Here is a 760,401-nt window from a genome sequence, read left to right on the forward strand (position 1 = left end):
AAGAACGGGCCCGATCAGAGCATGGGATGCTCAAAGAGGGCGAGTATTTTGTACAGATCGTGCCTAAAGACGGCGTGCCCTCAAGCCCTAATGCCGCTCCAGTACCCGCAACACCCAAGCAATAGTTAATGCCCCTTGGAGGCCGGTCGCACAGCGTCGCTGAGCGTCGTGCTAGCAAACGCTTGTTTGCAATCGACGGTATCAAAGCGATATTGCATCCCACAAAAGTCGCAGCGAGTCTCTACCGCACCGAGTTCGGCCAAAATGCTATCGACCTCTTCTTGACCTAACATCCGAATCACATCGGCAACTCGCTCACGTGAGCAGCGGCAGGCAAACCGAATAAGCCGCGTCGGAAAGCTGCGCACTCCAAAGCGCTCCGATTCTTCGAGAAATAAGCGGCGCAATAAGGTCTCAGGCGCAACTTCTAAGAGCTCTTCATTGGTAATCGTGCTCCCCAGCATCTGAATGCGCTCCCAACCTTCAGCCATCATCTTAGGGTCATATTGAGAGGCGCCGCCGGCATCGGGCATGCGTTGTAATAAAAATCCGCCCAAGGATTGTGAGCTTGAGGCCAGCCAGATGCGGGTATCAAGTTGTTCAGAGTGTTGCATATATTGCATGATGGCATCGCTCACCGTTTCAATCGGCTCATCCAAACCAGGGTGGGTAGAGGATGGCCGTTTTAATGCCACGATTCCTTGATAGGGTGTTTGGGATGGCTTGCGATCAACTGGATCGAGGGTAATAGCCAAACGGCCAGAGCCTTCTGCATCAAGCAATTCAGCGAGAGTGGCATTGTCAGGAATTTGATCAAAATCCGGATTAAGGGTAACACTCGCTCGGATTTCAAGTTGGGATGTGCATTCAACCACCAAGAGCTGAATTGGCCCCTTACTCTGAGCTTGAATAATCAAGGTGCCATCGAGCTTGATGCTAGCCGTTAAGAGCGTGGCCGCTGCAATAAACTCGCCCATCACCTTTTGAACCGCCGGTGGATCATTGCGCAGGGCCAAGATGTTCTGCCACGCACTGCCAATTGAGACAAACTCACCCCGCACGGGGGCGCCGTCGCACACAAAGACCAAAAGCTGATTCATCCTAAAATATCCTAAGCAGTTCTGACCTGAGATAATACTGCCCATGCGTATTCGAACCCGTTTTGCTCCAAGCCCAACCGGCTTTATTCATTTAGGTAATCTGCGTAGTGCCTTGTACCCCTGGGCCTTTGCGAGAAGCAAGGGCGGGGACTTCATCTTGCGGATTGAAGATACCGATCAAGAGCGCTCCTCCCTCGAGGCCGTTGAGGTAATCTTAGAGGGAATGCATTGGTTGGGCTTAGATCCCGATGAGGGTCCCATCTATCAAATGCAACACATGGACCGCTATCGTGAAGTTCTCAAGCAAATGCTAGCGGATGGCTCGGCATACTATTGTTATATGAGCGAAGATGAGCTCAATCGTTTGCGTGACCAGCAAATGGCTAATAAAGAGAAGCCTCGCTACAACGGCTTTTGGCGTCCCGAACCTGGTAAGACGTTGCCAGAACCCCCCAAAGACGCTTTACCCGTGATTCGCTTTAAAAACCCAATTGGTGGTTCAGTCATTTGGAAAGATGCCGTTAAAGGGATGATTGAAATCAGTAACGATGAGTTGGATGATCTCATCATCGCTCGCCCCGACGGCACACCCACCTACAACTTCTGTGTGGTGGTTGATGATCTCGATATGCAGATTACCCATGTGATTCGGGGTGATGATCACGTCAACAATACGCCACGGCAAATTAACATCATGAAGGCGCTTGGTGGCACGCCGCCGGTCTACGCGCACCTACCAACAGTCTTGGATGAGAGTGGCGAGAAGATGAGTAAGCGCAATGGTGCTCTGAGCGTGCGCGACTATCAAAAAATGGGCTATCTACCCGAAGCCGTCCTAAACTATCTCGCGCGCTTAGGCTGGTCGCACGGCGACGCTGAAATCTTTACGCAAGAGCAATTTGTGAAATGGTTTGATTTGGAGCACTTGGGGCGCTCACCGGCACAACATAACCCCGAGAAATTGCTCTGGCTCAATCATCACTATATTCAGCAGGGTGAGCCAAAGCGTCTTGCGCAGTTATGTATGCCGTTTATTCATCAGCAGGGGATTGATCTCTCACAGGGGCCTGATTTTGAGTCGGTGGTTAACCTACTTAAAGACCGCGCGAACACCTTGTTAGAGATCGTCGAAGGCGCCAAGCTTTTCTATCAGGGCCGACCCAATCTCAGTAACCAGCAAATTGCCCAAAATATTCCGAGCGCTGTGATTCCAGCCATAGCAGATTTTAGAGAGCGACTAACAGCATCAAATCCCAAAACTAAGGAAGAGGTTGCTGCCCAGCTGAAAGCGACGCTTACCCAGTTTCAACTCAAGATGCCCGCCTTGGCAATGCCAATCCGGTATGCGCTATTTACCACCACCCAAACGCCAGCGCTTGATGCGGTGATTGCGGTGATGGGTAAGGACGAAGTTGTCGAGCGTCTCTCAAAAATAGGCTAAAATCTTGGATTGTTTTGAAAGTGCACCAATATAAGGGGGTATAGCTCAGCTGGGAGAGCGCTTGCATGGCATGCAAGAGGTCAGCGGTTCGATCCCGCTTATCTCCACCAACAAAACAAGTAGTCCAAGGTCCCCATCGTCTAGAGGCCTAGGACATCACCCTTTCACGGTGAGTACGGGGGTTCGAATCCCCCTGGGGACGCCAGTCATGCAGTGACGCGCATGATGCAGTATCTGGAGCGGTAGTTCAGTTGGTTAGAATATCGGCCTGTCACGCCGAGGGTCGCGGGTTCGAGTCCCGTCCGCTCCGCCAGATTCCAAAAGCCACCTTCGGGTGGTTTTTTCATTTCTCGGTCATGAAAACCACTATCATTACAACAATATTCTCGTTTGAGGTATTTTTGTCAATTAACCATAGAGGAATTTCATGAAGAAAATCGCACTTGTAAGCGCAGCCGTATTAATGATGGGCACACCCGCAGTCATGGCCCAAAATAAACCACAGGCAGTGGTTGCTGTTGAAACTGCTCCAGGCGTCTTAAAAGTAGCTGAAGGTGTTCAGTTCCAAGGCAAGTTCAAATCCGTTGATCCAAAAACCCGTGAAGTGGTGATTGTTGGCCCCAATGGTAATGAGTACAAAACCGTGTTGGGTGATGAGGTCAGAAACTTCAATCAAATCAAAGTAGGCGATATCGTCACTCTGACCCATGTTGAGGTCTTGGTAGCCGATCTTAAAAAGCCAAGCAAAGTTGAAATCCGCGAGCGTGTTGAAACCGAAAAAGCAGCGCGTGCAAAGTTGGGTGATAAACCTGCTGCTGCGATCGAGCGTCAAGTGACTGTGGTTGCTGATGTAACCGCTGTAGATGAAAAGAAAGGTACCATCACTTTGCGTGGCGCTACTCGTACATTGGATCTGAAAGTGAAAGATCCAAAAGTACTAAAAGGCGTAAAAGTGGGTACGCAAGTTGAAGCAACCGTTACCGAAATCATCGCGATTGAAGTAACTGCTCCTAAGAAGTAATTTATATCGTATTAAAGACCCGTCTAGTGAGAGCTAGGCGGGTTTTTTCATCATGACCCTCAAGAAAACCGATTTAGCAAAACGCCAAGGCCTGCAGATCGCACTGCGCCTGAAAAATGCCAGCAAGGCTGATTTGCAAAACAAGCAAACAAAGTCAAAATCAAACGCCAAACCTGCACCACTATTGCAGTCAATTTTGCGCAAATCCAAACAAGACGACCCCACGCGCTAAATCAGTATTAGCCCGTAGTCATCTAGACTCATCTAGTTGATTTTCATATGAAGCCAATTAATATCCAAACTAATTGATCTGATTAGCCCCATTTTTGCTTAAATTTTGGCTATTTTTGTAATAGACTAATTTCAGTTAATTCATACAGTAACCATTTCAATGGGGGTCGCGATGAGAGCAAGTCAATCAATGAATGCTGTGGGCAGCATCCCCAAAGCGATTGATGGGCCTTGCGCTTGGCGAGGAGCCGATCTTGCTCAGAAATCGGATTGGATCGTTCACTGGACACCGGAACAAGTCGCCGAACTCGAGCGCGCAGCAGATCACTTTGCTGCTACCGGGCTCGCACTTGAAAGTATTACGCCCGAGAGTTTCCCCCTTCACAATCTAGAGCCATTTATTCAGGGGCAATTGCAAGAACTCTTGCGCGGCCGTGGCTTTGTGATGCTGCGCGGCTTGCCAATCGCAAATTGGTCGATTGAGAAGGCGGCTACCATTTACATGGGGATCGGTCGCCACATGGGGAGTTTGCGAAGCTCCAATGGCAAAGGCCATCTCTTGGGTCACGTGCGTGATCAAGGCGCTAAGGTAGAGGCGGGTGCGCGTTTTTACCAAACCAACAAGAAGCTGGACTACCACACTGACTCTGCGGACATTGTTGGTCTGTTGTGCCTGCAAAAGGCGAAGCAGGGTGGCGAGTCATTTATCGCAAGCTCAATGGCTGTTTATAACGAACTCGTTAAGCGTCGCCCTGATCTGATTCCGGCAATGTTTACCCCATATCCTACCGATCGTCGCGGTGAAGTACCGGAAGGGCGTGACCCCTGGTTTGAGATCCCCATCTTTAACTGGTATCACGGTGAACTATCCTGCGTTTATCTGCGCCACTACATCGAGGAAGCGCAACGCCGCTTTCCGAATGCTCCACGCTTAACTAAGGAGCAAGTGGAGGTCATGGATTTGATTGATGCGATCTTGCAAGAACCTGGATTTGCCTTGCAGATGGCGTTCGAGCCAGGCGATATTCAGCTCTTGCATAACCATCAAATTCTGCATTCCAGGAATGACTTTGAGAACTGGCCTGAACCTGAGCGCCACCGTCATTTGCTAAGACTCTGGATTGCCCCGCCATCTGGACGACCCTTACCCGATTACTTTGCATCCCGTTGGGGTAATACCACCCCAGGGGATCGGGGCGGCATCATTGTGCCGGGCACCAAACTCTCGGTGGAATTGAGCATTTAGGATCCAAAAAGAGCAAAAACCTAGTTTTAACCCTGATTGGTTTCCCAAAAATCGACTTGTAGTATGGGTTATTGTGCCTATAAAAACATCCCATTGTGGAGGAGACCTAATATGTTGAAGTCTAGTAAACGCCTCATTGGCAAATCGATTCTTGCGGGATTGGTGGCTAGTGCGCTTGGTATGAGCCCAGCCATCGCGCAAAACTATCCCAATAAACCCATTACCTTAATTGCCCCATATGCAGCTGGGGGTGATAGTGATTTCTCGGGCCGCAATCTGTCCGCTGTTGCAAGCAAAATGATTGGACAGCCCATCGTGGTACAGAACGTCGTTGGTGCCTCTGGCACAATCGGCTCACAAAAGGTAAGTGCTGCGCCACCCGATGGATACACCTTATTGGTATCACGCGGTGGATCGCAAGCCATTGTGCCAGCGCTCGATAGTAAAACACCATATAAGTGGAATGATTTCACGATGATCTCCTTGTTGGATTTCAATCCTGTGGTGTGCGTGGTCAAAAATGATGCACCCTATAAGACCATGAAAGATTTAATTGATGCGATCCGCGCTAATCCCGGTAAGCTAAATTACGCAACTGCTGGCCCTGGAACAACACAACATTTAGCCGTGGAAGTGATGCTCAGTCAGCTTGGATTGCCATCGACTGCTGCCATGATGATCCCGTATAAAGGAGGTGGCGAGGCAACCACTGCATTATTAGGCGGTCAAGTGCAATTCATTTGCAACAATCTCACCACCATGGTTGGTCAAATTAAGGGTGGTGCCATGCGCGCATTGGTCACTTCAACGCCCAATCGCCTGAAGGATTTCCCAGATGTACCGACTGCCAAAGAAGTGGGTGTCAGCAATCTCGAGCAAGTGATGGGATGGAGTGGTTTGTATGGGCCACCCGGATTGCCTGCCGAGGGAGTTAATAAATGGCAAGCTGTTTTGAAGGAAGTCGCCAAAGACCCAGCTTGGTTGCGGGGCAATGATACGGTTGGTGCAATTCCAGCAATTCGGTCACCCCAAGATACTGAGAAATTTGCAAGGGAACAATTTGAGCTCTACAGCAAACTAGGAACACAACTGAACCTAAAGAAATAAACAAAACGTCTTAAAAACTACGGCCCCAAAATCTGGGGCCGTTTTTATTTCCTCCTCATATTCGCCGTTGGGCTAATTGCGCCTCAGCAAAACCCCAAATAAATTGATCATTAGGTCGGTATAAGCAAATTACCGCGTTCAATCTAACTCCGAAAGTTTCTATGAAATTTCTAGCGATTGTTTTAACCACGCTTTTATCTCTATCGTCTTTGGCTTATGCTAAGGATCTAAAAGAATGTGAGGCGAAAGCCGTTAGTAAAGATGGTAAGCCTTTGTATGGTGCCGCTAAAGATGCGTCCATCAAAAAATGCTTAGGAGATGCAAAGCCTTCCAACTGCGAATCAAAGGCCTTGAGTAAAGATGGCAAGCCTTTATATGGCGCCGCTAAAGATGCTTTCATTAAAAAGTGTGAAGCAGACGCCAAAAAATAGCAATTGGTAGGTGGGTGGCCCTAAGCGGAGCCACCTCACCTGGTGTTATTCTCGCGCTTCGCTGCTTCGTACAAAGGCATGACCTTCGGTATCAATGCAGATAATTCTTTAATGCGATTCTCATTCGAAGGGTGGGTCGATAAAAACTCAGGCGGGTTCTTACCTTCACTTTCCTTACTCATCTTTTGCCACAGCGTAATGGCGGCACGCGGATCATAGCCGCCACGTGCAGCAAGCTCTAAGCCAATCGCATCGGCCTCACGTTCATTCTGCCGCGAGTTTGGCAATACCAACACATATTGCATGATTTGATTGGCAGCATCAATCGATTGAGCAGAACCTGCGCCTGCTGCGGCAAGCGCAACATTACTAATGATGTTTTGGGCCAGGGCTTGCGAGACCTGCTCGCGACCATGCTCTCGTACCGCATGAGCAATCTCATGACCCATGATCGCAGCAATTTCATCATCGGTTAAGTTGAGTTTATTAATGATCCCGGTGTAAAAGGTAATACGACCACCAGGTGCGCAGGTGGCATTCACAATTGGCGAATCAATTAACTGCAGACCCCAATTCCAACTGCGGGTATCGTCCCGAAATACCGCTGTCTGCGGAATTAATCGGTTGGCAATGGTCTTAAGTCGCTCATACTCAGGGCCACTGGTAATAAGTATCTTTTTCTTCTGCGCCGCCTTGGCCTGCTGCTCAAAACTAATTGCCGACATCCGATCGATTTGTGCTGCGGAGATCATCATGAACTGGGAACGCTGCACACCCACAACTCCAGGACGGCTAGTGTTGGCGCACGCCACCAAGAGGCAGCATGCTACCAAAACACTAACAAGCGCTTGAATAAAACGTGGGCGATACATCAGGTTCATAGTGGATAAACGCCTGATGGGCAACGGCGGATGACCCGAACTAGCTGCGTTTGAGATTCGGGGCGGGCAAGCCCTCGATCAAGATGTTCAAGATCGCCGGTAAGCCTTTAGCCTGCAAGCGTTGCGCAGCGGGTAAGACTTCAACTGCATCGGTGACTAGTTCTCCAGCACCACCAAACGCCTCTGCGACTTGATCGTAGCGGGAGGGTAAAAGCTCACACCCCTTAGCCCGTTCTTGACCATACTCCCGAATCTGAATCTGATACTCGGCATTCCAGCAGGCATCATTGCCCACGACCCCAATGAATGGCAATTGATAGCGAACGGCGGTATCAAGTTCTGACGAATGAAAGCCAAAGGTACCATCCCCCATCACGGCAAGGACAGGCACGCCGGGCTTGGTGTACGCTGCTGCAGTGGCAAAAGGAAGTGCCGCACCAATCGAACCAGCAACACCATTAATCACTCGGTTGGGTGCATGCAGGCAAGCCTGCGCCCATTGACCAATTTCACCACCATCTGCTACTAGTACTGAATCTGGATGAGAATCGAGAATGGCCTGTAAGGCAAGCATTGCTCTGCCTGGATGCGCATGCTTGGGCGTCTTGGATGTGGCGGTCGACCACGTATTAGGACGATAAGCAATTGCCTCATTGACCCATGGTAGCCAACTGGCATCCTGCGTTTTGGTATGGACACTTTGCGCCGCATCTAGCAAAGCAGTAATCGAAGGTGATAAATCAGCTTGTATGGCCAACTCCAACCGCGAGCCGAGTGCATTCTGAGAGCGCTTAAGTTCAGCCGCCTCTGAATCAATTTGCATAAAGCGTGCATCGGCTTTAAAGGTTGGCGAGTTACCAAACTTGAGTGTGAAGTCTAGTCGTTTCTCAAGGAGTAAGACGCAATCGCTTTGCGCGAGGACTTCGGCAAAAGCACCCAGGCTAGGATCGCCTACACCGCGCGGACTCTCTGTTGCAATCACCGGCACACCAAGCACTTCACTTAATTGCTGAAGTTCTTTAGCGTATTGGTAGCAACCACGCGGACCAACCAAAACCACCGGCTTTTGAGCGGCACGTAACTGGGTAACGATCGACTGTGCATTCTCTGAACTTAAGGGAGGGTTTGATGTAAGTTTGGGTGCGCTGGGACTTGGCGTTGCAGACGTATTTGTTAGTGGATTCTCAAGGGCATCGGATGGCAGACTCAGATGCACGGGGCCCGGTCGACCCAATTGGGCAATCGCGCAGGCTAACTCAAAATCCGCTGCTAGATATTGTGGGCCTGCACAGGTCCATGATGCTTTGCATAAAGGCGCCGCAATATCAGCTTGGGGCATTTCTTGAAAGGCGCCTTTGCCTAATTGGTTTAAGGGAGCATGACCAGATAACAGCACCACCGGAGCTTCGGCCATCGCGGCGGTATATAAAGCGGACACCGCATTGGCATGACCTGGACCCCCAGTAACCATTGCAATACCCACTTTGCCACTCAAGCGAGCATATGCATCGGCCATATGAACGGTTGCTGCTTCGTGGCGCGTATGAATTAATTTAATCGGGTGATCAATCACCGCATCAAAAATGGGCATGATGTGATTACCAGAAAGGGTAAAAATTGAGTTCACACCCTGTGCCTTAAAGGCATCCACCAATGAATGCGCACCAAGCCGTTCTGCCATGATTGCTCCTTAATAATTGCTTTATTTTAATTAGACGTTCTTATTTTTTCTGGGTAGCAGCAGTGGGAGCTGTAAAGGATGCAGCCATTGCATCGTATAAAACAATCTTGACCTCGTCGTTGACCGCAATATCCTTCAATAAAGCTGCATTCTTGATGCGGTAGGTATCGGGCTTACCTTTGGGACCCTTAACCGAGATGGTCATCTTCTGGCGATCAATACCAATCACGGTGGCAATAATCGTGGTGGTATTAGAAATGACTGAGGCAGGCTTACTGCCAAGCGGAGCAGAGGTTTGGCTGGTGGTTTGTACTTCGCTACGAATGCCTTGGTTGTTGACCTTAGCCAATTCAATTACAACTGCCAACTCATGCGTGACGGTAAGACGATCGCCCACTTTAATTTGGGGGAAGTTCTTGATCTCAGGCCCCGCGACAAAATTGGTCACTGTGCCGTCTTTATCTTTTAGGGTAACCGTGCGCGTTTTGCTATCGACCTTTGTTACTACTGCATCGACTAATTGATAAACCTCATCAATTCCGGCCGCCGCGATCGGAGCCTTATTGGGGTCAACCATTGCAGGCTTGGTTTGTGCCAGACTGACAGAGGAGAGGCCAATGCCTAAGACGAGGATTGCAAGATTTTTTGAGACAAATGACGATGAGTTCATGATTTTGAGTAATTGTTGATTGAATACCAAATGATTATGACCCGATTTCTCTGGCCCACCAGTTTCCCTTAAATTGACCTGCAAGCCAATCGATTAATTTACTCACTTTACTGGTCAGCAGTCGCGGTGAGCTATAGACCGCATGGATCTCTTGGGCAGGCATGGTCCAATCTTCTAACAAGGGCTTGAGGTGCCGGCTCTGGACAGACGTGTAAGCCACATACCAGGGAAGGGCTGCAATTCCGAGATGCTGCCTGGTTGCGGATAGAAGTGCTGAGAGATTATTGGAGTAGAGGGGGCCTTGCACCTGAATGGATTTGTTGGAGCCGTCGCGACCCGTAAATTGCCAACGATGGTCTCCTTGCACTGAGCTGTAGATCAGTGCGGTATGACGACTTAAATCGCTGGGTATGGAGGGCGTGCCAGCCTGCATGAGGTATTCAGGGGTGGCGACCAGAACCCAGGGATTAAGACCCAAAAAGCGTGCTCCCAAACTGGAATCGGATAGACGCCCCATCCGAATTGCAAGATCGACGCCTTCTTCGACCAAATTTATGTAACGATCATCCAGGTTGAGGCTTACCTGTAACTGCGGATGATCCCTCATAAACTCCAGTACCAACGGCGTTAGCACACGTCGACCAAAGGCTACTGAGCTACTGATATTGAGTTTGCCTTGTACTTCGGATTGTAAGAGGCCGGCCAGATTCTCGGCATCCTCAACTTCATGAATAATTGTTTTGCATTTCTCGTAATAGATCTTGCCAATTTCGGTGGGGGTAACGCCGCGGGTACTGCGATGGAGCAGAAGGGATCCTAGGCGCTTTTCAAGGGCGGCAACATGCTTAGTGGCCGTAGGCTGAGTAATGCCTAAACTGCTCGCGGCTTTACTAAATGAGCCAGTTTCAACCACCCGTATGAATAAGGAAATGCCTTGTATTCGATCCATAAACCATTGATTTAAATAAATTAAAACTAATATATTCCAAAATAGAATAGATGATATTAAGGTATCACACTTCTCAGAATATCTCAATTTAAGGATGATTCATTCATCTTATTCAAAAGGAGGCAACAATGGCACTCATGAAAGCCGCAATGGCAGCTGTTTTGGTAATGGAAAAAGAGGGCATCACCACCGCGTTTGGCGTTCCTGGTGCTGCGATTAATCCCCTGTACGCACAATTACGCGAGCGTCAATCAATCACCCATATTCTGGCACGTCACGTTGAAGGCGCTTCCCATATGGCCGAAGGCTACACCCGAGCCAAAGCTGGCAATATCGGTGTTTGCATTGGTACCTCCGGCCCTGCTGGTACCGACATGATTACTGGCTTGTATTCAGCAAGTGCCGACTCGATTCCAATCTTGTGTATCACTGGCCAAGCACCACGTGCTCGTCTCTACAAAGAAGACTTCCAAGCGGTTGATATCGAGAGTATTGCCAAGCCTGTTACCAAAATGGCAGTAACGGTGCGTGAACCTGGTTTAGTACCTCGCGTATTTCAGCAGGCGTTTCATGTGATGCGCTCAGGACGTCCTGGCCCTGTACTAATTGATTTGCCCATCGATGTGCAGTTAGCCGAGATCGAGTTTGATATCGATACCTACGAGCCATTGCCGGTTTACAAACCATTTGCCAATAAGAAGCAAATTGAGAAGGCCATGGAGATGTTGATGTCGGCCGAAAAGCCATTGATCGTGGCTGGCGGCGGAATTATTAATGCGGACGCCGCAGATCTGTTGGTCGAGTTTGCCGAGATTACTGGTATTCCTGTGATCCCAACATTAATGGGTTGGGGTGCAATTCCAGATGATCATCCCTTGATGGCTGGCATGGTGGGTTTACAAACCTCGCATCGTTATGGCAATGCCACGATGTTGGCCAGCGACTTTGTATTAGGAATCGGTAATCGTTGGGCCAATCGCCATACTGGTTCGTTAGAGGTCTACACCAAAGGCCGTAAGTTTGTACACGTCGATATTGAACCAACTCAGATTGGTCGCGTATTTAATCCCGACTACGGCATTGTGTCTGATGCGAAGGCTGCCCTCGAACTCTTCGTTGAAGTAGCCAAAGAGTGGAAGGCGAAAGGCAAGCTCAAAAATTACAGCGATTGGGTCTCGCGTTGCCAAGAGCGTAAGCGCCTCATGTTGCGCAAAACAAACTTTGATAATGTGCCCATCAAGCCTCAGCGTGTTTACCAAGAGATGAACCAAGCGTTTAAACGCGATACCGTTTATGTATCAACCATTGGTCTTTCACAAATCGCTGGCGGCCAGTTCTTGCATGTCTATGGCGCACGTCAATGGATTAACTGCGGTCAAGCAGGTCCATTAGGTTGGACAGTACCTGCTGCACTCGGCGTGTTGGCTGCTGATCCAACTCGTACCGTTGTTGGTCTTGCAGGTGATTATGACTTCCAGTTCCTGATTGAAGAATTGGCCGTTGGTGCTCAGTTTAAGTTGCCACTCGTCATGGTTCTCGTGAACAATAGCTACCTGGGTCTCATCCGTCAGGCACAACGCGGCTTCGATATGGATTACTGTGTACAGCTCGCGTTTGACAACATCAACGTACACGATGAGAACCTGAAAGGCTATGGCGTTGATCACGGTAAGGTGGTTGAAGGCTTGGGTTGCAAAACCTTGCGCGTCACCCATCCGGGCAAGATTCAGGAGGCTTTGATTGAGGCCCAGAAGATGGCTAAAGAATATCGGGTGCCCGTGGTTGTTGAAATCATTTTGGAGAAGGTAACCAATATTGCAATGGGTACTGAAATCAATAATGTCAACGAGTTTGAGGATATTGATTGCCGTCACCCAGCTGGTACCGAAGGTTTGGTAACGGCCGGTCTTTTAGAATAAGTCTTTTTTTAAACCCACTCCGAGGAACTGGAATGCCAAAGTTTGCTGCCAATCTAACCATGTTGTTTAACGAAGTGCCCTTTATGGAGCGCTTTGATCGCGCAGCCGCTTGTGGTTTTCAGGCAGTCGAGTTCCTCTTTCCATATCCGTTTGCAGCGAGCGAGATTAAAGCAGCGTTAGATCGTAATCAACTCAAACTGGTGTTGCATAATTTGCCTGCTGGCAATTGGGAAGCCGGTGAGCGTGGTATTGCATGCTTGCCCGATCGAGTCGAGGAGTTTAAGTCTGGCGTTACTAAGGCGATTGAATATGCCAAGGCTCTCGGCGTTGGTCAGCTCAACTGCTTAGCAGGTAAGGTGCCAGACGGCGTTGATCATAAGACCTTGCACGCAACATTTGTGAGTAATTTGCGGTACGCAGCGGCTGAACTGAAAAAACATCAGCTCAAATTACTGATTGAACCCATCAATACATTTGATATTCCAGGGTTCTTCTTGTCTACCACCGCCCAAGGTATTGCGATCCTAGATGAGGTAGGTGCGGACAACGCTTTCTTGCAATACGACATTTACCATGCGCAACGCATGGAAGGGGAGTTGGCAAACTCCATGAAGAAGTACCTAAATCGCATTGCGCATCTGCAGTTAGCGGATAACCCTGGTCGCAATGAGCCAGGAACAGGTGAAATTAACTACGCCTATTTGTTCAAGTTCATTGATCAATTAGGTTATCAAGGTTGGATCGGCTGCGAATATAAGCCAGCCACCACCACGGAAGCCGGCCTAGGTTGGTTGAAATCCGTTTCCTAAAATCAATTTAGTTCATTATTTTTCTTCAAAGGGATTGCTATGAGTGCAAAGAAATTGGGTTTTGTTGGATTAGGCATTATGGGTTCTCCAATGGCTGGTCACTTAATTAAAGGTGGTCATTCGGTTTATTTAGCCACCCGTAGCCAAGTTCCTGAAGAGCTTGTTAAGGCAGGAGGGATTGCTTGCAAGACGCCCGCTGAAGTTGCTCAACATGCCGACATCATCTTCACAATGGTTCCTGATACACCCGATGTTGAAAAGGTTCTGTTTGGGGAGAACGGTATCGCATCCGGAATTAGCAAAGGCAAGATTGTGGTGGACATGAGCTCCATCTCGCCGATTGCGACTAAAGAGTTTGCTAAAAAACTCAATGATCTTGGGTGCGACTATGTCGACGCCCCAGTATCGGGTGGTCAAGTAGGTGCCCAAAACGCCACGCTCTCGATTATGGTTGGAGGAGACGAAGCGGTATTTAATCAAGTCAAACCGCTCTTTGAACTCATGGGTAAAAACATCAACCTGGTGGGTGGCAACGGAGCGGGGCAAACCGCAAAAGTGGCCAATCAAATCATCGTAGCTCTCAATATTGAGGCGGTTGGTGAGGCTCTCTTATTTGCTGCTAAAGCAGGCGCCGATCCTGCCAAGGTTCGTCAGGCCTTGATGGGTGGCTTTGCAAGCTCGAAAATTTTGGAAGTGCATGGTGAGCGTATGGTCAATCGCACCTTTAATCCAGGCTTTCGGATTGAGTTGCATCAAAAGGATTTGAACCTAGCCCTGAGTAGCGCTAAAGCATTGGGAGTTTCGTTGCCCAACACGGCAACTGCTCAAGAGTTATTTAACTCATGCGTAGCTCATGGCGGTAAAGCCTGGGATCATTCAGCCATGGTGAAGGCGCTCGAGACCTTAGCCAACTTTGAGATTGGACAAGAAGCAAACTAAGATACTATGCCCGATCATCCTGATCTGCTAATTGTCTATTTGCACGGATTTCGGTCCTCGCCGAACTCCTCCAAAGCTCAATTAACCAGGGATGCGATTGCATCCCTAGTTGAAAAGGGCAAGTCCATTGACTGGTATTGCCCTCAACTGCCCCCATCACCCGCGGAGGCGATCGCCATGATTAAGGCGAAAATTGAAGGGGCAAATCCCAAGCGCATTAGTTTTATTGGCTCATCGCTTGGTGGCTTCTATGCAACGCATTTAGCCGAGCAGTTTCCCAATGCGCGCGCTGTGTTGCTGAATCCAGCAGTGCGAGCTGCTAGGGAGTTGGCACCTTATGTTGGGCAACTGACTGCCTATGACAGTGATGAGCCCTTTGATTGGCGCGCTGAGTATGTGGAGCAGTTGCGTGCCCAGCAAGTCGAAGCAATTACCCATCCCGAGCGCTATTTACTCGTTGCAGCAACAGGCGATGAGTTGCTCGACTGGCATGAGATGGTCGACTTTTATCCTAATGCGAACCATGAAGTGATTGAGGGGAGCGATCATGGCATTACCGAGTACCCTCTGTACCTAGATCGAGTGGTTCACTTTGCCAGTTATCTCGACTAAGAACTAGAATTAATCCCAGTTCTAAATTGTTCTTCAATCGCTTTGGTGATTTTGGTGCGGGCATGATTTTTGCGTTCAAGTAAGCCCACCCGACGATAAATGGTTTTACGGGGTGGATTTGCAATCACAATTCGTTTGTCTTTATCCCACTCAACATTGGCCAATTTTGGTACTACGGCATAGCCGAAGCCTTGGCGAACCAGTTCAATAATGGCCTCTACCGAGTTAACCACCATGCTGTTGCGTATCTCTAAACCATTGACCCGAATAAAGCGATCGACAAGCTCCCCAGTCCAGGTTTTGGGTTCAAACCGAATGAAGGGGAGGTTGGAAGCATCCTTACCCTTTGGGTATATCAAGATCATGGGCTCTTCATACAGCAAGGTCCAGCGAACACTTTTGGGTAATGCGTAAGGAGATTCAGTAACGATGGCTGCATCGAGCATGCCATCAATCACTTGTTGCAGAAAATCACTCGACAAGCCTGTGCTAATTTTTAATTCCAGACCAGGATACTCATCTTTCAGATGGTCCAATGTTTTGCCAAACTGACCCATCAAACTTGAGACTAAGGCGCCCACGGTAAGAGAGCCAGAAAGTCCCGTCCGAAATTGACTTCCGAGGGATTCATAGCGGGAGAGAATATCTTGGATGGGCTCAATCAGTGCGCGGCCTTGATTATTGAGGATTAGTGAGCGTTTATTGCGATCAAATAGCGTCACACCTAATTCAGCCTCTAGCTGTGCAAGCTGCTGTCCTGCAGCAGCAGGGGTTAAGCCAATTTCCCGAGCTGCCGCAGCCACGCTACTGTGACGCGTAATGGCGATGAAATTTTTAAGTACTCGAATGCTAGACATTGATTTAATAGTAAAGTATTTTTTTATCTGAATTAAAATACTATTCGATTTATTTTTTATTGTCTATCCCTATAATGCTTACATGAATCCAAGCATCCTCAAAGTAAAAGTCTGGCGGGGCACCGATGACGGTGAGTTCGTAGAGTATGACGTGCCACGTGCCGCCAATCAAACGGTATTGGACGTCGTGACCTACATCCAACGCAAAATTGACCCAACCCTAAGCTATCGTTTTGCATGTCGCGTAGGAATGTGTGGCTCCTGTGCGATGACGGTGAACGGTAAAGCGCGTTGGACCTGCCGTACCCACGTTGCCAAAATTGCGGATCAAAATACGCTTGAGATCGCGCCTCTGGACAATTTACCCATCATCAAAGACCTTGCTACCGATATGCGCGAGTTCTTTGACAAAATGAGTAAGGCGGTGGGTTACTTTAAAGGAGATAAGACTCGGTTTGATGATTTTGCGCAAGTCAAACCAGATTCAGAAGAGCGTCAACTGGCGAATGCTGGAATCGAATGTATTGGTTGCGGGGTTTGCTACGCCTCGTGTGAGGTGGTCTCAGCACGTGATAGTTATTTAGGTCCAGCCGCTCTAAATCGCGCCTGGACACTGGTGAACGATGAACGCGATACCCAGCAACTGGATCGCTTGCGAGCAGTCGCAGGCGATGCAGGCTGCCATTCTTGCCATACGCAAGGCACCTGCTCAGAGCGCTGCCCTAAACAGATTGAGCCAACCGCCGGTATTGCAGGATTGAAAAAGATGGTTGGTCGTGCCGCGGTAAGAGGTAGCAAGTGGGGCAAGCTGTAATGACCAGCAGCGCCATTCTTCAAGCCAAACTTTGGTACTACCAACGCATCAGCGCCATGGTGCTTACACTATGTGTCGCAATCCATCTCGTGATCATCTATTACGCGATTCAAGATGGTTTAAGTGCCGGGGAAATCTTGGCGCGTACGCGCGGTAATCTTGCCTTTGCTCTTTTCTATGAGATCTTTGTTCTGGCCTGCTTTGTCCATGCGCCCATTGGCTTAGCGAACATTTTGCGTGAGAACATCAAAAGTGCATTTCTGATTCGGGTGCTTCCAATATTACTTGCGGCATTCATCTTGATCTTGGGAACAGCCGCTGTTATCGGTGTGGTATGGGGTGCGCCATGAGCAAGGCGGGGCATCGACTCGACTTTCGAACCAAGGCACATTGGTCTTACTTTGCTTACTACTTGCATCGTGTCTCTGGACTCTTGCTAGCCTGCTTTTTGCCGCTGCACTTTTTTTTACTCTCGCGCTCTTTGTACGGCGAAGCGGAGCTGGGACGGTATCTGCAATTTACTGACCATCCCATAGTCAAATTCGGCGAGTGGGGGTTGGTTACTTTGTTAGCCCTTCATCTGATTGGCGGCACCCGTTTATTGGTGATCGAGTTTGGAATCTGGAAAGGCCTCCGTAAGGCCTGGGTGCAGGTGACCTTAATTGGCTCCTTAATTAGTGGAGCCTTGTTTTTAATTCTTTCTCGCTAAGGCGAATCATTTATGGAACTGAACCTGCAACACGTTGAAGATGCATGCAAAGAGCTTTACATCCGGGCCCTGAAATTATTACCTGACGATATTAAAGAGGGGATTAACGATCTCAAACGCAAAGAGCGCGATGCTCGCGCGCAAGTCGTGCTGGGGACAATGGTGACAAATATTGCGGTGGCAGAACGTGAAGATAACCTGCTCTGTCAAGATACAGGCTTGCCGATCTATAACGTTTGGATTGGTCGCGATGTTCAATTTGATGGAGTCCAGCTGAAGCAGGCGATTCGAAAGGGCTGTGAGCGGGCCACAACGGAATACCCCTTACGCTCATCCGTTGTGCACCCCATCACCCGAAAAAATAATCACACCTCAACTGGTATTGACATGCCAGCGATTCATATTGATTTTATGGATAAGCCCGGCGTGATTGAGATTGAAATGATTCCCAAAGGAAGTGGCTCGGAGAATAATTCGTTTCTGAAGATGGCCATTCCAGCTGAAGGAATCTTAGGAGTTAAAGCATTTGTCATTGAGAGCGTTGTCAACGCTGGCGGTAAGACCTGCCCACCGACCATTGTTGGGGTAGGTATTGGTGGTACGTCTGACCAATGCGTAGCACTTGCAAAGCGCGCTGCCACTCGGCCGCTTGGCACTATTTGCAGCGATGCGGAAGGCGCCAAGTTGGAGAAGGAGCTAAGCACCGCAGTCAATCAACTCGGAATTGGTCCCCAGGGGCTTGGCGGCGACGGTACGGCGTTTGCAGTGCATGTGGAATTGGCTGCCACGCATATCACCATGAACCCTGTTGCAGTCAATATGCAATGCCACTCGGCGCGACGTGCGCGGGCATCGATTGGATCACACGGTATTGAATACGGCTTTTAAGGACGATCATGGCGCACTACAACCTAGCAACACCAGTCAGTGAAAGCGATATCCGCAAGTTGAGGATTAATGATACCGTTACCTTACAACAGACCTTATTTGGTATCCGCGATGCAACGCAAATTCATTTATTTGATCGGGGACGAAAAACTAAATTTGATCTTCAGGGGCATGCTGTGATTCATACAGCACCCAATGTTCGTAAAGTGCCTATTAGTTCTGAGTTCCCAGCAGGTTATCAGCCGATTTGTATTGGTACAACCACATCGGATCGGATGGAGCGGTTTACAGAACCTCTCATGCGGGAATACGGGGTACGGATGATCGTGGGTAAAGGTGGCTTACGAGAATCATCCGCAAAAGCGTTTGAACAGTTTGGTGGTGTCTATCTTGCCATTATTGGTGGCACTGCGGCTCTTGAGACCACCTGGATTGATCAGATTGAGGATGTGGATCTCGATGATCTAAATCCTGAGTCACTCTGGAAGTTCAAGATTAATCAATTTGGTCCTTTGTTAGTGGCAATGGACAGCCACGGGGGCAGCATCTATCAAGAAGTGAAATCCGATGTTGCAAGCAACAAAGAAGCAGTACTTAAAAGCTTAGGCATTGTCTAAAGAAAGAGAAGGTTGGTATGCCATCGATTGAAACCATTCAAACCGATATCTTGGTCCTAGGCTCTGGCGGGGCAGGTCTCTTTGCAGCATTACATGCACACCAAGCCAACCCCAACCTGCATATTACGATTGCAGTAAAGGGCCTTTTGGGTAAATGCGGTTGCACCCGCATGGTTCAAGGCGGCTATAACGTTGCGCTGGCTGAAGGCGATTCGGTTGAGCGCCACTTTATGGATACCATCGAAGGGGGCAAATGGTTATCTGACCAAGAGCTGGCTTGGACCTTGGTAACGAAATCGGTTGAACGAATTCATGAGCTTGAGAATGAGTTGGGCTGCTTCTTTGATCGCAACCCTGATGGCACGATTCATCAAAAGGCATTTGCTGGGCAAACATTTGATCGCACAGTTCATAAGGGCGATCTGACCGGCATCGAAATCATTAATCGCCTAGCAGAGCAGGTATGGGCACGTGGAATTCATCGCTTAGAGGAACATCGTGCAGTTGAGTTAATTAAGAGCGCAGATGGTAAGGCAATCGCGGGTGTATTGATGCTGAATATGCGCACCGGTCAGTTTGTGATGGTGCGCGCGAAGGCGGTCTTATTGGGTACTGGTGGCGGTCCAACCATGTATAAGTACCATACCCCATCAGGTGATAAAAGCTGTGATGGATTGGCGATGGCCCTCCGAGCAGGGTTGACCTTGCGTGATATGGAAATGGTGCAGTTTCATCCAACCGGAATGCTTGCCGGCCCTGATACGCGCATGACTGGAACGGTTCTGGAGGAGGGCTTGCGGGGAGCCGGTGGTTACCTACTGAACGGCAATAAAGAGCGTTTTATGGGCAACTACGATCCGCGCAACGAGCGCGCTACGCGTGACATTGTCTCCCGCTCCATTTACTCAGAAATGCGTGCTGGTCGGGTTAGCCCAAATGGTGGGGTTTATATTCAGATGCATCACCTGGGCCCCGACAATGTTCGTAAATTGTTTAAAGGAATGGTTGAGCGGTGTGCCGACTCAGGCTTTGATTTAGCAGGAGGATTGGTTGAAGTGGTCCCCACCGCCCATTACATGATGGGTGGAGTGGTGTTCCATGCGGACACCAGTACGGATCTGCCTGGCCTATTTGCTGCTGGTGAGGATACGGGCGGTGTGCACGGCGCCAATCGATTAGGCGGAAATGGTGTTGCAAATTCCACGGTATTTGGTGGTATTGCCGGCGATACGATGGCGCGCTATGTATCCAATCGAGAGTTCTTGGAATTTGATCCTGCGGTGATTGAGCAAAGTATTGCGACACATCGCAAACCACTAACGCAAGCTCAAGGCGATATTGAGTTTATTCGGGATGAGTTGGCTGATTGCATGTGGGAAAGTATTGCGACACATCGCAAACCACTAACGCAAGCTCAAGGCGATATTGAGTTTATTCGGGATGAGTTGGCTGATTGCATGTGGGATCAGGTGGGTATCTTACGTAATCGCAAGGATTTAGAAGCGGCCCGGGAACGCTTAGATCGCTTGGATCAAATGTTGCAAACCATGGGGGTAGGCGATACCAACCCTGCATTTAATCTTACCTGGCAAGATTGGATGAATTTACGCAATCTTTTATTGGTTAGCAAAACAGTGGTAGAGGCTGCTATCGCTCGCGAGAACTCGCGAGGAGCGCATTATCGGGAGGACTTCCCTGAAGAAGGCGACCTGGAGACCTCCTACTACACCGCTGTACAAATGGTTGGCGATCAATTAACGATCGATAAAAAACCGGTGATATTTAGCATGGTCAAACCGGGTGAAACCATTTTGGTGGAGGCATAAAAAAAGCCCAGATGAACTGGGCTTAAGAGATATGAAGGGTTTTATTGTTATTGACTTAAATTGCGAGCCTTCACAATCTTTTCCCAGTTTGCACCTTCTTTTTTGATCTGAGCTGCAAATTCTTGTGGTGTGTTAAGTACTGGTGTTAGACCAGCACCTTCAACCCGTGCCTTGAACTCAGGATTTTTAAAGGCTTCTAGAGTGGAGCGATAAATTTTGTCCACAATCGCGTTAGGCGTGCCAGCAGGAACCACTAAACCAAACCAACCCGTGTTTTCAAAACCAGGAATTGTTTCTGCAATGGTAGGGACATCTGGTAGCTGTGGAACACGTTTCGCACTGGTAACGCCTAGAGGACGAATCTGGCCAGATTTTGCAAATCCAGTCGCAGCAGTTAAGTTGCCAACCATAAAATCAATTTGGCCAGCCACTAAATCGTTTAATGCCGCGGATTCACCCTTGTAAGGAACGTGGGTGGCATTAACGCCAGCAGCGTAGGTAAAGTTCTCACCTGCCATATGCACTTGGCTACCAATACCGGCAGAACCAAAGTTTAGGTTCTTGGTTTTGGCTAATGCAATTAATTCCTTAACGTTCTTCGCAGGTACTTTTGGATTAACCGATAAAAGCATTGGGCCGCTTGCAACATTGGTAATGACCTTGAAATCTTTGTCGTAATCAATTGGCAACTTCTTATAGAGGTAAGGATTCACGGTCAACATACTGCCTGAAGCCAGCATGATGGTGTATCCATCGGCAGGGGACTTAGCCACTAAGTCCGCAGCAATATTGCCACCGGCGCCGCCTTTGTTCTCCACGATGACGTTTTGCTTCCACTCGGTGCTTAATTGCTGGGCTAACAAACGACCCAAAATATCGGTGGTTCCTCCAGCAGCAAATGGAATTACAAGTTTTACAGGCTTATCAGGCCAGCTTTGTGCCTGAATCGAAGGGCTTGTGAACGCGATCGAACTGGCCGCCACAAGACCCAAGGCAAACTTCATACGACTAAGTACGGTTTTATACATACTGATCTCCTTGGTTATCTATCTTCTGATCCATTTAATCACATATTTGATCAACCGCCTCTTGCAAGAGATCTAAGTCATCTATATGATATGGATATGTCTCTTATTTTCATCTCGGAATTCATTACGAGTCAAGCCCTAGAAACCCTTAAGGCTCGGCATACGGTTATTTATCAGCCCGATGCCTATCAAGACCCAAAGCAAATGGCTGATTCCTTAGTCAACGCCGATGCCTGGATTGTGCGAAATCTAAGCAAAGTCTCTAAGGAATTGGTTGATGGGGCCAAGCAATTAAAGGTGGTTGGACGCCTAGGTGTTGGCCTAGAGAATATCGATTTGCATGCCTGTGCAGAGCGAGGGATTCAGGTGATTCCAGCGACTGGTGCCAACGCTGAGTCTGTGGCGGAGTATGTGCTTGGTACTGCGATGGCACTGATGCGCTCGTATCGCGAGGCCACGCTGGAGACCCTAGCAGGAAAATGGCCCAGGCCGACTTACTCTAAATGCCATGAAATCGCGGGCAAAACGATCGGTATTGTTGGTTTTGGGAGCATTGGCCGTGTTGTTGCTGAAAAAGCAGTCGCGCTGGGAGTGCGCTGCATTGCCTATGATCCCATGATCAAAGAATCCTCTATCGCTATAAAAGGCGGGGATGTTGAAATGCGCTCTCTATCTGAAGTACTTGCAAACAGCCAAATTGTTAGTCTGCACCTGCCATTACTTCCAGAAACGATGGGTCTATTCAATCAGGCTTTGCTTGATGAAATGCAAGAGGGTTCTTATTTAATTAATACAGCCCGAGGTGGCATTGTGGATGAGCTTGCACTCGCGCAGTCTTTGAAATCCGGCAGGCTTGGTGGTGCTGCTTTAGACGTATTTGCGCTTGAGCCCGCAAAGGATCTTGGTCATTTTGTTGGGGTGCCAAATTTAATTCTGACTCCCCATGTGGCAGGCGTTACCGAGGAAAGCAATGATCGTGTGAGCTCAATGATTGCCCGCGAAGTGGATCTATTTTTGGAGAAAATTACTTGAGTCATTCATTTCAGGAATTGGTACAACTTGCTTATCAGGGCTTATGTGCCGCCGGTGTTAAACATGATGCTGCAGCGGATACCGCCTTATTTTTAGCCTTAGCTGAGGTCGATGGATTGGCTTCTCATGGCCTAGCGCGGGTTGCGCAGTATTCGGGGCATGCTAAACATCAACGCATTAATACTCAAGCAGTCATTAAGACGCATTCCTTTAAATCAGCAGCAGCATTAGTTGATGGTCAGGATGGCCTTGCATTTCCAGCGCTGAAGTATGCAACGGATCTATCAGTAAACCTTGCCCATCGGCACGGCGTTGGTTTGGTGGCAATTAAGAACACCCATCATTTTGGTGTTGCTGGGCACTATACAGAAGCTGCTGCAAGGGCGGGATACATCTCAATTTTGCTAGGCAATACCCCTGCGGCTATGCCCATGGCTGGCGGCACCAAAGCGGTCTTCGGCACAAATCCTCTTGCTGCTGCCTTTCCAGTTCAGGGCAAGGATCCTTTGGTCATTGATATGTCGCTCTCCGCAGTGGCACGTGGCAAATTATTAGTGGCATCGAAGAAGGGAGAGTCGATTCCCTTGGGTTGGGCCTTAACCGCCGATGGACAACCTACGACCGATCCTAATGAGGGTCTTAAGGGTCTCATGGTTCCACTCGGTGGTGACAAGGGTGCGCTATTGGCACTCATTATCGAACTGCTTGCAGTTGGTTTGTCAGGAAGTCAGTACTCGTATGAAGCTGACAGCTTCTTTTCAATGAAGGGTAATAAACCACGCTTAGGTCAACTCATCATCACGATTGATCCTGGTCTTCCTGGAAAAAGCATCTACCGAAACCGCATGCTCGATTTGCTCAAGACGTTTGCAAGTGATGCTGGTGTGCGCTTACCTGGTCAGCGTCGCTTTACAGTGCGCGAGAAGGCGATGAAGGCCGGAGTTGTGGTCAATGAAGCGGTACTGCAAGAGATTCGGAATGGTATTCAAAGCGGTTGGAATAATTAATAAGTCAATCTTTAAAGGAGAGAAAGCATGATTCACTTTGTCGTACATGAACCCGGAGATGTGGTGGGTGTCGTAGTGGTGGAGGGCGTAAAAGCTGGTAATGATCTAACTGGTTGGGTAATGGACGGTGATACCACGCTCAATATTAAATCCGAGAGCGATATTCCAATTGGTCACAAGATCTCATTAAAAGATCTGAAGGTCGGCGATACCGTGATCAAGTACGGAATTGATATTGGCAAAGTAGTCGCCCCAATTAAAAAGGGCGAACATTTGCACGTTCAAAACGTCAAGACAAAGCGCTGGTAATCGATTGGCCAACTGATTAACTAATTTTTGATTGAGAGAAGAACAAATGATTGATTTGAAAAAAGCGACCTTTATGGGATATCGTCGTGAAAATGGACGGATGGGTATTCGTAATCACGTAATTATTTTGCCCCTTGATGATTTGTCGAATGCAGCTTGCGAAGCAGTAGCAAACAATATCAAGGGCACGATGGCAATCCCTCATCCTTATGGACGTTTGCAGTTTGGCGCTGATCTAGAGCTTCATTTCCGCACCCTGATCGGTACCGGTTGCAACCCCAATGTAGCTGCAGTTGTAGTGATTGGAATTGAGCCACAGTGGACCAATACGGTGGTTGAGGGGATTAAGAAATCAGGCAAGCCTGTTGAGGGATTCTGGATTGAAGGCAATGGTGATACAGCTACTATTGCCGCTGCCAGCAAAGCTGCATACAAGATGATGAAGCACGCATCGAAGTTACAGCGTGTCTCCGCACCTCTATCGGAGCTCTGGGTCTCAACAAAGTGTGGTGAATCTGATACCACCTCAGGTTGCGGTGCTAATCCGACCGTTGGCAATGCCTTTGATAAGCTTTATGACATTGGCTCTACCTTAGTATTCGGTGAGACCACTGAGTTAACGGGTGGCGAGCATTTAGTAGAAGCACGTTGCCGTACTCCTGAGATCAAAGCGAAGTTCAAACAAGTATTCGATCGTTACCAGGACGTGATTGAGCGTCACAAAACCAGTGACCTTTCAGACTCACAGCCAACCAAAGGGAATATTGCTGGTGGTTTAACGACGATTGAAGAGAAAGCACTAGGCAATATTCAAAAAATTGGTAAAAAGTGCATGATCGATGGTGTGTTGGATAAAGCTGAAACACCGACTGGTAAAGGTTTGTACTTTATGGATTCCTCATCAGCAGCTGCTGAGATGGTTACCTTATGTGCAGCCGCTGGGTATGCGGCCCATTTCTTCCCAACCGGACAGGGCAATGTGATTGGTAACCCAATTCTTCCAGTGATTAAGCTATGCGCGAATCCAAAAACCGTACGCACGATGTCTGAGCACATTGACGTGGATGTTTCTGGAATATTACGCCGTGAAGAAAACATGGATAGCGCCGGTGAGAAATTATTAGATTGCCTCTTGCGCACTGCAAATGGCGAGCTAACCGCTGCTGAGATTTTAGGTCATCGCGAGTTTGTTCTAACTCGCTTATACGAATCTGCCTAAGTTGCCTAATGGGCCATTCAGACTCATGAGTGGCCCAGATTTGTATGAAAGCAATTACTGCGTATCAAGAAGTAAAACAAAAGATCACGGGAGATATCGTCCGTGGTCGTTACTTCATGGGTGAGGCTTTACCCGCTGAAAAGGAGTTAGCAAAAGAGCTGAAAGTGTCGATTGGTACGCTTCGCAAAGCAGTGGATGAACTCGTATCAGAAGGCATCGTGATTCGACGGCAAGGGAAGGGCACCTTTATTGCAGAGCATGATGAACAGCGCTTACTGTATTACTTCTTTCATGTGATTAAGCACGACGCGGATCATAAGAAATATCCAACCGTTGAGTTGGTTTCATTCCAAAGTGCAATCGCAAACAGTGAAGAAGCAAAAAAGCTTCAACTAAAAGAGGGTTCGCCAGTATGGCGAATTGTGAATCGCCTATCACTTGACAATCAATGCGTCATTGTCGATCGACTTACTCTCAGCAAGGAGCGATTTCCAACCCTGACACGAAGCGCCTTTCAGCATCGTGAGGGCAGTATTTATCAGCTGTATCAGGCTCAATATGGACAAGTGGTTGCCCGAACTAGCGAACGTTTGCGAGCCGGCGCGGCAAGTAAACAAGATGCAGAATGGCTTCACTTAAAAGCTGGCGACCCTGTTATTGTGATTCGTCGCCTTGCGATTGGAATGCAAGATGAGCCGATTGAATGGCGTATCTCAACCTTAAATACCCAGCATTACGAATACTTCAGCGAACTGGGAACTTAAGCAATTCGTTGGTAATAAAGATTTTGTGGATGGTTTGATTCTGCGAAGAATAACCAGCGCTCTGCCATTAGACCAAGTAGATGCACCAAAAACGCTACGATAATTAAGTTCAAGCTAGCTTGACTTGCCGCAAATACCAGTAGGGTGATTGGAAGCAGATAAGCCCCAAAAAATGCCAGCTTGCGAACATTGGCGACAAAGAAATTAGATTGCTGATGAAAGAACTCACGTGTATTAAAACTACCGCCCATCATTCCCATCGAGATCTGGCGAACAGGACTATGCTGGATTCCGGTTGCTGACTGCAAGGTTGATTTTGGTTTGAGACTGCGATTACGCCTCCAGATCCACAGTTTTAGAGTAAGCGATAGCAATAATAAAAATCCAGTAAAGCCAGTCACGCCAGCAAGATTTTGGGGAGTGACAATGGCTTGATCTGGAAGCCATGCTGACCAAATGGCGAAGAGAGTCATCAATAAAAACCAACCCGAAACAAATCCAAGTGCAATGAAATTAACCATGGTCATTGGGTGCGCCCATTCTTGAATAAACCGAATGCATTGGTAAATCATGGCTGTACAAATCCATAGAAGAACCGCAAAGATGCCGAGTAATACCCAAAGCCAATTGGGAATCGTGCCCAATTGCCAGGAGTAGAAATAGGCCAGGACTGTGAGGGCGATGAAACTAGGTAATACCAATACTTCACGCGAGAGCCAGGACGTTCTCCACATCAGAATGGCGCGCCAGGCACGCTCAGGATGCCCTAGATGAAAAAATGAGGCAAGCAATCCACCTGCCAGCAGCAGCAAGATGATTGGGAAGGCAAGATAGTTCATGAATTGATTTGGTAATGGATCACCCGCTAGATGCAAAACGAGAAGACTCATCACCATGCCTTGGGCCATACCGGCCATGCCAGTGAAGAAGATAAGTGAGAAAGCGGGATGCATTAGTTCTCTGCCTTTACTGCTGCAATGGTTCCGGTAATCGAGCGGGGCAAGTAGTGATTGGCTGGTTGGGTCTGCCACTCGGGCATAAGCCCATACCCGCCACGCTCAGCAATCGCTTTGCTGGCATCCGACTCTGGATCGTGCACATCACCAAAGATTCGGGCACTAGTTGGGCAGGCCAGCACACAGGCTGGCTTACGCTCTGACTCAGGTAAGGTCTCACTATAGATACGATCTACGCATAAAGTGCATTTGGTCATCACCTGTCGATCTTCATCGAGCTCGCGAGCTCCATAGGGGCAAGCCCAGGCACAATACTTGCAACCGATGCACTTGTCGTAGTCCACCAGCACAATGCCATCCTCTTTACGTTTGTAGCTGGCTCCCGTTGGGCAAACGGGCACGCACGGTGGTTCCTCGCAATGTAAACAGGATTTGGGAAAATGCACGGTCTCCATTTTGGGGAAGACACCAGCTTCGTAGGTTTGGACCCGATTAAAAAAGGTGCCGCTGGGATGTGCGCCGTAAGGATCTTGGTCGGTCATAGGGCCAGCTGACCCTTGCGTGTTCCATTCCTTGCATGAGGTAACGCATGCATGGCAACCCACGCACACATTCAAATCAATCACGAGCGCTAACTGTTTACTCATCAGACTTATTGATTCCGTACGAAGATGGATTAAGCATGCCGGGAACATCTTTGGCTTTGGCCGTTGGCCATGTATCTAAATTTTCACTTGATCCAGCAGGGGATATCTTGACGCGCACATCGTACCATCCCGCTTGACCAGTAATTGGATCTGAATTACTCACGCGGAAACTACCTTCGCGTGTACCCATGGGCAGCTCTTCGGTAATTAAATGATTGAGCAGGAAGCCCTTCTTGGACTCGTCCGCATCGGGATCAAGATGCCATGCGGATTCGGCTTTACCAATGGCATTCCAAGTCCAAACGGTCCCCATCTCAACAGCCTGAGTATGGCGCGCCATGCAGCGTACTTTGCCCCATTGGGATTCCACCCAAATCCAGGCACCATCTTCGATACCATGATCCATAGCGGTTGCTGCATTAATGAACAAGAAGTTATGACTATGAATTTGTCGTAACCATGCATTTTGCGAGTCCCATGAGTGATACATCGCCATCGGCCGTTGCGTAATGGCGTTGATTGAATACTCATCTAAATTGGTAACCGCATCTTCCAAAGGTGGATACCAAAAGGGTAGCGGATCAAAAAACTCGATGATGCGTTCTTTGAGGTGTTCGGGCGGTACGCGACCGGGGCGCTGGCCTTTGGCAGCCAGTCGAAACTGCTGAACAATATCCGAATACACCGCCAAAATAATCGGATCATTCTTTTGGCGTAAGGCATTGGCTTTGGCAAAGTCTAAGTAGCCTTGATTCCAATTACGCATGTATTGATGCTCGGGGGGCATGCTGTAATGAAAGACGCAATTATTTTCTTGGTAGCGCTCCCACTGGTCAGGGTTGGGTTCGCCACGAACACTTTTCTCACCATCCTTGCCACGCCAACCCATTAAGAACCCAATCCCCGAATCGGGTGCCGTCTGGAAGTTCGTAATGAAGTCGGGGTAATTCTTGAACTTTCTTTGTCCATCAGCGGTTGTGAACGCAGGGAACTTTAAGCGAGATGCAAGCTCTATTAGGACATCTTGAAACGGTTTGCATTCTCCGGTCGGTGGTAAAACTGGGATGCGTACTGAATCGCAGGGTCCGTCAAATTCAGAGATAGGGCGATCCAACATACTCATTGCATCATGGCGCTCAAGATAGGTCGTATCAGGAAGCACGAGATCGGCAAAGGCCACCATCTCGGATTGAAATGCATCGCAGATCACCAGAAATGGAATCTTGAACTGTCCATTTTCATCTTTTGCATTGAGGTGCTGTCTAACTTCCATGGTATTCATGGTGGAGTTCCATGACATATTGGCCATGAAAATCATTAAGGTATCAATGGAATAGGGATCGCCTTTGACAGCATTGGTAATGACGTTATGCATTAATCCATGAGCAGCTAAAGGGTGCTCCCAGGTGTAGGCCTTGTCGATTCGAAGGGGCTTACCATCCTGATCAAGTGCCAGGTCTTCTGGGCGAGTTGGCCAACCCAGTGGAGCTTTTGCTAACGGTGTATTCGCTTGTATATCGTTTTCAGAAGATGGCGGTTTGATGTTCGGAGGAATCTGGCGTGGATAAGGGGCTTTATGACGAAAGCCGCCTGGACGATCGATAGTGCCCAGCAGAGTCATTAATACAGCTAAGGCACGCGTAGTTTGAAAGCCATTCGAGTGTGCCGATAAGCCACGCATCGCATGAAATGCCACAGGCCGTCCGGTCACCGATGTATGCTGCTGACCAAAGGAATCGGTCCAAGCAATTGGTAGCTCAAATGATTGTTTAAATGCCGTGTGCGCCATTTCCTTGGCGAGTAAGCGTATGCGTGCTGCTGGAATCGAGGTAATTTTCTCGGCCCACTCGGGCGTGCAAGTCTCAACTTGACGACGCAATAATTCGAATGCAGGGGCAACCCGCTTGCCCTGATGGGGGCCAGGACCCATGACATATTCACCAGAGAGGGCAGGGTCGACATCATTTGCAAAACAGGCTTTTGCAGCATTGCTTTTGATGTCCCAAATGTATTTGTTATGAGGAATGTCGGTATTGATTGGATCTGATTCAGGATCAAATAAAAATAATCCTTCTTCCGGACCCGCATCAAGACAAACCAACTGCGATGAGTTGGTATACCGCTTTAAGAATGGATGATCTACCTGATTGGCTGCAATCAACTCATGCATTAATGCCATAAATAGCGCGCCATCAGTGCCCGGTTTAATCGGAATCCACTCATCGGCGATCGCTGAATAACCAGTTCGCACGGGATTAATTGAAATAAATCGCCCACCATTGCGCTTAAACTTCGACAAAGCAATCTTCATCGGATTGCTGTGATGATCCTCTGCTGTTCCAATCATCACAAATAATTTGGCTTGCTCTAAATCGGGGCCGCCAAACTCCCAAAAGCTGCCCCCAATGGTGTAGATCATGCCTGCGGCCATATTGACTGAGCAAAAGCCTCCATGGGCTGCATAGTTAGGAGTTCCAAATTGACGAGCAAATAAGCCTGTGAGCGCTTGCATTTGATCGCGACCGGTGAACAGTGCAAATTTTTTGGGATCGGTCTCTCGGATACTTCGTAAACGATCTTCCAAAATACTAAAGGCTCGATCCCAAGAGATTTCTTCAAACTCCGATTGGCCACGTTCTGAGCCGGGCTTGCGCAAGAGTGGTTTCGTGATCCGCGCAGGGGACTTCTGCTTCATGATGCCCGATGCACCCTTGGCACAAATGACCCCTTGGTTAAGGGGATGGTTTGGATTGCCGTCGATATACACCAATTCACCATCCCGCAAATGCGCTCGGATGCCACAGCGGCAGGCGCACATATAGCAGGTCGTGGTTTTTACCTCAGTCGCCGGATTTTGCGAATGAATCGGATCGTGAACTGGTTGCGAGGATAGAAATTTGAACATGCAGCGACTTATAGTTATTTGATTATTGTAGCGACATTTGAGTAAATTGACTTCCATTACAACACCATTCGGCTCACAAATTCATGATTGAAATCAATGATTTGAAGATATTCCTCAAGTGCCTCTATAAAGCTCATTTTATGAGCCTTTAGTGAACCACAATGGTCTCTCAAAAAAAGGAGAGTGTCATGAGAAAGCTATCAGAATGGATTGTTTGGTTGGTATTCGCAGAGCGTCCTGGGGAGTGGGGTCGCAAAGAATGGGTATGCAAACAATTCGAGTAAAAAATCAAGCTCTATCCTGCAATTACTCATAAATCCTCTAGGGGCTTGAAAAACGTCATCTTTTTATAGGAAACTTAGACTATATTAAGAGTCAGGCGTGCCATGGCGCTAGATACCATGACAGAGAGGAGGAGTGGTGCTCAGCATTTTGAAGTTGGATGCGGGCGGTATCCCCCAGTGCTGGATAGATGCTGAGGATGCAACCCGACATTATGCGGATGACAGCGTTTCATGGACGCTGGGTGAACCTGTCGCCATCATGCGTGGCGGCATCTCTCGTTTGACCGGCCAACAATCGATCATTGAGCTGCACTCCATCATTGCTGTCAAAGGCTCTGCAAAAATAAACTTATTTGATGTGGTGCCGGCCATTACGAAACGCAAGCTCTATCGGCGTGATCGCGGCCTGTGTGCTTATTGTGGTTGTCGAATCTCTGAACATGATGCTGAAGCAGAACATATTGTTCCTAACAGCAAAGGTGGTAGCTACACTTGGATGAACCTGGTGGTTTCGTGTCGACCCTGTAATCAGCGCAAAGGTAATCGCACGCCAGAGAAAGCAGGGATGAGTCTTCTCTACGCACCCTACACACCCAGTTTGTACGAAGATATGATTTTGAAAGGCAGAAATATTTTGGCAGATCAGATGGATTTTCTGGCTGCTAATTTGCCAAAGGATAGTCGCATCTTGCAAGACCCATTTTGGGTCTAATTGATTGCTAGTAGCAATCGCTCCCTGAGTTTTTCTATGAATGGTTTGCACCTATTCAAACCGCGTACGATTGTGCTGTTTGCAATCGCGATATCGGTACTTATCCATCTTTATATATTCGTTGGATTTCCTAGTTTTTTATTCTCTAAGGCTGCCCCTCTGGAAGATGTCACCGTTGCCGAGCTGCGTGTCGAGCCTGTTAAAAAAGTTCAGTTGAGTAAACCGCCAGCGCCCGAGCCAAGCGTTCGGGATCAAAGTTCAAACGCAGTGGGCGATGGTGAAGTCATTGAGCCCGGTGGAGGCAATGGGACAGGGCAAGTGGAGCAAGAAGGTCAGGCTTTTCGAGTTCCCGATCCTGGTATTTATTATTACGATGCCTATCTCGATGGCCAGTACCTGCAAACGGCTTCAATCGAGTGGCAATTTGATCCCAAGCTTGGCTATCGATTGTTTATCAATATTCCCTATGCATTTGTTGGGCCATTTATCTTTGAATCCCGAGGAAAGATTGATGCCTATGGATTAGCTCCTGACTTTTATGTGGAGCACCTTGGGAGCCGGCCAGCACGATTTACCCGATTTGATCGCGATGATAAGGGGGGAGGGAAGTTATTCTTCTCCCAAAAGCCGGATCAATTAAAAGACATTCCACCGGGGACTCAGGATCGCTTTAGCCTCATGATGCAGTTGGCCTCTTTGCTTGCAGGTAATGATCAGATTGACGAAAAAGGAACGGTGCGAGAAATTCCGATTGCCAACCTTGATACCGTTGAAACATGGCGTTTTCAAAGCCAAGGGGAAGAGCTATCAGATGCAGTATCAACTTTGGGGCCTACGGTGCTCAGGCACTACAAACGTTTGCCGGTAAAGGAAATGGATCACAAGCGCAGAAATGACATATGGCTGGTGAAAGATTTTGGCTGGATACCGGGTAGGGTGCGCCTTGAAAATGAAAAGGGGCGAACCTTTGAACTATTTCTAAAGCAAGTCGACCCAATTGCAGATTTGCCCAAGTAAAACTTATTTGACCGTTTTCTTACGAATAATCTGACCAATCATATTAAAGAGCACCGCACCAGACATCGAGGCAGCAAATATTCCGCTAAAGGCAACAACGATCGGTAGAATTTTCCAGTTATCTGGTAATGGAAAGCTTCCATACCCAACCGTGGTGTACATCTCGCCAGCAAAGTAAAAGGCGTTGGTATCGATCTCAAAAATCTTCAGGGCAATGAGTGCGTAGGACCACACCACAATATCGACCAAATGGGTCATCAACACCAGGCCAACAGCAATCATATAAAACGGGATCGATAACCAAAAAATGTTTCGGTTGTCTGCCCAGTCAATCAACACTTGGTAGATCTTGCCAATCAATAGGATTAGTAGCGCATGGGCAACCAACATACCAATGGCCGTCATAAATACAAGGGTTAGCTGGTCTGGGAAGCTTTCGCCAACTTGCTGAGCTAGGGTAAAGAAGTTTGGAAGGGTTGACATCGCTATTGATTATTATTTATCTTATTTGACATAATAATGATTATACGCAGATATGTTATTTAGCCCTTAGGCTGAGATTCAGTAGCTACAGGCTTAGGACCCCCTTCATATTTGGCTTTATAGAGCTTTTCCCAGCGCGAACGCAGACCTCTGGAAATCTCTTCTTGATTGAATAAATCCGCTACATCAATGGCGCTAAAGCCTTGGTGATTACGGATTTGCAAATCGGCGCCGCGATCAAGCAATAGTCTAACTAATTGAATATTGCCGGAGCGAACAGCCATCATCAAAGGCGTTGTATCGCTATCCGATAAGGCGTTTACCTGAGCGCCCTTATCCAATAGGAACTCCGCCACTTGCAAATGACCGTTGGTGCAAGCGTAATGCAACGGAGTCCAACCCGATTTATTAATCGTAGCGGCCCGCTTATCAACCAAGGTCTTAACCTCTGGTAGGAGCCCATAAAGCGAAGCCATCATTAGGACGTTTTCACCTGAAAGGTTCGGTTGGTCGACATCCAAATTCTTCAAAGTGAGCAGGTAATCAAGGGTTGTACGCGAGTTCTCTCGCACCGCGTAGACTGAGATGGGATTACCGCCGCGAACGAGTAAATTAGGGCTTACGCCGTCCTGTAGAAGCCTCTTTACTTGAGCAAGGTCGTCAAATTGCACGGCGCGCGCCATTCGATCGGCCTGCTCTTGGGATTGAGCAATAGCAAAGCCTGAAATAAAGCTTAGGGCGGTAAAGGTAATGAAACTGCGACGTAGCATCATGAATTACTTCTATTTAATTGAAAACATTGAAAAAAATTGTCTGTAGTTTGCCTGGCTATTTGCTCCACTGATTCACCACGCAATTGCGCAATATAGCTCGCTACGTGTGCCACCCAGGCTGGCTCGTTGGTTTGGCCGCGGTGCGGCACTGGAGCCAAATATGGCGAATCGGTCTCAATGAGCAATCGGTCTAAAGGCAAGGCCTTACAGGTTGCCTGAAGATCCTTAGCATTCTTGAAAGTCACGATTCCAGAAAAAGAGATATAAAACCCAAGCGCAATTGCTGCCTTGGCTACTTCATAAGACTCCGTAAAACAATGCATCACACCACCAATCGCATCAGCGCCCTCTTCTCGCATGATTCGCAAGGTGTCTTCTGAGGCCGAACGCGTATGAATAATCAAAGGCTTTTTAGCTAATAAGGCAGCACGGATATGGGTCCGAAAGCGCTCGCGTTGCCACTCCATCGAGTCATAGGATCGATCCCCCATTCGGTAGTAATCCAGCCCGGTCTCACCAATTGCAATGACCTTATCGTCTTTGGCTTCCTCAACCAAAAACTCAAGCGTTGGTTCGGGGGTTTCCTCGTAATCCGGATGAACGCCAACCGAAGCAAATAAATTTGGGTAAGTGTGGGCGAGTTTCTTTACCTTGGGAAAATCTGGAATATCCACGGAGATGCAAAGCGCATGACTCACATTGGCGCGCATCATATTCCCCAAAACCTCGGGAAGACGATCTTGGTACTCCGGGAAATCGAGATGGCAGTGCGAATCAATGAACATAACTGCTAATTTTAGTCTGCAAAGAGCTGTTGATATTGCAAGAGCATTGATTCCATTTGCACCCTTGTGGACAATGGGTGATTCTCATGACGCCGCGCGAGAGTAAGGGTCGACCACAATCGCTGGGCTTTTGCCAATTGCAGTTGGGACGCCAGTTGTCCGATAAGTTGGGCATGCCGACGGTAATAGCGCACCTCCCCTAACTGGCGTGACAATTGCAAATCAAATAGCCAGCGTTGCATACACATCAATAAAGTGGAATACGGGGCTTTTTGAACCTTCTCGGCACATTCCAGATAGGAAATTTGAGGTCCTTTGCTTAGGGCCTCTAACAGCACTCTAGTGGCAGTGATGGCAAGACCAATGCCATCCTTATCGTCGCCGAGATGCCTTGCCAGAATCTGATCCCTTGCGCTAAGCGGTGCACCTGCATGCTCATCAATCGTGGCTTCCAGTTCCTCGGTTCGAACCGTATCCGTCAGCAATAATTTCAGTTCGGATTGCAACCATTCAAGCGCTAAATCCCGACTTGGTTTTGGTAAGGCAATCAGTTGGCAACGAGACCGTATAGTTGGTAGCACTCGGTCAAGACGATCACTCACCAGAATAAAGATCGTATCGGGATTGGGCTCCTCCAATGATTTGAGCAAGGTGTTGGATGCATCCTCTCGTAAACTCTCTAAGGGATAAATCAAAATGATCCGTTTTCCGCCCCGGTGCGAACCAATATTGATACCCCCAAGTGCCCCCCTCACCTCATCAATTTTGATGAACGTGCTCTCTTTCTTTCCATCCCCATCGTCTGGGGTCTCAGTGGCCACAGGGTCGATTTTTGGGCTTCCTTCCAGCTCAGCTTGAACCAAGCGCCCTTTTAAACGTTGCGGTAGTAAGGCAATGAAGTCTGGATGATTTCCGGTATCAAACCAACGGCATGCCTCGCAAGAATTGCAAGGCTTATGCCCCGTTGAGAACGAATCAGCCTCGCACAGGAGTGCCTTCGAAAGCCAGCAGGCAAAGTCAAATTTACCTATTCCGGGTTGACCATGAAACAAAATGGCCTGGGGGGTTGCCTCTAAATTGAATGCCTTGCCAAGCGCATCAAACCACGGCAATAGCTTCACTGACTCATGATGAGTATTTTCTATCGCCATGGAGTTTAGAAAAAACCTATCATGAAATTATTCATATAAATCAATCATTTGGATCAGTAATTCAACTGAATTTCTGATAAACGCTTCCATATCAGCTCTGGTGATTGCCGTGCATCAATCACCATAAAGCGGCCGGGATCGGCCATAGCGCGTCGCAAATACTCGTTGCGAACGTTCTCAAAAAAATGGAGGTCCAAGCGTTCAAACTTATCGGGGGTTCTGGCCTTGGACCGGCGATCTTGCGCAATCTCGCCAGGCAGATCAAATAAGAGCGTGAGGTCCGGCTGGACCAACCCAGCCCCCCTACCCTGCACCAGAGTCTCAAGCATGTTCAAGGTGTCAAGACTTAAGCCCCTTCCACCACCCTGATACGCAAAGCTGGCATCGGTAAAGCGGTCCGAGATCACAATCTTGCCAGCTTGTAAGGCGGGCTCGATGACCTGAGCTAGGTGCTCCCGCCTCGCAGCAAACATGAGCAAGGCTTCGGTCTCAATATGCATCGGCTCTTGCAACAAGAGCTGCCTGAGTTTTTCACCTAAGGGGGTGCCGCCCGGCTCGCGCGTGAGTACAACTTCATGATTCGGATAAAGCCGCCCCAAATGCTTGGCAAAGGCCTCTAGGTGGGTACTCTTCCCAGCACCATCGATGCCCTCGAAGCTAATAAAAAAACCAGGGCAATTCATATTCATGGATTTACTTCACTGACTTGGTTGACGATTTTGCAGGCAAGCGTTGGTAGCGATCAACCGCAGCCTCGTGTTCTTTCAAGGATACAGAAAAATGACTACTGCCATTGCCCTTGGCAACAAAATAGAGTGCATTGGTGGGGGCGGGTTGCGCAGCGGCAATTAGCGATTCTTTAGAGGGTATTGCAATTGGGGTTGGAGGTAAGCCATAGCGCATATAGGTATTGTAGGGAGTATCGCGGCGTAAATCGGTTTTTCGAATATTGCCATCAAATCGTGGGCCGATTCCATATATGACCGTGGGATCGGTTTGCAGCATCATGCCCTTTTTAAGCCGATTATGAAATACCCCAGAAATTAGTCCGCGCTCAGACGCTTGGCCGGTTTCCTTCTCAATAATCGAGGCGAGGATTAGTAATTGATATGGGTTCTTTAAAACCCGATCATTGGGCTGGCCCTGTACATAGAGATCCCATGCATTCGCTAATTGCTTTTGCATACCGGCATGGGCACGTTGATAAATACTCGAATCCAAATCATCCGGATCAAATACATAGGTATCTGGAAATAACCACCCTTCTGCACTCGCCTGCGTTAGTCCTAAGAGCTTGGCGAGCTGGGCTTCGCTTAGCGTATTGGTTTGATGTATGAGTGCTGGGTGCGTATCAATCGCTGCCCGAACTTGCCAAATGGTCATACCAGGTATAAGCTTCACGACCTCGCGTACTCGATCCCCCCGAGCCATTTGCAGCAGTATGCGGCCTAAGCTTGCATTGGCTGGGAACTCATAAGTGCCGGGCTTTAATGATGATGCGACTCCAAGCGATCGAGCACCAATTTGGAAGACCAAGGCGGTCACCCCAATCCCCTGCTCTTGCAGCTGGCTTGCGATCTTTGAGACCCCTGATTTTGGTAACACCTTAAAGCGCGCAGCATTTGTTACGTCAGCCTGATTAACTAAAGTAGATTTGGATGGCACCACTCCCCATGTGAATAAGGCAAGGTAATAAAGGCAGATAATGCCGATGACCGATACCAGCCCAAGACCCAGTAACCGTTTACTCAGAGCCATGGCAAGCAATAAGGAATTTGATGACTTAGAAAGTTTTTACACATAGCGCTATGATAAAAGGCTAAGGAACTGACATGACCATCATCAATCAGGCAACGCTATGAACTCGCCCACCATTTGCCGCTTACCAGACTGGGGCTTGATTCTGGTTGAGGGACCGGATGCAAGTACTTTTTTGCAAGGTCAATTAACGAATTCAGTGCTTGGGTTAAACACTGTCCCCTCCGGAGCCATTGCTCATGGAAGTTCAGCCGCCAGATTGACCGGATATTGCACAGCAAAGGGTCGCTTACTCGCCTCTGCATGGATTAGTTTGCATTCATCCCAAACGGCAACACAGTATGCATTATTTGTCTCACGCGATCTAGCAGCGGCATTTGCAAAACGACTGAGCATGTTCGTTTTGCGCTCCAAGCTTACGATTCGTGACGTCAGCGAAGATTGGCCAGTGTATGGAGCTCTCAGTTCGATGGAGAACCTTCTGCCCCACCTTCCTGCTGATGCAATTGCCTTGGCGATGCAAACGCCTGCCGACACAAATTCTGCGAAGCGGATTGTGTTTGCCTCCCAGATGACGGTCGATGCCCAACTCAATTTAAGCGAGTGGAATGCAGTCGAAGTAGCCAGTGGCATTCCCCGAATTCTGGCGGCTACTCAGGATCAATTTGTTCCTCAAATGGTGAACCTGGAATCCGTGGGCGGGGTCGACTTTAAGAAGGGATGCTACCCGGGCCAAGAAGTCGTTGCTCGTAGCCAATATCGAGGGGCGATTAAGCGCCGCCTTTATTTGGCTAAAGCACAAATTCCGTCTGAGTCCTGCCCACCAGCAACCGAGATTTTTCATGAAGAGGACCCAGGCCAGCCAGCCGGAATGGTCGTGCTCTCAGCCCCCAATCCAAGTAACCCTGATTGGGTAGACCTTCAAATTGAATGCAAATCAGAGCTTGCCCAAAGCGGCAAACTTCACCTTGGTGACGCTAGCGGCCCCAGTCTGGAGCTTGGAACACTACCCTACTCCCTAATTGAGATTTAATCAGGCATAGTATTGGTATGTGCCTCATATTATTTGCCTGGAAATCGCACCCAAAGTACCCGTTGGTGGTAGCCGCCAATCGGGATGAGTTCTATGATCGCAATACCACCGGCATCGCTTGGTGGCCTGAGCATCCCGACGTATTGGCTGGCCGTGATCACGCTGATGTGATTGGTAGTCCTGGCACCTGGTTAGGACTCAATCAGCAGGGGCGTTTTTCAGCGCTTACGAACGTACGCTCACCCAGTGAGAAAAAACCCGATGCGAGAACGCGAGGCGAGCTACCCTATTTGTATTTAACGAGCCCTGATAAACCCAACCACTTTATTGAGAAGCACAGTAAGCGCTTCGATCAGTACAACGGTTTTAATTTACTGATGGCCGATCTGAGTGATCCGAGTGACGCTCAAATGCATTGGGTGAGTAATCGTGTGGTGATGGGTAAATCCGTGCGCCCGCGCAAAACATTTCCAAGTCAACCTTTAACGCCCGGCGTCTATGGTCTATCGAATGCCATGCTTGATACACCGTGGCCCAAGGTGAACCACCGCATTGCCGCATTCGCCCAAACTCTCGCAATGGATGGTGGCAGCTTAAAAAATGCCGATGCCTATCTCCATTTATTGGCAGATGACCATCAGGCCCCAGAACGTGAGCTTCCGAGCACCGGCGTTAGTCTGGAATGGGAGAAAGCACTCTCCTCGGCTTTTATTCGGACCGAACATTACGGCACGCGCTCGAGCACGGTATTGCGAGTTCGCAACGATGGTAACTATGAGATGGTGGAGCGGCGCTTTGATGCTAACGGCGTGATTGCCCACGACGTAATTACCGGTAGCTTAATTGGCTCTGCCTGGGCCAATTACTCAGTGTAACAATGGCTTTTCCCCTTCAGGGTGACGATACCTGCCAATCGATTACACCCACACCCCTACCAGAGCCCTATTGGGTGGGATTCTCACCCTCCCTTGGGCAAGAGCTCGGTATCGCCCTCAATGAATCCAAGCTCCCTGCTGACCCACTTTGGTTAAGCGTCTTAAGTGGCAATGCATTAGCTAGCAAGGAACATGTTTTCTCCAATCCAATCGCTACAGCGTACAGCGGTCACCAATTTGGTATCTGGGCTGACCAACTGGGCGATGGTCGCGCCATTCTCTTGGGCGACATTGGCCCCTATGAGATTCAATTAAAAGGTTCGGGGATCACCCGCTATTCGCGCATGGGTGATGGTCGAGCGGTATTACGTTCATCCATCCGTGAATTTTTGGGTAGTGAGGCCATGCATGCTCTTGGCGTACCAACCAGTCGGGCACTGGCGGTGACGGGATCTAAAAAGCCAGTGATGCGCGAGACCCTTGAAACAGCCGCGGTCTGTACCCGCCTAGCCCCCAGCTTTCTGCGCGTAGGTCATTTTGAGCACTATGCGGCTGCGCGCCAAACCGAGCATCTCCAGCAATTAGCCGAGTATCTGCTCAATATCCATTACCAAGAGTGCTGGGATAGTGACGATCCCTACCTTTCACTATTCTCAGCAATTAGCCGTCGTAGTGCCGAGCTGGTGGCACATTGGCAATCCGTGGGTTTTTGCCATGGGGTTCTCAATAGTGACAACATTAGTGTTTTAGGTCTTACCATCGATTACGGCCCCTTTGGAATGATGGATCGCTTTCAAATGGATCACATCTGCAACCACAGTGATTCGCAAGGAAGGTATGCCTATCATCGCCAACCACAAATCATGCATTGGAATATGGCGTGCTTGGCAGGTGGTATGTTGCCTTTATTGGAGAAGAAGTATTCAACCGAAGAGGCCCAACAGAAATTACAAACTGCGCTCGAGCAATTTCCGACCCAATACCGTGAAGCCTGGTTACGACGCTTTCGAGCAAAGCTGGGTTTAATGGATGAGCATGCCAATGATTTCGCATTGATTGAGAACTTATTACAACTCATGCATCAGAATCGAGTGGATTTTACAAACACATTCCGTCTTTTTGCTCAGGTTCAATCGCATGCCGATGATCAAACCAATCCATTACGCGATCACTTCATTGACCGCCAAGGGTTCGATCAATGGATGCAATCCTACTTGGATCGACTAAAACTTGAACGGCTGTCTGATCTTGATCGACAGAGTGCCATTCTCAATACCAATCCGAAATTTATTTTGCGTAATTACTTGGCACAGCGCGCCATCGAACTGGCCCAGCAGGATGATTTTTCTGAAGTCCAAAAACTCCTCCAGATCCTTGAAAATCCGTTTGCAGAGCAAGCTGAACATGAGGCTTACTCGGCCCCTCCTCCCAAAGAGCTAGAGGATATTGTCCTTAGCTGCTCCTCTTAATCCTTCTTTACAATCCAAGCTATGAGCAAAAGTGATGAGCAATACCGTCAAGAGTTATCTGACATTGAGTATCGGGTAACGCGCCAAGCGGCAACCGAACCACCCTTCTCGGGTCGCTACTGGGATCATTGGGAAAATGGCCTGTACCATTGTGTCTGTTGTGGCACGCCGTTATTTGTATCCAGTACCAAATTTGATGCGGGTTGCGGTTGGCCAAGTTATCACAGCCCCGCCAATCCTCAAGTGATTAGTGAGCATCGGGATTTGACCCACGGCATGATCCGAACCGAGGTGCGTTGCTCTAACTGCGATGCCCATCTCGGCCACGTCTTTGAAGACGGTCCCCAACCCACAGGTCTGCGCTACTGTATCAATTCTGCGTCATTGCGCTTTGAGCCGAGTCCTAACGCCACCCCCAAGCAATCCTCATGAAAAAATTTCTCTTTGACCTATTCCCGGTCATCCTCTTCTTTGCCGCATTCAAACTTGCCGATATCTACGTAGCAACCATCGTGGCGATCATTGCAACTATTGCCCAAATTGTGTGGCTTTATCTGCGACGGCAAAAAATTGAGGGTATGCAGTGGGCTAGCTTGGTGCTCATTGTTGTCTTTGGTGGCCTCACCATACTGTTAAAAGATAAAACCTTTATCCAGTGGAAGCCGACCGTCTTATATTGGTTGTTTGCAGCGGTACTCTTCTTTAGTGCCCAGTTCTTTAAGAAAAATTGGATTGAGAGTCTGATGGGAAAGCAAGTAACCTTGAAACCCGGCAGTCCACGTTCAATCTGGATTAAGCTCAATCATGCCTGGGCGGCATTCTTCTTCTTCATGGGTGTTCTTAATCTTTATGTCGCTTATACCTTTTCTGAGGATGTGTGGGTGAACTTCAAGCTCTTTGGCGGCATTGGTTTGCTTATTCTTTTCATCATTGCCCAAGGCTTATGGTTAAGTCGCCATATGGAGACCGATGAGGCATGATGACCAATCAAGAACGCATTGCTGCATTTCAGGATCGCTTACAAAAGCAACTCCAGCCAACTCAGCTTGTGATTGACGATGAGAGTCATTTGCACGCTGGTCATGCGGGTGCCGCCGGAGGTGCGGGTCACTTTCGGATCACGATTACTACGCAGGCATTTACGGGCCTTAACAGCGTGGCACGTCACCGCTTAGTGTATGGCGCATTGAAAGAGTTCATGCCACACGAGATTCACGCCCTTGCGATTCATGCACTTGCACCAAATGAGTCATAATTCTTCTTTTAGCCTTTTGATCCTTTATATGCACCTGACCAAAAAAATAATCCTCGCCTGCTCCATCGGCTTCATGAGCACCTCTGTAATGGCTCAAAATGCTGCGATTGTGAACGGCAAGCCCATCCCCAAGGCACAGCTTGATCGCCTCATTAAAAATTCAGGGCAATCCGCAACCGATCCAAAGATTCGTGAGCAAGGCCGTGAACTCCTCATTACCCGCGAACTGATTATTCAGGAATCGGATAAGCGTGGCGTTAGTCAAAAGGATGATGTCAAGGACCAAATTGAGCAAGCGCGTTTAGGCGTATTGGTGGCAGCCCTGTTTGATGATTACATTGATAAAGGCGGCATTACCGAAGAAGATTACAAAACGGCATACGACTCCATTAAGAGTCAATTTGGCGGTAAAGAATATAAAGTACGTCACATCTTGGTAGAAAAAGAAGCGGATGCCAAAGCTCTCATTGCCAAGATCAAAGCCGGTGCAAAGTTTGGGGATCTGGCTAAGGCCAACTCTAAAGATCCCGGCTCTGCTCCTGAAGGTGGAGAGCTTGGTTGGGTAAGCGATAAGGCGCTAGTCCCTGAGTTCTCTAAGGCAATGACCTCATTACAAAAAGGGCAGATGACCGATAAGCCGGTGAAGACTCAATTTGGCTGGCATATTATTCAGCTCGAAGACGTGCGTGATGTGAAGCTACCCCCGATGGCTGAAATCAAGGAACAGTTAAAGACCATGCTGATGCAAGATCAGGCCTGGCAAAAGGCTAAGTTCTCTGAAATGATGAAGAAGATTCGCGAGAGAGCCCGGATTGAGTAAGATGATTTTGCACACCATGCTGCGTGTGGGCGACATTGCCCGCTCGGTTGATTTCTACACCCGCGTATTAGGCATGAACTTATTGCGCACGACCAATCGCGAGGAGCAAAAGTACTCTCTCGCCTTTGTAGGATTTGGGCGTGGTAATGAGGATGGGCAGGCAGAAATTGAGCTCACCTATAACTACGGTGTGAGCACGTATGACCACGGTAGCGCATACGGTCATATCGCAATCGCTGTCCCCGATGTTTACAAGGCATGTGAGGATATTGCTGCTGCTGGAGGCACGATTACTCGTCCTGCCGGCCCAGTTCAGGGTGGCAAAACCTTAATTGCCTTCATCACCGACCCCGATGGATACAAGATCGAACTGATTCAACGCTGATTGGATGCACTTGGCTGATTTATATGCAAGCTAGGTATGAGGTTCGGGTTCTAAATCAAATTTCGGATGTTCCCCGGCAGGCATGGGACTCAATCTTGCCACCCTCAGCCGGCCCCTTCATGCAGTATTCATTTCTTAGTCTTTTGGAGAAAACTGGTTGTGTGAGTGCAGAAACGGGATGGCAGCCATCGCATCTGGCGCTCTATGAAGCTGGTGGTGACACGCTTCTTGGCATATTGCCTCTCTATCTCAAAACTCACTCCTATGGAGAATATGTCTTTGATTGGTCCTGGGCCGAGGCCTATACCCAAGCAGGGCTTCCCTATTTTCCAAAAGCACTTAGTGCCATCCCATTTACTCCGGTTACCTCTTCGCGCTTGTTGGCTCGATCCACTGAGCATCAAGAAGCACTAGTCACTGGTTTAAAACAATTGCTTGGCGAGCTAAATCTATCCTCTGCCCACCTTCTTTTTCCTGTCGAAGAGGAGGCAAAGCTTCTTAGTGAGGCGGGATTCTTAAAGCGTGAGTCGGTCCAGTTTCATTGGCATAACCATGACTACAGCGATTTTGAGTCCTTTCTATCAACCCTCACCATGAAACGCCGCAAGAATATCAAGCGCGAACGTAAGCAAGTTCAAAGTGCGGGCATTACCTTTGAACCCCTTCCTGGAGAATCGGTCACCGAGGAAGATGTTTTGTTCTTCTATCGCTGCTATCGCAATACCTATCAGAACCACTACTCGACTCCTTACCTGAATCAACTCTTTTTTCAGGAGTGGGTGCAGGAGATGCCCCGCAATCTTCATTTGATTGTGGCAAAGCGCGAAGGTCAAGCGATCGCAAGCGCCCTATTGGTAATTGATCGTGAGTTGAGTAAAGCCTATGGTCGGTATTGGGGGTGTATTGAGCAACACCCCTGTCTGCATTTTGAGACCGCGTTCTATCAGGCGATTGAGTATTGCATCCGCGAGGGAATCCAAACTCTGGAAGGCGGTGCGCAAGGTGAGCATAAGATGGCACGGGGGTTTATGCCAACAAGCGTCTCGTCTTACCACCATCTGAGTGATCCACGCTTTGCTGCTGCAGTGGCACGATTTCTGGAGCGTGAGCGTCAAGGGATTGGCGTATATCTTGATGAGTTAGCTGAACATAGCCCCTTGCGCCAGAACTCTGATTCAAGTGGCTTCGGCAAAATTGAACTCGATGCATTAAAGTAAGGCATGAGCTCAATCAATAACGGTGCTAATTCTTTAGGAATCGGAGATGGCGATTCTGACTCCCCGTGCATTGGGATCTGCTCAACCCTCTTTGATGAAATCTGCAAAGGCTGTGGCCGCACTGCCTTAGAAGTCAGCAACTGGGTCTTTATGAGCCCTGAGGAGAAGCAATCTGTCTGGACTCGCATTCAGGCAGAGGGTACTGCCATGCGATTTACCCGCGAGCAAAAATCTTAACCCGCAAGCTCCTGGCTGCGCAAATACTCCTCGTACGTTCCTGAATAATCATTGATCGTGCCGTCCGGCTTGATCTCCAGAATTCGGTTCGCTAGCGCCGAGACAAACTCGCGGTCATGGGAGACAAAAATCAGAGTACCATCAAATTTCTCGAGAGCGATTTGTAAACTCTCAATCGATTCCATATCCATATGATTAGTTGGCTCATCCATTGCGAGCACATTATGCTTTTGAAGCATCAACTTACCCCAAATCATACGCCCCTTCTCACCGCCCGAAACCACTTTCACCGATTTACCAATCTCATCGCCTGAGAACAGAAGACGCCCGAGAATGCCACGCACAACCTGATCGTCATCACCTGGTTTGCGCCATTGGGTCATCCACTCAATGAGGTTCTCATCGGTTGGGAAGCATTCGCTGGTATCCTGCGGCATCACACCCACATTGGCGTTCTCAGCCCACTTCACATCCCCAGTATCCGCCGCAATCCCATCAAAGCGTTTACTCAGAATGGTTTTGAGCAAGGTGGTCTTACCAGCCCCATTCTGGCCAATAATGGCGATTTTCTCACCCGGACGAATCGCAATCTTGAAGTTCTTAAAGATCACCCGATCAAACTGTTTGGTTAGTGCATTGCACTCAACCGCCATATTGTGTAACTTCTTCTCGGTTTCAAACCGAATAAATGGGTTCTGGCGCGATGACGGCTTAATATCAATCAGTTCAATCTTTTCAAGTTGGCGCTGGCGTGAGGTTGCCTGTCTGGCCTTTGAGGCATTAGCTGAGAAGCGACTCACGAATGCTTGAAGTTCAGCCATCTTCTCTTTGGCCTTGGCATTAGCCGCCATTTGCTGGGCACGCGCCTGGGTCGATGCCAACATATAGGAATCGTAGTTCCCGGGATAGACCTTTAGCGTACCGTAATCCATATCGGCCATATGCGTGCACACTTCATTTAGGAAATGGCGATCATGCGAGATGATGATCATGGTGCTATTGCGTTGATTCAGGATTTCTTCGAGCCAATGAATCGAATGAATGTCCAAGTTATTGGTTGGCTCATCAAGCAGCAAGACATCTGGATCTGAGAATAAGGCCTGAGCAAGCAAGACGCGCAATTTCCAGCCCGGTGCAATATTACTCATCGGGCCATTGTGTTGTTCTAGTGGAATGCCAATGCCAAGCAGTAGTTCGCCAGCGCGTGCTTCAGCGGTGTAGCCACCAAACTCTGCGTACTTGGCTTCGAGCTCGGCTGCGCGCATATAGTCTTCATCGGTCGCATCGGGGTTGGCATAAATGGCATCGCGCTCTGCCGCGGCTTGCCACATTTCTGCATGACCCATCATCACCACATCGAGTACACGAATATCTTCATAGGCAAATTGATCTTGACGCAACTTTCCTAAACGAATATTGGGTTCAAGGCTGACATTACCCGCTGATGGCTCCAACTCCCCACCAAGGATTTTCATAAAGGTTGATTTACCACAACCATTGGCGCCAATTAAGCCGTAGCGATTGCCGCCACCAAACTTGACCGAGATGTTTTCAAACAGGGGTTTTGCCCCAAACTGCATGGTGATATTAGACGCGTTTAACACAAGAACTTTCTCAATAATGATGCCGTGCTGGCAAAGCTCATTATTTTAACGGTCTTCCATGCCAGTGATGCTTAATACGCAGCAGCAAGCCCATCTCGGCGGCTATCGCTTGCTGCAACATAGCCATCGCCAATTTGATCGGATAGGCGCCAGATAAATTGGCCGGAGCCAAAATCCATATAGGGATCATCCACCTTTTTCAGAACATGCCCCCGTTCAATGAGGCCCTTAACCGTTTGAGGATCCATATTGGCCTCGACATCAATGCTGAAATCTCGATTGACTTTCCAGCGCGGCGCATCGCAGGCAGCTTGGGGCTGCTGTTGATAGACCAACATGCGCAGGAGTGTTTGTAAGTGCCCTTGCGGTTGCATATCGCCACCCATCACTCCAAAACTCATTTGGGGAACGGTTTTACTGTTCACTTCTTTGGTTAAGAATGCGGGAATAATTGTATGAAATGGTCGCTTATTACCTGCCACCACATTGGGCGATTGGGGGTCGGATGAAAACCCATATCCCCGGTTCTGAAAACTAATTCCCCAGTTCGGTTCCACTACACCAGAGCCAAAACCCATGTAATTACTCTGAATAAACGAGATCATGCGCCCCTCTTCATCAGCTGCACTTAGATAAATAGTGCCTCCCGTATTGGGCATACCAAAGGTAAATTGGGTAGCACGTTGCAAATCAATTTCTCCTGCGCGCTTGGCAAGGTATTTGGGATTGAGCATTTGTGCGGGGCTGACCTCCATCGAGCGTGGATCGGCTACATAGCGATAAATATCTGCAAAGGCTAATTTCATGGCCTCGATTTGCACATGCTGACTCTCGACACCGTCTACTGGATACTGAGAGAGATCAAAATTCTCTAAGATCCCCATCGCCATTAGGGCACCGATCCCCTGGCCATTTGGGGGTATCTCATGCACGTCATAGCCCTGCACCCGTGTTGAGATGGTGCCAACCCAGTCTGGCTGATAGTTGGCCAAATCACTGGCCTTCAATGCCGCTTGGTGCTCCTGCGCAAATTGGACAATCGATTTAGCAATCTCACCTTCATAAAAATCCCGGATACCCTTCTGAGCAATTTGTTTTAATGCTCGTGCAGCTGCTTGAAAATGGAAGATCTCACCGGTGTGTGGTGCTCGCCCACTTGGCATGAATGCTTTGGCAAACCCTGGCTGTGGACTTAGCTCCTTCACAGCAGCAGCCCACTTATGCGCCACGATTGGAGCAACCGCATGCCCACGCTCTGCAATCTCAATGGCGGGCTGCAGGATATCCGCTAAGGGCAAGGATCCAAAGCGCTGATGCAGCGCTCCCCAACCAGCAATGGCACCCGGTACGGTCACACTATCCCAACCTCGCATGGGGCGATTCACAAGACCGTGTGCATCACGACCATACTTGGTGGCAAAGTAGTCCAGACTCCATTGCGCCGGCGAGACCCCCGAAGCATTTAAACCATGCAGTTCATGCCCGTCCCAAACGATGGCAAAGCAATCACTACCTAAACCATTGGAGACTGGCTCAACAATCATTAATGCTGCCGCTGCAGCAATGGCAGCATCAATCGCATTACCCCCCTGCTGCATCATCTTCAAACCCGCTTGAGCGGCATAAGGATGGGATGTTGAGCAAATGTTCCGCCCAAAAACAGGCATCCGTACGGTGGGATATGGGTTGTGCCAATTAAACGGTGAGCTCATGATCGTGTCTTTATTCTTCGAAGTTGTTCACGGATAAGGGGAATCCGTACTACTAACAATACCAAAATTATCCCAGCATAGATGTAAACGGTCTGAAAATCGTTTTTACCCGCCTTATGCCAAAAGTAATGCAGCACTCCGAGGATGGCAATCAAATAAATGAGGCGATGCAGGCTACTCCAGCGACGTCCTAACCAGTGCATCGCTGCTCGGTTCGAGGTGATAGCCAAAAGACTCATGCATACAAAGGCAACAAACCCTACGGTAATGAATGGACGTTCAATCACGTCTGCAAACATCTCTTGAAAATTGAGATAATGGTCAAGCCAATACCATATGGTGAAGTGTAAGAATGCATAGAAAAATGTAAATAGGCCGAGCATCCGCCGCATCTGGATCCACCCCGACCATGCCGTTATCCAATGCATTGGACTCATGGCCAAGGTGATGCACAAAAAAGTAATCGTCCAAGTCCCCGTTGAGCGGGTAATAAACTCGACCGGATTAGCACCCAACTGTCCAGCATAGGCAAGCACGAATAAACGCATAAGCGGAATCAGCGCTACAACAAAGAGCCAGCGCTTTACATGCGCAATTGCCACCATGCTTTAGTAAAACTTACGCAAATCCATCCCTGCATAGAGCTTGGCAACATACTCGCCATAGCCATTAAAGGGCTCGGTTTTAATCTTGGGCGCAAAAATCCCACGACCATCAATGCGACGCTCGGTAGCTTGACTCCAACGCGGATGACTCACTGCTGGATTCACATTGGAGTAAAAACCGTACTCTCTTGGGGCCGATGCACTCCAACTGGTGAGCGGTTGTTTCTCGGTCAAGCGGATGGTGACTAATGATTTGGAACTCTTAAAACCATACTTCCAGGGCACGATCAAACGAATGGGCGCACCATTTTGTTTGGGTAATAACTCACCATACATCCCAAATGTAAGCAGAGTTAATGGGTTCATGGCCTCATCCATGCGCAGACCCTCGCGATAAGGCCAATCCAGCACGGGTCGCTTTAATCCAGGCATTTGCTTTGGGTCAGCCAAGCTAATGAACTCGACATACTTGGCCGATCCCAGAGGCTCCACTCGATTAAGAAGATGCGATAAGGCATAACCATTCCAGGGAATCACCATCGACCAGCCCTCAACACAGCGCAGTCGATAAACGCGCTCTTCCATGGGTGCTAACTTGAGTAATGCATCAATATCGAGTGTGACCGGCTTCTTTACCATCCCCTCGATGGATACGGTCCAGGGCCTGGTTTGCAAACGATCGGCAAACTTCGCAGGATCATCCTTATCCATCCCAAACTCATAGAAATTATTGTAGGTAGTTGCATCCTCATACGAGGTTTGGGTCTCGCGGGTGGAGTATTGTTCATTCAACTTTGCAGGTAACTTCTCGCGCGGTGCTGCCGTTTTGGCAAAGGCCTCTCGCTCAAGCCAGGATCCCATACCTAAAGCTGCACTTCCCAAGGCAAGGGTTTTAAGCCATTGACGACGATCCTCCGCAATCGCACGTGGAGTAATTTGACTGGGATGAATCGTGGGGTCTTTAAATGTCATCGATCTACCTTTAACTGAAATGGTGTGAAATTCGTATTGGTATCGTAATAATCTTCGTTCTCTTTGCGCTTTAAGTATCCCACCACCGCATAGGTTAATGGGGTTGCCAAAATCTCCCATGAGGTTTTGAGGATGTATTGCGCAATCGCTACCTGAATAATCTCATTCGTCGGCCAAATGGCATAAAAGGCCAAGAAATAGAATAATGAAGAATCCACCAACTCACCGACCGCAGTTGAGCCGATCGTGCGGGTCCATAAATACTTCCCCTGGGTCCAGATCTTCATCTTGGCGAGCACATAACTATTGCTAAAGCTACCGCACCAAAATGCGAGCATGGAGGCCAATGCAATTCGCCAGGAGTTACCAAAGACGGTCTCTAGACCGTGCTGATAGTTCGCCATATAGGATCCCGGCGCCACCGGTAGCGCAATCACGATCAAGGCCATGATGGCCGCAAAGCCAAGGGCAGTAAATCCAGCCCAGACCGCTCGGCGATCATAGGCATAGCCATAGACCTCGGTCAGAATATCGCTAAAGAAGTAGGAGATAGGGAAAAATAGGATCCCGGCGCCAAAGATGACATAACCAAAATAAGGCAGCTCAACCGTAGCCGCCTTACCGGCCCCAATGAAATTTGAGCAAAGCAGCACAGCGACGAATGCCCCCAGAATTAGGTCGTAATAGCGATACTGGCGACGCATGGGGTGTGAAGGCCTTATAGGTTCGGTGTAGCGGTTAAAAGGGAAAATATTTCATAGAATAGCGTTATTGGCATGAATTCACAGAATAGGTAGAAAATGAGTAAGCCGCAGTTTCATTGGGAAGACCCCCTCCTCTTGCAAGACCAATTGACCACCGAGGAACGCATGATTGCCGATGCGGCCCGTGAGTATGCTCAGGGGAAGCTGGCTCCGCGGGTGCATGAGGCCTATCGTTCCGAAACAACCGATCCCACTATCTTTCGAGAAATGGGCGAATTGGGCCTACTCGGAATTACCATTTCAGAAGAATACGGTGGCGCCAACCTCAATTACGTGTCCTATGGCCTCATTGCCCGCGAAATTGAACGAGTTGACTCTGGCTACCGTTCCATGATGAGTGTGCAGTCCTCACTAGTCATGGTACCAATCTATGAATTTGGTAGCGAGGCTCAAAAGCAGAAGTACCTACCCAAATTGGCCACGGGTGAATGGATCGGATGTTTTGGTCTCACAGAACCCAATTACGGCTCCGATGCGGGTGGCATGATCACACGCGCCAAGAAAGTTCCCGGGGGATTCTCGCTCACCGGTTCCAAGATGTGGATATCCAACTCCCCCATCGCTGATGTGTTTGTGGTTTGGGCCAAGAATGATGAAGATCAGATTCGGGGCTTCATTCTTGAAAAAGGCATGAAGGGCTTAAGCGCTCCAAAGATTACCGGTAAGCAAGGTTTGCGTGCCTCGATCACCGGTGAAATCGTGATGGATGAAGTATTTGTGCCCGCTGAAAATGAGTTCCCAGAAATTACGGGTCTGAAAGGGCCCTTCACTTGCCTGAACTCAGCACGTTATGGAATCTCGTGGGGCGTACTCGGTGCTGCGGAGTTTTGCTGGCACGCAGCGCGCCAATACACCTTAGATCGTAAACAGTTTGGCAGACCCCTTGCAGCCAATCAACTCGTCCAGAAAAAATTAGCCGATATGCAAACCGAGATTACCTTAGCACTGCAAGGCGTTCTCCGACTGGGGCGCATGAAGGATGAAGGAAGCGCTGCCCCTGAAATTACCTCCATCATGAAGCGCAACTCTTGTGGCAAATCGCTTGATATTGCACGCATGGCACGCGATATGTTGGGTGGCAATGGCATCTCGGATGAGTATGGCGTGATCCGCCACATGCTCAATCTTGAGGTGGTTAATACCTACGAAGGCACCCACGATATTCATGCTCTCATTTTGGGTCGAGCCCAAACGGGCATCCAGGCGTTTAGTTAGACTTTAAGAGTTGCTGCGCTAATTCGAGATAGCTCGCCTGCTGGGCACTTTTGACCGTTAGAGTGCGGGCCTTTTGATATTGGCTGAAGTTGCGAGCAATCGAATCCTGATACGCTGGATCGTAGTGCTGAATCAGTAATTCTTCAACTAATACTGGGTAGCGCCCCTCAGCGGCTAGTTGCTGCCATTTGGTAATTTGTTCCTTGCCATAGCGTTGCATCAAAAGACTGAGCAAACGACGCAGTTCATCATGATCACTTAAGAGATGGGCGTACTCCTCCATCAGCACATCGACTCGTACTGAACGATCTGCCTTGATTTCAACGCAATCCCCCTGCCGAATTTGATCCATCAGAGCATCTGGAATATGCAGGCAACCCACCTTCTTGCTCTCTGACTCCACATAAATGGTTTGATCAAAGGTAAATTGCCGCAACGCATTCCATAGGCGGCTTTCAAACATTTTCTGACTGGGTTGCGCTTGATTTGGCAGACCGCCAAGTACTGAACCACGATGGGCCGCGAGACCCTCGAGATCCAGAACTTGAGCATGAGCACTTAAGGCTTGTAATAAACGGGTTTTGCCACTTCCTGTAATGCCACAAATGACAGTGAACTTTGCGAGTGGCGCCCATCGCTCCAGATCAGCAATCACTTGGCGTCGATAGGCTTGATAACCACCTTGCAACTGCTGCGCCTTCCAACCGATGCGTTGCAAAATGTGGGCAAAGGCACCACTGCGCTCACCGCCCCGCCAGCAATAAACTAAGGGTCGCCACTCACGAGGATTTTGAATAAAGTGTTCTTGTAAATGACTTGCGATATTTTTAGCAACCAGCGCTGCACCTAATTTCTTGGCCGCAAAGGGTGACTCTTGCTTATACAGGGTGCCAACCGTGGCACGCTCTTCATTGTTTAATACTGGGCAATTAATTGCACCTGGAATATGATCAAGTGCGTACTCAGCAGGTGAGCGTGCATCGATGATGCAATCAAATTGATCTAAATCCTGACCCAATACCTCGGGCGAGAGTAATGCTGAACTCAACGTAGTCCTAAGTTTTGCTTAATTGGTTCTGGCCACGGTGAAGGACGATTGGTCTTGAGGTTAACCCACACCAAGGTTGCGCCACCAGCTGCACACAGCTCTTCTGGATTGCTAGCAAGCGACATGAGGTTATAGGTATCCACACTGGTCCGCCCCACTTTACCAATATAGGTACGTACGACGATATCGGCTGGGTAGCTCACTTGGGCATAGAAATTACAAAACGCATTTGCAATTAAGGCGCCGCCTTCATCATGATGCGCACCGAATCCAAAGGACTCAATCCAATGAATACGGCCTTGCTCCATGTACCGAAAGTAAAGCGTATTGTTCACGTGACCAAATGCATCCATATCACCCCAGCGTAATGGAATGACGGTTTCATGAACAAATTTCTTATCAGCAGGAATTTCAATGCGCATGGTTGAGGAGATCTTAATGACAAAGCAAAGCGCTAGTTTACCCCCAGGCTTATGCTTCCATCCGTATTTGGGCGCGCAGATCCCGGTAGAACTGAGGCCGTGCATCAAGAGGTACGAAGATGCCAATTGGCATTTCTTTGCTTCTCTCCTCCACCCGAATTAAGCGCTTACCACTCTTCTCTTGCGTGAGCGTTAGCCAACGGGTATTAAATACATGGCGTTGAATCTTTCCACCAATATTCTTCTCAATCTTTAGGGCCGTGCCATCGATGGCAATTGACTCATAATCGAGCGCATGCCGTGCGTAGACGAGCAGCGCAATACCGAGCACCGTTAATTCAATCACGGTGAAGATTAAAATCATCCAAACCCCATGAAGCAAGAAGTAGGTGGCAATAAACGATGAAAACAGAAACATCGATAGATAAAAATAGCCAACCTGGCGTGGCGTGAACGAACAATTTCGTTTCGTGTGCCACGTACGCATAGAAATTATTTTGCTAAGAGAGCATTGGCGTATCGATCCATGGATCGCGCCAAATCCAAATCAAGTTTTGTGAGACCGCCTGCGTCATGGGTCGAGAGCGTAACCTCAACCCGATTCCAAACATTAAACCACTCGGGATGATGATTCATTTGCTCAGCCATCAACGCGCATTGAGTCATGAATGCAAAGGCTTCCTTGAAATCCTTAAACTGATACGAACGGGTGATGGCATCTCGATTGGCCACCATCGACCATTGCGCCAAATCAGTAGCTAGAGCCAAGCGCTCGTCTGAACTAAGAAGGCTTGCCATTGAAATGCTTAGGAGTTTTGTAGGGCGAGTTGATACAAAAAGGTTGAGCGTGCACCCGAGCGGCAAAAGGCTAAGATCGGCTGCGGCATTGCTTTGAGGAGCTTGGCCATCTCTACCACTTGCTCGGGAGTAATTGCACCACTCACAACCGGCAAGTAGGCATATTCCAGACCGTGCTCTTTAGCCATCGCAGCGATCGAGGCATTGCTGGGCTGCTCAGGGCCCTCCTCACCATCAGGACGATTATTAATAATGCTCTTGTAGCCCTGCTTTGCAATTTGAGCAACATCCGTAGGCTCAATTTGACCAGCGGTTCCAAAATTGGGGTTATGGCATGAAATATGAACGCTCATACGATCCTTACAAATATCACATCAAGAATTTAAACAGACTTTTTCTGGGTTCGCTCGAACAGCCACATCCCCGCAACCATGGCGATGACAAAAACTAAGGCCTTCATTTCACCGGAACCGAGAGAAACCAGCGCGGGTCCTGGACAAAAACCAGCCAGTCCCCAACCCACTCCAAACATGGCGCTACCAATGATTAAGGGCCGATCAATGTCGCGCCGAGTTGGAATATGCATTGCGCCACCCAAAAAACTTTGGGTGCGTTTCTTGGCTAAATAGAAGGCAACTAAACCAACCAGTACCGCCCCGCCCATCACAAAAATGAGGGATGGATCCCAATTACCAGCCAGATCAAGGAAGGCCAAAATTTTGGCAGGATTGGTCATCCCTGAAATCATTAGACCAAGACCAAACAAAACGCCGATGAGATACTCACTGCCGTTTGAAAAGAAGGATTGATTTTGATTCATCGCCTTAGATCCAATGCCGTACGAGATACACCACTAAGAATCCGCAACCCATAAAAGTGAGGGTCGCAAGCAAGGAGCGTGGCGATAAGCGCGATAAGCCACAAATACCATGACCACTAGTGCAACCCGATCCATAGCGAGCACCAAAGCCTACCAATAAACCAGCCACGATGAGCGTGATGTAATCCGCATCAATGACCGCGGTCGTGTTCATCTGCAATACATACTTCCCCCACAAAGGGGCAGTTAATAAGCCCAACACAAAACTGGCACGCCATAACCAATCGCTTTTCTTGGGACCAAGCAGGCCACCCAAAATGCCACTGATTCCGAGAATGCGGCCGTTGATGAGAACGTATAGCGCAGCCGCAATTCCTAACAAAATGCCGCCTGCTAATGCGGGCCCTGGGGTAAAGGATGTCCAATCGATTGTCATGACATCATTTTAATACTTAACAGGGTTTTGGACTCATGCGCCACTGTAAGTATTGAAGCCCCAAATAGCCTCCCAAGAAAAATCCAGGGAGCGCAATAAATGCATTAAGTGCCAGAGTTGAAATCCCACTCAAGCCCTGCCCGACCGTGCACCCCATCGCGGTGACTCCACCAAATCCCATCAGTGCAGCACCCACGAGATGATTGGCTGTATCTTCCACACCCCGAAATGCCTCCCAACGAAAACGCTTGGTGATGATGGCGCTAATCGCCGAGCCAGCAATCATGCCCAAGACCGCCACAATCCCAATCGTGAGTACTTTGGATTTATCGCTCGTGAACATTAACCAATCCAAAGAATAGGCATACGGCGCCACAAATGAGAGGCTTTCCATCCGACCCGAGTTCGTCACCAAGAAGGCTTCTTGCAAAGTATTGGGGTCCTCTTCAAGATGCGCAAAGTGCCCAGATACCCACCAAATGGCGGTAATCGCCAGACCAACCCCGACGCCTGCTAGAAGATTCTCAACACTCCAAAACGATTTCTTTAGGAGCGCGTAGGCAATGAAGGCGCCACCAATCACAATCGACAGAATCCAGCGCAATTGCTCTTTACCCATGCCAACACTCGCTGAGAGAACGCTGGGCAAATCCTGTGTGGTTTGAAGATTCAATGCCACCTGATCGATGGAATTGGTTCTTAGGACTCCTAAAAATCCACGCATGGTCATATAGGCAACGAGTCCCAACACAATAAACACCACGATGGATTTCAAATTACCGCTACCGATCCGAACCAGAGTTTTGCTACCGCACCCCGATGCCAGAACCATCCCGATCCCAAATAGAACGCTACCAATGAAGGTAGACAAATAGAGCACGCGATTACCGGTATAGAGGGATTTGGTGACATCAATCCATCCAAGGTGGGACATCGTAGCAACCCCCAGTATTGCGATGCCAATGGCTAAGCACCATTGGCGCATACGAGACCAATCCTCCATGAGGAGGCCATCGGATACGGCGCCAAGCGTACAAAAGTTCGTGCGCTGCATGATGGCACCCAACACTGCAGTGATGGCAAAGGTAATCAGCAAAGCCTGACTACCCAGAGAGCGAATCTGCTCTGGTGATAAATCAGTCATGGTGATTCCTAAGGTTTAAATTTGTAGTATTGCTGGTTGAGGTAAGCGACTACGTCCGCTTCATCCTCTGGGAATAGATCAAGGCGCAACTCGGTATTGCAACGTGCGACCATCACCTTCAAGCGATCCAAGCCCTTCACCCGACGATCTTTGCGGGTGTAAATCAAGGTGCCATCACCCAAGCCAGACTTCTCAGCGTGGCATTGATAGCACTTGGTATCTTCAATCTTCTTGCCATTGGCAAGGTTGGGCGCCGCCATGGCAGGCTGCGCGACTAATCCGCCCAAGACACTAATGAGAATTGCTAAGGTCGATAAAGTCTTCATAGTCTCAATATATATTAATTTCAGAAGTTGTGATTCTATCGGACTAAATCAAAAAACTACAGTAAAATCATGATTTTAAATGCAAAAATCAAGATTATTCGGTAATACTGATATAAGCAAAAGTTATAAAGCTATTCGCAATTATGGTCGTATATAGGCGTATTTATCCTTAAATTGCAGGTCAGCAATGCGAACCACGCCTGAAGGGGTGAACTCGGCATCCAGGATAAATTGATCACGCTTGAGGTTGCGGTTACGCAAAGTGATCTCGCAGACCTCAAAACGTACGCCGCGCGACTTTAAGGCCGCAACGAGTGGCGCATATTCGGTCCCACTTTTATCCTTGCCACCTTCCATCAGGATATCAACCCCATTGGCATGGGTCACCACAATAATTTTGGTTTGTGGTGAGACATCGAGGTGATTACGAATATTCCGCAAGCCTTTTAAACCCTGGGTGGCAGCATCATCGATGTGATAAACCACCCGGGTTGGTTCGGCACTAGCTAAATTAGAGCCAATGGATAGGCCGATGGCTAGAAAGCCCATCAATACTGCGCGAATGAATGCTTTCATACCACCCTCCAGTTCAAAAGGAACGACTAGATTGGGGCCATCCCCGGATTACCTTTAACGCCTTTGATGACGGGCTCATTGAGCTTGACCGCCTTAATGGTTTTGACTTCCCGCAAATGCCGCGCCATTAAATCCCAAATGGCTTCGCCACCGGCATTCTTAGCCTCTTCTGAAACTGGCGCCCAGCCAGCTACTTTGTAGGTCTTACCTGCTTCAATCAGATTGCCATTCAGACGCATCTCGGAGATGCGCTTGCCAGCGCCACCCGCTGGATCAATCGTGTATTGCAAGCCACCAACCCGAACCATATCGCCACCCTGTTGGTAGTAAGGATCAGGGTTGAATAAGTTATCAGCCACGTCTTCTAATACTGTTTTGATCATCTCGCCACTCATATTGGTGACCGTGGTGTAGGGATAGGTAATCGCGGTTTGATCGAGCAGATGCTCCATGGTGATGGACTCACCAGGCAATAAAGAGGTACCCCAGCGAAAGCCCGGTGAGAATGAGATCTCTGCATTCTTTTGCTTTAAGAGACCATCTAAGATCACTTGATCAAAACTACCATTGAAGTTACCACGGCGATACAAGAGGCCATCGGTCACTGCGAGCTTCTCAGCAAGCTTAGACTCATATGGCGCCCGAATCTTCTTTATTAAGGCACTCATTCCTGCGTCTGCGGGTAATAAGTTGGAGAACACAGGCAAAAGTTTGTAGCGGAAGTCGGTCACTTTGCCGCCCTTCACATCAAAATCCAAAACGCCCAAGAACTTACCGTTTGATCCAGCATTGGTAACTAAGGTGACGCCACCAGGATTTTTCACTTTAACGGGTGCTGGCACGCCATCGTGCGTATGGCCGCCCATGATGGCATCAATACCCCGTACGCGGGAGGCCATCTTTAAATCCACATCCATACCATTGTGCGAGAGAACCACAACGACTTTTGCACCCTTCGCACGCGCTTCATCAACCACCTTTTGCATATTCTCTTCTTGAATACCAAAGGTCCAGTTGGGCGTGAAATACCGCGGGTTCGCAATCGGTGTGTAGGGGAATGCTTGGCCAACTACGGCAACCTGAACACCATTCATGGTCTTCATCGCATACGGTGCAAAGACCGCATCGCCAAAGTCGGCGGTCTTAATGTTTTGTGCCACAAACGAGACCTTGCCCCGGAAATCCTTCTCCACAATCTCCATGACGCGCTTCTCACCCAAGGTCATTTCCCAATGGGGGGTCATTACGTCCACACCCATCGCTAGACAGGCATCCACCATATCCTGACCGTTGGTCCAAAGCGCAGTTCCTGAGCCCTGCCAGGTATCACCACCATCGAGCAATAAGGCACCAGGACGGTTAGCCTTGATTTGTTTGACCAAGGTGGAGAGATGAGCAAAGCCGCCCACCTTGCCATAGGTCTTCGCAGCAGCAGCAAAGTCTAAATAGGTAAAGGCATGGGCATCGCGCGTTCCAGGTTTCACCCCATAGAACTTCAATAGATACTCACCCACTAAATGAGGTGGCTTGCCCTCCTGAGCGCCAATGCCTAAATTGACATTGGGTTCACGAAAGTAGATTGGGAGCAATTGCGCATGGCAATCGGTAAAGTGTAAGAAATGCACATTGCCAAACTTTGGCAGGTCATAAAACTTCTGTGCAGCACTTTGAGCATGAGAAAAATTGGACTGCAAGCTCATCCCACCAGCCGACGCCACCGCAAGGGCTTGTAGAAACTCCCGTCTACTAAAAGACATAAAACTCCTTAGAAATTGGTTTACTGATTAACGGGGGAGTTCGGATCTAATAACAGAGCCATCACGTCTTGCATTTGCTTCTCGGTCAATAAGTTGAAGTGACCAAAGCGCGGCATATTGCTGCACACGTTATAAGCCTTGGAGTTATAAATCCGATTCCAGGTATAGGTCACAACTTCCTTGCTGTAACCGCGTAACTTGCCGTAGTTCCAGAGGCTTGGGCCAATGTTTCCATAGGAAAGTTCTGCTTTATTAATTTGATGGCAGTTATAGCAACCACCACCATTCGCAGCATCGGCTTTATCGGTCCAGGTTGCGCCGCGACCACTCTGTGCAACTCGCTCACCGGCCTTCCAATCGCCGATGTATTTGCCATCAGCTGGTTGCTTAATGGTCGCCATATTGGCTTTCTGAATCGACTCAGCCTGCTTGGGGTTGCCCTTGCCTGCCAATACCGCAGGATCCGAGCAATACTTTTGTGCAGCATCTTGCTTCAGACGATCAACCGATGCAATTCCAACACTACGAAAGCTGTCTTGCATCATCTTGTCAAACTTTGCATCAGCTAAGGCAGAACCCATGGGCAAGGCCAATAAAGTTGCTGCTGTAATTAGATATTTATTATTCATATTGTTTTCTCCAGCGATTAGCGTTTCAAACCAGGGGCAGCCATCTTGCCGCCATTTGCCGTGACTGCCATATACATCGAGACCGCAATCGTGTCATCGGATATATAGATTGGCTCTGGGAAACGTTGCTGACGATAACAATCGTTCAAACGGTATTGCATGGTCCAGAAGGTACCGCTTGATACGCGATACGCTGGCCAAGCACCCCAACCAAGCGCTGCGCCCTTTTGTTGGGTTAAATCAGGTAAATCTTGCAAGCGAATCCGCTTACCAGGATCAGCATGGCAGGATGCGCAGGAGAAATCCATCGGACCGGCTTGATAGAAGAATGACTTCTTACCAAGCTCGTACATTTCTTTTTCTTTGGGATGTTTCACGGAAACATTGATGGTTGCGCCTTTGGAGTTAGCAACTACATAAGCAACAATCGCCTCAACGTCTTTGCGCTTACCTTTTCCAAAGCTACCAGCAATGATTTCTTTGCCGTCAAAGCCTTGCAGGCGCTCCATACAGGTCACAATACGTGACTCAAGATCTTGGACTTTATTGGTGTCTTTAAAGTACTTAGGCAGCACCGCATAAACGCCCTTGACAACGCCAGGCCCTAGACCTAAATCGCATTTTTCAAGAGTGGCATTCTTAGGGCCCATGGCTTTCTTCCACAGTTCCTCGCCAGCCATTTCATACAAATCAGAGGGATTACCATCGGCAATCATTGCACGGTACTTCTCAATCTCAGCCGTTGGCGCACCTGCTGGCGCAGCAGAAGCTGCTGCCTGTGGAGCCGGTGCGGGTGCCGCTGCTTTTTTGGGCGGCTCAAGCGTAGTACATGCTTGCAGAACAAATAGCGATGACACAATCAGTGCCCCGCGAGTCCAATGTTGTCTCATGATATCCCTCTTATTGTTATTGATCAGTGAAGTACAAACTACGGCTTACGAAACGGTTGCCTCATCGGTTCGCTTACCACCTTTGTTATCAACCCAGGTCACGGTTACTTTTTCACCTTTGGCACCCTTGTACTTGAAGTTCAAGAATGGGTCCTTAGATACTGCTGGGCCAAACTCACCCACGAACACATCTTTACCATTGGCTTTTGCTGTTACGGTGCTGATAAACCATGCTGGAATCGCCTTGCCGGACGCATCTTTGCGTTGACCAGTTTCCATATCATGTTTCATTAGGATTTTGACATCCACTACACCGCCGCTCTCGGTTGCTCGTACGCGCATCGGATCTGACATTTTGCTTCCTCTCTAATTCGTTAAATAAGTAATCGACTATTCGGTTTAATCATTAACCGCCGCAACCACCCAGGGTTACCTTCACTTCTTTCACCGCCACGCTCCACTTGTTATCGGCTTTCACTAAAGCGTAGACATTGGAGGTTTGACCCATCTTGATACGGGTTGTGACAAATGGCTCGGTACCGGCTGGAATAAAGAACTGAGCAGCAAGTGCGCTGGGGTTCTTATCAACCAAAATTGCCATTTGCTGGGCCTTGAGGGTGGTGTTAATACCAACAGGAACCACGGCGCCGTTCTCAGCAATATCGGGAGCAATCATCGTAATTGCGGCCGAGGTCTCTGGCTTACCAGCACCTAATACTTTGAACACGTCATCCAAAGTTTTACCTTCGAAGGCGGCCTTGTTCCACTCTTGCGCTTGTGCGGGAGTAATCAAACCTGCTGAAGCCATCAAGCCAAAAATGGCTGAGTATTTCAGTACATCACGTCGTTGCATATCCATAAAAACTCCTTGTTATCAACTGCTTCTCATTAGTTGTTGCTTACCTAAAACTATAAAGCGAGTAGGGCATTACCTTCGTTAGTAATAACCCCTAATTTCCTACGAAATTCTTATTTTGCTCCACTCAAGATCCATTGCACAATCGCTTTGTTATCGGCGTCCGATAACTGCGCTTGAGCAGGCATTGGAATCGGACCCCAAACACCTGATCCACCTGCCTTGACCTTCTTCTCTAACTTCGCTTGAGCATCGGCTTGACCTTTGTATTTATTAGCAATATCTGCCAACGACGGGCCAACACCTTTAGCCGCGGGAGCATGGCATGCAGCGCAACCATTCTTCTTGAAGAGCTCTCCTGGCGAGGCATAGACCGCACCTGCAAATAGAGCCGCCGAACTAAGCACTGCCATTTTTCCAACTAAATTACGAACTTTCATATTGTTCCTTTATTTCAAGTGTTAACTAATCTTATTTGCCGCCGTTTAACATCCACTGCACCAAGGTCTTATTGTCAGCATCCGAGAGCTGTGGTTGAGCGGGCATTGGAATTGCACCCCAAACACCTGCACCACCCGCCTTCACCTTCTTCTCAAGCAATGCTTGTGCATTGGCAACGCCTTTGTATTTATTGGCAACATCAGCGATCGATGGACCCACTAATTTCGCTGCAGGCGCATGGCAAGCCGAGCAATTTTCTTTCTTGAATAAATCCGCAGGCCCTGCTGCTTTCGGTGCCGCAGCGCTTGCAGTCGATACCATCATCATGCCGGCAGATGGCAAAGCAGATAACGGTGGTTTGGTGGTATCAACTCCGCGATACGGACCATACTCTCGGTTTTGCTCTGCCAGGTTATTGTGCGCATTACGAGCGTAGTCAGGTAAGACCGATCCAATCGCAACGTGTTGGGCGCAATTGGTCATACAAGCCGTATTTTTTACATCGGGTGTACCCTTCACGGTCCATAAGCCATGTTTCTGGGTCATGCCATTGCGATTAGGCATCATGCCTTGCACTTGCGCAATATTTTTGTTCGAGAGTACAAAGTCATCCGGAACCACTTCACTCAAGTTCAGCATGAAAGCCACTAGTGCATAGGTCTCGTCTGGAGTGAGCGACCGAGGTGCGTTCCATGGCATGGCGCGATATACGTAATCCCACAGTGTTGAGATTGTGGCCACCTTCATGATTGTGGTCCGCTGCGGTTGCTTCTCACTCGTCAGCGATGCTACACGGCCGGTTTTAACATCATCCTTTGTGGTTCCACCGGCAATCGGTGTAAAGACCTCATTGGATTCGCCAAATGTGCCGTGACAGCTTGCACACTGTTTCTCCCAGAGCGCCTGCCCCTTTGCTACCGAGCCCGATCCGGGTGGTAAGCCCTTAAAGTCAGGGCGCACATCAATATCCCAGGCTGCTACTTCTGCAGGGGTCGCATTACGTCCCATATTCATATAGGGTTTTGGTTTGCTTACTGCTGGAGTCGCTTGAGCAGATTGCGCCTGCACAGCACCGCTTGAGAAAACAGTGGTGGCAACTACCACGCTTGCAAGAATGGGTTTCATCAAAACATTAGCCGACTTGAACATTGCTGACCTCGCCATTAGTATCAACCTTCCACGATTGAATTGCATTGTTGTGATAGATCGAGCGCGTACCGCGTACGGCTCGTAATTGACGAATGGTGGGTTGTACATAACCCGTGTCATCGATCGCACGCGATTGCATGATGGTGGGTGAACCATCCCAAACCCAATCAATGTTAAAGCGCGTCAGAGCCTTCGTCAGGATGGGGGTCTCAAGCCGTGCCGTACGCCAATTGTTGCCACCATCAAACGAGACATCCACGCGCTTGATCTTGCCACGACCCGACCACGCCAAACCGCTCACGTTGTAGTAACCCTTATCAAAGAGTTGCTGACCACCCGATGGTGTGGTGATGACGGATTTGCATTCCTGAATCGAGGTGTATTGACGATGCAGACCATCTGGCATCAAGTCAATGTAGTGAATCGCTTCATCCTTGGTGGCGTATTTCATATCACCGACCTCAATCCGGCGCAACCACTTCACCCAACTGACGCCCTGCACACCCGGCACAACCAGACGAATTGGGAAGCCATTCTCAGGGCGCAGCATCTCGCCGTTCATACTCCAGGCTACCATCACATCATCAAGCGCCATCTCCATCGAGATGGTACGGGTCATACCCGAGCCGTCGCCACCCTCGGCCAAAATATACTTGCCCTTCTTGAGATCAGCGCCACAAATATCCAAGAGTGTTGAAAGCGGCACGCCCGTGAACTCGCAGCATGACAACATGCCATGGGTATATTGCACGGTGGGTACGGCCACATTGCCCCACTCTAAGCCCGTGTTCGCACCGCACTCAATAAAGTGAATGCGCGATACTGATGGCAGTCGTAAGAGATCGTTCATCGTGAATACTTTTTCATTCTTCACGAGGCCGTTAATCATTAGGCGATGCTTATTAGGATCAATGTTGTACCAACCCTGATGGTGGCGCTCAAAGTGCAAACCATTTGGTGTAATGATCCCAAACAGCCCTTGCAGTGGTGTGAACGCAACCGATGCTGCCGATACGCGAGTTAATCCAGGTGACTCGCGACGGATTAAGTTCTTTTCATAAATGGATGGCGTGCCATAGGGCTCGGTGGCCACGTTCTTACCCAGAGTTGTTTGCCAAATTTGCTTCTCCAGAATCGCTGGATCGCCCTGGGGATTTGCAAGAGCCAGGCCGCTGCCTGCAGCACCTACACCACCGAGGGCCGCCATGAAACTCTTGCGCAGAAATCCGCGACGGGTCTCATCAGCACCATGTTGGTTGATTTCAGCAATTGCCTCTTGCGATAGGAAGTTCTCGGGTGCCTTCCGAATAAGATTCGGGGTACCGAGGGATTGCATGGTTTTGGTTCGTTCACTCATATTCATCAAGGATTAGATGGTTAAACAAAAATTCATCAGACTTACTCAAACAGTTCATTCATGACGCGGCCACAAACACGTTGGCAGATTTCTAAAGTGGCATCGTCGCAAATGGAATAAAACACGGCAGTACCAGCCTTACGGCGTGCGAGTATTCCAGCCTCATGCAGTGCTCCCAAATGGCGCGAGACGTTTGCTTGGCTGGATTTTGAGAACTCAATGACCTCACTAACGGATTTCTCACCTTCGCATAATGCATACATGATGCGGAGACGGGATGGTTCGGCGAGAACGGCAAAGAACGCAGAGACCTCTTTGAAAAGAGCTTCCATTTGTTCAGGGGATAATTGTTTTTTAGACAAGCCATCCGCGAAGCCCTGGGCCACAGAGTTATTAGTTAGGGATGATGGACTTGACATAAATATGCGTAGTTGCGCATATTACACCGAATATTTGTCTAAATAAATATACAGAGATACCCTGATTCGATCCGACTAGAATAGAGACTTCGTAGATATCCATACCAAGATTTATTCTAGAAACATTTTATAAGTAACTGATTTAAATAATAAATTGTTAGATACCCAAGCGATTTTCCTATCCCTGCAGTTGGCCTTTTGGACTTTGGTGGTCTTGATCCCCATCGGGATCTGGGTTGGCTATCAGCTAGCCCAAGCCGGTGACTGGAAGTCCTGGGCTGAGGCAGCGCTCGCCCTGCCCTTGGTATTGCCGCCCACGGTCTTGGGTTACTACTTCATCGTGGCATTTGCAGGCAAGAGCCTCTTTGGGGAGCCCCTCGTGTTTTCATTCACCGGTCTCTTGATTGCCTCCATCATCGTCAACCTTCCCTTTGCAATCCAACCCATCCAGCGGGCCTACGAAGCTATCCCTACCGAGATCAAGGAAGCAGCCAAGGTCAGTGGGCTAAGCACTTGGCAGCGCTTTCGCTTGATTGAACTACCCTTGGCCTGGCGTGGCATCTTAAGCGGCGCAGCAATGACCTTTGCCCATACCTTGGGTGAGTTTGGAGTAGTCCTCATGGTAGGCGGTGCAATTCCGGGAGAAACCAAAACTGCATCGATCGCAATTTACGACAAGGTGCAGACGTTTGATAGCGCAGGGGCCGGTGCTCTTTCTGTGATCCTGTTGCTGATCTCGCTTGTTGCCATTGCCATTTCCTATGGGGTCTTTGGTCGCAACACTGCTGGAGTGCGACGTGCTTAAGGTTCATCTTCAGCAAACCCTTCCCAATCCCCTCTCGATTCAGCTAGAAATCGATGCCGGTGAAGTTCATGCCTTAGTGGGCCCCTCTGGTAGTGGCAAGACGAGTATCTTGCGCTCCATTGCCGGCCTTCATCATCCTGAATTCGCTTATATCGAATGCGATCAAGAGGTCTGGCTTAATCGTGATCCAGCCCGTGGGCCTATGATCATCTTGCCACCCAATCAACGCTCATGCGGATTTTTATTTCAACAATACGCTCTATTTCCTCATCTCAGTGCTCTCGATAACGTATGCATGGCGCTATACAACACCATCAGCGATCCGCAAAAGCGTAGGACCGAAGCCCGGCGTTGGCTCGATGAACTCAATATTGGTGAACTTGGAGAACGCTTACCTAAACAACTATCGGGTGGGCAGCAACAGCGCGTTGCCCTCGCGCGTGCCTTAGCACGTTCACCCAAAATGCTTTTGCTTGATGAGCCTTTCTCAGCAATTGATATACCGACTCGCCAAAAGCTTTATCAAACGCTGGCCAAGCTTCGCAAGCAACTCAACATCCCCATCATCTTGGTCACGCATGATCTGCGTGAGGCCCATTTATTAGCCGACCGCATCACCGTGCTCGATCAAGGTGTGGGTTTACAGACCGCCAATCCACAATCCTTATTTACCAAGCCGCGCAATGCACGCGTGGCCCAGCTGGTTGGCATTCCTAATCTCTTTCATGGGGTATTTAATGGCGGCACCCTGTCGTGGGGCTCAAGCCCCTGGACCTTTCAAGTGATTGATAAAGGTCGCATTCCACCCAATGCGGAGGTGGCATGGGTGATTCCTCAAGAGGGGCTCAGTGTGTATTCTGATCCAGAGGACCAACGCATTCCGTGCCGCGTGAAAGCGATTAGTGCTTTAGGTCAAATTGCGCTGATTGAGTTCTCGATTGATGGTCTTGATGAATGCTTAAGCTGGGAAGCCTCGGTCGCAGAAGTTAAGCGTCTAGGTTTAACTCGGGATGCGCAGGCTTATCTGGAGCTCGATTGCAAGTTGATTCATATTATGCCGCTGCGCCCAATTAACGACCCGCGACGTTTTGTTGGTGTTACTTAATTACTTCTTTAAGCCGGCCAATAGATCGCGCTTGAGATCATCAATGTTCTCAAGACCAACAGCAATCCGGACTAGACCATCAACAATACCCGCGTCTTTGCGTGCTTGCGGTGTAATGCGGGCGTGAGTTGTGCTGGCCGGGTGCGTAATCGTGGTGCGCGTATCCCCAAGGTTTGCTGTGATGGAACACAAGCGTGTTTGATTAATGAGCTTATACGCTGCCTTTTTGCCGCCCTTGAGTACAAAGGACACAATCGGGCCACCCGCTTTTTGCTGGCGCTTTGCTAAGGCATGTTGCGGATGACTCTTCAGACCTGGGTGATACACGCGCTCGACTCCGGCTTGTTTCTCCAACCACAGCGCCAATGCCAAGGCATTCGCACTCTGCGCTTGCATTCTGAGCTCTAAGGTCTCAAGCCCTTTTAGAAATACCCAGGCATTAAATGCCGAGAGTGTGGGTCCGGCGGTACGAACAAAGGGAAATACTTTACCCATAACAAAATCACGGCTACCCACAATTGCTCCACCGACAACCCGCCCTTGCCCATCAAGATACTTAGTCGCCGAATGAATTACCACATCCGCGCCGAGGGCCAGGGGCTTTTGTAAGGCTGGAGTACAAAAACAGTTATCCACCACCAATAGAGCCTTGGCTTTCTTGGCAATCTTGGCAATGCCTGCAATATCAGCAATCTCCGTTAGAGGATTAGACGGAGTCTCTAGATAAAAGAGCTTGGTATTACTTTGCACCGCTGCTTGCCATGCCTTTGGGTCAGCAATTGCCACATAGCTTGTCGTAATGCCAAAGCGACTCAGAATCGATGAGAACAACTGGGTGGTTGCACCAAATACGGATTTTGAGCACACCACATGATCACCTGCCTGCAGATGCGCCATCGCTGTGGTCAGAATGGCGGCCATTCCAGAGGATGTGGCAATGCATGCCTCACCACCTTCGAGTGCCGCAAGACGATCCTGAAACATACTAACGGTTGGATTAGTAAACCGTGAGTAGATAAAACCTTGATCGGCATTGGCAAAACCATGCTCTGCCTCTTCGGCTGAATTAAAGCAAAAGCTGGAGGTCAAGAACATTGCTTCTGAGTGTTCTTGATAATCGCTTGAACGACGAGTACCAGCACGGACCGCTAGGGTCTCAGGTGCCAAGGTTTTGAGATTAGGTTTAGGCCGTATGGATTTTTTCATAACAGATCAAGTTTGACAGGTAAATGACGGGCTGTCACGCAGAGCATGCTGCAAATGTCCCAACTGTTGTTTAGTCTCCGTTGGCTAGATGCAAATGCAGTTGCGAGCGCGCAAAGTCACTGGGGTCGCTCTTGCGATCCTCTTCCTTGTTTGCAATATTACGCGCTGCCTCGAGTGCATCCAAATAAGCCTCGGTGATATCGCCCGTAATATAATGGCCATCAAAGCACGATGCCTCAAAATTTTTGATATTGGGATTAATGTCTTGGACCGCTTTTTTCATATCCTCAACGCTTTGATAAATCAGCTGATCGGCTCCGATGAGATCATTAATTTCGTCATGAGTGCGGCCATACGCAACCAGCTCACTGCGGGTTGGCATATCAATGCCGTAGACATTGGGAAAGCGCACTGGCGGTGCGGCAGATGCAAAGATCACCTTCTTAGCTCCTGACTCACGCGCCATCTGCACAATCTCATACGAGGTCGTACCGCGGACAATCGAGTCATCCACAATTAAGACGGTCTTATCTTTAAACTCAATGCGCATGGCATTTAACTTCTGACGCACAGACTTTTTGCGCACCGCTTGACCAGGCATGATGAAGGTACGACCGATGTAGCGGTTCTTAAAAAATCCCTCGCGATACGAGATGCCCAAGCGCTTTGCTACTTGAAGTGCGGCAGGTCGACTAGAGTCTGGGATTGGCATCACCACATCGATCTTGCTCACGTCGGTCTCCGCCCGAATCTTCTCGGCCAAGTAGTCACCCATGCGCATGCGCACGTTGTACACGGTCACCCCATCGATCGTTGAATCAGGTCGAGCCAAGTAGACGTATTCAAAAATACAGGGGTTGAGACTGGCATTCGGAGCGCACTGCCGCGTATGAAAGTTCCCGTCGAGATCAATGTAGATCGCCTCACCCGGCGCCACATCGCGCACAAATGTGTAACCTAAGCCTTCAAGTGCAACCGATTCCGAAGCCAACATCCATTCTGGCCCATCGGGTGTATCGACCTTACCAATGCATAGCGGACGAATCCCAAAGGGATCCCGAAAGGCCAATAAACCAAATCCAGCAATCAGCGACACCACTGCATAGGATCCCTTCACCCGCTTATTAAGTCCGGCGACGGCTTTAAAGATCGAGTCGTCATCTAAGGCGGCGCTATTGGTCTCTTTTTGTAACTCATCGGCAAGTACATTGAGTAAAACCTCCGTATCGGAGCTGGTATTAATATGGCGGCGATCACGATAGGCCATCTCACTGCGCAGCATGGGGGCATTGGTTAGGTTGCCATTGTGTGCCAAGATGATGCCAAAGGGTGCGCTGACATAAAACGGTTGCGCCTCCTCTTCACTGCTCGCTGAGCCAGCAGTGGGATAGCGTACCTGGCCAATACCTGCATTACCTACCAGACTGCGCATATTGCGAGTGCGGAATACATCACGCACCAAGCCATTAGCCTTATGCATCGCAAACGAATTACCACTCATGGTGGCAATCCCGGCTGCATCCTGTCCGCGATGCTGCAGCAGGAGCAAAGCGTCATACAAGAGTTGGTTTACAGGTCGATGCGAAATCGTTCCAACAACACCACACATAGTTAGCCCCTTGCCGATCGGGAACGATCGGTCATTGAAATTGCATTTAACTGCTTCGCCCAGCTTTCAGGCAACCACGAACGAATGAAGCCCGTGCCCTGCTCAAGCACTGGCCGAATCGCAGAAGCCTGCCATGCCTGCGTCTCCTGCGCCCCAGTGAGTGCCCCCAGTGTGCTTAATACAACCAGTACCAAGGCGCCCCGCACAAAACCAAACAGTAAGCCAAAGAATCGATCAACCAAGGTGAGCCCTGCGCTTGAGAGTAAGGACTGAAAGGCGCGAGCTAATAAACCTGCTGCAATGAGGATGGCAACAAAGATGAGAAGGAACGCAGCGGCTAAGCGCGCGGTCTCATTGGGAATAAATGCCGAGAGCCATTCGGTCGCCAAATAATTACAGAAATGGTAAGCGAGCCATGCAGCAGCAAACCAGGATGCGAGTGCAATGATCTCCCGAAAAAATCCGCGCCACAAGCCAACCACTGCTGAAACTATCAAGATGCCAATCGCAAAATAATCTAAGGTCGTTAGTTGAATGGCGCCGAGTGATTGCATGATTAACTCTTGTTCAGCTCAACGATGCGTGGACTTAAGCCAAGAGAGCGGATTCGTTTCTCGGCCGACTCTGCCGCCTCGCGTTCTGTAAATGGACCAGCTCGCAGTAAATAGAGCTTGACGCCCTCAGCGTTATTACGCGTCATCACATAGTACGGAATCTTGTTCTCTTTTAGTTTGGCAACCCAACCATTGGCACGCTCTTCGGAAGCAAAGGCCCCAATCTGAATCACAAACTTACCGTTCGCTGCCACCTTGGCATCGGCTGCGCCGGAGGGCTCTTTACTGGTACTCACCAATTCTTCACCTGGTGCTAAACCTAAACTTTTATTTGGGGCATTCGAAGTTGCTGGGGCTGGGCTAGCTGGTTTTGGTGCTGCCACCGGAGGGCTCGCGGGAGCAGGTGGTGCAAGTTCAGGTTTTGGTTCTGCTTTTACTTCCAATGGTGGCTTCTTATCGGGCTCGACGTTCAGTACGCCTGCTGCCGGATTAGGTATGTTGCTTACGATCTGCACCGTAATGTCATTGGCGACTGGCTTGGGTTGCTGATCCAAAATTTGTGGCAAGCCAATCACTGCAATCAGTACCAACGTGGCTGCACCAATCAAGCGATGGCGGGCACGTTGCTTTTCAGGGTCCTCCGTCAACGCAAGATCTTCAGTGCTTTCTTCGCTAGACTTTGCACGTTTTGGGAAGGTGCGGCGAGCCAGGGGCTCAATTTTTTGGGGGGCAGGCTTGCGTCGAAACAGATTCGATAAGAAGGTCATGGATCAATGTGCCTGGTTATTTCGATAAGCCATTACGCCTGCAACGGTATAGAAGGATCCGAAGACTGTAATTCTATCACCCTCACCTGCTTTATCCAACGCCGCTTGATAGGCGGCTCCGGGATTTGGAAACACTAGGGCTTCTTTATTGAGTGCCTGCAGGCGCTTTGCTAAATCGTGTGCCGAGGCTGCTCGCGGCGTCGGCAAATCGGTGCAATACCAATAATCAACAATATCTAACATGGGTTGAAGTACACCCTCAATGTCTTTATCGGCCATTGCCCCGAATACGGCATAGGTATAAGGGTGATATGCCATGGCCTCAATGCTCTGCGCTAAGGTTGCTGCCGCATGCGGATTATGCGCAACATCTAATACCACCGTGGGTCTGCCCGGCAGGACCTGAAAGCGTCCAGGCAACTCCACCAATGCCAAGCCATTGCGAATATCCTGAGCACTGACTGGTAAACGATCATGCAAAGCGATCAAGGCAGCGATTACTGCTGAGGCATTGAGAAGCTGATTAGCACCCCGCAATGCCGGATACCCCAGCCCACTAAAGCGCTTACCCCGTCCTAACCAGCCCCATTGCTGTTGATCACCCGTAAATGAATAGTCTTTGCCCATTAGCCAGAGATCTGCTCCGATTGCATTGGCATGATTGATTAAAGACGCAGGGGGCATGGGGTCGCCGCAGATCGCAATCGCCTTGGGTCGGAAGATGCCCGCTTTCTCAAAAGCGATTGCCTCACGGGTATTACCTAAATAGGCCATGTGATCCAGATCAATACTGGTCACAATCGCACAATCGGCATCCACAATATTGACTGCATCAAGACGCCCACCCATCCCAACCTCTAAGATGACGGCTTCAACCTTCGCATTGGCAAATAGATCCATGATGGCCAAGGTGGTGAACTCAAAATACGTGAGGGTTGGTGGATCACTCAATCGACAACGCGCTTGTTCAACTCGCTCAAATGCATTTAATAATTGGGCATCACTAACATCAGCCCCATTGATTCTGGCGCGCTCATTAAATCGTAAGAGATGGGGGGATGTGTGACACGCCACCTGATATCCAGCGGCCAGCAAAATGCTTTCTAGAAAGGCACAGGTGGAGCCCTTACCATTGGTTCCGCCCACTGTAATCACGGGACATGAAAATTGCAGTCCCAGCGATTCCTTCACCCGGGTAATGCGGGCGAGACCCATATCGATTCCCACTGGGTGTGCGGTCTCCAAGTGGGACAACCACTCGTCTAGGTTTGTGAATAGGATTGGTTGGCTCTGCTGAGGTTCAAGCACGACTTAGCTCGAACTATTGGTTTGCAGTAACTGCTTCGGTAACTTCTCAGCTGGGATCTTTTGCAATAAGGCGAGTAATTTTGCAAGCTCGGTACGCATCTGACGACGATCAACAATCATGTCGATACCGCCCTTTTGCATCAAAAACTCAGAGCGCTGGAATCCTTCGGGTAATTTCTCACGCACGGTTTGCTCGATCACGCGTGGGCCCGCAAAACCAATTAAAGCCTTTGGTTCAGCCATCACCACATCGCCCATGAATGCAAAACTGGCTGAGATGCCACCCATCGTGGGATCGGTCAATACGCTAATGTAGGGCAAACCTGCTTGCGAGAGCTTGGTCAGCATCGAATTAGTTTTAGCCATTTGCAGGAGTGATAACAAACTCTCTTGCATGCGTGCACCGCCGGTTGCTGTAATGCAAATGAAGGCGCATTTTTTCTGGATGGCTTCTTGAACGCCGCGCACAAAGCGCTCACCCACTACCGAGCCCATCGAGCCGCCCATGTACTCAAACTCAAAACACGCCACCACCGCAGGAATCGATTCAATCTTGCCAGCAATTACTACTAGGGCTTCTGATTCACCCGATGCGTCACTGGCTTGCTTTAAACGATCAGGGTATTTTTTACTGTCTTTGAACTTGAGAGCATCGACCGGATACACCGATTCACCAATCTCAACGCGTGGCTTGGGATCTAATAAGTGATCAAGGCGTTTGCGCGCATTAATGCGCATATGGTGTGAGCATTTCGGGCAAACCGAGAGATTGGCTTCAATATCGGTGCTGTAGAGAACCGCATCGCAACCACCGCATTTAACCCATAAACCTTCGGGGACGGTCTTCCGACTGGCCGGATCGCTTTGTTGGATCTGGGGCGGAAGTATTTTGTCAATCCAGCTCATAGCGGTATTGTAACGACCTTCAATCGTGGTCTAAAGCCTGTCGGATTTCATGGATAAAGCGCTCAAGTACCACCAACTCTTCACCCTTTTTTGCCTCTTCAAGTAATTGCACAATCCGACTGCCAATCACCACCGCATCGGCTGTTTTAGAAACTGCTTTGGCACTCGCCGCATCCCGAATCCCAAACCCAACGGCAACCGGAATTGGGGTCTCTTGCCGAATGAGGGGCAGTACACTCGCTACATCTTGCGTATTTAAGTTACTTGCACCAGTTACTCCACGCAGTGATACGTAATAGATGTAACCTGCCGCAATTTGTGCTGCGTGATGAATGCGTTCTTGACTGGAGGTGGGTGCTAACAAGAAGATTGGGTCAATACCTTCGCTGCGCATTTGCTTGGCAAACTCTTCGCATTCTTCAGGCGGGTAATCCACAATCAACACACCATCGACGCCAGCTGCTTTAGCGGCTTTTGCAAATGCTGCGTGACCCATTTGCTCGACTGGATTGGCATACCCCATCAACACCACGGGGGTGGTTTGATTCTTTTGACGAAACTGCTGCACATTAGCTAGGCATTGCTTGAGTGTCACTCCTTGCGCAAGCGCACGCTCAGACGAGCGCTGAATGACCGGGCCATCGGCCATTGGGTCTGAGAATGGGACACCCAACTCAATCACATCAGCCCCACCCTTCACCAAGGCATGCATCACATCCACGGTTAAATCGGGATGCGGGTCACCTGCCGTTACAAATGGGATCAAACCCTTTTTATTCTTGGCTTTGAGGTCTGCGAATACACCAGCAATCTTCGACATGAACTTAGCCTTCCGAACCGGTTGCTTGAGCAACGGTATGCATATCTTTATCGCCGCGACCCGAGAGGTTAATCAAGATGACTTTGTCTTTACTCAAGGTTGGTGCCAATTTGCAGGCATACGCCACTGCATGAGAAGACTCAAGCGCCGGAATAATGCCCTCAATGCGGCAGCAATCATGGAAGGCTTTTAATGCATCCTCATCCGAGATCGCCACATACTCTGCTCGACCAGAATCTTTTAACCATGCATGCTCTGGTCCCACGCCAGGGTAGTCCATACCAGCCGATACTGAGTGGGTCTCTGCAATTTGACCATTTTCATCTTGCAAGAGATAGGTACGATTGCCGTGAAGCACGCCTGGTTTGCCAGCACACAGCGCGGCGGAGTGATCACCGGTATTCATGCCACGACCTGCGGCCTCAACACCAACCAAACGCACATTGGGCACATCAATATAGGGATAGAAAATGCCCATGGCATTCGATCCACCGCCCACACACGCTAAGACATAGTCGGGCTGTCGACCAATCATCTCTGGCATTTGGACTTTGCATTCCTCCCCAATCACACTCTGAAAATCACGCACCATCATGGGATAAGGATGAGGGCCAGCGACGGTACCAATAATGTAGAAGGTGTTTTCCACATTGGTTACCCAATCGCGCATCGCTTCATTGAGTGCATCTTTGAGAGTTTTACTACCTGACTCGACTGGCACCACTTTGGCACCGAGCAACTTCATGCGATAGACGTTTTGGGCTTGGCGCGCAACATCGACAGAGCCCTGATAAACCGTGCAGTCCAGACCAAAGCGAGCACAGATGGTGGCGGTTGCCACGCCGTGTTGACCCGCACCAGTTTCGGCAATGATGCGCGGTTTACCCATGCGCTTGGCTAACATCGCTTGGCCAATCACGTTGTTAATCTTATGAGCCCCGGTATGGTTCAGATCCTCACGCTTGAGATAAATCTGTGCCCCACCCAACTGCTCGCTTAAGCGTTTGGCGTGATAGACCGGGGATGGACGACCCACAAAGTGTTTGAGCTCGTAATGGAACTCCTCAATAAATGCTGGGTCATGCTGATACTTTGCATAGGCTTCTTTGAGTTCGTTTAATGCATACATCAATGTTTCAGAAACAAAGATGCCGCCATAAGGGCCAAAGTGGCCACGTTCATCTGGTTTGTCGTACATAAGTACCTCGACTTGGTTTAACGCCTACGCGCTAGAAATGACTGCTTGGATTTGTTTGATCGGCGCTACGTACTGCATCCGCAAACTGCCTGATTAACACTGGGTCTTTTACCCCTTTACGAACCTCGACTCCGCTCGAGATATCAACCGCGCAGGGGTGCAGACGAGCGATCGCCTCGCCAACGTTGTGCGAGTTCAATCCACCACTCAAAACGACCCGATGCGCGTTTACGTTTGCCCATGTGTCCGGTATAAGGTTCCAATTAAAGGCGGTACCACTACCGCCGTAGCCATCAACTAGTGCATCTAGCAAAAAGCCGGCAGCATCCCCATATTGTAGGGAAAATTCTGGGAAATTGAAGGACTGGCCAATTCGGGCGGCTTTGATCCAGGGTAGACCACCCGAAAGCCGCCGACATTGCTCAGGGGTCTCGTCCCCATGAAATTGCCATAGGGTAATGGCGGCATTTGCCCGGATCTCCTCCATTTGATTGGGGGTAGGATTAACCACCAGCCCTACTGCATCCATCGAGGCGGGTAATTGGGTAATGAGGGTGCCGGCGTCTTCTGGGCTAATTGCTCTGGGGCTTTGGGGGTAAAAGACGAAACCCACCGCATCGACCTGAGCTGCCACTGCGGCTTCAATATCTGCAGGTGTGCGCAAGCCACAGATCTTGATCCGGGTGTGCGTAGGGGTGTAAGTTAGTAAGCCCATGGTTAAGATTGGAGCATAAGCTCTTTTGGAAAACCGGCATTGTGTAAATGCGGTGCAGGGATTGCAAATTCTTCTGGGTAGGCCGCCCGCACCAAGTACAACCCATCGGGGGCAAAGGTTGGCGCTGCTAAGTCCCGATTTCTGCCGGCGAGAACTTTACTCATCCAATCGCTAGATTGCCGCCCTTGGCCAATATGCAAAAGACTCCCAACGATATTACGCACCATGTGATGTAAAAAGGCATTGGCCCTGACCTTGAAATACACAAATGGTTGCAGATCGATGATGCTACATTCGTAGAGATGCTTCACAGGAGTCTTACTCTGACATTCCGATGCCCGAAATGATGAGAAATCATGTTCACCCACCAAGTACTGCGCGGCGGTTTGCATTTGTTTGATATCAAACCATTGACCGGCTGGTAGCATTTGATAGCCGTAGCGCTGATGCAAGATGGGCGAGCGTGTTGGCCCAGCCAGTAAGGCATAAATGTAGGTGCGCTCTTTTGCACTAAAGCGCGCATCAAAAGCAGCGCTTACCGGCTTTGCCCAGTTCACCACCACATCGGGTGGCAAGAAGGTATTGATCCCCCGCACCCATGACCAATCTTCGCGCTCCACCTGCGCATCAAAGTGCACCACTTGCCCAAGGGCATGCACCCCTGTATCGGTTCGCCCTGCTGCAGTGACTCGCACTGCTTGTCCGTCACCAATGAACTGACTAATGGCGGATTCAAGGGCGGCTTGAACGGTCGGTTGATTGGGCTGAACTTGCCATCCGCAATAGGCGCGGCCATCATACTGCACGCCTAGAGCGATCCGCTTCATTTAATGATCGTTGCGTTGATTAATCTGCGCCATCAGGCTGCGAGCGGCGATGGTAATCTGTGGATCGACCTGACTACTTACCAGCAGAATCTCTTCTAAGGCTTTGCGTGCTGCGACAAAGTCTTCAATCGTGATGTAAGCCTTGACCAAATTGAGCTTTACCCGCAAGGCGTCAGCATCGTGCTGTTTAGGTGAGTCTAGGTTGAGGTCAAGACTCGACAGAATGGCCGCCGCTTTGGGCGGAATCGCTGTAGGGCTCGCAGTGATCTTAGCCTCTTTGGAACCGGCCGGTGATTCATGGGATTGTGATTCAGCACGGCGAGTGTAGCGAGCCAGTGACCACAGCAGTAAGCCCGTGATACCAATTAACCCAACCCCTACTAAGGCTGGTCCCCATTGATCCATGCCTGACTTCGGTGCAGCAGAATCACTCGGGCTCACACCCTCTTTACGAGCCTCTAAGAGCTTTTGTAAATCAGCAATATTTTTCTCAAGCTCTGCTACGCGTGCCTTACTTTGTGCCAAGGCCTTTTCTTGGGCAACCATCTCCTCCACATAACGCCGCGTATCCGCCTCGCTGCCTGCACCGGGGCCAATGCGCAAGCGATCCTCGCCAACACCCGGTGTGGGGTTAGAGGACTGATTCGCTGCACGACTTGATACAGCGCTTTGACCCGATCCACCCTCCTGCTCAAGCCATGCTCGATTTGCCTCTTGTGCAAATTCTTTAGCCTGTGCGGGAGTAATGGAACCCAATAAAGTGGCATCGGGCTTGTTGAGTTGCGCACCGGCCTTTAAGCGATGGATACTGCCGCCAATAAATGCATCGGGATTGGCTTTATATAAAGCAAGCAAGGCTTCGTCCATATCGGCACTACCCAATTGCGGCCTGATTTGCGAAGCGATCTCACTCAAAGTTTGACCGGGTCGCACCGTTACCTGACTAACGTCGCCGACCATCAAGCTATAGGTCTTAGCAATACCGCCGTTCGTCCATTTGAGCCCTAAGATGATGTCAACAAAGGGGTCCTTCCCGGTTTCAATGGGGCTCTCGGTTTGCACCACGATCAGAAATTGCTCGGGCTGATTGCGCTTGAGAATAATCGACGGGTTGTAATCCAAAACGCGTGTGGAGATCCCCAAGCGCTCATAGTCAGCCTTGGTAACCGGATCAATTGCTAGCGACTCTAGATAGGGTCGATCTTCTAGACCCGTTCGCACCGGAATCTCAGCGCGTAATGACTCCTTGGGTTTGGACAAAATAATGGGCGATCCCAAGGTCACTGCCTGCGCACTTGGCCACATGAAAAAGATCACGATGGCCAGCACTAGCCAGTTAAATAGGGTTTGCAGGACGCAACGCCAAGGCATCTTAGATCTTTGTCTTAAGTATTAAGCAAAATGCGTAGCATGCGACGCAGAGGTTCGGCAGCACCCCATAGCAACTGATCGCCGACCGTGAATGCCCCTAGATACTCCGGGCCCATGGCTAATTTATGTAAGCGCCCAATCGGAATGGTCATAGTGCCACTTACTGCTGCTGGTGATAACTCACGCTCAGTAATCTCCCGCTCATTGGGAACCACCTTCACCCACTGATTATCAGCTGCCAACATCGTCTCAATCTCAGAAAGCGGAATATCTTTCTTTAACTTGACGGTTAAGCCCTGTGAGTGGCAACGCATCGCGCCAACGCGAACACAAATGCCATCAATCGGAATACTACCCGGCGACCGAAATGGCGGATTGCCCATGATCTTGTTGCACTCGGCTCCTGCTTTCCACTCTTCTTTGGTCTGACCGTGTTCAACCGGCACATCAATCCACGGAATTAAGCTTCCCGCTAATGCGGTGTTCCGAAAGTTGGTTTTGGGGAACTCTGCCGAACGAATGGTCTGTGCTACCTTGCGATCAATATCCAAAATCCATGAGGCTGGATTGGCGAGTTCGCTGGCAACGCTGTGATGCAAAGTGCCCATTTGCTCGAGTAACTCGCGCATATTGGCAGCTCCAGCACCAGATGCTGCTTGATAGGTCATGGCACTAATCCATTCCACATTGCCGCTTTTGAGAAGCCCGCCCATCGCCAGCATCATCAAGCTCACCGTGCAATTACCACCGATCCAGTTCTTACCGCCAGAGTCCAGCGCCCTATCAATGACCGGCCGATTAATGGGATCCAAGACAATTACCGCGTCGTTTTCCATGCGCAGCGCACTCGCTGCATCAATCCAATGCCCTTGCCAACCCGCTGCGCGTAGTTGGGGATAAATCGCCTTGGTGTAATCACCGCCCTGACAGGTCAAAATCACATCACAACGAGCTAAGGCCTTTACATCATTGGCATCCTGTAAACGGGTCTCACTTTTGGTAACCCGTTGGCCATTGATCAATGGCACCTCACCACCGGCATTACTGGTGCTAAAGAAAACAGGTTCGATGTGAGTAAAGTCGTTCTCGTCTTGCATGCGTTGCATCAGCACACTGCCAACCATGCCGCGCCAACCAACTAAACCAACTACAGGATTTGCTAAAGGGGTATATGCCATATTTAAGTTCTTTTAATGAATTAATTAACGAAGAGCAGCAACCACCGCATCACCCATCTCGGAGGTGGATACGCGTTTCATTCCAGCCGTATCAATATCGGCCGTGCGATAACCTTGCGCCAGAACGGTTTGCACAGCCTTCTCAATGCGCTCGGCTTCATTTGCTAAGTTGAGAGAAAAGCGTAACATCATCGCTGCTGACAAAATGGTGGCCAAGGGATTAGCAATATTCTTTCCAGCAATGTCAGGGGCTGAACCATGGCTGGGTTCATACAAACCTTTATTGTTCTTATCAAGGGATGCTGAGGGCAACATGCCAATCGAGCCCGTGAGCATAGCAGCCTCATCGGAGAGAATGTCTCCAAATAAGTTGCCAGTGACGATCACATCAAAGGACTTGGGGGCACGCACTAATTGCATGGCAGCGTTATCCACATACATATGACTTAACTCCACATCGCTGTATTCCTTTGCAATCCGGGTCATGACCTCGCGCCATAACTGGGAGGTCTCCAGCACATTGGATTTATCCACACTGCACACTTTGTGATTACGCTTACGAGCCGCTGTAAATGCTACGTGCGCAATTCGCTCAATCTCAGGTTCGCTGTAGCGCATGGTGTCAAAGCCCTCACGTGCTCCTGTAAAGAGCCCATCAGGAGCATTACGAATACCCTTGGGTGAACCAAAATAGATATCGCCATTAAGCTCGCGCACGATCAGGATATCGAGGCCGCCAACAATTTCAGGTTTTAGGCTCGAGGCGGCGGTTAACTCCTTGTAGCAAATCGCTGGACGGAAGTTTGCAAAGAGGCTCAAATGCTTGCGTAGACCCAAAATTGCTTGCTCAGGTCTTAACTCGCGCGCTAGAGTGTCGTACTTCCAGTCACCCACCGCTCCAAATAAGATAGCATCGGCTGCTTTAGCCAAATCCAGAGTAGCCGGGGGCAATGGATGACCCGCCACGTCATAGGCAGCTCCGCCAACTGGAGCGGTTTCCATCTCGAGGGGTAATTTGAGCGCTTCTAGAACTTTTACGGCTTGCGCAACGATTTCCGGACCAATGCCATCGCCCGGGAGAACAGCAATTTTCATCATGAACCTTTATGTAATGGCGCTAGCCCATTGAGCGCCAGGAGTGCGTCAGACTACGGGAGCTGGGTCGCAAGCCATGGCATGCGCAATATGCGTTCTGCCTCAAAAGCTTTTATTTTATCGGCATGCCGTAGGGTTAGACCAATATCATCTAAACCGTTGAGCAAACAATACTTCCGAAACGGGGTGACCTCAAAGCGATAACGACGCCCATCTGGGGCAATCACTTCTTGGCTCTCAAGGTCAATGGTAAGTTGATAGCCAGAGAATGCTTTGGTCTCATTAAATAGGTGGTCGACCTCTTGCTCCGATAAAACGACGGGTAAGAGCCCATTCTTAAAGCAATTATTGAAGAAAATGTCCGCAAAACTTGGGGCAATAATCGCCCGAAATCCGTATTGCGCTAAGGCCCATGGTGCATGCTCACGGGAGCTTCCACAACCAAAGTTCTTGCGCGCCAGCAAAATACCGGCCCCTTGGTAACGCGGCTGATTCAGGATAAAGTCAGGGTTTAGGGGGCGCTTCGAACAGTCTTGACCAGGCTCCCCCTGATCCAGATAGCGCCACTCATCAAAGAGATTCTGACCAAAACCGGTCTTCTTAATCGATTTTAGGAACTGCTTCGGAATAATCGCGTCGGTATCGACGTTCTCGCGATCCAATGGGGCGACTAGCCCCTGATAAACCGTAAATGCATCCATGATTATTTGACCGGTGTGACTGTAACGTCTTTGTTATTGGTATTTGTGCTTGGAGTACCCGCTGGATTAGGCGCAGTCTCCACGGGCTTCGCCTGTGGATCCATTTTTTTGCCCATCTCCTGTAAATCTTTACCAACGCCTGTCCACGTGTTTGCGCAGGCTGTAAGCGTGATCGTTGAAAGAAGAATCAATCCGGAGCGCATCAAAAGGTTCATATTCATATTCTAGGAAAGATTAAGCGATCTTGCGCACATCCACAAAATGCCCTTCAATTGCCGCAGCGGCAGCCATTGCGGGACTGACTAAATGAGTGCGGCCACCCGCTCCTTGACGACCCTCAAAATTACGGTTAGAGGTTGAAGCGCAGCGCTCTTCAGGTTCCAAGCGATCAGCATTCATTGCCAGACACATCGAGCAACCCGGCTCACGCCACTCAAATCCAGCGGCTTTAAAGACCCGATCAAGACCTTCGCGCTCGGCTTGTGCTTTCACCAAACCAGAGCCTGGTACCACTAAGGCTTGCTTGACATTGACCGCTACCTTCTTACCTAAACGCTCAACTACTTTTGCGGCAGCTCGCAAGTCCTCAATCCGGCTGTTGGTGCATGAGCCAATGAAGACTTTGTCTACATAAATGGTGTCAAGTGGCAAATTGGGTTCAAGCCCCATGTATTGCAAGGCGCGCTCCATTGCTTGACGCTTGACAGGATCCCGCTCGCGCTCCGGGTCGGGCACGCGACTACCAATTGGCAGAACCATTTCTGGGGAGGTGCCCCAACTAACTTGGGGGGCGATCTCTTCAGCCCGCAACTCAACCACGCGATCAAAATGGGCGCCGGGGTCTGAATGCAAGGTGCGCCAATATTGCAAGGCTTGGCGCAAAGCCTCACCCTTGGGAGCGTAGGGTCGCCCTTGGATGTATTCAATGGTGGTTTCATCAACGGCAACTAAGCCAGCGCGCGCACCGGCTTCAATCGCCATATTACAAATGGTCATGCGCCCTTCCATCGATAGCTGACGAATGGCCTCACCCGCAAACTCAATGGTGTAGCCCGTGCCACCGGCGGTGCCAATCTTGCCAATCACGGCCAAGATAATATCTTTTGCCGTGCTACCGGGTTGGAGACGACCTTCAACCCGTACCAACATGTTCTTACTCTTTTTCATGAGCAAGGTTTGGGTTGCGAGCACATGTTCCACTTCGGAGGTGCCAATCCCAAAGGCCAGTGCTCCAAACGCACCATGCGTGCTGGTATGAGAGTCTCCACAGACTACAGTCATCCCAGGCAAGGTAGCGCCCTGCTCAGGGCCAATCACGTGCACGATGCCCTGACGCTGGTCATTCATCTTGTACTGGGTAATACCAAAGCGATCACAGTTTTGATCTAAGGTGTCGACTTGCAACTTAGATACTGGGTCGGCAATACCCTCGGTACGATCTGTAGTGGGCACATTGTGATCAGAGACCGCGAGGTTGGCTGAGACACGCCAGACCGGGCGAGCGGCAAGACTCAAGCCTTCAAAAGCTTGTGGGCTCGTCACCTCATGAAGCAATTGTCGATCAATGTAGATGGTTGCCGTGCCGTCTTCTTCTGAATGAACGACGTGCTCATCCCACAACTTGTCATAAAGCGTACGCATAATTCCCTTTAAAGCAAAAGAAGCAATATAACGCTTATTTTCGCCCAGAAATGGGAGGAACGGCTCGAGGGCTTGCGCCGGTGAATAACTGACGTGGGCGACCAATCTTGTATTCAGGATCGGTAATCATTTCTTCCCACTGAGCAATCCAACCAACGGTTCGGGCGAGTGCAAAGATGCAGGTAAACATCTCGGTCGGAATACCAAGCGCCCGCTGCACAATACCGGAGTAGAAATCGACGTTCGGATAGAGCTTACGACCCACAAAATAATCATCCTCAAGCGCAATTTTCTCGAGGGTCATCGCGAGCTTAAAGAGTGGATCATTTTCTAATCCAAGCTCTTTGAGAACCTCATGACAGGTCTCACGCATGAGCTTAGCGCGGGGATCAAAGTTCTTATAGACGCGGTGGCCAAAGCCCATCAAGCGAACATTGGAGTTCTTATCTTTCACCTGAGCGATAAATTCACCAATCTTCTCCACACCACCACTTGCCTGAATCGAATTCAGCATCTCAAGGCAGGCTTCATTGGCGCCACCATGGGCTGGGCCCCAAAGGCATGCAATACCGGCAGAGATGGCAGCAAACGGGTTAGTACCCGATGATCCAGCCAAGCGAACAGTTGAGGTTGATGCATTTTGCTCATGATCAGCATGCAAGATGAAGATGCGATCGAGCGCACGAACCAAGACCGGATTGACTTTATAAGGCTCGCATGGCGTTGCAAACATCATACGCATGAAGTTGGCCGTGTACGACAGGTTATTGTCTGGGTACATAAACGGTTGGCCTATCGAGTACTTGTACGACATAGCCACTAAGGTCGGCATCTTGGCAATCAACCGAATTTGGGCAATCTCGCGGGCCTTGGCGTCACCATAATCAATTTCATCATGGTAGAAGGCCGCCATGGCGCCAACCAAACCGGTTAACACCGCCATGGGGTGCGCATCACGCCGGAATCCCCGCAAGAAGAACTGCATTTGCTCGTGCACCATGGTGTGATGCATCACCATGTCTTGAAACTCACGATTTTGTTTCTCGTTTGGAAGCTCACCTTTAATTAAAAGTTGGCACACTTCGAGGAAGTCACAATTCTTGGCCAGATCTTCAATAGGGTAACCCCGATAGAGTAATTCGCCTTTATCGCCATCAATGAAGGTGATCTTTGAGCTACACGAGGCGGTCGATAAAAAGCCAGGGTCGTAAGTGAACTTTCCAGTTTGACCATAGAGCTTACGAATATCGATCACATCGGGACCTTGGGTGCCCTTATAAATTGGCAGCTCGATATCGGGCGTACCGTCAGAGAAAGAAAGTTTGGCTTTGATGTTTGATTCAATCATGGTTTATTCCCAATCAGTCAATGCAATTCATTATCGTTGACGCAACATACCCAATACCGCTCTAGCAGGCTCAGAATCCATCGCCGGATTCAATTCTTTGCGAGCCAACAACAAATCCAGCAAATCATTGTCATCCAATTGCAAGAGCGTGGATAGCGCCTTGCCCTGCTCATCATTTAGTTCATGAGCGAATCGATGAAAGAAACGCTCCAGAATTAAATCGTTTTCCAACAAACCGCGTCGCGCTGCACTGCGAAGCTGATAAATCTGCTTAGCGTCAAGGCTCATACTGCCCGACGCACCATCAATTCTTTAATCTTGCCAATCGCCTTGGTTGGGTTGAGATGCTTCGGACAAACGTCAACGCAATTCATGATGGTATGGCAACGGAACAAGCGATACGGATCTTCCAAATTATCTAAGCGCTCGGCAGTTGCTTGATCGCGGCTATCGGCAATAAATCGATAGGCTTGAAGCAGGCCAGCGGGTCCAACAAATTTATCGGGGTTCCACCAAAATGATGGGCACGAGGTTGAGCACGACGCACACAGAATGCACTCATACAAACCATCTAACTCTTCACGCTCTGCCGGACTTTGCAACCGCTCTTTCTCGGGCGGCGGCATGTCGTTAATTAAATAAGGCTTGATCGAGAGGTATTGCTTAAAGAACAAAGTCATGTCAACGATCAGATCGCGCACCACTGGCAACCCTGGCAAAGGACGCAGAGTAATCTTCTGGGGCAAGGATCGCATGTTGGTTAAACATGCAAGACCATTCTTACCATTGATGTTCATGGCATCAGAGCCACAAACACCCTCACGGCAGGAACGACGATAGGAAATACTCTCATCTTGCTTCTTCAGCGAGATCAGGGCATCTAAGAGCATGCGCTCACCCTTGAGCTCTAACTCATAGCGCTGCATCCGAGGAGCCTTATCAACTTCTGGATCGTAACGATAGATTTCAAAGATACGGGTATCACTCATAGTCTTTATCCAAATATTAGAACGTACGCTCTTTAGGTGGAACCGACTCCACCGTCAGGGGTTTAAGTTGCACCGGCTTGTAATCCAATTGATTGCCTTCGTACCACAGGGTATGTTTCATCCAATTGGCATCATCGCGCTTCGGAAAATCATCATGAGCGTGCGCACCACGACTCTCCTTGCGAGCGGCTGCAGAAATCATGGTGGAGTTTGCCGTCTGGATTAAGTTGTCAATCTCTAGCGCTTCAATCCGCGCAGTATTGAAGATCTGTGATTTATCTTTCACCCACAGGTGCTTGGCACGCTCAGTGAGTTCTGCCATCTTGCGTACACCCTCATCGAGTAACTCTTGGTTACGGAACACACCAGCGTAGGTTTGCATGGTCTTACGAATATCGTTCGCAAGGTCTTGCGCATACTCACCCGATGTGCTGTTATCAAGCTTGGCAATCCGCTCAAGTGTGAACTCGCCAGCATCCGCAGGCAATGGTTTGTGCTCACGGGCTTTCAGGTTGGCTTGTACGACGTGATTGCCTGCGGCACGACCAAAGACCAATAGATCCAATAGCGAGTTGGTACCCAGACGATTTGCGCCGTGTACCGAGACACACGAGCACTCACCAATCGCGTAGAGGCCATTCACAATCGTATTGGGATTGCCATTCTTCGGAACCACCACTTGACCATGAATATTCGTGGGAATACCGCCCATTTGATAATGAATCGTTGGCACCACAGGGATGGGTTCTTTGGTCACATCCACGTTCGCAAAGTTCATACCAATTTCGTAGACCGAGGGTAAACGCTTCATGATGGTCTCAGCACCAATGTGCGTGAGATCCAACACCACATAATCACCATCTGGACCACAACCACGCCCTTCTTTGATTTCTTGATCCATCGAGCGCGATACAAAATCGCGTGGGGCTAAATCTTTTAGCGTGGGTGCATAGCGCTCCATAAAGCGCTCACCATTTTTGTTGCGCAGAATCCCGCCTTCACCACGACAGCCCTCGGTGAGCAAAACGCCTGCGCCCGCAACACCGGTTGGATGGAACTGCCAGAACTCCATGTCTTCTAGAGGCAAGCCAGCACGCGCCGCCATGCCCATACCGTCACCAGTATTGATGTACGCATTGGTAGACGCAGCCCAAATACGGCCTGCTCCACCGGTGGCCATCAAAGTAATCTTGGCTTCGAGGATGTAAACCTCACCGGTTTCCATTTCAAGTGCGGTGACACCCACGACATCACCCTCTGCATCCCGAATCAAATCAAGCGCGAGCCACTCAACAAAGAAATGGGTCTTTGCTCTGACGTTGCGTTGATACAAGGTATGCAACATGGCGTGCCCAGTTCGGTCAGCTGCTGCACAAGCGCGTTGCACAGGCTTCTCGCCATAGTTTGCAGTATGGCCGCCAAAGGGGCGTTGGTAAATGGTGCCATCGGCATTGCGATCAAACGGCATACCGAAATGCTCAAGCTCATAGACTACCTTGGGTGCCTCACGGCACATAAACTCAATCGCGTCTTGGTCACCCAACCAATCGGAGCCCTTCACCGTATCGTAGAAGTGATAGTGCCAGTTGTCCTCGCTCATATTGCCAAGCGATGCGCCAATACCACCCTGCGCAGCAACGGTATGTGAACGGGTCGGGAATACTTTTGATAAGACTGCAACGCTAAGTCCTGCTTCTGAGAGCTGCAAGGCTGCACGCATTCCAGAGCCGCCGGCCCCCACGATCACAGCATCAAAACGCCTGCGGGGAAGTGATTTTTTAATGGCTGTCATTTCTTACACTTTCCATAGGATCTGTATGGCATACGCAGCACAGCCGACGAGCCATAAAACGGTAATAACTTGTAGGCCCAAGCGAATGCCAACGGGCTTGACGTAATCCATCCAAATATCACGCACACCAATCCAGGCGTGATAGAAAAGGCTTAACAGCGCTAGAAGAGTCAGCACCTTCATCAGCGGATTGGCAAACAATCCTGCCCAACCGTCATAACTGGGATTGCCGTTCAGAAGATAAACGATCAATAGAACAACAGTGAATGCAACCATCACAATCGCGGTGACGCGCTGAATAATCCATTCTTTAAGCCCGTAATGGGCACCAACCACCAGACGCTTAGGACCAATATTATTTTTTGACATAGCGCGTGACCTAGAAGAGACCAAATGAACGCAGACCTAAAATCGCAGTCAGCGTGAGACTAATAACCATGACCGATACTGCTGAACGATTTGCGGCCGCCTTATCCACTCCGATCTCAAGATCAAGAAACAAGTAACGAATCCCGGCAAAGAAATGGTGCAAATAGCCCCAAATCAAGCCTAAGCAAATTAACTTCACGAGCGGATTACCCAGCAAGTTCGAGAAATAAGCAAAGCTGACCTCAGAGGCCAGGCTTTTATCGAACAAAAAGAGAATGAAGGGAAGAAACAGAAATAAGGCGGCACCAGAAATACGGTGAAGGATGGAAACTTTGCCGGGCCAAGGAAGTCGATATTGGGCAAGTTGTGCAATCCCGATGTTCCGGAACACTGGCCGCTGCTGGGCTGGATTTGAGTCCTGGTGTGAGTCACTCATAGCTGGTTGTATTCCTGACTAAGTAAGGGCCAAATTGTTAAATTGTTGTATTGCAACATATTCTATTAGAAACGTCAGACTTAGTGGACACTTTTTTGCATCCAATAGCCTAACTTATTGATTTTAAGTAATTTTATTAATATATCTTTAGGTGTTTATCCTTAATGCATTAGCTTAATTCGTTCACATAGTGCAACTTCGTGGTCTCGTAATACGCCATACGGACCTCAACCGGCTTATTGCCATAGGTGAAGCTACGGCGCTCAACTGATAAGAGCGCTGCGCCAGGGGCAAGATTGAGGTGTTTGGCCAACTCAGCACTGGCATTCACTGCCTTGATTTGCTCCTCGGCCCAGACCATGTGGGTATTGAATTCGCTTTCATAAAAGCCATACAAGGGTCCATGCCAACTACTCAAGCGCTCAAGGCTGATTCCCTCAAAACGCTTTGGCAAAAGGTAAATGGTCTCAAATACGGTTGGCTGCCCACCAAAGCGCTGAATCCTCTTGATTTCGATGACCGGATCACTGGGCTTCTGCTCCAAAAGCGAAGCAATATGTGCGTCGGCCTGGCGTGACTCGCAGCTCAGAAAAGCGCTCTTCAGAATCAGCTCTTTGCCATCATCTGGAACGAGGCGCAAGAACCGAAATTGCACGGCATCTTCGCGATGGCTAGCGACAAAGGTACCCTTCCCTTGGTGTCGCACCACCACATTCTCGGCTGCAAGGGCGTCGATGGCTTTGCGCACAGTTCCTTGACTGACCTTATAGCGCTCGGCCAGGTCCATCTCACTTGGGATTGGGCTCCCAGGCTGCCATTCACCGGCTTGCAAGCTCTCCAATAAGAGCTCTTTAATCTGTTGATACAGAGGGCTAAAGTTGGCAGATTGCTCTACGGATCGCATCGTAACTAATCGTGATTCTTTTATCTTATAAAAGACTTGGCTCTAGTGTAAATGTAAACTAATGGTTTGTAAGCAAGTTCATCATTAACCCTTTATCCGGAGTTTGTAATGGCAAAAGCCCCTATGCGTGTCGCTGTCACTGGTGCAGCAGGTCAAATTGGTTATTCCCTACTGTTTCGTATTGCCAATGGCGATATGTTGGGCAAAGATCAGCCCGTCATTTTGCAGTTACTGGAGATTCCAGATGAGAAGGCACAAAAGGCCCTCAAAGGGGTCATGATGGAACTGGAAGATTGTGCATTCCCTTTATTGGCCGGAATGACTGCGCATAGCGATCCAATGACCGCCTTCAAAGACATTGATGTGGCTCTCTTAGTCGGTGCTCGTCCACGCGGCCCTGGTATGGAGCGCAAAGATTTACTCTCCGCCAATGCGCAAATTTTTACGGCTCAAGGCAAGGCTCTCGATCAAGTTGCCAAGCGAACTGTCAAGGTATTGGTGGTTGGTAACCCCGCCAATACCAATGCCTATATTGCGATGAAGTCTGCACCTAGCCTGCCGGCCAAGAATTTCACGGCTATGTTGCGTCTTGATCACAACCGTGCCCTCTCCCAGTTGGCAAGCAAGACCAATAAAGCAGTCGCTGATATTGAGAAGCTCATTGTGTGGGGCAATCACAGTCCAACCATGTACCCCGACTATCGCTTTGCGACGGTCAATGGTCAGTCGGTCAAAGATCTGATTAATGATCCAGCTTGGAACAAAGATGTCTTTATTCCAACGGTGGGCAAACGCGGTGCTGCCATCATTGAAGCACGTGGCTTATCGTCAGCTGCCTCTGCAGCTAATGCGGCGATTGATCATGTGCGCGACTGGGTCTTGGGCACCAACGGTAAATGGGTCACCATGGGCATTCCCTCCGCTGGAGATTACGAGATCCCTGCTGAGATCATTTATGGCTTCCCCGTGACCTGCGCCAATGGTGAATACACCCTCGTTAAGGGTCTAGAAATTGATGCGTTCTCTCGTGAGCGCATGACCTTGACCTTGAATGAGTTGCTTGAAGAACAAGCGGGCGTTAAGCATCTTTTGGGTTAAGATCAATCCATTGGAGAAGTTCACTTTAGGAGATGGCATGCGCAAATTATCAAGCTCATTACTTCCAGTATTGCTTGTGGGTATGGCGCTTGGTGTTGCGCATGAAGTTCGTGCACAAGAGAGTGCATTGACTGTGCCGCATGTCTGGACCTGTAGCAACAATGAACGCTTTATTACGAGCGGCCCCGTTGAGAAGCTCGAGGTGCAATGGCGCTCCAAATCCTATGCGATGCTCAAAGAGCAGTCCCTGCCAGGTAGCATGCGATTTAAGAACTACGACAGCGGTCTTGATTTAGTGGTGATTGGCCCCAAAGCCATGCTGTTTAATATCAAAACGGGTGTTCGAGTAGCGGATGAATGCAAGACCGTAGCCATGAAAGAAGGTCGAGAAGCCCACCTTCTCGCCCTCGAGAAGTAATTAATTCAGCACGAATCAATGAAATAAGGGTTGCTGCGAAGGACTATCTTCGGGCATCTCGGCGTGAACCACCTCACCCTGCCGATCTGGAAATAGTGGCACCCCACAATCATCACACAACTCGGGTGTAAATAAGACGGCGTGTCGGAATACATCTTCCACGCCAGCGTCATGTAAGGCATCACAAATCCGTTTAATTGGACTCTCTTCATCTGAGACATCATTGAGTGCGTCACTTGCCACACTCTCGCGATCGTATAAGGGCCAAATTACCCCATAGATAATCTCTGAAGAACCCTTGAGGCTAAACGAGATACGGTACTCATCGGCTTGCTCTTCACCAAAGGCGCCGACCACACATGACAAGCCAGCGGGTAGCACCCCAAGAGTGGATTCTAAAAAGTTCACGGCTGCACGAATACTCAAGGGCCGCACATGTTTATCTGCCAAGCGACAGTTCGTAAAATACGCCTCGGGTAGGAGGAGCTCAAACTCACAACCGGGTAAGAGTTGGCATAGTGGGTCATACATGGCGCTTTGCCACTCTGCCAGGGCCACACCACGCTCTTGACGCTGAGGTCCATCCATTTGCCAGCGAAAGATCGGTTGCTGATGTGGCGCAATAATCACCGCCAAAATGAAGCGCGGATCGGCCAGAACAGCAATGGTCTCTGACATATCACGCAGCTCGAGCTTCATCTCACCACCGGATACAGCAGCATTCGCCAGGGTCTCAAGTAAGGTGCGAGTCTGGGTATGCGAATGAGGCATTTGATCAATGCTATAGAGCCAGGGCACGATGGCAAATTGCGTGCCCTCAGCAGCAACGGCTCGTTGTAATGCGCCCGCCGATGCTTCAATTAAGGAAACGGGCAAGGGCCCTGAAGGAATTTGATAACGAGTATGAGCCACAATGGGCATCGCAATCAATAATGCATCCCAATGCGTACCCTCATGCTCAAAACTCATGGACTCGGCCAATGTCTCGGCGGTATCGGCTAACACCTCAAAGGCAACCGTATTGATCCGAAAGGTTTGATCAAGCGCCGTATCAATCACCGATTGATGATGGCTCTTTAAAAGCTTGAGAAGACGGGTTCGTAAACGCTCTTCCCAAAACCGATCTTCAACCTGACTACCCGATGCTGCCAGCGAAATGGAATCGGCTACTAAGCGCTCGGTCTCAGGCGAGGTCCGTTGCGATGATTTAGAACGATGAACCGCCATAATGAATGAGCACTCCTGCTAAATGAATTTACTTCAGAATTTACTTCGCTTGTTCTGCACGACGAAATACGGGTTTATCCGGTTTCGATTCAGCAGCACTGTAGCGATAGCCTTCGGATTTAAAGTGCTTGAGCTCTGAGGGGTCAGTAATACGATTCTCCACCACAAAGCGCGCCATGAGTCCTCGTGCTCGTTTGGCATAAAAAGAGATGATTTTGTACTTGCCGTCCTTCTCATCCTGAAAAACCGGTGAGATCACTGGACACCCCAAAGCATCGGCTTGCAATACTTTGAAATATTCTTCCGATGCTAAGTTCAGTAAGAATGGTTTTTTCTGTTGACTCAGTGTTTTCTCAAGGGCTTTCGTAATGCGATCGCCCCAAAAGGCATACAAATCTTTACCGCGCGCATTTTTCAAGACAGTGCCCATTTCCAAGCGATAGGGTTGCATTAAGTCCAAGGGGCGCAAGACTCCATAGAGACCTGACAAAATCCGTACGTGCTCTTGCGCAAAGTCTAGTGCCTTCGCATCCAAGGATTTTGCGTCAAAGCCTTCGTACACATCCCCATTAAAAGCGAGAAGCGCCGGGCGACTGTTCTCGGTTGTGAATGTTTTGGACCAATCGCGATAACGTCCCACATTCAGCGCTGCTAATGGGTCTGAGATTCCCATTAATTTGCCCACCTGCTGGGGGGAAAGTTTTTTGAGATCCGCTATCAGCTTAGCGGACTCCCCCACAAAATCAGGCATGGTGTGTTTTTTTACTTTCAGCGGTGATTCGTAATCGAGGGATTTGGCAGGCGATAAAACAATTAACATAAATAATGGCTCGTTTAATAGTGCTTAGTACCCTATTCTAGTCACCTTCAATTATTTTGCAGACGCGCCAATCCGCTTGGCAATCGCGGCGCTGCAAATACCAGCCAGAACGGCCCATTCCAAAGAGATGGTTACGGTACCAACGCCAGTAATGACCATCGGGATCCATTCTTGTGCCCCCGAGCGAAATTCATGGCGAATCTGCCTAAGATCAATCAGGTTCCAGGCCACCGCTAATAGTAAGGCGGCAATCACCGCATAAGGCAGATGCTCCGCCAAAGGTGAAACAAAGATCAAGATCACTAATAAGAAGACCGCGGCACAAATTGCGGCGAGCGGCGTTTGCGCATTGGCAGCCAAGTTCACACCAGAGCGATTAAACGATCCACTCGATGGATAGGCTGAGAAGAAGGATCCACCCACATTCGCAAGCCCCTGAGCAATGAACTCCTGATTCGCATCAAACGAGTCATTGCGTTTCAGGGCTAGAGCACGTGCAATTGCCATTGCCTCGGTCGATGCCAACAGAGTCATTACCAAAACAGGCCCGAACAGAAGTTGCAGATGCTCTAGTGACAGGACTGGATACGAAAGTGGTGGCAATGCCCCAGGGATCGCACTCACCTTACGGATCCCAGAAAATTCGGTGAAGTACTGTTCCAGAACCAGCAGGGCAACACTACCCGTAATCACCGCAATCAGCATCGCGGGGATCCAACGATTGAGCGGTTTCCACAAACGCATGGTCACCAAAGTAATCAGTACTAGAGCCAATACCTGTGGTCGCCATTGGCCTTGATGAATCGCAATAATGGTTTGTATGATTGTGTCAAGCACACTCGTGCCACGCGCGATCTCAATACCCAACAAGGTTCCAACTTGGCTATTAATGATCAGTACAGCAGCGCCAGCAGTAAAGCCCACAATCACCGAGTGCGGCACTTTCTCAACCCACTTCCCTGCCCCACCTAAACCCAATGCAATCTGAATCACGCCAATCAGAAAACTAAGCGTGAGTACCAGCACTACGTAATGCTCGCTCTCCGGAATCGCGAGCGGCGCAATCAATGCCATGGTGGTTAGCGAAATTGCATTGGCTGGGCCGGTCACCATTAAGCGGCTTGATCCAAAGAGTGCGGCAATGATGCATGGGACCATCGCAGCATACAAACCATAGTGCGGGGGCATGCCTGCTAATAGAGCAAATGCAATCCCTTGAGGCAACACCACGATGGCGCCCGTTAATCCAGCGAGAAGATCCGCACGCACCACTCCCGGCTTCTGATATTCGGGTAACCAACGGGTAAAGGGCAAAGAGAACCGCAATTTATGAATGATCCTAAGTACTTAGAGTTAGCGTGGCACAATTTAGTTATGCCATCACCGCTTCTCCAAACTCCACATTCTAGCGATAGTCTTGCGCCCGAGGGCTGGTTTACCTCCAAACTACCGCAAGTTGGCACCACGATTTTCACCACCATGTCGGCATTGGCGGCTGAGCACCAAGCCATCAACTTAGGGCAAGGATTTCCGGACTTTCCTTGCGATCCGGCCCTACTCGATGCCGTCAACCACGCCATGCGTTTGGGTCATAACCAATATGCCCCCATGCCAGGCATTCTTGAACTGCGTGAAGCGCTTGCGCAGAAGATTGCAAGCCTCTATGGCCATCACTATGATCCGTACTCTGAAATTACGGTAACCGCTGGGGCAACCCAAGCAATCTTTACTGCAATTCAAGCTTGCGTTGGTCCCAATGATGAAGTGATTGTGATTGAACCCGCCTTTGATAGTTACTTACCAGCCATTCAATTGGCTGGTGGTAAAGCGGTGCCTGTGGCAATGGAGATTGTGCGCGATCGTGATGGACTCGTCGATGCTTATGCCTTGCCATGGGAAGCACTAGCGAATGCCATTAATCCAAAGACCCGTTTAATTATTACCAACACACCACACAATCCTACGGCTAGTATTTGGGATGCTGATGATTTGGAACGCTTATATAGCTTGGTCAAAGATACCTCGATCTTGATCCTGAGCGATGAGGTCTATGAACACATGGTGTTTGATGGCAAACCTCACGAGAGTATCGCGCGCCATGCAGCACTCGCAGAGCGCAGTTTCTTGGTCTCTAGTTTTGGCAAGACCTTTCATGTCACGGGCTGGAAACTCGCATTCATTGCCGCCCCCGCTGTACTCATGCATGAATATCGCAAGGTACACCAATTTAACGTGTTCTCAGTCAATACACCCATGCAGTACGCGGTTGCGCACTACATACAAAACCCCGAGCATTACCTGGGTCTTCCAGCGTTTTACCAAGCCAAGCGCGATTATTTCCGGGCGGGTCTTGCTAGCACCCCACTGAAGTTATTACCGTGTGCGGGTAGTTATTTTCAATGCGTTGATTACACCGCCTTACCGCGCAAAGAGGCCAGCCTTCCAGAAGCAGAGTTCTGTCGTTGGTTAACCACGGAGTTGGGTGTTGCAGCCATTCCAAACTCGGCCTTCTACGCCAATCAAACAGAATCAGGAGTCATCCGTTTTTGTTTTGCCAAACAAGAGTCAACACTGAAGACCGCACTACTTCGTTTACAAGCCTTAGCACCATAATCAATACCGATAAGAGAGCCATGATGAAAAAATCCATGATCGATGTATACAGCTGGGCCACTCCCAATGGCCATAAGATCCATATCATGATGGAAGAATGCGGCTATCGCTTAGATCGCGATTGGCGTGCCATTCCGATTGATATTGGTAAGGGGGATCAATTTAAGCCCGCTTTTCTGAAAATCAGCCCCAATAATAAGATCCCAGCGATCGTCGATCCCGATGGCCCCGATGGTAAACCGATTCATCTATTTGAATCCGGCGCTATCTTGCTCTATCTGGCTAATAAGACAGGACGCTTCTTGCCTAAATCGATTCGGGGTAAATACGAGACCATGGAGTGGTTGATGTTTCAGATGGGTGGCTTAGGTCCGATGTTGGGCCAAAATCATCACTTTCGTTTATATGCACCCCAGAAAATTGATTACGCCATAGAGCGCTATACCAATGAAGCAAAGCGTTTGTATGGTGTCTTGGATGAGCGTTTGAAGAAAAATAAGTTCATCGTTGGTAATGAGTACACCATCGCTGATATTGCTATCTATCCCTGGACACGTCGTTGGGATAAACAAGGGATGGATCTCAAGGATTACCCAAACTTCAAACGCTGGTTTGAGATGGTTGGTACGCGACCTGCAGTGCAACGCGGTGTTGAGGTATTAACCACTCTGCGTAAGCCTGAGATGGATCCGAAGGAAAAAGAACAGTTGTTTGGCGCAACTCAATATCAACGTAGGAAGCTAGCAAAATGACCATCACCTCGATTGGAATCATTGGTGCTGGCACGATGGGTAATGGCATTGCTCAAGTGGCCGCCAGCGCTGGATACGATGTTGTATTACTGGATGTTAGCGATGCAGCGCTCGAGAAAGGCTTGGCAGCACTAAGTAACAGCCTAGATCGCCTGATTAAAAAAGAAGTAATTAGTACTGAGCAAAAATCCCAAACCTTGGCGCGGATTAAGACCACTACGCAATACACCGATCTTGCTTCAGTCTCTTTGGTGATTGAGGCCGCCACTGAGAATCAAGCCATCAAAGAATCGATCTTGCATCAAGTCGATCAGGTAGTTAGCAAAGATACGATTATTGCGAGCAATACCTCGTCCATCTCGATTACGCACCTGGGTTCACTCAACTCACGACCCGAGCGTTTTATTGGGATTCATTTTTTCAATCCCCCACCCCTCATGGCCCTTATCGAGGTCATCATGGGCAAGCAAACCAGTCCCGAGACCCTGAAGGCTGTGCTGGCGATGGCCACACGTATGGGCAAGGAGCCTATTACTGTTCAAAGCTCACCAGGCTTTGTCGTCAATCGCATCCTTTTGCCAATGATCAATGAAGCCTTCTTTGTCTTGCATGAAGGAATTGCTAGCCCCGAAGATATTGATACCGGTATGAAACTTGGTTGTAACCACCCCATTGGCCCCTTAGCATTGGCCGACCTGATTGGTCTTGATACTTGCCTAGCGATCATGGAGGTGTATCACAAAGAATTTAAAGACGATAAATATCGTCCATCACCCTTACTGATTGATTTGGTTGCCAAAGGCCATCTAGGACGCAAGACTGGACGCGGAGTGTATGCCTACGACAAAAAGTGAGTTGCCAACGATTGTGCGGATCCTTGGGTACGCGGGACTCATTCCATTTATTGGGCTGGCGTTCATGGTGCAGCTAGCAGATAGTCCCAATGATCTGATCGCTCTTGAGTCATTGGTCGCCTATGGTGCAGTGATCGTCTCGTTTTTGGGCGCCTTGCACTGGGGCGCTTGCTTTAAGACCATCGGCGGGTCAACCCAAAATCGCTGGCTTGATCACAGCGTTTGGATATGGGGGATCATGCCAGCACTGATTGCGTGGTTGGCGATTCATATCTTTATTCCATTAGCGCTGCTCTTACTCGCAGCCACTTTGATCGTACAACGTGCGATTGATCAACGCACTTACGCGTACTATTTTGAGAACACTCAAATGGCCAATGCGTTCTTACGCATGCGCACCCACTTAACAGTGGTGGCTTCAGTGTGTTTGATCTGGGCGGGTCTAGCTAGCTTGATTCGTAATTACTAATCGAGTTTTTCTGATGCTAGTGCTTCTGGTGGGCAGCAGAAATAATTTTCTCGGTATACGCAATTGCTAATGCCGATAGCACAAACGTCACATGAATCAAGGTTTGCCAGAGCAAGGTTTTCTCATCGTAGGAGGAGGCGTTGATAAACGTCTTTAGCAAATGAATCGAAGAGATCCCAATAATCGCGGTAGCCAGTTTGACCTTTAATACTCCGGCATTGACATGCGAGAGCCATTCGGGCTGATCGGGGTGATCATGAAGATCTAAGCGTGAGACAAAGGTCTCCCAGCCACCCACAATCACCATCACCAAGAGATTGGAGATCATCACCACATCAATCAGTCCCAAGACGATCAGCATCAAGGCAGTCTCGGTCATCTCATTCGTTCCCATCATCGTGATGAGATGAATTAGCTCTAACCAGAACTGCCAAACATAAACACCTTGGGCGACAATGAGGCCAATATAAAGTGGGGCCTGCAACCAGCGGGACATAAAGATCCAGCGCGGCAATGGGCGCAATTTCTTTTCGAACACGAATTCTTTGTTTTCACTCATGGCGAGGATTTTAACGAAGTTTGTGTCATGGCCATGACGCTAGCGGCTTCCTTAAAAGTGCGAGAATATCAAGGCCATGCCCAGCCTATTTGACTCCAAACCCATTGCGCCATTGGCCGAGGCCTTGCGCCCCAAGGCCATCGATGAAGTGATTGGTCAAGCGCACTTATTGGGGCCTGGTAAACCATTGCGCTTAGCCTTTGAAAGTGGTCAACCGCATTCGATGATTTTGTGGGGTCCGCCTGGGGTTGGTAAAACCACGATTGCTAGATTATCCGCACAAGCCTTTCGTCACTCCTTCATTGCGATCTCGGCTGTCCTGGCAGGTGTTAAAGAAATCCGGGAGGCGATTGAGCAGGCGCATCATGACATGGCTCAGTTTGGTCGGCAAACGATTTTATTTGTTGATGAGATTCATCGGTTTAATAAGAGTCAGCAAGATGCATTACTACCGCATATGGAATCAGGTCTCTTCACCGTGATTGGCGCCACTACTGAGAACCCCTCCTTTGAGGTCAATGCTGCCCTTCTCTCGCGCGCTCAGGTCTATGTTCTCAAACCACTCACCAGCGATGAGTTAAGACAACTCTTAGTACGTGCCTGCGATCATGCTTTGCCAAGCATTACGCTTAGTGACGATGCGATGGCAACCATCGTGGGCTATGCCGATGGAGATGCGCGGCGCTTAATGAACTTGGTCGAGCAATTACAACAAACCGTCCGCACTCAAGGTATTACTTCTGTAGATCGGACTCTGATTGAGAATACCCTCAATCTCAATGCACGGCGCTTTGATAAAGGCGGTGATCAGTTTTATGACCAGATCTCAGCCTTACATAAATCGGTGCGCGGCTCACACCCCGATGCTGCGCTCTATTGGTTATGCCGCATGCTCGATGGTGGTGCTGATCCGCGCTATCTCGCACGTCGGATTGTGCGCATGGCGTGGGAAGACATTGGTCTAGCCGATCCACGGGCAATACAACTTGCCAATGATGCTGCACAAACCTATGAACGTTTGGGATCACCCGAGGGTGAGCTAGCCTTAGGGCAAGCCGTCGTTTATTTAGCAGTGGCACCCAAGAGTAATGCAAGCTATCACGCATTTAATGCGGCTCGTGCTTTTGTTGCAAGCGATCGCAGTCGTGAAGTGCCGGTGCATTTGCGTAATGCCCCAACCCAACTTATGAAAGACCTCGGGCATGGTCACGCCTATCGCTATGCTCATGATGAACCCCATGCCTACGCTGCAGGAGAATCGTATTTACCCGAAGGGATGGCAGAGCCGCGCTGGTATGAGCCAGTTGAGCGTGGCCTTGAAAGTAAGATTGCAGAACGCATGGCCTTCTTGCGTAGCTTAGATAAGCAGGCCAATAAAACGTAAGGTATGGCCCGTTTCTGAACTAACAAAATTACTATATACTGTATAAATATACAGTATATGAAATCCCCTGATTTAAACCCTCTGCTGTCTTCGTGCTTCGCCCCCATCCGGCGTAGGTCTTGCTATCGACCCCTGATTGCTGGGCGCGCACCTGCCGGGTTTCCGTCACCCGCGGCTGATCATTACGACAAGCGCCTTGATCTCAACGAACACTTGGTCTTGCATCCGGAGGCTACCTTCTTCTTGCGAGTGAAAGGCAACTCGATGATTGGGGCGGGGATTCATGATGGGGACTTATTGGTGGTGGATCGCTCGCTCGAACCCAGTCACGGTCGCGTCGTGATTGCAGCTCTCGATGGAGAGCTCACCGTGAAACGCTTACATCAACAACGCGGCAAGATTTTGCTCTGTGCTGATAACCCCGATTACCCCGCGATTGAGATTCGTCAGGGGCAAGAGTTGCAAATTTGGGGGGTCGTCGCGCACGTGATCCATAAGGTGTAGTTGTCTATGCGCCCTGTCTTTGCTCTGGTGGATGGCAATAATTTTTATGTCTCGTGTGAGCGGGTCTTTAACCCTCGCCTCGAAGGCAAACCCGTTGTGGTGTTATCCAATAACGATGGCTGCATCGTTGCCCGCAGCCAAGAAGCACGCGCACTCGGCATTCGGATGGGAGCACCCTTCTTTGAAGCCAAACATCTGATTCGCTCACATGGCCTCATTTGGCTCAGCTCCAACTACACCCTCTATGGCGACATGAGCGCTCGCCTCATGGCCGTCTTAGGAGAATTCGCACCTCATCAAGAAATCTACTCCATCGATGAATGCTTTTTAGATCTAACTGGCATCCCAAATGACTTGGTAGCGCATGCCCAGCAAATGCGTAAACGCATTAAGCAATACCTAGGACTACCAACCTGCGTTGGGATTGGGCACAGCAAGACCTTAGCCAAATTAGCGAACCATATTGCCAAGAAACGTTTGCACTATCAAGGCGTATTTAGTTGGTCGCATTGCAATCGCCTGGAGGCCGATGCCTTGATGGCCGATATTGAGATTGGTGAAGTATGGGGTGTGGGTCGACGCCTAAAGATCAAACTCGAGCAATGCGGTATACGGAGCGTATGCGACCTGAAATATGCCTCAACTAGTTTGATTCGTAAACGGTTTGGCGTCGTGCTTGAGCGTACCGTGCATGAGCTCAATGGCATTAGTTGCCTTCATTTAGAGGATACCGAAGACCATCAGGCGGTGCGTAAGCATCAAATTATTTCGAGCAAAAGTTTTGGTAAGCCCGTCCATGAGCTCGATGAGCTACGCCAAGCGGTGGTGAGTTACGTCACGCGCGCTGCCGAGAAACTACGCCAACAAGGTTCGTGGTGCTCCCACCTTCTGATTTATCTGCGTACCAATCCATTTGCACCCCATGATCCTCAATACGCCAAGAGTATTACCATCCCCCTATTGGTAGGTACGGATGACACACGCGTCTTGGCCAAATACGCTAGCGCGGGTATTGAGCGCATTTATCGTCCTGGCTTTGCGTACAAGAAAGCGGGGGTGATGTTGTTGGATCTACACCCAGCCGGTCAAGATCTTGGCGATCTTTTTTGCAATCCGCCACAACGCGAGCGCTCATCCCAACTCATGCAAGTGATGGATCGACTCAATCAAGAGTACGGCTCTAATACCCTACGCCTAGCAGCTGCTGGTTTACGTCCGCAGTGGACTATGCGCTCTTCCGAGCGCAGCCCCAACTACACTACGGCCTGGCATGAGCTTGCCCAAGCATGCGCCAATCGCTAATACAATGAAGCATCCATAACCATTGCAATTAAAGGAAACACGATGCGCAAATTTTGGCTCTCACTGGGTCTCGCTATTAGTATCACCACCCTCTCAGGGTTCTCATACGCAGGGCCCAAAGTAGAATTTAAGACCAATCTCGGTAACTTCGTTGTCGATCTTGACTCCGATAAAGCCCCTAAGACCGTCAATAATTTTTTGGCGTATGTAAAGAGCGGTTTCTATAACGGCACCGTATTCCACCGCGTGATTAATGGTTTTATGGTGCAAGGTGGTGGATTTACCACCGAGCTGGTACAAAAACCAACGCAGCCACCCGTGGTCTCTGAAGCGCAAAATGGTTTAAAGAATCAGATCTACACCATTGCCATGGCAAGAACCTCCGATCCCGATTCAGCGACTGCGCAGTTTTACATCAATGTCAAAGACAATCCAGGCTTGGATTTTCCGAATGCGATGGGAAGCGGTTATACCGTCTTTGGAAAAGTGATTTCGGGGACACAAACCATTGATAAGATTAAGCAAGTACCAACCGGGGTTGCTTCAACCCCACGTGGTCGCATGGCCGATGTACCCAATACGCCTGTCGTGATTGAGTCGGTCACCATCCTCAAATAAGCCAATGCTATTGTTAGACGATGTTGAGAGTAGTCGGGAGCAACCCACCAGTCGACTCTATCAACACGTCCAACAAGAGTGGTGTGCTAATCGATTTCATGAGTTAGATACTTGCTTTGATGGTATCGAGACCGCCCTAGGTCAGGGTCAATATGTGGTTGCACTCTTTGCCTATGAGCTCGGTTATTACTGGCAAGGAATTACATGTAAGCACCCAGAGCCACTGCCTTTACTCAGAGCATGGTCTTTTACTGAAGTCAGCAAACTCTCCAAAGAGGCGGTCGATGCGTTTCTACACGAACGCCTAGCGATGGAGTCAACACCAAGTGGCATCCTTAATCGGCACGACTCCATCAATCAAGTACGTTTTACTGAGGATATTGGGCGCATTCAAGCATGGATTGCAGCGGGCGATACCTATCAAATTAATCACTCCTACCGGGTGTATGGCGAAGCCTATGGCTCACCCCTGGCCCTCTATGCGCGCTTACGAGAGCGTCAACCGGGACGTTATGGTGCGTTCATTGAAGATGGTCATCAGGCAGTCTTATCGCAGTCCCCTGAACTGTTTATTCGGCGCTCTGGCGACACCCTAATTGCAGAACCCATGAAGGGTACGGCCGATGCCGCTTTAGCACAGGCAAATGAATTAGCGAATGATCCCAAGAATCAAGCGGAGAACGTCATGATTGTGGATCTCTTGCGTAATGATCTAGGGCGCATCGCACAAACTGGATCGGTTCATGTTCCAGCGCTCTTTGAGGTTAAGCAACATGGTCAGGTCTTACAAATGACCTCAACCGTGCAAGCAAAGCCACGAGCTAATCTTCGGATTGAGGATGTGCTGCGGGCCGTGTTCCCATGCGGCTCAGTCACGGGCGCTCCCAAAAAACGCAGTATGGAGATTATTCAGGCGCTAGAGGATCAACCGCGCGGCTGGTATTGCGGTGCATTGGGTTGGTTTGATCCCAACGGCGACTTTGCCATGAGTGTGCCAATCCGCACCCTACAGATAAATCAACATGCACAATCTGATTCATCGTCTTTTGTCTTAGGTGTCGGCGCCGGAATTACCATAGACTCCGATGCCAATACTGAATACCAAGAGTGTCAACTCAAGGCTACATTCTTAACAAGCCTGCCAAGCGGTGTAGGAATCTTTGAAACCATTCGTTTTGATCCTGGTAGCGACCTCACCCGAATTGCAAACTGGTCAAGGCATCTCGAGCGTCTGTCGAGCTCAGCGCGTGATTTAGGAATTCAATTTGATTGCGATGCTTTGCTAAAGATGGTGCAAGCGGCCGCAACCGATTTAGCGCACGATCACATCCATCGTGTGCGGATTGATTTAAGTGCAACTGGCCAACTATCACTATCGCATTCCGTGATTGAGATGCTCCCCGGTCCTGTTCAGTTGTTTTGGGCTCATGAGATTTTGCAAGGTGATTACACACCACAGCAACTCACCATGCAGTCGCATCACCCCTTATTGCGTCACAAGATTAGCGAGCGTGTGATCTACGATGCCGCTTGGCACAAAGCAGTTGAGCTAGGTGGCTTTGATGCCTTATTTATCAATGAGCATGGTCATGTTACCGAAGGTGGTCGCACCAGTATCTTTATTCGGGAGAATGTGAATGGTCCGTGGCTCACACCACCGCTATCTGCAGGGGTACTGCCAGGTGTGATGCGTTCGGTCATCTTGGCCGATCCGAGCATGAATGCCCGCGAGGCGAACCTGACTATTGCTCAGGTAGTAAACGCTAATGAAATAATGCTATGCAATGCTTTGCGTGGAATGATTCCGGCTCATTTATGAACTACTGCTCCTCTTGCGGCTCCAATGTCCGCCTGCAAATACCGCCTGACGATACGCGCATGCGTCATGTCTGCGCGCAATGCGGTGAGATCCATTATCGTAATCCGCGCAATGTGGTTGGCACCATTCCCATTTGGGAGAATCAAGTCCTTCTCTGTCGACGTGCGATTGCACCACGACATGGTTACTGGACTCTGCCAGCAGGCTTTCTAGAGGTTGGTGAGAGCACTGAACACGGCGCTGCCCGCGAGACCCTTGAGGAGGCTGGTGCGCATGTCGACATTGGCCCCCTCTTCTCGCTTTTGAATGTAGCGCATGTCGAGCAAGTTCACCTGTTTTATTTAGCTCAGATGCGCACGCCCCACTTTGAAGCGGGTATCGAGAGTTTAGAGGTCGGCTTATTTACCGAAGCACAAATCCCTTGGTCAGAACTTGCCTTTCCAACTGTGAAGCAGACCTTGCAGTGGTATTTTGATGATCTCCGTGGCGGCGGCATTTTGCAAGGCCGTACGCGCTCGCGTGATATTTTGCCCGGTGAGCGCATTGAGTAAGTTGTTTCACTGATCATGAGTACTATCCCGTGGCTTGGCCCAAGCGATCCATTCCCTAACCCACTCACTCAGCCCGATCCCGACCCGGAGGTGCCGGGGCTATTAGCAGTGAGTGAACGCATCTATCCTGGACAGTTGGAGCGCGCTTACCGCAGCGGTATTTTTCCCTGGTATTCCGATCATCAGCCCGTCTTGTGGTGGTCACCTGGCCCACGCATGACCCTCAATCCCGCGAATCTCAAAATTAGTCAGTCATTACGCAAAACAATTCGTGCATGCTTGGATGATCCGAGCATGACATTGCGGGTTGATCATGATTTTCCGGGGGTGATGCGCGCCTGCGCCACCACCGAACGCCAGGGCCAAGATGGCACGTGGATTACCCATGAAATCATGGATGCATACACGGCATTGCATGAGCAAGGTCATGCCCATTGCATTACCTTGGAGCGGAATCACCAAGCCATTGGTGGCCTGTATTGCGTCTCTTTTGGGGCGATGGTGTTTGGCGAGTCGATGTTTTCCAGGGTTCGCGACTCCTCCAAGCTCGCTTTAGCAGCCTTGTGCGCATGGTGCTACGATCATGGTGTGACCTTCATTGATTGCCAACAAGAGACCGCCCACCTTCGCTCCTTGGGGGCCATGCCCATTAGCCGCCCCGAGTTCCTGAGGCATGTAGAGCGTGCTGTGCTTGCTCCAATCCAAGGAAAATGGGCGATGAATAAGTTCATTCTAGAGAGATACCTGCGATGAGCCGCGTTCACGAACTACCAATTACGGCGATTCAGTTTTATGCCACAGCGCCCTATCCATGCAGCTACATTCCCAAGCAAATTGCTCGCTCGCAAGTTGCTACTCCTACCCATTCCATCGGCGCCGATGTGTATAGCAATTTGGTAAATGCGGGTTTTCGTCGTAGTGGCTCGTATACCTATCGACCCTATTGCGATCATTGCAAAGCCTGTATCGCAACACGCATTCCAGTGGCCTCCTTTACACCGAATCGTAGTCAACGCCGCACTTGGCAAAAACACGCCGGATTGCAAACTCAGGTCTTAAGCCTTGCGTTTACTGACGAGCACTACCAGCTCTATCAGCAGTATCAATCGACCCGTCATCATTCCAGTTTGATGGAGTATGACAACCAGGAGCAATACACACAGTTCTTATTGCAAAGCCGGGTTAACTCGCGCATGGTGGAGTTTCGGGATGGTCCGAATGATCCACACCCTGGTCGTCTGCGCATGGTGAGCATGATTGATGTGTTGGAGCAAGGCATCTCCTCGGTTTATACCTTTTATGATTCTGGTGAAACGGGTACGAGCTATGGCACCTATAGTGTCCTATGGCAGATTGATCAGGTTATGCAACTGGGTCTACCCTATTTATATTTGGGCTACTACATTGCACAAAGCCCTAAAATGTCATACAAGATTAAATTTCAACCACTAGAAGGATTGATCAACGATCAGTGGCAACGCTTGTTGCCGGATCAGCATACTGATGATTAATACCTACCCGCTTGTTCGTCCCCTGCTGTTCTCGCTTGACCCCGAAGAGGCTCATGATTTTTCCTTCGCACAATTAGATCGCCTAGAGCGCTGCGGACTTCTGAAGGCCTTGATTGGCAAACCCATCATCAAGCGGGTTGAGCTCTGTGGGTTGCAATTTCGCAATCCAGTGGGTTTGGCCGCCGGCTTAGATAAAGATGGTAAGCATATCGACACACTTGCAAGCCTTGGTTTTGGGTTCTTAGAGATTGGCACAGTCACTCCCTTGCCACAGCCCGGCAATCCTAAGCCGCGCATGTTTCGTCTACCAAGCGCGCACGCCCTAATTAATCGCATGGGCTTTAATAATGATGGAGTCGATGCCTGTGTTGAACGCGTCAAGCGTTCACGGTTTTATCAAGAAGGTGGCGTGATTGGTCTTAATATTGGTAAGAATGCCAGCACACCCATTGAAGATGCTGCCAATGACTACATCACCTGCATGCGAAAGGTCTATCCAGTAGCAAGCTACATCACCGCCAACATCTCATCACCCAATACTAAAAACTTACGCGATCTTCAGGGTGAAGCGATGTTACGCCAGTTATTGCAAGCGCTTCACCAAACTCGCGAGGATTTAAGTAATCAGTTCGGCGTGCGTAAGCCACTCTTTCTAAAAATTGCACCGGATCTCGAGGTAGCCGACCTCAGGCTGATTGCGGATCTCTTAATTGAGTTTGAGATCGATGCAGTAATCGCTACGAACACCACCATTGCTCGCACCGGTGTAGAAGAGCTCGAGCACGGTCATGAAACGGGTGGCCTCTCAGGGTCACCGGTCTTGGCGCGCTCTAATCAAACCATTCATGATTTATTTCAGGTACTTCACAACCGCGTTCCCATTATTGGGGTTGGTGGCATCCTGTCTGCTGAGAACGTCAAACAGAAGCTTGATGCAGGCGCTAGTTTGGTGCAAATCTATACTGGGCTCATCTATCAAGGCCCTAAACTAGTTGCAGATTGTGTGCGGGCCTTCCCTTAAGGATTTCATTTGCTTCTCAGTTGTTGAATTGTCCGGCTTGATTTACTATTAGATTTCACAATACGCAATGCTGTAAAAACTCATTACAATCATTGATATGGATAGCAAGGCAAACAAAAACTCCGGTGATGTTGGCAAGACGGCGATTCAGGTCGTTGAACGCATGATGAACCTGCTTGATTGCTTGGCCGATCAAGAAGAAGCGAGTAGCCTCAAACTGCTCTCTCAAAAAACCGGCTTACATCCATCTACCGCACACCGTATTCTCAACGATATGGTTGCCTGTCGCTTAGTCGAGCGCGGTGATGGCGGTACCTATAAATTAGGCTTGCGACTCTTGGAACTCGGTAATTTGGTCAAAGAGCGCTTATCAGTTCGAGAGGCCGCTCAACTGCCGATGCGAGCCCTTCATAAGCTCACCGGTGAAACTGTCAACCTCTCGGTTCGGCAGGGTGATGAAATTGTCTACGTCGATCGTGCTTATAGCGAGCGCTCTGGGATGCAGGTGGTGCGCGCCATTGGTGGTCGCGCGCCCTTGCACCTGACCTCTGTTGGTAAATTATTTTTGGCGGTGGATGACCCCAATCAAGTACGCGCCTATGCAACCCGCACGGGTCTTGCTGGTCATACACGCAATAGCATCACTCAACTAGCCAAGCTCGAGAGTGAGCTTGGTAGTGTTCGCCATGTGGGCCACTCGCGGGATAACGAAGAGCTTGAACTTGGAGTGAGTTGCCTCGCTGCCGGGATTTTAGATGATACGGGCAAGTTGGTGGCGGGTTTATCACTTAGCTCGCCAACCGATCGCATGCAACCCGATTGGCTTAAGGCCTTACAAGAAACTGCGCTGCAAATTTCCAAAGGTCTGGGATATAAACCCCAAGCGGTCTCCAAGACCGACTAGTTTCTACATTGTGAGGCGGCGAATCGGCTTTGGCTCACCAGGCTGATAGCTTTCAATCCAATCGCGCACCCGTACTGCATCGGCAAAACGCGATTGGGTTCCAACCGAATCCAAGAACACCAATAGTATCGGCAGCCCATTCACCTTGGCTTGCATCACCAAGCACTTACCAGCCGCACTAATGAATCCTGTTTTTTGCAAGCCGATTTCCATATCACCCGCGCGCACCAGACGGTTGGTGTTCAGAAACACCTGTGGGCGCTTATTAATCACCAAGGTGGTATCGGGCCATACGGAGAACTCCCGAATCAATTTGTAGTTATACGAAGCAACCAGCATTCTGGCCAAGTCCTCAGCGGTCGATACATTAGTAGCTAATAAACCGGTTGGATCGGTAAAGTTAGAATGGGTCATTCCCAAAGAGTAAGCCTTGTGATTCATGGCCTCGACGAAGGCCTTCGCACCGCCTGGATAATTACGAGCCAATAAATACGAGGCGCGGTTCTCAGAGGACATTAGTGCTAGGAGAAGCGCTTCCTCACGGGTTAGCTTGGTCCCCAAGGACAAGCGAGATTTGGCATAAATCTTCACATCCTCTTGGGTAATCGTGAGAACTTCGTTCAGTGGCGCATTGGAATCAAGCACCACCATTGCGGTCATGAGCTTTGTAATGGACGCAATTGGCAAGCTGACATCGGGATTTTTCTCAAAGAGGATTTCTTTGGAATGCTGATCCACCACCATCGCCACACTCGACTTGAGATTGAGATCATCCGGTTGGTTGCGCAAACCCATCGCGGTCGCAAACGATGGGCGACCAGCTGCTGGCGGGGGATTCTTGGGGCGATTAACCGTAGTTCGCACCTGCTTGGGATTGGCGGACTTGGGCTTTTGGGCCGCGGCGGGCTTTTTTGCTTGCGTGCTCTGTTTAGGTTTGTTCGCTTGGGAGCTACTTGAAGACTGCGCCAAGGCTGGCTCAGTAACACCAAGAGTGATGCTAAGAATACCAAGGAGAAGAATCTGGAGGGGGCGTCGGGCCCTTGTCTGCTGTTCAGACAAATGACGAGTAACTGAATTAATAAACGCTTGAATCAATCTCAATATAAATCCCAGAATTCAGTACAGTTACATAATAATAACTGGATTAGCGCTTGGCTACTATTTTTCCTTGGTAGTTCACCAAAATCACTGCGGTCATGGTGAGCAATAGCCCCGCTAGCATCATGAGAGTCAGGGGTTCATCAAATAGTATCCAGGCCATCAAGGCTGTGGTGGGTGGTGTTAGATATAAGAGACTCGTAACCTTGGTGGCAGCACCCTTACGAATCAAAATAAACAATAAACTAATTGCACCAATCGAGGTGGGCAAAATGCCCCAGAGCAAGGCCCCAATCACTGGCGCATTCCAGACAATCTCACGGGTCTCAAAGAGCAAGGCAACAATCAAGCACAAGAGAGCTGAGATCGAAAACTGAATCATCGATCCGGCCCGAAGATCAAAATCTGGGCAGTATTTTTTCTGGTAGAGCGTACCAAAGGTAATGGCAAATAAAGCGGCAATCGCAAAACCATAGGCACTCATCGGAATATCCAAAAAGCTGGTTTTATCGGCTACCACCAAAGCCACACCACCAATGCCCAAAACCAAACCAAGCCATTGGCGATAGTTAACCCGCTCGGCAACCCATGAAGCACTCCACGCCGTTAAGATGGGTTGCAATCCCACAATCAATGCGATCAGTCCAGCGGTCATTCCCAAGCGCACCGCGCTCCACACCCCCATCACATAGCCAAATTGCAATAGCACTCCAGCGACTGCAATATGGATGGTCTGGGAGCGATTGGGCCAGATGGGTTTCCAGAACAAAATGATGAGACCCATCACGAGCAATACACCAGTAAAGCGCAGGAATAAAAATGTGGCGGGCTCCATGTACGGCATGCCAAAGCGCGCAATGATGAAACCCGTACTCCAGATAAACACAAACAATGGCGCGGCAAATGCCTCAATCGGAGTGGCTGACTTCATGAAAAGGGTTAAGACTTGGAAATACTCATTGTATGCTGATGCGCACTTGCAATTTGGATCGTTTGATAATGAATTTGCACGGTATCCTCAATTGGATTGGCGTACCCTCCTGCCATCGCAATGGCGATAGGGATGCCCCGCTCTCGCACAAATGCCATGACGCGTTGATCACGTAGCGCTAGCCCCTCTTTTGTGAGTCTTAGACGACCCAAACGATCACCCTCAAAAGGATCAGCCCCTGCCAAGTAAATTAGAAACTCAATCTCCTGCTGCGATAGAAACGCGATGGCCTGCTCAAGTACCTCTAAATAGATGGCATCGTCACTACCATCGGCCAAGGCGATGTCTAGATCACTGCTGGTCTTTGCAAATGGATAGTTCTTCTCGCCATGGATCGAGACCGTGCAAATCGCTGGATCGTGTTGCAAAATCGCCGCCGTGCCATCGCCTTGATGAACATCGAGATCCAGTATGCCAATTTTTTGAAGACCGATTGGGTCCTTTATCAACACCCGCGCCGCAATCGCAGCGTCATTGAAAACACAAAAGCCCGAGCCCTTATTGCGATACGCATGGTGCGTACCGCCCGCCAAGTTGACTGCGACACCCTCCGCGATGGCTGATTGGCATGCGGCAATTGTGGCGCCCACCGAGCGGCGGGAGCGCTCCACCATTTTCTCTGACCAAGGAAATCCGATTTCTTTCTGTTCTGCCTCGGTCAGGGTTCCACCAATTACGCGTTGCACGTACGATGCATCATGGGCCAGGAGCAGTTCGGTATCGCTCGCCCGTGGCGCTTCAAGCAATTGAGTATTTGAAAGATCAACAACCAAATCTCGCAGCATTTTGTACTTCGCCATTGGAAACCGGTGCCCTGTGGGCAACGGGAGCACAAAGTGATCGCTGTAGTAGGCTTTCAAGGAATCTAAGGTTTCTTATATAAGTAATTGATTATATTGGATTATTAATATTAACCTTACGGCTAATATTTTTTGTTGCAACGCAACATAAGTTCTTCTATAATCAAGGGTAAGATGATTAAAGCTAGTCTCCCCTATTTAACTGAAGGAGTCCATGATGAACTTAACCCCTGAACAAATTGCGGCCGCCCAAAAGGCCAATCTTGAGACCCTTGCCGGTCTAACTAACCAAGCCCTTAAAAGTGTTGAGAAACTCGTTGAGCTCAATATGCAAATTGCCAAGAATAGTTTGAGCGAGAGCATGAGCAATGCCAAGAAAGCGCTCGAGGTTCGTGACGTACAGCAACTCATTACCCAGCAAGCTGAAATGATTCAGCCAATGGCTGAGCGCATGATGAACTACGGTCGTGATCTTTATGAGATTGCACAAGATAGCTCGCATGCTTTTACTAAAACCGCCGAGGCAGAGTTCGCCGCTAACCAGAAAAAAATGCAATCCATGGTTGATGAGTGGACCAAAAACGCTCCAGCCGGTTCAGACGCTGCCGTTCAAATGATGAAGCAAGCGATCGCAGCAGCAAACAACAGCTATGAGACCAGCCAAAAAGCGATCAAGCACGCGATGGAAGTTGCGCAAGCGAATATGCAAAATGCAGCTGATACCGTGACCAAAGCCGCGAGCAAGGCAGCGAAGGCTTCCAAAAAGTCATCTGAGTAATTTACAGAACGTAGGAAGTCAAAACCCCGCTACGGCGGGGTTTTTGCTTGGGACTCAAAAGTAGTAAATCTTTTTTGTACGCTATTTCTTCTTTGCGGGTGGCAAATCGGTACACGATCCATGGTGTGCTTCTGCCGCCAATCCTACAGACTCTCCTAGGGTTGGATGCGGATGAATGGTCTTGCCAATATCGACCGAATCGGCCCCCATCTCAATCGCTAGGCACACCTCACCAATCAGATCGCCCGCATTGGTTCCCACAATGCCTCCACCAATAATGCGGTGAGTGTTGGCGTCAAAGAGCAATTTAGTAAAGCCTTCGTCACGACCATTGGCAATCGCCCGTCCACTAGCGGCCCAAGGAAATAAGCCTTTTTCATAGGCAATGCCTTGTGCCTTGCACTGTTCTTCAGTCAGCCCAGCCCATGCTACCTCTGGATCGGTATAGGCGACCGACGGAATTTGCTTAGCATCAAAGTAAGACTTCTGACCAGCCGCGGCCTCTGCTGCAACATGACCTTCATGCACAGCCTTGTGCGCCAACATGGGTTGTCCAACAATGTCGCCAATCGCAAAGATATTGGCTACATTGGTTCGCATTTGTGCATCGACAGGAATAAATCCGCGCTCGTCAACCTGCACACCGGCAGCACCTGCATCAATCTTCTTACCATTGGGGGTGCGCCCTACTGCTACCAACACAAGGTCGTAACGTTGTGGGCTGCCTGGCGACTTCTCACCCTCAAAATAAACCTCAATGCCATCCGGCTTGGCCTCTGCACGAACCGCACGGGTTTTGAGCATGATGTGATCGAAGCGATGCGCGTTCATTTTCTCCCAAACGCGCTCGAGATCACGATCAGCCCCAGCCATCAAACCATCCATCATCTCCACAATATCGATGCGAGAACCGAGTGCGCTATAGACGGTGGCCATCTCCAAACCAATAATGCCGCCACCAATTACCAACATACGCTTTGGAATACTCTTTAATAGCAATGCGCCCGTACTATCCACCACGCGGGGATCCTTAGGCATAAAGGGCAAAGCAATGGGTTGACTACCAGCGGCAATAATGGCTTTCTGAAAACGGATCACTTCTTTTTGGCCCGATAGATCTTGTCCACTTCCTGTGCATCCATCAACTTCCACATGATGCGCATCCAGAAAACGTCCAAGACCTCTCACGACATTGACCTTACGCATCTTGGCCATACCCGCTAGCCCACCGGTTAACTTGGCAATCACGCCCTCTTTGTGCTGGCGTAATTGATCAAGATTAATTTTGGGAGGCGCAAATTCAATGCCGTGCTTGGCCATATGCTTAACCTCATCCATCACGGCTGCGGTGTGCAACAGTGCCTTGGACGGAATGCAACCCACATTCAGACAAACGCCACCAAGGGTTGGGTAGCGCTCGACCAAAATCACATTGGCACCCAAGTCTGCACTTCGAAATGCGGCACTATAGCCTCCAGGGCCAGCGCCCAAGACGAGCACCTCGCATTCATGCTGTACCTTACCCTGATACGCACCAGCTGGAACCGGAATGGCTGCGGGTGGCGCTGGTGGTACTGGTGGTGCTGATGATTTTGTAGTCGCTGGAGTAGCTGATGAAGCCGTACCCGATACTTCAAGCTGACCAATCACCGAACCCTTACTCACCTTATCGCCCACCTTCACTGCAAGGCTCGTGACAATACCCGCTTGATCCGCGGGGACCTCCATGGTGGCCTTATCGGATTCCAGAACAATCAGTGGCTGCTCTTTCTCAATGGCATCACCGACTTTCACCAAAACTTCAATGACTGGTACATCAGAGTAATCCCCAATATCAGGTACTACGATCGCATGTTGACTCATCACCTTCTCCTACAAAACAGCGCGACGGAAGTCGGCGAGTAACTGCGAAATATAAACATTAAAGCGCGTCGCTAATGCGCCATCAATCACGCGATGATCGGCTGTGAGTGATAGTGGGCAGATTAATCTAGGAACAAAAGCTTTGCCATCCCAAACCGGTTTCATGGCAGCTTTGCTAACGCCCAGAATCGCTACCTCAGGAGCATTAATGATGGGCGCAAAGTATGTACCACCAATTCCACCCAGGGATGAAATCGTGAAACTGGCTCCTTGCATTTGCTCGGGCTTTAACTTGCCCTCACGGGCAAGCGCTGCGAGTTCTGCGGTCTCTCTGGCAATCTCGAAGATCCCTTTTTGATCCGCATTGCGAATCACTGGCACAACCAGACCATTGGGGGTATCGGCTGCAAAGGCAATATGGAAATACTTTTTGAGGACGAGATCATCACCATCGAGTGAGGCATTGAACTCGGGGTACTTCTTCAATGCGGCTACGGAAGCCTTAATTAAGAATGCGAGCATCGTAATTTTGCTACCCTGCTTCTCATTCTCTTTATTGGTCTGAACTCTAAATGCCTCAAGGTCGGTAATATCGGCATCCTCATGATAAGTAACCGCCGGAATCATGACCCAGTTGCGCGCCAGATTAGCGGCCGAGAGTTTCTTAATCCGGGAGAGCGGTTGACGCTCGGTCTCACCAAATTTACTAAAGTCAACCTTAGGCCATGGCAAGAGATTAAGGCCTCCTAAACTGCCGCTTGTACTTTGACTTGCTGGTGTCGTTGCACCAGTCATTACAGATTTAACGAAGGCCTGCACATCTTCTTGTGAAATGCGCCCTTTGGGACCTGTGCCTTTGACCTGCGCGATCGTCACACCCAACTCACGGGCAAACTTACGAACCGATGGGCTGGCATGGCTTGCGCCATCGATCGAGCTTACTGGTTCAGCTCGTATAGAAGCTACGGCAGGTATCGCTGCTGGTGGGGGTGTTGGTGAAGATGCCACCGGTGCCGGGGCCGCAGGTGCAACTTGCGCTGGTGGAGCTGCAGAGGCAGCAGGCGCGGACGCGACCGCATCACTTGCCTCCAATAAAAGTACGACGCCACCTTCGGAGATGTTGTCTCCCACCTTGACCTTGACCTCTTTCACCACTCCTGCATGGGAGGATGGCACATCCATGGTGGCCTTATCGGACTCGAGCGTGATGAGGGATTGCTCTTTCTCAACGCGATCACCTGGTTTGATATGCACCTCAATCACCGGCACATCCTGATAGTCCCCAATATCGGGGACCTTGATTTCAAGTAATTGACTCATGATGGCCTTACATCTTCATGGGATTAGGTTTATTGGGATCAATTTGGTACTTGGTGAGCGCTTGTGCAACCTTACTGCGATCAATCTTCCCATCATCGGCCAAGGACTTCAGTGCGGCGACCGTAACCCAGCGACGATCCACCTCAAAGAAGTGACGCAGTTGCTCGCGAGTATCCGAACGACCAAAGCCATCGGTTCCCAACACCTCATAACGACGACCCAGGTTCTGAATCGCTGGGCGTATTTGCTCTGCAAACATACGCATGTAGTCGGTGGCAGCAATGACTGGACCCTGATGATCTTTTAGTAAGCGCTCGACATGCGATAGCTTGGGGGTGGCAGTTGGGTTGAGTAAATTACTGCGATTAATTTGATTCCAATCCCGCCCAAGCTCGTTCATGCTGGGGCAACCCCATAGATCCGAGGCAATTCCCCAATCCTGGTTTAACAGTTCTGCCGCAGCAATCACTTCGCGGAAGATGGTGCCACTGCCGAGCAATTGAACGCGCAATGGATTTTTTGCATCACCGATCGATTGCAACTTGTACATTCCTTTAATGATGTCTTGCTCAGCACCCTTGGGCATCGCTGGGTGAGCGTAGTTCTCATTCATTAAGGTGATGTAGTAATAGACATCCTCTTGCTCGGTCAGCATACGACGCATTCCATCCTGAATCACAACCGCTAACTCAAATGCAAATGTTGGGTCATAGCTCACACAGTTCGGAACCGCTGACGCCCAGATCTGACTATGGCCATCCTCGTGTTGCAAGCCTTCACCGTTCAGAGTCGTGCGACCGGCAGTACCACCAAGAAGGAATCCGCGACTGCGCATATCCCCGGCAGCCCATGCCAAATCACCAATCCGTTGGAAACCGAACATGGAATAGAAAATGTAGAACGGCAACATCGGCACCCCGTGGGTGGAATACGATGTCGCGGCTGCAATCCAGTCGCACATGCCACCCGCTTCGTTAATACCCTCTTGCAGAATTTGTCCAGCTTTATCTTCTTTGTAGAACATCAACTGATCGTGATCTTCTGGGGTGTAAAGCTGTCCGAGTTGATTCCAGATGCCAAGTTGGCGGAACATGCCTTCCATACCAAAGGTACGCGACTCGTCAGGTACGATGGGTACAACTCGGCGACCAATGGTCTTATCGCGCACGACTGTATTTAGTAAGCGTACAAAGGCCATCGTAGTTGAGATCTCACGGCCTTCGGTCGTTGCCTCTAAGAGCGGTGCGAAGGCATCGAGTGCAGGGACTGGCAAGCTCTCAGCCTTTGCACGGCGCTGTGGCAGATAACCACCCAGCTCCATGCGACGTGAGCGCATATATTCCAGTTCAGGGCTACCCTCAGGGAACTTTACAAAAGGCATATCAGCCAATTGATCATCGCTTACCGGAATCTCAAAGCGATCCCTAAAGCGCACCACATCGTCATGGCTCATTTTCTTGGCTTGGTGAGCAATGTTCATACCCTCACCTGAGCCACCCATGCCATAGCCTTTAATGGTTTTGGCCAGAATCACAGTCGGCTGACCGCGATGGCTCACCGCTGACTGAAATGCGGCATAGACTTTATGAGGATCATGGCCACCGCGATTCAGGTTCCAAATATCCTCATCACTCCAGTCAGCCACCAAGGCTTTTAGTTCTGGAGTATTAAATACCTTCTCACGCACATAGGCGCCATTTTTGGCTTTCATGGTCTGGTACTCACCATCCACTATCTCACCTAAACGTTGCATCAAGATGCCATTCTTATCGCGAGCAAAGAGTGCATCCCAATGACCACCCCAAACCACTTTGATGACATTCCAACCAGCGCCTCGAAACTCACTTTCAAGCTCCTGAATAATCTTGCCGTTACCACGAACCGGTCCATCTAAGCGCTGCAGGTTGCAGTTCACCACAAAAATGAGATTGTCGAGTTTCTCGCGGCCCGCCATACCGATGGCACCAAGCGACTCGGGCTCGTCGGTTTCACCATCGCCTAGGAAGGCCCACACTTTGCGACCTTCGGTCTTGGCAAAACCACGATCCTCGAGGTAACGCATAAAGCGTGCTTGATAAATGGCCATGATGGGACCTAGGCCCATCGATACCGTGGGGAACTGCCAGAAGTCAGGCATTAACCATGGATGGGGATAACTTGAGATCCCTTTGCCATCCACCTCTTGGCGGAAATTATTAAGTTGCTCATCGCTTAGGCGGCCCAACATATAGGCACGCGCATATACACCGGGTGCCGAGTGGCCTTGAACAAAGATTAAATCGCCGCCATGCTGTTCGGAAGGCGCATGCCAGAAGTGGTTGTAACCAACGTCATATAGAGTGGCGGCCGATTGGAAGGAAGAGATATGCCCACCAACGTTCGTGTTCTTATTGGCACGCAATACCATCGCCATGGCATTCCATCGAGTAAATGATCGAATTCGATGTTCGATGTTTTGATCCCCCGGAATCCGCGCTTGGATCTCTACCGGGATCGTATTGATATAGGGTGTTTCTGCATGAAAGGGTTGATCAACACCATTCACTCGGGCGTGTGCAATCTGTTGATCAATGAGATACGCAGCACGATCAGTGCCTTCATGCTTTATCACGCCATCGAGTGCTTCTAACCACTCTTTGGTTTCAATTGGATCAACATCCGATTGATTCATTTGACCTGCCACTTGCTCGGGTACAGCTGCCATGGTTTGCCTCCGTTTTAATCTGTGACGAGGGATTGTGTCCCCCTATGGCTAATATTCTAAGAATAGGTGACGATTGTGACAATTAATTTTCCACATTCCGGTAATCTTTATCACTATATGGAATAATATTGCAGTGCAAAGCCCTTTATATTAGGAACTTCCTCTAATTAGAAAGACCCTTGGATTGGCAACTGGGAACTCCCTGCAGGTAAAGCTCTACGAAGCATTTAAACGGATGCCTTCGATCCGGCGCTTTATTGGTTCGCGCCTGGTCTATACGCCACTGATGGCGATTGTGATCTTTTTGGTGGTGATGGCCATCATTCTCGGAACACTGCAAGTTCAAGAGCGCCAACAACAAGAGGGTTCCCTCTTTCGTGAACTAAGTTTGGTGAAGCAACGGATTCAGCTGCGCTTTATCAATAACAGTGAAACCTTGCAATCCTTTAGTCGGGATCTCGCCCAAACCCAAAATGATCGCGTGGCACGTGACAAGGTCTTAGCTCAAATCGAGTCTTTTGTCTTAGGCAACCCCGAGATATTGCAGCTCATCTGGTTAAACGATAACGAGTGGCGGCAATGGATGGTCCCTCCCCCTGCTCGCAATCATGAGTGGTTTGATATCGTGCCCCAAGCAACTGATATTGATCGAGAGCTAAAGAAAGCTCTGTTCTTAAGTCGTGAGACCAATCGACCCGCTTACAGTCAGGTGATCAGTATCACTGTTCCTAAAGACGACCCAATGATGAGTGAGCGTCAATCGGTTTTTTGGGAGGTCATTTCAATTTTCAAGGATGGAGAAGCCACGGGCGCACTCGCAGTGATGTACTCGAGCCAGGGGATCTTGCAATACATTATTCCACCTGAGCTAAAGAGCCAGCACCGCTACTCCTTAATTGGTAAAGATAATCGGGTACTCGCCATCTCATCCGATCGTGACACACCGACGCGCTCACTCAGTAATGAGACCAGCCTCGATTTTGGAGTGCTCGGCCCCAACATCATGTTGCGCGTGGATACCTATCCGCCACCAACCGACCTCACCTTTCGGATGCTGCTGGGTGTTGTGATTGGCTTATCCGCCTTTGTGGTCTGGAGCTTATGGTCGGTTCTAAAACAGATGCAAGTGCGTCAACTCACCGAAGCCAACTTACGCACTGAGAGTAGCTTTCGTAAGGTGCTGGAAGACTCCATGCCGGTTGGGATTCGGGCGCATGATATGGAGAAACGCATTACCTATGTCAATCGCTCATTCTCAGAAATGACCGGCTGGGCTCAAGAGGAGTTACTTGGATTAAAGCCACCCTTCCCATTCTGGCCAGCCGAGCTCCACGAAGAGTTGATGCAAAAAATGGCTGGTGCACTTGAGGGTAACGTCAAGAGCGGGATCGAAGGTACGATTCAGCGCAAGAATGGAACCCGGATTGCAACTCGCACCTTTATCGCTCCATTAATTAACGATAAGGGCCAACAAACCGGTTGGGTGACATCGGTAATTGATATCTCAGAACCCAAAAAGATCCGGGAAGAGTTAACCGCAACCCAAGAACGCTTTGTAACGGTCCTTGAAGGCTTGGATGCCGCGGTATCGGTGGTCTCCATCGAAACTGGCGAACTCCTCTTTGCCAATCGCTATTACCGCGAGCGCTTTGGTGATACTGCCAAGGGGCATATTGACCTAACCGGCCATGAAATGGATCCATCCTCCATCTTTCATTTTGAAGGCGATAACGTCGATGCCTTAGCAGGCTTGCCTGCCTCTGCCTTAAAGCAATCCAATGAGATTGAATCGGAGGAGATTCAGTTGCGCGGTGATACAACCCATTGGTATGAGGTGCGGCGTCGTTATATTTCGTGGGTAGATGGTCACTTGGCACAGTTACTTATTGCTACGGATATCACGCTGCGTAAGAACACCGAGGAACTTGCACGGCAGCAAGAGGAGCGTATGCAATTTACAAGTCGTCTTACCACCATGGGTGAGATGGCTTCCTCGCTCGCACATGAGCTCAACCAGCCGCTCTCTGCCATCTCGAACTATTGCATGGGAATTGCCAAGCGACTGTCGAGCACTCAAAACCCACTCTCCAATGAGCTAGTCCCTGCACTAGAAAAGGCGAGTGATCAAGCCCATCGGGCAGGAACCATCATTTCGCGCATTCGAAGCTTTGTAAAGCGCAGCGAGCCGCAAAGTAAGTTATGCAACATTGGTGACATCATTGCCGACTCTGTTGGCCTTGTGGAGATTGAAGCAAATCGACACCGCCTCAAAATTGTTGCTGAGATTGCTCCTGACATTCCGCAGGTGGAACTTGACCCTGTGCTGATTCAGCAGGTCTTGGTCAACCTCCTGAAAAACTCCTTAGATAGTCTGCGCGAGGTCTACCCCCTCTCTTCACGCTGGTCGGCCCCACCAGTAAAGATTAGCGCTGACCTTGAGACCAGCACATTCCCCAGCATGCTACGGATTCGGGTGACTGACGCTGGGGCTGGCATTCCCGAGTCCGTGATTAATCGCATGTTTGAGCCCTTCTTCAGTACTAAATCCGACGGTATGGGCATGGGCCTTAATATTTGCCGCTCCATCATCGAGTCCCACCATGGTAGGCTGTGGGCCAAGAACCATATGGATACTGAGCACACCCGCTTAGTCGGCTGCACCTTTACAATTCTGTTACCGTTGGAATCCAGTCAAATAACAAAGACGTCAATAGGAAATAGCAATGAACATGAGCAATCCACCGAAAACAACCCAGGCTGAAGTCGTTTATGTGGTTGACGACGATGAGGCAGTACGCGACTCCCTGACATGGCTACTGGAGAGTAATGGCTATACCGTCCGTTGCCATGCAAGTGCGGAGCGCTTCTTACAGTCTCTCCAAAATACCGATAAGTCAACGATCTCCTGCCTGATCTTGGATGTGCGCATGCCCGGCATGTCGGGCCTGGAACTCCAAGAGCGTCTCATCACCGAGAACTTACCAATGCCAATCTCGTTCATCACCGGCCACGGTGATGTCTCGATGGCGGTATCCACCATGAAGCGTGGTGCGGTTGACTTTATTGAAAAGCCCTTTAAAGAAAATGAACTGTGTGCGCTAGTTGAGCGGATGCTGACCAAGGCACGCGTTGATTTTGCACAGGCCGATCAACGCAAGAACACCCAGAGTCTCTTGAGCAAACTCACCGGTCGTGAGCGGCAGGTTTTGGAGCGCATTGTGGCGGGTCGTCTAAATAAACAAATTGCCGATGATCTGAGTATCTCCATTAAGACAGTTGAAGCACATCGTGCCAACATCATGGAGAAGCTCAACGTCAATACCGTGGCAGACCTGCTGCGTCTAGCACTCTCTTAATCATTCGAGTAAGCGCGATGCCAGCCCAACTGATTGACGGCAATCTTCTCTCGAAAAAACTTCGGGCAGAGATTGCAACCCGCTCGGCCATTCTGACCGCCAAAGGTGTCCGGCCCGGATTAGCTGTGATTGTGGTGGGAGATGATCCTGCGAGCCAAGTCTATGTCCGCAATAAAGTGAAAGCCTGTGAGGATGTAGGATTTCATTCGGTGCTGGAGCGCTACCCCGCCGAGCTTGATGAGGCCCAACTCCTGGCCCGGATTGCAACCCTCAATGCCGATCCTAGTATTCATGGGATCTTGGTGCAATTACCCTTGCCCAAGCACATCGCTGCTGATCGTGTTTTAGAGGCAATTGCCTCCGAGAAAGATGTGGATGGCTTTCATGTGGCCAATGCTGGCGCCCTCATGGTCGGCGCCCCACTCTTTAAGCCCTGTACGCCGTATGGCTGTATGAAGATGCTCGAGAGCATTGAATACCCCCTGCGCGGTGCGCGCGCGGTCGTGATTGGAGCATCCAATATTGTCGGCAAGCCTATGGCAATGCTTCTACTCCAAGCAGGTGCCACGGTCACGATTTGCAACAGCAAGACCAAAGATCTCAGTGCACACACTAAAGAGGCGGATATCCTCGTGGTTGCAACGGGTAAGCCCAAAATGATTACGGGCAATATGATTAAACCCGGCGCCGTAGTAATCGATGTAGGCATTAATCGCCTACCTGATGGCAAGCTCTGTGGCGATGTGGATTTTGATACCGCCAAGTATGTAGCGGGCTGGATTACCCCTGTACCCGGTGGCGTTGGCCCCATGACCATCACCATGCTCCTCATGAACACCCTAGAGGCAGTTGAGCGCAGTACTAAGCCGGTGAGTAAGCTTAGTTAATTGTTGTTTAGGGGAATACCGGTTTTTCTGCATTCGGGTAAGCTATCCCCATGAATGCTCCAATCAATCCCCCCTCCCTCGATTCCCAAAATCCCCTTTTATCCTTTGGTCGGGGCATTGCCCAATACGATGCCGTGCGCCCAGAGCAGATTGCTCCAGCCATTGAGCACTTGCTGAGTGTTTGCGAGAGTGCGGTCGCTAAGGCGGTGGATGCAAAAACCCCTGCAACCTGGCTGGATTTGGTGGAACCTCTTGAAGATGCTACTGAGCAATTGGGTCGTTCATGGGGCGTGGTATCGCACCTCAATGCGGTCGCTGATACCCCAGAACTTCGTGCAGCCTATGGTGCGATGTTGCCCAAGGTCACCGCCTTCTTTGCCAGTCTTGGTCAAAACTTAGCCCTCTACCAGCGTTATAAAGAGTTAAGAAATAACTCCTCATTTGAAGCTCTTAGTGTTGATCAAAAGAAAGTGATTGAGAACTCCTTACGCGACTTTCGTTTAGGAGGTGCTGAGCTACCCGATGCTGATAAGCCACGCTTTGCCCAGATTCAGGATGAGCAGGCGATTTTGGCCAAAGCATTCTCAGATCACGTGCTTGATGCCACCGATGCCTTTGTGCATGTGGTGACCTCGATCGACGATCTAGCTGGACTGCCTGAGGATGTGATTGCGGCAGCGGCTGATACCGCTAAACAAAAGGGGTTGGAAGGTTGGGCGTTTACCCTGCACTTTCCATCCTATTACCCAGTCCAACAGTATGCTGAGAATCGCTCACTGCGGCGTCTCATGTATGAGGCATACGTCACTCGTGCCTCTGAGTTAGCTCCGCAATTTGTTCGTGGTCAATTGGAGTGGGATAACACCCAAAACATGATCGATCAATTGCGCCTGCGGGATGAAGAAGCCCGGATGCTCGGTTTTGCAAACTATGCGGCGCTCAGCTTAGCCCCCAAGATGGCGCGCGATGTGGCTGAGGTCGACTCCTTCTTAAGCGACTTCGCCCAACGCGCTAAGCCATTTGCACAAAAGGATTGGTTAGAGCTGCAAGAGTTTGGAAGGAAGTCCTTAGACCTTCAAGAAATTGAGCCATGGGATATGGCCTTTGTATCCGAGAGGCTCAAGCAAGCGCGTTATGCGTTCTCTGAGAATGAACTCAAACAGTACTTTCCTCTGCCAAAAGTTTTAGAGGGATTGTTTAAGGTAATCCAGACCCTATTCTCAGTTAGTATCCGCCCTGCATCACTGCCCACGTGGCATCCTAGCGTTCAGTCGTTTGAGATCCTAAATGGTCAGCAGCAAACCATTGCTTACTTTTATCTAGATCCCTATGCGCGTCCTGGTAAACGGGGTGGCGCATGGATGGATGATGCGCGCGGCCGTCGTGTGTTCAGTAATGGTGAAGTGCAAGCTCCGGTCGCATACCTAGTTTGTAACTTTGCTGCACCGGTTGAGGTCAATGGCCAGATGAAACCGCCCACCATTACCCATGATGATGTCATTACCCTCTTTCATGAAAGCGGTCATGGCCTTCACCATCTCCTTACACAAGTGAGCGCATTGGGTGTCTCTGGCATTAATGGTGTTGAATGGGACGCCGTTGAATTACCCAGCCAATTTATGGAGAACTTCTGCTGGGAGTGGGAAGTACTGCAGGGCATGACCGCTCATATTGATACGGGCGAGTCCTTACCCCGATCCTTATTTGACAAAATGCTGGCCGCCAAGAACTTCCAAAATGGCTTAACCACCATGCGTCAGCTGGTGTTCTCCTTAACCGATTGGCGTTTACATTCGCGCTTTGATGCGAACTCTGCACAAGGTCAGGCGGTCTTAGATCTGGCCCGATCGATCAATAACGAATACCACGTGATCCCCCAAGCATCGATCTCGCGCTGGCCAAATACCTTTAGTCATATCTTTGCGGGCGGTTATGCGGCAGGCTATTACAGCTATAAATGGGCTGAGGTTTTATCAGCCGACGTCTATGCAGCATTTGAGGAAGCCGCCAAGATTAAGGGTACGGTCTTAGATCCAGAGACTGGCATTCGGTATCGTCAAGAGATTTTGGAGGTGGGCGGTAGTCGTCCGGCTGCTGAGTCATTTGCGGCGTTTCGGGGGCGTCCGCCACAAATTGATGCGCTATTGCGTCACGGTGGCTTAGTGACTGCGCATTAATTTATTTAGCAATCTCCACAATCACTGGGGCATGATCCGATGGCTGCTCCCAGCCTCTGGGAGTTTTATCAATCGTACTAGCCGTGCATTTTTCTTTAAGAGCGTTGCTAAGCAGTATGTGATCAATGCGCAAACCCGCATTACGACGAAATCCCATCATGCGATAGTCCCACCAGCTATAGGATTTTGGGGCTTGCTCAAACAGTCGGAATGAGTCGCACAATCCTAACTGAATGAGTCTCTGAAATTGCTCACGCTCTTCTGGGGAAACTAGGTTTTGCCCTTCCCAAGCTTTGGGGTCATGGACATCCTGATCCTCTGGCGCAATATTAAAGTCCCCCAGCAGAGCTAGGCGTGGATATGCTTCCAGCTCATCACGCAACCAGGTTTGTAAGGCTTGTAACCAAGCCAATTTGTACTGAAATTTATCGCTCGCCGGGTCTTGCCCGTTGGGCATATAGGCACTAATGATGCGGATCGGTTGCGCTTCTTTAAATGAAATTGTGGCAGCAACAATCCTTTGCTGCTCGTCTGCGAAATTTGGGATGTTCTTGGTGACCTTTAGAAAGGTCGTTTGGGGATCGGTGCTGATGGCACTGAGCGCGGCTTTGCGCACCACAATTGCGACCCCGTTATAGGTTTTTTGACCATTGGTGAGGCTTAAGTAGCCCGCTTGCTCCAACTCGTGATGAGGGTATTTATCATCGGTGAGCTTGAGCTCTTGAAGGCACAAAGCGTCGATTGGGCGTTGTACTTTTTCTTGAGTTTCTAGCCACTGAATTACATGTGGCAGACGAACCTTTATGGAATTAACGTTCCAAGCAGCTAAGCGGATACTCGAATGACTAGACATCACTGGATTGTAAAGGCCAGCGATGTCGACTTAGGCTTCGATCTGCAACTCTTGCAGTTTACGAGTAATGGTATTGCGCCCGATCCCTAAACGGGTTGCTGCCTCTACTTTGCGACCGCGCGTGACCTCAAGCGCCGCACTCAAGACCGAACGCTCAAACTTAGCTAAGAGATTATCAAATACCTCGTCTTGGTTCTCTTGCAGCATCTTAACCGCCAAGCGATGTAAGTTGCTCTCCCAATCCCCGCCCCGTTGACCAATGCTGGCTTCTAGACTTGGAATTGAAGTGGCTATTGATGAGCTTGTGCTTGAGGCAGGAGGATTGGCCGATAGCAGCAAATCCTCGGGGAGATCATGAACCCCAACAATGGTGGAGGGTGACATCACGGTCATCCAATGGCAGAGGTTCTCGAGCTGACGGACGTTTCCGGGAAAGGACATTTGGCTAATTGCCTTAATAGCCTCATCTGATAGGCGCTTGGCTTCAACACCTAAAGACTTCGCACTGGAGATCATGAAGTGCCGTGCAAGTGTAGGAATGTCCTCCGAGCGCTCGCGTAGTGCGGGCAAACGGATCCGAATCACATTTAAGCGATGCAATAGATCTTCCCGGAATAATCCTTGCGCCACACGTGCCTCAAGGTTCTGATGGGTCGCTGCAATAATGCGCACATTGGCCCGAATCGGATCATGCCCACCCACACGGTAGTAATGCCCATCCGATAACACCCTTAAGAGTCGGGTTTGTAGATCAAATGGCATATCACCAATCTCGTCTAAGAAGAGTGTGCCGCCTTCAGCCTGTTCAAAACGTCCACGCCGCAGGGCTTGTGCTCCTGTAAATGCTCCCCGCTCATGACCAAACAACTCCGACTCAAGTAGGTCTTTGGGAATGGCCGCGGTGTTCAAGGCAATAAATGGCCCCTTGGCCCGTGGGCTGTGCTTATGCAGTGCGTGTGCCACCAGCTCTTTACCCGTTCCAGACTCACCCGTAATTAGCACCGTGACTTGCGACTGGGATAAACGTCCGATGGCTCGAAAGACCTCTTGCATGGCAGGCGCTTGACCAATAATCTCTGGGGCCTCTTGAAGCCAGGCATTGGATTCTTTATTGGGACCTGGTGAGCGTTTGCCTTCGCTTACCGCCCGATGAATCAACTCCACCGCCTTATCAATATCAAAAGGTTTTGTAAGGTATTCAAACGCCCCACTCTGAAACGATGAAACCGCCGACTCCAGATCGGAGTAGGCGGTCATGATGATGACCGGCAAATGCGGGTGGCTCGCCTTCACGTGCTGTAACAGATCGATCCCATTGCCACGCGGCATACGGATATCAGAGATCAATACCTCAGGGGATTCTTTTTCAAGGGCATTGAGCACATCATTGGGATTACTGAAACTTCGATGCGGGATCTTCTCGCGACTCAGTGCCTTCTCGAGGACCCAGCGAATGGATTGATCGTCATCCACGATCCAAATTGGTTTGTTCATGCCGCTATCTCCTGCTTCCGATAAGGAATCTGTATATGAAAATCTGTATAGCCTGGACGACTCTCACAGGCAATAAAGCCCTGATGCTGCTGTACAAAGGTTTGCGCAAGGGTTAAACCCAGACCACTGCCGCCCTCGCGTCCCGAGACCAAGGGAAAAAAGATCCGCTCCCGAATCTCATCAGGGATGCCCGGACCGTTATCGATCACATGCAGATCCAAGGCTAATCGATGGCGTTGCTTTGCAATCGTGACTGAGCGCGCCACGCGGGTTCGTAATTCAATCTGCGCAGTACCTCGACGAATCTCATCGGCCAAGGCTTGAGCAGCGTTGTGCACAATATTGAGGACCGCTTGAATCAACTGCTCTTGATCACCCAATATATCGGGCAAGCTGGTATCGTAGTTCCGAATAATCTTTAAGCCCTGAGGGAACTCGGCCAATACTAGGCTACGAATGCGTTCCAAGACCTCATGAATATTAAGTGGCTCCATCGCATGCGCTTTACGATGCGGCGCAAGTAAGCGATCCACCAGTGTTTGCAGGCGATCCGACTCTTTAATAATGACTTGGGTGTACTCACGCAAGCCCTTCTCCGGTAACTCAAACTCCAGCAGTTGTGCTGCCCCCCGAATACCACCGAGGGGATTTTTGATCTCGTGCGCAAGATTACGCATGAGTTGTTTATTGGCTTCAACTTGATGCGAGACGCGCTCGTCACGCTCACTGCGCAATTGTTGATCGATTGGGAACCACTCCATCATCATGAGGGTTGGATCCTCTAACATTGCAATCACCACATGCACGGCGAGTGGCTCGCGATAGATTTTTCCGGGAACCGAGTACAACACTAACTCTTGGCGCTGAGCCGCAGCGCGGCCTGCAAAGACCTCATCAATCATGTGATTTAAGGATTGGTTATCACCAAAGAGGTCATACAGGGTTAAGCCTTGCAAGCTCTTGCGGGATAAATCCAAGGATGCCTCGGCAGCAGCGTTGGCATAGGCTAAATCTTTTGTGGCGCCCACAAAGACCAATACCGAGTTTGGCATTTGGTCGAGCATGCTGGAAACAAATGGGGCAGCGACTGGCGCACCAGTAACCGCCCCTTTACTTAATGGATTACGCAACATAGCGCGCGCAACCAATCAAATAATTACAGCGAGTAATACATATCAAACTCGATCGGATGCGTGGTCATTCTAAAGCGGGTGACTTCTTCCATCTTCAGATCAATGTAAGCATCCAACATCGAATTTGTGAACACACCACCACGGGTCAAGAACTCGCGATCCTTATCCAAGCACTCCAGAGCTTGATCCAAGCTATGGCACACGGTTGGGATCTTGGCATCTTCTTCAGGTGGCAGATCATAGAGGTTCTTATCAGCTGCCTCACCTGGATGAATCTTGTTCTGTACACCATCTAAGCCCGCCATCAACAAGGCAGAGAATGCCAAGTATGGATTTGCTAATGGATCAGGGAAACGGGTCTCAATCCGACGACCTTTTGGATTAGCAACGTATGGAATACGAATCGATGCCGAGCGGTTACGTGCTGAGTATGCCAACTTCACAGGGGCCTCAAAGCCTGGAACTAAACGCTTATAGGAGTTCGTGCCTGGGTTGGTAATCGCATTGAGTGCACGAGCGTGCTTGATGATGCCGCCGATGTAATAGAGTGCAAACTCAGACAATCCCGAGTAGCCGTTACCTGCAAACAGGTTCTCACCGTTTTTCCAGACCGACTGATGCACGTGCATGCCTGAGCCGTTATCACCAACCACTGGCTTTGGCATAAAGGTTGCGGTCTTGCCATAGGCGTGCGCTACGTTCTGGACGACATACTTTTGCCAAATGGTCCAATCGGCGCGCTGAACGAGCGTGCTGAACTTGGTACCTAATTCATTTTGGCCTTGACCAGCAACTTCATGGTGATGCACTTCCACAGGAATACCCAAAGACTCCAGAATCAAGCACATCTCGGAGCGCATGTCTTGGAACGTATCAACAGGTGCAACTGGGAAGTAACCACCCTTCTTACCAGGACGATGGCCCGTGTTACCACCCTCAATATCAGCACCGGATGACCATGGTGCCTCTTCAGAGTTAATCTTTACGAAGCAGCCCTGCATGTCGACATTCCACTGCACGCCATCAAATACAAAGAACTCAGGCTCTGGACCAAAGTAAGCCGTATCACCCAAACCAGAACTCTTCAAATACGCTTCAGCGCGCTTAGCAATCGAACGTGGGTCGCGATCATAGCCCTTACCATCGGATGGCTCGATCACATCACAGGTAAGAACCAAGGTTGGCTCTTCATAGAAGGGATCGACATACGCTGCGGTTGGATCTGGCATGAGTAACATGTCCGACGCCTCAATACCCTTCCATCCAGCAATCGACGAACCATCGAACGCATGACCACTCTCAAATTTATCTTCATTGAATGCGGAGATGGGAACCGATACGTGCTGCTCTTTTCCCTTGGTATCCACAAAGCGGAAGTCCACAAAGGTACATTCCTTTTCTTTGACTAATTTCATTACGTCTGCGACAGTTTTGGTCATGCAACTCTCCTCGATGAATAGATAAAGCGTTTTTCAACAACATGGTTTTAGCCATGCCAATTCCGATTTAATACATGGAATGAACTTTACTCGTGCAGGATTGCACGATTTTGACATTTTGCACTACTTTGGTGAATAAATCGTGATTTAGGTAATTAATGCACTAATTATGTGCAAAATTGATGATTTATTGGTGAATAAAGACCTCAAAACCAAGGTCAGCTGTGCCTGATTTGAGCTTTTCAAGGGCCATTGGCACGATATCCGCATCACCCTTCACACCCAACTCAATATGCCGCTTAGCAAATACGCCACCCCGAATCGGATCGCCCACCGAAGGCAAACTAAACACTTTAATTCCTTGGAACTCAGACTCAACCGATTCCATGAGTGGGGTTAAGGTGGATTCAATCCCGCTGGGCACAATAAAACTTTGCTCAAGCCAGTTGGTTTGATGAAAATGATCACGGTAGTGCTCATCCAAACACCAGGCCATCATCGGCGCAGCCATCACTGGAAACCCTGGAAAGAAATGGTGCTCACGAATCCGAAATCCCGGAATCTGGTTATACGGATTTGGAATAATCTCGCTACCCACTGGAAACTCACCCATCTTAAAGCGATGTTGGTTCTCAGGACGATTGAGATCGGCTTTCATGGGATCGCCCTCGGCACTCGCAATAATGCGTGCCGTAATAAGCTCTTTGGCTTGCGGATGCAAGGCAAGTTCAACCCCTAATGCGCGAGCAGCGGCCTGACGAGTATGGTCATCCGGTGTTGCACCAATACCGCCAGTACTGAAGACCACATCGCCACTTGCAAAGGTTTCTTTAAGAGTTTGGGTAATCTGATTGGGGTCGTCCGCCACATAACGAGCCCATGATAAATGCATACCCCGCTCACCGAGTAACTCAATCATCTTGCTCAAATGCTTATCACTGCGGCGGCCCGACAGAATCTCATCGCCAATGACGATTAAACCAAAGCGGCGCTCCTTAGCCATCAATCACTCCTGGATTTGATGAATTTGCAATCAAAGTTGCCGAGGTATCAATCGTGTTCAATTGCTCCTTCTGACGCAATTGCTTGAGCGCATGCAATAAGAAATGACTAAACCAAAGAGCGGAGAAGATAAAGATCAGTGAGTAGATCCACAGTGCCACAAAGGATACAAATGGAAAGAGGACTAAAGCCAATACCGAGGTGGCCCAAAAGAATGTAGGAACCGCACCAATCATCCCTGCGACCACGCCCATTCCCAAAAGAGTCCAGCGATGCTCCTCCAGTAATTGATTACGCTCTTCGGATGTTGCGTGATCTAGTAAAACATCATAGGCCATCAAACGCATCGTTAACCAGCCCCACAAGAGCGGTGGCAGAATCGCAAACAATGGGGGGATCCACCATACCGGTAGGGTCAGCATCACCAGAGCCAAGCAAATCAGTGCGGACCATAGGGTATAAAAGAAGCTGCCAACCAAGCTGCCGCCCTTGATTCGCATGATTCCTTCGTAGGCTTTTTGTTTAGCGACCGAATCAACCACGGCAGGAACGGTCGAGAATGCAATAAAGACCAAGAGGCTTATAGCAATAATTGGGATCAATAGAATGACTAAGAACAAGGGTGCAATCCAAGCGCGTGCTTCATCAAAGCCAACGTACTCGAGGCCCGATTGAATCCAACTGGTGAAGATCGATGCAGTTAAGAAGGTCCGCAATATTTCCAGTGCAGGCGACCAAATGAGCCAAATCACCACACCCCAGAAGATCGACACGATTAGAAACGGGCGAAAGCTGAGCCACAGCATTTTTGGGTGCATGGTACCAACCAATGCCAGACCCAGTGAACGAATTAAATCAGACAATCGTGCTCCTTCATCTGTTTAGCTGATCGATTTGGATTTGGTCTCTGTTGACCGAGGCAGATCCAATAAATAACGCAAGGAGTGCGTGAGGCCCTGCCATTGCTGTACCAAAAGGTTATTTGATACCTCAAGATTACGAACGCCCGTTGGAAAGACGCGCTTCTCAAACACGGCCGTACCGAATGCCATATCCCACCAAGGAAATAACACCCCAAAATTACAACCACCCAATACCCCAGGCTTACCCGGCGCATCATGGCCATAGCCTACAGCGTGGTGATAGCGATGAAACATGGGCGATACCAATAGATACTTTGCGAGCCCAAGATCAATCTTCAGATTGGCATGCTGCCAGCTTTGCACTAACTGTCCGACCACCACCAAGAAGATAAATTGCCCTGGCGGCACACCAAAGATTAAAGCAAAGAAGGCAAAGACCAATGCACGCATCGCATCATCGATGATGTGATTACGATCATCGGACCATGCGGTCATGCGTGTTTGGCTATGGTGCAAGGCATGCAACTGCCACCACCAATGAAAGCGATGCGAAGCACGGTGATACCAGTAATCAATGAAATCGAGAATGACCAAATAGATCAGAAAACTAACGATGGGTATGGTGGTTACACCGGGGATCCAGCCCTCGACATTAAAACGCTCAAAGCGCCAATCGTGCAAGACACCCGAGAGGTAGAAAAAGAGGCTTGAAAACAAAATGAAGAATATCCCATGGAATAAACCAAGGCGGTGAATCAGGGTATAGAGAATATCCGTCCGCACATACGGTCTTGCATTGTTCTGAGATTCAGCAGGGTTGATTCGCTCCCAGGTCCGAAACACAATGGCAATGATCAGAATCTGAATCACACCCAACATAAACCATTCGGTACCGTCAAACAGATCTTCCGCCCATGCCATCGCGCCGGTATGGAACAAAATGGGCTCGACCATTTGCGTATACAACCAGGTATGCAAATCAGCGTAAGCGTCTTGAATCGATTGAATCAGGCTCATGCCTCTATTATCGTCAATTCGGGATTAAGGCGAAGCAGAAGCCGCGTTTCTTCCAGTTCTCAATGAGGGGCTCCAGAACCGCAGGCGCCCAAGGATCTTCGCGGGACCAAATCCCCAAATGGGCAATGGCAATATCGCCATTCTTGAGGCCTCGACTAGCCTTCTCTAGTAACTTTGCGTTTGGAAAACGCTTTGAGTCCAACTCATCGCCCAGAAAGCCGCTGGGAGACCAAGCAATGTGACGATAGCCACAACGTTCTCCCATGGCAATTAATCGGGGTGAAGTTTTACCGCCCGGTGCCCGCCAGATGGGATCAATCGGCTTACCTGTGAGCTCCTGAAAACGCGTGCTCACTTTGGATATTTCGTGGCAAAGTTGGGCTTGATCAAAACGAATCGCTTTGCCAGCATTTTTGCCAAACTGGGGTCTTAACATTACATCACTCTCACCAACATCTTGGACCCAATAGCTGTGATCGTAGGTGTGACTACCAAAACGATGGCCTTCTTGAAGCCTTGCTTGCCAATACCCCTTCCATGAATCGTCCAATGAATAACCGCCCTGTTTGGTTTTCTCATTGGCTAAGAAGAAAGTTGCTTTAATGTTCTGTTGCTTGAGCACTTGGGCGATGTACTCGGCAACCGCCATATTGCCAGTATCAAACGTGAGATACGCCGTGTTTTTACATGTACTCGTTTGAGCAGATACGAGGTGGCTCCAGAGAATGCATGCGGTGATGAGTGGATACCGAATCATGCGCATGCCAGACACCCTACTCCCACTTAGCGCGGGGATAGAAAAAGACACCGTGTGGAGAACGCCCCACCGGAATCACATCAATCAGTTTCATCGAGGGCACATCAATCACGCCCACTCGTTTTGAGAAACGCAAGGTGACCCACAAGGTTTTACCATCCGGGGTTAATTCCATATCGTCAGGCCCTGCCGGCAATCCCGTGACATCACCAATCTTCTCAAGGGTTTGCATATTTAATAGGCTAATTGAGTTTGCTACACGATTGGTGACAAACACATGCTTTTTGTCACCCATGGGTCGAAAGTTATGTGCTCCGTTACCTGTTTTGATGCGTTTAATCTCTTTTTGATTCCGCCAATCAATCACCTGCACATAATCCGCCCCAGTAATCCCCACCAATAAGTACTGATCATTTGGTGTCATCCACAAGCCTGCAGGAACCGGTCCCGTTTGCATCCGCCAGACAATTACTTGCTTGTCCAGATCAATCGCTACTACCTCGGCCGAATCTTGCAGGGTCACAAATGCCAATTTGCTATCGGCAGTAAAGGCAATATGACTGGGGGTCTTCGCAGCAGGAATTGATTTGGCTAGCTTGAAATCCGCACTATTCGCAGCATAGACATCAACACGGTCTAAACGATTAGCAGCCGCCACAAACCATTTATTGTTCGGTGAGTAACCAATTTGATAAGGATCAATAATTTTGGGGATCCGCCCTGTAATCTCACCGCTTAGCGGGTTCAATAAGGCAATATCGTCACCCACCGCATTGGCGACGAGAAGGGTTTTCTCATCCGGGGTCATCATCAAATGATGCGGCTCCTTGCCAACGTAAAAGGTTTTGGTGACCTTGCGGGTTTGCATATCGATGAGGCTCACGGTTGCTTCGCCGGAGTTCAGCACGATCGCGAGCTTGGGTTCAGTGGGGGCGGCAAACGCAGCTGAAATCCCCAGCAATGAGGCTAATAAAGTAAATATGAGTCGTTGAATAATTTGCATAGCGTGATTGTAAGGCCGAGCCTTGCAGGCATAGGCCTAATAACTCTAGGCCTATTAACGCAAACTAGCCAAGACCTTTTCGAGTCGTTTGACCGACATTGGCATGGGGGTCTTGAGCTCTTGGGCAAATAAGGCAACCCGTAACTCTTCGAGTTGCCACCGGAACTCACGCAAGCGCGCATCGTGCTCATCATTCATGCCAACGGTACTTTTACTCTCTTGCATCATCCTCTGCCAAGGTCGTGCGACCGATTCCCAATCGCGTTGGTTTTGGGCATCACGGCTGGCATTACTGCGCAGCTTTTCAATTCTTAGCCCAATGGCCTTAAGGTAGCGCGGTATATGAACCAAATGCTCATAAGGGGTTTGCTTCACAAACTGCGCATGAATCAATCCCTGCAATTGCGAGCGCATATCTTCATAGGCACTACTGGATAGGGCTTTGGCAGCAATTAATTTCTTATGCAACTCGGCATACTCTTGCAGGCTGGTTAACACGTGTTTCGCGATCTCACCAGCAATCAACATGAGGCGGGGCTTACCCTGTTTTAGTGATTCTTCAAACTCTACTTGATTGGTTGGTTGCTGGTGTTGCAGCATGGCCCGCTCTATAGCCATCATGCCAATCTGCTCAACGAGCTCCTCAATCGATCCTATTTGGATAAAGAGTAAGCCGATTTCACGCGCATGCGGCAATTGTTTATGCAAAGCCTTGGTATGCTCTTTTAAGACCAAGCTGTATAAGCGACGCAAGCCTTGCCGATGAATTCGTTTCGCCTCCGCTGGGTCATCAAATACCTCCAGCTCTACCGCTGTCTTACGATCCACTAATGCCGGATAGCCCTGGATGGTTTGGTTCCCACGAGTCATGGTGACGGTCAGCGCTAGCTCACCAAAATCCCAAGCCTGATAACTGCCCTTCTGAATCGGAAGCCCTTGTGCTTGATTCGTTTGTACCGTTCTTATATTGGCATCAGCAAGGCTCTGGAAAGCGTCACGTGCTATCGCGCCATACTCACTGCGTAAGCGATTTAAATTACGCTCTAACTCCAGTTGCCGGCCATGTTCATCGATCAAACGAAAGTTCATGAAGCAATGGGCTGGTAAAGTCTCGGGTCGAAAGTCGGTGCGCTTGATCTCTATCGGGTTCTGATTGCGAACAAAACGCATGAGTCGATCGATTAAATCGCCCTTCCCAAAACTGTTGTTGTCTAAGTGTTCTTGAACAAATTGTTTAGCACTCTCTGGTAACGGGATGCAATGACGGCGGATCTTTTGTGGCAAGGACTTCAGAAGTAGCTGGACTTTCTCAACACAGAGGCCTGGTACGAGCCATTCTGCTTGAATCCCATCGACTTGATTTAAAACGGTGATGGGTACGATTAAGGTGATGCCATCTTTAGGACTACCAGGTTCAAAGTGATAACTGGTTTGCAAGCTCACGCCATTCATAACAATTGTTTTGGGGTAGCGGTCGGCACTGATTCCCGCAGCTTCATGGCGCATCAGATCTGATTTCTGGAGACGCAGACTCTGGTCCTTTTGTTCCAGCTTGGCACGATCTTCCTCAAGCCAGGCTTGAAGACCGCTACGACTATAGACGTTTTCAGGAATTCGTTCGCGATAGAACGCACACAGCAACTCATCGTCCACCAATACATCAGGACGGCGTGAGCGATGCTCGAGCGCCTCGACTTCCCGAATTAGCTGACGGTTGTGCCAAAAGAAGGCAAATAATTTACCGTAACGACGTTTTGCTTCCGCTTGGGTCTCACGCTCCAAAGCTGGGGTGTCGACCTTACCAAACATCTCCCCTTCGACCAAGGCTTTCTGAATAAACAAGGCATGCGCCTCGCTTTCATCGTGCGGCGCATAGGCCACTCGTCGACCATGGTAGACAGGCAAGCCATACAGTGTGGCGCGCTCAAAGGCTAAGACCTCGCCGCGTTCCTTATCCCAAAAGGGATCACTCAATGATTTCACTAGACGATGTTTTGCAACTCGCTCAATCCATTGAGGCTCGATCTTGGCCAAGGTTCTTGCGTATAAGCGAGTGGTCTCTTGGATCTCACCCGCCACAAACCATGCGCCTACTTTTTTACCCAGGCTCGATCCGGGCCAAATGAATAAACGAATACCCCGAGCCCCGAGATAATCGCCGGCTTTATTGCCCCGTTGATCGCTTGCATCTTCATCGCGCTTGCCAATGTAGCCCAGCAGACCAGTAAGAAGCGCTGTATGGATTTGTTCGTAGGTTGCTGGGGTTTGATTCTCTTTCCAACCTTTCTCCGCGAGCAAGACATGCAATTGCCCATGCACATCGCGCCACTCCCGAAGTCGCCTAGGTGAGAGAAAGAAGCTGCGGCATTGGTTCTCTAACTGGCGATTGCTTTGCTTGTGTTTAAGAGCCTCCTGATACCAGTTCCATAGTTTCACGAACGACAGAAACTCAGAACGCTCATCGGCAAATTGCAAGTGGGCTTGATCAGCGGCACTAGCGAACTCCATGGGTCGCTCGCGCGGGTCTTGGCAGGCCATGGCCGAGGCAATAATGGTGAGCTCTTTGAGCGCCTGCTGCTCACGCGCAGCCAGCAAGATGCGTCCAATGCGAGGATCTAAGGGGAGCTCGGCTAGGGCCTTGCCAATCGCACTGAGTTGAACACGGTGTTGACCCTGCACGTCTGGCTCGGTGGCACTCTCAATCGCACCTAATTCTTCTAAGAGCTGCATGCCATCGACAATCGCGCGACCCAAGGGTTTATCAATGAATGGAAACTGCGCAATATTGGGTAGGCGCAACGCGGCCATCCGCAAGATCACAGCAGCAAGTGAGCTACGTAAGATTTCAGGATCGGTGTATGCAGGTCGTGCTTGGTAATCCTCTTCGCTGTAGAGGCGAATGCAGATACCGTCGGCTACACGGCCACAACGACCCGCGCGTTGATTAGCAGCTGCCTGAGAAATCGGTTCCACTTGAAGCTGTTCAACCTTATTGCGATAGGAGTAACGCTTGACGCGCGCCAATCCTGAGTCAATCACATACCGAATGTTCGGTACGGTCAACGAGGTCTCAGCCACATTGGTGGCCAACACAATCCGGCGGCCATTGCCAGTTTGGAACACTCGCTCTTGCTCGCTCACCGCTTGCCGTGCAAATAGACTCAGAATCTCTGGATGAAAGCGCTGTTGTAAAAATGGATCCTTTCTAAGCGCCTCGGCACACTCCCGAATCTCCCGCTCACCAGGCAGGAATACTAGGACATCGCCAGCCCCTGCAGCACCCTCACGCCACACATCGCCAATCGCTTTGCAAACGGCCTCGGGGATCTCAAGGGCCTCTTTTTGGCCATCAACTTGCAATGGCGCATAACGTTGTTCCACTGGAAAGAGTCGACCACTCACCTCAATCACCGGAGCGGCTTGGCCTTGAGTTGCAAAATGATTGGCAAATCGTTGCGCATCGATCGTTGCTGAGGTGATGATAAGCTTAAGATCGGGTCGCTTAGCAATCAGTTGCTTTAGGTATCCCAATAAGAAATCAATATTAAGGCTGCGCTCATGGGCCTCATCAATGATGATGGTGTCGTACTTTTTAAGGAGGGGATCAGCCTGGGTCTCGGCCAATAAAATCCCGTCGGTCATTAATTTGATCGACGCTTGGCTACTAGTGTGGTCGGCAAAGCGCACTTGATAGCCCACGTCTTCGCCTAAGGGTGTACCCAGCTCTTGGGCAATACGTTTGGCGGTACTTGTGGCGGCAATACGACGTGGCTGCGTATGACCGATTAGTCCACCCTGATGGATTTTGCCTCGACCCAGGGCCAGGCATATTTTGGGGAGCTGGGTAGTTTTGCCTGAACCCGTTTCTCCGCACACAATGATCACAGGGCTTGCCAGTAAGGCTTTGGCGATTACCTCGCGCTGCGAAGAGACCGGCAAACTCTCTGGGAAGGTGATGGGTTCACCCCGCAGTGAATGCCAAACGATCGCGCTCGACTCGCTCATGGTCTAACCCAGAGCGTGGTTTTAAGGAATTGGCATCCATGATTTATTTGGTAACTAAGCGCTTGCACCCTATAATTTTCGCATTATGTCCGCGCTTCCATCCTCCTCCCATTCTGCTCACTTTCCCTTCGTTGGCTGGCTACGCGAGGTAGCGCCCTATATCCACGCCTTTCGTGAGAAAACCTTTGTCATTGCATTTGCTGGTGAACTAGCTCAAGACTTCGATCAACTCGAGAACTTGATTGAGGACATTGCCATGTTGCATGCCATGGGCATGCGCATCGTCCTGGTTCATGGCATTCGTCCCCAAATCGATGAGCAGCTGTCTTTGCGCAAGATCAAGAGCAAGTTTGGTAAGGGCCATATGAGCAGTTATCGGATTACCGATGCCCCCGCCCTCGAGTGTGTCAAAGAGGCGGCTGGTGAACTGCGTCTGGATATTGAAGCGGCCTTTAGTCGTGGCTTGCCCAATACCCCCATGGCGGGATCCCGCATCTCGGTGATCTCGGGCAACTTTATTACGGCCATGCCGATTGGTGTGGTTGATGGTATCGACTACCTCCTCACTGGGCTTGTTCGTAAGGTTGACTCCGAATCGATTCGGATGTCCCTCAATAGCGGTAAGTTGGTATTGCTCTCGCCACTTGGGTTCTCACCAACTGGTCAGGCGTTTAACTTATCGTTTGAAGATGTGGCTGCTGCCACTGCTGCGGCTCTCAAAGCCGATAAGCTCATGTTCTTAACCCCATTCCCAGGATTACAAGATGAGGAAGGTCATCTGGTTACTGAGCTCTCGATTGCCCAACTGCAGCACTATCTCCAGCTCTACCCTGACCTGCCGAGCAATATGCGCAACTTCTTGAACACGGCCATGCGCGCGGTGCGCTCTGGTGTGAGCCGTGCGCATTTCTTGCCCTGCGATCGGGACGGTGTTTTGCTCGAAGAGTTGTTCACGCACGATGGCGTGGGCATGATGCTAGCCGCCTCCGATATCGAGAACCTCCGTGAAGCAACGCAAGACGATGTGGGTGGTATTTTGCAACTCACGCTGCCACTCGAAGCAGAGGGGATTTTGGCTGCGCGCGGTCAAGACGTGATCGAGCGCGATATCGCTAGGTTCTCGGTCATCGAGCACGATAAGGTCTTGTTTGGTTGCGCCGCCCTCTTTCCGTTTCCCAATGGCGTGGGTGAGCTTGCTTGCCTGGTGGTCGATCCGAACTCTCAAGGTTCGGGTGATGGTGAGCGGCTACTAAAGCGCATTGAAGCGCGTGCTAAGCAAGAAGGCATTAAAAAATTATTTGTTTTAACAACCCGTACAGAGCACTGGTTCCTCAAGCGCGGTTTTGTGCGCGCCACCGTTGACGATCTCCCAGAAGAGCGCAAGCAGATCTACAACTGGGATCGCAAATCCATGGTGCTCACCAAGAAGATTTAATTCCCCGCATTTAGAGGTGCAATACCGACTCAGGTATGAGTGCCTATAATCAAAGGAATTAGTTCAATCGAGGTTGATATGGCACGAATGGTTCAATGCATTAAGCTTAATAAAGAAGCCGAGGGCTTAGATTTTGCTCCCCTACCTGGCGATCTAGGTAAAAAGATCTGGAATCAGGTGTCTAAAGAGGCTTGGGCTGACTGGTTGAAGCACCAGACCATGCTCATTAATGAGAACCGCCTCAATATGGCCGATCCCCGAGCCCGCCAATACCTTCTCAAGCAGGTCGAAAAATATTTCTTTGAAGGCGGTGCGGATATGGCAAGTGGCTATGTGCCGCCTTCGCAGTAATTGCGTTTAGCTAAAACGTAGAGTTTCCACGGTTTCCCTTTTACCCAAAAGCAATGCGTCTGCTCTGCGTTTGGCAAAGAGTCCGACGCTAATCACGCCTGGGATTTGATTGATTGCTTCCTCAAGAGCGATTGGATCTTCAATAGATAAGCTATGGATATCTAAGATCCAAGCCTTGTTATCGGTAAGGTACGGCTGCCCCTCGGCTTTGCCGGATTTGATCAGCCTTAATTGAGCTCGCCCACCCAGTGGGGCAAGCGCCTTACTAACCGCCGTTTGTGCCAAGGGAATAATCTCGACTGGAAGAGGAAAGTGACCTAGCTGCTGCACCAGTTTGCTCTCATCGCAAATGCAGATAAAGTCTTGGGCCATGCTCGCAATGATCTTCTCGCGGGTTAAAGCACCACCACCACCTTTGATCATATGACCCTCTAGATTAATTTCATCGGCGCCATCCACATAGATTGGCATGGGGTAGGATTGCTTTGCAATGTCATCGGGTAATTGATTGGCGTCCACCACATGAAAGCCCAGTTTAATCAAGCGCTCCGTGCTTGCCAGTGAACTTGAGATGACTCCCGCAAAATGATCGCAGTGTGGCGCAAGTAGATCAATAAACCAATTGGCGGTTGAGCCCGTCCCAATCCCCAAATACTGCCCCTTGGGCATCGCATCAATGACATAGTCTTTGGCGGCCTGGGCAACGCGTTTCTTGAGATCGTCTTGGTTCATGAAAGCAATGATACAGAAGGATATTCGCTATCATATGCCATTACCTTATGGACACATTAGCCCAACTCAAACGCTATACCACCGTGGTTGCTGATACTGGCGACTTTGAGCGGATGCGCGCCTTTGCTCCGCAAGATGCAACCACCAATCCATCGCTCATTCTCAAGGCGGTCTTACTGCCGGAGTATCAAGCCTTGGTTGCATCGGTGCAGCGTGATCATCCCAAGGCCTCCCCTACCCAATTAATTGATCGGATCTTAGTGGCATTTGGGGTGGAGATCCTGCGCATTGTTCCGGGTCGGGTCTCAACCGAAGTTGATGCACGTCTATCCTTCGATACCGCTGCCACCATTGCGAAGGCCAAAGAGATCATGGCGCTCTACGCGGCAATGGGCATCCCCCGCGAGCGGGTTTTAATCAAACTCGCTAGTACCTGGGAGAGCATTGTGGCAGCTCGTGAGCTCGAGCAAGAAGGCATTCATTGCAATATGACTCTGCTTTTTTCTGTGGTGCAAGCGGTGGCATGCGCTGATGCTGGGGCAAGATTGATTTCCCCATTTGTGGGGCGCATTAGTGATTGGTATAAGAAGTCCTTAGGCGATCAATGGTCTCTCGAGCAATACGGGGGCGCCAATGATCCTGGGGTGCAATCGGTGCGTAGCATCTATACCTATTACAAGCACTTTGAGATTGAAACCGAGATCATGGGAGCGAGTTTTCGTAATACCAGCCAGATCTTGGAGCTTGCAGGTTGCGATCTCCTCACCATTAGCCCTGAACTCTTGGCTGAGCTGCAAGCCAGTAATGATTTGGTGATTCCTAAATTACTAGTTCGGGATGCTAAATCAGCCAGTGTGGAGCGCTTGAACTTGGATCAGGCAAGCTTTGGGAAGCTCTTGGCAGAGAACGCCATGGCTTCTGAGAAACTCCAAGAAGGCATTCGCGCCTTTTGTGCTGATATTGAGAAACTCGAGGCCTTGCTAATTCGTTGATCACTTCTTCGGTGATTTGACCTGCAATCGCTGCCGGCGCGCCTCATAGAGCGTCACACCCGTGGCTACCGAGACGTTCAAGCTCTCGACTGCCCCTTGCATCGGAATATGCACCAATTGATCGCAGGTCTCGCGGGTTAAGCGCCGCATACCCTCACCTTCCGCCCCCATGACGATCGCAGTCGGTCCTTTGAGGTCAATGTCGTAGATCGATTCATCGGCCTCATCATCGGTACCAATGATCCAAATCCCCAGCTCTTGCATCTCACGCATAGTTCTAGCAAGATTGGTCACCGTAATGATTGGGATCACCTCGGCAGCGCCACTAGCAACCTTACTCACGGTGGCATTGATGCTAGCTGAGCGATCCTTAGGAACGATCACACCATGCACCCCTGCACCATCGGCTGCTCGTAAGCAGGCACCTAAGTTATGGGGATCGGTAATACCATCGAGCACTAAGAGTAAGGGTGGATCATTTTTAGCATCCAAGCTATCTAATAGTTCTGGCAAGGTTCTCGCTACAGAGATGCCCTCTGCCATCGCCACGATCCCCTGATGACGATCGTGACCAGCAAGGTTATGTAAGCGCTCGGCATTGGCAGTGTACAAACGCTTGCCTAAAATGGGTTCTGCTTGCTTAATGAAGTCCGCCATGCGACGATCGCGTCTAGCAGGGTCGTAGTACACCGACTGAATACTTTGCGGATCAACCCGCAAACGCGTCTGCACCGCATGAAATCCCAACAATAACTGCTTCATTTGCGTTTGCCTTTATGACTCTTGCGACCGGTACCCTGACCCATCGATGGCTGCCGCGCAGTCTTACCAGTTTTTGTCTTTGATTTCTTACTGGCGGTAGTAGTTTCCCGCTTAGGTGCTTTCTCCGCAGGACGGGTTTTCTTGTGAGCCGCTTTTTTACTGGGACGACCCGAGTCATTGGCCAAGACTGCTGATTTAAATCGTGCACCATCGCGCTCATTACTGCCATTGGCTTTCACAAGACTGAACTCAATCTTGCGGGCATCGAGATCCACCCGACTCACCAAGACGTGCAAGCGATCGCCAATCCGATACCGAATCCCTGTGCGCTCACCCCGTAACTCTTGGCGGGCCTCATCGTATTGGTAATAATCGCCGCCTAACTCAGTAACGTGGACCATGCCTTCCACAAATAAACTCTCAAGCTGCACAAAGAGGCCAAAGTTAGCCACTCCGGTAATCGTGCCCGCATACTCTTGACCCAAATGGTCGCGCATGTAATAACACTTAAGCCATGCCTCCACGTCGCGTGAGGCCTCATCGGCACGGCGCTCGTTCGCAGAGCAATGCACCCCAAACTGAGCCCAGACGGCCAGTGCCGCACCTTCCTTGGATCCTTTGGTGTTGCCTGCACGTTTAGACCTTCCCTTCGCATCCTGCTGTGACTGCTTCACGGCAGCGGCATTGGCCCGACCTTGCCCCTTACGAGGCATGGTGAGGTTCATGGGTACATCCTCTGGCAAATGCGGATGGTAGGCTTTTTTACTCAAGATCGCTTTGATCGAGCGATGCACTAAGAGGTCTGGATAGCGACGGATGGGGCTTGTGAAGTGAGCATACGCGGGGTATGACAGACCAAAGTGGCCCTCGTTCTCTGGTTGGTAAATCGCTTGTTGCATCGACCGCAGAATCAACATCTGCAAGGTGCTGGCATCGGGCCGGCCCTTAATCTCTTTCATGAGCTTTGCGAAGTCTTTGGGATGGGGCTTCTCGTTTCCGGTCAGGTGTAAGCCTGTGGTTCGCAATACCTGCTTGAGGGTCTGCACTTTCTCGACCGAGGGTTCGCCGTGTACTCGAAAGAGACTCGAATGCTCATACTTTTGCAGAAAATTAGCGGCGCAGACGTTCGCGGTCAGCATGCATTCCTCAATCAAGCGATGGGCGTCATTGCGTAATCTGGGCTCAATGCGCAAGATCTTACCGAGCTCATTGCTAATGATCTGGGTCTCAACGGTCTCAAAATCAATCGCCCCACGCTTCTCACGAGCAGCAAATAATATTTTGTAGAGATGGTAGAGGTGATTCAACTGCTCATTAAACTGCGCAAAGCGTACTGCCTCAGGTCCACGAGTATTACTTAAGATCTCCCAGACGGTATCGTAGGTGAATCGTTGTGCTGAGTGCATCACGCCTTGGTAAAACTGATACGCCAGAATCTCCCCTTTTTGATCCACCACCGCATCACAAACCATGCACAAACGGTCGACTTCGGGATTGAGGGAGCAAAGGCCATTGGAGATTTTCTCCGGCAGCATCGGAATCACTCTGCGAGGGAAATACACTGAGGTAGCCCGCAGTAAGGCGTCCTTATCGAGTGGATGACCGGGCTTCACATAATGCGCTACATCAGCAATCGCCACAATTAAACGCCAGGCTTTGGTCTGACCATACTGCACTGGCTCGCAATAGACAGCGTCATCAAAGTCTCTGGCATCGGCGCCATCGATCGTAATGAGTGGGATATCACGCAAATCAACCCGACCTTTGAGGTCTTCTTGCGTTACTTCATTCGGTAATGCTTCAGCTTCTTTTAAGGCGGCGGGTGAGAAGGTATGGGGCACGCCATACTTACGAACTGCAATCTCGATCTCCATACCAGGGTCATCGATCTCACCTAAGACCTCTACGACTCGACCAACGGCCTGGCGATAACTATCGGGGTAATCAATGATCTCAACACTCACCACCTGGCCCAGTTTGGCCATGCCTTGCCCACGCGGTGGAATGAGGATGTCGTGACCAATGCGCTTATCTTCAGGCGCCACAATCAGAACACCGTTCTCATTGAGTAGACGGCCAATCACCAAGCGATTGGCGTGCACCAGCACTTCTACAATTTGACCTTCGGGACGACCGCGGCGGTCGGTACCTAATACTCGGATCGAAACCCGGTCACCATGCATGACCCGGGCCATCTCTCGCTCGGCTAGGAAAATGTCCTCACCCCCATCATCGGGCACCACAAAGCCAAAGCCATCGCGGTGACCCTGTACCGTGCCCATGCGATCGCTATCGCGGGTGATGGGTTGATCCGATTTACGCATGCACGGCTTTCGCAATTAAGGTCATTAGAGTGATTTGACCACAATGTGATGACCGCAACCTATAATGGAGGAATGCCCAAATGGCGAAATTGGTAGACGCACCAGCTTCAGGTGCTGGCGATCGAAAGGTTGTGGAGGTTCGAGTCCTCTTTTGGGCACCAAAATCACTCGCTAGACTGTTCGTGTAGAGATACACAATCTGTAAGGCAGCAATCGGCGCCATACATCTTCTGTTAAAAGTAAAACCTTTTATTTATGCAGCCTTTGCAACTCGCTCCTTTTTAAGGGAACGTTGCCCCTCTTTTTGTTTGGGCTTTACAGGGTGATGTTTTTCCAATGCCTCAAGGGCGACCATCTTCAATTCACCATCAACAAAGCGTTTTAATGCTTCACGCATCAGTGGTTGATAGCCCATTTGGTATTTTTTGCCCAATAGCTTGAATGTATCAATCAATTCCTTATCCAGTCGAATTGAAATCATTTGCAAACCAAGGGCTTCATCAATTTGGTCGCCAATTTCTTTTGAGGCTGCTGTTGCATACTTTTTATCCCTGCCTAACTTCCCACTTTCCCAGGGATCTTGCGCCATCTTGCTATTTTCTGTCCTATCCTTTGTGGTCATCACTTTCCTCTTTAATCGTAATTATTTACATTTAGTAACTTTTAGATATTGTATTGTATATACTAATTTCTTCATCATTCGGTGGAAATGCACTTTTAAGATGCACCATCCCATCAATAAAAATACAAACAACCTTTATTAGCATTCCCCTGTCATTTTCAGCAATAAACCACTCACTTAGGGGCTCGGTCTTATGTTCTGGCCTAGTTTCAATTAAGTAAGATCGTTCCCGATTTCTAAAGCATTGTTCAACATCGATTCGTCTTAAGCCATGTTTTTTAATCAATTTTTCTTCTGTATCGGGGCTAATGATTAGATTTTTCATGTTTACCAAAGTTTTGTATATACAAATGGTAAACCAATACAGAAAATTGAGCAATACAAGTGTGTTTGAAATGATCAACTGTGCGATCAAAGATCTGCGTACCCTGACTTAGGGACCGCAGATAGATCTTTAAGAATCAGAAACAAGCTTGAGGTCGAAGCGTAAATTAGTTGTGTCGATCCACAACCTTTTAAAGATTGTCTCTGGCCTCAATACCAGTCTGGAAAAACTATATTTAATGAGGCTAGGTTATTGAGGGCTATGCCTCAAATGGGTGCTGCAAGAGGATGGTCTCATCCCGCTCTGGTCCAGTCGAGACCATCGCAATCGGTTTGCCGCAGATCTCTTGTACGCGTTTGAGGTAGTCTTGAGCGGTCTTGGGTAATTTGTTCCAGTCTGTAATGCCCACCGTACTCTCAGTCCAGCCCTTAAAGTCCTCATAGATGGGCTCGCAACGCGCTACCGCTTCAGCACCGCGTGGCAATACATCCAAGGTCTTGCCATCCAGTTTGTAGCCCACACAGAGACGAATGGTCTCAATACCATCAAGCACGTCTAATTTGGTTATGCATAAGCCAGAGAGTCCATTAATTTGGATGGAACGTTTCAGTGCAGCCGCATCGAGCCAACCCGTGCGTCGTGGCCGTCCGGTCACTGATCCAAACTCTTTACCAACCTCAGCCAGACGAATGCCCACGGGATCTTGCTTATTAGGATTCTCATGATCATAGAGCTCGCTGGGGAATGGCCCTGCACCCACTCGAGTGCAATAGGCTTTGGTAATGCCCAAGATGTAATGCAATGAACCAGGTCCCACGCCAGAGCCAGCAGCCGCATTACCAGCAACGCAATTGCTGGATGTCACAAAGGGATAGGTGCCATGATCGATATCAAGCAAGGTACCTTGGGCACCCTCAAAGAGAAGGTTCTGGCCCGCTTGCTCAGCCGCATAGAGTGCACTTGAGACATCAACTACCATCGGCTTAATCCGGTCGGCATACGACATGGCTTCATCGAGCACACGATTAAAGTCCAGGGCATCCACTTTGTAATACTGGGTCAGTGCGAAGTTGTGATAGTCCAGGTTCTCGCGTAACTTGGCTGCAAATTGTTCGGGATAAAAGAAGTCTTGTACCCGCAGTGCACGCCTAGCTACTTTATCTTCATACGCAGGACCAATTCCACGACCGGTCGTACCAATCTTATCGCTGCCACGTTTTTTCTCACGAGCATGATCAATCGCTACATGGTACGGAAGAATGAGTGTAGCTGCTTCGGAGATTTTTAAGCGTCCTTGCACATCTAGGCCTGCGCTTTCAAGCTCACCAATCTCTTTAAATAGAGCCTCCGGTGAGAGCACGACACCATTGCCGATATAGCAAATGACTTGAGGATGCATGATCCCTGAGGGAATCAGGCGCAAGATGGTTTTCTTGCCACCAATAATGAGTGTGTGTCCGGCGTTATGTCCACCCTGAAAGCGTACGACGGCTTGTGCGTGATCGGTGAGCCAATCAACCACCTTGCCCTTCCCTTCATCGCCCCACTGCGTGCCAATCACGACAACATTACGACCCCGAGACTTGCTCATATCCATTCCACTTCATTTTTTATTGATTTAGCCTAATTGTAGTGATCAAGCCACTAGGCACGTGATTTTAGTTCCCAGCCAGAACCCTGCTTAATAAGCTCGCGTTGGCACTCAAACTCCTCAGAATGTGCGTCATCCCCTTTGTAAACCTGGATCACCACCTCACCCTCGGCGCGTAACTCAGCAATGCGACGGTTTAAAGCAGGGTCGTCCGACCATGGCGCCAGAATAGCCTGGCGCTTGATGGAAATCGTCGATAGGTCGGCTAGCGTAAGCAGGTCAAGTGAGAACCCCGTGGCAGGACGTGAGCGACCGAAGGCTTGGCCCACATGGTCATAGCGACCACCGCGCGCAATCGGCTGAGGTAGACCATCAACATAGGCCGCAAACATCACACCGCTGTGGTACTGGTAGCCACGCAAATCTGCGAGATCGAGTGAGAGCTCGAGTTGGTCAGATAAGCGACTGATCGCCTCAATCAAACGCTCAAGGTCTTTGAGAGACTGCTCAATGATGGGCTGATTGGGCAATGCCAAGGGACCAGAACGGGCGTTGGCCAAGACCTCGGCACATGTTCCATTGAGTTGCAATAATGCCAATAAAGGCTTGCTAATGGAGGGCGCAAACTGGCTCACCCATTGAGCGAGACTGGGCCGGTCTTTGGTTTGCAATAAGGTGTAAAGGGTCTCGGTATCGGCATGACTTAATACCAAATCGCCCAAGATTCCTTTGAGTACACCAGCATGCGAGAGATCCAAATAGATCTTGCCAATGCCAGCTTGACTGAGTGTTTTCAGAAGAAGTTGGATTGCCTCGAGATCGGCTTCCCATCCCGCATGCCCATAAATCTCGGCACCCAGTTGCAACTCCTCACGTGAGGTCGAGCCTGGTGGTGTGCGAACGCGTGCGACCGACCCTGCGTAGCACAGACGGGTTACACCCTCACGATTAAGAAGGTGTGCATCAATGCGTGCTACTTGAGGTGTGATATCAGCACGCAAGCCTAGGGTACGACCAGAGAGTTGATCAACGAGCTTGAAGGTCTGCAAATTAAGATCAGACCCCGTACCAGTCAAGAGTGAATCCAAGAACTCCAGTAATGGAGGACTAACTAGTTCATAGCCATAGGACTGATACAGATCGAGCGAGCGACGCCGCAAAGCCTCGATCTTGCGAGCCCGGGCTGGCAATACGTCAGCAATATCCTCGGGCAATAACCAACGGTTCATGGTGAACTCGATTAGTTCTTCTTCTGCATGAACCGGAAGAAGTCGTTACTCGGCTCGATCACCATCACGTCTTTCTTATCCTTGAACGAATTGCGATAAGCTTCAAGGCTACGATAGAACTGAGCAAACTGTGGATCACGGTTAAACGCATCTGCGTATAAAGCGGTGGCACGCGCATCGCCCGCTCCCTTAATCCGCTGAGCATCACGATAGGCCTCTGCCAAGATCACATCACGTTGACGTTCCGCACTCGCCCGAATCTTGTCAGACTCCGCCGCACCTGTGGATCGCAACTCATTTGCAACGCGCTTACGCTCGGCTTCCATTCGGCGATAGACCGAATCACTGATCTCGGCAAGGAGGTCAATCCGCTTGAGGCGCACGTCCACGATCTCAACACCAATGGCTTTGGCATCGTCCTCGACTTTCTTCTGGATGCCTTGCATTACCTGATCACGCTGCTCAGAAATAATCTCGCGGATGGTTCGTTTAGTGAACTCCTCGTTTAACGCCGAACGAATCAGTTGGTTCATGCGATCTGTTGCTAGGCGCTCATCGCCACGGAAGCTCACGAAGAACTTGAGGGGATCAATAATGCGCCACTTCACATACGAATCCACCAAGAGGTTTTTCTTCTCAGCGGTGATGAAGCGTTCCGCATCGGGGTTATCAATCGTCATGATGCGACGATCAAAGAAGATGACATTTTGGAATGGTGCAGGCAACTTGAACTGCAGGCCAGGCTCTTCAATCACTCGTACGATCTGACCGAAGGCAAAGACCACTGCGAACTTACGTTGATCCACCACAAAGATACAAGAGCTAATCAAATAGAAAGCAACGATTAGACCCAGAATAAGACCAAGGAGACGATTAGGCATGATAACTTTTTCCTCGATTCTTAACGTTCACGACTACGCAATCCATCCCGCTTCTCGGGCGCACGCTCCGCAGGAGATGGTGCCGCATTAGGGGCAGGACTTGACATGGCATTTGGTGAAACGACGCCAGGCAGTGTGGCGCCCTGTACTTGGGCGGCCTGCTGTGCTTCTGTGGTTACTTGATTAATGATCTTGTCGAGCGGCAGATATAGCAAGCTATTGCTTTTCGTAGTATCCACCAAAACCTTCGAGACATTGTTATAGATTTCCTTCATGGTGTCGATGTACATCCGATCGCGGGTCACCTGTGGCGCCTTCGCGTACTCGCCATAGATTTGTTTAAAGCGTAAGGCATCACCTTCAGCCATCGCCGAGACTCTGGCTCGATAACCCTCAGCCTCCTGAATTAGACGAGCTGCGGTACCTTTGGCGCGCGGCAGGATGTCATTGGCGTACGCCTCACCCTCGCTCTTAAGGCGCTCGCGGTCTTGTCCTGCCTTCACTGCGTCATCAAATGCAGCCTGAACTTGCTCAGGCGGTTGCACGTTTTGCACGGTCACGCTGGTGACAAAGATACCCGTTTTATAACTATCCAAGATGTTCTGAATTGCCATCGCAAGATCGATTGCAATCTTCTCACGGCCCTCGTATAACACCGTATCCATCTTGCTACGTCCCACAATCTCGCGCACCGCGGTCTCTGCCGCTTGAATCACAGCCATGTCTGGATCGCGATTATTAAAGAGGTACTCCATCGGATCTTTTAAGCGGTACTGAACTGCAAAACGTACATCAATGATGTTCTCGTCTTCGGTCAACATCGAGGAATCTTTTTGATTGGTGCCCTTAATCATGACCGAACGACCGATCTCAACTGAACGGACGGCTGACAAGTTCACGGTCTCGGTTGATTGAATCGGCCAAGGCATCCGCCAGTTAATACCGGGGCGCGCCGTGTAGTCGTACTTACCAAAGGTGAGAACGACCCCCGCTTGACCTTCCTGAATCATAAAGAATCCACTAAAGAGCCACACCAGGGTCACAATCACCAAGGCGCCCAAACTAGCCGTCTTGGGATTAAATCCTTCGACATTAAATTGGGGTGGCTTACGACCACCGCCACTTGGTGGCTGACCACCACCCGATGGCCGCTTCTTGCCACCAAAGAGATTATTTAACTTGTCATTGAAATCACGCCAGAGATCATCCAAATCCGGTGGACCACTATTGGGTCGACGATTGCCTTGGGGTTGCTGGGCTGGATCATTGGGCTGAGCTTGATCACCACCCTCTTTAGGATCTTTATCCCCTTTGGGTGTCTGGTAGTTATTTCCCCAGCCAGGATCGTTGACTGAGAAAAACCCTCTAAAGTAGTCACCTACTTTATGGAGTGTTTGGCGAATAGTTTCGGGTCGAATGGAAATCAAAATCAGCGGTTTCTGGTCTATCGGTTAATGGTTGGAGCAGATCGCCATGCGCCTTGCGATGTTGGACGTCAGCGTGCTCAACCTTTAGTTTATCAGTCCTGTGCGCAAACTCGCATAGACACTCGCGCAGGAGGTCTAAACCCATGCCGGCTTGAGCGGATATAAAGACCCTATAGGGCACTCCATCGATATCACGCTCAATCTGGGCGCCCTTCGTAAAGGTCTGAGGCATCAAATCAATTTTGTTCATGACCTCTAAGCGCGGGATGCCGTCTGCCCCAATTTCTTTGAGGACTGCCTCGACTTGGGCCTGCTGTTCCTTGGCAACCGGGCTACAGGCGTCGATCACATGCAAGATCAAATCGGCATGCACCGTTTCGTCAAGCGTGGCCCGAAAGGCTTCCACCAGTTGATGGGGTAGCTCACGAATAAATCCCACAGTATCAGAAAGGACAATTTGTCGCCCCTCTTCTAAATGAACCCGTCGGGAAGTGGTATCCAAGGTGGCAAAGAGTTGATCAGCGGCATAGGTGCCAGCTTTGGTGAGCGCATTAAATAAAGTGGACTTACCGGCATTGGTATACCCCACCAATGACACCGAGAACACCTCATTGCGAGCGCGCGCCCGCCGTTGAGTGCGCTGCTGACGTTGCAACTTTGCAAGCTCTGCTTCTAAACGTTTTGCTTTCGTGGCGAGCATACGGCGATCCAACTCCATCTGGGTCTCACCCGGTCCACCACGCAGACCGATACCACCCTTTTGACGCTCTAAGTGACTCCAAGCGCGCACCAGCCTTGACATGCGATAGCGCACATTAGCCAACTCCACCTGGGTCTTACCCAAATGACTCTTTGCACGTTGGGCAAAGATATCCAGAATCAACCCAGTGCGATCGATCACGTGCTTACCCAGATGCCGCTCAAGATTACGTTGTTGGGTTGGTGAAATCGCGTGATTGACGATCGCGAGTTCAGCATCGTGTTCCTTCATGGCCCGAAGCAACTCATTGGCTTTACCAGAGCGAATGAATAAGGATGGATCGACGCTGCCGCGGCGACCAATCACCGACGCGCTTGGAATGGATCCTGCGCTCTCAGCCAAGAGTGCAAGCTCGGCCATGCTTTCTGGGAAATCGTCTTTGCCAGTATCAATCCCAACCAATACCGCGCGGACCTCCTCGACTCCGGTGTTATGCAGCTGGAGCGTCCTCATCGTCTGCCCTAAAGCTCACAGCTCGGGCGGGTACCACGGTCGATATCGCATGCTTGTAGACCATTTGGGTCACGGTATTACGCAACAGAATCACGTATTGATCGAATGACTCGACATTGCCTTGCAACTTAATGCCATTGACCAAGTAGATGGATACTGGAATATGCTCTTTGCGCAAGGCATTGAGAAAGGGGTCCTGCAGCAACTGGACTTGTTTGGTATTCATACTGCTCCTTAATCGTTTTTTAAGTTAGGGAGTCTTGCTTTTGTATACAACACTGATGTTTTCTATAAGGATATTAACCTTAAATAATGGATTTCTCTATTTGTGTGACAAATCCTACTTACGGCGTGGTTTTTCATCCTTGACATAAGGGTTTGCCGCAGTCCGGAACTCAATCCGCAAAGGGGTGCCGCGCAACTCAAAGATCTCCCGAAAGCGCCCCTCGAGATAGCGTTTATAGCTATCGGTGATGCCGTGCAAGGCGCTCCCATGAATAATCACAATCGGCGGGTTCATGCCGCCCTGATGGGCATAGCGCAGTTTGGGTCGACCTTTGGCCACCCGTTTGGGCTGCTGATGAGCCACTGCATCGATCATGGCGCGGGTCAGTTTAGGCGTCGAGAGCTTCGCCATTGCAGCTTGGTAGGCCTTATCCACATCCTTAAATAGCTCTTTAATCCCAAATCCTTTTTTAGCCGAGATGGGGTGCACATTAGCAAAGTCTAGAAAGCGAAGTTTTTGGGCAATCTCAACCCGAGCACGTTCTTTCACGTAGGCATCAATCCCATCCCATTTGTTAACAGCGACTACTAATGCTCGCCCTGCTTCCACAATGTAGCCAGCAATGTGTGCGTCTTGCTCCGAGATATCCTGTTGGGCATCGAGCATCAAGATCACCACATTGGCATCGTTAATTGCTTGCAGAGTTTTGACCACCGAGAACTTTTCGATCGCTTCAAACACCTTGCCACGCCGGCGCAGTCCTGCGGTATCAATCAAGACATAGGGTTTGCCATTGCGTTCAAACTCGACTTCAATGGCATCGCGCGTGGTGCCCGGGAGATCAAAGGCAATGACTCGATCTTCGCCAAGCAAAGTATTAATGAAGGTGGACTTCCCGACATTGGGTCGGCCGACCACGGCAATCTTCATGGGTCGCGTGCCGTCGGCAACGGCAGCATCATCAGGCTCGGGTTCGGGGATCTGCAGCGGATCAAGAGCCTCTTCAATTAAAGCCCGCACGCCATCGCCATGCGCAGAGGAAATGGGTTCAGGTTGACCTAAACCCAGTTCATGAAAATCCGCTGTGACCACGCTGGCAGACATGCCCTCGGTCTTATTCACTGCCAAGATCACTGGGCGTCCGGTCTTGCGTAAGAAATCGGCAATGACGCGATCCTGCGGTGCAAGTCCCAATCGACCATCAACTAAAAAGATCACCAGATCCGATTCAGCAACTGCTTGCTTGGTTTGCTTGGCCATCTGGGCCATGATGCCGGTCTTGGCAACCGGCTCAAAGCCGCCCGTATCAATGCAAATGAACTCACGATCCCCTACTCGACCGTTGCCATAGTGGCGATCACGGGTGAGTCCTGGAAAATCTGCCACTAAGGCATCACGGGATTTAGTGAGTCGATTAAATAAAGTGGATTTACCGACATTGGGTCGGCCCACGATGGCAATAACGGGTTTCATGAGTGATTGGTCTTAACGCGGACGATACGCCGCAATCTTGCCACCTTGAGAAGCAATGATGATCACGCCACCGGCTGCAATGGGTGCTGCTGTGACCGGTGAGCTGTCGTGACGAATGCGCGAGACCATCTGACCGCTATTTTGATTGAGGAGATGCACATAACCTTGTTTATCACCCATCATGACCACACGCCCAATCGCTAGTGGCTCACCAACGTCGCGCCACGTTAACTGGGTGTTCTCCCAAACCTGTACGCCATCGCTTGCGCGGTAGGCATACACATGGGATTTTTCATTGGCAGCAAACACAAACTCCGTACTTTGGGTAGTGCCGGTATAGCTTGAGAAATCCTTCGACCACACTAAATTACCGCTGCGCAGCTCTGCACACCCAATCTTGCCTTGATAGGAGACCACGCAAAGACGCCCTTCTTCTATGCTGGGTCGACTGGTGACATCGTTTAAGCGCTCGATCTCCGAGAAGCCCTTCGGGAAGGAAACGGCAGATTCCCAGATGAGACCACCGTTGGAGAGCGCAAGCGCTCCAAAGCGACCACCCCCAAATCCAGTGACCACCGCATCATTGCCTACTAGGAGCATGCCGTAGCCAACGCGCAGCGATAAGGGAGTCTGCTGGCGCTGATAGATCCAACGTCGTTTCCCGGTCGCTGCGTCCAGACCAATAAAGCGATGGTCCAAAGTACGGATTACCACCACACCGGCGGCGACGATTGGGTCAGAAAGCACCTCGCTTCCAATCAGATGCTTCCAAATATTCTTACCCGACTCATCGTAGCCATAAGCAGTACCTTCCGTGCTCACCACAACCGTGGTCTTGCCATCCGACCCTGGGCCAATCGAGAGCTTCTCGGGAACACTCACCTCCCACACCACACGTCCATTCTGAATATTTAACTTACTAAGAGTGCCACGGGCGGATGCGGCAAACACATGATCGTCAGCAACCACAGGGCGGAAGTTAGCGGGGATAGAACTACCAACACTCGTTGACCAGACCTCAGCAAGCTCCACTTGATTACTGACATTGACGAGCTCAGCGGGTTTACGAACTTTGGATGAGCCAGAACAGGCAATCAATGCAAGTGAAAGAGATGCGATGGCGCCCCAGCGCAACAGTTGCACTACATACCCCCTACGGCATCAATCTTCACTTTCAATAAACCACGTGCGTCCTCAGGAAAGGCTCTATCGCTTTGCATGATCTTCATTGCCTTGAGATACTCAGTGCGCGCCTCCGGAATCTTCTTTTGTACCAAATACCAATCACCGCGGCGCTCGATCCATAAGGGCTCAAATCCTTTGACCGATTTCTCTTTGAGGAGTTGATCGGCCTCTTTCAGGCTGGCTTCCGTCCCTTGATCAATTAGGAGTCCTAAGAGTCGCAATTGCGCGAGTGCTCGAAACGAATCATCGCTGGCTTTATTGGCGGTCCACTTCAAATATGCTTGGGCTTTTGCAGGGTCATTACTATCCATTGCAATCTTGGCAGCTACCAGATTGCCCATGGCAGCATACGTGGTGCTGCCGTATTTCTTTTGCAGATCATCGGCGGCGAGATAGGTTTTGTCCTTCTCGTTCTTGGTTACTGCATTAATCAGGGTCTCGTATAACTTACCCGCATCGGCTGCTTGGCTGCGCTGATACCAGCCCCAAAGATTGAAAGCAGCATAGGCGAGCAATGCCACGGTAACGACACCGATGATGTAATTACCATAGCGGGCCCAAAACGATTTAAGGTTCGCTAGGTTCTCTTGTTCTTCGAGGTCAAGTGCCATTCCAATACTGCTTTCTTCAATTGTTTAAACGCTTATTTTATGCTGTGTGACTAAGAATCCACCAAAGCATCCACCACGGCCACCAATAAGCCAGCTAGTGGTACGGCATGTTGCTCACCCGTGCCACGTAGATTCTTTAACTGCGCCTCATCACGGGCGAGTTCATCAGGACCAATAATGAGAGCCAATTGCGCACCACTGGCATCGGCTTTCTTCATTTGGGATTTAAAGCTGGCACTCTGTCCATCGGGTGGGCAATGCAAAATCACATCGATGCCAGCACTACGCAGCGCCTCTGCGGCAATCATGGCTTGCACCAGAGTATCGCCGCCTTGATGCAAGACATACACATCGCATACGGGTTCAGCATCAGGAGCGCTTTTCGAGATCGCCATCAGATCGAGCACACGCTCCATACCCATCGCCCAACCGCAGGCTGGCGCACTCTTGCCACCCATGCGTTCCATCAAGGGATCGTAGCGACCACCACCAGCGATCGTGCCTTGGGCACCCAATGCTTCGGTAGTCCACTCAAACACAGTGAGGTTGTAATAATCCAAACCGCGCACCAGTCGTGGGTTGATCTTAAATGGAATGTTGTTGGCCTTCAAAAGCGTTTGTACTACTTCAAAGTGGGCTAAGGACTCTGAACCCAAAAACTCCAAGAGCTTGGGGGCGCCCTCAATCAGAGCCTGCATCGCTGGATTCTTCGAATCCAAGATCCTCAATGGATTGGTTTGCAAACGCCGTTGCGAGTCCTCGTCCAATTGGGCCTGGTGTTGCGTGAAGTAATCAACGAGCGCTTGGCGATGCGCGGCGCGTTCGGGTGCTTCACCTAAAGAGTTGAGTTCTAAACGCACACCTTGCAAACCCAGTTCATCCCAAAGCCGCTGGCCCATCAAGATGATCTCAGCATCGATGTCTGGGCCTGCAAATCCAAGCGCCTCAATCCCAAATTGATGAAACTGCCGATAGCGACCGCGCTGGGGACGCTCATGCCGGAACATCGGGCCCGTGTACCAAAGACGCTTGGGGCCGTCATAAATCAGATTGTGTTCAATCGTAGCGCGCACGACCGCCGCGGTTCCCTCGGGTCGCAGTGTGAGTTGCTCTCCATTGAGGCGATCTTCAAAGGAGTACATCTCCTTTTCGACAATGTCGGTCACCTCACCAATACCGCGTTGGAAGAGTGCAGTGGACTCCACAATCGGTGTACGAATCTGTTCATAGCCGTAGGCTCGGGTGAGATCCGCTAAGGTGCGCTCGAGATAAGACCAAGCCGCTGCATCCTTTGGCAGCAGATCGTTCATGCCGCGGATGGCATTAATTTTTTGCATGGTAATTGGCTTTGACGTACTCGTCGACAATTAGTTGAAATTCTTCGGCGATGCCCTCACCGCGTAAGGTTTTAACCTTCACACCATCGACAAAGACTGGGGCTGCGGGGCTCTCACCAGTACCTGGTAGAGAGATGCCGATATTGGCGTGCTTACTCTCGCCTGGACCATTGACGATGCAACCCATCACTGCCACGTTCATGTTCTCCACGCCGGGATGGGTTTTCTTCCACACCGGCATTTGTTGGCGTAGATACGATTGGATCTTGGCAGCGAGTTCTTGGAAGGTGGTGCTCGTGGTGCGACCGCATCCAGGGCAGGCAATCACCATCGGCGTGAAATTGCGTAATCCCATGGTTTGCAAGATCTCTTGGCCAACGATCACCTCGTTCTCACGCGGCGCACCAGGATCAGGAGTTAAGGAAATACGAATCGTATCGCCAATCCCTTCTTGTAAGAGTACTGCGAGTGCGGCAGTGGATGCCACGATGCCTTTGCTACCCATGCCCGCTTCCGTGAGCCCGAGATGCAAGGAGTAATCACAGCGCCGTGCGAGATCGCGATAGACCGCAATGAGATCTTGCACACCACTGACTTTGCACGAGAGCGTAATCTGATCAGGGTTCATGCCGAGCTCAACCGCCTTACTCGCCGATTGAAGTGCCGACTGAATCAACGCTTCAATCATCACCTCTTGAGAGGTTTTGGGAGTGGCCAGCTTGGCGTTCTCATCCATGATCTGAGCGAGTAACTCTTGATCGAGACTACCCCAGTTCACCCCAATGCGGATTGGCTTGTCGTAATGGCAAGCAGCTTCGATCATTTGTGCAAATTGCGGGTCGCGCTTAGCGCCCTTACCCACGTTGCCAGGATTAATACGGTACTTCGATAAGGTCTTGGCGCAATCGGGATAGTCTTTGAGTAAGGTATGACCGTTGTAATGAAAGTCACCAATCAGTGGCACCTTCACATCCATCTTATCAAGTTGCTCGCGGATATAGGGCACTTGTGCTGCGGCTTCTGGGGTGTTCACGGTAATACGCACCAGCTCCGATCCGGCACGTGCCAACTCCTTCACCTGAATCGCGGTTGCAATCGCATCCTCGGTGTCGGTATTGGTCATCGATTGCACTCGCACCGGGGCGTCCCCACCAACCGTCACGCGGTTATCACCCCACGCTACCACCGACTGGCGCGATACGCGGCGTGGTAATGGTCCGAGGGGTAATGGGGGTAAGCAATTATTTTTCGTCATTATGGTATCCAATAACGATCATTATCGTCCCTGAAACTGAATCACCTGCTCATTGAGTGCTTGCATACGCTCAGCACGGCGAGTTCGATCAATCACATCGCCTGCCAACTGTCCGCAGGCAGCTGCGATATCGTCACCGCGGGTCTTACGCACGGTGGTTACCAGATCAGCATCTTGCAAAATTTGGGCAAACTGTTTGACCCGCTCAGCGGGTGAGCGTTTTAAGCCTGAGGCTGGGAATGGATTAAAGGGAATGAGATTTAATTTGCAACGCAAGCCCTTTAGGAGTTTGATTAATTCTTTGGCATGCTGGTCTTGGTCATTGACGCCATCGAGCATGCAGTACTCAAAGGTAATGAAGTCGCGCGGTGCAAATGGTAAGTAGCGATCGCATGCGGCGATTAGTTCTTTTAGAGGATATTTTTGATTGAGCGGCACGAGCTCATCGCGCAGAGCATCGTTGGGTGCGTGCAAGGATACGGCCAGAGCCACCGGGCAATCCTGGGCCAAGCGATCCATCATGGGGACCACACCCGAGGTAGAGACGGTAACACGGCGGCGTGAGAGTCCATACGCATGATCATCGAGCATTAAACGCAATGCCACGAGCACCGCATCGTAGTTGAGCAAAGGCTCGCCCATGCCCATCATCACCACATTCGTAATGACACGACCCTGCGCTTGCTCCGCACAATCATCATCCAGCCTGCGAATCGCATGGGGGTCGTCCCGCAGATGATGCTCAGCAAACCAAAGTTGTCCAATAATCTCGGCCGGGGTCAGATTACGGGCAAAGCCTTGGTGACCGGTGGAACAAAATCGGCAGTTGACAGCACAACCCGCCTGTGAGGAGATGCACAATGTGCCGCGATCATCCTCAGGGATATAGACCATCTCAACGGCATTGCCAGCCCCCACATCCAGTAACCACTTGCGGGTGCCATCACCGGCTTTCATATCCTGGATGACTGGCAGACTAATCACATCTGCTTCTTGGGCGAGTTGATGACGAAAGGATTTGGCTAGATCGGTCATCAGCGCCACGTCACTGACGCCGCGCTGATGCACCCACTGCAAGAGCTGCTTCGCCCGAAAGGGCTTCTCGTTTAATCCCGCAACGTACTCTGCCATCTTGGCAGCATCAAAATTGAGTAAGTTCGTGCGGCTTGAATTCAATGGTGAATTAACGTGCGTAGATGTTCATGCCAGGGAAGAAAAAGGCGACTTCCACTGCAGCGGTCTCTGGTGCATCGGAACCATGCACGGCATTAGCATCAATGCTATCTGCAAAGTCAGCGCGGATCGTTCCCTTGTCGGCTTTCTTGGGATCGGTCGCGCCCATCAGCTCACGATTTTTAGCAATCGCGTTCTCGCCCTCAAGTACCTGAATCATCACTGGACCCGAGATCATGAAGCTCACGAGATCTTTGAAGAAAGGACGCTCTTTATGCACGGCATAGAACTGCTCAGCTTCATTTTTTGAGAGGTGCGCCATTTTGGCGGCGACGATCTTCAAACCCGCTTGCTCAAAACGAGCATAGATTTGGCCAATCACGTTCTTCGCGACTGCGTCAGGTTTGATGATGGATAAGGTGCGCTGAATTGCCATGCAAAAACTCCAATGAGGTTGTGTAAAACGGTTTTTCGGTTTTATTGAATCATTTGTCAGCAATACTCGGTATTGCGATGCGAAATTATACGTTGTTTTTAGGGTTTTAGCCCCCATTCCTACTCCTAAGCCATTGAATTTCTTAGGTATATCACCTAAAGACCCTAATACCAACGGACTTCTTGTCACAAAGCTCTTGATTTTTATATGTTTTGTCTATACTTAGTGACTATCAAGTCCATGTTGGACTTACTTTAAGGAGCTACTCAATGAGTGATCTGAATTCGTATGGTTTTGGTCGTGGTGCTGCAGTTGCAACTGCCCAATCCCGTAACCGTGTCCTAAGAAACACCTACGCCCTCTTGGCACTCTCGATGGTGCCTACCGTGATCGGTGCGTGGCTGGGTGTGGCCATGGGCTTTACCTTCTTCGAAGGTAGTCCATTCATGGGCGCGATTATCTTCTTGGCAGTTGCCTTTGGTTTCTTCTGGGCAATTGAGAAGAACAAAGATACCGGTATGGGCGTCGTGCTCTTGCTGGCGTTTACCTTCTTCATGGGCGTGATGCTTTCACGCTTGATCGGCATGACCCTGGGTAGCTACAGCAATGGTGCTGCTCTCATCATGGGTGCCTTTGGTGGCACAGCTGCAATCTTCACCGTGATGGCGTCGATTGCTACGGTCTCCAAGAAAGACTTCTCGGGCATGGGCAAGTTCCTTTTCGTGGGTGTCATTCTGTTGATCTTGGCTTCTTTAGCCAACATCTGGTTGCAGATCCCTGCCCTGATGCTCACCTTAATGGTTGTAGCAATTGCAATCTTCTCCGCGTTCATCCTGGTGGATGTGCAGCGCGTGGTTAATGGCGGTGAGACCAACTACATCATTGCAACCTTAGGTATCTACCTGAGCATCTACAACATCTTCTCCAACCTCTTGGCTCTCTTGGGCATCTTTGGTGGAGACCGCGACTAATAGCAACATCGTCCTGCGGTAACTTAGGGCGCTTCGGCGCCCTTTTTATTTCTTGCTCTTTAAGTAATCCAATACCCAAGCCGGATCACTATCGCTTGGGAAGATTGGGTAATGTACTGCCTCAATATGCCCATCATTGGTAATCAGGGTCACGCGTTTGAGTAAGGTCATCCCTGCCGCTACAAAGGTTGGCAAGTTGAGGGCCTGCTGGAACTGATATTGCTCATCGCTCAGAACCTGAAACGGCAAATGTAAACGCGTAGCCATCTCGCGCTGGTAATCAGTGCTTTGCACACTGAGGCCAAACACATTGGCATTGAGGTCCTGTAACTCTTGGTAATGATCCCGAAAGGCACAACTTTGCGGTGTGCAGCCACGCGCACCTGGGATTTGATCCCACCCTTGCGGTAATGGCACGTTAGGCTGACCGGTCATGGGGTAGCAATAAATGACCAAGCGCCCACGTAGTTGTGAGAGGTTCACCATCGACCCATCGGTTGCCAACAAGGCTACATTCGGTAAAGCCATTCCGACCAAATGTTTACAAGCCCCGTCGTCTTGGGGAACAGGTAGATCAGTGGGCAGTTGGTTGAGGTTGGTCATGGTATATGCGTGTTGATGAACTCACACAATACCCGACTTTTATCCCGGTCGATCAAACACCGCAATCGATTCAATATGCGAGGTGTGAGGGAACATATTGATGATCCCTGCTTTGCTCAGGGTGTAATTGAGTTCGTGCGTCAGAATCGCTGCATCGCGTGCGAGTGTTTTGGGATTACAAGATACATACACGATGCGTTTCGGTAGGTTTGCTGTTGGTAGATCTTGCATCGCCTTACAAATTTCCATAGCGCCCTCTCGTGGCGGGTCAATCAGCCATTTATCAGCCTTGCCCCAGCCATTGAGATCCGTGGCCGTGACCTCAAAGAGATTGCTCTGACTAAATTGGGTTTTGTGATCGAGTTGGTTATGACGGGCGTTTTGCAGAGCGCGCTGGGTTAGAGTCTTGCTCCCCTCAATGCCGAGTACTTCCTTAGCTAGGGTTGCAATGGGCAGTGTGAAGTTTCCAATGCCACAGAAGAGATCGATCACGCGATCACTCGCCTGGATATCCAGTAATGCAATGGCTTTACTAATAAGTACTTGATTGACTGCGTGATTGACTTGGGTGAAGTCTGTTGGCAGAAACGGCAAGGTGACCCCGAACTCTGGCAAGGTGTAACTCAGAGACTGCTCAGTAGGGTAAAACGGTTTGGCGCTCTCAGGCCCTTGGGGCTGTAACCAAATACCAACCTGATGGTATTTGGCAAATGCCTCCAGATTCTTGAGATCGGTGGGTGTCAGGGGTAGCAAATGCCGAATCACTAAGGCAATTTGGGTGATGCCCGGTTGGCTTATGTCTTCTCCAACAGCAAACTCAATTTGCGGCACGCGATCACGGATGCTGAGTGAACCCACCAGTTCCCGCATCGACACCAAGAGGTCTGAGATTCGTTTGGGGATGACTTCGCAGGTGAGCATGTCTGCCACATAACTGCTGTTGTGTTCATGAAAACCCACCAAGATCGTGCCCTTTTTAATCGAGCGATCGATCACACTCAAGCGCCCTCGATGGCGATAGTGCCAAGCGGGTCCTGCAATCGGTCGCAGGATCTCGTCGGGCTTAATCCGTCCGATGTGCCACAGATCATCCTCTAAGATCCGTTGCTTGATCGCAATCTGCGCAGCAAAATCCAGATGCTGCATGCTGCAGCCTCCGCAGGTCCCAAAATAGGTGCAGCGAGGTGTGGTCCGATAGACCGCGGGTTTAATCAGCTCATGAAGTTTGGCTTTGGCAAAGCGGGCTTTCTCCCGCGTGATGGTGTAGGTCACGCGCTCGGTGGGCAATGCCCCCCGAATGAAAAGTACTTTGCCGCCCTCTTCATTCGATTGCCGTGCGACTCCTTGTGCATCAAGATCCAAAGAGTCAATCGTGACGATAGAAGATGCTTCTGGCATCCGTGCTTCCGCGCTCATTCTGACCTTGATGGGTGCTAGTGACTAAAACCGGCTAGGTACTCGGTCCAAGGTGCTTTACCCTGCTTGGCATCCTGCTCGAGTTGCTGCTTCACGTAGGCCAGTTCTTCGTCGTACTCATCGGCAGTAAAGCCGCCACGCATCTGTTGAAAGCGGCAATACACTAAATAGGTATTGACTACGTCGGTCTCGCAATACTGTCGGATTTGCTCGATCTCTCCACGTTGGTAGGCAGGCCATACTTGCGAGCCGTCCATGCCTAGTTTTCCTGGAAAGCCACATAACTTGGCAAGTGCGTCGAGCGGTGCATTAGCACGCGCATTGTGCTTCGCTAAGACATCCATCAGATCAATATGGCGCATGTGGTAGCGGTTGATGTAATTGTTCCATTTGAAGTCTTTGCTATCGCTATCCATGCTCTCACCCATCTCCCAATACCGTGGAGCAGCTACTTGATTAAGGAGCGCTCGGTAGTGCAAGACCGGTAGATCAAAGCCGCTTCCATTCCACGACACTAATTGAGGGGTGTATTTTTCAATGAGTTCGTAGAAAGCTTGAACGAGGGTTTTCTCATCATCGGCTGCGGTTCCAAGGCTGCCAACCTTAAATTGCGGTAAGCCCTCTTTGGTGGTTCTGCGGATCACGCAGGAGATCGCAATGATCTTTTGCAGATAGAGGGGTAAGAACTCATGGCCGGTTTGGGCGGCACGTTCATCCATCGCGGCCTTTGCGACCTCAGCATCGCTCATGGAGTCTGGATAAGAATGAAGGACCCGCAATCCGGCGACATCCGGAACGGTCTCAATATCAAATACTAGTACGCTGGGGATCGATTTAGCCAAGCGGGTTTTGCAGTTATTGCAAATATTGCATTGGGTTAACGGGCTTGCCGTTCATGCGCACCTCAAAGTGCAACTTCACCATATTGGCGTCAGAGTCGCCCATCTCGGCGATGCGTTGACCCTTGCGAACGTTCTCACCCTCTTTTACTAAGAGTGTGCGGTTATGGGCATAGGCCGTGAGATAGGTGTTGTCATGCTTGACGATCACCAGATTGCCATAACCTCTTAGGCTGTTGCCGGCGTAGACCACTTTGCCATCGGCTGCTGCTTGAATGGGCTCGCCCATCTTGCCGGCAATATCAATACCCTTGTTCTTGGCCTCATTGAACTCTTCAACCACTTTACCCTTTGCAGGCCATGAGAGCTTAATGGGTGGATCGATCGCATTCGCTTTGGGCTCAGCAACTACCACCTCTTTTTCTTCTATTTTCTTGGTGGCAACTTTACTATCGGCTGGCGCTTTACTGTCAGCGGGTTTAATCGGCTCAATGGGCTTGGTTGTTACCCGAGCCGTACTTGGCGGTGGCTTCACCCGCAAGACCTGATCGACCTCAATCAAATTAGGGTCGGTGATGTTATTCCATGCTGCAATGTCCCGATAAGACTGTCCGTTATCGAGCGCAATCCGAATCAAGGTGTCGCCACGCTTGACCCGATAGAACCCTGGAGGAACTGGCTCTTGAGCAGGTGCGCTGGCTACCGGTGCGCTGCGATCCGTAATCGTAGCCGGCTTGGTTCTTGGTGGTGTTGAGCACGCTGCAAGCCCAAAAGCGATAAGCGCTACTAGAGCGGTTTGGCCGAAGCGAATCGCGGATCGGGATTGTGGGCTGTCATGCAATGGGTTCATATCACCCCTGATTGTAAGGGCACAAAAAAGACCTCATCAAGTGCGGTCCTTTGATAGCGGTGGGAGCTCACCCGCTCAATGAGTAAGAGCTGTTGCTCGGTCTCACTTTTAGAGACCGGGGCAATGAGTCGTCCCCCAATCGCCAGTTGATCCAATAAAGGGTCTGGTACCCCCAATCCCGCCGCGGCGAGGATGATTCCGTCAAAGGGGGCTGCTTGGGGTAATCCTCGGATTCCGTCGCCATAGATGAGGCGCAAATTAGCGATCCGGAAGGGTCGTAATTTGGTACGGGCCAGATCATGCAAAGCGCGTACCCGCTCAATGGAATACACCTCTTGTGCTAATAAACTCAGTACCGCCGCTTGGTAGCCACACCCCGTTCCAATCTCGAGCACCTTGCCCAAGGGTTGTTTGTTCTTGTGCAAGAGCTCAATCATACGAGCCACTACCGAGGGCTTAGAGATGGTTTGATGATGACCAATCGGTAATGCAGAGTCTTCATAGGCTTGCGCGTGCAGTCCAGCATCGATAAACGAGTGACGGGGTACCGTGGCTATGGCTTGTAAGACCTGCGGGTTCTTAATCCCCGCCTCATGCACCTTGCGTGCGAGGTCTTGGCGATGCCCGGCAAAGCGCTCAGCCGCTTTCATCCGCGGTCCCAGCCCGAAGCACGCATACTCGCTTGGCGGGCATGGTGTGTGAGATCGAGTTGCATGGGGGTAATTGAGATGCATCCTTCATTAATCGCATGAAAATCTGTTCCCGGGGAGATATCGCGGGCTTGGCCTGCAGGGCCGATCCAATAGATGTCCTCACCGCGTGGATTTTGTTGCACGATCACCGGTTGCGAGTGATGGCGTGTTCCCAAGCGGGTCACACGCCAGCGTTTGAGTTGCTCATAATGGCCATTGGGAATGTTGACGTTTAGTAAGGTGGCGATGCCATCACCGCGCTCCATCGGCTCTTGCAGAGCCTGGGTCACGATGTCACGCGCTGCCTTTGCCGCATCCTCAATTTGGGCCCAACCGCGATCAACTTGTGAGAACGCAATCCCAGGCACCCCAAACATCACGCCTTCAATTGCAGCAGCCACGGTGCCGGAATACAGAACATCCTCACCCATGTTCTCACCTTGATTAATTCCGGAGACCACGAGATCCGGTTTACTCTCTAAAAATCCGGTCATGGCCATGTGTACGCAGTCGGTCGGTGTGCCGTTCACAAACAGAAATCCATCGCGCTCACCACCGGCCACCCGATGAATACTCAAGGGTCGAGAGAGTGTGAGTGAGTTCGATGCACCGCTGTGATTTTGCTCGGGCGCCACAATCGTTAACTTCCCTAAGGGACGTAGTGCATTGACCAAAGCGAGTAAGCCAGGAGCTAAATAGCCATCGTCATTACTCACTAAGATGTGTGGGACTTTACTCATAGATGCTTTCGTATATGGATTTAGCTGATGGAGCGGCGATCAAGTAAAGCGCGAGCTAAGGTACCAGCATCGACATACTCCAACTCGCCACCCACCGGAATGCCGCGGGCAATGCGGGTCGCTTTGATGCCTTTGATCTTTAAGACCTCGCCAATGTAATGCGCAGTGGCTTCACCCTCACTCGTAAAATTAGTAGCCAGCACCACCTCACGTACGGGTCCACCGAACTCCGGCTTCTCAATCCGATCAAGCAAACGGTCAAAGTGGATCTCATTGGGGCCCATGCCATCCAGTGGTGAGATACGACCCATCAGCACAAAGTACTGACCTTTAAAACTCATAGTTTGCTCAACCATCACCTGGTCGGCCGGGGTCTCCACCACGCACAGCAAAGCGGGGTCGCGACGTGAATCGCTGCAGGTCGTGCATAGCTCCAGTTCAGTGAAGGTGTTGCAACGCTGACAATGTCCAATCGACTCGACTGCCTCACCCAATGACTGGGCTAGAACCGCGGCACCGTTGCGATCATGTTGCAATAAGTAATACGCCATACGCTGCGCTGATTTGGGGCCAACGCCGGGCAAGACCCGCAAGGCCTCCACCAAACGACTGAGTGCGTCTTGAGGCTCGTTTGGTGATTTGGTCCGACTCATCCGACTTTAGAACGGTAACTTAAATCCGGGGGGCATCGGCATCCCAGCGGTCGCGCCCGACATGAGGGCTTGGCTAGCCGCTTCAGCCTGCTTGAATGCATCGGTATACGCAGTGACCACCAGATCTTCGAGCATCTCGCGATCATCCATTGCTGCTGGATCAATTTGCACCCGCTTCATCTCATACTTGCCACTAATGGTGACCTTCACCATGCCGCCAGCGGCTTGACCCGTAAGCTCTATGGCATTGAGCTCTTCCTGAGCGCGCTTCATCTTCTCTTGCATTTGCTGGGCTTGCTTCATTAAGCCCGCAATTTGACCTTTCATCATGGTGTGCTTCTCCGCTATTGAAATTAATTAATGGGACGAACCGAGCCTGAGACCACTTTGGCCCCAAACTCGCGCTCAAGCTCTTTTAAGAATGGATCCTCAGCAATTTGCTCTTCGGCATTGAGTTTTTTCTCTTCGTAGATCTGGGCGTCCACCTTAGCAATTGTGTGATTAGCCTTACCCTCACCCAATTGCAGCTTCACGGGTTTACCGTACTGCGCCCGCAGGGTCTCCCCAAAACGGGCGAGCGCATCATCCGTTGCCAGTTGTGGCATCGCAGTCGTCAGAGTAATAAAGAGTGTCGTTGGGGTATCGCGCCACTCCACCAGTTCGGTTTGGTGAGCAAGTTGCTGCAAGAGCCCTCGCAGTGGCAGGTTTCGGACGAGCGCATGCCAATCGGGTTTGATCTCACTATTGAGGTTCGGCGCATGAGTAGCCGTCTCGAGCGCAGTATTTGCGACAGTACTTGCAACACTCTTTGCAGCCGGCTTTCCTTCTACTGACTTGTTTGCAGGAGCGGCTGGTTTAGGAGTTGCTTGCGTAGCAGCCTTCGGTGCGCTGTTCGCTGTTACTGACGTGCTGCCACTGCCACCGGGCTTGAAAGCTAACATTCGTAGAAGCGCCATCGCAAATCCAGCTTGCTCATCGGGAGCCAATGACAAATCGGCCCGACTGGTGATGGCAATCTGATAAAAGAGTTGGGTTTCTTCGGGAGTAAAGGCCTTTGCAAGCCTACGAATCTCATTTGCCTCTGGCCAATCGTCTAATACAGAGTCTGGCACGATCTGGGCGGTCGCTATTTTGTGTAAGAGACTGGCTAGATCTTGCAATGCTAGGGAGAAGGACATGCTGCGCAAGCCCATCTCTTCCGCAATCTCGTTTAATGTCTTGCCATCTTTATTCTGTAGAGCATCCAAGATCTTGATGAGATAGGTCTCATCAATCGTGCCCAGCATGGTGCGGACTGCAGCCTCCGTGACCGGTCCTGCGGCATAGGCGATGGCTTGGTCGGTAAGCGATAGCGCATCGCGCATGGATCCCTGGGCAGCTTTCGCAATCACGCGCAAGGCGTTGGGCTCCGCATTGACCGACTCCGACCCCAAAATCTGCTGCAGGTGCTCTACGATCAGAGGCACTGGCATTTGTTTGAGATTGAACTGCAAGCAGCGAGAGAGTACGGTGACCGGCACCTTTTGGGGATCGGTAGTCGCCAGAATGAATTTCACATGGGGTGGCGGCTCTTCCAGGGTCTTGAGCATGGCATTAAAGGCATGCGTGGAGAGCATATGCACCTCGTCGATCATATAGACCTTAAAACGGGCACTGCTGGGTGCATAAGCGGCTTTCTCCAATAGAGAGACCATCTCATCGACACCACGGTTGCTTGCTGCATCCATCTCGATGTAATCAACAAAGCGTCCGGCATCAATCTCGGTGCAGGCTTGGCATTGGCCACACGGTTCTGAGGTCATTTGTCCTTTGCCATCTATTCCTGTGCAATTGAGGGCTTTAGCCATAATGCGTGAGATGGTGGTCTTCCCCACTCCACGGGTGCCCGTGAATAACCACGCATGGTGTAGGCGGCCTTGATCTAAGGCGTGGGTTAAGGCTTTGACTACGTGATCCTGACCCACCAGTTCAGTGAAGGTTTTGGGGCGCCATTTACGAGCCAGTGCAAGTGCAGTCATGGGCTCAATTCTAACAAGGCTACAATAAGAACGGACGGGCCTCCTCGCATGGTGGCTTGGCAACCTGGTCAGGTCGGGAACGAAGCAGCCATACCCAAATACTATCAGTGCCGAGGGTCGGGCTCGTCCTTATTTCCTGCTAATGCAAACGAATTGATCGTTTTGCTATTTGCTAAATAATCCCAGAAATACCCCGAGCAAACTTTTGAAGGTCAAATAGGCAATCGCCAAGATTGTGATTGCCATGAGCATGCGAGAGCCAAATTCAATACGGAATATTTTGGCTCGATTGTGAGTGAGTTCGATTAAAAACACCATTCTGAATACCCAACCTTTTGGATTTAATAATCACTAGATTATTAGTATGGATTTGGTTTGTGAAGAAGGTTGGGCCTAAACGTTTGTAATCACAATGGAAGTAGTACGTATGTATTACTTGATTATTTACTGCGCCTTCGCAAAGCGCTTGAGATCCGCATACTCCTCTGGGAATATTTCTCCTACTTCGCGATAGATTACTTTGTTGTTCCTATCAAGAATAATGAGGATGGGTATGCCTTTCACCTTCCCCATTGATTTTTGTAGCTCTGGGGTCATCATTGCTGCTGGGAAGCTGTACTTATTGCTTTCCATGTATTGCTTAGCAAGCAACGGGTTCTTGTCAATCGAGATCGTAATCACGTTCAGTGAATTGGGTGGCAACTCTTTAAAGAGTTTTTCTAGATAGGCATTTTGCTTCTTACAAAATGGGCACCAGGTAGCCCAAACCTGGATTAAGGTGTTCTTGGTGTTGTTGGCCGGTATGGCATACGGTGTGCTATTCAGTGTTTGCAGTTGCCCTAACTCAATGGTTTGACCAACCGTCAGTGCTAGAGCCATACCCGGCAGTAGCATGAGGCACACAATCAGGAGTTTGAAGATTCTCATACCCCAATGCTAACTGAAGTACTTGGGATCAGGGGCTAGTTTTGAACCTCATTGACTTGCCTTGGGCTGGCTCATATAGTGAGCCTTTTATGGCCCATGCTGTTACCTATTTTGTTAGGAGAGATTGCTCATGAGCGATATGGAGCGCTTGCACAAGATTAAGTACATGATCCAGAGTCGGGGCTGCGTGCCGATTGAGGATTTCTTAAGCGGCTTAGAAATCTCTCGCGCAACCTTCAAACGCGATCTTGACTACCTTCGAGATCGTATGAACGCACCAATTATCTACGACCGCGCCATGGGCGGCTATCGCTTTGATAAGCCCAACGCTGGAGATAAGTTTGAGTTACCCGGCCTGTGGTTTTCTGAAAAAGAGGCGACTGCCCTCGTTCTCATGCAACATCTCTTATCCAATCTGGACACGAATGGCTTATTGAGTCCGCACATTGCCCCACTCATGAACATCATCGATGGAATTTTGGGTCAGTCTGAGATCTCTGCTAAAGAGTTGCGCAAACGTATTAAGGTGTTTGGTATGTCAGCCCGTAAGAATGTGCTCGAGAACTTTGAAGAGGTCGGCATCTCACTCTTAAAGCGCCAGCGCTTACATCTGTCCTATTACTCCAAGGGTAAGGATGAATCAACCGAGCGTGATGTATCACCGCAGCGCTTAATTTTCTATCGGGACAACTGGTACCTCGATGCGTATTGCCATCTACGTAAAGGCCTGCGAAGTTTTGCAATGGATGGGATTCAATCAGCACGAGTTCTCGATGAAAAGGCGCTTGAGGTTCCTGAGAAAGAATTACAAGAGAACTTTGCTGAGAGTTATGGCATCTTCTCTGGCAAAGCTACACAACGCGCCAAATTACGCTTTACCCCTGAGAAAGCCCGATGGGTTGCTGCAGAGACCTGGCATGGCCAGCAAGTAAGTAGCTTCGATAAAGAAGGTAATTACTTCCTTGAGTTTGATTACAACCAAGATCCGGAACTCATCATGGAGATCATGAAGCATGGGGATAGTGTTGAGGTATTGGCACCTGCCAGTTTACGTAAACGTGTTGCCGAGGAACTTCTAAAGGCCGCCAAGCGCTATCAATCATTGTGATGCGCGCCATCTCACCATACAATGAATTATCCGAACGAGGTGAATATGATCACAGTCATTAAACGAATCATTCTGAGCTGCTTATTATTAAATCTTGGTCTTGCCCATGCCCATCACGGCTGGTCTGAATACGACCAGACCAAGACCGTTAAGCTTACTGGCACGATTACCCAAAGCGGCTATGAACATCCACATGGAGTTATTAAGTTAAATGCCGATGGTAAGTCGTGGACCATCGTGCTGGCTCCACCCTTTCGGATGGAAAACCGGGGCTTGAGCAAGAGTGATATTGCTAACGGTTCACAAGTCACGGTTGAGGGCTATATCAATCGCAGCCAACCCGATGAGCTGCGTGCCGAGCGCATCACTGCTGGCTCTAAAACGGTTGAACTGCGTTAATGAGTAGTCCCATCATGGCCTTAGAGGGCTTATGGCTAGCCCAGGCCATGAAGTACTCGACTTGGCTCTACCCTACGGTTGAGACCATGCACATCTGGGGGATTGGCATGCTCTTTGGAAGTGTGGTCATCATGGATTTACGAGTCTTGGGATTTGGCAGCAAACTCAGCATGTCGGATCTATCTCGTTTGGGGATCTTAGCGGCATTCGTCGGGTTTGGCCTAGCGGTTCTCACTGGATCGCTCCTGTTTATTACTCAAGCCTCTGAGCTCATTGGTTCACGCTTATTTATTCTGAAGATGTGCCTTATCTTCTTGTTACTCGCCAATGCCATGATTCTGCGCATGCGCACAGTAACCAATGGCATCAGTAAATTACAAGCCCTTCTCTCACTCGCCGGTTGGGCGAGTGTCATTGGGATGGGGCGTTGGTTGGCTTATATCTAAAGCTTGCTAGGTCGAGAGCTTCTGACGATTGGCCTCTAGGCGGCGATCCACCAGCGCTACCTGAGCATCAATTGCCGGATGACTCATGCCCTTTGATCTAGCAATGAGTTGCACCAACTTATCAGCGCGCTCAATATAAGGGGCACCATTCTGCAAAGCACGCGCTGCAGATGCAGGCCTTGAGAGTGACTGGGCTGCAGCGGCATACTTCTCAAAGGGGACCAAGTCAGCTGGGTTGGAACCTAATTTGATACACAAATCGACCACAAAGTTATATACCGATTTGGATTCATCAAGGTTGGCGTGAACAGCATCCTGAGTATTGCGCATGCCGTCGGCAGTCACGCAACGGTAATTACCTGCTAACAACATCGCCCACTTCGCTAAGGGCACAAATAAAGAATCATGTACCTTCAATTTCACGGGTAGTTCAATGGGTCCCTCTGGAGTTACAAAGCGGGCATTGGCTACATCAGTTTCCAGCTGGCGCAAGACTTGGTTATATGCATCATTGTTAAAGGTGGCGCATTTGAAGTTCGTTGGCAAGGTCACCTGCAGAACATTGGCTGGTTCGCCTGGTGGGCGAATCGCCTGAGGATCAGGGCTATTTAATGTAACGTTGTTTGGATCAAAGGTATCCCACACGCGTGCGTCGGTATAAGCAGCCTCTAGCGCCTGGTAATCCAACCCAGGAATACGCTTCATGTACGGCAATGGCGGCATGTTCATAATCGACATGCACGGTATTCCTGATTGACCGATCGCTGCCATGAGCTCACGCACACCGGGTGAGCGATATTGAGGCTCTTGCATGCATAGCCCTACCAAATCATATTGGCTCACGTCGACCGACTCTGCAGGTCCAGCACTTACCGAGCCTGGTAATTGTTGTGAGTTGAGCAGAACTGGCTCAGCACGCCCTCGAATGGGTAAGCGAACCTTAAATCCTTCCGCATTGATGAGTTTTGCCTCTTCGGGCAAACACACCAAGTGAATGTGATGACCACCATAGAGTAATTTAGATGCTAAGAGAGAGCCATAAGAGGCTCCTAGTAATAAGATTTTGTAAGGCATAGTTTCTTAGTTAAGAATTGCTTTTAGTCGTGCTTCTTTGAGTCGCGGATCCACTAAATGACCTTTACGGGCACGGTTACCAGCAAAGCCCTTCAATGTTTTAGCGTCAAGCAGTGTATCAGTGGGTTTACCAGCGCGTCCTGACCCGCTGTAACTTATCCCTGCTGAGCCAAAGGTAATTGCGCAACGCAAATGCTCTTTAGCATCCAGTCCCATCAAGATCACACCTTTACCACCGGTGGGTAGACGTTTGAGCTCATCGAGCGGGAATACCAAGAGTCGACCGTTCTCCGATAAGCAAGCAACCTGGCGCATCCCCTCACTCACCTTCGCAGCACCCAGTGGTGCATCACCAGGGGTTTTCTTATCCAGACCCACAAAGGATTTACCTGCTTTATTACGAGTGATCATGTCAGCAACATTGGCCAAGAACCCATTACCACCTTTGGTGGAGATTAGGACCAGATCATCGGCGTGACCTGCATAGTAAGCAACCATTTGCGAGCCTGGTGCAAGATTGACGTAACTTGTGAGGGGTGAGCCGTCGCCTCGCGCACCGGGTAACTCACTCACGGCAACTGTATAGACTCGACCATCACTACCAAAGCCAAGCATTTGATCAACGGTGCGGCACTCAAAAGTATCGTAGAGCGCATCACCCGCTTTGAATGTGAACTGTTGAGGATCATGCTCATGACCCTGACGGACTCGCACCCATCCCTTTTGGGATACGATCACGGTCACTGGCTCATCAATCACCTTCACCTCGGCCACTGCACGCTCGTCTTCTTTCATGAGGGTACGACGCGCATCACCAAACTCTTTAGCATCACTCTCAATCTCTTTGATGATGTGCTTGCGCAATGCCGACTCGTTACTGAGTAGCTCATCGAGCTCCGCCTTTTGCCCTTTGAGCTCTTTGAGCTCCTGCTCAATCTTGATCCCCTCTAGGCGTGCTAACTGGCGCAAACGAATCTCTAAGATGTCTTCGGCTTGACGCTCGGTGAGCTTAAACGCCTTCATCAGATCGGGCTTTGGCTCATCACTGTTCCGTATTAATTGAATAACCTTATCAATGTTCAGAAAGACGATCTTGCGCCCTTCCAAGATATGCATCCGGTCTTTGACCTTCCCCAAGCGGTGCTGGGTACGTCGAGTGACGGTCTCGACTCGGAACTCAATCCATTCAGTGAGGATTTCTTTTAATCCTTTTTGACGGGGTCGGCCGTCATTGCCGATCATGACCAAATTAATCGAAGCATTTGACTCGAGTGAGGTATGTGCAAGGAGCAAGGTGATGAACTCACTCGGCTCCACATTCTTGCTCTTAGGCTCGAATACCAAACGTACCGGGGACTCACGACTCGACTCATCGCGCACACCATCTAAGACATTCAGAATGGTTTGCTTGAGATTATTTTGCTCGGTCGTGAGCGACTTCTTGCCCAGTTTCACCTTGGGGTTGGTGAGCTCCTCGATCTCTTGCAAGACTCGCTGTGCTGAGGTCGCGGGTGGTAACTCATTGACCACCACCTGCCATTGCCCGCGTGCGAGCTCTTCAATCGTCCAGCGCGCCCGTACCTTGACCGAGCCACGCCCACCCTCATAGATTTGGGCGATCTCACTGGCTGGCGAGATGATTTGCCCACCCCCCGGAAAATCCGGGCCTGGGATGTGTTTGAGTAAATCGTCCAAACTGGTTTTGGGGGACTTCATGAGCGCTACCGCAGCGCTTGCCACCTCCCGCAAGTTATGCGATGGGATCTCGGTCGCCATACCCACGGCAATGCCCGAGGCGCCATTGAGCAAGACAAATGGCAGACGTGCTGGGAGTAGTTTTGGTTCTTTAAAGGAGCCGTCGTAGTTGGGCACAAAATCGATCGTGCCCTCATCAATCTCAGAGAGCAGCAGGCTCGCAATCTTGGTTAAGCGTGCTTCGGTATAGCGCATCGCCGCAGCCCCATCACCATCGCGTGAGCCAAAGTTACCTTGACCATCAATTAATGGGTAACGTAAGGAGAAATCCTGTGCCAAGCGCACCAAGGCATCGTAGGCCGATTGATCACCGTGCGGATGGAACTTACCTAAGACATCACCAACCACGCGCGCACTTTTGACAGGCTTCGCATCGGCACGCAAGCCCATCTCGTTCATGGCAAACAGAATGCGGCGCTGCACGGGCTTTTGGCCATCAGCAACTTCGGGCAATGCACGCCCCTTAACCACACTGATGGCGTAATCAAGGTACGCGCGCTCAGCGTAGACGCCTAAGGATAAGAACTCCTCAGGATTGGTATTAGCCTTAGGCCGCTCTTGCGTAAAGAGATCCCCCTGCTCAGGAATTGCTTTCTTATTGTTAGTCGATGCGGGTTTCTTAGTCGCCATGCTGTGTCCTAAATGTCGGCTTCTACTTCGTTGCCGCGCTCTTCTAACCAATCACGGCGCGCACCAGATTCTGCCTTGCCCATCAGCATATCCATGGTCTTAATGGTCTCGCTCTCACTCATCTCGCCCAAGGTGACTGGTAGGAGACGTCGGGTATCTGGATTCAGGGTGGTATCCCACAATTGCTCCGCACTCATCTCACCCAAGCCCTTAAAGCGCGAGATCTGCCATGCGCCCTCACGCACGCCATCTTTGCGAAGCTTATCCTCAATGGCAATCAGTTCGCCCTCATCGAGTGCGTAGATCTTCTGTGCAGGTTTCTTGCCTCGTGCAGGTGCATCAACGCGATACAGTGGTGGTCGCGCAATATAGACATGACCGTTCTCCACCAAGCGTGGGAAATGTTTATAAAAAAGTGTGAGTAACAGCACCTGAATATGCGAGCCATCCACATCGGCATCGGACAGTATGCAAATCTTGCCGTAGCGTAGGTTCCCTAAGTTGGGCTCATCATTAGGCCCGTGGGGATCAACCCCAATCGCTACTGCAATATCGTGTACTTCATTATTGGCAAAGAGCCGATCGCGCTCGGTCTCCCAAGTATTAAGTACCTTCCCTCGCAAGGGCAGAATCGCTTGGTACTCTTTGTTACGCCCCATCTTCGCTGAACCACCAGCGGAGTCACCCTCCACCAAAAAGATCTCATTTAAGAGAATGTCTTCACTCTCACAGTCGGTGAGCTTGCCAGGTAGCACTGCCACACCCGAGGATTTTTTCTTTTCCACCTTTTGCCCAGCGCGGGTGCGCGCTTGTGCTTGCTTAATCACGAGCTCTGCAAGTGCTTTGCCGTAATCCACGTGCTGATTGAGCCAGAGCTCAAGAGCGGACTTCACAAATCCAGAGACCAAGCGCACCGCATCGCGGGAGTTCAGGCGCTCTTTAATCTGCCCCTGAAATTGAGGATCCAATACCTTGGCAGACAAAATGAACGAAGCCCGAGCAAAGACGTCTTCGGGCATGAGCTTCACACCCTTAGGTTGCAAGGCGTGGATCTCAACAAAACTTTTAACCGCATTAAAGAGTCCTTCGCGCAAACCGCTCTCATGGGTTCCACCGGCTGGGGTTGGAATGAGGTTCACGTAACTCTCACGCACCGGTGCACCGTCTTCGGTCCAACTCACCACCCAAGCGGCGCCCTCACCTTCGGCAAAGGCTTCCTCATCGCCTGTTCCACTGGCGTAATGCTCGCCCTCAAACGCAGGAATCACTGGGGCGCTATGGCCGCCTTGTGCCAAGGCCTCATCAAGATAGCCTTTCAATCCTTGGGTATAGAGCCACGATTGGCTTTGACCGTTTTTCTCATGCACGAGCGTGACCTTGACACCCGGTAAAAGCACTGCCTTGGAGCGCAACAGGCGCTCAAGATCAGCCATGGGAATGGTGGCGCTATCAAAGTACTTCGGGTTAGGCCAGACACGCACTTTAGTACCATGTGCTTTATCGCCCTTGCTGGCCGCTTTGGATTTAAGTTTCTCGATTACATCACCATCAGCAAAGGTGATGTTGGAAACCTGTTGCTCACGCCATACCGTCACCTCGAGACGTTTAGCGAGCGCGTTCGTGACCGACACACCAACCCCATGTAAGCCGCCAGAGAATGCATACGCACCTCCACTGCCCTTTTCAAACTTACCACCGGCATGCAATTGGGTGAACACGATTTCAACGACGGGTTTTTTCTCTTGGGGGTGCATGCCCACGGGAATACCGCGACCATCATCTTCCACACTCACACTGCCATCGGTGTGTAAGGTCACCACTACTTCTTTACCGTAACCACCGAGTGCTTCGTCAGAGGCGTTATCCAAGACCTCCTGAATGATATGCAGGGGATTATCGGTACGGGTGTACATGCCCGGGCGCTGACGCACCGGCTCTAAGCCTTTTAAGACCTTGATGGAGGATTCGCTGTATTGGGATGGTTTACGGGTTGCCATGCGCAGAAATTGTAGTCATATCCCAAAGGCGGGTGACAAAAGCGTGGGAGAATAAGCCCATGGGAGCCTTAAGTCATATTCGAGTACTAGATCTTAGCCGGGTATTAGCCGGTCCGTGGTGTGCTCAGAACTTAGCTGATTTGGGTGCGCAAGTGATTAAAGTGGAGCGCCCGGGCGCAGGTGACGATACCCGTCATTGGGGCCCTCCCTTTGCTAAAGACTCGAATGGTCAAGACACCACCGAGTCGGCGTATTACATCTCGATTAATCGTAATAAGAAATCCATCACGCTCGATATCAGCACCCCCGAGGGTCAAGCGATTGTGCGCGATCTGGTCAAGACTTCCGATGTGGTGATCGAGAACTACAAGGTGGGTCAGCTAGCGAAGTACGGTCTTGACTATCAATCCTTATGTGCGATCAAGCCCAATCTCATTTATTGCTCGATCACCGGCTTTGGTCAAACCGGTCCTTATCAACATCGCCCTGGCTATGACTTCATCTTGCAAGGCATGGGTGGCTTTATGAGCATTACCGGTGAAGCGGATCATTTGCCGGGTGGTGGCCCTCAAAAGGCTGGGGTTGCGATCGTGGATTTATTCACAGGCATGTATGCCAGCTCAGCGATTCTTGCGGCGGTGATCCATCGCGATCACAGCGGTGAAGGTCAATACATTGATATGGCTCTCCTCGATACTCAAGTAGCAATGCTTGCCAATATCTCCAGTAATTATTTATGCAGCGGGGTCTCACCGCATCGCTGGGGTAATGCTCACCCCAATGTGGTGCCCTATCAAACCTTTCAGACCTCAGACAGTTGGATCATTGTGGCAGTCGGTAACGATAGTCAGTTCCGCAACTTCGTGAAAGTTGGTAACCGCGAGGCTCTTGCTGACGATCCGCGCTTTGCTACAAACCCAGCGCGCATTGAGCACCGCGCTGCACTAATCCCACTCTTAGCCGAGATGGTGAAAGAAAAGACCAAGGCACAATGGATTACTCTTTTGGAAGCAGCTGGGGTACCTTGTGGGCCCATTAATAATTTACTAGAAGTGTTTGAGAACGAGCAAGTGATCTCTCGTGGCATTGAGATGCGCGTGCCTCACCCAACTGCGGGCACCATGAAATTGGTCGCTAGCCCCATGCGTCTTTCTAAAACCCCGGTGGAGGTGCGCATGCCTCCCCCGCTGTTAGGACAACACACCGATGAGGTCTTGCACGAACTGGGTATGAGTGCCGCACAAATTAATGAACTGCATCAGAGAGGTATCGTATGACCCAGCGCGCACCCAGCCTATCGATGCTTCAAGTGCTGATCTTTGGCAGCCTAATGGTCACCCTCTCCATGGGGATTCGTCATGGCTTTGGTTTATTTAATATGCCCATCACCTCCGCCAACGGTTGGGGCCGTGAGACCTTCGCATTAGCAATTGCGCTCCAGAACCTCATTTGGGGATTTGCTCAACCCGTTGCCGGCGCACTGGCCGATCGCTATGGTCCGTTCAAGATCATGATCCTGGGTGGATTCCTCTATGCCGTAGGTTTGATTGGGATGGCACTCACCAATGATCCATTGTTATTCCATGTGGCGGGCGGCTTATCGATTGGTATTGGTCTAGCAGCGACAACCTACAGCGTGGTGTACGGCATTATTGGTCGCAATGTATCGCCCCAGAAACGCGTCTGGGCAATGGGGGTTACTGCAGCGGCGGGTTCTTTTGGTCAGTTTCTGATGATGCCGCTTGAGCAAGGCTTAATTACCAACTTTGGCGCCAACGAAGCGCTCATTTATTTAGGGCTCATGGCCTCACTCATGATCCCGATTGCATTTTTCTTACGCGAGAGTGGTTTTGCGCCCAATCAAGCCGGTGATCAAACCATTCGCCAGGCCCTGAACGAAGCCATTGGTAATCGCAACTTTCGTTTCTTGATGATGGGTTACTTTGTGTGCGGCTTTCAGGTGATCTTTATTTCGGTTCACCTCGCGCCCTATCTCAAGGATATGTCGGCGATCTATCCGGGCATCAACGGTGCGACGGTTGCCACCACTGCCTTGGCCTTAATTGGATTATTTAATGTAATTGGTACCTACTACGCAGGCGTCTTAGGTGCGCGCTTTCCTAAACGGTTTTTACTCTCGGGTATTTACTTCACACGCTCCCTAGCGATTGCTCTCTTTTTATTGTTGCCCCTCTCATCGATGAGCACCTATGTGTTTGCTGCTGTGATGGGGGTGCTATGGCTCTCGACCATTCCGCTGACAAACGCGATCGTTGCTCAGATCTTTGGGGTCAAATACCTCACTATGCTCTCAGGGGTGGTGTTCTTCTCGCATCAATTGGGGAGCTTCTGTGGTGCCTACTTTGGTGGCTATTTATATGATCTCACCGGCTCCTATCAGATCGTATGGGGCATTGCCATGGCCCTGGGGGTCTTTGCCGGTCTGATTAATTTACCAATCCGTGAAGAGCCCCTGCAGCGCACGGCAAGCGCCTAGGGCATAGCGATCACCACCTGCTTTCGGTAGAATGCATTCATGAGCCAATCCGCATCAATGACTTCAACTCTGACCAGAAAGAAGATCGCTCTCTATGCAGTTGTTGTGATCCTTCTGCTGCTGGTCTTTGCGCTCTACTTCATCCCTGAGGTCGTGATTGGTTTAGCTGAGCAAGCATGGGCCCTGTGTGGCTGGTAATCCACTCCCGCTGTAGCACAATGGATAGTGCAATCGCCTCCTAAGCGATAGATCCAGGTTCGACTCCTGGCAGGGGGACCAAATTCATCGGGTATTTATTTTTGAATTAGGAAAACTACTAATCTTGTTTGATGTGAATGTGTCATTCATTTGTTACGCTTTTTCATTCGTGCACAGTCCATTGCCGATGAAGTTATCCACAGTGCATGTGGACAATACGGCAAAATGATTTGTAAGTGCTGATTTTTAAACGAGTGAGCTAGCATGCTCAATAATTGAGCATTCATCGTGTGGCTTTATTGCTTAGTAAATAAGTTGGCTTACACTTGACTCATGGCAATAATCCCTGTAAGCACGCTCGCCGCTCTCGAAGAAATGTTGCAAAACGCGAGTTGCCATTTGCCCCACGCGTGCTTACCGATTCTGTTGGGTGATCGCACCATCGGTCATCTCGTCCCTGAATTTACCCCCTTCGTGATCGAGAGTTTGCAAGACGACCCAATTACCCATCTGAATGTCAGCGCACGTGGTTTGTCATTGGCGCTTGTGCCGCCAGCTCATCTCAGTGCCAGTTTGCGTGTCTTGGCAATGCGCATGCGTAAGGCTGGATTCATCCCAGCATGGCGCAATGAAGAATTTGCATTCTATGGCGCTGATGGCCATGAGTATTTTCGGGTTGAGCGCGCGGCATTTCGAAGTTTTGGGGTGCAAAGTCAAGCAGCGCACATCAATGGCGTTGCTGCCAATGGCCAACTCTGGGTAGGGCGACGCAGCGAGAGTAAGCAAATTGATCCCGGCAAACTTGATAATCTCGCCGCTGGCGGCATTAGTGCCTCCGAGACCGTGGTGCATTGCGCCATTCGGGAGCTCTGGGAAGAAGCGGGCATTCCCGAGCCGATCGCCAGCACCATTACTCCCGCAGGCAAGCTACTCATTTGTCGCCCTCACCCACCCCATGGCATTCATCACGAGAGCCTCTTTATCTTTGATCTCGAGCTCCCCAATCACCTCATCCCTGTGAACCACGATGGCGAGGTTAGTGGCTTTATCCAACTGGATCTTGCAGAAGCCGCCGCCCGCATCCTGGCTGATGAGTTCACGACCGATGCAGCCTTGGTAACCGCCGACTTGATATTGCGCCGCAACCGCATGGCTTGATCCGGCTCAAGGATGCACTTGGGGGAATCGTGGTTAAATAGGGTCACAAGGATGAAACAGGGGTGCCCCCACTGCGGTGGTGCTGAGAAAGACCCTCGAACCCGATCCAGGTAATGCTGGCGTGGGGAGTTCCATCAAACCGGTACCCGGTTTCGTCCACTCTATGAATATTGCGAGGAGATGGACATGAGCGTTAGCACCGAGAATCAAAAGAAGGCCAAACCAGAGATCCCCAGTCTGAAGAGTTTGGAGCGTGACTTTGGGCAAAAGTTTGCCTATCCGGCTTCCACCAAAACCTATTTGCAAGGATCACGTCCCGACGTAAAGGCACCGATTCGGGTGATTGAGCAGTTACCGACTAAAACCGGTGAGACCGAGACCGCCAATCCGCCGATTCCGGTCTATGACACCTCAGGTCCCTACAGCGATCCCGACATCGTCATCAATTTAGAAAAGGGGCTGCCTAAATTACGCAGCCAATGGATTGCTGAGCGCGGTGATACCGAGCAACTCGCTGGCCCCTCCTCCGAATACGGTGTGGCCCGCGCCCACGATCCAGCCACAGCGCATTTGCGCTTCTCACACATTGCCGCACCTCGAGTTGCCAAGTCGGGTGCGAACGTGAGTCAAATGCATTACGCCCGCAAAGGCATCATCACCCCTGAAATGGAATACGTCGCTCTGCGCGAGTCCATGGGTCTCGAGAAACTCCGCCAAGATCCACGCTATCAACAGATCCTCAAGCAGCATCCTGGCAAATCCTTTGGTGCCAATATCCCCGATGTGATTACTCCCGAGTTTGTACGTTCGGAGATTGCGGCAGGCCGTGCCATCATCCCTGCAAATATTAATCACCCAGAGCTCGAGCCCATGATCATTGGCCGTAACTTCCGCGTCAAGATCAATGGCAATTTGGGTAACTCCGCCGTGACCTCCTCCATTAATGAAGAGGTCGAGAAAATGGTCTGGGCAATCCGCTGGGGTGCCGACACCATTATGGATCTCTCCACTGGTAAGCATATTCATGAAACGCGTGAGTGGATTATTCGGAACTCGCCAGTCCCAATTGGTACGGTACCCATTTATCAAGCCCTCGATAAGACCGGCGGCATTGCCGAAGACCTTACTTGGGAAATGTTCCGGGACACCTTAGTTGAGCAAGCCGAGCAAGGCGTGGATTACTTCACGATCCATGCGGGCGTATTGTTGCGTTATGTGCCACTCACTGCCGATCGCATTACCGGCATCGTCTCACGCGGTGGCTCGATCATGGCCAAGTGGTGCTTAGCGCATCACAAAGAGAACTTCCTCTACACCCACTTTGATGAGATCTGCGAGATCATGAAAGCCTACGACGTGTCATTTAGTCTTGGCGACGGTTTGCGTCCTGGTTGCATTGCAGACTCTAATGACGCCGCTCAGTTTGGTGAGTTGCATACCTTAGGTGAACTTACCGCTAAGGCATGGAAGCACGATGTACAAGTGATGATTGAGGGTCCCGGTCACGTTCCAATGCAACGCATTGAAGAGAACATGACCGAAGAGCTCAAGCATTGCTTAGAAGCCCCCTTCTATACCCTAGGACCCTTGATCACCGATATTGCTCCTGGCTACGATCACATCACCAGTGGTGTCGGTGCAGCGCAGATTGGTTGGTACGGCACCGCAATGTTGTGCTACGTCACCCCCAAAGAGCATTTGGGACTCCCTGATAAAGAGGATGTACGCGAGGGCATCATCACGTATAAGATTGCTGCCCATGGTGCCGATCTTGCGAAGGGCTTTCCGGGTGCTCAGCTACGCGATAACGCACTCTCCAAAGCACGCTTTGAGTTCCGCTGGGAAGACCAGTTCAATCTTGGTCTAGATCCCGAGCGTGCGCGTGAGTACCACGATGCCACCTTACCTGCTGAGGGCGCAAAGATTGCACACTTCTGTTCGATGTGTGGTCCGAAGTTCTGCTCCATGAAGATCACCCAAGACGTGCGCGATTACGCTGCGAGCCTCAAACAGGGTGTCGATCCTGCTAAGGGCATGGAAGAGAAATCGATCGAGTTCCGCAAACGCGGTAGCGAGATCTATCAGTAGGTCTTGCAATGAGTATGTCCTACGCCATCGTCGGTGCTGGCCTCATGGGTCGGATGATGGCGTATGCCCTCACCAAATCAGGCGCACGGGTTGAGTTATTTGAGCGCAGTGGTCCGGATGCGGAGCACTCCGCAGCACGGGTAGCTGCCTCGATGCTAGCCCCTCTTGCCGAATCAGCCATTACCGAAGCACCGGTGGTGCGTATGGGTCTCTATGGGCTTGATCGTTGGAAGCAGCTCATTACGGAGTTGAACGCGCAAGTTTCTCAACAGACCTACTTTCAACAAGAAGGCACCCTCGTTCTGTGGCATCGTCTTGATGCACCCGAGGCACAGCGCTTTGCTGAGCACCTTGAGCGCAATGTCCGTATGAACCCAGCGCTAGCCACACCCTGGCATCTTGATAGCAAGGCACTCACCGAGCTTGAGCCTGCCGTAGCGGAACGCTTTACCCAAGGTCTCTTCTTACCCCGCGAGGGCCAACTCGATAATCGTCAACTCTTAACTGGCTTACTTGAGTTCTTAACGAAAGCGCAGGTACTCATGCATTGGCATCAGGCGATGGAGCCCCATGAGCTGCATGGCCGTGGCTTTGATTGGGTGATTGACTGCCGTGGCTTAGGGGCCAAAGCCAGTTGGGCCGATACCCGCAATCCCCTGCGTGGGGTTCGGGGGGAAGTGATTCGGGTGCATGCCCCTGAGGTTAAGCTCAAGCGCCCTACGCGTTTAATCCATCCCCGCTATCCCATCTACATTGCGCCCAAAGAGGATGATCTCTATGTAATTGGCGCTACCGAGATCGAGTCCGATGATCTCTCGCCCGTGAGCGTGCGCTCTTCCATGGAGTTGCTCTCAGCCGCCTACTCGGTGCACTCGGGTTTTGCCGAGGGACGTATTGTAGAAGCGGCTACGCAATGCCGTCCAACGCTTAAAAATAATTTGCCGGAGATTTGCATACCTGAACCTGGACTCATGCAAATTAATGGGCTCTATCGCCACGGCTATTTAATTGCACCAGCAATGATGGATGCGGCACTACAAGTCCTTCGTGGTGAGACCCAAACACTTGCCAAGCGCTTTGATTTGCAGATCCAGCAGGCTAGCTTGAGTGGGTCTCTCGTATGATGCGTGTACTTGTCAATCAACAGGTTCGTGAGCTTGCTCCTGCGAGTAAGGTGAGTGATCTCTTAACAGTGCTCGATGCCAAACCACCTTATGCCGTGGCAGTTAATTTGCAGTTCGTTCCCAAATCACAACATGCGGAGTATGTTTTGCATGAGAACGACTCCGTTGAAATTATTTCACCGGTGACCGGTGGTTAAACTATCCATATTCAACTCATGACCGCTCCTTTACCGACCCACCTCAACGATCCCCTGATTCTGTATGGCGAGTCGTTTGCGAGTCGCTTACTTTTGGGTACCTCACGCTATCCCTCGCCTCAGGTGTTGGAGACCGCCGTGCAACGTGCACGCCCCGCCATGATTACAGCGAGCTTGCGCCGTCAAGGTTCGGCTGCAACCGAAGCGCACAGTGGCTTTTGGGAGCTTCTGAAGAAAATGGCGGTTCCTGTATTACCCAATACTGCTGGCTGCCATAGCCCACAAGAGGTGATTACCACTGCGCAGATGGCGCGTGAAGTATTTGAGACCAACTGGATCAAGTTAGAACTGATTGGAGATGACTACACCCTACAGCCCGATACCTTGCGTCTGGTGCAAACCGCCGAGCATCTCATCAAAGATGGCTTTAAGGTTCTGCCCTATTGCACCGAGGATCTCATTTTGTGTCAGCGCTTGGTCGATGTTGGCTGCCAAGCAGTGATGCCCTGGGCCGCACCGATTGGTACCGGTCAAGGGCCACTCAATCCCTACGCCATGCGCTTACTGCGTGAGCGTTTGTCGGTTCCCTTGCTGGTGGATGCTGGCTTAGGCCTTCCGTCGCACGCCTGCACCGTGATGGAATGGGGCTTTGATGGTGTGCTCCTCAACACCGCAGTGGCACTCGCTCAGGATCCTGTTGCGATGGCTTCTGCGTTCGCAGGAGCGGTTCATGCCGGTCGTCAAGCGTTTTTATCGGGAGCGATGCAACCCCAAGCTTCAGCACAAGCCAGCACCCCATTGGTAGGCACTCCGTTTTGGCATCACGAATAGGAATATAGCGTGAGTCATATTCGGGAGATGGCGAAGCAAATTGTGGCGGCACATTGCCGCGATGATTTGTGTCTACCTTTGCCAAGCTTTAGTCCTGATCAACCACCGCCCACCATTAAGACCGAGACCAGCCAAGATCAATACGAACTCGCTGGTACGATTGCCGCAATTGAGATGGGCTTCATTGAAAGTGATGCACGGGTTTTAGGGAAAGCCTGGTCGCGCATGATCAAAGACGTAGGTGACTTTAATCCCAAGCTCTGGCCCTCACGCCCAGAGTATTTTGAGATGTTGCCCTACTCGCGCAATATGAATGCCAAAGCATTCAAAGAGTGCCCAAAGCGTTTGGGTCTTTATGGGGTGTTCCCTGATGCCGATTGGATTAAGCGCATGGTTGACGCTGAACTACCCACAGCGCAATTACGCTTTAAGTCCGATGATGTAAAAAGCATTCGCACACAGATTCGTGAAGCGGTTGCGGCGGTTAAAGGTAGCAAGACCCTTTTGTTTATCAATGACCATTGGGAAGAAGCGATTGCGGCCGGCGCCTATGGGGTGCACTTGGGTCAGGAAGATTTGGTGAGCGCTAATTTAGATGCGATTCGGGAGGCAGGTCTACGTTTGGGGTTGAGTACCCATGGCTACGCTGAGTTAGTCATTGCGGATCGCTATTGCCCGAGCTACATTGCCATGGGTGCAGTGTTCCCCACCAATCTAAAGAAGATGCCCACCGCACCTCAAGGCTTAGGTCGCTTATACGCTTATACCAAGCTGATGCAGCACTACTCACTCGTTGCCATTGGTGGCATTGATGAGGGCAGTGTTCATGCGGTGGCACAAAGTGGTGTCGGCTCGGTCGCAGTCGTGCGTGCGATTGTGGCCAGCGATGATCCCAAAGCGGCGGTCAAGCGTTTGCAAGAGCTCATGAAAACCAACTAAGCAGCTATTGTTGGTCAGGTAATTGGGTGGGATAGAAGTCGTGCATATGCCAAAGCGGCCCAGGACCTTTACCAATATCGAGACGCTGCCCTGCTTCAATCGCTGCACTCACAAATGAGATTGCTTTAGCTACCGAGTGACTGAGATCATGCTTGTCAGCTAAGTAGGTTGCAATGGCACTTGAGAGCGAGCAGCCTGTGCCATGTGTGTTCACCGTGGGTATGCGTGGATGCTTAAACTCTTTATGAAACACCACTGGCACATCGTCTTTGCGATCATGCCAGATTAAATAGTCCGCCAACTCATTTGGCTCACCTTCCAGGTGTCCACCTTTGATCAGGACCGCGCGTGGGCCAAGGGCTAAAAGTTGTTCAGCAGCCGCCCTAAATTGATCAACCGCCACAATTGGACGTCCCAATAAGATTGAGGCTTCATGAAGATTGGGTGTGATGATCGTAGCAAGGGGAAAAAGCTCGGTCACCATGGTGCGGGCTGTGTCATCACCACCCAAACTGGCTCCTGAGGTAGCTCGCAAGACCGGATCCAACACAATTCTACGAATACCGTGTTTCTTGAGTGCAGCAGCCACTGTTTTTACAATCGCAGGACTCGCCAGCATGCCGATCTTGACCACATCCACGCCGATATCAGTAACCACAGCATCAATTTGTGCCTCAATCACATCAAGGTCAATATCTTGGATGCGGGTTACGCCCATCGTGTTCTGCGCAGTAATTGCCGTAATGGCGGTCATCCCAAAGCCACCTAAGGCAGTGATCACCTTCAGATCCGCCTGAATACCTGCACCACCACCACTATCCGATCCCGCAATGCTTAATACCTTGGGGATCAGGATGGGGTTCGGTTTGGAGAGTTTCATGAAAATGATGTCCTTGGAATCTATTCGTTATAATAGCGACTATTCCCTGATAGCTCAGTCGGTAGAGCGACGGACTGTTAATCCGCAGGTCCCTGGTTCGAGTCCAGGTCGGGGAGCCAAGCCTTAAGAATTAAGTGTTGCGCGAGCAAAAAGTAGCTTCGGGAAATCCGCAGCGTTTTTGAACACTAATTTGAAGGGCTCGCTATGTTACTCAACGACGCTATTTATGCGTATCAAAAGAATTATCAGGGCAAAGATCGGTCAACGACCGCACGCCTTAAGTTTTGGTCTGAACAGCTCGGCCACCACGACGTTAAAACCCTAACCTCACTGGATATTGACGATGCCATCGGCATCTTAATGCAGCGCCCCGCCCAGACCTGTTTGCGTAAAAAGATCGGGAAAAATGAAGTGGGCGAGGATGTTTACGAGATCCGTTACCGCGATTTGGACCGCCCAAAATCTGAAGCAACCCTAAATCGATACATAGCAAGCCTGGGTTCGGTCTTTCGCTTCATTAAGAAAAACCGTATGATTCGCGGCTTTGTGAGCCCCATTAGTGGCGTGGAAAAGTTCAAAGAATCGCAAGGTAAGCTTGAATTCTTAACCGAACCCGAAATTGAAATCCTTATTGCCAGCGCCCGGAGTGCGCGCTGGAAAAAACTAGCTTGTTTAATTCGCCTGGCCTTTGTCACGGGAGTGCGCTCGGGCGCCCTCAAGGCGATGCGCTGGAAGCACGTGAATTGGGAATTGCGAACGATCACCTTTCCGATTACAAAGAATGGCGAACCTCACACCGCGCCCTTAAATGATGCGTGCATTGAAGAATTGCGGCGCATTTATTCGGACCTCAGCCGTCCCGATGACCTGGTTTTTTGCGGTAAATTTAGAAATAAATCCCATGATTTCAAATCCGGTTACACCACTTTGATCCAAAAACACTTCCCTGGAAGGGCTTTGACGTTTCATAGCCTGCGGCACAGCTGCTGTTCACACCTGGCAAAAATGGGGGTACCGTTACCTGTAATTGCCTCGTGGATGTCCCACAAAAGCTTACGGATGGTGAGTCGTTATGCACATATCAGCACGGCCGATCGGGAACACTATTTAGGGAGTGCATTTTGAAAAAAAGTAAAACAGTTAAATCAAACTACCCATTCATGGAGCCTACAAATTTTGAACCAGGTTACCTCAAACAACTCGGCGAAAGAATCTTGGCAAAGGAGGATACTTTTTTCGTATTAGGAATTAGCGGCATTCCACCTGAAAAGCTATCAAAAACAAGGCTTATTGAGGAGCATAAGGTACTTACAGCTTTAGTAATCAGTACATTAAAAGACAAAACACCAAAGCCGATAACAAAATTTTCAAAAAAAGGATTTCTATCGGACTTGGGTATTAAAGATCTTTCTCCTAAAGTATTGATTCGCCTGGCAGTACTTCGATTAAACAACATACCTGATTATCCACCGATAAGACCTCCTGAAAATATCGGTTTTGAAAAAAACTTTGAGCTCCCCGATCTTCGATCACACAAATTTCTTGCAAATTCACCGTTAAAAATAATATCTCGACCATCGAAAGATGGGGCGCCGTTCATGAAGGAATTAAAACGGCATATGGTTAATGTAATCGAGGATCATCTTGGGAAACCGCTTTCAGAGGTGGATAGGATGATGATTCTTGATATGGATAGAAGACGAATTCAACAATTATTGGAAGATCTAAACTAAAAAATTAAGGAGCGCGTTTAGAGAGTGCGCTAGGCAAAGCATTTAAAGGCCGCTAAATTAATTTCAGTTGCTCGCACAGCACTTAACCTGAAACAAATTTAGAGGATTTATATGTCAAATAATTCGCAGCCTGTCCCGTTCCGCCAATGGTATCAATCGCATTTGAGTGCAGATTTAAAATGGCTCCTTCCAACAATTTCATCCCTTGCGTACCTATTACGCAAGAAAAAGAGCGTCCTTTTAGAGCTTAAATTAATTGAGGTCATTCCAAGCAGAGGATATTTTATTTATCCGGACAAATTTACCCAAGATGCGATAAAGCCATTATTTTTAACAGGGGCCGCGAATGAGTGAATATCAAAGAAGACGAGCACCTGCATTCCAGGAATACGCTGCCGACATGCTTGCCAATGCTCAGTTCCGGATGATGACCCTAGAAGAAAAGGGGTTACTAACAATTCTCAGATATGAATGCTGGGTAAACGATCGTGTTCCAGCTCAATATAGTGACCTTGGTCTATACCTGGGAGTTGATTCAGAGAAAATTTCCACGCACCTTACTGCTAAGGTCTTAACGTTTTTTAAAGCAGAAAATGAATTTTTAGTATGTCCTGAATTAGATTCCTATCGGGCTAAATTAATGGAAAGAACTAAAAAGCTTGCTGAAGCAGGATCTGCAGGTGGAAAGAAAACACAAAAAATAAAGGCAAATCAAGCCTGCCCTGAAGCCTCGCTTAAGCCTGTGAGTAGAGACGAAATAAATAAAGATGAAAAAAAATTAAACGATATTAAGCCTTTAAATGAAGGTGTTACTAATCAATTATCAGATCCATGGATTGATGAATATAATGCCACTCCCCATGCAACAAACCTTTATATAAATACAACACGATGAAATTGAAATAAAACTTAAAAATTCGATGGTTGATATAAAGCAGGTTCCAAAGCAAATTTTCCACACACAACATTTTGAAAACAGGGGTATTCAATGAATTTAAACTTATCAAATAAACCAAAAATTGTGAGGCCTATACCGTTAGCTAATTGGATTGCCGATCCAAACACATGGGATAAATATACTTTTATCAACGAAGTTTCTGAATTCATGTGGGAGGCATATGAAAATACAACAGAACAAGATCAACATGCCCTGGCAATGCTTGCCGAAGTTCTAGAAACATTTGTAATGTGCTGCAAAGATATTGGAAAGAATGGTTTGGTTGTAACGCACCATAATGGCGTGACTGGTAAAAATCATCACGTTGAAATTAGGGATAAGACAATATCTAGAGCAGTATTACTAATGAACGAATTGGGATTAACGCCCAAAGGCAGATTTCCAATGAAACCAAGTCCCTCGCCGCAATTTCAGAGATTTATACAGGGACCTAAAGGGCAAGGCTTAAAGGCATAGATTTCTGGACTTTAATTTAATTAATTTTTATAGATCTCGCATAGGCTACTCACGATCTTGATGGCGTTTTCGTCTGCGATCCGGTAGATCATCTTGGTACCATCGCGACGTTTATCAATTATTCCGAGTTCTCGTAACGTCGCCAATTGCTGGGATACTAAGGTTTGGCGAACGCCCACGATCTGAATTAATTCACTTACAGTACGTGGCTGTGTGCACAGCTCACAAACCATTCTTAGACGCAGTGGTGTTGACAATGCCTTAAGCACTGCCGCGATCTCTTCCACCAACTCATCGGTGATGGTATTTTCAACTTCAAGAACTGCTGACTTTGGCACGATTAATCCTCTAACTCAAAATAAGTATGTTCTTTACGGTATTGGCAATTGGCATCGTGGTTACTAACCTTGCCATTAATGTCCGTCGTGAGTCGTTTGCAATACTGGCAACGGTACTCATAGAGTTTGCCATCTACTTTTTCTTGTGGATAGTCGATATAGAGCGTTTCTGGATAAAAACTCATAATCTTCTCCTTCTATACAATGGAATTTATGAAAGCAGTTATCTTCTTTGGCCATGGGGCGCGCGATGTGCGCTGGCGTGAACCATTTGATCGGTTAGTCAGTATGTGGCAAAGCCAATACCCTGAGGTAATGGTGGAGCTGGCTTTTTTAGAGATGATGCAACCCAATTTATCCACGGCCATTCTCTCCTTAGGACGCCAAGGGGCCAAAGAGATTGAGATCATCCCAGTCTTTTTCGGGCAAGGCGGTCACTTGCGTGAAGACTTTCCGAAATTGCTGAGCGAGGCGCAAGAACGGTTTCCGCATATTCAGTTACGCGCTGCGTCTGCGGTCGGTGAGGATGAGTCGGTCTTGCGCGCCATTATTGATTTCACGGCCCGCACGCTTCGCTAGCGCATCCCCAATTAATACCAGCAAGGGCTGATCACTTGTCTGCCAATCATTGCGATTGCTCTCAGTGAAATTAGTTTGATTGGCTAACTCGTTCAAGGTCATCGACCAGGTGCGCTCCCTTGATGTACTGATCGATTCCAATAAATGAACTGGGGTTGATCCCTTGCGACCCGAATTAATCAGATTTTGTGCAATTTCTACCGCATGGGCTCTTGCCATGTAATACACCAAGGTGTCGGCGCTTGGTTGAGCCAATGGCGCTTCCTGAGCCTCATCATCCTTAGCCTTAGCATGCGTGACAAAGGCAATGCTGCGAGCGACGCCTCGCAAAGTCAGCGAATGACCAAGCCTTGCAGCCCCTGCTTGAGCGGCGGTGATGCCAGGAACAATTTCATAGGCAATCCCTGCGTCTTCCAGTGCAGCCAACTCCTCATCGGCTCGACCAAATAACATGGGATCGCCACCCTTGAGACGAACCACCGTAGTATGTTGATGGGCAGCATCAACCAAGCGCTTATTAATAAAACGCTGGGAGGTTGATAATTTGCCACAGCGCTTGCCAACCGCAATGCGCTTAGCCTGAGGGCAAAACGCTAGCAGTTCGGGTTCAACCAGCGCGTCGTGCAACACCACATCAGCTTGAGCTAATAGCTTTGCACCCCGAATCGTAATTAGATCTGCAGCACCCGGTCCCGCTCCAATTAGATACACTTTACCCATCGGTCTCATGCTCGGATTCATGATCAAACTCATGCTGTAAGCACCTCGGCTTGATGAATTGGGTTTAGGGTACGGGGATAACGCCAGCTGTCTTGCATCCGCACACTAAATTGCTCAAATTTGCACAGTCCAAGTTCGTGATCTTGATCGGCTCGCAACACAAAGTGATCAAAGCCTACGCGTGCTAATTGATCCAGCTGATCGATCAACACATCGCCAATTGCCCATACGGGACCAGTCCATGCCAATCGCTCACGCAGGAGCGCAGCGGTGCTATACCCTCGCCCATCTCTAAAGATCGGGAAATGCACCGCCACCATGGGCCAAAGTTTTTGCCCTGCATGGATTAATTGCTTGTGATCGATGACATCATCAGTCGCTGCAAACCACACACCAATCTCACCCGCTAGCGCTCGCTCGAGTAATAGGTGATTGTCTCGATGCGTAAGCCAGTACTGAAACGGGATGATGTACTTACCCACTGGAACATGATCATCATCCGCTTTTGGATACCAAATCTGCCAATCCGTTTGAGTGAGGGTTGGGTTCTGCGTGCGTAGAAAACGAATTAATCCACTCATACGACGCCCTCTTTCTCTTTGGCATCATCGGCGTAGGCTGCCTGCTTAAATGGCTCAAGACCCAAGCGCCATACGGTTTGGATAAAGCGCTCGCCATCGTAACGCTCGTTGACATAGGTCTTGATGAGTCGGTCAATCACCGCAGGGATCTCATCTGCTAAGAAAGCGCGACCGATGACCTTACCAATCGCTGCCTCATGACCTTGCGCGCCACCCAAGGTAACCTGAAACCACTCCTCGCCATCCTTATCAACCCCTAAGATGCCGATATTGCCCACATGATGATGCCCACAGGAGTTAATGCACCCTGAGATGTTGATAGAAACATCGCCCACGTCGTGCAAGTAATCGAGATGATCAAAACGCTCTTGAATCGCTTTAGCAATCGGGATGGATTTTGCATTGGCGAGCGAGCAAAAGTCGCCGCCCGGGCATGCAATGATGTCAGTGAGTAAACCAATGTTGCTCAGCGCCAGTCCCAGTCGTTTAGCCTCTTGCCACAAGGCAACTAATTGAGTCGATTCCACATCGGCCAATACCAAATTTTGCTCATGGGTTACCCGCAGTTCGCCAAAGCTATACCGATCGGCTAGCTCGGCAATGGCATTCATCTGCTCAGCCGTAGCATCGCCCGGGGCCTGGGTTCGATGGGGTTTTAAGGAGAGCACTACGCTGCTGTACCCAGCTACCTGATGCTCACGTACATTGCGCTCGAACCAGCGCATAAAGCCAACACGCTCATTCGGTTGAAGTGCTTGAATGAATTGTTCTTGGAATAGGGCTGGTAGTTTTTTATAAGGCGGCTTGGTAAAGTGCTGCGCTACCCGCTGCCAATCGACATCAGTCCATGGTGCATAAGTGATTTTCGTATGCGTCCACTCCTCCTCCACTTGCTTAGCAAAATCATCGACTCCAAGAGCTTTAACCAAGATCTTGATACGGGCTTTGTAAATGTTATCCCGCCGACCGTGGCGGTTGTAAACCCGCAAGAGTGCTGTGAGATAAGCGGGCAGGTCTTGCCATGGCATATCTGTTTTAATCAGTTCAGCTAACATAGGGGTGCGACCCATTCCTCCACCCGCGTAGATATTGGCTAGCAATACATCCTGATCACCTCGTTTGAGCTCAATTCCCACGTCATGGCATAACAAAACCGTGCGATCTTCTGCGGCGCTATTGACCGCAATCTTGAACTTGCGAGGCAAGAAGGCAAACTCTGGGTGTAGCGTCGACCATTGGCGCAAGAGCTCGCAAATCGGTCTTGGATCAATATATTCATCAGCTGCTACACCCGCAAATGGATCGCTCGTGATATTACGAATACAATTACCGGAGGTTTGGATTGCGTGCATTTGCACTGCAGCCAACTCTTCAAGGATAAGTGGCGCCTCTTCTAAATCAATCCAATTGAATTGAATGTTCTGGCGGGTTGTGAAATGGCCATATCCGCGGTCGTAATACTTGGCAATCTTGGCTAGGGTTCGCAGTTGCGCAGAGCTCAACATGCCATAGGGAATCGCCACTCGCAGCATATAGGCGTGACGCTGTAGATATAAGCCATTTTGAAGTCGCAATGGCTTGAACTCATCTTCGGAAATCTGGTGCTTTAAGCGACGTACGACCTGTTCCGCAAATTGAGCGCTGCGTTCTTGAACTAGGGATTGGTCGATTTCGTCATATCGGTACATCCTGAGGATTGTGACGAATTAAATACATTTCTCAAAATAATATAAAGGGATTTATATATATGAATCTGGATATATTAGATAGTTGGAATATTCGAGAAATCAAAAATATGTTTAAGGTCGCCCCCTTACGTAAATGGGATATTTCAAGACAACTAAGTCACAGCGACCACTCAACTAATCGCCTCAGATAAAAACGTAGTTGATTTGCTAACACTTTAAAGTGGTTTGGTCCATGCTGCTGGGAACATGGACCAAAATCACTATGTTCTTAGGCCTGTACTGCGGGTCTGCCTGATGAACGATCTTTCCGAACTCGTCCGTCGATGCTCAATGAGCCAGCGCCGGCTGAAGCCAATACTAAGAGACCGCCCACCACTGCAATGTTCTTAAAAAACAAGAGCTGTTGGATAAAGACCGCATCGGCAGGAACCGCCCAATACGCATGACCTGCGATACTAGCTAAAAGCGTAAAAATTGCCAAGCAAATGGCTACTAGACGCGTTTGATACCCGATCAGGATGGCAATCCCGCCAAGTACCTCAATCGCGATTACAAGCCAAACCAAAACGGCCACCATGGGTAAGCCTAACGAACTAAAGTAACCACTGGTTCCTTCAAACGCTGCCAGTTTATTGAGTCCAGCCGGCAAAAATAAGGCCGCAATCGCGATACGTCCTAATAGGTTCACACCATTTTCAAATGCATTCATTTCAGTTCCTTTGTAAAAGTTAAAGTTGGTTAGTTAAAAGCAAAAGCAGATATGGTGGTTTCCAGGACACGGTCTGTGAAAACTTGTTTACCCATGCCGTTGGATGCCGCGCCTGCTACAACCATAAGTGGCAATAAATGCTCCTCTTCCCCCAAGGGATGGGATGGCCTTGCCGAGGGAGCGCTCGCCCAATTGGCCAGCCGTTCATTTCGAATAATAGGATCTGATTCGACGGTTTGGGTTAACCAGTCATCAAAGGCATCTGAAATTGGGCCAAACTGGGGTTTACCATAGCCCCGCATATTGTGAAAGCTCATACCGCTTCCAATTATCAAGATCCCTTCATCGCGCAGGGAAGCCAGAGCCTGACCTATCTCGAGATGGGTTTGTGCATCTAGGTTACTATTGAGTGACAGCTGCACGACTGGGATGTCAGCATTTGGAAACATGAGTAGCATGGGGATAAACATGCCATGATCAAACCCTCGACTTGGATGAATGGATGCTGGCACACCGGCATCATTTAGGCGTTGCACGATGGCCTTAGCCAATAATGGCTCACCCTTTGCAGGGTATTGAAGCGCATAGGTGTGTTCTGGAAAGCCATAGTAGTCATAAATGAGCTCTGGATTTGGGCTACCGGTCACACTCACGTTGGATTCCAACCAATGGGCGGACACCATCACAATCGCTTTAGGCGCTGCAGGCAAAGTCTTCGCTAAACCCTTAAGAAAATCTGCGGTTCGATCCCATGCATGAGTTGGACTCCATTCCATAAAAAAGCATGGGCCTGCTCCATGGGGAATAAACCAAGTAGGCATTCGCACTGTGATGGACATTTGCAGCGCTTTAATTAGAGTTTGTTATGACTACCGTCGCAAAATGCCCCTTTGGCACTGTGTTTACAACCACAGAGGTAAACGGTCTCGGTCTTCTCGGGCGTAAATGCGATGGGCGTGAACGAAGTTGTTTTGTGGCTACCATCACAAAACGGTTGATTTTTACTCAGGCCACACGAGCACCAGTAATAAGTCTTTCCGGCAGTGACTTCGACGGCAAAGGGAGATAGTTGGGCAATGGTTGGCTTCATATTAGCTCCTTGGTTCATTAAAAATAGATTTGAGTTCAATTAAAGACTCGGTAATTTCCTTTAGGCGCTTGACGGGTAGCTTCTTAAATGCCCGCTCTAAATACGCCAAGTGCTCAGGGAAAACTTTCTCAAAGACCCTTTGGCCTTTGGCCGTTAGTTTCAATAACAAACTACGCGCATCCTCTGGATTTTCTAGGGTCACGATGAACCCCTTAGTGATCATGCGCTCCACCACGCCGGTCAAAGAGCTCTTGGAAATCAGGGTCCTCTTCCCCAGCTGCTTATAGGACATCGGGGGCTGGTTACCTAAGGTGGCAATCACATCAAACTGAACCGGGGTGAGGCCCAATTGCCGAATATGGGCAGATGAGTATGTTTCAAAGCCTTGGTAAGCTCGAACTAGTTCTTTGATGACGGATATATTGTTCATATATGTACTATATTAGTACATATATTGACTATTTGCAATATCCTAAAAATTTCAGTGAATATGTTCCAACATCTAGTTACCAAATAAAATGGGCTTTGAAACTCAATACGTAAAGGAAGTGCCCTAATAAGACTCTCTTTAGAAGTCTTTGAACAATTTAGGGCCCCTTCGAAATCACCCGCTCATCAAACTTTTTCCTATTAATGACAAAGCGCTCATGGCGCCCTTTGGAAATTAGATCGACCCCATCATGGGCCTCTACTGAAAACGTAAGTTTTTTACCCTCGACTGCAATCAGTTCTACCTTGGCTGTGACCGTTAGGCCTGGTGGTGTTGCGGCCTCGTGACTCACATCAATATGAGTACCTACGGTTTGCTCTTCTGGCCAGTCCAAATGAGGATTAATTGCTCTAATGCAAGCCCACTCTAAAAACCCAACCAGATAACCTGTGGCAAATACCTCCGGCATGATGAGAAACTCTTCGGACTCTGGATAAAGGGCTGGAACGGTTTTGGATTTGGGAACTGTAAAGGTATGGGTGTATCGAATGCCGGGCTTGAGGGTAATTTTCATAATTTAACCGTACTTATGAATTAACAATTAATCAATTACAAGAAATATGTAATAAAGAATTGACATCTTAAAACAAATAGTTAATGAAAATAGCTGTAATTAAAAGCCAAATTAACAAAATTATGAATAGTCCTAAATAGCTTTTTGGCCTAAGTTGCTTTGATTCCAACAACTCTTGAGCTTGTTTTCGTGATTGAGCCATCACATCATCGGGTACTAATTTAATTGTGATCCAAATAAATATTGGGATCAGAATAAGGTCATCAAGATAACCAAGTATTGGAACAAAGTCTGGAATTAAATCGATCGGACTTAGGGCATAAGCGACTGTAATGAATGCTACCGCCCTCGCTATAAATGGTATTTCAGGATTTTTAAGAGCAAACCATAAAACTAAGACATCGCGCTTGAGCTCCTTTGCCCAACTCTGAATTCTTTGGAATATTTTCACTATATAGTTAAGGTTGTTAACAGGAGTTCAAATTAAATGTCCATAAATGCCTCGACAGCTTTTAACAATTTTCAGTGTAGATTTCTATAGGACTGATAGATACTTGGCTTGCCCTTGGTGTCAATAATCAAAACATCATAAGGATCTTTTTTTCCCTTATATTCAGGACCATCCATGCCAGGCGATCCCAATGGCATCGCCGGAACCGTTAGGCCTAATACCTTAGGCTTTTCAGCGAGCAAACGCCTAATTTCTTCAGCAGGTACATGACCTTCAATCACATAGCCATTAATCAAGGCTGTATGACATGATCCGAACTGAACTGGCATACCAAGCTTTTGCCGAATCTCGGTATTGCCATCATTATTGACTTTTACAATAAAACCATTTTTTTCTAAATAGGTTGCCCAGTCCTTGCAACATTTGCATTTTGGGCCACGCCACATAGTGATCTCTAATTTCTCAGGTGCGGCAAAGCCATATGCAGGGAATAGAAGGACTCCTAAAAGTAAAGATCGACGATAAGCGTTCATTTGAACTTTAGATGTTTGTATTATGTTTTCGATTAGCAATTGATAGCCTTTAGTTACTTTTCCGAATTTCTTTGACAAAGTACTTCTTATCTTTCATTTCAGCGACAAATTCGATGCGCTCATTGACGCTATAGCCTTGTAAAAGAGTGGCATTTTCAACTTGAAAAACCATCGACATTTCGGGCATATCCAGGCTTTTGATTTCCTGATGCCGAATGGTAATTTTTTTATTGTCTATATCAATTCGTCGAATTTCACCCTTGGTCCACTCTACCGAGTGAGCTGAAAAACTAAGTAATAGAAGGATTGGTAAAAGGAGCTTTTTCATTCTTTCACCTCAATTTTTCCAATCATGCCAGCTTGATAATGTCCAGCCATCAAGCATGCAAAGTCAAAGCTGCCCTTGCGATTGAACTTCCAAATAATTTCACCAGTCTTACCAGGCGCTACATGTGCCATATAGGCTTCATCATGCTCCATATTGGGATTTTTCAGCATCAATTCGGCATGCTTATCCAGAACGGGCTTAGTACCAATGACCATTTCATGCATTAATTTGCCATCGTTCTTCACTTGAAAGCGAATGGTTTCGCCCAGCCTCACTTCAATCCGATCGGGATGAAAACGCATCTTATCGGTCATAGTAATTAAGACCGTTCGATTTACTTCGCTCTTATTAGCCCCAATCCCCCAATCTTCCTGAATAAAATTGGCAGGCTGAGCAGATTTTTTATGTTGATCGCCATGTGCCAGTCCTAACTGAGGTAATGAAACGATAGCGAGTACTAAGAAGAATTTTCTAATCATGATGTCATGCTCCTAGTGATTATGTTTGAAATGTCCGGATGGTTTAACGATATTGACCTCAACCTCTGGTTGGTTATGAACCCGATTCATGGCTGAGGAGCCGGCTGATTGACTTCGCTTGATCGTAGGCAGCTGCCCCTTCCATTCATAAGCCTGGGTTCCGGGAGGCTGTTTGTACCAACCAGTATTTTTGTAGTCATTGTGCGGTTGATTTTTACGAACCTTCAGGATACTAAACATGCCACCCATTTCAACCGAGCCATATGGGCCATCGCCAGTCATCATTGGAATCGTATTTTCAGGTAATGGCATTTCCATTTCGGTCATATCGGCCATGCCACGCTCACCCATCACCATGTAGTCTGGAATAAGTTTTTTTATCTTTCCAGCAACGCCACGATGATCAACTCCAATTAGATTAGCCATATCATGGCCCATCGCATTCATGGTGTGATGGCTTTTATGGCAATGAAACGCCCAATCGCCCTCCTCGTCAGCCAAGAATTCAAGCTGTCGCATTTGACCCACTGCAACATCAGCAGTTACTTCATACCAGCGATTAGCCTTTGGGGTCGGCCCACCATCGGTCCCGGTAATTTGGAACTCATGGCCATGCAAATGAATGGGATGATTCGTCATGGTTAGATTTCCAACCCGAATTCGTACCCTATCGTTTAAGCGAACATTCAGAGTATCGATACCAGGAAATACCCGGCTATTCCAAGACCAAATATTAAAGTCGAGCATCGTCATTGGGTTAGGCGTAAAACTACCCGGATCAATATCGTAGGAGCTCAGTAAAAAACAAAAATCACGATTGACTTCATCAATGTCCGGATTTTTGCCTTTGGGGTGAGTTACCCAAAAGCCCATCATGCCCATCGCCATTTGAGTCATTTCATCAGCATGTGGATGGTACATAAATGTTCCAGGACGACGAGCAGTAAATTCATAAACAAATGTTTTGCCCGATGGGATTGCAGGCTGATTTAAGCCAGCCACCCCATCCATACCATTTGGCAAGCGTTGACCATGCCAATGAATTGAGGTGTGCTCTGGTAGCTTATTGGTTACAAAAATGCGTACTTTATCGCCTTCAACAACCTCAATTGTTGGCCCAGGGGATTGGCCGTTATACCCCCATAAGTGGGCTTTAAAGCCAGGCGCCATTTCCCGTACCACAGGTTCTGCCACTAAATGGAACTCTTTTACCCCTTGATTCATTCGCCATGGCAAAGTCCAACCATTGAGAGTAACAACTGGGTTGTACTCACGACCGGTTTTGGGAAACAGTGGATTTTGTGTATTAGGGCTGGTTTGAATAACAGGCTCGGGTAAGCCCGCCAAGGCGTGACGACTAACTCCAGCGGCTGCCATAGTCACTGCCGCACCACTTAGAAATGCTCTACGTGAATTCATGACTTACCTCGCATTAATGTTAGAAAAATCCATCTGGGCATCAATTAGCGCCTTTTCTAGGCGTACCGATTGGATTAAAAAGGCTGCATTTGCATCGATGTACTGCATCACTGTCTTACGCTGATCCTCAGCATCTTCAAGCAAATGAAATACATCAATCAGCATCGCGTTATAGCGGAGTAATTTTTCCTCAGAAATTTTCTTTTGGTTCGGCAAAACTTCTATTTGATAAGTCCTTACCTTTTGAAATCGCTCTCGGTAGTTTTCATAGGCAATGCGTGCGTTAGAACGAACTTGAACGGTAGCTGGACTGTTGATGTCACCCAAGTCAATAGCCCGCCTCTCTTTATCTGTTAATTTCCTCACATCTTTTGGGGGAGTTGGCAGGCGATTTTCCACGTCTAATTTAAGATTGCGCTGATCAAAGTTCATCCGCTGAATAAAACGCTCGGTTGCTTCTTTGGTTTTCGTTTGCAGTGATTGCATTTCTAGCTGAGTCTTTAACAGTTCTTTTTGCTGTTTAAGCTGTCCCAGTTGATTGATATTGCCAACCTTTTGCATCCGATTGGTGAGTTCTGAGGCTGCTTGAACAGCGTCCACAACATCTGCCATGTATCTTGATTTCTCCTTAAGAGCGACTAGCTCGTAATAAGATTTAGTGGTTTCATAAATGATGGTGTAGCGTTGTTGAAGTGCTGAGCGTTGTGCTGGGGTTAGTAAATAGAAATTTTGGATCGATTCTGAGCCGGGTAAATAATTGGTCCAATCCAACTGCTGACTAAGGGATCGCTCGATCGCCTGACTTAGTGAATAAGTGGCCCCTTGGGGCAAGGCTTGCTCTGGGGCCTTTTCTTTGGCGTAAGTACGCCAACCCCCAATTTCACCAACCAGATTATTTTGCTCAATCCAAACAGAATAGCCGTGCGCTTGCAGTGCAGTACTTAAAAGTAAACCAAAAAGTATTCGTTTCATATCACTCTCCAATTAAAATCATGCCCAAATTTTGGGCGGACTTATCCTAGGGAGTTAACGAATAGGTGGTTTTGTTAGGTCAGAAATATCAACCCCAATTAAGGGTTGATTGATTGAATGAAATGATTGGCTAAAAGAATCAGATAGGTCAAGCGCTTGGGGAGCCTGCAAAAACCCAATTGCCATACATAGAGTACAAGAGTTACAACCCGAACTATCCGATGCTTGATGTGAAGCATGGGAGCTCTCTGTTGCCGATGCGCTATTTTGATGACATGCGTGCGCAATATTTGCTTCGATCATCTGGGGCATTTGCAGTGTTTTTTGCTGGTGCTGGATGCCCATATCAATTACCGCCCACGACTGAACCGGGACAAAAACAACCAGGAGGCATATGAGAAATTTTCTCAGCATGGATAAATCCTAGCACTTTTTCCATAGAATTGCTTTAATGTCGTTACCTTTAGGAATCAAAACAATGACTTGGATAGTTACTAAATACCTTTTAACAGCGGCAATGGTGGTATTCATTAGCGAAGTTGCCAAACGCAGTGATAAGTTAGGTGGCTTTATTGCCGCCCTACCGCTGATGACTTTGTTAACCCTCACTTGGTTATTTATTGAAAACCAAAGTGAAGAAAAAATAAGCAACCACGCCTACTATACCTTTTGGTATGTGATTCCGACGCTGCCCATGTTTTTGGTATTTCCTTACCTACTGCCTAAACTAGGCTTTTGGCTCACGATGGGTTCTTGCGTTTTACTGACCTTCGTATGCTTCGGGATTTTTGTACTAATTATGAAAAATTTCGGGGTCGAGCTGTTGTGAAGCACGATTATTAAAAAAGCCTATTGAATTTTTGCAATCGGAAAACCAGCATCCTCAATGAGATTTTGAGCCTCGGAGGTGCTAAGTACAGTTTGTAATTCAATGGATTGAGTAGGTAAATCCACCTTAACTTGTGCATTCGGATCGGCCGATTGAATCGCTCTAGTTACCGCCCTAATGCAGCCCCCGCAAGTCATCCCAGAAACTGTAAATCTCATAAACACCATCCCTTGATCTACGTACTCATTTATTAATACTGTACAGTATTCTTTATGGCCAAGCCACTAACTGAATCAGCTTTTTATACCCTCGATATTCAAGGGATGACCTGTGCCTCCTGTGTTGGACGGATTGAGCGTGCCCTACAAAAAGTCCCGGATATTGATAAGGTTACAGTCAATTTAGCGACCGAGCAGGCCCGTATTCGATTAATTCCAAACTCAGCACTCTCGGTTGATGACCTGATTCAGACAATTCAGAAAGCTGGCTACGAAGCGCACGTCCATCAACCAACACAATCCGTTGATGCCCATGAGATGGTGTGGAATGCTGATGGCCGAGCATCAGTGATCATCAGTTTTTTACTCAGCGCACCCCTAATTGCCCCGATGCTCCTCATGCTTATTGGGGTTCATTGGTCCTTAAATGGCTGGTGGCAACTGGCCTTGGCAACACCCGTGCAATTTGTTTTGGGATGGCGCTTTTATCGTGCGGGGTTTCATGCTTTAAAAGCTGGTTCCGGGAATATGGATCTGCTGATTTCCATTGGAACAAGCGCTGCATATGGACTAAGCCTTTTCTTATTACTATCGCATTCAGAACATACCCATGAGTATTACTTTGAAGGTTCAGCCGTCATCATTAGCATGGTCTTACTTGGTAAATGGCTAGAGGCACGGGCTAAGAAACAAACAGGTGAAGCGATTCGGGCTTTGCAAAAACTATGGCCTAAGCACGCAAAGGTTTTACATGCTGATCAGAATATCCAATCATTAGGGAATGCAAACTATCGGATTTTGCCCATTGAGGAATTGCTCCCAGGTGACCAAGTCATCGTGTTACCAGGCGAGCGAATTCCCGTTGATGGTATCGTACTTCACGGCACCAGTCATGTGGATGAATCGTTACTTACCGGAGAAAGTAACCCCGTTAAAAAGGAAGTATCCAAGCAGGTGATTGGAGGATCAATGAATGGAGATGGCGCTTTGATCGTTGAAGCGCAGGCTATTGGTACCGAAAGTGTTTTATCCAAAATCATTTTCTTGGTGGAGGAGGCGCAAACCCAAAAAGCACCGATTCAAAAGCTAGTTGATCAGATTAGCGCCTACTTTGTTCCGGCTGTCTTACTCATTGCCCTTCTAACAGGTCTTATTAATTGGCTGGTCCTAGAATCGGGTAGTACTGCCATCTTGCGAGCTGTTTCAGTCCTTGTGATTGCTTGCCCCTGTGCTCTCGGATTGGCCACACCGGCAGCCATCATGGCTGGTACAGGTGTCGCAGCTCGCCATGGAATCCTCATTAAAGATTCCCAAGTCTTAGAGCTTGCCCATCGAATCAATATTGTTGCATTTGATAAAACCGGGACTTTAACAATAGGTGAGCCTCGACTTTTGGAAATTGTTCCGCTGGGTAATCAAACTCCAATACCTGAAATTTTAGCGAGCGCAGCTGGATTGCAACTGGGTAGCGAACACCCGCTTGCCAAAGCAGTGATTAACGAGGCGCGTGCCTCAGGAACTCTTCCGCTATCGGTCTCCGATAGCACCATCATTGCAGGCCTCGGAATTGAGGGCAAACTAAATCAAGGTCCTTGGAAGGACGCTGTACTTGTCTTACAAAGCCTGGAATCAATAAGCCAGGAGGCAGATTTTCAAGCAGTTGCCGCTAAATTTCACTCAATTCTAAATAATGGTCAAACCAGTTCAGTCCTTCGCGTGAAGGGCCGTAATGAGTACATTGCCGTTTTCCTGTTTGGAGATGAAATTAAGCCTAATGCAAAGGCTGTGATTCATTCATTACATTCGGATGGAATTCAAACAGCGATGATCTCTGGTGACCGGGCTGAGGCAGCATCAGCAGTTGCGAAGCAGATTGGTATTGATGAAATATATGCTTCTGTAATGCCAGAGAATAAAGCTCAAATTGTTCAGAATCTAAAAGAAATATCAGCCAGTAAAAATCGACGTTGGGTTGCGATGGTTGGTGACGGTGTCAACGATGCGCCAGCCTTAGCAAGTGCTGATGTTGGAATAGCCATGGCCACAGGCACTGATGTAGCAATTCAATCGGCAGGTATCACTCTAATGCGAGGTGATCTAGCATTAATTCCCCAAGCTTTAGACATTTCTAGAAAAACCTGGAAAAAGATTCAGCAAAACTTATTTTGGGCTTTTGTGTTCAATACGGCAGGCATTCCACTAGCAGCGACTGGATACTTATCGCCAATGATCGCTGGAAGTGCAATGGCACTATCTAGTCTTTTTGTTTTAAGTAATGCCCTTTTATTAAAAGATTGGAAACCCTGCACTCAGCATGGTGTGTAAACCACAGGTCTAGTAAGTACCAGGCTTAATTGGCCTGCCCAGTAAAAATCGTACTAAAACTATTCAAATTGTTTTCAAACTCTTCTAAACAATTTAAAATGATTTCAGCTCGATTAATACTTAGTTTTTTCAAAAAGGCTCTGTTAATCCGCAGGTCCCTGGTTCGAGTCCAGGTCGGGGAGCCAAATTCAGCAAGGCTTACAGGTTAGTTAGCTTGTAAGCCTTTTTCTTTGTTTTGACTATTTATAAAACTGCTGATTGGCACTCTCAATGAGTTGATTGACCTCACCACTGGTAACTGCTTTCTTGATTCCCTCAGAGAAGCCCTTCCCCAATTGCGCATAACACTTAGATTTTTTAGAGAACGCAATATACATATCTGCTGTTAAAACGCTCTTGGGCAAGAACACGAGCTTGGAGTCCAAATTTAACTTCTTAGCTTCTAATTTGCCTGGGTAGGTTCCAATAATCAAGTAGTCAGCCTGTTTATTGAGTAACTGAGTAAATGCCTGATCAACGCCATTAGAGTGCGCAACGTTCAAATCGGATTTGATATAGGCATCAAATTGACTGCCATAACTCTCTCCCTGATTAGTCACGCCACGATGCCCTTTTAGATCTGACCATTGAGTGAACTTAAAGTTGTCACCCTTACGAATCACGATCGATACTGGATCGAGCATATAAGGAGGCTCTATGTAATGCATATACTCAGCTCGGGCCGGATTTTTATAGATGCCAAAGATGATGTCTGCGCGACCATCACGTATGGCTTGTTGCGCCTTCTCCCATGAACCAAAATCCATCGAGGTAACTTTCTCAACCCCAAGACCTTTGGCAATATTGCTGACTAAAGTAACCGACGACCCTTGCAGTTTTCCGTCGGCTGCCCAAGCAACTGGCGGATATGCTGGATGACCCGTGATAACCAATGCCTTGCATGGTTGTGCCTGGGCAATATTAGTTAGGATTAAGGTAGCTAAGATCGTTAACAAAAAACGGGTCATCTCAAGAGCCTTTCATTTAGAGGCTTCATCATACTTGACCTTATTGGGCTGATTTAATACTGACCCCAAGATAAGCTCCAAAGCCTTTGGCGCTGGTAGGTGTTGTGCTCACCATATAGGTGGGTCCCAACTGAAATGAGACGTGATAGTCCAGTAATTTGACCGTTTTGCCGCCACTCAAGGTGAGCTGATTAGTAGCATTACGCGCGGTGTAATTAAAGTTCATTTGACTCGATAGGTTATAAGTCCACGCATGATCGCTGGTATAGGACAGTGTTGGTTGCACATTCAAAATATTGGCTGTGCCACCTGACAGGTCATTGCCAATTCCCCAGGAATTAAACATCGTCCAACCAATAGTCCAATTGTCTGGCGCATATAAGGCCCCAGCCGATACGCCAACACCCGTTTGTCGAGTACCACTATTCGGATCACTGGCTGGGGTCTGGATATAGGGGCCGATTCCTGCAAACCATTTTCGATCAAACATAAATGTAAAGTAGCTTGGAAATTGAATCGGTTGCTGTTGATTGGTCACCTGTTGGCCACTGATATTGTGGTTATAGGTAAGCATCGGGTTCAGAATCAAATGGATATTCGATCCAAGCTGAAGTGGAATCACTGGGGCCACCATATACTCATCTTGTTTAATGTTACTGTTCGCGCCGAGTTGTTGATTGGCGTTATATGTGACCTGCACACTCATTTTTGGATACAGCGGATTTTGCATCTGCTGCCCCGATTTAGCGGCATGGCTCATGGTGCTGGTTGGAGTTTGAGTTTGGGCTTGGGCTAGTGCAACACCCTGATACGCAAGAATCATCCCAATCCAAATGAGTAGTATGCGTGGCAAAAGCAAAATCTCTTTTTCTATTGAGTCATGTTTAAAAAATCAGCGTACTGGATTTTATTGGATGGCCAGATTCTTTGATTGCTTGATAAATAGTCCGTATTGCTGGCCAAGGCCCTGCGGATCCTCGAGCATCAATAAATGGGCAGAGTTTGGATCAATCCGAACCTTTCCCTTCACCATTCTTTCCTGTAAGGCAGTGGCACCTTTAACCAAGAATACGCCATCGTGCTGGCCCCACACTGCGAATATGGGATGGCTAAAGCGCATTGGCTCCAGAACCCGAGTGTATTGATCCACAATCGACCATACCCGTTGATAATGCGCTCGATCTACTACGTACGATTGGATCAATGACTGCTTGATTGCGGGATCAATCTGCGGTGGCTTGGCAAATAACAGTCGCATCTCCAAATCAAACTCTTTGCTGGTTTGCGGTATAAAAGGATTGATGCCCTTCTTTAAGGCACCTTCAATCTGTGGGCTCCATGACTCAATCCCTAAGGGGGCTCCAATGAAGGCTAATGTCATCACTTGATTGGGATTATGCTTTGTATAGAGCGCAGCAATGGCCCCACCCATCGAACTTCCGCCAATATGAAAACGATTTATCTGAAGCGACTGCATGAGTCTTTGTAGTAGCTCAACTTGACGCTCAAGCTGATAGGCCGATTGAGGAAAGGGTCGACTTGCTCCATAGCCAGGCAGATCTGGTGCAATTACCATGAGTCCCTGCTTTGTTAGAAGGCATCCCACTTCTATCCACTGCTCCTTTTGTGCAAAGAGTCCGTGAAGTAGCAACACGGTCTCCCCAGCGCCTCCTTGCAGATAATGAATCGTGCCACCCTCAACTGCTTGTGTTTTTGCTGTGAGTGGGCAATCCTTTGGCAAGGGCTGCGCCACCAGGGCGGAGCTGCCGATACCTAGTAATAGGCAAAAAAGGGTGTGGATGATTGTCTTCACAGTCGGTCGTAGATCATATTAATAATTTATGGGCCCTCACCTAGCGCTGCGCTAGGATTTGCCTGGCAATTGTTTCTGCGATGAGCATGACTGGTGCATTGGTGTTGCCGGAGGTAATACAAGGCATCGCTGAGGCATCGATGACTCGTAAGCGTGCCACACCCCTTACCCGACACTCGGAGTCCAACACAGTATTTGGATTATTCGTTTGACCTTGAGCGTCAACCTTCCCCATGGCGCAGGTACTCACTGGATGAAAGATCGTGGTTCCTAAATCACGTGCCGCGTGCTCAAGGTCTTGCTCGCTTTGTAATTGAGTACCAGGTAATACCTCTTTGGGGGCGTAGGGCTTTAGAGCATCGCTGCCCATAATTTGGCGAGTGATTCGGAGGCTATCGACTGCCACCTTCAGATCGTCTGGAGTCGATAAATAATTGCACTGGATTTGTGGATGCATCTGGGTATCGGCTGATTGTGCCCTCACCCAGCCACGTGAACTGGGTCGCAAATTGCATACACTGGGTGTAATCGCATTAAAGGGATGTAGCGGTTCCCCAAATTTAGGCAAGGAGAGTGGCTGTACATGCCATTCAATATTTGCTGTGGGCTGCGATGGATCACTTTTGGTAAAAGCACCCAAGGTCGATGGTGGCATCGTCAGTGGTCCAGTACGTTTGATGAGATACTCAAAGCCCATTCCCATTCGGGTGAACCAGTTTTTATAGAGTGTATTGACGGTCTTGCAGTTTTCAACCTGATACACAGTGCGGATCTGTAAATGGTCTTGCAAGTTCTCACCTACGCCCAGAAGGTCTACCTTCGTTTTGACCCCGATGGATTTGAGGTGATGGTACGCACCAATTCCGGAGACTTGCAATAGTTGGGGGGATCCAATGGAACCAGCTGCCAAAATAACTTGGTCTTTTGCATGCGCAGTGATGCGTGATCCGGCATGGATTAGATCCAAGCTAGTGACCTCCCAGGCTGCGCCATACCAGGCATTCTTCTGTTGCTGCGGATTATTTTGGGTTTGGGGTTGCGTCGGTATTAGATTGAGTTTTAGGACCTGGGCTTTAGTGAGGATTGTCAGGTTCTTTTGATGACGAATTGGATGGAGATACGCATCGGCCATCGACCAACGCACTCCCTTCTTTTGGGTCATCTGAAAATACGCACATCCTTCGTTATCACCCCGATTGAACTCCTCGATCGAGGGAATGCCCTGCTCCTGTGCAGCTTTGCGCCAAGCATCTAAGATCTCCCATTTCACCCGAGGCTGCTCGACTCGCATCTCCCCTTGATCCCCATGCCACGTATTGGCACCCCCAAAATAGTTTTCTAGCGATTTGTAGGTTTCTAGGGTTTGGTCCCAAGCCCATCTGGAATCGCCGGTTAACTCCGCCCAGCGAGCATAGTCAGTCGCCTGGCCACGCATATAGATCATGGCGTTAATCGATGAGGATCCACCAATCACGCGCCCTCTCGCATAATGAATCGAGCGCTGATTGAGGCCAGGATCGGACTCGGTTTTAAAGCACCAGTCGGTTCTGGGATTGGCAATCGTGTAGAGGTAGCCGACGGGGATTTTGATCCAAAACCAATCGTCTTCTCCTCCGGCTTCGAGTAATAAGACTCGATGGTTTGGGTCGGCGGAGAGACGGTTTGCCAAGAGGCAACCAGCACTACCAGCCCCCACAATAATGGTATCGAACTCAAGTGATGCTGAGGTGCTCACCATAGAAAGATGAATTACTTCTTTTGACGTCTTTCCTGAATGGCCTTAAGAACAGCTGGGGTGTTGAGCTGTTGATCGACCATATATAGGGCGCCACCATAATTGGCTTGTATGTCGTAGCCCGAGATCCCTACGGTATAGAAGGTCACATTCGGATTAAACGAGCGGATCGTACTGCTAGAGCCAGCCGAGAAGTTTGCCTCGACATCAAGACCTAACTGCTGACCATCAACGGTGGTCAGAATAAATTGGTCAATCGCGTCCTGGTTCTTAAAAATAATGATTTGGTATTGCTCTTGGTATCCAGCACCCAGACCCTCACCGGTCTTCATATCACGCATGAATACGGGTTGGTCTTTGTAACGCTTATCGAACAAAATCCCCTCGCCACGAGCCACCACCACCAAGATGACGTTCACATTGGTGGTATTAAATACGGCATAGCCTGCCGCACTCTCAATATCTTTACGCACCTTAGGATCTTGCTTTAACAAAAGATTAAGGCCGTTTTCTGCCATTTTGATGGTTGCTTCGCGCTTTTGCGTAATCTCGGCTGGGGTCAATGGCTTGCCATCTTTGCCAGTCGATTGGCATGCGATAAGAAGCAATGGACAAAGCATTGCAAGGAGGAAATGGGCTCTGCGGGTGGATCGATTCATAGTACTTCCAAGTGATTCGTAATAATCCACTGATTTTATAGGTCATTTACTAATTCGCATTATTTTCTGGGTACCATAGTGGGTAAATATCTATACAACTGTGTGCATTTTGGATAGCTCACCATGACGCTTCGCTACCTACCCCTCAGTTTCTTGATCCTAGTGTCAACGCACTCACTTGCCCAACCCAAGCATGGCCATGCCCATGAGCATGGCAAGGGCCGCTTAGAAATCAGCGTGGATGCCAATCAAGTGGTTGGCAAACTCAAGGTACCGTTAGAAGCTCTAGTCGGTTTTGAGCGTGTGCCCAAGACAGAAGCGGAGACCAATGCCATCAACACCATGAATCAGAAATTGCAGAACCCTGGTGCATTCTTTGAAGCAAATAAAGATGCAGAGTGTTCCCCAAAATTAATTAGCAGCACCATCGTACGCGATCAAGCCGGTAAGCATGCCGATCTGGACTATCAGTTTGATCTGAACTGTGCCAAGCTTGCCTCACTCAAGCAACTTAGTATTGGCCTCTTCTCAGAATACAAGCGTCTCAAAAAGATTCGGGTGGAGTCGGTTGGTCCTTGGGGTCAAAAATCAGTGACCGCCAAACGCGATTCCAATACCGTTCGCTTTTAAGTGAGTAGCGCACGTCACTCCCTCGCAATTGAGGTTAAGCATCTGGAGTTTGCTTGGCCCGGGCAAGCCCCACTCTTTAGCAACCTATCGTTCTCGGTTGCCCCTGGGAAGAGTCTCTTTATCTCAGGACCATCGGGGTGTGGCAAAAGTACTTTATTAAATCTGCTCGCCGGGGTGATGCCGCCCAAGCGTGGGGAGATTTGGATCCATGGTGAACGTTTACAGGATTTACGTCGGGGTGCGATTGATCGCTTACGTGGCGAAGAAATGGGTTTTATCTTTCAGCAATTTAATTTAATCCCCTACTTAAGTGTTGCCGACAATATTTTGCTACCAACGCATCTTTATCCCAAGCGTCGTCAGGCGGCGATTGCGGAGTTTGGCTCCCTGGATTTGGCGCTCACGCATTTATTGCAACGCTTAGGCCTGGCACCCGCACTTCTCTCACAAGCAGCGCATCGGCTCTCGATTGGTCAACAGCAACGCGTTGCGGCGGCACGTGCCTTTATTGGTCGTCCATCGATTGTGATTGCGGATGAACCCACCTCAGCCTTGGATTGGCAGAATCAGACCCAACTGATGGATCTGTTTCTGAGTCTTGCACATGAGCAACGCACTGCATTAGTAATGGTCAGTCACGATGAGCGCCTGAGTGAGCAATTTGATGAGCGCATCACCTTTGCGCAGAAGGTAGCCGTCTAATGGTTTGGTTGCGTATCGCACTCTTGAGCGCGCTGGCGCGCAAAGGCGGCTTATTGATTATGGTGCTATCGACCGCTATCTCAGTAGCGATCTTGCTTGGGGTCTTTAAGATCCGGGATGACACCAAGACCAGTTTCTCGAATGCCATCAGTGGTGTCGATTTAGTAGTAGGCGCCAAGGGAAGTCCCACCGAGCTCATTTTGTATAGTGTCTTTCATATTGGTCGAGCGACCAACACCATTGCCGCCTCCTATGAAAAATCCCTCATGGCCATTAAGCCTGTGGCCTGGGTAGTACCCGTGCAATTAGGCGATAGCTTTCGGGGCTATCCAGTCGTAGGAACGAGCGTTGAGTTCTTTACTCGGATTAAGGCACAAGGTCGCCACCTAGAATTATCCGAAGGTAAGGCGCTGACCGATCCCACACTCTTTGAGGTCGTACTGGGTTCTAACGTGGCTAAGAACACCCAACTGAAACTGGGTGGACAAATTGCCATTACCCATGGATCGGGTACTGGTCCGAAGCAAGATCACAGTAACTCGCCCTTTCGGATTGTGGGCATCCTAAAGCCCAATGGCACGCCAATCGATAACGCGGTGTTCATTTCCACCAATGCCTTTGATGCGCTCCATGACATTGAAGAAGGTGGCATCCAGTTTGCCAAGCTCAATCCGGATTCTCAGGTGAGCGCGTTCTATGTCGGGCTCAAGGATCGGGGCAGCGTGTTCTCAGTGCGGCGTCAGATTGATGCCCTACCCAATGCGGGGCTTATGGGTGTGATGCCCGGAGTTGCCTTAGATGATTTGTGGTCCACCATGGAGGTGGCTGAGAACGCGCTATTGATTATTTCTTTAGGGGTGTTGATCACCACCATCTTAGGAATCACGGCCACCCTATTGGTCTCACTCGAGAACCGGCGTCGTGAGTTAGCGATCTTTCGGGCGATTGGGGCCAAGCCCTATCAACTCTTGCGTCTCGTGCTGTTTGAGGCTCTGTTGATTAGCTTGATTGGTATTGCACTAGGTTGGCTAATACTTCAGGTTTCCATTCTCTTATCAGCCGATTACTTCCGCACCTCTTGGGGTGTGGTCACCAGCATCGGGCTTCCCGCCACCCATGATTTGCTTTCGCTTTTAGCCCTCGTGATTGTAGTGTTACTCTGCGCCTGCATTCCCGCTATTAAAGCCTATAGAATGGCACTCAACGAAGAGTTAAATCCCCCATCCACATGAGACGACCCTTTTTACGCTTATCGAGTGTCAGCTTACTGGGCCTAATGCTAGGGGTGCATCCACTTCGCAGTGAGGCTACGACCTATAAAGAGATCGAGTGGGATGATCTGATGCCTGAGGGCTGGCGCAAGAAAATGATCTTGGAGGTCACCCGCATGCGCCGCTACGGCAGCTTAATGGATGGCGATCCCAAGGCCGATGAGGCCTATGCTCGATTAAAGAAGGCTTGGGATACTGCACCATCGTCCAAAGTTTATATTGGCAAAGCGATTCGCATTCCTGGATATGTGGTGCCACTTGATGCCGAGCGGATGCAAAGCAGTGAATTTTTATTAGTTCCCTACTTTGGCGCCTGTATTCATTCGCCACCACCGCCAGCCAATCAAATTATTTTGGTCAAGCCTCCCAAAGGTTCAAAGGTGCGCACCATGGATGCCATTTGGGTCGAAGGTATCCTCAGCGAGGGTCGCACCTACTCCGAGATTGGCAACAGTGCGTATGTCCTGAACGCCGATAAGATTACGCCCTATCGTTGATAAATCGTCTTACTTGCTTTACAAAACAGCATCACCATCACGAGGGCAGCAATCAATTCAGCGCTAACAAAGCCCAATACATCGGCAGGCGCAATACCCACGAAGGTATTGGTCAGACTTCTGGCCACAGCGACCGCGGGATTGGCAAAGAAGGTGGATGAGGTAAACCAGTAACCCGCGGTGACTGTGAGGGCCACTAACATTGGCACCTTGTCCTTTGCCGCTTGATCCCCAATCCGAATCACCGAGAGAAGCACGAGTGTTGAGATCAACTCACTAGCCCAAATACCAATACCCGTTCGCACTTTTGTTGACTCTTGCAAGATCGCTAGACCAAACATCAGATGCGTTACCCAAATTCCGGCAATCGCACCACTGAACTGACATGCCCAATAGGCAAGTAGCCTGTTGAGATTGAGATGCCCGAGCTTCCAAAACATCAGGCTTACTGCCGGATTGAAATGCGCACCGGAGATGGGACCCAAGAGGACGATTAAGACATAAAGCCCTGCTCCGGTTGCAATGCTATTACCGAGCAAAGCCACAGCTGCATTGCCATTGGAGAGGGTCTCGCCCATGATGCCGCTACCCGCCACAATTGCGAGCAGTAATGCGGTGCCGAAGAACTCGGCCGCGTAGGACCTCATGAGGCTTTGGAGTGGATTTCTTTCAGAGCCATCGAGTCGAGTTTCTCGAGCGGCATGCTGGCTAATAAATCAACACGTTTTTTGAGACCGTTCATCACCTCAATAAATGCAAGACGCTTCTCTACATCCGTTCCAGTGACTTGCGATGGATCCGGAAATCCCCAGTGTGCGGTGGCAGGGTTACCTGGCCAGACGGGGCACACCTCGCCGGCGGCGTTATCGCAGACCGTAATAATGAAATCCATCTTGGGCGCATTGGGTAAACCAAACTCATCCCAGCTCTTACTGCGTAATTTGGACTCGTCATAGCCCATCTCTAAGGCCAACTCCTTGGCAAAGGGATTAACTTGGGTGCCGGGGGTTGACCCTGCCGAGTAACCTATGAATAGACCACTCGGATGGGTGGAGGCTAGCGCCTCACCAAGCACTGAACGGGCGGAGTTGTGGGTGCACAAGAAGAGTACGTTGTATTTTTTCATGAGAGGTCCTGTTAATAAATTAGCAACACGATTTTTTGGTGATCGATGCGATCGATACGCTAGCAATGGGGGCTGGTACACAGCAGGCATCAGCGCTGGTTGATTCAGATTGATTGAAGACCGGAATGGAGTCGAGTGTATGGAAGGTCTCCCACGGAATACCGGCAGGATCATTGACCCAGTACTTATCCGATTGCGCATAGCAACAGGCGGTACCCATTTCCTCAACTACCTCCCCCTGAATTTGATCAAGGCGGGTTTTCATTTCCCCTAACTCACTGGCTTCATCCACTTGGATTCCTAAGTGGTTGATCCCAACTGGGGCGCCGCGGGCTGAGATCGCAAAGTTCACTTTCGGATCCTCTAGTTGCCATTTGGCGTAATCGGTTTTGATGACAGTGGGTTCGCAACCAAACATCTTGGAATAAAACGGGATGCTCTCTGGGATGTTGTTGACTGCTACGTGGACATGAAGACGTTTCATTCGCACACCACCTTCTTCTTGGATTTAGGGGTACTGCAGGATTGGCCCTGGCAGCAGTTATCTAATAAGAAGCCACTTAAATCCTCAATTAAGTTTGGATTTGGGCGATAAATGAGGTTTCGGCTTTGACGCTCCACTAGCAATAACTTCGCATTGAAAAGTTCTTTCAGATGAAAGCTCAAGGTTGCATTGGGAATCCCCAACTTCTCAATCAACTGACTAGGGGTCAGGCCAATATCGCCGCGTTGCACGATCAGACGGAAGATATTGAGACGGGTCTCCTGCCCTAGGGCCAGAAGAACTTGGATGGCGTCGGTATTTTTCATATTTCCAATTATATAGAAATATATGACAGGTTTGTGACAAAGGCTAAAAGATTAAATACTTACTTTGGAATTACTTTTGTAAGATCTTGATGGGTCTTCATAAACTGCGGTGATGTAACACCCATCGACACGTAGATGCTGGTGAGTTCTTCCATACCAATCTCGGCGGGGCTTACCCAATCAACTGGTACATAGAGTAAGCCACCTCCAATCGGTACTGGTGCGGTTGGCACAATCACTGCATAGCAGGCCTGCTCTTTCACCATTACGGCTTGGGGGGATGAGAGCAATGCTAGAGCGGATACGCCGCCTGCCCCGCCAAAATGTACCCATACGGGGCGCATCGTTTTGAGCTCTTCGTCATCCCGCTTGGCAACCAAACTCACAAAGCTATGAATGGTGTCATAGACAGTTCGTACCACGGGTATCTTACGAACCAAGCCATTAATGATGGCTGTAAATCCCTTCTGCAGCCCCTTCTCCACCAATAAGCCAAGAATCAGTAAAGCAAGGATCACGATCGCCAAACCAACCACGTAGCCGACCCACTCCAGACCAGCAATACCTAAGCCCATCTTTGCCATTACGCTACCAACCGCACTCGATGGTCCAAGCCACCGAATCACAATGCCCACTACAAACGCAATTAGCAGAGCTGTTGCAATAAGCGGAAATGCCGCTAATAGGCCAGCTAGGAATAGACGAACAAGTTTGGATGAGCCTGGCGACATAGAATCAAATTTATTCTTTTAATACTTGAGTGTAATTCACGCAAGATCGAATACCAATACCTCTGCCTCTTCCCCATGGCTAATCTCAATATCTGTCTCGTTAGCAATCATGGCAGCATCTCCACCGCTTAAGCGCTGACCATTCACCGTCAGGGTGCCTTTGATGAGATGCACATATCCTTTGCGACTTGGATCCAGTTTGAGGATTGCTGATTGATCACCATCAAAAGTACCGGCATAGAGCTTGGCATCGGCGTTGATGGTGATCGAGTCCTCTGCTCCATCGATGGAGGCTAAGAGGCGTAATTTGCCATCTTTATCTTCCGCCGGAATCGTTTTTTGCTCATAGCCTGGTTTGACCCCCGTAAATTTCGGTTGAATCCAGATTTGCAGAAAATGGGTGGTCTGATCCTTGGCATAGTTGAACTCGCTGTGGGTGACACCCGTACCAGCACTCATCCGCTGGATATCCCCTGGCGGGATGGATTTGACATTGCCCATGCTGTCTTTGTGAGCCAGCTCGCCTGAGAGAACATAGCTAATGATTTCCATATCCCGATGGCTGTGCTCACCAAAGCCAGTGCCAGGATCAATCCGGTCCTCGTTGATCACACGCAAATTACCCCACCCCATAAATTTAGGGTCGTAGTAATTGGCAAAGGAGAACGAGTGAAAGCTCTTGAGCCAACCATGATCGGCATAGCCCCGCTCCTGGGATTTACGAATCTGCATCATGATTTATGCGTGAAACTGGCTAGCAATTTTTGCAATCCGCTCACCATACAGCCGCGCGGTCTCGAGGTCACCGGAGTTCACCTCATCGGCACTCGCATCCGATGGGGTTTGCATCATAGCGCCCGCAAAAGAGCCGACATAGTTCACATCATCGCGCTTAGCGGACTTGGCATTTGATGGCATGAGGCCAGTGCCGACCCAGATACCCGAGTGCTGCATCGCTAAGGTAAAGAAATAATGTAAGGTCGAGTGTTTGTCACCATTCATGGTGGCTGAGTTGGTAAAGCCGCCAAAGATTTTGTCTTTCCACTGCTGACCAAACCAGGGCTTTGAGCTTGCATCGGCAAACTTCTTGAACTGCCAACTCACACTGCCCATATAGGTGGGCGAACCAAAGATAATCGCTTTGGCGTTCTTTAATATCTCCCATTGGGCTTCGGTAATGTTTCCCTCGGCATCAATGGCGATCAATGCTGCGTTAGCGCCTTTGGCAACCGCCTCAGCTTGCTTTTGGGTATGGCCATAGCCACTATGGAATACGACTGCAATATTTGACATGGTTTCTCCTGGTGATTTGGGTTGATTGGGATTAAATAAACTGACTACGAATTCGGTCTAAGGCTTCGATGGTTTGATTGAGCTCCTTCATGCTGCACTTGGCAAAGCCCTGCTCCAAATACTGCACATGCTCTGGGAAGGCTTTCTTAAAGAGGCGCTCGCCCGCTTTGGTCAAGCCAATCTTGTAACTGCGGCCATCCTCAGCATTGGGTATCTTTGTGATCAGACCTTTTTGCTCTAAGCGCTCGAGCACACCAGTCATCGTACCTTTCAGAATCAAGGTCTTTTCACCCAATTCCTTGCAGGTCATCGGCGGTTGATTGCCCAATGTAGCAATCACATCAAATTGGGTCATGGTCAAACCCATGCCCTTGATGTGCTTCGTCGAATAGGCCTCAAAGGCTTGATAGGTACTCGCGAGGCTACGGATAAAACGGAGGTAAGTCATAGTATTTCCAATTAGTCTGTATGCGTACTATTTTAGTACGAGTACAGACTATTTGAATACCACTCCTTTTTCTGGGGAAATTGCTTACTTTTGATGAGGCGTGATGGTTGGCGGTAAACCGCCAACCATCGGGATTTAATCGGCCATATTGCGCAAGGCGGCAATACGCTCATCCAATGGCGGATGGCTCATGAAGAGACGCTTAAGACCTGTGCCCATGCCGCCTGAAATACCAAAGGCTTCTAACTGTTCGGGCAAATGAGGCTCATTGACCGACTTTTGCAGGCGTTCCAGTGCCCGAATCATCTTCTGCTTACCTTCTAGATAGGCGGCGCCTGCATCAGCACGCTACTCCCGCTGACGGCTAAACCACATCACAATCGCACTCGCCAAGATGCCTAAGACCAACTGGGCAATGATGGTGGTAATCCAGTAGGCAGGACCATGACCACGCTCGGTCTTAAAGACCGCCCGATCAATAATGTGACCGATCACGCGCGAGAGGAAGAAGACAAAGGTGTTGATGACCCCTTGAATGAGTGCCAAGGTCACCATATCGCCATTGGCCACATGGCTCACCTCGTGGGCCAATACCGCCTCAGCCTCATCGCGGGTCATGCCACGTAACAAGCCGGTGCTGACAGCCACCAAGGAACTGTCACGCATCATCCCGGTTGCAAAGGCATTGATGTCTGCTGAGTCGTAGATTGCCACCTCGGGCATGCCAATGCCTGCTTCCTTGGCTTGCCGAGCCACCGTATTCAGCAGCCACTGCTCTTGCTCATTACGGGGCTGCTCAATCACATAGGCGCCGGTGGAATGCTTGGCCATGGTTTTTGATAGAGCTAGCGAGATAAACGATCCCGTAAAGCCCACTACACCAGCGAGCATCAGTAACGAGGTTAGATCAAGGCCAACACCCTGCTCATCCAAGACCTGGCCTAAGCCAAAGATATTGATGATGATCGTGATCACCAACATGATGGCAATGTTGGTAATTAGGAAGAGAAAAATGCGTTTCATGCGTAGTACTCCTTATGACAATAGGGCTACGCTATCAGGAATTCTGCAAACTTGCAGAACACCGATTGGTTGACTGTTTCTAAGGGAATTATCAACTCAGTACCAAAGCCCCAGATCGTTCACTAGGGCTTTGGCTAATACTTGCTTAGATGACGATGATGGGTAATTTTGAGTTTGCAATCACTGCATAGGTGTCGCTACCCATAAACACTTTTTTCAGGCCAGTGCGTTTATGCGAGGCCATCAGAATGGCATTGGCCTTCACTTTCTTCGCTGCCTCAAGAATGCCTTCATACACTTCGGTGCTGTACTCATGTAGCGTCTTAATCTTCACTTCTCCCCCAATTAATCGGGCGGCTTTCTCTAAAACCACTTTGGCGTGTGCATCGCAGACTTGCTCATGACGCTCATCGGCTTTTTTGTAATCAGCTACCTTGGTGGTGTAGACATACGGCGCCCGCGGATCAGAAATGTAAAGTAGCGTGGCACGTGCACCCGCTTCGGATAAGAGCGTTGCAACAGTTTTCATATTTTTAGCATTTACCATGTCATCCACAACGGGTACGAGTATGTGTGCAAACATTCGTTTCTCCTTTAAAAGTCCATGATCAGTTTGCCCTTATTGGAAACGCGTCTATTGATATAGATCAAAATAGCACTCATTACTTTCACTATCCTTATTCCTCGTTATGGATCTACTCGCCATCCTCATCTCCTTAAGCCTCTTGATGCTGCTTGCGTACCGCGGCATGAGTGTTTTGATCTTGGCACCCGTGATGGCCCTGCTGGCCGTTTTACTGAGTGGTCAATTTGAAGAGTTGCTGCCTGTTTACACCCAAGTGTTCATGAAAGGGATGGGTGGGTATTTAATTCAGTACTTCCCATTGTTTCTGCTCGGCTCTATTTTTGGAAAGCTAATGGAGTCCTCTGGCTATGCCCTAGCGATTGCAAATCACATCACACAGAAATTAGGTACTCAACATGCCCTCCTCGCGGTGGTTCTGGCCTGCGCCATCCTGACCTATGGTGGGGTATCCCTCTTTGTGGTGGCGTTCATGATGTATCCGATTGGCAAATCGCTCTTTGAGCGTTCTCAGATCTCCATGAACCTCCTACCCGGTGCCATTGCCCTAGGTGCATTCACCTTCACCATGACCGCCTTACCAGGCACCCCATCCGTACAGAACTCAATTCCGAGTCCATTTTTTGGGACCGACTCCTTCGCCGCCCCCGGTCTTGGCATTCTGGCCAGTTGCATGATGCTGGGTTTGGGGTATTGGTGGCTGCGTCGCCAGCAACAGGCCTTGGGGTTCATGTCCAATTCAGACTCTGGGGCAACAGATCGTGCGACATCGGCTCACACGAATGAGCCAGCTCCCCAGTCGATTGGATTTGCGCTCGCCATTCTTCCTATTGTTGTCATGAGCGTAACCAATTTGGTAATGGCCAAATGGGTCCTACCCCAATGGCAACCTACTTTCTTGCTACAAGACCGCTTTGGGATTACCGCCCTATCCTCACAGATCGGAATTTGGGCCATCATTATTGCCCTCTCAGCAGGTATTGCCCTGATCTATGGCATACAAACGCTAGGCGCACGTCAACTCAAGCGCTCCAATGAAGCCATTAACCAAGGTGCAGTCGGTTCGATGCTACCTATTCTGAACACCGCTTCAGAGGTGGGCTATGGCTCGGTCATCGCGAGCCTCACGGGCTTTATTCTGATTCGGGAGTTTGTCTTAAGCATTGCTCCAGGCAATCCACTGATTAGTGAAGCGGTTGCGGTCAATGTATTAGCCGGCATAACGGGGTCTGCGTCGGGGGGCTTATCGATTGCTCTTCAAACCCTCGGTGCTGACTATTTACAAAAGGCGATTGCCCTCGGAATTAGTCCCGAGCTCTTGCATCGGGTTGCAGTGATGGCATCAGGGTGCATGGATACCCTACCCCACAATGGTGCTGTGATTACTTTACTTGGCATCTGCCAACTCACCCATCGCGCAGCTTACCGTTATATTGCAATGGTCACGATTGTCTTTCCTTTACTAACCCTCGCTGTGGTGATTGCACTAGCCTCGGTGTTTGGTAACTTCTAGTAATAATTACCAAACGATGTAGATAAAGATCCCGAGTTGGATAAAGTTCACCACTACGCTTAAGCCATGCAGGATCCCAAATTTTTTCTTGTGTCCTTGATCGGAAGCACGGTTGATCGCTGGAGTGAGAACCCAGAGGGAGATAAAGAATAAGGCTGCGCATCCCACTAACAATCCCATGCTCAAGGTGTCGGTTGCCAAAAAGGAGGCAATGATCGAGACCGCTCCTAGGAAGGCGTAATACTTTGGAAAGAAATTGCGCACATACTTGCTTGCCCATTCTTGCGGCAAGACCTTAAAGACCGTTGGCGCCACGGCGATGGTGAAGAACACCATGATGCCAATCATGGCAGAAACAAGATAAAGACTGAGATTAGGGTTCATCGATTTATTTGTATTTGTATTGGGTTGGGCAGTACGCACGCTGCACATCGGGGTCACGCAATTGCTGATGCTTGGTTTGTCGTCCTGTAACTCGCGCACGCCACAGGCGATAGGAGCTTGGCTTTAAAACACTACGCATCAACGCTTTAACTTCGGGCTCAGTTAACTGGAACTGAGCATGAATTGCTTCAAAGGGTGTACGGTCTTCCCAGGCCATTTCGACAATGCGCGATAGCTCAGATGGATTAAGTGTATGCATGTCTTGGATTAAACACGAATTTACGAAATCAGGTACAGTCGCCGAATGTCCTTACTCCAAAAACCGTTTCGGGCCCTTGTGATTGGCTCCTCCGGAACCATTGGCTCTGCCTTGGCATCGGCCCTCCAAATGCACTCCAACTGCGCTGAGGTGATGGGGATCCATCGTGGGTCTGTGCCATCCATCAATTACGCTGACCCAAGCACGATCGCCACAGCAGCCGAAGTACTGGCAGCCCACCGGTCCTTTGATCTGATTATTAATACCATCGGGGTTTTACACAATGAGAACGTCTCCCCCGAAAAGCGCTTAGCGGATCTCCGAGCCACACAACTCCAAGAGCAGTTTTTAGTCAATGCAATTGGGCCAGCACTCACCATCAACCAGTTCACAAAGCTTTTAAATCCTGCAGGCAGTATTTATGCCACCCTATCAGCCAAGGTGGGCAGCATTAGCGATAACCGTTTAGGGGGTTGGTATAGCTACCGCTCCTCGAAGGCGGCTCTCAATATGCTGATCAAGACCGCTGCGATTGAGCTCAAACGCACCATGCCTAGAGCGGCATTAATTGCGATACATCCGGGCACCGTGAACTCCAATTTATCCAAACCCTTTCGGGGTGAAGAAATTGGTCGTGACCCACAGCAGGCCGCCAATGAAATCCTAGGCGTTCTATTGAAAGTTACTACCGAGGACTCGGGAACGTTTCGGTCCTACAGTGGTGAAATCATTCCATGGTAGCAAGAGCAATTTGCTTTAATTGCTCTGCCAGGCGATAGCCACTCAACCAAGCACCCTCCACGGTAGAATTCTTCAACCAATCGCCACACAACCCCACCGCAATCGATGCATCGAGGGCAAACTCTCGTGCATTGGCTTCCTCAAGTTTGGCATAGCGCCATAAATGGCTTTGGTGTAAATCGGGCTCCACCCCAGTCAGCTCCTGAAATGCTTTAATCAAAATGGGTTCGATCTCAAACTGGGTCTGATCCACATGCGCTTTAGACCACGCATGACTCGCTTGCGCTACCCAGGTCTCATACACAGGGCGATTAGGCTTGGAGTTATCACGCGCCAACCAGGAGAACACACTACCCTCCACAAAGGCTCCATCAAAAGGAAGATTGAGCGGTTCTTTTAAATAGGCCAAGAGAGTCCAACAGGGTAGCATCACCACTTCCTGGCAAATCGCTTTTAAGTTGGCAGAGTATTTACCAATTATGCGTTCGGCCTGCACCGATGGAATCGCGAGCACGAGATACTCAAATGCCCCAGCGATCTGACCATGTTCTTTGGTGGTGATTTTCCAGAGATCATTAATCCGATGCAGATCCACTACCGTATCTTGAGTCAGCACATTCAGATTCCGTGCTAAGTGTTTGGCTGGTGAGGTCATCGCCGGAATACCAACATAGCGCGTCGCATCCGAGGGTTTATCGATGGCATTACCATGATTCAAGCTCACAATCCGACCTGACCATGGTTTGGCAACCTCGGCTTCTACCCAGCGAGCGACTTCACTCTGGAATAGAGAATCACGCGCTGTAAAGTACTGGGCACCGTGGTCGGCTTCCCAGTCACCAAAATAGCGATGGCTCATACGACCGCCTACCCCTTTACTCTTATCAAAGAGTGTGACTGCAAACCCATGGGCTTCTAGCTCTTGGGCGCATGATAGGCCAGCAATCCCCGCACCGATGATAGCAACCCGTTTTTTAATAGTAGTCATTTAATTCAACCAGCGTTTTCGATAAGAACCATCTGCATCATATTGCGCAATTTGTTTGGCGACATTAAACGCTCTGCCGCCCCGTGGATCAGTGCCATGACCCGCCACATACAACCAGTTACCTTGATTACTGTAAACATCATAGTCAATTAGGCAGGACTCAAACCAAGCTGCGCCCGCTTGCCAGTTGCCGTTCATGGCATAGACCCAGTGACTTGCCACAATTTGGCGCATGCGATTCGATAGAAAACCGGTCGCAGCCAGCTCCCGCATACCCGCATCGATGAGATCAATACCGGTAGTACCAGTAGACCACTGATGAAAGGATTCGGGGTTAAAGGTGTTGGGTGTTCGCTGGCTCAATCCCATAGGTCTAAACAAGCGTTTACCGTATTTCAGCATCAGAAAGCGAAAGTAGTCACGCCAGAGAAGTTCAAACCAAAGCCAATAAGTGCCACCATTAGCCCCGTATTGTTCTTCATATTGATGAATCCGCTTTGCAATGGTGCGCGCGGAGATCGATCCGACTGCTAACCAGGGTGAGAACTTACTCGATGCGTCAAATTGACTTAAGGCATTCCGGGTCTTTTTATAACTGTCGGGCAAGCGTCGCTCACAGTATTGTTCGAGATGCCTAAGGGCATGGGACTCACCACCATTCACAAAGAGTGTGATGGCACTCTCCTGAATCGGATCCTGCTGAGGTACCTTGGTTGGAAGTGGCGGAATTGCTTTAGGCATGGCCAGTGGCTTGGCAAACTTCAGGCGACGCTTTTCAACCCACTGTCGAAAGTTAGTGAAGACATCCGGTAGCTCACCAATATCCATACCCAGGGTTTGAGGATCGAGCATCGTCGATTGCCATTGGGTGTGTATATTTAGTCCTGCTCTTTGTAATTCCAAAACATCCTGCTCTTCTTCAGGGGCGGCAATCGCTTCGCAATAAAGTGCATCGGCACCAATCTCTTTGTAAAGCGCTGGCAAGACATGGCTTGGCTTACCCTCGAGAACAAGTAGCGTTGATCCCTTCTCTTCTAGTGAGTTTCTTAAGTCACGAAGATTCTGGTGCAGCCATGCAGAGCGTTGCTTACTTGCTCGCTCAAAGCACCATGGTGTTTGCTCTTGCAGGGGAAGTACAAAAACCGGTAAGAGACTCTCTGAGTGTTGGCAGGCGTTTACAAATTGAGGGTTATCAAGAAGACGCAGGTCTGCTCTAAACCAATAGATTGAACAGCCCACAGTGAGATACTTTAGGTTGACTGCAACTTAGCGTTCGGATCCACCATGCACTGTTTTTGAGCATTACGCTCAATCACCTTGAGCCACTCCGGCTTAGATTGATTCGTTAGTGAATTAAGCTCACTTAATTGTTGGTCACTGGCTAAATTACGGACTACCCGCGCCACACAGGTACAGTAGTTACTAAAATCACTGGCCTCAAGACTTCTGTTCTTGACGTTTTGATGATTACGCAATTGCTGATTAATGCAATTTTTAGCAATCGGGTCGCTGCTAACCGTGGCGATGGTTGGGCTAGACGTTACAAGCAACAAGCTACTCAATACAGTGGTGAGGGTTGGGATAGATTTCATGGGTGGCTTTCAAAAAGATGAATTCAGCATACCAAAATCCACTTATTTATGCAGGGTGTCGATCACCCTCACTCATAGCCGTGCTATTTCGAGCTACTGATTAAAAGTCAAAGCCCAGTTGCGCCTTTGTTGGAGAACTCTTAGCCCTGGTGCGATGCATCGTTTTGCGAGAGCCGTGCTTTTCTAGAACTGCCTGTTTGGCGATTCGGACCTCGGCCTGCTGGCGCCGCTCATAGAGGCGGGACTTAGCCTCTTTGGTGGCAATTACCAAATCCACAATCGGTAGCGGAATCTCAAAGCCCACCCGAATGCCAAGTTGCTTTTGCAAAGCTTGGGGCATGTTCCAGGGCTCAAAGAGGTAGGTATCAGGCACTTTGCGCATCGCTGGTAACCAGGTACGCACAAACTCGCCAGTAGGATCATGATCCATGGCTTGCTTAATCGGGTTATAGACCCGGGTGGTATTGATACCCGTGGTACCCGATTGCATTTGCAATTGGCTCCAATGAATCCCCGGTTCGTAATCCAAAAACTGGGTAGCCAACCATTCGCCTACGGGGCGCCAATGCAACCATAGGGGGTAAGCAGCGACCGAAACCAGCATCGCACGCATCCGAAAGTTGAGCCAGCCGGTCTCGCGTAGCATCACCACACATGCATCAACCATGGGCCAACCAGTTCGTGCTGCCTTCAATGCCTCAAAGCGCTCGTGATGAAAGTCATTCTCACGCAAGCCGTCGTAGCCGCGATGCATATTACGCCACTCAATCTCGGGTTCGCTCTCAAGCTTTTGAATAAAATGGCAGTGCCAATACAATCGGCTCAGAAATGCCCGTAAACCCGCCTTTTGCCTTGCCGAAATCCCCTCTTTAGTAATTTGTGCGCGGGTGCGACTCACCACCTCACGCATACTCAGGCAGCCATAGGCAAGATAGGTCGAGATCCGGGAGCATGCTTGCGGAGAAGTTAGAGGCGATGAGATGCCACCCCGATAGCCTTGACTGCGATGCGTCAAAAAATCATCCAAGGTCTTGAGCGCAAGACTACGCCCGCCTCGCTGACGCTGGGGTGGATCGTGCTGAAGATGTGCTGGAGGTTGAATATCTGGTAACGGCGCAATGGAGTCACTCCAGAATAAAAGTGTTGGAACTGTTTCTGGCGGGCTAGCCATATGACGCTCCCAAGCCGACTGCCAGGCATTACGACTCTTTAGGCGTCGCACCACTCCAAACTGCGGATACTCATGCCACGGAATGTGATGGTCTGCGCACCAACGCGCCACACGTCGATCGCGGTCATATGTCCATTGATTACCGGTCTCCTCGTGCGAATGAATTGCAGCAAAAGGCTGGGATTGCCACAAGCGGTCTAGAACCTCAAGAATCTCTCCAGTAAATACCTCAAGACCACCACAATGTTTTCGGAGTTCTACATCGAGGTCCCTCAGTGACTCGGCAATAAACCTAAAATGGCCCAAGGCTATATCGGCTTGCTGCCAGAGAACTGGCTCAATGATGTAAACACAGCGTATCGGTCCGCGTTTTGCAGCATGCGCTAAGGCGGCATGATCTTCCCAACGTAGATCACGCTTAAACCAAACGAGCTCATAACTCATGACAAATCACTCTTATAAATAGAGTGATAACGATAGCATCGAAGTAAAAATTGCGTTGGGATCGAATGAACTTAAGCTAGGACTCTCGGTATCAAACTGCCGAGGAGTCCCTTTAATTTGATACCGAACGTCGATGATTACGAATTCGGTTTAGGTATAAAGGGATAAACCCAAGGGCAAGACCACCTAAGCCAATGAGATTAGTCAGAAAATCAAAAGTTTGGGCACTGTAGATCGCAATAAAGACCATGAATAATGCTGATAGAAATGGCCAAATAACATAGCCAATTGCATGACTTGGCCCATTGGATAATTGAGAGCGGTAGTACCAAGCACATGCAAAACCCGCAAGACTCATATAGAAACAAATTTGAAATCCAATCGCCATGATGGAGCTTGAGAGGATCGATTTCACGGTCGGCATATACGATGAAGTAAATAACAGCAAAAGTCCTAAAACCCAGATTGCCAGGGTTGCAATCCATGGCGTTTGCCACTTTGGATGAATTTTTGAATAGGACGGATGCATCATGCCATCCCGAGACATCGAGAATAAACTCCGACTAAATTGCAGAATTTGGGTTTCGATTGTTCCAACTGTACTCAAAATCGTACAAAAGACAGCAAGATAGTTCCATGGTTCCGGAAATAGCTTGCTTGCAACTGCGAATAAGACATTAGTATTGGCACTTGAAATCTCATCATCCGTCAATACAATCAGGACAACTACCATCATGATCGAGAAAAAGAGAATCATGTTGATCACAGACCAAAAGGCACCGGTACTTGCCGCACCAGATGCATGACCCTGACTCGATTTACTCTCCTCACTTAGGTTCATCGTGACATCCCATCCCCAGAAGAAGAAAATTGCGATTAAAGCGCCTGTCGCGAATAGTCCTGGAGAGAATGACAATGGCGAAATCCACTGCAACGTTGGTATGCGCACCGGGGCATCCCAGTATTGAATAAATGCGCCAACAATAATGGCTATCAAAATAGTTGCCTCAATGATTGTGAAGCTAATTTGTACATAGCTGGAGTGCTTGATTCCCCTAGCCACCAGAATTGTAATTAGTGTCAGCCAAATCGCTGCAACAGCTGCAATGGCATGGGTATTCTCAACATAGCTTGGCGCAATTAATAACAGTGTGGAGCTAGCGGCTGGAATCGTTGCCGACACCATAAAGCATACCGAAGCCACCAAAAGACCCCAACCAGTAAAAAATCCCCAATTGGGTCCAAATACGTGGCCCACCCATGCATAAGCAGCGCCCGCATTAGCAGTAATTTTGCTTAGGTTCATGAAGGCTAGGACAATCCCAAACATAATGAGCCCGCAAAATAGCACGCTGCCAACCGAAAGCTCGCCTACCGAAGAAACAATCGCTGCAGTGGTTACCGCCACACTAAATGCGGGGGCAGTTCCTGCAATACCCATGATGATGGATTCAGAACTACCTAGGGTGTTTTTAGATAGTTCGTCGGGTACAGACATGCTCAACTTTCAAGGCTTGATGAAAAGCCAATATTGTAGAGCTGCCTATCAGGTCGCCTCCGTTAGCTGGCTAATTGCACTGAAGAATCAAAAAAGATGTTGGCTAATCGCCCAAAAAATTAACGATCAGCCATTGCCATAATTTCTGCGGCGGTTACATAGCCCTTCTTCTGGGTATCAATGCGCTGGAAGTTGGCTGCAACTCTTGGCATTCCAGCTTTTGCTTCCTCTAAGGTCAACTTGCCATCCTTATTTTTATCGGCAGCTGCAAAGCGCTCATCAATCTCGCGATCAGTTCTTGATTCTTGAGCGAATGTCGTACCAAGGGCTGCAAGCATAATTAAAGAGAATGCGGCTTTCTTCATGAACACGATCCTTATGTGATTACTTCAAACTGACCTGCTTGCCATCGATCCAGGTCGACATGACCTTAATATTACGAATCTCTTCAGGCTTGGTTTTACGTGGGTTCTTTTCTAGGATCACTAAATCGGCCTGCTTTCCAACCTCTAAGCTACCAACCAATTGGTCGGCAAAGATCTGATAAGCCGCATCAATCGTAATCGCCCGAATGGCATCATCGACTGAGATTGCTTGATCTGGGCCTAAAGCTTTGCTGGGAGGTAACTGCCACATCCGGGTGACCGACTCAGTAATGTAGTTCAGTGGGCCAACATTAGAGACTGGGGTGTCGCTGTGTAAGGTGAACTTACCACCAGCACGCTTAATCTCCCCAGCGGGGTCAATCCGCTTGGCGCGATCTGCGCCAATAATCTGATTGTAAAAAGCCGAGCCCCAATAATCGACGTGGCCAATCGTAAAGCTAGGAATCACGCCCAATTTCACGGTTTGTTGCACTTGTGCTGGATGATTCACTGTGAAGTGCTCAATCCGCAGGCGTCGATCTTGCGGCTTGGAGTTCCCGGCCAAGAGCTTGGTGTAACTTTTTAAGGTTTGATCAATTGCCTTATCACCATTGGAATGGGTGGAGATCTGCCAACCTTGATCAAAGTATGACTTCATCGATTGATAAATCTCGTCATCTTTGTAATTGAGCGCACCACTCCAAGAACTTCCCTTGGGATAGGTATAGGGCTCGCGCAGCGCGGCGGTTAAGCCTTGGGTTGAGCCGTCGGAGATGTATTTAATCCCAATGAATCGCAAGCGATCATCGCCCTCATTTGACTTAATGGTTTTATAACCTGGGGGCATCGCCTCACTAAATAGATAACCACGAACCCGAATCGGAGAAAGATTTTTAGCAAAGAGGCCTTTATAAATAGCGATTTCTTTATCAACCCCAAAATTACCACCCACACTCATCTCTGAGGCAGTGGTCACGCCAACCGATGCCATTTTGCGCATGGTCCCTAAGATAGCGCCGATCAACTCTGCCTCGGTGGGATTGGGCATTTTGGCCATGAATGGCAAATACGATGGTGGCTCCACTAACTTACCGGTTAACTTGCCATTAGCATCTTTCACATAAATACCGCCACCCTTTGGGTTTGGGGTTTTATCAGTTACGCCAGCAAGCTCAAAGGCCTTGCGGTTTACGTAGCCAATATGTCCAGATTGATTGACGATGAAAATCGGTACATCTTTCGATACCTTGTCAAGGTCATCGGCATTGAGTTCCGCCATAAAGGGTGAGGTGCGTGATGGATCCACACCAAAGCCAAATAACCAGCCGCCCTTGGGTACATTCTTCAGATGCGCTTTCATTTTGGCGATCAAGGTCTCTTTGGTATCGTAAGGCAAATTAAAGTTACTCAGATTCAGTCCGAGACCCTCAAATACCGAGGTGATCATGATATGCACGTGAGGTTCCACAAATCCGGGCATTAAGGTTTGACCCTTGAGATCCACCAACTGCGTCGTTTTAGATTGCCAATCTTTCGTGACCGCATCTTTGTTGCCCACCGCCACAATCTTTCCACCCTGAACTGCCAAGGCCTGGACCTCATCGTTTTTCTGGTTAACGGTCACAATTGGGCCACCATAAAAAATGGTGTCGGCATTGCCTTTGGCAAAGGTTAAAGAGGCTGAGCTTAATAGAACAATGGTGAGTATTTTTTTAATCAAGGTCATTGGATCTTCCTGTAATAATTTTTTCAGAACTACTTACGCAGTTTGATATACGATATTTTTATAGTATTACAAGTTTATTTAAACTAGTAAAAATACCGATCGCCATTAGACCTAGACGCTTTTGGAATCCGCCCAAACTACGCTTTGGTTTCGGCCTCCCTGCTTAGCCTGGTACATTGCTAAATCAGCTTGCTGAAAATATTTATCTGCTAAGGCAGGATGAACTAAATCTAACTCGCTCTCTGGTTTAAAAATAGCGACACCACAGCTAATCGTAATTCGAATTGGCTCATTGTCAATCTGCGCAACAACACAATTCTGAATCTGAATTCGTAGACGCTCTGCAATCGCTAGAGCCGCATCCTCATGCGTATTAGGCAAAACAACTAAGAACTCCTCCCCCCCAACTCGTCCGAGAATATCAATATTTCGTAATTCTTGCTGACAGGATATAGCTAAATTTTTTAGCACTACATTTCCGACTAAATGCCCATAACGATCATTCACAAACTTGAAATGGTCAATATCAATCATAATAAGTGCTAGTGGTTGACGATTACGAAAACTTCGACTGATCTCTTGTTGTAAGCGATTAAAAGTTTCCTGACGACGAAATACACCGGTCATCGTATCGACCTTTGCATCATGCTCAAAAATGTCACTTTGAATTTCAATGCTGGAAAATGCCCGAATAAGATAATGTATTCCCAGCACGAATAAGCTAGAAGTTATTAGAGTAATTAAGGCGTCAAGTTGATTTGGATCGCTGTCCCCAATCGCATTGATTAAAAGATTCATTTGACGTAATGCAATCGTAAGAAAACCCAGCATTAAAAATAAACAAGGTAATCGATATGCGCCTGCGCGACGAAAGAGTTGATAAGACAAATAAAATGCGCTGATTTGAAAAATCAGAGATACAGCATACAAACTAATAACAATGAACTCACTCATCATCAGCCATCATTAATTGACGAAATGTTGCATCATCCAAAATGGTGCAGGCTGCATTGACAACCTGAGAATCCAAACCAATTCCTGCATCTGCTTTGATTTGCTCTAAGGCTCGCTCCAAGCCCAACGCGGGTCGATAGGGTCGATGGTAGCTCATCGCTTCAATCGTATCGGCTACGGCCAAGATTCTGGCTTCTGGAATGATGGCATCGCCAACAAGCCGATTCGGGTAGCCACTCCCGTCAAGACGCTCATGGTGCTGATATACCGCTTGCGCGATCGGCCAGGTAAATGGAATATCTTTGAGGATGTCGTACCCGGTTTGAGGATGCTCATGAATTAATGCCATTTCAGCATCACTGAGTTTGGACGGCTTGGTTAATATCTCAGATGGCGTCGCAATTTTTCCCATATCATGCACTAACGCAGCAAGATATAAGCCTTTAATTTTCTCCTCACTCCAGCCTATCTTTTGGGCTATTGCTTGCGATAGAACAGCAACCCTTTTTTGGTGCCCGGCTGTATAAGGATCACGCCACTCCATGGTTTTAGACATAGCCTCAATCGTTGCATTCAAGGAATCAACTAATTGCGCATTTAATCGTTCGCGCTTCATGATTTCTTCATCAAGCACGCGTTGCTTTTCAATGGCTCCCAGCCCAAAGCCGATTTCCTGAGCCAAACTCTTAAATAACTGAACCTCAATTTCACCAAACGCATTCGGCAAATTAGCGTAGACCGTAAGCGCACCAATTGCTTGGGGTTCGTGGTCCTTAATCGGCACTGCAATGACTGACCGAATACCATATGATTTAGAGTTCTCCCGCCAAGGTAAAAAGCGCGGGTCATTCTCAGAATCTGAAATTAGGACGGGCGAACTCGTTTGAATGCATTCTCCCGTTGGTCCGCGACCGGCTGATGTATTAGGCGACCATTTAACATCGATATTTCTAGCATAATCAGCTGCTACGCCGTGCGCACCAATTACCTGAACGGTTTTTAGATCGTCATGAATCGCTAGACCAACCCAGGCCAATATGTAAGGTGGTTGATTAACGATTGCACTACAAACACCTTCGATGAGCTCGTCCCGGTTGTGAGAGCGTACCAAGGCAGAGGATGCCGTCGCATGCGCGAGGAGTGCCCAGTTTTGCTTCTGCAGATCATTAAGGCTTTCCAAAACTTAGCCGCCTATTCATAGGATTGAAAGTCAATGATACGCTTGAAAGCTTGAGTTTCGATGGATAAGTCAATCAAAATCGCCATACATGCGTAATTCAGTCAAGCTTTGATATCCAGACCCACATCAGTCTGTTACCCTGAATTCATGGCTTATCAAACAATTAAAGCCAAATACGTGATCTGCCTCACGGCAGCGCTTGTCTGGATGGTAATCTCGATTTGGTTATCACTACCGTGGTACCACGATCTTTCTCAAGTGATTGGCTGGCCACTCGCTATTTTCTTTATCTCATTTATTGCCATTATTCCGGGCTACATGAATGCGTTTGTGATTAGCTCCTTACTGCTTGACAAGCGCCCGCCTAATTTACGGGGAGAGCACTACCCGCCTATTTCAATTTTGATTGCGGCCTATAACGAGGCTTCTGACATTGCAACGACACTAGAGAGTATTTTTCAAGAGGACTATCCCAATACAGTCCATGTGATTGTGATTAATGATGGCTCTCGAGATGGCACGGCTTCTATCGTTCGTCAGTTGATACCTGATCATCCCCAGCTCCAGTTGATTGATTTGCAAAAGAATGGGGGGAAAGCCAATGCACTTAATCATGGGCTAAAAAAGTGCACGACCGATATTGTGATCACAATTGATGCGGACTCCTACTTGCTAAAAGATGCATTACGCCATTTGGTGGGACGCTACTTATCTGATCCGACCAACACTCGCGCAGTCGCCGGCGAAATCCTGATTCGGAACTCGCGAGAGAACTGGATTACTAAAGCACAGGAGTGGGATTACTTTTTGGGGATCGCCTCGATAAAACGCGTTCAATCGCTATTTCAGGGAACCTTGGTTGCTCAAGGTGCTTTTTCGCTCTATGACCGTAAGACTGTTGAGGCCCTTGGAGGCTGGCCCGATAAGGTGGGCGAAGATATTGTGCTGACTTGGAAAATATTGCTTGCAGGCTACCGCGTAGGGCATGCCGAGAATGCCTGTGCATTCACAACCTGTCCCAATACCTTAATGAAATTTGTGAATCAACGCCGGCGTTGGTCGCGTGGCTTGATCGAATCCTTTAAAGAAAATTGGCCCATTCTTTTTAAAGCACAGAAAAGTACGATTTACATTTGGTGGAACACCCTCTTCCCAATCATTGATGTGGCCTACACCTTCGGCTTTATCCCAGGATTAATCCTTGCTGGCTTCGGTATCTACTGGATCGTGGGGCCAATGACCATTGCCCTCATTCCGATGGCATTTCTGCTCAATATTGTGATGTACAACCGCGGCAAAGCCATGTTTGTTCAAGAAAATTTGCATATCCGAAAAAATTATCTTGGGTTCGTCTTCTATGTATTGGCCTATGGCATGGTGTTGCAACCGGCCTGTGTTTGGGGCTACGTCAGCGAAATTTTTAATCTTCGTAAGCACTGGGGCACCAAATGATCAGACTACTTAGTGGATTAATCCTATTGCTCATGACAGCACAGGTAAGTGCGCAAGAAGCCGGTTTAACGCCAAAGCATGCCGTATCAATACCAGAGGTGTATGTGTCGTCTGATAGCGAGGGCTTCTTGACCCATAAATACAAGGCTAGTATCTACCCGCTATATCAAAACGCCGACAACTACACTGGACTGCAATACCAACACAATTACTTTAGTCAAAGTAATTGGAACTCTACTGCCGAGCAATATACGTTAGTAACCAACAAAATTAATCCACGCAACGGCCTCGGTTATAACCTCAATCTTGGCTATAACTTGGAGGGTGGCTATAAATTGCTGACGACTGATAGCAATTACTCCACCATGCTGACTGACACTACACGGGCAGAGATCATGGTGTTTCGGGATCGAGTAGAAACCCAAAACTCTCTGATTAATGGCATTTACTACACCATGGGTGGAGTTAGTATTGAACAGCAAGTGATGGAGCGGCTGAGCATTGTATTGTTCGGGGGTAATCTCTATTTTTCAGACACCAATACCCGCCCCACCCTGCGTGCCAGAATCATTTACGATCTGATTCCTGATTACGGCATTACGGCCCAGTTGCGTTACCGCCAGTATCGCGATACCAATACCAGTGTTGCAAACAACTACTTCAACCCAGATAGTTATAACGAATCCATGGTGGCCTTGGGGATGCGCAAACGCATCCAAGGCTGGATGGTCAATGGCACTGCTGGCGTAGGACAACAAAGTATTGATCAAGGTCCCAGTACCACTACGCAACTCTATGAATTAGCGCTCACGAGCCCTGTCAATGCGAATGATGTATTCTTTCGAACAAAAGCAGGATACGGTAAGTCAGCAGGCTTTTTGGGCCCCAATTATTTTTACCGCTACTTTATGGCTGAACTGATTTTCCCTTTTTAGGAATGGTAGCGAAACAATGAACGACGATATTGAAAAGATTTATGCCAAATTAGTGGCACATGAGACCGAGATCATTAACCTACGCAAGGGTTACATGATTGTCAATGAGCGCTATACCAAAGCACTCGCTTCCTTAAAGGAACTAACCAGCAGTGCCGCTGAGGCTGCCAAAAAAGCCTGCTTAGCAGCCGAAAATGCCAAAGGAGCAACTGAGCGCTGTGCAAATGCAGCTCGTGAGGCGGCTAGTCAATCAGTCATTGCTGCGGCTGAAGCGGCGGCCGAGGCTGCCAAGTTCTCGGCAGAGGCGGCGATTCAAGCGGCGGCGGCAGCATCCTCGGCTGCAGCAGCAGCAGCTGCGGCCGTTGCCCATCAGGCAGAGGCCTCATCACTTCAGGCATCAGCTGAGGCAGCCTCAGCAACAAAACGTGCGGCTGAAGCAGCAGCTGAGGCAGTCAAGCTAGCTAACCTGGCATCCGACTCTGCAAAATCCCTTCGGCCACTAGGCAACTCTTAAGTACATTTTTTGATTATCTTAGGCCCAAAAAGCCTTAATTTGAGCTGCTTCCCTCTTTGCCCGCTCATACCCTGCTCTCAGAGCAGGTTGGATTTGACGGGGGTCTGTTAGATTAATTCCGTCTGGTGCTCCCGCTACAATCCATTTCACTTTCGTGCCCACACTCTCAATATCTTTGATGTTTTGTGCCATCGGATGCGGAATCTTCGTCAGAATGGGGCCAGTTACACCATCGGTGAGAGTAATCACCAGAGCACGTTTTGATCCGGCGACCACATCAACATGCGCTGGATTAGAGCACATGCCACCGTCCATGCCGTAGCGCTGACCCAGTAAGGTAGGTCCCACGATTCCTGGGAGCGAGCTGCTTGCTGCGACGGCGTGAGCTAAGGGAATCTTATTCTTTCGAGCACTGGCTTGGCCAATAATCAACCGTTCACCGGTATAGCAATCAATGGAGGATGTGAACATTTTGGGTGTTGGCCAATCGGTCTTACTATCGCCGGTGAGTAATGCTGCGAGTGCTTCAACACGGGAGCCATTCAAACGATTGTCTGCTGCTAGTGCAGCTCGACCAATCACTTGCCTCGTTTCAATGCTGCCATCGGTCGCACTCATGTTAATTTCCATGGCTCTGAGCTGACTCGCATTGGGGTTGGTCGTTGGTGCAAGTTTGGCAAAGATCTTGGGAAACTCACCAAAGAAATCCATTTCAGTACGTAGGCGTTTGAAGTGTCCTGATAACAGCGATGAACCCATATAGGAACCAGCCGAGGTTCCCACCACCATTTGAGGCAAGCCGGCCATATCAAGACCAGCTTCCAACAGACCGTGAAAGAATCCACAGTACCAGGCGATGTAATACTCCCCGCCACCACCCAACACCATCGTACGATCCAGACCTTTGGCTAAGGGAGAAACCTTTGGTGTCGTCGCAATCGGAATCGACAAACCGTCGTTACCAAAGATCTTCTCTGAGATCTGTTCAGCTTTCTGCGCCAAGCCCTCAGGGGGAGGTTGTTGAGCATGGAGTGGAGATAGGTAGGAAGTACTTGCGACAGCAGGCGCAGCCAAGGCAGATGTTTTTAGAAAGGTTCGACGTTGCATGGCAGTAGTAGGTATTTAGATGGTTAAGAATTGATCATTAATCTCGATGATAACGATCATGAGTTAAAGAGTGCTCTAGTTTTTGGTTTGTCGACGCAATGCATTTTTGTTGGCATCCAAGCCCCCTTTGGCCTTCCACTCTTCAAAGCCACCCTGCAAGATTCGGACGTTTTCATATCCGGCAACACGTAAAGCGAACCCAGCCTGTGCGGAGAGGCTTCCAGTATTGCAATAAATCAATACCGTTTTGTCTTTGGGGATCTGATTCTTTTGGGCAAGTACCCGGCGCCACTCGATATTGATAGCTCCGGGTATACGACCCTTCTCGAACTGAGTCCGATCGCGAGCATCAATGATGAGCATCTTTTTATATTCTTCGGCAGGAATCTGCTCGGCAAAGATAACGCCGCCACCGTAATCCACGAAGTCAAGATACCCTGCCATCTCATCGACTGCAATGGCTTTGTTGTCGGCCAGTGCCGATGCACTTCCAAAAATGATGGTGACACTGAGGAGAATTGGGAGTAATTGCTTCATAAGATGGAAGGTACACATTCTAAAAAAATGTGCTATCGATAAACAACATGGATTACTTCAGAATAATCAGCGTCACCGTTGCTCTCGCACCCCAGCCAGATGGGCCGCCTGGTGTATTACTGACGTAGTACATTGGACCCGCTCCAAACGAGAATGGCAAGCCGCCGATGACTGCCACTTTCGATACTCCAGCATAGAGGGGGTTGGAGGTGCGACGGGTGTCATAGTTATAGAGCGCTTCCATATTGGTACTGAAGGTCCAGGCTTCTTTGTTGGTGTAAGCAATAAAGGGTTGGCCATATAAATTGTTTTGAGTACCGAAGGTGGGATTGCCACCCACTTCCCAGGATTGGTAGGCGAGTAAGCCATAAGTCCAAGGGCCTTTGCGATTAAGCACTACCCCGGTCACACCCAATCCAGTCTGTTGCGAACCAAACTTGCCGCTATTACCAGAAGGTGAAATAGCATAAGGACCAACGCCCCAAATCCACGAGGAATTAGTATTTGGTGCATAAAAGGATTCAACAGTCACGCTGGCAATACCAGAACCCGTAAATGGCGAGCCACTCGGTCCCTGGACATTGATTTCACGAACGCCGGCCACAATGGGTCGCACAATGAAGGTATCTCCACCACCCAAATCAAATGGGATGACCGGCTGGAATAATAAACTTTGCTCCGAGCCAGCTTGATTGATGCCCACCCCACGACTGTACTGATACTGAGTTTGCACCGAGATCATGTTTGCAATGGGGTTTGCTAATTTTTTAGCAATGTCAACCGTGTCAATTCCTTTTGCTGGAGCAGCCGATGGACTAGATGCGGCCTGTTGCGCGATTGCGGTACCTGACAATGCTCCCGATACGAGGATAGCGCTAATCATTTTTTTGGTATTCATAAATTGGTCTCAGGAATCAGAATTTAAAGGTAATCGCAAGCTGTGGGCCTTGCATGGTGGTCTTTTGCAATACACCGCCGGCTTTCATGTCGTAGTACAAGGCGCGATAGGTCAATGAGGCATCAATTAATTTGCCAAAGGATTTACCAACGCCCACCATGGCTTGCCATGTGACATTGGTAGTGCCGCCACCGCTACCAATATCGCCATAAAACGGGACATACCAGCTTGAGTCAGCAATACGATAACGACCTTTGGCACCAATAATCGGATCAACGGTTGACGTTGTCTTTGAAATAGTCTCCTTATCAGGAGTGCCTACTAAGTTAACATTTAATGTTGCGGTCACATCAATCGCACGAACACCGAGCAATCCATCCATGTACGTATTCTTGGTATTCACAAAGGTATAAGTTGCTGCACCGGTCAAAATAGTTTGTTGTAAAGTAATTTTGTCAGCAACAGTGGCAGCTCCTCCTGCGACTGGAATCGAGCCTGAGTTTTGCAATGTTGCAGAAACGAGATCGCCCATGATTCCCCATTTACCATAGTGCGCTTCTGCAGCGATCATGCCGCCAGACTTGAGATTGCTTAATACATTGCTCGAACTGAAGTCAGCCGATCGGGCCAGACCATTGTCAAAATCCATCGTGCCTTTGATTCCTGGAGCCCATAGGTAAGGAGTTACCTCAAAGCGCCATTGATCAGCAACGGCAGGAATCGGATTATCGGTATTTGCGGATACTGTACCGAACCCCAGGAGGCAGAGGGTTGCCAACATTGCATGGAAGGGGCGACGAAAAAGATTGTAAGAGATTGATTTTATAAAAATCATGTTTTTTAATGATGGGTTAAAAATGTAAATTATATTAGACAAAAAAATAGTCAAACTTTTTTTCAAGTTGTATCGAGCACTCTATTAGTAAAGGTTATATGTATGTGCCAATGGTGTATTTCCACAGTCATCTCCGAACATCTCACCTCGGGCATTTCCGGTGATCGGCGCCAATTCTTAAAGTATTCCAGCGCCCTACTCGCCTCGAGCGCTGCGACCTATACCGCATCCTCGCTAGCTCAAAGCAATCAAGCCATTGAGGTCATTTTTCGCAATGGCCCCATTTATCCAATCGCCGGTGATAACAAACGGGTTGAGGCACTTGCCATTGGTGGCGGCAAAATTCGGAGTTTGGGATCGGTTTCGGATGTGATGCGCACTGCAAGTGCATCCACTACGGTTGTCGACCTTCAGGGCCGCACCCTAGTGCCGGGCTTGATTGATCCCCACAATCACACGGTTCTTAGTAGTCTCTTTGATTTATTGCTGATCAATGCTGGTTTTGCTCAATACAAAACCAAGGCCGATGTCGCCGCCATGATCAAATCGAGAGTAGCTAGCACGCCCGCTGGTCAATGGCTGGTGTTTGGCTTCTACGATAACTTGCTCCAAGGTGGCGATTGGTCGCTCACAGAACTGGATGCTATCTCCAAAACCCACCCCATCTACATCATCTATGTCAACGGGCACGTGGGCGCTGCCAATAGCTTGGCTTTTTCCAAAGCTGGGGTAACCGAAAGTATTGGACCTCTGCCAGGCGGTGGATTTTTTGGTCGAGGAGCCAATGGCAAGCTCAATGGCATGATTTATAACCAGCCTGCCCTCATGAAAGTGCTGGACCATGCGATAGCCAAGCCAACTCCTGAGGTTCTAGAAAAAGCAGTCATCGCATATGCCAATAAGGCTGCAGCAGCTGGTTTTACGGCTTTGCACGAGCCAGGGACTGTGAAGCCCGAATGGATTGAGGGTCTCGCCAAACTATCCAATGTCTTACCAATTCGTTTAAGTGCGAGCTTTAGTAGTGTCGATGTCGAGCATAGTAAGCCGTTTGCGAGCCTAGGCCCTTCGCACAAAGCCCGCGTGATTCCGAATAGTCGGTTCTCGCTCTATGGCATGAAGGTCTGGTCCGATGGATCCAATCAAGCCGAGACCGCATGGCAAACCAAGCCTTATCTCAATACCAACCGTCGTGGAACGGGAGGATATAAATCCGAGCAAATGGTCGAGATTTGCAAGAATGCCAAAGCGGCTGGCTGGACCATGCTTGCTCATTGCCAAGGCGATGCGGCCATCGAGCAATACCTCAATGCATTAGAAGCGGTATATGGTGCCAATCCATCGGCCGGCCTCATCCGCGTCGAGCACGCTACGATGGCAAGGCAAGACCAGATCGATCGGATGAAGCGCCTTGGTTATGAACCCAGTTTTATGACCGACTTCATCTACCTGTACGGTAATGCCTACCGCGATCAGATTTTTGGTAACCCCAGAGCCAATTTCATGGTGCCCTTTGGTGCGGCCGCCAAGGCAAAACTCAACTATACGGTTCACTCTGATAACCCGGCGGCTGGTATGCCGCTCAATCCCATGCGGCATGTGGAGATTCAGTTGATGCGACAGTGCGTTGTCGATAAATCCATCATTGGCGCTGATCAACGCGTGGATATTCAGCATGCGATGCGTGCGATTAGCATGCATGCCGCACGGCAGATTGGTTTAGGAGAATCCTTGGGCACTTTAGAGGTAGGCAAAGATGCTGATCTCACCCTCTTAGATGGTGATCCATTCACGACCAGCCCAGAGAAGGTGGGCGCCATTAAAGCCTCACAAACCTGGGTGGCTGGCAAGAAAATGTTTGGGTAATGTGCTCTAGAATGGCCTCATAACGCATCACGCGTTTCAGTGAATGCGATTTGATAAAGAATAGAGAGACATGGCACCCTGGAAAGCGGCACGCGTAGGCGATCATATTGATCAGATTGATACTCCAGCTTTAGTTCTGGACCTTGATGCGTTTGAGCGCAATATGAAGCGCTTGCAGAATGCCGTCAATGAGGCGGGTGTGCGCTTACGTCCTCATGCCAAGAGCCATAAATGCCCTGAGATCGCATTACGTCAAATTGAGTTGGGTGCAGTAGGCATTTGTTGTCAGAAGGTCAGTGAGGCAGCAGTCTTTGTCGATGCGGGTGTATCGGATATCTTGATTACCAATCAAGTGGTGGGTGAGAAAAAAGTAGCACATGCGCTTGACCTAGCTGCGCGGGCACGTATTGGGGTGCTCGTGGACCATGAAGATCAAATTAGTGCATTCACACGTGCTAGCGCAGAGCGTCAAGTATCAATTGATGTCTATCTTGAAATTGATGTGGGGATGGGTCGCTGCGGCGTGGCATCGATTGAGCGTGCGGTCGCAATGGCCCAACAAATTGATGCTGCACCCTACTTAAACTTTATGGGTCTACAGTGCTATCACGGTAGTGCTCAGCACTATCGACTACCCGAAGAGCGCCAACAAGCCATTGCAGCGGTGTGCGCCAAAGCGGCGGCGGCTAAGGCAGCGATTGAGGGGGTGGGGATTGCGGTGGAGCGGATATCGGGTGCGGGTACTGGCTCGGTCATGCTCGAGAGTCACTCCAAACTGTTTAATGAAGTGCAAGCGGGGTCTTATATCTTGATGGACCGTGATTACGCAACTAATCAACGCGATCCCAGCGACCTGGCCTTTGAGCATGCCTTGTTTGTGAAGACCGCAGTCCTCAGTCACCCTAGTGCTAATCGCGCAGTGGTCGATGCCGGCTTGAAAGCATCGAGTGTTGACTCTGGGATGCCGGTGGTTTGGCAGCGCACCGATGCCAAATACCTGAAGGCCTCCGATGAGCATGGGGTTCTAGAGCTTACGCCCGATAGCACCCTCAAGCTTGGTGACTATGTGATGCTCGTGCCCGGTCACTGTGACCCAACCGTTAATCTCTACGATGAGTTAATTGCGATTCGTGGAGATCGGGTTGAGGCCATCTGGCCCCTAGCAGCACGCGGCGCCCTGCTCTAAGCCATCAAGCTAGCGCTAAATAAGTTAGTTATTTTTGTTTGGCATAGTTTCCAAGATGGGCTTTAAATGATTCAGCCAGTGGAGATAACTTTTTACCCTTTAGCGTCACAATATGCCAATGCGAGATCAATGGAAAGTCCCTAAGCTTTAAGATCGCAATCTCTCGATTGATGCTATCCCCAAGAGAATGCATCGATAATGCGGCAATTCCTAAGTTTGCTGCTACTGAATTTCGTACTGCCTCATTTGTTCCAAGCTCCAACCGAATATTGGGAAAAAAATGCTTCTTTCGGAAATACGCATCAACTGTCATACGCGTTCCAGAGCCCCGCTCTCGCATTACAAACTTCTCCTGCTTGAGATCTTTTAACTCCAAGTCCCGTCGTTTGGTTAATGGGTGATTCTTTGCCGCAATAATAGCAATCGGGTTTGACATAAAGATCGCATCATCAATCTCAAGATGCGATGGCGGCATTGACATAATGTAGAGATCATCCTGATTGCGCTCGAGACGCTGCACCACCCCATCACGATTGAGTACCTCAAAGGCAATCTCAATATCTGGATGCTGTTTGTAAAAATCGCCTAGCATTTGAGGGATAAAGTACTTGGCAGTACTCACTGCTGCCACCCTAAGTCGACCCTTGGTTAGGCCTTTCATGAGCGCCATCTCTTGTTCAAAGCTTTGCCACTCATCCATCATGGCCTGTGCTGATTTAGCCAATTGCTCTCCAGCAGCTGTTAGATGAACTTTCTTTGAGATCACTTCAAACAAAGGTTCGCCAATGTTTTCACTCAGTTCCTTTAATTGCATGGAAGCGGTTGGTTGGGTTACATAGGAACGTGCGGCGGCACCGGTCACGCTACCTGTTTCCACTAAAGCAAGAAATAATCGAAGTTGACGAAAACTAACATTCATAGATATTTATCTATATATAAATATTTAATAATTGATTTTACTTTATAAATACTGCTGCTTATGATTTCCTCACATTTGGAGAAATCATGCAAAACCTGTTTGACCCTGCTATCTTGTTTTTTGTCTTTGGCTGCTTTGCTGGCCTAATTCGTTCGAACTTAGAGATCCCGCGCTCAATTGCTAAATTCCTCTCGCTCTACCTACTGATGGCATTGGGCCTAAAAGGTGGATTTGCTCTAGCAAAAACCGGGCTTAATACAGAAATTGCCTTCAGTCTCCTGGTTGCTCTAGCCATGGCATTTATTGTTCCAGTACTGGGTTATTGGTTCTTAAAGGAGCGGATTGCGAAGTTTGATGCGGCAGCAATTGCGGCATCTTATGGATCAGTCAGTGCGGTGACCTTTGTGACGGCGATTCAGTATATGGAGCAAAGTCAGCTCAATCCAAATGCTTACATGGCGATTGCATTAGTAATAATGGAATCGCCAGCGATTATCATGGCGGTCTTATTAGCTAATATGCTGCGTCATCAAAGCCAATCAACCCAGGGCACTCAAGGGCTTTCTCTGAAGGGCATCTTGCATGAATCCTTTACTGATGGGGCACACTTATTATTACTTGGGTCAATGGCGGTAGGATACTTCAGTGGTGAGGCTGGGAGAACAGTAATGCAGCCATTCTCAGGCGATCTCTTTAAGGGTATGCTAGCCTTCTTCCTCTTAGATATGGGCCTGATGGTCGCCAACAATTTTAAGGAGGCTAGGAGCAACTCTCTGACCCTAATTGGCTATGCCTCGATTAGCCCATTTGTTCATGCCTCTTTAGCACTGGGCCTTTGTCTACTTTTTGAAATTTCATTAGCAGACACCATCTTACTCATGGTTCTGTCTGCAAGCGCATCATATATTGTGGTTCCAGCAGTACTCCGCTATGCGATACCAGAAGCAAATCCCTCGATCTATTTTGGCCTATCCATTGGCATCACCTTCCCCATCAATATCTTGATCGGCATTCCATTCTATGCATGGCTGGCTCAGAGCCTCGGAGGTTAAAGACTGTCGCCACTAACCAGAATCTTTGGAGGATTTTCCAAGCATCATGACCATTAATGTGACGATTGTTAGTGGCAATACAAAACTTAGCATGGTTGCGGAATAAGTTGGTAGAGCATCATGCTCTTTAGAGGCCAACACGAGATAAGTTACATATGCGCAATAGTAGAAGATAAATAAGCCACCCTCCCAGCGGGCAATTTGCCGACCAGATACAAAAATGGGGATACAGGCTAGGGAAACGGCCAGCATGACCCAAAGATCAAAGTTCACAACCGAGGGAGGAACTTGTATGCCTGAAGGAGCCAAAATACCAATCACTCCAAGACAGCCGAGGATGTTGAAGATATTGCTGCCAATCACATTGCCAACCGCAATATCACGCTCGCCTTTAAGGGCGGCGATGATCGATGTCGCCACCTCAGGCATTGACGTTCCTGCAGCCACAATCGTTAAACCAATCACGATATCGCTCACGCCAATCGCTTTGGCAATCGCGATCGATGCATTGACAAACCAATCCGATCCAAGTACCAAAAGAAATAGTCCCGCTACTACAAGAAAAATACTCATCCATAGACTTGAATCTTTCTTAACTGGACTCCTAATCGCGAGCTCTTTGGCATACATATCTTGCGCCTGAGTTGATTCTTTTTTAGACTGCCAAATCAAAAATATGGTGTAGCTAGCGAGCAAGGTCAGTAACAATAATGCCTCTGGCATTGTAAGAGCCTCATCAATGATGAAGGCAAACAATAATGTATTGAGTCCAATCAGAATAGGTATCTCTTGGCGAATAATTTGGTAATGCACAATCAACGGCGCAATGAGTGCAGACGATCCAAGAATAAATAGGATATTAAAAATGTTGCTTCCCACAACATTGCCAACTGCTAAATCGGTCACGCCCGAAAGAGCTGCTTTGGCAGAAACTGCAAGTTCTGGTGCACTGGTACCAAAGGCAACAATTGTCAGCCCAATCACAAGAGGCGTAATACCAAAAAAAGATGCGATGCGACTAGCCCCACGTATTAAGCAATTAGCACCAATAATCAGAAACACTAAGCCGACACAAAAATAAAGAATGGTCACCTGTTGCCTAGCAGATTCGTAAGAGTGGTACGGGCTTTATTTAAAAGGATGAATGCCTTAGGCCCAGAACTTTTTCATTTCTGGGAGGTCTTGCATACCGCGATCGTAACCAAACTTAATCGCGGGCGCCATGATACCAGGATCCACTACGCTCAGTGTCTTACGACCTGGCAACATCCCAACCACGACCAATTTCGTTTTGGTCCCACCGGCTTCTAGATCCTTCACCTCTTGCAAGATGGTGTTAGGCAAATGATTAAGGCGAAGGCCCGCCTTCTCTTGGGCAAGCGTATCGGCCAAGGCAAATACCAGGGCGCGCTTTGAACCAGCGATCACATCGCAATGGGTTTCTGTTGGGCCAATCGTGCCGTCCATACAGACCCGATCTTTGACCCAGGTCGGTCCAGTCACACCAGGAGCAGATGCACTAGCGGCAATCGCGGTTGCAACTGGTATACCAGAATCCGGAGCAATCACTAAACGCTCGGCTGTGTAGCAATCAATCGTGGTGATATACATCTTAGGCGGAATCTTTTTGAGATCACCAATGAATACTTTAATGTTCGTCTCAAACTTATCTTGTGGGATTGATTTAGCTGCCATCGCAGCATGTCCAATTGCCTGAATGGTGGCGGGATTGCCATCTTTAGCCTCAATACCCATCTTCATGACTCGCTCTTGACTGGGTGAAAACTTATTGGTTGGCACAAACTTGGCCATGATTTTAGGGTAATCGGCTAATAGATTAAATTCAGCGGAGAATAGATCAAGGCGCCCTCCTAATAAGGCACTGCCCAGCAATGCACCCGCTGAAGAGCCCACCACAATATCGGCTAGGCGCAGGTTGACACCATTGCTTAGCATGGCGTGGAAGTAGCCTACCAAGAATGAGCTCATATACTCTGAGCCGCCACCCAATACGAGTGCGCGATCCTTGCCTTTGCCCGGAGGGTTCTTGTACGGAATGGGATGTGCGAGTCCATCATTCCAGTTCGCAGTCGATGCCTGAATATTTTTGGCATCCTGCGCCTTTGCTTCGGCAACGGCTTTACTACATGCATTACTGGTCTGCGCTAGTGCTGAGCCTCCAGTAACAGATGCAGCAACCCCGAGTGCAGAAGTTTGTAGAAATTGACGACGGTTCGATGATGTCATGCTGATCTTCCTGGAATATTGGTTTTGTAGATTTGGTTTTGCACTGTCTCTGGGAGTGGCTGACTCTCGGAAGCGGGGATCATCACCTCAATATACGAAGCGCAATCGCTCGTATTGGCTTTCTCAATCGCAGCATCGAGTTCTGCCACGGTGCTCACCCGCGCAGTGAACCAGGTATGGCATCCCATCGCCCCTGGAATTTGTGCGTAGTTCCACTGGGCTAGATTGTCATACGATGGACCAATTTCACTTAATACGTTCTCCACCCCATAGATGCCATTGTTCAATACAAAAATGATGGGCTTGATGCCGTAGCGTCCCATCACCCCGATTTCATTGGCAGTGAGTTGATGGGAGCCATCACCCGTTACCAAGATGGTTCGGCCTTTGGTATTGGCCATGCAAATCCCTTCGGCGGCGGGGGTAGCCCAGCCAATCGAGCCCCACAAGGTCTGGGTCTGAAAACCTACTCCGTCGGGTAAGCGCATCGGTGTGGTGTACAGAACACAGGTTCCGGTTTCAACGACCAAGACATCACCGCTCTTTAGCAAGGCATGTAGACGGGGGTAAAAATTAGCAGACGTTGTTGGATCGGATGGTTTGGCCACATCAGGAGTTACGGAGGAATTGATGGGGTTTGACTGAGAGCGTGCCTGGATCTTCTTGGTTACACCCTGTAAGACATCCTCTAGGGCAACGCCAGTAAAGATGGTGCTGCCCATGCGCACAAACTGATCACCAATGGTGAGTTGCTTAGTTGATGCAATGGTATCTGACCAGAAGGTGGTATTGAAATCTTCAAAAACGATCCCGCCAATATCAAGTACTAGGTCAGCCCCCTCCACAATCTCTTTCACTTGGCTGGGGCTCGATCCTGCGCCGTTATAGATGCCCAAATAGCCGGGATGCGCCTCTGAAAGAGTGCCCTTATCCATGGGTGAGCATGCAAACGGTATCTTGCTCTGATTAAAGAACTCGATGGCAGTTGAGATGGCCCCATAGCGTGCCAGTAGTTGAGTGGGCAATGCCACAATGGTTTTGCTGGCCGCGATCTTACTGATGATGAAATCAATTGCAGCCTCGAGTGAAGCGGGGTCGCTGCTGGCTCGTTCAATATTGGCTAATAGGGTTCCCTTGATGGGCTTACCAATCACCGGCATTCTGGCAAGATCCATGGGCACTGTGATGTATGCCGGTGCACTGAGACGCAATGCCTCCCGAATCACACGCTCCATCTCGGCAATCGCGTTATCAGGTGTTAAGTAAGCCGATACACAACAGGCCGCTTCTGAGAGATAGCGAAAGTTGTTATACACCCCATCCCCCAAGGTGTGGTGAGTAATCAATCCTTGGCGCTGGATTTGGGTACTAGGCGCTCCAACAATATGAAATATCGGCAAGCGCTGGGCCCTGGCACCCATCACACCATTGATGGCGCTCAACTCCCCTACCCCATAAGTGGTTGATAAGATGGCAGCCCCCTGAATTCGGGCATAGCCATCGGCGGCATAGGCGGCGTTTAGTTCATTGGCACACACAATCCACTCAACCCGATCGCAAGATTCAATTGCATCATCAAATGGGAAAGAATAGTCTCCAGGGACCCCGAAGACGCGATCAATGCCTAAATCGGCTAAACGATTCACCACATATTCTGCAACGCTTGGTCCGTTTGAAGCCATGACTACTCCTAGTATTTAATTGAACTTGACCATTTTAAGCAGACTCTCATAACGGGCAACACCCGACTCATAGAGATTTAATACGGCCTCTCTCGACTGGTTTCAGAAACCGGTATGTATCTACCTCCCAATACAGTACCAATAATGGGCACATCTTTGATCTTCTGCTTGGGTACCGCAGTCGGGTCAGCTTCTAGCACCGTGAAATCTGCAAACTTACCAGGCTCAATCGAGCCGACTTTATTTTCTAGGCCCATGATGTAAGCAGCATCAATCGTGATCATCCGCATTGCTTGCTCTACCGTTACAGCCTCAGCAGGTGCCCATTTTTTATCCCCTGAATACAGGCCCTGGCGATTAACAACTGCCCAAACTTGAGTCAAAGGTTTTGGAGTGGTAACCGGATTATCCGAATGAAGTGCCACGACAACCCCTTGACTTGTTAACATACCCACTCGAGTGGCATACGCTGCTCGATCATATCCAAGCTCAGGAAATTGAATATTTGCTCGTTGATAAAAATAGGAAGGATTGACGCTAGCAACCGCTCCCAATGCTTTGATCTTACGCACCATCATGGAGGTCGGCAGACCTAAGTGCTCCAGGGTAAAGCGATGATCAAAACGCGGTCTGCGATCTTGCAAAATTTGTAGAGCGTTCAGAGAGTTCTCAATACCAGCACTGCCATTGGAGTGCACATGGATTTGAAAGCCCGCATTCCACCACGGTTGCATCGCGATCGCCAGGGATTCGGGGGTTGGATAAAAAATGGTGCCCAAGCGAGCATCGGTATATCCAGGGCTATCCACTCGCATCGTATTACTTAAATATGCATCATCGCCCATAAATTTGATCCCTTTATAGTACAGACGATCCGTATTTAATTTTTGTAACTCTTTCACTTTGGCAATTGCCTTATCGCCGTATTTCTCTAAGAATGCATCGGCATAGGCAACTTGCATGACGCGTAACGAGGTGACATCGGAAGATGTAAATTTTTTGGCCAGTTCTTTTTCAAGTTCAATATCGACAATTCCGAAAGTCATTTCAGAGGTTGTGGTGATACCGCCCTGCTGAGCAATGTCATTGGAGTAGAGCATGGCTCTCTGAATGCGCTCCGGAGTGAAAAGATCCTTAGCTGCAAATTTCACAGCATATGGTGTTGCGATTGCACCCAGAAATTGCCCATTGAGACTGCCATCAGGGTTAAATCCAACCCCAGGAATCTTCTTGGCTTCGTCAATATTTGTGATGTATTTCTTTAATGCCGCAGAATTAAAGAAAATATTGTGTTCCGATGAGTCCCAAACCAAGATAGGTCTGGTTGAAGAAACTTGGTCCAACAACTCCTTGTTGGGCATTCGTTTCATTGCTACGATGTCGTAACCCCAAGCCAGCAGAGTCTGATTGGGGTCAGCCATCCCTGCGGAATACTCCTTGAGCTTGGCAATGGCTGCATCCAAATCCTTAACTCCAGGGAATGGCTTACCCCATGGGCTAGGAAGCGGCAGATACGTTAGCGGGTAACTCGTTTGTGTAACGCCTGCAAAGAAAGGATGCTGATGCGGATCGACAAAACCCGGATACAAAACCTTACCCTCAAATTGACGATCTATCCGGGTTGGATACTTATCAGTCCATGGCTTTAAATCGGCAATCGAGCCCACCGAAAGAATTCTTCCATCCGCAACTGCAACTGCTGTTGCAGTGGGCATCGCTGGATCCATTGTGACAATTTTCTTGGCCACATACACCGTAATATTTTTTGGGGTGACAAATGAAGGTGGGTCAATGAAGCTATGGGCTAGCGAATGACTATTTGCAAAAAGAGTAGCGGAAGCGACCATTACGAAAGAAAGCAAGGTCTTGGATAAAGTGGTTTGCATAAGATGAATGGATATGGATAAGGCTAATAATTGCCTTCGTTAATCAAGCTTTTTCAAGAAAAGTGTAGCAGGGTCTATCAAGAAATAACTAATAATTTAATGAATTTTTACATCCTTTCTTGAAAATATGACAACGCTGTTACATCGATTGTTTGTTAGGAGATCCCATCGATTAATACTCAACACGCGTCAATAAAAAACCACCCGAAGGTGGTTTATTAAGTATCTAGACCGATTTTAAATATCAGGGAACGATTTTCTGCGCCTGATACTTTTGATCAATCTTGATGGTGACGATCCCCGGCTTATCAAAATTGATTGTCTTCAAATCAACCATTCTTAGAGGCTGATAGTCGTAGGTTGAAAAGTAGTACTGACGGTTATTGATATCCCCAATGGTGCTCCATTGCGTGAACTCCATAAAGGCCTTTGGGCCAGCAGAAGATCGTACACTGCCCCTAGGAACGTCAAAGTTATGGAACACATGCTCAGCCAAGCGTACATTCTCATCGGCATTTTTTGCTGGCACGATCGTTGAGGCAAAGGCAACGGCGCGCACAAACCGAGATGGCGGTGTATTGTCCCCTGGCAATCCTAGAAAGCCGGCACCATTACCAGTTGGATTGATCATTTGACCCATTACTTTTTTTCCAGCTGGTTGAACTGGTGACAAATTCACATAATTGGATAAATTCGTTACATGCCAATCGAATGGGGGCGAATTCGTCATTACGCCAAATGGATTATCGGTGGCTACTAATTTTCCATTGAGAGGCTCAATCACCAAAACACCGCCCTTAGCATCGTGCAGTACGTAATGAAGCGGTGGCACAACCTTCAAATCACCCTGCTCAACCGCCACCACAGAAATAGTATTGAGGGCGGCCTTTACTTCAGAGACATTCTCAAAATTTGAGAGCGCCCACACTAGAAACTCCCAAGGGGCCAAGGTTTTTTTAGGATCTGCATTTGCAGGACTTGTATAGGATGCATATCCTGGGAAATAGAGCATGCCTCCAGTCATTCCCTTTTCATTCATACCATCCACCACGATCGGCTGATTAAAGCCATTCAGACCAACCACGCCATACTTACCCACCCAAGTAGCGCCTTTGGTATTTTTGGGACCAGTGCCCACAAATTGGGTCTTTCTTGGCATCACCACTAAGTTCGAATACATCGGAAACTCGAATTCCATGGTGCGACCATAGACTCGGCTACCGTCTTCGGCAACCAACTGAAAACTGGTACAGGCAACTGCTTGACCAATTGGCGTCAGTCCAATCGACAAAGCCGCAAGTAAACAGGCTAATTTCTGAAGCTTCATAAGAACTCCTATGGGGTTGGTATTAACTTTTGGAACTATACATAAGTTTTATAACGATGAATTCAGTTTTACCCTAATTTTTACATTCCGGATGAATAGCAAAAGCATACCAATGGGTGCACCAATTTGAGTCTTTCATCACAATCAGTACTTATTATTTAAGGATCGCGCTAGCATGGATATAATGAATCAACTAATTGAGAGGATCATCATGAAAAAACTCCCTTTATTCCTATTATCTGCTTTGGCATTTTCTTTTTCTGCTGCAAGCCATGCACAAGAGAAAATTAATGTTCTGAGCACGCAACAACTGGTTAATGAATGCAAAGCACCTGTGAATACTGAGCCGCGTACCTTTTGCGTTGGGTTCACTAAGGCAGTGTACGAAACCTATTTAGCGACCCGCCATCCACAACATGCGGTTCCCTATATCTGTATTAATCCGATCCCACGGCGTGATGATGTGATTAATGGCTTTGTGAAATGGTCTAATGAAAATCCCGAGGCGCGTGATAAGCCGGCCGCTGGGGTCTTCTTGGGATATCTTGCCATGCGTTATCCATGCCCCAAGAAATAAATCTGAGATCCATCCATCTATTTTTTAGGAGTCACTAATGAAAAAAATTCTAGCTGTCGGAGTTGTTGCTATCGCCCTTACTGGCTGCTCCAATATGGATAGCACCCAACAACGTACCCTCTCCGGTGCTGCCATTGGTGCAACTGCAGGGGCAGTTGGCACTGCCATTTTTCATGGCAATCCCATTTGGGGTGCAGTGGGTGGTGCAGCGGTCGGTGCCGCCTCTGGTTATTTGTATGACTCATACAAGAAACAACAAGCTTCGGAATACAACGCTGGTTATCAAGCTGGCAAAAGTGCTAACCAGTAAACCGGCGTAGTGGTTTAGTGGTGCTATTCAAAGGGGCCCGATGGCCCCTTTTGTTTTACTGAACATGCAACTTAGTTGATCTGAAACAATCTATTCAGAATCCTTTTCAAGCCACAGCGACCTTCCCTAGTGATGGCTTGGGATAAAAGCGGGGCTGATGTGCCGATCCATCAATGATGTCTGCGATCATCTCGGCGGTACATGCCGATAGTGTCCACCCCAAATGGCCGTGACCGGTGTTATAGAACACGTTGGCCTGCTTGCCTTTCCTAACTCTAGGAAGCATATTGGGCATCATCGGACGCAGGCCTGCCCATGGCACAACCGAGCGCGTGTTCACTTTCGGGAAACATTGCTCTACCCAGTTCACAAGAGGCTTAATCCGATCCATCCGAATATCACGGTTTTCGCCATTAAACTCTGCAGTGCCGGCAATCCGGAAGCGATCAAGTCCCAAGCGACTCGTGACTAGTTTGGTCTCATCATCCAAGAGACTGACGGTTGGTGCGCCCTGCTGACTTCCCTCATCATTGAGGTTCACCGTAATCGAATAACCTTTGACAGGATAAACATTCAAGCGATCGCCCAGTTGTGCAGCTAAATCACGACTGGCGATGCCAGCACACACCACAATGTTGTCAAAGCTCAATTGCTCTTGGTGTTCGTTGTTCTTTAGCTGAACGTGAACTTTCTCGCCATTCGATTGCACCTGGACCACCTCGTGATCATGAATGAATGTCACGCCGAGTCGTTCGCAGGCTTTGGCAAGCCCTACGGTGAACTTATGAATATCACCCGTAGAATCACTCTCCGTGTAATACCCGCCGTAATACTCTCCGGAGAGTGTGGGCTCAATTAATTTCATCTCAGACGGTGTAACGGCTTCGCGTTGTAATCCACCCATTGCTAGGAGTTTGGATACTTCACCGGCATGCTTAAATCCGGCTTGATCACGGTAAATATGCAAGATCCCCTCTTTTTTGAGATCAAAATCAATACTCTCCTGCTTTGCCCAGCTAAACAAATGGTTTCTGGCATCAATCGCCATCTTGGCCGTTTGAATGGTATTGGCTTTGTAGTTTGGGATCGCTGCCATAAATTCAGCAAACCAGGATGCTTTATGCCAACTGGGTTTCATATTGATCAGTAGCGGTGCATCCTTTTTGAAGATCCATTTGAGGCCTTTGAATACCGTACCCCAGTGGTTCCAAACCTCGGCATTTGAGGCGGAGAGCTGACCGCCGTTGGCAAAGGAGGTTTCCATTGCGGCATAGCGATGCCGTTCAATCAAAGTAACGCGATAGCCGCGCTTGATAAGTGCGTAAGCAGTAGTGACGCCCGTAATGCCGCCACCAATAATGACATAGGATTTCATGGTTGGTCCAATCAATACGTCGGGGGTTAAAGCTCATTGGCACCATGCGCAATGAACACCCCCTCTGTTTTGGACCTGAGAGATTCGCAAGTCAGAGACTTGCTTGCTCCTGCGGTGCTTTAGTTGACGTAACTAAAGGCTCTTCAGAGTTTGCAGTGATATCGGTTCTTTTGCCTGAGAGTTTCCGGGGTGGTTGCTCCTTCGGCGCTGTCAATACAGTCTCTCCCGATACCAATCCTACAACTACGACTTCATTCTAGGTTTGCCTGATCAAGACTGTCAACTGCATAACTCTGGCTTCATTTCACCTATTGAAATTAATCCAGGAATCGTGTCTGGCGCCCTATACAAAATCTCTTACTTTGCAAGCTTTGTAATTTTGTTGCCCTGAATACCAAGGCCAGCCATGACGCCCTTTTGTGCCGTGATGAACGCATAAATGTCGTCTTGGGCAGTAATCGTGGTTGTGGAACTGGCTGCGCCTTGATCGACTAACACTACGCTAGGGCCTACACCTACCTCAAAACCCTGGGTTGAGTCTAGGGCACTGAGAGCAGACTCTTTCATAAAGAAGAGCACATAGCCAAATTGCTGAGCTCCTGCCTGTAAACCATACGAGCCGCCAGCAGTGTTGTAATAAGCGACTGGTCTGCCTTGTTTGAATAACACCCCATCACCATATTGGCCTCCCAAAATAAAGCCGGCTTTTGTGACTACTGGAAACACTAAGGTAGCAATGGCTTTCTCGCTCAGTTTTTTCGCACTCTCATTACTGGCTATTAATTGGCTCAGTACAACTCGTGCATCGCGATCCAACTCTGAACGACTATCCGCATGGACAATTCCAAAGCTTAAAGCGAATGGGATTATTAAAAATGCAATGAAACGTTTAATAGAAATCATAGTGTGCCTTAGAAAAACTAATGATGAGACTAAGATAAATAAATGGGATCCTGTTTGAGATTCGTGGTGTCGGCAAGAGGGAGAGCAAATAAACAGGGTTCTACTCAAACTAATTAATTTGGTCTCTTAAACAGAGATTTACCCTGCTTGATTGTTTCTAGAACCTGAATGTCTTTAATTTCATCGGGATTGACCTTTAATGGGTTTTTATTAAGGATGACTAAATCGGCGAACATTCCCTGAGCAATCATTCCCTTAGTCCCTTCTTCTTTGTACTGATAGGCAGCATTCGTTGTAAAACCCTGCAAAGCCTGATACGGTGTGATCCGCTGATCGGGACCAAGAAGTGTGCCCTTCACTGTCTTACGATTGACTGCTGTCCACATTGAAAATAGAGCGCTAGGTCCTGAAGATGGGGTGTCATTGTGGATACCAATCCGCAAGCCAGCATTTTGAACCCACTTGAGAGGGTTATGATTGGCGGCTCGCTCAGGCCCAACAATTTGTTGATAAACATCGCCATATAGCCATAAATGATTAATCAGCATGATGGGTAATACCTGTTTTTCTTTAAATTGCTTGAGCTGATCTTGACGGGCAAACATGGCATGAGAAACCACGGTTCTGCGATTTTCAGTAATACCAGTCTCCTTGATTGCCTTATCTAAGGCAGCTAGGGTCATATCGATACCAGCGTCTCCATTACTGTAAGCAAAATATTGAATATTTTTCTCGTAAGCAAGTTTTGCATAATGGTCAATGAGGCTTTGTGGGTTATATGGAAAACCCCGCCAATCTTTATCAAAGCCCGTAGTAACCAAATACGGCTTGGTCATGTATGCCAGACGCAGTTGTGGCGCGCCATCGGTAGGCACCATCATGCCGGCTACCTTAAATCCTTGCTTTCCTTTGTTATACCTCCCAAAAGGATATTGTGGATTTGCTTTGAGTAGCTGATCCACCACATCATAGGTTGGCAAGGCAATTAGATCAATTGATACGACTCCCTTTTCAATAGCTTTCTGCATTGACTGAATATCACTCACCTCAGCTTCATAGCTCTGGGCGGTCGTAAAACCATTCTCTAAATAGATCTTCTCTGCCTTTTGGTATGTTTGGAAGGTTAAATCCTGCGAGTACTTTCCAACGGCTTGGGCAATAGCGCTCAGGTAGGGCATACCTATCAACTCACCGGTCAATTCACCAGTTTTAGGATTAATTGGAATAAAGCCTGATACAGCTTTAGTAGCTTTAGTTATTCCAAGTTTTTTAAGCCCAGCCGAGTTCGCGATCCCCGTTAGGGTCGAGATGTTTGCAATTAATACTGGTTGACTCGGAAATGCTCGGTCCAAATCTGCTAGCGTCAATGGACCATCGCTTAGGAGTGGGTCAGCATAACCAGTTCCAATGAGCCAACCGTTAAATGGCTTGCCCTCATTCTTTAATCGTTCAATTAGTTGGGCTTTGGTCTTGGGAGGCTTATCTGAAAAGTAGGCCAAGTTAACGCCCAAGGTATTTTGAGCGATCAACGTAAAGTGTCCCCAGGAGTCAATAAAGGCTGGCAACATCGTGCGCCCATTTAAATCAACCAGTTTTGGACCCTTACCCGCGACTGTCATTGCCTTGGCTTTATTTCCCACATAGGTAATTTCATTACCTTGCACCACGACCGCTTCAACGTATTGAGGAGCATCTCCTTTCATTGTCAGAATGTCACCATTGAAGTAAACCGTTGAGTTTTGAGCCATTGCAACGGTTGAAAGGAGTGTGAGTATGAGACTGATAATTTTATTCATGGGCAGGAATAATGGTTTTAAGCTTGTTAATTGAATTCTCACAGATAAATTGATTGTAAGGGAGCCTCATTACCGGGAAGATTAATTGACCCTTGGAGCTGGGTTGGGCCAATCCAAACTTTATGTCGGGGTCATATTCAAGCGTTTGTCGGGAAAACCGACATTTTGATCGCAGAAATCTTTCTAACTCAATTTTATTGTTTACATTAAATAAAAAAATTCCTTTCAGATCTCTTAAAAACCCAAAACGCCATTAAGAAGAAAGCAATGATTGCGCAGCTGCCTGAGAACATAAATGCATAAAAGGGGCTTATGGATTCATAGATCCAGCCAAAGATAATTGAGGCCGGTAATAACATTAGGCCATTAATCAAATTAAACCAACCAAAGGCCGTTCCCGTGAGACCTTTGGGTGCTAAATCAGCAACCAAGGCTTTTTCAACTCCTTCGATTGCTGCTTTAAATAAGCCATAGACAATGAATAACCCAAAGACTTGATAGATGCTCGCACTTGGTAACCCCATGCCAATATAAAACAATGCAAATGCAAGCCAAGCAATCAGAATAAAGCGCTTGCGCCCCATGGTATCGGATAGCGCTGATAACGGCGTTCCAAAGATGGTAGTGATCAGCGATATCGCAGCCCATAGAAGCGGGATTTGCTCTTGAGGAACTCCCAATTCTTTGGCTCGGAGCAGCAAAAACATGTCCGAGGAATTACCTAAGGCAAAAATTGCGGCCACAATCAAGTAGCGCTTAAATTCAATGGGCATCCCCTGTAAAGACCAACTAAAGCGATAACGTGTTAAAGCGCTGGTTTGGGAAGGTTCCTGAATATAGAGTGCTAACCCAATCGCAATGACTGCAGGAATAATGGCCCACAGGAAAATGTCTTGGATTGGCATACCCTGAGCCAGCAAGAATGCTGCCAGCAATGGTCCGATCACGGCGCCCGCATTATCCATCGAGCGATGTAGGCCAAACGTGACGCCACGTTGGTTCTCAGGTACGGTTTCTGCCAAAAGAGCATCTCTGGGTGAGGTTCTCAAACCCTTACCCATCCGATCGGTAAAACGGATCGCGACCACCCATAACCACGAATTAGCGATGGCAATGAGAGGACGACTAAAGCCCGCCAAAACATAACCCAGAACGATCCATGGCTTGGCTTTTTTGGTGCGATCCACAATCACACCCGAAACCAATTTAAAGATACTGGAAGATGCCTCAGCAATTCCCTCGATAATGCCCAGCGCTTTGGGTCCTGCCATTAATACTGTTGCCAAATACAGCGGCATTAAGGGATAAACCATTTCACTGGCGGCATCGTTTAGAAAACTAATAATGCCAATTAGCCAGACGGTGCGAGGGAGCGCGAGGATGGTTTTAACCATGATGCTTCAACTCTAACACCATAGTTAATCGACAGTGGCAGGTAAATCAAGCAGTTTTAACAACAACGCATTGGGCAGCAGTTAAGCCAGTACCGCGTATTTAAATCGATTGCCTACCATTTAGAGGAATTGGCAGATCTGAGAAGCACAATACTATCAATGACTTATTGCGTCCTAGGTTAAGCAAGTGAGTGGGCACTGGAACCAAATAACCTCAAAGTCAAAATAAAAATATACTCTTTCTTAAGCTAATTTATGCGCTAACAGCGGGGTGTTTAGTAGTAGCAATGACTCATTTATCAAAAATTTTGTTTGTTCTGTTGCTATCTTGGAGTATGCTCGCGCAGGCTCACGATACCAAGCGTCCCCGTATCGGCGCTCCGAATCAGCAAACCCCTGCAGGCGTTCCCGAAAACTGGGGTACCTATTGCGTTACAGAACTTGCGCCCCTATTCCGTGAGGCATTGGCACTATACGGCTCCAATAATCTAATGATTAGCAAGCCCTATGGTGGTCAATTTAGTAAGGCTCCAAACCTTTCTTCAGGTAGCAACCCCCTACCGCGCGTGTTACCGAAAATTCCGTTTACACCCCCTGTCCATATTGGACAGAAAGATAAAAAGATCACAGTCTATGTGGCTAAGAAAATTGTCACAATGGATCCTGGATGGCCATATGCTACTGCAGTAGCGGTTCAAGATGGACGCATCCTCTCCGTTGGCAGCTTTGAGGATCTCAAACCCTGGCTCGATAAGCATCCCTATGAAATCAATACTAGCTTTAAAGATAAGGTGATGTATCCCGGCTTTATCGAAGCGCACGGCCATCCGGTCATGGGCGGGATTGCAATTAGTCTTCCACCCCTGACCTACTACCCCTTACGTAATCCCTATGGCCCTGAATTCCCAGGCGTAAAAAACTATTCCGAGATGATTACTAAGCTCAAAGAATATGTCGCACAAGCCAAGTCCCCCGATCAAACGATCTTGACCTGGGGCTTTGACTCGGTGGCCATGGGTGGCAAAAATCCTACCAATATAGATTTAGATAAAGTCTCCAAAACCAATCCGATCATCCTATGGGATGCCTCAGAGCACTTTGTTTTTGCGAATTCAGCAGCCATTAAAAAGTATGGCGTTACGAAAGAACAGTTAGCTAAAACGATTGGTGCTGGACGCAATCCTGATGGAAGCTCCAACGGTCAGTTTTTAGGTACCGAGGCAGCAAAGCTCATTATGCTAAAACCCCTCGCTGAAATATTAACGCCCGAGCGAGGCCTATACAGCTTACGCTACATTAGCGCACTCATGCAGCAGGCAGGAATTACCACCACGGGCGATCTTTTCTATGGCGGCGTTAACTTAGATCTCGAAAACCAACTGGTCAATGAGGTATTCGGTGGACCTAATGCAAAGGCTCGAATTGTGCATGTGGTTGATGGCATCACGTTCATGGGTATCTACGGCTCCAAAGCGATTGACCAAGCCATTGCATTACGTAAACGCAGTAATGATCAAATCATTTTTAATGGTGTTAAATTTTTTGCCGACGATGCATTTGTAAGCCTTGGGATGCAGTTGGAATGGCCTGGATACATTGACTCCGATAAATACAAAGGGCTATTTATGTTTAATAGCCGCGATGATTTTCTCAAAGCAATGCGGCCTTGGTGGCAAACTGGCTTTCAGATTCATGTCCATTCCAATGGCAGTGGCGGCAATCAAATTACCCTTGATGCACTCGAGATCCTACAGGCTGAGCACCCTCGCTTTGATCACCGCTTTACCTTCGAGCATTTTGGTATCTCGACAACCGCACAAGGACGTCAATTAAAGGCCTTGGGTGCAATTGTTAGTACCAATCCGTACTATGTCAGTGAGCGTGCTGATATCAATGCCAACTATATCGGCACTGATCGTGCATCCTTAGCTGCTCGAATGGCCTCTCTCATTAATCAAGATGTGGTGGTTGCACTCCATTCGGATACCCCCGTCGGAATCCCATCGCCCTTACTGGAAGTTTGGATTGCAGTAAACCGGGTCGGCAGTCAATCTGGCAAAGTACATGCGCCCTATGAGCGGGTTTTAGATGTCAATCGGGCAATGAAAATGGTGACGATTGATGCTGCTTATGCTTTAGGTATTAATGATCGGGTTGGCAGCATCGAGGCGGGTAAATTTGCTGATTTTGTGGTGCTTGAAACCGATCCACAAGAGGTTGATCCTCTCAAAATTAAGGATATCCCAGTTGTTGCAACAATCCTTGGCGGTCGCCCTACCCTCACTTCCGAAACTAAAACACCAAACTGGAAGTAACGGTTAGCCTGCGTAGCAGGAGTCGAACCTGCGACCTACGGCTTAGAAGGGCTGGCTAATCTGCTTTAGACAATGTCAATTAATGGCTTAAAGTGCCCTGATTTGTGTGTTCGTCAAAACAAGGGTCGTCATGGAGTTGGATGGGATCTCGTGTGGGTAGTCATGGTGTCGGCAGGCGTTTGTCGGGAAAACCGACATTTGAATAATGGAAACAAAAAAAGGCCACGCGAGGTGGCCTAATTGGAGACATGCAAAACTAGAATTAAATTTGTTTTCTTTTTTCGACCATTCCTAAAAACTTTTCATACTCTTTTTCGTCAACTGAGTAACTGTGGTCATCATCAGGAAATTTTCCAGATTTAACTTCACCAATATATTCTTTGATACCTTTTACCGCAACTTCAGTAAGATTCGCATAACGTTTTGTGAACTTTGGCTTGAAATCAGAAAAAACACCTAAGAGATCATGGCACAAAAGAATCTGACCATCTGTCCCTACTCCGGCACCAATTCCTATGGTTGGAATTTCTAGTTGCTTGGAAATAACAGTCGCAATCTTCGCAGGAACAGCCTCAAATTCCAACATGAAGCAACCGGCATCCTGAATCGCAAAAGCATCTTCAAGAATTTTCATGGCAGTCTCTGCTGTTCTTCCCTGAATTCGAAATCCTCCAAATACAGCAACGGTATGGGGAGTCATTCCAATATGTGAAGCAGTAGGTATGCCAGCATCAACCAGAGCCTTAAGGATGTGAGCTTGAGATTTCCCGCCCTGAGGCTTTACAGCATCACATGCAGCATCTTGCATGAAGCGAGTGGCGTTCTGTAGGGCGCGGTCAATTGTGTTGTAGCTTTGATAAGGCATGCACCCCAAAACAAAAGTATTGGGGGCTCCCCTGCGTATGGATGCTGCATGCATAACCATCATATCCATGGTTGCAGGAATCGTATTGGGATGACCATGCGCGATCATGGCGAGACTATCGCCAACCACTGCAACATCAACACCGGCTGTTTCAGCCCATTTTGCAGATGTGTAATCAGGAACTGACATATAGACCATTTTTTCACCGGTCTTTTTTGACTCCCGAATCTCTTGTAAATTTCGCTTCTTTTTTTCAGTTGCGCCTGACCCTACAGGTATATTCAAAATATTCTCCTTTAATTTGACTACATCATTACCTTTTCTGCATCTTCTTGTTGCTGCAATGAAAAAATCGAAGAGTAACCGCCCGACCAATCTGGTGGGATAAGACATGGCAATGGATCATGATGGGCAAATTGAGCCCTTTTTCCGGTCAAGATTACCTGATCATGTTTTGGTTTTAACGGGTTCACTGTATATGGGAATGCATCTGCTGAAGTCAGCGTATAAAGCAATAAAGGCCTTCCCAAATTAGATTGATTTGCTGGTGATCCGTGTATAGTTCGACAATTATGTAAGGTTAAAGAGCCGGCAGGCCCAGTTAAATAAACGGCTTTTTCAATATGAACCTTTTTAATATCTCCGTCAGACAGGCAGCCAACCCATTTTCCTGTTTCATCGTACTGACTCATCATTGGTTCAAGCAAATGACTTTTTGGGATTACGCCTAATGGTCCTTGATCCATTCCACAATCATACAAATAGGTACCGATTGTTAATGGTGAGTAGTTGGTATGTGGCCAGAATGAAATATCGTAGTGCCACTTCACCTCTTCACCACCCTTTTGCCATTTGAAATTTAACTTGGAATGATGAAATTTCACATCGGGACCTACTAGGTCAGCGACTGCATCTAGCATGGGCGATTTACTTACATATTCCCAGAAAACTGGGTGATGCTCTGTCGGATTGGATACTCGCCGCAATCGAGGATCAGAAGGTGTATGATCAGGCTCAAGATCAAAGATCATGTCCGATTTAGTCACCTTCTTGCTTCGCTCAACAAGCTCATTAGTTGCATCGCGTAATTTGGTCAACCATTCATCATCAATGAATTTCTCTAACAAAATATATCCATTATCGAAATAATCCTCACGCTGCTTTTGTGTAAGAACGCGTGCTGGAATCTTCAGAATTTGTTCAGGGGTCATCTTAATTCTCCTTATCTAAAGTTCAACATCACACTTGGTAAATAAGTTACCAAAGATGGAAAAGTCATCACAATTACTAAAGTCAAAGACTGAAGTACGATAAATGGAACAACGCCACGATACATATGCTTAATATTGATTTCCTCAGGAGCAACAGCGCGTAAATAGAAGATTGCTGGCGCCATCGGAGGTGTTAGATAAGAAGTCTGAATCACAATGAGAAATAGAATACAAAACCAGACTGGGTCAAAACCAGCGCTTGTTATCAGTGGCGTAAAAAGAGGTACAAAAATTAGGACAATTGAAATCCAATCAAGAAAAAAGCCGGAGAGGAAAATAATCGATAGCATCAATGCAAGGAGTACCCACGGACTTAATTGCATTTGATTGATGATGTTATTTGCAGTATTGATCCCACCACCTCCTATAAATACGCCTGTAAATAGAGATCCCGCCAATAAGACCGCCATAATCATTGCGGTTATTAGCAGCGTTTTTATTAATGCTTGATACAAACCTTTCCAGGTAAAGTTTCTGTATAGAACTGTTAATAAAACTGAGGCGATCGCTCCAATTGCAGCAGCCTCGGTCGGGGAAGCTAAACCAAAGAGGATGGAGCCTAAGACTGCCACGATCATGAGTAATGGGGGCACAAGATTTTTTGTTGAAATCCAAATTTTTTCTCGAAAGCTGGGCTCTCCAGGCTCGGGTGGAATGCGAGGACCTCTATCAGGGTAAATAACACACAAGGTAAAAATATAAATTAAATACAGAGAGGCCATAATTAGGCCAGGAAATACCATTCCGTACAGTAAGTCACCCACAGAGACTGTAGCCAATGGGCCCATGACGACCGCAACAACGGACGGAGGTATGATTGTTCCAAGCGATCCACCAGCACAAATAGTTCCCGAAATTAAACTTTTGTTGTATTTGTAGCGCAGCATAATCGGTATGGTTAAAAGTCCTACTACGGACTCTGTAGCGCCAATAACTCCACTAGAAGCTGCAAAAATAATGCACATAATGACGGTCGCTAATGCCAAACCGCCGGGTAAACGCCTTGTCCAAATATGGATAGCTTCAAATAGCTTATCTGCAATTCCTGATTTTTCAAGAATTGCGCCCATAAAAACAAATAATGGAATCGCTGCAAAAACAAAATTTGACGAAATATCTTCTATTTTTTCAATAAATTGAAAAATTACACGATCGCTAAAAATATAGAGCCCAAATAGAACGGCCGTAATCATCATTGCAAAGGCAACTTGTACACCCAAAAACATCAGTACAAATGCCATGGGTAACATTAGGAATGGAATAATGTCACTCATGGCTAACGGCCTTATATTTCTGGAGAGATTTCATAATCTCTGCATAGACTTGTAATGCAAGTAGGGCAAATGCGATTAGGAAAACAACTCGAAATGGCCATACTGGCATATTCATTGCTGATTGGCCACTACGTTCACCTTTTATAAATCCAGAAACCAAATATCCAGTTAAGCCGTACGTTAGCCACAACATCAACGGTAAAATGATTGAATAGGAACAAATATCAATTAAAGCTCGCGTCTTTGCGCTCATTGCTTGGCTAAAAATATCAATTCGAATAAATTGACCCTGCTGAAGGGTATATGCCATCCCTAATAAAAAGTGGCTACCGGTTAGCATGTAACCAACCTCATAAGCCCAAATAGTAGGCGCCTCAAATACATATCGGGCAATTACTTCATATGTTGTAGTAAGTACCAGTGGCACCAAGGCAAGAGAGGCCAAAATTCCAATATTGCCTGTCAAACGTTCAATCTGATTAACAAACGGACTCATGTTTTACTTTTCTGATGTGAATGGAAAAAAGGAGGTCTAACTTATTAGACCCCCTTTACACATTACTTTTTAGCGGCCGGCGGATTAGCACTAACTGTTTTTGTTTTCACTGTTCGCCAACCAGAGGCACCTTCCCATAATTTATCGAGCTGTTGTTGGCTTTCAAAAACTGGTGCGAAAAATGGATATTTATTTTCTTTAGCAGTTTTAGCAGCCCAATCTAGTCCAATCTTACGAGCGGCATATTGAACCTCGGGAGAGAGCTCAATGATCGTATTGCCTGCCTTGCGATAAAACTCCAGCGCCTTGGCATCTTCCTGACCAACAATGAGCCAGCTTTCCAAAGTCGTGAGCTTTGCGCACATGTCGATTAATTTTTTATCGGCCTCAGAAAGCTTAGACCATACACCCTTATTGATTACAAGTTCAAATGGAGCGCATGGCTGATGAATCCCTGGATAAATCACAAATTTAGCAACCTTATGGAAACCCATGGGAATATTCTCATAAAGGGTACCCCACTCCACTGCATCAATTGCTCCTCGCTCTAACATTGGATACACATCAGCACCGGGGGTTGTTACTGGAGCAGCACCAAGGTCTTTTGACATCTCCAACCAAGCACCAGCAGTTCTTAATTTCAGACCCTTTAAATCATTAAGAGTTCGTACAGGCTTTCTCGAGTGTAAAAAAGCTTCTGCAGTTCGAATGAATAAAGGCATCGAAATTACATCATCAGTTTGCTCTCGATATTTTCTTTGCATATCAGTACCGCCTGCCGTGTACAGCCAATGCAGCATGCGTTCGGAGTCAAATGAACCAGCATAGCCTCCAAATAAAACGGTAGTTGGATCTTTACCCCAATCCCAGCCCATCCATGTGTGTCCCAATTCAGCGACACCATTCTTAACAGTCTCTGGAACCTTTAAAGCATTACCCAAGGCGCCGCCTGGAAAGATTTGTATCTTGAATCGCCCACCACTATATTGCTCTAACTTGTCTGCAAAGGCTTTGGAGCCCAAATCAGTTAAAGGACCGCCACTCCATCCAGTTGCCATTTTCCAGTTATAGCTCGCGCCTTGAGCCTGAACCGTAATTGGAAATGCCATAGCGGCGGCAGCTGCAGCGCCACCTGTTTTAAGAAAATCACGTTTTTTCATTTCACGTCTCCTTGGTTAACCTACTCCGCTTCATACACTAAAAATTAAAAGCCAACTTCTCCGACTCTCAACCCACACCCTTTACTCTGAATGACTAAATGTTTTACGAGTTAAGTTTTCAACACAATCAATCAATCTATCTAGCGCTGCTCCAGCATCTAGCTCATTTCCTTTTGCAATTGCAGCCGCTAAGGATCCATGCAAATTAGCCATTTCGGTAACCCCAGCAAAATGATGAAAATTTCCAAACCAAAAACGTCGGGACATGCCATGCAATGGAGACATCGCAGCAGCCGCAAATTCGTTACGAGCCGCAATAACTGTTAAATCATTTAGCTCTTTATCAGCTCGTCTAAATAATGCGTCGTCCTTGTCCTTGGCTGCTTTATAAAATTCTTTAGCTAATCGCTCGAATTCTTTTCGTTCTGTAGGGGTTGCTCTTTTAGCAGCCTTCATACAAATTAAACGTTCTAATTCCCTTCTGGTTTCCAATACTCGAAGTTGTTTTTCAGTATTCAAATCAGAAATGAAAATGCCTCTCTTTGGAACTATCGTGACAAGATGCTCGCGACTTAATCGTTGAATTGCTTCACGAATTGGTGTTCGGCCGATACCAAGATATGTTGATAGCTGAGCCTCTGAAACAGGTGTATCAGGAGGCAATTGCATTGTTACGATCATTTCTTCAATTTGGCTATATGCCTGATCGGAGAGAGACGCCTCTTCTGGTGAAACAACAAGTGCAAGATTGGATGATTTACGATTTGCCATTATGAAAATTGGGTGGGTGCCTCAAGTCGATCAAACATTCCATAATCACGAATAACCTCAAACCAAATTAACTTAACCGCGTCTGGGATTGGAATTTGAATTAATTCCTCATCGATGGTGGTATCTGATGCAAATTCAATGATTGAAATACCCCTTTTGGCATCCAATACTCCTTGATAGGTCTTGCTCTTAAACCGCGTAAGAGGTATTTGACAGAGCATTGCTTGAACCTCATCAAATTGACCAATAAGAAGCATAATGCGCTCTCGAATTGTTTTTTCTTGTAGTTGATTATCACTTTGAGCTTTCGAAACTCGCAGTCGGTAGTCATCAAAAACTTGACTCCTTCCACATACCTGAGCACCATTATGGTCTGGCTGGCATCGCCACTGCGCAAGTGACTCCTCATCCCTCCAACATGAAAACGACAAATACCAGTCGTGTTTTTCGAGATTTGCAAACCGCTCAACAGATAAAAAACCTGCATTTTGCTCAACAATGGGTTTTAATTGTGCTGCCATTGAAAAGTACCGTTCAACTTGACCTGGCTTTGGTAATACATCGAATAAAACTGATTGCATTGCTTGAGCACGCTCTACGATTGCAAGGCTTTTTCTTCTTGCTGATCTAAGATTGGCCCCTCAAGAGTCACCTTTTCCTCTTGCACCCTACCATTTCTAAATTTTTCAATAATGGGCTTTAATTTTGGATCAACGTGTTCTTCACTAAAACCATTAAATAATGTTCCAATTAATCCACGCTTTAGATCGCTAGTGCCCATAATCCAATCGGCAAGTGGAAAAGTTAAATTCATATTTTTATGCATCATGATTCCTAAATTGTGATGGGCTGCATGGTGCCTACGAATCGTATTGATAAATGGCATGTTTCGGACAAACCAATTTTCTTTGACATGACAGCAATAATGAAAGGTCTCGTAGATAAGGTAATGCCCAACCATGGTCATGTACAGAATATAGCCAACATTAGGGTTAAATATTTTGGCCGCAATATACCCAAGGATCGTACCAGCAACCCCGAGAACAATTAATACTCGCCATGGAAAAAATACAATGCGATGCTCTTTAACTGTATCAATTGTGTAATCAGTATCAGTAAAGTATTGATGGTGCTGGCGGGTGTGCCGATCATAAATTGCTCGTAGGGCAAAGACGTCGATTAGGCGGTGCATCACATACTTATGCATAGCCCACTCCACAAAATTACCAGCAATTGCTACGGGGATAATAGTTAGCCAGGCCCAAGTAGGGTTATCAAGCTGTGTTGCACAGTAGTAGATCGCAGATATTCCCGCAACATACATTACCCCTATATGAAGTAAGCCGTTATAGAAGGGGCTCACATCATTGATGTAAGAATCACGAAACTTTTTCTGACGTTCTGTCATTGCCATGGGTCTTGAAAAAGTACTCATTCAATTCTCCTTGTTTAATGAGTCATAGTTGATATATATTACTAACATATTAGTTGAATGTTAGAAAATTGAAAGTGTTATTAATTAGGATTAACCCTTATCTTAGGAGAAACCATGCCCAGTGATATCGAAATTGCACAACAAGCAAAAATGATGCGTATTGCTGAAGTTGCCAAAGAAAAACTGGGCATTTCTGAGGAGCATTTAGAGCCTTATGGTCACTTTAAGGCCAAAATTTCCCTACCCTATTTGGACACGTTAAAGAATAGGCCCAATGGCAAACTCATCTTAGTAACCGCTATTAATCCAACCCCTGCTGGCGAGGGAAAAACCACTACCACTGTAGGCCTTGGCGATGCCCTGAACTATTTGGGTAAAAAAGCAATCATCTGTCTGCGCGAACCATCTCTTGGGCCCGTTTTTGGAGTAAAAGGTGGCGCGGCAGGTGGTGGCTACGCTCAAATCGTTCCAATGGAAGATATCAATCTTCACTTTACTGGGGACTTTAATGCGATCGCCTTAGCAAATAATCTTTTGGCGGCTTTAATTGATAACCACATCTTTCATGGAAATGCTCTCGGCATTGATAGTCGCCGAATTCAGTGGAAACGTGTAGTAGATATGAACGATCGTGCACTACGCCACATTACCAACGGATTGGGTGGTCCAGGTAATGGCTATCCACGCGAGGATGGTTTTGATATTGTTGTCGCCTCTGAAGTAATGGCGATCTTTTGCCTAGCAACTTCACTCGATGATCTCAAAGAGAGACTTTCCAATATCGTTGTTGCCTACACCCGCGATCTAAAACCAATCTTAGCGAAAGATCTGAATGCTCATGGAGCCATGACAGTTTTACTGAAAGACGCATTAGCCCCAAATCTTGTTCAAACCCTTGAGAACAATCCCGCTTTTGTACATGGCGGCCCATTTGCCAATATAGCCCATGGTTGTAATTCAGTTATTGCAACCCAAGCAGCGCTTAAATTGGCTGATTATGTAGTAACTGAGGCTGGTTTTGGTGCTGATTTAGGGGCTGAGAAATTTATTGATATCAAGTGTCGTAAATCTGGTCTGCGGCCCTCTGCCGCCGTCATAGTGGTGACTGTTCGAGCCATGAAATACCATGGAAATGCGGAGTTATCAGAACTAACACAAGAAAATCTCATTGCACTTGAAAAAGGATTAGTTAATCTTGAACGCCACGTCGAAAATATTACAAAGGTTTACCAAATACCTTGCGTAGTTTCAATCAATCAATTCTTAAGTGATACACCCGCTGAAATTGACCTAATTAAATCGCGAATGCAATCATTGGGGGTAAAAGTAGTTATCGCTTCACATTGGGCGCACGGCGGTAAAGGCGCAAAGGATCTTGCTGAAGAGGTAATTAAACTTTGCGACACACCATCTCAGATGCAATTTGTGTATGAGGAATCCGATAGCCTCTGGGACAAGATCAATCAAATTGCGAAAAAAGTTTATCGAGCAAGTGAGGTGACTGCGGACTCCAAGATTCGTGCTCAAATCCAGGATCTTCAAGAAAAAGGCTACGGGAATTATCCTGTTTGTGTAGCTAAAACTCAGAGCTCCTTTTCAACCGATCCTAAACTTCGCGGCGCACCTAATAATCACGTCATCAACATTAGAGAAGTTCGTCTTGCTGCTGGTGCTCAATTTATTGTGATGGTATGCGGCGATATTATGACAATGCCAGGCCTACCAAAAATCCCGTCCGCTGACAAGATTGATCTGGTGGAAGGGAAAGTTGTTGGTTTATTCTGAGTCCTAATAAATAGTTCGGTACGAACTGTAAAGGATGTGATCAGTACGTACCCAGTATCAATTGGCCTGCCCAGCAGGGGTCGAACCTGCGACCTACGGCTTAGAAGGGCTGGCAAATCTGCTGAAGACAATGCTCAACAATGACTCACAGCGGGTAGGTTTGGGGTGTCCGTCGAAACACCGGTGGGTATGGCATTGGGTGGGGTCCCATGTCAGGTTCATGGTGTCAGTAGGTGTTTGTCGGGAAAACCGACAAATTCAAGCGTCCTAGATAGCGACGCTTGTTAGCTTTTGACTTTAAGCCTTGAATTTTCTTTAACCTCATGCATCGCAGCTAATGTTATCTTTCTCACTTCAATCTTACTTTGATCGATATGACTGGTTAGCAACCGTTTAGCTTCGGCACCTCGACGATCCATAATTGCTTTGAGGATTTTTGCGTGTTCATCATAGGTCTCTTGAATGCGATTACCTTTAGTGAAATCAAGCCTTCGTACAATCCGAATTCGCTCGGATATCTCCTGATGCATTCTTAGCATTTCTTGGTTACCAGCAATCTTCACTAACTGATGGTGAAAGTTCTCATCCAATAGTCCAACTTGTTCCCCGTCTTGAATGCGATCCGATGTTTTACAAAGCCATATCTTTACAAGCTCATTTAAAGGCTCATGAGAGCAGGCTTTATCACACAGTATTTTGATCGCATGCCCTTCGATCAAAATACGAAAGTCATATAACTCGTCAAGTTTATTGAAATCCAGTGGTGCAATTTGCCAACCAATCTTCGGGATTGCATTCAAAAATCCCTCGTATTGCAAGCGCTGTAAAGCTTGCCGTAAGGGAGTTCGGCTAACCTGCATCAAGCGAACTAAATTGCCTTCGGAGATCAAGTCTCCGGGCAGCATTTCAAAGGAAAAGATCTTTTGCTTAATTGCAAGGTAAGCATCATCAGCCAAACTGGAAAACTGGTTATTGAGTGGAACTAATGTCGGCATGGTTTTACACCGTTTCTTTTAGGTAATTTTTCCAACCGCCATAGTGAGTAATATTGGTTGCCCCAACTATACCCACTGGCTCACAAATAAATCCCTTAACCCATGACCCATCGTCTAACTCGATGGTACCCAATCCTAATGGTACTGGGATCAAATTAAGAAATGATCCAATCATTTCTTGTGGCACATCATAAAGCTCTAACTCAATCTGATCCCCACCCTCTTTCAAACGAACCAGCCCGGGCTTTGGCGGTGTTGTATTAGCAAGCGCAAACAGCTGATAATGCTTTGCTGTTTTACAGGATTTAATAAAACGGGCATTGCGCTCAACCAACTGGGAATGCAACGGCATGCCCTTTAAATGAGCACCCACAACAGCTAGGTGGGTACTTGAGCTTTTGGGTTTTGAAATCCTCAAATACTGTTCGGCTGGCTTTATCTTCAGTTTTCCAAGCGGAAGTTGCATCAATTGCTGCCACTGGGCAGCAAAATCAAGTAGTGCAAAATCAGACCCGCTTTGCCCAATCAATGTGATACCAAATGGCATACCACTTGCCGTAAAGTCTGCCGGCACGGCGATGGCAGCTAGGCGCATTAAATTGACATAGTTGGTATACATCCCTAATTCGCTATTACGCAATATGGGTTCTTCACTAAGTTCTTGAATCGTGGGGTGTCGGGGAGCACTGGGAACAACAATCAGATCACACTGTGCCCACACTTGTTGGCATAGGGTTTCTAATTCTTTGAGTTGATACGTTGCCCGAAATCCCTGAGCAGCAGTGTAGTTTTCTCCACTCTCAATGATTTGCTTTACGCTTGGATCCATCGAATTTGGATTCTTTTTAAGAAAGTCTTCAATAACTGCGTAGCGCTCAGCTACCCACGGACCCTCGTAAAGCAGTTTTCCAGCTTTTACAAACGGGGTGATATCCACCTCCACGATTGGATACCCCATACCTTTTAGTTTATTTAAGGCATTCGCAAAGAGTTTGGGGTATTCGGTGTTATCCAAAAAATCAGCTGCCTTGGGAATGCCCACCCGAATCGGTTTTGGAAATTGATAGGTCAATTTAGGCTCAGGGTGGTATTGCGCCTCATGGGTGCGATCATGATTTGTAGCCCTCATCACGTCTAAAACGATTGCGGCATCAGAAGCCGTGAGCGTAAAAATAGAAATGCAATCAATGGTTTTACAGGCTGGGTAAACCCCCTCAGTACTCATATAGCCGGGTGTCGGTTTGGTACCCACCGTATTGGTAAAGGCAGCAGGAATACGACCGGATCCTGCAGTGTCAGTCCCTAAACTAAATAGCACTAAACCGCGGGATACAACCGATCCCGAACCAGAGCTTGATCCCCCGCTCACGAACTTTGGATCAAAAGGATTAGGTACTACCCCATAAGGGGATCGTGTTCCCACTAAGCCGGTTGCAAATTGATCCAAATTCGTCTTACCGATCAAAACGGCACCCGCATCCAATAACTTTTGCACCGAAGTGGCCATCGTTTTCGCCTCATACGCAAAGTCCGGACAACCCACAGTGGTGATCCATCCGGCTGCATCAATATTGTCTTTAATCGCAAATGGAATGCCATATAACGGCAAATCATCAGCCCGCTTTCCTTCCAAACGAATGAGCTGTTCTATGAGTTGTTGATTACTAGCCAGACAAATCCAAGCCGGGTCTGGCGCCGATTCCTGATCACGCCGCAAACGCGACAAAAGCTCCACTAAATATTTTTGGGGAACCAGGCTTCCGCTACGGTATTGCTCTAATAACTGCAAGATGGTCATGCTCGCATCTCCCGTTGGAATACCTCTAAAGCATGGGATTTTGTTTTAATAAATTCGGGATCACTCACGGACTCGGGGGCGCGGGGTTTAGCCATATCAAAACTCATAAATTCTGAAATTCGAGTTGGTCGGCGAGTCAATAACAAAATCTTATCGGCTAAAAACACGGCATCCTCAAGATCGTGCGATACGATCATCATGGTGACCCCGGTTGAGAGGTTCGCCTCTTGGAGCTTCGTTCGGATAAAAAGCGTCATCTCAAAATCAAGGGCTGAGAATGGCTCATCGAGAAATAAAATCTCGGGCTTCATGGCCAAAGCGCGCATGATGGAAACCGTTTGCTGCTGACCGCCTGATAGCTCATACGGATATAAATTCAGATTGAATTTGATCTCAAAAAGAGCAATGAGCTCTTCTACCCGATTTTTAACCTCTTCTTTGCTCTTCCCACTGCGCTTAATGGGATAGGCAATATTGTCCCAAGCGCTCATCCACGGAAATAACGCATCGCGATAGTTTTGAAATACATAACCAATGGTGGTTTGCGCTAAGGACTTCCCTTCAAACAAAATCTCGCCGGCATCAATGGGCATCAGGCCAGAGATCATGTTGATCAAGGTGGATTTACCACAGCCATTGGGGCCAAAGATCGATACGATCTTTCCCTTGGGGATGTCAAGATTAAAGTCCTGATAGAGTACCGCTCCACCAAAGGATTTATCAAGACCACGAATCGTGACGTGGGTACCAGCTTCGGCTGGGAGATCTAATACGGTTGTCATGCTTTTCCACTCCAGTGAACGATGCGTTTCTCAATTAGTAAGAAAAGCAGGTTTAAGCCATACCCTAAGGCGCCGGTAATTAAGATGGAGCCATACATCTCTTTGACATTAAAGACTTGTTGGGCATCAATAATGCGATGGCCTAACCCATCGGTTGAGCCAATAAACATCTCGGCCACAATCACAATTACCAAGGCCATGGATACGCCTGTTCGCAAACCCACAAAGGTTTGCGGCAAGCTTTCCATAAATAAAACGTCTTTGAAAATAAAGCGCTTTGGAATGCCCATTGTGATTGCGGCATTTACCCGAGTCTTTTTAGCGTTCATCACCCCATAAGCACTATTAAAAATAATCAATAGCACCGCTGCAAAGGTTGCAATTGCGATCTTATTCACATCCGTAATTCCAAAAATGAGCAGAAATAACGGAATTAATGCCGATGATGGTGTTGAGCGAAAAAAATCAATCAAAAACTCCACGCTTCGATAGATCTTTTCATTACTTCCCAGCGCGATTCCTAATGGCACGCCAGCAACGGTAGCTAAAAGGAAGGAGTACATCGTTCTTTTTAGCGTTGCCATGAAGTCACCATAAATGGCGCCGCTCATAATGGATTGACCCAAATACCCCAAGGTCTCCCCTGGGGGTGGGAGCAATACGGGCTTTACCCATTTGGCTGTAATTGCAAGTTCCCACACCAATAAAAGCGCGATGGGACCAACAATCGGCAAAAACGCTTCAAATCGCAAATTTTTCAACATCATTAGCCCTTGTAAATGAGTGACTTCACATCCACTTTTTTGCTAAAGATCTTGCGTTCGGTAAAGACATCAAAGAATTTTTGGAAGAAATCGATATCACTTGGCTTGAACTCGTTGTACATCACAAAATTAGCCAGCGGTACTTCTTTGACAATGGTTTCATCAATTGCGGTAAATCCGTCAAGGGATTTACGAGATTCTTCCTGGTTCTTGCGAACAAAATCCACACCTTTTGCATAGGCCTGCACGTATTTTTTGACATCGGCCGGACGTGCCTTAATAAAAGTATTCACGAGCGATGCCGAACCGCCAAACCATGGAGCATCGGCATTACCTAATACGTATTTTGAAATAACACCGGTCTCTAAAATACGGGTTTCACCTTTAACACGACCAATGGTACCGGTTGGCTCCAGCGTATACACCGCATCAATCTGTCCAGCTGCGATTGCTGCCACGTGTTGACCCACGGGTAATTCAATCGGCTGAATATCGCCAAGGCCATTTTTTTCAAGAATAATTTTGGTTAAGGTTACGTTTTGAATTCCTGGACCGCAAGCAATCTTGGCACCCTTCAAATCACGAATTGACTTAGCCGTACTTTTGATGGAGACCAAAAACTCGTCCAACACAAACTTCTGATTGGATGGGTTTGAGCACACAATTTGAAAAAGTCCTGGCGAGGCGATTTCTCCCAGCGCAAGAGCAGCCGACGCTGTCCCATTAGCAGACCCTTGAATTCGTCCAGCAATCATCGCCTCGACCACTTGCGAAGGATTTGCAAACTTCACGCCTTCTACATTTAAACCAACTTCTTTGAAGTAGCCTTTTTCAAGCGCTACATAAAAGGGTAATCCGCTGGCAATTGGCCAATACCCAATGAGTATCTTCTCTGATGCGCTTGCAATGGATGGCAATACAGCGGCAGCTGCCCCAATCGCACCATATCCCAATACCTTACGACGTCCTAACGAAAATGAAGCCATGGTCAATCCTCCTAAAGTTAAGTTCGTAACCGAGCTAAGAAACAAACTGGTGTACTTACTTGTATACATGCAAGAAGCATGCCACCCCTTAAGTGATTGATTTATATAGAACAGGAATTAATTTCGTGTACTGTTATGGTGCTGATTGCTTGTAAATGGTGCATTAACAGACACTCTATTGATGCACTTAGTTAATCTATCGTTACCAAAATCAGCAATTGGACTGTGGGAATAAGAACCCAGCAAATTATTAAAAATTCAACTAAGCTTTTACAAGAGTTATAACTATTAGGAGATCTTTATGAAAAATCTGCTCGTATCAACTGTCTTACTGACTTTCTCTGGTCTTGCCTTGGCTCATGGCTGTCCAGGTGAAATGAAAAAAATTGATGCTGCTATGCCCACCACTAAATTAAGCGCTCAAGACTCAACGAAAGTAAAAGAACTTCGTGCCAAAGGTGAGGAACAGCACAAAGCAGGTCAACATACTGAATCAATGAAGTCTTTAGCTGATGCTAAGAAAATCATGGGCATTCAATAAATTTATACTAAGTAACTGATCGAATGGGGGGTGATTTCCCCCATTCGTTTTTTTGGAGTGGGATGCCCTGCGAGCCTTTGTCGGGAAAACCGACAAATTCAAGCGTCCGTTTTCAGGACGCTTGACCTAATTACTTAATAAAGCGTACTTGGGCATTGATTCGCTCAAGAATTGGCTTTTTCTTTTCGTTAAATACTTTCTTGTTTTCTTCAATCAGGTTTTTGCCTTTGGTATCAATCGAGATGATTAACGGACCAAATTCTGTGACCTTGTTTACCCAAAGTGTCTCGGGCATTCCTAAATCCGTCCATTCCGCGGCTTCGATCTTATCCACTTTAGTGGCTGCCAATACTGCACAGCCTCCCGGGAAAATCGCATGGACTGCTTTATTCTCTAAACAGCCCTCTTGGGTTTCAGGGCCCATTCCACCCTTACCCACGATCAACTTAACGCCAGTCTGCTTGATAAATTCTTTTTCAAACTTTTCCATCCGCATACTGGTCGTCGGTCCAATGGATACCATTTCATATTCGCCATTCTCTTTTTGGCGCACGATGGGTCCGGCATGAAATATGGCGCCACCCGTCAAATCAACAGGAAGTTTTCGACCTAGCTCAATCAGACGGCGATGCGCCACATCCCGACAGGTCACTAGGGTTCCAGTTAAATAAACCACATCACCAATATTGAGAGACTCTAAATCTTCATCCTTAATGGGGGTTGTTAGGATTTTTTTCATACCTTAAACCCTTCGTGAGAAATGACTTCATAGGTGAGATCACTATTGATCCGTATCTTGCCGCGACGATGGGCCCAACAACCGGTGGAGACGGCTACCCCAATCGTCGAAGGATGGCGTGCAGAGTGTTCAATATTGACGCCCATCACACTGTTGTTCCCTGTTAAGCCCTGAGGTCCAAGGCCAAGTTCATTCAAACCATCGGCTAAGAGTTCTTCCATCAGCGCGGCATTTTCATTCGCACTTTTGGAAGTTACGGGGCGCAAAATAGCTTTTTTCGATAAACGTGCCGCCGTTTCTGCGGAAGTCGATACCCCAACCCCCACTAATAATGGAGGACAAGCATTCACACCGCGCGAAGTGATGACATCAAACACAAATTCAGCCACACCCTCATAACCTTGACCAGGCATTAGCACTTTGGCGGCTCCGGGCAAGGTGCAACCACCCCCGGCCATATACACATCGATCACGCAATCATCGCGCTCCGGCACGATTTCCCAATCAAGCCAAGGAATCTTGGACCCCGTATTGGTACCAGTATTCTTCTCATCAAAGGTTTCAACTGCGTTATGCCGTAGTGGCCCTTCTTTGGTAGCCCCCAAAGTAGCATTACTCAGTATCTCTTCCAATTCCCCAAGCAGAGGAAACTTGGCACCTGCGGTTAAGAAATACTGAATCACGCCAGTATCTTGGCAGCTGGGGCGATCTAACTTGTCGGCGGCCTCCTGATTTTGGCGCATGGACTCATACACTTCCTTAGCCAAAAAATTGACTTCTTTGCTACGCAATTCTCCCAATTTACTGGTCACATCGGTCGGCAAACGCTTGCCGATATACGCGGTAAATTTGGAGAGTACATTGGTTAAATCTTGAACTTGGGCCTGCTTATCCATAATGAGGGTTCCTCAGAAATTTATTCAACGGTAATGTTGGCGGCCTTGGCTAAGCCAGAGAATTTAGTAGTCTCTTCTTTAATTTGCTTGGCCATATCTGCTTGTGAATTACCAATGGGTTCAGCGCCGATATCAGCCATCTGCTTTTGAAATTCAGCAGATTTGATGATTTTGACAACTTCCGCATTGAGTTTTGCAGTAACTGCTGCGGGCGTTTTTACTGGCGCTAACAATCCAAACCATGTGCCAATATTAATTCCGGGGACACCCGCCTCAGCCAAAGTGGGTACATTGGGGAGCGCCGATGAACGTTTTGCAGTTGTTACTGCCAAGGGGCGCAACTTTCCATCTTTAATGAATGGCAAAACCGGGGTAATGGTGTCAAAGGACATGGTGACCTGCCCACCCAAAAGATCCGTTGTTAAAGGAGCACTCCCTTTATAAGGCACATGAATTAATTTTGTGCCCGTTTCAATCTGAAACTGGGTACCAATCATATGCTGAGCAGTGCCGTTACCATTTGAGCCATACGAGAGCTTATCTGGCGATGCTTTGGCGGCGGCTACCACGTCTTTCACCGTCTTATATGGAGATGTGGCACTGACGACCATCACATTCGGTACCAAGGCTACCGTGGTAATGGGCGCAAAGTCTTTTTCAAAACTGTACGGTAAGGTTTTGTAAACGCTGGGGGCAATCGTATGGTGAACAGCACCCATCAGTAAGGTATACCCATCAGGATTGGACTTAGCCACAATTCCAGCGCCTAATGTTGCACCGGCGCCGGGCTTATTCTCCACAATTACCGATTGACCCAAAGCAGGACCCAATTTTTGAGCGACAGCACGTGCCAACACATCGGTTGTTCCACCAGGCGGAAATGGCACCACTATCGTAATTGTTTTCGCCGGCCAAGACTGGGCACTCACCGCCATCGATAAGCCCATTAATAAACCTGCTACTGCAGTTCTTATTTGATTTGCACGTACCATTTTGACTCCTCCTTCGCTTTTGGAATAGCCACAATCGTAATTACAGAGTCACTTAAAATTCAATGATAAATTTAAACTATTATTAATTAAAAGTTAACTATGGCAAAAACGATTAATCCCTCTGACTTAGGTTTTTTTTCGACCCTGATTACAGCAGGAAATTTGGGCGCTGCCGCTCGTGAATTGGGCATTACAACTGCGGCGGTCAGCAAACGCCTAAGCCTCATGGAATCCAACCTTGGGATCACTCTCATTAATCGCACTACGCGTCGGATGAGCCTCACACCTGAAGGCGAAATCTACCTTGAACATGCCCGCAAAATCTTGGGCGATATTGATAATTTGGAAGGGCTTTTATGGGGGACCACTGAGGTACCGAAAGGCTTATTACGGGTTAATGCCACACTCGGTTTTGGACGCAGCGAAATTGCTCCACTGATTTCCAGCTTTGCCAAACAATATCCTCTAATTGAAATTCAGCTCCAGCTCTCGGTCAACCCACCCGCCTTAACTGATGACTCTTTTGATGTGTGTTTTCGATTTGGCCCGCCGCCTGACTCCAGAGTGATTGCCCAATTTATTGCCCCAAATAAACGGATTTTAGTGGCCTCACCAGCTTATTTGAAGAAGTTTGGCGTCCCAAAATCCCCAGAAGATTTGGTCAAACATAATTGCATCGGTATTCGACAAGGGGATGAAGGCTATGGGGTTTGGAGATTTAATGAATCCAAACAGACCAATGCCTCCAAGATGATCAAAACCCGCGGGAATTTAGCAACCAATGATGGTGAAATTGCGGTGAATTGGGCGCTTGATGGGCATGGTATTTTGCTGCGGGCGCAATGGGATGTGGCAAAACACCTTCAATCAGGGCGATTGGTACAAATATTAGAGGGGTATCAAACACCCGATGCAGACATTTATGCCATCTACTCTGAAAAACATAAGACGTCCGCCCGCGTCAAAAGTTTCATTGATTTTGTTGTTAAAAAATTTAAGGTTCCGAACTTAACTTAAAAAAATAAGTTGAGATTAAAAACTGTTATCTGGCCTGCCCAGCAGGAGTCGAACCTGCGACCTACGGCTTAGAAGGGCTGGCGAATCTGCTTTAGACAATGCTCGACAAGGACTTACAGTGGGCGGGTTTGAGGTGTTCGTCAAAACGCCGGTTTGGTGGAATTGAGTGAGGTCTCGTTTCAGGTTCGTGATGTTTGCAGGCATTTGTCGGGAAAACCGACAAATTCAAGCGTCCTATATCTAGACACTTGTTGAATAATCGTACTCGGGATATCTTTGGTAAGTGCTCAGATTCAAGACGTTCTCTTGGGGTAATGATTTCAGAGCCTTTTTAATCAACTTATAGATGTCGAGATCAAATTCGGGCTCCCCGCTCTTTAGAAGCTCTTCAATTTCTTGCTCACTGATGGCATTACCCAGGTAGCACCAATGATCAAAGAGGTGCAAATCCTCCCCTTCCCGAATCCCGATGGCTCCTGAGTAGGGCCAAATCGCTACTTTTAATTTGAGTAAAGCGGTTTGTAGCCGTAGGTCATGAATCGCTCGAGGCTCTGCTCCAATGCATGCTCCTTTACACTGCTTCACATGAAAGCCAAAGCAAGGACTTCCGGTCGTTAACTTTTCAAAGCCTAAGAGTCCCTCACAGAGTTGATTACGTTTGGCAATTGACTGTAGGGTTTGGGTGGCCTCACGCTTACTGTAAAAGAGTCCATACAAATGATCTTGCTTGCCTGGTTGCAGTTCATGGTGATTCACAAGGCGCAGTTCTAGGTGATTGGGTCCTTTTATAAGCTGCCAGGCACATAAATCCCGTGAGCGGCGTAATTTAATGTTTAAGCTCGGTAGTTTCTCTTTAATCAGGCGCGATTCTAGGAGTAAAGCCCCCAACTCACCACTGGTTTCAATCCAGTCAATGTCTCGCACTTGTAAAGAAAGCTTCATTTCTTTACGTTTCGTTAATGAGGCCTGAAAATGACTCATGACCCGCGCTCGCAGGTCATTGCTTTTCCCGATATAGAGGGGTTGCTTATTCTCGGCGTAAAAGAGATACACCCCGGGTCGGTTGGGGATCTCATCAATCAACTCACGATCAATATGCGGTGGAAGGCTCGGTCTTCCTAATAGATAATCAATTTGGGTCTGGAAATGCTCTTGATCAAAGGTGGCCTCGCAGCGCTGCCAGAACTGATGCAGTAATTTGGCATCGTCAAGCGCTCGGTGGCGATTTTCGACCTGGAGACCATGAACCGCGATCAGGGTATCCAGATTGTGCCTAGCCTGATTCGGAAATAGGCGTCGGGAGAGCTTTACCGTACAAATCACCTTAGGGGAGAAATCAATTCCCAAGCGCTTGAACTCAGCTTTCAGAAAGCTGTAATCAAAGCGGGCATTATGGGCCACAAAGATCTTGTCTTTGAGCTCGAGGTACAACTCCTCTGCAATCTCAGCAAAACTAGGCTTTGCGCTCACCATAGTGGGGGTAATGCCCGTGAGCTGCTGAATATTATTCGGTATTGATACGCCTGGATTGATTAATCCCGACCATTCGGATACCTCTTGATTCTCAAGAGTCACGATGCCAACTTCGGTAATGCGATCTAAGTTAGCCCGCGAACCTGTGGTTTCAATGTCAACAAAGGCATAAATTGGATTTTTGGTGGGCATTACTTAGAAACGATCAGGTATTTAAGTCATTTATTATCAATGAACCGGTTGATCTTTGCTAACTTAATGATTAATCAGCGCTCTAAATAGTCGTTACTAAACTGATGTTTACTTATGACTGTCGTTTAAAACGACAATTTCTCTAAGTAAATGAAAAAAATGGTCGCCGAAGCGACCGAATTGAGGAAGAAAACAATATTGATACTAGCCTAGTTTTTCAGAATCGCATTCAATTTAACTATCAATTTTGCGGATTTAGCTAGATTCGTCGGGCCAATGAAACTGCAAGTTTTGAACCAATTCCAACAACCATGCACCAAGCGGCTAGAACGAGCCCTGGAGGATTTGATTGAATTAGGTCTTTAGCCTCATCGCGATGGTGCTGTTCATCGGCCTGACAACGTTGCAATAGGGATAGTAGCTCTTTAGGCCCACCAACAGACTGCATGTGATCAATTTGCTCCTGATAGTGCCGATCCACAAAAGTCTCTACAGCCGCTATCGTGGCATAGACTGATTTAGATCCAAAAAGAGCAGGGATAGCGCCAGTTAACCAGCCGGCCATTCTCCATGGACCAAGCAAACGGCTTCGGTTGCTTGACTCTAACCATTCTTCAACCAATTGAAGGTGCTCTTCTTCGGTCTTTAAATGATGCTTAGCAAAAGTGACTAATTCTTGATTACGATAAATTTGGGCAATCGTAATAATGCCTTGGTAAATGTAAACCGCTCCAGTCTCACCTGCGTGATCGGAACGTAGCTCACGAATTAAATGAGGAGTTAGCTCCGCTTGGGCTGGATTGAGGGCTAACTCCATATTAAACCTTATACAAAGTCATCGCCGCCAAAATCACTATCGATTTGGTCTTGGAAATCATGTTGGTCATATTGAACCGTTCGTAGGTCATTATTAATTTCGCCAGAGCCCAACGGACCTATGTTTGGCTGGTTTTGATTATGGCTCAACATATTCTGAATGCCTTGATAGAGCATCGATCCAACCACCACCCCAGCAGCAGTAGTTGCAATGGTTCCTAATAAACCAGTGCCCCAGGCACTCGGTTGATTTGGGGAACCCGCATTCGTCTTGGTTGTCTGGAGTGGCGCATTAGTCGGGGGCGAACCTGGCGCCCTACCCCAGGCATTATGGTCATTGATAAAACTGGTTGGCTTAGCCTGCGCGTTTACAACCTGTAGCTCAGTAAGTTGTTTTTGGGTAGCCTGCAGGGCTAACTCCAGCCCTAGTGCGCGCTGAACCAACAAATAAGTTGTATCGGGATTATCTCTGGTGCTGTCTGTAATCAATTTATCCGCATCAAGGTCTTTTGGATTTGCCTGAGTATTTTTTAATTGCTCAAGAAACTTCTCAAGCATTACTTTTTCGTTGGAGTTCATTGCTGGTTATTCCTTCCATTGACTAGGACGTTTTACGCTGTTCATCGTATTCTTTGGCAAATTGATGATTGGTATCACGATGATGGGCCTCATCCTCACGCACGGCGATTACCACATCACGTAATGTTGCATCCGGAGCTAATTTCCAATAATCAATTGCTATTTTGGGTGCTGGAATATTGGGGGTTCTTCCAGAATCAATCTCTTTGAGGTACTCAGTGTAGGAGTACACGGCCTCTTCCTCAAAATAGCCAACGATACGATGGGCTGTTCGCGGAAAGAATACATAAATCACAAAAAATAGATTTCAAAAGATGGCTTGGGCAATTAATACCAAATACCGTTCAAACAAATTAGGTTTAGCAATCTCAATGAACGTCATTAAATGCATGCGTTCATTTTCGGCTTCGGCCAGCAAGGTACGGATCTTAGGACCGTAGCCGACCCGCATGCGTCGTAAGCTAGTCAAGTGGGTCCACATTCCAGCAACCATCCCTGGCACACCCGCTACGGTCTCTAATACAACGGCGCGATGCCCATACCGAGTTTTAAAAAAGGTATCAGCAAAGAACCGCATACTTTTGGTAAAGGTCAAGGCAATGCGATCAGAAATGGTGATGGGTTGATAGTGCATTAACAAACTATAAACAGTTGTGCCTTTTCGTGTATGCCGCCAATCCAGGTGGGGCTCTTCTGCCTATGGGCGCCAATAGGTAAATGTCACATTAAATTGACAGCTCTTATACCAATGATGCTAACAGGTCATTTATAGGACTTGCAAAAGCAAGAAAGCATGTTAGGCGCTATATTGAAATCTCAAACAAATGGAGGTTTCAATGAAAAAACTGCTCGTATCAACTGTCCTACTCGCTGCCTCTGGTCTTGCCTTAGCTCATGGTTGTCCAGGTGAGATGAAAAAAATTGATGCCGCTATGCCCACTACTAAATTAAGTGCTCAAGATACTGCAAAAGTAAAAGAGCTTCGCGCCAAAGGTGAAGAGCAACACAAAGCCGGCCAGCACACTGAGTCCATGAAGTCTTTAGCTGATGCAAAGAAGGTTATGGGAATCCAATAAACAGAGAATAGATTAACTAATATTTGAAGTGCTATCCGTTATTTGCAACTCAAAACCATATTTTTCGCTACAGCTAAATAAAATCTAAAGGCATCATGTAGTTCGATGTCTTCGTTCGAATACCACTCTTAGGAGTGGTATTTTTTAATGATCTGAAGTCTGATCGTGATCCTTAGGCCTTCTGCTGCCATAAATAATGATTAAAAGAGTTGCTAAGCCAACTCCCATGAAAATAAAGCCCAAGGTGTAATGAGTAATTTCCATGATTACTCACCGTTTGTTGATTGAAAATTCTCTTGATGAGCTTTCGCGTGTTTGGCACATAAAGGATTTAACTTTTTACTCATCAAATAGATAATGGCTACAGTGCCTGTACCAGCCACAAAAGCATTGAATAATGCAAACTTGAATAACATTTCAATCTCCCTAAAAAAGATTAAGTTTTAGCTTAACAGTTTTTAAGCCATTAGGTACAAATAAGTTACTGATTAATATCTTCTATTATTCTTATGGATTAGTGCGCCTCAAAGGTCACGCGATCGGGCACGGGCTTGAATTTGCCCATCTTGCTCCACCAAGGCATAGCAAAGAAGAATGCCAAATAGTAAATTGTGCAAATCTGCGAGATCTTCTCAAAGAGTGGTGACGGTGGCTTGATACCCAGATAGCCCAAAATCACAAAGCTCACAACAAAAATACCGTAAATGTATTTATGAAAATCTGGGCGATAACGGATCGAGCGCACCGGGGATTTATCAAGCCAAGGCAAGAAAAACAGGATCACGACCGTACCGCCCATGATGACCACACCCCAAAACTTGGCATCTAATGCGTAAAAACCAAGCGCCAGAGCTGCCAAAATACCAGCGCACACACCTTTAACCCGAATGTCTTTGTTGGTCTTGATAACCATCCCCAAAATCACCGCACACAAAATCCACAAGGGGATCAAGAATGGGGTCGTCGTCGCACGCAGCATTGAATAAAACGGCGTGAAGTACCACACCGGCGCAATGTGCGACGGCGTTTGTAAGGGATCCGCCGGAATGAAGTTATTTGCCTCTAAGAAGTAACCTCCCATCTCAGGCGCAAAGAACACAATGGCGGCGAAGATCATGAGGAACACACCCAGACCCATAATGTCATGCACGGAGTAGTACGGGTGGAACGGAATCCCATCGACTGGCTTACCGGTGGCATCTAAATTGTTCTTAATATCAATACCGTCTGGGTTGTTTGATCCCACTTCATGTAAAGCAATAATGTGAGCGGCGACTAAACCGACCAAGACCAATGGCAAGGCGATCACGTGCAAGGAGAAGAAGCGGTTTAGGGTGGCATCGCCCACCACATAATCACCACGCAGCCAAAGGGCTAAATCTGGACCAATTAAAGGAATAGCGGCAAAGAGATTAATAATCACCTGAGCGCCCCAGTAGGACATTTGGCCCCAGGGCAAGAGATAGCCTAAGAAGGCTTCGGCCATGAGCAACAAGAAGATGGTACAACCAAAGATCCAAATCAGTTCACGCGGTTTTTGATAGGAACCATAGATCAAGCCACGGAACATATGCAGGTACACCACCACAAAGAACATCGAGGCGCCAGTGGAGTGCATATAGCGAATCAACCATCCCCAAGGCACCTCGCGCATGATGTACTCCACCGAGTCAAATGCCTTCATGGCATCCGGTTTGTAGTTCATCACCAAGAAAATGCCGGTTACAATCTGAATGGCTAACACCACAATCGCTAAGGAGCCAAAAAAGTACCAGAAGTTAAAGTTCTTGGGAGCATAGTACTCACTCATATGCTCTTTAAAGAGCTTACTCAATGGAAAACGTGAATCGACCCAGGCCAGGCCCTTTTGGGCAACAGAGGCGTTATCAGGGACTTTAATTTCTTGGAATGCCATGGTTAATCAGTTAGATTTAGTATTCAATAGTTCAGATTAGCATCGTTACGCAGTTTTTGCTGAGCCTCTTTAGTAATCGCAGACTCAATAAACCCCCTTTGAAGCAATGGTTTTATAAGCCGGATACAGCGATCGGTCGCTAAGCAGCTCGGGACTAAATCCAGTACAGTAAAAGAATCACTGAAGACTATTTCACGTTCATGCTCCCAGATATACCGCTAATCCGAATTGACAACACCGTCGATAATTTAGCGAATTACCGTGATAAGGTGTTATTGGTTGTTAACGTCGCAAGCGAATGTGGTTTTACTTCGCAATACCGCGGTTTGGAGGTCCTGTATCGGGATTTCAAAGATCGCGGCTTTGAAATACTTGCCTTTCCCTGTAATCAGTTTGGCAATCAAGAGCCGGGTGATTCTGAGCAAATCGCAAACTTTTGCAAAACCAACTATCAAATTACGTTTCCCTTATTCAAAAAAATCGAAGTAAATGGAGCGGGAACACACCCTTTTTTTAATTTTCTAAAAGATTCGGCACCGGGTCTTTTGGGATCAACAACCATTAAGTGGAATTTCACAAAATTTTTGATTAATCGGTCGGGCAAAGTCATTCAACGCTTTGCGCCCACAAGCGCTCCGGTCAGTATTGGACGCACGATTCGAGAGGTACTCTAAACCAATGGCTATTTCATGAGCCCTAAGCTACCCATTTCAACCATCTTACGTCAACGAATTAAAGCAAAAAAACTCCGTTTTCATGCGCGAGATAATATTTCGGCGGTCATTCAGTCTGGTGAATTGGGTCTTCTAATCGAAGAAGTGAGCGAAAAAATTGAAGGGGTCTTACAAAGCTTAGTAATTGATACTGCCAACGACCACAATACACACAATACATGCCGGCGTGTGGCTAAAATGTTTATTCTTGAGGTATTCCAGGGACGCTATCTTCCGCAGCCTGATTTACCGGTGACTCCCAAAAAGATATCCGCTAGTGAGCTCACAATTCTTGGTCCAATTACAGTCCGAGGTGTTTGTTCCCATCATCTCTGCCCCATTATGGGACGGCTTTGGATTGGCATCCTGCCAAATAAGAACAATGACTCCATCAGCCCTTCAAAATACGCTCGACTGACAAATTGGATCATGTCGCGACCACAAATCTAAGAGGAGGCAGTTGTTCAGCTTGCACAAATGATCGAACATCAGATATCACCCGATGGCCTTGCCATTGTGATGAATGCCGATCATAGTTGTATCCAGTGGCGCGGTACTAACGATAATGAATCTAGAAAGACAAATAGTGTCATGCGCGGTTTGTTCTTAAAAAATAGTAATTTACGTAAAGAATTCTTATCCCTAATTGCAATGGAATCATCATGACAAGCGCCTATGTTGAGCTCACCGCCCTCAAACTAAAGACAAAAATTGGAACTTACGGCCCCAGAGAACCTCGTCCAAAACAGCATGTATTGGATCTTAAGCTTTGGATCGATCGAAAACTCGTTCTCATTGATGAAGACCGCATGGATCGAGTCTTTGACTACGATGAACTTATTCGCGACATTGACATACTGGCTGGCGATAGCCATTATGAAACGCAAGAACGACTGATTACTCGAATCGTGGAGGCCTGTGCAAGCTATAGTGCGATTGAATCAGTTGAGATTGGCCTAACAAAATTTCCAGTGCGAGCAAGTACTGGACATCTGGGCATTCGACTTCATGTGGATACTAAAAAAATGGCTCAAATCCGAAAAAGCCTTCTCTAACGCGAATAGGCCCGAATCATACTAATGATCTCATCGTATATTCGGCGTATTTTTATAATGAGACTCATGAGCCCTTGCGTAAGCGTGATTTTTCCAACTGATCACTACTAAGCTTTGTGTAATTTACTAATGGGTGATAGCCCATTTGATAGCAGTTGCAATGTTTTCCAAGTATCCAACGCGCAAGCCGAAATCGAATATTTTGAAGCATTTTGAACCTCATATGAAATAGTGAAATCAATGAAAATGGCTACTACCGATTCATTATGGCTGAAATTATTGGATGCTTTCAAAAAAATTATTATTGAGCCAGATCAACCTAGATCCCTAAAATTGACTGGGTTATGCCCTTATAAAATAACTCTTTTTCTTTAATCCAATGCTTGACGACCTAATACGAAAAGTCATACGTGAAATGGTGGGTGGTAGTGGCCCACCAACGGCTTTTTTAAGTCCACCAGGCGACCCAGGTCTTTTTGGCCCTGAATCGATCACCTGGAAAGTGCATGAAGACTTTATAGCGATGATGATTGGTGGGATTAGTTCGCTGATCTTACAAGCCTTGCATCCCCAAGCACTAGCTGGGGTTTGGGATCACTCCACGTTTAGGACGGATTTAAAAGGAAGGCTTGGACGAACGGCTTATTTCATCGCGGCTACAACTTATGGTCCGACCGATATGGCAGAAACTATTATTAGAAAAGTAAATACCATTCATTCAAAAGTTACCGGAATTGATGAGTTGGGCAAACCCTATCTCGCCACAGATCCGCATCTTCTTGCCTGGGTTCAGCTAACGGAGACCTTTAGCTTCATGAATGCTTATGAGGATTATCGAAACGAAGCATTAAGCGCCAAGCATAAGGACCAATATTTTCATGAAATGAGATCCCTTGGCTATCGGCTAGGCGCTACTCATCTACCCGACACTTATGAAGGTACCAAACAGGCCATCTATGCATACTTACCCGAACTGCATTATGGTGAACGAGCCAAAAGTGTTATCCATTTACTGGAAAACTTTCCAAGTAAATTACTTGCCAAACCTTTTATCACCCTCCTTAGCCGGGCTGGATTTAACAATTTACCCAATTGGGTATACCCCATCATTCAAAAATCAGTTCCAAGTGAGATGGAACGCTTAGCGATCAAGAAAAGTATTGACTTATTAGCGATTCCGGTGCGTGAAGCGCTGAAGGATGGGGTGGCAGCGCACTCACGCAGGCGCATGTATGGCAAATAAGTTATTGCCATCAGCTAATCTCTTACCGCGAGATGGCGCGGTTCACTATTTTCCAAACTTTTTAAGTGATCAAAACGGCGCCAGATTGATGAATCATTTAATGGAATCAATTGCTTGGAAATCGGATCAACTGTGGATGTTTGGAAAATTGGTGACAACCAGACGTCAAGTCGCATGGCTTGGTGATCCAAACTGCACTTATACCTACTCAGGAGTGAAGAAAGAACCGCAGCCGTGGACTAAAGAATTACTGGCTATTAAGAATCAGTTACAGCAATTTACCGAGCTCCGATTTAACTCATGCCTATTAAACCTTTACCACGATGGTAATGACGGTATGGGCTGGCACAGCGATGATGAACGCGAACTAGACCCCAAATCCCCTATTGCCTCATTATCACTGGGCGCTACTCGAAAATTTAACTTCCGACACCGCAGTGATAAGACGACTATTTCAGTTTTTCTTGAGAGTGAAAGTCTATTGTTAATGAATCCGCCCACACAAATGTTCTGGCAGCATGCGTTAATGAAAAGTAAATCGATAGATTCACCAAGGATTAACCTAACATTTAGAAATATTGGTATTTAAATTACTGAGAAATTGACTTGGTAACAATTCATCACCGCTCAATTACACATCAATTTGAAACGATTGAACAAGCCATGGCATGGGCAAAAGAATGTGGTGAATTTGTCGTCATCCAATTCGATGGAATGGAAGTTGTAGGAAAATTTGGTGCCGACGGCATTGAGCAGGGTAAGTTATCTAATGGTGATATATACACATGGAAGAAAAGAAGGCGAACCTAATGTGTCGGGTTTCCCGACGAACTTATCTCAGTCGATTCTTGTGTAAACCAATATCTAGTGGAGCTTATTTAGATGTTTGACTCAAACTGGCTTGTGCCCGCTGAATCTGTTGCCTAGCTCGCTCCGCTTTCACCGCTTGTTGTGCTTGCTTGACCCGCGCTTGCATGCTTTTGATGCGCTGCTGATTTGGCGTTAGCGGACGCTGAGGTTTAATTTCCGCAATCCGCATTAGTACCCCACCTGGTGTGGAACTTGCAATACATTCGCTGCACCAAATTGCGCTTGCAGAATCTTGGTAGCTTCGAGGCTGGTTCGGGCCAGGATGACGGTTTGCACCACCATCCCAGACGCTCGCACTAAGCATTGAAACTGTTTCATACCAGTATTTATATCAATTTAATCAATCGATTATAAATTTTGATAGTATTTTTTAATAATCTCCTGTCAACTTAAATTTACTAGTAGGATATCTATGCATTGTTTTCTCTAATGTAACGACGTTCTAGTGTCTCCGAAAGTATTCGCCACCCTGCGGGGTGGCTTTTTTTATCCAAAGTTTTGCCGTAAGTGCTGGCTTGCCAATTCAATCTGCGTATCCAGCTCCCCAGCGTCCACGGCGATTTTGATGACCTCCAAGGTTTTGATGAGATCGGCGGCACTGGCGACCTCAATACTACTCATACCTTTAGCCAGCTCCAAGGTATAGCTACCGTAACGAATGGCAATGCAGACTTTGCCAGCCTCGCTTTGAAACCACCACGGTTTAATCCTTTTCGGTACTTCCACCTGTTTCTTCACACCGGATTCGGGATCGCGAATGCTACGAAATTTGTGGATCACAAACGGTGTGCCTTCAATTTGGCTTTTGGCCAACTGGATCTGCTCCCAGAGTTTGGCTGCCAACTTGTTCCTACGAACTACGACGACCGGCATATTGCGTGGTTTTTTATCCGCTACGAGTTTAAGTTCACTAATTGCACCCATCACATTCTCCTTAATTGAATTGCTAGTACTAAGTGTGTGATCGTTTGGTGTTTTGGACGACCTCTTTTTGGTCGATGGGCTAATTTGGCTCATTTTGGATAGGAAAAATACGGTTTTTATTAGCAAAAGCTAAATATTTACGAGTCGCAAAGTGAGTTGCTATTTGAGTTGCTATGTGAGTTGCAATGAGAGGCTTATAGGAAGTGGTTGCTAGATGCGAGATTGGGGACAAATGATTAGCTCTGAACTCCTTACCCGCATCCCATGCAACAGCAACCAGTTCTTGGATCTGCCTCTCCCAGTAACTCAGGCAACACCGCGACTTCTTTCAAACTTAAAGGAGATTAAAAATGAAAGAAATTACCGCCCGTTTATGGGATAACCCCAAATTTGGAACCACCTATGGCAAAGGGCAATATCGCCGAGCCATCTACAACGGCACTTTAGAGGTAAGCCAACCTCGCAGTAAATATTTAGTGGATTTTGAAGAGATCGAAGCCTGGTTTCACACAGCCAAAGCGCCAGTGCATGTGAGCATGACGCAACGCTTGGATGAATTACCCGTGAATGAATCCGGTGTGCTCATGAGCTGGATCTATCGCTATGAACTATCCAATAAGATTCCGGTACGGGGCTATGCAGCACTTGATCTCAATCACCACCGCTTGATCATCGAAATCGAAGATGTGGAAACCAAAATCCATGAATCGTGGAACTTGGCTGTGCGCTCTTGCATTGCGAGAACACCCGGAAAACCCACTCCCACGCTGATCGCTACCAACGCCACGTTGCTGGATTCACCTCAAAATCCGTCTACAAACGGTGCTTTTGGCGAAGCGAATGCGCGAGCACTTGAGGATCTAACGCGCCGCGCACAGGGCTGATTTGAAGCATTGCTGCACAAACACCCAAAATCGTCGTCTTTTCGCCACGAAAAACGGGGTTTTGGGCTAAATACTGATAGAGAAATACAGGTTAAGAAAATATAGCTTTTCTTAACCTGCTTTGTAAGTCATTGATTCTTGGAAGGACTTTTTTGTCGGGCGATTTGGCTGTTATCGACAAATTCTGGTCGACCTTTTGTTGATAAGAAAACATACTGTAAACACACTTTTTATTTATGAAAGGACTAGCAAAATGGCACAAGCCAAAACCCTAACCGCTCAAGAACTCGAGCAAGTATTTGCGTATGTAGATAAAAACCGATATGCAGAACGCAATCGCTCGATATTGGCCATGAGCTTTTATGCAGGACTGCGTGTGGCGGAAATCGCCAGCCTTCGTATGGGCGATGTTTTGAATCCTGACGGCACGATCAAGAGCGAGATTCGCCTAAGTGCGGCACAAACCAAGGGCAAACATCCCCGAACTGTATTTGTATCGCAGCGCTTGCGAGCAGAACTGGAACACTACATCACGACCCGTCATGTCAAGAACGCTGATGTGCCCTTCTTCCATACTGAGAATCGTCTAGGATTTACACCCAATGGCCTGTGTGTGTGGTTCTTTCAGCTGTATAAGAACGCGGGGATCAGTGGCGGTAGCAGTCATTCTGGCAGGAAGTTCTTTATTACAACCTTGGCCAACAAAGGCATTGGTGTACGAATCTTAGCCAGCCTGGCAGGTCATAAGAACATCTCAGTTACACAGCGATACATTGATGTTAACGATGAACAGAAGCGCAATGCGGTAGAACTAATATGACAGAATCAATAGCCTAATTTTTCAACTTATTAATGTCAATACGAATTTGATCCTTAAATTTTTTGTAATCACCAAGACTGAGTTTTATATCCTTAATTAAACTGGGAGAAACTAATTTAAAGTAATCTCTCATAATTAATTTAACCCCAGGCTCTAATCCATCATCCTGCCAATTACCTTTAGTTGGAAAAAACCCATAACTAGAGGCTTCCATTATTTCCAAAGCCATTTTTATTAATCTTGAAACCCCGGCTCTGACACTATTTTTGCTATCTTCAGATATATTATTAATACCTGCTCTGGAAATTTTCAATACATTTGCTTTACTAGCTAGCTCTAATAAATCTTGATTTGCTTGAGGATTAACAATCATGTATTCAAGAACTCTAAAACAATCTTTTACAGTTGATTCCTGAGTTTTTGTTTCAACTGTATAAGTAGACTCTCGATGATACTTATCTAAGATTTGATTAATTTGGCGTAAAAGATTTTTTTTATTACCATAACTTGGAATCACTATGGTTAGATGGTTATTATTCATCAACTTGTAAATATCATGTAACTCTTCTTCGTTAAATTTTTTCCATTTCCTATACTGATCAGAATCAGACAATTCCCATTCTCCGCAATATCTATTGAGCAAAAAGTGCTGAACATCTGAATTATCTCTAATTCTATTTCGTGCATATTTGAACCACCACTCCGAAAAATTTTCAGATGTGAGAGGATTTAAAAAATCAGCGATTCTTCCTGCTAGTGATGTTTCTAATTGACTTGAATAGTGTGGATCTTTGATTACTCTACCTTTCTCATATAAATTTTTTATCCTTCTCTGGTCTTCGAGCCCTTCTTCTGTTGTGACAAATTCTTCTTTAAAAAGGATATATGGGTAATAAGTCAAAACTGGGTTAATAAGCAGAAATCTATATAACCACCTTTCCTGCCAGCTAGGAATATCAATGATTCCTAAGTCATTACAAACCTCATTGAAAGCGTGGTCATATAAATCAAAAAGATTAACTAATGATTGATTTTTCATTAAAAGAATCCTAACAAAGATTCTTTTAATCGCCAAATTCAACAATTCTTGTTGCAATTCTCCCTATCAGTTACATCGTTCTTTAACAACTTGTTTATTTCATGACCGTTTGTCGGGTTTCCCGACTTTGGAGGTTTCTTGTCTTTTAAAGAAACCTTATTTTTATCTATTAAGGAGGATCCCATGGATCAAACCCTAGAAGTACCTAAAGTGGCCGTCGACACCACTCCCAAACTGTCGGTACGAGTTGGTGATAAGACCAAGCATGAAATCAAGACAGCTTTTGATGGTCTTATTTCTGAACGCAAAAACTGGGAGCAAAACGAGTACGCTCGTAGCAACCAGAAGCTGTATGAGATTTTCCAAAAATGCTACGCCCTCTATTTAGAGATGAAAGGCGTAACCGCGGAGAAGCTTGCGCTCAAGCGAGCGTTTAATGCCTATTGCACGGATAACGGGGTCACATACAAAGACTCTACGCATTTGATGGTCAAAATCTGCCGGGTGGTATTTGGAAGTAACGATCGTCGCAGGATATCTGCTTATGCCACAGCCCTACGGGTTGCGGATGAACAAAAAACTCCGTCATCTGGAATTCCAGAGTTCTTTCGCAATGCCGGTGGCTTTGAAGAGGTTCGACGCACGAAGAGCCCCAATGGCCTTACCCTTGAAGCCAAAAAGACTCAAGGTTTGGCATTAATGAGTGCTCCCAGCTTAGGCATGCTGCACAACGACAGCTTAAATGCGGTGTTTGATGAAGCAGCTTATGATGGTGCTGTGCTATTGATGTCAACCCGCGAGCCTGATGGTAGTTTTCAAGTCAAGTATGTTGTGCAAAACGGTAGCCTCATTACCAACGCCTTAGTGCATTTGGTCACGCTCGATAAAGAGCAACAAGCCAAGCGTAAAGCTGAGCAAGAGGCTGCCAATGATGCAAACATTCGCAATCAAGCAGTTCAACAGGCAGTCAATGCCTAATTAACCGCGGTGTAACTGTAGGTTATGGAGTAAGCAAGTTAGCCATACACAGGAGAAAACTATGGCACTTGTAATACCAAAACCGGTCAAGCCGGATGATTTTGTCCTCCAAAAGCTCACTCGTGATCGCTTGGAGTACCTGATCGACGGCACGATTAACTTTCCCGCCAACGGGGTCTGCGGAATCATTCTTTATGGCCTTTATGGTACGGGCAAAACTACCATGGCTGAACTACTGCCAGGCTGGCTAGAAACAGCCAAGACTACCGATTTTCTTCGGTCAGAAACTGCTGGACAGATCGTAGATAGCACCCAAGCTAACTATGAGTATCTAGCGTGCGCCCAAGGGCAAAACGGAACGCAAATGATCAACCAGATCCAAGAGCGAACCTCATTTATGAGCTGGAATACCAGCAATTTGCACTATCTGATCTTGGATGAGTTTGATCTTTTAACCACCGCTGCCATTGCTTCGCTTAAGTCCATCATGAATCGCAAAGATGTAGTGTTTATTTTTACCACCAACAATCTCGACAAGATTGACAAGGGAGTTTTAAACCGCTCGATCTTGCTAGACCTAAATGCGGCTCCTACGCCGGACTGGATTGCCAAGATTAACAGCATCTATCAAAGCAACGGGTTAAGCATCCCTGCCAGCTCGGCCATTGCCGGAATTGTCGCAGCCGGAAAAGGATCGGCTAGAACCATCTTTACCGATCTTGATATTGCTGAATCCAAGCGAAACAAGACGGCCTCTCAACCTGAACCAATTAATACCAATTGAAAGGAATTGCCATGAAAACTATGACAGTAACAATCAACATTACCTTTGATGATGAGCCGAATACAAGCAATGGCTCACCCGTCAATCAATCCGTTTTCCCACCAAAAAGTGAATTCAATTTTTTATCTTCCCTAACTAAAGAACCCTGGAGCAATCTCTCTGATAAAAATATTACTGCAGACCGAAAAACTGCTACTAGTACAAATATCATTACTTTTCCAAGCTGCGAGCTACTGAGGAGGCATCATGTCAGTTCTGGGAAATAGCGACACAGCAAACTTTATCTTTTTTTCCATTCCTCGTGGTCATGCTTTACCCACTAAAGATGAATTTTCGAATGCATTTGAAAATCATCAAATGAAAATTTATAAAGCTTATGGCTACTTTAGATACGAACTCAAGGTCATCAATACTGCCCTTTTTATATTAAAAAATAATGTCAGAGAATTTACTGACATATGTGGCTATGTTGATGAATTTAATTTTGTTGCTCGATTAAGTTCAACTTGTAAGGCGAATAGCTTTTTTAACATTCAGCATCCTGAAATCGTTAAGCAATATCGACTCGACAGGGCCGCTATAGAATCAATTGTTAAAATAATTGAAGCCATTCGTTTTATAAAGGAGATGAATGAGGATTTCAAAAACTGGAAATATGTATTTGAGAGGGGGAAGCGGATCAATCATGAGTTAATGCTAGCCGATCCAAAAATGGGAAATCCAAATAAGGCCTATATTTCCTCGCTCTTTGATGATTATGGAACTGTTGCATTAGATCAACTCTATCAACAAATTATCGATTGGGATAAAAAAGTAACGTGGTTATGATCTCTAAAGCTTAATTTAAAAGATCAAGCTAAGCCAACCGCTCTGCACAAATCAAAGGAGTCAACTTTGAGTAATGCTTTTCCAGCATCACAACCGAAGTACCCATCTGCCTAGCCACGGTGTGAATATCTACACCAGTGGCCAAGGCTTGGGTGGCATAGGTATGGCGCAGGCTATACAAGGTTCGAATTTGATTGGTTTGGGGATCACGCAATAGTTCAGCATCCTCTAATAAACGTCTAAACACCCCATGCAGGCTATAAGGCTGGTCTCCACCAGGGAACACAAACACCTTTCGATCTAAGCCTGCCCTGATCAGTTGATCCAAGGATTCATACGGCAGCTGTTGCCAAGTCCGAAGTCTTTCCAGCGTCGCAATTAAGGACGCTCGGGCAATCAAGTGGCGTGGTCCGGTTTTGCCTGACACCCAGATCTTCAAGTATTGTTCACCGCCAGTTCGATGCCATTGGATGTCTTTCCAGCGTATGGGCATGGATTCAGTACCTTGTCGGATACCGGTATACAGCAAGAACTCCACATAACAACGACATAACCTGGCCATGTCATGAAAGCGTTGGGTGCGCCCGGCTCGTCGTTGAACTTCCCACCCAGGCATAAAGGCCAACAAGTGCTCTATTTCCTCGGCACTGAAACTGGGTCGGGATTGAGATCGATCCCCTGCCACATTCAAAGTCACAGGTTTGGCAAAACGATTGAGTAAGCCGTTATTGCTGGCTCGTGCCATGACTCGGTTAAAGGTCGTGGCGTGATGCCGCTGGGTACTGAACCGGGGTTCACGACCCATTTGGGCGATTCGCCAGCTATCAAATTCATCCACTTGACTTTGCTGGATGTTGGCCATAGGCAAGCGACCGAAGAATGGAATCAGATAGTGCTCGAGCACGTAGACATGATCCCGTACGCTTTGGCGATTCTTGGCCGTTTCCAGTTGAGACCGCAAGGATTCCAGCTCTTGCGTGGCTAGCCGGGCGAAAGTTCTGGTTCGAAAAGCCTCTTCACTGGCATAGCGTTCGAGGATCCTGTGATGTAGTTCAATGGCTCGAGTACTGGCTTCAGCCACTTGATCACTGGCGGTGGTACTGGAATACCATGAGCCGTTGTCCAGTCGAAAACGGCATTGCCATTGGGCACTATTGATTCTTTTATATAAGACGATGGCACCATCAAGGAGCGGGATAGTTCTAGATTGAGTGGTAGCAGCTTGATTGAATAGGTATTGCAGATTGTTCACGGTCAGCGTCCCTGGTATAGACGCTTGCTAGCTTAACTTCAGATTGAGGTTTGGGCGACCTCTTTTATTTAGAAAAGTAATAGCTAACCTGCTTCCTATCGCGGCTTGATATGAGCGGCTGCTAACGACTCAAAGCAGACTTTGGCGAAACATGGCTCCACCAATCAACGATAGCAACCTGATCACTTCAAAACGATCTATAGACTAGATTGAATTGAAGTAATTTATAAATTAAATCTTGCTGTTATTACTTTCGCCTTTATCTTGATAACTGCTATGGCTTTAGCCCCTTTGGGAATAGCAAAACTTCCTTTCAGCTCGAATTTGCCTCCATTAGGCAGAAGCTCATAATCTTTTTTGTCAGATCCAATTAAGACTGTCAGCTTTGCTGTCCCACCGTCTATAGGTAGCGGTTTACCGTGGTCGGTCAAATACAGCGATAGGCTATCAGGCTTTGTAACCAATTCAATATCAATGTCCTTAGCCTCTACTATGACACCACCATGCATTGGCTTTAAATCATGGCCAGCTCCAGCATGGGCTGGGCCAATAAAACTGATTAGCAAGGTTGCAATCACCATCATTGATTTCATATAGACTCCTTTAAATTAGAATACTTCGTTAGATTTCATATTGCTCAACGCTATTTCGGTTGCTTTTTTCCCGTAAAGCCAAAACATGATTGGTGTTAAAAAGGTATCCAATAAGGTGGAACTGATGAGCCCGGAGAAAATAACAACTGCTACTGGATGCAATATCTCTGTACCAGGACGCTCTGCTTCAAATAACAATGGCGCCAAAGCAAAAGCTGTAACCAAAGCTGTCATTAGTACAGGGCTTAAGCGCTCAATTGATCCACGAATAATCATTGTCAGGCCAAACGATTCACCTTCTGACTGCATCAAATTCAGGTAATGACTAATTTTTAAGATTCCGTTACGCACAGATATTCCTGCTAGCGTGATAAATCCTATTAATGCAGCAATCGAGAGTGGCTGGCCTGAAATCCATAAACCAATCACTGCTCCGACCATAGCCAATGGAATATTAGACATAATCATTAAAGATAAGCGTATGGACTTATAGCGGTTATTTAAAACCGCAAACATCAAAAGAAATGATCCAATTGATAGCAAACTAATTACTTTAGATGCCTCTTCTTGCGCTTTAAATTGACCATCTAAGGTAATAAAGTAACCCTCTGGAAGAGTTTGATTAGAAATAATAGTTCTAATGTCAGCCACGATATCCGACAGGGCACGCTTTGATGCATTAGCCGATAAGACAATTCTTCGCTTACCGCCGTCTCTGCTAATTTGATTTGGGCCATCCCCATCCTCAATGCTAGCAATTTTTGAGAGTGGAATTTTTCCATTTGGCGTATCAATCAAGATATCAGCAAGCCCTTCTAAATTTCTTGCTGAGTCTGGTAGCTTGATCACCAAGGCAAACCGTCGATTACCCTCAATAATTTGTGAGAGTCTCTCCCCTTCAACCATGCCCTGCAAGGTGGCCATAATCTGAGATGTTGAAACTCCGTATTGAGCCGCCTTATCGTAATCAATTCGCACCTTAATTTGTGGTGCTAAAACCTGCTTTTCAATTTCCAAATCAACTAAGCCTTCAATGCCCGCTAATTTGGATCTCAAAAGATCGGCTTGGCTACGCAGCACGTCTAAATCATCGCCAAAAATCTTAATCGCAATTTGCGATCGAACTCCTGAAAGCATGTGATCTATTCGATGTGAGATTGGCTGACCGATCGCAATTGCAGCGGGTAAGTTAACTAATCTTGACCTGATATCTGCCTGTATCTCAGCCATGGAGCGATCTAAATCTCCCGCAGGCTTTAAACCAACATCTAACTCGCTCACATGCACACCTTCCGCATGCTCGTCTAATTCTGCGCGGCCACTCCTGCGTCCAACATAAGTCACTTCAGGAACCTGCCTGACTAACTTTTCTGCTTGGCTAGCTACTCCTGCCGATTCAGAGAGAGAGACACCAGGATTTAAACGCAGTCCGATCAGTAAAGTCCCTTCGTTAAAGGGCGGTAAAAATGAGCTCGCCATAAAGGGAACACTGGCAGCAGCGACTATGACGGATGCAAAAGCATACATCAGAGGCTTTTTAGGCGCCGCTAACAACCTTGATAACTGAACCTCATAATGGCTTTTAAGCCAAGTGACAATCTTTGTATCGTGATCTCTCAGGGACTGCATTGAGGGCAGCAGATAAAAGCAGAGTACTGGCGTGATAGTGACTGAAACTAAAAGTGATGCAAGAGTAGAGACTATAAATGCAATGCCCAAAGGCATAAATAGTCGCCCCTCTATACCTGGTAATGCAAATAATGGGATGAATACCAAAACGATGATGGCTGTAGCATAGATAATTCCGGTTCTTACCTCAAGCGAGGCGGCTCTCACAATTGCTAGTGGACTTAATCGATCTAAAGATGCTTTATCCAGGTTTACTCTTAGGCGACGAATCACGTTTTCCACATCAACTACTGCATCATCAACTAGGCCACCGATTGCAATGGCTAGGCCTCCTAAGGTCATCGTATTAATTGATAAACCAAAGTACTTAAAAACCAAGGCAGTTAACAGAATTGAAACTGGAATTGCTGTTAATGAGATGAGAACTGGGCGAATTGTTCCTAAAAAGAAATACAGCACTAAAGCAACAAAGATTGATGCGCCAATGAGCTTACCCTCTAAAGTGCTAATGGATGCATCAATAAAGCTCGCCTGCCTAAATGTTACTTTTGGAGCTTCCATGCCAGTTGGCAAGCCCTGCTTTAATTCTGCAATAGCTGATTCAATCTTTTTTGTAAGCGCTACCGTATCTGCTGAAGGTTGTTTTTGTACACCTAGAATGACTGCTGGCCCACCTTCATAACCAGCATCGCCTCGCTTAACTGCTGGTGCAAAAGTAATATCTGCAACTTGCCTTAAAAGTATTGTTTGTCCATTGCGGTTCGATACGGCAATGTTCTTTAAATCTTCAAGGCTAGAAGTTCGCCCTATATGACGAATAAGATACTCACGATTATTGGACTCAAGAAATCCACCAGACGTATTTGCAGAATAGCCCCGCAATGCATCTTCAATCTGCAATATGCTAAGACCTAGCTCCGCCATGCGGCGAGTATTGGGTTGCACTTGAAACTGCCTGACTTGCCCGCCAATAGGAATGACTTGCGCTACCCCGGGGATAGCCATCAATCTGGGTCGCAAAACCCAATCAGCATACTCGCGAACCTGCATGGATGAAATCTTAGATTCATCAATCGGAATGGCAATTTGCATAATCTCACCCATGATCGAACTAATGGGTCCCATACGCGAAACAATGCCATCCGGGATTGCTCCGTCCATAGATGACAGTCTTTCTGAAACCATTTGTCTGGCACGATAGATGTCTACAGACCAGTCAAAAGTAACGTATATGAAAGACAGGCCGGCGCTAGATACTGAGCGAATAGCCTCTACTCCCGGTAAACCATTCATAGCCGTTTCGAGTGGGAATGTAATGAGTTGTTCAACTTCCTCTGAAGCCATTCCGCCAGCCTCAGTCATGATGGTGACAGTAGGCTTATTCAGATCGGGAAAGACATCCACAGGCATCTTGCTTAAGGTGTACGCACCATAGACCATAGATATAGCACTGAGCAAAATCACTATCATGCGATTTTTTAAGCTGAAATCTAATAACCAAGTAAACATGTCTTAGTCCTTAACGAATTTGATTGATGAGTGATGCCCCATCAGTAATGACTCGTTCACCATCTTTAATACCGCTTGTAATAACGATGCTCTGACCATCTAAAGGCTCATATACAACCATTCTTGGCTCAAATATTTCTGGGGACTTTTTAATCCAGACAATTGTTTGGTTCGAGCTACTTTTGACTAATGATTTTGAAGGCGCCTTTACTCCAGTGACCTTGCTATCGGTATTTACGAATACTCGAATGGGCTGACCTATGGGTAAAAATTGGAGATCGTCCGATTTAGCAGAAAAAGTGAGGGGCAAGGCTTGCTCTCTGAGGGTCTGTCCACCACCAAGATACTTGAGCTCGATCACTTTGCCATTAACATCCACTTTGCCATCAGCAATGTTCTTACTCAGACTTGAATCATAGGCAAGCGCTTCTATTAATAGCTTGGATGGATTAACGACCTCAAAGATTAGATCTCTTGCTTGCACTACTTGGCCAGATACGACACCCGTAGTAGAAATAATTCCGCTGACTGGGGCTCTTAATTCCTCGTTTGCGACAGCCGCCTCTGCCTCTTCAATAGTCTTACGTGGAACCGTATCGCTAAGATCTCTCAAACGCTTCAGTCGACTTTCCGCAAGTGATCTTGATTTTCCTGGGCCAGCCTCTGGCGTTACATACGCCAAGACATCGCCTTTACTTACCTTCTGTCCGGGCAATGGAAAACCAGCTGGTCCCGGCGTAATACGGCCAGCAACAATCGCCTGCACTTTACCGCCAAAGTTGGGATCCATGATGACTTTTCCAGCTAAATCATAGGTTTTGGCATATTCACCGAACTGGCCAGGAGTTGTCATCACTTGTAACTGGCGTTGCGCAGGCTTGGGAATAAAAAGGCTGCCGTCCGACTGTCTTTTCGGGACGTCGCCCTGAACTTGGGATGCTTCCGACTCGCCATGACCTTGCCCAGCATGAACCTTAAAAGCAAATAGCGTCACAGATAAACCAATAAGGACAATAGAGCGAAATCCAAAATCTCTTTGTTTGCGATTCATACCCGCTCCTTTATTTGTTTGATTAATTTTTTTGCATGCGTCATCAACACCTCTTTCTTACGATAAGAAAAATAGGCGACTGCCATCAAGAGGCTGAAATAAAGCAAGATCTTTATTGCTGATTTCCAAGTGATCAATGAGGGGCGTTCAAAGGAACTTAGATCGATAGTGGCTGCTAGTATGTCGGTAACATCATCATCGTTAACCGTGATGGTGATCGCAGTAGGCTGATCTTTAATTTTATTTTTTAGGCGAAAAAGATACTCTCCATCACCATGGGGCTCTGAACTAATTTTAAAGCCCTCAAGCTCAATTTCAACCTTAGCTCCTTTGACCAATTCATTGGAGGAGTAGCGATCTAGGTAGAGTGTGATTTCCTTTCCATTGATCACTCCTACCGCCTCATAGAGATCAGATTCAGCATAAAAGCGAGGTGATGCTTGAGTTTGTATCGTAGTGAGTTTTTCCTCCCCATGATCATGACCAGGCCCTGCATAAGCTACCGATGTGATTGTCAGAGATAGTGCAATTAATAGTTTTGATGACAACTGAGTGTATTTATTTAATAAATTCATAGCTAAAGTGACCTTACTCTGGTAACAGACCTAAAGCCTGTCGTAAATTTGAAACTGAAACTGCATAATTGATTTTTGCAATCGCTGCCTGTCTGCTTGCATCTACTGCTTCAAGCTCAATACGTAATCTTGTAGGTAAATCGGTTTCACCAAGGCGAAATGATTTATCAAAAAATTGACGCGTTTCGTTGGCTAAGTTAGACCTCTTATCTGCAGCGGCAAGCTTCATTTGTGCTGACTTCACCAAAGCCGCATTTGACTCCACATTATTTAATACAGACTCTCGCTCATAGGACAATCGAATCTCTGAATCCACCATCTCAGCAGTAGCACTGGCCAGTCTATTGGTATTACGAGCATCAGAGCCAAAAGGAATCACTAATCCAATAGCTACCGATTGCTGATAGGGAACGCCATAAACTTCACGGCCCTTTGTAGTCCATATCTGCAATTGTGGAGAAGGCCGAGTTTGAGACTTTGCCAAGTCAACTGCCTTTTTAGAAACCTCTAACTGATCTATAAGTGCTGCAACGATTGGCAAACTAGAATCTAGTCCTGATAATTTTTCAGGAACTTTTGGTAACGGTTCAATATTTTTATCTATGTCACCAAATTGAATTTTCCTAAAGTACTCACTTCCCAACAGAGACCTTACCCTTTGCTCAGCATTAATGACATTGGCCTGCGCTTCGACTAAAAAAGCTTCTGATGATGCGAGGGCCCCATTGGCCTGATGAAGATCTGCGCGAGATAAGTCTCCAGCCTTAAATCTCTTTTCAACATCAAGAGCTAAGCTCTTTGCATTCTCATGCCTACGTAGCGCTAAATCAGACTCAATTTTTGATTTCTGATAATTCCAATAGGCATCCCTTACTTCTGCTGCAATTCTCAATTGGGATAGATAGTATTGAGACAAAAGCTTTTTATATTCAGCATCCGCTAAATTAATTGAGCTTGACCGCTCATTCCATAACCACAGCGGGATATTTAAACCCAGTATGGTTTCACTGGCGCCTTGATTACTGTTAGTTCTATCGGTCTTTTGCGACACTTCCACCGAAGCTGGGCTCACCAAAAGGCTGCTAGCAATTTTTTGCCTAGCAAGCGCGGCCTCTACTCGATACTGATAGGACTTAGAGTCAGGTTGGCGCTCCCATGAGGATTCATAGAAGGACTTTAAGGCTGATTCACCTTTGCGCTCACCATTAGCCAGCGCTATTGGCGATCCCAATATAAAAACCAATCCAGTAAATTGAATGACGCAGCGACGAACTACGCCAGAATATTCTCGCAACATAAAAACTCCATTTGTTTATTCAAAACAGAGTTAGCGAGAGGAGAAGAATTAGGTTGAGGCTCTCGCTAACTTAGGCGAGACCGAACCAATTGGGTTTTTCAGGAGGGGGAGGAGAAATATTGACTAAAAACTCCACTCGAGTAACTTCATAATGAAAGATGGTAGTGGCAATTGAAATGGTAAAAGTGGAATGCAATGCTGGAGAATGTGCTAAGTGACAGACTCCACAATCAGAATCGTAGCCTGTAGAGTCGCTAGCTGAGGCAATACTGGCTGGTTTCTCATGCTCGTGATGAGAAACATGAGAAGTTGCTGCTTGCTCTTCTTGGCAGTAAGCAGCAACCGTAGCATAGGAGGTTTGAATCGATAAAGCCAGCAGGGCTAGGATTATCAAGATTTTTCTCATAAACTAATTAAATCATATTTCCATTTATTTCGCATTAAGAGCTTTTCCACGTAAGTCAAATGGATTAATCACTCAAATAGCTGCTATCTTGCTCGAGCCCCGTACCCCAAAATAAAAGCCAGCCCGTAGGATGGCTTTGGAAGCAATTCAGGTAATCAGGCTGCTGTTTTGCCACAAACTGTTGAATACCCTAATGACTCTGGTGAAAGAGGCGGCTCAACAATCTCAGAAGGCCTCCTATTGGCCGATAGCTGCCATTGAGCGTCCAATAACTAGACGCCCAATAATTTTGTTCTACTTAGAACAGAGGATTAAACATCCTCTATCCATCCAGGCTTAATGGATACAGGCTTAGACTCATCAAGACCTTATTGGTGATATCGATATTCCTGAGTCTTTCCACCATAGCCATAGGCCGTAGCTCGCACATCCGCCACATATACATAACTTTCCTGGTGTAAGTTCCCCAGTATTTTTTCAAATCCAGCAAAGGCTTCTTTGATGTATTGGGCCTTCTCGTCTTTAGAATTGGTTTCATCTGTTACCTTGATGTCAAAATAAAAGCTATTTTTATTCTGTTCACTCAATAATTTTCCGCCAACCATCCAACAATCCTTATCTATATAGTCAATCGCAATTGCTGTAACTTCACGCTTCTTTTTCAAGATGCGAGTGGTTATATCTAATAGCAAATCGGTAATCTGCTTGGTCGTCTCCGCACTCTTTGTTCCGCTGACTTTCACATTCAAAACTGGCATTTATTTCTCCTAATTAGTTAGCTATACAACTATTAATTCAAAAAAAGGGGGGCACTACAGCATCTCACTAATTCCCCTTAACTTACCTACAACATCTAAAAACTCATCTGTGCCTAAAAGCTTCTTGAACTTTTTGGTAACTTCACCGCTGGCAGTATTCAAGCCATCTTTCATGGCCTTTGTCCTTTTTGTGGGATGAACCTCAATCTCGCGAGCATCATCTGGTGACGGCCTTCTTTCAATTAGCCCCAACTTCTCAAGTCCATCCAAACCTCTTGAAACTGTGGGTTTGGTGATATTCATTTCCTTTGCCAAGGCATTTTGATAGGACTGGGGTTTTTCCAATATGACTCTCAACATGAAAGCCTGAGATGGAGTTAGGCCAAATGGCTTGAATGCTCTAGTCCACTCTCGCTCTAACTGACGAGCCAGTGAAGTGGTATTGAAATATAAGCATTGTTCAAACATGTGAGCATCATAGCATGAATTAGTTAGCTATGCAATTAGTTTGATATTAGCATGGATATTTATCTTTAATGTAATCATTGTAGTAACCGCCAATTGATGCGGCACTAATAAAAGATTTGTAGACTTGCTCAGGAACCCTGCAAAAGTCGTAGATATTGCCTTGTTGAAACTCTATCCTCATTTTCATACTGTCTTGATCGTAACCAATTGCATTAATAGCATCAGACTTAACTTGAATCATTTTCATAAGTATTTCTTTGAATAAAATTTACTTGTATTTACTGTAACAGATTGCCAGAATTAGCTAAAGGTGGGAAGATTACAAACATTCAAATCAGGAGAATGTATGGCTAGCGACCCACTTCACGACTCAGCTGAAATTGCTAAAGCTGCAGCCGACATTGTCAAAACTGTTCCTATTTATCAAGATGCAATCCAACCAGTAGCTAAACAGATAGGCACGGCATTAGAGACTGTTGGTAAAGCTGTGAATCTTGCTTTATTCCCAATAACTGGAGCCGTATGGGGGTATGAACAAATTAAAGAATTTGTTCAAACTAAAGTAACTGAAAAACTACAACATGTACCACCAGAAAATATAATTCCTCCAAAAGCAAACATAGCCGTTCCAGCTATCGAAGCCCTAAGATATTCAGGGAGCGAACAACAGCTCGCAGATCTTTATGCAAACCTTTTGGCTACAGCAATGAATAAAGAGACCGCTTCTGGTGCTCACCCTGCATTTGCTGAAATTATTAAACAGCTAACTTCTGATGAAGCAAAAATTACAAAATTATTTGCACACAATATTCCGTTTCCAATAATCAACATAGCCTGAGAGTTTAAAAATCCCAATCCTGCTGAAGGAAAAACTGGAGGGCAAGATGTATTGATAAATTATTCACACATTGGGAGAATGGCCGGCTGTGAATTTGAACATCTGACACCGACATACTTAGATAATCTTTGTCGACTTGGTTTAGCTGAAATCCCCACCTTCTATCAATATACAGGGTTAGGGGTATACGATCCGTTAGAACAAGATCCCTCGACCCAAGAACTAATCAAATCAATAGATAGTCACCCAGATCAAAAATCTCGAATAGACCGTAAGGGGCTAAAAGTAACTCCCCTTGGAAAACAGTTTATTCAAGCCTGTTCAAAAAGCTGAATACCCTGATGTCTTTTCAGACCAATGTCGGGTTTCCCGACAAATTCCATCGCCCTCCACCAGATGCCAGTAGTCACCTGGATCTCACCCGGTGTCACCGCCCCACCCTCATGGTCCGCTAGGGGCTGCCAATCTCAGCCACAATCGGCTCAATCGAATCAGTAGAAAATTCCATTGGGTGGCCTGCCCAGCAGGAGTCGAACCTGCGACCTACGGCTTAGAAGGCCGTTGCTCTATCCAGCTGAGCTATGGGCAGTTGGGATGACTGATTTTAATGGACTATCCCCTGCCTTGGGCTCTTTTGGGCAATTTATTAAACTCCTGTTATAAATAGTGTTTTCATAACAAAAACTGTGTTGGAGATTTCATGAAATTCCTCAAATCTTGGCTTCTATTGATTGGTTTAAGCCTGTCCGTTTCCTCATTTGCTCAGTTTCCTGCCGATGTGGGTGACGATAAGTATCAGCCTCGCTTGGGTCAAGAAGGGAAAGATGTCATCTGGATGCCAACTGGCAACGAACTCGTTATTCAAATGCTCAAGACCGCCAAAGTAGGTCCCAACGATTTGGTCTATGACCTCGGTGCTGGTGACGGCAAGATCGCAATTGCTGCCGCTAAAGAATTTGGTGCTCGTGCTATTGGTATTGAGTTCAATCCCGATATGGCAGCCTTTGCCCAACGCAATGCCAATCGTGCAGGCGTTGGTGATCGTGTAAAGATTATTAATGGCGATATCTTTAAGGAGGACTTTAGTAAGGCAACCGTAGTGACTCTTTATTTATTACCTGACCTTAATTTGCGTCTGCGCCCCACGATCTTGGCCATGAAACCTGGTACCCGTGTGGTCTCACACGCATTCACAATGGGTGATTGGGAAGCCGATAAAGAAATTGATGTGGGCTCAAAGGGATACTATTGGGTCGTTCCTGCCAATGTGGCTGGTGAGTGGCAACTCGACGGTGTTGATGTAAACGGCAAAGGCACCCTCAGTTTGTCGCAACGTTACCAACGCATTGGTGGCAACCTCACCATCAATGGCAAATCACAACCGATCCTTAATCCAACCCTTGAGGGCGACAAACTGAGTTTTGGTTATCTTGATCGCAAGAACAATTTGCATACCGTGAAAGTTACTGTCAATGGCTCTCAGTTAAAGGGTGAAGACAAAGGCAGTACAACGTTTGCTGAAGTAACCGGTAAGCGTCGCTAAGCATTTCTAGATGGGAAGTTCTCAAGGCGCTAACCCTAGTGCCTCACCCCTTCGTTTGCTCAGCCCCCTAGGGGCTGTTGCCATTATTGTTGGCATCGTCATTGGTGCTGGCATCTTCAAAACCCCATCGATGGTGGCCGGCATCACCGGTGACGTTGGTTGGGCCATTACCATTTGGATCGCTGGCGCACTCATCTCATTGATGGGCGCTCTTTGTTATGCTGAGCTTGCTACCCTCTATCCCCATGCGGGCGGTGATTACCATTTCTTGACCCGTGCGTATGGCAAGAATGTGTCGTTCTTATATGGCTGGGCCAAAGCAATGGTCATTAACACTGGCTCGATTGCATTACTTGCCTTTGTGTTTGGTGACTATATGACCAAGGTGTTGCCTTTGGGCGCTCACTCTTCGCTCTATTGGGCATTCTTGATTGTGATTGCCCTAACGCTCATTAACTTGATTGGCATTCATGCATCGGCCAATGTGCAAACAGTACTCACTGTTTTAGAGGTTGCTGGTTTAGTGGCCATCATCATTGCTGGCTTTGGTTTATTTGGTAATGCGCCTCCCCCAGTTGATAACCAACCGTTGTTTAGCAACACCCCACAACTGGGCATGCTTGGCTTGGGGATGGTCTTTGTCTTACTGACCTTTGGTGGTTGGAACGAATCCGCTTACATCTCAGCGGAACTCAAGGGAACTAGCAAAACGATCGTGAGCGTGATCGTGATTAGCTTGGTGGTCATCACCATCATCTATTTGCTAGTTAATATTGCCCTCATCAATGGCCTAGGTCTCAAAGCCCTAGCCAGTAGTAAGGCAGCGCCTGCGGATCTGTTGGGCTTGGTCTTTGGCCCTGTGGGTGAGAAATTACTCGGTTTATTTGTGGCGGTTGCCGCACTCACGAGTATTAATGCCACTATGATTGTGGGAGCCCGCACCAACTACGCAATGGGTGAAGACTGGGATGGCTTAAGCAAAATGGGTAAATGGGAATCCTCCCGTGGCACCCCCACATTTGCGTATCTGGTTCAGGGTGTCATCAGTCTGGCTTTGGTTGGCTTTGGTGCTTTACAAAGCGATGGCTTTGAAGCCATGGTGGAATTTACTGCCCCGGTCTTTTGGACCTTCTTATTACTGGTTGGCCTTGGTTTATTTGTATTGCGGTTTAAAGATCGCTCCCCGCGCCCCTTTAGCGTTCCCCTCTATCCCATCACGCCACTGATCTTCTGTGCCGCATGTGCCTACCTAGCCTATTCGAGCATCATGTACGCTCACAGTAAAGGGGCGGTCGAGATCTCCTTCTATGTGATGCTTGCAGGCTTAGTTGCATTACTGATTCTGCGGTTTCGTAAGATTTCTTAGGTCATAGAACTGACATTTTGCTCTGTAAACTAGAGCTTTTATGGGCGTGGTTCATGCGTTTGTCCTGGTTCATTCATTGCGCTTTGCTGATACTGGTCTTGGTTGGATTGCCAAGACTTGTTCATGCATTTGAGCCCTTGAACACCGATGATGCAGGCACGATTGGTAAAAGTGTCAATCAAATTGAGGCGTACTTTTACAGCTTGCGTAATTTCGCCCCAGGGGATCCTGGCAGCACCGCAACGCCTGGCGAAGAGTTTCGAGGCGATGGAAATGCCAAGGCTTTCCCATTTACTTACACCTACGGTATCTCAGAAACCACAGAGATCGCATTCTCTACCACCTACTATGCAACCCCGCGTGGATCGTACTCGCCGTTCTCAAACAATATTATTTCACTCAAATGGCGCTTCTGGGGCGATGGTGAATCGGGTCTTGGGATGGCCATTAAGCCAGCGATTACCCTCCCTGCAAGTACGTCACAACAGGTGCAAGGTTTAGGTCTGGCAAAGACCAACTATGAGCTTAATTACATCATCTCGTATTACTGGGAAGAAATTGAGGTTCATAGCAACATCAGTTATGCCCGTAACCCGTATAACTCCAATTTTCCGATTAGCGGTTCCTACGATCCCTATCAAATTAACTTAGTTTCAGGCTCAATTGCTCCTATTTGGAATGTTAATTCCTGGCTCAAGCTTGCTTTAGATATTGGTAGTTCGATTAATACTTCCACTAATGGAGCTGCCGTTAATGACTACGCCATGGTGGCAGCCATATTCTCGGTCACTAAAAATGTTGATATCGGCCTATCCTTTTTACAAAGTGGTACGACCCCCAATAACGCCTGGACTGGCAAGAATGTTGCTGCAAACCGATCAGAGATTGGAGTGACTTGGCGTTTTTGAGGGAGTTACGAGAGTAACAAGAGAAAAGTGGTCGGAGTACAAGGATTCGAACCTTGGACCCCCTGCTCCCAAAGCAGGTGCGCTACCAGGCTGCGCTACACTCCGACAGACTTATATTATAGCCTGACTGGGCTCTAGGCACCCTCCTACATTAGGGGGGGCTTGACAACTCAGGTAGTATTGACGATATGTCCTCCTTATTACGCCATCGCCTCATTACCCAGGATACTGCGCCCATCAAGCGCTGGGTGATGCTTGGCTTGGTATTGCTGAGCCTCTTAAGCACTCAATGGCTTGGGTTGGTTCACCAGATTGGGCATCAAGAATTTAAACCCTCGGCAACCCTCCACGCTCATGAGTCCCATGCCAGTTGCGAAAGCCATGATCACTTGCTCTTTGCATTCCTGGGCCATGAAGAGAGTTCAGTCGATTGCCAACTCTTTGATGCGATCAGCCTTGCGGGTCTCATTACCAGTAGCCCAATTCAGTTTGTTGCTCCAAATGGTTTTAGCCAATCCCTTGTTGGCTTTATCACTCAAGTTAGTGCATCCCGCACTCACGAGCCCTATCAATCGCGGGCACCCCCACTCCCCATCCTCTAATCCCCCTACGTAAATCGGTCTTCGCTTGAAGACGGATTTGGATGATTAAACGGCTTGACCTGGCCTAGCTGGGTCATCCCCCTTTTGGATGAATCAATCATGAACCTGACATATTCAGTGATCGCAACACGGCGATCAGCCCTTTGGCTTGTGGCGACAGCTGCATTTAGTAGCGCAGCCATGGCACAACAAAATCCCATGCAAATTGATGTCACGGGCTCCCGTGAGTCTGCAAGCAGCATTTTGACCCCCACCAAAATCTTGCAAGGCAATGAGCTGCAAGATAAGTTGGGCACCACCCTAGGCGCCACCATTGGAAACGAACTTGGCGTATCGCAAACGGGTTACGGTCTTGGTGCATCACGCCCCGTGATGCGTGGCCTTGAAGGGGCGCGTGTACAGATCTTACAAAACGGTCTATCCGTTGGTGATGTCTCAGCTATCTCTGCCGATCATGCGGTAGCAAGCCCAGTAGCGAATGCCAGACAGATTGAGATTTTGCGAGGAGCGGCCGCCCTGCTCTATGGCTCAGGATCGAGTGGTGGCTTAGTCAACGTGGTCAATGATCGAATTTTGACAACCTTGCCCGATAAGCCAACGGGTGCAGTGAATACCAGCTATGACACGGTGAGTAATGGTCGAGCTGCATCGGGTGTTATTGAAGGCTCGGTGGGCTCCGTAGCAGTTCATGTCGATACAGCGATTAACAATAATCAGAACTATCGGATTCCGGGGAATTCAACGCAGGGTGGCCCGAATCAGGTCTGGAATATTCCAGGGCATCCGTTTGAGGAGGCTCAAAACTACACTGGTAAATTACCCAACTCGTTTAATAATCAAAATAACTTAGGCGTAGGCGCGTCGTATATTGGCAAATCGGGATATACAGGTATTTCGGTTGAGCGTTTGAACAATAATTACGGTATTCCAACGCCAGAGGGCGGGATGATTGCCCAATCTCAGAATCGCTATGACTTCCAGCACCAAACCCGTGATCCATTTGCAGGGTTCTCTTCGATCAAGTTCAGCGCAGCTAACAGTAATTACAACCATACTGAGTTTGGTATTGATGAGGACAGCGGCGCATACACCGCAGCTGCGGTTTGGAAGAACATCGCCAATGAATTTCGTTTAGAGCTCGCTCACAAACAGTTCATGGGCTGGAAAGGAACGTTTGGTGCACAGGTCACACGCTCCTCAGTGGAAGCGACTGAGGTCGAAACAGGAAGCTACGCCATCTTGCCATCCACTAAGACCAACTCCAATGCACTCTTTTGGATTGAGGAAGGTCGTTGGGGCGCACTTCAAGGTAATTTAGGTTTGCGCTATGACTTGGTATCTCAAAACCCCAATCAGGTAAGCGAGTTTCAAGATCCTGATGCATCGCCAAGTCCCAACCCAGCAACCCCAACCTTACAGAACCGCAATTTCAATTTAATTTCGTATTCTGCTGGTGGTTTATGGAACTTTGCCAATGGCTATGGCACGGGACTGTCATACACCGTATCTCAGCGCGCACCGAGTCCGCAGGAACTCTACGCCTACGGCATTCATGAGTCGACTGCCACCTTTGCGGTGGGTGACTCGAATTTGAACAAAGAGACTTCTCATAACTTAGAACTCAATCTGCAAAAGACAATCGGTAAAGTAAAGGGCAAGGTCAATCTTTATCTCAATAAATTTAATAACTATATTTATGGTTATTACACGGGACAAACTGCAGAAGCTGCCGAAGAATTTTCCGTCGTAGTTGCTCAACAAGCCGCTGCCACCATCAAGGGGGCTGAGGGTGAGCTGACCTACAACTGGGGCAATGTGGGTAGCGGTGCACGTTTGTTTGCCGATGCCTCACAAGGTACCTTTGATGCCGGTGGTAACTTGCCCTTGCAACCCGCTCCTCGCGTTGGTGTGCAGGTGGCGCATCAGAAGAATGGTTGGCTGGCGAACGCCAGTTATACCTATAGCTTTCAGCAAAATCGTCTTGCTGACTGGGAAGTTGGTCCTACTCCAAGCTATAACCTCTTAAATGCCGGTTTGTCGTACACCGAGAAGATCAATAAGGTCAGTTGGACGGGCTATATGATGCTCAGGAATATTCTGAACGATGACATTCGCTATGCCACCACGCCGATGGCGGTTCGTTTATATGCACCCCAGCCTGGTCGTAGTTTGATGGTGGGCGTTCGAGCTAACTTCTAGTCTCAATCATGGATCGCACTTGGGTCTCGCAATACAGCGCGAGATCCTTGCGATCCAGTTCGACTGCGGGGCTTGGCGCAAAGATCAGCTCGACGGTAATGGCTTTGGCTCTTAGCATCTTGGCAATTGAATCAATCAAGGTCATGTCGCCAATGAAGGCGGTGGCATCGCTATATTCCTGATGCGCATTGCGATACCGAATGGCCATTGGGAAGGTTTGTACCTGGGTTTGTGCAGCTGACTCAAAAAGATTAGTTTTAAATGGCAAGACCCGATCCCCTGCCGTTGAGGTGCCCTCTGGGAATATGCAAATCGGCTCTTTAGGGAGCAGTTCTTCTAGTTGTTTGGCAATCTCTTTACCATGCCGTTTGTTATCTCTACGAATAAAGAGGGTTCCAGTTTGCCTGGCCATCCAGCCAAACACGGGCCAGCCAGCGACTTCCGACTTTGCGACAAAGCGGCAAGGCAAGAAAGATTGAATGCTGGCAATATCAATCCACGAAATATGGTTAGCCGCAATCAGATAGCCCCCGTTTTTAGGTAAATACTCGGCGTTGATGACCTTGAGCTTGAGCCTAAAGAGCTTAAGAAGATGCCTTGACCAGGCTTGAATATGGCGTTTCTTGGTAGCATCTTGCGCAAAGGGAAAGATCGCAATCAGAATCAATGCGCCTTTGATCACATGGAAAATGATTTGCAAGGTGGGCCAGAGTAAGGATCGGGAGGAATCTGCCATAGTTCAGATGATAAAGGGGGATGCCTGGGTGCTTGTCATCAAACTGACACCGAAGTGTCATGATGATTTCATGATGCGGTGGCATCGTAGAGGTCCATGGAGCACTATAGAGCCATTTGGATCTCAGACGTGCATCTCGGGACACCTGGATGCCAGGCGAAGTTCCTCCTCGATTTCTTAAAGCATAACGAATCCGACACCCTTTATTTGGTTGGTGACATCATTGATGGTTGGCGCCTAAAGAAGAGCATTTACTGGCCGCAGTCTCATAACGATGTGGTCCAAAAGATCTTACGTAAAGCTCGCAAAGGAACTGAAGTTGTGTATGTTCCTGGCAATCATGATGAATCGATTCGTCAGTTCTTGGGTCTCTCCTTTGGTGAAATCAAAGTGGTACCCGAGGCCATTCATACGACGGCCGATGGTCGCAAGCTCTGGATTACCCACGGTGATTTATTTGATGGCGTGATGCAATACGCCAAGTGGCTTGCCTATGTGGGTGACAACCTCTACTCCCTAATTTTGTACTTCAATCGCTATCTCAATCTACTGCGTATTCGGATGGGCATGCAGTATTGGTCGCTCTCGCAATACCTAAAGCACCAGGTCAAGAATGCGGTTAGCTACATTGCTGACTTTGAAATGATCATGGCGCGCGAGGCTCGTTTACGGGGCTGTCAAGGCGTGGTCTGTGGGCATATCCACAAAGCCGAGATCCGTATGATCGACAACCTCCTTTATTGCAATGATGGCGATTGGGTTGAGAGTTTGACTGCCTTAGTTGAAACCCACGAGGGCGAGCTCAAGATTGTGCATTGGCCACGCATCTTGGATGACAAACCGGTCATCGAAGAAGTAATGGTTGAGCAAATCAGCCTATCGATTTCTTTTCCAAGCCGAGCCTCATCGCCTGCGTTGATGGCGCAATCCACTACTACTCATTCAATGGAGACAATTTCATGAGAATCATGATCGTAACTGACGCTTGGGAACCCCAAGTCAATGGCGTTGTAAGAACTCTCAAGCAAACTACATATGAGCTCCAAAAGATGGGGCATCAGGTCGAGATGATTACGCCCACCGAATTTAAGACCATCCCCTGCCCGACTTATCCAGACATCTCCTTGTCGATCCTCCCGGGCAAAGGTGTTGCCAAGCGGATGAAGGCCTTCTCGCCCGATGCGATTCATATTGCGACCGAGGGGCCACTTGGCTTGGCGGCACGCTCGTACGCACTCCGCCACAACTTACCATTCTCAACCGCTTATCACACCCGTTTTCCTGAATACGTCTACGCACGTACCCGCATTCCACTGGCGTGGACTTATCGCTTCCTGAAATGGTTTCATGGCCCATCAATGGCAGTGATGGCGCCCACCCAAGTGGTCAAAGACGATCTCGAGAAATACGGCTTTGATAACGTCGTGATCTGGTCACGCGGCGTTGACCTCGAGATCTTTAAAGTTCAACCCTCCAAAGTATTAAATTCGGCCCATCCCATCTTTTTATACGTAGGTCGCGTTGCGGTTGAGAAAAACATCAATGCGTTTTTAGAGATTGATCTCCCGGGATCAAAGTGGGTAGTCGGTGATGGTCCGGCCTTAAAAGAAATTAAAGAGAAATACCCCCTCGTGAACTATCTTGGTGTCCTTAATCAATATCAATTGGCCGAGGTCTATGCTGCTGCTGATGTCTTTGTGTTCCCAAGCAAGACCGATACCTTTGGTCTCGTTTTGCTTGAAGCCATGGCTTGCGGTTTGCCAGTAGCCGCTTACCCTGTCACCGGTCCAATTGATGTACTCGGTGACTCCAAAGCTGGGGTCATGCATGAGGATTTAAAGACTGCATGTATGGAGGCGCTGCGCATTCCGCGTGAGGTAGCGCGTGCCCATGCCGAGAAGTTCTCATGGAAAGCTGCAAGTGAGCAATTTGCCAATCATTTAAAGCCGGTGCGGGTGCATGTGAGTACGCAAACGGTTCCTGCTTAATGAGCCAGCCGTACGACATTAAACAAAATCCCCATAAGGGGAATCGCGGTCTAACCCGTGCCATTCATGCAGCCAAGAACTCCTGGCATGGCTTAATCTTTGCCTTTAAGGAGGAAAGCGCCTTTCGGCAGGAACTGGTCTTATTGGTGGTCTTAAGCCCGATTGCCCTTTTCCTGCCAGTTGGCCTCGTTGAGAAGGCACTCATGATCTGCTCGCTAATCATGGTGCTGGTGATTGAACTGCTGAACTCAAGCGTAGAAGCCGCAATCGACCGGATCTCCTTTGAGCACCATGACCTCTCTAAACGGGCCAAGGATTTTGGCTCGGCTGCTGTGATGCTGGCCTTACTGATTGCCTTTGTGATCTGGGCTGCCGTCCTCTATCAAGAATTTATTCAATAAAATCAAATACTTGTATTTATGATCCCTCTGCCTTATTCCTGTAATATATGCCCTATAGGATTAGGCTATCAATTAAGGAAGCACGATGCCTGATATTCCAAATCCTTTTTCGCCCCTGGACAACTTATTCATTACAACAAAACGTCATGCGAACGAATCAATTCCTACAAAGCCTTGGGCGGATAAATTGAATCCCCTCAAGAAGTTTTTTGGCAAAAAGTCCGAGGCCACCAAGGGTGAGACCAAATTTGAGACATCTTCATCCAAGACCGGATTAGAGAACGTCCCCCAACTATTAGGCAAAGCCAAGCGCGCGCCATTTAAGATTTCGTGGGCCATTAATGACGAAGAGATTAAAGAAGCGCAGCGCCTGCGTTACAAGGTATTTGCTGAAGAGATGGGCGCACGATTACCGACAAATGAAGATGGTCTTGATATTGATGAGTTTGATGCCTATTGCGATCATTTGCTCATTCGTGACCCAGAGACCTTGCGCGTCATTGGTACTTACCGGGTTCTGCCACCTCATAAAGCCAGTCAACTCGGTCGTCTTTACTCGGATTCGGAGTTTGATCTCTCCCGTATTAATCACTTGCGCCCCAAAATGGTTGAAGTGGGTCGCTCCTGTGTGCATGAGGACTACCGCTCGGGCGCAGTAATTATGGCGCTATGGAGTGGTCTTGGCCAGTATATGAAACAGCACCAATACGAGATCATGCTTGGTTGCGCCAGCATTCCAATGGCCGATGGCGGCCACTATGCAGCTAGCCTTTATAACTCGCTGGAGCCAGATCAAATGGCGCCAGTTGAGAACCATGCGTTCCCGAAATTACCCCTCCCCTTGGATCGCTTAAATGGCGGTCTTCATGTGGAAGCACCACCACTCATCAAGGGCTATCTGAAACTCGGGGCTAAGATTTGCAGTGCGCCCGCTTGGGATCCTGACTTCAACACCGCTGATCTACTCACGATGTTGCGACTCTCAGAAATGAATCCGCGCTACGCGAAGCATTTTCTAGAAAAAGCAGACTAACCCCCTAACCATCTCTCACATGCGACCGACGGCAGTTTGGTCGACTGAGAACTTCTTGTTGCATGAGCATCGAGCATTCCTGCGAGCTTAGATCATTGGCAAACCATAGAAATGCTATTCGTTTGCTGCCTTCATTTCATTGAATAGAATCTCTTCACTGACCCGGTCCAAATCATGATCACTTTGGACCGCATTAGGAGAGGTTTTATGGAGATGTTTCCAAATTAATAAATCTTTTAGACAACTTTTAGTAAAAAGTTTTCTTCCAAAGTTATTGAAAATAATGTTGTGCGATCCAAAATCGTTCATCTCGAACTCCTGAAAGAAAACTCAATCCATCTAAACACATCATAATAATCAGATAGGGCATTCAAAGGATGACCTTTAAATTACACTCGTACGTTTTGGCGACATAAGCTGTCTTCAGAGATGAAACGTTGTTATGCGTGATGAAAAATCCTCAGGGTGGGAGGAAATAGTTGCCCCTAAATGCGCCATTAATGAGAGCATTTCGTGATTGTCAGCTAAAACATAGCCATGCAATTCAGTAAATCCGTTCGATTTTGCATACTCGAAAAGATTTTTCATCAAGGATGATCCTATGCCCCTATGATGAAAATCATCCCTTACCGAAAGAGAGAATTCAGCGCAATGTGATTCCCCCTCCTGCACATAACGAGCAATACCAACTAGCGATCCTTGTAGGTCATTCTTTGCATAGAAAAAAGAGCCGATTGCCAAATCGTCGCGATGATGAGCGCTAATAATTCTTTGCAGGAGCGATTCAGGTAAGGTTTTAAGCTGCTGAGCATATCGATAATACCGACTTTTGGCTGATAAATGATCAAATAAATCAAGGACGTATGCACGATCCTCTTCCATTAAAAGTCGCTGTAGATATCGTCCATCAGGAAGAATGGTTTCTTTTTCAATAATAGGGTTAATGTCTGAATGATCCATTGCGCAAAGGCTACTTAGAGTATTCATAAACACCTCGACCGGCTTTCCGGCCAAGATATCCGGCGGCTACCATTTCTTGCAGGAGCGGTGCTGGGCGATATTTTGAATCTTTAAAGTTCATAAAGTAAACATTCATAATGGCTAAGCAGGTATCAAGCCCAATTAAGTCAGCTAATGCCAGTGGCCCCATCGGAAAATTACATCCAAGCTTCATTCCGGCATCAATGTCTTCTGCCGAAGCCAGCCCCTCAGCAAGGGTAAAAAATGCCTCATTAATCATCGGAATGAGAATGCGATTTACAACAAAACCGGGGGAATTCTTTACAGAGATAGGTTCCTTACCAATGAACTTGGTAAGTTGAATAATCACATTATGGGTTTCATCGCTTGTTTGAAGACCGCGAATTATTTCGACCAAGCTCATGACGGGTACAGGATTAAAAAAATGCATCCCAATAAAACGGCTTGGGCTCGAATTACTTTGCGCTAACTGTGTAACCGATAGTGAGGAGGTATTGGTTGCAATGATGACATCTTGGCTAACGATGGCATCAATCTGACTGAGTATTTTTAGTTTGAGTTCATAATTTTCAGTGGCTGCCTCAATAACTAAGTCAGTTTTTTTCAAATCATCATAATTAGTTGATCCAAGTATGCGTTCAAGAATTGATAATTTTGCCTGGTTTGAAATTTTTTCTTTCTCTACCAGTCGACTTAAGTTTTTATCGATTGTATTAATACCTTTATTTATTACCTCTTGGTTTATATCAATCATAAGTACCTGCAAACCAGCTTGAGAAAAAATCTGACAGATACCATTTCCCATCGTACCCGCGCCTATAACACCGACAGTTTTAATATTCATATTTGTCTTAAGGTAGTTAACTGCATTAAAGCTAAAAATTCACTTTTACTGTTGATTGGATGAACTACTGAACATTGGCTTGATTTCATCCGAAACGATTAAATTTGCTTCAGTTGATTCAATAACTTGTTCAATGCTTGAATTTGGAGCGTATTCACAAAGAAGCAAGCCTTCTTTGATTGGCTTGATAACTGCCAAGTCAGTAATAATTAAATCAACTGGTCTAAGTGAGGTCAGAGGCAGCGTACATTCCTGAACAATCTTTGACTGGCCCTTCGCCATATGCAACATCGCCACAATAACCGTCCTCGCTCCAGTTACCAAGTCCATTGCGCCACCCATACCTGGAACCATTTTCTGCGGAACCTTCCAATTGGCTAATTGACCCTTAGCATCAACCTCTAAGCCTCCCAATACCGTCATATCCAGATGACCGCCACGAATTAATCCAAAACTCATGGCACTATCAATGCTTGCTGCTCCAGGAACGGCCGAGACAAATCCACCCCCTGCATCAGTTAAGTGAGGATCTTCCATTCCCTCGGGAGGCCTAGCGCCCAGACCAATCACACCATTTTCGGCCTGAAAATAAACTCCTGAAGCTGGTGGAACAAAGTTAGCCACCATTGATGGCAAACCAATTCCAAGATTGACCAACATTCCTGGTTGTATCTCTTCGGCAACTCTTCGGGCAATTAACTCTTTGGCATCCATGGTTAAGCTCTCAATTAGGACGAATTAATAGGTGATTAACCAGGACGCCGGGTGTTTTGACCGCATCTGGAGAAATCATTCCAAGAGGAACGATACTTTCTGGCTCGGCAATTACAACTTTTCCTGCTAACGCCATAATCGGATTAAAGTTATGCGCAGTGAGCATATACGTTAAGTTACCAGCATAGTCCGCTTGATGGGCAGCGATTAATGCATAGTCCGCATGCAAAGGGGGTTCTAATAAATATCGCTTACCGTCCACCTCAATAACCCTCTTCCCCTCCTCCACCTCGGTACCAAGACCTGTGGCGGTCAAAACACCGCCCAAGCCAACACCTCCAGCCCTGATCTGCTCAATTAACGTTCCCTGAGGAACAAGATCAACCTGAATCTGACCCGAAATCATCATTTTTTGGGTTTCGGGATTAAGTCCTATGTGGGATGCAATGACACGCGAAACCAATCCTGCTGTTATCAGCTTTCCAATTCCTTTTCCAGGCATCGCCGTATCGTTTGCAATCACCGTTAAATTTTTACGACCCCTTTGGACTAATGCATCAATAATTCGTTCGGGAGTACCAACGGCCATGAAACCACCAATCATCAACGATGAGCCATCCTGTATTAATTCAGCAATCGCCTCGGGTTTTAGTGCCCCCTTCATTTTGATACTCATGCAGTTGCTCCTCGTAACGCCATTAAAGAGCGAGTGTCACGTAAGATTACCTGCTCCTCATTTGTTGGCAGCACCATGACGGTTGTCCGCGCAAGATCTGTAGAAATGATTTGAGAATTTTTTTGATTCTTCGTGTAGTCAATTTCAATTCCCATCCAACCTAAGCGCTCGCAAATACGCGACCGTACTAAACGCGAATTCTCACCAATACCACCACAAAAGACTAACGCGTCAATACCACCCAAGGCAGCCGCCATTGCCCCCACCTCGCGTTGACACCTAAATATGAAGTAATCAATTGCTTCTTTAGCAGAATCTGCTTCTGATTGCTCAAGGGTCCTCATATCATTCGATATTTCAGAGAGGCCGAGTAAACCTGATTTTTTATATAAAAGATCTGTAATCTCTGCAGCAGTCATACCGCGCTGATCAAGTAAGTAAAGCAGAACCCCTGGATCTAATTGACCGCAGCGAGTTCCCATTGGCAAACCATCTAGTGCCGAGAATCCCATCGTTGAGGCTACTGATCTACCATTTTGCATGGCGCACATTGATGCGCCGTTTCCAAGATGTGCAACCACTACTTTCCCTTCGCAAAGATAGGGAGAATGAATGCGTAATTCATTAGCAATATATTGATAACTTAGCCCATGAAAGCCATACCGTCGTATTCCCTCATCATAAAATGCTCGAGGTAAGGCAAATGTATCGTTAACCCATGGGTGGTTTCGATGAAATGCGGTATCAAAACAAGCTACTTGAGTAATATCGGGGAATAGTTGAATTGCAATTTCAATTCCCTCTAAATTGTGTGGCTGATGTAATGGGGCAAATGGTGATAAGGATTCTAAGTTTTTAATAACCTCGTTCGAGACAATTACAGACCTACTATAAAAATCGCCACCATGTACAACTCGATGACCAATCGCGATTAAATCAAGATCTTTCCAGATTTCATTCAGTTGATTGATTACGGCTTTCATTGCCAAAACATGCGATTCCAAATTAAGGTTTTCAATTTGATAGCGCGTGCCATCGGAGAGTTTGATGGTGAATACTCCATTTGGCCCAATTCGGTCAACCAAACAATTTGCGAGCGCCTGGTCATCATCAAGAGAAAAAAGGGCTGCTTTGAGTGACGATGAACCAGCATTGAGTGCCATGATTGCTTTAGTCATAAATTACAGCTCTCGTTTATAGTACAAAGAAGCTACTGCACAAGATGCGAGACGAGACATCGGGCTGTCCGAACGGGAGTTCAAAATCACGGGCACAGATGCGCCGAGAACTAAGCCAGCACCCTCGGCATGACTAATAAATGCTAGCTGTTTCGCAAGCATGTTCCCAGCATCGAGGCCAGGAACAACGAGAATATTTGCGCGGCCTGCAACATCTCCACGTATACCCTTTGTCCGTGCCGCAGCTAAATCTACCGCATTATCCATTGCAAGCGGACCATCCACGAAGCCGCCACGAATTTGCCCGCGATCAGCCATTTTGGATAGCAAAGCAGCATCGATTGATGACTGAATCGCTGGATTAACCGTTTCCACGGCGCTCAAAACGCCAACTCGGGGCTTCATATCCAGTGATAAAGCTAAATCGATAGCGTTCTGACAAATATCGACTTTTGTAGCCAAATCAGGGGAAATATTGATTGCTGCATCGGTTACCAATAATGGCTCGTCTAAGCCGGGTACGTCCATTACAAATACATGAGTAAATCGTCGTCCAACGCGAAGTCCATTTACCTTATCGAGCATTGGCTTTAGTAAATCATCGGTATGCAAATGCCCTTTCATCACAGCGAAAACACGCTTTTCATGAACTAGCTTGCATGCAATGCTTGCAGCTGCTTGATCGCCCTTAATATCAATTACTTCAAAATCATCAAGTGATTCATTTAATTGATTCGCAAGATCAGAAATAACCTGTTGAGATCCGATAAAAATTGGTGTGATGATTCCTTGTTTAGCTGCCAGAAATGCCCCACCTATTGAATTAACATCATGCGGACAAACTACAGCAGTAGCAAGTTTTTGAAGATGTTGAGCACGACTGACTAACAATTCAAAATGACGATGCCGCTGAACAATCAATCCAGGAATTTCAACATTGTCAAGATGAATCTTATCTTTAGGGGCAATAACCTCAGCAATTCCAGATAGAATCAACTGATCAGATAACTTATTTAATACCTTAGTTGAAAGTACAACATTGCCATTATCTTTTTTCTCTATCACTTCAACCTGACATACCAGCTCATCTCCAGAATGTGCTCGATCATGAAAATCAATTGTTTGATGTTTATAAAGAGTTCCTGCGCCAGGTAATTTGGTGCCTAATACAGCCGATATCAAAGAGGCAATAAACATTCCTGGCGCAACTGAATTTTCTATCCCATCGCTAGCATCTTGAGATTTAATTAGGTGCATCGGGTTGTAATTACCCGAAGCTGCTGCAAACACATATAGATCATCAGGAGTAATGAGCCGGACGAGTTCAGCTCGGTCTCCTACTTGAATCTCATGAAATGGACGATTAGTTAAGTTCATTGGAAATTATTGCAAGTGATGGTGTGATGAATCGACTAGTGATTTTTTTTGATGAACTAATGGATTCTTAGTAACTTCATCATTAAATTCTGGAATATCAAGAACCTGATGAAACTGATCAATCAATTTATGAGTATCTTGTTTCATGTCATCCATATTGCCAACGATGTAGTGAACAACTTTAAGTGCTAATTCTCGATCAGCCTTAGTCACCAACAGTATTGGCAAGGATTTAATCGCCAAACGTTGTGCATATCGAACAATTAAGGTCTGCTCTTGAATTACATGATTTCGTTCAACTTGAGAGATTGCAGAGAATGGCTCGCAATGATTCAAGACCTCGTTTGATCTCTCAAGGCGATCTCTTCGTACGCTCCCTCTACTATCAGCCAATAGAATGAGCATACGGATGACGGCCTCAGGTAATCCGCCCGTCTCTGTCCGCTCCAAAGCCTCTACCACCTCTGGTAAAACACGGAGCTCATCACTCGTTTTAAGGGTGCGATGACCCTCATAATTCTTTCCAAAACGTTGCATCATAGGACTTCCCCAGATGCCATAGAACATTAATTCATAATTCATATCTCTTACGTCACGCCAGAAGTCAATGAACTGTTCGGTCGATGTGGCAACATAATCTTCTAGGCCTAAGAATGGATTTAATGGGTCAACCTCAACACGAGATTTCTTTACTTCACTAGCCAATGCCTCAATGGGCTTTATTAATGGGTTCTGAGATGAAATTGCAGCTCGTGAAATACGCTGCGGATGAAATACTCGGCTAGCCTCAGCCATCGATGGAGTTACCATTGATTTAATCAGGGGCCGAATGAGGCCCTCATAGAATTGGGCTTGAATCTCTGAGGTCCGAGCAACTGCTGCAAATGGTTGCTCATCGTCTAACTTATCGTCATACGAATCAATATCATCGAGAGTCCTTTCAGCGAAGCTAACTGTAAAGCTTTTTTTACCATCATCCTCAGATATATCTTCGATTCGCATTTCGTAAAGACCGGGCGGTAATGATTCAATCGTTTCGAGAGTCGAAGCGACTTCTGCATGCTCACGCTTTGCAACTTGAGAGCTTACAAAAATTCCTAAATGTCCGACTTGATCGTGAACCATGTAGATAATCTTTTTGCCACGAATTTTAATTTCATTTACATCGGCGTAAGTTTCTTTGATCCAATCTAGAGCCTGAGTGGGTGGGGTAATATTGTCACCATGACTAGCAAAAACTATGATGGGTGCACGAATCATTTTTAAATCGATTGGTCTACCTGGCTCAATACGAGCTTCATTTTTTACAAGACGATTTCCGATGAATAACTGTTCAACAATCCAGCGAATTTCAGCTTCCTGCATAAGGAAGTAACCGCCCCACCAAGTTTCAAACTCTAAGAATGTCTTGTCACCCTTATCAATATTGCGAAAGAGATCAGTATATTTTCTATACAGCGTTCTGCTTGGATTCAGCAATTCAAAATTTTGGACTAAATGTGCCCCATCAAAAATTCCACCGCCAACATCAGATAAAAGCATTGGTATCCAAGTACCCCCTAACACGCCTGCGTTATAGCGCATAGAGTTTTCACCCACAATTCCAGACCATGGGGCAACCGGGGCTCCATTAATCACAATTGGCCCAGTAATATCAGGGTTGGTCGCTGCTAGTAATAGCGTAGCCCATCCACCCTGACAGTTACCTACCACAACTGGCTTTTCTGCTTTAGGGTGTAACCGCATTACTTCTCGTACAAATGCTGCCTCACTTCGAGTCACGCACGATAAATACTGATTTGGCTCCGGCTCTCGATGAAATGAAACAAAGTAGACGGGATGCCCAGACTGGAGAGCAACTCCTACTTGACTATCTTTTTTAAAACCACCAATTCCTGGTCCATGTCCTGCTCTTGGGTCAATAATGATGTATGGACGATATGAATCATTAATTTCAACACCGACAGGAGGCAGAATCTTGAGCAATGTGTAATTAGATGGATGGGGTAAGTCTGAGCCTTCCATCACAACCTCATATTGATATGCAAGCACAGGAGGGCAGCCCTTTTCCTCATGACTTATAAAATTGTCACCACGTTTACGCAATGTGTCTAAGGTTAATACTGCCCTCTCGCTAGCATCTCTTATATATTCAGCTAAGTCCGAATTGAATTTTCCAGACATGATCTCATTGCTCATTGCCTCAGATAATTCATGAAATTTTTTATTTGAACTAGATACCTTGTCCGAGTAATCGGTCAGAATTTTTTCATAGCGACGCATTAATGAAACAGAAAGAGTTGTAGATGTACGAACAACACCGCTTGAGTCACTATCAACAACCTCAAGATCTCTCTTTAAAATTTGATTAATGTCTTCAAAAGGCTGATAGGTATCAAAAAACTTAGCTGGATTGAGATAATCAAATAGTTGACCCATGATTGAAATTTCCGCTGATATATAAGAAAGTTAAGCCTACTTAGTCACAATGACATCAAGATGACAGATGAATAAATAAATTCACGAATAATTCCCGACAAAATCTCTCGTCATGAAATCTAAACATTACTGTCACAATTGAAAGTAATCATGTATGCATGAATGCAAATCATCCGCTTGATCAACTACCCAAAGTTTGGGATGAAAACACTCGCATTGGCGATATGCTTAAAGGTAAACGCGGTCTAGTCGTTGGAGTTGCTAATGAAGATAGTATTGCGTTTGGTTGTGCTTCAAAATTACGAGCATTTGGTGCTGAGATTGCTTTAACCTACCTTAACGATAAAGCCAAACCCTATGTGTCACCCCTAGCTCAACAACTCGATGCCACAATTCTTTTACCTCTCGATGTCACCGAGCCCGAGCAAATTAAGAACGTATTTGACGAAATTAAGAATCAATGGGGCTCCCTTGATTTTGTGATCCATTCAATTGCATATGCCCCGCGCGATGATTTACATGGCCGCTTGACTGACTGCTCGCGCGAGGGATTCTTACAAGCTATGCAAATTTCCTGCCATTCATTGATTGAAATTGCACACTACGCACAACCTTTAATGAATAACGGAGGTTCCATAATTACGATGACCTATTATGGGGCTGAAAAAGTCGTCGATCACTACAACGTCATGGGGCCTGTAAAAGCAGCGCTAGAAGCGACTGTTCGATATTTAGCAAAAGAGCTTGGTGAATATGGAATACGAGTCTTTGCAGTATCGCCCGGACCAATTAAAACCCGAGCTTCATCTGGTATTGCTGACTTCAATGACTTAATCAATATGGCAATTCAGCGAAGCCCTGCTAAACGAATTGTTGATATTGCAGAAGTCGGTAGAGTCGTCGGTTTTCTGGTGGGCGGAGGTTCATCAGGAATGACCGGGGATGTCATTTACGTAGATGCAGGCTTGCACATTATGGCCTAAGGCATCATGAAAAAATGCTTATTGCGCCACCCACCCGCCATCCATATTCCATGCTACACCCCTGACTTGTTCGGCAGCCTCTGAGCAGAAAAAGACTACCAGAGAGCCAAGTTGTTCAGTAGTAACAAACTCTGCAGAAGGTTGCTTTTCTGAAAGCAACTGGTCTTTAGCAGCTTCAACGCTAATTGACTCATTTGATGCTCTCAACTCGATCTGATCTTGGACTAAGGGCGTTAAAACCCACCCTGGACATATGGCATTGCATGTAATCGGGGATCGCGCCGTCTCCAATGCAACTACCTTGGTTAAACCAACTAACCCATGTTTTGCAGCAACATAAGCTGACTTATGCTCAGATCCGACCAACCCATGAACAGAAGCAATGTTGATAATTCGTCCATATCCACGGCTTTTCATGCTTGGTAATGCGCAACGGATCGTATGAAATGCTGAAGATAGATTTATTGCAATAATTGCATCCCATTTTTCAGTTGGGAACTCATCGATAGGGGCAAGATGCTGAATACCTGCGTTATTAACTAAAATATCTACGCCGCCCAGATTTGTCTCAACAAAAGAAATCATTTCTTTTATCTCATCCGGGTTTGCCATATTTGCAGGATGATATGAAACTTTTACATCGTATTTCATTGACAAAGAGTCCACTAACTCCTCAATTTCGCTGATGGCACCAAAACCATTGAGCACAATATCGGCCCCCTGTTTTGCCAGAGAATGTGCAATACCTAAACCAATTCCACTCGTAGACCCAGTTATTAATGCAACTTTTGATTTAAGCATGATTCATCTCAACTTAAAATTGAAAATTACAAGATACGTTCAATAGATGTCAAGTTAATGAAATTATTAATATGCCTTTAAAAAGTATCGACTAGAGCCAGCCAGCCCGTTTAAAGCGGACATACAAAAGTGAGCACGCTAGAACAATGATTCCGATTGCCAAGGGATAACCATAGTGCCACTTTAGCTCTGGCATTGACTCAAAATTCATGCCCCAAATACCTGCGAAGGCTGTTGCAGTTGCAAAAATTGCAGCCCAAGCTGCGAGTCTTTTTTGCACGATATTCTGCTCTAGTGTAATTTGTGAAAAACTGACTTGGATTGCTGTGGCGATTGCATCCCGCATGCCTTCGATAATTGAATTAATTCTCGATAAGTGATCATATAAATCTCTAAAATATTCAACTGAATTCACGAGAATGGGTGGAACGCGTCCCCCAGAAAATTTTCCTACCGCCTCCATTAGCGGAGTAACCGCGTGCTTAACAATCATGACCTTCTTCTTGAGATCATAAAGTCTCTCGATATTATCTTGAGTGACATTTCTTTCAAATAACTTATCTTCAATTTCTTCAAGTTCAGTTTCCAAATGATCAACGATAGGAAAGTATCGATCCACTACTGCATCAATCAAGGCGTACATTACAAATCCTGAGCCTTGCTTTAGCAATTCCGGCTCCCTCTCACATCGTTCACGAACACCTAAAAATTTCACCTCCGATCGATTACGGACAGAATAGATGTAGTGCTCACCAACAAAAATGTCGAGTTCACCAATTTCAATTTCCTCATTAAGAGTAAGTATTTGTATAACTGCAAATAAACTGTCTCCGTACTCTTCAATCTTTGGTCTTTGATGACCATTTAGGGCATCTTCAACAGCAAGTGGATGAAGATCAAATGCATCCTTCATCTGGCCTATCTCATCAAGCTCTGGATTTAACGAGGCAACCCATACAAATTCCTTTGGGCTTCTTAAATGTGAACGGATGGAATTTGGGTCTAAGTCAGCTACTTTTCGACCGTCTTTATACGAAGCGCAATTAATCAACATATACCTCTCACTCCTTGTGATGAAGATAGATCAGATTGATAAACTAAATATCTAAACGATGAGCATATTTAAGGCTTATGACAAATTTATTTCGCCTTTTCGTTGATAAACCTATGTTGTGAGTTGTGGCTGGAAAGGTTTCTACCTCGGATTGATGAGATATTTTTTTGCGGTAATCTAATGACGTAAATGAGACACTAGACATCAAGTTAAGTTATCTTATTACTCAAAATTCTCTTAATCCGTTAGCTTTAGGATGTAGCGGTAGCCAATGCGTTCCCACTCTGCCGCTTCTTTACGTAGACTGAACTCGGTTAAGGGGTGGGCATTGGCCCACTGCCGGTCAATCGCGACTTCAAAGGTCTCGCTATTGGGGTTCTTTACTTTCACCTTGGGAAGATGCTCATCCATGCGTGAACGGCATAAGACATGGGCTAGACGAATGCAAAATAACATCCGCCAGTCGGTGAAGTTGGCATTGTTTGAGAGTTTGCCAAGTTTGCCTGTATGCCCCAATAAGAGCGCCGCCAGTCGGGCTTGATCATTCTTGGAGAACCCTGGCATATCGGCATTAGCGGCGATGTAAGCCGAGTGCTTGTGATAGCCGTTATGCGAGATGGATAATCCCACCTCATGTAAGTTGGCTGACCAGCCAAGTAAGGCAAGGTTATCGGTACGGCTCTCATGATTGGGCTTGGGTAATTGGGCTAAGAAATCCGCCGCCAGCATCCCTAAGCGATGCGCCTGCTCACGATCGACTGCATAACGTTGCATAAACTGCTCAACGGTCACAAAGCGCATATCGTCGTGTTGCGTCCGTCCTAATAGATCATAGAGCACGCCCACTCGGAGGGCGGCATCGCTGACCTCCATACGCTCGATACCTAACTCATCGAAGATGGCGAGCATGATGGATAGTCCGCCCGGTAAGACGGGACGTCGATCATCCTTAAGGTTAATGAGATTGACGCGATCGATGTGATCAAAATCCAGCAGGCGCTTCTTAAGCCCCTTGAGGCCTTGCAAGGTAATCACCCCCGCACCGCTATTGTCTAAGGGATCAAGGGTCGATTTCTCCCCAGAACCATTTAGTTTATTGTCGGCAATTAAATCCGATAAAGCACGCGCCGTTCCTGATGAACCTATCACCTGATTCCAGCCTGATTTACTAAATCGTCCTTTAATCACTTGCACCTCGCGGCGTGCCGCTAGCTCTGCCTCTTTAAATGCGTGGGGATCAATCGTGCCATTGGGGAAAAAACGGATGCTGTGCGATACGCAGCCGATATAAAGACTCTCTAAGAGTTTTGGCTCATAGCCCTTGCCAATAATGAACTCGCTCGACCCTCCACCCACATCGATCACCAAGCGGTTACCTGAAACAGCTGGTGCCTCATGGGAGGTGCCGATATAAATGAGGCGAGCTTCTTCCACTCCAGCAATGACTTCAATCGGAAATCCCAAAGCAACCTGAGCCTCTTGCACAAACTTTTGGGCATTGCGCGCTACCCGTAAGGTATTGGTGGCAACGGCTCTCACCTGTTCAGGCCGAAAGCCCCGCAAGCGCTCCCCAAAGCGTCGAATTGCGCCTAAGCCCCGCTCCATTGCCTCCTCATCCAAGACCTTGCCGGGGGTTAGGCCTGCTGCCAAGCGAACCGGCTCACGCAAGGTATCGATGGTACGTAATTGCATCCCGGAGGGGGTAATGTAGGCCTGGCAGATAAGTAATCGAAAGCTATTGGAGCCGAGGTCAACGGCGGCCACTAGGTCTAGTCCGGGCTTATTGGAGGTGCTGGTCTTAGACACGATATGAAATTGCTAGTTAATTTGATATAGTATTTTATGAAATAAAAGTGACACATTTGTGAAATATAAAGAGATATGACACTTTTATTACTAAACCGTGAAATCGGTATCCTCGAGTTTAATTCAAGAGTTCTGGCGCAAGCCGAGGATCCGAAGATCCCCCTTCTGGAGCGCATTCGCTTTTTAAGTATTGTCTCAAGTAATCTCGATGAGTTTTTTGAGATTCGGATGTCGGGTATCAAAGAACAGCTCAGCGACAACCCCTCAAAAGAGGGTTCTGATGGGCGTACCATTGCAGAGAGTTATGACTTAGTCTCTCAACACGCGCACGCGCTCGTCGATCGCCAATACCAGCTCTATCAACAGGTCTTGATACCGCAGTTGCGCAAAGCAGGTATCCAGTTTTTACTGCCGGATTACTGGAATCACAACCAACGTGTTTGGGCTGAAGACTTTTTTAAAGAAGAGCTCTTTCCATTGCTCACACCCATTGCGCTCGATCCCGTTCATCCCTTCCCGCGCGTCATCAATAAGAGTTTAAACTTTATTGTTCAGCTCGAGGGTAAAGATGCGTTTGGCCGTAAGGCTAATCTTGCTGTCGTGCAAGCGCCGCGCTCACTGCCTCGTCTAATCAAAATACCTCATCGCCTCGCGGGTAATCAAGACACGTTTGTGTTTTTATCCTCCTTTATTCAGGCCTTTGTGGGTCAACTGTTCCCAGGGATGGCTGTCATTGGCTGTTATCCATTTCGGGTCACACGCAACTCTGATCTCTTTGTATCCGATGATGAGATCACCGATTTACGTCAAGCCTTGCAGGGTGAACTGCCTACCCGTCACTTAGGCGATGCGGTGCGACTTGAAGCAAACATCAATATCCCAGAAGCCTTGTTACAACGCCTTTGTAAAGAGAACAATCTGGATATGCGCGATTGTTACCGTGTCAATGGCCCAGTCAATTTAGTCCGCCTTGCGCAGCTTCCTGATTTGGTGGATCAACCCAAATTGGTCTTTAAACCTCATATCCCCGCCATACCATTTAAACGTGGCACAGGTAATGGCGCTATCTCATTCTTTGAGCGTATCAAACAGTCTGATTTACTCTTGCATCATCCCTATGAAAGCTTTGAGCCCGTCTTAGATCTGTTGCGCGAAGCCAGTCGCGATCCTCAAGTATTGGCCATTAAGCAAACGGTGTACCGGACTGGTGATAAATCGCCTGTGATGGAAGCGCTAATTGAGGCAGCCCAAAATGGTAAAGAGGTTACGGTGGTCCTCGAGCTTCTTGCCCGTTTTGATGAGCAAACCAATATCAACTGGGCAGCGCGCTTAGAGGAAGTGGGTGCGCATGTGGTCTACGGCGTGGTCGGTCATAAATGCCATGCCAAGCTCTTACTAATTGTTCGGAAAGAGAAAATCCATAAGTCAGGTAAGACCGCACTGGTGCGCTACGCACATCTTGGAACCGGTAACTACCACCCTCGCACCGCCAAGCTCTATACCGATTTTGGTTTAATGACCTCCGATCCTCTCATCACCAAAGATGTGCATCAGGTTTTTCAGCAACTCACGGGTACAGGTATGCAGCTCGAGACCCGAGAACTGTGGGAAGCCCCCTTCACCATGCTCGAGCAACTGGTGCATCACATTCGTGCCGAGACCAAGGCTGCGAAGCAAGGCAAGAAAGCGCGCATCATTGGCAAGATGAATGCTCTTTTAGAAAAGACCATCATCGAAGAGCTCTACAAAGCTTCGCAGGCCGGGGTGAAGATTGATCTAATTGTGCGCGGGGTCTGCGCGTTGCGCCCCGGGGTCAAGGGCCTCTCCGAGAACATTAAGGTACGCTCGATCGTAGGTCGCTTTTTAGAGCATCACCGGATTTATTACTTCTACCATGGTGGCTCTGAGCAGGTCTATCTGTCGAGTGCAGATTGGATGGAGCGCAATCTGCTACGCCGCGTGGAGGTCGCCTTCCCCGTCAAAGATCCCAAACTAAAGCAACGGGTGATTAACGAAGGCTTGATGATTTTGCTCAAAGACAATGCCTCAGCATGGCTCATGAAGCCCGATGGTAGTTACGTCAAGAGTAAGCCGCGCATCAACCAAACCCCGATCGTGGGTCAGCTCGAACTGCTTAAGAAATTCGTTCGGGGGGAAAGCGCAGGGTAAAGGTACTGCCCTTGCCAAGCGTACTCTCAACCACTAACTGGGCTTGATGGCGGCTCGCCACATGCTTTACGATCGCTAACCCCAAGCCAGTGCCGCCGGTTTCGCGTGAGCGACTTCGATCAACCCGATAGAAACGCTCAGTTAAGCGTGGAATGTGCTCCGATGAAATCCCGGGTCCTGTATCGGTTACCGAGAACTCACCCTCACCCGCAGAATTAACACTCCATGAGACCGTGACCGATCCCACTTCTGGTGTGTACCGGATTGCATTCGATACTAAATTACTAAAAGCCGATAACACCTCGCGCTCTTCACCTAATAAATTACAGGGTGTATTGAGATTGAAGTTCAGAGCATGTTTACCCTGCGATAAGGCATAGGCATCATTTTTAATGAGCGACATCAAATAGCTCATTGAAATGCTGTTTAGTGGAGCTGGTTGTGAATTAGCCTCGAGATTTGCCAGAGTTAAGAGATCCTCGACCAAGTTTTTCATGCGCTTACCCTGATCCATCATCATCTCAAGGTATTGGGCGTTTTGCTCCGGTGGCAAATCAAGGGTTTGAACCGTCTCCAAAAATCCCATCATGACGGTGAGTGGTGTGCGCATCTCATGCGAAACGTTCGCTACGAAGTCACGACGCATGGCCTCGGCTTTGTTCAAATCGGTAATATCCTGAATCAAGACCAAGCGCCGGTTCTCAGAAAATGGAAAGGCTTGCAGACGCAAAATCCGACTCGCATTTGCCCCCATCTTCTCGAGCACGACCGGTTCGTCGTACTTGCGAGCCGTAATGTACTGGACAAACTCAGGGCGACGCACGATATAGTGAATCCGCTGTAAGACATCTCGCTTGAACTGGATGCTGAGGAACTGCTCTGCAATCGCATTACACCACTCGATTTGATCCTGGTCATCGAGCATCACAATCCCATTGGGAGATGCCTGAAAGGCCTCAATAAAGCGCTTATGCTGACGCTCAATCTGCTCAATATCTTTACGCAAGCCAGTAATAATGCGTTGGAGCTTAAAAAAGATCTCCGCCCAGGCGCCGCCAAATCCAGACAGATGAGAAATCCCAGCACCCTTCACAAAAACATCTAAACGCGATTGATTAACGTAAGCGATAAAGAGGCTCAACACAATGATGAATACGGCCAGCAACCACCCGAGCTCATCGGCTAAGAATGCCTCACCGATTAGGCCAGCAATACCAGCGAGCACAAGGATCGGGATAAGGCGCAGAAATCCAGAAAGCATGGCAACATCTTAGAGCATCTTGGAGGGATGCTCAAAAATTAGGCAGATATTCTAACCTGGGGTTTTAGTGATTCGGTAGCCGCTACCGCGCACGGTCTCAATGTATTGATCACAATTGGCTTCGGATAAGGCTGAACGCAAGCGCTTAATGTGAACGTCGACAGTCCGCTCCTCAATGTAAACCTGGTCACCCCAGACCCGATCGAGGAGATGCGAACGGGAATGAACCCGCTCTGGATTACTCATAAAGAACTGAAGTAAACGAAATTCCGTTGGTCCTAAATTAACAAACTGATCTTTTGCACCCGGATGAGACACAGTGACCCGATGGGTTGCAGGATCCAATTGCATGGGGCCTAACTTTAAGACCTCCTCACCAAGCCCCAAGACCGAATTTCGTCGCAGTAATGCCTTCACTCGAGCAATGAGCTCCTTGGGTGAAAAGGGCTTCGTAACGTAATCATCCGCTCCAGAATCCAGCCCCTGAATCTTATCGGCCTCCGCCCCCTTGGCGGTGAGCATCAGAATCGGAATATTTTGTAACTCAGGGCTCGCGCGTAGCTCTTTCGTAAATTGCACCCCTGACTTACCGGGCATCATCCAATCCAAAATCAAAAGATCAGGTCGATGAACACGGATCATCCGCATTGCCTCATCAGCCTGCAAGGCACGATCGACCGTAAATCCTGAATGACTTAAGTTAACCGCAATTAGTTCTGCAATCGAAGGTTCGTCTTCAACAATCAGAATGCGATGGGGCATAAGTTATTTAGTTGCTTCGCGAACCAGGTCATCATGGGGCACATGACGCACGTCCGAACCCTTCACAATATAGATCACAAACTCAGCAATATTCTTTGCATGATCGCCAATTCGCTCAATTGCTTTTGCAATAAATAGTAGATCCAACCCCGTCGATGTCATCTTTGGATCTTCAACCATATAAGTAATGAGCTTACGCACAAAACCCCTGAACTCTTCATCGATCTGCTTATCATCTTCCACTACCTTGGCAGCACCTACCGCATCAAGACGAGCAAAACAATCAAGCGACTGTCTTAGAAGATCAATTGCCATTTGGCCAGAGAGTTTGATTTCAGCAACATTAATCTTGTAATTAGCTGACTGCTCGATAATAGACTTCGAACGCTTTGCTACTCGCTCAGCCTCATCACCGGCACGCTCTAAATTAGTGATTGCCTTTGATATCGCCATCACCAATCGTAAGTCGCGGGCAGTTGGTTGGCGTCGAGCTATGACTTCTGCACACTCAGAGTCAATCTCAATCTCTAAAGCGTTGACTGATTTCTCACGATCAATAACCTGATTGCATAAATCAAGATTGGTCTCAGAGAAGCCGCGCATCGCTACTTCAATTTGCGATTCCACTAAACCACCCATTTGCAGCAACTTACTGCATAGCGAATTTAAGTCTTCATCAAATTGTGATGAGAGATGGCGGTCGATCATAGTGTCTCCTAATTAACCAAAGCGTCCGGTGATGTAGTCTTCGGTTTCTTTCTTAGCGGGTTTAATAAAGATTTGGTCGGTCTTGCCGTATTCGATCAACTCACCAAGGTACATATACGCAGTGAAATCCGATACACGGGCAGCCTGTTGCATATTATGGGTCACGATCGCAATCGTGTAATCCTTCTTGAGCTCATTGATCAACTCTTCGATCTTGGCGGTCGAAATTGGATCTAAAGCGGAGGTGGGCTCGTCCAACAGCAAAATGGATGGCTTGACCGCTACGCCGCGGGCAATACAGAGACGCTGCTGCTGGCCACCAGAGAGCGATAAACCACTCTGATTGAGCTTGTCTTTGGCTTCAGTCCAAAGAGCCGCCTTATTTAAGGCCCACTCGACACGCTCATCCATTTCAGCTTTAGAAAGGCGCTCGTATAAGCGCACACCAAAGGCAATGTTCTCATAAATGGACATTGGAAATGGCGTTGGCTTTTGGAAGACCATACCAATGCGTGAGCGGAGCAAGTTAACGTCCTTGCCCTTTTCAAGAATATTCTCACCGTAGAAATTGATCTCGCCCTCAGCACGCTGGCCTGGATAGAGGTCATACATGCGATTTAAGGTGCGCAATAAGGTCGATTTACCACAACCGGATGGCCCAATAAAGGCCGTCACCCGACGCTCCAAAATATCAAGGTTGATATTCTTGAGGCCCTGAAAGCTTCCATAGAAGAAGTTCAGATTTTTAATCTGCAGTGCATTAACCGCTGCGGCCTCGTTAGCTTGTGCGATCTGCCCAGCTTCCGTACCGGACTGATTAATATCCGAATGAAACATCGATTTCATAGTAGTTGTCATACGCTTACCTTTTCACGCAATAATACGCGGGCTAGAATGTTTAAACCTAAAACTGTGAATGTAATTAAGAGTGCGCCACCCCAAGCCAAATGAACCCAATTATCATAGGGGCTCATCGCAAATTGGAAAATCATTACTGGCAAGTTTGCCATTGGGCCGTTCATATTGGTTGAGAAGAACTGATTATTAAGGGCTGTAAAGAGCAATGGTGCTGTTTCGCCACTTACACGCGCGATCGCCAACAACACACCCGTGATCACACCACTCTTCGCCGCGCGCAAGACCACGCTCATTGAGACCTTCCACTTCGGCGCACCTAATGCGAATGCTGCTTCACGGAGTGTGGTGGGCACCAATTTCAACATGTTTTCAGTGGTACGAACAACTACTGGGATTGCAATCAGCGAAAGTGCCACAGTTCCAGCCCAGCCCGAAAAATGCTTCACGTTATACACAATGATTGCGTAGACAAAGAGGCCAATCACAATCGAAGGGGCTGACAGCATAATATCGGTCACAAAACGGGTGACCTCAGAGAACTTGTTATTCTCGCCATATTCTGACAAGTAAATACCCGCCAAGATTCCAATCGGCGTACTAAAGAATGCGCAGAAAAATACCATCATCAAACTACCGACGATTGCATTAGATAGTCCACCCCCGGGAGTTCCGGGAGCGGGAGAAATTTGTAAGAATAAAGACGGGCTAATTGCTGCAAAGCCTTTCCATAACAAAATTGCCAAGATCCAAAGCAAGAACACCATTCCGATGGACATGGCCACCATTGAAAAGGTCAAGCCAAAAGCATTTGCTCGCTTACGCTTAGCAAATAAAGAAGGGTCGCGAGTGCTGGTGCTCATTAGGTCTTCGCTCCTTGATTCGCTTCCATGCGCATTAACATAATTTTCGCCAAGGTTAGAACAACAAATGTGATGACAAATAAGGCTAGGCCAAGGGCAAATAGTGAGGAATAATGCAGGCCGACTTCTGCCTCGCCGAACTCATTGGCTAAGGTTGACGCGATCGAGTTTCCAGGAGCAAATAGTGAAGGGGAAATCTTATGTGCATTACCAATGACGAAGGTAACTGCCATGGTCTCACCTAAGGCGCGTCCCAAGCCCAACATAATTCCGCCAATCACACCAGTCTTCGTGTATGGCAATACTACATTCTTAACCACCTCCCAGGTGGTACAGCCAATCCCGTATGCAGACTCTTTAAGAACCGGTGGAACGATCTCAAACACATCGCGCATCACCGAAGCAATGAATGGTAGAACCATCATTGCCAGAATTAATCCAGCGCACAAAATACCAATTCCATTAAAAGCGCCTGAGAACAAAATACCAAGTCCCGGTATCTGACCCAAGGTCGCAGCTAACGCAGGCTGAATGTACTCAGCAAATAAAGGTGCAAAAATGAATAGGCCGAACATACCGTAAATAATCGATGGTACGGCAGCCAAAATCTCAACCGCGGTTCCAAGAGGACGCTTCAAAATCGTTGGGCACATCTCAGTTAGAAAGACGGCGATTCCAAAGCTTAAGGGGACCGCAATTAACAAGGCAATCACGGAAGTAATAATTGTTCCGTAAATTGCAATTAATCCACCAAACTCACCGTTAATGATGTCCCATTCAACATTAGTGAAGAATCCAAAACCAAATTTACTTAAAGCAGGCGCAGCATTAAAAATCAATGAAGCGATGATGCCAAGTAAGGTCAGAAGAACAGAAAGTGCAAAAAACTGAGTGGCAAATTTAAAAAGTTGATCTAAGAAACGTTGCCGTTTTGCAATACTCAAAACTGAATCACTTACCGCATTAGTATTCAATACTGCTTCCATGAATTAAACCTTTTCTGACAAAATCAGCCCCAGATAAACCGGGGCTGATCTTAAGATAGTTAATAACGGAATTACTTGGTATTAATTTGATTCCAAACGTTCTTACGAATGAAGTCGGTTGTTGCGTTTGGCATGCCAACATAGTCCAACTCAGCGGCCATCTTATTACCCTCTTTGAAGGCGAAGTCAAAGAACTTAATTACTTCAGCAGAGCGAGCCTTGTTTGCTGGATCTTTGTACATGAGGATGAATGAAGCACCAGTGATTGGCCATGATGTTGCACCAGGCGCATTGGTAATAAAGGTTCCCATACCAGGAATCTTCGCCCAATCTGTACCAGCAGCTGCAGCAGCAAAGGTTAGGTCATCCGGCTGGACAAATTGACCGGCTTGGTTACGCAACTGAACGTGGGTCATATTGTTCTTCTTGGCGTACGCATACTCAACATAGCCAATCGAGTTCTTCACACGTGATACGTTCGCAGCAACACCTTCGTTACCCTTACCACCAACCGATGAAGCAGCAGGCCACTTCACAGCAGCACCAGCACCAACAGCCGATTTCCAGTCTGCGCTTACTTTAGCCAAGTAGTCAGTGAAAATTGCAGTAGTACCAGATCCGTCTGCACGGTGAACTACGGTAATCTCACCAGCAGGAATCTTCACGCCTGGGTTCAGATCAGCAATGCGCTTGTCATTGAAGTTGGTGATCTTGCCCTGGAAAATATCAGCCAAGGTTTGACCGTCTAAACGAATTTGGCCTGGCTTGATACCGTCTAAGTTAATGATTGGCACTACACCGCCAATAATTGCGGGGAACTGAACCAATCCATCGGCCTGTAGATCCTCAAACTTCACTGGGTTATCAGTTGCACCAAAGTCTACAGTCTTGGCTTTAATTTGTTTGATACCGCCTGAGGAACCAATTGATTGGTAGTTCAAACTAACACCAGTACGGGCTTTATAAGCTTCAGCCCACTTGGCATAAATAGGGAATGGGAAACTAGCGCCAGCGCCAGTAATTTCCTGTGCAAAGGCTGCAGGAGCAAAACCAGCGGTGGTCATGGAAAGAGCCGCTACTGCTAGGGCTTTTTTCAAGGTAATCGTCATTTATCTTCCTTTAAATGGTTCTCGCACGTCGCGATAGCTGAACGATAAATAGGAAATATGACGCTTTAATGACAACTTAGGGCATGGGGAATATAAAAAATCAATATAAATCAATCGCTTAGGAAATATTTCCTACGAATGACGATATTAATTCCCCCTCAGATTTTGAGGGGGAGCACTGGCTTATGCTGGATTGCTTGGGGGATTACCTGCCGCAGGTGCGGCAACCGCCGAACTAGCTGGTACGACCGCAGCCTTCTTTGCAGGAGCCTTCCGGACGGGAGTCTTTTTCTTTACCGCAGGAGACTGCCGGGGTACTAATTTCTTGGTAGGCGCCCTTTTCTTGCTAGCCACCTTGGATTGAACGGTTTTGCTCGCCTTCTTTGCCACACTTTCAATGTTCTTTTCAGCAAGTTCGACCGCATCGGCAACAGCTTTACGTCCTTCCTTGAATACTTTGGCGCCAGCGTCTGACACCTCACGAACGACCTTGGCAAGCTTCTCACCACCCATGGGGATCTTCTTATCGGCCTCTTTAATCCAATCGCTAATGGCATCGCGTGCACGATCAAAGTGCTTCTCTGCCCCATCGGCTGCCTCAGTACCAATATCTTTGAGGATTGCTTTTACCTTCTTCTGATAAACGCTCATTCGCTTAGCCGCATCATCAGCAGCCTTCTTCTGCATGGCCTGTAACTTCGTGACATCCTTTTGCGCTGCCGTTTTGGCTGCTTCCATGGCTTGCTGCATGTTGTAGCGCAACTCCGCAGCATGATGCTCGCTTAGCTGCTTGGCAGCATCAAGTAACTTGTGTGAGAGAGTAAAGAGTTCTTTCGCTTTGGCTTTCTTTGCGGCTTCAGACGGCTTTTTCATTCCAGACCTCGGGACAATTTAAGGAAACCCAGTCTACCAAAGCAATATGACAATAAATTGCTGCGCTGCACAATCATTGGGCTGTCATGAACCTGACATGAAACGGTCACAGAGTAAATTCATAATGAATGCACTCCCTGAAAGTTGTTATCACCGCCCCGAGTGGGCGGTCTTTTTTTAAGAGGCGAGGTTTTGATCGACTTGACTGCACAGCACATCCCCGTAACTACACAAAATGCAGCAATCATTTTTACTAACGCCATAGGGACGATGGCAATGCGCACATTGATGAAATTGCTTACTATCGCTGGTATCGACCGAGATAACTTCGGTTGCTTGGCAGTGGGGACACGTTAGCGTTGCTTGCATGAATTGATTCATCATTACCGTGCGATTTTCCTGTGGAATTATTTCAATCTGATGAAATCAATGAAAAATAATCTGCGTTATATTCTGACCACCGCTCTCCTTAGCGTTGCTTGCCTGACTCTAGCGCCAGCTAACGCTAATCCAATTCGATTTGTGACGCTTGGTGACATGCCCTATCGCTCTGCCGACGAAGCTGCGTTTATCAATCTCATCACTGAAATCAATCAGACCAATCCCGCATTCACGATCTTTGTCGGTGATACTAAAAGTGGTGGTTCGCCCTGCACCAATGCCTATCTTGAATCCATCTGGAAATCCTTCAATCGCTTTGAGAACCCATTAATTTATACGCCTGGTGATAACGAATGGACCGATTGCCATCGCCCGTCAGCTGGTTCATTTAATCCAGAGGAGCGCTTGCAATTTATTCGAGAGTTGTATTTTCCGAATAACAACAGCTTGGGGAAAAAGCCTCTGCGCCTAATTCGGCAAGCAGATATTGATCCGGCACATAAACTCTTTGTCGAGAATGCCTACTGGGTCAGTGGCGCCACTCTCTTTGCGACAGTGCACGTGGTTGGCTCAAACAATAATTTTGAGAATGCAAGTGAATACGCCATGCGCAATCGCGCTAATCTTGCTTGGCTTGATTATGTTGTTAAAGTTGCACAGGAGCGTGCACTCGATCATCTGGTAATTGCGATGCAAGCAGATTTATTTTATTCCCCTGAGCAAGCAAGTTCATCAAAAAGTGGGTTACGCGATACGATTGCCCGTCTCAATCAACTCTTATCGCAATGGAATAAACCCGCGTTGGTAATCCATGGCGATAGCCATCAACTCATCATTGATCAGCCCTTCAAACACCCGGGTACGAAACGCGTTATTGAGCGTGCCTATCGAATACAAGTGATGGGTGATCATCAAGTTGAAGCGCTTGAAATCACCATCGATTCAGGTAAGCGCAGCCCCTTTAGTTTTCGTCCACTGGTGATTCGTTAGCGACTATGCTCCGACGGGCTTGCCGTCCTCGCGCCAAATCACAATCGTTGCTGAACGTGGTCGCGAGAACAACTTGCGATCCGGCCAGTCACTAAATGCTTTTGGCTTATCGGGATTACTGCGCTCACTCGGACTCTCGCCAGGGTGTTGAATATTGACAAACATCGTTTTGTAATCCGGTGTTAGATCGACGCCAGTCACCTCAGAGCCATTTGGACCAATTAGAAAACGCCTAAACTCGCGCGTCACCGGGTCTGCAGCAAACATCATATTGTTGGTAATCCGTGCATAGGCGCCCTTCCCAAGAGCTCCAGAAGAGATATCGGTCTGAGTCCATAAGATACCGCGTTGATCAAACCACAAACCATCGGGTGAGCCAAACACATCCCCCCGAATGTTCCCTTTTAAGTTGGGGTCGGTGTTATCAGGGTCACCTGCCAAGACAAAGATCTCCCAATCGAATCGATCATTCGCTGCGTCCTGCTGACGTGGCCGCCAGCGGATGATGTGCCCCATCAAATTATTCGCACGGGGACTAGCAGCATTAACAGGAAACTCTTTGCCACGCTGATTGTTGTTGGTCAGTGCTACATAAACATCTTTCGCGGTTGGATGAACCGCTACCCACTCCGGGCGATCCAAAGGAGTTGCTTTCACCTGATCAGCCGCTAAACGTGTTTCAACCAAGATGTATGCTTGATCGGCAAAACCGTTCTCTGGAGTTAAGCCATTTTGCCCAAATACCAAAGGAATCCATCGACCTTCCCCATTATCAGAAAACTGTGCAACCGATAAGGTGCCTTCATCGAGAAGTGTGCGATTAAGCTCGGGTTGATTGGGTTGATACTTATTCTTGCTGACATAGCGATACACATATTCACCGCGCTGATCGTCGCCCATATACACCACCACCCGTCCATCCTTCGCCAAGGTCACTTCAGCACCCTCGTGCTTAAAGCGCCCTAATGCGGTGCGCTTGATCGGTGCTTGATCGGGATTACGTGGATCAATTTCAACGACCCAACCAAAGCGATTGGGCTCATTGGGATTGAGATCCACGTTAAAGCGCTCATCAAACTCTTCCCAGCGGTATCCAAAGCCTTTAGCATTAATACCAATGCGCTGTTCTTCCTTGGATACCTTCCCCTTCTTCACAAAGTATCCGTTAATGTTCTCTTCGCAGGTCAGGTAAGTACCCCATGGCGTTACACCATTTGCGCAATTGTTAATCGTGCCTAAGGCCAAACGACCTTTGGGATCGGATGCGGTTTGCAGGTACTGGCTGCCAGCGGCTGGGCCTGAGATAGCGCACGGAGTGTAGCCAGTAATGCGACGGGTATAGGGTCCTGAGACCACTTGCCAACTTCCCTTCTCATCCTTTTGAATATGTGCAATCGTGACACCATGTGCAGCCTGACTTTTTCTGACCTTCTCCAATGACCAGTTCTTCATGCCATCTGGATGCAAGAGTCCATCGTCGGTGTATTCGTGATTAACAACCCATAAGCCTTTATTGGAAGAACCTTGATCGGGAAAGAATGCACAACCGTCATGGTGCATACCAAATTGTTTGGCTTGCTGCTCAGGTGTATTAATCACATCGTAGGAAATCACCGGAAACTTACCGTTAATTGGATCTCCCCAAGCTGCCAATACTGCCCAGCGGTATCCTTTGGGAACCACAATACCATCCGTTGCCATGCTAAGTGGGACGGATTCAAAGGTAAACGGTTTGGCTGCGCCCCACACGGATTTTGCAGTTTGTGCAAATCCAAAATTAGATCCAAAGAGCGCAACTACTGCAGCACTCGATTTCAGAAATAAGCGACGCTGCGATTGCTCGGTAATGGCTTGGGCAGGATCAAATCGCTGATTAACAATCGGGTTATCGAATTCATTCATGGGTCACCTCGTAGTAAGAATTTATATATTCAAACGAATTAATGACAATTTTATGAATAGATATTCGATATGGCGTCTGCGCATTCTAGGGGCTAACTTTCACAATGGCTTAATAAAGTTGTCATGTTAGTGAGCAACTATCCAATAGGTACGTCTTTCATGACTCCAAATGCATCAAAAGTAATGAATATATTGAGCATAACCTAGGATAAGGATGACAACTTTCACTACCGAAGATCGTATTAACGCTGAAATCGAACCCATTCCATTTTTTGGGGTTGTAGTTATTAACTCTGAAAAAATTCGAGTCTATCGGTTTAAATCATGGGATGCGGAAGATGATAACCACTTTCAACTTTCTGAATTCTATGCAACACGTCAATTTATTGAACAACTACATCATGTGAGCATCATTGAGCACGACTTTATCGTGGTTGATTCATTGCTTTTAGATCACTTGGGACGCTACTTTATTGAAACACCTTAATGAACTATTTATCTTATGAATAAATACATCGTTCCTGTCACTTTTAAGGTTGAAACAAAAATAGTGATTGAGGCAGAAAACCCTTCTGATGCGATTGAAATTGCATCGGACTTAGGAATTCATAATTTCCTATTATTGATTTTTTTCATCACTGTATTGATGAAAATATTACTGATGAAGCTACGATTGAATTAGTCGAAAAAACAAACGATAAGGCGTTAAGGCATCTTGAATTGTTATGAGTCACTTGGAACTTATAAATGATTTATGCAGCGGGCCTCTAGTAACCATTCATCAATGAGAACCCGTTACACACATCTTTAGCATTTGCCATTTAGATTTCACTGCAGACCCATACAATTTGCGTAATACGTAACGGTAGCTGGCCAATCCGAAAATACCCCCTTCACACCAACCTGTTGAGCTAGTATATCGAGCACCTCAAAGGTTTGACCATCGTTATTGATTGCGCCCTTAATCGACTGATGATACCAAGCACCGCCGTTTACTAAGGGGCCGTCTCGCTCTAGAGTCCATGTAATGATATTTAATCCTGCCGCTTTTGCTACTTTTGCATATTCAGAAGGAATGATTTGATTACGATCATTTAAAGTCAGTAACACCCAAATCGGGGGACCAATATAGCGGACACCCAGCTGATAAAGCTCCTGCATTGTTGGTTTCAGTTCTTCTGGTTTTGCAGGGTTAAAATTTTTGAGCAAATAACGATCGTCTAAATAAACCGCTTGTTTACCAAACTCTGGTTCATTCCTTATCCAATACAAAATATCATTTAAGTTAAATGATTGTGGAAAGACATCCCTTGCGGGAATTCGCATCATTTTGTACTCATCAATTAATGCTTGAGCATATTGCTCTTGGGAAAATCCTTGATATGGCATCGGAACAGATGGGGCTTTAAGTTCTGGCGTGAACTTTCCTCCAAATTTTTTAAATAGCTCTATAGACTCACGATGCGTTAATAAAGTTCCCCCACGATTTACATAAAGATCCGTCCGCCAAGATGGGGTTCCTTTCATAAACTCTGCTCTATCTTTAGCCTGTCGATTAAAACCATCCATCTTTCCTTTTAAAGTTTTAAACTCGGTCAAAGTAATATCAGAAGTTCGACACTCAGCAGATGCTGGATTTTTATCTGAAACTGGGTTGAACGATTTGGTGCATTGGTTGGCTAAAGGAGTAAGCAAAATATTCGTTGTTGTATGAAGATCATTTTGGGCATGACGACACACCAATTGCTTATCTTTTGTAAATGTAACATCGCATTCAAAAATACCTGCTCCCATTAAATACGCCGCAAAATTTGACTCCAAAGTATGCTCTGGAAACTGCAAAGGGGCACCACGGTGAGCGATTGAGAAATTCGATTTTTTAGGTAATTGATTCCTACAGCTTGACAATTTATTTTTTAAGGGACTTTCTGGCATTGCCTCAATTAAGATGAATGGTCTAACACCATATTGATGCTCTTGACCAATGATCGGCGAACAGAAGATTCCTGTCAGAATCAAAAGTATTAATTTTTTTATCATACGATTCAATATTATTACTAGCTATATTTAAAATTCTTTATGACAAGATGATGACGAATGCTTCATAACTATGAATTGACTTGTTTTATGCATAGCAAATCACTATGCAGCTATTGAGCCCAATCGATATCTATTGCGAGCGCTTAGATGCCAGCTTTTGGTCTGAGCCAATCAATGCGATCACCAACTTAGCGTTCATCATCGCAGGATTTCTTATTTGGCGAATAGGATCACCGCGCTCTAGGTTAATGGCTATTTTGCTCATTCTGATTGGTCTAGGTAGCTTTAGCTTTCATACTTTTGCTAATCGACTAACGGGTCTCTTAGATGTTCTTGCGATCGCACTGTACTTAATCAGCTTTGCATATCTAATCCCAAAACAATGGTCTTGGGGCTCGCGCTGGACTCCAATCGGATCGGTGATTGGGCTCTTTATTCTGATTGCGCTTTGTCAATTAGCAATCAATGCTGTGAAGCCCGTGTTCCCTTGGGCTCCCCCTGGAATGTATTTGGGGGCTTGGTCAGCACTGCTGCTCTATGCCGTGATCACTCAGTATTCCAATCCTATCGCTGCACGCTATTTATGGCTGGCAGTCTTGGTGTTCCCTTTCTCGCTCCTGAGCCGTCAGCTCGACCTGCCCTTGTGCGATTCTGGCTTTAGTACCCACTGGCTATGGCATGTACTCAATGGTCTGACACTCTATTTAACCAGCTATGGCCTTTGCTTAACGCGCAATACCTCAAAACCAACTATCTGAAGCGACTTGCGCTGGAACTAGTCCAAGCATCACCCAGACCCGCCTGGAACTGATTGAGTTTTTGTGCACCGTTACGTTGCAATAAGGCGCCCTCGTCAAGATCCAGAATCAATGAGGCCAAATACTCAGATTGATAACTACCGCTTCGGCACATCATCATCTGGGGCGTGAGATAGCGCGGATGCGAGATCCCAGCTGAGGCCAATAGTCCGCGCAATGCCTTCAGGGTATTTTGATGAAAGTTATAGACGCGTTGCGCCTTATCAACCGGATCTAAAGATCGTTGCCGTAAGGGGTTTTGAGTAGCAACACCGGTTGGGCATTGGTCGGTATTGCAAGAGCGCGACTGAATACAACCCAGAGCGAACATAAAACCGCGCGCTGAGTTACACCAATCGGCCCCCAGAGCACTGACACGAACCATATCAAATCCAGAAATAATCTTGCCTGCTACACCAATGCGAACGTGATCTCGAAGACCAACCCCAATCAAAGTCGCATGAACCAAACGCAAGCCATCCCGCATCGGCATACCCACATGGTCAACAAATTCAGTGGGGGCTGAACCAGTACCACCTTCACTACCATCGATTACAAAAAAGTCTGGGTAGATACCAGTTTCAAGCATTGCCTTCACGATGGCAAACCAATCGCCAGGTTGACCAATGCACAGTTTGAAGCCAATGGGCTTACCGCCCGATCGTGCACGCAAGGCAGTGACAAACTCTAACATTTCAATTGGGGTTTTAAACGCAGAGTGTGCTGCCGGAGAAATACAATCCTGACCCATCGGGATTTTGCGGGTGAACGCGATTTCGGGGGTAATCTTGGCAGCCGGTAGCACGCCTCCGTGGCCTGGTTTTGCCCCCTGAGAAAGTTTGATTTCAATCATCTTGACGGAATCCAATTGTGCAACTTGCGCAAAGAGATCAATATCAAATTGTCCTGCAGGGGTGCGGCAACCAAAGTAGCCCGATCCAATTTCCCAAATCAGATCTCCACCGTTCTGCAAATGATAGGGTGAGACCGATCCTTCACCGGTATCGTGCGCAAAGCCGCCCAGCTTAGCTCCCTTGTTTAAAGCGAGTATGGCATTGGCTGACAATGAGCCAAAACTCATGGCTGAGATATTAAATAGTGATGCTGAGTATGGCATTGCGCATTGCTCATTCCCAATCTGCACCCGCAGATCCTCTATCTGCGACACATCTAACGGGGTACTACTTTGACTCAACCACTCGTAATTGGGTTGGTAGACATCATCAATGGTGCCAAAGGGCCGCTGATCAGAAACATTCTTGGAGCGTTGATAAACTAAGGCACGCTGATTTCGAGAGAAAGGCAACTTCTCGCGATCTGACTCAATAAAGTACTGTCTAATCTCGGGCCGAATAAACTCGAGCCAAAACCGCAGATGCCCAATCACAGGGTAATTGCGAAGCAATGAATGCTTTGTTTGGATCTGGTCAACAATCCCTACCCCAAAAATGGTGAGAGAGACCGCCATCAAAATCCACCACAGCAACTCCCCATTCGCAATTATCAATCCAAGGAATAGCAGGGCTAGGATACCGCTAAGCTGCCAAACAAAATAGCGCGACATGCTTGCAGTTAAATCAAGAGGGTCGTTTATTCAGCGTTTGGAATTTTTCCAGCCGCAAATGAGGCGGGGTCATCCTTCTCATAAAGGCACCAGTACTGGATTTCATTGAATAGGAACTCTCGTTCTTTGTAGGTTAGATTGCGAAACTCTTCTAAGGAGATTCCCTCGCCCGCTCGTAACTGTTTCATAAATGCAATCATTTGATCCCGCATCACAGCCCCTTTTTAAATGAAATTAGTAAATATCTGGTACGTACATTTCTTTTGGTACTGGTCCGCGAATGTAATCCGGATTATGTACACGCTCAGGTAGAACAATATGAGGATGCTCAATCTCCTGATACGGGATTTGCGCAAGCAAATGATGGATGCAATTAAGTCTAGCGCGCTTTTTATCATTCGCAGCCACCACCCACCAAGGTGCTGCAGGTCGATGAGTAGCCTCCAGCATTGCCTCTTTCGCTTTGGTGTAATCCTCCCAGCGCCGTCTAGATTCCAAATCCATAGGGCTTAATTTCCATTGCTTTAAGGGATCGTTGATACGTTGGGTGAAGCGGTTGTATTGCTCCTCATCGGAAATCGAGAACCAGTACTTGATTAAGATAATTCCGGAGCCGATGATCATTTTTTCAAACTCGGGAACGGTCTCAAGGAACTCCCGATACTCTTTATCGGTACAAAAGCCCATGACCTTCTCAACGCCAGCGCGGTTATACCAACTGCGATCAAATAAAACGATTTCGCCTGCTGCCGGCAAGTGTGCAATATAGCGCTGGAAGTACCACTGAGTCTTCTCCCGCTCCGATGGCGCAGATAAGGCAACCACTCGGCAAACCCGTGGATTTAGGCGCTGAGTAATGCGTTTAATAGCGCCGCCCTTACCCGCTGAGTCACGACCTTCAAACAGAACTACGACCTTGAGTTTTTGATGAACTACCCAGTCTTGTAATTTGATGAGCTCTTTTTGAAGACGAAAAAGCTCCCGAAAGTAAAACTGGCGGTTTAGTGAAGTGAGGCCATCGCCATCACCCCCCAATCGCTGATCATCGAGCTCGAGCTCAAGCTCCTCATCTAAGTCATCAAGGATTTCATCTTGGGCTTTTTTGTACCACTCAGAAAGTTCTTCCTGGTTTATCTTCACAGTTTGCTCCTTTGAGTGTTACCTTACAAAATCCCTATGACTCCAATATGACAATTCAATTGCTGACACAAAACTGACATCACAGTGTCATCATTGGAGATCATGATCTTGATCTCCCTTCATGTTGTTTTTGATCCGCCCCTTGTGGGCGGTTTTTTTGGGAGTCTGGATAAAGTTCGACCTAAGATCGATACGGAGACACGCCATGCAAAACAAAGATAAGATTGCGATTGCTGAGCTTGAGAATCAGTTCAAGCACTACGATATTGACCATCAAGTGAAAGATCGCTTGATCTGGCAATACCTCATTAATCGTAAGATGAAACGCGAGATGGATATCCAACAGAATGAAGTGGACACCGATTGGGAAAACTAAACGCTGACTTCCTTTGCAATTGCCTCGGCGCTTGCTTGGGCTAGGGCTTGCTCATTGGCCTCAACCATCACACGCAGAACTGGCTCGGTTCCTGAGGGTCGGATCAGAACCCTGCCCTTACCAATCAAGCTTTGCTCGACCTTGCTGACCATCGCATTGAGCTTTTGATCAGTCTGCCACTGATAATTTGGATTGGTCTTCACATTGATGAGCACTTGCGGATAGATAGCGATGCCATCTAGCAGTTCGTTTAAGGATTGTTGCTTTTGTTGCATCGCTGCGAGCACTTGCAGGGCTGCAATCGTGCCATCGCCAGTGCTGTGTTGATCCAAACATAAAAGATGCCCTGAACCTTCACCGCCAATCACCCACTGCTTGGCTTGTAAGAGCTCAAGTACGTAGCGATCTCCGACCTTGGCTCGCTCAAATCCAAGACCCATTTTCTTGATGGCAACTTCAATTGCTAAGTTCGTCATCAAGGTACCCACTACTCCGCCAATTACCTTGCCTTGCTCTAAGCGATCTTTGGCCAAGATGTAGAGGAGCTCATCGCCATTGAAGAGACGCCCACTTTGATCCACCATTTGCAGGCGATCGGCATCACCATCGAGGGCGATCCCAATATCGGCATTCACTTCCTTCACTTTGGCAATCAGCGCAGCGGGTGCGGTTGCACCGCAATGATCGTTGATGTTCTTGCCATTGGGTTCTACTCCAATCGCAATCACCTCAGCGCCGAGCTCATGAAACACTGGGGGTGCGGTGTGATAGGCAGCGCCATTGGCGCAATCGACCACAATCTTCAATCCTTTAAGATTTAGGTCTTGTGGAAAAGTGGATTTGCAGAACTCAATGTAGCGCCCTGCCGCATCATCCAAACGAAATGCCTTACCAATTTTGTCGGAGCTAACACAGCCCATCGGTTTCTCGAGCTCTGCTTCAATCTCAAGCTCGATCGCATCGGAGAACTTATCGCCTTTGCCATTAAAAAACTTAATACCGTTATCTTGATAGAGATTATGCGAAGCAGAGATCACCACACCAGCAGATAAGCGCAGTGCTTTGGTGAGATAAGCGACCCCAGGAGTCGGCATTGGACCGCACAAGGTGACATCGACCCCGGCTGCAGAGAACCCAGACTCCAAGGCAGCTTCGAGCAAATAGCCTGAGACCCGCGTGTCTTTACCAATTAGGATGCGTTGACGCTCATTGGGCTTGCCATGGCGCTTAAGCACCATACCAGTAGCGTAACCGAGGCGCAACATAAACTCCGGAACGATAGGAGGAATGCCAACTTCACCCCGAATGCCATCGGTCCCAAAATATTTTTTAGTCATGCTTCATTATAAAACTGAGGTGCTTTGCTCTCGCATAGCCTGCCAAACCTGAAGCGCGCTCACGGTCTCGGGTACATCGTGAGTGCGCACAATCATGGCACCACGCTCCACTGCCAATATGGCTGCCGCAATACTCGGGATCAAACGCTCGCCCACCTCAAGATTGGTGACCTTGCCCAGCATCGACTTACGAGATAGGCCCGCTAAGACCGGGTAGCCATGCTCTGTAAATACGCTCATGTGTGCCAATAACTGATAGTTGTGCTCAAGGCTTTTACCAAAGCCAAATCCGGGATCGATTGCAATGCGTTGGGAACTAACTCCCGCCTCCTCGATGATTGCAGCGCGCTCCAATAGGAATGCCTGCACCTCTTGAACCACATGTTCGTAGTTGGGATCAAATTGCATCGTTTGAGGATCACGCTGCATATGCATCAACACAATGCCACATTGGCTTGATTTGATGGCATCGACTGCTCCCGCTTGTCGCAAAGCCCAAATGTCATTGACGCAATCAACGCCCATGGCAAGAGCTGCTTGCATCGTTTGTGGCTTATAGGTGTCGATCGATAACGCAACACCGCAATCCTTGAGCTCTTCAATCACCGGTAAGACGCGATCGAGCTCCTCTTGTAAGCCAACGGGTTCAGCTCCTGGTCGGGTGGACTCTCCACCAATATCGATGATGTCAACGCCCGCAGCAAGCATTTTTTCTGCTTGAGCAAGGCCTGCATCGCGTTGATAAAAACGTCCGCCATCCGAGAAGGAATCCGGTGTGGCATTGAGGATGCCCATCACCAATGGGCGTCTACGCTGATTGGTGGGGAACTCAAAAAGAAAACGCCCGCAGCGCCATGCCACGGGCGATGATAAATACGACATGCTTACGCGGTTGCGGGTGCGCTACCTGCCGCTGGACCCTGCGTACCACCGCCACCCGCAGAGTTACCAAAGGCAGTCGCGGTGACTGGCTTAGGTGGCTTCGGTGTGCGCCCTGCCATGATGTCATTGATCTGCTCAGAATCAATCGTCTCCCACTCTAAGAGTGCGGTGACCATGGCTTCCACCTTGTCACGGTTCTCTTCCAAAATCTTCTTGGCGAGTGCGTATTGGCTATCAATCAGAGTCCGAATCTCGGCATCGACCTTTTGTTGGGTGAGCTCCGATACGGTCTTGCTGTTCATGCGACCAAACATGCTGTCTTGCTCCGTGTCGACATAGACCATGGTACCCAAGCTATCGCTCATGCCATACCGAGTCACCATATCGCGGGCCATTTTGGTAGCGCGCTCAAAGTCGTTCGATGCTCCAGTACTCATCGAGCCCAAGAACACCTCTTCAGCAGCACGGCCACCAAACAAGATGGCTAACTCTTCGAGCATGCGATCTTTGTATAAGTTGACCCGATCAAACTCCGGCAGCTGCCAAGTTACACCAAGCGCCATACCGCGCGGCATGATGGTTACCTTATGCACCGGGTCAGCCTTGGGTAGCATCTTTGCCACCACCGCATGACCCGACTCGTGATAAGCCGTATTACGACGCTCTTCCTCGCGCATCACAGCGGACTTACGCTCAGGACCCATATAGATCTTGTCCTTGGCATCTTCGAAGTCTTGCATATCCACCGCGCGCTTACTACGACGCGCTGCAAACAAAGCCGCTTCATTGACCAAGTTAGCTAGATCAGCACCCGAGAACCCAGGAGTACCACGAGCCAAGACCGCAGGATCAACGTCGGCATTGATTGGCACTTTGCGCATATGCACGCGCAGAATTTGCTCACGACCCCGAATGTCAGGTAAACCAACATGCACTTGGCGGTCAAAACGACCAGGGCGTAGTAAGGCGCGATCCAGAACATCCGAACGGTTGGTCGCAGCGATCACGATCACACCGCTATTGGTCTCAAAGCCGTCCATCTCGACGAGCATTTGGTTTAAGGTTTGCTCGCGCTCATCATTACCGCCGCCCATGCCAGCACCACGATGACGACCTACTGCATCGATCTCATCAATAAAGATGATGCAAGGTGCATGCTTTTTAGCGTTCTCAAACATATCGCGTACGCGCGCAGCACCAACACCCACAAACATCTCAACGAAGTCGGAGCCTGAGATTGAGAAAAATGGTACTTTAGCCTCGCCTGCAATCGCACGGGCCAATAAGGTCTTACCGGTTCCAGGAGGACCGACTAAGAGTACGCCATGTGGAATCCGACCACCAAGCTTTTGGAACTTTTGGGGATCTTTGAGGAAGTCGACAATCTCAAATACTTCTTCTTTGGCCTCGTCGCAACCCGCAACATCCGCAAAGGTCACTGAATTGCTGTTCTCATCAATCAGACGCGCCTTGGATTTACCAAAGGAGAACGCACCACCCTTACCGCCACCTTGCATCTGGCGCATCATGAAGAACCAAAAGCCGATGATTAATAAGGTAGGTCCTAAGTAATAGAGTGCAGAGACCAATAAATTGGGTTCGTCTTCGGTCTTGCCAGTGACCTGAACACCGTATTTCATGAGATCACCCACCATCCAGATATCGCCTGGGGAGATGATCGAGTATTTGTTGCCATCAACTGGGGTGATTTGCAGGGTACGACCTTGCACATCCACGCGCTTGATCTTGCCAGCCTTGGCATCATCCATAAATTGGGAATACGTGACCTGATCTTGAGTCCGTGGTTTATCAAACTGTTTAAAGACAGTAAACAAAACCAGGCCCACGATGAGCCATACACCCACTTTTTGGAACATATTGTTATTCAAAATACACCTTTGCCGGATCAATCCGGGAGTTATCGGGGTTGAGAACCAAACCTCACCCTATGTATTTGATTCTACTCCCGTTGAAATTCAAGGGTTGGAGGTCTAATTTATCCTAAAAATGCTGGGTTTTCTATGGTTTGTGGGCAATCTCTGCGATTTGCCCTACTTCAAATAGCGCCCTAGCAGAAAGGTTTCCGAGGATTTATCCCGTGAAGCCTTGGGTTTACGGGGGGAAACGGTCTTAAATACCCCCTTAAATGCCTCAACTATTTGACTATAGCCACTCCCATGAAAGCACTTGATCAAAAGTGCCCCATCGGGCTTGAGATGCTCTTTGGCAAACTCCAAAGCGAGCTCCGCGAGATTGGCCATCCGCGCAGCATCGGCTACACCGACGCCTGAGAGATTGGGGGCCATATCGGAGAGTACTAAATCAACTTTGCCATTTGCCTCCGGTGGCAAAGCGGCCTCGAGCGCCTGCAAGCCCTCCTCCTCTCGAAAATCGCCTTGAATAAAGGTGACATCCGCCACGGGCTCCATCGGCAAGAGATCAATAGCGATGATGCAACCATCGGGCTTACCGGCAGTCTCGGGTGTTGGATGTTTGCGAAGCTGCACTAAGCGATTGCGAATGTACTGACTCCAGCTACCTGGGGCGCTTCCCAAGTCAACTACGGTCATCCCGGCTTTAATCAGATGATCTTGTTCATCGATCTCCGAGAGCTTATAGGCCGCCCGCGCACGATAGCCCTCTTTCTGCGCGAGCTTGACGTAGGGATCATTGACATGATCGTGCAACCAATTTTTATTGAACTTGTTCTTTGCCACAAACGCTATTGTCCTTGTTTTGGGTTGCACAGTGCAAATCATCTATGATGCAGGGATGACTGCTCTTTCACTCACACCAGCGCAACGCAAGGCTCACCGCGCGCAAGCCCACGCCCTCAACCCCGTCGTCATGATTGGTAACGAAGGTCTCACAGCCGCGGTTCGCAAAGAAATTGATCGTGCCCTATCGAGCCATGGTCTGATTAAGATCCGCGTACTGGGTGACGATCGCGATGCCCGTATTGCAATGTATGAATCGATATGCGATGAGTTGAGTGCCGCCCCGATTCAGCACATTGGCAAACTCCTTGTGGTGTGGCGCCCTGTCGCATCAAAGCCTGAGAAAGTAGTCCCCACTAAAAAAGTAGCACGCGCCTATCAAACCGCTCGCAGCAATCAACGCGGCAGTGGCTCGCGTGTGGGCTTCAAAAAAGCAGCCGTGGCCAGCACCAGCAAACCAAAGCGCCGCAAGACTCGCTTAGCTAGCCCCAAAAAAGCGGCTTTGGGTTAATCGCCAAACCAAATAAATACCCAGAAGACTTTGCACCAAGAAAACACTGCTTGAAATGCCGTGCAAGGTAGCAAACAAACTCGCTGACGGTGAATACATCACTGGCATGCCTTGTAACAAGGCGTCCTCGCGTAAGTTCTCCATCCAGGGCATGAGCACGAAACTGCCAAGCGCGGCACACACAAGCATCGCAAGCAGAATCCAACGAATCGCACGATAGGCTTGCAACCCACGACTTACCAAGAGGTTTGCTAAGACCAGTAGCGCCACACAGAGCACCAGACTCACGTACGCCTCTACCTGGAAAATCGTACCAGCCACCATACCGGCTACCTGACGATCGGTGAGGGTTGCAAATAGCGTCGGCGCAACTAAGTAGCCAACAGTAATTAGGCTACCAACCCAAAGACTACTGATGAAGAGAAATAGGCGTTGCGCAATTTGGTGCTGGGTGGATTGAGCTTGCATCGTGCGTACTAGGTCATTAAGGTTGATAGTTTAGCCAAGACATCATCGATCACAGCCGCCGACACGGTCTCAACGCGTTTTGCTTTGCGTGCCGCGAGGTCAAGTGTGCGGGGTTGATCGCAGCGAGCAATACCAACAGTTTTGGTCCCGATGAGCTCAACTGCAAACCCGGCCACCCGCGCAAACTGACCTCCGGTTGAGATCGGCACAACGATTGGGGTCTTGGTTAGTTGATTAAACGGTGCTGGTGACACTACCAATACAGGGCGATACCCTTTTTGCTCATGGCCAGCCGTTGGATCAAGAGATACCAAATAAATATCGCCTCGCTTCATTACAGAATCTCATTACCAATGGGGGCGCTATCTAACCAAACCCGATCCTCACTTGGCATTTTTGCTTTGGGATCGCACTGCGCCAATAAATCAGCGAGTTCATATTGAGGCTTGGTAATGGGTCGCACGACCAACTGCCCGTCCTTTAGAGCGACATCAACGGTCGATCCGCACTCAATCTTGAGCTCTTTGAGAAAAACCGGGGACACTGCCAGCATCACTGAACCTCCAACCTTTCTTAAATTAGTATGCATACGCCCTCCGAATAAGTTATACCGAAGTATAACAAATTCAGGGGAGAGATTATATTTTTATATAACTAGATGTAACGAACCGAGAGGATCTCGACTTCCCGAGCGCCTGCGGGGGCTTGAACGGTCACCACATCGCCCTCTTCTTTGCCGATCAGGGCACGAGCAATGGGGGAGCTAATCGAGATCTTATTGGCAGCGATGTCGGCTTCATCATCGCCCACGATTTGATAGCTCATTTTTTTACCGTCATCGAGATCTTCCAGTTCAACGGTGGCACCAAAGACGACCCGACCCTCTGCTTCGAGTAACGCAGGGTCAATAATTTGTGCAGCCGATAATTTGGTCTCAAGCTCTTTGATGCGACCCTCAATAAACGCTTGTTTCTCTTTGGCGGCATCGTACTCCGCGTTCTCCGAAAGATCACCTTGGGCGCGCGCTTCGGAGATTGCATTAATCACTGCGGGACGATCGACATGCTTTAAGCGCGTGAGCTCTTCTTTCAAGAGCTCAGCGCCATGCTTGGTAATAGGAATAGTGTTTGTACTCATACTGCTCAACCTTAAAATCGATGAAGCTCGATTTTAGTCTAGCTAAGCGAAATGTGTAAATTCTGTAAGGAATAAACCTCGAGCGAATCCTTCGCCCGCATCCCTTCCATCACCGCACGTGCCGCACTAATTGTGGTGTAGTAGGTCACACCATTGGCTTGTGCGGTAGTTCGAATCGAACGAGAGTCCGCAATCGCATTACGGGTTTCATCCACAGTGGTAAACACCAAGGTAATCTCACCGTTTTTGATCATGTCGACAATGTGAGGACGACCCTCTTTGACCTTGTTCACCACCGATACCGGAATATTTGCTGCGGCAATGGCCGCGGCAGTCCCTTTGGTAGCGACCATTGGAAAGCCCATCTCATGCAAGAGCTTGGCCACCACGACGGCAAGTGGCTTATCGCTATCTTTGACGGTTAGCACCACATTACCGCTCTTCGGTAATTTGATCCCCGCCGCCAACTGCGATTTGAATAAGGCCTCACCAAAGGTCTTACCAACTCCCATCACCTCACCCGTGGAGCGCATCTCAGGGCCTAAGATTGGATCAATGCCTGGGAACTTATTAAATGGGAACACCGCCTCCTTAACGGAGTAGTACGGAGGAATCACCTCCTCCATAATGCCCTGCTGATCGAGACTCTGACCCACCATACAACGCGCAGCAATCTTCGCGAGTTGCAGGCCGGTTGCTTTTGATACATAGGGCACCGTACGTGATGCCCGTGGATTGACTTCTAATACAAAGATGGTGTCCTTACCGTCGCTTTGCTGAATCGCAAATTGCACGTTCATTAAACCAACGACATTCAGACCCTTGGCCATCGCTGCAGTTTGGCGCTTAAGCTCGGCAATGGTCTCTTTCGATAGGGAGTATGGGGGCAATGAACAGGCTGAGTCACCTGAATGCACGCCCGCTTGCTCAATGTGTTCCATCACTCCACCAATAAACACTCGGGTTCCATCGGAGATGCAATCCACATCGCACTCAATCGCATCATTTAAGAAGCGATCTAACAATACCGGTGAGTCATTCGATACCTTGACGGCCTCACGCATGTAACGCTCGAGGTCACGCCCATCATGCACGATCTCCATTGCTCGACCGCCCAATACATAGGAAGGACGAACGACTAAGGGGTAGCCAATCTCCTCGGCCAGCTTGAGTGCTTCATCTTCAGCGCGCGCTGTGCGATTAGGCGGTTGACGTAATTTGAGGTCATGCAGGAGCTTTTGGAAGCGCTCCCGATCCTCGGCGGCATCAATCATGTCAGGCGAAGTACCAATAATCGGCACGCCATTGGCCTCAAGATCAAGGGCGAGCTTCAGTGGCGTTTGTCCACCATATTGCACAATCACACCCTTGGGCTTCTCCTTAGCAACGATCTCCAGAACGTCCTCTAAGGTCAGAGGCTCAAAGTACAAACGATCTGAGGTGTCGTAGTCGGTCGACACGGTCTCGGGATTACAGTTCACCATGATGGTCTCGTAACCATCGTCGCGCATTGCCAATGCCGCATGGACGCAGCAGTAATCAAACTCGATACCCTGGCCAATCCGGTTAGGCCCACCGCCTAGCACCATAATCTTCTCGCGCTGCGTAGGCTGTGACTCGCACTCGCCATGCTCTGCTTCATAGGTCGAGTACATATATGCCGTATTGGTTGCAAACTCGGCTGCGCAAGTATCGACCCGCTTGTAGACTGGGAATACGCCATGACCATGACGTGCTTGACGCACCGCCGTCGCATCGGTTTTCAATAATTTAACGAGACGCCGATCTGAAAATCCTTTTTGCTTGAGGAACCGCATCTCTGCGGCACTAAGGCTAGGCAGGGTGTGCTCTTTAACCGCATTCTCAATCTCAACGAGCTCTTCAATTTGCTCCAAGAACCATGGATCAATTTTGGTCTCTTCGTAAACCTCATCAATACCCATACCCATACGGAAGGCATCGCCCACATACCAAATGCGATCCGGGCCTGGCTCACCAATCTCGGCAATGATGTCCTCGAGGTCGGTGGATTTCTCATCTAAGCCATCGACACCCACTTCAAGACCGCGTAAGGCTTTTTGAAATGACTCTTGGAAGGTACGGCCAATTGCCATCACCTCTCCCACGGATTTCATTTGGGTGGTTAAGCGTGGATCCGCTTCACGGAACTTCTCAAAGGCAAAGCGTGGGATCTTGGTGACGACATAGTCAATACTGGGCTCAAACGATGCCGGCGTAGCACCGCCCGTAATATCGTTTTGCAACTCATCCAAGGTATAGCCCACCGCTAATTTGGCAGCAACCTTGGCAATGGGGAAGCCAGTGGCCTTCGATGCAAGAGCGGATGAGCGTGAGACGCGTGGGTTCATCTCAATCACGATCATGCGGCCATCGACTGGATTAATCGAGAACTGCACATTCGAGCCACCAGTATCCACCCCAATCTCGCGCAAGACTGCGATTGAGGCATTACGCATGATTTGATACTCTTTGTCGGTGAGTGTTTGTGCGGGAGCCACCGTGATGGAGTCCCCGGTGTGCACGCCCATCGGATCTAAGTTCTCAATCGAGCAAACGATGATGCAGTTATCGGCACGATCGCGCACCACCTCCATCTCAAACTCTTTCCAGCCTAAGAGCGATTCCTCAATTAATAACTCACGCGTTGGCGATAGATCCAGACCGCGTTTACAAATCTCTTCAAATTCTTCGCGGTTATAGGCAATACCACCGCCCGATCCACCCATAGTGAACGAGGGCCGAATCACCACCGGGAATCCTGAGCTACCGGTCTCCGCCTGAATGCGTTGCTGAACCGCGATCGCTTCGTCCATCGAATGCGCAATCCCAGACTTGGCAGAGCCCAATCCAATTTTGGTCATCGCGTCTTTGAACTTCTGACGATCCTCGGCTTTATCAATCGCCTCGGGGGATGCACCAATGAGTTCGCAATTGTATTTTTTGAGAACGCCATGACGATGCAAATCGAGAGCGCAGTTGAGTGCGGTCTGGCCACCCATGGTGGGCAAAATCGCATCGGGCTTCTCGGTGGCGATAATGCGCTCTACCACTTCCCAAGTAATCGGTTCGATGTAGGTCACATCGGCCATCTCCGGATCGGTCATGATGGTCGCTGGATTACTGTTCACCAGAATGACGCGATAGCCCTCTTCGCGCAAGGCTTTACATGCTTGCGCACCTGAGTAATCAAACTCGCAAGCCTGTCCAATCACAATCGGACCGGCACCAATAATCAAAATACTCTGAATGTCTGTACGCTTTGGCATTAGCGAGCTCCTTGGCCAGCGGCATTCATGAAGTGCATGAAGCGGTCAAATAAATAGGCAATGTCATGTGGGCCTGGGGAAGCCTCTGGGTGCCCCTGAAAACAAAAGGCTGGCTTATCTTTCCAGGCGAGGCCTTGCAAGGAACCATCAAACAAAGAGATATGTGTGACCCGCAAATCATCGGGTAAAGTCTTTGCGTCGACCGCAAAGCCATGGTTCTGTGAAGTGATCGCTACTCGACCACTGTCTAAATCTTTTACGGGATGGTTCGCGCCATGGTGCCCAAACTTCATTTTCAAGGTCTTCGCACCCGCAGCCAAGCCCATAATCTGATGACCCAAGCAAATACCAAAGGTCGGAATATTTTTACTGATAATGGTTTGAGCCGCACTAATCGCATAATCACAGGGCTCGGGGTCGCCAGGGCCATTGGATAAAAATACGCCATCGGGTTTTAGCGCCAATACTTCAGCCACCGGGGTTTTGGCAGGCACAACTGTGAGCGCACAACCGCGCTCGGCCAGCATACGCAGAATATTGCGCTTGACACCAAAGTCATAGGCCACAACCCGCTTACTTGGGTTCTTCATCACTCTGAATGCGGGCTTACCATGCTCACCATGCAACTGCCACTCCCCTTCTTGCCACTCATAGGCAGCATTGGTGGTAACCACTTGCGCAAGATCAAGGCCTGCCATTCCCGGAAATGCCTTAGCAAGGCTTAATGCACGCTTGGCAAGCGCATCGACATCATCACCAATCGTGCCAGCCACAATCGCGCCTGATTGAGCGCCGCGGTCACGTAACAGGCGAGTTAACTTACGGGTATCAATACCAGCGATACCAGGGACCTTAGCAGTGCGCAAATAATGATCGAGACTATCTTCGGCTCGAAAGTTCGAGACACGTGCAGACAGATCTTTAATGATGAGACCGGCAGCATAGATTTTTGCTGACTCAGCGTCTTGGGCATTGACACCCACATTGCCGATGTGCGGATAGGTTAAGGTGACGAGCTGACGTGCGTAACTGGGATCGGTGATGATTTCTTGATAACCGGTTAATGCGGTATTGAAAACAACTTCACCACTGGTCTCACCAGGAGCGCCGATACTTTGACCAGAAAAAATGGAGCCGTCAGCAAGAGCTAAAACAGCGGGGGGAAAGGAAGGAAGCAAGGGCGACAAACAATCTCCAATACCCTGTTGCCGTCCAACACTTTTTGCCCCAAAAGACAAACCCGAGGCGAAATTGCGGGGAGGTAAGTGTCTTTAAGCGCTAGGGCAAATTATTAGTTACTGATAGCGTAATGATACCAGTTCTCTGCCCCTCACCCTGCCTTCACGCAAAACGGTTTGCCTTGCCCGGCTACTTTCCAATCACCTGTTTGATCTGCGCTAGAACGGATTGATCCTCCATCGTGCTGATATCTCCAGGATCGCGCCCTTCTGCAACCGCTTGCAATGCCCGTCGCACAATCTTGCCCGAACGCGTCTTTGGTAATGCACTCACCAAGTACACCCGTGCTGGTCGTGCCACCGCACCCAATTGAGAGTCAACGGTCTTCATGACCTCTGCTTCCATGGTCTCGGTTTTACTGGGATCTTTTGCGATCACAAAGCCGATGGCTACTTGCCCCTTGAGTTGATCTTCCACACCAACGACTGCTACTTCGGCAACATTGGCATGGCTTGAGATACTCTCTTCGATCTCGCGTGTTCCTAATCGATGTCCAGCGACGTTAATCACATCATCGGTACGGCCCAAGATGAAGAAGTAACCATCCTTATCTTTAATTGCCCAATCAAAGGTGGAATACACCATCTTGCCAGGTACGGTCTCCCAATACGTCTTGATAAACCGTTGATCATCACCCCATACCGTTTGCATGCATCCGGGTGGCAATGGCCCTTCAATCGCAACCACGCCCTTTTGATCAGGACCCAACTCGGCACCGGTTGCTTCATCGAGGAGTTTCATGTTGTAGCCATACACCGGCACACCGGGCGAGCCAAATTTATGTGGCATCACCTCAACGCCTCGTTGAATCGCCAAAATCGGCCAACCGGTCTCGGTCTGCCAGTAGTTATCCACCACTGGCTTCTTCAGTGCATCATGAATCCACGATGCCGTTGGTTCATCGAGCGGCTCACCGGCCAAGAACAGAGTGCGCAGTGTTGATAGATTGTATTTACTGAGGAAGGCAGGGTCCTGTTTCTTGAGCACCCGCACTGCGGTGGGGGCAGAGAACATCACCGATACCTTGTACTTCTCAACCAAGCTCCACCAAATACCCGCATCAGGGCGCAAGGGTGTGCCCTCGTACATGATGGTGGCCATGCCATTAATCAATGGCCCATAGATAATGTAGCTATGGCCTACCACCCAACCAATGTCGGAGGTGGTAAACATGGTCTCACCTGGATTACCACCAAAGATAAGGCGCATCGAGCTTGCCAGTGCAACGGCATACCCACCGGTATCCCGCTGAACACCCTTGGGTTTGCCAGTGGTGCCCGAGGTATACAAAATATAGGAGGGATGGGTTGCATCGACCCACTCGACGGGAACCTTGGTATTGAGATGCTTCTCACGCTCAGTGGCGTAATCCAAATCGCGGTTGGCCACGGTGGTGTATTCCGAGAGACCACGGTTCACAATCAATACCTTCTCAGGCTTAGCGGTTGATAGTGTGATCGCCTCATCTAGGAGTGGCTTGTAAGGCACCGCCTTGCCACCGCGCATTCCGGCTTCGGCAGTAATGATCATCTTGGGCTTCGCATCATCGATCCGGGAAGCCAAACTATGCGATGCAAATCCCCCAAACACCACCGAGTGAATCGCACCGATGCGGGTACAGGCGAGCATTGCAAAGCAGGCTTGCGCGATCATTGGCATGTAGATCAAAACACGATCGCCCTTCTTCACACCATTGGCTTGCAAGATCGCAGCCATGCGATTGACCTCATCGTGCAGCTCTGCAAATGTGTAGGCCTGCTCCTGATTGGTTTCGGTGGAGACTGCAACCAGTGCGATTTGGTTAGCGCGATCCTTCAAATGCCGATCAACGGCGTTATGGCACAAATTGGTTTGCCCACCGACAAACCACTTCGCAAACGGTGGATTGGAATAATCGAGGACTTGTGAAAACGGCTGATGCCAATCAACTAATTTGGCCTGCTCGGACCAAAATGATTTTGGATCCCGAATGGAGTTCTCATGAAATGATTTGTAGCCAGTACTCATCCTGCATTCCCTTCACAGCAAAAATAATCAATGGCTAGGGATTAAGGAGCCGTTTTTACACTGGCACTTACCCCAGAGCCGGAGCTAGTTCCAGTTTTCGCTGATTTTGCGGTGTTTGTCGATGGGGATTTTTGCTGAGTGCTTGCGGTCTTGGGGTTAGCGGCCTTTTTGGGGGCCGATTTGTTTACAGCACTCGCCTGAGCTGGCTTACTGGTCTTGGGTTTGGGCGGGACTGCCTTGTCGAGCTTCAATTGCCCATACTCAGCCAGATACTCGGAAATATCCGACTCTTTTCCTGGGGGTTTGGGGATTAAAAGGGTTGATCCCGCCCGGATCCGCATGCCACGGGGGATGTTATTGACATCCCGAATGGTCTCGGGATTTAAGGCTAATCGGCTTGCCAATTGCTCGGGGGTCTCGCTTTTGGTGACCTTCAATGCAGTCCATGACGATAAGGGCTTGGTGTAACTGGCCAAATTCATCTGAAAGAGTTCAGCACGCGCAAAGGGCAAGAGCATTTGCTGATCGGTTGCGGCCAAGATCACGGGTTTATTAAATGCCGGATTGAGATTACGAAAATCCTCTAAGGACATCTCAGCCAATTGGGCGGCAACATCCACATCAATATCGCGGGTCACGTCAATCGCTACAAAATAGGGATGGTTCTCAAGCTCCGGCAAGACGATGTTGTAGGCCGCTGGATTTTGCACAATGTTTTTATAGGCCATCAACTTGGGTACATACTCACGGGTCTCGCGCGGCATCGTGAGGCTTTGATAATCCGTAGGCTTACGCTGGGCTTGATTGCGCTTAATCGCTCGGGCAACATTCCCCTCGCCCCAGTTGTATGCAGCTAGAGCGAGTTGCCAATCACCAAATTGTTTATAGAGGCGCTGGAGATAATCGAGAGCGGCGTTCGTGGATTGCAAGACATCTCGCCGCTCATCCCGAAATACATTCTGGGTTAACTTAAAGTCTTGGCCGGTTCTGGGCATAAACTGCCAGATCCCCATCGCTTTTGCGGTCGACTTGGCTTCGGGATTGAAGGCACTTTCGACAAATGGCAACAATGCAATCTCGGTGGGCATATTGCGACGATTGACCTCTTCAACAATGTAAAAGAGGTAGCGCGAGGAGCGTGCCATTGAGCGATCAACGTAATCGGGGCGCTTTACAAGCCATTGGGTTTGCTGCTCGACCAAGGGGCTATCGAGCTCGGGTAATTGAAAGCCCTGACGGATCTGGATCCAAAGATCATTCGAGGGCGCCATGATGCTACTAACCGATTGCTTACTGAGATCCACGCGTGGTGCTTTGGCAGCCCGCGGATCACGCCTTGAATCAGTGCTTGAAGACCACTCGGGCGAGGTGCTGGCGCAACCGCTCAGTACCAGAACAACTGCGCTGGCGATCAGTAAGAGTGAGCGGCGCATCATTCTAGAAGCGATCCTTCCACGCCCGCACGACCGCCAAAACCTCTGCGGGACTTTTGAGGTCTTGCCCAATTTGCGCACGCGCAGCGGCAATGACTGGGGCTTGATCGCAGCGCATGAATGGATTCACCCGCTTCTCATGGGCAATCGTCGTGGGTACCGTGGGTTGATTACGCTTACGTAAGGCATCGGCCGTTTGCGACCACTCGATTAAGGCTGAATTATCTGGCTCAACCGCGAGTGCAAAACGGATATTGGATAAGGTGTACTCGTGGGTGCAGTAAACCAAGGTGTTAGGGGGTAAGGCCAAGAACTTGGCTAGTGAGCTCGACATTTGGGTGGGTGTGCCTTCAAAGAGCCGTCCGCAGCCTGAAGCAAAGAGAGTGTCGCCACAGAATAATTTTGAGGTCTGTCCAGCGTTATCCTCGCTGCGTGCCACATACGCGATGTGACCCAAGGTATGCCCGGGGACTTCGAGGACGTTTAATTTGATGGCGGGCTGATTAAAGCAGACGGTGTCACCCTCAAAGAGTGCGTGACTGCGCAAGGCAATATCCTCAGCTGCAGGGCCATACACTGGGACTGAGAGTCCGCCTTGGTTTGCCCACGCGAGGATCTCTGGTAATCCACCAATATGGTCAGCGTGGTAATGAGTGATTAGAATTCCGGTAAGGCGCAGGTTCTGTTGGGTTAAATAATCAATCGCTGGCTTTGCTTCACCAGGGTCAACCAAAATAGCCGACTGTTGATCGTGAATGCACCAGATGTAGTTGTCGGTAAAGGCAGGTATGGGCCACACTTGCAATAAGGAATTTGAAACCATGGCAACACCTTAGGACACAAGATAATCCTCCTATGATACCAATGACCCCACCGAACGTGCAGGCCGATACTCCACCCGAGAGTTCGTGGGAGACGTGGCTGCAATCACCTCCGGGGCAATACATCCTCAAATCCGAGCAAGAGCTCTTTAATCAAGCGGTTGTCGATGTGTTTGGCTACTACGCTTTGCAAATTGGTTTACCGCAAATCAACACCCTTGCAGAAAATCGGATTTCACTAAAGCTGATGCTGCTTCCCCACGGGATTGCGAAAGCCGATGTCGATCTGCCCTATCAACCAATTGAAGGGATTCCGGAAGAATTACCATTTGCTGATCAATCCATTGATTTAGTGGTGCTGCCACATGTCTTGGAATTTGCCCAAGATCCGCACCAGATTCTGCGCGAGGTCGATCGTGTCTTAATGCCCGAGGGCCGCGTTGTGATCTCGGGCTTTAATCCAGCGAGCCTTTGGGGCTTGCGGCAATACGCAGGACGTTTAATTGGTAAAAACTATTTACCGCGTGAGGGTCAGTTCTTAAGTTTGCTGCGCGTGAAAGATTGGTTGAAGTTACTCGACTACTCTCTCGATCGGGGTCACTTTGCTTGCTATCGCCTGCCACTGCGTAAAGAGAAAAATATGGCCCGCATGGCTTTTCTTGAAAAAATGGGGAATCGCTGGTGGCCAATCTTTGGCTCGGTCTTTTTAATCTCGGCAATTAAGCGCCACCCGGGTACCCGTTTGGTAGGACGTGTTCCCAAACAAGCCTTGCAAGCGCTCCCACAACTTAATCCTGCCGCTCAGCAAACTTCCCAACGGGTGACTGAAGAGGTATAAAGAGCGCATGAGCAAACCCCACATTACGATCTATACCGATGGTGCCTGCAAAGGTAATCCCGGTCCTGGTGGCTGGGGTGTGGTGCTGCGATCAGGGGCGCATGAGAAACATTTGCATGGTGGCGCTCATGACACCACCAACAATCGCATGGAAATTAGCGCGGTGATCCACGCACTCAAGGCCCTCAAGCAAGCCAGCGTGGTGGATCTCTATACCGACTCCCAATACGTCCAAAAAGGAGTGAGTGAGTGGCTTGCTGGTTGGAAGGCACGGGGGTGGAGGACGGCCGACAAATCCCCGGTCAAGAATGTCGATCTTTGGCAAGAGCTCGACGCCCTTTTGCCCCTCCATGAAATTCAGTGGCACTGGGTCCGCGGCCATAACGGCCACCCCGGAAATGAGCTGGCCGATCAACTCGCCAATCAAGGTGTGGAAGCCTTTTTGTCCAATAACTGATCTGCGCCCCGCTTGGGCTTGTGAGAGAATGCTTTAACTCTTTAAATAACAAAGCAATTTAGACTAGCGCTGTGACCAAACCTCCAACCTTTATTGCCCGAGTCAAACAAACCATCATGGCCTGGGGTTGCCAACTGGTCACCCGACTCCAAAAAATCGACCTCAAACAATTTTTGGCATTTCTGGTCAAGCGCAAATGGTGGGTGCTGGCGATCCTGATATTAATTTATGCTGGTGATAAAGCCTACGATCATTTTTTTCCGCCCGAAAGTAAACGTGGTGGGCCACAAACGGTGGTTACCCTGGTCCTCGAGAAACAAGATATCCCCATCATCATTGAGTCGACCGGTACTGTTGTAGCAGCCAATATCGTGGATGTACGCCCACAAGTTAGCAACGTGGTGAAAGAGATTCACATTAAAGAAGGTCAAGAGGTCAAGAAGGGGCAACTACTGTTCACCCTAGACGATCGCAATGATCGCGCCAATTACGATAAAGCCAAAGCCGTAGCCGATGATGCACAACGTCAGTTGCAACGTGCTAAAGAGTTGGTCGCTCAAAACTTTATCTCCAAAGCAGGTTTAGATACTGCCGAGGCCAATGCCAAATCCACTGCTGCTACTGCGCGTGCTGCCGAAGTGCAACTCTCCTTTGACTACATTCGCGCACCGATTGATGGGCGTGCCGGGATTATTAATGTGTTCCCTGGCTCCTTAGTGGCGCCTGGCAATATTGTGACCACAGCTTCCAGCTCCACCGCGACCACTGCTTTGGGTGCGATGGTCACGATCACTCAGTTAGATCCCATCAATGTGCAATTTATCGTGGGTGAGGACAACATTCCCCTATTGATGCAAAGCGATCCTGCCAACTTGAAGGTATCGGTGACGGTAGGCGATAACCGCACCCAGGTCTACGAGGGTAAGGTCTTGGTCATCGACAATCAAGTGGATCCAGCAATTGGGGCGGTTCGCGTTAAGGCGCAAATTGCCAATGACAAACGCACTCTACTGCCTGGACAATTTGCTCGGGTCAAACTCGAAGCCAATACCTTAAAGGACGCCATTTTGGTTCCATCCCAAGCGGTGGTGATTAATCCGCGTGGGCGCTTTATCTATGTGGTGGGCGCTGAAGATAAGGTCAGCCTCAAACCCATTAAAGTGAGCTATGAGTATCAGGGCAAAGCCGCGATTACAGGTGTGGATGCTGGTGAGCGCGTGGTGATCGAAGGTAAACAGAATCTGCGCCCCGGCACCAAGATCCGAGAAAACAAAGTGGCACCTGCAAAGCCCGCTGACGCCCCCAAACCTGAATCCAAACCTGCTGACAAAAAATGACGCTCTCTGAGCTTTGTATCCGACGGCCTGTGATGACCGTCCTGCTCTCAGTAGTGACGGTGATTGCTGGTGCAGTGGCATACACTCGCATTCCGGTCGCAGCCTTGCCCAGTTTTAATACGCCGGTGATCTCTGTATCAGCCTCCTTGCCAGGCGCCTCGCCAGAGAATATGGCAGCATCGGTTGCCCTGCCGCTCGAGAAAGAGTTCTCGACCATCGATGGTATTTCTGTGATTAGCTCGACCAATTTCTTGGGCACGACAAACATCACCCTTGAATTTAATAACGATCGTGACATTGATAAAGCCGCAGTCGATGTGCAGGCGGCATTGTTGCGCGCCCAACGCCGTTTACCAATCGAGATGACCGTGCCACCTTCCTATCGCAAGGTCAATCCTGCCGATGCACCGGTCCTCATCATCGGCATGACCTCGCCGTCAATGGATTTATCCGAGCTCAATGATTACGCGGAGAACCTGATTTCTCCAACGCTGTCGACGATTAATGGGGTGGCACAAATCATTGTGTATGGCATTAAGCGCTATGCCATTCGTGTTCAAGCGCGGCCTGACTCCTTGGCAATCCATAACCTCACGATGGAGGATCTGTCGATCGCCATCAATAAAGCGAACTCCAATACCCCGGTGGGTGTTTTAGAGGGTCCGCGCCAGCTCTTAACCATTTATGCCAACAAGCAATTGGTCACCGCCTCTGACTTTGCCAACCTCATCATTGCCCAGAAAAATGGTTTACCGATTTATCTGCGCGATGTTGCTGATGTGGTTGAGAGCTATGAGAACGTTCGCACCCTCTCCACCACCAATGGTGAGCGCTCGATTGCGCTTGCCATTCAGCGCCAGCCCAATGCCAATACGGTCAAGGTGGTGGATGCGGTCAAAGCGATGATCCCGCAGTTTGAGAAGCAACTCCCAGCATCGATCAAGCTCACACTGATCAATGATCGCTCTAAATCCATCCGCGAGGCAATTGCTGACGTCAACTTCACTCTGGCATTAACCGTGGCTTTGGTGGTGTTGGTGATATTCCTATTCCTCAAGCACCTCTCAGCCACCATCATTCCGTCCTTAAGCCTACCCATTTCACTGATTGGTGCCTTCTTCCTGCTCTACTTCATGGGCTATAGCTTAGATAACGTCTCGCTATTGGGCATTACGCTTGCCGTGGGCTTGGTGGTTGATGATTCCATTGTGGTGCTAGAGAACATCGTGCGTTATGTGGATCAAGGCATGAGTCCCCTCAAGGCTGCCCTCAAAGGAAGTCGTGAGGTTGGATTTACGATCGTCTCGATCTCCCTATCTTTAGTGGCGGTCTTTATTCCCCTCTTCTTTATGGAAGGTCCGATTGGACTCCTCTTTCGTGAGTTTGCCGTAGTCGTTTCACTCGCCATCTTGGTTTCTGCTGTGGTATCGCTATCTTTGGTACCAATGCTTTGCAGCCGTTACCTTCCAAAACCTGGCCAACATGCTCGCGAATATGCAATTAACCGTCACTTTGATCGGTGGTTTAGTTGGACCCAAAAGACCTATGTGCATTACTTGGATCGGGCTCTTGCAAATCGCCAGCGGGTGTTGTGGTTAGCCATCGCAACCTTTGTCATTACGATTGCGATGTTCATCTATACCCCGAAGGGATTTTTCCCGGAAGAGGATATTGGCCAGATCACGGCAACGACTGAAGCTGATCAAGATATCTCCTACAAGGCGATGCTGGAGTTGCAAGATCGTGCTGCTGAGATTGTGGCCAATGATCCCAATGTAGCAAGCTTTGTCTCAATTCTTGGCGGGGGTCTGAGTGCGGGTAGTAATACCGGGCGCTTCTTTATTGTGCTTAAGCCCCGCGGCGATCGTGAATCCATGACCAAGGTACTCGAGGGCTTGCGCGCGAAGTTTAGAGAGGTCCCCGGCCTACAAGTGTTCATGCGGCCGATTCAGAATCTGCAACTCGGGGGGCGATCTAGCAAGAGCCGCTATCAATTTACCTTGCAAAGCGTTGGCTTTGAAGGGGTGAATGAATGGTCTGAGAAGATGCTAGAGAAATTACGCAGCGATCCCCTTTTCCGAGATGTGACCTCGGACTCCCAACTACGTGGTCTGAATGTGCAAATTGATATTAATCGTGAGAAGGCGGCACAAGCAGGGGTGACGATTGCGGATATTCGTCAAGCCTTGTACAACGCCTTTGGGCAGCGCCAGGTCTCCACCATTTACACAAGCGTCAATACCTATTACGTCATCTTGGAGACCGCGGAAGATCAGAGGCAGTTTGAAACCGATCTTGGCAAAGTGTTTGTACGAGGGCGTTCAACCAATCAACTGATTCCGCTCTCGAGTCTTGCCAGCTTCAAACGCACCATTGGTCCGACTGCGGTCAATCATCAAGGCCAGATTCCGGCGGTAACTCTCTCGTTTAATCTGGCGCCCGATGTCGCCCTCGGGCAGGCTACCGATGCGATTGAGAAATACGTCAAAGAGATTAAGCTGCCTTCCTCCATCATTACGAGCTATGGGGGCGATGCGAAAGTGTTCAAAGGCAATCAGAGCGGGCAATTTATTCTGATCATTGCCGCACTCGCAGTGATCTATATCTTGCTCGGTGTTCTGTATGAGAGCTATATTCACCCAATCACCATTTTGGCTGGTCTGCCCTCCGCAGCCATCGGCGCCCTGCTCTCTTTATGGATGTTTGGGATGGAGCTCACCATTATTGCGACGATTGGTATTCTGATGCTCATCGGGATCGTCAAGAAAAACGCCATCCTGATGATCGATTTCGCCCTTGAGGCCCAGCGCAAACAGGGAATGAGTCCTACTGAAGCGATCCGTTCAGCCTGTATCTTGCGCTTTCGACCGATCATGATGACGACCCTCACTGCAATCGTGGGTGCCCTCCCAATTGCACTTGGTATTGGTGCTGGCGCTGAGTTACGTCAACCTCTGGGTGTTAGTGTGGTGGGTGGCTTGGTCCTTTCTCAGTTTGTGACCTTGTTCATTACTCCGGTCATTTATCTCTATCTGGATCGCTATGCTGGACGTGGCCCCCTTGAGATACCGCCAGAAGATCTTCAAGATACCTAAGCGTTTTACAATGGTGTATGCGTCAAATTATTCTGGATACCGAAACCACAGGCTTAAACCCGGCTACCGGTGATCGCATCATTGAGGTCGGTTGCATTGAGTTAATCAATCGCCGCCAGACCGGCAAGACCCTCCATCATTACATCAATCCCGAGCGCGATATCGCTGAGGGCGCATTTGCAGTACACGGCCTATCGCGCGAGTTTTTATCTGACAAACCCCTGTTTGCACAAATTGTGGATGAGCTCACTGAGTTCATTGCTGGGGCTGAGGTGATTATTCATAATGCGCCCTTTGATTTGTCATTTCTTAATAACGAGTACGCCCTACTCAAGCGCCCCAGCTTCTCGGAGCTTGCTGCCAAGATTACCGATACGCTAGTCGATGCGCGCCGTATGTTTCCAGGCAAACGCAATTCTTTGGATGCCTTGTGTGAACGTTTTGCAGTGAGTAATGAACACCGCACCCTGCATGGCGCCTTACTCGACGCCCAGCTCCTAGCCGAGGTTTATCTAGCCATGACCCGAGGTCAGGATGATCTCACCATTGATTTAATCGATTACAGCGTCACTGGGAAAGATGGCTTAACAAAGGCCCCGCTACCGAGCGACTTGATCTACTTCAAGGCGAGCGAACTCGATTGCGCCGAACATGAAAAGGTTTTACAGGCCATCGAGAAGGCCAGTAAAAAGACCCCGATTTGGGGTCTCTAGTTCACTCTAGATCGCCGCAGCGATCGCCTTACCTAAATCCTGAGTGCTCGCTTTGCCCCCAATGTCTGGAGTAAGCGGTGCATGAGCAGGACCGGCTGACAGAACTGACTCAATTGCAGCAAATACTTGCGCACCGGCCTCTGGATAGCCTAAGTGATCAAGCATGAGTGCGCCGCTCCAGATTTGACCAATGGGATTGGCAATGTTCTTGCCATAAATATCAGGGGCTGAACCATGCACGGGCTCAAAGAGGGATGGGAACTTCCCTTCTGGATTAATACTGGCTGACGGTGCGACCGCAATCGTGCCGGTACATGCGGGTCCTAAATCAGACAGGATGTCACCAAATAAATTAGAGGCAACCACGACATCGAAGCGATCAGGGTTCATTACAAACTGAGCGGTCAAAATATCGATGTGATACTTGTCCGTTCGCACATCGGCATAGTTTTTGGCCATTGCTTCAACGCGCTCATCCCAATACGGCATCGTGATCGCAATGCCATTGGATTTAGTTGCAGAGGTCAAATGTTTCTTGGGGCGACTTTGAGCGAGATCAAATGCAAACTTCAGAATTCGATCGACGCCATGGCGAGAGAATACTGACTCTTGAACCACAATCTCACGCTCGGTATCAGCAAACATCTTGCCACCGACCGCTGAGTACTCCCCTTCGGTGTTCTCACGCACCACAAAGAAATCGATATCACCCGGTTTGCGGTTCGCCAGTGGGCAAGGTACACCAGGCAATAAACGCACTGGGCGGAGATTGACGTATTGATCAAAGCCGCGACGGAACTGGATCAAACTACCCCATAGAGATAGATGGTCAGGCAAGACATTGGGCATACCAACCGCACCAAAGAAGATGGCGTCGTACTTCATGAGGGTATCAAACCAGTTATCCGGCATCATCTTGCCGTGTTGTTGGTAGTAATCGCAACTGGCGAAGTCAAAATGATCAAACTGAAATTGAATACCAAATTTATTGGCAGCCGCTTCAAGAGCGCGCACGCCCTCGGGCATCACTTCTTTGCCGATTCCGTCACCAGGAATCACGGCAATTTTAGGGTTGGTTATTTTCTTTTTTGTGTTCATGAATCATGTCTCATTGATTAAAAAAACGATTTTACTAGCTGATGGCTCGGCGGATTTCACGCTCGGCCTGGCGCTCTTTTTCTTTGGCCTCCTCGTCGGTATCGGCCGCCGGAATTGATAATGCGAGCTCTTCCATACGTAGGTTATCTTTGGGGCAAATGGGTGCGCCATAACTTGCCCAACGCTTCAAGAGTGTTACCTCGTAACCACATTGGGGACACTTGGCCTTATTGCGACTGAGATTACTGGCTCGCGGTGGCGGAAACACAATCGCTTGATGAGGATAAGGGCCTAACTTTTGACTAATGGTCATAAGACGTACTTGCAAAGCTTCGGATGCATGCGCCATGCGCGCAGGCCCTTCTAGACCAACGGCTTGGCAAATCCCTTTAAAATCCTCACCATGTCCGCTGTGACAATCATCGACCGCATGGCAGAGCTCATGCAAGAGCGTATCGAGTAACGCAACAGGATCATCCAACTTCGGTGAAATAAAGATCTCATTCACGCCACCGCCCGAGCGCTCACGCGGCCAGCATTGTCCTAAGGTAGTTCGTGGGCTACTCGATGCTGGAAATCCACACGAGACCCGCACCGGTGGAATCGCATAGCCAGCCTTAGCAAAAATCGGCTCCAAATGACGCACGCCATCTTGCAACCAGGCTTCGCGAGTGCTGTGAGAAGAATTACTTTGACTCATACAAATAGTGGGGAATGTTGGGGTAAATTGGGGTATTCTAAAAGGGTCAAGCAACGAAACCACGAGCATAAACGCATTTAAGCCCAAACGATGTCATCCTTTAAAAATCTAGCCAACCTCAGTGCTACACAAGCTGCAAAAGCACTGGCCCAACGAGAGATCAAAGCCGAGGATCTGCTCAATGATTGCTTAAATCAAATTGGCATGCGCGAGCCTGAGGTGCATGCCTGGGTAAGTTTTGCCAAGGTGCATGCTCAAACCCAAGCCCGAGAACTTGATCGCGGACCAATTCAGGGGATATTGCATGGCCTACCCATTGGCGTGAAGGATCTATTTGATACACACGATCTACCCACCAATTATGGCTCCCCCATCTATGGCAATAATCATCCGGTCTGCGATGCGGTTTCGGTATCGCTGATGCGTGAGGCTGGTGCGATTGTGCTTGGCAAAACAGTCACCACCGAGTTTGCCAGCTTCAAACCGGGTCCAACCCGCAATCCACGTAATCTCGATCACACGCCTGGTGGGTCTTCGAGTGGCTCTGCCGCAGCGGTTGCGGATTGCATGGTTCCGCTTGCAACAGGAAGTCAAACGGCTGCCTCGATTCTTCGGCCGGCGAGTTACTGTGGCGTGGTTGGCTATAAACCCAGTTACGGCAAAATTAGTATTGGTGGGGTCAAAAGCCTATCGGTATCTCTCGATACGCTTGGTGTTTTTGGTCGCACCGTATCGGATGTAGCCTTAGGGGTTGCTGCGATGTCCGCAGATCATGATCTCATGAACATTGCTCCATTAGAGTCCAGAATCCGCATTGGGATTTGCAAGACCGATGATTTTGCACTTGCCCAACCTGAAACTGCTGCCGCCCTCTCGCTGGCTGGCTTTGCCGCGAAGGTGTTTGCCAAAGGGGGCGTTGAAGAGATCACCTTACCTACGGATTGCGCCAGGCTCAGTGAGACCCAAACCAAGATTATGCTGTTTGAGATGGCCAAAAGTTTTACCTTTGAAAAGCTCAACCACTTTGATCAAATCAGCCCAACCCTTAAAGCGATTATTGAGCGTGGCGATGCCATTGATTACCATCATTACAGCGATGCCCTTCTCAAAGCCCGTCGCGCTCGCACAATGATTACCCAATTCTTTTCGAATGACATTGATCTAATAATTGCACCGAGTGCAACTGGTGAATCTCCCAAGACCCTAGAAGAAACGGGTGATCCGGTCTTTAGTCGCGGCTGGACCTTACTGGGCTTGCCGTGTATTAATCTAACTGTTACCGCAGGGCCCAATGGTTTGCCCGTTGGAGTTACATTGGTAGCGGGACCCGGACAAGATCGCTTGTTACTCAGCGCTGCAAGCGCCCTCGCTCAACAGCTCTCCGATCCAATTGCCTTAAATCAAGTCTAGCGTTGCCCCATCTTTGATTCCACAAAGACGCTCTGCGCCTCCCTCGGTAAGCAGCGCCAGTACTGCGGACTCGCACTAACTTGGCCTCCTAAGACCGCTGCTGCTTCCCATGCCCAACGGGGCTTGTACAAAAATGCACGTGCCAATGCAATCAAATCGGCTTCTTGGTTTTCGAGGATGGCTTCTGCCTGCTTTGGATCGGTAATCAGCCCAACAGCCATCGTGGCCATTCCGGTTGCCGCTTTAATTGCTTTCGCAAAGGGCACTTGATAGTTTGGGCCTAACTTAATTTGCTGCTTCGGAGAAATTCCGCCCGATGAAACATGAATGTAATCGCAGCTCAATGCCTTCAGTTGTTTTGTAAGCTCGATGGACTCATCAAGCGACCAGCCACCCTCGATCCAATCGCTCGCGGACAGACGCACTCCCAATACGCCCTGCCACTGAGCGCGGACGGCGGTAAATAATTCCAAGACAAAACGCATTCGATTCTCAAGTGATCCACCATATTGGTCATTCCGTTGATTGGCAATCGGCGATAGAAATTGATGAAGTAAATATCCGTGAGCGGCATGGAGCTCAATCCCATCAATACCAATTGCTTCTGCGCGCTTGGCGGCGATCACAAACTCATGAATGATTTGCTGAATTTCCTCCAGCCTCAAGGCATGCGGTGGTCGCTCACCTTCTAGTTGCGGAATATCCGAAGGCCCTTGCGTTTCCCAACCGCCTTGAGTCATTGGTAATAGCTGACCGCCCTGCCATGGTGGCGCACTAGATGCCTTGCGCCCAGCATGTGCCAATTGAATAAATACTGGGGTCTTCGGCGCTAATTGTTTGGAGCGCTCTAAGGTGCTGTGTAGTGCGCTTTGGGTAGCCTGATCCCACAGTCCCAAGCAATAGGGGGTGATTCTGCCTTCGGGACTCACCGCGGTGGCCTCGATAATAAAAAGTCCGGCACCACTATTGAGTAAATTGCCCCAGTGCATTAGATGCCAATCGGTTGCCTGACCCTCATGCGCGGAGTATTGGCACATCGGTGCCACCACCACCCGATTGGCTAGCGTAAGAGATCCTTTGGGGGCAGGAAGTGAGTACGTAGAAAACAAGAGGCTCATGGATTAGTGATTATGGGATTGAGATGAAAGAATGGTTCGCAAACGGACTTACCTGAAACGATTAAAATGATACCAATAGCTTTGATAACACATGCGTTGGCGACATCGTTGATTGCCAAGCACCCAACCTACGAGACACCAATACCATGAATGCTCCCCAAGCCTTTGAAATTAAAGAAGATATTGCTCATTACATTGGTGGCCAAATGGTCCTGCCCCAAGGTAGTCGCTTTGCCGACGTCTATAACCCTGCCACTGGCAGCATCTCGCGCCGCGTAGCATTGGCCAGTAAGGCCGATGTCAATCAAGCGGTGGCAGCTGCACAGGCTGCGTTTACAGCCTGGGCTAATACATCCCCACTGCGGCGCGCGCGCATCTTGTTTAAATACTTAGAGCTCTTAAATCGTCATCGCGATGAACTGGCTGCCATCATTACTTCTGAACATGGCAAAGTGTTCACTGATGCCCAAGGTGAAGTGACCCGTGGAATTGAGATTCTGGAATTTGCTACCGCCATTCCTGAGCTCCTCAAAGGCGATTACACCGAGCAGGTCTCAACCGACATTGATAACTGGGTGATGCGCCAACCTTTAGGGGTGGTTGCTGGCATTACACCCTTTAATTTTCCGGTAATGGTACCAATGTGGATGTTCCCCGTCGCAATTGCCTGCGGCAACACCTTCATCCTCAAACCGAGTCCAACCGACCCATCGGCCTCATTGCTCCTAGCGCGTCTCTTAAAAGAGGCAGGTCTGCCTGATGGCGTATTTAATGTGGTGCAAGGCGACAAAGAAGCGGTTGATGCTCTCTTAGAAAATCCCGATGTCCGCGCAGTGAGTTTTGTAGGCTCCACACCAATCGCTAATTACATTTACGAGCGCGGTGCACACTTTGGTAAACGTGTTCAAGCTCTCGGTGGTGCCAAAAACCATATGGTGGTGATGCCCGATGCCGATATTGATAAGGCAGTTGATGCTTTAGTTGGCGCGGCATACGGGTCCGCTGGTGAGCGCTGCATGGCGATCTCGGTTGCCGTACTCGTTGGCGATGCGGCTGAGAAGGTCATGCCTAAATTGATTGAGCGCACCAAGACCCTCAAGGTAAAAAATGGGCTTGAGCTCGATGCTGAAATGGGCCCGATTGTGACCAAGGCTGCGCTCGAGCGTATTACTGGTTATATCGACAAAGGTGTGAGTGGTGGCGCCAAGTTATTGGTCGATGGCCGTGGACTCAAAGTTCCTGGTTTTGAGAATGGGTTCTGGTTGGGAGGTACCCTCTTTGATCAGGTCACCCCAGAGATGACCATTTACAAAGAAGAAATCTTTGGTCCCGTCCTATCATGTGTACGGGTTGCCAACTTTAGCGAGGCTCTTGAGCTGGTCAATGCCCATGAATATGGCAACGGCGTAGCCTGCTTTACCAGCGATGGCAATATCGCCCGTGAATTTGCTCGCCGTGTACAGGTTGGCATGGTCGGCATTAATGTGCCTATTCCAGTGCCGATGGCTTGGCATGGTTTTGGCGGCTGGAAGCGTTCCTTGTTTGGCGATACCCATGCGTATGGCAAAGAAGGTGTGCGTTTTTACACCAAGCAAAAGAGTGTCATGCAACGCTGGCCGGAGAGCATCTCCAAGGGGGCCGAGTTTGTCATGCCCACCTCCAAATAAGGCGAGTCGTTTACTTTTTGCGTGAGATGAACATCACTGGAACCTTTAGGTTCCAGTAGATCGCGGCCGATCGAAAGGCAAAGATGAGTACGATGCAGGCAATCGATCCGATCATCGCATGCTCTGGAAAGTAGTTTAGGAGTAAGACATAGAGCATGCAACCGAGTGATACTGGAATCGCATAGAGCTCATAAGACATCAACAAAGTTTTGCGTCCTGCTAATACATCCCGAATCAATCCACCACCGATCGCGGTAACCACACCCAAGATGATGGCCGCTGCGGATCCACCAAAGTCATAATGCCAGGCTTTATCGGCACCTTGGATACCAAATAGGGCTGCACCTAGGCCGTCGATGTAGAGAATAGCCTTGTACAACTGAGGTTGCGATAAAGTGGACTCCGCATAGAAGGTAATAATGCTAGCAATCGCAGCAACCAGAATATAGATGGGGGCATCGGCCCAAAACACGGGCACCCCCAGAATCACATCCCGAATTGTGCCGCCACCGATCGCAGTGATGATGCCAAGCACCAAAACGCCAAAGAGATCTACGCCACGATCAGAAATAGCTAAGACGCCAGTGACCGCAAAGGCTGCGGAAGCAATAATGCCTACCCAAAAACCCAGCTCTTCCATGGAGCCCTTTTAATCGATTGTGAAGAAGGAGTAATTATTGCAAAGTATTTTTGAGGACCGGCATTTCAGGGAGTGCGAGGACGTCAATCCCCTCTTCGCGTAATGCCATCACTTCATCGGCACTGGTCTGCCCCCGAATACTGCGCTCGGGCGACTCTTTGTAATGAATCTTCCTAGCCTCCTCGGCAAAGGCTGCGCCAACATCCTCCGATTTACCGACCAACTCCCGCATCGCTTTCATGAACGTCGCCTGAATCTGGCGCTCCAACTGACCATGATCCGCATTGGATAAAGCAATGCTTTGACTTGGCTCAACGGCCACCGGCTCTTCCGCACTTACCTTGCCGCCAATATGAGGGGCCGATGGTAAGCGGCTGACATGCGCACTATCGCAGACCGGGCAGCACAACGTGCCACTGGACTGTTGCGATAAAAAGTCATCCTCCGAGGCAAACCACCCCTCAAAATGATGCTCGAGATCGCACGCTAAGTTATAGACTTTCATGAAGAACAGATGGGGATGAAGGTTGGATAATCAATAGCAACATGACATATTTATCAATGTTGCTATTTTAAGCCCTTAACGCAGTCGCCGTTGGCGATCCAGCCAGTACAGCGAGATGATGGTCTTCACATCCGTGATCGTGCCGTTCTCAACCCACTCGATCAACTCCTCAAGGGGCGCGGCAAAGACATCCAAAAACTCTTCGGCATCGAGACGCGCTGGGCCCGCCGTTAAACCCTCTGCCAAATAAATATCGATGAACTCGGTGGAATATGAAATCACCGGATGAATCCGCCGAATCTTGCTCCACCGTTTAGCAAGGTAGCCGGTCTCTTCTTGTAACTCCCGTTGCGCACAAAGCAAGGGATCCTCCCCTGGGTTAAGCTTACCTGCCGGAATCTCAATCACGGCTTGCTCGATGGGGTAACGGTATTGACGCTCCACCACAACCCGCCCATCCTCTAAGATCGGCAAAATGGCAACGGCTCCTGGATGCTCCAGATACTCTCGCAGGGCTTGCTGACCGTCTGGTAGCAACACCGTATCGCGCTTCATCTTTAAGAAGATGCCAGTGTAGACATCCTCACCCGATACGCGCTTCTCGACTAAATGGTCATCGGTATGCGCGAGATCTTGAAACGATTTCTCGCTCATACCCAAACAATTAAGAACCGACGAGGGTATTGCGCATGATATTGAGGCAGAGAGCCATGAGGCCTGCCGGGAATACACCTAAGAGGAGCACCATTAAGCCATTGAGACCCAATACCCCTTTTGCAATCCCTGAACCAGTCACCGAATGCTCATGGCTTGGTTCATCAAAATACATCACCTTCACTACGCGCAAGTAATAAAAAGCACCAATCAGTGATGCGATCACCGCAATCACAGCCAAGGCGATGTAATCAGCATCAACCAATGCTTCCAAAACAGAGAGCTTAGCGGCAAAGCCCAAAGTGGGAGGCACTCCAGCTAGGGAGAACATCATGATGAGGCCAATAAAGGCATACCATGGATGCTTGCGATTGAGACCCTTTAAACCTTCCAGGGTGTCGCAATCGTAGCCTTTGCGCGATAAGACCATCAGCAAACCAAAGGTGCCTAAAGTGGTAATCACATAGGCAATCACGTAGAACATCGAGGCACTAAAGGCATGATCATCAAAAATCGAGAGCATGCCAAGCAGCACAAAGCCCATCTGTGCAATCGCCGAGTAGGCCAACATCCGCTTGATATTGGTTTGGGCAATCGCCGTGATATTGCCAATCACCAAAGACAGAACCGCAAGAATCATCAGCATCGGCTGCCAATCCGAGATCAGCGGTAATAAGGTATTAATCAACAGGCGGAACAAGAGAGCAAAGGCAGCGAGCTTTGGAGCTGCTGCAATCAACAAGGTGACCGCGGTGGGAGCGCCTTGATACACATCGGGCACCCACATATGAAATGGCACCACACCAAACTTAAAGGCAACTCCAGCCACAATAAAGACCAGACCAAACGCCATAATGAGGTGATTAATGCGGGGATCCAGGAGGGAGCGCAAGATCTCTAGAAGATCCAGGGATCCAGTTACACCGTAGATCATCGACATACCGTAGAGCAAGAATCCCGATGCCAAGGCGCCCAATACAAAGTACTTAATCGCCGCTTCGGAGGATAGGCCGCTGGAATGGCGCATTGCCACCAAACCATAGGTCGACAAGGCCATCAACTCAAGACCAAGGTACAAGGTGATGAGGTTCGATGCCGAGATTAAGACCAATTGTCCCAATAAAGCAAATAAGGTGAGGACCAAGAAATCGGGTCGGAAGAGCCCTCGATCAATTAAATACTGCTTGGAGTAAATCAAGCTAACCAATAGCGCAAAGCAGCACCCTGCTTTGAGCAGATTGGCAATCGGGTCGGACTGGAACAGACCGGCCATGGCAAAGTACGGCAGATCAACCATTCTGCTCAAAAACACCACACCCAAACCAATTAAGAGTAAGCAGGAACAGAAATAGACAAAAGATGCTGCCCGTGGCGTATGAAATACATCACTGGCGACATGATCCTTCTTCTCTTTAATAAAGGCACTGGTCAACAGCAAATCGCTGGCCACAAAGGCCAGAACGATTTCAGGAGCAATGGCAATTAGGTCAAAAGTATCCATGCAATAACCTTACTCAGAGTTTGCTAATCGCGACATGTTCGAGCAACTGCATCACTGCTGGATGAATAATGTCGGTAAAGGGTTTTGGATACACGCCCATGCCAATCACGCAGAGCGACAAAATAATGAACATAAAAAACTCACGACCATTGAGATCCTCAAGTTTCTCGACCTCTGGATTAGTGATCGCACCAAAGATCACGCGCTTGACCATCCATAGGGAGTAGGCAGCACCAAGGATTAATGCGGTCGCTGACAGTAGACCAATCATGAAGTCGTAATCAACGGCGGCTAGGATCACCATAAACTCCCCCACAAAACCCGAGGTGGCTGGTAAACCGCAATTGGCCATCGCCATGAGGACCATAAATGCCGAGAACTTTGGCATACGATGCACCACACCACCGTAATCAGCAATCTTGCGGGTGTGCATACGGTCGTATAAAACACCAATGGCTAAGAACATCGCGCCCGATACAAATCCGTGCGAGATCATCTGAATAATGCCGCCCTCAATACCAAGAGGACTGAAGATAAAAAACCCTAGGGTCACAAAACCCATGTGCGCAATTGAGGAGTACGCCACTAACTTCTTCATATCTTGCTGAACCAGTGCTACTAAACCAACATAGATCACCGCCACCAGCGATAAGAAAATAATGATTGGTCCTAAAAGGATGCTGGCATCCGGCGCAATCGGCAACGAGAAACGCAGGAATCCATAAGCGCCAAGCTTCAACATAATGGCTGCCAGGACCACTGAGCCACCGGTTGGGGCCTCCACGTGAACATCGGGCAACCAAGTATGCAAAGGCCACATTGGCACCTTGACGGCAAAGGCCATGAAGAAGGCAATAAAGATCAGTACCTGCTCCACAATATCTAACTTCGCTCGATGCCAAGTGAGCAAGTCAAAAGTATTGGTTAGGTTGTAGAGATACAAAATGGCCACAAGAGCTAACAACGATCCCAACAAGGTATATAGGAAGAACTTAAAGGCCGCATAGATGCGGTTTTGTCCACCCCATACCCCGATGATGATGTACATCGGAATGAGTGTTGCCTCAAAGAAGATATAAAACAGTAGGCCGTCAAGCGCTGAGAACACCCCAATCATGAGGCCCGACAAAATCATGAATGCGGCATAGTATTGCGAGGCCTTCTCAGTAATCACCTCCCAAGCGGCGATCACGACAAAAATATTGATAAAGGCGGTCAACACCACAAACCATACCGAAATACCATCCACACCAAGGTGATAGTTAATGTCGTAGCGTGGAATCCAGCTATGCTTTTCCACAAACTGCATGCCAGCATTGGCAATATCAAAGTTAGCGATTAGGGGTAAGGTGGCAATAAAGCCCAAAATGGCCCCAAACAAGGCCAAATACTTCACGCCAGTGGATGGACGCTCCGAGCCATAGACCAAAATCATTAGGCCAAAAACAATCGGAATCCAAATCGCGTAAGAAAGAATCATGACCAGGTGTACTTAGTAAGCAATATAAATATGGGTATACAGAATCCAGGCCATCAAGCCAATCAAACCGACGATCATGGCAAAGGCATAGTGATAGAGATAACCCGACTGCAAATGACGAATTACTCCTGAGAACTTACCTACCAGATGAGCACTGCCGTTCACCACAAAACCATCAATGACTCGTTGATCGCCCTGCTTCCATAAGCCACCACCAATCAGGAGCGCGCCCTTTGCAAAAATCCATTGGTTCAAATCATCGAGGTAATACTTGTTATCCAAGAGAGTCTTAATAGGCGCGAAGATCTTCGCGATTTTCTCGGGCAAGGATGTAGCCCACAGGTAGCAAATGGCAGCCACCAATACACCCAAGACCAACAAAATAAACACGGGGGTCGTAAAGCCATGCAAGGCCATTGCCACTGGGCCATGGAAATGGGATGCAAAGGTTGCAAGTGCAGGATGCTTAGCCTCATCAATATAGATCGCGTCCCCAAAGAAACTACCAAATAACATGGGATCAATGGTGTAGTAACCAATAATCACTGAGGGGATTGCCAAAGCGATCAGCGGCAAGGTAATGACCCAAGGTGACTCATGGGGTTTCTCACCTGGCGCGAGCCCATGATGCTCATCGTGCGCATCGTGCGAATGGTGATGGTCATGATCATGACCAAATCGCTCCTTGCCATGGAAGACATAAAAGTAGAGGCGGAAGGAATACAAGGCGGTTACAAAGACGCTCGCCATCACCGCAAAATATGCAAAACCTGATCCAGGTATGGTGCTCGCCGCCACCGCCTCAATAATCGAGTCTTTGGAGTAAAAACCTGAGAAAAATGGTGTGCCAATCAACGCCAAGGAACCAATTAACATCACCAAACAGGTAATTGGCATGTATTTCCAGAGGCCGCCCATCTTGCGCATGTCCTGCTCGTGATGCATTCCAATGATCACACTACCCGCCCCTAAGAACAACAAAGCTTTAAAGAAAGCGTGGGTCATTAAATGGAAGATAGCAATTGGATAGGCAGAGACGCCGAGCGCAACGGTCATGTAGCCCAATTGCGAGAGCGTTGAATACGCCACCACGCGCTTGATATCGGTTTGCACGATTCCCAAGAATCCCATGAAGAGCGCGGTAATCGAACCGATGACCAGAATGAAGCTCAAGGCAACATCGGAGAGCTCAAACAAGGGCGACATGCGGGTCACCATAAAAATACCTGCGGTCACCATGGTTGCCGCATGAATCAACGCAGAAATGGGGGTTGGACCTTCCATCGAATCCGGTAACCAGACATGCAATGGGAACTGAGCAGACTTACCCATCGCACCAATAAAGAGACAAATGCAAGCAACCGTGATTAGATTCCAATCCGTTCCTGGCACAGTCTGGGCTGCCATCACCGTATTTTGAGAAAAGATATCGGCGTAGTTCATGGAGCCGGTAGCAGCAAGCAATAGCCCAATCCCCAGGATGAATCCAAAGTCGCCCACACGGTTGACCAAGAAGGCCTTCATGTTGGCAAAAATCGCCGTGGGACGATCGTAATAAAAACCGATCAGCAAATACGACACAACGCCTACCGCCTCCCATCCAAAGAACAGCTGCAGCATGTTGTTGCTCATCACGAGCATCAGCATGGCAAAGGTAAACAAGGAGATATAAGCGAAGAAACGGTTGTAGCCCTCCTCGCCTGCCATATACCCAATGGTGTAGATGTGGACCATGAGAGAAACGAAGGTCACTACCACCATCATCACGGCGGTCAATGGATCAATCAGAAAGCCAATGTCAAAACTCAACTCGCCAATCTTCATCCAGGTGTAAACACTGCCATCGAAGTAATAGCCGTTCATTACCTCATATAAAACCCAGCACGACAGCAAGAACGCAATTGCGACCCCCAAAATAGTGATCGATTGGGATGCCACTTGGCCAATCCGATTGCCAAAAAACTTCGTTCCTAATAGTCCTGCAAACGCCGCTCCCACCAGCGGGGCTAGTGGAATCGCACAAAGATGGGCAGTGGTTAAAGCAATGGTCATGTCAACTAGCCTTTGAGATGGTCAAGATCTTCGGTATTAATCGTGTCAACCTTGCGGAATAGAACCACCAAGATCGCCAAACCAATCGCAGCCTCTGCTGCAGCTACGGTCAGAATAAAAAATACAAATACCTGACCGGCCATATCACCCAAGTAATGGGAGAACGCCACAAAGTTCATGTTGACGGCGAGCAACATCAGCTCAATCGCCATCAAGAGGATGATCACGTTACGCCGATTCAGGAAGATGCCAACCACACTAATCGCAAACAGAATAGCGCCGAGAACTAAATAATGAGCGAGTGTGATGGTCATGCTGGATCACCTGGTTTGGTTCGAGACTTGAGGTCTTGCTTGGCGTCACGCTCAGCATCCATCGAGACAATCCGCATCCGATCTTTAGCGGAAACCGCAACCTGCTCTGCAATATTTTGACCCTTCACATCTTTACGTTTACGCAGAGTAAGGGCAACGGCCGCAATAATGGCAACCAACAAGACAATGCCGGCAACTTCAAAGGCATAAATGTATTCCGTAAACATTAAATAACCAAGGACTTGCGTATTATTTGCTGCCACCACATCGGGCAAGACGTTCACAGGTGCGGTGGTGCCAATAAAGCCGCGGATTAACACGATCGAGAGTTGCAAGATGATCACCACACCAATCAGCATGGCAAGTGGTAGGTATTTCTTGAAATCGCGTCGCAGATGCGCAAGATCCAGATCGAGCATCATCACCACGAATAAAAACAACACCATCACCGCGCCCACATAGACCAGGATCAGGATCAGGCTTAGGAACTCGGCTTTGAGCAACATCCAGATACCAGAGGCACTAAAGAATGCCAAAACCAAGAATAAGGCTGCGTGCACAGGATTGGGAACCGTAATGACCCGCAATGCGGAAATCACCAAGAGCGCCGCGAAAGCATAGAAAAAGGCTGAGAAGATTAAATTGGGGTCAAGGGTCATAAATCAATTAACGGTATGGTGCATCCGCCTCTCGGTTGGCTGCAATTTGCTTTTCGTATTCATCACCGACCGCTAGCAACATCTCCTTGGTAAAGTACAGATCACCGCGTTTATCGCCGAAATACTCAAAAATATTGGTCTCAACAATGGCGTCCACTGGGCAAGCCTCTTCACAATAGCCACAGAAAATGCATTTGGTCAGGTCGATGTCATAGCGCGTTGTTCTGCGGGTACCATCCTCACGCTGATCAGACTCAATCGAGATTGCCAGAGCCGGGCAAACGGCCTCACACAGTTTGCATGCAATGCAGCGCTCTTCCCCATTGGGATAGCGACGCAGTGCGTGTAAGCCCCGAAAACGGGGTGACAATGGGGTCTTCTCTTCCGGATACTGAATCGTGATCTTGGGTTTAAATAAATAACGCCCTGTAATCGACATTCCTTTAAGAACGTCTTTGAGCATTAAGCTATTCAGAAACTGAGAGGCGCGCTTGAACATAGTGATTAGCTCCAAATGTTCCAGGGGGACAAAATCCAAGCCCCAACCAACAATACCCAAACCACGGTTAGCGGAATAAAGATCTTCCAACCCAAACGCATGATTTGGTCATAGCGATACCGTGGCAATGAAGCCCGCAACCAAATAAAGCACGAGAGCACAAAAAAGATCTTGGCAAATAACCAAAAGAATCCTGGGATGTCGCGCAAGATGGGTAGATCAAGGATTGGTAACCAACCGCCCAAGAACATGATCGACGTTAAGGCGGCAATCAAGATCATATTGGCATATTCGGCCAAGAAAAATAATGCAAAGGCCATGCCGGAGTACTCCACCATGTGACCAGCAACAATCTCGGACTCCCCTTCTACCACGTCAAACGGGTGACGGTTGGTCTCCGCAACCCCGGAGATGAAATAGATCACAAACATGGGTAGTAAGGGCAACCAGTTCCAAGAGAGGAAGTTCAGGCCCATGTCGGCGAAGATGCCAACTTCTTGAGAGCGCACAATATTACTTAGGTTTAAGGAGCCGGCGACCATCAATACGGTCACCAGAGCTAAACCCATCGCAATCTCATAAGAGATCATTTGAGCAGAGGCACGCATGGCTCCCAAGAATGGGTACTTGGAGTTTGAGGCCCACCCCGCCAAGATCACGCCATACACACCCACCGAGGTAATGGCCATCACATAGAGGAGACCAGCGTTCACATCCGCAAGAACTAGGTCTGCTTGGAACGGCACCACTGCCCATGCAGCAAGCGCCGGGGTTAGCACCATGAGTGGGGCAATGATGTAGAGCGTATGACTTGCGCGCGTTGGGGAGACGATCTCCTTCATCAGAAGCTTTAATGCATCCGCAATTGGCTGGAATAAACCAAGCGGCCCAACCCGATTAGGACCTAAACGAATGTGCATCCAGCCAATCAGCTTGCGCTCCCACAGCGTGAGGTAGGCAACTGCGCCAAAAATGGGCAATACGATGATCAGGATCTTCGCTAAGTTCCAAACCAAAGGCCAGAACGAACCAAACAGTTGTTCACCGTGGCTGGTAATGAGATCGATCCAGTTGCCCATAACTACCTTAAGCGCTCACCGTTAATTTAGAAAGAGCCACTTCACCAAACATCGATGCTAGATGACCACTTAACTCCGTTGCTGTTGCAATCCGCACCACACCGTCGGCCAAGCCGGGTTGCAACACAACGCCCGCCTCAACCGTATGGCCAGCTTGGGTGAGCGACACGCGATCACCGGCCTGCAAACCAAGTTGTCCCCAAAGGGTCTCACCTACTCCGATCATGGCAGCATCCTTTGCATCACGGGTGCGTTGCAATGCAGGCGCGCGGCGCACAATCGCATCACTTGAATAAATCGCTTGATCGGCAAGGCGCTCAAGCGATGCAGCAATCTGAACCTGCTGCTGGATCTCAGGGCTAGCTGTAAAGCAATTATTGAGTTGGTCCTGCACCGGCTTTGCAAACGCATCGGCATAAACCTCTTCTGGCAGGTTATACAAAAAGCCCTCTAGGTTCAGAAGACTTCCGAGTGCACGGAGCACCTTCCATGCCGGTCTGGCATCTGCCAAGGGTCGAACGGAAGGCTGAATCGTTTGCACCTGCCCCGCCAAGTTCACAAAACTTCCAACCGTTTCGGTATAGGGAGTAATTGGCAGAATCACATCGGCTAATTCAAGTAAATCGGGGCTCGTATAGGCGCTCATCGCAATCACAGTATCAGCGCCCTGTAACGCGGCTCGAGTTTGTTGTGGATTGGGTAAATCCTGAAGTGGCTCGACGTGCAACATCACATAGGCACGCGCCTTACTTTGCAATACGGTATCAATGCTGCCTTGGTTACCTTGCGTTGCGTCAACCAGTTGCGCCCCCACTGAATTACCACCTTCGCATAAGAAGCCAAAGGTGCATCCTGAATGCTTTGCAATAAACTCTGCAAGGACATGCAAATCAGAGGCGTTGGGATGAGCAATCGCTAAGGATCCCAAGAATATTGCCTGCGGCTCAGGGCTCTCAAGTTTGGCATTGCCGAGTAACTGATCCGCGATCGCTTGCGCCTGTGGAGAAACACTTTTCACAGAGAGGCCAGCTGGAGACTGAACAGATGTTGCTTGCGCAATTGCTTGGGCAATTTGCCCCAACTGATCAACCCATTCACTGGGCTTCGATTTGAGATGCGCAGCAATCGGCATGAGCCAATCGTTACCACCTGCATCGAGTCGATAGACCTTAAGACCCTGCTTGGTAGCCGTGCGTATCCGAGCAGCAATCAGCGGCAGATCTTTGCGCAAATGACTACCAATCACCAATACACGTTTGAGTTCACTCAACTTCGCAATTGGCATACCCAACCAAGGAAGTGCAGCAGCTCCACGGGTATCGGTTTGGCGCAAGCGCGTCTCAATTTGATGACTTCCTAGACCGCGCATCACTTTTTGCAAGAGGTAAAGCTCTTCTGCACTCGCGATGGGATGAGCCAGCGCCGCCAATGCTTGACTGCCATGCTGCTTCTGAATATCACTTAATGAGTGCACAACGTAATCGAGGGCGGACTGCCAATCGGTCTCCAACCACTGCCCATTTTGTTTCACCATGGGGGTGGTTAAACGATCAGGGCTATTTAAGCCCTCGTACGCAAAGCGATCGCGGTCACTAATCCAGCACTCATTGATGGCCTCGTTCTCAAGCGCGACAACCCGCATCACATGATTGGCCTTCGTTTGTACGGTAGTGTTGGCACCGACAGCATCATGCGGACTGATCGAGCGCTTGCGGACCAACTCCCAAGTACGCGCGGCATACCGAAATGGCTTGCTGGTTAAGGCACCCACTGGGCAGATATCAATCATATTTCCAGAGAGCTCAGAGTCAACCGTTTGCCCCACAAAAGTAGTGATCTCCGAATGCTCGCCACGGTTGATCATGCCAAGCTCCATCACACCAGCAACCTCTTGCCCAAAACGCACGCAGCGGGTGCAGTGAATGCAACGCGACATCTCTTCCATGGAAATGAGTGGTCCAACATTTTTATGGAAAACCACACGCTTCTCTTCTTTATAGCGCGAACTGGATTTACCGTAGCCAACTGCTAAATCTTGTAATTGGCATTCACCACCCTGATCGCAAATCGGGCAATCCAAGGGATGGTTAATCAATAAGAACTCCATCACCGACTTTTGCGCCTCAACAGCCTTCGCCGAATGGGTAAATACCTTCATACCGGCCATCACGGGGGTGGCACATGCCGGTAGCGGCTTAGGCGCCTTCTCGACTTCAACCAAACACATCCGGCAGTTTGCGGCGATGCTCAGTTTCTTGTGATAGCAAAAATGGGGAACATAGGTGCCTAGTTTATTGGTGGCATGCATCACCATCGAGCCCTGTGGCACCTCAACGGGCTTACCATCGACATGGATCTCAATCATGTTCACCGTGCTCATGATTAGGCAGCCTTTGCAAATGAAGAAACCATGCAATGCTTGTGCTCAACATGGTAGGCAAACTCATCCATGTAGTGCTTGAGCATTCCTTGCACTGGCATCGCCGCCGCATCACCTAAGGCACAGATGGTCCGCCCTTGAATATTTCCGGCAACGTCTTTGAGAAGATCCAAATCCTCTGGACGACCTTGGCCATGTTCAATACGGTTAACGATACGCCAGAGCCAACCCGTGCCCTCGCGGCATGGGGTGCATTGGCCACATGACTCTTCGTGATAGAAATACGAGAGACGCAGGAGTGAACGCACCATGCAACGGGTCTCATCCATCACGATCACCGCCCCCGAACCAAGCATCGACCCAGCCTTGGAGATCGCGTCGTAATCCATGGTGATATCCATCATGATCTTGCCAGGCAAGACCGGCGCTGATGATCCGCCAGGGATTACGGCTTTGAGCTGTTTGCCATTGCGCATTCCACCCGCCAACTTCAATAACTCTGCAAAGGGCGTGCCGAGTGGAACTTCATAGTTACCTGGGTAAGTAACGTCGCCTGATACGGAGAAGATCTTGGTGCCGCCATTATTAGGCTTACCTAATTTGAGATAGGCCTCTGCACCGATGGCCAGAATAAATGGCACGGCTGCAAAGGTCTCGGTGTTGTTAATGGTCGTTGGCTTGCCATATAGACCAAAGTTGGCTGGAAATGGTGGCTTAAAGCGCGGCTGCCCTTTTTTTCCTTCAAGGGACTCTAAGAGCGCAGTCTCTTCTCCGCAAATATAGGCACCAAAGCCTGGGGCGGCATGCAACTGGAAGCTAAATTCCGTTCCTAAAATTTTCTCTCCAAGATAGCCCGCGGCATGTGCCTCCTCAAGAGCCTCTTCAAAGCGCTCATAGACCTCCCAGATCTCGCCATGAATGTAGTTATATCCCGTTGAGATTCCCATCGCGTAGGCGCCGATGATCATGCCTTCAATCAATGCATGGGGGTTATAGCGCATGATGTCACGGTCTTTGAATGTGCCGGGCTCACCTTCATCGCTATTACAAACCAAATATTTATTGCCGTTGTAGTTCTTAGGCATGAAGCTCCACTTCAAGCCCGTTGGAAATCCAGCACCACCGCGGCCACGCAAGGACGATGCTTTGACTTCCGCAATCACGGCATCCGGGGTAATTTTTTCGTTCAGAATCCGGCGTAGCTGTTGATAACCGCCGCGCGCCTCATAGTCTTTGAGATGCCAGTTCTTACCATCTAGGCCAGCCAAAATTAAGGGCTTGATGTGACGACTATGCAAACTGGTCATACGCTCCCCCCTTTTGCTTGCGCATTCAACTCATCCAATAAGGCGTCGATCTTTTCTTGGGTCATAAAACTGCACATCCGGTGGTTGTTCACCAACATCACAGGTGAGTCGCCACAGGCACCCATGCACTCGCCCTCTTTCAAGGTGAAAGTTCCGCAGGGCGTGGTCTCATTAAAGTTAATCCCGAGTTTTTTCTTGAGGTAGTCAGCCGCTTCTTCGCCATGCGTTAACTGACAAGGTAAATTGGTACACACAACCAGTTTGAACTTACCAATCGGCTTGGTCTCATACATGTTGTAGAAGGTCGCCACTTCCTCAACCGCAATCTTAGGCATCTCCAGAATTTGTGCAACTTCCGCAATGATCTCGGGGGAGACCCAACCATGCTCTTCTTGTGCGGCAATTAGGCATGCCATCACTGCCGATTGTTTTTGCTCAGACGGATACTTCGCAATATTGCGATCCATTTGAGCTCGAGTCTTAGCAGAAAAAAGGGATTGGACTGTCATCATGATTTATCGATCGATCTCACCAAACACAATGTCTTGGGTCCCAATGATAGTGACCGCATCCGCAATCATGTGACCGCGTGACATCTCATCCATGGCTGCTAAATGAGCAAAGCCAGGAGCCCGAATCTTTAAGCGGTAAGGTTTGTTGGCACCATCCGAAATGGCGTAAATCCCGAACTCACCCTTTGGGTGCTCTACTGCTGCATACGCCTCACCGGCAGGCACATGAATCCCTTCGGTAAAGAGCTTGAAGTGATGAATCAACTCTTCCATATTGGTTTTCATATCAACGCGCTTTGGAGGAGCTACCTTGTGGTTATCGCTCATCACTGGGCCTGGATTAGCACGCAACCACTTCACACACTGCTGAATAATGCGATTGGATTGACGCATCTCTTCCATACGCACTAAATATCGGTCGTAGCTATCGCCATTCACTCCCACTGGAATATCAAAATCCAACTGGTCATAGACTTCATAAGGCTGCTTCTTGCGCAAGTCCCAAGCAAAACCGGAGCCACGCAACATCGGGCCAGTAAAGCCCATCTGCAGAGCTCGCTCAGGCGAGACCACACCGATACCCACTAAACGCTGCTTCCAAATACGGTTATCGGTTAAGAGATTGTTGTACTCATCTACATTCGCTGGAAAGCGATTACTAAAGTCTTCAATGAAATCCAATAATGATCCGCTACGGCTCTCATTTAAGCGCTTCACCGCCTGCTCACTCCGAATCGCGGACTTGGCGTATTGCGGCATCTTCTCAGGCAAATCGCGATAGACGCCGCCGGGACGATAGTAGGCTGCATGCATCCGAGCACCGGATACCGCCTCATACATATCGAAGATATCCTCACGATCACGGAAAGCATATAAGAAGATCGCCATCGCACCAACGTCGAGACCGTGGCAGCCAACCCAGAGCAAGTGATTGAGTAGACGGGTGAGCTCATCAAACATTACGCGGATGTATTGAGCACGCACTGGTACGTCGACATCCAAGAGTTTCTCGATGGCCATCACATAGGCGTGCTCGTTAACCATCATCGATACATAATCGAGACGATCCATATACGGCACACTCTGAATCCAAGTCCGGGTCTCGGCGAGTTTTTCGGTCGCGCGATGCAATAAGCCAATATGCGGATCGGCGCGTTGGATTACCTCGCCGTCGAGCTCCAGCACTAAACGCAATACACCGTGAGCCGCAGGATGCTGGGGGCCAAAGTTGAGGGTGTAGTTCTTAATCTCAGCCATTTGCTAAGCCACCGTATTGTTCTTCACGAATCACGCGTGGGGTTACTTCACGCGGATCAATCGTAACTGGCTGATACACCACCCGCTTTAACTCCGGGTCATAGCGCATCTCGACGTGGCCCGAGATTGGGAAATCCTTACGGAATGGATGACCAATAAAGCCGTAGTCGGTCAAGATACGACGCAAATCCTCATGGCCATCGAACAAGATACCAAAGAGATCAAAGGCTTCACGCTCAAACCAATTGGCCGAGTTCCAAATGGGAACCATCGATGCCACCAAGGGGTAGTCATCGTCTGGGGCAAATACCCGAATGCGCAGACGTTGGTTATGCTTGATAGACAGTAAGTGGCTAACCACCGCAAAGCGAGGTCCGCTCCAGGTACCATCGGCATAGTCTTTGTAATCAACTCCACATAAATCAATGAGTTGCTCAAACGCTAAGCTAGGATCGTCTCGCAATAATTTGGCTGACTCCGCATACGTTGCGTGATGCAACACGATGGTCAACTCGCGATGATCGATCGTGGCACTCTGAATACGGTTTCCCAAAACACGATCAAGTTGCAAACGAAGTTGTTCGAGGCGATCACTCATCTCAACCCTTCCTCGCAATGGTGCTGGTCCGACCAATCTTGGCCTGCAACTGAATAATGCCGTAGATCAAGGCTTCTGCCGTTGGTGGACAACCTGGCACATACACATCCACTGGGACAATGCGATCACAACCGCGTACCACCGAGTAAGAGTAGTGATAATAGCCGCCGCCATTCGCACATGAACCCATCGATATCACCCAACGCGGTTCTGGCATTTGGTCGTAGACCTTGCGCAAGGCTGGAGCCATCTTGTTGCATAAGGTGCCTGCCACAATCATCAAATCGGATTGGCGGGGCGATGGACGGAATACCACTCCAAAACGATCGAGGTCGTAGCGCGATGCGCCCGCATGCATCATCTCAACTGCGCAACAAGCCAAACCAAAGGTCATCGGCCAAAGCGATCCGGTTCTGGTCCAATTGATTAACTGGTCAGCCGAGGTCGTTACAAAACCTTGTTTTAGAACACCTTCAAGTGCCATCGACGTCTACTCCCAATCCAGGGCGCCCTTTTTCCAGATATAAGCAAAACCAACGATAAACTCAAGGAGGAAAATTGCCATCGCAATGTAACCTTCCCAGCCAATATCCCTTAAGGCAACGCCCCAAGGAAATAAAAATGCGGTTTCGAGATCAAACAGGATAAAAAGGATGGCGACCAGGTAGTAGCGCACATCGAATTTCATACGAGCATCTTCAAAGGCTTCAAAGCCGCACTCGTATGGGGAATCTTTTTCTGAATAAGGTTTGGAGGGGGCTAAAACTTTACCCAAGACAATGGGGGCAAGACCGACGCCGATACCGACAAGAATAAACAACAGTACTGGGAAGTAATTTGAAAGGTTCAACTTCTTCTATCCTGTGTCAGATTTCCAAACGTTCGAATTATCAACGACTTTCATTTTGGGATTCTTGATTTACAGCAATAAGACAAGAATTCCCGACCAAACTAATCCACTTTGGTGCCGACGGCGAGACTCGAACTCGCACAGCCTAAGCCACTACCCCCTCAAGATAGCGTGTCTACCAATTTCACCACGTCGGCATCTCGGAAAAGCCCTACAACAACCCTCAATTCTACCGCATTGCACCTTCCAAAAAGGTGCAAATTAGCGAGGCACGACCGGCTTACCGGGTTCTGAACTTGCTCCATTTGCTGGAGTGGCGCCACCTTGCTGAGCAGGGGCTACAGTCGGCAAGGTTGAGTTGGATAAAACCCCTGACTCAACAGGCTTTTTAGTGCCCAACCAGGTAATTCCTAGGGTGCTCACAAAAAAGATCACCGCAAAAATAGCGGTGGTACGCGAGAGAAAGTTTGAGGAGCCGGTTGCCCCAAATAAACTACCTGAGGAGCCCGAACCAAATGCTGCGCCCATATCAGCGCCCTTACCTTGCTGAATCAAGACCAAGCCAATAATGGCCAATGCAGAAACTACTTGCAGGACCACGAATAAAGTTTTAAGCCATTCCATTTCTGTTCTCCATATCGTCATTCATCATGCAATCCATCACGCCCGACAGATTGCTAAAAACTCCTTGGCATCCAACGATGCGCCACCAACCAACGCCCCATCAATATCGGGCATGGCAAAAAGCTCCGTGGCGTTATCGGCCCGGACACTGCCTCCGTAAACAATCCCAATATGAGACGCCACATCATCATCAAACTCAGCCAGTTGCAAGCGAATCGCCCGGTGCATATCTTGGGCCATTTGCGCACTCGCAACCTTACCTGTCCCAATGGCCCAAATCGGCTCATACGCAATCAAGCAATCCACCAAGCGATCTTGCAGGGTGCTTACCTGACTGGCAACCTGTCGCCTCACCACCTCGACTGCACGCCCAGAATTTCTCTCATCCGCTGTTTCACCAACGCAAATGATTGGGGTCAACTCATGATCTAAAGCCTGCTCTGCTTTGAGAGCGATGCTCTCATTGGCCTCGCCGTACTGCATACGACGCTCCGAATGACCCACGATCACAAAGCGCACACCCATCTCCTGCAACATGCTCGCACTCACCTCACCTGTATATGGCCCAGACGCATAGGCCGATACATCTTGCGCCCCTAATTGAAGCTGCGAACTTCCCAAATAGTTACTGCATTCTTGCAAATACGGAAAGGGCACACAGACACCAAAACGCCGACCTGCCGGCATGCCCTGCTGCATCTCTGTAGTGACCGTTTGCAACCAATCCCGATTACTGCGAACACTGCCATTCATCTTCCAATTGCCGATGACCGTCAATGCGCGCATAGCAACTCTCTTACACCGTTAACACAATTTTTCCGACATGCTCGCTAGATTCCATCAATCGATGCGCATCTGCGGCTTGCTCTAAGGAAAATGTTTTATAAATAACTGGCTTTAGTTGACCTGCGTTCAGCAAGGGCCACACCGTTTGATACAACTCTTTAGTAATTTGATGCTTAAAGGCCACAGGTCTTGGACGCAAGGTCGATCCCGTAATGGTTAATCGGCGACGCAGTATTTGACCCGTATTCACTTCTGCCTTTGAGCCTCCCATGATGGCAATAATCACAATACGACCATCATCGGCTAAACAATCAATCTCGCGCTGTAAGTAGGTACCGGTGACCATGTCCAAAATGACATCTACGCCCTTACCATTAGTCGCCTTCTTAATTTCTTCTACAAAGTCTTGAGTTTTGTAGTTGATTGCAAGATCTGCGCCCAATTGCGTGCAAGCCGCACACTTTTCGTCGCTTCCTGCGGTCACAAATACCCGATGACCGAGTGCTTTAGCGATGAGAATAGCGGTCACACCAATACCACTCGAGCCGCCCTGCACTAGCAAAGTCTCACCTTTACTCAGATGTCCACGTTGAAAGACATTGCTCCATACGGTAAAAAAGGTTTCTGGCAAAGACGCTGCCTCAATATCTGAAAAGCCTTTCGGATAGGGCAAACATTGCGCGATTGGGGCGGTACATAAATCGGCATATCCGCCACCCTGCACTAGTGCACAGGCTTTATCGCCCACCTTCAAACCAAAGGTGTTATCAGCGTGCGCAAGATCACCGCCAATGATCTCTCCGGCCACTTCAAGACCGGGGATATCGGATGCGCCTGGAGGAACGGGGTAATGCCCTTTTCGTTGCAAAACATCCGGACGATTAATGCCGGCTGCCTTCACCCGAATTAAGACCTCGCCAGAGCCTGCGCTTGGCACAGCAGGATCTGGACGCTCTGCTTTGACCAACATCTCTGGAGCGCCATACTCCCGAATCTCCATTACACGCATCGCAATACTCCTGCTTAAACGGTCTCGTTTGGACTATCGCTTGCCTGCGTATCTGCCAAACCAGACTCAGGGGTCAATAGCGCTTTCATCGATAAACGCAAACGACCACGCTCATCGGCTGCGAGTAATTTCACACGCACCACCTGACCCTCTTGCAAGAAGTCTTTGACATCCTTCACGCGCTCGGTTGAGATCTCAGAGATATGTAAGAGTCCATCTTTACCGGGCAGAATGTTGACGAGGGCACCAAACTCCAGCAACTTCACAACGGGGCCTTCATAAACCTTACCAACTTCAGCTTCAGCGGTAATGCCTTCAATCTTAGCTTTAGCCAAGGCCATGCCTTCTGCACTGGTTGAGGCGATCGTGACCGTACCATCATCTTTAATATCAATGCTGCAACCGGTCTCTTTGGTAAGCGCCTGAATCGTTGCGCCGCCCTTACCAATCACTTCACGGATCTTGTCTGGATGGATCTTAAAGGTCACCATGCGTGGTGCGTGCTCCGATAGCTCAGTGCGTACAGAACCCATCGCTTCTTGCATTTTGCTCAGAATATGCAAACGGCCTTCTTGAGCTTGTGCCAACGCAACCTGCATGATTTCTTTGGTAATGCCTTGGACCTTAATGTCCATCTGCAAAGCCGTAATCCCGTTGGCTGTACCAGCCACCTTAAAGTCCATATCGCCCAGGTGATCCTCATCACCCAAGATGTCGGTTAACACTGCAAAGCGATTGCCATCCAAGATGAGGCCCATGGCAACACCGGCCACATGCGCCTTCACTGGAACACCGGCATCCATCAGAGCTAAGCAGCCGCCGCAGACTGAAGCCATCGAGGATGAACCATTGGACTCGGTAATCTCAGAAACCAAACGAATGCTGTACGCAAACTCTTCCATGCTTGGCAATACTGGTACTAAAGCACGCTTCGCTAAACGGCCGTGACCAATCTCACGACGCTTGGGTGTGCCAACGCGACCGGTCTCACCCGTTGCAAATGGAGGCATGTTGTAGTGGAACATAAAGCGATCGCGGTACTCACCTTCGAGCGCGTCAATGATTTGCTCATCGCGCGCAGTTCCAAGAGTTGCAACCACCAAGGCTTGCGTCTCACCACGGGTAAAGAGTGCAGAGCCGTGAGTGCGTGGTAATACGCCGTTGCGAATTTCAATGGGGCGTACAGTGCGAGTATCGCGGCCGTCAATACGTGGCTCACCATTGAGAATTTGGCTACGTACGATTTTTGCTTCGATCTCGAACAAGAGATTACCAACTTCCACTTCATCCACTTCGCCGTCAGCAGCTAACTGGGTCATGACATTGGCAACCACTTCCTTGATCTTGGTGGAGCGAGCTTGCTTTTGACGAATTTGATACGCTTCGCGCAATGGGCCCTCTGCCAAGCTTTGTAACTTGGCAATTAAAGCTTCGTTCTTTGCTGCTGGCTTCCAATCCCATTCGGGCTTACCGGCATCACGCACGAGTTCCTGGATCGCATTGATCGCGATCTGCGACTGCTCATGGCCGTATACAACTGCGCCTAACATAACGGCTTCAGATAACTGTTGAGCCTCGGACTCCACCATCAATACTGCAGCTTGGGTACCGGCTACGATCAAATCGAGTTCGCTGGTCGCTTGCTCGCTACGATTGGGGTTGAGTAAATACTGACCGTCACGGTAACCAACGCGCGCCGCACCCATTGGGCCATTAAATGGAATGCCCGAAATCGCGAGCGCAGCAGACGATGCGATTAAGGCTGGAATATCGGCTGGCACATCTGGATTAATCGACATCACATGCACGACCACCTGAACTTCGTTATAAAAGCCTTCTGGGAACAATGGGCGGATCGGACGATCAATCAGACGTGAGATTAAGGTCTCGCCTTCAGACGGACGCCCCTCGCGACGGAAGAATCCTCCAGGAATCTTGCCAGCAGAATAGGTCTTCTCGATGTAGTCAACCGTTAAGGGGAAAAAGTCTTGACCCTCTTTGGCTGTTTTAGCACCGACTACCGTGGCAAGTACCACGGTGTCATCCATATTGAGAAGTACAGCACCACTGGATTGGCGAGCAATCTCACCGGTTTCCATGGTGACGGTGTGTTGGCCCCATTGAAACGTTTTCACAACTTTATGAAACATTGACATATTTTTTTCTCCAAACATACACACCGCGGATCCACAGCGCCGCGGTATCACTGGAGTGATTGCATGATGAACCCATGTGGGATGCCATTCCAGTGCGTCTCTTTTAAGAAGAAACGCATTGGAATGACACGATCCCTAGAAGCCGGTCATCTTGAACCACTCAAAGTAGAGCCTTGCCCGTTTGGCAACACCCTACTTCATTGCAATGCTGACAAAAACAAGAAATTACTTACGTAAACCTAGTTTGTCGATCAGCGCGCGATAACGGTCCAGATCCTTGCTCTTGAGGTAATCCAAGAGACGGCGACGGCGCGAGACCATCTTCAACAAGCCACGACGGCTGTGATGATCTTTTGCGTTTGCCTTGAAATGGGGGGTAAGTTCATTGATACGAGCGGTTAATAACGCCACCTGAACTTCGGGGCTACCCGTATCGTTTGCGCCACGCGCGTTTTGTTTGACGATTTCCGCCTTATTAATGTCTGCAACTGCCATCTTCATACTCCATACGTGCGGACACTCAAGCTTGCACCTGATATGCCGTGTTAATAAAAAGCTTTATAAATCAAAGCTTCAGCATTCTAACAGACCGCACCCTCCGATTGTGGGCAAAGCGGTCTGATAGTTAATAAATTTATATAAATCAATAACTTACGATTTAGGGTGCCATCTGAGCATTGAGCTTGATGGCGCTGGGATCGTGCAATTTGTTCAATGCCGCTAAATAGGCCTTAGCCGAGGCGGCAATGATGTCGGGGTCCATGCCCACTCCGTTCACAATCCGCCCCCCTTTGGAGAGCCGCACGGTGACCTCCCCCTGCGACTCTGTACCCGAAGTAATAGCATTGACTGAGTAGAGCAAAAGTTCAGCACCACTTTGCACTTTGTTCTCAATCGCATGCAAAGTGGCATCGACTGGGCCATTGCCTTCAGCCTCCGAATGCACATCGTGACCACCCATCTTAAACACCACCTTCGCCGATGGCTTTTCACCGGTCTCAGAATGTTGGTTTAAAGAAATGAAACTGAAGTGCTCATTCTGATCGGCTACCGAAGAGTCCGACATCAAAGAAATAATGTCTTCATCAAAAATCTCGGCCTTTTGATCGGCTAAAGCCTTAAAGCGTGCGAACGCATCGTTGAGCTCACTCTCGGACTCCAACACCACCCCTAACTCCGAAATACGTTGTTTGAACGCATTGCGACCAGACAACTTACCAAGCACGATGCGATTGGTCGCCCATCCCACATCTTCTGCCCGCATGATCTCGTAGGTATCGCGCGCCTTCAGGACACCATCCTGATGAATACCCGATGCATGGGCAAAGGCATTGGCGCCAACCACGGCTTTATTCGGTTGCACTACAAAGCCCGTGATTTGTGAAACCAATTTAGAAGCTGGCACGATCTGCTTGGTATCAATGCCCACATCTAACTGAAAGAAATCCTTACGAGTTCGCACCGCCATCACAATTTCCTCTAAGGAAGTATTGCCCGCGCGCTCACCTAAGCCATTAATCGTGCATTCCACTTGGCGCGCACCGCCGATATGAACACCGGCTAAGGAGTTGGCCACGCCCATCCCTAAATCGTTATGGCAATGCACTGACCAGATGGCTTTATCCGAGTTCGGAATCCGAGTCCGCAAGGTTTTAATGAACTCACCATAGAGTTCAGGAACGGCATAACCAACTGTATCGGGAACATTAATCGTGCTCGCTCCCTCAGCAATGACTGCCTCCAAGACTCGGCACAAGAAGTCCATGTCCGAACGGTAGCCATCCTCAGGAGAGAACTCAATATCGCCTGCCAAGTTTCTGGCAAAGCGGATGGATTTTTTGGCTTGCTCATACACCTGCTCCGGGGTCATGCGTAATTTCTTTTCCATGTGCAATGCGCTAGTTGCCAAGAACACATGAATCCGTTTTGCATTGGCTGCCTTTAAGGCATCTGAAGCGCGAGTGATATCAGTCTCATTGGCACGCGCGAGCGAGCACACCACCGAGTCTTTCACGGCTGCAGCAACCGCGGAGATTGCCGCAAAGTCGCCTTCAGAGCTGGCTGCAAAACCGGCCTCAATCACATCGACCCGCAAGCGCTCGAGTTGACGGGCAATCCGCACCTTCTCATCACGGGTCATGGATGCGCCGGGTGACTGCTCACCATCGCGCAAGGTGGTATCAAAAATAATTAATCGGTCACTCATCATCTATTCCTTGTTTAATCATCTAATACGGTATTTTCTAAAACAAAAACCCCAGCGGTTTGGCTGGGGCTGGTTTGCGAACTTAGTGCCTTACTTCATGTGTCTAAGCGCGACCCGCCCCGAGCCGAAGGCCCAGTGCTAGAAGAAGAAGCGCATTTAGTTGTTTCATCATAGAAATACTATACCCCATTTATTCGGACTTGGCTGAGACTGTGGTTTCGCCACCAATCCGACGCCCCATCGCCCGCTCCCACAACCATAAAACATAGCCAGACAGGGAGTACACCACGAAGAGGCCAAATAGAGTTAGGGGTGGGTTCGAGGAAATCAATACAAAACCGAGGATCAAAAGAACCATGACCCAGAACGGGACCCGATACCGAATATCCAAGGCTTTGCCACTGTAAAAACGGGCATTTGAAACCATGGTGAGTCCTGCATAAATCGTGATGAAGAAGGTCACTAATGGAATCGCCGAATCCTTCACCGGTATCTTGTTATCGTCCGCCAGCCAGATAAAACCAGCTAATAGGGCTGCGGCCGCTGGACTTGGCAAGCCCTGGAAAAACTTTTTATCCACCACACCAATATTGGCATTAAAGCGCGCCAATCGAAGTGCAGCGCCGGCACAGTAGGTAAATGCCGCCAACCAGCCCCACTTACCCAGGTCTTTTAAGACCCACTCATAAGCTACTAAGGCTGGGGCCACACCGAATGAGACCATGTCAGCCAGAGAATCATATTGCTCACCAAATGCGCTTTGGGTGTTGGTCATTCGTGCGATTCGGCCATCCATGCCATCAAGCACCAGTGAAGCAAAGACAGCAATCGCTGCAACCTCAAAGCGGTGGTTCATGGCGTTCACAATCGCAAAGAACCCGCAGAACAATGCTGCCGTCGTAAATAAATTCGGTAATAAGTAAATGCCTTTGCTACGGGGACGCGGTGGCTCGATCTCAAGATCGTCCCCGGTTAAATCTTCTGCAGAATCCCACTCCTCGCGTCGCGTATTTTTACTCCGCAGAAAACGGGAGCGGTCTGTACGGAACTTGCGGCGCGGGGTCATCGCTTAGTCCAATCCAGGTAAACGTGCCAGTGCGGTATTGGTAGCAAAGACCTTCTCGCCAACACTCACTAAGGGCTCAGCTTCTAGGGGTAGATACACATCCACCCTCGATCCGAACCGGATAAAGCCATAGCGCTCACCGCGTTTCACACGGTCATTAGCGCGGATGTAGCACAAAATTCGGCGAGCAACTAAACCAGCAATTTGCACCAAGGTGACGGTCTTGCCATTGGCGTCAATCACGACCGCATTACGCTCATTCTCCGTCGAGGCCTTATCAATACTGGCATTAAAGAACTTGCCTGGAAAGTAGGTAACCTGCTTGACAAGACCAGTGACCGCGCAGCGATTGGAGTGCACATTAAAGACATTCATGAACACGCTAATCTTTAAGGCTTCCCGATTGGCATAGGGATCATGGGCTTTCTCAACCACCACAATACGACCATCGGCTGGCGATAAAACAAGATCTTTCCCCAGGGGGGCGATGCGTTGTGGATCACGGAAGAACTGCAAGGTGAAGATAAAGAATAACCACAATGGCCATGACCAGAAAAAACCGGCATAGCGATGCACCACAAAAGCCAGTACCCCAATCACAACCAGGTAGAGCCAGCCCTCTTTGGCAATGATGGGGTGTGGATACATCATCGGATGATTACCTTCTGAACTTAGTTCTTCGACTGGTCAACGAGTTTGTTTTTCGCAATCCAAGGCATCATGGCGCGCAACTTCGCACCCACAACTTCGATCTCATGATCAGCGGTCAAACGACGACGTGAAATCAAGGTAGGTGCACCAGCCCGATTTTCAAGGATGAAGCTCTTGGCATACTCACCCGTCTGAATATCTTGTAAGGCCTTGCGCATCGCATTTTTGGTTTCCTCAGTCACGATCCGAGGACCAGTGACGTACTCACCGTACTCGGCATTGTTTGAGATGGAGTAGTTCATGTTGGCGATACCGCCTTCATAAATGAGGTCCACGATGAGCTTTAACTCGTGCAAGCACTCAAAATAAGCCATCTCAGGGGCGTAACCGGCTTCAACCAAGGTCTCGTATCCGGCTTTGATTAACTCCACGGTACCGCCGCACAGCACGGCTTGCTCACCAAACAAATCGGTTTCGGTCTCTTCACGGAAATTGGTCTCGATCACACCAGCACGACCACCACCATTGGCAGTTGCATACGAAAGGGCTAAATCACGTGCAGAGCCCGACTTGTCCTGATAAACCGCGATCAAATGGGGTACGCCACCACCTTGGGTGTATGTACTGCGCACGGTATGACCAGGTGCCTTAGGAGCAATCATGATGACGTCTAAATCCGCACGAGGAATCACTTGGCCGTAATGCACATTAAAGCCATGGGCAAATGCTAAAGCAGCGCCCTGTTTGATATTGGCATGCACTTCGTTTTTATACACGTCGGCAATTTGCTCATCAGGCAACAGCATCATGACCACGTCTGCGTCCTTCACTGCCTCAGCAACTTCCTTGACCTGCAAACCTGCATTGGCTGCTTTTTTCCATGAGGCACCATCTTTACGTAAACCAACGGTGACCTTCACGCCAGAGTCATTCAAGTTTTGGGCGTGGGCATGGCCTTGCGAGCCGTAGCCAATGATGGTTACTTTTTTACCTTTGATCAGGGACAGATCGGCGTCCTTGTCATAAAAAACTTTCATACGATTTCCTTAAATTAAATAAAGAGTGATTAAAACTAAACTTTTAGAATACGTTCGCCACGCCCGATTCCCGAACCGCCAGAACGGACGGTCTCCAGAATCGATGCGCGATCAATTGCGCTAATAAAGGCATCCAACTTACTACTTACGCCCGTGAGCTCAATCGTGTAACTTTTATCGGTCACATCAATAATGCGGCCTCGGAATATATCCGTGGTGCGCTTTAACTCCTCACGCTCCTTGCCAACTGCCCTCACCTTAATCATCATGAGCTCGCGTTCAATATGAGGCCCTTCAGTTAAATCAAAGACCTTTACTACCTCCACCAAACGATTGAGATGCTTAGTGATTTGCTCAATCACATCATCCGAACCGATCGTGACCAAGGTCATGCGCGATAAAGACGGGTCTTCAGTCGGCGCAACGCTCAATGTCTCAATGTTGTAGCCGCGCGCTGAGAACAAACCCACGACGCGCGAGAGCGCTCCCGGCTCGTTCTCAAGCAAAACAGAAATAATGTGACGCATTAGAGATCCTCACTTCCAAGCAGCATCTCACTAATGCCTTTACCCGCTTGCACCATGGGCCAAACGTTTTCCTGTGGATCAATCTGGAAATCCATAAATACAGTACGATCCTTTAATTTAAGGGCCTCTTTGAGCGCTGGCTCTACATCAGCCTTGGTCTCAATGCGCATCCCCACATGGCCATAGGCTTCAGCCAACTTCACAAAATCGGGCAATGAGTCCATGTAGGAGCTGGAATAGCGTTTGCTATAGGTCAACTCTTGCCATTGACGCACCATGCCTAAATACCGGTTATTCAAGGAAACGATCTTGATCGGTGTGTTGTACTGAGTGAGAGTTGAAAGCTCCTGAATACACATTTGGATGGAGCCCTCTCCGGTAATGGTGACGACCTCCTGATCTGGGAATGCTTTTTTAATCCCCATGGCATAAGGCAAACCAACACCCATCGTGCCCAAACCACCGGAGTTAATCCAGCGACGCGGTTCGTTGAACTTATAGAACTGGGCTGCCCACATCTGATGTTGGCCAACGTCCGAACACACAAACGCATCACCCTTGGTTAGCTCCCAAAGCTTTTCAACCACGTATTGAGGCTTCACGATTTGCGAGTCACGATCGTATTTCAAACAATCGCGCTTCTTCCACTCATTAATCTGATCCCACCACGCCTTCACCTTTGCTTGATTCTTACGCGCCGGTGCCGCTCTTAATTGAGCGCTCATGTCCACCAAAATCTCTTTGAGATCACCCACAATCGGTACGTCTACCTTGACTCGCTTTGAAATCACCGATGGATCGATATCAATGTGAACAATCTTGCGCGGATGGCTTGCAAAGTGTGCCGGGTTACCAATCACACGATCATCAAAACGGGCGCCAATCGCAATCAACACATCGCAGTGCTGCATAGCCATATTGGCTTCATAGGTGCCATGCATTCCAAGCATACCCACAAACTGCTCATGCGTACCCGGGAATCCACCCAAACCCATGAGAGTGTTAGTGACTGGATAACCCAAGAGCTCAGCAAACTCTTTGAGCTCTTTAGCAGCTTCGGCCATGATGATGCCGCCACCCGTGTAAATATAGGGGCGCTCGGCCTCTTGCAATAAAGAGACAGCTTTACGAATTTGGCCGCTATGACCCTTGATCACCGGGTTGTAGGAGCGCATGCTCAAACTATCGGGGTAAACAAAGGGTGCCTTAGTTGCCGAAATGTCCTTTGGAATATCCACCAACACTGGGCCAGGACGACCAGTGCGTGCAATATGAAATGCTTTTTTAAGAGTGACGGCAAGGTCATTAATGTCCTTGACCAAGAAATTATGTTTGACGATGGGTCGCGTGATGCCCACGGTATCCGCCTCTTGGAAGGCGTCTTCACCGATGGCATAGGTTGGAACGTTACCGGTAATGATGACCATCGGAATGGAATCGGTATAAGCGGTCGCAATCCCAGTAACAGCATTCGTTACTCCAGGGCCGGAGGTAACCAATGCCACACCGACCTTACCAGTGGCACGCGCATAGCCATCGGCTGCATGAACCGCGGCCTGCTCGTGACGAACCAAAATATGTTCAAACTTATCTTGTTTGAAGATCTCGTCGTAAATAAAGAGAACCGCACCACCAGGATAGCCCCAAACGTATTCCACTCCCTCGGCATGCAAAGCATGCACCAACATCTCGGCACCAATCATTTCAGGGGGGGATTGTTTTGTAGGGCTTGGGTTGGAGTCGGATTGAGGACCGGTTGCGGCCTGACCACCTTTGGTGGCTAAAAATTCAGCATTACTCGTATTCATTGTCATTTTCCTTTGCAATTTTCGGCAAAAAATTGTTTAGGCTGTTCTGTCCCTTACTTATGGTCCGGGTTCGAACGGCACTGCCGCAAAGAAAAAAGACTGCCACTTCTTGGATGGTCTCTTTGCGGTAAGCCTTCCATTGTAAAGCAATAGCCTAGAATGAGCGAGTTTAGGCACTATTTTGGGTCCAACCCTAGCAACCAAACCACAAAAACAACGCTCATTTATTTGTAGTAACTCACATGGCATCCGCCCAAGAACTCGACCAATTTCTCGCTGCTGTTGAGAAAAAAGCCTTCAAACAGGCCGTCTATGCGGTTCGGGATGAGGCGGCCGCCCTCGATGTGGTGCAAGACGCCATGATCAGCTTGGCTCAAAAGTATGGCGATCGGCCCGCTCTAGAGCTGCCGCTGATTTTTACCCGGATTCTGCAAAATCGGATCCATGATTGGTTTCGTCGCCAAAAAGTACGTTCTGCCCACGAGACCCCCTTCTCGGCATTGGGGGCAGGTAACGATGGCGAGGAAGACTTTGATCCCCTGGAGCTCATCGAGATACGGGATGGGGGGCCAATACCCCTAGATGCTAGTGCGGCATTAGCCAATCAAGAGTTATTGGCTATCCTTGAGGCAGAAATATCAAAATTACCAAGTCGTCAACGAGAGGCCTTCCTCATGCGTTATTGGGATGAACTAAGTACTTCTGAGACGGCCCTTGCTATGGGATGCAGCGAGGGAAGCGTTAAAACCCATTGCTCCCGAGCCGCCCACACTTTGGCAGCTGCATTGAAGGCCAGAGGAATTGTGTTGTGATGATGAATACCAATCAACAAAATTTGGATCCAGTTGAGCAAGAGTTTGGAAAGCGGGTAACCCGTTTATTAAATGCTCAATCGGAAAATCTCAGCAGCGATGTGCAAGTGCGCTTGCGAGATGCGCGTGCTACTGCCCTCAGTCGCGCCAAGGCGGAGCCCGTTTTTGTTGCACAACTCCAAACGACCCATCGTAGCTTTCGGAATTCATCTTGGAATAAACCCATTTGGTCACTCACCGGATGGCTCGTACCGGTTACCGTCGTAGTCCTGGGCTTAATTGCCATCACTGAATGGCAAGAAGACTTGCGCATCAACGACATCGCTAACGTGGATATCGCCTTACTGACCGATGATGTGCCACCCGATGCGTTTGTTGATAACGGCTTTATGGCGTTCTTAAAACTGAAGACCCTTGCCAAACCAGAGGCGGATGAGAAAAAGTCCGGGGACGAAAAAATTTAGTGATGCAACTCCGACTTCTGGCACCAGCCCTTCTCGCTCTCTTCGTCGCACTGTCGAACTCTGGGGCTCGTGCGCAGAATTCTGAGCCAAACGCACCTACTAAGGCAGCCGGTAAAAAAGTCGATAAGCTCGCTTGGAATCAATTAAACCCTCTGCAGCAAACCGTACTCGCGCCATTGGAGAGTGATTGGGAAAGCCTGAGTAATGATCGCAAAACAAAATGGTTACGGGTCGCCAATCGCTACCCCTATATGACCGCCCCAGAGCAAGAACGACTCCAAGGACGAATGGCCGATTGGGCAAAATTGCCCCAAAAGGATCGGCGTATTGCGCGTGATAACTATCTGACAAGCTTGCAAATTCCAGCGGAGCAAAAAGCGGCTGCCTGGGAGGCTTATCAACAACTCTCCGAAGAAGAAAAGCAAAAACTTGCCCAGCAAGAACTCAATAAAAGAAAGTCGGGGGCGGTTACGGCACCCGCAATCCAACCGCGCGCGGTCATCAACACCCCTTCTGGGCCCACCCCAAACTCCACAATCAAATAAACTCTGGGGATGAACCCCGCAGAGCTCAACGCCTTACCGCCACCTCGATTTTGGCGACGCGTATTTTGTAATCTTTATGAACAACTGCTTCTCGTTGGGGTATTAGCGCTCACCTTTATGGTCCCCAATTTATTAATTGGGGTTTTATTAGGTATTGCCATTCCCGGTTGGCTTAGTTTTTTCTACTTATATGGTGTGCTGGGGTTTTACTTTGTCTGGTACTGGCGACGCAACGGACAAACCCTGGCCATGCAAACCTGGCGGATGCAGATCGTGGCTGAGAATGGTCGGCCGCTTGCCAAAAATCAGGCGCTGTGGCGCTACGTCTACGGCTCACTGTGGATCGTGCCCTGCCTAATCGTTCATGCCATCTATCCGCTACGGGGCTGGCAGATCATTGGCTTGCTGTTTACGGTTTCTCTTTTTCTATGGCCGCTCAGCATGTTTCTAGACCGTAAACATCGCCAAGGTGTGCCGGATCGCATGGCACAAACGAAGTTAATTCAGTTGCCACCGAAGGCAAAGGTCTCTGCGACTTCTACACCAAAGGCTGACTAGACCTCGCGTAGGCACTCCATCGTGCTTGCGGTCTGAATCTTTTGCTGCAAGCGAAAACCGGCAAGCAAACTGACGCACACACCGAGAATAATACCGAGTCCAATCGCTGTTCCAAAGGAATAGAACTCGATTTCCAGTAGGTAGCGGCCCAAGGCCCAGGTGGTCGCACTCGCTGCCAGGCCGCCCAACAAACCGGATAGAAATCCAATGGTGGTGAGCTCAATCACCACAAGCTGCGCCAAAGTTCGTTTTGAGGCCCCTACCGCCTTGAGCAGAGCCGCATCCCGAAAACGATCATCTTGCGTGGATCCAATCGCAGCAAAGAGCACCAAAATAGCAGCGCACAAGGTGAATACCAACAACAAGCCCAATGCACTCGCCAGCCGATTTAAGACCTCCTGAATTTGACGAATCGAGTTCTCAATATCAACAATCGTCAAATTAGGATAGGTCTGGGCCAACTTGAGATCCAAGTTCTCACGCTCTCTGGGCTGGTGATACGAGGTAATCCAAGATTTAGGGAAATCATCCAAGGCCTTAGGCGGAAAGATCACAAAGAAATTAACCTGCATGGATCCCCAATCGAGCTTGCGCATCGAGGTAATGGGTGCAGTAATTTTTTGGCCGGCGATATCAAAACTCATTTGATCGCCCATACGAAGATTGAGGGTCTTCGCAATTCCACTCTCAATCGAGATTTGTGGAGTCACCGAATTACCAAACCATTGACCGGCAACTAACTGATTGTCGCTTGGTAATTGATTGGTGTACGAGAGATTGAATTCACGATCGACTAAGCGGCGCGCATTATCGGTTTGGTAGTTATCGGGCATGACCTCGCGCTCGTTAATGTGCGTGAGTCGACCCCGAACCATTGGATAAAGTTGCGCCTCGCTAATGCCGCCAGCGTTTAACATGCGTTGCACTTCTGCCTTTTGATCGTTTTGGATGTTGATCAAAAACCGATTCGGGGCGTTATCGGGTACATTGGCTTGCCAACTTTGCAATAGGTCTTGGCGTAATAAAAAGATCAGTAGGAGCGCCATGATGGCTAATGCCAAAGAGCTCACCTGAATCATGGCAAAGGCTGCGCGGCGCGATTGTGTGCTAATCGCAAACCGGGTTACAAAGCCGATCCTCGCCAGGTAGCGTGATTGGCTAAAGCGCTCGAGACCCCACAAGCCAAGCCAAGCAAGTCCGGCAAAGAGTAAGGCACCAATCCCAAATGAACCAGTCGCCCAAACGAGTAACTTCAGGTCGCGGGTTGCCCAAAAGACCAAAGCCAAGCAACTGACAAATCCAAACAGTGCAATCGATTTGGCCGCTAACGGTACCTTGCCAAACTCTCGGCGCACTAGACGTAATGGGGAGATCTGACTTAAAGTCAAGATTGGCGGCCCAGCAAAACCAAAAAGAAGTAACAGAGCAAATGCAATGCTCCAAACCACCGGCCAAACCGATGGCAAAGGTAGACGAGTTTGAATGAGTCCACCCAATAGTTGCATCAAGGCTTCTTGAGCAAACCAACCGATCAATCCACCAAGAATGGTGGCTACGACGCCGATCACAGTCAGGATATAAATTTGTTTGCGGAGGATCTGCCCCTGACTTGCGCCAAAGCATTTCCAAACCGCGCAACTATCGGCTTGCTTGAGAACATAGCGTCTAGCTGCAAGCGCGATCGCTAAGGCGCAGATCAGTGCTGTCATTAAGGCTACGAGCGATAGAAAACGCTCTGCGCGCTCCAAGGTCTTGCGCATCACAGGCTGTGCATTCTCCAAGGACTCAATCCGAATGCCGCGCAGTTTTTGTTGTTCAATGTGATTGATGGCCCAATCTTGATAGTCCCGAATTTGGCGATCCGTTCCAGATACCAGCAAGCGATAGGTAACGCGACTGCCAAAACCAATCAGTCCAGTGCTCGCCAAATCATCAATGCTGATCATTGCTCGGGGCGCAAAGTTCATAAAGGCTGCGCCACGATCAAGTTCTCGCACAATCACCGCATCAATCCGAAATTGGCGATCGCCAATGCTCAGTGAATCGCCTAACTTTGCACGCAAGGAAATTAATACGGCGGGGTCGACCCAAACCGTATTTTTGGGAGGCATCCCGGTGACCTCTTCAATTGATCTTTCATCGATCCTGCCGTCATTCACTTGACGACTAATTTGCAATTGCCCTCTGAGAGGATAGAGAGCGCTCACTGCCTTTAGTGAACTTAATTTACTTTCCCCACCATAGCTCACCATGCTGGGGAATACCACCGTCTGGGCGATGTTTAGTTTCTTGGTCCTCGCCTCCTCGATCAACGCAGGCGCGATGGGCTGATCCGCAGCAATTAATACATCAGCAGCTAGCAATGTGCGGCCATCGATTTCAAAACTGCGCTGGAGTCGATCAGCCAGAAAGCTAACGCTAGAGAGCGCAGCTACTGAGAGCACAAGGGCCGCAAAGAGCCAAAAGAGCTCCTTCGCGCGCAGCTCCTTAAAGAGCATCTGCATCAGTATTAAATGCTAGGGACCTGACCGCCATCCACCCGAATCACCGATCCCGTGATGTAAGAAGCGTTTTGACTCGCCAAGAATGCAGCAGTATCGCCATACTCCTTGGGGTCCCCATAACGACCTGCCGGGATCGTCTTCAGGCTAGCACTAACGACCGCGTCGTAAGAGATATTCTCACGCTTAGCCCGTGCTTCATCGAGTTGACGTAAGCGATCGGTGGCCACGCGACCTGGCATGATGACATTGACAGTCACGCCATCGGCCGCAACCTCAGCAGCCAAGGTTTTGGACCAACCTAGTAACGCGGCACGAAGCGTATTCGAAATCGCTAGATTACGAATCGGTACGATGGCTCCAGAAGTGGTGCTGGTAATAATCCGTCCCCAACGACGCTCACGCATCCCCGGCAAGACCCGATCGGTAATTTTCATGAGAGAGAGCACCATCTCCTGAAAGCTTTTTTGCCACAACTGAGGATCTTGACCACTCGCCGTTGTGGGTGGTGGCCCACCGGTGTTATTGATCAAGATATCGATTGGGCCCAGTTGACTCTCAACCGCTTGAACATGACCATCAATCGCATTGAGATCCGCAAGATCCCAATGTAAGGCAAGCGCCTTGCCGCCAACCGACTCAATCATTTTGACCGTTTGCGCAAGACCCTCGGCATTACGGCCAGTCACCGCAACGTTTACACCCTCGCGTGCCAGCGCGCATGCCATCGCCTGACCCAAGCCACGGCTCGATGCCAACACCAACGCAGTCTTTCCCTTAATTCCTAAATCCATCGTGCATCCCCTTATTCCTTGCTTTATTTGTTGACTGACTTCATCTGAACCAGTGGCTTTGGCAGGTTCTTTGTGCCAGCATCCAAATCGGCTTCAAACCGCGCCAAGATGGTGGCGAACGCTTGCTGCAAACCATTGGCTAACGTACCTGGACGATTATCCTTTAAAGGCACACGTTGGGCGTAACGGCTGTTCATCAAGATAGGGTTTTGCGAGCCCGAGGATAAAACGACCAAATAGAACTCGATGCTAACAACCGCTTCTGCTTGATTGCGATAATCCCCATAAAACTCGGTGACATTGATCTGCAGGGTGTAATACGGAAAGAAAGTATTGCTTTGATTAACGGCTGCCTTAAAAATATTGGCATCGCTAATCCATTGACGCGTCGCACTACCCACCATCTCAGCCGGACTGGAAATGTATCCGTTATAGAAATCCTTCTCATAGCGCTGATCGGCCAAGCGATACACCATCGATTTACCATCAAATGGACCATTGACCGATACCGGCCCCACCTTTAACCAAAAATCGGTATTCGGTTTACGAGGCTCCCCAGTTCGTTTTGGATCAATCAACCAAGTGCTGGTTTCAAGATTGGGTCGGGTGGGGGCACAGGCTACCAAGATGGAAATACTGGTCAACAACAGCAAGGCTCGGGTAAGGCGACGCAATGCAATGCTCATTTTTGAACTCCAGGTTGGGGCAAGGTAATGCGTGGTGGGGGCTCTCCCCAAACCATGCTGCTCGGATATCGGCTAGCCACTTTGGCAAAATCATTCAACTGATCGGTAATTTGCTTGAAATTATCGATTGAGGTAATGGTGTCACCTTGCATGCTCGATAAGGTTTGACGAAGAATCACTGTGGTCGCAATCACTTCGCGCATTAAGAGCTCAAGCTCTGCTTTGTTAGCCACCTCGTCGATTCTGCCAAGCAATATATTCAAGCGCTCAACTGATTTAGCAATCCCAGCATTGTCTTTACCATCACCGCCGATGATGGTGTTGAGATTGGTCAGCAGCACATCAAATTTTTTCTGAGTTTCTGCTAAGTTCATCTCGCCCAAGTTATCCAGCACCTTACGAATCCCCGAGAAGAATATGTCGGTCTGACTGGGTAAAGAATCAATCACCAAATACTCTGGCTTCCAGTTATATGGTAGAGCCTTGTAGTTGTTCATATCGCGTACGTAGTCGAGCTCGACGTAATTCACTCCGGTAATCCCCTGACTTTTCACACGAGCGCGCAAGTCCTTTGGTAGTTGCTTTGTGGGTCCTAATAATTTTTCTTCATCACCATCAATCAGCATTCGAACAACGACATACTCCTTGCGCTCAGGGAATGGTTCATTGGACTCATACAATGCGCCAGACAAGCCAATAAATGTCACCTGCCCTACTTTGACCCCTCTAAATCGTACCGGGGCACCTACATCCAATCCCGTAATCGATTGCTCAATATAGGTCTCTGTCATCATGGTTTTCTTGAAGAGTTGGCCCGTTCCAAATACCAGAATCAAGGCAAGAATGGCAGCAAAGCCAGCAAACACAAATAATCCCAAGCGAAAGTAATTTGGATTCGATTGACTCATGCTGCTTCCTTCGACATAACGCGATTAAAAAATTGATGCACTTTGGGATCGGTACTGGTATCTCGTAAGACCCGAGGATCGCCCTGCGCAATAATACTTTTAGTATCTTTATCTAACATAATGACCCGATCAGCAATCGCATAAATACTTGCTAACTCGTGTGACACGATCACAAACGTGATGCCCAAGTTTTTTGCTAAATCCAGGATGGTCTGATCTAAATCTGCGGATGTAATCGGATCAAGGCCAGCGGAAGGCTCGTCCAGAAACAAAATCTTCGGGTCTAAGGCCATCGCGCGCGCGATCGCTGCACGCTTTTGCATCCCGCCACTAATCTCACTTGGCATGTAGTTGGCATACGGTAGCAAGCCCACCAGATCTAATTTGCAACGCGCTAGAAGGTCCATCTCATCATCGCTGAGCTCGGTGTACTCCTCCATAAAGAGTCGGACGTTTTCTAGGAGGGTCATCGAACCAAATAATGCGCCCTGCTGATACATGACCCCAAAATGCGTCATGATGTCTTGGCGCTCCTGACCAATCACCTGGGTAATGTTCATGCCCTCAATCCAGACATCACCGGCAAGAGGCTGGTAGAGTCCGAAGAGATTTTTAAGTAAGCTCGACTTCCCACAACCAGATCCACCAAGAATAATAAAGATCTCGCCATCGGCTACCGAGAAATTGAGGTTCTGTAACAGCACCTTGCTGCCATAACCAACGGTTAGATTTTTGACCTCAATTGGATTCATTAGAAACCTGTTCGATACGAGACATAGGCAAAAATACCATCCACTACCGTAATCATCACAATGCTACTAACTACCGCTCGTGTGGTTGAGATACCTACTGCTGCCGCACCAGTACCCGTTTGCATACCCCGCAAGCAGCCTACGCTCGCAACCACGACGCCAAAGAGAGTGGCTTTCGTTAGTCCAGAAAAAATATCTTCAAGCGCTACGGTATTTAAGACGCCCTCATAAAAGTTCACCAAGGGTACGCCATAGATCAGCATCGTGAGTGAGGATGAAAAGACGCTCACAAGGTCAGCATAAATCGTCAAGATAGGTGCTACGACTAAGCCAGCCAAAACTCGGGGCAGAACCAGAAAACGAATGGGGTTTAATCCAGCAGTTACTAAAGCATCCACTTCACTATTGACCGTCATGGTACCGATTTCAGCTGCAAAGGCGGCAGAGGACCGGCCTGCTAATAGGATGGCAGTAATCAAGGGTCCCAACTCCCGAAAGATCCCTAAGGAAACGAGCGGGCCAACAAAAGTAATGGCTCCAAACTTTTCCATACCGATGGCTGACTGAAAGGACAAAATCACACCGATCAGAAATGCCACCAATCCAACAATTGGCATCGCAGCGAGACCGGCTTGTACGGCAACGCTGGCAAAATCCTGCCAACGGACTTTCAGGGGGTTGCGCGCAGCCCAAGCGAGTTCGCTGGCAACCTGGCCGGTAAAAAAGATAATGCCCCGGATATCGTTCCAGAATAAGGTAGCTGCCTTGCCAGTTTTAACCAGCAGCCCATCCTCTGGAAGCGCGCTTTCCTTCGGAAATAATTTCTCGAACGGTGCAAAACGTTTTAATTGATTTTGATGGGTAGTACTAAATCCTTGCAGCTCGATTGCTCCACCGTGAAGCGCTTGGGCATGTTGCAGATCGATGATGAATGCCAGGCCTGCACCATCAATGTAATCAATTGCTGAACCATTAATTTGTAGCGTTTTACTATCGCGCCCCTGCCCCAACCATTGCATTTGACGATCTCGAACGTCTTGCCAGGTTTGGCCCAAGGTATCGGCGCTAATTCGGCCTGACAAGGTGACACAAGCAATTGCTCCGGATACTTGCCAGTTTGCAACTGGGGCTTGTGAAGTGGTGGTGGAAGAAGCCATATTCTGACTATTAAAGCAAAGAATCGTGACTTGGAAAAAATCTGCCGCTAGGGCAAATCTTGGAATATGGCGCGGCTGGCAGGATTCGAACCCACGACCCCTTGGTTCGTAGCCAAGTACTCTATCCAACTGAGCTACAGCCGCATCAGGCAGAATTATGCCATGGATACGAAGAACTACATCACACCTGCCGGGCATAAGGCTCTAAAAACCGAGCTTTTACAGCTTTTGGACCACGAGCGTCCTGAAATTGTGCAAGTGGTGCATTGGGCGGCATCCAATGGAGATCGCTCAGAAAACGGCGATTACATCTACGGTAAGAAGCGTTTGCGTGAGATCGATCGGCGCATTCGCTTCCTCAATCAACGTCTCGAGAATGCTGTCGTGGTCAATAACCAAGAACGCATTGCAAATGGCGGGGATCCGGAGCAGATCTTCTTTGGAGCAACCGTTGTATATAGCGATGCTGATGAAATGGACTCCCAAATTCGGATCGTGGGCGTCGATGAAGTTGATCTTGAAAAAGGCTATGTGAGCTGGATCTCGCCAATCGCCAAAGCATTAATCAAGGCTAAGGTGGGCGACACGGTCCGTATTCAAACACCGGCAGGTATCAAAGAAATTGATATTCTGGATGTGCGCTACGAGGACCACTAAGCGCTTTTGTTGCGGATTACCCGAAATACATCGGCATTCGCGCGCAAGCCCCGCAATACGCGCGAGAGATGCAAACGATTTAGCACCTGAATCGTAAAGCGCATCGTCACCGAGTCTTCTTTGTATTTATCGTCCATTGAAACATTGAGGATGTTGGAGTCAGCTGAGGTAATCGAACTCGCAACACGTGCCAGCACCCCTTTTCCCTGTTTGGTGTCGACCGTGATGGCCACATCAAACTCTCGGTTGGTATCTTTACTCCATTGCACACCAACCCATTTATCACTGTCTTTGGACAGCATGCGATGGGCCACCTTGCAGTCCTGAGTGTGGATTTGTAAACCCTCACCCTTGCCGAGATAGGCCATGATGTCATCGCCCGGAATTGGATGGCAACAGGTTTGAAAACTCACGGACATGCCCTCGCGCCCATCCACTACGAGCGATGGTGATTGTGTCTCCTGATCTGAGCCACCCCAATCGTTTGAGCCCAAGCGCATTTGCTCAGCCCCACCCTCTTCACCAATCAGAATTTTCAGACGAGTGGCTAACTCGGCAGCGGTGCGTCGGCCCAGCACAATATTGACGCAGACCTCTTCGCGCGACTTATCACCCGTCCAATGCAGTAACTTTTCCCAAATCTCTGGGGTGAGGAGCCCGGCATCAACGCCCTGCTGTCGCAGCGCACTCGCCAATAAGCGTTCGCCCAATTGCAGTGCCTCGGCATAGTGCTTGGTTTTCAATGAATGCCGAATAGCTGCACGGGCTTTACCGGTCCGCACAAACTCCAACCACCCTGGATTGGGTTGAGAGGATGTGGAGTTGATCACTTCCACAATATCGCCATTTTTGAGTTCAGTACGAAGTGGCAATTGCAAATTATTGATCTTGACTGCCACGCAGGTATTACCAAGATCACTATGAATCGAGTAGGCAAAGTCGAGAGCAGTCGCACCCCGAGGCAGCGCCCGAATTTGCCCTTTGGGAGTAAACACATAAACAGCATCGGGGAATAAATCAATCTTGACGTGCTCTAAAAATTCTTGCGAGTCACCGCTGTTATCCTGAATATCAACGAGCGACTGTAACCATTGGTGAGCGCGGTTTTGCACTTCACTCAATTCGGGCGAGCCCTCTTTATAGGCCCAATGGGCTGCCACTCCAGATTCAGCCACGGCATGCATATCTGCAGTGCGTACCTGAAACTCTACCGGTACCCCAGAGGGACCCACTAAGGTGGTGTGCAAGGACTGATAGCCATTGAGTTTAGGAATCGAGATGTAATCCTTGAACTTCCCAGGCATGGGCTTGTAGATGGCATGCAAAATACCGAGAGCTCGGTAGCACTCATCCACCGTTCGTACTGTGACCCGGAAAGCATAAACATCCAAGACCTGCGAGAAACTCAAATGCTTACTGCGCATTTTGTTGTAGATGCTAAATAAGGTTTTCTCACGACCCTGCAAATCAACCTCAATGCCAGCCTTGGCAAATTGCATCCGCACCGTATCCAGAATCTTGTCAACCATCTCGCGACGATTGCCGCGCGCCTTCTTCACTGCTTTTTCAATGGCCCGAAAACGCATGGGCGTTGAATGCTTAAAGCTGATGTCTTGCAAATCACGGTAGATTAAGTTGAGTCCCAAACGGTGTGCAATCGGGGCATAGATTTCCATGGTCTCTAATGCAACCCGGCGTCGTTTTTCAATCGGTACTGCATCAAGGGTGTGCATATTATGGGTTCGGTCAGCTAACTTAACCAAGATGACCCGCACATCACGGGCCATGGCCATAAACATTTTCCGAAAGCTCTCGGCTTGGGCCTCTGCATGACTTTGGAACTCTAATTTATCGAGTTTGGTTAAACCCTCAACTAGCTCAGCCACCTTAGCCCCAAACTGATTGACCAGATCGGTCTGCGTACATCCAGAATCCTCAATCACATCATGGAGCAAAGCGGCCATGATGCTTTGGGCATCTAATCGCCAGGTTGCACAGAGCTCAGCGACCGAGACCGGATGGCTGATGTAAGGCTCCCCGCTATGGCGATATTGGCCTAAGTGCGCGGCATCCGCAAACTGAAAGGCCTTCTTGATTTGGTTTATTTCCTCGGGCTTCAAATAATGAAGCTTCTCGGTCAAACTCGCAATCGATACTACTTGCTGCTTAGGCGGTAAAGTCGGTTGAGAGGTAGGGCCAAAGAGATGGCGGCTAGATTGCTCCAGCAGGGAGGCAATTACGCTTTGAGCGGGATTGGTGCTTGGTAAAGGCTTGCTTGAGCGTATCTGGCTAGACGAGACCTCGTCTAGCGAACCCGTTGTGGTGACTGTTGACGCCACAGCGGGACCCCCGGATTAGAGAGGTACTTTGGTCAGCATATCCCGATCGGTTACCCCAACAGCGATCTCACGCAATGCAACCACAGTTGCTTTATCTTTTGCGTCGACTCGGGCTGCGTGGCCCTGCACCAATTGGCGGGCGCGATAGGTGCCAGCAAGGACCAACTCAAAACGATTGGGAATGGTTTTTAAACAATCTTCTACAGTAATACGGGCCATTCTGAACTCACTTATTTAGATTAATACCGATAGGATACCCGATGACTGCCGATCATGCCCCAAGACGCTTGACCAAAGCCGGGTAACGGGCCATCATCGGCCCCGTCCGCAACCGGCTGGCAGCCACAATCGACTGCAGGTCTCTGAGGGCGTCTGCAAAGATCTCATTAATCACAATGAAGTCAGCTTCATGGGCGTGTTGCAACTCAATATGGGCAGCTGCGACACGCTTGGCAATCGTGAGCTCGTCATCCTGGCCCCGTTTATGTAAACGCTCCTCAAGAGCCTCAATCGATGGCGGGAAGATAAACACCCAAATCGCCTGGGGGATTAGCTTACGAATTTGCTGAGCGCCCTGCCAGTCGATTTCCAGAATCACATCCTGGCCTTGTTGCATTTGGCCCTCAATCCATGAACGCGAGGTGCCATAGAGATTGCCATGCACTTGCGCAGACTCCAGAAAATCACCGGCAGCCTGTTTAGCCAAAAAGGCCTCTTTTGTAATAAAGGAGTAATCACGGCCATCCAGCTCACCGGCGCGCGGTGCACGCGTGGTGCACGACAGCGAGAGTTGTAAGCGATGATCGGACTCCAGTAGCGCATTCACCAAAGAGGATTTGCCAGCCCCCGAAGGAGCCACGATCATCAACATACTGCCCTGGTAAGTGTTTGGAGTGCTCATCGTCATCACTCCAAATTTTGCACCTGCTCGCGCATTTGCTCAATCAATAATTTGAGCTCCAATGCAGTATTCGTGCAATCCTCATGAACCGCCTTGGATCCGAGGGTATTCGCTTCACGATTAAGCTCCTGAATTAAGAAATCTAAACGCTTACCCACAGCCCCACCCTCCGCCAGGGCGTTCCTTGCCACCTGGATATGGGTTTTAAGACGGGCCAATTCTTCGGCGACATCAATCCGCACTGCATATAAGACAACCTCTTGCCGAATGCGCTCCATCAGCTCGGCATTAAAGGGGATATTGGCTTGCGTTGCATGCACACCCAAAGCTTCCTCAATCCGAGCTACTAATTTATTTTGGTAGAGAGTCACAATCTCTGGAATACGGGGCTCAAGTTTGGTAACCAGGCCTTGCATGGCATCGAGAGCATTCGTTAAAACCTTGGCTAGCGCTTGGCCCTCAGCCTGCCGCGATTGCAGCAGCTGGCGCAAAGCCTCTTCGCCCGCTTGAAGCGTTGCTTGTTGCCACTGATCCTCAGGCGTTTCTGAATCTGCTACTACGCCTGGATAGCGCAGGATATCGGCAACACGCAACTCCTCGGCCGCAGGAAATTGCCCCTGAATCTTGGTTTGCGCTTCTTTTAAGGCCATCAGCTTGACTGAGTCGATCGTGATGGTTTGAGGGCGCGCCTGCTCGCCCGAGCTTTGCCGCCAAGCAGCCCGAAACTCAACCTTACCCCGCTTTAGATGCTTATTGAGAAGCTCACGCAAAGCGCCTTCTGCAACTCGGCACTCATCGGGCATCCGAAAGCTCAGATCTAAAAAGCGGCTGTTGACTGCCCTGATCTCCACCTGCAGATTGGCATAGCTCCCCTCGCCCATTTCAATGGGATGGGAAGCGCTGCCATAGCCGGTCATGCTCGATATCATGTAGGCATTGTAAATTGCAAAAAAGGAAGTTCCCATGAATCGTCCCAGTCAACGCCAAGCACGCGATCTGCGGCAAATTACCATTACCCGCTCCTTTACAAAACACGCAGAGGGTTCGGTCTTAATCGAATTTGGGGATACCAAGGTTCTTTGTACCGCGAGCGTTCTTGAAAAGGTACCACCTCATCAAAAAGGCTCTGGCGAGGGTTGGGTTACTGCTGAGTACGGTATGTTGCCCCGCTCCACCCACACTCGCTCCGATCGTGAGGCCGCCCGGGGTAAGCAAAGTGGGCGTACTCAAGAGATTCAGCGACTAATTGGTCGCGCCATGCGCAGTGTCTTTGACCTCAAACGACTCGGTGAGCGCACCATTCATCTCGATTGCGATGTACTGCAAGCCGATGGCGGGACTAGAACTGCGGCAATTACCGGCGCCTATGTTGCTGCCCGCGATGCGGTCAATCATTTACTCCATCAGAAGATGATCACCTCCGACCCGATCACTGATAGTGTTGCGGCGATCTCTGTGGGTATTTATCAAGGCGTTCCGGTCCTCGATCTCGATTACGCCGAGGACTCAGAGTGTGACACCGATATGAACGTGGTGATGACCGGTCGTGGCGGCATGATTGAAGTGCAGGGAACTGCTGAAGGCGCCCCATTCTCACGCACCGAACTCGAGGCATTATTAAATCTTGCCCAAGCAGGCATTGAAGAGCTAACACGCATTCAGAAAAACGCCTTAGCCGCATGAGTCAACGTTTGGTCTTGGCTTCGAATAATGCTGGGAAGCTCAGAGAGTTTTCGCAACTATTTAAACCCTTTGCAATTGAACTCATCCCTCAGGGGCAGCTTGGGATTAGCGCAGCAGAGGAGCCCTTTGACCGCTTTATCGACAATGCCCTAGCAAAAGCACGGCATGCTACCCGCATAAGCGGTCTACCTGCGATTGCCGATGACTCCGGTATTTGTGTGGATGCCTTAGGGGGTGCACCTGGTGTGCGCTCAGCCCGCTTTGCTGGTGAGCATGGCTCAGATACCGATAACAACCAAAAGCTTCTGTCCTTACTCGCAGGCGAGGTAAATCGTGGGGCACACTATGTATGCGCCCTAGTGGTGGTTCGCGAGGCTGATGATCCCAATCCCATCATTGTTGAAACTCGCTGGAATGGTCAGATCATCGACGAAGCTCGCGGCCAACATGGCTTTGGCTACGACCCCTACTTTTATCTCCCTGAGCTACAGATGACCGCAGCAGAACTCAGTCCCGAGCGTAAGAACGTCATTAGCCATCGAGGGCAGGCGCTGGCTCAACTCATGGAGCAATTAGAGAAAGATCCGTTTTTTTCAGAAGCCTAATGATTAACTCTGGTATCGCACTGACTGCGCTTCCTCCTCTCTCACTTTATATCCACTTTCCATGGTGTGAGCGCAAGTGCCCCTACTGCGACTTTAATTCGCATCAGGTCAAGGATGGTGGATTTAATGAGAGCCGGTATATCGACGCACTCATCACGGATCTTCAAACTGAGCTACCGAATGTCTGGGGTCGTCGAGTTCATACGATTTTTATCGGGGGCGGCACCCCCAGCCTCTTGTCCCCCAAGGGTCTTGATGACCTCTTATCGCATGTACGGGCTCTCATCCCCATCGAGCCCCACGCTGAAATTACACTCGAGGCCAATCCGGGGTCGGTGGAGTCGGGCAAGTTTGCAGAATTTGCCAGCATCGGCATTAACCGCGTGTCATTGGGAATACAGAGCTTTAACTCAGATCATCTCAAAGTATTGGGACGGATTCATAATGAGCACGATGCGCGACGTGCCATTGAAATCGCACACGATCATTTTGAACGCATCAATATCGATCTGATGTACGCTCTTCCCAAGCAGACCCTGCGCGAGGCCCAGGCTGATCTTAAAGAAGCCGTCTCATTTGATGTGTCACATCTTTCGCTCTACCACCTAACACTCGAACCCAACACCTATTTTGCGAGGCACCCACCCCTGCTTCCACATGAAGATGAGAGCGATGCCATGTTTGAATCCGCTCTACAAACCCTGGCGGCAAATGGCTATGCCCGCTATGAGGTGTCGGCCTATAGCAAGCCTAAGCAAGAATGCAAACATAATCTCAATTATTGGGAGTTTGGTGACTATATTGGTATTGGTGCGGGTGCGCATGGCAAGATCTCGTATCCGGATCGAGTGACACGGCAGATCCGTGAACGCCATCCTGAGACCTATATGAACAAGATGACCGAACAAGGTCACGCCGTCATTGAAAACCGTGTGCTCACTCAAGATGATTTACCCTTTGAGTTCATGTTGGGAGCACTTCGATTAATTGATGGGGTGCCAACAAGTATGTTTTCAGAGCGAACGAGCCTCGGGCTTAATACGATTAGCAAACCAATTACAGAGGCTCTGCGTAAGGGGCTGTTGGACGAAGACCCAACGCGACTCAAAGCCAGCCCTCTGGGCATGCGTTATCTCAATGACCTGCAGGAATTGTTCTTGAAATAGGTGGTGGCGGAAGCGGTGAGATTCGAACTCACGGAGGACTTTCATCCTCGCCAGTTTTCAAGACTGGTGCATTCAACCACTCTGCCACGCTTCCTAGGAAGTTATCATTATAGGGATCTAATTACGATCCTGATTTTTTCACCGTACCTAGTAAAAACAGTATTTTACAGATGGTAGGGTTTTTCAAAGATCTACTGAGCCAGTAAAGGAATTCATGAGCAAGAATCCAAAACTTAGAACTAAGTATGCCGTCAAAAGGCTCACAAAAGCTGACCAACCTAATCTCAAGGATTTACTCCTGGATCCGCGGGCGACGAGTACTGATTTAATTATTCCCAGCCGGGGAGTGCAACGCTACCGCAAGGTGATGCCACCCCAATTCAACTAGAACTATTGTTCCAGTTGAATCAAACCCTTCAGATACTTCGCGATTGCCAAACTGGAGGTGAGTGCGGGTGACTCAAAGCCAAAGAAGTTGTAGAGACCTTCAATTCCATGCTCATTGGGGCCATCGATCCGAAAGTCCCCAGCGGGTTGATCTTTAGGGACAATCTTGGCACGTACCCCTGAATAATCGGCCTGTAAACTACCATCCTTAAGGTCTGGCCAGTATTGTCGGATGGCTGCATAGAATCGCTCACCCCGCATCGGATCCACCGCATAGTTAATCTGATCCTCAGACTCAATCTCGAGCCACTCCACATCGGGGCCAAACTTGGCCTGCCCCGCCATATCGAGTGTCAAATGCACTCCCAAGCCACCCGGTTCTGGTACGGGATAAATTAAATGCCGAAATGGTGACTTGCCTGCTAAAGAAAAGTAATTACCTTTCGCAAAATAGGCTTTAGGAATGTGATCAGCTGGTATTCCCTCAATGCGTTGCGCTACAGCCGGCGCGCTCATGCCCGCACAATTAATTAGATACTTAGTTTGCAGTTGCATCGCGTCGGCACCGCCCACCTCCAGCTCAAACCCTCCAGGAATGACGCGCGCATGATTTAAGGGAGAGAGATAAGCAACCATTCCGCCGGCATCCTCAAAACCGCCAAGCAGTGACAGCATATAGGCATGACTATCCACAATGCCGGTGGTTTTTGACAAAATCGCTGCTGCAACTCGTAGATCGGGCTCTAACGCATTGGCTTCTTTCGCTGTGATGAGACTGATTTCTCGTGCGCCATTTTGCTGAGCACGATAGAAGATCCCGTGCAGATCATCAACCTGCTGTGGATCACTCGCCACAATTAATTTGCCGTAGCGCTGGGTTCCCACCTGATGGTCGCGACAATACTCATAGAGCATGCGATTGCCCTCAACGCAGAGTTTTGCTTTTAAAGAATCCTTGGGGTAGTAAATACCAGCATGGATGACTTCGCTATTTCGGGAGCTGCTAATGGTTCCAAATGATGCTTCGCGCTCTAGCAATACGGTTTCATGACCTTGCAAGGCCATTTCTCGGGCCACTGCTAAGCCCACGACACCCGCCCCAACGACGACACAATCTAGTTTATCCATATTAATTGCTTATTTTTTGATGCCAAATCGTACCATTTCACCGAAATTCAATCCGGATGCTTTAGAAGCCCTTATTGATAAAATCTATGGATATGACCGCACCCTCAAACGCAGAATCATTAGACAACCCTTCAAGCGCGGTTTTTGGTTCCCTGCAAGCAGTAGATATCGTTCTAGATCTCGCCTATCAGGGGATTGAGTCTAAGGACTGGAAGAAGTTATTTTCTAAAGCGGAGCAAGCGCAGCTTAGTCATCATTTAAACGCTGTCTTTACTGGCGAGCATGTCAATACGAGTGAGCACCGCCCTGCACTTCATACGGCGCTGCGTAATCTTGATAAATCTCCAATACTGGTTGATGGCAACGATGTGATGCCAGAGATTGCTGAGGTTTGGCAACGCATCGAAGGCTTGTGCAATAAATGGGTGGGCGTGACGGATTTAATTCATATTGGGATTGGGGGTTCAGACTTTGGTCCACGCCTTGCTGTGCAAGCGCTAGCCCATTCGGCGAATAAGCTAAATCGCGGCATGCGGGTTCATTTTGTAGCCAACGTGGATAGTGCTGAGCTGAGTCATGTATTAGAACGTGCCCAGGCGAATAGCACTAAGGTATTGATTGTGTCCAAATCGTTTGGGACGGCTGAAACCTTAATGAATGCGCGCGCTGTTCTTAATTGGTTCAAAGCGAAGAACCTCACCAGCTCGCAGATCCAAAACTCCCTATTTGCCATTACCAGCAATATTCAAGCGGCAGAAGCCTTTGGTATTCAAGCGGAGCATGTCTTCCCTTTTTGGGATTGGGTAGGCGGACGATTCTCCGTATGGTCTGCCGTTGGTCTACCGATTGCTTTGCAATACGGCTTTGATACCTTCAAACAATTTTTGTCGGGAGCCAATCACATGGACCGCCATGCGATTAGTGCTCGTCTCGATCAAAATCTCCCGATCCTAATGGCATTGGCTTTGTACTATCAACAAACCAAACACCATTCCAAAGCCTATGCAGTGGTTCCGTATGCACATGCCTTGGAGCTCTTCCCATACTGGTTGCAGCAATTGGATATGGAAAGCAATGGCAAGCAAGTTGATCGCTTTGGCAAGCCCGTATCGCTGAGCTCCCCCGTCGTATTTGGTAGCGCCGGCACCAATGCTCAGCATTCGTATTTTCAGTTACTGCATCAAGGGCCAGAATGCATTCCAGTTGATCTAATTGCGATTAAAGAGCCGATGAGCGCTTTACCAGAGGCCAAAGATCATCACCATGCCCTCTTAGCCAATTGCTTGGCACAAGCCCAAGCTTTAGCCCTAGGCCGTGATGCGAGCGACCCCAACCTCAGCTATCCAGGAAAGCGGCCCAGTAATTTAATTGTGCTACCCAAGCTTGATGCTTATCATTTAGGTGCCTTACTGGCTCTTTACGAACACCGTGCCGTTTGCTTGGGAGCGCTATGGGGCATTAATAGCTTTGATCAGCCTGGGGTTGAGCTGGGTAAAGTGTTAGCTAAACCCATTGAGCTCGCTCTTCAACAAAAAGACACTTCCGGTGCTGAATTTGACTCCATCACCGCTGCCAGAATCCATTACTTCCAGAAATAATCCATGAACGTTCCTGCCTCGATTTTTAAAGCCTACGATATCCGCGGCATTATTGATGAAACCTTGAATCCACAGATCGCCAAAGCAATTGGCCAAGCTTTTGGCAGTCAAATGCGCGATTTGGGAGAAACGGACGTTGTTATTGGTCGAGATGGTCGACTCTCAGGCCCAGTTCTGATTGAGGCTCTGACCGAGGGTTTGCTTTCCACCGGGATTAATGTGATTGACCTCGGGATGGTCGCCACACCGATGGTGTACTTTGCTACCCATCAGACCATTGGAAATTGCCAACCCAAATCCGGCATCATGATTACTGGCAGCCATAATCCGCCCAATTACAACGGCTTTAAGATGGTACTCGGCGGATCAGCGATTTATGGCGATCAGATTCAGGGGCTACGACAACAAATTGAAGCCGATGATTTTCGACAAGGCAATGGAAAACGCTCCAGCTTCAATATCTTCCCTCAATACTTACAAACCATTGTTGGCGATGTTCACCTAGCGAGGCCCATGAAGATCGCTGTCGATTGCGGCAATGGTGTGGGTGGTGCGTTTGCTGGCGAGTTATTTCGGGCTTTGGGCTGTGAGGTGCAAGAGCTCTTTTGTGAGGTTGATGGGCATTTTCCCAATCATCATCCAGACCCTGCCCATCTTGAGAATCTTCAAGACCTGGTTCGCAACCTCGCAACGACCGACAATGAACTAGGCCTTGCCTTTGATGGCGATGCCGATCGACTCGGTGTTGTAACCAAAGATGGCGAGGTAATTTTTCCGGATCGGCAAATGATGCTGTTTGCAAAGGATGTTCTCAGCCGCAATCCCAAGGGCCAAATCATTTATGACGTCAAATGTACTCGCAACCTTGCCCCATGGATCCGTGAACATGGGGGCGAGCCTCTCATGTGGAAGACCGGCCACTCCTTAGTCAAGGCCAAGCTGAAAGAGACTGGCGCCCCTCTAGCCGGGGAAATGAGTGGTCATATCTTCTTTAAGGACCGTTGGTTTGGGTTTGATGATGGCCTCTATACCGGCGCTCGTCTGCTAGAAATCCTCAGTCAATTTGATAATCCAAGTGAAGTATTGAACGCCCTACCGAACGCTATTTGCACCCCTGAGTTACAACTTCCATGTGCCGAGGGCGAGTCTTTTGTCTTGCTTGAGAAAATCAAGGCCAACCCCAAGTTCCCAAGTTCTCAATCGATTAATACGATTGATGGTGTCCGGGTTGAGTATGCCGATGGCTTTGGTTTGGCTCGCCCCTCGAATACAACACCGATTGTGGTACTCCGATTTGAGGCTGATTCTGAAGAAGCGATTCAACGAATCCAGCAAGAATTCAAAGCGGCTCTTTTGGCTGTGAAGCCGGATGCAAGATTGCCTTTTTGATGAAAAAGAAAAAAATATTTCCTGATAAAACCTTAAGATCTCAGCCTTTAAGTTCATTAAAAGATGGGGATAACAGAGATCTCAAGATTTATGATTCCTCTCTTTATGATTTTGTTAATCAAAAAAGAGTGCTTGTCTACCAGTTAAAGAATTCTGAATTTATTAGAATTTATAACGAAATTGTTCAAAGAGAAGGCCTTCCACTAGAACAGTGGAATGCATTCTAAATTGACCAAATAATCAAAAAATTAAATCTTTTTAATTTCTTTAATCTGATTTTGCTCGTCTACTAAAACAATTTTTGGGGTATGGGTTTTAGACTCGGCGTTATCAATCGGTCCGTAGGTGCAAATAATGAGATGGTCACCCACGTGGGCCTTACGAGCAGCAGCACCATTTAAAGAGATCGCACCAGAGCCTCTGGGTGCCTTAATAATATAGGTGGAAAATCGCTCGCCGTTATTGATGTTATAGAGCTCTATCTTTTCGTATTCACGCATATCGGCTGCATCCATCAGATTCTCATCAATCCCACAAGAACCCTCATAATGCAAATCGGCCTCGGTCACGACCACCCGATGCAACTTTGCCAATAACATGATTCGTTTCATAGAAATCCCCTTTAAGGATGGGATTCTATCGCGAAAGTGATTGCGAGTTAAGATTGATGGATGAGCACAATGAATGAATCACTTTCGACCGGTAGTTTTTATGATTACCCCCAGCAAGATGCATCGGGGGCTACCTGTATTGCGCAGGCGTGGGCCAAAACACCTGCTCCACTTGCTTTGGGAGAAAAGCAGGATGTGATCGAGCGGATCAAGGCTTTGTTAAAGGCAAAAGATGCGGTCATTGTGGCGCACTATTACGTCGATGGTGATATTCAAGATCTTGCAATGCAAACTGGGGGCTTTGTCTCTGACTCCTTAGAGATGGCTCGATTTGGTAAAAATCACACCGCCCAGAATTTAATCGTCGCTGGTGTGCGATTTATGGGTGAGACTGCAAAGATTCTGAGTCCTGAGAAGCGCGTATTCATGCCAGATCTTGAGGCAACCTGCTCACTGGATTTAGGGTGTCCTGCGGAAGATTTTCGGAAATTCAAGTCTGCCCATCCGGATCGAGTCAGTGTGGTGTATGCCAATACGAGTGCGGCAGTGAAAGCACAGGCGGATTGGATGGTGACTAGCTCTTGCGCCCCAGCAATCGTGCACCATTTGGATCAGCAAGGCAAAAAGATATTGTGGGCACCCGATCGGCATCTAGGGCGTTACATTCAAGAGCAAACCGGCGCTGACATGATTTTGTGGAATGGCGCCTGCATTGTGCATGATGAGTTTAAAGCGGTTGAGCTGGCAGCAATGCGTGAGAAGCATCCTAATGCCATGGTTCTAGTTCATCCGGAGTCACCACAACATGTGGTCGATCAAGCAGATATCGTTGGCTCGACCTCGGCAATGATTAAAGCGGTGCTGGAAGGTAACGCCTCTGAATACATCGTGGCCACTGATCAGGGCATCTTGCATCGCATGCGTCAATTGGCCCCTAATAAAAAGCTAATTGCTGCACCAACGGCTGGTGAAAGCGCCACTTGTAAGAGCTGTGCCAACTGCCCTTGGATGGCAATGAATGGGTTGAGGGGTATCTTGCATTGCTTGGAGCATGACTCTGGCGAGATTGAAGTGAAAGAGCCTATTCGCTCTGAAGCGCTTGGGTGCATTCTTCGCATGCTGGACTTTACCTCCACCCACCCAGAATTATTAGCCAAAGCCCAGCACGGCTTCATTAAAAATATTGGCGCCGCCTAAGTCTTTTTGAATGTTTTCCGATAACGAATCCTTAGATCAGGCCATTGCTCGTAATGTGCGCGATGCCCTCTATGAAGATCTGGGTCGCGGGGATTGGACTGCTAATCTGGTTCCTGGTGATCAAACTGCGCATGCCAGATTAATTGTGCGAGAGCCGGCCGTGCTGTGTGGAACTGCATGGTTTGATGCGGTGATTCAGTCGCTTGATTCACAGGCGCGGGTTAATTGGTTGTTTTCTGAGGGCGATTGGATGGCGCCCGATAGTCTAGTCTGTGAAATTACCGCAAATGCACGCGCCCTTCTGAGTGCTGAGCGCCCTGCCATGAACTTCTTACAGACCCTCTCCGCAACTGCAACAACGACCCGGCGATATGTTGAAGCGATTGTGGGTGCCAGCTCCAATCCCAAGGGATGCTCGATTTTGGATACCCGCAAAACGATCCCGGGGCTGCGACAAGCCCAAAAATATGCGGTTCGAGTGGGTCATGGTCAGAACCAACGGATGGCCCTATGGGATGGCATCTTGATTAAAGAGAATCACATTGCTGCAGCAGGGACTATTACTGCGGTATTGGCTGCTGCCAATCAACTCAACGCAGGAGTGGATGTACAAATTGAAGTAGAAAGCCTTGCAGAACTCCAAGAGGCGATCGATCACGGTGCCAAGAGTATTTTGCTCGATAACTTTAGTCTCGATCAAATGTGCGAGGCCGTAAAGCTCACCAGCGGCCGAGCTCTCCTAGAAGCATCTGGTGGTGTTACCCAAGATCAACTCCGTGCCATTGCGGCAACGGGTGTCGACCGAATCTCGATTGGCAAATTGACGAAGGATATTCAGGCAATCGATTACTCGATGCGCATTGATCGCATCAGCTAGATAGCTGGGTTTGAATCGGGGTCAGAATGGTTGGATATGAAACCGGCCAGGTTTTTGGGTAATCGCGACTAAAGTGCAAGCCTCGACTCTCCTTACGCAATAGAGCCGAGCGCACCACTAGTTCAGCGCACTCAAGTAAGTTGCGTAACTCAATTAAATCTCGGCTTACTCGAAAGTTAGCATAGTAGTCTTGGACCTCAGTACGTAAGAGCTCAATCCGGTGCAAGGCGCGCTCGAGTCTACGGGTAGTTCGCACAATGCCCACGTAGTTCCACATCAAGGAGCGTAGCTCATCCCAGTTATGCGCAATGACGACTTGCTCATCGGCGTCTTCAACTTTACTTTCATCCCACAGCCGCACCGGGGGTTGCTCAACATCACCCTGCTCTAGGATATCGGCTGCTGCAGCCTTACCAATCACGACGCATTCCAATAATGAGTTGGAGGCCAAGCGATTGGCGCCATGCAATCCAGTGTAGGTAGCCTCACCTACCGCATATAGGCCGGTTAAATCGGTACGCCCCTTAAGGTCGGTGACGACGCCCCCACAGGTGTAATGCGCAGCGGGTACCACCGGAATTGGTTGTTTGGTAATGTCAATTCCGAGGGCGAGACAGCGTGAGTAAATCATGGGGAAGTGTTCGCGGATGAATGATTCACCAAGATGCGTTGCATCGAGATGCACATAATCCAAGCCATGTTTTTTCATCTCAAAGTCGATTGCGCGCGCCACAATATCACGTGGAGCAAGTTCCTTGCGCTCATCATGCTCTGGCATGAAGCGATGGCCATTCGGTAGCTTCAAGATTCCACCCTCACCACGTATCGCCTCGGTAATCAGGAAGGTGCGATCGCTGGGATGATACAAACAGGTTGGATGAAATTGCACGAACTCCATATTGCCGATCCGGCAGCCTGCGCGCCATGCCATCGCAATTCCGTCGCCAGTGGCTGTATCGGGATTACTGGTGTAGCGATAGACCTTCCCTAACCCACCGGTTGCTAGCACCACAGCCTTGGCTAGGATTGTTTCTACCCGACCCTTCTCAATATCGAGTGCGTACGCCCCATAGCAGCGATTGGATTTGTACTTCGCGGGCACTTGCAAATGTTTATTGGTGATGAGATCGAGTGCAATCCAGTTCTCAAGAATCCGGATATTGGGATGTGCTTTGGCCTTATCCAGCAATACCTCATGAATTGCCTTACCCGTTGCATCGGCGGCATGGGCAATGCGTCGATGACTATGCCCACCCTCACGGGTTAAATGCAATCCTTCAGGGCCAGCCTGATCGGGTGTAAAGGGTACGCCTTGCTCAACCAACCAATGAATGGCCTCTGCACTTTGCTCTGCAACATAACGCGCCACGGATTCAACAACGAGTCCTGCTCCGGCATTCACAGTATCGACGACGTGCGATTCAATACTGTCCTCTTGATCGAGAACCCCAACAATCCCACCTTGCGCCCAGGCAGTTGCCGCTTCGCTCAGACGGCGCTTGGCCATCAAGATCACCGGTTGTCGATCTGCGAGGTGAAGGGCAACAGTAAGGCCGGCTAAGCCGGCCCCAATGATTAATACAGGATGATGATGGTCATGCGCTACGCTCATTGAATGAGCATAGCATCGTTTACCGTTAGGTCATAACCAATGTGCTGTGCGGGCTTGCCGCCTTTGTGAATTGCTACAGCGCAATACTTAAACTCTGGAATCTTGCCAAAAGGATCCAGCGCGGGGTTGGTCATTAGATTAGCAGCTGCCTCGTAATAAGCAAACGGCATAAATACAGCCCCACTTGGGGTGCCATCATCGCGGCGAACATGAATCCCAACCTCGCCCCTGCGGGACTTCACGGTAATCACATCCCCTGGGTTTAAACCCAACTTTGCCATGTCTTCACCACACATCGAGGCGGTCGCCATGGGCTCGATCGCATCCAGAACCCCTGCGCGTCGGGTCATACTACCAGTATGCCAATGCTCGAGCTGGCGGCCTGTGATTAATACAAAAGGATATTCCGTATCAGGTCGCTCATTGGCCGGAATAATATCGGCAGGCACCAGTTTTACTTTGCCATCAGCGGTTGGGAAGCTCTCGTCAAACACGATGGGCTGACCCGGATCGTCCTCGCTTAAGCATGGATAAGTAACACATGACTCACGCTGCAAGCGATCCCAGGTAATGCCATTGATCACGGCATGCATGGCGCGACGCATCTCGTCATAGACCTCAGCAACACCGCACTCCTCGCCTTGGTAACCCCACTGCAAGCCAATGCGCTTAGCAAGCTCCTGAATAATCCACAAATCAGGCTTTGCATCACCGGGTGGGTTTAGAGCTCGCTTGCCCAACTGGACCATGCGGTCGGTGTTGGTAACTGTTCCGGTTTTCTCAGGCCATGCGCTTGCTGGCAGGATAACGTCAGCTAACCACGCGGTCTCGGTCATAAAGATATCTTGCACGACCAGGTGATCAAGCGATGCCAAAGCATGGCGCGCATGATTTAGATCGGGGTCACTCATGGCAGGGTTCTCGCCCATGATGTACATCCCCCGAATCTTGTCAGGATCCGAATCTGGTGCTGTGATCTTATGCATGATCTCAACCACGGTATATCCAGGCTTTTTATCTAGGGGGGTGTTCCAAAACTTCTCGAACCACTCATGTGCCTGGGCGTTATCAACGCGCTGATAGTTCGGGAACATCATGGGGATCAATCCCGCGTCACTGGCGCCCTGGACATTGTTCTGACCACGCAGTGGATGCAAACCGGAGCCAGGCTTACCAATTTGACCGGTAATACTGACCAATGCAATTAAGCAACGGGCATTATCGGTGCCATGCACGTGTTGGCTCACACCCATGCCCCACAAGATCATCGAGGCTTTGGATTTAGCAAACTCGCGCGCTACCTCGCGTAAGGTTGCGGCAGGTACGCCACAAATGGGTGCCATTGCCTCAGGGCTGTAACCCTTGACGTTCTCTTTAAGGGCTTCAAAGTTAGAGGCACGCTGCGCAATAAAGTGTTGATCGCACAAGCCCTCTTCAATCACCGTATAGATCATGGCATTAAGCATGGCGACATCAGTATCAGGCTTAAATTGCAAGGTGCGCCAAGCGTGCTTACCAATATCGGTCACGCGTGGATCGGCCAACACAATCTTGGTGCCATTCTTTGCGGCGTTTTTCATCCAAGTTGCTGCGACTGGATGATTGGCGGTTGGGTTAGAACCAATCACCAGAATTAAGCCAGAGTGCTCGATATCATTGACCTGGTTACTCACTGCCCCAGAACCAACACCTTCGAGCAAGGCGGCAACACTCGATGCGTGGCATAAGCGGGTGCAATGGTCGACGTTGTTGCTACCAAAGCCAGTTCGTACCAGCTTCTGAAATAAGTAGGCCTCTTCGTTGCTACCTTTAGCCGAACCGAATCCTGCCAAAGTCTTCTTGCCATGTTGATCACGTAAGGCCTTTAACTTACCGGCTGCAAGATCCAAGGCCTCTTCCCAAGTCGCTTCACGGAAGACTTCACTCCAATCCTCAGGATTTTTACCTGCAGACTCAATCGAATGCTCGTCCTTTGCTACACCAGGTTTACGAATCAACGGCTTGGTTAAGCGTTGAGGGTTGTGCACATAATCAAAGCCAAATCGGCCCTTCACGCACAGACGACTGTGATTTGCAGGGCCATCACGACCATCCACGCTCACAATTTTTTCATCTTTCACGTTGTAGGTAATTTGACAGCCCACCCCGCAGAATGGACATACCGAATCCACCTTACGATCCACGGCTTGTGAACCAATATGCGTTTTGGGCATTAAAGCACCGGTTGGACAGGCTTGTATGCATTCGCCACAAGCGACGCACGTACTGGTACCCATCGGATCGTTCAAATCAAAGACGATTTCGCTATGTGCGCCACGCATCGCGTAACCAATCACATCGTTCACCTGCTCTTCACGGCAAGCACGAACGCAACGGTTGCACTGAATACAAGCATCCAAATTAACAGCCATCGCAGGATGCGACAAGTCAGCTGGTGGTTGATGACGACGCAAAGCCTTCAGTTCAGGACGAACCGATACATCAAGACGACTGGCCCACTCACTGAGTTCCCCATGCTGTTGACGCTCACGCTCAGCATCACTATCACCGACCCATTTATAACCTTCATCGGGCATGTCAGAGAGCAACATCTCGAGCACTAATTTTTGACTCTTGAGAGCGCGCTCACTATTGGCTTTGACTTCCATGCCGGCAGTGGCCGCTCGGCAGCAACTCGGTGCCAAGGTGCGCTCGCCATTGATCTCGACCACGCATGCTCGGCAATTACCGTCGGGGCGATAGCCATCCTTAAAGCACAGATGGGGAATATCAACTCCATGGCGTTTGGCTGCTTTTAAGATGGTCTCACCATCATAGGCAACGATCGTCTTACCATCGAGTTTGAACTCAACGGTTTGCAATGCTAGTTCTTGCGGATTGACTGGTGCGTTCACGCCTTAAGCTCCCTATCTAAGCGGTTATGCAATTTCGTGGGGGAAATATTTATGGATGCAACGAATGGGGTTGGGTGCTGCTTGCCCCAGACCACAAATAGAGGCATCAACCATCACCGTGGATAGATCCTCCAAAGTAGCCTGATCCCATGTGCGTGCTTGCATCAATTGCGCAGCTTTACTGGTTCCAACCCGACATGGGGTGCACTGACCACAACTCTCGTGCTCAAAAAAGCGCATCACGTTTAGCGCTGCATCGCGTGCCTTGTCTTGATGACTAAATACCATCACAGCTGCAGAACCAATAAAACACCCGTAAGGCTGCAAAGTATCAAAATCCAATGGAATGGTATTCATGGTCGCTGGCAAGATACCGCCTGAGGCGCCACCTGGCAAATAGCCATAGAAGGTATGACCTTCTTGCATACCACCGCAATACTCATCAATCAGCTCCTGAATGGTGATACCAGCTGGTGCAAGCTTGACGCCCGGATATTTCACTCGACCACTCACACTAAAGCTACGCAAGCCTTTGCGATCATGGCGACCAAAGGAACTAAACCATTGCGGTCCACGTGCGATGATGTCGCGTACCCAATACAAGGTCTCAAAATTATGCTCAAGCGTGGGTCGACCAAATAAACCAACTTGTGCAATGTAAGGAGGACGCATTCTAGGCTCGCCCCGCTTACCCTCAATACTCTCGATCATGGCGGACTCTTCGCCGCAGATGTAGGCACCCGCTCCTCGGCGTAACTCAATCAGCGGCAACTTGAACGATGCATGCGCTTGAAGTTTTTTAATCTCAGCATCAAGCAACTCGCGGCAGCCGTGATACTCGTCACGCAAGTAGATGTAACAAGCATCAATCCCAACTACGCGCGCAGCAATCAACATTCCCTCAAGGAAGCGATGAGGGTCGCGCTCCAAATAGGTACGGTCTTTAAATGTTCCAGGCTCACCCTCGTCAATATTGACCGCCATGAGCTTAGGTGCCGGTTGATCCTTCACGATCCGCCATTTACGCCCAGCCGGGAATCCAGCACCACCAAGACCGCGCAAACCAGAATCTTCCATCGCCTTAACAATGGACTCAACCTCGCGCTTACCGCTATCAAACTCGTTGACTAAGGCATAACCACCTTTTGCACAATAGGCCTCGTAACCCACATAAGCAGGAGATACCTCATTGGCTTTTTGCTCAGGACTCACGGCGTGCTGCGCAAAGTCTGCGGGCTCAAATTGAGCATCATCCTTTGCCTTGGGATGTGTCAGTTGACGATTTTTAACGGCCTTCGATACCTTTTCTGCATCGGCAAATAATACGGGGTATTGATGCACCACTGCCACTGGAGCTTGCTCACACCGACCTACGCATGGAGCTGCAATCACCTTGGTCTTGGCATTCCCCAGAATCGTTGGCAAACGCTCTAATAACTGTTTGGCACCCGCTAACTCGCATGACAATCCATCGCATACTCGCACCGTAATATCAGCAACCGGATCATTGCCGCGCACGACTTCGAAGTGATGATAGAAAGTGGCAACTTCATACACCTCGGCCATTGGCAAGTTCATTAGCTTGGCAAGGGCGGCTAAGTGACGATCATGCAAGGCGCGGTATGCATCATTAATAAGATGCAAGTTCTCAATCAGCAGGTCACGTCGATATGGACCATCACCGATCAGTTTTTTAACTTCGGCTAAGGATGCATCATCTGCCTGTCGCCCTTTTAATTTACTTTTTTGCCGAATTCGCTCACGAAGGTCATCTGCACTTGCAATGGCAACCGCCTTGATTTCGCTAGAGGGCTTAGGGTGATTCATGCTGTTTTAGTCTCTCTAAATAGTTATTTAAAAGATCGTATTACGTGAGCTTTTAATGATTGAAATCAATGTAATTGATCTACCCATCTAAGTAATTGATATGGCTCAAGATCTCCGGAATCAGGGTTAACCCTAGGTTCGGTAGGAAGCTTAGTTTCTGCGGATTAGATTAATTGGAACTGGGCAAAAAGGTATTGCTGTAATCCATTTCCCTTTCCCGGACGCGGGCTTTAAAACACGCATCAAAGTCGGGGGTCCCTACCCGCAAGCCCACTGCGGTGCAATCTGCTTGAGCAGCCGACTGGACCGTGCCGCAGGCTGATAAGCCAAAAGTGCTGGCGAGAGCCAATCCAGCAATCATCATTTTTGTTGTCATCGTTTGAGTCTATCACCTAAACCAGTTGCTTAACTAACAGCACTGATCCCGCAAATAACAAAATGCTGCCATAGGCCAATTGCATATGATGAATACTCAAGCGTCGATGCGTTTTTGAGCCAACCCAAAGACCAATCACCATGCAGGGCACCAAAAATAATGCGAGGCCCAAAACCTCCCAGTTCAATATCAGGCCTGTTACCAACATAAAGATGAGGCGCAAAAATACAAAGATCAGAATGGCAAACGCCATAGTTGCGCGTAAGGTGTTGGGCTGGTTAAAACGCATCGCTAAATACGATGCATAGATGGGTCCGCCCGTGGCAAACAATGCTGTAAAAATGCCACCAGCGATCCCAAAAGGCATCGACCAATACTGCGAGATGGTGTGCATGGGTGCCGATTTTTTCTTGGTTAAAACTCGCAAGCCATTAAATGCGGCAAAGGCGCCCAAGGTTATCAACAAGGGCTCTGGTGGAGCCTTCAAGAGCAAGGTGATACCAATCACCATGCCAACAAAACTGAAAGGTAGTAACCAGATGAGCTCTTTCTTATCGGCTGCATCAAAGGACTTTGTGCCCAAATAGAATGCCGCACACAGATCGAGTATCACCATAATTGGCACAACAACCTGTAGAGGGAAGAACAAAACGAGTACCGGTACCGAAATAATCGATGACCCAAAACCGGTCACTCCAAAAATGAAGTACGCCACCAGCACGATTGTGCAAGCGGCAATAAATGAGACGGGGCTAATTAACTCAAAAATAAATGTACTTTGTTGGTGTTATTTTTTACTGCCCAAGGATACGCCCAGTGGAATACCCTCTTGATCGGCACTGACCGCCTTAGATGCTCCTATGGTAATTCGTTCGGCTAAATTGGGCTGCTGTGCAACCATTAACTCTTTGGCGCGATTGGCTCTTGCGCTAGCCAACTGCAATAGCTCGGCATCGCTTACCGCATAACTTTCGATTAGCTCATTGCGCAGTTGCTGATAGCGCGCCTCATTGTCAGGCAGTGAAATCAAACGCTGCGCTAATTTAATTCGGCCGACTTGTTGCCCATACGCGGATTTCACTCCAGATTGAACCCGAGGGTCCGAAAGACTGGGGATAGGGAGAGGTTCTTGAGGACTCAATTTAAATCCAGCAGCGTTCAAAATGGCGCGATCAGCACGCGCCCTAGCTAAGGCTGCCTTATCGGCATTGGGATCATAGGCGCCAACAAACTCAATCGTGGCATGGGGGCGTTTTACTAAGACCCCTGCTAATTTATCGAGTTTCTCTTGGTCAACTGGTAGATAGGAACTCTCACCCAATACCGCATGAATCGGTGTGTCACTTTGAAGGCCTAATAAGGATGCCAATGCCCGAAACGGTGCGGTAACAATATTGGTGAGGACGGTACGAATCGCTTGCCAAACGAGACCCGTTGCGGAGAACTCGGGAGAATCAACATTCCCTTTGATCCCCAGTGAAATATCAATCACATTGTCGGAGTCTTCCAATAATGCAATCGCTAGGCGCAAGGGTAAGCGCCGACCCTGAAAATTAGGTACCTCTTCCCCGAGTTCAATATTTTTAATAACGAAACGATTTTGACCAACCAGTTCAGCGTCTTTGGCCTTGTAGTTCAACATGAGATCTAAACGTCCATCTTGAATGGCGTACCCAGCGTATTTCATGAAATACGCATTGGCAGTTTTCAGGGGAACGTTCTTAAATTCAAATGACACATCATGATTACGCCGCGGGTCTTCAAAGGCGGCCTGCCCTTTTGCACGGAAGCTGCCGCGATCCGCAATCAATCCATCCAGAGCAATTGCAGCATAGCGGCCTGGAACATTACTCACGCCAAGTAAGGAGCCATTGAGTTTACGAATATCCGTTTCTAACTGCGGAACCACGGCTAAATCCGCAAAATGCACAATACCATTTCGTAATTTGATGGCCTTAATGTCAAGTTCAAAATTTGATGGCTTTGCTTCTGCTGCACTTTTCGGTGACTCTGAAGCTGGAGCTGGGCTTGGGGCGGATTTAGAAAACATTCGACGAATGTTGGAGAACCCTTGCTCATCAAGGTCGTACTTAAAGTCGGGTTGATCAAACAGAATCTCATCAATTGTGAGCGATGTTTTGCCACTCGCTAATTTACGAAGATCGATTTGCTTGAGATCGGCTTGGCGCCATTTCATAAAGGGCTGCCGTGGCTTACCTTCGGTGATTTCAATATTCTTGAGACTTAACTCACCCACGGCTGACCATATCCCTTGGCGAGTTTGATATTCCAATTTGCCAGCCATGACACCCGAGTTGGTCTGCAAAGGATTGTTAGCTGGCAACAAAGTAACGATTGGGGTCACAGACAGGTTATCGATGGCCACATCAATCTTAATTAAATTTTGTTTAGGCTCTAGATGAAAAAGGAAATCCAATACGCCCGCATCAAGTTTGAGGTTTAGCTTGGCTGCAAGCTGATCGGGCTCTGGACTGCTAATTCCTCCGGATGCCTGAACCCTGTCAAACACCACCATCTTATTGAGCGATGGAATCAGCACATCAACTTTGCCCAAATCGAGCTCATACAAGCCCTCCACACCTGGCTCATCGGACGCTGGTCGATAATTACTGAGCTGCTTAAGATTTAGAGAAAACGGCCCTAGGTCATCGGCAAACTTGGTTTGCCCATCGCGAAACTGAAGACGCGCCCCTTGAATTCCGAATTGATCAACGGATACTTTGATTGCTTTTGATTTGGTGGGCGTCGATGGAGATTTTTGGGCATTGATCGTCTCAATCAATTGCATCCAGTTCCACTTCGCTCCATCGCCATCTGGGCGCTCCACCAAGACGGATGGATTTGTGAGTTGCAGGTCACGAATCCCCAACTCGCCGGTTATTAATTTGCTCCAGTGCAAACGAATCAGGCCAGCATCTAATGCGAATAATTGCTTCCCCTGAATCTGTTGAAGGCGAAGGCCCTCCACCCGAGCAGTTAATTGAAAGGGTTTGACGCTAATGGATTGAATCTGAACCGAATAACCTAGTTGCTGGCTATATTCCTCAATTTGCTTTTTGATCCAAGTAGGCGCCCAGGCGCTACCAATGATCCAAAAAGCACTGGCCAAAATTGCCAGTACCGCACCGAAGATTAGAGAAATACGAAGGGATCGATTACTGGGCAATCGCATCAATTTGCAACTAGCCCCAAAAAATCTTTTTCATCTCCGGCGACCCGATAACCGATTGCAAGCTCATAAATGTGAGGTAAGGCAACACAATTAACCAATAGATCAAACTCAGTGCCAGTATATGGATGGGGTCACCGTTTCCGAAATTGGCTAAAGAGCTAATAAATCCTCGGTGATGAACCCAACCCTCCATACCGGATTCAAGCGCACTGAGCAAAATGACCACGCCGAGATAAACCAACGAACGTGACAGGATCTGCCCAATGAGGGGCTTATCACGCTTACTCTCGATGGGATACAGCATCTGACCCATGAGCATGAACTTGGCACACAACAATGCTTTCACTAAAGCCAAGCCAATATGGATATAGGGAAATCCTTGCAAGCGCTCAACCGAGAAACTTAGAAATGCAAGCGCGCAGAACCAGATTGAAAAATAGATGAACAGGATCAGCATTTTTTTGATCTCTTCACCAAGCCGGTTTTTGTTCACATGAGGCTGCATACAGATAATTTAACTGAATGATCTGAAAGCTAAAGAGTAGATCGCAATTTAAAGCGATTCATTGCTATTTGGCGGAGAGGGCGGGATTCGAACCCGCGGTAGGCTATTAACCTACACACGCTTTCCAGGCGTGCGACTTAAACCGCTCATCCACCTCTCCGAAACCGTCCATTATACGGTTCGAGGAGTGGCGGATGATTTCTATTGCTTTTGTGACGCTTACAGCGACTTCTTTAATTGCTCCAAGATCGCTGGATTCTCAAGCGTGGAGGTATCCTGTGTGATGTCCTCGCCCTTGGCAATCACACGCAAAAGTCTGCGCATAATCTTTCCAGAACGGGTCTTTGGCAAGTTATCACCAAAGCGCACATCCTTTGGTTTCGCAATCGGACCAATCTCTTTACCCACCCAATTACGTAACTCGGTGGCAATCTTCTTGGCCTCCTCCCCTTCGGGTCGCTTACCCTTCAGAACCACGAAAGCGCAAATTGCTTCACCGGTCATATCATCAGGGCGCCCTACAACAGCAGCCTCGGCGACTAGCGGATTGGCAACGAGAGTTGATTCAATCTCCATAGTGCCCATACGATGACCTGATACGTTCAAAACGTCATCGATGCGGCCAGTAATGGTGAAGTAGCCGGTATCTTTGTTCCGAATCGCACCATCACCTGCCAAGTAGAGTTTGCGACCGAACTCATCTGGGAAATACGCTTTCACAAAGCGATCGGGATCACCCCAAATCGTCCGAATCATGGATGGCCAAGGACGCTTTACTACCAAGATACCGCCCTGACCATTAGGCATATCGTTACCCGTTTCATCCACAATCGCAGCCATAATGCCAGGCAACGGTAAGGTGCAAGAACCCGGAACCATAGGGGTCGCACCAGGCAATGGGCTAATCATGTGACCACCGGTTTCGGTTTGCCAGAATGTATCAGCAATTGGGCAACGTGAGCCACCGATGTTCTCGTAGTACCACATCCAAGCCTCTGGATTAATCGGCTCACCCACCGATCCCAAAAGACGTAATGAGCTGAGATCGTAATTTTTGGGGTGCACACTTGGATCCGTATTCGATGCTTTGATCAAAGAGCGAATTGCGGTGGGTGCCGTATAGAAAATCGTGGCTTTGTGTTTTTGGATCATCTCCCAAAAACGGCCAGCATTCGGGAAGGTTGGTACACCTTCAAACACGATTTGTGTACCACCGACAGCTAATGGGCCATACGCAATGTAGGAGTGGCCAGTAACCCAACCAATATCGGCCGTGCACCAAAAAACATCGCTTGGCTTAATATCAAAGGTCCACTTCATTGTGAGGATGGCCCACAGCAGATAACCGCCAGTCGAGTGTTGCACACCCTTTGGCTTGCCGGTTGAGCCCGAGGTGTACAAAATAAATAAGGGATGCTCAGCGCTCACCCACTCTGGATCACAGGTTTTTGCTTCGCCTGCAGTTACTTCGTGCATCCATGAATCAAGGCCGGCCTTAAACGGAATGTTGCCGCCCGTGCGCTTGTAAATAATGACGTTTTTAATGTTCTCGCAACCACCGAGTGATAGCGCTTCATCCACAATGGTTTTTAGAGGCAAGGCCTTACCGCCACGCATTTGCTCATCAGCGGTAATCACGGCAACTGCACCGGCATCGATGATGCGCTCTTGCAAGGATTTGGCAGAGAAGCCTCCGAATACCACGGAGTGTGTGGCGCCAATGCGGGCGCAGGCTTGCATGGCAATCACTCCCTCGACTGACATCGGCATATAAATGATGACGCGATCGCCCTTTTTAATCCCGCGTTTGCGCAAGGCATTTGCTAATTGACAAACGCGATCATGCAGCTCTTGATAGGTGACGTTAGTTACTTTGCCATCATCCGACTCAAAAATGATGGCAGTTTTGTTCGCATTGCCATTTTGCAAATTACGATCAAGGCAGTTGTATGAGGCATTGGTTGTGCCATCTTCAAACCATTTATAAAAAGGCGCCTTCGACTCATCGAGCACCGTCGTGAACACTTGCTTCCAATAGAGATTCTCTTTGGCTAAGCGCCCCCAAAATCCCTCGTAATCTTTCTCTGCTTCTGCGCATAACTTTTTGTAAGCGTCCATTCCTGAAATGGCGGCGTTTTTTACAAAATCAGCGGGTGGATTAAAAATCCGGTTTTCTTGCATTAATGGTTCCATACGAATAACACCCTCTCTAAAAACTTATAGTGGCAACACAACAAACAATCGGTCTATCGTTTCATATGACGATAAGTGAATTAAGTCCTGATTTGCCCTATGGCAAACCCTTAAAATGCTCATTTCATTCCACTTTTTGAAATATTCCTATGCCTACGATACGCCAAGACGACCTGATTCAAAGCATTGCGGACGCTTTCCAGTTTATTTCCTACTACCACCCTCGGGATTTCATTCAAGCCATGGGGCGTGCATACGAGCTTGAACAAGGCCCAGCAGCAAAAGATGCGATTGCTCAAATTTTGACCAATAGCAAAATGTGTGCCGAGGGTAAGCGACCAATTTGTCAGGACACCGGGATTGCAGTGGTCTTCCTGAAGGTGGGTATGAATATCAACTGGAGTGGCGCCACCATGAGTGTTGCTGACATGGTCAATGAGGGTGTGCGGCGCGCTTACATGAATCCTGATAATCCATTGCGCGGTTCGGTGCTCTTAGATCCAGCAGGCAAGCGCAAAAACTCGGGTGATAACACGCCTGCGGTGATTCATTATGAGATCGTGCCAGGTGATGATCTTGAGGTGATCTGCGCAGCCAAAGGTGGCGGCTCGGAGAACAAAGCGAAGATGGTGATGCTCAACCCATCCGACTCCATTGTTGATTGGGTGATGAAAACTGTTCCCACCATGGGTGCTGGCTGGTGCCCTCCCGGCATTCTCGGAATCGGAATTGGTGGAACACCTGAGAAAGCAGCCTTGCTTGCTAAAGAGTCGTTGATGGCACCCATTGATATTCAAGAGCTCATTGCTCGCGGCCCCAAGAATCGCATTGATGAGTTACGTCTTGAGATCTATGAAAAGGTCAATCAATTAGGGATCGGCGCTCAAGGACTTGGAGGTCTAGCAACGGTTCTCGATGTGAAGATCATGGACTATCCCACGCACGCCGCCTCCTTACCAGTGGCAATGATTCCGAACTGTGCGGCGACACGGCATGTTCATTTTCATCTCGACGGTAGCGGTCCAGCTCATTTTGATATTCCATCGCTCAAGGACTGGCCTGCGGTTGCTTGGCAACCAGATACCAAGCAATCCAAACGAATCGATGTCAATGCGCTAACGCCCGAGGAAGTGGCCAGCTGGAAACCGGGTCAGACCCTATTACTGAATGGCAAGATCCTCACCGGTCGTGATGCGGCTCACAAACGGATTGCCGACATGCTGGCCAAAGGCGAGCCATTACCCGTGAGTTTTAAGAATCGCGTGATTTATTACGTGGGACCTGTTGATCCCGTGCGTGGTGAAGCGGTCGGCCCAGCAGGTCCAACGACTGCCACTCGAATGGATAAATTTACCGAGACGATGCTAGGACAAACCGGCTTAATCGCAATGATTGGTAAAGCAGAACGCGGTCCTGTAGCGATCGAGTCCATCAAAAAACATCGCTCTGCATATCTCATGGCGGTGGGCGGCGCAGCCTATTTAGTATCTAAAGCGATTGCCCATGCGAAGGTGGTTGCATTCCAAGATTTAGGTATGGAGGCCATTTACGAATTCGATGTAGTCGATATGCCAGTGACTGTGGCAGTTGACTCTCAAGGGATCTCCATGCACGAAACGGGTCCCAAAGAATGGCAAATGAAAATTGGCAAGATTCCAGTGAGCGTCGCTTAATAGACTGACTGGTAAGCAACCTTGGCAACGATCGGTGTATTTGACTCTGGGGTTGGTGGTTTATCCATTTTGGATGAGGCACTCAAGCAATTACCCCGGCATCATTACATTTACTTAGCCGATTCTGCCAACGCGCCCTACGGAGAAAAATCCGCCTCATGGATTGCCAAGCGCAGTTTGCAGATGTGTCGCTACCTGGTTGATCAAGGTTGCGATGCCATTGTGGTGGCATGCAATACCGCAACGGCAGAAGCGATTGCGCAAATCCGCTCTGAGCTTCAAATACCCATCATTGGTGTCGAGCCCGGTATTAAACCAGCAGCGATGCAATCCCAAAATGGCGTTGTAGGGGTGCTTGCTACGGAGGCAACGCTTAATAGCGATAAGTTCAATGCGCTCTTAGCAACATTACCCAGTCACTGTCGCTTTATTAAGCAATCGGGTGCCGGCCTGGTGCCGCTCATCGAGGATGGACAAATTGACTCTCCAGCGATGCGCACTCTATTACAAAAGCATCTGCAAGGTATTGTTGAGGCGCAAGCAGACACTTTAGTTCTGGGTTGTACGCATTACCCTTTTCTGAAAAACCAAATTAGGGAACTCATTGGTGCAGCCATCACCATCGTAGACACCAGCGATGCCGTCGTTCGTCAGTTGAGTCGGCAGCTTGAACAAAATGGCCTGGCTAAAGAAACAGGGGTCGTGTCATTAAAGTTGCTGAGCACTGCAAATGCAGATACATTACTCGCAATGGCAGAGCGTTTATTACAAACTTCTTTGTCACCCCGTAGCGTCGACCAACAATCATTGATGATTTGAGCATGGCCTCTGCAAGTCCCGCACATTGGCACCTTCCCTTCTCACGGGATGAGCGCATCATCATTGCTCTGGTGATTCTGGCGCACTTGTCACTAATCATTCCCTTTCAGTTTGGTTTAAGTCCCAAGCCGCCGGATTATCAAAATGACGAGCGCGTCATGGCAAATCTTCTGGCTCCAGAGGCGCCGCAAGCGCCCGCTAAGACAGCCGCACCCCCAGCCCCTAAGGTTCCAGTTGAGGCGCCCAAACCGACTCCCAAACCGCAACCCAAAAAACTTGAGAAGACCGAGTCTCCCGCACCAAGCCCAGCGCCCGCACCAAAGGCAGCGGCCGCAGCAGAGACCCCGCCCACTAAGGCTGCCGATAGCTCCCAAACAGCCAATGTTGCACCCCCCACTTCAGGCGGCGGTGTCAGTGGCACCCCCATCCAAACGGATATTGGCAAATTGGTGGTGGTCTATCAGCCCGACGCTGATCCGTATTACCCTTCATTCTCCAAACGGGCGGGCGAGCAAGGTGAAGTGGTGGTCAGGCTCATTATTAGTGAGTCTGGTGAGGTGGAAGAGGCCCGTTTATTACAGTCGAGCTCTTATCCTAGGCTTGATCGAGCCGCGATGGAAATTGGGAAGCGCTATCGATTTAAACCCTACACCATTAATGGCAGTCCCACTAAAATCTCAACCAATCTATTAATTAAATTCAACCTAAAGAGCCCCTAATATGAACAACGCGTTTGGCCTTCACCATCTTTGGACCCAAGGTGACTTCGTCACGCACTTTGTGGCTCTTCTACTCTTGTTTATGTCGATCGCGACCTGGGTCATTTTGATCAGTCGTCTGTGGGGATTACGTAATATCAAACGCCTCAAGGGTGAATTAGATTCCTTTTGGCGAGCCCGCTCCTTTGATGAGGGACTTAATAGCTTGAGTAATCATGCGATCAATCCTTTCTTTATGGTTGCAAAGACTGGCAACGAAGCTTCGGCGCATCATCAAAACCAAAGTGCTAGTCATCGTGAACTTTTTCAAACTCTTAATTACTCTGAGTGGATGGCGCGCAGTTTAAAAAATGGGGTTGATACCTCAACGGCACAGTTACAAAAAGGCTTAACTTTTTTAGCATCCACCGGCGCGACCGCACCATTCATCGGTTTGTTCGGCACAGTTTGGGGAATCTATCACGCCCTCATTGCAATTAGCAGCTCTGGAAGTGCTCAGATTGATCAAGTCGCCGGTCCGATTGGTGAGGCACTCATCATGACCGCCTTTGGTCTCGCCGTTGCGATTCCGGCAGTGCTTGGCTACAACACCATTAATCGTACCAATCGCTTAGTAGTTGCCGACCTCAATCGCTTTGCCAACGATCTCTTGGCCTACTTTGTCACTGGCGCGCGCGTTGCCCAGAAAGATTAATCATGTCCTTTAGTAATCCCTCAAACGATCAACAAGAAGACGGCATGATGGCCGAGATCAACATGACGCCCATGGTGGATGTCATGTTGGTTTTACTCATTATTTTTATGATCACCCTACCGGTCGTTCAACAAGCGGTGAAGGTCGAACTACCTAAAGCCAATAGTGTGCGCAATGAAGTAAAGCCTGAGTCGGTTCAGTTGACCATTGATGGCAAAGGCCAAATCTTTTGGAACAGCACACCCATCGACTTGGCAACCTTTACCGCGTATGCGGATAAAGCCGCTAAGAAAGACCCGCAACCCGAGATCAACTTACGGGCTGATAAATCGGTACGCTACGATGCGGTTGCTCAGGTGCTTGCCGCATCACGTCGGGCGGGCTTAACAAAATTAGGGTTTGTGACCGAGCCTGATTAATTGGGTTTGACTGTCTTACGCTCAGGCGGCGTGGTAATTGGATAACTGCGCTCCCAATGCGAGATAAAGTTTTTGTAATACTGCTGCGCTAATGGTGTCGATCGCAAAACAATCATGTTCTCAGCATTGCTTTTCTCAGCACTATTGGTGAAGTTATAACTCCCGGTCACGACAATCTCGCCATCAATAATCATCACCTTGTGATGAAAAATGCGGTGGGCTTTATTGCCTCGTACTGATACGCCTCCCTTAAGCAATACCGGGATCACATCAAAGTTATTGGCTGCTGTTGGCCCATCCTGAATCACCTGCACTTCCACACCGCGTTTGGCTGCTCTAGCAAGCGCGTCTGCAATCTCCAAATAGGTAAAGCTGTAGGTCATCACCTGAATACTTTTCTTGGCACCATCTAAATACCGAATTAATCCACGCGCAGCTCCCGTCGGAGGAGTAAAAAAGACTGCTAATACCTCGGCAGTTATTGGTGCATCCGCTTTTGCAGTTTCTCGCGTATTTTTAGTCGGCTCCGGATTAGCCCAAACGGATTGAACTAGAAAAAGCGCACTGAGAAGAAAGAGGATGTGTTTTTTCATGGGCTTGGTTGCTCAAAAATTCCGTTGTGCAAAAGATTTGGAATTCAGCAAAAATGCTTGTTCATCATGATTGAGATTAACAAACTTATATGAATATTCTCACAATTAGCAAAATTTGCATATTTTCATTCCTGACTTTTGGTTTTCATGTGCTCGCTCAGCCTGCGAAATCAACCATCCCGAGTCTTGAGGTGCACGGCATTCTTTGGGATCAGCATGAGATGACGATTGGCGAGGTCAAACGCTATGCCGCTGCGACTGGTTTTCAAAGTGCAGCGGAGAAAACCGGCGGTGGCACCTCCTATGAATTAGGCTTTGTGAAAAAACCCGGCTGGACTTGGCGTACGCCTTATGGCGTGGCAGCGGGTGATAATGAACCGGCCGTCCACCTCAATGCCTTTGAGGCCCAAGCAATCTGCGAATTCTTTGGCAAACGTTTACCAACGGATAAAGAATGGGTTGAGGCGGCATTCGTAGAGCAACGCAAATCCCCGCCGGCAGGTTTTCAGCGGGGGCAACGCTACCCCTACCCAAACGGTAGTACCCCCAAAGGTTCCCATTGCCTAAGTTCAGCCTGTGGGAACTACAAAGGCTTGGCTCCAGCTGGAAGTTTGCTCCGAGGCGATGGTCATGTGGCGGCTGGGACGACTCAGCCAGGCGTCAATGGCCTCTCGGATATGGGCGGCAATGTATGGGAATGGACGTCAACCAAAGTTAACAGTGAGCGCATTACCCGCGGGGCATCGTGGTGGTACGGACCAGAACAACAAATGGAGGGGAATGTAGCGACCAAGCCTGAAAACACAGTGGTGGTCTACATCGGATTTCGCTGCGTCCGAAATCCATGATTGGTGCCCGAGGCCGGAATCGAACCGGCACGCCCTTTTTATGAGCGGCAGATTTTAAATCTGCTGTGTCTACCGATTTCACCACTCGGGCAAACGCAATCCAATATTGTAATAAATAGTTTACGCATGGTGATGCGTCGCAACAATGAATCGCATATCGAATCGTATCACGAGCAGAGAACGGACCCTCACCGTACAGCCTTTAAAAATAACCATAAAGCCATGCAAACAAAGGGTTTACCCCATATATGATTCTTTCTAATAATCCTACAATTTCCTTCTGCTTTGTACGCAGTATTCAATCGTTATTAACTAGGAGATATGAATGTCCGAAACCAAAAAACAAGCACCACGTCGTAAATTTTTGAAAGGTGCAGCAGTCGGTAGCGCTGGAGCAGCTGCTCTTAGCTTCCCAATGATTTCTAAGGGTCAGGCAGCGCCACAAAGTTTGCGCTTCCAATCCACTTGGCCCGCAAAGGATATCTTCCACGAGTACGCACTTGACTTCGCGAAGAAAGTGAATGATATGACCGGTGGCGAACTCAAGATTGAAGTTCTTCCTGCTGGTGCAGTGGTTCCTGCTTTTGGTCTGTTAGACGCCGTTTCAAAAGGTACTTTAGATGGTGGTCACGGTGTGGTGGTTTATCACTACGGTAAGAACTCAGCCCTAGCGCTCTGGGGATCAGGTCCTTCTTTTGGTATGGACGCAAACATGCTTCTCTCTTGGCACAAATACGGCGGTGGCCAACAGTTGCTCGAGGAACTCTATAAAACCGTTGGCGCCAACGTGAAGTCCTATGTCTATGGCCCAATGCCAACCCAACCTCTCGGTTGGTTCAAAAAGCCCATCTCGAAGTTCGAAGATATGAAGGGCTTAAAGTTCCGTACTGTTGGTATCTCGATTGATATGTTCACTGCAATGGGCGTTTCAGTAAACGCTCTTCCTGGTGGCGAGATCGTTCCAGCAATGGATCGCGGCCTTTTGGATGCAGCTGAGTTCAACAATGCCTCCTCAGATCGTCAATTGGGCTTCCCAGATGTATCGAAAGTTTGCATGTTGCAAAGCTACCACCAGAATGCTGAGCAGTTTGAGATCCTCTTTAACGGCACCAAGTACAACGCCATGCCTGCGAAGCTGCGTAATATCCTTGACTATGCAGTAGAAGCGTCTTCTGCTGATATGTCCTGGAAGGCTGTAGATCGCTACTCTTCTGCTTATGAAGAGATGCAAGCCAAGCAAGGTGTTAAGTTCTACAAGACCCCTGACTCGGTATTGCGTGCCCAGCTCAAAGTATTTGACGAGGTGGTTGCCAAGAAGTCAGCCGAGAATCCAATCTTCAAGAAGATTGTTGACTCACAGCGTGCGTTTGCTAAGCGTGCTGTGAAATGGGATCTGGACACTAACGTTCAGCGCCGCATGGCTTATGACCACTACTTCACTCAACCTGCGAAGAAGGTTTAAGCAACCTGAAGTTAGCCGGTTTTCTTGATAAAATACCGGTTGTAGTAATCCAATGGGATGGTTAGAAACTAACCATCCCATTTCTTATATCAGTTCAAGGATATTGTTATGCAAAACCTATTTCTGACCGTGGACAAAGTTTCAACATTTGTAGGTCACCTCTTCTCATGGTTGGTGATCGGCCTGACTGGGCTAATTGGTTTTGAGGTGTTTTCACGCTATGTCCTAAATAGTCCTCATGCATGGGCCTTTGATGCGCAAATGATGCTCTATGGCACGATGTTTATGATGGCTGGTGCGTATACCCTTGCAAAGAATGGGCACGTGCGCGGCGATATTCTGTACGGCTTCTTAAAGCCTCGTACCCAAGCAATCTTTGATCTAATTTTGTATGTGGTGTTTTTTATTCCAGGCGTGATTGCGCTAGCTTATGCTGGCTATGGTTTTGCTGCTGATTCTTGGAGAATTTTGGAACACTCATCCATTACTGCAGACGGTCCTCCCATCTACCCTTTCAAAACGATTATTCCGATTGCGGGCGTATTTCTTTTATTACAAGGCATCGTTGAAATTCTGCGCTGTGTGGTGTGTATCCAAAAAGGCGATTGGCCCTCACGAGAACAAGACGTTGAGGAAGTTGACGTTGATGCCCTCAAAGCCATGGTTGGCAAAGACAAGGAATAATCACTATGCGTAAAGAACTATTATTTGGTTTCTCCATCATGACCCTGGTGGTGGTAGCCACCCTCATCCTCATGCCGTGGGGCAATATTGAAAGCGGTCACATTGGCCTATTAATGCTTTCCTTAGTGGTGGTTGCCATTATGTTGGGCTTTCCCACCGCCTTCACCCTCATGGGTATGGGCATGATCTTCACATTCTTTGCTTACAGCTTTCAAAATCCTGAGTTAGCCCTTCAAAACACCTTAATGCTCATGGTTCAGCGTGCGTATGGGGTAATGACCAATGATGTACTCATTTCGATTCCACTGTTTGTATTCATGGGTTATTTGGTCGAGCGCGCTAACTTAATTGAAAAATTATTCCGCTCATTGCACCTTGCATTGGTTCGTGTGCCCGGCTCACTTGCGGTCGCAACCATTTTCACTTGTGCGATATTTGCTACCGCGACTGGTATTGTGGGTGCTGTAGTCACGCTAATGGGACTACTCGCTTTGCCCCAAATGTTGAAAGCAGGATACGATGCGCGAGTTTCCGCTGGCTGTATTACGGCTGGCGGATGTTTAGGAATTTTAATTCCCCCCTCCGTGATGTTGATCGTTTACGGCGCAACGGCTGGAGTATCAGTCGTACAACTGTATGCGGGCGCTTTCTTTCCTGGAATCATGTTGGCCACCTTATACATTGGCTATGTGATTATTTTGGCAAAACTCAAACCCAAGCTAATGCCGCCATTGGCTGAAGAGGATCGAAAAGTTCCATTACCAATGAGCTATACCGAGCTCGGTGAAAAATTAAGCCAAAATGTAATTCCGGCACTTTTAATGGCTCTAAAAGGCAAACGCAATCTCAACGCCAGCGGTAAAGAGATTGCCAAATCCGTGATCATTGCTCTCTTACCCTTAATCGTGTTTATTGGTTTTACTGGGTCGATGTATCAAATCGCGACCAAACCCGCTGAGGTGATCGAGATGGATCTCATGCCCATGGGATTTTCGGGAAGCGGTTCCGATTATTCAAGCGAATCGAGCTCGACAGGCTTGAATGAACCTCCTGGCGCTGAAAAAGAATCCTCTGGAACCGGTCTTTCACTGCCACCCGGCGCTGAAGAAGACAAACCTGCAGTAGCCCAAGCAAGCGCCAGTGAAGAGCCAGCAAAAGCAGCTGAGCCACCCAAGCCAGTTGATGTGCCATTGTGGTTCTGGATCTTGACCGGCATCCTTGGAGTGATTCTGTTGATCTACTACGCCCTCCTGACCTGGGTTCGTCTTGAGATCTTCAAGATGCTGTTGGGATCGTTCTTCCCACTCGCAGTGCTCATTCTGTTTGTATTGGGTTCAATTGTTTTTGGACTAGCAACTCCCACGGAGGCAGCAGCTGTGGGGGCGATTGGCGGCTTTATTTTGGCCGCAGCCTATAAGCAATTGAACATTACAGTGGTCAAAGAGTCCGTGTTCTTAACGGCGAAAACGGGTGCCATGGTCTGTTGGTTGTTTGTGGGATCCTCGATTTTCTCGGCAGCCTTTGCCCTACTGGGTGGCCAAGATTTAGTTGAGAAATGGGTGCTCTCGCTTGGCTTAAGCCCGATTGAGTTTTTGATTCTGTCTCAGATCATTATTTTCTTATTGGGTTGGCCACTGGAGTGGACTGAGATCATCGTGATCTTCATGCCGATCTTTGTACCGTTACTCGATAACTTTGGTATCAACCCATTGTTCTTTGGTTTATTGGTTGCTCTGAACTTACAAACCGCCTTCCTCTCGCCGCCAGTTGCGATGTCGGCGTTCTATCTTAAAGGTGTTGCACCTCCGCACGTAACTTTGAACCAAATCTTCATGGGCATGTTGCCATTCATGGGAATCCAAGTGATTGCTATTGTCTTGCTCTATACATTCCCACAAATTGGTTTATGGCTACCCGGGGTTCTATATAAGTAATGATCTGAGATCTCAACCCCGCTTCGGCGGGGTTTTTTATGATGCCTTGAGTCCTGATGAAATCCTCTAGATCGATGATGAAACTATCGCGCTTCTTACGCTACTTTGTAATTGCGTTCCTAGTTTTGCTCGTATTGATTACTTTGCTTGTGATCGGCTACTGGATGAGCGCCAAATCCAATTATTCTGGAACCGTTATTAGCGCCGGTCTAGCTCAAGCGGTAAACATTCAGTTTGATGAGAACGATGTCCCGCACATCAAAGCAAAATCGCAACGCGATGCGTTTTATGCTCTAGGGTTTGTGCACGCTACCGAACGCTCCTGGCAACTGGAGATTAGTCGACGCTTGGCTTCAGGGCGTCTGTCTGAAATTTTGGGTGAGCGTACGGTCTCGCTCGATCGCTTTATCCGAACCTTAGGAATTAAGCAGGCAGCCGAAAAACAGTTCGAACGCTATCCACCAGAAATTAAACAATTGATTCAAGCCTATGCCGATGGGGTGAATGCTGGTAATCAATCGCTTGGCTGGGCTTTGCCAATTGAGTATTTTTTGACTGGATCCAAACCCGGTTATTGGTCTGCTGCTGATAGCGTTGCATGGTCATTAATGATGGCATTGGATCTGGGTGATAACTGGCAAAAAGAATTATTTCGTTTAGAGCTTTCGCAATATCTCAGTACGGCTGAGATTTGGCAGGTAATGCCACCCTATCCCGGCAGCAATCCAGTCACGACCATGGATTTTGCCAAGTTATATCGCGAGCATCAGGTCTTTAAGCCCACCCAATCCAAGGTTCAAGCATCGCGTGATAGCGAGCTTTACTTACTCAAGCATGCCGATACTGTGGGGTGGCTCAGTGATCAGCAAGAAGGCTTGGGCTCCAACAACTGGGTGCTGACCGGTAAGAAAACGGTCTCTGGTAAACCTCTACTCGCAAACGACCCGCATTTGGGATTAAGTGCACCATCGACGTGGTACTTTGCGCATCTAGAGGCTCCAGGCTTGAATGTAATCGGCGCTAGCCTGCCAGGTATCCCAGCGATTGTTTTGGGAAGGACTGACAAAATTGCCTGGGGATTTACCAATACTGGCCCCGACGTGCAAGATCTTTATCTAGAAAAGATTGATTCGAGTAATCCCAATCAATATATTGGCCCAGACGGTCCAATCTCTTTTTTGGCGCGCGAGGAAATTATTCAGATTAAAGATAAACCACCCCTACGATTTGTGGTGAAGCAAAGTCGCCATGGCCCCATCATCTCGGATAGCCATGCCCGAGCTAAAAAAGTGATTGATACGCAGCGTTATGCCCTAGCCCTACGCTGGACTGCATTAGATATCGAGAACCAAACCCTGATGGGCGGCATTCTGATGAATCGCGCCGATTCAATTGACTCATTAAAAGCCGCCTTACGTCATCACTATGCCCCCATGCAAACCGTGGCCATAGCGGATATTCAAGGCAATATTGCGCTGCAAGTTGCTGGCATTGCACCACGCCGGCAATTGCACCAAGGTCTATATGGAGTTGCGCCGGCCCTAGGGTGGGAGCGCCAATACGATTGGACATCCTATGTGCCGTTTGAGCAATTGCCCAGCTATTCGAATCTAGGCTCAGAGTGGCTGGCAAGCGCCAATCAAGAAATTGTTTCTGCGACGAATCCCAATCCACTGACTGGCGATTGGGACCTTCCCTTTCGATACGACCGCATCGCAGCCATGATTGGGGCAAAAGACCAGCATGATCGTGCTTCCATGCAAGCGATGCAGGGCGATGTACTTTCCTTAGGAGCTCAACCGCTCCTACCTTTATTTAAGAATGCTCGCTCGGGTCATGCCCTGCAGCCTAGCATCCAGTCAGCGATCGATGGTTTTAATGGAAGCATGAGTACGGATTCAGTAGTTGCCTTGATTTTTAATTCCTGGGTTGATCAATTAACACGAATCTTATTCTCTCGTTTAGGGGATTCGTTTACCGAGGAATATGGCCGGCGCCATTTTCGGGGAGCGGTCATCAATCAAATCAGTAATCCCGATAGTCCATGGTGCGATGTGCACACTAGCGCAGAGCGAGAAAATTGCCAGGATGCCGCCAATCTTGCTTTGCAGCGCGCCTTAAATGAATTGAGTCAACGTTATGGTAAATCTACAAATGATTGGCACTGGGGTAAAGCGCATCACGCCGTTTCCGAGCATCGCCCATTCAAAAACATTCCCTTCTTATCGGGACTCTTTAGTGTCAGCGTTCCATTTCCGGGGGATGCCTTTACGGTCAATGTTGGACGGCCAGCACTTAATCATCCCAAAGCACCTTTTCAGGCCAATCATGCACCCAGTCTGCGAGCAATCTATGACCTGAATGATCCGGAACAATCGGTCTTCATGTTTCCGACGGGTCAGTCCGGCTGGATTCAAAGTCAACGCTATCGCAATCTAAGCGATGCATGGGCAAATAATCAGGTCATCCCATTGGCAATGAAGCCCAAACAGGTCCAGCGTGAATTAATCCTCAAGGCCAAGTCGTTTTGACTTGTGGCATCGACCCATTACAATCCCTAGAAATTACACGGGATCATTATGAAAACCATTCTTCAACTTCTCAGTGCTTCGTTCTTTGCTCTTTCCTCCAGTTTTGCTTTAGCTGCCTGGGACGAGCTGGGAAGCAATGAGTTCATCACGATTTTGATTGATAAATCCAGTATCAAGAAATCTGGGGATAAGGTACGCGTACTATCGATGCTCGATCTAAAGAAGCCTGGGGTTGAACCAAAAACCAAATTACCCGTGAACTCCATTATTGGCCTAAATGAATACCACTGCGGGCAAGTTCAATATCGCCCCTTAGAGGTCAAATTTATGTCGGGTAAGCGTGGTGAAGGTAAGGTGGTTGATGAAATCAAGACCCCCGATAGCAGTTTTGAGGCGATTGTGAGTGGTGATTGGCCGGCAGGAGTCTATAACCTTGCGTGTCGCGCAAACTAATCCAATTAAGCAAGCAAGCAGCGCCCAAGGGGCGCACACCCTACTCTGTTTTTTTATTACCTTGATTGGCCTTGCCGGTTTACAAGGCTGCGCAGCCCCTCTGATGGCAGCTGCCAGTAGTGTCGGTACTGCTGCTGGATCTGCCGCCGCAGCGAGCCCCATGACCGCAGTTAGCGTTACCTCAACTGTAACCACGGGACGCTCACCCCTTGAACATGCCACATCTGCAGCAACCAAAAAGGATTGCAGCTTCTTTAACGTGTTTAGTTCTAAACCAATTTGTGAAGAAATTGTGATCCCAATCGTTCAGGACCGCAGCGAACTCATCATCGGGGAGGCGGATCGCAATACGGCGATTATTGAAGTGATTGATGTGAGACCAAGTCAGTAGCGAATGGGGTGAACGACGGGACTCGAACCCGCGACAACCAGAATCACAATCTGGGACTCTACCAACTGAGCTACGTCCACCATTGCTACAAACGCATTATAACGACTATGCCCCCGAACCGATTGATGGGGGCTCAAATAGCGCCCAATCCCCCAGCTCCATACTAGCCTCCAAAAAGAAGGTTTCGATGGCATCTGGTGTTTTAACCTTTGCCAAGGCGTGATGATCGGATAGGCGTTGACGCCAACGGCGCGATCCTGCACGACCGTGAGCTAAGCCCATGATGTGGCGAGTAATCGATCCTAAGTAGAAGTCTTTACGATGTGCATTGCAAAGAGCCAGCCATACTTGACTGTAAGCAATCAAGCCAATTTGCACTCGATGCCAGTCCGCCTCACTAAAGAGATAACCCACTGCATCGCCATTACTTTCAATGAGATCATCCCAGCCTAATAGCATCGCCGGAAAATGATAGGCAGCACGACCAATCATAAAACCATCAAAATCATTCCAATGCTGCGCAATATCGTGATTGGACTCTAAGCCACCATTGAGTAATACGTTTAGATTTGGATAGTACTTTTGTGCATCGCGACGGATTTGCTTAGCAACCTCATAGCGCAATGGGGGCTTGCTACGATTTTCTTTAGGCGATAGGCCTTTTAAGACTGCATTGCGCGCATGAATCGTGACCTGAGAGGCACCTGCAGCAGCGACTCCCAGTACAAAATCCAATACAAATTGGTAGTCACGCGACGATTGGGCTGCATCCATTTGATCAAGCCCCAAACGATGCTTAACCGAAATCGGTAAATCGCAGGCAGCTCGCATCGCGCTCACACACTGAGCTACGAGCTCGGGTTCGGCCATCAGACATGCCCCAAATGCCCCTTTTTGAACCCGCTCTGAGGGGCAGCCACAATTAAGATCGATTTCGTCATAGCCCCATTGTTGGGCAAGTGCTGCACACTGAGCGAGCTCAGCAGGATCACTACCGCCGAGTTGCAAAACTACCGGGTGCTCTTCCTGACTGAAATCCAAATGCCGTGCCTGGGCACCGTGTAAAAGCGCCCCTGTGGTTACCATCTCGGTGTAGAGCACAGCGCGCTTAGTTAGCATTCGATGAAATGACCGACAATGACGATCGGTCCACTCCATCATGGGAGCAACGGCTAAGCGCTTGGTACTCATGCAATTAGTCCCAAGGATTGATTAACTTCAACTTAGCTGGATCAAAATCGCTGGTATTGCGCGTAACCAGTGTCAGGCGATGCTCAATCGCGGTCGCTGCAATCATGGCATCCCGCTCCGAAGATGGATTGGGAACATGGAGATCGGCGCAGCGCAGTGCAATTGGAACATCAATTGGAATAATCCGATCAGCAAATACCGGGAGAATCATTTGCATCAGCCATTTTTTTAATAACTGGCTCTGCTTTTTATCTCGACGCGCAACCGACAAAATGCCTTGTTCAATTTCTAGAATGCTAATCACAGACAGAAACATCCGAGATGGGGCAATCGATAGTGCCCAAGCATGAACCTGTGGATTAATCTTGGAAGTGCCTGCTTTTCTCAGCTCAGAGATGACATTGGTGTCGAGAAGATACATTAGGTAAGATCGCTTGGCTTCGTAAAGCGCTTTATTTTCGCAGGCTCGAACTCTATCTCGGCTAATCCAGGCATACCCACAAGATCAAGGATGGTTTTTTGTTGACCAATCACGCGTTGGTAGTCTTCATAACTCATCAAAACGTGTGAGGGCTTGCCTCGATCCGTAATAAATACCGGACCCGATTGACAGGCTTTTTTAGCACCGCTGCTGTCTTGATTAAACTCTCGGCTTGATAAGGTTTTGGGCATTTTATCCCCCACAATGCAGTAAATGTAGCAATGTTACTACATTTTTCCTGAGGGGAATGAAAAGCTTACACTTCCTCGCGTGAGGCCTTCTTACGCTCATGCTCTTTCAGAAAGCGCTTGCGCAAGCGGATGCTCTTGGGGGTCACCTCAACCAACTCATCATCGGCAATAAATTCCACGGCGTATTCCAAGGTGAGTTGCACGGGCGGTACGAGGCGCACTGCCTCATCGGTTCCTGAGGCACGCACGTTAGTAAGTTGCTTACCTTTAATCGGATTCACCACTAGATCGTTATCACGACTATGAATCCCAATAATCATGCCCTCATAGAGGGGATCGCCTGGCGAGACAAACATACGGCCACGGTCTTGTAACTTCCAGAGTGCATAGGCAACCGCATCGCCATCATCCTGGCTAATCAATACACCATTGTGGCGTTCTCCCAAAATTCCATCTTTGACGGGGCCATACGAATCAAAGTTATGACTCATGAGTCCGTTACCACGGGTCAGGGTCATAAACTCCCCCTGAAATCCAATCAAGCCTCGCGCTGGAACCCGATACTCAAGACGAGTGCGTCCTTTACCGTCGCTCACCATATCGAGGAGCTCGGCTTTACGTTTACCCAACTCCTCCATCACCCCACCCTGCGTGGAATCTTCCACATCCACCGTGAGGTTCTCATAAGGCTCTAACTTCACACCATTCTCTTCATGAAACACTACACGGGGTCGTGACACCGCTAACTCATAACCCTCGCGTCGCATGTTCTCAACCAAAATAGTGAGATGGAGTTCGCCTCGACCCGATACTTCAAATACGGTGTCGTCATCGGTATCGCGCACTCGCAATGCCATATTGGATTTGAGCTCGCGATCCAAGCGCTCCCGAATTTGCCGACTGGTCACAAACTTCCCTTCCCGGCCAGCGAGAGGGCTGGTGTTCACCATGAAGTTCATGGTGAGGGTTGGCTCATCGATCTTGAGCATCGGTAAGGCATCAACCTGATCAGGCGCACAGATCGTGGTACCAATTGCCAAATCTTCAATGCCATTGACCAAGACAATATCGCCTGCAATGGCTTCATCGACTACTTCGCGCTCAAGCCCTTTGAACTTCAGCACTTGATTAATGCGGCCCTTGAAGGGTGTGCCATCCGGTCCATTGATGCAGACCACATCCGTACCGGGTTTAATTTTGCCGCGCCGAATCCGACCTACACCAATTTTGCCTACATAGTTGCTGTAATCAATCGATGAGATCTGCAACTGCAATGGGGCATCGATTTCATCATCGCGCACTGGAACATTCGTTAGAACTGCATTAAACAGTGGGCGCATATCACCAGAGCGCACATTCTCATCCGTACCGGCATAGCCATTTAAACCAGAGGCATAAATGACTGGGAAGTCTAACTGCTCTTCGGTTGCGCCCAATTTATCAAAGAGCTCAAAGGTCGCATTAATCACATAATCACAGCGGGCTCCTGGACGATCCACCTTGTTGATCACAACGATGGGCTTTAAACCCAAGGCAAGGGCTTTCTTGGTCACAAAACGGGTTTGGGGCATCGGACCTTCAACCGCATCGACCAGTAGCAATACCCCATCCACCATCGAGAGAACGCGTTCAACCTCACCACCAAAGTCTGCGTGTCCTGGAGTGTCCACAATATTGATGTGTGTACCCTCATATTCCACAGCGCAGTTTTTAGCCAAGATGGTAATGCCACGCTCTTTCTCAAGATCATTGGAATCCATGATTCGTTCGGAGATCTTTTCATTCGAACGAAAGGTTCCAGATTGGCGTAAGAGTTGATCAACCAGAGTGGTTTTGCCGTGGTCAACGTGGGCGATGATAGCGATATTACGAAGTGCGCGTTTGGTCATGAGTTGCTTTACAAAAAGATCAATTAGTTTTGGTTCAAAAGTCGTTGAGCGATAAATCGTCGGGGGTGTAACACCCCACTGCGCCAATCTGCCGTACCAATAAAGTTTTGCGGCAAGGCTTGGCTGCGATAAATCCGAAATAAAGAATTAGCCCACTGGCTGGCGCGATTGAGTGCGCATGGCACGCGCTGACCCATTTCTAGACGTTTGGCCTGTTGGTCATCCACCGTCAACTCGGGCAGAGTTTGCAACAAGGCATCCACTGGGAGTAATACCTTGGGGGTATTTTCAAGGGTCTCCAAGGTGCAGCTCTGCTCCAAACTGAGATGACCTACCTTGGTGCGTCGTAATACACTCAAATGCGCACCACAGCCTAATGAATTGCCAATGTCTTGTGCTAAGACTCGGATATACGTTCCCTTACTGCAATGAACTTCAATCTCGACATGCGGCCAATGAATAGCCACTAGACGAATCGAGTAAATGGTAATTCTTCGGGGCTCACGCTCAATCTCCACCCCTGAGCGCGCGTATTCATAGAGGGGTTTGCCATCGCGTTTTAATGCGGAATACATCGGTGGAATCTGCTCAATCTCACCCATGAATGTCGGCAAGATTGCTTCCAAGAGTGTTTTGGCCATCAAATCATCCACTACTTCCGCAGTCGATCGCTCGGTCACTATTTGTCCTTCGGCATCACCCGTATCGGTTTCGATCCCAAAGCGCAGGGTTGCAATATAAGTCTTATCGGCATCCAAAAGATCTTGCGAATACTTGGTCGCCTCACCCAAACAAACAGGCAATAAGCCAGTCGCCATTGGGTCTAAGGTACCTGTATGGCCAGCCTTTTCTGCCTGAAAATAGCGCTTGACCGCAGTGACTGCGCCTTGCGAACTCATACCATTGGGTTTGTCGAGCAAGACTACCCCATCAATTCGTTGCACCATCACAATTAATTAGGCTTTGAGCCTAAGGCCTGATCAATTAATCGCGACATCTCTGCGCCCCGCTCTATCGAGGTATCAAACACAAAATGCAAAGTGGGTACGGTATGAGTATGCATCCGCTTAAAGAGGAGGGAATGCAAATATCCGGCTTTCTCTTGAAGGGATCCCAGCGCATACTGTGGATCACCACCTAAAACCGTGAAATACACCTTCGCATGCGCGAGATCGGGTGAAAGCTCGACCGCTTGAATGGTAATTAAACCATTCAAAGGATCACGCAATTCCCTGGGAATCAACTCTGCAAGATCACGCTGAATTTGATCCGCGAGACGCTGATGGCGATGAGGGCTTGTTTTATGCATGATGATTAAAGGGTTCGAGCTACTTCAGTCACTTCAAAAATCTCAAGTTGATCACCCTCTTGGATGTCATTGTTATTTTTCAAGGAAAGACCGCACTCAAAGCCACCTTTCACTTCTTTCACATCATCTTTGAAGCGCTTTAGGGAGTCGAGTTCACCAGTCCACACCACGACGTTGTCGCGCAATAAGCGCACCCGCGAGTTACGACGCACGATTCCATCGAGCACCATACAACCTGCAATCGCACCAACCTTGGAAACCAGGAAGACCTGACGGATCTCAACTAAGCCGGTAATTTCTTCCTTCTTATCCGGTGTCAACATGCCACTTAGGGCTGCCTTCACTTCATCGACGGCGTCATAAATAATGTTGTGATAACGAATATCCACGCCATTACTCTCGGCAAGCTTACGCGCTACCGCATCGGCCCTCGCATTAAAGCCAATAATCACCCCCTTCGAGGCAATCGCGAGATTGACATCGGTTTCAGTAATACCACCAACGGCAGCGTGCACAATCTGCACCTTCACCTCATCGGTAGAAAGCTTTTGCAATGACTGTGAGAGCGCCTCTTGCGAACCTTGCACATCAGCCTTAATAATGATCGGCAGAATCTTGGCTTCGACGGCACCCTCGCCCATGGTCTCCATCATGTTTTCCAACTTGACCGCCTGTTGCTTGGCCAACTTGACGTCTCGGAACTTGCCTTGACGGAACAGTGCAATCTCACGGGCCTTACGCTCATCAGCGACTACCTGGAACGACTCTCCAGCATCGGGTACTTCCGATAAACCTTGAATCTCAACCGGAATTGATGGCCCTGCTTCATTGGTTGATTTACCGTTTTCATCCAACATCGCACGGATGCGACCATAAGACTGGCCAGCCAACAACATATCGCCGCGCTTTAATGTGCCAGATTGAACCAACACAGTAGCGACCGGACCGCGACCTTTATCGAGGCGAGCCTCAATCACGATACCCTGAGCAGGCGCTTCTTTAGGGGCCTTGAGCTCCAATACCTCAGCTTGCAACAATACGTTCTCAAGCAGGGTATCGATGCCTTCACCAGTTTTTGCCGACACTCCGATAAATGGTGAGTCACCACCATACTCTTCAGGCACCACCTCTTCACTCACCAGTTCGGTTTTAACGCGATCAGGGTTGGCTTCGGGCTTATCAATCTTATTGATCGCCACTACTAGGGGAACATTCGCTGCCTTTGCATGATGAATCGCTTCACGCGTTTGCGGCATTACGCCATCATCGGCAGCTACCACCAAGATCACGATATCCGTTGCCTTTGCACCGCGTGCGCGCATGGCTGTAAAGGCTTCGTGGCCAGGGGTATCTAAGAACGTGATAACACCACGTGGGGTCTCGACGTGATAAGCGCCGATATGCTGTGTAATACCCCCCGCCTCACCTGCTGCTACTTTCGCAACTCGGATCTTATCCAAGAGCGATGTTTTGCCATGATCGACGTGACCCATCACCGTGACAACCGGAGGTCTTGGCATCAATGGTGCATCTTCAGCCGACTCTCCAAGATCAATTTCGGGGTCATCCAATTTAGCCGCATGGGCTTTGTGGCCCATCTCTTCGACGATGATCATCGCCGTGTCTTGATCCAGCACTTGGTTAATGGTCACCATCTGACCCATACCCATGAGTAACTTGATGACCTCAGCACCCTTGACTGACATTTTGTGGGCTAGATCAGCAACGGTAATGGTCTCAGGAATGTGCACATCACGCACAATCGGCTCCGTGGGCACTTGGAAATTACTCGCTGGGTTATCGTCTTGATGCTGTTGTTTCTTGCGACCTCCGCCGGTTCGCCATCCGCCGCCTAAGCCACCCGTAAGGTCACCACGTGTTTTTAAACCAACTTTGCGCTTCGCGCCCTCTTCTTGCCAGGTGGAAGAAGTCTCGGAAGACTTAATCAGTTTGCCGCCAACCTTAGCGGGCTTTTTCTTATCATCGCCACCATCTGCTTTAACTGGTTTATGCAGAGTACCTTTTTTAGCTTCCTCGCTAGCGATCTCACTTGGTGCTTTGAGCACACGCGCCGGGGCACTCATCATGTCCCGAATCGCTGATACCTCGGCTTCCGCTGCCGCGCGGCGTGATTGCAGTTCAGCGAGCTCCTTTTTGGCCTGCTCTTTGCTAGCAGCCTCTTGCTCGGCCTCCACCTTGCTCGGCTTTTGCTCAGCTTCTATCTTCTTTTGCTTTGCCTCACTCGCCGCTTTCATTTCGGCTTCTTGTCGCGCTAAGAGTTCAGCTTGCCGAGCAGCTTCTGCAGCACGCTTTTCTAACTCCTCGTCCGATAGAATGGGTTTGGTCTCAACTGCTGCAGCTGGCTTTACCTCAGTCGGCTCATCAGCCTTACCAGGATCATCGCGTTTTACTAAGACACGCTTTTTACGTACCTCAACTTGTACGGTACGGGTTCGCCCCGCCGAATCTGCTTGACGGATTTCACTGGTCTCACGCTTAGTAAGGGTGATCTTTTTACGAACACCGGTCTCAGCACTGCCGTGTGCTTTTTGAAGGTAGGCCAGTAACGCAGTCTTGTCTTTATCGGTAATCTTGTCAGCCTCGGACTCTTTGTCGATTCCGGCAGCCTTGAGTTGTTCCAATAAATCAGCAGGGCTGCGTTTCAGCTCCTCGGCTAATGCTTTTACAGTTGTTGTCGCCATGCGCTTCCCCTCATGCATTAAACCAATGTTCGCGCGCCTTCATAATGAGCGTTTTGGCTGCTGTTTCATCCATACCCGTCATCTCAACGAGCTCATCTACAGCCAATCCAGCCAGGTCATCGCGTGTATGCACTTGATTCTCAGCTAAGGTTGCAATGTATTCAGTGGATAGGCCTTCAAGCGATCGCAAATCTTGAGAGACCTCCTCAAGACGTTCTTCTTTTGCCAACTCCATGGTTAGCAAGGAATCACGCGCACGAGTCCGTAACTCATTAACGGTATCCTCATCAAATGCGTCAATCTCAAGCATCTCAGAAAGCGGCACGTAGGCAACTTCCTCAAGAGAATTAAAGCCTTCTTCGATCAAAATATCAGCAACCTCTTGGTCCACATCGAGTTTGTCCATAAAGAGTTGGCGCACCGCCACGGATTCTTTTTCAGACTTCTCGGCAGACTCTTCTGGGGTCATGATGTTAATTTGCCAACCAGTTAACTCGCTAGCTAAACGTACGTTCTGACCACTGCGACCAATTGCGATTGCCAAGTTTTCTTCATCAACCACCACATCCATGGCATGACGCTCTTCATCAACCACGATCGATGACACCTGTGCAGGCGCTAATGCACCAATCACAAATTGGGCTGGATCCTCAGACCATAGAACGATATCAACGGCTTCACCCGCGACTTCGTTACGAACTGCAGTCACACGCGTACCGCGCACACCAACGCAGGTACCAATGGGATCAATGCGCTTGTCATGGGTGACCACAGCAATCTTGGCTCGGATTCCGGGATCACGAGCAGCGCCCTTAATTTCTAGCAAACGCTGCTCAATCTCAGGCACTTCGTTCTCAAACAACTTAATTAAGAAGTCAGGGCATGTTCTCGAAAGTTCAATTTGGGGGCCACGCGCCTCACGATCCACTTTCAGAATATAGGCGCGCACGCGATCGCCAGAACGTAAGTTCTCTTTGGGGATCATTTGATCGCGACGCAACAATGCCTCGACACGACCCGATTCCACGATCAGGCCATTTTTGTCAGCCCGCTTGACCGTGCCGGTCATAATTTTTTCACCGCGCTCCAGATAGTCATTCAAAATCTGCTCGCGCTCGGCATCGCGAATGCGTTGCAAGATCACTTGCTTAGCTGCTTGGGCGCCAATCCGACCAAAGGCTAAGGATTCGATTTGCTCTTCAATGTAATCGCCCGTCTCAATATCGGAGATCTGCTCTTTGGCCTCAAATTGCAAAATTTCCTTATCGGGCTCTTGAAGACCAGCTTCATCGGGAACCACCAACCAGCGGCGAAAGGTCTCATACTCACCGCTGTTGCGATCAATCGAAACCCGAATATCAACATCCTCGGTATACCGTTTCTTCGTTGCCGAGGCAAGTGCTAACTCAAGCGCTTCAAACACGATCTCACGATCAACATTTTTTTCACGGGCCAGGGCTTCTGCCAACATGAGAACTTCACGACTCATGATTTTCTTCCTTTGAAATCAATAACAGGGACCAAACGAGCTTTTTCTACTTCAGACAAACTAAATTCCAGTTCGGCCGGAGATCCATCACTCGCCTCAAATAACAAACTAAACTTTGCATCCGGTGTGTTGATAGACCCAGATGTCAGGCCTTGCAACACCCCTTTAAAATTCTTTCGATTACCTACTGCAATTCGCAACTTCAGCTCAATCTCTAAACCTGCGAACCGAACAAAATCATCACCGGTCTTAATTGGTCGATCCAGGCCAGGTGACGAGACCTCGAGTCGCTCGTACGGCACGTTCTCAACAGCAAAGGTGTAGGTCAACTGATGACTCACCTTCTCACAATCCTCAACAGTAATCATGCGCTCATAATCGGGGTTCTCAATCGTGACCCGCAATAAACCACGACCTTCCCGCTCGATATCAACGAGCGAGTAGCCTAAATTGCGTACCTCGGCAGAAATAATCTGCTGTTCTTTCACATCTTCCCCACAAATCAACCGCTGTTATAAAACTGCCTTTACAACGCATTTGGCAAAAAAAAATGGGCTTACAAGCCCATATTCCTCAATACCAGAACAGGCCAGCTTACGTTGATGTCAACATCAGCCGGTGTATGTATGAATTATACCTGAATCAGAAAAATCACTGAGAAATCAGAAACTTTCACCCGGATTGCGGGGCTTGCGAGGGCCCTTAAACGGCTTACCCTTATTGGGCCGCCGCTGACCCCCAGCAGCATTACCCGATGGGGTACTAAAGCCGCTGGCGTGATGAACCTTTTGACCCTTCGAGCGGGGTGAGCCCGATTTGCCCCCTTTGGAGTGCGATGGTTTTTGTCCAAAGCCGCCGCGACCTCCGCCACCATTTGCACCTCGACCCTGACCAGGTAAATGCGATACCCCATGTCCATGATGAGTGGCAAGCGTGAGTGCCTCCTTGGATCCCCAATACGACACCGAAGTTTGCATCGGATCAGGCTGAAAGTTTGGATCGCTCGCTGGGTCCATGCGGGACGATCGACCCTGAGGCTGGCCTTTTTCTTTAGCCATATTCTGTGGCAACTTCAGACCAGCCATGCGCATCAGTTGCGCCACGCTCTCCATCGGCACTTCTTCCCACTTTCCGCGACGCAAACGCGGTGGCAGCATAAAAATGCCGTAACGGGTTCGAATCAGACGCGACACCACATGGCCGGTTGCCTCAAACATGCGACGCACTTCACGATTACGTCCTTCGGTCAATGCAACCGAGTACCAACGATTGGCGCCATCACCACCGCCTTGACTCAAGCGCAAGAAACGCGCCTGTCCATCATCAAGGGTAATGCCCGTTTTTAATTGTTCGGCAGACTCAGCCGATAACTCACCCAAAATACGCACCGCGTATTCACGCTCAACTCCATAGCGCGGATGCATTAAGCGATTGGCGAGTTCTCCTGAGGTGGTAAAGAGCAATAGTCCCTCGGTGTTGAAATCCAAACGGCCTACAGCAATCCAGCGGCCTTGGCGAGGTTTTGGTAAGCGATCAAACACGCTGGGGCGTCCTTCGGGGTCAGCCTGACTCACAATTTCTCCAGCGGGTTTGTGATAGAGAATCACACGAGGAGGCTTCGTCGGGATCTTTCGATGCACGACCTTACCATTGATGCGAACAATATCGCTCGGGCCAACGCGCTGCCCAATGTGGGCTGGCATGCTATTCACTGAAACACGACCTTGAATAATCAGATCTTCCATCTCGCGACGCGATCCCATGCCTGCATCAGCCAAGACCTTGTGAAGCTTAACCGTATCTTCATCATCCGCATCGTCGTCCAAGCCATCGAGATCAGACCAGACTTCATCACGCAAACTCAGGGGTAACTCATCAACGCTCGCAAATTGCAAACGCTCAAGATCACTTAAGGACTCGGGCTCCTCAGATTCCTCCTCACCCGTCTTACCGGCGCGCCGCTCAACACCAGCCTCATGCGATATCTCTCTCGGATCATCACGAACGGGCTCTACAGGCTCAGGGGCTTCGAGAGCAGCATCAAACTCACCGGAGACCACAGCTGCAAATAAGGCCTCGGTCTCGGCGATTAGCTCAGGAGAGGCTGCTGCAGGTGCCTTTGGATTTTCATTCGAGGATCCTCCTGAATGACGCTTATTTTTATTGAACTTGCCTGGACGGGATTTGTTATTGAATTTATTAAACCGCCTCGGGCCTCGGTCTTTGCGTTGCTCACCGCCCTCATCGCGCGAGGTGGAACCATCGGCAGTATCTGAGCTCATGCCAACTTGGGAAGAATCGTTTTCAGGACTTGTCATTCTCTGAACTCTCATTGGACGACTCAATCGGAATGACGGTCTCCACCGTGGCATCGGCATCAAACTCAATCACGGCTTGTCCTAATGCTTCTGCGGATATGGAGCCATCCTCGAGCATTGGTAAGCTTTGCAAATCTTTTAGACCCAAATCGTCTAAAAATTGTTTGGTGGTGGCATAAAGACCGGGTCGACCAATCGTCTCCTTGTGACCAACCACTTCCACCCAGCCACGATCCTCCAACTGACGCATCACATTGCTACTCACAACCACGCCCCGCACTTCTTCAATCTCTCCACGCGTCACAGGCTGACGATAGGCGATGATCGCTAAGGTCTCAAGCACTGCCCGTGAATACTTAGGCGGCTTTTCTGGGGTGAGACGATCCAAATACTCGCGCATTTGAAGACGGCTTTGGAAACGCCAGCCGGTTGCAATACTGACAAGCTCCATTCCTTTGTCTTGCCACTCTTTCTGAATCTCCAACAAAATAGTTTGCAGGTCTGCATTAGCCAAAGGCGGATCCACAAAGAGTCGGCTTAGCTCATTCACCGTTAATGGTTCTTGGGCGCAAATTAAGGCGGTCTCTATGACCCGCTTGTAGTGATCGTTATCCATATGTTGTATCAAACAGCTAGGCTGTTTAGAGGCTTATTCACAATCGTCAAAAAAGGTTGGGGTGTTTATGGACTGCGCCGGCATCACTCACAGCAATTCTTATTATGGGAAAAGGCCAGCCATCCAAGGAGGTCAAGTCGCTTGCGAAGCAATCTACACCTATTACTCCATTATAGGGTAGGGTCAATACAATAGCCAAATGTCCTTATTTTCTCCAAATCGTCGCGTGTTTTTGCAAGGCTTAGGTCTTGCTGGAATTGCCACCCTACCTGCCTGCGGCTTGTTTCGTGAGAGTCCCAAACCCCCGGTCATTGCACTGGTTCTTGGCTCCGGCGCTGCCCGGGGCTTTGCGCATATTGGAGTGATCAAGGCCCTTGAGGCCCAAGGGATTCGTCCTAATCTGGTGGTGGGAGCAAGCGCTGGCAGTGTGATTGCCGCTTTGTATGCCTCTGGTTATAGCGGTCTCGAACTCAATCGGATTGGGCTCAATTTGGATGAGGCGGCTCTTGCGGACTGGGCCTACCCCTTTGCTGGCCGCTTTGGTGGATTAATCAAAGGTGATGCATTGCAAAGCATGGTGAATCGCGAGGTCCAGAATAAAACCATCGAACAAATGACCATGCCCCTCGGAATTGTTGCTACGGAATTACAAACTGGCAACGGTGTTCTCTTTCGTCGAGGTGATACCGGTTTGGCAGTGCGCGCATCCTGCGCTGTGCCCGGGGTCTTTCAGCCCGCACTGATTCAAGGACGTGAATACGTCGACGGCGGATTGGTCGCTCCCGTGCCAGTTCGTTATGCACATGAGATGGGCGCCACTTTTGTAATTGCCGTCAATATCTCTTCCGATGCGAGCGCATTTAACGCCACAGGCACCCTTGGTTTATTGCAACAGACCATCAGCATCATGCAGCACAGTATCAATCAATATGAGCTAGCAAAGGCAGATGTTGTGATTACACCTCAACTCAAGCAGATGGGAAGTGCTGACTTTAGAGCACGCAACGCCGCTATTCTCGCTGGCGAGCTTGCTGCTCAAGAAAAAGTGGGTGAGATTAAAGAAAAGCTTCGGGGATTGAAATAGGATCAAAGCTTACGTGGTTGAGCACGTAACTTTTTTGCTTCCTGAATTAAGGCATTGCGCTCGGCATTACTTAGCTCATCAGTGCCATCTAAACGTCTAGCGCCATCAAAGCGCTTGTCCCAATAAGCACTTGCCAAGTCATCAACCCGAACCACCGAACCCTTGGATGGGGAGTGAATGAATTTGTTATCGCCCACATAAATGCCGACGTGCGAGAAGGTCAAGCGCATCGTATTGAAGAACACTAAATCACCGGGCTCTAACTCTTCCCGAGAAATGGGCTTACCCACCTTACTCATTTGCGAGGATTTGGGTGGGAGTAAAAAACCCAATTTATCTCTGAACACAAATCGCACAAAACCACTTGCATCTAAACCGGATTGTGGCAGATCGCCATTCCAGCGATATCGCACCCCAATTAATTGCATCGCTTCATTAATCAGCGCTTCGGTTTTGGTGGACACTGAATCGACTACTTGATGGGTAAAGCGAGCAAAGTAAGAAGAATTGCCCTCAATCCGAACCTCTGGTTTTGGGGCCTCTTTGGCTGCTGTATCTGCAGCAGTATTAGCACTGACGATCGATGCAAGTCCAACCAAAACCATGGCAGTTAGGAATTGAAAAGGTAAACGGATCATGTGCTTACGAATAGGCATGAAAGGATTCTAGCAAAGCCTTGGCAAAAGTGGAAGTGACTAAAGCCTCAATATAAATCAGTAACTAATTGTTTTATATGGATTTTTATTTCTAAGTTAGTTCAGCTGCCTTAAATAAGGCCTTGGTGTAAGGCTCTTTGGGGTCGCGAACCATTGCTTCGGTCTCACCATACTCGACCACTTCCCCAGAGCGCAAAACCATGAGTTCATGCGACATTGCTCGGATCACCGCGAGATCATGACTAATGATGAGATAGGCTAGGTTGTACTTCTTTTGCAGTTCACTGAGTAACTTTAAGACCTGTTTTTGGATCGAAACATCCAAGGCCGAAGTGGGTTCGTCGAGCACCAAAATTTGCGGCTTCAGAATCAGTGCGCGCGCAATCGCAATCCGTTGGCGCTGCCCACCTGAAAACTCATGAGGATAGCGCTGGAGGGTGGAGCGATCCAAACCAACCTCGCGCAGAATCTCTACCACTCGGGTCTCGCGTTCGCCCTGCGACAAATGCGGTTGATGGACATCCAAACCTTCCGACACAATCTGAAAAATGGTCATGCGTGGCGATAAAGAACCAAAGGGATCCTGAAAAATAACCTGCAAATGGGCGCGCATCGCACGACGCTCAATCGGAGTCAAGGATGGCCATGATTGATCCAAGACGCAGACACTACCCTCCACCTTGGCAGTTGTCTCCCCGAGTAATCCCAAGATAGCCATCGCTAAGGTTGTTTTCCCAGAACCAGACTCCCCAATCACACCGATCGTTTGCCCTTGTTTGAGTTGCAGACTTAAGGGCTTGAGTACCTCATGGCGCTTAGCCTTAGTAAACCAATCCCGCCAGCGCAAGCCGCCATTGGCAAAATTGGATTGCGGGTACGAAACACTCAATTGATGAGCGGTTAATAAGACTGGCGCCAATGGCACGACAGGTAGTAGCTCACGCTCAGGCTGACTGTTCACCAATTGCTCGGTATACGGATTGGTGGGGCGTGAGAAAACCTCATGGGTTGATCCAGCCTCCACTAAGCATCCCTGATTTAAAACCCCTACCCGGTTTGCAAAATGCTTCACTAAGTTAAGGTCATGCGTGATTAAGAGAATCGCCATGCCAGCCCGCTCTTTCGCCTCTTCTTGCAGATCGCGCAGTAAATCCAAAATCTGAAGACGCAAACTCACGTCCAAAGCAGTGGTTGGCTCATCGGCAATCAACAAACGTGGTTTACAAGCCAACGCCATCGCAATCATGGCGCGTTGACGCTGCCCGCCGGATAACTGATGGGGGTAGGCATAAAAACGCTCTTCTGGCTGCGGGATCCCGGTTTTCTTCAGAAGCGCGATAGCAGTCTGCCGGCATTCCCCCAAAGGCATTAAGGGCTCGTGCACCTGAACTGCTTCAACAATTTGATTGCCAATCGTAAACAAGGGATTGAGTGCGGTCATTGGCTCCTGAAAGATCATCGCAATCTCACGCCCACGAATCTCACGAATACGCTCAATCGATAGGTCCAATAGATTTTCTTCTTTGCCATCCTCGCGTTGCCAGAGAATGCGGCCCTGCAAACGAGCGCCTTCTGGAGTGAGTCTCAAAGGCGCCAGTGCCGAGAGTGTTTTTCCGGAACCGGATTCACCAACTAAAGCAATCCGCTCACCCGGTGCAATACTCAGATCGAGCTCACGAACGGCATACTTCTCTCGCCGTCCAGCGCCAAAAGAAATCGAGAGTTGCTCATAGCGCAATAAGCTCATGCGCGCGCCCCCGTTAACGGATTACTCTTGCGAGAATCAAATGCATCTCGCAATGCCTCGCCCATAAATGTCAATAAGAGCAAGGTACCTCCGAGCACAACGAAGGTCGATACGGAAATCCACCAAGCATCTAGGTTTGCCTTACCCTGGGACAGCAACTCACCCAGACTAGGCGTTCCAGGCGGCACCCCCAATCCCAAGAAATCCAAACTTGTAAGCGACAGAATCGCCGCACTCATCCGAAACGGTAAAAAAGTAATAACGGGGGTTAAGCTGTTTGGCAAGATATGACGCCGCATAATCTGGGCATTCGTAAGCCCCAAGGCTTTGGCCGCACGCACATACTCAAGAGCGCGGTTACGAAAGAACTCGGCACGCACGTAGTCGGACAAACCCATCCACCCAAATGCAGCTAACAAAATAATCAATAGGAGAACGCTAGGGTTAAAGATTGAAGCAAAAATAATCAGTAGATACAACTCGGGCATCGCTGACCAAATCTCAATGATGCGCTGGGTGATTAAGTCGAAGCGTCCTCCAAAAAATCCCATCAGTGCGCCAGTAATCACTCCAATCACCACACCCACCACAGTCAACGCAATACCAAACAGAATCGATAAACGAAATCCATAAATGAGACGCGCCAATACATCACGCCCCCGATCATCAGTACCTAACCAGTTCTCCACGGAGGGTGCTGCAGGATTAGGCTCTTTGGCAAAGTAATTGAGGGTCTCAAAACTATAGGGAATGAGGGGATAAATGGCCCAGTTCGAACCATCGGTAATGTTCTTTTTGATATCCGGATCGAGATAATCGGTGCGCGTTGCGAAGTCGCCACCAAAGACGGTCTCTGGATAATTTTTGACTAATGGGAAATAGAACTTACCCTCGTAGCGAACCACTAAAGGTTTGTCGTTCGCGATCAACTCCGCGCACAAACTCAAACCAAAGAGGATTGCGAATATCCACAAGCTGACATAGCCTAAGCGATTCGCTTTGAAGCGCAGCCATTTGCTCACGATCCACCTCCAGAACCAAATTGGATGCGGGGATCTACCAGCACATAGCAAAGATCGGAAATTAATTTGGTCACGAGGCCAATCAAGGTAAACAAATAAAGCGTACCAAACACCACGGGGTAGTCTCTGCGCATCACCGCTTCATAGGAAAGCAACCCTAGGCCATCTAAAGAAAATAAGGTCTCAATTAAGAGTGAGCCAGCAAAGAAGGCACCAATAAATGCCGCAGGAAATCCAGTAATCAGCGGAATTAAGGCGTTCCGAAAGACATGTTTCCACAGCACCTTGTTCTCACTCACCCCTTTTGCTCGAGCGGTCAATACGTACTGCTTACGAATCTCTTCTAAAAAAGAGTTTTTTGTGAGCATTGTGATCACTGCAAAGCTGCCCAGCACGGATGCGGTGATGGGTAAAACCAAATGCCACAGATAATCCAACACTTTGCCAATCAGACTCAGTTCACTCCAGTTATCGGAAGTTAAACCGCGCAGCGGAAAGATTTGCAGAAAACTCCCTCCGCCAAAGAGCACCAAGAGCAATACCCCCAGGACAAATCCCGGGATCGCATAGCCCACCAAAATCATCGTGCTGGTGACGCGATCAAAGCGCGTGCCGTCGCGAACTGCTTTAGCAATCCCCAGAGGAATCGATACCAAATAACTAATAAAGAAAGTCCAAAGACCAATGCTGATCGAGACAGGTAGCTTTGAGATCACCAAATCCCAAACGCTTTTGTGTTGGTAATAACTCTGCCCCAAATCAAACTGGGCAAAGCGTTTGAGCATCATGAAGTAGCGCTCAAGCGGTGGTTTATCAAACCCATATAAGGCTTTGACTTGCTCAAGCCGCTCTGCATCCACCCCTTGACGCCCACGATACGTCACACCACCTCCCGAGGACTCGCCACCGACCGCTGCATCGCCCTTACCCTTAAGTTCGAGCATCAACTGCTCCACAGGCCCACCAGGAACAAATTGCACCACTGCAAAGGTCAGAGTTAGAACCCCAAGCAAGGTGGGGATCATGAGCAAGACCCGTTTGATGATGTAGATCAGAATCTCGGAGTTCATTTGCGCGCCTCCTTTAACCACCAGGTTGACAAAATCCATGATTCGGCGGAGTAATACAAAGGCGGATTGGGGTAGCCCATTTCTTTACGGTATGCAATCCGATGAGTTGGGCTATACCAGTGCGGCACTACATAGTAGCTGTTCCACAGCACGCGATCGAGTGAACGCGTTGCGGCTTGCAACTGCTCCCTAGTTTCAGCGCGCACAATCGCATCAATTAGTGCATCGACGACCGGTGATTGCACGCCAATCACATTGTCTGAACCTCTCTCTTTAGCTGCCGCACTTCCATAGCGATCGTAGAGTTCATTCCCAGGGCTTTGGGTGTCGGGAAAGCGGATGGTGGTCATATCAAAATCATAGTCATCCATGCGTTTTTGATGAAGCGCAAAGTCGCTGGTGCGGATATCCACCTTGATCCCTAACTTCTCAAGATTACGCACATAGGCGGTCAGAATCCTCAAAAAGAAGGGGCCATCTTCGACGATTTCAAACCGGAATACCTCCCCTTTTGCGTTACGGAGTGCGCCATCGCGATAGGTCCACCCGGCTTCAGCGAGCAACTCTTTTGCCTTGCGAAGATTGCTGCGCAAACTACTGGGCGGTGCAGTGCTTGGTGCTGGTGGCATTGCCCCAAACACCGCCTCGGGTACAAATTGAGGGTACTTCGCCTGTAAGGGCTTGAGGAGTTTGAGTTCAGCGGCAGTGGGTACAGTCTCACCCTCGTAATTAGCACTCAAATCACTGTTCTGAAAATAACTTTCAATCCGACTGTATTGATCGTAGAACAGTTGACGATTGAGCCATTCGAAATCCAATGCATATCCAAGGGCTTTACGAACTCGTACATCCTGAAAAATAGGACGGCGCAAGTTCATCGCAAAACCTTGCATGCCAGCGCCGTTGTGATTGGGAAACGCTTTTTTAATCAGAGTGCCATTATTAAATTTTGGGCCAACATAACTCTTTGCCCAATTTTTTGCGCGGTACTCGACGAGCGCATCAAACTCACCGGCCTTAAATGCCTCTAAACGCACTGCATCATCGCTGTAGAGTTTGTAGACAATCCGATCAAAGTTAAAGAATCCCACCCGCACATTGACCTTATTGCCCCAGTAGTTGGGGTTGCGCTTGTAGATCATGGATTTGCCTGCGCGATACGACTCAATCACGTAAGGTCCACTACCGATTGGATGCTCAAAGGTAATCTTGTCAAAGGGAGTATGACTGCCATCGGCTTTCTTGCCCCAGTTCTTGGAGAAAACAGGTATGCCGCCGACCATCAACGGTAACTCGCTGTTGCGGGTCTTAAAGTCAAACCGAATTACGCGCTCCGATACCACCACTGCCTGTTTCACATCGGCATAAATAGTGCGGTACTGCGGATTAGCAAGCTTGCTCATGAGCGTATCAAAACTGTGTTTGACATCGTCCGCCAAAATCGGGCTACCATCGGAGAACTGCGCCTCGGGTCTTAGGCGAAAGGTTACCGACATCTGGTCTGGTGCCACCTTAATATCTTCAGCGATTAAGCCGTACACACTCGATACCTCATCTGCGCTACTCACCGCCAAGGACTCAAACATCAAAGCGCCGATGCCCGGAGCGGTCACGCCCCGTAAGGTGAAGGGGTTGAACTTATCAAAACTGGTGCGGCGATCAGGATTGGGTAGCGTGAGCGTCCCACCGCGTGGCGCATTCGGATTGACATAGTCAAAATGGGCAAAACCATCGGCATATTTAGGTTTGCCATATTGCGCGATACCCTGTGCAGCTTCGACTCCGAGCGGGAAAATAAGCATCGAGCACAGAAGTGTGATCGCCAAGGACCGCCAATATGCCCCAAATTGGCTTGGTAATGATCGCAGAGGGAATTGGCTTAGCATATGCAACAATTGTAGATAGCAAATCAATTTTGAAGTAAAGGACTCATCATGGCTTATTTAAGCGGTAAACGCATCCTCATTACCGGACTCCTCTCCAACCGCTCAATCGCCTACGGCATTGCCAAGGCCTGCCACCGCGAGGGCGCGGAACTTGCATTTACTTATGTGGGTGAACGCTTTAAAGACCGCATCACAGAATTTGCTAAAGAATTCAACAGCTCACTCATTTTTGACTGCGATGTGGGTAGCGATGAGCAGATCCATGCCCTGTTTGAAGAGCTCGGCAAATCCTGGCCGCAATTTGACGGCTTTGTCCATTCAATTGGATTTGCGCCCCGCGAGGCAATTGCTGGAGATTTTCTAGAGGGTTTAAGTCGGGAAGCATTCAAGATTGCGCACGATATCTCAGCGTATAGCTTTCCAGCGATGGCAAAAGAAGCACTGCCCATGCTAAGTCCCAATGCCGCCCTGCTGACCTTGACCTATTTAGGATCAATGCGTAATGTCCCCAACTACAACACCATGGGACTAGCCAAAGCATCCCTCGAGGCTTCGGTTCGCTATTTAGCAGGCTCACTGGGACCCAAAGGTATTCGGGTCAATGGTATCTCGGCCGGTCCGATTAAAACTCTAGCTGCTTCTGGTATTAAAGGCTTTGGAAAAATTCTGGATGCAGTTGAAAAAACCGCTCCTCTGCGACGCAATGTGACAGTGGATGATGTCGGTAATGCCGCCTCATTCTTGCTATCCGATTTAGCCAGCGGTATCACCGCTGAGATTATTTATGTCGATAACGGCTTTAGCCAAGTCGTTGGTGGTATGGACGAGGTTTAGAAATCACTTCCTCGGATCAAACCCAACCACAAATCCCGCTACGAGAGGCATTAGCGTACTGGCTCAAACTCGGGTTTATTAGTTTTGGCGGACCGACCGCTCAGATTGCCATGATGCATGATGAGTTGGTTGAGAAAAAACGCTGGATCTCCGAACGTCGCTTTTTACATGCTCTTAATTACTGCATGCTGCTACCTGGCCCAGAGGCTCAGCAATTAGCCACCTACTTAGGCTGGCTGATGCATCGAACCTGGGGTGGCATCCTGGCGGGCACCTTATTTATTTTGCCCTCGCTCTTGATTCTGATTGCACTCTCATGGATTTATCTGGAGTTTGGTCAAACCCCTTTGATTGCTGCGCTGTTTGAAGGAATTAAGCCGGCGGTGACCGCGATTGTGATCGTGGCGGTTATCCGAATTGCAAAACGCAGTATTCGTCACGCGATACTGGCTTGGCTTGCGCTTCTATCCTTTATCGCCATATTTGTTTTCAATGTTCCGTTTCCGCTAATTATTGTGAGCGCCGGATTGATTGGATTTTGGTTAGGTCAGCGCCGGCCTGCCCTTTTTGCACAACAGGCCCATACGCCATCGCATCACGCAGACTCTGCGAACAAAGCGCTTATCGATGATCACACCCCAACGCCAGAGCATGCTCGCCATGATGCAAGCCGTCTTTATCGGCAACTGAGCCTTGGGGTTTTGTTATGGCTCATCCCGATCGTGGCTTTGACTCTGATTGAGGGCTGGAAATCGCTCTATCCGCAGATCGCTTGGTTTTTTACCAAAGCAGCATTCCTAACCTTTGGGGGCGCGTATGCAGTTTTACCTTACGTCTTTCAGGGCGCTGTCGAGCATTACCAATGGTTAACTGCCCCACAAATGATGGACGGCTTGGCCTTGGGGGAGACCAAACCAGGACCGCTCATTATGGTGGTTGCCTTTGTAGGTTTTCTGGCCGGATTTGGCAATGACACGGTCTTGGGTGGCATCGGATTTTGGGGTGGCGCACTCGGTGCATTCGTAGCAACGTGGTTTACTTTTTTACCTTCCTTCCTATTTATTTTTCTGGGTGCCCCTTTAATTGAATCAACCCACGATAATTTACGGTTTACCGCACCACTCACTGCGATCAGCGCAGCAGTGGTTGGTGTGATTGCCAACCTGGGGGTGTTCTTTGCGTATCAGGTATTTTTCCCAAAAGGCTTCTCAGGTGGCTTATCGGTATTTGCACTTCTCATTTGTTTAGGATCCTTAGTTCTCATGCTTCGATTCCAGTGGGGTGTGATTCGTACCTTGGGTCTGGCCGGACTTTTGGGCATTCTGTTTGCAACCAATGGTGGGCTGTTTTCCTAAGGTTTGATCAATAAGCTTTGTGCCAAACTTGGCATAATGACGTCATGAGAATCGACGAAGCCACACTATCCCACCTCCAAGAGTGGATTGGTAAATCCGAGCGTTATCCAGATCAAGTGACCTCTGCACCTTACCGCGCTCTTTCCGCAACCCTCGACCGCAATGATCCCGAGCCAAAACCGGGGATCTTCCTCCCAGAGCTATGGCACTGGTTGTATTTCTTGCCACATCCCCAACAGTCCGAAATTGGTCCGGATGGTCATGCCAAGCGCGGAGGCTTCTTGCCACCTGTACCGCTGCCACGTCGCATGTGGGCCGGCGGTCGACTGCGTTGGGTGAGTGAACTGCAAATTGGTGATGCGATCGAACGTGTTTCCACGATTAAGTCGGTCACTCACAAATCAGGACGAACTGGTGATTTGCTGTTTGTCTTGGTTGAACATCAAATCTTCAATCAAAAAGGGCTTGCACTAACCGAAGAGCATGACATTGTGTATCGTGCAGCCCCAAGTCCCGATGAGAAACCCCCGGCTCCAACACCCGCTCCCCGCGATGCGCAATGGACCAAGGTGATTAATCCCGATCCAGTTCTACTGTTTCGCTACTCCGCACTCACTTTTAATGGACACCGTATTCATTACGACCGCAGTTACGTCACCCAAGAGGAAGGTTACCCAGGGTTGATCGTGCACGGTCCCTTGATCGCCACACTCTTAGTGGATCTGGTTAGAGAACATCACCCTGGCAGAAAGCTGCAATCCTTTGAGTTTAGAGCGATTCGTCCAACCTTTGATATCCATCCCATGAAAGTGAATGCCGCATTAGACCTGGATGATCCAAGCGGTCAAACCTTGCGGGTCTGGGCAGAAGATCATGAAGGCTGGCTAACCATGCAAGCCAAAGCAGTATTGAGTCCATGACGATGGGTATTCATTACTCTGCTGAGCTTGCGCGCTTTGCAAGCCAATTGCAATTTGAGGATATTCCCGAGGATGTCATTGCACGGGCGGAAGATTTATTGGTGGATTGGTTTGCCTCCGCCATTGGTGGCAAAGGTGCAAAACCGGTTGAGATCATCACGCAATTTGCCCAATCGATGGGCCCAGTGTCACAACCCGCGATTGCTGGATCCGCAGAAATCATTGTGTCGCGCTCCTTGTCGAGTCCATTTCTGGCGTGCTTAACCAATGCTGCGGCATCGCACGTGGTTGAACAAGATGATGTTCATAATGGCTCGGTCTTTCATCCGGGAACCATCGTATTTCCAGCAGCATTAGCGCTTGCCCAAGCTAAACAACTGAGTGGCCGCGAGTTCTTAACCGCTGCAGTGGTTGGCTACGAGGTCGGTATTCGTGTTGGTGAGTTCTTAGGTCGCTCCCACTATAAGATTTTTCATACCACGGGGACCGCGGGTACCTTAGCGGCTGCCGCAACTGTTGGTCGTTTACTCAAATTGAGTCCGGAGCAAATGCTGCATGCCTTTGGTTCGGCTGGTACGCAATCGGCTGGTCTTTGGGAGTTCTTGCGTGATGCCGCGGATTCCAAACAACTGCATACTGCGCACGCCAGCGCCACCGGCCTGATGTCTGCCTACTTGGCACAAGCCGGATTTACTGGCGCTCAGAAAATACTCGAGGGCGTTCAAGGTCTTGCGGCAGGTACATCGACCGATGCTAACCCTGAAAAATTAATTGATCGACTGGGCTCGCGTTGGTGTTTAGCCGAGACCTCGTTCAAATATCACGCCTCGTGTCGCCACACTCATCCTGCAGCAGATGCCTTATTACAAGTGATTCAGAAACACGCTGTGAAGATGGATGAGATTGACCGTATTGAGACTCTGGTACATCAAGGTGCCATCGATGTTCTTGGGCCCGCTAGTGATGCGACGACCTTGCACCAATCTAAGTTCTCGATGGGCACAGTTCTTGCACTGGTCTGTAAGTTTCAATTTGCTGGTCTTGATGAGTTCGCCAAACACTTTAATGATCCCGAGATTTGCGCACTTCGAAATCGGGTGAGTATGATTTTGGATCCCGAGGTTGATCAAGCTTATCCACAGCGCTGGATTGGTAAGGTCAAGGTCTACCTTAAAAATGGTCGTATTTATGAAGGTCGCGTCGATGAGCCCAAAGGTGATCCGGGTAATACACTATCGCGAGCTGAAATCGAAGAGAAAGCCCTACGATTAGCCGCGTTTAGTGGTGGTGCCACTGAACCTGAAATGCGCAAAGTCATTGCATTGCTATTTGATATTCGTCGGGCAAGTGCTGTCCCGTTTATCTTTTCTAAATAAGGATTGCTGCCATGAACCTCCCCCACTTACCACTAAGTGATGCATGTTGCTTCTTGTTTGTTCCAGCAAATCAACCCGAGCGTTATGGCAAAGCATTCGCCAGTGGGGCACAAGGCGTCATTATTGATTTAGAGGATGCCGTTGGTCTAGATGACAAACCCAAGGCACGCGAACTACTCAAACAACATTGGTCATCGATTTCAGACCTTGATAAACAGCGGCTGGTGGTCCGCTGTAATGCACCGGGCTCGCCGTTTTATGCAGCGGATTTGATATTACTCAAAGAGTTGCAAGTGCCATGCCTCATGATCCCCAAAACAGAGACGCGCGATCATATCAATGGCGCTGCCGAAGAGCTCCCCAATACTGCATTCATTCCGATGATCGAGACCCCGCTTGGCCTGCATCATTTAAATGAAATCGCAAGTTCGCAACAGGTCTTGCGGCTTGCGCTGGGCAACTTTGATATGCAAGTTGAGCTTGGGATTAGCTGCGATGAGAATGAAACAGAATTGGATACCGCCAGATTCATGATGACCCTGGCGTCAAAATTAGCGCAGATAGCCCCACCCATCGATGGGGTTACCCCTGCAGTGGATGATGAAGTGAAAATTTTTGCACATGCACAAAAAGCCAAGCGCTTTGGCTTTGGTGCTAAGTTATGCATTCATCCAAAGCAAATACCCCTTGTGAAACAAGCGTTTACTCCCACCCCCCAGGAGATCGACTGGGCCCAACGGGTGATTGCCGCAGATCAGGCCTCTGGGGGGCAAGCCGCCAAAGTGGATGGGAAGATGATCGATCGGCCCGTTGTCATGCTGGCCCGCCGTATCCTTAGCTTGGCTGGTAATCCCTAGGTTTATCGCCACAAAACCATGGCAAAATGGCGTTTGCTTTATCCCTAACGGAGACTTTTGAATGAACTTGAAAAAACCTTTGAATGCATTACTTGCTGCAGTGATGGGCGCCGGCCTGTTATTGACCGGCACTGCAAACGCACAAAAATACCCTGATAAGCCAATTAGCCTAGTGGTCCCATTTGCAGCTGGTGGTCCAACCGATACGATTGCTCGCCTACTAGCAACCCAAATGAGTAAATCCTTGGGACAATCCGTGGTCGTTGAAAACGTTCCCGGAGCAGGTGGTACTGTTGCTTCTGCGAAAGTTGCCAAATCCAAACCCGATGGTTATACGATTTACATCCATCACATGGGCATGGCTACCGCTCAAGCTTTATATGACAAGCTTCCCTATGATCCCCTCAAAGATTTTGAGTACATCGGTCAAGTGGCTGATGTGCCAATGGTACTTTTAGGTAGCAAAAACTTCCCACCTAATAACTTCAAAGAACTTGAGGCATACATTCGTGCCAATAAAGACAAGGTAACAATGGCCAATGCAGGTCCAGGCGCCGTGTCCCAACTGTGCGGATTGATTTTTCAGAGCCGTTTAGGTGTGCGTGTGACAACCGTTCCTTACAAAGGTACTGGTCCAGCATTGACCGACTTAGTTGGCGGTCAGGTTAACATTCTGTGCGACCAAACCACCCAAACCATTCCATTCATCAAAGACGGTAAGGTGAAGGTCTATGGCGTAACCACTCCCAAGCGTCTTTCTGCTCTCCCCAATGTTCCAACCTTGGATGAGCAAGGCATGAAAGGCTTTGATGTGAAGGTATGGCATGGTATTTATGCTCCGCTTGGCACACCAAAACCCGTTCTCGAGAAACTCAATGCTGCCCTCAAGAAAGCGTTGACCGATCCTGATCTGAAGGCTCGTTTGGATTCCTCGAACATTGATATCGTTCCCGTTGCTAAGCAAAATGGTGAGGCGCTCAAATCTCACTTGGATGCCGAGATCAACCGTTGGGGTCCAATCATTCGTAAAGCCAACATTCCTGATTAATTCGTTGCGCTTTCAATGATTCCAAGGCCGGTGCAAACCGGCCTTTTTATTTGGGCATTAGCCAAACATCCGACCGCGTTTGCGACGTGCCATCAAACTTGCATCAATGCCCCATCCATCTCCATCATCCGCTTGAGGTCTTCCCCAAATCATCCATCGAATACTCAGTCCAATTGCCCAGGCTGCAAGAAATGGATCCAAGAGGTAGTCCCATAAATTAATCGATTCATGCCAGTGAATGGACCAGGCAATCACGGCAATTGATAACATCAGGGCTTCCCAAGAGCGCTTGGCAAAGAAATAAATTACAGCGACTAGCAAAACAGTTCCCGCGAAAACGCTGGAGTGATAACCCCAAGCATAGGGATCAAAAAAGGTCAGCCCCAAAGCAAAGGGATAAAACAGGATAGCGACTACAGCAATGAGTATCGGAGTAATGCTCGCGATTCGAAACACACTCCATCCGCTCCATGTAAATACGATCAGCAATAGACTCAAAATACTCAAATCACCGGTCACGCCGCGAATGTAGGCGGCAAACGGTAAGTTCCAGGGGGCGCCGATTCCAGCAAATGGGGCTAATAAAACAAGTGATGCAATGATGACAAAGAACAATCCCGCAAGTAATCCGTGAGCCCTATTGAACATGGCGCGAACTAGATGCAAGCAAACAATACTTGTCACAAGACTGATCTCAATGAGCGGCAGTTGATGAATCAAGGTGGACAAGGTCATGGGGTCTGATCCGTTTCTGCTTTTACATGCTGAAGATACGACTGTAAATTACCAGCATCCCAAAGAATTGACTTGATTCGCTTGCGATTCCAGGTATAGACCAGTAAGACTTGACCTTGTTGATTCAAACTCATGTACGGATAAGAAAACTCTTCCTTGGGATTGGTGGTTGAGGCCGTCTCATCCTCAAGTACGGAAATCGTCTTCCAGGGCGAGTAATTATTCTTTGCTGGCTGGCTGCTATCGACTTGAGTCTGTCCAGGCCATGACGCTGCGAGGACTAAGCGATGACGTCCATGTTCCAAATCATTAAAGACCATTAAACGGGTTCGATCCGATAGCTCCACTCCAGTGATGGCTGCATTGGGATTGGGTAGACCTAAATCAGGCGCCAACTCCCAGCGTTCACCAGCGCTCGTGGTATAGCTCACTGGAATTTGCTTGGCGCCTGTGCCGCGGGCTTGACGAAAATAAGCACTAGCATGCTTGGCATCATCGATGAAGACAATTGGCTGCAAAGTGCCGCGACCCGAGGTCATCCGTCGTTTATCGAGCATCTGACCAGTCGGATCCAGTCGCAATAACTCACCGTATTTACCGATCCACTCGTGATAGACCGGCATTCCCATGGTACCGTCCACAAATAAAAATCCGGAACCCTTTACTAAAGTGCTGAGGTTAAGTAAGGGTGTGGTGATAAGTCGTTTTGGTCCAGTCCAAGTCAATCCATCATCATCCGAATGCATCACGCTGATGGAGCTCCCGGCCCAACCGCCGATCGATACTGCCACCACATAAAGCTGTAATTGCCCATTGATATTGCGCATGGGCACAGGGTTACCAAGCTTAGCAATGTAACGTCCAAGGCTTGCTTGCGCACCCTCTCGATCCAGGACTACACTCGGCGGACCCCATTGCTTCATTGTTGAATCCCAGACCGCACTCTGAATCACCACATCGGCCGCACCCTCACGCGAACCAGCAAACCAAAACGCCCTCCAGTTTCCATCTTTTAACGGAATCACGCTCGCCGCATGGACTGACGGCCTTGTGGTATCAGGTAACCACTCCGACAATCCCTGCAATGTCGGTGGATTAACGATGGGCTTCGTTTTAGACGAAGTTGGAATACTTGAGAGGGTTGGTTCGGTAGTGGATTGCTCAACTGGAACCTGAAAATCAGCCCAAGCCGGGTGATCGTCCAACTGAAAATACGCCATTGCGATCGCAACCACTAAGAATACAAATGCCAATACTCGCATCATCGGCATGCATCTTTCTCTGCGGCGCTATCTTTACCGATATTGAATGGGGCAAATACGATGTACTCTTTCACAAAGAGATTGTCGCTCACTTGACCCAATAGCATCGCCTTAATCTCATCAGACGAGTGTCGAGCGCGCATCTCAAGGCGCTCACCGATCACCTCGCAATCGGGACAAGGAACAAACTTGGCATTCACCGGGGCCTGAACTGCAAAATAGGCATAGCGATTAGCTAACTGGGTGAGATTTTTAGCCTCACTTGCGGGATAGCCCTTGATTTCAGCGCCTGGAATCAAAAAGCGGTACTCCTCATCCTTGGCCCGAAAGTCGCAAGGGAACCATACCGTTTTACCTTGGAGTGCGGCAATGGTTTTGGTATCGAACCGCCCTGCCGCGCCATCGAGTGGCATGATACTGCTACTTAAACTCAGCATGGTCAGAAAACAAGCCAGTAATGTCGCTGTCTTGGTAAAGCGGGTCTGAACTAGCCCAGCTAGAACGATGCCGATTGCACCAATCAGTAAGAACCAATGCCATATGGGATAGGACCAAAGATGGATGTTCCAGGAGAGCCATGCCAAAGCCACCAAGACAATGCCCTGTAATAGCAAGCCAATCCATAAGGTCCAGCGATTGAGTTGTTGCCAATGCATGGCTAGTAAGATCGCAATCGCTGGCATGATCGGTAGTAGATATCGACCCGAACGCTGACTTGGAAGAGAAAAGATGATGAAGAACACCGCGATCCAAATCCATAGCAACTTCTCTTCAGTGCTCATTGTCTTGCGATTACGGATTGCCAGATAAAAGAGGTTGAATACCGCGAATGTTAAAAATCCAGCATTGGCTACTCCGGTCACAAAGAGCATGCCCACGCCATCTCCGCCCCAGACGAAGTCCTTCAGATAACTCGTATTTCTGGCTGCAAACTTACCTGCATTCTCACCAATCACGAATTCATTCCAGATCGCTCGTGGGTCCGGATCAAGCACAAACCATAGGGCAAATAAGCCTAATGCAATCAGGCCAATCGAGATCACCTTAGGGAGATCACGCCGGATACATTCCATCACCCGACGATCACGCCATTGCCAGTACCACAGGGTTAATACGAGGCAGGCAGGAACGATGTAGGCCGCCGACTTATAGAGTAATGCGCAACCAAAGGCAAACCCCGCCATTAGAGGAAATACAAATTTAGAGTCAGTGAGTCGTTTGCCAACAATCAGCAACAGAAAAAATGGGAGGGAGAGCCAAAAGATCTCCGGGGGCTCGGCTAAGTATGGGCGCCCATAGCGATAGGTATTAAAAAAGGCAAGCCAAATAATCCCGGCCAACATCCCAGTTAATCCATTTTTACTAATCGCTATTGCGCAGAGCCCAATTAGGATGGCAGTAAGTGCGGTGTAGACCAAACTTGGCCAGCGCAGACTAAAAAGTGACCATGCATTACCATGATCGGTTGATAACATCCCCTGCCAGAATAACAATGGCGGCTTAGTATTTTTAATACCGACCATGTCAGACTGCAGCGGTAACCATGCATCGGCTGCATTGGTCATGCGAACAATATGGGTATAAGGATATTCATCGCCATTCTTGGGGGCAAAGCGACTATCGACCCCATAAAGATAAGTAATGCAAGCTAGAACGAGCCCAAACAGAATGGATGGAATTGAAATGGGCGCTTGCATAGCCGATAGTTTATTAGCCTACCGTTTGGTACTACTTAGTTCCAGAATGTATTTGCATAAAACCTAGGGAAAACCTTAATCCCAGAGCATGTTCTGGGTTATATCATTATGACTATTAAGTATTAGATATATGAGACATTTCCCAAAACATTGCCTATCAATCATTTAATATCACTAAAGCTTTTTTGTTGTTCGCATTAAAACCAATGGAGATTATCAAAATGCACTTTCCATCTGCACATAAGCTCAAAGTCATGGGGCTTAGCATCGGTACCGTAGGTCTACTATCCTTTAGTAGCTTGGCGGTGAGCCAAACCAGTCCGGCTAATATCAATCAGCTCTCTTTGGCTGCTACATGCGCCAATTGCCACGGCACTAATGGAGTTGGTGTTCCAAATGCGGGCATGCCACAAATTAATCATTTAACGCCCGATGCGATGTTTACTCAACTGAAGGCCTTTAAGAGCGGCGCCAGAACTGGCACCATCATGCATCAGTTAGCCAAAGGCTATACCGATGAGCAACTCCAAACCATTTCCAACGTGCTTGGCAAAAAATAATTGAGGATAAAAAATGGATCGTCGTCACTTTCTAGGTGTTAGTTCAGCTGCTTCTCTCGGTGTATTAGCCGGTTGTGCAAGCAGTCCTCCTGTCAATATCAGCAAAGCCAATGTAGTCGTGGTTGGGGGTGGCTATGGTGGAGCAACAGCCGCTAAGTATGTGCGGATGTTCTCAAACAATACCGCCCAAGTTACCTTAATTGAACCTAATCCAGAATTTATTTCTTGCCCGATGTCTAACTTAGTGGTCGGTGGCTACACCACCATCGCTAACATCTCAACACCCTATGACAACTTGACCAAGCGTCACGGCATTAAGGTTGTGAAGGATATGGTGGCCTCCATTGATCCGAAGCAAAAGACGATTCGCCTTGCCTCCGGCGGCTCAATGAAGTATGACAAGCTTATCCTGTCACCTGGTATTGGTCTGATGATGGATACCATCAAAGGCTTAGATAAGGCTAACCAAGAAGGGGTTACGGTCCAAGCATGGAAAGCGGGTGCTGAAACCGTCTTGCTTCGCAAGCAACTCGAGTCCATGAAAGATGGTGGCGTCTACGCAATTTCCATCCCAATGGCACCCTATCGCTGCCCTCCTGGACCTTATGAGCGGGCCTGCCAAGTCGCTAGTTACTTTAAGCAATTTAAGCCCAAGTCCAAGGTATTAATCTTGGATGCCAATGATGATGTGACCTCCAAAGGTGGTCTATTTAAGAAAGCCTGGGCATCGATGTACCCCGGCATGATTGAATACCGTCCCAAGCATAATGTGGTTGCAATTGATGCCAAGACCAAAACACTGAAGTTTGATGTCCAAGATGATGTGAAGGCTGATGTTCTAAACGTTCTGCCCCTCATGCGTGCTGGTGATATAGCGGTGAAGACCGGTATTGCCAACGCGAATGCCCGTTGGGTCAATGTGAACTACATCAACTTTGAATCTACTGCTGCCAAAGACATTCATGTTCTTGGTGACTCGATTCAGATTGCACCACTAATGCCTAAATCAGGTCATATGGCGAACTCGCATGCGAAGGTTGCTGCAGCAGCTGTGGTTGCCGAGCTCGGTGGCTTTGAGATCAATCAAGCTCCTGTCCTTACCAATACTTGCTACAGCTTTGTTAGTTCCGATGAAGTGGTTCACGTTGCCAGTGTGCATCAGTACGATGCTAAGGATAAGACCTTCAAGACTGTTCCTGGTTCTGGTGGTCTATCGTCCGAACCCACCAAACTTGAGGGTGTTTATGCCTGGGGTTGGGCTCGTAATATTTGGGCGGATAGCTTGGGTTAATAAGGGCCCTGCCCTGAGAAAAGCCAAGCAGAGCGCTTGGCTTTTTTATTAGCCCCGACCGAATGGACCGTTCAATTGAATCGTGGTCCAGTTAAGAAGCATTGCGACCGAGACCCATGCCAAGTATGGCAACACTAAGAGACTTGATATGGGTGAGTATGAGCGGGTAGCGAGCACAATCGCCAATACAGAAAGCCATAGCCCAACCGCTTCAATCAAAGCCCAATCTGGTCGTTGCATCCGAAAATAAAGCACGCTCCAAATGAAATTAAATAAGCCATTCACAATGAAGAGAATGACCAGCATCCGGATGGTTTCTTGATTAGGGGCGCGATGGTACGCCATCACAAAAGCGATGCCCGCAAGAATAAAGATGGTCGACCACATGGGACCAAATACCCAATCGGGTGGTTTCCAAGCAGGCTGCTGCAAACTTTTATACCACTCACCGATATCGGTAGCCCATGCCCCAGCCAATGCGAGCACTAAACCCCAAACAACAGCAAAAATGATCGGCTTATAGTGTGTAAACCACTCCGCACTCATACCTTAGCCATACCCAAAAGGTGGGCCATATCTTTAAAGAAGATTTTGATGTGGGCCATGGGGTCTTTGCGGACTAATTTCTTGTGCATATACGACTCAAAGGTTAAACGTTGAACGTCTTTATCTTCGCACATTTTGACAAAACGCTCACGCCGCTTATCGCTACCATACCAAAAACGTTGCATGATCCCAAGAACCAAAAAGACCGTACCGTGCTCTTTCATGAAACGTTTCCTCGCCTGAGCCAAAGCCTTAACATTTCCCGTTACCAACAACTCATGCACTGAGTCTGCGGCTAGGCGACCACCGACCATAGCGTAATAGATCCCCTCACCGGATGCGGGAGCAACGACTCCGGCAGCATCGCCAGCCAAAATCACATCCCGATTGTTATCCCATTTTTTTAGAGGCTTCATGGGTAAGGGCGCACCCTCGTGACGGAGTAGCTCGGTATTTTCAAGATTAGTTAATTTCTTGAGTTGGCCCACAGCTCCGCGCAATGAGAACCCTTTATCCGCACTGCCGGTACCAATACTCATGGTATTGCCATGGGGAAAGATCCAACCATAGAAGTCAGGGGATAGCGTTCCTTGATAAAACACATCGCAACGCGATCCGTCATAACCTTGAGGAGGCGCCTCAGGTACCCGAACAATCTCATGGTAGGCAAACACATAGTCCACATCTTTAGCCCCAGGGATAGCTTGACGCCCTACTCCTGATTTTGCGCCATCGGCACCAATAATTGCCTTCGCTCGGACTGCGCCGGTCTTCTCCGGCTCCGATCGATTGGCTGAGTGAATTCGGTAGTGAACAATTGCGGTGCCATCGGTATCGCGAGTAATCTTCTCAAAAATACCAGTACGACGCGTGGCACCATCATTGGCTGCTCGGACTCGAAGCCACTCATCGAATTGATCACGATCGACCATTCCGACAAAGCCGCCCTCAATGGGAATATCCACTTGATTATTTTTGGGGGAGATCATTCGTGCTGAACGGGCTTTAGCCACCAATAACTCATCAGGAATCTCAAAGTCTTTGATCAGGCGCGGGGGAATTGCACCACCACAAGGTTTGATACGCCCTGCACGATCAAGCAATAAGACGGTATGTCCCATTTTGGCAAGATCGCCTGCGGCAGTGGCCCCTGCGGGCCCGCCACCAACGACCACTGCATCAAAGGTTTCTAGGGTACTCATGATGATCCTCCATGGGAAATAAGCTGACGAGGGATTGATGATTCCATCGACTGGGATTTAGTAATTCGTTCAATCGGTCGGATATAAAAGGACAGGATTGCAGCAGCCATAAATAAAATGGCTTCAATGAAGAACACACTCGCGTAGGCGGTCACTGGGTCACCTAATAAATAACGCGCAAGATCACTTGCTCCAGTTCCCAAAATACCACCCAAACCAAAAGCAATTGCTTGCGCCGCACCCCAAACACCCATTCGTACACCTTCGCGACGCTCCTTGCCCATACCAGCAAATTGCATCATGGAGCCAATCGCGGCGATTGAAAACGCGCCATTCGATACGCCCAAGATAAATACCGTACTAAAAAATGGCCAACCAGGGCCCACTAATCCAGACATCACCAAACTCAACATAGCGAGCGATGAGGCAATACAACCTCCGACCGTCCACATCCGCAAGGACGATAAATTAGGATTCTTACTTCTGCTCGTAACAAATCCGCACAAAAGCATCCCGCAAAGTACGCCTGCATGCTGAAGGCCCGAAAGGCTCGTCGTTTCTCCAGGCGTTAGACCAAACGCAGTACCTGCAAATGGCTCTAAGATTAAATCTTGCGAGCTATACGCCAACATCGAGATAAAAACGAATACGGTAAAGCGCCGCACCCGCGACTCTTGCCACACCTCAGCCAAGGCCTCTTTAAAGCGCAGTTTGGGTTCATTGGCATTTTGTGCTGCTTGTGCCAACGATTTAGGCTCAAGCCCATGCAGAGCAATGAAGCTGACGACCAAGGCTAAACACGACACGCCAAGTGAGACCATGATGAGGCGTTCAAATGAAAATGGGTCGAGTAGTTTTCCGCTAATTCCTGCGGTCATGGCAAAGCCAAAGATCATCATGAGCCAAACACAACTTGCAGCAGCAGCCTTACGTTTCTCATCCACACGTTTTGCTAGGAGTACCAGTAAGGCGGTACCGCTTGCGCTGACTCCCAAGCCAATCATCATGAAGGCAATGAAAGCGAGGCTAATACCCCAACTGACATCACGACTCATTAGGGCTACAGCACTTGCGGCTAATACTCCACCACTAGCCAGAATCACCATCCCGCCCTGAATCCAAGGCGTAGAGCGACCACTGCGATCGGAGCCAAAACCCATACGGGGTCGGATAAATTGCACCAGATAATGCATCGCGACCAGTAATCCAGGTAATAAGGCAGGAAGCGCAAGCTCAATCACCATCACTCGGTTCAAGACCGATGTGGTCAGAACCACCACCGCACCCAAGGAGGCTTGCACTAGACCTAAGCGAGCGATTCCGAACCAATTGAGAGTGGTCATATTTGACGTCATCTTATCGCCCCACCGCAAAGGCGCTGATCATCATGCCACTCACAAATAATGGGACACCAAAACCGCTTAGGAATAAAGCGCGCTTCACAGGATCCCCCAAGAAATACTTCATCATGAGCAATTGCGCAATGATTAAGACCAGAATCGCCAATGCATGAAATGAGCTGCCATGCCAGTACAAGAATCCAACCACTAAATATTGCGGGATGATCATCATCAAGCAGGCATTCCACGCTGCTCCGTTAATACCTAATTGCACGGGCAATGAACGCACGCCCATTTGGCGATCACCCTCGATGGCCTTGAAGTCATTTAAGGTCATGATGCCGTGCGCACCAATGCTATAAAGCAAGGCCAAGGTAATTGATGCGGCTGAAGGAAATACATCCCCCAACATCACTGCGGAACCAGTAAACCACGCAAGGCCTTCGTACGACAATCCGCATGCTGCATTCCCCCACCAACCATTTTGTTTAAGGCGTAACGGTGGCGCGCTATATGCCCAGGCTAAGAATAGACCAATCAAGGTGGCAACAAATGCCCAAGGACTAATCCACCAACCCACCAGAAGTGATAAACCGGTCCAAAGAATGGCAATGTATAGACCCCAACGTCCAGGCATACGTCCCGATGGAATCGGGCGATTGGGCTCATTAATCGCATCCACATGTCGATCAAACCAATCATTGATCGCCTGGCTAGTGGCACATACCATCGGGCCAGCCAGTAGTACACCGGCGAGTAAGATCTGCCAACGGTCTGTAATTGCCACACCGGTTGCAATCACTCCGCAGGCAAATGCCCACATCGGTGGAAACCACGTAATGGGCTTTAGTAACTCCAGAATTGCGAACGGAGTTGGCCAAGACCGTTGAGAAGTTTGGTTTAAGACCGAAGTCCCCATTTCCATAATCCGTCGGTTGAAAATGGTAAGACCATCATGATGTGTTCCAGGATGGCAAGCGAGAGTAAGGTCGCCAAAATGGTCGAAGATGCAATTTGATACGGGCTCGCATTAATGGCAAATGCGTGTTGCCAAAGAGGCAATACCACCAAACATGCCAAGAGGATCGATATCGGTAATAAAGGGTTCATGGCCCGCTTAGTAAAGTAGCTATGCATGTATTGCAGATGCACCGGCAAGAACTTCTCATTCAGATTTAATACACCTAAAAACACATTGAGCTTAGCGCTTTGCCGCATCGCCCAGAGGATGAGAAAGGTCCATAAACCCACTAAATTACTACCACCCCACGTGGCAATTGCTACCGCAACCCCCAGAACGATCAGAGCCAACTCGTGATGCGAGATGGTCTGAAACGCATAAATGGCCTTGCGTATACCTTTGCAATCGGGCGGGCATGGGGTGCGCCTAGAGCCAGTGACATACCCTAATAAGAATCCAATCTCTTGCCAAGCCCAAACCAATAAAGCGCAAGTAAATCCGCAATATGCTCCAGCCACTGTATTGAGATTGGCACTGGTCTTTAGACCAACTAAGGCAAACAGCAAAACCATACCGCTCATCCAAAAGGTTGCCTGATGGGTCGAACGCGGACGCTGATTGAGTAACAAAATGATTCCGGTGCCAAACCACCACAAGAAGATGGTGTAGAGCATTGGAAAGAGAAAGCTACTCACGCTCATCGTTTGTTACCAGCTGGGAACCAAACGAACATTACGGGGTAACTCATGGTTATGCACGGGTAAGAAATAGGCGCGGGCAAAGACTAAACCAGCACGTACTCCTAAGAGCGGTACCATGACTTTTGCCAAGAGACCTCCGCGGGCTTTATACACATCCATTTTTTGGAATAAGGCCAACATGCGGTTCATGCACTCATAAAAACGGGGATCATCCAAGTTCAGGGAGATGGGGAATACCTGTTTAGTAATCTCATTGGTAATCCGCAAGACCTTTTTGTCATAGTCAGTAGGTGAGATTTGCATGGCTTTATATAGCTGTGGTCTTGAATGATCGCGGACATACATCGTGCTATAGACCGCTAAGCAGAAGAACCGAATCCAATACTTATTCAGCCCCGTTAACAAATGCGGGTTGGCCCGCATAATTAATGCAAATGCTTCGCCATGACGAAACTCATCGTTACACCATCTCTCAAACCATAAAAAGATCGGGTGAAAACGAAGTTCTGGTTTTTTCTCAAGCTCACGAAAGATCGTGATGTACCGTGCATACCCAATCTTCTCGGAAAGATAGGTCGCGTAGTAAATAAACTTGGGCCTGAAATACGTGTATTTTTTAGCCTTCGCCAAGAAACCAAGATCAATTCCGATATCAAAATCTTTTAACCACTGATTAATAAAGCCTGCGTGGCGCGACTCATCACGAGCCATATAGCCATAGAGCAGCTTCATATCCTCATTCTTCACCTTACGCTTGATCTCGGCGTACAAAATACATCCCGAGAACTCCGAGGTAATGGAACTAATTAAGAAATCAACAAACTCATCATAGAGTTCGGGATCCACATTGGAATAGTTCTTGCTCATATCAGCGGGCCGCTGAAAGTGATCTGAATTAATATCGGCCGCAAACTCAGCCATCAGCACATTCCACTCAGAACGTAAGGCATCAATATTGGTCCGATCCACTTCGGCAAAGTCGGTGGTATAAAACCGTGGACTCAACATCGCATCTTGTAATGCCTTTTTTGTTGAATCATTAATTTGTGGGGTTGCCGGAATCTGGTCTCGTAATAGGCTTTCTGCGGATTCCATATAGTTCTCCAATATCAACGTTGTTGGGTTTGATTTGCATCCGTCCGAAGCAGGCGTGCAAAATGCTGCGAATTAATAAGCCCAAAGGACTCCAAATCAATCATGCGGCCCGTGCTTGGATCAGCAAGGGTTAAGCGCCCATCTTGACGGGCAATTAATTCAAAGGGGGGCTCACTACTGATCTCGCGACGCTTGCGCTCTTGCGCCAAGGTCCGTAATGTTCCACGCACGAAGCCGGCCTCCCCGATAATCACATCGACTTGCTGCTTCGTTTGATAGTCGACTACTGCAATTGAGCCATCGGGACGATCTTCAAAGCGCAGTTGCTTGATGAGCGCTGCAGGTGCATCGGGATACCGCGCAATTTGTTGAGACTGCTGGATCACCCAGGCAACAAACACGGCTACTGCCCCGAGTGCGAGCACCAGAACCGTTGTTTTACTTAAGAGGGGTGATGATGAGCGGCTCATGTGCGCGATTGAGATACCTTTGCAATGGCCATGCCTTGTCCATAGGAGCTAGCGGGTAACTCGGGCTGACTGATGGGCTGAGAGCGAAGTTCAACTTGATTCATCGTTGCCCAGGTATCTGCAAATAATTTGGCTACCTTGGCACCGTCTGGTACGCAGCGCATCATGGGCTCGGGATGCGCTAGCTTCCAAGCGCGAGCATGGGGCCACAAATGCAAGAACGGGATTTTGTCGTCCGGATTGAGCTTGATGGGGATATCCGCACTGCCGTCTGGATAAATATGAACACCTGCTTGGGCTAAACGTTTGAGGGGTAAATTAAATGTAATCGTTAGCACAATCCCAATGCGCATCACTAGGCGCCGATTGGTTAGGGTGTACATCGTTGCATTGACCGACCAATAAGTGAGCAAGGCTAACAAGGTCAATGCGCAAAGCGATAATCCCAAAGCCCAGGCAAAGCCAGGCCATTCCTCAGCCCAACCGCCTGTAGAGCGACTAATCGCAATGATCTTGAGAAGCACCATGGCAGAAAAGTAGAGTGCAAACCATTGCAAATGTGCTGCGTGGAGTGCAAATGATTTGAGGTCTGGCTTTCCTTGCCAAAGAATGTGCTCGTTCTGAGGTAAAGGCTCGGGTAACCCGGGCTGTGCCTCGAACTCGTGCTCTGGGGATTGGTAGATCGTACTCATTCCAATTACACCAATGGCTCACTACGCTCAGGAGTGGCGTACAAGGTGCCCGCCCCAAAGTACGCCATGATTTTTTCTTCTTCGAGCAAGGTAATTTGCTCCATGCTCTTGGTCGCGGGTACTTTGGCAAAGTGTTTACCTAAGACCGCTTTCACAGATACCTGATTGCGACCGACCCGAGCAAAGTTCATGGGTAATAGCACACGGCGTTCGCCTGCTTCAGGGGTGGTCTCGAGCTCCAGATACCGAATCATCATCTCAAGACGATCAACCCAAATCTCTTTAATGGTTCCACCGCGCACACCATCGGCACCCACCACATTGAGACCACGCGGATCAATATCCTGTCTGGCCACACTAAAGTCACCCAGCAAACGCATTGGGACAATGCGAGGGCCACCCTCTGGCATGTGATCAGGCACATCAGCACGATTGGCATACGCACCTGGGCCAATACCATCGAGCATTGGGTTGCCCGTTGGCTCAATCGGTGCACCATTCATCCCATTAGCTGGTCGTGCAGCCAAACGCTCTAAAGGTTCATCACGGGGCACCGTGACATCGCCACCGAATTGGGTCTTAAAGGTTTTTGGCTTAGGCATCGCCGCAATGCCCTCGGCACGACGCACCTTACCGGCTTGATCGTACTCAAGCGGAAATCCCTCACGTTTACTCTCAATGGTGAGGTAATAAATGAGGATGGCAAAGAAAACCCAAAATGCATATAAGGCTAATTGCGCGACATCCACGTATTGTGTAATTGCTCCAGTTCCCATAACGTACTCCCCTCTTTAACAATGAATTAGCTTGGAAACTCTGCTAATCCAAACTTCGAATCTGACAGCGCTGGCTTTGGACGTTTCATCATGACCAAAGGTCCAATCGCAACTAAGGTTGCAAACAATAAAAACAGTTCAATGTGATAGACAAAGCTATATCCCGTTCCAGGTGAGACCAAAACGGATCCGAGCGACCCAGACACAGCCAAGGTCGAGACCACATCCCGAATCACCCCGCCAAGACCAATTGCTAGACCAGCTGCAGTAGCGCTTACTGCACCCCATGCACCAATGACCAGACCATTCATGCCTAAGGAATCAAAGCTCATGGCAGTTGCGAGGGTGCTAACGGCAAATAATCCGCCACCAAAACCAATCAAGAATGCGCCGACCCGAAATAAATTAGGCGCTAGTAATGGCTCAGAGAAGATGACACAGGTAAAGGCAAAGATCCCGCAGAGCGCCCCAATTGCAGCTAAACGATGTGAATCAATTTGACGATTTAAGACCTTGGCCGCCAACATGAATGCCAATAAGGCTCCGATCGAGGTCAAGCCGGTTAACAAGGTGGTGGCGCTCACCGATAAGTGAAGCACTTCGGCCCCATAAGGCTCTAAGATGATGTCTTGCATGCTAAAGGCGGCGGTTCCCATCCCTAACGCAACCAAGAATCGAATCACTTTGTCTTGCTTGGCAAATTGATTCCAAGACTCTTTAAAGCGAGTGATTGGCTCTTGGTTGAGCTGTTCCTTGGTCTTTGGTTGGCGTGCCTCTTGTTTCCACAGCGCCATCAGATTCAGTACCATCGTCAGGGCTGCAGCGCCCTGCACCACTTGAATCAAACGCAGTGGTGAAAAATGACTGAGTAGTAGTCCGAACAACACGCTGCTGAAGACCATACCGACCAGGAACATGACATACATGAGGGCCACAACTCGAGGGCGGGATTCCGTCGTTGCTAAATCAGAGGCGAGCGCCAAACCTGCAGTTTGAGTAATTTGCATCCCCGCGCCCACCAATAGAAATGCCAGTGCTGCAGCAACGTAACTAAACCAATGAGGCCAATTGGAATCGCCGGATAACAGAATTAGAGAGAATGGCATGATGGCAAGGCCGCCAAACTGCAACCAACTCCCCAGCCAAATATAGGGAACGCGCTTCCAACCCAAAAAAGAGCGGTGATGATCACTCTTAAATCCTACCAAGGCACGAAATGGAGAAAACAATAAAGGTAACGCTACCATCAGTGCAACTAGACTCGCGGGGACACCCATTTCGACAATCATCACGCGATTGAGGGTGCCAATCAGCATCACGGTCGCCATCCCCACCGATACTTGAAACAATGCTAAACGTAGCCATTTACTTAAAGGTAAATCCTTGGTTGCCACATCAGAAAATGGCATAAACCGTGGCGAGATTCGTCGCCAGGCAGAGAAAAGATTAAGGTTCATCACTCGCATCATCGACTTAGCACCATCGCCTGCGAAATATAAAACCCGCGTGCAATTTTTTGAGTCGCATCAATCTTCCAAGCACTCAGATTGGGCTCGTGTGTGATTAACTTCGCCAGGGTTTGCTCAGCAACCGGCTCAATAAAGGGTGCGCGATCACCACGTGGAAATAAACGTCCTACGGCAATCATGGTGGATAAAAATGGGTTCTTGGGCGCAAAAGTAAATGCAATGCGTTGCCGCGTCCGCTGCGCAAGTCCTGCAAGTGCCTTCGTAATATCGCGGCGATGGTAATGAATCATAGAGTCCATACAAACCACATGATCAAAGTCTCCCAAGGTGGGATCTAACATGTCGCCCGCAAAAAACTCGATTGAGCCTTGACCCAAGTCGGTCGGTAAGCGCTCGCGTGCCAATTCAATCAAGGTTGGCGAGATATCGGTGGCCATCACCTGTGCACCGCGCTTGGCTAACTCGACAGCGAGTGCACCGGTCCCGCAACCTGCATCTAGAACCCGCTGTCCATGAAGGTCGGCAGGCAAATAACTTAGAAGAACATTGCGCATCTCATCGCGCCCTGCCCGCACCGTTTTACGAATACCACTGACTGGTGCAGTGGACGTTAATTTTGCCCAGGCATCAAACGCAGTCCGATCAAAGTACTGCTGTAACTGACTGCGTTTTTCGAGATATGAATGCTCTTGCATGGCGATGCCCTAATTAATCAAATCCCAAAAGATCAAAAATGTCACGATCCTTCATGGGCACTGCTGGCAGAGGATCTGCACCAGCCCAGAGGGCTGCTGCTAAGCGGAGATACTCTTGCTGTACTTTGTCGAGCTCTGGCGATTGCTCCATCTCAAAGAGCGTTGATTTCTTTAAGCGACTGCGACGGATCACGTCCAAGTCTGGAAAATGCGCCATCGTTTTGAGGCCCACTTTTTCATTGAACTTATCAATCTGATCGGTACCGGCGCTGCGATTAGCAATCACGCCCCCTAAACGCACGTTATAGTTTTTGGCTTTAGCACCAATCGCTTGCACAATGCGATTCATCGCAAAGATGGAATCAAAATCATTGGCGGTCACAATCAGTGCGCGATCAGCATGTTGCAAGGGTGCCGCAAAGCCACCGCACACCACATCACCTAAGACATCAAAAATCACCACATCGGTGTCATCGAGTAAGTGATGTTCTTTGAGTAATTTGACCGTCTGTCCCACCACATACCCACCGCAGCCAGTTCCTGCTGGAGGACCGCCGGCTTCAACACACATGACACCGTTATAGCCTTCGTAGACAAAATCCTCGACGCGCAACTCTTCGGAATGAAAATCAACTTTCTCTAAGACATCAATCACGGTCGGCATTAATTTTTTGGTGAGCGTGAAGGTCGAGTCATGCTTTGGATCACAGCCAATCTGAATCACGCGCTTACCTAATTTGGAGAAGGCCACCGAGAGATTCGAGGAGGTAGTGCTCTTACCAATTCCGCCTTTGCCATAAACTGCAAAGACCTTCGCTTTTCCAATCTTTAAATTAGGATCAAGTTGGACCTGAACACTGCCCTCTCCGTCAGCTCGTCGTGATTTCATCTCACTTACGGGAATATTGACTACGTTCATAACATGGCTCCAGTGCGCTTAGCGTCCAAAATGGGCTTTTGCGTCATACAAAGTTTCTAAAGAAATCGTTGGTAAACCGCGTTCAATCGCAAAGCGCTCGGTATTACGTTTTGCTTTACCACGCACAAAGAATGGGATCTTATTGAGCTCTTTCTGTGCTTCTGGCTCCCACACACTGTCGGTCACTGGGGCGCCGTTAGCCACCGCCACCTCTGGAACCGGTGTAGGCTCAGACGCGACATTCGCCTCATTCGCGGAAGTGCGGTGATGCCCATGGCCCAAATGCGACGGGGCTGCGCCATCATGAAACTCAAAGTCCTCACGGAACATCCCAATCAAGTGCTCTTCTAAGCCCATCATTAATGGATGGACCCAGGTATCAAAGAGAACATTGGCTCCCTCAAATCCCATTTGTGGCGAGTAACGTGCTGGGAAGTCCTGCACATGAATTGGTGCTGAGATCACAGCGCATGGAATCTTGAGACGTTTTGCGATATGACGCTCCATCTGACTACCCAAGATCAACTCGGGCTGTAACTCGGTAATGCGTTGCTCGACCTCTAGGTAATCATCTGTAATCAAAGCTTCAATGCCATACTGGCTTGCTGCCTCTCGTACTTCCCTAGCTAACTCTCGGCTATAGGTACCAAGACCAACAACCTGGAAGCCCATTTCCTGCGATGCGACTTTTGCCGCTGCAATCGCATGGGTTGCGTCACCAAAAATGAAGACGCGTTTATTGGTTAAATAGGTTGAGTCAACCGACAAGGCGTACCAGCGAGCACGCGAGCGCTTAGTTAGCTCATCAATATCGCAATGGATTTGCGCAAGGGCGCACACCTCTTCGATAAAGGCGCGCGTTGCATTAAATCCGATCGGAATAGTTTTGGTACTGGGTTGACCAAAGTTTTTACTCAACCACTGGGCTGCACTATTGGCCACTTCAGGATAGAGCACCACGTTAAAGTCTGCCTCATGCAAGCGTGAAATATCTTCAGGTTTAGCTCCCAAAGGTGCAACCACGTTCACGCGTACACCAATCTGTCGCAGCAGCCTCCGAATCTCGACTAAATCATCGCGATGCCGAAATCCTAAGGCAGTTGGTCCCAAGATATTGCAACTTGGCGGCAATCCAGCGGCCCGTGGTTTGCGCTTCTCTCCAGGCGGTAAAACATAGTCTTTGCCTAGCATGCGCACCATTTGATAAAAAGTTTCTGCCGCACCCCAGTTCTCTTTCTTCTGGTAGGCAGGCAATTCCAATGGCAATACGGGAACCGATAATTGCAAGGCAGCTGCTAATCCACCTGGATCATCCTGAATTAACTCTGCGGTACACGACGCACCTACCATGAGTAGGTCGGGCTTAAAACGTGCATAGGCAGAACGCGCTGCATCTTTGAACAACTCAGCGGTATCGCCCCCAAGATCACGCGCCTGAAAGGTGGTGTAGGTCACCGGTGGGCGCTTGTTCATGCGCTCGATCATGGTGAAGAGCAAATCCGCGTAGGTATCGCCTTGCGGTGCATGCAAGACGTAATGCACACCCTCCATTGCGGTTGCGATACGCATTGCGCCGATGTGAGGAGGTCCTTCGTAGGTCCAGAGCGTTAATTTCATGAACTCTCCTAAGCCGCCAATTTGGTTCTGCGCACCAATGGCCGCGCAAAGAGCTCAGCCAGATCAGCCGCTTGATCAAATCCTTGAATCGGTGTGAACACCAATTCAATCGACCACTTCGTGGTTAGCCCCTCAGCCTCAAGTGGATTTGCCAAACCCAAGCCGCAAACCACCATGTCGGGGCGGTAACTACGGCAACGATCGAGTTGCTTCTCCACATCCTGCCCTTCCGATAAGCTCACTTCAGCTGGCAACAAAGCCAGCTCCTCCGCCAGATGTTGGCGGTGGATATAGGGCATCCCGATTTCAGTTAACTGCATGCCCAGTTCGCGGTGCAAGAATCTCGCTAGTGGGATTTCTAATTGCGAGTCTGGAAAGAAAAAGATTGAGCGGCCGTTGAGTACTTGCCGTTGGCGCTCAAGCGCCAAGTTTGCGCGTTGACGTTTGGGTGCGATGACTGTCTCAACATGATTTGGATCGATTCCAAATGCCTTCGCTGCGGCAGCAAACCAAGCTTCTGTACCTTCCACACCAAGTGGGAATGGAGCTGGAATCCGCTTTGCGCCCATATCATCGAGCACGCGGGCGGTATCGGTTAAGAATGGTTGCGCAAGCAAGTACCGAGTATTAGGACCTAGGCGAGGAATGTCGCCCGATCGTCTGGACGGAAAGAATGCATAGGATTCAACTCCTAATTCATTGAAGATTCGGGAGAACTGGTCCTCCACAATATCGGCCAAGCAACCAACGATCAATAGATCCACCTCTTCTTGCGGCGGATGATCTTGTGCATGCTGCGGAATTTCTTTGGCAAGCGCGGCAAGGCAAGCGTCTTCACCTTGTGTGAAGGTAGTTTCAATTCCACTACCCGAGTAATTGAGAATGCGCACGCGTGGCGTATACGTTTTACTTAAACGCTCAGCAGCGCGTGAGAGATCGAGCTTGATCACTTCGGATGGACACGAACCCACCAAGAAAAGCATTTTGATATCGGGTCTGCGGGTGAGGAGTTGATTAACTACCCGATCGAGCTCCTCATTGGCATCGGCGAGGCCTGCCAAATCATGATCATCAATAATCGCCGTAGCAAAACGTGGTTCTGCAAAAATCATCACTCCCGCAGCCGATTGCACCAAGTGTGCGCAGGTACGAGAGCCAACTACCAAGAAAAATGCATCCTGAATTTTGCGGTGCAGCCAAATGATGCCGGTTAAGCCACAAAACACTTCGCGTTGACCACGCTCTTTGAGGATTGCGCGGTCTGACGAGTCGCACGTATCGCTTGTGGGCTGCAAAGGAATCACGCGGTTCATGCCATCACCTGCTCTGTTCGTTGACTCGACTCTTGTAAACGAGCCTGACGCAGCTTCCACAAAAACTGGGCAGCATTAATCACATACGCCAAATAGGCCGATAAGGCCAATGCCATCAGTGCGCGAGGCTCTAAAAACCCAAACGTTAATGCGATTAAGTAAGCGGTGTGCAATGCCAAAACTAGCATGCTAAACACGTCTTCCCAATAAAAAGCGGGTGCAAAAAGATACTTACCGAATACCTCCTTCTCCCAAATGCTGCCGGTGATCATGATTGTGTAGAGAATCAATGTCTTGATCACGATCGAGACATTGGCGGCAAACTCGCCCTGCCCCGTGATTAAAAATCGAATCACGAAATACAGACTCACCAAGAAAATCACAAATTGCACGGGCGCCAAGATTCCCTGAACTAATGTCCATTTCGAACGATCGCGTCGGCTTCGCTCTTCGGGTGTATAAAGGGGGTGAATTTGATTTGCCATGTGCATTTTTCCTTACGCAGCCTGGCTCCTATATAAATATGTAAACCTAAGTTTACGCTTTTTTATGTAGACAAATCTAGGAATTAACCCTTATAAATGTCAAATTATTTTGACAGTTTAGGTTCCTAGTGGTAAACCTTATGGAAATTGGTCAAAAAAGGAAGGTTTTTGGCCTGGATTAGCCTATTTTTAGTTGGATTTCTAGGAAGAATTACCTGAAAAAAGGTGCTTGGAATGCAATAAATATTGCATCGCAACATATGTAAATGGCTTAGGGGTCAAGAGTGGATCAATTTAATCTACCGAGAAACGGTAATGAGGCATCAGAAGGCAAGGAAGGCCAAACATGGCACAGAAAACCACGCTTCAATACCCAGATTTCCAAGAAAGTGGATTCATCCACCTCCCATGAGCTCACCAATCTACTTAATAAAACCATCGAGGCACAAATTATTCCCCGCCTCCTAATGCAACATGGCCACAACCCCCCGGACGTTGATTCGGGGAAAGCTGGGGTGCCGATATCCAGCGATGAGGTCAAACACTTTGCTGAATTGCTCATTCATAGCTCGAACGATATTTGCCTTGGATATATTCAAGCCTTGCGTCTTGAAGGTCGAGACTTAAATGAGATCTATCTCGACTTAATTGCACCGGCAGCAAGGCGCTTAGGCTGTTATTGGGAACTGGATGAGCAGAGTTTTACAACCGTGACCCTCGCGCTAGGTCGAGTTCAGCGAATCATGCAAGAACTTAGTCCGGACTTTCGGAATAACGAAAGCGAATACAAAACCCTCTCAGGGAGAGCCTTGTTATTTGCAATGCCCCACTCGCAACACACCATGGGTGTGTTGATGTTGAGCGAATTCTTTATCCAAGCAGGCTGGGATGTCACGACAGTAGCCAACCCCTCTGGCGAGGAAATACTTACGCTTTGCCGTGAGCAAGCATTTGACATTGTGGGAATCTCAATTTCATATGAGCTGCAATGGGATGCCATGCAGGAATTGGTTCAAGCGATCCGCACATGTTCGGCTAACTCCCAAATTGGGATTATGGCCGGGGGTGCACTCTTTAATGCCAAGCCAGAATTAATGGATCGATGCGCTGCTGACATTTGCACCTTGAGCGCCCCAGATGCAGTGATTGCCGCTGAGAATATCTTAAAATCGCGTGTTTAAGAAAAACCAATAAAAGACCGAGATCGTGACCAACATTGCCAGCACCGCTCACACTTTTGGGCAACTCAACCCCGAAGAGATTGCCAATCTCGTCGAGGCTTCGGCAGACATCTCGCTCACCCTTAATTCAGCGGGTGTGATTCAGAGTATTGCATTTGGTAATCCCGATTTACGAAGTCCTAACCTAGAAAACTGGGTTGGTAAATCCTGGGTCGATGTGGTAACAGTAGAGAGTCGTCCGAAGATTCAGGCGCTCTTAACGGATGCCAATGAATCCTCCCTCTCGCGCTTTCGGCAAATTAATGTTGCGATGCCGGGCGCCAGTGATTTGCCCCTCCTCTGCGCAACGCTGAAAATTGGAAGCACGGGGCAGATTATTGCGCTCGCTCGTGATTTACGCGAGATCTCTCTCCTACAACAACGCTTAGTCGATGCACAGCAGGCGATTGAACGTGATTACACCCGCCTACGTCAGCTTGAAACGCGTTATCGCGTTTTATTTGAGATGGCTTCCGAGGCCGTATTGGTACTTGACGCAAATACGTTCAAGATTGTTGAGGCCAACCCTCGTGCTGCTGATTTGCTCAATGAATCGATTAAAAAGCTCAATGGTCGCTCCCTAATCGACTATTTAGCCAAGGGCGATCGCATTCAGGCGCAATCATTACTCAGTAAGGTTGCCTATACGAGCACTGCGGCTGACCTCAGCACTCAGCTTTTAAATGGCCAAGAGGCATTTTTATCGGCCGCTCCATTTCGCAATGAAAATCAATCCTTACTACTAATCACGATTAAGCGCTCAGGTGAATTTGTTGACCGTCAAGATGCAGGCGCCCAATCATTAGTGATCCAAGCGCTTGAGAATGCGCCCGATGGCTTTATCGTGACCAACTCAGCCGGAAAAATATTAACAGCCAATCAAGCCTTCTTGCGTCTGATCATGGCTGATAAGCTTGATCAAATCTTGAATGAGCCCCTTGAGCGCTGGCTTGAGCGTTCGAGTGTCGATTTACGCGTCATGCTCTCTAATCTTCAAGAAAAAGGATCCATTAAGTTATTTGCAACCTCGATTCGAGACTCGTTTGGTACTTTGCATCCGGTTGAGATTTCCGCGGTGTCGGTTGCTTACCCACATGCATGCTTAGGATTTACGATTCGTGAGGTTGGCTCACGCATTCGCTCAAAGATACAACCCGAAGAATCGATTACACGTTCGAGCGAAGAACTCACGCAACTGGTTGGTCGCTTACCCTTAAAAGAAATTATTAATGAGACCACCGATCTGATTGAGCAGCTTTGCATTAAAGCTGCGCTCGAGCTCACACGTGGCAATCGGGTCTCTGCTTCAGAGATGCTGGGCCTCTCACGGCAAAGTCTTTACATTAAGTTGCGTAAATACAATCTGAGCGATCAAAGCAAAGATAGCGACATCGAGGAATAAGATGTCTTCACAGGTAGCAGTCATGAGCTTGGTCAGCATCCAACCGCAAGCCAAACTCGCCGGCATTGCACGCCTGATGTTCAACCGATTTAGCAGCTATCGACCAAGTGGCTTGTTGTTCCAAAAGCATATGGGGTCTGGGAAAAATGCCGGGTTTTCGGTAAATCCCAGTGGAACCCATCAGGGTCTATTTAGCCTCTTTGATTCTTTGGAGCATGCAAATACATTTGTTCGTGAGTCGCCCTTGCTAAAGTGGTATCAAGACCACGCCCATGAACTATTTACCGTCAAGCTTCGTGCCTATTCAGTCAAAGGGCAATGGTCTGGTCATCAATTGAGCGAGTCCATTGCTCAACCGGGCTCGGGGCCAATCGCCTCACTCACGCGGGCATCGATTAAGCCTTCAAAAGCAGTATCGTTTTGGACCAAGGCACCACCCGCAGAAGTGGATTTATTGCATACCGATGGCTGCCTGATCTCTGCAGGTGTTGGTGAGGCGCCGATCCTTCGGCAGGCTACATTTACCATCTGGGAATCTCAAGCTGCCATGGATGCCTATGCCCGCTCTGGTGCGCACTTAGCAGCCATCAAATCAGCCATGCAAGGGCAATACTTTTCTGAATCGATGTTTGTACGCTTTCAGCCATTTGAGGCAACCGGAACTTGGAAAGGAAGAAGGCTTGCCTAAGTCCCTTGGTAATCAACCCATTGTGGTGATCGGTGGAGGCATCGGTGGCTTAGTGAGTGCTCTAGACCTTGCTTGCGCGGGTCTTGAGGTCATCGTGGTCGAGAAAGAACAACGGCTCGGGGGCAAGATTCGGCAAATTGACTGTGCCGGTCATGGAGTGGATTCTGGGCCTACGGTATTTACTATGCGCTGGGTCTTTGATGGCATCTTTGCTAATGCAGGCTCTCGACTGGAAGATGCGTTGCGGATTGAGCCACTCAAAATTTTAGCCCGCCACGCATGGAGCAAATCCGAGCGTTTAGATCTCTTTGCCAATCGTGATGAATCAGCGAAAGCAATTGAGAATTTTGCAGGTGCTGCGGAGGCACGGCGTTTCATTGACTTTTGTGAGCAAACCCGCAAACTCTATCGCGCCTTAGAAAAACCCTATCTGTTGTCGCAACGCCCCTCCATGATGGGCATGATGAGTGATTTAGGACCGACCGGCTCAAAAGCCCTTTATGAAATTGGTCTATTTAATGATCTTTGGAAAAGTTTAGGTCGATACTTTAAAGACCCGCGCTTGCATCAACTCTTTGGTCGCTATGCAACTTACTGCGGTTCCTCACCGTTTCAGGCGCCCGCGACCCTGATGCTCATCGCTGATGTGGAAATGCAAGGTGTATGGGCGGTGCAAGGTGGCATGATCGCCATTACGCAAGCACTCACTGATCTGGCGAGCGCCAAAGGGGTGCGCTTTATCTGCGGCGTGAACTGCGAAGAGATTTTGCAACGAAATCGCAAGATCTCAGGAGTGCGCTTAAGTAATGGTGAGACGATTCAAACGCAAGCCGTTATCTTTAATGGTGATGCCATGGCCCTGCAAACGGGATTACTCGGCGAGGCCAATCGCCAAGCGTCCCCAATCACGCAAACCACCCGCTCGCTATCCGCAATCACCTGGTCAATGTACGCAAAGCCAAAAGGTTTTCCTCTAATTCGGCACAACGTATTCTTTGACTCGGACTACGATAGTGAGTTCACGGATATCTTCTATCGCAAGCGTTTGCCACAAAAGCCAACGGTTTACATTTGCGCCCAAGATCAAACCGATCATCATCTTTCGCACCCCGATGGAGAGCGACTCTTGTGTTTAGTCAATGCGCCAGCCACTGGAGATCACCAACAACCCACCCTATCTGAGATTGAATCATGTCAAGAAAAATCCCTTTCCCTGCTCGAACATTGTGGCCTCAATCTCTCCTTAGCGGATGCAGCCGTGACGCGCACTACGCCACAGGACTTTCATCGTCTCTTTCCGGCAACGGGTGGGGCTCTTTATGGCCAAGCCAATCACGGCTGGATGGATACCTTTCGTCGGCCAGCAGCTCAAACAGCGATACCGGGTCTATATCTAACGGGGGGCAGCGCGCATCCGGGAGCGGGAGTACCCATGGCAGCCCTTTCGGGTCGTATGGCGGCCGCAACCCTGATGGGTCACCTCGGTTTGACCAGGCGGTCGGGTCGGGTGCTTATCTCTGGTGGTACGTCGACGCCTTAAGCGATGATGGTCAGCATGGTCTGGTCATGATTGCGTTTGTAGGAAGCGTGTTCTCCCCCTACTATGCATTAGCACGCCGTCGCCACGCCCAAGTCAATCCAGAAAACCATTGCGCGATTAATTTAGCGATCTATAGTCCGGGTAATAAACGCTGGACTATGACCGAGCGAAGTGCAGCGAGTATTTCTCGGAATCAAACCGAGTTTGTGATTGGACCCAGCAGCCTGCATTGGAATGGTGATCATTTGCGGGTTGATTTTGTGGAGCGGGCCGTTCCCTTTGGTCAACGCGTCCTTGGGCATTTCAAACTATACCCAAAGCAATTATTTAATTTCTCGACCCATCTGGATGATCAGCATAAGCATCGCTGGGGGCCATTAGCACCTAGCGCGCGCATCGAGGTTGAACTAGAGTCTCCCAAAATCAAGTGGCAAGGCAATGCCTATTTTGATTCCAATGAAGGAGATGAACCGATTGCAATTCCGTTTAAAGATTGGGATTGGTCACGTGCTCAGTTAAGTGGAGAGCGTACTGCTGTCATTTATGATGTTCGCCAACGTAATGGGGTGGAGCGAGTCTTAGGACTGATTTTTACTCCCGATGGACGCATTGAGCACTTTGAGCCCCCTCCCCGCCAAGCTCTACCCAAAACTGGTTGGCGGATTCAGAGGCAAATGCGTAACCCGAAAGATGCTCAACTAAAAATACTGGAAACCCTGGAAGACACTCCATTTTATGCGCGCTCGGTTCTCAGTAGCGAGCTACTCGGTGAGCAGGTCACTTCATTTCATGAGACGCTCGATGTTCCAAGACTCTCATCCTGGGCCGTACAGTTTATGCTTCCTTGGCGGATGCCGAGGGTTAGGTAAATAACGTTTATTAAGATACCTTAAGTTAATTTTTTGTATAAATCATCAAACTCTTTGATGCTAGCTGCAAAATGAACTATTGGATCCTCTTTTGATATTGTTGGTATTTTTTGATCTAAATACACGCTTAAGGCCTCATTCACAATGACTGACAAATCAACACTATTCTGCTTGGAAAGCGTATTGAGCTTGAATAGATTTTCAGGACTTAATTGAATAGAAATTTTTTTGCTTTGCTCATTATTCATGAGCAAAATTTTCTATAGTTATCGGGAAATGTCAATAAAGGTATTAGAACTAATTAGCCTGAAAGCGTTCGTGCGTACTTATTTCTGCCTCCCGCTTTCGCTCCTCAACGCGCTCGAGCAAATCAACAACCCAAGTCATTCGCTCGTAGATGGTTCCGCCGTAATGTCGAATATGCGGGGTTTTATTGACTGCCTCAATCAAGAACTGAATCGATGGATGCGCTTGGGGGTTAAAACGTCGGATCGAGAACTTCGCAATGATGGCTGATGTTGCATGCGTCAATAGGATCAGCTTGCGCTGCTTCGAGACCACGGCCCTGACCGACACGGAGTCAAGGTTAAGGCGCTCAACTTCACGCCCAATTTCGGCATAAATGAGGCGCGCTGCAGCAATCGCTGGGCGACAATCCCACGGTAAATCACTGATACCAATTTCAGCTTGGGTGTAGAGTTTGTCGGCCTCCTTGAGAAGCCGCGCCACTACGCGTGAGATTTCCTCATTAAATTGTGGGTTTGCTAACCACTCCTTGGGATCAAGCCCCTCTTCATGCATCCACTCAATGGGTAAATAGATCCTGCCGTTCATGGCATCTTCACCGACATCGCGTGCAATATTGGTTAACTGCATAGCAAGGCCAAGCTCACAAGCGCGTGCGACGGTCTCGGGCTCGCGTTTTCCCATGATCAAACACATCATGGCACCAACCGTGCCAGCGACTCGCGAGCAGTAATCGAGCAGTTCATCAAAGGTCTCGTAGGTACGGTATTGCGTATCCCAGGCATACCCCTCAATCAATGCGAGTGGTAATTCTTTAGGAATATCAAAGGCACGCACCACCTCTGCCAAAGCCCGATCTGCCGCTTCATCCATGGGCTGACCTAAGTAGATAGCATCCAATCGCTCTTGAAGCGTGATGATGGATTGCTCAGTTGCGTCCGCGGCATCAGCAATATCATCGGTGATCCGACAAAATGCATACAGTGCTGTAGCGGGATCGCGCACACGACTAGGCAATACGCGCGAGGCAGCAAAGAAGGATTTGGAGCCATCGCGCATGGTTTCTACACACTCATTGAGATCTTGGTCAAAACGTTTTGAGCTGCGGTTCATTGCGCATACCCCTTTGCCACATTAATTGGATGAGGAACCACGGACATTAAGGCCTTCGCCGACGACAAAACACCCGGAATTCCGGCGCCAGGATGGGTCCCAGCTCCCACCATGTAAAGTCCCTTTACATCCTCGCTGCGGTTATGGGGTCTAAACCACGCACTTTGCAATAAGAGTGGCTCAAAACCAAAGGCTGCACCTTTAACCGATAACAACCGATCCTGAAAATCCTGTGGGGTGGTACAAAACGAGGTGGTGACATGCTTTTGAAAGCCAGGTAATACCGATTGGTCGAGATACTCTGCAATGGCTTGGCGATAAGGCTCTGCGGTCTCTTGCCAGTTGGTACCACTATCAAGGTTCGGTACGGGAGACAAGACATAAAAGGTGTCATGACCTGCGGGGGCAAGACTTGGATCGGTCGCGGTCGGTCGGTGCAAGTAGAGACTGAAATCCTTTGCCAGCACTTTGCGCTTGAAGATATCTTCTAGCAACTCGCGATAACGCTTGCCTAGCAAAATCATATGGTGTGGTACATCCGGGTATTGCCGATTCGTTCCGAAGTACCAAACAAATAAACTCATTGAATATTTGCTACGTGCTACTTTTTTATCGGTCCAAACTTTGCGATGCTGAGGCTCGATTAATCTCTGATAGGTCCAGGCGGCATCGGCATTTGAAACTACGATATCTGCCGGCACAAAATTACCATCTGCCAACGTAATACCAACGGCTTTGCCATCACGTACTTCGATGCGCTTTACTTCTTGGTTGCATTGCACATCCACCCCTAAATCCGCCAATAAACGAACTAAGCCCTTAATCAAGGAGCCCGTTCCGCCCATGGCTGAGAACACGCCGTGTTTACGTTCCAAGGAATTAATGAGTGAATACACCGCAGTTACCGAGAATGGATTGCCGCCAATGAGCAGTGGATGAAAACTCATCACCTGCCGTAACTTGTCGTTCTTCAAATGCCGTGCAACGAGTGTGTAGATACTCTCCCAAGCCTTCATCTTCACCATCGATGGAAAGGCCTCGAATAAATCACTTAGGGAGTCAAAGGCGACATTACTAAGCTCTTTAAAGCCAAGCTGATAGCATTTCTCGGCCTCTGCTAGAAAGCGATCGTAGCCCGGCAAATCAGCTGGACTGAATTTAGCAACCTCATCGCGCATGCGCGCCAGATCACCCGTGTAATCAAAATGGCTGCCATCATCAAACCGAATCCGATAAAACGGATCCATTAGCCTTAGATCCACATCGTTTTCAAGTTTCTCGCCACACAACTCCCATAACTCCTCGAGTAAAAAGGGAGCCGTAATAATGGTGGGCCCGGCATCAAAGGTATAACCATCGCGCTCATGCACATAGGCTCGACCACCTGGCTTATCAAGCTTCTCGAATACCTTAACCCGATACCCTTTGTGAGAAAGCCGAATGGCTGCGGCTAAGCCACCAAAACCACTCCCAATCACCACCGCAATTGGGCGGTCATCACTGGGTAGGTAAGTTCGTTTGAGCATGGCTTCCTAATTTAGAAAAAAATGGCGCCACGAAGGACGCCATAAGTACCGGTTACATCATTCTTTACTTCATCGCAACAGTATTGCTCTTCTCAGCAGGCTTTGGTGCAACGCGCGGTGCGGGCGCGCCTGTTAAGAATGGGTAATCTTTGAGCATCGAAACACCATAAAGAGGCTTATAGGCTCCCTGGTGGCAAGTTGCGCAATTCGCTTTTGCCACATCACCCTCAGGTCCCAAACGATGGGGCGGGAATACATTAGTAATGGGCACCATGTAGTTGTTATTAATGTCACGTGCCATCCGAATGCCATACCATGCAGTCATGCGCTGCGGAGGGCTTTGCGACCACTCGGGCATTGCGCGGGTGTTATGACAATAGGCACAGTTCACACCTAAGGAGGTCGACATATGCACCATCAAGCCAAATACTTTCTCGGTATCCTGAATACTGTTCTTATTACCTGTCGGCAAAGCTGTAGGTCCATTCATACGAATGTTTTCAGCTTTTAATAAGTAAGGAGTAAATGGGTCGTATGGTAAATCCGACAGACCCACCGATGGTGCTGGTGTGTTTTGGCCATTCTTACCTGTTAAGAATCCACTGCCCTGAGGCTTAGCAGGATCGGTAAACCAAACGTTTTGTGGAATGTTGTTACCACGGTGGCAGGTATAGCAGGTCACCCCCGTATCCGCTACGTGCGATTTCCATTCGACGTTAATTCGTTGGGTCATCTGAATCATTTTGCGGGAGACAATTTTGGTATAGACCGAGTCTTCAGCAAAATTTGCAACGTTATGGCAGTAAGCACAGCCTTGCTCAGGCGCAACCCAACTGGTCATTGCTACCATGAAGTTCGTAAACTGAGCAACGCTCAGATTTCCTAAGACCTTGACGTTCTTATAGACGGCACCAGCTTTAGGACCATCCGCATCAGCAGGAATCGATACCGGCACCTGATTCTTTTCTGCCTGTGCCTCTAGCGTACGTGGGTTGTACACCATCGCCATACCAGTGCCACGGAAGCCGCTCTGTACGGAGTCCACCGGTGGGCGTTCACATGCCGTCAGAAATAATGTAGCTCCTGCCAGAGCAGCAATGCCCAATATGCGTTGAATTGAGTTCATGATTGCTCCTTATTTCGTAACAGGTGGAGGTGGCACAAATGTTGCTGCTGGATCCACTGTGGGAATACTGTAAATATCAGGGTATGCAGGTGCAACCCCATGCTTCACTGCCCACAAGTACCAGTTATCAACCACAGTACCCGTTAATAAAATTCCGATACCGCCGGTCAGTGGGACCAATACGGCAAACCACCAAGCCCAACGGTGGATGGACTCCATCGTGGCATTAAAGCCCATGGTCCATCTCCAAAATAGTCCGGCGCGCTCCGATGCAGTACCGCGATCCACAATTTGTTCAATCTCGCGCTCACCACCATAGCGACCAACCGCTAGGATGGTTGCGCCGTGCATGGCAAACAACAGCGCTGATCCATAGAGGAATGCAATGGAGAGCATATGGAATGGGTTGTAAAACAAATTACCGTAACGTAAAGAGAACGCGGCAGTCCAATCCAAGTGCGAGAAGATACCAAACGGCACGCCTTCACTCCAGCTGCCCACTAATAGCGGTCTAAAGAAGCCTAAGACGAGGAACAACCAAATTGCTGACAAGAAAGCCCAAGCAATATGGGTACCCATGCCAAGTGCAACCGCACGTCGGTAGGTTCGCCACCACCATAACAACACCGATGCAGTTAAGAATGCACCGGCCATCATCCACCAACCGCCTTCAGAGAGCGGCATGATGAAGTTCAGGCCATGCTTCGGCAAGGGCGGATCAAGCGATAGCCAAAAGAGTTGGCGCACAAACTGGATTGGATCCCAGTTCACCGAGGCCAACATATTCCAGCCAATGATCTGAAAGCCGATCATGCCAAAGAATAGTGAGGCAATCCCAATCGTTCCTAAATAAATAGGGCCAATCTGCGCATTTCCTAAACGGCCAAATAAATGGACCAAAAATGGTTTGCCGATACGTTCACGCTCATCCTTTCTGGGATTGAGTGGTGAGCCATGATGCGGTTCAGCAACCACCTGAACCTGGGTAAATAAATTTTGATAGTCCATATTCTTATCCCTCGATTCTTCTTATGACCAAATGGGGAGGTTTAACCACCAACCCCACCACTCTGGCCAACCACGAGTCCAAAATGGTCCACTAATCACAATGCAAACGGCACTCCAAAAAACGGCGGCTAGGGCCAAGAACAATCCAAGTCGGTGGATTCCTAGGGTACCGACGGAGTAGCCAATCAAATCCCGGAAAAATGTGTCTTCATGCTCGGGGGTTTTCACAAACTCGCCCTTTTGCGGATTAGTCGATGACAATACCAAGGCACCGTGCATGGCAAGTGCAAGGGTCGTGGTAAAGAACAAGGTGATCGCAATCATGTGCGCGGGGTTGTAGTGAAAGTGCAGGTATTGATAGCCGACGTTTGAGACCCAATCAAGGTGACTCAAGATGCCGTACGGGAAGCCATGACCCCAAGCGCCCATCAACACGGGACGAATTACAACCAGTGTGAAATAACCAAAGATCGCGACTGAGAAGGCAAATGGCACATGAAAGCCCATGCCTAATTTGCGACAGATCTCGACTTCACGAAGCGCCCATGACCCAAATGCGCCTAAGGCACAAATCGTAATTAACTGCCACAGCCCTCCCTCCATCAGCGGAGCGGGTGCTAGGCCGTATTTCAAATCGGGCGGGGCGATATTAATCTGCCACAAGTTCCAAGTTGGTCCTTGCGATGCGCCCCACAAAATGAGTGCAGTACCTAAAAAGGTAAAGAAGATCGTGGTGATACCAAAAAATCCGACATAAAAAGGGCCCGCCCAAAAGTCGAATAAATCTCCGCCAACCAGGGTTCCCCCTCGTACTCGGTACTTTCGTTCAAAGCTGAGCATGGCCATTTTTTAGTCCTTCCTTAAATTGGCAGATAAGACTCGATATGTAATCAAGCCCTATCCACCACGGTTTTCATGATGCGTACTACTTTGCTGCTGGTACTGCTGGTGGCTTAGCTGCTCCACTGTTACCAGTTTGTTTTACATACTCAGCCTGACTTAAACCATCAAGCCAATTAAAACGAACTGTGCTTAGCAGAATCAAATGAATCATTGCTGCTAAACCGAACAGGAAGATTCCTTGAATAGCCATAGCCCGTAATGGGTCATATAGTTTCCAAATTCTCCACATGGTATTTCTCCTAAGTTAAATACGACATAAAGCTATAAACCGCAGACCTTACGCCGTCGATCATTGACTTCTCTTCCGATCCTGGTAGCCAGGATCTCCACTGACCTGGTAAGAACACAGTAAAGAGCGCGAGTACAAAACACACCACAAAACACAAGACAAAAATCGTCTTGAACGTGATTGAATCGTTCTTAGCGATCTCTTGTACCGAGTGGTTTAAATGGATATCTTTCATATCGTTACCTTTACGTTGTTACTTCCGATTTCAGTAGAACCAAGGACGCCAAGCCCACACCAAAATGTGAGCAATGACCGCTATTGCAGTAAACCCGACCAAACCTTGGACATAAAACTGGTGAAATTCTTTCGCCTCGTCGTCGGTAAGACCAGAAATAGAGCCTCTGTGATCACTCATTCGAGATCCCTCCTTCAAAATTAGCCTTTCGGCTAGCACCGCGCAAAGCCCGCGCGACAAGGGCATATGGCATGGAACTGCCACATTGGGGATGGAGCAAAGTAGTCAGATTCATACTTTCTCCGATATGGGGTTGGGTACTTTCTCTTGCACAATCTCAGGACAAGACAGGCGCACGCGCTCTGCAGTGACTCGCGCTTCACCTGAGGATTCGGTATCGCGCTCGACGCGATCACGCAATTGCTTGGCTGCCGAGATTTGCACCAAGACCGGTTGCTTCTGAACATAATTGGCAACCATCGTTTGGGCGTCTGTATCCCATTGAAAGGCGTTTGCTGCTTGACCACGTGCCAAGGTGGAGTCCACCTTATCCATCTCGGTACCTAAAGGCAAGATATGGAACAGAGCGTCAAACAGCCCATTACAAAATTCTTGGATTAAATAGGTTGCGCCGGCGTATCCCATAAATGGAGTGCCGGTATGGCGCCGAATGATTGCGCCTGGAAACGATGCGGGGATATACATACCCTTACCACCCGCTTCGGCTAAATACATGCGTTCGTTATAACTTCCGAATAGCACTAAGGGTGCTTTCTCTTTGACTAACTTTCGAATTTCCTCGCTATCAGTTTTCTGACCAGGCTTACGAGAAATGGCAAAGCTGCAGGGCAGACCCATCTCCTCGCTCAAGAAATGAGAGATCCCGCGCGTGTAGGTCTCGTTTGCAACAATCGCAAAATTTGCGGTCCCAAAAAAGTCCTGCGTCACCGAGCGCCACAGATCCCAAATTGGCTTAATCGTGGTGTGCTTCTCACGCTCAATAAATGGCTCAGGATCCAGATCCAATAACTCGCCTAGTTTGCGCAAGAATTTGGTCGTGCTATGTAATCCGATCGGGGCTTGCAAATAGGGACGGTCTAAGGCTTCACACAGCATGCGACCAAACTCGCGGTACATGCAAATATTGACATCAGCTTCGACTAAACGCGACACATCGGCTAAGTGACTACCGAGTGGAAACACCATATTGATCTCAGCGCCAATTCCTTGGACCAAACGGCGGATCTCCGCCAAGTCGCTCGGCATATTAAACGTGCCATACGCAGGGCCAATAATATTGACACGTGGCTTCTCCCCTTCTTTGCGGGGTTTGCGGGCCGGCACATTCTTGATGCCATACTCTGACCATAACCAATACATGGCGCGATTAGCACACTGCCATTGGTCTTCATCAATCGTACGCGGTAAGAAGCGAGCAATGGCTGTACCTTCAGGTGTTACACCCCCACCAATCATCTCGGCGATTGATCCGGTCACCACCACTGCAGGTAAATCAGGATCTAAGGTGGCGTGAGCGCGTTTCATGGAACCCTCGGTCCCCTCACGTCCCAATTGTTCTTCCGCCAATCCAGTGACAACGATCGGTAACTCATGCGGTGGCAGTGCATCGGTGTAATGCAAGACCGAGGTAACAGGTAAGTTCTCACAACCGACCGGTCCGTCGATCACCACTTGCAACCCCTTGATGGCCGTAAACACATACACGGCTCCCCAATAGCCGCCAGCGCGATCGTGATCAATGACGTACATCAGATCATCTCCTCGGCTTTGCGTTTCTTAATCGCTTTTTCCAACTTGCGACGGGTCTCGGCTTTGAACTCAGGGCGATCTTTGGGAACACTTTCCCAAACGCCGGCATTGTGATTGGCACCAACCTCACCAAAGAAGACTTTCATCTCATCAAAGCGCGCTTGATTACCAATGGCGGCATTAATTACTTGCGCTAGCGATCCAGCGCCTGCAGGCCCCATTAAAGGACGAGCAGAAATGAGGTTTGTGAAATACAGACTGGGAATCGATGCTTGCTTTGCAGCTTGCACCACCGGTGTTGTGCCAATTGCCAAATCAGGCTGATACTCGGCCATCGCTGCTAAATCCTGCTCAAGTGATGCACGAAACTGCACCTGCACACCTTTGGCTTCCAACCACTCGCGATCGGCATCACTCCAGACGGTGCGTGGGCAGGCAGATCCCACATAACGGACATCCGCACCGCTCTCAATGAGCAAGCGCGCCACTAAAAGTTCGGAGCCTTCGTAGCCGCTTAAGGTAATGCGGCCATTAATCGGAGTTGCACCAAGGACGGCTTTAATTGCTGGCAAGATTTTATGTTTGGCCGCATTGATTCGGTCTTGCGGTGTATTAGTTACTTTGCCAATCGCTTCTAACCATGCAGCAGTTCCCTCGTAACCAACAGGCGCAGATCCAACGATGGGTCGGCCTGCCGCTTCAAACTCCCGAATGCTGGCTGTGTAAAACGGATGAATCGCTGCGACTGCTTTGCAATCGAGCGCTTGATATAGCTCGCGCCATTCGCGGGTTGGTACTGTGGCGCCCACTGCAAGATCCATGGGCTCCAACATCGCACCAATTACTGCGGGATCGGCTGGGAACATCTCACCCAAAAGCGTGATGGTCGGTTTTGTTTGCAAACCAGTACGCGGCGCTTGCACGGGACCAGCCATGATTTCGTGGCGAGCGTATTGCAACATGGCACCGGCTAATACATCTTTTGCCTCAGCATGGGTTGGCACACCAAAGCCTGGCACATCGATACCAATAATGCGTACGCCATTAATTTCTTTAGGCAGCAATTGCAGTGGTACACCACTGGCAGTCGGCACGCATAAATTTATGATGACGATCGCATCGTATTTACTGGGATCAGCCTGTTCATGCACCGAATCCCGAATATCTTCAAAGAGCTTTCCAGTGACCAAGGTCTCGGAGTTAAATGGCACATAGCCCACACTGCGACGCGCACCATAGAAATGCGATGTAAACGTTAAGCCGTATACACAGCAGGCAGAGCCCGACAGAATGGTGGCGGTACGACGCATACGTAAACCAACACGCAGAGATCCAAAGGCTGGACACATACTTTGCGGTTGATCGTGCGGCCCTTTGGGATAGTCTTGTGCATAGCGTTGTAATACTTCGGCTTTGCCTGCAGACTTTGCTGCATCCATCATTTGCTTTTCACCCGCATGGCATCCCACGCCATCCCCCTGGGATGGATCGTTGACCAACTGCTCTGGCACGATGGGAATGATGGGTTTACTCATGAACTTAGACTTTGTCGTAGACCACTTCAAGGGTTTTCTTGACGACCGCGTCTTTACCCATCATGTCAACATCGGTGGCGGGCTCAAGGACGTAGTCACGACCAGTAATGTCTGATGAGAAGAGCCCCAAGAGATCGTCTTGGCTCAGTGGCTTGGGTCGTACCGGTGGCGCACTCGCTACATTGGTCGCCAACTCTTCAAAGAGTGGACCCCATTGCGTACCAGGACGGCCGATGATTTCATAGCTAGCACTCTTACGACGAATATCTTCGTGTGCAGGAATCGCTGCTAATACAGGAATGCCTACTTTCTCTGCAAAGGCTTGAGCTTCACCAGTGTTGTCATCCTTATTGATCACCATGCCCGCGACACCGACATTGCCGCCCAACTTACGGAAGTACTCCACTGCGGAGCAGACATTATTGGCAACATAGAGGGATTGCAAATCATTGCTTCCCACCACAATCACTTTTTGGCACATATCACGTGCAATCGGCAATCCAAAACCACCGCACACCACGTCGCCTAAGAAATCTAAGAGAACGTAATCAAACCCCCAATCATGAAAACCCAACTTCTCCAGGGTTTCAAAACCGTGAATGATGCCGCGACCACCGCAACCACGCCCTACTTCGGGACCACCGAGCTCCATTGCAAATACGCCATCGCGTTTAAAGCACACATCGCCAATCGATACAGAATCACCCGATAACTTTTTCTTCGAAGAAGTTTCAATGATCGTCGGGCAGGCTTTGCCTCCAAACAGTAAAGAAGTGGTATCACTTTTCGGATCGCAACCAATCAGCAATACTTTCTTGCCTTGCTGCGCCATCATGTAGGAAAGATTGGCGAGAGTAAAACTTTTACCGATTCCGCCTTTGCCATAAATGGCGATGATTTGGGTTTCTTTGGTCACTGGTCCTTTGTGGACTGGATCCGGTTCCATGTCAGCCTCTTTTTTGAGATTGACAAATTGCACCGTTGCTTCGGCTGGCACACCTTCTAATTTTGCGGTTGCTGGACTCATTGCAAGGTTCTCCAATCAAGGACCATCTTTAAACAATCTTTATCGCTAAAGGCTTGGCGATAGGCTTTATCAGCATGCGCAGGTGATGCATGATGCGTAATTAATCCATCTAATGAGAGCCGACCGGACTCGGCTAAATGTTTCACGGCTAATAAATCTTTAGGCTGCCATTGCGCTGCTACCCGAATGCGGGCTTCGCGCATAAATGCCTGAGGGAATGAGAAGGTCATGGGGGCGTCATAAAAGCCCGCGAGAACGATTTCACCGCCAGGTGCTAAACAGGAAATCAAGGTATCCAGTAATGAAGCGTCGCCACTCACATCCACAATCGTTTTGTAATAGCGTTTCTGATCGGAGCTTGGGTCGATGACTTCATACCCAACTGCACCCTTGCGACGATCGGCATCGCTTTCCCAAACCACGGGACTTTTTCCAGCAAGCACAGCAATGCGCGCAATCAGGCGGCCTAAGACACCATGGCCAATAATCAGATCAGGCTGTTGACTACCCTCAGCCGATGTGACGTGATGCGCAGTTGCTGCTAAGGCAAACAAAACGGCTTCTGCGCCTAGCTTGTTATCAACTCCAATCACTCGACTTGCTGGCACCACCACGCGTGATGCGGCGCCACCGAAGAGACCTTTTACGTCACCAAAGCAACGCGCCCCTGGAACGAATACCCGTTGACCGGGCTGATACCCAGACCGAATCCCCGCTTGATAAATCTTGCCGACTGACTCATAGCCCGGAACCAATGGATAACCCATGCCCGGGAAGTGGGGCATACGCCCACTCCATAGAAGTTTTTCAGTGCCTGTGCTAATACCACTCCATTCAATATCAACCACAACATCCGTCTCAGTGACGGGTGATAACTTCAACTCACTCAAGACAACGCTCTCGGGCTTTTCGAGCACGATGGCCTTTGCTTGATAGATTGTGTTCATAGTGTCATTTCTTATTTACATATTTTATGTGTAAATATTTATTTACATTACTCATTCTTCACCACTTTGGGAATAATTTATCTAGGGGTTTCTACTGATGACCCCTAGTATTTACAAGGCTTTTTGGGCAAAAATCGGCTTTTAGACTCTAACCCACTGAAATCATTGGCTTTTTACAATGCAAGATCTGTGCATTCAAGGGGATAGCGGATGGCAAAAGCCGAACCGCCTCAAAACCGGCTTCCTTTAGCATTTGGCTAATTTCGGCTTGGGAACGGGGTCTTCCCCGCCCCATTGCCAGCAAATAGAAGCCAAAGTACGCATCCCCCATTGCCTCTTGCCCTGGGGTATCGGCCATGGGCTCAGCCAGAATTAGACTTGCGCCCGGCTCTAAGGCATTGAAAACATTCCGTAACAGGATCTTTACCCGCGAGTCATCGTGATCAAAAATCACTCGGATGAGGGTCGCCACATCCGCGCCCTTGGGCAATTCCTCATCAAAGAAATTCCCCCCAATCGCTTCGATGCGATTCGATACGTCTGTTTTAGCAATCTGAGCAGTTGCTAACTCAGTGACGCCAGGGAGATCAAAAATCGTGCACCGCAACTGTGGATAAAGTTTTGCAAGTTGCGCAACGAACGCGCCCTGCCCACCACCAATGTCCAGTAAATGGCGGTGCTTTGCAAACGAATAGGCATCAATTACTTCAGCGGTAACCAAGGGTTGGGTGTGCGCCATCAGCTTTGAATAGTTCGCAACGCGCTCGGCCGATAGGGATTCTGGTTTGGGATCGTGCGCATGATCGATATAAGGCCAATACTCAGCCATCGCCGCTTTCCCAGAAATATCACCACGCAAGAGTGCCAAGGGATCTTGCAGATCACGATAAAAATCGCCGTGATGAATAATCATATCGATGAGTGCACGATTGCCTACTAAAGGTGCCCCCAGCATGCCAAGTGCATAGTGCTCGCCCTCTCGTTTCGTTAAAAGACGAATGGCAACTGCAGCATCGAGTAAACGATTGAGTCCTGCGGGCGGTAACGTAATCTGCTCTTGCAATTGTGCTTTGGATAAAGCGCCGTTTGCAAGCAACTCAAACAAATTGACTTTCACACATGCAAGCAATATTTGCGAGTACACAAAGCCCGCCATGACATCAAAGAGTGCGGAGGCCTGACGCCGCACAACCCAGCGTGTCAATGGAAAGCGTGCAGCCCAGCGCTGAAATCGGGGTGAGGCAATGACACGATTACGCCAATCGGCGAAGCTGTCTTTCAATGATCGGTGATGGATTTGCGTGTCTTCGGACACACGCTCAGACAGTGGCATGGTGATGCAGCGGTCGACTCGTATTGATAAACCATGCTTCCGGAATCAAGCGTTCAGCCTCTTTCGCTACTAAGGCACGCAGCATCTTCTCGCCTTTACACGACGGTATCGAATGAATTGCTTTGTATACCAATTCATCAAAATGCTGAACCGCACCCACTAAACCAAGGTCTCGTGCGGAGCTCGGTCGATCATGGGTTAGATCTTGGCCTTGTGGTTTACCCATCGTCGCTTGATCGGCTAATACATCTCGAATGTCATCGGCTACTTGATAGGCCTCACCTAACCACTCACCAAGCGGTTTCCAGGTATCCGCATCGGCGCCTGCGGCTTGCGCGCCCGCTGCGGTTGCAGCTTCAAAGAGTGAGCCGGTTTTTTCTTTTTGATACTGCGACAGTTGGACTTTGGATTCGCACTCCCAGGCTTGACCGGATACGATGCCATGGGGTGCACCCACTGAAGCAGCGATGGTTTTTAGTAGTGGCGCTAAGCGCAGTGGTGAGCGCATGCTGCATGAGGCCATGTATTGAAAGGCAAGCACAATGAGTGCATCACCCGCGAGCACGGCTATACGTTCACCAAATGCAGCGTGCACTGAGGGCTGACCACGACGCACCATCGAATTATCAAAACAGGGTAAATCATCGTGTACCAGCGATGCACAATGCAATAGCTCAATCGCGCCCGCAGCTGCAATTGATAAATCAGGATCGTCGTCCCCACAGGCGGCAGCAACCGCTAAACACAATTGAGGCCGAATGCGCGCACCACCTGGGAAAACCGCATGATGCAAAGCCCTTTGTAAATTTTGTGGGGCTGTCTTAGACTCTGCGATGGCAAGTGCTTGATGCAAGCCCTTCTCAATGCGTTCTTGCATAGCGTGACTGGGGCTGATTTTTGAGCTCATGACCGGCTTTCAGAGTTAATCGGGTCGCAATACGGGTAAAAAAGTGTAAATATTTTTTTACACTTATTATGATGATGAATATAGTCAGCTAATGCAACAGGGTCAATCAATCAAATCTAGGGAAAACCCTAATGAGTTCCATTAATCGCATTCCCTACAACTGGCCAAACCGCCAAATGAGTCGCTCGATTACCGTGGGCGATCTCACGTGGCATATCCAAATCTCGGGGAAGGGGCCGGTGATTTTGCTGCTGCATGGCACTGGTTCCTCGACGCACTCCTGGGGTGAGATCACGCCTTTACTCAATCCAGAGGCGCAGGTGCTGAGCGTCGATTTACCAGGGCACGCCTTCACAATGGGGGCTTCGGTCAATTCATTACGACTTGAGCAGATCGCAAGTAATTTGATTGCTCTTATCAAGGAACTCAAAATGCCATGGCCATCCATCGTGGTTGGCCATTCCGCTGGCGCTCCCTTAGCGCTCGCCTTTGCTAATCTCGCACCCACCAAACCACAGGTGATTATTGGTCTGAATCCCTCACTGATTCCACCACCGCCCAGCTATACCCAATTTTTTGGACCGATGTTAGGGCCAGTCACTAAATCGGCGACTCTGGCATCGATTCTGGCGAAGATTGCGCCACTCTCAGGAATGACCGATCGATTGTTAGATTCCACCAACACCAATTTGCCAGAGACCAATCGCAACTACTATCGACGCTTGTTTCAATCGCCTGAGCATGTGCGCGGCGCGATGAACTTTATGGCCTCAGCCAATATCGATCAAGTACTCAAAGCAGGTTCAAGCCTTCCGAGTAAGTTAATTTGGGTGATTGGTGAGAGCGATCAGTGGGTCCCAGAAATTGGTCTTCAAAAAATCATCAAGCAATACTTTCCAAAATCGACGGTGATCTACTGGCCTGGTGGTCACATCATGCACGAAGTGGAAACTCCCAAGACCGCTGATCTAATCTTGAGTGAGCTGCGCGCCCTGAAGAAGTAATTAGCTTTAGGTGTGCAAAACACCTAGTACTGCTTGCGAGAGCTCCTGAGCGCGTGCATGCGGTAGAGGCAAATAGTACGAACCAATCAGTCGGGCAATGTGCTGTCCCTCTTCGCGCGCTTGCGGTGAGGTATCAATCCATAAACTGCGTACCTTGATCTGCGATGCTAGCTTTGCCGATTGCTCCGCATCAATCTGTGCTTGAGCACGACCTGGCGTGCCATCGCGTGCAATATTGGCGCGGCCATCGGTTAAGAACACCAAGGTGGGGGTCATGCCTTTTTTAAGCGATCCCTTCGCCAGTGTAAAAGCCGTATCAATCGCAAGGGCTAGCGGTGTGCCGCCACCACCGGGTAGCGATGCTAAAGAGCGCTTTGCTCTAACCAGAGAACGGGTTGGGCTTAACAACAGTTCTGCTTCGCTTCCCCGAAAACTAATGAGTGCTACCTGATCGCGTCGTACATAGCACTCTGCTAGCAACAACTCCACCGCACCTTTTGCCTCAGCTAAACGATGAATCGCCGCAGAGCCTGAGGCATCGACCACAAAGGTTGTGAGTGTCTGATTGCGTTGTCGATAGCGTTTGATGCGCAGATCATCCTTACGAATGAGGATTTTTGGCTGAGACGGATTCTGACTACTCTTAAGTTGGAGCTGGCGGATGCGTTGCCATGGCACGGCGGCGCGCAGGGTGTCCATCAAACTCAGTCGTTGATTGCCAGAGGGCATTCCAGGCTTTGAGCCCATTGGTCGACCGCGTTGACTGCTTAATTGGCTAGCACCTGCCTTACCAGCAGAATGATTTTTTTGTCGTACTAACGCGAGTTGAGTGAGTCGATCGAGCAGTTCGCGAGGGATCGCTGCTTGCGCCGCTTCTAATACTTGATCTTCAAGAACTTCTGTTTCTTGATTATGCGATTGGGTTTCTTCGGGGTTGGCATCCTCGTTTTGCTCAGGAGAGGGTTCGTCCTCGGCTTGAGTCTCATCGGCCATATCAGGTATTTGTGTTGCTCTCGGTAGCAATACTAAGGTCACCGCCCGCTCAAGATGTTCTTGGCTGGGCTCGCTCTGATGCCATTCGAGATCCATGGCAGCCAAGTGCCGCGCAGTTCTTGCTGTAAATTGCACGGCTCGCAAAGAGGCAATGCCTAACTGCGCCGCAATTCCGACGAGCGCTGCGTATTGTTCATCACTGAGGGTGATTTGCTCTACCCGCTTTTGAATGCCCACTCTTTCCAGATCAATGAACTCTGTATCGAGTTTGGCATCTGGTAGGTCATGCCATGCGATCGAATCTAAATCAATATAAAACGCGCAGCGCTCGATCAATTTTAGATTCACACTCTCGTCTTCTTCAATGCTTTCATCGAGAGCGATCACTCCCATCGCGCAGGCAATGCGTTCTCCGTGACCATCACGCTCAACCTGAATGGCGCCATGATCGAGGGCGGCTGCAATACGGGCCACTGTGCCTGCTTCCACTCGCTCAGCCATTGGCAGAATCACCAGACTTTGGTCACAATGACTTAAGACCCCCGGTCGAAAGATTGGCTTACCTGCAATGATGGTGGCCTCAATATCCAAACCACCAAGTAAGTTCTCATCTGAGATACCGCTGGGGATCTTCCGTAATGGTGTTGTTAAACCGTGATGGCGTGCAAGCTGTTCAAGGGTTTGTAACCAGCGCTCTCGAACAGGACCGGAGCGCGCATGCACAATCACCCCACCAAATTCATGGGGTGCGAGTGTGATCAACTGCGCAACCTGCAGGCAAGTTAACCAGTAAGGGTTCATGCCTTAAGCAAATAACTCATCGAGTGCCCGTTGCACACGCGTTGCTGAGCTGGATTCGTCGAGAGGGTTGCGACGCAAGCGATGCTGCAAAGCCGGTACTGCAATGCGCTTGAGATGATCGCGTGTTACTTTGTTTTTACCATCGAGGGCAGCGACTGCGCGTGAGGCACGCAAGAGTGTGAGCTCACCGCGTAGGCCATCAGTACCCAGATGGGCGCAAAGCGTACTGGCATCGTGTAGTAATTTGTCATCAACCTTGACGCTGGCTAATTTCTTGCGTGCGCTTGCCATCATCTCCCGTATCCTCGCATCCTCTTGATCCCAAATCTTCATGAAGGCATCAGGATTGCGCTCAAAGGCATCACGTCGTTTAATGATCTCGACACGGCTAGGCATATCGCTTGGGGTTTTCACCTCCACGGCTAGTCCAAAACGATCCAAGAGTTGGGGGCGCAACTCGCCCTCTTCAGGATTGCCACTACCTACCAATACAAATCGGGCAGGATGGCGCACACTCAAACCCTCGCGCTCCACCACATTTTGTCCTGACGCAGCGACATCAATGAGTAGATCAACCAAGTGGTCGTCCAACAGATTAACCTCATCGATGTATAAAAATCCGCGATTGGCTTTCGCTAATAAGCCGGGTTCAAAGGCCTTCTCGCCAAGTGTTAAAGCTTTCTCGATATCCAAGGCCCCAAGTACGCGATCTTCGGTTGCACCCAAGGGGAGATCAACCACTGGAACAGGGCGCAGCTCCGTTTTGGGTTTGGTTTTTGCTCCCGAACTGCAAGTAGCACATAGGCCTGCCATCGCTTTGGGATCGCATCCATACGCGCAGTCTTTCACAACGGTCATGGTGGGTAAAAGTGCCGCGAGACCTCGAACCGCAGTTGACTTCCCGGTGCCGCGATCTCCCATCACCAATACACCGCCAATACTAGGCTCCAATGCAGCTACCAAAATAGCAAGCTTCATATCCTCTTGGCCCACAATGGCTGAGAAGGGGTAATTACGGGTCATGCAAGCGCTCCTTGAATAAACTTTATTGGTTTGACGCCAAATTAAGGTTAAATATAAGGCATCTAACGGGCAATGAGCCCAATTAAGGAAAAACAATGAGCGATAAGACCCCTAAGAGTATTAAAAGTATTGAAGAGCGCATCGAGTCTTGGTTTATTCCAACGGGTAATCTTTTTGTTTCCTTATTTCATCGAATTGCCCTCTTTGCAATTGGCGCGGCCACCGTATGGGCCGCTGGGATGAGCTTCCTGGAAATGATGCATAAGCCCTATGCCTCAGTTCAAGATTTACTCCTTCTATTTATTTATCTCGAAATTGGTGCAATGGTTGGGATTTACTTTAAGACCAATCACATGCCTGTGCGCTTCTTGATTTACATTGCCATTACTGCCGTCACACGCCTCATTATTGATTTGGTTGGCACCAAGCATGCGGCGGACATGGGTATCTTGCTGATGGGTGTCACCATTTTCGTCTTAGCGCTTGCCAATGCCCTCGTACGCTATGCCTCCAATAAATTTCCGAGTAAGACCGATCATCCGGGTGGTGATTAAACGTGAGTCCTGCTGAGCAACAAACCCGGATTGATTTAGCAGCCTGTTACCGCTTATGCGCCTTTGAGGGCTGGGATGATCTCATTTATACCCACATCTCAGCGACTGTTCCAGGCGAGCCTAATCATTACCTCATCAATCCGTTTGGCTATCAGTTTGATGAAATCACCGCATCTAACTTAGTGAAGGTCAATACCAAGGGTGAGATTGTGGATCCCAGCTCACCCTATCGCGTCAATCCCACTGGCTTTGCGATTCATGGGGCAGTACATCGCGCCCGCCCCGATGCGAACTGCGTCATGCATCTACATAACACTGCTGGGATTGCGGTATCAGCACAGGAGAACGGTTTATTACCACTCTCGCAGCATGCCATGCGCTTTATGGGTCATCTGGGATACCATGATTACGAAGGTGTTGCCCTCACTGAATCCGAAGGCAAGCGCCTTACTGAATCCCTTGGTAAGCACCCTGCCATGCTATTGCGTAATCACGGCACACTCACCGTAGGTCGCACAATCGGTGAAGCTTATGTGGTCATGGCCACGCTGATTAAGGCTTGCGAGATCCAGATTGCAGCACTCTCAAGTCCACAACTGCATCTACCCAAGCAAAGTGTGATCCAAAAAGCTGCTGATGAGTTACATGATGGCGGCGCCGAAGAGGGAATGCTAGAGTGGCCCGCCCTACTACGAATGCTCGATCGCTTTGATGAGAGCTATAAAAATTAATTAACTAAATCACGAACAAGGAGTTGATATGCCCACATTCAATGTGCAAATGTTTGAAGGAAGAACGGTTGAACAGAAACGAAAATTTGTTGCTGAGGTAACTCGTGTCACCTGTGAGACCTTGGGATGTAGCCCGGGATCGGTCGACATCATCATCACCGATGTGAAGAAAGAAGACTGGGCTACCGGTGGGAAGCTGTGGTGTGATGCGGATTAGGCATGAACCACGATAGGTGAATAGTTATAAAAGGTTGGCAAGTGGGTCTGCCGTTTTACTGTTAAGCCTCTGAAATAACTCTTATTCCCTTTGCGCGAGCAATGTGACCTAGTGCAGCGGCCAACTCTGCATCATCACCCTCATTCATCACTTGATTTAAATACTCTGTCATTGCCCGTTTACTTTTCAGTAATCGGGCAATGTCGAACTCACGAATCTCTTGATGTTTGTTCTTAGGATTTTTCTTCATCATATTTACCATCGCCCACTATGGTAATCAAGCAAATCTGAGGAAGCTACACCATATGATGCCTAGGGGATTACTTTTGTAACTTTTTACCTAATGGTGTTGATTTTTTTCTAAGAAGAACTCCGCCTGCGCCAGGGCCTCCTCTGCGTCCAGACCAACGATATCAGCTGCGATACCTTGTCTTAATTCGGGACGGGCGATGAAAATTGGGCCGCCGACCATCACTCCAATCTTTGGATTTAGAGATTCTTCTTTTAGCAGTTGAATGAATCGTTTGAGGGCAGGTATTTGGTCTTCGGTACTTACTGATAAGCCGACCAAGTCAAAGAACTGGGTTTTGATCGCCACAATAATTTCACCTTCACTCGCGGCTAATTCGCCCCACACCTTCCAGCCGCCGCGTCTAAAGAACTCTGACACCATGAATAAACCCAAGGTATGCTGCGATCCAGGTAAGGGTACTAGCATTGCATGCGGCGCTTTTTCATCCGTCCTGGCAAATTCCTGAAACAGTGGGCTGAAGTCATAAATCAATTGCTTAATGCGCCACATCGCAGTAGTGACCTGTGTAAACGTGGCGCGATCCTCTTCCCACATCACACCCAATCGTCTTGCAACAGGTGCTAGTAAGCGAAGATAGATTTCATCGAGCGGTACACCCTGCTCATAGAGTTCTTGTACAAAATCTGCCGCTTTAGTTGCGTCATCTCGCAATACCAACTCCGTTAGCTCATGAACACGGCTCTCATCATTGAGCCGAATACTCATTACGGGAGAGCGATTAGCTTCTGGCGAGCTTGAGTGACTTACAAGTAATCGCGGGATGACATTGGTTTCAATGGTTTGCATGAGCCAATCCAGATGCTCATCGGGGCCCGCATTGATGCGCAGTGGTCGATTACCAATATCACTTGCGATTTTAGAAATGCGGGAGGAGTTCTCATCATGAACCTCTTGAACACAGTTCTCCCACTCCGAACCCTTAGGTCTTTTTCTTTGGTTGTCCTCATCGCCGGAAAATAACTTTTCTTTGATGAGACTGGCATATCGCCATAAAGCCATGCACACTCCGATTTTCTGCTGTGGCGCTTCAGGCTAGCCCTGGGGTAAAAAAATCAGGCCTATTTTTGCGTCGATTGGTTGTGTGTCATTTATAGATCTTTCGGCTATTTATCTCCATGAATGATTACTTTTAAGGGTTAACCCTAGTTTTAGTGACTAATACAGGCATAAGTGTCAATAAAAGTTGACACATTTAGCACAATTCAATATAAAAAGAGGAGTCCCACCCGAGTTAGGCAGCTATGGCCGTTCAATCCAAGTCCAAGAAGGAAGCCATTCCCATTCGTTTGGTATTGGTGACCATGGACACGCACTTAAATAGTGCGGCACGACGCGCCCAATTTCAGCTCCAACGCGTCATTCCAGGTTTGTCTTTGCAGATCCATGCCGCCAGTGAATTCACCGGTAATCCAGAGCTCACTGAAAAGGCAGTGCACGACATTGCCCATGGCGATATTGTGCTCGCCACTATGTTGTTTATGGAAGATCACTACCTTCCAGTATTTGAAGCTTTAAAGGCTAAGCGCGATGATTGCGACGCGATGGTCTGTGCGATGTCAGCTGGGGATGTCGTGAAGCTCACCAAGATTGGTAAGCTCGATATGAGTAAGCCCGCAAGTGGGCCAATGGCAATCCTCAAGAAACTACGCCCCAAACCCAAGACCGAGGGTGAGAAGCAAACCAGTTCGGGTGCCAAACAAATGAAGGTGCTGCGGCTCATTCCACAAATCCTTAGATGGATTCCGGGAACCGCGCAAGATGTGCGGGTGTATTTCTTAACCCTGCAATATTGGTTGGGTGGTTCCGAAGAAAACTTATTTAATCTCTTTAGTTACCTCATTAACCGTTACGCCTCTGGTCCGCGGGAAGTCTTGCGTGGCTTAGCAAAACCTACCGATCCCGTGGAGTATCCCGATCTCGGGGTCTATCACCCGCGCATGAAAAATCGTCTGAGTGAAAAACTCTCTGATCTGCCTAAGGTGATTCCGGATAGCAAGCGTCGTGGTCGGGTTGGTCTTTTATTGCTCCGCTCATATTTAGTTTCTGGCAATAGTGGTCACTACGATCCCGTGATTGCTGCATTAGAAGCCCATGGCTTACAAGTGGTACCTGCCTTTGCTGCAGGTCTTGATGCGCGCCCTGCAATTGACACCTACTTCATAAAAAATCATCAGGTGACGGTCGATGCGGTGATCTCACTCACCGGCTTCTCCTTAGTTGGTGGCCCAGCGTATAACGATGCCAAAGCAGCTGAGGAAGTGCTTGCTAAGTTGGATGTGCCCTACATCGCAGCGCACCCCGTGGAGTTCCAAACCCTCACCCAATGGGGTGGATCCGATCGGGGTTTGATGCCGGTAGAGAGCACCATTATGGTGGCGATCCCCGAACTCGATGGCGCAACCCAGCCAATGGTGTATGGCGGCCGACCGGGTGCCGCTGGAACAACGTGTACCGGTTGCCATCAACGCTGCACCTTCACAGAGGAACACAACCCGCAAGACATGTTCACCTGCGTCGAACGGACGGCGATGCTCGCCTCCAGGACTGCCAAGCTAGTGGATCTACGCAACTCTGATAAAGCCAATCGTAAAGTGGGTCTGGTGATCTTTAACTTCCCCCCGAATGCAGGACATACCGGCACCGCTGCTTATCTCAACGTTTTTGAGTCTTTGCACCAAACCATGTTGGGTCTTAAAGCCGATGGTTACACACTCACCGTGCCAGAAACGCCTGAAGCCTTACGCAAAGAAATCATTGAAGGCAATGCTCAGCAATATGGTTCTGAAGCCAATGTACACACCATCATTAGTGCCGACGATCATGTCAAGCACGAGCGTTGGCTCAGTGAGATTGAAGCGCAATGGGGTCCAGCTCCTGGTAAGCAATGGACTAATGGCTCCGGTATTTTTATTTTGGGCAAACAATACGGCAATATCTTAGTGACCGTGCAACCTGGATTTGGGTTTGAGGGTGATCCGATGCGCCTTCTCTTTGAAAAAGGCTTTGCGCCGACGCATGCATTCTCCGCTTTTTATCGCTACTTGCGCGAGGACTTTGCTGCCAATGCCGTATTGCATTTTGGCACCCACGGTGCGCTTGAGTTTATGCCGGGTAAGCAAGCAGGGATGAGTGGTTCGTGCTGGCCCGATCGCCTCATTAGCGATCTACCCAACTTTTATCTCTATGCATCCAATAATCCTTCCGAAGGCGCGCTGGCCAAGCGCCGTGCAGGTGCCACACTCATTAGTTACCTCACGCCACCGGTGACGCAAGCCGGTATTTATAGTGGACTTGCCGATCTCAAAACCTCGATTGAGCGTTGGCGGGGTCTCTCGCCTGAGCAGCGCGGCGAAGAGGAAGATCATGATTTGGCCGCTCTCATTCAGGCGCAAGCGGCGCAGATGGATTTATGCAAAGCAGAGCCGCTGTGGGATGTGAAAAACGCTGACTTTACCCAACAGCACATTACCAAACTCTATGAGCAAATTTTGGAGTTGGAGTACACCTTAATACCGCATGGCATGCATGTGGTCGGCTCCACCCCCAGTGAATCCGAGCGTGTCGATTTACTAAGCGCCATGGCGATTGGCTCGTTTAGCCAAACCTTACCTAATTCAGCGATTACGCAGTTGGTGCAAGGTAAACCCATTCAAACAATCGTAAGCAAGAATAAGGATCTTCAAGAGCTCGCTCGGGAAGAAGCGATTGCGATTTTGGAGAAGCTCCAACATTGGGATCAGCAGATCCAAGAAGAAACTGAGATCCCTAGCATTCTCAAAGCGCTTGATGGTCGCTTTATTCGTCCTGCGCCGGGTGGCGATGTAATGCGCAACCCCGAGGTTCTTCCCTCAGGTCGTAATCTGCATGGCTTTGATCCTTTCCGGATTCCAAGTGCCTTTGCAGTCAAAGATGGCGCGAAGCAAGCCCAGAAGATTTTGCAACGGCATATCGATGATGCAAAAGCCCTCCCTGAATCGATTGCTCTTGTTCTGTGGGGGAGCGACAACCTCAAATCCGAAGGTGGGCAAATTGGTCAGGCATTAGCCCTCTTGGGAGCACTACCTCGCTTTGATGGCTATGGACGACTAGCAGGTGCTACCCTCATTCCGCTCGCAGAACTCGGGCGCCCCCGCATTGATGTGGTGATCACTCTCTCAGGGATCTTTCGGGATCTGATGCCCTTGCAAATTAAGCTTCTCGCTGAAGCAGCGTATCTCGCTGCAGCCGCCGATGAGCCAATCGAGCAAAACTTTGTTCGTAAACACGCGCTTGCCTATATGAAAGAACACGGCTGCGATCTCGAGACGGCGTCACTTCGTGTTTATGGCAATGCCGATGGCACTTATGGGGCCAATGTGAACCACTTGGTCGAGCACAGCGTATGGGATGAGGACGATGAGCTCGCCGAGACCTATATGCGCCGCAAGGGTTTTGCCTATGGCAAATCGGGTAAACCGGTTTGCAATAACGCTCTTCTGAAGAGCGTCTTAGCGGATGTCAGCATGAGTTATCAGAACTTAGAGTCGATGGAACTCGGGGTGACCACCATCGATAACTACTTTGATACCTTGGGTGGGATTACGAAGGCCGTCAAACGCGCTAAGGGCGGTGAAGAGATTCCGGTATATATAGGTGATCAAACCCAAGGTGAAGGGGTAGTACGGACTCTCTCAGAACAAGTGTCGCTCGAGACCCGCACGCGCATGCTCAATCCCAAATGGTTTGAGGGAATGCTCAAACACGGCTACGAGGGTGTTCGGCAGATTGAGGTTCATATCACCAACACCATGGGTTGGTCAGCGACCACGGGCCAAGTACAACCCTGGGTTTATAAGCAACTAACCCAGACGTTTATTCTGGATCCGAAGATGCGTGAGCGCTTAGCGCAATTGAATCCCACCGCATCAGCCCGCATGGCAAACCGTCTCATGGAAGCCTCAAATCGCAACTACTGGCAGCCCGATGATGAAATGCGAGCTGCGATGAAGCAGGCCAGTGAAGAGCTTGAAGATCGTCTTGAGGGAGTCTTTGAAAACCCCGCTATGCAACGCGCAGGTTAATCCCAGCTACTGCCTTAAATCACCATCAGTGGTTTTTTCTGAATGGGTGGTGCAAAAATTTGATCAAGCGCCTTAAGTAACGCATCATCCAGAACCAGATTGGCAGCAGATAGATTTTCCCTGAGTCGCTCAGGATGGACCGTTTTCGGAATCGCCACCGCATGGGGTTGGCGTAAGACCCAAGCGAGAGCCACCTGCGCTGGGGTCAAGCCAGCTTCTTTAGCCAGCGCAATGAGTTTAGGGTTACGCATCAGAGCACCAGCACCGAGTGGGGAATACGCCATGAATGCCATGCCCTTCTCTTGTAGAAGTGGAATCAAATTGTATTCAATACCACGGGCATTCAAGGCGTAATAGACTTGATTGCATACCGTTTGGTAGGGGCTGCCCACATTGCGTTCAGCTACGAGCCAATCGTTTACATCGGGCGCATCAAAATTACTAATGCCATAACTACGAATGAGTCCTCGCTCCTGGAGTTTGATGAATCCCTCGAGAGTTGCTTCATAAGGATAAGAGCCTTGCCAATGTAAAAGATAACAATCCAGATACTCGCAGCCCATGCGTTTGATTGAGCGTTCGCAAGCCGTGATGGTGCCTTTGGTACTGGCATTACTGGGCAAAACCTTGCTAACGATTTGGAGATCATCACGCGCACTGTTGCCAAAGTTTTTCAAGGCCTTGCCAATGAGATTTTCGGCTTGGCCAGAGCCATACATCTCAGCGGTATCGATGAGTTGATACCCCATCTGAATCGCTGATGCTATCGCACTTACTTCTTCGGCTTCAGAGTGAGCGTCCTCACCCATTGGCCAGGTGCCCAATCCAAGGCGGGTTTGAAAAAATGGGGTCGTCATTTATATATCACCTTATGAATCAGAGCGTTCCAATAAAAACTCCCAGCGACTCATTGTTAATTCAAGCTGATTATTAATTTTGACTAACTTTTCTGTAAGAGAAATTGTTAATTTAGGATCGCTTTTATAAATCTCTGGATCAGCTAGTTGCTGATTAATTTGTAACTGCTCCTGCTCCAATTCATCAATTTTTATAGGTAATTGCTCAAGCTCAATCTTTTCTTTACTACTTAGTTTTGATTTCGTTGTACTCATAGCGGAACCTGACTTCACTGGCACCCTGACTTCCACTGGCTTTGGATCTTTGGCTGAAGCAATTAGAGCAGATCGTTCTTTCTGTACTTTGTAGTCCTCATAACCACCCTCGTACTCTCGCCACATCGCATCACCTTCGTAGGCAATCATGCTGGTGACCACATTGTCTAAAAAGGTTCGATCGTGACTGACTAAAAAAACGGTACCTTGATAATCTTGCAAGAGTTGCTCTAAGAGATCCAAGGTATCAATATCAAGATCATTAGTGGGCTCATCAAGAACCAGCACATTGGCAGGTCTAGCAAAGAGTCTTGCGAGTAATAAGCGATTACGCTCGCCGCCCGATAGGGTTTTGATGGGCGAGTTGGTACGCTCAGGTGCAAAGAGGAAATCCCCTAAATAGCTCTTCACATGCTTGCGCTGATTCCCAATCTCGACCCATTCGCTCCCAGGGCTAATGAAATCCTCGAGTGTCGCCTCTAAATTAAGGCTTTCACGCATTTGATCAAAATAGGCCACTTCAATGCGCGTGCCTAATTTGGCGACCCCAGTATCAGGCGCAATCTCAGCCAGAATTAATTTAAGCAGTGTCGTTTTACCCGCGCCGTTGGGTCCTAAGATGCCGACCTTGTCGCCTCGCAAAATGGTGGCGGTGAAGTTTTTGACAATCGGTTTTTCGTAGGACTTGGAGATGGTATCTAGATCTGCCACGATCTTACCGCTGCGCTCACCGGAGGCAATCGAGAGCTTCACCTGCCCCATGGCATTGCGTCGCTCAGCGCGCATGGCTCGGAGTTTTTCCAGACGGGCCACGCGCCCCACACTACGGGTGCGTCTCGCTTCCACCCCCTTGCGCACCCACACCTCTTCTTCCGCCAGCAATTTATCGGCTCGTGCATTGGCAAGCGCTTCAGCGTTGAGCTCTTCTTCTTTGACAAACTCATAGCGACTGTAGTTACCGGGGTAGCTACGCAGCACCCCACGATCGAGCTCCACAATACGGGTTGCAACTTGATCCAAAAAGCTGCGATCATGGGTGATGAAGACAATCGACCCAGAGTACTCATTGAGGAGTCCCTCAAGCCAGGTAATCGAATCCAAATCCAAGTGATTGGTGGGCTCATCGAGCAAGAGCACATCCGGTTGAGTCACAAGAGCTTGAGCCAGCGCTACCCGTTTTTTAGTACCGCCTGAGAGAGTTCCGATAGTTTGATCGGCATTAAGATGTAAGCGGTTCAGGATTTCAGCAACGCGCTGCTCCCAGTTCCAACCATGCGTCGCATCGAGCTGGGACTGCAGTTGATCGAGACGCTCTTGATTGGCTTCGTTCCAATCGGCTTGCGCAAGAGCCTCATACTCGGATCGGATTTGCTGGATGGTGGCCAAGCCTTCGGAAGCTGCCTCAAAAATACTGCTATTGCTGCTTAAGATTGGCTCTTGCGCTACATAGGCAATCCGCAGTTCCTGCTGCACTTGAATCAATCCATCGTCGAGCTTTTCAAGGCCAGCCAAGATCTTTAGCAAAGAGGATTTACCGGTGCCATTGCGCCCAATGAGACCCACGCGCTCACTTTCTTCGAGTGCAAAGTTGGTGCGGTCTAAGAGGGGGTGATGACCAAACGCGAGCTTGGCGTCTGTCAGAGTAATGAGTGCCATAACCCATCATTATCAACGGTTTGATGGGGTGAAGCACCTTATAATGACGGTTTTCCTGAGGTGCTCCATTAACTCCCCCGATTCATCATCGACCTTATCCACTTTGGATGAGGTTGCCCGTCGCAGAAGCTTTGCCATCATCTCGCACCCCGATGCGGGTAAGACCACCCTCACTGAAAAATTACTCCTTTACGCGGGTGCGATTCAAATTGCTGGGAGCGTGAAAGCGCGAAAAGCCAGTCGCCATGCCACCTCAGACTGGATGGAAATTGAGAAGCAGCGCGGTATTTCGGTTGCCAGCTCGGTGATGCAGATGGAGTACCGCAATGCGATCATCAATCTTCTAGATACTCCGGGTCACCAAGACTTCTCTGAAGACACCTATCGGGTCTTAACCGCGGTCGACTCCGCGCTCATGGTAATTGACGCAGCCAATGGGGTAGAACCTCAGACAAGACGTCTGATTGACGTATGCCGTGCACGGCATACGCCTTTGGTGACCTTCATTAATAAGCTCGATCGTGAGGTCAAGAAGCCACTCGATCTGATGGATGAGATTGAAGCGGCATTAGGGATGGCAGTGGTCCCCTTTACTTGGCCGGTGGGTATGGGCAAATCCTTTGCCGGGGTGATCGACATCATTAACAATCAAATGCGTCTATTTAAAGCCGGTGAAGATCGCGTTACTGAAGACTCGAACCTCATCGTGTCTTTAGATGATCCGATGCTCAAAGAGCGCTTTGATACGGAGCTCGAAGAAGCCTTGGCCGAAGTTGATCTTGTTAAAAATGCCATGCCCGCTTTTGATCGTGAGGCGTTCTTGGCGGGAGAGCAATCGCCCGTGTTCTTTGGCTCAGCGATCAATAACTTTGGGGTGCGCGAGATTTTGAATACCTTGGTGGATCTCGCTCCTGGGCCCGGATCGCGCAAGGCCGTGCAACGTCAGGTCGATCCGCATGAGAAAAAATTTACGGCTGTGGTGTTTAAGATCCAAGCCAATATGGATCCCGCACACCGCGATCGTGTGGCATTCTTGCGGATTTGCTCGGGTCACTTTGAGCGCGGCATGAAACTCAAAATCGTTCGCAATGGCAAAGAGATTCGTACCAACAATGCCCTCTCCTTTTTATCGCAACGGCGCGATATTTTGGATGAAGCCTTTCCGGGTGACATTATTGGCCTACCCAATCATGGACTCTTGCATTTAGGCGATACCCTCACTGAAGGCGAGGAGCTGCAATTTACGGGTCTGCCCTTTTTCGCCCCGGAGATTTTTCGGATGGTTGAGGCAGCGGACCCGATGCGCAATAAGCAACTGCGCACAGGACTCTTACAACTCGGAGAGGAGGGAGCGATTCAAGTCTTTCGCCCCATGAGTGGCGGCACGATGCTCTTGGGTGCCTTTGGCCAGTTGCAGTTCGAGGTCGTGGCACACCGCTTACAAACCGAGTATGGGGCCGAAGTGCGCTTATTACCTGCACGCTACACCATGGCGAGGTGGGTGACTTCCGAGGATCCGGTCGCCCTCAAGAAGTTCATTGCTGAGAACAGTCATCGCATGGCCGAAGATGTAGTAGGTGCCTCGGTCTTCTTAGCGGCTCACAAGTCCGAGCTCGATGTAGCGCAGCAGCGCTGGGAACAAATTGAGTTTCATGCTCTACGTGAGCATGCAGGACTCATCTATCAGACCGAGATGTAGCTTTTCTTCTTACTTTTGATGTCATTGCATTTTGGTTGTACCAATGACCAGTATTGTTCTATTTGACAGAATCTATTATACGGATTATTATAACCAATGATTTGCTCTTTTAATTGCTCAAAAACTGAAAACTTATTTGCCAGTATGAATGTGAGACGATTTAAACAGATTGAACGGGTAGCGCGGCGCAAACTTTTACAAATACATGCAGTCACTCGTCTTGATGATTTAAAAGTACCTCCCGGAAATCATTTGGAGCATTTAATAGGCAATCGAAAAGGTCAGTGCTCTATCCGAATCAATAACCAGTGGCGTATTTGTTTTATCTGGAAGAGCGATGGGGCTTATAACGTAGAGATTGTGGATTATCACCAATAGCTGAGGTGCAAACATTATGAATAAGTTAAATGAAATTCATCCTGGGGAAATCCTGCTAGAGGACTTCATGATTCCTATGAAAATTACTGCCCGCCAACTGGCGGCTGATATTGATGTCCCACCAAGCCGAATTAGCGATATTGTTCATGGGCGCCGCCCTGTTACACCAGATACCGCTATTCGATTGGGTTTATTTTTTAGGATGGATCCCCGTTTTTGGATGAATCTCCAAATGGAGTACGAAATTCGTGTGGCTAAGAGAACCCTACAAAAAAAGATTGAGCCCCGTATTCGTGTGTTCGAGAAAATGAACTTTAGCCTCACCTAATATGCCAACCCATCATCAAACTCGTATTTGCTTTGTGCGTCATGGCGAGACCGACTGGAATGTTGAGAAACGCATGCAAGGTCATACCGACATCCCCCTCAATGCCCACGGTGTAATGCAGGCAGAACGATTGGCTAAGGTATTGCTTCGTACTGGGTATCGCTTTGATCGTATCTACTCGAGTGATTTAGAGCGCGCCTTTCATACCGCCAAAGTGATTGCGAGTCCTTTGTCGTTGGATATTACAGTGCACCCTGATTTGCGCGAGCGCCATGTCGGCAAACTCCAGGGGCTTTTATTGGCAGATGCGCCAAAAATGCTTCCAGAACAGTGGCGGCGACACCTAGCACGTGATCTTGAGTTTGATCTCGAAGGCGGTGAAAGTATTTTAGGATTTCATGCGCGTATGAAACGCATGCTCGATCATTTATTGATGCGCCACGCGGGCGAACAAATTCTTGCGGTCAGTCACGGTGGATCGCTCGATATGATCTACCGCATCGTCACCCAACAAGCCTTAGATACTGAGCGTGTTGCGGTGGTTCCCAATACCTCGCTCAATTGGATCGCTCATGATGGCAATACTTGGTCAATTGAGCGCTGGGGCGATACCAGTCACCTCACTGATTCAGTACTCGACAATATCGAGATCTAACTATGCGCTGGTGAGATCCAGAGCAATGGCTTCAGCCACTTTGATCCCATCAATCCCGGCCGACATAATTCCCCCCGCATAGCCCGCGCCTTCACCGGCTGGGTAAAGACCTCTCGTATTGATGCTTTGATAATTGGGGCCCCGCTTAATTTGCAATGGGGATGAAGTACGGGTCTCCACACCGGTCAGAACTGCGTCAGGCATGGCAAAACCTTTAATCTTTTTCTCAAACGCTGGAATCGCCTCCCGAATCGCTTCAATCGCATAGCTCGGTAGGCTCGTGGCGAGATCGGTGAGATGCACGCCTGGTTTATATGATGGAATGACTGAGCCAAATTCAGTCGATGGCTTGCCTTTTAGAAAATCACCCACCAGTTGTCCGGGAGCTTCGTAGGTCGAGCCACCCAAGGTATACGCTCTCGATTCCAGCTCGCGTTGAAAATCAATGCCAGCAAGCGGCCCACCGGGATAATCACTCGGATTAATCCCCACCACAATCCCCGCATTGGCATTACGCTCATTGCGTGAGTACTGACTCATGCCGTTGGTGACCACCCGATTAGGCTCGGAGGTCGCGGCCACCACCGTGCCGCCCGGGCACATACAAAAGCTATAGACCGAGCGCCCGTTCCTAGCGTGGTGCACGAGCTTGTAATCAGCCGCACCAATGAGGGGATGACCTGCATGCGGCCCTAAGCGCGCAAGATCAATCACGGATTGTGGATGCTCAATGCGAAAGCCCACCGAGAATGGCTTAGCTTCCATATATACACCCGCATCAAAGAGCTCTTGGAAGGTATCGCGCGCACTATGGCCCAGGGCTAGCACGACATGATCAGCCGCCAGATACTCGCCACTTTCTAATTTCAAGCCTTTGAGTTCATGATGATCGATGTCAAATCCAACTACCTTTTGACCAAAGCGCACCTCACCACCTAGGTCAATAATTTCTTGGCGGATCTTTTCTACCATGCCCACCAGTCGAAAGGTGCCAATGTGTGGTTTGGAGACATACAAAATTTCTTCAGGAGCACCAGCTTTCACAAACTCGTGTAAGACCTTACGACCATAGAACTTAGGATCCTTTACTTGGCTCCATAGCTTGCCATCGGAGAAGGTGCCTGCCCCACCCTCACCAAACTGCACATTCGATTCGGGGTTCAAAATCTTTTTACGCCACAACCCCCAGGTGTCTTGGGTGCGCTCGCGCACCGCCTTACCACGCTCAAGCACAATGGGTTTAAATCCCATTTGGGCCAAGAGGAGTGCTGCAAAGATTCCGCAAGGGCCAAAACCGATCACAACGGGTCGCAATGGGGATTTGGTTGGCTGATTATGACTCTCCTGAACAACAAAGTGATACAACGTATCAGGACTAGGTCGCACGTGGGGATCATGCGCATGCTGTTTAAGAACGCCGGCTTCATCACGCACGGATGCATCGATGGTGTAGATAAAGGTCAGCGCACTATTTTTACGAGCATCGTAACTACGCTTAAACACCTCAAACCGCACGAGATCCTTAGGCGCAATGGCAAGCTTCTTTAGAATTTCTGCTTCAAGTGCCTCTGGTGCATGGTCAATCGGCAGGCGGAGCTCAGTGATTCGAATCATAGGCCATAACGATAGCAGTTTATGATTTATCCATGCAAGAATTCAGGATCATGCGCTGGGAGGAAGCAAGGCACTTAGCCTACCCGATTCGACTCACTGTATTTGTCAATGAGCAACAGGTTCCCGAAGAGCTGGAACTCGATGACGATGATCCAACTGCCTGGCATGCAGTTGTACTTGATCATGGCAAAGCGATTGCAACAGGACGCTTACTGAGAAATGGCAAGATTGGGCGTTTGGCGGTACTGAAAGAGTATCGCGGTCTGGGTCTTGGAAGTGAACTACTGAAGACTTTGGTGTCTTATGGCCGCCAAGAAGGAATCAAGCAATTCTTTTTGCATGCCCAAACTTCCGCTGTTAGCTTTTATGAACGGCATGGCTTTAAGGTAATCGGCCTCGCATTTGAGGAGGCCGGCATTGATCACATCAAAATGGTACTAATGTCGGATTAGAAATACGTTTTAATCTCTTCATCGTCTTTGGACCGGAACCAGGCCTGATAGAACAGGATCAGAAAACCGATCGCAAAATAAATCACGTTACCAGTGGTGACATACGCAATAATGCCGCCGATGGTGGCGAAAATACCTAGTAAAGCCCAGAAAATAGACATGATGATCTCCCTCGTTTGTCTATTTTATTCGGTTTTTGGGAAGGTGATTTCAAAGGCAGCACCGCCCTGATAAGCAGAATCGAAACGGATCTTGCCGCCATGGCGACTAATGATGTATTCGCATAACCAGAGTCCTAGACCCATCCCCTCCCGCTTACTGCCAGAAAATAGATCAAATAGGTGTTGGGCTCGTTCAGAGGAAACGCCTGGTCCATTATCCTCGCAACGAATCTTAATTTGATTAATGTCCTCCATGCCACGAATCCAGATCACGCGCTCAGACTGCGTACTGGCTTGGAATGCCTGAGCTGCGTTATTGATCAGATTTAAGAAGATTTGTTGGGCCTCCCCAAAACTCATCGGCATACTTATCGAGTTCGGAATCTCGACTTCAACACGAACATGCTTTTCAGATAAATCAGATTTTGATAACAAAATGACCGATTCGATTGTCTCAACTGCTGATACTTTTTCGGGGAAGACGTCATATTTCTCAGAGAAGATTGCTTTTAGGGTTCTGATAATACGGGCAGCCCGCATATTATCTTTGGCAATATCGTCTGCAAGTCTTTTAATTAAATCCCGATCAACCGCTTCCTCAGAAATCTTCTTTTGCAGATACTCACTATTAATCTGGATCGCCCCCAATGGCTGATTAATCTCATGGGCGATCGAGGCAGTCAATGCCCCCGTAGTATTACTCTTGTTAGCCTTTAGTAATGAACTGATAAGAGTTTCACGTTCATCAAGGAGCTTCTTAAACGTCATATTTTGGAATTCGGTCTGCCGGCTGTCGATCGCTAATTTTTCGGACCAGTAACCCCAGATTGCGATAAACGATAAGGTGTTCATCAAAATCTGGCCAAAAGTAAAGATGATCAAAAGCTGTGGCAATTGCTCCATCGAACGAATCGGGAGATTGGTTTCGAACAGGACAACCAGTCGCGGCGCCAAGAAAAGTGCCTCCCCTATTGCAGCATATTGAAAATAGCGCAATTGCTGCAGAGCTAAACCCCGATTAACAATCCGCGCCTCTCGAATCTGCCACGCAAGAATAATGGCATAAGTGGATACGGCGAAAACCGTACGGGCCTCAAAGGTCCAATGCAGGCGTAAGTACTCAAAGAAAATACCATAGCAAATTATTGAAATCCCTAAGGCCCATTTCAAGGATTTACTAACGGGATGATTAAAGGAATAGAAAAATAAGCCTTGCAGAATTGCTGCCGCATAAAACAAAGTATTGGCGAGCGTAAAGATAGGTGGGACTTTCTGAATATCATCAGTTAACAAAATCCCGATTGCAAATAATCCTAAACCGATAACATTCGAAATCAATGCTCCAAGCCAATATGGATTCGGTTTTGATTTAGACTCACCCTGAAGATAATGAAGAATTCCAAAGAGTAATCCAAGCTGAATTGCCGCGAAAATAAAAAAATTGAGAGCGAGTAAAACTTTCATTGACTTATCGTAATGGTGTTACCCGTGTAATCGATCAATATATTGAATACTAGAGTTAAATCTTTCAAAAAGGCAGGGCACTGAAATTACTTTAGCTCACTCGATCCCCAGTATTTTTGCATCTCTATAAATAGGAAGGATGCCGACCAGGTAATCAGGATCAGACCGGTGAGTGCTTCAATTCCGGTTAGATAGCGAAGATAACCGTCCACCACAATGTCACCATACCCCACAGTGGTATACGTGACAAACGATAAATACGCACTATCAAGTAGCAAGCCATGATCAGAGGCTGCACCAATCACGCTTCCAAGCGTGGGGAATTGCAGCATGAAGTAATAAGCTAGTGCAAAAATCCAAATCTCAGCAATGTGCGCAATGAAAATCACACCGACTGCGATCAATACCTTATAGCGAGCATGAATATGCTTAATCGCTGGCATTGCATTGTTAAGTCTATACAAAACTTCATAATGAAAAACGATTGCCAGAAGAGCAACCAATGCATTGAGTATGAAAGTGGTCATTAGAAGCATGCAAGGCTTTCAAGATGCTGGCGGAGAGGGTGGGATTCGAACCCACGGTAGGCTTGCACCTACGCCTGATTTCGAGTCAGGTACATTCGACCACTCTGCCACCTCTCCGACTCAATGTCAATTATACCTAGGCCTCTAGATAGGCTGGTATGGCCTTGATTCAGAATGTTCATATCTCGTATAATGTATCTACATTTATAGATATACATTATTCAAGTTTTAGGAGCCTTATATGAATATTCAATTAGCGAAGTGGGGTAACAGTCTTGCCTTGCGCATTCCTCAGCATCTATTGAAAGAGGCAAATCTTACTGAAGGTGATTTCTTGAGCGCTAGGCTAGCTCCTGACGGAACAATTGTGCTACGTACCAAACAGATTGACCGAAAATCAATCGTCCGCGAGCTTCATGAATTTCGCGAGTCGATGCCAATGAGCAAATCGGTCATTAAGCAATTGCGTGAATCCGCTCGGTACTAATTTAAATGATTTATATCGATACGAGTGTTTTTGTCGCCTTGTGTACACGCGAGGCCAAAAGTAAAGCTGTTGAAGTTTGGTACGAAAAGGCGGGTAGCGATCTAATGAGCTCGGTATGGACTTTTACTGAGTTTGCCAGCGCCCTAGCAATTAAAGAGCGAACTGGACAAATCACGCATAAACAAAGTCTGGGCGCCTGGGCTCTTTTTAAAAAAATTTGTTCAAATGACGTGGAATTGCTTCCAATTAAAGTCAATGCTTTTTATTCTGCTGGTCTTTTTACGCTCGATGCAAAGTCCAACCTTCGCACGGGCGATGCATTGCATCTATCCGCTGCACGAGAAATGAAGTCAAAATTAATTGTGACCCTCGACAAAGTACTAGCTAAGAACTCAGAGAGAATAAAGATTAAAGCGCTCGTTCTTTAGGCGATCGAGCGAATCACCTCTAAGCCCCCCATATAAGGCTGTAGCACCTTAGGGATCTGAATACTACCATCAGCTTGTTGATAGTTCTCCAGCAGTGCCACGCCGGTTCGGCCAACCGCAAGACCTGAGCCGTTTAGGGTGTGAAGTAGCTCAGGTTTATTCTGACCTGCTTTATACCGTGCTTGCATCCGCCTAGCTTGAAAATCGCCCATGTTCGAGCACGAGCTAATCTCGCGATAGGCGTTCTGTGAGGGTATCCACACTTCCAGATCATAGGTTTTAGCACTCCCAAAGCCCATATCACCAGTGCATAAGAGCATGCGTCGGTATGGCAGCTCCAAAAGCTCCAGAATTCTCTCGGCATGCGCAGTCAATTCTTCCAAAGCCTGCATCGATTGATCGGGATGACTGATGTGTACTAACTCGACCTTGTCAAATTGATGCTGGCGGATCATGCCGCGTACATCGCGCCCATAACTGCCTGCCTCCGAGCGAAAGCATGGGGTATGAGCTACATACTTGAGTGGCAACTGGTCTGCGTGAATGATTTCATCACGCACGAGATTGGTGACCGGCACTTCGGCAGTGGGAATCAGATAAAAGTTTTCAATACGCTCACCACCATCGTCAGGATGCTCGCCCCCCATCTTGCGGGGCACCTTAAATAGATCAGCCTCAAATTTGGGTAGCTGCCCGGTGCCCTCCATCGCTTGGGCACTCACCATATAGGGTGCGTAGACCTCTTGGTAGCCATGCTGCTCGGTGTGCACATCAAGCATAAATTGCGCGAGCGCCCGATGCAACTTCGCTGCATTGCCCTTTAACACCACAAAACGCGCGCCGCTAATCTTAGATGCTGCATCAAAATCCAGTCCGATGGGAGCACCTAGATCGACGTGATCCTTGGGCGTGAAATCAAATTCTGTTGGTTTACCCCAAACCTTAATCTCTTTATTGTCATCGGCCGTCATGCCAACCGGTACGCTCTCATCCGGTAAGTTCGGGATGTTGAGCATTAAGTCTCTGATTTGATCTTGTAGCGTCGATAAACGGGTGGAGTTTTTCTCAAGCGCTTGGTTAACACTAACCGACTCAGTAAGTTCCGCATCGGCATTCTCGCCCTTGCCTTTTTTCATACCAATGGCTTTGGCTAATTGATTGCGTTTGGCTTGCAACTCTTCGGTGCCCGCTTGGAGCTGTTTGCGCTCATTCTCAAGTTGTGTAAACAAATTGGTATCTAACTCGAACTTACGAGTGGCTAAGCGCGCCATAACGCTCTCTAGATCTTTACGAAGCAGTTGGGGGTCCAGCATACGATTCCTTCGGGTTCAAGCCATTAGTTTAGTCGCAAGACCTCGGCGCCCTGCGGAGGCTTAAATTGAAAGCGGCTAGCATCCACACTGGGATTAATTTGCATCTGATTAAAAATCACCAACACCATGCTGCCAAAGCCGTCGGTCAGCTCTAAGGCCTTAGGTAATCCAGAGCCCATACCAATGGCAATTTGGGTATAAGGCAGATCGCCCTGCCCGGGTTTTGCCTTTGGCTTTAGGTTGACCCACTGCAAATTGGTTTTAGTGCCTGCTTCTTCCAAATCAAACTGCTGGTCGAGGGCAACATCCCCGAAGAGAATGGCGGCAGGTGAGGCTGCTAAGGCCTGATTTGCTGAGCGAATCGTTAATTGATTGAGATCTTTATCCCACATTAGCAATTGTTTGCCATCCATGATGAGTTTTTGCTCATACGGCTTTTGGGTATCCCACACAAAACGCCCTGGTCGCTGAAAGATAAATTGACCTGAGGTTTGCCGAATCATTTTCAACTGATCTTGTGGCTCATTGGGTTTGGGGGTGCGCATTTGTTGCTGCACAAACTCGCCTTGGGCGGAGCGTACGGTCTTCACAAACTGCTTGAGCTGTTCAATCCCCGAGGGTACTACTGGTTGCGCATGAATCGCATTTGGAATAACCAATACTGCGACGGCGAAATAGAAAATAAAACGCTTCATTCTTTAGAGTTTGGCTTATTCGCTAGGGCGAACCAGAATCTCGCGATTGCCATTGCCACCCATCTTCGAGACCAAGCCGGCTTTTTCCATATCCTCTAAGAGGCGCGCAGCACGGTTGTAGCCAATCCGCAAATGCCGCTGCACCTGCGAGATCGAGGCGCGTTTGTTCTCAAGCACAATCGCTACCGCTTGATCGTAAAGAGGGTCGGCTTCACCTCCGCCATTACCGCCACCATTTAAGGCGTCCATGGTGGACTCATCGGCACCTTCGAGCACGCCCTCGATGTAATTGGCTTCGCCCTTCTCTTTGAGCCAGGAGACCACACGATGCACTTCGTCGTCCGATACAAACGCGCCATGCACTCGGATCGGTAATCCAGTCCCCGGTGGCATGTACAACATATCACCCATTCCCAATAAGGTCTCGGCGCCCTGTTGGTCTAGGATGGTACGGCTATCGATCTTGCTGCTCACTTGGAATGAAATACGGGTGGGAACGTTTGCCTTGATGAGGCCGGTGATGACATCCACGCTCGGTCGCTGCGTCGCCAACACCAAATGAATTCCGGCGGCACGTGCTTTTTGTGCAATCCGTGCAATCAGCTCTTCAATCTTCTTACCGGAGACCATCATGAGATCAGCAAGCTCATCGATGATCACCACAATAATGGGGGCCTTGTAGAGTGGCTCTGGATCCTCAGGCGTAAGGCTAAAGGGGTTAGTGAGTTTCTCGCCCTTGGCTTCGGCTTCCATGATTTTCTTATTAAAGCCTGCCAAGTTACGCACACCAAACTTACTCATGAGTTTGTAGCGACGCTCCATCTCATTGACCGCCCAATTGAGTGCGTTATAGGCCTGCTTCATATCGGTCACCACAGGGCATAGCAAATGGGGCACCTTCTCATAGACCGACATCTCCAACATCTTGGGATCGATCATGATAAGTCGCACTTCATCAGGCTTCGCCTTGAAGAGGATCGACAAAATCATGGCGTTGATCCCGACCGACTTACCGGCGCCCGTAGTACCCGCCACCAAGCAATGTGGCATCTTCACTAAATCCGCCACCATGGGGCTACCCGAAATATCCTTGCCTAATGCCAAGGTCAGTAAGGAGTGGTTATCGTTATAAACTTGGGAGCTCAAAATCTCCGAGAGATAGACTGACTGTCGCGTGGGGTTGGGCAATTCGAGGGCCATACAGGTCTTGCCAGGGATGGTCTCGACCACACGCAAACTAACCACCCCTAAGGAGCGCGATAGGTCGCGTGAGAGGTTCACAATTTGACTGCCCTTCACACCCACCGCTGGTTCGATCTCATAACGCGTCACGACTGGTCCTGGATAGGCCGCAATCACTTTGGCCTGCACCCCAAAATCATCGAGCTTGCGCTCAATCAAGCGAGAGGTGAACTCCAGGGTCTCAGCGGAAATTGTTTCTTTTGCTTCTGGAACTGGGTCAAGAAGTGAAAGTGGCGGCAACTCTGAGTCCGGGATTTCTACAAAGAGTGGTTGTTGCTTCTCACGCTCAACCCGCTCGCTCTTCACAATCTTTAAGGGCTGATTAAAGATTTGTACCTTGGGTGCTACCTCTTCCCGAATCCGCACTTCCTCAATATGCTCTTCACGCTCAACCGCAGCTTGCTCGCCAATCTTTTGATCTTCTTGCTCTTCGCGCTTCTCTCGCAAACGACGAATACCAAGTTCAATATAGCGCCCGACTTGCTCAGAAAGTGTGAGCCATGAGAAATGCAAAAAGAGGGAGAGCCCGGCTGCTAAGCCAAAGATCAGAATCAAGGTTGCGCCCGTAAAGCCAAAGGCCATTTGCAGTGGGTCTCCGATTACCTCACCCAAGATACCACCCGGGGGTCTGGGCAGCTCCCACTGCAAAGAATGCATCCGAATCGACTCGAGACCCATGCTACAGGTGAGGGTTAAGGCAAATCCTAACCAGCGGGTCCAAAAGGACTCTGGTCTGGCCTCTGGATCCACCGGTAATGGCACGCTCCAGAGCTCACGCCATCCTTGATATACGCGCCGACCAAATAATACGACCCACCAAAATGCTGAGACGCCAAAAATGTAGAGCATCAAATCAGCAGTCCATGCGCCAATGCGCCCACCAATATTTTTAGGAACCTCGAAACTAGCGTGCGACCAGGCTGGATCGGATTTGGTATAGGTGATGAGAACCGCAAATAAGCCAAGGCAGATAGCAAGCATCAACATCCAGCGCACTTCAGCAATTAAGCGAGACATCTTGCCAATGCCGCCCTCGGGAGGCAGCGGGGTCTTAATGGGTGGAAGCGAGCTACGGGCCATGTTCACCCGATTGTAAACAAGCCTTGGCCTTCAAACCCTATAATTTAAAGATGACGACAACTACCAAACACTCCAAAGTTCTAATCCTGGGTTCCGGCCCAGCCGGCTACACCGCAGCGGTCTATGCCGCGCGTGCCAACCTCAAGCCCACCCTGATTACCGGGCTCGCCCAAGGCGGCCAGCTCATGACCACCACCGATGTGGAAAACTGGCCCGCTGACCCCAATGGTGTTCAGGGGCCTGAGCTCATGGATCGCTTCCTAAAGCATGCCGAGCACTTCAATACCGAGATTATTTTTGATCATATTCATACGGCAGCCCTCACTGAAAAGCCAATTCGCCTAGTGGGTGACTCGGGCACTTACACCTGTGATGCGCTCATCATCTCGACGGGAGCTTCAGCCCAGTATCTCGGCCTACCCAGTGAAGAGGCATTCATGGGCCGGGGTGTATCGGGTTGCGCAACCTGCGATGGCTTCTTTTACAAAGGCCAAGATGTGTGCGTAGTCGGTGGCGGTAATACAGCCGTTGAGGAAGCGCTTTACCTCACCGGCATTGCCCGAAAGGTCACGGTCATCCATCGCCGGGATAAGTTCCGTGCGGAGCCCATTCTGAATGATCGCCTAATGGCAAAAGTAGCCGAAGGTAAGGTTGAGCTCAAACTGAACGCCACCCTCGATGAAGTTTTGGGTGACGAAAAGGGGGTTACGGGAGTTCGTATCAAAAAACAGGATGGCAGCACTGAAGAAATTGCAGTATCAGGTGCCTTCATTGCGATCGGCCACAAACCCAATACTGATTTGTTCGTAGGTCAACTTGATATGAACAATGGCTACATCAAAACGCACTCTGGCTTAGAGGGCAATGCCACAGCAACTAATATCCCTGGAGTCTTTGCAGCAGGTGACGTGCAAGATCACATCTATCGCCAGGCCATTACCAGTGCGGGTACGGGGTGCATGGCAGCACTGGATGCGCAGCGTTATTTAGAGACGCTCGACAGTTAAGCTGTCAAAGCAATTAACGCAAGTTCGGGGGAGCGATCCAGTATCCGCAAAAGTGCTCGGGCAGCTCCTGTAGGTGCACGCTTACCCTGCTCCCAGTTGCGGATTGTTTCGAGTGGCACCCCAATTTTTTGAGAGAACTCTAGCTGGGACAAGCCCATTTTTTTCTAACGCGAGCTGCATATTTTCCGGCATCACGCATTGCCATGGCATCATCACTTTTTTTATGCCGTGCAATATCAATCTCGGTTGTTGCATCAATTAATTTTTGATTAATTCGCCCGCGAACTTTTTTTCGTGGCGCATTAAGATCAATACTAACTCGAACTTTTTTCATTCACTAAGAGTAGTTCATTGAACTACTCTTGTCAAACAAAAAACCCAGAATGAATCTGGGTTCTTCGTTTACTTGGCTCTTGTTAACGAACCACAGGCAAGAGCGGTACGATCAAGAGTGCCACGATATTAATGATCTTAATGAGTGGGTTCACAGCGGGTCCAGCGGTATCTTTGTAGGGGTCGCCGACGGTATCGCCAGTCACAGCAGCCTTGTGCGCTTCTGATCCTTTGCCACCATGATTGCCCTCTTCAATGTATTTCTTGGCATTATCCCAAGCACCACCACCAGTACACATGGAGATTGCCACAAAGAGGCCCGTAATAATCGTGCCCATCAAGAGGCCGCCCAGCGCAGCAGGTCCTAAGAAGAGACCCACCAGAATCGGGACCACCACCGGTAAGAGCGAAGGAATAATCATTTCCTTAATCGCTGCCGAGGTCAACATGTCGACCGCCTTGCCGTACTCAGGCTTTGAAGTTCCTTCCATGATGCCCGGGATCTCCCTGAACTGACGACGTACTTCCTCAACCACAGCACCGGCGCAACGGCCCACCGCCTCCATCGCCATCGCTCCAAAGAGGTAAGGGATCAAGCCCCCAATAAAGAGGCCAATGATCACCATATGATTGGAGAGATCAAAGGTCACTTGCTGACCGATTGCCTCTAAGGCATGGGTGTAGTCCGCAAAGAGCACCAAAGATGCGAGACCAGCTGAGCCAATCGCATAACCTTTGGTGACCGCCTTGGTGGTGTTGCCCACTGCATCCAATGGGTCGGTAATGTCGCGTACCGAATCCGGTAAACCTGCCATCTCCGCAATACCACCAGCGTTATCGGTAATTGGGCCATAGGCATCGAGCGCCACCACAATTCCTGCGAGTGAGAGCATGGCGGTTGCGGCTACAGCGATGCCGTATAGACCTGCTAAGTAATAGGCAGCAAAGATCGCAATACAGACAAAGATGACTGGGTAAGCTGTCGAGCGCATCGATACACCCAAGCCCGCAATGATGTTCGTACCATGACCCTTGGTGGAGGCTTCCGCAATGTGCTTGACCGGTTTGTAATCGGTGCCGGTGTAGTACTCGGTGATCCACACTAAACCAGCAGTGAGTAACAGACCAACAATCGATGAGCCAAACAAGCGCCACTGGCTACCCGGAATCCCTAAGGCATCGTCCGGAATAATCCAGTTGGTCACGAAGTAAAAACCCACCAATGAAATTAAGCCAGAAATGATCAAGCCCTTATATAAGGCGGGCATGACATTTTTCATGCCGGGGCTTGCTTTAACAAACGAGCAGCCAATAATCGAGGCAATAATCGAAATACCGCCAAGGACTAACGGGTAGACCACTGCCGCAACGGGAGCATTCATGACCATTAGTGCGCCCAAGACCATGGTTGCGATTAGAGTCACCGCATAGGTCTCAAATAAGTCGGCGGCCATTCCTGCGCAGTCGCCCACGTTATCGCCTACGTTATCGGCAATTACTGCAGGATTGCGCGGATCATCCTCTGGAATGCCTGCTTCGACTTTACCCACCAAGTCAGCGCCGACATCGGCGCCCTTAGTAAAGATACCGCCGCCCAGACGTGCAAAGATTGAAATTAAGGAAGAGCCGAAGGCTAAACCAATTAAGGGGTGCAAGACATCGGAGAGGTCTTGGTCGTTATCCATTGACACTAGGAGCATAAAAAATACACCGACACCTAAGAGTCCTAAACCAACTACCAGCATGCCAGTAATGGCGCCGCCTTTGAAGGCGACGTTCAAGGCTTGGTTCATTCCCTGTGTCGCCGCTTGCGCCGTGCGCACATTCGCACGCACCGAGACGTTCATACCGATGAAGCCGCAAGCTCCCGATAGCACAGCCCCGATTACAAAACCAATTGCGGTTGCTAAATCGAGAAAGACCGCCATCAGAATGGTTAGAACTACGCCCACAATTGCAATCGTTTTATATTGGCGCGCTAGATAAGCAGCAGCACCCTGCTGAATTGCTTCGGCAATCTCAACCATCTTGGCATTGCCAGTGTCTTGTTTGAGAATCCACGTACGCATCACAAAGCCATAAACCACTGCGATGACGCCGCACGCTAAGGCAAAATACAGACCAACAGTCACATCACTCATGCTAAATCACTCCTACTTGGTTGAGGATTCAATTTAATTTTGATACGACAATCTAGCGATTCGCTTGAAGGCTTAAAATAGCAAACCGAACGCTTTCAAAAGTATCCAACAGATTTAGTGATTTGCCACTTTGCTAAGATCAGGGTATCTACTAAGCAGACCGATTTTTATTTAATTTGGAGCATTTATGAGTCTTGATAACGTCACCCCAGGAAAACGGGTTCCCGAGAACTTTAACGTCATTATTGAAATCCCCATGAACGCCGACCCCATCAAATATGAGGTCGATAAGGAAACCGGGGCGATCTTTGTGGACCGCTTTATGGGTACCGCCATGCACTATCCCTGCAACTATGGTTACATCCCCAAGACCATTGCGGGGGATGGTGATCCAGTCGACGTCTTGGTGATTACGCCGTTTCCATTGATCCCTGGTGTAGTGGTCAGCTGCCGTGCGCTGGGCGTTTTACAAATGAACGATGAAGCCGGTGATGATGCCAAATTATTAGCTGTTCCTGAAGATCGTATTTTGTCGATCTATAGCCATTGGGAGAGCTCCGAGGACATCAACCAAATGCGCTTGAATCAGATTCAGCATTTCTTTGAACATTACAAAGATCTCGAGAAAGGCAAGTGGGTCAAGGTCAAAGGTTGGGGCTCGATTGCGGACGCGCATAAAGAGATTACCGATGGCATGGCCCGCTATCAGAAAGAGAAGGTATAAGCATGAATCGTGCATGGCGTAGGTTATGAGTCAGCGCACTCATTCCCCCATGCAGATTGCAATTGCACAACTCAATCCTCTTTTGGGGGATTGCGTTGGTAATGCGCAAGCAATTTTTCAAGCGGCGCAAGATGCTCATCAAAATGGAGCCAGCCTACTTTTAACGCCTGAGCTCTCTTTAACTGGCTATCCTCCTGAAGACCTTTTACTACGCCCTGGATTTATTCAAGAAACGCGGGCTGTTCTTCAGTCTCTATGCGAACAACTTCAAGAGTTGAGTGGATTAACCGTGATTGTGGGCCACCCCTGTGAGTCTGATGCAGGTCTGCGCAATGCCGCATCAGTGATTACAAATGGCAAAGTGATTACCACTTACTTCAAACAGGAATTGCCCAATCACGAAGTGTTTGATGAGAAGCGTTATTTTGTGGCGGGTGAGAATGCCTGCGTTTTTGAGCATCACGGTTTAAAACTGGGTGTTTTGTTGTGCGAAGATATTTGGCATTCAGAGCCAGCTCGTCTAGCCAAGAATGCGGGGGCGCAAATGCTGGTGGTACTTAATGCCTCGCCCTACCATCTCCAAAAAGAACACACTCGCTACGAACTACTCAGAGAGCAGAGTCAAGCCTGCGGTTTACCCATCCTCTATCTCAATATGGTGGGTGGGCAAGACGAGCTCGTCTTTGATGGCGGATCCTGTGCTGTGGACTCCAACGGCGAGCTGGTATTTGCCATGCCGCAGTTTCAGGAGCAGATCGGATTTATTAAGCTTGTAGAAGGTGAACCGCAACGAGGCGAGATTGCTCTCGCATTAACTCTCGAGGCACAAGTCTATGCCGCGCTCGTAATGGGGACGCGCGATTATGTCCGTAAAAATCGCTTTCCAGGAGTGATTCTTGGTCTGTCGGGTGGCGTGGACTCCGCTTTAGTCTTAGCGATTGCAGTCGATGCACTGGGCGCAGAGAAAGTGCGTGCAGTCATGATGCCCTCGCCTTACACCGCTGAAATTTCTTGGCTCGATGCCCGCGAGCTGGCATCCAACCTGGGCGTGCAATACGATGAGATTGCGATTCAGGAGCCGGTGAAGGCTTTTGAAGATGCATTACGAGAGCAATTTGCTAACTTACCCAGCGATACCACGGAAGAGAATATTCAGGCTCGGGTGCGCGGCACCATCTTAATGGCCCTCTCCAATAAAACCGGTCGCTTAGTTCTTACCACTGGCAATAAGAGTGAGATGGCCGTTGGCTATTGCACCCTCTACGGCGATATGGCCGGGGGCTTTGCTGTGATAAAAGATATTGCCAAGACCTTGGTTTATCAATTATGTCGCTATCGCAATCAGATCAAACCAGTGATTCCAGAGCGAATTCTGACGCGCGCACCATCGGCAGAACTGCGCCCCAATCAAACCGATCAAGATAGTCTTCCCCCTTACGAAATTCTGGATGCGATCTTGACACGCTACATGGAACAGAATCAATCAAGCACTGAGATCATTGCGGCAGGCTATGATTCTGCGGCAGTGCAAAAAATTACGCGGCTCATTCAAATCAATGAATACAAACGGCGTCAGGCGCCCCCAGGTGTTCGCATTACGGCGCGTGCCTTTGGACGCGATTGGCGCTACCCGATTACATCAGGCGCCAAGCTCTAGTCCTAAAAATAGTGGGGAAATGGCAAAGTTATCATCCTTGGGTATGATTAGCTGAAAAGGAGACACTATGAAACTAATCACATCCATTATTAAACCCTTCAAACTCGATGAAGTCCGTGAGGCACTTGCCGAAGTTGGTGTTACCGGTCTTACGGTCACTGAGGTGAAGGGCTTTGGTCGTCAAAAGGGACACACCGAACTCTATCGTGGTGCGGAATACGTGGTGGACTTTCTACCAAAGGTGAAAGTCGAAGTGGTGGTTTCCGATAACCTAGTTGAAACCGTCACCGAGTCCATCATCAAAGCAGCGCGCACTGGCAAAATTGGCGATGGCAAAATTTTTGTCAGCCCAGTTGAGCAAGCAATCCGGATTCGTACGGGTGAAGTAGACGACGCTGCGGTTTAAAACGCGACTTCCTCCAAGACAATACTTTTGGAGTTTGGGTTATCAATTTTGACTTTATAGCCCTGAAAGAATAGATCCGTTTGACCTAAGCTGGAGGTCATCACTACAAAGGGGGCTTTTCCATAAAAGGAATATGATCCCCCTGCTTCCAAGCTCTTTTTCTCCAATTTGCCGCTTGCATCTTTCACGCAAACTGTTTGAGCGCTGCGGCTTTGCACGTACACCATATTGCCAGGCTTTGATGCGCTAGCCATGCGGTAACTTTTTGTACCGGCATCCTCTGATGGGCAACTATCCATTGCCTGTGAAGTACTAAGCTGAGGGGCACTAGCAATGGCGGTTGGGCTGGGTGTTGCCGCCTCCTCTTTTTTTGGTTCTACCGCAATCGTTTCCGATGGTTGCTTAGCAATCTCTGATGGCTTAATAGGCTGCGGCTGATTCAGATTGAGTATCACGATTCCAATCGCAGCAACTACGGCGGCAGCACCAAAGTAATAGAGACTGCGATTCTTTTGAATGGCCGGTGGCGGGGCTTCATCAAACCGCTCGAGCTGCTCAACTTTTTGTTCGGTATTCTTTTTTACTGCTGCAGGTTTCTGCTGGGATTCTTTTTTCTGGGATTCTTTTTTATCCGCAACCTCAGTAGCATTTAGTTTCGCTTCAGGTCTTGGAGATGGCTTTGCAGTTGCAATCACACTTTCTTGAGGAGCCTTTGCTGCCTCAACCAAATCCGGTCCGAAATCAAAGACATCTTCATGACTGATGCCTAACTCATCGGCGACACGTTTTGCAGCATTCGCCTTAATTGCCAGAGAATAAAAATGGCTCTTCTCGCCATTTTCAAGCTGTTCAATTTGTTTAATAGAAAAACAAACTTTTGTGGCTAATTCAGAAACAGAAATACCTTTGGCTTCGCGAGCTTTTTGAAGAACCTCTCCGCGCACATCCGGAATGCGTTTACTGATCACCCAGCGTCTCTCAATATTGATTTAATTTTTATAAATATTTATAAGAATCAGAGTCTTACAAACACAGTGTAATCACCGATTGTTTGCCCAATATGACATAAATATCAAGGTTTGGCTATTTACTTCAGAGCTAACATTTATTAAGCCAGATTGGACTCTAAATAGAACTTGACCAAATCCTGCAGAGAGTGGGCTTGCATTTTTTCCATCACTCTGGCTTTGTGGACCTTAATTGTGGCGTCGGTAGTGCCCAGGCGCTCAGCAATTTCTTTGTTCATCAGACCTTCAACTAGCAAAGTACAAACCTCTTTTTCCCGGGGGGTCAGTGAACTGAAGTTACGCTTAATTTCCCCATCTTTTAAATTGCGCTTGAGCTGTTTATGATCATAATCAAGCGCTTGATCAATAGCCTGCAAGAGCTCATTGATATTAAAGGGCTTAAACAGAAAATCCAGCGCGCCCTTTTTAAGACCCTTGACGATCTGCTGGGGATGGCTTTGGCCACTTAAGAATACGATGGGGGTTTTACGACCCAATTTATCCAACCGTTCCATTAAATCTAGGCCGCTGACATCCGGCATTTGCATATCAAGCACGATCACAGCTGGAGCAACTGGTAATGAATTTTGTAAAAACGAGGTGGCACTCTCAAAATCTTGGATCGAGTAACCAATATCGCGTAGCATCCGCGCCAATGAATCTCTCATCGAGTTGTCATCATCGATGAGATAAACGGTGCCTGTTAATCGCGTCATCGCTTATCATTACCTTGAAATTACTTACAGATCAACAATGTAACTCCCCATAACCGCCCTGGCTATTAGCCATGAGGCTAACTTTGCCAGACATCCCTAAAATACCTTTTCTTTCCCAATAAGTGAATCAGAATCCCATGAGAACCTACCTTTGCATTGTTTGCGGCTTTATTTATGATGAATCAGCAGGTCGACCCGAAGACGGTATTGCGCCTGGCACCAAATGGGACGATGTCCCTGCCGATTGGGCTTGCCCCGATTGTGGCGCAGGAAAAGATAGCTTTGAAATGATGGCAATTTAATCGCGGAGACAATGACATGGCAGACCAAAAACAAGCCCCAAAACGCATGAATGAGCGTTCACGCATGGTGACCGAAGGGGTTGCACGCGCACCCAATCGATCCATGTACTACGCGATGGGTTACAAAGAGGAAGATTTTGTGAAACCGATGGTGGGTGTCGCCAATGGCCACTCCACCATTACCCCATGTAATAGCGGCCTCCAAAAGCTAGCCGATGCGGCAATCGATGCTCTGGAGAAAGCGGGTGCTAAGGCTCAAGTATTTGGCACGCCGACTGTCTCGGACGGTATCGGTATGGGCACCGAGGGCATGAAATATTCGCTCGTCTCGCGCGAGGTAATTGCTGACAGTATTGAGGTTTGCGTCAATGGCCTTTGGCAAGACGGTGTAGTGGTGATTGGTGGCTGTGACAAAAATATGCCCGGTGGCATGATTGCCCTGGCGCGCACCAATGTTCCTGGCATCTATGTTTACGGGGGCACCATTAAAGCCGGTCACTACAAAGGTAAAGAGCTCAATATCGTTTCCGCCTTTGAGGCCGTTGGGGAATTCACCTCTGGACGTCTGACGGAAGAGGACCTTAAAGGCGTTGAGCAAAATGCATGTCCAAGTAGCGGCTCCTGTGGCGGCATGTATACCGCCAATACCATGAGCTCCTCATTTGAGGCGCTGGGTATGAGCCTGCCCTACTCTTCAACCATGTCCAACGTTGACCAAGAGAAAGTTGATAGCGCCGCCGAATCAGCCCGCGTGCTGGTTCAAGCAATCAAAAACAATATTCGGCCACGCGACATCATTACCAAAAAATCCCTTGAGAATGCTGTAAGCGTGATCATGGCCGTAGGCGGTTCGACCAATGCTGTCTTGCACTTCTTGGCGATTGCAAGTGCTGCGGAGATTGATTGGACCATCGATGACTTTGAGCGGATTCGTAAACGCGTCCCCGTGATTGCGGATATGAAACCTTCTGGCACCTACCTGGCGCCCGATCTGCATTTGGCGGGTGGCATTCCGCAGGTCATGAAAATTTTGCTAGACGGGGGCCTGCTCCACGGCGATTGCATGACGATTACCGGTAAAACAATTGCCGAGACTCTAAAAGATGTTCCATCTAAACCGAGAGCCGATCAAAAGGTCATTCGGACTTTAGATAATCCGCTTTATCCCCAAGGGCACTTGGCGATCCTCAAGGGCAATATCTCACCCGAGGGCTGTGTCGCCAAAATTACTGGCCTCAAGAATCCATCAATTACCGGTCCGGCGCGGGTATTTAACTCCGAGGATGAGGCGATGGCCGCCATCATGGCCCAGAAAATTAAGCATGGTGATGTGGTCGTGATTCGGTATGAGGGCCCCAAAGGCGGTCCCGGTATGCGAGAAATGTTAGCGCCTACTTCGGCTCTCGTTGGTCAGGGTCTTGGTGAGACTGTTGGACTCATTACCGATGGTCGGTTCTCAGGAGGTACCTGGGGAATGGTGGTCGGTCACGTCGCTCCCGAGGCTTTTGTCGGGGGCACGATCGCCCTGATTGAAGAAGGTGACTCGGTCACAATCGATGCGCACAAGCTTTTAATCCAACTCAATGTCCCAGACGAAGAGATTGCCAAACGGCGAGCCGCATGGAAGCAGCCAAAATCCCGCTATACACGTGGTTTATTGGCTAAATATGCCCGTTTAGCAAGCTCCGCCAGCAAAGGGGCTGTTACCGACCGAAATCTGGATTAATCATTGAAATCAATGGGTTAGCCTTAGGGCTAACCCTTGAGATACCTGCCTCGACAGGGTAAAATGATAGGTTCTTAAATAGGTTTATAAGCAGGTTTGGCCCTATGCAACTTATTTGGATTTCAGGTTCGACTGATCGCGTTCGTAAGATCAATATCACGGCTCAAAGCATTGCAAAACTAGTTGCAATTGCGTGCGCCGTAATGGTTTTGCTTGGGGTCGGTATTCATTTCCTTGGTTTGAGAATTGCGATTGAAGTAAAGCCTGATTTGGCTCGAGCTATGGGCGGGGTAGTTACCGAGGCACAACTTTTAGCGATTGAAGATGGCTACCGTCAACGCCTTGAGGCTCTGCAGTCTCAACTCACTTCGGTGAGTGAAAAACTCAATGAGCTGAAGACCCTGAAAGATCGCTTTGCCGATATCGCCACTCCCGCGCCCGTCAAATCCAAACTGAATGAAAAATCGGATGGTAAAGGCGGTCCTCTTAAGCCGATTCATTTCAAATTTAATAAGCCAGGCTCATTGGACGACGAGCTTGATTACACCTTAAATACTGCCCAACTCCTGCATGATGGCGTAATTAAGATGGGCACCACTTGGCAAAATCAATATGCATGGCTCAATCAACTGCCAATTGGTAGTCCGATTGAGGATCGTTTGGGTCTAACGAGCAACTTTGGCCCGCGCACCGATCCATTCACAAAGACCCTTGCATTTCATTCGGGGATTGATTTCTCCGCACCAGCGGGTACCGCAGTTTTAGCATCGGGCAATGGCAAAGTGTCAAAAGTGGCTCGTGATGGCGCCTATGGGATCTATATTGAAATTGAACACGCCGATGGTTTTACTTCAAAGTATGCCCATGTGCGGGCCACATTTGTTAAAGAGGGTCAAACTGTCGCACGGGGTCAAAAGATTGCCGAGGTAGGCTCAACGGGTCGCTCCACCAGTCCTCACCTTCATTATGAAATTTCTCGCAATGGGAACACGATTAATCCCATGCAAGCCTTGGTGTACTCCAACCGCGTCGCCAGTATTAAGTAATTACTCTTTAGTAATCCGGTTCCAATTGTTTTGAAAGACCTGTGCGCTGTCCTGTAGTTCAGGATTGGCATCTTTTGAACGATGGATCATCATGCCATTAAGTTTTGCACCAGCCTCAACTCCAATTTGTCCATACGTGACATCACCTGTAACCTCGGCACCGTCGTGCAACTCAACGCGTTCGGTGCAATAAATATTTCCAGTCACTTTACCGGCAATAAAAATACGGTAGGCATAGATATCGCCTTGCACTAAACCGGACTTACCAATCGCAATGCTCACATTGTTATCTTGGGATGCCTCCACATTACCAATCACCTTGCCATCAATGCGCAAACTGGTAGAGGAGACTAGGCGTCCATGAACCTCGGTGAATTCATCAACGATGGTTCCAAAAGATTCTTTTGAAGTGACTGACGACTTATTGGATGAGCTTTTGCTAAACATGCTGCCTCCATTTTGATTGGGGTGTATTTAAATGTAACACACCCCGATCCTTATTTAATGCTTCATATGCCCGGATCCAGCACCCATCTCACGTACCGGCACCTTGATTTCCACTTCACCGGCTTTCTGAAATTTCAGCTTAACTGGTACAGCTTCACCAGCCTTAAGCGGACTTTTGATGTCCATAAACATCAGGTGCAAACCGCCTGGTTTGAGCTCGACGGACCCGTTTGCTGGTACATCAATCGCCTTCACCTCGCGCATTTTCATGACGTTGCCATCCATTGCCATGGTATGCAATTGCATCTCGCCAGCGACTGGGGAGCTGGCTGCAATTAATTGATCAGCAGCCCCTTTATTTTCAATCTTCATAAATCCGCCTGCAGCTTTTTGCCCAGGGGCCGTCGCGCGCGCATAAGGGTTCTCAATCTTCAGTTGCCCAATTCGATACTCAGGACTCTTCATATCGTTGTGTGCCAAAGAATAGCCTGAGAATGCGATCAGAGCGCTTGCTGTTACTGCTTGTAAAAAGTTAATGTTCATACTGAATCCTTCAAATTAAAATGCAATGCATGAGGGGTTCGAATCAACCCCCTACCGATAAGAATTAGATGCAAGCGTTTGAGGGCGGTCCCTGAGCGGGAAGTTTGACCCACGCAAAGAGAGTCTTGGCGGACTCCAAATACAAATTGGCTGTCAATATGGGTGTTGAGGGGCTTGCAAATTCTAGATTCGTGAGAAGGCTAAGGGGTGCCAGAGACTGCGTGACGCAATAAGGACAGTCATTGGACATAGCAACTGGTGCTTCGGTATCCAAGTTAATCGTTTGCTTGGAACCATCAAGCGCGCAGAGTTCCATGGTGAGGAAACTTCCATCAACCGATGGTTCAAAGGCCTGCGCTAGTGCCGGGGTAAAAACACTCCACAAAAAAGTGATGGCACAAAGCCAATGGATCAGTTTTTGATGGGGAAAACGCATATTGCTATTTTATCCAGAATGGCTCCGGATGAACAAAGGGGGCTTACGCCCCCTTTTATTTGTTTATATAGCTGCTGCTTTTTTAGATCTCAACTTTGAGAGGAGAGGCCAGAACAGCAGAATTAGTGCCAATGCTGTGATCGTACCGACCAAGGGGTTCGAGAAGAAGATCCCGAGATTGCCTTGCGATACCAACATCGCTTGACGGAAAGAATCTTCAGCGCGATCACCCAAGACCAGGGCCAGAACCATAGGCGCCATCGGGTAGTCGAGTTTCTTAAACAAGTAACCCAAGACACCGAAGCCCAACATCAGCCATACATCGAACATCGCATTATTAACGGTGTATGCACCAACCGAGCAGATCACAATGATTACCGGTGCAATGATCGAGAACGGGATCTTCAAAATCGCTGCGAACATGGGCACGCAGGTCAAGACCACGAAGAGCGCTGCAATATTGCCAAGATACATACTGGCGATTAAGCCCCAAACAAAGTCAGGTTGCTCAACAAATAGCAATGGACCGGGCTGTAAACCCCAGATTAAGAGACCGCCCAACAATACTGCAGCGGTCGGTGAGCCGGGGATACCCAAAGACAACATTGGCAAAAGCGCAGCAGTACCAGCTGCATTGTTTGCTGTTTCTGGAGCAACCAAGCCCTCTTCGGAACCCTTACCAAATTCTTTGGGGTTTTTAGACATTTGCTTCGCTAGGCCGTAGCTCATGAAGGCAGCTGGCGTTGCGCCACCGGGAGTGATACCCATCCAGCATCCAATCAAGCAGCTCCGGAGCGTTGTGGCCCAATAGCGGGGTAAGCGCGCCCAGGTCTCAAACACTACCTTCGCCCGAATCTTGGCAGTCTTGCCGGAGAAGTTCAATCCCTCTTCCATCGACTGCAAGATCTCACCAATACCAAAAAGACCAATCACCGCGATCAAGAAATCAAAGCCACGCATTAGTTCGGTAGAGCCAAAGGTCAAACGCAATTGACCGGTTACGCTATCCATACCAACAGCTGCCAGTGCAAAGCCGAGCATCATGGCGGAGAGCACCTTAAATGGCGAACCCTTGTTCATGCCCACAAAACTACAGAAGGTTAAAAGATAGACCGCAAAGAACTCTGGTGGACCAAACCGCAGAGCAAACTTAGCCACAATCGGGGCTAAGAAGGTAATCATGATGATGGCAAACAAGGCGCCAACAAATGATGCAGTGAAGGAAATCGTCAACGCCTCACCCGCTTTACCCTGCTGCGCCATGGGGTAACCATCAAAGGTTGTTGCAACCGACCACGGCTCACCCGGAATATTAAATAGAATGGAAGTAATCGCGCCACCAAATAATGCTCCCCAATAAATACAGGAGAGCATGATGATGGCTGATGTGGGGGGCATCGTAAACGTTAATGGCAACAAAATTGCAATTCCATTAGCGCCACCCAAGCCAGGCAAAACGCCAATAATCACCCCGAGCGTCACGCCGATCAACATCAACATAATGTTGAATGGCGTGAGTGCGACTGCAAAACCGTTAAATAGTGCGTTAAGTTCTTCCACCGTACGTTCCTCTTATCTTTTTAGTTTTTGGGATGAATGTGTCTTATTGAATGCCAACCAATGCGAGCGGATTAATGAGTGAGCCGCTAGGCAACGGAATCTGGAACCAGTACTCAAACATCATGTAGAGCGCTACGCTGACGGCAACACCGAGGGTGATTGATTTCCATGCGGCGTACTTACCAATCCAAATCATGAAAAAAGCAATGTAAATGGCGGCCGAAACATAGATGCCAATCAATTGCATCAATAAGACAAAAATGAAGGCGGGAACGAGAACGGCTAATACCTGACGAAATGGTCCTTTGTCCACAAAAGACTCATTACTCAATTCTTTTTGCCGAATCGCTTGAATCAAGGTTGCGGCGCTAGAAATCAAAATAATCAAACTAATGTAAAAAGGGAAATATCCTGCTTGCGGGCCATCGCTACCCCAGCTCGATCCCAATTTAATACTGCCTTGCATGATGACGATTGCAAAAACAAGGAAAGTAAGCGAGACCAAAATCTCAGCGGTGCGCATACTCAATAAGGCGTTTTGATTTGATTGCTCTGACATAACCGTATTTTTCTAGTATTTTTTAAATCGTTAGGTAAAAAAATAAGACCCCACAATGAGGTCTTATTTCTCAAGTCACATAATTACTTCGCGATAAATCCTGCTTCTTTCATCAGCTGAGCGTGAGTAGCATCGGCCTTTTCTAACCAAGCTACGTATTCTTTGCCGGTCATAAAGGTTTGGTTAAACGCGCCATCAGCCATGAACTTCTTCCACTCGGGTGTCTCACGAACTTTTTTGAACAAATCAACATAGAAGTCGACTTGAGCTTGAGTCACACCAGGCGGCATGAAAATACCACGCAACATGACATAGTCTGTGTTAACGCCAACCTCTTTACAGGTTGGAACATCATTCCACGATAGAGTGGCTGTGATTTTCTCTTTATAGGGCATACGCTGCGTATCAAATACGCACTGGGCAGTTAAAGTGCCAGCACGCCACTGAGCAACCGCTTCAATTGGATTATTTACAGTGGAGTCGACGTGATTACCCACTAACTGAACTGCTACCGCGCCACCGCCTCCAAAGGGTACGTATGTGAACTTAGTACCGGTTGCCTTCTCAAGCGCTACAGTAATGATTTGGTCTTCTTGCTTCGAGCCTGTACCGCCCATCTTGAACTTGCCTGGGCCCGCAGCTTTGGCTGCATCAATATAGTCTTTAGCGGACTTGTAACCTTTTGAGGTATTGGTCCACAACACGAACTGATCAAGTGCCAACATTGCAACCGGGGTCATATCTTTCCAACTAAATGGCACGCCAGTAGCACGAGGGGTAGTAAAGAGATTTGAGAGGGTAATGATGATCTTGTTGGGATCACCTTTGGCTTCTTTAATCGCCAGATAACCTTCTGCGCCTGCACCCGCACCCTTATTCACGGGGATGATCGACTGCTTCATCAGGTTATGTTTGGTGATAATTCCCTGAATCATTCGCGCCATTTGATCAGCGCCACCACCAGGGCCGGCAGAAATAATAAATTCAACGGGTTTTGTTGGCTCCCACTTAGCCTGTGCCTGAGCGGTCGTGGTAGCAGCAAAACCTGCCATCAACGCAACACTCAATAGGGTGGACTTGAATTTCAAACGCATGGCTGCTCCTCCAAAAAGTTTTTCAAAGTATTAAATTTGTTATGTAGCAACTTTGATGACTAATTCTTCAATAAAAGTTTTAGACAAAAATTGACAGACATCAACAAACAAAAATTTTCACATAAGTAAAACCCGTACTGACTAGTGAAAACCCGTACTTTATGGACTTATTTCAGGGGTAAATTGGTGCCGGAAATAGGAATCGAACCTACGACCTTCGCATTACGAATGCGCTGCTCTACCAACTGAGCTATTCCGGCATGAACCTTAGGAACAAGATTACGTTAAGCCTGTGATTTTATCCCAGCAAAATCAATGCCTTTATGGCTTGCTGGGATCAGCGCTCGCCAACGCTTTGGAGACCACCTCGCGCACATCGGGAGAGAGGCGGCCAACTGCTGCTATGGTCCCTAGCGCCGCTTTCATCGGCCTTTGGTAGCTCGGTGCAAACTGACGCCAGCGGTCTAAACCACGGGCGAGTCGTGCCGCTACCTGGGGATTGATCTCATCAAGTGCAATCACTTGCTCGGCCCAAAAGGCATAGGTCACGCCATCGGCCGCATGAAATCCACCTGGGTTACTCAAACAAAATGCATGAATGAGGCTACGTACCCGATTGGGGTTATTCATCTGAAAAGCAGGATGACGCATGAGCGCCTGAACGTAGCCAAGCGCAGACTGACCCTTAGTTTGCGGGGGTCGAGCAGCCTGCAAAGCAAACCACTTATCAACTACGAGCGGGTCTTCGGCAAAACGCTGATAAAAATCGGCCAAGGCATTCTCAGCCTGTGGTGCGTGAGCAAACACAAGGGCCTGTAAAGCCGCAAAGCGATCGGTCATATTGTTCGCCAGCTCGTATTGCTCTTCGGCAACCTCACACCATTGACTGTCCTTAGTTTCTACAAGCATCATGAGCGCATCATTTTTGAGAGCGCGCAGCCCCATACTCTTGGCATCCGGGCTGTAGTTTGCTGAGGTTTGGAGTAAGCGGTAGGTCTTTGCCCAATCGGATTTAAGCGCTTTTGCCACTGCTGACTTAAAGCCTCTACGTGCCCAGTGCAATTGCTGAGGATCGACGGACTGAACCTGCTCATACAAATAGGTTTCAGCTGGCAGCGTGAAGAGAAGTTGTTTAAAAGCCGGGTCGAATTGCGGATCGACTAGCAATCCACGGTAGGCCTCTAGCAATCGCTGATCTGGCTTTCGGTCTGCCAAAATCAATTGCTGAGCCAGCTTTTGCACAGCCTCCCACCGATTAAATGAATCCGTTTCATTTGCCATGAGAGCGAGCAGCTCCGCTTCACTTTGCTCATGCTCAAGCACAATCGGTGCAGAGAAATCCCGATTGATCGAAAGGACTGGTTTGGCAGGAATTTGCTTCACTACCCAAGTTTGCTCTGGCTGGGTCAGCTCCAGTAATACCTCTTGACCAAAATACTGCGCTTCTTTTGGGGTGATCGATGCGCCTTCCTCAAATAACAAACTTGCTTTCAATGGAATATGAAATGGTTTTTTGGTCTTCTGCCCAGGTGTCGGCGGGCAATATTGCTCTAGGCTTAGGCGATATTCTTTCTTGCGAGCATCAAAGTGCTCCTTCACTCGGACTCGTGGGGTACCCGATTGGCTGTACCAGTTTTTAAACTGGCTGAGATCACGCCCATTGGCGTCTGCCATCGCGGCGATGAACTCATCGCAGGTCACCGCCATCCCATCGTGACGCTTGAAATACAAATCCATGCCACGACGAAAGCCATCGACGCCAAGCAAAGTTTGGTACATGCGCACCACCTCGGCGCCCTTCTCATAGACCGTTACCGTATAAAAATTATTAATTTCTTGATACTCGTCAGGCCGAATCGGATGGGCCATGGGCCCCGCATCCTCGGGGAACTGCAACTGGCGCAATAAACGCACATCATCGATGCGTTTAACCGCCCTACCAGACTCTGTGCCCATTTGATCGGCTGAAAACTCTTGATCCCGAAAGACTGTTAAACCTTCTTTCAGGGAAAGTTGAAACCAATCCCTACAGGTCACCCGATTGCCCGTCCAATTATGAAAATACTCGTGCGCAACGACACTTTCCACATTGGCAAAATCGGTATCCGTCGCCGTTTGCGCGTCCGCCAGTACAAACTTGGTATTAAAGATATTGAGGCCCTTATTCTCCATCGCCCCCATATTGAAATCACTCACCGCCACAATCATGAAACGCTCTAGATCAAGCTCTAACCCAAAACGTTTCTCATCCCAGACAATCGATCGCTTTAGCGAGTCCATCGCGTGATGGGTTTTATGTAGATCACGAGGCTCAACCCAAATTTGCAACAGTTTTTTATCACCACTTCGAGATGTAATGACATCCTCTAGACAAACCAATTTGCCAGCCACTAAGGCAAATAGATAGGAGGGCTTCGGAAACGGATCTTCCCAGATAGCGCTGTGCCAACCATCGGCCAAATCCTCTTTGGCAATCAAATTGCCATTCGAGAGCAAGACTGGGTAATCGGCTTTCAGCGCGCGCATGGTCACGCGGTAGCGCGCCATCACATCGGGACGATCCTGGAAATACGTGATTTTGCGAAAACCTTCTGCTTCGCATTGCGTAAAGAAATTACCACGTGAAACATACAATCCCATCAGTGAGGTATTTTTATCGGGAATGCATGCTGTTTTAATTTCAATCACAAAACGCTGCTTGCCTTGATGAGGCAAACCATGAATCACCAATCTCCCTGGCGTTAGCTCCAAATGGCGATGCGTCTGGCCATTGATGCGCAGGCTAATGAACTCTAGATCCTCCCCATCTAAGATAAGGGGAAGCTCGTCTTTAGCGGTTTGCGTTACCTCACCTGGAATTACCTCAATGCGACTATGCACCAGGGTACGTTGGGGCATTAACTCAACATCGAGTTCCACTTGGCCAAATTGATAATCAGGGGCTTTGTATTGAGAGCGCAAGAAGCGCTTGGCAGAATCAGTTCGCATGAAACGATTTTAGTTGGATCTTTACTTAACGCTTACGCGAAATCTCCGCCCCATAGCAAGGTCGCCAGTCCAAGCAGAATGAATATCATGGCCGCAATGCGATGCACCCACGCAATTGGCAGGCGCTTGGTAAATTGTTTACCAAGCCATACTGCTGGGGCATTGGCCAGCATCATGCCAAGTGTGGTTCCCAGGGTTACAGATATCACACTGTCGTACTTGGCGCCCAGAGCAATCGTCGCAATTTGCGTCTTATCACCCATCTCAGCAATGAAAAACAAAGTAGTGGTCAAAACAAAAATTGCCCAAGCTCCTTTTGCTGGTTTTGTGGCCTGGTCTTCGTCCAATTTGTCGGGGATCAGTAGCCAAGCGCCAAGTGCTAAAAATCCAATTCCCAGAATCCAACGCAACAGATCAGGACTCAGTAGCCCAGCAACCCAATGCCCCACAAAAGCTGCGAGCGCGTGGTTCACAAGAGTCGCCAGCAAGATGCCCCAAATGATCGGCCAGGCATGCTTGGGATAGCGCGCAGCAAGCATGAGAGACAAAAGCTGGGTCTTGTCCCCGATTTCCGCGAGAGCTACGACCCCAGTGGAAATCAATAATCCATAAAAATCCATATAAATCAGTTATTTAAATAAAATCTATCAATATTTTTAATTAATACAATTTGGCTATCATAGGAAAAAACCCTAAACTGCGTGCATCTTAATTTTTCCTCGAAGGCAATCTCATGACTTTACGCGAAGGTAATCTCGAAGCCCCAACTAGACACCCCTTGGACTGGACCAATCCGGATTTCTACAACACCGAAAAGCTCGAAGCCGAGATGGAACGGGTGTTTGATCTTTGCCATGGTTGCCGCCGCTGCGTCAATCTCTGTGGTTCATTCCCCACCCTGTTTGACCTCGTCGATGCGACTGAGGAAGGTGAAGTTGAGGGAGTGGCGAAAGCAGACTATCAAAAAGTGGTCGATCAGTGCTATCTGTGCGACGTTTGCTACATGACCAAGTGTCCCTACACCCCACCCCACCCTTGGAATATTGACTTCCCGCATTTGATGTTGCGCGCCAAGGCGGTTGCCTTCAAAGAAGGTAAAACGACTTTCCGTGACAAGCTGCTGTCTTCCACTGACAAGCTCGGTCAGTTCGCGGGCATTCCAATCGTGACCCAAGCGGTCAATGCCGTCAACAATTTGGGTGTCACGCGCTTAATGATGGAAGGTGCCTTAGGTGTTGATAAAAAAGCATGGGTTCCTGAATACGCTTCGAAGACCTTCCCCCAATTGGCAAAGGCATCGGCAGCGTTTCCAGTAAAAGATGGCCAACGCACCCCCGGTAAGGTCGCCATCTATGCCACCTGCTACATCAACTACAACGAGCCTGGCATTGGTCAAGATCTCATCAAGATTCTTAATCACAACCAGATCCCGTATGCGCTGGTTGATAAAGAGGCTTGCTGTGGCATGCCTAAACTCGAATTGGGTGACCTTGAGTCCGTGAAAGAAAACAAGGACAAGAACATCCCCAAACTTGCTAAGTTGGCGCGTGAGGGTTACGCGATTGTGACTCCAATCCCATCGTGCACCTTGATGTTTAAACAAGAACTACCCCTCATGTTCCCGGATGATGCCGATGTGCAAGCAGTAAAAGACGCCATGTGGGATCCATTTGAGTACTTTATTGCGCGCAGTAAAGATGGTCTCTTAAATCAAGACTTCAAAGAAGAGTTGGGGCATGTGAGTTACCACGTTGCCTGCCATTCACGCGTACAAAACGTTGGTCAGAAAACTGCTGAAGCACTGAAACTCATTCCAGGTACTGAAGTGAATGTGGTTGAGCGCTGCTCAGGCCACTCTGGCACCTGGGGTGTTAAGAAAGAGTTTCATGCGATGGCGATGAAGATTGGACGTCCAGTGTTCCGCAGCATGGCTGAAGAATCACCAAACTACATTAGCTCCGATTGCCAACTCGCTGGGCACCATATTGCGCAAGGGATGGATGAACTGGGTCTGCCCAAGACCGCTATGGCTCACCCACTCACACTAATGGCTAAAGCCTACGGACTCTAAATCATGACAACAGGATCAATTGAAATGGGAAAAATTACTCGCGATAGTTTATTAAGCCTTGAGGCTTATCACAAAGCACGCCCCGAAATGAGGGCGCGCGCCATTGCGGAACGCAAACTGCGTACCGTTCACTTGGGTGAGCATCTCACACTGATTTTTGAAAACGAGTTCTTAATGCGTTATCAGATTCAAGAGATGTTGCGCGTTGAGAAAACCTTCGAAGACGAAGGTATTCAAGATGAATTGGATGCCTACAATCCAATGGTACCCAGTGGTTCAGACTTCAAGGTAACCATGATGATTGAGTACCCCAATGAGGCAGATCGTCGCGTAGCACTGGCTAAATTAGTCGGAGTGGAAGATCGGATTTTTATTGAAGTTGAAGGTCAGCCACGGGTCTATGCGATTGCCGACGAAGATCTAGAACGAGCAACGACCGAGAAAACCTCGGCCGTGCACTTCCTGCGCATTCCATTAACACCCGCCATGAAAGAGGCACTCAAGGCCGGTGCTCAAATGATGGTGGGTTGCGACCACAAGGGATACCCCATGCATGTCGAAACCCTCCCCCATGAAACACTCGCCTCTTTAGTCACAGACCTCGACTAAATCGGGGCGTAGTAAAGCCTCATCCGCTGAGACATACGACCGCTTCTGCGCCCGGGCGACCGGTGCGGAAGTGAGTTGCCCTTGATAGACGCTTAAGCCATTCCTTAAATGCGTGTTCTGGCGCAATGCTTCTATCACTCCAAGATTAGCAATCTGCTCAATGAATGGATAGGTGGCATTGGTTAAGCCAATCGTGGATGTCCGCGCAACCGCACCGGGCATATTGGCCACACAATAATGAATTACTCCATGCTCTACATAAGTGGGCTCCGCATGGGTAGTGGGTCGTGAGGTCTCAAAACAGCCGCCTTGGTCAATGGCCACATCGACCAACACAGATCCAGCTCGCATCTGCCCGATCATGGCCTTGGTTACCAATTTAGGTGCTGAGCCACCTGGCAGCAACACTGCACCAATCACCAAATCACTATCTCTCACTGCATTCTCAATACTCTGTTGATCAGAGAATAGGGTTTGCACCCGATTACCGTAGAGTGCATCGATCTGCCGCAGTCGATCCAAATCGCGATCCATGATGCTCACGTGTGCGCCCATACCAACTGCAATTTGTAAGGCATGACGTCCGACCACGCCTGCACCCAAGATCAATACCTTTGCAGCAGCAACCCCAGGGATACCACCCAACAACAATCCAGAGCCACCTTTGGATTTCTCCAAATGCGCTGCACCCGCCTGAATGGACATCCTTCCAGCCACCTCACTCATGGGTGCCAACAGTGGCAGTGCGCCACTCGATGAGGTCACCGTCTCATACGCAATGCAAATGGCCTTGGACTGGATTAACGCTTCCGTTTGCACAGGATCAGGGGCCAAATGCAAATAGGTAAAGAGAGTTTGATCCTCGTGAAGCATCGCACACTCCTGTGGCTGCGGCTCTTTCACCTTCACAATCAACTCAGCATCTGCGAAGACCGCTTTAGCATCTGCCATTAATTTTGCTCCAGCTGCTTCGTATTGCTCGTTAGCAAAGCCGATTTGTGCCCCAGCATTTTGTTCCACTAGCACTGTATGGCCTTGCCGCGTCAGACTGCTCACCAAACTGGGGGTAAGGCCCACTCGAAACTCATTGTTCTTAATTTCTTTTGGAATACCAATAATCATTTTTGCTCTCCTAATTGAAGTACGTGTTTTTTATCAATCCCCAATACGAAATACAGGATTAAATAAATGGTTAATAAGATGGGACCCACAATCAATGCCATGCGCGCATCCTCATGAAAACTCATCAAGACAATGACGAGCGCAATGAAGGCCAATGCAAACCAACTGGAATATGGCCACCACGGAGCGCGATACGATAGCTGGGCAAGCTGGTCCTTGCTTAGACTTGCCCGAAAGCGATAGTGCGTATACAGAATGGAAATCCAAACCATCAGACCCACAAAAGTAACGGCTGCCATCATGTAATGGAATGCCTTCTCAGGGACAAAATAGTTAAGCACTACACCCACCATTGGTACGCAAACCGTTCCAATCACAGCGCGATGCGGAACGCCACTATTTGACAGCTTTACAAATGGTTTTGGTGCATACCCATTGGCTGATAGTGCATACAGCAAGCGTCCGCCACTAAATACACCGGCGTTGCAAGCAGATAAGGCTGCGGTAATCACCACGAAATTAACAATACCCGCGGCCTCACGTAAACCAATGCGCTCAAACATCGCTACAAATGGACTGCCTTGCTGACCTACTTCATTCCAGGGAAAGATAGCCAGAATCACCATTAGTGCACCTAGATAAAAAATGAGGATGCGCCAAATGAGCGAATCAATGGCCATCGGAATCGTCTGTTTTGGATTTTGTGCCTCGCCCGCCGATAGGCCGATCATTTCAATCCCGACATAGGCAAACAACACCATATGCAAGGAGAGCAAAAATCCACTAAAGCCGTTCGGGAAAAATCCGCCATGCTGCCAAAGATTTCCCAATCCCATCGGTACCCAATCATTGGTAAACCCAAAGAAGATGACCGAACAACCCAGTGCAATCATGAGCACAATCGCCATAATTTTGATGAGCGCAAACCAAAACTCAAACTCACCAAATACTTTGACAGCAATGAGATTAATCAGCCCCATGAGGATGATGGAAGAGAGTGCCCAAATCCATTGCGGTATATCTGGGAACCAAACCCCCATATAGATACCAACTGCGGTGACTTCTGCAATGGCCACCACCACCCAATAGGTCCAATACCCCCAACCCACCATGTATCCAGCCAAGGGATTAACGTAGGTATTGGCATAAGTGGCGAATGATCCCGTCACTGGTTCATGAACAGCCATTTCACCCAAGGTTCGCAAAACCACGAATGCAACCATGCCAGCTAAAAAATAGGCAAGCAAAATCGATGGTCCTGCAATTTGAATTGCGGTGGCAGATCCTAAAAATAATCCGACACCAATGGTCGAACCCAAAGCCATTAATCGAATGTGTCTGACTTTGAGATGGCGCTTTAAGCCTTCTTCATTCTTCTCCAAGAGAACTCCTTTCATGATGACGGTGGCACAACGCCACCGCATGAAAGTCTATGGAGCGAATACGATTGAAACTAGTGCTTAAAAACTATAGAAGTATCAAGAACGAAATTAATAACTAAGCAACTTTGAGAATCTACTGAATTATCAATGCATGTTGCAATAATAAAAATAGTTGCTTACAGAAAAATCCGTAAATTCTTACAGGGATAGCCCTAGTCATTTTGGGCTAATTTCGGATAAAAAAAACCCCAGCAAGCTGGGGTTCTCTTAGACAAAAAGGATTACTTCTTGGCTGGAGCTGGAGCAGCAGCAGGAGCTGGAGCAGCAGCAGCTGGCTTAGCAGCATCTTTCTTCTCGTCTTTCTTAGCTGGAGCAGCTTGAGCGAAAACACCAGCAGAGAACAAACCAGCAACTAACATAGCAACGATCTTTTTCATGTAAAACTCCAAAGTAAAAATTAATAAACGTAGTCTCCTACGGAAATACAACAGCCTAGGAAAAACCAATGTAGCTACGAATGGCTTTTTCAAAGACTATTCCTTTAACGCTTAGCCATTAAAAAGGGTTGACATACCGGTGATATGAAAATAATTGTTCAAAAACAATTACTTAGCCATCAATCTAAGACTTGACTCTGGATTGCACTTAAGATTTCTGCGGCAGCTAAAAACCCAAAAGAGGCGGTGACGTTCACTGTAGAGCCATAACCCGAACAAGCCAGCCCACTACTTCCGTCACCACGCATATTCTCTGCAGAGTAAACCGCCCTAATCCCCATCGGCAACTTAAGATCCTTGGTGAAGGAATGGTTTTTTCTGAGCTCAGCCCTAATTTTTGCCAATAAAGGATCGTGTGTGGCTTTAGCCAAATCATCCGCATTTAAGAAACGTGGGTTGACCTTCCCGCCTGCCCCTCCGCACATCACCAAAGGAATCCGCTGATGTTTACAAAAACTAGCGAGCGCTACCTTCGCCGATACATCGTCGCAGGCATCCAGAACAAAAGAGTCTTTTGGAATAATCTGCTCTAAATTAGCTGGCTCTGCAAACACATCGTGCATGGTGATCGTAATCATTGGATTAATTGCTTGAAGACGCTCAGCCATGGCCAGCACTTTGGCCTTCCCAAAGCTTCCTTCGATGGCATGCAACTGACGATTCACATTACTTGGGGCAATGTGATCAAAATCCACTAAGACTAAATGCCCAATGGCTGAGCGAGCCAAGGCCTCAGCAGCCCACGAACCAACCCCACCCAAACCAATCACCACGACGGCGGCCTGGCCAAAGGCCTTAAAGGCATTCTCACCGTAAAGACGGGCCACCCCGGCAAATCGTCGATCTGCAATTTCATCGGTCTGACAAATACCTGGGTCAACTACTCTTTCGTTTGCCATACGCTCTCTTTATACTCAATCCATGAGCTCAATCAGTAAAAACCTAGCCGATTTACGGAAAAACTATACCGCAGGGCAACTATCGGAACATGAGCTGCCTCTAGATCCGATCATCTTGTTTGAAACCTGGTTTGAGCAAGCTAGTCAGGCAGAGTGCCCAGAGCCCAATGCAATGGTACTAGCGACAGCGGATGTATCAGGCACGCCGTCAGCCCGGGTGGTTTTGTTAAAAGGAATCAGCCAAGGCGATTTTTGTTTCTTTACGAATTACGATAGCCAAAAAGGGCAAGAGCTCGCAAACCGCCCGCAAGCGGCACTGCTGTTTCATTGGCACGAGTTAGAACGCCAAGTACGAATTAATGGCATTGTCTCCAAACTGAGTGCAGCTGAGAGTGATGATTATTTTTTTCAACGCCCCCCAGCCTCTCGCATCGGCGCTTGGGCTTCACCCCAAAGCCGAGAAATTGAAAGTCGTGCTTTTTTAGAACAAGAAGAGCGACGCTTTAAAGAACAATTTGGAGAAAACCCTCCGCGACCAGCCCAGTGGGGAGGATATCGCCTAAAACCTGAGAGGATTGAATTCTGGCAAGGCCGCCCCTCACGTTTGCACGATCGCATTTTGTATACCAAGGCTCAAGAGACATGGCGCATTAGTCGCCTAGCGCCTTAATACAGAACTTTAATCCTTCAATAAGGATGCGAAGGTTTTTTTGAACTTACTGACCTTGGGACCTACAACTGCCATGCAATAGCCCTGAAACGGGTGATTGCGATAGTAGTTCTGATGGTAGTCTTCCGCAGGATAAAAAACGGGGGCCATAATCACTTCCGTAACAATCGGATCAGAAAAGTGCCGTTGCTCCTCAAGCTCTTTGACTAGCTCCTTAGCAATTTGTAATTGCTGCTCGTTGAGCGCATAAATCACGGAGCGATATTGCGTTCCAACATCATTGCCCTGGTAGTTCAATGTGGTTGGATCATGAATCACAAAGAAAATCTCTAGCAACTGCCGATACGAAATGATGGCGGGATCAAACTCAATTTGAACAACCTCGGCGTGACCCGTCGACTCTGAGCACACCGCCTCATAGCTTGGATTTTCGACATGACCTCCTGCATAGCCCGAAATCACATGCGTAACGCCCTGAACCCGCTGATAGACCGCCTCAAGGCACCAGAAACACCCACCGCCCAATATCGCCTTCTCTAGAACTGTTGTCACTAGGATTCTCCAATGCTGTATGAACTTAACTACCCATTAGTAAGCGTAATGCAAAATAGATAAATAGGATGCCGACCCCAAACCACAGCATAGCCGCCCATTGCGGATGACGCTCAATGCTGTGCGCGAGAGTTTCACCAAGCCAAATCAGTGCACCCAAATAGGTGATGCTAATCACCTGCAAGATAATGGCGAGGTATAAAAAACTCAGGGCCGGATTGGCAAATTGCGGATCGACAAATTGAGTAAAGAAGGAGATAAAGAAAAAAATGGCTTTTGGATTCGTGAGCGATAAACCGAGCGCCGCCACAAATGGATGCATTTGCATGAGTCGCATCGAGTTTGTTTGGTCATCTTTCTGCAAAGATCGGTTTTGAAGGCGATGCCAGGCCGCACGCATCAAACCCAAAGCCAGCCACAGCAAGTAAATGGCTCCTAGCCAACGTAATGCCATAAAAAGGCCAGGAGAATTCTGTAAGAGCGATGCGGCCCCCAAAACAATGGCCACCATGAGAATCGAATCGCCCACCACAATGCCCAATGATGCCCACATCCCGGCCCTCCAGCCCTGCTTGGATGAGGCTGTCAGGACATAAAGGGAGTTTGGACCCGGCAATAAAACAATCGCGATAGTGCCCAGAATAAAGGTCGGCAACTGCACGACGCCCACATGGGTCAAATTCATCCAATCCAGCATGACTAGATCATAAACAGGAAACGTGTCATAATGGAGGGCTTTTTGAAACATCGTCCCCAGCAATTTACATTTTTCAGCGTTTTGGTTTTTACCCCGCTGCCGCTTGTCTGATGGTCGATGCCCTTGACCATCGCGCCTTTACATAAACCAGGCGCACAACCGGAGACCATCCTGTAAGAGGATGGGTATTGCATGTCACATTCTGCTGAAATTACGAATCATTCATTTGCTTCATTGAACTTAGCTGCGCCTTTACTCAAGAACATTGAGGCGCTCGGCTATACCCAAGCCACCCCCGTACAGGCACAGGTTATTCCTGCGACCCTCGAGGGTGGTGATTTATTGGTGAGCAGCCAAACAGGAAGCGGCAAAACCGCTGCCTTTTTATTGCCACTTCTACATCAACTCGTTCTAGCTAACCCCCATGGCAGCCCTGTGCCTGGTCGCGCTCAGCCCAAGATCTTGGTCTTGTGCCCAACCCGCGAACTCGCCCAACAAGTTGCCACCGATGCGATTAATCTTGCGCGTGGCATTAAGAGCCTACGGATTGCTACCATCATGGGCGGTATGCCCTATGGCAAGCAAATCCAAGCGATTAAGGGTGCGAGCTTAGTCGTAGCGACTCCAGGTCGCTTGCTAGATTTATTTAACTCTCGTGCTATTCGCTTAGATCAAGTTGAGTGCCTAGTCGTCGACGAGGCCGATCGCATGCTTGATCTTGGGTTTGCTGAAGATCTTGAGGCAATCGATGAGCGTTGCAAAGGCCGTTCCCAAACACTGATGTTCTCAGCGACATTCGCACCACGCATCATGAGCCTTGCCTCAAATCTGACTAAGGATGCTAAGCGGATTGAGCTTGCCCATGCCGGTGAAGCGCATGCCAATATCGCCCAAAAACTCCATTGGGCTGACAATATGGCGCATAAGCATCGTTTGTTGGAGCACCTGCTCTCCGACCCCGAGCTCGATCAAGCAGTTGTCTTCGCAAGCACCCAAGTGGAAAGCGAAAAGATTGCCGACACCTTGCGTGCCAATGGCTATCAAGCGAGTGCCTTGCATGGCGCCATGCCACAGGCCGTTCGCAACCGTCGCCTCGATTCATTACGTAAAGGTCAAACCCGTATTTTGGTTGCCACTGATGTCGCTGCGCGTGGAATTGACGTACCCCGAATCAGTCACGTGATCAATTTTGGTCTGCCCATGAAACCTGAGGACTATACGCACCGCATTGGTCGTACTGGTCGTGCTGGACGCAATGGTATCGCCATTACACTGGCCGAGCATCGTGATCGCGTTAAGATTAGAGCGATTGAGCGATTTACTCAGCAACCCATGGCTGCTGCAGAAATTGCAGGTCTTGAGCCCCAACAAAAACCAAGTGCACATAAACCCAATCATCGCCCTGGGGCTGCTAAACGCAGTAAGCCCAAGTTTGGGGGACAGGCTCGCAAAAGTTCAGGGCCGCGCTTTGGTTCCCGTACAGGCTCATTTCAAAATAGCCCGCGTCAGCATTAATTAGCGCCTTGTATGTTGTGGCGGAAGTCTCGCTCCCCATCGACCTGGCATCAACTTAACCATGGAGCACCTTTGGGTGCTCCATTGGCATTACAAGAATGGTTAAGCGATACTGGATCGCTCACACGCAAACTCGAGAGGGCACTTCTCTACCCCGAAGATCGTCACCTTGAGTTGCAGATCCTTGCTGATTGCAAACAAAATCTAGTTGCATCCGAAAAAAAATTCTTTCGACGCCCGATCAATCGCTCGCGCATTCGTGAGATTTTGCTGTGCGATCGGGGCGAACCAATTGTGATGGCGCGTAGTGTATTACCCATCACGAGCTCCATTGGTAGTAACCACAGGATTCTGAAACTGGGTCATAAACCCTTGGGCGCGGTTTTATTTGCCAAAGTTCTCAAAGGACGCTTTCGCCCCATTCGGCAAATCGTTCGTTTAGACCATCATCATCCGGAGTGGAAAGCCTGCCAGCGCCGTTATGCAGATCTCCCCAAACGCGTTTGGGCCAGACGCACACTCTACCAACTCAATGGCCATCCTTTACTGGTCATGGAAATCTTTTTACCTGCTCTGCTAGCCAAGCAGCCGCAGAGTGACTAATCGACTCGTCCCGCGGCTCACAAACCGAGATATTTTTAAAGCCGATCTGCTGTGCCGCATGTGCGATATTGGCGTGACTGCACAAGGCCGAGCTACTCTCAATCGCCAGTCTTGGAATTCGACTCACCTCTTTACAGCGCTCACCCAAATGGCGCACTGCCTCAGAGGATGTTAAGGTCCATAAAGTATGCCGTGGATCAAGTTCGGCGCACGACTGCCACAATGGACTGGCAAGATCTAATGGAACACGCGAGTAGATCGATAGAATCTCAAGCCCAGCACTAACTGAGCGAAGTTGCTCGATCAGGGTCTCACGACCTCCCTCGCCCTTAATGATCAAAACGGATTCCTTAGGCCAGGCGCTGATGTTGGTTTGAAGGACCTTCCATAAACCCTCAGAGTCCGATTCATCCTGGGCGGGAACCAAGATCGACTCTTCGGCTAGGCCGTGCCGGATCAGCGCCTCTTGACTGCTCTGCCCCACCACCCCAATCCTGACCCCAGGGTTCACTAATTGCTCCCAGGACGAGTTAGCATCATCGACGGCTCGCATGGCGCACTCGATCGCATTGGGACTCACAAAAATAATCAGAGTTGCGCGTTGTAGGGCTGTGCGTAACTGCGTTAAGAGCACTAAATCATTTTTTGGAATAATCGTCAGTAAGGGTAGGCTCATGATCCGCACCGATGAATTAACTGCCTTCGTAGCTGCTTCGATTAGTTCAGTTAAGCGGCGTGCTTGACCGGTCGGTCGGGTTACGATAATCGCCGGTTCAAACGCCTTCACGGATTTAGTGCGGCAATAAGGCTGCCGCCCCCTTCGAAATCAAATCATCGGCAATCGCTAAGCCAAACGCTTCCGCTTCTTGATAATTACTGATTGCACGCGAACCAGAAGCCAAACAAATTTGCCGACCATCGGTGCTAGCCACATACGAGCGCATCGAGAGCTCTTGCGAGTTTTGCCATTGTGCGTGAGCCGCCAGAGGCACCTCACACGAGCCCCCTAATTTACGTGACACCGCCCGCTCGGCAGTCACTGCGAGGGCGGTTGGTAAATCATTTAAAGGCGCCAGCCAAGCTTTCACATCGGGACGTGCGCTCAAGGTTTCAATGCCCAATGCCCCTTGGCCCGCAGCTGGGGTGTGGGGGTCGTAGGGTAACAAAGCTTTAATGCGAGCACCCATCCCTAGGCGCTTTAAGCCTGCAGCGGCCAAAATGATGGCCTGGTACTCACCACGGTCAAGCTTAGCCATCCGCGTATCTAAATTACCGCGCAATGGCTCAACCCGTAAATGAGGATATTGGCTCCGAATAATCGCTTCACGCCGCAAGCTTGAGGTACCAACCACTGCTCCTGCGGGTAACTCAGCCAAGCTGGCATAGTCATTGGATACCAAGGCATCGCGCGCATCCTCACGCACCATGATGCATGACAGATCAAAGCCCTCTGGCATCACCATCGGTATGTCTTTTAGCGAGTGAACGGCAAGATCAGCACGACCATCCTCCAGGGCAGTTTCTAGCTCTTTCACAAAGAGGCCCTTGCCTCCCACCTTGGAGAGGGCACGATCTAAGATTTGATCGCCTTTGGTGGTCATTCCTAGGATGATGACCTCGCAGTTGGGGTACAACTTTTTAAGACATGCTTGAACATGTTCGGCTTGCCACATGGCAAGCCTGCTCTCACGAGAGGCAATAACTAAACGCGTTGGGCTCATAGGGCAACTTCAGAATTAAAATAAACTGTTACGACACACAATATACTGTGTTTATGAGCTCATCCAAAAATTCTTTAGCCAACAAATCCAAAGCGTGGTCTGGCCGCTTTACAGAACCCGTCGATTCCCTGGTTCAGCACTACACCTCCTCACTGGCCTTTGACCAGCGCCTAGCCCTAGTGGATATTGCGGGATCTCTGGCTCACGCCGAGATGCTGGCTGCCCAGAAAATCATTTCGAAGGCTGATTTCATAGCCATCCAAAAGGGCATGGCGCAGATCGAAAAAGAAATTGTGTCTGGGCGCTTTGATTGGCAATTAGCCCTTGAAGATGTTCACCTCAATATTGAAGCCAGGCTCACCAAATTGATTGGGGATGCGGGCAAACGTCTACATACTGGCCGCTCACGCAATGATCAAGTCGCCACCGATATTCGTTTATGGCTCAGAAGTGAAATTGATTTGATTTTGGCGGATCTCACACGTTTACGCGAGGCATTTCTCAACTTGGCGGAGCAACATGCCAACACCATCATGCCGGGTCATACCCATCTGCAAGTAGCTCAACCCGTCACATTTGGGCATCATTTGCTCGCTTACTACGAGATGTTTACCCGTGATTCAGAGCGCTTAGCCGATTGCCGGGCGCGAGTGAATCAATTGCCTTTGGGTGCTGCCGCTCTAGCTGGCACCAGCTACCCGATTGATCGGGCTCGGGTTGCTAAAACACTGGGTTTTGATGGGGTCTGTCAAAACTCGCTCGACGCAGTGTCTGATCGTGATTTTGCAATTGAGTTTTGTGCAAGCGCCGCGATTCTCATGATGCATGTCTCAAGACTATCTGAAGAGTTGATTTTGTGGCTCAGCCCACGCTTTGGCTTTATTGATTTGCCAGACCGGTTTTGTACCGGCAGCTCAATCATGCCCCAGAAGAAAAACCCCGATGTCCCAGAATTAGCGCGGGGTAAGACCGGTCGAGTGAATGGTGATTTGATTGCTCTTCTTACCCTCATGAAGGGCCAGCCGCTTGCCTATAACAAGGACAATCAAGAAGATAAAGAGCCGCTCTTCGATGCTGTCGATACAGTTAGCCAAACGATCCAAATTTTTGCGGATATGGTCCCTCACATCAGGGTTAATGAGGCCACCATGGAACAGACAGCCGAAGAGGGTTTTGCAACCGCTACGGATCTGGCCGATTACTTGGTTAAACAAGGATTGCCATTTCGGGATGCGCATGAGGCGGTTGCTCATGCAGTCAAACGCTGCGTCGAGAAAGATTGCGCCTTAAGTGATCTCAGTCTGGCGGAGCTCATTAAGGCTTGCGGATTAAACCCCAAGTCCAAATTAATTACCCAAGAGGTATTTGCGGTCTTAACCCCCAAGGGTTCAGTGGGTTCCCGCAATCACGTGGGAGGCACCGCCCCTAAGCAGGTTATTGCAGCCATCAAACGCGCCCGCACCAACCTGAAAAGAAGTAATTAATCGTTTAAGCGCGCACGCAGTCGACGTAGTAACCGTTATTGCCATCGGCATTTTTAACCAAGCCATGGATATCGGTTTCAAAGCCCGGGAACTGTTGGTTAAAGTCACGAGCAAAGCGTAAGTAATCCACAATCGCTTTATTAAAACGCTCACCCGGAATTAGCAGCGGAATCCCCGGGGGATATGGCGTCACCAACATGGCGGTGATACGACCCTCAAGCTCATCAATCGGCACTCGGTCAATGTCTTTATGGGCCATCTTGCTCCAGGCATCGCCCGGGACCATCGCCGGTTCCATGTTCGAGAGGTACATCTCGGTGGTCATACGGGCTACGTCGCGGCTCTTATAAAAAGAATGGATTTGCGCGGAAATCTCTTGCAGACCAACCCTCTCATAACGGGGGTGCTTGGCGACAAACTCAGGCAACACCTTCCAGAGAGGTTGGTTCTTATCAAAGTGATCCTTGAACTGCTGTAATTCGGTCACCAGAGTATTCCAACGTCCTTTGGTAATACCAATCGTGAACATGATGAAGAATGAATAGAGTCCAGTCTTTTCCACGATCACGCCGTGCTCGGCTAGGTACTTGGTCACAATACTTGCCGGAATACCAATCTCGCCAAAATTACCTTCGATATCCAAGCCTGGCGTAACCACCGTTGCTTTAATGGGGTCGAGCATATTGAAGTTCTTGGCTAAAGGACCAAAGTCATGCCAATAGGCGTTGGGCTCCAAAATCCAATCGTCACGCGTTCCAATGCCCTCTTCAGCCAAATGATCTGGGCCCCAAACCTTAAACCACCAGTCAGAGCCAAACTCCTCATCGACCTTACGCATCGCACGCCTAAAATCTAAGGCTTCGGCAATCGACTCTTCAACCAAGGTGGTGCCGCCTGGCGACTCCATCATGGCTGCCGATACATCGCATGAGGCAATAATCGCGTACTGAGGACTGGTCGAGGTATGCATCAAATAGGCCTCGTTAAAGCAATCTCGATCAAGCTTGCGCTCCTGAGCATCCTGCACCAAGACTTGAGAGGCTTGCGATAAGCCAGCGAGTAATTTATGGGTCGACTGGGTCGAGAACAATAGGCTCTTTTGTGGAGGTTTGCGATGCTGGCCAATCGCATGCATGTCCTGATAAAAAGGATGAAAAGCAGCATGTGGTAACCATGCCTCATCGAAATGCAGGCTATCGACCTTACCATCGAGCATGGACTTGATCATCTCAACGTTATACACAATTCCGTCATAGGTGCTTTGAGTAATCGTTAAGACCCGTGGCACAACATTTTTATCTTTGATAAAGGGATTGGCCGCAATCTTTTTCTGAATATTGGCCCACTCAAACTCTTCTTTTGGAATAGGTCCAATAATGCCAAGATGATTACGTGTGGGCATCAAAAATACTGGGATCGCACCCATCATCATGATCGAATGAATCACCGATTTGTGGCAATTGCGATCGACTAGAACCACATCGCCCGGCGCCACCGTCGAGTGCCAAACAATTTTGTTCGAGGTCGACGTGCCGTTGGTGACAAAAAACAAATGGTCTGCATTGAAGATACGTGCGGCATTGCGCTCACTGGCCACCACGGGTCCGGTGTGATCTAACAACTGACCCAATTCTTCCACCGCATTGCAGACGTCGGCACGCAACATGTTCTCACCAAAAAATTGATGGAACATACGACCGACTGGGCTCTTCAAGAAGGCAACGCCTCCTGAATGGCCTGGGCAGTGCCATGAATAGGAACCCTCGGAGGCATAGTGGGTGAGAGCCCGAAAGAACGGGGGCGCTAAGGAATCAAGATAGACCTTGGCCTCACGAATGATGTGGCGCGCCACGAACTCCGGCGTATCTTCGTTCATATGAATGAAGCCATGCAGCTCACGCAAAATATCGTTCGGAATATGGCGCGAGGTCCGGGTCTCGCCATATAAAAAGATTGGGATGTCTTCATTGCGTTTACGCACTTCAACAACAAACGAGCGCAGATTGGCAATTGCTGGAAGATCACTATCTTCCGGATCTATCACCGCATCAAACTCTTCATCGTCAATCGACAAAATAAAGCATGATGCTCGCGAGGCTTGCTGCGCAAATGAGGTGAGATCGCCATAACTGGTCAAACCAATCACCTCAATTCCTTCCTTCTCAATCGCGACTGCTAGGTCACGAATGCCAGAACCCGAAATGTTCTCGGAGCGGAAGTCTTCATCAATGATGATGATCGGGAAACGAAATTTCATGATAGCTTAGGTTTTGGGTAGGGTAACGCCGTGTTGGCCTTGGTACTTACCACCACGGTCCTTGTAGGAGGTGCCGCATACTTCATCGCTCTCAAAGAAAAGAACTTGAGCGCAACCCTCACCTGCATAAATTTTGGCTGGCAATGGGGTGGTGTTCGAAAACTCCAGGGTGACATAACCTTCCCACTCGGGCTCAAAGGGCGTGACGTTGACGATGATTCCGCAACGCGCATAGGTGCTCTTGCCTACGCAAATGGTTAGCACATTACGGGGGATCTTGAAATACTCGACCGTTCTCGCCAAGGCAAACGAATTGGGGGGGATGATGCAGACATCGCCCCTGAAATCCACAAATGATTTTTCATCAAATTGCTTCGGATCCACAATCGTGCTGTTGATATTGGTGAAGATCTTGAACTCATTGGCGCATCGAATGTCATAGCCATAACTTGATGTGCCATAACTCACAATTTTTTGCCCTGCGGCGTTCGTCCGAATTTGGCCGGGCTCAAAGGGGCTAATCATGCCCCCTTCGGCCATCCGGCGGATCCAATGGTCAGATTTAATAGTCATGGCGGGATTGTAAGACTTTCGTGCCCAAGTGGGCATAAAGCCCCGCATTCAGGTCTAGGGTGTCTGAAAAACCACACGCTCTGGGGCGTTGTAGATCTCAAAGTGCTTGCCAGAGCAACGCGAGAGCAGGGTTAAATGGGTCTTTTTAGCCAACTCCAAGCCCATCTGCGTGACTCCGGAACGGGTGAGCAGAAAGGGAATACCCATCTGAGCCCCTTTAATCACCATCTCCGAGGTTAGGCGTCCGGTCGTAAAAAAGATTAACTCTTCACCCTGGCGCTTGGCTAACCAGAGCAAGCCTGAAATGGAATCAACCGCGTTGTGCCGCCCCACATCCTCAATCAGATGTAAGAGTCTGACCCGATCATCTCCGGCGCGCTCAAATACAGCGCAGGCATGCACAGAGCCAGCTTTCTTATAGATGGTTTCGTGAGCCCGGATTTGCTCTAAGAGATCCACAATCGCCGCTTGGTGAAGCTTGGGACCATCTGGCAGCCGAATCTGGGCCATATCCTCCATCAGCCCACCAAACATGGTTCCCTGACCACAGCCCGTAGTCACAACCCGCTTACTGGTAATTGAATCAATATCGACTGTGCTTCGGCGGGTCTTGACCGCCGCTGAGTCGGTTTCCCAATCAACCTGAATGCTCTCAATATCCTCAGCCGACTCCACCAATCGTTGGTTGCGCAAATACCCTAAGACCAAAGCCTCGGGCGCGGAACCCAAGGTCATGAGGGTCACCACCTCCCGCTTATCCAAATAGATCGTCAGCGAGCGCTCTCCCGGAATAAAAGTTGTTTTCTGACGCCCCAGCTCATCAATAATTGCCACCTCATGAACTACCGGTACCGAGGCATTGGTCATTGCAATAGTCGATTGTGAAGTCCTACTCATCGGTGGTTTGATCTTTGTCCATCATCGATACCCCACGGTATCTCACCATACACTTTAACCGCAGTCTAAAATCAATGTTTAATAAGAATGATTGATATGCGTCAACTGCTCGTCACCTCCGCCCTGCCCTACGCCAATGGCCAAATCCATATTGGACATCTCGTGGAATACGTACAGACGGATATTTGGGTTCGATTCCAAAGAATGTGTGGCCATGAGGTGCATTATGTCGGCGCTGACGATACGCACGGCACCCCGATCATGCTACGAGCCGAAAAAGAAGGAATTACTCCCAAAGAGCTGATCGACAAGGTGTGGCATGAACACAAGCGGGATTTTGATCACTTTCTGATCTCCTTTGATCATTACTACACCACCGATAGTCCTGAGAATGAGCAGTTATCTCGGGAAATTTATCTAAAACTGCGAGATGCCGGCTTAATTGAAAAACGGGCGATTGAGCAAGCCTATGATCCTGTCAAAGAAATGTTTTTGCCGGATCGCTTTATCAAAGGCAATTGCCCCAAATGCGGAGCGGCTGATCAGTATGGTGACTCGTGTGAAAAGTGTGGTGCCACCTACGCGCCCACCGATCTCAAGAATCCATATTCTGTAGTGAGTGGCGCTACGCCGGTTCGCAAAGTCTCGGATCATTATTTTTTCAAGCTCTCAGATCCGCGCTGCGAAGCATTCTTACGCGACTGGACTCAGGTGAAAACCCCGCTGCAGATCGAGGCGAAAAATAAGATGAAAGAGTGGGTGGGTACCGAGGGCGATAGCAAACTTGGGGACTGGGATATCTCGCGCGACGCACCCTACTTTGGCTTTGAAATCCCTGACGCACCTGGTAAATATTTTTATGTATGGCTTGATGCTCCCATTGGCTATTACGCGAGTTTCTTAAAGTACTGCAAGGAACGGGGCCTCGATTTTGCGCACTGGGTCAAGCCTGATAGCACGACTGAGCAATACCATTTCATTGGTAAAGATATTTTGTATTTTCATACCCTCTTTTGGCCAGCCACCTTGCATTTTTCTGGGTATCGCACACCCACCAATGTTTTTGCTCACGGATTTTTAACTGTGGATGGCGAGAAGATGAGTAAATCGCGCGGTACGCTCATTTCTGCGAACAGCGTGATTGAAGCTGGTCTTAACCCCGAATGGTTCCGCTATTACTTTGCAACGAAGCTGAATGCGACCATGGAAGATCTTGATTTGAATCTCCAAGATTTTGTGGCACGCGTGAATAGCGACCTCTTGGGAAAGTACATCAACATAGCCAGTCGTACCGCCGGATTTTTGGTCAAGCGCTTTGAGGGGCGGGTTTCCGATACAGCAATGACGCATCCCTTACTGGAATCGATTGCCAATGCGAGTGACTCGATCGCGGATCTTTATGAATCTCGAGAATTTGCAAAAGCAGTACGCCAAATTATGGAGCTCGCGGATCTGGTCAATGCCTATGTGGATGAGAACAAGCCCTGGGAACTTGCTAAGGATCCCCAAGGGTCAAGCAAACTACATGAAGTGTGCAGTGTCATCCTAGAATCCTTCCGTCGCTTGAGCTTGTACTTAAAACCTGTCTTACCAAATCTTATTACTCAAGTTGAGGGATTTTTATCGATTGAACCCATGCAGTGGCGCGATATTCGTCGATCGTTAAAGAGCGACATGGCCATCAAGCCCTATCGCCATTTAATGACCCGGGTTGAGCCAACCCAGGTCGAGACTCTCCTCGAATTAAATCGCTAAGACTCCCCAAAAATCGTTAATAATGAAGGGTATTGGAATTTGTTTTATTAGATAAGTTATTGATTTTATGAAGAAATATAAATCTCAAGCCACCTTGTTTTTAGAAAAACTCAAGTCTCAAAATCCCCATCTGGAACAAGCACAGCGTGAAGGTCGTGCCCTATTGTGGGATAAGCCTGCACTGAGCCCCGAAGAGATCCGACGCAACCAACTGGCTAAAGTTAAGCAACGCGCCTACGTCTATGGCAATGACTGAGGAGCTCGAGCCGCTCCCCAATGGTCCATCAGAAGAAAAAATTGATGGCTTAAGCTCTGCGTTCGCCAAACTGTATGGCGAACCGTTGTTTCAGTTACCAACTGATTTATACATTCCACCCGATGCGCTGGAGGTTTTTCTAGAAGCCTTCGAAGGTCCACTGGATTTGCTGCTGTATCTGATTCGTAAACAGAATTTCAATGTCCTCGATATTCCGATGGCCGAGGTCACGCAGCAGTACCTCAGTTATATCGACCAAATTCGCCATCACAATCTTGAACTGGCGGCTGAGTATCTCTTAATGGCAGCGATGCTCATTGAGATTAAATCGCGCATGCTCTTGCCCATGAAAAAAGCAGACAGCGATGAAGAGGTCGAAGACCCACGTGCTGAACTGGTTCGGCGTTTACTGGAATACGAGCGGATGAAATTAGCTGCGCAAGAGCTCGATCGCATCCCCCAGGTAGGCCGTGACTTTCAGGTGGCTCATGGTTATGTCGATACCAGCGTTGCGGTCACATGGCCCGAGGTGAACCTTGAGGATTTACAAATGGCCTGGCGCGATGTGTTACATCGGGCCAAACTCAATCAACACCATACGATTACGCGTGAGCAATTATCGGTGCGCGACTTCATGACGCGCATTTTGCGGCGCTTACAAAACACCCGCTTTGTCGAGTTCAGCGAACTCTTTGAAGATGCGATTCGGTCAGGCAATGGTGTGCCGGTGATCGTGGTGAACTTCATTGCGATGCTCGAACTCTCTCGTGAATCCTTAATTGAGATCACGCAAGCCGAGCCCTACGCGCCCATTTACGTCCGACTGGCCTACACCCCAAGCGCATGAAGATCGTTACCGATATTCAAGAACTTCGCGACCAGTTGCGTGGCCAAAACCGCGCCTCCTTTGTTCCTACTATGGGTAATTTGCATGAGGGGCATCTCTCCTTAATGCGCATTGCAAGGCAACATGGGGATCCAGTGATTGCCAGTATTTTTGTAAATCGCCTGCAATTTGGCCCCCATGAAGATTTTGATCAATACCCGCGCACTCTAGAGGCGGATGCCGAGAAGCTTGAAAAGGAAGGGGTTTATGTACTCTTTGCCCCTACTGAGAAGGTCTTATATCCCGAGCCACAGGAATACCGCGTTGATCCACCCAAGCAGTTGGGTGATATTTTGGAAGGCGAGTTCCGTCCAGGGTTCTTTAAAGGGGTTTGTACGGTTGTCCTGAAATTATTCTCCTGCGTACAGCCACGCGTTGCGGTCTTTGGTAAAAAGGACTATCAGCAGTTGATGATTATTCGGCAGATGGCCCATCAATTTGCCTTGCCCGTTGAGATTGTCGCTGGTGAAACCATTCGGGCTGATGATGGCCTAGCGCTATCCTCACGCAACGCCTATCTCAGCGATGCCGAGCGTGCTGAGGCCCCTCATTTGCAAGCCAGCCTGCAACAACTTCGGCTAGATGTTTTGGATGCCATTCATCGCGCCGGTCAGCCTCTGGATCAATCCCTGCGTGAGCTTGAGAAAAAGACTGCAGACACTTTGACACAGCGCGGCTGGCAGCCTGACTACATCGCGATTCGTAAGCGCGCTGATTTACTAGCACCCAGTAACGATGATTTACTGGCGAAGAAAGAGTTGGTCATTTTGGCGGCCGCCAAACTTGGCAAGACCCGCCTGATTGATAATCTCGAGATCTAAGGTTTAAGCGTCAAAGAACTGGCCGACTTGAATACCGGCCGCACTGGCACACTCAGCACCAGAGACTTTGGAACCTTTTCCGGCTTTCGCTTTCAGAACCTCAATCTGACCACCATGGCAAGCGACCTTAAAAGAGTCTGAGCTTACTTCAACCACTTCGCCAGGTTTCCCTTTGACCGATCCATAGGTCGGGGTGACATGCTTGCGCACATCATAGATCTGCACCTTCTCACCACTGAGAGCAGTCCATGCACCTGGGGCTGGATTACATGCCCGAATCAAGTTATAGATTTGGCTCACATGATTAGACCAATGAATCCGAGCGGCGGCTTGGTCAAACCACCCTTCATAATTTGCTTGCGACTCATCTTGCACAATCTCTTGATGCTTGCCGGCCGCTACGAGGTCAGCTGCCTCCAATAATGCCTTTACCCCCAATGGGAAGAGATGATTAAAGTACACCTGACCCAGGGTATCGTCTGGACCAATTGGCACTTCCTTTTGCAAAATGATTTCACCCTCATCCAAACCATCTGAGGGTCGAAAGATGGTTAATCCGGTTTTAGTCTCGCCCAAGGCAATCGACCAACCGATGGCGCTAGGACCACGGTATTTTGGCAATAGCGATGGGTGATACTGAATCGTGCCAAAGCGTGGAATCTTCACTAAATCCTGGGGTACAAATTGCAATACATAGGCCATTACACAAATATCAGCCTTGCTATCACGCATTGCATTGGCAGCCTCAGGCCCCTTGAGACTTGGGAACTGGAGCATATTGAGGCCCCGAGCTAAAGCGGTCTCTTTTAGGATCTCGGGCTTGGTGGCTTTCGGATTATCGGGCGGACAAAATACGGCGACCACCTCATCCCCACGCTCCAGAAAAGCCTCGAGTGCGGCTTTACCAAAATCTTGACTGCCAATCAGTGCAACGCGCATTAGATGACTTTCTTATGTCGTAAATCAATAAGATCATCGATATTAAAGCCAAGTTCTTGCAAGATCTCATCGGTGTGCTCGCCCAATAGTGGTGAACGAGTAACCTCGGTAGGGCTATCCGATAGTTTGATCGGGTTGCCAACGGTTAAATACTTACCACGAATCGGGTGATCAACTTCCACCACCGTACCTGTGGCACGTAAAGCAGGTTCTTCAGCAATCTCTTTCATGGAGAGGATTGGGCCACAGGGCACATCATATTGATTGAGAATATCCATCACCTCAAACTTCGTCTTGGTCACGGTCCACTTCTCAATCTCCGCAAAGATTCCCATTAGACGTGGCAAGCGCGCCATGGGCGACGCGTAATTGGTATCGGTTATCCAATCTTCGCGACCAATCACTTTACAAATCGCTTCCCATACTGCAGCTTGCACCACGATATAAATATAGGAGTTGGGATCGCTTTCCCAGCCTTTGCACTTCAGAATCCAGCCGGGCTGACCACCGCCCGAGGCGTTACCCGCACGAGGGACCGCATCACCAAACTTACCATTGGGAAACTGTGGATACTCTTGCATCGTGCCATTACGATCCAAACGCTGTTGGTCACGGAGCTTGACACGGCAGAGATTAAGAACTGCGTCTTGCATGGCGGCATCAACCTTTTGCCCTTTACCCGAGTGGGTGCGGTGATAAAGTGCGGTCACAATACCCAGCGCCAGATGCAAACCAGTACCGCTATCACCAATCTGCGCACCAGTTACCATGGGTGGGCCATCATCAAAACCCGTAGTTGATGCAGAACCTCCAGCACATTGCGCAACGTTCTCATACACCTTGCAATCCTCATAAGGCCCCGGTCCAAATCCTTTAATCGAAGCCATGATCATGCGGGGGTTGAGTTCTTGAATGCGCTGCCAAGTAAACCCCATTCGATCTAAGGCGCCCGGTGCAAAGTTCTCAACCAAGACATCACACTGCTTAATCAGACGTTCCAGAATATCTTTACCTTCTGGTGTTTTGGTATTCACGGTAATCGAGCGCTTGTTGTGATTGAGCATCGTGAAATACAAGCTATCGGCATCGGGGATATCTTGAAGCTGATTGCGCGTTGCATCGCCCTCACCCGAGCGCTCCACCTTGATGACGTCTGCTCCAAACCAAGCGAGTAACTGGGTGCACGTGGGCCCAGATTGAACGTGCGTAAAGTCGAGGATCTTAACCCCCTCAAGTGCTTTAGCCATAAAAAAGTCCTAAAAAGTATGAAAATATGATGAAAGCCATTTTACCAGTGCTGGTATTGGCTAAAAATGGCGATCCAGTCCTAATCTAGGGCAGCCGCTAGATTAAGCCCCTGGCTTGGATTCCAGCTCGATCAGGCGCTTTTTAAGTTCCTTTTCTTCCAAGAATCGAGTGGTTTCGTCTCGAATCACCGCAACCACACCACTTACTTGATGATGTTCATCATGGAGCATGGCAACCGTAAATGCGATCGACAAAGTATGCCCATCTTTATGAATGGCTGGCACTCGCAGGGTTTGCTTACCGTACTTTGTAGTGCCCGTTTCCATGGAATGGTGATAGCCTTCCCAATGACGTGCCCGAAATCGCTCAGGGGTAATGATGTCAAGGTTTTGTCCTAATGCCTCTGCGGCGGTATATCCAAACATCTCTTCGGCAGCACGACTCCACAGAGTGATTTTGCCTGCCACATTGGACACCACGACAGCATCGCCAATCACATTAATGAGTTGATGAAGATCGACTTCATGCTTCATATTTCATGTCCCCTCTGAAAAACAAATGGCGCCCGCAGGCGCCATTGCTTAACAGCTAATACGATTAAACCGCTTTTGCCGCATGCAACTGAGCAATTTGGTCTTTGCTGTAGCCAAGATCCGATAGAACTTCATCGGTGTGCTCACCCAATACTGGGGATGGCTTCACTTCAATCTCCAGATCGGAGAACTTAATGGGGCTACCAATCGTGAGGTACTTGCCGCGTACTTTGTGATCCACTTCAACAATGGAACCGCTCGCACGCAAGTCAGGTGACTCGGCAATCTCTTTCATCGAGAGTACGGGTGCGCATGGAATATCAAACTTACGCAAGATATCAACGGCTTCGTACTTGGTCTTATCTTTGAGCCAATCTTCAATGGTTGCGAAGATGTCAAAAATCTTATCTTGACGTGCTTGCGCAGTCATATAGGCTGGATCGGTTGCCCACTCTGGTTTGCCAAGAGCCTTGGTAATTGGTTCCCAAGCATGGCCTTGAATCGTGAAATAGATGTAGGCATTTGGATCGGTTTCCCAGCCTTTGCACTTTAAGACCCAGCCAGGCTGTCCGCCACCACCAGCGTTACCGCCACGGGGCACAACATCAGTAAATTTGCCATGAGGATACTGTGGATACTCTTCGAGGTAGCCAACACGATCCAAACGCTGTTGATCACGCAATTTCACACGGCAGAGGTTCAATACGGCGTCTTGCATTGAGCATGCCACCTTCTGACCTTTGCCGGTCTTTTGACGATGCATGAGGGCGGTCAAGATGCCAATGGCCAAGTGCATACCGGTATTGCTATCGCCCAATGCGGCAGCAGATACGGTGGGAGGGCCGTCCCAGAAACCGGTGGTCGATGCAGCACCGCCAGCACACTGAGCAACGTTCTCATACACTTTTAGATCTTCATACGAGTGACCGTCAGAGAAGCCTTTTACGGAAGCCAAGATCATCTTGGGATTCAATTCCATAATGCGATCCCATGAGAATCCCATGCGATCCAAAGCGCCTGGACCAAAGTTCTCAACCATCACATCAGAAACCTTGATCAACTTCTCGAGCACTTCTTTGCCCTCAGGAGTTTTGGTATCCAAGGTTAAGGAACGCTTATTGCCATTGAGCATCGTGAAATACAAAGCGTCGGCATCCGGAATGTCACGCAACTGACTACGGGTCACGTCGCCTGAACCAGGACGCTCTACTTTAATCACGTCGGCACCATAAAAGCCAAGCAATTGGGTACAAGCAGGGCCTGCTTGTACGTGGGTGAAATCGATAATCCGAATTCCGTCTAGTGGTTTACTCATCTTGAATCTCCTTTGGACTCTTTATATCAATTAATAATTACTTCTTGGTTGCAGTAGAAGCAGGGTTGAGGTTGGTTAAACGACCACTCTCAGTACCAGCAGTTTCGTCAATCACGGCATTGATGACGGTAGGCTTACCAGAGGCTAATGACTTGTTCAATGCATCAGTCAACTCCTCAGGAGTGGTGACGTTATATCCAACGCCACCAAACGCCTCCATCATGATGTCGTAACGGGCATTCTTTACAAACACGGTTGGAGCAACATCTGAACCACCAGTTGGGTTCACATCGGTACCACGGTAAACACCGTTGTTGTTAAATACCACCGTGATGATTGGCAGGTTGTAACGGCAGATGGTTTCGAGCTCCATGCCGCTAAAACCAAACGCGCTGTCGCCCTCGATTGCAATCACCGGCTGCTTACTAACAACCGCTGCGCCAATGGCGTAGCCCATACCAATACCCATGATGCCCCAAGTTCCGGAGTCAAAACGCTTACGTGGCTTATACATATTGACGATGCTGCGAGCATAGTCAAGGGTATTGGCGCCTTCGTTCACGATATTGACATCGGGATTGGCCTTCACCACCTCACGAATTGCACGTAATGCGCTGTGGAAGTTCATGGGCGAAGGATTTTTGGAGAGCGTCTCCTCCATCTTGGCAATGTTCTTCTCTTTTTTCTCATTGATTGCGTTAATCCACTCAGCGCTGGGCTTGGGAACGCTTGCAATTTGCTTCAAGATCTCAGTGACGCACGAGCCAACGTCACCAATGACAGGGGCTGCAATTGGAACGTTGCTATCAATTTCGGTCGGTGCAATATCAATCTGAATAAATTTTTTCAGGTGATTGCCCCAGGTTTTACCTTTACCGTGAGCCAATAACCAATTTAAGCGGGCACCAACCAACATTACTGCATCGGCTTCTGCCAACACAAATGAACGTGCTGCGGATGCGCACTGTGGATGGGTATCAGGCAATAAACCTTTTGCCATCGACATTGGCAAATACGGAATGCCTGATTTCTCAACCAAATCTTTAATCTCTTGATCGGCTTGCGCATAAGCCGCGCCTTTGCCCAACAGAATCAATGGGCGCTTAGCATTCTTCAACACATCGATGGCGCGCTTGATCGCGTCTGGCGCAGGAATTTGCTTCGGTGCAGCGTCAATCACACGGAACAATGATTCTTGCCCCTTCTGAGCTGGAATACTCTGTCCTAGTAATTGTGCAGGCAGGTCGAGGTACACGCCGCCTGGACGTCCGGATACCGCAGCACGAATCGCACGTGCGACACCAATGGCAATGTCTTCTGCCTTGTTAATCCGGTAGGAAGCTTTGGCATAAGGCTTAGCCGCATTGAGCTGATCCATCTCTTCGTAATCACCCTGCTGCAAGTCCACAATCTCACGCTCGCTCGATCCAGAAATCAAGATCATTGGGAAGCAGTTGGTGGTTGCATTCGCAAGAGCAGTCAAACCATTTAAGAACCCGGGGGCTGACACCGTTAAGCAAATACCGGGTTTTTGGGTCATGTAACCCGCAATCGCGGCAGCATTGCCAGCATGCTGCTCGTGGCGGAATCCAATAAAGCGCATTCCTTCAGCCTGGGCCAAACGTGCTAAATCGGTAATCGGAATACCAACCAGTCCAAAAATAGTATCGATATCGTTGGCCTTTAAGGCATCGATCACCAAATGGAAACCGTCGGTTAATGGGGTGTCTTCTGCAGCGACATTGGCAGAATGCTCTTTCGTAGCTGTCAACATAACGTTGTCTCTCTCCGTGGGATTAGTTGTTTTCAACATCGCCTCCATAAAGGGTCTCAGTTGAACTGAGACGAATATTAGGACCCATGAATAGGTTCAGCATTGACTTTAGTCAATTTCCCCTAAAATCCAATAAAAACCTAGGGTTAGAGCCTACTCAATCCCCCAAAAAACCCTTTTATTTTATATAAATAGCTCTTTATGTTTACTCTTTAAGCGGCTTAGAGTTTCGGGCGAAAGATTGAGATAAGCTGCTAATTCTTTCTTGGGCAAAACATCGAACAAGTTTTCATATTTCCGTAAAAATCGTTCGACCCGACCCGGGGCATCGAGCATGTGCAAGGTAATCGTATGCGCCATGATTTCACTCATGAGACGCATCACCTCAAACTCAAAACTTTCTTTGAGTTTTGGATGGTTCTCCAAAAACTCAGCCCATTTTTTAAGAGGCATCCTCGCCACTCTAGCCTTAGTAACCGAAGCAATGCTATACGGGGCGGCACGTTGTAAGCGCCAAGCGGCATAACTGGTTTCGATATCTTTCTCAATGGCAAAGCGCAAGATCATTTCTTTTGCATCAGCACTAGACACAATCCGCTTCAAGATTCCATCGAGGACAAAGTACTGCTCCATTTGATAGTTACCTTGGCGCAATAAGATCTCGGATTTCTTAAGATCCGAGATCTCTAAGGAGCTCTCTAATTCAGCCATGCTGCCCGGATCTAGATTGCGCAGAACAATATTTTGGCTAAGCTGCAAGCGAATTAGATTTTTCTCTGGATGTCTATCTAGTATGGTCATTGAAATATGTACTTGAACCTCTCATTGTAAGCCTTTCAACACCACATATTCGGGTTATTCCTAGTCGTAGATAGGGTAATATAGAGCTGTCGTGGTGCCCAAATGCCTGCATTTGGGTTAAACGGGAAACACTACTCAAACGTGTGCTGCCCCCGCAACGGTAAGTGAATGCGCTAGTTGTTTAGCGCTATGGTTTGATAAGCCACTGTGTATCAATGCATGGGAAGGCCAAATCTAAAGTTCACCAGCCCGGATACCGGCCAAGACAGGTGGAACTTCGTGAACGGGGACCTTCGCGCGCCAATATAGGGTCCTCGTGCACCCTCATTGACGCTGATCCCTATTCCGAATTCTGTATCGCCCGCTAACGGGGAGGTTGGCAGGCATTACAACTTGGGATTCATCATGCAACCTTGCCGTAACTCTTTCGGGGCCAAGAACCGTTGGCGCCTATCCGCCCTCACCCTCACCTCAACCCTTGTTTTTAGCAACCCAAACGCATTTGCTCAAAGCGGCAATGTCTCAGTCAGTACAGCCAATAATCCAATGGATCCAGTGATTGTCACTGCAACTCGCACCCCCACGCGAGCCAACGACGTGCTAGCTGACTACGTCTACATCGGCCCAGAAGAAATTGCTGACGCAGGACAAACGAGTCTAGTGGAGCTACTACAGCGACAAAGGGGGGTGGAGATTTCGACTATTGGCGGCCCAGGGTCTGCAGCAAGCGTGTTCTTGAGGGGATCAAACTCTAATCAAGCACTCTTGCTAGTCGATGGCGTTCGTAGCCAAGCGGCGGGAACGGGTGGATTTTCTTTACAAGCAATTCCACTGGGCATCATTGATCGAATTGAAATTATTTTTGGACCGCAGAGTAGCCTGTATGGCTCGGATGCCATTGGCGGTGTCATTCAGATATTCACCAAAAAGGGAACGGGGCCGTTTCAAGCGAATGCCTCAACGGGATATGGCAGTTATGGGACGAGTATTACGGATGCCAGCCTTTATGGTTCCTTTGGAGACGCCAAGACAACAAGTTACGCCCTCAGTGGATCCCAAGAAATTTCTACTGGATTTACTTCCGTTGCAGCAAATAACGTTTGCAATCCCAATACGCAGTCACGAGCGACATTAAATCGAAATTTTTGTGGCAACGGTTTGAATATGAATCGAACTGGCTATACAAAGAGTGGGGGTGCCGGTCGTATTGCTCAAGAATGGGATCGTGGTCAAGAATTTGGATTTCAGTTTTTAGCTTCTCGACTCGACAATCAATATCCCGTTTCTAGCTTTTTTGGTGGCGGTATTGGAAGCCAAATTAGTAATTTGGGAATCTTTTCTTTGTTTTCGAATAATCAAATCAATAAAGACTGGAAAAGCATGCTTCAAGTCTCCCAATCAAATGATTATTCACAGAATCTCTACACTACCGGAAATCCTGTTTACAAAACAAAACAGATGATTTATTCCTGGCAAAACGATATCAAAATTGGCAGCGATTTATTGCAACTCGTTGCCGAGCGAAAAACTTTAAATGGGTATTCGAATGATGGCGGGATTGTCAGTCAAAACCAAAATACTAATACCGTGGCAGGCTCGTATCAACTCAAGCGCGGATCTCACTTAGCAAACCTCGCGCTTCGCAATGACAGCATTACTGGCTATGGTCCACAAACAACCGGTAGCGCATCGTATGGTTACTTTTTCTCCAAACAAATTCGAGGCAATATTAATTACGGCACCGGCTTTAAGGCGCCTTCATTTAATGATTTGTATTTTCCAGATTACGGCAATACAAATTTACAAGCAGAAAAGAGTAAAAATACCGAGATTGGTCTGCACTATGAATCCAGCGCATTGGATCTTCATTTAGTTGGCTTTAATAGCACCATCACCAACCTCATTCAGTACACCACTACAGCCCCCCCATGCACGATCGCACAACTCAATGGTCCAAACTATGGTTGCGCTGGAAACGCTGGTGTTGCAAAAATCTCGGGAGTATCGGTTGGCGGCGTTGCAAAGTTATCAAGCCTTCGCCTAAAGGCATCTTATGACCAACAAAATCCAATTGATCAGACTACGGGATTTCTATTAGCAAAACGCGCTCGCCAATTTGGAAACCTTGGTGCAGAGTACCGCTATCGGAAAGTGAATATGGGTGCCGAGGGAACTTTCCAAGGCGGTCGCTATAACTCGGGTAACTCTGGTTACATGGGCGGCTATGCCATCTTCAACCTATATGGCAATTACGAGTTTGCCAAGGACTGGTCGGTCTTTGGTCGCTGGAACAATATCTTCAATAAGGATTACCAACTCTCCTATGGATTTAATACTCCGGGATCGAACCTTTTTGTCGGGGTTCGGTACGCCATGAAATAAGGGATTTGTGCTAATTTAGGTCTAAAATAGGCTCATTACTCAAGGAGGAAACATGTTTAATCTTTCGACCAAACAGACCGTAGGGATTGCAGTCGTTTTTTCCTTGATTTTGTGGGCGACGCGAGGACAGCATGTGGCCTCCATGATGAGCCTGCCAGATGCCACCTGGGCAATTGCCTTCATGCTTGGTTTTTTATTGAGTCCGATTCTTTTTCTGATTGTTTTGGCTCAGGCTTTTGTGATCGATTACTTGGCGATGGGTAATTACCTGTTTAATGTTGCCTATGCCGCCTTAGTTCCTGCGTATTTAGCACTTTGGCTAGCTGGTCGTTGGTTACGGCAACACTACGAACAACAAGGCTTCAAAATTAGCCAATTTGTTGTGGCCCTAATTGGTGGTGTCGCCATTTGCGAGCTAATCTCGAGTGGGGCCTTTTATCTGCAAAAGAGCAATGCTTCGCTTGTTGGATTTGCTGAACTGTTTGGAACCTATTTCTTTGGTAATTTGTTCTTCACCCTCTGCTACGTTGCGGTTGCCTCGCTAGCGTTTTATCTGGTGACCGAGACCTCTAAAAAGAAATTAGCCTAGTTCTGATACGATCTTGTCTATGTCGCAAGATTCCATCGAGCAAACGCTCCGACGCCTTTCCGAGAAGTTAAAAATGGTGAATGCCTCCGTTGAGGCATTACGCAACGATCGCGTTGCCCTTGAGTCAAAAATTGAGGATGCGCAAAAACGTATTGAGCACATCCTAAAGCGCCTGCCAGAGCAAAGCGATTCTCGCCAAATGAACCTGTTGGGCGATAACGCAATCATCGATAAAGACCATGACCCAACAACGCATTGAAGTTAGTCTTGCTGGCCACAAAATCATGCTGGCCACGTCAAGCGATCATGAGCCATTGCTTCGCGAGGCCTGCTCCTTAGTAGATGAACAAATTAAACTGGCTCTAGCTAGTGGCAATAAAAGTATTGAACGGGCAGCCATGATGGCGGCCATTAAATTAGCGGGCGACCTGATTCAGGCTCAGCAATCGATGGCGCAAGCGGCTAACGCCCCCAAGGTTGACCCCGAACAACTGACTTTGATTGAGCAGGAAGTGAATGCGCTTGAACAGCAAGTCGATTCCCTGATCAAAACACTTTCCCTGCCTGGTGCGCCAAGGCCAATAGTTCCTTGAACCGATGCGTAAGCATACGGAACGGGTATTGCAGTATGGGCGCGAGCGTCTGATCGATTTACAGTGTGGGCTTGTCCGACACTCCCTGAGTCATTTGATGCACCCGAAGTATTGCTACCGTGCCACCTTGAACTTTAGGGTTCAGGATGACGGTCTAGCGACCAAGGCGGGGATCCTTTCATGTTTCTGACTGATATTGCAATCCTTCTAGTTTGCGGAGCCTGTGCAGGGTTCTTAGCGGGACTGCTTGGGATCGGCGGAGGGATGATTTTGGTTCCCTTCATGATCATTGTGTTTAATCACCAGGGTTTTAGCCAAGACATCATTGTTCATATGGCCATTGCAACTGGAATGACCACCATTTTGTTTACCTCACTCTCGGCCATTCGGGCGCATCATCGCCATGGCTCAATTGACTGGAAACTGGTTGCGGGCTTCACCCCCGGAATCATTGTTGGGAGTTTTTTAGGGGGCAGCGAACTATTTGAGGCATTCAATACTGGCTGGCTTTCCCTCTTCTTTGCGGTCTTTATTGTGTACACCTCGATTCAGATGTTCATCAACAAAAAGCCCAAACCTGAGCGAGAACTGCCTGGGAAGGTCGGTCTATTTTCTTATGGCGCCTTCTCTGGAGGGTTATCGAGCTTGCTGGGTGCAGGCGGCGCCTTTGTCACCGTACCATTCATGATCTGGTGTAACGTGAGTCCCCATGTCGCAATGGCAACCTCCTCGGGGCTCGGATTTCCGATTGCGCTTGCTTCAACCCTGGGTTACGTCTTTGGTAGCTTTGGTCGACCTGACTTACCCGCAGGCTCCTTTGGTTTTATCTATCTACCGGCCGTTGCCTGCATCGTAGCAACCAGTATTTTTACCGCCCCACTAGGCGCAAAATTAGCTCGCAAGCTCAATGTCGTTCAACTCAAGCGAGTCTTTGGGGTCATGCTAATGTTCTTGGCGCTCTTTATGTTCAATGAGGCCCATAAAGCGCTGGGCGCTTAATGGCTGTACTGCTGGCGTAATACGTTCTTTTGCACTTTACCCATTGCGTTTCGGGGTAAGTCGTTGACAATTTCAACCCGTTTGGGAACCTTGAAGTTTGCAATCTTTGATTTCAAGTCATCGATCATGGCTTGGCTATTGAGCTTGGCGCCTGGCTTTGGAACCACAACCGCCATGACCGCTTCCCCAAAGTCTTTATGCGGGATACCAATCACTGCGCTTTCTTCGACGCCGTCCATGTCATCGATAAAACTCTCGATCTCTTTTGGATACACGTTGTAGCCACCCGAGATGATTAAATCCTTATTGCGACCAACGATGCACAGATAGCGATCAGGCACCTTACCCGCGCTGGTCTCACCGCCCCAGCGACCCACATCACCCGTTTTAAACCAGCCGTCTTTAGTGAACTCCTCAGCGGTCTTCTCAGGCATCCGCCAGTAGCCCTTAAATATATTCGGGCCGCGCACTTCAATGGCACCGATCTCATTGACACCGCAGAGTGATCCAGACTCATTCACGACACGAACCTCAACGCCAGGTAGAGGCACCCCAACGGATCCCCCTACTCTAGCGCCCTTGTAAGGATTGGAGACCAACATCACGGTCTCGCTCATGCCATAGCGCTCAAGAATAGTATGTCCAGACACTTTCTGGAAATTATTAAAGGTCTCAGTTAATAAAGGTGCGGAACCCGAAACAAAGAGGCGCATGTTTTTACAAACGCTCTGGTTAAAGTTGGGATCGAGCAATAAGCGTACGTAGAATGTAGGTACGCCCATCATGACCGTTGAGCGTGGCAGGTGCTTAATGAGTTGCGCAGTATCTAAACGAGGCAACCAAATCATTTTGCTGCCATTTAATAATGCACCGTGGGCAGCGACAAATAAACCGTGCACATGGAAAATGGGGAGAGCATGCAAAAGGATGTCGCCTTTTTTCCAGCCCCAAAACTCTTTTAATACCAGGGCATTGCTACCCAGGTTACCGTGCGTGAGCATGGCACCTTTGCTGCGACCTGTAGTACCGGAGGTATACAAAATAGCAGCTAGATCGTCGTCGGCCTTTTTGACGGTCTTAAATTGATCGGAGCATTGAGCGGCGCGATCTAAAAGAGAACCGGTCCGATTCTCATCGAGGGTGAATACATTTTTGGTGCCGCTCTTAAACGCAATCTTCGAGATCCAAGAGAAGTTCTTGGAACTGCAAACAACTACGGCCGGTTCAGCATTCTCCAGAAAATACTGAATCTCAGACTCTTGATACGCCGTGTTCAGCGGCAAATAAACATATCCGGCACGTAAAGTGGCCAGATATAAGAAAAGTGCTTCTGGGGATTTTTCAACTTGGACAGCAACTCGTGAGCCCTGAGGTAACTTCAAACTCTTGAGAAGATTTGCCATCATGGCCGTGGCGCGATCGAGATCGCGCCACGAGTAATACAGTCCATCTTGGGTTTCTAGTGCACAGTCTTCGCGATTTTTAGGAAAGCCAGACTCTAATAATGCGTATAAGTTCACTCAAAACCCTTAACTACGAATACAAAATTAATCGAGCTTGGCGCCTGATTTCTTAACAACCTCAGCCCAGCGGTTTACGTCGGAAGCAACTTGCTTACCAAATGCCTCTCCGTAAAGATTCGGATTATCCGCACCGTTTTGAGCCCAAATCGCTTTCAACTTTGGTGAATTCAGCGCCTTTTGAACCTCAGCTGTCATCTTGTCGATAATTGGTTTTGGTGTGCCAGCAGGAGCAAACATACCGTACCAAGTCGATACACGATAGTCAGGCAAACCAGCTTCTACAAACGTTGGTACGTTTGGAATCGCTGGATTGCGCTTCTCAGAAGCAACAGCAATCGCAAACAACTTACCAGCATTAATTTGTGGAGCGGATGTTCCCAAACCATCAAATTCCAAATCAACCTGACCAGCTAGGAGATCGCTCATGGCTGGACCAGCGCCACGATAAGGAATATGAACAATGAAGGTGCCTGTCTGAATCTTAAATAACTCACCAGCTAAGTGATGAACGGTGCCGCTACCTGCGCTAGCAAAGTTATATTTACCAGGGTTTTGCTTCATGAGCGCAATGAAGTCTTTTAGGTTACGAGCACTGACACGATTGGGGTTAACAACCAATACCTGTGGAACGCTAGCTAGAAGAGCAACAGGAACGAAACTCTTTTGGATGTCATAGTCCAAGTTCTTATACATGGAAGGAGCAATCGTATGATGCGATGCGCCAATGAACCAGGTATAGCCATCTGGTGCCGCTTTTGCGGCCACCGATGCGCCCACCGTACCGCCTGCACCACCACGGTTATCAATAATGAACTGCTTACCCAATTGCTCGGTTAACTGAGCGGCCAAGGGACGGGCAAATGCGTCCGTTCCACCACCCGCTGGGAATGGGTTCAAAAATGTGACGGTTTTTACTGGCCACTCTTGTGCATGAGCGGTGCTTGATAAGCCCACTGCTGCTAATAAGCTAAGCACGAGGCCCGCTATTTTTTTCTTCTGAATTAATACCATTATTTGTCTCCTCTTCAATTCTTATAAAGGGTAAAACGATTGCGAATCACATTCTAAATCGAACTTCAAAAACTAGGGCAAAACCCCTAAAAGTCTTATATAGGACTTGTGGGGTTTAAGTATTCATCAGCTTGCCAACGGAGCGTGAATAAATAATATCGCCGTTCACAAAGCGCTCGTGATTTTCCTCAACGCTCGATAGATCATACAGATAATTCACCATTAAGCCAGCGGATTGCCGCAGACCATTCTTGGACAAATCCCCCGCCCAGTTAATTTGATGCAGCTTGGCGCCATTACCTAAATGGAATTTAGCCACAGGATTGCCATCCCGACTTGGAGTGACCACCGTCAGATAAATCGCGGTTAAAGCCATCATGGCAGCTTTTTCTTTCTCACTGCATTGATCCGGATGCCAGGCCTTGCCCAGCCTATCCATCCAATTGGCACCATTGAGCTTCAACAGTTCAAGCGCATCATCACGGGCCTTCCGAATCGCTGGCTTCATTTTGTCAGCGCTTGGTAGGTCGCCTAGATGCGCCCCGTCGGTAATCCACTCCATGAGGCCCGGAATCGGGGATAGGGTCACAAAGGTTTTTAATCCCGGGAACTCCGCATGCAGTTGCTCAGCAACGCGCTTAATCAAAAAGTTGCCCATTGATACGCCGCGTAGTCCAGACTCACAGTTGCTAATGGAGTAAAACGCCGCTACCTTGAATTGATTGGTTTGTTCCACAGGGGTCGATTTCTTATCCACCAAGGGCATGATGGCAACTGGTATCTCTGGAAGTAGAGCAACTTCCACAAAGATCAAGGGTTCATCGGGTAGTTGGGGATGGAAAAAGGCAAAGCAACGCCGATCAGGTTGCAAGCGCCGGCGCAGATCATCCCAGCCATCAATAGCATGGACTGCCTCATGGGCAATGATCTTCTCCAAAATCTCTGCAGGCGACTTCCAGTCAACACGGTGCATTTTCAAAAACCCAGGATTAAACCAAGACGACAAGAGGTGTCGCATGTCATAGTCCAGGCCCATCAACTCGGGTTTCTTATTCAACAAGGTCAAAAGATCGCGACGCATTTCGACGACTGCTGCCGTGCCACCCGGAGCTCGATTGAGGCGTCTTAAAAGCTCTTGGCGTGGGGATTCAGAAATCTTCTGCAGGCGAATGTAATTTCGTGCATTTGGATCTGCCGCAAAACTTTGAGTCGCTTTGGTCAGCTGCTCAGCATCAATATTGAATTGTTCAGCGAGCATCATAAAAAATTTAGAACGATGATCGGCATTGAGCTTGCGGTAGTTTGAAATCACATCCAAGGCCATGCTGACAGCGTTTGATTCGCCCCGCTCGGAAACAAGCTGACGAACTGCACTGTTGGCTCGGGATAGGTAACGCGTTTGGGCAATTTTTTCTAACATGCTTACAGCATAACCAGATTTTGTAACAGGGGCTTAAATCACTCAGCCAAAAGGGTTTATTGACGCGGCGTTCGCAGCAGTAAGTAAATTCCCAAACCAATCATCGGTATCGAGAGCCACTGACCCATCGATAAACCCAAACCGAGCAAACCCAAGAACGCATCCGGCTCCCTAGCAAACTCCGCCAGAAAACGAAGCAGTCCATAGCCAAGTAAAAACAGGCCAGATACCTGCCCCACGCGTTTTGGTTTACATGCATAGAGCCACAATACCAAGGCCAATAAAAGACCTTCCCCAGCAAATTGATATAACTGCGACGGATGGCGAGCCGCCTGGTCCACCATCGGAAACACCATCGCCCATGGCAAATCACTCGGACGCCCCCATAACTCACCATTGATAAAGTTTCCAAGACGCCCGAAAGCAAGGCCCAGCGGCACGAGTGGTGCCACAAAATCCGTAATTACAAAATAAGAAAGCTGGCGACGCTTTGCAAACCACGCCAGAGCGATTAAGACCCCTAATAATCCACCGTGGAAGGACATTCCCCCTTCCCATAGCTTAAAAATAGCGATTGGATTTTGCAGATAAAAACCGGGCATGTAAAAGAGCACGTACCCCAAGCGCCCCCCAACAATGACGCCCACCACCCCCCAAAACAGAATGTCCTCAACATCTTTAAAGGTCCATCGCATCGATTGATAGGGCTCTTGGCGAATACGCAGTCGCCCAAGCAATAAAAATTGAGCAAATGCAAATAGATACATGAGGCCATACCAATGAATCGCCAATGGGCCTATTTGAAGCGCGACTGGATCGATTTGAGGATGCGCCAACATTAGGCCGCCGCCTTGCTTTGATCAAAATGATGAAGCTCATGGCCTAAGGCACGATAACCCTTAAAGCGCTCACGCCCTGCCCTGAGTTCATTCTCTTGCGTGGTAACGACTTCGATCCAACGAGGAAAGCGTTCTAGCAAGGCATCAAGACCTTGCGGGGCTTCAGTATGCAAGTAAATCAAGACGTCCTGGTGCGCCAATACCTGATTTTCAAGCTCAGATAACTGATGTACGAGCAGAATCGGAGTCTCGTGTGCGCCCTCGTGATGCAGCCTGGCGTGAGGCAAAAAATCGGTTTTACTGAAGGTCCACAGCAAATCATCAAGATTGTTGAGGTCATTTTCGCTTCCAGTAATCACGATCGTACGCGGCAACCCCTGGGGATGGGCGCTGGCTAGAATTTTGCGACTCAGACGACAGCAGTACTGTAATTTGTCTGAAACATGACTATGAAAATCAATTCTGGCCATTCGCGTTGACGGTGCGAGCTTATTGGTCGAGCAAGAAATTTAGCAATAGCGGAACTGGTCTACCCGTTGCCCCTTTAGCGGCTCCGCTCTTCCAAGCCGTTCCAGCAATATCCAAGTGCGCCCACCGGAATTTTTCAGCAAAGCGCGAGAGGAAACAGGCGGCGGTCACACTACCGGCAGGACGCCCCCCAATATTGGCCAGATCCGCAAAGTTTGATTTCAATTGCTCATGGTAAGCGGCATCGAGAGGCAAGCGCCATACCGTATCTAAGGATTGATGACCGGCCTTATTCAAGGCTTTCACCAAGGCTTCATCATCGGAGAACAAACCACTGTGCACATGGCCTAATGCAATGATGCAGGCACCTGTCAATGTAGCAACATCGATCACGGCTTTGGGCTTAAAGCGCTCTACATAGGTGAGCGCATCGCAGAGAATAAGACGGCCCTCGGCATCCGTATTTAAAACCTCGATGGTCTGCCCCGACATACTCTTCACAATATCGCCTGGACGCGTTGCGCGACCTGAAGGCATATTCTCACAGCTTGGCACCACACCAATCACATTCTTTTTTAATCCCATCAACGATACGGCATACATGGTGCCAAAGACCGATGCCGCACCACACATGTCGTACTTCATTTCATCCATCGCTTCGCCAGGCTTCAATGAGATGCCGCCTGTATCAAAGGTAATGCCTTTGCCAACCAAAACGATCGGATCCTCATTTATTTTCCCACCCTCATGGCGCATGATGATGAATTGCGGGGGGGTCTCGGAACCTTTAGCAACTGCTAAGAATGAACCCATGCCTAGCGCTTCAATTTGCTGTTGATTGAAAACCTGCACCTTTAACTTGGTTTTCTTAGGAAGGTTCAGTGCGGTCTGTGCCAAAAACGTTGGAGTGCAAACATTGGGCGGCAAGTTGCCTAAATCTTTCGTGAGGTTCATTCCCTCAACCAAAGCCGATCCTTCATGAATCGCTGTTTTCACGAGCGCAGCTTGCTTCGTATTGGTGAGCAAGGTGAAGTGCTCGAGGGTGTCAGCCTTTTCTTGCGGCTTGGTCTTATATTGTTCTTGTCGAGCCCCAAATCGATAAACCTGATCACCCACAACTTGGGCTAGCACACGAATCCGCTCGGCAATTGCATTAGGACTTTGATTGGCTTTTTGCTTGCCCGTAAAGCTAGATGTATGCCAAAGCACGGACTGAATCGAACCACCACTCAAGACCTTAAGAGCCGAGCGCGCAATCTTGGCAAAATCACCTAAGGACTCTTTATCACCAAGGCCCACCAATAAAACACGCTTGAGCTTCACCTTGCTCAAGGCCCATGCGCGCGTGGAGCGCAATAAAGTGCATGCTCCAGCCTTTCCATCCAGATCACCCACGGAGCGCGCCTCTGAAATTGCTCCCCCGAGGAGGTCATCAAGCGCCTGAAGCTGGGAGAGCTCTGCGGCGCGATACGCCAAGACCAAACAATCGCTGCTTAAGCCACAAACCGCAGCGGCGCCTTTGGGGCTTTTAAAATCGATATCGGCAAGAACTTTCGTGCTAAATTGAATCGTCATCGTCTTTCACCATTAGGGGTTTTTTTACATTATCCACCGACCGAATTAAAGTCGCAGAATTAGACCCATTAACCATGATTTTTGAACAAGCCCTCCGCCGCGAACTCAGCATGACCACAGGTGCTGTGTTTTTGGTCTTGGTCACCATCATGATTACCACCCTCGTAATACGGATTTTGGGGTTTGCGGCCAGTGGAACGGTTAATCCCGAGGATGCTTTAGTACTAATCGCTCTAGCCACCCTCGGTTATTTTGCGGTTCTATTAACCGTCTCACTATTTATTGCTGTTTTAATTGTGTTGGTCCGTTGGTACAAAGACTCCGAAATGATCGTTTGGTTTGCTAGTGGGCTGAGTATTACGAATTTGATTGGTCCGATCCTACGATTTGCGATTCCACTCATCATCATCATTGCTCTATTGGCCGCCTTTGTTTGGCCATGGGCAAATCGTGAGTCGAGCGTGATTAGTCAACGCTTTCAACAACGTGATGATGTGTCCATGGTTGCAGCAGGTCAATTTAAAGAGTCGGCTAAAGCTGAGCGGGTCTTTTTTATTGAAGAGATTGATGTTGACAAAGGGGAAGTCAAGAATATCTTTGTGGCCGATACGCGCAATCAAAAGTTAAGCGTTGCGGTCGCTGCCACTGGCTATATCGAAAATGCCCCCAACGGTGATAAAAGCGTGGTTCTCTTAAAGGGCCGTCGTTATGAGGGTCAGCCGACCCAAGCCAATTTCAGAATCTTAGAGTTTGATGAGTACGAGACCAAGATCTTAAGTAAAGAGGTCAGTAAGCCACCGCCGCGCGATCGAGAAAAAAATGTGATTGAGTTGATGCAAGAAACCGATCCCAATATCCTGCGCGCTAACTTTGGTGAACTGCTTTGGCGCATCGGTTTACCCATCATGGCCCTTGGTTTGGTCTTAATTGCCATTCCCTTAGCCTATGTCAATCCCCGCTTAGGGAACTATACGGCGATGTTTTATGCCGTCCTCATTTATCTGATGTACAGCAACCTATTAAATCTCAGTCAAAATTACGTTGCGCAAGGGCGTGTCGACTTCTTCCTTGGCTTGTGGCCGATACACGTGCTTGCATTTGGCTTAGCCTTTGTTTTGATTCGTAATCGCATTAATCCATCCCTAAAGTGGTGGCAACGCCAACTTCCGAGAGCCTGGCAAAACAAATGAGTTGGCTCTTTCCCAAAATTTATGAACGCTACTTCGCTAAGCAAATCTATGCGAGCTTTGGTTTCATTCTCTTTGCCCTGCTCGCGCTCTTCCTATTTTTTGACATTCTGAGTGAACTGGGGTCGGTCAACTCCAAATACACCTTGCCCTTGGCGCTTCTCCATGTGCTCCTCAAGGCGCCCAGCCGCATGGTTGAAATTATTCCGATCGCCGGCTTAATTGGCAGTATTTATGTATTTGCCATGATGGCCAGTCAATCGGAGTTCACGATCTTTCGGGTGGCTGGTTTAGATATCAAACGCAGTCTCTTCACACTTGCCAAGATCTCATTGCCTATCGTCATACTGACCCTAGCGATCAGTGAGGGCTTGGGCCCCTACAGTGAACGGCTTTCTGAACGAATTCGGATGGACGCGTTAGGCTCAACCTTTAGCTCACAGTTTCGGTCGGGTGTTTGGCTCAAAGATCAATTACGTGATCAGGATGGCGCGGGACCCGTTAAAGCTGGTGTGAGATACGTCAATGTGGGCTCGATTGATCAAGATGATCAAATTCGGCAAATTCGGATGTATGAGTTTGACCCCAACTACCGCCTTCTCTCGATTCGCAGTGCTGCGTCCGGGCGCTTTGATAATAAAGGTGTTTGGGAACTCAATGACGTTTCAGAAACACGCTTCATTGAGAAACGCGGCAGCGACCCTTTGGATGCGGTCTACACTGCCCAGACCAAAAGCATTCCAAAGCTTAGCTTGGAATCGCAAGTCACCCCGCAGATCCTCAATGTTTTACTAATTAGCCCGGAGAAAATGTCGATCATGAGTTTGGGCCAATTTATTTTGCACCTCCAGGAAAACAAACAAGATGCGCAGCGGCACGCGATTGCCTTTTGGAAAAAGATCGTTTACCCCTTCATCATCTTTGTGATGCTCGCACTTGCCCTGCCCTTTGCCTTCATGAAAGTACGGGCTGGGAGCGTTGGTATTAAGGTCTTTGGTGGCATCATGCTGGGTATGAGTTTTCAACTATTTAATACCTTGTTCTCGAGCGTTGGCTTACTTGGCGCATTGCCCGCTCTATTTACGGCAATCTTTCCACCATTGCTTTATTTAATCTTGGCGATTGCAGCTCTGAAGTGGGTATCTCGCGCGTAAGGATATGTTCGAATGAATCTTCATCAACTGCGCTTTGTTCGCGAGGTGGTCCGTCAGAACTTTAATCTGACGGCAGCTGCGAAGGCGCTGTTTACTTCGCAGCCGGGTGTCTCCAAAGCGATTATTGAACTTGAAGATGAGTTAGGCGTTGAAATCTTTCGACGCCATGGTAAACGGATTCGTTCGTTAACCGAGCCCGGCAAGCGTATCTTGGTTTCGATTGAACGCTTATTAGAGGAAGCGGAGACCTTAAAACGGGTTGGTAATGATTACGCCAATCAAGATCAAGGTAGCTTTGTGATTGCCACGACCCATACCCAAGCCCGCTATGCCTTACCCAAAGTCTTAAGTGAATTTACCAAGCGCTTTCCAAAGGTACGCGTCAGTCTATTGCAGGGCAACCCCAGTCAAATTGCCCAAATGCTGCTCGAGGATCGGGCTGATCTGGCCATTGCCACCGAGGGACTTGCCAATACTCCCGGGGTCTTAGCCCTACCGAGTCACCAATGGCAGCATGCAGTCGTTGTGCCATCCGGCCACCCCTTACTTAATCATGAGTCCATCACTCTAGAGCTCTTAACTAAATATCCACTCATCACCTACGCGAAAGCATTCTCTGGGCGCAGCAAAATCGATGCGGCATTTGCGCAGCGCAACCTCACTCCGGACATTATTTTGGAAGCAATTGATGCGGATGTGATCAAAACCTATGTCGAGAATGGCATGGGGGTTGGGATCGTGGCGGGTGTTGCCTTAGATCCCGAGCGCGATCGACAACTGAAATCGATCTCCGTGGGACATATCTTTGGTACCAATGTCACACATATCGGTATCAAACAAGGCGCTTACCTGCGCTCGTTTATCTTCACCTTTATTGAGCTGTTCTCGCCCACCCTGACACGCAAAATCGTAGAACAGGCAATGTCGAGTGAATCAAGCGATTATCAAATTTGATGGTGCCTCGGGTCGGACTCGAACCGACACGCCTTGCGGCACCGGATTTTGAGTCCGGCACGTCTACCAATTCCATCACCGAGGCTAGTTCGTTCACTTAAGCATGAACGGTAGTGATTAGAGCGATGATTTTAACCAATCTCATCGCCTCGCACCCAAAACACACAAATCGACTACTTAGGGAATCAAGATCGTCGTGCCAGTGGTCTTGCGTCCCTCCAGATCACGGTGCGCCTGCACAGCGTCTGCCAAAGGATATTGTTGCTTGATCTCAATCTTAATTTGCCCCTGAGTCACGCGCTCAAATAAATCCTTGGCCATTGGCTCTAACAAGGAGCGATTGTGTACATAGGTCATTAGTGTGGGTCGGGTTAACTTTAACGATCCCTTGCTCGACAAAACGGCTAGATCGATCGGCGGAACCGATCCAGAGGCATTACCAAAGCTCACTGCCATACCACGTGGGGCGATACAGTCGAGGGTTTTCATGAACGTATCTTTACCGACCGCATCATAGGCAACTGCCACACCTTTACCATTGGTAATCTCTTTCACGCGCGTTACAAAATCTTCGCTACGGTATTCAATCACATGATCGCAGCCATATGACTTCGCGAGGGCCGCCTTCTCAGGGCTGCCTACCGTACCAATCACGGTGGCACCAATCGCCTTTAACCATTGCAGAGCGATTAAGCCAACACCCCCAGCAATCGCATGAAACAGGACGGTATCACCGCGCTGCACTTTATAGGTATCGTTTAGAAGGTATTGCACTGTGAGGCCTTGCAGCATCATCCCTGCACCGGTCTCAAACGAAATCGCATCGGGTAGCTGCACAATGGTCTCTGCAGGCATGATGCGAGCCTGTGCATAAGCCCCCGTTGGTCTACCTGCATAGGCTACGCGATCGCCAGCCTTGAGATGCGTCACGCCGGGGCCAACCTTCTCAATAATGCCCGATGCTTCCATGCCAATGCCACCTGGCAATGGCTGAGGGTAGTAGCCCGATCGGAAGTAAATATCAATATAGTTCAGGCCACATGCTTTTTGTGCAATCAAAACCTCGCCTGGTCCTGGCTCGCCCAGTGAAACATCGACGTATTTCATGACCTCAGGTGGTCCAACTTCATCGATCCGAATTGCTTTTGTGTGCGTAACTGACATATGGTTTCTCCTGAATATTCTTGTTCCAAATTCATCGAAATCGATGCTTGGGGTGTCATTTTTTAAGCCAAGCTCGTATTTTGCCTAAAATTACGGTTCTAAGCCGAAATTCATTTATTCATCTAAGAAGGATTGCCACCATGGCGGGTCATTCAAAATGGGCCAATATTCAACACCGTAAGGGCCGCCAGGACGAAAAGCGTGGCAAGATTTGGACCAAACTCATTAAAGAGATTACTGTTGCTGCCCGCCTAGGCGGAGGTGATCTCAGCGCAAATCCGCGTCTGCGCCTCGCAATCGACAAAGCCAAAGATGCCAATATGCCCAATGACAATGTGCAACGTGCGATTGCGCGCGGGACGGGCGCTGCCGATGGCGTTGACTATGAAGAGATTCGGTATGAGGGTTACGGTATTAATGGTGCTGCATTGATTGTCGATGCGATGACGGACAATCGCACCCGCACTGTTGCCGAGGTTCGCCATGCCTTCTCAAAGCACGGGGGCAATATGGGCACAGAAGGCTCCGTTGCTTTTTTATTTAAACACTGTGGACAACTGCTCTTTGCTCCTGGAACCAATGAAGAGCAATTACTCGAATTAGCGCTTGAAGCCGGCGCAGAGGACGTAATTACGCATGAGGATGGATCGCTTGAGGTGATTACGGCTCCCTTTGAGTTCACGAATATTCGTCATGCTTTAGAGACGGCGGGTTTAAAACCTGAGTTGGCCGAGGTTACGATGCGACCTTCGACCGAGGTCGATCTTAATCAAGAGCAAACCGAATCGATGCAAAAACTATTGGATGTGCTCGAGAATTTGGATGATGTCCAAGCGGTCTATACCAATGCCAATCTATGAGATGAGGAGAAAAGGTTCATCATGAAAGTTTTATTAATTGGCTCAGGCGGTCGCGAACATGCTTTGGCCTGGAAACTCGCTCGCTCGCCGAAAGTGCAAAAAGTATTCGTAGCTCCTGGCAATGGAGGCACAGCGAATCAAAAAAATGCGGGTATTGAAAATTTACCGATCTCGAATCTCGAAGAGCTTGCTGCATTTGCTAAACGTGAGCAAATTGGCTTAACCGTCGTAGGGCCTGAAGCACCATTAGCTGCAGGAATTGTGGATGTCTTTCGTAATCAGGGCTTGCGGATTTTTGGTCCAACCCAATTAGCAGCGCAACTTGAGTCGTCCAAAGACTTCTCTAAGGCATTTATGAAACGTCATGGCATTCCAACGGCGGATTATCAAACCTTTACCAATGCTTTAGCAGCCCATGACTACATTGATCAAAAGGGTGCGCCAATTGTGATCAAGGCCGACGGTCTTGCTGCGGGCAAAGGAGTGGTGGTTGCCATGAGCTTGCCCGAAGCACATAAGGCGGTTGACATGATGCTCTCAGATAACAAGCTCGGTAATGCAGGCGCACGAGTTGTGATTGAAGAATTTATAACAGGTGAGGAAGCTAGCTTTATTGTTCTAGTTGATGGCAAGAATGTCTTGCCGCTAGCCAGTAGCCAAGACCATAAGCGTTTGCTCGATGGCGACCAAGGCCCGAATACTGGCGGCATGGGCGCTTACTCGCCAGCCCCGGTGGTAACCCCCGAAGTGCATGCTCGCGCCATGCGTGAAGTGATCATGCCGACGGTGGAAGGGATGCGCGCCGACGGAATTCCCTACACTGGTTTTCTCTATGCTGGCCTCATGATCCAACCCGATGGTCAAATTAAAACTCTGGAGTTCAATTGCCGCATGGGCGATCCTGAAACCCAACCGATTATGGCGCGTCTTGAAAGCGATTTAGTGCCGGCCTTGGATAAAGCCATCGATGGCAAACTGAATGAAGTTGAGCTGACCTGGGATCGGCGCATTGCGCTCGGGGTGGTATTGGCGGCCGCCAACTACCCAGAAAATCCCAAAACAGGCGATGCAATTACTGGAATCCCCGCAGAAACGAATGAGCAAATGACCTTTCATGCGGGCACCAAAATCCAGGATGGTGAGCTTCGTACCTCGGGCGGCCGCGTCTTGTGCGTTGTTGGTCTAGCAGATACTGTCAAAGGGGCGCAACAAAAGGCGTATTCTGCGATTGATCAGATTCATTTTGATGGCATGCAGTACCGCAGCGATATCGGCTTTCGAGCCATTAAGTAAGAAAAGGTAAGGACATTGAATGGCAGTAACAATTGATACTCAGGCTGTAAAACATTATTTATTAGACTTGCAAGATCGCATTACTAGCGCAACTAGCGCGGTGGATGGCAAACCGTTTGTCATGGATGCCTGGGAAAAACCCAAAGATAGTAAGTTGCAGGGCTCAGGACGAACCTGTATTCTAGAGAATGGCAATGTCCTCGAAAAAGGCGGCGTCGGGTTCTCGCATGTGAGTGGCCAACAATTGCCACCGGCAGCCACCCAAAATCGTCCGGAGATTGCTGGGCGCACCTTTGAGGCAATGGGTGTTTCCTTGGTGTTCCATCCGCGTAATCCCAAAGCGCCTACAACGCATATGAATGTGCGCTGCTTTATTGCGCAAGCCCCCAATCAAGACCCGGTCTGGTGGTTTGGTGGTGGCTTTGATCTAACGCCCTACTACGGAGTGGATGAAGACTGTAAGCATTTTCATCAAACTGCCAAAGACGCTCTTGATCCATTTGGTGCTGATTTATATCCACGCTTTAAGAAATGGTGCGATGAGTATTTTTATCTCAAGCATCGGGACGAGCCTCGTGGCATTGGCGGTATTTTTTTTGATGATTTCAATGAGTTGGGATTTGATAGAAGTTTTGCCATGATGCGCTCCGTGGGAGACGCATTCATCGCAGCATATTTGCCCATTCTCAAGCGGCGCTATCAAGAGCCCTATACCCAGGCAGAGCGTGATTTTCAGGAATACCGTCGGGGTCGCTATGTGGAATACAACCTGATCTTTGATCGAGGAACCATCTTTGGTCTTCAATCGGGAGGGCGCTCGGAATCCATCCTCATGTCCATGCCACCGGTTGTCACCTGGAAATACAACTGGCAACCCCAAGCAGGAACTCCAGAAGCTCGCCTTTATGAGCGCTATCTCAAGCCACGCGATTGGCTATCTGAGGTTTAAGGCGAATCATTGTTGAATAAAACCATCGGCATCCTGGGGGGCACATTTGACCCGCCGCATTGGGGCCACATTCATCTTGCTGCGCATTTTGCTAAACGTCTGAAACTCGACGAGCTCATGTGGTTACCCAGCGGTGAGCCGTGGCAAAAAAGCCCTCACATCACCCCAGCACTTGATCGCTATGCCATGACCCTTGCAGCCGCTGAGGTTTTAAAGATCGAACTCCATCGGCTTGGTCTCAGAACTCAGGTTACCGTGAATACCATGGAAATTGATCGGGCTGGGCCCAGCTATACGATTGATAGCGCCAAAGCCCTCCGACAGCTCTATGGCGATCAAACGTCTTTAATTTGGCTGATGGGCGCTGATAGCTTTTTACAGCTCTATACCTGGAATGATTGGCGCGACTTGATGCATTACATCCATTTGGCAGTCGCGAGTCGACCGCCTTATCGGATTGCGATCCAATTACAGGACCATCCACCCCTATTAGCCCATTATCAAGATCATCAAACCAGACGTGCTGAGGAACTTTGTCAACAATCCTGTGGACTCATTTATTTGGATGAGGAGCTCTCCATTGACTTGGCATCGAGTAGTCTGCGACCTCTGCTGGCGCATCACCCCAGCGCTGATGCCATTCAACAATGGTTGCCAGAATCGGTCTGGAGCATTATTTTAGAAAAAGGCCTCTACCAATCCAAGGTAAGATGAGCTCTAACACCCATATGGATATTAAAAAACTACAGCGCACCATCATTGACGCCCTCGAGGATGTCAAAGCACAGGATATACGCGTCTACGACAGCAGTAAGCTCAGCGAACTTTTTGATCGCGTGATCATCGCAACCGGCAGCAGCAATCGCCAAACCCGTTCTTTAGCTTTCTCGGTAAAAGAAAAGGTTCTAGAAAAAGGTGGCGAGGTGATCTCGATCGAAGGTTTAGAGACGGGTGAATGGGTTCTAGTGGATTGCGGCGATATTGTGGTTCATATCCTGCAGCCTATGCTGAGAGCCTACTACCAACTCGAGGGAATTTGGGGTGACAAACCGGTTCGGGTCAAACTATCCGGCACCAAGAAGCTCGTCAAAGCCAGTGAAGACGCTGGCGACGAATAAGCCATGCGTCTTTGGGTTATTGCGGTTGGTCACAAAATGCCAGACTGGGTGTCTAAAGCATGTCAGGAATACCAAAAACGCATGCCCAGCGACTGCCTTATTGAGCTCAAAGAACTAAAGCCGGATATTAACCCCGCTAAAGAAGCAAGCAAAATCATTGCGGCGATTCCGAGGGGTGCGGTCGTCATTGCATTGGATGAGCATGGTTTGGATCTTCGCACTCAAGCAATTGCTGATCATTTAGCGAATTGGCGTGCAAACGGTCAAGATGTTGCCTTCTTGATCGGGGGCGCAAATGGGCTTGACCCAAGCCTCAAAACAAATGGCGGACTCACCTGGAAACTATCAAGCCTCACCCTGCCACACGCCTTTGCTCGCCTTGTGCTGATCGAACAACTGTATCGTGCCTGGACGATCCTGCAAGGTCACCCCTATCATCGCGAGTAAATCGGCAATCATTTTGTATGAAGTACGACTTTATCTACCTCGCCTCCCAAAGCCCGCGCCGTCAGGAGCTACTCTCGCAGATTGGGGTGCGCTTTGAGTTACTGCTTCCGGGGCCTGATGAGGACGCTGAGTCTTTAGAGCTAGTGCTGGAAAATGAAAGCGCCGCAGATTACACGCAACGCGTCACTATTGCTAAAAGTTGCGCTGCCCTCAAGCGTTGGCATCAGCGCTGCAAAGCAGGAATTGCACTTCCCTGGGCGCCGATTCTTTGTGCCGACACCACCGTGAGCCTTCCTAACTCACCCGATCACGAAATCCTCGGAAAGCCGCACGATCAAGAAGATGCGATGCGAATATTGCAAATCTTGAGCGGTCAGACGCATTGGGTCTACACAGCGGTTGCCATTACCCCAGAGCCGACAAATATCCCAATCTGCGCATTACAAAAGTCAAGGATACGGTTTGCGACATTAAGCCCTGAGCAAATTGAACGTTATATCAGTAGTGGCGAAGCGTTTGGGAAGGCGGGCGCCTATGGCATTCAAGGGATGGCTGCAACGTTTATTGAGGAGATTTCTGGAAGCTATAGCGGTATCATGGGGCTTCCCTTATTTGAAACCGCTCAACTATTACAAGCAGCGCATGTACGCTTTGGTTTAAACCACTAATGACTCAAGAAATCCTCATCAATATCACTCCGCAAGAGACGCGCGTTGCCTTAATTGAGCAAAATGCCGTTCAAGAATTGCATATTGAGCGTACGCGCCAGCGTGGAATTGTGGGCAATATTTATTTAGCGAAGGTGGCGCGGGTCTTACCTGGAATGCAATCAGCCTTTATTGATATTGGTTTAGAACGTGCTGCATTCATTCACTTTAATGATTTGGGCGAACAGCAAACTGGGGGTCAGATTGAAAAAGTACTCTTCGAAGGACAGACCCTCCTAGTTCAGGTGCTCAAGGATCCCCTTGGGACCAAAGGGGCTAGACTCACCCGCCAAATTAGTATTGCGGGACGTAATTTGGTCTATTTGCCACAAATTTATCGGCCATTAGGTCAAGAGATTCATATTGGCATCTCACAAAAGATTGAAAACCCTGAGGAGCGCGAGGCCCTCAAAAATCGTCTCAAGGGCCTGATTCCAGCAGATGAATCTGGTGACATCATTGTTCGCACCAGTGCCGAGCAGGTGAGCGATGAAACCTTGATTTCTGACCTGAAATACCTTCGCACCACTTGGCAACAAATCGCGCAACGTGCCAAAGAAAAAGCAGCCCCCGCACTCCTTCATCAAGACCTCAATTTAGCTGAGCGGGTATTGCGCGATATGGCAGGGCCGGAGACCAGTCAAATTCGGATTGATTCGGCTGAAAACTTTGAACGTCTGACTCAGTTTGCGCAGACGTTTATGCCACAACTGAACTCCAAATTAACTCTCTATCGTGGTGAACGCGCCCTCTTTGACCTCTTTGATATTGATTCTGAAATTAATAAAGCCTTGGGTCGGCGTGTCGATCTTAAGTCAGGTGGCTATCTAATGATCGATCAAACCGAGTCGATGACCACCATTGACGTCAACACCGGAAGCTTTGTGGGGGCTCGTAATTTAGACGACACCGTATTCAAAACCAATCTGGAGGCTGCTCAAGCAATTGCCCGTCAATTGCGCTTACGCAATTTAGGCGGCATCATCATCATTGATTTTATTGATATGACACAAGGCGACCATCAAGACGCGGTTCTTAACGAGCTCAAGAAGAATTTGGCACGTGATCATGTGCGCACCAATGTGAATGATTTCTCATCACTGGGACTTATTGAGATGACACGCAAACGTACGCGCGAGTCCTTATCCCATATTTTGTGCGAACCCTGCTCGTCATGTAATGGCAAAGGTGAAACCAAAACACCACAGACAATTTGCTACGAAATCTTGCGTGAGATTGTGCGTGAACACCGCCAATTTAATCCTAAAGAGTTCCGCATTGTTGCCTCCCCCGATGTCATTGATTTATTTCTCGAGGAAGAAAATCAATTCTTAGCCATGCTGGGAGACTTTATTCAAAAGCCGATTCGGCTCCAGGCTGAAGCCGGTTTTCGGCAAGAGCAATACGATATTGTCTTAAATTGATTCGATTGCTTAGCTTGCCTCGCTAAACTGCAAGCGATGCAAACCGGCATATAAACCGTTTTTGGCAATGAGCTCCCGATGGGGGCCGTATTCCACAATTTCGCCATGGTCGAGCACAGCAATATTGTCAGCATGCTCGATGGTTGATAAGCGATGCGCAATCACTAAAGTAGTTCTACCGGCCATCAGCCGATCGAGCGCCTCTTGCACTTGGCGCTCAGACTCTGAGTCGAGAGCAGAGGTCGCTTCATCCAAAATCAGGATGGGTGCATCTTTGTAAATCGCGCGCGCGATCGCTAGGCGTTGTCGTTGACCACCCGATAAACGATTACCATTATCCCCAATTAGCGTATCAATGCCATCGGGTAGCTCAGACAATAAATTCGATAAATTAGCCGCCTCCAGTGCCTCTATCACGCGACCACGATCAATATCATCACCGCTACTCGAGCCGTATGCGACGTTCGCTGCAATCGTGTCATTAAACAGAATCACATCCTGACTCACGAATGCAATTTGTTTACGTAAATCCGTTAAAACAATCTCCTCAATTGGGATTTGATCGAGCACAATCCGACCAGATTTGGGCTGATAAAAACGTGGTAACAAATTAACCAGCGTTGATTTACCTCCACCGGATGGTCCCACAAAAGCAATCACCTCGCCCGGCTTAACCGTGAGATTGATGTTACGTAGGGCATCTTTTCGACCCTCATCTTGGTTATATGAGAACGAAAGATCTTCAAACGTAATTTCACCTTTAGCCTTCTCAAGCCGCTTGAGCTTCGATGTTTGCATCATTTCTTCCTCAATCGGCTGATCAATCAACTGAAAGATCATCTCGGCAGCAGTAAGTCCACGTTGCAAGGGCTGGTTAATGTCGGCCAAGTGCTTGAGGGGAGATACGATTAACAGCATCGCGGTAATAAACGCTGCAAAACTTCCAACCGTCACGCCCTGGCTAGCCGACTGCATGATGGCAATCACGAGTACTACCGATAAAGCCATCGAGGCAATTAACTGAGTAATTGGTTGATTTAATCCACCGGCAACCGCCGCCTTGAGAGTGAACTTGCGTAATTGCTCGGCTTTTTCCATAAAGCGACGCATCTCATAGTCTTCACCGCCATGCACCTTCACAATCTTGTGACCAGCTGCAGCTTCTTCAACCACATAGGCTAACTCACTGGTCATACTCTGCTGCTGACGATTGAGGCTACGTAAACGTTTATTGATCTTACTCATCACATAGGCAATGATCGGAAAAATTACGAAGACCACCAAGGTTAAGCGCCAGTTCAAATACAACAAATACCCCATCAAACCGATGACTGTCAGCAGATCGCGCACAAGACTAATCAACATACCGCCCATAATCGATAGAACGTTATTGACCTCAAAGACCACCGCATTAATTAAGTTTGAGGCCGTGGTCTTTTGGTAATACTCGGTCTTGGCACGTAAGAGTCTGGCAAACATTTGTTCGCGCAGCTTTAACAAAATATTGCTAATCACCTTGGTCAGCAGATAGTTAGAGAGGAATTGAGCCCCACTGCGCACAATAGCCAGCCCCACCAAAAATAAGGGCACTAACCACAATTGATCATTCATCTTTCCTGAAAAGCCATCGTCCAAAAGGGGCTTCATTAGGGCGGGAATGGAAGTCTCCGAGGCTGCTACAAGAGCCATAGCCAATAAGGAGCCAACAATCAGGCGGGTATGGGGGCGCAAATAGCCTATTAATCGATTTAAGGCTTGACGGTCTGAAGCATTCATATAATGAATTATGCCCACCTTATCAGTCATACTCATCACTCGGAACGAGGAAGCCAATCTTGGGGATTGTTTGACATCCTTAGATGGGCTAGCTGATCAAATTGTAGTGGTAGACACCCAAAGTACTGACAAAACCCTGGAGATTGCCAAAGCGTATGGGGCGCTAATAAGTTCCCCTGAGGACTGGCCTGGCTTTGGCCCCCAAAAGAACCGGGCTCTTGACTTAGCAAACTCCGATTGGGTCTTATCACTTGACGCCGACGAGCGTCTCACCCCCGAACTTCGCGCAGAGATCAAATCAGTTCTTAATCAACCGCAAGCCAATTGCTATGCGATCCCACGCTTATCCTGGTACTGCGGACGCTTTATGCGTCATTCAGGATGGACTCCTGACTACGTAGATCGCCTTTTTAAGCGAGGCACTGCACGATTCTCTTCTGATTTGGTGCATGAACGTTTAATCCCACAGGGACAGGTTCTTAAACTAAAGCATCAGATGCTGCATTACAGCTTCATGAACGCCGAGCAAGTCAGGGCAAAAATGGAGCGCTATTCCACCGACTCCGCTCAGCAAGCATTCGCCAAAGGTAAAACCGGCAGTCCAATCAAAGCCGTCTTGCACGGAGCCTGGTCATTCGTTCGGACGTATTTCTTGCGAGCTGGATTTCTAGATGGTCCTCAAGGCTTTTCCCTGGCATGCTCCAATGCACAAGGTACGTATTATCGATATATGAAGCTTTGGCGACTCCAGCAAATGGCACGCGCTCAGAATCAAAAGGGTTAGGATCGCTTATGTTCAAAATCTCGATCCTCCTTGCGACCTATAACTGGCCAGAAGCCCTGCGCTTTTGCCTCGAATCACTAGAAACTCAAACTGATCGAAACTTTGAAATCATCATTGCTGATGACGGCTCTAAACCAGAAACCGCAACGCTAATTCATGCAATGAAGGAACGCTCTAAACACTCGATCCAGCATTTATGGCAAGAGGATCAGGGGTTTCGGAAAACAATCATTCTTAATCAGGCCATCCAGGCCGCCCAAGGCGAATACCTCATATTCTTAGATGGCGATTGCATTGTGCAACCTGATTTTGTGAAGCGTCACCGTCAGCTTGCCAAACCACAAATGATGGTGACCGGTAGCCGCGTACTTCTCAGTGAATCCTTAACCCAAAAGATCCTAAGCTGGCCGCAGTGGAACTTCGCAGCCTTCAAAAGCAATTTAATTAGTTATCGATTAAATGGTGGAATTAATAAGTTCTGGCCCATCGTACTAAAGTTGGGTCCGGGTGTATGGCGTGTTTATCAGAAATTTGTTTGGCGCCGCATTAAAGGTTGCAATATGGCATGCTGGAAAAAGGATGCACTTGCGATTGGTGGTTTTGATGAGTCCATGACTGGCTGGGGTCACGAAGATGCTGATTTTGTCTTTCGCTTGCAACACGCTGGTATTCAACGTCAATCTGGTGCATGGTCAACCGAAGTATTTCATCTGTTTCACCGAATCTCTGATCAGTCCAAAGCGGCTGAGAATGCAAAGCGAGTCCGTGAAAAAATGATGGCAAAGGCTGGCATCAAGGTATGAAGGATCCAAGCCGCGTTCTTTTTATCGCTACACGACAAATTGGTGATGTACTAGTCACCACACCTTTAATTGAAGCAGCTCGCCGAATTTGGCCCAAGGCGCAATTTGATTTCTTAGGTTATCGCGGTAAGCTCGATATGCTCAAGGGCAACCCAGAAGTTCATGAGCTGATTGAAACCTCCGAGCATCCCAATCTATGGGAATACCTCAAACTCTTTAATCGCTTGTTCCAACGTTACGATCTAGCCATCATCACCCAACCTAGCGATCGAGCCTACTTTTTTGGTTCCCTCGCAGCGCTTCGCCGAGTTGGGGTGGTTGTGCAAGATACCCCAAAGAGTCGACAAAAAAGCGCATGGAAGCGCTCCATCTGCATGCATTGGGTTCCTGTCGATTATTTTGAACAGCACGTCATCATCGAGAAACTCAAGCTTCTCGAGCCTTTCTACCGCGCCAAGGGTCTCGACCTTTTTGCAAATCCCATCTCGGTGACTCCTCCTAGCGGCGAGGCCCTTACCCCAGTGTTACAAAGCCAACTTCGTCAACCGTATATTGTTTTACATCCGGGTCCGCTCAATGGCTATAAACGCTGGCCTTTAGCGTATTGGGCTCAATTGATTAAAGATCTTGTGGTCCTAAAGTATCAAGTGGTCTTAAGTGCATCGCCTGCAGAGCAGGATCTTGCGCTCAATCGGGATATTCTTTCCTTGCTTGATCAAGAGGTCACCCAATCGGTCATTGATAGCAAAGGGCAACTCAACCTACCCCAAGTCAAAACCTTGCTTGACGGCGCAGCTTTGTATATTGGTGTCGATACATCAGTAACGCATCTTGCCGCTGCCTGCGAAATTCCAACGATTGCTTTATTTGGCCCAACGCCGCCCACCAATTTTGGGCCCTGGCCCAATGGCTTCGTCGGAGACCGCCCTTATCAACTTCGAGATCGAACTCAAATCGTAGGTAAGGTTTGTATTTTGCAAGGTCCGGGTGATTGCGTTCCTTGCCGAAAAGCAGGCTGCTTTGATACCGCCAATAGCAAAAGTGAATGCCTTGACCTGCTAGAGCCCAGTCAAGTATTAGAAGCTGCTAAGAAAATGCTGGGTCGAAGTGCTAGATTGTCTTAACGGCGCTTGACGTAAAACACCATCGTATCGCCCTCGTTATCTGTGGCGATCAGTTCATTACCAGTTTGTTTGCAAAAGGCGGGGATGTCATGCGTTGCGCCTGAATCAGTTGCCTTGAGCTTTAAGACCTCACCGGTTTGCATTTCTGCAAGGGTTTTTTTGGTACGCAAAATAGGTAAAGGGCAGTTCATGCCAATAGCATCCACTTCACGATGAACCACAATCGAGCTTGCTTCACTCATTTCATTCTCCTATTTCATGCCATTTTAGCGACGAATCGCTAAATCCGCTCGGCAACCCACCCATCAACAGCCGCGAGCGCTTTACTTAAACCACTGGGATCGCTACCACCAGCCATCGCCATTTCGGGCTTACCGCCACCCTTACCGCCCACTTGCTGGGCTACAAAATTGACGAGTTCACCCGCTTTGATCCGATTGGTCGCATCACTGGTCACTCCAGCAATCAGACTTACTTTGCCATCTTGAACCGCCGCCAAAACAATTGCGGCTGACTTTAATTTGGCTTTCAGGGTATCCATCGTGTCTCGTAACACCTTGGCATCGGCCGAATCTAATTGAGCAGCCAAGACTTTGATGCCTTGTAAATCCTTTGCCTGATTAATCAAATCATCGCCTTGGCTAGCAGCCAATTTAGCGTTTACACGCTCGAGCTCACGCTCGACGTGTTTGAGTTGATCTTGCAGTTGGCTGACGCGTTGAGGAAGGTCATGAGGAGCTGTCTTTAATAATTGCGCCGCTTCTTGGATCTTCGACTCAAGCCCCTGAACAAAATCCATCACATTTGTACCGGTCACGGCTTCAACCCGACGAATTCCAGCGGCTACTCCACCCTCAGAGATGATCTTAAAGCTGCCAATATCACCTGTTCTCTTGACATGGGTTCCACCGCATAACTCTTTAGATGAACCAATTTCCAGTACGCGCACACGCTCACCATACTTCTCGCCAAATAGCATCATGGCTCCGGTCTTTTGCGCATCTTCCAAAGCCATCACATTGGCAGCGGTTGCGGTATTGGTCAAAATCTCATGATTGACCATTTGCTCAATCCGAGTAATTTCAGCCTTCGTCAAGGGTGCAGTGTGGGTGAAATCGAATCGCGTCTTGTCTGCATCGACCAAGGAGCCCTTCTGTTGAACATGGTCACCAAGGACCTCACGTAAGGCTTTGTGTAGCAAATGCGTGGCACTGTGATTACGCATCGTCCTGGCACGTAAGCTTGTATCAACTCGTGCCTCAACCACATCCCCAAGCTTTAACTCGCCTTCTTGAAGCTCGCCTTGATGTCCAAAAACGTCGGCCTGAATCTTAAAAGTGTCCGCTACGATGAATTGCGATTGCTCGGTTCGTAACTCGCCACGATCGCCTACTTGACCACCAGACTCTGCATAAAACGGGGTGCGATTGAGAACTACGACTGCACTTTCTCCCGGTCGAATCGAGTCGACGGGACTGCCATCACGATACAAAGCGGTGATGCGAGCATCCTCAATCAATACTTGCTCATATCCCAAGAATTGAGTGGGCTCGCCCCGATAATCCAAGCCCTGTGCCATCTTAAATTTACCCGCAGCCCGCGCTTGATCACGTTGGCGTTGCATCGCCGCCTCAAAGCCAGCGGAATCAACACTGACTCCGCGCTCACGACAGACATCGGCCGTAAGATCCAGAGGAAATCCAAACGTATCGTGCAGACGAAACGCGGTCTCTCCATCCAAGACTTTTTGGTTGTTTTGAAGGGCAGCCTCTAGGATCTCCATACCATTGGCAATGGTCTGGAAAAAACGCTCTTCTTCTTGTTTGAGCACATCCATGACCCGCGCTTGCGCTTGGCGCAACTCGGGATATGCATCGCCCATTTCAGCGACCAGGGCAGGTACTAATTGATGAAAGAAAGCTTGCCTAGCGCCTAATTTATACCCATGACGGATGGCGCGCCGCGCAATTCGCCGCAATACATAACCGCGCCCTGCATTTCCTGGAATCACTCCATCCACCACAATAAAACTGCAAGCGCGGATGTGATCCGCAATCACCTTCAACGATGGACTGTCTAAATCACAACCATTGGCCCCGGCACGATCAACCGCGTCTTTTGCTGCTTGCAGAAGATGAGCAAATAAATCGATCTCATAGTTGGAGTGCACGTGTTGCAAAACAGCAGCAATTCGCTCCAAGCCCATACCGGTGTCAACACTAGGCTTAGGCAGGGGATGCATCTCACCGGCCTCATCGCGATTAAATTGCATGAAGACGTTATTCCAGATCTCAATGAAACGATCACCATCTTCATCAGGACTACCCGGAGGACCACCAGCAATTTCTGGGCCATGGTCATAAAAGATTTCCGTGCAAGGTCCACAGGGTCCAGTGTCACCCATCATCCAAAAGTTATCCGATGCATAACGCGCACCCTTGTTATCGCCAATGCGCACAATACGCTCTTTCGGTACACCGATTTTATTTGCCCAAATGTCATAGGCTTCATCGTCCTCGGCATAGACGGTGACCCATAACTTATCTTTAGGTAACTTAAAGACCTGAGTTAGCAGTTCCCAGGCAAATTGAATCGCATCCTCTTTGAAGTAATCTCCAAACGAGAAATTACCGAGCATCTCAAAGAAGGTATGGTGACGAGCGGTATACCCAACGTTATCTAGGTCATTATGTTTACCGCCAGCTCGAATGCACTTTTGAGCCGTCGTTGCGCGCTGATATGGTCGCTTATCGAACCCCAGAAAGACATCTTTAAATTGATTCATCCCCGCATTCGTAAATAGCAGAGTGGGATCATCCCCAGGAACCACGGGACTTGAGGCCACGATTTGGTGACCCTTGGAGGCAAAATAATCAAGGAAGGCTTGGCGGATTTCGGAGACTTTCATCCGCAGAATTATCGCATTGGCACAGAATTAGGGCAAACCCTTAAATATGCCTATGCTCATTCCCTTACAATCACAAATCGACTAAAAATAGCCCTTTACGAAAAGGCAGCGATTGCTACAAAGGAGACACATTTTGAATATTCGCAATAAAAAGGATTTTGGCGCCGGGATCATGTATATGGCCATCGGCCTATTCTTTGCCATTATTGCTACGGGCTACAAAATGGGTACCGCCGCCAAGATGGGTCCTGGTTATTTTCCATTTTGGTTAGGCGTGTTGATGACCGCTCTCGGACTATTTATTACGATTCGGTCCTTCTCCAAAAAGGCGGATCCCGAAGAGATGCCACCCTGGAACTGGAAGATTGTTCTATGGATTACCGGATCGGTTGTCTTATATGGTTTGCTATTACCCATTTTAGGATTCGTAATTACGATCATTGTTTTGGTGGTTGTTTCGGCAAGCGTCAGCCATGAGTTTGGCTGGAAGGGAGCAGTTCTAAACGCAGTTGCTCTTGCCGCCTTTAGCTATCTAGCATTCATTACCGGCTTGGGATTGCAGTTCCCAATCATGCCCGTATTTTTAGAATAATCCTCAGGAATCGATCACATGGAATTACTAAATAATCTTTCTTTAGGATTTGAGACCGCATTTACAGTCCAGAATTTGTTTTACTGCTTTCTGGGTTGTTTGTTAGGAACTTTAATCGGGGTATTACCGGGCTTAGGTCCTGTGGCAACGATTGCCATGCTCTTGCCGGCTACGTATGCGCTTCCCCCAACTCCCGCGCTTATTATGTTGGCCGGTATTTACTATGGCTCTCAATACGGGGGGTCGACCACAGCGATCTTACTCAACATTCCCGGGGAAACGTCCTCGGTGGTAACGGCGATTGACGGCTACCAAATGGCCAAACGCGGTCGCGGAGGCGTTGCATTATTTACCGCTGGAATGGGCTCATTCTTTGCCGGTTGTGTGGCAACTTTAATTTTGGCAGGCTTTGCAGCACCCTTAGCTGAAGTGGCCTTTAAGTTTGGTCCCGCTGAATATTTTTCCTTGATGGTCTTAGGCCTGATTGGTGCTGTGGTCTTAGCATCTGGATCGCTCATCAAAGCGGTTGGCATGATTCTGCTTGGCCTCCTACTCGGCCTTATCGGCACCGACGTGAACTCAGGCGTTGCCCGCTACTCCTTTGACATTCCTCAACTAACCGATGGCATCGGCTTCGTGTCGGTTGCGATGGGTGTCTTTGGTTTTGCCGAGATCATGGTGAACCTGGAGCGTAAGGGTTCCGGCGAGTCCTTCCTCAACAAGGTCACTTCGCTGATTCCAAGTTGGAATGACGTGAAGCGGATGACCCCGTCTATTTTGCGCGGAACCACCATTGGTTCGATGTTAGGAATCTTGCCAGGTGGTGGCGCAGCCCTTGCAGCGTTTGGTGCTTACTCAGTCGAGAAAAAGAGCTCTAAACATTCTGAAGAATTTGGTAAGGGCGCCATTGAGGGTGTTGCTGGTCCAGAAGCGGCCAACAATGCCGCGTCACAAACCTCATTTATTCCGCTATTAACTCTTGGTATTCCGCCCAATGCGGTGATGGCCTTGATGGTCGGCGCAATGACCATTCACAATATTCAGCCTGGGCCTCAGGTCATGAGTAGCAATCCCGCCCTCTTCTGGGGCCTGATTGCCTCGATGTGGATTGGTAACGTGATGCTGATTTTGCTGAACTTACCCTTAATTAGTGTTTGGGTCAGCCTTCTAAAGATTCCATACCGCTTCCTGTACCCGGCAATTTTGGTGTTCTGCTGTATTGGTGTGTATAGCGTGAACAACTCTATTTTTGATGTGTACGTCACTGCGGCATTCGGTGTGATTGGCTATATGTTTGTGAAGTTTGGCTGCGAGCCAGCTCCACTGCTGTTGGGCTTTGTATTGGGTCCCATGATGGAAGAAAACTTCCGTCGTGCACTCCTCCTTTCAAGGGGTGATTTCTCAACCTTTGTCACTCGCCCACTCTCTTTGAGTCTGCTCATTGCTGCTCTCTTATTGCTGATTGTGGTGACTTTACCTGCCGTCAAGAAGAGTCGCGAAAAAGTGTTTGTGGACGAACAATAAAAAATCATTGCTATCCTCTAAGGCCCGCTGTTGCGGGCCTTATTTTTTGGCTTCTGGAACCACTTGAGCAGTCTTCTCTACAATACTGGGATGTCTACGCCATCTGCAAATCCCGTTGAGCCATCCAATTTCTTACGGCAAATCATTGATCATGATTTAGCCAAAGGTATCTATGCCAACCGCGTTGATGCAAATGGCAAGGCCCTACCGGCCGTGGTCACCCGCTTTCCACCGGAGCCTAATGGCTATTTGCATATTGGCCATGCCAAAAGTATTTGCCTCAACTATGGCCTAGCGAGAGATTATGATTCCCTGCCTTCGGGTGGCCGTTGCCATATGCGACTTGACGATACCAATCCAACCAAAGAGGATGTGGAGTATGTCGATAGCATCTTAGATGCAGTGCGCTGGTTGGGATTTGATTGGCACCACCAGGGCCATGAGCACTTGTATTACGCCAGTGATTACTTTGAGCGCCTCTATGAGTTTGCGCAAATCTTGATGCGCCATGGCAAAGCCTATGTCGACAGTCAAAGTGCAGAGGAAATTCATCAAAATCGCGGCAACTTTTCGACACCGGGTGTCAATAGCCCCTATCGAGATCGATCGGCCGATGAGAACATCGCACTTTTGGAAAAAATGCGTGCTGGCGAGTTCCCCGATGGTAGCCATGTGGTGCGTCTAAAAATTGATATGACTCACCCCAATATCGTGATGCGCGATCCGGTCATTTATCGCATTCGTCATGCTCATCATCATCGCACTGGCGATCAATGGTGCATTTACCCTTTGTATGACTTCACCCATTGCATTTCAGATGCGCTTGAGAATGTTTCACACTCAATTTGCACCCTCGAGTTTGAAAATAATCGTCCGCTATATGACTGGATTCTCAACAGTCTGAAAGAGTGCGGGTTATTTAAAGGCCCTTTACCCCATCAATACGAATTTGCCAGACTCAATCTCACGTACACCATTACGAGTAAACGCAAACTCTTGCAACTCGTTGAGGAACAACGCGTTGACGGCTGGGACGATCCTCGCATGCCAACCATCGCCGGAATCCGCCGTCGCGGTTACACACCAGAGAGTATTCGTTTATTTTGTGAACGCATTGGCGTATCCAAAGCCGATAGCTGGATTGATATGAGCGTTCTCGAGCAAGCCTTACGCGATGATTTAGATGCGCGGGCTCCTCGCGCCAGCGCAGTCTTGGCTCCACTAAAACTTGTGATTGAAAACTATGACCTTGGCGCAAAAGAACCCTGTTCCGCTCCTAAGCATCCGCACCATCCGGAATGGGGTAAACGCGAGTTTCATTTTGGACGTGAGCTTTGGATTGAAGCCGATGATTTTCAGATGAATCCTGAAAAAGGATTTTTCCGTCTGTTCCCTCCCAAAGATGGGGCGGCTGGTGGGCGTGTACGCTTACGTCATGGCTTTGTTATCGAGTGCACTGGCGTCGAGCTCGATAAGCAAGGCAAGGTCACCGAGGTTCATGCGCGCTATTTTCCAGATAGCAAAAGTGGTACACCGGACTCTAACAATTACAAGGTGAAGGGGAACATCCACTGGATTAATGCTGCAGAAGCCTTGCCTGTTGAGGTTCGTTTATACGAGCATTTATTTACCGATCCACACCCCGATAGCGGTGATAACGATTTTCTGAGCTTTATCAATCCGGATTCCAAAAAAGTGATCCAGGCCTATGTGGAACCTAGTTTGCAGAGTGCTCAGCCTGAAGAACGCTTTCAATTTGAGCGGCACGGCTACTTTGTGGTTGATCGCAAAGATAGCGCTCCAGGAAAATTGGTCTTCAATCGCAGCGTGGGCCTAAAAGACAGCTGGAAATAATTACAAAGTTTTTAGATAGTCTTTGACCCGAGGGTATTTCAGGGGGCGCTTGAGTTCACCCAATCGTTGATTACGCACTCGCCGTGACTCCGCCATGAATGACCACATCATGGGGCCCACCTGAGCGCGCACTTCATCGGGTAGTAATCGTGGCGGCTTCGGCAAATGCAATGCGCTGGCGACCTCATCAAAGTAATCACCCATTTTTTGCTCACTACCATCGCATGCATTAATCACGCGCTGTGGTTTACCGATAAACAATGCTGCACAGATGAGACGGGCAAGATCATCCGCATGAATATGGTTCGAATACGCATCAAACGGCTCTTGCAAAGCAGGGGTGTTGTTTTTTAAGCGCTCAATTGGTAAGCGATTAGGTCCGTAAATTCCGGGCACACGCAAAATGGTTAACGCAACGCCTTGTGAGGCCGCCCAAAAGCGAAGCGTTTGTTCTGCATCCACGCGTCGCTTCGCCCGCGGACTGGTGGGGTTTAATTGACTGGTCTCATCGACAAAATCACCATTGCGATTACCGTATACCCCGGTCGTGCTGATGTAGACCAGGCGTCTGACAGATCGCCCTTGCTGGGATAAAATTTGTATCAGATTGCGGGTGCGTTGATCGAACTCACCATCTTGCGCTGGTGGGGCCAAATGAATGACCGTTGTCGCTAAATGGGCAATTCGCCATAAAGTCTCAGGGTGGTCAAGATTTCCTTCAATGGGAGTGATGCCATGCTTTCGAAGCTCGGCAAAGCGCTCGGGGCTACTGCTTAATGCGAAAATCTTGGGTCGACCTTGCGATTGCGCAAGCGTATGTCCTTGCAGCTGCTGCGCAACCCGAGTACCGATATCACCACATCCAATGATGAGGATACGGGGGCGACGAAATTGGCTGGGTTTGGACATCATAGAATGAATATCGTAACGATTTATTGGGAGAAGTGGAATTGCAGTACCAGGTGGAACTCAAAAAGAGTGGCAGAACATTCACGGTGGAAGAGGATGAGACTGTTTTAGAGGCAGCCATCCGTCAGGGCGTTCAACTACCCTATGGCTGCAAAAATGGCGCCTGTGGCTCATGCAAGGGCAAAGTGCTCGAAGGCCGAATGGAGCATGGAGACCACAGCCAAAGCGCCCTGAGTACCCTCGACGAAACCGCCGGAGCGACCCTATTGTGCTGCGCCCACCCCAAATCTAATGTGTTGATCGACGTTCGCGAAATCCAGGGTGGTGGTGATATTCCGGTGCGCAAAGTACCATGTCGGATTCAGGCGATTACGTATCCAAGTAATGATGTTGCAATTCTTCAACTTCAACTGCCTGCGAGTGAACGTTTTCAGTTTTTAGCCGGTCAGTATTTAGAGTTTTTACTCAAAGACAATAAGCGTCGTGCGTATTCGATTGCTAGCGCCCCACATCAAGAGGGCCCCATTGAGTTGCATATTCGCCATCTGCCAGGCGGTCAATTTACTGACCCCCTCTTTGGTCAAGGAGCTGATGGTAAAGCAATCAAAGAAAAAGATATCTTGCGCTTTGAAGGCCCCCAAGGAAGTTTTTTCTTGCGCGAGGATACTCAAAAACCGATTATTTTCTTAGCATCCGGCACAGGCTTTGCTCCGATCAAATCCATTCTGTTACATATGCGTGAGAAGAAAATTGATCGTGAGGTCTATTTCTACTGGGGTGGCCGACGCCCAAAAGATCTCTATATGGATGCTCTTTGTCAGGAGTTTGCCAGTACGATTCCCCGCTTTCGTTACATCCCTGTTGTTTCTGAAGCGCTACCAGAAGATCACTGGACCGGCCGGACAGGCTTTGTTCATCACGCTGTAATGGCAGACTTTCCGGATCTCAGTGGATTCCAAGTCTATGCCTGTGGTGCCCCCGTTGTGATTCAATCGGCCCAAACGGATTTTATTAAGCAATGCGGTCTCCCAGAGGATGAGTTTTATGCCGACTCGTTCACGAGCGAGGCTGATCTGGCCCATGCCTAATTCCCTGCCATTGAGGGCAGATTCCCTTTTTACACCGATCTTTTGTATGATTGCGCTATGAATCAACTTTCTGATCCTCGTCCTGTTGATGCCCATTCGGTGATGTATATCACCAAGCGGCCTGACATCATCATGATGGAGGGCAAAGGCTCGTGGTTGATCGATCAAAATGGCAAGCGCTACTTGGACTTCCTCCAAGGATGGGCCGTGAATTGCTTGGGGCACTGCAATCCTGGCATTGTTGCTGCATTAAACGCGCAAGCCCAGAAATTGATTAATCCTAGCCCTGCGTTCTATAACGAACCGATGATTCGGTTATCCGATTTACTGACGAGCCATAGCTGCTTTAACAAAGTGTTTTTTGCCAATAGTGGCGCCGAAGCCAATGAGGGTGCGATCAAGCTCGCCAGAAAATGGGGACAAATCCACAAAGGCGGTGCTTATGAAATCATTACCTTTGATCATAGTTTTCATGGGCGGACCTTAGCAACGATGAGCGCATCGGGCAAGCCGGGCTGGGATACCCTCTTCGCCCCCCAGGTGCCAGGCTTTCCTAAAGCTGATCTCAACGATATTGAATCGGTCAAACGCTGCATTACCGATAAAACGGTTGCCGTCATGCTAGAACCAGTCCAGGGTGAAGGTGGCGTTATTCCTGCTGATGATGCCTTCATGAAAGAACTACGCCAACTGACCAAAGAGCACAACCTATTGCTCATCGTTGATGAAGTGCAGGCTGGTTTTGGAAGAACTGGAAAGTTATTTGCCTACCAACATTTTGGGATTGAACCCGACATCATGACCCTTGGCAAAGGAATTGGTGGGGGCGTTCCTCTCGCGGCCCTTTTATGCACCGATGCAGTCGCCTGCTTTGTGCCCGGCGATCAAGGGGGCACCTACAATGGCAATGCCCTAATGACCGCGGTTGGGATTAGCGTGATTGAACAACTCCTGGCCCCGGGCTTTTTGGACTCAGTGATTCAAAAAGGAGCGTTCCTGCAAAGTGAATTACTTAAACTTTGCTCTGAATTCGGGTTGCAAGGCGAACGTGGCAAAGGTCTTCTTCGGGCCCTCATGCTCGGTAAAGATATCGGGCCCTCCTTGGTCGAGCTTGCACGAGAGTATGAGCCCGAGGGCTTACTGATTAATTCGCCTAGGCCCGATCTGTTGCGTTTTATGCCCGCACTCAATGTCACCGAAGAAGAAATTCTTACGATGTGTGCTACTTTGCGGGCTCTGCTAAAGAAACTGGCTTAAGTTTCTTTGGTCTCTTTGGTTTTTAGATCCGCACCCAAATACGCTTCGCGAACCCGGTCGTCATTTAATAACTGATCGGCTGATCCCGATAGGGTAATCGCACCACTCTCCATCACATACGCTCGATCTGCCATGGATAAGGCCAAGCGGGCATTTTGCTCGACGAGCAAGATCGTCATGCCCTGTTGATTCAGATTTTGAATCACCTCAAAAATAGTTTCCACCATGAGTGGTGCCAAGCCCATTGAGGGCTCATCCAATAAGAGAAGCTTTGGCTTCGCCATCATCGCACGAGCAATCGCTACCATTTGCTGCTCCCCGCCAGAGAGAGTACCAGCCAATTGCGACAAACGTTCGCGCAGGCGTGGAAAGGTTGCAAGTACCACCTCAAGGTCCCGATCAATGCTTTCCGCCGACTGAGAACCCTGGCGAATATACGCACCCATTTGCAGGTTCTCCAAAATGGTCATCCTTGCAAATACTCCCCGGCCTTCTGGCACCAATCCAATCCCAAGCTCGGCTAACTCATAGGCCGGCCGGCCCCCTATGGCGCGCCCTAAGAATTGAATCGATCCGGCGCTTGGCTTAAGAAGACCAGCAATTACTTTTAGCGTCGTGGTTTTACCCGCGCCATTGGCGCCGATCAAGGTAACTAACTCTCCAGCGTTGATATACAGGTCAATCCCTTTAACGGCGGCAATTCCGCCATACGACAACTTCAGATGCTTGATCCCTAAAAGAGGTGTCGTACTCATGCCGCCGCCCCGCCTAAATAAGCCCGAATCACCTCTGGATGACTGCGTACTGCATCGGGCAATCCATCGGCAATCACCTTGCCATAATCAAGCACGGTCAAATGATCACAAAGACTCATTACGAGATGCACATCGTGCTCAATGAGCAAAATAGTTTTGCCATCAGCGCGGATCTTTAGGATTAATTCTTTTAATTCCAGCTTCTCACTGGCATTCATCCCCGCAGCTGGCTCATCAAGAGCCAATAGAATTGGTTCAGTAGCTAAAGCACGGGCAATTTCAAGGCGTCGTTGGTACCCATAGGATAAATTTTTAGCCTTATGTCGTGCATAGTCTTGCAAGCCAACATATGCAAGTAAGGCAAGCGATTTTTCACGGATGGCACGCTCTTCACGTCGATTAGATTGTGTGCCCAAGATAGCGCCCCACATGCCAATTGAGGAGCGGCAATGGCACCCCACCATGACATTCTCTAATGCGGTCATTTCTTTAAATAAGCGAATGTTCTGAAAGGTTCTAGCGATACCCGCTTGGGTGACCTGAGATACTGAATGGGGAGAATACGGCTGGCCCTGAAGCTCAAACCTACCCTGATCGGCTGGATATAAGCCGGTGATGACATTAAAGAAAGTGGTTTTGCCAGCCCCATTGGGACCAATGAGTCCAGCAATTGCCCCTGCGCGCACACGAATACCCACCTCATCAAGCGCCTGAATGCCTCCAAAGCGCTTCGATACTCCAGAAATCATTAAGAGATCGCTCATCCGTTTGAGGCTTTCAAAGCATCCGGTTTTTGCCAAATTCCATTGGGTCGGTAGAGCATGATGAGGATCAGCGCCAAACCATACAGTAACTGACGAATAATTTCGGTATCAACCAGAACTGATCCAAAGACAAACTGCTGAATCGGGGCTGCAATGCTGCGTAAGAGTTCAGGAAAAATGGCGAGCAAGATCGCCCCAAGAATCACCCCAGGAATATGCCCCATCCCGCCCATCACCACCATGGCTAAAACCACGATCGATTCCCATAAGGTGAACGACTCAGGCGACACAAAGCCCTGAAAGGCGGCAAATAATACCCCTGCGGCACCTGCAAAACTGGCACCAATGGCAAACGCCAGTAATTTCATATTACGAGTCTCAATCCCCATCGCCTCCGCGGCGATCTCATCCTCACGAATGGCCACCCACGCCCGACCAATGCGGGAATGCTCTAGACGTGAGCAAACAATCGCAACCAGAATGGCAAGGATTAAGAAAAAATAGAAGAGTAAATACAGCGAAGGAATCTCAAAGCCCCAGATGCTCATTGGCTTTGAGAGCTTGATACCAAAGAGCTCGATTGGATGAATGCTGCCAATCCCCTTAGGCCCATTTGTTAAATTCAGGGGGCGATCGAGATTATTTAAGAAGATCCGAATAATTTCCCCAAACCCCAAGGTCACAATCGCCAAATAATCACCGCGTAACTTTAGTGTTGGAAATCCAAGAAGCACCCCAAAAATGGCAGCTAGGCCAAAAGAGATGATGAGTGCACCCCACAGAGGAAAATGAAGGCCCGCAGGAAAAACAGCGGCAATGGCAGGAAATTGTGTAGTGAGATGGGGTGAGGCAAGTAAAGCATAACTGTAGGCGCCCACTGCATAAAAAGCGATGTAGCCCAAATCAAGTAAGCCCGCAAAACCAATCACCACATTGAGGCCTAATGCGAGAACAACGTACAGCAAGGCAAAATCCAAAACACGAACCCAGTAGTTGCCACCAGCCGATCCCACGATCCATGGTAGCGCTAATAATGCGATCGCACTGACGATCCAAAATCGTTGTTGATCACGACGCGATGCGCGCTGAAAAAATGGTTTAAGCACGATCCGATACTCGCTCACCCAATAAACCGCGAGGCCTAAATACCAACACTAAGATTAAAACCATGAAGGCAAAAATATCTTGATAGTTGGATCCTAAGAGACCGCCAGTCCAATCGCTAATGTATCCAGCCCCAATTGCCTCAATCAGACCAAGCAAGAGTCCACCTAACATCGCCCCCTGAATATTGCCGATGCCCCCCAGTACTGCAGCCGTAAAGGCTTTTAACCCAGGAATAAATCCCATTGAGAAATGTACATTGCCGTAGTTGGTGGCCATCATGATCCCAGCAAGGGCCGCAAGTGCGCCCCCTAACATAAACGTGATCGAAATGACCCGATTAGGATTAACGCCCATCAGCGCAGCCACGTTCGGCTGCTCAGCCGTTGCTCGCATCGCCCGTCCAAGCTTGGTCTTTTGCACAATTAGGAGCAATAAAGCCATGACTGAAAAAGACGTAACAATAATTACAATTTCTTTACCCGTGATGGTTGCCCCTGAACCAAAGACATCGATGGGTGTCGAGGGTAGCAACTGAGGATAGGTCATGGGATTACGAGACCAGATGATCATGGCCAAAGTTTGCAATAAAACCGAGACGCCAATCGCAGAAATTAAGGGTGCTAAACGTGGTGCTTGACGCAACGGCCGATAGGCAAAACGCTCAATCAAATAGCTAACCAAGGCGCACACAGCCATGGTCATCAATAGAACTAAAACCAATAGCACCCATGGTGGCAAACCCAGCGGTAATTGCGTGATCAGTGTGATGAGGGTGAGGGATACCATGGCTCCGATCATGAGAACTTCGCCATGAGCAAAGTTAATGATTCCTAAGATCCCATAAACCATGGTGTAGCCCAATGCAATCAGAGCATAGATACTACCCAGCACCAGGCCATTCAAAATCTGCTGTAGCAGAATATCCATCGACAATCAGTCTATAAAAAATAAGCACCGCGCTGGGTGCTTATCGAATTACTGGATCTTAATAATTTCGAGGACTGACTTCTTCTTATCCTTGTAGTCGTATAAGGTGATCACGCTTTCCCTGAGATCCCCTTTATCATCAAACGCAATATTGCCGATCAAACCCTTCATTTGCGTTTGAGGCATCACGGCTAAGATCTTGGCCGGCTCAACTGAGTTGGCACGTTTCATCGCATCCACAATCACATAAACCGCATCGTATGAGAATGGAGCATAGATATCGACATCGATATTGAAGCGCTCTTTATATTTTTTCTGAAACTCGGGACCCGCTTCCATTTTTGAGAGGGTCATCGCAGCTTCTGAACAAGCCACGTTATTAATCGCATCACCAGCCAGCTCAGCCAATTTGTCGGTACAAATTCCGTCGCCACCCACAATTTTGGCTTTGATGCCCAACTCCTTTGCCTGCTTAGCTAAGGGGCCACCCGTAGCATCCATTCCGCCATACATGATGACATCAGGCTTACCGGCCTTCACCTTGGTGAGAATGGCCTTAAAGTCGGTTGCCTTGTCATTGGTTGCCTCACGGGGCAATACCTTGATACCAGCAGCTTTCACTGTTTTCTCAAACTCGTCTGCGAGGCCCTTGCCATATTGAGTCGAGTCATCAATGATTGCCACCACTTTTGCTTTTAAATTCTTGGCCACATAATCAGCTAGAGCTGGACCCTGTTGTGCATCAGTGGCCACTAAGCGAAAAGCGGTTTTGAAGCCCTGCTTGGTGTATTCAGGATTGGTTGCCGATGGGGAAATTTGGGTGATGCCGGCGTCATGGTAAATCTTTGATGCAGGAATCGTAGTCCCAGAATTCAAGTGACCCACCACTGCGACAACTTTTGCATCAACTAATTTTTGAGCAACTTGAGTAGCGGTCTTGGGATCGGCTGCGTCATCTTCTGGAACTAACTTCAGCACCACCTTCTTACCATTGATTGTTAATCCTACCTTATTAATTTCCTCAACCGCCAAAACAGCACCATTTTCATTTTGCTTACCCATATGAGCAATCGATCCAGTCAGTGGGGCCACATGACCGATCTTCACTTCGCCATCATTGGCCTTGCCGCCACATGCAACTAGCAAGCCCACCGTCGCAAGCGAAAGTACGCTGTATGAAAACATCCTTTGATATGGTTTCATGGGCAAATCCTCCAAGTGAATGAATAGAAATTAAACAGGATGCGTGAGATTTTTTGGTAAGGAGAAAGTGACATCCTCCACAACCCCATCCAAGGATCGAATTTGACGTGGGCCAAACTCTTGAATACGAGCCACGATCGCTTGCGCAAGACTCTCTGGCGCCGATGCGCCCGCGGTTAAACCAACTCGCTTTTTGCCTTCAAACCATTCGGGCCGAAGCTGATCCGGAGCATCAACCATGTAAGCCGGTACGCCTAATTTTTCAGCCAATTCCCGCAGACGATTAGAGTTCGAGCTCGCCTGACTTCCCACGACAATTACCAATTGGACTTGGGGGGCCATAAATTTCACGGCATCTTGTCGATTTTGAGTGGCGTAACAAATGTCCTGCTTCTTCGGTTGGATAATTTTGGGGAATTTTTTGGTAAGCGCATTCACAATTTCTTTCGTTTCATCGACCGAAAGAGTGGTTTGGGTCACAAATGCCAAGCGCTCATCGCTAGAAAAATTGAGTTTTTCCACATCATCTAAATTCTCAATCAGGAAGATGCCGCTCTCGACCTGCCCCATGGTTCCCTCAACCTCTGGGTGGCCAGCATGACCAATCATGAATACCGTAAACCCATCTTTGCACAACTTCACCACTTCAACGTGTACTTTAGTGACCAAGGGACAGGTTGCGTCATATACCTGCAAGCCGCGCTCAGCAGCGTCTTGGCGAACCTGCTGAGAAACTCCGTGGGCGCTGTAGATCACAATCGCTCCACGCGGAATTTCATCAATCTCGTCAACAAAAATCGCACCCTTTGCGCGCAATTCATCAACCACGTATTTGTTGTGAACGATTTCATGGCGCACATAAATCGGGGCACCAAAGCGACTAAGCGCCTCATTCACGATATTAATCGCTCGATCGACGCCGGCACAAAATCCCCTGGGCTGCGCCAAGAGTATTTCAGCACTTTCAGAGGGCAATGGGTTACTTTGCATGGATCTTGATTACAAAATGGCAATAATTTCTGCTTCAAAACTTAACTGCTTACCTGCGAGAGGATGGTTGAAATCAAACCACGCGCCCTCTTCATTAATGGATTGCAATACACCTGCATATTGTGCACCGCTAGGCGCATTAAATTCAATCATATCGCCCGGGGCAAATTCCGGAACTTCATCGGTATTGGCTAACAATACATCCATACTCACCCACTGGATGAGCTCGGGCTTATGCTCCCCAAACGCATCTTGCGGGCTTAGAACAGCCGAGCGCTTTTCACCAACTTTAGCGCCTAGCAAAACCTTTTCAAAACAGGGGGCGAATTGACCCGTACCCAATTGCATCGTCGCCGGTCGATCGTCGAAGGTGTTGATGTAATCCTCCCCGCCCGGGAGGGTCAATCGATAGTTGATGGTCAAGAAAGAATCAGGGGAAACGGTAGGCTCACTCATGCTGCCATTGTAGCCAGAGAGGCGCAGAATCACCCAATCTCCCAATGGCCAAAAGCACAACAGCCCCGCGAGAAATTAATCCGCCAAGGCGCCGCCTCCCTATCCGATGCTGAGCTCTTGGCTATTTTTCTGCGTTCTGGGGTTAAAGGTAAAAGCGCTGTTTCATTGGCCCAAGATCTGCTAAGTCAATTTGGAGGGATGCAAGGCCTGGTGAATGCACCAGTCTCTGATATTTACCGCTGCCATGGGATAGGGCCTTCAAAATGGGCTCAAATCAAGGCAGCCTATGAACTGGTGAAACGCTGCCTTCATGAAAGCCTCTCTCAACAAGCGATATTCTCATCCTCAACCCAAGTCAGGGAGTTTTTACAAACCAAAATTGCCAGACTGGAGCACGAGGTATTTCTTTGTCTGTATCTAGATAACAGCAATCGCCTAATCGAGTGCCAAGAGCTCTTTCGGGGATCGATTGATCAAACGGCGATTTACCCTAGAGAAATCATTAAAGAGTGCCTGAATCGCAATGCCAGTGCCCTGGTGATTGCCCATAACCACCCCGGGGGCAACCCACTTCCCAGCCCCAATGATGAAGCCATTACCCACGAACTGAGGCAAGCACTCCACTGGGTCAATATTGCGCTTCTGGACCATTGCATCGTGGCAAAGCATGGTTTTTTCTCTTTTTCGGATGCTGGCTTAATAGAAAAGCCTATAAATGAGAGTATTTACTAACTTTTTGCCGTGATCCATTCCGAATATTGATGAAACCCTAGCGCCAAAGGGCAGATGCCTGCTACAATCGATGTTTTTCGTACTGAAGGAGTGTGTCATGGCAAAAGTTTGCCAAGTCACTGGGAAAAAGCCGATGGTCGGCAACAATGTTTCCCATGCAAATAACAAAACAAAGCGTCGCTTTTTGCCTAATTTGCAAAATCGCCGTTTCTGGGTTGAGTCTGAAAATCGTTGGGTTAGCCTTCGCTTAACCAACGCCGGACTTCGTTTAATCGACAAGAATGGTATTGATTCTGTTTTGGCAGATCTTCGTGCCCGCGGTCAAGTTTAAGGATTGAGTAATGGCTAAAGGCGCACGCGAGAAAATCAAGTTAGAGTCGACTGCTGGTACCGGTCACTTCTATACCACCACTAAAAACAAACGAACCAAACCCGAGAAAATGGAGATCATGAAGTTTGATCCAAAAGCTCGTAAGCACGTTGCTTATAAAGAAACCAAGATTAAGTAATTCGTCTTTACGTCGAAACTAAAAACCCGTTCACATGAACGGGTTTTTTATTAGGCCGGATTCGAATAACGTCTAAGACGCAGTGAGAACTCTTTCAGGGAGTGCGGGCCAGTCTCTTCGGCCCGATTGCACCATGAACGCAGCTGTCCCAGCAATTGCTCACGAGTGGCGTTGGAGCGGCCCCAAATTGCATGCAACTCACGACGCATCTCAATCATCTTGCGTAACTGAGAATTCGTTTTCATGAGCTCCTCGAGTTTTTCTTTCTCAAGCGCCGTCAATTTGGTCTCATCTTTATACAGCCAATCACGCGCATCCTTGAGGTGCGCTGCAAATTCTTGCATGTGCTGGAACTCGTTTGCAATGCACCGCTTTAGGGTTTTGCTATAACGCGCCATGATCTCGTAGCGATTGGCAATAATAGCCTCTAGAGTCTTATCATCGGCAGGACGCACTTCGGAGAGAACGGGCTTGGGTGGAACTTTCTTCACCTTTGCCAAACCGAGAGAGCGCAAGGCGCAAATGTAAACCCAACCAATATCAAACTCATACCATTTGTTCGATAACTTGGCGCTCGTTGCGTAGGTATGGTGATTGTTATGAAGCTCTTCTCCACCAATCAAAATGCCCCACGGCACGATATTGGTTGATGCATCTTCACAGTCGTAGTTCCGATATCCCCAATAGTGGCCGATTCCATTAATGACACCTGCGGCAGTGATGGGGATCCAGAGCATTTGTACAGCCCAAACGGTTGCACCAATTGCGCCAAACAAAAATAAATCGATGATGAGCATCAGGCCAACGCCTTGCCATGTAAAACGCGAATAGAGATTGTGCTCAATCCAGTCATCGGGAGTACCGTGACCAAACTTTTCAAGTGTTTCTTTCTTTGCAGCTTCTACCTTGTAGAGTTCTGCGCCGCGCAAAAGAACGGTGTCGATCCCTAAAACTTGCGGACTATGTGGATCTTCAACGGACTCGCATTTCGCATGATGTTTGCGGTGAACCGAGGCCCACTCCTTGGTTACCATACCCGTAGTCAACCATAACCAGAACCGGAAGAAATGAGAGGGGATGGCATGCAGGTCGAGTGCTCGATGGGCCTGACAACGATGTAAAAAAATCGTAACACTAGCAATCGTAATGTGGGTCATGACCAGGGTAAAGATCACGATCTGCCACCAAGCCCAGTCCAAGTAACCGTGGGCCAACCACTGAATCAATCCATCATGCAAACTAGAAATGGTACTCATCTCCAAACAAATCTCCCTCATTAACTGCGATCATGCTTCTAACCCCTTATTTTAAGGCTTTCGCTGCATAATTGCCCCAAAAAATCCATCGGTTCCATGCTGTGAGGGTAAAAGTTGCCACCAGGGCTTGTCATTACTGGTGCCAATCGGAATTCCATCATGTAAAAAATGACTTCCCAGAGCCTCTTTAGCGGATAAAAGCTCAAAATCAGGGTGTTTTTCAAGGAAAAGGTTCACAAGCTCTTGATTTTCTTGATCTAAAAGACTACAGGTGGCGTAAACCAGACGACCCCCTGGCTTTAGCAAACGGGCCGCCGACTCCAAAATGGCCAGTTGGGTGGGGGCTAATTTGGCGATCTCGGCTGGTGTTTGGCGCCACTTGAGGTCGGGATTACGACGCAAGGTCCCCAATCCGCTGCAAGGAGCATCCACCAAGACGCGGTCAATTTTTCCTGCAAGGCGCTTAATTCTGGGGTCTCTCTCACTATCAATCCACATGGGATGCACATTGGATAGGCCGCTTCGCGCTAAGCGTGGTTTTAAGTTCGCCAGGCGTCGCTCAGAGGTATCAAATGCATAGAGGCGGCCGGTATTGCGCATCATCGCACCCAAGGCCAAAGTCTTGCCGCCGGCTCCAGCACAAAAATCAACCACCATTTCTCCTCGCTTGGGATCGAGCAAGTGACATAGGATTTGACTACCCTCATCCTGGACCTCAAACAAGCCATCTTTCATCCAGGTCGAGCTTTGCAAGGCAGGTTTTCCAAAAATACGAATTCCGTCTTGGGAGTAAGGCGTTGGGTGCGCCTCAAACCGATTCGCACTTTGATTCATTTGCAACAGCAATTGATCACGTGAGGTCTTTAATGTGTTCACACGCAAATCCAGTGGTGCCGGCTTCATGAGAGACTCAGCCAAACGACCGCCCTCTTCCTCACCAAAAGACTGAACCATCGTGTTCCAAAGCCATTCTGGCAAATTATGTTTTACTAGTCGTGCCAGTGCATCACGATCGACTTGGCCAAAGCGACTGAGCCATTCGTACTCCTCCTTTTGTACGACAAAGGCCAAATCAGCGAGCGCGCTCTCTAGCCGATTTGCGGTCCCAAGCCCCCCTTCAGATAAGGCTGAAACTAGGCCCAGCAAGGCCAAGCGGCGGGCTAGGGAGCCAGAGCCACTGGCTGCAAATTGAGAAAACTCCTGCTTGCGGCGCAATACAGAAAATGCAGCTTCAGCAATTAAGGCGCGATCGCGATTACCTAATTTGGGATGCGCACGAAAGTAACGACTAACAACCCGATCGGCTGGTTGATCAAATTGCAATAACTCGGGAAGCAACTGCTCGAGATGCAAAACATGCTGCGGTAGCGCCTTTGCATGCGAGTAATTTTTTTGTCCCTGAGGATTAATCAGCACGGGCGCTTTGGCATCCTTACTCTTTGCATACTTCTTTTCTTTAGATATCCGCTTTGAAGCGGTAGAGGAGGATCGCGTCATGAACTCGCCGTTCTTATGGAAAAGGAATGTACTGTAACTCAGGTGGGTCAACACTCACTCGATTACCCGCAATCTGTAAACGCCCCTGAATAAACCACTCAACTGCTAATGGATAGATTTGATGCTCCGTCTTTAAAACCCGAGCAGCCAACTCGCTTGGGGTATCGGTGGGCAAGACAGGGACCTCACTTTGACAAATAATGGGACCCTCATCTACGCCAGCGCTAACAAAATGCACTGTGGCACCATGCACCCGATCCCCCGCCTCCAAGGCCCGCTCATGGGTATGCAAACCAGGAAAACGTGGCAATAAGGAAGGGTGGATGTTCATCATGCGCCCCTCATAATGCTCAATGAACTCTGGGGTTAGGATTCTCATAAAACCAGCCAAAACTACAAGATCTGCACCAAAGGCATCAATTTGTTGCATCAATGCCTCATCAAAGGCTTCCCGGCTTGGATAGTCCCGGTGATGAATCACCGCGGTGGGAATCCCAACCGACTTGGCAAACTCAAGCCCCTTAGCCTCGGGCTGATTGGCAATTAAGCCCGTAAATCGCACATCCCATGATTTTGCTTTTGCGGCCTTGTAAATTGCCTCGAAATTAGAGCCGCGCCCTGAAATTAAAGAAACGATTGAATGCATGACCAACAATATAATTCAAGGCTAGCCTGAAAGCGAACTGTGAAGGTATTTCGAAGACTTAAGCCTGCCTCGACCCAAGCGCCATCCGCCCTAACCATTGGCAACTTTGATGGTGTGCATCGCGGCCATCAAGCATTGCTCCAGCAATTAGTGGAAGGTGCGCGCACGCGTCATTTAAGCCCCTGTGTACTCACCTTTGAGCCCCACCCCCGAGAATTTTTTTCACCGCACGATGCACCGCCCCGAATTCAGAATCTTCGAGACAAGTTGATGGCCCTAAGGCAATGTGCTGTCGATACCATTGCAATTGAAGAATTTAATCAAGCCTTCTCCCAACTCAGTCCCTCTGAGTTTGTACAAAACATCTTGCTTGAAAAACTCAATACCAAATGGATACTCATTGGTGATGATTTCTGTTACGGTGCCAAACGCGCTGGTAATTTTGATAGCTTGGTGGCCGCCGGTAAGCAGTATGGTTTTGAAGTTAGTCGCATCCCAAGCGTTCTCGAGACCGATGAGCGAATCTCGTCTTCACTGCTAAGACAAGCTCTTGAGCAGGGCGACATGAAGCGAGCCACACAACTGCTCGGACGCCCTTTTTCAATTTCGGGTCACGTGCTGTATGGAAAGCAACTAGGGCGCACGCTCGGATTTCCCACCATCAATTTAGCGGTTTGCACGCGTCATCCCAATGCCAAACCGGTGACAAGCGGTATTTTTGTGAGTCAAGTGTATGGCTTGGGTGAGAAGCCTTTGCCTGCCGTCTCGAGCTTAGGAGTGCGACCATCGGTTGAGAGTACGGGTCAGGTTCTTTTAGAAACCCACATCTTTGATTTCAACCGATCCATCTATGGGCAAGTGGTTTGCGTAGAATTACTAGCTCGACTGCATGAAGAACGAAAATACCCCGACCTAACCACCCTACAAGCTGCCATTCAAGATGATGCCCAAAAGGCTCGTCAATACTTTCTAAAGAAAAATTCGTATGTCTGATAAATCCCCAAACTACCCGGTCAATTTGCTTGAGACCAGCTTTCCCATGCGCGGTGATTTACCCAAGCGGGAACCCAAATGGGTAGAGGAGTGGCAACGCAATAAGGTCTATGAGGCGATTCGCAAGGCTCATGCTGGGCAACCAAGCTTTATCTTGCACGACGGCCCTCCCTACGCCAACGGTGATATTCATATTGGTCATGCGGTCAATAAGATTCTGAAAGATATGATCGTTAAGTCCCGCTGGTTAATGGGCTTTGACGCCGTCTATGTGCCAGGCTGGGATTGCCATGGCATGCCTATTGAGATTCAGATTGAAAAACAATTTGGCAAAAACTTACCGACCGCCGAGGTACAAGCTAAAGCCCGCGAATATGCGCAGGCTCAGGTTGCCAAGCAGAAAAAAGATTTTCAGCGCTTAGGGGTTCTTGGTGAGTGGGATCAGCCCTACCTCACCATGGATTTTCAGAATGAAGCGGACGAGATTCGTGCGCTTGGCAAGATCTGGAAAAAGGGGTATGTCTTTCGTGGATTAAAACCGGTGAACTGGTGCTTTGATTGCGGCTCAGCCCTTGCCGAAGCAGAAGTGGAGTATCAGGATAAAACGGATCCAGCGGTTGATGTTGGTTTTGCCTTTGATTCCAATCAAAATGCAAAACTTGCGAATGCATTTGGTCTCAAAGAACTACCCAATAAACCAGGCATGGCCGTGATTTGGACCACAACCCCATGGACCTTACCAGCGAATCAAGCCTTAAACGTCCATCCCGATCTTGAGTACGCACTGGTTGAAACCGATCAGCGCTTGCTATTGCTGGCTAAAGATCGGGTTAAGGACTGTTTGGAGCAGTATGGTCTCGAGGGAAAGGTTATAGCAAGTTGTAAAGGTAAGGTGCTCGAGGGCATTTCCTTCTGGCATCCCTTGGCCAATTTAGACGCTGGGTACAAACGCTTAGCTCCGATTTACTGCGCTGATTACGTCACACTCGATACTGGAACGGGCCTAGTGCATTGCGCTCCCGCCTATGGTGAGGATGACTTCAAGTCCTGTAAGGCTCATGGCTTAGCTGATCACGACATCATCAATCCGGTCATGGGCGATGGTGTGTATGCCTCCTCCTTGCCACTCTTTGCTGGTCAACATATTTGGAAAGCCAATCCAAACATTGTGAAAGCGCTTGATGAGGCTGGCAGCCTTTTGAAGAATAAATCCTATACGCACTCCTACATGCATTGCTGGCGACACAAGACCCCGATCGTCTACCGTGCTACCTCACAATGGTTTGCCAGCATGGATAAAAAACCAGCTGGTGAGAAGGCCTCATTGCGTGAAACCGCCTTGGCGGGAGTTGAGAGTACGCACTTCTATCCAGCCTGGGGTAAGCAACGCTTACACAGCATGATTGCCAATCGTCCCGATTGGACCCTTTCCCGGCAACGGCAATGGGGCGTGCCCATGGCATTTTTGATTCACAAAGAAACGGGCGAGCCGCATCCTCGCACACCTGAGTTGCTTGAGCAAGTTGCTCAGTTGGTTGAAAAAAATGGGATTGAAGCTTGGCAGAATCTAACGGTTGAAAGCTTGCTGGGTGACGAGGCAAGCGCTTATGAGAAAAATCGTGACACGCTCGATGTCTGGTTTGACTCGGGCACGACACATTGGCATGTGATGCGCGGCTCACATCGCAACGTACTATATCGCCAGGAATCTGAGGGCGCAGAAGGTCGTTGGGCTGATCTTTATTTAGAGGGCTCTGATCAACATCGCGGTTGGTTTCATTCGTCACTCTTAACTGGTGCCATGCTCGATGGCAAACCCCCGTATCGCGCCCTCTTAACCCATGGCTTTACAGTGGATGGCCAAGGTCGCAAGATGAGTAAGTCAGTGGGTAATGTGATAGCGCCTCAAGAAGTGGCTGACAAACTGGGTGCTGAAATTATTCGTCTCTGGGTTGCTTCGACCGACTACTCGGGAGAGATGTCAATCTCCGATGAGATTTTGAAACGAGTCGTTGAAAGCTATCGACGTATTCGTAATACCCTACGCTTTCTCTTGGCAAACCTTGCAGATTTTGATCCACAAAAAAATCAGCTACCTCCTTCCGAATGGCTAGAGATTGATCGCTATGGCGTTGCGCTGGCAGCTGACTTACAAAACACCATCGAAGCACACTACCGTGATTATGAATTTCATCCAGCGGTCTCAAAAATATTAGCGTTTTGTTCTGAAGATTTAGGTGGCTTCTATTTGGACATTCTGAAAGATCGTCTTTACACCATGCCTGCGAATTCGGTGGGTCGGCGCTCTGCTCAAAATGCCTTATTTCATATTAGCCAACACTTACTCAAGTGGCTATCGCCCTTCCTCAGCTTCACCGCTGAAGAGGCTTGGAAATGCTACCCGCACTTTGCCAAGTCCAAAGAGAGTGTATCGATCTTCACCGAAGAATTTGGATCCTTTCCTGAAATAAAGGACGCTCAATCCTTACTTGCTAAATGGCAACGCATTCGCGAGATCCGCTCTGACATTACGAAAGCCATCGAGCTCGAACGCGAAGCCGGCAAGATTGGATCTTCCTTGCAAGCTGAGTTACTGATCCAAGTAAACGCGACTGATTTTGAGTTACTGCAATCGATTGCTTCGGATCTTCGCTTTGTAACGATTACCTCAAATGCGGAGATTGCAAAATCCACTGATGGCAATACTCAGATCACAGTCAAGCCAAGCGCCTATCAAAAATGCGCGCGTTGCTGGCATCACACAGCCGATACTGGATCCCATCCAAACCATCCCGATCTCTGTGGGCGCTGCATCAGTAATCTCGATGGCGCTGGTGAACTTCGTCAGTTTGCATAAACATGGTTCAAGCATCCCCCCAAGAAAGCTCAAGCAAATGGTATTTACTGCTAGCCCTTGGGGTATTGATTGCTGATCAAATCACTAAGTGGTGGGCTCAAATGAGTCTGCCGATGGCCCAGGCGATCAAGGTCACTGATTTTCTGAATTGGTTCTTAATTTATAACCCAGGTGCCGCCTTCTCCTTTTTGTCTCAGGCAGGTGGTTGGCAACGCTGGTTTTTTACCGTCATTGGGATTGTTGCGGCCGTTGTGATTATTTGGCTCTTACAGAAAAATACCCAAGATCGTCCATTTTGTCTTGCCCTTTCCTTAATCCTTGGTGGGGCCATGGGCAACGTCATCGATCGCTTGCTATATGGCGCTGTAGTTGACTTTATTGACGTGCACTATGACGGTTGGCACTGGCCAGCCTTCAATATTGCTGATAGTGCGATCTCAATTGGTGCTACATTAATTGTTATCAACGAAATACGACGGGCCATTAAAGACCGCCCCTAGAGTCAAATCGATTTGGAACCCGCGCATGACCTCGTTAGCAAACAAAAAAATTGTTTTAGGAATCTCCGGCGGAATTGCAGCGTATAAATCTGCTGAATTAGTCCGCGCCCTGATTCAGGAGGGGGCCGAGGTTCAAGTGGTGATGTCAGAATCCGCCATGCAATTCATTACGCCGGTCACCATGCAAGCACTCAGCGGCAAACCGGTCTTTAGTAGTCAATGGGATCCGCGGATTAGCAATAACATGGCGCACATTGAGCTATCCCGTAAGGCCGATGCGATTTTGATTGCCCCTGCAAGCGCCGATCTCATGGCAAAACTATCGCTTGGTTTGGCGGATGATTTACTAACGACGATGTGCCTTGCGCGCGATTGCCCTCTTTTGATTGCGCCCGCCATGAATCTGCAAATGTGGGCTCACCCTGCTACCCAACGTAGCCTCCAGCGACTTCAAAACGATGGCGTTGCAGTTCTTGGCCCCGGAAGCGGTGACCAGGCATGTGGTGAAGTTGGCATGGGTCGGATGCTGGAGCCCTCTGAGCTATGCGAGCAACTGATCGCGTTTTTCCAGCCACAGGTTTTAAGTGGAAAACGGGTACTCATTACAGCCGGTCCAACATTTGAGGCTATCGACCCAGTCCGTGGCATTACTAATCTGAGTTCCGGGAAAATGGGATTTGCAATCGCCCAAGCGGCCGTTGAAGCGGGCGCTGAAGTTCACCTCATCGCTGGCCCTTGTGATTTACCCACGCCCTTGCAGAGCACCGGTCGAATTAAGCGGACGAATGTAATCACGGGTGAAGAGATGCATCGGGCCACGCTCGCCTCTGCCGATTGCGATGTATTTTTCGCAGTCGCTGCTGTTGCCGATTGGACGATTGCCAATCGTGCCTCACAAAAGATTAAGCGTCAAGAGCAGTCTGGACTTCATTTAGAGTTTCGTTCGAACCCCGATATCTTGCTCGATATGGCTAAATTAGCCAAGCGCAAATCAAAGCCATACTGTGTTGGCTTTGCTGCTGAAACCGATCGTTTGGGTAAACACTCTAAAGAGAAACGGATTCGCAAGGGCATCCCAATGATTGTGGGAAATATCGGTCCCACCACCTTTGGTCTTGATACTAATGAAATTCTCGTGGTGGACGACAAAGGCAGTAAAAACCTAGGGCACGCCAGCAAGTTAGAGCTCGCCAGAAAACTCATTGCCATCGTTGGCTCCCGCTTACCTTAAATAGGACTATCAATCGTGCAAGTTCTTCAAGTCAAAATCCTCGATGAGCGGATGCGCTCGCAAATGCCTAGCTATGGCACCCCAGGAAGCGCTGGATTAGATTTGCGCGCCTGCATTGACAACGCAATTGAGCTTGCCCCTGGTCAAACGGAGCTCATTCCAACAGGTCTGGCAATTTATATTGAAGATCCTCGTTACGCTGCGATGATTCTGCCGCGCTCAGGACTCGGTCATAAACACGGAATTGTGTTGGGTAACCTCGTCGGATTAATTGACTCAGATTACCAGGGTCAGCTGATGGTGAGCGCGTGGAACCGAGGCTCTACCGCATTTCGATTGGAGCCGATGGAGCGTTTAGCGCAACTTGTGATCGTTCCAGTACTTCAAGTGGAACTCAAAGTGGTTACTGAGTTTGAGAGTAGCACCCGGGGTACAGGTGGCTTTGGTAGTACTGGACGCGGATAGCTCCGCGCCCAGGGATTTCTTTAGATTTCTTCGACTGGCTCGATACTCGCCTTGCTCGATTTACTCGGCGGCTGATTCGAGGATTGAATCTGCAACTGCACCTTACCATCCTCATCAATATCCACCACCACCGAACCGCCATGGGCTAAGCGCCCAAAGAGCAATTCATCGGCCAAGGCTTTACGCACCGTATCCTGAATAATTCGCTGCATGGGTCGCGCACCCATAAGCGGATCAAAGCCATGCTTGGCCAAATAGGAACGCAAGGCAGTACTAAAGACCGCATCGACTTTTTTCTCGTGCAATTGTTCTTCAAGCTGCATGAGGAACTTATCCACTACGCGCATAATGATGGACTCATCTAAGGCTTTAAAGGAGACAATCGCATCTAAGCGGTTTCTAAACTCCGGGGTGAAGAACTTCTTGATGTCTGCCATTTCATCACCCTGCTCACGCGCATTGGTAAAGCCCATGGTCGACTTTTGCATCGCTTCCGCACCCGCATTGGTGGTCATAATGATGATGACATTACGAAAATCCGTCTTCCGTCCGTTGTTATCGGTTAAGGTGCCGTGATCCATGACCTGCAAAAGGATATTGAAAATATCCGGATGCGCCTTCTCAATTTCATCGAGCAACAAAACGCAATGCGGTTTCTTTGAGACGGCTTCGGTTAGTAATCCGCCTTGATCAAAGCCAACGTAGCCAGGAGGTGCACCAATCAAACGGCTTACCGCATGACGCTCCATGTATTCCGACATATCAAAACGGAGCAGCTCAATACCCATGATGAAGGCCAACTGCTTCGCAACCTCAGTCTTGCCGACCCCGGTGGGACCTGAAAAGAGGAAGGAGCCGATTGGCCGATCAACTTTACCTAAGCCAGCACGGGTCATCTTGATAGCGCTTGCAAGCGCCTCAATCGCTGGGTCTTGGCCAAAGACAACACTCTTAATATCGCGATCCAAGGTTTGTAACTTGCTGCGATCATCGACCGACACTGATTGCGGTGGGATACGTGCAATCTTCGCCACAATTTCCTCAATCTCTTGGCGGTTAATGGTTTTCTTCTGCTTTGATTTGGGGAGGATGCGCTGAGCAGCACCTGCCTCATCAATCACATCAATCGCCTTATCTGGCAAATGCCGATCATTAATATACCGAGATGACAATTCAGCAGCGGCTACGAGCGCGGCAGCTGCGTACTTGACACCATGGTGCTCCTCAAAGCGAGACTTCAAGCCACGCAGAATTTGCACGGTTTGATCTACGGTGGGCTCTACCACGTCGACTTTTTGGAAACGCCGCGAGAGAGCCGCATCCTTTTCAAAGATGCCACGGTACTCAGTAAAGGTGGTTGCACCAATACATTTAAGCGTTCCACTCGACAGTGCTGGCTTTAACAGATTGCTCGCATCCAAGGTTCCGCCAGAAGCCGCACCCGCACCAATCAGGGTATGAATCTCATCAATAAATAGGATGCCATGGGGATTGTCTTTTAAGGACTTCAGGACACTTTTGAGTCGCTGCTCAAAATCACCGCGGTATTTGGTCCCTGCCAGCAATGCGCCCATATCCAAGGAGTAAACCGTCGCATTTGCCAAAATCTCTGGAACCTCACCCTTTGTGATTCTCCAGGCCAGGCCCTCGGCAATCGCGGTCTTACCAACACCAGCCTCACCAACTAAAAGGGGATTGTTTTTACGTCGCCGGCATAAGACTTGAATGACTCGCTCGACCTCGCCTTCGCGCCCAATTAATGGATCGATCTTGCCCTGACGCGCCATCGCATTTAGGTTTTGGGTAAATTGATCGAGCGGACTTTCTTTGCCGCTGCTTGCAGCCTCCTCAGTATCAGGGCTAGCCTCAGCTGCTTTTGCGGGTTCCGTGTTGTCTTTGCGAACGCCGTGACTGATAAAGTTCACTACGTCCAAGCGGGTTACCCCTTGCTGTTGCAAGAAATAGACCGCATGCGAATCTTTCTCACCAAAGATAGCCACCAACACATTAGCGCCAGTCACCTCTTTTTTGCCATTCGAGGTCGACTGCACATGCATGATGGCACGCTGAATCACCCTCTGGAATCCAAGCGTTGGTTGAGTATCGACCTCTTCGGTTCCAGGAACCACCGGGGTGTTGTCATTAATAAAATTTTTCAGCTGGGAGCGCAACTCTGCAATATTGACCGCACAGGCCTTCAGAACCTCGACCGAGGTGGCGTTATCCAATAACGCGGATAGCAAGTGCTCAACCGTAATGAACTCGTGGCGCGCTGCGCGAGCGTCCACAAAAGCCATATGCAAACTTACTTCCAGTTCTTGAGCAATCATGCTTCCTCCATAGTGCACTGCAATGGGTGACCCGCTTCACGGGAACGTTCTATGACTTGATGGACCTTGGTCGAGGCCACATCGCGGGTATAGATACCGCAGACGCCTTTTCCTGCCAGATGCACTTGCAACATGATGCGAGTTGCTGTCTCTTGATCTTTATTAAAGTATTCCTGAATCACCATCACCACAAATTCCATCGGTGTGTAGTCGTCGTTTAACAACATCACTTTGTACATGGCCGGCACCTTGACCTTTTCAGCCTGCCGTTCCAATAAAACCGTGTCTTCCTTAAATGGGGTGACTGGGTTTCCTCCGGGGGGTGTTTTGGAATTACGACTCATGAGAAACATTCTAACCACACCGCAAAACTCTGCAATAAATCCACACAAATCAGGTTTTCATCTGACGAAAACCCTTCAAAATCAAGGCATATTTGTCATATTGGGGCGTTTTTATGAAAAAAAAGGGTTTTTCCTAGTGATATTCAGTCATATTTCCTTGACACCCCCTCAAAAAGGGCAAACAATCAACCTTGTGGTGTTTTTCTCGTTTGAGATTTACCTGCATTAGGCGTGTTGCGGAGTAAGACTGATCAAAAGGTATTTCCCCTCTTCACGGTTGTCTTTAGATTTTTGTAATGGAGTTCGCATGGCGACCGGAGTTGTTAAGTGGTTTAATGATGCAAAAGGTTTCGGTTTTATCAAACCGGATGATGGAGAAGAAGAGTTGTTTGCACACTTCAGTGCAATCACGATGAGCGGCTTTAAAACCCTCAAAGAAGGTCAAAAAGTAACGTTTGACATTACTCAAGGCCCAAAAGGTAAACAGGCAACCAATATTCAAGCTGCCTGATCACTAGCTGATCCCAAGTAAAAACCCCAGGCTTCAACCTGGGGTTTTTCTTTTGGAGTTCCTGCGAATTACATATTGTCAATCATGACCTGACCAAAGCCCGAGCATGAAACCTGGGTTGAATCTGGCAATAAGCGCGCAAAGTCATAAGTTACCTTCTTTGAAAGAATGGCTTTTTCCATCGAAGAAATAATCAAATCAGCGGCTTCGGTCCAACCCAAATGCCGCAGCATCATCTCGGCCGACAAGATCTCGGAGCCAGGATTGACGTAATCTTTACCAGCATATTTGGGGGCTGTGCCGTGGGTTGCCTCAAACATTGCGATGCTATCGGACATATTTGCCCCTGGCGCAATTCCAATTCCGCCGACCTGGGCAGCGAGTGCATCCGAAATATAGTCTCCATTGAGATTTAAGGTCGCAATCACACTGTACTCATTGGGGCGTAATAAGATCTGCTGCAAAAAGGCGTCAGCAATCACATCCTTAACAATGATGTCTTTACCGGTTTTGGGGTTCTTAAATTTGCACCATGGACCACCATCGATGAGTTGTGCTCCAAATTCTTTCATGGCTAACTCATAGCCCCAATCACGGAAACCCCCTTCGGTAAATTTCATGATGTTGCCCTTGTGAACCAAGGTGACAGAAGGCTTGTCATTATCGATGGCGTATTGGAAAGCTTTGCGAACTAAACGCTGGGTACCCTCACGTGATACGGGCTTGATACCAATACTGGAGGACTCTGGGAAACGAATCTTCTTCACACCCATTTCTTTAATCAAGAAATCCACCATCTTTTTGGCACCTTCAGTGCCGGCTTCCCATTCAATACCCGCATAGATATCTTCGGAGTTCTCGCGGAAGATCACCATATCGGTCTTCTCGGGCTCGCGCACGGGAGAGGGCACTCCCTTGAAATACCGCACTGGACGCAAGCAAACATACAAATCAAGGGATTGACGTAATGCAACGTTCAAAGAACGAATGCCACCACCAACCGGGGTAGTCAACGGACCTTTAATGGATACAACGTATTCTTTAACCGCGTCGAGGGTCTCATCAGGCATCCAAACATCTGGACCATAGACCTTAGTTGATTTTTCTCCAGCATAGACCTCCATCCAAGAAATCTTGCGCTTGCCGCCATAAGCCTTCTCAACTGCAGCGTCGACTACCTTGATCATCACTGGGGTGATGTCCATCCCAGTCCCATCTCCCTCGATAAACGGAATAATGGGGTTATTCGGAACATTGATGGAAAAATCAGGGTTGACCGTAATTTTTTCACCTGCTGGGACTTTGATGTGCTTGTACATGATGCTTTTCTCCGTTTAACGAATATGGTATTTTCGCATGAGGCAACACTGCCTATTCCTGAAAATGCACTATTTTAATTCCCCTGGCCCAATGATCCGCAAATACTTGACCATTCTGGCGACCTCTTTTTTGTTCATCCTGACAGAAAATACCGCCGCTCAGGGCTCCTCCCTACCAATCATTGAACTCAAGGCCGGAATGTACCGGATTGAGGCTGAACTCGCCGACACCCCGGCAGCCCGACAAACTGGCTTAATGTACCGAACGTTTATGCCCACCAATGCTGGAATGCTCTTTGTTTTTCCAGAAAAGGCGATTCATTGCTTTTGGATGCGCAATACGAAGTTGCCGCTAACCATCGCGTTTATTGATGATGATGGCAAGATTGTGAATCTTTCCGATATGGATCCTGAAACCCAGAATAACCACTGCCCCCGAGCACCGGTTCGGTTCGCCCTAGAAATGAATCAAAAGTGGTTTGCACAACGGGCCCTTGGACCCGGCACGGTGATTACAGGTCTGCCAAAACGCTAGTAACTAGCCAAAGTGGCAAACGTAATGCACCGGTTGTTCAGCTCGAATCACAAAATATCCACCGGCCTCAACGGTCCATGATTGCCCAGCAGTAAAGGCTTTTTCAGCCTGACCATTAATACTGACATGTGCTGTGCCCTCAACGACTTCCATCACCTCTTTGGTGCTGAGATCAAAGCGCAAGGTACTGGGCAAAATCACCCCGACTGATTTACGGACCCCATCCGGCAATGTAACGGTATGGGATACGCACTTCCCATCAAAATAAACATTTGCCTTTTTGCCAACTGAAACACCATCGAACTGCATATCAACTCTTTCGTAATTTAGTGATTATTTTGTACGTTTGCGTTTTGCAATTTCAGCAATTCGCATCCGCAATGCATTAAGTTTAATAAAGCCACCGGCGTCGGCTTGGTTATATGCGCCACCATCATCATCAAACGTTGCAATATTTTGATCAAACAAGGTATTCGCTGAATCGCGTGCCAACACAGAAACCGAACCTTTGTACAGCTTGAGACGCACAACCCCGTTCACAGTTTTCTGAGTATGGTCAATTAAGGTCTGCAATGCCAAGCGCTCAGGCGACCACCAATAGCCGTTATAAATTAGCGCTGCATAGCGCGGCATCAGATCATCCTTAAGATGGGCAACTTCACGGTCTAAGGTAATGCTTTCAATCGCACGATGCGCTTTGAGCAAAATAGTTCCACCAGGCGTCTCATAGCAACCCCGGCTCTTCATTCCAACAAAACGATTCTCGACCAGATCCAGTCGGCCAATGCCGTGCGCACCGCCCAGTCGATTTAACTCGGCCAGTAATTCATGAGGCTTTAGAGACTTTCCATTGATCGCGACTGGGTCGCCCTGCTTAAATTCGATTTCAATTACCTGCGCTTGATCGGGAGCCCTCTCTGGGGAAACAGTCCAGCGCCACATCGCCTCTTCCGCTTCTGCGTTTGGATCTTCGAGATGCCGACCCTCAAAACTAATGTGCAATAGATTGGCATCCATGGAATAAGGGGCGCCCCCTTGCTTGTGCTTCATCTCTACAGGGATGCCGTGTTTTTCTGCATAGGCCAAAAGTTTTTCTCGGGAAAGCAAATCCCACTCACGCCAGGGAGCAATCACCTTAATTCCAGGCTCAAGGGCGTAATACCCAAGCTCAAATCGCACTTGGTCATTGCCCTTACCTGTCGCGCCGTGAGACACCGCATCCGCCCCCACCTGACGCGCAATCTCAATTTGACGTTTTGCAATTAAAGGGCGAGCAATCGAGGTTCCTAGTAAATATTCGCCTTCGTAAATCGTGTTTGCCCGAAACATCGGAAACACAAAGTCACGCACAAACTCTTCACGTAAATCATCAATAAAGATATGCTCGGGCTTAATGCCGAATTTGAGAGCCTTGGCACGGGCAGGTTCGAGCTCCTCACCTTGACCCAAGTCAGCGGTGAAGGTAACGATCTCACAGCCGTAAGTATCTTGAAGCCATTTCAGAATTACGCTGGTATCAAGGCCGCCAGAATAGGCCAGCACGGCTTTTTTAATTTCGGACATAGTGTTTACGATCTCAATAAGTTAAGCAATCACTGCAATGATGAAGTTTGATTTTATAAGCGCCCACAGAGTAAAAATTCCATTAAAGCCTTTTGGACATGCAGCCGGTTCTCAGCCTCTTCCCACACGACACTCTGCGGGCCATCAATCACTTCGGCACTCACTTCCTCACCGCGATGTGCGGGTAAACAGTGCATAAAGAGTGCATCGGGATGGGCTAATGCCATTAACTGCTCGGTCACCATCCAATGCTTGAATGCTGCCATCCGCGTTGCGTTCTCAGCCTCAAATCCCATACTGGTCCACACATCAGTGCTTACTAAATCGGCACCTTTGCACGCATCCTTTGGATCCGCACAGACCACGAGATGATTAAAGGCCGATGGTTGTAGGCGAGAACGCTCTAACTGATATCCCTCGGGGGCAGAGAAGCGGAGCTCAAAATCCAGTTTTTCAGCTGCCTGAATCCAGGTATACGCCATATTGTTCGCATCACCAACCCATGCCACGGTTTTGCCCTGAATCGGTCCGCGTGCCTCGACATACGTAAATACATCAGCCAATACTTGGCAAGGATGATACTGATTGGTTAAACCATTCATGACGGGTACACGCGAGTTGGCAGCAAAGCGCTCAATCGTCTCTTGCTCAAAGGTCCGAATCATGATGATGTCGGTCATCCGCGAGATCACTTGTGCGGCATCCTCGATCGGCTCACCCCGACCCAACTGGGTATCGCGAGTGTTCATGTAAACCGCATGCCCACCCAACTGATGAACACCTGCTTCAAAGGAAAGGCGAGTACGTGTCGAGTGTTTTTCGAAGATCATAGCCAGAGTTCGATCGTGCAATGGATGCCAGGTCTCGTAGCGCTTAAAACGCTCCTTTAGCCAAGCGGCGCGACCAAACAGGTACTCATACTCATCACGACTAAAGTCGGAAAATTGCAGGTAATGCCTGAGCTGGTCAGGAGATTGTGGCTTAGCCAGCGATTGGCCATTACCCAACTCTGCAAACTGAGCACTTGATGATGCGATCGAAGTGTTATGCGGCTTATTGTGCAAAAGAACGCTCCACTAAACAAAAACCCGCTCAACAGGAGAGCGGGTCAGAAAATCGGTACTTCCTTAGGCCCGCAACAGGCCTAAAAATTAGGCCATTGCTTTAATCGCAGCAGATAGTCGCGACTTCTGGCGCGCAGCAGTATTTTTGTGGGCAATCTTTTTATCGGTAATCTTATCGATGGTCGATTGCGCAGCAACAAATACTTTCTTTGCAGCATCTTTATCGCCAGCTTCGATCGCTTTGCGAACTGCCTTAATGGAAGTGCGAAGTTTGGAACGCAAACTAGCGTTGTGAGCGTTAAGCTTCACAGATTGACGAGCGCGCTTGCGAGCTTGTGCGGTATTAGCCATTCAATTAACCTATCTAAACAAATAATTAGAATGAAATCAGTCCCTTAAAGAAAGTGGGGCTAAATTCATTAGCGTTACGTGAGATCAAATATTCAATCTCGAAAACCTGACATTCTACCTTAAAGACCCCAAAATGCCCACCCCTCCCCCCAAATAAGGGAAAATCAGGCCATGAACCTCCTCTCTGCCGCAGCGAAGGTAAGCTCCCTAACCATGATTTCCCGCATTACGGGATTGGTTCGGGAAACCTTGATCGCCAGAAGCTTTGGTGCTTCGGAGTGGACTGATGCCTTTAATGTAGCCTTCAGGCTTCCCAATCTCTTGCGGAGACTCTTTGCGGAAGGGGCCTTCTCGCAGGCATTTGTGCCAATCCTAGGCGAAATCTCAAATCGGGGAGAAAAAGATCAGACCCGAGCATTAATCGACGCAATTGCCACCATCTTGTTTTGGGCACTGAGTCTCACGGTCATAATTGGGGTCTTAGCAGCACCGATCCTGGTTTTTATCATTGCAGCGGGTCTCAAGGATGGGACCTCCTTTGAGACCACCGTCTTCATGACGCGCATCATGTTTCCCTATATTGGTCTAATTTCCATGGTTTCCTTATCGGCCGGCATCCTCAATACCTTTGGTCGTTTTGCGGTGCCTGCCTTTACCCCCGTACTCCTCAATCTCTCTTTAATCGGTGGCGCCCTTTTTATTGCACCCACCCTAGAGCAACCGATTTACGCCTTAAGCATTGGGGTGATGATCGGGGGCATCTTGCAGCTAGCGATTCAGATTCCAGCCTTAATGCGACTTGGATTATTACCTCGAATCGGCCTGCTCCCCAGAAAAATCAAATCGGCCTGGCAAAATCCAGATGCCCGCCGTGTCCTAAAACTCATGGTTCCGGCTGTGTTTGCAGTCTCCGTTGCGCAGATTTCTCTCATTATCAACACCAACATTGCCTCGCATTTACAAACCGGTAGTGTCTCTTGGCTCTCGTATGCGGATCGCCTGATGGAGTTTCCAACAGCTCTTCTAGGGGTTGCACTTGGAACTGTTTTGCTACCAAGCCTTAGCAAAGCAAACGCCGCCCAAGATACTGCCCAGGCCGGAGAGTTATTAATTTGGGGCTTACGCTTAACTTTTTTGCTGGCAGCGCCCTGCGCAATCGCTTTATTTATATTTGGCGCACCAATCTCAGCTGTTCTGTACCACTACGGGCAATTTAATGCCATGGATGTGGAAATGACCCGGCAAGCACTGGCTGCCTATGGTGTGGGTCTAATTGGTCTCATTTTGGTCAAGATCTTAGCCCCAGGGTTTTACTCACGTCAGGATATCCGTACTCCCGTCAAAATTGCATTGGTGGTCTTAGTCTTTACACAGCTCGCCAATATTGGGCTCGTGCCACTGTTTGCCCATGCCGGCCTTGCTCTATCCGTTGGTCTTGGGGCTTGTTTAAACGCCGCCTTGTTGTGGCTTGGGCTACGTCGACGTGACGCCATTCCGAGCGCGGTCGGCTGGTTCAAATATTTCGGTCAACTGCTTGTTGGACTATTGCCACTGAGCATGGTGCTTTTTTATGGTGCACAGGCACACGATTGGCTCGCTTTACAAGTCAACCCCTTGATTCGGATAGGTCTTCTCGGTCTTTGGTTGGGTGCAGCAGCAATCATTTACTTTGCGAGCCTGTGGATCGTCGGTTTGCGCTGGCAAAATTTTCTGCGTCATGCAAAATAGGAAATATGCCAACTCAACAACTTGACTACTTTGCCACCCTGGTTGCTGAGGACGAGCATTTTCCTCTAACGGAGGCATGCATTGCAGTTGCACAACATGCGTTTCCTGATTTGGATGTCCAGCATACCCTCGATGAGATTGATCAGTTAGGTGATCGACTCAAAAAACGAATTTCTGCCGATGCTTCTGCGGTGCAACGGCTCCAACAGCTCAAACACTTCTTTTATACCGAGCTCGGATTTGGCCCCAACCCCAATGATTTTTATGCCCCCGAGAACTCCTATCTACATCATGTTTTACAAAGTCGTCGAGGTATTCCAATTTCACTGGCGATCTTAATGATGGAGCTGGGTAATCAGATTGGATTAAAAATTCGTGGGGTATCGTTTCCTAATCACTTCATGCTGCGCGTTTCCTTGCCACAAGGCGAGATCATTATGGATCCCTTGACTGGCGCATCCCTATCGAAGCACGAACTTCAAGAGATGCTCGATCCGTATTTAGAGGCCCGGGGATACGTTGGCGAGTTACAACTCCCGCTCAATGTATTTTTACGAGTTTCTAGTTGCCGCGAGATCGTCTCGCGCTTTTTGCGTAACCTGAAACTCATTTATACCGAACATGAGCGGTGGGAGCGCTTATTGGGGGTTCAACAGCGGCTTGTGATCCTCTTGCCTGATGCCATGGAGGAGATTCGGGATCGCGGCTTAATCTATGCGCAATTGGAGTATTTGCGCCCTGCCATCGATGATATGCAGCAATACCTCACTGAAGTTCCCAACGCCACAGATGCCGATGAGATACGGGAGCATATCGCCACGCTTGAGCATCAAGTCCGTCAACATTAATTTCAGCAGAGCGGATGCCGGCTAAGGTTTTATCCATTGTGGGCCCCACCGGGGTCGGTAAGAGTAATTTAGCGCTTGAGTTGGCTAGGCAATGCCGCCAACGGCATCAGCACATCGAGATCGTCAGCATGGACTCCGCCCTGGTGTATCGCGGAATGAATATCGGGACAGCGAAGCCCACTCCTGCTGAGCAAGCTGAGGTTGTGCATCATCTGATTGATATTCGCGATCCGAGTGAGAGTTATTCGGCGGCATGTTTTGCTAGCGATGCAAAGCAACTCATTAAAGAGATCCAGACGCGGGGACATATTCCGCTAATTGTGGGCGGAACCATGCTGTACTGGCGAGCCTGGGTCTATGGGTTCTCAAAACTGCCGCCTGCAGATCCGCAAACCCGTAAGCAACTCGATGAGGAAGCTGCCTTACTGGGTTGGCCTGGTATGCATGCCAAGCTTGCTCAATTTGACCCAGTCACTGCCAGTCGATTACAGCCTAACGATAGTCAACGCATTCAGCGAGCGCTCGAGGTCTATGCATTAACAGGCCAGCCCTTATCCCAGTTGTTTGAAGAGTCGCCAAGTGCGACAGGGCGTAACTCGGAGCATCTCGAACATGATGTTGAGGTAATTTCTCTAGAGCCTAACAACCGCCAAGCACTGCACGCCCGTCTTGAAGAGCGCTTTGATCAAATGCTTGAAAATAATTTCATCGACGAGGTGCGCACTTTATTTGAGCGCGGCGACTTGCATACCAATTTGCCAGCGATTCGCTCGGTGGGCTATCGCCAGGTCTGGGAATACTTAGAGGGTAAAGTGGATTACCCGACGATGAAGCAAAAAGCATACGCTGCCACACGACAGCTTAGTAAACGTCAGGTGACTTGGCTAAGAGCGATGCAGCGGCATGCCTTTGACCCATTTAACCCACAAGAACTTCAAGCTGCAAAATCAATGGCGATGGCCACTCTCCAAAGATCCTTTAAATAAGAATGGTTTGTGGCGCCCCCTCTGGACGCTGAGAAATATCACCTAACAACCACGCGTTTAGGCCTTGCTGTTCAATGCTAGCAATCACAGCCTTCGCCTCGTGCTGGTCAACGACAACCACCATCCCAATACCGCAATTGAAAACACGTGCCATTTCCGCATCGGCAACACCACCTTTCATTTGCAACCAGCGAAACAGCGGTGGCAAAGTCCATGAATCACGTCGCAACACCGCCTGGGTATTCTCTGGCAGCACACGTGGAATGTTGTCTACTAAGCCACCGCCCGTAATATGCGCCAATCCCTTTAAGGAATGTTGCGACATCACATTTAAAAGTTGCTTAACGTAGATTTGAGTGGGCGCCATGACTAATTCCTGCAGGGTCTTGCCCTCAATGGTCTCGCTCGGTTTTGCGCCAGAGCGCTCAATGATCTTCCGAATGAGCGAATAGCCATTCGAATGTGCGCCACTAGACGCAATCCCAATAATTGCGTCACCCGGCCGAATACTAGAGCCATCAATAATTTTCGATTTCTCAACCACGCCAACCGCAAAGCCTGCCAAATCGTATTCACCCGGCGGGTACATGCCCGGCATCTCAGCAGTTTCACCCCCAATTAAAGCGCAGCCGGCCAACTCACAACCCTTGGCAATTCCGGCGATTACGGTGCTTGCTGTATCGACCGATAACTTACCGCAGGCGAAGTAATCCAGAAAAAAAAGGGATTCAGCGCCTTGAACCAAAATGTCATTGACGCTCATTGCTACCAAATCTTGGCCAATGGTTTCATGAGCATTCCACTCAAAAGCAAGCTTTAATTTGGTGCCCACACCGTCAGTGCCGGATACCAAAATGGGCTCTTTGTAGCGTTTGGGTACCTCAAATAAGGCCCCAAATCCTCCGATTCCAGCTAAAACACCCTCGCGCATGGTCTTTTTTGCCAATGGCTTAATGCGGTCAACCAGGGCATCCCCAGCGTCAATATCAACACCCGCGTCGCGGTAAGACAAGCCTGGGGTTTTGGGTGGATTATTCATAGATGGGTCTTCAAAAAAGGGTAAATCCTGCAGATCAGTCATTTACATCGTTAGAATCTCTGAATTCTAGAGTATGAAGGCCCATGGCTGAAATTTTTACCCCTTTTCTATTTGCATTTATTTTGGCTTACATTCTGAGGCCCTTGGTTCTGCGTCTTCAGAATTTAGGCCTTGGTAAAACCCTTGCCAGTAGTATCGGCATGCTTTTCGGGCTTGGCGTTCTCCTCATCATTCTGCTTTTACTGATTAATCTCCTACGCTATGAAATCCCCCTCATAAAGGCGCAGCTGCCCATTTGGCTTCAAAGTCTACAAACGTGGCTGGGGCCCAAATTACTCAGCCTCAATATTGAGATCGATTGGCTTGCCTTACGGGATTCGATTACTCAAAAATTAACCGCCCATTTTTCTGCAAACGCCAACCAAATATTGAGCACTAGTTTTGAGACCATCTTGGCTTCTGGTAGCTCCGTGCTTGGCGGCCTCGTCAATATTGTCTTGATTCTCTTCGTCCTTTTTTATCTGCTGATTGATTGGAAGCACTTCTTTGAATTACTCAAGCAACTGCTTCCCATTCGCTATCAAGACACTGCGCTCAGGCTGGCACTAGAAACGGACTTGTTGTTATCCCAATACCTGCGTGGGCAAATGCTCGTGATTTTGATCATGGCAGTTTTCTATAGCGCTGGATTGAGTTTGACGGGTATGCATGGGGCTCTCGGTCTTGGCGTGTTTACCGCCTTGGTGATTGTGATTCCTTATATTGGAATTGCACTCGGCCTGATCTTGGCGGTCCTGTCGGTCATTTTGCAATTCGGGCTTGGGCCTGAGCTCGTGATTGTGTTGGTCGTATTTGGGATCGGCCAAGTTCTCGAGGGATTTTTCCTAACCCCCCGTTTAGTGGGCGAACGAATTGGGCTGCACCCGGTGGCGGTTTTATTTGCCTTGCTAATCTTCGCTAAGTTATTTGGATTTTTTGGTGTATTACTTGCCCTGCCAGCTAGCGCAGTTGTATTGGTACTGATCCGCTTTGCATGGTCGCAATACGCCCAAAGTAGCTGGTATCAAAAGTAATGGCCTCATCCGCACTGCCCCGTCAATTTGCGCTCGATATCAATCAAGCCCCCAAGCCCTCACTCCATAATTTTTTACCAAACGGTAATGAAGCTCTAGTCGATGCGCTTAGCCAATCCATTGCTCGCTGGAACTCCCCATCAAAAACCACCTCGCACTCGATTGAAGGGCGCTGGTTTTATTGGTGGGGGACCGATGGAGCTGGATGCTCTCATCTATTAAGCGCTATGGCAAACCAAGCTGAGCAACATCAAGTGGGCTCGATTCGACTATCCCCCAATGAACCGAGTAGCTGGGTTGATGCTGAGCACAAACTCTCAGCTGCTGTGAGCTCCGCACCCATCATCATGACCTTAGATGATGTAGATCGGCTGGATCCGCATCAACAAGCGAGTCTTTTTCGCTTACTCAATGTAGTACACGCTTCACCATACTCATTCGTGTATTTGTCTGGGCATGCACCTCCTGCACAATTGGCATTACGAGAGGATTTACGAACACGTATCGGCTGGGGGTTGATCTTTGAAGTTCATCCACTTTCTGATTCAGAGAAGATTGAAGCTCTGTCGCGTGCTGCAAAAGAACGGGGTCTTGTCTTATCCAATGACGTTTTACCTTGGTTGATTCATCATTTCTATCGGGATATGCCAAGTTTGATGGCATTACTCGACGCACTCGATGCCTACTCTTTGGAGACCAAGCGCGCCATTACCCTACCCTTGGTTCGTGAGCTCTTACAAATTTCGGGACACACACCATGACTCGCCTTGCCCTATTTGACTTGGATCACACCCTCTTACCGTTTGATAGCGATTACGAGTGGGGGCAGTTTCTGGTGCGCCTAGGTGTTGTCGATGGGGAGCAATACGCCAAAGCCAACGATCAGTTTTACGCCGATTACAAAATGGGTAAGCTCGATATTGACGCATTCTTACGTTTTGCCTTAAGACCCTTGGCCGACAATCCACGTACGCAATTGGAAGGCTGGCATCGCGCATTTATGCGAGAGAAGATCGATGGGCGTCTGCATCCGCAAGCCATGAAGCTTGTACAACAGCATTTGGATGCGGGTGATTTGTGTTGCGTAGTAACCGCCACGAATAGTTTTGTCACGCGCCCGATTGTGAACGCCTTTGGAATTGAGCATTTGGTTGCTACTGAACCAGCGACAGAGAATAATCAACCGGGAGCAAATTTTACTGGCGGTATTGCAGGGATACCGAGCTTTAAGGAAGGGAAAATTACTCGAGTCAATGATTGGTTGACCGGTTTGGGATTGCGCTTGGAATCCATTGAGCAAAGCTTCTTTTACTCCGACTCCATGAATGATTTGCCACTATTGGAAAGAGTAACCAATCCGGTGGCCACTAATCCAGATGCGCGCCTACGGGCTGAAGCAGAAAAGCGTCACTGGCCGATCTTAGAGCTATTTCATTAAATGGATTCTGGCGCATCCTCATGATCACTAAATTCATCGATCGCTTGTTGCGTCGCGGCCCTCGCCCAAAGTCGGATCAATCCGGGGCTACCTTGGTAGCCCATAAGGTTTCTAAGAAAACCCATCGGATCGATCCTGCCTTACTTTCAAAAAATGCAGTCAAGGTCACCCATACCTTACAGCAAGGAGGCTATAAAGCCTATATCGTAGGTGGGGCAGTTCGCGATCTCGTTTTAGGGATCGCCCCTAAAGACTTTGATGTAGCAACCAATGCCACCCCCGAACAAGTACAAAAATTATTTAGGCGTTCACGCTTGATTGGGCGTCGCTTTCAGATTGTGCATGTCACTTATTTTGGCAAAGAGCGCCCTGAAATTATTGAAGTCTCTACTTTTCGTGCGGTGTTAGAAAGTGTAGGTGAGCATATTGCCGAGAGCGGTCGCATTCTGCGTGACAACGTTTGGGGCACGCATGCCGAAGACGCTGCCCGCCGTGACTTTACGATCAATGCAATGTATTACGACCCCAGTACAGAAACGGTGCTCGATTATCACGGTGGCATGGAGGATATCCGCTCTAAAACGATTCGCATGATCGGTAACCCAACAAAGCGTTACCGTGAAGATCCGGTCCGTATGTTGCGAGCGATTCGCTTTGCCGCTAAGACGGGTTTTCAGATTGAGCCCAAGACCCTTGCACCGATTCATGAGCTTAGCCAATTAATCCATGACGTTCCAAGCGCTCGCCTATTCGATGAGATTTTGAAATTACTCATGTCAGGGCATGCTTGGGCTGGAATCCAGGCATTGCGTCATGCAAACTTGCACCATGGGCTTTTGCCATTTATGGATCGTGCACTCGAAGATGCGCAAGCCGCTCAATTTATTGAGCAAGCACTGCGCAACACCGATGAACGGATTCAAATGGGTAAATCGGTTTCCCCGGGTTTTCTGTTTGCGGCCTTGCTTTGGCCCGATCTGGAGAAGGAGTGGCAAGCACTTAGAAATACTGGGATGCCTGCTGTAGCAGCACTCCATGCTGCAATTGATACGGTTGTCTCCCCCTCGCATACCGGCATCACCATTCAGCGCCGCCATGAGGGTGATATGCGGGATATCTGGACCATGCAACCGCGTTTTGAAAAACGAGTGGGGCGCTACCCCGAGCGACTGCTAGAGGTTCCGCGCTTTCGGGCTGGTTACGACTTCATGCTCCTGCGCAGCCAAACAGGGTATTGCAAACCCAGCCTTGGGCAATGGTGGACAGACTTTTATCATGCGGATTTACCCGAACGCGAAGCCTTACTGGCGAGCGCGAAGCTAGAAGATATGGCCTCCGGCAAAACCCCAACGAACCCAAATAGGAACAGGCGCCGCAGGCCAAAAAAGCCAAAGCCAAACCCTGACAACCCCCCGGATTCTGGACCAAATGACGCCAAGCAAAGTTAACTGATTTTCAGTAAAGTAAGCGCATATTCTTAGTAGGGAACTCATGGCGCACGCCTTTATTGGATTCGGTGGCAACATTGGCGATGCTCGGCAGAGCATCACCGATGCAATCGTCTGCCTTGCTCAGCATATTCAAATCCATATCGTTAACAAAAGCTGCTTTTATCAAAGCGCGCCTGTAAACGCTGTGGGGGGTGACTACATCAATGCGGTTGTCGAAATTGATACTGAACTCAATCCCTATGGACTTTTATATGTCTGCCAATCGATCGAGCATCAGTTTGGTCGCGAACGTCCTTATGCCAATGCGCCCCGAACCCTTGATCTCGATATTTTGTTTTATGAAGGCATTGAACAAAACCATTCTGAGCTCACCATTCCGCATCCACGCATTGCCGAACGCTCCTTTGTGATTCTTCCTTTACTTGAAATTTGCCCCGATTTTTTCTTACCCAACCACGGCCCCTTAAAAAATCTTTTGCCTAATATTGCACACCAACGCATTACCCGAATCACTTGCAAACACTGCGATTGCGACCAACAGCTGCATTAGGCTTAAAATCGGCTTATGAGTTATTTACAAGGCGATAAGCCAATTACGATCACGAAGTTATTGGCCATGCATGCCGATGGCGAGAAAATTGCGGTTCTAACTGCATACGACTCGACCATGAGCGCCCTTCTCAATCGCTGTGGAGTCGAAGTGATTTTGATTGGAGACTCGCTTGGCAATGTGATCCAAGGTCACAGCAGCACTACTCCGGTTACCGTTGAGGAAATGGCCTATCACACGGAATGCGTTGCCCGTGCCAATCACCATGCATTCTTGATTGCCGATCTACCATTTGCAAGCTATGGAGACCCCGTTCAAGCATTGGAATCAGCCGCTGAGCTGATGCGCGCAGGTGCTGACATGGTAAAGCTTGAAGGTGGTAGTTGGCAGGTCGATATCATTCAATTTTTAGTCGAGCGCAGTGTTCCGGTTTGCGCTCACCTGGGGCTCTTACCTCAGTCCGTGCACTTGCTGGGTGGTTATAAAGTCCAAGGCAAGTCAAAAGATGCCGGCGCTCTGATGTTTGAACAAGCCCATGCTTGCCAGTCCGCAGGGGCTCAAATGCTCGTTCTAGAGGCAATCCCATCAGCACTCGGAGAAAAAATTACCCAGTCACTCCACATTCCCACCATTGGGATTGGAGCGGGGCCAAATTGCTCCGGACAAGTTTTGGTCCTGCCAGATTTACTCGGAATTAGTCCTGGAAAAGCGCCAAAGTTTGTGAAAGACTTCATGGCTGGTAGCAGCTCGATTGAGGCAGCGATTAAAGCCTATGTTCGTGAAGTCAAGTCCGGAAAATTTCCCGGACCTGAGCATTGCTTTGCTTCTTAATTAAAAAAACTCTTCATTCGATCAAACCAACCCTCTTGTTGAGGACTGTGTTTTTTGCCACCGCTTCGAAGTGATTCATCAAATTGAGAGAGCAATGCTTTTTGTTCCTCGGATAACTTCACAGGGGTTTCAAGCAAGACATGTACATACAAATCGCCCAATAGGGAGGAACGCAACTGCTTAATTCCTTTGCCGCGTAAACGGAAGGTTTTGCCGGTTTGGGTTCCCTCAGGAATCGTTAGCTCAACCCTGCCGCCAAGCGTTGGAACTTCAATATCACCACCCAAAGTAGCGGTCGCAAATGAGACGGGCATTTGAATATGCAAATCGCTACCATCGCGCTCAAATACGGGGTGCTCTTTGACATGCACTTCGACGTAGAGATCGCCTGAGGGACCGCCGTTAATCCCGGGCTCGCCATTACCAACGGAGCGCACCCGCATACCATCATCAATGCCGGCCGGGATCTTAATTTCGAGAGTCTTTTGCTCTTTGATCTTGCCGCTCCCATGGCAGGTCTTGCAGGGCTTCGGTATGTATTGGCCGGTGCCACGACACTTTGGGCACGTTTGTTGCATTGAGAAAAAGCCTTGGGCAATCCGGACTTGGCCGCGACCGTCACAGGTTGGGCATTCCTCAATCTTCGAACCTGGCTCTGCACCAGAACCGCTACAGGTTTTGCAATTACTCCAGCTTGGAACTCGAATTTGGGTGGTGTAACCCTCAGCAGCTTGCTCGAGGGTAATCTCCATGTTGTAGCGCAGGTCGGCGCCCTTATAAACCTGAGGGCCAGAACTTCTTCCTTGACCAAAGATATCGCCAAAGATATCGCCAAAGGCGTCAGCAAAACCCCCTGCAGCCCCTCCAAACCCACCCATGCTTGGGTCAACTCCAGCATGGCCGTACTGATCGTACGCATTACGCTTTTGGGGATCTGCAAGCGTCTCGTAGGCCTCCTTCGCCTCTTTGAACTTTGCCTCGGCAGTTGGGTTGTCAGGGTTGCGATCAGGGTGGTATTTCATGGCCAATTTGCGATAAGCCTTTTTAAGATCCTCATCGCTGGCATTTTTACCAACCCCTAGCACCTCATAAAAATCACGTTTACCAGTAGCCACAACCCATTCCTTTTTTAATTTCCCAAAAGGCGAAGTCGGCACGGGGCCGACTCACCAATTTGCATCATTCTTTTTTAAGAATTACTTCTTATCATTGACTTCCTTAAAGTCAGCGTCGACTACTTCTGCATCATTGTTGGCTTTTGCCTCACCCGCTGGATTGGCAGAGCCTGGATTAGTCTTCGCCTGCTCGGCAGCATAGGCTTTCTCGCCAAGCTTCTGACTTGCTTTTGCCAATGCCTCGGTTTTTGACTCAATCGCTGCCTTATCACTTCCCTTGATGGCTTCCTCTAGTTCCTTCAACGCCGATTCAATTGCACTCTTCTCGGAAGCATCCAGACTCGCGCCATGCTCATCAAGTGCTTTCTTGGTCGAGTGCGCTAAGGCATCGGCCGCATTTCGGACGGTGACCAGCTCAAGCAATTTACGATCTTCCTCAGCATTGGCTTCGGCGTCTTTCACCATCCGCTGAATCTCATCCTCAGAAAGACCTGAGTTTGCCTTGATGGTGATCTTGTTCTCTTTGCCAGACGCTTTGTCTTTAGCGGTGACATGCAAGATTCCGTTAGCATCGATATCAAAGGTCACCTCAATTTGTGGCAAGCCACGGGGTGATGGCGGAATGCCTTCTAAATTGAACTCACCAAGCAATTTATTCGCACTGGCCATCTCACGCTCACCTTGGAAGCACTTGATGGTGACCGCTGGCTGATTGTCTTCGGCAGTTGAAAATACTTGGGCATGCTTAGTCGGAATCGTCGTGTTTTTGGGGATCATCTTGGTCATCACACCGCCCAAGGTCTCAATGCCCAACGATAAGGGTGTGACATCAAGCAACAAGACATCCTTACGATCGCCTGATAAAACCGATCCCTGGATCGCAGCACCAACCGCAACCGCCTCATCGGGATTCACGTCTTTGCGTGGTTCCTTACCAAAGATGGCCTTAACTTGCTCTTGTACCTTCGGCATACGAGTTTGGCCGCCGACTAAGATGACATCATCAATATCGGCTGCTGAAACCCCAGCATCCTTCATCGCCACCTGGCATGGGCCCATGGTGCGAGTAATCAATTCTTCAACTAGAGACTCCAATTTAGAGCGAGTCAACTTTAAGTTCAGATGCTTGGGGCCACTTGCATCAGCCGTTACATAAGGCAAGTTGATTTCGGTTTGTTGGGAGGAAGACAGCTCAATCTTGGCTTTTTCAGCAGCATCCTTTAGGCGCTGCAATGCCAAGACATCTTTGCTCAAATCAACACCTTGTTCTTTCTTGAACTCAGCAATGATCCAATCGATGATGCGTTGGTCAAAGTCTTCACCACCTAAGAAGGTGTCGCCATTGGTAGATAGCACTTCAAACTGTTTTTCTCCATCCACATTCGCGATTTCAATAATTGAAACGTCGAAGGTGCCACCGCCTAAGTCATAAACAGCAATTTTGCGATCGGTCTTATCTTGCTTATCCAATCCGAATGCCAGAGCAGCAGCGGTAGGCTCATTAATGATGCGCTTAACTTCCAAACCAGCAATCCGGCCAGCATCTTTCGTGGCTTGACGCTGACTATCATTAAAGTAAGCGGGCACTGTGATTACGGCCTCAGTGACTTCTTCGCCCAAATAATCTTCGGCAGTCTTTTTCATTTTGCGCAAAACTTCAGCCGATACCTGCTGAGGAGCAATCTTCTTGTCACGCACTGATACCCAGGCATCGCCATTGTCTGCGGCGATGATGCTGTAAGGCATTAAGCCAATATCTTTTTGCACTTCTGCGTCGGTAAATTTGCGTCCGATTAAGCGCTTGACGGCATAGATGGTATTTTTAGGATTGGTGACTGACTGCCGCTTAGCGGGCGCACCAACCAATACCTCTCCGTCTTCCATATACGCAATGATAGAAGGGGTGGTTCTGGCGCCCTCGGCGTTTTCAATGACTTTCGGGGCGTTGTTCTCAATAACTGCGACGCAGGAGTTAGTTGTTCCTAGGTCAATTCCAATAATTTTTCCCATAATGGCTCCAAATGATGGTGAGGCGTTGTTTCGAATAATGAGTAGATGGGGGCAAGTTCGGCAATTTCAAGGGCTCTAAGTCCTTGAAATAATTAGCCCTAACTTATTTTGCTTGGCTAACAGTCACCAAAGCGGGTCTTAAAACCCGGTCGGCGATCAAGAAGCCTCTTTGCAAGACCGAGACCACTGTGTTGGGCTCTTGATCCGATGGGACCATAGAGATTGCCTGATGCTGATGAGGGTCAAACTTAGCCCCAGACTCGGGATTAATCTCAACCAAGCGGCCTTTTTCGAAGGCAGCAATGAGTTGCTTTAGAGTGATCTCGAGACCCTCCTTAAACGCTTTTGCATCGCCAGCCTCGGTGGCTAGAGCGGCATATAAGCTATCGCTGACTGGAATCAAGTGCTCAGCAAAATTTTCAATGGCAAATTTGTGGGCTTTTGCAATGTCTTCAGCAGCGCGACGCCGAATATTCTCACCCTCCGCCTTAGCGCGCAAGAAGTTATCTTGCATTTCTGCGAGCTTCGTCTTGAGCTCTGCAAGCTCCTCTTCCATGCTCTGGGGAGGCTGTTCATTCACTTCGGTTGTTGCGTTGTCCGCTGCTTGTTGCTCAGATTTTTGATCACTCATAGTCGTTCCACCTTGTTTTCTGCATTTTATATGGGGTTCATGACCACCCATTTCAAGGGGACTACCTTATCCAGCAGTCATCGCAGCTTCTGCTACCTGAGCACGCTGATTGCGAAACTCCAAAACTGCAGGAGACTCAAGCTCTTTTGACCAGCCATGCATATGCTCTAAAGCAATTGCATGTAAAGCCGAAATGAAATTAGGATCGTCATTTAAGCATGGGATGTAACGATACTCTTTGCCACCATGCTCATGAAAAATCTCTTGACCTTCCATGGCAATTTCTTCTAAGGTCTCTAGGCAGTCTGCTGGGAAACCAGGACAAACAATATCCATGTGAGGGCAGCCTGCCTTCCCAAGCTCCTCAATGGTCAAGGCAGTGTAAGGCTTTAACCATTCCGCGCGACCAAAGCGAGATTGAAAGGTGACGTGGTAATTGGCTGGCTCTAATCCCAGCGCCTCTCCTAGCAAGCGACCTGATTTCAGACATTCGCAATGATAGGGATCCCCTTGCATCAAATTTCGTTTGGGCAGACCATGAAAGGACATGATGAGCTTGGCGCCCTTTGAAAAATCGGGTCGGCCATGTTGCGCCCAGTAGGCTTCAATCTGTTGACGGAGAGACTCAATGTAAGCGCCATGATCATGATAGTGCTTCACAATTCGGAGTTCGGGTTGATTGCGCCACGTCTTAAGAACTGAAAACACCTCATCAAAGCTGGAGGCGCTGGTGGTCGCTGAATATTGAGGGTACAAAGGCAATACCAATAGACGCTCAACATTGGCCTCCTGAAAACGGTTGAGCACTTCAGGAATGGATGGCTTACCGTAACGCATCGCTAGATCCACGATCACATTCGAATCCTTGCCCGCAAAGCGATCCCTCAAACCTTGGGCCTGCGCTTGCGAATAGACCAGCAAGGGGGAACCCTCTTTTAGCCAAATCGATGCGTATTTTTTCGCCGAAGCGCCGCTGCGAATCGGCAAAATAATACCGTGCAAAATGAACCACCAAATCAAGCGCGGAATTTCAACGACCCGAGGGTCCGACAAAAATTGCTTTAAGTAGGTTTTCACCGCCGTGCGCGTAGGCGCCTCTGGGGTGCCCAAATTAATCAACAAAACGCCGGTCCGGGAGGTTCTTAAATGAGGGTTCGTTTTCAACAGTGATCCAATCATTAAGGGGAGCTCAAGGCGCCGCTTAATAGCTTAGAGGTGATATCCACAATCGGGATCACACGATCATACGCCATTCGAGTGGGGCCGATCACGCCGAGTGTTCCTACCACTTGCCCATCCACACTATAGGGAGCGCTGATCACCGCCAAATCCTCATAGGGCAACAGCTCACTTTCGCCGCCAATAAAGATCTGAATACCATCGGCATGACTTGATACGTCCAACAATTGCATGAGCAGGGATTTTTGCTCCAACATATCGAACATTTTGCGTAATTTGCTCAGATTGGAGCTCAGCTCACCCACATCGAGTAAGTGGCGTTCTCCAGAAATCACCATATCCGGGTGATTTAAACCCGTGTCACTCACACCATTCTCGAGGGCGAGTGCCATTAATCCAGCAATGTCACTGCGCAAGTGATCCAACTCTGCCCGTAAGCGACTGCGAACCTCTGAAAAACTCTTTCCTGAGAAATGCGCATTAATGAAATTACTTGCCTCTGTCAGCTGTGCGGGACTGTAATCTTGGTTGGTCGGCAAGATCCGATTTTGCACATCCCCCTCGGGAGTTACCAAAATTAACAAAATCTTGCCTTCGCCAAGGCGCAGAAACTCAATGTGTTTAAAGATCTGAGAGCGCTTCGGGGTCATGACCACGCCAGCAAAATGCGTCAGATTGGATAAGAGCTGGGCTGCAGAACTAATCACCTTTTGGGGAGCATCGGGATATAAGGATTGCTCAACCTGTTTGGAAGCCACCTCCTCCAGGGGCCGAATGGTCAACATCGTGTCGACAAACAAACGGTAACCTCGCGGGGTTGGAATGCGTCCTGCCGAGGTATGCGGACTGGTCACCAAACCAAGGTCCTCAAGATCGGCCATTACATTCCGAATCGTCGCTGCCGAGAGATCCAATCCCGAAAAACGTGACAGGGTCCGCGAGCCCACTGGCTGGCCTTCTTCGATATATCTCTCGATTAAGGTTTTGAGCAGAACTTTTGAGCGATCATCCATGATTGGAGTAATTTTATGCCTATGGTTTAATCGTCATATGTTAAGCCCATCAAGCAAACCCCTGCAGAAGAAGTTTAGGCGCGTAACCCTTGTGGGTAAGCACCAAGCAGACGGTATTGGGCAGCATTTACACGAATTAGCCCAAATCCTCACAAATCATGGCTGCGAGCTCAGCATTGAGGCGTCTACGGCCACCCATTTGCCAGACGCCAATTTACAGATCATCCAACTCCAGGATTTCCAGAAATCCACGGATTTGGCGGTTATTTTGGGGGGTGATGGCACCATGCTTGGCATTGGTCGTCAAATTGCCGGGACTGGAGTACCGCTCTTGGGGATCAATATGGGGCGTTTGGGTTATATGACCGACATCCCTTTTGAAGACGCCAAAACGGTTCTGCCGCCCATGATTGATGGTCATTATGAAATCGATGAGCGATCGCTACTAGAGGCTAGCGTATGGCGCAATGATCAAGAGATTCATCGGGGCTTAGCCTTAAACGATGTGGTCGTGAATCGTTCAGGACTCTCTGGAATGGTGGAGCTAAAGGTGCATGTTAACGGCTCCTTTATGTACAACCAGCGCTCCGATGGCCTAATTGTGTCCACCCCAACCGGATCAACCGCATACGCCCTCTCAGCAGGCGGTCCCATTTTGCATCCCTGCGTGCCAGGGATTGTGCTGGTACCAATCGCTCCCCATGCACTCTCCAATCGACCCATCGTATTGGCCCAAGAGTCTCAAATTACGATCGAAGTTGCTGGTGGCCGAGAAGTGATTGTGAACTTTGATATGCAATCATTAACTAAATTACAAATCGGTGATCGGGTTGAGGTAAAGCGCTCGAACAAATCCATCTCCCTCCTACATCCACTGGGGCACAGTGACTACCAGACCCTAAGAGAAAAGTTGCACTGGAACGAGTATCCTTCCACGTTTTAATCCAGGCGAATCAACATGCTTCAATCATTAGCATTGCGTGATTTTGTGATTGTGGATCACCTAGAACTTGATTTTGGCTCGGGTTTTAGTGTTTTAACTGGCGAAACTGGTGCAGGTAAATCAATTTTGCTCGATGCCCTAGCCCTCGCTCTGGGTGAGCGTGCTGATACCAGTCAAATCCGTGAGGGCTGCCAACGCGCAGAGATCGCTGCTATTTTTCAGGTCGAAGAGGACTTGCAAGAGGAAATTTCCGGATGGTTGCGCGAGGCTGATTTTCCGCTCGAAGATGACCATCGGATTGTGATTAAACGCAGCATCGATCATTCCGGTCGGAGCAAGGCCTACATTAATGGTGGCGCTGCGTCTTTAAATCAACTACGCGAACTGGGTGATCGTCTCGTCGATATTCATGGGCAACACGCCCACCAATTACTTCTTAAGACCGGTGCACAACGCGAGCTGCTCGATCGACATGCCAATCTTCATGACCAAGCAGCGATCGTGGCGCAAGCATATCAATCTATGAATGTGACGGCCAAGCAATTGCAGCAAGCCGAAGCGGCAGGTGCTGATTTACAGCGCGAGCAAGAGCGTCTTCAGTGGCAGCTTGATGAGCTCAATGAAATTGCACCACAAGCAAATGAATGGGGTGAAATCCAAATAGCGCATGCTCGACTGGCCAATGCCGCCAAAATTATTCAAGGGGTTGAGCTCGCGATTGATGGCTTAAGCGATGCTGAGCATTCGATTGAGTCGCAACTTCATCGGGTGCAGCATGCGATTGATGATTTAGTAAAGCATGATCCGAATTTGAATGAGATCAATGAAAGCCTTAATCATGCTCAAATTCAGATTGACGAGGCGATTCACGGATTAAATCGATACCGACAAAAGATGGATTTAGATCCAGATCGCCTTGCAGAACTCGAAGCCCGAATGCAAGCTCTCCATACTGCGGCTCGCAAATACAAAGTCAATCCTGAGCAATTGCCAGAACTTTGGATCAGCTCTCAAGAAAAATTAGCGGCCTTCACGGCAGCACAAGATATCGAGTCTTTGCGTCAACAATTTAAGGCTCAAGAGGCTGAATTTCTAAAACGTGCGCAAGAATTATCAAAGCGTCGTCATCAGGCAGCCGCAGAGCTTAGCCAAGCCGTTAGCGATGCGATGCAGCGCCTCGCAATGACAGGCGGCCAGCTGCAAGTCCTTGTCAGTCCAAGCGAGGCCAGTCGTCATGGAATCGATCAAATTGAGTTTCTGATCGCTGCGCACAGTGGTAGCACACCAAAGCCTTTGGCTAAGGTTGCTTCTGGAGGAGAGTTAGCGCGCATTAGCTTAGCCATTAGTGTCATCACCAGCAAGGCGAGCTTTACCCCAACCCTGATCTTTGATGAAGTCGATTCTGGCATTGGTGGAGCAGTGGCTCAAACGGTTGGCGAACTTTTAAGGCAACTGGGTCAGTCCCACCAAATCCTTTGTGTCACCCATCTAGCCCAAGTGGCCGCTCAAGGTGATCATCATTTCAAGGTAAGTAAACAAGCATTGGATGGCAAAACCCATTCCGATGTGAAGAGTTTAGGCCGTCAAGAACGCATTGAAGAAATTGCTCGGATGCTAGGCGGCACAACCATTACTGACACCACGCGGCGACACGCGAGAGAACTACTAAACCAGACCTAAAGCCAATTAAACTGGTTGCGAGGGGGCGCCAAAGACCGCCTCCCAAAGTTTAGTCACACACGCCTTTGCTTTCGCAAAATCAGGATACTCATGGATGGATACCCGAATTTTTTCCGCTCCGTCTAAACGCAATCGATGCTGCTGCGCCCGAAACATGCGATAGGCGTCCCCAATCTCAAGCGCATCCATCTCCGAGATCAACTGGTGCTTTGCGGCAATTCCTAAAAGCGCAATATTGCCTAAGTTGCCCAATAAATCAGGGTACTGGCGAGCGTAGGCCAAAACTAAATACTGAACGATGAATTCAATATCGACCATGCCACCAGGATCATGCTTGAGATCAAAATCATTGGATGAATTTGGATGGCCAGCATGAACCTTATGGCGCATCTCAATAATTTCATATTTGAGATCAGAATGATTTCGTTCGTGGGCGAGAACTTCTTTGCGTATCTCTTCAAACTGGGCTCCTACCTTGGGATCACCCGCAGCAAAGCGCGCCCGAGAAATGGCTTGATGCTCCCAAACCCAAGCGGCGTTATCCCCCTCACGCAATTGATAGCGTCGAAAGGAATCAAGGCTGGTCACCAAAAATCCTGCAGCGCCGTTTGGGCGCAGGCGCGTATCGATTTCAAATAAAGTGCCGGCAGCAGTTAAAGTCGTCAACCAATTAATCATGCGCTTACCTAACACCGAATAAATCTCCTGAGCCGCATAGTCTGTTGGTGATGCGTCATACAAAAAGACCAGGTCGAGATCAGAGGCGTAACCCAACTCTTTTCCGCCCAACTTGCCATAGGCAATCACTGCAAATGGTGGTGGATGCTGAGGACTGAGACCAAACTTCTCCGCAACCGATGGCCAAACGCGTTCATAGGTTGCCTGCAGTATCAAATCGGCCAGCGCGGACAAGCGATCACTCACCCGCTCAGTACTAAGACCCTCGGGAGCACCAATTCCTAAATCAGCTAAGAGAATTAAAAAGGTTTCGGTGTGATGTGTGACCCGTAGGATATCCATGGCATGATCTGGGCTCGCCCCATCTGCGAGGGCATCATCTAAACGCAGATCCAGATTTGCCTTTACTTTGCACCAATAGCTCTCAGGATCATGAATCAGCTCAGATTGCGCATTGGCCGATAACAGATCGTCCAATAAATGAGGATGTCTGGCTAAATATTGGGCGGCCCACTGTGAGGCATTGAGGAGCATCAATACCTTTTGCAAGGCATTGGAGTTCTCAGCCAAAATCGATAGATAGGCGCTGCGACGACAAATCGCCTCAAGGAGATCAAAAAATCGCAAGAGAGTTTGATCCGCATCGTCTGGATGATCAGCCTCAATATCATTCGCTGCCTTTTTTAATAAGCTTCGTATCGTGAGTCGACTTTTCTCTGGCAGTGATTTGGCACGGGAGCTTTCCTGCCAGGCGCTCCACCGCTCATTAGCCTTGGGGAATAAAGCAGTATTGGGTTGCCAGCTTGTGTCGTTTGCATCAATTTGCAAACGGGTGCTTTCGTCCAAGGCAAACGCCTTTTCAAAATAACGTGCTACCTGATTTTGATGCTCAGTGAGCATTTGCATAAACTCTTCGAGACGCCCTTCTTGATTCGGTCCAGCCATGGCTTGCGCCAACTGCGCTCTCGCATCATCCTGCTCAGGTAAATAATGTGTCTGCTGGTCTTCCCAAATCTGGATGCGATGCTCCAAGCGCCTTAAGAACACATAAGCAGATTTGAGCGCTTCAATTTCTTCTGCGCTCATCAGTCCACCCTCTTGCAGTCGATCTAAGACCTCAAGCGTTGGACGAGTTCGTAAGCGCGGATCGGTACCACCCCGCATTAATTGAAACATCTGGGCTAAAAACTCAATTTCACGGATTCCACCGCGACCTAACTTAATATCACGTGATCGCCCGCTGCGTTGATTACTCCGCTTATCTGCCTCTCGCTGAATTTGTGTATGCAACTCCCGAATGGCTGCAATCACACCGTAATCTAAATGGCGACGATAGACAAATGGCCGAATAATTTGCTCAAGCCCCTTCTCGCACCGAACATAATCGGGATGCGATATCGGGGGATAAATCATGCGACCTTTAATCCATGCGTAACGCTCCCATTCACGGCCTTGCACAAACAAATACTCTTCGAGCATTTCTAGACTACAAACCAACGGTCCAGAATCGCCATTAGGACGCAAGCGCATATCCACCCGGAATACAAATCCATGGGCATCATGCTCAGAAATCATTTTGATGAGACGCCGGCCCAGCTTCGTAAACCACTCGTGGTTTGAAATCGAACTTGCCCCATGTTTAGTCTCGCCCTCTTCCTCATATAACAAGATCAGATCGATATCCGAGGAAAGATTGAGTTCACGACCGCCTAATTTCCCCATCCCGACAATCAGGAGTGGCAGTTCGTAGTCTTCGGTCCGAGCCCAAGGTAGGCCAAATCGCTCTTGCAGATCCGTGCGAAGATAGCGCACGACTAGCCCAAGGGCTTGCTCTGCAAAATAACTGAGCGACTGGGTCACTTCTAATAAAGGTGCCAGTCCATTGAGGTCTCGGCAACCAATCCATAGCATCAACTGTTGACGAACTAGCCGAAGCTGACTCATCAGTGCTGCCTCATCCAACTCCTGACGATCGAGAGCCTTGCTGATTGGCAGGAGCAGCTGATCGATCTGGGTGGTGTCGACCGGAGTATGTATGCGCTCCTCTAGCCAAGCGCGCCAATCTGCGTGGGCACTTAGCCAGCGATTTGCATAGACGGAGTTTTTCTCCAGAAAAGAAAGGGCGTCTTGATCCGAAACCATGCCTTATCTTAATCGCTACTAGCCCAATCAATGAAGGGTATCGGATAATGGATAGTAATGACCGAAAAAAAGTATCCGTTACGCCTCAAAGACCTTCTGACGATGCGGCCCGACGCCACCTCGTGGTCACGTTGGTCGCGCCGTCTGGCAATTTTGGCTCTCGTTACGGTCGGACTCATGATTCTTGGGCATCTGGTGATCCGATTCATTATTTGGCCGCAACTCGAAACGTCAAAACCGGCTGTCGAAAAGTTACTGTCACAACGCATTGGCGTTGAGGTCAAAATCAATCAACTCAATGTCTACTGGCAAGGGATCCGTCCAGTCTTTGATATTCGCGATCTGGAATTTGTGGTCGATGCCAAACGCAATCCGACTACGATTACAGATGCACCTCCCCTAAGGATCGCTGACATCCGAGGCGAGTTGAGTTGGTCATCGTTTTATCACCTAAAGCCCTATTTCACGAAATTACACGCTAGTAATGCGGTAATTCAAGTTACGCGTGACTCGCAAAAGCGCTTGTATGTGGCGGGTATTCTTGCGGGCGATGGCGGGGATGATTTCCATCTCGAAAATTGGCTGTTTAAACAAGGTGATTTAAAGATTTCCGATATCAATATTCTTTGGAAGGATTTCTCAAAGTCCAAAGCCGACGCCGCGGATCTGCGAATCGAATCCATGCAACTACAAAATGGAATACGTCAGCATGAACTTGATGCCGCTATTTACAGTCCATGGCATCAAGGCACCCTAACTCTCTCAGGAAAATTTTCTCACCGTCTAGGTGGGCAAGCGGGCCATTGGCGGGATTGGATTGGCGATTTTCAGTGGGAAGTCCAGCGACTGGATCTTGGGCAATTTAGCCGGGATTTTGAGATTCCCTTTAAACAGCTAAGCGGCGTTTTGAACTCCTCAGGATCGATTGCCATAAGCAAAGGCATCCCTAATGGCGGACAATTCAAACTTGCGATCGAGCAACCCATCTTTCAACAATTAAAAAGCAATCAGGCGCTTGAGTTTGGGCGCCTAGAAATGGAGGCGAAGCAATTCACATCCGGGAAGTTTATTTCGCTTGCGGTGCAGCAATTTGCCTGGTTAAACAAGAATCAAAAGCCGGGAACCCCGATGGAATCACTGGCGCCCATGACCTTTGGCTGGCAGGCTCCTAAACGCGATGGCGAGCTTGAAAAATTTGCATTCTCCTCGGCAAAAATTAGCCTCGAGAACCTCAGTCTGTTTGCATTGAATCTGCCCATTCCCAATCGAATCCGTCAGGTTTTAGAGCAAACCGAACCACGTGGAGATCTGATTGATGTCGACATCACATGGGCTGAACCAAAATCCAATATTCCCCTGATCGGTGGCCTCTTAAGTGGTCAAGGGCCTAAATTTAATATTACCGGCTCCCTCAATCAGGTAGGCATCAAAGCTTACCGAGATACCATCCCAAGCATTACCAATTTAAGCGGCACGATTACCACCAATCAAAACCAAGGCAGCATCAAACTGAACTCAAAAAATTTGGGATTAGTGATTGCTGATTTTTTAGCAGAGCCACGTTTGCAGTTTGACAGCGCAAGCGGAACACTAAATTGGTCATTAAAAAATAAGCAATGGCAAATCGGATTTGATCAGCTCTCTGTAAACAACCCCGATATCGCATTAATTGCTGATGGCAATTACCTAATTGGCAAAGAGAAGGCACCAGACACTTTAGATCTAACCATTCAATTTCCTAGAGCAAAGGCACAAACAATCTACCGCTACCTCCCTGCAGAAATGTCAAAGGATGCGCGCACTTATATTGAAAAAGCATTTGTCGGAGGAGAGATCAACAATGGCAGCCTAAAGATCAAAGGTGATCCTAATTTAGCCCCTTACGATGCTTCGGGAACTGGCGAATTTGCATTAAATCTACCAATCTCTGGAACGGTTTTTCGACCAGCCCCTCTATTCCCATCTGCAAAAGGCACTTGGCCTGAATTCACGGAAGTCAACGGTCTCGTTTCGATGCAGCAAGCCAAGCTGATGGTAGCAATCAAGGATGCTCGCTACCAAGGTCTGCAAATTCAAAATGTCAATGCAGAAATACCGAATGTTTCTAGCGCAAAGCCGGTCCTCAATCTCAAAGGAAATATTACGGGCCCGATCAATGACATGATGGACTATCTGAGAACAACACCGATTCTTCTCACTCGTCCAGAGTTAGCAAAGAATCTGAAGTTATCAGGTCCCGCAAAACTTGATCTAGAGATGCTGTTGCCTCTTCAAAATACAGATGACCTCAAATTAAATGCTTTGCTAAGCTTAAATAACAATATCGTCGTTTGGTCTGATCTTGCCCCATTCAATCAGGTACGAGGCAGTATTCGGATTACCGAAGACTTGCCCCGCTTTGAACAGGTAAGCGCTGAATTCTTTGGTGGCACCATCAATATTCGACAAAACACGGGGCAATCTCAAACCAAACAAGATCTCTATGATCTCAATGGGACAATTGATCTTGAACGCCTTGAGCGTCACTATTCCAATCAAGTGGGTCGCCAATCTCAAGAGCTCCTAAAGGCACTGGATGGCAAGGCCGCATTTAAAGGCAGGCTGGGTATTACTAGCAACACCACGGACCTCAATCTCGACCTCGATTTCAATGGTCTAAGCACCGCCCTTCCTGAACCCCTAAGTATCAAGAAGGGCAACAAACTAAACGGGGTTTTTCGATACCAGTCCAACGCCAGCGAGGGGGCCTCCAAACGAATCGCTCAATGGTCAGCACAAATTGGGAAAACAATCACGCTACAAGGAAAACAAGGTGCAGACGGCATTGTGGCGCAAGGAATTGGGATAGGGGCTGCAGCCATCATCCCTGAGCGTGGCTTGGGTCTCAATGTGCAAGCAAACGATCTCAATATTGATGCCTGGCATCGCCTGTTATTTTCGAACGATGGAGTAAATAGCAAACCCGATGCTGCCAACACGGCTGGCTCTGCGGATAACGCCGATGGCCTTCGAGTGTTTACAGCGCGCATCAATCAAGCGATTGCCATGAACCGCCCCTGGCCCAATCTTGCTATCAGTGCCAAATTGGGTGGAGATACTTGGCAGCTTAATTTGAAATCCCCGAATTTAGAGGGCGATGTTCAGTATCAAGAGAGAAAAAATGCTGATCTTCTAAAAGGAAAATTGCTTCGTTTGCATATTCCTCCAAAATTAGCAAATCCGGTGAACTCAAGTGCATCCGCTGACAAAGAGGTATCACTTAATGCGATTCCTGAACTTGATCTCAGTATTGATGACTTTAATTTCAATCAATATAAACCTGGCGCAATCGCGATTAAGACACGTAACACTCCAAACCGAATCGCAATTGAAAGTCTTGTCATTAACAATCCAAGCGCGTCTTCACGGATTACTGGGGAGTGGACCAGTGATCAGCAGGGCAATAATGAGCATGTTCTATTGGATATCAACTCCCAAATTAAAGATCTGGGTACGGTCGTTGCCTATTGGGGTAGCCCTAAAGCGGTAGAGGGTGGCAAGGGAACAATCAATGCCAAATTGGATTGGAGCGGCCCTCCCTATGATCCCTCCTTTGATACCCTGGCTGGCAATGTAAAAATCAATCTAGAAAATGGTCGCTTACTTCAGGTGGACTCTGGTTTTGCCAAGATTATTGGGGTATTTAGTTTGCAAAGCTTATTAAAATTTGCAACCTTTGACCTTCAAGGCAGCCTTGGGAATGTAGTCACCTCGGGAACCGCCTTCAACACTCTTTCTGGTGACTTTGTTTTGCGCAACGGTGTTGCCCGCACACAGAATTTCACGATGCAACTCAATCAAGCTCGAGTTGCCACCAGCGGTCTCGTGAATATTCCCAAGCAAACCCAAGACTTACGAATCACCATCTTCCCAACGATTGATGCAACCGCTGGCGCTCTAGCGCTCTTCGCTGTCAATCCGATCATTGGAGCAAGCGCCCTGATTGGTCAATATTTAATTAGCAATCAACTAAATCGCACACTTCAGACCGATTACCTAGTGCAGGGAAGCTGGGATAAGCCTGATGTAATCCCACTAGACCAAAATGGTCAGCCTTTAGATCCAAAGGTGCTGGAGACCATTCGCTCTCGAAATCTGCTGCGTGAGCAAAAGATGCCACCAGCACAAACCCCAACAAAGTCGGCACCCACCACCCCAGCGCCTGTCAACTAGCAACTAAAGCTTTAGTATTCAGTGGTATGGCAAATAAATTAACGGTGGCAGCGATTCAGATGATTTCATCTGCGAATTTGGCAGACAATCTGCGCACGGCTGAACGACTAATCAAAAATGCATCTGACCAGGGTGCAGTAGTGCTTGCGCTACCTGAATACTTTTGCCTAATGGGGCTTGCCGATACCGACAAGGTCAAAGTGCGGGAGACCTTTGGTCGTGGACCCATTCAAGACGCGCTTCAAGGCTTTGCTCAAAAATATCGTATCTTCTTGATTGCCGGCACCATCCCGCTCGAGGCAAGTGATCCACTAAAGGTTTTAAATGCAAGCTTAGTATTTAATCCAGAGGGTCAGTGCATTGCCCGTTACGACAAGATTCATCTATTTGGTTTTCAGACGTCTAATGAGCGCTACCAAGAATCTGAAACGATTGAGGCGGGTAGTCAGCCTACAACCGTTCGCATTTTGCATGAGGGCAATGAGTGGGTGTTTGGTTTAAGCATTTGCTATGACCTTCGCTTTCCAGAGTTGTATCGACAGCAAGCCGAGGTTGACTGCCAGGTAATTCCAGCTGCATTTACCCATACAACTGGCAAGGATCATTGGGAGATTTTGCTGCGCGCACGGGCCATTGAAAACCAGTGCTATTTTCTGGCGTCCGCCCAAGGTGGCCTTCATCAAAATCAACGTCGCACTTGGGGTCAATCCATGCTGGTCGACCCCTGGGGCAATATTGTCTCTGAACTTGCCGCTGGCGAAGGCTGTGTGCTCGGCGAGCTAGACTCCACTGCACTCGAAGAAGTACGTTCTAAGCTGCCCGCCCTAAAACATCGTAAGCTTGTCTGAAAAATACCATGAACTCACTTGCTATCCCACACATTGCAACATCAGCAAGCCCGCAAGAGGCCCTCGATATTGCCCATTCTTTTTTACTCAAGCCCAATGGCCTAGGTCCTTCTGACCTTGATCAACTATTTGGGGTGATGCATGCGCATCGCTTAGATGATGCGGATTTATATTTTCAATACACACGTAGTGAGCAATGGAGCTTAGAAGAGGGGATTGTCAAATCCGGCAGTTTCAATATTGATCAAGGTGTTGGTATTCGTGCGATCTCGGGCGATAAAACAGCATTTGCTTACTCGGATGTGATTAGCTCTGAAGCTTTATTAAAAGCTGCGCATGCTACTCGCGTAATTGGCCCCAAAGGTGGCAAAGTCAAAGTCCGCGCCCCACTTTCGGCATCAACACACTCTAATCCAGCTTTATATAGCACCTTCAATCCATTGGACTCATTAACGCCTCCAGAAAAGATTGCGCTCTTAGAAGGAATTGAACGACGTGCCAAGGCCCGTGATCCACGCATCATCCAAGTCATGGCCAGTCTTGCGGGTGAGTTTGATGTTGTGATGGTGGCTCGCTCTAATGGCTTATTGGCTGCTGATATTCGCCCACTCGTGCGCGTATCGATTCATGTTATTGCTGAGCAAAATGGTCGGCGAGAATCCGGCTCTGCCGGTGGTGGAGCGCGTGCCGACTACAGTTTTTTTGATACCCAGCGTATTGATCAGTGGGTCGATGAAGCAGTTGATCATGCCCTCCTGAATCTCGATTCCCGTCCAGCGCCTGCAGGCCCAATGACCGTTGTCATGGGCCCGGGCTGGCCTGGCGTACTGCTGCATGAAGCCATTGGCCACGGTCTTGAGGGGGACTTTAATCGCAAAGGATCTTCTGCGTTTTCTGGACGCATTGGTCAGCGGGTGGCTGCCAAAGGTGTCACGGTGGTTGATGATGGAACACTCAGCGGACGTCGCGGCTCGCTCAATATGGATGATGAGGGCACGCCCACGCAGTGCACCACCCTGATTGAAGACGGTGTTTTAAAGGGCTACATTCAAGACAGTCTTAATGCGCGCTTGATGGGAATGCCTCTGACGGGCAATGGACGGCGTGAGAGTTTTGCCTCGCTGCCCCTACCCCGCATGACCAACACCTACATGCTATCGGGTCACTATGATCCAGAAGAAATTGTGGCTAGTATTGATCGAGGTCTCTATGCCGTGAACTTTGGCGGTGGGCAAGTCGACATCACGAGTGGCAAATTTGTATTTTCTGCCTCGGTGGCGTATTGGGTGGAAAAAGGCAAGATCCAATACCCTGTCAAAGGAGCAACCATTATTGGTAATGGCCCAGAATCCTTAAAGCAAGTGAGCATGATCGGCAATGACCTTCGTCTAGATAGCGGAGTGGGCGTATGTGGCAAAGAAGGGCAAAGTGTCCCGGTAGGTGTGGGTCAGCCAACCTTACGCATTGATGAAATGACCGTTGGGGGTACGGCTTGATTTGCATGCGCTTCTATTAGATCGCACCGACCTCTATCAGGCTTTAGAATAGAGGGTATGAGCACAAAACCCCATACCCCCCAAGAAAACTGGTACGCAAGCTTAGATAAAACCTCTGCGACCGATGATCAACGTGTCGGTAACATTACTGTTTTACCGCCCCCCGAGCATTTGATTCGGTTTTTTCCAATCGTAGGCACGCCAACTGAAAAGCTAATCGGGCGTACTCGGGACAAAATCCGGAATCTAATTCATGGCAAAGATGATCGCCTCTTAGTAATCATTGGCCCTTGCTCAATCCATGATCCTTCTGCAGCCTTGGAGTACTGCCAACGCCTCATGAGAGAGCGTACGCGCTTAGCCGATGATCTGGAAATTGTCATGCGTGTGTATTTTGAGAAACCCCGCACGACGGTTGGCTGGAAAGGACTCATCAACGACCCCTATCTCGATGAGAGTTTTAAGATTGAAGAAGGTCTGCGTATTGCGCGCCAAGTGCTCATGGAAATTAATCGCCTGGGCATGCCAGCTGGTAGTGAGTTCCTCGATGTGATCTCACCCCAATACATTGCCGATTTAATTTCCTGGGGTGCAATCGGCGCCAGAACGACAGAAAGTCAAGTTCATCGCGAACTCAGTTCTGGACTATCTGCGCCAATCGGATTTAAGAATGGGACTGATGGAAATATCAAAATCGCAACCGATGCGATTCAAGCGGCGCATCGGCCACATCATTTCTTATCGGTGCACAAAAATGGTCAGGTTGCAATCGTTGAAACCAAGGGCAATAAAGACTGTCACGTGATTCTGCGTGGCGGTAAAGAGCCCAATTACGAAGCAAAGTATGTTGAAGCAGCCTGTGCTGAACTAGAAGCTGCAAAGTTACCAGCCTCTTTGATGGTTGATCTATCGCATGCCAATTCAAGTAAACAGCATCAACGGCAAATCGATGTTGCTAATAATGTTGCTGAACAAATCGAGAGTGGATCCCGTAAGATTTTTGGGGTCATGATTGAGAGTCATTTAAACGCCGGCGCTCAGAAGTTCACACCTGGCAAGGATGATCCAAAACAGCTGGAATATGGCAAGAGCATTACCGATGCCTGCATTAACTGGGATGATTCTGTGAAAGTACTCGAGCGTCTTGCGCAGGCAGTTCGCAAACGGCGACGCGCCTAGTTATCTGCTTAATTCATCAAAAACGCGGCTTAAAGCCGCGTTTTTTCTTTCTAGCTATCTTGTGCTTTATTTTGATTCTTCCACAGCACGTCTTGACCACCAGCAGCCTGGTTTAAAACCCGGGCAATCACAAAGAGAAGATCGGATAAACGATTGACGTATTGACGCGGTGAGTCAGCAATTGGGTCAACCCAACCTAACTTGACAATAGAGCGCTCAGCGCGTCGACAAACGGTTCGACAGACATGCGCCTGAGCTGCCGCGCGGGTTCCCCCTGGCAAGATAAATTCTTTGAGCGGAGGAAGATTGGCGTTGTAGTGAGCTAACCAAGTATCGAGCTGCTCAACTTGCTCAAGTTTTAATAGGGTGTAATTGGGAATACAAAGCTCCCCGCCCAGGTCAAACAAATCATGCTGGACTCGTAACAGCAATGCCTGAAGATCGGAAGCAATCGATGCGGGGAGCTCTTCGGTCATCAAAACCCCAATTTGCGAGTTCAGCTCATCCACATCGCCCATGGCGCAGATACGTAAATGATCTTTTTCAACTCGGCTACCGTCACCAAGGCCAGTCATACCGGCATCACCAGTTCGGGTTGCAATTTTTGATAGTCGATTTCCCATGAACAGATTATAGGTAAATGGCTAAAATAGACGAATGAATGCCCCCGCTTCTTCTGCTGAAATCCAATCCCTACAAGCCAAACAGGCTATTTTGGTCGATGCCTTACGGCCATTTCTAGCAGATGATGCCCTCCTTTGGCAGCCCGAGGACACCATTCCCTATGAATGCGATGGCTTGGCGGCCTATCGCAAAATGCCCCTGGCAGTGGCACTTCCTGAGAATGAAGAGCAAGTGGTCAATATCCTTAAAGCCTGCAAAGCCCTTGGAGTTCCTGTGGTACCGCGCGGCTCGGGCACCGGTCTCTCGGGCGGTGCAATGCCGATTGAGCAAGGCTTGGTTTTATCGTTAGCCAAGTTCAAAAAGATTTTGCAGGTCGATCCCTTTACACGCACTGCGGTCGTGCAGCCAGGCGTCCGAAATCTGGCAATCTCAGAAGCGGTCGCAAAGCATGGTTTGTACTACGCACCCGATCCATCCTCGCAGATTGCTTGTTCAATTGGTGGAAATGTTAATGAGAACTCGGGTGGCGTGCACTGCTTAAAGTATGGCTTGACGCTTCACAATGTATTGCGCGTTCGCGCCGTCCTGATGAATGGTGATGTGGTGGAATTTGGCAGCATGGCACCTGATTCACCAGGATTGGATTTGCTGGCTGTGTTGATTGGTAGCGAAGGAATGCTCGGGATTGTTACTGAGATTACGGTAAAGCTTGTGCCTAAGCCAAAATTAGCACGCGTCATTATGGCCAGTTTTGATGATATTGAAAAGGGTGGCAATGCGGTCGCCGCCATCATCGCTGCGGGGATTATTCCAGCTGGTTTAGAAATGATGGATAAACCAACCACGCGTGCTGTTGAGGAGTTTGTGCATGCTGGCTATGACCTCAACGCAGAGGCTATCTTATTGTGCGAATCGGATGGAACCCCCGAAGAGGTCGAAGAAGAAATCGCCCGCATGAATGCGGTATTAGAAAAGCAAGGGGCTAGTCGCATTCAAGTCTCTGAAAGTGAGGCGGAGCGCTTGCGCTTTTGGAGTGGACGTAAGAATGCCTTCCCAGCCGCTGGACGGATTGCAGCAGATTATTACTGCATGGATGGAACCATTCCAAGGCGTCATATTGCAACCCTACTAAAGCGCATTAAAGGCATGGAGGCCAAATATGGTCTGGGCTGTCTCAATGTCTTTCATGCGGGAGATGGCAATATGCATCCCCTCATTTTGTTTAATGGTGCTGATCCGGATGAATGGCACCGGGCAGAAGAATTTGGCACTGAAATCCTTGAGGCCTGCGTTGAACTCGGAGGCACCATCACTGGTGAGCATGGTGTAGGGATCGAGAAAATTAATTCCATGTGCGTTCAATTTGGCGAACAGGAGCGTGAGCGTTTTTGGGGTGTTAAAGCGGCATTTGATCCAGATCGTCTTTTAAACCCTGATAAAGCCATTCCAACGCTCAATCGCTGTGCTGAATATGGACGGATGCGCGTCAGCGGTGGCGTATTACCCCACCCTGAACTGGAGCGCTTCTAGGCATGAACGAAACAGTACTCTCGCGGTTTCGTGAGCAAATTATTGAGGCTGGTAAACAGAATCAGGTGCTATCGATCCAAGGTGGCAATACAAAATCATGGTACGGTAACCCAAGCCGGTCTCCCATTTTGAGTACGAAACCGTATCAGGGAATATTGGATTACCAACCTGAGGAGTTAGTGATCACGGCGTGTGCCGGCACGTCGATTGCAGAAATCGAGTCAATCTTGGCCAAAAATAATCAGATCCTGCCATTTGAGCCGCCTCACTTTGGTGACGATGCGACCTTTGGAGGCGTGATTGCTGCAGGCCTTGCTGGTCCTGCTCGCATTAGTGCTGGAAATTTACGAGACTTTGTTTTGGGAACCCGGCTGATGGATGGTCGCGGTGAAGACCTATCCTTTGGCGGTAAGGTCATGAAAAACGTCGCCGGTTACGATGTCTCGCGCCTTCTGCCTGGCTCACTAGGAACACTTGCTCTACTTTTAGAGGCTTCCGTAAAAGTATTGCCAAAGCCTGCAGCAACTGCGAGTCTTCGCTGCAGGATGGGTGCCAGTGATGCATTAAAAATACTCAATGAATGGGCTGGGCAACCTTTACCGCTCAATGCCAGCGCTTGGATTGGTGATGCAGGTGGTGAGGGTGAGCTAACGATTCGTTTGGCGGGAGCGAAGGCAGCGGTTACCTCTGCTAGTCAAATGATGCAAGATCGATTGGGCGCTACCGTACTCGATGATTCAGAGGCTGATTTATTTTGGCGCAATCTTCGTGAACAGCAGCTTTCTTGGTTTAGTCAAATGCCAAATCACCACGCACTTTGGCGACTCTCCTTGCCAGCCAACTGCCCAGTGCTAGCGATGCCTAAGGATTGCTTGCCGGAAATCATCATGGAGTGGCATGGACAAGAGCGTTGGATACAAGGTCCTGCCAATCAATCAACGGCAAACGTGTTACAGAAACTTGCAATCCAGCATGGCGGGCATTTAACCTGCTTTCGATCATTAAGCACCGAGGCATTCGAACGCTTTACTCGGTTGGATTCCAATCCTCTAACCGCAGGCTTTGAGGCCGTGCAAAAACGGTTGAGGCACTCCTTTGATCCCTTTGGTGTATTTACAACTGGGCGCTTACCTTAAGTATGGAAACAAAATTAGCTCCTGAGTTCATCAATACCGCTGACGGTATTGAAGCAAAACGCATATTAGGTAAATGCGTGCACTGCGGGTTTTGTACAGCAACTTGCCCAACCTATCAACTATTAGGTGATGAGTTAGATGGACCTCGTGGTCGTATTTATTTGATCAAACAAATTGCTGAGGGTCAGGCTCCCACGGAAAAGACCAGAACCCATTTGGATCGGTGCTTAACGTGTCGAAATTGCGAGAGTACCTGCCCAAGCGGTGTGGAGTATGGCAAGTTAGTTGATATTGGCCGCAAGTGGGCTGAAGAAAAGACGGCATCACGCCCCGTTGGGCAGAAGTTGACGCGTTGGTTATTAAAAGAAGGATTAACCAATAAACCTTTATTTGATTCAGCGATGCGTATCGGTCGCATGATGCGGCCTCTGATGCCAACCTCCCTTGCTCGTAAGGTGCCCAATGGCTTGCCAGCAGGCCCAAGACCTAATCGACAGCACGCTCGCAAAATGCTGATGCTCGATGGCTGTGTTCAACCTGGCATGTTGCCCAACATCAACCTTGCTACGCTGCGGGTATTTGATGCTTTGGGCGTTCAGTTAATTAGCGCTCCCAAAGCGGGTTGCTGCGGTGCACTACGGTATCACCTCAATGATCAAGTCGGCGGCTTAGCCGATGCGAAGCGTAATATCGATGCATGGTGGCCATTGATTGAGAACGGCAAGGACTCCGTAGAAGCGATTGTGATGAATGCGTCAGGCTGCGGGGTGATGGTCAAAGACTATGGACATTTATTAGCGAATGATCCTGTCTATGCAAAGAAAGCAGAGCGCGTCTCGCAACTATGTAAAGATGTTTCAGAGCTCTTACCTGAGTTTAAAGACGCATTAATTCATCAAATTGGCTCGCAGCCAAAGTCTGGTGTGGTTTACCACCCCCCATGCACATTGCAGCATGGTCAACAAATTCGCGGGAAGGTGGAAGGTCTTCTTGAAAGCCTAGGGATTTCAGTTCATTTGTGTGCCGATAGTCATCTATGCTGCGGCTCAGCGGGTACATACTCAATTTTGCAAGCTAACCTTTCTGATCAATTACGGGCTCAGAAACTACAAAATCTTGAGGCTGCCTGCACACAATCGGGAGCTAAGACAATCGTCTCTGGCAATATTGGCTGCATTAGTCATCTGCATCAAGATGATCTGCCCGTGCGCCATTGGATTGAAATCATCGATCAATTGTTGCCAAAGAACCCATGAGTCGGATTACTGATTGCCTGATGGCTGTTCGGCATCGCATCGATGCAGCTGCTGAACACTACGGTCGCGATCCAGAGTCCATTGAATTAATTGCCGTTAGCAAAACCTTTCCGGCGAGTGCAATTGAGGAAGCGATGCACGCAGGTCAAAAAGCCTTTGGTGAAAATTATGTGCAGGAGGCGGTGGAGAAGATTCAGCGACTCGATCAACTGCGTCCATGGCTGGAGTGGCATTTTATTGGCCCACTGCAAAGTAATAAAACATCTGACATCGCTGAACACTTTGATTGGATTCACACCATTGATCGCGAGAAAATTGCGCAACGCCTCTCGGATCAACGGCAAGCCCACAGTCGTCTGGGACCCCTTCAGGCATGCGTTCAAGTCAATATCAGCCAAGAAGAAAGTAAGTCGGGTGTAATGCCAAGCGATACCTTGCAACTGTGTAAGGTGGTAGCTTCGCTTCCAGGTTTAGTATTGCGTGGACTAATGGCTATCCCAGCTCCCAGTGCCAACGAGGCCGAGCAGCGTGAGGCTTTCGCAGCGATGCGTCACTTGTTTGAGGATATTCGGATGCAAACTCAAAGAGTGGCTGGTTTTGAAGACTTTGATACTCTCTCCATGGGGATGTCCGATGATCTTGAGGCGGCGATTGCTGAGGGCGCCACGATGGTGCGCGTTGGTAGTGCAATTTTTGGAGAGCGCAAACTAAGCGCTAAGATAGAGTCATGACAAATATCCAACCGATGAATACCGTATTTATTGGTGGTGGCAATATGGCTAGAGCCATTATTGGCGGCCTCTTGCAGCAAGGGGCCGACCCAAAGTCCATCTGCGCAATTGAACCTCAAGCACAAACTGCCAAGCTTCTCGAGAATGATTTTTTGATTTCAACCTATGGGGCTGTGGGTGATGCGCGTCCGAAGATTGAGACAGCACAGATCATTGTTTTAGCCATCAAGCCCCAAGACTTTAAGGCGGCAGCTACTGAACTCAGTAAGCATTTACAAGCTGTTGCTGATGGTCCTGTGATCCTGAGCATTGCAGCCGGAATCCAAATTGCTGATATGTCACGCTGGCTTGAATACTCCTCATGCATTCGTGCCATGCCCAATACCCCTGCCCTGATTAATCAAGGGATCACCGGTTTATTTGCGCCCGCTTGGGTCAGCGAGCAACAACGGCATTACGCCCAAACGATTGGCTCTGCTGTTGGCAAAGTCATTTGGGTACCCAATGAGTCTTTAATGGATGCGGTGACCGCCCTATCGGGTAGTGGTCCAGCATATGTATTTGCTTTTTTAGAAGCCCTTCAAGCGGGCGGAGAGAAGATGGGGCTTGCGCCAGACATCGCTCGTGAGTTGGCGAATCAAACTCTGATGGGCGCGACCGCCCTTGCTCTCCAATCATCAGAATCCCCCATGAGTCTTCGTCAAAAAGTGACCTCTAGAGGTGGAACCACTGCTGCCGCACTTGAAGTCCTCGATCAACAGCAGTGGGCAGCGATTTTGCAAAACGCCCTACTTGCTGCTCAAAAGCGTGGGGCGGCCATGGCAAAAGAATTTGGGCAATCCTAGACTATGAGCGCAGTGCTAGTCCAAGCACAATTCCTAAAAAGAGCGCGGCCCCCAACCAATTGTTGTGCAAGAAGGCTCTAAAGCAGGCTTCGCGCTGCCGAGTGGCAACGAGTCGCAGTTCATAGATAGCGCAACCGAGCGCTAAGAACCAGCCCACATAGAACCAAGAACTCAGCTCAATCATCTCGGCTACCCAAATTTGGGAGGCCAACAAGAGCCCATAACAAATCGAGATGGCCGTTACATCAAACCGCCCAAAAGTAATCGCTGAAGTTTTTAATCCCAAGCGCAGATCATCATCGCGATCGACCATGGCATAGGCAGTATCGTAAGCAATCGCCCAAAAAACATTACCAGTAAATAAAATCAAGGCCTCTAGCGGTATGTGATTTTGTACTGCCGCAAACGCCATGGGAATACCAAAACCAAATGCCAGACCAAGGATTGCTTGAGGGATTGAAAAGAAGCGTTTCGTAAAGGGATAAATGGCTGCTAAGAGAACTGCCACAATCGATAACTGCTTAGTCAAGTCATTTAAAGGCTGAATTAATCCAAATGAGATCAATGCCAAGATCACGGCAATTGCAATTGCCTCGTACTTGGATATTTTTCCACTGGTGAGTGGGCGATGCTGTGTACGTTCTACGTGCTTATCAAAATGACGGTCAGCGTAGTCATTGATCGCGCAACCGGCGCTTCGCATGAGGACCGTTCCCAAACAAAAGATCGACAAGACGATTGGATTTGGAAAGCCATCGCTTGCAATCCAAAGGCCCCAAAGTGTTGGCCACAGTAGTAAAAGAATGCCGATGGGCTTATCCAAGCGCACCAGATGGATATACGACTGCAAGCGCCCAGAAATCAGAGCAACCTCGCTCCAGGTAAATCGCACGCTCGAATGGTCCGAGCAATTGCCTTCATGGCCTCAACCCGGGGATAACCTTTGCGCCAGACTAGACTAACGCGCCGCGTTGGCTCAGGTGATTCAAATGGAATATAGAGGATCAATCCGTCGCGATCATTTGGATTGCTGACTGAGGTGCGCGGCAAGACCGTAATTCCAATTCCTCCTGCGACCATTTGTCGAATGGTCTCTAGCGAGGATCCCTCAAAACTACGATGCTCTCCAAGTGTTAGGCCGGTGCCAAATCGATTGAGTTCTGGGCAAACACCCAGTACATGATCCCGAAAGCAATGCCCAGCGCCAAGCAGTAAGGTATTTTGTTCCTTCAATTCTTTTTGGCCAATCGATTTTCGATCTGACCATTCATGCCCCTTGGGGATCGCCACTAAGAAAGGTTCCTCATAGAGGTCAACAAAATCCAAGCCGGCGCTCGGAAATGGGTCCGCCAAAATGGCGCAGTCAAGCTCCCCTTGACGCAACATCTCAATTAAACGGACCGTAAAGTTTTCTTCCAAAAATAATGGAGCCTTCGGTAAGGTGTCGCGCGCCACACGAACGAGACTGGGGAGTAAATAAGGGGCGACGGTATAAATTGCACCAAGTCGCAATGGCCCGGATAGGGGATCCTGACCATGTTTTGCAAGATGCTTAAGTGCGTTGGCTTCCTCGAGTACCCGTTGTGCCTGCTGAATAATCACGGCGCCAAGGGTTGTGAGAGCCACGTCTGAACTGGTGCGCTCAAATATTTGGGTTTGCAGTTCTTCTTCTAACTTCTTAATGGCAACCGACAAAGTGGGCTGTGATACATGACAGGCTTCGGCTGCACGTCCAAAATGGCGCTCACGAGCAACTGCAACGATATAACGAAGTTCGGTCAGAGTCATACTCGTATTATCAAGCCTTTAGAAAATCTGTGCGCGAACCCAGCCAGCGACCCAGATGCGCCTCGACAAGCTCTGGATAGGCACGCAACCAATGCTCGGCGAGCTCTTGTGCAACCTGAATTAACCAGGCATCGCGCTGCAAATCGACAAAGCGCAACATGGCTTCACCCGATTGCCTGGCTCCCAAAAGCTCGCCAGGGCCACGCAAGGCAAGATCGCGCTCCGCAATCACAAATCCATCCGAAACCTCGCGTAAGGTCTGTAAACGCTCTTTGGCGGCTAATGATAGAGGCTCGGAATACATCAAGATACAGGCCGATTGATTGGAGCCCCTACCAACACGACCTCGCAATTGATGGATCTGGGCATAACCAAAGCGTTCAGCATGCTCGATCACCATTAATGCGGCATTGGGAACATCGACGCCCACCTCAATCACGGTAGTTGCCACCAATACATCAATCTGGCCCGCTTTAAAGGCAGCCATAATGGCCGCCTTCTCATCTGCCTTGAGACGCCCATGAATCAAAGCCAACTTATATTCCGATAAATATTCAGATAACTCCGCATGACTGGCAACTGCTGTTTGTAATTGCAAGGCCTCTGACTCTTCAATCAGCGGGCAAACCCAATAGGCCTGAAGGCCCTTTTGCAACCACTGTTTCAAACCTTCAATCACCTCTTGGCGTCTGCCGTCTTTAACTAATTTGGTAGTAATTGCTTGTCGTCCGGGTGGTAACTCGTCGATAACCGAGACATCGAGATCGGCGTAATAGGTCATTGCCAAGGTTCGGGGGATCGGGGTGGCGGACATCATGAGTTGGTGGCAGTAATAGGTTTCTGAGCCAATGCGTTGAGTAATCTCTAGACGTTGACGAACCCCAAAACGATGTTGCTCATCAATCACTGCCAAGCCCAGCGCAGCAAATTGAACGGCATCTTGAATGAGGGCATGCGTTCCCACAATGATTTGAGCCGTACCCGATGCAATCATTTCTTGTGCGTGTTTTTTTTCTTTCCCTTTCATGCCACCTGACAACCAAACCACACAAATGCCAAGCGGCTCAAACCACTCCTTAAATTTCCAGTAATGCTGTTCTGCCAAAATTTCCGTAGGCGCCATGATGGCCGCCTGAAACGAGCGCTCCACCATCTGTGCACTGGCTAGAGCTGCAATAATGGTTTTGCCACTCCCAACATCACCTTGTAAAAGACGATTCATTGGAAACGGCTCTTTCAAATCACGAGTAATCTCCGACCACACTCGTTGCTGTGCATCGGTCAGCTCAAATGCCAGAGCGCGTATCAGTTGCAAGGGGAGGTTTTTTAATTCCTTTGGCGAGTTCGATTGTTTTGGCGGTGCGGGGCGCGCTCTACGACTGGCATGCGCTTGCTTTAGAGATATTTGTTGCGCAAGAAGCTCTTCTAGCTGCACCCGACGCCAAGCAGGATGGGTTCGTTCAATGATAGATTGAGTATCGGCATCAACCGGTGGCTGATGTAAATAATGGATGGAATCGCGCAGACTCCACTGCATCACGCTTTGTGCGGCAGGACTTAAAGCACTTTGTGGAATTGTTTCTACCAACCACGCTTCCAAGCTGGAATCCTTCAAAGCATTAAGCACTGCCTTCCGAATTTTGGTCTGACTCACTCCCGCAACCACCGAGTACACCGGGGTTAGGCTTTTGGGTAGCGGTGCATCCGGAGATACAACACGCACTGTCGGATGAACTATCTCAGGACCGAAATAGCCATCCCGAATATCACCCCGAACCCGTACATGTACCCCAACTGCCATTTGCTTTTGTTGACTGGGGTAAAAATTTAACCAACGAAGGTTTAAGCTACCTGTATCGTCCTCGATCGTAACCAAGAGTTGGCGACGGGGTCGATACACAACCTGACTACGAATCACTCGCCCTTGGGTTTGAACCGGACCTTGAAGTGCCGATGCACAGGCCTCGTCAATCGCCCATAGCTCGGTTTCATCCTCGTAGCGAATCGGTAGGTGCAGAGCTAATGCGGCAGGCGTAGTTAGCCCCATTTTCTCGAGTAGATTATTAGGAGACCCCTCACCGCTCGGTGTTTTGGGTACTTTTGTGTTGGACTTGGCTCTCATGGTTAGAATCCCAACACCGATAGTAATGCCATGCAATTATCCGACTTCAACTACGACCTCCCGCCTGAGCTAATCGCTCAGCACCCACTGCCGCAACGATCAGCCAGCCGGCTCTTGGAGCTGGTGCAGACTGCGGATGAGAGACCTGAGTGCATTGATCGTTCATTTACCGATATTGTCCAATTAATTGGTCCAAACGATCTCCTCATTTTTAATGACACCCGAGTCATTCCAGCACGCGTGTTTGGCCAAAAGGAAACGGGGGGGCAAGTTGAGGTTTTGATCGAACGAATCACGGGGCCCAATCAAGCGATTGCTCAGATTCGTGCGTCTAAGGTTCCAAAACCCGGAGGCAAAATCCGGCTTCGCGCCCATTCTGACCCCATCGCGGCCGATGACGCCCCAACGCTCATAGTGAATGGTCGAGTCAATATTGGTGGCAATAGTGATTTTTACGAAATTGTATTTCCTGAGAATGCAATGTCTGTATTAGAGAGCTATGGTGAACTCCCATTACCTCCCTACATTAGCCACACACCCGATGAGGAAGATGCCAATCGATACCAAACGGTGATGGCTCAAAAACCCGGAGCGGTTGCGGCACCGACTGCCGGCTTGCATTTTGATGTGGCTCTACTCAAACGCCTACGGGATCATGGGGTACAACAAGCAGCCATTACTTTGCACGTTGGTGCGGGGACATTTACTCCGGTTCGGCATGAAGACTTGGCGCTCCATCAAATGCACTATGAGTGGTACTCGATCCCGAAAGATACGATCGAGGCAATTGAGCGGACCAAACAAAATCAAGGCAAGGTGATTGCTGTCGGTACGACGAGCATTCGCACACTGGAAAGTTATGCCATCACCGGCCAACTCGAGGGCGAAACGAATTTATTTATTACGCCCGGCTTTGAGTTCAGGGTGGTCGATGCATTAATTACAAATTTCCATTTACCAAAGTCGACTCTGCTAATGCTTGTAAGTGCATTTGCTGGAATCGATCCCATCCGCTACGCTTATGCCCACGCCATTCGTGAGCAATACCGATTCTTCAGCTACGGTGATGCCATGTTTCTGAGGCGAACCTGAGACAATGCGGGTATGAGCCCACTCGAATTCACCAGCATCCAAGAGGACTCCGATAGCCACGCGCGACTTGGGAAAATACGCCTACCCCATGGGGAGGTCGAAACCCCTATTTTTATGCCAGTAGGAACCTATGGCACTGTGAAAGCCGTTACCCCTCGTGACCTGCACGAAATGAACGCTCAAATTATCTTGGGCAATACCTTTCACTTATGGCTGCGACCTGGTTTAGATGTGGTTCGTAAACATGGTGGTCTGCATCGATTTATGGGCTGGGATAAACCGATCCTGACTGACTCAGGAGGCTTTCAGGTATTTAGCTTGGGCGCCCTTCGCAAAATTACGGAAGATGGCGTCACCTTCTCTTCACCGATTAATGGCGATAAATTATTCATGTCGCCCGAAGTGTCGATGGAGATACAGGCAACGCTTAATAGCGATATTGCGATGCAATTTGATGAGTGCACGCCCTATGAAACTCAAGGACAGCCTACTTCCGAAAAATCTGCGAGCGAATCTTTGCAACTGTCACTTCGGTGGGGCGAGCGCTCGATCAAGCGCTTTCGTGAATTGGAAACCGGTAATGCCCTATTTGGAATTGTTCAGGGCGGTATGTATGAAAAGCTGCGGGACGAATCGCTTGCCGGCGTAGCCAATCAGGGCTTTGATGGTATTGCGATTGGCGGACTCTCCGTTGGCGAACCCAAGCCTGAATTTGAACGCATCTTGAGTCATACCGGGCCGCGCCTACCCAAGCATGTACCGCATTACCTGATGGGGGTTGGAACCCCTGAAGATTTGGTGCTTGGGGTCAGCATGGGAATTGATATGTTTGATTGCGTGATGCCAACACGGAATGCCCGAAATGGATGGCTATTTACCCGCCATGGGGATCTCAAACTTCGCAATGCTGGCTACCGTGACGATGATCGACCGATTGATATGCAATGTGCCTGCTATACCTGCCGACACTTTACCCGCTCATATCTCCACCACCTCCAAAAGGCCAATGAAATCCTCGGGGCTCAGTTAAATACGATCCATAATCTTCATTACTACCTCGAGCTCATGAAGGGCATTCGCTCTGCCCTCAAAGAGGGGGCTTTCTCGCAATTCAAAGTTCAGTTCCATCGCCAACGCCAACGCGGGATTGAGCCCCACCAAGACTAAGGCTTTAGGGGAAGCCTCAAAATCCCAGTCGACAGCCAGTCGGTTTAGAATTGCGGCTTACGTGTCGTAATTAATTGGAGGCTCCAAGATGTTGATTAGCAATGCTTTTGCGCAAAGCGCACCCGCTGCCGGCGGAGATGCTGGTGGATTGATGAGTTTTATTCCCTTAATCCTCATGTTCGTGGTGCTTTATTTCATCATGATTCGTCCACAGATGAAGCGGCAGAAAGAGACCAAAGCGATGCTCGAGGCACTTGCAGCTGGTGATGAAGTCATTACCGCTGGTGGTATTTTGGGGAAAGTCACTGCGGTTAAAGATCAGTACGTTACCCTTGAGCTAGTACCAGGTACCGAAGTCCAGATGCAAAAGAATGCGGTAACGAGCGTTCTACCCAAAGGTACTATTAAATCTGTCTAATGAATCAGGGCGTCGTATTGGCGCCCACTAAGCCAGCATTATGAATCGCTACCCCCTCTGGAAATACCTTGTAATTGGGGTAGCCCTCGTCATTGGCTTTTTGTATGCCTTACCAAATATCTTTGGCGAGGCGCCTGCCGTTCAAATCTCAGCAGCTAAACCGACGATTAAGGTTGATCTCACTACCCAATCTCGGATTGAGACACTTCTGAACGAAGCGAGTATTCAGAATACGGGGATATTCTTTGAGCGTACCGGCAATGTTGGTAGCATCAAGATTCGCTTTGAAAATACCGATACGCAACTCAAAGCACGGGATTTAATTAATCAAAAGCTCAATGTGGATCCCAAAGAGCCCAACTATATTGTGGCGCTCAATCTTCTCTCCAATACACCCAATTGGCTTGGCTCAATCAATGCCCTTCCTATGCCTTTGGGTCTGGACCTCCGTGGTGGCGTGTATTTCTTATTGCAAGTCGATATGCAAGGCGCAGTCCAGAAGAAACTGACATCCTTGGCGACTGATATTCGTGGACAACTGCGTGATAAAGGGATTCGTCATCAAGGCATTGAGCGCGCAGGCGACGCCATTACGATTCGCTTTGGATCGACTGCAGAAGCAGATGCTGCTCGCGCGGTACTAGCAGGCCCTCAAGCTGATCTAGAGTGGCTTCTTGAAAAAGCAGCCGATGGCGCCAAACTGGTTGGACGATTTAAGGCAAGCGCACTGAAAGAAGTTCAAGAAAATGCCGTCAAACAAAACATCATTACCCTCAATAAACGCGTCAATGAATTAGCCGTCAAAGAGCCAGTCATTCAACAACAAGGGGCCGAGCGCATCGTGGTGCAACTTCCAGGCGTTCAAGATACTGCGCGCGCCAAAGATATTATTGGTCGTACCGCAACCCTTGAATCCCGCCTCGCAGATCCAGTTGCTTCAACGATTGGTCTCAATGAAACCCCGCCACCTGGTACCGATGTATTTCGATTTGGCGAGAATCGCCTAGGCGTCTTCAAAAAATCGGTGATCTTCACAGGCGATCGCATTACCGATGCGAGCGCTGGCTTTGATCAGAACCAACGCCCATCTGTCAACATCTCACTGGATGCCGCTGGCGGACGAGTGATGCAAGAAGTAACGCGTGAGAACATTGGTAAGCCCATGGGCATGATTCTGTTTGAAAAGGGTAAGGGTGAGGTACTCACCATTGCGACGATTCAAAGTGAGTTTGGCTCGAAGTTCCAGATTACTGGGCAACCCACCACTGAGAGCGCAAATGATCTTGCTCTATTACTTCGTGCAGGATCTTTGGCTGCCCCCATGGAAATTATTGAAGAACGCACCATTGGCCCGAGCCTAGGTCTTGAGAACATTGAGAAAGGATTCACCTCTCTCATTTATGGTTTTGCTGCAATCGCGATTTTCATGATTGCCTATTACATGCTATTTGGCACATTCTCAGTCATTGCGCTTGGGGTTAATTTAGTTCTCTTAATTTCCTTGCTATCCATGCTACAAGCCACGCTTACTCTGCCAGGTATTGCGGCAATGGCATTGGCGATTGGTATGGCAATTGACTCCAACGTTCTCATCAATGAGCGGATTCGCGAAGAGCTACGCAATGGTGCGGCTCCCCACACGGCGATTGCCATCGGATTTGATAAGGCGTGGGCCACGATCTTGGACTCTAACATCACCACATTGATTGCTGGTTTAGCCCTGCTTGCCTTTGGCTCAGGTCCCATTAAAGGCTTTGCAGTGGTGCATTGCCTTGGTATTTTGACCTCGATGTTCTCCGCCGTCTTCTTTGCGCGCGGTATCGTCAATCTTTGGTACGGACGTCAGAAGAAGTTGCAGTCGATTTCGATTGGCCAAGTCTGGCGGCCACAAGGGAAATAAGTCATGGAATTTTTCCGAATCCGCAAAGATATTCCCTTCATGCGCCATGCATTGTTACTCAATGCATTTTCGTTTATTACATTTTTAGCGGCGATCTTTTTTATTTGGCAAAAAGGCTTGCATCTCTCGATTGAATTTACCGGCGGTACGGTGATGGAGATTTCCTATCCACAAACTGCACCCCTTGACTCCATTCGTGATCAGATTGCCAAAATTGGATACACCGACAGCCAAATTCAGAACTTTGGAAGTTCGCGCGATGTCATGATTCGTTTGCCTCTGCAGAGAGATCTAACCGGTCAAATCATTCCATCCGCGCAGCAAAGCACTGCGGTCATGCAAGTACTCGAGGCGAATAATTCTGGGGCGAAGCTGCAGCGGGTTGAATACGTGGGCCCTCAAGTTGGTAAAGAGCTAGCGATTGACGGAATTAAAGCTCTCATCTTTGTGGTGATCGGCATCATGATTTACCTCGCATTCCGCTTCGAGTGGAAATTTGCTGTGGCTGGCATTTTGGCGAACTTGCATGATGTGGTGATCATTCTGGGATTCTTTGCCTTCTTTCAGTGGGAGTTTTCGCTCTCCGTACTGGCCGCTGTATTGGCGGTTCTTGGCTACTCTGTGAACGAGTCGGTGGTGATCTTTGACCGGATCCGTGAAAGTTTTCGCCGGCAACGCAAGATGAGCCCCCGCGAAATTATTGATAACGCGATTACCAGTACGATTAGCCGCACCGTCATCACGCATGGCAGTACCGAGATGATGGTGGTTGCGATGCTAATTTTTGGTGGGCCGTCCCTTTTCTATTTTGCCCTTGCGCTTACGATTGGCATCTTGTTCGGAATTTATTCATCGGTATTCGTGGCTGCTGCTATTGCGATGTGGCTTGGTATTAAACGCGAAGATCTTATCAAAGCCGATCGTAAGCCGAATGAAAACAATCGCCCTGATGATCCTAACTTTGGAGCGCAGGTCTAAGCTGTTCTAAGATTCGCTGGGTTGCGCCTTGATGTTCCGCAGCAAACTGGAGTGCATGCTCTGAGCGTTCTTTTCGCTCCAGCGTATTTAGTAGAAGATTTTCAATCGCCTTTGCCAAAGCATCCATCAGCTTTGAATCTGAATCCCCAGTTACTCTGATGGCAGCGCCGCAAGCAATGGCGTCCTCACTAGCCTTCTGAAAATTATAGGTATGCGGCCCCAAAATCACTGGGCAAGCGTTTGCACACGCTTCAATTAAATTTTGTCCACCGGTTGGCAAAAGACTACCGCCCATCACTACAAAATCACTAGCGCCATAGTAAGCCGCCATCTCACCCATGGAGTCTCCAAGCAGAACGTCAATCTTTGACCAATGTAAGGATGGGTCCATTTCTTCACTGGAGCGTGGATCACTAAAGCTAGAGCGGCGCTCAAAGACTAATCCCGATTGGTAAATAAGATCAGCAACCTCAGAGAAGCGATCTGGATGGCGTGGCACCATAATCAGCAACGGCGGATGGGACCAAGTGCTGTTCTTCAGAATTTGCCTCCAGGCATCCAGAATGATTGCTTCTTCACCGGCTCGGGTACTGGCTGCGCAAACCACAAGGCGCCCCTGAGCTTGAACCGCTTTTTTCCAATGCTTTCCTAAGGCGAGTGTTTCGGGTTGGCTGGCGATATCGAACTTCATATTACCAACGATCTGGACATTCTCAACACCAAGGGCTTGATAACGCTTCGCATCATGGGATGACTGGGCCAATATACCTGCAAACGACTGAAACAGTGTCTGGCCCGCTCTGCCAAAACTCTGTACACGCTTAAAGCTACGTTCGGATAGGCGCGCGTTGATCAGAAAGAGGGGGATCCCTAGTTGACGCGCCCGCAATACAAAACCGGGCCATGCCTCGGTTTCCATGAGAAGGCCCAGTCGGGGCTGAAAATGCTTCAGAAAACGCTCGATCGACCAACAAATATCGTAGGGTAAATAGACTTGCGCGAGTCGACCCTGTTGAATGGCCTTCCAATAGAGCGCTTTGCCCGCCTCACGCCCCGTCGGAGTCATGTGCGTTAAAAGAATGGGGTGGCCTTCATGGAGCAGTGTCTCGATTAAGGCTTGGGTTGCATGCGTTTCACCAACCGAGACCGCATGAATCCATACTGGCTGGGGTTGTAATTTCTTAGCCCCATAAAATCCAAAGCGCTCAGTAATATGCTGACGATAACCCCGATGGTGACGACTGCGCCATAACAGACGAGTGATAACAACGGGTATTAAGAGATGCCAAATTGCCTCATACAAAAAATAGAGGCCAAAGGGGTAATGCGCAGCCGGGCGATTGGATCGACTCAACGCTTACTTGGCTTTAATCGCGACGCCAACTCTGCGGCCTTGCCCGTGTATGAAGCAGGGGTCATTTTTAGCAAACGCTTCTTTTCTAGCTCAGGAATCGCAAGGGTCTTAATAAAACGCTGCAGCACATCGCGTGTAATCGCCTTGCCTCGGGTTAAATCCTTTAATTGCTCATACGGGTTCTCAATCCCATAACGGCGCATAACCGTTTGGATGGGCTCAGCGAGAACTTCCCAGCAATCATCCAAATCCGATGCAATCGCCGCAACATTGACCTCTAATTTAGAAAGACCGCGTAGAGCGCTGTCATACGCCAATACGCTATGACCAAATGCTGGGCCCAAATTACGCAAAACGGTGGAGTCAGTAAGATCGCGCTGCCAGCGTGAAATCGGAAGTTTTTCAGCTAAATGACGCAGAAGTGCGTTCGCAATCCCAAGGTTACCTTCAGAGTTCTCAAAATCAATTGGATTGACTTTGTGCGGCATAGTAGAAGAACCAATCTCCCCTGCCTTGGTTTTTTGCTTAAAGTAGCCAAGCGAGATGTAAGCCCAAAAATCACGATCGATATCGAGCAAAATTGTATTGGCACGAGCAATTGCATCAAATAACTCGGCCATACCATCGTGGGGCTCAATCTGAATCGTATAGGGGTTAAATTCCAAACCAAGCCGCTTTTCGACAACCCCTCTAGCAAACTGCTCCCAATCAAACTCGGGATACGCTGCTAGATGAGCGTTGTAGTTACCAACCGCGCCATTCATCTTGCCAAGTAGCGCGACACTACCAATCGCTTGAATCGCTCGCTCTAGACGTTTTGCCATATTGGCAATTTCTTTACCCAAGGTGGTTGGTGAGGCTGGCTGACCATGAGTTCGAGAGAGCATTGGAATAGTGGCATGCCGAACCGCGAGCTCATTTAAGGCCTTCAAAATTAAACGCAGTTGTGGAATCAATACATGATCACGTGCGCCTCGCAACATCAGGCCATGCGAGGTGTTGTTAATATCTTCCGAAGTGCATGCAAAGTGGATGAACTCGCTAGCCTTCAGTAATTTTGGACGTTTCGCAACTTTTTCTTTCAACCAATACTCAACCGCCTTGACATCGTGGTTGGTAATCGCCTCGATATCTTTGATGCGCTGGGCATCCGCTTCTGAAAAATCACTGGCTAGTTTTAAGAGAAAAGCCTCATCAGCCGCATCTATCTTTGGAATATTGGCTAACTTTGCCTCGCTCAGGGCCAAAAGCCATTGGATCTCGACCACCACCCGTTGTTGCATGAAAGCTGCTTCAGATAGCCAAGGACGCAGGGCATCGAGTTTTTTTGCATACCGGCCATCGAGTGGTGATAGTGCTGTTAATGAAGATAGGGTGGACAAGGGGTTCTCGTTACAAAGTGATCAAAACCTGATTTTAATGGGTTTATGGCTGACCTCATAGATTGCTATACTGCGCCCTTATGAAAATTATTGGATCCCTAACTAGCCCTTTTGTTCGCAAAGTACGCATCGTCATGGCGGAAAAAAAGATTGATGCCGAACTGGTCCTTGAGAATGTATGGAACTCAGAGACCACCATTGCAGAATTTAATCCTTTAAGCAAGATTCCGTGCCTGCTGATGGATGATGGCGGCGCCATGTTTGATTCGCGGGTGATTGCTGAATACATTGACACCTTAAGCCCAGTGGGCAAGCTTATTCCCGCCACCGGTCGGGAACGTGCTGCGGTTAAAACCTGGGAAGCCTTAGCCGATGGCGTAATTGATGCCGGTATACTGGCGCGCCTAGAAAAAACCTTTCGCAATGATGGCGAGCAAAGCGAGAAGTGGCTTGAGCGTCAAATGCATAAAGTGCATCAGGGCATGGAGACTATGTCAAAGAGTTTAGGTCACTCAAAATGGTGCCATGGTAATCAATTTAGCCTTGCCGACATTGCCTTGGGATGTGCGCTTGGTTGGTTTGAATTACGCTTTCCTGAGCTTAACTGGAAAACTCAATACCCAAACCTTGCGACGCATTTTGCACAACTATCGAATCGCGCCTCGTTTAAGCAAACCGTTCCACCGGCACAATAATCCTTAGCGAACGATAATTCCGCCGCCCAAGCAAACATCTCCTTGATAGAGAACGGCGGACTGACCTGGCGTGACCGCCCACTGAGCCGCCTCGAATTGCAACTCAAAGGAGTCGCCCTGCTCCGCAGTGATTGCGCAGAGCGCGTCCTCTTGGCGATAACGGGTTTTTGCGCTGTATTGACCTAGCGGCGGTTCATGGCCCGCGATCCATGAGGCGTCCATCGCAGCTAAGGTTTCGCTGAGTAGCCAGGGATGATCGTGGCCTTGTGCGACATAAAGTGTGTTGCTCACAAGGTCTTTGCGGGCCACATACCAAGCATCACCGGTTCCATCTTGGCTTCCACCCAAACCGATTCCTTTGCGCTGCCCCAATGTAAAGAATGCTAAGCCCATATGCTCTCCCAATTGCTTGCCATCGACACTCAGGATCGGGCCTGGGGTTCTTGGTAAATAGCGATTTAAGAATTCTCGAAATGGGCGCTCGCCAATAAAACAAATCCCCGTTGAATCTTTCTTACGAGCGTTGGGTAAACCCAAATCTGCAGCGATCTCGCGAACCTCTTTTTTAGTAATGTCGCCAAGTGGGAATAGCACTTTGGATAATTGGGCTTGCGTTAAGCGATACAAGAAGTAACTCTGGTCTTTTGTGAGATCCCGGGCTTTCAATAACTGCACACGATCTGCATGGCACTCGACTCTGGCATAGTGCCCAGTAGCAATCAAGTCGGCCCCCAAATGCATCGCGTGATCCAAAAATGCCTTGAATTTAATCTCGGCGTTGCAAAGCACATCCGGATTTGGTGTTCGACCTGCTGCGTACTCTCTCAAAAAATCAGCAAACACACGTTCACGATACTCTTGGGCAAAGTTCACGGCTTCAACATCGATCCCCAAGAGATCAGCAACAGATACAACATCAATCCAATCTTGCCGTGCGGAACAATACTCATCCTGATCGTCGTCTTCCCAGTTTTTCATGAAAAGACCAACCACCTCGTAGCCCTGTTGTTTGAGTAACCAGGCGGCCACCGAGGAGTCAACGCCTCCCGACATGCCCACCACCACCTTTGGCTTACCAGAGTTCGTAATTTTTGAAGAATTAGGGGCGGTCATCGATGAAAACGACAAATATTAGGGGTAACCATTAAAAAGTGCGAAAATACGGATATTGTTTCAAGCTCATATTGTAAAAGTCTCGGTCAAGCTCTGGCCAAAGGGATATACAGGAGACTGGGCGGGCTAGCTCACAAGGCATGGCTAATTTATTAAAATGGTTCCTTTTTTAAAAATTCTTGCTTTTGGAGATACGCCATGCGCATTGGAGTGCCGCTGGAAACTAGACCCGGAGAGACCCGGGTTGCCGCGACCGCTGAGACCGTTAAAAAGCTAATTAGCCAGGGTCATCAAGTCATTATTCAATCAGGTGCAGGGGTTGGCGCCAGCCTTCCCGATAGTGCCTATGAGGCCGTTGGGGCCAGTATTGGCTCTGCAGCCGATGCATTTGCCTGCGAGATTGTTCTTAAGGTTCGTGCGCCCCAGGCCGATGAGCTAAAGCAGATCAAGGCGGGATCCGTCCTGCTTGGCATGCTCGATCCCTTTGATAATGCAGGAATTTCTGCCATGGCTGCTCAGGGAATCACTGCCTTTGCCCTCGAAGCCGCTCCTCGGACTACCCGCGCCCAAAGCATGGACGTCCTATCCTCCCAAGCCAATATTGCTGGTTATAAGGCCGTGATGTTGGCCGCGAATGAGTATCAGCGCTTTATGCCCATGCTGATGACCGCTGCGGGAACCGTAAAAGCTGCCCGCATCCTAATCTTGGGTGCTGGAGTTGCCGGTTTGCAGGCCATTGCGACCGCTAAGCGCCTAGGTTCAGTGATTGAAGCCTCTGATGTCCGTCCTGCTGCCAAAGAGCAAATTGAGTCCCTTGGTGCCAAATTTGTGGATGTGCCCTATGAAACCGATGAGGAACGCGAGATTGCTCAAGGGGTTGGTGGTTATGCCCGTCCCATGCCAGAGGCATGGATGAAGCGCCAAGCGGCTCTGGTGGCTGAGCGTGCAGCTCAAGCTGATATTGTGATTACCACCGCCTTGATTCCTGGGCGTAAACCCCCTGTTCTCTTACATGCCGATACCGTTGAGAAGATGAAAGCTGGCTCGGTGGTGATCGATATCGCCGCTGGTCGTGGCGAGAACGGCTCAGGAAACTGCCCGCTGACTCGTGCGGACCAAGTGATCAATCACAACGGCGTTAAGATTGTTGGCTACACCAATTTACCAAGCATGGTGGCTGCGGATGCCTCAGCCCTCTATGCCAGAAACTTGCTTGATTTCATGAAGCTCATCATTAATAAGGAAGGGCAACTTGCCATTCCTGCCGCAGCCGATGACGATATTGTTGCCGCCTGCTTGATGTGCCGTGATGGCCAAGCCATTCGCACTAATTAATTATTGAGGGAACCAAAATGGATGCTGCTGCTATTCAAAGTCTATTAACCGTCCAAAACATCACGGTTTTTGTGTTGGCTATTTTTGTTGGCTACCACGTGGTATGGAATGTAACACCTGCTTTGCATACCCCGCTGATGTCGGTGACGAATGCCATTTCAGGGATCATCATTGTGGGCGCGATGTTGCAAACGGAAGTCATCAATGGTGATGAAATCACCCTAACAAGCTTGATTGGAGCGCTAGCTATTTTCCTAGCATCCATCAATATCTTTGGTGGTTTTATGGTCACTCGGCGAATGCTTGAGATGTTCAAGAAAAAAGCTCCGAAGAACGAATCGGCTGGCAACCAATAAGAGAGCACATCATGTCAAACTTCACAGCCATTTCTTATCTTGTTTCGTCCGTGCTATTTATTTTGGCACTCAAAGGACTCTCGTCCCCAACCACCTCGCGCCAGGGTAATGTCTATGGCATGGTTGGGATGGCACTTGCGGTTGTTACAACCTTCCTCATCCCAAGCTTTAAGCCGGTATATTGGTTAATTGGGGGAGCAATCATCGCGGGTGCCATCATTGGCTCAATTGCAGCACAGCGCGTGCAAATGACCAAGATGCCCGAGCTGGTCGCTTTAATGCACTCCTTCGTGGGTTTATCAGCGGTATTAATTGCGATTGCCGCAGTCTTTAATCCCGCCCAAGCCCATAGTGGCGCTCAGAAAATTGAGTTATTTATTGGTGCCTTTATTGGTGCGATTACCTTCACGGCATCCGTTATTGCCTTTGGAAAACTCTCTGGCAAGGTCAGCGGTAAACCAGTCAGTTTTTCGGGGCAGCATTTGCTCAACTTGATCATGGCGATCTTGATGGTCGCTGCTGGCGTTGCATACTTCCTCACCGATAGTCACGCCGCATTCTTGATCATGTGTGCAATTGCCCTAGTGCTCGGTATCACCTTGATTATTCCGATTGGTGGCGCTGATATGCCGGTGGTGGTATCGATGCTCAACAGCTATTCTGGTTGGGCGGCAGCTGGTATCGGCTTTACCCTCAATAATCCTGTGTTAATCATTGCGGGTGCTTGCGTTGGATCCTCGGGTGCGATTCTGTCCTACATTATGTGTAAGGCCATGAATCGCTCGATTACCGCTGTTTTGCTCGGGGGTTTTGGTGCTGAAGCTGCTGCAGGTGGCGACGATGGCGGTCCCAAGAACTACAAAACTGGTTCTGCAGAGGATGCTGCCTTCTTAATGACTAACGCGGATACAGTAATTATCGTTCCGGGTTATGGTCTTGCGGTAGCGCGTGCTCAGCATGCCCTTAAAGAGCTCACCGAGAAGTTAATTCATCATGGCGTAACTGTTAAGTACGCTATCCATCCCGTTGCTGGTCGCATGCCAGGACATATGAACGTTCTCTTAGCAGAGGCGGAAGTTCCTTACGATCAAGTTTTTGAGATGGAAGACATTAACAGCGATTTTGGACAAGCTGACGTGGTTCTCGTTTTGGGTGCCAATGACGTGGTCAATCCTGCAGCACGCACGCCCGGCAGCCCGATCTTTGGTATGCCAATTTTGGAGGCGTTCAAAGCCAAAACCATCATCGTCAACAAGCGCTCGATGGCGGCTGGCTACGCCGGCCTCGACAACGAGCTCTTCTACATGGACAAAACCATGATGGTCTTTGGTGATGCCAAGAAGGTCGTGGAGGATATGGTCAAAGCGGTAGATTGATCAAAGCAGTAGACAATAAAAAGGGCAGCCTAGGCTGCCCTTTGTTTTGGACCGAAGTCTTAATTACATCATTCCGTCCATACCGCCCATACCACCCATACCACCCATACCGCCTGGCATACCGCCGCCAGCAGCTTCCTCTTTTGGAGACTCTGCAATTGCGCAGTCAGTGGTCAGCAATAGTGCAGCAACGGATGCAGCGTTTACTAACGCGGTTTTAGTTACCTTGGTTGGGTCAATCACACCTTGAGCAACTAAGTCACCATACTCGCCCGTAGCAGCGTTGTAGCCATGATTACCTTTACCAGCTGCAACTGAATTCACCACTACGCTAGCTTCATCACCCGCATTGGAAACGATGATGCGTAGTGGCTCTTCCATCGCACGCAATACGATGCTAATGCCAGCATTTTGATCAGGATTGTCACCCTTGAGACCAGCAATGCCCTGCTTCGCACGGATCAGTGCAACGCCGCCGCCAGGAACAATACCCTCTTCAACGGCTGCACGAGTTGCATGTAATGCATCATCAACACGCGCTTTCTTCTCTTTCATTTCGACTTCGGTTGCGGCACCGACGCGGATCACAGCAACACCGCCTGCCAATTTAGCAACGCGCTCTTGTAATTTCTCGCGGTCATAGTCGCTGGTGGCTTCGTCGATCTGTACCCGAATGTTCTTAACACGAGCTTCGATCGATTTCGCATCGCCTGCACCATCAATAATGGTGGTGTTCTCTTTGCCAATCTCAACACGCTTGGCTTGTCCAAGATGCTCAAGAGTGGTCTTCTCGAGGGTCAGGCCAACTTCCTCAGCAATTACTTGGCCGCCGGTCAAAATTGCAATGTCTTCCAACATCGCTTTACGACGATCACCAAAGCCAGGAGCCTTCACAGCGCAGGTCTTTAGGATGCCACGAATGTTGTTCACTACTAAGGTTGCCAAGGCTTCGCCTTCAACATCTTCAGCGACAATCATCAATGGACGACCCGACTTAGCAACTTGCTCGAGAACTGGCAAGAGATCACGGATATTGCTGATCTTCTTATCAAACAAGAGAATGTAAGGGCTCTCCAATACTGCGGTTTGCTTCTCAGGCTGATTAATGAAGTATGGGGACAAGTAGCCACGGTCAAACTGCATACCCTCCACTACTTCTAACTCGTCTTCAAGAGACTTGCCATCTTCAACGGTAATCACACCCTCTTTGCCGACCTTTTCCATCGCTTCAGCGATACGATTGCCAATGCTCTCGTCGCTGTTGGCTGAAATCGAACCAACTTGTGCAATTTCTTTGGTGGTAGTGCAAGGCTTGCTGATTTTTTTGAGCTCTTCAATCGCAGCGGTTACCGCCTTATCGATACCACGCTTGAGATCCATTGGATTATGTCCAGCAACCACATACTTCATACCTTCACGAACGATCGACTGAGCCAGTACGGTTGCGGTTGTTGTACCGTCACCTGCGATGTCAGCGGTCTTGGAAGCAACTTCCTTAACCATCTGAGCGCCCATGTTCTGGAGCTTGTCTTTGAGCTCAATCTCTTTAGCTACTGAAACACCGTCTTTGGTAATGGTCGGACCGCCAAATGAGCGCTCGATCACTACATTACGACCTTTAGGTCCAAGGGTTACTTTGACTGCATTTGCGAGGATGTTGACACCCTCAACCATCTTGACGCGGGCGTTATCGCCAAACACTACATCTTTTGCTGCCATGATTAGATTCCTTTCTAGTTGCCTAATTACTTCTGAACAACGGCCATGATGTCTTCTTCGCGCATGACAAGAAGCTCGTCGCCATCAACTTTTACGGTCTGACCTGCATACTTTCCAAATAGAACGCGATCACCAACTTTGACATCGGGGGCATTTAACTTGCCACTGTCATCCCGCTTGCCGGGGCCAACGGCCAATACTTCGCCCTGATCGGGCTTTTCTGCTGCGTTATCTGGAATCACGATTCCAGAGGCGGTTTTTGTTTCTTGATCTAAGCGCTTAATAATCACGCGATCGTGTAAAGGACGTAAATTCATTCCCTCTCCTATGTTAGTAAGTATTAACTAATAAAATATGCTGCCTCATGATCTCTGCACATTGCGCTAAATATATGATTTATATAAATATTTTCAATAAAATGAAATAATTTATAATCATTATTAGCACTCTCGTGTAGTGAGTGCTGATTATATAGGTCTTCATTCGCTGTTTTCAAGAGCCCGCTCCCTTAGCCCCAATATGGGTTTTGGATGATGCATTCCATCATCGGGCAGCCGTAGGAAATTTCTTACACATAAATCATCTTTATGCCCTTACTTAAAACAGTTGGCATGCATAGACTCGTTGATATTCGATTGGAGAAAAGCATGAGCCCTAAATCACGGCTTTATAACTTGGTGATGGCATGGAAGAACAAGCCCTTCCGTGAACTACGTGACATTGAACAGCCGTATTGGGAAAGCCCGAAAGACCAAGAACAATTTACTGATCGTCTTCCAAGAAACTCCGTTGATGAATTCGCGTATCGGGGAATTGATTTTGAACCCATCTTCAATCGCTCGGGAAGCGCCCTAAAGGGGGTTTTATTTCGGCCCCTATTAACAGCCAGATCATCCGAGGTTTTGCGCCTCTGCATGGAAGGAATTGATGCGATTCATTATTGGCAATGCAGTAATCGCATCATCCCCCTCATTCTGCCAATCAATGTATCTGACCTAAAGATTGCATCATGCATTGATGGACTGTGCGATCTGATTCTAAATTCAAGGCTGCCCATTGGCCTGATTAATATTGGCTTTACACATCATCAGGATATCGATAACGAATTAATTTCTGCCATCACAAAGCTAAGACGCTTGGGAGTGTTATTTCATGCTCTTCAGTTTGATGGAAATCCTAATACCATCAAATTAATTAGCCAATTTCAATTTGAGGCTGTTCATTTCGATGCATCGCACATCCGCGAGACGAACTCGTCAACTGGCGCCCAACTGATTGACCAAATCCACTTATTTAAGAAGTGGTCCTGCAAAACCTACTTCAGTAACGTGACCTTTGTCCGTGATAACGAACTTGCCTATCAACTTGCTATCGATTATTGCTATGGCAGCCTCATGCTCTCACCTGTCAATCGACATCAAATTATTCATATTCAAGATAGTCGCATTGGCAAAGCACTTTTTTCTATTCAAACATCAAAATAACTTTAACCACAAGGAGACCTGTAATGCGTAATAAAGTGATGTTGATTGATGATCATCCCGCCATGTTGATGGCATTGAAGTCCATGCTGCTAAACCAAGTGCCGTTTGAGGTGGTGGCCCAAGCCCAAAGTGGCGAAGAGTGCCTCAGTGTTTTAAAAAATGTCCAACCCGATATTGTGATTCTGGATTTGGATATGCCCAAAACCGATGGCTTTGATGTTATCCGCAAGATTGGGATCTCTTACCCCAATATTCGTATCCTAATCCTATCAAGCCTCGACGAGCAGGTGTACGGAGGACGAGTACGCTCTTTGGGTGCGCATGGCTTTGTGAACAAAACAGCTAGCGCCAATATTATTCTGGCAGCTTGCGTTGCCGTTTCACAAGGCTATACCTTCTTTTCAACAGGGCGTAATGGCCATGCAGCCCTATCCGATAGTGAGAAGATGGCGTCTATTTCTGACCGAGAATTACAAGTCATGAAATACCTTGGCAAAGGGAAATCCAATGCAGAGATATCGGACCATCTCAATATCAGCAGCAAAACGGTTGCAACCTACAAGCATCGTCTATTTGATAAGTTAGGGATCTCCAATATCGCTGATCTAGTTCTCTTTTGCCGCAATAACCACATCATTGAGGGCTAGAATTGGGGCGTAGCGCGATGCATTCTTTATTAGGGTGGGTATTCGGTCTAAGCATCGCGCTTTGCTTCCAATGCGCTCACGCCCAAGGAGGCTTTCCTCAATTTACTCAAGCAGAGCAAGAATGGATCAAAGCCCACCCGATCGTTCAATTTAGTATTCATGAAAAGTATCGCCCCTACTGGGATAGCGGCATTTATCCCAAACTACTATCAAAGTTAAAAGATTGTTCGGGCATCGAATTTTCACCAAAGTGGCGTAGTTCTGATGACGTTGGCATTCATCAAATTCGTAATGGCGAAGTAAGCCTTGTGATTGATCCCAATAGAAAACTGGAATCAGCGATTCCTGGACGGCTCACAGAACCGATCTTTTGGGGACACGATGTGATGATGGCAACGCAAGCCAATATCACATCCTCATTAAATCCCAAGATTGAAAAGACCATCTTTTTTGATCGTGGTTATGACTTCTCAGAGCCAATAAAAGAAGCGCGCCTCATCAATTCACCAGAATTGATCGCTCAACAGCTGTTAGCTGGAGAGGCGCACTTTGCGGTGATGCCGCTACGCTTGGCAATGCATCTTAGCGAACAACCCAATCTTCAAGACATGCAAATTCGGCCTTTAGGCCATAAGCCATTTGCCTATCGATGGCTGATTGCAGACCAAGCTCGCATCCTGCACTCGATTGTTCAAAAATCATTACATGAAGCGGATCCGTTTTTCATGGGTGAGCTATTAGCGCTTCCATCTTTAGCGTTCGATCGATCAAGATCTCTAGCAAATTGGCTCTGGTTTGGCATCGCCAGCTCCTTTGTATTGATAGCGTTTCTGGTTGGCCACCATATTTGGCAACGTAAGAGGCAATTCCGAACAGAGTCCGACTTATTAAGCATTGCTCAAGAAGCAAAAGATGCCAATGATGCTAAATCCGCATTCTTAGCCACTGTTAGCCATGAAATCCGCACACCAATGAATGCAGTCATCGGCGCTCAGGAACTGTTACTGAAAAATAGTTCATTAAATCAACATCAACGCGATTTACTGCAAAGTGCCCACACGTCGGCGGCTTCATTATTAGGAATGCTCAATCAAGTGCTTGATATGGCAAAAATTGAAGCGGGCAAATTTACCGTTGAGCATGAACCAGTTGATTTAAAGAAAATTCTTTCCGAAATTAATCAAACCTTCTTTGGGTATGCCAAGAATAAAGGGCTTCATCTAGCCAGCTTTATTGATCCAAATATTGCCGATGTATTACTGCTCGATCCCTTACGTATCCGTCAAATTCTTCACAATCTCCTGAGTAATGCCATTAAATTTACCGAGCAAGGTCTTGTGTTTTTTGAGGTTCGGATATTGGCTAATGACCATGCAGGCCAATTATTGGAGTTTCGGGTGATTGACCAAGGCATTGGAATGGCTAAACAGGACATTGAGCGGATGCAGATGCCCTTCGAGCAAATTCGTTCCCATCTATCAACGAATAACGAGTCAGGCTCAAGCACTGGCCTTGGACTAAGTATTACCAATCATCTGATTGGATTGATGCAAAGCCAATTGATCATAGAAAGTGCACCCAGTTTGGGAACGAGTATTCATTTTGTCGTCGCATTTTCTAGAACCTGTCACCCAATTGAGAATGTGCAGCGCTCTCTGAATTCACCAGGCCACCCTTTGCTTAAAAATCGTCGTGCACTGATTGTTGAGGATCATCCGGCTAGCCGACAAATCCTTTACTTGCAATTGCAAACCCTTGGCATTCAAGTTGATCAGTGCACCAATGGTGACGAAGCACTTGAATATTTGCATAAGGATTCCTATGACATGATTCTTACCGATCACTCAATGCCTGGAATGCATGGTACGGATTTGGCTCGCTCGATTCGATCGATGGGTTATCACGATATTGTGATTATTGGCATTACAGCGGATATCTATGCTCAGACTTTGCAGGACAAGCTGATGCAATCAGGAATGAATGGTGTTCTGATTAAACCTGTCCGCCTAGAATGCCTTGAATCTGAATTATTAAAGCATTTGCATCTGCGCCCCACAAGAGCGCCCACTAACCCATCAGACCAATCTCTACCGATGAATAACTTGATTCTGGAGGAGGTTTATAAAGTTCAACTCGAAACACTGGAGATCCTCAAAGAGAAGATTGATCGTAGCTCACTAATGAGCTTGATTCATAAAATCAAAGGGGGGGCATTGCTGAGCGAAGATCAATTACTCTATGTCCAATGCGTTCATTTGGAAAAATCAGAGGCTGATCTGACGATACTGCAGCAATCCTTCCAAGAAAGTCTTATTGCTAGCAATCATCGCCTAGACAAACAGATCAACACTCCTCATTAATCCAAACAAGCTCATCCGTTCATCTAGGTCTTTTAGCATTAGAGCTAGCGCTTATTCACGGCGTCTTTAAAGGACTTGCCAGCAGAAAATTTGACTGTCTTAGAGGCTGCAATTTTAATCGCCTCACCGGTCTTTGGGTTACGCCCCATTCTGGCTGCGCGTGATCCCAAGGAAAAGCTTCCAAAGCCCACCAATTGCATCGTGTTACCCTTGGCAACGCTCGCCTTGATCGCATCGAGAGCTAAATTAAGGACCTCCTCCGCTTTGGTTTTACTTAAATCCGCTCCATCTGCAATCACATCCACTAAATCTGCTTTTGTCATGATCTATTTCCTTTAATTGGGTGTTATTTGTCGAGAAGCGGATTGCCATGAATTGGCTAAACTGGATCTCCACGTTTATCCTAGCAAAGATATGTAGAAAATCTGTAAATACTTTTAGACAAAGTAAAAAAATAATGGGATTTATGAACTTTAGTGGGCTAAGTTGTATTTTTTTAACTCGAAATCTAGGGTTAGTACTAGCACTTTTCTGCTTCGCCCCTTTTCTTGGTCATGATGCTGCGGCCCAATCTACCCTTCCCACTAGCGTTGAACAGGCGATTAAACGTAGTGGCATTCCGAAAGATTCGATCAGCATTGCGGTTAGTGAAATTCCATCGGCAGCCAATCCAAAGCTTAGCTCACCTTCGATTATTCGTTGGCGTGATGAAGTTGCCATGAATCCAGCCTCCACGATTAAATTACTCACCACCTTGGTTGCCCTTGATGTTTTGGGGCCAAAGTACCGATGGAAAACCGAACTCTTCACCGATGGTGCGATCAAAAATGGGACCTTAAAAGGTAACATCTATTTTGTGGGTCATGGTGATCCCAAATGGATCCCAGAGGAGCTTGATCGCCTAACAAAACAATTGCGTGCCCTTGGTATCCAACGCATTGATGGCAATTTGGTTTTTGACCGAAGCGCGTATGCCAAGCAAGTGATGGAAGAGGTCACGATTGATGGTGAAACCTTACGCGCCTATAACGTTCCACCTGATCCTTTGTTGTATGCCTTTCGCACCCTCTCTTTTCAGATTAATCCGAATAAAAATGGTGACGGCTTTCAGATCAGTTATACCCCAAAGTTAGCCCGGCTCACGGTCCAAAATGACATTTTGATGAGCTCGGCTCCATGCGATGGGGCAAAGCGTAATCTCCGCCTTGAAATGGTTCCCAACCCATTGGAGATGGCAAACTCTCAAGTAAAGAATAAATCCGCAATCCAGTGGCAAGCTATTTTTACCGGCGAACTACCTCAGAACTGTCGGGGCGTTACATTCAATGTGGTCAAGTTCGATCCCGATACCTTTCTGACCCTAGGATTTACTGCGGCGTGGGAAGAGGCCGGGGGGCTTTGGGTTCGCCCACCTCGCGGTCAAGCAGGATCAGTTCCTGTATATGCCCGCCCTCTATTGAGCATTGAAGGTTTAAGTCTTTTAGATGCTGCCGAGGACATTAATAAGTTCTCAAACAATGTAATGGCCCGACAGGTTTTTTTGACCCTCGCCCTTGAAAAAATTGGTAAGCCTGCTGATATTGAATCAGCAAAAGGTGTGGTGCAAGCTTGGCTAAATCAGCGCGGATTGGATTTTCCGGAACTCGTGATTGAGAATGGTTCAGGCCTATCCCGTAACGAAGCAATCTCTGCACGCAATCTGAATAGCCTCTTGATTTCGGCTCAAAACTTGCCGATTGCCGAGACCTTTGCCGCTACCTTGCCGGCCGCTGGATCCGAGGGAACCATGCGAAACCGCTTGATTACTCAACTACGTAAATTTTTACACCTCAAGAAAAAACCAGAGGCCCGCATCAAAACAGGCTCTCTAAACAATGTTCGTACGATCTCGGGTTATGTCTACAGTAAATCAGGTCGGATCTATGCAGTGACCTCGTTCATCAATGACCCCAAAGCTAATCGAGGCCAAGAGGTGCATGATCAACTGCTCACGTGGTTGCTAGAGGACGGTCCAGATCCAAAAGATGCGCGCTGAAGCCGATCGCGTACCGCATCCCACGCCTCGGTCTTTGGAGGGCTTGGGATAAAAATGGCTTGGTATTGGCCTTGATCAAGATCTCTTAAGAGGCGATAGAGTTGCTTTGCAACTAATGCGGGATCCATCGCAAGTGCTATGAAAGTCAGATTGTTCAAATAGGCTTTGAGTAGAGCCTCATGCTGTGAATGCTCTTGTTCCCAAACAAGCACAGCAAATTTAGCTTCAGGCGCTTGCCGAATCAAGGAATCGAGTTGCAATGCTAGATCAGAAACTGAATATAAATACAGAGGGGTATGGGGTGCGTAGTGAGCAAGATGGGTACCTGATACTCGGGGCTGGCTTACTCCACCTCCACCACTCACCACATCAATTCTGGTGCTTGCTTTAATCATGGATGGGCTAATTGATCCTGGGCGAAGTAATTTGGGTGACCCTTCGCCAGAGACATCCAAAATGGTTGACTCAATTCCATGCTCACAAGACCCGCCATCTAAAATCAATAGATCTGGATTATTTGGAAACTCAGCCTCAACGTCGGCCGCTGAGGTCGGTGAGATACGCCCATAACGATTAGCAGATGGTGCGGCAATACCGCCCCCAAAACGTTGCAATATCTCTTGGGTCAATGGATGAGCCGGTGAACGAATCGCCACGGTGGCCTGTCCTCCAGTGACAGAATCCAAAACCGATTTACTTTTTTCAAAGACCAACGTTAAAGGTCCTGGCCAAAAGTGCTTGATCAAAATCAGTGCGCTCTCCGGGATGTGCCGAGTCCAGGGGCTTAAGATGGTCAGCCACTCTTGTTCAAGATCTTTGCTGCTACTTGATGGTGCCTGAACATGAACAATCAAGGGATGATCGGTAGGCCTTCCCTTGAGTTGGTAAATTTTTTGGATTGCATCACGATTACTCGCATCAGCACCCAAACCATATACGGTCTCGGTGGGAATGGCTACAAGCTTCCCAGTCCGAATTGCATCAAGAGCACAATCGATTAAGGACGAATTCAGCTTGGTCATTCCCAAATTTAAGGATCAATCCCTAAATGCTTGGCAACCTCAGCACAGGCCCGCTTTGCTTCCTCAATGGTATGGCCCAAACAATTGATATGGCCCATTTTGCGCCCAAGCTTGGGGCTAGCTTTGCCATACAGATGCAATTTAGCACTAGGATGATCCAACACTTGATTCCAGGGGGGTTCTTGAGTTATCCCAGAACTAAACCATGCATCACCCAAAATATTGAGCATAGAGACATTGGTCAGCAGACGCACATCTCCTAAGGGCAGGCGTGCCATGGCTCTTACTTGTTGCTCAAATTGACTGGTTACACAAGCGTCCATGGTGTAATGCCCTGAGTTATGGGGCCTTGGCGCAATCTCATTAACGATCACGGTTTGATCATTCAACACAAAGTACTCCACACACAAAACGCCGACATAGCCCATTTCTTCTGCAATCAACTGACTGGCACGAATGATTTTAGGTACTAAGCTCGCTGGAAGAGATGGGGATGGAACGGTACTGGTATGCAAAATCCCATTTCGATGTACGTTCTCCGAGATCGGATACGCAACGCATTGCCCGTCATGACCGCGCACTACCAATGCTGAAACTTCAAATGCCAGCGGCATCCGTTTTTCAAGTACGCAAGCCACACGACCTAAATCCTGCCAAGCCTTAGCTAAATCATTACGTTGATGAACAGTGACCTGTCCCTTGCCGTCATAACCCAAGCGCGCGGTCTTTAAGATCCCTGGAAATAAATGATCGGGTAGCTGGGCAAGATCACCTTCTGAACGAATCACTGCATAAGGAGCTGGACCAATCCCGGAGAGGCCTTGGCATTGTTCCAAAAACTGCTTTTCCACAATTCGGTCTTGTGCGATGGAAACACAAGCACCGCGCGGTGCCACAAAGATCCCTTGTGCTTCAAAATAATCCAGGGTCTTGGCGGGAACGTTCTCAAACTCAGTACTAATGGTCGCACAAAGTGCTGCCATTTCATGCAATGCGGTTGCATCATCGTAATTGGCGCAAAGATGCTTCTCCGCAACAGCGCCTCCCGGACTCAAAGGGTCTGGATCCAAAACACAAACCTTATAGCCTAGCGATTGCGCCTCGTGCACAAACATCCGCCCCAATTGACCGCCACCCAAAATACCAAGCCATGCCGGTGGAAGAATTGCGGATTGATCCTTCAAATTAGTACCTTGCGATGAACTCATTATGCGTTTGGATTGGGCAACTTAAGGCAACTTCATTGCGCGGGCAGCTTGGGTTTGCTCCGCACGAAACGCGTGCAATTTTTTAGCCAGCTCCGGATCTGAATGCGCCAACATGCCGACGATATGCAAAGCTGCATTTGCTGCACCTGCCTCGCCAATCGCAAAGGTTGCTACTGGAATGCCTTTAGGCATCTGCGCGATTGAATACAAAGAATCCTCTCCTCGCAAATACTTGCTGGGAACAGGCACGCCCCACACCGGCACAATCGTTTTGGATGCCAGCATTCCGGGCAAATGAGCTGCGCCGCCTGCTCCAGCAATGATGGCTCTCAAGCCCCGCGCCTGCGCAGATTCAGCGTAGGCGAACATTTCGTCGGGCATGCGATGGGCAGACAGCACTTGTTTTTCATAGGCAATCCCAAAATGCTCAAGCATCTGAACTGCATGCTGCATCGTATCCCAATCGGAATTGGATCCCATTACTACGCCTACGATGACCGGACTCGTCATGAAAACTCCAAGAATCTCAAAGTTGTATTATCGCAGTCTTTATGGGGGTCTAGGCACCCATTACTGGGTTAGGCGCTGCCAGGCTTCACGGTATTTTTCGGCAGTTTTCTGAATAATCTCATCGGGCAAATGAGGAGCGGGTGCCGCCTTATTCCAAGGTTGGCCTTCAATCCTGACGGACTCGAGCCAATCACGTAAAAATTGCTTATCAAACGAGGGTGGATTGGATCCGACTCGATAGGTGTCAGCAGGCCAAAACCGTGAAGAGTCAGCCGTTAGGATCTCATCCATTAAAACTAGCTGTCCTTTAGCATCCAAACCAAACTCAAATTTTGTATCGGCAATGATGATTCCGCGCCGACGCGCGTAGTCTGCCGCTTCGGTATACAAACGAATACTGGTGTCCTTAATCTTTTTGGCTAACTCACTTCCAATGCGACGTTCAACCTCGGCATAAGAAATATTTTCATCGTGATGCCCCATCTCTGCTTTGGCAGCAGGAGTAAAAATAGGCTCTGGTAGTACTTGCGCATTTTGCATTCCCTTGGGCAAGGCAATTTCACAAACAGAACCGGTCTCTTGATAGTCTTTCCAGCCACTACCCGCTAAATACCCCCTGACAACCGCCTCAACTAAGATTGGCGTCAAGCGCTTGGCAACTACAGCCCGACCACGCACTTGATCAATCTCAGATGGGTCAACTACGGTCGCAGGATCAACACCGGTCAAGTGATTGGGGATGACATGGGCCAAATGAGAAAACCAAAAATTACTCATTTGATTGAGTACAACACCTTTCTCAGGAATGGCTTCCTGCATCACCACATCGAAGGCGGAGATACGATCACTCGTAATCATTAATAAATGATCCTGATCGATCGCATAAACATCGCGCACCTTACCTCGCGAGACTAATGGCAGCGAGGAAATTGAAGTGGTGTGTAATGCATTCATGATTAACGAACTTTAATAATTTTCAAGGTATTGGTGCCGCCAGGCTGATCCATTGGCTCACCGATCGTTAAAACAATCGTGTCACCTGATTTCACAACCCCTAACTTCTTTAAACGCTCTTCAACCTGCAGCAAAGCGACTTCACGATCAGCTCCTTTGCCAATACTAAAAGGCCTGACATTGCGATACGTGCTTAAGGCGCGCTGGGTTTCCACGCGACTAGTCAGTGCGAATATGGGCACTCGAATGTTATGTCGACTCATCCAAATCGGCGTTGAGCCAGAGTCAGTCAAAGCCGCAATTGCTGTGGCGTTGAGATGATGAGCTGTAAAGAGTGCACCAAGTGCGATCGCTTGATCAATCCGTTCAAAGCGCTGGTCCAAGAAGTCTGTGTCCAAGTGAACCACTTCGGATTTTTCTGCTTCGATGCAAATAGCAGCCATCTGCTCAATGGTCTTCACTGGGAACTGGCCGGTGGCTGATTCTGCTGAGAGCATCACCGCATCGGTGCCATCCAATACCGCATTCGCTACATCGCTCACCTCAGCGCGAGTGGGTACTGGGGCACTAATCATCGACTCCATCATTTGGGTCGCAGTGATCGTAAATTTATTGGCATCCAAGGCCATTCGAATCATGCGCTTTTGCAATGCAGGTACTGCCGGATTACCAACTTCAATTGCCAAATCACCACGCGCCACCATGATGCCGTCGCTCTCATCAATAATGCTTTGCAGGGCTTCGGTAACGATCGCCTCGGCACGTTCGACTTTTGCAATCAGGCGGGCTTTGCCCTTGCCATGCTTCGCACTGGCAGCATCGGCTAACTTGCGGGCATAAGCCATATCGGCCCCATCCTTGGGAAAGCTAATCGCTAAGAAATCAATCCCCATGGAAATCGCAGCATCTAAATCAGCAATATCTTTCTCGGTGAGAGCGGGTGCTGTTAAGCCGCCGCCAGCACGATTAATGCCTTTGTTATTCGATAAAGGGCCGCCGCTCTCTACCCGGGTGTAAATTTCTCCACCCTTGACTTGGTCGACTACTAAGACAATCAAACCGTCATTGAGTAAAAGTCGATCACCCGCCTCTACATCGTTGGGTAAATTTTTGTAATCCAGTCCCACCCGCTCTTCATTACCAAGCTCACAGTTGACGTCCAAAATGAAGCGAGCACCCTCTTGAAGAATGACTTTTCCATTGGCAAACTTACCCACCCGAATCTTCGGGCCCTGCAAATCAGCCATGATGCCCACTTCACGATCAAGCTCTTTCGATATCTGACGCACCAGGTCATAACGTGCCTGATGATCAGCAACGGTTCCATGTGAAAAATTAAGACGAACCACATTGAGTCCCGCACGAATCATGTCACGCAAGACCTCGGGCTTCTCGGACGCAGGCCCCAGCGTGGCAATAATTTTGGTAGCTCGTTGCATGATTACTCCTTCGCGCGCTCTGCAAGCACGGCAAATGCAGGTAGGGTTTTGCCCTCAAGAAACTCCAAGAACGCCCCGCCTCCGGTTGAAATGTAGTCCACTTGATTCTCGATGCCGTACTTTGCAATGGCGGCCAAGGTATCCCCACCACCAGCAATCGAGAATGCTGGTGAGTGGGCAATGGCTGCTGCAATCATTTTGGTGCCGCCTCCAAACTGATCGATTTCAAATACGCCTAAAGGGCCATTCCAAACAATCGTGCCGGCATGCGCCAACATCATCGATAGTTGTGCGGCTGTTTTGGGACCAACATCCAAAATCATGTCGTCTGGCGCCACTTCGTCGACAGGCACCCGATTGGCTCTGGCTAAAGGCGATAACTCATTGGCAACCACCACGTCCTCAGGAATTGGCACGCGTGCCCCACGCTTTTCCATGAGCGCAATAATTTCTTTAGCTTCATTCACCAAATCTGGCTCAGCCAGCGACTTACCAATATTGATACCTTTAGCCAATAAAAAGGTGTTGGCAATCCCGCCACCAACAATTAATTCATCAACTTTCTCGGCGAGCGACTTCAGAATGGTCAATTTAGTTGATACCTTAGAACCCGCCACAATGGCAACCAGCGGCCTTCTGGGTTCTGCTAATGCTCGACTCAAAGCATCGAGCTCAGCAGCCATTAGAGGGCCAGCACACGCGACCTTAGCAAACCGGGCAATACCATGCGTTGTGGCTTCAGCGCGATGCGCCGTGCCAAATGCATCATTGACGTAGACATCGCATAAGGCAGCCATTTTTTTGGCTAATTCATCCGTATTCTTTTTCTCACCCACATTGACCCGACAGTTTTCCAAAAGAACCAGATCGCCTGGGTTCAGTTCAAAACCACCGTCAACCCAATTGCTAATTAATGGAACCTTACGATTTAAGATCTCCGCAATGCGATGGGCAATTGGTGCCAAACTATCTTCCGCCTTAAACACTCCTTCGCTAGGCCGACCCAAATGAGAGGTCACCATCACCGCTGCTCCGCCATCCAAACACATCTGAATCGCCGGGATCGATGCCCGAATCCGCGTATCTTCGGTAATGTTGCCAGCCTCATCTTGAGGGACGTTCAAATCAGCACGGATAAATACCCGTTTACCTCTGAGCTGACCAGATGCTGCGAGATCGCTAAGGCGCTTTACATGAAGCAAAGTGGTGGACATAGACGATTAATTTTGGAGAAATTAGAGTATTTGAAGTGGGAGTTCCATTTTAGAGCCAGTAACGCACCAAACTAAACACCGTCATACCTAAAATAAGGGTTGGCAGCATCTGACGAGTCCAGAAGTAGGCCAAAAAACCTGCTAATCCACCCCAAAGATTGGGGGATTTCCAGTCCATTTGACTAATTTCAGCTGCTCCAGGGGGCAAAATCAGCTCAGGTGCCACGATGCCCACAATCGCCGCTAAGGGTGCATAGCGAATCGCTCGCAGAACCAACTCGGGCACCTGAACCCGTGCGCCCAAGAACACAAAGAAAGCCCGGGTTAAAAGGGTCACGAGGGCCATCCCCCCAATCAGTAAGGCAATCTCAAAAGAGCCTAAGGAGTCTGGCCTCATCGCATTGCCTTGGGTGAGCGGTCGGCCAAGATTCCAACTATGATGGCTGCCAAAATGGCAACCGTCAAATTCAGCTTGAGCGGCAAGCTATAGGTCAAGATAGCAACAATCGCGGCAACAATTGCTGCCCAACGGGCTGCTCGATGATCCAGCATCGGGACAATCACCGCAATTAAGGCCAAGGTCCCGGCAAACTCCATCCCCCAATCATCCGGAATTTGACTTGCCCCTAGGATGCCTAGAATCGAACCAACCTGCCAAATGCCCCAATTGCCAGTGGCAAGCCCATACATGAAGTAAGTGCGGTAATACGAATCGTTCTTCCGCTCGGACACCGCTTGCACCTCGGGAAAACGGCTGGTGTACATCAAGTACCCAAAATCCGCTGTGAAATACCCCAAGATGGCTCTGCGCCAAGCGGGTAAATGAGAAAAGTGAGCTTGCACGCCAATGCTAAAAATCACAAAACGCAAGTTCACGATGAATGCGGTGATCAGAATCGTAAAGACTGAAAATCCTGCCCCAATCAGCGGAAGTGCGGCAAGCTGAGCGGAGCCCGCAAAGACGAATAAAGTCATCCCCAGCGCCTGCTCGGTTGTCAGGGCCGATTTACCCATCGCTAACCCGGTCACCGCGCCCCAGCTAAAGATAGCAAGAGCCGAGCGTGACATGGTTTTCAGCCCATCACGCCAAGCGGATTGCTGTTGCTGGTTCCAGCCCGAGTAAGGTAATTTAGCAGTCAGGCGAGCGAAATCCATAGATGGGCTGATTATAGAAAGCCCGGCCAATTAGGCGGCAGACCAAGCGATTCCTCTGCTCTACAATAAGCTTCTAGGGCTAAATTGCATAAACAATCTGCAAGCCCGCCACAACATAAAGGTGCTAATGATGTCGATGTCTGACCGCGATGGAGTTATTTGGTTCGATGGCAAGATGGTCCCCTGGCGGGATGCCAATATTCATGTGCTAACGCATAGCCTTCACTACGGGATGGGTATCTTTGAGGGCATTCGTGCCTACAAGACCGAAAATGGCACGGCGGTGTTTCGCTTGGCCGAACATGTCAAGCGCCTCTTTAATGGCCTAAAGATTTTTCAGATGAAAATCGAGTACACCGAAGAGCAAATCGCCCAAGCCATTCTTCAAGTCGTGCGCGATAACAAACTGGCCTCGTGCTATATCCGCCCCATTATTTTTATTGGCTCAGAAAAATTGGGTATTTCGCCAACGGGCAATAAAGTGCATACGGCTATTGCAGCCTGGCAATGGGGTGCCTACCTTGGCGAAGATGGCATTAACAAAGGGATTCGGGTCAAAACCTCATCCTTTACCCGTCACTTCGTGAACTCTTCCTTAGTTCGCGCAAAAGCCTCTGGTTACTACATTAATTCCATCTTGGCACATCAAGAAGTGGCCGCTAATGGCTACGATGAGGCCCTCCTATTGGATACCGAAGGCTATGTCTCTGAGGGTTCAGGCGAGAACATGTTCATGGTACGCAATGGCATCGTCTTCACCCCTGATCTCGCGTCCTGTCTTGATGGCATTACCCGAGACTCGATCATCCGCATTGCCAAAGACCTAGGATTTGAGGTTCGAGAAAAACGCATCACCCGTGATGAGGTGTACTCGGCCGATGAAGCCTTCTTTACCGGCACCGCAGCTGAGGTAACCCCAATTCGTGAGCTGGATGATCGAACCATTGGCGATGGCAAACGTGGTCCGATTACCAAACAAATTCAGGATGTCTTTTTCGATACGGTATATGGTCGTAACGATCGTTATCGTGCTTGGTTAACCACTGTCAAATTTAGATTGCTATGAGTGATTTAAACGAACTGAATGCGGTCATGGTTCACGGCAATGACTTGCCGCTGCATTGTCCAACCAAAGATACTCCCGCCTGGAACTATCACCCACGTGTTTTTCTGGATATTTTGGCTACCGGTCAGGTGAAATGCCCCTATTGCGGCACTGAATACCACTTGATTACTGGCACCGAACCCCACGGCCACTGATATTGGCCCGAAACGGGGCTACGCTATGCCACGCATCCTCGTTATCGCCCCACATTGGATTGGGGATGCGGTTATGTCCTTGCCGCTCATCACCCTCATTCATACCAAGTTTCCCAATTGCAGCATCGATGTCCTGTGCACCCCATGGGTAGGCCCTATCTATCGCGCCTGTCCTGCAGTTAAAACAATCATTGAGCGTGATTTTCAGCACGGCGCCCTGCAGTGGAGCTTACGACGATCGACCGCGCGCGAACTAAAGAATCAAGGTTATGACATAGCATTTGTTTTGCCAAACAGCATGAAGTCAGCACTTATTCCATGGCTTGCAGGCATCCCAAAACGGATTGGCTACCAAGGTGAGTTTCGCTTTGGCTTGATCAATGTTTCGCTGCCCAATCCATCACGCCATGCGCGTACGCCCATGATGGAGCACTATGCAAAATTATTGGGTGGCGCGCTAGATCAAGCAAGCAATCTTCAAAATCTGCCATTCCCAAAATTAAGTATTGATCCAACTCTTGCCCAATGGGCAGCTAACAAGATCGATCAGATCGGCGGTAAGCCTCTTTATGTATTTGCTCCTGGCGCCGAATACGGCTCTGCAAAGCGCTGGCCAACAAGTCACTTTGCGCAATTGGCAAACCAGATTTTGGAGGGCAACCCCGACTCAAAAATTATTATTCTAGGCAGCCAAGCCGATCATGTGCTCGGCCAAGAAATTGTGCAATCTGCCAATCGATCTGATCGCATCCACAACTGGTGCGGTGCGATTCGCTTAGACCAATCGATGGCACTCATCGCACAATGCACATCCCTCATCAGCAACGACTCGGGTCTTATGCATATTGGTGCAGCTCTCTCGATTCCACAAATTGCTATTTTTGGTTCGAGCAATCCCAAGCATACGCCGCCCTTATCCCAAAAAGCCCAAATTATCTGGCTCGGATTAGACTGCAGCCCCTGCTATCAACGCACCTGCCCACTTGGGCATCTCAATTGCCTCAATCAGATCGATTCGCAACGCGTCTACAGTATGCTTACACCATTAAAGGCCCAATAAATAGCTTATGCCGCGCTTTGCACGACTCTTTCAGAACCCCGATGAGGTGATTGACGCCTGGCGTGAGACCCTGCGGCAAGGGGATGTCGAAGGAGCCCTTGCCTTGTGGCTCGATGACGACTCAATTACTTGTGTTCTACCAGAAGGTAATCGCTTAAGCGGTCATGCGGAGATTCGTGCGGGGCTCGAGCGGATGCTCGCAAGGCCTCTCTATTTAGAACCAATCGCTTGCATCGAGCACATCACCGTGAGTGCTGCAGTGTTTGATTCAATGGAAGCTGTCTATTTTAAGAATAAGCAAATCGAAGCCGACTTCATGATTAATATCACCTTGGTCCTCATGCAAGACGGCAAAGGCTGGCGCATTGCCCATTTACATGCCAGTCGTTCGCACGATGATGACTTTGAGTTTCCGAGCGATCAGCACGAGCTGCACTAACTCTTTTTTTGCTCTTTCTGCTCTTCGCGGTATTGATTCTGAAACACGCGCAATCGCGCATCAATCACTGATCCCAGATAAAAGTCATTACCGGCGGCCGAGCGTGCAATTTTGAGCTGCTCAATCGCTGATGGCCAAGCCCCTTCGGTGGCAAACTTCTCCGCAAGTGCGTAATGCCGCAAACCAATCTTTTTGTCTTGGTCATACGCACGCGCCAATAAATCCCACCAGATCGTCTCATTCGGCTGTGCTTTAGTCTTGGCTCGCAACAGAGCAATCGCCTCATTAGCCCGACCCAAACGCAGTTCCGCATTGACCGTCGCCACCGCTGCAGAAAATGAGAATGGATCTGCCTTGGCCGCATTTTGGGCATACTGCAAAGCCTCTTCAGGTCTACCTCGGGCAAGCGCTAACTCAGATGCCGTGTAATCAAACGATAAACTCTGACGCTGCACAGGTGAACCGGGTGCCAAGACATTTTGTGCCACGGCCCTAGCCTTTTGTAAAAAACCTTCAGCTTGATCAAAGCGCCCCTGGCGTTGAGCAACCAAAGCTAAGCCATAGAAGCCTTCCATTTGCTTTTCGGGGGCAGCTTGTTTACTCAAACTCTCAAATAAATTACGCAAATCAAATAAGCCACTGGTACTTCCACTCTGCTCGACGCGAGCTCTAGCTTTAATGAGATAAAACTCGAGCGCACTGGGTACCCGATTTTGTGCAACGGTCCTCGCCCGGTCTTGCATATCGGCAATTCGGTCGGTGGTTAAGGGATGGGTGCGCAAATACCCTGGCACACCACTATCCATGATTCCATAAGCCTTTTGCAATCGCTGAAAGAATGCGGGTGCGCCATTCACATCGTAACCACTCGCTTGCAAGATCTGAAAACCAATGCGATCGGCTTCGCGTTCTGCATCCCGCGAGTACGAGAGTTGATTCTGAATCGCAAGCGCCTGACCGCCGGTGATCAGGCCAGCAGCAGCACCGGGATTACTAGCCGCTGCCAATGCTCCAAGCACAATGCCAGCTAAGGCAATGATGGAGTTCGTGCCCTGGCGCTCTAAAGAGCGCGCTAAGTGACGTTGCAATACATGACCAATCTCATGACCCATCACCGAAGCAACCTCTGAATCGGTCTCCGCAGCAATTAAGAGCCCCGTATGAAAACCAATAAATCCACCGGGTAATGCAAACGCATTAATCGATGGGTCTTTCACCGCAAATACCTCGTAGTCATACGCCGCGCTGCCTTGGGCATTCGCTCCACCGAGTTGCAAGCGTCGTGCCGCTTGCATCAGCCGCCGCTCCATCGAATTAAGGTAATCGTAGATGGGCCAATCGTTTGAAAAATCCCGATCCCTACGAATCTCACGCATGATCTGCTCACCAATCTTGCGCTCATCTAAAGGGCTTAGAGCGTCCCCACCAGGATCGCCCATATCCGGCAAGACCAAGATGGGTTGGGATTGCAGGGTATTGCGGGAGGGTAAATTGGCTGAGCGTGCTTCCGGTGACTGAATCACCCGCCCAAGGTTCTCTTTGGCTGCGTTGTCTTGGGTGACCGATACCCCCGGCTGCTGTGCGAAGGAGGAGACACTTAAGACCCCGCTTAAGCACAAAGCAACGATTCGTTTTACTTGCTTCCCCATGCCTATATGGTAAAACCTCTTGTATGAACAAACTGACGCATTTTGATTCCAGTGGCCAAGCGCATATGGTCGACGTTAGCGATAAAGCGTCTACCCACCGGGTAGCCATTGCGACTGGCTGTATTCAAATGAATCCTAACACCTATGAACTGATTGAGTCGGGTGGTCATAAAAAGGGGGATGTCCTAGGTATCGCCCGAATTGCCGGAATACAGGCGGCCAAGAAAACAGCTGATCTCATCCCTCTCTGCCATCCAATTGCACTCACCCATGTAAGCATTGAGTTCCGATCCGATCAATCCAGCCACGCGATTTATTGTCAAGCCAGAGCCGAGACCACAGGGCCCACTGGTGTTGAAATGGAAGCGCTGACCGCCACCCAAATTGCCCTACTCACGATCTATGACATGTGCAAAGCCGTCGACCGTGGCATGGTCATGAGCGATATCAAATTACTTGAAAAGAGTGGTGGCAAATCAGGGGATTGGAAGGCGAGCTAAGCGCTCGCCCCAACTAGACGATTACTTACCCACGCGGCACTCAGCCGGCAAGAGCTTAGCGGGTAAGTTAGTTTGTTCCGATCGGCAGGACCAGCCACCCGACCAAGTAACTAAATTACTTTGTGACAGATCAATTGCGCGGGGTGAAGCAACATCTGGCTCATTGGTTGGAATCAAAATCAAACTGTTTTTGCCATCAGGCGCTACCGATGTTTGGTAATCAATGGCGATTGCCCCGCTTGGCAAGATCTCAATTTCTTTCACACTCCGCGTTGGGGTAAATGAAAAAGACTCTTGGGTAACCCGATCCATGGGGCTTGGTCCTTTGCTGGCGTATGCCTCGGTCACAGCCAATTTGGCACTCGAAGCTAGATTTAGTCCTTCTACCACTCGGCCACGAGCAATGTAATCCTGATACTGCGGCACAGCAACGGCAACTAAGATGCCGATAATGGCCACCACGACCATCACCTCAATTAATGTAAATCCCCGTTGATCGTCTTTGACTTCTTGATGTGTATGCATAAAAAATCCCCTCCTTGATGGACCTCTATCTTCGGACAGAAATCCATCGCAGAGGGGTTTATTGGTTGTCAGTAATCCTTGATTTTAATATCAGTGCTTACGCAGCTTTGGATTTACTTTTAGCACGACGCTTCATTAACTCACCAAAAGCCATCACAGCAACTGCGCCCGTGATACCAGCAATGGTGGAGTATCCGGCCATACCCTCGCCAAACTGCTTGACGATGGCAGGATCGGTCACCATCATGCCGCCAGCAATCCAGCCTAGAAGACCGGCACCCGCTGTCACAATCAATGGGAAGCGATCAATCAAGAACAAAACTACCTTACTACCAGCGATGATGATCGGCACAGAAACGATCAAGCCGAACACGACATAACCAATTTGATGGGATGCATCATCAACTTGTCCTGCGGCGCCAGCAATCGCCAATACGTTATCCAAGCTCATCACGATATCGGCAACGATGATGGTCTTAATTGCAGCAAACAACTTATCTGGAGCATCTAAGTTGTGCTCTTCCTCATCGTGCTGAACCATCAACTTGTAACCAATCCACAAGAGTAATGCGCCACCAACGAGTTTTAAGAACGGGATTTGTAGTAAGGTCACTGCAAACGCGACCAAGATGACGCGCAGAATAATCGCACCAGCGGTACCGTAAATGATGCCCTTCTTACGCTGATTTGGATGCAAATTACGACAAGCCAATGCAATCACAACAGCATTATCACCACCCAACAAAAGATCGATGATGATGATTTGAATCACGACCGACCAGTCAATCATTGCTAAAAATTCCATGTCTTCCTCTAATAGTTATAACTACTTACCCAAACACTTCGTTTCAACATCGCCTGCCATTACAACTGAATTCACAAACTAAATCATTGCTTTTAGTAAAGTCGCCATCTCAGAAGGGTTTTTGGTGACCTTAAAGCCACACTCTTCCATCACCGCTAATTTGGCATCCGCGGTATCAGCACCACCGGAAATCAACGCGCCCGCATGACCCATGCGCTTGCCTGGGGGCGCGGTCACACCCGCAATGAATCCCACAACAGGTTTTTTCATATTGGTCTTGCACCAACGTGCTGCCTCAACCTCATCCGGACCACCAATTTCGCCGATCATAATGACCGCGTCTGTCTCAGGGTCTTCATTAAACATTTTCATCACATCAATATGCTTTAAGCCATTGATGGGATCTCCACCAATGCCAACTGCAGTTGACTGGCCAAGCCCAATTGCAGATAACTGTCCCACAGCTTCATACGTTAGGGTGCCAGAGCGACTCACAACTCCAATGCGACCTTTGCGATGAATATGACCAGGCATGATGCCGATCTTGATTTCCTCAGGAGTAATCAAACCAGGGCAATTGGGGCCTAACAATAAGGTCTTCTTACCGCCCTTGGCTTCTTTTTGCAGCATCTTGTTGCGAACTTCGAGCATGTCGCGCACTGGAATGCCTTCGGTGATACAAATGACTAAATCTAGATCGGCCTCAACCGCTTCCCAAATCGCTGCGGCAGCACCTGGAGGTGGAACATAGATCACCGAAACCGTAGCACCGGTTTCTTTGGCAGCATCTTTAACAGTTCCAAAGATCGGAATCCCAAAAATCGATTCGCCAGCTTTTTTAGGATTGACGCCAGCCACAAAGCAGTTTTTACCGTTTGCGTATTCTTGGCACTTCTCCGTATGAAACTGGCCGGTCTTGCCGGTAATCCCTTGGGTAATAACGCGTGTATTTTTATTAATCAAGATTGACATAGTGATTTCCTCAAATTAGATGGTCGCTTACTTGCCTTGCACAGCCGCCACAACTTTTGTTGCCGCCTCAGCCATGGAATCAGCACTGATGATGGGTAATCCCGAGTCAGCCAAAATCTTTTTGCCTAACTCTTCGTTGGTCCCCTTCATCCGAACCACCAAAGGAACAGATAAATTGACTGCTTTACACGCAGTCACTACGCCATCGGCAATCACATCGCAACGCATGATGCCGCCAAAAATATTGACCAAAATAGCTTTCACACTCTTGTTTTTGAGCATGATCTTGAACGCTTCAGTTACTTTCTCTGCCGTTGCGCCACCGCCTACATCTAAAAAGTTCGCTGGCTGGCCACCAAATAATTTGATGGTGTCCATCGTCGCCATCGCCAAGCCTGCGCCATTAACCAAACAACCAATATTGCCATCAAGGGAAATGTAGGCAAGATCAAATTTAGATGCTTCAATTTCAGCAGGATCCTCTTCATCCACATCACGATAGGCCACGATCTCAGGATGGCGATACAGTGCATTTGAATCAAAGTTAAATTTCGCATCGAGAGCCTTGATATTTCCATTGCCCTCAAGAATGAGTGGATTAATTTCCACCAAAGATGCGTCGGTATCCCAATAGGTTTTGTAGAGATTTTTCAATACCTCACGAGCTTGGGCTTGTGAGCCCTCAGGAACACCGATACCTTTGCTGAGTTGATCGCACTGCGCATCGGTTAATCCAACTAATGGATCAACAAATACTTTAATAATTTTCTCAGGAGTCTTTTCTGCAACCTCTTCGATATCCATACCGCCCTCGCTCGAGGCCATCACGACCACTTTCTGGGTGGCGCGGTCGGTCAAAATTCCGAGGTAGTACTCTTTCTTAATATCAGCGCCGTCCTCAACTAATAAACGGCGTACTTTTTGTCCCTCGGGACCGGTCTGATGGGTTTTTAATTGCATACCCAAGATTGCGCTGGCGTATTGCTTCACTTCATCCATGCTCTTGGCCACTTTCACACCGCCGCCTTTACCGCGACCGCCCGCATGAATTTGCGCTTTCACAACCCAAACTGGACCGCCTAACTTCTTCGCGGCTTCAATTGCCTCATCTATGCTAAACGCTGGAATACCATTGGGTACCGGTACATTAAATTGGCGCAGAATCTCTTTGCCTTGGTACTCATGAATTTTCATAACAGCTCCTGGAATGATTAAATTTCAACGCCAGCGTGAAAAGCTATTTTCCTTGATGGGGCCCTTGGGTCATTGACCCAAATCAAGGCAAAAAAGGCTTAATACGCCCTCAAAAGACCCATAAGTCTAACATTTTCACTGCACCAAATTGGCTATTTCGAGGGGGTTCGACCACTAATTAGTCGACTGACAAGCTCTGGATGAAAGCCTTTTGAAACCAAGAAGCGGTACTGCTTAGCACGCTCCTTTGGATCTGAGGAAATTTCACCAAATTTACGGGCCCACAAGGCCTGGGCACGCTCAAATTCGGAGGAACTTAGCTCATGACTTAGCTCTGAAATCATGCTGGGCTCAATTCCGGCCCGCTGCAACTCATCAGCCACACGGCGCAAACCGAAGCGCTGACTGCGCCGTCGCACGAGGGCCTGAGCATACCGCTCATCAGATAACCAACCCCGGGCCTCAAAGTCATTCAAAACTTGGGTAATTTGCTCTTCAAGGTCGGCAGGAGGACTGTCATCTGCCTGACTGGATAAGCGTAGTAACTTTTGCGCCAGCTCATGACGGCTATATTCGCGTCGCGATAAAAGGCGCAAAGCCCGAGCTTTGAGACTCGGGCTTTGTTTAGAAGCGTGATCTGATCCTGGCATTAAGCGCTCGCGGATTCGATCTCCTCATCGTCTAGGGTCTCACTAATCAGGGTGCCGCCACTCTTAACACCGAGCTTTTGCCGAATCTTCGCTTCGATCTCCTTCGCAATCTCAGGATTCTCTTTTAAGAACTCGCGCACATTATCTTTACCCTGACCGATACGATCGCCGTTATAGCTATACCAAGCGCCCGACTTTTCAACGATCTCAGCCTCAACGCCCATATCGATAATTTCACCTTCGCGAGAAATGCCTGAGCCGTACATGATGTCAAAGATTGCTTCACGGAATGGTGGGGAAACCTTGTTCTTGACAACCTTCACACGGGTTTCGTTGCCGATCACATCATCACCCTTTTTAATGCTACCAATCCGACGAATATCAAGACGCATGGAGGCATAGAACTTAAGGGCATTTCCACCAGTCGTGGTTTCTGGCGAGCCAAACATCACACCAATCTTCATCCGAATTTGGTTAATGAATATCACCATGGAATTGGTACGCTTGATCGTGCCTGTTAATTTACGCAAGGCTTGGCTCATCAGTCGTGCCTGCAGGCCCGGTAATGAGTCCCCCATATCGCCTTCAATCTCAGCCTTTGGAACTAAGGCTGCGACCGAGTCGATCACGATTAAATCAATTGAACCTGAACGCACCAGCGCATCGGCAATTTCCAATGCCTGCTCACCGGTATCGGGTTGAGAGATTAATAGATTGTTGACGTCCACGCCCAACTTAGCAGCGTACTGCACATCGAGCGCATGTTCGGCATCGATAAATGCGCAGGTGCCACCGAGCTTTTGCATCTCAGCAACAGCATGCAGGGTTAATGTGGTTTTACCGGAGGACTCTGGGCCATAGATTTCAATGACGCGCCCACGCGCCAAACCACCGACGCCAAGAGCAATATCGAGCCCTAAGGAGCCACTTGATACCACCTGAATATCTTGATTAATTTCTGCGTCACCAAGACGCATGATCGAACCCTTACCAAACTGTTTTTCAATTTGAGCCAAGGCAGCCGTTAGTGCTTTTTGCTTCTCGCCACTCATCCCTGCAAACTCTGATGAGGCTGATTTTTTCTTGTCGTCCATGGCCATCCTTTTCTAGATATCGGTTCGGTTTTGCTTGCTTAATTGCTGAAATTCATACTGTACGCTTACTGTATATAAAAACAGTATTGTTTGCAAGTGGGTATTTCTGATTTATTGGTGCGATTGGCTTGATATTTGGTTAAGTAAGTACTTGTTTACTTATAAGTATATGATTTATATATAAATATTACTTTTCTTTAGCAAAGTGTAGAAATACCGGCATCGCCATTGCCCAAATAACAGCCAAGTAGATGAGAGCAAAAACCTGTGTCTCTGAGTTTGGCCAAGACGCTGCCCCAAGGCGCACTCCCGCTTCGTAGCACAGGGGCCCGGCAATCGCGCCCAATACCGCTGCCAAGCCATTTTTCCCTTGCAGCCAAGCCATCGACTCTTTCAGGGTGGTAGCAAAGACCAACCATAGCGCCCACATCCAAACCGGTGAAATTGCCGCAAATGGAAAATCCGATTCAAACCGAATCCAACCCAGTTGGACCAAAATCGTGTCAGCGATCAAGCCATAAATGAATACTTTGAGAAGCAGTTCATGTTCACTGCGGGCATTGCGATGTAACCAAAGATAAACCCCGATGCAAAGGAGTGCGATTGCAAGTGCTAAACCCAATTGATGGTGAGCAGCACCCAAGATGCAAGCAAACCAACCAAGCTGGAACAAAACAAAGTTCCAGATCTTGCGCCAAGTACCCCGAGTAATTGCTAAATTCACAATCTTCAATCTAGCGCTTATAGAAAGCCAAGGTAACTTCACCCAAATAAATACCAAACTTACTCATTTCGGCCTTATTGAGCATCACCTTATCGTCCATCAGATACATCCAATCATTAAATTGCACGTGATAGGTTTTACCGTCCACTGGCAAAGCCAAGGTGTAGCGCCAATTGAGCGCATTACCCGCTAACTCGCCTACCGCTTCGCCAATCACATCACTGGCTGTTCCACTATAACGGCCAGGGGCCACCTCGGTGAGTGTCCAAATGCGTTTTTGCTTAGTGCCATCGGAGTACACAAAATCTTCATCTAGAATGCCAACCTTTTTGCCATCCTTAACTTCCCATTTAGCTTTAATAATCACCTTAAAGCGTTTAACAACCTCGCCACTGCGATTGGTAAAGATTCCGTAGGCATCAATCTCACCGTTAAAGTAAGTGGCCAAATCCAATTTGGGGACCTCTTTGCTATACATTTGCACGCTTGGGCTTGAACAAGAAACCAAACCAAGGGATAGAACAGAAATCAAAGAAATGGCTATTAGACGCTTGAGTCTAGTGAACATAGTGAGCACCAAGTGAAGAATTAAGGGTTAGGACAGTTTGCAGCAATTAAAGCGGGAGGGCAGCGAGTCGCAATCAACGCGGAACGTAACTTCGGTACGCTGGTGCGCTCATCAAGCCAGATTCCAAAAAAGGCTTTAGCAAATGCGTCGCCAGGAATATCGCCAATGGGTTTGCCATTGTGTAAGAACAAGGTTCCGCGATCGGGAAGATGGATACCAACTAAGGTGTCACCCGAGGCAATATCGGGAAATAGCTTTTCAAGGCTTTGCAACCAGATCGTGCGCTGCTTCTCTGACACCCCCAAACGCGTCATCTCATCGATCGTGCGCTTGGCTAAATCAGCACCTTTAAAGGATCGAATGTAATGAATTTCCAAGGCAAAGCCATTTTGGCCTTTGGGATCAGCCACGTAATAGCGAGCATCGTAGACGTCAAAACCCCAAAATGTCAGTCGCCCCTGACCTTGCAGGCTGGCAGTCTCAATGTAGCGATAGACCGGGGATTTGGTACCGGAGGCACTCGCAAATACCCAGCTTGGCCCTAAAAGGGTGAGCACAAGGCAGAGGTTTAGGATAGGAGTCCAATTCATGCCACTTAGCATAGAGGAGTTTTGTGACCCTTGCACAAACCCCATTTTTCACGAGGAAGAATAAAAAAACCCGCTCCGAAGAGCGGGTTTCGAGAACCAACAATCTTGCTTAGTTTGCTGTGGTGTTCATGGTATCACCACGCAACGTTGGGTAACGCACGTGATCGACCAACTCCTGAATATCTTTACGTGGAGCTGGGGTTACCAAGCTCACCAAGATAATCACTGCAAAGCCAACCGGTACACCAAAGAGACCAGCAGAGATTGGCTGAATACCCCACCAGAGTTCAACTGGGGAAGTGACGCCAAAAATTCCGCGCATCCATGGTTGTGTTGTTGCCATGTAGTAGAAGGTAATTGCAAGACCAGCCACCATACCAAGGCAGGCGCCTGCTTTAGTCGCACGCTTCCAGAAAATACCCAAGGTAAGTGCTGGGAAGAATGAGGCTGCAGCAAAGGAGAACGCCGCACCCACTAAGAACAGAATATCTGCTGGTTTTTGAGCAGCTACATAAGCAGCGGCTAAGGCCACGAGCAACAACAAGGCTTTCGAAATCGCTACGCGCCGTGAAGCAGGAGCATTTGGATCGATCATCTTGTAGTACAAGTCATGGGACAAAGCGTTTGCAATGGTCAACAACAAGCCGTCAGCAGTTGAAAGCGCAGCAGCTAAACCACCCGCTGCCACCATTCCGGAGATCACGTATGGTAAGCCCGCAATTTCTGGGGTTGCCAACACGATGATGTCACCGCCAACTGTCATTTCTGCAAGCTGGAAGATACCGTCTTTATTGATATCAGCAACAGACAGGAGCGATGGATCAACCTTCGTCCATGCCGCAATCCACGCTGGTAGCTTATCAAACGGCGTTCCCACCAAGACCGTGAAGACCTCGTATTTCACCAAGACTGCCAGGGCAGGTGCAGTGAAGTAGAGCAAGAAGATGAAGAACAGCGACCAGGTCACAGACTCACGCGCAGCTTTCACCGATGGTGTGGTGTAAAAGCGCATCAGGATGTGTGGCAATGCCGCAGTACCTAACATCAAGCAGAAGATCAATGCTAAGAAATTGCGACGCGATGTATCAAATGCAGTGCGAGCTTTCTCGTCACCGTCTGGATTACCCGCAAACTGCTGTGCATGCCGTGGCATATTCGCTAACGGGTTCGAACGATTATTGGCGCTAGTGCGTTGTGCTGTCCACGCTTTCTTAGCAGCTTCCGCATCTTTTGGAACGGCAGCCAAAGCTTTTTCAGCAGCAGCAATTTCTTCAGCAGGCGCATTCGCTGCTTTCAGATCAGCCACTTTCTTCTCTGCAGCAGCCTTGTCAGCAGCTAAGGCGGCAGGCACGTCCTTTAACTTCTCAGCAAGTGCATCAGCGCGTGCTTTGAAAATTGCACGAACTTCAAGCTCTTTAGGATCCTTGATGAGCTCAGCTTCTTTAGCGGTTACCTTTTCCAACTGCTGACCATAGATCAGTTGTGGAATTGGGAAGCTAGTTTGCTTCACAGACAACCAAACCACTGGAATCATGTAAGCAATGATCAAGATGATGTACTGTGCAACCTGTGTCCAGGTCACCGCACGCATACCACCCAAGAACGAACAAACCAAAATACCAGCAAGGCCCATAAAGATACCAAGTTCAAATGGTACGCCAGCCAGACGGGTGGTAATCAAACCAACACCGTAAATCTGCGCAACCACGTATACGAACGAGACCAGAATCGCGGCCAAAATACCAATGAAGCGAGGCAAGTTACCGTCATAACGAGCGCCCAAGAAGTCAGGGATCGTAAATTGACCGAACTTACGCAGGTATGGTGCCAAGAATAGTGCCACTAAGCAGTAGCCGCCAGTCCCTCCCATAATGAAGGCTAAGCCGCCGTAACCGGTGAGGTACAGAGTACCTGCCATACCGATAAACGATGCTGCCGACATCCAGTCGGATCCTGTTGCCATACCGTTGTACACCGCAGGCACTCGTCGACCAGCTACATAATATTCCGCGGCTTCATTGGTTCGACTCATCACGCCGATACCGGCGTAGAGCAAAACAGTTGCGCCTAAGAAGATGTAACCGATCATTGCACGCGGCAATCCCATTTGCTCTAGGATTGCAAGCACAACGACGAAGGCTAAAAAGCCGCCGGTATACCAAGCGTAGACTTTATTTAGCTTCTTTTTAAAGTCGGCGTTACTACCACCGCCGCCGAAGAGACTTCCGTCACCAGGTGTCATTCCAGCCATGATTAGTCATCCTCCGCTTCAGCACAGTCATACTCTTGATCGAGCTTGTTCATATAGTGTGCGTAATAGCCAATGATCGCAACATACACGACCAATGCACCTTGCGCTCCTACCCAAAAACTAAACGGCCAACCAAAAAAGTTGAACGATAGTTCTCTAGCGTTATAGCCAACAACAAAGGTCACAATAAACCAAATCGCCAACAGCAGAGCTGATATGCGTAGGTTCTTTGACCAATATTGTTTATGCGATTCTGTTAATTGCATAACAGTTTCTCCTTAGGTTATTAAAAACATCTACATCAAACTTCGTACTGCTACTTCATTGTGCTAAGCAGTTAGACCAGTCTCCCGCTCCAACTGCTTCGCAAATTTCGGCTCAAATTCTTTTAAATGCCTGATGATTTTTACTGCTTCTTCGGGTTCTTGGCGATCCACATAAACCCTTGCTAATTGGTACCAACCATAGGGACTCATGGGCTGAAGCTGAGTATTTTTCTTCAAAGCCTTGATGGCTTCATCAAAACGACGCTGCTGAATTAGGGTTAGCCCTAATCCGTACCAGGCTAGATCCATCTTCTCGTCTAGCTTAAGCGCTTTGCGAAAACTGAATTCAGCATCCTCCACTTGACCCAATTCTTCTTGTAAATAAGCAAGGTTGTACCAAGAGTAGGCTGGGGCATCTGAGCGCTGTACAACCCTTTTATAAAAAGCGACTGCGCCCTCTTTGTCTCCTGCTTGAGTTTTTAAATAAGCAAGGCTCGAGAGTACATAGGGATCATTTGGGTATTCACGCAACATTTCTTCAAACACCGTCATTGCTTGCTGCTGCAAGCCAAATAGGATGAAAGCAGAGGCTCGCCACTTAAAGAGATACCAGCGTAAATTGTGGCTTACTGACATAGCTCAACCCCAATCGTGACGCAATGCTCAATTTTGGCCAGGGTCACAGCAATGTATAAGACCGCGACAATACAGAAGGCAACAAACGGAATTTGATGGTCCGCAATTTGCTTCGGCGAGATAAAACGCGCCACGCTGGTCCAAGGCTTATTCACGATTTGGAATAGCTGATAAAACAGATTGGTCTCGCGCTTTACTCCAGTTAAAACATACAGCAAACCTTGGCCAATTAATGCCAGTCCACCGATGTATAAAAGTAATTGAGCGATATTCAGAAATAAAAGCACGGAAAGCCTTATGGAGCCTAGTGAGAAAACCAATGGGGATTATGGTTGGGGCGCAAAAACACCCAAATCGGTGCTTACCCTAGGTCGCGATAAATAAATCCCTTGGGATCTAGGACTTACCCTAGGTATGTCAAGCTAAGCTTACGATCTAGGAATCCAAGCAGCGTTCTGGGCGAGGGTTTTAAGCCCCTTAAGGCTATTCGCCTCGCGTGCAATTGAACTCCACAGGCAAAGCAGTAACTCACAGGTTGCCAAGGTATCGGCCGCTGCTTGATGGCGAACTGCGCACTCAATTCCAAAATGGGATAACCAATCGTCTAAAGCGCGCGCCTTTGGCTTTAATCCAGATAAAGCAGCCAATGGCTCAATATCAATCCAATCATTACCCAATGGTGCTAAGTTAAGTTGCTGATACGCGCGATTAATCATGGCCTGATCAAAAGGCGCATGAAATGCCAGCAGTGGAGAATTACCAACCCAGTGGCGAAACTCCTCCAACACCTCAACGGCCGGTCTACCTTGCTTTTGAGCCCCTACGCCAATGTGATGCACCAATATATTGTCCTTATCGGAGGCGAACTCTTGGCGAAGAACGGCTTCATAACTATCCCCCAAAATAATCGAGGGTCTAGTAAAGCCTGGTCCCACCTCAACAGCAATCGCCGCAATCGCCAATAGTCGATCGCGATGGGGATCAAGACCCGTTGTTTCAACATCGAGCACAACCCAGCGATTGGGTTCAGGCACTGGTGATGAAAAACCAAAACGCGCCAATAAACTAGCGAACATAATCAAGCTCTAAACGCTGTTGCAGATTACGCACTTCAGATAATGACTCTCGCAGAATGGTCTTATCCACCGAATTTAATTGCTCCACATCTACCGCATTGGGGTTGCCTCCAATCGCATGACTGTCAATCTGTGCGGCTAAGCGTAAGGTCTGCAAATACTCAAAGGCTGCAATCCAAGCAATGCTCTCTGATTCATTGAGTTTTAATGCGCGGCCAATTGCAGCGAGTCGCTCACGCGTATTGACGGCACTGATACCATTGGCCAATGAATAGATTCGGGCGCAGTCGACCACAATTGCGGTACCTTGTAACTTAACATCGATGATTTTCTTGCCATCGAGCTCTTTGGTTTCCAAACTACCAAACCAGTTAAATGGCACTTTCCACTTCAGAGAGTTTTCAACCAGCAATTTAATGAATCGTGGGGTGGCCTCTGCGTGCTTCACAACGTAATTACGTAATGGCTCAAGCAAAGACTCGTTGCCGGCAAGCGCCCTAAAGTCAAAGAAGATGCTGGCATTGAGAAGATCCTCTGGATTGCCTTGCTCAATCCAACGTGCGAAGCGTTGCAACCACTCCTGTTGGCTAATACAAAGCTCAGGGTTACTCGCCATGATGTTGCCTTTACATAATGGATAGCCACATGCATCAAGAGCATGATTAACATCTTTGGCAAACGCAAGATAACGCGCTTTGTGGGAAACCTCGGAGTCCATAAAAATGAGTGCGTTGTCTTGATCAGTCGCAATGGTCTGCTCACTGCGACCCTCTGAACCGAGCGAGATCCATGCAAATCGGTCCATACTCAGATCATGTTGCTTAGCAAAGATAGCAATCAGTTGTGCCGTTAATACATCGTTGAGGTGACTAATTAAGGCGGTCAATTGACGCGCTTGCACACCTTGGCCCAAGAGATTTCGAGCAAATTTGCGAATATTGCTAGCGCATTCTTTTAGGATTGCCACATCTTCAGCCGCCCGAATTGCACTGCTAATGTTGTTAAGAGACAAGCGTTGTAGAGAAAATAAATCGCGCTCCGAAATAATGCCAACCAGCTCCTTGCCACGTAATACTGGTAAATGACGAATGTGATACCGAGACATCGTTAAGCCAGCGGTCTCAGCAGTATCGTCTATGGATAAAGTTTTTACGTCACGCGACATGATTTGGGAAATCGGCGTTTCGAGGGGAACTTGTGCAAGCGTTACCCGACTTAACACGTCGTAGCGCGTCAAGATGCCCACAATACTTCCACCTTCATCAACCACTAAAACAGAGCCCACTTTTTTATCATGAATTAATTGCAAGGCAACCTTCAGCGGGGTGTCAGGACGAACCGAAATCGGCTTCTTGAGCGCCAGATCGCGCATTGGACTTTCAAGTGACTGCTCGGTTAATGCTTGAGAGGCAAAACTATTACGCAAAGCCGTCCTTGATTCCTCAAGGAGCTTCAAGATACGGTTATTTAAGAAGTCACTGAAAGGCTTGGATCGCTTAGCGAGCTCATGCATACGCTCTATCGGTAAGGCTAAGCAAAAACAGTCATCGATTGCCACGTACTTCACCGTGCTTGGAAGCCCTCCGTAACATGCACTAACTGCCAATAGATCGCCCGGGTCAAGCTCAAATCCAGTCTCTTCAAAACCAGGAATCAAACGGCGACCCGACACCCTTCCTTGTCGAATCAGATAAAGCATCTTTGGTACACCGTCTGCCGGAGAAAGAATAATTTCTTCAGGAGCAAAGTACGATTCAGCAGAATGATGTAAAAAGAAGTCGACGTCCTGCTCTGCCATTTTTGAAAAAGGCAGTACGCGCATTAATTGCTGACGTAAATTTTGTACAAGGCTGTACGATATGGGAGTCACTTTTTGATCCGTGGATTCCATCGAATAAATACCTCGCTTCGGTTAACTATCGGTACTATTTCATTATGAACACGATGCACTATTGAATCAATACAATCAGATTATTCTGTTATTTACCTTGATTTTTAGTCAACTACTGCGCCCATGAAATACCAACTGATTGCGTTTGATGCCTACGGAACCTTATTGGATGTATATGCAGTTGCAGCGCGTGCTGAGCAATTGTTTCCGGGGCATGGAAAATCGTTATCGCAGCTCTGGCGAGATAAACAGCTCGAGTACACCCGGCTGATCTCACTTGCTGATTCAAGCGCCCAGGGCAGTCAACACTATCAATCGTTTTGGGATATCACGACTGCGGCCTTACGCTATAGCTGCAAACAACTGGGGCTTAATCTCACGCCCGAGAGTGAGGCGCAGTTACTAGCGCAATATGCCCATTTGGATCCTTTTTCTGAATCAAAGCAGGTTCTTGGTAATGTAAGAGCGCTAGGTTTAAAAACGTGCGTCCTTTCTAATGGCAATTCAGAAATGCTATCGTCAGCCCTTGGCCATAGTCAGCTCGCGCACTATTTCGATGCGGTGATTTCAGTCGATGAGGCACGGCAGTTCAAAATTACGCCTGCCAGTTATCAATTGGTTCTTAAGCACTTCCCCGTAGCAAAAGATCGGGTGTTATTTATATCCTGCAATGCCTGGGACATCATTGGCGCCAATTGGTTTGGATTTGATACCTTTTGGGTCAATCGCTATCAACTACCCTTTGAAGAAATTGGAATCGCCCCAAGCTATAGCGGTTTCAATCTGAATGACTTGATGCCCTACCTGAAAACTACTCCATCAGCATCGCAATAAATTCGTAGATCAAATACCCAGCACCAATTGCCAGAATGGTGTACACAAAAGTTTTAACAAAAGTCTGGCCAAGCGCGCCTAAACGCTCCTGCAAAAAGATTAAAAAGGTGTAATCTGGATTCGGGTCATTACGCCATCGATAGAAACTCACCACGAGTTGGTAAAGATTAAAGACCACCCATAAGCCAAAGGTGATTTGGATAAAAGTAAATATGTATTGCATGGCTGCATTCTAGAGCTTTTTCATCATCAGCCAATATCATTACAATGCCAGCAATACATTAAAGGCAGATCTTGGACTTTTCCTACCTCATCGATTTATTTCTAAATCTTGACAAGAACTTGGCCCTCATCGCCAATGAGTGGGGTACCTGGATTTATGTCCTGTTATTTACCATCATCTTTGTTGAAACTGGGCTTGTCATCATGCCCTTTCTGCCCGGCGACTCCTTGCTCTTTGTCGCGGGCGCACTCACTGCAGCCGGCGATCTAAGTCTTCCGGTACTCATGGTCTTACTGACCAGTGCGGCCATTTTGGGTGATGCGGTGAACTACTCGGTTGGGCGCTTTGTGGGCAATAAGGTTTTCTCGTGGGAGAACTCGCGCTGGTTTAATAAGAAAGCCTTTGATCAGGCACACGCCTTTTATGAAAAATACGGCCCCATCACCATTGTGATTGGTCGATTTTTGCCATTTGTCAGAACGTTTGCCCCCTTTGTGGCCGGCGTGGCTCAGATGCGCTACCCCGTATTTGTCTTCTACAACATTATTGGCGGCATCATCTGGGTGTGTAGCCTAACAGGGCTTGGTTTTTTGATTGGCGAGCATCCGTGGGTGAAAAGTAATTTTTCGATCGTTGCGCTCGCAATGATCATCATTCCTGGCTTACCTGCGCTTTGGATTTTTCTGAAAGAACTTTGGAAGAAATTTAAATCTAAGTAAATTCATTTACTTAGCAACACAATCTCGGTGGTGATTGGCTGTCAAGTTAATTTGACAGAGCTTATCGGTATACTGACCTTCCAAAAATCAGCAGGAGAAAATATGTTTATTTTCCTAATGCGGCTATGGAAACGGTTCAAGCACTATCTTCGTGTGCAAAGTGAACGTTTGTTTCCAGCAATACTGGTCCAACCTAATCACAAGAGAGAGTCAACGAAACCCGATGCAATTTCATTGAGCGTCATTATTCCTGCGCTTAATGAAGAGAGGCAAATATCCTCGGTGATTGCCTTTGCGCTTAAAGATAAGTTGACCAAAGAAGTCATTGTGGTTGACGATAGTTCGATTGACCGAACTGCTGAACTAGCGAAGCAGTCAGGAGCCCGAGTGATTCGAAGTTCCATGCTAGGCAAAGGGGCATCCATGCATGATGGCCTAATGATTGCCCAGCATGACTACATTCTTTATCTAGATGGTGATCTAAAAGATCTCAATGAGAACCTCGTCGCGACCATGCTCGAACCGCTGCAGAAAGATCAGGCGGATTTTGTGAAAGCCAAATTTGGCCGAGGTGGGGGTCGGGTAACAGAACTAACGGCAAAACCCATGTTGAAAGTTTTCTTTCCGGAACTTGCCCACATTAACCAACCGCTTGGTGGAATCATTGCCGCCAAGGCAAGTCTCCTCAAAAACCTGCACTTTGAAAATGGCTACGGGGTTGATATTGGACTTTTATTGGGCGCATTCCAGAAAGGTGCGCGTATCGCAGAAGTGGATATTGGCTCCTTAGAGCATGAGAGTCAGCCATTGCACGATCTAACGTATATGGCCAATGAAGTGGCCAGAGTCATTCATTTCTATTCGAAAGAGGCTGGGCGTCTACATGTTGAGCAGATTAGTGAAATGTATGAAATGCAACGCCAAGCATCGGCTTCCTTTGATTTCATCATCTCGCGCCAAAAAAATCGTGACAAGGTACTACTGCTCGATATGGATGGCACGATTACACCCAATCGCTTTGTTGTCGATTTAGCTAAATTTACCAATACCCACGAAACCTTAAACGCTTTATTGGACAACCCCCAGGATGATTCGGGTACCCGTAGTCAAAAAATTGCAGAGATTTTTAAGTTCACCCATCGCAATCAATTTGAAAAAGTGGCCATGGGATTACCGATTCGCCCAGGGGTCATTGAACTAGTCAATGAGATGAAACGTCAGGGCTTCATGGTTGGGATTGTTTCTGATAGTTACTTTATTGCCGCTGAAATTATGAGGCGTCGTATCTTTGCTGATTTTGCGATTGCCCACGTACTCCACTTCCAGAACGATATCTGTACGGGCCAACTGCGCATCAACTCTGATTTTCTTCCTGATGCGTCAAGCGATCGATCGCTAGCGTGCAAGAGCCATGTCGCCAATCGCTTCCTGACCAAAAAATCCAAACCTGGCTTTAAGGAAGTATGGGCAGTTGGGGACAACATCAATGACCTTCATATGTTGAAGTTGGTTGATAGGGCATTTGTGATTGATCCTAAATCACCCCAGTTAACCCAGATCAAGGGCATTACAAGCATTGATTCATTCCGTGATTTATTGGTCGGCGCATCGTAGAGCCGGGGCTTTATTTCTGAAAGTGGTCTTTTATTTGACTGGCTATCGTTGTAAAAGCATCGATTCGGGCCGTTGTTTGTCGTGCAACAAGTGCAATGCTTCTTTTCGGTGTTGGTATTGCCAAGGGTCTAGCAATTAACTTCGTTTGATTTAATAAGCCACCCTTAATAGCCAGTTCGGGAATCAGCGCGACCCCCATGCCCGCCTGTACCATTTGTACGAGCGTTAATAAACTACTAGCCTCAAGACCCTTCCAATTGGCCATCTCTGACCGTTTACACGCTTGCATACTATGGTCCCGAAGGCAATGTCCTTCTTCTAAAAGCAGTAAGCGCTCAGCCAGGGATGCGGTTAAACGAATATCTTTATTACTCAGCACGGGGTCGCCCTTGGGTGCCACCAACCAAAACTCATCAATCAAAACCTCTTTAACTAATAGATCATGGGTATCGTATGGCAACGCGATTAGGGCAAAATCAAGCTCATGGTTATGAAGCTTTTGCAATAAATTGGCCGTTAAATCCTCTCGGAGTCCAATTTGTAACTGCGGATACTGCTTACTTAGTGCAGGCAAAAGCTTGGGCAAAATAAATGGAGCAATCGTTGGAATAACACCGAGTCGCACCAGCCCTGTCATCGCCCCTGAATAGGTTTTCACAAAATCACTCAAATCCTCGGCTTGCGCCACCAATCCTTGGGCGCGCGCCATCACTTCTTTGCCGATGGGAGTCAGCGATACCGATTGGCGATCGCGCTCAACCAGCTGCGTTCCCAAAATATCCTCTAGTTCCTTTAATCCGGCACTAAGTGTTGACTGACTCACATGGCAGGATTCAGCTGCTCTTGTGAAATGCAAACTTTTTCCAAGTGCAAGAAAATATTGCAATTGCTTTAGAGTAGGTAAAGCTGACATAACTTTGCTTCTTATCTATTCAATCGATTACGAGTATGATTTTGATTCATTTACATCATAAAGCGTTTTTTTGCTTCCTAAGTAATTAAACCTACCCTATAACTAACCCCCTACCCCATTTAGAAATGAAGGAGCAAAGTGCATGACTCAAGCTGAAAAGCCAATCATCATTATTGGCAGTGGCTTAGCAGCCTATACCCTGATTCGTGAGTACCGCAAGCTCAATACTGACTTTCCTATCACCCTAGTTACTCAGGAATCTGGTGATTTTTATTCCAAGCCGATGCTATCGACTGCGATTGCCGGTCAAAAATCCGCTGAGCAACTCGTCACCAGCTCGGGGGCCAAAATGGCTGAGCAATTCAATCTCACTTTGCATACCCATGCAACCGTGAAAAAGATTGATCCAAAGCATCAAATGATTTCTGTAGTCCTTAGTGATGGTCAATCAATTGACATTGGGTATAGCCAATTAGTTCTAGCGCTTGGCGCTGATCAAATTCGAGTTCCGATCGATGGGGACGCTAGCGATGCGATTCAATCGGTCAATGATTTGCATGATTACGCCATCTTTCGTAAGCAACTCGATGGCAAGAAAAAAGTGGTGATTCTTGGCGCGGGTTTGATTGGTTGTGAATTTGCAAACGATTTGGCACTCGGTGGTTATCAGGTTGAAGTAATTGATCTTGCAGACCAGGCCCTGAGTCGCCTTTTGCCAAAACCCATTGCTCAAGCACTTGAGCAGCAGCTATCCAGCCTTGGTGTCCTTTGGCATTTAGGAAGCAGTATTCAATCGATCTCTCACGATGGTGATCATCTGCGAGTTTCATTAAGAAATGGCCAATCAATCAATGCGGATCTGGTGCTATCAGCGCTCGGACTGGCACCAAGAGTTCAATTAGCCAAAGAGGCAGGAATTGCCACTAATCGTGGAATTATTGTGAATCGTCAGTTAGAAACCAGCATCCAGAATATCTATAGCTTGGGTGATTGCGCAGAAGTTGAGGGCCAGGTACTTCCGTACGTGATGCCAATCATGCAAGCTGCTCGCACCTTGGCCATGGTTTTGGCTGGACAAGACGCATCCTTAGTTTATCCAGCGATGCCGGTAATGATTAAAACGCCGGCTTTACCTTTGATTGTTTCGCCCCCTCCGATAGGAAGTTCGGGCTCATGGTCAATTAAGCAGATAGACGGCGGGATGGAGGGGCTCTTTCATAATGATCAAGCTGAGCTCATCGGTTTTGCGCTAGCGGGATCAGCAACCAGTCAGCGGGCCACTCTCACTAAACTCCTCCCCCCAATTTTAGGAGCTTCTTAAGGGCGCCAGAATAAGCTTAGCTTTTGTGGATCGCCCTCTTTGATGACCACGCTGCGCTTGAGTAATTTGCCCTGATAACTTGCTTCAACGGTGTATTGCCCTGGCGGGGCGTTGAGAAGCATTAAGGGTCCATCGCATACGACCCCTAAGATGCTTTGTTGTTTGGCGTTTAGCACACGGATATCAATACCCGCAATCCAAACGCCACGCCCACTTCCATCAATCTCCGACATCTCAATCAGTAGTGACCACTTTTTGGCAGCGGCAAACATTGCGCTTGACTCATCACTGCCAATGCCGCCTGTGATGAAGGTCAAATCGCCCTGCGTCTTACTGAGTGGTAATTGAGCAAGGCTTGCGCCGGAAAAGAATCCGGCGCAAACGATCAGGCATTGAATTACCAAACGACGCACGAAGATTTCCCAGCTAGGTCTCAATTATTTCATCGCAGAACCAGGCAATGGCTTTAAGGGCGACTCCATCGCAAACACCACAATACGTCGCGTCATATCCTGAAAGGCGCCAACGGAGCTCGAACCAAGACGGAAAGGTTCCCCCTGTACTGCGACCATACCGCCCGCAATAAATTCTTTGGTTTGGCTATCGGTCACTCGATTTTCAACGACCAAGGCAGGTGTTTTTGAATTATTCCCCGTTGCAAATGCAGCCGCATTCGCAGCCAATCCAATCGGGGTAAAGTTCCAAGGCTTAAGACCATCGGCGGATAACTCGGCACCGGTGATACCAACGGCGACACGCGCTACCCCAGGGCCAGGCTTATCGACCAGCTTAATATCAGAGCGTCTTTGAACAGCTTGACGCATCGCCTCTTCTAAAATTTTCTTGGTCTGCGCAATTACCTCAGGCGTAATCTCTTTGGTGTACTCAGTCTGATTTAAGTAAATTGGATCAATCATGACCGCGGTATAACTCGACGCTTGAATACCTGGCTTGATATAGCGCCATGCTCGGATATCTTTAGGCGTATTACCAACCACCTGCAGCACGTTGTAATTTGGCAGAAATCCAGACTCGGGCATACGCTCGGTCATCACCTTTGGACCGCCCCCGCATGCAGTCAACCCTAAAACGACTGCGCTTACACCGATTGCTAATTGAATCTTCATATTCTTTCCTAAGAAGTTGATTACGAACGAAGTGAATTCAAGCACTTGCATTTGATGCTTGACGATAAGGCGATCAGAAAGTAACTAATAATGCCAATCGTAAAGACGGTTGCATCTTGCGAATGAAAGAACATTAGTAACCCAATAATAGTGATTCCGACGGCAAGGCAACTGAGTATGGTTTTTAAGAACATGGCTCCTCCAATAATTGGTAAATAAGTATAAGATTAATTTAGGAGTTCAAATAGTACCCAAAGCCTCCTTAAGTCCGAAACATGAAATACACGGCACCCAGTAAACATAGGCCCGCCCAGAGGTAATCGGTCTTAAATGGCTCCCCCATATAAAAGATCGCAAAGGGTATGAATACGCTCAGAGTAATCACTTCTTGGGCTATTTTTAACTGGCCCAAAGAGAAATACTCGTAGCCGATTCGATTGGCAGGGACTTGCAAAACGTACTCAAAAAATGCGATCCCCCAACTGACAAAGACAGCAATCCACCAGGGTCTGGCACTTAAGTCTTTCAGGTGGGCATACCACGCAAAGGTCATAAACACATTCGATAGAATCAGCAGCCCTATGAATGAAAAGGGGCCGGTTAGGGAGCTTAGTGTTGGCATTAGACAGATCTCAGCGTTATAAAACCTTCACTTTACTAAAACCAACTGACTTTTTGATCTAGCGCAAATTGCCAAGCCCACCTCTTGCTAGACTGAAGCCGACTCGAGGTAAAAATGCGACTTATATTATTTTGTGAACATACCGGTGCTCGTTTAGACCCAAAGCAATCGGCCACCGTCTGCGCTGCCGAAAATCACTGTGACTCGCATACCAACTGCCCTTTGCTATCCAAGCCAGCAGAGCCAAATCAACCGCTTGGCGCTTTACCTTCTGTCGACATTTCTTCATAAGATAAAAGTGTTTACACTCTTCCCAAAAGGAGAGGTCTCCCATGCGAATGGTTTTGTATCTATTAATTGCGTTAATACCCATCGGGATGGTGTATTCACGTCTTTTGGATCGATCAAAATTACGGGATTTTTTTATTGCCATCTCGTATCTGAGCATGATGGCATGGGCATTTTTCTTTGCCCTGCTCTTAGAGATGCTGTTTCGGATTCCCCTTAAGTACTCCGTCGCTGTTTTAGCCGTTGTGATGGCCTATGCCCACTTTCGGGCCATCGCCTATCTGCACAAAAAGCGTCAAGGGAACTAATTAAGCCTGATCGTTTTTGCTTTCAAGCTTGATTTGCATAGCCTCGTCTTGGGGTTCATCAAGATTTAATGGCATATGCACCATTTTTTCACCATCCCACTTTTGGCCACACCAACATTCTCCGGCGTCATTGATAATGCAAACACCGGATCCGCAACAACGACTATCCGACTTTTTCATATCTTCACCTCGTTGATTTAGTCTTCCACCACTTCCCAGGTGCTGTCGCCCAACTTCCGAACTACCTGGCAAAAGGACCAGCCTGCTGGAATTCCGCAACTCCACTCGCCTGGAGCATTTTGAACCAAACGATAAGAGCCGACGCTCTCATCCTGATACAAATAATATTTTTTGCCATAGACCGGGCTGAAACTAAACTTGGCCGCATGAACCATTTCAGTTGCATCTAGGCGCGCTTGTAGCGCTTTTGCTTGACGCATCAAAACAGCAGCCTGCTCCATGATGCGCTCATATTCTTGATTGGCATGCGCCCTAGCAATATTGATGGCCTTATCTTTTTCCTCACGAATCGGCACGGGCGCAAATTTAGGTGCGCCCACTTCCATGGGGTACTCAATGGCGTTATGACGGGCTGGATCGGTATCTTCAATGCGCATGATCATTGAATTCTAGTGGTTTATCACCAAAATCACAGAGCCCAACCTAGGGTTTTTAATTACTGATAAATCTGTATAGTGAAATTGACAGCCTTGTTCTTAAATAAAGGCTGATTTATTTCCTTTGAATTTAAGCCCCGCAAGGGGCTTCTTTTTTGACTACTTCTCGACAAAAGCCCGCTCGAAGACGTAGTCGCCCAGCTCTCCGGAGGATGGAGAGACCTTAAAGCCCCGTTGATCCAATAACTCGCTGGTTTCTTTCAGCATTGCAGGGCTGCCACAGATCATGGCGCGATCCACTGCAGGATCGAGTGGTGGCAATCCAATATCGGTAAACAGTTTTCCAGATTCAATCGCGGTAGTTAAGCGACCCGTATGCGAATAGGCTTCACGCGTCACGGTGGGGTAATAAATGAGTTGATTGCGGACCAACTCCCCCAAAAACTCATCATTAGGTAATTCGTTTGTAAGGTAGTCCTGATAAGCAAGCTCACTCACCACACGCACGCCGTGGACCAATACAATTTTCTCAAACCGCTCATAGGTGTCTGGATCGCGAATAATGCTCAGAAATGGGGCCAAGCCGGTTCCGGTACTGAATAGATATAAATGCTTTCCTGGGTTGAGATCATCAATCACCAAGGTACCAACGGATTTCTCGCTCACAAGAATAGGGTCGCCCACCTGAATATGCTGAAGCCGCGAGGTTAATGGGCCATTGGGTACTTTGATACTAAAGAACTCCAAATGCTCCTCATAGTTTGGACTCACCACACTATAGGCGCGAGCCAATGGCTTACCATCTACTTCTAGACCGATCATTAAAAAATGGCCATTCCGAAAGCGTAATCCACGGTTGCGGGTCGTTGTAAAGCTAAATAGACTTTCGTTCCAGTGTTTGACAGAGAGCACGCGCTCTGTTTGATAGGTGGCCATAACTATTCGGGGGTTCGCATATAAGAATCAATCCCTCCATTGTAATGAATGGACTTATAGCGCTGGATAATCGGTATAACCCTTTTCATTGCCACCATAGAATGTGGCGCGCTGATACGGATTTAACGGAGCATTTAGCTCAAAGCGTTTTGGCAAATCGGGATTGGCAATAAATAGCCTGCCAAATGCAATTGCATCGGCCTCGCCATCGGCAATCGCTTTCTCAGCGCTGGCTTGGTCAAAGCCACCAGCCAACACCACCTTGCCAGTAAACAAAGAACGAAATAGCTGACCGGTACGCGGCGCATCAGCCACTAACTGATCATTACCCCCGGCAGTGGTTGCGCGCGGTTCAATTAAATGCAGATAGGAAAGATTGAATCGATTAAGTGCATTGATCAAATAGGCAAACAAAGCCTTCGGATCGGAATCAGCAATGTCGTTGAATGTGCCATAGGGCGACAAACGGATTCCAACACGACCACTACCCCATACCGGAATAATCGCCTCTAGTATTTCTAAGACTAATTTGCAGCGATTGGCAATCGAGCCGCCATATGCATCCGTTCGCTGATTCGTGCGATCTTGTAAAAACTGGTCCAACAAATAACCATTGGCTGCATGCAATTCAACGCCATCAAACCCAGCCGCTTTAGCCTGCTCGGCAGCGTGCACATAATCAGCTTTTAGTTTCTCAATTTCATCAAGCGTTAAGGCTCTTGGGGTTTCATACTCGGCCAAGGACCAAGATGCGGTATATACCTTGCCTGCGGGTTGAATGGCTGAGGGAGCGACCGGCAAGCCGTCATCTGGATGCAGTGAGGAATGAGAGATGCGCCCAACATGCCATAACTGCAAAACGATTTTGCCACCCCGCGCATGTACTGCATCGGTCACTGTCCGCCACGCAGCCACTTGAGAGTCACTATAAATACCAGGGGTTGCAGGATAGCCTTTACCCAATGGTGAGATCTGTGTTGCTTCACTAATGATGAGGCCAGCAGAAGCACGCTGCGCATAGTACTCGGCTGCTAATGGTCCTGGTACGCCGTCATCACCCGCACGCATCCGGGTTAGTGGTGCCATCAAGATTCGGTTTTCAAGGGAGAGTAAGCCAAGCGTAACGGGAGTGAATAAATTCATTACCAACCTTTGTTAAGTTCCATGTAAAGTGTGGATTTTATAGGCTATCCATATAAATTTCTGATGACATCAACAGCAAAATTTCAGGCAGGCGACCAATTAATTCATCTCAAGTCAGGTGGACACTATCGCGTAATTGGATTAGGGAAGATAGAGGCTAATTTAGAAGATGTATACATCTATGAAGCGCTTCGCAACCATACCCTATGGGTTCGGCCTAAAGCTGAAATGGAAGATGGCCGCTTTGTAAAGCAACTCGGATGACGATTCGATGTTTTTAGAAGAACATGATTTACAAACATCCACCAAGATCGACACCTTGGAAGCAAAGTATCGAGAGATTGAAGCATTTACACACCTACTATTTGCTGATATGGATGAGGCTGAACGGACCCAGCATGAAGCCATCAAGCGCCGCTTTGAAGAGCTCAAAGTGACTCTTTTTAAAAACTCAGACCATATCTTGAGTCAGGCCAAGCATCCCGATTCAGGGTATGCCCAAAAAGCATTGCGCGAGGCGCAACTTAATATGATGTTCGATTGGGAACAGTTTGGGCTTACAGAGGATATGTTTTTCAAGTTATATCAATGCCATCGCAATCAATTGATCGGCGATGCTGATCTGAAAATGCGAGCTGCTTTAATCGAACAAATCTTAGCGATTGAGACTAACCTCACGCTGCTCTTCAAAATCCGGCAACTGACTTTATGATTCCAAAACTCCTACTCATTCTCTTTTGTTCGTTCTTTGTAGGACTTGCACATGCTCAAGCGACATTTGTCGTCGTCGCAGCCAATATGAAAGACGCATTTATTGAGATCCAGAATCAGTTCCAGAAGGAAAACAAGGGTGAATTAAAAGTCATCTATGGCTCTTCGGGCAACTTTGCCTCACAAATCATGAACGGCGCCCCGTTTCACTTATTTATCTCTGCAGACGAGCAATATCCTCTTGAGCTATTTAAAAAGGGGAAAACGGTCAATGAGGGCACTGTTTATGCGATTGGAAAATTAGCGCTGATTGCCAATAAAGGTAAAGGCATTACTCTTGATGACTCTAAAGACAAAACTGCAGATGCCATTAAGAGGGCTAACAAGATTGCTCTAGCAAAGCCCGAACTTGCCCCCTATGGTCGGGCCAGTGTTGAGTATTTGAAAGCCAGTAATTTATGGGAACTGGCGAACTCGAAGATTGTGTATGCCGACAATATTGCGATGGCAGCGATGTTTGTAACGACAGGCTCTGCTGACATCGGCTTTACGGCCCTGTCGATTGCCAAATCACCATCCGTTGCCAAACAGATCTCCTCTATTGAACTAACCGACGGCTATCAGCCAATTAAACAACGGATGGTGCTCATTAAAAATCCCACCCCTGACGCAATACGGCTCTACGAGTTTATGCAATCCCCTAAGACCAAAGAAATATTACGTTCGTTTGGATATCAAACCCCATAACCAAAGCCCCTAAATCATTAGGGCTACCCTAACTGTGAATTCATGATTAACTAGTGCGGTGAACACTGGCAATAAAGGCAAACCCCGAATGCGATTTCTTTTGTTCTTATTTCTTCAGTTGGGCATGATCACTCTAGTGCATGCGAATACCTCTTTGGTGGATTCGGTCAAATCAAAGGTTGAAACGATTTGGACTCAAGGCGATGTAGTTGGGTATTTGCCTTTGTATACCTACCATATGCCCTACGCTTATCCTCCAGAAAAGCTAGATCAATACACCGATATTCCACTGGGACTAGGGATTGGTAAGGGCCTATATAACAATCGCGGCAATTGGGAGGGTCTCTATGCCATGACCTTCAGAGACTCCCATGGCGTTTATCAATACATGGCGGGCTATGGCTGGATCCCAACCTGGAACTTGTCTTCCAATGGAAATTGGAGGGTGGGCGCAGGAGCAACGGTATTTATGATGTCACGCAAAGATATTTTTAATTACATCCCCTTCCCTGGCTTGCTCCCCGTCGGTTCACTCGGGTATAAAAATCTCAGCCTTCAAACCTCATTTGTGCCCGGTGGCGATGGTTTTGGTAATGTCCTTTTTACATGGGCAAAATGGACTTTTAAGTAAGATAGCTATCAATGCTCAGATACCTAGCCCTCTTTGCTGGCTTTGTCCTCTTTAGTGGGTTCAGCCCCCTCTCTTTGGCCCAGCCCGCCGGTATTGCTCAAAGTCCTGGACTGAAAGCGTCTGTCAGCGTAGTTGGCATTAATCAATTTAATACCAACCTTAATTCTGGGGGTAGCTTTGGTTGGTCTTATGCCAGCGCATCACTCGGACTTCTAAACAATGTCTCTCCAGTCACTACGGTTGGCGTGTCATTACGCTATGAAACCGAGTTTTGGAACTGGAGCAATATGCAGGCCTATAGCTTGGGGGGTAAAAATCCTTGGGGTACGATCCAAAGCCCTGGTATCAGCTTTGTGTACTCTCATAAATTCGATTCGGATTGGAAGCTCAATTTAATACCAACCATCGAGTCGACTGCTGAACAAGGTGCCGAGCTCGGTAACTCATTAACCTATGGCGCGATTGTGAATGCCTCCAAGCAGCTATCGCCTACTCTCAATCTCGGTTTAGGTACGGGAGTCTTTCGCCAAATTGATACCAACCGTATTTTTCCTTTCATTGTGATTGATTGGAAAATTACCGACCGTTGGAATCTTAATAATCCATTTCCTGGCGGCCCTGCTGGTGGTGCAGGCCTAGAACTGAGTTATGCGGTCACTCCACAATTTAAGATATCAGGTGGTGCAGCTTATCGCAGTTACCGTTTTCGTCTGAGTAACTCAAGTGCCTATGCTGGCGGCGTCGGACAAAATAAATTTGTTCCCATCTTTGCACGATTCTCATACGCATTTGATCGAACCACTTTGCTTGATCTTTATACAATTGCGAACGTTGGGGGCAGCGTTTCAGCAATTGATTCAAGTGGTAATACCGTACTAAGCACTAATTACAAAACAGCCCCTGCCATTGCCTTGAGTCTAGTGAAGCGCTTCTGATTTTTATGCTTTTCTAAGACAAAGTCTTATAAAATCTATATATTTCCTTCCTTAAGATTGACTTTCCAGAAAGTAAGGCTCATTAATGTATCGATTGATTACTGTAGTACGTTTTTGATCCTTTGTAATCTACTATGGTCACACAAAAAATCAATAATTTCTTTTATATATCGTTTTTTCTTTTGCTTTTGTTTAACGGTAATTTTGTTTATGCAGTACAAGAGCCGCCAGGCTCTCAGAGTGTTGAGGAAGCAATAGCCGCTGAAAAGAAACAGTCAGCCGATAATGCGGCTAAGTATCAGTCGACGTACCAAAATTATGCGGTAAAGCCTCATGAAACAGCAATTATTTTGATGCATGGCAAATGGGGTAGACCTCCCGCACCACTTCATTCTAATTTTGAAGTCGAACGGTTTTATGTTGTATCACCCCTTATGCCCTGGTCTGGGGTTAGTGCGTATGACAAAACGTATGAGAGTGCGCTCGCTGATGTCAATAAACTAGTTCTCAAACTTCGTGCAGACGGATTCAAAAAAGTAATTATTGGCGGACAAAGTTTTGGTGCAAACGGCGCCCTGGCCTATGCCGCTGTATACGCAGATGTCGATGGACTATTACTATTTGCACCAGGTCACAATCCTGATATTGATAGAAACAATCAACCTGGATTAGTTTCAGATGCTAGAAAAAATATTAAAGACGGTAAACCCGAACAGCTGATTACCTTTTCTGATTTCAATGATGGTGGACGCTATCGAGCCATAGAGGCTAGATCAGATGTCTTTTATTCATTTTTTAACGAAGATGGACTTGCCAATATGCAAGAATCTGCAAAGAAAGTGAAGAAGCCTATTCCCACAATCGTTTTTATGGGAAGTGATGATTTCATTACAAGAAAAGGCAGTGGCTATTTTTTTGACAGATTGCCCAAGCATGAAATGAGTAAATATCGAGTTAGTCGAGCAGCTCATCGAGAGGTCCCACTGGCATCATTCGATGAGTCTCTAAATTGGGTCAAGGGTTTACTCAAATAAATATATTGTGGGAGTTTTTTGAGATTACCAATCATCAACTCGAAGCTTTTTGAAAATTCTTAATCGTTTTAACGATAAATTATTCGTAATGAGTCCACATCCTCAAAATACGAACAGTCTTCTCTTTACGAAAAACCTCGTAAACTAAACGATGTTGAATATTGATTCTGCGAGAATAAGCACCCTTTAAAGCCCCCACCAACTTTTCGTATGGCGGCGGATTTTGAAACGGATCTACTTCTAATGGATCAAATAAAGTTTGTGCTTTATCTCCAAATCCAGCGGCTGAGAGTTTTTTGCATCCTTTGGGGCAAACTTGGAATAGACTGAATTCCAAGTTACCACTTTAATGTCCTCTTACTCTTGGCCAAAGGCTCGGCCATGGATTCCTTAATAGACTCACGCATTCCTGGAATAGCTAATAGGTATAGTGTTTCCTGAATTACACTCCAGTCTTCTTCAGAAATTAATACGGCATTACTGCGCTTACCTGAAATAAGCACTGGCTTATGTGTTTCTGCAGTTTGATCAATTAAGCGATATAAACCTGCTCGCGCTTCACTTGCGGTTAATGTGGTCATGATTTAACCCCTTTCTAGCTTAGTACGCAAAAGCGTACGCTTTGTCAATCGATCAATTGTGATTCTTGTTAACCCGGGGCGGGATCAACCATAGCTGAGGATGTCTGACTCTAACTCTAGACTGTCGTTTAAAACGACAAATTCCATAACCTCACGAATGGGATATTCCTATGGTTAAGCTTGGCTGGGGCTGAGTAGACTAGAGCCAAAGACTTTAATTCTTTGATTTCTAGGCTAGGATCCCTTCATTTGTTTAACCGCAATCTGCGTATAAGCCATTTTGAGCAACTGACACCTCACACCACTTTTCTCACCCTTGATAATCATTTTTCCCAAGATATGATCATGTTCGGTCTTTTGACCTGAAATTAAATCCCTCAACATCGAAGCAGTAAATAGTGAGCCCACTTTCGTCAGCATCTCAATTGCTTTGCTTCTGGGCACCTCTCCGATGGCATGACCAGCAGCTTTAGCAATTGAGCAGCATTCTTCATACATCGCTAACGTTAATTCTTTGCCGTAGGGAGTTGAAACAATTTCACCCACCGAACCACGACACAATGTTGTCATGCCAGCTAAGGTGGCTAGGAAAACCCATTTATCCCATAACACTTGCTCAATGTTTTCGCTGTAAGCACTATCGAAATCTGCCATTTTACAAAGCGCAATAAATTCTTTAGTCAAGGCTTCATGATCTGGAGCCCGTGGCCCCACGGTCAACATATTCAGATCGGTCAATTGCTTGACAGCACCTTTATCTGTGATCATGGCCGCAATATGCGCCACACCGCCCATGACTCTGGCTTTACCGAATTGTTGATCCAGAGCCTCCATATGAGAAAGCCCATTTAAAAATGGTAGTAATACTCCTTGGGTGCTTGCTTTGGTTAGCGACTTTAACGATTCATCCAAATCAAATGCTTTAGGCGCCAAAATGATCAAATCATAGATTGGTTCCAGCTGACCAGCTGTCACCGCTTTGGGATGAACTGTAAAACTACCTTTAGGGGTTTCAATGGTCAGCCCGTGCGCCTGAATTAACTGATGGCGTTTATCTCGAAGTAAAAAAGTAATGTCTGCGCCAGCATTGATTAACTTAGCTCCAAAGAAGCCACCAATGCCACCAGCACCAACAATTAATATCTTCATTGTGTAACCTTGTCTTAAAAAATTTATTTACCTAATTCAGTAAAGATTTTGTAAGCAAGAGCTTATTCTACCTTACTGCTACTAGGTCTGCCGAGCCGATATACTCCTTGAACTGCTTACACCATATCAGTACGCTGTTGACATCCTCAGGGTTTTGGGTCTTAAGGAGATAGAAAGCGGCTCCGTTAGGTTTTTTGATACGGCTGATCTCAATTTGCTGGGCACTGAACTCATCGTTATCTTTGATAGCGGGCTTACTGCTAATGTAGATATGATAGTCTGGACCAGGGCTGGATCTAAAGTCTTCGCCAGATTGTAAAAATAGTTGATTGCCAACTTTGACTAAGGTCCACTCGCCAGAAGAGTTGTGTATCAAATCTTGGCCCTTGGCATTTTTATCAATCTGCCCTCGTTTAAGGATCTCACCTTCTACTTTTTGATTACTCTCAAAGCGTGACTTGATATCTTGTGCGTGACCACGGATCGCGTCAAGAAGCTGAGCGCTTGCTGATATTGGGAGCAGAAGTGAAATAACGAGTAGCAAAAAACCAATTTTATTCATGAAGAATTTAATAGTTGTCATGTAATTGGTATCAATATAGATCTTTTAGATAAATGTCGTTTAAAACGTCAGTTTTTATATAGGGATTTGACTAATTTTCAACAACATCAAATACCTTACCTCGAATTATCCGGAAGATTAGATACAAAGTTATCAGATGTAGCACCGCCACAAGTAAATTGCTAATCACCACAGGATTTGTAAAGCTGCCCACTGTAAACGGCGTCGTTAATTTATAGAGTACTTGAACTAGTAACAATGGCGCTACCAGTAATGGCAGTGGCCTGAACAAAAGTAGAATTGAGACTAAGAGTATTGCTCCATAAACCGACAGGAGAATTCCTCTAGCCGGACTGTAAGATCCATAAACACTTGAAATCCGAGGTAAATCCCACATAAGACCCATACAGACTGGTATTAAAACCAACACATTGACCAGCAGGGAAATTAAAATCATCCTCTTCACAAATTCCACTCCTTTATGGGTAGATGATAAAGGGAGTCCCTAGCCACAACGGTTTGAGCCGTCAGACAGAGTCAGCCACAGCCGGCACATTCACACAGCACCACAGTCAATTTGCTACAATTCTTAGTTCGGCGAATTAGCTCAGCTGGTTAGAGCGACGGAATCATAACGATGATTTTGAGTAATGAAACAGTTTTACAACATTGGTTTAAGCATACGCTCACTGTGTTGTTCGATTCGCACCACTCAACACGGCTCTCACTAATTTAAAACATATTTGCAGTAGCGTTCGCAGAACATCGTGTGAGATTTTGACAACGACGTAGCGGTTAATCGTCGCAGAAAATTTCTAACGACAGCACACTACGCTGTGTATGAATGACCTTCGGTTTATTTTCACCACAACCACCGAAAAAATACCCTCATCCCTAAAACTCTTTGACGGCAAACTCACTGTCTATAAGCGTTCGCAGTCCGCGCAATGGCAATGTCGTTTTAAGCTTAGTAATGGCAAATGGCACAGTGCGAGCTGTGCGACTACTGATTTAAATGCAGCACAACAACAAGCAGTGGTGCTGTATGAGACTGTTAAACTCAAAGTGGATGCGGGTTTAGCGATTCACACGAAAACATTTGGACAGATTGCACGTGAAGAAATTACACGCTTAGCACGAGTAGCGACGACCCGACAGAGTGAGCGCAAATACAAAGACTATTTGTTTATATACGAAAAATACCTCATTCCGTTTTTTGGCAGCTACGCAGTCGCTGATATTAATGATGAAGTAGTTGCCGAGTTCAGTGCGTGGCGTTTAGCTGAGATGGGAAAAGATGCAAAAGCAATTACAAAGAAACATCACGCAATGGCATTTAATCGAATTGTGCAGATTGCACGTGAGCGTGGGTATGTGTCTGCAAATAAAGTCATTCCCCAATTAGACATTAGTGGCGCAAAGAGCGAACCACGTCCTGCGTTTAGCAGTGAAGAGATAACACAACTCTATGCCTATATGCCACTGTGGCAAAAAGATGTAATTCACAAAGACTCAGAAGCAGCACGTATTTTATGCACTGCATATGTAAAGTTTTTAGTCAATACGGGTGTGCGCCACAGCACCGAATCGATGCCACTGCGGTGGAAGCACTTACAGTGGCACTATATCGGTAGTAAGCGTTATCTGCGAATATGGGTGAGCGGCAAAACAGGCGCACGTTATCTAATTGCAAAACACGAAGTCATTAGCGTATTAGAAGAGCTACTTAAGTGGCAACAATTACCGTATCGCACCTTAGATGAAATCATTAAAGCAAAGTTAGATAGACGTATCTTCACGCTTCCTACCGGCGAGATGCCGCACCTACTCGAAAATATCTTTCGACACTTAATGATTAAAAGCGGATTACAAAAGAATGCTGCGGGACAGAATCGAACCTTATACAGCTTACGGCATACCTATGCAACGGAAGCGTTAGCAAAAGGAATTGATATCCACACATTAGCGAAACAAATGGGAACGAGTGTGGTGATGATTGAAAAACACTACAGCAAACTAACGGCAATGATGAGTGCGGAGCGATTGGCTTAAATGTCGTTTTGAAACGACTTTTCATTCACTTACTGCGACCCAAGTTGGGGGGGGGGGGGGAATTTAAAACCGTATCCGCATATTGCGTAAAACCCGAAATCACTTTAATTAATTTATCGGTGGGCTCGATGTATTTCACTCGCGCATCCACATCATCACTGCGATGTTTAATCCACTCCTCTTTTAATAGTCGTTTGTAATGATGCCGAATGGCAGTGTAGCTATGCGGCAAGGAGGAGAATAAAGACTTTACTGTATAAGTTTGATTTGTTTTATATGCAATAACTATCTGCAATAGTAAGTCATATGCTACCAATGAATTAGCAATGGGCAATAACTTCTTATCACAACCTCGTAATAAAAAAAGCTTCGAAATAATTTCAGTTTCTTTATCCACAAACAATTCATTTTTTTATAAGTTTTATAACTATATGTTCAGTTATAAACATAAGCAACTAAACAAACATTTAAATTAAACATTTGTTTTTGCTGTTTGTTCATTTGTAAATTTAATTACAAAAAGCAACAATACATTGCTATGGATAGCAATGAATACACAGAAAAAGAGCTTTTGTATTACAAAACTCGCTTTCTTCAAAAAATTAGCAAAAGCTTAAAACTGACCAATGCTCTATTAGCATTCTTCGCAGTTTTGTATCTTTGCCAATTAGTATTTCCACTCTTTGTTAGTAGTAATTAATATGCAAACACAAGATACACAAGCAAATCAAGCTGAAGAAATCAGTATTGAAGATATCGCTAATTTTATTAAGGAAGAGTTTTGGAAAATTTCTATTTCAGGTTTATTAGGAATACTCTTGTCTCTGATATTGGGTTTTATTACAGCACAGTATCAAGCAAAATTAATTTATACAAATTACAGCGGCATTGACATACCGAGATTAAAGACTTTACAAGCATCGCTACCAAAACTATATGAAGAAGTTGAAAGGAATAATTCTCAAAATGATTTTTTAAAAAGTGAGAAAGTTTGGGAAACATCTGTTAAACCAAACATCTTAATAAAAAAAGCAGATGGCAAAGATTTATTAGATGTATCAGCTCTCACCAAAGCCTCAAACAGTATTCCAACAATCGAAATAATCGGATTTGGCACTACTAAAGCTAAAGCAATTCAGAATGTGGAAACAATCAGTAATTTTTTTATAAATGGCTCTTCCTACCTTCAACTGCGTGATCTTATACGCAATTATGATTTGAGATCAATTGCTGTTGTTAGTAATGCACAAAAGAAAGTATCTGCTTTAGAAATTGAGTCTGTTTATTTAGAAAAACGAATTAAAAATCTAAATTCACTTAAAAATCAATTTCCCAATGCTATCAATGCAGGCAGTCAAGTAGTTGATGCAAAAGATAGTGGAGCAAAGTATCTTCCAATATCGACTCAAATTATTGCAGCAACTACAGATTTAAATGGGATACAGGAACAATTAGCACGACTTAGGGATGAAGAGTCGCAAGTTAAAGTCTATTCAAGCTTTGCAGATAGTGGTAAGAAGATATTGACGGAAACCTCTGACCCAAAACAATTAATTGATAAGCTACTAATAGTTATCGAAGGTATTCAAAAGTCAATTCCCCCTTCAAATACTATTCAGGTTAATGCAGCAGAATCGATTAGAGTTGATTTGAAATCAATTCAAACCGATAACCTATATGGATTACGTCAAATTGGTCAGATTGATGTTTCGAGTCCTAAATATGTCAAATATATAGGTATTGGCTTATTCGGTGGGCTAATGTTTGGCTTTATGCTCAGCATAGCACTTCGATTCAAATCGAAATTTTTCTAAATTATGTCTGTGTCAATAAAGCGTTTCTTTTCAGCTTTACTATTTTTTCTGTTTTCATACTCTGCATACTCTCAAACACAACCCACGAATTTTGCAGCTAAATTTGAATATGACTTAAAGTTAAGTGTGGATGCAAATAAGCGTGCAGCTTATTTAAAGAAAAACAACGAACAACCAAGTGCTTATGAAAAAGTCTTTACTGTGCTTACAGGAACAGTTCAGGTTGCGAATATTGTGGATGACGTTAAATTTACCCAAAACTCTTATCAAATCACATCGATTGGAAATCTCATTGCAGGTCTATCAACTGCACTTGGAGGACAGCGTTTAGTTAGAGAATCAATTGGCACTATTAGCGCAAGTGGGCTGCTTTCCTCTGTGTATCAAGAAAAGCGTGGCAATACGGATTTATTAATTAGCCGTTATGAGCCTCCTAAAAAATCAATTACTTTTTTTAAAGCTTCTTTTCGCAACCCTATTAACTCTACTACCTTAGAAGGGCAGCTTATTGATTTAGTGAATGTAGGCTATCAATTTATCGGTCGCCCTCTTCCCACCAAACCAATCACTTATCAAGTAAGTGATGCACGCTCAGTAAAACGCTATACCCTAATACCCGCTGAAGTTTGGGAATTTCCAATCGACGGTAAAAAAATTAAAGCGACACGGTTTTATAAGACGACGTCTAAAGAGGATACCAATACGTTTGAAATTTGGTTTTCGGAAGGAAAAAATTTTCCAATACGCTCTGTTATTGGACTTAGCGAGCAATACGGCGCAACGATTCAAGTTGATTTGAAGAAATTACCAAATTTATAACGATGCAACGCAATTCTTTAATCGTAATGATTTCAATTTTAGCCATTTGCTTTGTTTTGCTAACACTTATTTTTCAAAACATCTGCACTCCCACTAAAAATGTTGTTGCGAACTCTGCGAACGCATTGATTGAGACTGTTATTCCACAACCTATAAATAATCAGAAGCAATCCGACCCATTAAGTTATGAAGGCGTAAAACGTGTGATTGTGAAATGGGTTTCGCAATACTGCGCTAAGTAATAGAGTTGAATTATTATGCTTAAAAAAGCGTTTCTTCACTTATTCTTAACCCTATTTTATGCTGTAGGTTCTGTTTTCTTAATATTTGGCAATATCTTTATTCATCTATCTGAAAAAATTCTCACTTACTTAGATAAAAAGTAATCTACACCAACTCCACAGCCCTACGCTTCATCTCATCATTCACGTCAATATACGCCTGCGTCGTCATAATACTGCGATGTCCTGCTAAGCTCATTAACACACGCACACCGATACCCTTATTCGCTAAGTTTGTAATAAACGTGCGTCTGCCACTGTGGCTACTTGCGCCGTCAATGCCCACACGCTTATACAGATAGTGGAAGAACTGCGTTAAGGTATTAGCACTAAAACCGTCGCTATTGGCTTTCTGACTATAAAACAGCTTTTGATTGAGATTAGTGGGTATGTATCTACGGCAATAAAGCTCTAACTCTTTACGCAGTCGCTCATTCACAAACACGATACGTGAGTGATTGCCTTTCGTTTGTGTAGCTGAGAGTCGTATTTCTGCTTTTACGACGCCACTGCCGTCGACTACATCGCCGTATGTGAGGCTCGCTACCTCACCCACACGCATTCCACTTAAAAACGTGGTCATTACGATTGCCCGATTACGTGCTGCGTGTTTGCGAGTAGTGACGTAGTCTAATACGCGTCGCAGTTCCGTTTGCGTTAGTGTCTTTGCTTGCTTACTCATTCTCTATTTCTCCTCTAAATCTAAGCATTACTTAAGTAATACTATGTATTCTTTGTTTGTTAATTCCTACCTCTTTTTGTCTGCTGTTTGTGCAATAAATTTCTTTCCACAAAACAATGAGATAGCAGCAGTAGCATTACAGATATAACAAAATTAGTATTTCCTTATATTGGTTTATTTAGTGCAGCACCAATTGATTACTTCAGTTTTGTAGTCAAAAAGCCACATTCACAGCTGAGTATTTTTTAGCTTCACTGCATAGTGTTCTGTGTCGTTAATACAAAGACACGTGAAGATAGCTAAAACGTGCTTATTTGACGTTTTTGACGTATTTAAAGAGTGGTTTTGTAAGTGCAGTGTTTGATGAGTAATGAAGCAAACTGCGTTTGCTTGTGCTTTCACAAAAGCTTCGCTTTTGCTCAGCACGTTTTTTCTTTGTTTTCTTTTTTTCTTATTTCATTTGTTTGATGGATTGCTTATTTGATTACTTAAGTGAGAAGTAATAAAGAGATATAGAACAATATTGATTTTAATGATTACACTGGTTTTTGAGCAAAGAACGGCTATACGCATACTCTTTAAAGTATTCGTTTAGTCGTCCTTACTAATGAACTTCACCATTACTGGTTTCGTCGCATAGTCCTGTAATACAGTTTTACGTAAGACAATCGTATTAAAACTTACAACTCACTGCTGCATTGATTTGCATTGTGAGCAACTGTGCGGCACTTACTTATTACTGTCGTTTGCTATTACAGCAGCAAACGACTAAGTGCAGACGCATTAGCCGTCATATTCCAATCTGCGTTTTTGTCCTTTTTTAGTGCAGTGACTTATCTGCGTGTATTGCCTATTTTTGCCTATTCTTCTTACTGTGTTTATTTAGGTGTTTGTCGATTTGCCTTAATTTTTCTACGTGCTTTTTTAGTATGTCGATTTGCCTTAAATTCTGCTCGTTTTAGTTTTTTGCCTAAATTCATTACTTCATACGTTTGGCGCTTTGTAATACTGCTGCGCTTTTGAGTGTGATTAGCGCAATAGTAAAAGTCCATTAATGTGTCTTTTTGCGCTTCACTTAATAGCTCAATTTTGTGCTTTAGTAAGTAAAACGCGGTCTTTTGCGCTTGTAATAGCCATATGTCCGTTTTTTCAAAC

General features: G+C 48.5%; 757 protein-coding genes, 17 tRNA genes, 2 other RNA genes, 6 pseudogenes and 4 riboswitches (1 of these 786 cut by a window edge). Of the genes and pseudogenes, 297 read left to right on the top strand and 485 right to left on the bottom strand.

The genetic code is table 11. From position 1 onward, the window contains the following. Window positions 1-125, top strand: partial view of a cell division protein FtsB gene (ftsB, locus tag AOC32_RS04710; protein WP_108508378.1) — the 3' portion only. Its footprint begins 202 nt before the window's first position; 125 of the gene's 327 nt are visible here — the last part of the coding sequence; its start codon lies off the left edge, out of view; it ends in the stop codon at window positions 123-125. Here ftsB and hslO read toward each other — a convergent pair whose 3' ends face one another. Beyond that, on the bottom strand, window positions 126-1,100 hold the full coding sequence (hslO, locus tag AOC32_RS04715) for an Hsp33 family molecular chaperone HslO (RefSeq protein ID WP_108508379.1): 975 nt from the start codon (window positions 1,098-1,100) through the stop codon (window positions 126-128). A 37-nt stretch (window positions 1,101-1,137) separates the two neighbouring features. Here hslO and gltX point away from each other — a divergent pair, with 37 nt between their 5' ends. The 9 genes from gltX to AOC32_RS04760 all read left to right on the top strand — a co-directional run bounded on the left by gltX (window position 1,138) and on the right by AOC32_RS04760 (window position 6,577). Then, the gene (gene gltX / locus AOC32_RS04720; RefSeq protein WP_108508380.1) at window positions 1,138-2,541 is read left to right on the top strand and encodes a glutamate--tRNA ligase; all 1,404 of its coding nucleotides are present in this window, start codon (window positions 1,138-1,140) and stop codon (window positions 2,539-2,541) included. A gap of 34 nt (window positions 2,542-2,575) precedes the next feature. Then, window positions 2,576-2,651, top strand: a tRNA-Ala gene (locus AOC32_RS04725). Between the two features lie 19 nt (window positions 2,652-2,670). After that, window positions 2,671-2,746 (top strand) — tRNA-Glu (locus AOC32_RS04730). Window positions 2,747-2,777: 31 nt separating this feature from the next. Then, window positions 2,778-2,854 (top strand) — tRNA-Asp (locus AOC32_RS04735). 114 nt (window positions 2,855-2,968) lie between these two features. After that, entirely contained in the window at window positions 2,969-3,562 is a 594-nt protein-coding gene (locus tag AOC32_RS04740; protein ID WP_108508381.1) for a hypothetical protein, read from the top strand. Between the two features lie 52 nt (window positions 3,563-3,614). Next, window positions 3,615-3,794, top strand: a complete 180-nt coding sequence (locus AOC32_RS04745) for a hypothetical protein (RefSeq protein WP_108508382.1) — start codon at window positions 3,615-3,617, stop codon at window positions 3,792-3,794. Between the two features lie 171 nt (window positions 3,795-3,965). Then, a complete protein-coding gene (locus AOC32_RS04750) occupies window positions 3,966-5,039 on the top strand; it encodes a TauD/TfdA family dioxygenase (RefSeq protein WP_108508383.1) in 1,074 nt (357 codons plus the stop codon). A 111-nt stretch (window positions 5,040-5,150) separates the two neighbouring features. Further along, window positions 5,151-6,146, top strand: a complete 996-nt coding sequence (locus tag AOC32_RS04755; protein WP_108508384.1) for a Bug family tripartite tricarboxylate transporter substrate binding protein — start codon at window positions 5,151-5,153, stop codon at window positions 6,144-6,146. Between the two features lie 161 nt (window positions 6,147-6,307). Continuing rightward, window positions 6,308-6,577, top strand: a complete 270-nt coding sequence (locus AOC32_RS04760) for a hypothetical protein (protein ID WP_108508385.1) — start codon at window positions 6,308-6,310, stop codon at window positions 6,575-6,577. Window positions 6,578-6,612: 35 nt separating this feature from the next. Here the strand turns inward: AOC32_RS04760 and AOC32_RS04765 are convergent, their stop codons facing one another. From AOC32_RS04765 to AOC32_RS04780, 4 genes are read right to left on the bottom strand one after another with little or no spacing between them, the layout of a single operon-like run. After that, window positions 6,613-7,458: a M48 family metallopeptidase gene (locus tag AOC32_RS04765; RefSeq protein WP_234409813.1), complete on the bottom strand. Its 846-nt coding sequence runs from the start codon at window positions 7,456-7,458 to the stop codon at window positions 6,613-6,615. Window positions 7,459-7,498: 40 nt separating this feature from the next. Further along, window positions 7,499-9,139 (bottom strand): thiamine pyrophosphate-binding protein, encoded by a 1,641-nt coding sequence (locus tag AOC32_RS04770; protein ID WP_108508386.1) that lies wholly within the window; start codon window positions 9,137-9,139, stop codon window positions 7,499-7,501. Window positions 9,140-9,179: 40 nt separating this feature from the next. Continuing rightward, on the bottom strand, window positions 9,180-9,809 hold the full coding sequence (locus AOC32_RS04775; protein WP_159074899.1) for a hypothetical protein: 630 nt from the start codon (window positions 9,807-9,809) through the stop codon (window positions 9,180-9,182). Window positions 9,810-9,843: 34 nt separating this feature from the next. Next, on the bottom strand, window positions 9,844-10,758 hold the full coding sequence (locus AOC32_RS04780) for a LysR family transcriptional regulator (RefSeq protein WP_108508388.1): 915 nt from the start codon (window positions 10,756-10,758) through the stop codon (window positions 9,844-9,846). Between the two features lie 128 nt (window positions 10,759-10,886). Here AOC32_RS04780 and gcl point away from each other — a divergent pair, with 128 nt between their 5' ends. Genes gcl through AOC32_RS04800 form a run of 4 tightly spaced genes read left to right on the top strand, consistent with a single transcriptional unit; the run spans window position 10,887 to window position 15,037 of the window. Continuing rightward, window positions 10,887-12,677, top strand: coding sequence for a glyoxylate carboligase (gene gcl / locus AOC32_RS04785; RefSeq protein ID WP_108508389.1), 1,791 nt, complete (start codon window positions 10,887-10,889; stop codon window positions 12,675-12,677). A gap of 32 nt (window positions 12,678-12,709) precedes the next feature. Continuing rightward, window positions 12,710-13,486: a hydroxypyruvate isomerase gene (hyi, locus tag AOC32_RS04790; RefSeq protein ID WP_108508390.1), complete on the top strand. Its 777-nt coding sequence runs from the start codon at window positions 12,710-12,712 to the stop codon at window positions 13,484-13,486. Window positions 13,487-13,519: 33 nt separating this feature from the next. After that, window positions 13,520-14,425: a 2-hydroxy-3-oxopropionate reductase gene (gene glxR / locus AOC32_RS04795; RefSeq protein ID WP_267895633.1), complete on the top strand. Its 906-nt coding sequence runs from the start codon at window positions 13,520-13,522 to the stop codon at window positions 14,423-14,425. Window positions 14,426-14,431: 6 nt separating this feature from the next. Continuing rightward, window positions 14,432-15,037: a YqiA/YcfP family alpha/beta fold hydrolase gene (locus AOC32_RS04800; RefSeq protein ID WP_108508392.1), complete on the top strand. Its 606-nt coding sequence runs from the start codon at window positions 14,432-14,434 to the stop codon at window positions 15,035-15,037. On the opposite strand, the gene AOC32_RS04805 is transcribed toward AOC32_RS04800, so the two are convergent. Beyond that, on the bottom strand, window positions 15,034-15,894 hold the full coding sequence (locus AOC32_RS04805) for a LysR family transcriptional regulator (RefSeq protein WP_108508393.1): 861 nt from the start codon (window positions 15,892-15,894) through the stop codon (window positions 15,034-15,036). The genes AOC32_RS04800 and AOC32_RS04805 overlap by 4 nt on opposite strands. An 82-nt stretch (window positions 15,895-15,976) precedes the next feature. On the opposite strand from AOC32_RS04805, the gene AOC32_RS04810 reads away from it, so the two are divergent. The 6 genes from AOC32_RS04810 to AOC32_RS04835 are packed head-to-tail and all read left to right on the top strand — an operon-like array spanning window position 15,977 to window position 20,748. Continuing rightward, a complete protein-coding gene (locus AOC32_RS04810; protein WP_108508394.1) occupies window positions 15,977-16,708 on the top strand; it encodes a succinate dehydrogenase/fumarate reductase iron-sulfur subunit in 732 nt (243 codons plus the stop codon). After that, window positions 16,708-17,058 (top strand): succinate dehydrogenase, encoded by a 351-nt coding sequence (locus AOC32_RS04815; RefSeq protein WP_108508395.1) that lies wholly within the window; start codon window positions 16,708-16,710, stop codon window positions 17,056-17,058. The genes AOC32_RS04810 and AOC32_RS04815 overlap by 1 nt, the downstream gene beginning before the upstream one ends. After that, window positions 17,055-17,417 carry a succinate dehydrogenase, cytochrome b556 subunit gene (gene sdhC, locus AOC32_RS04820; RefSeq protein ID WP_108508396.1) on the top strand — a complete coding sequence of 121 codons (363 nt, stop codon included), beginning with the start codon at window positions 17,055-17,057 and terminating at the stop codon, window positions 17,415-17,417. Before AOC32_RS04815 ends, sdhC (AOC32_RS04820) begins: the two co-directional genes overlap by 4 nt. A 12-nt stretch (window positions 17,418-17,429) precedes the next feature. Next, window positions 17,430-18,305, top strand: coding sequence for a fumarate hydratase (locus AOC32_RS04825; protein WP_108508397.1), 876 nt, complete (start codon window positions 17,430-17,432; stop codon window positions 18,303-18,305). 8 nt (window positions 18,306-18,313) lie between these two features. Next, window positions 18,314-18,922 carry a fumarate hydratase C-terminal domain-containing protein gene (locus tag AOC32_RS04830; RefSeq protein ID WP_108508398.1) on the top strand — a complete coding sequence of 203 codons (609 nt, stop codon included), beginning with the start codon at window positions 18,314-18,316 and terminating at the stop codon, window positions 18,920-18,922. A 17-nt stretch (window positions 18,923-18,939) separates the two neighbouring features. After that, window positions 18,940-20,748 carry an L-aspartate oxidase gene (locus AOC32_RS04835; RefSeq protein WP_108508399.1) on the top strand — a complete coding sequence of 603 codons (1,809 nt, stop codon included), beginning with the start codon at window positions 18,940-18,942 and terminating at the stop codon, window positions 20,746-20,748. A 47-nt stretch (window positions 20,749-20,795) separates the two neighbouring features. Here AOC32_RS04835 and AOC32_RS04840 read toward each other — a convergent pair whose 3' ends face one another. Further along, a complete protein-coding gene (locus tag AOC32_RS04840) occupies window positions 20,796-21,776 on the bottom strand; it encodes a Bug family tripartite tricarboxylate transporter substrate binding protein (protein ID WP_108508400.1) in 981 nt (326 codons plus the stop codon). A gap of 96 nt (window positions 21,777-21,872) precedes the next feature. Here AOC32_RS04840 and AOC32_RS04845 point away from each other — a divergent pair, with 96 nt between their 5' ends. The 5 genes from AOC32_RS04845 to AOC32_RS04865 are packed head-to-tail and all read left to right on the top strand — an operon-like array spanning window position 21,873 to window position 26,107. Then, window positions 21,873-22,808 carry a hydroxyacid dehydrogenase gene (locus AOC32_RS04845; RefSeq protein ID WP_108508401.1) on the top strand — a complete coding sequence of 312 codons (936 nt, stop codon included), beginning with the start codon at window positions 21,873-21,875 and terminating at the stop codon, window positions 22,806-22,808. Further along, a complete protein-coding gene (locus tag AOC32_RS04850) occupies window positions 22,805-23,815 on the top strand; it encodes an Ldh family oxidoreductase (protein WP_108508402.1) in 1,011 nt (336 codons plus the stop codon). The genes AOC32_RS04845 and AOC32_RS04850 overlap by 4 nt, the downstream gene beginning before the upstream one ends. 27 nt (window positions 23,816-23,842) lie before the next feature. Further along, on the top strand, window positions 23,843-24,124 hold the full coding sequence (locus AOC32_RS04855) for an SAF domain-containing protein (protein WP_108508403.1): 282 nt from the start codon (window positions 23,843-23,845) through the stop codon (window positions 24,122-24,124). Between the two features lie 46 nt (window positions 24,125-24,170). Then, the gene (locus AOC32_RS04860) at window positions 24,171-25,343 is read left to right on the top strand and encodes a UxaA family hydrolase (RefSeq protein WP_108508404.1); all 1,173 of its coding nucleotides are present in this window, start codon (window positions 24,171-24,173) and stop codon (window positions 25,341-25,343) included. 44 nt (window positions 25,344-25,387) lie between these two features. Beyond that, complete coding sequence (locus AOC32_RS04865) at window positions 25,388-26,107, top strand: GntR family transcriptional regulator (protein WP_108508405.1); 720 nt, start codon at window positions 25,388-25,390, stop codon at window positions 26,105-26,107. Here the strand turns inward: AOC32_RS04865 and AOC32_RS04870 are convergent. The 3 genes from AOC32_RS04870 to AOC32_RS04880 are packed head-to-tail and all read right to left on the bottom strand — an operon-like array spanning window position 26,104 to window position 30,615. Beyond that, window positions 26,104-27,060 (bottom strand): dimethyl sulfoxide reductase anchor subunit family protein, encoded by a 957-nt coding sequence (locus AOC32_RS04870; RefSeq protein ID WP_108508406.1) that lies wholly within the window; start codon window positions 27,058-27,060, stop codon window positions 26,104-26,106. The genes AOC32_RS04865 and AOC32_RS04870 overlap by 4 nt on opposite strands. Further along, window positions 27,060-27,710 (bottom strand): 4Fe-4S dicluster domain-containing protein, encoded by a 651-nt coding sequence (locus tag AOC32_RS04875; protein ID WP_108508407.1) that lies wholly within the window; start codon window positions 27,708-27,710, stop codon window positions 27,060-27,062. Before AOC32_RS04875 ends, AOC32_RS04870 begins: the two co-directional genes overlap by 1 nt. Beyond that, window positions 27,703-30,615: a molybdopterin oxidoreductase family protein gene (locus AOC32_RS04880; RefSeq protein ID WP_108508408.1), complete on the bottom strand. Its 2,913-nt coding sequence runs from the start codon at window positions 30,613-30,615 to the stop codon at window positions 27,703-27,705. Before AOC32_RS04880 ends, AOC32_RS04875 begins: the two co-directional genes overlap by 8 nt. A 420-nt stretch (window positions 30,616-31,035) precedes the next feature. On the opposite strand from AOC32_RS04880, the gene AOC32_RS04885 reads away from it, so the two are divergent. Both AOC32_RS04885 and AOC32_RS04890 read left to right on the top strand, forming a co-directional pair. Further along, window positions 31,036-31,611 (top strand): HNH endonuclease, encoded by a 576-nt coding sequence (locus AOC32_RS04885; RefSeq protein WP_108509340.1) that lies wholly within the window; start codon window positions 31,036-31,038, stop codon window positions 31,609-31,611. A 36-nt stretch (window positions 31,612-31,647) separates the two neighbouring features. After that, complete coding sequence (locus AOC32_RS04890) at window positions 31,648-32,628, top strand: DUF3108 domain-containing protein (RefSeq protein WP_108508409.1); 981 nt, start codon at window positions 31,648-31,650, stop codon at window positions 32,626-32,628. A gap of 3 nt (window positions 32,629-32,631) precedes the next feature. On the opposite strand, the gene AOC32_RS04895 is transcribed toward AOC32_RS04890, so the two are convergent. Genes AOC32_RS04895 through mltG form a run of 6 tightly spaced genes read right to left on the bottom strand, consistent with a single transcriptional unit; the run spans window position 32,632 to window position 37,578 of the window. Beyond that, window positions 32,632-33,111: an ion channel gene (locus AOC32_RS04895; protein WP_108508410.1), complete on the bottom strand. Its 480-nt coding sequence runs from the start codon at window positions 33,109-33,111 to the stop codon at window positions 32,632-32,634. Between the two features lie 59 nt (window positions 33,112-33,170). Further along, complete coding sequence (locus AOC32_RS04900; protein ID WP_234409814.1) at window positions 33,171-33,884, bottom strand: ankyrin repeat domain-containing protein; 714 nt, start codon at window positions 33,882-33,884, stop codon at window positions 33,171-33,173. After that, complete coding sequence (locus AOC32_RS04905; RefSeq protein WP_108508411.1) at window positions 33,881-34,669, bottom strand: TatD family hydrolase; 789 nt, start codon at window positions 34,667-34,669, stop codon at window positions 33,881-33,883. The genes AOC32_RS04900 and AOC32_RS04905 overlap by 4 nt, the downstream gene beginning before the upstream one ends. Window positions 34,670-34,680: 11 nt before the next feature. After that, the gene (locus tag AOC32_RS04910; protein ID WP_108508412.1) at window positions 34,681-35,820 is read right to left on the bottom strand and encodes a DNA polymerase III subunit delta'; all 1,140 of its coding nucleotides are present in this window, start codon (window positions 35,818-35,820) and stop codon (window positions 34,681-34,683) included. A 53-nt stretch (window positions 35,821-35,873) separates the two neighbouring features. Then, a complete protein-coding gene (gene tmk, locus AOC32_RS04915; RefSeq protein WP_108508413.1) occupies window positions 35,874-36,503 on the bottom strand; it encodes a dTMP kinase in 630 nt (209 codons plus the stop codon). 10 nt (window positions 36,504-36,513) lie between these two features. Then, window positions 36,514-37,578, bottom strand: coding sequence for an endolytic transglycosylase MltG (mltG, locus tag AOC32_RS04920; RefSeq protein ID WP_108508414.1), 1,065 nt, complete (start codon window positions 37,576-37,578; stop codon window positions 36,514-36,516). A gap of 100 nt (window positions 37,579-37,678) precedes the next feature. Between mltG and ygfZ the strand changes: the two genes are divergently transcribed. The 10 genes from ygfZ (at window position 37,679) to AOC32_RS04970 (ending at window position 44,869) form a co-directional block, all read left to right on the top strand. After that, entirely contained in the window at window positions 37,679-38,611 is a 933-nt protein-coding gene (gene ygfZ / locus AOC32_RS04925) for a CAF17-like 4Fe-4S cluster assembly/insertion protein YgfZ (protein WP_108508415.1), read from the top strand. 17 nt (window positions 38,612-38,628) lie between these two features. Next, window positions 38,629-39,486: an NRDE family protein gene (locus tag AOC32_RS04930; RefSeq protein WP_108508416.1), complete on the top strand. Its 858-nt coding sequence runs from the start codon at window positions 38,629-38,631 to the stop codon at window positions 39,484-39,486. A 2-nt stretch (window positions 39,487-39,488) separates the two neighbouring features. Further along, complete coding sequence (locus tag AOC32_RS04935) at window positions 39,489-40,955, top strand: protein adenylyltransferase SelO (protein WP_108508417.1); 1,467 nt, start codon at window positions 39,489-39,491, stop codon at window positions 40,953-40,955. Window positions 40,956-40,976: 21 nt separating this feature from the next. Next, complete coding sequence (msrB, locus tag AOC32_RS04940) at window positions 40,977-41,387, top strand: peptide-methionine (R)-S-oxide reductase MsrB (RefSeq protein WP_108508418.1); 411 nt, start codon at window positions 40,977-40,979, stop codon at window positions 41,385-41,387. Continuing rightward, window positions 41,384-41,935 (top strand): septation protein A, encoded by a 552-nt coding sequence (locus AOC32_RS04945; RefSeq protein ID WP_108508419.1) that lies wholly within the window; start codon window positions 41,384-41,386, stop codon window positions 41,933-41,935. The genes msrB and AOC32_RS04945 overlap by 4 nt, the downstream gene beginning before the upstream one ends. Then, window positions 41,932-42,210 (top strand): BolA family protein, encoded by a 279-nt coding sequence (locus AOC32_RS04950; RefSeq protein ID WP_108508420.1) that lies wholly within the window; start codon window positions 41,932-41,934, stop codon window positions 42,208-42,210. Before AOC32_RS04945 ends, AOC32_RS04950 begins: the two co-directional genes overlap by 4 nt. A 73-nt stretch (window positions 42,211-42,283) precedes the next feature. After that, on the top strand, window positions 42,284-43,030 hold the full coding sequence (locus AOC32_RS04955) for a peptidylprolyl isomerase (protein WP_234409700.1): 747 nt from the start codon (window positions 42,284-42,286) through the stop codon (window positions 43,028-43,030). Window position 43,031: 1 nt separating this feature from the next. Continuing rightward, entirely contained in the window at window positions 43,032-43,415 is a 384-nt protein-coding gene (gene gloA / locus AOC32_RS04960) for a lactoylglutathione lyase (RefSeq protein ID WP_108508422.1), read from the top strand. Window positions 43,416-43,438: 23 nt separating this feature from the next. Continuing rightward, window positions 43,439-44,632 (top strand): GNAT family N-acetyltransferase, encoded by a 1,194-nt coding sequence (locus AOC32_RS04965; RefSeq protein WP_108508423.1) that lies wholly within the window; start codon window positions 43,439-43,441, stop codon window positions 44,630-44,632. Window positions 44,633-44,635: 3 nt separating this feature from the next. Then, complete coding sequence (locus AOC32_RS04970; protein ID WP_108508424.1) at window positions 44,636-44,869, top strand: DUF1289 domain-containing protein; 234 nt, start codon at window positions 44,636-44,638, stop codon at window positions 44,867-44,869. On the opposite strand, the gene AOC32_RS04975 is transcribed toward AOC32_RS04970, so the two are convergent. From AOC32_RS04975 to AOC32_RS04995, 5 genes are all read right to left on the bottom strand, one after another. Then, window positions 44,866-46,473 carry an ABC-F family ATPase gene (locus AOC32_RS04975; protein WP_108508425.1) on the bottom strand — a complete coding sequence of 536 codons (1,608 nt, stop codon included), beginning with the start codon at window positions 46,471-46,473 and terminating at the stop codon, window positions 44,866-44,868. The two genes, AOC32_RS04970 and AOC32_RS04975, sit on opposite strands and share 4 nt — an antisense overlap. Window positions 46,474-46,544: 71 nt before the next feature. Then, window positions 46,545-48,185, bottom strand: a complete 1,641-nt coding sequence (locus AOC32_RS04980) for a gamma-glutamyltransferase family protein (protein WP_108508426.1) — start codon at window positions 48,183-48,185, stop codon at window positions 46,545-46,547. Further along, complete coding sequence (locus AOC32_RS04985; protein ID WP_199908479.1) at window positions 48,182-48,790, bottom strand: protein-methionine-sulfoxide reductase heme-binding subunit MsrQ; 609 nt, start codon at window positions 48,788-48,790, stop codon at window positions 48,182-48,184. The genes AOC32_RS04980 and AOC32_RS04985 overlap by 4 nt, the downstream gene beginning before the upstream one ends. A gap of 3 nt (window positions 48,791-48,793) precedes the next feature. Beyond that, the gene (gene msrP, locus AOC32_RS04990) at window positions 48,794-49,762 is read right to left on the bottom strand and encodes a protein-methionine-sulfoxide reductase catalytic subunit MsrP (RefSeq protein WP_108508427.1); all 969 of its coding nucleotides are present in this window, start codon (window positions 49,760-49,762) and stop codon (window positions 48,794-48,796) included. Next, on the bottom strand, window positions 49,759-50,466 hold the full coding sequence (locus AOC32_RS04995) for a queuosine precursor transporter (RefSeq protein ID WP_108508428.1): 708 nt from the start codon (window positions 50,464-50,466) through the stop codon (window positions 49,759-49,761). Before AOC32_RS04995 ends, msrP begins: the two co-directional genes overlap by 4 nt. Window positions 50,467-50,562: 96 nt before the next feature. On the opposite strand from AOC32_RS04995, the gene AOC32_RS05000 reads away from it, so the two are divergent. Beyond that, on the top strand, window positions 50,563-51,741 hold the full coding sequence (locus AOC32_RS05000) for an acyl-CoA dehydrogenase (protein ID WP_108508429.1): 1,179 nt from the start codon (window positions 50,563-50,565) through the stop codon (window positions 51,739-51,741). Here AOC32_RS05000 and mnmH read toward each other — a convergent pair. The 19 genes from mnmH to AOC32_RS05095 all read right to left on the bottom strand — a co-directional run bounded on the left by mnmH (window position 51,734) and on the right by AOC32_RS05095 (window position 64,722). Further along, window positions 51,734-52,789, bottom strand: a complete 1,056-nt coding sequence (gene mnmH / locus AOC32_RS05005) for a tRNA 2-selenouridine(34) synthase MnmH (protein ID WP_108508430.1) — start codon at window positions 52,787-52,789, stop codon at window positions 51,734-51,736. The two genes, AOC32_RS05000 and mnmH, sit on opposite strands and share 8 nt — an antisense overlap. Then, complete coding sequence (locus AOC32_RS05010) at window positions 52,786-53,211, bottom strand: acyl-CoA thioesterase (protein WP_108508431.1); 426 nt, start codon at window positions 53,209-53,211, stop codon at window positions 52,786-52,788. The genes mnmH and AOC32_RS05010 overlap by 4 nt, the downstream gene beginning before the upstream one ends. A gap of 49 nt (window positions 53,212-53,260) precedes the next feature. Beyond that, entirely contained in the window at window positions 53,261-53,698 is a 438-nt protein-coding gene (locus tag AOC32_RS05015) for a DUF2244 domain-containing protein (protein WP_108508432.1), read from the bottom strand. 5 nt (window positions 53,699-53,703) lie between these two features. Continuing rightward, window positions 53,704-54,009, bottom strand: coding sequence for a 4a-hydroxytetrahydrobiopterin dehydratase (locus AOC32_RS05020; protein WP_108508433.1), 306 nt, complete (start codon window positions 54,007-54,009; stop codon window positions 53,704-53,706). Window positions 54,010-54,017: 8 nt separating this feature from the next. Beyond that, the gene (locus tag AOC32_RS05025; RefSeq protein WP_108508434.1) at window positions 54,018-54,362 is read right to left on the bottom strand and encodes a TIGR01244 family sulfur transferase; all 345 of its coding nucleotides are present in this window, start codon (window positions 54,360-54,362) and stop codon (window positions 54,018-54,020) included. 29 nt (window positions 54,363-54,391) lie between these two features. After that, window positions 54,392-54,829 carry a YeeE/YedE family protein gene (locus AOC32_RS05030; protein WP_108508435.1) on the bottom strand — a complete coding sequence of 146 codons (438 nt, stop codon included), beginning with the start codon at window positions 54,827-54,829 and terminating at the stop codon, window positions 54,392-54,394. Between the two features lie 4 nt (window positions 54,830-54,833). Beyond that, window positions 54,834-55,265 (bottom strand): YeeE/YedE family protein, encoded by a 432-nt coding sequence (locus AOC32_RS05035; protein ID WP_108508436.1) that lies wholly within the window; start codon window positions 55,263-55,265, stop codon window positions 54,834-54,836. A 16-nt stretch (window positions 55,266-55,281) separates the two neighbouring features. After that, window positions 55,282-56,409 carry a YeeE/YedE family protein gene (locus AOC32_RS05040; RefSeq protein ID WP_108508437.1) on the bottom strand — a complete coding sequence of 376 codons (1,128 nt, stop codon included), beginning with the start codon at window positions 56,407-56,409 and terminating at the stop codon, window positions 55,282-55,284. 8 nt (window positions 56,410-56,417) lie between these two features. Further along, a complete protein-coding gene (locus tag AOC32_RS05045; protein ID WP_199908480.1) occupies window positions 56,418-56,735 on the bottom strand; it encodes a cytochrome c family protein in 318 nt (105 codons plus the stop codon). Between the two features lie 141 nt (window positions 56,736-56,876). Further along, window positions 56,877-57,284 carry a DsrE family protein gene (locus tag AOC32_RS05050; RefSeq protein ID WP_234409834.1) on the bottom strand — a complete coding sequence of 136 codons (408 nt, stop codon included), beginning with the start codon at window positions 57,282-57,284 and terminating at the stop codon, window positions 56,877-56,879. Between the two features lie 53 nt (window positions 57,285-57,337). Continuing rightward, complete coding sequence (soxB, locus tag AOC32_RS05055) at window positions 57,338-59,068, bottom strand: thiosulfohydrolase SoxB (RefSeq protein WP_108508439.1); 1,731 nt, start codon at window positions 59,066-59,068, stop codon at window positions 57,338-57,340. Between the two features lie 20 nt (window positions 59,069-59,088). Next, a complete protein-coding gene (gene soxX / locus AOC32_RS05060) occupies window positions 59,089-59,697 on the bottom strand; it encodes a sulfur oxidation c-type cytochrome SoxX (RefSeq protein WP_108508440.1) in 609 nt (202 codons plus the stop codon). Window positions 59,698-59,714: 17 nt separating this feature from the next. Beyond that, a complete protein-coding gene (gene soxA, locus AOC32_RS05065; RefSeq protein ID WP_108508441.1) occupies window positions 59,715-60,587 on the bottom strand; it encodes a sulfur oxidation c-type cytochrome SoxA in 873 nt (290 codons plus the stop codon). Window positions 60,588-60,632: 45 nt separating this feature from the next. Beyond that, a complete protein-coding gene (gene soxZ, locus AOC32_RS05070) occupies window positions 60,633-60,941 on the bottom strand; it encodes a thiosulfate oxidation carrier complex protein SoxZ (protein WP_108508442.1) in 309 nt (102 codons plus the stop codon). Window positions 60,942-60,993: 52 nt separating this feature from the next. Next, window positions 60,994-61,446 carry a thiosulfate oxidation carrier protein SoxY gene (soxY, locus tag AOC32_RS05075; protein ID WP_108508443.1) on the bottom strand — a complete coding sequence of 151 codons (453 nt, stop codon included), beginning with the start codon at window positions 61,444-61,446 and terminating at the stop codon, window positions 60,994-60,996. A 110-nt stretch (window positions 61,447-61,556) separates the two neighbouring features. Continuing rightward, window positions 61,557-61,883 (bottom strand): c-type cytochrome, encoded by a 327-nt coding sequence (locus AOC32_RS05080; RefSeq protein ID WP_108508444.1) that lies wholly within the window; start codon window positions 61,881-61,883, stop codon window positions 61,557-61,559. A 31-nt stretch (window positions 61,884-61,914) separates the two neighbouring features. Then, window positions 61,915-63,009 (bottom strand): c-type cytochrome, encoded by a 1,095-nt coding sequence (locus tag AOC32_RS05085; protein ID WP_108509344.1) that lies wholly within the window; start codon window positions 63,007-63,009, stop codon window positions 61,915-61,917. 7 nt (window positions 63,010-63,016) lie between these two features. Further along, the gene (gene soxC / locus AOC32_RS05090; RefSeq protein ID WP_199908481.1) at window positions 63,017-64,390 is read right to left on the bottom strand and encodes a sulfite dehydrogenase; all 1,374 of its coding nucleotides are present in this window, start codon (window positions 64,388-64,390) and stop codon (window positions 63,017-63,019) included. A gap of 41 nt (window positions 64,391-64,431) precedes the next feature. Further along, window positions 64,432-64,722, bottom strand: a complete 291-nt coding sequence (locus AOC32_RS05095) for an ArsR/SmtB family transcription factor (RefSeq protein ID WP_199908482.1) — start codon at window positions 64,720-64,722, stop codon at window positions 64,432-64,434. A gap of 241 nt (window positions 64,723-64,963) precedes the next feature. Between AOC32_RS05095 and modB the strand changes: the two genes are divergently transcribed. Both modB and AOC32_RS05105 read left to right on the top strand, forming a co-directional pair. Next, complete coding sequence (modB, locus tag AOC32_RS05100; RefSeq protein ID WP_108508446.1) at window positions 64,964-65,614, top strand: molybdate ABC transporter permease subunit; 651 nt, start codon at window positions 64,964-64,966, stop codon at window positions 65,612-65,614. Then, the gene (locus tag AOC32_RS05105; RefSeq protein ID WP_234409701.1) at window positions 65,571-66,719 is read left to right on the top strand and encodes an ABC transporter ATP-binding protein; all 1,149 of its coding nucleotides are present in this window, start codon (window positions 65,571-65,573) and stop codon (window positions 66,717-66,719) included. Before modB ends, AOC32_RS05105 begins: the two co-directional genes overlap by 44 nt. On the opposite strand, the gene AOC32_RS05110 is transcribed toward AOC32_RS05105, so the two are convergent. The 23 genes from AOC32_RS05110 to AOC32_RS05220 form a co-directional block, all read right to left on the bottom strand. Then, a complete protein-coding gene (locus AOC32_RS05110; RefSeq protein ID WP_108508448.1) occupies window positions 66,720-67,925 on the bottom strand; it encodes an O-succinylhomoserine sulfhydrylase in 1,206 nt (401 codons plus the stop codon). Between the two features lie 70 nt (window positions 67,926-67,995). Next, a complete protein-coding gene (gene purF, locus AOC32_RS05115) occupies window positions 67,996-69,534 on the bottom strand; it encodes an amidophosphoribosyltransferase (protein ID WP_108508449.1) in 1,539 nt (512 codons plus the stop codon). Window positions 69,535-69,536: 2 nt separating this feature from the next. After that, a complete protein-coding gene (locus AOC32_RS05120; RefSeq protein ID WP_108508450.1) occupies window positions 69,537-70,088 on the bottom strand; it encodes a CvpA family protein in 552 nt (183 codons plus the stop codon). A gap of 2 nt (window positions 70,089-70,090) precedes the next feature. Next, window positions 70,091-70,855 (bottom strand): SPOR domain-containing protein, encoded by a 765-nt coding sequence (locus AOC32_RS05125; protein ID WP_108508451.1) that lies wholly within the window; start codon window positions 70,853-70,855, stop codon window positions 70,091-70,093. 3 nt (window positions 70,856-70,858) lie between these two features. Continuing rightward, window positions 70,859-72,136, bottom strand: a complete 1,278-nt coding sequence (gene folC, locus AOC32_RS05130) for a bifunctional tetrahydrofolate synthase/dihydrofolate synthase (RefSeq protein ID WP_108509346.1) — start codon at window positions 72,134-72,136, stop codon at window positions 70,859-70,861. Between the two features lie 30 nt (window positions 72,137-72,166). Next, window positions 72,167-73,069, bottom strand: coding sequence for an acetyl-CoA carboxylase, carboxyltransferase subunit beta (accD, locus tag AOC32_RS05135; protein ID WP_108508452.1), 903 nt, complete (start codon window positions 73,067-73,069; stop codon window positions 72,167-72,169). 19 nt (window positions 73,070-73,088) lie between these two features. Further along, window positions 73,089-73,889, bottom strand: coding sequence for a tryptophan synthase subunit alpha (gene trpA, locus AOC32_RS05140; RefSeq protein ID WP_108508453.1), 801 nt, complete (start codon window positions 73,887-73,889; stop codon window positions 73,089-73,091). Between the two features lie 4 nt (window positions 73,890-73,893). Further along, on the bottom strand, window positions 73,894-75,087 hold the full coding sequence (gene trpB, locus AOC32_RS05145) for a tryptophan synthase subunit beta (protein ID WP_108508454.1): 1,194 nt from the start codon (window positions 75,085-75,087) through the stop codon (window positions 73,894-73,896). 31 nt (window positions 75,088-75,118) lie between these two features. Continuing rightward, window positions 75,119-75,802, bottom strand: a complete 684-nt coding sequence (locus tag AOC32_RS05150; protein WP_108508455.1) for a phosphoribosylanthranilate isomerase — start codon at window positions 75,800-75,802, stop codon at window positions 75,119-75,121. Between the two features lie 2 nt (window positions 75,803-75,804). Continuing rightward, entirely contained in the window at window positions 75,805-76,629 is an 825-nt protein-coding gene (truA, locus tag AOC32_RS05155; protein WP_108508456.1) for a tRNA pseudouridine(38-40) synthase TruA, read from the bottom strand. Next, on the bottom strand, window positions 76,630-78,000 hold the full coding sequence (locus tag AOC32_RS05160) for a FimV/HubP family polar landmark protein (protein ID WP_108508457.1): 1,371 nt from the start codon (window positions 77,998-78,000) through the stop codon (window positions 76,630-76,632). Between the two features lie 14 nt (window positions 78,001-78,014). After that, window positions 78,015-79,178 carry an aspartate-semialdehyde dehydrogenase gene (gene asd, locus AOC32_RS05165; protein WP_108508458.1) on the bottom strand — a complete coding sequence of 388 codons (1,164 nt, stop codon included), beginning with the start codon at window positions 79,176-79,178 and terminating at the stop codon, window positions 78,015-78,017. Between the two features lie 24 nt (window positions 79,179-79,202). Next, on the bottom strand, window positions 79,203-80,273 hold the full coding sequence (gene leuB / locus AOC32_RS05170; protein WP_108509347.1) for a 3-isopropylmalate dehydrogenase: 1,071 nt from the start codon (window positions 80,271-80,273) through the stop codon (window positions 79,203-79,205). Window positions 80,274-80,326: 53 nt separating this feature from the next. Then, window positions 80,327-80,974, bottom strand: coding sequence for a 3-isopropylmalate dehydratase small subunit (gene leuD, locus AOC32_RS05175; protein ID WP_108508459.1), 648 nt, complete (start codon window positions 80,972-80,974; stop codon window positions 80,327-80,329). A 2-nt stretch (window positions 80,975-80,976) separates the two neighbouring features. Further along, window positions 80,977-81,189, bottom strand: coding sequence for a hypothetical protein (locus AOC32_RS05180; protein WP_159074900.1), 213 nt, complete (start codon window positions 81,187-81,189; stop codon window positions 80,977-80,979). Between the two features lie 19 nt (window positions 81,190-81,208). Then, window positions 81,209-82,618: a 3-isopropylmalate dehydratase large subunit gene (gene leuC / locus AOC32_RS05185; RefSeq protein WP_108509348.1), complete on the bottom strand. Its 1,410-nt coding sequence runs from the start codon at window positions 82,616-82,618 to the stop codon at window positions 81,209-81,211. Between the two features lie 31 nt (window positions 82,619-82,649). Beyond that, on the bottom strand, window positions 82,650-83,963 hold the full coding sequence (gene gltA / locus AOC32_RS05190) for a citrate synthase (protein WP_108508461.1): 1,314 nt from the start codon (window positions 83,961-83,963) through the stop codon (window positions 82,650-82,652). 30 nt (window positions 83,964-83,993) lie between these two features. After that, window positions 83,994-84,251 (bottom strand): succinate dehydrogenase assembly factor 2, encoded by a 258-nt coding sequence (locus AOC32_RS05195; protein ID WP_108508462.1) that lies wholly within the window; start codon window positions 84,249-84,251, stop codon window positions 83,994-83,996. After that, window positions 84,248-84,952 (bottom strand): succinate dehydrogenase iron-sulfur subunit, encoded by a 705-nt coding sequence (locus AOC32_RS05200; RefSeq protein WP_108508463.1) that lies wholly within the window; start codon window positions 84,950-84,952, stop codon window positions 84,248-84,250. Before AOC32_RS05200 ends, AOC32_RS05195 begins: the two co-directional genes overlap by 4 nt. 16 nt (window positions 84,953-84,968) lie before the next feature. Beyond that, on the bottom strand, window positions 84,969-86,744 hold the full coding sequence (sdhA, locus tag AOC32_RS05205; protein WP_108508464.1) for a succinate dehydrogenase flavoprotein subunit: 1,776 nt from the start codon (window positions 86,742-86,744) through the stop codon (window positions 84,969-84,971). 3 nt (window positions 86,745-86,747) lie between these two features. Then, entirely contained in the window at window positions 86,748-87,113 is a 366-nt protein-coding gene (gene sdhD / locus AOC32_RS05210) for a succinate dehydrogenase, hydrophobic membrane anchor protein (RefSeq protein ID WP_108508465.1), read from the bottom strand. A gap of 10 nt (window positions 87,114-87,123) precedes the next feature. Beyond that, a complete protein-coding gene (gene sdhC / locus AOC32_RS05215) occupies window positions 87,124-87,549 on the bottom strand; it encodes a succinate dehydrogenase, cytochrome b556 subunit (RefSeq protein WP_108508466.1) in 426 nt (141 codons plus the stop codon). Window positions 87,550-87,718: 169 nt separating this feature from the next. Continuing rightward, window positions 87,719-88,453, bottom strand: coding sequence for a GntR family transcriptional regulator (locus tag AOC32_RS05220; RefSeq protein ID WP_108508467.1), 735 nt, complete (start codon window positions 88,451-88,453; stop codon window positions 87,719-87,721). Between the two features lie 108 nt (window positions 88,454-88,561). Here AOC32_RS05220 and AOC32_RS05225 point away from each other — a divergent pair, with 108 nt between their 5' ends. Together AOC32_RS05225 and AOC32_RS05230 are read left to right on the top strand one after the other, a co-directional pair. Beyond that, window positions 88,562-89,551 carry a malate dehydrogenase gene (locus AOC32_RS05225; protein WP_108508468.1) on the top strand — a complete coding sequence of 330 codons (990 nt, stop codon included), beginning with the start codon at window positions 88,562-88,564 and terminating at the stop codon, window positions 89,549-89,551. A 37-nt stretch (window positions 89,552-89,588) separates the two neighbouring features. After that, window positions 89,589-89,969, top strand: a complete 381-nt coding sequence (locus AOC32_RS05230; protein WP_108508469.1) for a hypothetical protein — start codon at window positions 89,589-89,591, stop codon at window positions 89,967-89,969. A gap of 15 nt (window positions 89,970-89,984) precedes the next feature. On the opposite strand, the gene AOC32_RS05235 is transcribed toward AOC32_RS05230, so the two are convergent. Genes AOC32_RS05235 through AOC32_RS05245 form a run of 3 tightly spaced genes read right to left on the bottom strand, consistent with a single transcriptional unit; the run spans window position 89,985 to window position 93,342 of the window. Beyond that, on the bottom strand, window positions 89,985-91,196 hold the full coding sequence (locus AOC32_RS05235) for a DUF2863 family protein (RefSeq protein WP_108508470.1): 1,212 nt from the start codon (window positions 91,194-91,196) through the stop codon (window positions 89,985-89,987). Window positions 91,197-91,236: 40 nt separating this feature from the next. After that, window positions 91,237-92,016 (bottom strand): peroxide stress protein YaaA, encoded by a 780-nt coding sequence (yaaA, locus tag AOC32_RS05240; RefSeq protein WP_108508471.1) that lies wholly within the window; start codon window positions 92,014-92,016, stop codon window positions 91,237-91,239. A gap of 51 nt (window positions 92,017-92,067) precedes the next feature. After that, window positions 92,068-93,342 (bottom strand): SulP family inorganic anion transporter, encoded by a 1,275-nt coding sequence (locus AOC32_RS05245; RefSeq protein WP_159074901.1) that lies wholly within the window; start codon window positions 93,340-93,342, stop codon window positions 92,068-92,070. Window positions 93,343-93,390: 48 nt separating this feature from the next. Between AOC32_RS05245 and AOC32_RS05250 the strand changes: the two genes are divergently transcribed. The 4 genes from AOC32_RS05250 to AOC32_RS05265 are packed head-to-tail and all read left to right on the top strand — an operon-like array spanning window position 93,391 to window position 96,704. After that, window positions 93,391-94,629, top strand: coding sequence for a pyridoxal phosphate-dependent aminotransferase (locus AOC32_RS05250; RefSeq protein ID WP_108509349.1), 1,239 nt, complete (start codon window positions 93,391-93,393; stop codon window positions 94,627-94,629). Window positions 94,630-94,664: 35 nt separating this feature from the next. Beyond that, window positions 94,665-95,381 carry a glutathione binding-like protein gene (locus tag AOC32_RS05255; protein ID WP_108509350.1) on the top strand — a complete coding sequence of 239 codons (717 nt, stop codon included), beginning with the start codon at window positions 94,665-94,667 and terminating at the stop codon, window positions 95,379-95,381. Further along, entirely contained in the window at window positions 95,378-96,235 is an 858-nt protein-coding gene (locus AOC32_RS05260; RefSeq protein ID WP_108508473.1) for a 3-hydroxybutyryl-CoA dehydrogenase, read from the top strand. Before AOC32_RS05255 ends, AOC32_RS05260 begins: the two co-directional genes overlap by 4 nt. Beyond that, complete coding sequence (locus tag AOC32_RS05265; RefSeq protein ID WP_108508474.1) at window positions 96,216-96,704, top strand: DUF3429 domain-containing protein; 489 nt, start codon at window positions 96,216-96,218, stop codon at window positions 96,702-96,704. Before AOC32_RS05260 ends, AOC32_RS05265 begins: the two co-directional genes overlap by 20 nt. A 16-nt stretch (window positions 96,705-96,720) precedes the next feature. On the opposite strand, the gene AOC32_RS05270 is transcribed toward AOC32_RS05265, so the two are convergent. Further along, a complete protein-coding gene (locus AOC32_RS05270; RefSeq protein ID WP_108508475.1) occupies window positions 96,721-97,263 on the bottom strand; it encodes a TIGR00645 family protein in 543 nt (180 codons plus the stop codon). 76 nt (window positions 97,264-97,339) lie between these two features. On the opposite strand from AOC32_RS05270, the gene AOC32_RS05275 reads away from it, so the two are divergent. The 10 genes from AOC32_RS05275 to AOC32_RS05320 all read left to right on the top strand — a co-directional run bounded on the left by AOC32_RS05275 (window position 97,340) and on the right by AOC32_RS05320 (window position 106,877). Continuing rightward, window positions 97,340-98,647 (top strand): replication-associated recombination protein A, encoded by a 1,308-nt coding sequence (locus tag AOC32_RS05275; protein WP_108508476.1) that lies wholly within the window; start codon window positions 97,340-97,342, stop codon window positions 98,645-98,647. Window positions 98,648-98,704: 57 nt separating this feature from the next. After that, window positions 98,705-99,151 carry a LexA family protein gene (locus tag AOC32_RS05280; RefSeq protein WP_108508477.1) on the top strand — a complete coding sequence of 149 codons (447 nt, stop codon included), beginning with the start codon at window positions 98,705-98,707 and terminating at the stop codon, window positions 99,149-99,151. A gap of 6 nt (window positions 99,152-99,157) precedes the next feature. After that, window positions 99,158-100,453, top strand: coding sequence for a Y-family DNA polymerase (locus AOC32_RS05285; protein ID WP_108509351.1), 1,296 nt, complete (start codon window positions 99,158-99,160; stop codon window positions 100,451-100,453). A gap of 42 nt (window positions 100,454-100,495) precedes the next feature. After that, window positions 100,496-101,071, top strand: coding sequence for a peptidylprolyl isomerase (locus AOC32_RS05290; protein ID WP_108508478.1), 576 nt, complete (start codon window positions 100,496-100,498; stop codon window positions 101,069-101,071). Between the two features lie 4 nt (window positions 101,072-101,075). Continuing rightward, a complete protein-coding gene (locus tag AOC32_RS05295) occupies window positions 101,076-102,890 on the top strand; it encodes a bifunctional chorismate-binding protein/class IV aminotransferase (RefSeq protein ID WP_108508479.1) in 1,815 nt (604 codons plus the stop codon). Then, window positions 102,887-103,441 (top strand): NUDIX hydrolase, encoded by a 555-nt coding sequence (locus AOC32_RS05300; protein WP_108508480.1) that lies wholly within the window; start codon window positions 102,887-102,889, stop codon window positions 103,439-103,441. Before AOC32_RS05295 ends, AOC32_RS05300 begins: the two co-directional genes overlap by 4 nt. 15 nt (window positions 103,442-103,456) lie before the next feature. Further along, a complete protein-coding gene (gene aat / locus AOC32_RS05305; protein WP_108508481.1) occupies window positions 103,457-104,194 on the top strand; it encodes a leucyl/phenylalanyl-tRNA--protein transferase in 738 nt (245 codons plus the stop codon). Next, window positions 104,191-104,952 carry an arginyltransferase gene (locus AOC32_RS05310; RefSeq protein WP_108508482.1) on the top strand — a complete coding sequence of 254 codons (762 nt, stop codon included), beginning with the start codon at window positions 104,191-104,193 and terminating at the stop codon, window positions 104,950-104,952. Before aat ends, AOC32_RS05310 begins: the two co-directional genes overlap by 4 nt. Continuing rightward, a complete protein-coding gene (locus tag AOC32_RS05315; protein ID WP_108508483.1) occupies window positions 104,945-105,973 on the top strand; it encodes a quinone-dependent dihydroorotate dehydrogenase in 1,029 nt (342 codons plus the stop codon). Before AOC32_RS05310 ends, AOC32_RS05315 begins: the two co-directional genes overlap by 8 nt. Before the next feature lie 97 nt (window positions 105,974-106,070). Continuing rightward, a complete protein-coding gene (locus AOC32_RS05320; RefSeq protein WP_108508484.1) occupies window positions 106,071-106,877 on the top strand; it encodes an IclR family transcriptional regulator in 807 nt (268 codons plus the stop codon). A 3-nt stretch (window positions 106,878-106,880) separates the two neighbouring features. On the opposite strand, the gene AOC32_RS05325 is transcribed toward AOC32_RS05320, so the two are convergent. The 3 genes from AOC32_RS05325 to AOC32_RS05335 are packed head-to-tail and all read right to left on the bottom strand — an operon-like array spanning window position 106,881 to window position 109,766. Next, window positions 106,881-107,978 carry a serine hydrolase gene (locus AOC32_RS05325; RefSeq protein WP_234409702.1) on the bottom strand — a complete coding sequence of 366 codons (1,098 nt, stop codon included), beginning with the start codon at window positions 107,976-107,978 and terminating at the stop codon, window positions 106,881-106,883. A 43-nt stretch (window positions 107,979-108,021) separates the two neighbouring features. Further along, the gene (locus AOC32_RS05330; RefSeq protein WP_108508485.1) at window positions 108,022-108,906 is read right to left on the bottom strand and encodes a DMT family transporter; all 885 of its coding nucleotides are present in this window, start codon (window positions 108,904-108,906) and stop codon (window positions 108,022-108,024) included. A gap of 8 nt (window positions 108,907-108,914) precedes the next feature. After that, window positions 108,915-109,766 (bottom strand): histone deacetylase family protein, encoded by an 852-nt coding sequence (locus AOC32_RS05335; RefSeq protein WP_108509353.1) that lies wholly within the window; start codon window positions 109,764-109,766, stop codon window positions 108,915-108,917. A gap of 214 nt (window positions 109,767-109,980) precedes the next feature. Here AOC32_RS05335 and AOC32_RS05340 point away from each other — a divergent pair, with 214 nt between their 5' ends. Then, window positions 109,981-110,544, top strand: coding sequence for a phasin family protein (locus tag AOC32_RS05340; protein WP_108508486.1), 564 nt, complete (start codon window positions 109,981-109,983; stop codon window positions 110,542-110,544). Window positions 110,545-110,625: 81 nt separating this feature from the next. Here the strand turns inward: AOC32_RS05340 and lpdA are convergent, their stop codons facing one another. From lpdA to aceE, 3 genes are read right to left on the bottom strand one after another with little or no spacing between them, the layout of a single operon-like run. Further along, on the bottom strand, window positions 110,626-112,407 hold the full coding sequence (gene lpdA, locus AOC32_RS05345; protein ID WP_108508487.1) for a dihydrolipoyl dehydrogenase: 1,782 nt from the start codon (window positions 112,405-112,407) through the stop codon (window positions 110,626-110,628). Window positions 112,408-112,416: 9 nt separating this feature from the next. Next, complete coding sequence (gene aceF, locus AOC32_RS05350) at window positions 112,417-113,727, bottom strand: dihydrolipoyllysine-residue acetyltransferase (RefSeq protein ID WP_108508488.1); 1,311 nt, start codon at window positions 113,725-113,727, stop codon at window positions 112,417-112,419. Window positions 113,728-113,734: 7 nt separating this feature from the next. Next, window positions 113,735-116,431, bottom strand: a complete 2,697-nt coding sequence (gene aceE / locus AOC32_RS05355) for a pyruvate dehydrogenase (acetyl-transferring), homodimeric type (protein ID WP_108508489.1) — start codon at window positions 116,429-116,431, stop codon at window positions 113,735-113,737. Between the two features lie 184 nt (window positions 116,432-116,615). Between aceE and AOC32_RS05360 the strand changes: the two genes are divergently transcribed. Genes AOC32_RS05360 through AOC32_RS05375 form a run of 4 tightly spaced genes read left to right on the top strand, consistent with a single transcriptional unit; the run spans window position 116,616 to window position 122,851 of the window. Then, window positions 116,616-119,192 (top strand): PAS domain-containing sensor histidine kinase, encoded by a 2,577-nt coding sequence (locus tag AOC32_RS05360; protein ID WP_234409703.1) that lies wholly within the window; start codon window positions 116,616-116,618, stop codon window positions 119,190-119,192. Further along, on the top strand, window positions 119,155-119,787 hold the full coding sequence (locus AOC32_RS05365; protein WP_108508490.1) for a response regulator transcription factor: 633 nt from the start codon (window positions 119,155-119,157) through the stop codon (window positions 119,785-119,787). Before AOC32_RS05360 ends, AOC32_RS05365 begins: the two co-directional genes overlap by 38 nt. Window positions 119,788-119,804: 17 nt before the next feature. After that, window positions 119,805-120,674 (top strand): bifunctional methylenetetrahydrofolate dehydrogenase/methenyltetrahydrofolate cyclohydrolase FolD, encoded by an 870-nt coding sequence (folD, locus tag AOC32_RS05370; RefSeq protein ID WP_108508491.1) that lies wholly within the window; start codon window positions 119,805-119,807, stop codon window positions 120,672-120,674. A 50-nt stretch (window positions 120,675-120,724) separates the two neighbouring features. After that, window positions 120,725-122,851, top strand: a complete 2,127-nt coding sequence (locus tag AOC32_RS05375) for a M3 family metallopeptidase (protein ID WP_108508492.1) — start codon at window positions 120,725-120,727, stop codon at window positions 122,849-122,851. A 1-nt stretch (window position 122,852) separates the two neighbouring features. Here the strand turns inward: AOC32_RS05375 and xth are convergent, their stop codons facing one another. The 10 genes from xth to hrpA all read right to left on the bottom strand — a co-directional run bounded on the left by xth (window position 122,853) and on the right by hrpA (window position 136,417). Next, the gene (gene xth, locus AOC32_RS05380; protein ID WP_108508493.1) at window positions 122,853-123,704 is read right to left on the bottom strand and encodes an exodeoxyribonuclease III; all 852 of its coding nucleotides are present in this window, start codon (window positions 123,702-123,704) and stop codon (window positions 122,853-122,855) included. 30 nt (window positions 123,705-123,734) lie between these two features. Continuing rightward, a complete protein-coding gene (gene ntrC / locus AOC32_RS05385; RefSeq protein WP_108508494.1) occupies window positions 123,735-125,198 on the bottom strand; it encodes a nitrogen regulation protein NR(I) in 1,464 nt (487 codons plus the stop codon). Beyond that, the gene (glnL, locus tag AOC32_RS05390) at window positions 125,195-126,331 is read right to left on the bottom strand and encodes a nitrogen regulation protein NR(II) (protein ID WP_108508495.1); all 1,137 of its coding nucleotides are present in this window, start codon (window positions 126,329-126,331) and stop codon (window positions 125,195-125,197) included. Before glnL ends, ntrC begins: the two co-directional genes overlap by 4 nt. A 23-nt stretch (window positions 126,332-126,354) precedes the next feature. Then, window positions 126,355-127,770 carry a type I glutamate--ammonia ligase gene (gene glnA / locus AOC32_RS05395; protein WP_108508496.1) on the bottom strand — a complete coding sequence of 472 codons (1,416 nt, stop codon included), beginning with the start codon at window positions 127,768-127,770 and terminating at the stop codon, window positions 126,355-126,357. 187 nt (window positions 127,771-127,957) lie between these two features. Next, window positions 127,958-128,773, bottom strand: coding sequence for a competence/damage-inducible protein A (locus tag AOC32_RS05400; RefSeq protein WP_108508497.1), 816 nt, complete (start codon window positions 128,771-128,773; stop codon window positions 127,958-127,960). Next, a complete protein-coding gene (locus AOC32_RS05405; RefSeq protein ID WP_234409704.1) occupies window positions 128,766-129,635 on the bottom strand; it encodes an EI24 domain-containing protein in 870 nt (289 codons plus the stop codon). Before AOC32_RS05405 ends, AOC32_RS05400 begins: the two co-directional genes overlap by 8 nt. Window positions 129,636-129,653: 18 nt before the next feature. Next, window positions 129,654-130,646 carry a sterol desaturase family protein gene (locus tag AOC32_RS05410; protein WP_407675554.1) on the bottom strand — a complete coding sequence of 331 codons (993 nt, stop codon included), beginning with the start codon at window positions 130,644-130,646 and terminating at the stop codon, window positions 129,654-129,656. 19 nt (window positions 130,647-130,665) lie between these two features. Further along, window positions 130,666-131,415 (bottom strand): polysaccharide deacetylase family protein, encoded by a 750-nt coding sequence (locus AOC32_RS05415; protein WP_108508499.1) that lies wholly within the window; start codon window positions 131,413-131,415, stop codon window positions 130,666-130,668. Window positions 131,416-131,425: 10 nt separating this feature from the next. Continuing rightward, window positions 131,426-132,412, bottom strand: coding sequence for a YVTN family beta-propeller repeat protein (locus AOC32_RS05420; RefSeq protein ID WP_108508500.1), 987 nt, complete (start codon window positions 132,410-132,412; stop codon window positions 131,426-131,428). 54 nt (window positions 132,413-132,466) lie between these two features. Then, the gene (gene hrpA, locus AOC32_RS05425) at window positions 132,467-136,417 is read right to left on the bottom strand and encodes an ATP-dependent RNA helicase HrpA (protein WP_108508501.1); all 3,951 of its coding nucleotides are present in this window, start codon (window positions 136,415-136,417) and stop codon (window positions 132,467-132,469) included. A gap of 85 nt (window positions 136,418-136,502) precedes the next feature. On the opposite strand from hrpA, the gene argA reads away from it, so the two are divergent. Further along, window positions 136,503-137,852 (top strand): amino-acid N-acetyltransferase, encoded by a 1,350-nt coding sequence (argA, locus tag AOC32_RS05430; RefSeq protein WP_108508502.1) that lies wholly within the window; start codon window positions 136,503-136,505, stop codon window positions 137,850-137,852. A gap of 78 nt (window positions 137,853-137,930) precedes the next feature. Further along, a complete protein-coding gene (locus tag AOC32_RS05435) occupies window positions 137,931-138,203 on the top strand; it encodes an oxidative damage protection protein (RefSeq protein WP_108508503.1) in 273 nt (90 codons plus the stop codon). A gap of 6 nt (window positions 138,204-138,209) precedes the next feature. On the opposite strand, the gene rpiA is transcribed toward AOC32_RS05435, so the two are convergent. Continuing rightward, window positions 138,210-138,935, bottom strand: a complete 726-nt coding sequence (gene rpiA / locus AOC32_RS05440) for a ribose-5-phosphate isomerase RpiA (RefSeq protein ID WP_108508504.1) — start codon at window positions 138,933-138,935, stop codon at window positions 138,210-138,212. A gap of 47 nt (window positions 138,936-138,982) precedes the next feature. Here rpiA and tal point away from each other — a divergent pair, with 47 nt between their 5' ends. Then, entirely contained in the window at window positions 138,983-139,927 is a 945-nt protein-coding gene (tal, locus tag AOC32_RS05445) for a transaldolase (protein ID WP_108508505.1), read from the top strand. On the opposite strand, the gene rlmB is transcribed toward tal, so the two are convergent. Both rlmB and rnr read right to left on the bottom strand, forming a co-directional pair. Continuing rightward, on the bottom strand, window positions 139,928-140,689 hold the full coding sequence (gene rlmB, locus AOC32_RS05450) for a 23S rRNA (guanosine(2251)-2'-O)-methyltransferase RlmB (protein ID WP_108508506.1): 762 nt from the start codon (window positions 140,687-140,689) through the stop codon (window positions 139,928-139,930). Then, window positions 140,686-143,013, bottom strand: coding sequence for a ribonuclease R (gene rnr / locus AOC32_RS05455; protein ID WP_108508507.1), 2,328 nt, complete (start codon window positions 143,011-143,013; stop codon window positions 140,686-140,688). The genes rlmB and rnr overlap by 4 nt, the downstream gene beginning before the upstream one ends. A 74-nt stretch (window positions 143,014-143,087) precedes the next feature. Between rnr and AOC32_RS05460 the strand changes: the two genes are divergently transcribed. Further along, window positions 143,088-143,174 (top strand) — tRNA-Leu (locus AOC32_RS05460). A 92-nt stretch (window positions 143,175-143,266) separates the two neighbouring features. Here AOC32_RS05460 and AOC32_RS05465 read toward each other — a convergent pair. The 15 genes from AOC32_RS05465 to ndk form a co-directional block, all read right to left on the bottom strand. Then, window positions 143,267-143,635: a hypothetical protein gene (locus tag AOC32_RS05465; protein ID WP_108508508.1), complete on the bottom strand. Its 369-nt coding sequence runs from the start codon at window positions 143,633-143,635 to the stop codon at window positions 143,267-143,269. A gap of 31 nt (window positions 143,636-143,666) precedes the next feature. Continuing rightward, a complete protein-coding gene (locus AOC32_RS05470; RefSeq protein WP_159074902.1) occupies window positions 143,667-143,960 on the bottom strand; it encodes an ADP-ribosyl-(dinitrogen reductase) hydrolase in 294 nt (97 codons plus the stop codon). 259 nt (window positions 143,961-144,219) lie between these two features. Next, window positions 144,220-145,551, bottom strand: coding sequence for an adenylosuccinate synthase (locus tag AOC32_RS05475; protein WP_108509356.1), 1,332 nt, complete (start codon window positions 145,549-145,551; stop codon window positions 144,220-144,222). 53 nt (window positions 145,552-145,604) lie between these two features. Next, complete coding sequence (locus AOC32_RS05480; RefSeq protein ID WP_108508510.1) at window positions 145,605-146,780, bottom strand: ATP phosphoribosyltransferase regulatory subunit; 1,176 nt, start codon at window positions 146,778-146,780, stop codon at window positions 145,605-145,607. An 11-nt stretch (window positions 146,781-146,791) separates the two neighbouring features. Then, entirely contained in the window at window positions 146,792-147,661 is an 870-nt protein-coding gene (hflC, locus tag AOC32_RS05485) for a protease modulator HflC (RefSeq protein WP_108508511.1), read from the bottom strand. Window positions 147,662-147,681: 20 nt separating this feature from the next. Continuing rightward, window positions 147,682-149,088 (bottom strand): FtsH protease activity modulator HflK, encoded by a 1,407-nt coding sequence (gene hflK / locus AOC32_RS05490; protein ID WP_407675536.1) that lies wholly within the window; start codon window positions 149,086-149,088, stop codon window positions 147,682-147,684. Beyond that, entirely contained in the window at window positions 149,045-150,301 is a 1,257-nt protein-coding gene (hflX, locus tag AOC32_RS05495; RefSeq protein ID WP_108508512.1) for a GTPase HflX, read from the bottom strand. Before hflX ends, hflK begins: the two co-directional genes overlap by 44 nt. Continuing rightward, window positions 150,279-150,527 (bottom strand): RNA chaperone Hfq, encoded by a 249-nt coding sequence (hfq, locus tag AOC32_RS05500; RefSeq protein ID WP_108508513.1) that lies wholly within the window; start codon window positions 150,525-150,527, stop codon window positions 150,279-150,281. The genes hflX and hfq overlap by 23 nt, the downstream gene beginning before the upstream one ends. A 114-nt stretch (window positions 150,528-150,641) precedes the next feature. Next, entirely contained in the window at window positions 150,642-152,000 is a 1,359-nt protein-coding gene (gene der, locus AOC32_RS05505) for a ribosome biogenesis GTPase Der (RefSeq protein ID WP_108508514.1), read from the bottom strand. Between the two features lie 12 nt (window positions 152,001-152,012). Then, window positions 152,013-153,143, bottom strand: coding sequence for an outer membrane protein assembly factor BamB (gene bamB / locus AOC32_RS05510; protein WP_108508515.1), 1,131 nt, complete (start codon window positions 153,141-153,143; stop codon window positions 152,013-152,015). Beyond that, window positions 153,143-153,796, bottom strand: coding sequence for a YfgM family protein (locus AOC32_RS05515; RefSeq protein WP_108508516.1), 654 nt, complete (start codon window positions 153,794-153,796; stop codon window positions 153,143-153,145). Before AOC32_RS05515 ends, bamB begins: the two co-directional genes overlap by 1 nt. A 50-nt stretch (window positions 153,797-153,846) precedes the next feature. Beyond that, window positions 153,847-155,133 carry a histidine--tRNA ligase gene (gene hisS / locus AOC32_RS05520; RefSeq protein WP_108508517.1) on the bottom strand — a complete coding sequence of 429 codons (1,287 nt, stop codon included), beginning with the start codon at window positions 155,131-155,133 and terminating at the stop codon, window positions 153,847-153,849. Continuing rightward, window positions 155,120-156,388, bottom strand: coding sequence for a flavodoxin-dependent (E)-4-hydroxy-3-methylbut-2-enyl-diphosphate synthase (ispG, locus tag AOC32_RS05525; RefSeq protein WP_108508518.1), 1,269 nt, complete (start codon window positions 156,386-156,388; stop codon window positions 155,120-155,122). The genes hisS and ispG overlap by 14 nt, the downstream gene beginning before the upstream one ends. A gap of 21 nt (window positions 156,389-156,409) precedes the next feature. Continuing rightward, complete coding sequence (gene rlmN / locus AOC32_RS05530; RefSeq protein ID WP_108508519.1) at window positions 156,410-157,564, bottom strand: 23S rRNA (adenine(2503)-C(2))-methyltransferase RlmN; 1,155 nt, start codon at window positions 157,562-157,564, stop codon at window positions 156,410-156,412. A gap of 7 nt (window positions 157,565-157,571) precedes the next feature. Further along, a complete protein-coding gene (gene ndk, locus AOC32_RS05535; RefSeq protein ID WP_108508520.1) occupies window positions 157,572-157,997 on the bottom strand; it encodes a nucleoside-diphosphate kinase in 426 nt (141 codons plus the stop codon). Window positions 157,998-158,266: 269 nt separating this feature from the next. Between ndk and AOC32_RS05540 the strand changes: the two genes are divergently transcribed. Next, on the top strand, window positions 158,267-158,968 hold the full coding sequence (locus AOC32_RS05540) for a Bax inhibitor-1/YccA family protein (protein WP_108508521.1): 702 nt from the start codon (window positions 158,267-158,269) through the stop codon (window positions 158,966-158,968). Between the two features lie 45 nt (window positions 158,969-159,013). Here AOC32_RS05540 and AOC32_RS05545 read toward each other — a convergent pair whose 3' ends face one another. From AOC32_RS05545 to dnaX, 9 genes and pseudogenes are all read right to left on the bottom strand, one after another. Next, window positions 159,014-159,571: a peroxiredoxin gene (locus tag AOC32_RS05545; RefSeq protein ID WP_108508522.1), complete on the bottom strand. Its 558-nt coding sequence runs from the start codon at window positions 159,569-159,571 to the stop codon at window positions 159,014-159,016. 39 nt (window positions 159,572-159,610) lie between these two features. Beyond that, window positions 159,611-160,987 (bottom strand): 23S rRNA (uracil(1939)-C(5))-methyltransferase RlmD, encoded by a 1,377-nt coding sequence (gene rlmD / locus AOC32_RS05550; protein WP_234409705.1) that lies wholly within the window; start codon window positions 160,985-160,987, stop codon window positions 159,611-159,613. A gap of 17 nt (window positions 160,988-161,004) precedes the next feature. Then, window positions 161,005-161,817, bottom strand: coding sequence for a 3'-5' exonuclease (locus AOC32_RS05555; RefSeq protein WP_108509358.1), 813 nt, complete (start codon window positions 161,815-161,817; stop codon window positions 161,005-161,007). Window positions 161,818-161,842: 25 nt separating this feature from the next. Next, entirely contained in the window at window positions 161,843-162,676 is an 834-nt protein-coding gene (locus AOC32_RS05560) for a peptidoglycan DD-metalloendopeptidase family protein (RefSeq protein WP_108508524.1), read from the bottom strand. Continuing rightward, window positions 162,673-163,296 (bottom strand): annotated as a pseudogene (locus AOC32_RS05565) (protein-L-isoaspartate(D-aspartate) O-methyltransferase); the annotation flags it as partial. The gene AOC32_RS05560 and the pseudogene AOC32_RS05565, both read right to left, overlap by 4 nt. 26 nt (window positions 163,297-163,322) lie before the next feature. Continuing rightward, window positions 163,323-164,108, bottom strand: a complete 786-nt coding sequence (gene surE, locus AOC32_RS05570) for a 5'/3'-nucleotidase SurE (protein ID WP_108508526.1) — start codon at window positions 164,106-164,108, stop codon at window positions 163,323-163,325. Window positions 164,109-164,128: 20 nt separating this feature from the next. Beyond that, on the bottom strand, window positions 164,129-164,761 hold the full coding sequence (gene recR / locus AOC32_RS05575; RefSeq protein ID WP_108508527.1) for a recombination mediator RecR: 633 nt from the start codon (window positions 164,759-164,761) through the stop codon (window positions 164,129-164,131). Between the two features lie 6 nt (window positions 164,762-164,767). After that, on the bottom strand, window positions 164,768-165,091 hold the full coding sequence (locus tag AOC32_RS05580; protein WP_108508528.1) for a YbaB/EbfC family nucleoid-associated protein: 324 nt from the start codon (window positions 165,089-165,091) through the stop codon (window positions 164,768-164,770). A gap of 23 nt (window positions 165,092-165,114) precedes the next feature. Next, window positions 165,115-166,779 carry a DNA polymerase III subunit gamma/tau gene (gene dnaX, locus AOC32_RS05585; RefSeq protein WP_108508529.1) on the bottom strand — a complete coding sequence of 555 codons (1,665 nt, stop codon included), beginning with the start codon at window positions 166,777-166,779 and terminating at the stop codon, window positions 165,115-165,117. A gap of 33 nt (window positions 166,780-166,812) precedes the next feature. On the opposite strand from dnaX, the gene ffs reads away from it, so the two are divergent. Then, window positions 166,813-166,910, top strand: an RNA gene (ffs, locus tag AOC32_RS05590) — signal recognition particle sRNA small type. A 313-nt stretch (window positions 166,911-167,223) separates the two neighbouring features. On the opposite strand, the gene AOC32_RS05595 is transcribed toward ffs, so the two are convergent. Beyond that, window positions 167,224-167,706, bottom strand: a complete 483-nt coding sequence (locus AOC32_RS05595) for a TlpA family protein disulfide reductase (RefSeq protein WP_108508530.1) — start codon at window positions 167,704-167,706, stop codon at window positions 167,224-167,226. A gap of 130 nt (window positions 167,707-167,836) precedes the next feature. On the opposite strand from AOC32_RS05595, the gene AOC32_RS05600 reads away from it, so the two are divergent. Genes AOC32_RS05600 through AOC32_RS05610 form a run of 3 tightly spaced genes read left to right on the top strand, consistent with a single transcriptional unit; the run spans window position 167,837 to window position 169,659 of the window. Beyond that, complete coding sequence (locus tag AOC32_RS05600) at window positions 167,837-168,814, top strand: helix-turn-helix transcriptional regulator (RefSeq protein WP_108508531.1); 978 nt, start codon at window positions 167,837-167,839, stop codon at window positions 168,812-168,814. Window positions 168,815-168,859: 45 nt separating this feature from the next. Next, entirely contained in the window at window positions 168,860-169,213 is a 354-nt protein-coding gene (locus AOC32_RS05605) for a DUF6152 family protein (RefSeq protein ID WP_108508532.1), read from the top strand. Further along, window positions 169,213-169,659, top strand: coding sequence for a hypothetical protein (locus AOC32_RS05610; protein ID WP_159074903.1), 447 nt, complete (start codon window positions 169,213-169,215; stop codon window positions 169,657-169,659). Before AOC32_RS05605 ends, AOC32_RS05610 begins: the two co-directional genes overlap by 1 nt. A 6-nt stretch (window positions 169,660-169,665) precedes the next feature. Here the strand turns inward: AOC32_RS05610 and AOC32_RS05615 are convergent, their stop codons facing one another. Genes AOC32_RS05615 through AOC32_RS05625 form a run of 3 tightly spaced genes read right to left on the bottom strand, consistent with a single transcriptional unit; the run spans window position 169,666 to window position 175,115 of the window. Continuing rightward, entirely contained in the window at window positions 169,666-170,733 is a 1,068-nt protein-coding gene (locus AOC32_RS05615; protein ID WP_108508534.1) for a Rossmann-fold NAD(P)-binding domain-containing protein, read from the bottom strand. 6 nt (window positions 170,734-170,739) lie between these two features. Next, a complete protein-coding gene (gene parC / locus AOC32_RS05620; protein ID WP_108508535.1) occupies window positions 170,740-173,118 on the bottom strand; it encodes a DNA topoisomerase IV subunit A in 2,379 nt (792 codons plus the stop codon). A gap of 8 nt (window positions 173,119-173,126) precedes the next feature. Next, complete coding sequence (locus AOC32_RS05625) at window positions 173,127-175,115, bottom strand: DNA topoisomerase IV subunit B (protein ID WP_108508536.1); 1,989 nt, start codon at window positions 175,113-175,115, stop codon at window positions 173,127-173,129. 59 nt (window positions 175,116-175,174) lie between these two features. Between AOC32_RS05625 and AOC32_RS05630 the strand changes: the two genes are divergently transcribed. The 10 genes from AOC32_RS05630 (at window position 175,175) to AOC32_RS05670 (ending at window position 184,147) form a co-directional block, all read left to right on the top strand. Further along, entirely contained in the window at window positions 175,175-176,392 is a 1,218-nt protein-coding gene (locus AOC32_RS05630) for a CaiB/BaiF CoA transferase family protein (RefSeq protein WP_108508537.1), read from the top strand. Continuing rightward, entirely contained in the window at window positions 176,389-177,612 is a 1,224-nt protein-coding gene (locus AOC32_RS05635) for an MFS transporter (RefSeq protein WP_108508538.1), read from the top strand. The genes AOC32_RS05630 and AOC32_RS05635 overlap by 4 nt, the downstream gene beginning before the upstream one ends. Window positions 177,613-177,651: 39 nt before the next feature. Next, complete coding sequence (locus AOC32_RS09755) at window positions 177,652-177,810, top strand: hypothetical protein (RefSeq protein WP_159074904.1); 159 nt, start codon at window positions 177,652-177,654, stop codon at window positions 177,808-177,810. A gap of 6 nt (window positions 177,811-177,816) precedes the next feature. After that, window positions 177,817-177,891: transfer RNA gene (locus AOC32_RS05640), tRNA-Arg, on the top strand. Between the two features lie 252 nt (window positions 177,892-178,143). Next, window positions 178,144-178,968: an NUDIX hydrolase gene (locus tag AOC32_RS05645; RefSeq protein ID WP_108508539.1), complete on the top strand. Its 825-nt coding sequence runs from the start codon at window positions 178,144-178,146 to the stop codon at window positions 178,966-178,968. Window positions 178,969-179,016: 48 nt separating this feature from the next. Next, a riboswitch (TPP riboswitch) is annotated at window positions 179,017-179,113 on the top strand. A gap of 41 nt (window positions 179,114-179,154) precedes the next feature. Beyond that, window positions 179,155-181,056 (top strand): phosphomethylpyrimidine synthase ThiC, encoded by a 1,902-nt coding sequence (gene thiC / locus AOC32_RS05650; protein WP_108509359.1) that lies wholly within the window; start codon window positions 179,155-179,157, stop codon window positions 181,054-181,056. An 8-nt stretch (window positions 181,057-181,064) separates the two neighbouring features. Then, complete coding sequence (locus AOC32_RS05655) at window positions 181,065-182,180, top strand: FAD-dependent oxidoreductase (protein WP_108508540.1); 1,116 nt, start codon at window positions 181,065-181,067, stop codon at window positions 182,178-182,180. Beyond that, window positions 182,177-182,377, top strand: a complete 201-nt coding sequence (gene thiS, locus AOC32_RS05660; protein WP_325051140.1) for a sulfur carrier protein ThiS — start codon at window positions 182,177-182,179, stop codon at window positions 182,375-182,377. Before AOC32_RS05655 ends, thiS begins: the two co-directional genes overlap by 4 nt. 18 nt (window positions 182,378-182,395) lie before the next feature. Beyond that, window positions 182,396-183,208 (top strand): thiazole synthase, encoded by an 813-nt coding sequence (locus AOC32_RS05665; protein WP_108508541.1) that lies wholly within the window; start codon window positions 182,396-182,398, stop codon window positions 183,206-183,208. A 9-nt stretch (window positions 183,209-183,217) separates the two neighbouring features. Beyond that, window positions 183,218-184,147, top strand: coding sequence for a thiamine phosphate synthase (locus AOC32_RS05670; protein WP_234409706.1), 930 nt, complete (start codon window positions 183,218-183,220; stop codon window positions 184,145-184,147). A gap of 4 nt (window positions 184,148-184,151) precedes the next feature. Here AOC32_RS05670 and thiD read toward each other — a convergent pair whose 3' ends face one another. After that, the gene (gene thiD / locus AOC32_RS05675) at window positions 184,152-185,027 is read right to left on the bottom strand and encodes a bifunctional hydroxymethylpyrimidine kinase/phosphomethylpyrimidine kinase (protein WP_108508543.1); all 876 of its coding nucleotides are present in this window, start codon (window positions 185,025-185,027) and stop codon (window positions 184,152-184,154) included. A gap of 43 nt (window positions 185,028-185,070) precedes the next feature. Between thiD and AOC32_RS05680 the strand changes: the two genes are divergently transcribed. The 5 genes from AOC32_RS05680 (at window position 185,071) to AOC32_RS05705 (ending at window position 188,174) form a co-directional block, all read left to right on the top strand. Next, window positions 185,071-185,146: transfer RNA gene (locus AOC32_RS05680), tRNA-Asn, on the top strand. 85 nt (window positions 185,147-185,231) lie between these two features. Next, on the top strand, window positions 185,232-186,152 hold the full coding sequence (locus AOC32_RS05685) for a tyrosine-type recombinase/integrase (RefSeq protein WP_108508544.1): 921 nt from the start codon (window positions 185,232-185,234) through the stop codon (window positions 186,150-186,152). Continuing rightward, entirely contained in the window at window positions 186,149-186,760 is a 612-nt protein-coding gene (locus tag AOC32_RS05690) for a hypothetical protein (protein WP_159074905.1), read from the top strand. The genes AOC32_RS05685 and AOC32_RS05690 overlap by 4 nt, the downstream gene beginning before the upstream one ends. Before the next feature lie 346 nt (window positions 186,761-187,106). Continuing rightward, the gene (locus tag AOC32_RS05700) at window positions 187,107-187,655 is read left to right on the top strand and encodes a hypothetical protein (protein WP_108508547.1); all 549 of its coding nucleotides are present in this window, start codon (window positions 187,107-187,109) and stop codon (window positions 187,653-187,655) included. 93 nt (window positions 187,656-187,748) lie between these two features. Continuing rightward, entirely contained in the window at window positions 187,749-188,174 is a 426-nt protein-coding gene (locus AOC32_RS05705; RefSeq protein WP_108508548.1) for a P27 family phage terminase small subunit, read from the top strand. 20 nt (window positions 188,175-188,194) lie between these two features. Here the strand turns inward: AOC32_RS05705 and AOC32_RS05710 are convergent, their stop codons facing one another. Both AOC32_RS05710 and AOC32_RS05715 read right to left on the bottom strand, forming a co-directional pair. Then, the gene (locus tag AOC32_RS05710) at window positions 188,195-188,512 is read right to left on the bottom strand and encodes an ArsR/SmtB family transcription factor (RefSeq protein WP_108508549.1); all 318 of its coding nucleotides are present in this window, start codon (window positions 188,510-188,512) and stop codon (window positions 188,195-188,197) included. A 2-nt stretch (window positions 188,513-188,514) separates the two neighbouring features. Next, the gene (locus tag AOC32_RS05715) at window positions 188,515-188,697 is read right to left on the bottom strand and encodes a hypothetical protein (protein WP_108508550.1); all 183 of its coding nucleotides are present in this window, start codon (window positions 188,695-188,697) and stop codon (window positions 188,515-188,517) included. Between the two features lie 28 nt (window positions 188,698-188,725). Between AOC32_RS05715 and AOC32_RS05720 the strand changes: the two genes are divergently transcribed. Beyond that, a complete protein-coding gene (locus AOC32_RS05720; RefSeq protein ID WP_108508551.1) occupies window positions 188,726-189,091 on the top strand; it encodes a sirohydrochlorin chelatase in 366 nt (121 codons plus the stop codon). Here the strand turns inward: AOC32_RS05720 and cobA are convergent. The 14 genes from cobA to AOC32_RS05790 form a co-directional block, all read right to left on the bottom strand. Next, complete coding sequence (cobA, locus tag AOC32_RS05725) at window positions 189,011-189,811, bottom strand: uroporphyrinogen-III C-methyltransferase (RefSeq protein ID WP_108508552.1); 801 nt, start codon at window positions 189,809-189,811, stop codon at window positions 189,011-189,013. The genes AOC32_RS05720 and cobA overlap by 81 nt on opposite strands. Before the next feature lie 29 nt (window positions 189,812-189,840). Beyond that, the gene (locus tag AOC32_RS05730) at window positions 189,841-190,392 is read right to left on the bottom strand and encodes a DUF934 domain-containing protein (protein ID WP_108508553.1); all 552 of its coding nucleotides are present in this window, start codon (window positions 190,390-190,392) and stop codon (window positions 189,841-189,843) included. Then, window positions 190,389-192,080 (bottom strand): nitrite/sulfite reductase, encoded by a 1,692-nt coding sequence (locus AOC32_RS05735; RefSeq protein WP_108508554.1) that lies wholly within the window; start codon window positions 192,078-192,080, stop codon window positions 190,389-190,391. Before AOC32_RS05735 ends, AOC32_RS05730 begins: the two co-directional genes overlap by 4 nt. A 268-nt stretch (window positions 192,081-192,348) precedes the next feature. Continuing rightward, complete coding sequence (locus tag AOC32_RS05740) at window positions 192,349-192,789, bottom strand: DoxX family protein (RefSeq protein ID WP_108508555.1); 441 nt, start codon at window positions 192,787-192,789, stop codon at window positions 192,349-192,351. 29 nt (window positions 192,790-192,818) lie between these two features. Beyond that, window positions 192,819-193,628 (bottom strand): DODA-type extradiol aromatic ring-opening family dioxygenase, encoded by an 810-nt coding sequence (locus tag AOC32_RS05745; RefSeq protein WP_234409707.1) that lies wholly within the window; start codon window positions 193,626-193,628, stop codon window positions 192,819-192,821. A 14-nt stretch (window positions 193,629-193,642) separates the two neighbouring features. Then, entirely contained in the window at window positions 193,643-193,879 is a 237-nt protein-coding gene (locus AOC32_RS05750) for a CDGSH iron-sulfur domain-containing protein (RefSeq protein ID WP_108508556.1), read from the bottom strand. Between the two features lies 1 nt (window position 193,880). Further along, the gene (locus AOC32_RS05755) at window positions 193,881-194,309 is read right to left on the bottom strand and encodes a MarR family winged helix-turn-helix transcriptional regulator (protein ID WP_108508557.1); all 429 of its coding nucleotides are present in this window, start codon (window positions 194,307-194,309) and stop codon (window positions 193,881-193,883) included. A gap of 157 nt (window positions 194,310-194,466) precedes the next feature. After that, window positions 194,467-194,883 (bottom strand): thioesterase family protein, encoded by a 417-nt coding sequence (locus AOC32_RS05760; protein WP_108508558.1) that lies wholly within the window; start codon window positions 194,881-194,883, stop codon window positions 194,467-194,469. A gap of 67 nt (window positions 194,884-194,950) precedes the next feature. Continuing rightward, window positions 194,951-195,334 carry a YkvA family protein gene (locus AOC32_RS05765; protein WP_199908485.1) on the bottom strand — a complete coding sequence of 128 codons (384 nt, stop codon included), beginning with the start codon at window positions 195,332-195,334 and terminating at the stop codon, window positions 194,951-194,953. A gap of 71 nt (window positions 195,335-195,405) precedes the next feature. Further along, window positions 195,406-195,867, bottom strand: coding sequence for a DUF411 domain-containing protein (locus AOC32_RS05770; protein ID WP_108508560.1), 462 nt, complete (start codon window positions 195,865-195,867; stop codon window positions 195,406-195,408). A 49-nt stretch (window positions 195,868-195,916) separates the two neighbouring features. Then, window positions 195,917-196,195: a copper-binding protein gene (locus tag AOC32_RS05775; RefSeq protein WP_108508561.1), complete on the bottom strand. Its 279-nt coding sequence runs from the start codon at window positions 196,193-196,195 to the stop codon at window positions 195,917-195,919. Then, window positions 196,192-196,674: a cupredoxin domain-containing protein gene (locus AOC32_RS05780; protein ID WP_108508562.1), complete on the bottom strand. Its 483-nt coding sequence runs from the start codon at window positions 196,672-196,674 to the stop codon at window positions 196,192-196,194. The genes AOC32_RS05775 and AOC32_RS05780 overlap by 4 nt, the downstream gene beginning before the upstream one ends. 12 nt (window positions 196,675-196,686) lie before the next feature. After that, window positions 196,687-198,093 (bottom strand): multicopper oxidase family protein, encoded by a 1,407-nt coding sequence (locus tag AOC32_RS05785; RefSeq protein WP_108508563.1) that lies wholly within the window; start codon window positions 198,091-198,093, stop codon window positions 196,687-196,689. 3 nt (window positions 198,094-198,096) lie between these two features. Next, window positions 198,097-199,065, bottom strand: coding sequence for a TolC family protein (locus AOC32_RS05790; RefSeq protein WP_108508564.1), 969 nt, complete (start codon window positions 199,063-199,065; stop codon window positions 198,097-198,099). 478 nt (window positions 199,066-199,543) lie between these two features. Between AOC32_RS05790 and AOC32_RS05800 the strand changes: the two genes are divergently transcribed. Continuing rightward, a complete protein-coding gene (locus AOC32_RS05800) occupies window positions 199,544-199,894 on the top strand; it encodes a DUF3147 family protein (RefSeq protein ID WP_108509362.1) in 351 nt (116 codons plus the stop codon). A gap of 20 nt (window positions 199,895-199,914) precedes the next feature. Here AOC32_RS05800 and AOC32_RS05805 read toward each other — a convergent pair whose 3' ends face one another. Continuing rightward, complete coding sequence (locus AOC32_RS05805) at window positions 199,915-200,112, bottom strand: heavy-metal-associated domain-containing protein (protein ID WP_108509363.1); 198 nt, start codon at window positions 200,110-200,112, stop codon at window positions 199,915-199,917. Window positions 200,113-200,166: 54 nt separating this feature from the next. Between AOC32_RS05805 and AOC32_RS05810 the strand changes: the two genes are divergently transcribed. Continuing rightward, window positions 200,167-202,437 (top strand): heavy metal translocating P-type ATPase, encoded by a 2,271-nt coding sequence (locus AOC32_RS05810; RefSeq protein WP_108508566.1) that lies wholly within the window; start codon window positions 200,167-200,169, stop codon window positions 202,435-202,437. A 239-nt stretch (window positions 202,438-202,676) separates the two neighbouring features. Here the strand turns inward: AOC32_RS05810 and AOC32_RS05815 are convergent, their stop codons facing one another. From AOC32_RS05815 to AOC32_RS05835, 5 genes are read right to left on the bottom strand one after another with little or no spacing between them, the layout of a single operon-like run. Continuing rightward, entirely contained in the window at window positions 202,677-203,444 is a 768-nt protein-coding gene (locus tag AOC32_RS05815) for a substrate-binding periplasmic protein (RefSeq protein WP_108508567.1), read from the bottom strand. Between the two features lie 40 nt (window positions 203,445-203,484). Further along, complete coding sequence (locus AOC32_RS05820; RefSeq protein WP_159074906.1) at window positions 203,485-204,297, bottom strand: hypothetical protein; 813 nt, start codon at window positions 204,295-204,297, stop codon at window positions 203,485-203,487. Window positions 204,298-204,351: 54 nt separating this feature from the next. Then, the gene (locus tag AOC32_RS05825) at window positions 204,352-205,257 is read right to left on the bottom strand and encodes an alpha/beta fold hydrolase (protein ID WP_108508569.1); all 906 of its coding nucleotides are present in this window, start codon (window positions 205,255-205,257) and stop codon (window positions 204,352-204,354) included. A gap of 40 nt (window positions 205,258-205,297) precedes the next feature. Continuing rightward, window positions 205,298-206,995, bottom strand: a complete 1,698-nt coding sequence (locus AOC32_RS05830; RefSeq protein WP_108508570.1) for a GMC family oxidoreductase — start codon at window positions 206,993-206,995, stop codon at window positions 205,298-205,300. Between the two features lie 11 nt (window positions 206,996-207,006). Continuing rightward, complete coding sequence (locus tag AOC32_RS05835) at window positions 207,007-207,651, bottom strand: lipid-binding SYLF domain-containing protein (RefSeq protein WP_108508571.1); 645 nt, start codon at window positions 207,649-207,651, stop codon at window positions 207,007-207,009. 123 nt (window positions 207,652-207,774) lie between these two features. Between AOC32_RS05835 and AOC32_RS05840 the strand changes: the two genes are divergently transcribed. The 4 genes from AOC32_RS05840 to AOC32_RS05855 are packed head-to-tail and all read left to right on the top strand — an operon-like array spanning window position 207,775 to window position 210,751. After that, window positions 207,775-208,281, top strand: a complete 507-nt coding sequence (locus AOC32_RS05840) for a ZrgA family zinc uptake protein (protein ID WP_108508572.1) — start codon at window positions 207,775-207,777, stop codon at window positions 208,279-208,281. Then, window positions 208,282-208,983 carry an ABC transporter ATP-binding protein gene (locus AOC32_RS05845; protein ID WP_108508573.1) on the top strand — a complete coding sequence of 234 codons (702 nt, stop codon included), beginning with the start codon at window positions 208,282-208,284 and terminating at the stop codon, window positions 208,981-208,983. Continuing rightward, the gene (locus AOC32_RS05850) at window positions 208,983-210,215 is read left to right on the top strand and encodes an ABC transporter permease (protein WP_108508574.1); all 1,233 of its coding nucleotides are present in this window, start codon (window positions 208,983-208,985) and stop codon (window positions 210,213-210,215) included. The genes AOC32_RS05845 and AOC32_RS05850 overlap by 1 nt, the downstream gene beginning before the upstream one ends. After that, window positions 210,212-210,751 (top strand): DUF3299 domain-containing protein, encoded by a 540-nt coding sequence (locus AOC32_RS05855; protein WP_108508575.1) that lies wholly within the window; start codon window positions 210,212-210,214, stop codon window positions 210,749-210,751. Before AOC32_RS05850 ends, AOC32_RS05855 begins: the two co-directional genes overlap by 4 nt. Here AOC32_RS05855 and AOC32_RS05860 read toward each other — a convergent pair. From AOC32_RS05860 to AOC32_RS05905, 10 genes and pseudogenes are all read right to left on the bottom strand, one after another. Further along, window positions 210,742-211,398 (bottom strand): aquaporin, encoded by a 657-nt coding sequence (locus AOC32_RS05860; protein ID WP_108508576.1) that lies wholly within the window; start codon window positions 211,396-211,398, stop codon window positions 210,742-210,744. The two genes, AOC32_RS05855 and AOC32_RS05860, sit on opposite strands and share 10 nt — an antisense overlap. Further along, complete coding sequence (locus AOC32_RS05865; protein ID WP_108508577.1) at window positions 211,395-211,877, bottom strand: arsenate reductase ArsC; 483 nt, start codon at window positions 211,875-211,877, stop codon at window positions 211,395-211,397. The genes AOC32_RS05860 and AOC32_RS05865 overlap by 4 nt, the downstream gene beginning before the upstream one ends. A gap of 19 nt (window positions 211,878-211,896) precedes the next feature. Beyond that, window positions 211,897-212,361, bottom strand: a complete 465-nt coding sequence (locus AOC32_RS05870) for an ArsI/CadI family heavy metal resistance metalloenzyme (protein ID WP_108508578.1) — start codon at window positions 212,359-212,361, stop codon at window positions 211,897-211,899. Next, a complete protein-coding gene (locus AOC32_RS05875) occupies window positions 212,358-212,687 on the bottom strand; it encodes an ArsR/SmtB family transcription factor (protein ID WP_108508579.1) in 330 nt (109 codons plus the stop codon). The genes AOC32_RS05870 and AOC32_RS05875 overlap by 4 nt, the downstream gene beginning before the upstream one ends. Window positions 212,688-212,746: 59 nt before the next feature. Continuing rightward, window positions 212,747-213,418, bottom strand: coding sequence for a DUF502 domain-containing protein (locus AOC32_RS05880; protein WP_108508580.1), 672 nt, complete (start codon window positions 213,416-213,418; stop codon window positions 212,747-212,749). A 36-nt stretch (window positions 213,419-213,454) separates the two neighbouring features. Then, complete coding sequence (locus AOC32_RS05885; RefSeq protein ID WP_108508581.1) at window positions 213,455-214,153, bottom strand: pirin family protein; 699 nt, start codon at window positions 214,151-214,153, stop codon at window positions 213,455-213,457. Window positions 214,154-214,156: 3 nt separating this feature from the next. Then, the gene (locus AOC32_RS05890) at window positions 214,157-214,711 is read right to left on the bottom strand and encodes a flavodoxin family protein (RefSeq protein ID WP_108508582.1); all 555 of its coding nucleotides are present in this window, start codon (window positions 214,709-214,711) and stop codon (window positions 214,157-214,159) included. A gap of 31 nt (window positions 214,712-214,742) precedes the next feature. Continuing rightward, a complete protein-coding gene (locus tag AOC32_RS05895) occupies window positions 214,743-215,159 on the bottom strand; it encodes a MarR family winged helix-turn-helix transcriptional regulator (RefSeq protein ID WP_108508583.1) in 417 nt (138 codons plus the stop codon). Window positions 215,160-215,294: 135 nt separating this feature from the next. Continuing rightward, a pseudogene (gene htpX / locus AOC32_RS05900) lies at window positions 215,295-216,182 on the bottom strand (protease HtpX). 145 nt (window positions 216,183-216,327) lie between these two features. Continuing rightward, a complete protein-coding gene (locus AOC32_RS05905; protein WP_108508584.1) occupies window positions 216,328-216,765 on the bottom strand; it encodes a universal stress protein in 438 nt (145 codons plus the stop codon). 106 nt (window positions 216,766-216,871) lie between these two features. On the opposite strand from AOC32_RS05905, the gene AOC32_RS05910 reads away from it, so the two are divergent. After that, window positions 216,872-218,278, top strand: coding sequence for a GntP family permease (locus AOC32_RS05910; protein ID WP_108508585.1), 1,407 nt, complete (start codon window positions 216,872-216,874; stop codon window positions 218,276-218,278). A 6-nt stretch (window positions 218,279-218,284) separates the two neighbouring features. Here the strand turns inward: AOC32_RS05910 and AOC32_RS05915 are convergent, their stop codons facing one another. Further along, complete coding sequence (locus AOC32_RS05915; protein ID WP_108508586.1) at window positions 218,285-218,662, bottom strand: DUF4149 domain-containing protein; 378 nt, start codon at window positions 218,660-218,662, stop codon at window positions 218,285-218,287. 4 nt (window positions 218,663-218,666) lie between these two features. Continuing rightward, complete coding sequence (locus tag AOC32_RS05920) at window positions 218,667-218,921, bottom strand: TIGR03643 family protein (RefSeq protein ID WP_108508587.1); 255 nt, start codon at window positions 218,919-218,921, stop codon at window positions 218,667-218,669. A 45-nt stretch (window positions 218,922-218,966) separates the two neighbouring features. Here AOC32_RS05920 and AOC32_RS05925 point away from each other — a divergent pair, with 45 nt between their 5' ends. Continuing rightward, a complete protein-coding gene (locus AOC32_RS05925) occupies window positions 218,967-219,662 on the top strand; it encodes an SDR family oxidoreductase (protein WP_108508588.1) in 696 nt (231 codons plus the stop codon). Here AOC32_RS05925 and AOC32_RS05930 read toward each other — a convergent pair. The 9 genes from AOC32_RS05930 to AOC32_RS05970 all read right to left on the bottom strand — a co-directional run bounded on the left by AOC32_RS05930 (window position 219,649) and on the right by AOC32_RS05970 (window position 229,580). Next, window positions 219,649-220,650 (bottom strand): NAD(P)/FAD-dependent oxidoreductase, encoded by a 1,002-nt coding sequence (locus tag AOC32_RS05930; protein WP_108508589.1) that lies wholly within the window; start codon window positions 220,648-220,650, stop codon window positions 219,649-219,651. The two genes, AOC32_RS05925 and AOC32_RS05930, sit on opposite strands and share 14 nt — an antisense overlap. Then, entirely contained in the window at window positions 220,651-221,889 is a 1,239-nt protein-coding gene (locus AOC32_RS05935) for a DASH family cryptochrome (RefSeq protein WP_108508590.1), read from the bottom strand. 11 nt (window positions 221,890-221,900) lie between these two features. After that, window positions 221,901-222,242 (bottom strand): hypothetical protein, encoded by a 342-nt coding sequence (locus AOC32_RS05940; RefSeq protein WP_108508591.1) that lies wholly within the window; start codon window positions 222,240-222,242, stop codon window positions 221,901-221,903. Window positions 222,243-222,342: 100 nt separating this feature from the next. Continuing rightward, on the bottom strand, window positions 222,343-223,857 hold the full coding sequence (locus tag AOC32_RS05945; protein WP_108508592.1) for a cryptochrome/deoxyribodipyrimidine photo-lyase family protein: 1,515 nt from the start codon (window positions 223,855-223,857) through the stop codon (window positions 222,343-222,345). A gap of 112 nt (window positions 223,858-223,969) precedes the next feature. Next, a complete protein-coding gene (locus tag AOC32_RS05950; protein WP_108508593.1) occupies window positions 223,970-225,355 on the bottom strand; it encodes an APC family permease in 1,386 nt (461 codons plus the stop codon). 119 nt (window positions 225,356-225,474) lie between these two features. After that, the gene (locus AOC32_RS05955) at window positions 225,475-225,720 is read right to left on the bottom strand and encodes an EF-hand domain-containing protein (protein WP_108508594.1); all 246 of its coding nucleotides are present in this window, start codon (window positions 225,718-225,720) and stop codon (window positions 225,475-225,477) included. Between the two features lie 19 nt (window positions 225,721-225,739). After that, window positions 225,740-227,446, bottom strand: a complete 1,707-nt coding sequence (locus AOC32_RS05960; RefSeq protein ID WP_108508595.1) for an amidohydrolase — start codon at window positions 227,444-227,446, stop codon at window positions 225,740-225,742. Window positions 227,447-227,557: 111 nt separating this feature from the next. Then, window positions 227,558-228,403, bottom strand: coding sequence for a GGDEF domain-containing protein (locus AOC32_RS05965; protein WP_108508596.1), 846 nt, complete (start codon window positions 228,401-228,403; stop codon window positions 227,558-227,560). Next, a complete protein-coding gene (locus AOC32_RS05970) occupies window positions 228,393-229,580 on the bottom strand; it encodes an HD domain-containing phosphohydrolase (RefSeq protein ID WP_234409708.1) in 1,188 nt (395 codons plus the stop codon). Before AOC32_RS05970 ends, AOC32_RS05965 begins: the two co-directional genes overlap by 11 nt. Window positions 229,581-229,727: 147 nt before the next feature. Between AOC32_RS05970 and AOC32_RS05975 the strand changes: the two genes are divergently transcribed. Genes AOC32_RS05975 through AOC32_RS05985 form a run of 3 tightly spaced genes read left to right on the top strand, consistent with a single transcriptional unit; the run spans window position 229,728 to window position 232,481 of the window. After that, window positions 229,728-231,032: a glycosyltransferase gene (locus AOC32_RS05975; RefSeq protein ID WP_108508597.1), complete on the top strand. Its 1,305-nt coding sequence runs from the start codon at window positions 229,728-229,730 to the stop codon at window positions 231,030-231,032. After that, window positions 231,029-231,967 (top strand): hypothetical protein, encoded by a 939-nt coding sequence (locus tag AOC32_RS05980; protein ID WP_159074907.1) that lies wholly within the window; start codon window positions 231,029-231,031, stop codon window positions 231,965-231,967. Before AOC32_RS05975 ends, AOC32_RS05980 begins: the two co-directional genes overlap by 4 nt. Window positions 231,968-231,983: 16 nt before the next feature. Then, window positions 231,984-232,481: a hypothetical protein gene (locus AOC32_RS05985; protein ID WP_108508599.1), complete on the top strand. Its 498-nt coding sequence runs from the start codon at window positions 231,984-231,986 to the stop codon at window positions 232,479-232,481. 18 nt (window positions 232,482-232,499) lie between these two features. Here the strand turns inward: AOC32_RS05985 and AOC32_RS05990 are convergent, their stop codons facing one another. The 4 genes from AOC32_RS05990 to AOC32_RS06005 form a co-directional block, all read right to left on the bottom strand. After that, the gene (locus AOC32_RS05990) at window positions 232,500-233,588 is read right to left on the bottom strand and encodes a patatin-like phospholipase family protein (RefSeq protein ID WP_108508600.1); all 1,089 of its coding nucleotides are present in this window, start codon (window positions 233,586-233,588) and stop codon (window positions 232,500-232,502) included. Window positions 233,589-233,663: 75 nt separating this feature from the next. Continuing rightward, window positions 233,664-234,125, bottom strand: a complete 462-nt coding sequence (locus tag AOC32_RS05995) for a rhodanese-like domain-containing protein (protein ID WP_108508601.1) — start codon at window positions 234,123-234,125, stop codon at window positions 233,664-233,666. A 52-nt stretch (window positions 234,126-234,177) separates the two neighbouring features. Then, window positions 234,178-235,023: a hypothetical protein gene (locus AOC32_RS06000; RefSeq protein ID WP_108508602.1), complete on the bottom strand. Its 846-nt coding sequence runs from the start codon at window positions 235,021-235,023 to the stop codon at window positions 234,178-234,180. A 16-nt stretch (window positions 235,024-235,039) separates the two neighbouring features. Then, window positions 235,040-235,804, bottom strand: a complete 765-nt coding sequence (locus AOC32_RS06005) for a hypothetical protein (RefSeq protein ID WP_108509365.1) — start codon at window positions 235,802-235,804, stop codon at window positions 235,040-235,042. A 156-nt stretch (window positions 235,805-235,960) separates the two neighbouring features. On the opposite strand from AOC32_RS06005, the gene AOC32_RS06010 reads away from it, so the two are divergent. Both AOC32_RS06010 and AOC32_RS06015 read left to right on the top strand, forming a co-directional pair. Next, window positions 235,961-237,721, top strand: coding sequence for an amidohydrolase (locus AOC32_RS06010; RefSeq protein WP_108508603.1), 1,761 nt, complete (start codon window positions 235,961-235,963; stop codon window positions 237,719-237,721). A gap of 70 nt (window positions 237,722-237,791) precedes the next feature. Further along, window positions 237,792-238,907: a DSD1 family PLP-dependent enzyme gene (locus AOC32_RS06015; RefSeq protein ID WP_108508604.1), complete on the top strand. Its 1,116-nt coding sequence runs from the start codon at window positions 237,792-237,794 to the stop codon at window positions 238,905-238,907. Between the two features lie 28 nt (window positions 238,908-238,935). On the opposite strand, the gene AOC32_RS06020 is transcribed toward AOC32_RS06015, so the two are convergent. Beyond that, the gene (locus AOC32_RS06020; RefSeq protein WP_108508605.1) at window positions 238,936-239,826 is read right to left on the bottom strand and encodes a LysR family transcriptional regulator; all 891 of its coding nucleotides are present in this window, start codon (window positions 239,824-239,826) and stop codon (window positions 238,936-238,938) included. Window positions 239,827-239,912: 86 nt separating this feature from the next. Between AOC32_RS06020 and AOC32_RS06025 the strand changes: the two genes are divergently transcribed. Further along, window positions 239,913-240,878, top strand: coding sequence for a sodium-dependent bicarbonate transport family permease (locus AOC32_RS06025; RefSeq protein WP_108508606.1), 966 nt, complete (start codon window positions 239,913-239,915; stop codon window positions 240,876-240,878). A gap of 12 nt (window positions 240,879-240,890) precedes the next feature. Here the strand turns inward: AOC32_RS06025 and AOC32_RS06030 are convergent, their stop codons facing one another. The 5 genes from AOC32_RS06030 to AOC32_RS06050 form a co-directional block, all read right to left on the bottom strand. Further along, window positions 240,891-241,970: a calcium/sodium antiporter gene (locus AOC32_RS06030; RefSeq protein WP_108508607.1), complete on the bottom strand. Its 1,080-nt coding sequence runs from the start codon at window positions 241,968-241,970 to the stop codon at window positions 240,891-240,893. Window positions 241,971-242,027: 57 nt separating this feature from the next. Beyond that, window positions 242,028-243,125 carry a patatin-like phospholipase family protein gene (locus tag AOC32_RS06035; protein ID WP_108508608.1) on the bottom strand — a complete coding sequence of 366 codons (1,098 nt, stop codon included), beginning with the start codon at window positions 243,123-243,125 and terminating at the stop codon, window positions 242,028-242,030. After that, a complete protein-coding gene (locus AOC32_RS06040; RefSeq protein ID WP_108508609.1) occupies window positions 243,122-244,807 on the bottom strand; it encodes an alpha-keto acid decarboxylase family protein in 1,686 nt (561 codons plus the stop codon). The genes AOC32_RS06035 and AOC32_RS06040 overlap by 4 nt, the downstream gene beginning before the upstream one ends. Before the next feature lie 77 nt (window positions 244,808-244,884). Then, on the bottom strand, window positions 244,885-246,693 hold the full coding sequence (locus AOC32_RS06045) for an amidohydrolase (RefSeq protein ID WP_108508610.1): 1,809 nt from the start codon (window positions 246,691-246,693) through the stop codon (window positions 244,885-244,887). 244 nt (window positions 246,694-246,937) lie between these two features. Further along, window positions 246,938-248,020 carry a linear amide C-N hydrolase gene (locus AOC32_RS06050; RefSeq protein ID WP_108508611.1) on the bottom strand — a complete coding sequence of 361 codons (1,083 nt, stop codon included), beginning with the start codon at window positions 248,018-248,020 and terminating at the stop codon, window positions 246,938-246,940. A 211-nt stretch (window positions 248,021-248,231) separates the two neighbouring features. On the opposite strand from AOC32_RS06050, the gene AOC32_RS06055 reads away from it, so the two are divergent. Continuing rightward, on the top strand, window positions 248,232-248,597 hold the full coding sequence (locus AOC32_RS06055) for a Rap1a/Tai family immunity protein (protein WP_108509366.1): 366 nt from the start codon (window positions 248,232-248,234) through the stop codon (window positions 248,595-248,597). A 37-nt stretch (window positions 248,598-248,634) separates the two neighbouring features. Further along, entirely contained in the window at window positions 248,635-248,907 is a 273-nt protein-coding gene (locus tag AOC32_RS06060) for a glycine zipper family protein (protein WP_108508612.1), read from the top strand. A 106-nt stretch (window positions 248,908-249,013) separates the two neighbouring features. Here AOC32_RS06060 and AOC32_RS06065 read toward each other — a convergent pair whose 3' ends face one another. The 4 genes from AOC32_RS06065 to AOC32_RS06080 form a co-directional block, all read right to left on the bottom strand. Continuing rightward, entirely contained in the window at window positions 249,014-250,282 is a 1,269-nt protein-coding gene (locus AOC32_RS06065) for a D-amino acid dehydrogenase (protein WP_108508613.1), read from the bottom strand. A gap of 62 nt (window positions 250,283-250,344) precedes the next feature. Next, a riboswitch (glycine riboswitch) is annotated at window positions 250,345-250,431 on the bottom strand. A gap of 3 nt (window positions 250,432-250,434) precedes the next feature. Then, a riboswitch (glycine riboswitch) is annotated at window positions 250,435-250,520 on the bottom strand. Window positions 250,521-250,639: 119 nt separating this feature from the next. Next, window positions 250,640-251,185 carry a lipid-binding SYLF domain-containing protein gene (locus tag AOC32_RS06070; RefSeq protein ID WP_108508614.1) on the bottom strand — a complete coding sequence of 182 codons (546 nt, stop codon included), beginning with the start codon at window positions 251,183-251,185 and terminating at the stop codon, window positions 250,640-250,642. 113 nt (window positions 251,186-251,298) lie between these two features. Then, window positions 251,299-252,981, bottom strand: coding sequence for an amidohydrolase (locus AOC32_RS06075; protein ID WP_159074908.1), 1,683 nt, complete (start codon window positions 252,979-252,981; stop codon window positions 251,299-251,301). 206 nt (window positions 252,982-253,187) lie between these two features. Further along, window positions 253,188-254,375, bottom strand: a complete 1,188-nt coding sequence (locus AOC32_RS06080) for an MFS transporter (protein WP_108508616.1) — start codon at window positions 254,373-254,375, stop codon at window positions 253,188-253,190. A gap of 287 nt (window positions 254,376-254,662) precedes the next feature. Here AOC32_RS06080 and AOC32_RS06085 point away from each other — a divergent pair, with 287 nt between their 5' ends. Continuing rightward, the gene (locus AOC32_RS06085; protein ID WP_199908486.1) at window positions 254,663-256,690 is read left to right on the top strand and encodes an amidohydrolase; all 2,028 of its coding nucleotides are present in this window, start codon (window positions 254,663-254,665) and stop codon (window positions 256,688-256,690) included. 262 nt (window positions 256,691-256,952) lie between these two features. On the opposite strand, the gene panB (AOC32_RS06090) is transcribed toward AOC32_RS06085, so the two are convergent. The 8 genes from panB (AOC32_RS06090) to AOC32_RS06125 all read right to left on the bottom strand — a co-directional run bounded on the left by panB (AOC32_RS06090) (window position 256,953) and on the right by AOC32_RS06125 (window position 263,962). Further along, window positions 256,953-257,840: a 3-methyl-2-oxobutanoate hydroxymethyltransferase gene (panB, locus tag AOC32_RS06090; protein WP_234409709.1), complete on the bottom strand. Its 888-nt coding sequence runs from the start codon at window positions 257,838-257,840 to the stop codon at window positions 256,953-256,955. A 20-nt stretch (window positions 257,841-257,860) separates the two neighbouring features. Next, window positions 257,861-258,766 carry a phytanoyl-CoA dioxygenase family protein gene (locus AOC32_RS06095; protein ID WP_108508618.1) on the bottom strand — a complete coding sequence of 302 codons (906 nt, stop codon included), beginning with the start codon at window positions 258,764-258,766 and terminating at the stop codon, window positions 257,861-257,863. Window positions 258,767-258,777: 11 nt separating this feature from the next. Beyond that, window positions 258,778-260,100: a TRAP transporter large permease gene (locus AOC32_RS06100; protein WP_108508619.1), complete on the bottom strand. Its 1,323-nt coding sequence runs from the start codon at window positions 260,098-260,100 to the stop codon at window positions 258,778-258,780. Next, on the bottom strand, window positions 260,093-260,596 hold the full coding sequence (locus tag AOC32_RS06105) for a TRAP transporter small permease subunit (protein ID WP_108508620.1): 504 nt from the start codon (window positions 260,594-260,596) through the stop codon (window positions 260,093-260,095). Before AOC32_RS06105 ends, AOC32_RS06100 begins: the two co-directional genes overlap by 8 nt. Window positions 260,597-260,658: 62 nt before the next feature. Then, on the bottom strand, window positions 260,659-261,756 hold the full coding sequence (dctP, locus tag AOC32_RS06110) for a TRAP transporter substrate-binding protein DctP (RefSeq protein ID WP_108508621.1): 1,098 nt from the start codon (window positions 261,754-261,756) through the stop codon (window positions 260,659-260,661). A gap of 81 nt (window positions 261,757-261,837) precedes the next feature. Continuing rightward, window positions 261,838-262,527, bottom strand: coding sequence for a GntR family transcriptional regulator (locus AOC32_RS06115; RefSeq protein ID WP_108508622.1), 690 nt, complete (start codon window positions 262,525-262,527; stop codon window positions 261,838-261,840). Beyond that, window positions 262,527-263,108, bottom strand: coding sequence for an antibiotic biosynthesis monooxygenase family protein (locus tag AOC32_RS06120; protein WP_108508623.1), 582 nt, complete (start codon window positions 263,106-263,108; stop codon window positions 262,527-262,529). The genes AOC32_RS06115 and AOC32_RS06120 overlap by 1 nt, the downstream gene beginning before the upstream one ends. Window positions 263,109-263,122: 14 nt before the next feature. Then, complete coding sequence (locus tag AOC32_RS06125; protein ID WP_234409711.1) at window positions 263,123-263,962, bottom strand: sterol desaturase family protein; 840 nt, start codon at window positions 263,960-263,962, stop codon at window positions 263,123-263,125. A gap of 114 nt (window positions 263,963-264,076) precedes the next feature. On the opposite strand from AOC32_RS06125, the gene AOC32_RS06130 reads away from it, so the two are divergent. Beyond that, complete coding sequence (locus AOC32_RS06130; protein WP_108508625.1) at window positions 264,077-265,747, top strand: formate--tetrahydrofolate ligase; 1,671 nt, start codon at window positions 264,077-264,079, stop codon at window positions 265,745-265,747. Between the two features lie 284 nt (window positions 265,748-266,031). Here AOC32_RS06130 and AOC32_RS06135 read toward each other — a convergent pair whose 3' ends face one another. The 5 genes from AOC32_RS06135 to AOC32_RS06155 are packed head-to-tail and all read right to left on the bottom strand — an operon-like array spanning window position 266,032 to window position 271,072. Continuing rightward, window positions 266,032-266,742, bottom strand: a complete 711-nt coding sequence (locus AOC32_RS06135; RefSeq protein WP_108508626.1) for a GntR family transcriptional regulator — start codon at window positions 266,740-266,742, stop codon at window positions 266,032-266,034. 4 nt (window positions 266,743-266,746) lie between these two features. Then, window positions 266,747-268,540, bottom strand: a complete 1,794-nt coding sequence (atzF, locus tag AOC32_RS06140; protein ID WP_108508627.1) for an allophanate hydrolase — start codon at window positions 268,538-268,540, stop codon at window positions 266,747-266,749. Next, window positions 268,537-269,322, bottom strand: coding sequence for an ABC transporter ATP-binding protein (locus tag AOC32_RS06145; protein WP_108508628.1), 786 nt, complete (start codon window positions 269,320-269,322; stop codon window positions 268,537-268,539). The genes atzF and AOC32_RS06145 overlap by 4 nt, the downstream gene beginning before the upstream one ends. Further along, window positions 269,319-270,089 carry an ABC transporter permease gene (locus AOC32_RS06150; RefSeq protein WP_199908487.1) on the bottom strand — a complete coding sequence of 257 codons (771 nt, stop codon included), beginning with the start codon at window positions 270,087-270,089 and terminating at the stop codon, window positions 269,319-269,321. Before AOC32_RS06150 ends, AOC32_RS06145 begins: the two co-directional genes overlap by 4 nt. Further along, a complete protein-coding gene (locus tag AOC32_RS06155; RefSeq protein ID WP_108508630.1) occupies window positions 270,089-271,072 on the bottom strand; it encodes an ABC transporter substrate-binding protein in 984 nt (327 codons plus the stop codon). Before AOC32_RS06155 ends, AOC32_RS06150 begins: the two co-directional genes overlap by 1 nt. Before the next feature lie 301 nt (window positions 271,073-271,373). On the opposite strand from AOC32_RS06155, the gene AOC32_RS06160 reads away from it, so the two are divergent. After that, window positions 271,374-271,613, top strand: a complete 240-nt coding sequence (locus AOC32_RS06160; protein ID WP_108508631.1) for a hypothetical protein — start codon at window positions 271,374-271,376, stop codon at window positions 271,611-271,613. A 130-nt stretch (window positions 271,614-271,743) separates the two neighbouring features. Here AOC32_RS06160 and ttdB read toward each other — a convergent pair whose 3' ends face one another. From ttdB to AOC32_RS06175, 3 genes are read right to left on the bottom strand one after another with little or no spacing between them, the layout of a single operon-like run. Then, entirely contained in the window at window positions 271,744-272,352 is a 609-nt protein-coding gene (ttdB, locus tag AOC32_RS06165) for a L(+)-tartrate dehydratase subunit beta (RefSeq protein WP_108508632.1), read from the bottom strand. Beyond that, window positions 272,349-273,248: a L(+)-tartrate dehydratase subunit alpha gene (gene ttdA / locus AOC32_RS06170; protein WP_108508633.1), complete on the bottom strand. Its 900-nt coding sequence runs from the start codon at window positions 273,246-273,248 to the stop codon at window positions 272,349-272,351. The genes ttdB and ttdA overlap by 4 nt, the downstream gene beginning before the upstream one ends. 20 nt (window positions 273,249-273,268) lie before the next feature. Next, complete coding sequence (locus AOC32_RS06175; RefSeq protein ID WP_108508634.1) at window positions 273,269-274,240, bottom strand: Bug family tripartite tricarboxylate transporter substrate binding protein; 972 nt, start codon at window positions 274,238-274,240, stop codon at window positions 273,269-273,271. 99 nt (window positions 274,241-274,339) lie between these two features. Here AOC32_RS06175 and AOC32_RS06180 point away from each other — a divergent pair, with 99 nt between their 5' ends. Next, a complete protein-coding gene (locus AOC32_RS06180) occupies window positions 274,340-275,257 on the top strand; it encodes a LysR family transcriptional regulator (RefSeq protein WP_108508635.1) in 918 nt (305 codons plus the stop codon). A 240-nt stretch (window positions 275,258-275,497) separates the two neighbouring features. Here the strand turns inward: AOC32_RS06180 and AOC32_RS06185 are convergent, their stop codons facing one another. From AOC32_RS06185 to AOC32_RS06200, 4 genes and pseudogenes are all read right to left on the bottom strand, one after another. Beyond that, window positions 275,498-276,922 carry a 3'-5' exonuclease family protein gene (locus AOC32_RS06185; protein ID WP_108508636.1) on the bottom strand — a complete coding sequence of 475 codons (1,425 nt, stop codon included), beginning with the start codon at window positions 276,920-276,922 and terminating at the stop codon, window positions 275,498-275,500. A 259-nt stretch (window positions 276,923-277,181) separates the two neighbouring features. Continuing rightward, window positions 277,182-277,739, bottom strand: a complete 558-nt coding sequence (locus AOC32_RS06190) for a demethoxyubiquinone hydroxylase family protein (protein ID WP_108508637.1) — start codon at window positions 277,737-277,739, stop codon at window positions 277,182-277,184. Between the two features lie 8 nt (window positions 277,740-277,747). Beyond that, on the bottom strand, window positions 277,748-278,317 hold the full coding sequence (locus AOC32_RS06195) for a DUF2076 domain-containing protein (RefSeq protein ID WP_108508638.1): 570 nt from the start codon (window positions 278,315-278,317) through the stop codon (window positions 277,748-277,750). Between the two features lie 22 nt (window positions 278,318-278,339). Further along, window positions 278,340-278,951 (bottom strand): annotated as a pseudogene (locus AOC32_RS06200) (alternative oxidase). 202 nt (window positions 278,952-279,153) lie between these two features. Between AOC32_RS06200 and AOC32_RS06205 the strand changes: the two are divergent. Beyond that, window positions 279,154-279,393 (top strand): hypothetical protein, encoded by a 240-nt coding sequence (locus AOC32_RS06205; protein ID WP_108508639.1) that lies wholly within the window; start codon window positions 279,154-279,156, stop codon window positions 279,391-279,393. A 514-nt stretch (window positions 279,394-279,907) separates the two neighbouring features. Here the strand turns inward: AOC32_RS06205 and AOC32_RS06210 are convergent. Then, window positions 279,908-281,308 carry a cytochrome b gene (locus AOC32_RS06210; RefSeq protein WP_108508640.1) on the bottom strand — a complete coding sequence of 467 codons (1,401 nt, stop codon included), beginning with the start codon at window positions 281,306-281,308 and terminating at the stop codon, window positions 279,908-279,910. A 200-nt stretch (window positions 281,309-281,508) separates the two neighbouring features. Here AOC32_RS06210 and AOC32_RS06215 point away from each other — a divergent pair, with 200 nt between their 5' ends. The 6 genes and pseudogenes from AOC32_RS06215 to AOC32_RS09760 all read left to right on the top strand — a co-directional run bounded on the left by AOC32_RS06215 (window position 281,509) and on the right by AOC32_RS09760 (window position 285,129). After that, complete coding sequence (locus tag AOC32_RS06215) at window positions 281,509-281,982, top strand: glutathione peroxidase (RefSeq protein ID WP_108508641.1); 474 nt, start codon at window positions 281,509-281,511, stop codon at window positions 281,980-281,982. Window positions 281,983-281,997: 15 nt separating this feature from the next. Beyond that, window positions 281,998-282,687 (top strand): annotated as a pseudogene (folE, locus tag AOC32_RS06220) (GTP cyclohydrolase I). Further along, on the top strand, window positions 282,684-283,076 hold the full coding sequence (locus AOC32_RS06225; protein WP_199908488.1) for a dihydroneopterin aldolase: 393 nt from the start codon (window positions 282,684-282,686) through the stop codon (window positions 283,074-283,076). The pseudogene folE and the gene AOC32_RS06225 overlap by 4 nt, the downstream one beginning before the upstream one ends. Before the next feature lie 379 nt (window positions 283,077-283,455). Further along, entirely contained in the window at window positions 283,456-284,319 is an 864-nt protein-coding gene (locus tag AOC32_RS06230) for an oxygenase MpaB family protein (RefSeq protein WP_108508643.1), read from the top strand. Next, on the top strand, window positions 284,309-284,908 hold the full coding sequence (locus AOC32_RS06235; protein WP_108508644.1) for an alpha-ketoglutarate-dependent dioxygenase AlkB family protein: 600 nt from the start codon (window positions 284,309-284,311) through the stop codon (window positions 284,906-284,908). Before AOC32_RS06230 ends, AOC32_RS06235 begins: the two co-directional genes overlap by 11 nt. A 17-nt stretch (window positions 284,909-284,925) precedes the next feature. Then, entirely contained in the window at window positions 284,926-285,129 is a 204-nt protein-coding gene (locus AOC32_RS09760) for a hypothetical protein (RefSeq protein WP_159074909.1), read from the top strand. Window positions 285,130-285,193: 64 nt separating this feature from the next. Here the strand turns inward: AOC32_RS09760 and AOC32_RS09810 are convergent, their stop codons facing one another. The 3 genes from AOC32_RS09810 to AOC32_RS06240 all read right to left on the bottom strand — a co-directional run bounded on the left by AOC32_RS09810 (window position 285,194) and on the right by AOC32_RS06240 (window position 286,113). Next, complete coding sequence (locus AOC32_RS09810) at window positions 285,194-285,358, bottom strand: hypothetical protein (protein ID WP_199908489.1); 165 nt, start codon at window positions 285,356-285,358, stop codon at window positions 285,194-285,196. Next, window positions 285,358-285,507 carry a hypothetical protein gene (locus AOC32_RS09765; RefSeq protein ID WP_159074910.1) on the bottom strand — a complete coding sequence of 50 codons (150 nt, stop codon included), beginning with the start codon at window positions 285,505-285,507 and terminating at the stop codon, window positions 285,358-285,360. The genes AOC32_RS09810 and AOC32_RS09765 overlap by 1 nt, the downstream gene beginning before the upstream one ends. Window positions 285,508-285,675: 168 nt before the next feature. Next, a complete protein-coding gene (locus AOC32_RS06240) occupies window positions 285,676-286,113 on the bottom strand; it encodes a DUF6641 family protein (RefSeq protein ID WP_108508645.1) in 438 nt (145 codons plus the stop codon). Between the two features lie 350 nt (window positions 286,114-286,463). Here AOC32_RS06240 and AOC32_RS06245 point away from each other — a divergent pair, with 350 nt between their 5' ends. Together AOC32_RS06245 and AOC32_RS06250 are read left to right on the top strand one after the other, a co-directional pair. Then, window positions 286,464-286,997, top strand: a complete 534-nt coding sequence (locus AOC32_RS06245) for a hypothetical protein (RefSeq protein ID WP_108508646.1) — start codon at window positions 286,464-286,466, stop codon at window positions 286,995-286,997. Window positions 286,998-287,250: 253 nt separating this feature from the next. Then, the gene (locus tag AOC32_RS06250) at window positions 287,251-287,817 is read left to right on the top strand and encodes a tyrosine-type recombinase/integrase (RefSeq protein ID WP_108508647.1); all 567 of its coding nucleotides are present in this window, start codon (window positions 287,251-287,253) and stop codon (window positions 287,815-287,817) included. A gap of 13 nt (window positions 287,818-287,830) precedes the next feature. Here the strand turns inward: AOC32_RS06250 and AOC32_RS06255 are convergent, their stop codons facing one another. Further along, window positions 287,831-288,856 (bottom strand): hypothetical protein, encoded by a 1,026-nt coding sequence (locus AOC32_RS06255; RefSeq protein ID WP_108508648.1) that lies wholly within the window; start codon window positions 288,854-288,856, stop codon window positions 287,831-287,833. A gap of 183 nt (window positions 288,857-289,039) precedes the next feature. On the opposite strand from AOC32_RS06255, the gene AOC32_RS06260 reads away from it, so the two are divergent. The 4 genes from AOC32_RS06260 to AOC32_RS06270 all read left to right on the top strand — a co-directional run bounded on the left by AOC32_RS06260 (window position 289,040) and on the right by AOC32_RS06270 (window position 291,446). Then, a complete protein-coding gene (locus AOC32_RS06260) occupies window positions 289,040-289,834 on the top strand; it encodes a hypothetical protein (RefSeq protein ID WP_159074911.1) in 795 nt (264 codons plus the stop codon). A 61-nt stretch (window positions 289,835-289,895) separates the two neighbouring features. Next, entirely contained in the window at window positions 289,896-290,618 is a 723-nt protein-coding gene (locus AOC32_RS06265) for an AAA family ATPase (RefSeq protein WP_108508650.1), read from the top strand. A gap of 11 nt (window positions 290,619-290,629) precedes the next feature. Further along, window positions 290,630-290,884, top strand: a complete 255-nt coding sequence (locus tag AOC32_RS09770; RefSeq protein WP_159074912.1) for a hypothetical protein — start codon at window positions 290,630-290,632, stop codon at window positions 290,882-290,884. Then, entirely contained in the window at window positions 290,865-291,446 is a 582-nt protein-coding gene (locus tag AOC32_RS06270; RefSeq protein ID WP_108508651.1) for a hypothetical protein, read from the top strand. Before AOC32_RS09770 ends, AOC32_RS06270 begins: the two co-directional genes overlap by 20 nt. Before the next feature lie 28 nt (window positions 291,447-291,474). Here the strand turns inward: AOC32_RS06270 and AOC32_RS06275 are convergent, their stop codons facing one another. The 10 genes from AOC32_RS06275 to AOC32_RS06325 all read right to left on the bottom strand — a co-directional run bounded on the left by AOC32_RS06275 (window position 291,475) and on the right by AOC32_RS06325 (window position 301,231). Further along, complete coding sequence (locus AOC32_RS06275) at window positions 291,475-292,698, bottom strand: tyrosine-type recombinase/integrase (RefSeq protein WP_108508652.1); 1,224 nt, start codon at window positions 292,696-292,698, stop codon at window positions 291,475-291,477. Window positions 292,699-292,922: 224 nt separating this feature from the next. Further along, window positions 292,923-293,291 (bottom strand): hypothetical protein, encoded by a 369-nt coding sequence (locus AOC32_RS06280; protein ID WP_108508653.1) that lies wholly within the window; start codon window positions 293,289-293,291, stop codon window positions 292,923-292,925. 15 nt (window positions 293,292-293,306) lie between these two features. Next, window positions 293,307-296,429, bottom strand: coding sequence for an efflux RND transporter permease subunit (locus AOC32_RS06285; RefSeq protein ID WP_108508654.1), 3,123 nt, complete (start codon window positions 296,427-296,429; stop codon window positions 293,307-293,309). 10 nt (window positions 296,430-296,439) lie between these two features. Beyond that, the gene (locus AOC32_RS06290; protein WP_108508655.1) at window positions 296,440-297,480 is read right to left on the bottom strand and encodes an efflux RND transporter periplasmic adaptor subunit; all 1,041 of its coding nucleotides are present in this window, start codon (window positions 297,478-297,480) and stop codon (window positions 296,440-296,442) included. Beyond that, window positions 297,477-298,055 (bottom strand): hypothetical protein, encoded by a 579-nt coding sequence (locus AOC32_RS06295; RefSeq protein WP_108508656.1) that lies wholly within the window; start codon window positions 298,053-298,055, stop codon window positions 297,477-297,479. The genes AOC32_RS06290 and AOC32_RS06295 overlap by 4 nt, the downstream gene beginning before the upstream one ends. Window positions 298,056-298,068: 13 nt before the next feature. Then, window positions 298,069-299,352, bottom strand: a complete 1,284-nt coding sequence (locus tag AOC32_RS06300) for a TolC family protein (protein ID WP_108508657.1) — start codon at window positions 299,350-299,352, stop codon at window positions 298,069-298,071. Between the two features lie 70 nt (window positions 299,353-299,422). Further along, the gene (locus AOC32_RS06305; protein WP_108508658.1) at window positions 299,423-299,758 is read right to left on the bottom strand and encodes a cobalt-zinc-cadmium resistance protein; all 336 of its coding nucleotides are present in this window, start codon (window positions 299,756-299,758) and stop codon (window positions 299,423-299,425) included. A gap of 368 nt (window positions 299,759-300,126) precedes the next feature. After that, the gene (locus AOC32_RS06315) at window positions 300,127-300,516 is read right to left on the bottom strand and encodes a tautomerase family protein (RefSeq protein ID WP_108508660.1); all 390 of its coding nucleotides are present in this window, start codon (window positions 300,514-300,516) and stop codon (window positions 300,127-300,129) included. 54 nt (window positions 300,517-300,570) lie between these two features. After that, window positions 300,571-300,984 carry a MarR family winged helix-turn-helix transcriptional regulator gene (locus AOC32_RS06320; protein WP_108508661.1) on the bottom strand — a complete coding sequence of 138 codons (414 nt, stop codon included), beginning with the start codon at window positions 300,982-300,984 and terminating at the stop codon, window positions 300,571-300,573. A gap of 46 nt (window positions 300,985-301,030) precedes the next feature. Beyond that, entirely contained in the window at window positions 301,031-301,231 is a 201-nt protein-coding gene (locus AOC32_RS06325) for a KTSC domain-containing protein (RefSeq protein WP_108508662.1), read from the bottom strand. 99 nt (window positions 301,232-301,330) lie between these two features. Here AOC32_RS06325 and AOC32_RS09860 point away from each other — a divergent pair. After that, window positions 301,331-302,155: pseudogene (locus AOC32_RS09860) on the top strand (DUF4393 domain-containing protein). Between the two features lie 179 nt (window positions 302,156-302,334). Here the strand turns inward: AOC32_RS09860 and AOC32_RS06340 are convergent. Then, a tRNA-Arg gene (locus AOC32_RS06340) sits at window positions 302,335-302,411 on the bottom strand. 111 nt (window positions 302,412-302,522) lie between these two features. On the opposite strand from AOC32_RS06340, the gene AOC32_RS06345 reads away from it, so the two are divergent. From AOC32_RS06345 to AOC32_RS06355, 3 genes are read left to right on the top strand one after another with little or no spacing between them, the layout of a single operon-like run. After that, window positions 302,523-303,365 carry a methyltransferase domain-containing protein gene (locus tag AOC32_RS06345; protein ID WP_108508665.1) on the top strand — a complete coding sequence of 281 codons (843 nt, stop codon included), beginning with the start codon at window positions 302,523-302,525 and terminating at the stop codon, window positions 303,363-303,365. 10 nt (window positions 303,366-303,375) lie between these two features. Further along, window positions 303,376-304,731 (top strand): APC family permease, encoded by a 1,356-nt coding sequence (locus tag AOC32_RS06350; RefSeq protein ID WP_108508666.1) that lies wholly within the window; start codon window positions 303,376-303,378, stop codon window positions 304,729-304,731. A 53-nt stretch (window positions 304,732-304,784) separates the two neighbouring features. Further along, window positions 304,785-305,639 carry a hypothetical protein gene (locus AOC32_RS06355; RefSeq protein WP_108508667.1) on the top strand — a complete coding sequence of 285 codons (855 nt, stop codon included), beginning with the start codon at window positions 304,785-304,787 and terminating at the stop codon, window positions 305,637-305,639. Between the two features lie 28 nt (window positions 305,640-305,667). Here the strand turns inward: AOC32_RS06355 and AOC32_RS06360 are convergent. Continuing rightward, window positions 305,668-305,744 (bottom strand) — tRNA-Pro (locus AOC32_RS06360). Between the two features lie 83 nt (window positions 305,745-305,827). On the opposite strand from AOC32_RS06360, the gene AOC32_RS06365 reads away from it, so the two are divergent. Both AOC32_RS06365 and AOC32_RS06370 read left to right on the top strand, forming a co-directional pair. Beyond that, window positions 305,828-306,241 carry a hypothetical protein gene (locus tag AOC32_RS06365; protein WP_108508668.1) on the top strand — a complete coding sequence of 138 codons (414 nt, stop codon included), beginning with the start codon at window positions 305,828-305,830 and terminating at the stop codon, window positions 306,239-306,241. A 99-nt stretch (window positions 306,242-306,340) separates the two neighbouring features. Continuing rightward, window positions 306,341-308,440: a TonB-dependent receptor gene (locus AOC32_RS06370; RefSeq protein WP_108508669.1), complete on the top strand. Its 2,100-nt coding sequence runs from the start codon at window positions 306,341-306,343 to the stop codon at window positions 308,438-308,440. Here the strand turns inward: AOC32_RS06370 and AOC32_RS06375 are convergent. Beyond that, window positions 308,430-309,176, bottom strand: a complete 747-nt coding sequence (locus AOC32_RS06375) for a lysophospholipid acyltransferase family protein (protein WP_108508670.1) — start codon at window positions 309,174-309,176, stop codon at window positions 308,430-308,432. The genes AOC32_RS06370 and AOC32_RS06375 overlap by 11 nt on opposite strands. A gap of 96 nt (window positions 309,177-309,272) precedes the next feature. On the opposite strand from AOC32_RS06375, the gene AOC32_RS06380 reads away from it, so the two are divergent. The 4 genes from AOC32_RS06380 (at window position 309,273) to AOC32_RS06395 (ending at window position 312,598) form a co-directional block, all read left to right on the top strand. Then, window positions 309,273-310,139 (top strand): UDP-2,3-diacylglucosamine diphosphatase, encoded by an 867-nt coding sequence (locus AOC32_RS06380; protein ID WP_108508671.1) that lies wholly within the window; start codon window positions 309,273-309,275, stop codon window positions 310,137-310,139. Further along, entirely contained in the window at window positions 310,136-311,164 is a 1,029-nt protein-coding gene (locus AOC32_RS06385) for a glycosyltransferase family 4 protein (protein ID WP_108508672.1), read from the top strand. Before AOC32_RS06380 ends, AOC32_RS06385 begins: the two co-directional genes overlap by 4 nt. Further along, a complete protein-coding gene (locus AOC32_RS06390; protein WP_108508673.1) occupies window positions 311,164-311,565 on the top strand; it encodes a diacylglycerol kinase in 402 nt (133 codons plus the stop codon). The genes AOC32_RS06385 and AOC32_RS06390 overlap by 1 nt, the downstream gene beginning before the upstream one ends. 85 nt (window positions 311,566-311,650) lie before the next feature. After that, window positions 311,651-312,598 (top strand): GNAT family N-acetyltransferase, encoded by a 948-nt coding sequence (locus AOC32_RS06395; RefSeq protein ID WP_234409712.1) that lies wholly within the window; start codon window positions 311,651-311,653, stop codon window positions 312,596-312,598. 423 nt (window positions 312,599-313,021) lie between these two features. Here AOC32_RS06395 and AOC32_RS06405 read toward each other — a convergent pair whose 3' ends face one another. The 7 genes from AOC32_RS06405 to AOC32_RS06435 are packed head-to-tail and all read right to left on the bottom strand — an operon-like array spanning window position 313,022 to window position 320,807. Further along, complete coding sequence (locus AOC32_RS06405) at window positions 313,022-313,558, bottom strand: GNAT family N-acetyltransferase (RefSeq protein WP_159074913.1); 537 nt, start codon at window positions 313,556-313,558, stop codon at window positions 313,022-313,024. Window positions 313,559-313,568: 10 nt separating this feature from the next. Further along, window positions 313,569-314,423 (bottom strand): 3-hydroxybutyryl-CoA dehydrogenase, encoded by an 855-nt coding sequence (locus AOC32_RS06410; RefSeq protein WP_108508676.1) that lies wholly within the window; start codon window positions 314,421-314,423, stop codon window positions 313,569-313,571. A 45-nt stretch (window positions 314,424-314,468) separates the two neighbouring features. Beyond that, entirely contained in the window at window positions 314,469-315,137 is a 669-nt protein-coding gene (locus AOC32_RS06415) for a 3-oxoacid CoA-transferase subunit B (protein ID WP_108508677.1), read from the bottom strand. A 10-nt stretch (window positions 315,138-315,147) separates the two neighbouring features. Continuing rightward, window positions 315,148-315,813: a CoA transferase subunit A gene (locus AOC32_RS06420; protein ID WP_199908490.1), complete on the bottom strand. Its 666-nt coding sequence runs from the start codon at window positions 315,811-315,813 to the stop codon at window positions 315,148-315,150. Next, window positions 315,810-316,976, bottom strand: a complete 1,167-nt coding sequence (locus AOC32_RS06425) for an acetate/propionate family kinase (RefSeq protein ID WP_234409713.1) — start codon at window positions 316,974-316,976, stop codon at window positions 315,810-315,812. The genes AOC32_RS06420 and AOC32_RS06425 overlap by 4 nt, the downstream gene beginning before the upstream one ends. Before the next feature lie 18 nt (window positions 316,977-316,994). Beyond that, window positions 316,995-318,368 (bottom strand): bifunctional enoyl-CoA hydratase/phosphate acetyltransferase, encoded by a 1,374-nt coding sequence (locus tag AOC32_RS06430; RefSeq protein ID WP_108508679.1) that lies wholly within the window; start codon window positions 318,366-318,368, stop codon window positions 316,995-316,997. 6 nt (window positions 318,369-318,374) lie between these two features. Then, a complete protein-coding gene (locus AOC32_RS06435) occupies window positions 318,375-320,807 on the bottom strand; it encodes a DUF3141 domain-containing protein (RefSeq protein ID WP_199908491.1) in 2,433 nt (810 codons plus the stop codon). A gap of 224 nt (window positions 320,808-321,031) precedes the next feature. Between AOC32_RS06435 and fabI (AOC32_RS06440) the strand changes: the two genes are divergently transcribed. Beyond that, the gene (gene fabI / locus AOC32_RS06440; RefSeq protein WP_108509371.1) at window positions 321,032-321,790 is read left to right on the top strand and encodes an enoyl-ACP reductase FabI; all 759 of its coding nucleotides are present in this window, start codon (window positions 321,032-321,034) and stop codon (window positions 321,788-321,790) included. A gap of 18 nt (window positions 321,791-321,808) precedes the next feature. Here the strand turns inward: fabI (AOC32_RS06440) and AOC32_RS06445 are convergent, their stop codons facing one another. The 3 genes from AOC32_RS06445 to AOC32_RS06455 all read right to left on the bottom strand — a co-directional run bounded on the left by AOC32_RS06445 (window position 321,809) and on the right by AOC32_RS06455 (window position 325,451). Then, window positions 321,809-322,591 carry a 3-hydroxybutyrate dehydrogenase gene (locus AOC32_RS06445; protein ID WP_108508680.1) on the bottom strand — a complete coding sequence of 261 codons (783 nt, stop codon included), beginning with the start codon at window positions 322,589-322,591 and terminating at the stop codon, window positions 321,809-321,811. A 91-nt stretch (window positions 322,592-322,682) separates the two neighbouring features. After that, entirely contained in the window at window positions 322,683-323,645 is a 963-nt protein-coding gene (gene corA, locus AOC32_RS06450; protein ID WP_108508681.1) for a magnesium/cobalt transporter CorA, read from the bottom strand. Between the two features lie 237 nt (window positions 323,646-323,882). Beyond that, the gene (locus AOC32_RS06455) at window positions 323,883-325,451 is read right to left on the bottom strand and encodes a Ppx/GppA phosphatase family protein (RefSeq protein ID WP_234409714.1); all 1,569 of its coding nucleotides are present in this window, start codon (window positions 325,449-325,451) and stop codon (window positions 323,883-323,885) included. 75 nt (window positions 325,452-325,526) lie between these two features. Here AOC32_RS06455 and ppk1 point away from each other — a divergent pair, with 75 nt between their 5' ends. Next, window positions 325,527-327,620 carry a polyphosphate kinase 1 gene (gene ppk1, locus AOC32_RS06460; protein WP_108508682.1) on the top strand — a complete coding sequence of 698 codons (2,094 nt, stop codon included), beginning with the start codon at window positions 325,527-325,529 and terminating at the stop codon, window positions 327,618-327,620. On the opposite strand, the gene phoR is transcribed toward ppk1, so the two are convergent. The 9 genes from phoR to AOC32_RS06505 all read right to left on the bottom strand — a co-directional run bounded on the left by phoR (window position 327,586) and on the right by AOC32_RS06505 (window position 335,421). Then, window positions 327,586-328,881, bottom strand: coding sequence for a phosphate regulon sensor histidine kinase PhoR (gene phoR, locus AOC32_RS06465; RefSeq protein WP_108508683.1), 1,296 nt, complete (start codon window positions 328,879-328,881; stop codon window positions 327,586-327,588). The two genes, ppk1 and phoR, sit on opposite strands and share 35 nt — an antisense overlap. Window positions 328,882-328,932: 51 nt before the next feature. Further along, window positions 328,933-329,643, bottom strand: coding sequence for a phosphate regulon transcriptional regulator PhoB (phoB, locus tag AOC32_RS06470; protein WP_108508684.1), 711 nt, complete (start codon window positions 329,641-329,643; stop codon window positions 328,933-328,935). A 3-nt stretch (window positions 329,644-329,646) separates the two neighbouring features. Next, window positions 329,647-330,351, bottom strand: a complete 705-nt coding sequence (phoU, locus tag AOC32_RS06475) for a phosphate signaling complex protein PhoU (RefSeq protein ID WP_108508685.1) — start codon at window positions 330,349-330,351, stop codon at window positions 329,647-329,649. 12 nt (window positions 330,352-330,363) lie between these two features. Continuing rightward, a complete protein-coding gene (pstB, locus tag AOC32_RS06480; protein ID WP_234409715.1) occupies window positions 330,364-331,209 on the bottom strand; it encodes a phosphate ABC transporter ATP-binding protein PstB in 846 nt (281 codons plus the stop codon). Then, entirely contained in the window at window positions 331,206-332,069 is an 864-nt protein-coding gene (gene pstA, locus AOC32_RS06485) for a phosphate ABC transporter permease PstA (RefSeq protein WP_108508686.1), read from the bottom strand. Before pstA ends, pstB begins: the two co-directional genes overlap by 4 nt. Then, window positions 332,069-333,055, bottom strand: coding sequence for a phosphate ABC transporter permease subunit PstC (gene pstC, locus AOC32_RS06490; RefSeq protein ID WP_108508687.1), 987 nt, complete (start codon window positions 333,053-333,055; stop codon window positions 332,069-332,071). Before pstC ends, pstA begins: the two co-directional genes overlap by 1 nt. A 71-nt stretch (window positions 333,056-333,126) precedes the next feature. Beyond that, complete coding sequence (pstS, locus tag AOC32_RS06495; protein WP_108508688.1) at window positions 333,127-334,164, bottom strand: phosphate ABC transporter substrate-binding protein PstS; 1,038 nt, start codon at window positions 334,162-334,164, stop codon at window positions 333,127-333,129. Between the two features lie 183 nt (window positions 334,165-334,347). Then, the gene (locus tag AOC32_RS06500; protein ID WP_108508689.1) at window positions 334,348-335,037 is read right to left on the bottom strand and encodes a hypothetical protein; all 690 of its coding nucleotides are present in this window, start codon (window positions 335,035-335,037) and stop codon (window positions 334,348-334,350) included. Window positions 335,038-335,214: 177 nt separating this feature from the next. Then, the gene (locus AOC32_RS06505) at window positions 335,215-335,421 is read right to left on the bottom strand and encodes a GDCCVxC domain-containing (seleno)protein (RefSeq protein ID WP_108508690.1); all 207 of its coding nucleotides are present in this window, start codon (window positions 335,419-335,421) and stop codon (window positions 335,215-335,217) included. Window positions 335,422-335,466: 45 nt separating this feature from the next. Between AOC32_RS06505 and AOC32_RS06510 the strand changes: the two genes are divergently transcribed. Further along, entirely contained in the window at window positions 335,467-336,408 is a 942-nt protein-coding gene (locus tag AOC32_RS06510) for a metallophosphoesterase (RefSeq protein ID WP_159074914.1), read from the top strand. Window positions 336,409-336,411: 3 nt separating this feature from the next. On the opposite strand, the gene AOC32_RS06515 is transcribed toward AOC32_RS06510, so the two are convergent. Next, entirely contained in the window at window positions 336,412-338,310 is a 1,899-nt protein-coding gene (locus AOC32_RS06515) for a PhoX family protein (protein ID WP_108508692.1), read from the bottom strand. 214 nt (window positions 338,311-338,524) lie between these two features. On the opposite strand from AOC32_RS06515, the gene AOC32_RS06520 reads away from it, so the two are divergent. Beyond that, window positions 338,525-338,797 carry a hypothetical protein gene (locus AOC32_RS06520; protein ID WP_108508693.1) on the top strand — a complete coding sequence of 91 codons (273 nt, stop codon included), beginning with the start codon at window positions 338,525-338,527 and terminating at the stop codon, window positions 338,795-338,797. Window positions 338,798-339,138: 341 nt separating this feature from the next. Here the strand turns inward: AOC32_RS06520 and AOC32_RS06530 are convergent, their stop codons facing one another. Continuing rightward, entirely contained in the window at window positions 339,139-340,350 is a 1,212-nt protein-coding gene (locus tag AOC32_RS06530; RefSeq protein WP_108508695.1) for a glycerophosphodiester phosphodiesterase family protein, read from the bottom strand. A 104-nt stretch (window positions 340,351-340,454) separates the two neighbouring features. Here AOC32_RS06530 and AOC32_RS06535 point away from each other — a divergent pair, with 104 nt between their 5' ends. Then, a complete protein-coding gene (locus tag AOC32_RS06535; RefSeq protein WP_108508696.1) occupies window positions 340,455-341,108 on the top strand; it encodes a ceramidase domain-containing protein in 654 nt (217 codons plus the stop codon). On the opposite strand, the gene AOC32_RS06540 is transcribed toward AOC32_RS06535, so the two are convergent. Genes AOC32_RS06540 through ppk2 form a run of 3 tightly spaced genes read right to left on the bottom strand, consistent with a single transcriptional unit; the run spans window position 341,101 to window position 343,851 of the window. Further along, complete coding sequence (locus AOC32_RS06540; RefSeq protein ID WP_108508697.1) at window positions 341,101-342,711, bottom strand: FMN-binding glutamate synthase family protein; 1,611 nt, start codon at window positions 342,709-342,711, stop codon at window positions 341,101-341,103. The genes AOC32_RS06535 and AOC32_RS06540 overlap by 8 nt on opposite strands. Window positions 342,712-342,737: 26 nt before the next feature. Beyond that, on the bottom strand, window positions 342,738-342,923 hold the full coding sequence (locus tag AOC32_RS06545; RefSeq protein WP_108508698.1) for a hypothetical protein: 186 nt from the start codon (window positions 342,921-342,923) through the stop codon (window positions 342,738-342,740). Window positions 342,924-342,945: 22 nt separating this feature from the next. Next, the gene (gene ppk2, locus AOC32_RS06550) at window positions 342,946-343,851 is read right to left on the bottom strand and encodes a polyphosphate kinase 2 (protein WP_108508699.1); all 906 of its coding nucleotides are present in this window, start codon (window positions 343,849-343,851) and stop codon (window positions 342,946-342,948) included. Between the two features lie 205 nt (window positions 343,852-344,056). Between ppk2 and AOC32_RS09775 the strand changes: the two genes are divergently transcribed. After that, window positions 344,057-344,227, top strand: a complete 171-nt coding sequence (locus AOC32_RS09775; protein WP_159074915.1) for a hypothetical protein — start codon at window positions 344,057-344,059, stop codon at window positions 344,225-344,227. On the opposite strand, the gene glmM is transcribed toward AOC32_RS09775, so the two are convergent. The 4 genes from glmM to AOC32_RS06570 all read right to left on the bottom strand — a co-directional run bounded on the left by glmM (window position 344,224) and on the right by AOC32_RS06570 (window position 349,163). After that, window positions 344,224-345,564 carry a phosphoglucosamine mutase gene (gene glmM, locus AOC32_RS06555; RefSeq protein WP_108508700.1) on the bottom strand — a complete coding sequence of 447 codons (1,341 nt, stop codon included), beginning with the start codon at window positions 345,562-345,564 and terminating at the stop codon, window positions 344,224-344,226. The genes AOC32_RS09775 and glmM overlap by 4 nt on opposite strands. A gap of 6 nt (window positions 345,565-345,570) precedes the next feature. Next, window positions 345,571-346,446, bottom strand: coding sequence for a dihydropteroate synthase (folP, locus tag AOC32_RS06560; RefSeq protein WP_108508701.1), 876 nt, complete (start codon window positions 346,444-346,446; stop codon window positions 345,571-345,573). Between the two features lie 2 nt (window positions 346,447-346,448). Further along, window positions 346,449-348,335, bottom strand: coding sequence for an ATP-dependent zinc metalloprotease FtsH (gene ftsH / locus AOC32_RS06565; RefSeq protein ID WP_108508702.1), 1,887 nt, complete (start codon window positions 348,333-348,335; stop codon window positions 346,449-346,451). Between the two features lie 162 nt (window positions 348,336-348,497). Continuing rightward, window positions 348,498-349,163 (bottom strand): RlmE family RNA methyltransferase, encoded by a 666-nt coding sequence (locus AOC32_RS06570; protein WP_108508703.1) that lies wholly within the window; start codon window positions 349,161-349,163, stop codon window positions 348,498-348,500. 55 nt (window positions 349,164-349,218) lie between these two features. Between AOC32_RS06570 and AOC32_RS06575 the strand changes: the two genes are divergently transcribed. Next, a complete protein-coding gene (locus tag AOC32_RS06575; RefSeq protein ID WP_108508704.1) occupies window positions 349,219-349,674 on the top strand; it encodes a YhbY family RNA-binding protein in 456 nt (151 codons plus the stop codon). Here the strand turns inward: AOC32_RS06575 and AOC32_RS06580 are convergent. The 9 genes from AOC32_RS06580 to gloB all read right to left on the bottom strand — a co-directional run bounded on the left by AOC32_RS06580 (window position 349,642) and on the right by gloB (window position 360,068). Continuing rightward, the gene (locus AOC32_RS06580) at window positions 349,642-350,142 is read right to left on the bottom strand and encodes a DUF4149 domain-containing protein (protein WP_234409716.1); all 501 of its coding nucleotides are present in this window, start codon (window positions 350,140-350,142) and stop codon (window positions 349,642-349,644) included. The genes AOC32_RS06575 and AOC32_RS06580 overlap by 33 nt on opposite strands. Before the next feature lie 8 nt (window positions 350,143-350,150). Further along, complete coding sequence (locus AOC32_RS06585; protein WP_108508705.1) at window positions 350,151-350,477, bottom strand: type II toxin-antitoxin system PemK/MazF family toxin; 327 nt, start codon at window positions 350,475-350,477, stop codon at window positions 350,151-350,153. Continuing rightward, the gene (locus tag AOC32_RS06590; RefSeq protein WP_108508706.1) at window positions 350,477-350,731 is read right to left on the bottom strand and encodes an AbrB/MazE/SpoVT family DNA-binding domain-containing protein; all 255 of its coding nucleotides are present in this window, start codon (window positions 350,729-350,731) and stop codon (window positions 350,477-350,479) included. Before AOC32_RS06590 ends, AOC32_RS06585 begins: the two co-directional genes overlap by 1 nt. A gap of 65 nt (window positions 350,732-350,796) precedes the next feature. Continuing rightward, window positions 350,797-351,279: a transcription elongation factor GreA gene (gene greA / locus AOC32_RS06595; protein WP_108508707.1), complete on the bottom strand. Its 483-nt coding sequence runs from the start codon at window positions 351,277-351,279 to the stop codon at window positions 350,797-350,799. A gap of 38 nt (window positions 351,280-351,317) precedes the next feature. After that, window positions 351,318-354,566, bottom strand: coding sequence for a carbamoyl-phosphate synthase large subunit (gene carB / locus AOC32_RS06600; protein ID WP_108508708.1), 3,249 nt, complete (start codon window positions 354,564-354,566; stop codon window positions 351,318-351,320). Then, window positions 354,566-355,744 (bottom strand): glutamine-hydrolyzing carbamoyl-phosphate synthase small subunit, encoded by a 1,179-nt coding sequence (carA, locus tag AOC32_RS06605; RefSeq protein ID WP_108509375.1) that lies wholly within the window; start codon window positions 355,742-355,744, stop codon window positions 354,566-354,568. Before carA ends, carB begins: the two co-directional genes overlap by 1 nt. Window positions 355,745-355,934: 190 nt before the next feature. Continuing rightward, complete coding sequence (locus tag AOC32_RS06610; RefSeq protein ID WP_108508709.1) at window positions 355,935-357,812, bottom strand: propionate--CoA ligase; 1,878 nt, start codon at window positions 357,810-357,812, stop codon at window positions 355,935-355,937. Window positions 357,813-357,853: 41 nt separating this feature from the next. Continuing rightward, on the bottom strand, window positions 357,854-359,248 hold the full coding sequence (locus AOC32_RS06615) for a transglycosylase SLT domain-containing protein (RefSeq protein ID WP_108508710.1): 1,395 nt from the start codon (window positions 359,246-359,248) through the stop codon (window positions 357,854-357,856). A gap of 1 nt (window position 359,249) precedes the next feature. Then, window positions 359,250-360,068: a hydroxyacylglutathione hydrolase gene (gloB, locus tag AOC32_RS06620; RefSeq protein WP_108508711.1), complete on the bottom strand. Its 819-nt coding sequence runs from the start codon at window positions 360,066-360,068 to the stop codon at window positions 359,250-359,252. Window positions 360,069-360,109: 41 nt separating this feature from the next. On the opposite strand from gloB, the gene AOC32_RS06625 reads away from it, so the two are divergent. The 5 genes from AOC32_RS06625 to dnaQ all read left to right on the top strand — a co-directional run bounded on the left by AOC32_RS06625 (window position 360,110) and on the right by dnaQ (window position 366,506). Beyond that, window positions 360,110-360,904: a class I SAM-dependent methyltransferase gene (locus tag AOC32_RS06625; RefSeq protein ID WP_234409717.1), complete on the top strand. Its 795-nt coding sequence runs from the start codon at window positions 360,110-360,112 to the stop codon at window positions 360,902-360,904. Between the two features lie 7 nt (window positions 360,905-360,911). Next, a complete protein-coding gene (gene rnhA, locus AOC32_RS06630; protein WP_108508713.1) occupies window positions 360,912-361,361 on the top strand; it encodes a ribonuclease HI in 450 nt (149 codons plus the stop codon). A 71-nt stretch (window positions 361,362-361,432) separates the two neighbouring features. Then, on the top strand, window positions 361,433-362,698 hold the full coding sequence (locus tag AOC32_RS06635) for an efflux RND transporter periplasmic adaptor subunit (protein ID WP_234409718.1): 1,266 nt from the start codon (window positions 361,433-361,435) through the stop codon (window positions 362,696-362,698). Continuing rightward, the gene (locus AOC32_RS06640) at window positions 362,695-365,793 is read left to right on the top strand and encodes an efflux RND transporter permease subunit (protein ID WP_108508714.1); all 3,099 of its coding nucleotides are present in this window, start codon (window positions 362,695-362,697) and stop codon (window positions 365,791-365,793) included. Before AOC32_RS06635 ends, AOC32_RS06640 begins: the two co-directional genes overlap by 4 nt. Before the next feature lie 17 nt (window positions 365,794-365,810). Beyond that, window positions 365,811-366,506: a DNA polymerase III subunit epsilon gene (gene dnaQ / locus AOC32_RS06645; RefSeq protein ID WP_108508715.1), complete on the top strand. Its 696-nt coding sequence runs from the start codon at window positions 365,811-365,813 to the stop codon at window positions 366,504-366,506. Window positions 366,507-366,512: 6 nt separating this feature from the next. Here the strand turns inward: dnaQ and AOC32_RS06650 are convergent, their stop codons facing one another. Then, window positions 366,513-367,586: a tartrate dehydrogenase gene (locus AOC32_RS06650; RefSeq protein WP_108509377.1), complete on the bottom strand. Its 1,074-nt coding sequence runs from the start codon at window positions 367,584-367,586 to the stop codon at window positions 366,513-366,515. A gap of 52 nt (window positions 367,587-367,638) precedes the next feature. Further along, window positions 367,639-368,304 carry a SprT family zinc-dependent metalloprotease gene (locus AOC32_RS06655; RefSeq protein WP_108508716.1) on the bottom strand — a complete coding sequence of 222 codons (666 nt, stop codon included), beginning with the start codon at window positions 368,302-368,304 and terminating at the stop codon, window positions 367,639-367,641. Window positions 368,305-368,394: 90 nt separating this feature from the next. Between AOC32_RS06655 and AOC32_RS06660 the strand changes: the two genes are divergently transcribed. Further along, a complete protein-coding gene (locus AOC32_RS06660; protein WP_108508717.1) occupies window positions 368,395-369,714 on the top strand; it encodes an amidase in 1,320 nt (439 codons plus the stop codon). On the opposite strand, the gene AOC32_RS06665 is transcribed toward AOC32_RS06660, so the two are convergent. Next, entirely contained in the window at window positions 369,711-370,832 is a 1,122-nt protein-coding gene (locus tag AOC32_RS06665; protein WP_108508718.1) for an NADH:flavin oxidoreductase/NADH oxidase, read from the bottom strand. The genes AOC32_RS06660 and AOC32_RS06665 overlap by 4 nt on opposite strands. Window positions 370,833-370,978: 146 nt before the next feature. Here AOC32_RS06665 and AOC32_RS06670 point away from each other — a divergent pair, with 146 nt between their 5' ends. Next, window positions 370,979-372,499 (top strand): CoA-acylating methylmalonate-semialdehyde dehydrogenase, encoded by a 1,521-nt coding sequence (locus AOC32_RS06670; RefSeq protein WP_108508719.1) that lies wholly within the window; start codon window positions 370,979-370,981, stop codon window positions 372,497-372,499. A 10-nt stretch (window positions 372,500-372,509) separates the two neighbouring features. Here AOC32_RS06670 and AOC32_RS06675 read toward each other — a convergent pair whose 3' ends face one another. From AOC32_RS06675 to AOC32_RS06815, 29 genes are all read right to left on the bottom strand, one after another. Continuing rightward, window positions 372,510-373,139 carry a trimeric intracellular cation channel family protein gene (locus AOC32_RS06675; protein ID WP_108508720.1) on the bottom strand — a complete coding sequence of 210 codons (630 nt, stop codon included), beginning with the start codon at window positions 373,137-373,139 and terminating at the stop codon, window positions 372,510-372,512. A 34-nt stretch (window positions 373,140-373,173) separates the two neighbouring features. Beyond that, entirely contained in the window at window positions 373,174-373,644 is a 471-nt protein-coding gene (locus AOC32_RS06680) for a DUF1178 family protein (protein WP_108508721.1), read from the bottom strand. Between the two features lie 75 nt (window positions 373,645-373,719). Then, the gene (locus AOC32_RS06685; protein WP_108508722.1) at window positions 373,720-374,298 is read right to left on the bottom strand and encodes an NUDIX domain-containing protein; all 579 of its coding nucleotides are present in this window, start codon (window positions 374,296-374,298) and stop codon (window positions 373,720-373,722) included. 10 nt (window positions 374,299-374,308) lie between these two features. Next, a complete protein-coding gene (gene nuoN / locus AOC32_RS06690; protein WP_108508723.1) occupies window positions 374,309-375,799 on the bottom strand; it encodes an NADH-quinone oxidoreductase subunit NuoN in 1,491 nt (496 codons plus the stop codon). A gap of 13 nt (window positions 375,800-375,812) precedes the next feature. Continuing rightward, the gene (locus AOC32_RS06695) at window positions 375,813-377,279 is read right to left on the bottom strand and encodes an NADH-quinone oxidoreductase subunit M (protein ID WP_108508724.1); all 1,467 of its coding nucleotides are present in this window, start codon (window positions 377,277-377,279) and stop codon (window positions 375,813-375,815) included. 12 nt (window positions 377,280-377,291) lie between these two features. Beyond that, window positions 377,292-379,331 (bottom strand): NADH-quinone oxidoreductase subunit L, encoded by a 2,040-nt coding sequence (gene nuoL, locus AOC32_RS06700; RefSeq protein ID WP_108508725.1) that lies wholly within the window; start codon window positions 379,329-379,331, stop codon window positions 377,292-377,294. A 5-nt stretch (window positions 379,332-379,336) separates the two neighbouring features. Continuing rightward, window positions 379,337-379,645: an NADH-quinone oxidoreductase subunit NuoK gene (nuoK, locus tag AOC32_RS06705; protein ID WP_108508726.1), complete on the bottom strand. Its 309-nt coding sequence runs from the start codon at window positions 379,643-379,645 to the stop codon at window positions 379,337-379,339. Next, window positions 379,642-380,304 (bottom strand): NADH-quinone oxidoreductase subunit J, encoded by a 663-nt coding sequence (locus AOC32_RS06710; RefSeq protein WP_108508727.1) that lies wholly within the window; start codon window positions 380,302-380,304, stop codon window positions 379,642-379,644. Before AOC32_RS06710 ends, nuoK begins: the two co-directional genes overlap by 4 nt. 7 nt (window positions 380,305-380,311) lie before the next feature. Continuing rightward, the gene (gene nuoI, locus AOC32_RS06715) at window positions 380,312-380,803 is read right to left on the bottom strand and encodes an NADH-quinone oxidoreductase subunit NuoI (RefSeq protein ID WP_108508728.1); all 492 of its coding nucleotides are present in this window, start codon (window positions 380,801-380,803) and stop codon (window positions 380,312-380,314) included. A gap of 5 nt (window positions 380,804-380,808) precedes the next feature. Beyond that, window positions 380,809-381,882, bottom strand: coding sequence for an NADH-quinone oxidoreductase subunit NuoH (gene nuoH / locus AOC32_RS06720; RefSeq protein WP_108508729.1), 1,074 nt, complete (start codon window positions 381,880-381,882; stop codon window positions 380,809-380,811). Between the two features lie 7 nt (window positions 381,883-381,889). Next, complete coding sequence (gene nuoG, locus AOC32_RS06725) at window positions 381,890-384,247, bottom strand: NADH-quinone oxidoreductase subunit NuoG (protein ID WP_108509378.1); 2,358 nt, start codon at window positions 384,245-384,247, stop codon at window positions 381,890-381,892. A gap of 17 nt (window positions 384,248-384,264) precedes the next feature. Further along, window positions 384,265-385,569 carry an NADH-quinone oxidoreductase subunit NuoF gene (gene nuoF / locus AOC32_RS06730; RefSeq protein WP_108508730.1) on the bottom strand — a complete coding sequence of 435 codons (1,305 nt, stop codon included), beginning with the start codon at window positions 385,567-385,569 and terminating at the stop codon, window positions 384,265-384,267. Further along, window positions 385,566-386,078 carry an NADH-quinone oxidoreductase subunit NuoE gene (gene nuoE, locus AOC32_RS06735; RefSeq protein WP_108509379.1) on the bottom strand — a complete coding sequence of 171 codons (513 nt, stop codon included), beginning with the start codon at window positions 386,076-386,078 and terminating at the stop codon, window positions 385,566-385,568. The genes nuoF and nuoE overlap by 4 nt, the downstream gene beginning before the upstream one ends. Before the next feature lie 6 nt (window positions 386,079-386,084). Then, window positions 386,085-387,338, bottom strand: a complete 1,254-nt coding sequence (locus AOC32_RS06740) for an NADH-quinone oxidoreductase subunit D (protein ID WP_108508731.1) — start codon at window positions 387,336-387,338, stop codon at window positions 386,085-386,087. Further along, window positions 387,331-387,936, bottom strand: a complete 606-nt coding sequence (locus AOC32_RS06745; RefSeq protein ID WP_108508732.1) for an NADH-quinone oxidoreductase subunit C — start codon at window positions 387,934-387,936, stop codon at window positions 387,331-387,333. Before AOC32_RS06745 ends, AOC32_RS06740 begins: the two co-directional genes overlap by 8 nt. Before the next feature lies 1 nt (window position 387,937). After that, window positions 387,938-388,420, bottom strand: a complete 483-nt coding sequence (locus AOC32_RS06750) for a NuoB/complex I 20 kDa subunit family protein (protein ID WP_108508733.1) — start codon at window positions 388,418-388,420, stop codon at window positions 387,938-387,940. A 6-nt stretch (window positions 388,421-388,426) separates the two neighbouring features. Continuing rightward, the gene (locus AOC32_RS06755; RefSeq protein WP_108508734.1) at window positions 388,427-388,786 is read right to left on the bottom strand and encodes an NADH-quinone oxidoreductase subunit A; all 360 of its coding nucleotides are present in this window, start codon (window positions 388,784-388,786) and stop codon (window positions 388,427-388,429) included. A 112-nt stretch (window positions 388,787-388,898) separates the two neighbouring features. After that, window positions 388,899-388,983 (bottom strand) — tRNA-Leu (locus AOC32_RS06760). Between the two features lie 64 nt (window positions 388,984-389,047). After that, window positions 389,048-389,410 carry a preprotein translocase subunit SecG gene (gene secG, locus AOC32_RS06765; RefSeq protein WP_108508735.1) on the bottom strand — a complete coding sequence of 121 codons (363 nt, stop codon included), beginning with the start codon at window positions 389,408-389,410 and terminating at the stop codon, window positions 389,048-389,050. 36 nt (window positions 389,411-389,446) lie between these two features. Further along, on the bottom strand, window positions 389,447-390,196 hold the full coding sequence (gene tpiA / locus AOC32_RS06770) for a triose-phosphate isomerase (protein WP_108508736.1): 750 nt from the start codon (window positions 390,194-390,196) through the stop codon (window positions 389,447-389,449). A gap of 10 nt (window positions 390,197-390,206) precedes the next feature. Further along, on the bottom strand, window positions 390,207-391,205 hold the full coding sequence (locus tag AOC32_RS06775; RefSeq protein WP_108508737.1) for an NAD(P)H-quinone oxidoreductase: 999 nt from the start codon (window positions 391,203-391,205) through the stop codon (window positions 390,207-390,209). A gap of 14 nt (window positions 391,206-391,219) precedes the next feature. Further along, window positions 391,220-393,361: a polyribonucleotide nucleotidyltransferase gene (pnp, locus tag AOC32_RS06780; protein ID WP_108508738.1), complete on the bottom strand. Its 2,142-nt coding sequence runs from the start codon at window positions 393,359-393,361 to the stop codon at window positions 391,220-391,222. Window positions 393,362-393,586: 225 nt separating this feature from the next. Then, a complete protein-coding gene (gene rpsO / locus AOC32_RS06785) occupies window positions 393,587-393,856 on the bottom strand; it encodes a 30S ribosomal protein S15 (protein WP_108508739.1) in 270 nt (89 codons plus the stop codon). Between the two features lie 163 nt (window positions 393,857-394,019). Then, the gene (locus tag AOC32_RS06790; protein ID WP_108508740.1) at window positions 394,020-395,567 is read right to left on the bottom strand and encodes a 2-isopropylmalate synthase; all 1,548 of its coding nucleotides are present in this window, start codon (window positions 395,565-395,567) and stop codon (window positions 394,020-394,022) included. 190 nt (window positions 395,568-395,757) lie between these two features. After that, entirely contained in the window at window positions 395,758-396,633 is an 876-nt protein-coding gene (pssA, locus tag AOC32_RS06795) for a CDP-diacylglycerol--serine O-phosphatidyltransferase (RefSeq protein ID WP_108508741.1), read from the bottom strand. Between the two features lie 3 nt (window positions 396,634-396,636). Next, entirely contained in the window at window positions 396,637-397,284 is a 648-nt protein-coding gene (locus AOC32_RS06800; protein ID WP_108508742.1) for a phosphatidylserine decarboxylase, read from the bottom strand. Between the two features lie 20 nt (window positions 397,285-397,304). Beyond that, complete coding sequence (gene ilvC / locus AOC32_RS06805) at window positions 397,305-398,321, bottom strand: ketol-acid reductoisomerase (protein ID WP_108508743.1); 1,017 nt, start codon at window positions 398,319-398,321, stop codon at window positions 397,305-397,307. 35 nt (window positions 398,322-398,356) lie between these two features. Continuing rightward, window positions 398,357-398,848, bottom strand: a complete 492-nt coding sequence (gene ilvN, locus AOC32_RS06810; RefSeq protein WP_108508744.1) for an acetolactate synthase small subunit — start codon at window positions 398,846-398,848, stop codon at window positions 398,357-398,359. After that, window positions 398,848-400,656: an acetolactate synthase 3 catalytic subunit gene (locus AOC32_RS06815; RefSeq protein WP_108508745.1), complete on the bottom strand. Its 1,809-nt coding sequence runs from the start codon at window positions 400,654-400,656 to the stop codon at window positions 398,848-398,850. Before AOC32_RS06815 ends, ilvN begins: the two co-directional genes overlap by 1 nt. Window positions 400,657-400,898: 242 nt before the next feature. Here AOC32_RS06815 and AOC32_RS06820 point away from each other — a divergent pair, with 242 nt between their 5' ends. Genes AOC32_RS06820 through AOC32_RS06835 form a run of 4 tightly spaced genes read left to right on the top strand, consistent with a single transcriptional unit; the run spans window position 400,899 to window position 403,035 of the window. Continuing rightward, window positions 400,899-401,468: an RNA polymerase sigma factor gene (locus tag AOC32_RS06820; RefSeq protein WP_108508746.1), complete on the top strand. Its 570-nt coding sequence runs from the start codon at window positions 400,899-400,901 to the stop codon at window positions 401,466-401,468. Beyond that, window positions 401,468-401,932: a DUF3619 family protein gene (locus AOC32_RS06825; protein ID WP_108508747.1), complete on the top strand. Its 465-nt coding sequence runs from the start codon at window positions 401,468-401,470 to the stop codon at window positions 401,930-401,932. The genes AOC32_RS06820 and AOC32_RS06825 overlap by 1 nt, the downstream gene beginning before the upstream one ends. Before the next feature lie 2 nt (window positions 401,933-401,934). Beyond that, window positions 401,935-402,477 (top strand): DUF3106 domain-containing protein, encoded by a 543-nt coding sequence (locus AOC32_RS06830; protein ID WP_108508748.1) that lies wholly within the window; start codon window positions 401,935-401,937, stop codon window positions 402,475-402,477. A 9-nt stretch (window positions 402,478-402,486) separates the two neighbouring features. After that, window positions 402,487-403,035, top strand: a complete 549-nt coding sequence (locus tag AOC32_RS06835) for an RDD family protein (RefSeq protein WP_108508749.1) — start codon at window positions 402,487-402,489, stop codon at window positions 403,033-403,035. Here AOC32_RS06835 and AOC32_RS06840 read toward each other — a convergent pair. The 7 genes from AOC32_RS06840 to AOC32_RS06870 form a co-directional block, all read right to left on the bottom strand. Then, the gene (locus AOC32_RS06840) at window positions 403,032-405,539 is read right to left on the bottom strand and encodes an ABC transporter permease (protein WP_108508750.1); all 2,508 of its coding nucleotides are present in this window, start codon (window positions 405,537-405,539) and stop codon (window positions 403,032-403,034) included. The two genes, AOC32_RS06835 and AOC32_RS06840, sit on opposite strands and share 4 nt — an antisense overlap. 5 nt (window positions 405,540-405,544) lie before the next feature. Beyond that, complete coding sequence (locus AOC32_RS06845) at window positions 405,545-406,330, bottom strand: SDR family oxidoreductase (RefSeq protein WP_108508751.1); 786 nt, start codon at window positions 406,328-406,330, stop codon at window positions 405,545-405,547. 23 nt (window positions 406,331-406,353) lie between these two features. Continuing rightward, entirely contained in the window at window positions 406,354-407,016 is a 663-nt protein-coding gene (locus AOC32_RS06850) for a PqiC family protein (protein ID WP_108508752.1), read from the bottom strand. Then, complete coding sequence (locus AOC32_RS06855; RefSeq protein ID WP_108508753.1) at window positions 407,013-407,924, bottom strand: MlaD family protein; 912 nt, start codon at window positions 407,922-407,924, stop codon at window positions 407,013-407,015. Before AOC32_RS06855 ends, AOC32_RS06850 begins: the two co-directional genes overlap by 4 nt. Then, a complete protein-coding gene (locus AOC32_RS06860; RefSeq protein WP_108508754.1) occupies window positions 407,921-408,676 on the bottom strand; it encodes an ABC transporter ATP-binding protein in 756 nt (251 codons plus the stop codon). The genes AOC32_RS06855 and AOC32_RS06860 overlap by 4 nt, the downstream gene beginning before the upstream one ends. Continuing rightward, entirely contained in the window at window positions 408,676-409,833 is a 1,158-nt protein-coding gene (locus tag AOC32_RS06865; RefSeq protein WP_108508755.1) for an ABC transporter permease, read from the bottom strand. The genes AOC32_RS06860 and AOC32_RS06865 overlap by 1 nt, the downstream gene beginning before the upstream one ends. Window positions 409,834-409,900: 67 nt before the next feature. Next, window positions 409,901-409,977 (bottom strand) — tRNA-Arg (locus AOC32_RS06870). Between the two features lie 18 nt (window positions 409,978-409,995). Between AOC32_RS06870 and greB the strand changes: the two genes are divergently transcribed. Beyond that, the gene (gene greB, locus AOC32_RS06875) at window positions 409,996-410,490 is read left to right on the top strand and encodes a transcription elongation factor GreB (RefSeq protein WP_108508756.1); all 495 of its coding nucleotides are present in this window, start codon (window positions 409,996-409,998) and stop codon (window positions 410,488-410,490) included. Here greB and AOC32_RS06880 read toward each other — a convergent pair. The 4 genes from AOC32_RS06880 to AOC32_RS06895 form a co-directional block, all read right to left on the bottom strand. Then, entirely contained in the window at window positions 410,487-412,775 is a 2,289-nt protein-coding gene (locus AOC32_RS06880) for a RelA/SpoT family protein (protein WP_234409842.1), read from the bottom strand. The genes greB and AOC32_RS06880 overlap by 4 nt on opposite strands. A gap of 69 nt (window positions 412,776-412,844) precedes the next feature. Next, window positions 412,845-413,048, bottom strand: coding sequence for a DNA-directed RNA polymerase subunit omega (gene rpoZ / locus AOC32_RS06885; RefSeq protein WP_108508758.1), 204 nt, complete (start codon window positions 413,046-413,048; stop codon window positions 412,845-412,847). Window positions 413,049-413,100: 52 nt separating this feature from the next. Next, window positions 413,101-413,730: a guanylate kinase gene (gene gmk / locus AOC32_RS06890; protein WP_407675537.1), complete on the bottom strand. Its 630-nt coding sequence runs from the start codon at window positions 413,728-413,730 to the stop codon at window positions 413,101-413,103. Window positions 413,731-413,735: 5 nt separating this feature from the next. Continuing rightward, complete coding sequence (locus AOC32_RS06895) at window positions 413,736-414,695, bottom strand: YicC/YloC family endoribonuclease (protein ID WP_234409719.1); 960 nt, start codon at window positions 414,693-414,695, stop codon at window positions 413,736-413,738. Here AOC32_RS06895 and rph point away from each other — a divergent pair. From rph to hemW, 3 genes are read left to right on the top strand one after another with little or no spacing between them, the layout of a single operon-like run. Next, window positions 414,694-415,413 (top strand): ribonuclease PH, encoded by a 720-nt coding sequence (gene rph / locus AOC32_RS06900; RefSeq protein WP_108508760.1) that lies wholly within the window; start codon window positions 414,694-414,696, stop codon window positions 415,411-415,413. The genes AOC32_RS06895 and rph overlap by 2 nt on opposite strands. Next, complete coding sequence (gene rdgB / locus AOC32_RS06905) at window positions 415,410-416,018, top strand: RdgB/HAM1 family non-canonical purine NTP pyrophosphatase (protein ID WP_108508761.1); 609 nt, start codon at window positions 415,410-415,412, stop codon at window positions 416,016-416,018. Before rph ends, rdgB begins: the two co-directional genes overlap by 4 nt. Then, a complete protein-coding gene (gene hemW, locus AOC32_RS06910; protein WP_108508762.1) occupies window positions 416,018-417,184 on the top strand; it encodes a radical SAM family heme chaperone HemW in 1,167 nt (388 codons plus the stop codon). The genes rdgB and hemW overlap by 1 nt, the downstream gene beginning before the upstream one ends. Before the next feature lie 4 nt (window positions 417,185-417,188). Here the strand turns inward: hemW and AOC32_RS06915 are convergent. Together AOC32_RS06915 and AOC32_RS06920 are read right to left on the bottom strand one after the other, a co-directional pair. Continuing rightward, window positions 417,189-417,278: transfer RNA gene (locus tag AOC32_RS06915), tRNA-Ser, on the bottom strand. Between the two features lie 296 nt (window positions 417,279-417,574). Then, window positions 417,575-418,699, bottom strand: a complete 1,125-nt coding sequence (locus AOC32_RS06920; RefSeq protein WP_108508763.1) for an NAD(P)/FAD-dependent oxidoreductase — start codon at window positions 418,697-418,699, stop codon at window positions 417,575-417,577. A gap of 92 nt (window positions 418,700-418,791) precedes the next feature. Here AOC32_RS06920 and pgi point away from each other — a divergent pair, with 92 nt between their 5' ends. Both pgi and AOC32_RS06930 read left to right on the top strand, forming a co-directional pair. Further along, window positions 418,792-420,297: a glucose-6-phosphate isomerase gene (pgi, locus tag AOC32_RS06925; protein ID WP_108509381.1), complete on the top strand. Its 1,506-nt coding sequence runs from the start codon at window positions 418,792-418,794 to the stop codon at window positions 420,295-420,297. 3 nt (window positions 420,298-420,300) lie between these two features. Beyond that, window positions 420,301-421,686 (top strand): phosphomannomutase/phosphoglucomutase, encoded by a 1,386-nt coding sequence (locus tag AOC32_RS06930; RefSeq protein WP_108508764.1) that lies wholly within the window; start codon window positions 420,301-420,303, stop codon window positions 421,684-421,686. Window positions 421,687-421,934: 248 nt separating this feature from the next. Here AOC32_RS06930 and panD read toward each other — a convergent pair whose 3' ends face one another. Then, the gene (panD, locus tag AOC32_RS06940) at window positions 421,935-422,297 is read right to left on the bottom strand and encodes an aspartate 1-decarboxylase (RefSeq protein ID WP_108508766.1); all 363 of its coding nucleotides are present in this window, start codon (window positions 422,295-422,297) and stop codon (window positions 421,935-421,937) included. A 69-nt stretch (window positions 422,298-422,366) separates the two neighbouring features. On the opposite strand from panD, the gene nadA reads away from it, so the two are divergent. Together nadA and nadC are read left to right on the top strand one after the other, a co-directional pair. Beyond that, on the top strand, window positions 422,367-423,494 hold the full coding sequence (gene nadA, locus AOC32_RS06945; RefSeq protein ID WP_108508767.1) for a quinolinate synthase NadA: 1,128 nt from the start codon (window positions 422,367-422,369) through the stop codon (window positions 423,492-423,494). 10 nt (window positions 423,495-423,504) lie between these two features. Beyond that, entirely contained in the window at window positions 423,505-424,371 is an 867-nt protein-coding gene (gene nadC, locus AOC32_RS06950) for a carboxylating nicotinate-nucleotide diphosphorylase (protein WP_108508768.1), read from the top strand. On the opposite strand, the gene nadB is transcribed toward nadC, so the two are convergent. The 9 genes from nadB to acs all read right to left on the bottom strand — a co-directional run bounded on the left by nadB (window position 424,364) and on the right by acs (window position 436,971). Beyond that, window positions 424,364-425,983 carry an L-aspartate oxidase gene (nadB, locus tag AOC32_RS06955; RefSeq protein ID WP_108508769.1) on the bottom strand — a complete coding sequence of 540 codons (1,620 nt, stop codon included), beginning with the start codon at window positions 425,981-425,983 and terminating at the stop codon, window positions 424,364-424,366. The genes nadC and nadB overlap by 8 nt on opposite strands. Then, window positions 425,980-428,877: a formate dehydrogenase subunit alpha gene (gene fdhF, locus AOC32_RS06960; protein ID WP_108508770.1), complete on the bottom strand. Its 2,898-nt coding sequence runs from the start codon at window positions 428,875-428,877 to the stop codon at window positions 425,980-425,982. Before fdhF ends, nadB begins: the two co-directional genes overlap by 4 nt. 24 nt (window positions 428,878-428,901) lie before the next feature. Continuing rightward, window positions 428,902-430,704: an NAD(P)H-dependent oxidoreductase subunit E gene (locus AOC32_RS06965; RefSeq protein ID WP_108508771.1), complete on the bottom strand. Its 1,803-nt coding sequence runs from the start codon at window positions 430,702-430,704 to the stop codon at window positions 428,902-428,904. A 169-nt stretch (window positions 430,705-430,873) separates the two neighbouring features. After that, a complete protein-coding gene (locus tag AOC32_RS06970; RefSeq protein ID WP_108508772.1) occupies window positions 430,874-431,080 on the bottom strand; it encodes a hypothetical protein in 207 nt (68 codons plus the stop codon). A gap of 16 nt (window positions 431,081-431,096) precedes the next feature. Next, window positions 431,097-431,795 (bottom strand): sulfite exporter TauE/SafE family protein, encoded by a 699-nt coding sequence (locus tag AOC32_RS06975; protein WP_159074916.1) that lies wholly within the window; start codon window positions 431,793-431,795, stop codon window positions 431,097-431,099. Between the two features lie 72 nt (window positions 431,796-431,867). Further along, window positions 431,868-434,273, bottom strand: coding sequence for a DUF748 domain-containing protein (locus AOC32_RS06980; protein WP_108508774.1), 2,406 nt, complete (start codon window positions 434,271-434,273; stop codon window positions 431,868-431,870). 10 nt (window positions 434,274-434,283) lie between these two features. Then, window positions 434,284-434,766, bottom strand: coding sequence for a hypothetical protein (locus tag AOC32_RS06985; RefSeq protein ID WP_159074917.1), 483 nt, complete (start codon window positions 434,764-434,766; stop codon window positions 434,284-434,286). Between the two features lie 81 nt (window positions 434,767-434,847). Further along, window positions 434,848-434,938, bottom strand: a tRNA-Ser gene (locus AOC32_RS06990). 59 nt (window positions 434,939-434,997) lie between these two features. Further along, on the bottom strand, window positions 434,998-436,971 hold the full coding sequence (acs, locus tag AOC32_RS06995; RefSeq protein ID WP_108508776.1) for an acetate--CoA ligase: 1,974 nt from the start codon (window positions 436,969-436,971) through the stop codon (window positions 434,998-435,000). A gap of 149 nt (window positions 436,972-437,120) precedes the next feature. On the opposite strand from acs, the gene AOC32_RS07000 reads away from it, so the two are divergent. Genes AOC32_RS07000 through AOC32_RS07020 form a run of 5 tightly spaced genes read left to right on the top strand, consistent with a single transcriptional unit; the run spans window position 437,121 to window position 441,295 of the window. Further along, window positions 437,121-438,644 carry a fumarate hydratase gene (locus AOC32_RS07000; RefSeq protein WP_108508777.1) on the top strand — a complete coding sequence of 508 codons (1,524 nt, stop codon included), beginning with the start codon at window positions 437,121-437,123 and terminating at the stop codon, window positions 438,642-438,644. A gap of 21 nt (window positions 438,645-438,665) precedes the next feature. After that, window positions 438,666-439,463, top strand: coding sequence for a glutamate racemase (gene murI / locus AOC32_RS07005; protein ID WP_108508778.1), 798 nt, complete (start codon window positions 438,666-438,668; stop codon window positions 439,461-439,463). Window positions 439,464-439,465: 2 nt separating this feature from the next. Beyond that, on the top strand, window positions 439,466-440,182 hold the full coding sequence (locus tag AOC32_RS09905; protein WP_108508779.1) for an energy transducer TonB: 717 nt from the start codon (window positions 439,466-439,468) through the stop codon (window positions 440,180-440,182). 1 nt (window position 440,183) lies between these two features. Continuing rightward, complete coding sequence (locus AOC32_RS07015; protein ID WP_108508780.1) at window positions 440,184-440,876, top strand: MotA/TolQ/ExbB proton channel family protein; 693 nt, start codon at window positions 440,184-440,186, stop codon at window positions 440,874-440,876. Between the two features lie 2 nt (window positions 440,877-440,878). After that, window positions 440,879-441,295, top strand: coding sequence for an ExbD/TolR family protein (locus AOC32_RS07020; RefSeq protein WP_108508781.1), 417 nt, complete (start codon window positions 440,879-440,881; stop codon window positions 441,293-441,295). On the opposite strand, the gene AOC32_RS07025 is transcribed toward AOC32_RS07020, so the two are convergent. Beyond that, entirely contained in the window at window positions 441,292-441,888 is a 597-nt protein-coding gene (locus AOC32_RS07025) for a phospholipase D family nuclease (protein WP_108508782.1), read from the bottom strand. The genes AOC32_RS07020 and AOC32_RS07025 overlap by 4 nt on opposite strands. An 89-nt stretch (window positions 441,889-441,977) precedes the next feature. On the opposite strand from AOC32_RS07025, the gene AOC32_RS07030 reads away from it, so the two are divergent. Continuing rightward, on the top strand, window positions 441,978-442,736 hold the full coding sequence (locus AOC32_RS07030) for a formylglycine-generating enzyme family protein (RefSeq protein WP_108508783.1): 759 nt from the start codon (window positions 441,978-441,980) through the stop codon (window positions 442,734-442,736). 1 nt (window position 442,737) lies between these two features. Here AOC32_RS07030 and AOC32_RS07035 read toward each other — a convergent pair. Beyond that, window positions 442,738-442,827: transfer RNA gene (locus AOC32_RS07035), tRNA-Leu, on the bottom strand. A gap of 234 nt (window positions 442,828-443,061) precedes the next feature. On the opposite strand from AOC32_RS07035, the gene AOC32_RS07040 reads away from it, so the two are divergent. From AOC32_RS07040 to AOC32_RS07065, 6 genes are all read left to right on the top strand, one after another. Further along, the gene (locus AOC32_RS07040; RefSeq protein WP_108508784.1) at window positions 443,062-444,198 is read left to right on the top strand and encodes a TRAP transporter substrate-binding protein; all 1,137 of its coding nucleotides are present in this window, start codon (window positions 443,062-443,064) and stop codon (window positions 444,196-444,198) included. A gap of 108 nt (window positions 444,199-444,306) precedes the next feature. Beyond that, the gene (locus AOC32_RS07045) at window positions 444,307-444,882 is read left to right on the top strand and encodes a TRAP transporter small permease subunit (RefSeq protein WP_108508785.1); all 576 of its coding nucleotides are present in this window, start codon (window positions 444,307-444,309) and stop codon (window positions 444,880-444,882) included. 5 nt (window positions 444,883-444,887) lie between these two features. Beyond that, entirely contained in the window at window positions 444,888-446,816 is a 1,929-nt protein-coding gene (locus AOC32_RS07050) for a TRAP transporter large permease (protein WP_108508786.1), read from the top strand. 74 nt (window positions 446,817-446,890) lie between these two features. Next, window positions 446,891-449,347 carry a penicillin acylase family protein gene (locus AOC32_RS07055; RefSeq protein ID WP_234409720.1) on the top strand — a complete coding sequence of 819 codons (2,457 nt, stop codon included), beginning with the start codon at window positions 446,891-446,893 and terminating at the stop codon, window positions 449,345-449,347. Between the two features lie 48 nt (window positions 449,348-449,395). Next, window positions 449,396-449,800: a surface-adhesin E family protein gene (locus AOC32_RS07060; RefSeq protein ID WP_108508788.1), complete on the top strand. Its 405-nt coding sequence runs from the start codon at window positions 449,396-449,398 to the stop codon at window positions 449,798-449,800. Continuing rightward, complete coding sequence (locus AOC32_RS07065; RefSeq protein WP_108508789.1) at window positions 449,781-450,191, top strand: hypothetical protein; 411 nt, start codon at window positions 449,781-449,783, stop codon at window positions 450,189-450,191. The genes AOC32_RS07060 and AOC32_RS07065 overlap by 20 nt, the downstream gene beginning before the upstream one ends. A gap of 4 nt (window positions 450,192-450,195) precedes the next feature. Here the strand turns inward: AOC32_RS07065 and AOC32_RS07070 are convergent. The 12 genes from AOC32_RS07070 to scpB form a co-directional block, all read right to left on the bottom strand. After that, window positions 450,196-450,271: transfer RNA gene (locus tag AOC32_RS07070), tRNA-His, on the bottom strand. 25 nt (window positions 450,272-450,296) lie between these two features. Beyond that, complete coding sequence (gene dusA / locus AOC32_RS07075) at window positions 450,297-451,382, bottom strand: tRNA dihydrouridine(20/20a) synthase DusA (protein WP_108508790.1); 1,086 nt, start codon at window positions 451,380-451,382, stop codon at window positions 450,297-450,299. Window positions 451,383-451,386: 4 nt separating this feature from the next. Further along, window positions 451,387-451,803, bottom strand: coding sequence for a type II toxin-antitoxin system VapC family toxin (locus tag AOC32_RS07080; protein WP_108508791.1), 417 nt, complete (start codon window positions 451,801-451,803; stop codon window positions 451,387-451,389). Continuing rightward, on the bottom strand, window positions 451,803-452,054 hold the full coding sequence (locus tag AOC32_RS07085; protein WP_108508792.1) for a type II toxin-antitoxin system Phd/YefM family antitoxin: 252 nt from the start codon (window positions 452,052-452,054) through the stop codon (window positions 451,803-451,805). Before AOC32_RS07085 ends, AOC32_RS07080 begins: the two co-directional genes overlap by 1 nt. 65 nt (window positions 452,055-452,119) lie before the next feature. After that, window positions 452,120-453,943, bottom strand: a complete 1,824-nt coding sequence (gene typA, locus AOC32_RS07090) for a translational GTPase TypA (RefSeq protein ID WP_108508793.1) — start codon at window positions 453,941-453,943, stop codon at window positions 452,120-452,122. Between the two features lie 23 nt (window positions 453,944-453,966). Beyond that, window positions 453,967-454,890: a tRNA pseudouridine(55) synthase TruB gene (gene truB, locus AOC32_RS07095; RefSeq protein WP_108508794.1), complete on the bottom strand. Its 924-nt coding sequence runs from the start codon at window positions 454,888-454,890 to the stop codon at window positions 453,967-453,969. A 5-nt stretch (window positions 454,891-454,895) separates the two neighbouring features. After that, complete coding sequence (gene rbfA / locus AOC32_RS07100) at window positions 454,896-455,252, bottom strand: 30S ribosome-binding factor RbfA (RefSeq protein WP_108508795.1); 357 nt, start codon at window positions 455,250-455,252, stop codon at window positions 454,896-454,898. Window positions 455,253-455,257: 5 nt separating this feature from the next. Next, window positions 455,258-457,954 (bottom strand): translation initiation factor IF-2, encoded by a 2,697-nt coding sequence (gene infB / locus AOC32_RS07105; RefSeq protein WP_108509382.1) that lies wholly within the window; start codon window positions 457,952-457,954, stop codon window positions 455,258-455,260. Window positions 457,955-457,964: 10 nt separating this feature from the next. Continuing rightward, complete coding sequence (gene nusA, locus AOC32_RS07110) at window positions 457,965-459,443, bottom strand: transcription termination factor NusA (protein ID WP_108508796.1); 1,479 nt, start codon at window positions 459,441-459,443, stop codon at window positions 457,965-457,967. Then, window positions 459,440-459,931: a ribosome maturation factor RimP gene (gene rimP, locus AOC32_RS07115; RefSeq protein ID WP_108509383.1), complete on the bottom strand. Its 492-nt coding sequence runs from the start codon at window positions 459,929-459,931 to the stop codon at window positions 459,440-459,442. Before rimP ends, nusA begins: the two co-directional genes overlap by 4 nt. 174 nt (window positions 459,932-460,105) lie before the next feature. Next, entirely contained in the window at window positions 460,106-461,725 is a 1,620-nt protein-coding gene (locus tag AOC32_RS07120; protein WP_234409721.1) for a pseudouridine synthase, read from the bottom strand. A gap of 22 nt (window positions 461,726-461,747) precedes the next feature. Further along, window positions 461,748-462,377: an SMC-Scp complex subunit ScpB gene (gene scpB, locus AOC32_RS07125; protein WP_108508798.1), complete on the bottom strand. Its 630-nt coding sequence runs from the start codon at window positions 462,375-462,377 to the stop codon at window positions 461,748-461,750. A 199-nt stretch (window positions 462,378-462,576) separates the two neighbouring features. Here scpB and AOC32_RS07130 point away from each other — a divergent pair, with 199 nt between their 5' ends. After that, window positions 462,577-463,461: a patatin-like phospholipase family protein gene (locus AOC32_RS07130; RefSeq protein WP_108508799.1), complete on the top strand. Its 885-nt coding sequence runs from the start codon at window positions 462,577-462,579 to the stop codon at window positions 463,459-463,461. Window positions 463,462-463,463: 2 nt separating this feature from the next. On the opposite strand, the gene AOC32_RS07135 is transcribed toward AOC32_RS07130, so the two are convergent. From AOC32_RS07135 to AOC32_RS07155, 5 genes are all read right to left on the bottom strand, one after another. After that, window positions 463,464-464,117, bottom strand: a complete 654-nt coding sequence (locus AOC32_RS07135; protein ID WP_234409722.1) for a C40 family peptidase — start codon at window positions 464,115-464,117, stop codon at window positions 463,464-463,466. 91 nt (window positions 464,118-464,208) lie between these two features. Further along, window positions 464,209-465,864, bottom strand: a complete 1,656-nt coding sequence (locus tag AOC32_RS07140) for an ABC transporter ATP-binding protein (RefSeq protein ID WP_108508800.1) — start codon at window positions 465,862-465,864, stop codon at window positions 464,209-464,211. Beyond that, window positions 465,861-466,886: an ABC transporter permease gene (locus tag AOC32_RS07145; RefSeq protein WP_108508801.1), complete on the bottom strand. Its 1,026-nt coding sequence runs from the start codon at window positions 466,884-466,886 to the stop codon at window positions 465,861-465,863. Before AOC32_RS07145 ends, AOC32_RS07140 begins: the two co-directional genes overlap by 4 nt. Then, window positions 466,883-467,944 (bottom strand): microcin C ABC transporter permease YejB, encoded by a 1,062-nt coding sequence (locus AOC32_RS07150; protein WP_199908557.1) that lies wholly within the window; start codon window positions 467,942-467,944, stop codon window positions 466,883-466,885. The genes AOC32_RS07145 and AOC32_RS07150 overlap by 4 nt, the downstream gene beginning before the upstream one ends. A gap of 8 nt (window positions 467,945-467,952) precedes the next feature. After that, window positions 467,953-469,758 carry an extracellular solute-binding protein gene (locus AOC32_RS07155; RefSeq protein ID WP_108508803.1) on the bottom strand — a complete coding sequence of 602 codons (1,806 nt, stop codon included), beginning with the start codon at window positions 469,756-469,758 and terminating at the stop codon, window positions 467,953-467,955. Window positions 469,759-469,890: 132 nt separating this feature from the next. Here AOC32_RS07155 and fabI (AOC32_RS07160) point away from each other — a divergent pair, with 132 nt between their 5' ends. The 6 genes from fabI (AOC32_RS07160) to AOC32_RS07185 all read left to right on the top strand — a co-directional run bounded on the left by fabI (AOC32_RS07160) (window position 469,891) and on the right by AOC32_RS07185 (window position 476,232). Then, complete coding sequence (fabI, locus tag AOC32_RS07160; protein WP_108508804.1) at window positions 469,891-470,676, top strand: enoyl-ACP reductase FabI; 786 nt, start codon at window positions 469,891-469,893, stop codon at window positions 470,674-470,676. 2 nt (window positions 470,677-470,678) lie between these two features. Beyond that, window positions 470,679-472,031, top strand: coding sequence for a chromate efflux transporter (chrA, locus tag AOC32_RS07165; RefSeq protein WP_108508805.1), 1,353 nt, complete (start codon window positions 470,679-470,681; stop codon window positions 472,029-472,031). A 44-nt stretch (window positions 472,032-472,075) separates the two neighbouring features. After that, window positions 472,076-472,951, top strand: coding sequence for an FAS1-like dehydratase domain-containing protein (locus AOC32_RS07170; RefSeq protein ID WP_108508806.1), 876 nt, complete (start codon window positions 472,076-472,078; stop codon window positions 472,949-472,951). Next, window positions 472,948-474,327: an MmgE/PrpD family protein gene (locus AOC32_RS07175; RefSeq protein ID WP_108508807.1), complete on the top strand. Its 1,380-nt coding sequence runs from the start codon at window positions 472,948-472,950 to the stop codon at window positions 474,325-474,327. The genes AOC32_RS07170 and AOC32_RS07175 overlap by 4 nt, the downstream gene beginning before the upstream one ends. 11 nt (window positions 474,328-474,338) lie before the next feature. Further along, window positions 474,339-475,184: an HpcH/HpaI aldolase/citrate lyase family protein gene (locus tag AOC32_RS07180; RefSeq protein WP_108508808.1), complete on the top strand. Its 846-nt coding sequence runs from the start codon at window positions 474,339-474,341 to the stop codon at window positions 475,182-475,184. 61 nt (window positions 475,185-475,245) lie between these two features. Then, window positions 475,246-476,232, top strand: coding sequence for a Bug family tripartite tricarboxylate transporter substrate binding protein (locus tag AOC32_RS07185; RefSeq protein WP_108508809.1), 987 nt, complete (start codon window positions 475,246-475,248; stop codon window positions 476,230-476,232). A gap of 57 nt (window positions 476,233-476,289) precedes the next feature. Here AOC32_RS07185 and AOC32_RS07190 read toward each other — a convergent pair whose 3' ends face one another. Genes AOC32_RS07190 through AOC32_RS07200 form a run of 3 tightly spaced genes read right to left on the bottom strand, consistent with a single transcriptional unit; the run spans window position 476,290 to window position 479,926 of the window. Further along, complete coding sequence (locus AOC32_RS07190; protein WP_108508810.1) at window positions 476,290-476,967, bottom strand: hypothetical protein; 678 nt, start codon at window positions 476,965-476,967, stop codon at window positions 476,290-476,292. Continuing rightward, window positions 476,964-478,238 carry an exo-alpha-sialidase gene (locus tag AOC32_RS07195; RefSeq protein ID WP_199908495.1) on the bottom strand — a complete coding sequence of 425 codons (1,275 nt, stop codon included), beginning with the start codon at window positions 478,236-478,238 and terminating at the stop codon, window positions 476,964-476,966. The genes AOC32_RS07190 and AOC32_RS07195 overlap by 4 nt, the downstream gene beginning before the upstream one ends. Further along, the gene (locus tag AOC32_RS07200) at window positions 478,229-479,926 is read right to left on the bottom strand and encodes an ArnT family glycosyltransferase (protein ID WP_108508812.1); all 1,698 of its coding nucleotides are present in this window, start codon (window positions 479,924-479,926) and stop codon (window positions 478,229-478,231) included. Before AOC32_RS07200 ends, AOC32_RS07195 begins: the two co-directional genes overlap by 10 nt. A gap of 221 nt (window positions 479,927-480,147) precedes the next feature. Between AOC32_RS07200 and AOC32_RS07205 the strand changes: the two genes are divergently transcribed. Both AOC32_RS07205 and AOC32_RS07210 read left to right on the top strand, forming a co-directional pair. Continuing rightward, entirely contained in the window at window positions 480,148-480,486 is a 339-nt protein-coding gene (locus AOC32_RS07205) for a c-type cytochrome (protein ID WP_234409724.1), read from the top strand. 13 nt (window positions 480,487-480,499) lie between these two features. Beyond that, window positions 480,500-481,777: an NAD(P)/FAD-dependent oxidoreductase gene (locus AOC32_RS07210; protein ID WP_108508813.1), complete on the top strand. Its 1,278-nt coding sequence runs from the start codon at window positions 480,500-480,502 to the stop codon at window positions 481,775-481,777. 48 nt (window positions 481,778-481,825) lie between these two features. Here AOC32_RS07210 and AOC32_RS07215 read toward each other — a convergent pair whose 3' ends face one another. Genes AOC32_RS07215 through bchF form a run of 15 tightly spaced genes read right to left on the bottom strand, consistent with a single transcriptional unit; the run spans window position 481,826 to window position 496,058 of the window. Further along, a complete protein-coding gene (locus AOC32_RS07215) occupies window positions 481,826-482,323 on the bottom strand; it encodes a TspO/MBR family protein (protein WP_108508814.1) in 498 nt (165 codons plus the stop codon). Further along, window positions 482,320-483,525 (bottom strand): geranylgeranyl diphosphate reductase, encoded by a 1,206-nt coding sequence (locus AOC32_RS07220; protein WP_108508815.1) that lies wholly within the window; start codon window positions 483,523-483,525, stop codon window positions 482,320-482,322. Before AOC32_RS07220 ends, AOC32_RS07215 begins: the two co-directional genes overlap by 4 nt. Beyond that, window positions 483,522-484,880 (bottom strand): BCD family MFS transporter, encoded by a 1,359-nt coding sequence (locus tag AOC32_RS07225; protein ID WP_108508816.1) that lies wholly within the window; start codon window positions 484,878-484,880, stop codon window positions 483,522-483,524. Before AOC32_RS07225 ends, AOC32_RS07220 begins: the two co-directional genes overlap by 4 nt. Window position 484,881: 1 nt before the next feature. Then, a complete protein-coding gene (chlG, locus tag AOC32_RS07230; protein WP_234409725.1) occupies window positions 484,882-485,790 on the bottom strand; it encodes a chlorophyll synthase ChlG in 909 nt (302 codons plus the stop codon). After that, window positions 485,766-486,521 (bottom strand): putative photosynthetic complex assembly protein PuhE, encoded by a 756-nt coding sequence (puhE, locus tag AOC32_RS07235; protein ID WP_159074918.1) that lies wholly within the window; start codon window positions 486,519-486,521, stop codon window positions 485,766-485,768. Before puhE ends, chlG begins: the two co-directional genes overlap by 25 nt. A gap of 12 nt (window positions 486,522-486,533) precedes the next feature. Next, window positions 486,534-487,622: a magnesium-protoporphyrin IX monomethyl ester (oxidative) cyclase gene (gene acsF, locus AOC32_RS07240; RefSeq protein ID WP_108508819.1), complete on the bottom strand. Its 1,089-nt coding sequence runs from the start codon at window positions 487,620-487,622 to the stop codon at window positions 486,534-486,536. A 14-nt stretch (window positions 487,623-487,636) separates the two neighbouring features. Beyond that, complete coding sequence (gene puhC / locus AOC32_RS07245; RefSeq protein ID WP_108508820.1) at window positions 487,637-488,092, bottom strand: photosynthetic complex assembly protein PuhC; 456 nt, start codon at window positions 488,090-488,092, stop codon at window positions 487,637-487,639. Then, the gene (puhB, locus tag AOC32_RS07250; protein WP_108508821.1) at window positions 488,089-488,784 is read right to left on the bottom strand and encodes a photosynthetic complex putative assembly protein PuhB; all 696 of its coding nucleotides are present in this window, start codon (window positions 488,782-488,784) and stop codon (window positions 488,089-488,091) included. Before puhB ends, puhC begins: the two co-directional genes overlap by 4 nt. A 5-nt stretch (window positions 488,785-488,789) precedes the next feature. Continuing rightward, the gene (gene puhA, locus AOC32_RS07255; protein ID WP_108508822.1) at window positions 488,790-489,560 is read right to left on the bottom strand and encodes a photosynthetic reaction center subunit H; all 771 of its coding nucleotides are present in this window, start codon (window positions 489,558-489,560) and stop codon (window positions 488,790-488,792) included. A gap of 26 nt (window positions 489,561-489,586) precedes the next feature. After that, window positions 489,587-491,017, bottom strand: a complete 1,431-nt coding sequence (locus AOC32_RS07260) for a BCD family MFS transporter (protein WP_234409726.1) — start codon at window positions 491,015-491,017, stop codon at window positions 489,587-489,589. A gap of 8 nt (window positions 491,018-491,025) precedes the next feature. Next, complete coding sequence (bchM, locus tag AOC32_RS07265) at window positions 491,026-491,724, bottom strand: magnesium protoporphyrin IX methyltransferase (RefSeq protein WP_108508823.1); 699 nt, start codon at window positions 491,722-491,724, stop codon at window positions 491,026-491,028. Window positions 491,725-491,737: 13 nt separating this feature from the next. Next, the gene (gene bchL / locus AOC32_RS07270; RefSeq protein WP_108508824.1) at window positions 491,738-492,643 is read right to left on the bottom strand and encodes a ferredoxin:protochlorophyllide reductase (ATP-dependent) iron-sulfur ATP-binding protein; all 906 of its coding nucleotides are present in this window, start codon (window positions 492,641-492,643) and stop codon (window positions 491,738-491,740) included. An 18-nt stretch (window positions 492,644-492,661) separates the two neighbouring features. Next, window positions 492,662-494,260: a ferredoxin:protochlorophyllide reductase (ATP-dependent) subunit B gene (bchB, locus tag AOC32_RS07275; RefSeq protein WP_108508825.1), complete on the bottom strand. Its 1,599-nt coding sequence runs from the start codon at window positions 494,258-494,260 to the stop codon at window positions 492,662-492,664. 8 nt (window positions 494,261-494,268) lie between these two features. Continuing rightward, window positions 494,269-495,573 carry a ferredoxin:protochlorophyllide reductase (ATP-dependent) subunit N gene (locus AOC32_RS07280; RefSeq protein WP_108508826.1) on the bottom strand — a complete coding sequence of 435 codons (1,305 nt, stop codon included), beginning with the start codon at window positions 495,571-495,573 and terminating at the stop codon, window positions 494,269-494,271. Next, window positions 495,570-496,058: a 2-vinyl bacteriochlorophyllide hydratase gene (gene bchF / locus AOC32_RS07285; protein WP_108508827.1), complete on the bottom strand. Its 489-nt coding sequence runs from the start codon at window positions 496,056-496,058 to the stop codon at window positions 495,570-495,572. Before bchF ends, AOC32_RS07280 begins: the two co-directional genes overlap by 4 nt. 284 nt (window positions 496,059-496,342) lie before the next feature. Between bchF and AOC32_RS07290 the strand changes: the two genes are divergently transcribed. From AOC32_RS07290 to AOC32_RS07310, 5 genes are read left to right on the top strand one after another with little or no spacing between them, the layout of a single operon-like run. Further along, the gene (locus AOC32_RS07290) at window positions 496,343-497,239 is read left to right on the top strand and encodes a cobalamin B12-binding domain-containing protein (RefSeq protein ID WP_108508828.1); all 897 of its coding nucleotides are present in this window, start codon (window positions 496,343-496,345) and stop codon (window positions 497,237-497,239) included. Window positions 497,240-497,264: 25 nt separating this feature from the next. After that, window positions 497,265-498,680, top strand: coding sequence for a transcriptional regulator PpsR (ppsR, locus tag AOC32_RS07295; protein WP_159074919.1), 1,416 nt, complete (start codon window positions 497,265-497,267; stop codon window positions 498,678-498,680). Window position 498,681: 1 nt separating this feature from the next. Beyond that, complete coding sequence (locus AOC32_RS07300) at window positions 498,682-499,368, top strand: spheroidene monooxygenase (RefSeq protein ID WP_108508830.1); 687 nt, start codon at window positions 498,682-498,684, stop codon at window positions 499,366-499,368. After that, window positions 499,361-500,908: a 1-hydroxycarotenoid 3,4-desaturase CrtD gene (crtD, locus tag AOC32_RS07305; RefSeq protein WP_108508831.1), complete on the top strand. Its 1,548-nt coding sequence runs from the start codon at window positions 499,361-499,363 to the stop codon at window positions 500,906-500,908. Before AOC32_RS07300 ends, crtD begins: the two co-directional genes overlap by 8 nt. Before the next feature lie 26 nt (window positions 500,909-500,934). Continuing rightward, window positions 500,935-501,777, top strand: a complete 843-nt coding sequence (locus AOC32_RS07310; protein WP_108508832.1) for a carotenoid 1,2-hydratase — start codon at window positions 500,935-500,937, stop codon at window positions 501,775-501,777. Window positions 501,778-501,797: 20 nt separating this feature from the next. Here the strand turns inward: AOC32_RS07310 and AOC32_RS07315 are convergent, their stop codons facing one another. The 15 genes from AOC32_RS07315 to AOC32_RS07385 form a co-directional block, all read right to left on the bottom strand. Further along, window positions 501,798-502,025 (bottom strand): hypothetical protein, encoded by a 228-nt coding sequence (locus tag AOC32_RS07315; protein ID WP_108508833.1) that lies wholly within the window; start codon window positions 502,023-502,025, stop codon window positions 501,798-501,800. Between the two features lie 49 nt (window positions 502,026-502,074). Further along, a complete protein-coding gene (locus tag AOC32_RS07320; protein WP_108508834.1) occupies window positions 502,075-503,136 on the bottom strand; it encodes a phytoene/squalene synthase family protein in 1,062 nt (353 codons plus the stop codon). After that, complete coding sequence (locus AOC32_RS07325) at window positions 503,133-504,662, bottom strand: phytoene desaturase (RefSeq protein WP_108508835.1); 1,530 nt, start codon at window positions 504,660-504,662, stop codon at window positions 503,133-503,135. Before AOC32_RS07325 ends, AOC32_RS07320 begins: the two co-directional genes overlap by 4 nt. A gap of 64 nt (window positions 504,663-504,726) precedes the next feature. After that, the gene (gene pufC, locus AOC32_RS07330) at window positions 504,727-505,788 is read right to left on the bottom strand and encodes a photosynthetic reaction center cytochrome PufC (protein WP_108508836.1); all 1,062 of its coding nucleotides are present in this window, start codon (window positions 505,786-505,788) and stop codon (window positions 504,727-504,729) included. A gap of 9 nt (window positions 505,789-505,797) precedes the next feature. Then, the gene (gene pufM, locus AOC32_RS07335; RefSeq protein WP_108508837.1) at window positions 505,798-506,796 is read right to left on the bottom strand and encodes a photosynthetic reaction center subunit M; all 999 of its coding nucleotides are present in this window, start codon (window positions 506,794-506,796) and stop codon (window positions 505,798-505,800) included. A 21-nt stretch (window positions 506,797-506,817) separates the two neighbouring features. Next, window positions 506,818-507,642 (bottom strand): photosynthetic reaction center subunit L, encoded by an 825-nt coding sequence (gene pufL, locus AOC32_RS07340; RefSeq protein ID WP_108508838.1) that lies wholly within the window; start codon window positions 507,640-507,642, stop codon window positions 506,818-506,820. A 79-nt stretch (window positions 507,643-507,721) separates the two neighbouring features. Then, window positions 507,722-507,928, bottom strand: a complete 207-nt coding sequence (gene pufA, locus AOC32_RS07345) for a light-harvesting antenna LH1, alpha subunit (RefSeq protein ID WP_108508839.1) — start codon at window positions 507,926-507,928, stop codon at window positions 507,722-507,724. 10 nt (window positions 507,929-507,938) lie between these two features. After that, window positions 507,939-508,163 carry a hypothetical protein gene (locus AOC32_RS07350; RefSeq protein ID WP_199908496.1) on the bottom strand — a complete coding sequence of 75 codons (225 nt, stop codon included), beginning with the start codon at window positions 508,161-508,163 and terminating at the stop codon, window positions 507,939-507,941. Window positions 508,164-508,193: 30 nt separating this feature from the next. Beyond that, a complete protein-coding gene (gene pufB / locus AOC32_RS07355) occupies window positions 508,194-508,343 on the bottom strand; it encodes a light-harvesting antenna LH1, beta subunit (protein ID WP_108508840.1) in 150 nt (49 codons plus the stop codon). Between the two features lie 111 nt (window positions 508,344-508,454). Next, window positions 508,455-509,933, bottom strand: coding sequence for a chlorophyllide a reductase subunit Z (gene bchZ / locus AOC32_RS07360; protein WP_108508841.1), 1,479 nt, complete (start codon window positions 509,931-509,933; stop codon window positions 508,455-508,457). Further along, window positions 509,933-511,468, bottom strand: a complete 1,536-nt coding sequence (gene bchY, locus AOC32_RS07365; RefSeq protein WP_108508842.1) for a chlorophyllide a reductase subunit Y — start codon at window positions 511,466-511,468, stop codon at window positions 509,933-509,935. The genes bchZ and bchY overlap by 1 nt, the downstream gene beginning before the upstream one ends. 4 nt (window positions 511,469-511,472) lie before the next feature. Next, window positions 511,473-512,495 (bottom strand): chlorophyllide a reductase iron protein subunit X, encoded by a 1,023-nt coding sequence (locus AOC32_RS07370; RefSeq protein WP_108508843.1) that lies wholly within the window; start codon window positions 512,493-512,495, stop codon window positions 511,473-511,475. Next, entirely contained in the window at window positions 512,492-513,442 is a 951-nt protein-coding gene (gene bchC / locus AOC32_RS07375) for a chlorophyll synthesis pathway protein BchC (protein ID WP_108508844.1), read from the bottom strand. Before bchC ends, AOC32_RS07370 begins: the two co-directional genes overlap by 4 nt. A 148-nt stretch (window positions 513,443-513,590) precedes the next feature. Continuing rightward, window positions 513,591-514,775 carry a methyltransferase gene (locus tag AOC32_RS07380; RefSeq protein ID WP_108508845.1) on the bottom strand — a complete coding sequence of 395 codons (1,185 nt, stop codon included), beginning with the start codon at window positions 514,773-514,775 and terminating at the stop codon, window positions 513,591-513,593. Next, on the bottom strand, window positions 514,762-515,682 hold the full coding sequence (locus AOC32_RS07385) for a polyprenyl synthetase family protein (RefSeq protein ID WP_234409727.1): 921 nt from the start codon (window positions 515,680-515,682) through the stop codon (window positions 514,762-514,764). Before AOC32_RS07385 ends, AOC32_RS07380 begins: the two co-directional genes overlap by 14 nt. A 131-nt stretch (window positions 515,683-515,813) precedes the next feature. Between AOC32_RS07385 and bchO the strand changes: the two genes are divergently transcribed. Next, the gene (gene bchO / locus AOC32_RS07390; RefSeq protein ID WP_108508847.1) at window positions 515,814-516,686 is read left to right on the top strand and encodes an alpha/beta fold hydrolase BchO; all 873 of its coding nucleotides are present in this window, start codon (window positions 515,814-515,816) and stop codon (window positions 516,684-516,686) included. A gap of 6 nt (window positions 516,687-516,692) precedes the next feature. Here the strand turns inward: bchO and AOC32_RS07395 are convergent, their stop codons facing one another. Both AOC32_RS07395 and bchI read right to left on the bottom strand, forming a co-directional pair. Further along, window positions 516,693-518,480, bottom strand: coding sequence for a magnesium chelatase subunit D (locus AOC32_RS07395; RefSeq protein ID WP_108508848.1), 1,788 nt, complete (start codon window positions 518,478-518,480; stop codon window positions 516,693-516,695). A gap of 3 nt (window positions 518,481-518,483) precedes the next feature. Then, on the bottom strand, window positions 518,484-519,503 hold the full coding sequence (gene bchI, locus AOC32_RS07400) for a magnesium chelatase ATPase subunit I (RefSeq protein WP_108508849.1): 1,020 nt from the start codon (window positions 519,501-519,503) through the stop codon (window positions 518,484-518,486). Between the two features lie 95 nt (window positions 519,504-519,598). Here bchI and AOC32_RS07405 point away from each other — a divergent pair, with 95 nt between their 5' ends. Genes AOC32_RS07405 through AOC32_RS07415 form a run of 3 tightly spaced genes read left to right on the top strand, consistent with a single transcriptional unit; the run spans window position 519,599 to window position 521,005 of the window. Continuing rightward, window positions 519,599-520,057 carry a phosphate-starvation-inducible protein PsiE gene (locus AOC32_RS07405; RefSeq protein ID WP_108508850.1) on the top strand — a complete coding sequence of 153 codons (459 nt, stop codon included), beginning with the start codon at window positions 519,599-519,601 and terminating at the stop codon, window positions 520,055-520,057. A gap of 2 nt (window positions 520,058-520,059) precedes the next feature. Then, the gene (locus AOC32_RS07410) at window positions 520,060-520,788 is read left to right on the top strand and encodes a class II aldolase/adducin family protein (RefSeq protein ID WP_108508851.1); all 729 of its coding nucleotides are present in this window, start codon (window positions 520,060-520,062) and stop codon (window positions 520,786-520,788) included. A gap of 28 nt (window positions 520,789-520,816) precedes the next feature. After that, window positions 520,817-521,005 (top strand): 4-oxalocrotonate tautomerase, encoded by a 189-nt coding sequence (locus AOC32_RS07415; RefSeq protein WP_108508852.1) that lies wholly within the window; start codon window positions 520,817-520,819, stop codon window positions 521,003-521,005. A 61-nt stretch (window positions 521,006-521,066) separates the two neighbouring features. Here the strand turns inward: AOC32_RS07415 and AOC32_RS07420 are convergent, their stop codons facing one another. Then, window positions 521,067-521,258, bottom strand: a complete 192-nt coding sequence (locus AOC32_RS07420) for a helix-turn-helix domain-containing protein (RefSeq protein WP_159074920.1) — start codon at window positions 521,256-521,258, stop codon at window positions 521,067-521,069. Between the two features lie 87 nt (window positions 521,259-521,345). Then, window positions 521,346-522,317: a cobalamin B12-binding domain-containing protein gene (locus tag AOC32_RS07425; protein WP_108508854.1), complete on the bottom strand. Its 972-nt coding sequence runs from the start codon at window positions 522,315-522,317 to the stop codon at window positions 521,346-521,348. 242 nt (window positions 522,318-522,559) lie between these two features. Between AOC32_RS07425 and AOC32_RS07430 the strand changes: the two genes are divergently transcribed. Continuing rightward, window positions 522,560-526,378 (top strand): magnesium chelatase subunit H, encoded by a 3,819-nt coding sequence (locus AOC32_RS07430; RefSeq protein ID WP_108508855.1) that lies wholly within the window; start codon window positions 522,560-522,562, stop codon window positions 526,376-526,378. Between the two features lie 14 nt (window positions 526,379-526,392). On the opposite strand, the gene AOC32_RS07435 is transcribed toward AOC32_RS07430, so the two are convergent. Together AOC32_RS07435 and AOC32_RS07440 are read right to left on the bottom strand one after the other, a co-directional pair. Beyond that, window positions 526,393-527,235 (bottom strand): aldo/keto reductase, encoded by an 843-nt coding sequence (locus AOC32_RS07435; protein ID WP_108508856.1) that lies wholly within the window; start codon window positions 527,233-527,235, stop codon window positions 526,393-526,395. Window positions 527,236-527,247: 12 nt separating this feature from the next. Beyond that, a complete protein-coding gene (locus AOC32_RS07440) occupies window positions 527,248-529,146 on the bottom strand; it encodes an ATP-binding cassette domain-containing protein (RefSeq protein WP_108508857.1) in 1,899 nt (632 codons plus the stop codon). A gap of 43 nt (window positions 529,147-529,189) precedes the next feature. Here AOC32_RS07440 and AOC32_RS07445 point away from each other — a divergent pair, with 43 nt between their 5' ends. The 4 genes from AOC32_RS07445 to AOC32_RS07460 all read left to right on the top strand — a co-directional run bounded on the left by AOC32_RS07445 (window position 529,190) and on the right by AOC32_RS07460 (window position 532,206). Then, window positions 529,190-530,845 carry a peptide chain release factor 3 gene (locus tag AOC32_RS07445; RefSeq protein WP_108508858.1) on the top strand — a complete coding sequence of 552 codons (1,656 nt, stop codon included), beginning with the start codon at window positions 529,190-529,192 and terminating at the stop codon, window positions 530,843-530,845. A gap of 96 nt (window positions 530,846-530,941) precedes the next feature. After that, a complete protein-coding gene (locus tag AOC32_RS07450; RefSeq protein WP_108508859.1) occupies window positions 530,942-531,223 on the top strand; it encodes a type II toxin-antitoxin system RelE/ParE family toxin in 282 nt (93 codons plus the stop codon). Window positions 531,224-531,239: 16 nt separating this feature from the next. Beyond that, a complete protein-coding gene (locus AOC32_RS07455) occupies window positions 531,240-531,551 on the top strand; it encodes a HigA family addiction module antitoxin (protein WP_108508860.1) in 312 nt (103 codons plus the stop codon). 1 nt (window position 531,552) lies between these two features. Continuing rightward, window positions 531,553-532,206, top strand: coding sequence for a histidine phosphatase family protein (locus tag AOC32_RS07460; protein WP_108508861.1), 654 nt, complete (start codon window positions 531,553-531,555; stop codon window positions 532,204-532,206). On the opposite strand, the gene AOC32_RS07465 is transcribed toward AOC32_RS07460, so the two are convergent. Beyond that, the gene (locus tag AOC32_RS07465) at window positions 532,207-533,820 is read right to left on the bottom strand and encodes an NAD(P)/FAD-dependent oxidoreductase (RefSeq protein ID WP_108508862.1); all 1,614 of its coding nucleotides are present in this window, start codon (window positions 533,818-533,820) and stop codon (window positions 532,207-532,209) included. A 32-nt stretch (window positions 533,821-533,852) separates the two neighbouring features. Between AOC32_RS07465 and AOC32_RS07470 the strand changes: the two genes are divergently transcribed. After that, window positions 533,853-534,272 (top strand): GNAT family N-acetyltransferase, encoded by a 420-nt coding sequence (locus tag AOC32_RS07470; RefSeq protein WP_108508863.1) that lies wholly within the window; start codon window positions 533,853-533,855, stop codon window positions 534,270-534,272. Here the strand turns inward: AOC32_RS07470 and AOC32_RS09780 are convergent. The 4 genes from AOC32_RS09780 to AOC32_RS07485 form a co-directional block, all read right to left on the bottom strand. After that, window positions 534,269-534,433: a hypothetical protein gene (locus tag AOC32_RS09780; protein ID WP_159074921.1), complete on the bottom strand. Its 165-nt coding sequence runs from the start codon at window positions 534,431-534,433 to the stop codon at window positions 534,269-534,271. The two genes, AOC32_RS07470 and AOC32_RS09780, sit on opposite strands and share 4 nt — an antisense overlap. Window positions 534,434-534,457: 24 nt before the next feature. Then, window positions 534,458-535,897 (bottom strand): sensor histidine kinase, encoded by a 1,440-nt coding sequence (locus AOC32_RS07475; RefSeq protein WP_108508864.1) that lies wholly within the window; start codon window positions 535,895-535,897, stop codon window positions 534,458-534,460. Between the two features lie 86 nt (window positions 535,898-535,983). Next, entirely contained in the window at window positions 535,984-536,424 is a 441-nt protein-coding gene (locus AOC32_RS07480; protein WP_199908497.1) for a potassium channel family protein, read from the bottom strand. Window positions 536,425-536,451: 27 nt separating this feature from the next. Further along, a tRNA-Ser gene (locus AOC32_RS07485) sits at window positions 536,452-536,541 on the bottom strand. A 124-nt stretch (window positions 536,542-536,665) separates the two neighbouring features. On the opposite strand from AOC32_RS07485, the gene AOC32_RS07490 reads away from it, so the two are divergent. Together AOC32_RS07490 and AOC32_RS07495 are read left to right on the top strand one after the other, a co-directional pair. After that, entirely contained in the window at window positions 536,666-536,911 is a 246-nt protein-coding gene (locus AOC32_RS07490; protein WP_108508866.1) for an AbrB/MazE/SpoVT family DNA-binding domain-containing protein, read from the top strand. A 5-nt stretch (window positions 536,912-536,916) separates the two neighbouring features. Further along, window positions 536,917-537,339, top strand: coding sequence for a type II toxin-antitoxin system VapC family toxin (locus AOC32_RS07495; RefSeq protein ID WP_108508867.1), 423 nt, complete (start codon window positions 536,917-536,919; stop codon window positions 537,337-537,339). On the opposite strand, the gene serS is transcribed toward AOC32_RS07495, so the two are convergent. The 3 genes from serS to AOC32_RS07510 are packed head-to-tail and all read right to left on the bottom strand — an operon-like array spanning window position 537,336 to window position 541,669. Next, window positions 537,336-538,652: a serine--tRNA ligase gene (gene serS, locus AOC32_RS07500; RefSeq protein WP_108508868.1), complete on the bottom strand. Its 1,317-nt coding sequence runs from the start codon at window positions 538,650-538,652 to the stop codon at window positions 537,336-537,338. The two genes, AOC32_RS07495 and serS, sit on opposite strands and share 4 nt — an antisense overlap. 23 nt (window positions 538,653-538,675) lie before the next feature. Continuing rightward, window positions 538,676-539,347 (bottom strand): outer membrane lipoprotein chaperone LolA, encoded by a 672-nt coding sequence (gene lolA / locus AOC32_RS07505; RefSeq protein WP_108508869.1) that lies wholly within the window; start codon window positions 539,345-539,347, stop codon window positions 538,676-538,678. 15 nt (window positions 539,348-539,362) lie between these two features. Then, complete coding sequence (locus tag AOC32_RS07510) at window positions 539,363-541,669, bottom strand: DNA translocase FtsK (RefSeq protein WP_108508870.1); 2,307 nt, start codon at window positions 541,667-541,669, stop codon at window positions 539,363-539,365. A gap of 50 nt (window positions 541,670-541,719) precedes the next feature. On the opposite strand from AOC32_RS07510, the gene trxB reads away from it, so the two are divergent. Continuing rightward, window positions 541,720-542,676, top strand: coding sequence for a thioredoxin-disulfide reductase (gene trxB, locus AOC32_RS07515; RefSeq protein ID WP_108508871.1), 957 nt, complete (start codon window positions 541,720-541,722; stop codon window positions 542,674-542,676). Here the strand turns inward: trxB and AOC32_RS09875 are convergent. The 3 genes from AOC32_RS09875 to AOC32_RS07525 form a co-directional block, all read right to left on the bottom strand. Then, complete coding sequence (locus AOC32_RS09875; RefSeq protein ID WP_234409728.1) at window positions 542,673-542,834, bottom strand: helix-turn-helix domain-containing protein; 162 nt, start codon at window positions 542,832-542,834, stop codon at window positions 542,673-542,675. The genes trxB and AOC32_RS09875 overlap by 4 nt on opposite strands. Then, a complete protein-coding gene (locus tag AOC32_RS09880) occupies window positions 542,816-543,010 on the bottom strand; it encodes a hypothetical protein (RefSeq protein WP_234409729.1) in 195 nt (64 codons plus the stop codon). The genes AOC32_RS09875 and AOC32_RS09880 overlap by 19 nt, the downstream gene beginning before the upstream one ends. A gap of 82 nt (window positions 543,011-543,092) precedes the next feature. Then, entirely contained in the window at window positions 543,093-545,150 is a 2,058-nt protein-coding gene (locus tag AOC32_RS07525; RefSeq protein WP_108508872.1) for a sodium-translocating pyrophosphatase, read from the bottom strand. A 187-nt stretch (window positions 545,151-545,337) separates the two neighbouring features. Here AOC32_RS07525 and ppa point away from each other — a divergent pair, with 187 nt between their 5' ends. The 3 genes from ppa (at window position 545,338) to AOC32_RS07540 (ending at window position 547,937) form a co-directional block, all read left to right on the top strand. After that, window positions 545,338-545,874: an inorganic diphosphatase gene (gene ppa / locus AOC32_RS07530; protein WP_108508873.1), complete on the top strand. Its 537-nt coding sequence runs from the start codon at window positions 545,338-545,340 to the stop codon at window positions 545,872-545,874. A gap of 25 nt (window positions 545,875-545,899) precedes the next feature. Next, window positions 545,900-547,531, top strand: a complete 1,632-nt coding sequence (locus AOC32_RS07535) for an NAD+ synthase (RefSeq protein WP_234409730.1) — start codon at window positions 545,900-545,902, stop codon at window positions 547,529-547,531. A 67-nt stretch (window positions 547,532-547,598) separates the two neighbouring features. Continuing rightward, window positions 547,599-547,937 (top strand): P-II family nitrogen regulator, encoded by a 339-nt coding sequence (locus AOC32_RS07540; RefSeq protein ID WP_108508874.1) that lies wholly within the window; start codon window positions 547,599-547,601, stop codon window positions 547,935-547,937. On the opposite strand, the gene AOC32_RS07545 is transcribed toward AOC32_RS07540, so the two are convergent. Both AOC32_RS07545 and AOC32_RS07550 read right to left on the bottom strand, forming a co-directional pair. Then, the gene (locus tag AOC32_RS07545; protein ID WP_159074922.1) at window positions 547,934-548,905 is read right to left on the bottom strand and encodes a helix-turn-helix domain-containing protein; all 972 of its coding nucleotides are present in this window, start codon (window positions 548,903-548,905) and stop codon (window positions 547,934-547,936) included. The two genes, AOC32_RS07540 and AOC32_RS07545, sit on opposite strands and share 4 nt — an antisense overlap. A gap of 140 nt (window positions 548,906-549,045) precedes the next feature. Then, window positions 549,046-549,660: a response regulator transcription factor gene (locus AOC32_RS07550; RefSeq protein ID WP_108508876.1), complete on the bottom strand. Its 615-nt coding sequence runs from the start codon at window positions 549,658-549,660 to the stop codon at window positions 549,046-549,048. Window positions 549,661-549,797: 137 nt separating this feature from the next. Between AOC32_RS07550 and AOC32_RS07555 the strand changes: the two genes are divergently transcribed. From AOC32_RS07555 to AOC32_RS07565, 3 genes are all read left to right on the top strand, one after another. Continuing rightward, window positions 549,798-549,962, top strand: a complete 165-nt coding sequence (locus AOC32_RS07555; RefSeq protein WP_108508877.1) for a rubredoxin — start codon at window positions 549,798-549,800, stop codon at window positions 549,960-549,962. Between the two features lie 46 nt (window positions 549,963-550,008). Beyond that, complete coding sequence (gene ilvD / locus AOC32_RS07560) at window positions 550,009-551,688, top strand: dihydroxy-acid dehydratase (protein ID WP_108509389.1); 1,680 nt, start codon at window positions 550,009-550,011, stop codon at window positions 551,686-551,688. 104 nt (window positions 551,689-551,792) lie between these two features. Further along, window positions 551,793-552,734, top strand: a complete 942-nt coding sequence (locus AOC32_RS07565; protein ID WP_108508878.1) for a M23 family metallopeptidase — start codon at window positions 551,793-551,795, stop codon at window positions 552,732-552,734. Here the strand turns inward: AOC32_RS07565 and AOC32_RS07570 are convergent, their stop codons facing one another. The 9 genes from AOC32_RS07570 to AOC32_RS07610 all read right to left on the bottom strand — a co-directional run bounded on the left by AOC32_RS07570 (window position 552,735) and on the right by AOC32_RS07610 (window position 560,981). Continuing rightward, window positions 552,735-553,181 carry a bactofilin family protein gene (locus tag AOC32_RS07570; RefSeq protein ID WP_108508879.1) on the bottom strand — a complete coding sequence of 149 codons (447 nt, stop codon included), beginning with the start codon at window positions 553,179-553,181 and terminating at the stop codon, window positions 552,735-552,737. Between the two features lie 54 nt (window positions 553,182-553,235). Further along, entirely contained in the window at window positions 553,236-553,724 is a 489-nt protein-coding gene (locus tag AOC32_RS07575) for a copper chaperone PCu(A)C (protein ID WP_108508880.1), read from the bottom strand. 64 nt (window positions 553,725-553,788) lie between these two features. Further along, window positions 553,789-554,160, bottom strand: a complete 372-nt coding sequence (locus tag AOC32_RS07580) for a DUF2946 family protein (RefSeq protein ID WP_108508881.1) — start codon at window positions 554,158-554,160, stop codon at window positions 553,789-553,791. Window positions 554,161-554,223: 63 nt separating this feature from the next. Further along, on the bottom strand, window positions 554,224-555,720 hold the full coding sequence (locus AOC32_RS07585) for a tripartite tricarboxylate transporter permease (protein WP_108508882.1): 1,497 nt from the start codon (window positions 555,718-555,720) through the stop codon (window positions 554,224-554,226). Between the two features lie 43 nt (window positions 555,721-555,763). Then, the gene (locus tag AOC32_RS07590; RefSeq protein ID WP_108508883.1) at window positions 555,764-556,279 is read right to left on the bottom strand and encodes a tripartite tricarboxylate transporter TctB family protein; all 516 of its coding nucleotides are present in this window, start codon (window positions 556,277-556,279) and stop codon (window positions 555,764-555,766) included. Window positions 556,280-556,362: 83 nt separating this feature from the next. Beyond that, window positions 556,363-557,373, bottom strand: coding sequence for a Bug family tripartite tricarboxylate transporter substrate binding protein (locus AOC32_RS07595; RefSeq protein ID WP_108508884.1), 1,011 nt, complete (start codon window positions 557,371-557,373; stop codon window positions 556,363-556,365). Window positions 557,374-557,557: 184 nt separating this feature from the next. Then, window positions 557,558-557,633 (bottom strand) — tRNA-Thr (locus tag AOC32_RS07600). A gap of 61 nt (window positions 557,634-557,694) precedes the next feature. Then, a complete protein-coding gene (gene pepN / locus AOC32_RS07605) occupies window positions 557,695-560,361 on the bottom strand; it encodes an aminopeptidase N (RefSeq protein WP_108508885.1) in 2,667 nt (888 codons plus the stop codon). 32 nt (window positions 560,362-560,393) lie between these two features. After that, window positions 560,394-560,981 (bottom strand): TMEM165/GDT1 family protein, encoded by a 588-nt coding sequence (locus AOC32_RS07610; protein WP_108508886.1) that lies wholly within the window; start codon window positions 560,979-560,981, stop codon window positions 560,394-560,396. A gap of 113 nt (window positions 560,982-561,094) precedes the next feature. Between AOC32_RS07610 and AOC32_RS07615 the strand changes: the two genes are divergently transcribed. Further along, window positions 561,095-562,432, top strand: a complete 1,338-nt coding sequence (locus AOC32_RS07615; protein WP_108508887.1) for a heterodisulfide reductase-related iron-sulfur binding cluster — start codon at window positions 561,095-561,097, stop codon at window positions 562,430-562,432. A 3-nt stretch (window positions 562,433-562,435) separates the two neighbouring features. Then, the gene (locus AOC32_RS07620; protein ID WP_234409731.1) at window positions 562,436-563,041 is read left to right on the top strand and encodes a DUF3501 family protein; all 606 of its coding nucleotides are present in this window, start codon (window positions 562,436-562,438) and stop codon (window positions 563,039-563,041) included. Here the strand turns inward: AOC32_RS07620 and ald are convergent. From ald to AOC32_RS07635, 4 genes are all read right to left on the bottom strand, one after another. Continuing rightward, window positions 563,021-564,163, bottom strand: a complete 1,143-nt coding sequence (gene ald, locus AOC32_RS07625; RefSeq protein ID WP_108508888.1) for an alanine dehydrogenase — start codon at window positions 564,161-564,163, stop codon at window positions 563,021-563,023. The two genes, AOC32_RS07620 and ald, sit on opposite strands and share 21 nt — an antisense overlap. Next, window positions 564,160-565,587 (bottom strand): amino acid permease, encoded by a 1,428-nt coding sequence (locus AOC32_RS07630; RefSeq protein ID WP_407675538.1) that lies wholly within the window; start codon window positions 565,585-565,587, stop codon window positions 564,160-564,162. Before AOC32_RS07630 ends, ald begins: the two co-directional genes overlap by 4 nt. A 239-nt stretch (window positions 565,588-565,826) precedes the next feature. Continuing rightward, window positions 565,827-565,982, bottom strand: a complete 156-nt coding sequence (locus AOC32_RS09815; RefSeq protein ID WP_199908498.1) for a hypothetical protein — start codon at window positions 565,980-565,982, stop codon at window positions 565,827-565,829. Between the two features lie 179 nt (window positions 565,983-566,161). Then, window positions 566,162-566,941: a tRNA threonylcarbamoyladenosine dehydratase gene (locus AOC32_RS07635; RefSeq protein WP_108508890.1), complete on the bottom strand. Its 780-nt coding sequence runs from the start codon at window positions 566,939-566,941 to the stop codon at window positions 566,162-566,164. Window positions 566,942-566,963: 22 nt separating this feature from the next. On the opposite strand from AOC32_RS07635, the gene pdxH reads away from it, so the two are divergent. Next, window positions 566,964-567,611, top strand: coding sequence for a pyridoxamine 5'-phosphate oxidase (gene pdxH, locus AOC32_RS07640; RefSeq protein ID WP_108508891.1), 648 nt, complete (start codon window positions 566,964-566,966; stop codon window positions 567,609-567,611). A gap of 9 nt (window positions 567,612-567,620) precedes the next feature. Here the strand turns inward: pdxH and msrA are convergent, their stop codons facing one another. Both msrA and leuE read right to left on the bottom strand, forming a co-directional pair. Continuing rightward, window positions 567,621-568,163 (bottom strand): peptide-methionine (S)-S-oxide reductase MsrA, encoded by a 543-nt coding sequence (msrA, locus tag AOC32_RS07645; protein ID WP_108508892.1) that lies wholly within the window; start codon window positions 568,161-568,163, stop codon window positions 567,621-567,623. A gap of 25 nt (window positions 568,164-568,188) precedes the next feature. After that, complete coding sequence (gene leuE, locus AOC32_RS07650) at window positions 568,189-568,911, bottom strand: leucine efflux protein LeuE (RefSeq protein ID WP_199908499.1); 723 nt, start codon at window positions 568,909-568,911, stop codon at window positions 568,189-568,191. A gap of 141 nt (window positions 568,912-569,052) precedes the next feature. On the opposite strand from leuE, the gene AOC32_RS07655 reads away from it, so the two are divergent. Both AOC32_RS07655 and AOC32_RS07660 read left to right on the top strand, forming a co-directional pair. Beyond that, on the top strand, window positions 569,053-570,375 hold the full coding sequence (locus AOC32_RS07655; RefSeq protein ID WP_108508893.1) for a DEAD/DEAH box helicase: 1,323 nt from the start codon (window positions 569,053-569,055) through the stop codon (window positions 570,373-570,375). 12 nt (window positions 570,376-570,387) lie between these two features. Further along, entirely contained in the window at window positions 570,388-570,978 is a 591-nt protein-coding gene (locus AOC32_RS07660) for a chorismate--pyruvate lyase family protein (protein ID WP_108508894.1), read from the top strand. Here the strand turns inward: AOC32_RS07660 and AOC32_RS07665 are convergent. Continuing rightward, window positions 570,926-571,765 (bottom strand): uroporphyrinogen-III synthase, encoded by an 840-nt coding sequence (locus AOC32_RS07665; RefSeq protein WP_199908500.1) that lies wholly within the window; start codon window positions 571,763-571,765, stop codon window positions 570,926-570,928. The two genes, AOC32_RS07660 and AOC32_RS07665, sit on opposite strands and share 53 nt — an antisense overlap. A gap of 4 nt (window positions 571,766-571,769) precedes the next feature. After that, on the bottom strand, window positions 571,770-572,699 hold the full coding sequence (gene hemC, locus AOC32_RS07670) for a hydroxymethylbilane synthase (protein ID WP_108508895.1): 930 nt from the start codon (window positions 572,697-572,699) through the stop codon (window positions 571,770-571,772). A 53-nt stretch (window positions 572,700-572,752) separates the two neighbouring features. Between hemC and argH the strand changes: the two genes are divergently transcribed. Continuing rightward, a complete protein-coding gene (gene argH / locus AOC32_RS07675; RefSeq protein ID WP_108508896.1) occupies window positions 572,753-574,183 on the top strand; it encodes an argininosuccinate lyase in 1,431 nt (476 codons plus the stop codon). A 4-nt stretch (window positions 574,184-574,187) separates the two neighbouring features. Here the strand turns inward: argH and AOC32_RS07680 are convergent, their stop codons facing one another. Genes AOC32_RS07680 through AOC32_RS07690 form a run of 3 tightly spaced genes read right to left on the bottom strand, consistent with a single transcriptional unit; the run spans window position 574,188 to window position 577,880 of the window. Then, the gene (locus AOC32_RS07680) at window positions 574,188-576,440 is read right to left on the bottom strand and encodes an arginine/lysine/ornithine decarboxylase (protein WP_108508897.1); all 2,253 of its coding nucleotides are present in this window, start codon (window positions 576,438-576,440) and stop codon (window positions 574,188-574,190) included. Between the two features lie 6 nt (window positions 576,441-576,446). After that, entirely contained in the window at window positions 576,447-577,013 is a 567-nt protein-coding gene (gene dcd / locus AOC32_RS07685; RefSeq protein WP_108509393.1) for a dCTP deaminase, read from the bottom strand. Window positions 577,014-577,067: 54 nt separating this feature from the next. Then, window positions 577,068-577,880 carry a formate dehydrogenase accessory sulfurtransferase FdhD gene (locus tag AOC32_RS07690; RefSeq protein WP_108508898.1) on the bottom strand — a complete coding sequence of 271 codons (813 nt, stop codon included), beginning with the start codon at window positions 577,878-577,880 and terminating at the stop codon, window positions 577,068-577,070. Window positions 577,881-578,006: 126 nt separating this feature from the next. Here AOC32_RS07690 and metG point away from each other — a divergent pair, with 126 nt between their 5' ends. The 4 genes from metG to panC all read left to right on the top strand — a co-directional run bounded on the left by metG (window position 578,007) and on the right by panC (window position 581,628). Then, window positions 578,007-579,665, top strand: a complete 1,659-nt coding sequence (gene metG, locus AOC32_RS07695; RefSeq protein WP_407675539.1) for a methionine--tRNA ligase — start codon at window positions 578,007-578,009, stop codon at window positions 579,663-579,665. Window positions 579,666-579,732: 67 nt separating this feature from the next. Next, on the top strand, window positions 579,733-579,921 hold the full coding sequence (locus AOC32_RS07700) for a DUF3460 family protein (protein WP_108508900.1): 189 nt from the start codon (window positions 579,733-579,735) through the stop codon (window positions 579,919-579,921). Continuing rightward, on the top strand, window positions 579,914-580,768 hold the full coding sequence (locus AOC32_RS07705; RefSeq protein ID WP_407675555.1) for a segregation and condensation protein A: 855 nt from the start codon (window positions 579,914-579,916) through the stop codon (window positions 580,766-580,768). Before AOC32_RS07700 ends, AOC32_RS07705 begins: the two co-directional genes overlap by 8 nt. After that, window positions 580,765-581,628 (top strand): pantoate--beta-alanine ligase, encoded by an 864-nt coding sequence (gene panC / locus AOC32_RS07710; protein ID WP_108508902.1) that lies wholly within the window; start codon window positions 580,765-580,767, stop codon window positions 581,626-581,628. The genes AOC32_RS07705 and panC overlap by 4 nt, the downstream gene beginning before the upstream one ends. Window positions 581,629-581,631: 3 nt before the next feature. Here the strand turns inward: panC and AOC32_RS07715 are convergent, their stop codons facing one another. The 6 genes from AOC32_RS07715 to AOC32_RS07740 all read right to left on the bottom strand — a co-directional run bounded on the left by AOC32_RS07715 (window position 581,632) and on the right by AOC32_RS07740 (window position 588,238). Beyond that, a complete protein-coding gene (locus tag AOC32_RS07715; protein WP_108508903.1) occupies window positions 581,632-582,567 on the bottom strand; it encodes a methionyl-tRNA formyltransferase in 936 nt (311 codons plus the stop codon). Further along, on the bottom strand, window positions 582,567-583,814 hold the full coding sequence (gene frc / locus AOC32_RS07720) for a formyl-CoA transferase (protein WP_108508904.1): 1,248 nt from the start codon (window positions 583,812-583,814) through the stop codon (window positions 582,567-582,569). Before frc (AOC32_RS07720) ends, AOC32_RS07715 begins: the two co-directional genes overlap by 1 nt. 102 nt (window positions 583,815-583,916) lie before the next feature. Next, window positions 583,917-584,348: a PAS domain-containing protein gene (locus AOC32_RS07725; protein WP_108508905.1), complete on the bottom strand. Its 432-nt coding sequence runs from the start codon at window positions 584,346-584,348 to the stop codon at window positions 583,917-583,919. Between the two features lie 64 nt (window positions 584,349-584,412). Then, window positions 584,413-585,663: a formyl-CoA transferase gene (gene frc / locus AOC32_RS07730; RefSeq protein ID WP_108508906.1), complete on the bottom strand. Its 1,251-nt coding sequence runs from the start codon at window positions 585,661-585,663 to the stop codon at window positions 584,413-584,415. 37 nt (window positions 585,664-585,700) lie between these two features. Then, the gene (gene oxc / locus AOC32_RS07735) at window positions 585,701-587,437 is read right to left on the bottom strand and encodes an oxalyl-CoA decarboxylase (RefSeq protein WP_108508907.1); all 1,737 of its coding nucleotides are present in this window, start codon (window positions 587,435-587,437) and stop codon (window positions 585,701-585,703) included. Between the two features lie 183 nt (window positions 587,438-587,620). Further along, window positions 587,621-588,238, bottom strand: coding sequence for a Crp/Fnr family transcriptional regulator (locus AOC32_RS07740; RefSeq protein WP_108508908.1), 618 nt, complete (start codon window positions 588,236-588,238; stop codon window positions 587,621-587,623). A gap of 75 nt (window positions 588,239-588,313) precedes the next feature. After that, a riboswitch (cobalamin riboswitch) is annotated at window positions 588,314-588,517 on the top strand. Between the two features lie 126 nt (window positions 588,518-588,643). On the opposite strand from AOC32_RS07740, the gene AOC32_RS07745 reads away from it, so the two are divergent. From AOC32_RS07745 to AOC32_RS07770, 6 genes and pseudogenes are all read left to right on the top strand, one after another. Continuing rightward, window positions 588,644-590,620, top strand: a complete 1,977-nt coding sequence (locus tag AOC32_RS07745) for a TonB-dependent receptor domain-containing protein (RefSeq protein WP_108508909.1) — start codon at window positions 588,644-588,646, stop codon at window positions 590,618-590,620. A gap of 52 nt (window positions 590,621-590,672) precedes the next feature. Beyond that, window positions 590,673-591,209, top strand: coding sequence for a hypothetical protein (locus tag AOC32_RS07750; RefSeq protein WP_108508910.1), 537 nt, complete (start codon window positions 590,673-590,675; stop codon window positions 591,207-591,209). 19 nt (window positions 591,210-591,228) lie between these two features. Further along, window positions 591,229-591,468 (top strand): hypothetical protein, encoded by a 240-nt coding sequence (locus AOC32_RS07755; protein ID WP_108508911.1) that lies wholly within the window; start codon window positions 591,229-591,231, stop codon window positions 591,466-591,468. Window positions 591,469-591,493: 25 nt separating this feature from the next. Then, window positions 591,494-591,679 (top strand): annotated as a pseudogene (gene zapA / locus AOC32_RS09925) (cell division protein ZapA); the annotation flags it as partial. 84 nt (window positions 591,680-591,763) lie between these two features. Next, window positions 591,764-591,979, top strand: a non-coding RNA gene (ssrS, locus tag AOC32_RS07765) — 6S RNA. Window positions 591,980-591,982: 3 nt separating this feature from the next. Then, a complete protein-coding gene (locus AOC32_RS07770) occupies window positions 591,983-592,801 on the top strand; it encodes a sulfite exporter TauE/SafE family protein (protein ID WP_108509394.1) in 819 nt (272 codons plus the stop codon). Here AOC32_RS07770 and AOC32_RS07775 read toward each other — a convergent pair. The 6 genes from AOC32_RS07775 to AOC32_RS07800 form a co-directional block, all read right to left on the bottom strand. Beyond that, window positions 592,798-594,321 carry a malonate--CoA ligase gene (locus tag AOC32_RS07775; RefSeq protein ID WP_108508912.1) on the bottom strand — a complete coding sequence of 508 codons (1,524 nt, stop codon included), beginning with the start codon at window positions 594,319-594,321 and terminating at the stop codon, window positions 592,798-592,800. The genes AOC32_RS07770 and AOC32_RS07775 overlap by 4 nt on opposite strands. Before the next feature lie 27 nt (window positions 594,322-594,348). Next, window positions 594,349-595,353, bottom strand: coding sequence for a Bug family tripartite tricarboxylate transporter substrate binding protein (locus tag AOC32_RS07780; RefSeq protein WP_407675540.1), 1,005 nt, complete (start codon window positions 595,351-595,353; stop codon window positions 594,349-594,351). 97 nt (window positions 595,354-595,450) lie between these two features. Beyond that, window positions 595,451-596,755 carry a malonyl-CoA decarboxylase gene (locus AOC32_RS07785; protein ID WP_108508914.1) on the bottom strand — a complete coding sequence of 435 codons (1,305 nt, stop codon included), beginning with the start codon at window positions 596,753-596,755 and terminating at the stop codon, window positions 595,451-595,453. A gap of 56 nt (window positions 596,756-596,811) precedes the next feature. Next, window positions 596,812-597,594, bottom strand: coding sequence for a prolipoprotein diacylglyceryl transferase (gene lgt, locus AOC32_RS07790; RefSeq protein WP_108508915.1), 783 nt, complete (start codon window positions 597,592-597,594; stop codon window positions 596,812-596,814). Continuing rightward, complete coding sequence (locus AOC32_RS07795) at window positions 597,594-598,064, bottom strand: DNA polymerase III subunit chi (RefSeq protein WP_108508916.1); 471 nt, start codon at window positions 598,062-598,064, stop codon at window positions 597,594-597,596. Before AOC32_RS07795 ends, lgt begins: the two co-directional genes overlap by 1 nt. Before the next feature lie 19 nt (window positions 598,065-598,083). After that, window positions 598,084-599,631: a leucyl aminopeptidase gene (locus tag AOC32_RS07800; protein WP_407675556.1), complete on the bottom strand. Its 1,548-nt coding sequence runs from the start codon at window positions 599,629-599,631 to the stop codon at window positions 598,084-598,086. Between the two features lie 80 nt (window positions 599,632-599,711). On the opposite strand from AOC32_RS07800, the gene lptF reads away from it, so the two are divergent. Genes lptF through AOC32_RS07815 form a run of 3 tightly spaced genes read left to right on the top strand, consistent with a single transcriptional unit; the run spans window position 599,712 to window position 602,932 of the window. Next, a complete protein-coding gene (lptF, locus tag AOC32_RS07805; RefSeq protein ID WP_108508918.1) occupies window positions 599,712-600,827 on the top strand; it encodes an LPS export ABC transporter permease LptF in 1,116 nt (371 codons plus the stop codon). Beyond that, on the top strand, window positions 600,824-601,978 hold the full coding sequence (gene lptG, locus AOC32_RS07810; protein WP_108508919.1) for an LPS export ABC transporter permease LptG: 1,155 nt from the start codon (window positions 600,824-600,826) through the stop codon (window positions 601,976-601,978). Before lptF ends, lptG begins: the two co-directional genes overlap by 4 nt. 12 nt (window positions 601,979-601,990) lie before the next feature. Further along, window positions 601,991-602,932 (top strand): CysB family HTH-type transcriptional regulator, encoded by a 942-nt coding sequence (locus AOC32_RS07815; RefSeq protein WP_108508920.1) that lies wholly within the window; start codon window positions 601,991-601,993, stop codon window positions 602,930-602,932. Here the strand turns inward: AOC32_RS07815 and AOC32_RS07820 are convergent. Together AOC32_RS07820 and AOC32_RS07825 are read right to left on the bottom strand one after the other, a co-directional pair. After that, a tRNA-Leu gene (locus AOC32_RS07820) sits at window positions 602,933-603,017 on the bottom strand. Window positions 603,018-603,109: 92 nt separating this feature from the next. Beyond that, window positions 603,110-604,096 (bottom strand): quinone oxidoreductase family protein, encoded by a 987-nt coding sequence (locus tag AOC32_RS07825; RefSeq protein WP_108508921.1) that lies wholly within the window; start codon window positions 604,094-604,096, stop codon window positions 603,110-603,112. A 140-nt stretch (window positions 604,097-604,236) separates the two neighbouring features. Between AOC32_RS07825 and AOC32_RS07830 the strand changes: the two genes are divergently transcribed. The 8 genes from AOC32_RS07830 to rng are packed head-to-tail and all read left to right on the top strand — an operon-like array spanning window position 604,237 to window position 610,894. Then, a complete protein-coding gene (locus AOC32_RS07830; RefSeq protein WP_108508922.1) occupies window positions 604,237-604,956 on the top strand; it encodes a YebC/PmpR family DNA-binding transcriptional regulator in 720 nt (239 codons plus the stop codon). 21 nt (window positions 604,957-604,977) lie between these two features. Further along, window positions 604,978-606,249, top strand: a complete 1,272-nt coding sequence (purD, locus tag AOC32_RS07835) for a phosphoribosylamine--glycine ligase (RefSeq protein WP_108508923.1) — start codon at window positions 604,978-604,980, stop codon at window positions 606,247-606,249. Between the two features lie 19 nt (window positions 606,250-606,268). Beyond that, a complete protein-coding gene (hemF, locus tag AOC32_RS07840) occupies window positions 606,269-607,198 on the top strand; it encodes an oxygen-dependent coproporphyrinogen oxidase (protein ID WP_108508924.1) in 930 nt (309 codons plus the stop codon). Between the two features lie 12 nt (window positions 607,199-607,210). Continuing rightward, window positions 607,211-607,912: a nicotinate-nucleotide adenylyltransferase gene (locus AOC32_RS07845; RefSeq protein WP_159074923.1), complete on the top strand. Its 702-nt coding sequence runs from the start codon at window positions 607,211-607,213 to the stop codon at window positions 607,910-607,912. After that, the gene (rsfS, locus tag AOC32_RS07850; protein ID WP_234409732.1) at window positions 607,909-608,316 is read left to right on the top strand and encodes a ribosome silencing factor; all 408 of its coding nucleotides are present in this window, start codon (window positions 607,909-607,911) and stop codon (window positions 608,314-608,316) included. The genes AOC32_RS07845 and rsfS overlap by 4 nt, the downstream gene beginning before the upstream one ends. Before the next feature lie 3 nt (window positions 608,317-608,319). Beyond that, entirely contained in the window at window positions 608,320-608,763 is a 444-nt protein-coding gene (rlmH, locus tag AOC32_RS07855; protein WP_108508927.1) for a 23S rRNA (pseudouridine(1915)-N(3))-methyltransferase RlmH, read from the top strand. A gap of 17 nt (window positions 608,764-608,780) precedes the next feature. After that, window positions 608,781-609,431: a Maf family protein gene (locus tag AOC32_RS07860; RefSeq protein WP_108508928.1), complete on the top strand. Its 651-nt coding sequence runs from the start codon at window positions 608,781-608,783 to the stop codon at window positions 609,429-609,431. Beyond that, the gene (gene rng, locus AOC32_RS07865; protein WP_108508929.1) at window positions 609,431-610,894 is read left to right on the top strand and encodes a ribonuclease G; all 1,464 of its coding nucleotides are present in this window, start codon (window positions 609,431-609,433) and stop codon (window positions 610,892-610,894) included. Before AOC32_RS07860 ends, rng begins: the two co-directional genes overlap by 1 nt. Window positions 610,895-610,903: 9 nt before the next feature. On the opposite strand, the gene msbA is transcribed toward rng, so the two are convergent. Next, window positions 610,904-612,670, bottom strand: coding sequence for a lipid A export permease/ATP-binding protein MsbA (gene msbA, locus AOC32_RS07870; protein ID WP_108508930.1), 1,767 nt, complete (start codon window positions 612,668-612,670; stop codon window positions 610,904-610,906). A 10-nt stretch (window positions 612,671-612,680) separates the two neighbouring features. Between msbA and AOC32_RS07875 the strand changes: the two genes are divergently transcribed. Genes AOC32_RS07875 through AOC32_RS07885 form a run of 3 tightly spaced genes read left to right on the top strand, consistent with a single transcriptional unit; the run spans window position 612,681 to window position 615,381 of the window. After that, on the top strand, window positions 612,681-613,454 hold the full coding sequence (locus AOC32_RS07875; RefSeq protein ID WP_108508931.1) for a glycosyltransferase family 2 protein: 774 nt from the start codon (window positions 612,681-612,683) through the stop codon (window positions 613,452-613,454). Window positions 613,455-613,462: 8 nt separating this feature from the next. Then, window positions 613,463-614,257 carry a glycosyltransferase family 2 protein gene (locus AOC32_RS07880; RefSeq protein WP_108508932.1) on the top strand — a complete coding sequence of 265 codons (795 nt, stop codon included), beginning with the start codon at window positions 613,463-613,465 and terminating at the stop codon, window positions 614,255-614,257. After that, the gene (locus AOC32_RS07885; protein WP_108508933.1) at window positions 614,254-615,381 is read left to right on the top strand and encodes a glycosyltransferase family 9 protein; all 1,128 of its coding nucleotides are present in this window, start codon (window positions 614,254-614,256) and stop codon (window positions 615,379-615,381) included. The genes AOC32_RS07880 and AOC32_RS07885 overlap by 4 nt, the downstream gene beginning before the upstream one ends. Here AOC32_RS07885 and AOC32_RS07890 read toward each other — a convergent pair. Together AOC32_RS07890 and alaS are read right to left on the bottom strand one after the other, a co-directional pair. Continuing rightward, the gene (locus AOC32_RS07890; protein WP_108509395.1) at window positions 615,378-615,605 is read right to left on the bottom strand and encodes a sulfurtransferase TusA family protein; all 228 of its coding nucleotides are present in this window, start codon (window positions 615,603-615,605) and stop codon (window positions 615,378-615,380) included. The genes AOC32_RS07885 and AOC32_RS07890 overlap by 4 nt on opposite strands. Window positions 615,606-615,661: 56 nt before the next feature. Next, window positions 615,662-618,289 carry an alanine--tRNA ligase gene (alaS, locus tag AOC32_RS07895; protein WP_108508934.1) on the bottom strand — a complete coding sequence of 876 codons (2,628 nt, stop codon included), beginning with the start codon at window positions 618,287-618,289 and terminating at the stop codon, window positions 615,662-615,664. 133 nt (window positions 618,290-618,422) lie between these two features. Here alaS and AOC32_RS07900 point away from each other — a divergent pair, with 133 nt between their 5' ends. From AOC32_RS07900 to AOC32_RS07910, 3 genes are all read left to right on the top strand, one after another. After that, window positions 618,423-618,881 (top strand): tripartite tricarboxylate transporter TctB family protein, encoded by a 459-nt coding sequence (locus AOC32_RS07900; protein WP_108508935.1) that lies wholly within the window; start codon window positions 618,423-618,425, stop codon window positions 618,879-618,881. An 18-nt stretch (window positions 618,882-618,899) separates the two neighbouring features. Beyond that, on the top strand, window positions 618,900-620,405 hold the full coding sequence (locus AOC32_RS07905; protein ID WP_108508936.1) for a tripartite tricarboxylate transporter permease: 1,506 nt from the start codon (window positions 618,900-618,902) through the stop codon (window positions 620,403-620,405). Between the two features lie 90 nt (window positions 620,406-620,495). Next, on the top strand, window positions 620,496-622,259 hold the full coding sequence (locus AOC32_RS07910) for a glutamine--tRNA ligase/YqeY domain fusion protein (protein ID WP_108508937.1): 1,764 nt from the start codon (window positions 620,496-620,498) through the stop codon (window positions 622,257-622,259). Here the strand turns inward: AOC32_RS07910 and AOC32_RS07915 are convergent, their stop codons facing one another. After that, the gene (locus AOC32_RS07915; RefSeq protein WP_108508938.1) at window positions 622,260-623,171 is read right to left on the bottom strand and encodes an SDR family oxidoreductase; all 912 of its coding nucleotides are present in this window, start codon (window positions 623,169-623,171) and stop codon (window positions 622,260-622,262) included. Between the two features lie 38 nt (window positions 623,172-623,209). On the opposite strand from AOC32_RS07915, the gene AOC32_RS07920 reads away from it, so the two are divergent. Continuing rightward, a complete protein-coding gene (locus AOC32_RS07920; RefSeq protein WP_108509396.1) occupies window positions 623,210-624,256 on the top strand; it encodes a CDP-6-deoxy-delta-3,4-glucoseen reductase in 1,047 nt (348 codons plus the stop codon). A 57-nt stretch (window positions 624,257-624,313) separates the two neighbouring features. Further along, entirely contained in the window at window positions 624,314-625,513 is a 1,200-nt protein-coding gene (locus tag AOC32_RS07925; RefSeq protein ID WP_108508939.1) for an acetylornithine transaminase, read from the top strand. Here AOC32_RS07925 and AOC32_RS07930 read toward each other — a convergent pair. From AOC32_RS07930 to AOC32_RS07960, 7 genes are read right to left on the bottom strand one after another with little or no spacing between them, the layout of a single operon-like run. Beyond that, complete coding sequence (locus AOC32_RS07930) at window positions 625,510-626,268, bottom strand: ABC transporter ATP-binding protein (RefSeq protein WP_108508940.1); 759 nt, start codon at window positions 626,266-626,268, stop codon at window positions 625,510-625,512. The genes AOC32_RS07925 and AOC32_RS07930 overlap by 4 nt on opposite strands. Beyond that, window positions 626,265-627,032: an ABC transporter ATP-binding protein gene (locus AOC32_RS07935; RefSeq protein WP_108508941.1), complete on the bottom strand. Its 768-nt coding sequence runs from the start codon at window positions 627,030-627,032 to the stop codon at window positions 626,265-626,267. The genes AOC32_RS07930 and AOC32_RS07935 overlap by 4 nt, the downstream gene beginning before the upstream one ends. Next, entirely contained in the window at window positions 627,029-628,138 is a 1,110-nt protein-coding gene (locus tag AOC32_RS07940) for an ABC transporter permease subunit (RefSeq protein WP_325051144.1), read from the bottom strand. Before AOC32_RS07940 ends, AOC32_RS07935 begins: the two co-directional genes overlap by 4 nt. Then, on the bottom strand, window positions 628,131-629,066 hold the full coding sequence (locus AOC32_RS07945) for a branched-chain amino acid ABC transporter permease (protein ID WP_108508943.1): 936 nt from the start codon (window positions 629,064-629,066) through the stop codon (window positions 628,131-628,133). Before AOC32_RS07945 ends, AOC32_RS07940 begins: the two co-directional genes overlap by 8 nt. Window positions 629,067-629,114: 48 nt before the next feature. Continuing rightward, entirely contained in the window at window positions 629,115-630,269 is a 1,155-nt protein-coding gene (locus AOC32_RS07950) for a branched-chain amino acid ABC transporter substrate-binding protein (protein WP_234409733.1), read from the bottom strand. A gap of 30 nt (window positions 630,270-630,299) precedes the next feature. Then, complete coding sequence (ispH, locus tag AOC32_RS07955) at window positions 630,300-631,259, bottom strand: 4-hydroxy-3-methylbut-2-enyl diphosphate reductase (RefSeq protein ID WP_108508945.1); 960 nt, start codon at window positions 631,257-631,259, stop codon at window positions 630,300-630,302. A 9-nt stretch (window positions 631,260-631,268) separates the two neighbouring features. Then, window positions 631,269-631,715 carry an FKBP-type peptidyl-prolyl cis-trans isomerase gene (locus AOC32_RS07960; RefSeq protein ID WP_199908501.1) on the bottom strand — a complete coding sequence of 149 codons (447 nt, stop codon included), beginning with the start codon at window positions 631,713-631,715 and terminating at the stop codon, window positions 631,269-631,271. 36 nt (window positions 631,716-631,751) lie between these two features. Here AOC32_RS07960 and radC point away from each other — a divergent pair, with 36 nt between their 5' ends. The 3 genes from radC (at window position 631,752) to rpmG (ending at window position 632,956) form a co-directional block, all read left to right on the top strand. Then, window positions 631,752-632,447: a RadC family protein gene (gene radC, locus AOC32_RS07965; protein WP_267895634.1), complete on the top strand. Its 696-nt coding sequence runs from the start codon at window positions 631,752-631,754 to the stop codon at window positions 632,445-632,447. Between the two features lie 97 nt (window positions 632,448-632,544). Beyond that, entirely contained in the window at window positions 632,545-632,778 is a 234-nt protein-coding gene (gene rpmB / locus AOC32_RS07970) for a 50S ribosomal protein L28 (protein ID WP_108508948.1), read from the top strand. Window positions 632,779-632,788: 10 nt separating this feature from the next. Next, on the top strand, window positions 632,789-632,956 hold the full coding sequence (gene rpmG, locus AOC32_RS07975) for a 50S ribosomal protein L33 (RefSeq protein WP_108508949.1): 168 nt from the start codon (window positions 632,789-632,791) through the stop codon (window positions 632,954-632,956). Window positions 632,957-633,006: 50 nt separating this feature from the next. On the opposite strand, the gene AOC32_RS07980 is transcribed toward rpmG, so the two are convergent. Genes AOC32_RS07980 through purN form a run of 3 tightly spaced genes read right to left on the bottom strand, consistent with a single transcriptional unit; the run spans window position 633,007 to window position 636,355 of the window. Further along, a complete protein-coding gene (locus AOC32_RS07980) occupies window positions 633,007-634,212 on the bottom strand; it encodes a DesA family fatty acid desaturase (protein WP_108508950.1) in 1,206 nt (401 codons plus the stop codon). 51 nt (window positions 634,213-634,263) lie between these two features. After that, window positions 634,264-635,709 (bottom strand): RsmB/NOP family class I SAM-dependent RNA methyltransferase, encoded by a 1,446-nt coding sequence (locus AOC32_RS07985; protein WP_108508951.1) that lies wholly within the window; start codon window positions 635,707-635,709, stop codon window positions 634,264-634,266. 13 nt (window positions 635,710-635,722) lie between these two features. Beyond that, window positions 635,723-636,355 (bottom strand): phosphoribosylglycinamide formyltransferase, encoded by a 633-nt coding sequence (purN, locus tag AOC32_RS07990; RefSeq protein ID WP_108508952.1) that lies wholly within the window; start codon window positions 636,353-636,355, stop codon window positions 635,723-635,725. A gap of 39 nt (window positions 636,356-636,394) precedes the next feature. Here purN and AOC32_RS07995 point away from each other — a divergent pair, with 39 nt between their 5' ends. The 5 genes from AOC32_RS07995 to dut are packed head-to-tail and all read left to right on the top strand — an operon-like array spanning window position 636,395 to window position 642,401. Beyond that, complete coding sequence (locus tag AOC32_RS07995; protein ID WP_108508953.1) at window positions 636,395-637,348, top strand: bifunctional riboflavin kinase/FAD synthetase; 954 nt, start codon at window positions 636,395-636,397, stop codon at window positions 637,346-637,348. Beyond that, complete coding sequence (gene ileS / locus AOC32_RS08000; protein ID WP_108508954.1) at window positions 637,341-640,205, top strand: isoleucine--tRNA ligase; 2,865 nt, start codon at window positions 637,341-637,343, stop codon at window positions 640,203-640,205. Before AOC32_RS07995 ends, ileS begins: the two co-directional genes overlap by 8 nt. 2 nt (window positions 640,206-640,207) lie before the next feature. Then, the gene (gene lspA, locus AOC32_RS08005) at window positions 640,208-640,705 is read left to right on the top strand and encodes a signal peptidase II (RefSeq protein ID WP_108508955.1); all 498 of its coding nucleotides are present in this window, start codon (window positions 640,208-640,210) and stop codon (window positions 640,703-640,705) included. 25 nt (window positions 640,706-640,730) lie between these two features. Further along, on the top strand, window positions 640,731-641,936 hold the full coding sequence (gene coaBC, locus AOC32_RS08010) for a bifunctional phosphopantothenoylcysteine decarboxylase/phosphopantothenate--cysteine ligase CoaBC (protein ID WP_108508956.1): 1,206 nt from the start codon (window positions 640,731-640,733) through the stop codon (window positions 641,934-641,936). Window positions 641,937-641,951: 15 nt separating this feature from the next. Beyond that, the gene (dut, locus tag AOC32_RS08015) at window positions 641,952-642,401 is read left to right on the top strand and encodes a dUTP diphosphatase (protein WP_108508957.1); all 450 of its coding nucleotides are present in this window, start codon (window positions 641,952-641,954) and stop codon (window positions 642,399-642,401) included. Between the two features lie 20 nt (window positions 642,402-642,421). Here dut and clpA read toward each other — a convergent pair whose 3' ends face one another. Continuing rightward, on the bottom strand, window positions 642,422-644,731 hold the full coding sequence (gene clpA, locus AOC32_RS08020; RefSeq protein WP_108508958.1) for an ATP-dependent Clp protease ATP-binding subunit ClpA: 2,310 nt from the start codon (window positions 644,729-644,731) through the stop codon (window positions 642,422-642,424). Then, on the bottom strand, window positions 644,728-645,075 hold the full coding sequence (gene clpS / locus AOC32_RS08025; protein ID WP_371817053.1) for an ATP-dependent Clp protease adapter ClpS: 348 nt from the start codon (window positions 645,073-645,075) through the stop codon (window positions 644,728-644,730). Before clpS ends, clpA begins: the two co-directional genes overlap by 4 nt. A gap of 307 nt (window positions 645,076-645,382) precedes the next feature. Between clpS and AOC32_RS08035 the strand changes: the two genes are divergently transcribed. Beyond that, window positions 645,383-645,586, top strand: a complete 204-nt coding sequence (locus tag AOC32_RS08035; protein ID WP_108508961.1) for a cold-shock protein — start codon at window positions 645,383-645,385, stop codon at window positions 645,584-645,586. A 68-nt stretch (window positions 645,587-645,654) separates the two neighbouring features. On the opposite strand, the gene icd is transcribed toward AOC32_RS08035, so the two are convergent. Next, entirely contained in the window at window positions 645,655-646,905 is a 1,251-nt protein-coding gene (gene icd, locus AOC32_RS08040; protein ID WP_108508962.1) for an NADP-dependent isocitrate dehydrogenase, read from the bottom strand. A 91-nt stretch (window positions 646,906-646,996) separates the two neighbouring features. Between icd and AOC32_RS08045 the strand changes: the two genes are divergently transcribed. Next, the gene (locus tag AOC32_RS08045; RefSeq protein WP_108509397.1) at window positions 646,997-647,440 is read left to right on the top strand and encodes a DUF192 domain-containing protein; all 444 of its coding nucleotides are present in this window, start codon (window positions 646,997-646,999) and stop codon (window positions 647,438-647,440) included. A gap of 3 nt (window positions 647,441-647,443) precedes the next feature. On the opposite strand, the gene ppnP is transcribed toward AOC32_RS08045, so the two are convergent. The 4 genes from ppnP to rpsT form a co-directional block, all read right to left on the bottom strand. Then, window positions 647,444-647,749: a pyrimidine/purine nucleoside phosphorylase gene (gene ppnP / locus AOC32_RS08050; protein ID WP_108508963.1), complete on the bottom strand. Its 306-nt coding sequence runs from the start codon at window positions 647,747-647,749 to the stop codon at window positions 647,444-647,446. A 24-nt stretch (window positions 647,750-647,773) separates the two neighbouring features. Beyond that, window positions 647,774-649,003 carry an argininosuccinate synthase gene (locus AOC32_RS08055; protein ID WP_108508964.1) on the bottom strand — a complete coding sequence of 410 codons (1,230 nt, stop codon included), beginning with the start codon at window positions 649,001-649,003 and terminating at the stop codon, window positions 647,774-647,776. Between the two features lie 53 nt (window positions 649,004-649,056). Then, on the bottom strand, window positions 649,057-649,992 hold the full coding sequence (gene argF / locus AOC32_RS08060; RefSeq protein ID WP_199908562.1) for an ornithine carbamoyltransferase: 936 nt from the start codon (window positions 649,990-649,992) through the stop codon (window positions 649,057-649,059). A gap of 162 nt (window positions 649,993-650,154) precedes the next feature. Continuing rightward, window positions 650,155-650,418: a 30S ribosomal protein S20 gene (gene rpsT / locus AOC32_RS08065; protein ID WP_108508965.1), complete on the bottom strand. Its 264-nt coding sequence runs from the start codon at window positions 650,416-650,418 to the stop codon at window positions 650,155-650,157. Window positions 650,419-650,589: 171 nt separating this feature from the next. Between rpsT and murJ the strand changes: the two genes are divergently transcribed. The 3 genes from murJ to miaA are packed head-to-tail and all read left to right on the top strand — an operon-like array spanning window position 650,590 to window position 653,980. Beyond that, entirely contained in the window at window positions 650,590-652,146 is a 1,557-nt protein-coding gene (gene murJ, locus AOC32_RS08070) for a murein biosynthesis integral membrane protein MurJ (RefSeq protein ID WP_108508966.1), read from the top strand. A 5-nt stretch (window positions 652,147-652,151) separates the two neighbouring features. Continuing rightward, window positions 652,152-652,994, top strand: a complete 843-nt coding sequence (locus AOC32_RS08075) for a SirB1 family protein (protein ID WP_108508967.1) — start codon at window positions 652,152-652,154, stop codon at window positions 652,992-652,994. 14 nt (window positions 652,995-653,008) lie between these two features. After that, complete coding sequence (gene miaA, locus AOC32_RS08080; protein ID WP_108508968.1) at window positions 653,009-653,980, top strand: tRNA (adenosine(37)-N6)-dimethylallyltransferase MiaA; 972 nt, start codon at window positions 653,009-653,011, stop codon at window positions 653,978-653,980. Here miaA and purM read toward each other — a convergent pair. Next, window positions 653,973-655,019: a phosphoribosylformylglycinamidine cyclo-ligase gene (purM, locus tag AOC32_RS08085; RefSeq protein WP_108509399.1), complete on the bottom strand. Its 1,047-nt coding sequence runs from the start codon at window positions 655,017-655,019 to the stop codon at window positions 653,973-653,975. The genes miaA and purM overlap by 8 nt on opposite strands. An 83-nt stretch (window positions 655,020-655,102) precedes the next feature. Here purM and AOC32_RS08090 point away from each other — a divergent pair, with 83 nt between their 5' ends. From AOC32_RS08090 to panB (AOC32_RS08115), 6 genes are read left to right on the top strand one after another with little or no spacing between them, the layout of a single operon-like run. Next, on the top strand, window positions 655,103-656,092 hold the full coding sequence (locus AOC32_RS08090; RefSeq protein ID WP_108508969.1) for an AI-2E family transporter: 990 nt from the start codon (window positions 655,103-655,105) through the stop codon (window positions 656,090-656,092). Beyond that, window positions 656,092-656,853: a DnaA regulatory inactivator Hda gene (hda, locus tag AOC32_RS08095; protein ID WP_108508970.1), complete on the top strand. Its 762-nt coding sequence runs from the start codon at window positions 656,092-656,094 to the stop codon at window positions 656,851-656,853. Before AOC32_RS08090 ends, hda begins: the two co-directional genes overlap by 1 nt. Then, window positions 656,850-657,530, top strand: coding sequence for a histidinol-phosphatase (locus AOC32_RS08100; protein ID WP_108508971.1), 681 nt, complete (start codon window positions 656,850-656,852; stop codon window positions 657,528-657,530). Before hda ends, AOC32_RS08100 begins: the two co-directional genes overlap by 4 nt. Window positions 657,531-657,550: 20 nt before the next feature. Next, window positions 657,551-658,978: a polynucleotide adenylyltransferase PcnB gene (gene pcnB / locus AOC32_RS08105; RefSeq protein ID WP_108508972.1), complete on the top strand. Its 1,428-nt coding sequence runs from the start codon at window positions 657,551-657,553 to the stop codon at window positions 658,976-658,978. A gap of 43 nt (window positions 658,979-659,021) precedes the next feature. Next, window positions 659,022-659,531 (top strand): 2-amino-4-hydroxy-6-hydroxymethyldihydropteridine diphosphokinase, encoded by a 510-nt coding sequence (folK, locus tag AOC32_RS08110; RefSeq protein ID WP_108508973.1) that lies wholly within the window; start codon window positions 659,022-659,024, stop codon window positions 659,529-659,531. Window positions 659,532-659,546: 15 nt separating this feature from the next. Beyond that, window positions 659,547-660,362, top strand: coding sequence for a 3-methyl-2-oxobutanoate hydroxymethyltransferase (panB, locus tag AOC32_RS08115; protein WP_108508974.1), 816 nt, complete (start codon window positions 659,547-659,549; stop codon window positions 660,360-660,362). Here the strand turns inward: panB (AOC32_RS08115) and dnaJ are convergent. The 5 genes from dnaJ to hrcA all read right to left on the bottom strand — a co-directional run bounded on the left by dnaJ (window position 660,359) and on the right by hrcA (window position 666,313). Beyond that, the gene (gene dnaJ, locus AOC32_RS08120; protein WP_108508975.1) at window positions 660,359-661,477 is read right to left on the bottom strand and encodes a molecular chaperone DnaJ; all 1,119 of its coding nucleotides are present in this window, start codon (window positions 661,475-661,477) and stop codon (window positions 660,359-660,361) included. The two genes, panB (AOC32_RS08115) and dnaJ, sit on opposite strands and share 4 nt — an antisense overlap. A gap of 81 nt (window positions 661,478-661,558) precedes the next feature. Further along, window positions 661,559-663,487, bottom strand: a complete 1,929-nt coding sequence (dnaK, locus tag AOC32_RS08125) for a molecular chaperone DnaK (RefSeq protein WP_108508976.1) — start codon at window positions 663,485-663,487, stop codon at window positions 661,559-661,561. Window positions 663,488-663,590: 103 nt separating this feature from the next. Beyond that, on the bottom strand, window positions 663,591-664,118 hold the full coding sequence (gene grpE, locus AOC32_RS08130; RefSeq protein ID WP_108508977.1) for a nucleotide exchange factor GrpE: 528 nt from the start codon (window positions 664,116-664,118) through the stop codon (window positions 663,591-663,593). Between the two features lie 66 nt (window positions 664,119-664,184). Continuing rightward, a complete protein-coding gene (gene hemH / locus AOC32_RS08135) occupies window positions 664,185-665,297 on the bottom strand; it encodes a ferrochelatase (protein ID WP_108508978.1) in 1,113 nt (370 codons plus the stop codon). Further along, entirely contained in the window at window positions 665,297-666,313 is a 1,017-nt protein-coding gene (gene hrcA, locus AOC32_RS08140) for a heat-inducible transcriptional repressor HrcA (RefSeq protein ID WP_108508979.1), read from the bottom strand. Before hrcA ends, hemH begins: the two co-directional genes overlap by 1 nt. Before the next feature lie 34 nt (window positions 666,314-666,347). On the opposite strand from hrcA, the gene AOC32_RS08145 reads away from it, so the two are divergent. Together AOC32_RS08145 and recN are read left to right on the top strand one after the other, a co-directional pair. Then, the gene (locus AOC32_RS08145) at window positions 666,348-667,253 is read left to right on the top strand and encodes an NAD kinase (protein ID WP_108509400.1); all 906 of its coding nucleotides are present in this window, start codon (window positions 666,348-666,350) and stop codon (window positions 667,251-667,253) included. A gap of 15 nt (window positions 667,254-667,268) precedes the next feature. Further along, window positions 667,269-668,933, top strand: coding sequence for a DNA repair protein RecN (gene recN / locus AOC32_RS08150; RefSeq protein WP_108508980.1), 1,665 nt, complete (start codon window positions 667,269-667,271; stop codon window positions 668,931-668,933). A gap of 6 nt (window positions 668,934-668,939) precedes the next feature. On the opposite strand, the gene glnE is transcribed toward recN, so the two are convergent. Further along, window positions 668,940-671,753, bottom strand: a complete 2,814-nt coding sequence (gene glnE, locus AOC32_RS08155) for a bifunctional [glutamate--ammonia ligase]-adenylyl-L-tyrosine phosphorylase/[glutamate--ammonia-ligase] adenylyltransferase (protein WP_108508981.1) — start codon at window positions 671,751-671,753, stop codon at window positions 668,940-668,942. A gap of 57 nt (window positions 671,754-671,810) precedes the next feature. Here glnE and AOC32_RS08160 point away from each other — a divergent pair, with 57 nt between their 5' ends. From AOC32_RS08160 to AOC32_RS08175, 4 genes are read left to right on the top strand one after another with little or no spacing between them, the layout of a single operon-like run. Beyond that, the gene (locus AOC32_RS08160) at window positions 671,811-675,965 is read left to right on the top strand and encodes a YhdP family protein (protein ID WP_108508982.1); all 4,155 of its coding nucleotides are present in this window, start codon (window positions 671,811-671,813) and stop codon (window positions 675,963-675,965) included. Window positions 675,966-675,991: 26 nt separating this feature from the next. Next, window positions 675,992-676,813 carry a carbon-nitrogen hydrolase family protein gene (locus tag AOC32_RS08165; protein WP_108508983.1) on the top strand — a complete coding sequence of 274 codons (822 nt, stop codon included), beginning with the start codon at window positions 675,992-675,994 and terminating at the stop codon, window positions 676,811-676,813. Window positions 676,814-676,821: 8 nt separating this feature from the next. Further along, window positions 676,822-678,309 carry a metalloprotease TldD gene (gene tldD / locus AOC32_RS08170; protein WP_108508984.1) on the top strand — a complete coding sequence of 496 codons (1,488 nt, stop codon included), beginning with the start codon at window positions 676,822-676,824 and terminating at the stop codon, window positions 678,307-678,309. A gap of 57 nt (window positions 678,310-678,366) precedes the next feature. Next, window positions 678,367-679,488 (top strand): 3-deoxy-7-phosphoheptulonate synthase, encoded by a 1,122-nt coding sequence (locus tag AOC32_RS08175; RefSeq protein WP_108508985.1) that lies wholly within the window; start codon window positions 678,367-678,369, stop codon window positions 679,486-679,488. Between the two features lie 50 nt (window positions 679,489-679,538). On the opposite strand, the gene AOC32_RS08180 is transcribed toward AOC32_RS08175, so the two are convergent. Continuing rightward, window positions 679,539-680,111, bottom strand: a complete 573-nt coding sequence (locus AOC32_RS08180) for a cob(I)yrinic acid a,c-diamide adenosyltransferase (RefSeq protein WP_108508986.1) — start codon at window positions 680,109-680,111, stop codon at window positions 679,539-679,541. A 34-nt stretch (window positions 680,112-680,145) separates the two neighbouring features. Here AOC32_RS08180 and AOC32_RS08185 point away from each other — a divergent pair, with 34 nt between their 5' ends. The 5 genes from AOC32_RS08185 to proC are packed head-to-tail and all read left to right on the top strand — an operon-like array spanning window position 680,146 to window position 685,610. After that, window positions 680,146-681,642, top strand: a complete 1,497-nt coding sequence (locus tag AOC32_RS08185; protein WP_108508987.1) for an FAD-linked oxidase C-terminal domain-containing protein — start codon at window positions 680,146-680,148, stop codon at window positions 681,640-681,642. Between the two features lie 2 nt (window positions 681,643-681,644). Beyond that, window positions 681,645-682,778: a glycolate oxidase subunit GlcE gene (gene glcE / locus AOC32_RS08190; RefSeq protein WP_108508988.1), complete on the top strand. Its 1,134-nt coding sequence runs from the start codon at window positions 681,645-681,647 to the stop codon at window positions 682,776-682,778. A 2-nt stretch (window positions 682,779-682,780) separates the two neighbouring features. Next, entirely contained in the window at window positions 682,781-684,034 is a 1,254-nt protein-coding gene (gene glcF, locus AOC32_RS08195; RefSeq protein ID WP_108508989.1) for a glycolate oxidase subunit GlcF, read from the top strand. Further along, on the top strand, window positions 684,031-684,765 hold the full coding sequence (locus tag AOC32_RS08200) for a YggS family pyridoxal phosphate-dependent enzyme (RefSeq protein ID WP_108508990.1): 735 nt from the start codon (window positions 684,031-684,033) through the stop codon (window positions 684,763-684,765). Before glcF ends, AOC32_RS08200 begins: the two co-directional genes overlap by 4 nt. Then, on the top strand, window positions 684,762-685,610 hold the full coding sequence (proC, locus tag AOC32_RS08205) for a pyrroline-5-carboxylate reductase (protein WP_108508991.1): 849 nt from the start codon (window positions 684,762-684,764) through the stop codon (window positions 685,608-685,610). The genes AOC32_RS08200 and proC overlap by 4 nt, the downstream gene beginning before the upstream one ends. Window position 685,611: 1 nt before the next feature. Here proC and ubiA read toward each other — a convergent pair whose 3' ends face one another. From ubiA to recG, 3 genes are read right to left on the bottom strand one after another with little or no spacing between them, the layout of a single operon-like run. Next, on the bottom strand, window positions 685,612-686,472 hold the full coding sequence (ubiA, locus tag AOC32_RS08210; protein WP_108509401.1) for a 4-hydroxybenzoate octaprenyltransferase: 861 nt from the start codon (window positions 686,470-686,472) through the stop codon (window positions 685,612-685,614). Continuing rightward, window positions 686,472-687,398 carry a LysR substrate-binding domain-containing protein gene (locus tag AOC32_RS08215; protein ID WP_108508992.1) on the bottom strand — a complete coding sequence of 309 codons (927 nt, stop codon included), beginning with the start codon at window positions 687,396-687,398 and terminating at the stop codon, window positions 686,472-686,474. The genes ubiA and AOC32_RS08215 overlap by 1 nt, the downstream gene beginning before the upstream one ends. A gap of 10 nt (window positions 687,399-687,408) precedes the next feature. After that, on the bottom strand, window positions 687,409-689,520 hold the full coding sequence (gene recG / locus AOC32_RS08220) for an ATP-dependent DNA helicase RecG (protein WP_108509402.1): 2,112 nt from the start codon (window positions 689,518-689,520) through the stop codon (window positions 687,409-687,411). 30 nt (window positions 689,521-689,550) lie between these two features. Here recG and queA point away from each other — a divergent pair, with 30 nt between their 5' ends. The 5 genes from queA (at window position 689,551) to secF (ending at window position 695,075) form a co-directional block, all read left to right on the top strand. Beyond that, window positions 689,551-690,612, top strand: coding sequence for a tRNA preQ1(34) S-adenosylmethionine ribosyltransferase-isomerase QueA (gene queA / locus AOC32_RS08225; protein ID WP_108508993.1), 1,062 nt, complete (start codon window positions 689,551-689,553; stop codon window positions 690,610-690,612). A 12-nt stretch (window positions 690,613-690,624) separates the two neighbouring features. Then, entirely contained in the window at window positions 690,625-691,779 is a 1,155-nt protein-coding gene (gene tgt, locus AOC32_RS08230; protein WP_108508994.1) for a tRNA guanosine(34) transglycosylase Tgt, read from the top strand. A gap of 88 nt (window positions 691,780-691,867) precedes the next feature. Next, window positions 691,868-692,197 carry a preprotein translocase subunit YajC gene (gene yajC / locus AOC32_RS08235; protein WP_108508995.1) on the top strand — a complete coding sequence of 110 codons (330 nt, stop codon included), beginning with the start codon at window positions 691,868-691,870 and terminating at the stop codon, window positions 692,195-692,197. Window positions 692,198-692,237: 40 nt separating this feature from the next. Continuing rightward, on the top strand, window positions 692,238-694,097 hold the full coding sequence (secD, locus tag AOC32_RS08240) for a protein translocase subunit SecD (RefSeq protein WP_108508996.1): 1,860 nt from the start codon (window positions 692,238-692,240) through the stop codon (window positions 694,095-694,097). Between the two features lie 3 nt (window positions 694,098-694,100). Beyond that, complete coding sequence (gene secF, locus AOC32_RS08245) at window positions 694,101-695,075, top strand: protein translocase subunit SecF (protein WP_108508997.1); 975 nt, start codon at window positions 694,101-694,103, stop codon at window positions 695,073-695,075. Here secF and waaA read toward each other — a convergent pair. Together waaA and purB are read right to left on the bottom strand one after the other, a co-directional pair. Then, a complete protein-coding gene (gene waaA / locus AOC32_RS08250; protein ID WP_108508998.1) occupies window positions 695,053-696,429 on the bottom strand; it encodes a lipid IV(A) 3-deoxy-D-manno-octulosonic acid transferase in 1,377 nt (458 codons plus the stop codon). The genes secF and waaA overlap by 23 nt on opposite strands. After that, window positions 696,426-697,811, bottom strand: a complete 1,386-nt coding sequence (gene purB, locus AOC32_RS08255) for an adenylosuccinate lyase (RefSeq protein WP_108508999.1) — start codon at window positions 697,809-697,811, stop codon at window positions 696,426-696,428. Before purB ends, waaA begins: the two co-directional genes overlap by 4 nt. 80 nt (window positions 697,812-697,891) lie before the next feature. On the opposite strand from purB, the gene AOC32_RS08260 reads away from it, so the two are divergent. Continuing rightward, complete coding sequence (locus tag AOC32_RS08260) at window positions 697,892-698,506, top strand: glutathione S-transferase C-terminal domain-containing protein (RefSeq protein WP_108509000.1); 615 nt, start codon at window positions 697,892-697,894, stop codon at window positions 698,504-698,506. A gap of 3 nt (window positions 698,507-698,509) precedes the next feature. Here AOC32_RS08260 and mnmA read toward each other — a convergent pair whose 3' ends face one another. Next, window positions 698,510-699,619 (bottom strand): tRNA 2-thiouridine(34) synthase MnmA, encoded by a 1,110-nt coding sequence (gene mnmA / locus AOC32_RS08265; protein ID WP_108509001.1) that lies wholly within the window; start codon window positions 699,617-699,619, stop codon window positions 698,510-698,512. A 198-nt stretch (window positions 699,620-699,817) separates the two neighbouring features. On the opposite strand from mnmA, the gene AOC32_RS08270 reads away from it, so the two are divergent. The 3 genes from AOC32_RS08270 to AOC32_RS08280 are packed head-to-tail and all read left to right on the top strand — an operon-like array spanning window position 699,818 to window position 702,686. Further along, window positions 699,818-700,954 carry a Re/Si-specific NAD(P)(+) transhydrogenase subunit alpha gene (locus AOC32_RS08270; protein ID WP_108509002.1) on the top strand — a complete coding sequence of 379 codons (1,137 nt, stop codon included), beginning with the start codon at window positions 699,818-699,820 and terminating at the stop codon, window positions 700,952-700,954. Between the two features lie 17 nt (window positions 700,955-700,971). Next, window positions 700,972-701,310, top strand: coding sequence for a proton-translocating transhydrogenase family protein (locus AOC32_RS08275; protein WP_108509003.1), 339 nt, complete (start codon window positions 700,972-700,974; stop codon window positions 701,308-701,310). An 11-nt stretch (window positions 701,311-701,321) separates the two neighbouring features. Beyond that, window positions 701,322-702,686, top strand: a complete 1,365-nt coding sequence (locus tag AOC32_RS08280) for an NAD(P)(+) transhydrogenase (Re/Si-specific) subunit beta (protein WP_108509004.1) — start codon at window positions 701,322-701,324, stop codon at window positions 702,684-702,686. A gap of 63 nt (window positions 702,687-702,749) precedes the next feature. Here AOC32_RS08280 and groL read toward each other — a convergent pair whose 3' ends face one another. Continuing rightward, the gene (gene groL / locus AOC32_RS08285) at window positions 702,750-704,405 is read right to left on the bottom strand and encodes a chaperonin GroEL (protein ID WP_108509005.1); all 1,656 of its coding nucleotides are present in this window, start codon (window positions 704,403-704,405) and stop codon (window positions 702,750-702,752) included. Between the two features lie 26 nt (window positions 704,406-704,431). After that, entirely contained in the window at window positions 704,432-704,722 is a 291-nt protein-coding gene (gene groES, locus AOC32_RS08290) for a co-chaperone GroES (protein WP_108509006.1), read from the bottom strand. Between the two features lie 330 nt (window positions 704,723-705,052). Between groES and AOC32_RS08295 the strand changes: the two genes are divergently transcribed. From AOC32_RS08295 to AOC32_RS08305, 3 genes are read left to right on the top strand one after another with little or no spacing between them, the layout of a single operon-like run. Continuing rightward, window positions 705,053-705,889: a diguanylate phosphodiesterase gene (locus AOC32_RS08295; protein WP_159074925.1), complete on the top strand. Its 837-nt coding sequence runs from the start codon at window positions 705,053-705,055 to the stop codon at window positions 705,887-705,889. 23 nt (window positions 705,890-705,912) lie between these two features. Continuing rightward, window positions 705,913-706,536, top strand: a complete 624-nt coding sequence (locus tag AOC32_RS08300) for a response regulator transcription factor (protein ID WP_108509008.1) — start codon at window positions 705,913-705,915, stop codon at window positions 706,534-706,536. 17 nt (window positions 706,537-706,553) lie between these two features. Next, window positions 706,554-708,896, top strand: coding sequence for a response regulator (locus tag AOC32_RS08305; protein WP_159074926.1), 2,343 nt, complete (start codon window positions 706,554-706,556; stop codon window positions 708,894-708,896). A gap of 44 nt (window positions 708,897-708,940) precedes the next feature. Here AOC32_RS08305 and AOC32_RS08310 read toward each other — a convergent pair whose 3' ends face one another. Next, on the bottom strand, window positions 708,941-709,219 hold the full coding sequence (locus AOC32_RS08310) for an HU family DNA-binding protein (RefSeq protein WP_108509010.1): 279 nt from the start codon (window positions 709,217-709,219) through the stop codon (window positions 708,941-708,943). A gap of 143 nt (window positions 709,220-709,362) precedes the next feature. On the opposite strand from AOC32_RS08310, the gene dacB reads away from it, so the two are divergent. After that, window positions 709,363-710,931 carry a D-alanyl-D-alanine carboxypeptidase/D-alanyl-D-alanine endopeptidase gene (dacB, locus tag AOC32_RS08315; protein ID WP_108509011.1) on the top strand — a complete coding sequence of 523 codons (1,569 nt, stop codon included), beginning with the start codon at window positions 709,363-709,365 and terminating at the stop codon, window positions 710,929-710,931. Here dacB and AOC32_RS08320 read toward each other — a convergent pair. The 8 genes from AOC32_RS08320 to AOC32_RS08355 are packed head-to-tail and all read right to left on the bottom strand — an operon-like array spanning window position 710,877 to window position 718,433. Continuing rightward, entirely contained in the window at window positions 710,877-711,953 is a 1,077-nt protein-coding gene (locus AOC32_RS08320; protein ID WP_108509012.1) for an L-threonylcarbamoyladenylate synthase, read from the bottom strand. The two genes, dacB and AOC32_RS08320, sit on opposite strands and share 55 nt — an antisense overlap. A gap of 8 nt (window positions 711,954-711,961) precedes the next feature. Next, a complete protein-coding gene (locus AOC32_RS08325) occupies window positions 711,962-713,161 on the bottom strand; it encodes a 5-(carboxyamino)imidazole ribonucleotide synthase (protein WP_108509013.1) in 1,200 nt (399 codons plus the stop codon). Between the two features lie 21 nt (window positions 713,162-713,182). Continuing rightward, window positions 713,183-713,671, bottom strand: a complete 489-nt coding sequence (gene purE / locus AOC32_RS08330; RefSeq protein ID WP_108509014.1) for a 5-(carboxyamino)imidazole ribonucleotide mutase — start codon at window positions 713,669-713,671, stop codon at window positions 713,183-713,185. Window positions 713,672-713,731: 60 nt separating this feature from the next. Further along, complete coding sequence (locus tag AOC32_RS08335; protein WP_407675542.1) at window positions 713,732-714,625, bottom strand: phosphoribosylaminoimidazolesuccinocarboxamide synthase; 894 nt, start codon at window positions 714,623-714,625, stop codon at window positions 713,732-713,734. Window positions 714,626-714,627: 2 nt separating this feature from the next. Continuing rightward, a complete protein-coding gene (gene pyk, locus AOC32_RS08340) occupies window positions 714,628-716,064 on the bottom strand; it encodes a pyruvate kinase (RefSeq protein WP_108509016.1) in 1,437 nt (478 codons plus the stop codon). 2 nt (window positions 716,065-716,066) lie between these two features. Further along, window positions 716,067-717,278 carry a phosphoglycerate kinase gene (locus AOC32_RS08345; protein ID WP_199908502.1) on the bottom strand — a complete coding sequence of 404 codons (1,212 nt, stop codon included), beginning with the start codon at window positions 717,276-717,278 and terminating at the stop codon, window positions 716,067-716,069. 49 nt (window positions 717,279-717,327) lie between these two features. Then, window positions 717,328-717,675, bottom strand: coding sequence for an AzlD domain-containing protein (locus tag AOC32_RS08350; protein WP_108509017.1), 348 nt, complete (start codon window positions 717,673-717,675; stop codon window positions 717,328-717,330). Further along, window positions 717,672-718,433 (bottom strand): AzlC family ABC transporter permease, encoded by a 762-nt coding sequence (locus AOC32_RS08355; protein WP_108509018.1) that lies wholly within the window; start codon window positions 718,431-718,433, stop codon window positions 717,672-717,674. The genes AOC32_RS08350 and AOC32_RS08355 overlap by 4 nt, the downstream gene beginning before the upstream one ends. 130 nt (window positions 718,434-718,563) lie before the next feature. On the opposite strand from AOC32_RS08355, the gene AOC32_RS08360 reads away from it, so the two are divergent. The 4 genes from AOC32_RS08360 to AOC32_RS08375 are packed head-to-tail and all read left to right on the top strand — an operon-like array spanning window position 718,564 to window position 721,192. Next, window positions 718,564-719,499, top strand: a complete 936-nt coding sequence (locus AOC32_RS08360; protein ID WP_108509019.1) for a branched-chain amino acid transaminase — start codon at window positions 718,564-718,566, stop codon at window positions 719,497-719,499. Continuing rightward, window positions 719,496-719,693, top strand: a complete 198-nt coding sequence (locus tag AOC32_RS08365) for a zinc-finger domain-containing protein (RefSeq protein WP_108509020.1) — start codon at window positions 719,496-719,498, stop codon at window positions 719,691-719,693. The genes AOC32_RS08360 and AOC32_RS08365 overlap by 4 nt, the downstream gene beginning before the upstream one ends. Window positions 719,694-719,718: 25 nt before the next feature. Continuing rightward, entirely contained in the window at window positions 719,719-720,753 is a 1,035-nt protein-coding gene (waaF, locus tag AOC32_RS08370; protein WP_108509021.1) for a lipopolysaccharide heptosyltransferase II, read from the top strand. A gap of 7 nt (window positions 720,754-720,760) precedes the next feature. Next, window positions 720,761-721,192 (top strand): nuclear transport factor 2 family protein, encoded by a 432-nt coding sequence (locus tag AOC32_RS08375; RefSeq protein WP_108509022.1) that lies wholly within the window; start codon window positions 720,761-720,763, stop codon window positions 721,190-721,192. Here the strand turns inward: AOC32_RS08375 and AOC32_RS08380 are convergent. After that, a complete protein-coding gene (locus AOC32_RS08380; RefSeq protein ID WP_108509023.1) occupies window positions 721,189-722,841 on the bottom strand; it encodes a M48 family metalloprotease in 1,653 nt (550 codons plus the stop codon). The genes AOC32_RS08375 and AOC32_RS08380 overlap by 4 nt on opposite strands. A gap of 23 nt (window positions 722,842-722,864) precedes the next feature. Between AOC32_RS08380 and moaC the strand changes: the two genes are divergently transcribed. Further along, entirely contained in the window at window positions 722,865-723,341 is a 477-nt protein-coding gene (moaC, locus tag AOC32_RS08385) for a cyclic pyranopterin monophosphate synthase MoaC (protein WP_108509024.1), read from the top strand. Between the two features lie 21 nt (window positions 723,342-723,362). Here moaC and AOC32_RS08390 read toward each other — a convergent pair whose 3' ends face one another. From AOC32_RS08390 to AOC32_RS08460, 15 genes are all read right to left on the bottom strand, one after another. Beyond that, complete coding sequence (locus AOC32_RS08390) at window positions 723,363-723,866, bottom strand: pilin (RefSeq protein ID WP_108509025.1); 504 nt, start codon at window positions 723,864-723,866, stop codon at window positions 723,363-723,365. A 97-nt stretch (window positions 723,867-723,963) separates the two neighbouring features. Next, window positions 723,964-724,671, bottom strand: a complete 708-nt coding sequence (locus AOC32_RS08395; RefSeq protein WP_108509026.1) for a TerC family protein — start codon at window positions 724,669-724,671, stop codon at window positions 723,964-723,966. Between the two features lie 78 nt (window positions 724,672-724,749). Beyond that, entirely contained in the window at window positions 724,750-725,643 is an 894-nt protein-coding gene (sucD, locus tag AOC32_RS08400; RefSeq protein WP_108509027.1) for a succinate--CoA ligase subunit alpha, read from the bottom strand. A gap of 27 nt (window positions 725,644-725,670) precedes the next feature. Continuing rightward, a complete protein-coding gene (gene sucC, locus AOC32_RS08405) occupies window positions 725,671-726,837 on the bottom strand; it encodes an ADP-forming succinate--CoA ligase subunit beta (RefSeq protein ID WP_108509028.1) in 1,167 nt (388 codons plus the stop codon). Window positions 726,838-726,989: 152 nt separating this feature from the next. Beyond that, window positions 726,990-727,487, bottom strand: coding sequence for a recombination regulator RecX (gene recX, locus AOC32_RS08410; protein WP_108509029.1), 498 nt, complete (start codon window positions 727,485-727,487; stop codon window positions 726,990-726,992). Beyond that, window positions 727,487-728,581: a recombinase RecA gene (recA, locus tag AOC32_RS08415; protein WP_234409737.1), complete on the bottom strand. Its 1,095-nt coding sequence runs from the start codon at window positions 728,579-728,581 to the stop codon at window positions 727,487-727,489. The genes recX and recA overlap by 1 nt, the downstream gene beginning before the upstream one ends. Window positions 728,582-728,768: 187 nt before the next feature. After that, window positions 728,769-729,305, bottom strand: coding sequence for a DUF2878 domain-containing protein (locus AOC32_RS08420; protein ID WP_234409849.1), 537 nt, complete (start codon window positions 729,303-729,305; stop codon window positions 728,769-728,771). Window positions 729,306-729,315: 10 nt separating this feature from the next. Then, window positions 729,316-729,873, bottom strand: a complete 558-nt coding sequence (locus tag AOC32_RS08425; protein WP_108509032.1) for a DUF3833 domain-containing protein — start codon at window positions 729,871-729,873, stop codon at window positions 729,316-729,318. A gap of 20 nt (window positions 729,874-729,893) precedes the next feature. Beyond that, window positions 729,894-730,463 (bottom strand): chalcone isomerase family protein, encoded by a 570-nt coding sequence (locus tag AOC32_RS08430; protein WP_159074928.1) that lies wholly within the window; start codon window positions 730,461-730,463, stop codon window positions 729,894-729,896. Window positions 730,464-730,572: 109 nt separating this feature from the next. Next, entirely contained in the window at window positions 730,573-732,714 is a 2,142-nt protein-coding gene (locus AOC32_RS08435) for a sodium:solute symporter family protein (protein WP_108509034.1), read from the bottom strand. Between the two features lie 2 nt (window positions 732,715-732,716). Next, window positions 732,717-732,980 carry a DUF4212 domain-containing protein gene (locus AOC32_RS08440; RefSeq protein WP_108509035.1) on the bottom strand — a complete coding sequence of 88 codons (264 nt, stop codon included), beginning with the start codon at window positions 732,978-732,980 and terminating at the stop codon, window positions 732,717-732,719. Window positions 732,981-733,043: 63 nt separating this feature from the next. Further along, a complete protein-coding gene (locus AOC32_RS08445; RefSeq protein ID WP_199908503.1) occupies window positions 733,044-733,616 on the bottom strand; it encodes a tetratricopeptide repeat protein in 573 nt (190 codons plus the stop codon). Next, window positions 733,607-733,903 (bottom strand): hypothetical protein, encoded by a 297-nt coding sequence (locus AOC32_RS08450; protein WP_108509036.1) that lies wholly within the window; start codon window positions 733,901-733,903, stop codon window positions 733,607-733,609. The genes AOC32_RS08445 and AOC32_RS08450 overlap by 10 nt, the downstream gene beginning before the upstream one ends. A 141-nt stretch (window positions 733,904-734,044) precedes the next feature. After that, the gene (locus AOC32_RS08455; RefSeq protein ID WP_108509037.1) at window positions 734,045-734,692 is read right to left on the bottom strand and encodes a 3'-5' exonuclease; all 648 of its coding nucleotides are present in this window, start codon (window positions 734,690-734,692) and stop codon (window positions 734,045-734,047) included. Next, window positions 734,682-736,562, bottom strand: a complete 1,881-nt coding sequence (locus AOC32_RS08460) for a DUF294 nucleotidyltransferase-like domain-containing protein (RefSeq protein ID WP_234409738.1) — start codon at window positions 736,560-736,562, stop codon at window positions 734,682-734,684. Before AOC32_RS08460 ends, AOC32_RS08455 begins: the two co-directional genes overlap by 11 nt. Window positions 736,563-736,706: 144 nt before the next feature. Here AOC32_RS08460 and AOC32_RS08465 point away from each other — a divergent pair, with 144 nt between their 5' ends. Then, the gene (locus AOC32_RS08465) at window positions 736,707-737,417 is read left to right on the top strand and encodes a haloacid dehalogenase type II (protein WP_108509039.1); all 711 of its coding nucleotides are present in this window, start codon (window positions 736,707-736,709) and stop codon (window positions 737,415-737,417) included. Here the strand turns inward: AOC32_RS08465 and AOC32_RS08470 are convergent. Further along, entirely contained in the window at window positions 737,395-737,640 is a 246-nt protein-coding gene (locus tag AOC32_RS08470; RefSeq protein ID WP_108509040.1) for a hypothetical protein, read from the bottom strand. The two genes, AOC32_RS08465 and AOC32_RS08470, sit on opposite strands and share 23 nt — an antisense overlap. A gap of 71 nt (window positions 737,641-737,711) precedes the next feature. Between AOC32_RS08470 and AOC32_RS08475 the strand changes: the two genes are divergently transcribed. Both AOC32_RS08475 and AOC32_RS08480 read left to right on the top strand, forming a co-directional pair. Next, a complete protein-coding gene (locus tag AOC32_RS08475; protein ID WP_108509041.1) occupies window positions 737,712-738,359 on the top strand; it encodes a VTT domain-containing protein in 648 nt (215 codons plus the stop codon). Between the two features lie 102 nt (window positions 738,360-738,461). Then, the gene (locus AOC32_RS08480; RefSeq protein ID WP_108509042.1) at window positions 738,462-739,973 is read left to right on the top strand and encodes an HAD-IB family phosphatase; all 1,512 of its coding nucleotides are present in this window, start codon (window positions 738,462-738,464) and stop codon (window positions 739,971-739,973) included. Between the two features lie 10 nt (window positions 739,974-739,983). Here the strand turns inward: AOC32_RS08480 and AOC32_RS08485 are convergent, their stop codons facing one another. Continuing rightward, the gene (locus AOC32_RS08485; protein WP_108509043.1) at window positions 739,984-740,886 is read right to left on the bottom strand and encodes a hydrogen peroxide-inducible genes activator; all 903 of its coding nucleotides are present in this window, start codon (window positions 740,884-740,886) and stop codon (window positions 739,984-739,986) included. A gap of 142 nt (window positions 740,887-741,028) precedes the next feature. Here AOC32_RS08485 and AOC32_RS08490 point away from each other — a divergent pair, with 142 nt between their 5' ends. Beyond that, window positions 741,029-742,207 carry an FAD-dependent oxidoreductase gene (locus AOC32_RS08490; RefSeq protein WP_108509044.1) on the top strand — a complete coding sequence of 393 codons (1,179 nt, stop codon included), beginning with the start codon at window positions 741,029-741,031 and terminating at the stop codon, window positions 742,205-742,207. Here the strand turns inward: AOC32_RS08490 and AOC32_RS08495 are convergent. The 3 genes from AOC32_RS08495 to AOC32_RS08505 form a co-directional block, all read right to left on the bottom strand. After that, a complete protein-coding gene (locus AOC32_RS08495; RefSeq protein ID WP_108509045.1) occupies window positions 742,204-742,620 on the bottom strand; it encodes a hypothetical protein in 417 nt (138 codons plus the stop codon). The genes AOC32_RS08490 and AOC32_RS08495 overlap by 4 nt on opposite strands. A 24-nt stretch (window positions 742,621-742,644) precedes the next feature. After that, window positions 742,645-743,334, bottom strand: coding sequence for a DUF3313 family protein (locus AOC32_RS08500; RefSeq protein ID WP_108509046.1), 690 nt, complete (start codon window positions 743,332-743,334; stop codon window positions 742,645-742,647). Window positions 743,335-743,596: 262 nt separating this feature from the next. Then, on the bottom strand, window positions 743,597-743,956 hold the full coding sequence (locus AOC32_RS08505) for a DMT family protein (RefSeq protein ID WP_108509047.1): 360 nt from the start codon (window positions 743,954-743,956) through the stop codon (window positions 743,597-743,599). 332 nt (window positions 743,957-744,288) lie between these two features. On the opposite strand from AOC32_RS08505, the gene AOC32_RS08515 reads away from it, so the two are divergent. Further along, window positions 744,289-744,552: a hypothetical protein gene (locus AOC32_RS08515; RefSeq protein ID WP_108509049.1), complete on the top strand. Its 264-nt coding sequence runs from the start codon at window positions 744,289-744,291 to the stop codon at window positions 744,550-744,552. Here the strand turns inward: AOC32_RS08515 and AOC32_RS08520 are convergent, their stop codons facing one another. The 4 genes from AOC32_RS08520 to AOC32_RS08535 form a co-directional block, all read right to left on the bottom strand. Continuing rightward, complete coding sequence (locus AOC32_RS08520; RefSeq protein WP_108509050.1) at window positions 744,553-744,732, bottom strand: hypothetical protein; 180 nt, start codon at window positions 744,730-744,732, stop codon at window positions 744,553-744,555. 17 nt (window positions 744,733-744,749) lie between these two features. Next, complete coding sequence (locus AOC32_RS08525; RefSeq protein ID WP_108509051.1) at window positions 744,750-745,169, bottom strand: DUF2452 domain-containing protein; 420 nt, start codon at window positions 745,167-745,169, stop codon at window positions 744,750-744,752. A 159-nt stretch (window positions 745,170-745,328) separates the two neighbouring features. Further along, window positions 745,329-746,105 carry a ferredoxin--NADP reductase gene (locus AOC32_RS08530; RefSeq protein ID WP_108509052.1) on the bottom strand — a complete coding sequence of 259 codons (777 nt, stop codon included), beginning with the start codon at window positions 746,103-746,105 and terminating at the stop codon, window positions 745,329-745,331. 54 nt (window positions 746,106-746,159) lie between these two features. Then, window positions 746,160-747,248 (bottom strand): alkene reductase, encoded by a 1,089-nt coding sequence (locus AOC32_RS08535; RefSeq protein ID WP_108509053.1) that lies wholly within the window; start codon window positions 747,246-747,248, stop codon window positions 746,160-746,162. A gap of 63 nt (window positions 747,249-747,311) precedes the next feature. Here AOC32_RS08535 and AOC32_RS08540 point away from each other — a divergent pair, with 63 nt between their 5' ends. From AOC32_RS08540 to AOC32_RS08565, 6 genes are all read left to right on the top strand, one after another. Continuing rightward, window positions 747,312-747,512 (top strand): hypothetical protein, encoded by a 201-nt coding sequence (locus tag AOC32_RS08540; RefSeq protein WP_108509054.1) that lies wholly within the window; start codon window positions 747,312-747,314, stop codon window positions 747,510-747,512. Between the two features lie 7 nt (window positions 747,513-747,519). Then, window positions 747,520-747,960 carry a hypothetical protein gene (locus tag AOC32_RS08545; protein ID WP_108509055.1) on the top strand — a complete coding sequence of 147 codons (441 nt, stop codon included), beginning with the start codon at window positions 747,520-747,522 and terminating at the stop codon, window positions 747,958-747,960. Continuing rightward, window positions 747,957-748,706 (top strand): molybdate ABC transporter substrate-binding protein, encoded by a 750-nt coding sequence (modA, locus tag AOC32_RS08550; protein WP_108509056.1) that lies wholly within the window; start codon window positions 747,957-747,959, stop codon window positions 748,704-748,706. Before AOC32_RS08545 ends, modA begins: the two co-directional genes overlap by 4 nt. 58 nt (window positions 748,707-748,764) lie before the next feature. Further along, window positions 748,765-749,337, top strand: a complete 573-nt coding sequence (gene pagP, locus AOC32_RS08555; RefSeq protein WP_159074929.1) for a lipid IV(A) palmitoyltransferase PagP — start codon at window positions 748,765-748,767, stop codon at window positions 749,335-749,337. An 11-nt stretch (window positions 749,338-749,348) separates the two neighbouring features. Next, window positions 749,349-750,272 (top strand): DUF6268 family outer membrane beta-barrel protein, encoded by a 924-nt coding sequence (locus AOC32_RS08560; RefSeq protein WP_108509058.1) that lies wholly within the window; start codon window positions 749,349-749,351, stop codon window positions 750,270-750,272. Between the two features lie 134 nt (window positions 750,273-750,406). Continuing rightward, window positions 750,407-751,306 carry an alpha/beta fold hydrolase gene (locus tag AOC32_RS08565; RefSeq protein WP_108509059.1) on the top strand — a complete coding sequence of 300 codons (900 nt, stop codon included), beginning with the start codon at window positions 750,407-750,409 and terminating at the stop codon, window positions 751,304-751,306. Window positions 751,307-751,385: 79 nt separating this feature from the next. Here the strand turns inward: AOC32_RS08565 and AOC32_RS08570 are convergent, their stop codons facing one another. The 4 genes from AOC32_RS08570 to AOC32_RS08585 form a co-directional block, all read right to left on the bottom strand. Beyond that, entirely contained in the window at window positions 751,386-751,643 is a 258-nt protein-coding gene (locus tag AOC32_RS08570) for a Txe/YoeB family addiction module toxin (RefSeq protein ID WP_234409739.1), read from the bottom strand. Window position 751,644: 1 nt separating this feature from the next. Next, a complete protein-coding gene (locus AOC32_RS08575; RefSeq protein ID WP_108509060.1) occupies window positions 751,645-751,887 on the bottom strand; it encodes a type II toxin-antitoxin system Phd/YefM family antitoxin in 243 nt (80 codons plus the stop codon). A 234-nt stretch (window positions 751,888-752,121) separates the two neighbouring features. Further along, entirely contained in the window at window positions 752,122-753,036 is a 915-nt protein-coding gene (locus AOC32_RS08580; RefSeq protein ID WP_108509061.1) for a 2-dehydropantoate 2-reductase, read from the bottom strand. A 67-nt stretch (window positions 753,037-753,103) separates the two neighbouring features. Beyond that, window positions 753,104-753,598 (bottom strand): DM13 domain-containing protein, encoded by a 495-nt coding sequence (locus AOC32_RS08585; protein ID WP_159074930.1) that lies wholly within the window; start codon window positions 753,596-753,598, stop codon window positions 753,104-753,106. Window positions 753,599-754,438: 840 nt separating this feature from the next. Here AOC32_RS08585 and AOC32_RS08595 point away from each other — a divergent pair. Then, window positions 754,439-755,650 (top strand): tyrosine-type recombinase/integrase, encoded by a 1,212-nt coding sequence (locus AOC32_RS08595; protein ID WP_108509064.1) that lies wholly within the window; start codon window positions 754,439-754,441, stop codon window positions 755,648-755,650. Window positions 755,651-755,675: 25 nt separating this feature from the next. Here the strand turns inward: AOC32_RS08595 and AOC32_RS09785 are convergent, their stop codons facing one another. Continuing rightward, entirely contained in the window at window positions 755,676-755,882 is a 207-nt protein-coding gene (locus tag AOC32_RS09785; RefSeq protein ID WP_159074931.1) for a helix-turn-helix domain-containing protein, read from the bottom strand. Window positions 755,883-756,351: 469 nt separating this feature from the next. Here AOC32_RS09785 and AOC32_RS08610 point away from each other — a divergent pair, with 469 nt between their 5' ends. Next, window positions 756,352-757,464, top strand: coding sequence for a hypothetical protein (locus AOC32_RS08610; RefSeq protein ID WP_108509067.1), 1,113 nt, complete (start codon window positions 756,352-756,354; stop codon window positions 757,462-757,464). Window positions 757,465-757,473: 9 nt separating this feature from the next. After that, window positions 757,474-758,283, top strand: coding sequence for a hypothetical protein (locus AOC32_RS08615; RefSeq protein ID WP_159074932.1), 810 nt, complete (start codon window positions 757,474-757,476; stop codon window positions 758,281-758,283). 387 nt (window positions 758,284-758,670) lie between these two features. Here AOC32_RS08615 and AOC32_RS08625 read toward each other — a convergent pair whose 3' ends face one another. Both AOC32_RS08625 and AOC32_RS08630 read right to left on the bottom strand, forming a co-directional pair. After that, window positions 758,671-759,246 carry a tyrosine-type recombinase/integrase gene (locus AOC32_RS08625; RefSeq protein WP_108509070.1) on the bottom strand — a complete coding sequence of 192 codons (576 nt, stop codon included), beginning with the start codon at window positions 759,244-759,246 and terminating at the stop codon, window positions 758,671-758,673. Between the two features lie 878 nt (window positions 759,247-760,124). Further along, a partial coding sequence (locus AOC32_RS08630) for a hypothetical protein (RefSeq protein WP_159074933.1) occupies window positions 760,125-760,401 on the bottom strand: 277 nt, incomplete at its 5' end.

Source organism: Polynucleobacter acidiphobus (assembly GCF_003065385.1).
In the GTDB taxonomy this organism is placed as follows: Bacteria; Pseudomonadota; Gammaproteobacteria; order Burkholderiales; family Burkholderiaceae; genus Polynucleobacter; species Polynucleobacter acidiphobus.

Coding starts and splice junctions, on each gene's coding strand:
- hslO (WP_108508379.1), bottom strand. CDS start 1,100: ATGAATCAGCTTTTGGTCTTTGTGTGCGACGGCGCCCCCGTGCGGGGT.
- AOC32_RS04740 (WP_108508381.1), top strand. CDS start 2,969: ATGAAGAAAATCGCACTTGTAAGCGCAGCCGTATTAATGATGGGCACA.
- AOC32_RS04745 (WP_108508382.1), top strand. CDS start 3,615: ATGACCCTCAAGAAAACCGATTTAGCAAAACGCCAAGGCCTGCAGATC.
- AOC32_RS04750 (WP_108508383.1), top strand. CDS start 3,966: ATGAGAGCAAGTCAATCAATGAATGCTGTGGGCAGCATCCCCAAAGCG.
- AOC32_RS04755 (WP_108508384.1), top strand. CDS start 5,151: ATGTTGAAGTCTAGTAAACGCCTCATTGGCAAATCGATTCTTGCGGGA.
- AOC32_RS04760 (WP_108508385.1), top strand. CDS start 6,308: ATGAAATTTCTAGCGATTGTTTTAACCACGCTTTTATCTCTATCGTCT.
- AOC32_RS04765 (WP_234409813.1), bottom strand. CDS start 7,458: ATGAACCTGATGTATCGCCCACGTTTTATTCAAGCGCTTGTTAGTGTT.
- AOC32_RS04770 (WP_108508386.1), bottom strand. CDS start 9,139: ATGGCAGAACGGCTTGGTGCGCATTCATTGGTGGATGCCTTTAAGGCA.
- AOC32_RS04775 (WP_159074899.1), bottom strand. CDS start 9,809: ATGAACTCATCGTCATTTGTCTCAAAAAATCTTGCAATCCTCGTCTTA.
- AOC32_RS04780 (WP_108508388.1), bottom strand. CDS start 10,758: ATGGATCGAATACAAGGCATTTCCTTATTCATACGGGTGGTTGAAACT.
- gcl (WP_108508389.1), top strand. CDS start 10,887: ATGGCACTCATGAAAGCCGCAATGGCAGCTGTTTTGGTAATGGAAAAA.
- hyi (WP_108508390.1), top strand. CDS start 12,710: ATGCCAAAGTTTGCTGCCAATCTAACCATGTTGTTTAACGAAGTGCCC.
- AOC32_RS04800 (WP_108508392.1), top strand. CDS start 14,432: ATGCCCGATCATCCTGATCTGCTAATTGTCTATTTGCACGGATTTCGG.
- AOC32_RS04805 (WP_108508393.1), bottom strand. CDS start 15,894: ATGTCTAGCATTCGAGTACTTAAAAATTTCATCGCCATTACGCGTCAC.
- AOC32_RS04810 (WP_108508394.1), top strand. CDS start 15,977: ATGAATCCAAGCATCCTCAAAGTAAAAGTCTGGCGGGGCACCGATGAC.
- AOC32_RS04815 (WP_108508395.1), top strand. CDS start 16,708: ATGACCAGCAGCGCCATTCTTCAAGCCAAACTTTGGTACTACCAACGC.
- sdhC (WP_108508396.1), top strand. CDS start 17,055: ATGAGCAAGGCGGGGCATCGACTCGACTTTCGAACCAAGGCACATTGG.
- AOC32_RS04825 (WP_108508397.1), top strand. CDS start 17,430: ATGGAACTGAACCTGCAACACGTTGAAGATGCATGCAAAGAGCTTTAC.
- AOC32_RS04830 (WP_108508398.1), top strand. CDS start 18,314: ATGGCGCACTACAACCTAGCAACACCAGTCAGTGAAAGCGATATCCGC.
- AOC32_RS04835 (WP_108508399.1), top strand. CDS start 18,940: ATGCCATCGATTGAAACCATTCAAACCGATATCTTGGTCCTAGGCTCT.
- AOC32_RS04840 (WP_108508400.1), bottom strand. CDS start 21,776: ATGTATAAAACCGTACTTAGTCGTATGAAGTTTGCCTTGGGTCTTGTG.
- AOC32_RS04845 (WP_108508401.1), top strand. CDS start 21,873: ATGTCTCTTATTTTCATCTCGGAATTCATTACGAGTCAAGCCCTAGAA.
- AOC32_RS04855 (WP_108508403.1), top strand. CDS start 23,843: ATGATTCACTTTGTCGTACATGAACCCGGAGATGTGGTGGGTGTCGTA.
- AOC32_RS04860 (WP_108508404.1), top strand. CDS start 24,171: ATGATTGATTTGAAAAAAGCGACCTTTATGGGATATCGTCGTGAAAAT.
- AOC32_RS04865 (WP_108508405.1), top strand. CDS start 25,388: ATGAAAGCAATTACTGCGTATCAAGAAGTAAAACAAAAGATCACGGGA.
- AOC32_RS04870 (WP_108508406.1), bottom strand. CDS start 27,060: ATGCATCCCGCTTTCTCACTTATCTTCTTCACTGGCATGGCCGGTATG.
- AOC32_RS04875 (WP_108508407.1), bottom strand. CDS start 27,710: ATGAGTAAACAGTTAGCGCTCGTGATTGATTTGAATGTGTGCGTGGGT.
- AOC32_RS04880 (WP_108508408.1), bottom strand. CDS start 30,615: ATGTTCAAATTTCTATCCTCGCAACCAGTTCACGATCCGATTCATTCG.
- AOC32_RS04890 (WP_108508409.1), top strand. CDS start 31,648: ATGAATGGTTTGCACCTATTCAAACCGCGTACGATTGTGCTGTTTGCA.
- AOC32_RS04895 (WP_108508410.1), bottom strand. CDS start 33,111: ATGTCAACCCTTCCAAACTTCTTTACCCTAGCTCAGCAAGTTGGCGAA.
- AOC32_RS04900 (WP_234409814.1), bottom strand. CDS start 33,884: ATGATGCTACGTCGCAGTTTCATTACCTTTACCGCCCTAAGCTTTATT.
- AOC32_RS04905 (WP_108508411.1), bottom strand. CDS start 34,669: ATGTTCATTGATTCGCACTGCCATCTCGATTTCCCGGAGTACCAAGAT.
- AOC32_RS04910 (WP_108508412.1), bottom strand. CDS start 35,820: ATGGCGATAGAAAATACTCATCATGAGTCAGTGAAGCTATTGCCGTGG.
- tmk (WP_108508413.1), bottom strand. CDS start 36,503: ATGAATTGCCCTGGTTTTTTTATTAGCTTCGAGGGCATCGATGGTGCT.
- mltG (WP_108508414.1), bottom strand. CDS start 37,578: ATGGCTCTGAGTAAACGGTTACTGGGTCTTGGGCTGGTATCGGTCATC.
- ygfZ (WP_108508415.1), top strand. CDS start 37,679: ATGAACTCGCCCACCATTTGCCGCTTACCAGACTGGGGCTTGATTCTG.
- AOC32_RS04930 (WP_108508416.1), top strand. CDS start 38,629: ATGTGCCTCATATTATTTGCCTGGAAATCGCACCCAAAGTACCCGTTG.
- AOC32_RS04935 (WP_108508417.1), top strand. CDS start 39,489: ATGGCTTTTCCCCTTCAGGGTGACGATACCTGCCAATCGATTACACCC.
- msrB (WP_108508418.1), top strand. CDS start 40,977: ATGAGCAAAAGTGATGAGCAATACCGTCAAGAGTTATCTGACATTGAG.
- AOC32_RS04945 (WP_108508419.1), top strand. CDS start 41,384: ATGAAAAAATTTCTCTTTGACCTATTCCCGGTCATCCTCTTCTTTGCC.
- AOC32_RS04950 (WP_108508420.1), top strand. CDS start 41,932: ATGATGACCAATCAAGAACGCATTGCTGCATTTCAGGATCGCTTACAA.
- AOC32_RS04955 (WP_234409700.1), top strand. CDS start 42,284: ATGAGCACCTCTGTAATGGCTCAAAATGCTGCGATTGTGAACGGCAAG.
- gloA (WP_108508422.1), top strand. CDS start 43,032: ATGATTTTGCACACCATGCTGCGTGTGGGCGACATTGCCCGCTCGGTT.
- AOC32_RS04965 (WP_108508423.1), top strand. CDS start 43,439: ATGCAAGCTAGGTATGAGGTTCGGGTTCTAAATCAAATTTCGGATGTT.
- AOC32_RS04970 (WP_108508424.1), top strand. CDS start 44,636: ATGAGCTCAATCAATAACGGTGCTAATTCTTTAGGAATCGGAGATGGC.
- AOC32_RS04980 (WP_108508426.1), bottom strand. CDS start 48,185: ATGAGCTCACCGTTTAATTGGCACAACCCATATCCCACCGTACGGATG.
- AOC32_RS04985 (WP_199908479.1), bottom strand. CDS start 48,790: ATGGTGGCAATTGCGCATGTAAAGCGCTGGCTCTTTGTTGTAGCGCTG.
- msrP (WP_108508427.1), bottom strand. CDS start 49,762: ATGACATTTAAAGACCCCACGATTCATCCCAGTCAAATTACTCCACGT.
- AOC32_RS04995 (WP_108508428.1), bottom strand. CDS start 50,466: ATGCGTCGCCAGTATCGCTATTACGACCTAATTCTGGGGGCATTCGTC.
- AOC32_RS05000 (WP_108508429.1), top strand. CDS start 50,563: ATGAGTAAGCCGCAGTTTCATTGGGAAGACCCCCTCCTCTTGCAAGAC.
- AOC32_RS05010 (WP_108508431.1), bottom strand. CDS start 53,211: ATGCGCATTGAAATTCCTGCTGATAAGAAATTTGTTCATGAAACCGTC.
- AOC32_RS05015 (WP_108508432.1), bottom strand. CDS start 53,698: ATGCGTACGTGGCACACGAAACGAAATTGTTCGTTCACGCCACGCCAG.
- AOC32_RS05020 (WP_108508433.1), bottom strand. CDS start 54,009: ATGGCAAGCCTTCTTAGTTCAGACGAGCGCTTGGCTCTAGCTACTGAT.
- AOC32_RS05025 (WP_108508434.1), bottom strand. CDS start 54,362: ATGAGCGTTCATATTTCATGCCATAACCCCAATTTTGGAACCGCTGGT.
- AOC32_RS05030 (WP_108508435.1), bottom strand. CDS start 54,829: ATGAATCAAAATCAATCCTTCTTTTCAAACGGCAGTGAGTATCTCATC.
- AOC32_RS05035 (WP_108508436.1), bottom strand. CDS start 55,265: ATGACAATCGATTGGACATCCTTTACCCCAGGGCCCGCATTAGCAGGC.
- AOC32_RS05040 (WP_108508437.1), bottom strand. CDS start 56,409: ATGACTGATTTATCACCAGAGCAGATTCGCTCTCTGGGTAGTCAGGCT.
- AOC32_RS05045 (WP_199908480.1), bottom strand. CDS start 56,735: ATGAAGACTTTATCGACCTTAGCAATTCTCATTAGTGTCTTGGGCGGA.
- AOC32_RS05050 (WP_234409834.1), bottom strand. CDS start 57,284: ATGGGCTTTCTAGCCATCGGCCTATCCATTGGCTCTAATTTAGCTAGT.
- soxB (WP_108508439.1), bottom strand. CDS start 59,068: ATGTCTTTTAGTAGACGGGAGTTTCTACAAGCCCTTGCGGTGGCGTCG.
- soxX (WP_108508440.1), bottom strand. CDS start 59,697: ATGAATAATAAATATCTAATTACAGCAGCAACTTTATTGGCCTTGCCC.
- soxA (WP_108508441.1), bottom strand. CDS start 60,587: ATGAGACAACATTGGACTCGCGGGGCACTGATTGTGTCATCGCTATTT.
- soxZ (WP_108508442.1), bottom strand. CDS start 60,941: ATGTCAGATCCGATGCGCGTACGAGCAACCGAGAGCGGCGGTGTAGTG.
- soxY (WP_108508443.1), bottom strand. CDS start 61,446: ATGGATATGCAACGACGTGATGTACTGAAATACTCAGCCATTTTTGGC.
- AOC32_RS05080 (WP_108508444.1), bottom strand. CDS start 61,883: ATGAAAGTTCGTAATTTAGTTGGAAAAATGGCAGTGCTTAGTTCGGCG.
- AOC32_RS05085 (WP_108509344.1), bottom strand. CDS start 63,009: ATGAAACCCATTCTTGCAAGCGTGGTAGTTGCCACCACTGTTTTCTCA.
- soxC (WP_199908481.1), bottom strand. CDS start 64,390: ATGAGTGAACGAACCAAAACCATGCAATCCCTCGGTACCCCGAATCTT.
- AOC32_RS05095 (WP_199908482.1), bottom strand. CDS start 64,722: ATGGAAGCTCTTTTCAAAGAGGTCTCTGCGTTCTTTGCCGTTCTCGCC.
- AOC32_RS05105 (WP_234409701.1), top strand. CDS start 65,571: ATGGGGTCTTTGGTCGCAACACTGCTGGAGTGCGACGTGCTTAAGGTT.
- AOC32_RS05110 (WP_108508448.1), bottom strand. CDS start 67,925: ATGAAAAAATCCATACGGCCTAAACCTAATCTCAAAACCTTGGCACCT.
- purF (WP_108508449.1), bottom strand. CDS start 69,534: ATGTGTGGTGTTGTTGGAACGATTTCGCATCGACCTGTAAACCAACTC.
- AOC32_RS05120 (WP_108508450.1), bottom strand. CDS start 70,088: ATGCAATCACTCGGCGCCATTCAACTAACGACCTTAGATTATTTTGCG.
- AOC32_RS05125 (WP_108508451.1), bottom strand. CDS start 70,855: ATGACCTTCTTATCGAATCTGTTTCGACGCAAGCCTGCCCCCCAAAAA.
- accD (WP_108508452.1), bottom strand. CDS start 73,069: ATGAGCTGGATTGACAAAATACTTCCGCCCCAGATCCAACAAAGCGAT.
- trpA (WP_108508453.1), bottom strand. CDS start 73,889: ATGTCGAAGATTGCTGGTGTATTCGCAGACCTCAAAGCCAAGAATAAA.
- trpB (WP_108508454.1), bottom strand. CDS start 75,087: ATGTACGACAAACCAGATGAACGTGGCCACTTTGGCCCTTATGGCGGC.
- AOC32_RS05150 (WP_108508455.1), bottom strand. CDS start 75,802: ATGGGCTTACTAACTTACACCCCTACGCACACCCGGATCAAGATCTGT.
- truA (WP_108508456.1), bottom strand. CDS start 76,629: ATGAAGCGGATCGCTCTAGGCGTGCAGTATGATGGCCGCGCCTATTGC.
- AOC32_RS05160 (WP_108508457.1), bottom strand. CDS start 78,000: ATGCCTTGGCGTTGCGTCCTGCAAACCCTATTTAACTGGCTAGTGCTG.
- asd (WP_108508458.1), bottom strand. CDS start 79,178: ATGGCATATACCCCTTTAGCAAATCCTGTAGTTGGTTTAGTTGGTTGG.
- leuB (WP_108509347.1), bottom strand. CDS start 80,273: ATGAAAATTGCTGTTCTCCCGGGCGATGGCATTGGTCCGGAAATCGTT.
- leuD (WP_108508459.1), bottom strand. CDS start 80,974: ATGGATGCATTTACGGTTTATCAGGGGCTAGTCGCCCCATTGGATCGC.
- AOC32_RS05180 (WP_159074900.1), bottom strand. CDS start 81,189: ATGAACCTTTTGATGCGCTCCGGATTGATTCTTCTTTCAACGATCACG.
- gltA (WP_108508461.1), bottom strand. CDS start 83,963: ATGATTGAATCAAACATCAAAGCCAAACTTTCTTTCTCTGACGGTACG.
- AOC32_RS05195 (WP_108508462.1), bottom strand. CDS start 84,251: ATGAGCCTTGACGCTAAGCAGATTTATCAGCTTCGCAGTGCAGCGCGA.
- AOC32_RS05200 (WP_108508463.1), bottom strand. CDS start 84,952: ATGAGTGATACCCGTATCTTTGAAATCTATCGTTACGATCCAGAAGTT.
- sdhA (WP_108508464.1), bottom strand. CDS start 86,744: ATGACAGCCATTAAAAAATCACTTCCCCGCAGGCGTTTTGATGCTGTG.
- sdhD (WP_108508465.1), bottom strand. CDS start 87,113: ATGTCAAAAAATAATATTGGTCCTAAGCGTCTGGTGGTTGGTGCCCAT.
- sdhC (WP_108508466.1), bottom strand. CDS start 87,549: ATGAGTGACTCACACCAGGACTCAAATCCAGCCCAGCAGCGGCCAGTG.
- AOC32_RS05220 (WP_108508467.1), bottom strand. CDS start 88,453: ATGCGATCCGTAGAGCAATCTGCCAACTTTAGCCCTCTGTATCAACAG.
- AOC32_RS05225 (WP_108508468.1), top strand. CDS start 88,562: ATGGCAAAAGCCCCTATGCGTGTCGCTGTCACTGGTGCAGCAGGTCAA.
- AOC32_RS05230 (WP_108508469.1), top strand. CDS start 89,589: ATGCGCAAATTATCAAGCTCATTACTTCCAGTATTGCTTGTGGGTATG.
- AOC32_RS05235 (WP_108508470.1), bottom strand. CDS start 91,196: ATGGCGGTTCATCGTTCTAAATCATCGCAACGGACCTCGCCTGAGACC.
- yaaA (WP_108508471.1), bottom strand. CDS start 92,016: ATGTTAATTGTTTTATCGCCTGCCAAATCCCTCGATTACGAATCACCG.
- AOC32_RS05250 (WP_108509349.1), top strand. CDS start 93,391: ATGCCATCACCGCTTCTCCAAACTCCACATTCTAGCGATAGTCTTGCG.
- AOC32_RS05255 (WP_108509350.1), top strand. CDS start 94,665: ATGATCGATGTATACAGCTGGGCCACTCCCAATGGCCATAAGATCCAT.
- AOC32_RS05260 (WP_108508473.1), top strand. CDS start 95,378: ATGACCATCACCTCGATTGGAATCATTGGTGCTGGCACGATGGGTAAT.
- AOC32_RS05265 (WP_108508474.1), top strand. CDS start 96,216: ATGCCTACGACAAAAAGTGAGTTGCCAACGATTGTGCGGATCCTTGGG.
- AOC32_RS05270 (WP_108508475.1), bottom strand. CDS start 97,263: ATGAGTGAAAACAAAGAATTCGTGTTCGAAAAGAAATTGCGCCCATTG.
- AOC32_RS05275 (WP_108508476.1), top strand. CDS start 97,340: ATGCCCAGCCTATTTGACTCCAAACCCATTGCGCCATTGGCCGAGGCC.
- AOC32_RS05280 (WP_108508477.1), top strand. CDS start 98,705: ATGAAATCCCCTGATTTAAACCCTCTGCTGTCTTCGTGCTTCGCCCCC.
- AOC32_RS05285 (WP_108509351.1), top strand. CDS start 99,158: ATGCGCCCTGTCTTTGCTCTGGTGGATGGCAATAATTTTTATGTCTCG.
- AOC32_RS05290 (WP_108508478.1), top strand. CDS start 100,496: ATGCGCAAATTTTGGCTCTCACTGGGTCTCGCTATTAGTATCACCACC.
- AOC32_RS05295 (WP_108508479.1), top strand. CDS start 101,076: ATGCTATTGTTAGACGATGTTGAGAGTAGTCGGGAGCAACCCACCAGT.
- AOC32_RS05300 (WP_108508480.1), top strand. CDS start 102,887: ATGAACTACTGCTCCTCTTGCGGCTCCAATGTCCGCCTGCAAATACCG.
- aat (WP_108508481.1), top strand. CDS start 103,457: ATGAGTACTATCCCGTGGCTTGGCCCAAGCGATCCATTCCCTAACCCA.
- AOC32_RS05310 (WP_108508482.1), top strand. CDS start 104,191: ATGAGCCGCGTTCACGAACTACCAATTACGGCGATTCAGTTTTATGCC.
- AOC32_RS05315 (WP_108508483.1), top strand. CDS start 104,945: ATGATTAATACCTACCCGCTTGTTCGTCCCCTGCTGTTCTCGCTTGAC.
- AOC32_RS05320 (WP_108508484.1), top strand. CDS start 106,071: ATGGATAGCAAGGCAAACAAAAACTCCGGTGATGTTGGCAAGACGGCG.
- AOC32_RS05330 (WP_108508485.1), bottom strand. CDS start 108,906: ATGAAGTCAGCCACTCCGATTGAGGCATTTGCCGCGCCATTGTTTGTG.
- AOC32_RS05335 (WP_108509353.1), bottom strand. CDS start 109,766: ATGGCGAAGTACAAAATGCTGCGAGATTTGGTTGTTGATCTTTCAAAT.
- AOC32_RS05340 (WP_108508486.1), top strand. CDS start 109,981: ATGATGAACTTAACCCCTGAACAAATTGCGGCCGCCCAAAAGGCCAAT.
- lpdA (WP_108508487.1), bottom strand. CDS start 112,407: ATGAGTCAACATGCGATCGTAGTACCTGATATTGGGGATTACTCTGAT.
- aceF (WP_108508488.1), bottom strand. CDS start 113,727: ATGAGTCAATTACTTGAAATCAAGGTCCCCGATATTGGGGACTATCAG.
- aceE (WP_108508489.1), bottom strand. CDS start 116,431: ATGGCAGCTGTACCCGAGCAAGTGGCAGGTCAAATGAATCAATCGGAT.
- AOC32_RS05365 (WP_108508490.1), top strand. CDS start 119,155: ATGAACATGAGCAATCCACCGAAAACAACCCAGGCTGAAGTCGTTTAT.
- folD (WP_108508491.1), top strand. CDS start 119,805: ATGCCAGCCCAACTGATTGACGGCAATCTTCTCTCGAAAAAACTTCGG.
- AOC32_RS05375 (WP_108508492.1), top strand. CDS start 120,725: ATGAATGCTCCAATCAATCCCCCCTCCCTCGATTCCCAAAATCCCCTT.
- xth (WP_108508493.1), bottom strand. CDS start 123,704: ATGTCTAGTCATTCGAGTATCCGCTTAGCTGCTTGGAACGTTAATTCC.
- ntrC (WP_108508494.1), bottom strand. CDS start 125,198: ATGAACAAACCAATTTGGATCGTGGATGACGATCAATCCATTCGCTGG.
- glnL (WP_108508495.1), bottom strand. CDS start 126,331: ATGTTGCGTAATCCATTAAGTAAAGGGGCGGTTACTGGTGCGCCAGTC.
- glnA (WP_108508496.1), bottom strand. CDS start 127,770: ATGACCAAAACTGTCGCAGACGTAATGAAATTAGTCAAAGAAAAGGAA.
- AOC32_RS05400 (WP_108508497.1), bottom strand. CDS start 128,773: ATGGCTAAGGAGCGCCGCTTTGGTTTAATCGTCATTGGCGATGAGATT.
- AOC32_RS05415 (WP_108508499.1), bottom strand. CDS start 131,415: ATGCGCATGATTCGGTATCCACTCATCACCGCATGCATTCTCTGGAGC.
- AOC32_RS05420 (WP_108508500.1), bottom strand. CDS start 132,412: ATGCAAATTATTCAACGACTCATATTTACTTTATTAGCCTCATTGCTG.
- hrpA (WP_108508501.1), bottom strand. CDS start 136,417: ATGAGCGAGTCGAGCGCGATCGTTTGGCATTCACTGCGGGGTGAACCC.
- argA (WP_108508502.1), top strand. CDS start 136,503: ATGTCCGCGCTTCCATCCTCCTCCCATTCTGCTCACTTTCCCTTCGTT.
- AOC32_RS05435 (WP_108508503.1), top strand. CDS start 137,931: ATGGCACGAATGGTTCAATGCATTAAGCTTAATAAAGAAGCCGAGGGC.
- rpiA (WP_108508504.1), bottom strand. CDS start 138,935: ATGAACCAAGACGATCTCAAGAAACGCGTTGCCCAGGCCGCCAAAGAC.
- tal (WP_108508505.1), top strand. CDS start 138,983: ATGGACACATTAGCCCAACTCAAACGCTATACCACCGTGGTTGCTGAT.
- rlmB (WP_108508506.1), bottom strand. CDS start 140,689: ATGAAGCAGTTATTGTTGGGATTTCATGCGGTGCAGACGCGTTTGCGG.
- rnr (WP_108508507.1), bottom strand. CDS start 143,013: ATGCGTAAATCGGATCAACCCATCACCCGCGATAGCGATCGCATGGGC.
- AOC32_RS05465 (WP_108508508.1), bottom strand. CDS start 143,635: ATGACCACAAAGGATAGGACAGAAAATAGCAAGATGGCGCAAGATCCC.
- AOC32_RS05470 (WP_159074902.1), bottom strand. CDS start 143,960: ATGAAAAATCTAATCATTAGCCCCGATACAGAAGAAAAATTGATTAAA.
- AOC32_RS05475 (WP_108509356.1), bottom strand. CDS start 145,551: ATGAGCAAGTCTCGGGGTCGTAATGTTGTCGTGATTGGCACGCAGTGG.
- AOC32_RS05480 (WP_108508510.1), bottom strand. CDS start 146,780: ATGAACCGTTGGTTATTGCCCGAGGATATTGCTGACGTATTGCCAGCC.
- hflC (WP_108508511.1), bottom strand. CDS start 147,661: ATGCCTAATCGTCTCCTTGGTCTTATTCTGGGTCTAATCGTTGCTTTC.
- hflX (WP_108508512.1), bottom strand. CDS start 150,301: ATGAGGACGCTCCAGCTGCATAACACCGGAGTCGAGGAGGTCCGCGCG.
- hfq (WP_108508513.1), bottom strand. CDS start 150,527: ATGAATACCAAACAAGTCCAGTTGCTGCAGGACCCCTTTCTCAATGCC.
- der (WP_108508514.1), bottom strand. CDS start 152,000: ATGAAACCCGTTATTGCCATCGTGGGCCGACCCAATGTCGGTAAATCC.
- AOC32_RS05515 (WP_108508516.1), bottom strand. CDS start 153,796: ATGGCACTTGACCTCGAAGAACAAGAGAACCTAGCGAACCTTAAATCG.
- hisS (WP_108508517.1), bottom strand. CDS start 155,133: ATGCAAAAAATTAATGCCATCCGCGGCATGAACGATCTGCTGCCAAAG.
- ispG (WP_108508518.1), bottom strand. CDS start 156,388: ATGACGAAAAATAATTGCTTACCCCCATTACCCCTCGGACCATTACCA.
- ndk (WP_108508520.1), bottom strand. CDS start 157,997: ATGGCAATTCAGCGCACCTTATCCATCATCAAACCTGACGCAGTCGCG.
- AOC32_RS05540 (WP_108508521.1), top strand. CDS start 158,267: ATGAGTGATCTGAATTCGTATGGTTTTGGTCGTGGTGCTGCAGTTGCA.
- AOC32_RS05545 (WP_108508522.1), bottom strand. CDS start 159,571: ATGACCAACCTCAACCAACTGCCCACTGATCTACCTGTTCCCCAAGAC.
- rlmD (WP_234409705.1), bottom strand. CDS start 160,987: ATGAGCGCGGAAGCACGGATGCCAGAAGCATCTTCTATCGTCACGATT.
- AOC32_RS05560 (WP_108508524.1), bottom strand. CDS start 162,676: ATGAACCCATTGCATGACAGCCCACAATCCCGATCCGCGATTCGCTTC.
- surE (WP_108508526.1), bottom strand. CDS start 164,108: ATGAGTAAAGTCCCACACATCTTAGTGAGTAATGACGATGGCTATTTA.
- recR (WP_108508527.1), bottom strand. CDS start 164,761: ATGAGTCGGACCAAATCACCAAACGAGCCTCAAGACGCACTCAGTCGT.
- AOC32_RS05580 (WP_108508528.1), bottom strand. CDS start 165,091: ATGATGAAAGGTCAAATTGCGGGCTTAATGAAGCAAGCCCAGCAAATG.
- dnaX (WP_108508529.1), bottom strand. CDS start 166,779: ATGACTGCACTTGCACTGGCTCGTAAATGGCGCCCCAAAACCTTCACT.
- AOC32_RS05595 (WP_108508530.1), bottom strand. CDS start 167,706: ATGAGAATCTTCAAACTCCTGATTGTGTGCCTCATGCTACTGCCGGGT.
- AOC32_RS05600 (WP_108508531.1), top strand. CDS start 167,837: ATGAGCGATATGGAGCGCTTGCACAAGATTAAGTACATGATCCAGAGT.
- AOC32_RS05605 (WP_108508532.1), top strand. CDS start 168,860: ATGATCACAGTCATTAAACGAATCATTCTGAGCTGCTTATTATTAAAT.
- AOC32_RS05610 (WP_159074903.1), top strand. CDS start 169,213: ATGAGTAGTCCCATCATGGCCTTAGAGGGCTTATGGCTAGCCCAGGCC.
- AOC32_RS05615 (WP_108508534.1), bottom strand. CDS start 170,733: ATGCCTTACAAAATCTTATTACTAGGAGCCTCTTATGGCTCTCTCTTA.
- parC (WP_108508535.1), bottom strand. CDS start 173,118: ATGGCGACTAAGAAACCCGCATCGACTAACAATAAGAAAGCAATTCCT.
- AOC32_RS05625 (WP_108508536.1), bottom strand. CDS start 175,115: ATGGCAACCCGTAAACCATCCCAATACAGCGAATCCTCCATCAAGGTC.
- AOC32_RS05630 (WP_108508537.1), top strand. CDS start 175,175: ATGGGAGCCTTAAGTCATATTCGAGTACTAGATCTTAGCCGGGTATTA.
- AOC32_RS05635 (WP_108508538.1), top strand. CDS start 176,389: ATGACCCAGCGCGCACCCAGCCTATCGATGCTTCAAGTGCTGATCTTT.
- AOC32_RS09755 (WP_159074904.1), top strand. CDS start 177,652: ATGAGCCAATCCGCATCAATGACTTCAACTCTGACCAGAAAGAAGATC.
- AOC32_RS05645 (WP_108508539.1), top strand. CDS start 178,144: ATGGCAATAATCCCTGTAAGCACGCTCGCCGCTCTCGAAGAAATGTTG.
- thiC (WP_108509359.1), top strand. CDS start 179,155: ATGAGCGTTAGCACCGAGAATCAAAAGAAGGCCAAACCAGAGATCCCC.
- AOC32_RS05655 (WP_108508540.1), top strand. CDS start 181,065: ATGAGTATGTCCTACGCCATCGTCGGTGCTGGCCTCATGGGTCGGATG.
- thiS (WP_325051140.1), top strand. CDS start 182,177: ATGATGCGTGTACTTGTCAATCAACAGGTTCGTGAGCTTGCTCCTGCG.
- AOC32_RS05665 (WP_108508541.1), top strand. CDS start 182,396: ATGACCGCTCCTTTACCGACCCACCTCAACGATCCCCTGATTCTGTAT.
- thiD (WP_108508543.1), bottom strand. CDS start 185,027: ATGAAACTCTCCAAACCGAACCCCATCCTGATCCCCAAGGTATTAAGC.
- AOC32_RS05685 (WP_108508544.1), top strand. CDS start 185,232: ATGTTACTCAACGACGCTATTTATGCGTATCAAAAGAATTATCAGGGC.
- AOC32_RS05700 (WP_108508547.1), top strand. CDS start 187,107: ATGAGTGAATATCAAAGAAGACGAGCACCTGCATTCCAGGAATACGCT.
- AOC32_RS05705 (WP_108508548.1), top strand. CDS start 187,749: ATGAATTTAAACTTATCAAATAAACCAAAAATTGTGAGGCCTATACCG.
- AOC32_RS05715 (WP_108508550.1), bottom strand. CDS start 188,697: ATGAGTTTTTATCCAGAAACGCTCTATATCGACTATCCACAAGAAAAA.
- AOC32_RS05720 (WP_108508551.1), top strand. CDS start 188,726: ATGAAAGCAGTTATCTTCTTTGGCCATGGGGCGCGCGATGTGCGCTGG.
- cobA (WP_108508552.1), bottom strand. CDS start 189,811: ATGGGTAAAGTGTATCTAATTGGAGCGGGACCGGGTGCTGCAGATCTA.
- AOC32_RS05730 (WP_108508553.1), bottom strand. CDS start 190,392: ATGAGTGGATTAATTCGTTTTCTACGCACGCAGAACCCAACCCTCACT.
- AOC32_RS05735 (WP_108508554.1), bottom strand. CDS start 192,080: ATGTACCGATATGACGAAATCGACCAATCCCTAGTTCAAGAACGCAGC.
- AOC32_RS05740 (WP_108508555.1), bottom strand. CDS start 192,789: ATGAATGCATTTGAAAATGGTGTGAACCTATTAGGACGTATCGCGATT.
- AOC32_RS05745 (WP_234409707.1), bottom strand. CDS start 193,628: ATGTCCATCACAGTGCGAATGCCTACTTGGTTTATTCCCCATGGAGCA.
- AOC32_RS05750 (WP_108508556.1), bottom strand. CDS start 193,879: ATGAAGCCAACCATTGCCCAACTATCTCCCTTTGCCGTCGAAGTCACT.
- AOC32_RS05755 (WP_108508557.1), bottom strand. CDS start 194,309: ATGAACAATATATCCGTCATCAAAGAACTAGTTCGAGCTTACCAAGGC.
- AOC32_RS05760 (WP_108508558.1), bottom strand. CDS start 194,883: ATGAAAATTACCCTCAAGCCCGGCATTCGATACACCCATACCTTTACA.
- AOC32_RS05770 (WP_108508560.1), bottom strand. CDS start 195,867: ATGAACGCTTATCGTCGATCTTTACTTTTAGGAGTCCTTCTATTCCCT.
- AOC32_RS05775 (WP_108508561.1), bottom strand. CDS start 196,195: ATGAAAAAGCTCCTTTTACCAATCCTTCTATTACTTAGTTTTTCAGCT.
- AOC32_RS05780 (WP_108508562.1), bottom strand. CDS start 196,674: ATGATTAGAAAATTCTTCTTAGTACTCGCTATCGTTTCATTACCTCAG.
- AOC32_RS05785 (WP_108508563.1), bottom strand. CDS start 198,093: ATGAATTCACGTAGAGCATTTCTAAGTGGTGCGGCAGTGACTATGGCA.
- AOC32_RS05790 (WP_108508564.1), bottom strand. CDS start 199,065: ATGAAACGAATACTTTTTGGTTTACTTTTAAGTACTGCACTGCAAGCG.
- AOC32_RS05800 (WP_108509362.1), top strand. CDS start 199,544: ATGACTTGGATAGTTACTAAATACCTTTTAACAGCGGCAATGGTGGTA.
- AOC32_RS05805 (WP_108509363.1), bottom strand. CDS start 200,112: ATGAGATTTACAGTTTCTGGGATGACTTGCGGGGGCTGCATTAGGGCG.
- AOC32_RS05810 (WP_108508566.1), top strand. CDS start 200,167: ATGGCCAAGCCACTAACTGAATCAGCTTTTTATACCCTCGATATTCAA.
- AOC32_RS05815 (WP_108508567.1), bottom strand. CDS start 203,444: ATGACCCGTTTTTTGTTAACGATCTTAGCTACCTTAATCCTAACTAAT.
- AOC32_RS05830 (WP_108508570.1), bottom strand. CDS start 206,995: ATGGTGAGCACCTCAGCATCACTTGAGTTCGATACCATTATTGTGGGG.
- AOC32_RS05835 (WP_108508571.1), bottom strand. CDS start 207,651: ATGAATCGATCCACCCGCAGAGCCCATTTCCTCCTTGCAATGCTTTGT.
- AOC32_RS05840 (WP_108508572.1), top strand. CDS start 207,775: ATGACGCTTCGCTACCTACCCCTCAGTTTCTTGATCCTAGTGTCAACG.
- AOC32_RS05850 (WP_108508574.1), top strand. CDS start 208,983: ATGGTTTGGTTGCGTATCGCACTCTTGAGCGCGCTGGCGCGCAAAGGC.
- AOC32_RS05855 (WP_108508575.1), top strand. CDS start 210,212: ATGAGACGACCCTTTTTACGCTTATCGAGTGTCAGCTTACTGGGCCTA.
- AOC32_RS05860 (WP_108508576.1), bottom strand. CDS start 211,398: ATGAGGTCCTACGCGGCCGAGTTCTTCGGCACCGCATTACTGCTCGCA.
- AOC32_RS05865 (WP_108508577.1), bottom strand. CDS start 211,877: ATGAAAAAATACAACGTACTCTTCTTGTGCACCCACAACTCCGCCCGT.
- AOC32_RS05870 (WP_108508578.1), bottom strand. CDS start 212,361: ATGAAACGTCTTCATGTCCACGTAGCAGTCAACAACATCCCAGAGAGC.
- AOC32_RS05875 (WP_108508579.1), bottom strand. CDS start 212,687: ATGAAAAATACCGACGCCATCCAAGTTCTTCTGGCCCTAGGGCAGGAG.
- AOC32_RS05880 (WP_108508580.1), bottom strand. CDS start 213,418: ATGTCGCCAGGCTCATCCAAACTTGTTCGTCTATTCCTAGCTGGCCTA.
- AOC32_RS05885 (WP_108508581.1), bottom strand. CDS start 214,153: ATGATGCAGATTCGTAAATCCCAGGAGCGGGGCTATGCCGATCATGGT.
- AOC32_RS05890 (WP_108508582.1), bottom strand. CDS start 214,711: ATGTCAAATATTGCAGTCGTATTCCATAGTGGCTATGGCCATACCCAA.
- AOC32_RS05895 (WP_108508583.1), bottom strand. CDS start 215,159: ATGACTTACCTCCGTTTTATCCGTAGCCTCGCGAGTACCTATCAAGCC.
- AOC32_RS05905 (WP_108508584.1), bottom strand. CDS start 216,765: ATGTTTGCACACATACTCGTACCCGTTGTGGATGACATGGTAAATGCT.
- AOC32_RS05910 (WP_108508585.1), top strand. CDS start 216,872: ATGGATCTACTCGCCATCCTCATCTCCTTAAGCCTCTTGATGCTGCTT.
- AOC32_RS05915 (WP_108508586.1), bottom strand. CDS start 218,662: ATGAACCCTAATCTCAGTCTTTATCTTGTTTCTGCCATGATTGGCATC.
- AOC32_RS05920 (WP_108508587.1), bottom strand. CDS start 218,921: ATGCATACACTTAATCCATCTGAGCTATCGCGCATTGTCGAAATGGCC.
- AOC32_RS05925 (WP_108508588.1), top strand. CDS start 218,967: ATGTCCTTACTCCAAAAACCGTTTCGGGCCCTTGTGATTGGCTCCTCC.
- AOC32_RS05930 (WP_108508589.1), bottom strand. CDS start 220,650: ATGACTACTATTAAAAAACGGGTTGCTATCATCGGTGCGGGGATTGCT.
- AOC32_RS05940 (WP_108508591.1), bottom strand. CDS start 222,242: ATGAAATCTATCCCAACCCTCACCACTGTATTGAGTAGCTTGTTGCTT.
- AOC32_RS05945 (WP_108508592.1), bottom strand. CDS start 223,857: ATGAGTTATGAGCTCGTTTGGTTTAAGCGTGATCTACGTTGGGAAGAT.
- AOC32_RS05950 (WP_108508593.1), bottom strand. CDS start 225,355: ATGTCTGTACCCGACGAACTATCTAAAAACACCCTAGGTAGTTCTGAA.
- AOC32_RS05955 (WP_108508594.1), bottom strand. CDS start 225,720: ATGAAGAAAGCCGCATTCTCTTTAATTATGCTTGCAGCCCTTGGTACG.
- AOC32_RS05960 (WP_108508595.1), bottom strand. CDS start 227,446: ATGACCTTGATTAAAAAAATACTCACCATTGTTCTATTAAGCTCAGCC.
- AOC32_RS05965 (WP_108508596.1), bottom strand. CDS start 228,403: ATGATGAGTGAGTTCATTGTTATTAGTTTGTATGCTGTATCTCTGATT.
- AOC32_RS05975 (WP_108508597.1), top strand. CDS start 229,728: ATGGCTTATCAAACAATTAAAGCCAAATACGTGATCTGCCTCACGGCA.
- AOC32_RS05980 (WP_159074907.1), top strand. CDS start 231,029: ATGATCAGACTACTTAGTGGATTAATCCTATTGCTCATGACAGCACAG.
- AOC32_RS05985 (WP_108508599.1), top strand. CDS start 231,984: ATGAACGACGATATTGAAAAGATTTATGCCAAATTAGTGGCACATGAG.
- AOC32_RS05990 (WP_108508600.1), bottom strand. CDS start 233,588: ATGCAACGTCGAACCTTTCTAAAAACATCTGCCTTGGCTGCGCCTGCT.
- AOC32_RS05995 (WP_108508601.1), bottom strand. CDS start 234,125: ATGAAGCAATTACTCCCAATTCTCCTCAGTGTCACCATCATTTTTGGA.
- AOC32_RS06000 (WP_108508602.1), bottom strand. CDS start 235,023: ATGAATACCAAAAAAATGATTAGCGCTATCCTCGTATCGGGAGCATTG.
- AOC32_RS06005 (WP_108509365.1), bottom strand. CDS start 235,804: ATGTTGGCAACCCTCTGCCTCCTGGGGTTCGGTACAGTATCCGCAAAT.
- AOC32_RS06010 (WP_108508603.1), top strand. CDS start 235,961: ATGTGCCAATGGTGTATTTCCACAGTCATCTCCGAACATCTCACCTCG.
- AOC32_RS06015 (WP_108508604.1), top strand. CDS start 237,792: ATGGCACCCTGGAAAGCGGCACGCGTAGGCGATCATATTGATCAGATT.
- AOC32_RS06020 (WP_108508605.1), bottom strand. CDS start 239,826: ATGAATGTTAGTTTTCGTCAACTTCGATTATTTCTTGCTTTAGTGGAA.
- AOC32_RS06025 (WP_108508606.1), top strand. CDS start 239,913: ATGCAAAACCTGTTTGACCCTGCTATCTTGTTTTTTGTCTTTGGCTGC.
- AOC32_RS06035 (WP_108508608.1), bottom strand. CDS start 243,125: ATGACATCATCGAACCGTCGTCAATTTCTACAAACTTCTGCACTCGGG.
- AOC32_RS06040 (WP_108508609.1), bottom strand. CDS start 244,807: ATGGCTTCAAACGGACCAAGCGTTGCAGAATATGTGGTGAATCGTTTA.
- AOC32_RS06045 (WP_108508610.1), bottom strand. CDS start 246,693: ATGCAAACCACTTTATCCAAGACCTTGCTTTCTTTCGTAATGGTCGCT.
- AOC32_RS06050 (WP_108508611.1), bottom strand. CDS start 248,020: ATGAAGCTTCAGAAATTAGCCTGTTTACTTGCGGCTTTGTCGATTGGA.
- AOC32_RS06055 (WP_108509366.1), top strand. CDS start 248,232: ATGAAAAAACTCCCTTTATTCCTATTATCTGCTTTGGCATTTTCTTTT.
- AOC32_RS06060 (WP_108508612.1), top strand. CDS start 248,635: ATGAAAAAAATTCTAGCTGTCGGAGTTGTTGCTATCGCCCTTACTGGC.
- AOC32_RS06065 (WP_108508613.1), bottom strand. CDS start 250,282: ATGAAATCCTATGTCATTATTGGTGGCGGCATTACGGGCGTCACTACT.
- AOC32_RS06070 (WP_108508614.1), bottom strand. CDS start 251,185: ATGATTTCTATTAAACGTTTCATTGCATTTTTAATAATCCCATTCGCT.
- AOC32_RS06075 (WP_159074908.1), bottom strand. CDS start 252,981: ATGAATAAAATTATCAGTCTCATACTCACACTCCTTTCAACCGTTGCA.
- AOC32_RS06080 (WP_108508616.1), bottom strand. CDS start 254,375: ATGGTTAAAACCATCCTCGCGCTCCCTCGCACCGTCTGGCTAATTGGC.
- AOC32_RS06085 (WP_199908486.1), top strand. CDS start 254,663: ATGACTCATTTATCAAAAATTTTGTTTGTTCTGTTGCTATCTTGGAGT.
- AOC32_RS06095 (WP_108508618.1), bottom strand. CDS start 258,766: ATGACCCCTGAACAAATTCTGAAGATTCCAGCACGCGTTCTTACACAA.
- AOC32_RS06100 (WP_108508619.1), bottom strand. CDS start 260,100: ATGAGTGACATTATTCCATTCCTAATGTTACCCATGGCATTTGTACTG.
- AOC32_RS06105 (WP_108508620.1), bottom strand. CDS start 260,596: ATGAGTCCGTTTGTTAATCAGATTGAACGTTTGACAGGCAATATTGGA.
- dctP (WP_108508621.1), bottom strand. CDS start 261,756: ATGAAAAAACGTGATTTTCTTAAAACAGGTGGCGCTGCAGCTGCCGCC.
- AOC32_RS06115 (WP_108508622.1), bottom strand. CDS start 262,527: ATGGCAAATCGTAAATCATCCAATCTTGCACTTGTTGTTTCACCAGAA.
- AOC32_RS06120 (WP_108508623.1), bottom strand. CDS start 263,108: ATGCAATCAGTTTTATTCGATGTATTACCAAAGCCAGGTCAAGTTGAA.
- AOC32_RS06125 (WP_234409711.1), bottom strand. CDS start 263,962: ATGAGTACTTTTTCAAGACCCATGGCAATGACAGAACGTCAGAAAAAG.
- AOC32_RS06130 (WP_108508625.1), top strand. CDS start 264,077: ATGCCCAGTGATATCGAAATTGCACAACAAGCAAAAATGATGCGTATT.
- AOC32_RS06135 (WP_108508626.1), bottom strand. CDS start 266,742: ATGCCGACATTAGTTCCACTCAATAACCAGTTTTCCAGTTTGGCTGAT.
- atzF (WP_108508627.1), bottom strand. CDS start 268,540: ATGACCATCTTGCAGTTATTAGAGCAATACCGTAGCGGAAGCCTGGTT.
- AOC32_RS06145 (WP_108508628.1), bottom strand. CDS start 269,322: ATGACAACCGTATTAGATCTCCCAGCCGAAGCTGGTACCCACGTCACG.
- AOC32_RS06150 (WP_199908487.1), bottom strand. CDS start 270,089: ATGATGTTGAAAAATTTGCGATTTGAAGCGTTTTTGCCGATTGTTGGT.
- AOC32_RS06155 (WP_108508630.1), bottom strand. CDS start 271,072: ATGGCTTCATTTTCGTTAGGACGTCGTAAGGTATTGGGATATGGTGCG.
- AOC32_RS06160 (WP_108508631.1), top strand. CDS start 271,374: ATGAAAAATCTGCTCGTATCAACTGTCTTACTGACTTTCTCTGGTCTT.
- ttdB (WP_108508632.1), bottom strand. CDS start 272,352: ATGAAAAAAATCCTAACAACCCCCATTAAGGATGAAGATTTAGAGTCT.
- ttdA (WP_108508633.1), bottom strand. CDS start 273,248: ATGGATAAGCAGGCCCAAGTTCAAGATTTAACCAATGTACTCTCCAAA.
- AOC32_RS06175 (WP_108508634.1), bottom strand. CDS start 274,240: ATGGTACGTGCAAATCAAATAAGAACTGCAGTAGCAGGTTTATTAATG.
- AOC32_RS06180 (WP_108508635.1), top strand. CDS start 274,340: ATGGCAAAAACGATTAATCCCTCTGACTTAGGTTTTTTTTCGACCCTG.
- AOC32_RS06185 (WP_108508636.1), bottom strand. CDS start 276,922: ATGCCCACCAAAAATCCAATTTATGCCTTTGTTGACATTGAAACCACA.
- AOC32_RS06190 (WP_108508637.1), bottom strand. CDS start 277,739: ATGGAGTTAGCCCTCAATCCAGCCCAAGCGGAGCTAACTCCTCATTTA.
- AOC32_RS06195 (WP_108508638.1), bottom strand. CDS start 278,317: ATGAACTCCAACGAAAAAGTAATGCTTGAGAAGTTTCTTGAGCAATTA.
- AOC32_RS06205 (WP_108508639.1), top strand. CDS start 279,154: ATGAAAAAACTGCTCGTATCAACTGTCCTACTCGCTGCCTCTGGTCTT.
- AOC32_RS06210 (WP_108508640.1), bottom strand. CDS start 281,308: ATGGCATTCCAAGAAATTAAAGTCCCTGATAACGCCTCTGTTGCCCAA.
- AOC32_RS06215 (WP_108508641.1), top strand. CDS start 281,509: ATGCTCCCAGATATACCGCTAATCCGAATTGACAACACCGTCGATAAT.
- AOC32_RS06225 (WP_199908488.1), top strand. CDS start 282,684: ATGACAAGCGCCTATGTTGAGCTCACCGCCCTCAAACTAAAGACAAAA.
- AOC32_RS06230 (WP_108508643.1), top strand. CDS start 283,456: ATGCTTGACGACCTAATACGAAAAGTCATACGTGAAATGGTGGGTGGT.
- AOC32_RS06235 (WP_108508644.1), top strand. CDS start 284,309: ATGGCAAATAAGTTATTGCCATCAGCTAATCTCTTACCGCGAGATGGC.
- AOC32_RS09810 (WP_199908489.1), bottom strand. CDS start 285,358: ATGCGGATTGCGGAAATTAAACCTCAGCGTCCGCTAACGCCAAATCAG.
- AOC32_RS09765 (WP_159074910.1), bottom strand. CDS start 285,507: ATGAAACAGTTTCAATGCTTAGTGCGAGCGTCTGGGATGGTGGTGCAA.
- AOC32_RS06240 (WP_108508645.1), bottom strand. CDS start 286,113: ATGGGTGCAATTAGTGAACTTAAACTCGTAGCGGATAAAAAACCACGC.
- AOC32_RS06245 (WP_108508646.1), top strand. CDS start 286,464: ATGAAAGAAATTACCGCCCGTTTATGGGATAACCCCAAATTTGGAACC.
- AOC32_RS06250 (WP_108508647.1), top strand. CDS start 287,251: ATGGCACAAGCCAAAACCCTAACCGCTCAAGAACTCGAGCAAGTATTT.
- AOC32_RS06255 (WP_108508648.1), bottom strand. CDS start 288,856: ATGAAAAATCAATCATTAGTTAATCTTTTTGATTTATATGACCACGCT.
- AOC32_RS06260 (WP_159074911.1), top strand. CDS start 289,040: ATGGATCAAACCCTAGAAGTACCTAAAGTGGCCGTCGACACCACTCCC.
- AOC32_RS06265 (WP_108508650.1), top strand. CDS start 289,896: ATGGCACTTGTAATACCAAAACCGGTCAAGCCGGATGATTTTGTCCTC.
- AOC32_RS09770 (WP_159074912.1), top strand. CDS start 290,630: ATGAAAACTATGACAGTAACAATCAACATTACCTTTGATGATGAGCCG.
- AOC32_RS06270 (WP_108508651.1), top strand. CDS start 290,865: ATGTCAGTTCTGGGAAATAGCGACACAGCAAACTTTATCTTTTTTTCC.
- AOC32_RS06280 (WP_108508653.1), bottom strand. CDS start 293,291: ATGAAATCAATGATGGTGATTGCAACCTTGCTAATCAGTTTTATTGGC.
- AOC32_RS06285 (WP_108508654.1), bottom strand. CDS start 296,429: ATGTTTACTTGGTTATTAGATTTCAGCTTAAAAAATCGCATGATAGTG.
- AOC32_RS06290 (WP_108508655.1), bottom strand. CDS start 297,480: ATGAATCGCAAACAAAGAGATTTTGGATTTCGCTCTATTGTCCTTATT.
- AOC32_RS06295 (WP_108508656.1), bottom strand. CDS start 298,055: ATGAATTTATTAAATAAATACACTCAGTTGTCATCAAAACTATTAATT.
- AOC32_RS06300 (WP_108508657.1), bottom strand. CDS start 299,352: ATGTTGCGAGAATATTCTGGCGTAGTTCGTCGCTGCGTCATTCAATTT.
- AOC32_RS06305 (WP_108508658.1), bottom strand. CDS start 299,758: ATGAGAAAAATCTTGATAATCCTAGCCCTGCTGGCTTTATCGATTCAA.
- AOC32_RS06315 (WP_108508660.1), bottom strand. CDS start 300,516: ATGCCAGTTTTGAATGTGAAAGTCAGCGGAACAAAGAGTGCGGAGACG.
- AOC32_RS06320 (WP_108508661.1), bottom strand. CDS start 300,984: ATGTTTGAACAATGCTTATATTTCAATACCACTTCACTGGCTCGTCAG.
- AOC32_RS06325 (WP_108508662.1), bottom strand. CDS start 301,231: ATGAAAATGATTCAAGTTAAGTCTGATGCTATTAATGCAATTGGTTAC.
- AOC32_RS06345 (WP_108508665.1), top strand. CDS start 302,523: ATGAAATTCCTCAAATCTTGGCTTCTATTGATTGGTTTAAGCCTGTCC.
- AOC32_RS06350 (WP_108508666.1), top strand. CDS start 303,376: ATGGGAAGTTCTCAAGGCGCTAACCCTAGTGCCTCACCCCTTCGTTTG.
- AOC32_RS06355 (WP_108508667.1), top strand. CDS start 304,785: ATGCGTTTGTCCTGGTTCATTCATTGCGCTTTGCTGATACTGGTCTTG.
- AOC32_RS06365 (WP_108508668.1), top strand. CDS start 305,828: ATGTCCTCCTTATTACGCCATCGCCTCATTACCCAGGATACTGCGCCC.
- AOC32_RS06370 (WP_108508669.1), top strand. CDS start 306,341: ATGAACCTGACATATTCAGTGATCGCAACACGGCGATCAGCCCTTTGG.
- AOC32_RS06375 (WP_108508670.1), bottom strand. CDS start 309,176: ATGGCAGATTCCTCCCGATCCTTACTCTGGCCCACCTTGCAAATCATT.
- AOC32_RS06380 (WP_108508671.1), top strand. CDS start 309,273: ATGGAGCACTATAGAGCCATTTGGATCTCAGACGTGCATCTCGGGACA.
- AOC32_RS06385 (WP_108508672.1), top strand. CDS start 310,136: ATGAGAATCATGATCGTAACTGACGCTTGGGAACCCCAAGTCAATGGC.
- AOC32_RS06390 (WP_108508673.1), top strand. CDS start 311,164: ATGAGCCAGCCGTACGACATTAAACAAAATCCCCATAAGGGGAATCGC.
- AOC32_RS06395 (WP_234409712.1), top strand. CDS start 311,651: ATGCCTGATATTCCAAATCCTTTTTCGCCCCTGGACAACTTATTCATT.
- AOC32_RS06405 (WP_159074913.1), bottom strand. CDS start 313,558: ATGGATCATTCAGACATTAACCCTATTATTGAAAAAGAAACCATTCTT.
- AOC32_RS06410 (WP_108508676.1), bottom strand. CDS start 314,423: ATGAATATTAAAACTGTCGGTGTTATAGGCGCGGGTACGATGGGAAAT.
- AOC32_RS06415 (WP_108508677.1), bottom strand. CDS start 315,137: ATGGATGCCAAAGAGTTAATTGCCCGAAGAGTTGCCGAAGAGATACAA.
- AOC32_RS06420 (WP_199908490.1), bottom strand. CDS start 315,813: ATGAGTATCAAAATGAAGGGGGCACTAAAACCCGAGGCGATTGCTGAA.
- AOC32_RS06425 (WP_234409713.1), bottom strand. CDS start 316,976: ATGGCACTCAATGCTGGTTCATCGTCACTCAAAGCAGCCCTTTTTTCT.
- AOC32_RS06430 (WP_108508679.1), bottom strand. CDS start 318,368: ATGAACTTAACTAATCGTCCATTTCATGAGATTCAAGTAGGAGACCGA.
- AOC32_RS06435 (WP_199908491.1), bottom strand. CDS start 320,807: ATGGGTCAACTATTTGATTATCTCAATCCAGCTAAGTTTTTTGATACC.
- fabI (WP_108509371.1), top strand. CDS start 321,032: ATGCTTAAAGGTAAACGCGGTCTAGTCGTTGGAGTTGCTAATGAAGAT.
- AOC32_RS06445 (WP_108508680.1), bottom strand. CDS start 322,591: ATGCTTAAATCAAAAGTTGCATTAATAACTGGGTCTACGAGTGGAATT.
- corA (WP_108508681.1), bottom strand. CDS start 323,645: ATGTTGATTAATTGCGCTTCGTATAAAGACGGTCGAAAAGTAGCTGAC.
- ppk1 (WP_108508682.1), top strand. CDS start 325,527: ATGACACTTTTATTACTAAACCGTGAAATCGGTATCCTCGAGTTTAAT.
- phoR (WP_108508683.1), bottom strand. CDS start 328,881: ATGCTTTCTGGATTTCTGCGCCTTATCCCGATCCTTGTGCTCGCTGGT.
- phoB (WP_108508684.1), bottom strand. CDS start 329,643: ATGCCCCATCGCATTCTGATTGTTGAAGACGAACCTTCGATTGCAGAA.
- phoU (WP_108508685.1), bottom strand. CDS start 330,351: ATGATCGACCGCCATCTCTCATCACAATTTGATGAAGACTTAAATTCG.
- pstB (WP_234409715.1), bottom strand. CDS start 331,209: ATGACAACTACTATGAAATCGATGTTTCATTCGGATATTAATCAGTCC.
- pstA (WP_108508686.1), bottom strand. CDS start 332,069: ATGAGCACCAGCACTCGCGACCCTTCTTTATTTGCTAAGCGTAAGCGA.
- pstC (WP_108508687.1), bottom strand. CDS start 333,055: ATGGAAGCAGTATTGAATACTAATGCGGTAAGTGATTCAGTTTTGAGT.
- pstS (WP_108508688.1), bottom strand. CDS start 334,164: ATGACGATTACCTTGAAAAAAGCCCTAGCAGTAGCGGCTCTTTCCATG.
- AOC32_RS06500 (WP_108508689.1), bottom strand. CDS start 335,037: ATGAAAAAGCCGTCTGAAGCCGCAAAGAAAGCCAAAGCGAAAGAACTC.
- AOC32_RS06505 (WP_108508690.1), bottom strand. CDS start 335,421: ATGATGAATCAATTCATGCAAGCAACGCTAACGTGTCCCCACTGCCAA.
- AOC32_RS06510 (WP_159074914.1), top strand. CDS start 335,467: ATGAAAAATAATCTGCGTTATATTCTGACCACCGCTCTCCTTAGCGTT.
- AOC32_RS06515 (WP_108508692.1), bottom strand. CDS start 338,310: ATGAATGAATTCGATAACCCGATTGTTAATCAGCGATTTGATCCTGCC.
- AOC32_RS06520 (WP_108508693.1), top strand. CDS start 338,525: ATGACAACTTTCACTACCGAAGATCGTATTAACGCTGAAATCGAACCC.
- AOC32_RS06530 (WP_108508695.1), bottom strand. CDS start 340,350: ATGATAAAAAAATTAATACTTTTGATTCTGACAGGAATCTTCTGTTCG.
- AOC32_RS06535 (WP_108508696.1), top strand. CDS start 340,455: ATGCAGCTATTGAGCCCAATCGATATCTATTGCGAGCGCTTAGATGCC.
- AOC32_RS06540 (WP_108508697.1), bottom strand. CDS start 342,711: ATGTCGCGCTATTTTGTTTGGCAGCTTAGCGGTATCCTAGCCCTGCTA.
- AOC32_RS06545 (WP_108508698.1), bottom strand. CDS start 342,923: ATGCGGGATCAAATGATTGCATTTATGAAACAGTTACGAGCGGGCGAG.
- AOC32_RS09775 (WP_159074915.1), top strand. CDS start 344,057: ATGCAAAACAAAGATAAGATTGCGATTGCTGAGCTTGAGAATCAGTTC.
- glmM (WP_108508700.1), bottom strand. CDS start 345,564: ATGACTAAAAAATATTTTGGGACCGATGGCATTCGGGGTGAAGTTGGC.
- folP (WP_108508701.1), bottom strand. CDS start 346,446: ATGTCGTATTTATCATCGCCCGTGGCATGGCGCTGCGGGCGTTTTCTT.
- AOC32_RS06575 (WP_108508704.1), top strand. CDS start 349,219: ATGACTGCTCTTTCACTCACACCAGCGCAACGCAAGGCTCACCGCGCG.
- AOC32_RS06580 (WP_234409716.1), bottom strand. CDS start 350,142: ATGCAAGCTCAATCCACCCAGCACCAAATTGCGCAACGCCTATTTCTC.
- AOC32_RS06585 (WP_108508705.1), bottom strand. CDS start 350,477: ATGAAGCGAGGCGATATTTATTTGGTATCTCTTGATCCAACGGCTGGC.
- AOC32_RS06590 (WP_108508706.1), bottom strand. CDS start 350,731: ATGCATACTAATTTAAGAAAGGTTGGAGGTTCAGTGATGCTGGCAGTG.
- greA (WP_108508707.1), bottom strand. CDS start 351,279: ATGAGTACAAACACTATTCCTATTACCAAGCATGGCGCTGAGCTCTTG.
- carB (WP_108508708.1), bottom strand. CDS start 354,566: ATGCCAAAGCGTACAGACATTCAGAGTATTTTGATTATTGGTGCCGGT.
- AOC32_RS06610 (WP_108508709.1), bottom strand. CDS start 357,812: ATGAGTACTGGCTACAAATCATTTCATGAGAACTCCATTCGGGATCCA.
- AOC32_RS06615 (WP_108508710.1), bottom strand. CDS start 359,248: ATGATGCGCCGCTCACTCTTACTGATCGCCAGCGCAGTTGTTCTGGTA.
- gloB (WP_108508711.1), bottom strand. CDS start 360,068: ATGGTTTCAAATTCCTTATTGCAAGTGTGGCCCATACCTGCCTTTACC.
- AOC32_RS06625 (WP_234409717.1), top strand. CDS start 360,110: ATGACCCCACCGAACGTGCAGGCCGATACTCCACCCGAGAGTTCGTGG.
- rnhA (WP_108508713.1), top strand. CDS start 360,912: ATGAGCAAACCCCACATTACGATCTATACCGATGGTGCCTGCAAAGGT.
- AOC32_RS06640 (WP_108508714.1), top strand. CDS start 362,695: ATGACGCTCTCTGAGCTTTGTATCCGACGGCCTGTGATGACCGTCCTG.
- dnaQ (WP_108508715.1), top strand. CDS start 365,811: ATGCGTCAAATTATTCTGGATACCGAAACCACAGGCTTAAACCCGGCT.
- AOC32_RS06655 (WP_108508716.1), bottom strand. CDS start 368,304: ATGAGTCAAAGTAATTCTTCTCACAGCACTCGCGAAGCCTGGTTGCAA.
- AOC32_RS06660 (WP_108508717.1), top strand. CDS start 368,395: ATGTCATCCTTTAAAAATCTAGCCAACCTCAGTGCTACACAAGCTGCA.
- AOC32_RS06665 (WP_108508718.1), bottom strand. CDS start 370,832: ATGAGCCTCTTGTTTTCTACGTACTCACTTCCTGCCCCCAAAGGATCT.
- AOC32_RS06670 (WP_108508719.1), top strand. CDS start 370,979: ATGAATGCTCCCCAAGCCTTTGAAATTAAAGAAGATATTGCTCATTAC.
- AOC32_RS06675 (WP_108508720.1), bottom strand. CDS start 373,139: ATGGAAGAGCTGGGTTTTTGGGTAGGCATTATTGCTTCCGCAGCCTTT.
- AOC32_RS06680 (WP_108508721.1), bottom strand. CDS start 373,644: ATGAAAGTCTATAACTTAGCGTGCGATCTCGAGCATCATTTTGAGGGG.
- AOC32_RS06685 (WP_108508722.1), bottom strand. CDS start 374,298: ATGAGCGAGAAATCGTTTCAAGATCTCGCGCATACCGATGACCATTTA.
- nuoN (WP_108508723.1), bottom strand. CDS start 375,799: ATGGATACTTTTGACCTAATTGCCATTGCTCCTGAAATCGTTCTGGCC.
- AOC32_RS06695 (WP_108508724.1), bottom strand. CDS start 377,279: ATGATTCTTTCTTACGCGATTTGGATTCCGATTGTTTTTGGCCTAATG.
- nuoL (WP_108508725.1), bottom strand. CDS start 379,331: ATGACCATTGCTTTAACCACTGCCCATCTTTGTGCGATTCCACTAGCC.
- nuoK (WP_108508726.1), bottom strand. CDS start 379,645: ATGACCATCACACTCGCTCATTATTTAGTTCTCGGCGCTATTCTGTTT.
- AOC32_RS06710 (WP_108508727.1), bottom strand. CDS start 380,304: ATGACCCTTGACCCCAATTTAATCTTCTCAGCCTTTTTCTATGCTTTC.
- nuoI (WP_108508728.1), bottom strand. CDS start 380,803: ATGTTCAAGCGCGCCTCTCAGTTTCTGAATAGCTTAATGCTCAAAGAC.
- nuoH (WP_108508729.1), bottom strand. CDS start 381,882: ATGGGCAACTGGATCGATCTCATTACCAGCCACGGTGAACAACTGTTT.
- nuoG (WP_108509378.1), bottom strand. CDS start 384,247: ATGATTGAGATCCATGTCGATGGTAAGCCCGTTGAGGTGCCACAGGGC.
- nuoF (WP_108508730.1), bottom strand. CDS start 385,569: ATGACCAGTTTGCATAGTCGTCACATCAAGCCCTTAATTTTGGCTGGC.
- nuoE (WP_108509379.1), bottom strand. CDS start 386,078: ATGACAGTCCAATCCCTTTTTTCTGCTAAGACTCGAGCTCAAATGGAT.
- AOC32_RS06740 (WP_108508731.1), bottom strand. CDS start 387,338: ATGGCTGAGATTAAGAACTACACCCTCAACTTTGGCCCCCAGCATCCT.
- AOC32_RS06745 (WP_108508732.1), bottom strand. CDS start 387,936: ATGAGTGATCGCCTCGAACAACTTCGTTTGCAACTTGATCGTGTTTTG.
- AOC32_RS06750 (WP_108508733.1), bottom strand. CDS start 388,420: ATGGCACTTGAAGGTGTTCTAAAACAAGGTTTTGTAACGACCTCGGCT.
- secG (WP_108508735.1), bottom strand. CDS start 389,410: ATGGAATGGCTTAAAACTTTATTCGTGGTCCTGCAAGTAGTTTCTGCA.
- tpiA (WP_108508736.1), bottom strand. CDS start 390,196: ATGCGCGCATTGACGGTCATCGGCAATTGGAAGATGAATGGCAGTGTT.
- AOC32_RS06775 (WP_108508737.1), bottom strand. CDS start 391,205: ATGCGTGTAATGGAGATTCGGGAGTATGGCGCTCCAGAGATGTTGGTC.
- pnp (WP_108508738.1), bottom strand. CDS start 393,361: ATGTCAATGTTTCATAAAGTTGTGAAAACGTTTCAATGGGGCCAACAC.
- rpsO (WP_108508739.1), bottom strand. CDS start 393,856: ATGGCAGTTGCAGACATTAATAAGGCGGAAATCGTCAAACAAAACGCG.
- AOC32_RS06790 (WP_108508740.1), bottom strand. CDS start 395,567: ATGAGTGACCGATTAATTATTTTTGATACCACCTTGCGCGATGGTGAG.
- pssA (WP_108508741.1), bottom strand. CDS start 396,633: ATGACCCCGCGCCGCAAGTTCCGTACAGACCGCTCCCGTTTTCTGCGG.
- AOC32_RS06800 (WP_108508742.1), bottom strand. CDS start 397,284: ATGATGTATCCACACCCCATCATTGCCAAAGAGGGCTGGCTCTACCTG.
- ilvC (WP_108508743.1), bottom strand. CDS start 398,321: ATGAAAGTTTTTTATGACAAGGACGCCGATCTGTCCCTGATCAAAGGT.
- ilvN (WP_108508744.1), bottom strand. CDS start 398,848: ATGCGTCACATTATTTCTGTTTTGCTTGAGAACGAGCCGGGAGCGCTC.
- AOC32_RS06815 (WP_108508745.1), bottom strand. CDS start 400,656: ATGAATACGAGTAATGCTGAATTTTTAGCCACCAAAGGTGGTCAGGCC.
- AOC32_RS06820 (WP_108508746.1), top strand. CDS start 400,899: ATGGCATCCGCCCAAGAACTCGACCAATTTCTCGCTGCTGTTGAGAAA.
- AOC32_RS06825 (WP_108508747.1), top strand. CDS start 401,468: ATGATGAATACCAATCAACAAAATTTGGATCCAGTTGAGCAAGAGTTT.
- AOC32_RS06830 (WP_108508748.1), top strand. CDS start 401,935: ATGCAACTCCGACTTCTGGCACCAGCCCTTCTCGCTCTCTTCGTCGCA.
- AOC32_RS06835 (WP_108508749.1), top strand. CDS start 402,487: ATGAACCCCGCAGAGCTCAACGCCTTACCGCCACCTCGATTTTGGCGA.
- AOC32_RS06840 (WP_108508750.1), bottom strand. CDS start 405,539: ATGCAGATGCTCTTTAAGGAGCTGCGCGCGAAGGAGCTCTTTTGGCTC.
- AOC32_RS06845 (WP_108508751.1), bottom strand. CDS start 406,330: ATGGATTTAGGAATTAAGGGAAAGACTGCGTTGGTGTTGGCATCGAGC.
- AOC32_RS06850 (WP_108508752.1), bottom strand. CDS start 407,016: ATGAGCATTGCATTGCGTCGCCTTACCCGAGCCTTGCTGTTGTTGACC.
- AOC32_RS06855 (WP_108508753.1), bottom strand. CDS start 407,924: ATGAGTCAATCGAATCCAAATTACTTTCGCTTGGGATTATTTGTGTTT.
- AOC32_RS06860 (WP_108508754.1), bottom strand. CDS start 408,676: ATGAATCCAATTGAGGTCAAAAATCTAACCGTTGGTTATGGCAGCAAG.
- AOC32_RS06865 (WP_108508755.1), bottom strand. CDS start 409,833: ATGGCTTCTTCCACCACCACTTCACAAGCCCCAGTTGCAAACTGGCAA.
- greB (WP_108508756.1), top strand. CDS start 409,996: ATGGATACGAAGAACTACATCACACCTGCCGGGCATAAGGCTCTAAAA.
- rpoZ (WP_108508758.1), bottom strand. CDS start 413,048: ATGGCCCGTATTACTGTAGAAGATTGTTTAAAAACCATTCCCAATCGT.
- gmk (WP_407675537.1), bottom strand. CDS start 413,730: ATGAGCACTCCAAACACTTACCAGGGCAGTATGTTGATGATCGTGGCT.
- rph (WP_108508760.1), top strand. CDS start 414,694: ATGAATCGTCCCAGTCAACGCCAAGCACGCGATCTGCGGCAAATTACC.
- AOC32_RS06895 (WP_234409719.1), bottom strand. CDS start 414,695: ATGGGAACTTCCTTTTTTGCAATTTACAATGCCTACATGATATCGAGC.
- rdgB (WP_108508761.1), top strand. CDS start 415,410: ATGAGTCAACGTTTGGTCTTGGCTTCGAATAATGCTGGGAAGCTCAGA.
- hemW (WP_108508762.1), top strand. CDS start 416,018: ATGATTAACTCTGGTATCGCACTGACTGCGCTTCCTCCTCTCTCACTT.
- AOC32_RS06920 (WP_108508763.1), bottom strand. CDS start 418,699: ATGGATAAACTAGATTGTGTCGTCGTTGGGGCGGGTGTCGTGGGCTTA.
- pgi (WP_108509381.1), top strand. CDS start 418,792: ATGACCGCACCCTCAAACGCAGAATCATTAGACAACCCTTCAAGCGCG.
- AOC32_RS06930 (WP_108508764.1), top strand. CDS start 420,301: ATGAACGTTCCTGCCTCGATTTTTAAAGCCTACGATATCCGCGGCATT.
- panD (WP_108508766.1), bottom strand. CDS start 422,297: ATGAAACGAATCATGTTATTGGCAAAGTTGCATCGGGTGGTCGTGACC.
- nadA (WP_108508767.1), top strand. CDS start 422,367: ATGAATGAATCACTTTCGACCGGTAGTTTTTATGATTACCCCCAGCAA.
- nadC (WP_108508768.1), top strand. CDS start 423,505: ATGTTTTCCGATAACGAATCCTTAGATCAGGCCATTGCTCGTAATGTG.
- nadB (WP_108508769.1), bottom strand. CDS start 425,983: ATGAGCGTAGCGCATGACCATCATCATCCTGTATTAATCATTGGGGCC.
- AOC32_RS06965 (WP_108508771.1), bottom strand. CDS start 430,704: ATGAATCACCCTAAGCCCTCTAGCGAAATCAAGGCGGTTGCCATTGCA.
- AOC32_RS06970 (WP_108508772.1), bottom strand. CDS start 431,080: ATGACAACAAAAATGATGATTGCTGGATTGGCTCTCGCCAGCACTTTT.
- AOC32_RS06980 (WP_108508774.1), bottom strand. CDS start 434,273: ATGCGATTGCCCAGTAATCGATCCCTTCGTATTTCTCTAATCTTCGGT.
- acs (WP_108508776.1), bottom strand. CDS start 436,971: ATGGAACCATTAATGCAAGAAAACCGGATTTTTAATCCACCCGCTGAT.
- AOC32_RS07000 (WP_108508777.1), top strand. CDS start 437,121: ATGCCTACGATACGCCAAGACGACCTGATTCAAAGCATTGCGGACGCT.
- AOC32_RS09905 (WP_108508779.1), top strand. CDS start 439,466: ATGGCCTCTGCAAGTCCCGCACATTGGCACCTTCCCTTCTCACGGGAT.
- AOC32_RS07015 (WP_108508780.1), top strand. CDS start 440,184: ATGAACAACGCGTTTGGCCTTCACCATCTTTGGACCCAAGGTGACTTC.
- AOC32_RS07020 (WP_108508781.1), top strand. CDS start 440,879: ATGTCCTTTAGTAATCCCTCAAACGATCAACAAGAAGACGGCATGATG.
- AOC32_RS07025 (WP_108508782.1), bottom strand. CDS start 441,888: ATGAAAAAACACATCCTCTTTCTTCTCAGTGCGCTTTTTCTAGTTCAA.
- AOC32_RS07030 (WP_108508783.1), top strand. CDS start 441,978: ATGAATATTCTCACAATTAGCAAAATTTGCATATTTTCATTCCTGACT.
- AOC32_RS07040 (WP_108508784.1), top strand. CDS start 443,062: ATGTCCGAAACCAAAAAACAAGCACCACGTCGTAAATTTTTGAAAGGT.
- AOC32_RS07045 (WP_108508785.1), top strand. CDS start 444,307: ATGCAAAACCTATTTCTGACCGTGGACAAAGTTTCAACATTTGTAGGT.
- AOC32_RS07050 (WP_108508786.1), top strand. CDS start 444,888: ATGCGTAAAGAACTATTATTTGGTTTCTCCATCATGACCCTGGTGGTG.
- AOC32_RS07055 (WP_234409720.1), top strand. CDS start 446,891: ATGATGAAACTATCGCGCTTCTTACGCTACTTTGTAATTGCGTTCCTA.
- AOC32_RS07060 (WP_108508788.1), top strand. CDS start 449,396: ATGAAAACCATTCTTCAACTTCTCAGTGCTTCGTTCTTTGCTCTTTCC.
- dusA (WP_108508790.1), bottom strand. CDS start 451,382: ATGAGTACCAAGCGCTTAGCCGTTGCTCCCATGATGGAGTGGACCGAT.
- AOC32_RS07080 (WP_108508791.1), bottom strand. CDS start 451,803: ATGTATCTTCTCGACACCAATGTCATCTCTGAGCTGAGAAAAGCAGGC.
- AOC32_RS07085 (WP_108508792.1), bottom strand. CDS start 452,054: ATGCCCAAAACCTTATCAAGCCGAGAGTTTAATCAAGACAGCAGCGGT.
- typA (WP_108508793.1), bottom strand. CDS start 453,943: ATGACCAAACGCGCACTTCGTAATATCGCTATCATCGCCCACGTTGAC.
- truB (WP_108508794.1), bottom strand. CDS start 454,890: ATGGTGCAACGAATTGATGGGGTAGTCTTGCTCGACAAACCCAATGGT.
- rbfA (WP_108508795.1), bottom strand. CDS start 455,252: ATGCATAAAACAAGCCCTCATCGCCATCAGCGTCTCGCGGATCAAATT.
- infB (WP_108509382.1), bottom strand. CDS start 457,954: ATGGCGACAACAACTGTAAAAGCATTAGCCGAGGAGCTGAAACGCAGC.
- nusA (WP_108508796.1), bottom strand. CDS start 459,443: ATGAGTCGTGAAGTTCTCATGTTGGCAGAAGCCCTGGCCCGTGAAAAA.
- AOC32_RS07120 (WP_234409721.1), bottom strand. CDS start 461,725: ATGAGCTCAGATACTGCCGATGGTTCCACCTCGCGCGATGAGGGCGGT.
- scpB (WP_108508798.1), bottom strand. CDS start 462,377: ATGGATAACGATCACTACAAGCGGGTCATAGAGACCGCCTTAATTTGC.
- AOC32_RS07130 (WP_108508799.1), top strand. CDS start 462,577: ATGTCCTTATTTTCTCCAAATCGTCGCGTGTTTTTGCAAGGCTTAGGT.
- AOC32_RS07135 (WP_234409722.1), bottom strand. CDS start 464,117: ATGCCTATTCGTAAGCACATGATCCGTTTACCTTTTCAATTCCTAACT.
- AOC32_RS07140 (WP_108508800.1), bottom strand. CDS start 465,864: ATGAGCTTATTGCGCTATGAGCAACTCTCGATTTCTTTTGGCGCTGGA.
- AOC32_RS07155 (WP_108508803.1), bottom strand. CDS start 469,758: ATGCTTATTTTCCCGCTCGGAGTCGAAGCTGCACAGGGTATCGCGCAA.
- fabI (WP_108508804.1), top strand. CDS start 469,891: ATGGCTTATTTAAGCGGTAAACGCATCCTCATTACCGGACTCCTCTCC.
- AOC32_RS07170 (WP_108508806.1), top strand. CDS start 472,076: ATGAGAATCGACGAAGCCACACTATCCCACCTCCAAGAGTGGATTGGT.
- AOC32_RS07175 (WP_108508807.1), top strand. CDS start 472,948: ATGACGATGGGTATTCATTACTCTGCTGAGCTTGCGCGCTTTGCAAGC.
- AOC32_RS07180 (WP_108508808.1), top strand. CDS start 474,339: ATGAACCTCCCCCACTTACCACTAAGTGATGCATGTTGCTTCTTGTTT.
- AOC32_RS07185 (WP_108508809.1), top strand. CDS start 475,246: ATGAACTTGAAAAAACCTTTGAATGCATTACTTGCTGCAGTGATGGGC.
- AOC32_RS07190 (WP_108508810.1), bottom strand. CDS start 476,967: ATGACCTTGTCCACCTTGATTCATCAACTGCCGCTCATTGAGATCAGT.
- AOC32_RS07195 (WP_199908495.1), bottom strand. CDS start 478,238: ATGCCGATGATGCGAGTATTGGCATTTGTATTCTTAGTGGTTGCGATC.
- AOC32_RS07200 (WP_108508812.1), bottom strand. CDS start 479,926: ATGCAAGCGCCCATTTCAATTCCATCCATTCTGTTTGGGCTCGTTCTA.
- AOC32_RS07205 (WP_234409724.1), top strand. CDS start 480,148: ATGCACTTTCCATCTGCACATAAGCTCAAAGTCATGGGGCTTAGCATC.
- AOC32_RS07210 (WP_108508813.1), top strand. CDS start 480,500: ATGGATCGTCGTCACTTTCTAGGTGTTAGTTCAGCTGCTTCTCTCGGT.
- AOC32_RS07215 (WP_108508814.1), bottom strand. CDS start 482,323: ATGAGTGCGGAGTGGTTTACACACTATAAGCCGATCATTTTTGCTGTT.
- AOC32_RS07220 (WP_108508815.1), bottom strand. CDS start 483,525: ATGAGTACCCTAGAAACCTTTGATGCAGTGGTCGTTGGTGGCGGGCCC.
- AOC32_RS07225 (WP_108508816.1), bottom strand. CDS start 484,880: ATGACGTCAAATATGACCACTCTCAATTGGTTCGGAATCGCTCGCTTA.
- chlG (WP_234409725.1), bottom strand. CDS start 485,790: ATGGAAATGGGGACTTCGGTCTTAAACCAAACTTCTCAACGGTCTTGG.
- acsF (WP_108508819.1), bottom strand. CDS start 487,622: ATGGAATCCGCAGAAAGCCTATTACGAGACCAGATTCCGGCAACCCCA.
- puhC (WP_108508820.1), bottom strand. CDS start 488,092: ATGAGCCGCTCATCATCACCCCTCTTAAGTAAAACAACGGTTCTGGTG.
- puhB (WP_108508821.1), bottom strand. CDS start 488,784: ATGAGTACGATCTACCAATCCCCAGAGCACGAGTTCGAGGCACAGCCC.
- puhA (WP_108508822.1), bottom strand. CDS start 489,560: ATGGGAACTGGAGCAATTACACAATACGTGGATGTCGCGCAATTAGCC.
- AOC32_RS07260 (WP_234409726.1), bottom strand. CDS start 491,017: ATGAACCTTAATCTTTTCTCTGCCTGGCGACGAATCTCGCCACGGTTT.
- bchM (WP_108508823.1), bottom strand. CDS start 491,724: ATGCAAGAGCATTCATATCTCGAAAAACGCAGTCAGTTACAGCAGTAC.
- bchL (WP_108508824.1), bottom strand. CDS start 492,643: ATGAACGTAGTCAATATTCCCGTAAGTGAGATGAAATCACGACGAGCT.
- bchB (WP_108508825.1), bottom strand. CDS start 494,260: ATGAAATTAACGCTCTGGACCTACGAAGGACCTCCTCACATCGGCGCA.
- AOC32_RS07280 (WP_108508826.1), bottom strand. CDS start 495,573: ATGAACCGCGTGATTCCTTTGCAGCCCACAAGCGATACGTGCGACTCG.
- bchF (WP_108508827.1), bottom strand. CDS start 496,058: ATGGCAAATCAAATTCACCCCCTTTATACACCCGAAGAGCGAAGCCGA.
- AOC32_RS07300 (WP_108508830.1), top strand. CDS start 498,682: ATGTCTTCACAGGTAGCAGTCATGAGCTTGGTCAGCATCCAACCGCAA.
- AOC32_RS07310 (WP_108508832.1), top strand. CDS start 500,935: ATGATTGCGTTTGTAGGAAGCGTGTTCTCCCCCTACTATGCATTAGCA.
- AOC32_RS07315 (WP_108508833.1), bottom strand. CDS start 502,025: ATGAATAATGAGCAAAGCAAAAAAATTTCTATTCAATTAAGTCCTGAA.
- AOC32_RS07320 (WP_108508834.1), bottom strand. CDS start 503,136: ATGAACCGCAGCTCAAAACGTTTTGACCAAGATCTCAATGAGTGTGTA.
- AOC32_RS07325 (WP_108508835.1), bottom strand. CDS start 504,662: ATGCTCAAACGAACTTACCTACCCAGTGATGACCGCCCAATTGCGGTG.
- pufC (WP_108508836.1), bottom strand. CDS start 505,788: ATGAACTCAATTCAACGCATATTGGGCATTGCTGCTCTGGCAGGAGCT.
- pufM (WP_108508837.1), bottom strand. CDS start 506,796: ATGGACTATCAAAATTTATTTACCCAGGTTCAGGTGGTTGCTGAACCG.
- pufL (WP_108508838.1), bottom strand. CDS start 507,642: ATGGCCATGCTCAGCTTTGAACGAAAGTACCGAGTACGAGGGGGAACC.
- pufA (WP_108508839.1), bottom strand. CDS start 507,928: ATGTGGAGAATTTGGAAACTATATGACCCATTACGGGCTATGGCTATT.
- AOC32_RS07350 (WP_199908496.1), bottom strand. CDS start 508,163: ATGAAAGATATCCATTTAAACCACTCGGTACAAGAGATCGCTAAGAAC.
- pufB (WP_108508840.1), bottom strand. CDS start 508,343: ATGAGTGATCACAGAGGCTCTATTTCTGGTCTTACCGACGACGAGGCG.
- bchZ (WP_108508841.1), bottom strand. CDS start 509,933: ATGTACGTCATTGATCACGATCGCGCTGGCGGCTATTGGGGAGCCGTG.
- bchY (WP_108508842.1), bottom strand. CDS start 511,468: ATGAGTAAACCCATCATTCCCATCGTGCCAGAGCAGTTGGTCAACGAT.
- AOC32_RS07370 (WP_108508843.1), bottom strand. CDS start 512,495: ATGAGTCCAGCAACCGCAAAATTAGAAGGTGTGCCAGCCGAAGCAACG.
- bchC (WP_108508844.1), bottom strand. CDS start 513,442: ATGAACACAATCTATCAAGCAAAGGCCATCGTGCTCGAAAAGCCCGAG.
- AOC32_RS07380 (WP_108508845.1), bottom strand. CDS start 514,775: ATGCCACTGTCTGAGCGTGTGTCCGAAGACACGCAAATCCATCACCGA.
- AOC32_RS07385 (WP_234409727.1), bottom strand. CDS start 515,682: ATGAGCTCAAAAATCAGCCCCAGTCACGCTATGCAAGAACGCATTGAG.
- bchO (WP_108508847.1), top strand. CDS start 515,814: ATGAGTTCCATTAATCGCATTCCCTACAACTGGCCAAACCGCCAAATG.
- AOC32_RS07395 (WP_108508848.1), bottom strand. CDS start 518,480: ATGAACCCTTACTGGTTAACTTGCCTGCAGGTTGCGCAGTTGATCACA.
- bchI (WP_108508849.1), bottom strand. CDS start 519,503: ATGACCCGTAATTACCCCTTCTCAGCCATTGTGGGCCAAGAGGATATG.
- AOC32_RS07405 (WP_108508850.1), top strand. CDS start 519,599: ATGAGCGATAAGACCCCTAAGAGTATTAAAAGTATTGAAGAGCGCATC.
- AOC32_RS07415 (WP_108508852.1), top strand. CDS start 520,817: ATGCCCACATTCAATGTGCAAATGTTTGAAGGAAGAACGGTTGAACAG.
- AOC32_RS07420 (WP_159074920.1), bottom strand. CDS start 521,258: ATGATGAAGAAAAATCCTAAGAACAAACATCAAGAGATTCGTGAGTTC.
- AOC32_RS07425 (WP_108508854.1), bottom strand. CDS start 522,317: ATGGCTTTATGGCGATATGCCAGTCTCATCAAAGAAAAGTTATTTTCC.
- AOC32_RS07430 (WP_108508855.1), top strand. CDS start 522,560: ATGGCCGTTCAATCCAAGTCCAAGAAGGAAGCCATTCCCATTCGTTTG.
- AOC32_RS07435 (WP_108508856.1), bottom strand. CDS start 527,235: ATGACGACCCCATTTTTTCAAACCCGCCTTGGATTGGGCACCTGGCCA.
- AOC32_RS07440 (WP_108508857.1), bottom strand. CDS start 529,146: ATGGCACTCATTACTCTGACAGACGCCAAGCTCGCGTTTGGTCATCAC.
- AOC32_RS07445 (WP_108508858.1), top strand. CDS start 529,190: ATGACGGTTTTCCTGAGGTGCTCCATTAACTCCCCCGATTCATCATCG.
- AOC32_RS07450 (WP_108508859.1), top strand. CDS start 530,942: ATGATTTGCTCTTTTAATTGCTCAAAAACTGAAAACTTATTTGCCAGT.
- AOC32_RS07455 (WP_108508860.1), top strand. CDS start 531,240: ATGAATAAGTTAAATGAAATTCATCCTGGGGAAATCCTGCTAGAGGAC.
- AOC32_RS07460 (WP_108508861.1), top strand. CDS start 531,553: ATGCCAACCCATCATCAAACTCGTATTTGCTTTGTGCGTCATGGCGAG.
- AOC32_RS07465 (WP_108508862.1), bottom strand. CDS start 533,820: ATGATTCGAATCACTGAGCTCCGCCTGCCGATTGACCATGCACCAGAG.
- AOC32_RS07470 (WP_108508863.1), top strand. CDS start 533,853: ATGCAAGAATTCAGGATCATGCGCTGGGAGGAAGCAAGGCACTTAGCC.
- AOC32_RS09780 (WP_159074921.1), bottom strand. CDS start 534,433: ATGTCTATTTTCTGGGCTTTACTAGGTATTTTCGCCACCATCGGCGGC.
- AOC32_RS07475 (WP_108508864.1), bottom strand. CDS start 535,897: ATGAAAGTTTTACTCGCTCTCAATTTTTTTATTTTCGCGGCAATTCAG.
- AOC32_RS07480 (WP_199908497.1), bottom strand. CDS start 536,424: ATGACCACTTTCATACTCAATGCATTGGTTGCTCTTCTGGCAATCGTT.
- AOC32_RS07490 (WP_108508866.1), top strand. CDS start 536,666: ATGAATATTCAATTAGCGAAGTGGGGTAACAGTCTTGCCTTGCGCATT.
- AOC32_RS07495 (WP_108508867.1), top strand. CDS start 536,917: ATGATTTATATCGATACGAGTGTTTTTGTCGCCTTGTGTACACGCGAG.
- serS (WP_108508868.1), bottom strand. CDS start 538,652: ATGCTGGACCCCCAACTGCTTCGTAAAGATCTAGAGAGCGTTATGGCG.
- lolA (WP_108508869.1), bottom strand. CDS start 539,347: ATGAAGCGTTTTATTTTCTATTTCGCCGTCGCAGTATTGGTTATTCCA.
- AOC32_RS07510 (WP_108508870.1), bottom strand. CDS start 541,669: ATGGCCCGTAGCTCGCTTCCACCCATTAAGACCCCGCTGCCTCCCGAG.
- trxB (WP_108508871.1), top strand. CDS start 541,720: ATGACGACAACTACCAAACACTCCAAAGTTCTAATCCTGGGTTCCGGC.
- AOC32_RS09875 (WP_234409728.1), bottom strand. CDS start 542,834: ATGGGCTTGTCCCAGCTAGAGTTCTCTCAAAAAATTGGGGTGCCACTC.
- AOC32_RS09880 (WP_234409729.1), bottom strand. CDS start 543,010: ATGAAAAAAGTTCGAGTTAGTATTGATCTTAATGCGCCACGAAAAAAA.
- AOC32_RS07525 (WP_108508872.1), bottom strand. CDS start 545,150: ATGAGTGATGTGACTGTTGGTCTGTATTTTGCCTTAGCGTGCGGCGTC.
- ppa (WP_108508873.1), top strand. CDS start 545,338: ATGAGTCTTGATAACGTCACCCCAGGAAAACGGGTTCCCGAGAACTTT.
- AOC32_RS07535 (WP_234409730.1), top strand. CDS start 545,900: ATGAGTCAGCGCACTCATTCCCCCATGCAGATTGCAATTGCACAACTC.
- AOC32_RS07540 (WP_108508874.1), top strand. CDS start 547,599: ATGAAACTAATCACATCCATTATTAAACCCTTCAAACTCGATGAAGTC.
- AOC32_RS07550 (WP_108508876.1), bottom strand. CDS start 549,660: ATGACGCGATTAACAGGCACCGTTTATCTCATCGATGATGACAACTCG.
- AOC32_RS07555 (WP_108508877.1), top strand. CDS start 549,798: ATGAGAACCTACCTTTGCATTGTTTGCGGCTTTATTTATGATGAATCA.
- ilvD (WP_108509389.1), top strand. CDS start 550,009: ATGAATGAGCGTTCACGCATGGTGACCGAAGGGGTTGCACGCGCACCC.
- AOC32_RS07565 (WP_108508878.1), top strand. CDS start 551,793: ATGCAACTTATTTGGATTTCAGGTTCGACTGATCGCGTTCGTAAGATC.
- AOC32_RS07570 (WP_108508879.1), bottom strand. CDS start 553,181: ATGTTTAGCAAAAGCTCATCCAATAAGTCGTCAGTCACTTCAAAAGAA.
- AOC32_RS07575 (WP_108508880.1), bottom strand. CDS start 553,724: ATGAACATTAACTTTTTACAAGCAGTAACAGCAAGCGCTCTGATCGCA.
- AOC32_RS07580 (WP_108508881.1), bottom strand. CDS start 554,160: ATGCGTTTTCCCCATCAAAAACTGATCCATTGGCTTTGTGCCATCACT.
- AOC32_RS07590 (WP_108508883.1), bottom strand. CDS start 556,279: ATGTCAGAGCAATCAAATCAAAACGCCTTATTGAGTATGCGCACCGCT.
- AOC32_RS07595 (WP_108508884.1), bottom strand. CDS start 557,373: ATGCGTTTGAAATTCAAGTCCACCCTATTGAGTGTTGCGTTGATGGCA.
- pepN (WP_108508885.1), bottom strand. CDS start 560,361: ATGCGAACTGATTCTGCCAAGCGCTTCTTGCGCTCTCAATACAAAGCC.
- AOC32_RS07610 (WP_108508886.1), bottom strand. CDS start 560,981: ATGGATTTTTATGGATTATTGATTTCCACTGGGGTCGTAGCTCTCGCG.
- AOC32_RS07615 (WP_108508887.1), top strand. CDS start 561,095: ATGACTTTACGCGAAGGTAATCTCGAAGCCCCAACTAGACACCCCTTG.
- AOC32_RS07620 (WP_234409731.1), top strand. CDS start 562,436: ATGACAACAGGATCAATTGAAATGGGAAAAATTACTCGCGATAGTTTA.
- ald (WP_108508888.1), bottom strand. CDS start 564,163: ATGATTATTGGTATTCCAAAAGAAATTAAGAACAATGAGTTTCGAGTG.
- AOC32_RS07630 (WP_407675538.1), bottom strand. CDS start 565,587: ATGCGGTGGCGTTGTGCCACCGTCATCATGAAAGGAGTTCTCTTGGAG.
- AOC32_RS09815 (WP_199908498.1), bottom strand. CDS start 565,982: ATGAAAAAGATCGTTGCTATGTTAGTTGCTGGTTTGTTCTCTGCTGGT.
- AOC32_RS07635 (WP_108508890.1), bottom strand. CDS start 566,941: ATGGCAAACGAAAGAGTAGTTGACCCAGGTATTTGTCAGACCGATGAA.
- pdxH (WP_108508891.1), top strand. CDS start 566,964: ATGAGCTCAATCAGTAAAAACCTAGCCGATTTACGGAAAAACTATACC.
- leuE (WP_199908499.1), bottom strand. CDS start 568,911: ATGTTTCAAAAAGCCCTCCATTATGACACGTTTCCTGTTTATGATCTA.
- AOC32_RS07655 (WP_108508893.1), top strand. CDS start 569,053: ATGTCACATTCTGCTGAAATTACGAATCATTCATTTGCTTCATTGAAC.
- AOC32_RS07660 (WP_108508894.1), top strand. CDS start 570,388: ATGTTGTGGCGGAAGTCTCGCTCCCCATCGACCTGGCATCAACTTAAC.
- hemC (WP_108508895.1), bottom strand. CDS start 572,699: ATGAGCCCAACGCGTTTAGTTATTGCCTCTCGTGAGAGCAGGCTTGCC.
- argH (WP_108508896.1), top strand. CDS start 572,753: ATGAGCTCATCCAAAAATTCTTTAGCCAACAAATCCAAAGCGTGGTCT.
- AOC32_RS07680 (WP_108508897.1), bottom strand. CDS start 576,440: ATGAAATTTCGTTTCCCGATCATCATCATTGATGAAGACTTCCGCTCC.
- dcd (WP_108509393.1), bottom strand. CDS start 577,013: ATGACTATTAAATCTGACCATTGGATCCGCCGGATGGCCGAAGGGGGC.
- AOC32_RS07690 (WP_108508898.1), bottom strand. CDS start 577,880: ATGACCAATGCCTCGGTACCGGTAGTTCATGAGGTGGCAATTATTGAT.
- metG (WP_407675539.1), top strand. CDS start 578,007: ATGCGTCAACTGCTCGTCACCTCCGCCCTGCCCTACGCCAATGGCCAA.
- AOC32_RS07700 (WP_108508900.1), top strand. CDS start 579,733: ATGAAGAAATATAAATCTCAAGCCACCTTGTTTTTAGAAAAACTCAAG.
- AOC32_RS07705 (WP_407675555.1), top strand. CDS start 579,914: ATGACTGAGGAGCTCGAGCCGCTCCCCAATGGTCCATCAGAAGAAAAA.
- panC (WP_108508902.1), top strand. CDS start 580,765: ATGAAGATCGTTACCGATATTCAAGAACTTCGCGACCAGTTGCGTGGC.
- AOC32_RS07715 (WP_108508903.1), bottom strand. CDS start 582,567: ATGCGCGTTGCACTGATTGGCAGTCAAGATTTTGGTAAAGCCGCACTC.
- frc (WP_108508904.1), bottom strand. CDS start 583,814: ATGGCTAAAGCACTTGAGGGGGTTAAGATCCTCGACTTTACGCACGTT.
- AOC32_RS07725 (WP_108508905.1), bottom strand. CDS start 584,348: ATGAAGCATGAAGTCGATCTTCATCAACTCATTAATGTGATTGGCGAT.
- frc (WP_108508906.1), bottom strand. CDS start 585,663: ATGAGTAAACCACTAGACGGAATTCGGATTATCGATTTCACCCACGTA.
- oxc (WP_108508907.1), bottom strand. CDS start 587,437: ATGTTGACAGCTACGAAAGAGCATTCTGCCAATGTCGCTGCAGAAGAC.
- AOC32_RS07740 (WP_108508908.1), bottom strand. CDS start 588,238: ATGACCATACTAGATAGACATCCAGAGAAAAATCTAATTCGCTTGCAG.
- AOC32_RS07745 (WP_108508909.1), top strand. CDS start 588,644: ATGCAACCTTGCCGTAACTCTTTCGGGGCCAAGAACCGTTGGCGCCTA.
- AOC32_RS07750 (WP_108508910.1), top strand. CDS start 590,673: ATGTTTAATCTTTCGACCAAACAGACCGTAGGGATTGCAGTCGTTTTT.
- AOC32_RS07755 (WP_108508911.1), top strand. CDS start 591,229: ATGTCGCAAGATTCCATCGAGCAAACGCTCCGACGCCTTTCCGAGAAG.
- AOC32_RS07770 (WP_108509394.1), top strand. CDS start 591,983: ATGTTTCTGACTGATATTGCAATCCTTCTAGTTTGCGGAGCCTGTGCA.
- AOC32_RS07785 (WP_108508914.1), bottom strand. CDS start 596,755: ATGTTAGAAAAAATTGCCCAAACGCGTTACCTATCCCGAGCCAACAGT.
- lgt (WP_108508915.1), bottom strand. CDS start 597,594: ATGTTGGCGCATCCTCAAATCGATCCAGTCGCGCTTCAAATAGGCCCA.
- AOC32_RS07795 (WP_108508916.1), bottom strand. CDS start 598,064: ATGGCCAGAATTGATTTTCATAGTCATGTTTCAGACAAATTACAGTAC.
- lptF (WP_108508918.1), top strand. CDS start 599,712: ATGATTTTTGAACAAGCCCTCCGCCGCGAACTCAGCATGACCACAGGT.
- lptG (WP_108508919.1), top strand. CDS start 600,824: ATGAGTTGGCTCTTTCCCAAAATTTATGAACGCTACTTCGCTAAGCAA.
- AOC32_RS07815 (WP_108508920.1), top strand. CDS start 601,991: ATGAATCTTCATCAACTGCGCTTTGTTCGCGAGGTGGTCCGTCAGAAC.
- AOC32_RS07825 (WP_108508921.1), bottom strand. CDS start 604,096: ATGTCAGTTACGCACACAAAAGCAATTCGGATCGATGAAGTTGGACCA.
- AOC32_RS07830 (WP_108508922.1), top strand. CDS start 604,237: ATGGCGGGTCATTCAAAATGGGCCAATATTCAACACCGTAAGGGCCGC.
- purD (WP_108508923.1), top strand. CDS start 604,978: ATGAAAGTTTTATTAATTGGCTCAGGCGGTCGCGAACATGCTTTGGCC.
- hemF (WP_108508924.1), top strand. CDS start 606,269: ATGGCAGTAACAATTGATACTCAGGCTGTAAAACATTATTTATTAGAC.
- rsfS (WP_234409732.1), top strand. CDS start 607,909: ATGAGCTCTAACACCCATATGGATATTAAAAAACTACAGCGCACCATC.
- rlmH (WP_108508927.1), top strand. CDS start 608,320: ATGCGTCTTTGGGTTATTGCGGTTGGTCACAAAATGCCAGACTGGGTG.
- AOC32_RS07860 (WP_108508928.1), top strand. CDS start 608,781: ATGAAGTACGACTTTATCTACCTCGCCTCCCAAAGCCCGCGCCGTCAG.
- rng (WP_108508929.1), top strand. CDS start 609,431: ATGACTCAAGAAATCCTCATCAATATCACTCCGCAAGAGACGCGCGTT.
- msbA (WP_108508930.1), bottom strand. CDS start 612,670: ATGAATGCTTCAGACCGTCAAGCCTTAAATCGATTAATAGGCTATTTG.
- AOC32_RS07875 (WP_108508931.1), top strand. CDS start 612,681: ATGCCCACCTTATCAGTCATACTCATCACTCGGAACGAGGAAGCCAAT.
- AOC32_RS07880 (WP_108508932.1), top strand. CDS start 613,463: ATGTTCAAAATCTCGATCCTCCTTGCGACCTATAACTGGCCAGAAGCC.
- AOC32_RS07885 (WP_108508933.1), top strand. CDS start 614,254: ATGAAGGATCCAAGCCGCGTTCTTTTTATCGCTACACGACAAATTGGT.
- alaS (WP_108508934.1), bottom strand. CDS start 618,289: ATGAAAGTCTCCGAAATCCGCCAAGCCTTCCTTGATTATTTTGCCTCC.
- AOC32_RS07905 (WP_108508936.1), top strand. CDS start 618,900: ATGGAATTACTAAATAATCTTTCTTTAGGATTTGAGACCGCATTTACA.
- AOC32_RS07910 (WP_108508937.1), top strand. CDS start 620,496: ATGTCTACGCCATCTGCAAATCCCGTTGAGCCATCCAATTTCTTACGG.
- AOC32_RS07915 (WP_108508938.1), bottom strand. CDS start 623,171: ATGATGTCCAAACCCAGCCAATTTCGTCGCCCCCGTATCCTCATCATT.
- AOC32_RS07925 (WP_108508939.1), top strand. CDS start 624,314: ATGAATCAACTTTCTGATCCTCGTCCTGTTGATGCCCATTCGGTGATG.
- AOC32_RS07930 (WP_108508940.1), bottom strand. CDS start 626,268: ATGAGTACGACACCTCTTTTAGGGATCAAGCATCTGAAGTTGTCGTAT.
- AOC32_RS07935 (WP_108508941.1), bottom strand. CDS start 627,032: ATGAGCGATCTCTTAATGATTTCTGGAGTATCGAAGCGCTTTGGAGGC.
- AOC32_RS07945 (WP_108508943.1), bottom strand. CDS start 629,066: ATGGATATTCTGCTACAGCAGATTTTGAATGGCCTGGTGCTGGGTAGT.
- AOC32_RS07950 (WP_234409733.1), bottom strand. CDS start 630,269: ATGAAACCATATCAAAGGATGTTTTCATACAGCGTACTTTCGCTTGCG.
- ispH (WP_108508945.1), bottom strand. CDS start 631,259: ATGCAAAGTAACCCATTGCCCTCTGAAAGTGCTGAAATACTCTTGGCG.
- AOC32_RS07960 (WP_199908501.1), bottom strand. CDS start 631,715: ATGAGTGAGCCTACCGTTTCCCCTGATTCTTTCTTGACCATCAACTAT.
- rpmB (WP_108508948.1), top strand. CDS start 632,545: ATGGCAAAAGTTTGCCAAGTCACTGGGAAAAAGCCGATGGTCGGCAAC.
- rpmG (WP_108508949.1), top strand. CDS start 632,789: ATGGCTAAAGGCGCACGCGAGAAAATCAAGTTAGAGTCGACTGCTGGT.
- AOC32_RS07980 (WP_108508950.1), bottom strand. CDS start 634,212: ATGAGTACCATTTCTAGTTTGCATGATGGATTGATTCAGTGGTTGGCC.
- AOC32_RS07985 (WP_108508951.1), bottom strand. CDS start 635,709: ATGACGCGATCCTCCTCTACCGCTTCAAAGCGGATATCTAAAGAAAAG.
- purN (WP_108508952.1), bottom strand. CDS start 636,355: ATGCATTCAATCGTTTCTTTAATTTCAGGGCGCGGCTCTAATTTCGAG.
- ileS (WP_108508954.1), top strand. CDS start 637,341: ATGTCTGATAAATCCCCAAACTACCCGGTCAATTTGCTTGAGACCAGC.
- lspA (WP_108508955.1), top strand. CDS start 640,208: ATGGTTCAAGCATCCCCCCAAGAAAGCTCAAGCAAATGGTATTTACTG.
- coaBC (WP_108508956.1), top strand. CDS start 640,731: ATGACCTCGTTAGCAAACAAAAAAATTGTTTTAGGAATCTCCGGCGGA.
- clpA (WP_108508958.1), bottom strand. CDS start 644,731: ATGATTGCTCAAGAACTGGAAGTAAGTTTGCATATGGCTTTTGTGGAC.
- clpS (WP_371817053.1), bottom strand. CDS start 645,075: ATGAGTCGTAATTCCAAAACACCCCCCGGAGGAAACCCAGTCACCCCA.
- AOC32_RS08035 (WP_108508961.1), top strand. CDS start 645,383: ATGGCGACCGGAGTTGTTAAGTGGTTTAATGATGCAAAAGGTTTCGGT.
- icd (WP_108508962.1), bottom strand. CDS start 646,905: ATGTACAAGCACATCAAAGTCCCAGCAGGTGAAAAAATTACGGTCAAC.
- AOC32_RS08045 (WP_108509397.1), top strand. CDS start 646,997: ATGATCCGCAAATACTTGACCATTCTGGCGACCTCTTTTTTGTTCATC.
- ppnP (WP_108508963.1), bottom strand. CDS start 647,749: ATGCAGTTCGATGGTGTTTCAGTTGGCAAAAAGGCAAATGTTTATTTT.
- AOC32_RS08055 (WP_108508964.1), bottom strand. CDS start 649,003: ATGTCCGAAATTAAAAAAGCCGTGCTGGCCTATTCTGGCGGCCTTGAT.
- rpsT (WP_108508965.1), bottom strand. CDS start 650,418: ATGGCTAATACCGCACAAGCTCGCAAGCGCGCTCGTCAATCTGTGAAG.
- murJ (WP_108508966.1), top strand. CDS start 650,590: ATGAACCTCCTCTCTGCCGCAGCGAAGGTAAGCTCCCTAACCATGATT.
- AOC32_RS08075 (WP_108508967.1), top strand. CDS start 652,152: ATGCCAACTCAACAACTTGACTACTTTGCCACCCTGGTTGCTGAGGAC.
- miaA (WP_108508968.1), top strand. CDS start 653,009: ATGCCGGCTAAGGTTTTATCCATTGTGGGCCCCACCGGGGTCGGTAAG.
- purM (WP_108509399.1), bottom strand. CDS start 655,019: ATGAATAATCCACCCAAAACCCCAGGCTTGTCTTACCGCGACGCGGGT.
- AOC32_RS08090 (WP_108508969.1), top strand. CDS start 655,103: ATGGCTGAAATTTTTACCCCTTTTCTATTTGCATTTATTTTGGCTTAC.
- hda (WP_108508970.1), top strand. CDS start 656,092: ATGGCCTCATCCGCACTGCCCCGTCAATTTGCGCTCGATATCAATCAA.
- AOC32_RS08100 (WP_108508971.1), top strand. CDS start 656,850: ATGACTCGCCTTGCCCTATTTGACTTGGATCACACCCTCTTACCGTTT.
- pcnB (WP_108508972.1), top strand. CDS start 657,551: ATGATCACTAAATTCATCGATCGCTTGTTGCGTCGCGGCCCTCGCCCA.
- folK (WP_108508973.1), top strand. CDS start 659,022: ATGGCGCACGCCTTTATTGGATTCGGTGGCAACATTGGCGATGCTCGG.
- panB (WP_108508974.1), top strand. CDS start 659,547: ATGAGTTATTTACAAGGCGATAAGCCAATTACGATCACGAAGTTATTG.
- dnaK (WP_108508976.1), bottom strand. CDS start 663,487: ATGGGAAAAATTATTGGAATTGACCTAGGAACAACTAACTCCTGCGTC.
- grpE (WP_108508977.1), bottom strand. CDS start 664,118: ATGAGTGATCAAAAATCTGAGCAACAAGCAGCGGACAACGCAACAACC.
- hemH (WP_108508978.1), bottom strand. CDS start 665,297: ATGATTGGATCACTGTTGAAAACGAACCCTCATTTAAGAACCTCCCGG.
- AOC32_RS08145 (WP_108509400.1), top strand. CDS start 666,348: ATGTTAAGCCCATCAAGCAAACCCCTGCAGAAGAAGTTTAGGCGCGTA.
- recN (WP_108508980.1), top strand. CDS start 667,269: ATGCTTCAATCATTAGCATTGCGTGATTTTGTGATTGTGGATCACCTA.
- glnE (WP_108508981.1), bottom strand. CDS start 671,753: ATGGTTTCGGATCAAGACGCCCTTTCTTTTCTGGAGAAAAACTCCGTC.
- AOC32_RS08160 (WP_108508982.1), top strand. CDS start 671,811: ATGACCGAAAAAAAGTATCCGTTACGCCTCAAAGACCTTCTGACGATG.
- AOC32_RS08165 (WP_108508983.1), top strand. CDS start 675,992: ATGGCAAATAAATTAACGGTGGCAGCGATTCAGATGATTTCATCTGCG.
- tldD (WP_108508984.1), top strand. CDS start 676,822: ATGAACTCACTTGCTATCCCACACATTGCAACATCAGCAAGCCCGCAA.
- AOC32_RS08175 (WP_108508985.1), top strand. CDS start 678,367: ATGAGCACAAAACCCCATACCCCCCAAGAAAACTGGTACGCAAGCTTA.
- AOC32_RS08180 (WP_108508986.1), bottom strand. CDS start 680,111: ATGGGAAATCGACTATCAAAAATTGCAACCCGAACTGGTGATGCCGGT.
- AOC32_RS08185 (WP_108508987.1), top strand. CDS start 680,146: ATGAATGCCCCCGCTTCTTCTGCTGAAATCCAATCCCTACAAGCCAAA.
- glcE (WP_108508988.1), top strand. CDS start 681,645: ATGAACGAAACAGTACTCTCGCGGTTTCGTGAGCAAATTATTGAGGCT.
- glcF (WP_108508989.1), top strand. CDS start 682,781: ATGGAAACAAAATTAGCTCCTGAGTTCATCAATACCGCTGACGGTATT.
- AOC32_RS08200 (WP_108508990.1), top strand. CDS start 684,031: ATGAGTCGGATTACTGATTGCCTGATGGCTGTTCGGCATCGCATCGAT.
- proC (WP_108508991.1), top strand. CDS start 684,762: ATGACAAATATCCAACCGATGAATACCGTATTTATTGGTGGTGGCAAT.
- AOC32_RS08215 (WP_108508992.1), bottom strand. CDS start 687,398: ATGACTCTGACCGAACTTCGTTATATCGTTGCAGTTGCTCGTGAGCGC.
- recG (WP_108509402.1), bottom strand. CDS start 689,520: ATGAGAGCCAAGTCCAACACAAAAGTACCCAAAACACCGAGCGGTGAG.
- queA (WP_108508993.1), top strand. CDS start 689,551: ATGCAATTATCCGACTTCAACTACGACCTCCCGCCTGAGCTAATCGCT.
- tgt (WP_108508994.1), top strand. CDS start 690,625: ATGAGCCCACTCGAATTCACCAGCATCCAAGAGGACTCCGATAGCCAC.
- yajC (WP_108508995.1), top strand. CDS start 691,868: ATGTTGATTAGCAATGCTTTTGCGCAAAGCGCACCCGCTGCCGGCGGA.
- secD (WP_108508996.1), top strand. CDS start 692,238: ATGAATCGCTACCCCCTCTGGAAATACCTTGTAATTGGGGTAGCCCTC.
- secF (WP_108508997.1), top strand. CDS start 694,101: ATGGAATTTTTCCGAATCCGCAAAGATATTCCCTTCATGCGCCATGCA.
- AOC32_RS08260 (WP_108509000.1), top strand. CDS start 697,892: ATGAAAATTATTGGATCCCTAACTAGCCCTTTTGTTCGCAAAGTACGC.
- mnmA (WP_108509001.1), bottom strand. CDS start 699,619: ATGACCGCCCCTAATTCTTCAAAAATTACGAACTCTGGTAAGCCAAAG.
- AOC32_RS08270 (WP_108509002.1), top strand. CDS start 699,818: ATGCGCATTGGAGTGCCGCTGGAAACTAGACCCGGAGAGACCCGGGTT.
- AOC32_RS08275 (WP_108509003.1), top strand. CDS start 700,972: ATGGATGCTGCTGCTATTCAAAGTCTATTAACCGTCCAAAACATCACG.
- AOC32_RS08280 (WP_108509004.1), top strand. CDS start 701,322: ATGTCAAACTTCACAGCCATTTCTTATCTTGTTTCGTCCGTGCTATTT.
- groL (WP_108509005.1), bottom strand. CDS start 704,405: ATGGCAGCAAAAGATGTAGTGTTTGGCGATAACGCCCGCGTCAAGATG.
- groES (WP_108509006.1), bottom strand. CDS start 704,722: ATGAATTTACGTCCTTTACACGATCGCGTGATTATTAAGCGCTTAGAT.
- AOC32_RS08295 (WP_159074925.1), top strand. CDS start 705,053: ATGAGCCCTAAATCACGGCTTTATAACTTGGTGATGGCATGGAAGAAC.
- AOC32_RS08300 (WP_108509008.1), top strand. CDS start 705,913: ATGCGTAATAAAGTGATGTTGATTGATGATCATCCCGCCATGTTGATG.
- AOC32_RS08305 (WP_159074926.1), top strand. CDS start 706,554: ATGCATTCTTTATTAGGGTGGGTATTCGGTCTAAGCATCGCGCTTTGC.
- AOC32_RS08310 (WP_108509010.1), bottom strand. CDS start 709,219: ATGACAAAAGCAGATTTAGTGGATGTGATTGCAGATGGAGCGGATTTA.
- dacB (WP_108509011.1), top strand. CDS start 709,363: ATGAACTTTAGTGGGCTAAGTTGTATTTTTTTAACTCGAAATCTAGGG.
- AOC32_RS08320 (WP_108509012.1), bottom strand. CDS start 711,953: ATGACCAAGCTGAATTCGTCCTTAATCGATTGTGCTCTTGATGCAATT.
- AOC32_RS08325 (WP_108509013.1), bottom strand. CDS start 713,161: ATGAGTTCATCGCAAGGTACTAATTTGAAGGATCAATCCGCAATTCTT.
- purE (WP_108509014.1), bottom strand. CDS start 713,671: ATGACGAGTCCGGTCATCGTAGGCGTAGTAATGGGATCCAATTCCGAT.
- AOC32_RS08335 (WP_407675542.1), bottom strand. CDS start 714,625: ATGAATGCATTACACACCACTTCAATTTCCTCGCTGCCATTAGTCTCG.
- pyk (WP_108509016.1), bottom strand. CDS start 716,064: ATGCAACGAGCTACCAAAATTATTGCCACGCTGGGGCCTGCGTCCGAG.
- AOC32_RS08345 (WP_199908502.1), bottom strand. CDS start 717,278: ATGTCCACCACTTTGCTTCATGTAAAGCGCCTTAGCGATCTCGCAGCA.
- AOC32_RS08350 (WP_108509017.1), bottom strand. CDS start 717,675: ATGAGGCCAGACTCCTTAGGCTCTTTTGAGATTGCCTTACTGATTGGG.
- AOC32_RS08355 (WP_108509018.1), bottom strand. CDS start 718,433: ATGGATTTCGCTCGCCTGACTGCTAAATTACCTTACTCGGGCTGGAAC.
- AOC32_RS08360 (WP_108509019.1), top strand. CDS start 718,564: ATGTCGATGTCTGACCGCGATGGAGTTATTTGGTTCGATGGCAAGATG.
- AOC32_RS08365 (WP_108509020.1), top strand. CDS start 719,496: ATGAGTGATTTAAACGAACTGAATGCGGTCATGGTTCACGGCAATGAC.
- waaF (WP_108509021.1), top strand. CDS start 719,719: ATGCCACGCATCCTCGTTATCGCCCCACATTGGATTGGGGATGCGGTT.
- AOC32_RS08375 (WP_108509022.1), top strand. CDS start 720,761: ATGCCGCGCTTTGCACGACTCTTTCAGAACCCCGATGAGGTGATTGAC.
- AOC32_RS08380 (WP_108509023.1), bottom strand. CDS start 722,841: ATGGGGAAGCAAGTAAAACGAATCGTTGCTTTGTGCTTAAGCGGGGTC.
- moaC (WP_108509024.1), top strand. CDS start 722,865: ATGAACAAACTGACGCATTTTGATTCCAGTGGCCAAGCGCATATGGTC.
- AOC32_RS08390 (WP_108509025.1), bottom strand. CDS start 723,866: ATGCATACACATCAAGAAGTCAAAGACGATCAACGGGGATTTACATTA.
- AOC32_RS08395 (WP_108509026.1), bottom strand. CDS start 724,671: ATGGAATTTTTAGCAATGATTGACTGGTCGGTCGTGATTCAAATCATC.
- sucD (WP_108509027.1), bottom strand. CDS start 725,643: ATGTCAATCTTGATTAATAAAAATACACGCGTTATTACCCAAGGGATT.
- sucC (WP_108509028.1), bottom strand. CDS start 726,837: ATGAAAATTCATGAGTACCAAGGCAAAGAGATTCTGCGCCAATTTAAT.
- recX (WP_108509029.1), bottom strand. CDS start 727,487: ATGCCAGGATCAGATCACGCTTCTAAACAAAGCCCGAGTCTCAAAGCT.
- recA (WP_234409737.1), bottom strand. CDS start 728,581: ATGGACGACAAGAAAAAATCAGCCTCATCAGAGTTTGCAGGGATGAGT.
- AOC32_RS08425 (WP_108509032.1), bottom strand. CDS start 729,873: ATGTTCACTAGACTCAAGCGTCTAATAGCCATTTCTTTGATTTCTGTT.
- AOC32_RS08430 (WP_159074928.1), bottom strand. CDS start 730,463: ATGAATTGGACTCCTATCCTAAACCTCTGCCTTGTGCTCACCCTTTTA.
- AOC32_RS08435 (WP_108509034.1), bottom strand. CDS start 732,714: ATGGCTGGAATGACACCTGGTGACGGAAGTCTCTTCGGCGGCGGTGGT.
- AOC32_RS08440 (WP_108509035.1), bottom strand. CDS start 732,980: ATGCAATTAACAGAATCGCATAAACAATATTGGTCAAAGAACCTACGC.
- AOC32_RS08445 (WP_199908503.1), bottom strand. CDS start 733,616: ATGTCAGTAAGCCACAATTTACGCTGGTATCTCTTTAAGTGGCGAGCC.
- AOC32_RS08455 (WP_108509037.1), bottom strand. CDS start 734,692: ATGTTCGCTAGTTTATTGGCGCGTTTTGGTTTTTCATCACCAGTGCCT.
- AOC32_RS08465 (WP_108509039.1), top strand. CDS start 736,707: ATGAAATACCAACTGATTGCGTTTGATGCCTACGGAACCTTATTGGAT.
- AOC32_RS08470 (WP_108509040.1), bottom strand. CDS start 737,640: ATGCAATACATATTTACTTTTATCCAAATCACCTTTGGCTTATGGGTG.
- AOC32_RS08480 (WP_108509042.1), top strand. CDS start 738,462: ATGTTTATTTTCCTAATGCGGCTATGGAAACGGTTCAAGCACTATCTT.
- AOC32_RS08485 (WP_108509043.1), bottom strand. CDS start 740,886: ATGTCAGCTTTACCTACTCTAAAGCAATTGCAATATTTTCTTGCACTT.
- AOC32_RS08490 (WP_108509044.1), top strand. CDS start 741,029: ATGACTCAAGCTGAAAAGCCAATCATCATTATTGGCAGTGGCTTAGCA.
- AOC32_RS08500 (WP_108509046.1), bottom strand. CDS start 743,334: ATGAAGATTCAATTAGCAATCGGTGTAAGCGCAGTCGTTTTAGGGTTG.
- AOC32_RS08505 (WP_108509047.1), bottom strand. CDS start 743,956: ATGCCAACACTAAGCTCCCTAACCGGCCCCTTTTCATTCATAGGGCTG.
- AOC32_RS08515 (WP_108509049.1), top strand. CDS start 744,289: ATGCGAATGGTTTTGTATCTATTAATTGCGTTAATACCCATCGGGATG.
- AOC32_RS08520 (WP_108509050.1), bottom strand. CDS start 744,732: ATGAAAAAGTCGGATAGTCGTTGTTGCGGATCCGGTGTTTGCATTATC.
- AOC32_RS08525 (WP_108509051.1), bottom strand. CDS start 745,169: ATGCGCATTGAAGATACCGATCCAGCCCGTCATAACGCCATTGAGTAC.
- AOC32_RS08530 (WP_108509052.1), bottom strand. CDS start 746,105: ATGGCCACCTATCAAACAGAGCGCGTGCTCTCTGTCAAACACTGGAAC.
- AOC32_RS08535 (WP_108509053.1), bottom strand. CDS start 747,248: ATGAATTTATTCACTCCCGTTACGCTTGGCTTACTCTCCCTTGAAAAC.
- AOC32_RS08540 (WP_108509054.1), top strand. CDS start 747,312: ATGACATCAACAGCAAAATTTCAGGCAGGCGACCAATTAATTCATCTC.
- AOC32_RS08545 (WP_108509055.1), top strand. CDS start 747,520: ATGTTTTTAGAAGAACATGATTTACAAACATCCACCAAGATCGACACC.
- modA (WP_108509056.1), top strand. CDS start 747,957: ATGATTCCAAAACTCCTACTCATTCTCTTTTGTTCGTTCTTTGTAGGA.
- AOC32_RS08560 (WP_108509058.1), top strand. CDS start 749,349: ATGCTCAGATACCTAGCCCTCTTTGCTGGCTTTGTCCTCTTTAGTGGG.
- AOC32_RS08565 (WP_108509059.1), top strand. CDS start 750,407: ATGGTCACACAAAAAATCAATAATTTCTTTTATATATCGTTTTTTCTT.
- AOC32_RS08575 (WP_108509060.1), bottom strand. CDS start 751,887: ATGACCACATTAACCGCAAGTGAAGCGCGAGCAGGTTTATATCGCTTA.
- AOC32_RS08580 (WP_108509061.1), bottom strand. CDS start 753,036: ATGAAGATATTAATTGTTGGTGCTGGTGGCATTGGTGGCTTCTTTGGA.
- AOC32_RS08585 (WP_159074930.1), bottom strand. CDS start 753,598: ATGAATAAAATTGGTTTTTTGCTACTCGTTATTTCACTTCTGCTCCCA.
- AOC32_RS08595 (WP_108509064.1), top strand. CDS start 754,439: ATGAATGACCTTCGGTTTATTTTCACCACAACCACCGAAAAAATACCC.
- AOC32_RS08610 (WP_108509067.1), top strand. CDS start 756,352: ATGCAAACACAAGATACACAAGCAAATCAAGCTGAAGAAATCAGTATT.
- AOC32_RS08625 (WP_108509070.1), bottom strand. CDS start 759,246: ATGAGTAAGCAAGCAAAGACACTAACGCAAACGGAACTGCGACGCGTA.